Annotated in this window: 784 protein-coding genes, 7 tRNA genes and 2 riboswitches (2 of these 793 cut by a window edge); of the genes, 388 read left to right on the top strand and 403 right to left on the bottom strand. The window is 41.0% G+C overall.

Annotation, left to right across the window (positions count from 1 at the left end; all coding sequences use genetic code 11):
* On the top strand, nt 1-169 hold the 3' end of the coding sequence (locus IZT61_RS14035; protein WP_196097528.1) for an SUMF1/EgtB/PvdO family nonheme iron enzyme. The gene continues 1,517 nt to the left of window position 1, outside the view; the window shows 169 of its 1,686 coding nt (coding positions 1,518-1,686); its start codon lies off the left edge, out of view; the stop codon is at nt 167-169.
* A gap of 61 nt (nt 170-230) precedes the next feature.
* Here the strand turns inward: IZT61_RS14035 and IZT61_RS14030 are convergent, their stop codons facing one another.
* The 13 genes from IZT61_RS14030 to IZT61_RS13970 all read right to left on the bottom strand — a co-directional run bounded on the left by IZT61_RS14030 (nt 231) and on the right by IZT61_RS13970 (nt 12,431).
* Nucleotides 231-731, bottom strand: coding sequence for an acetyl-CoA carboxylase biotin carboxyl carrier protein subunit (locus tag IZT61_RS14030; protein ID WP_196097520.1), 501 nt, complete (start codon nt 729-731; stop codon nt 231-233).
* A 1-nt stretch (nt 732) separates the two neighbouring features.
* Nucleotides 733-1,371 carry a DUF4159 domain-containing protein gene (locus IZT61_RS14025; RefSeq protein ID WP_230383706.1) on the bottom strand — a complete coding sequence of 213 codons (639 nt, stop codon included), beginning with the start codon at nt 1,369-1,371 and terminating at the stop codon, nt 733-735.
* Between the two features lie 114 nt (nt 1,372-1,485).
* Complete coding sequence (locus IZT61_RS14020; RefSeq protein WP_196097518.1) at nt 1,486-2,190, bottom strand: 16S rRNA (uracil(1498)-N(3))-methyltransferase; 705 nt, start codon at nt 2,188-2,190, stop codon at nt 1,486-1,488.
* A gap of 172 nt (nt 2,191-2,362) precedes the next feature.
* Entirely contained in the window at nt 2,363-3,787 is a 1,425-nt protein-coding gene (locus IZT61_RS14015) for a hemolysin family protein (RefSeq protein WP_230383704.1), read from the bottom strand.
* Nucleotides 3,787-4,338, bottom strand: coding sequence for an inorganic diphosphatase (locus IZT61_RS14010; RefSeq protein ID WP_196097517.1), 552 nt, complete (start codon nt 4,336-4,338; stop codon nt 3,787-3,789). Before IZT61_RS14010 ends, IZT61_RS14015 begins: the two co-directional genes overlap by 1 nt.
* A 2-nt stretch (nt 4,339-4,340) precedes the next feature.
* Complete coding sequence (locus IZT61_RS14005) at nt 4,341-4,997, bottom strand: DedA family protein (protein WP_196097515.1); 657 nt, start codon at nt 4,995-4,997, stop codon at nt 4,341-4,343.
* 85 nt (nt 4,998-5,082) lie between these two features.
* Nucleotides 5,083-7,230: a peptidase domain-containing ABC transporter gene (locus IZT61_RS14000; RefSeq protein ID WP_196097513.1), complete on the bottom strand. Its 2,148-nt coding sequence runs from the start codon at nt 7,228-7,230 to the stop codon at nt 5,083-5,085.
* Nucleotides 7,231-7,286: 56 nt separating this feature from the next.
* On the bottom strand, nt 7,287-8,426 hold the full coding sequence (locus tag IZT61_RS13995; protein ID WP_196097512.1) for an HlyD family secretion protein: 1,140 nt from the start codon (nt 8,424-8,426) through the stop codon (nt 7,287-7,289).
* 58 nt (nt 8,427-8,484) lie between these two features.
* On the bottom strand, nt 8,485-8,994 hold the full coding sequence (locus IZT61_RS13990) for a CPBP family intramembrane glutamic endopeptidase (protein ID WP_196097511.1): 510 nt from the start codon (nt 8,992-8,994) through the stop codon (nt 8,485-8,487).
* Between the two features lie 333 nt (nt 8,995-9,327).
* Nucleotides 9,328-9,507 (bottom strand): hypothetical protein, encoded by a 180-nt coding sequence (locus IZT61_RS13985; protein ID WP_196097510.1) that lies wholly within the window; start codon nt 9,505-9,507, stop codon nt 9,328-9,330.
* A 28-nt stretch (nt 9,508-9,535) separates the two neighbouring features.
* On the bottom strand, nt 9,536-9,709 hold the full coding sequence (locus tag IZT61_RS13980; RefSeq protein ID WP_196097509.1) for a bacteriocin: 174 nt from the start codon (nt 9,707-9,709) through the stop codon (nt 9,536-9,538).
* Between the two features lie 249 nt (nt 9,710-9,958).
* Nucleotides 9,959-10,144 (bottom strand): hypothetical protein, encoded by a 186-nt coding sequence (locus IZT61_RS13975; protein WP_196097508.1) that lies wholly within the window; start codon nt 10,142-10,144, stop codon nt 9,959-9,961.
* 22 nt (nt 10,145-10,166) lie between these two features.
* Nucleotides 10,167-12,431: an outer membrane beta-barrel family protein gene (locus IZT61_RS13970; RefSeq protein ID WP_196097507.1), complete on the bottom strand. Its 2,265-nt coding sequence runs from the start codon at nt 12,429-12,431 to the stop codon at nt 10,167-10,169.
* 587 nt (nt 12,432-13,018) lie between these two features.
* Between IZT61_RS13970 and IZT61_RS13965 the strand changes: the two genes are divergently transcribed.
* Complete coding sequence (locus IZT61_RS13965) at nt 13,019-13,708, top strand: LytR/AlgR family response regulator transcription factor (protein ID WP_196097506.1); 690 nt, start codon at nt 13,019-13,021, stop codon at nt 13,706-13,708.
* 34 nt (nt 13,709-13,742) lie between these two features.
* Here the strand turns inward: IZT61_RS13965 and IZT61_RS13960 are convergent, their stop codons facing one another.
* The 23 genes from IZT61_RS13960 to IZT61_RS13850 form a co-directional block, all read right to left on the bottom strand.
* Nucleotides 13,743-15,116, bottom strand: coding sequence for an NADH-quinone oxidoreductase subunit N (locus tag IZT61_RS13960; protein WP_196097505.1), 1,374 nt, complete (start codon nt 15,114-15,116; stop codon nt 13,743-13,745).
* A 3-nt stretch (nt 15,117-15,119) separates the two neighbouring features.
* Nucleotides 15,120-16,601: a complex I subunit 4 family protein gene (locus IZT61_RS13955; protein ID WP_196097504.1), complete on the bottom strand. Its 1,482-nt coding sequence runs from the start codon at nt 16,599-16,601 to the stop codon at nt 15,120-15,122.
* Between the two features lie 20 nt (nt 16,602-16,621).
* Nucleotides 16,622-18,523, bottom strand: coding sequence for an NADH-quinone oxidoreductase subunit L (nuoL, locus tag IZT61_RS13950; RefSeq protein WP_394370728.1), 1,902 nt, complete (start codon nt 18,521-18,523; stop codon nt 16,622-16,624).
* Nucleotides 18,524-18,697: 174 nt separating this feature from the next.
* Nucleotides 18,698-19,027 carry an NADH-quinone oxidoreductase subunit NuoK gene (gene nuoK, locus IZT61_RS13945; protein ID WP_010601897.1) on the bottom strand — a complete coding sequence of 110 codons (330 nt, stop codon included), beginning with the start codon at nt 19,025-19,027 and terminating at the stop codon, nt 18,698-18,700.
* Nucleotides 19,027-19,530, bottom strand: a complete 504-nt coding sequence (locus IZT61_RS13940) for an NADH-quinone oxidoreductase subunit J family protein (RefSeq protein ID WP_196097503.1) — start codon at nt 19,528-19,530, stop codon at nt 19,027-19,029. The genes nuoK and IZT61_RS13940 overlap by 1 nt, the downstream gene beginning before the upstream one ends.
* Nucleotides 19,531-19,645: 115 nt before the next feature.
* On the bottom strand, nt 19,646-20,149 hold the full coding sequence (locus IZT61_RS13935; protein WP_090504254.1) for a NuoI/complex I 23 kDa subunit family protein: 504 nt from the start codon (nt 20,147-20,149) through the stop codon (nt 19,646-19,648).
* Between the two features lie 2 nt (nt 20,150-20,151).
* Nucleotides 20,152-21,189: an NADH-quinone oxidoreductase subunit NuoH gene (nuoH, locus tag IZT61_RS13930; RefSeq protein WP_196097502.1), complete on the bottom strand. Its 1,038-nt coding sequence runs from the start codon at nt 21,187-21,189 to the stop codon at nt 20,152-20,154.
* Nucleotides 21,189-22,199: a 2Fe-2S iron-sulfur cluster-binding protein gene (locus IZT61_RS13925; RefSeq protein WP_196097501.1), complete on the bottom strand. Its 1,011-nt coding sequence runs from the start codon at nt 22,197-22,199 to the stop codon at nt 21,189-21,191. Before IZT61_RS13925 ends, nuoH begins: the two co-directional genes overlap by 1 nt.
* 145 nt (nt 22,200-22,344) lie before the next feature.
* Nucleotides 22,345-23,712, bottom strand: coding sequence for an NADH-quinone oxidoreductase subunit NuoF (nuoF, locus tag IZT61_RS13920; RefSeq protein ID WP_196097500.1), 1,368 nt, complete (start codon nt 23,710-23,712; stop codon nt 22,345-22,347).
* 74 nt (nt 23,713-23,786) lie between these two features.
* Nucleotides 23,787-24,302: an NADH-quinone oxidoreductase subunit NuoE family protein gene (locus tag IZT61_RS13915; RefSeq protein ID WP_196097499.1), complete on the bottom strand. Its 516-nt coding sequence runs from the start codon at nt 24,300-24,302 to the stop codon at nt 23,787-23,789.
* Nucleotides 24,295-25,509 (bottom strand): NADH-quinone oxidoreductase subunit D, encoded by a 1,215-nt coding sequence (locus IZT61_RS13910; RefSeq protein WP_196097498.1) that lies wholly within the window; start codon nt 25,507-25,509, stop codon nt 24,295-24,297. The genes IZT61_RS13915 and IZT61_RS13910 overlap by 8 nt, the downstream gene beginning before the upstream one ends.
* A gap of 3 nt (nt 25,510-25,512) precedes the next feature.
* Nucleotides 25,513-26,013 carry an NADH-quinone oxidoreductase subunit C gene (locus IZT61_RS13905; protein ID WP_196097497.1) on the bottom strand — a complete coding sequence of 167 codons (501 nt, stop codon included), beginning with the start codon at nt 26,011-26,013 and terminating at the stop codon, nt 25,513-25,515.
* Nucleotides 26,014-26,556: an NADH-quinone oxidoreductase subunit B gene (locus IZT61_RS13900; protein ID WP_039472971.1), complete on the bottom strand. Its 543-nt coding sequence runs from the start codon at nt 26,554-26,556 to the stop codon at nt 26,014-26,016.
* Between the two features lie 271 nt (nt 26,557-26,827).
* The gene (locus IZT61_RS13895; protein ID WP_196097496.1) at nt 26,828-27,199 is read right to left on the bottom strand and encodes an NADH-quinone oxidoreductase subunit A; all 372 of its coding nucleotides are present in this window, start codon (nt 27,197-27,199) and stop codon (nt 26,828-26,830) included.
* A gap of 92 nt (nt 27,200-27,291) precedes the next feature.
* Nucleotides 27,292-29,001 (bottom strand): tetratricopeptide repeat protein, encoded by a 1,710-nt coding sequence (locus IZT61_RS13890; RefSeq protein WP_196097495.1) that lies wholly within the window; start codon nt 28,999-29,001, stop codon nt 27,292-27,294.
* 81 nt (nt 29,002-29,082) lie between these two features.
* Nucleotides 29,083-29,979, bottom strand: coding sequence for a PstS family phosphate ABC transporter substrate-binding protein (locus tag IZT61_RS13885; protein ID WP_196097494.1), 897 nt, complete (start codon nt 29,977-29,979; stop codon nt 29,083-29,085).
* Nucleotides 29,980-30,221: 242 nt separating this feature from the next.
* On the bottom strand, nt 30,222-31,046 hold the full coding sequence (locus IZT61_RS13880) for an energy transducer TonB (RefSeq protein WP_196097493.1): 825 nt from the start codon (nt 31,044-31,046) through the stop codon (nt 30,222-30,224).
* Between the two features lie 17 nt (nt 31,047-31,063).
* The gene (locus IZT61_RS13875) at nt 31,064-31,570 is read right to left on the bottom strand and encodes an ExbD/TolR family protein (protein ID WP_196097492.1); all 507 of its coding nucleotides are present in this window, start codon (nt 31,568-31,570) and stop codon (nt 31,064-31,066) included.
* Nucleotides 31,571-31,573: 3 nt separating this feature from the next.
* Entirely contained in the window at nt 31,574-32,188 is a 615-nt protein-coding gene (locus IZT61_RS13870) for a biopolymer transporter ExbD (RefSeq protein WP_196097491.1), read from the bottom strand.
* Nucleotides 32,189-32,263: 75 nt separating this feature from the next.
* Nucleotides 32,264-33,094, bottom strand: coding sequence for a MotA/TolQ/ExbB proton channel family protein (locus tag IZT61_RS13865; RefSeq protein WP_196097490.1), 831 nt, complete (start codon nt 33,092-33,094; stop codon nt 32,264-32,266).
* 299 nt (nt 33,095-33,393) lie between these two features.
* Nucleotides 33,394-34,989 carry a phosphoenolpyruvate carboxykinase (ATP) gene (gene pckA, locus IZT61_RS13860; RefSeq protein ID WP_196097489.1) on the bottom strand — a complete coding sequence of 532 codons (1,596 nt, stop codon included), beginning with the start codon at nt 34,987-34,989 and terminating at the stop codon, nt 33,394-33,396.
* 473 nt (nt 34,990-35,462) lie between these two features.
* Nucleotides 35,463-35,813: a translation initiation factor gene (locus tag IZT61_RS13855; RefSeq protein WP_196097488.1), complete on the bottom strand. Its 351-nt coding sequence runs from the start codon at nt 35,811-35,813 to the stop codon at nt 35,463-35,465.
* A gap of 29 nt (nt 35,814-35,842) precedes the next feature.
* Nucleotides 35,843-36,724 carry a diacylglycerol/lipid kinase family protein gene (locus IZT61_RS13850; RefSeq protein ID WP_317193161.1) on the bottom strand — a complete coding sequence of 294 codons (882 nt, stop codon included), beginning with the start codon at nt 36,722-36,724 and terminating at the stop codon, nt 35,843-35,845.
* Nucleotides 36,725-36,949: 225 nt separating this feature from the next.
* On the opposite strand from IZT61_RS13850, the gene metK reads away from it, so the two are divergent.
* Entirely contained in the window at nt 36,950-38,200 is a 1,251-nt protein-coding gene (gene metK, locus IZT61_RS13845; RefSeq protein WP_196097486.1) for a methionine adenosyltransferase, read from the top strand.
* A gap of 83 nt (nt 38,201-38,283) precedes the next feature.
* Here the strand turns inward: metK and IZT61_RS13840 are convergent, their stop codons facing one another.
* On the bottom strand, nt 38,284-38,814 hold the full coding sequence (locus IZT61_RS13840; RefSeq protein ID WP_196097485.1) for a biopolymer transporter ExbD: 531 nt from the start codon (nt 38,812-38,814) through the stop codon (nt 38,284-38,286).
* A gap of 94 nt (nt 38,815-38,908) precedes the next feature.
* Entirely contained in the window at nt 38,909-39,439 is a 531-nt protein-coding gene (locus IZT61_RS13835) for a superoxide dismutase family protein (protein WP_196097484.1), read from the bottom strand.
* Nucleotides 39,440-39,558: 119 nt separating this feature from the next.
* On the opposite strand from IZT61_RS13835, the gene IZT61_RS13830 reads away from it, so the two are divergent.
* The 3 genes from IZT61_RS13830 (at nt 39,559) to IZT61_RS13820 (ending at nt 43,598) form a co-directional block, all read left to right on the top strand.
* A complete protein-coding gene (locus IZT61_RS13830) occupies nt 39,559-39,906 on the top strand; it encodes a hypothetical protein (RefSeq protein ID WP_196097483.1) in 348 nt (115 codons plus the stop codon).
* Between the two features lie 104 nt (nt 39,907-40,010).
* The gene (locus IZT61_RS13825; protein WP_196097482.1) at nt 40,011-40,862 is read left to right on the top strand and encodes an EamA family transporter; all 852 of its coding nucleotides are present in this window, start codon (nt 40,011-40,013) and stop codon (nt 40,860-40,862) included.
* Nucleotides 40,863-41,126: 264 nt separating this feature from the next.
* On the top strand, nt 41,127-43,598 hold the full coding sequence (locus IZT61_RS13820) for a PAS domain S-box protein (RefSeq protein WP_196097481.1): 2,472 nt from the start codon (nt 41,127-41,129) through the stop codon (nt 43,596-43,598).
* Nucleotides 43,599-43,960: 362 nt separating this feature from the next.
* Here IZT61_RS13820 and IZT61_RS13815 read toward each other — a convergent pair whose 3' ends face one another.
* The 4 genes from IZT61_RS13815 to IZT61_RS13800 all read right to left on the bottom strand — a co-directional run bounded on the left by IZT61_RS13815 (nt 43,961) and on the right by IZT61_RS13800 (nt 50,398).
* The gene (locus IZT61_RS13815) at nt 43,961-47,086 is read right to left on the bottom strand and encodes a glycoside hydrolase family 2 TIM barrel-domain containing protein (protein ID WP_230383702.1); all 3,126 of its coding nucleotides are present in this window, start codon (nt 47,084-47,086) and stop codon (nt 43,961-43,963) included.
* A gap of 194 nt (nt 47,087-47,280) precedes the next feature.
* On the bottom strand, nt 47,281-48,027 hold the full coding sequence (locus tag IZT61_RS13810; protein ID WP_196097479.1) for a glycosyltransferase family 2 protein: 747 nt from the start codon (nt 48,025-48,027) through the stop codon (nt 47,281-47,283).
* 1 nt (nt 48,028) lies between these two features.
* Nucleotides 48,029-49,120, bottom strand: a complete 1,092-nt coding sequence (locus IZT61_RS13805; RefSeq protein ID WP_196097478.1) for a PDDEXK nuclease domain-containing protein — start codon at nt 49,118-49,120, stop codon at nt 48,029-48,031.
* Nucleotides 49,121-49,126: 6 nt separating this feature from the next.
* The gene (locus tag IZT61_RS13800) at nt 49,127-50,398 is read right to left on the bottom strand and encodes a glycosyltransferase (protein WP_230383700.1); all 1,272 of its coding nucleotides are present in this window, start codon (nt 50,396-50,398) and stop codon (nt 49,127-49,129) included.
* A 294-nt stretch (nt 50,399-50,692) separates the two neighbouring features.
* On the opposite strand from IZT61_RS13800, the gene IZT61_RS13795 reads away from it, so the two are divergent.
* Entirely contained in the window at nt 50,693-51,442 is a 750-nt protein-coding gene (locus IZT61_RS13795; protein ID WP_196097476.1) for a class I SAM-dependent methyltransferase, read from the top strand.
* Between the two features lie 6 nt (nt 51,443-51,448).
* Nucleotides 51,449-52,978 (top strand): rhomboid family intramembrane serine protease, encoded by a 1,530-nt coding sequence (locus IZT61_RS13790; protein ID WP_196097475.1) that lies wholly within the window; start codon nt 51,449-51,451, stop codon nt 52,976-52,978.
* A 2-nt stretch (nt 52,979-52,980) separates the two neighbouring features.
* Here the strand turns inward: IZT61_RS13790 and IZT61_RS13785 are convergent, their stop codons facing one another.
* From IZT61_RS13785 to IZT61_RS13740, 10 genes are all read right to left on the bottom strand, one after another.
* The gene (locus IZT61_RS13785) at nt 52,981-54,432 is read right to left on the bottom strand and encodes an alpha-L-fucosidase (protein WP_196097474.1); all 1,452 of its coding nucleotides are present in this window, start codon (nt 54,430-54,432) and stop codon (nt 52,981-52,983) included.
* Nucleotides 54,433-54,726: 294 nt separating this feature from the next.
* On the bottom strand, nt 54,727-55,629 hold the full coding sequence (locus IZT61_RS13780) for a glycosyltransferase family protein (RefSeq protein ID WP_196097473.1): 903 nt from the start codon (nt 55,627-55,629) through the stop codon (nt 54,727-54,729).
* Between the two features lie 4 nt (nt 55,630-55,633).
* The gene (locus IZT61_RS13775) at nt 55,634-56,395 is read right to left on the bottom strand and encodes a class I SAM-dependent methyltransferase (RefSeq protein WP_196097472.1); all 762 of its coding nucleotides are present in this window, start codon (nt 56,393-56,395) and stop codon (nt 55,634-55,636) included.
* A gap of 13 nt (nt 56,396-56,408) precedes the next feature.
* Nucleotides 56,409-57,056 carry an O-methyltransferase gene (locus tag IZT61_RS13770; RefSeq protein ID WP_196097471.1) on the bottom strand — a complete coding sequence of 216 codons (648 nt, stop codon included), beginning with the start codon at nt 57,054-57,056 and terminating at the stop codon, nt 56,409-56,411.
* Complete coding sequence (locus IZT61_RS13765; protein ID WP_196097470.1) at nt 57,053-58,372, bottom strand: flippase; 1,320 nt, start codon at nt 58,370-58,372, stop codon at nt 57,053-57,055. The genes IZT61_RS13770 and IZT61_RS13765 overlap by 4 nt, the downstream gene beginning before the upstream one ends.
* A 61-nt stretch (nt 58,373-58,433) precedes the next feature.
* Nucleotides 58,434-58,952, bottom strand: coding sequence for a DinB family protein (locus IZT61_RS13760; RefSeq protein ID WP_196097469.1), 519 nt, complete (start codon nt 58,950-58,952; stop codon nt 58,434-58,436).
* Between the two features lie 21 nt (nt 58,953-58,973).
* Nucleotides 58,974-59,663, bottom strand: coding sequence for a YjjG family noncanonical pyrimidine nucleotidase (locus IZT61_RS13755; protein ID WP_196097468.1), 690 nt, complete (start codon nt 59,661-59,663; stop codon nt 58,974-58,976).
* Between the two features lie 206 nt (nt 59,664-59,869).
* Nucleotides 59,870-60,514: a uracil phosphoribosyltransferase gene (upp, locus tag IZT61_RS13750; RefSeq protein WP_196097467.1), complete on the bottom strand. Its 645-nt coding sequence runs from the start codon at nt 60,512-60,514 to the stop codon at nt 59,870-59,872.
* Between the two features lie 79 nt (nt 60,515-60,593).
* On the bottom strand, nt 60,594-61,859 hold the full coding sequence (locus IZT61_RS13745; RefSeq protein ID WP_196097466.1) for a DUF7033 domain-containing protein: 1,266 nt from the start codon (nt 61,857-61,859) through the stop codon (nt 60,594-60,596).
* Between the two features lie 373 nt (nt 61,860-62,232).
* Nucleotides 62,233-62,739, bottom strand: coding sequence for a DUF6702 family protein (locus IZT61_RS13740; protein ID WP_196097465.1), 507 nt, complete (start codon nt 62,737-62,739; stop codon nt 62,233-62,235).
* 98 nt (nt 62,740-62,837) lie between these two features.
* Between IZT61_RS13740 and IZT61_RS13735 the strand changes: the two genes are divergently transcribed.
* On the top strand, nt 62,838-63,422 hold the full coding sequence (locus tag IZT61_RS13735; protein ID WP_230383699.1) for a HupE/UreJ family protein: 585 nt from the start codon (nt 62,838-62,840) through the stop codon (nt 63,420-63,422).
* Between the two features lie 16 nt (nt 63,423-63,438).
* Nucleotides 63,439-65,811 carry a M1 family metallopeptidase gene (locus IZT61_RS13730; protein WP_196097464.1) on the top strand — a complete coding sequence of 791 codons (2,373 nt, stop codon included), beginning with the start codon at nt 63,439-63,441 and terminating at the stop codon, nt 65,809-65,811.
* 214 nt (nt 65,812-66,025) lie between these two features.
* Here the strand turns inward: IZT61_RS13730 and IZT61_RS13725 are convergent, their stop codons facing one another.
* Entirely contained in the window at nt 66,026-67,183 is a 1,158-nt protein-coding gene (locus IZT61_RS13725; protein ID WP_196097463.1) for an ATP-binding protein, read from the bottom strand.
* Nucleotides 67,184-67,577: 394 nt separating this feature from the next.
* Between IZT61_RS13725 and uvrB the strand changes: the two genes are divergently transcribed.
* The 4 genes from uvrB (at nt 67,578) to IZT61_RS13705 (ending at nt 72,007) form a co-directional block, all read left to right on the top strand.
* The gene (uvrB, locus tag IZT61_RS13720; protein ID WP_317193160.1) at nt 67,578-69,620 is read left to right on the top strand and encodes an excinuclease ABC subunit UvrB; all 2,043 of its coding nucleotides are present in this window, start codon (nt 67,578-67,580) and stop codon (nt 69,618-69,620) included.
* Between the two features lie 369 nt (nt 69,621-69,989).
* Nucleotides 69,990-71,291: a DUF3472 domain-containing protein gene (locus IZT61_RS13715; RefSeq protein WP_196097462.1), complete on the top strand. Its 1,302-nt coding sequence runs from the start codon at nt 69,990-69,992 to the stop codon at nt 71,289-71,291.
* Between the two features lie 146 nt (nt 71,292-71,437).
* Nucleotides 71,438-71,635, top strand: coding sequence for a YwbE family protein (locus IZT61_RS13710; RefSeq protein WP_196097461.1), 198 nt, complete (start codon nt 71,438-71,440; stop codon nt 71,633-71,635).
* A gap of 117 nt (nt 71,636-71,752) precedes the next feature.
* Complete coding sequence (locus IZT61_RS13705; protein WP_196097460.1) at nt 71,753-72,007, top strand: DUF4834 family protein; 255 nt, start codon at nt 71,753-71,755, stop codon at nt 72,005-72,007.
* Nucleotides 72,008-72,236: 229 nt separating this feature from the next.
* On the opposite strand, the gene IZT61_RS13700 is transcribed toward IZT61_RS13705, so the two are convergent.
* The 11 genes from IZT61_RS13700 to IZT61_RS13650 form a co-directional block, all read right to left on the bottom strand.
* Nucleotides 72,237-72,428, bottom strand: coding sequence for a hypothetical protein (locus IZT61_RS13700; protein WP_196097459.1), 192 nt, complete (start codon nt 72,426-72,428; stop codon nt 72,237-72,239).
* A 214-nt stretch (nt 72,429-72,642) separates the two neighbouring features.
* On the bottom strand, nt 72,643-74,118 hold the full coding sequence (locus tag IZT61_RS13695; protein WP_196097458.1) for a SusD/RagB family nutrient-binding outer membrane lipoprotein: 1,476 nt from the start codon (nt 74,116-74,118) through the stop codon (nt 72,643-72,645).
* 11 nt (nt 74,119-74,129) lie between these two features.
* Nucleotides 74,130-77,342, bottom strand: a complete 3,213-nt coding sequence (locus IZT61_RS13690; protein ID WP_196097457.1) for a SusC/RagA family TonB-linked outer membrane protein — start codon at nt 77,340-77,342, stop codon at nt 74,130-74,132.
* Nucleotides 77,343-77,595: 253 nt separating this feature from the next.
* Nucleotides 77,596-78,294, bottom strand: coding sequence for a toxin-antitoxin system YwqK family antitoxin (locus tag IZT61_RS13685; RefSeq protein ID WP_196097456.1), 699 nt, complete (start codon nt 78,292-78,294; stop codon nt 77,596-77,598).
* A 97-nt stretch (nt 78,295-78,391) separates the two neighbouring features.
* Nucleotides 78,392-79,324, bottom strand: a complete 933-nt coding sequence (locus IZT61_RS13680) for a BT_3987 domain-containing protein (RefSeq protein WP_196097455.1) — start codon at nt 79,322-79,324, stop codon at nt 78,392-78,394.
* A 7-nt stretch (nt 79,325-79,331) separates the two neighbouring features.
* Nucleotides 79,332-80,963, bottom strand: a complete 1,632-nt coding sequence (locus IZT61_RS13675) for a SusD/RagB family nutrient-binding outer membrane lipoprotein (RefSeq protein ID WP_196097454.1) — start codon at nt 80,961-80,963, stop codon at nt 79,332-79,334.
* Between the two features lie 11 nt (nt 80,964-80,974).
* Nucleotides 80,975-84,121, bottom strand: coding sequence for a SusC/RagA family TonB-linked outer membrane protein (locus tag IZT61_RS13670; RefSeq protein WP_230383697.1), 3,147 nt, complete (start codon nt 84,119-84,121; stop codon nt 80,975-80,977).
* A gap of 642 nt (nt 84,122-84,763) precedes the next feature.
* Nucleotides 84,764-85,624 (bottom strand): DUF1735 domain-containing protein, encoded by an 861-nt coding sequence (locus IZT61_RS13665; protein WP_196097453.1) that lies wholly within the window; start codon nt 85,622-85,624, stop codon nt 84,764-84,766.
* Nucleotides 85,625-85,636: 12 nt separating this feature from the next.
* Complete coding sequence (locus IZT61_RS13660) at nt 85,637-87,268, bottom strand: SusD/RagB family nutrient-binding outer membrane lipoprotein (RefSeq protein WP_196097452.1); 1,632 nt, start codon at nt 87,266-87,268, stop codon at nt 85,637-85,639.
* A 2,047-nt stretch (nt 87,269-89,315) separates the two neighbouring features.
* On the bottom strand, nt 89,316-90,425 hold the full coding sequence (locus tag IZT61_RS22305; RefSeq protein ID WP_230383690.1) for a carboxypeptidase-like regulatory domain-containing protein: 1,110 nt from the start codon (nt 90,423-90,425) through the stop codon (nt 89,316-89,318).
* Between the two features lie 171 nt (nt 90,426-90,596).
* Nucleotides 90,597-93,092, bottom strand: a complete 2,496-nt coding sequence (locus tag IZT61_RS13650; RefSeq protein WP_196097451.1) for a M14 family metallopeptidase — start codon at nt 93,090-93,092, stop codon at nt 90,597-90,599.
* A gap of 88 nt (nt 93,093-93,180) precedes the next feature.
* Between IZT61_RS13650 and IZT61_RS13645 the strand changes: the two genes are divergently transcribed.
* Nucleotides 93,181-94,482, top strand: coding sequence for a UDP-N-acetylmuramoyl-tripeptide--D-alanyl-D-alanine ligase (locus tag IZT61_RS13645; protein WP_196097450.1), 1,302 nt, complete (start codon nt 93,181-93,183; stop codon nt 94,480-94,482).
* A 5-nt stretch (nt 94,483-94,487) separates the two neighbouring features.
* Here IZT61_RS13645 and IZT61_RS13640 read toward each other — a convergent pair whose 3' ends face one another.
* The 5 genes from IZT61_RS13640 to IZT61_RS13620 all read right to left on the bottom strand — a co-directional run bounded on the left by IZT61_RS13640 (nt 94,488) and on the right by IZT61_RS13620 (nt 102,572).
* Nucleotides 94,488-96,563, bottom strand: a complete 2,076-nt coding sequence (locus tag IZT61_RS13640; RefSeq protein WP_196097449.1) for a response regulator — start codon at nt 96,561-96,563, stop codon at nt 94,488-94,490.
* A 215-nt stretch (nt 96,564-96,778) separates the two neighbouring features.
* Nucleotides 96,779-98,890: a response regulator gene (locus IZT61_RS13635; RefSeq protein ID WP_196097448.1), complete on the bottom strand. Its 2,112-nt coding sequence runs from the start codon at nt 98,888-98,890 to the stop codon at nt 96,779-96,781.
* A gap of 577 nt (nt 98,891-99,467) precedes the next feature.
* Nucleotides 99,468-99,959 carry a gliding motility lipoprotein GldH gene (locus tag IZT61_RS13630; protein WP_196097447.1) on the bottom strand — a complete coding sequence of 164 codons (492 nt, stop codon included), beginning with the start codon at nt 99,957-99,959 and terminating at the stop codon, nt 99,468-99,470.
* On the bottom strand, nt 99,928-101,421 hold the full coding sequence (gene ricT / locus IZT61_RS13625; protein WP_196097446.1) for a regulatory iron-sulfur-containing complex subunit RicT: 1,494 nt from the start codon (nt 101,419-101,421) through the stop codon (nt 99,928-99,930). The genes IZT61_RS13630 and ricT overlap by 32 nt, the downstream gene beginning before the upstream one ends.
* A 2-nt stretch (nt 101,422-101,423) precedes the next feature.
* A complete protein-coding gene (locus tag IZT61_RS13620) occupies nt 101,424-102,572 on the bottom strand; it encodes a DNA polymerase III subunit (RefSeq protein ID WP_196097445.1) in 1,149 nt (382 codons plus the stop codon).
* Nucleotides 102,573-102,752: 180 nt separating this feature from the next.
* Between IZT61_RS13620 and IZT61_RS13615 the strand changes: the two genes are divergently transcribed.
* From IZT61_RS13615 to IZT61_RS13580, 8 genes are all read left to right on the top strand, one after another.
* Entirely contained in the window at nt 102,753-105,155 is a 2,403-nt protein-coding gene (locus tag IZT61_RS13615; protein WP_196097444.1) for an outer membrane beta-barrel family protein, read from the top strand.
* A 54-nt stretch (nt 105,156-105,209) separates the two neighbouring features.
* Nucleotides 105,210-105,626: a Holliday junction resolvase RuvX gene (ruvX, locus tag IZT61_RS13610; RefSeq protein WP_196097443.1), complete on the top strand. Its 417-nt coding sequence runs from the start codon at nt 105,210-105,212 to the stop codon at nt 105,624-105,626.
* An 8-nt stretch (nt 105,627-105,634) separates the two neighbouring features.
* On the top strand, nt 105,635-106,270 hold the full coding sequence (locus tag IZT61_RS13605) for an O-methyltransferase (protein WP_196097442.1): 636 nt from the start codon (nt 105,635-105,637) through the stop codon (nt 106,268-106,270).
* Nucleotides 106,271-106,319: 49 nt separating this feature from the next.
* Complete coding sequence (locus IZT61_RS13600) at nt 106,320-106,979, top strand: glucosaminidase domain and LysM peptidoglycan-binding domain-containing protein (protein ID WP_196097441.1); 660 nt, start codon at nt 106,320-106,322, stop codon at nt 106,977-106,979.
* 91 nt (nt 106,980-107,070) lie between these two features.
* The gene (locus IZT61_RS13595; RefSeq protein WP_196097440.1) at nt 107,071-107,916 is read left to right on the top strand and encodes a glucosaminidase domain-containing protein; all 846 of its coding nucleotides are present in this window, start codon (nt 107,071-107,073) and stop codon (nt 107,914-107,916) included.
* A gap of 174 nt (nt 107,917-108,090) precedes the next feature.
* Complete coding sequence (locus IZT61_RS13590) at nt 108,091-108,843, top strand: hypothetical protein (RefSeq protein ID WP_196097439.1); 753 nt, start codon at nt 108,091-108,093, stop codon at nt 108,841-108,843.
* Nucleotides 108,840-109,160 (top strand): hypothetical protein, encoded by a 321-nt coding sequence (locus IZT61_RS13585; protein WP_230383688.1) that lies wholly within the window; start codon nt 108,840-108,842, stop codon nt 109,158-109,160. The genes IZT61_RS13590 and IZT61_RS13585 overlap by 4 nt, the downstream gene beginning before the upstream one ends.
* 94 nt (nt 109,161-109,254) lie before the next feature.
* The gene (locus IZT61_RS13580; protein WP_196097438.1) at nt 109,255-110,256 is read left to right on the top strand and encodes a DUF3078 domain-containing protein; all 1,002 of its coding nucleotides are present in this window, start codon (nt 109,255-109,257) and stop codon (nt 110,254-110,256) included.
* Between the two features lie 533 nt (nt 110,257-110,789).
* On the opposite strand, the gene IZT61_RS13575 is transcribed toward IZT61_RS13580, so the two are convergent.
* The gene (locus tag IZT61_RS13575) at nt 110,790-113,213 is read right to left on the bottom strand and encodes a DUF5916 domain-containing protein (RefSeq protein WP_196097437.1); all 2,424 of its coding nucleotides are present in this window, start codon (nt 113,211-113,213) and stop codon (nt 110,790-110,792) included.
* Between the two features lie 201 nt (nt 113,214-113,414).
* Between IZT61_RS13575 and ffh the strand changes: the two genes are divergently transcribed.
* The 4 genes from ffh to IZT61_RS13555 all read left to right on the top strand — a co-directional run bounded on the left by ffh (nt 113,415) and on the right by IZT61_RS13555 (nt 118,324).
* Entirely contained in the window at nt 113,415-114,755 is a 1,341-nt protein-coding gene (gene ffh / locus IZT61_RS13570) for a signal recognition particle protein (RefSeq protein ID WP_196097436.1), read from the top strand.
* Nucleotides 114,756-115,140: 385 nt separating this feature from the next.
* On the top strand, nt 115,141-116,679 hold the full coding sequence (locus IZT61_RS13565; RefSeq protein WP_196097435.1) for a YifB family Mg chelatase-like AAA ATPase: 1,539 nt from the start codon (nt 115,141-115,143) through the stop codon (nt 116,677-116,679).
* 585 nt (nt 116,680-117,264) lie between these two features.
* The gene (locus IZT61_RS13560) at nt 117,265-117,675 is read left to right on the top strand and encodes a GxxExxY protein (RefSeq protein ID WP_196097434.1); all 411 of its coding nucleotides are present in this window, start codon (nt 117,265-117,267) and stop codon (nt 117,673-117,675) included.
* A gap of 274 nt (nt 117,676-117,949) precedes the next feature.
* On the top strand, nt 117,950-118,324 hold the full coding sequence (locus IZT61_RS13555) for a hypothetical protein (protein ID WP_196097433.1): 375 nt from the start codon (nt 117,950-117,952) through the stop codon (nt 118,322-118,324).
* 58 nt (nt 118,325-118,382) lie between these two features.
* Here IZT61_RS13555 and IZT61_RS13550 read toward each other — a convergent pair whose 3' ends face one another.
* Entirely contained in the window at nt 118,383-118,637 is a 255-nt protein-coding gene (locus IZT61_RS13550; protein ID WP_196097432.1) for a hypothetical protein, read from the bottom strand.
* An 89-nt stretch (nt 118,638-118,726) separates the two neighbouring features.
* Between IZT61_RS13550 and IZT61_RS13545 the strand changes: the two genes are divergently transcribed.
* Both IZT61_RS13545 and IZT61_RS13540 read left to right on the top strand, forming a co-directional pair.
* A complete protein-coding gene (locus IZT61_RS13545; protein WP_196097431.1) occupies nt 118,727-119,074 on the top strand; it encodes a hypothetical protein in 348 nt (115 codons plus the stop codon).
* 83 nt (nt 119,075-119,157) lie between these two features.
* Nucleotides 119,158-120,540 carry an MBL fold metallo-hydrolase RNA specificity domain-containing protein gene (locus IZT61_RS13540; protein ID WP_196097430.1) on the top strand — a complete coding sequence of 461 codons (1,383 nt, stop codon included), beginning with the start codon at nt 119,158-119,160 and terminating at the stop codon, nt 120,538-120,540.
* A gap of 87 nt (nt 120,541-120,627) precedes the next feature.
* Here the strand turns inward: IZT61_RS13540 and IZT61_RS13535 are convergent, their stop codons facing one another.
* Nucleotides 120,628-121,911, bottom strand: coding sequence for a glutamate-5-semialdehyde dehydrogenase (locus IZT61_RS13535; RefSeq protein ID WP_196097429.1), 1,284 nt, complete (start codon nt 121,909-121,911; stop codon nt 120,628-120,630).
* Nucleotides 121,912-122,086: 175 nt separating this feature from the next.
* Nucleotides 122,087-123,166: a glutamate 5-kinase gene (proB, locus tag IZT61_RS13530; RefSeq protein ID WP_196097428.1), complete on the bottom strand. Its 1,080-nt coding sequence runs from the start codon at nt 123,164-123,166 to the stop codon at nt 122,087-122,089.
* A gap of 277 nt (nt 123,167-123,443) precedes the next feature.
* Here proB and IZT61_RS13525 point away from each other — a divergent pair, with 277 nt between their 5' ends.
* The 6 genes from IZT61_RS13525 to def all read left to right on the top strand — a co-directional run bounded on the left by IZT61_RS13525 (nt 123,444) and on the right by def (nt 128,886).
* On the top strand, nt 123,444-125,597 hold the full coding sequence (locus IZT61_RS13525; protein ID WP_196097427.1) for a S9 family peptidase: 2,154 nt from the start codon (nt 123,444-123,446) through the stop codon (nt 125,595-125,597).
* Nucleotides 125,598-125,879: 282 nt separating this feature from the next.
* Complete coding sequence (locus IZT61_RS13520; RefSeq protein WP_230383687.1) at nt 125,880-126,179, top strand: type II toxin-antitoxin system RelE/ParE family toxin; 300 nt, start codon at nt 125,880-125,882, stop codon at nt 126,177-126,179.
* Nucleotides 126,160-126,465, top strand: a complete 306-nt coding sequence (locus IZT61_RS13515) for a helix-turn-helix domain-containing protein (RefSeq protein WP_196097425.1) — start codon at nt 126,160-126,162, stop codon at nt 126,463-126,465. The genes IZT61_RS13520 and IZT61_RS13515 overlap by 20 nt, the downstream gene beginning before the upstream one ends.
* Nucleotides 126,466-126,918 carry a hypothetical protein gene (locus IZT61_RS13510; RefSeq protein ID WP_196097424.1) on the top strand — a complete coding sequence of 151 codons (453 nt, stop codon included), beginning with the start codon at nt 126,466-126,468 and terminating at the stop codon, nt 126,916-126,918.
* Nucleotides 126,919-126,944: 26 nt separating this feature from the next.
* A complete protein-coding gene (locus IZT61_RS13505; protein WP_196097423.1) occupies nt 126,945-128,177 on the top strand; it encodes a M16 family metallopeptidase in 1,233 nt (410 codons plus the stop codon).
* Nucleotides 128,178-128,325: 148 nt separating this feature from the next.
* Nucleotides 128,326-128,886 carry a peptide deformylase gene (gene def, locus IZT61_RS13500; protein WP_196097422.1) on the top strand — a complete coding sequence of 187 codons (561 nt, stop codon included), beginning with the start codon at nt 128,326-128,328 and terminating at the stop codon, nt 128,884-128,886.
* Nucleotides 128,887-129,257: 371 nt separating this feature from the next.
* On the opposite strand, the gene IZT61_RS13495 is transcribed toward def, so the two are convergent.
* The 3 genes from IZT61_RS13495 to IZT61_RS13485 are packed head-to-tail and all read right to left on the bottom strand — an operon-like array spanning nt 129,258 to nt 131,305.
* Entirely contained in the window at nt 129,258-129,896 is a 639-nt protein-coding gene (locus tag IZT61_RS13495) for a peptidase associated/transthyretin-like domain-containing protein (RefSeq protein WP_196097421.1), read from the bottom strand.
* A 52-nt stretch (nt 129,897-129,948) separates the two neighbouring features.
* Nucleotides 129,949-130,194, bottom strand: coding sequence for a NifU family protein (locus IZT61_RS13490; protein WP_196097420.1), 246 nt, complete (start codon nt 130,192-130,194; stop codon nt 129,949-129,951).
* Between the two features lie 34 nt (nt 130,195-130,228).
* Nucleotides 130,229-131,305, bottom strand: a complete 1,077-nt coding sequence (locus IZT61_RS13485) for an Mrp/NBP35 family ATP-binding protein (protein ID WP_196101310.1) — start codon at nt 131,303-131,305, stop codon at nt 130,229-130,231.
* 262 nt (nt 131,306-131,567) lie between these two features.
* Here IZT61_RS13485 and IZT61_RS13480 point away from each other — a divergent pair, with 262 nt between their 5' ends.
* Nucleotides 131,568-133,709: a transglycosylase domain-containing protein gene (locus IZT61_RS13480; protein ID WP_196097419.1), complete on the top strand. Its 2,142-nt coding sequence runs from the start codon at nt 131,568-131,570 to the stop codon at nt 133,707-133,709.
* 161 nt (nt 133,710-133,870) lie between these two features.
* Nucleotides 133,871-134,410 carry a hypoxanthine phosphoribosyltransferase gene (gene hpt, locus IZT61_RS13475; protein WP_196097418.1) on the top strand — a complete coding sequence of 180 codons (540 nt, stop codon included), beginning with the start codon at nt 133,871-133,873 and terminating at the stop codon, nt 134,408-134,410.
* Here hpt and IZT61_RS13470 read toward each other — a convergent pair.
* From IZT61_RS13470 to IZT61_RS13460, 3 genes are all read right to left on the bottom strand, one after another.
* Entirely contained in the window at nt 134,407-137,031 is a 2,625-nt protein-coding gene (locus tag IZT61_RS13470; RefSeq protein ID WP_196097417.1) for a carboxypeptidase-like regulatory domain-containing protein, read from the bottom strand. The genes hpt and IZT61_RS13470 overlap by 4 nt on opposite strands.
* Nucleotides 137,031-137,837, bottom strand: coding sequence for a GLPGLI family protein (locus IZT61_RS13465; protein WP_196097416.1), 807 nt, complete (start codon nt 137,835-137,837; stop codon nt 137,031-137,033). The genes IZT61_RS13470 and IZT61_RS13465 overlap by 1 nt, the downstream gene beginning before the upstream one ends.
* A 235-nt stretch (nt 137,838-138,072) precedes the next feature.
* Nucleotides 138,073-138,369: a hypothetical protein gene (locus IZT61_RS13460; protein ID WP_196097415.1), complete on the bottom strand. Its 297-nt coding sequence runs from the start codon at nt 138,367-138,369 to the stop codon at nt 138,073-138,075.
* 179 nt (nt 138,370-138,548) lie between these two features.
* On the opposite strand from IZT61_RS13460, the gene IZT61_RS13455 reads away from it, so the two are divergent.
* Nucleotides 138,549-139,208 carry a phosphatidylserine decarboxylase family protein gene (locus IZT61_RS13455; RefSeq protein WP_196097414.1) on the top strand — a complete coding sequence of 220 codons (660 nt, stop codon included), beginning with the start codon at nt 138,549-138,551 and terminating at the stop codon, nt 139,206-139,208.
* 574 nt (nt 139,209-139,782) lie between these two features.
* On the opposite strand, the gene IZT61_RS13450 is transcribed toward IZT61_RS13455, so the two are convergent.
* From IZT61_RS13450 to IZT61_RS13420, 7 genes are all read right to left on the bottom strand, one after another.
* Nucleotides 139,783-140,958 carry a mechanosensitive ion channel family protein gene (locus IZT61_RS13450; protein WP_196097413.1) on the bottom strand — a complete coding sequence of 392 codons (1,176 nt, stop codon included), beginning with the start codon at nt 140,956-140,958 and terminating at the stop codon, nt 139,783-139,785.
* Between the two features lie 70 nt (nt 140,959-141,028).
* Nucleotides 141,029-141,376: a 50S ribosomal protein L19 gene (gene rplS, locus IZT61_RS13445; RefSeq protein ID WP_196097412.1), complete on the bottom strand. Its 348-nt coding sequence runs from the start codon at nt 141,374-141,376 to the stop codon at nt 141,029-141,031.
* Between the two features lie 137 nt (nt 141,377-141,513).
* Nucleotides 141,514-142,188, bottom strand: coding sequence for a tRNA (guanosine(37)-N1)-methyltransferase TrmD (gene trmD, locus IZT61_RS13440; protein WP_196097411.1), 675 nt, complete (start codon nt 142,186-142,188; stop codon nt 141,514-141,516).
* A 66-nt stretch (nt 142,189-142,254) separates the two neighbouring features.
* A complete protein-coding gene (locus IZT61_RS13435) occupies nt 142,255-142,863 on the bottom strand; it encodes a putative periplasmic lipoprotein (protein ID WP_196097410.1) in 609 nt (202 codons plus the stop codon).
* Between the two features lie 54 nt (nt 142,864-142,917).
* Nucleotides 142,918-143,352: a hypothetical protein gene (locus IZT61_RS13430; protein WP_196097409.1), complete on the bottom strand. Its 435-nt coding sequence runs from the start codon at nt 143,350-143,352 to the stop codon at nt 142,918-142,920.
* 105 nt (nt 143,353-143,457) lie between these two features.
* Nucleotides 143,458-143,985, bottom strand: a complete 528-nt coding sequence (rimM, locus tag IZT61_RS13425; RefSeq protein ID WP_196097408.1) for a ribosome maturation factor RimM — start codon at nt 143,983-143,985, stop codon at nt 143,458-143,460.
* 169 nt (nt 143,986-144,154) lie between these two features.
* On the bottom strand, nt 144,155-144,715 hold the full coding sequence (locus IZT61_RS13420; RefSeq protein WP_196097407.1) for a 30S ribosomal protein S16: 561 nt from the start codon (nt 144,713-144,715) through the stop codon (nt 144,155-144,157).
* Between the two features lie 143 nt (nt 144,716-144,858).
* Between IZT61_RS13420 and IZT61_RS13415 the strand changes: the two genes are divergently transcribed.
* Together IZT61_RS13415 and IZT61_RS13410 are read left to right on the top strand one after the other, a co-directional pair.
* Nucleotides 144,859-145,380, top strand: a complete 522-nt coding sequence (locus tag IZT61_RS13415) for a 5' nucleotidase, NT5C type (protein ID WP_230383685.1) — start codon at nt 144,859-144,861, stop codon at nt 145,378-145,380.
* 95 nt (nt 145,381-145,475) lie between these two features.
* A complete protein-coding gene (locus IZT61_RS13410; RefSeq protein ID WP_196097406.1) occupies nt 145,476-145,799 on the top strand; it encodes a heavy metal-binding domain-containing protein in 324 nt (107 codons plus the stop codon).
* A gap of 259 nt (nt 145,800-146,058) precedes the next feature.
* Here IZT61_RS13410 and pfkA read toward each other — a convergent pair whose 3' ends face one another.
* From pfkA to IZT61_RS13390, 4 genes are all read right to left on the bottom strand, one after another.
* Nucleotides 146,059-147,042 carry a 6-phosphofructokinase gene (gene pfkA, locus IZT61_RS13405; protein WP_196097405.1) on the bottom strand — a complete coding sequence of 328 codons (984 nt, stop codon included), beginning with the start codon at nt 147,040-147,042 and terminating at the stop codon, nt 146,059-146,061.
* Nucleotides 147,043-148,740 (bottom strand): protein-disulfide reductase DsbD family protein, encoded by a 1,698-nt coding sequence (locus IZT61_RS13400; protein WP_196097404.1) that lies wholly within the window; start codon nt 148,738-148,740, stop codon nt 147,043-147,045.
* Nucleotides 148,741-148,885: 145 nt separating this feature from the next.
* Nucleotides 148,886-149,335 carry a protein-disulfide reductase DsbD N-terminal domain-containing protein gene (locus IZT61_RS13395; protein WP_196097403.1) on the bottom strand — a complete coding sequence of 150 codons (450 nt, stop codon included), beginning with the start codon at nt 149,333-149,335 and terminating at the stop codon, nt 148,886-148,888.
* A gap of 7 nt (nt 149,336-149,342) precedes the next feature.
* Complete coding sequence (locus IZT61_RS13390; protein ID WP_230383684.1) at nt 149,343-150,029, bottom strand: biotin--[acetyl-CoA-carboxylase] ligase; 687 nt, start codon at nt 150,027-150,029, stop codon at nt 149,343-149,345.
* Between the two features lie 134 nt (nt 150,030-150,163).
* On the opposite strand from IZT61_RS13390, the gene rsfS reads away from it, so the two are divergent.
* The 4 genes from rsfS (at nt 150,164) to IZT61_RS13370 (ending at nt 154,964) form a co-directional block, all read left to right on the top strand.
* Nucleotides 150,164-150,538, top strand: a complete 375-nt coding sequence (gene rsfS / locus IZT61_RS13385) for a ribosome silencing factor (RefSeq protein ID WP_196097401.1) — start codon at nt 150,164-150,166, stop codon at nt 150,536-150,538.
* Between the two features lie 31 nt (nt 150,539-150,569).
* The gene (gene ftsH / locus IZT61_RS13380; RefSeq protein ID WP_196097400.1) at nt 150,570-152,588 is read left to right on the top strand and encodes an ATP-dependent zinc metalloprotease FtsH; all 2,019 of its coding nucleotides are present in this window, start codon (nt 150,570-150,572) and stop codon (nt 152,586-152,588) included.
* A 66-nt stretch (nt 152,589-152,654) separates the two neighbouring features.
* Nucleotides 152,655-153,299 carry a LutC/YkgG family protein gene (locus IZT61_RS13375; protein ID WP_196097399.1) on the top strand — a complete coding sequence of 215 codons (645 nt, stop codon included), beginning with the start codon at nt 152,655-152,657 and terminating at the stop codon, nt 153,297-153,299.
* A gap of 585 nt (nt 153,300-153,884) precedes the next feature.
* Entirely contained in the window at nt 153,885-154,964 is a 1,080-nt protein-coding gene (locus tag IZT61_RS13370; protein ID WP_196097398.1) for a 3-oxoacyl-ACP synthase III family protein, read from the top strand.
* 341 nt (nt 154,965-155,305) lie between these two features.
* Here IZT61_RS13370 and IZT61_RS13365 read toward each other — a convergent pair whose 3' ends face one another.
* From IZT61_RS13365 to IZT61_RS13345, 5 genes are all read right to left on the bottom strand, one after another.
* Nucleotides 155,306-156,790, bottom strand: coding sequence for a YfgM family protein (locus IZT61_RS13365; protein ID WP_196097397.1), 1,485 nt, complete (start codon nt 156,788-156,790; stop codon nt 155,306-155,308).
* Nucleotides 156,791-156,947: 157 nt separating this feature from the next.
* Complete coding sequence (locus IZT61_RS13360) at nt 156,948-157,691, bottom strand: zinc ribbon domain-containing protein (protein WP_196097396.1); 744 nt, start codon at nt 157,689-157,691, stop codon at nt 156,948-156,950.
* A complete protein-coding gene (locus IZT61_RS13355) occupies nt 157,691-158,788 on the bottom strand; it encodes a Nif3-like dinuclear metal center hexameric protein (protein ID WP_196097395.1) in 1,098 nt (365 codons plus the stop codon). Before IZT61_RS13355 ends, IZT61_RS13360 begins: the two co-directional genes overlap by 1 nt.
* 719 nt (nt 158,789-159,507) lie before the next feature.
* Nucleotides 159,508-159,882, bottom strand: coding sequence for a TM2 domain-containing protein (locus IZT61_RS13350; RefSeq protein WP_196097394.1), 375 nt, complete (start codon nt 159,880-159,882; stop codon nt 159,508-159,510).
* Nucleotides 159,883-159,887: 5 nt separating this feature from the next.
* Nucleotides 159,888-160,190 carry a DUF2752 domain-containing protein gene (locus IZT61_RS13345; RefSeq protein WP_196097393.1) on the bottom strand — a complete coding sequence of 101 codons (303 nt, stop codon included), beginning with the start codon at nt 160,188-160,190 and terminating at the stop codon, nt 159,888-159,890.
* Between the two features lie 908 nt (nt 160,191-161,098).
* On the opposite strand from IZT61_RS13345, the gene mfd reads away from it, so the two are divergent.
* The 3 genes from mfd (at nt 161,099) to IZT61_RS13330 (ending at nt 165,884) form a co-directional block, all read left to right on the top strand.
* Entirely contained in the window at nt 161,099-164,437 is a 3,339-nt protein-coding gene (mfd, locus tag IZT61_RS13340; RefSeq protein WP_196097392.1) for a transcription-repair coupling factor, read from the top strand.
* A 90-nt stretch (nt 164,438-164,527) separates the two neighbouring features.
* Nucleotides 164,528-165,664 (top strand): ATP-binding protein, encoded by a 1,137-nt coding sequence (locus IZT61_RS13335; protein WP_196097391.1) that lies wholly within the window; start codon nt 164,528-164,530, stop codon nt 165,662-165,664.
* A gap of 1 nt (nt 165,665) precedes the next feature.
* Nucleotides 165,666-165,884, top strand: coding sequence for a DUF3820 family protein (locus IZT61_RS13330; protein ID WP_196097390.1), 219 nt, complete (start codon nt 165,666-165,668; stop codon nt 165,882-165,884).
* A gap of 155 nt (nt 165,885-166,039) precedes the next feature.
* Here IZT61_RS13330 and IZT61_RS13325 read toward each other — a convergent pair whose 3' ends face one another.
* The 3 genes from IZT61_RS13325 to IZT61_RS22295 all read right to left on the bottom strand — a co-directional run bounded on the left by IZT61_RS13325 (nt 166,040) and on the right by IZT61_RS22295 (nt 166,710).
* Nucleotides 166,040-166,195 (bottom strand): hypothetical protein, encoded by a 156-nt coding sequence (locus IZT61_RS13325; RefSeq protein ID WP_196097389.1) that lies wholly within the window; start codon nt 166,193-166,195, stop codon nt 166,040-166,042.
* A gap of 4 nt (nt 166,196-166,199) precedes the next feature.
* On the bottom strand, nt 166,200-166,454 hold the full coding sequence (locus IZT61_RS22300; RefSeq protein ID WP_230383679.1) for a hypothetical protein: 255 nt from the start codon (nt 166,452-166,454) through the stop codon (nt 166,200-166,202).
* A 67-nt stretch (nt 166,455-166,521) separates the two neighbouring features.
* Nucleotides 166,522-166,710, bottom strand: coding sequence for a hypothetical protein (locus IZT61_RS22295; protein WP_230383678.1), 189 nt, complete (start codon nt 166,708-166,710; stop codon nt 166,522-166,524).
* A 350-nt stretch (nt 166,711-167,060) separates the two neighbouring features.
* Here IZT61_RS22295 and IZT61_RS13315 point away from each other — a divergent pair, with 350 nt between their 5' ends.
* Together IZT61_RS13315 and IZT61_RS13310 are read left to right on the top strand one after the other, a co-directional pair.
* Nucleotides 167,061-167,348 (top strand): hypothetical protein, encoded by a 288-nt coding sequence (locus IZT61_RS13315; RefSeq protein ID WP_196097388.1) that lies wholly within the window; start codon nt 167,061-167,063, stop codon nt 167,346-167,348.
* Nucleotide 167,349: 1 nt separating this feature from the next.
* Nucleotides 167,350-169,824, top strand: a complete 2,475-nt coding sequence (locus tag IZT61_RS13310) for an Hsp70 family protein (protein ID WP_196097387.1) — start codon at nt 167,350-167,352, stop codon at nt 169,822-169,824.
* A gap of 542 nt (nt 169,825-170,366) precedes the next feature.
* Here IZT61_RS13310 and IZT61_RS13305 read toward each other — a convergent pair.
* The 3 genes from IZT61_RS13305 to dusB are packed head-to-tail and all read right to left on the bottom strand — an operon-like array spanning nt 170,367 to nt 172,752.
* Nucleotides 170,367-171,290 carry a hypothetical protein gene (locus IZT61_RS13305; protein ID WP_196097386.1) on the bottom strand — a complete coding sequence of 308 codons (924 nt, stop codon included), beginning with the start codon at nt 171,288-171,290 and terminating at the stop codon, nt 170,367-170,369.
* A 32-nt stretch (nt 171,291-171,322) separates the two neighbouring features.
* The gene (apaG, locus tag IZT61_RS13300; protein WP_196097385.1) at nt 171,323-171,709 is read right to left on the bottom strand and encodes a Co2+/Mg2+ efflux protein ApaG; all 387 of its coding nucleotides are present in this window, start codon (nt 171,707-171,709) and stop codon (nt 171,323-171,325) included.
* A 35-nt stretch (nt 171,710-171,744) separates the two neighbouring features.
* The gene (gene dusB, locus IZT61_RS13295; RefSeq protein WP_196097384.1) at nt 171,745-172,752 is read right to left on the bottom strand and encodes a tRNA dihydrouridine synthase DusB; all 1,008 of its coding nucleotides are present in this window, start codon (nt 172,750-172,752) and stop codon (nt 171,745-171,747) included.
* A gap of 44 nt (nt 172,753-172,796) precedes the next feature.
* On the opposite strand from dusB, the gene IZT61_RS13290 reads away from it, so the two are divergent.
* From IZT61_RS13290 to IZT61_RS13280, 3 genes are read left to right on the top strand one after another with little or no spacing between them, the layout of a single operon-like run.
* Entirely contained in the window at nt 172,797-173,723 is a 927-nt protein-coding gene (locus IZT61_RS13290; protein ID WP_196097383.1) for a CPBP family intramembrane glutamic endopeptidase, read from the top strand.
* Entirely contained in the window at nt 173,704-173,910 is a 207-nt protein-coding gene (locus IZT61_RS13285) for a putative signal transducing protein (RefSeq protein ID WP_196097382.1), read from the top strand. Before IZT61_RS13290 ends, IZT61_RS13285 begins: the two co-directional genes overlap by 20 nt.
* A gap of 35 nt (nt 173,911-173,945) precedes the next feature.
* Complete coding sequence (locus tag IZT61_RS13280; protein WP_196097381.1) at nt 173,946-174,752, top strand: phosphatidate cytidylyltransferase; 807 nt, start codon at nt 173,946-173,948, stop codon at nt 174,750-174,752.
* A 148-nt stretch (nt 174,753-174,900) separates the two neighbouring features.
* Here IZT61_RS13280 and IZT61_RS13275 read toward each other — a convergent pair whose 3' ends face one another.
* The 3 genes from IZT61_RS13275 to metE all read right to left on the bottom strand — a co-directional run bounded on the left by IZT61_RS13275 (nt 174,901) and on the right by metE (nt 178,444).
* Nucleotides 174,901-175,566: a class I SAM-dependent methyltransferase gene (locus tag IZT61_RS13275; protein WP_196097380.1), complete on the bottom strand. Its 666-nt coding sequence runs from the start codon at nt 175,564-175,566 to the stop codon at nt 174,901-174,903.
* Between the two features lie 47 nt (nt 175,567-175,613).
* The gene (locus IZT61_RS13270; protein ID WP_196097379.1) at nt 175,614-176,000 is read right to left on the bottom strand and encodes an acyl-CoA thioesterase; all 387 of its coding nucleotides are present in this window, start codon (nt 175,998-176,000) and stop codon (nt 175,614-175,616) included.
* Nucleotides 176,001-176,110: 110 nt separating this feature from the next.
* Nucleotides 176,111-178,444: a 5-methyltetrahydropteroyltriglutamate--homocysteine S-methyltransferase gene (gene metE / locus IZT61_RS13265; protein ID WP_196097378.1), complete on the bottom strand. Its 2,334-nt coding sequence runs from the start codon at nt 178,442-178,444 to the stop codon at nt 176,111-176,113.
* 197 nt (nt 178,445-178,641) lie between these two features.
* Nucleotides 178,642-178,837, bottom strand: a riboswitch (cobalamin riboswitch).
* A gap of 182 nt (nt 178,838-179,019) precedes the next feature.
* Here metE and IZT61_RS13260 point away from each other — a divergent pair.
* Nucleotides 179,020-181,692 carry a M14 family metallopeptidase gene (locus IZT61_RS13260; RefSeq protein ID WP_196097377.1) on the top strand — a complete coding sequence of 891 codons (2,673 nt, stop codon included), beginning with the start codon at nt 179,020-179,022 and terminating at the stop codon, nt 181,690-181,692.
* A 67-nt stretch (nt 181,693-181,759) separates the two neighbouring features.
* On the opposite strand, the gene IZT61_RS13255 is transcribed toward IZT61_RS13260, so the two are convergent.
* Nucleotides 181,760-182,386, bottom strand: coding sequence for a hypothetical protein (locus tag IZT61_RS13255; protein ID WP_196097376.1), 627 nt, complete (start codon nt 182,384-182,386; stop codon nt 181,760-181,762).
* Nucleotides 182,387-182,587: 201 nt separating this feature from the next.
* Between IZT61_RS13255 and IZT61_RS13250 the strand changes: the two genes are divergently transcribed.
* Nucleotides 182,588-183,304: a DsbA family oxidoreductase gene (locus tag IZT61_RS13250; RefSeq protein ID WP_196097375.1), complete on the top strand. Its 717-nt coding sequence runs from the start codon at nt 182,588-182,590 to the stop codon at nt 183,302-183,304.
* 73 nt (nt 183,305-183,377) lie between these two features.
* Here the strand turns inward: IZT61_RS13250 and IZT61_RS13245 are convergent, their stop codons facing one another.
* Both IZT61_RS13245 and purU read right to left on the bottom strand, forming a co-directional pair.
* On the bottom strand, nt 183,378-184,073 hold the full coding sequence (locus IZT61_RS13245; protein WP_196097374.1) for a zinc metallopeptidase: 696 nt from the start codon (nt 184,071-184,073) through the stop codon (nt 183,378-183,380).
* Between the two features lie 547 nt (nt 184,074-184,620).
* Complete coding sequence (gene purU, locus IZT61_RS13240) at nt 184,621-185,460, bottom strand: formyltetrahydrofolate deformylase (RefSeq protein ID WP_196097373.1); 840 nt, start codon at nt 185,458-185,460, stop codon at nt 184,621-184,623.
* Between the two features lie 282 nt (nt 185,461-185,742).
* On the opposite strand from purU, the gene IZT61_RS13235 reads away from it, so the two are divergent.
* The 3 genes from IZT61_RS13235 to IZT61_RS13225 all read left to right on the top strand — a co-directional run bounded on the left by IZT61_RS13235 (nt 185,743) and on the right by IZT61_RS13225 (nt 188,460).
* Nucleotides 185,743-187,113, top strand: coding sequence for a DNA recombination protein RmuC (locus IZT61_RS13235; RefSeq protein WP_196097372.1), 1,371 nt, complete (start codon nt 185,743-185,745; stop codon nt 187,111-187,113).
* Nucleotides 187,114-187,757: 644 nt separating this feature from the next.
* Entirely contained in the window at nt 187,758-188,057 is a 300-nt protein-coding gene (locus IZT61_RS13230; RefSeq protein ID WP_196097371.1) for a GIY-YIG nuclease family protein, read from the top strand.
* Between the two features lie 43 nt (nt 188,058-188,100).
* Nucleotides 188,101-188,460 (top strand): hypothetical protein, encoded by a 360-nt coding sequence (locus tag IZT61_RS13225; protein ID WP_196097370.1) that lies wholly within the window; start codon nt 188,101-188,103, stop codon nt 188,458-188,460.
* Between the two features lie 556 nt (nt 188,461-189,016).
* Here the strand turns inward: IZT61_RS13225 and thiL are convergent.
* The 3 genes from thiL to nadA all read right to left on the bottom strand — a co-directional run bounded on the left by thiL (nt 189,017) and on the right by nadA (nt 192,602).
* Nucleotides 189,017-190,057 (bottom strand): thiamine-phosphate kinase, encoded by a 1,041-nt coding sequence (gene thiL / locus IZT61_RS13220; RefSeq protein WP_196097369.1) that lies wholly within the window; start codon nt 190,055-190,057, stop codon nt 189,017-189,019.
* Nucleotides 190,058-190,279: 222 nt separating this feature from the next.
* Complete coding sequence (locus tag IZT61_RS13215) at nt 190,280-191,509, bottom strand: dicarboxylate/amino acid:cation symporter (RefSeq protein ID WP_196097368.1); 1,230 nt, start codon at nt 191,507-191,509, stop codon at nt 190,280-190,282.
* Between the two features lie 94 nt (nt 191,510-191,603).
* Nucleotides 191,604-192,602, bottom strand: coding sequence for a quinolinate synthase NadA (gene nadA / locus IZT61_RS13210; protein ID WP_196097367.1), 999 nt, complete (start codon nt 192,600-192,602; stop codon nt 191,604-191,606).
* Between the two features lie 447 nt (nt 192,603-193,049).
* On the opposite strand from nadA, the gene nadB reads away from it, so the two are divergent.
* Both nadB and IZT61_RS13200 read left to right on the top strand, forming a co-directional pair.
* Complete coding sequence (gene nadB, locus IZT61_RS13205) at nt 193,050-194,636, top strand: L-aspartate oxidase (RefSeq protein WP_196097366.1); 1,587 nt, start codon at nt 193,050-193,052, stop codon at nt 194,634-194,636.
* A 173-nt stretch (nt 194,637-194,809) separates the two neighbouring features.
* The gene (locus IZT61_RS13200; protein WP_196097365.1) at nt 194,810-195,331 is read left to right on the top strand and encodes a gamma carbonic anhydrase family protein; all 522 of its coding nucleotides are present in this window, start codon (nt 194,810-194,812) and stop codon (nt 195,329-195,331) included.
* Between the two features lie 465 nt (nt 195,332-195,796).
* Here IZT61_RS13200 and IZT61_RS13195 read toward each other — a convergent pair whose 3' ends face one another.
* The 5 genes from IZT61_RS13195 to IZT61_RS13175 form a co-directional block, all read right to left on the bottom strand.
* Complete coding sequence (locus IZT61_RS13195; protein WP_196097364.1) at nt 195,797-197,440, bottom strand: Ig-like domain-containing domain; 1,644 nt, start codon at nt 197,438-197,440, stop codon at nt 195,797-195,799.
* A 121-nt stretch (nt 197,441-197,561) separates the two neighbouring features.
* Nucleotides 197,562-199,424 (bottom strand): tRNA uridine-5-carboxymethylaminomethyl(34) synthesis enzyme MnmG, encoded by a 1,863-nt coding sequence (mnmG, locus tag IZT61_RS13190; RefSeq protein ID WP_196097363.1) that lies wholly within the window; start codon nt 199,422-199,424, stop codon nt 197,562-197,564.
* Nucleotides 199,425-199,598: 174 nt separating this feature from the next.
* The gene (locus tag IZT61_RS13185) at nt 199,599-201,464 is read right to left on the bottom strand and encodes an ABC-F family ATP-binding cassette domain-containing protein (protein WP_196097362.1); all 1,866 of its coding nucleotides are present in this window, start codon (nt 201,462-201,464) and stop codon (nt 199,599-199,601) included.
* Between the two features lie 995 nt (nt 201,465-202,459).
* Nucleotides 202,460-202,912 (bottom strand): rRNA maturation RNase YbeY, encoded by a 453-nt coding sequence (ybeY, locus tag IZT61_RS13180; protein ID WP_230383676.1) that lies wholly within the window; start codon nt 202,910-202,912, stop codon nt 202,460-202,462.
* Nucleotides 202,913-203,427: 515 nt separating this feature from the next.
* Nucleotides 203,428-206,745: a DUF4175 family protein gene (locus tag IZT61_RS13175; RefSeq protein WP_196097361.1), complete on the bottom strand. Its 3,318-nt coding sequence runs from the start codon at nt 206,743-206,745 to the stop codon at nt 203,428-203,430.
* A 321-nt stretch (nt 206,746-207,066) separates the two neighbouring features.
* Between IZT61_RS13175 and IZT61_RS13170 the strand changes: the two genes are divergently transcribed.
* Nucleotides 207,067-208,569: a glycerophosphodiester phosphodiesterase family protein gene (locus IZT61_RS13170; RefSeq protein ID WP_196097360.1), complete on the top strand. Its 1,503-nt coding sequence runs from the start codon at nt 207,067-207,069 to the stop codon at nt 208,567-208,569.
* 302 nt (nt 208,570-208,871) lie between these two features.
* A complete protein-coding gene (locus tag IZT61_RS13165; RefSeq protein ID WP_196097359.1) occupies nt 208,872-211,244 on the top strand; it encodes a phosphocholine-specific phospholipase C in 2,373 nt (790 codons plus the stop codon).
* Between the two features lie 184 nt (nt 211,245-211,428).
* Here the strand turns inward: IZT61_RS13165 and IZT61_RS13160 are convergent, their stop codons facing one another.
* Complete coding sequence (locus IZT61_RS13160; protein ID WP_196097358.1) at nt 211,429-211,998, bottom strand: DUF2911 domain-containing protein; 570 nt, start codon at nt 211,996-211,998, stop codon at nt 211,429-211,431.
* A 52-nt stretch (nt 211,999-212,050) separates the two neighbouring features.
* Entirely contained in the window at nt 212,051-212,236 is a 186-nt protein-coding gene (locus IZT61_RS13155) for a hypothetical protein (RefSeq protein ID WP_196097357.1), read from the bottom strand.
* Between the two features lie 499 nt (nt 212,237-212,735).
* On the opposite strand from IZT61_RS13155, the gene IZT61_RS13150 reads away from it, so the two are divergent.
* The 5 genes from IZT61_RS13150 to IZT61_RS13130 all read left to right on the top strand — a co-directional run bounded on the left by IZT61_RS13150 (nt 212,736) and on the right by IZT61_RS13130 (nt 220,330).
* Nucleotides 212,736-213,362, top strand: coding sequence for a TetR/AcrR family transcriptional regulator (locus tag IZT61_RS13150; protein WP_196097356.1), 627 nt, complete (start codon nt 212,736-212,738; stop codon nt 213,360-213,362).
* Entirely contained in the window at nt 213,359-214,678 is a 1,320-nt protein-coding gene (locus IZT61_RS13145; RefSeq protein ID WP_196097355.1) for a TolC family protein, read from the top strand. The genes IZT61_RS13150 and IZT61_RS13145 overlap by 4 nt, the downstream gene beginning before the upstream one ends.
* A gap of 8 nt (nt 214,679-214,686) precedes the next feature.
* A complete protein-coding gene (locus tag IZT61_RS13140) occupies nt 214,687-215,724 on the top strand; it encodes an HlyD family secretion protein (protein ID WP_196097354.1) in 1,038 nt (345 codons plus the stop codon).
* Between the two features lie 11 nt (nt 215,725-215,735).
* The gene (locus IZT61_RS13135) at nt 215,736-217,283 is read left to right on the top strand and encodes a DHA2 family efflux MFS transporter permease subunit (RefSeq protein ID WP_196097353.1); all 1,548 of its coding nucleotides are present in this window, start codon (nt 215,736-215,738) and stop codon (nt 217,281-217,283) included.
* Nucleotides 217,284-217,744: 461 nt separating this feature from the next.
* Nucleotides 217,745-220,330 carry a phosphoenolpyruvate carboxylase gene (locus IZT61_RS13130; RefSeq protein ID WP_196097352.1) on the top strand — a complete coding sequence of 862 codons (2,586 nt, stop codon included), beginning with the start codon at nt 217,745-217,747 and terminating at the stop codon, nt 220,328-220,330.
* A 613-nt stretch (nt 220,331-220,943) separates the two neighbouring features.
* Here IZT61_RS13130 and IZT61_RS13125 read toward each other — a convergent pair.
* The 4 genes from IZT61_RS13125 to IZT61_RS13110 form a co-directional block, all read right to left on the bottom strand.
* Nucleotides 220,944-221,192 (bottom strand): DUF6952 family protein, encoded by a 249-nt coding sequence (locus IZT61_RS13125; protein ID WP_196097351.1) that lies wholly within the window; start codon nt 221,190-221,192, stop codon nt 220,944-220,946.
* Nucleotides 221,192-221,500, bottom strand: coding sequence for a thioredoxin family protein (locus IZT61_RS13120; protein ID WP_196097350.1), 309 nt, complete (start codon nt 221,498-221,500; stop codon nt 221,192-221,194). The genes IZT61_RS13125 and IZT61_RS13120 overlap by 1 nt, the downstream gene beginning before the upstream one ends.
* Before the next feature lie 15 nt (nt 221,501-221,515).
* Nucleotides 221,516-222,148: a peroxiredoxin gene (locus IZT61_RS13115; RefSeq protein WP_039479644.1), complete on the bottom strand. Its 633-nt coding sequence runs from the start codon at nt 222,146-222,148 to the stop codon at nt 221,516-221,518.
* 323 nt (nt 222,149-222,471) lie between these two features.
* Nucleotides 222,472-223,659 (bottom strand): hypothetical protein, encoded by a 1,188-nt coding sequence (locus tag IZT61_RS13110; protein WP_196097349.1) that lies wholly within the window; start codon nt 223,657-223,659, stop codon nt 222,472-222,474.
* Between the two features lie 158 nt (nt 223,660-223,817).
* Here IZT61_RS13110 and IZT61_RS13105 point away from each other — a divergent pair, with 158 nt between their 5' ends.
* Nucleotides 223,818-224,339, top strand: coding sequence for a YfiT family bacillithiol transferase (locus IZT61_RS13105; RefSeq protein WP_196097348.1), 522 nt, complete (start codon nt 223,818-223,820; stop codon nt 224,337-224,339).
* A 107-nt stretch (nt 224,340-224,446) separates the two neighbouring features.
* Complete coding sequence (locus IZT61_RS13100; RefSeq protein WP_196097347.1) at nt 224,447-224,683, top strand: DUF6364 family protein; 237 nt, start codon at nt 224,447-224,449, stop codon at nt 224,681-224,683.
* Between the two features lie 352 nt (nt 224,684-225,035).
* On the opposite strand, the gene IZT61_RS13095 is transcribed toward IZT61_RS13100, so the two are convergent.
* The 8 genes from IZT61_RS13095 to IZT61_RS13060 form a co-directional block, all read right to left on the bottom strand.
* Nucleotides 225,036-225,755 (bottom strand): heavy-metal-associated domain-containing protein, encoded by a 720-nt coding sequence (locus IZT61_RS13095; RefSeq protein ID WP_196097346.1) that lies wholly within the window; start codon nt 225,753-225,755, stop codon nt 225,036-225,038.
* Nucleotides 225,756-225,879: 124 nt separating this feature from the next.
* Nucleotides 225,880-226,704 carry a 4,5-DOPA-extradiol-dioxygenase gene (gene ygiD / locus IZT61_RS13090; RefSeq protein ID WP_196097345.1) on the bottom strand — a complete coding sequence of 275 codons (825 nt, stop codon included), beginning with the start codon at nt 226,702-226,704 and terminating at the stop codon, nt 225,880-225,882.
* Between the two features lie 75 nt (nt 226,705-226,779).
* Nucleotides 226,780-227,352: a YceI family protein gene (locus IZT61_RS13085; RefSeq protein ID WP_196097344.1), complete on the bottom strand. Its 573-nt coding sequence runs from the start codon at nt 227,350-227,352 to the stop codon at nt 226,780-226,782.
* A 167-nt stretch (nt 227,353-227,519) separates the two neighbouring features.
* A complete protein-coding gene (locus tag IZT61_RS13080; protein ID WP_196097343.1) occupies nt 227,520-228,080 on the bottom strand; it encodes a helix-turn-helix domain-containing protein in 561 nt (186 codons plus the stop codon).
* Nucleotides 228,080-228,583 (bottom strand): DUF3347 domain-containing protein, encoded by a 504-nt coding sequence (locus IZT61_RS13075; protein ID WP_196097342.1) that lies wholly within the window; start codon nt 228,581-228,583, stop codon nt 228,080-228,082. The genes IZT61_RS13080 and IZT61_RS13075 overlap by 1 nt, the downstream gene beginning before the upstream one ends.
* Before the next feature lie 80 nt (nt 228,584-228,663).
* On the bottom strand, nt 228,664-229,476 hold the full coding sequence (locus IZT61_RS13070) for a hypothetical protein (protein ID WP_196097341.1): 813 nt from the start codon (nt 229,474-229,476) through the stop codon (nt 228,664-228,666).
* 3 nt (nt 229,477-229,479) lie between these two features.
* A complete protein-coding gene (locus IZT61_RS13065) occupies nt 229,480-230,016 on the bottom strand; it encodes a heavy-metal-associated domain-containing protein (protein ID WP_196097340.1) in 537 nt (178 codons plus the stop codon).
* Nucleotides 230,017-230,142: 126 nt separating this feature from the next.
* Nucleotides 230,143-230,547, bottom strand: a complete 405-nt coding sequence (locus IZT61_RS13060) for an HYC_CC_PP family protein (protein WP_196097339.1) — start codon at nt 230,545-230,547, stop codon at nt 230,143-230,145.
* 92 nt (nt 230,548-230,639) lie between these two features.
* Here IZT61_RS13060 and IZT61_RS13055 point away from each other — a divergent pair, with 92 nt between their 5' ends.
* Entirely contained in the window at nt 230,640-231,341 is a 702-nt protein-coding gene (locus tag IZT61_RS13055) for a peptidylprolyl isomerase (protein ID WP_196101307.1), read from the top strand.
* A gap of 836 nt (nt 231,342-232,177) precedes the next feature.
* Here IZT61_RS13055 and secG read toward each other — a convergent pair.
* The 5 genes from secG to IZT61_RS13030 all read right to left on the bottom strand — a co-directional run bounded on the left by secG (nt 232,178) and on the right by IZT61_RS13030 (nt 237,225).
* Nucleotides 232,178-232,537: a preprotein translocase subunit SecG gene (secG, locus tag IZT61_RS13050; protein WP_196097338.1), complete on the bottom strand. Its 360-nt coding sequence runs from the start codon at nt 232,535-232,537 to the stop codon at nt 232,178-232,180.
* A gap of 15 nt (nt 232,538-232,552) precedes the next feature.
* Nucleotides 232,553-233,608: a hypothetical protein gene (locus tag IZT61_RS13045; RefSeq protein WP_196097337.1), complete on the bottom strand. Its 1,056-nt coding sequence runs from the start codon at nt 233,606-233,608 to the stop codon at nt 232,553-232,555.
* Between the two features lie 60 nt (nt 233,609-233,668).
* The gene (locus IZT61_RS13040; RefSeq protein ID WP_196097336.1) at nt 233,669-234,220 is read right to left on the bottom strand and encodes an LptE family protein; all 552 of its coding nucleotides are present in this window, start codon (nt 234,218-234,220) and stop codon (nt 233,669-233,671) included.
* Nucleotides 234,221-234,227: 7 nt separating this feature from the next.
* A complete protein-coding gene (locus IZT61_RS13035; protein ID WP_196097335.1) occupies nt 234,228-235,472 on the bottom strand; it encodes a sigma-54 interaction domain-containing protein in 1,245 nt (414 codons plus the stop codon).
* A gap of 244 nt (nt 235,473-235,716) precedes the next feature.
* Nucleotides 235,717-237,225, bottom strand: a complete 1,509-nt coding sequence (locus IZT61_RS13030) for a MiaB/RimO family radical SAM methylthiotransferase (RefSeq protein WP_196097334.1) — start codon at nt 237,223-237,225, stop codon at nt 235,717-235,719.
* Between the two features lie 238 nt (nt 237,226-237,463).
* Here IZT61_RS13030 and IZT61_RS13025 point away from each other — a divergent pair, with 238 nt between their 5' ends.
* Both IZT61_RS13025 and IZT61_RS13020 read left to right on the top strand, forming a co-directional pair.
* On the top strand, nt 237,464-239,251 hold the full coding sequence (locus IZT61_RS13025; RefSeq protein ID WP_196097333.1) for an AsmA family protein: 1,788 nt from the start codon (nt 237,464-237,466) through the stop codon (nt 239,249-239,251).
* 916 nt (nt 239,252-240,167) lie between these two features.
* The gene (locus IZT61_RS13020) at nt 240,168-241,976 is read left to right on the top strand and encodes a hypothetical protein (protein ID WP_196097332.1); all 1,809 of its coding nucleotides are present in this window, start codon (nt 240,168-240,170) and stop codon (nt 241,974-241,976) included.
* A gap of 198 nt (nt 241,977-242,174) precedes the next feature.
* On the opposite strand, the gene IZT61_RS13015 is transcribed toward IZT61_RS13020, so the two are convergent.
* From IZT61_RS13015 to gltX, 8 genes are all read right to left on the bottom strand, one after another.
* Nucleotides 242,175-242,537, bottom strand: coding sequence for a response regulator (locus tag IZT61_RS13015; protein WP_196097331.1), 363 nt, complete (start codon nt 242,535-242,537; stop codon nt 242,175-242,177).
* 19 nt (nt 242,538-242,556) lie between these two features.
* Entirely contained in the window at nt 242,557-243,141 is a 585-nt protein-coding gene (locus IZT61_RS13010; RefSeq protein ID WP_196097330.1) for a chemotaxis protein CheB, read from the bottom strand.
* Nucleotides 243,126-243,944, bottom strand: a complete 819-nt coding sequence (locus tag IZT61_RS13005) for a CheR family methyltransferase (RefSeq protein ID WP_196097329.1) — start codon at nt 243,942-243,944, stop codon at nt 243,126-243,128. The genes IZT61_RS13010 and IZT61_RS13005 overlap by 16 nt, the downstream gene beginning before the upstream one ends.
* Nucleotides 243,945-244,316: a response regulator gene (locus tag IZT61_RS13000; RefSeq protein ID WP_196097328.1), complete on the bottom strand. Its 372-nt coding sequence runs from the start codon at nt 244,314-244,316 to the stop codon at nt 243,945-243,947. It abuts the gene before it with no gap.
* Nucleotides 244,317-244,376: 60 nt separating this feature from the next.
* Nucleotides 244,377-247,964 (bottom strand): response regulator, encoded by a 3,588-nt coding sequence (locus IZT61_RS12995; RefSeq protein ID WP_196097327.1) that lies wholly within the window; start codon nt 247,962-247,964, stop codon nt 244,377-244,379.
* A gap of 17 nt (nt 247,965-247,981) precedes the next feature.
* Nucleotides 247,982-249,115 carry a sensor histidine kinase gene (locus tag IZT61_RS12990; RefSeq protein ID WP_196097326.1) on the bottom strand — a complete coding sequence of 378 codons (1,134 nt, stop codon included), beginning with the start codon at nt 249,113-249,115 and terminating at the stop codon, nt 247,982-247,984.
* A 104-nt stretch (nt 249,116-249,219) separates the two neighbouring features.
* A complete protein-coding gene (ypfJ, locus tag IZT61_RS12985) occupies nt 249,220-250,065 on the bottom strand; it encodes a KPN_02809 family neutral zinc metallopeptidase (RefSeq protein WP_196097325.1) in 846 nt (281 codons plus the stop codon).
* A gap of 1,105 nt (nt 250,066-251,170) precedes the next feature.
* Nucleotides 251,171-252,679 carry a glutamate--tRNA ligase gene (gene gltX / locus IZT61_RS12980; RefSeq protein WP_196097324.1) on the bottom strand — a complete coding sequence of 503 codons (1,509 nt, stop codon included), beginning with the start codon at nt 252,677-252,679 and terminating at the stop codon, nt 251,171-251,173.
* A 216-nt stretch (nt 252,680-252,895) separates the two neighbouring features.
* Between gltX and IZT61_RS12975 the strand changes: the two genes are divergently transcribed.
* Genes IZT61_RS12975 through IZT61_RS12960 form a run of 4 tightly spaced genes read left to right on the top strand, consistent with a single transcriptional unit; the run spans nt 252,896 to nt 255,504 of the window.
* Nucleotides 252,896-254,110: a sensor histidine kinase gene (locus tag IZT61_RS12975; protein ID WP_196097323.1), complete on the top strand. Its 1,215-nt coding sequence runs from the start codon at nt 252,896-252,898 to the stop codon at nt 254,108-254,110.
* Complete coding sequence (locus IZT61_RS12970; RefSeq protein WP_196097322.1) at nt 254,091-254,600, top strand: DinB family protein; 510 nt, start codon at nt 254,091-254,093, stop codon at nt 254,598-254,600. The genes IZT61_RS12975 and IZT61_RS12970 overlap by 20 nt, the downstream gene beginning before the upstream one ends.
* Nucleotides 254,590-255,012 (top strand): hotdog fold thioesterase, encoded by a 423-nt coding sequence (locus tag IZT61_RS12965; protein WP_196097321.1) that lies wholly within the window; start codon nt 254,590-254,592, stop codon nt 255,010-255,012. Before IZT61_RS12970 ends, IZT61_RS12965 begins: the two co-directional genes overlap by 11 nt.
* Nucleotides 255,013-255,069: 57 nt before the next feature.
* The gene (locus IZT61_RS12960) at nt 255,070-255,504 is read left to right on the top strand and encodes a hypothetical protein (protein WP_196097320.1); all 435 of its coding nucleotides are present in this window, start codon (nt 255,070-255,072) and stop codon (nt 255,502-255,504) included.
* Nucleotides 255,505-255,974: 470 nt separating this feature from the next.
* Here the strand turns inward: IZT61_RS12960 and IZT61_RS12955 are convergent, their stop codons facing one another.
* Nucleotides 255,975-256,343: a DUF6249 domain-containing protein gene (locus IZT61_RS12955; protein WP_196097319.1), complete on the bottom strand. Its 369-nt coding sequence runs from the start codon at nt 256,341-256,343 to the stop codon at nt 255,975-255,977.
* Nucleotides 256,344-256,626: 283 nt separating this feature from the next.
* Here IZT61_RS12955 and IZT61_RS12950 point away from each other — a divergent pair, with 283 nt between their 5' ends.
* The 4 genes from IZT61_RS12950 (at nt 256,627) to IZT61_RS12935 (ending at nt 260,428) form a co-directional block, all read left to right on the top strand.
* On the top strand, nt 256,627-256,947 hold the full coding sequence (locus IZT61_RS12950; RefSeq protein WP_196097318.1) for a DMT family transporter: 321 nt from the start codon (nt 256,627-256,629) through the stop codon (nt 256,945-256,947).
* Nucleotides 256,948-257,021: 74 nt separating this feature from the next.
* Nucleotides 257,022-257,438 (top strand): tRNA (adenosine(37)-N6)-threonylcarbamoyltransferase complex ATPase subunit type 1 TsaE, encoded by a 417-nt coding sequence (gene tsaE, locus IZT61_RS12945; protein ID WP_196097317.1) that lies wholly within the window; start codon nt 257,022-257,024, stop codon nt 257,436-257,438.
* A 187-nt stretch (nt 257,439-257,625) separates the two neighbouring features.
* The gene (locus tag IZT61_RS12940) at nt 257,626-258,852 is read left to right on the top strand and encodes an alanine dehydrogenase (RefSeq protein ID WP_196097316.1); all 1,227 of its coding nucleotides are present in this window, start codon (nt 257,626-257,628) and stop codon (nt 258,850-258,852) included.
* Nucleotides 258,853-259,750: 898 nt separating this feature from the next.
* Nucleotides 259,751-260,428, top strand: coding sequence for a M15 family metallopeptidase (locus IZT61_RS12935; RefSeq protein ID WP_196097315.1), 678 nt, complete (start codon nt 259,751-259,753; stop codon nt 260,426-260,428).
* A gap of 149 nt (nt 260,429-260,577) precedes the next feature.
* Here IZT61_RS12935 and IZT61_RS12930 read toward each other — a convergent pair whose 3' ends face one another.
* From IZT61_RS12930 to IZT61_RS12920, 3 genes are read right to left on the bottom strand one after another with little or no spacing between them, the layout of a single operon-like run.
* Nucleotides 260,578-261,078, bottom strand: coding sequence for a SixA phosphatase family protein (locus IZT61_RS12930; RefSeq protein WP_196097314.1), 501 nt, complete (start codon nt 261,076-261,078; stop codon nt 260,578-260,580).
* Between the two features lie 52 nt (nt 261,079-261,130).
* Nucleotides 261,131-262,177 carry an aminotransferase class I/II-fold pyridoxal phosphate-dependent enzyme gene (locus IZT61_RS12925; protein ID WP_196097313.1) on the bottom strand — a complete coding sequence of 349 codons (1,047 nt, stop codon included), beginning with the start codon at nt 262,175-262,177 and terminating at the stop codon, nt 261,131-261,133.
* 6 nt (nt 262,178-262,183) lie between these two features.
* Nucleotides 262,184-263,512 (bottom strand): D-alanyl-D-alanine carboxypeptidase, encoded by a 1,329-nt coding sequence (locus IZT61_RS12920; RefSeq protein WP_196097312.1) that lies wholly within the window; start codon nt 263,510-263,512, stop codon nt 262,184-262,186.
* A 133-nt stretch (nt 263,513-263,645) separates the two neighbouring features.
* Between IZT61_RS12920 and IZT61_RS12915 the strand changes: the two genes are divergently transcribed.
* From IZT61_RS12915 to IZT61_RS12895, 5 genes are all read left to right on the top strand, one after another.
* Entirely contained in the window at nt 263,646-264,809 is a 1,164-nt protein-coding gene (locus IZT61_RS12915) for an aspartyl protease family protein (RefSeq protein ID WP_230383671.1), read from the top strand.
* Nucleotides 264,810-264,900: 91 nt separating this feature from the next.
* The gene (locus IZT61_RS12910) at nt 264,901-267,408 is read left to right on the top strand and encodes a zinc-dependent metalloprotease (RefSeq protein ID WP_196097310.1); all 2,508 of its coding nucleotides are present in this window, start codon (nt 264,901-264,903) and stop codon (nt 267,406-267,408) included.
* A 763-nt stretch (nt 267,409-268,171) separates the two neighbouring features.
* Entirely contained in the window at nt 268,172-269,038 is an 867-nt protein-coding gene (locus tag IZT61_RS12905) for a phosphodiester glycosidase family protein (RefSeq protein ID WP_196097309.1), read from the top strand.
* 58 nt (nt 269,039-269,096) lie between these two features.
* Nucleotides 269,097-270,020 (top strand): hypothetical protein, encoded by a 924-nt coding sequence (locus IZT61_RS12900; protein WP_196097308.1) that lies wholly within the window; start codon nt 269,097-269,099, stop codon nt 270,018-270,020.
* Nucleotides 270,021-270,124: 104 nt separating this feature from the next.
* The gene (locus IZT61_RS12895) at nt 270,125-270,316 is read left to right on the top strand and encodes a cold-shock protein (protein WP_010599196.1); all 192 of its coding nucleotides are present in this window, start codon (nt 270,125-270,127) and stop codon (nt 270,314-270,316) included.
* 198 nt (nt 270,317-270,514) lie between these two features.
* Here IZT61_RS12895 and IZT61_RS12890 read toward each other — a convergent pair whose 3' ends face one another.
* The 3 genes from IZT61_RS12890 to porX form a co-directional block, all read right to left on the bottom strand.
* A complete protein-coding gene (locus IZT61_RS12890; protein WP_196097307.1) occupies nt 270,515-270,997 on the bottom strand; it encodes an anti-sigma factor family protein in 483 nt (160 codons plus the stop codon).
* A complete protein-coding gene (locus IZT61_RS12885) occupies nt 270,994-271,575 on the bottom strand; it encodes an RNA polymerase sigma factor (protein ID WP_196097306.1) in 582 nt (193 codons plus the stop codon). Before IZT61_RS12885 ends, IZT61_RS12890 begins: the two co-directional genes overlap by 4 nt.
* Before the next feature lie 346 nt (nt 271,576-271,921).
* Nucleotides 271,922-273,475, bottom strand: coding sequence for a T9SS response regulator signal transducer PorX (gene porX / locus IZT61_RS12880; RefSeq protein ID WP_196097305.1), 1,554 nt, complete (start codon nt 273,473-273,475; stop codon nt 271,922-271,924).
* A 111-nt stretch (nt 273,476-273,586) separates the two neighbouring features.
* Between porX and IZT61_RS12875 the strand changes: the two genes are divergently transcribed.
* The 10 genes from IZT61_RS12875 (at nt 273,587) to IZT61_RS12830 (ending at nt 282,424) form a co-directional block, all read left to right on the top strand.
* A complete protein-coding gene (locus tag IZT61_RS12875; RefSeq protein WP_196097304.1) occupies nt 273,587-274,810 on the top strand; it encodes an HD domain-containing protein in 1,224 nt (407 codons plus the stop codon).
* Between the two features lie 120 nt (nt 274,811-274,930).
* Nucleotides 274,931-276,007 (top strand): UDP-3-O-(3-hydroxymyristoyl)glucosamine N-acyltransferase, encoded by a 1,077-nt coding sequence (gene lpxD / locus IZT61_RS12870; RefSeq protein WP_196097303.1) that lies wholly within the window; start codon nt 274,931-274,933, stop codon nt 276,005-276,007.
* A complete protein-coding gene (locus IZT61_RS12865) occupies nt 275,997-277,409 on the top strand; it encodes a bifunctional UDP-3-O-[3-hydroxymyristoyl] N-acetylglucosamine deacetylase/3-hydroxyacyl-ACP dehydratase (RefSeq protein ID WP_196097302.1) in 1,413 nt (470 codons plus the stop codon). Before lpxD ends, IZT61_RS12865 begins: the two co-directional genes overlap by 11 nt.
* Entirely contained in the window at nt 277,409-278,194 is a 786-nt protein-coding gene (gene lpxA, locus IZT61_RS12860; RefSeq protein ID WP_196097301.1) for an acyl-ACP--UDP-N-acetylglucosamine O-acyltransferase, read from the top strand. Before IZT61_RS12865 ends, lpxA begins: the two co-directional genes overlap by 1 nt.
* A gap of 239 nt (nt 278,195-278,433) precedes the next feature.
* A complete protein-coding gene (locus IZT61_RS12855) occupies nt 278,434-278,898 on the top strand; it encodes a GNAT family N-acetyltransferase (protein WP_196097300.1) in 465 nt (154 codons plus the stop codon).
* 30 nt (nt 278,899-278,928) lie between these two features.
* Nucleotides 278,929-279,543, top strand: coding sequence for an ABC transporter ATP-binding protein (locus IZT61_RS12850; RefSeq protein WP_196097299.1), 615 nt, complete (start codon nt 278,929-278,931; stop codon nt 279,541-279,543).
* A 463-nt stretch (nt 279,544-280,006) separates the two neighbouring features.
* Nucleotides 280,007-280,567: an elongation factor P gene (gene efp / locus IZT61_RS12845; RefSeq protein WP_196097298.1), complete on the top strand. Its 561-nt coding sequence runs from the start codon at nt 280,007-280,009 to the stop codon at nt 280,565-280,567.
* A 118-nt stretch (nt 280,568-280,685) separates the two neighbouring features.
* Nucleotides 280,686-281,246: an elongation factor P gene (gene efp / locus IZT61_RS12840; protein ID WP_196097297.1), complete on the top strand. Its 561-nt coding sequence runs from the start codon at nt 280,686-280,688 to the stop codon at nt 281,244-281,246.
* Between the two features lie 446 nt (nt 281,247-281,692).
* Nucleotides 281,693-282,253, top strand: a complete 561-nt coding sequence (locus IZT61_RS12835) for a 5-formyltetrahydrofolate cyclo-ligase (RefSeq protein WP_196097296.1) — start codon at nt 281,693-281,695, stop codon at nt 282,251-282,253.
* A gap of 12 nt (nt 282,254-282,265) precedes the next feature.
* Entirely contained in the window at nt 282,266-282,424 is a 159-nt protein-coding gene (locus tag IZT61_RS12830) for a hypothetical protein (protein ID WP_196097295.1), read from the top strand.
* Between the two features lie 53 nt (nt 282,425-282,477).
* Here IZT61_RS12830 and IZT61_RS12825 read toward each other — a convergent pair whose 3' ends face one another.
* The 3 genes from IZT61_RS12825 to IZT61_RS12815 all read right to left on the bottom strand — a co-directional run bounded on the left by IZT61_RS12825 (nt 282,478) and on the right by IZT61_RS12815 (nt 286,670).
* Nucleotides 282,478-283,245 (bottom strand): exodeoxyribonuclease III, encoded by a 768-nt coding sequence (locus IZT61_RS12825; protein ID WP_196097294.1) that lies wholly within the window; start codon nt 283,243-283,245, stop codon nt 282,478-282,480.
* Nucleotides 283,246-283,368: 123 nt separating this feature from the next.
* Nucleotides 283,369-284,532, bottom strand: coding sequence for an acyltransferase family protein (locus tag IZT61_RS12820; RefSeq protein WP_230383669.1), 1,164 nt, complete (start codon nt 284,530-284,532; stop codon nt 283,369-283,371).
* Nucleotides 284,533-285,125: 593 nt separating this feature from the next.
* Nucleotides 285,126-286,670, bottom strand: a complete 1,545-nt coding sequence (locus IZT61_RS12815) for a glycoside hydrolase family 10 protein (protein WP_196097293.1) — start codon at nt 286,668-286,670, stop codon at nt 285,126-285,128.
* Nucleotides 286,671-286,873: 203 nt separating this feature from the next.
* Between IZT61_RS12815 and IZT61_RS12810 the strand changes: the two genes are divergently transcribed.
* Nucleotides 286,874-287,776, top strand: a complete 903-nt coding sequence (locus tag IZT61_RS12810; RefSeq protein WP_196097292.1) for a hypothetical protein — start codon at nt 286,874-286,876, stop codon at nt 287,774-287,776.
* 359 nt (nt 287,777-288,135) lie between these two features.
* Here IZT61_RS12810 and IZT61_RS12805 read toward each other — a convergent pair whose 3' ends face one another.
* The 4 genes from IZT61_RS12805 to IZT61_RS12790 form a co-directional block, all read right to left on the bottom strand.
* Complete coding sequence (locus IZT61_RS12805; RefSeq protein ID WP_196097291.1) at nt 288,136-291,867, bottom strand: sensor histidine kinase; 3,732 nt, start codon at nt 291,865-291,867, stop codon at nt 288,136-288,138.
* An 89-nt stretch (nt 291,868-291,956) separates the two neighbouring features.
* Entirely contained in the window at nt 291,957-292,838 is an 882-nt protein-coding gene (gene fabD, locus IZT61_RS12800; protein ID WP_196097290.1) for an ACP S-malonyltransferase, read from the bottom strand.
* A gap of 83 nt (nt 292,839-292,921) precedes the next feature.
* Nucleotides 292,922-293,557: a GTP cyclohydrolase I FolE gene (folE, locus tag IZT61_RS12795; RefSeq protein WP_196097289.1), complete on the bottom strand. Its 636-nt coding sequence runs from the start codon at nt 293,555-293,557 to the stop codon at nt 292,922-292,924.
* Nucleotides 293,558-293,582: 25 nt separating this feature from the next.
* Nucleotides 293,583-293,993 (bottom strand): 6-pyruvoyl trahydropterin synthase family protein, encoded by a 411-nt coding sequence (locus tag IZT61_RS12790; protein ID WP_196097288.1) that lies wholly within the window; start codon nt 293,991-293,993, stop codon nt 293,583-293,585.
* 218 nt (nt 293,994-294,211) lie between these two features.
* Here IZT61_RS12790 and mqnB point away from each other — a divergent pair, with 218 nt between their 5' ends.
* Both mqnB and IZT61_RS12780 read left to right on the top strand, forming a co-directional pair.
* Nucleotides 294,212-294,835: a futalosine hydrolase gene (gene mqnB / locus IZT61_RS12785; protein ID WP_196097287.1), complete on the top strand. Its 624-nt coding sequence runs from the start codon at nt 294,212-294,214 to the stop codon at nt 294,833-294,835.
* 40 nt (nt 294,836-294,875) lie between these two features.
* Nucleotides 294,876-295,724, top strand: a complete 849-nt coding sequence (locus IZT61_RS12780; protein WP_196097286.1) for a menaquinone biosynthesis family protein — start codon at nt 294,876-294,878, stop codon at nt 295,722-295,724.
* A 619-nt stretch (nt 295,725-296,343) separates the two neighbouring features.
* On the opposite strand, the gene IZT61_RS12775 is transcribed toward IZT61_RS12780, so the two are convergent.
* From IZT61_RS12775 to IZT61_RS12760, 4 genes are all read right to left on the bottom strand, one after another.
* Complete coding sequence (locus tag IZT61_RS12775) at nt 296,344-297,039, bottom strand: response regulator transcription factor (RefSeq protein WP_196097285.1); 696 nt, start codon at nt 297,037-297,039, stop codon at nt 296,344-296,346.
* Nucleotides 297,040-297,278: 239 nt separating this feature from the next.
* Nucleotides 297,279-299,108: a sensor histidine kinase gene (locus tag IZT61_RS12770; RefSeq protein ID WP_196097284.1), complete on the bottom strand. Its 1,830-nt coding sequence runs from the start codon at nt 299,106-299,108 to the stop codon at nt 297,279-297,281.
* A gap of 156 nt (nt 299,109-299,264) precedes the next feature.
* Nucleotides 299,265-299,774, bottom strand: a complete 510-nt coding sequence (locus IZT61_RS12765) for a DUF417 family protein (RefSeq protein ID WP_196097283.1) — start codon at nt 299,772-299,774, stop codon at nt 299,265-299,267.
* Nucleotides 299,775-299,919: 145 nt separating this feature from the next.
* Nucleotides 299,920-300,285 (bottom strand): DUF3127 domain-containing protein, encoded by a 366-nt coding sequence (locus IZT61_RS12760; protein ID WP_196097282.1) that lies wholly within the window; start codon nt 300,283-300,285, stop codon nt 299,920-299,922.
* A gap of 70 nt (nt 300,286-300,355) precedes the next feature.
* On the opposite strand from IZT61_RS12760, the gene IZT61_RS12755 reads away from it, so the two are divergent.
* On the top strand, nt 300,356-301,534 hold the full coding sequence (locus IZT61_RS12755) for a THUMP domain-containing class I SAM-dependent RNA methyltransferase (protein WP_196101305.1): 1,179 nt from the start codon (nt 300,356-300,358) through the stop codon (nt 301,532-301,534).
* A gap of 67 nt (nt 301,535-301,601) precedes the next feature.
* Nucleotides 301,602-302,096, top strand: a complete 495-nt coding sequence (locus IZT61_RS12750) for a hypothetical protein (protein ID WP_196097281.1) — start codon at nt 301,602-301,604, stop codon at nt 302,094-302,096.
* On the opposite strand, the gene IZT61_RS22290 is transcribed toward IZT61_RS12750, so the two are convergent.
* Complete coding sequence (locus IZT61_RS22290; protein WP_230383667.1) at nt 302,093-302,251, bottom strand: hypothetical protein; 159 nt, start codon at nt 302,249-302,251, stop codon at nt 302,093-302,095. The genes IZT61_RS12750 and IZT61_RS22290 overlap by 4 nt on opposite strands.
* Nucleotides 302,248-302,625, bottom strand: coding sequence for an ATP-binding cassette domain-containing protein (locus tag IZT61_RS12745; RefSeq protein ID WP_230383662.1), 378 nt, complete (start codon nt 302,623-302,625; stop codon nt 302,248-302,250). The genes IZT61_RS22290 and IZT61_RS12745 overlap by 4 nt, the downstream gene beginning before the upstream one ends.
* Nucleotides 302,626-303,101: 476 nt before the next feature.
* On the opposite strand from IZT61_RS12745, the gene IZT61_RS12740 reads away from it, so the two are divergent.
* From IZT61_RS12740 to IZT61_RS12705, 8 genes are all read left to right on the top strand, one after another.
* Nucleotides 303,102-303,383 carry a helix-turn-helix domain-containing protein gene (locus IZT61_RS12740; protein WP_196097280.1) on the top strand — a complete coding sequence of 94 codons (282 nt, stop codon included), beginning with the start codon at nt 303,102-303,104 and terminating at the stop codon, nt 303,381-303,383.
* A 66-nt stretch (nt 303,384-303,449) separates the two neighbouring features.
* Nucleotides 303,450-304,094 (top strand): HD domain-containing protein, encoded by a 645-nt coding sequence (locus IZT61_RS12735; protein WP_196097279.1) that lies wholly within the window; start codon nt 303,450-303,452, stop codon nt 304,092-304,094.
* A 74-nt stretch (nt 304,095-304,168) separates the two neighbouring features.
* A complete protein-coding gene (locus tag IZT61_RS12730) occupies nt 304,169-304,708 on the top strand; it encodes a hypothetical protein (RefSeq protein WP_196097278.1) in 540 nt (179 codons plus the stop codon).
* Between the two features lie 86 nt (nt 304,709-304,794).
* Nucleotides 304,795-306,054 (top strand): putative DNA modification/repair radical SAM protein, encoded by a 1,260-nt coding sequence (locus IZT61_RS12725; protein ID WP_196097277.1) that lies wholly within the window; start codon nt 304,795-304,797, stop codon nt 306,052-306,054.
* A gap of 273 nt (nt 306,055-306,327) precedes the next feature.
* Nucleotides 306,328-307,089, top strand: coding sequence for a TIGR03915 family putative DNA repair protein (locus IZT61_RS12720; protein WP_196097276.1), 762 nt, complete (start codon nt 306,328-306,330; stop codon nt 307,087-307,089).
* A gap of 82 nt (nt 307,090-307,171) precedes the next feature.
* Nucleotides 307,172-308,197 (top strand): sensor histidine kinase, encoded by a 1,026-nt coding sequence (locus IZT61_RS12715; RefSeq protein WP_196097275.1) that lies wholly within the window; start codon nt 307,172-307,174, stop codon nt 308,195-308,197.
* Between the two features lie 263 nt (nt 308,198-308,460).
* Entirely contained in the window at nt 308,461-309,102 is a 642-nt protein-coding gene (locus IZT61_RS12710; protein WP_196097274.1) for a DUF47 domain-containing protein, read from the top strand.
* Between the two features lie 12 nt (nt 309,103-309,114).
* Nucleotides 309,115-310,125, top strand: coding sequence for an inorganic phosphate transporter (locus IZT61_RS12705; protein WP_196097273.1), 1,011 nt, complete (start codon nt 309,115-309,117; stop codon nt 310,123-310,125).
* A 447-nt stretch (nt 310,126-310,572) separates the two neighbouring features.
* Here the strand turns inward: IZT61_RS12705 and IZT61_RS12700 are convergent, their stop codons facing one another.
* A complete protein-coding gene (locus IZT61_RS12700) occupies nt 310,573-311,859 on the bottom strand; it encodes a carboxypeptidase-like regulatory domain-containing protein (protein ID WP_196097272.1) in 1,287 nt (428 codons plus the stop codon).
* Nucleotides 311,852-312,430 carry an RNA polymerase sigma factor gene (locus tag IZT61_RS12695; RefSeq protein WP_196097271.1) on the bottom strand — a complete coding sequence of 193 codons (579 nt, stop codon included), beginning with the start codon at nt 312,428-312,430 and terminating at the stop codon, nt 311,852-311,854. Before IZT61_RS12695 ends, IZT61_RS12700 begins: the two co-directional genes overlap by 8 nt.
* A gap of 98 nt (nt 312,431-312,528) precedes the next feature.
* On the opposite strand from IZT61_RS12695, the gene IZT61_RS12690 reads away from it, so the two are divergent.
* From IZT61_RS12690 to IZT61_RS12645, 10 genes are all read left to right on the top strand, one after another.
* A complete protein-coding gene (locus IZT61_RS12690) occupies nt 312,529-314,442 on the top strand; it encodes a vWA domain-containing protein (RefSeq protein ID WP_317193159.1) in 1,914 nt (637 codons plus the stop codon).
* Entirely contained in the window at nt 314,429-315,187 is a 759-nt protein-coding gene (locus tag IZT61_RS12685) for a DUF4197 domain-containing protein (RefSeq protein ID WP_196097270.1), read from the top strand. The genes IZT61_RS12690 and IZT61_RS12685 overlap by 14 nt, the downstream gene beginning before the upstream one ends.
* A gap of 227 nt (nt 315,188-315,414) precedes the next feature.
* On the top strand, nt 315,415-315,966 hold the full coding sequence (locus tag IZT61_RS12680) for an RNA polymerase sigma factor (RefSeq protein WP_196097269.1): 552 nt from the start codon (nt 315,415-315,417) through the stop codon (nt 315,964-315,966).
* 11 nt (nt 315,967-315,977) lie between these two features.
* Nucleotides 315,978-316,319: a hypothetical protein gene (locus IZT61_RS12675; protein ID WP_230383661.1), complete on the top strand. Its 342-nt coding sequence runs from the start codon at nt 315,978-315,980 to the stop codon at nt 316,317-316,319.
* 892 nt (nt 316,320-317,211) lie between these two features.
* Entirely contained in the window at nt 317,212-317,481 is a 270-nt protein-coding gene (locus IZT61_RS12670) for a hypothetical protein (protein WP_196097268.1), read from the top strand.
* Between the two features lie 4 nt (nt 317,482-317,485).
* Nucleotides 317,486-317,719 carry a hypothetical protein gene (locus IZT61_RS12665; RefSeq protein WP_196097267.1) on the top strand — a complete coding sequence of 78 codons (234 nt, stop codon included), beginning with the start codon at nt 317,486-317,488 and terminating at the stop codon, nt 317,717-317,719.
* Nucleotides 317,720-317,723: 4 nt separating this feature from the next.
* Complete coding sequence (locus IZT61_RS12660) at nt 317,724-318,095, top strand: glycosyltransferase (protein ID WP_196097266.1); 372 nt, start codon at nt 317,724-317,726, stop codon at nt 318,093-318,095.
* Between the two features lie 85 nt (nt 318,096-318,180).
* Complete coding sequence (locus IZT61_RS12655) at nt 318,181-318,621, top strand: Hsp20/alpha crystallin family protein (RefSeq protein ID WP_196097265.1); 441 nt, start codon at nt 318,181-318,183, stop codon at nt 318,619-318,621.
* Nucleotides 318,622-319,266: 645 nt separating this feature from the next.
* Nucleotides 319,267-320,499: a DEAD/DEAH box helicase gene (locus IZT61_RS12650; protein WP_196097264.1), complete on the top strand. Its 1,233-nt coding sequence runs from the start codon at nt 319,267-319,269 to the stop codon at nt 320,497-320,499.
* A gap of 66 nt (nt 320,500-320,565) precedes the next feature.
* Nucleotides 320,566-321,477: an AEC family transporter gene (locus IZT61_RS12645; RefSeq protein WP_196097263.1), complete on the top strand. Its 912-nt coding sequence runs from the start codon at nt 320,566-320,568 to the stop codon at nt 321,475-321,477.
* A 197-nt stretch (nt 321,478-321,674) separates the two neighbouring features.
* Here the strand turns inward: IZT61_RS12645 and IZT61_RS12640 are convergent, their stop codons facing one another.
* The 11 genes from IZT61_RS12640 to IZT61_RS12595 all read right to left on the bottom strand — a co-directional run bounded on the left by IZT61_RS12640 (nt 321,675) and on the right by IZT61_RS12595 (nt 338,565).
* A complete protein-coding gene (locus tag IZT61_RS12640; protein WP_196097262.1) occupies nt 321,675-323,102 on the bottom strand; it encodes an L-serine ammonia-lyase in 1,428 nt (475 codons plus the stop codon).
* A 659-nt stretch (nt 323,103-323,761) separates the two neighbouring features.
* Nucleotides 323,762-324,421, bottom strand: coding sequence for an MgtC/SapB family protein (locus IZT61_RS12635; RefSeq protein ID WP_196097261.1), 660 nt, complete (start codon nt 324,419-324,421; stop codon nt 323,762-323,764).
* 25 nt (nt 324,422-324,446) lie between these two features.
* The gene (locus tag IZT61_RS12630) at nt 324,447-325,466 is read right to left on the bottom strand and encodes a PorP/SprF family type IX secretion system membrane protein (RefSeq protein ID WP_196097260.1); all 1,020 of its coding nucleotides are present in this window, start codon (nt 325,464-325,466) and stop codon (nt 324,447-324,449) included.
* Complete coding sequence (locus tag IZT61_RS12625; RefSeq protein WP_230383659.1) at nt 325,463-331,390, bottom strand: PKD domain-containing protein; 5,928 nt, start codon at nt 331,388-331,390, stop codon at nt 325,463-325,465. The genes IZT61_RS12630 and IZT61_RS12625 overlap by 4 nt, the downstream gene beginning before the upstream one ends.
* Nucleotides 331,391-331,694: 304 nt before the next feature.
* Nucleotides 331,695-333,332 (bottom strand): chaperonin GroEL, encoded by a 1,638-nt coding sequence (gene groL, locus IZT61_RS12620; protein WP_196097259.1) that lies wholly within the window; start codon nt 333,330-333,332, stop codon nt 331,695-331,697.
* Nucleotides 333,333-333,417: 85 nt separating this feature from the next.
* Nucleotides 333,418-333,708 carry a co-chaperone GroES gene (locus IZT61_RS12615; RefSeq protein ID WP_196097258.1) on the bottom strand — a complete coding sequence of 97 codons (291 nt, stop codon included), beginning with the start codon at nt 333,706-333,708 and terminating at the stop codon, nt 333,418-333,420.
* A 714-nt stretch (nt 333,709-334,422) separates the two neighbouring features.
* Nucleotides 334,423-335,127, bottom strand: coding sequence for a DUF2071 domain-containing protein (locus IZT61_RS12610; RefSeq protein ID WP_196097257.1), 705 nt, complete (start codon nt 335,125-335,127; stop codon nt 334,423-334,425).
* A gap of 76 nt (nt 335,128-335,203) precedes the next feature.
* Complete coding sequence (locus IZT61_RS22285) at nt 335,204-335,653, bottom strand: hypothetical protein (protein WP_230383655.1); 450 nt, start codon at nt 335,651-335,653, stop codon at nt 335,204-335,206.
* A gap of 52 nt (nt 335,654-335,705) precedes the next feature.
* Complete coding sequence (locus IZT61_RS22280) at nt 335,706-335,948, bottom strand: phospholipase D-like domain-containing protein (protein WP_230383654.1); 243 nt, start codon at nt 335,946-335,948, stop codon at nt 335,706-335,708.
* Nucleotides 335,949-336,180: 232 nt separating this feature from the next.
* A complete protein-coding gene (nagB, locus tag IZT61_RS12600; protein WP_196097256.1) occupies nt 336,181-338,106 on the bottom strand; it encodes a glucosamine-6-phosphate deaminase in 1,926 nt (641 codons plus the stop codon).
* A gap of 258 nt (nt 338,107-338,364) precedes the next feature.
* Nucleotides 338,365-338,565, bottom strand: a complete 201-nt coding sequence (locus IZT61_RS12595) for a hypothetical protein (RefSeq protein WP_196097255.1) — start codon at nt 338,563-338,565, stop codon at nt 338,365-338,367.
* 51 nt (nt 338,566-338,616) lie between these two features.
* Here IZT61_RS12595 and IZT61_RS12590 point away from each other — a divergent pair, with 51 nt between their 5' ends.
* The 3 genes from IZT61_RS12590 (at nt 338,617) to IZT61_RS12580 (ending at nt 344,356) form a co-directional block, all read left to right on the top strand.
* On the top strand, nt 338,617-339,813 hold the full coding sequence (locus tag IZT61_RS12590; RefSeq protein ID WP_196097254.1) for an anhydro-N-acetylmuramic acid kinase: 1,197 nt from the start codon (nt 338,617-338,619) through the stop codon (nt 339,811-339,813).
* A gap of 93 nt (nt 339,814-339,906) precedes the next feature.
* Nucleotides 339,907-343,044: a SusC/RagA family TonB-linked outer membrane protein gene (locus tag IZT61_RS12585; protein WP_196097253.1), complete on the top strand. Its 3,138-nt coding sequence runs from the start codon at nt 339,907-339,909 to the stop codon at nt 343,042-343,044.
* Between the two features lie 16 nt (nt 343,045-343,060).
* The gene (locus IZT61_RS12580) at nt 343,061-344,356 is read left to right on the top strand and encodes a RagB/SusD family nutrient uptake outer membrane protein (RefSeq protein ID WP_196097252.1); all 1,296 of its coding nucleotides are present in this window, start codon (nt 343,061-343,063) and stop codon (nt 344,354-344,356) included.
* A gap of 39 nt (nt 344,357-344,395) precedes the next feature.
* On the opposite strand, the gene IZT61_RS12575 is transcribed toward IZT61_RS12580, so the two are convergent.
* Complete coding sequence (locus tag IZT61_RS12575; RefSeq protein ID WP_196097251.1) at nt 344,396-345,142, bottom strand: DeoR/GlpR family DNA-binding transcription regulator; 747 nt, start codon at nt 345,140-345,142, stop codon at nt 344,396-344,398.
* A gap of 253 nt (nt 345,143-345,395) precedes the next feature.
* Here IZT61_RS12575 and IZT61_RS12570 point away from each other — a divergent pair, with 253 nt between their 5' ends.
* The 6 genes from IZT61_RS12570 (at nt 345,396) to IZT61_RS12545 (ending at nt 359,378) form a co-directional block, all read left to right on the top strand.
* A complete protein-coding gene (locus tag IZT61_RS12570; protein ID WP_196097250.1) occupies nt 345,396-348,473 on the top strand; it encodes a SusC/RagA family TonB-linked outer membrane protein in 3,078 nt (1,025 codons plus the stop codon).
* An 11-nt stretch (nt 348,474-348,484) separates the two neighbouring features.
* Nucleotides 348,485-350,038 carry a SusD/RagB family nutrient-binding outer membrane lipoprotein gene (locus IZT61_RS12565; RefSeq protein WP_196097249.1) on the top strand — a complete coding sequence of 518 codons (1,554 nt, stop codon included), beginning with the start codon at nt 348,485-348,487 and terminating at the stop codon, nt 350,036-350,038.
* A 19-nt stretch (nt 350,039-350,057) separates the two neighbouring features.
* The gene (locus IZT61_RS12560; RefSeq protein ID WP_196097248.1) at nt 350,058-350,870 is read left to right on the top strand and encodes a DUF4397 domain-containing protein; all 813 of its coding nucleotides are present in this window, start codon (nt 350,058-350,060) and stop codon (nt 350,868-350,870) included.
* A 75-nt stretch (nt 350,871-350,945) separates the two neighbouring features.
* A complete protein-coding gene (locus IZT61_RS12555; protein ID WP_196097247.1) occupies nt 350,946-353,570 on the top strand; it encodes a gliding motility-associated C-terminal domain-containing protein in 2,625 nt (874 codons plus the stop codon).
* A 928-nt stretch (nt 353,571-354,498) separates the two neighbouring features.
* Nucleotides 354,499-357,717 (top strand): SusC/RagA family TonB-linked outer membrane protein, encoded by a 3,219-nt coding sequence (locus tag IZT61_RS12550; RefSeq protein ID WP_196097246.1) that lies wholly within the window; start codon nt 354,499-354,501, stop codon nt 357,715-357,717.
* An 8-nt stretch (nt 357,718-357,725) separates the two neighbouring features.
* A complete protein-coding gene (locus IZT61_RS12545; protein ID WP_196097245.1) occupies nt 357,726-359,378 on the top strand; it encodes a RagB/SusD family nutrient uptake outer membrane protein in 1,653 nt (550 codons plus the stop codon).
* Between the two features lie 307 nt (nt 359,379-359,685).
* On the opposite strand, the gene IZT61_RS12540 is transcribed toward IZT61_RS12545, so the two are convergent.
* Nucleotides 359,686-361,524 carry an outer membrane protein assembly factor BamB family protein gene (locus IZT61_RS12540; RefSeq protein WP_196097244.1) on the bottom strand — a complete coding sequence of 613 codons (1,839 nt, stop codon included), beginning with the start codon at nt 361,522-361,524 and terminating at the stop codon, nt 359,686-359,688.
* 436 nt (nt 361,525-361,960) lie between these two features.
* On the bottom strand, nt 361,961-362,563 hold the full coding sequence (locus IZT61_RS12535) for a porin family protein (protein WP_196097243.1): 603 nt from the start codon (nt 362,561-362,563) through the stop codon (nt 361,961-361,963).
* 168 nt (nt 362,564-362,731) lie between these two features.
* Between IZT61_RS12535 and IZT61_RS12530 the strand changes: the two genes are divergently transcribed.
* The 5 genes from IZT61_RS12530 (at nt 362,732) to IZT61_RS12510 (ending at nt 372,003) form a co-directional block, all read left to right on the top strand.
* The gene (locus tag IZT61_RS12530; protein ID WP_196097242.1) at nt 362,732-362,947 is read left to right on the top strand and encodes a hypothetical protein; all 216 of its coding nucleotides are present in this window, start codon (nt 362,732-362,734) and stop codon (nt 362,945-362,947) included.
* A gap of 451 nt (nt 362,948-363,398) precedes the next feature.
* Nucleotides 363,399-365,090 (top strand): S41 family peptidase, encoded by a 1,692-nt coding sequence (locus IZT61_RS12525; protein ID WP_196097241.1) that lies wholly within the window; start codon nt 363,399-363,401, stop codon nt 365,088-365,090.
* A gap of 23 nt (nt 365,091-365,113) precedes the next feature.
* Complete coding sequence (locus IZT61_RS12520; RefSeq protein WP_196097240.1) at nt 365,114-366,439, top strand: alpha-L-fucosidase; 1,326 nt, start codon at nt 365,114-365,116, stop codon at nt 366,437-366,439.
* Between the two features lie 97 nt (nt 366,440-366,536).
* Complete coding sequence (locus IZT61_RS12515; RefSeq protein WP_196097239.1) at nt 366,537-368,795, top strand: GH92 family glycosyl hydrolase; 2,259 nt, start codon at nt 366,537-366,539, stop codon at nt 368,793-368,795.
* 601 nt (nt 368,796-369,396) lie between these two features.
* Nucleotides 369,397-372,003, top strand: coding sequence for a glycoside hydrolase family 2 protein (locus IZT61_RS12510; protein WP_230383652.1), 2,607 nt, complete (start codon nt 369,397-369,399; stop codon nt 372,001-372,003).
* Between the two features lie 491 nt (nt 372,004-372,494).
* Here the strand turns inward: IZT61_RS12510 and IZT61_RS12505 are convergent, their stop codons facing one another.
* The 3 genes from IZT61_RS12505 to IZT61_RS12495 all read right to left on the bottom strand — a co-directional run bounded on the left by IZT61_RS12505 (nt 372,495) and on the right by IZT61_RS12495 (nt 376,818).
* Nucleotides 372,495-372,821 carry a 2Fe-2S iron-sulfur cluster-binding protein gene (locus tag IZT61_RS12505; RefSeq protein ID WP_056850742.1) on the bottom strand — a complete coding sequence of 109 codons (327 nt, stop codon included), beginning with the start codon at nt 372,819-372,821 and terminating at the stop codon, nt 372,495-372,497.
* 64 nt (nt 372,822-372,885) lie between these two features.
* The gene (locus tag IZT61_RS12500; RefSeq protein WP_196097237.1) at nt 372,886-373,896 is read right to left on the bottom strand and encodes an NAD(P)/FAD-dependent oxidoreductase; all 1,011 of its coding nucleotides are present in this window, start codon (nt 373,894-373,896) and stop codon (nt 372,886-372,888) included.
* Nucleotides 373,897-374,691: 795 nt separating this feature from the next.
* Nucleotides 374,692-376,818, bottom strand: a complete 2,127-nt coding sequence (locus IZT61_RS12495) for a prolyl oligopeptidase family serine peptidase (protein WP_196097236.1) — start codon at nt 376,816-376,818, stop codon at nt 374,692-374,694.
* A 186-nt stretch (nt 376,819-377,004) separates the two neighbouring features.
* On the opposite strand from IZT61_RS12495, the gene IZT61_RS12490 reads away from it, so the two are divergent.
* From IZT61_RS12490 to IZT61_RS12470, 5 genes are all read left to right on the top strand, one after another.
* Nucleotides 377,005-380,226, top strand: coding sequence for a SusC/RagA family TonB-linked outer membrane protein (locus IZT61_RS12490; protein ID WP_196097235.1), 3,222 nt, complete (start codon nt 377,005-377,007; stop codon nt 380,224-380,226).
* 18 nt (nt 380,227-380,244) lie between these two features.
* Nucleotides 380,245-381,780, top strand: a complete 1,536-nt coding sequence (locus IZT61_RS12485; protein ID WP_196097234.1) for a RagB/SusD family nutrient uptake outer membrane protein — start codon at nt 380,245-380,247, stop codon at nt 381,778-381,780.
* Between the two features lie 232 nt (nt 381,781-382,012).
* Nucleotides 382,013-382,759 (top strand): UDP-2,3-diacylglucosamine diphosphatase, encoded by a 747-nt coding sequence (locus IZT61_RS12480; protein WP_196097233.1) that lies wholly within the window; start codon nt 382,013-382,015, stop codon nt 382,757-382,759.
* A gap of 491 nt (nt 382,760-383,250) precedes the next feature.
* Nucleotides 383,251-384,324 carry a peptide chain release factor 1 gene (prfA, locus tag IZT61_RS12475; protein WP_196097232.1) on the top strand — a complete coding sequence of 358 codons (1,074 nt, stop codon included), beginning with the start codon at nt 383,251-383,253 and terminating at the stop codon, nt 384,322-384,324.
* A 106-nt stretch (nt 384,325-384,430) separates the two neighbouring features.
* Nucleotides 384,431-384,504 (top strand) — tRNA-Asp (locus IZT61_RS12470).
* Nucleotides 384,505-384,725: 221 nt separating this feature from the next.
* Here the strand turns inward: IZT61_RS12470 and IZT61_RS12465 are convergent.
* A complete protein-coding gene (locus IZT61_RS12465) occupies nt 384,726-385,250 on the bottom strand; it encodes a DUF421 domain-containing protein (protein ID WP_196097231.1) in 525 nt (174 codons plus the stop codon).
* A 251-nt stretch (nt 385,251-385,501) separates the two neighbouring features.
* Between IZT61_RS12465 and IZT61_RS12460 the strand changes: the two genes are divergently transcribed.
* From IZT61_RS12460 to IZT61_RS12450, 3 genes are all read left to right on the top strand, one after another.
* Complete coding sequence (locus tag IZT61_RS12460) at nt 385,502-385,924, top strand: hypothetical protein (protein WP_230383650.1); 423 nt, start codon at nt 385,502-385,504, stop codon at nt 385,922-385,924.
* A gap of 39 nt (nt 385,925-385,963) precedes the next feature.
* Nucleotides 385,964-387,547 carry a L,D-transpeptidase family protein gene (locus IZT61_RS12455; protein ID WP_196097230.1) on the top strand — a complete coding sequence of 528 codons (1,584 nt, stop codon included), beginning with the start codon at nt 385,964-385,966 and terminating at the stop codon, nt 387,545-387,547.
* A gap of 144 nt (nt 387,548-387,691) precedes the next feature.
* A complete protein-coding gene (locus IZT61_RS12450; protein WP_196097229.1) occupies nt 387,692-388,252 on the top strand; it encodes a type 1 glutamine amidotransferase domain-containing protein in 561 nt (186 codons plus the stop codon).
* A gap of 188 nt (nt 388,253-388,440) precedes the next feature.
* Here IZT61_RS12450 and IZT61_RS12445 read toward each other — a convergent pair whose 3' ends face one another.
* Nucleotides 388,441-389,631, bottom strand: coding sequence for a serine hydrolase domain-containing protein (locus tag IZT61_RS12445; protein WP_196097228.1), 1,191 nt, complete (start codon nt 389,629-389,631; stop codon nt 388,441-388,443).
* 31 nt (nt 389,632-389,662) lie between these two features.
* A complete protein-coding gene (locus tag IZT61_RS12440) occupies nt 389,663-390,580 on the bottom strand; it encodes a lysophospholipid acyltransferase family protein (protein ID WP_196097227.1) in 918 nt (305 codons plus the stop codon).
* A 408-nt stretch (nt 390,581-390,988) separates the two neighbouring features.
* Here IZT61_RS12440 and IZT61_RS12435 point away from each other — a divergent pair, with 408 nt between their 5' ends.
* Nucleotides 390,989-394,162: a SusC/RagA family TonB-linked outer membrane protein gene (locus IZT61_RS12435; RefSeq protein ID WP_196097226.1), complete on the top strand. Its 3,174-nt coding sequence runs from the start codon at nt 390,989-390,991 to the stop codon at nt 394,160-394,162.
* Between the two features lie 24 nt (nt 394,163-394,186).
* Nucleotides 394,187-395,689 carry a RagB/SusD family nutrient uptake outer membrane protein gene (locus tag IZT61_RS12430; protein WP_196097225.1) on the top strand — a complete coding sequence of 501 codons (1,503 nt, stop codon included), beginning with the start codon at nt 394,187-394,189 and terminating at the stop codon, nt 395,687-395,689.
* A 96-nt stretch (nt 395,690-395,785) separates the two neighbouring features.
* Here IZT61_RS12430 and IZT61_RS12425 read toward each other — a convergent pair whose 3' ends face one another.
* Both IZT61_RS12425 and IZT61_RS12420 read right to left on the bottom strand, forming a co-directional pair.
* On the bottom strand, nt 395,786-396,193 hold the full coding sequence (locus tag IZT61_RS12425) for a DoxX family protein (protein WP_196097224.1): 408 nt from the start codon (nt 396,191-396,193) through the stop codon (nt 395,786-395,788).
* Nucleotides 396,194-397,093 (bottom strand): S66 peptidase family protein, encoded by a 900-nt coding sequence (locus IZT61_RS12420; protein ID WP_196097223.1) that lies wholly within the window; start codon nt 397,091-397,093, stop codon nt 396,194-396,196.
* A 40-nt stretch (nt 397,094-397,133) separates the two neighbouring features.
* Here IZT61_RS12420 and metG point away from each other — a divergent pair, with 40 nt between their 5' ends.
* The 3 genes from metG to IZT61_RS12405 all read left to right on the top strand — a co-directional run bounded on the left by metG (nt 397,134) and on the right by IZT61_RS12405 (nt 400,540).
* Nucleotides 397,134-399,242: a methionine--tRNA ligase gene (gene metG / locus IZT61_RS12415; protein WP_230383649.1), complete on the top strand. Its 2,109-nt coding sequence runs from the start codon at nt 397,134-397,136 to the stop codon at nt 399,240-399,242.
* A gap of 58 nt (nt 399,243-399,300) precedes the next feature.
* A tRNA-Arg gene (locus IZT61_RS12410) sits at nt 399,301-399,372 on the top strand.
* 52 nt (nt 399,373-399,424) lie between these two features.
* Entirely contained in the window at nt 399,425-400,540 is a 1,116-nt protein-coding gene (locus IZT61_RS12405; RefSeq protein WP_196097222.1) for a site-specific integrase, read from the top strand.
* A 191-nt stretch (nt 400,541-400,731) separates the two neighbouring features.
* Here IZT61_RS12405 and IZT61_RS12400 read toward each other — a convergent pair whose 3' ends face one another.
* The 4 genes from IZT61_RS12400 to IZT61_RS12385 form a co-directional block, all read right to left on the bottom strand.
* Entirely contained in the window at nt 400,732-401,187 is a 456-nt protein-coding gene (locus IZT61_RS12400; RefSeq protein ID WP_196097221.1) for a JAB domain-containing protein, read from the bottom strand.
* Between the two features lie 262 nt (nt 401,188-401,449).
* The gene (locus IZT61_RS12395; protein ID WP_196097220.1) at nt 401,450-402,949 is read right to left on the bottom strand and encodes an AAA family ATPase; all 1,500 of its coding nucleotides are present in this window, start codon (nt 402,947-402,949) and stop codon (nt 401,450-401,452) included.
* A 42-nt stretch (nt 402,950-402,991) separates the two neighbouring features.
* Nucleotides 402,992-403,933 (bottom strand): STM4504/CBY_0614 family protein, encoded by a 942-nt coding sequence (locus tag IZT61_RS12390; protein ID WP_196097219.1) that lies wholly within the window; start codon nt 403,931-403,933, stop codon nt 402,992-402,994.
* 17 nt (nt 403,934-403,950) lie between these two features.
* Nucleotides 403,951-404,412, bottom strand: coding sequence for a hypothetical protein (locus IZT61_RS12385; protein WP_196097218.1), 462 nt, complete (start codon nt 404,410-404,412; stop codon nt 403,951-403,953).
* Nucleotides 404,413-405,390: 978 nt separating this feature from the next.
* On the opposite strand from IZT61_RS12385, the gene IZT61_RS12380 reads away from it, so the two are divergent.
* Nucleotides 405,391-406,002 (top strand): hypothetical protein, encoded by a 612-nt coding sequence (locus tag IZT61_RS12380; protein WP_196097217.1) that lies wholly within the window; start codon nt 405,391-405,393, stop codon nt 406,000-406,002.
* Nucleotides 406,003-406,298: 296 nt separating this feature from the next.
* Here the strand turns inward: IZT61_RS12380 and IZT61_RS12375 are convergent, their stop codons facing one another.
* The 12 genes from IZT61_RS12375 to IZT61_RS12320 all read right to left on the bottom strand — a co-directional run bounded on the left by IZT61_RS12375 (nt 406,299) and on the right by IZT61_RS12320 (nt 417,615).
* Nucleotides 406,299-407,120: a phospholipase D-like domain-containing protein gene (locus IZT61_RS12375; RefSeq protein WP_196097216.1), complete on the bottom strand. Its 822-nt coding sequence runs from the start codon at nt 407,118-407,120 to the stop codon at nt 406,299-406,301.
* 292 nt (nt 407,121-407,412) lie between these two features.
* The gene (locus tag IZT61_RS12370; RefSeq protein ID WP_196097215.1) at nt 407,413-407,889 is read right to left on the bottom strand and encodes a hypothetical protein; all 477 of its coding nucleotides are present in this window, start codon (nt 407,887-407,889) and stop codon (nt 407,413-407,415) included.
* Between the two features lie 450 nt (nt 407,890-408,339).
* Nucleotides 408,340-408,822 carry a hypothetical protein gene (locus IZT61_RS12365; protein WP_196097214.1) on the bottom strand — a complete coding sequence of 161 codons (483 nt, stop codon included), beginning with the start codon at nt 408,820-408,822 and terminating at the stop codon, nt 408,340-408,342.
* A 35-nt stretch (nt 408,823-408,857) separates the two neighbouring features.
* Nucleotides 408,858-409,601, bottom strand: a complete 744-nt coding sequence (locus IZT61_RS12360) for an adenylate/guanylate cyclase domain-containing protein (RefSeq protein WP_196097213.1) — start codon at nt 409,599-409,601, stop codon at nt 408,858-408,860.
* 6 nt (nt 409,602-409,607) lie between these two features.
* Nucleotides 409,608-410,144, bottom strand: coding sequence for a Pycsar system effector family protein (locus IZT61_RS12355; RefSeq protein WP_196097212.1), 537 nt, complete (start codon nt 410,142-410,144; stop codon nt 409,608-409,610).
* Between the two features lie 1,111 nt (nt 410,145-411,255).
* Complete coding sequence (locus IZT61_RS12350) at nt 411,256-411,750, bottom strand: hypothetical protein (RefSeq protein ID WP_196097211.1); 495 nt, start codon at nt 411,748-411,750, stop codon at nt 411,256-411,258.
* 3 nt (nt 411,751-411,753) lie between these two features.
* The gene (locus tag IZT61_RS12345; RefSeq protein WP_196097210.1) at nt 411,754-412,131 is read right to left on the bottom strand and encodes a hypothetical protein; all 378 of its coding nucleotides are present in this window, start codon (nt 412,129-412,131) and stop codon (nt 411,754-411,756) included.
* A gap of 303 nt (nt 412,132-412,434) precedes the next feature.
* Entirely contained in the window at nt 412,435-412,947 is a 513-nt protein-coding gene (locus IZT61_RS12340) for a hypothetical protein (RefSeq protein ID WP_196097209.1), read from the bottom strand.
* 191 nt (nt 412,948-413,138) lie between these two features.
* Nucleotides 413,139-413,633 carry a hypothetical protein gene (locus tag IZT61_RS12335; RefSeq protein ID WP_196097208.1) on the bottom strand — a complete coding sequence of 165 codons (495 nt, stop codon included), beginning with the start codon at nt 413,631-413,633 and terminating at the stop codon, nt 413,139-413,141.
* Nucleotides 413,634-414,328: 695 nt separating this feature from the next.
* Nucleotides 414,329-416,164: a DEAD/DEAH box helicase family protein gene (locus tag IZT61_RS12330; RefSeq protein WP_196097207.1), complete on the bottom strand. Its 1,836-nt coding sequence runs from the start codon at nt 416,162-416,164 to the stop codon at nt 414,329-414,331.
* A gap of 97 nt (nt 416,165-416,261) precedes the next feature.
* A complete protein-coding gene (locus IZT61_RS12325; protein ID WP_196097206.1) occupies nt 416,262-416,651 on the bottom strand; it encodes a hypothetical protein in 390 nt (129 codons plus the stop codon).
* Between the two features lie 88 nt (nt 416,652-416,739).
* A complete protein-coding gene (locus IZT61_RS12320) occupies nt 416,740-417,615 on the bottom strand; it encodes a hypothetical protein (RefSeq protein ID WP_196097205.1) in 876 nt (291 codons plus the stop codon).
* A gap of 331 nt (nt 417,616-417,946) precedes the next feature.
* On the opposite strand from IZT61_RS12320, the gene IZT61_RS12315 reads away from it, so the two are divergent.
* From IZT61_RS12315 to IZT61_RS12290, 6 genes are all read left to right on the top strand, one after another.
* Nucleotides 417,947-418,018: transfer RNA gene (locus IZT61_RS12315), tRNA-Arg, on the top strand.
* A gap of 312 nt (nt 418,019-418,330) precedes the next feature.
* Nucleotides 418,331-419,602: a site-specific integrase gene (locus IZT61_RS12310; protein WP_196097204.1), complete on the top strand. Its 1,272-nt coding sequence runs from the start codon at nt 418,331-418,333 to the stop codon at nt 419,600-419,602.
* Nucleotides 419,603-420,247: 645 nt separating this feature from the next.
* Nucleotides 420,248-420,841: a DUF6088 family protein gene (locus IZT61_RS12305; RefSeq protein WP_196097203.1), complete on the top strand. Its 594-nt coding sequence runs from the start codon at nt 420,248-420,250 to the stop codon at nt 420,839-420,841.
* Complete coding sequence (locus tag IZT61_RS12300; RefSeq protein WP_230383644.1) at nt 420,808-421,863, top strand: nucleotidyl transferase AbiEii/AbiGii toxin family protein; 1,056 nt, start codon at nt 420,808-420,810, stop codon at nt 421,861-421,863. Before IZT61_RS12305 ends, IZT61_RS12300 begins: the two co-directional genes overlap by 34 nt.
* Nucleotides 421,864-423,725: 1,862 nt before the next feature.
* On the top strand, nt 423,726-424,211 hold the full coding sequence (locus IZT61_RS12295; protein ID WP_230383641.1) for a site-specific integrase: 486 nt from the start codon (nt 423,726-423,728) through the stop codon (nt 424,209-424,211).
* Between the two features lie 483 nt (nt 424,212-424,694).
* Nucleotides 424,695-424,970 (top strand): hypothetical protein, encoded by a 276-nt coding sequence (locus tag IZT61_RS12290; RefSeq protein WP_196097202.1) that lies wholly within the window; start codon nt 424,695-424,697, stop codon nt 424,968-424,970.
* A gap of 306 nt (nt 424,971-425,276) precedes the next feature.
* On the opposite strand, the gene IZT61_RS12285 is transcribed toward IZT61_RS12290, so the two are convergent.
* The 6 genes from IZT61_RS12285 to IZT61_RS12260 all read right to left on the bottom strand — a co-directional run bounded on the left by IZT61_RS12285 (nt 425,277) and on the right by IZT61_RS12260 (nt 433,464).
* Nucleotides 425,277-425,909 (bottom strand): ribonuclease H1 domain-containing protein, encoded by a 633-nt coding sequence (locus tag IZT61_RS12285; RefSeq protein ID WP_196097201.1) that lies wholly within the window; start codon nt 425,907-425,909, stop codon nt 425,277-425,279.
* The gene (locus IZT61_RS12280; protein ID WP_196097200.1) at nt 425,910-426,638 is read right to left on the bottom strand and encodes a TIR domain-containing protein; all 729 of its coding nucleotides are present in this window, start codon (nt 426,636-426,638) and stop codon (nt 425,910-425,912) included. It abuts the gene before it with no gap.
* Between the two features lie 460 nt (nt 426,639-427,098).
* Entirely contained in the window at nt 427,099-427,872 is a 774-nt protein-coding gene (locus tag IZT61_RS12275; protein ID WP_196097199.1) for a hypothetical protein, read from the bottom strand.
* Between the two features lie 1,073 nt (nt 427,873-428,945).
* Entirely contained in the window at nt 428,946-430,727 is a 1,782-nt protein-coding gene (locus IZT61_RS12270) for a hypothetical protein (RefSeq protein ID WP_196097198.1), read from the bottom strand.
* The gene (locus tag IZT61_RS12265; protein ID WP_196097197.1) at nt 430,727-432,814 is read right to left on the bottom strand and encodes a coiled-coil domain-containing protein; all 2,088 of its coding nucleotides are present in this window, start codon (nt 432,812-432,814) and stop codon (nt 430,727-430,729) included. Before IZT61_RS12265 ends, IZT61_RS12270 begins: the two co-directional genes overlap by 1 nt.
* Complete coding sequence (locus IZT61_RS12260) at nt 432,811-433,464, bottom strand: hypothetical protein (RefSeq protein WP_196097196.1); 654 nt, start codon at nt 433,462-433,464, stop codon at nt 432,811-432,813. Before IZT61_RS12260 ends, IZT61_RS12265 begins: the two co-directional genes overlap by 4 nt.
* Nucleotides 433,465-434,120: 656 nt before the next feature.
* On the opposite strand from IZT61_RS12260, the gene IZT61_RS12255 reads away from it, so the two are divergent.
* The 4 genes from IZT61_RS12255 to IZT61_RS12240 all read left to right on the top strand — a co-directional run bounded on the left by IZT61_RS12255 (nt 434,121) and on the right by IZT61_RS12240 (nt 437,541).
* Complete coding sequence (locus IZT61_RS12255) at nt 434,121-434,870, top strand: hypothetical protein (RefSeq protein WP_196097195.1); 750 nt, start codon at nt 434,121-434,123, stop codon at nt 434,868-434,870.
* A gap of 151 nt (nt 434,871-435,021) precedes the next feature.
* Nucleotides 435,022-435,339, top strand: coding sequence for a helix-turn-helix domain-containing protein (locus IZT61_RS12250; protein WP_196097194.1), 318 nt, complete (start codon nt 435,022-435,024; stop codon nt 435,337-435,339).
* 669 nt (nt 435,340-436,008) lie between these two features.
* On the top strand, nt 436,009-436,581 hold the full coding sequence (locus IZT61_RS12245) for a BfmA/BtgA family mobilization protein (protein WP_196097193.1): 573 nt from the start codon (nt 436,009-436,011) through the stop codon (nt 436,579-436,581).
* A gap of 18 nt (nt 436,582-436,599) precedes the next feature.
* Nucleotides 436,600-437,541 (top strand): DUF5712 family protein, encoded by a 942-nt coding sequence (locus tag IZT61_RS12240; RefSeq protein ID WP_196097192.1) that lies wholly within the window; start codon nt 436,600-436,602, stop codon nt 437,539-437,541.
* Between the two features lie 31 nt (nt 437,542-437,572).
* Here IZT61_RS12240 and IZT61_RS12235 read toward each other — a convergent pair whose 3' ends face one another.
* On the bottom strand, nt 437,573-437,716 hold the full coding sequence (locus tag IZT61_RS12235; RefSeq protein WP_196097191.1) for a hypothetical protein: 144 nt from the start codon (nt 437,714-437,716) through the stop codon (nt 437,573-437,575).
* A gap of 968 nt (nt 437,717-438,684) precedes the next feature.
* Here IZT61_RS12235 and IZT61_RS12230 point away from each other — a divergent pair.
* The 3 genes from IZT61_RS12230 (at nt 438,685) to IZT61_RS12220 (ending at nt 440,347) form a co-directional block, all read left to right on the top strand.
* Nucleotides 438,685-439,224 carry a Crp/Fnr family transcriptional regulator gene (locus IZT61_RS12230; protein WP_196097190.1) on the top strand — a complete coding sequence of 180 codons (540 nt, stop codon included), beginning with the start codon at nt 438,685-438,687 and terminating at the stop codon, nt 439,222-439,224.
* Between the two features lie 339 nt (nt 439,225-439,563).
* A complete protein-coding gene (locus tag IZT61_RS12225) occupies nt 439,564-439,914 on the top strand; it encodes a hypothetical protein (RefSeq protein WP_196097189.1) in 351 nt (116 codons plus the stop codon).
* A gap of 97 nt (nt 439,915-440,011) precedes the next feature.
* On the top strand, nt 440,012-440,347 hold the full coding sequence (locus IZT61_RS12220; protein WP_196097188.1) for a hypothetical protein: 336 nt from the start codon (nt 440,012-440,014) through the stop codon (nt 440,345-440,347).
* A gap of 109 nt (nt 440,348-440,456) precedes the next feature.
* Here IZT61_RS12220 and IZT61_RS12215 read toward each other — a convergent pair whose 3' ends face one another.
* The 3 genes from IZT61_RS12215 to IZT61_RS12205 are packed head-to-tail and all read right to left on the bottom strand — an operon-like array spanning nt 440,457 to nt 445,841.
* Complete coding sequence (locus IZT61_RS12215) at nt 440,457-441,851, bottom strand: RagB/SusD family nutrient uptake outer membrane protein (protein WP_196097187.1); 1,395 nt, start codon at nt 441,849-441,851, stop codon at nt 440,457-440,459.
* A gap of 7 nt (nt 441,852-441,858) precedes the next feature.
* On the bottom strand, nt 441,859-445,110 hold the full coding sequence (locus IZT61_RS12210) for a SusC/RagA family TonB-linked outer membrane protein (RefSeq protein ID WP_196097186.1): 3,252 nt from the start codon (nt 445,108-445,110) through the stop codon (nt 441,859-441,861).
* Nucleotides 445,107-445,841, bottom strand: coding sequence for a TlpA family protein disulfide reductase (locus tag IZT61_RS12205; protein WP_196097185.1), 735 nt, complete (start codon nt 445,839-445,841; stop codon nt 445,107-445,109). Before IZT61_RS12205 ends, IZT61_RS12210 begins: the two co-directional genes overlap by 4 nt.
* Before the next feature lie 934 nt (nt 445,842-446,775).
* Here IZT61_RS12205 and IZT61_RS12200 point away from each other — a divergent pair.
* Nucleotides 446,776-447,186 (top strand): hypothetical protein, encoded by a 411-nt coding sequence (locus IZT61_RS12200; RefSeq protein WP_196097184.1) that lies wholly within the window; start codon nt 446,776-446,778, stop codon nt 447,184-447,186.
* A complete protein-coding gene (locus IZT61_RS12195; RefSeq protein WP_317193158.1) occupies nt 447,143-447,364 on the top strand; it encodes a helix-turn-helix transcriptional regulator in 222 nt (73 codons plus the stop codon). The genes IZT61_RS12200 and IZT61_RS12195 overlap by 44 nt, the downstream gene beginning before the upstream one ends.
* 192 nt (nt 447,365-447,556) lie before the next feature.
* On the opposite strand, the gene IZT61_RS12190 is transcribed toward IZT61_RS12195, so the two are convergent.
* Complete coding sequence (locus IZT61_RS12190) at nt 447,557-448,042, bottom strand: very short patch repair endonuclease (protein ID WP_196097183.1); 486 nt, start codon at nt 448,040-448,042, stop codon at nt 447,557-447,559.
* A 587-nt stretch (nt 448,043-448,629) separates the two neighbouring features.
* Between IZT61_RS12190 and IZT61_RS12185 the strand changes: the two genes are divergently transcribed.
* The 7 genes from IZT61_RS12185 (at nt 448,630) to IZT61_RS12155 (ending at nt 460,788) form a co-directional block, all read left to right on the top strand.
* Nucleotides 448,630-450,156, top strand: coding sequence for an ATP-binding protein (locus tag IZT61_RS12185; RefSeq protein ID WP_196097182.1), 1,527 nt, complete (start codon nt 448,630-448,632; stop codon nt 450,154-450,156).
* The gene (locus tag IZT61_RS12180) at nt 450,157-453,333 is read left to right on the top strand and encodes a Z1 domain-containing protein (protein WP_196097181.1); all 3,177 of its coding nucleotides are present in this window, start codon (nt 450,157-450,159) and stop codon (nt 453,331-453,333) included. It begins immediately after the preceding gene.
* Nucleotides 453,334-453,336: 3 nt separating this feature from the next.
* The gene (locus IZT61_RS12175) at nt 453,337-454,314 is read left to right on the top strand and encodes a PD-(D/E)XK motif protein (RefSeq protein ID WP_196097180.1); all 978 of its coding nucleotides are present in this window, start codon (nt 453,337-453,339) and stop codon (nt 454,312-454,314) included.
* 167 nt (nt 454,315-454,481) lie between these two features.
* Entirely contained in the window at nt 454,482-456,710 is a 2,229-nt protein-coding gene (locus IZT61_RS12170; protein ID WP_230383638.1) for an AIPR family protein, read from the top strand.
* Between the two features lie 480 nt (nt 456,711-457,190).
* Nucleotides 457,191-458,879 (top strand): DUF262 domain-containing protein, encoded by a 1,689-nt coding sequence (locus IZT61_RS12165; RefSeq protein ID WP_196097178.1) that lies wholly within the window; start codon nt 457,191-457,193, stop codon nt 458,877-458,879.
* Nucleotides 458,872-459,879 (top strand): AAA family ATPase, encoded by a 1,008-nt coding sequence (locus tag IZT61_RS12160; protein ID WP_196097177.1) that lies wholly within the window; start codon nt 458,872-458,874, stop codon nt 459,877-459,879. The genes IZT61_RS12165 and IZT61_RS12160 overlap by 8 nt, the downstream gene beginning before the upstream one ends.
* The gene (locus tag IZT61_RS12155; RefSeq protein WP_196097176.1) at nt 459,880-460,788 is read left to right on the top strand and encodes a hypothetical protein; all 909 of its coding nucleotides are present in this window, start codon (nt 459,880-459,882) and stop codon (nt 460,786-460,788) included.
* A 20-nt stretch (nt 460,789-460,808) separates the two neighbouring features.
* On the opposite strand, the gene IZT61_RS12150 is transcribed toward IZT61_RS12155, so the two are convergent.
* From IZT61_RS12150 to IZT61_RS12115, 8 genes are all read right to left on the bottom strand, one after another.
* Nucleotides 460,809-461,933: an HNH endonuclease gene (locus IZT61_RS12150; protein WP_196097175.1), complete on the bottom strand. Its 1,125-nt coding sequence runs from the start codon at nt 461,931-461,933 to the stop codon at nt 460,809-460,811.
* Nucleotides 461,934-461,938: 5 nt separating this feature from the next.
* Nucleotides 461,939-463,177 carry a DNA cytosine methyltransferase gene (locus IZT61_RS12145; protein ID WP_196097174.1) on the bottom strand — a complete coding sequence of 413 codons (1,239 nt, stop codon included), beginning with the start codon at nt 463,175-463,177 and terminating at the stop codon, nt 461,939-461,941.
* A 750-nt stretch (nt 463,178-463,927) separates the two neighbouring features.
* Nucleotides 463,928-464,278 carry a hypothetical protein gene (locus IZT61_RS12140; protein ID WP_196097173.1) on the bottom strand — a complete coding sequence of 117 codons (351 nt, stop codon included), beginning with the start codon at nt 464,276-464,278 and terminating at the stop codon, nt 463,928-463,930.
* A gap of 195 nt (nt 464,279-464,473) precedes the next feature.
* The gene (locus IZT61_RS12135) at nt 464,474-465,733 is read right to left on the bottom strand and encodes a phospholipase D family protein (RefSeq protein WP_196097172.1); all 1,260 of its coding nucleotides are present in this window, start codon (nt 465,731-465,733) and stop codon (nt 464,474-464,476) included.
* A gap of 291 nt (nt 465,734-466,024) precedes the next feature.
* Entirely contained in the window at nt 466,025-467,413 is a 1,389-nt protein-coding gene (locus IZT61_RS12130) for an HNH endonuclease (protein WP_196097171.1), read from the bottom strand.
* A 194-nt stretch (nt 467,414-467,607) separates the two neighbouring features.
* Nucleotides 467,608-468,612, bottom strand: a complete 1,005-nt coding sequence (locus IZT61_RS12125; protein WP_196097170.1) for a hypothetical protein — start codon at nt 468,610-468,612, stop codon at nt 467,608-467,610.
* Nucleotides 468,590-470,971 carry a hypothetical protein gene (locus IZT61_RS12120; protein ID WP_196097169.1) on the bottom strand — a complete coding sequence of 794 codons (2,382 nt, stop codon included), beginning with the start codon at nt 470,969-470,971 and terminating at the stop codon, nt 468,590-468,592. The genes IZT61_RS12125 and IZT61_RS12120 overlap by 23 nt, the downstream gene beginning before the upstream one ends.
* A 243-nt stretch (nt 470,972-471,214) precedes the next feature.
* Nucleotides 471,215-471,601: a hypothetical protein gene (locus IZT61_RS12115; protein WP_196097168.1), complete on the bottom strand. Its 387-nt coding sequence runs from the start codon at nt 471,599-471,601 to the stop codon at nt 471,215-471,217.
* Nucleotides 471,602-471,992: 391 nt separating this feature from the next.
* Between IZT61_RS12115 and IZT61_RS12110 the strand changes: the two genes are divergently transcribed.
* Nucleotides 471,993-473,738, top strand: a complete 1,746-nt coding sequence (locus IZT61_RS12110) for a hypothetical protein (protein WP_196097167.1) — start codon at nt 471,993-471,995, stop codon at nt 473,736-473,738.
* A gap of 942 nt (nt 473,739-474,680) precedes the next feature.
* Here IZT61_RS12110 and IZT61_RS12105 read toward each other — a convergent pair.
* Nucleotides 474,681-478,583, bottom strand: a complete 3,903-nt coding sequence (locus IZT61_RS12105) for a response regulator (protein ID WP_196097166.1) — start codon at nt 478,581-478,583, stop codon at nt 474,681-474,683.
* A 624-nt stretch (nt 478,584-479,207) separates the two neighbouring features.
* Between IZT61_RS12105 and IZT61_RS12100 the strand changes: the two genes are divergently transcribed.
* Genes IZT61_RS12100 through IZT61_RS12090 form a run of 3 tightly spaced genes read left to right on the top strand, consistent with a single transcriptional unit; the run spans nt 479,208 to nt 484,963 of the window.
* Nucleotides 479,208-482,309, top strand: a complete 3,102-nt coding sequence (locus IZT61_RS12100; RefSeq protein ID WP_196097165.1) for a SusC/RagA family TonB-linked outer membrane protein — start codon at nt 479,208-479,210, stop codon at nt 482,307-482,309.
* Between the two features lie 6 nt (nt 482,310-482,315).
* Complete coding sequence (locus IZT61_RS12095; RefSeq protein WP_196097164.1) at nt 482,316-483,923, top strand: RagB/SusD family nutrient uptake outer membrane protein; 1,608 nt, start codon at nt 482,316-482,318, stop codon at nt 483,921-483,923.
* 14 nt (nt 483,924-483,937) lie between these two features.
* Nucleotides 483,938-484,963, top strand: a complete 1,026-nt coding sequence (locus tag IZT61_RS12090; RefSeq protein WP_196097163.1) for a fibronectin type III domain-containing protein — start codon at nt 483,938-483,940, stop codon at nt 484,961-484,963.
* 520 nt (nt 484,964-485,483) lie between these two features.
* Here IZT61_RS12090 and IZT61_RS12085 read toward each other — a convergent pair.
* From IZT61_RS12085 to IZT61_RS12030, 12 genes are all read right to left on the bottom strand, one after another.
* A complete protein-coding gene (locus tag IZT61_RS12085) occupies nt 485,484-485,732 on the bottom strand; it encodes a helix-turn-helix domain-containing protein (RefSeq protein ID WP_196097162.1) in 249 nt (82 codons plus the stop codon).
* Nucleotides 485,733-485,897: 165 nt separating this feature from the next.
* Entirely contained in the window at nt 485,898-486,146 is a 249-nt protein-coding gene (locus tag IZT61_RS12080; RefSeq protein ID WP_196097161.1) for a hypothetical protein, read from the bottom strand.
* A 274-nt stretch (nt 486,147-486,420) separates the two neighbouring features.
* On the bottom strand, nt 486,421-486,960 hold the full coding sequence (locus IZT61_RS12075; protein ID WP_196097160.1) for a thermonuclease family protein: 540 nt from the start codon (nt 486,958-486,960) through the stop codon (nt 486,421-486,423).
* The gene (locus IZT61_RS12070) at nt 486,942-487,157 is read right to left on the bottom strand and encodes a hypothetical protein (protein WP_196097159.1); all 216 of its coding nucleotides are present in this window, start codon (nt 487,155-487,157) and stop codon (nt 486,942-486,944) included. Before IZT61_RS12070 ends, IZT61_RS12075 begins: the two co-directional genes overlap by 19 nt.
* Nucleotides 487,158-487,186: 29 nt before the next feature.
* Entirely contained in the window at nt 487,187-488,068 is an 882-nt protein-coding gene (locus IZT61_RS12065; protein WP_196097158.1) for a hypothetical protein, read from the bottom strand.
* Between the two features lie 16 nt (nt 488,069-488,084).
* A complete protein-coding gene (locus tag IZT61_RS12060) occupies nt 488,085-489,413 on the bottom strand; it encodes a beta-carotene 15,15'-monooxygenase (protein WP_196097157.1) in 1,329 nt (442 codons plus the stop codon).
* Between the two features lie 182 nt (nt 489,414-489,595).
* On the bottom strand, nt 489,596-489,979 hold the full coding sequence (locus IZT61_RS12055) for a DUF6804 family protein (protein WP_196097156.1): 384 nt from the start codon (nt 489,977-489,979) through the stop codon (nt 489,596-489,598).
* A gap of 27 nt (nt 489,980-490,006) precedes the next feature.
* Nucleotides 490,007-490,387, bottom strand: a complete 381-nt coding sequence (locus IZT61_RS12050) for a DUF6232 family protein (protein WP_196097155.1) — start codon at nt 490,385-490,387, stop codon at nt 490,007-490,009.
* Nucleotides 490,388-490,534: 147 nt separating this feature from the next.
* A complete protein-coding gene (locus tag IZT61_RS12045) occupies nt 490,535-491,599 on the bottom strand; it encodes a type I restriction endonuclease (RefSeq protein ID WP_196097154.1) in 1,065 nt (354 codons plus the stop codon).
* Between the two features lie 187 nt (nt 491,600-491,786).
* Nucleotides 491,787-492,452, bottom strand: coding sequence for a response regulator (locus tag IZT61_RS12040; RefSeq protein ID WP_196097153.1), 666 nt, complete (start codon nt 492,450-492,452; stop codon nt 491,787-491,789).
* Between the two features lie 7 nt (nt 492,453-492,459).
* Entirely contained in the window at nt 492,460-494,121 is a 1,662-nt protein-coding gene (locus tag IZT61_RS12035) for a tetratricopeptide repeat-containing sensor histidine kinase (protein WP_230383637.1), read from the bottom strand.
* Nucleotides 494,122-494,250: 129 nt separating this feature from the next.
* Nucleotides 494,251-494,457: a hypothetical protein gene (locus tag IZT61_RS12030; protein WP_196097152.1), complete on the bottom strand. Its 207-nt coding sequence runs from the start codon at nt 494,455-494,457 to the stop codon at nt 494,251-494,253.
* Nucleotides 494,458-494,831: 374 nt separating this feature from the next.
* Here IZT61_RS12030 and IZT61_RS12025 point away from each other — a divergent pair, with 374 nt between their 5' ends.
* From IZT61_RS12025 to IZT61_RS11965, 13 genes are all read left to right on the top strand, one after another.
* A complete protein-coding gene (locus IZT61_RS12025) occupies nt 494,832-495,827 on the top strand; it encodes a hypothetical protein (protein ID WP_196097151.1) in 996 nt (331 codons plus the stop codon).
* A 119-nt stretch (nt 495,828-495,946) separates the two neighbouring features.
* Entirely contained in the window at nt 495,947-496,630 is a 684-nt protein-coding gene (locus IZT61_RS12020; protein ID WP_196097150.1) for an aspartyl/asparaginyl beta-hydroxylase domain-containing protein, read from the top strand.
* On the top strand, nt 496,627-497,580 hold the full coding sequence (locus tag IZT61_RS12015; RefSeq protein WP_196097149.1) for a hypothetical protein: 954 nt from the start codon (nt 496,627-496,629) through the stop codon (nt 497,578-497,580). The genes IZT61_RS12020 and IZT61_RS12015 overlap by 4 nt, the downstream gene beginning before the upstream one ends.
* Nucleotides 497,573-498,097, top strand: a complete 525-nt coding sequence (gene cysC, locus IZT61_RS12010; RefSeq protein ID WP_196097148.1) for an adenylyl-sulfate kinase — start codon at nt 497,573-497,575, stop codon at nt 498,095-498,097. Before IZT61_RS12015 ends, cysC begins: the two co-directional genes overlap by 8 nt.
* A 233-nt stretch (nt 498,098-498,330) precedes the next feature.
* Complete coding sequence (locus IZT61_RS12005) at nt 498,331-499,287, top strand: bifunctional UDP-sugar hydrolase/5'-nucleotidase (protein WP_196097147.1); 957 nt, start codon at nt 498,331-498,333, stop codon at nt 499,285-499,287.
* A gap of 19 nt (nt 499,288-499,306) precedes the next feature.
* A complete protein-coding gene (locus tag IZT61_RS12000) occupies nt 499,307-499,879 on the top strand; it encodes a phage tail protein (RefSeq protein WP_196097146.1) in 573 nt (190 codons plus the stop codon).
* Between the two features lies 1 nt (nt 499,880).
* Nucleotides 499,881-501,032 (top strand): ABC transporter substrate-binding protein, encoded by a 1,152-nt coding sequence (locus IZT61_RS11995; protein ID WP_196097145.1) that lies wholly within the window; start codon nt 499,881-499,883, stop codon nt 501,030-501,032.
* A 10-nt stretch (nt 501,033-501,042) separates the two neighbouring features.
* Nucleotides 501,043-507,390, top strand: a complete 6,348-nt coding sequence (locus tag IZT61_RS11990) for an Ig-like domain-containing protein (RefSeq protein WP_196097144.1) — start codon at nt 501,043-501,045, stop codon at nt 507,388-507,390.
* A gap of 64 nt (nt 507,391-507,454) precedes the next feature.
* The gene (locus tag IZT61_RS11985) at nt 507,455-508,333 is read left to right on the top strand and encodes a PorP/SprF family type IX secretion system membrane protein (RefSeq protein WP_196097143.1); all 879 of its coding nucleotides are present in this window, start codon (nt 507,455-507,457) and stop codon (nt 508,331-508,333) included.
* 258 nt (nt 508,334-508,591) lie between these two features.
* Entirely contained in the window at nt 508,592-509,152 is a 561-nt protein-coding gene (locus IZT61_RS11980; RefSeq protein ID WP_196097142.1) for an RNA polymerase sigma factor, read from the top strand.
* Nucleotides 509,145-509,918 carry a hypothetical protein gene (locus IZT61_RS11975; RefSeq protein WP_196097141.1) on the top strand — a complete coding sequence of 258 codons (774 nt, stop codon included), beginning with the start codon at nt 509,145-509,147 and terminating at the stop codon, nt 509,916-509,918. Before IZT61_RS11980 ends, IZT61_RS11975 begins: the two co-directional genes overlap by 8 nt.
* Nucleotides 509,919-509,943: 25 nt before the next feature.
* Nucleotides 509,944-510,852: a DUF4097 family beta strand repeat-containing protein gene (locus IZT61_RS11970; protein ID WP_196097140.1), complete on the top strand. Its 909-nt coding sequence runs from the start codon at nt 509,944-509,946 to the stop codon at nt 510,850-510,852.
* A gap of 312 nt (nt 510,853-511,164) precedes the next feature.
* Nucleotides 511,165-511,695: an OmpA family protein gene (locus tag IZT61_RS11965; protein WP_196097139.1), complete on the top strand. Its 531-nt coding sequence runs from the start codon at nt 511,165-511,167 to the stop codon at nt 511,693-511,695.
* 876 nt (nt 511,696-512,571) lie between these two features.
* Here the strand turns inward: IZT61_RS11965 and IZT61_RS11960 are convergent.
* Nucleotides 512,572-513,438: an aldose 1-epimerase family protein gene (locus IZT61_RS11960; RefSeq protein ID WP_196097138.1), complete on the bottom strand. Its 867-nt coding sequence runs from the start codon at nt 513,436-513,438 to the stop codon at nt 512,572-512,574.
* Between the two features lie 126 nt (nt 513,439-513,564).
* Entirely contained in the window at nt 513,565-514,818 is a 1,254-nt protein-coding gene (pepT, locus tag IZT61_RS11955) for a peptidase T (protein WP_196097137.1), read from the bottom strand.
* A gap of 181 nt (nt 514,819-514,999) precedes the next feature.
* On the opposite strand from pepT, the gene IZT61_RS11950 reads away from it, so the two are divergent.
* Nucleotides 515,000-516,739 (top strand): M14 family metallopeptidase, encoded by a 1,740-nt coding sequence (locus IZT61_RS11950; protein WP_196097136.1) that lies wholly within the window; start codon nt 515,000-515,002, stop codon nt 516,737-516,739.
* A 4-nt stretch (nt 516,740-516,743) separates the two neighbouring features.
* Nucleotides 516,744-517,352, top strand: a complete 609-nt coding sequence (locus tag IZT61_RS11945) for a rhomboid family intramembrane serine protease (RefSeq protein WP_196097135.1) — start codon at nt 516,744-516,746, stop codon at nt 517,350-517,352.
* 55 nt (nt 517,353-517,407) lie between these two features.
* Here IZT61_RS11945 and IZT61_RS11940 read toward each other — a convergent pair whose 3' ends face one another.
* Nucleotides 517,408-518,373 carry a hypothetical protein gene (locus IZT61_RS11940; protein ID WP_196097134.1) on the bottom strand — a complete coding sequence of 322 codons (966 nt, stop codon included), beginning with the start codon at nt 518,371-518,373 and terminating at the stop codon, nt 517,408-517,410.
* A gap of 520 nt (nt 518,374-518,893) precedes the next feature.
* Between IZT61_RS11940 and glmS the strand changes: the two genes are divergently transcribed.
* Nucleotides 518,894-520,732, top strand: coding sequence for a glutamine--fructose-6-phosphate transaminase (isomerizing) (gene glmS, locus IZT61_RS11935; protein WP_196097133.1), 1,839 nt, complete (start codon nt 518,894-518,896; stop codon nt 520,730-520,732).
* A 73-nt stretch (nt 520,733-520,805) separates the two neighbouring features.
* Here the strand turns inward: glmS and IZT61_RS11930 are convergent, their stop codons facing one another.
* On the bottom strand, nt 520,806-521,249 hold the full coding sequence (locus tag IZT61_RS11930) for a single-stranded DNA-binding protein (protein WP_196097132.1): 444 nt from the start codon (nt 521,247-521,249) through the stop codon (nt 520,806-520,808).
* A gap of 56 nt (nt 521,250-521,305) precedes the next feature.
* The gene (mutY, locus tag IZT61_RS11925) at nt 521,306-522,367 is read right to left on the bottom strand and encodes an A/G-specific adenine glycosylase (RefSeq protein ID WP_196097131.1); all 1,062 of its coding nucleotides are present in this window, start codon (nt 522,365-522,367) and stop codon (nt 521,306-521,308) included.
* Nucleotides 522,368-522,531: 164 nt separating this feature from the next.
* On the opposite strand from mutY, the gene IZT61_RS11920 reads away from it, so the two are divergent.
* From IZT61_RS11920 to IZT61_RS11910, 3 genes are all read left to right on the top strand, one after another.
* A complete protein-coding gene (locus tag IZT61_RS11920) occupies nt 522,532-522,834 on the top strand; it encodes an HU family DNA-binding protein (protein ID WP_131556207.1) in 303 nt (100 codons plus the stop codon).
* 10 nt (nt 522,835-522,844) lie between these two features.
* Entirely contained in the window at nt 522,845-523,720 is an 876-nt protein-coding gene (locus IZT61_RS11915; protein WP_196097130.1) for a tetratricopeptide repeat protein, read from the top strand.
* A gap of 290 nt (nt 523,721-524,010) precedes the next feature.
* Nucleotides 524,011-525,561: an Rne/Rng family ribonuclease gene (locus IZT61_RS11910; protein WP_196097129.1), complete on the top strand. Its 1,551-nt coding sequence runs from the start codon at nt 524,011-524,013 to the stop codon at nt 525,559-525,561.
* A gap of 96 nt (nt 525,562-525,657) precedes the next feature.
* On the opposite strand, the gene IZT61_RS11905 is transcribed toward IZT61_RS11910, so the two are convergent.
* Together IZT61_RS11905 and IZT61_RS11900 are read right to left on the bottom strand one after the other, a co-directional pair.
* Nucleotides 525,658-526,644 carry an alpha/beta fold hydrolase gene (locus IZT61_RS11905; RefSeq protein WP_196097128.1) on the bottom strand — a complete coding sequence of 329 codons (987 nt, stop codon included), beginning with the start codon at nt 526,642-526,644 and terminating at the stop codon, nt 525,658-525,660.
* 159 nt (nt 526,645-526,803) lie between these two features.
* Nucleotides 526,804-527,400, bottom strand: coding sequence for a GIN domain-containing protein (locus tag IZT61_RS11900; protein WP_196097127.1), 597 nt, complete (start codon nt 527,398-527,400; stop codon nt 526,804-526,806).
* A gap of 329 nt (nt 527,401-527,729) precedes the next feature.
* On the opposite strand from IZT61_RS11900, the gene IZT61_RS11895 reads away from it, so the two are divergent.
* Entirely contained in the window at nt 527,730-528,719 is a 990-nt protein-coding gene (locus IZT61_RS11895; protein WP_196097126.1) for an aldo/keto reductase, read from the top strand.
* A 75-nt stretch (nt 528,720-528,794) separates the two neighbouring features.
* Entirely contained in the window at nt 528,795-529,874 is a 1,080-nt protein-coding gene (namA, locus tag IZT61_RS11890; RefSeq protein WP_196097125.1) for an NADPH dehydrogenase NamA, read from the top strand.
* 798 nt (nt 529,875-530,672) lie between these two features.
* Here the strand turns inward: namA and IZT61_RS11885 are convergent.
* Nucleotides 530,673-532,991 carry a TonB-dependent receptor gene (locus IZT61_RS11885; RefSeq protein WP_196097124.1) on the bottom strand — a complete coding sequence of 773 codons (2,319 nt, stop codon included), beginning with the start codon at nt 532,989-532,991 and terminating at the stop codon, nt 530,673-530,675.
* 228 nt (nt 532,992-533,219) lie between these two features.
* Nucleotides 533,220-533,552 carry a hypothetical protein gene (locus IZT61_RS11880; RefSeq protein ID WP_196097123.1) on the bottom strand — a complete coding sequence of 111 codons (333 nt, stop codon included), beginning with the start codon at nt 533,550-533,552 and terminating at the stop codon, nt 533,220-533,222.
* Between the two features lie 588 nt (nt 533,553-534,140).
* Between IZT61_RS11880 and IZT61_RS11875 the strand changes: the two genes are divergently transcribed.
* The 13 genes from IZT61_RS11875 to rfbA all read left to right on the top strand — a co-directional run bounded on the left by IZT61_RS11875 (nt 534,141) and on the right by rfbA (nt 547,064).
* Nucleotides 534,141-534,710 (top strand): TlpA family protein disulfide reductase, encoded by a 570-nt coding sequence (locus IZT61_RS11875; protein ID WP_196097122.1) that lies wholly within the window; start codon nt 534,141-534,143, stop codon nt 534,708-534,710.
* A 143-nt stretch (nt 534,711-534,853) separates the two neighbouring features.
* Nucleotides 534,854-535,762 (top strand): DUF6427 family protein, encoded by a 909-nt coding sequence (locus IZT61_RS11870; RefSeq protein WP_230383630.1) that lies wholly within the window; start codon nt 534,854-534,856, stop codon nt 535,760-535,762.
* Between the two features lie 127 nt (nt 535,763-535,889).
* Nucleotides 535,890-536,624, top strand: a complete 735-nt coding sequence (locus tag IZT61_RS11865) for a type III pantothenate kinase (RefSeq protein ID WP_196097120.1) — start codon at nt 535,890-535,892, stop codon at nt 536,622-536,624.
* 1 nt (nt 536,625) lies between these two features.
* The gene (locus IZT61_RS11860) at nt 536,626-537,921 is read left to right on the top strand and encodes an outer membrane protein transport protein (protein ID WP_230383626.1); all 1,296 of its coding nucleotides are present in this window, start codon (nt 536,626-536,628) and stop codon (nt 537,919-537,921) included.
* Entirely contained in the window at nt 537,921-538,493 is a 573-nt protein-coding gene (locus tag IZT61_RS11855; RefSeq protein WP_196097118.1) for a hypothetical protein, read from the top strand. Before IZT61_RS11860 ends, IZT61_RS11855 begins: the two co-directional genes overlap by 1 nt.
* 310 nt (nt 538,494-538,803) lie before the next feature.
* A complete protein-coding gene (locus tag IZT61_RS11850) occupies nt 538,804-540,891 on the top strand; it encodes a peptidylprolyl isomerase (protein WP_196097117.1) in 2,088 nt (695 codons plus the stop codon).
* A 64-nt stretch (nt 540,892-540,955) separates the two neighbouring features.
* Nucleotides 540,956-541,471, top strand: coding sequence for a DUF2480 family protein (locus IZT61_RS11845; RefSeq protein ID WP_196097116.1), 516 nt, complete (start codon nt 540,956-540,958; stop codon nt 541,469-541,471).
* A gap of 298 nt (nt 541,472-541,769) precedes the next feature.
* Nucleotides 541,770-542,543: a DUF3108 domain-containing protein gene (locus IZT61_RS11840; protein ID WP_196101295.1), complete on the top strand. Its 774-nt coding sequence runs from the start codon at nt 541,770-541,772 to the stop codon at nt 542,541-542,543.
* A gap of 2 nt (nt 542,544-542,545) precedes the next feature.
* On the top strand, nt 542,546-543,109 hold the full coding sequence (locus tag IZT61_RS11835; protein ID WP_196101294.1) for a DUF3109 family protein: 564 nt from the start codon (nt 542,546-542,548) through the stop codon (nt 543,107-543,109).
* Between the two features lie 579 nt (nt 543,110-543,688).
* Nucleotides 543,689-544,741, top strand: coding sequence for a dTDP-glucose 4,6-dehydratase (gene rfbB, locus IZT61_RS11830; protein WP_196097115.1), 1,053 nt, complete (start codon nt 543,689-543,691; stop codon nt 544,739-544,741).
* On the top strand, nt 544,741-545,289 hold the full coding sequence (rfbC, locus tag IZT61_RS11825; protein WP_196097114.1) for a dTDP-4-dehydrorhamnose 3,5-epimerase: 549 nt from the start codon (nt 544,741-544,743) through the stop codon (nt 545,287-545,289). The genes rfbB and rfbC overlap by 1 nt, the downstream gene beginning before the upstream one ends.
* Nucleotides 545,282-546,151 carry a dTDP-4-dehydrorhamnose reductase gene (rfbD, locus tag IZT61_RS11820; RefSeq protein ID WP_196097113.1) on the top strand — a complete coding sequence of 290 codons (870 nt, stop codon included), beginning with the start codon at nt 545,282-545,284 and terminating at the stop codon, nt 546,149-546,151. The genes rfbC and rfbD overlap by 8 nt, the downstream gene beginning before the upstream one ends.
* A 52-nt stretch (nt 546,152-546,203) precedes the next feature.
* Nucleotides 546,204-547,064, top strand: a complete 861-nt coding sequence (rfbA, locus tag IZT61_RS11815) for a glucose-1-phosphate thymidylyltransferase RfbA (protein ID WP_196097112.1) — start codon at nt 546,204-546,206, stop codon at nt 547,062-547,064.
* A 490-nt stretch (nt 547,065-547,554) separates the two neighbouring features.
* Here the strand turns inward: rfbA and IZT61_RS11810 are convergent, their stop codons facing one another.
* Nucleotides 547,555-548,196 (bottom strand): hypothetical protein, encoded by a 642-nt coding sequence (locus IZT61_RS11810; protein ID WP_196097111.1) that lies wholly within the window; start codon nt 548,194-548,196, stop codon nt 547,555-547,557.
* A gap of 329 nt (nt 548,197-548,525) precedes the next feature.
* Here IZT61_RS11810 and IZT61_RS11805 point away from each other — a divergent pair, with 329 nt between their 5' ends.
* The 3 genes from IZT61_RS11805 to IZT61_RS11795 are packed head-to-tail and all read left to right on the top strand — an operon-like array spanning nt 548,526 to nt 554,010.
* Nucleotides 548,526-551,582 carry a SusC/RagA family TonB-linked outer membrane protein gene (locus IZT61_RS11805; RefSeq protein WP_196097110.1) on the top strand — a complete coding sequence of 1,019 codons (3,057 nt, stop codon included), beginning with the start codon at nt 548,526-548,528 and terminating at the stop codon, nt 551,580-551,582.
* 18 nt (nt 551,583-551,600) lie between these two features.
* Nucleotides 551,601-553,100 carry a SusD/RagB family nutrient-binding outer membrane lipoprotein gene (locus tag IZT61_RS11800; protein ID WP_196097109.1) on the top strand — a complete coding sequence of 500 codons (1,500 nt, stop codon included), beginning with the start codon at nt 551,601-551,603 and terminating at the stop codon, nt 553,098-553,100.
* Nucleotides 553,101-553,113: 13 nt separating this feature from the next.
* A complete protein-coding gene (locus IZT61_RS11795) occupies nt 553,114-554,010 on the top strand; it encodes a DUF1735 domain-containing protein (protein WP_196097108.1) in 897 nt (298 codons plus the stop codon).
* 192 nt (nt 554,011-554,202) lie between these two features.
* Here IZT61_RS11795 and IZT61_RS11790 read toward each other — a convergent pair whose 3' ends face one another.
* Nucleotides 554,203-555,099: a mechanosensitive ion channel family protein gene (locus tag IZT61_RS11790; protein WP_196097107.1), complete on the bottom strand. Its 897-nt coding sequence runs from the start codon at nt 555,097-555,099 to the stop codon at nt 554,203-554,205.
* Between the two features lie 507 nt (nt 555,100-555,606).
* Nucleotides 555,607-558,117, bottom strand: a complete 2,511-nt coding sequence (locus IZT61_RS11785) for a M1 family aminopeptidase (RefSeq protein ID WP_196097106.1) — start codon at nt 558,115-558,117, stop codon at nt 555,607-555,609.
* Nucleotides 558,118-558,240: 123 nt separating this feature from the next.
* Here IZT61_RS11785 and amaB point away from each other — a divergent pair, with 123 nt between their 5' ends.
* From amaB to IZT61_RS11765, 4 genes are all read left to right on the top strand, one after another.
* The gene (gene amaB, locus IZT61_RS11780; RefSeq protein WP_196097105.1) at nt 558,241-559,782 is read left to right on the top strand and encodes an L-piperidine-6-carboxylate dehydrogenase; all 1,542 of its coding nucleotides are present in this window, start codon (nt 558,241-558,243) and stop codon (nt 559,780-559,782) included.
* A gap of 1,041 nt (nt 559,783-560,823) precedes the next feature.
* The gene (locus tag IZT61_RS11775) at nt 560,824-563,628 is read left to right on the top strand and encodes an outer membrane beta-barrel family protein (protein ID WP_196097104.1); all 2,805 of its coding nucleotides are present in this window, start codon (nt 560,824-560,826) and stop codon (nt 563,626-563,628) included.
* A 10-nt stretch (nt 563,629-563,638) separates the two neighbouring features.
* Nucleotides 563,639-564,418, top strand: coding sequence for a GLPGLI family protein (locus IZT61_RS11770; protein ID WP_196097103.1), 780 nt, complete (start codon nt 563,639-563,641; stop codon nt 564,416-564,418).
* Nucleotides 564,419-564,466: 48 nt separating this feature from the next.
* Nucleotides 564,467-565,042 (top strand): Crp/Fnr family transcriptional regulator, encoded by a 576-nt coding sequence (locus tag IZT61_RS11765; protein ID WP_196097102.1) that lies wholly within the window; start codon nt 564,467-564,469, stop codon nt 565,040-565,042.
* A 608-nt stretch (nt 565,043-565,650) separates the two neighbouring features.
* Here IZT61_RS11765 and IZT61_RS11760 read toward each other — a convergent pair.
* From IZT61_RS11760 to IZT61_RS11745, 4 genes are all read right to left on the bottom strand, one after another.
* The gene (locus IZT61_RS11760; protein WP_230383625.1) at nt 565,651-567,816 is read right to left on the bottom strand and encodes a carboxy terminal-processing peptidase; all 2,166 of its coding nucleotides are present in this window, start codon (nt 567,814-567,816) and stop codon (nt 565,651-565,653) included.
* A gap of 290 nt (nt 567,817-568,106) precedes the next feature.
* Nucleotides 568,107-568,793, bottom strand: a complete 687-nt coding sequence (locus tag IZT61_RS11755; RefSeq protein WP_196097100.1) for a tetratricopeptide repeat protein — start codon at nt 568,791-568,793, stop codon at nt 568,107-568,109.
* Nucleotides 568,794-568,822: 29 nt separating this feature from the next.
* The gene (locus IZT61_RS11750; RefSeq protein ID WP_196097099.1) at nt 568,823-569,674 is read right to left on the bottom strand and encodes an isoaspartyl peptidase/L-asparaginase; all 852 of its coding nucleotides are present in this window, start codon (nt 569,672-569,674) and stop codon (nt 568,823-568,825) included.
* 227 nt (nt 569,675-569,901) lie between these two features.
* Nucleotides 569,902-570,780 (bottom strand): cyanophycinase, encoded by an 879-nt coding sequence (locus tag IZT61_RS11745; RefSeq protein ID WP_196097098.1) that lies wholly within the window; start codon nt 570,778-570,780, stop codon nt 569,902-569,904.
* A gap of 287 nt (nt 570,781-571,067) precedes the next feature.
* On the opposite strand from IZT61_RS11745, the gene cphA reads away from it, so the two are divergent.
* On the top strand, nt 571,068-573,683 hold the full coding sequence (gene cphA / locus IZT61_RS11740; RefSeq protein WP_196097097.1) for a cyanophycin synthetase: 2,616 nt from the start codon (nt 571,068-571,070) through the stop codon (nt 573,681-573,683).
* Between the two features lie 107 nt (nt 573,684-573,790).
* On the opposite strand, the gene IZT61_RS11735 is transcribed toward cphA, so the two are convergent.
* The 3 genes from IZT61_RS11735 to IZT61_RS11725 are packed head-to-tail and all read right to left on the bottom strand — an operon-like array spanning nt 573,791 to nt 578,099.
* Nucleotides 573,791-574,480: a response regulator transcription factor gene (locus tag IZT61_RS11735; RefSeq protein WP_196097096.1), complete on the bottom strand. Its 690-nt coding sequence runs from the start codon at nt 574,478-574,480 to the stop codon at nt 573,791-573,793.
* Nucleotides 574,481-574,523: 43 nt separating this feature from the next.
* Entirely contained in the window at nt 574,524-576,209 is a 1,686-nt protein-coding gene (locus tag IZT61_RS11730; protein WP_196097095.1) for a sensor histidine kinase, read from the bottom strand.
* 3 nt (nt 576,210-576,212) lie between these two features.
* Nucleotides 576,213-578,099, bottom strand: coding sequence for a S9 family peptidase (locus IZT61_RS11725; protein WP_196097094.1), 1,887 nt, complete (start codon nt 578,097-578,099; stop codon nt 576,213-576,215).
* A gap of 227 nt (nt 578,100-578,326) precedes the next feature.
* On the opposite strand from IZT61_RS11725, the gene IZT61_RS11720 reads away from it, so the two are divergent.
* On the top strand, nt 578,327-580,150 hold the full coding sequence (locus tag IZT61_RS11720) for a tetratricopeptide repeat protein (RefSeq protein ID WP_196097093.1): 1,824 nt from the start codon (nt 578,327-578,329) through the stop codon (nt 580,148-580,150).
* Here the strand turns inward: IZT61_RS11720 and IZT61_RS11715 are convergent.
* Nucleotides 580,147-580,692, bottom strand: coding sequence for a hypothetical protein (locus IZT61_RS11715; protein WP_196097092.1), 546 nt, complete (start codon nt 580,690-580,692; stop codon nt 580,147-580,149). The two genes, IZT61_RS11720 and IZT61_RS11715, sit on opposite strands and share 4 nt — an antisense overlap.
* A 237-nt stretch (nt 580,693-580,929) precedes the next feature.
* Between IZT61_RS11715 and IZT61_RS11710 the strand changes: the two genes are divergently transcribed.
* Nucleotides 580,930-581,232 (top strand): DUF4286 family protein, encoded by a 303-nt coding sequence (locus tag IZT61_RS11710; RefSeq protein WP_196097091.1) that lies wholly within the window; start codon nt 580,930-580,932, stop codon nt 581,230-581,232.
* Nucleotides 581,233-581,315: 83 nt separating this feature from the next.
* On the opposite strand, the gene IZT61_RS11705 is transcribed toward IZT61_RS11710, so the two are convergent.
* From IZT61_RS11705 to IZT61_RS11695, 3 genes are all read right to left on the bottom strand, one after another.
* Nucleotides 581,316-581,645 (bottom strand): nucleotide pyrophosphohydrolase, encoded by a 330-nt coding sequence (locus IZT61_RS11705; protein WP_196097090.1) that lies wholly within the window; start codon nt 581,643-581,645, stop codon nt 581,316-581,318.
* Between the two features lie 294 nt (nt 581,646-581,939).
* Nucleotides 581,940-582,392: a D-aminoacyl-tRNA deacylase gene (gene dtd, locus IZT61_RS11700; protein ID WP_196097089.1), complete on the bottom strand. Its 453-nt coding sequence runs from the start codon at nt 582,390-582,392 to the stop codon at nt 581,940-581,942.
* 159 nt (nt 582,393-582,551) lie between these two features.
* The gene (locus tag IZT61_RS11695; RefSeq protein ID WP_196097088.1) at nt 582,552-583,598 is read right to left on the bottom strand and encodes a 3-oxoacyl-ACP synthase III family protein; all 1,047 of its coding nucleotides are present in this window, start codon (nt 583,596-583,598) and stop codon (nt 582,552-582,554) included.
* A 175-nt stretch (nt 583,599-583,773) separates the two neighbouring features.
* Between IZT61_RS11695 and IZT61_RS11690 the strand changes: the two genes are divergently transcribed.
* From IZT61_RS11690 to IZT61_RS11680, 3 genes are read left to right on the top strand one after another with little or no spacing between them, the layout of a single operon-like run.
* Entirely contained in the window at nt 583,774-584,055 is a 282-nt protein-coding gene (locus IZT61_RS11690) for an ATP-dependent Clp protease adaptor ClpS (protein WP_196101293.1), read from the top strand.
* 38 nt (nt 584,056-584,093) lie between these two features.
* On the top strand, nt 584,094-584,300 hold the full coding sequence (locus IZT61_RS11685) for a hypothetical protein (RefSeq protein WP_196097087.1): 207 nt from the start codon (nt 584,094-584,096) through the stop codon (nt 584,298-584,300).
* A complete protein-coding gene (locus IZT61_RS11680; RefSeq protein ID WP_196097086.1) occupies nt 584,290-584,619 on the top strand; it encodes a type II toxin-antitoxin system RelE/ParE family toxin in 330 nt (109 codons plus the stop codon). The genes IZT61_RS11685 and IZT61_RS11680 overlap by 11 nt, the downstream gene beginning before the upstream one ends.
* Here the strand turns inward: IZT61_RS11680 and IZT61_RS11675 are convergent, their stop codons facing one another.
* Nucleotides 584,620-585,225: a thioredoxin family protein gene (locus IZT61_RS11675; RefSeq protein WP_196097085.1), complete on the bottom strand. Its 606-nt coding sequence runs from the start codon at nt 585,223-585,225 to the stop codon at nt 584,620-584,622.
* Nucleotides 585,226-585,506: 281 nt separating this feature from the next.
* Here IZT61_RS11675 and IZT61_RS11670 point away from each other — a divergent pair, with 281 nt between their 5' ends.
* The 4 genes from IZT61_RS11670 (at nt 585,507) to IZT61_RS11655 (ending at nt 590,093) form a co-directional block, all read left to right on the top strand.
* Nucleotides 585,507-585,698: a cold-shock protein gene (locus tag IZT61_RS11670; RefSeq protein WP_113949032.1), complete on the top strand. Its 192-nt coding sequence runs from the start codon at nt 585,507-585,509 to the stop codon at nt 585,696-585,698.
* 880 nt (nt 585,699-586,578) lie between these two features.
* On the top strand, nt 586,579-587,259 hold the full coding sequence (locus tag IZT61_RS11665) for a succinate dehydrogenase cytochrome b subunit (protein WP_196097084.1): 681 nt from the start codon (nt 586,579-586,581) through the stop codon (nt 587,257-587,259).
* A gap of 18 nt (nt 587,260-587,277) precedes the next feature.
* Nucleotides 587,278-589,257, top strand: a complete 1,980-nt coding sequence (locus tag IZT61_RS11660) for a fumarate reductase/succinate dehydrogenase flavoprotein subunit (protein ID WP_196097083.1) — start codon at nt 587,278-587,280, stop codon at nt 589,255-589,257.
* 65 nt (nt 589,258-589,322) lie between these two features.
* Nucleotides 589,323-590,093: a succinate dehydrogenase/fumarate reductase iron-sulfur subunit gene (locus tag IZT61_RS11655; protein ID WP_196097082.1), complete on the top strand. Its 771-nt coding sequence runs from the start codon at nt 589,323-589,325 to the stop codon at nt 590,091-590,093.
* A gap of 570 nt (nt 590,094-590,663) precedes the next feature.
* Here the strand turns inward: IZT61_RS11655 and IZT61_RS11650 are convergent.
* The 3 genes from IZT61_RS11650 to pnuC form a co-directional block, all read right to left on the bottom strand.
* Nucleotides 590,664-593,045 (bottom strand): TonB-dependent receptor, encoded by a 2,382-nt coding sequence (locus IZT61_RS11650; protein ID WP_196097081.1) that lies wholly within the window; start codon nt 593,043-593,045, stop codon nt 590,664-590,666.
* Between the two features lie 514 nt (nt 593,046-593,559).
* The gene (locus tag IZT61_RS11645) at nt 593,560-594,090 is read right to left on the bottom strand and encodes an AAA family ATPase (protein WP_196097080.1); all 531 of its coding nucleotides are present in this window, start codon (nt 594,088-594,090) and stop codon (nt 593,560-593,562) included.
* Nucleotides 594,074-594,691 carry a nicotinamide riboside transporter PnuC gene (gene pnuC, locus IZT61_RS11640; RefSeq protein WP_196097079.1) on the bottom strand — a complete coding sequence of 206 codons (618 nt, stop codon included), beginning with the start codon at nt 594,689-594,691 and terminating at the stop codon, nt 594,074-594,076. Before pnuC ends, IZT61_RS11645 begins: the two co-directional genes overlap by 17 nt.
* A gap of 456 nt (nt 594,692-595,147) precedes the next feature.
* Between pnuC and IZT61_RS11635 the strand changes: the two genes are divergently transcribed.
* Both IZT61_RS11635 and carB read left to right on the top strand, forming a co-directional pair.
* Nucleotides 595,148-595,465, top strand: coding sequence for a carboxypeptidase regulatory-like domain-containing protein (locus IZT61_RS11635; protein ID WP_196097078.1), 318 nt, complete (start codon nt 595,148-595,150; stop codon nt 595,463-595,465).
* Between the two features lie 212 nt (nt 595,466-595,677).
* Nucleotides 595,678-598,515, top strand: a complete 2,838-nt coding sequence (gene carB, locus IZT61_RS11630; protein WP_196097077.1) for a carbamoyl-phosphate synthase large subunit — start codon at nt 595,678-595,680, stop codon at nt 598,513-598,515.
* 764 nt (nt 598,516-599,279) lie between these two features.
* On the opposite strand, the gene IZT61_RS11625 is transcribed toward carB, so the two are convergent.
* The 3 genes from IZT61_RS11625 to IZT61_RS11615 form a co-directional block, all read right to left on the bottom strand.
* Entirely contained in the window at nt 599,280-600,587 is a 1,308-nt protein-coding gene (locus IZT61_RS11625) for a M20/M25/M40 family metallo-hydrolase (RefSeq protein WP_196097076.1), read from the bottom strand.
* 19 nt (nt 600,588-600,606) lie between these two features.
* The gene (locus tag IZT61_RS11620; RefSeq protein ID WP_196097075.1) at nt 600,607-602,439 is read right to left on the bottom strand and encodes a M61 family metallopeptidase; all 1,833 of its coding nucleotides are present in this window, start codon (nt 602,437-602,439) and stop codon (nt 600,607-600,609) included.
* A gap of 79 nt (nt 602,440-602,518) precedes the next feature.
* Entirely contained in the window at nt 602,519-603,649 is a 1,131-nt protein-coding gene (locus IZT61_RS11615) for a DUF4407 domain-containing protein (protein ID WP_196097074.1), read from the bottom strand.
* Between the two features lie 129 nt (nt 603,650-603,778).
* Between IZT61_RS11615 and IZT61_RS11610 the strand changes: the two genes are divergently transcribed.
* Together IZT61_RS11610 and IZT61_RS11605 are read left to right on the top strand one after the other, a co-directional pair.
* Nucleotides 603,779-604,096 carry a rhodanese-like domain-containing protein gene (locus IZT61_RS11610; RefSeq protein ID WP_196097073.1) on the top strand — a complete coding sequence of 106 codons (318 nt, stop codon included), beginning with the start codon at nt 603,779-603,781 and terminating at the stop codon, nt 604,094-604,096.
* 125 nt (nt 604,097-604,221) lie between these two features.
* Nucleotides 604,222-604,419 (top strand): DUF6358 family protein, encoded by a 198-nt coding sequence (locus tag IZT61_RS11605; protein WP_196097072.1) that lies wholly within the window; start codon nt 604,222-604,224, stop codon nt 604,417-604,419.
* Here IZT61_RS11605 and IZT61_RS11600 read toward each other — a convergent pair.
* Nucleotides 604,397-605,428: a dipeptide epimerase gene (locus IZT61_RS11600; protein ID WP_196097071.1), complete on the bottom strand. Its 1,032-nt coding sequence runs from the start codon at nt 605,426-605,428 to the stop codon at nt 604,397-604,399. The two genes, IZT61_RS11605 and IZT61_RS11600, sit on opposite strands and share 23 nt — an antisense overlap.
* A 116-nt stretch (nt 605,429-605,544) precedes the next feature.
* On the opposite strand from IZT61_RS11600, the gene IZT61_RS11595 reads away from it, so the two are divergent.
* On the top strand, nt 605,545-606,681 hold the full coding sequence (locus tag IZT61_RS11595; RefSeq protein WP_196097070.1) for a hypothetical protein: 1,137 nt from the start codon (nt 605,545-605,547) through the stop codon (nt 606,679-606,681).
* A gap of 628 nt (nt 606,682-607,309) precedes the next feature.
* Here IZT61_RS11595 and IZT61_RS11590 read toward each other — a convergent pair.
* Both IZT61_RS11590 and IZT61_RS11585 read right to left on the bottom strand, forming a co-directional pair.
* A complete protein-coding gene (locus tag IZT61_RS11590; protein WP_196097069.1) occupies nt 607,310-608,725 on the bottom strand; it encodes a DUF4270 domain-containing protein in 1,416 nt (471 codons plus the stop codon).
* Between the two features lie 21 nt (nt 608,726-608,746).
* Nucleotides 608,747-609,571 carry a glycogen/starch synthase gene (locus tag IZT61_RS11585; RefSeq protein ID WP_196101292.1) on the bottom strand — a complete coding sequence of 275 codons (825 nt, stop codon included), beginning with the start codon at nt 609,569-609,571 and terminating at the stop codon, nt 608,747-608,749.
* Nucleotides 609,572-609,720: 149 nt separating this feature from the next.
* On the opposite strand from IZT61_RS11585, the gene panC reads away from it, so the two are divergent.
* The 4 genes from panC (at nt 609,721) to IZT61_RS11565 (ending at nt 613,734) form a co-directional block, all read left to right on the top strand.
* Nucleotides 609,721-610,566 (top strand): pantoate--beta-alanine ligase, encoded by an 846-nt coding sequence (gene panC / locus IZT61_RS11580; RefSeq protein WP_196097068.1) that lies wholly within the window; start codon nt 609,721-609,723, stop codon nt 610,564-610,566.
* A 179-nt stretch (nt 610,567-610,745) separates the two neighbouring features.
* Complete coding sequence (gene panD, locus IZT61_RS11575) at nt 610,746-611,096, top strand: aspartate 1-decarboxylase (RefSeq protein ID WP_090503313.1); 351 nt, start codon at nt 610,746-610,748, stop codon at nt 611,094-611,096.
* Nucleotides 611,097-611,102: 6 nt separating this feature from the next.
* Nucleotides 611,103-612,083, top strand: coding sequence for a lysylphosphatidylglycerol synthase transmembrane domain-containing protein (locus tag IZT61_RS11570; protein WP_196097067.1), 981 nt, complete (start codon nt 611,103-611,105; stop codon nt 612,081-612,083).
* A gap of 511 nt (nt 612,084-612,594) precedes the next feature.
* Nucleotides 612,595-613,734 carry an acyl-CoA dehydrogenase gene (locus IZT61_RS11565; protein WP_196097066.1) on the top strand — a complete coding sequence of 380 codons (1,140 nt, stop codon included), beginning with the start codon at nt 612,595-612,597 and terminating at the stop codon, nt 613,732-613,734.
* Between the two features lie 71 nt (nt 613,735-613,805).
* On the opposite strand, the gene IZT61_RS11560 is transcribed toward IZT61_RS11565, so the two are convergent.
* The gene (locus IZT61_RS11560) at nt 613,806-614,150 is read right to left on the bottom strand and encodes a phage holin family protein (RefSeq protein ID WP_196097065.1); all 345 of its coding nucleotides are present in this window, start codon (nt 614,148-614,150) and stop codon (nt 613,806-613,808) included.
* Between the two features lie 18 nt (nt 614,151-614,168).
* Between IZT61_RS11560 and IZT61_RS11555 the strand changes: the two genes are divergently transcribed.
* The 4 genes from IZT61_RS11555 (at nt 614,169) to infB (ending at nt 619,628) form a co-directional block, all read left to right on the top strand.
* Nucleotides 614,169-614,600 carry a hypothetical protein gene (locus tag IZT61_RS11555; RefSeq protein ID WP_196097064.1) on the top strand — a complete coding sequence of 144 codons (432 nt, stop codon included), beginning with the start codon at nt 614,169-614,171 and terminating at the stop codon, nt 614,598-614,600.
* A gap of 121 nt (nt 614,601-614,721) precedes the next feature.
* Entirely contained in the window at nt 614,722-615,186 is a 465-nt protein-coding gene (rimP, locus tag IZT61_RS11550) for a ribosome assembly cofactor RimP (protein WP_196097063.1), read from the top strand.
* A 149-nt stretch (nt 615,187-615,335) separates the two neighbouring features.
* Nucleotides 615,336-616,580: a transcription termination factor NusA gene (nusA, locus tag IZT61_RS11545; protein ID WP_196097062.1), complete on the top strand. Its 1,245-nt coding sequence runs from the start codon at nt 615,336-615,338 to the stop codon at nt 616,578-616,580.
* A gap of 57 nt (nt 616,581-616,637) precedes the next feature.
* The gene (infB, locus tag IZT61_RS11540; protein ID WP_196097061.1) at nt 616,638-619,628 is read left to right on the top strand and encodes a translation initiation factor IF-2; all 2,991 of its coding nucleotides are present in this window, start codon (nt 616,638-616,640) and stop codon (nt 619,626-619,628) included.
* A 75-nt stretch (nt 619,629-619,703) separates the two neighbouring features.
* Here infB and glf read toward each other — a convergent pair whose 3' ends face one another.
* Nucleotides 619,704-620,834, bottom strand: a complete 1,131-nt coding sequence (gene glf, locus IZT61_RS11535; protein ID WP_196097060.1) for a UDP-galactopyranose mutase — start codon at nt 620,832-620,834, stop codon at nt 619,704-619,706.
* A 905-nt stretch (nt 620,835-621,739) separates the two neighbouring features.
* Nucleotides 621,740-623,572, bottom strand: coding sequence for an ABC transporter ATP-binding protein (locus IZT61_RS11530; RefSeq protein WP_196097059.1), 1,833 nt, complete (start codon nt 623,570-623,572; stop codon nt 621,740-621,742).
* 248 nt (nt 623,573-623,820) lie between these two features.
* On the opposite strand from IZT61_RS11530, the gene meaB reads away from it, so the two are divergent.
* The gene (gene meaB / locus IZT61_RS11525; protein ID WP_196097058.1) at nt 623,821-624,714 is read left to right on the top strand and encodes a methylmalonyl Co-A mutase-associated GTPase MeaB; all 894 of its coding nucleotides are present in this window, start codon (nt 623,821-623,823) and stop codon (nt 624,712-624,714) included.
* A 313-nt stretch (nt 624,715-625,027) separates the two neighbouring features.
* Here the strand turns inward: meaB and IZT61_RS11520 are convergent, their stop codons facing one another.
* Nucleotides 625,028-626,317 carry an aminopeptidase P family protein gene (locus IZT61_RS11520; RefSeq protein WP_196097057.1) on the bottom strand — a complete coding sequence of 430 codons (1,290 nt, stop codon included), beginning with the start codon at nt 626,315-626,317 and terminating at the stop codon, nt 625,028-625,030.
* Nucleotides 626,318-626,489: 172 nt separating this feature from the next.
* Here IZT61_RS11520 and IZT61_RS11515 point away from each other — a divergent pair, with 172 nt between their 5' ends.
* From IZT61_RS11515 to IZT61_RS11495, 6 genes are all read left to right on the top strand, one after another.
* Nucleotides 626,490-627,833: an OmpA family protein gene (locus tag IZT61_RS11515; protein ID WP_196097056.1), complete on the top strand. Its 1,344-nt coding sequence runs from the start codon at nt 626,490-626,492 to the stop codon at nt 627,831-627,833.
* Nucleotides 627,834-627,928: 95 nt separating this feature from the next.
* The gene (locus IZT61_RS22520; protein WP_317193157.1) at nt 627,929-628,066 is read left to right on the top strand and encodes a DUF6728 family protein; all 138 of its coding nucleotides are present in this window, start codon (nt 627,929-627,931) and stop codon (nt 628,064-628,066) included.
* A gap of 13 nt (nt 628,067-628,079) precedes the next feature.
* Nucleotides 628,080-628,460 carry a RidA family protein gene (locus IZT61_RS11510; protein WP_196097055.1) on the top strand — a complete coding sequence of 127 codons (381 nt, stop codon included), beginning with the start codon at nt 628,080-628,082 and terminating at the stop codon, nt 628,458-628,460.
* Nucleotides 628,461-628,462: 2 nt separating this feature from the next.
* Nucleotides 628,463-629,365 (top strand): EamA family transporter, encoded by a 903-nt coding sequence (locus tag IZT61_RS11505; RefSeq protein WP_196097054.1) that lies wholly within the window; start codon nt 628,463-628,465, stop codon nt 629,363-629,365.
* A gap of 5 nt (nt 629,366-629,370) precedes the next feature.
* Nucleotides 629,371-631,476: an ATP-dependent DNA helicase RecG gene (recG, locus tag IZT61_RS11500; protein WP_196097053.1), complete on the top strand. Its 2,106-nt coding sequence runs from the start codon at nt 629,371-629,373 to the stop codon at nt 631,474-631,476.
* 184 nt (nt 631,477-631,660) lie between these two features.
* Nucleotides 631,661-632,947, top strand: coding sequence for an MFS transporter (locus IZT61_RS11495; protein ID WP_230383623.1), 1,287 nt, complete (start codon nt 631,661-631,663; stop codon nt 632,945-632,947).
* A 249-nt stretch (nt 632,948-633,196) separates the two neighbouring features.
* On the opposite strand, the gene IZT61_RS11490 is transcribed toward IZT61_RS11495, so the two are convergent.
* Both IZT61_RS11490 and IZT61_RS11485 read right to left on the bottom strand, forming a co-directional pair.
* On the bottom strand, nt 633,197-633,418 hold the full coding sequence (locus tag IZT61_RS11490) for a PLDc N-terminal domain-containing protein (RefSeq protein WP_230383622.1): 222 nt from the start codon (nt 633,416-633,418) through the stop codon (nt 633,197-633,199).
* A 9-nt stretch (nt 633,419-633,427) separates the two neighbouring features.
* Nucleotides 633,428-635,179 (bottom strand): ABC transporter ATP-binding protein, encoded by a 1,752-nt coding sequence (locus tag IZT61_RS11485; protein ID WP_196097052.1) that lies wholly within the window; start codon nt 635,177-635,179, stop codon nt 633,428-633,430.
* A gap of 235 nt (nt 635,180-635,414) precedes the next feature.
* Between IZT61_RS11485 and IZT61_RS11480 the strand changes: the two genes are divergently transcribed.
* Complete coding sequence (locus IZT61_RS11480) at nt 635,415-635,858, top strand: cytochrome B (RefSeq protein WP_196097051.1); 444 nt, start codon at nt 635,415-635,417, stop codon at nt 635,856-635,858.
* Here IZT61_RS11480 and IZT61_RS11475 read toward each other — a convergent pair.
* Nucleotides 635,855-636,067: a helix-turn-helix domain-containing protein gene (locus IZT61_RS11475; protein ID WP_196097050.1), complete on the bottom strand. Its 213-nt coding sequence runs from the start codon at nt 636,065-636,067 to the stop codon at nt 635,855-635,857. The two genes, IZT61_RS11480 and IZT61_RS11475, sit on opposite strands and share 4 nt — an antisense overlap.
* A gap of 559 nt (nt 636,068-636,626) precedes the next feature.
* On the opposite strand from IZT61_RS11475, the gene IZT61_RS11470 reads away from it, so the two are divergent.
* The 9 genes from IZT61_RS11470 (at nt 636,627) to IZT61_RS11430 (ending at nt 644,514) form a co-directional block, all read left to right on the top strand.
* The gene (locus IZT61_RS11470) at nt 636,627-638,024 is read left to right on the top strand and encodes an anthranilate synthase component I family protein (protein WP_196097049.1); all 1,398 of its coding nucleotides are present in this window, start codon (nt 636,627-636,629) and stop codon (nt 638,022-638,024) included.
* A 27-nt stretch (nt 638,025-638,051) separates the two neighbouring features.
* A complete protein-coding gene (locus tag IZT61_RS11465) occupies nt 638,052-638,660 on the top strand; it encodes an anthranilate synthase component II (protein ID WP_196097048.1) in 609 nt (202 codons plus the stop codon).
* Between the two features lie 24 nt (nt 638,661-638,684).
* Nucleotides 638,685-639,467 (top strand): indole-3-glycerol phosphate synthase TrpC, encoded by a 783-nt coding sequence (gene trpC / locus IZT61_RS11460; protein ID WP_196097047.1) that lies wholly within the window; start codon nt 638,685-638,687, stop codon nt 639,465-639,467.
* 592 nt (nt 639,468-640,059) lie between these two features.
* The gene (hflX, locus tag IZT61_RS11455) at nt 640,060-641,250 is read left to right on the top strand and encodes a GTPase HflX (RefSeq protein WP_196097046.1); all 1,191 of its coding nucleotides are present in this window, start codon (nt 640,060-640,062) and stop codon (nt 641,248-641,250) included.
* Nucleotides 641,251-641,351: 101 nt separating this feature from the next.
* On the top strand, nt 641,352-641,729 hold the full coding sequence (gene rbfA, locus IZT61_RS11450) for a 30S ribosome-binding factor RbfA (RefSeq protein WP_196097045.1): 378 nt from the start codon (nt 641,352-641,354) through the stop codon (nt 641,727-641,729).
* Between the two features lie 3 nt (nt 641,730-641,732).
* Nucleotides 641,733-642,362 carry a PAQR family membrane homeostasis protein TrhA gene (trhA, locus tag IZT61_RS11445; protein ID WP_196097044.1) on the top strand — a complete coding sequence of 210 codons (630 nt, stop codon included), beginning with the start codon at nt 641,733-641,735 and terminating at the stop codon, nt 642,360-642,362.
* Nucleotides 642,363-642,370: 8 nt separating this feature from the next.
* A complete protein-coding gene (locus IZT61_RS11440) occupies nt 642,371-643,048 on the top strand; it encodes a peptidoglycan DD-metalloendopeptidase family protein (protein ID WP_196097043.1) in 678 nt (225 codons plus the stop codon).
* Between the two features lie 426 nt (nt 643,049-643,474).
* The gene (locus tag IZT61_RS11435) at nt 643,475-644,128 is read left to right on the top strand and encodes an energy transducer TonB (protein WP_196097042.1); all 654 of its coding nucleotides are present in this window, start codon (nt 643,475-643,477) and stop codon (nt 644,126-644,128) included.
* The gene (locus tag IZT61_RS11430; protein ID WP_196097041.1) at nt 644,128-644,514 is read left to right on the top strand and encodes a hypothetical protein; all 387 of its coding nucleotides are present in this window, start codon (nt 644,128-644,130) and stop codon (nt 644,512-644,514) included. Before IZT61_RS11435 ends, IZT61_RS11430 begins: the two co-directional genes overlap by 1 nt.
* On the opposite strand, the gene IZT61_RS11425 is transcribed toward IZT61_RS11430, so the two are convergent.
* Entirely contained in the window at nt 644,511-645,368 is an 858-nt protein-coding gene (locus IZT61_RS11425; RefSeq protein WP_196097040.1) for a diacylglycerol/lipid kinase family protein, read from the bottom strand. The genes IZT61_RS11430 and IZT61_RS11425 overlap by 4 nt on opposite strands.
* A 59-nt stretch (nt 645,369-645,427) precedes the next feature.
* Between IZT61_RS11425 and IZT61_RS11420 the strand changes: the two genes are divergently transcribed.
* Nucleotides 645,428-646,402 carry an App1 family protein gene (locus tag IZT61_RS11420; protein WP_196097039.1) on the top strand — a complete coding sequence of 325 codons (975 nt, stop codon included), beginning with the start codon at nt 645,428-645,430 and terminating at the stop codon, nt 646,400-646,402.
* A 60-nt stretch (nt 646,403-646,462) separates the two neighbouring features.
* Here IZT61_RS11420 and IZT61_RS11415 read toward each other — a convergent pair whose 3' ends face one another.
* Nucleotides 646,463-646,831, bottom strand: a complete 369-nt coding sequence (locus IZT61_RS11415; RefSeq protein WP_196097038.1) for a YccF domain-containing protein — start codon at nt 646,829-646,831, stop codon at nt 646,463-646,465.
* Nucleotides 646,832-647,391: 560 nt separating this feature from the next.
* On the opposite strand from IZT61_RS11415, the gene IZT61_RS11410 reads away from it, so the two are divergent.
* The 4 genes from IZT61_RS11410 to IZT61_RS11395 all read left to right on the top strand — a co-directional run bounded on the left by IZT61_RS11410 (nt 647,392) and on the right by IZT61_RS11395 (nt 650,880).
* Nucleotides 647,392-647,943 (top strand): cupin domain-containing protein, encoded by a 552-nt coding sequence (locus tag IZT61_RS11410; protein ID WP_196097037.1) that lies wholly within the window; start codon nt 647,392-647,394, stop codon nt 647,941-647,943.
* A gap of 68 nt (nt 647,944-648,011) precedes the next feature.
* Nucleotides 648,012-649,241 carry a serine hydrolase domain-containing protein gene (locus tag IZT61_RS11405; protein ID WP_196097036.1) on the top strand — a complete coding sequence of 410 codons (1,230 nt, stop codon included), beginning with the start codon at nt 648,012-648,014 and terminating at the stop codon, nt 649,239-649,241.
* A 511-nt stretch (nt 649,242-649,752) separates the two neighbouring features.
* Nucleotides 649,753-650,058: a YbaB/EbfC family nucleoid-associated protein gene (locus tag IZT61_RS11400; RefSeq protein ID WP_196097035.1), complete on the top strand. Its 306-nt coding sequence runs from the start codon at nt 649,753-649,755 to the stop codon at nt 650,056-650,058.
* Nucleotides 650,059-650,202: 144 nt separating this feature from the next.
* On the top strand, nt 650,203-650,880 hold the full coding sequence (locus tag IZT61_RS11395) for a metal-dependent hydrolase (protein WP_196097034.1): 678 nt from the start codon (nt 650,203-650,205) through the stop codon (nt 650,878-650,880).
* A gap of 712 nt (nt 650,881-651,592) precedes the next feature.
* Here IZT61_RS11395 and IZT61_RS11390 read toward each other — a convergent pair.
* From IZT61_RS11390 to polA, 3 genes are all read right to left on the bottom strand, one after another.
* Nucleotides 651,593-651,937 (bottom strand): hypothetical protein, encoded by a 345-nt coding sequence (locus IZT61_RS11390; RefSeq protein WP_196097033.1) that lies wholly within the window; start codon nt 651,935-651,937, stop codon nt 651,593-651,595.
* Between the two features lie 337 nt (nt 651,938-652,274).
* Complete coding sequence (locus IZT61_RS11385; RefSeq protein WP_196097032.1) at nt 652,275-653,171, bottom strand: TonB family protein; 897 nt, start codon at nt 653,169-653,171, stop codon at nt 652,275-652,277.
* A 386-nt stretch (nt 653,172-653,557) separates the two neighbouring features.
* Nucleotides 653,558-656,368: a DNA polymerase I gene (polA, locus tag IZT61_RS11380; RefSeq protein ID WP_196097031.1), complete on the bottom strand. Its 2,811-nt coding sequence runs from the start codon at nt 656,366-656,368 to the stop codon at nt 653,558-653,560.
* Between the two features lie 154 nt (nt 656,369-656,522).
* On the opposite strand from polA, the gene IZT61_RS11375 reads away from it, so the two are divergent.
* Both IZT61_RS11375 and IZT61_RS11370 read left to right on the top strand, forming a co-directional pair.
* Nucleotides 656,523-657,293, top strand: a complete 771-nt coding sequence (locus IZT61_RS11375) for a hypothetical protein (protein WP_196097030.1) — start codon at nt 656,523-656,525, stop codon at nt 657,291-657,293.
* A gap of 46 nt (nt 657,294-657,339) precedes the next feature.
* Nucleotides 657,340-658,020 (top strand): hypothetical protein, encoded by a 681-nt coding sequence (locus IZT61_RS11370; RefSeq protein ID WP_196097029.1) that lies wholly within the window; start codon nt 657,340-657,342, stop codon nt 658,018-658,020.
* A 129-nt stretch (nt 658,021-658,149) separates the two neighbouring features.
* Here the strand turns inward: IZT61_RS11370 and IZT61_RS11365 are convergent, their stop codons facing one another.
* From IZT61_RS11365 to IZT61_RS11350, 4 genes are all read right to left on the bottom strand, one after another.
* Nucleotides 658,150-658,671 (bottom strand): GNAT family N-acetyltransferase, encoded by a 522-nt coding sequence (locus IZT61_RS11365; RefSeq protein ID WP_230383620.1) that lies wholly within the window; start codon nt 658,669-658,671, stop codon nt 658,150-658,152.
* 35 nt (nt 658,672-658,706) lie between these two features.
* The gene (locus IZT61_RS11360; protein WP_196097027.1) at nt 658,707-659,339 is read right to left on the bottom strand and encodes a DNA-3-methyladenine glycosylase I; all 633 of its coding nucleotides are present in this window, start codon (nt 659,337-659,339) and stop codon (nt 658,707-658,709) included.
* A gap of 9 nt (nt 659,340-659,348) precedes the next feature.
* On the bottom strand, nt 659,349-659,723 hold the full coding sequence (locus tag IZT61_RS11355) for a four helix bundle protein (RefSeq protein ID WP_196097026.1): 375 nt from the start codon (nt 659,721-659,723) through the stop codon (nt 659,349-659,351).
* A gap of 123 nt (nt 659,724-659,846) precedes the next feature.
* Nucleotides 659,847-660,200 (bottom strand): carboxymuconolactone decarboxylase family protein, encoded by a 354-nt coding sequence (locus IZT61_RS11350; RefSeq protein ID WP_196097025.1) that lies wholly within the window; start codon nt 660,198-660,200, stop codon nt 659,847-659,849.
* A 56-nt stretch (nt 660,201-660,256) separates the two neighbouring features.
* On the opposite strand from IZT61_RS11350, the gene IZT61_RS11345 reads away from it, so the two are divergent.
* Nucleotides 660,257-660,613, top strand: coding sequence for a hypothetical protein (locus IZT61_RS11345; protein ID WP_196097024.1), 357 nt, complete (start codon nt 660,257-660,259; stop codon nt 660,611-660,613).
* Here IZT61_RS11345 and IZT61_RS11340 read toward each other — a convergent pair.
* Both IZT61_RS11340 and trmB read right to left on the bottom strand, forming a co-directional pair.
* Complete coding sequence (locus tag IZT61_RS11340) at nt 660,610-660,939, bottom strand: MGMT family protein (RefSeq protein WP_196097023.1); 330 nt, start codon at nt 660,937-660,939, stop codon at nt 660,610-660,612. The genes IZT61_RS11345 and IZT61_RS11340 overlap by 4 nt on opposite strands.
* Before the next feature lie 3 nt (nt 660,940-660,942).
* A complete protein-coding gene (gene trmB, locus IZT61_RS11335) occupies nt 660,943-661,593 on the bottom strand; it encodes a tRNA (guanosine(46)-N7)-methyltransferase TrmB (RefSeq protein ID WP_196097022.1) in 651 nt (216 codons plus the stop codon).
* 116 nt (nt 661,594-661,709) lie between these two features.
* On the opposite strand from trmB, the gene fcl reads away from it, so the two are divergent.
* The 4 genes from fcl to IZT61_RS11315 all read left to right on the top strand — a co-directional run bounded on the left by fcl (nt 661,710) and on the right by IZT61_RS11315 (nt 666,351).
* Entirely contained in the window at nt 661,710-662,636 is a 927-nt protein-coding gene (fcl, locus tag IZT61_RS11330) for a GDP-L-fucose synthase (protein ID WP_196097021.1), read from the top strand.
* A 1,523-nt stretch (nt 662,637-664,159) separates the two neighbouring features.
* Nucleotides 664,160-665,092 (top strand): hydrogen peroxide-inducible genes activator, encoded by a 933-nt coding sequence (locus IZT61_RS11325; RefSeq protein ID WP_196097020.1) that lies wholly within the window; start codon nt 664,160-664,162, stop codon nt 665,090-665,092.
* Nucleotides 665,089-665,523: a low molecular weight protein-tyrosine-phosphatase gene (locus IZT61_RS11320; RefSeq protein ID WP_196097019.1), complete on the top strand. Its 435-nt coding sequence runs from the start codon at nt 665,089-665,091 to the stop codon at nt 665,521-665,523. Before IZT61_RS11325 ends, IZT61_RS11320 begins: the two co-directional genes overlap by 4 nt.
* Before the next feature lie 60 nt (nt 665,524-665,583).
* Nucleotides 665,584-666,351 (top strand): ThuA domain-containing protein, encoded by a 768-nt coding sequence (locus IZT61_RS11315; protein ID WP_196097018.1) that lies wholly within the window; start codon nt 665,584-665,586, stop codon nt 666,349-666,351.
* Between the two features lie 144 nt (nt 666,352-666,495).
* On the opposite strand, the gene IZT61_RS11310 is transcribed toward IZT61_RS11315, so the two are convergent.
* A complete protein-coding gene (locus IZT61_RS11310; RefSeq protein WP_230383618.1) occupies nt 666,496-667,224 on the bottom strand; it encodes a hypothetical protein in 729 nt (242 codons plus the stop codon).
* A gap of 164 nt (nt 667,225-667,388) precedes the next feature.
* On the opposite strand from IZT61_RS11310, the gene IZT61_RS11305 reads away from it, so the two are divergent.
* On the top strand, nt 667,389-667,844 hold the full coding sequence (locus tag IZT61_RS11305; RefSeq protein WP_196097017.1) for a ferritin-like domain-containing protein: 456 nt from the start codon (nt 667,389-667,391) through the stop codon (nt 667,842-667,844).
* A gap of 207 nt (nt 667,845-668,051) precedes the next feature.
* Here IZT61_RS11305 and IZT61_RS11300 read toward each other — a convergent pair whose 3' ends face one another.
* From IZT61_RS11300 to IZT61_RS11280, 5 genes are all read right to left on the bottom strand, one after another.
* Nucleotides 668,052-668,225 carry a hypothetical protein gene (locus IZT61_RS11300; RefSeq protein ID WP_196097016.1) on the bottom strand — a complete coding sequence of 58 codons (174 nt, stop codon included), beginning with the start codon at nt 668,223-668,225 and terminating at the stop codon, nt 668,052-668,054.
* A gap of 40 nt (nt 668,226-668,265) precedes the next feature.
* The gene (locus tag IZT61_RS11295; protein ID WP_196097015.1) at nt 668,266-669,507 is read right to left on the bottom strand and encodes a metallophosphoesterase; all 1,242 of its coding nucleotides are present in this window, start codon (nt 669,505-669,507) and stop codon (nt 668,266-668,268) included.
* 87 nt (nt 669,508-669,594) lie between these two features.
* On the bottom strand, nt 669,595-671,079 hold the full coding sequence (locus IZT61_RS11290; RefSeq protein ID WP_196097014.1) for a P-loop NTPase family protein: 1,485 nt from the start codon (nt 671,077-671,079) through the stop codon (nt 669,595-669,597).
* Between the two features lie 147 nt (nt 671,080-671,226).
* Entirely contained in the window at nt 671,227-671,520 is a 294-nt protein-coding gene (locus IZT61_RS11285; RefSeq protein ID WP_196097013.1) for a DUF3861 domain-containing protein, read from the bottom strand.
* A 91-nt stretch (nt 671,521-671,611) separates the two neighbouring features.
* Nucleotides 671,612-672,709 (bottom strand): vWA domain-containing protein, encoded by a 1,098-nt coding sequence (locus tag IZT61_RS11280; protein WP_196097012.1) that lies wholly within the window; start codon nt 672,707-672,709, stop codon nt 671,612-671,614.
* Between the two features lie 223 nt (nt 672,710-672,932).
* Here IZT61_RS11280 and IZT61_RS11275 point away from each other — a divergent pair, with 223 nt between their 5' ends.
* Nucleotides 672,933-673,574, top strand: coding sequence for a SprT-like domain-containing protein (locus IZT61_RS11275; protein ID WP_230383617.1), 642 nt, complete (start codon nt 672,933-672,935; stop codon nt 673,572-673,574).
* Nucleotides 673,575-673,910: 336 nt separating this feature from the next.
* Here the strand turns inward: IZT61_RS11275 and ade are convergent, their stop codons facing one another.
* The 23 genes from ade to pdxA form a co-directional block, all read right to left on the bottom strand.
* Nucleotides 673,911-675,536: an adenine deaminase gene (gene ade / locus IZT61_RS11270; protein WP_196097011.1), complete on the bottom strand. Its 1,626-nt coding sequence runs from the start codon at nt 675,534-675,536 to the stop codon at nt 673,911-673,913.
* Between the two features lie 103 nt (nt 675,537-675,639).
* Nucleotides 675,640-677,616 carry an alpha-ketoacid dehydrogenase subunit alpha/beta gene (locus tag IZT61_RS11265; RefSeq protein WP_196097010.1) on the bottom strand — a complete coding sequence of 659 codons (1,977 nt, stop codon included), beginning with the start codon at nt 677,614-677,616 and terminating at the stop codon, nt 675,640-675,642.
* A gap of 20 nt (nt 677,617-677,636) precedes the next feature.
* Nucleotides 677,637-677,876: a DUF2442 domain-containing protein gene (locus tag IZT61_RS11260; protein ID WP_196097009.1), complete on the bottom strand. Its 240-nt coding sequence runs from the start codon at nt 677,874-677,876 to the stop codon at nt 677,637-677,639.
* Nucleotides 677,866-678,099, bottom strand: coding sequence for a DUF4160 domain-containing protein (locus IZT61_RS11255; protein WP_196097008.1), 234 nt, complete (start codon nt 678,097-678,099; stop codon nt 677,866-677,868). The genes IZT61_RS11260 and IZT61_RS11255 overlap by 11 nt, the downstream gene beginning before the upstream one ends.
* Before the next feature lie 62 nt (nt 678,100-678,161).
* The gene (locus tag IZT61_RS11250) at nt 678,162-678,431 is read right to left on the bottom strand and encodes a hypothetical protein (RefSeq protein ID WP_196097007.1); all 270 of its coding nucleotides are present in this window, start codon (nt 678,429-678,431) and stop codon (nt 678,162-678,164) included.
* A gap of 102 nt (nt 678,432-678,533) precedes the next feature.
* The gene (locus IZT61_RS11245) at nt 678,534-679,919 is read right to left on the bottom strand and encodes a LutB/LldF family L-lactate oxidation iron-sulfur protein (protein WP_196097006.1); all 1,386 of its coding nucleotides are present in this window, start codon (nt 679,917-679,919) and stop codon (nt 678,534-678,536) included.
* 861 nt (nt 679,920-680,780) lie between these two features.
* A complete protein-coding gene (locus tag IZT61_RS11240) occupies nt 680,781-682,409 on the bottom strand; it encodes a M28 family peptidase (protein ID WP_196097005.1) in 1,629 nt (542 codons plus the stop codon).
* A 29-nt stretch (nt 682,410-682,438) separates the two neighbouring features.
* Entirely contained in the window at nt 682,439-682,876 is a 438-nt protein-coding gene (rpiB, locus tag IZT61_RS11235; protein ID WP_196097004.1) for a ribose 5-phosphate isomerase B, read from the bottom strand.
* 120 nt (nt 682,877-682,996) lie between these two features.
* A complete protein-coding gene (tatC, locus tag IZT61_RS11230) occupies nt 682,997-683,878 on the bottom strand; it encodes a twin-arginine translocase subunit TatC (protein WP_196097003.1) in 882 nt (293 codons plus the stop codon).
* Nucleotides 683,879-683,993: 115 nt separating this feature from the next.
* The gene (locus tag IZT61_RS22445) at nt 683,994-684,059 is read right to left on the bottom strand and encodes a hypothetical protein (RefSeq protein WP_262895720.1); all 66 of its coding nucleotides are present in this window, start codon (nt 684,057-684,059) and stop codon (nt 683,994-683,996) included.
* A 34-nt stretch (nt 684,060-684,093) separates the two neighbouring features.
* A complete protein-coding gene (locus IZT61_RS22440) occupies nt 684,094-684,264 on the bottom strand; it encodes a type II toxin-antitoxin system YoeB family toxin (RefSeq protein ID WP_262895694.1) in 171 nt (56 codons plus the stop codon).
* The gene (locus tag IZT61_RS11220) at nt 684,255-684,458 is read right to left on the bottom strand and encodes a DUF2683 family protein (RefSeq protein ID WP_196097002.1); all 204 of its coding nucleotides are present in this window, start codon (nt 684,456-684,458) and stop codon (nt 684,255-684,257) included. Before IZT61_RS11220 ends, IZT61_RS22440 begins: the two co-directional genes overlap by 10 nt.
* Before the next feature lie 50 nt (nt 684,459-684,508).
* Nucleotides 684,509-685,741 (bottom strand): LVIVD repeat-containing protein, encoded by a 1,233-nt coding sequence (locus tag IZT61_RS11215; RefSeq protein ID WP_196097001.1) that lies wholly within the window; start codon nt 685,739-685,741, stop codon nt 684,509-684,511.
* A 128-nt stretch (nt 685,742-685,869) separates the two neighbouring features.
* Nucleotides 685,870-687,213, bottom strand: coding sequence for an acetyl-CoA carboxylase biotin carboxylase subunit (gene accC / locus IZT61_RS11210; protein WP_196097000.1), 1,344 nt, complete (start codon nt 687,211-687,213; stop codon nt 685,870-685,872).
* A 97-nt stretch (nt 687,214-687,310) separates the two neighbouring features.
* A complete protein-coding gene (accB, locus tag IZT61_RS11205; protein ID WP_196096999.1) occupies nt 687,311-687,787 on the bottom strand; it encodes an acetyl-CoA carboxylase biotin carboxyl carrier protein in 477 nt (158 codons plus the stop codon).
* Between the two features lie 131 nt (nt 687,788-687,918).
* Entirely contained in the window at nt 687,919-688,917 is a 999-nt protein-coding gene (locus IZT61_RS11200) for a beta-ketoacyl-ACP synthase III (protein WP_196096998.1), read from the bottom strand.
* Between the two features lie 18 nt (nt 688,918-688,935).
* Nucleotides 688,936-689,874, bottom strand: a complete 939-nt coding sequence (gene plsX / locus IZT61_RS11195) for a phosphate acyltransferase PlsX (RefSeq protein ID WP_196096997.1) — start codon at nt 689,872-689,874, stop codon at nt 688,936-688,938.
* Between the two features lie 101 nt (nt 689,875-689,975).
* Nucleotides 689,976-690,167: a 50S ribosomal protein L32 gene (gene rpmF / locus IZT61_RS11190; protein WP_196096996.1), complete on the bottom strand. Its 192-nt coding sequence runs from the start codon at nt 690,165-690,167 to the stop codon at nt 689,976-689,978.
* A gap of 15 nt (nt 690,168-690,182) precedes the next feature.
* Entirely contained in the window at nt 690,183-690,713 is a 531-nt protein-coding gene (locus IZT61_RS11185) for a YceD family protein (protein ID WP_196096995.1), read from the bottom strand.
* A 357-nt stretch (nt 690,714-691,070) separates the two neighbouring features.
* Nucleotides 691,071-692,429, bottom strand: coding sequence for a serine hydrolase domain-containing protein (locus IZT61_RS11180; protein WP_196096994.1), 1,359 nt, complete (start codon nt 692,427-692,429; stop codon nt 691,071-691,073).
* A 6-nt stretch (nt 692,430-692,435) separates the two neighbouring features.
* On the bottom strand, nt 692,436-693,278 hold the full coding sequence (locus IZT61_RS11175; protein ID WP_196096993.1) for a sulfurtransferase: 843 nt from the start codon (nt 693,276-693,278) through the stop codon (nt 692,436-692,438).
* Nucleotides 693,271-694,458 (bottom strand): MFS transporter, encoded by a 1,188-nt coding sequence (locus IZT61_RS11170; RefSeq protein ID WP_196096992.1) that lies wholly within the window; start codon nt 694,456-694,458, stop codon nt 693,271-693,273. Before IZT61_RS11170 ends, IZT61_RS11175 begins: the two co-directional genes overlap by 8 nt.
* Nucleotides 694,459-694,573: 115 nt before the next feature.
* On the bottom strand, nt 694,574-695,653 hold the full coding sequence (gene pdxA / locus IZT61_RS11165; protein ID WP_196096991.1) for a 4-hydroxythreonine-4-phosphate dehydrogenase PdxA: 1,080 nt from the start codon (nt 695,651-695,653) through the stop codon (nt 694,574-694,576).
* Between the two features lie 182 nt (nt 695,654-695,835).
* Between pdxA and rsmA the strand changes: the two genes are divergently transcribed.
* From rsmA to IZT61_RS11150, 3 genes are all read left to right on the top strand, one after another.
* On the top strand, nt 695,836-696,621 hold the full coding sequence (rsmA, locus tag IZT61_RS11160; RefSeq protein WP_196096990.1) for a 16S rRNA (adenine(1518)-N(6)/adenine(1519)-N(6))-dimethyltransferase RsmA: 786 nt from the start codon (nt 695,836-695,838) through the stop codon (nt 696,619-696,621).
* Between the two features lie 24 nt (nt 696,622-696,645).
* Nucleotides 696,646-697,794 (top strand): S41 family peptidase, encoded by a 1,149-nt coding sequence (locus IZT61_RS11155; RefSeq protein WP_196096989.1) that lies wholly within the window; start codon nt 696,646-696,648, stop codon nt 697,792-697,794.
* 142 nt (nt 697,795-697,936) lie between these two features.
* Nucleotides 697,937-698,281, top strand: a complete 345-nt coding sequence (locus IZT61_RS11150) for a four-helix bundle copper-binding protein (RefSeq protein ID WP_196096988.1) — start codon at nt 697,937-697,939, stop codon at nt 698,279-698,281.
* A 64-nt stretch (nt 698,282-698,345) separates the two neighbouring features.
* On the opposite strand, the gene IZT61_RS11145 is transcribed toward IZT61_RS11150, so the two are convergent.
* Entirely contained in the window at nt 698,346-699,896 is a 1,551-nt protein-coding gene (locus IZT61_RS11145; RefSeq protein WP_196096987.1) for a trypsin-like peptidase domain-containing protein, read from the bottom strand.
* A gap of 624 nt (nt 699,897-700,520) precedes the next feature.
* Here IZT61_RS11145 and dapF point away from each other — a divergent pair.
* From dapF to IZT61_RS11105, 8 genes are all read left to right on the top strand, one after another.
* The gene (dapF, locus tag IZT61_RS11140) at nt 700,521-701,309 is read left to right on the top strand and encodes a diaminopimelate epimerase (RefSeq protein WP_196096986.1); all 789 of its coding nucleotides are present in this window, start codon (nt 700,521-700,523) and stop codon (nt 701,307-701,309) included.
* A gap of 732 nt (nt 701,310-702,041) precedes the next feature.
* Nucleotides 702,042-703,211: an efflux RND transporter periplasmic adaptor subunit gene (locus tag IZT61_RS11135; RefSeq protein WP_196096985.1), complete on the top strand. Its 1,170-nt coding sequence runs from the start codon at nt 702,042-702,044 to the stop codon at nt 703,209-703,211.
* Nucleotides 703,212-703,261: 50 nt separating this feature from the next.
* Nucleotides 703,262-706,441, top strand: a complete 3,180-nt coding sequence (locus IZT61_RS11130; protein ID WP_196096984.1) for an efflux RND transporter permease subunit — start codon at nt 703,262-703,264, stop codon at nt 706,439-706,441.
* 11 nt (nt 706,442-706,452) lie between these two features.
* Nucleotides 706,453-707,853 carry an efflux transporter outer membrane subunit gene (locus IZT61_RS11125; protein ID WP_196096983.1) on the top strand — a complete coding sequence of 467 codons (1,401 nt, stop codon included), beginning with the start codon at nt 706,453-706,455 and terminating at the stop codon, nt 707,851-707,853.
* Nucleotides 707,854-708,736: 883 nt separating this feature from the next.
* On the top strand, nt 708,737-711,628 hold the full coding sequence (locus tag IZT61_RS11120) for a DEAD/DEAH box helicase (protein ID WP_196096982.1): 2,892 nt from the start codon (nt 708,737-708,739) through the stop codon (nt 711,626-711,628).
* A gap of 733 nt (nt 711,629-712,361) precedes the next feature.
* Nucleotides 712,362-712,679, top strand: coding sequence for a YgaP family membrane protein (locus IZT61_RS11115; RefSeq protein WP_196096981.1), 318 nt, complete (start codon nt 712,362-712,364; stop codon nt 712,677-712,679).
* Between the two features lie 65 nt (nt 712,680-712,744).
* Nucleotides 712,745-713,527, top strand: coding sequence for a 3-keto-disaccharide hydrolase (locus tag IZT61_RS11110; protein ID WP_196096980.1), 783 nt, complete (start codon nt 712,745-712,747; stop codon nt 713,525-713,527).
* A gap of 140 nt (nt 713,528-713,667) precedes the next feature.
* Nucleotides 713,668-714,261, top strand: coding sequence for a TMEM175 family protein (locus IZT61_RS11105; RefSeq protein ID WP_196096979.1), 594 nt, complete (start codon nt 713,668-713,670; stop codon nt 714,259-714,261).
* A 57-nt stretch (nt 714,262-714,318) separates the two neighbouring features.
* Here the strand turns inward: IZT61_RS11105 and aat are convergent, their stop codons facing one another.
* Complete coding sequence (aat, locus tag IZT61_RS11100) at nt 714,319-714,948, bottom strand: leucyl/phenylalanyl-tRNA--protein transferase (RefSeq protein WP_196096978.1); 630 nt, start codon at nt 714,946-714,948, stop codon at nt 714,319-714,321.
* 73 nt (nt 714,949-715,021) lie between these two features.
* Here aat and IZT61_RS11095 point away from each other — a divergent pair, with 73 nt between their 5' ends.
* Both IZT61_RS11095 and IZT61_RS11090 read left to right on the top strand, forming a co-directional pair.
* A complete protein-coding gene (locus tag IZT61_RS11095; RefSeq protein WP_196096977.1) occupies nt 715,022-716,464 on the top strand; it encodes a DUF1800 domain-containing protein in 1,443 nt (480 codons plus the stop codon).
* Between the two features lie 88 nt (nt 716,465-716,552).
* A complete protein-coding gene (locus tag IZT61_RS11090; RefSeq protein WP_196096976.1) occupies nt 716,553-717,752 on the top strand; it encodes a DUF1501 domain-containing protein in 1,200 nt (399 codons plus the stop codon).
* Nucleotides 717,753-719,169: 1,417 nt separating this feature from the next.
* On the opposite strand, the gene IZT61_RS11085 is transcribed toward IZT61_RS11090, so the two are convergent.
* Nucleotides 719,170-720,840, bottom strand: coding sequence for a pyruvate dehydrogenase complex dihydrolipoamide acetyltransferase (locus tag IZT61_RS11085; protein WP_196096975.1), 1,671 nt, complete (start codon nt 720,838-720,840; stop codon nt 719,170-719,172).
* A 30-nt stretch (nt 720,841-720,870) separates the two neighbouring features.
* Nucleotides 720,871-721,866, bottom strand: a complete 996-nt coding sequence (gene pdhA, locus IZT61_RS11080; RefSeq protein WP_196096974.1) for a pyruvate dehydrogenase (acetyl-transferring) E1 component subunit alpha — start codon at nt 721,864-721,866, stop codon at nt 720,871-720,873.
* Between the two features lie 702 nt (nt 721,867-722,568).
* On the opposite strand from pdhA, the gene IZT61_RS11075 reads away from it, so the two are divergent.
* From IZT61_RS11075 to IZT61_RS11065, 3 genes are all read left to right on the top strand, one after another.
* Entirely contained in the window at nt 722,569-723,126 is a 558-nt protein-coding gene (locus IZT61_RS11075) for a C40 family peptidase (RefSeq protein WP_196096973.1), read from the top strand.
* Between the two features lie 116 nt (nt 723,127-723,242).
* Complete coding sequence (locus tag IZT61_RS11070) at nt 723,243-724,340, top strand: CapA family protein (protein ID WP_196096972.1); 1,098 nt, start codon at nt 723,243-723,245, stop codon at nt 724,338-724,340.
* Nucleotides 724,341-724,381: 41 nt separating this feature from the next.
* On the top strand, nt 724,382-724,567 hold the full coding sequence (locus IZT61_RS11065; RefSeq protein WP_196096971.1) for a hypothetical protein: 186 nt from the start codon (nt 724,382-724,384) through the stop codon (nt 724,565-724,567).
* 356 nt (nt 724,568-724,923) lie between these two features.
* Here IZT61_RS11065 and IZT61_RS11060 read toward each other — a convergent pair whose 3' ends face one another.
* Together IZT61_RS11060 and IZT61_RS11055 are read right to left on the bottom strand one after the other, a co-directional pair.
* The gene (locus tag IZT61_RS11060) at nt 724,924-725,316 is read right to left on the bottom strand and encodes an energy transducer TonB (protein ID WP_196096970.1); all 393 of its coding nucleotides are present in this window, start codon (nt 725,314-725,316) and stop codon (nt 724,924-724,926) included.
* A gap of 170 nt (nt 725,317-725,486) precedes the next feature.
* Nucleotides 725,487-726,323, bottom strand: coding sequence for an N-acetylmuramoyl-L-alanine amidase (locus IZT61_RS11055; protein ID WP_196096969.1), 837 nt, complete (start codon nt 726,321-726,323; stop codon nt 725,487-725,489).
* A 112-nt stretch (nt 726,324-726,435) separates the two neighbouring features.
* Between IZT61_RS11055 and IZT61_RS11050 the strand changes: the two genes are divergently transcribed.
* Nucleotides 726,436-728,115 (top strand): dipeptidyl-peptidase 3 family protein, encoded by a 1,680-nt coding sequence (locus tag IZT61_RS11050; protein WP_196096968.1) that lies wholly within the window; start codon nt 726,436-726,438, stop codon nt 728,113-728,115.
* Nucleotides 728,116-728,555: 440 nt separating this feature from the next.
* Here the strand turns inward: IZT61_RS11050 and IZT61_RS11045 are convergent, their stop codons facing one another.
* The 6 genes from IZT61_RS11045 to IZT61_RS11020 are packed head-to-tail and all read right to left on the bottom strand — an operon-like array spanning nt 728,556 to nt 733,086.
* The gene (locus tag IZT61_RS11045; protein ID WP_196096967.1) at nt 728,556-729,050 is read right to left on the bottom strand and encodes a GNAT family N-acetyltransferase; all 495 of its coding nucleotides are present in this window, start codon (nt 729,048-729,050) and stop codon (nt 728,556-728,558) included.
* Complete coding sequence (locus tag IZT61_RS11040; RefSeq protein ID WP_196096966.1) at nt 729,047-729,607, bottom strand: thiamine pyrophosphokinase; 561 nt, start codon at nt 729,605-729,607, stop codon at nt 729,047-729,049. Before IZT61_RS11040 ends, IZT61_RS11045 begins: the two co-directional genes overlap by 4 nt.
* Before the next feature lie 60 nt (nt 729,608-729,667).
* Nucleotides 729,668-730,294 (bottom strand): thiamine phosphate synthase, encoded by a 627-nt coding sequence (locus IZT61_RS11035; protein WP_196096965.1) that lies wholly within the window; start codon nt 730,292-730,294, stop codon nt 729,668-729,670.
* A gap of 53 nt (nt 730,295-730,347) precedes the next feature.
* The gene (locus IZT61_RS11030) at nt 730,348-730,977 is read right to left on the bottom strand and encodes a TonB-dependent receptor plug domain-containing protein (RefSeq protein ID WP_196096964.1); all 630 of its coding nucleotides are present in this window, start codon (nt 730,975-730,977) and stop codon (nt 730,348-730,350) included.
* Nucleotides 730,978-730,987: 10 nt separating this feature from the next.
* The gene (locus IZT61_RS11025; RefSeq protein WP_196096963.1) at nt 730,988-732,712 is read right to left on the bottom strand and encodes a M56 family metallopeptidase; all 1,725 of its coding nucleotides are present in this window, start codon (nt 732,710-732,712) and stop codon (nt 730,988-730,990) included.
* The gene (locus IZT61_RS11020) at nt 732,709-733,086 is read right to left on the bottom strand and encodes a BlaI/MecI/CopY family transcriptional regulator (RefSeq protein ID WP_196096962.1); all 378 of its coding nucleotides are present in this window, start codon (nt 733,084-733,086) and stop codon (nt 732,709-732,711) included. The genes IZT61_RS11025 and IZT61_RS11020 overlap by 4 nt, the downstream gene beginning before the upstream one ends.
* A gap of 142 nt (nt 733,087-733,228) precedes the next feature.
* Here IZT61_RS11020 and IZT61_RS11015 point away from each other — a divergent pair, with 142 nt between their 5' ends.
* The 3 genes from IZT61_RS11015 to IZT61_RS11005 all read left to right on the top strand — a co-directional run bounded on the left by IZT61_RS11015 (nt 733,229) and on the right by IZT61_RS11005 (nt 735,294).
* Complete coding sequence (locus IZT61_RS11015) at nt 733,229-733,912, top strand: class I SAM-dependent methyltransferase (RefSeq protein ID WP_196096961.1); 684 nt, start codon at nt 733,229-733,231, stop codon at nt 733,910-733,912.
* 483 nt (nt 733,913-734,395) lie between these two features.
* Nucleotides 734,396-734,824 (top strand): type II RES/Xre toxin-antitoxin system antitoxin, encoded by a 429-nt coding sequence (gene parS / locus IZT61_RS11010; RefSeq protein WP_196096960.1) that lies wholly within the window; start codon nt 734,396-734,398, stop codon nt 734,822-734,824.
* Nucleotides 734,821-735,294, top strand: a complete 474-nt coding sequence (locus IZT61_RS11005) for an RES family NAD+ phosphorylase (RefSeq protein ID WP_196096959.1) — start codon at nt 734,821-734,823, stop codon at nt 735,292-735,294. Before parS ends, IZT61_RS11005 begins: the two co-directional genes overlap by 4 nt.
* A 140-nt stretch (nt 735,295-735,434) precedes the next feature.
* On the opposite strand, the gene IZT61_RS11000 is transcribed toward IZT61_RS11005, so the two are convergent.
* From IZT61_RS11000 to IZT61_RS10970, 8 genes are all read right to left on the bottom strand, one after another.
* The gene (locus IZT61_RS11000; protein WP_196096958.1) at nt 735,435-736,574 is read right to left on the bottom strand and encodes a M28 family metallopeptidase; all 1,140 of its coding nucleotides are present in this window, start codon (nt 736,572-736,574) and stop codon (nt 735,435-735,437) included.
* Nucleotides 736,575-736,728: 154 nt separating this feature from the next.
* A complete protein-coding gene (locus IZT61_RS10995) occupies nt 736,729-737,655 on the bottom strand; it encodes a DUF6607 family protein (protein ID WP_196096957.1) in 927 nt (308 codons plus the stop codon).
* Between the two features lie 20 nt (nt 737,656-737,675).
* Nucleotides 737,676-738,878, bottom strand: a complete 1,203-nt coding sequence (locus tag IZT61_RS10990) for a PepSY-associated TM helix domain-containing protein (RefSeq protein ID WP_196096956.1) — start codon at nt 738,876-738,878, stop codon at nt 737,676-737,678.
* Between the two features lie 323 nt (nt 738,879-739,201).
* Nucleotides 739,202-739,912 (bottom strand): DUF4198 domain-containing protein, encoded by a 711-nt coding sequence (locus IZT61_RS10985; RefSeq protein WP_196096955.1) that lies wholly within the window; start codon nt 739,910-739,912, stop codon nt 739,202-739,204.
* A gap of 28 nt (nt 739,913-739,940) precedes the next feature.
* Complete coding sequence (locus tag IZT61_RS22515) at nt 739,941-742,367, bottom strand: TonB-dependent receptor (RefSeq protein ID WP_317193156.1); 2,427 nt, start codon at nt 742,365-742,367, stop codon at nt 739,941-739,943.
* Nucleotides 742,368-742,397: 30 nt separating this feature from the next.
* Nucleotides 742,398-742,907 carry a TonB-dependent receptor domain-containing protein gene (locus IZT61_RS22435; RefSeq protein ID WP_262895693.1) on the bottom strand — a complete coding sequence of 170 codons (510 nt, stop codon included), beginning with the start codon at nt 742,905-742,907 and terminating at the stop codon, nt 742,398-742,400.
* Nucleotides 742,904-744,811 carry a TonB-dependent receptor gene (locus IZT61_RS10975; RefSeq protein ID WP_262895692.1) on the bottom strand — a complete coding sequence of 636 codons (1,908 nt, stop codon included), beginning with the start codon at nt 744,809-744,811 and terminating at the stop codon, nt 742,904-742,906. The genes IZT61_RS22435 and IZT61_RS10975 overlap by 4 nt, the downstream gene beginning before the upstream one ends.
* 153 nt (nt 744,812-744,964) lie before the next feature.
* The gene (locus tag IZT61_RS10970) at nt 744,965-745,663 is read right to left on the bottom strand and encodes a DUF4397 domain-containing protein (protein ID WP_196096954.1); all 699 of its coding nucleotides are present in this window, start codon (nt 745,661-745,663) and stop codon (nt 744,965-744,967) included.
* 717 nt (nt 745,664-746,380) lie between these two features.
* Here IZT61_RS10970 and IZT61_RS10965 point away from each other — a divergent pair.
* The 19 genes from IZT61_RS10965 (at nt 746,381) to IZT61_RS10880 (ending at nt 761,546) form a co-directional block, all read left to right on the top strand.
* Entirely contained in the window at nt 746,381-747,082 is a 702-nt protein-coding gene (locus IZT61_RS10965) for a GNAT family N-acetyltransferase (RefSeq protein ID WP_196096953.1), read from the top strand.
* Complete coding sequence (gene argG, locus IZT61_RS10960; RefSeq protein ID WP_230383952.1) at nt 747,082-748,272, top strand: argininosuccinate synthase; 1,191 nt, start codon at nt 747,082-747,084, stop codon at nt 748,270-748,272. The genes IZT61_RS10965 and argG overlap by 1 nt, the downstream gene beginning before the upstream one ends.
* A 263-nt stretch (nt 748,273-748,535) precedes the next feature.
* Complete coding sequence (argC, locus tag IZT61_RS10955; protein WP_196101169.1) at nt 748,536-749,555, top strand: N-acetyl-gamma-glutamyl-phosphate reductase; 1,020 nt, start codon at nt 748,536-748,538, stop codon at nt 749,553-749,555.
* A 154-nt stretch (nt 749,556-749,709) separates the two neighbouring features.
* Entirely contained in the window at nt 749,710-750,858 is a 1,149-nt protein-coding gene (locus IZT61_RS10950; RefSeq protein ID WP_196101168.1) for an aspartate aminotransferase family protein, read from the top strand.
* Nucleotides 750,859-750,862: 4 nt separating this feature from the next.
* Nucleotides 750,863-751,237 carry a four helix bundle protein gene (locus IZT61_RS10945; protein WP_196101167.1) on the top strand — a complete coding sequence of 125 codons (375 nt, stop codon included), beginning with the start codon at nt 750,863-750,865 and terminating at the stop codon, nt 751,235-751,237.
* Nucleotides 751,238-751,266: 29 nt separating this feature from the next.
* Nucleotides 751,267-752,253, top strand: a complete 987-nt coding sequence (locus tag IZT61_RS10940; RefSeq protein ID WP_196101166.1) for a Rossmann-fold NAD(P)-binding domain-containing protein — start codon at nt 751,267-751,269, stop codon at nt 752,251-752,253.
* 13 nt (nt 752,254-752,266) lie between these two features.
* Complete coding sequence (locus IZT61_RS10935; protein WP_196101165.1) at nt 752,267-753,364, top strand: PDDEXK nuclease domain-containing protein; 1,098 nt, start codon at nt 752,267-752,269, stop codon at nt 753,362-753,364.
* 138 nt (nt 753,365-753,502) lie between these two features.
* Complete coding sequence (gene argB, locus IZT61_RS10930) at nt 753,503-754,327, top strand: acetylglutamate kinase (protein ID WP_196101164.1); 825 nt, start codon at nt 753,503-753,505, stop codon at nt 754,325-754,327.
* Nucleotides 754,328-754,451: 124 nt separating this feature from the next.
* Nucleotides 754,452-755,264, top strand: a complete 813-nt coding sequence (gene proC, locus IZT61_RS10925) for a pyrroline-5-carboxylate reductase (RefSeq protein WP_196101163.1) — start codon at nt 754,452-754,454, stop codon at nt 755,262-755,264.
* 89 nt (nt 755,265-755,353) lie between these two features.
* Entirely contained in the window at nt 755,354-756,418 is a 1,065-nt protein-coding gene (locus IZT61_RS10920) for a M20 family metallo-hydrolase (protein ID WP_196101162.1), read from the top strand.
* Between the two features lie 126 nt (nt 756,419-756,544).
* Nucleotides 756,545-756,694, top strand: coding sequence for a hypothetical protein (locus tag IZT61_RS10915; RefSeq protein WP_196101161.1), 150 nt, complete (start codon nt 756,545-756,547; stop codon nt 756,692-756,694).
* The gene (locus IZT61_RS10910; RefSeq protein WP_196101160.1) at nt 756,678-756,899 is read left to right on the top strand and encodes a hypothetical protein; all 222 of its coding nucleotides are present in this window, start codon (nt 756,678-756,680) and stop codon (nt 756,897-756,899) included. The genes IZT61_RS10915 and IZT61_RS10910 overlap by 17 nt, the downstream gene beginning before the upstream one ends.
* Before the next feature lie 111 nt (nt 756,900-757,010).
* Entirely contained in the window at nt 757,011-758,342 is a 1,332-nt protein-coding gene (gene argH / locus IZT61_RS10905) for an argininosuccinate lyase (protein ID WP_196101159.1), read from the top strand.
* 21 nt (nt 758,343-758,363) lie between these two features.
* Entirely contained in the window at nt 758,364-758,552 is a 189-nt protein-coding gene (locus tag IZT61_RS10900; RefSeq protein WP_196101158.1) for a hypothetical protein, read from the top strand.
* Complete coding sequence (locus IZT61_RS10895) at nt 758,552-758,884, top strand: type II toxin-antitoxin system RelE/ParE family toxin (RefSeq protein ID WP_196101157.1); 333 nt, start codon at nt 758,552-758,554, stop codon at nt 758,882-758,884. Before IZT61_RS10900 ends, IZT61_RS10895 begins: the two co-directional genes overlap by 1 nt.
* A gap of 18 nt (nt 758,885-758,902) precedes the next feature.
* Entirely contained in the window at nt 758,903-759,121 is a 219-nt protein-coding gene (locus IZT61_RS22260; RefSeq protein WP_230383942.1) for a hypothetical protein, read from the top strand.
* Nucleotides 759,103-759,372, top strand: a complete 270-nt coding sequence (locus IZT61_RS22600) for a Fic family protein (protein ID WP_394370742.1) — start codon at nt 759,103-759,105, stop codon at nt 759,370-759,372. Before IZT61_RS22260 ends, IZT61_RS22600 begins: the two co-directional genes overlap by 19 nt.
* A 10-nt stretch (nt 759,373-759,382) precedes the next feature.
* Nucleotides 759,383-760,636, top strand: coding sequence for a pyridoxal phosphate-dependent aminotransferase (locus tag IZT61_RS10885; RefSeq protein ID WP_196101156.1), 1,254 nt, complete (start codon nt 759,383-759,385; stop codon nt 760,634-760,636).
* 613 nt (nt 760,637-761,249) lie between these two features.
* Complete coding sequence (locus IZT61_RS10880) at nt 761,250-761,546, top strand: hypothetical protein (protein WP_196101155.1); 297 nt, start codon at nt 761,250-761,252, stop codon at nt 761,544-761,546.
* 38 nt (nt 761,547-761,584) lie between these two features.
* Here the strand turns inward: IZT61_RS10880 and IZT61_RS10875 are convergent, their stop codons facing one another.
* From IZT61_RS10875 to IZT61_RS10860, 4 genes are all read right to left on the bottom strand, one after another.
* Nucleotides 761,585-763,009, bottom strand: a complete 1,425-nt coding sequence (locus tag IZT61_RS10875) for an RtcB family protein (RefSeq protein ID WP_196101154.1) — start codon at nt 763,007-763,009, stop codon at nt 761,585-761,587.
* A 673-nt stretch (nt 763,010-763,682) separates the two neighbouring features.
* Nucleotides 763,683-765,275, bottom strand: coding sequence for a peptide chain release factor 3 (locus IZT61_RS10870; protein WP_196101153.1), 1,593 nt, complete (start codon nt 765,273-765,275; stop codon nt 763,683-763,685).
* A 177-nt stretch (nt 765,276-765,452) separates the two neighbouring features.
* A complete protein-coding gene (locus tag IZT61_RS22595; RefSeq protein ID WP_394370741.1) occupies nt 765,453-765,827 on the bottom strand; it encodes a CPBP family glutamic-type intramembrane protease in 375 nt (124 codons plus the stop codon).
* A gap of 127 nt (nt 765,828-765,954) precedes the next feature.
* Nucleotides 765,955-766,182 carry a hypothetical protein gene (locus IZT61_RS10860; RefSeq protein WP_196101151.1) on the bottom strand — a complete coding sequence of 76 codons (228 nt, stop codon included), beginning with the start codon at nt 766,180-766,182 and terminating at the stop codon, nt 765,955-765,957.
* A gap of 292 nt (nt 766,183-766,474) precedes the next feature.
* Between IZT61_RS10860 and IZT61_RS22510 the strand changes: the two genes are divergently transcribed.
* Entirely contained in the window at nt 766,475-768,745 is a 2,271-nt protein-coding gene (locus tag IZT61_RS22510) for a helix-turn-helix domain-containing protein (protein ID WP_196101150.1), read from the top strand.
* A 325-nt stretch (nt 768,746-769,070) separates the two neighbouring features.
* Here the strand turns inward: IZT61_RS22510 and IZT61_RS10850 are convergent, their stop codons facing one another.
* Nucleotides 769,071-769,961: a carbohydrate kinase family protein gene (locus IZT61_RS10850; protein ID WP_196101149.1), complete on the bottom strand. Its 891-nt coding sequence runs from the start codon at nt 769,959-769,961 to the stop codon at nt 769,071-769,073.
* Between the two features lie 85 nt (nt 769,962-770,046).
* On the opposite strand from IZT61_RS10850, the gene IZT61_RS10845 reads away from it, so the two are divergent.
* Entirely contained in the window at nt 770,047-770,472 is a 426-nt protein-coding gene (locus IZT61_RS10845) for a YybH family protein (RefSeq protein WP_196101148.1), read from the top strand.
* A 474-nt stretch (nt 770,473-770,946) separates the two neighbouring features.
* Here the strand turns inward: IZT61_RS10845 and IZT61_RS10840 are convergent, their stop codons facing one another.
* From IZT61_RS10840 to IZT61_RS10795, 10 genes are all read right to left on the bottom strand, one after another.
* On the bottom strand, nt 770,947-771,564 hold the full coding sequence (locus tag IZT61_RS10840; protein WP_196101147.1) for a sugar O-acetyltransferase: 618 nt from the start codon (nt 771,562-771,564) through the stop codon (nt 770,947-770,949).
* 545 nt (nt 771,565-772,109) lie between these two features.
* Complete coding sequence (locus tag IZT61_RS10835; protein ID WP_196101146.1) at nt 772,110-772,988, bottom strand: cupin-like domain-containing protein; 879 nt, start codon at nt 772,986-772,988, stop codon at nt 772,110-772,112.
* 193 nt (nt 772,989-773,181) lie between these two features.
* Nucleotides 773,182-773,967: a DUF3050 domain-containing protein gene (locus IZT61_RS10830; protein ID WP_196101145.1), complete on the bottom strand. Its 786-nt coding sequence runs from the start codon at nt 773,965-773,967 to the stop codon at nt 773,182-773,184.
* Between the two features lie 208 nt (nt 773,968-774,175).
* Nucleotides 774,176-775,057, bottom strand: coding sequence for a cupin-like domain-containing protein (locus IZT61_RS10825; RefSeq protein WP_196101144.1), 882 nt, complete (start codon nt 775,055-775,057; stop codon nt 774,176-774,178).
* A gap of 309 nt (nt 775,058-775,366) precedes the next feature.
* Nucleotides 775,367-775,918, bottom strand: a complete 552-nt coding sequence (locus tag IZT61_RS10820; protein ID WP_196101143.1) for a fasciclin domain-containing protein — start codon at nt 775,916-775,918, stop codon at nt 775,367-775,369.
* 169 nt (nt 775,919-776,087) lie between these two features.
* On the bottom strand, nt 776,088-776,870 hold the full coding sequence (locus tag IZT61_RS10815; RefSeq protein WP_196101142.1) for an SDR family oxidoreductase: 783 nt from the start codon (nt 776,868-776,870) through the stop codon (nt 776,088-776,090).
* A 178-nt stretch (nt 776,871-777,048) separates the two neighbouring features.
* Nucleotides 777,049-778,179, bottom strand: coding sequence for a radical SAM family heme chaperone HemW (gene hemW / locus IZT61_RS10810; RefSeq protein WP_196101141.1), 1,131 nt, complete (start codon nt 778,177-778,179; stop codon nt 777,049-777,051).
* Between the two features lie 117 nt (nt 778,180-778,296).
* A complete protein-coding gene (locus IZT61_RS10805) occupies nt 778,297-778,704 on the bottom strand; it encodes a putative toxin-antitoxin system toxin component, PIN family (protein WP_196101140.1) in 408 nt (135 codons plus the stop codon).
* Nucleotides 778,704-778,922, bottom strand: coding sequence for a hypothetical protein (locus IZT61_RS10800; RefSeq protein WP_196101139.1), 219 nt, complete (start codon nt 778,920-778,922; stop codon nt 778,704-778,706). The genes IZT61_RS10805 and IZT61_RS10800 overlap by 1 nt, the downstream gene beginning before the upstream one ends.
* A gap of 39 nt (nt 778,923-778,961) precedes the next feature.
* Nucleotides 778,962-779,189, bottom strand: a complete 228-nt coding sequence (locus tag IZT61_RS10795; protein WP_196101138.1) for a hypothetical protein — start codon at nt 779,187-779,189, stop codon at nt 778,962-778,964.
* A gap of 173 nt (nt 779,190-779,362) precedes the next feature.
* Between IZT61_RS10795 and IZT61_RS10790 the strand changes: the two genes are divergently transcribed.
* The 6 genes from IZT61_RS10790 to porN all read left to right on the top strand — a co-directional run bounded on the left by IZT61_RS10790 (nt 779,363) and on the right by porN (nt 786,011).
* Nucleotides 779,363-780,340 (top strand): DUF4271 domain-containing protein, encoded by a 978-nt coding sequence (locus IZT61_RS10790; RefSeq protein WP_196101137.1) that lies wholly within the window; start codon nt 779,363-779,365, stop codon nt 780,338-780,340.
* Nucleotides 780,341-780,355: 15 nt separating this feature from the next.
* Nucleotides 780,356-781,126, top strand: a complete 771-nt coding sequence (locus IZT61_RS10785) for a uroporphyrinogen-III synthase (protein WP_196101136.1) — start codon at nt 780,356-780,358, stop codon at nt 781,124-781,126.
* Nucleotides 781,127-781,348: 222 nt separating this feature from the next.
* Nucleotides 781,349-782,674, top strand: a complete 1,326-nt coding sequence (porK, locus tag IZT61_RS10780) for a T9SS ring complex lipoprotein PorK/GldK (RefSeq protein WP_196101135.1) — start codon at nt 781,349-781,351, stop codon at nt 782,672-782,674.
* Between the two features lie 45 nt (nt 782,675-782,719).
* Entirely contained in the window at nt 782,720-783,529 is an 810-nt protein-coding gene (gene porL / locus IZT61_RS10775; RefSeq protein ID WP_196101134.1) for a type IX secretion system motor protein PorL/GldL, read from the top strand.
* A gap of 43 nt (nt 783,530-783,572) precedes the next feature.
* Nucleotides 783,573-785,108 carry a type IX secretion system motor protein PorM/GldM gene (porM, locus tag IZT61_RS10770; protein ID WP_196101133.1) on the top strand — a complete coding sequence of 512 codons (1,536 nt, stop codon included), beginning with the start codon at nt 783,573-783,575 and terminating at the stop codon, nt 785,106-785,108.
* Between the two features lie 3 nt (nt 785,109-785,111).
* On the top strand, nt 785,112-786,011 hold the full coding sequence (gene porN / locus IZT61_RS10765) for a type IX secretion system ring subunit PorN/GldN (RefSeq protein WP_196101132.1): 900 nt from the start codon (nt 785,112-785,114) through the stop codon (nt 786,009-786,011).
* A gap of 342 nt (nt 786,012-786,353) precedes the next feature.
* Here porN and uvrC read toward each other — a convergent pair whose 3' ends face one another.
* The 3 genes from uvrC to porW all read right to left on the bottom strand — a co-directional run bounded on the left by uvrC (nt 786,354) and on the right by porW (nt 794,198).
* Entirely contained in the window at nt 786,354-788,159 is a 1,806-nt protein-coding gene (uvrC, locus tag IZT61_RS10760; protein ID WP_196101131.1) for an excinuclease ABC subunit UvrC, read from the bottom strand.
* Between the two features lie 436 nt (nt 788,160-788,595).
* The gene (locus IZT61_RS10755; protein ID WP_196101130.1) at nt 788,596-790,818 is read right to left on the bottom strand and encodes a transglycosylase domain-containing protein; all 2,223 of its coding nucleotides are present in this window, start codon (nt 790,816-790,818) and stop codon (nt 788,596-788,598) included.
* A 605-nt stretch (nt 790,819-791,423) separates the two neighbouring features.
* On the bottom strand, nt 791,424-794,198 hold the full coding sequence (gene porW, locus IZT61_RS10750) for a type IX secretion system periplasmic lipoprotein PorW/SprE (protein ID WP_196101129.1): 2,775 nt from the start codon (nt 794,196-794,198) through the stop codon (nt 791,424-791,426).
* A 109-nt stretch (nt 794,199-794,307) separates the two neighbouring features.
* Between porW and IZT61_RS10745 the strand changes: the two genes are divergently transcribed.
* The 8 genes from IZT61_RS10745 to atpG all read left to right on the top strand — a co-directional run bounded on the left by IZT61_RS10745 (nt 794,308) and on the right by atpG (nt 800,508).
* Nucleotides 794,308-794,529, top strand: a complete 222-nt coding sequence (locus IZT61_RS10745; RefSeq protein ID WP_196101128.1) for an AtpZ/AtpI family protein — start codon at nt 794,308-794,310, stop codon at nt 794,527-794,529.
* A gap of 226 nt (nt 794,530-794,755) precedes the next feature.
* Entirely contained in the window at nt 794,756-795,145 is a 390-nt protein-coding gene (locus tag IZT61_RS10740; protein ID WP_196101127.1) for a hypothetical protein, read from the top strand.
* A 14-nt stretch (nt 795,146-795,159) separates the two neighbouring features.
* Nucleotides 795,160-796,293, top strand: a complete 1,134-nt coding sequence (gene atpB, locus IZT61_RS10735; RefSeq protein WP_196101126.1) for a F0F1 ATP synthase subunit A — start codon at nt 795,160-795,162, stop codon at nt 796,291-796,293.
* Between the two features lie 39 nt (nt 796,294-796,332).
* Entirely contained in the window at nt 796,333-796,542 is a 210-nt protein-coding gene (gene atpE, locus IZT61_RS10730; RefSeq protein WP_196101125.1) for an ATP synthase F0 subunit C, read from the top strand.
* A gap of 87 nt (nt 796,543-796,629) precedes the next feature.
* On the top strand, nt 796,630-797,139 hold the full coding sequence (atpF, locus tag IZT61_RS10725) for a F0F1 ATP synthase subunit B (RefSeq protein ID WP_196101124.1): 510 nt from the start codon (nt 796,630-796,632) through the stop codon (nt 797,137-797,139).
* A 74-nt stretch (nt 797,140-797,213) separates the two neighbouring features.
* Entirely contained in the window at nt 797,214-797,753 is a 540-nt protein-coding gene (gene atpH, locus IZT61_RS10720; protein ID WP_196101123.1) for an ATP synthase F1 subunit delta, read from the top strand.
* 208 nt (nt 797,754-797,961) lie between these two features.
* Nucleotides 797,962-799,536 carry a F0F1 ATP synthase subunit alpha gene (gene atpA / locus IZT61_RS10715; RefSeq protein WP_196101122.1) on the top strand — a complete coding sequence of 525 codons (1,575 nt, stop codon included), beginning with the start codon at nt 797,962-797,964 and terminating at the stop codon, nt 799,534-799,536.
* A 78-nt stretch (nt 799,537-799,614) separates the two neighbouring features.
* Nucleotides 799,615-800,508, top strand: coding sequence for an ATP synthase F1 subunit gamma (gene atpG / locus IZT61_RS10710; RefSeq protein ID WP_196101121.1), 894 nt, complete (start codon nt 799,615-799,617; stop codon nt 800,506-800,508).
* A 535-nt stretch (nt 800,509-801,043) separates the two neighbouring features.
* Here the strand turns inward: atpG and IZT61_RS10705 are convergent.
* Nucleotides 801,044-801,742: a hypothetical protein gene (locus tag IZT61_RS10705; RefSeq protein WP_196101120.1), complete on the bottom strand. Its 699-nt coding sequence runs from the start codon at nt 801,740-801,742 to the stop codon at nt 801,044-801,046.
* A gap of 169 nt (nt 801,743-801,911) precedes the next feature.
* Between IZT61_RS10705 and IZT61_RS10700 the strand changes: the two genes are divergently transcribed.
* The 3 genes from IZT61_RS10700 to IZT61_RS10690 all read left to right on the top strand — a co-directional run bounded on the left by IZT61_RS10700 (nt 801,912) and on the right by IZT61_RS10690 (nt 804,050).
* Nucleotides 801,912-802,676 carry a 5'-nucleotidase, lipoprotein e(P4) family gene (locus IZT61_RS10700; protein WP_196101119.1) on the top strand — a complete coding sequence of 255 codons (765 nt, stop codon included), beginning with the start codon at nt 801,912-801,914 and terminating at the stop codon, nt 802,674-802,676.
* A 57-nt stretch (nt 802,677-802,733) separates the two neighbouring features.
* Nucleotides 802,734-802,952, top strand: coding sequence for a hypothetical protein (locus IZT61_RS10695; protein WP_196101118.1), 219 nt, complete (start codon nt 802,734-802,736; stop codon nt 802,950-802,952).
* 201 nt (nt 802,953-803,153) lie between these two features.
* Nucleotides 803,154-804,050 (top strand): DUF4349 domain-containing protein, encoded by an 897-nt coding sequence (locus tag IZT61_RS10690; protein WP_196101117.1) that lies wholly within the window; start codon nt 803,154-803,156, stop codon nt 804,048-804,050.
* Nucleotides 804,051-804,162: 112 nt separating this feature from the next.
* On the opposite strand, the gene IZT61_RS10685 is transcribed toward IZT61_RS10690, so the two are convergent.
* The 5 genes from IZT61_RS10685 to IZT61_RS10665 form a co-directional block, all read right to left on the bottom strand.
* On the bottom strand, nt 804,163-804,966 hold the full coding sequence (locus IZT61_RS10685) for a hypothetical protein (protein ID WP_196101116.1): 804 nt from the start codon (nt 804,964-804,966) through the stop codon (nt 804,163-804,165).
* A 277-nt stretch (nt 804,967-805,243) separates the two neighbouring features.
* Nucleotides 805,244-806,158, bottom strand: coding sequence for an alpha/beta hydrolase (locus IZT61_RS10680; RefSeq protein ID WP_196101115.1), 915 nt, complete (start codon nt 806,156-806,158; stop codon nt 805,244-805,246).
* Nucleotides 806,159-806,434: 276 nt separating this feature from the next.
* Nucleotides 806,435-807,509 (bottom strand): peptide chain release factor 2 gene (gene prfB, locus IZT61_RS10675; protein ID WP_196101114.1). Its coding sequence is split into 2 segments (ribosomal slippage): nt 806,435-807,448 and nt 807,450-807,509, totalling 1,074 coding nucleotides; the frame shifts between segments, so codons are not numbered across the junction.
* 378 nt (nt 807,510-807,887) lie between these two features.
* Nucleotides 807,888-809,192 carry an amidohydrolase gene (locus IZT61_RS10670; RefSeq protein WP_196101113.1) on the bottom strand — a complete coding sequence of 435 codons (1,305 nt, stop codon included), beginning with the start codon at nt 809,190-809,192 and terminating at the stop codon, nt 807,888-807,890.
* Between the two features lie 95 nt (nt 809,193-809,287).
* Nucleotides 809,288-809,737: a DUF5034 domain-containing protein gene (locus tag IZT61_RS10665; RefSeq protein ID WP_230383941.1), complete on the bottom strand. Its 450-nt coding sequence runs from the start codon at nt 809,735-809,737 to the stop codon at nt 809,288-809,290.
* Nucleotides 809,738-810,097: 360 nt separating this feature from the next.
* Between IZT61_RS10665 and pgi the strand changes: the two genes are divergently transcribed.
* The 3 genes from pgi to IZT61_RS10650 all read left to right on the top strand — a co-directional run bounded on the left by pgi (nt 810,098) and on the right by IZT61_RS10650 (nt 815,341).
* Nucleotides 810,098-811,744 (top strand): glucose-6-phosphate isomerase, encoded by a 1,647-nt coding sequence (gene pgi, locus IZT61_RS10660; RefSeq protein WP_196101111.1) that lies wholly within the window; start codon nt 810,098-810,100, stop codon nt 811,742-811,744.
* A 171-nt stretch (nt 811,745-811,915) separates the two neighbouring features.
* On the top strand, nt 811,916-813,229 hold the full coding sequence (locus IZT61_RS10655) for a M16 family metallopeptidase (RefSeq protein WP_196101110.1): 1,314 nt from the start codon (nt 811,916-811,918) through the stop codon (nt 813,227-813,229).
* A 33-nt stretch (nt 813,230-813,262) separates the two neighbouring features.
* Complete coding sequence (locus IZT61_RS10650) at nt 813,263-815,341, top strand: M16 family metallopeptidase (RefSeq protein ID WP_196101109.1); 2,079 nt, start codon at nt 813,263-813,265, stop codon at nt 815,339-815,341.
* A 328-nt stretch (nt 815,342-815,669) separates the two neighbouring features.
* Here the strand turns inward: IZT61_RS10650 and IZT61_RS10645 are convergent, their stop codons facing one another.
* The 3 genes from IZT61_RS10645 to IZT61_RS10635 are packed head-to-tail and all read right to left on the bottom strand — an operon-like array spanning nt 815,670 to nt 818,903.
* Nucleotides 815,670-816,812 (bottom strand): ABC transporter permease, encoded by a 1,143-nt coding sequence (locus IZT61_RS10645; protein ID WP_196101108.1) that lies wholly within the window; start codon nt 816,810-816,812, stop codon nt 815,670-815,672.
* On the bottom strand, nt 816,812-817,948 hold the full coding sequence (locus IZT61_RS10640) for a glycosyltransferase family 2 protein (protein WP_196101107.1): 1,137 nt from the start codon (nt 817,946-817,948) through the stop codon (nt 816,812-816,814). The genes IZT61_RS10645 and IZT61_RS10640 overlap by 1 nt, the downstream gene beginning before the upstream one ends.
* Nucleotides 817,926-818,903 carry a lysylphosphatidylglycerol synthase domain-containing protein gene (locus IZT61_RS10635; RefSeq protein WP_196101106.1) on the bottom strand — a complete coding sequence of 326 codons (978 nt, stop codon included), beginning with the start codon at nt 818,901-818,903 and terminating at the stop codon, nt 817,926-817,928. The genes IZT61_RS10640 and IZT61_RS10635 overlap by 23 nt, the downstream gene beginning before the upstream one ends.
* Nucleotides 818,904-818,944: 41 nt before the next feature.
* Between IZT61_RS10635 and ruvC the strand changes: the two genes are divergently transcribed.
* Nucleotides 818,945-819,532 (top strand): crossover junction endodeoxyribonuclease RuvC, encoded by a 588-nt coding sequence (ruvC, locus tag IZT61_RS10630; RefSeq protein WP_196101105.1) that lies wholly within the window; start codon nt 818,945-818,947, stop codon nt 819,530-819,532.
* 281 nt (nt 819,533-819,813) lie between these two features.
* Complete coding sequence (locus tag IZT61_RS10625) at nt 819,814-821,082, top strand: DUF4595 domain-containing protein (protein ID WP_196101104.1); 1,269 nt, start codon at nt 819,814-819,816, stop codon at nt 821,080-821,082.
* Between the two features lie 676 nt (nt 821,083-821,758).
* On the opposite strand, the gene IZT61_RS10620 is transcribed toward IZT61_RS10625, so the two are convergent.
* Both IZT61_RS10620 and IZT61_RS10615 read right to left on the bottom strand, forming a co-directional pair.
* Nucleotides 821,759-822,886 (bottom strand): glycoside hydrolase family 18 protein, encoded by a 1,128-nt coding sequence (locus tag IZT61_RS10620; RefSeq protein ID WP_196101103.1) that lies wholly within the window; start codon nt 822,884-822,886, stop codon nt 821,759-821,761.
* A gap of 498 nt (nt 822,887-823,384) precedes the next feature.
* Nucleotides 823,385-824,257, bottom strand: a complete 873-nt coding sequence (locus IZT61_RS10615; RefSeq protein WP_196101102.1) for a transglutaminase-like domain-containing protein — start codon at nt 824,255-824,257, stop codon at nt 823,385-823,387.
* A gap of 44 nt (nt 824,258-824,301) precedes the next feature.
* Here IZT61_RS10615 and IZT61_RS10610 point away from each other — a divergent pair, with 44 nt between their 5' ends.
* Together IZT61_RS10610 and IZT61_RS10605 are read left to right on the top strand one after the other, a co-directional pair.
* On the top strand, nt 824,302-825,090 hold the full coding sequence (locus IZT61_RS10610) for an O-methyltransferase (protein WP_196101101.1): 789 nt from the start codon (nt 824,302-824,304) through the stop codon (nt 825,088-825,090).
* Entirely contained in the window at nt 825,087-825,746 is a 660-nt protein-coding gene (locus IZT61_RS10605) for a DUF1345 domain-containing protein (RefSeq protein ID WP_196101100.1), read from the top strand. Before IZT61_RS10610 ends, IZT61_RS10605 begins: the two co-directional genes overlap by 4 nt.
* A 196-nt stretch (nt 825,747-825,942) precedes the next feature.
* On the opposite strand, the gene IZT61_RS10600 is transcribed toward IZT61_RS10605, so the two are convergent.
* The 6 genes from IZT61_RS10600 to IZT61_RS10575 all read right to left on the bottom strand — a co-directional run bounded on the left by IZT61_RS10600 (nt 825,943) and on the right by IZT61_RS10575 (nt 829,789).
* A complete protein-coding gene (locus IZT61_RS10600; protein ID WP_196101099.1) occupies nt 825,943-826,473 on the bottom strand; it encodes a hypothetical protein in 531 nt (176 codons plus the stop codon).
* Between the two features lie 90 nt (nt 826,474-826,563).
* Nucleotides 826,564-827,124, bottom strand: coding sequence for an isochorismatase family protein (locus IZT61_RS10595; protein ID WP_196101098.1), 561 nt, complete (start codon nt 827,122-827,124; stop codon nt 826,564-826,566).
* Nucleotides 827,125-827,128: 4 nt separating this feature from the next.
* Nucleotides 827,129-828,388 (bottom strand): MFS transporter, encoded by a 1,260-nt coding sequence (locus IZT61_RS10590; protein WP_196101097.1) that lies wholly within the window; start codon nt 828,386-828,388, stop codon nt 827,129-827,131.
* Nucleotides 828,389-828,405: 17 nt separating this feature from the next.
* Nucleotides 828,406-828,840, bottom strand: coding sequence for a MarR family winged helix-turn-helix transcriptional regulator (locus tag IZT61_RS10585; protein ID WP_196101096.1), 435 nt, complete (start codon nt 828,838-828,840; stop codon nt 828,406-828,408).
* A gap of 102 nt (nt 828,841-828,942) precedes the next feature.
* Nucleotides 828,943-829,158 carry a hypothetical protein gene (locus tag IZT61_RS10580; protein WP_196101095.1) on the bottom strand — a complete coding sequence of 72 codons (216 nt, stop codon included), beginning with the start codon at nt 829,156-829,158 and terminating at the stop codon, nt 828,943-828,945.
* Between the two features lie 406 nt (nt 829,159-829,564).
* Nucleotides 829,565-829,789, bottom strand: coding sequence for a CDGSH iron-sulfur domain-containing protein (locus tag IZT61_RS10575; protein ID WP_196101094.1), 225 nt, complete (start codon nt 829,787-829,789; stop codon nt 829,565-829,567).
* A gap of 198 nt (nt 829,790-829,987) precedes the next feature.
* Between IZT61_RS10575 and IZT61_RS10570 the strand changes: the two genes are divergently transcribed.
* Complete coding sequence (locus IZT61_RS10570) at nt 829,988-830,569, top strand: hypothetical protein (protein WP_196101093.1); 582 nt, start codon at nt 829,988-829,990, stop codon at nt 830,567-830,569.
* 413 nt (nt 830,570-830,982) lie between these two features.
* Nucleotides 830,983-832,860 carry a SulP family inorganic anion transporter gene (locus tag IZT61_RS10565; protein ID WP_196101092.1) on the top strand — a complete coding sequence of 626 codons (1,878 nt, stop codon included), beginning with the start codon at nt 830,983-830,985 and terminating at the stop codon, nt 832,858-832,860.
* Between the two features lie 97 nt (nt 832,861-832,957).
* Here the strand turns inward: IZT61_RS10565 and IZT61_RS10560 are convergent.
* From IZT61_RS10560 to IZT61_RS10545, 4 genes are all read right to left on the bottom strand, one after another.
* Nucleotides 832,958-833,029 (bottom strand) — tRNA-Glu (locus tag IZT61_RS10560).
* An 80-nt stretch (nt 833,030-833,109) separates the two neighbouring features.
* A tRNA-Met gene (locus IZT61_RS10555) sits at nt 833,110-833,185 on the bottom strand.
* A 485-nt stretch (nt 833,186-833,670) separates the two neighbouring features.
* A complete protein-coding gene (locus tag IZT61_RS10550) occupies nt 833,671-834,201 on the bottom strand; it encodes an outer membrane beta-barrel protein (protein WP_196101091.1) in 531 nt (176 codons plus the stop codon).
* A gap of 46 nt (nt 834,202-834,247) precedes the next feature.
* A complete protein-coding gene (locus IZT61_RS10545) occupies nt 834,248-835,096 on the bottom strand; it encodes a hypothetical protein (protein WP_196101090.1) in 849 nt (282 codons plus the stop codon).
* A gap of 264 nt (nt 835,097-835,360) precedes the next feature.
* On the opposite strand from IZT61_RS10545, the gene IZT61_RS10540 reads away from it, so the two are divergent.
* Complete coding sequence (locus IZT61_RS10540; protein ID WP_230383940.1) at nt 835,361-837,814, top strand: mechanosensitive ion channel family protein; 2,454 nt, start codon at nt 835,361-835,363, stop codon at nt 837,812-837,814.
* A gap of 123 nt (nt 837,815-837,937) precedes the next feature.
* Here IZT61_RS10540 and IZT61_RS10535 read toward each other — a convergent pair.
* Both IZT61_RS10535 and IZT61_RS10530 read right to left on the bottom strand, forming a co-directional pair.
* Nucleotides 837,938-838,009 (bottom strand) — tRNA-Glu (locus IZT61_RS10535).
* 88 nt (nt 838,010-838,097) lie between these two features.
* Nucleotides 838,098-838,170, bottom strand: a tRNA-Met gene (locus IZT61_RS10530).
* 113 nt (nt 838,171-838,283) lie between these two features.
* Between IZT61_RS10530 and era the strand changes: the two genes are divergently transcribed.
* The 4 genes from era (at nt 838,284) to IZT61_RS10510 (ending at nt 842,112) form a co-directional block, all read left to right on the top strand.
* On the top strand, nt 838,284-839,180 hold the full coding sequence (era, locus tag IZT61_RS10525; protein WP_196101089.1) for a GTPase Era: 897 nt from the start codon (nt 838,284-838,286) through the stop codon (nt 839,178-839,180).
* An 11-nt stretch (nt 839,181-839,191) separates the two neighbouring features.
* On the top strand, nt 839,192-839,698 hold the full coding sequence (locus IZT61_RS10520) for a TlpA family protein disulfide reductase (RefSeq protein WP_196101088.1): 507 nt from the start codon (nt 839,192-839,194) through the stop codon (nt 839,696-839,698).
* A 154-nt stretch (nt 839,699-839,852) separates the two neighbouring features.
* Nucleotides 839,853-841,154 carry a ribosome biogenesis GTPase Der gene (der, locus tag IZT61_RS10515; protein ID WP_196101087.1) on the top strand — a complete coding sequence of 434 codons (1,302 nt, stop codon included), beginning with the start codon at nt 839,853-839,855 and terminating at the stop codon, nt 841,152-841,154.
* 448 nt (nt 841,155-841,602) lie between these two features.
* On the top strand, nt 841,603-842,112 hold the full coding sequence (locus IZT61_RS10510; RefSeq protein ID WP_196101086.1) for a GNAT family N-acetyltransferase: 510 nt from the start codon (nt 841,603-841,605) through the stop codon (nt 842,110-842,112).
* 41 nt (nt 842,113-842,153) lie between these two features.
* Here IZT61_RS10510 and blaB1PEDO read toward each other — a convergent pair whose 3' ends face one another.
* The 4 genes from blaB1PEDO to IZT61_RS10490 form a co-directional block, all read right to left on the bottom strand.
* Entirely contained in the window at nt 842,154-842,867 is a 714-nt protein-coding gene (gene blaB1PEDO, locus IZT61_RS10505) for a PEDO-3 family subclass B1 metallo-beta-lactamase (RefSeq protein ID WP_196101085.1), read from the bottom strand.
* Between the two features lie 77 nt (nt 842,868-842,944).
* A complete protein-coding gene (locus IZT61_RS10500) occupies nt 842,945-843,451 on the bottom strand; it encodes a GNAT family N-acetyltransferase (protein WP_196101084.1) in 507 nt (168 codons plus the stop codon).
* Between the two features lie 33 nt (nt 843,452-843,484).
* Complete coding sequence (locus IZT61_RS10495) at nt 843,485-844,081, bottom strand: short chain dehydrogenase (RefSeq protein ID WP_196101083.1); 597 nt, start codon at nt 844,079-844,081, stop codon at nt 843,485-843,487.
* A gap of 160 nt (nt 844,082-844,241) precedes the next feature.
* Complete coding sequence (locus tag IZT61_RS10490; RefSeq protein WP_196101082.1) at nt 844,242-845,849, bottom strand: S41 family peptidase; 1,608 nt, start codon at nt 845,847-845,849, stop codon at nt 844,242-844,244.
* Nucleotides 845,850-846,037: 188 nt separating this feature from the next.
* Here IZT61_RS10490 and murQ point away from each other — a divergent pair, with 188 nt between their 5' ends.
* The 7 genes from murQ to IZT61_RS10455 all read left to right on the top strand — a co-directional run bounded on the left by murQ (nt 846,038) and on the right by IZT61_RS10455 (nt 854,887).
* A complete protein-coding gene (gene murQ, locus IZT61_RS10485; RefSeq protein ID WP_196101081.1) occupies nt 846,038-846,844 on the top strand; it encodes an N-acetylmuramic acid 6-phosphate etherase in 807 nt (268 codons plus the stop codon).
* 65 nt (nt 846,845-846,909) lie between these two features.
* Entirely contained in the window at nt 846,910-847,476 is a 567-nt protein-coding gene (locus tag IZT61_RS10480; protein WP_196101080.1) for a hypothetical protein, read from the top strand.
* A 38-nt stretch (nt 847,477-847,514) separates the two neighbouring features.
* The gene (locus IZT61_RS10475) at nt 847,515-848,270 is read left to right on the top strand and encodes a Bax inhibitor-1/YccA family protein (RefSeq protein WP_196101079.1); all 756 of its coding nucleotides are present in this window, start codon (nt 847,515-847,517) and stop codon (nt 848,268-848,270) included.
* A gap of 566 nt (nt 848,271-848,836) precedes the next feature.
* A riboswitch (SAM riboswitch) is annotated at nt 848,837-848,940 on the top strand.
* A gap of 198 nt (nt 848,941-849,138) precedes the next feature.
* Complete coding sequence (gene metH / locus IZT61_RS10470; RefSeq protein ID WP_196101078.1) at nt 849,139-852,837, top strand: methionine synthase; 3,699 nt, start codon at nt 849,139-849,141, stop codon at nt 852,835-852,837.
* Between the two features lie 137 nt (nt 852,838-852,974).
* Nucleotides 852,975-853,928 carry a methylenetetrahydrofolate reductase gene (locus IZT61_RS10465; RefSeq protein ID WP_196101077.1) on the top strand — a complete coding sequence of 318 codons (954 nt, stop codon included), beginning with the start codon at nt 852,975-852,977 and terminating at the stop codon, nt 853,926-853,928.
* Between the two features lie 159 nt (nt 853,929-854,087).
* Nucleotides 854,088-854,390 carry a hypothetical protein gene (locus tag IZT61_RS10460; RefSeq protein WP_196101076.1) on the top strand — a complete coding sequence of 101 codons (303 nt, stop codon included), beginning with the start codon at nt 854,088-854,090 and terminating at the stop codon, nt 854,388-854,390.
* A 77-nt stretch (nt 854,391-854,467) separates the two neighbouring features.
* Entirely contained in the window at nt 854,468-854,887 is a 420-nt protein-coding gene (locus IZT61_RS10455; RefSeq protein ID WP_196101075.1) for a tail fiber domain-containing protein, read from the top strand.
* A 105-nt stretch (nt 854,888-854,992) separates the two neighbouring features.
* Here IZT61_RS10455 and thrC read toward each other — a convergent pair whose 3' ends face one another.
* From thrC to IZT61_RS10435, 5 genes are all read right to left on the bottom strand, one after another.
* A complete protein-coding gene (thrC, locus tag IZT61_RS10450) occupies nt 854,993-856,303 on the bottom strand; it encodes a threonine synthase (protein WP_196101074.1) in 1,311 nt (436 codons plus the stop codon).
* A gap of 166 nt (nt 856,304-856,469) precedes the next feature.
* Nucleotides 856,470-857,402 (bottom strand): homoserine kinase, encoded by a 933-nt coding sequence (locus IZT61_RS10445; protein ID WP_196101285.1) that lies wholly within the window; start codon nt 857,400-857,402, stop codon nt 856,470-856,472.
* 277 nt (nt 857,403-857,679) lie between these two features.
* The gene (thrA, locus tag IZT61_RS10440; RefSeq protein WP_196101073.1) at nt 857,680-860,130 is read right to left on the bottom strand and encodes a bifunctional aspartate kinase/homoserine dehydrogenase I; all 2,451 of its coding nucleotides are present in this window, start codon (nt 860,128-860,130) and stop codon (nt 857,680-857,682) included.
* A gap of 144 nt (nt 860,131-860,274) precedes the next feature.
* Nucleotides 860,275-860,397 (bottom strand): hypothetical protein, encoded by a 123-nt coding sequence (locus IZT61_RS22430; RefSeq protein ID WP_262895717.1) that lies wholly within the window; start codon nt 860,395-860,397, stop codon nt 860,275-860,277.
* Between the two features lie 811 nt (nt 860,398-861,208).
* The gene (locus IZT61_RS10435) at nt 861,209-861,397 is read right to left on the bottom strand and encodes a hypothetical protein (protein ID WP_230383950.1); all 189 of its coding nucleotides are present in this window, start codon (nt 861,395-861,397) and stop codon (nt 861,209-861,211) included.
* 242 nt (nt 861,398-861,639) lie between these two features.
* On the opposite strand from IZT61_RS10435, the gene IZT61_RS10430 reads away from it, so the two are divergent.
* Nucleotides 861,640-861,918, top strand: a complete 279-nt coding sequence (locus IZT61_RS10430; RefSeq protein WP_230383939.1) for a TonB-dependent receptor plug domain-containing protein — start codon at nt 861,640-861,642, stop codon at nt 861,916-861,918.
* On the opposite strand, the gene IZT61_RS10425 is transcribed toward IZT61_RS10430, so the two are convergent.
* Nucleotides 861,897-862,346 carry a GyrI-like domain-containing protein gene (locus IZT61_RS10425; protein ID WP_196101070.1) on the bottom strand — a complete coding sequence of 150 codons (450 nt, stop codon included), beginning with the start codon at nt 862,344-862,346 and terminating at the stop codon, nt 861,897-861,899. The genes IZT61_RS10430 and IZT61_RS10425 overlap by 22 nt on opposite strands.
* A gap of 160 nt (nt 862,347-862,506) precedes the next feature.
* Here IZT61_RS10425 and rsgA point away from each other — a divergent pair, with 160 nt between their 5' ends.
* Entirely contained in the window at nt 862,507-863,427 is a 921-nt protein-coding gene (gene rsgA / locus IZT61_RS10420) for a ribosome small subunit-dependent GTPase A (RefSeq protein ID WP_196101069.1), read from the top strand.
* Between the two features lie 96 nt (nt 863,428-863,523).
* Entirely contained in the window at nt 863,524-864,477 is a 954-nt protein-coding gene (locus IZT61_RS10415; RefSeq protein WP_196101068.1) for a Smr/MutS family protein, read from the top strand.
* A 563-nt stretch (nt 864,478-865,040) separates the two neighbouring features.
* Here IZT61_RS10415 and IZT61_RS10410 read toward each other — a convergent pair.
* The gene (locus IZT61_RS10410) at nt 865,041-865,727 is read right to left on the bottom strand and encodes a pirin family protein (RefSeq protein ID WP_196101067.1); all 687 of its coding nucleotides are present in this window, start codon (nt 865,725-865,727) and stop codon (nt 865,041-865,043) included.
* A gap of 268 nt (nt 865,728-865,995) precedes the next feature.
* On the opposite strand from IZT61_RS10410, the gene IZT61_RS10405 reads away from it, so the two are divergent.
* The 16 genes from IZT61_RS10405 (at nt 865,996) to IZT61_RS10335 (ending at nt 881,356) form a co-directional block, all read left to right on the top strand.
* Nucleotides 865,996-866,295 carry a hypothetical protein gene (locus IZT61_RS10405; RefSeq protein WP_196101066.1) on the top strand — a complete coding sequence of 100 codons (300 nt, stop codon included), beginning with the start codon at nt 865,996-865,998 and terminating at the stop codon, nt 866,293-866,295.
* A gap of 132 nt (nt 866,296-866,427) precedes the next feature.
* Nucleotides 866,428-869,904, top strand: a complete 3,477-nt coding sequence (locus tag IZT61_RS10400; protein WP_196101065.1) for a preprotein translocase subunit SecA — start codon at nt 866,428-866,430, stop codon at nt 869,902-869,904.
* A gap of 283 nt (nt 869,905-870,187) precedes the next feature.
* A complete protein-coding gene (locus tag IZT61_RS22240; RefSeq protein WP_230383938.1) occupies nt 870,188-870,325 on the top strand; it encodes a hypothetical protein in 138 nt (45 codons plus the stop codon).
* A 2-nt stretch (nt 870,326-870,327) separates the two neighbouring features.
* On the top strand, nt 870,328-870,558 hold the full coding sequence (locus tag IZT61_RS10395; RefSeq protein WP_230383937.1) for a hypothetical protein: 231 nt from the start codon (nt 870,328-870,330) through the stop codon (nt 870,556-870,558).
* 210 nt (nt 870,559-870,768) lie between these two features.
* Nucleotides 870,769-870,972: a hypothetical protein gene (locus tag IZT61_RS10390; RefSeq protein WP_196101064.1), complete on the top strand. Its 204-nt coding sequence runs from the start codon at nt 870,769-870,771 to the stop codon at nt 870,970-870,972.
* Between the two features lie 347 nt (nt 870,973-871,319).
* Nucleotides 871,320-871,763, top strand: a complete 444-nt coding sequence (locus IZT61_RS10385) for an SPOR domain-containing protein (protein WP_196101063.1) — start codon at nt 871,320-871,322, stop codon at nt 871,761-871,763.
* Entirely contained in the window at nt 871,750-872,934 is a 1,185-nt protein-coding gene (locus IZT61_RS10380; RefSeq protein WP_196101062.1) for a M20 metallopeptidase family protein, read from the top strand. Before IZT61_RS10385 ends, IZT61_RS10380 begins: the two co-directional genes overlap by 14 nt.
* Nucleotides 872,935-873,241: 307 nt before the next feature.
* A complete protein-coding gene (locus tag IZT61_RS10375) occupies nt 873,242-874,183 on the top strand; it encodes a hypothetical protein (protein WP_196101061.1) in 942 nt (313 codons plus the stop codon).
* 61 nt (nt 874,184-874,244) lie between these two features.
* Nucleotides 874,245-874,463, top strand: a complete 219-nt coding sequence (locus IZT61_RS10370; protein ID WP_196101060.1) for a hypothetical protein — start codon at nt 874,245-874,247, stop codon at nt 874,461-874,463.
* Nucleotides 874,450-874,866, top strand: coding sequence for a putative toxin-antitoxin system toxin component, PIN family (locus tag IZT61_RS10365; protein ID WP_196101059.1), 417 nt, complete (start codon nt 874,450-874,452; stop codon nt 874,864-874,866). Before IZT61_RS10370 ends, IZT61_RS10365 begins: the two co-directional genes overlap by 14 nt.
* A 2-nt stretch (nt 874,867-874,868) precedes the next feature.
* On the top strand, nt 874,869-876,422 hold the full coding sequence (locus IZT61_RS10360) for a serine hydrolase (protein ID WP_196101058.1): 1,554 nt from the start codon (nt 874,869-874,871) through the stop codon (nt 876,420-876,422).
* Between the two features lie 15 nt (nt 876,423-876,437).
* The gene (locus tag IZT61_RS10355; RefSeq protein ID WP_196101057.1) at nt 876,438-877,097 is read left to right on the top strand and encodes an SGNH/GDSL hydrolase family protein; all 660 of its coding nucleotides are present in this window, start codon (nt 876,438-876,440) and stop codon (nt 877,095-877,097) included.
* An 81-nt stretch (nt 877,098-877,178) separates the two neighbouring features.
* Entirely contained in the window at nt 877,179-877,478 is a 300-nt protein-coding gene (locus tag IZT61_RS10350; protein WP_196101056.1) for a GIY-YIG nuclease family protein, read from the top strand.
* A gap of 203 nt (nt 877,479-877,681) precedes the next feature.
* The gene (gene dnaG, locus IZT61_RS10345) at nt 877,682-879,667 is read left to right on the top strand and encodes a DNA primase (protein WP_196101055.1); all 1,986 of its coding nucleotides are present in this window, start codon (nt 877,682-877,684) and stop codon (nt 879,665-879,667) included.
* 263 nt (nt 879,668-879,930) lie between these two features.
* Nucleotides 879,931-880,296, top strand: coding sequence for a YraN family protein (locus IZT61_RS10340; RefSeq protein WP_196101054.1), 366 nt, complete (start codon nt 879,931-879,933; stop codon nt 880,294-880,296).
* Nucleotides 880,274-881,356 (top strand): glutaminyl-peptide cyclotransferase, encoded by a 1,083-nt coding sequence (locus tag IZT61_RS10335; protein ID WP_196101053.1) that lies wholly within the window; start codon nt 880,274-880,276, stop codon nt 881,354-881,356. The genes IZT61_RS10340 and IZT61_RS10335 overlap by 23 nt, the downstream gene beginning before the upstream one ends.
* A 162-nt stretch (nt 881,357-881,518) precedes the next feature.
* Here IZT61_RS10335 and IZT61_RS10330 read toward each other — a convergent pair whose 3' ends face one another.
* Both IZT61_RS10330 and IZT61_RS10325 read right to left on the bottom strand, forming a co-directional pair.
* Nucleotides 881,519-882,052: a DUF4251 domain-containing protein gene (locus IZT61_RS10330; RefSeq protein ID WP_230383936.1), complete on the bottom strand. Its 534-nt coding sequence runs from the start codon at nt 882,050-882,052 to the stop codon at nt 881,519-881,521.
* Nucleotides 882,053-882,125: 73 nt separating this feature from the next.
* Nucleotides 882,126-882,473, bottom strand: coding sequence for a TfoX/Sxy family protein (locus tag IZT61_RS10325; protein ID WP_196101052.1), 348 nt, complete (start codon nt 882,471-882,473; stop codon nt 882,126-882,128).
* 78 nt (nt 882,474-882,551) lie between these two features.
* Between IZT61_RS10325 and IZT61_RS10320 the strand changes: the two genes are divergently transcribed.
* The 4 genes from IZT61_RS10320 (at nt 882,552) to IZT61_RS10305 (ending at nt 886,648) form a co-directional block, all read left to right on the top strand.
* On the top strand, nt 882,552-883,160 hold the full coding sequence (locus IZT61_RS10320; RefSeq protein ID WP_196101051.1) for a ribonuclease HII: 609 nt from the start codon (nt 882,552-882,554) through the stop codon (nt 883,158-883,160).
* A 21-nt stretch (nt 883,161-883,181) separates the two neighbouring features.
* A complete protein-coding gene (locus IZT61_RS10315; protein ID WP_196101050.1) occupies nt 883,182-884,384 on the top strand; it encodes a glycosyltransferase in 1,203 nt (400 codons plus the stop codon).
* Between the two features lie 389 nt (nt 884,385-884,773).
* The gene (gcvT, locus tag IZT61_RS10310) at nt 884,774-885,853 is read left to right on the top strand and encodes a glycine cleavage system aminomethyltransferase GcvT (protein WP_196101049.1); all 1,080 of its coding nucleotides are present in this window, start codon (nt 884,774-884,776) and stop codon (nt 885,851-885,853) included.
* 84 nt (nt 885,854-885,937) lie between these two features.
* Complete coding sequence (locus IZT61_RS10305; RefSeq protein WP_196101048.1) at nt 885,938-886,648, top strand: 2-phosphosulfolactate phosphatase; 711 nt, start codon at nt 885,938-885,940, stop codon at nt 886,646-886,648.
* A 355-nt stretch (nt 886,649-887,003) separates the two neighbouring features.
* On the opposite strand, the gene IZT61_RS10300 is transcribed toward IZT61_RS10305, so the two are convergent.
* Nucleotides 887,004-887,714: a DUF2490 domain-containing protein gene (locus IZT61_RS10300; RefSeq protein ID WP_230383935.1), complete on the bottom strand. Its 711-nt coding sequence runs from the start codon at nt 887,712-887,714 to the stop codon at nt 887,004-887,006.
* 392 nt (nt 887,715-888,106) lie between these two features.
* Between IZT61_RS10300 and fabV the strand changes: the two genes are divergently transcribed.
* The 6 genes from fabV to IZT61_RS10270 all read left to right on the top strand — a co-directional run bounded on the left by fabV (nt 888,107) and on the right by IZT61_RS10270 (nt 892,744).
* Nucleotides 888,107-889,297 carry an enoyl-ACP reductase FabV gene (gene fabV, locus IZT61_RS10295; protein ID WP_196101047.1) on the top strand — a complete coding sequence of 397 codons (1,191 nt, stop codon included), beginning with the start codon at nt 888,107-888,109 and terminating at the stop codon, nt 889,295-889,297.
* A 107-nt stretch (nt 889,298-889,404) separates the two neighbouring features.
* Nucleotides 889,405-889,941 carry a GNAT family N-acetyltransferase gene (locus IZT61_RS10290; protein ID WP_196101046.1) on the top strand — a complete coding sequence of 179 codons (537 nt, stop codon included), beginning with the start codon at nt 889,405-889,407 and terminating at the stop codon, nt 889,939-889,941.
* A gap of 138 nt (nt 889,942-890,079) precedes the next feature.
* Nucleotides 890,080-890,532 carry a cold-shock protein gene (locus tag IZT61_RS10285; RefSeq protein WP_196101045.1) on the top strand — a complete coding sequence of 151 codons (453 nt, stop codon included), beginning with the start codon at nt 890,080-890,082 and terminating at the stop codon, nt 890,530-890,532.
* Nucleotides 890,533-891,141: 609 nt separating this feature from the next.
* Entirely contained in the window at nt 891,142-891,381 is a 240-nt protein-coding gene (locus IZT61_RS10280; protein ID WP_196101044.1) for a hypothetical protein, read from the top strand.
* 263 nt (nt 891,382-891,644) lie between these two features.
* Nucleotides 891,645-892,331: an SIMPL domain-containing protein gene (locus IZT61_RS10275; protein WP_196101043.1), complete on the top strand. Its 687-nt coding sequence runs from the start codon at nt 891,645-891,647 to the stop codon at nt 892,329-892,331.
* Between the two features lie 98 nt (nt 892,332-892,429).
* Entirely contained in the window at nt 892,430-892,744 is a 315-nt protein-coding gene (locus IZT61_RS10270) for a hypothetical protein (protein WP_196101042.1), read from the top strand.
* A gap of 134 nt (nt 892,745-892,878) precedes the next feature.
* Here the strand turns inward: IZT61_RS10270 and IZT61_RS10265 are convergent, their stop codons facing one another.
* The 3 genes from IZT61_RS10265 to serS form a co-directional block, all read right to left on the bottom strand.
* Complete coding sequence (locus IZT61_RS10265) at nt 892,879-893,334, bottom strand: hypothetical protein (RefSeq protein ID WP_196101041.1); 456 nt, start codon at nt 893,332-893,334, stop codon at nt 892,879-892,881.
* On the bottom strand, nt 893,334-893,960 hold the full coding sequence (locus tag IZT61_RS10260; protein ID WP_230383934.1) for a Panacea domain-containing protein: 627 nt from the start codon (nt 893,958-893,960) through the stop codon (nt 893,334-893,336). Before IZT61_RS10260 ends, IZT61_RS10265 begins: the two co-directional genes overlap by 1 nt.
* A 139-nt stretch (nt 893,961-894,099) precedes the next feature.
* A complete protein-coding gene (gene serS, locus IZT61_RS10255) occupies nt 894,100-895,371 on the bottom strand; it encodes a serine--tRNA ligase (RefSeq protein WP_196101040.1) in 1,272 nt (423 codons plus the stop codon).
* 106 nt (nt 895,372-895,477) lie between these two features.
* Here serS and rsmI point away from each other — a divergent pair, with 106 nt between their 5' ends.
* From rsmI to IZT61_RS10220, 7 genes are all read left to right on the top strand, one after another.
* The gene (gene rsmI / locus IZT61_RS10250) at nt 895,478-896,191 is read left to right on the top strand and encodes a 16S rRNA (cytidine(1402)-2'-O)-methyltransferase (RefSeq protein ID WP_196101039.1); all 714 of its coding nucleotides are present in this window, start codon (nt 895,478-895,480) and stop codon (nt 896,189-896,191) included.
* A gap of 24 nt (nt 896,192-896,215) precedes the next feature.
* A complete protein-coding gene (locus IZT61_RS10245; protein ID WP_196101038.1) occupies nt 896,216-896,518 on the top strand; it encodes a nucleotidyltransferase family protein in 303 nt (100 codons plus the stop codon).
* A gap of 173 nt (nt 896,519-896,691) precedes the next feature.
* Nucleotides 896,692-897,333 carry a PH domain-containing protein gene (locus IZT61_RS10240; RefSeq protein WP_196101037.1) on the top strand — a complete coding sequence of 214 codons (642 nt, stop codon included), beginning with the start codon at nt 896,692-896,694 and terminating at the stop codon, nt 897,331-897,333.
* Nucleotides 897,334-897,676: 343 nt separating this feature from the next.
* Nucleotides 897,677-899,293, top strand: a complete 1,617-nt coding sequence (gene lnt, locus IZT61_RS10235; RefSeq protein WP_196101036.1) for an apolipoprotein N-acyltransferase — start codon at nt 897,677-897,679, stop codon at nt 899,291-899,293.
* Nucleotides 899,278-899,790 carry a hypothetical protein gene (locus tag IZT61_RS10230; RefSeq protein ID WP_196101035.1) on the top strand — a complete coding sequence of 171 codons (513 nt, stop codon included), beginning with the start codon at nt 899,278-899,280 and terminating at the stop codon, nt 899,788-899,790. The genes lnt and IZT61_RS10230 overlap by 16 nt, the downstream gene beginning before the upstream one ends.
* A gap of 4 nt (nt 899,791-899,794) precedes the next feature.
* Complete coding sequence (gene lspA / locus IZT61_RS10225; RefSeq protein ID WP_196101034.1) at nt 899,795-900,316, top strand: signal peptidase II; 522 nt, start codon at nt 899,795-899,797, stop codon at nt 900,314-900,316.
* Nucleotides 900,317-900,448: 132 nt separating this feature from the next.
* Nucleotides 900,449-900,865, top strand: a complete 417-nt coding sequence (locus IZT61_RS10220; protein WP_196101033.1) for an OsmC family protein — start codon at nt 900,449-900,451, stop codon at nt 900,863-900,865.
* Between the two features lie 614 nt (nt 900,866-901,479).
* Here the strand turns inward: IZT61_RS10220 and IZT61_RS10215 are convergent.
* A complete protein-coding gene (locus tag IZT61_RS10215) occupies nt 901,480-903,120 on the bottom strand; it encodes an NAD+ synthase (protein WP_196101032.1) in 1,641 nt (546 codons plus the stop codon).
* A gap of 29 nt (nt 903,121-903,149) precedes the next feature.
* Complete coding sequence (locus tag IZT61_RS10210) at nt 903,150-903,830, bottom strand: porin family protein (protein ID WP_196101031.1); 681 nt, start codon at nt 903,828-903,830, stop codon at nt 903,150-903,152.
* A 27-nt stretch (nt 903,831-903,857) separates the two neighbouring features.
* Here IZT61_RS10210 and gldB point away from each other — a divergent pair, with 27 nt between their 5' ends.
* On the top strand, nt 903,858-904,892 hold the full coding sequence (gldB, locus tag IZT61_RS10205) for a gliding motility lipoprotein GldB (protein ID WP_196101030.1): 1,035 nt from the start codon (nt 903,858-903,860) through the stop codon (nt 904,890-904,892).
* Nucleotides 904,893-905,074: 182 nt separating this feature from the next.
* Complete coding sequence (locus IZT61_RS10200) at nt 905,075-905,878, top strand: patatin-like phospholipase family protein (protein WP_196101029.1); 804 nt, start codon at nt 905,075-905,077, stop codon at nt 905,876-905,878.
* A gap of 216 nt (nt 905,879-906,094) precedes the next feature.
* On the opposite strand, the gene IZT61_RS10195 is transcribed toward IZT61_RS10200, so the two are convergent.
* From IZT61_RS10195 to IZT61_RS10175, 5 genes are all read right to left on the bottom strand, one after another.
* Nucleotides 906,095-906,823 carry a head GIN domain-containing protein gene (locus tag IZT61_RS10195; RefSeq protein ID WP_196101028.1) on the bottom strand — a complete coding sequence of 243 codons (729 nt, stop codon included), beginning with the start codon at nt 906,821-906,823 and terminating at the stop codon, nt 906,095-906,097.
* A gap of 146 nt (nt 906,824-906,969) precedes the next feature.
* On the bottom strand, nt 906,970-907,275 hold the full coding sequence (locus tag IZT61_RS10190; RefSeq protein ID WP_196101027.1) for a type II toxin-antitoxin system RelE/ParE family toxin: 306 nt from the start codon (nt 907,273-907,275) through the stop codon (nt 906,970-906,972).
* Entirely contained in the window at nt 907,272-907,496 is a 225-nt protein-coding gene (locus tag IZT61_RS10185) for a hypothetical protein (RefSeq protein ID WP_196101026.1), read from the bottom strand. Before IZT61_RS10185 ends, IZT61_RS10190 begins: the two co-directional genes overlap by 4 nt.
* A 141-nt stretch (nt 907,497-907,637) precedes the next feature.
* Nucleotides 907,638-909,290 carry a M1 family metallopeptidase gene (locus IZT61_RS10180; protein WP_196101025.1) on the bottom strand — a complete coding sequence of 551 codons (1,653 nt, stop codon included), beginning with the start codon at nt 909,288-909,290 and terminating at the stop codon, nt 907,638-907,640.
* A 158-nt stretch (nt 909,291-909,448) separates the two neighbouring features.
* The gene (locus IZT61_RS10175; RefSeq protein WP_196101024.1) at nt 909,449-911,317 is read right to left on the bottom strand and encodes a CocE/NonD family hydrolase; all 1,869 of its coding nucleotides are present in this window, start codon (nt 911,315-911,317) and stop codon (nt 909,449-909,451) included.
* 439 nt (nt 911,318-911,756) lie between these two features.
* Here IZT61_RS10175 and IZT61_RS10170 point away from each other — a divergent pair, with 439 nt between their 5' ends.
* The 5 genes from IZT61_RS10170 to IZT61_RS10150 all read left to right on the top strand — a co-directional run bounded on the left by IZT61_RS10170 (nt 911,757) and on the right by IZT61_RS10150 (nt 918,395).
* Complete coding sequence (locus IZT61_RS10170; protein WP_196101023.1) at nt 911,757-912,623, top strand: DUF6515 family protein; 867 nt, start codon at nt 911,757-911,759, stop codon at nt 912,621-912,623.
* 573 nt (nt 912,624-913,196) lie between these two features.
* On the top strand, nt 913,197-914,234 hold the full coding sequence (locus IZT61_RS10165) for an esterase-like activity of phytase family protein (protein ID WP_196101022.1): 1,038 nt from the start codon (nt 913,197-913,199) through the stop codon (nt 914,232-914,234).
* 91 nt (nt 914,235-914,325) lie between these two features.
* Nucleotides 914,326-914,994 carry an HAD family hydrolase gene (locus tag IZT61_RS10160; RefSeq protein WP_196101021.1) on the top strand — a complete coding sequence of 223 codons (669 nt, stop codon included), beginning with the start codon at nt 914,326-914,328 and terminating at the stop codon, nt 914,992-914,994.
* Between the two features lie 298 nt (nt 914,995-915,292).
* Nucleotides 915,293-916,699: a dihydrolipoyl dehydrogenase gene (lpdA, locus tag IZT61_RS10155; RefSeq protein ID WP_196101020.1), complete on the top strand. Its 1,407-nt coding sequence runs from the start codon at nt 915,293-915,295 to the stop codon at nt 916,697-916,699.
* A 496-nt stretch (nt 916,700-917,195) separates the two neighbouring features.
* Nucleotides 917,196-918,395, top strand: coding sequence for an MFS transporter (locus IZT61_RS10150; protein ID WP_196101019.1), 1,200 nt, complete (start codon nt 917,196-917,198; stop codon nt 918,393-918,395).
* 247 nt (nt 918,396-918,642) lie between these two features.
* On the opposite strand, the gene IZT61_RS10145 is transcribed toward IZT61_RS10150, so the two are convergent.
* The 4 genes from IZT61_RS10145 to IZT61_RS10130 all read right to left on the bottom strand — a co-directional run.
* Complete coding sequence (locus tag IZT61_RS10145) at nt 918,643-918,936, bottom strand: type II toxin-antitoxin system RelE/ParE family toxin (RefSeq protein ID WP_196101018.1); 294 nt, start codon at nt 918,934-918,936, stop codon at nt 918,643-918,645.
* Complete coding sequence (locus tag IZT61_RS10140) at nt 918,936-919,175, bottom strand: hypothetical protein (RefSeq protein ID WP_196101017.1); 240 nt, start codon at nt 919,173-919,175, stop codon at nt 918,936-918,938. Before IZT61_RS10140 ends, IZT61_RS10145 begins: the two co-directional genes overlap by 1 nt.
* A gap of 21 nt (nt 919,176-919,196) precedes the next feature.
* Nucleotides 919,197-920,000: a hypothetical protein gene (locus IZT61_RS10135; protein WP_196101016.1), complete on the bottom strand. Its 804-nt coding sequence runs from the start codon at nt 919,998-920,000 to the stop codon at nt 919,197-919,199.
* A gap of 158 nt (nt 920,001-920,158) precedes the next feature.
* Nucleotides 920,159-922,746 carry the 3' portion of an efflux RND transporter permease subunit gene (locus IZT61_RS10130; protein ID WP_196101015.1) on the bottom strand. 607 nt of this gene lie beyond the right edge of the window, so the window shows 2,588 of its 3,195 coding nt (coding positions 608-3,195); the start codon falls outside the window, past its right edge — the gene reads right to left on this strand; the stop codon is at nt 920,159-920,161.

Raw genomic sequence — 922,746 nt, 5'->3', positions numbered from 1 at the left:
CTGGTTGAATCCTGCAACAAGACGCTTTATGCAACAAGACGAATCATCGGCCGAGGTGGGTTTCCGTTGTGCGATGACAATGCTTGGCGCTCCGGAGATTAGCACTGCAGGCAAAAGGAGTTTCAACACCCCCCCTGCAAAGCCGTACAGAGTTGGAAAAGGAAAATAAGGACAAATAGAAAACATTTAATATGAAAAGTCAAGCTTTAAAAGCTTGACTTTTTTTTTGACTATTTGAACTGGATCAATATCTGGTTCTTTTCTACTTTGTCTCCTTGGGCAATGAATACTTTTTTTACAATTCCATCTGCGGGCGATTTCAGGATGTTTTCCATTTTCATAGCTTCCAATACCAACAGGTTTTCTCCCTTTTTCACTTCCTCATTTTCTGCAACGGCCACACTCAATACGAGGCCAGGCATTGGTGCCTTGATCTCCGAAACCTTACTGCTGGCCAGATTATCTAAGCCCAACTGCTTTAATAGCTGATCGAATTGATCTTCGACAGTTAAATGATACAGGTTTCCATTCACTTTCAGCTTAACGGTTTTTTCATTGGTATTCAGCTCTGCAATTTCTACGTTGAACGATTTGTTGTTATACAAAACATGGGTTTCAACGTCGTTTATTTTTGCAAAATCGAGGGTAAGCGCAGAACCATTCACCAACAACTCTTTGCCTTTGGTCTCAATTTCGTATTGATAAGCATCGTTAACTTTTACTTTATACATATCATTGTGTTAATGCATACTGAACCAGATTTGCCCCCATTTTAAGGGCTTTCGTCCTTGTTTCCTGACTATCGCCAGGATAGGTGCCCAAATCCTCCCATCCGTTGCCTAAATCGCACTCATAAGTGTAATAACAAACAATTCTTCCTTTGTAAATTAAGGCAAAGCCTTGCGGCCGTTTGTTATCGTGCTCGTGAATTTTCGGTAAGCCATTTGGAAACTTAAATTTTTGATTATAAATAGCGTGATTTGCTGGTAATTCAACAAAGTTCAACTCAGGGAATACTTTCTTCATTTGCGGCCTGATAAATTTATCGAGGCCATAATTATCGTCTATATGGATAAAGCCGCCAGCGGTGAGGTACAAACGCAGGTTTTTTGCCTCCTGATCGCTAAACACCACATTGCCGTGCCCTGTCATGTAAACAAATGGGTAATTAAAAATCTCTTTTGAGCCAACCTCAACAATACTTTCTTCAGGGTAGAAATTGGTTTTCAGATTGGCGTTACAGTAAGCGATCAGGTTGGGCAATGCGGTTCTATCGGAATACCAATCGCCACCGCCGTTATATTTCAGCTTGGCAATGCGGTAGGTGGGCGGAAAAGAGCTAAAAGCAGAAAGCACAAAGCTGAAAGCCAAAAGACCAAAGCTTGAAGCAAGGAGCAGCAGAAAGCGAAAAGACCAAAGCTTAAAGTTTAAAGCTGGGGTGCGTAAACTTGACTGAGAATTAAAAACTGAAAACTTCAAGCTGACTTAACGGTTAAGGTAATTTATTTCAAAACAAACAGCGAGTGCCGCAGTTTCGGTGCGCAACCTGTTTTCACCTAAAGTTAAGGGTTTAAAGCCTTTATTCAAAGCCAAATCTACTTCATCGGAAGTAAAATCGCCTTCAGGACCTATTAGTATCAAATATTTTTGATGGGGCTGCACTAACTCAGAGATGTACCTTTTTTCACCCTGATTTATGCAGTGTGCTATTAGTTTTTCTCCTTCGAAGGGAAGTTTTAGGAATGCATCGTAGGAAACAGCTTCGTTAAGTTTGGGATGATAGGCCTTGATTGATTGCTTTACGGCCGATGTAATCACCTTATTTAGCCTATCTTCTTTAACAACTTTTCGCTCTGATCGGTCAGAAATGATCGGTGTAATTTCGTCGATGCCCAATTCTGTAGCTTTCTCCACGAACCATTCAATTCTATCGATATTTTTGGTTGGCGCAACGGCAATATGCAAATAATGGTTCCGCTTATTAAACTCTCGTTCAACATTTAAAACCGAAAGTCCAACTTTTTTGGGATTATCCGAAACGATCTCTGCGGTATAAAAGCCGCCACGGCCATCAACAAGGTTCACCACTGTACCAACAGGCAATCTTAAAACCCGTATACAATGTTTACTTTCTTCCTCATTCAGGGTGTAAGTATCTCCGGCAATATCTGGGGTGTAAAAAATGTGCATAATTGAACGGGATTTACAGAATTAGCCGGCAATGAGCAATGAATAAATCACCAAGTAACAATAATCAATTATCAAAAATAACTACTTGCCTAAAAAAGCATAACCATTTTAAAAAATCGCTTTTTTGCCGATATGCTGTTCTCTTGTTCGAATTTGATCTTGGTACTTTACTTTAGTGATTATCTACCTGCGCTTCTTTCGGAATTACGAGTTCTAATTTGATCGTCTCTATGTTTTGCTCTGTTTTCTTTAAAATGGTGAACAAATAACCATAAGACTCGTTGCTTTCACCTACCTCGGGAATGCGCCCGAAGACATGCGAAACCAAACCGCCCACAGTATCAAAATCCTCATCCTCCGGTAAATCGTGCGGTAAATGCTCATTAACATCATACACCGTAGCAAACGCATTTACGATAAATTCGTTGTCTGAAACCTTTTCTACCAACGGCTTTTCTTCATCGTATTCGTCCTGTATTTCACCAACCAGTTCTTCAACAATATCTTCTAAGGTTACCATCCCTGCGGTTCCACCAAACTCATCTAAAACGATGGCAATTTGAATGCGATTGCTTTGCAATTCACTCATCAAATCGTTAATTTTCTTGGTTTCCGTTACGAAGTATGGTTTTCGGATAATGTCGTTCAACGTCCAGTGATCGTTACCCGAAGCTACCAGCGGCAAAATATCTTTGGCGTGGATGATGCCGACAATTTTATCCATCACTTCATGGTAAACGGGCAAACGGGAATAGCCTTCTGCAATGATTTTATCAATAACTCCTTCTTTTGAAGATGTTAACTCAACACCCGAGATCTTGGTTCGTGGAACCATGATGTTCTTTACTACACGCTCGTTAAAATCGAAAACGTTTTTAATCAGTTCGTGCTCGTTATTATCGATGGCGCCGCTTTCCTTACCCTGATCGAGCAGGTATTGCAGTTCCTCGGTACTGTGAATGGAATCGTGCCCGCCAGAAGTGTTAATTCCAAATGGCTTTAATATTATCGCGGCCAAACTATTCAATAGCCAAATAGCAGGGCGCAGAACAACATAAAACACCTGTAATGGAATAGCTACAAACATGGTTGTTGCTACGGGTCGCTGAATAGCGAAAGACTTTGGAGCAAGCTCACCAAACACAATGTGCATAATAGTGATTAGCGAAAATGCAACAATAGTTGAAGCCGTGTGAATGGATGCATCGCTTAAGCCCCAATGCAGACTATCGAAAAGATTTTTGAAGATGGTATGCATAACGCCTTCACCCACCCAACCTAAGCCCAGTGATGCGAGCGTTATGCCTAATTGTGTTGCGGCTAAATAACCATCCAAATCATGAATGATAGTTTTGGCCATCTTGCCAACACGACTTCCTGTTTTAGCTTTAATTTCGATTTGCGATGCCCGAACCTTAACAATTGCAAATTCTGCCGCAACAAAAAATCCGTTTAACAATACTAAAAACAACGCGAAGAACAATCGCCAGCCTACATTACCGGTATCTGGATCTTCTAGAGCGACCAAAACCAGATTTTTCGGCAGAATTGAAGTTAGTTCAAAATTTAAAAATAAACAGTCCGTGGGTAAGTCCATTAAACCAATTCTCTAAATGTCGTATTGTAAAGTTCTATGCTTTCCTTAATTACCTTGTGCGCATAGCGAACACCCAATAAATGTTCGATTGTTACATTTTTATCTTCTAATGCCTTATAATCCTGAAAGAAACGAACAATTTCTTTCATTTGATGCGGTGGCAATTCTTCTAAATCGTTGATATAATTTACCGACATATCGTGCGCAGCTACAGCGATAATTTTATCGTCCTGTTCGCCGTTATCAACCATGTGCATTACGCCAACTACCTTCGCCTCGATCAATGTCATTGGATAAACATCTACCGAACAAAGCACTAAAATATCTAATGGATCTTTATCATCGCAATAGGTTTGCGGAATGAACCCGTAATTTGCCGGATACATCACAGATGAAAACAGGACCCTATCTAACTTGATTAATCCTGATTCTTTGTCTATTTCATATTTGGCTTTTGAGCCTTTTGGGATTTCAATAATTGCGTTTACAATTTCTGGAACGTTTTTACCAGGAGATACGCTATGCCATGCGTGAGTTTCGTCTTTTGCCATTTTTAATTTAAATCTGTCTTTTCCTCTTCGGGACTTTTCACTTTACTTTTTACAAAGGTAATCAATAATGGGATAGTTGTGATAAGTATAAAGCCAATAATAATATATAATAGATAATCGTTAATCTGCTGCTCGAATCTTTTGCCCAAAAAATACCCCAATAATGTTAAGGAACAGATCCACAGCACCCCTCCAACAACATTATAAAACGCAAATCGTTTGAAATCCAGTTTAACTACCCCAGCGAAGATTGGTGCAAAAGTTCTCACGATTGGAACAAATCTGCCCATAATTAACGCAAATGCACCTTGTTTGTTATAATATTCTTCGGCGGCTTTAAGGTACTTCTTTTTAAAGAAAAAACTGTCTTTACGGGTGTACAATAAGGGCCCTGTTCTGCGCCCAAACCAATAACCCGTAAAATTGCCCGATATAGCTGCAACGCACAGGCCAGCCAAAAGCACAGCTATGTTTACATCAAGCTTGCCTGTGGCAACAAACATGCCGGCCAAAAACAGTAAATAATCGCCTGGAAGAAAGAAGCCAAAGAAAAGGCCTGTTTCTGCATAGATAACGAATACAACGAGATAAAATCCGCCCTCCCTCAATAGTTTCTCGGGATCAATCAGCTGGTGCAGGTTACTCCAAAAATCGTGCATATTCAATTATTCGTAAAACTACAAATAATTATCAAACAACAAAGGTGTGTATAATTATAAATCATTATGGGTCAAGATACGTTTTTTAGACCGAATTAAATTGTTGTTTCCATAAATTATTGTAATGTCCATTAGTTGAAATCATCTCTTGATGGTGCCCTTCTTCTATTACTTTTCCTTTATCTAATACGATGATTTTATCTGCGTTTTTTATAGTGGTTAAGCGATGGGCTATAATGATGATAGTTTTCTGTTGTTTTTTCAGTAGCTCAATAGTACGCTGAACATATTGTTCAGATGCTGAGTCGAGCGACGAGGTTGCTTCATCCAAAACCAGAATCTCCGGGTTTCGGTACAATGCCCGGGCAATGGCAATACGTTGCTTTTGTCCACCTGATAATGTTGCGCCATTCTCTCCCAGGTACGTCTGAAAACCCTCGGGCAGTGCTTCTATAAAGTTTGTAATTCCCAGTTGGGTGCAGATGTCGATAATCCTTTGCATATCTGGCTCATAATCGCCCACGGCAATATTATCTATTACATTACCTGCAAACAGATCAATTTGCTGCGGCACAATACTTAGCAAATTTCTTAGTGACGAATTGTTCAAATATTTAATGGCGTATTTACCGATAAATATATTTCCCTTTTGAATTGGATAAATATTCTGTAACAGCGCCATTAAGGTAGATTTTCCGGATCCGCTTTCACCAACAATTGCCGTGAATGTGCCCGCCTTAATGTTCAGATTCAAATTTTCGAAAACGGTTACCCTTGTACCATATCTAAACGCCACATTTTCAAAACGTATATCTCCAATCAACTCTTTAGTGAGAGCAACGTTGGAAGCATCATTTTCTATTTCCAGATCCATTATTTCGAATAACCTGTCGGCGGCAATAACTGCATCTTGTATTACTTTGTTTGCGCCAATTAACGAGGCCGCTGGCCCTGTGAAATAGCCAATAAGCGTATAAAATGAGAATAATTCACCAGGCGTAATCTCATTATCTAAAACGTAACCCGCTCCCACCCACAGTAAGAGAATGGTTAACAGATGTGACACTACTTCGGAAGATGTACCCGAAAAAACACTATTGATGCCCGATTTGTACACTGTTCTGAGCAGCTGAATAAACCTTGCTTCGGTTTTGGTATTGGTAAATTCTTCCAGCCCGAAGCGCTTAATTGTACCTACAGCATTTAAACTTTCTACCAACTGACTTTCTAACTCGGCAGAATCCTCCATCAACATGCGCTGGATTTTTTTATTCAGTCTATTGGTAATGAAATAAATTAAGAGATATACCGGAATTACTGTGAGCATTAGCAAGGCCAGTTTCCAATAATAAGTAAACATGAGGCCGAAAGATAAAAACACGATAAATACGTTTACAACCAAACCGATGGAAACATCGTTTATAAAAGCTCTAATTTTTACAGCATCGTTTACTCTTGAGATGATCTCCCCAACCCGCATGGTATCAAAAAACTGCTGTGGCAATTTTAGCAAATGCTTGTAGTAACCTAAAATTAAGCGGGCGTCAATCTGTTGCCCTGTGCGCATGGTAAATATCGTTTTCGCAGTACCAATAAACAGCTGGAGCAGCACAATGCCAATCATCATTACGCTCATTAAATTGAGTAAATTTCTGTTACCATCTACCAATACATAATCGGTAATTTTCTGAACAAAAATAGAAGTAGAAAGCCCTAAAATGGTATAAATTAAGGCACCAAAAAGCGCTTGGATTACAATGCTTTTATGCGGTTGTATAAGCTGCCAAAAGCGAAAGCTATTGGCCACTTTTTCGTTTCCCTGGGTAAAGCTTTCACTGGGCAAAAGCAATACCAAAACACCAGTCCATTCTTCTGTAAACTCGGCTACGGTTTTTTGGTGCGTTTTACCATCGCCAGGATCCATCACCTCAATATATTTGTCGGTAACCTTATAAATTACAACATAGTGTTGCAATTGTTTTTTTACTACAATATGTGCAATGGCGGGCAACGGTATTTTATTTAAACTATCTAAGCCGCCACGAACTCCTTTGGCTTCGAAACCAAGTTTTGTGGCTGCTTCTATCAATCCCAATACATTTGTTCCTTTTTTATCGGTACCCGCAAATTGCCTGATGCGTGCAACAGGAAGCTTCAATTTATAATGGGCCGAGACCGATGCCAGGCATGCGGCACCACAATCGGTAATATCGCGTTGTTTTATAAGAGACATGGAGTGTTAAACATGAGATTTTAGATGTGAGATATCAGGTATGGACTACCAGCGGCTTAGACTCCGTTTGGGTTTAACCAATCATCAACATTATCGTATAGCAGTTGGTAAAAACTGCGTTTTGTAACCGTGAAACGAGCGGTAAAAGTCATCCCTTTTTTTACGTGCCCTTTGTAGCCATTTTTTAATTGTAGGTAATCCTGATCAAGCTTACATTTTACTTTAAAATAAGGCGTTTGGTTTTCGATGATGATATCATTGGCTATATCTAAAACAATGCCGCTCAATAAACCCCATTGATTGTAGTTGAAGGCGTCGATTTGAAATCGAACTTGTTGCCCTTTTTTAATTAAGCCAATATCGGCTGGTTTAACGTAGCAAAAAGCCAGCAGCAAACTATCAGGTGAAATTTCGCCCAATTTTTGATTGGCATACACAAAGGAGCCATTTTGTATGCCAGTTAAATTCTGTAACGAGCCATTTATAGGAGCTTTCAAAATATATTGTTTTACTTGATCGTTAATTTGAATATTTTGATTTTTTAAATCACGCAGCTCATTGCGGTATTGGTTGGCCTCTGTTTGCCATTGTGTTTTATATTTTTTTGTTACCATTTCATAATCTGAAAGGGCTTGTTTATAGTTAAAATGGTATTGCTCGAACTCTGCTTGTGTAACCACCTTTTTGTCGATTAAGGTTTTATAGCGTTGGTAAACTTTAAAAGCCTGTTCTTTTGCATTGGCTGCATTTTGTAAAGCCTCGGTATATTGTTGCCAGGCGGCCAGATACAAAGGGGTTTGCAAATTAGGGTTGTTCTTAAACTTCAAAAGCGTTAAGGCATCGTTTAGTTGTTGTTGTAATTGGCTTTGGTGGTTACCAATTAAGTTTTTTTGCTGATTCGCCAAGCTAGCGTCAATGGTTAGTAGTTGAGTTCCTTTCGTTACCTGTCGGTTATCAATCAGGTTAACCTCAGTGATCCTGCCGCTTGCCGGAGCCAAAAGTTCGGCTTTTTCGATGTTGCTTTGTATAGCGCCCGAACCTGTAACGCTAATTGCAGTGTATAAAAAAGGTAGCGCTGCTAAAGCAGCGAATATTGCAACAACCACAGTGACATAAATGATCTGGCTGCGAACGCGGGTTTGATGGAGGAAAATGAGGGATGTATTGTTGAATTCTGTTTCTGATATGATTGACATAGATTACATTACGATAAAAACATCGTGGAATGTTCTTTTCTGATACCAGTCTTGATGCCTACCATTTTGTGAAATCGTAAAAATTGTTATTTACGAATGCAAACAGGTTAGATAGCGCATGTAACAGCGTAACCAGAATAAGTTTGTTTAAATAATGTTGATGACGCAAAGCCATATAATAATAAGCAAATATGAGCCCTACTATCGTTGTGACCAAAACGTAGGCTATATTGTAGTAATGAGAAACACCAAATAACAGCGCAGAGGCAATAATGCAGAGCAATGGTGCCAATTTCACATTTAAAAGCGTTTCGATTACGAAATATTGAAAAATTAGCGTTTCTATAATCGGGGCAGCAATAACCGCAATAAGAAATTCCTCTTGTAAACTGCCAAATTTTAGACTAATAGAAGTTAAATCTGCATCAAAGTAGGTTGCGATAACAGCAGTAGAAAATTGAAAGATGAAATAAATCGAAAAAACAATCCAAAAGTAGGTGAGATTTTTGGCAGCTTGAATTTGTATTATACTAAATGACTTTACTTTTTGAGAAAAAAATCTTTTCAAAATATTTTGATTTGAAATATGTTTATTTGTAAACGCCAATCAGGTATCAATCATTTAAGTAGCGCTATTATTGTTTATTTGGCTACATACGCTACTCCTTATTAAACAGCCTATCAAAAACCATTACAAAAATTGAAAAAAATAAAATAACTAATATTTTCCAACCGGTGACAATATCTCTTACAAAACTAATATTTAACCTCGTATAGTTAAATAAGAGATACAACGCGAAGAAGCATGTGAAATTGGTTATGATTTCAGAAAAGATTTTTTTAGACATATTTAACAATATTGAAGAGTGGATAAATCCACTCTTCAGATTCATACCTAATTTTACTTATAAACATTCGCATTACCGTATGCAGGATTGCTCCTCAATGACTTGCCAATTTCGTAGGCATGCCGTGCAGCGTAACCAATCCCATAAGCTAGGTCTCCCCAGAAACCGCCACCGTCAATAATTTCTAACTCATGAGCCGATAGCTCTTCCAAATTGAATTCCTGTAAGTTCATATTTTTTTTTATTATGTTATTTAATTTATTAAGCATTCCAACCGTTTGAAAATCCTTTCTTGATCTCATCCCAATGATCAATTACTTCAGTAGCAAGATAACCCCATCCGAGCTTTCTAAGCCATCCGCCCCCATCAATTGTCTTCATTTCTCTCGCATCCAACTCTTGAACGCCAAAGTTTTCTAATTCTAAATTTTTCATTTTAGTTTGTTTTAAGTTAAACATTTGTTAATTCAAAAACTCCGGCCGGTTGTTTCTGCAATACAAGTGTGGTAAAAAATTTTATTAATTTTTCATTTTCGTGCTGAAAGCGTGTTTTTCGTGCTGAAAGTTTAAAAAACACCAAAGTCAGGGCATCGAATCGCTAATAGCGAGAGTTTTAACACTGGGCTCAAAACATTTTCCATAGTGCTTCACGTTGCCCAAACCTGTAACGCTAATTGTAGTGTATTAAAAAGGTAGCGCTGCCAAATCAGCGAGTATTGCAACAGCCACAGGCTTTTCATTCTTTTCCGCACTGTTACATGATAAAAGCATTGATATCAAGATAAGAATGAGTTTATTGATTATATGTGAAAGTTTGTGAGGTAGCATTCCCTTTTTCTTTTGTAGTATACTTGATAAATGGATTTTCATATTAATTAGTTTATGCTGATTACTATTGTTGATCCCTTATCTCTCCGTCGTTCTTCTTTTTATAGTTTCGATTTTCGAACCGATGGCCGAAAGGAAAGTTATATACAATTTGTACGGAAACACTCCGCTGATTGGTAAGTGCCCAACCAGAAGAAAACTGATTGCTAAAAAAACTTTTCGAGCGATTTTTCTCTAGTCCTAACGGATCGTTTAAGGACGAGCTGAGGCTCCACTTATCTTTCAATAACAACTGCCTTAAGGTCAGAGAGTGGGAGAAAAAAGGGCTGTATACGGTATATTCCAGATTCATTTTAGCTTGATAATAAAAATCTGCCTGTATCTGTGTTTTCTTGCTAAGGGTAATCTCGCTCGACGCACTCATTTCGAAAAGGTTTAATCCGTTTTTATAGTACCTAACATCATTGTCTTCATGGCGGGAATATGAATAGTTTGCGTTAACAGTGCAAGAGAAGAAAGATGAGATCTTAAAACCCTTATTGCCCGAAAATGCAAACTTATGTAGTTTATTCAAGTTGACAACCTGATTAACAAACGGGTCATCGGTTGGCAAATATGTAGAATTACCCGACGATTGCTCATAATATACTGTAAGCCCAATATCATTGTGACGTAATTGCGCTTCAAATTTATTTGAAAAAATAGGCTTGTAATTGATATTACCGGCTGTACTCGTCACAAAGCTACTTATATGGCTGGATGGATTTAGCTGATTTAGAAACGGTCTTCTAATTTTTTTGCTAAAACCAATGCTTGTTGTAAAATTATTAGAGAGATTCTTCTGAATCAAGAAATTAGGATAAACCTTAAAGTAGTCCTGATTTAATGTTTGCATAGAACCATTTTTGTCAAATGTGGAATGTGAGTTAAGTAATTCCCCCCTTATACCCGCTATTATGAGATACTTGCCTAATTTTGTTTTCCAACTGGAAAATATGCTACTTAGTTGCTCTTGGTAAACAAAATTTGATTTATCGGCACCAAAAAACTGTTCTGTACTATTGCTCAATGTATTAAACTTGAAGCCAAAGTCGGTAGACGTGGTTCTAGATTTGACAAGATCACTGATGATTAGCGAAGCATTTACGATGTCACTGGCACTATTATATTTATTTGATGATACAACTTGGTCTATACCATTTAATGGTTTGTTTAATTCATTGTTAACTTTATATGGGCTTACAGAATAGATGAAGTTTAAGTAGAGGGTGCTTTTCTTTTCTGTATTGAATATATAACGATAGTTGCCATTTAACTGAATAGTACTGCGCTTATTGTTGAACCTGTTCTCTATTACAACTACTGAGTCCAACATATTAGATGTGATATCAAAAAATCGGTAACTTTCAAAAGTATTTCTTGTCAAAGATGGCACAAACGATAAGTCTGTGCTTATACCAATGCTTGACCTAGAATTGATATCATAATCTAAGATAATGTTGGGGGCAAGGCTAAAACGAGAAGAGCGAAGATTAGTTATGGAAGTGTAACTCAACAGATCATATATTATTCTCTTGAATTCTGAATCCTCAAACGACTTTGCATTGTGCACCCGGAAGAGTATTGAAGTCCTAATTCCCCCCACATTAAAATTAAAATTTGCTGATGCCCCAGTAGAAAGAAAATCCACTCCTAAGGTTTGATTGTCCATAAAAAATGGCTGGGCTAGATTGACTCTTACAGTAGACGATCCTTTTTCCTTTTTTGTGATAATATCGATAACAGACGTTATATTAGAATCATATCGTGCCGAAGGTGTTTGTATTATTTCTATTTTCTCGATCTTGTCAGCGCTTAATGTTCGGAGCATTTCAATCTGTTGAGATTGACTCACCAATTCTCCCTTGCCGTCTATTAATAGAAGGACACCATCATTACCATTTAACTTTAGTTTTCCAGATACGAGAGCCACTCCTGGAAGTCGGGGAAGAAGTTGAACGATAGTCTTAGTCGAAGAAAACTGATCGAGTTTTGGTCTATAAATTAGCTTTTCGCCATCTTGAATTGTTTGCTGTTTATAAATTTTCACTTCCTGAAGTACAATTGCTTCCTTGCTAAGGAAGATTGTATCTTGATTTAATCCAGATTTGTAGGCAAGCACTTTTGAATAGTATTCTTTAAAGCCGAAGGGCGCAGTATATAACCTTAATTTCTGATTCATTGGTGAAGATACGACAAAGCTGCATTTTCCATTTTCATCAGAAAGCCTTAATTGCACAGCTTTTCCGGCTGAATCAATGAGTGAGATATTTGCAAATTTAATTGGCATATTGTCCTCTTTATTTATTAACCTAATGCTTAAATGAATGTTTTCCTGCCCGTACGCTGCTACTCTTAACAGACAGATTAAAATGAAAATAAATGATAAAACCTTTATTCGGCGATGAGGCATATTGCTTATATTAAACAGTCTTGACACCTAGGACTCGTCTGAATTTCTCAGAAATTTTGTTCGAAGATTTTTATATTTAAACGGCAGAAAGGTTTAAGCAGCCAAAAATTAATCACAAAGCTGGTGTTAAGAGTAATTCTGCGTCATTAAACTTGCCTACATTTTTTTGATAACGTTCATTACATTTCTGTACGCCAAAGGCTTTCTAATTCTAAACTTTTCATTTTGGTATTTTAAGTTTAATAACTGTTAATTCAAACACTCCGGCCGACTGTTTCTGCTGTACAATAGTTGTAAAAAATTTTATTAATTTTTCATTTTCGTGCTCAAAGCGTGTTTTTCGTGCTGAAAGTTTAAAAAACAGTAGTTTATTGGTTGAAAGTGTGTTATCTTTATTATACCTCTCACAGAGCTTTCCTAACATCCCTGGTGAAAAAATGTGAGTTAACAATAAACTAGGGAATATGATTTACACTTGTATCGTTATTGATGATGAGCCTCATTCGGTTCAACAGCTTACAGAGTATATTGATAAAATATCGATTTTAAAGTTGGAAAAAGTTTATACCGATTCGACAATCGCATTGAAAGAAATATTAGAAAGGGAAGACAAGGTCGATATCTTATTTACAGATATCGAAATGCCCAATGTTTCAGGGTTGGAACTGGCTAAAGCAGCTAGAGAAAAGTTCAATTTTTTGGTATTCGTAAGTGGCCACGATAACTACGCAGTAGCTGGTTATGGCTTGGATGTTAAAGAATTTCTATTAAAACCCTTCGACTTTAAAAAGTTCGAAAGCAAAACTTTATCAATGATTGATCGATCAGCCATTGAACCTGCTTTTATCTGCGTTAAAGCGAAAGAAAATAAAGCAATAACGAAAATCTATCTTGATGATATATTTTTTATCGAAGCTAAGAGAAATCACGTTCAGATTTCTATGAAAGAAACATCTATACTTGTGATTTCGAACATTTCTGAGATGGAGAAACAATTGCGAGACACGCATTCTTTTTTGAAAATCCATAAATCTATTATCGCTTCGAGAAAGTATATAGAAAGCTTTAAAGACGATTTTATCTACCTAAAAAATGGAAGAAAGCTGTCTGTTGGAAAAACCTATAAAAACGAAATTGCCACTTACTTTAGTTAAAGAAGTGGCAAATCATAATCTTAGCTTTCGTCTTTTAAATAAGGTTTAATAAGATAGCTGGGTAAACGCCCAAAATTAACGTAATTGCTACCGAAACCAATAAAACCACTTTGTATTGACCCGGCGTTGAAAGTTCTGTTTCTGCGCCGTCTTTAAACCAAACGGCTATAATTACCCTGAAATAGTAGTAAAAGCCAACCAAAGCGTTTAATATAGCAAACCCAACCAATAACGTGTGGTATTCGGCCATTACATTTAAAAACATTACATATTTACCTATAAAACCTGCGGTTAACGGAATACCTGCCAATGATAACATGGCTACAGTTAGCGCCAAAGCCACCAATGGGTTTTTCTTGCCTAAGCCATTGAAACTCTCAAAGCTGTCGCTCCCTGTTTTTTGTTTTACCAAAATAAGTACCGCAAAGGCGATGATAGAAGCGAAAGTATAAGCGGCGGCATAAACCAACACATTGTTTTGAGAATTTGCGCCGATTACCACCAACGAAAACAGCAAATAACCTGCATGCGAGATACTCGAATAAGCCAACATTCGCTTAAAGTTTTTTTGAAATAACGCGGTTACGTTACCGATAAACAAGGTTATGCAGACAATCGCGATCAGCGGTACAACCCAGAAATCGTGAAGCGGCTTTAAAGCATCGGCAAACAGTCTCAAAAAAGCAGCAAAACCAGCCGTTTTAACTACGGTACTCATAAAAGTGGTAATTAAAGTTGGCGAACCCTCATACACATCTGGAGTCCAGAAATGGAAAGGTGCGGCACCTACCTTAAAGCATAAGCCGATCATCATCAAGATTACGCCAGGGTAAAAAATCGGGGAAATTGCTGTGCTGTTATCTACCAGGTAAGCCTGAATCTTATCTAAATCGAACGAGCCTGTTGCGCCATAGATCAAGGTGATACCAAACAAAAGGAAGCCTGTTGAAAAAGCGCCCATTAAAAAGTATTTTAGCGATGCCTCATTAGATGCAAAATCTTTCTTTCGAATCCCTGCGAGGATATATAAACTCACAGACATAATCTCGAGCCCAACAAATAACATCGCCATGTTTTTGTATGATACCATCATAATCATACCGGCAAGGGCGAAGAGAATGAGGGTATGGTACTCGGCGACATTATCACTTTTTGAACTGAAATAATTTTGAGTAAGCAAGAAAATGAGAAGCGTTCCAACAATACAAACACCGGAGAAAGCAAGGGCAAAATTATCGGTCTGCATCATTCCAAAATGAACAGCATTACCGTTCCAGGCAGCAATAGTAAAGCCCAACGCGGTAAGTAAACCAACAACGGTAAGCGGCAATAAGGCTTTTTTGGCTTTAAACAAACCTGCGTAAAGTACAATAAAAGCTGTTATACTAATGGTTATTATAATATTCATTGCTTATTTTACTGATGTTAATTTTTGACTTACCTGTTCTAATAAATGTTGCACAGATGCCTCTGTTAAATTCAATATTGGTTTGGGGTATACACCCAAAATAATAATCAAGGCGCAGATGATATAAAGAACCAGTTTCTCCGTTCCCTGAATATCTGTGAAAGTAATGGTTAATGAATTGGCTTGGCCGAGCATTACATTTTGGTACATGCGCAACATGTAAACGGCTCCGAAAATAATGGTTAAGCCCGCGATTGCAGCCGCCCATGCGCTGTAGTTATAAACCCCCATTAACAATAGAAATTCGCCGATGAAACCGTTGGTTGCCGGTAGCGCTACGGTACCTAAAACGATAATTAGAAAAGTAATCGCTAATTGAGGTGCAACTTTGGCAATTCCGCCCAGTTCGGAAATCTTATTGGTTTTTACGCGTGAAAAGATAATATCTAAAACGAAGAACAAGCCTACTACATTAATACCGTGGCTTAGCATTTGTACCATCGCTCCTTGCATGCCCGGAGTGCCGGCAGTACCCAGGTTATATGATGCAAAGATACCAGCGGCAATCAGTCCAACGTGGGCAATTGATGAATAAGCGACTAAACGCTTTGCATCTTTCTGGGTAAAGGCGATTATTGATGCATATACAATGCCAATGATAGAAAGTACCAAAGCCAAACACGACCAATCTTGAACGCCTGTTGGTACCACTGGTAATAACCATCTGATTACGCCATAAATACCCATTTTCAACATAATACCTGATAACAACATCGTTCCCTGCGTAGGAGCGGCTGTATAAGTATCAGGTTGCCAGGTGTGGAAAGGAAAAATCGGCATCTTGATGGCAAAAGCAATAAAGAATGCCCAAAAAACCCATCCTTGCTGTGCGCTATCTAAGTTTAAAGCATAAAACGCCTGAATATCGAAGTTGTTGGCGGGGTTTTGTAGGTACAGATAAATAATCCCCATCAACATAAATAATGAACCTGCAATCGTATAAACGAAAAACTTCATATTGATGCGAATCCTGTCTTTTCCGCCCCAAAATGCGCAGATAAAATAAATTGGAATCAGCGCAGCTTCCCATCCAATATAGAATAAGAAAGCATCTAAAGCAGTAAAAACCAACAATAGCCCGCTTTGCATAAACAGAATTAATGCATAGAAAGCCGCAGGGTTTTTATATTGGTGTTTATAGCTCGAGAGGATAACAATTGGCACCAACAAATTGGTTAGCAACACTACGAGCATGCTAATACCGTCGATACCTGCATGAAAACGGATGCCTAAATCTGCAATCCAGGGCAAGTTTGCCTCAAACTGTGTACTTGCATCGGGGATGAAGTTACAGGCCATAAACAAGGCCAAGCCTAAAGAAGCAACCGAAATTACAGTTGAGATTACCTTGGCCGATTTACCCGCGAACGCCGTAATGATGGCACCTGCAAGCGGAAGAAATATAAGTAGTAAAAGTTGTTCCATTATTTATTTTTGAACCCTTTTTATATGTAATAAAATGTATAAGCAAGCAATGCGATGATACCAGCTACCATCATAAATATGTAGAAACCAACATTTCCACTTTGTAATAAACGAACACCCTTACTTGCCTCGTTTGTACTCCATCCTAATCCATTCACAATTCCGTCGATAAACTTCGTGTCGATAATTTTGTAGAAAAATCTTGAAAAAGCATCTAATGGTTTGGTGATAATGAAGTCGTAAATCTCGTCTAAATAGAATTTGTTATACGATAATTTTGCAAGTGCCGAACGTGGTGCTTCATCGGCCACGGGAACACGAGCGCCTTTTACATATCGGGCGTAAGCGTAAAGCAAAGCTACAATGGCCGCCAATATTGAAACGCCCATTAAGGTAAATTCAGTTGAGTGATCTAAATTTAACTCGTGTTGTGCAACACCTGCACCAGTTAGCCAGTGCGCCAACCATTCGTTGCCACCGAAAACGTGCGGCCAGTTAATTGCTCCGCCAATGGCAGCTAAAATTGCCAATATAACTAATGGAATAGTCATCGCTTTAGGCGATTCATGCACATGGCTTTCTTCGTGATGAGTTCCCCTGTATTTCCCTGAGAAAGTAAGGAACATCATTCTGAACATATAAAAAGAGGTAAGGAAAGCGGTTAAAACACCTATTCCCCAAAGTATTGGGCTGTATTGGTACGAATTTGCCAGAATCTCATCTTTAGAGAAAAACCCTGAAAATGGTGGTAAGCCTGCAATGGCAATCGTACCGATCATCATGGTTAAGAAAGTTATAGGGAGTTTCTTTCTCAATCCACCCATGTGGCGCATATCTTGCTCGTGATGCATGGCATGGATAACGGAACCAGCGCCCAAGAATAATAATGCCTTAAAGAATGCATGCGTTAATACGTGAAAGAATGAACCGGTATAAGCGCCAACGCCCAAGCCTAAAAACATATATCCCAATTGAGATACGGTGGAGTAGGCCAATACTTTTTTAATATCGGTTTGGGTTAAGGCAATAATTGCAGCCACAAGTGCGGTAGCAATTCCGATAATTGCAATAATATGTTGGGTAAGTGGTGCCAAATCGAACAACACGCTCGAACGGGCAATCATGTAAATACCCGCCGTAACCATCGTTGCTGCGTGAATTAAAGCAGAAACTGGCGTTGGTCCGGCCATTGCATCGGGCAACCAGGTGAATAAGGGCAATTGCGCCGATTTACCGCAGGCACCAACAAATAATAAAATGGTAATCCAAAACAAGGTGTTGTTTCCTGGCAACATATTGGCCGCCTGAGGGAAGATTTTCGAAAATTCTAAACTTCCAAAGAAATTGAACATTAAGAAAACACCCAGCAAGAAGCCTAAATCGCCAATTCGATTCATTACGAAAGCTTTTTTGGCTGCCGATGCATAAGCGCTGTTGGTGTACCAGAAACCGATTAACAGGTACGAGCATAACCCTACGCCCTCCCAGCCGATAAACATTACGATGTAGTTTGAGCCCAGCACCAACAAGAGCATGAAGAACACAAACAGGTTAAGGTAAGAGAAAAATTTACCAAAACCTTCATCATCGTGCATGTAGCTGGTAGAATATAAATGAATGAGGAAACCGATTCCAGTGATGATCAATAACATGATCGAACTTAAGGGATCAACCAAAAACGAAAGTGGAATGTGCAAGGTGCCTGCGCTGATCCAATCGAATAAAAATACTTCGTGAGATTTTTGTGTATCGCCTTGTAGACTAAAGAAGATAACTACGCTGATGATGAACGAGGCTAGGATCACACCGCTTCCAATGATACCAATAAGTCCTTTAGATAAAGATTTTCTGCCCAGTCCGTTGATTACAAATCCCAGGAAGGGAAGTAATGGAACCAGCCAAATCAATTGTTCTATTTTCATTTATTAAATGTATTTACCAGTTAAGGTATTTTTAAACTGTTTACTTTTTAAAAGAAGTCAAGTTTAAAAACTTGCCTTCTTTGCTGTTAGGACGTCAATCAAGTCCTTTTTCCTCCTTGTCAGGCTGAGGGTGACAGTCGACGCTGCGGCTTTCGAAGCTAACTTAAACTCCCTTTACCACTTAAGGCGATTTAAAACATTAATATCTATCGATTTCGTATTTCGGTAAACCATTACAATGATGGCCAAACCCACTGCAACCTCTGCAGCGGCCAATGCCATAATAAAGAATACGAAAACCTGCCCGGATGGATCGTTGCTGTGAACCGAAAAAGCGGTTAATAACAGATTCACCGCGTTTAACATCAACTCAACGGACATAAAAATTACGATTGCATTTCTGCGGGTCAATACCCCAATTACACCAATTGTGAAAATAATTGCACATAAATAGATGTAATGATTTAGCGGAACGCCTGCCATTTGTGTAGTTAAATTTTCCATTATGCTTCTACCTCATCTCTTTTAGATAACAAAACTGCTCCAACCATTGCCGCCAACAGTAATAGAGATGATAATTCGAATGGCAATAAAAATGGCCCAAAAAGCTCTTTGCCCAGATTTTCTACTAAACCCAGCCCCGGATCTTTCAAAATCAAAGGACTTGTGATTGTTGCTGCCTTAAATGAGCCGACCAAGGTAACCACTAAACAACATCCTGCAATAACACCGACAATTTTAATCAATGGCGACTTAACAGGCTCGGTTTCCTTGTTTAGGTTGAGGAGCATCAGTACGAATAAAAATAACACCATAATGGCACCCATGTAAACGATGAAATTTACAACGGCCAAAAATTGGGCATTCAACAACACATAATGTACGGTGAATGTGAAAAACGTGAGGATTAAGTACAATACGCTATGAATAGGATTTTTTGCAAAAATCACCATCAGCGAAAAGATGATACTTAATGTGGCTACGAAATAGAATACTTGTGTACTCATTAATTTGTTGTTTGTTTATACTCCTCGTCATTGCGAGGCACGAAGCAATCTTCTTTATTATACCGTCTGTTGCATTAGGATTGCTTCGTTCCTCGCAATGACGCACTGTGTAAAATTATTTTTTCATCTCCAACGGAGCCTCTACCAATTTATCTTTTCCGTAAATAAAATCCTTACGCAAATAATCAGCTGGTACAATTGGTCCATCTAAATAAATGGCCTCTTTTGGGCAAGCCTCCTCACATAAACCGCAAAAAATGCAACGAAGCATGTTTATTTCGTAAGTTGCGGCGTATTTCTCTTCGCGGTATAAGTGTTTTTCTTCAGGTTTACGTTCTGCTGCAATCATGGTAATTGCCTCAGCAGGGCACGATAGCGCACACAAACCGCAGGCTGTGCAACGCTCTTTCCCGTTCTCATCACGTTTCAAAGAGTGCATTCCCCTGAAGTTGGTAGAAAACTCTCGCTCTACCTCTGGATATCTTACTGTAGCCTCTTTTTTGAATAAGTGGCTGATGGTAATGCCCATGCCCTTTGCAATTGCAGGCAGGTACATACGCTCCATAAAGCTCAACGGCTTTTGCTCCAGTACTTTTTTCTTGTTACTTAATGATTCCATAATTAAAACTTCTCTATAATCGCGATCACAACTCCAGTTATTATAATGTTGGCAATGGCCAAAGGTATCAAACCTTTCCAACCTAAATTCATCAATTGATCGTAACGGAAACGAGGGATTGTCCAACGTACCCACATGAAAAAGAAGATGAAGAAAAAGATCTTTGCAAATAAAATAGCGGTTCCGAACAATGGTGCCCAGGTTGGACCTAACAAAGTAGCCATATAATCCATCCCCGGATAATTGTAACCACCGAAATATAAGGTTGCCATTACTGCCGATGAAACAAACATGTTGATGTATTCAGCAAACAGGTAAAACCCTAATTTCATGGATGAATATTCTGTGTGATAACCACCGATAAGCTCCGTTTCGCATTCAGGCAAATCGAATGGTGCACGGTTGGTTTCTGCAAAAGAACAAACCAAAAAGATCAAAAATCCTAATGGTTGATACAATACATTCCAGTGCCAGCCATGTTGTTGCTCTACAATTGTTTTTAAGCTTAAGGTGTTCGTCATTAAAAGCAAAGCGATGATGGATAATCCCATTGCAATTTCATAACTGATATTTTGCGATGCAGCACGAATAGCACTCAATAACGAATACTTATTGTTTGATGCCCAACCGCCGATCATTACACCATAAACGCCCAAAGAAACGACACCGAAGATGTACAAAACGCCCACATTGATATCGGCTACCTGAAGTGGAACAATTTTACCGCCGATTTCCATTGGGCTTCCCCATGGAATAACCGCCGTACCAATACAGGCACAAAGCAAGGCTAAGCCTGGACCCACGATGAATAACCATCTGTTTGATGTAGTGGGAATGATTTCCTCCTTCATAAACATTTTTACACCATCGGCCAATGGCTGCAAAATACCAAATGGCCCGGCTCTATCAGGGCCTAAACGATCTTGAAGATAGGCTGCAACCTTGCGCTCGGCATAAGTAGAGTACATGGCAATTACCAGGCTGATACCGAAGATTACCGCTACCAGAATAAATTTTTCTATGATAAAACCTGTTTCCATTAGTACTTAACTGTTTTATGTAGTTCAATTTCGTTCGCAGCTTGTAAAGCCTCATTAGGCTGAATAACATGCAAAGGTTTTAATGTTTCGTAGTGGTTTGATGCAATTACCGAAGTATCATCAATATGGGTTGGGTGCTCGATTACCCAATCAGACGTTGCCTTCTTATCGAAGCGGCAGGTGTTGCATATAAAGCTTTCTACTTCACCAAACTGATCTTTACGGGCCGTAACACGCAAAACATCTTCACCTTTATACCAAAGTGTTACCTTTCCGGTACATTTTTCGTGGTCGCAGTCGCGGTGTGCATCAACTGGTTTGGTAAACCACACACGGTTCTTAAACCTGAACGTTCTATCGGTTAAAGCGCCAACCGGGCAAACATCGATCACGTTTCCTGAGAAATCGTTATCAACGGCTTGTTGAATATAAGTAGAAATTTCGGAGTGATCGCCACGGTTTAAAATACCATGAACCCGCTTGTTCGTAATTTGATCGGCAGTAAAAACGCAACGATAGCACAGAATACAACGGTTCATGTGCAACTGAATTTTATCGCCAATATCAATACGATCGAAAGTACGACGCTCAAATTCATAGCGTGTTTTTTGCAAACCGTGCTCGTAACCCAAATTTTGTAAATCACATTCTCCAGCCTGATCGCAAACAGGACAATCTAACGGGTGATTGATCAATAAAATCTCTACCACACCCGCACGTGCCTCTAGAACCTCTGGCGAGGTAATATTGAGCACTTCCATACCATCCATTACGGTTGTACGGCAAGATGCAACCAATTTTGGCATTGGGCGAGGGTCTTTCTCTGAACCTTTGGTTACCTTAACAATGCAGGTACGGCATTTACCACCACTGCCCTCTAACTTAGAATAATAGCACATGGCAGGCGGAACGATATCACCCCCGATTTGCCGTGCGGCATTAAGGATGGTTGTTCCGTTGTCAACCTCTACTGTTATTCCATCTATCGTAACCTTAACTTTTTCACTCATGGTTATTGATAATCTTTATTTTTTGGCTTCATTCCGTCATTGCGAGGTACGAAGCAATCTTTCTTGTTTATACACGTTGCTTAGGATTGGTTCATTCCTTGCAATGATGATTAGCAGCTTAAGGGCGCAGAATGCGACCTTAGAATTATTTCTCTTCTACTACCGGTGCTTTCTCTATTGGCACTGCATAATTGGCGATACCGTAATTTTGTGTCTGACTCTTAACTGGTTCTTTAATGTGCCATTCAAATTCATCTCTAAAATGACGAATTGCACTCGCTACCGGCCAGGCCGCTGCATCGCCCAATGGGCAAATGGTATTACCTTCAATCTTGCGCTGAACGTCCCATAACAAATCCACATCTTCCATCGAACCATGTCCGTGTTCAATTTTATGCAGGATTTTTTCCATCCATCCGGTACCTTCACGGCATGGAGAACATTGTCCGCAACTTTCGTGATGATAAAAACGGGAGAAATTCCAGGTGTTGCGTACAATACACTGATCCTCGTCAAAAGCGATAAAGCCTCCTGAACCTAACATCGTTCCGGTTGCGAAGCCGCCTTCTGATAGCGATTCGTAACTCATTAAGCGAGGTTCGCCGTTTGCTAATTTCAATGTTAAGTTGGCAGGTAAAACCGGAACTGACGAACCGCCCGCAACCGTTGCTTTTAAGCGTTTGCCATTGGCAATACCGCCGCAATATTCGTCCGAGTAGATAAATTCCTCAACTGGTAATCCTAATTCGATTTCGTAAACACCTGGTTTAACCAAGTTTCCAGATGCAGATATTAATTTTGTACCTGTACTTCTACCGATACCTATTTTGGCGTATTCCTCGCCACCGTCGTTAATAATCGGCACCACTGCGGCAATCGATTCAACGTTGTTTACTACAGTTGGGCAGCCATATAAACCTGCAATTGCCGGAAATGGCGGCTTGATCCGCGGATTACCTCTTTTGCCTTCAAGTGATTCTAACAAAGCAGTTTCTTCACCACAAATGTAAGCACCACCACCAGGCTGAACATATAATTCTAAATCGTAACCCGTTCCCAAAATGTTTTTACCCAACCAACCCGCTGCTTTTGCCTCAGCAATTGCTCTTTCGAGGATTCGGATTTGCGGCATCATTTCTCCACGAACGTAGATGTATGAAACCTTTGCACCAAGGGCAAAACTAGAAACGATCATTCCCTCAATTAAAGCATGAGGAATGTAAGTCATTAAATAACGGTCTTTAAAAGTGCCCGGTTCAGACTCATCGGCGTTGCAAACCAAATAACGTGCAACACCTTCTGGCTTGGCCAAAAAGCTCCACTTCATTCCCGTTGGGAAACCCGCACCTCCGCGACCGCGTAAGCCCGATTTCTTAACTTCTTCAACAATCTCTTCAGGTGTTAAAGTTTTAAGGGCTTTTTCTACGGCACGATACCCACCTTTTTGGCGATAGACCTCAAGTGTATTGATGCCTGGTACGTTTATATGCTCAAGTAACAGTTTTCGAGACATTTTTATTAGTCTATAGTCTGTAGTTCTTAGTCCGAAGTCCATAGCCAATCGACTAAAGACTTAAGACTTTCGACTTAGGACTTATTTTTCAAATCTTCAATCAGTTTATCTACACTTTCGGTAGTTAGGTTTTCGTAAAAGGTATATTCGGGGCTAATTTGCAACACCGGACCATACCCACAGGCGGCCAAACATTCAACTCCTCTAAAGCTAAACAAGCCATCGGCAGTAACTTCACCTTCTTTAACACCTAACTTATTTTCTAAGTGGTCTAATATTTTCTCTGCACCAACCAGGCAGCACGGGCCAGTACGGCAAACCTCTAAGGCATATTTACCTTGTGGTTTTAAGAAGTACATGGTATAAAATGTGGCTACCTCATAAACTTCTATTGGCTGAATATTTAGATACGCGGCAACCTGATCCATCGCAGATGTTGGAACCCAAAGATATTCTGCTTGCACCAGGTGCAACAATGGCAATAATGCCGATTTCTGTTTACCTTCAGGATAACGGCTTTTAACTTCGTCAAACTTGGCCAGCAATTCCGCCGATAACGTTACAGGTGTTTGTTCTTCTACTTTAAGCATCTAATTCTCCTGCAATAATATTCATACTACTCATGTTTATAATGGCGTCAGACAGTAACATGCCTTCGCTCATTGGTGCAAACATCTGGTAATTTATAAAACTTGGTCTGCGGAAATGCAGGCGGTAAGGTGTACGACCTCCATCATTAATGAGATAGAAACCCAGTTCACCGTTTCCACCCTCTACAGCGTGATAAACTTCTGCTTTTGGTGCATCAATTTCGCCCATCACAATTTTGAAGTGATAGATCAATGCTTCCATATTGTTATAAACCTCTTGTTTTGGAGGAAGATAAAATTCGGGTACATCGGCATGGAAAATACCTTTTGGTTCGGTTTTTAGCTTTACAAGTGCCTGTTCAATAATGCGGACACTTTGCCACATTTCTTCATTGCGCACCAGATATCTATCGTAAATATCGCCGCTGGTACCAACTGGAACATCAAAATCGAAATCCTGGTATGAGGAGTACGGATCGCTTACACGAACATCGTAATCTACGCCAGTTGCGCGTAAAAGCGGACCAGTCCAGCTGTATTCTAAAGCAGTTTCCTTTGTTACCTCTGCCACCCCTGCCGTTCTATCGATAAAGATACGGTTACGGGTTAACAGATTTTCGAACTCTTTTAAAGCCACAGGAAACTCTTTTAAAAACTTATTAATTTTTGTAAAGGCCACTTCATTGAAATCTCTTTCAAAGCCGCCAATTCTCCCAATGTTAGTAGTTAACCTTGCTCCGCAAACCTCTTCAAAAATCTCGTAAATATGCTCACGAAACTGGAAAAGGTAAAGGAAGGTTGTTGTGGCGCCAGTATCCTGACCGATAATCGTATTACAAATGATGTGATCGGCGATACGGGAAAGCTCCATGATAATAACGCGAAGATAATCTACACGTTTAGGCATTTGGATATTCAACAGCTTTTCAACCGTCATGTGCCAGCCCATGTTATTAATAGGCGAGGAGCAATAGTTTAAACGATCGGTAAGCGGAGTAATTTGATAGAACGGGCGGTGCTCGGCAATCTTTTCGAAAGCCCGGTGAATATACCCAATAGTAGAGACACCGCTTACAATGCGCTCGCCATCTAACTGAAGCACGTTTTGAAAAACGCCGTGGGTTGCAGGGTGGGTTGGGCCTAAGTTTAGGGTTACAAGCTCACTTTGCGGGTCGTTATCTGTAAATACCGGATGGTTATGATTCATAATTTACCTTCCAAAAAATTCGTCTTTTTTATCTACTCGGTTCGGATCTTCCAATGGATATTGTTTCAACATGGGGTGAACACCTAAATCATCCATATTCAAGATCCGGCGAAGATCTGGGTGACCTTCAAATTGAACACCGAACAGGTCGTAAGTTTCACGCTCCATCCAGTTTGCACCTTTCCAAACGCTAGTCGCCGTTGGGATGGTTGGATTTTGCTCGGAAATAAAAACCTTTATTCTAACCCTCACTTTTTCTACCATGTTGTGCAGGTGGTACACAACGGCAATACCGTGGTCTTTACCTGGGTAATGAACAGCAGTAATATCGGTAAGGAAATTGAACTTTAACTCTTCTTTAAGATGCGACAGTACGTTTATGATCACATCTTTGTAGGTTACGAAACTTAAGAGGCCGTAAGGCTCAGAAACAGCGGTGATCTTTTCGCCGAATTTCTCGGTTAATTGAAGGTGAATGTTGTTATTTAACGTCGTTTCTTCCATTTATTTAATGCCGTATTGACCTAAAAGTTCTTTGTAATAATCGGAGTTCCTTCTTCTGCCAGATTCGTTCTTCACTAAATCCTGAATGCGCTGGAAGCCGTCGAGTATTGCCTCTGGCCTTGGCGGGCAGCCCGGAACGTAAACATCAACCGGAATTACCTCATCAATACCTTGCAATACAGAATAGGTATCAAAAATACCTCCGCTGCTTGCACAAGCGCCAACAGCCATCACCCAACGCGGCTCGGCCATTTGGATATAAACTTGTTTTAATACCGGAGCCATCTTTTTCGCGATGGTGCCCATCACCATTAAAACATCGGCCTGACGAGGAGAAAAACTCAAACGCTCTGCACCAAACCGACCTAAATCGTAGTGAGAACCCATGGTTGCCATAAACTCGATACCGCAACAAGAGGTTGCAAAAGGCAACGGCCATAACGAATTTGAACGTGCCAAACCAATCACTTTATCTAAAGAAGTGGCAAAATAGCCAGGTCCTTCGGTTCCTGGAGGCGCATCTACTATATTTATTTCACTCATGTTTATAAACAAAAAATGCTCATCCTTTTGCAGAATGAGCAACAAATTTACAATATTTTAAAGGCAATTAAACTAGCGGAACCTGATTTAGAACCTTTCTAAATAAAATGAAGATTACGTTCTTAATTAGCAATTATCAGTTCTCAACTACCATTTTTTAGTTTGAATAGTCATCGGATGAATATTGGCAAATTTCAGGTATTCATCCGATGACTTTATATTGCCAACTGCCAGAAAACTGTGCCAAAAGCATCCCTTTGGGACAAACTGATCAGTTCCAGTCTAATACTTTCTTTTTGATTACATAAACGAAACCGAGTAGCAACGTTCCCATGAAGATGAACATTTCGATCATTCCATCCATTTTTAAGGCCCTGAAATTAACTGCCCAGGGGTACATAAAAATTACTTCAATATCGAATAGTACAAACAAAATAGCAACTACGAAATATTTGATCGAAAACGGTTGACGTGCGTTACCGATCGACTTAACCCCTGCTTCAAAAGTTTCAAGCTTGTCGCTCGTTTTACGTTTTGGACCTAAAAAGTGTGTTGCAACCAATGTAGTGACAACGAAACCCAAGGCTACGATTACTTGAAAAATAATTGGTAAAAAATCTACTGAGGTACTTTGCGCTTGCATAATGTTTATTTTCTGATGCAAAAGTAAAAGAAAAAGGCAGAGTAACCAAACTCTGCCTTTTCAAATTATGTTCGATATTAAGAATTGACTGATTATTTGCCTTTAGCAGATTGCAATTCTTTAAGTTTTGCTGGCGCATACGAATCGTTAGGATCCAAGGCTACAGCTTTAGTTAAAAAGTCAATTGCTTTCGCTTTGTCTTTGTCTGCATACCAAGCGCCCAACAATCTGTACGATTCAACTAAGTTATCTTTAGATGATGCTTCATCTTCTGGCTTAATCAAAGTAATGTACTTTTCGTAAAATGGAATCATTAAACCTTTTGTAGCGGTTCCATTTTGAGCCTGATCGATATAGTCATTAATCCTCGCTCTTAAAAAATACCCCATTGCGTAATCAGGCACAACTTTGTTCAGTTTCTCCAGGTTTTGATCTGCCTCGGTTAATAACGGCAAGTCAAAAGGCTTTTTGTCGCGTTTATCGTAGTATGTTTTACGGAAGGCTGCCTGACCCAAATAATAGTAACTAGTATAAACGTTTTTACCGTTCGGGTTATACTGAATAGCTAATTTGTACGTGTTGATCGCATCGGTGTATTTTTTACTTTTATACATTTCCAACGCCAGTGCACTTAAAAATTCCGCATTGTTCGTGTCAATCTTAGCTGCTTTAACAAGATTAGCAATTGCCGCTGTAGTATCTTTACCTGCTTTAATTTGCGATTGTCCTAAATAGAGATAATCGTTAGCCAAGATTTTGGTTGTATCCTTCTCTTTGGCGAAGAAATTAGTCAAACTTGTTAATGCCTGTGGATAGTTTCCATTCTCGTAAGCAGACCAACCTTTTAACCTCGAAACGATTGTCGATTTTGGATGGTCGGCAGGAACCTGAATAGATGATGCCACTTGCTCTAACTCCTTGAAATCTTTAACATAATACAAGAACTGCATGTAACGCAACTGAGATTCTAAAGATTTATCAGTTAAGCTCATGTATTTTTTATAGCTCTCGGTTGCTTTGGCTGCCTTTTCTTTATCGGCACCGAAACCACTCCATATTAAATAAAGCTCTCCCAATTCGCGGTAAGCGGGGCCGTAATTTGGATCGGCAGTAGTTACGTCTAAAAGTTCTTTTTCAGCTTCAGGAAAAGCTTTTGACTCTTTATACATTCTACCGATTTGAGTTTTAGCCCTGCGGTTGTTAGGATCGATGTCGTTTACACGAAAATACGGACCTAAGGCTTCAGAGTTATTCTTCTGCAAGGCGTAAGCATCACCCAACGCCAAGAAAATTTGTGCGTCTTTATCTTTCGAATCCATTTCATCAGCCTTCTGAATGTTTGCCAGGGCCAAAGTAAAATCGGGTTTAGAAACTTCATCGCTCGGCTTATTTTGAGCTAAATAGGCCCGGCCAATATTAAGGTAAGTTTCATATTCTTTAGGATCTAACGATACCGCTTTATCAAAGTTTGTTTTGGCAGATGTTGGGTTGTTCGTTAACATATCTGCTTCCCCCAAACCGATATAGTTAAGGTTGTTTTTCGGATCGGCAGCCAGGCCTTTTGTAAATACAGCCCTTGCCGAATCGATATAGCCAGTTTTAAGATAAACTAAACCGAGGTTATAATAGTTTTCTCCTTCACTAGGCTTGCTGGTCACCAATGATTTAAGCATTGATGAAGCTTTCTGATATTGTTCAGCGTCGATGGCTTTTTTCGCGTCATTTAAATCTTGAGCAAAAACTGCAGAACCCATCAACACCAAACCTACATTTAAGGTTATTGCTTTCTTTAAAATTTTCATCGGATTATTGTGTTTTTAAATAAAAATGAAGTTCTTTTCAGGTTACTTCGTGGTTCAATTTATAGTTAATTTAATTTAATTCTACTTGGTTAAGTTAATCGCTCTCGGCATCAATTTGTGGGGCCCCAGTCCAGATTTGAGTACAATTAATTGTCCTCTCTGACTTCTTAGCCATGTTGCAAATCCTGTGCCTAAACCGTCTCTTCCTTCGCAATCTACAATGTTTATGTTTCTTAGGAAAGGATAAACACCATTGATTAAATTGATTTGTGACGGCTTATAAAATTGATCATCGCCTACCTCACCTTTGATATTTTTAACACCAAGCACTTTAACCCTCGCCAATTCCTGGGCCATCTCGCTGTTCCTTCCCGAAACCCAATTCACTCCTAAAATACCAATAAAATTTTTATCATTAGCAATTAGTTTTATTACTTCGTTACTTGAGTTTTTTGAGTAAACACCGCTAGCCGGAAACTGGCTGATTTTGGCCAATGTTTTGAAATACTGAAAGGTACTTGAATAAGCGTTATCAAAGACCAATTTTTTATCTGACTTTCTCCCTTGTAAAATATCAATCACCTCTTTAACGGTAATTGTGCTATCAATATTATCTTTATTTGTAATTAAAGCTATTCCATCAATGGCAAACCGCGAAGCATTGATTTTGATTTGTCGCTTGTTGTAATACTGCTCTTCATCTTTAGTTAACAGCCTTGGCAACACAATTACCCTTACGCTATCATTTAAAAACGTTGGCAAGAGTTTTTCAAGGGGTTTTACAGTGGTTTTAAAATTAGCCAGGGGATAATCAAGACTAAATATATCGATCTGTTGTTGTACAATAGGGCCAACGCTTTCGTCTACCAGCATTTTTAAAGTTCCACTGGTTCGGGTTTCCTTTACAACGTTGGTTTGTTCTTTTCTTCTACAAGAAATGCATGCCAACACACAGCAAATAAAAAGGAATTTCTTCATTAAAAATTAATCTCGCCTGCTTAGGCTCAGGAGCCTAACAAAAGCATAAATAATTAAAAAAATACCTATGGTAATCCTGCCCCATTGAGGGATTGCGCTAAGCCTTTGCGCCAGTGGAGCCCAAAACATGAATGCCACACCTAAAACAAGATAAAACACAAACATGACAAGCCCTAAAATAAGCAGAAACCGCTGTTTAGGCGATTTCTGCTTAAAAATATCAAAATTTAACATCTACAAATTTAGTTCAATGTAAAGTTAACGTTGATGTTATATTTAACCCTTACCGGCTTACCGTTTTGAATTCCTGGATTCCAACGTGGACTCGCTTTCAAAACGCGAATAGCTTCTTGATCGGTACCGCTACCCAAACCGCGGGTAACTGTAATATCGGTTAGCTTACCATCTTTTTCAACAACGAAAGATAAAAATACTTTACCCTGAACATTGTTTTCTTGCGCCATTGGCGGATATTTGATTGCTTTACTTAAGTAGGCATAAAACTTAGGCAAACCTCCAGGAAACTCCGGTTGCTTTTCGATACTAACAAAGTCGTAAACCTGGTTATCATCAACAGCGACAGCTTCAGTTCTTTTCGGGCCTTCGCCTACGGGACCAACAATTACTTCGTCGGCTGCATCAGGGTCACCTTTCAGCTCTCTCTGCCCCGGATCTGCCACTTTGAGTTTTTCAACTGTAGGTGGTTCATCACGTACCTCAATATCGGGTTTAACAATTGGAGGTGGCATTTTTACCTGATCCACTTTTGGTGGCGGTGGCTCTACCGGTGGAGGTGGTGGTGTTTTGGGATCAACTGGTGGTGGAGGTGCAATAATAACTTCCTCTGCCTTTACCCTCTCCTCATCCTGATTATCCATATTACCTTTAATAAGGCTATAGATTTTCGGAGAGAAAAATAATAGTAAAAAGACAATTGAACCAATTATCAGTGCTCTTGTTGTGTTCGATCCGTTGGTTTTACGCAACTGATAAGCACCATAGCTTTTGTTTTTACCTTCAAAAACCACCTCAATCCATTCTCTTCTTAATATATCTAACTTCGACATAACTTATGGTTTAATGGTTATAAAATTCCTTGTTCTTTCATGGCTTGCTTCTCGTTATCCTGAATGTTATCATCGTCAATCTGACGAACTTTAACTTTAAGAATCTCTAATTCGTCCATCATATCTACGAAATTCTGGAAAGTAGATCCTGACGTTGGTTTTACCAGCACCACAAAATCTCCAGCAACTCCCGATGCGTCGGCGATTTTTCTATTCTTTACGATATCATCTCCAACGGTAGCTAAAGGACCAATATTGGGTGCGGTTTCGCCAGCTACGCCCATGTACCATGCTACTTTGTTATTCTTACCCAACAAAATGGTCATTGTTTTCGATGCCTTAAGCTCTAATCTATTCTCAGGTTGCTTATCATTTTTATCTGGCTTTACAATATCCATCGCCTGTGGCGTAGAGATTACTGTTGTTAAGATAAAGAAAGTTACCAAAAGAAACATCAAATCCACCATGGGAGTCATATCAACCCTCGGTGTGGCTTTCTTCCCGCCTGTGTTTAATTCTGCCATTTCTTATTTCTTTTTAGCTTCAGCGTTGGTTACCAATAAAAATTTGTTAACCTTTTGATCTTGAAGTATATCAATTACCTTTTTAACTACAGGATACTCTTCTTTCGAATCGCCTTTGATACTGATACGCATATCCTGTTGATTTATTTCCTTAGTTGCTTTACGGGCATTTAACACCCATGCGCTTAACTGATTATCAGTAGAATCGGCTGGAATACCTGGCTGTACACCTGGTTTCATACGATCGCCGGCCTTCATTGCAATCAGCTGCTTTAAGCTTTGAAGCGGAACACCAAAACTTCCAATTCCCATAAATGCTTTTAGCTCTTCAGGGGTAAAGGTCATATTGTACTGTTCGGCCATTAGCTCTAAGGTTCTTTTCCTCACATTAACTCCTGCTACTTCAAAGAAAACCTTTCCCTGCCCAATGGTTAATGTCGCATTATTTTCTGCCGGCACCTTAAACTCGTAGGTTGATGATGGCGTAGAAACCGCTAGTGGTTCTGGTTGTCTTGCCGTTGCAGTTAATATAAAGAACGTAAGTAGTAGTGCAGCTACGTCGCACATGGCGGTCATATCTGTTACAGTACTGGTTCTTTTAACTTTAATTCTTGGCATAATATTTTAACTTTTTAATAATGATGAATTTTTTTCCGGTTTTCCATAAAGCCGGTAAAAATATTTTCAAAATTTTTATTTATGCGAACTAGCGTACGTTTGAACGATGCTGAAACCAGCCTCATCAATAGCGTAAGTTAACTTGTCGATTTTAGAAGTTAAGATATTGTACATGATGATAGCCAATGTTGATACAGAGATACCAGTCATTGTGTTGATTAGTGCCTCAGAGATACCTACCGCTAATGCTGATTGATCTGGAGCACCAGAGTTTGCCAAACCGGCGAATGCACGGATCATACCTGTTACTGTACCTAATAAACCGATCAATGTACCGATAGAAACCAAAGTTGCAATGATGGTTAGGTTTTGCTCTAACATTGGCATTTCTAATGCTGTAGCTTCTTCAACCTCTTTTTGGATAGCAACGATTGATTGCTCAACATCCATGTTGGTATCAGCTTCTACTTCGCTGTATTTTTTCAAGCCAGATTTGATTACGTTAGCAACCGAACCTTGTTGTTTATCGCATTCAGCTTTAGCAGCTTCGATGTTACCAGCGTTTAACAAACCTTTTACTTTAACGATGAAAGTATCTAAGCTCGATTTTCCACTTGCTTTTCCGATAACGATTAAACGCTCAATTGAGAAAACGATAGTTGTTAATAATAAACCGATTAAAACAGCTACAATCGGACCACCTTTGTAAGCAGTACCTGGATAGTTATTTGGTAATGGTAAATTTTCGGGGTTGTTATCGATAAAGTTTGAAGGATCTCCTAATACGAATTTCCAAATAACGAATCCAATTACGATACAGATCGGAATAACCAATGTTGCGAAAACATTTGAAGCTGTAGCAGTGCTCTCTTTTTTAACAGTTGTTGGTTTTGGTGCGTTTGCCATTTTTTTTTAAATTTTAGTTTTAGTTCTTGTTTTTAAATTTAGCTGTTCTATCTTTTTTGTAATACACACAACGTTTCTTATCTGATATTGTTGCGAAAAACAAATTTATAAATTGATTTCAAATTACAAATTAATAAATCAATAAACAATTAAATCGTTACTTAAGATTTAGTTTACGGTAATTAAGTAGTGTATATAACAAAAAAATTGCCTCAGCCGGAGGCAATTCTTCCACAATGAAAACTAAAAAAAATTCCATTTGCAAATTTTTGTTACAAAAAATGCATTTTAAAGTGCTTTTAACACAATTTTAACGCTTCACCTACTGTTTTTGCCGCGCTGGTGGCCTCAAATTGCTCGAAGTTTTTCTCAAAGGCATAAGCAAGCTCGTAGGCTTTCATGTAATATTCTTCGCTATTTGTCCAGGTGGTGGCCGGGTCTAAAATATCCGATGGCACACCGGGGCAATGCATAGGCATCATTAGTTTAAACACATGGTGTCTTTTATATTGATGATGATTTAAATCGCCGTTTAAAGCCGCAGCTATCATTGCCCGGGTGTAGCTTAACTTAATCCTTTTGCCTGTACCATACGCACCGCCGATCCAGCCTGTATTTACCAGCCATACGTTTACCTGGTGTTTCCGCATTTTTTCGCCTAGCAATTCGGCGTATTTCGATGGATGCAACGGAAGGAAAGCCTTGCCAAAACACGCAGAAAATGTTAATTGCGGTTCTGTAACACCGGTTTCGGTACCGGCGACCTTTGCAGTGTAACCACTCATAAAATGGAACATGGCCTGTTCTACATCCAATTTGGAAATTGGCGGCAATACGCCGAAAGCATCGGCCGTTAAAAAGAATATATTTTTGGGCACCGTTCCAATAGAAGGTAAAATGGCATTGTCGATGTGTTCTAAAGGATAGGCAACCCTTGTATTCTCCGTTTTCGCCGTATTGGAGTAATCAACTTCTTTGGTGCCCGGAAAAAATTCTACGTTTTCTAACAGTGCCCCCGCTTTAATTGCTTTGTAAATTTGCGGCTCCTTTTCTTCTGATAAATCGACACATTTTGCATAGCAGCCACCTTCAAAGTTAAACACAGAATCATTTCCCCAGCCGTGCTCATCATCGCCAATTAAGCGCCTGTTTGGATCTGCCGACAAGGTTGTTTTTCCCGTTCCGGATAAGCCGAAGAATACGGCCGTATCACCATCGCTACCAACATTGGCCGAACAATGCATTGAAAGTGTATTTTTATATGTTGGCAAAACGAAATTTAACACAGAGAAAATCCCCTTTTTAATTTCACCGGTGTAGCCTGTGCCGCCAATTAAGATCATTTTTCTGGTAAAATTGATAATTGAAAAATTTGCCTGGCGGGTCCCGTCGATTTCGGGGATGGCCAAAAAGCCTGGCGCAGCAATAATCGTCCATTCAGGCTTATCGCCTAAATCATCTTCATTTGGGCGGATAAACAGGTTATTGGCAAAAAGATTTTGATAAGCGGTTTCTGTAATTACCCTGATCGACAGCGAATATTCGGGATTTGCACAGGCCAGACAATCGCGAACGTAGATTTTCTTATCGGCCAGATAATTCGTCATCTTGTTAAAAAGGCCATCGAAACGCTCCGGACTAATCTTGAAATTGATGTCGCCCCACCAAACCGTTTCTTCGGTAACGGAATCACATACGATGAACTTGTCTCTCGGAGAACGGCCGGTAAATTTTCCGGTATCAACCGCAAGTGCGCCCGAGGTTGCCAGCACGCCCTCTTTATTTAATAAGGCTTCATCTATTAATTTCTCGGGAGATAGCTGGTACATTACAGCCATGTTTCCGCTCAGATTCAAGTAGCTTAAATCTGGCGCCTGCGGTTTCTTTTTGCTCATAACAATAAGTTAGTTAGTGAGGCAAAGGTAAGAGGTTAGCGAGTTAAAAAACAACTATTTTGAAGCAATTATTTACATATTGTAGTTATTACACTATTAGTTAAACGCTTAAATAACAGTCAATTAAACAGCTGTTTAGTAGTATAAAAAATCAGATATAAATACACTAAGTATCGAGTTTATTGGGTCGGTTGTGTGAGTGTATAACGGGGAGGTCACGTTAAACATCAATTGCCATTTAGAGCGCAAAGCCTGCTTTTCATCGGCGACAAGCCTAACTTAATAGCATTGGGGCGAGCAGGGCGTACAAAAACCCCTTTTTGCAGCACATACGCTCGATAAGCACGATTAAGCCCAAAAAGATTGTAGTGAGAACGGGGCAGAATGGCCGCCAAAAGCTTCATAAAACGTTCGTTTTCGAAACAGCCCAGTAACTTAAAATTAGGCCTGCTTATGTTAGGACCATGCCAGACCTAACCTCCGGCCTTTTTAACTTTGAAGCCGTCTTTTTGAAGAATAGCCATTACTTTATCGCGAACATCGCCTTGAATCATAATTTCACCATCTTTAACTGAGCCGCCAACACCGCACTTGGTTTTAAGCATCTTGCCAAGCACGTCTAAATCTTCAGATCGTCCTTTAAAGCCTGTAATCAATGTTACGGCCTTACCGCCCCTGTTTTTCTTATCAAGCATAATTCTCAAATCCTGCTGGTTTTGGGGTGGAGTAACGGTATCATCAATTTCTTTTTCGAACTCAAAATCGGGATTGGTGGAATACATAATTGCGCCCAAATCGCTTAAACTGTTTTTCTTGGCTTTCATAATTGATAAAATTTATAGCTGCTGCAAAGCTACGGCACAAGGACTTTAAGTGAAAGCGGCTTTACCGTAACCTCAATTACCTTGCCCATTTGCAAGGGCTCGCCATCTACATGTACAGCACCATCGTTTTGTCTTGTAATTTTGATGTGACTGCCTTTGATAATCTCGACCATATCGGAGGTTTCTGCAGTGCCTTTCAACATTACATAACTTAATACAGGCAATTTTAGTATAGAAAAGGGCTTGATGATACAAACATCGAGCAAGCCATCTTTTACTGATGCATTGGGCGCAATGTACACATCGTTTCCGTATTGTGATGAATTGGCGAAACTAATTGCAAACGCCTTACGTTTATATTGCTTGCCATCAATCTCGAGCAAATAAGTTTCTGCCTTGTAGTTAAATACCTCTTGCAGCCCGAGCTTAACGTAGCCTGATAGACCTCTTTTTTTATCTTTGGAAAAAATAGCGCTCAAATGTGCATCGAAGCCCAAACCAGCGAGGTTGAAAAAGCACTTTTCGTTAAATTCGCCGGTATCGATCTCCTCAATCTTTAACCGGTTTATAATCGAAAGTGCGTATCGAATATTTTTAGGAATTTTTAGGAACCTGGCTAAGCCGTTTCCCGAGCCTAGGGGCAAAATGCCCAGCACCTTGTTGTATTTTAGCACCTTGCCTGCTACCTCGTTGATGGTACCATCGCCACCGCAGGCAATAATAACATCGAAGTTTTTGTTCGACGCTTCTTCTGCAAGCTCTGCAGCGTGCCCCACATATTCAGTAAATACAAAGTTTGCGTTGAATTTATCCTTATCAAGGTATCTATCGATAAAATCGGGGATAGCAAGTTTCACCCTGCCACCAGATATGGGATTAATAATAAAGAGGATATTTGTCTTTGTGTGCAAAATGTAAGATTGAGTGCACAAAATAATCTATAATTTTTGAAATAAAGAAAATATGCTAATTTTGCAGCCATTAAAAGTGGATTGATTTGCTATCCCGAATCTTCGGGACCGGATTGCAACCACTTAAAAAAATTGCTAATACCTCCTTTTAATCAATTACCACCTGTTTCCGAGGGGTTTGGCAAGCTAATTTTTTGTTTATTCATCACTTATAATATTTAATAAATGTCGTATTTATTTACATCAGAATCTGTTTCTGAAGGTCACCCGGATAAAATTGCTGATCAAATTTCGGATGCTTTAATTGATAACTTTTTGGCCTTTGACCCAGAATCGAAGGTTGCTTGCGAAACTTTGGTTACCACTGGGCAGGTTATTTTAGCGGGTGAAGTAAAATCTAAAACCTATTTAGATGTACAGCAAATTGCTCGGGATGTAATCAAGAAAATTGGATACACCAAGAGTGAGTACATGTTTGAGGCCAACTCATGCGGCATTTTATCTGCCATACATGAGCAATCGCAGGATATTAATCAAGGTGTAGATAAAACGAATAAGGAAGAGCAAGGCGCTGGCGACCAGGGGATGATGTTTGGCTATGCAACCAACGAAACGGAAGATTATATGCCTTTGGCGCTAAATCTTTCGCACAAGTTGTTACAAGAGCTGGCCGTGTTGAGACGCGAAAATGACGAGATTAAGTATTTACGCCCGGATGCAAAGAGTCAGGTTACCCTGGAATACGACGACAATAACAGACCTGTACGTATTGATGCAATTGTAATTTCGACACAGCACGATGATTTTGATGAGGAAACTGCTATGTTGGCCAAAATTAAAGCTGATTTGATAAACATCCTGATTCCACGCATTATAAAGAACAATCCGCAGTATGCGCATTTGTTTAATGATAAAATCGAATATCACATTAACCCGACTGGTAAGTTTGTTATTGGTGGGCCGCACGGCGATACTGGTTTAACTGGCAGAAAAATCATTGTTGATACTTATGGCGGTAAAGGTGCGCACGGTGGCGGCGCCTTTTCGGGCAAAGACCCGAGTAAGGTAGATAGAAGCGCGGCTTATGCCACCCGTCATATCGCTAAAAACCTGGTTGCGGCTGGTGTTGCCGACGAAATCTTAGTGCAGGTATCATACGCCATTGGTGTTGCAAAACCGATGGGTATTTACATTAACACTTATGGAACGGGCAAAGTGGGCAAAACTGATGGTGAGATTGCTAAGATTGTTGAATCGATATTTGATATGCGCCCGTACTTTATTGAGCAACGCTTAAAATTGAGAAACCCAATCTATAGCGAAACCGCAGCCTACGGCCACATGGGTAGAACTCCTGAAACGGTAACCAAAACTTTTAGAACGCCAAACGGTGAGGAAAAAACGGTTACCGTTGATTTGTTTACCTGGGAAAAGCTGGATTACGTTGAGCAGGTGAAAACCGCTTTTGGCATTTGATAGCCTCTCCGAATGAAAAGTAAAGAAGTCAAGTTTTTTTTAAAAATTTGGCTTCTTTTGTATTTAGAGCCTGATAAATTTGCTCAAATTCCGTTTGCTTTCATAAAATCTTCTTCCTTTGCCGAAATGTGATCATCGTCGATCGCAAACGATTTTACATCGCCGATTTTCATTTCATCTACTGCATCAACAAAATTCTTGAACTTCGAGCTTTTACCTGGCTTAATAATCACGATCAGATATTTCGCGGGGTTATCCTGATGAGTTTTAGCTACACGCAGTTTATTCAAACTTATTTCTGATTGAACAGCATTCATGTCGATCACTTTCATTTGCGCTCTTTCTATTGTGCCCATATAAGAAACGGCCTTGTTATCATTACCCAATAAAAGTGTCATCGTTCTCGATTCGGGGTAGGGCTCGGTAGCATCACCAGCTTTATCGGGCTTTGCAACATCGGCTGCATTTAATTGCCCCAAAGTGGTGGTGAGCATAAAAAATGTAGTGAGTAAAAACATCAAATCTACCATTGCGGTTAAATCTACGCGTGGTGCTGTTTTTTTTGTTCTTCCTTTTACGGCCTTGCCGCTTTGAGATTCGTTTAAAGTTGCCATCGTTTCAGGTTTTTTATTATGATGCCAACCTGCGGTTAATTGCATAAAAAAGGCGATTAAAAAAAATCGCCCTTGGTTTTAATGTGCAAAAGGTTTATTTGACAGCTTCAATAACCCCGCAGCCAACACGAGGACCAGAGTTGCCGGTTGGCTGGGTTTTATAATCGTCAGTGCCGCCGTGCACAATAATTCCACGACCAATAATATTCTTGATATCTCCCTCTGCGGTGCTCCAGCGGTCGGTAGTAACCGAAATTTTGCCTTTGCCATTATGATCGAGCATGATGTTGCCGATATCGCCACTATGGTAAGCGGTTGATTCCCATTGGCCATGGGCTTCATTTGTTGGGTTCCAGTGTCCATGTGCATTCTCGCCCATATTTCCGCAATCGCCATGTTCATGAAAATGAACGGCTACATTGCTATCTGCTCTAGCGGCAAAATCCACCTCCAAATCCATCTTGATCTTTCCGTTACTCAATTCATAAAACTTTGCGGTACCAATTGTTTTGGCATTATCTGCAGTGGCAGTAAGGGTTGCCTGAGCAACTTCCTTATCTGATTTTGTGCAGGCACTCATTAATGTAACCCCTGCAATGGTTAAGCCTAGAAAAAGTTTTTTCATCGTTTTTAAATTTAGTGTAACTATCAAACACATTGAGCTTCATTTGGTTTGCGATTAAATGCGCCAAGCCAAAACCATTTAATAAACCTGTTGTTTATATCAATACAAATAAATAGACTATGGAACGGCCAATAGCAATGAATACTTTAAGTCAGATTTTAGAGAAATTGAGGCTTAAAGGAATGGATAACGAGTTAAAAATGACAGATCATGGAAAGATGCAAAGTAAATCGCTGGGCACTATCTATAAGCCGGAAGATTTAACAATTGTTAAAACCTACCGCTTCGAGGGCGACTCCGATCCGGCAGACAATTCGGTTCTTTATCTGGTAGAAGATCAACAGAAGAACATAGGCTATGTGTTGGATGCTTACGGCATTTACTCTGACAATGAAGGCTCTGGTTTTGACGATTTTCTTAAAAAAATTCCGGTTGCGGATCGCGACGAACAGGAGTTGTTTTCTTAATCACTTTTAAACCGCATTTTTAGGCGCATTGTATATACATTGCGCCTTTTTTGGGTTTGTGAACACACAATTCATTAAATTTGCCGCTCATTAATCAATCCTGAATGAGAAGCAGATTTAATATCCCGCCTATACCGGCAATTTTGTTGGCCATTATTAGTGTGCAGTGTGGAGCGGCCATTGCCAAGGGCTTGTTTCCGGCAATTGGCCCCGCGGCAACGGCATCGTTAAGGATTGGTTTATCGGCACTGATACTTTTAATTGCGTTTAGGCCAAATGTTACGAAACTGAGTAAAAAACAGTGGAAATATGTGATTTTGTACGGATTGAGCCTCGGCGCAATGAACATGGTGTTTTACCTGGCCATAGCCCGAATTCCGATAGGCCTGGGCGTAACACTCGAGTTTATCGGGCCCCTGGTAGTGGCCATTTTCGGTTCGAAAAAAATAATCGATTTCTTTTGGGTAATGCTGGCAGTGGCTGGCATTGCATTGATTACGCCGTGGACAAATAATGGCCTTGACCCGATCGGGATCCTGTTTGCCTTAATGGCCGCTGCATGTTGGGGTACTTACATTGTTTTGGGTGGAAGAATCTCCAAAATTATGGACGGGGATCAGGCGGTATCGATAGGAATGGTTGTAGCCACTTTACTTATTGTTCCCTTTGGCATTGCAAATGGTGGTTTAAGCCATTTAAATTCGCATTTATTGGCTTTGGGGTTTGCATTGGCGTTGCTATCGAGCGCCATTCCGTTCACCTTAGAAATGGGTGCGTTGAAACAGCTTCCGGCACGAACTTTTAGTATTTTAATGAGTTTAGAACCAGCTGTGGCCTCCATTGCAGCTTTCTTTTTTTTGCAAGAGCGATTATCGCTTAAAGAATGCCTGGCGGTTGTTTTCGTAATTGTAGCCTCTGCAGGGTCTTCAATCACGTCCCGACGGGCAAAATTGTAAGAATTAGGCCAAAATGCGGTACACACTCAGTCGGGTGTATATCACGGAACTGCCACGCCAAAACGGACCGGTTGGTTTGCCAGCATTGCTGTAATTCGTTTTAGTTGTGAGAAAAACAGTTAATATTACCCAGAAATACCAGTTGTAAAAACATTTTTAATAGCGTAATGGTTAGTATATCATTCGCTGCAAAAACAGTGAATAACATGCGCTTTTATCCACCTTTTTAACCCATTTTATAACTTTAAGCAATTCCCAAATCTTATGATGAGCGATAAAGATTTCCTTTTAAGCCCACAACAGTTATTAGCTGTTTATGATCAAACGATTACGGCAACTGCTATCCATGTTACTGAAGATGCGATAATTCAAACCGCCAACGATGCTATGCTTAAAATATGGGGAAAGGAGCGGAGCAGCGTTATTGGCAAATCGTTAGAGAATGCACTGCCTGAATTGAAGGGCCAGCCTTTTATAGAGATGTTTAAAAGGGTTTGGAACGAAGGGCTAACGCTTTCGGGAAAAGATACCCCAGCCGATTTGTTGATCGATGGCCAAATTAAAACTTTTTATTTCGATTTTGAATACCGTGCAATTAAGAGCTCCGAGGGCAAAACCATGTGCATATTGCATACAGCAATTGATGTAACGGAGCGATATTTAAAACAAGAGGCTGAGGAGCGGGCGAGAGAGAAAGAGGAAGCTTTAGAGCGTGAGCAGGCATTAAACGAAGAACTTGCAGCTACAAATGAGGAGTTAACCGCCACAAATGAAGAACTTCAGGAAACGCAGGAGCAACTCCATTTGCTTAATAGTGAACTGGAGGCCCGGGTAGCAGACAGGTTAAATGAGCTGGCTGAAAGTGAAAAGAGGTTTAGGACGATGGCGGAAGGAACAGATTTCTTTATCGCAGTTGGGGATGAGACGGGAAAAGCAGTTTATTTTAATCAAGCGTGGACTACGCTAACAGGACGATTGACGAAAGACCTGGTAAACTTCGGGTGGATTGATCTTATTCATGCTGACGATAGAGCAAAATATGTAAACATGTACCTGACGGCTCTCCAAAATCAGCAAGCTTTTACCGCCGAGTTCAGGATTTTAAGCAAGGAAGGCGATTACCACTGGTTGTTGGCGCAGGGTCCTCCTCGCTTTAATGCCGATGGTTCGTTTGCGGGTTATATCACATCGTATGTAGACATTACGGAGCGTAAACTTGCAGAAATTGAAAAGCAAAACTTAAATACATTAATTGAGGCCAGTTCTGAATTTATTGGTCTGGTTAACTTAAACTTCGAAATAAAGTACCTAAATCCCGCGGCATTAACGAAGCTGGGTTGGAAATCGATTAGGGGCCGAAGCATTGTAGACTGCATTTACCCGGAAGACCGGCCGTTTATCAAAAGGCTTCTGCCAAAAATGCTTCAAAACAAATTTAAGCACGAAATCAGGTTTTGGAATGAAGAAACGAAAAAGCCGTTTTGGATTGAGTGGAACAGTTTTTCGATAAAAGATGAACAGAACAATGATGTAATTGCTACGGTAAGCCCCGATATTACTGAACGGAAACTTTACCAGGAGGAATTACAGGATATCAACATGGAAATGGCGGCCGCCAACGAGGAGCTTATTACTACCAACGAAGAGCTGGCGCAAACGCATGATGACCTGGTGGCTTATTCGGCCAAGCTTGCCGATAGCGAAGAAAAGCTTAGGCTGGCAATTGAAACGGGTAAAATGGGCACGTGGAGTATAAATCCTAATACGTTAAAGGTTTACATCTCAGGCTTTGTAAAAGAACAGTTGGGCCTGCCAGTAAATGATGAGGTAATGTTGGATGATATTATGCAGGCAATTGACCCCGATTATCGGAAACTGCTTCGTTCTACGTTGGGCAATTCGCTAAAGAGGCACTTACCAAGCGACACTGAATATCCGATCAGAAACCTGGTTACGGGCGAGGAAAAGTGGATCAAAGTTACGGGCAGCATGTTTTTGGATCAAAATGGCCTTCCTGTAGAATATGCAGGCTTGTTTATGGATATTACAGAGCGTAAGTTGGACGAACTGAGAAAAAATGATTTTATCGGGATGGTAAGCCATGAGCTTAAAACACCCTTAACGGCAATTAACGGTTTTGTGCAGGTGCTTCAACGCAAGGCTAAAAAAGATAATGATAGTTACGCAACTGTTGCGCTCGAAAAAACCCATTCGCAAATCAGAAAAATGACCGCCATGATCAATGGCTTTTTGAACGTTTCGCGGTTGGAATCTGGTAAGCTATCGATCGAAAAGAAACCGTTTAAGCTCGACGGTTTAATTAATGAAACCATTGAGGAAACTTATATCTCGCAATCATCGCACGATATTGTTGTAAATGAGACATGCGACGTTGAGGTTACCGCCGATCGGGATAAAATAGGCAACGTGTTATCTAATTTGCTTAGCAACGGGATAAAATACTCTGATAACGGAACTACGATTACTATTAATTGTATTGTGACAGATAACCAGGTTGAGGTGCAAATCAAAGATCAGGGAATTGGTATCAAGGAGAAAGACATCGATAAGCTTTTTGAGCGTTACTATCGCGTTCAGGGCGATCATACCATTTCTGGCTTTGGCATTGGGCTCTATTTATGTGCTGAAATTATAGAACGACACGATGGCAAGATCTGGGTGGATAGCGTGGTTGGCCAAGGCTCTACATTTCACTTCACATTGCCGCTATTGTAAAGTTAACTTTAACTGCGCTCCTGGTTTGTTTCTACAGGCTATTTGACTTGACGCTGAAAAAAAGAAGATGCTGATCGCGAAGCTTCAGAATGACTGCTTTTAGCGTTGTCATCCTGAATGCAACGAAGAATCCCCAAGCGATGAAACGCAGAACGCCAAAAACCCACTGCCAAAAAGGACGAGTGAGTGGGCAAGAACGGTAAGATATAGGTTGCAAATGCTTCGGTTCCTCAGCATGACAAAGCCAGTGATGTCGTTGGTAGCTTAACTGGGGATTCTAATGCAAAATAACGCAACGTCATCGCTTAGTTTGAGATTGATTAACCTTTTCACTAAAACAACATTAAAAGTGAAACCAATAGTTATTTTTTACCTGTAAGTTCGATAAAATAGCTGAACGAAGTGGGTTTGGCGTAAACCAAATATGGTTCCAAAGGTTTCGGTCCGCAACCCCACGAGCCTACGCCGAGGGTTTTGTGACTAATACATAATACCGTTCCTTTACTCTTTGGCAAATCGATTTTATACTCTACATTTTCCATTTCTTCATCGCTGTAAGGTAACGCGGCTACTTGTAATAAGTCAGCTCCTTTTTTTACCGTTAAACCAGCACCATTGCCTGCCGAGATGTTTGCCCAACGTACATCTTCGTGGTTGCCGCTTTCCATCGGTTTCTCATACGGTGTCATTTGTTGAGTTACACTGCTCGAATAGTGGCCCACATCGAACCCGCTTTTCCTGTCGGCATAGTTTTCCATTGGGCCTCGTCCAAAATATTCCATTCTGTCGAGGTCTTGATCCAAAAATAAGCGAACCCCTATTCTGGCCAGTACCAACTTCGGATCACTAAAGTTTACGTCGTTATCCGCCTTAATCAAACCGTTTCCATTTATAGTGTAAACTACATTGTGGTGAACCACGAAATTATCTTTTCCGGTGCCGGTTAAACTTACGTTTATTTGAACACGGTTGGCCGACAGTTGGGTAACGTTCACCTGGTCGGTTACCCAACTGATGGTTTTAAGTCCTTTTTTCTCCCAATCTTCATAAGCCCACATGTCGTCTTTACGGTGCGGCGCACGCCACAAATGCAGCATCGGGCCACCGCTATCGCGAAGAATGTTCTTGTTGTCTTTTTCCATCTTCGAAAAGGTGCCCTTTGCTTTATCAAACTCAAGGCTGAAATCGCTTCCTTTTATGCTAATGATTTCTTTTGAATCGGTGAGGCTTAAATCTCCGCCAGCACTTGTCTCTGTTGCAGGAATGGCGATTGGCAACTCCAACTGTTGAGCAGCTACCTCGTAACCTTTTTTTGCCCAGTTTTTATCTGTTGATAAATCGAACGAAACCCTTAAAAAGTACGTTGACCCTGGTTTCGGCTTAACCACAAACGGAATTGTGATATCTTTTTCCGCCCCGGGGATAATTGAACCAATTACTAAAGCACCTGACCATAACGTTTTGCCATCTTCGGTAATTATCCATTTGCCAGTCAGCGTATTTAAATTGGTAAACTGATATCGGTTTTTGATCGTTATTACGCCTTTACTTAAATTTTTCGGTAAAATGCTAACCCACTGATAGGCATGTTTTAGCTCGGGGTAATGGGGTTTTAACGAACGATCGGAGAATACCACACCCTTATGAATAAAATACTGGTCGTTCGGGTATTCGCCAAAGCCACCCCCAAATGCCGTTATTGGGTGTTTCGGATCGCGGTTGTTGTAAATTCCCTGATCTTGCCATTCCCAAATTGCGCCACCTAATAAAGCCGGATATTTATCGAATAATTCGTTGTAAACATCTACCGAACCCATCGAATTGAACATCGCGTGTGCATATTCGCATAAATAAAACGGTTTGCTAAGTCTGGTATCTGTAACCCGGCTTTCGAGGCTCTTCACATCGGTGTACATCTGGCTATCCACATCGGCAGGATTGTTTTTGCCAATGCCAAAGCCTTCGTAATGCGTTGGCCGTGTTGGATCTATGGCTTTTATCGCAGTGAGTGCAGCCCTAAAATTTATTCCTCCACTTCCATTTTCATTGCCTAAAGACCATATGACTACGGATGCGTGATTTTTGAAACTTTCGGTATTGGCAACGTTTCTATCTACAATAGCTGCCTTGATCCTCGGCTCATCGTTAAATTCGTTCATGGCTCCGTGGCACTCCACATTGGCCTCTGCCACCAGATAAAGCCCATATTCATCACACAACTCATACCACCGCGGATCGTTGGAATAATGGCTGGTACGCACATGATTGCAATTGGCCTGCTTAATTAACACAATATCCCTAATCATTTGGGCCTCGGTAACCGCATGACCAACATCTGGCCAGTTCTCGTGCCTGTTAACTCCTTTTAATTTGATGGCCACACCATTTACGGTAAACAAGCGACCCTTAATTTCGATGCTCCTGAAACCTGTTTTGGCCGATAAGGTTTCGGTAGTGCTCTTTCCATTGCCGAGGGTAATTACAGTTGTGTATAACTTGGGGGTTTCTGCAGTCCATTTTTCGGGATTGGTAACGCTGAATTTTACATTGACTGCAATTTCCTCGCCTGGCTTTAACGCCCTAACGAGCGCTTGGCCTTTGGCGCCAACTATAGCGTTTGCTCCGTTGTACAACATTGCGGTTAGGCTGTTTGGTTTAGTGGCGGTAGTACCATAGTTTTTAACCTTGGCTGTGACAACCACTTCGGCATTTTTGTATTGTTTATCGAGATTGGTTTTAACGAAGAAATCGCGAATATGTTGGGTGGGTGCGCTCCAAAGGGTTACATTTCTAAAAATGCCGCTCAACCGCCACATGTCCTGATCTTCGAGGTAGCTTCCTGTAGTAAACCGGTAAACCTCTACTGCCAGCGTGTTTTTGCCGGGCTGCAGATATTTTGTTAAGTCGAATTCCGCAGCATTTCGGCTGTTTACGCTGTAGCCCACTTTTTTGCCATTTACCCAAATAAAAAAGCCTGCATCAACGCCGTCGAAAGTGATAAAAACCCTGCGTCCCTTCCATTCTGTCGGCACCGTAAAATCTCTGCGGTAACTTCCAACGGGATTCCGTTCGTGATAGGCAGTAAAATTTTCAGGCGGTGTGCTCATTACCTTCGGAAAATCCTTTTGGAAAATATAATTATAATTACTGTAATAAGGCGTACCGTAACCCTCAACCTGAAAGTTGGAAGGCACCTTGATTTCTTTCCAGCCAGAAACATCGTAATTGGGCTGATAGAAATTTACAGGTCGTTTTTGAGGCCAGTCTACCCAGTTAAACTTCCACATTCCATTTAAACTCCTGCTGAACGACGAAGCATGTCTGTTTGCGGCCAATGCTTGCTTTAAATTTGCGTATGGCATCAACGTGGCGTGTGCTGCTTCTTTGTTTATTCCTATGTTTTCGGGATCTTCAATTTCCTTCGGAACCGATGCCGTATCTTGCTTGGATAAAAAGTTCGAATTTGGTTGTTGATAGCTGAAGCTCATTTTTGTTATGAAAACGAAAATCGATAACACTAAAACTTTAGGGAGGTTCATAAAACGTTTTACTGATTTAGGTTGAGGTTAGATTTGCTGCATTACAAAGGAATGAATAAATGCTTAAGTTTTATGTTTGCAAAGATTAAATTACAAATTAGTAAATCGAAAGCGCTATAATTTGAAGGCAAACCAGCGCCTTGTTAGTCATTCGTCCTGCGGTGCTGCAAAAAATACCAAAACAAATTACTTGCAATAATAAGGTGATGAAGGATATTTGGGATGAGGCCGTAATATTTTGTAAAGATCTTGAATCTTTCTATCAGGCTTTCGCGGTGTTTTTTCTTGCTCATCCCCCCCACCAGGTACTTGGCCACGTAACGGTTAACGTTTACTATATTCGAAGCTTTTTTAGCGGCCTTAATAATCCAGTCGATATCTGCACTGTACTTGTAATTTAAATCGTAGGGCGAGGCAATACTTCGGCGAACGTAAATTGCCTGGTGGCTAATGTTCATCCCGTATTTAAAGCTTGTCCAATCGAACTGTTCTGGCGCTTCGTGTCGTCTTCTGCCCAGGCTTTCCCAATTGTCGTTGTACATTTCTGTTTCGCCATAGTAAATGTCGGCTCCGGCGGCAGTTTCGAAAACGTTTTCAACGGTATGTTCATCGTAAATTTCATCTCCCGAATTCATAAACAATACATAATCGCCGGTGGCCAGTGCCAGTCCCTTGTTCATGGCGTCGTAAATGCCCTTATCAGGCTCAGATACTAATTTCGAGATGCGATCCTTATATTTTTCAATGATTTCTAAAGTTCCATCTGTCGATTTTCCGTCAACAATAATATACTCTATTTTTTTATAGGTTTGACGGAGTACGGAGTTGATGGTTCGTTCAATATCACGAACATTATTGTAAACAATAGTGATGACTGTTAGCTTAGGCATACTAATCCATTAATTTTTTTAGCGTTTCTACGTCGGGTAAAACACCTTTGTATTCGGCAGGCAAAACATCACTCGTTTTGTATGTCGAAACGCCCATTGCTTTATTAAAATCGCGAAAAGAGAATTCAACAACTTTGTTTTTCTTTTCCTTACATAGAATAATTCCTATCGATGGTTGCTCATGTGGCTGCTTAACGTATTCATCCAAAGCAGACAAATAGAAGTTCATCTTTCCTAAATATTCTGGCTTAAATTTACCAGTTTTCAATTCAAAAACGACCAATGATTGTAAGCGGCGATTAAAAAACAACAAGTCTAAAAAGTATTCCTCATCTTCTACAATTAAGCGATATTGGTTGCCAATAAAAGCGAAGTCTGAACCTAAAGACATTAAAAATTTCTTAATGTTTTGCACGATCTCACTTTCCAGCACACGCTCATCCTTTTCATCGCCATCTTCAATATTGATAAAATCTAACAGGTATTCGTCCTTAAACGATTGCAGCGCTTTTTGCCTGGCTTCGTCGTTAGTTATCGTTTTCGTAAAATTATTGGGCAGGTTACCTATTTTTTGAAACGCCTGGTTGTTGAGGTGGTTTTTCAAAGTGGCTAAGCTCCAAAACTCGGAGGCTGTTTTTTGGATGTAGAATATTCTTTCTTCTAATTGATTGGTATTTTGAATAATCTCTAAATGATGAGAAAAGCTTAGCCCAAAAAACGTCTTTCCTATTTGGTCCGACACTGTCGGCCTAAATACAACCTCCTGTAAATCAATTGTTTCTAATTTGGCCGACACTGTCGGACTAATTACGAATTGTTGTTCCCACGATTCAAATAACAGCCGCATTCGTTTCATATTTGTTGCAGAAAATCCTCTTAACCCTGGAAGCTCAAGCTGTAAATCGGCAGAAAGATTTTCGATCACCTTCGCCCCCCATTTCTCCTCCTCAATTTTGCGGGAAATAAATTTCCCGACAGCAAAATACAGCGTTAAAAGCTCTTTGTTAACAAGCGAGGCGGCACGGTACCGACTTTGTAATATTGCCGATTTTAATGCTTTGATGTTGTCAAGATGCGCTTTAGATAGTTCCATAAATTTTTATTTGGGTTGCAGACCGATGAGCGTTTCATACAAATGCATGTGCTCTGCTGCTATCACTTCCTCCGAAAAATCGGTTAAAATACTCAACCTGGCGGCCTTTTGTATCTCGTCCTTATCGGGGCGGTGATAGAGCCACTCTATTCCGTTGGCTAAATCGGCGGCGTTCTTATACTCAGCCAAATAACCGTTTTGCATGTGCTTAACCATATCGGGGATTCCGCCGGTTGTAAAAGCAATCACTGGGGTGGCGCAAGCCAAACTTTCCATTACGGTATTGGGCAAATTGTCTTCTAACGATGGAGTAATAAAGGCGTCGGCGGCCGAGTAGCACTTCGCCAAATGGTCATCCTTATTAATTGTACCCAAAAACGTTGTTTTAAAAGGAAATTCGGGCATTTCGGCGTTTTCCTTGTTCCCAAAAATAACCAGTTCAATGTTTTCCCGTACAATTCCTTTTCTACGTGCTAAGATTTCCAAAGCCTCGATCAAATAAGGAGTACCTTTATGTTTATCATTTTTCGAAGGCATGAAACCGCTCATCAACACAAACTGATCAGGATTGATTTTTAAAATTTTCTTCGCCTCGCTTTTAACATAGGGCTTGAAAATTTTGGTCTCAATCGTATTTGGAATCACTGAAGCCGTACGGGTACCGAGCAAACTACTAAACTTGATCGATTTTGCCATCCAATTACTCGGCGCAACAATATGAAAATTTAATTCGCTGTAGGCTTTCTGTTTTCTGAGCCACGTTTTGTGCGAAACATCGTTTTTGCCGCTAAACTTCAAAATTGGGCAATTACCACATTGCTGATGAAAATTTTCGCAGCCATAACGAACATGGCAACCACCGGTAAAGGCATTGCTATCGTGAAAAGTCCATACAATCGGCTTCTCCAGTTCATCCAACTCTGCTAAAAATTTAGGTGTTAAAAAGCCGTGGTTAATCCAGTGTAAATGAATGATATCAGCGCTTTTAATTTCGGGATGGTTCTTAATAGAGCGTCCAAACCATTGCAAGCTAAAAGGCGTTTTAACCGATTTGCTCAACCATTTGGCGTAATACCTTTCTGATAAAATATTATGCACAGCCAGGGCTCTTTGCAGGGGCGATTTGCTAAAGCTGTCGATTTTTGGGTTTTGGCCGAATTTAAAATATACCAGAACTTTCGAGTCGATACCGCTTTCGTTCAGGGCATCGCTTAGTCGCAAACAGGCTCGTCCTGCTCCGCCGTTTCCATCATAGGTATTTAGGTGTACAACTTTCAAATCAATCAAAAATACATTTTATTGTTTACGAATATAAAATCTGGCGCATAATTTCATCCTCCTATTTTTATTGCTTTTCATTCGAAGATCGGCTGGCCGATAAAGATCCGCAGTTGGAAAGAGCGGTTGCAGAGATTTTAAAAGAGTTGAAATAGAAACAAACCGCTTAACGGATAACTGAATAATAAAATTCATGCAATTACACTGTTTATCGAAAAACCTAACCGTTTAACGGATAAAATATTTCTGGGAGCTGCGCTTTTTCCGTTACTTTGGCATGGAATCATCCTGACCATGGTAAATTTATTGACTGACAGAGCTTTTTGGGCAAATTATTGGGAGAACAAAAAAAACATTGCTATTAAGCTTCCCCAAAACTATTTATTTCACCAACAGTTGGCCGAAATTATAGAACAAAATAAGGTAAACACCGCGATAGAATTAGGCGGTTTTCCTGGTTATTATGCCGTGTTTTTAAAAAAATATTTCGGACTTGACATTACGCTTTTAGATTATTTTATTCATCCGCCGGTGGTAAACGAACTTTTGAAAAAAAACGGGTTGACGGAAAAGGATATTCATATTATTGAGACGGACCTGTTCAATTACCAGCCCGAGCAACAATACGATTTGGTGCTTAGCTGCGGCTTAATTGAGCATTTTAACGATACCGCCGACATCATTAACCGACATATTGCATTTGTGAAGCCAGGTGGAACCTTGTTTATTACCTTGCCCAATTTCAAGGCAGTAAACGGCTGGTTTCAAAAAACTTTTGATAAGGAAAACTACGATAAGCACAATATCGATAGCATGAACCCCGAATTGCTGAAATCGATTTGCGAAAAAGCAGGCTTGAAAGAAGTTAAAGCGGGTTACTTTGGGCGTTTTAGTATCTGGCTCGAGAATGAAAATCAAAAGTCGATGCCAACCAGATTATTCAAAAAGGCCGTTTGGCTAACAGGCAAAGTTTTTACTAAAATTATTCCTTTTGAGAGTAAAAGTTTGTCGCCATATATTATCTTAGTGGCGAAGAAACAATAACGCTCTATGTCTGTAAGTTGGGGTTACTCTCCTAAAGTTGAAAAATTTATCCCGCTTGGCGATTTTCCGGCTGATAAATATCTAATTGTCGCCCAGCAAGCGATTGAAAACCTCGGCTGGAAACTGAGCCACCTCTCCGAAACGGGATTGATTGCCTACACCACCATTTCTTTTCAAAGCTATAGCGAAGAAATCTCCATCCGCATTCACGGCAATTTTGCTGTGGTAAAAAGCGAATGTGTTGGCATACAAATGTTCTTTAACGATTACGGAAAAAATGATTTAAACCTCGAAAAGTTTTTCCATGAATTTGAGTATGTAGAGTTTCATCTGAAAGATGTTTGGGACGATCGGCTGGCTAAATTCAATGCATTAATTGCTGAACAGGATGACTTGTATTTTGAAAAAGCGCCATTGGCCACCAAAAACAAGATCAAAAACGTGTTGTATTTGTTTTTCCCACAAAAAGGATACACGGTTACGCCAGCTTTAGTTATTGTTAATGTACTGTACTTTATTATAGTCAGCCTTTTATCAGCCGTATTTTTCAGGTACCTTCTTATTTCGCAAAGGCAGCATTTTGATGTATACAAGTTCGTCGAAAAAGTAAAAGATTTTAGGTTAGCGCTTGGCGTAAATCACCGCAATACGGTTCTTAACGGGCAATTTTGGCGGTTGGTTACTCATCAGTTTATCCATGGTTCTGTTTCTCACCTATTTTTTAATATGTATGCGCTGATCTATCTCGGATTAATGATCGAGAATAAACTGGGCTGGAAGAAGTATCTTTTTATTTACCTGTTGAGCGGTGTTTGCGGGGGTCTAATAAGCTTAACTGTGCACCAGGAATCTATAATGATGGGGGCTTCTGGCGCAATTATGGGCCTGTATGGCGCATTCATTGCCTTATTAGTGAACAAAACTTTCGAAAAGAAAGCAACACAGGCTCTACTTATTAGCACATTAATTGTTTCTTTTTTGGTTTTACTTAATGGCTCCTTCGGAAAAAGGGTAGACAACGCAGCACACATCGGCGGTTTTGTTTCGGGCTTTATTTTTTGTTATTTACTTACTTTCAAATTGACGGTTGCATCGCCGCTTAAAAACTGGATCAGGTATGCTGCCTGTCCAACTTTGTTCGCGATCTTTTTTGCGGGGATAATAATTTTTAGCCCAAAATATCAAACCGAGGAGTTTAAAGTGTTGACCTTCAAATTCAATCGTAACCTCGAGAATCTTAATGCCATAACCCGCTTAAAGATCGATTTACCAAAAGATGCCAAGCTTAAATCGATTAAGGAAGATGGCATCGAACCGATGGAAAAAAATCTGGCGATTATAAAGCGGATGGATTCTTTAGTATTAAAAAAAGAAGATGCAAAAGAACGAGATAGAAAAGTGAGGCTCGGTAAAGCTTCTTACCGAGCCGTAATGTTGATGTACAGCGATATAAAGGGCGATAGCACGTATCGCTACAGTAAGCAAACATCAGATGCATTAAGCGAAATGTTTACAATTCTTTATAGAGCCGAATAATATTAGTTGCTCATCTTATAAAGTCCAATCTCACTCAAGGTAATGCAAACAGGCGATTTTGTGATGTTGATTCTCAGTTTAGTTGTTGTTGCAGGTTGATCTAGTTTAACCAATCGTTTAGCGCCAATGCTTGTGCCTGCGTAAACTTGTTTCCAACTATTGTTTTCAAAGACTTCGATATTGAAACCTTCAATTCGCTGCCCCAATGGGATATATTCTTGCAGGCTGATAATATCGAAAGTTATCGGTTTTTTTAGGTCGATCTCCAAAGTAGCTTGAGTAACGCCGTCTGCCGTTGCCCAATACGTTTGTTTGTCTCCATCAGCAATAAAGTTTGTTGCAAATGCTTTGCCGCGGGTATTGTTGGCAGTTATAACCGCGTTTTTAATTAGGTTTGTTGCAAAAGTACGCTTTACCAACGTTCCAAATCCCTTCAATGCAGCAACGTCGTCATCATGAAGCTGGCCGCGGGTATCGGGCGCTAAACCGAGATCCAATCCTGCGCCTCTGCCAACACTTTTGAGGTACAAATCAAATAATTGCGCTGGCGTTTTCGGCTTTTCAGTGGGGTGATAAAACCATCCCTTACGCAGCGGAACATCGCATTCGGCAGGCATCCAGAATTTGCCGTTTCTAATCCCTTCCGGGCTTTGCGGATAATTTGCCTGCCCCGGAACGGCAACATTTTTTCCTTCGGGCGGCATAGGCGTAAAGGTTGCCCAACTGGTTTCTGCAGCATTTCCTTTTTCATTCCCAACCCAACGCACATCCAGGCCGATATCGCTAAAAATGTTGGCCATTGGTTGCATTTTTCGCGTAATTGCCCAGGTATTGTCCCAATCGTAATACGTGGTGTTGTCAATTGAGCGTTTTTCTCTTGCTCCGCCATAATAACCGTCGCCACCGTTAGCGCCATCGTGCCAGCTCATAAAAAGCTCACCATAGTTGCCGTACAATTCCTTAAGCTGTGCCTGATAAATTGCGAGGTATTTATCAGTACCGTACAACGCGTTGTTGCGGTCCCAGGGCGAACAATAAACGCCGAATTTTAAACCGTTTTTGCGTACGGCCTGCTCAACTTCTTTTACCAAATCGCCTTTCCCGTTTCTGAAAGGGCTCTTTGAAATATTGTATTCTGTGGTTTTGGTTGGCCAAAGCGCAAAGCCATCATGATGTTTCGCTACCAAAATTATTCCCTTTAACCCTCCGGCTTTGGCCGCTTTTATAATCTGTTGTGCATTGAAATTTGTGGGCGCAAAGGCTTTCGGATCGGCATCACCAAATCCCCATTCCTTGTTTTCGAAGGTGGTAGGCGTAAAGTGTATTAACCCATAAACTTCTATATCATGCCAGGCAAGCTGCCTTTCACTGGGTAAAGCTCCATACGGTTTTGGCGCATCTTGAGCGTTTGCAAAAGTAGTGAGGATGATTAAGAAGGTTATTAGAAGTTTCATGTTTAAGTTTTTGAAACCCAAAATACGAAAACTCGAAGCTAAGCGTGCACGAATTACCAAATATTTAAATTAAATTTAGTTATGGAAACAATTTTGGCACATCCAGAAAATGAAAAGCAACTAGTGTTAAGTTAACGATACTTTGTCAGGCTGAGCGGAGTCGAAGCCCGCCCACCCAGCGGCTTCGATTCAGGGTCTTTATCGTGGAAAGGATGCTAAAATAAACGGCGCAGCCCTCTTGAATGTCGTTAAAAAATAAACTTGTTATGAAAAATTCAGCACGAGATGCCGCAATTAACTCTTGAACTTCTGATTGACATAACGCTTAATCCTATCCCAAAAACTTCCTTTGCGGTTAGTTAAAAAAGTTTTTATCGCTTGATAAGCTATCGGGTTTTCTTCTATCGCAGATGGGAACTCTGTAATCGGTTTTGGATTAATAATTACATTATAAATATCGTTGATTCCAGAATGGACACCTGTTCCATCGTGACCAATATTGTTCACCAACGATTGCGAGGGGTTTAACGTTAATCCTCCTTTTAAGAAAACGGAAGCGTACCAGCGGATGGCCCAGCTATTGTTTTTGCCTTGTTTAAACTCCTTCATTTGCTTCCAAAAATTCATTTTGTGCTCAATAGAAAAGGCAGCGATCTTCTTTTTGTCAAATTGCTGCATCAAAGTATCAATATTGGGCTCGAAATTTTTCCAAGCTCGCTCCCAGGTGGCCCAGCCCCAACTTGTAGCCGCCCGATAAAAGAAAGTTTGTGGTAAGTCTCCAGATTTTAAGGGATACATATAGGCGCCAATGTGCATCACCTTTTCTTGGTTTCGATAACGGTTTAAGGCGTCGTTAAAATAGGTGAGTGTATGTGGCGATGTTACCAGGTCATCTTCAAACACGATCACCTGGCCATAATCGTTTATTAATTGCGTTACTCCGGCAATAACAGAATTGGCCAGCCCTGCATTCTGTTTACGCTCGATCACCTTAACAGCTTTAAAGCCGTCGACCTTTGCAACAAGCGACCTTACTTCCTGTACATTTTCTTCATCGCTTGCCGTTCTTGGGCCGTCGCAAAAGATAAACAACCGGCTTTCGGCTGCCAAATCGTTTTGTTGCAAAAATTTGATTGTACGCTCGGTGTGTCGTGGGCGGTTATAAACGAAAAGGGCAATGGGGGCAAGGTTTTGCATTACACTAAAATATCTTTAAATTATGGTCCGATTTTCGGGTCAACACGGTGTAAGCATTGGCAAATTGTTCTTGCTTCTTTTTTCCCATCAATTTTCCCATTGTTTTTTTGATCCTGTACTCAAGTTCGATTTTTAGGCTCGCGGTAAACGTTTTTGGTGTTTTCTTGTTCACAAACTCATTAAATCTTGTCGTTTCGGGCGCAGTTAACGATACTTTATCTTTCAAAATTTCTAATCCTTCGCTTTGAAGTAAAAACCGCAACGACGTTGGGGTGTACATATTAATGTGTCCGTAATTTAGAAAATGCTTGATGCGGGTATCAACCCCGTAACGATAGTCTTTAGGCACCTCTACAACTATGTACCTGGCCACACGTTTCAACTCTCTAAGCAGTATTCTTTCATGCTCCACATGCTCCAGTACGTGGGCTAAAATAATCAGGTCGATACTGTCATCCTCGTAAGGAATTGTATAGCCATCAAAAGTTTGGGCATCTTTTAAGCTGGTAAGCTTTCGCTCGTTGATGATATCTACACCGCTTTGGGCAATTTCAAGCGCATAAAGTTCGGGTGCAAAATTCCATTCGTTTAAAAAGTGTAAGATGCTTCCATCGCCTGCGCCGACTTCCAAAACCTTTTTGGGCTTAATTTCTGTGCAAACGTCGACAATGTTTTGCGCCTTATATTTGGCACCCAGCATGCGCCAAGCCACATCATTATCGGCGTAAAAATTATCGTAGGCGGTTTTAACTTCTTCGCTTAGCATACGTTTGATTGAATTAAATCCCTAAACAATTATCGGGCTTGTAAAAAACCGAAGTAGCTTTTTCGTAAAATAATCCTGGGGAGATTCCGCTAAAGCTGATTTCCTTAAAGCCCTTTTGCTTCAATAAAATTCTGGCCGGATTATATACTTCGCGTTCGCTATCATCAAGAACAATAACGCCGTTAGAGGTTAAAGCATCGAGACTGTAGTTACAACAACGAACCCTATCGCGGCCATCGACAATGATGATGTCGAACTTTTTATTTAAAAGCGTGGCTTTTCTGGCATATTCGCCATCTCGGTGCAGTTCGCAAAAAATGATTTCGGCATTGCCAGGGCTAGTGCCTTTAACTTTATCAAACCAACCTTTATCATGTTCAACAGAGGTAACTGTTCCTGCCTTTTCGGCGTAGAAAATAGTGGAGTTGCCTGAGCCATATTCAAAAATATGCTGTGTTTTATTGATTCTTTCTTTAACGAAATCGATGAACGAGTAAGTTACCCATGGCAGGGCTTTGCCATTGGCGTCAACAGCTTGTTTTTGATCGAAAGCTGTAAACCAGCCAATGCTGTTTAAATAACCTTTATGTCCGTATGATAGTAAAGCTTTAAGCCTGTTTGGCTTCGTAATCAATGTTGTTAGTGCTTTTAAAGTGCTCAACGTTTAAGTATTTTTTGAAATGTCGTAACCAAAAATAGTGATTTTAACATCATTTTCCCCTGTTCCCTGGTTTTTGGAATAAATAAAATAAAAAATGTTGACACAATGCAGGCGATTAATGTTGATATGGAAGCCCCAACGCCCGCGTATTTTGGTATAAGCCAAATGTTCAGCATGATATTTACAACGGCCCCCGCGGCGGTACGATAAAATGCAACTTTTGTATAACCTTCGGCAATTAGATATTGTGAGCTTGCACTGCCTAAAAACACAAATATTCCCGACCAAATGTGAATAGAAAGCATAGCGCCTGCACCCTCAAATTTGTTGGAATATAAAAGATGGATAATAAAATCAGCCGTAAAACTGATAAACAAACCTACCGGAAGACAGATATACACCAACAAGTCGTACAAATTACCGAGCCGCTTGTGATAACGATCAATGTCTGTTTTCCTGGCATTAAGTAGCGCCGGGAAAACGGAAGTAACAATAGCCACGGGAATAAAATACCAGGCCTCGCTAATGTTAGCCGCAGCGCTGTAGATACCTACGGCCTTGCTCCCAACTGATTTAAGCATCACCACATCTATCTTCATGTAAATAGATATCATTACTGCGGAAAGAATAAGTGGCGACGACTGCTTCAAAAGCGACCTTGCACGGTCTGCATTGAAAGTCCATTCAAAAATGCTAAATCCTCTTTTATGATAAATGATAATTAAGCCTATAGCTAAAATCAATCCATCGAACACTAAAGCCAAAACGATATAAATTAGAGGAAGGCCCCAGTAAATAATCAGCAGTTTTAAAATCGCAGAAAGGATCAGGCAAATATTTTGTACCTGAACTACATACTTAGACTGAACTTGAGATTGAAAATAAGCGTCGATCACGTTGAAAGACTTAAAAAATGACGCCAGTGCAAGTAGGCCAACCATTATGGTTAAGGGCTCTCCTGGACTTCGTGAAATTTTATGGCTGACATTATAAATAGCCATTGCAATCGGGATAGCAGCGGCGTTTGTAACGAGCCGAAGCCATAAAGAAGTGCCCAAAATTTCTGCTTTCCTGGCTGGTTCTTTAATAATTTCGCGGATGATAAAGGTGTCGAGACCAAGTGAACCAACTGCTGCTAAGATAGCTACGAGAGACAAACCAAAGTTGAGGTCGCCGAACAAATCCGGGCCAAGATATCGGGCGATAAATAGTCCGACAATAAGGCTAAGGACTTTCCCAAACATTAACCACCCCGTATTTTTTAAATACTTGTTAAATGCTTCTTCGTCAAAACCTTTAATACTGGGTAATTTCATCAGCGCAAAGATGTAAAAAATTGTGCGTTAATTAGCCTTTAGGTGCTCGCAGCAATATCGATCAAACTTTAAAACTCTTTTCTATCCTTGCCAATTGCTTTAAATGATGTTTGAGGTGAATTTCGATGAATCTTAGCCACTGGATTGCATTTAAATAGCCCAATCGCGGATGTTTAGTTTTACAGTTTTTATCGGCCTTGCCGATTGTTGCATAGGCGCTTTCTAACGCTTCTTCAAACGATACGATTAATTTATGGGCTTCCGCTCGGGAGATTTTCTCCACCCGGTCGGCCAATCGTTTCGGAACTTTATACTTTGCAGCGGGAGGAAATGCGCCAAAAAAAAGGATTACTTTAACCACGAAATGTGTAGGAATATTCTGGCCGTTTCCCTTTATGCAATTCTCCATGGCAATGGTAGAAAGTACGCTCGAATCAAAGATATGCGAATAAACCTCACTGTAACTCCATCCGTTTATAGGCGGCGTAAGCTGGAAGGAATCGTCAGGATACAAAGCGAGTTTCGTTTTGTAAGCGTTAACAATTTTGCCTATTGATGCCTTGATTTTTGCAGCGCTCATTTATAAATATAAGCTAAAGAATTAAAATAACCGCAAAAGTTCTTTTAAATGAGTGATTTGCCGGTCAACATCCGCAGGCTTATCTTTACCTCCGGGATTAAAAAAGATCGCTTCCATACCGAAGTTTAAAGCGCCATAAATATCGGCTTCCAAACTGTCGCCAATCATGATGCTTTCTTCTTTTAATGCCTTTGCCTTGTCGAGTGCATATTCAAAAATGATCGGGCTTGGCTTGTTTACGCCTACATCCTCAGAAATGATTACGTTTTCGAAGTAGGGATTTAATCCCGACAAATTCATTTTTGTGAGTGTAGTTTCTTTAAATCCATTCGATATGATATGCAGTTTGTACTTGGGTTGAAGATAGCTTAACACCTCGTCTGCAGCCTCGAACAAATTCGTTTTAGTTGGCGAAATGCGTACATAATCCTCTTCGAATTGATGCGGAACGGCGTCGGGATGGATACCGAGCTCGATAAAGGTTTTACTAAAGCGCTCGGCCCTTAAAAACTCCTTGGTAATTTTCCCCAGGTGATAGTCGGCCCAAAGCTGGTGATTATTTGTGGTGTACGTTGTAATGAAATCGGCGCAGGAGTTAAGGCCCAGCCCATTTAAATTGTAAGTGTAAAAGAGCTCGTTCAAGGTCTCCTCGGCATTCCGGTCAAAATCCCAAATGGTATGGTCGAGATCGAAGAAAATATGTTTTTTCATGGATAATAAATTCTAAATCAAAAGCCCCACCCGTTAAAGATAGTGCTGTAGCCTTGTTCCTTCTTATCCCTACCCAGAAGGGAGGGTAACAAAGTTTGTGCTTTTAATAAAACCGTTGGGTTACAAGCGCTGCCCCTAAAAACCCTCTCCTCGGGAAAGGGCGGCTACGATTTCGCCCTAATTCTTCCTTTCAAAGGGTGAGGCTTTTATACTTTTTCGCCATAAGCCAAATCGCCAGCATCGCCCAAGCCGGGAACGATGTACGATTTGCTCGTCATTTCTTCATCAATGGCGCCAACCCAAAGTTTTGCTTTCGGTAGGTTTGCCCTAACGTGTGTAATGCCTTCTGTACTGGCAATAATCGAAACAATGTGCAGTTCGGCAATTTTATAACGATTGATCAGTTCCTTGCAGCACAAAACCATACTTTGGCCCGTGGCCAGCATCGGGTCGGCCATAATTACGATACTTCCATCCAAATCCGGACTCGACACATAATCCATCTGAATTACAAAATTGCCGGTTTTTTTTGTTTTTCTATAGGCGGCTATAAAGCAACAACTCGCCTTGTCAAAAACATTCAGCAAGCCCTGCTGCAAGGGTAATCCAGCCCGTAATATTGTAGCCAATACCGGCTGTTGAACTAAAACATCGCATTGCGAAACCCCGAGCGGAGTGGCAATTTCTTGCGGCATGTATTTTAGCGATTTACTAATCTCATAGGCAAAAAATTCGCCAATACGTTCTATGTTCTTTCGAAAACGCATGGCGTCTTTTTGCACATTTTCATCGCGGAGCTCCGCAATGAAAGTATTCGCAATCGATTTGGTTTTACTCAAGTCAAAAATCATACAAGTAGTTTTAGGATTTGGTAGCTATCGCTTTTGCCTAAGTTAATAATTAATGATTTAATACGATTTACTAAATCAATTAAATCCCGGCTTGAGCGAGCATTTCGTTAAAAAGGGTGCTTAACTTTTTATATTTAGGGCTTGGCGATAAGCTCTTGAGGTTCCAGCAGGTATAAAACGACCCGCTTACGGTAATAACTACGTTCAAATATTTAGAAATCAGGGCTCTGGCCTCGGGCAATGGCAGATTTTGTAATTGCAAATCGGTGAGGCAGTAAGAATTTATGACCAGTGGGGTAACTTTTTCGAGCTGTAAATCGTACCAATTAAAGGGCGTACAGGTTCCGGCCCTAAAGCCCGGTACGTTGGGGTAACCCATAGAAAAATCTGTAGTAATGCCGGCGCTGTGCAGGTTCAGATAACAGATCGGAAACCTTAAAGGCTCCATTTGCAAGCTCATTAACGAAACCTGGCCGGGGAGGATTTTTTTTAGCTTAGTTAACCCATCAAGTATTTGACCAAGTTTCTCCTTATCGCTTGCACAAGGCCGCAGCAGACCCACCGGTTTATCCCTTAGCCTTTGCGAAACGCCGTTAATGCGCACATAATTAATCGGTACCGATGGGAATTCGACGAAATATATCGGCTTGATCTTCCCTTTCAAGGTGGGGTTTACCTTATCAATTATCGTTTCTGCCTTGGCGCCCACACCTGTTAATTCATCGAATTTGGCACTTAGAAAGTTGTTCTCTTTTTTAAACAAAGTGCTAAACACAAATTTTGCCTTATTTACAAAGCCATCGGGCAATTCGGGCACAACGGCAAAATTAAGAAGCGGTTGATGACTAAACGTTTTCTCGGTAAATTTAAGCGTCGCATATTTCTTTTTTATAATACTCTTTATAATCAACGCCCACTCATCAATAACCGGCCTGTTCAGCATTTTCCATTTGCTTTGCAAACTTTGCGAGGGCTTAAAATCCTCTTCGGAAGTTTTTTGATGCAAATATTCCTCATACCGCGTCAGGATCAGGAACGATGCGGCAAAAACATCAAAGGGCAGCGCTGATTCTTCCACAGGGAAAGGCACCGAGTAATCGTCGAAGGTGGTCGTTTTCAGGTTAATCTTATCGAATTTGTTTGCAAAGAGCAAGCTGGTGCTCTTAAAAAACACCTCGTCGGCAAGAGGCGAAGCGCCATAACTGATCCGGGCATTGCTGCTTTCGAGAAAGTATTGCCTATTGCCGGTAAATTCGACCTCGGCTTTCAGAATCTCCTTAAAAATGAAAGTAAAGATGTACTTAATCCGAGGGGTTAACAGATCAGAGAAAATGATTAGGTGCATAACTTATTGTAGCTATAGGGCGATTAAAAAAAGATACAAGCCTGGTTCAATTAAATAACATGCTTCTTTCTGCTTGCATTGGCCATTTTTTATGAACGGTCGTCATCCTGTTCCGAAGCTTCGGGATCAAAATCTTTCTAGCATGAACGCCAAGCATGAAAGATACTGAATCAAGTTCAGCATGACGGAAATGGCTAAGCTACGCAGTAGCCCCTTTGTGGCAACGCGGTTGAACAGCTTTCTATTGAAATATTAATCGAACTCAGGTTACAAGCAATATTTTCCAGTTTAAGGTTACCTCAGGGCAACAAAAGGAACATTAAAATTAAAAGTATTTTAATGCGCTTTTTAATATCTACTACAAAAATTACAATTAAAAGTTTGCGCCAAACTGTTTATCGGGATAGAGAATTTTGGCGCTTTTTCTGACGTTGCCCTTCACCAAATGCACAATACTCATCTGATCATCAAACATATCGTAAAGAATGGTATTGGTAACTTTTAACGATTTTAACGAAGGTATTTTCTCCACCTCAAGATAAATATTGGTGGCTTCATGATCAATCTCAAAGCCAAGATAATTCATTTTTGTGGGCTGGCCGTTTGCCATAACCTGAAGATGCGTAATCAGGTATCGTTTTACCAGTTCATCCATTGCAGCTTTCATCGCTAAGTTGGATAAATCTGTTTTTTGCTTATAGGTTTTTGATAAAACAGCTTCAAAATCGTCAGAGAAAATCCTGCAACTCACTTCGAGGGTTTTATCTCTGGCATTAAAATTCACCTCAGTTGTGCTTACATGAAGCGGATGTTTCCCGGCACTTATTCCGCCGAAAAACACGAAAGCAATAATTATGGTAACAAATTTGGTATTAAACATGACGATTTGATTCAATTTTTGCCTTTTTTATAATTAAAACTTTAATTTTAAGCTTTCAAAAGTACTAAAAGCTAAATATAATAAGCTAATTTGTTATAATGCCGTTGCAAGATTTTATCTTTTACTTTAAACTGGGTTGGGAGCACATCATAAGTGTCGATGCTTTAGATCATCAGCTTTTTATCTTGGCCCTAATTGCAATTTACAGCTATACCAATTTAAAACAGGTGCTCATCCTGGTTACGGCTTTTACAATTGGCCACTCAGCAACCTTGCTTATGAGTGTGATGGATATCATCCGTTTCGATAGTAAATGGGTGGAATTTCTTATTCCATGCACCATTGTAATTACGGCGATAAGTAATTTATTCAGAACCGATTTCTCGTTGCGATCGGTTAAAATAAACTATTTTTTGGCCCTGGGCTTCGGCCTGATACACGGAATGGGTTTCGCAAATTCGATAAGAATGATGCTGGCAAGCGATCAAAACATGGGCTGGGGCTTGTTTGGCTTCAACGTTGGGCTCGAGGCCGGGCAAATTTTTATGGTTTTGATTATATTGATTTTAACGTTTATTGTTTTTAACTATACCAGAATTAAGCGCTTAAGCTGGGTTCTGTTTATTTCAGCAGCCGTATTTAGCCTGGCTTTAAAAATGGCTTTGGAGCGAATTCCTTTTTAATAACTAACTTAAAATTATGAATAAATTTTTTACACTAACCGGACTGCTGCTTTTTTCTGGCGGTTTGGCTATGGCGCAAAACATTCAGAACAATCCGGGCAGCAACCACGGCAACAAGTTCGAACAACTGGGCACCATTCTGCCAACGCCTAATGAACAGCGCACTGCAAGTGGGGCACCGGGTGTTAAATACTGGCAACAACGTGCCGATTACAATATTAAATGCGAACTGGACGAGAAGAATCTCCGTTTAACGGGCTCTGAAACCGTAACTTATACCAACAACTCGCCTGATCCGTTAACCTATATCTGGCTGCAGTTAGATGAGAACGAGCACAGCACCAGCAAAAGCTCGAACTATCAAGATGCGACCAGAATGCCCGCGGGGGGTACCACACAAACGCTGGATCAATTGAGTTCGAAGGCCGATAATGGTTACGGAATTAACATCACCAAAATTACCGATGCAGCTGGTAAGAACCTGAAATACACGGTAAACAAAACCATGATGAGGGTTGATTTACCTGTAGCACTTAGAAACGGGCAGAAATTTATTTTCAATATCGATTGGAATTACACCATTACCGATAGAATGAGCGTTGGCGGCCGTGGCGGTTATGAGTTTTTTCCAGCTGATGGAAATTATTTATTTACCATGACGCAATGGTATCCACGCCTTTGTGTTTATAGCGACTTTCAGGGCTGGCAAAACCACCAATTTACAGGCCGGGGAGAATTTGCCTTAACTTTTGGCGATTTCAAGGTTCAAATGACTGTACCGGCGGATCACCTGGTAGGCTCAACCGGAGAATGTATCAACTACAGCGCCGTTTTAACGCCTACACAACTGAGCAGATACAATGCTGCAAAAACGGCATCGGCACCTGTCGAAATTCAGACCCTTGCCGAAGCCAAAGCCGCAGAATCTAAAAAATCTACCGCCAAAAAAACATGGGTATTCAACGCAAACAATGTTCGCGATTTTGCCTGGACATCTTCGCGTAAGTTTATCTGGGATGCTATGCCGCAAAAAATACAGGCAAATAACAATACAGTAATGTGCATGAGTTTCTACGGAAAAGAGGCTTATAACCTGTACAGCAAGTTCTCAACACGTGCCGTGGCGCATACCATTAAAACCTATTCAGATTTTACCATTCCTTACCCGTACCCTGTTGCGCAAAGTATTGAGGCTGCGAATGGAATGGAATATCCGATGATTTGTTTCAACTATGGCCGTACGGATGCTGATGGTACCTACAGCGAAAGCACTAAAAACGGCATGCTGGGCGTAATTATTCACGAGGTTGGGCACAACTTTTTCCCGATGATTGTAAATAGCGACGAGCGCCAGTGGACCTGGATGGATGAAGGCTTGAACTCTTTTGTTGAGTATTTAACCGAGGAGCTTTGGGACAACAAATTCCCGAGCAAGAAGGGGCCTGCTTATACGATTGTTGATTACATGAAATTGCCAAAAGATGAGCTGGAACCGATTATGACCAACTCTGAAAATATTGCCCGTTTTGGTCCGAATGCGTATTCGAAACCGGCCACAGGATTGAACATTCTTCGCGAAACGATTATGGGTCGTGAGCTGTTTGATTATGCTTTTAAAGAATATGCCCGCAGATGGGCCTTTAAACACCCGGAGCCGGCAGATTTGTTCCGCACCATGGAAGACGCCAGCGGCGAGGATTTAGATTGGTTTTGGAGAGGCTGGTTTTATGGAACCGATCCTTGCGACATTTCATTGGATAGTGTGAAGTTTGCCAAGGTAGATTTTCCCAAAGATATTCCAGCAGCAAGATCGAGAATGGTTCAAATTGATAAGCCCATGATTCCTGTTTTTGATGATATTTCTAAAATCAGAAACCGCGAAGATAAAAATATTACCTTCTACGCTGATAAAAACGTAGCTGCACAAGATTTTTATTACAAATACGATAGGGGCATGGTTAGTATTGATACCACCGTTACTACTAAGACTGAAATGAGTGCTCCGTTTGATCTTGTGCCCGAATCAGAGCAGGCCAAATACAAAGACAAGTTTTTATACGAACTCAGCTTTAGCAACAAAGGTGGTTTAGTGATGCCTGTTATTGTAGAATTCACCTATAAGGATGGTACAAAAGAAATTGATCGCATTCCGGCACAAATCTGGAGACATAATGAGCAAAAAACGTCAAAATTTTATGTGAAGGACAAAGAGGTTGAATCGATTTTATTAGATCCACTGCGTGAAACTGCCGATATCGATACAAGCAACAATGCTTGGGGAGGCAAGGCCAAAGAAAGCAAATTTAGGGCATTTAAGGCAAAAGCCAGTACTTCGGTTAGAGGGCAGTCGGTTGGCTCAAACCCGATGAAAGTAGCTGCCGGAAAGTAAGATTTCGGGTGTCAATTTTCGTTTGAGTCATAGGATGATTATCTGCAAGTGGGTTATAGTCATTCGATGACTTTACTAAAAACCTCATTGATTCACTTCGATGAGGTTTTTTCTTTGGGCATGTATGAAATTAATAAATTTTCACTGATTCTCCAGAAAGGCCACTTTCGATGATTTTACTATCAAAAATCCTCATTTTGAGGCGTCGAGTCTTTTATTTAGAGATGTCGCGCCAACTTGAGACAGTATAGTTACTTCTGTTTTGATTTTGCAGTCCACCATAAATTAAGGTCTTTTCAACTTTCTCTGGTGATGCCAATTCTTCAAACTTATCCATTTGCTTAAATAATTTCGACGACACCGTTTCGGTGGCTTTAACTTCAAAAAGCTCGAATTTATCGTGTTTTTTTATCAGAATATCTATTTCGTTCGCGTTACTATCTTGCCAAAAAAAACAATCTTCGTATTGGCCTTTATGGTAGTTCTGTTTAAGAAACTCTGCCAAAATCATATTTTCAAACAAATTACCTTTATACCTACTCTCTATAATATCGCTTTCTAATCTCACTCCTAAAAGATGGGAAAGTAATCCGCTGTCATAAAAATATAACTTAGGACTCTTTACTAACCTCTTGTTAAAGTTCTCATGATAAGGTTGTAAAAGAAAAATAATATAGCTACTCTCTAGTATCGATAGCCATGCTTTTGCGGTTGGTTGCGAAATATCACAATCATTAGCCAGCGCACTTATATTTAAAAGATGGCCTGCCCGGCCTGCACACAAACCTAAAAAGGTTCTAAAAGCTTTTAAGTCCCTTATATTCAATAATTCAGTAACGTCCTTTTCAATATAAGTTTTGATGTAGTTTGCATAAAAAACTACTGGGTTTATTTCCCTGTCGAAAATCGCCGGATAAAAGCCCTCAAAAAGTGCTTTTGGGTAACTGTCACTTAGCAAATTTGCATTCTTCAACTCTTCTAAATCTAAGGGCAACAACGTAAACAAGGCCACTCTTCCTGCTAAACTTTGTGTAATATTGTTCAATAAATGAAAATTTTGAGACCCAGAGATAATGTATTGACCCATTTTGCGGCTGTTATCGACTTTTGTTTGTAAATACGAAAACAATGGAGGAACTTTTTGTACCTCATCAAGAATAACATTTTCATCATACTCTTTCAAAAATCCATTGGGGTCTTCGGAAGCAAATGTTCGCATATCGATATTTTCAAGAGAAACATATCTATAATTTTTAAAAATCTTTCTCAATAAAGTTGTTTTACCCGATTGCCTTGGCCCCGTTACGGCAACGATTGGAAATTTATTCAACTGTAGATTGATTGAATTTTGTAAACGCCTATTTACGAACATTTTATATAGTTTTAAGCGAGTGCAATATACAAATATTTTCAATTTACATAACTTTTATTTTGAATTTACATAACTTTTATTTTGAATTTACATAACTATATAGGTTTAATGAATGGTATAAGAGCGGTTATGTAACCTAGTAAATCAAAAGTTAAACTTTCGATTTACTAGTTTGGTGACTCCGGAGTGCGTTTAAATGAACATTAGTTATTCGTCTACTTACCAGGTTTTAATTAACCATGTTATGTAATGTTTAACTAACTTTCCTTAGTTTTTACTGTTTAGTATAAGCAACCCACGATGTATTTCCCTATAAATAGTTTACATTTTGGTGAGCAAACGAGAGCACTTAAAATTGATTTAAACATCAAATTTGACTAAGTTTGATTTGCCCATGAAATTTAAAATCACCTCAGAATATCAACCGACGGGAGACCAGCCTACAGCGATAAAACAACTGGTTGACGGCGTAAATGCCAACGAACATTATCAAACTTTGCTGGGCGTAACCGGGTCGGGGAAAACCTTTACCGTAGCCAACGTTATTGAGCAAACGCAAAAGCCAACGCTCATTTTAAGCCATAATAAAACCCTCGCGGCACAGCTTTACGGGGAGTTTAAAAATTTCTTCCCCGAAAACTCCGTAAACTATTTCGTTTCTTATTACGATTATTACCAGCCTGAGGCCTTCATCGCCTCGAGCAATACTTACATAGAAAAGGATTTAAGCATCAACGAAGAAATCGAAAAGCTCCGTTTACGCACCACCTCCTCATTAATGAGTGGGCGACGCGACATCATTGTTGTTTCTTCTATTTCGTGTATTTATGGTATGGGAAACCCTGAAGACTTTTCGCGAATGGTGTTTCGTTTCGGCGTAGGCTTACGCATTTCCAGAAATGCCTTTCTACACAGCTTGGTTGAGATCTTGTATTCTCGCACAACAACCGAATTTAAGCGTGGGACATTTAGGGTGAAGGGTGATACGGTCGATATCTATCCTGCGTATTTAGATCATGCCTATCGGATCTCGTTTTTTGGGGATGATATCGAAGAACTTTCGGCCATTGATCCCGTGTCGGGAAAAACATTGGAAAAACTGGAAGACATGGCCATTTACCCTGCGAACCTTTTCGTAACCCCAAAAGATCGTTTTAACCAGTCCATTTGGGGCATTCAGGAGGAGTTGGAAATCAGGAAAAACCAGTTAATCGCCGATAGGCACTTACTTGAAGCCAAGCGTTTAGAGGAGAGGACGAATTTCGATATCGAGATGATGAAAGAACTCGGTTATTGTTCAGGTATTGAGAACTATTCGCGGTTTTTTGATGGACGACAGCCGGGAATGCGGCCTTTCTGTCTGCTTGATTATTTCCCTGACGACTATTTAATGGTAATCGATGAAAGTCATGTTACTGTGCCACAAATCAGGGCGATGTATGGCGGCGATAGATCGCGTAAATTATCGTTGGTTGAGTATGGTTTTCGCTTACCGGCTGCTTTAGATAACCGACCATTAAATTTTAACGAGTTTGAAGCGCTGGCACCGCAAACCATCTACGTTAGTGCAACGCCGGCCGAATATGAACTCGAAAAATCGGAAGGAGTTGTAGTTGAACAGGTGATCAGGCCCACGGGTTTGCTCGACCCGGTTATCGAGATCAGGCCAGCAATAAATCAGGTTGATGATCTGTTGGATGAAATAGACCTGACCATAAAAGATGGCGGACGCGTTTTAGTAACCACTTTAACGAAACGGATGGCCGAAGAGCTGACGAAGTATTTGGATCGATTAAACATTAAAACAAGGTACATCCATTCGGAAATAAAAACACTGGAGCGAGTCGAAATACTCAGGGGATTGCGCCTGGGAGAATTTGATGTTCTGGTAGGTATTAACTTGCTCCGTGAGGGGCTTGATCTGCCAGAAGTAACGTTAGTGGCCATTTTAGATGCCGATAAAGAAGGGTTCTTAAGGTCTGAAAAATCACTGATTCAAACCATTGGCCGTGCAGCACGAAACGACCGCGGGCGGGTAATTATGTATGCCGATTCGATTACAGAAAGCATGGAAAAAACCATCGATGAAACGAATCGACGTAGAGAAAAGCAAATTGCCTATAACCTTGAACATGGCATTACACCGAAGACGGTTGGAAAGTCTCGTGAGGCAATTCTGGAACAAACGTCAGTGCTCGATTTCTCGCAAAAGGCAAGTGATAACAAAGCCCGTGCTTATATTGAAAATGCAGAGATCAGCATTGCCGCCGATCCGATTGTACAGTACATGGGCAAAGCCGAATTGCAGCGGGCGATTGATAATACCAGAAAAGACATGCAAAAAGCAGCAAAAGAAATGGATTTTCTGCAAGCGGCAAAGCTACGCGACGAAATGTTCGCCCTCGAAAAAATGTATAATGAAAAGTTTGCCAAGTAGCTTATTCAGCCACTTCATTTTTTTCTGCTTTCACAATATATGTGTTAGATAAAGCATCATGCTAACCCCGATGCCCAAAAAAGGATAGTACATCAAAGGGGATTAATCTGTATAATGCTCTTTTAAGAAGATGACAAATTTTTTAATTGAGTACGAAACAAGGTTGTACAAGAATATGCTACCCAACAGCAAAGCGATAATTTGAACTTTCTTCAGATCTTAATTAGATTTATTGAATTGAGCGTTTCAGAAGCTGAAGGTAGTATCTTTTAAACATTTATTTGGGAAGTAAAGATTTGGTTTAAATGCCTTAGTTTTTAGATTAATTGATTAGAATTGTATTTAATAAGTTATCTAAAAATTAATCAAATGAAATCGTTTAAACTTTTGTCGCTGATCGTACTCGGCTCCTTAAGCCTGCACGTCCAGGCTCAAAATCAAACAGGCATTATCTTTCCGCTCGGGGGAAATGCCTATAGTTCGAATCAAATAAACGATAGAGACAATTCCAGAACAATTACCAATAAAGGCATTACAAACTGGACTGATAGCACAGAGTTTATTACAGCTTTTGTAAGAGTTGCCAAACCGGGCACACTGAGTATTTCAATGGATGATAAAGTTAGTATTGAAGGACAAGCAACACTTGGTTTTACAATCAATAACAAAACTACATCTGTAAACTTCGACGAGAAAAAGCCAATAACCGGAAAAATTGGAGAGTGGAATATTAAAGATACCGGCTATGTTGTCATAAAAATTTCAGGAATTAGCAAAACTAAAAATCAGTTTCCTTCAATTACCAATTTACTTTTATCAGGAACGGCAGTTGATGCTAAAACGGCATATGTACCAAACAATGAGGGCGGTTTTTTCCACTGGGGAAGAAGAGGTCCATCGGTACATTTAAATTATTTGCAGCCAGATAATGTGAATGCTGAATGGTATTATAATGAAATTACTGTTCCCGTTGGACAAGATAAAATAGGTTCGTATTTCATGGCATGTGGCTTTGGTGAAGGGTATTTTGGCATGCAGGTAAATAGCGATACTTATCGCCACATTCTATTCTCAGTTTGGAGTCCTTTTAAGACGGATGATCCTAAAAGTATTCCAGAATCGCACAAAATAAAAATGCTTAAAAAAGGTACAGATGTTACTGCTAAAGATTTTGGTGGAGAAGGTTCTGGTGGACAAAGCTTTTTAAACTTCCCTTGGAAAGCAGGCAATACTTATAAGTTTTTATTGCATGGAAAACCGGGTAATGATAGTACAACAACTTACACAGCCTACTTTTTTACACCTGAAACAAATTCATGGCGTTTAATTGCAAGCTTTAAAAGACCGATAACACAAACCTATTTAAAACGTTTTCATTCCTTTTTAGAGAATTTTTCACCAGAACAGGGCGATAAATCCAGAATGGGAACATACAACAATCAATGGATTTGTGATGATAAAGGGAATTGGATGGAGTTAACCAAAGCCCGTTTTACTACAGATAATACTGGAATGAAAGGTTACCGGATGGATTTTGCGGGCGGCGTTATTAATGGTTCTTTCTATTTAAAAGATGGTGGATTTTTTAATAATTATACCGTTCCAAAAACTATTTTCAGCAGACCAGCAACAGGTAAAAAACCAGAGATAGATTTTAGTAAATTGCCTTAAAGAAAAATGGCTAAAGCTAAAAGCGGATAATTTATGGAATTGCTAATCTAAATGTATCCATATTATAGCTTATCTACTTTTAGTCTTGATACTTGCCAAAGTTATTCCTTTGGGAGATACTAACTACTCGATACTACTATTTAAAAATGAACGGACAAAATAGAAAAGACATTTACCCAGGTTTAGAGGTGGGAATAATTTTGAAAAAGGATCAGCGAAGCGGAAATATAACGTATGGAATAGTGAAAGATTTGCTTACCTCCTCGGCATTTCATTCACGAGGAATAAAAGTGAGGTTAGAAGATGGTCAGATTGGCCGGGTTGCGGAAATTGTTGAAGAATAATTTTTTTTTAACAAATTTTTTGTATCTTAAATGTAAACAAAAAGCAACTAACAACATAAAAGGTAACAAATTACCTATTAGTACGTCTTATATTTGTAACCACAGTTAAATTAAAGGATGGGATTAATTAAATTCATTTTCATAGCAATTTTAGTACTTTGGATCATCAGAATGTTGATTCGACTGATACTGCCTATGCTATTTAATAACCTCGCCAGCAAAATGCAACAGCAAGCCGGCGGGCAAGGGCAACAACAACAGCGAAGACAATCGAAGCCTGAGGGATCTATTTCGATAGACTATATGCCGCCCAAACAAACGGGCAAAACCGATAAACTTGGCGACTTTGTTGATTACGAAGAGGTAAAATAGAAAATACTAAAAAGCTAAAGCCCCGATGAAAGTCGGGGCTTTTTTTATGCCTGGGATATTTTTTAAAAGAACAATATGAATGACCCTTTTAAGGCGATCGTCACTGCTCAAAGTGGGCTACTTTGTAGCGAGGCACAGGCTGTCTCCATTCCTATAGCTATTCGTACAACCTACTAATGTCAGCACCTATTTTGTCATGCTGAGAAACGAAGCATCTGCAGCCTACATCTTACTGTCCTTGCCTCACCCCGCCCCCTTTTGGGCAGTGGTATGTTGGCGTTCTGCGTTTCATCGCTTGCGGATCCTTCGTTACATTCAGGATCACAGCGTTAAAAGCAGTCATCAAAAGGAAAGATGTGTGCACACCATAGGAAGTATTGGGACATCCGTTCTCGGCCGCTCCGGTCAGGCGGGGACTCATTGTCATTTAGTTAAGGAAAAAACAAAAAACATTGTCACCCTGAGCGGAGTCGAAAGGCTCAGATCCGATAGCTATCGGATGACAGCAGTTGAGCTTACTAAACGACATTGGGCGGGCGCTCAAAATGAAAACTTATTCCACGCATTTAACTAAAGAAGCCGCATCAATTGAATTGATGCGGCTTCTTGTTTCACGCTTGCAAAGCAAACTTTAGTTAGTTTTTATCCCACCAAACTGGCTGATCGATAGTTACAATACCAGGGAAGTTTTTGTTTGATGTAGCTTCGGTATTTGGGTAAGCCATACGAAGCGGGAAGCTTCCTCTAGGTATACCTAATATTGGTGCTACAGATGGAGTAAAGAAATCAGGATATCCTGTTCTGCGCCATTCTGTCCAAGCCTCAAAGCCCTGGAAACCACACATTGCATAATATTTTTGTGTAATAATGGCCTTAAGTGGGTTTGCCGCTAAAGCCGCAGCCCCATCAGGTGCGCTGGCAATGTAAGCTGTAGCATCGCCTGCACCAAGAGCGGTAAAGCTGGCTTGTATACCTTGAGTATAAAGTGTAGCAACAACTCCTACGCCGTTAGTCCAGCCTCTTTGTACTGCTTCGGCTTGTAAAAAGTAACTTTCGGCAACAGAGATAAATTTAACAGGCGCTGTAGCAGAAGCAGAATTGCTTGCCCGTGCACCAACCAATGCTGATGGCGGAGAAACCGTTTTACCAGTATTGGTGTTGTAGCTTCCTTGCGGAATTGAACGCTCTGTTTTGGCAGCGGCATCCGTTGGAATTAAATCGTAAAGCTTAGCTACCCGAGGGTCAGAGTTCGCATCAAAATGGCTAATAGCTGTGGTGCTGGCAACAATGTTTTGAGTTCTGCTTAAACCTACCATCTCATTATACAATGGATTTTCGTTACCACCAGTGCTTAAATATTTAATTGAAGCATCAACGGTTAAAAATGTTGGGTTTGTAGCGTACAATGCTCTAACACCTGCAGCAGCTTTGGTTGGATCTACATAAGCTAATCTTAAATAAGCCTTTAATTTTAACGTATTAGCAAAAGCTTTCCAGTTGGCCATATTGCCCTGAAACACCATGTCCTGAGCACCTGGCGAAGATGAATTGCTAACGCTTATCAAAGCCATTCCTTTATCGATATAATTAAAAACGCTATCGTAAACTACGGCCTGCGCATCGTAGCTTGGTGCCGGATAAACCTCTGGCTGTAAAGCCTGACTAACCGGAATATCGCCGAATGCATCTGTAGCTACCTGGAAAGTATAAGCTTTCATTAAGTAAGCTATGCCTTTGGTATACTCCAGACTTGAGCCCTGCGCTTTAGTAATTAAGTCGGCATTTACCAACGCATTACGGAATAAGATCAACCACGGTCTATCGAATGCTGTGGCAGCCGGGTTGTATTGATCTACGGTTCTGTACTGCGACGACGTTGGGTTTTGAGTCCAGTATTGCGCCCAAAAGTTACCGTAAATCTGGAAGAAGTTACCCATAATTTGACCAGTTGCAGCCTGCGATGCTGGTAAAAGCAAGTTAGGAGATGCTGTATCCGGGTTATTCGGATTTTCATTTACATCTAAAAACTTTTTACAGCCCGATAATCCTGCAACGGCAATAAGGACCGTAAACAGCACTTGCTTAGTTTTGAATTTATATTTTTGATTCATGACTTCTATAATTAAAATGTAACTCTCAAATTAAATCCATAATTACGAACAGATGGCTGAGCGGTGTAATCGAAACCTTGCTCATTTGTTGCACCACCCGAGTTAACCTCTGGATCTACGTATTTATTTTCTTTAGCAGTCCAGATAAATAAGTTGTTACCAAACACACCTAACGATACGGCACTGAAAGGCAACGACTTAAGCTGCTCTTTGTTGAATGAATAAGAGATACCTGCACTACGCAATTTCACAAATGATCCATCGATAATGTTAACACCTGGATTTAAATCTGGAAAATAATCTTGTTTGTTGTAGAAAACGCTGTTATTAACAACGCTGTTGCCATCTGCATCTAAATACACTGAGTTAGGGAATGGCAAACCGAATCTTTGACCGCCTGTTTCTTCTGAAACACCAACAAAGGCAAGAATATCTTTTGTTCTTGAATAAAGCTTGTTACCTTGTTTAGTATCAAATAATACGTTTAAGTTCCAGTGCTTTTTGAATGTAATGTTTGCACCCCATGATGCCTGAAATTTAGGATTGTAACTTCCTAAGTATTGCGCAGTTGCGGTTGGCAATGGCAAACCAGTTTCAGCATCAACAATTGTACGTCCTTGTGCATCTGTTTGGTTGGTTACTGCATAAAATTCGCCATAAGGTCTTCCTTCGGCAGCAACAATCGCCATACCGCTTACACCACCAAGAACAACCTGATCGATATCACCAAGATCTACAACTAAGTTGCGGTTTCTGGTGTAAGTACCGAATAAATCGATATTCCAGTCGGCTGATCTAACAGCAGTACCTTTTAGGGTTAACTCGATACCTTTGTTTTGAACTTCACCAACGTTAACCACGCTAAAACCATAACCTGTTGAGTTAGGAATAGGAATAGCTAAAATTTGGTTTTTAGATTTGTTTTGGTAATAAGTAAAATCTAAACCAATTCTGTTGTTAAGGAATGATAATTCTGTACCTAACTCATAGGCAGTTGTAATTTCTGGCTTAAGGTTCGGGTTACCAAGGGTTGATCCGGCTTGTAATGCAGCAACGTTTCCGAAAGGAAATACAGTACTACCAAAACCACTTAAAATTGTACCTTTTGAAAAAGTAGTTAACAACTGGTAAGGATCTGTATCGTTACCCACTTTTGCAACACTTGCACGTACTTTACCATAACTCAATATGTTGTTAGGCTTAATCAGTTCGCTAAATACAAATGAACCGCTTACACTTGGGTAAAAGAACGAGTTATTTTGTACAGGTAGCGTAGAAGACCAGTCGTTACGTGCTGTGGCTTCTAAGAACAAATAGTTTTTATAAGCTAAGTTCAAATCGGCATACACACCAACAAGTCTTCTTTGGCTGATGTTATCGGTAATAACGTTTAACGGACCATTACTATTTTGAAGGTTGTACCAATCTGGCACTACCAAACCGGCACTTGCATTAGTTGCAGTTCTGTTTGTAGAAGTAGTTCTTTGACGGATGTTATGACCAACCATTAATGAACCTTTAAAGTCTTCGCTAAAAGTATGTGAGGCTGTAGCCATCAAATCGTTCACAATTTCAGTTACGTTGAACTGGTCAATCTGATATCCACCATTACTAACGTGCGTACCTTGATTTGTGGTTAAATCAATTGGCGAGAATGAGAACTTTGGAGTTAACTGTCTTCTGCGCTCCGAATAAGTATCGGTACCAATACGATCTTGAATAGTTAACCATGATAAAGGCTTATATTCCAGGTTCACGTTACCTGTTATCCGGTTGATTGCATCATCATTGGTGAAATTTTGAAGGATATAATACGGGTTTAACGTATAAGATCCATAATAACCATATTGATCTGCATGAAGAACGCCATTAGCATCAGTATAACCAAATCCGTTATACTTGTTGTTTAAATCGCCAAGTTTATCCAAAGGAATATCTCTTGGGGTTTGAAGAACGTTGTCGAAAACAGAGTTGTCATTCTGACCACCAGCAACCTGTCTGGCGTTTATTTTATTGTAGTTGAATGATATACCAGCGCTGAATTTATCGCTAAAATCGGTTCTTCCGTTAAATCTAACTCCATATTTGTCGTAAACATCTTGCGCTCCAGGGAAAATACCATCTGAGTTCAATGTGTTTAATGCAAGATAAAATGTCGATTTATCAGTACCACCAGAGAAACTTAAGTTATTATCTGTTGCGAAACCTGTTTTAAAGAAATTTCTAACATTGTCTGTTTGGGCCGAGTAAGGTTTAGACTGTCTGACACCGTCTATACTTTGTCCCCACTCTTGCATTGCGCCATTGAAAGGTGCGCCCCAGCTCCAGTTTTCCTGACTATCATTAAAATACTCATTTACAACACTTCCATCATAATCAGTGGCATAACCTTGTCCGTATTCGTTTTGGAAATCAGGTAATTTAAGAATTGATGAGAAAGTGTTTGAGGTATTGAAAGTAATTTGTGTTTTACCTTTTTTACCTGATTTTGTAGTGATTTGAACCGCACCGTTTGATGCTCTTGAACCGTAAAGCGCTGCCGCTGCCGGGCCCAAAAGTGGAGTAATGCTCTCAATATCATCAGGGTCGATATCATTGGCCCTGTTACCAAAGTCGACACTAGAGCGACTATCGGCACCACCAATAACACTTGAGTTATCTACAGGAACACCATCAATAACGATCAACGCCTGGTTGTTACCTGCAATTGAGGTACCACCACGGAAAACAATCCTGGTTGAACTACCCGGTGTATTTGAACTAGAAGAAATGTTCATACCTGGTACACGACCCACCATTGCAGTAAGTGCGCTGGCGCTACCACTTTGCTCTAAAGCTTCAGAAGTAATCGTCGGTGCAGAATAACCAAGGGTTCTTTTCTCTCTCTTGATCGCATTTGCAGTTACAACAACGTCTGTTAAAACCTGCGCATCTGATACCAATTCCACATTAATTGTTGTTGCTGAGCCAATTGCTTTGCTCTGCACCACATATCCAATGTACGAGAAATCTAAAGTTGTACCGCCCGAAGGGACATTTACAGAATACCTTCCATTTGCATCTGTTACAGCACCAACCTGGGTGCCCTTAACTCTTACACTTACTCCTGGAATCGGCAATTTGTCATCCGAAGAAGTAACTGTACCAGTTATTGTTCTTTCTTGTGCTATCGCCGAAATTGCGACGAACATAAGTATGAACAAACTTTGTAAAAGTTTTTTCATGATTTGATAAATAGGGTGATTTATGATTAATAATTAAAACGTGGCATCTAATTTATGGCACATTATGTGTAATCCAAACTTTACAACTAATAATTTGTATAATTGGTTTGATTTGGCCGAATTATGACTTTTCTATTACGGAACTGCCAAACAATTCAGACACAATTGCGTTAAGGGTTGGTTTTTAGGCGCATAAAAAAAGGCCCGAATGGGCCTGAATAAAAACAAGGAAAAAGAGGGGATATCAGGGCACTTAATAAACCCAAATAAAACGCTGTTTGATGCCCGGTTTTTGTGTAAAATCGATTCTTGCCTTTACAGTAAATGTTGATGCATAATTCTGGCCGTTATAGCTGGATGGAATCCAATCTATATCAAATCCTTTTTCGGCAATAACCAGGCGTTTCACCACTTTTAGTCCATCGGCAAAATAAGTAGCTTCATAATTAGCCTTGCCCTTTTTATCTATATTGGTTGTTAAATCTACATCGAGGGTGCCATCAGCGTTTCTGTTTTCTTTTAAAATCATTCGCTTTAGCTCGGTTCCCAATAAAGAAATGTATTGATCAATAGATGCAATGGGAACCGGAATGCTTGCCTTTTCTTTAGCTGTTGGGTCGGTCGTATCTACGTTTACACTTAAACGATTAATACTCAGCGTATCCAGGTAAACCAATTTGTTCAGGTCGTAATTGTATCTCAAAAACACCTTCCCGTTATCATTAAAAGCATACCAATTGCCCGTTCGGGTATTGTCTTTATATACACCCCTTAACAACACCTTATCATCATCTTTCATTACGGAGTAAACGCCGTCAAGCTTTTTGGCATCGTTCATGGCATACACCACTTTGGTTGCATCAGATAAAGAAGTAGTTTTTTGTTCCTGTGCCGAGCACAGGTGGAGGCCAGCGAATAGGGCCAGGGCCGAGAGGTAAAATTTTGTTTTCATACTGAGCTGAATTGTCTTGTATAAATATAAAGAAATAAACTTAAAAAAAATGTCCCTTGAAACTTGTTCAAGGGACATTAAAAACTCGCATCTAAAACTATCTGGATGCTTTATACTTTATGTTTAAAGAGTAAACCCTTTTTGCTCCTGTTTGGTTCCAGTCGAAATTTAAGGTAAATGTTTTCGTTGCCGGATCATATTTGTTAACAGAACCTGGGATGTTTGCTAATGTAGCATTACCCAGCGCTTTCATGGTAACCAGATTGGTTGCAGGGTCTACAGTTGCTTGTAGGTTATCGATACCAGCAACGTTTGAAGTACCACCGGCCCATTTCAAGTTGCCAATTTGTACGGTATTGGCTCCAACTGTGGTTAAAGTTACATCCGGATTCGTTGCCGTACTTCCATTTAAATTATCGCCTGTTGTTGGCGTAGTTGGGTTGCTGTAACGCTGTACAAAACTTCCGGCCTGCATGGCATACACACCATCGTACGCATTTTTTGCACTTACATTTAACAAAATGGTGTTAAAGTTTCCGCTGATGATGCCCGAAGAAGCTGAAGTAATTGTTAATGGCAATACTTCGGCAGCCGCAAAGTTAAAAGTGGCTGGTTTAAAGCTAACATTAAAAGTGGCTTTGCTCGTTCCGGCTTTAATTACAACTTCGGTTGCCGAAATTGTATAGCTCGCAGGCTGAAGCTTCACAAAATGATCGCCAGTTGCCGTGTTGTATTCGGTAATTTTCGAATCGGCACCAACCGCAATCTGAACGGTTATATCCTGCGGAGCAGTCGCCTCTGGGCCAGAGTAGCTTACAGTAACAGGTAAAACCGGACTAGAAGTTGACTCATATGAGAATGCATACATCGGCGATGGAGTGCCGGTTCTAACAATTTGAGCGGGGTTAGCAAACTCAATTACATTATGGCCCTTTGCCGGATCAAGAACCAGGCGGTCATCTTTCAAGCAAGAGGTAAGCGAAGTTACCGCAAGCAGAAGTGTTATAGATTTTAGAATATTTTTTTTCATGTCTTTATTAATTTAAGTCCCAGAAAATTCGCGAACCGAATATTGTAACCGAAGGAACATTTGTAGGATTCAGGTTATACTCACTTTGTGGATAAAGAACCCTTCCGATCATTCTGTCTGGGCGTGTTGAAACTGACTGCTTTGAAGCAAACGTTAATACTGGATCTTGCGAGCCATTTACAACGCGTGGATAGGTAGTACGCTTAAATTCGTTGAAAGCTTCATCGGCGTGAATTACGTTAAATGCAATGTACTTTTGAGTAATGATCGCCTCAATTCTTCTTTCTAAGGTGCTTTGATTATAATCGCTGGCTAAGGGCTTATCTGTAAAGTTCCAGTTGGCTAAATAAACCAATGGATTTGCACTTTGATCGGCATTTGCAGCGATATAGGCTGCAACATCGGCACTAACATTTTTTCCTGCGTCTACGGTACCATTTTGGTTTTGGTATAGATAATTGAATGAAGCGGTAATGCCAGATTCAAACGCTGCTTTGGCGTCGCCTGTTAAATAACCTCTCACGTAAGCTTCGGCTTGTAAGAAATGACTTTCTGCGGCCAACATTAAAGGCTGACCTTGCGATGGGCCTTTGGCCACACCTAGCCCTGGTGTGTTTGCATCAACTCCGGTAAACCAAGCAGAAAATCCGGTTGGTGGAACTTGAGTTGATACGGTATTCTCTTCACCCAACTGATTGGTAGGGGTGCTGGGGAAACCACGATAGATTACGCGTCCGCGTCCGGGATCAGACAATTTGGTTCCATTATAAAAAGATAGAATCCATTTAGTAGGGATTGCCTGACCTTGCGACCTGGTACCATCACTAGCGAAACCAAGCGATCCGTAAATCGGGCTTTGTCTGTTTGCTTCTTTAACATAGCCAGGGTTTACCAATGCGTTTGTTGTTAAGAAACCAAGTGTGGTGTTCAAAGCAGCAAATTCTGTTGTAGCATAAGATGCCTGCTCGGGCACGCCACGCATTTTGATCAGTAATCTCAGTTTAATCGTGTTTGCAAACTTTTTCCACAAATCCATATCTCCTTTAAATAATGGATCGGTACTTGCAACTACCTTATTTGCCACTGTACCTCCTTGCGCCGCAGCAATTGCATCGATTGATGCGGTAAGCTGAGCAATGAGATCTTTATAGATGTCTTCGGCCTTATCGTATTTCGGGGTAAGCACGGCATTACCTTTAACAGCATCTGTGTAAGGCACGTCGTTATACTGATCTACTATTCTGGCGAAAACAAATGCCTTCATAATTCTGGCAATTGCAGTTGAATAAGCTAATGCTGGATCGGCAGATGTGTTATCAATAACATACTGGTAATCGGTTGCATTATCGTACGAGGAAGAAAAACCTGTTACGAAGCTACCGGCGGTATAGGCATAAGTTACGCTGGCTCCGTAACCACCCACACCAAAAATGTTGGCAGAAAAACCACCCGGAAAATAATAAGCGCTGTTAAGCGACTGAGTAATTGCTGCAGTACCCACAATGGCCTGAGGCAATACGAGCGCAGGCGTTGAACTTGTTGCGCTGTTTTGATTTGTATTAATATCAAGATACTTTTTGCAGGAAGCGAAGCCCACTGCAACGGCACCTATCAATATGACGTTTAAAATCTTTTTCATATCAGTGTGTATTAAAATGTTAATGATAAGGTTGCTCCATAAAATCTGGCTGGAGGCGTTTGGCCAAGGTTAACGATACCTATACCATTGTTGTCAGCTCCGGCAGAACTGTATTCCGGGTCTGTGTAAATATTTGTTTTTGGAGTCCAGATAAATAAGTTTCTACCCTGAATACTAATACGAGCGGCCTTAACATATTTTAAATTCCCCAAAACCGATTTAGGAATATCATATCCCAATGATAACTCTCTTAATTTCCAGAAAGCTGCTGAATACACATAGTTGGTACCTACACCAGTGTTTGTTGGTCCGTTGGTCCAAAAGTCAACTCCACCTGTACGCGTGGTAATGTTTGTATTCTCTACATAAGTGTTGGTTGCCGGATCTAAGTAAGAAGAGTTTGGCACAACGAAACGCTCGCGGTTAAAATAGGTGGTTCTGATTCCCGCTCCTGAGAAGTCGTAGCTTCCAGAACTTTGGGCCATCACAAAACCGCCTCTATATTCGAACAAGGCCGCTAAACGGAACCCTTTAAATGATGCCGTTGCATCTAATCCTAAACGGTGTTTTGGCTCTGTATTTCCTAAAATAAACGTTCCAGTGGTCAAACTTGGAAATCCTGTAATACGATCTACAATTATTCTGCCTTCGGTATCTCTTACATAGTCAGTACCTTTAAGCGATGGGAAAGACTGTCCTTCGATCGCCCAAACGCCCAAGCCCGTAGTTGCAGATCCTGATAGCGAAATCTGACTTAAACCGTTGCTGATCGAAGCCACCTTGTTTTCGTTGTAAGTATAGTTTGCACCTACCGAAACTTCTAATCCGTTGGTTGTATTTCTTACTGGCACAACGCGAAGTGATGTTTCAACACCTTTGTTGGTTACTTCACCAGTGTTGGTTAAGAATTTGTTGAAACCTGTTGAGGTTGCCACGTCGATTGGCACCGTTTGATCTGTAGTGCTGGTATTATAATAAGTGAAACTACCGGTAACTCTCGATTTAAGTAAAGAGAAATCGATACCGCCTTCATAGGCTAAAGTCATCTCCGGCTTAATGTCTGCAGCAACGATTCTATCGCCCAAAGTGTAGCCCGGAATACCGCCGTAAGGATATCCATAAGCCGAGCCAAATGTTGGCAATAGGGCGTAAGCACCGAAGTTAGAGTTGTTGCCTAAGTTTACGTTACCTACTTTTGATACACCACCACGGATTTTTAATGATTCAATTACGTTTGAATTCTTTAAGAAAGGAATCGCATCCGACGCAATGAACGAGATATCAGCAGATGGATAGAAGAACGATCTGTTCTCGGGAGATAAAATCGATCTCCAATCGTTTCTTCCGGTTACGTGCAAATACAGATAGTCTCTGAAACCTAAACGGGCATCGCCATAGAGGCCAATTTGTCTGGCTTTATAATTTGCTTCGCTCGCACCTGGATTTTGAAGGCCATTACCAATGTTGAAGAAACCACCTTGAGCCAAACCGCCATTGGTATTCACATTTACGGTTTTGTATGTGTTTTGTCTTACTGTACCACCAGCGATTACATTCAAGGTAAAATCTCTTGATAGTTTCTTGATGTACTGCGCAATAAACTCAGGGTTTATTTGCGTGTTAAAACCCGAGTAATCGCTTACCGAACCAAGAATATTTGAGAAGTTTGATGTTAGTCTTAAACGGTAATCAGAATAAGTATATTTATCAGTGGTCGATTTGTTTGCAAAGCTACGGTTTGATAAACTCGCTCTCACCAATAAAGATAATTCCTTAATCGGGAACCACTTCAACTGGACATTTCCTGTTAAATAATCGTTGCGGGTAATGCTACGGTTATTGCCCAAAGCGAAATATGGGTTTTGATAGTATTCATTGTAATATCCGTCTGGAGTAGAGAATGGATCATTTTTGTAATCCTTATACCTGGTTAAAGGAATTTGCCCAGGCGACTGCAATACGTTATCGAAAACTGCAGAGATTGCAGATGAGGTATTGTAGCGATTTTGCACGTAGTTGGCATTGAAACTGAAAGTAAGGTTTTGCGTTAGGTTACGCTCACCGTTAATACGCATGGTGAACCTGTTGTACTTATCGCCCGGAACGGTACTTTTTTGATCGAAATACTGGCCAGAGAAATAATAAGTTCCCTTTTCATCGCCTGATGAAACATTAAAATCTGTTTGATTTGAATAGCCTGTTTCCCAAAATGCGTTTTTGTTTTCATCGCTGTTGAATGAGTAAGGTACAGACTGGATTGATCCATCTGCCAGCGGCTTGCCAATAGGGCGAACAGTACCATCGAATGCTGGTCCATATTGTTGGTTCTCAAAAGCCGTATAAGTTGGAACATCATCGTTACCTGTACCTGAGCCAAAACGCTCTTGTAATTGAGGCAAGAAACTTACTTGCTCTACGTTGGTTGTGTGGCTTACATTGATCGATGATGTACCTCTTTTGCCTTTTTTGGTCTGAATAATCAAGGCACCGTTAGATGCATCTGATCCGTAGAGCGCAGCTGCTCCGGCACCATTCAGTACCTCAATGTTCTCAATATCTTCGGGATTCAAATTACCCAAAATGTCACTCGGTACAATAACATTATCGACAACAACCAACGCCTGGTTATTTCCAAGCAATGAGCGGTTTCCTCTTAATACTAAACGAACGCTTGGGTTAACACCACTACTCACGGCATTTACTTGCAAACCCGCCACTTTACCTGTTAAAGCGCTGGCAACGTTAAAGGCCTTGCCTTGAGTTAGCTCTTCGGCTTTTACGGTTGTCGATTGGTTACCCTGCTGTCTACGTTGAATGGTAATACCGCCAGCGGTTACTACAACTTCATTTAGCGAGGTTACGTCGGATACTAACACCGCATTAAGCACATTACTGCTAGGAATAGCGAACTCTCTGGTGCCATAGCCCAAAAAAGTAACGATAAGTGTTTTGCCGTTTGCTGGTACTTTTAGAGTGAATTTGCCATTTGCGCCGGTTTGTGCGCCGAGATTGGGGATTTCTTTGACTCTAACTGTTGCACCTGGAACTGGTAGGCCATCTTCTTGGGATGTTACTGTTCCACTGACTGTTCTTTCTTGAGCCGCTGCGCTGAACGCAACGAACATAAGAATGAACAAACTTTGTAGAAGTTTTTTCATAATAAAATAATAGGTTAGTTAATGATTTGTTAGGCGCTAAAATATAGTTAGTTAACAATACCACCAAATTTATTTTAACATTTTTTAACAAAAACGGGTAATTATTTCTACAAGTTGTGGCTTTTTGGGAAAATAAGTCATCAAATAACGAAATCACCGTGGAATTATGGCCCCACAATGGGGTAGTGGCCGTTAATCGGCAAGGACGCACAGTTTTTTGGCTGGAAAAACGTTTTAGTATAGGGCGAAAAGGCATAAATTAGGCGAAAAAGACGACGATTTTTGACAATAAACGCTACATAACTAAAAAGTCCGTTAATTATGTTTGATTCTTAAGTTTGATTTTAAAGAAAAATAGAATTTTTGCATCGCTGAACCAAGAATTCGGCCGAAAACATGGGCTGAATTATGAGGTTTTGAAGATTTTTTGGACAGAAAGTGCGGTTAACAGCTGATCGTGATCATCAAATTGAGCAAAGATGCGTTTGATATGAAGGAGCAATAGCAAGGGCTGCATCGCGCAGGGTACAGCGCATGTAGCAAAAGTACGGCGCTTTCTATAACCAAAAAGTCCCAGCTAGTTGCCTAACTGGGACCAATATTAAGTTGCTGGCCTGTTTCAAATAGAAAACGGTCTGATATTTATCTCCCTCTTTTATAAACAAGTGTTTCTTCAAAAGTTCTATTGCCATTTCCTTGCTTCCAAAAAACCGTAAATGTTTTTGTTGTAGGGTCGTATTTGCTTCTAACATCTTGGGGTGTTTGCACGCCCAAAGACGGACAAGTAACAGTCACTGCAAGCGTAGTAGGGTCTACCGTGTAGGTAACAACGTTACTGTAAGTGGCTAATAGTCCTGGAGAAAGACCTACTGTTGTAGACGACTGCGTAATCAGTTCGACTTCAACATTCTTATTTGGCTGTAAAGAGGTACTTGCAGATGTGGTATACTGATAAATACCGTCATAAGCGTTTTTTGCGCCTACATTTAAGAGTATAACGTTGAAGTTTCCACTAACAATACCAGAAGAGGCGGAAACGATCTTCAATGGCAACACGAGTGCCTTGGATAGATCGAATGTATTGGGTTTAAACTTAATATCAAAACTAGCTTTGGTTGTTCCTTTTTTAATAACGACTGAACTTGTGTTAAAGGTATAATTTGAAGTTGGCATCAGTTCGTAATGTTTATCTTGTTTCGTGTTATACTCCTCAATTACAGAACTGGGAGCTAAAGCTAAATTAACAGTAATATCTTCCGGTGCCTCCGTTTCAGGACCAGAATAACTGACAGTAACGGTTGTAGAAACTTCTGGGACTACCTCATAAGACAGCACATACAAGGGGTAAATACTGCCATTAATTGCAATTTGTCCTGGGTTAGCAAACTCGATTACATTATGCCCCTTTTTAGGATCTAAAACCAGGCTATCATCTTTAAGACAAGATGTTAGTGATGTAATAACTAAGAATAGCGCTAGTGATTTATATGTATATTTTTTCATAATTTCTATAAATTAATCTTTTGTGTCCCAAAATATTTTTGAGCCAAACAAGGTAACCGAAGGAACGTTGGCTGGGTTTAAATTGTATTCTGATTGTGGATAAAGAACACGGCCAGGCAGTTTATCAGGACGTGTGGAAACCGATTGCTTAGAGGCAAAGGTTAAAAGGGCATCTTGCGAGCCATTCACAATCCGTGGATAAGTTGTTCGTTTAAACTCGTTAAATGCCTCATCACAATGAATCATGTTCATCGCAATGTATTTTTGAGTTATAATCGCTTCTATTCTTCGCTGTAAAACATCTGTATTGTAATCGCCAATAGCCGGCATAGCGGTTAATTGATAGTTAACTAAATAACTACCAGGATTTGCAGTCTGGTAAGCCAAAACAGCAGAAGACACATTTTTACCCGGATCAACTGTATTATTTTGGTTTTGATACAAATAATCAAAAGACGCAGTAATACCAGCTTTAAAGGCTGCTTCAGCATCGCCGGTTAGATAACCTCTCACGTAGGCTTCAGCCTGTAAAAAATAACTCTCAGCGGCCAACATTAGCGATTGTCCCTGAGAAGGCCCTTTTGCTACACCTAAGCCAGGGCTAGTTGCATCGATCCCGGTAAACCAAGCAGAAAACCCTGCCGGCGGAACCTGAGAAGAAGATGTATTCTCCTCTCCCAATTGATTGACAGCTGTACTTGGGAAACCTCTATAGATTACATCTCCCCGACCGGGGTCTGACAACTTTGATCCTGTATAGAAAGTCATAATCCACCTAGTGGGAATCGACTGACTTTGCGATCTAACATTACTTGTATTAAAAGCAAGGCTATTATAGCTAGGGTTTTGTTGACTAACTCCATCCGAATTGTTTGCCTTAACATAGCCGGGATTAACCAAAGCGTTTGTACTCAAAAAGCCAATTGAAGTATTTAATCCGTTAAACCCTGTCGCAGCGTAGCTAGCCTGCTCAGGAACTCCCGCCATCTTAATTAACAAACGTAGTTTAATCGTATTTGCAAATTTCTTCCATAAATTCATGTCTCCTTTAAATAAAGGGTCTGTACTTGGAACAATATTACTTGTTGCCACGCTTGCTTGAGCCGCAGTTATCAATTCAATTGACGTTGTTAATTGAGAAATTAAATCTTTGTAAATATCCTCAGCCTTATCGTACTTTGGGGTCAACATGGTGCTGCCCTTTAAAGCTTCGAAATAGGGCACGTCATTATATTGATCGACAACTTTTGCAAAAACATAGGCTTTCATTATACGAGCAATCGCAGTTGAATAGGCTAGAGACGGATCGGCTGCGGTATTATCAATTACATACTGGTAGTCATTTGCGTTATCGTAGGACGCAGTGAAGCCAGTTACAAAACTTCCGGCAGTGTATGCATAAGTCAAAGTAGAGCCATAGCCGCCCACCCCATAAATGTTTGCTGAAAAACCACCAAGCGTATAATAAGATGCATTAAGAGCTTGCGAAACTGCTGCCGTGCCAACAATTGCCTGAGGCAAAACAAGTGCTGGGGTTGCAGTTGTCGCATCGTTTGTATTTTTATTTATATCCAGGTACTTTTTGCAGGAAGAAAAGCCAACTGCTATGGCACCCATCAATAAAAAGTTTAAAATCTTTTTCATATTAATATGTGTTAAAATGTTAATGATAGAGTCGCACCGTAAAATCTAGCTGGTGGCGTTTGGCCAAGGTTAACAACACCAATACCATTGCTATCAGCGCCGGCAGAGCTATATTCGGGATCGGTATAAATGTTTGTTTTCGGTGTCCAAATAAATAAATTTCTTCCCTGCAAGCTGATACGAGCAGCTTTTACATATTTCAAACTTCCCAAAACTGATTTAGGGATGTCGTACCCCAGTGATAGCTCTCTTAACTTCCAAAATGCCGCTGAATAAACATAGTTTGTGCCTACGGCAGTATTAGTTGGTCCATTCGTCCAAAAATCTACACCCCCAGTTCTAGTTGTAATGTTTGTATTCTCTACATAAGTATTCGTAACTGGATCTAGGTAAGAAGAGTTCGGAATAACAAAGCGCTCACGGTTAAAATAAGTTGTTCTGATACCTGCACCAGAAAAATCATAGCTACCAGAAGTTTGCCCCATTACAAAACCTCCCCTATATTCGAATAAAACAGCTAATCTGAATCCTTTAAACGATGCCGCCGCGTCAAGTCCGATGCGATGTTTAGGAGAGGTGTTTCCTAGAACAATAGTATTTGTAGAATTACTTGGAAAGCCTGTGGTTGGATCAACAATGATTCTTCCTTGGTCATCTCTTACATAATCTGTTCCCTTTATTGATGGAAAAGACTGCCCTTCGATTGCCCATATTCCCAAACCTGTACCAGTGGAGCCTGCCAGTGAAACCTGAGTTAATCCACTCCCTATTGATGCAACCTTATTTTCATTATACGTATAGTTAGCGCCGACAGAAACCTCTAATCCGGTCGTGGTATTGCTAACAGGGACAACGCGAAGCGTAGTTTCTATACCTTTATTTGTAACCTCACCCGTATTTGTTAAAAATGTATCGAACCCACTAGAACTAGCAATGTCAATTGGCACTGCCTGGTCAGTAGTACTGCTATTATAATAAGTAAAGCTACCGGTAATTCTAGCTTTATATAATGAAAAATCTATACCCCCTTCGTAAGCTAATGTAATTTCAGGTTTGATATTTGGAGCTACAATTCGGTCATTCAAGCCATAGCCCGCAATACCATTAAATGGGTAGCCAAAACTAGAACTAAAAGTCGGAAGCAGTGAATAGGCTCCAAAGTTAAGTGAATTTCCCAAGTTCACATTACCAACTTTAGACACACCACCTCTGATTTTCAACGACTCAATTACGTTAGACTGTTTTAAGAATGAAAAGGCATCAGAAGCGATAAACGAGATGTCTGCCGCTGGATAAAAGAATGATCTACTCTCAGGCGCTAAGATAGACCTCCAGTCATTTCTGCCTGTTATATGCAAATATAAATAATTTCTAAAGCCTAAACGAGCATCGCCATATAAGCCAATCTGTCTTGCCTTATAATCTGCTTCACTAGCACTAGCGTTTCCTAAGCCATTATTGATATTGAAAAACCCGCTTTGAGCTAAGCCACCTGTTGTACCCACGCTTACAACCTTAAAGGCGTTCTGTCTCAATACACCGCCAGCAATAACGTTTAAAGTAAAATCTTTTGACAGCTTTTTAATGTATTGGGCGATAAATTCAGGATTAATTTGGGTATTGAAGCCTGATGACTCGCCTACTGCTCCGACAACATTTGAAAAGTTCGGGGTTTCTTTCAATCGGTAATCAGAGTAAGTGAATTTATCAGTAGTATTTTTGGTTGCAAAGCTTCGATTTGATAGACCAACTCTTACTAACAAAGATAGCTCCTTAATCGGAAACCATTTCAATTGTACATTTCCAGTCAAATAGTCATTACGCGATAAACTACGGTTATTTCCCAGCGCGAAATAAGGATTCTGGTAGTATTCATTATAATATCCATCCGGCGTTGAAAATGGATCGTTTTTGTAGTCTTTATATCTTGTTAGCGGAATTTGACCTGGTGATTGTAACACGTTATCGAACACAGTACCAATTGCAGAAGATCTATCGTAGCGATTTTGAATATAGTTAGCGTTAAAGCTAAAAGTAATGTTGCTTGTCAGGTTACGTTCACCGTTAATACGCATCGTAAATCTGTTGTACTTGTCTCCAGGAACCGTGCTTTTTTGATCGAAGTACTGACCAGAGAAGTAATACGTCCCTTTATCATCACCTGAAGACATATTAAAATCTGTTTGGTTAGAAACGCCTGTTTCCCAAAAGGCATTTTTATTTTCATCTGAATTAAATGAATAAGGAACTGATTGAATTGAACCATCAGCCAACGGCTTGCCAATTGGACGGACAACGCCATCGAAGCTGGGCCATACTGTTGATTTTCGTAAGGAGTATATGTAGGAATGTCATCGTTACCTGTTCCGGAACCAAAACGTTCTTGTAGCTGAGGCAAAAAACTAACCTGCTCTATGTTGGTGGTATGGCTTACATTGATAGTTGAAGCGCCCCTTTTACCTTTTTTGGTTTGAATAATCAAAGCACCGTTGGAAGCGTCAGATCCATAAAGCGCAGCAGCACCGGCTCCATTTAAAACCTCAATGCTTTCAATATCCTCGGGATTTAAATTTCCCAAGATATCACTTGGCACAATGACATTATCAACCACAACCAGCGCCTGGTTATTACCCAGCAAAGAGCGGTTACCCCTAAGCACCAGACGAACGCTCGGGTTAACACCACTACTCACGGCATTTACCTGTAAGCCTGCGACTTTACCTGTTAAGGCGCTTGCCACATTAAATGCTTTTCCTTGTGTAAGTTCTTCTGCCTTAACAGTTGTCGATTGATTACCCTGTTGACGGCGCTGAATACTGATACCGCCCGCAGTTACAACAACCTCGTTTAAAGAAGTCACATCAGATACCAAAGCGACGTTTAAGACGCTGCTCCCTGAAAGAACCATTTCTTTTGCCCTGTAACCTAGATAACTAAACACGAATGTTTTAGCCGTGGAAGGAACAGTGAAAGAATATTGTCCGTCTGCATTGGTTTGTGCGCCTAGATTAGGGATCTCCTTGACCCTAACAGTAGCGCCCGGTATCGGCAGCCCATCTTCCTGAGATGTTACCGTACCAGTAATTGTTCTCTCTTGTGCCAGTGCAGAACTTGCAACAAACATAAGTATGAACAAACTTTGTAGAAGTTTTTTCATAATTGAAAATAAGTTAGTTAATGAATTAATAATTACTGTTGTAACCAATATGGATTCACTAACTCCTAATCTCAATTAGAAATTAACTACTATAACAATTCGGGAGAATCTGGTCAAAGATACAAATTTTGTTTTGAAGGCAATAAGTATAAATACGTATTTTACAAGTATTTAGTAATTACAAAACAGAATATTGCCAAAAAGCGTCTTTCCGCTTTCCCAAAAATTTCTAAACAAAGGATCGTTGGCGAGGTAAACTACCTGGCCTTTGCCAAGGTCCTGCACACCGATTAATAAGCCCGTTTTTAGTTCTTCTCTTACCTTTTTGCCCACAACGCCAGCCATCAAGCTCTTATCGTTTACCTGACCCACGTTCCAGCCCTCAACAAAAGGCACATAAATTTTCCGGTCGGTTTTTAAGCTATAATACCACTTTCCCAAACCGTAAGAGAAGGGGTGAGAAGCATCGAGATTGATCCTGTAAATGGCTCCGGGGATGGCGTAATCATAATCGTCCTTATCTTTATCCTTAAAAAGCAACTTGCTCGGTGTAGGCTTTGCATTCTTGTTTACAACAACTTCCTTTTTCTTAATATCAAAGCCTTTTTTATCAAGAACGCTTTCAATGGCGTCTTCCATCAATATTAATCGCCCTCCTTTTTTCAGCCAGGCCACCAACCCGTCGCCAATAAAGCTACCGTAACTGCCGTCAGGTAATATCAATGTGTTTATTTTTCCAATATCGAGACTATTGATATCCTTAGCATTGATTATGCCTGGCGATAGATTCAAATCGTGCTCCAGATAGAACCAAACTTCGCCAAAAGCCAAAGATGACACTTCACTGCCGGAAACAACTGCGATTTTCGGTTCATTAAGAATCGGGTAAACGTTTGATCCAAAATCTTTCCCTTTATCAACAAGCCCACTTGCAATAGCCTGAACGGGTTTTTTGAACCTAGTGGCAATGGCAACAACCTTATCTTTAATAGCTTGGTTCGATTTTTCATTTTCAACCCGTAAAACAATCAGGGTTCCGGCCGGGTAATCCTTACCAGAAACAGTAAACGGCTGATCGGCTTGTCGAACCCGCACATTTTCCTTTTGCAAGGCAATTAATACCTGAACATCTTCGGCAGCGCCCCACGAAAAGAGCCAGGCCAATGGCTTATCCATATCCATGGCCGAAGACTGATCTTCGGCTAGCGACGAAAACCTTCCTTTGAAACTTTCCTTGCTGGCATAAGCTTTTAATCCATAAACATAAGGCAGGGCCCAGGCCGTAATATCGTAGGTGTTTGAATCGGTTACGAGCGTTTTTGGTTCTAATAAAACGTTTGCCAAAACGGCCCTGGTTTGTTGTACATTAACGATCAAATCGTTACGATTAACGGTAAAACTTTCTTCTTTTTGTGTATCGTAGTCGTAGCCTTTACCCGATTTGTCGGCGCCATAACTGAACTCGATTTTATTTTTTGTTAACAATTCTGCCAACTTTTTCTGCCGCGACAAGTTAGTGGGTTTGATTACAAATGTTTTATAAATACCCGGAGCGGTAGCCAATTCCTGCCGAAAATACTTGACATACTCCGCCAAAAGCTTATCGTGATTTAATGACGACACCTCAACGGTCGACATCCCTGTGGTGAAATGGTGGGCAATCCTATCCTTTAAAGTCAAAGTATCACCTTCATTATTAATTACGATCAAGCCAGCCCTTATTCCACCTTGCTCGTAAGTCATTCCAATTGATCCATTATACAGCGGGTAAGTATCTCCGTAAGAAGGGTAGAGCAGATCGAATCGTTCTTTGGTAAAGTAGCCCCAGCCCTGGGCATCAAAATACTTCGCATTGTTTTTACCCACCACAACCTGAAAATTGCGCTGCCAAGGCGTAATATCCTGATGTACAGGCTCTGCGGCGGGCGCAAAATAGTATGGTTCATTGTAGCCTTGTTCGTGAAAATCGACGTGTATTTGCGGCATCCATTCGTTATATAAAGCCAATCGTTGCTGGCTCTCTATTTGTGTTTGCCAGGCCCAATCGCGGTTCAGATCGAAATAATAATGGTTAGCCCTGCCGCCCGGCCAGGGTTCGATATGTTCTCTCGACATTGGATCGGGGTTAGGCGTTTTGCCAACAACACTATTAAAATAGTTCACATACCGATCTCTACCATCGGGATTGAGGCATGGGTCGATCACCACAACCGTATTTTGCAGCCATTGGTTGGCTTCAGCATTTTTACCCGAGGCCAATGTATAAAGCATTTTCATGGATGTTTCAGTAGAATTTGCCTCATTGCCATGAACATTGTAGCTTAACCAAACAATTGCGGGTTGAAGGGCCAAATCGACCGAATTTGTTGTTCCTGAAGCTAATTTTGTATTATTTGCCTTGATTTGATCTAGCCTTGCAATATTTTCTGCCGTTGAGATAAAAGCAGCAAGAAGCGGCCTGCCCTCGTTCGTTTTGCCATATTCTACCAGTTTTATATTGCTCGAAGATGCAGCCGCAGCCTGCCGAAAATAATCGACCACACGGTGGTGCGGTGTAAAGTGATTGCCAAGTTCGTAACCCAAAAACTCATCGGGCGATTTGATTTGTGCTTGAACGGCTAGAAACGAAATGAGTAAAAACAGACTGAGCGTAAGGCTTTTCTTCATAAAATGGATAAATTTTAACTAATGTAGTAATTTTGCTTTTTGTTATTGCTAAACGTTAATTTTACAGCATATTTTTTACTATTAAAGCATGACCTCGACCGAAACCCTATACAGCCATTACCTTGAGCACCCGCAAGTATCTACCGACACCAGGAACATCACTAAGGATTGCATTTTCTTTGCGTTGAAGGGCGATAATTTTAATGCGAATGAGTTTGCTGAGCAGGCTTTGGATAATGGTGCGGCCTTTGCTGTTGTTGATGAGGAACAATATGCCAAGAATGAGCGCTGCTTACTGGTTGATGACGTGCTGACGGCCTTACAGAATCTTGCCCGCCACCACCGTAAACAGTTAAACATCCCGGTTATCGGGTTAACGGGCAGTAACGGCAAAACAACAAGCAAGGAATTGATCAATGCGGTTTTGGCCGAGCGTTATAAAACGTTTGCTACTTCTGGCAATCTGAACAATCACATTGGCGTGCCGCTTTCCATTTTATCCATTGGCAGCGATGTGCAAATTGCGGTAATTGAAATGGGTGCCAATCATCAAAAAGAAATTGAGCTGCTTTGTACCATCGCCCAGCCTACGCATGGCATTATTACCAATGTGGGTATGGCGCATTTAGATGGCTTTGGCGGGTTTGAAGGCGTAAAAAAGGGCAAGGCCGAGCTGTACGCTTATTTGAAAGAAAACCATGGTTACACCTTTATCAACAGAAACAACCCTTACCTGTTGGAAATGAGCAACACTGCAGGGCTTAATAAACTGATTTATTACGGTACGGAGCATGGAAATACAATAAAGGGAAACTTAAAAAGCAGCGATCCTTTTATTGAGGTAGAGTGGACCAATCATGAAGTTGCAACAACAGTAAAAACCAACTTAACCGGAAGTTACAATTTCGAAAATATACTGGCGGCAATCTGCATTGGCGATTTCTTCGACATGGAGCCCGACCAAATTAACGCTGGCCTGGCAGGCTATCAGCCCAAAAACAATCGCTCGCAGTTAACCAAAACCGAGCGCAACACGGTAATCTGCGATTTTTACAATGCCAACCCGAGTAGCATGGAAGCCGCCCTAAATAACCTTTCGGCACTTTCTTCGCCCCAAAAAGTTGCCATTTTGGGCGATATGTTCGAGCTTGGCCCCGAATCGGCAAAGCAGCACGAGTTAATTGCACAGCAAGCTACACAAAGCGGATTAAATGAGGTTATCTTAATTGGAAAACATTTTTACGGGTTTAAAGACGTACTTGATGCGACTTTCTTCGAAACACCGGGCGAAGCGGCCAACTACCTTCAACAAAACGTAATGAATAACAACCTCATTTTATTGAAGGGTTCGCGAGGCATGAAACTGGAAAACTTGCTGCAATATTTGTAACGAAATCAACTTCGGTGGCTATTCTTGGCAAGTATTGCTGTAATCGTTTTAAAAAAACAATCGTGCACCAAGGGCTTACTTAACACCGCTGTAAAGTCTGCTTGCTCAAATTCGGTCGTATTTTGATCAATATCGATGGCGGTTAAAGCTATAATCGGGTCTGTTATGTTTTCTTCCCTGATCTTTTTAATAGTTTCAAACCCATTAAGGCCCGGCATCATGATGTCCATCAATATGAGGTCGTAGTTTTTTTTCCTTAATAGTTCAAGGGCGTCAAATCCACTTTCGATTGTATCACAAACGAAACCATTTGATTCTAAAAGCTTTTTGGTAAGAATCAGGTTAATTCTGTTGTCATCCACCAGAAGTATTTCTCCTTTTGATTTTTGAGTCACCGTTTTATCCGATTTTCCCATTTCAAAAGCTTTATCAAACCAGATAGAAAAAGAAAACACCGTATTCCCTTTTTGGCTTTCTACCGTGATCTCGCTATCTTGTAACAAGAGGAAATGTTTTACAATGTAAAGCCCAATGCCGCTGCCTCCAAATTTTTCCTTTATTTCATCTGATCCATGACTGAATTTATCAAAAATCCGTTCCAAAATCGCTGCATCAATACCAATCCCTGTATCGGTAACCTTAAACGATATTTTCGCCTTAGTAGCGGTTTCAACCTCGAGGTTTACCTGCAATGAAACAAGGCCGTTAGCGGTAAACTTATTGGCATTATTTAATAAATTGAGCAGTATTTGCGATAGCTTCACCGAATCGACAAGCAGCGGATCGGGGATGTTAGCATCAATAAAATACTTGAATTTGTTTGTGGAGGTTTTGAGAAAGAAATTTGCCGTTTGGGCTACGGAGCCCATAAAAGATTGAAAATTTACAGCCTCTGGTTTAAGAATAAGAACTTGCTTTTCTATGAACTTAGCGTCTACAATATTTTTCAACAAGCGATATAAATGGTTGCTCGAAAACTCCAACAGCTCAATATTTTCATCGAAGCTTTTCTTATCGGTTTCTGTCTTTAAATTTTGCGAGATAATTGAAATGCCATTAATGGGCGTAAAAAGTTCGTGCGTCATTAAGTTCAGAAACTCTGTTTTGGCCTTTAAAGCGTCGCCGAGCTCCGTTGTCATGGCCGCCAGATCCTTATTTTTTAATTCAAGCTCTTGGTTAATGGCGTTTACCTCTCTCGAGTTTCTCTTCAGGAAGATTGATATGATAATAAATAGAATGAGTAAAAGAGAAATGAAAATGATGAAAATCTGCTCATTCCTGTTTTCAAGTTGTTGCTTAATTTTGAGGTGTTCTAGTTCTTTATTTTTAATTTTCAGCTCGCTTTCAACACTTAATGCATCATTCAGTTTCATCAGATCCATTTTTCGCACACTATCAATAGATGCAAACACCTGATCATTTATTTCTGCCAGCTTTTTATATTGCTTTGTTTTGTAATAAAACTTTGATGTATTTTTTTGTAACAAATACGTAAATGTGAAATGATTTGCTTGTTTTAATTTACCAGCAATTGAGTCAATCAAATTCAGCATTTCTTTAGCCTTTGTAAACTCATTAAGTTCAGTGTAGGCTTCAAATAAAAATAAGTAGAGATATTTTTTCATCTCTGATTTTGTATGCGTTTCGTCGATAGCTTCAAGCGCCAATAACGAATGCATAATGGCATTTTTGGAATCATTCTCCCGATTATAGCATATCGCCAGGTTGTAGTTTATGTCGATTTGGTCTTCAGCCTGTCCATATTTTTTATAAAGCTCAAATGCTTTCAGTAAATTTGCTTTATTTTCGTCCGGTGGGTATGCATCTACCACAAAGAGCGTTTGGTAGGTATCGGCCTTCTCCAATGGATCTTCACAATAGGGCAGCAACTTTTCGATTTTGGCTATATAAGGTTTTCCGTTATAATAATCTTTATTATAGTAATAGAAGAGTACTTTCAGCTTGTAAACCCGCAAAAGATCGACTGCATTTTTGGTTTTAAGTGCCAAACGTTCTGCTTTGTAAATGGTTTTAAGATCTATTTTTCCATTGTAGATCTGATGATTTACTTTATCGACCATTTTTTTGATACTATCGGATATAGCATTAGCCTGACCTGAGGCGGTAGAGTTGGAGGAGGCGACCCAGAGAATGAGAAAGGAACATAAAATTATTAGGTTTAAATATTTCACAACTTATAGCTCTAAAGCTAAAGGTAACAAATATTCGCTCATTTGAAAGCGATTTTTCGAATAAAGTCTATTCAACGCTATTAATTAACGGGCTTAAATTCGAATTAACTGCGGTTGCGTTGGCCGGTAAGCGTGGCTCTAATGGTTTTAAAAAAGCGATCAGGTATCAGCGGTTTGGTTAATACCGCTGCAAATTTTGCTTGCTCAAAATCAGCCTTATTTTGGTCAATATCTATCGCCGTTAAGGCTATTACCGGCTCCTTTATATTTTCTTCCCGCATTTTTTTAGTGGTTTCAAAGCCATTCAGCCCCGGCATCATGATGTCCATTAAAATCAGGTCGTAATTTTTTTTCCGTAATATTTCAAGTGCATCCAGCCCGCTTTCGGTGGTATCGCAGCTAAAACCATTTGATTCTAGAAGCCTTTTTGTGAGCACAAGATTCATCTGATTATCGTCGACTAAAAGGATGTTGCCTGTTGCCTTTTCGCGGAGTTCCACACGCGGCGCATCGCTCGCACCAACTTTGTCGAACCAAATTGAGAACGAAAATGTAGTTTTTTGCCCTTTGCGGCTATGAACAGCTATTTTGCTGTTGTGCAGCCTAAGAAAATGCTTTACAATGTACAGTCCAATGCCGCTGCCTCCATATTTTCGCCTGATGGATTCTGATTCGTGGCTAAACTTATCGAAAATATAACTTATCGATTTTGCCTTGATACCAATTCCCGTATCAATCACCTTAAATAAAACCTCGGCACGCGTTTCGGTGTCCGTTTTCAAATCTACACTCAGGAAGATTTGGCCTTTTGAAGTAAATTTGTTGGCATTGTTAAGCAAATTAATCAGGATTTGCGAAAGCTTAACCGAATCGACGAGCAGTGGAACAGGTATATTTTCATCAACCTGGTGCTCAAATTTGTTGGTCGAAGTTTTGAGGAAAATCTGAGCCGTTTTTGAAACAAGCCGGATAAAGGATTTCAGATTTGTTTTTTCTACATTCAGCTTTGAGTCTTTTTTCTCTATCGATTTGGCATCAACAATGTTCTTTAGCAGCCGATATAGATAGTTGCTCGAAAATTCGAGCAGTTTGAGATTTTGATTAAAACCACTTTTGCCCATTTCGGCCCTTAAATTATGCGAAATTAAGGCGATACCATTGATGGGGGTAAAAAGCTCGTGTGTCATTACATTTAAAAACTGGGTTTTTGCTTTCAGGGCTTCCTCCAGCTTTGCAGCCATGCTTTCCAAATCGGCATTCTTTTTTTCAAGCGCTTCATTGAAGGCCGTTATCTTTTTCGAATTTCGCTTAAGGTAGATCGAAATTGCAATGGATAAGATGAGTAAAAAACAAATAAAGGCGATTAAAATCTGGCCCGCCCTTATTTTCGATTCATTTAGTTCGGCCTCAAGCGTAACCCGCTTTAGCTCCGCCTTTTTCATTTCCAGCTCATTTTCAATCCTTAGTACGTCATTTAGTTTGCTGAGATCCAATTTCCGAACGCTATCGATGGAGGCGAAAACTGCGGCATTCATTTTTGCCATCTCGTTCAATTGCTTCGTTTTGGCGTAAAAGTTTGATGCGTTTTTAAAGAACAGGTATCTGTAGAGCACGTTTCTGTTTTCTGCGCTAAGTTTCCGAAAAGTAGCTTTGGCTTTGTTCAGCATTTCCCTGGCGTTTTCAAAATCGCCCAATTCCGTATAAGATTCCAGTAAGAACAAATCCAGAAATTTTTTGGTGCCCGGTTTTTTATGCGTTAGGCTGATCACTTTGGCCGCTAACAAGGCATGTTTAATGGCTGCGCTCCAATTTTTATCACGCTTGTACTGCACTGCCAAATTATAGTTTACATCTATTTGGTCTTTCAGTGTGCCATGTTCTTCGTAAAGCTTAAGGGCCATCAACAGGTTTTTCATACTTTCATCTCGTGGAAATGGCTCCAACACAAAAAGCAGTTCGTAAGTATGTGCTTGCTCAATCAAATCATTACAATAAGGCAGCAAGCGCTTAATTTTAATGATATAAGGTTTGCTGGCTTTGAAGTTTTTATTGTAATGATAGAAGAGTGCTTTGGCTTTGTAAATACGCAAAAAATCGATGGCGTTTTTACTTTTAAGCGCCATGGTTTCTGCTTCCTTAATTTTTTTTAAGAATGTTTTCGGTTCGTTAATCTGGTCGTTCGCCTGGTGAACAATGCTTTTGATTTTTGCAGACAAAGTGTCTTGTGCCAGCGTTGCACAGCTTAGGAAAACAAGTGATAGTAAGAGTAGAGCGTTTTTAAATTGGAGTCGAAAGTTCCTCATAAGGGAATACAGTTATTCCTAAAGGTAGTAAATGTTAGGCGATTTCGAGTACAAACCATGTAGTTCTGCGCCGATGGGGCGGGTGACTGATCAAATAAGATGCTACATGAATAACGGCGGTGGTTTTTGCGCTGTATGTACATGAGGCTGTCCTAAAGAGACAGATTCAATTCAAATTTGCAGTGTTTAGCCTGCCGAGAAACCAATATAGGGAGTTGAAACGTACTTTCAAGCATTTGGGCTAGTCCATCATTTTCGAGGCAGCCTGAAAGCAAAGACATCGCTTTAAACCAAATGTTGATGGGGAGAGGCTATGAAAGCAATGCGTAATTTAATTTGGCAGGGAAATTTTGTGCCAAAGGCATCGCTTTGAGAAAAGCCGAGTTTTAAAACAGATTCCTGTTTGTAATTATAAAAAGCAATATTTTGCTATTTAATACCCAGGAGATTATCGGCAAACGCAAGTTTATAGCCCTTAATCAATGGTATATTATTCTGCATTTTCGATCAGAATACCGGCATCGCTAACTTCCAAAAGTGGATTATCACGCATGTTCTGTTCAATTTCGATGGTGAACTTTCCGTTGTGGGCGAAGCGATAGTTGGTAAGCATGGGCAACGTGTAGCTAAATACGTTGCCCGAGCCACTGCCCAGCCATTCGCCGTCGTTTTTGGCTAATTTGTATTGATAGCGCCTGGTAACGACCTTATTTCCATCTTTAAAATGGGCAAGGATAAAAATGTTCGAATATTTGTAATTGGCCGTAACGCGTAACTTAAAATAAATATTGTAGGGCGTTGAACTTTCCTTAATCTCGAACGAGTTAGCGATGTGATTACGATAAGACCATCTACGGTTATCCAACTCCACATTGCTGTCGATAATACTGTTAGTACATCCCGCCAAAAATGTAATCATCATCAGGGCGCAACACACCAGTGCAGATGTTTTATTCGGAAGCAGGTTTGTTCTCTGAGCCATTATTGTTATTTCGGCGGTTATTGTTTTTTCTGCGGTTATTTCTGTTTCTACTTTTGTTTTGTTCGGGTTTAGCGCCCTCGGTAACTGTTGCCCCTTCTGCTTTAACTACAGGTTTTTGCCCTTGCTGTGCTTTCTGGTTATTGCCCTGCGGCTTAGGTCCGTTTACATGTTGTGGCTTTGGTACCGCCTGTTGCGGTTTATTGCCCGGCTGCGGCTTATTACTTTGCTGGTTTTTTGGAGCCCCTTGCTGAGACTGTTTTTTGTTAGATGGAGCGTTCCGATCTGCCGATTGTGCTCTGTCTCGCCTATTTTGATTGTTATTTCCCTTGCCTTTTTGGTTTCTGCTGTTCCTGTTTCTTCCGCGTTCATCTAAACGTGTTAAGCTATCCTGGCCAACAACATTCTCATAATCGAAGGTTTTTTCTACCACAACAGGGGCGGCAACCTGAACGGCTTCTTCTTTCAGGTTTGGCGCTTTTTTGCCAGCCTTATTCATCACCATGATTTCTTTAACCCGAGCGGCTTTAACCGGAATCCAGTTTTCGTCGCCCTGATAGCTAAACCACATAATTTTTTTGAAAATATCTGTCTTTTGATGACGGGCATAACCGCCCTCGGTATCGAGATTTTCGATGCGATCGGGAATATCTTTTAAGGCATCTAAATAGGTATCAAGCTCGTAATTTAGGCAGCATTTAAGCTTTCCGCATTGACCGGCGAGCTTCAATGTGTTTAACGACAGGTTTTGGTAGCGTGCCGCAGCGGTAGAAACGGTTTTGAAATTGGTTAACCAAGTTGAGCAGCACAATTCTCTGCCGCACGAACCGATACCGCCTAAACGTCCGGCCTCCTGGCGCATCCCAATCTGACGCATTTCGATCCGTATACGGAAATTTTCGGCCATTTTCTTAATCAGCTCGCGAAAATCTACCCGTCCATCGGCTGTGTAAAAAAACGTGGCTTTTGTTTTATCGGCCTGATAATCTACGTCGCTGATCTTCATCGATAAACGCAGATCTAAAGCCAGTTTACGAGCCTTGTGCATGGTTTCCCATTCCATTCCCTTGGCAGCATTCCATTTCTCTACATCGGCCTCAGTGGCCTTTCGATAAATCTTTTTGGTAACCTGATCCAAAGCGGTTTTGCGGCGTTTCATTTGCACCCGAACCAGTTCGCCTGTGAGGGATACATGGCCTACATCGAAACCACCTGTTGGCCCTTCTACAGCAACAAGCTCGCCAATTTCGAGATAAATATTATCGCTGTTTAAGAAAAACTCTTTGCGAGATCCTTTAAACTTTATTTCGGTAACCTGAAAAGGTTTATAATTTGAAGGCATATCCAAGTTGGATAGCCAATCGTGTACTTCCATTGTCTGACACCCGGTGGTGCCACATGAGCCATTACTTTTGCATCCATTAGGGGTGCAACCACCACCTGTTGAACAACTTCCACATCCCATAATTAATTGTATATATATTGAGTCCCCTGAGGGAGCGTTTTAAACTTTATAATTTTTACCAACTGTAAAGATACATCTAAAAACAGAATTTTAGGGTTCGCGTTTCTTTCAATATGGTAGTGTGCCTTTTCCAGCTCGCCAATTATGGCCTCGGCCATTGGCAGGGTAAGCACATGTGTTGTTAACTTTTTTGCAGTATCGAGCGTTAGGGGCGGCAATTTTACCAAATCATCGGCGCCACTTAAAATTAAGCAGCACTCACGTAAATAATTTACGCCATACCTTAAAAAATTTTTCTGGTTCTCTCTTCCCCACTTTGCCACCTCGTCGGTAAAATCGATCAAATCAGGTACCCTGTTGCCAAATCCCATCCGCAGCCACGCCGTAAACGTGCCTGAGCTATCGCTTTGCGTATCTGCAGCCAATGCTTTTGCCTCAATTAAATTGCCATCGGCCAAAAAAGAGTAATCAACCGCCTGATTGGTGGTTAAACCGCTTGTGTTTAACAGATATTCAGTAACTTCCTGATTGGTGAGCTTTGGAATTTTAACAATTTGCGTTCGCGATAAAATGGTGGTTAAAATCTGCTCCTGACTTTGCGCAATTAAGATAAACAGCGTATTTGCCGGTGGCTCTTCAATCAATTTCAACAATGCATTGCCGGCTTTATCCAAATATTCGGGCAGCCACATAATCAAAACCTTGGTTTCGGCTTCGAAAGCTTTGTAGCTTAATTTCTTGATGATATCGTGGCATTCGGCGATTGGAATATTGGCCTGTTTGTTTGCGGCATCGAGCTTCGAACGCCAAATGTCTATATCTACATAAGGATCGTGCAACAGCATGTTGCGCCATTCGTCGAGCACATCAACCGCGATTTTAGTACTCGCCGATGCAAAAAACGGGTACGAAAAGTGTAAATCGGGATGAATGAGTTTTTCGTATTTGCGGCAGCATGAACATTCGCCACAGCTATCGTTGCCATTTCTGTTTAAGCAGTTAATATACTGTGCATAGGCTATGGCCAGTGGCAGCGCTCCGGAACCTATCGGCGATAAAAAAAGTTGCGCATGGCTAATCCGGTTTTCCGTAACCGTTTGCACCAATTGTTGCTTAATCTTGTCCTGTCCGATGATTTCTTTAAACTGCATTTGGTGCAAAATAAGAAATAGATACGAGAATTGATAAAATACATGTGAGATATGACCTAAGTCGGATTTTTGATAGCGCTTAACGATAGGATTTAGTGCAATTTAAGCATATTTTAAGGCTTAAAAACCGAATTTACAATGAATATAGTTACATTAGCTAAATTAACTTAAACAGACGTCTTGAAATTTGTTCTTCTTTTGCTCCTTTGTTTTGGATTCTTTTTTTCCTTTGGCCAGGAAAAAGCGATCGATGTGATTGTTATGGATGAGCAGAAGAGACCGATAGAACAGGCCACAGTGCAGCTGCTTTTAGCCAGCAACAACGCCGTGGTAAAGGTTGGCGTTACTAATAAGCAGGGCTTTGCAAGTTTTAAACGCCCAAAAACCAATAACTACATTTTTAAAATAACTGCCGTTGGCTTTATTACCCAGCAAACAACGGTTTCGAAAACGGCCGTTACTACAGTTAACATTGTGTTAACCGGCGCAAATAAAGACCTTGGGAATGTAGATGTAGTTGGCAAAAGGCAGTACGTTCAACGCAGCCAGGGTAAAACCATTATTAATGTTGATGCAGCGATAACAAATGCCGGTGCTACGGTTTTGGAGGTTTTGGAGAAATCGCCGGGAGTGATGGTTGATAAGAATGGTGGCATTAGCCTGCAAGGGAAAGCAGGGGTTTTGGTAATGATTGATGATAAACAAACTTATTTATCGGGCACCGAACTAAACAATTTGCTGAGCAGCATGAGTGCTTCGCAGGTAAATCAGATTGAGTTGATTACTAACCCGTCTGCCAGGTACGATGCCAGTGGAAATGCCGGAATTATTAACATCAAAACTAAAAAGAACAGACAGGAAGGGTTTAATGGATCGGTAAATACTGGTTTCGGCTATGGGCGCCATTATAAGAACAACAACAGTTTGCTGCTCAATTTTAGAAAGGGTAAATTTAATACGTTTGCGAATTTTGCAGTGAACTCGGCAAAAAACTTTACCGATATTTACGCTTACCGTCAATATTTTAATGGTGATGGAAGCGTGACTTCGACATTAGATCAAACGTCTAACTTTAATAACAAAAATCAGGGTTACATTTTTAAAACTGGTGTTGATTTTTATGCTTCCGAAAAAACGACGGTTGGACTTACGCTAAGCGGGCTTATTGCTAAGCAAGATGCAACCGGCAAAGCGATAGCAAATTGGAAAAGTGGCCCTTCGGTTATCGATTCGGCCGTTGGCACATACAGCACTACCGATTTCAATCTCAAAAATGCAGGCATTAACGTTTACTTAAAACATGCGATAAGTAAAAAGCAGGGCATTTCTTTCGATCTTGATGCGTTAAAGTATAGCATTAAAAACGACCAATCGTTCAGGAACAGGCTGCTTGGATCGAACGTTGACCTTGGCGGCACAGAAGCGGAAATTCCATCTGATTTGAAGATTTTTTCGGCAAAGATTGATCATCAGGTAAGTTTTGGCAAAAACGCGAAAATCGAATCGGGTTTTAAATCTTCATCAATAAGCACCGATAACACGGCGGCCTATGAACTGTTTAACGGCACCACGTTTTCGCCCGACCTAAACAAAAGCAATCATTTTTTATACAAGGAAAACATTAACGCCTTGTATACCAGCTTCGAAACCAAATTTGGCAAGTTTAGTGCGCAAGCCGGTTTACGCTACGAAAACACGTATTATAATGCGCACCAGCTGGGTAACGAGATTCGGCCCGACTCTGCTTTTTCGCGAAATTACAGCAACCTGTTTCCTTCGGGCTATGTAACTTATCAGGCCGATTCGCTGAATTCGTTTACACTAACAGCGAGCCGCCGGATAGATCGCCCGGCTTACCAAAAGCTTAATCCTTTTGTGTTTATCATCAACAAATACACCTATCACACCGGAAACCCATATTTTTTGCCGCAATACACCTGGAATCTGGAGTTGTCGCATCAATTTAAGCAGCTACTCACTACATCGGTTTCTTACAGCGTAGTTAAAGATTACTTCTCCCAATTGTTTCTGTCGCAGGGCACTGATATTTTAGTTTATACGGAAGGCAATGTTGGTAAGGTGCATAACCTGGGCCTATCGGTAGCTTTGCAGGTTTCGCCTTTTAAGTGGTGGAACATCAATGCGCAAAGTACCTTTAATTATAAAAAGTTAAATGGTTATCGAAACTCCAACTATTCATCTTCCATCAATCAGCTGCTATCAAGCATAAACAATCAGTTTACCATTAACAAAACTTTGAATGCCGAAATTTCAGGCAATTACATCACGCGGGCGAGAAACGATTTACAGGAACTATTGTATCCCACCGGACAGGTTTCTGTTGGTTTATCGAAATCTATATTAAAGGGCAAGGGAAGTTTGAAACTTAATGCCCGCGATATGTTTTATACGCAGGTAATGGAAGGCTTAACTGATTTTCCGAGCGCAACGGAGTATTTTAGGCTTAAGAGCGACACGCGGGTAGTGAGTTTAAGCTTTTCTTATCGCTTCGGCAAGCCTTTAAAGGCCACAAAACGATCGAGCGGTGGTGCGGCTGAGGAGATCAATCGGGCGGGGAAATAGGGCACGAAACCATAAAATCAAAAAACCTTACCTTTGCGGCTTCAATAATTTTATATGGCCCGCATCCTAGCTTTTGATTATGGAACTAAACGTATCGGCATCGCCGTAACCGACCCCTTGCAAATTATCGCAACCGGGTTAGATACCGTACACCCAAAAGATGCTATTGAATTTATCAAAAAGTATTTACTAACGGAACAAGTGGAAGCTTTTGTTTTGGGCGATCCGAAGCAAATGAACGGATCGGATTCAGATTCGAAACAGCATGTAAAAGGCTTTGCCACTTTGCTTAAAAAAGCATTCCCAACCATTCCACAGTTTTGGGTCGACGAGCGTTTCACCTCAAAAATGGCACATCAGGCTATTGCCCAAAGTGGCTTAAAAAAAATGGACCGGCAGAACAAAGAACGTGTGGATACCGTTGCCGCCACCATCCTTTTACAATATTTTATGGAAACCAACCGTTTATAACCCAATACATGAGCTTAATAAACGACGATTTACAACAACTTTTACTCCATTATTGCGAGCCCGAAAATGAGCTGCTTCAACAGATAGACCGCGAAACAAACCTTAAGGTTTTAATGCCGCGAATGCTTTCGGGGCATTACCAGGGCCGTGTTTTAAGCTTCTTGAGTAAAATGGTCGCCCCAAAAAGAATCCTCGAAATTGGCACTTTTACCGGCTATGCCACCCTTTGCCTGGCCGAAGGACTAACACCCGATGGCATCCTTTATACTTTGGATATTAACTTGGAACTTGAGGACATGGTGCGTTCTAATTTCGAAAAATCTGCATTTAACGATAAGATTAAATACATTTTGGGCGATGCGAACGAAACAATGCAGGAACTGGATGAAGTTTTTGATATCGTTTTTATTGATGCAGATAAAAAGAATAACGGCGCTTATTACGACCTTATCTTCGAGCGTGTTCGCCCGGGGGGAATCATCATTGTTGATAACGTGTTGTGGAGTGGAAAAGTACTTCAGGATAAGCAGGATAAAGACACCCGAAATATTACTGGTTTTAATGATAAAATAGCTGCAGATGAGCGGGTTGAAAAACTAATCCTCCCCGTTAGGGATGGGCTGTTTGTGATAAGAAAGAAATGAATCACCCGTCATTGCTTCGTGCCTCGCAATGACGACAATAAAATGAAAAATGAAAAAAACACTTACTTTTTGCCTGCTACTTTTAACGGCAAGTTTTGTAAAAGCCCAGAGCATAAAGAATTATATTGCCGAACATGCCGAATATGCACAAGGTTTAATGCGTGAGCACAAAATTCCGGCAAGTATCATTTTAGCTGTAGCCATACACGAATCAGCGGCTGGAAACAGCAGAATTGCCCAGTACTTAAACAACCATTTTGGTGTAAAGGGGCCTAACAACAATACGGAAATCCACTCCGCCTATCGCGATTATGAAAATGCAGACGAATCGTACGATCATTTTGTAGAGATTATGGAGACCCGCGAGCCTTTTAATAATCTTTTTGCAAAACACGATCAGTACGATTATAAAGGCTGGGCGCTGGGAATTCAACGTTCGGGATATGCTCAAAGCAGAACCTGGGCAAGCCAGGTAATTGCCATCGCTAAGAAATATGAGCTCTATAAATATGATGAGCGCCCGGAAGGCTATAAAAAACCCGTTTACGCCAGCCGGACTTACCGGAAAAGAGGCCGCGTTTATACCGTAAAAGCGGGTGATAACTTAAGCGTAATTGCCAGGAAAAAAGGAACAACGGTAAAGGCGATCATGAAAAAAAGCGGACTGAAAAGCATCAGGTTAAAGCCGGGCCAGCGGTTGAGGTATTGAGCTTGGAGTTGGGAGTCTTTAGTCCCGAGTCCTAAGTCTTTAGTACATTGCCTTTTAAACAATTAATCAATTCAAACAACACCTATTAAAAATGCGTTCATCCCATCATTTACTTCTTATTGTTATTGTAGCGCTTCTGATCAGCTCGTGCGGTGCTTCGCGGAAGTTTTCTAAAAACAACAAACAGATTGAAAAAGCGGCAAACAAGGCCAACAACAACAGTTACAAAAGCTACAATACATTAAGTTATATTGATGAGTTTAAAGCCGTGGCCATAGAAGAAATGAACGCTTACGGAATTCCGGCCAGCATTACTTTGGCGCAGGGAATTTTAGAATCGGGCAGTGGAAACAGCGATTTAGCCAAATACGCCAACAACCACTTTGGTATTAAATGTACATCGGATTGGAAAGGGAAAAATTATTTTCGCGATGATGACCAAAAAAACGACTGCTTTAGGGTGTACAAAGATGCCCGCGAATCATTTAAAGATCATTCGGAATTTTTGAAGCGTAAACGCTACAGTTTTTTGTTTCAACTGGATAAAAACGATTACAAGAGCTGGGCACAGGGTTTACGAACTGCAGGTTATGCCACCAATCCAAAATATCCGGATTTGTTGATCAATATGATCGAGAAATATCAGCTTTACCAATACGATCAGCCAGAAAGCGAAAAACAAAAAATTGCCCGCGAAGACAGGGTATTTACAGAGATCAACGAAAATATTCCGCAGGAAAAGAAAAAATTTACACCAGTTGAAACACCTCCACCAGGGGCTAAGCCCATTGTGGCAAACGGCACTTACACCGTTGCTAAAGGCGATACCTTATACAACATTGCCAAACGCTTTAACCTTACGGTAGATGAGTTGAAAATGCTTAATGAGATGACCACAGACGCGATAAAGATTGGTCAGGTTTTAACGGTTAAATAAAATACGCTTAACTTTAGGTTTTCAAGTTTTCAGGCACAAAGTAAATTTATTCGTATCTATTTCTATGGGGTTGAGCGCTTACCTGGGCTTCGGCATTAATAAAAGCAAAAAACCTGCGTTAAATAATGTTAATACTCAGCATTGCCTATCAGTTATTTGTAGTTTTGTAGCCTCATGAAATTTTTTGCTGCGCTTGTTTTATTTTTGGCCTTGTCGCCGATGCTGTTTGGCCAAACCAAACCAGTGCAGGGGATAGTTATTGATAAGGAAACCAAGCAACGTTTGGCAAAAGTTTACATTTACAACATCCGTACCGGCGATGGCCTTTATAACAATACAAAAGGCGAATTTAACACCTATGCTATTCCGGGCGACACGTTGGTTGCGGCGCTCTCGGGATATGGGGTCGATACTTTGGTTTTTAAAGGACAGGCGGCGGCATACTTTCAGCTTAAATCAATCGGTATCCGGTTGCGCGATGTGATTATACAACAAAAACGTTTAACGCCGCAGCAACAGTATGAAAAGTCAGTTCAGGAATACCGTTATCAAACCAAAAAAGGCAGCAGCAAAGATCTTTTGAGCCTGGGCAATGGCGGCGCTGGCCTGGGGATAGACGCCATTTACAACTTGTTGAGCAAACAAGGAAGAAATGCCCGGCACCTGCAAAAAATACTGGAAAAAGATTACCGCGAAGATTTAATCGATTACCGCTTTAATGCTACTTTGGTTCAAAGGGTTTTGGGAATAAAAGAAGACGAAATGCTCGATTTTATGCAGCAATACCGTCCAACTTATCAGTTTGTACTCGATGCCGATGATTACAGCTTCAATATGTTTATTCGCAACGCCTATAAAAGCTATCGCTTAAACCCAAGGGCCTTGCAGTTGCCTCCATTGCCCAAGTTAACCATCGATAAGTTGTGAGGCCACCCATTTTAATCGTTAAGCGCCTGCCCGCAGCAGGAATGGCGATATTTCCTTTCATCTTGCTTAAATCGGAAAAGCTGAGGGTAAACAAAGTCATCATTAACCACGAAAAAATACACCTGAGGCAACAGCTCGAACTGCTTATTCTGCCTTTTTATATCTTGTATCTTCTTCATTATTTAATAAATTTAATCCGTTTTAAACAACACGATACCGCCTACCGCAACATTGTTTTCGAAAAAGAGGCTTACAATAACGACGGCAATTTGAATTATTTAAAACGGAGCTGGTACGGCTGGCTTAAAGCACTTTAAAGCCACTAATGCGCAGCGATTTATAATTGTCTGTTGGACAATCATTTTATCAAAAGCTTTTTATCTCACAATTTTTTGTTTTTCTTTGTAGGTAATGAAGACCTGTTTAGCTACCATCATCCTTATTCTAAGTTTCTGCTCGGTTAACTTGTATGCACAGGAAATTGATACAGTGCCGTTTAATACCAAAGGCATGGATATTAAGCTGAAACGTAGTCCGTTGCCAAGCAGGCAGGGGCCATTAAATTTCGAACCGGTAAATATTAAGCCCCTCGTGGTTAATGCGAAGGTTAATTACTGGAAAACCAAAACCAACATCGGCATCAACGTTAACCAGGCACAGTTTAGCGATAACTGGAAAGGTGGAGGAACCAACTCGGTTGCCGTTGGCGGAACCGTAAACTACAAAGCCGAATACAACAAGAATAATTACAGCTACGTAAGCGAGGTTATTTTGCAATATGGCAAAGTAAAAAACAAAGATCAGCTGCAAAAGAAAACCAACGACCGTATTTATTGGGATAACAAAGCTTCATTTCAATTATCTAAAAGCTGGTTCTTTTTTGGCTCTTTAAATTTCGAATCGCAGTTTGATAATGGCTACTCGTACAGCAGAAATGGCGATGGGCAAGAAGTAGCTACGCTAATTTCGAAATTTATGGGACCTGGTTACATCACAGAATCTATCGGTTTCGAATATAAGCCTGTAAACTATTTCTCTACCCGAATTGGTACCGGTACTGCTCGTCAAACCTTGGTGCTCGATACCACTTTGTATCGTACCAACAGTAAAAATTTCGGTGTTGAGCCCGGAAAGAAATTTAGAAATGAACTCGCCTTTCAAATTGTAAGTTCTTTTGACAAGGACATTTTTAAGAATACCAATTTAAAGGCACGGTACAATATGTTTATTCCATACGAAGATATTTCTGGTTCGCGAATTGACCACAGACTGGACATTGCGCTTACGGCCAAGATCAACAGGTACATGAATACCAGTATTACGGGCGTTATTTTGTACGATAAAGATACTGATGCCAAGGTACAGGCGAGCCAGGCCCTGTCGCTGGGTTTTGCTTTTACATTCCCCAGATAGATTTTCGCCTGCAGTAATTGGGTGAACTCATCGTCATTCAGAAAAATGCTCCTAAGAAGCGTCGTCATCGAGCGCCTGACCAATGTCATTTAGTTAAGGATCAAATTATAGAACATTGTCACCTTGAGGGGTAATTTATGGGATGAAAATCAATATGAATGACGTTGTTTTTTAGAAAAATACGCTAAGAGGCGCCGTCATTTCGAGCGTAGCCGAGAACCACGAAGTGCTCAGCGAAGCTAAATCTTTATTCAAGGTTCAAAGATTTCTCCTCCAACGGAGCTCCTATGGAGCTCTTCGGTCGAATCCGATAGCTATCGGATGACGATTTTTTTAATGTTTTCAGAAAACGTCAATGTAGTATTTCGGCTACGCTCAATATGAACTCAAGCAGAAAAGCTCAGACTGACGGTTTGCTGAGCTTAACTTAATAGCATTGCTGCCCGTCCGTTCAGGCGGGAATGACGAACGGGCGAAAGGAGATGTGATAATCGCCGGATGCCTTGCAACTATTCATCCGATAACTCAAAAAACTATATTTTCTTCCGCTTCTTTTTCAAATCGAGATAATCTACATAATACAGTACTTTTATTGACAGACTATTATTCTGCGGTGCTGACAAAATCCCATTAAGGTTTTTATTATAACGCTCCGTGTAAAAAGTGTCGTATGTTTCTGCAGCATCTTTGTACGAGACAGAGAGCGTGCTGCCGGGCGCAAATTGCCACGTATAAATTAAATCGATATTAAAAACGTTATAGTTTCTATCAGTTCCTGTTAAGGCCGGCCCCTCATAAGCTGTCAAGTTCCCATCAGGTTTCAGTAAATAAAATTCCTTGTTTCTCCGGTCGCTCCAGTAATGCCTCAATACAACGGTAATGCCCATCAGGTTTGTAAAAGTATATTTGGCATCGAAAGAGTTTTCGACGGTACGCCGATCGTACTTTGAAAAAATAGATTGCTCGCCTTGGTTGGTCACCCAATTTACATAATTGAAATTTGGGTTATAATCCAAATCTAAACCAAAAGCGAGCTTATCGTTCACTCTCAGGTTTTGGAACAAATAGAAATTATATTCTTCACCGCCCATCGCTGCCTGTTTAAAATAACGGATGTTGCCGCCAAAATTGTAAGGCTTGGCCCGATTAGGGTTTACGTATAAAGCTGCCCCGAAAACACCCGGTGCATGGTAAATCTGTCTGTTCCGGGCCTCGTAAAAATCGTTTCCCTTTCTATCCAAGCTCAAATCAAACTCTGCCGACCACAAGTTTTTAAATTGCACCCAATAGCCTGAGTTAAAACCAACTTTTTGATAAGCACTCGGAATTGCCCTGCGTGAGTAGTTGAGGTTTAGCCAGCTTTCGAACTGGTTATACCATTTGCTCGGCTTGTAAGCATTATACCCTAAGCCAATGCGTTGATCTAAAAAGTTGTTGTTGGTAAAAAAGCCCATATCCGATGGGTCGAATTTATCATCAGCATAAGCCTGATTGTAACTCCACGTAAAGTTTCCGCTCTGTTTTCCTAACCTTAACGTATAACTGTAGCCTGTACTGCTTTCAGCTCCACGCAGATAACTCATTTTACCGCCACCGTTTATGAAATACTTGTTATTCTTGTTGTTTAGGGTAAAAAGCAGGGCACTTACGTTGGCGTCGTACGCAGTTCCCTGACGCAACACATTGGTATTGATAAAGGTTGCCGAGCTGTTGTTCTTTAAAGATTGATCGAAGACCAGGATATTATAATTGGTAAGTGGTTGAGTTTCCACCTCGCGGGTATTTCCGTTGGCGTCTTCTACCTCGGTTTGCATGCTGTTGGTAATTGCATTAAAAATGCCTATACCCAAACCTTTGGCCGTTCTGCCCGAAATTTTGGTAGCATTTAACACCTTTGCTTCTGTTTGGTCTTTGATAATCTTATCGCCCTCGTTTACGCCCGAATAATTAGCATAGGCGGGTATAGACCCTATTCGCTTCGAGTAAAACAAGTCGCCCTTGTTAAAAAGCTCGGTGCCTTCTGTAAAAAACTGGCGATTCTCATTAAATTTTACCTCAAAAGGAGTGAGGTTTAAGATGCGGTTATCAGATTGCACCTGACCGAAATCGGGCACTAACGTCATATCCAACGTAAAACTGTTGTTGATGCCGTATTTTACATCCATTCCACCATTAAAGCGAGCAGTAGTGTTTTTTACGCCGGCCAAATTAAGCGGATAATGATTGATGTAGCCTGAAACATAGGGCGAAAACGAAAGCCTTAGCGGAGGTTTAATATTTGTTACCCCAGTCCACAGGCCCTCCTGATTGATAAAGCCGTTAACTTTTGGATCAACAAAGTTCCAAAACGTTTGTACGTTCGTCCGTTGAATGCGCCTGCTGAAATTTAGGCCCCAGCTTTGTACATCTTTGCCAGAAAAACGCAATGCCGAATACGGAATTTTCATCTCACACGTCCATCCTTTATCATCGAGCTTAACTGCACTTTCCCAAACAGCATTCCAGTTGGGATCTTCATCGCCGACTTGCGAGTATTTGGCATCGAACTGAACGCCGGCAGCGGTAACAAAAAACCCGTTGCCATTCATTTTATCATAAAACGGATCGACAATGATGGATATAAAATCGGCATTTCCGATGTTGTCGCGGGAAACCAACTCGTGCGAAACGCTATCAGGTGCATCGTACATTCTGGCGTAAACATAAATGGCAACATCATCGTACAAAACCTTCATTTCGGTTCTCCGATCTTGTTTTTCTACTTTTCCCGGCACTGGCCTGATCTCGAAAAAATCTGTCGCAATGGGAACGTTTATCCAGCAGGCATCATCTAAAATACCATCTATTTTAGGGGTTTCTACGGTACGCGTGGCAACGAGTTTCTTTTGCCCGGCCGGGTCTTGTGCATAAATAAAGTTTGCAATAAATGCCAGTAAAAGGAACGGTAAAATTTTCATTTGTTTGTTTTAGTAACCATAAGACTATGAATGGTGCTAATTGTTGCATCAAATGGAAGATTATTAGGGTTTGTTGGCGTTATAAAAAGATTTTTGGCTTTGAGTTGCAAAGATTTACAAGCAAAATTTGATACATTTGCCTTTTATTAAAAAACAAGTGGCTTTTGCTTTTATAGCAACAAGCTATTAGCTTATATAACGATGTTTGATAATTTACAGGACAAGCTAGACAGAGCATTTAAGGTATTAAAGGGACAAGGCAGCATTACGGAAATCAACGTTGCAGAAACGATGAAAGAGATCCGCAAAGCGCTGCTGGATGCCGACGTGAACTATAAAACGGCTAAGTCGTTTACCGACGAAGTAAGGCAAAAAGCTTTGGGGCAGAATGTGTTAACCGCAGTTTCGCCGGGACAATTGCTTACCAAAATCATGAACGACGAGCTTGCGGCCTTAATGGGTGGCGAGGTTACAGAGCTTGAAACGAAGGCAAATCCAACCATTATTTTAATTGCCGGTTTAAATGGTGCGGGTAAAACTACTTTCGCTGGTAAATTGGCTTTACATTTAAAGGGTAAGGGCAAAAAACCGCTGTTGGTTGCTGGCGATATGTATCGCCCGGCGGCAGTAGATCAGTTAGAGGTTTTAGGTACTTCGGTTGGCGTTTCGGTTTATGCAAATCGTCAATCTAACGATCCTGTAGGCATTGCGCAAGAAGGTATCGAGCACGGTAAGCAGAACGGAAATAATGTAATCATTATCGATACCGCAGGTCGTTTGGCCATCGACGAATCGTTGATGAACGAGATATCGGAAGTTAAGGCCAAAACCCAACCGCACGAGATTTTATTCGTTGTGGATTCGATGACTGGACAAGATGCTGTAAATACCGCCAAGGTGTTTAACGATCGTCTTGATTTTACCGGCGTTGTTTTGACCAAACTAGATGGCGATACCCGCGGTGGTGCAGCGCTTTCGATCAAATCGGTAGTAAACAAACCGATTAAGTTTATTGGTACGGGCGAGAAAATGGAAGCACTTGATGTTTTCTATCCTGACCGTATGGCTTCGCGTATTTTGGGAATGGGCGATGTGGTTTCGTTGGTTGAACGTGCTCAAATGCAGTTCGACGAGAAAGAAGCAGCAGAGTTACAGAAGAAGATTCGCAAAAATAAATTCGACTTCAACGACTTCTACAACCAAATTCAGCAGATCAAGAAAATGGGTAACATGAAAGATTTGATGGGGATGATTCCAGGAGTGGGAAAGATGATGAAAAACGTTGATATTCAGGATGATGCTTTTAAATCAATCGAAGCTATAATTAATTCGATGACACCATTTGAGAAAGAAAACCCTGACGCGATTCAACAAAGTCGTCGCTTACGCATTGCAAAGGGTTCGGGCAGTAAAGTGGAGGAAGTAACCAAGTTGATTAAGCAGTTTGAAGATATGCGCAAAATGATGAAGCAGTTTTCGAACCCCGCAGCCGCAGCAGCAATGATGAAAGGAATGCCTAAAATGCCGTTCGGTAAAAGATAAAAGCTGAAAGACTAAGGCTTAAAGCGAAAAAAAGCCCTAAACTTGCAATTGCGGTTTAGCGCATCGCTAACTCGTCCCCTCTGGGGAGATTGGGTAGGGCTTAAGTATTTAAATCCTGATCAGAAATGGTTGGGATTTTTTTTGCCTTTTGAATCTATCGCATCGATTGTCACCCTGAGCGGAGTCGAAGGGTAAGCACTAAAGATCTTTCGACTCCGCTCGGGTTGACACCATGGAGGAAAATATCGCTGGCAGGCCCCCAACATTTCTTTGTTTTTGATCTCGACCTGCGATCACAAGTCGATAATTCTTGCTATCTTAGGAAAGACAAATCACCACTCATCCCCGAATAATCTGTCATCCCATTTCTTATAATAAAAAAGGAATGCTTGTAAAAACATACGGGAGTGCCGTTTATGGCGTAAATGCGCTAACTATTACTATCGAGGTAAGTATTAGGAAGGGCAATAAATATTATATGGTCGGGCTGCCTGATAACGCTGTGAAAGAAAGTTTACAACGGGTCGAAAGTGCGATCCACGTTGCAGGATTTCGGATGCCGCGACAAAAAATAGTGGTCAACCTGGCCCCGGCCGACATTCGAAAAGAGGGGTCGGCTTACGATTTGCCAATTGCCATCGGAATTTTAGCGGCCTCGGGGCAAATTCCTGATGATGAACTGGCCGATTATTTCATCATGGGTGAGCTTTCGCTCGACGGTGCAATTCAACCCATTAAGGGCGCACTGCCCATTGCTATACAAGCCCAACAAGATGGTTTTACAGGTTTTATACTACCGAAACAAAATGTTCGCGAGGCGGCCATTGTTGATGGCTTAATTGCCTACGGCGTAGAAACGCTGGCGCAGGTAATTGCTTTTTTCAATAAAAAAGAACCTTTGGAACAGGTTAAAATTAACACCAAAGAAGAGTTTTTAAAGAACATTGGTAATTACGAGCACGATTTTGCTGATGTTAAAGGGCAGGAAAATATTAAACGTGCGCTAGAAATTGCCGCCGCTGGCGGCCATAATGTAATCTTGATTGGCCCGCCCGGTGCCGGAAAAACGATGCTTGCCAAGCGCTTGCCCACCATTTTGCCTCCTTTAAATTTATTCGAAGCCTTAGAAACCACTAAAATACACTCGGTTGCAGGAAAGCTCTCTGCCGCCGATGCCTTAATGACCGTCCGTCCGTACAGGTCGCCTCACCATACCATTTCTGATGTAGCCTTGGTTGGCGGTGGAGTGAATCCACAACCGGGAGAAATATCGTTGGCGCACAATGGTGTGCTCTTTTTAGATGAACTGCCCGAGTTTAAGCGAACGGTTTTAGAGGTAATGCGTCAACCTTTAGAAGACAGAAAGGTAGCAATAGCCCGGGCAAGGTTCTCTGTTGAATATCCTGCAAGCTTTATGTTGGTTGCCTCAATGAACCCTTGTCCTTGTGGCTTTTACAACCACCCCGAAAAGGAATGCGTTTGTGCGCCCGGTGTGGTTCAAAAATATCTGAGCAAGATTTCGGGGCCGCTTTTGGATAGAATAGATTTACACGTTGAGGTAACGCCTGTCGACTTTTCTGAGCTCGCCTCCTCTCGTGAGACAGAAAAAAGTGAAATGATTAGGGCCCGGGTAATCAAAGCGAGGGAAATTCAGGACGATAGATTTGCCGACAAAGAAGATCTGCATTGCAATGCGCAGATGAGTCCAAAAATGGTGCGCAAAGTTTGCCAGATCAGTGAAGCGGGGACACAACTCTTGAAAACCGCTATGGAGCGATTGGGCTTATCGGCACGAGCTTACGATAGGATCTTGAAAGTTGCACGCACCATTGCCGATTTAGATGGAAGCGAAAACGTAGAATTAGAGCACTTGGCCGAGTCTATTAACTATAGAAGCCTGGATAGGGATGGTTGGGCAGGGTAGAGGTTAGGCATAGAGGAATTATAGACTGCGCTTGGCTCATAAGAACTATATGACCTATATGCTTATATGGTCGATAATTGAGGCAAACCTTTTATAAGCATACACCTAGGACAAATAAAATTGAACGATATAGCCATAGAGAAAATATAGACTGCGCTTGGCTCCTAAAAACTATATGACCTATATGCCTATATGGTCGATAATTGAGACAAAACCTTTATAAGCGTATACCAAATAAAATTGAAACCATATATCCGTAGAGAAAATTTAGACCTGGCTTGGCCGATAAAAACTATATGACCTATATGCCTATATGATCGGTAATTGAGGCAAACCTTTTATAAGCGTACGCGGCTAGACAAATAAAATTGAAACCATAAGCCATAGAGAAAATATATACCTGGGTTGGCTCCTAAAAACTATATGACCTATGTGCCTATATGGTTGATAATTGAGGCAAGCCTTTTATAAGCGTACACCCAAGACAAATAAATTTGAACCATATAGCCATAGAGAAAATTTAGACCTGGCTTGGCTCATAAAAACCATATTACCTACAACCAAGAGCAAAACAAACGTTAATATATGATAACCAAAACTTACCTTAAAGAACTAACCTACGAAGTGATTGGTTCAGCTATCGAAATACATAAATCACTGGGGCCAGGACTACTGGAGAGCGTCTATCATGAGTGTATGAAACATGAGCTCTCACTCCGCGGCATCGACTTTGTGAGTGAAATATCAATGCCTATAACCTACAAAGAGATTGTTGTTGCAACAACATTGCGCTGCGACCTACTTGTAGAAAATTGCCTTGCTGTTGAAATTAAATCGGCAAAAATGATAGAACCAATCTATGAGGCGCAACTGCTTACGTACATGAAATTGCTGGAAGCTCCTCAAGGCTTACTAATTAATTTCAATTGTATGAACATTTTTCGAGATGGTCAAAAAACTTTTGTCAACGACTTTTATCGGTATTTGCACGATTAACGCTAAGTGAGATTCCAAAAAACCAAACAGTTTTTCAATTAACTGGCCAGCTGATCAACCTCTCTTAGTTTAGCTAATAAAATTCAAAAGACACAATTAAAAATCGTTGTTTTTCAACCAATTAAGACTTATAATGGGAGCAAATTAATTTCAAAATTCATGTTTTCGGGGCAAAAATTATCGTCATTGGCATAGTGATTGTAATCAAGCTATCACATTTTATTCACCGAATTTGCTTTCTACCGAAGCAGGTTCTTAATTGAAAAACAAAAAGATGAAAAAGACAGTTCAAATTTTCAGCATGCTTTTGATAGCATTAACAGTAATGGTATCATGTAAAAAAGATACCGATCCGGCCGATAGAGATTTCTTTGTGGGCACTTATAAAGGAACCGTTTCTTACCGCAATGGCCAAACTACTATTAACAGCTCCGACGGTAAGGTAACCGTAAGTAAAGTTGGCGAAACGTACAATTTCTACTTCGGAAACAACATTCCCGACATTACAGGCGTAAAATTCGAGAAATCGGGAGATAACACCTATGTGAGTGTAGGTTCGGGCTTAACCGGAATTACCATCGATGAAGACGATCTGAACATGTTGGTAACCAAAGATGGCCAAACCTGGACAGCAGACTGCGACCGATAGGTAAAAAACAAATGAATTAATAAGAAATCCCCCGCTTTAAAAGTTGGGGATTTTTTTATTATAATTCTTCGTCTTCCTCATCTTCCTCCTCAGGCACATAACTTTCAATTGCCTTTCCAATAGCATTCACTTCCTCATCCTCCTCAAAAATTGGCAATTCCGTTTTATAGTCCATCTTTAACCAAATGGCCGATGTATCTTTCTGAATCTGGGTGTACTCTTTTCCGTCTTTAAAAATCGTATATGAATCATTTCCCTCGGGGAAGACCGAATAATTTATCGTGCCGATTTCTATATCAAATGGTTCTTGCATGGCGACTGTTTTTGTGCAAAGATAAGGCATTGAAACGAATGGTTCAGGTTTAATAGCAGTTATGCTTTTAAAAATTTATACCTTTAACTATGGACTTCACTAAATCGGAAAACAAAATATGCAGGGCTATTTTTGAAGTGGCCTTGCAACGCGAATTTGCCAGAGGCATGGGCGATTTTGCAGCAATTTTAAGCAAATGGCAAGCAGAAAAACCTATTGATAACAGAGAAAGTTATTATTCGATATTTACGGCAGTAAAAGATTTCGATAAACACATTGCAAGACGTTATGACGGCATGAGTAACTCAGATTTCTATTTTATCCTTATCGGGATGTTAGTTGATAAAGTAATTACCGAAGATGACTTAAATGGTTTTTCTGACCAGCGTAAAGCTGCATTACTTACTGTAGCAAAACGGAGAGTGGAAGACAATTAATCAAAAAAATACACTGTAATTATTAAAAATCGCATCAATTATATTACTTTACGTCCAAACAAATTATCCTACAATAAATAAAAATGAAGTTAACGTTTTGGGGCGCTGCACAGCAGGTAACAGGAAGTATGCACCTGCTCGAAGTTGGACATTACAAAATATTGATAGATTGCGGTTTAGATTATGAAAAGGAGACCTATCAAGAAGAAAATCAGCAATTCCCTTTCGATCCCGCCAGCATTAACCTGGTTATCTTAACCCATGCACATATCGACCACTCAGGCAATTTGCCTACACTTGTACGCTCGGGTTTTGAAGGGCAGGTACTTTGTACGCCGCCAACAGCCGATTTAACCTCCATTTTACTGTTCGATTCTGTTGAACTCTTTTTAAGGAAACAAAGTAGAAAACCACGCACAAAACGCGGCAATTTCAGTGGGCCAAAACCTTTGTACCTGCATAAGCATGTAATGGATACTATCGATCGCTTCGTAACCATTGCATTTAACAAAGCTTTCAAAATAAATGGCGACATCAGCCTCACCTTTATCCCCGTCGGGCACTTACTTGGGGCCGCAGCGGCAGTTTTAACGATTAACGACGGGGGCGAAGAAAAGAAAATCGCTTTCTCGGGCGACATTGGCAGAGAAAATTACCCTGTTTTGGTAAAGCCTGAGCCAATCCCCCAGGTAGATTACTTTGTGTGCGAGTCTACCTATGGCGGTCGCTACCACACCAAAGATCAAACGTTGGAGGAAAGATTGGTAAAAGAGATTGAAGAAGCCTGCATAAAAACACCCGGCCGATTGATTATACCTGCATTTAGCATCGGAAGGACGCAGTCGTTGGTTTTTGCCCTCAACCAAATCTTTACAAAGAAATTGTTGCCCCCCGTGCAGATATTCGTAGATAGTCCCATGGCCATACAGGCAACCGATGTTTACCGCAAGCACCACAACCTGGTTAATCAGGAAGCAAAGGATTTCTATCAAACCATGGGCGATGAGTTCGAGTTTGAGCATTTGGCTTATGTGCAAACCATGAAAGAAAGCAAGGATGTTTCCAACTATTTCGATCCCTGTATCATCATTTCCTCAGCGGGCATGCTCGAAGGGGGCCGCATTCAAGATCACCTCTATTACAATATTCAGAACTACTATTGCACCATTCTATTTATCGGCTATTGCGCAAAAGGTACGCTGGGCTACAAGCTATTGAGCGGTGCGCCAATTGTTAGAATAAAAGATAGAGAAATGATGGTTTACGCTACCATCCGTCAAACCGATTTACTTAGCGGCCATGGCGACCACAACGATTTAGTAAAAACGGTTAAGCAGACTGGCCATCCTAAAAAAGTGTTTCTGGTTCATGGCGAAGATAAGAGCTTACAAAGTCTGGCCGCAGCTTTGCAGGAAGATGGTTTCAATGTAGTAGCGCCCGAAAGGGGAGAGGTGTTTGAAATATAAAAGCCCCTCCTAAATCCTCCCCAGAGGGGAGGACTTTGAAAACCCAACGTATTTAAACTGCAAAAAATATTTCGAGCTGATTTTACATCATGCTTTAGCCCTCTCCTCTGGGGAGGGTTGGGAGGGGCTCCTTATCTGTCCATCGCCCCTCACTACCCATTTATAGCTCGTTAGTTCTTCCAGTCCCATTGGGCCGCGGGCATGAAGCTTTTGTGTGCTGATGCCGATTTCGGCTCCTAAACCAAATTGCGCCCCATCAGTAAATCCTGTCGAGGCATTGGCATATACCGCAGCAGCGTCTACCTCGTTTAAAAACCTTTCGATGTTCGACGCATTTTCAGAAACAATAGCCTCGCTATGCTTAGAACTATACCTGGCGATGTGATCCAACGCCGTATCTAAGTCATCAACAACCTTAACAGCCATTTTTAAAGAAAGAAATTCCGTTCCAAAATGTTGTTTGTTTGCAGGGTTCAGAAGTTCGTTAGGATAAGACGACCTCAAGCGCACAAAGCTTCTCTCGTCGGCAAATAGCTCAACTTTTCCATCTGCTAACGGCGATAAAAGTTCAGCCAGATCATCCAGCCGATTTTGATGGATCAACAAGCAATCGAGCGAATTACAAACACTCACTCTTCTGGTTTTTGCATTAAAAACTATTGCTGCCCCTTTTTGCAAATCGCCGTCTGCATCAAAATAAGTGTGAACAATTCCGGCTCCGGTTTCAATTACCGGAATTTTGCTGTTATCGCGAACGTAGTTAATCAACGATTGGCTGCCGCGTGGAATAAGCACATCAACAAAGCCCCTCGCATTTAACAACGCCTCAGTTGCTGCTCTTTCAGCAGGCAACAAGGTCAAAACGTTTGCATTTATACCAAATTTTTCAAGTACCGCATGTACCACCTTTGCAATAGCCAGGTTCGAAAACTCTGCATCGCTGCCACCTTTTAAAACAGCCACATTTCCCGTTTTAAAACAGAGCGAAAACACATCGGCAGTTACATTTGGGCGTGCCTCGTAAATTACGCCAACCACGCCAAGCGGAACCCGAACTTTTTGAATCTGCAACTTATTTTCCAACGTCTTGTCCGAAAGGATTTCACCCAACGGACTTGCCAAACCAACCACGTTTTTTATGTCATTTGCTATATCCGCAATGCGCTGTTCCGTTAATTTAAGTCTGTCGTATTTTGGATCTTCGATCGGCATCTTCGCTAAATCCCTTGCATTTTCAGCAAGAATTTCGGGCGTATTCAAAATCATCTCATCTGCTAAGTCACTCAACACAGCGTTAATTGTGTCTTTACTTAAGCTCATCATAGAGCGACTTGCCCGCTGCGCCCTTTCGAAGTAGTCTTTATAGTTCATTTTAGTATTGTTTATCAAGTGCCGCTCCCCCGTCCTCTCCTTGAAGAGAGGGCGCCAGGATTGCTGTGTTCCATCTCATCGTGGTAAAGACTGGCCGGCAAAGAGCCGTCGCGTTCGTCTTTCAGCTTTGATCTTTTGTCCTTCCGCTTTTGTCTTTCAGCTTTAACCTTTCCGCTTATATCGCAGAGTAAAAATAATCATAATGTACCAGTGCTTTCTGGTTTTTCAGTCCCATGCGCTCCCTTGCCTTATCCGATCCGTACTGCGCAATTCCCAAACCAATTGTCTGGTGATCTTCGCCAATGATTTTGATGATATCGCCTTTTAAAAAATCGGTTTTAACTTCGATGATACCAACAGGCAACAAGCTCGTTGCCTTGCCCGATGTTAAAACACTTCTGGCTCCATCGTTTAGTCTAACAATGCCCGTGGCCGCAGTTTCAGAGTGCGCAATCCATTTCTTTTTGCCCGACTTTATCTTTTCGGGGATAAACAACGTGTGCTTCACCTCTTTATTTAATAGCGATGTGAGCACATTATCTATTTTTCCATTTGCAATATGGACCGCAATACCCAACCTTGCCACTTTTTGCGCCATTGTCGATTTTGTAATCATCCCACCCCGGCCAAACTGTGATTTACCCGTTTGAATAAATGAAGCAAGATTAGCTGCCGAACTCGAAATCTGCTCAATCACCTTCGAACCTTCAGCTTTCGGGTCGCCATTGTAAATTCCATTTACGTTCGAAAGGATAATCAACGCATCGGCATTCAACATGGAGGCAATCAGCCCCGCCAATTCATCGTTATCAGTAAACATCAGTTCCGTCACCGAAACCACGTCGTTTTCATTTACAACGGGAATAATGTCGTTGTGCAATAACGTTTGCATACAGTTCTTCATGTTCAAGTAATGTATCCGATCGCGAAAATCTTCTTTCGTAACTAAAACCTGCGCACACATCATGCTATGGTCTTCGAGGTATTCCGAGTACGTGTTAATCAGTTTTACCTGCCCTACCGCAGCCAACATCTGGCGTGCCTTTACCGTTTCTACCTTGTCCGACATCCGCATTAGCCCTTTGCCCGAGGCCACTGCGCCCGACGAAACCAACGTAACTTCTATGTCCTGCCTTTTAATTTCGGCAAGCTGCGTTACAAGGTGCTGAATACGAAATTCATCCAGCGTACCATCTGCCTGCGTAATAACGTTCGACCCAACTTTAACGACTATTTTTTTGTAACCTAATTTCATTGGCATCTTCTAACCTTCTATAAAAGAATGGTGCTTTGAGTGAAAAATTTAATGAGGCAATTTAACATCTATTTTTTTCAATTGGAATGAATATCAGCACCATTGCTAATTTTTGCCAAAATGATAATGTAGAAGTGGTGATCGAAGCCTTCAACATCAAACTGTTATTGAGAAGCACAGATTAGATTAAAATGTTCATCTTCCAAACCTTTTTACTGCTCTGGTTGAAACGCTTGTAAAAAATTCCTTAAATTGCATTAACCTCAACCAAACCATCATGAACAAACGTATCTTGCCCGGCCTGCTTTTGCTTTTAGCAATTTCAGCGTGTAACAACCCCAAAAAAAACGAAATGAAACCCATTAAATGGCCTGATATTAAGCCGCCAATAGCCCCAATTAATCCCTACAAGCGAATTATTCATAACGATACCGTGGCAGATAATTACTACTGGATGATCGACTATTTCAAAAAAGGCCCGGATAGTACTAAGGTTGTCGATTATTTGAAAGCCGAAAATGCTTATCTGGATACCATGATGAAAAGTACTGATGCATTTCAGGCAGATTTATTCAAGGAAATGAAAGGCCGCATTAAGGAAAAAGATGAATCGGTGCCCGTTTCTAAAAACGGCTACTTTTATTATTCACGCACTGATGATGGCCAGGAATATTTTAAGTATTGTCGTAAAAAAGGCAGCTTAACGGCACCCGAAGAAGTGCTGCTCGATGTTGATGCTATGGCAAAGGGGCATTCGTATTTCAGTGTAACCGGTTTTAGCGTAAGCCCCGACAACAAGTTGCTGGCCTTTGGTGTAGATATGGTTTCACGTAGGCAGTACACCACTCAGGTTAAAAACCTCGAAACGGGGGAGATTTATCGCGATGCCATCCCAAATATGCAGGGTGCAGTGGCCTGGGCAAACGACAACAAAACCTTCTTTTACACCTCTAAAAATCCGATTACCTTATTGAGCGAAAAAATTAAGAGGCATGTACTCGGCACCGATGTAAAAGCCGATGTTGTGGTTTATGATGAAAAGGATAACACCAATTATATTGGAGTTTCAAAATCGAAAAATGGCAAATATATTTTCATTGGCTCTCAGGGAACGTTGACTTCGGAATATAGAATGATAAACGCCGACGAACCTGATGCGCCGTTTCAGGTATTTTCGCCACGATTTAAAGATGTTTTGTACGATGTTCTTCCCGTCGACGATAAATTTTATATCGTAACCAACTGGAACGCCAAAAATTTCCGCCTGATGGAATGCCCATTAACTAAAACTTCAAAAGAAAACTGGAAAGAAGTGATCCCAAATCGTAAAGATGTATTGCTCGAATATGGCGAAGAATTTAAGGATTTTCTGGTACTCTCTGAACGTAAAAACGGCCTTACCGAATTACGTGTGCTTAAGAAAGATGGAAGCGATTATTACATCAAATTTGACGAACCTGTTTACTCAGCGGCGATTGGATCAAACCCCGAGTATAACGGCAAAACGCTTCGTTACTCATACACCTCGTTAACAACACCCAGCTCGGTTTACGACTACAACCTGGAGAAAAAGACCAAAAAACTGATGAAGCAGCAAGAAGTTCTTGGTGGTTATAATCCTCAAGATTATGTTACAGAACGGATCTTCGCTCCAGCAAAAGATGGAACGAAAATTCCGGTAGCGCTGGTTTATAAAAAAGGCTTCGAAAAAAATGGGAAAGCGCCGTTATTGCTGTATGCTTACGGCTCGTACGGCGCCAGTACCGATGCTACTTTTTCTTCGCCAAGATTGAGTTTACTCGATCGCGGGTTCGTTTTTGCCATTGCAAACATTCGCGGCGGGCAAGAAATGGGGCGGCTATGGTATGAGGACGGTAAACTCATGAAAAAGAAAAACACTTTTACCGATTTTATTGCTGCCGGCGAGTATTTAGTTAAGCAAAAGTACACCTCAAAAAATCACCTATATGCAAATGGTGGTAGCGCCGGTGGCTTATTAATGGGCGCCGTAGTAAATATGGCCCCCGATTTATGGAACGGCGTAATTGCCGATGTTCCTTTTGTTGATGTGGTAAACACCATGCTCGATGAAAGCATTCCCTTAACAACAAATGAGTTTGATGAATGGGGAAATCCAAAACAAAAAGATGCTTACGATTACATGAAAAGCTATTCGCCTTATGAAAATGTAGAGAGAAAAGCTTATCCGAACATGTTGGTCACTACCGGTCTTCACGATAGCCAGGTGCAATATTTTGAGCCGGCGAAATGGGTAGCAAAACTTCGTGCAATGAAAACCGATAACAACGTTTTGTTGCTAAAAACCAACATGGATTTTGGTCATGGCGGCGCTTCTGGCCGATTTGATTATTTGAAAGATGTGTCGTTGAGATGGGCGTTTTTATTTGCGCTCGAAGGGATTACCAAATAGATAAAGTGCCACAGATTTGCATACGAGTCTGTAAATCTGTGGCATAGGTCTCTAATGCTTGCGCGATAATATTCCGCATGGAGTAAGCATCGATTGACATATTAAGCCGAGCCACAAAATTCGTTCGGTAAATTGATAAAATGATTCAATAATCTTAAGCCTCACATCAACGGTAATTTTAAGCCTGCCAACCGCAGAATAAAAGTTGCATGTTGTTGCCTGAATAGTTAACTTTACAAAGTGGACGCAGTTCGAAAAGTTATTGCATATAAAAAATATTTTTTGAACTTCTACCAGGCCCAAACAGAAGAAGTACAACGAAAGATTGAGTGGACACTAAATCTTCTACAAACAATTGACCGAGTTCCAAAAAAGTACTTTGACCACATGACTGGAACCAACGGGCTTTTCGAAGTTCGGGTGGAATTTGGGGGGAATATTTTTAGAATTTTCGCTTTTTTCGACAAAGGGAATTTAGTGATTTTGGGAAACGGTTTTCAAAAGAAATCCCAAAAAACACCAAAAACTGAAATTGATAAAGCATTAAAAATAAAAGCAGAATATGAAAACGAAAGAAAGTAACATCACGACTCTTGACGAAATCCTTGATAATAAATATGGTAAACGAGGTGCGAAAAAAAGAGAACAATGGGAACAGGAATTCGAAAGCTTTCAACTCGGTGTTTTACTTGAAGAAGCAAGACATAAGCTTGGTTTGACTCAAAAAGAGCTTGCTGAAAAATGTGGCACGAACAAATCATATATTTCACGTATTGAAAACAATGCAAGCGATATCAGGCTTTCTACTTTGATAAAAATCGTTCAAACCGGTTTGGGCGGCCATTTAAAACTGACTTTACAAGTATAAATGAATCCTAAATTAAGAACACTCCAAATTATTCACGCGGCTTTGTGTGGCGGCGTATTTCTCTTCGCCTTGGTAACCATTTTCCTCAATCGCGACAATTTGTATTTCGATGCTAATCCCGAAACATCAGCACCCTTTAATCCAATATTTCCGATTGTGGGGTTAATCACTATTTCGGCCAGTCTGCTCTTTTTCAGAAACGTTATCGCTAAAATCGATCAATCAGCCGAGGCAGGCGCTAAAATTAATCAATACCAAAGCGCATTTATCATTAGCTCGGCATTTTTAGAGGGCGGAGCGCTCTTTAATCTGGTGGGTTTCTTTTTGACCCACAATTCGTTCTTTTTAATTTTTGCCGTCGCCAACTTCATTTTCTTATTGCTGAAGCGCCCCACAAGAGATAAATTGATATCCGCTTTACAATTGCAATATCCTGATACGGAGGCATTGTAAGCAATTAGCCGTATCTTTGCCTCTCAATGGAATACAATGTTCATCCCTTACCGAACGGCATCCGGTTATTGCATGTGCCATCGGCTTCAACCATATCACACGCCTGCATTATTATCAATACAGGCTCTCGCGATGAGCCTGAGCATAAAGCAGGTTTGGCCCATTTTATTGAGCACCTGATTTTTAAGCGTACCGAAAAACGCAGCACCATACAGATACTAAATCGATTAGAAAGCGTAGGCGCAGATTTGAACGCTTATACCACAAAAGAATACACCTGCATTCATGCGTCTTTCTTAAACCCGTATTTAGATCGAACCTTAGATCTTTTTAGCGATATCGTTTTTCATTCCACCTTTCCGGAGGATGAAATGGATAAAGAAAAAAGCGTTATTCTCGATGAAATTGCCTCTTATGTGGATCAGCCCGAAGAAGCCATAAACGATGATTTTGAGGATATGCTTTTTGCAGGAAATCCACTCGGGAACAACATTTTGGGCACCGAAGAAAGCGTCAGTAATTTCACCCGTGAGGATGTAATCAACTTCCGGAAGGCAAATTATCGCACCAACGAAATTGTGGTGGCCGTTTTGGGCAATTACACTTTTAACAATGTAAAAACCAAGGGAACAAAACATTTTGGTAGCATAGAAGAAAACACGCCGTCGTTAACTAGAATCAAGCCCGAAATCTTAACCCCGAAAACGATTAACATTTATAAGCCCATTATGCAATCGCATTGCATTTTAGGCACTCAGACTTATTCTACGCACAATAAAAAAAAGGCGGGCCTAATGTTGCTGAACAATTATTTTGGCGGCAATGGAATGAGCTCTGTGTTGAACCTTCAAATTAGAGAACGCTACGGAATCGCCTATACCATTGAGTCAAATTTTTCTCCGTTGAGCGATACCGGCATATTCACCATTTACTTTGGTACCGATAAAGAAAAGCATCAAAAAGCCCTTTCATCAATTTTTAAGGAGATTAAGAAGCTTAAAGATAAGCCGTTGAATGAGTTGCAATTACAAAAAGCGAAAAACAAATTTATCGGTCAAATTGCATTAAGCGAAGAAAACCGGATTGGCTTAATAATCTCGATGGCAAAAAGCCTCATCGACCATAACAAAATCGATTCGTTGGAAGAGGTTTTCGAAAAGATAAACAAAGTTACAACAAAAGAAGTTGCTCAAATTGTTGATGAAGTACTGGCGCCAGAACAATTGAATATTTTTACTTTCAGCCCTGTATTGGAATAATTGTTATTTTTGTACTGATAAAAGCTGTCTCGCTGAGCACAAAGCTTGTCTAACATTCGCGGCTTTCAAAGCTGCAGATTAAGATTGCTTCGTTCCTCGTTACAAATTAGCCCTTTTGGGCAATGGACGGCCAATTAAATATTACACAATGAAATTACCTATAGTAGCCTACGGCGATCCGGTATTAAAGAAAGTCGGAACCGATATTGATAAAGATTACCCCGAGTTGAAAGAACTGATTGCAAACATGTTCGATACCATGTACTATGCCAATGGCGTTGGGCTTGCTGCTCCACAAATCGGTTTGCCAATCCGCTTATTTATTGTTGATACCGGAGAGGATGAAGACGGAAAGCTGGGTTATAAAAGAGTTTTTATTAATGCGCAGATTTTAGAGGAAACCGGCGAACCATGGAGTTTCAACGAAGGTTGCCTGAGCATTCCCGATATTCGTGAAAACATTATGCGCAAACCGAACATTAAGGTGAAGTATTTTGATGAAAATTGGGTAGAACATACCGATGATGTAGACGGGCTGCCAGCAAGGGTTATTCAGCATGAATATGATCATATTGAAGGCAAATTATTTACCGATAAAGTAAGTGTTTTGCGTAAAACGATGCTTAAAAGTAAGCTCGATGCAATTTCGAAGGGAAACATCAAAACCGATTACAAAATGAAGTTTCCGAACAAGAGCAAGAAACGGTAATTTACTGAATAGTCATCCGGCGAATATGCAATCGCTTTATTTCCGTCGGATGAATGATTCAAGCATTTAAGACTAAAGGCCTTTAATTAATCTGTGTCGTAGCGAGACGCTACGACGAGGTAGAAGTGCAATCGTCACCATAATCCTAAAACGCATCGTCATTTCGAGCGTAGCCGAGAAATCTCAAGTTGGGCTTCGGCCCGTTCATTAATTTAGTATGGGGATGAATGATTCAAGCATCCAAGACTAAAGACTTTTAACTAATCTGCGGCTTAGCGATACGCTACGACTAGGCAGGGCCTATGGACCCAGGACTAATGACTCCCGACTTAGAACTCCCGACTCAAAACTCAAAACTCCGAACTCAAAAGCTAATTCTCGTTCCTTTTCTTATCCCCGTCAAAGATTTGCTGCATCAGCTTGCCCCAGGCAAATGGATTGAGCAAAGGGTTGGTTTGCACCATATTTTTATTGATCATCCGATCAAAATTATATCGGTAATTCTGGCTTGAAATTTCCTGACCATCCCTGGGCAGCGTTTGAATCATGCCGGTGATAGAGGCCCTCGAAAGGTTCTTCTTGGCAATCGCCATATCATCGTCTGCCAGTTTCATAGATAGAAACTCTCTGGTAAATTCTTCTGTTGTTGCCCACGGAAAAACCCGAACAGAGGGCAAATCGATTACATTGGCCTTCAGCTTTACCATGATGGTATATTTGCTATCAGGTGTGCCCTCCGGAATCACCGTTGAGAATTTTTTATAGCCAATGGCCGTAAAAAGAATGGTATCGCCGGGGTTAACAATAAACGTAAAATAGCCTCTATAATCGGCGCCAACCCGTTTACTTTTTGCCGAAAGGTTGGTAATGGTAACATAAGGAATTACATTTGTGCTATCGATATCGGTAATTATCCCCGAAAATTGAATAAGCCTTTCCCGACCCTGCTTTTGTTGAGAAAAAGCGGTTATAGAAAAAAAAAGGCAAATCAGGGCAACACAATATCTCATTAAGACAAAAGTAATTTTAAAAATAAAACTTCCTTGTTAAATAGTGTTAAAGCTAATCTTGCTCAGCCATGTTTACAGCCACTACGGATGTAATCTCTGGAACAGCCTTCATAATGGCTTGCTCAATACCCGATTTCATTGTCATGAAACTCATTGGGCACGAACCGCAGTTACCTAAAAGCTTAAGTTTAACCACTCCGTCTGATGTAATTTCTTCAACAGAAACATCACCCCCGTCGGCCTTTAAATAGGGCCTAATAGTTTCCAATGCCTGTTCTACTTGCTCTGTTAAATTCATTATTGGTTTTTTAAAATATAAAAATAGTAATTTTTTAGCAATTTGCTACCTGTGCATTGCTGATAGAAACTTGTTGAGCGATTTTACTTGCAATATCTCCAAAGATAACATCGAGCAGCGGATTTTGGTTTAGCGCCACCGGCCTACCATTATCGCCAGCCTCGGCAATGCTTTGAATAATTGGAATCTCACCCAAAAACGGAACATCAAATCGTGCGGCAAGCTCCGTGCCGCCACCTTTACCGAAGATATAATATTTATTATCAGGCAGTTCGGCAGGAGTAAAATACGACATGTTTTCAATCACGCCTAAAACGGGAATATCAATCCCCTGCATCCTGAACATCGCCAGCCCTTTGTGTGTATCGGCCAGCGCAACCTGTTGAGGAGTGGTAACCACAACAGCTCCCGAAATAGGGAAACTCTGCGTAATGGTGATGTGAATATCGCCCGTGCCGGGAGGAAGATCCACGATCAGATAATCCAGTTCGCCCCAATTTGTATCGTTAAACAATTGTTTTACTGCATTAGAAGCCATTGGTCCCCGCCATGGCACAGGCTGCCCCGGATCGGCGAAAAAGCCAAGGGACAACAGTTTGATGCCGTATTTTTCTATGGGAAGAATCTTTGTCTTTCCATCGGCGGTTTCCTCGGCGCCCGGCTTGGCATCTACCAAGTCGAACATAGTCGGTACCGATGGCCCGTAAATGTCAGCATCGATCAGCCCCACTTTGGCGCCATCTTTCGCCAGTGTAACGGCCAGGTTGCTGGCAACGGTCGACTTGCCAACGCCACCTTTTCCTGATGAAACTAAAATAATATTTTTGATGTTATCCAGCGATGATGAATTTGTTGGCTGGGTAACCCTCGATGTTACATTTATGATTACCTCGGCCGCTGCAGAAACAAAATGTTTAATGGCATTGGTGCAGGCATTTTTGAGCATGTCTTTCATGGGGCATGCAGGCGTAGTGAGTTCTAAAGTAAATTTTACCTCATTTTCCACTATCTGTAAATCCTTAATCATGTTTAAGGTTACCAAATCTTTTTTAAGATCGGGGTCTTCAACATTTTTTAAAGCATCCAAAACTTGTTGCGGGCTTATCTGCATCATATTAATTTAAGTTCAAAATTAACAAAACATCGCCACAAATACTTTTATTTAGCCTTTTAAACTGTAATTTTAACACGAAATAAACATTTAATTGTTACGTTTAAGCAATTTAATCAATTAACAGTTTGCGGCTTTCAAATTATCGGGGGTTGCACACGTTTAATTAGATGGCGCTTCGAATACTTACAGCTTAAATTTTTAGTCTGCGGCAGCGAATTTCAATAGTAATCGGTTTAAAAAGTTAACATTTTATCAGCATATGCGAATACCCAAAATTAATATCCCTAAAAAATATTTAAAAATCGGCGCATGGGTCTTAGGTGTTTTTTTGATCATCTGCGTAGTTTTAGGGGCTGTAGCATATAGCAAAAGGGAAGCGCTTTTAAAAAAGATGGTCGCCAAGGCCATTGCCAAAGCCGACCGGGATTACGGGCTTGAAGTAAAGATAGGTACGGCTGGTTTTACCGGCTTAAGCACCGTAAAAATGACTGCCATTTCAGTTGTGCCTAAAGAAAGAGATACGCTCTCGCACATTGGTGAGCTAAGTGTGGGCGTAAAATTATTCCCTTTGCTTTTCGGTAATGTTAAGCTTTCGGAAGTTAAAATGAAAGATGGCTTTGTGAGCATTGTGTTGAAGGATTCTACCACGAACATCGATTTCATCTTAAAAAGAAAGAAAAAAGACAGCACCGAAAATTCAGGCAAATCAAACCTTTCGGAAATTGCAAGCAACCTTTTAAATCAGGTTTTATACAAAATTCCTGACGATTTGGATGTAAAAAATCTGGTTTTTAAGCTTAACGATAATGATACGGCCAAACTGAATTTTGCAACGGTTGCCACAATTGATGGAGGCGACTTAAAATCGACGATAAACGTAAATGAGGGCGAAGCCACCTGGCATGTTGATGGTTATGTTGATCCGGGAAGTAAGCAATTAAAGTTTACCGCTTACGCCGACGGCAAAAAGCTCGAACTGCCCTATTTAAACAATAAGCTCCATGCAAAAATAAGCTTCGATACACTGGAAACTGAACTTAAGAATGCCGGATACAGTGGCGACGATTACAAAATTTCGGGTTCGTGGTCGGTAAAAAATATGCTTTTGAACCAGCCCCGAATCGCTTCGAACGATATCATCGTTAAAAACGCCAAGTTGGATGCGGTTGTTCTGGTTGGGCCAAACTATGTGGCGCTCGATAGCTCATCAACCGCCTACTTAAAAAATGCCGAAATCCACCCGTATGTAAAATACACACTCGGTAAGAACAAGATATACGAATTAAAGGTCAACGCCGATGAACAGGACGCACAAGCGGTTTTGGATGCATTTCCGCAGGGCCTGTTCGAATCGTTAGACGGCTTGAAAGTAGCCGGAAAAGTAAAATATAATCTTAATTTTTATCTCGATACGGCAATTCCTGACAGCGTTCGTTTCAGCTCTACGTTAACGCCGGTAAACTTTAAGATTTTAAGGTGGGGGAAAACAAACCTTCAAAAAATTAATGCGCCCTTTGTATACACGCCTTACGAATACGGCAAGCCGATGCGTGATATCACTATTGGCCCATCAAACCCTAACTTTACGCCTTTAAGCTCCATATCGAAAAACTTTATCAACGCCGTTTTAACTGCCGAAGATCCATCATTTTATACACACAACGGCTTTGTTGAAGAATCGATCCGAAAATCGATTGCCGTTAATTTTAAGGAGAAAAAATTTAAGCGTGGCGGAAGCACCATCAGCATGCAGCTGGTTAAAAATGTGTATTTGAGCAGGCAAAAAACCCTGGCCCGTAAAGCCGAAGAAATACTTATTGTTTGGCTTATTGAGCACAACCATTTGGTAAGCAAACAGCGCATGCTCGAGGTTTATTTTAACATTATGGAGCTTGGTCAAAACATTTACGGAATCGGAGAGGCTTCGAGATATTACTTTGGCAAGCGCCCTGCCGACCTGACCATTGGCGATGGTTTGTTTTTAGCCAGTATTGTACCTAAGCCGAAGGCATCGATGTACAAATTTATGGCCGATGGAAGCTTGAAACCTTACATGTTCAATTATTTTAGGTTTATGGGAAATATTATGGCCAGAAGGGGCTTAACACCTGCCGACACTTCGGGCTATGGTTTCTATAATGTGCGCTTGCGAGAAGGGCTGCGTCAATATTTGGCACCTGATACGGCGGTGATCGACACTACGGCTTTTGATGACGAAGAAGACGGGATGCCGGTGGTGATTATGCAAGACAAGAATAAAAATCTTTTCGACCGCATTTTCGGTAACGGTTCCAAAAAAGATACAGCAACTTCTAAAACTGCTGACACTGTTAAATCGAAAAAGCAATTGCGGCAGGAGCGTAGGGAACAGAAACGGAGAGAACGAGAGAACGGAGGGTGACGGAGTCGTGAGTTTTGAGTTGGGAGTTTTGAGTTGGGAGTTTTGAGTCATTAGTCGTGAGTCACCATTCGGCAGTCAAGAGCTTAACTGACAAAGCACAGCTAACCTGCCTTAGTGTTTTTTCTCAACCATCAGCAATAAAACAATGCAACAATAGTACAATGCACAAAATAAAAGTAGAGGATAAAGAATTTGAGGTCTTTTTAGAAAGCGATACGCTAAACAAAAGGATTCGTTTGCTCGGCATTCAAATCAATGTAGATTACGAAGAAAAATGTCCGCTCTTTATTGGCGTATTAAATGGCAGTTTCCTTTTTATGGCCGATTTAATCAAGGAAATAAACGTTCCTTGCGAGGTTGCCTTTATGCGTGTTGCATCATACCAAGGCACATCGAGCAGCGGCGCTGTAAAGGAACTGATTGGCTTGCCCGAAAATTTGGAAAACCGCGATATTATCGTGGTTGAAGACATTGTTGATACCGGATTAACGCTAACTCATATTTTAAAAACCATAAAAGAAAAAAATCCCGCGTCGGTAAAAGTAGCTTCACTTTTATTAAAACCAAGCGCTTTGAAATATGAAATCGATGATTTGGAGTACATTGGCTTCGAAATCCCGAATGAGTTTGTGGTAGGTTATGGACTGGATTACAACGGCCTGGGCAGAAATTTAAACGATATTTACAGGGCAACTTCTTAAAAGTTAAAGCTGTAATTTGCCTGAAAAAAGCGTCCCAAAAGCTGGTAATTAGTGGTTGAGCTCGTATAGGCGGCTAAAAATGTGTTTCGATAAGACTTAACGTTGGTTAAATTTATTGCCGAAAGTGTAAGCTCTTGCTTCACCTTTGCAAATTTGAGACTTAAACCCGCATCTAGAAACAAATAATTTGAAGGCTGGCTAATTGTACTGTTATAATATTGATGTTCGCCATTGATTTTAAAAACGATAGATTTTCGGGGCAACAGAACAAGTTCAATTTTCTGGTTTAAAAATTCGCTTCGCCGTTCCGAAAAATCAAATGCCGTGGCTTTAGATCTTATTGGTACAAATGACGCACTAAATTTTAAATAAGCGGCATCGCTAAATTTCGTATCGGTGCCAATGCCGCACGTGTAGGTTTTCGTTTTATAGGGCATCAATTCGGAGTTAAGCAACTGGTTGGTATAAAGCTGCTGCAAGGCTACGTTTGCCTTAAGCGTGGTTTTTAGCGCAAAAATATATTGGTTTGTATTGGCCATTAACAACAGGTTGCGGTTATAATTAACCAAGGGCAGTTGCATGGTGGTCTCATTAAAACCGCTAAAGCTGATCTGGTTAATCGCATTTCGTTCTTTCACACTGTAAAAGCCGAGCACATTGAAAGAGAAAAGGCTAATGCTTTTGCTAAAATTATAGCCTGCCGAAAAATGATGCGTATTTGATTGCGATAAAAAATTGGTATCATAAGCATTAAGCGTTCTGTAATTGGCCAATATATAGCCGCGGTATTGCGTGGAGGCATCGCCGAAGTCGTTTTTATACTGATATTGCGCAGTTATTCTATTTTCTTTACCATGATTTATTTTAAGCGCAAACTTGGGTTCTATCAAAAACCTTACGTGGTGCTCGTTACTCGAAAACAGCCTGTCGCCGTAGCTAAAACTGTTATAACTGACAGGCAACCCAAGTGATATTCTCACCTTATTATTGAGATAACTGTAAAATGGGTTAAATTGTAACCTGTTGTATTTCCACTTTAAACCGTTACCCAAACCATTCGTATAAATTTCGTTTATTGCCGAGTTAATCTCTTTTTCGTCGTAAATGTGAGCTATTTTATATTCTTGCGAGAGTTTTCCTGTCGAAACCTTAAATGCCAAACTGTTGGTTACAAATAATTGTGGTGTTTCAATTTGTTGATTGCTATAACCATTGATCACTGCTGGCGTCAAAGTTAACTTTTGTCGATTATCAGATTTGCTCAGGAAAGAGAAAAACTCCGTTGCCTTATTGCCGCCGAAGGTTTTAATAAAGTTCGCTTCGTTGTAAAGTTCGTAGGGCTTCGTCCTCACATCCTGCTTTACCGGTTCAGCATTTACGGTAATCAGAGCCGCAACATTTGTGTTTTCACTTTTTAACCTTAGCGTGTTGTTAAAGTAATAGTTCTTCTTATTAATGGTTAAATCGCCTCGCAGCGCAACGTTTTGTGGTTTATAGTTTTGGCTCAGCTCCTCAAAAAAACGGATGGTATCGGCAGAGATTATTTTCTCGGTCAACCTGGCAAGATTGCTTCGCTGCCGATCGTTAAAATAGTGCCCCGAAAGCTTCAGCTGCACATCGTTTTTTAACTTAAACAACTGGTTAGTGGAGGTTAGCAATGCACGATTGAACAAATACTTGTTCGGGTTAATGTTGGGCGCTGCAATGATATTCAGATCGATTAAAGGATAATTAATGTTCCGACTCAAATCATTGTTCTTTTCAAGAAAATTTTGAGCCGTAATGTCCTTCGATAAATCGTAGCCATCGCTATTGTACTTCATGATATTAAGGGTTTTATAATCCTTTTTAAAGCTCATTAAATTTGCTTCCTCCTTAAAATGGGCCCTTGTTGCCAAACCCAAATTGGCAAAACCCGTAAATTTGATCCGGGCTTTGGGGTTAAGAACAATATTTAACGATACGTTATCACTTGGCGATATATTATTAAGGGCTTTTATCGGTTGGTGATTTTCGAATACCTGAAGTGTATCTACCATACCTGGCGGAATTGTTCTGGTGCCAAGGGCATATTTATCATCCAGCAAATTATCACCATCAATAAAGAAACTTGTAATGGCCTTACCGTTATAGCTTATTTTTCCGGCATCAGTAATCTCGATGCCTGGTATTTTCTTCAAAACATCTTCAATAACCCGGTCTTGCGGCGCTTTGTAAAAAGCCAGGTCGAAGTTCGTCGTATCGCCTTGTTTTTTAATTGGAGCGGGTTTGGCCTTAACTAATATTTCGCTTAAAACCTCCAGAGATTGATCTAAAACCACATTGTAAAGCCTATCAGGTTTAGTTAATGCTACTGTTTTCTTTTTATAACCAACAGCAGTAAATTGAAGGTGCGTACATAACGTATTGTCTTTTATATGTTTATCAAACAAATATTTGCCCACTTTATCGCTTGTTGTGTAGCTTAAAATTATGCCGTTGTTTAGCAAGGCCACGTTAACGTAAGCAATTGGATTACTTGACGAATCAGTTACGGTTCCGTACCAACCGCTTTGTGCGTAAGCAATTGAAATAGACCAAGTGGCGAAAAAAATAAAGAGGAAAATTGGCTTTAAACGCATTAAGGCTTTAGCTCAATAGGGTTTTTATCAGGCTGTTTTGCATTTTTAAACATATCGGGATTTTGAGGCGACAGCCTTACGCCGTTTACCTCGTTTTGCGCAAAAAAAGCAGTTGGATCGTTCCTTAACAAGCCAATCAATCTTTTATAATCTTCCCGGGTAGCGGCAATTGCCGCAGCAGGTACAAAAATACTTTCGTTTGCAGGGGCAGGGCGTAACCCATCGAATATGAATTCTACTTCGTGCTTATCATCATAAGCCTGAAGTATTAAACCCGGCAGCCCGCACAATTTCCAGGGTCCTGTGTTATACGGCAAATCAGAAGCAAACCATGCCGTGTAATTTCGTCCCTTAAACGTTGCTTTAGCCTTCTGGCATTTTATCCCGCCCAAAGAAAGTGTATCGGATTTAATTTCCCATTCAATCGTAGGGTAGGGTTCGCTAACGGCATAGGTTTTTATCAGTTTTTCCAAAATGATCATCTTCTTATCCAAAGCGTATTTAAATATTTGGGTGCCGATTGTTTTTTTACGGTTGGTAGTATTTACAATATAGCCTCCTTTGCCATCGTCTTGCACAATGGTTTTTTTTACAGAATCGTTAACCATTTTATCGTAGCTTTTATAAACTGAGGCGTTTTTACCAATTGATAAAACCATCCGCTCACTATATAAGCTCAGTTTATTGGCGGTATCTTTAACGTGGTTGTGTTTATAATAAACGGCTACTGAGGCTTGTTCGGCTCGTTGAGCACGTGCCTGGCACAACATTAAAAGTAAGAAAGCAACTAGAAGGTATGTTTTCATTTCTAAAAAACGCTTTGAAGTAGGTTTAGATGGGGTGCGGAGCTTTGAAAAGCAACTCAATAAAACGATTTTATTTGCTGAGCATTCACCGTTCCCGCTTTGTTACATGCGGGTAAAATATTTCAGTATTAATTGTTGAGACGCTTATAAATTTAGCGGCGAAAGATGAATCGTTCTTCATCATGAAAAAACGAATTATAATAAAACCTTATAAGTGGATTTTGGTAATTAAAGCTTATTCACAAATGGCATTATCGTACATTTCTGTCAACACCTCGAACGCTTCTTGTCGCTGTCGAGGTGTTCCTCCCTCACTGCACATCGTTTCGTTAAACGTGCCACAACTGGTGTTCATTTGTACGGCGTAGCAGTCCATTCGTTTCTCTGGTTTTATCTTATTAACTGCCTTAATCTTTTTTACAATTTTTTCTTTGTTGTTTTTTGTAGATTTTTTGATGGTGCCAGCTTCTTCATTACTAAAGCCTGCAAAAGATATGGCAACGAATGCCATTAAAAAAATTAGTTTTTTCATAGTTGGGATATTAATAGTGAGCCACTTATAAGGTTTGAATAAAGATAAACACAAAGATTGATTATTCCTAATGGTTGTAAATACTATTTTTTTTAATGAATATCACAGAAGCTTTGTATGTGCATTACTTTCAGTGTAATTTATTTTTCGCACCTTTGCCCTATAAATAAAAACGCAAAATGACCATACATAAAGAGGGCTATACCACAATAGCCGTAACGGTTTTACTTATTTTTGTTATCAATGCAGTTGTCGATTATAAATATTACGACATCACCTGGTTACGCTGGTTTATCTACATCTTCTCGGCAGCTTTATTAATTATCGTATTGCAGTTTTTCCGCAATCCGGGCCGTACTTTTTCATCTGGCCACGACCTTGTGCTTTGCCCTGCCGATGGCAAAGTAGTTGTAATTGAAGAAACTGAAGAAGGTGAATATTTTAAGGATAAACGTTTGCAGGTTTCCATTTTCATGTCGCCCGTAAACGTACACATCAACCGCAACCCAATATCGGGCGTGGTTAAATTTTTCAAATATCATCCTGGTAAATATCTTGCTGCCTGGAATCCGAAATCATCAACAGAAAACGAACGTACAACAACGGTTGTTCAGCATGCCAATGGTACGCCGGTATTGTTCCGTCAAATAGCTGGAGCTTTGGCCCGCAGAATTGTTTGGTACGTTAAAGAAGGCGATCAGGTGGTACAAGCGGAGCAGTTCGGTTTCATCAAATTCGGCTCAAGGGTTGATGTATTTCTTCCGGTTGGAACAAAAGTTAACGTAGAACTTAATCAGGTGGTAAAAGGTGGCATAACTACGCTGGCTACTTTAAGTTAAGCAAAGAATACGAGTAATAAGAAAGCCGATTTAGCAAAACTAAATCGGCTTTTTTTTAATTTCCACGTTATTATTGTTTCGGCAAAAAGGCTGTTTTAACTACTTTTGTAAGCCATTCAGGAACGAAGCATTCACAACCTACATCTTACCGCCCTTGCCTATTCACTCGCCCCCCTTTTGGCACTGCGGTTTTGATGTTCTGCGTTCCATAGCTTGGGGATTTACTTCGTAGCTGCTTCGCGGTCTTAGCTATACTATTATTGACGTTTTTACATAACTTGTCATGTGGGGCTTTATGCTAACCACCCCTCCCAAGGGATGCCTTTGGCACAACCCCTCCTAAATTAGGAGGGAAGTAGCAACTGTTACAACCATTTGACCTGCAAACCATGAAAGCCAGCACTGTCCGACTCGCCTCCTTTTTTTCAAGGAGGGGCAAGGGGTGGTTGTTTTTTGCGTTCATGACGTATTGATTTTTTCTTTGAAAATTAAAACTCAGAACAACACCGTTAAAACAGTGATTAACCAGAAAGATGTGTCCACACGATAGGTACGTAAAGCTTTAGGCCAGCTGCTAATCAATAGCATCGTTGCCAACGGCCTTTTCCTCATTGGCTGCAAGCGGCCTATCGCTAATGAGCCTTTGCGTAGGATAAGCAAAATCAGAGTTATTCCGAAGCACAATATCCATAATCTCTAAGTTAATCTCCTGTCTGATGTTAAGGAAATTGAGAAAGTTGAGCTCCGTAACAAAGTAATTTACCTCTACGTTTAAGCCCGAGTCGCCAAAGCTCTTAAATGATACATTTCCATCCTGATTTGTAGCAGCATGCTGATTGATTAATTCCTGAATTTCACTGATGATTTTTTTTAACGATGCCGGCTTAGTTTCGTAAGTTAAACCAATGATAAAGCCTACTTTTCGTGAGTTGCGCAGAGAAAGATTTTCCAAAACACCATCAATCATCCCCCGATTTGGAATGGTGGCCATTGTTTTTTCAGCTGTACGAATCCGCGTACTCCTAAAGCCTACCTTTTCAATTGTTCCTTCTACGCCGTCAACCTTCACCAAATCGCCTACCGTAAAAGGCTTATCTAAAAATATGGTAAAAGAGCCGATCAGGTTCTCTAAACTCTCTTTCGCCGCCAATGCAATCGCAATACCGCCAATACCCAGTCCGGTGATCAGCGTTAATACATTTACCTCGAAAACGAAGCCCAGCAGCGTAAAAAAACCAATGAAGATTACGAGGGTTTTGAAAAGCTCTTTCAAAAAAGGCACCAATTGATCGTCGGATTTGTTTTCTGTTAACGATGCCTTGTACAATAAAACATGACTTATGAAATCGATTATTCTTAAAATGATCCAAAAAACCGAAAGGATGATCAAAAAAAGAAAAATCCTGTCGATAAAATCACCAATTGAAACCGGAATCTGCTCTTTAACCTTGCCTACCAATTTACTGTAATGGAATATAGCAACCTCTAAGGGGTGCTTTAACTGGTTAATGGAAAGGTAAAGGGTGCTTAAAAGGATGAAGCTTTCGATTGGCTTAATCAGCAGGGCTACAAAAGCCTGATCGTGCGAGGGCTGCGAAAAACGTTCGAAAAGCTTAAACAGCAGCTTACTTAATAGCTTTGATACAATTCTTTTAAAAATGAGGCCAAAAAAAAGGATACCTCCAAATAAGCAATAAGCCTTTACGGTGTTGCCCCAAAATATCTGGTCGAAAAATGCAGAATCTAACATACGGTAAAGTTATAAACAAAAAAACCTCCACGAAATTAATCGTGAAGGCTATATCTTATAATAAAGAATATTATTTTCTTAATGATTTGATACGAGCAGCTTTACCAGTTAAAGCACGTAAATAAAACAACTTAGCTCTACGAACCTTACCATAGCTATTTACTTCTACTTTTTCGATGTTTGGAGAACTGAACGGGAAAATACGCTCAACACCCACACCATTGCTAATTTTACGAACTGTGAAAGTTTCGTTAGCACCAGCACTGTTGCGTTGGATTACAACACCTTGGTAAATTTGAACACGTTCTTTATTACCTTCGCGAATTTTATAGTGTACGCTCACTGTATCGCCAGACTTGAACGCAGGAAAATCTTTTTTCGCGATGGCCTGCTCTTCAACAAATTTTACTAAATCCATGATTTTAAGCTATTAAATCGATATTTCAACCCGTGAAATTCGGATTGCAATATTAGGGATTTTTTTTCAATTAAAAAAACTAATTTTATTTTTTCCACAATGTTTTAGAAATCCACAATCAACTCCTGTAAATGCTTCTATTCCAAAAGATCAGGGCGGCGCAGTTTTGTTCGCTCCAGGGCCTGCTCATGCCTCCATTCGTTCACTTTCGCCTCATGCCCGCTCAATAAAACATCGGGCACCTTGTGGCCCCGCCAATCGGCCGGACGGGTATAAACCGGGGCATCTAAAAGCTCGCCTTGGAAGCTATCAGAAAGGGCAGAGGTTTCATCGTTCAATACGCCGGGTATTAAGCGAACAACCGCGTCAACAACTATCGCTGCCGGCAATTCTCCGCCGCTTAAAACATAATCGCCAACCGAAATCTCACGGGTGACAAAGATATCCCGTATGCGCTGATCTATGCCCTTGTAATGCCCGCAAAGAATAATGATATTCTTCTTTATAGATAACTCGTTGGCCGTGCTCTGGTTGAGCGTAACACCATCGGGGCTCATAAAAATAATTTCATCGTATTGCCGCTCCGCCTGAAGCTTCTCAATGCAGGCCGCAAAAGGCTCAATACTCATCACCATGCCGCTACCGCCACCGTATTGGTAATCGTCTACACTCTTTTGTTTGTTTGTTGCGTAATCACGCAGGTTATGAACCACAATTTCTGCAATCCCCTTCTTTTGCGCCCGCTGCAAAATAGAATGTGCAAATGGGCTTTCTAACAAAGCAGGCAAAACAGTTATAATATCAAAACGCATGGCGCAAAGTTAAGTCTTTAGTTCGAAGTCTTTAGTCTGAAGTCAAGTTTTGATGATTTAAATAAACTAAACCGTCCACTGATCGTGTATTACCCCCACCAGGTAATAAGACCCCTCGTGCTTTTTAAATACCAAACGCAGGCTTGTCCAATCGAGCCCCTTGTATTTTTCATCTACACCTTTAAAATAGTATTCAGTAAAATGAAGCCCGGGATAGCTTTCCTTTAAATTGTTTATAGTGTTACCTTGTCCAATGAATAAATCGTAGCTTTTTTTCTCGGCATTTAAGTAATCCGCATTGTAAATAAATCGTGCAACGTAAGGCTTAACTTTCATTTTTATCGCTTCGCCACTGCTGTCGAAATGACCCCAGGTTAAAGTCCAGTTTTTATCAATCGCCTCCAAAAAATCTTTGCCTAAAACCTTTTTATGCGTCGGATCGATAAAACCATAAGGTGAGAAACGAACGCCATCAACAGGGTGAAACAAAGCGGCGAATGCAGCATAATTCTCATCCTTTAATGTAGTTAAAACCTTGGAGGCTGCTTCTTCAATCGAATCTTGTTGCGTTTTTACACGAACCGCTTTGTTAGCGATGGCGTGGTCTGATTGATTAGTTTGGTTGCAACCAGCGAGAAAAAAGACAGCGATTAGCGCAATAAGAAAGCCTTTCATATAAAAGCTAGAACGGAAAACCTGCAGAAAAGTTTTATAGCAAACGCATGCCAATCAATTCAATGTATTTACTCTCACCAGGTCACTTGCCCATTTCAAACCTTCCCTGCCATTTCTACCATCAACATAACCACTCACTTTCATCGTTTTATGGTCATTGCTTAACGTGTAATAGTTGGCGTATTGCCTGCCCTTTAAATCGTAGGTTGCATTGGCCCTCGCATCGGAGATCGTTAGCACATACATATTGCTCGATAAAACCTTAAACGTACCGCTATGAGTAACAATCTGCACTCCAGCCTCTTTCGCCACATTGTAAAAACTACCGTCGGCTTTAAAAACGACTTTGGTTCCCGGGTTTGTGGTATCGTTCCAGATCCCTACAAACGGTTTAATTTCTTTTAAACTGACTTGTTGTACGGTTTTGCAAGACACGATCGTGAATACTGCAGCAAAAATCAGGGCGGTTTTTAAGGTTTTGATAAGCATGTTAATTTGGTTAGGATGAACTCTAAATTAACAAATTAGCTTCAAAAACAAAAAAATATTAATTACCCTTAAAGCAGGGATTCGCTGGATAACGGCAGCTCTAAATTACTTTTGGAGATAAATATCCAGCAAGCCTTCAGGTAAATCGAGTGTAAGTACCTTTTCTTCATCATCAATTTCCACGATAAAATCTTCGTTCAGCGGAAAAAGAATTTCGGTTTCTTTGTATAAAACCGTAGCTACAAATTGTTGCGGGTATTCGTTTACCTCAGCAATCTGGCCAAGCTCGCCAAGTGTTTCGTCAACCGCCATAAACCCTTTCAGGTCGGTGTAGAAAAATTCATCTTCATTGCGCTCGGGCATTTGGTTAAGCGGCAAGTAAAGTTTCTTCTTTAACAGGGGCTGTGCCTTATCAATATGGTCAACATCATCGAAGTTGAAATAGCCCGTTTTATTGGCCTGCAACTTTGCCGACGCCACAAAATAGGGCACAAGCTTACCATTCATATCTGCAAAAACAACGTCGAAATCAAGTTTCTCGTAGTCGTCAAATTCAAAAAATAGCTGAACCTCGCCTTTTAAGCCCCTCGTTTTTGTAACGTAACCTATGTAAAATGCTTCTTCGTGTTTCATACTTTCCGTTGTATTCCGTCATTGCGAATCTGATTTTTCCATCAGATGAAGCAATCTCTTTTTGAGAAATCGTACGAAGTAGATTGCTTCGTGCCTCGCAATGACGATTTCAAATAAAAATAGCGTTCCGAAATTCGGAACGCTATTTCGTGAACAAAAATAATTATGATTATTCTGCTCCTTCTTCTTTAGTAGCTTCTGCTGCAGGAGCTTCTTCAGTTGCCTCAGCTTCAGCAGCTGGAGCTTCTTCTTCAACAACCTCTTCTGCAACTGGTGCATTTTTAGCTGCGATTGCTGCTGCTCTTTCTTCTTTTTTCTTAGCTTCTGCTGCTAATGCCTCTTTACGTGCATCTGCTTTAGAAGTAGCTAAACCTTCTGTTTTACCAGAGATTTTGCCCGCTTTAGCGTCTAACCAAGCAGTGAATTTCTCGTCAGCTTGTTCTTGCGTTAAAGCACCTTTTTTAACACCACCTTCTAAGTGTTTTTTGTATAAAACGCCTTTGTAAGATAGTATAGCACGAGCTGTATCAGTTGGTTGTGCACCACTGTTTACCCAAGCCAAAGTTTTCTCGAAGTTGATTTCGATAGTAGCAGGATTGGTGTTTGGGTTATAAGAACCTAAACGCTCAATAAATTTACCATCACGTGGAGAGCGAGAATCTGCTACCACAACGTGGAAAAAAGGCTTTCCTTTTTTACCGAATCTTTGCAATCTGATTTTAGTTGCCATTTCTTTTCGTATTTATGTATTCAACATAGTTCCCGGAGCTACATGCTGCGGGGCTGCAAAGATAACTAAAATACTGTAAATTAAAAACATAGTTTAATTTCTTTATTTTCAGCAGATTTGGCGAAAATATTCGCAAAAAAACCATGAAAAGAATCGCCATAGATATGGATGAGGTAATTGCCGATCCGATTAAGAAATTTATTCAGCTTTACAACCGTGATTACACCGTTCCTTTAGATCTGAAAATCGATGCCGGGAACGAAATCTATCACCATGTTCCCAAAGATGTTGAACAAAAATGGTTCGAGTATATTAACGAGCCCGGCTTTTTTCGTGATCTGGAAATTATTCCCGATAGCCAACGTGTAATTAAAGCGCTGCAACAAAAATACGAGGTTTACATTGTTTCGGCCGCCATGGAGTTTCCGAATTGCTTAAAGGATAAGCACGATTGGCTTGCCGATCATTTTCCGTTTATCGACTGGCAGCACATCATCTTCTGCGGCAATAAGATCGTAAACACCGATATTATGATCGACGACCGCATTAAGAATTTCGTTAACTATCCTGGTAGGCCCTTGCTGTTTACATCGCCGCACAACTTGCTCGTTACCGATTACGAACGCGTAAACACCTGGGAAGAAGTTGCCGGGCTGCTGCTGTAAATCTTTACCGCCATTTTTTTGGCACATACAACGCCGTTCAGCTCAAAAATGTAACATTCAGCCAAAAAAGCACTCTAAACAACAAACTAAAAACTATGCTATTAACTACTACGCCCACGGTTGAGGGCAGAAAAATTGTAAAATATGTTGGTCTCGTTACCGGAGAAACCATTATTGGCGCAAACATTTTTAAAGATTTATTTGCGGGCATAACCGATATCGTTGGCGGCCGATCGAGCTCTTACGAACGTGTATTACGAGAGGGAAAAGATACCGCCTTGAACGAAATGCAACAATACGCCGCAGCTTTGGGTGCAAACGCCATTGTTGGCATCGATTTAGACTACGAAACTGTTGGAAACGGCGGCAGCATGCTTATGGTGAGTGCCAATGGAACCGCAGTCATTTTAGAGGATTAAAGCAGCCCCACCCTGCCAAAGTTAGCATTTTGGCTTGTTCCTCCTGATCCCTCCCCCGAGGGGAGGGACTTAGCGGACAGCGGTAAAAATCCGTCCAATCTCATAAGGCTTTAAGCTACCTTAGGCGTAAAGGATCAGTATTTTCTTTATTGAAATTTGTTTAAGTTTTGGGTTTAAACCACTGTCCTTTGTTTCCCTCTCCTCCGGAGAGGGAGGTATTGTCTTTTCAATAGCTTCAATCTTTCAAAGGGTGAGGCTTTTAAAACGACAATATATCAATCAGTTTTACCCACGTTGAGCTTACCTGTTCGGCATTAATATGCTTAATGGCATGGTTAAACGGCGTAAAAATAATCTCTTTGTTTACTAACCCGGCCATGGCGCCTCTTTCGCCTTTAATTAACCCTTCTACAGCGGCAACGCCGAGTCTGCTCGCTAAAACGCGATCCATGCAGGTTGGCTTTCCGCCCCGTTGAATGTGCCCCAAAATGGATACTTTCGTATCGTAATGTGGGTATTTCTCTTGCAAAATCTCTCCAACCTTAAATGCGCCACCTGTATCATCGCCTTCGGCAACAATAATTATTTTTGAGGCTTTATCTTTTCGGCTGTGCTCCAGCTTATGCAATATATCGTTGGTGTTCATGTTGGCTTCTGGAATCATGATCGCTTCTGCACCAACGCCAATACCGCTTCTTAACGCAATAAGGCCCGAATCGCGTCCCATTACCTCAACTATAAAGAGCCTGTCGTGAGATTCAGCTGTATCTCTGATCCTGTCTACCGCATCAACAACCGTATTTAGGGCCGAATCGTAGCCGATAGTAAAATCGGTTCCCGCCAAATCATTATCAATGGTACCCGGAAGCCCTACAATTGGAAAATCAAACTCTGAGGAGAAAACATTAGCGCCGGTAAAAGTTCCGTCGCCACCTATAACAACTAAGGCATCAATGCCTTCTTCTTTCATATTATCGTAGGCTTTCTTTCTCCCTTCAACGGTTCTGAAAGCTTCACTACGGGCCGTTTTGAGGATTGTGCCTCCACGTTGGATAATGTTGGCTACAGATTTACGATCCATAGCGATAAAATCTTTGTTAATTAGTCCCTCATAACCGCGAACAACTCCGGTTACTTCTATATCATAATAAATAGAGGCCCTAACAACCGCCCTAATTGCAGCGTTCATGCCTGGCGAATCTCCACCAGAGGTTAAAACGCCAATGTTCTTAATCTTATTCATTTATTTACTTCTTGCTTTGTAGATGTCTAAAGCGCTCTGCAAATATAGCGCATATTGTTTAGCATCAAATATTGCTCCCTGCGGTGTTACCAAAGGGTTCAGGTCGTGCCCTGCCAATACATAAAAGGGCTGCGAATTGGTATTGTATTTCGTTGCCTGAAAATCAGCGTTCCAAGCGCCCAGATCCTCGGTGTTTTTACGCAGAATTTCTGAGTAATGCACCTTATTTGCTGGCATTTTAACTGCTCGCTCATCAACGTAAAGCTGAATCAAAACATACTCGTCCTTAATTAAACGCTTTACTTCAGCGTCGATCCAAATTTCATCCTCCATTCTCCTGCAATTTACACAGGCATGTCCGGTAAAATCGATCATTACCGGTTTATTTACTTTTTTTGCATAGGCCAAACCTTCATCAAGATCAAAAAAGGCATTGAACCCGCGTGGCGGATGCAGTTTTTCGCTATATTTTATTGTCGATGGAAAATCGGTCGGGGCCGAGGCCGTTTCGCTACCGCCACCAAGCACAAAATCCTGCGTATTAAAAGGCGGCGCCAGGCCACTCAGTACGCTCACCGGAGCGCCCCAAAGACCTGGCAGAATGTATACGGCAAAAGAGAACGACAGCATGGCAAAGAAAAGCCTCGGAACAGAAACAAATGCGAGATCACTATCATGCGAAAACTTGATTTTACCCAGGATGTAAATTCCCATTAGCGTAAAAATTACAATCCACAACGAAAGGAAGATCTCGCGATCGAACCACTCCCAATGCCAGACCAAATCGGCAGCCGATAAAAATTTTAACGCCAGTGCCAGTTCCAAAAATCCCAAACAAACTTTAACGCTATTTAGCCAACCGCCAGATTTCGGCATGCTGTTTAAAAACCCGGGGAAAATTGCCGATAAGGTAAACGGTAATGCCAGTGCCAATGCAAAGCCAAACATGCCTACGGCCGGGCCCAATACTGCACCTTTAGAACTTGCATCAACAAGTAAAGTTCCGATAATTGGTCCCGTACACGAAAACGAAACGAGCGCAAGCGATGCAGCCATGAAGAAAATTCCGCCCAAGCCCTTGCTGTTATCAGCCTTCTGATCTATTTTATTAACAAAGCTGCTTGGCAGCGTGATCTCAAAAGCGCCAAAAAACGAAATTGCAAAAACAACAAGTAAAATAAAGAAGGCAAAGTTAAATGTGCCGCTGCTGCTTAACTCATTTAACTTGCTCGAGCCGAACAGGAAAGTGATTAACAGCCCAAAAACAACATAGATTACGATAATTGATAAGCCATATATTATGGCCTGCCCAATTCCCTTTTGTTTGCTGCCGGCCCTTTTTGTAAAGTAACTTATGGTTAATGGAACCATCGGAAAAATGCAGGGCATTAAAAACGCCAGGAAACCACCTAGTAAACCGGTAATAAATGTTTGCCAAAGGGTTAGTTCTTCAGCGCTCGATGTTTGAGGGGCCTTGACGGGTTTGGTTAGCGTATCTGCCTGTACTTTGCTTTCTTTAACAGTATCTTTAACAATGCCATTCGCTGCACTATCCTGCGATGATCCCACCTCTGTAAAAACTACATCGTCGGGCAGCGTAGCTGATGAAGTATCTTGCACCAAAGCCGCGTAAGTTTTGGTAGCGGGCAATGCAAAAAAGATCGTAGCTGTTAACAGCAATAATAAAAGCTTCTTCATTTGTTTGGGTGTTTTTTCGTAAGGGCGTGAAATTAGTAATAATTTTATAAACGCCGCCCGGCAACGCACAATTGGTGGCAGATTTTACTTAAAAAAGAAACAGTCCCGAGTTTGTCGGGACTGTTTGTAATTATTTTGCTTTCAATTACTTAACGGGAATACTAAATTCAACTTCATCCGGCGGCAAACATTGTTTATCGTTACATACCATAAACTCTACTTTGCCTTTAACGGTTGTAGCCGCTTTGTTTAGCTTTACCTTCTGTTGAAACACTACCGCATTTTCGAAGTAGCTTACGTTCATTTTAAAAGTGCTTTCGTATTTTTTAATGGCCTTTGGTTCAATGGTTTTTCCTATAAGAGAAAAGTCTTTAGAAGGCGAAAACGTGAAACTGGTTTTAATAGGGCCTCCATCTTGCATGTTTTGCGAATAAATGTGCCATTTATCATCAATTGTAGCCTTAATATACAAAACTGCTTCAGTGCTGCTCACTTTTTTAGCGGCGTACGACCAGGTTACTGGTTTTTCAATTTGTGCGAACGCTCCCAAAACGGTAAATAATACCAGCGAAAGCGCCATGGTGATTTTTTTCATTGTGTGTTTATTTTGTGTGTGTGAATTCTATTTCCTTAAAGTTGAAAGAAACCAACTCCTGTTCGGTTTGAACGAGCAACCTACCATTGTCGGTAACTCCTTTAATAGTTCCTTCAAAAACTGTTCCGCTTTGCTTATAAGTAGCTGCGATATTGTAATTGTAAAGGCGTTGCAAGTATTCATCGTGCAGGGAATCGTATCTTCCTGCTTTCAAAACTAAGTAGTATTTCTCTGTAAATATAACTATTTGCTCTAAAATCTCAGTAATCGGAGTGTTTTTTTGTAAAATTTGAATGACAGATGTGGCACTTTCTTTAATGTCTTCTGCAAATTCTTCCTGATTTATATTTAAACCAATGCCAACAATTGACGATTTAATCGATGAGCCTGTCAGTGTATTTTCGATTAAAATGCCACCCAATTTTTTGCTGCCGAAGTAAATGTCGTTAGGCCACTTTACGCTGATTCCATCTGGCAAAAACTGCGCTAAGGCCTCGCTAACCGCTAAACTAACTGCCATATTGAGAAAAAACTGCTTCTCTAAGGGAAGAAAAAATGGCTTTAAATAAATGCTGGCGCTGATGTTTTTGCCGGGCTGTGCTTGCCAAACGCTGTTTTGTTGCCCCCTACCTGCAAACTGGTTGTCTGCCATAATTACAGTTCCTTCGGCTAATGGCTCGGAATTTGACACCATTTTTTTTAAAAAGTTATTTGTAGAATCAACTTCTTTTAATTTGATTAAATTTTGACCAACAAATAGTGTCGAAAAAGTGTTATTTTGCAAGGGTTGAATTTATATATTTAAAATTCCAAAATTAAAGCATTTTAATGGTAAAAAAGAAAATAGTAGCCCTTTCTACATACCTTTCGGAATTAGCTGTTCACGGCATTCAGGAAAAAAAAGGAGAAGATATAGTGCGGTTAGATCTAACAAACATCCATACATCGGTAGCAGATTATTTTATTATTGCGAGCGCAAATTCGGGCATGCAGGTGAAAGCCATTGCCGATAGCGTAGAAAAAGAAATTTATAAGGCCACGCAAACCGACCCACGACATAAGGAAGGCTTTGAAACGGCAGATTGGGTTATACTCGATTATTTCGATGTGGTTGTGCACATTTTCAAAACCGAAAAGCGCCATTTTTATGGCATAGAAGAACTTTGGGGCGACGCCGAAAGCACAAATTATCAAAGTGCATAGCCCAATTGAAATACAATTTTGACAAAGACAAATGAACGAGAATCAAAATAATAACGATAAGCAGGGGAAAAAGCTTCCAAACATTCCTAAAAAGCCACAAAAAGGATCGAAATTTAATATCTTTTGGGTCTATGCAGCCATCATATTAGCTATTGTTGCTGCTCAATTCTTCTTCACCAGCGATAGCGGCAAGAAGGTAACCTATGAAACCTTCGAAAGCCAAATGCTTTTGCCTGGCGATGTGGATAGAATTGTAGCCTACCAAACTGAAGATTTGGTTCGGGCCGAGGTTTACATCAAAAAAGACAGTTTAACCAAGCCTGCATACAAAAATTTTAAGGGCTCGAGCTCTATAAATTTATCGAACACTACTACACCAACTGTATATTTTGAACTTGGTGGAAAGTTCGCTGACTTAAGAGCGGCATTGGCCGAATCGCAAAAAGCATTGCCGGCAGGCCGCAAACCAGTATCATTCCAATCAGAAAACCGCAGCAATCCATTGGCAAGTTGGTTTTTAAGCATCATTTTACCGGTATTGCTTTTAATCGGCTTCTGGATTTTCATGATGCGCAGAATGGGTGGCGGAGCTGGTGGCGGAGGCCAGATTTTCAGCATCGGCAAATCGAAAGCAACCTTGTTCGATAAGGAAAGCCAGGTGAATATCACCTTTAACGATGTTGCAGGTTTAGAAGAAGCCAAAACGGAGGTAATGGAAATTGTAGATTTCCTTAAGAACCCAAAAAAATATACCGATCTCGGTGGTAAAATTCCGAAAGGTGCCTTATTAGTGGGTTCGCCGGGTACTGGTAAAACCTTATTGGCCAAAGCCGTTGCCGGCGAAGCACAAGTGCCATTTTTTTCACTTTCAGGATCTGATTTTGTGGAGATGTTTGTGGGCGTGGGCGCATCCCGGGTGAGAGATTTGTTCAAGCAAGCGAAAGATAAGTCGCCATGTATCATCTTTATTGATGAGATAGATGCTATTGGCCGTGCACGTGGCAAAAACGGTGTAATGGGCGGTAACGATGAGCGTGAAAATACCTTAAACCAACTGTTGGTAGAAATGGATGGTTTCGGCACCAACACACACGTAATTATTTTAGCTGCTACCAACCGTGCCGATGTGTTAGATAAAGCGTTGTTAAGAGCCGGCCGTTTTGACAGACAGATTTATGTTGACCTACCAGATGTTGTTGAACGTAAACAAATTTTCGAGGTTCACATTACTCCGTTAAAGAAATCGGAAGAATTAGATACTGAATTCTTAGCAAAACAAACCCCAGGTTTTTCGGGGGCAGACATTGCCAACGTATGTAACGAAGCTGCACTGATAGCGGCCAGAAAAAACAAATCTGCTGTTGATAAGCAAGATTTCCTGGATGCTGTTGACAGAATTGTTGGCGGTTTAGAAAAGAAAAATAAAATTATAACGCCTAGCGAAAAACGTGCTATTGCCATTCACGAGGCCGGCCACGCTACGGTTAGCTGGCTGTTGGAACATGCGGCGCCATTAGTAAAGGTTACCATCGTTCCACGCGGACAAAGCTTAGGTGCAGCCTGGTATTTGCCAGAGGAAAGGCTGATCGTTCGCCCGCACCAGATGTTGGATGAAATGTGTGCTACAATGGGTGGAAGAGCAGCTGAAAAAGTGATGTTCGATACCATATCAACTGGCGCATTGAGCGATTTAGAAAAAGTAAACAAGCAAGCCCGGGCAATGGTTACCATTTACGGACTGAATGAAAAGCTTGGAAACATTACCTATTACGATTCATCAGGTCAGAACGAATATAACTTCTCAAAGCCCTATTCTGAAGATACTGCATTAACGATCGATAAAGAAATTTCGATTTTAATTGAAAGTCAGTATCAAAGGGCAATTAATTTATTGCAGGAAAACAAAGATAAGCTGATCCAATTGGCCGACATCTTAATCGAGAAAGAAGTATTGTTTAAAGATGATCTCGAAGAAATATTTGGAAAACGTTTGTTCGAGAATTCTACCGAAGCTGGCTCAACAGGTCAAATTACTCCAGTAGAAGCATAGAAAACAATTCTAATTAATTACATTTGCTACCCTAGTTTAATTATTAGGGTAGCTTTTTTTTAAATGATGAAAGACAATACGACGGCCAAGGAAAAAATGCTGAAGAAGATAAGGAAAGCGCTTTTAGAGAAGCGTGAAAATCCGTATCCGAACTTAGAGGAAAGCCCACTTTACAGAAAAAACACAGATGAGCTGGAAGTGTTATTTGCTGAGCAACTTACCGCAGTGGCCGGAAACTTCATCTTCTGCGAAGACGGCATCGATTTTTTTGAAAACATGCTTCACCTTGCAGACAAATTTAAATGGCGCAAAATTTATTGCTGGGAGCCCGAATTACAAGATTTCTTCAATAAATACGAGTTTCCATTTTACCAAACCGATAAGGATTTTGAACAGGCAGAGGTAGGGATTACGCTTTGCGAAGCATTAGTGGCCCGAAACGGCAGTGTAATGGTTACCAACCAAAGCGCTGCAGGAAGGCGACTGAGCATTTTTCCTCATCACCATATTGTAATTGCCAAAACGAGTCAGTTGGTCCTCGATCTTAAAGACGCTTTTCAGCTGATTAAAAATAAATATGGAAATCAAATCCCGTCGATGATTAGCAACATTACCGGGCCGAGCCGTACTGCTGATATAGAAAAAACTCTGGTGCTCGGCGCACATGGCCCGAAAGAGCTGTTTGTATTTTTAATTGATGATTTTAGGTAGGTTTGGCCAGTTAATTAAACAGCCCATGTTTAGTGTGCGTCATCCTCGCGAATGCGGGGATCTTAATGCTCAAAAATGACGATAACGCTTAAATTACTTAGCTATCTAGGCGATCTTTGTTTTTCTCTTCACCAACCGCTTTTAACATTTGAAGCTAAGGTGTCAACATCAGCTTGTGTAGCCTCAGACTTTGAGACCGACTCTTTATAAATGAGATAGCCAATTAAGCCTGAAGATCGTCTGTATTGATGTAAGAGGGAAGCCTAATTATAATTTCATCACTTGTTCTTTCTATAACCATAACCCTATATTTTTTTATTAATCCAAGGTACAGATTATTTACCTTTGTTTCAACTCAATCGTTGATGGTGAAGCTGCCTCTCTTTTAAGATAGGTTACTGATTTGACAAAAAAAGCATCTTTACCCTTTTTACAATTATTGAAATTAACTTCTGGCGCAAAGTGCCAATACCCTTAAAGGCCCATTGCCAATTATTTGACTATTTCAAACAAAAAAATTTCCATTTCTAATTTATTAACCATAAATTTATACTACATACCGTTTTAGTATGCGGTATTATAATTATGAGCAAAGTAATAAATACGGTAATTACCGGCACCGGAAGCTATATTCCAGAAAATGTTATTTCGGGCGATAAGTTCCTCGACTCGATATTCTTCGAAAACGGAAGTCGATTAGAAAAAGAAAATGAAGAAATTATTCATAAGTTCTCAGAGATTACCGAAATAGTTGAGCGCAGATATGCCTGCCCGGAACAGTTGAGTAACCACATAGGCGCAAAAGCGGCTGAAAAGGCCATTGAAGATGCCGGTATAGATAAAGAAACTTTAGATTACATTATTTTTTGCCATAATTTTGGCGACATTCCTTTAGGGAGCAATCGAATAGACATTTTGCCTTCCCTTGCCGCAAAAGTAAAACAGCAGCTCGGCATACTTAACCCCGATTGCGTAGCTTATGATATCATCTTCGGTTGTCCGGGTTGGGTGCAAGGCGCAATTCAGGCCGATTACTTTATTAAGAGCGGCGATGCGAAAAGGGTATTGGTGATCGGTGCTGAAACATTGAGCAGAATTATCGACCCACACGACCGTGATAGCATGATCTTTTCGGATGGTGCAGGTGCTGTAATTTTTGAAGCCAAAGAAGAACAAGAGCAAAAGAAAGGCATCCTAGCTCATAAAACCGAAACGCACGCGGTAAACTATGGCAATTTGTTAATCATGGGCAAGGGTTCGCACCCAGAGGAAACTACCGGAAATTTCTATTTGAAAATGAATGGTCGTAAACTGTATGAGTTTGCAGTTATCCAGGTGCCGCAAGTAATTAAGAAAGCAATTGATAAAGCAGGGCTAAGCGTTGAGGACGTAAATATCGTTTTTGTTCACCAGGCGAACGGCAAAATGGATACAGCTATTATGAAACGGCTATTTAAGCTTTACGGCAAGGAAACCGTTCCAGAAAACTTGGTTCCAATGACGATTTCGTGGCTGGGCAATAGTTCTGTTGCCACCGTTCCGACCTTGTTAGACTTGGTTTTAAACGAGCAGGTTAAGGGTTATAAAGTTAAGCCCGGCGATGTGGCTGTTTTTGCTTCGGTGGGAGCGGGTATGCACATTAATGCATTTGTTTATCGGTTTTAACAAGAAGGGTGGTTATTGATGGACGTGATTTTGGCAAAGAGTGAGAAACGTTTTTTAACGCTATCATACTGAGTCTTAATTTGTTTCACAAAAATCAATATGATCCGATAGCTATCGGATGACGTAAATTATTCTTGCCGTCATTCCCGCGCAGGCGGGAATCCTAAAACCTTTCTTTTGCTTTAGGATTCCCAATTAAATTGGGAACGACGACCGTTCGTAGTTAGCGATCCATTTCACCAACTTATGATTAATTAATTGTAAATCAACAAGTTACCGAATAACGTCAATGGTAGCTTTGATATTTCCGCAAAAATCACATGTCACTCAACAAAAACCTATCAATCAATCCGTTTTAAACCGGCCTTGGCTTGACTCTCGATGCTGTTTTCGTATTCGTGGTTTTTCATCGAAATTGCGAGATTAAAAGCCTCTTTGGCTTTGGCGATATTCTTCTTCTTCTCGTAAATCTTTCCTGTTTGTACGGCTGCGTTCGCTGCGAAATAGTATTTCTGGTTGCGACCTAGGGCTATTGTCGCCTGATAGGCCGATAACGCCTGGTCATCTTTACCTAAATCGTCTAAAATACGGCCTAAACGGTAGCTATATTCGATTTTATCTTTTGTTGAACTGAAATTGCTGGCACTCTTATCTGACAAAATCTGTAATGCCCGCGATAAATAGCCTCCATCAAACAACAAACGTGCTTGCAAAAGGTCTAAGTTGGGAGCCTCACCCGAAGCGTCGTTCTTTGCCTGTTTATCTTTCTCCATATAAGTATAGCCGCTGCTAATTGCCTTATTGGCGAAGATGTTGTAGCTTCCCTTATCGCCACGAAGTAACGAAATCCATCCTAAATGGATGTTGGCATCTTTAATAAAGTTCACCCCCTTATTCGTCTGAATAAATCTTTTAAAGTGGCTTTCGGCGCTTAAATCGAGTTTATTTAACCGAGCTACGCCCTCTAAATAATCGAGGTAAGGGAAAGGCTGGTAAACGCCACCCTCGGGCCGTTTGGATAAAATAGAAATGGCTTGGTCGCTGTGTGAATTTTTGATGCAGACATAACTTTGCAAATAACTTTTTAACAGGCTGGTATCGGCAATGCGTTCGGTATACTTCATGGTTTTCGAGTAAGCGGCAGGGCTGTGGGCAACATCGGTAAGCACGTAGGCGTAGTAAAAAACAACCTCCGCATAAAAGGGCTCGTATGATGATTTTGGCAAATTATTGGCCAGCGTTTCAAACATGTTCAATCCGTTTTGCAAGTCGCCTTTTATACCAAACGTAGAAAGCGCGGTTTTTAAGGCGCCATCTGGCAGGTTCCCAAGTACTGCATTAATTAATCCCAATCCTTTAAGATTCAGGTGAAAATCCGGGAACTTTTTAGCATTTGCCTGCAATAAACTATTGGCCCTTTTTACCTCCATTGCGGCATTAAAGTATTCGCCAAAGCGGCCACGAATCAAAGCCCATTGCAAATTTATTTCGGCCTGGGCATATAGATAATAGGGCGAGTTTTTATCATCGTCGCTTATTCGATCTAACCGATCTGCCTTATTCCCTTTTAAACGATCAAAATCACGCTTACTTTCGGAGGTTAAAATCGTAAAATAGTCTACATAATTTTCGAGGAGCGGAACAATTGAATTATTGGGATGTTGTTTCTTTTCAGTGGAAATGTACGCCCTTGCATTGCCGAGCTTCAATTCAAAGATGCTCCGATAGGCGTTAAGGCAGTTGTTATTAAAGTCGAAATTGGCAAATAAGGAAAGCGGAGCGGTAAGGAGAACGGTTAAAACAAAGAAACGAATGTTTTTAATCATTGTATATAAGAATTCTATACTGTTGAAGCTACAGCAATATTAATTACACTTTACGGATATGTACACTTAACGCAAAAAGAGATTACTTGTTTTGGGCACAAACAAAAAACGTCCCGACAATGATCGGGACGTTTCTATGTATGATTATACCAAGCGATTATGCTTCTGCTACTTCATGAGTTAAAGCCTCATCTACCAAAATACGGCCACAGTGCTCGCAAACGATAATTTTTTTACGTTGACGAATATCCAGCTGGCGTTGTGGTGGAATCTGGTTAAAGCATCCTGAGCAAGAATCGCGATCGATCGTTACTACAGCTAAACCGTTAACCGAGTTTTTGCGTAAACGCTTGTAAGCAACCAATAAACGTTCCTCAATTTGAGGCTCTGCTTTATCGGCTTTCTTTTGTAAATCCTGCTCGTCTTTTTCAGTTTCGGCAGTAATTACATCAAGTTCAGCTTTTTTAACCTCTAAATCTTTTTTTCTTCCTTCTAAATCAGCCAATGCTGCTTCATAGATCTCAGTTTTAGAAGTAATTTCGAAGCCATGCTCTTTTATCTTTTTCTCAGAAACCTGAATGTCTAAGCCTTGAATTTCAATTTCTTTCGTTAAAGCATCGTATTCACGGTTATTTTTAACTTCTTTTAACTGAGTATCGTATCTTTTTATTGCTGCCTGAGCATCCTTGATGGTGTTTTTACGGGTAACGATTGCATCCTCAAGATCATCAAGCTCTCCTTTGATTTTCGAAATTCGAGTCTCTAGTCCTAAAACATCGTCCTCTAAATCTGCAACTTCCATTGGCAACTCGCCACGTACCTGACGAATTTTATCAATCTTTGTGTGGATATTTTGTAATTCGTATAAAGCTTTTAGCTTTTGTTCTACGGTTTGTTCCATTAAAACAAGTAATTTATGGGGTTTGTATTTTGCTCCGTTAAACGGATTGCAAAGTTAGTAAATTTTTTCTGAATAATTTCAAGCAATAAATTTGATGTAAATTGTTCAGTTTCAAAGTGTCCGATGTCGGCAATGATGATTTTTTCGTCGGCATCAAAAAACTCGTGATATTTAAAATCGGCGGTAACAAAGGCATCTGCCCCGGCCGCAATCGCGTCCTTTAAAAGAAAGCTTCCTGATCCGCCACAAACCGCCACTTTTTTAATTCGTTTACCGATCATATCCGTATGCCGAACTACCCTGGCCTGCATGCGGTCTTTAACCAAATGCAGGAAATCGTAGCCATCCATATCGTATCCCAACCAGCCCACCATGCCCGAACCAATTAACTGATGTTTATTTTCCAGTTTGTAAATATCGTAGGCTACTTCTTCGTATGGATGATTTTCAAACAGGGCGATTAACACTTTGCGTTCACTTTGTGCGTGAAAAACCACCTCAATCCTTACCTCGGGCTCTCTATGCCGAATGCCTTTCTCGCCTACAAATGGGTCGGTATCCTCATTCCCCTTAAATGTGCCGAAACCATCTGCATTGAAACTGCACTCGCTGTAGTTACCGATGTTGCCAGCACCAGCGTAAAATAATGCCGAGCGCAACTGTTCGGCTTGTGCCTGCGGACAATAGGTTACCAGCTTTTTTAACAAGCCAGTTTTTGGCGCCAGAACTTTTGTGCCGCTTAAACCCAAACGTTCGCAAATGCGAGCGTTAACGCCGGTATGGATATTATCTAAATTAGTGTGAATGGCGTACAGGGCGATGTTGTTTTTTATGGCTTTGAGCACCACGCGTTCAACATAGGTTTTACCATTAAGCTTTTTTAGGCCCTTAAACACAATTGGATGATGGGTAATAATCAAATTGCAACCTGTCGAAATGGCCTCATCAACAATGGACTCGATACAATCTAACGCCACCAATGCGGCACGAATTTCCATGTTCGGATCGCCAACAATCAATCCCGAATTATCGTAATCTTCCTGATAATTCAATGGCGCAATGGTTTCCAGATAACTGGTTATTTCGGCTAGTTTCATTTGATAAAGATATACAAATCGGAGATTTTGTTTAAAAATTTTTGATGTTGCGTCTCTATCATTCTGAGTTTTAATTTTTCAGGAAAAAAATAAATATGAGTGAGGTCATGTTTCAAAGAATGCAGCTAAGAAGCGTCGTCATTTCGAGCGCAGCCGAGAAATCCTATCGTGTCGACACATTTCCTTTCAACTCATCGTCATTCCCGCGCAGGCGGGAATCTTAATGCAAGGCACCCAATTATTGCGCATTAAGATCCCCAGTCAAGCTGAGGATGACGACCGCTCTTGGATAACCCCATAAAATTTTGTAGTTATTTTGAGTATTCATAGTTTGAAAACGACGTTTCAAAGATGTGTCCACACCATAGGAGGAAATCGGGAGGAGTTGGGCAGTGCGATCTTGATGGTTTTCGAGGCGAAATGGTTGTGCAGTTGCGACTCCCCTCCTAATTTAGGAGGGGTTGGGGTGGCTAGCTTGTAGTTCTGTTTATCAAGTTGCTACAAAATAAAGTCAATGGTAGGAGCGAAGCATCTGCAAGCGATAAACATATTACTTAAACACAGCACTGCTCAAAATTGACAGGCCGCTAAATGGGGTTGTGCTATCAGCAAGTTAGTGCAGGTAGGTTAGAGATCCTTCGCTGCGCTCAGGATGACAGCAAAAAAATCCCGTCTCGGTTTTCATCGGGACGGGATTGTAAATTTATATTCTAAGTAAATTACTGAAATTGGCCGCCGCTCATTCTTACCATTTGCAAGCTTTCAAAAACCATTTTCTGGTTGTACTCAAATGCTAAGCTTTTGTGGTTGATCACGTCAACAATGGTACCAATAGCACATAAACCACCGGTAAAGAAGTACAAAATTCCCATCCCGATTTGGCCGATTACAAAGCGGTGTATCCCGGCGAAACCCAAAAATCCAATCAGGGCCAGCAACAAGATTTCTGATGGTTGCTTTCTGCGGCTTCCGTAAATCATTAAAAAATTACGCAATTGTTGTTCGTTTAATCCTGTGGTTGCTTGTTGTAAGTAGGCGTATTCTTCTGGCGTTATACCTGGTAACGACATTAGGGGCGATTGAAATATATCCATGGTTTCTATGTATTTGTTGTTAAAATTTTCGATGTTGTGTTATTTCTTATCAAACTGTAAATTCTATAAATTATAATTAAAAGCGCTGGCAAACCGAACCAATGTTCTGCAAAACTCGATGCGAACTCACCATGTAAAATAAGGCTTATCGACCTGCCCAATCCGCATCCGGGACACCATCCCTCGTAGCCCAAATTGGCCAGCGGACAAAGCGTAAAGTGATGCTCATGTGCGTTTGCTGCTGCCAGCAACACTAAAGCCGTCGTCCAGAACATCAGTTCAAGTGGAAAGTTTTTAATGTGCTTCATGCTTTCAATTTATATATTTTAGAGGATTTCGGCATTGCTTTGTTACAAGAATATCGCTTTAATCGACGAAAGGTAAATAAAAACCGACAAATTTAGATTTGTACCCGAGAAACCGGGCGCCCAATGTCATTTAGTTAAGCTCGCCGGGTGTCATCCGATACCTATCGGATCTGAGCGGAGTCGAAGACCTTTTCTGTAGGAAAAAACAAATAAACATCGCCCTTCGACTAAGCCTGTATTGAGCATTTCGACTACGCTCAATACAAGCTCAAGTCGAAATGCTCAGGGTGACAATGTTTTTGTTTTTTCCTTAAATAAATGACATGGGGCGGCGGCCTGCGCTTAAAGCCTGGGAATCACTTTTAACTTTTCTTACCTAACTTTCGCTCTTTTCTTTGTATGCCAACGCCAAAAAAACGATGCACCAGGTTACCACGGAAGCACAAAAAACAGGGAAAAAATTGTAGTTATTTTCCGTGATTTCCATGTCTCCGTGGCTAATTTATTTTTGTATGAGGTTTTTCCTCTTCTTGAAAGTGAACGTTCGGTGTACATGGCGGCCGCAGGCATCTGCCCTTCGACTCCGCTCAGGGTGACAATGTTTCTTAGTTTTATCCTGGCGGTGTTAATGGGTTATCCACTAAAAAAGTCTTCTACTGAGTTTATCTTCAGCGAAGTGGAAAGGCTCAGATCCGATAGCTATCGGATGACACTGATTAGGCTTAACTGAACGACATTGACCGGATTTTACCGAAGCCGCACAGACTTAGCGCTACAAAAAAATTGAGTAAGCACTAAATGCATCTCAATCACATCTGGCCGGAAACAAATGAAAAGGTAAAGCACAAACTTAAAAAACCTTTGATAAAGTTGCGGGTTAATACTAAAGATAAGCTTATTTTTGTGCCTTGAACATTCGCGATTTAATAAACAGATACAAAACCGACGATAGGGTAACCGAGTTTACCAAAGCGTTAAACGCCTCTAAAAGTCCAAAAATACAATTAAAGGGGTTAGTTGGTTCTGCCGATGCCATTGTGGCGCTTTCGTCTTACTTCTTACTCCACAAGCCTTTGTTTTTTGTTCTTCCAGATCGGGAAGAGGCGGCTTACTTTCAGTCGGATTTAGAGGGAGTTTTAGATAAACAGGTGTTATTATTTCCATCCTCGTACCGTAAATCGTTCGATTTTACGCAGGTTGACACAGCAAATGTTTTGGCTCGTGCGGAGGTTTTAAACGAATTAAATCATGATTCTGAATTTGGCAAAATCGTGGTTTCCTATCCCGAGGCCATTGCCGAAAAGGTAATTGATCGTTCTGCGCTGGAGAAAAACACGCTGGAAATTAGCCTTGGCGCTAAGCTGGGCATCGATTTCATTAATGAGTTTTTAATTGATTACGATTTCGACAGGCGTGATTTTGTTTACGAACCCGGGCAGTTTTCTATTCGTGGCGGTATTGTCGATATCTTTTCCTTTTCTTCTGATTTGCCTTACCGCATCGAGTTTTTTGGCGATGAGGTAGAAAGTATCCGCAGTTTTGATATTGAAAGTCAGCTTTCGGTAACCGATGTCAAATCACTCACCATTGTACCAAATGTACAGGCCAAGTTTTTAACGGAAAGCAACATCAGCATTCTCGATTATATTGACCAAGATACGCAGCTTTGGCTTAAAGATGTAGAATTTACGCTCGATATTATAAAGGCGGGATATAAAAAGGCGGTTGAGCTTTGGAAGGCTTTGCCCGCGGCAGATAAAGCGCAAAATCCGGAATGGATCGACCCGAAATTTGCCTTTAGCGACGAAAAGTTGCTTGGCGATCACTTCCACGATTTCCCCTTGGTAGAATTTGGAAAGCAATTTTTCTATAAAACCGATCATCGCTTTGAGTTTGAAACGAAGCCCCAGCCATCGTTTAATAAAGATTTTAACCTTTTAATTCATAACTTAAAAGAGAACGAAAAGGCCGGAATTGTAAACTTCATTTTTACCGATTCGCCGAAGCAAATTGAGCGTTTGTACGCCATTTTAGATGATATTGATAAAACAGCCAAGTTTACGCCCATTAACAGCATGTTGAGGGAGGGCTTTGTTGATCCGGAAATCCAAACCGCGTTTTATACCGATCACCAGATTTTTGACCGCTACTATAAATACAAGCTTAAAAAAGGCTACCAAAAGAGCCAGGCGATTACACTTAAAGATCTTCGCGAATTAAAATCGGGCGATTACGTTACGCATATCGATCATGGTATTGGAAAATATGCGGGATTGGAAAAGGTAGAAGTGAATGGCAAAACGCAGGAAATGATTCGCCTGGTGTATGCAGATAATGACCTGCTTTATGTAAACATCAACTCGCTAAACCGCATTGCAAAATACAGCGGAAAGGAAAGCGGTGTGCCGAAGATGAATAAATTGGGTACCGATGCCTGGGATAAGCTGAAGAAAACAACAAAAAAAAAAGTTAAAGACATTGCCCGCGATTTGATTAAGCTTTATGCCCTGCGCAAAACCCAGGCGGGTACGGCTTTTTCTCCCGATGGTTATTTGCAAACCGAATTAGAGGCTTCGTTTATTTACGAGGATACGCCCGATCAGTTGAAAGCCACGCAGGATGTAAAAAAGGATATGGAATCGCCGCATCCGATGGATCGTTTGGTTTGTGGCGATGTGGGTTTCGGCAAAACCGAAATTGCCGTTCGTGCGGCCTTTAAAGCAGTTGCCGAGGGTAAACAGGCCGCAGTGCTCGTACCAACTACTATTTTGGCACTTCAACATTTTAAGACCTTTTCATCTCGCCTAAAAGATTTTCCTGTTACTGTTGATTACATCAATCGTTTTAAAACGAGCAAGCAAATTAAAGATACATTGGCAAGAGCTGCCGAAGGAAAGGTTGACGTTTTAATCGGTACGCACCGTTTGCTGAGCAAAGATGTGAAGTTTAAAGATTTGGGCATCATGATTATCGATGAGGAGCAAAAGTTTGGGGTTGCCGCTAAAGAGCGTTTAAAGGCCATTCGTGTAAATGTTGATACGTTGACACTTACTGCTACGCCGATTCCGCGAACGTTGCACTTCTCGCTAATGGGGGCAAGAGATTTGTCGATTATCAGCACGCCACCGCCCAACCGTCAACCCGTTAGCACCGAACTCCATGTTTTTAATGATAAACTGATTCAGGAGGCGGTTCAGTTTGAGCTTGATCGCGGCGGACAGGTTTTCTTTATTCACAATAGGGTGAACGACCTGACGCAATTGGGCGGAATGATACAGAAACTGGTGCCTAGGGCGAGGATTGGCATCGCACATGGCCAGCTAGACGGCGATGCGCTTGAAGATGTGATGCTTGATTTTATTAACGGCGAAAAAGACGTTTTGGTGGCCACCACCATTATTGAGGCCGGCCTCGATATTCCGAACGCCAACACCATCATCATCAACCATGCCCACATGTTCGGTTTGAGCGATTTGCACCAAATGCGTGGTCGTGTGGGGCGTAGCAATAAGAAAGCTTTCTGTTATTTACTGTCGCCACCGTTATCTACGCTTACTTCTGAAGCCAGAAAACGCTTAAGTGCCATTGAAGAGTTTTCTGACCTTGGAAGCGGTTTCAACGTAGCCATGCGAGATTTGGACATCCGCGGTAGTGGAAATTTACTGGGCGCCGAGCAAAGTGGTTTCATTGCCGAAATCGGGTTCGAAATGTATCATAAAATTTTGGATGAGGCCATTCAGGAATTGAAAGAAGCTGAGTTTAAAGGCTTATTTGAGAACGAGCCGCAGCGTCCGTTTGTGGGATTTACACAGGTTGATACCGATTTAGAGCTTTACATTCCCGATGCCTACATTACCAATATTACTGAGCGTTACAACCTGTATACGGAGCTATCGAAGCTTGAAAATGAGACTGAGCTCGCCGTTTTCGAAAAGCATTTGGCCGATCGTTTCGGGCCGGTTCCACAGCAGGTAAAAACTATGTTGAGCGTGGTGCGCTTGCAATGGCTTGGAAAAAAGCTGGGCTTTGAAAAAATTAGTTTTAAGAAGAATAGTTTACGTGGCTATTTTCTAAGCGATAAGCAATCGGCTTACTTCGATTCAAATACTTTTACCAAGATCTTATCTTTTGCTCAAAATCATCCTCGAATGTGTAACTTAAAAGAGGTTAAAAACACTTTGCGCATCGCTTTTGATAATGTAAGCACGGTTGATGAGGCGATTCAAACTTTAGAATTAATTGATTAAAAACGTTAATTCAGTCAGTCGACTGACTGAATTAACGTTAATTGCGTCAATGCATTGACTGAATTAACGTTTTTTGTTTATATTTGACTTATGCAAGGTCAAATTTCGAGATATTTAAAATCAACAATTCTTGGAAAGATAGGTAAGAATAAAGTTGTTTTGCTTTTTGGAACGCGGCGGGTTGGCAAAACCTGGCTCATTGAACAAATTGCTGCAGAAGCTGGCATTGAAAGTCTTTTTTTAAATGGAGAAGATCAAGATGTTCAGAAGCTGCTTTCAACAAGAACCGCAGCCAATTACAAGCGAATTTTAGGCAATGTAAAGCTGCTGATCATTGACGAGGCCCAAACGATACCTGAGATTGGAAAAATCTTGAAGCTGGTAATCGACACTTTTAAAGATTTAACCATTATTGCAAGTGGCTCTTCGGCTTTCGATCTTTCCAACCAAACAGGGGAACCATTAACGGGGAGAAGTTTAACCTATTACTTGTATCCCATTGCCCAGTTGGAGTTGGCACAATATGAAAACGGATTGCAAACGGCTCAAAACCTCGAAGAAAGGTTGATTTTTGGCGCTTACCCTGAAATATTTCAGTTGGATACCGTTGGCGAAAAAAGTCAATATTTAACAGAACTGGTTAAATCGTACTTACTAAAAGATATTTTGATGTACGAAACCGTTCAGAATAGCAGTAAGTTACTAGAATTGTTAAAATTAATTGCCTTTCAGGTCGGTTCGGAAGTGTCGATAGATGAACTTGCTCGATCTTTGGCGATTAGCAAAAATACCGTCGATCGTTACCTTGACTTGCTATCAAAAGTGTTCATTATTTTTAAAGTTGGTGGTTACAGCAACAACTTACGAAAAGAGGTTACAAAATTATCGAAATGGTACTTTTACGATAACGGCATTCGAAATGCGATACTTAACGATTTTAGATTAATGCCGATTCGTAATGATCAGGGCCTTTTGTGGGAAAATTACTTGTTTAGCGAACGAATAAAAAAGATGTCTTACCAGCAACAAAACGTACAACACTATTTTTGGCGCACCTACGATCAGCAGGAGATTGATTTTATTGAAACAAAGGAAGGCGCTATTACGGCGGTAGATTTTAAATGGGGCAATCGAAAAAAGAAGATTCCCGGTTTCTTTGCCAAAAACTATCCCAACGCAACGTTTTCAATCGGTAACAAAGAAAACTATTTAGATTTTATACTGTAACATGAACCCGAAAATATTACTCGATTTAGTAAAAATGCAAATGCCCTACGGAAAGTATAAAGGCGCACTGATTTGCAATATCCCAGAAAGTTATTTGCTTTGGTACAAGGATAAGGGCTTTCCGAAAGGAAGATTGGGCGAGTTAATGGCTACCATGTTCGAAATCAGGGTTAATGGCTTGGAGTATCTATTAACGCCGTTGAAAAATCAGCATCGATAACTTCGAACGCTAGTCATCCGATGAATAAGTAAACAGCCGTAAATATTCATCGGATGTGTTCAAACTGCGGAAATACTATGCGTAATCTGCGGTATTTTCTGAAAGAGAAGACCGAAATTTATTTTCCAATTCTGATGAAAACACGCAGGCTGAACTCAATGAACTGCTTTCTTTAAATCGAGCCCTTTTCGTTTAGCATTTTTCTCCTTAATCTTCTTCATCACTTTTCTGAAGTTTGCGAGTTCCTCCTCTGTCCACGGCTCAGATTTAGTTGATAGGTCTATATTTTTTGCTTCTTTGATAAGTCCCATAATTTTAGCTTTTGAAATATTGTGATATAAGTCTTAACGCGGCACTTGTTTGAATAAACATTCTAAGCCCCCGAAAATGTGTTGCAAAAAGTGTTTGCTCATAATGTTGGATCAATGCAGACTTTGCGTCAAATGCGACAAAGCCCTCATAGCCCCGGTCAACGGAAACCTTACAGGCATAAGCAACTAAATTTCCAGGAACGCCTAAATACACCTTTCCTTTGCCTCTATTAAATTTTGAGCTTTCAATCAAGTGCATAAAATGTGGTCTTGTTTGTCCTCTATACTTAGTAATCCCTGAATAATGTTCGGGTTGTTAACCGATGTCAGTTATAAACTTCTTTACTTTTGTCTTTTAACTCATCTAGCCAGTCGAATTGCCAGTTCGTCTTTTTAATCTGTTTAACATCTGGTTCTGTTAATTTAACTATTTGAGTATCAAAAACCTCTCCAGTAATAATATTCTCTATGGAATTAGTTAACTTATCAACCTTAAAACTGAGTCCTTTATCCACTCAATAAATCTACTAAAATTCTGCCAGTTCGACAAGTAATTTCTAAGTTATCGACTGGTGTGGTAAACTGCTAAAGTGGGGTCAATAACTACTCGCGTATATAGCTGTATTGAATACTTTTTCCCTGCAATGATCTGTACCTTAATCTGTTGTATAAGTTTTCGACCACATAAAAACATAGGTCACATAGCTCAGCGTAAAAAACTATGTTTTCTATGTGCCTATGTGGTCAATTTCCTGGTTACATATAGAACATCGTCGTATTTTAACCCCAAACATCGATATCTGCATTAAAAACTTTCAAAATAGAATTTAAAGCACAATCTTAGTGTCATTATTAATGCAATCACATGAAAGATATTATTACACAAATCTTCGAGATAGAGAACAAGATCAAACCAGAGGATATTGCTCAATTTAAAAGGAATTTTCAGCGCATTTACCACGAGCTGGAGCAAGAGGGCTATACCATCATTAATCCGTTAGGGCAAATTTACGACGAACGAGACGTTTCTATTGAAGCCAATATTGCCGATAATGGCGTAAAAATAACCAAGGTTTTAAAGCCTGCCGTTTATAAAATGGAGAGTGATGGCAGTAATACGCTGATACAAAAAGCGGTAGTAATTGTTGGGTAACATGGAGAATATAAATTTTGGTATCGATTTAGGCACAACCAACTCGGGCATAGGCAAATTTTATCAGGGAAAGGTTAATATATTTAAAAACCCGGTTGGTTTTCGCGACACGCTTCCATCGGTGGTAGCTTACCGAAACTCGCGAATTTTGGTAGGCGACAAAGCCCGCGAACTCATTTCGGTGCAGCCAGAAAACGTTTTTTCGAGCTTCAAGCGCAAAATGGGCAGCGAGCATATCTACGCAGTGCCTGCGATAAATGAAAACAAAACGGCGATTAATTTTTCGGAACTGGTATTAAGGGAGTTGATTAATTTTGTGGGCGATGATAAACCAACCGCCGCTGTAATTACCATCCCGGCATCGTTTGATACCATTCAATCAAACGCCACTAAAACCGCAGGCTACAATGCCGGCCTGCAAGAAATAGTGCTTTTGCAAGAGCCAATTGCCGCGTGTTTGGCTTATGCCAATCTGCAAAACATTCCCATTAACGAAGATAAAACCTGGTTGGTGTACGATTTCGGCGGCGGAACTTTTGATGTTGCGCTGGTAAACATAAATAATCGCGAACTGAAGGTGATGGACCATGAAGGCAACAACTTTTTAGGTGGGCTAGATATCGATAATTTGATGGTTGAGCATATTTTGTGCCCCGTTTTAGAAAGCGAGTTAGGAATAAGCGATTTATGGAAGCAAATAGTCGGCACGGAAGACAGCCCCTATAAAAAGCTCTTTTTCGAGTTACTTTATCGGGCAGAGGAAGCTAAAAAGGAATTATCCATCAAGGAAAGTGCATTTGTTGAACTGGATATAGACTCGAAATTTATCGAACTGGAAATTACAAGGCAACGTTTTAACGAACTGATTCACCCCAAGGTAATCGAAACGATTACGCTCACCAATCGGTTATTGCAAAAGAACAGCATTTCAAAACACCAGATTGAACGGATTATTCTGGTTGGGGGCACCACCTACATTCCTTATGTTAAAACCACATTGCAAAAGGAATTTGCTACCATTGTAGATTCGAGCATCGACCCAACCACGGCAATTATTGTGGGTGCCAGCTATTATGCAGGCACCAAAACCAGGCAGCTTAGCACGTCTATAACTGACGAAAAGGAAGTGCAAACGATGCTGAACGATGTAAAATTGGCGTACGAAGTAAATTCGCAAGATGATGATGAGTTGCTGGTTGCTTTGGTTCCGAACGAGTTTTCGGGCTATTACAGAATTACCAGAAGCGATGGCGGCTTTGATACCGGGTTGATTACTTTCCACTCTCGATTTACCGAGTTTTTGAAACTGATTCCGAAAAACAGTAACTTTTTTAACGTGAAGATTTTTGACAAGTATCAAAATCTGGTGTACGAAAAAGAAAATCTCGTAATCAATCACGGCATTTATAACATTACCGGCCAGCCTTTACCTAATGATATTTGCCTGGAGATAGATGACAGTTTGGGCACTACTTACCTCGAAAAGATTTTTAGAAAGAACGACATTCTGCCGCTCTCGAAAAAGCTTTACAAAACCATATCCAAACCAATTTTGAAGGATTCTGGCGAGAAGTTAATTATCAACATTGTTGAGGGCAGGGCAGAAACTTCACCCGCGAGCAACCTTTGTATCGGGTATTTAGAAATTAAATCGGAAATGTTATCGGCCAACTTGTTAAAAGGTACCGACATTGAGATCGATTTCGAGATTAGCGAATCAAGAGATTTAACGGTTAACGTTTTTATTGGCGCAATCGATTTGGAAATTACCGAGGTTTTTAATGCTTCTGCGAAACAGGTTTCACCATCAAAAATTCAGCACGAACTCGAAAATTCGTTAATCAATGTTGATGAGGAGTTACTTTCTTCCCATCATCAAGAATACAGCCCCACTATTGATCAACTTAACGATGTGCGCTTAGAAATAATTGATCTGTTGAGGGAATTGATTGAGATTGAAGGCGATTTGGTTACGGACCGGATTTACAACATAGATGAGCGCAAACGAAAAGTATTTCAAATTTACGACGATCTGGTGCGCAGAAAACACCTGTTGGCCGAGATCGATAACTATCAGACTTCCAAAATGGAGGTTAAAGAATCGTTACTCCTTAAACCAAATCCCCGAATCGAGGGTCTTTTTAATAAGGTGATTAAAAACGAAGCGCAGTTTTTGAATTCGAACCAGCTATCGTTGATCAAATCGAAAACTAAAGAGCTGGATAAAATCAGCAATGAGATTTATTATCAGGAAGATGAATCGTATATTAACCTATTTTATTTTTACGCCTACCGTGAGCTGAACGAATATGCTGATGAAAAGCTGGCAAGAAACTTTATTAATGGAGGCGAAAAGGCAATTGCAGAAGCTAATTACAAAGAGTTAAGAGGGATTATTAATGGTTTATACAGCCTCTTGAAAGAGAAGCCAAAAAATTATTTCGATGATAAAGACGGGACGTTGGGCCTGAAGTAATAGACATGTTCAATTGATATATGTACTCTTTTTGGGTTATATCTAGCGTTAGCATGAACAGTCGTCATCCTACCATTGACGTTTTCGTCATTGCGAAATCGGTCTTTCATCGATTGAAGCAATCTCATTAGCGATTTATTGCAGAAGAGATTGCTGCCCATACGTTCAGGCGGACGCGTGAAAGGACGGATGGTCGAAAGAGGGCGAGTGAGTGGGCAAGGACGGTGAGATTTAGGTTACAGATGCTTTCCCGAGAAATCCTATCGTGTGGACACATCTCGTTTTTTGCGCCGTCATTCCCGCGCCGGCGGTCCCGTACGTACGGGATTAATGCTCGGTACCGAATATATTGCGCATTAAGATCCCCGGTCAAGCTGGGGATGACGACCGTTCATAGAAACCGCCCTAAAATATGTTGTCATTTCAGCTCGCAAAACGATGCTTCAAAGATGTGTCCTGACGAAAGAAGAAATCGGCACAGGTCGGCTGACACAAACCCGCCCTCGCAATGACGAACGAACACCTCCCACTATAAAGCACGCTCACTTTTTGTTCAAAGCAATAATCGCTCTAACCACAAACATGGCGATAAAAACAAATGGCGTAATGGAGCTGATGCCCGCCTCTGCAGCAATTACCAACACGATAATTGCCAACACAATTAATACAACCGCGATAATTGTTTTTGAGAGAAAACTGCCATCAGATTTCTCTTGCAAATTTGGGTAAACCCAACTCAATGCAATTTGCTGGTTACCTTGAAGCGTGCTTTTAAGACTTTCGTCAAAAGCATCAAAAAACGTAGCGGCATACAACACTTTGCCTAAATAATGCTTGGTACCAGGATCTGTTTTTTGCCTTTCGGATATGGCGTTGTTTATCCGCAACACATCTTCATCAAAATAGCCCGGTGCTAAGGTGCTCAACAAATAAAAATAACCTTCTTCTACAGAAAAGGCGTTGGCCTTTGCAAAAGCAATACATTGATTCGTTTCTATGGCCGAAATGAGGGCATGGTTTTTTGTAACAAAACTTTCGCAGATTTCTTCCCGCAGTTCTTCTTCCACCAAAAAATCGTAGTTTAAAAAAACACTTCTCAAAGTAGTCCAATCGCCATCGCGAACGCTTTTCTTTACAAAATCGCGGGTGTTTGGGGCAAAAGCCTGTTGAAACTCAGCCAGGGTTTCATCGGAAATATGTTCGCGGTTAAGCCTTGCAAAATTTATTCTGCCCGGGTTTTGGCCGACAATAATTGCGATGTTCTTATTCTGAAGAATTGGAAGAAATTTAGTTTTGTATAGCTTTAAAAACGACAACAGATTTTCGATGTCGTTAATTTTAACCGCCGGATTTAGTTTTGCCTCGGCTTTTAAGACTTTTTCGATTTTGATAATGTCTTTCGCATCATCGTAATTCAGGTGCGGAATTTGTTTTTTTACCAACTCCAAGAGCGTGAGCTGGATCATTACATTTGGCTTCTGGTCATTTCAAACCGTAGTTAATTTAATTTATAGGGTGCCACCAGATGAAATTCGGGAATATCTACCTCAAATTCAGCTTCATCCATCAGGCGCTTCATTAAGTAGGCACCCCTCATGGTGCCCATGTCGGTTTTAAGGTTACAGCCGGAAACATATACATGCGCATCTCCCGGTTCGATAATCGGCTGAACACCTACTACACCTTCGCCCTCAACTTCTCTTCGACTGCTATTGGAATCGAAAATAAACCATTGCCGACGCATAAGCTGTACCGCATAATCAGTAAGATTGGCAATTTCAACCCGATAGGCAAACATGAAGTGTTCATTCGCCGGATTCGAATATTCTGGCTGGTATACCGTTTCTACCGAAACTTTAACCCCGTCTGTAATAGCTGTTACCATGATGATTTACTAAGATAAAAAAAACGAGTCAAAAATCAAGCCATTACTGCGGTTGCATCATAGTTGGCAAATTTTTCTGCCACTTCGGCTAAAATGCTGTAAATGTTGTTGATATCTGGCTCGGCGACTAAACGCATGCGGTACGGTTTAAAATCTGGCAATCCCTTAAAGTAATTTGCATAATGTCTGCGCATCTCGAAGATTCCCGTCTTTGGCCCTTTCCATTCGAGCGATTTGTCGAGGTGGGTTCTGCAAACATTTATCCTTTCTTCAATGGTGGGCCCGGGTAAATGCTCTCCGGTTTTAAAAAAGTGCTTTACTTCGCGAAAAATCCAGGGGTAACCAATCGCAGCCCTTCCAATCATAATGCCATCCACTTCATATTCCATGCGCCAGTTTGCAGCTTTTTCTGGACTATCAACATCTCCATTGCCAAAAATCGGGATTTTAATGCGTGGATTGCGCTTAATCTCGCGAATTAAAGTCCAGTCGGCCTCACCTTTATACAATTGTGCCCTTGTTCTACCGTGGATGGTTAAGGCCTGTATGCCCACATCCTGAAGGCGCTCGGCCACTTCGTAAACGTTTTTCGTGTTATCATCCCAACCCAAACGAGTTTTAACGGTAACCGGCAAATGTGATGCCTTAACAACGGCCTCCGTCATTTTAACCATCTTATCAATATCTCTGAGTAAGCTCGATCCGGCGCCTTTGCAAACTACATTTTTAACCGGACAGCCATAGTTAATATCAACCAGGTCGGGCCCCGCAGCCGCAGCAATTTCCGCAGCCTCACGCATATGATCGATATCACCACCAAAAATCTGAATCCCAATTGGCCTTTCATACTCAAAAATGTCGAGCTTTTGCCTGCTTTTTGCCGCATCGCGAATTAAGCCTTCGGACGAAATAAACTCGGTATACATTAAATCGGCTCCGTTTTGTTTACAGACAAACCGAAACGGCGGATCGCTAACATCTTCCATCGGCGCAAGCAATAACGGGAACTCGCCTAAATCTATATTTCCTATCTTTACAGACATTATCTATCTTCAACAATTAATAAAAACATACAAAGGTACAAATAATGAATCTTGTAAAACCTAATAAGGAGGAAATCAATCCGTTCTTACAATTACTTTTACTTTTATTTTACGCACTGATTGGGGGCCTGGTTTTCGGTCTGATCGCCGTTGTTATCGATACCATGATATACGGAATGAGCTTTTTCAGCAATTTTTCGCTAATGATGGCGGGCGACCCAAAGTATATTGACGGGCTAAAAATCATCCAGATTTTTAGTTCAATAGGCACATTTATTGCCCCGCCGCTTGCACTTGCCTTAACCGAAGGGCAGCCAATTACACGCTTTTACGGCTTTAAAAACCCTAAACCTTTGTTGGCGGGCCTGGTGTTTCTAATCATGGTGGCCAGTATGCCATTTATGGAATGGACGGTGGTTATTAACCAAAAACTGGTGCTTCCCGATTTTTTGAAGGGCCTGGAGCAGTGGATGAAGGAAAAGGAAGATGAGGCCATGAAACTCACCATTCAACTGCTTACGGTAAGAAACAATTTCGACTTCGTTGTAAACCTGATCATGATTGCGGTATTGCCGGCCATTGGCGAAGAATTAATGTTTCGGGGAGGGGTTCAACGATCGATAAACAAAGCGTTTAACAGCCCGCATTTGGCCATTTGGCTTACGGCTATTATTTTTAGCGCCATCCATGTTCAGTTTTACGGCTTTATTCCCCGCATGCTTTTAGGCGCAGGTTTCGGCTATCTTTACTACTTTAGTGGAAGCATTTGGTACGCCATATTGGCCCACTTTTTAAATAATGCCTATGCTGTATGTGCGGCTTTTTACATGCAAAAGCATAACATGCCGCTGGATAAAGCCGACGAGCCACTTGGTTTTGCATGGTACGGCTATTTAATTAGTGCAATAATTACCATAGCTTTGTTTAAATTTTTTAAAGACAGCACAACAAGTGAACGAAAATTGGATTAAAGTATACACCTCGAGCGACGTATTTGCGGCAGAGGTTTTAAAACAGGGGCTGGAAGAGGCAGGGATTCCGGCCGTAACCATTAACAAGCAAATTTCTGCCTACAACATTGGTGAGGTAGTTGTGATGGTAAATAAATCTGATTTTGATAAAGCCATCGAATATATCGTTCAAAACGAAATTGAATAGGAGTTGATCTTAACCTGCCAGAACCAAACCCTAAAATGAAAACCAGAGCCATAACCGCTTTCTTTTTTACCATTATAATGTTGGGCTCGATTTTAGAGAGTTACCTATTTTCGGCTTTTTACCTTGTTTTGAGCGTGCTTTCGCTGTTCGAATTTTACAAACTGATCAAAAATTCTGGAATCCGTCCGCACAGGAATATCGGATTAACAGCTGGTGCTTTGATTTTTTTGATGGCAGCCGGGTTGCATTACCTCGAGTACGATGTTAAATATCTGCTGCTTTGTATTCCGTTGATTTTTTCGGTGTTTATTGCTGAACTTTATAAAAAGAACAAAATTCCCTTCGCCAATATTTCTTACACCTTTGTAGGCTTTGCGTACGTAACCATTCCGTTTTGTTTTTTTCATGCACTCGGTTTTTTGAGCGACTGGAACGAGTACAACTTTCATTACCCGCTCGCTTTTTTGCTCATGTTATGGGGCAATGACACGGGGGCGTACCTGTTCGGCGTAAAATATGGCAAGCGCAAATTGTTTGAGCGCCATTCGCCCAAAAAAAGCTGGGAAGGCTTTTTCGGCGGAATGTTTACAAGCTTACTTGTAGGGGTTATTCTATCTTTCATATTTACCGAGAGTTCGCTTTGGGTATGGGCCGGAATGGCGGTGCTAATTGCTAGTTTTGGTACCTTGGGCGATTTGATAGAATCGATGCTGAAACGCAGTTTGGATACCAAAGACAGCGGCGGCTTATTGCCTGGCCACGGCGGTTTGCTCGATCGCTTTGACGGCCTGTTATTAGCTGCACCAGTAGTTTACGCTTATTTGTACTTAATTTTGTATTAAGCGGTTGCTCAATGTCATTTAGGTAAGGAAAAAACAAAAAACATTGTCACCCTGAGCGGAGTCGAAGGGCGATGTTTATTTGTTTTTTCCTACAGAAAAGGTCTTCGACTCCGCTCAGACTGACATCCGTCGTGTTAACTAAACGACATTAAGCGGTTGCTTCAACTAAATAATAACTTCTTTCTACCTCAATACCTTTATCATCTGCAATCCGTTCGCGTTTAGCGATGGCTTTTACATTTTTAAACCCTGCAACAGCTATCAGATGGATCACTTCCTCCAAATTGTATAATGTAAAACCATACTTGGTAAAAGGCAGCTTCTCCATAAAACCTCTATCGGCAAATGCGATTACCAATAACCCATTTGAGCGCATAACTCTTTTTATTTCGGTCAAGTAGCCCATCGGGTCGTTCCAAAAGTAGATCGTGTTTACGGTAAAAACCTTATCAAATTTTTCATCCGTAAAGGGGAGGGTAGTTCCGTCGGTTAACTCAAAGTGAATCCTGCCATGTGCTAAAGCGCCTTCGTTTACCTTCTTAGCCTCGTTGATGATCGTTGAAGAAATATCGGCGCCGAAGTACGCTATGTTTTCATTTTTTTCGAGTAAATAATTGATGTGCCCGCCGTTTCCGTGTCCGATTTCTAATACCGCCTCATTTTTTTGGATGTTTAGTGCATCAATTGCAGCGTGCGTCATGCCGGCGTTACTGGCATGCATCATTTTGCCAATCTTAAGGCCATGTTCGCCACTAGGGCAGGCGAGCTGCTCGGCAATACGATTAAAGTCTTTTTCTGTAAGCTTGCTTTCCATAATTAAACCTGTTTGATGCGCTGGCTGGTCAATCAAGTTAAACAAAATTATTTAATTACCTGAACGGGCTTTTTGTGTTCGTCTATAGCTACAAATGTGAATTCGCCATGCACAGCAAGTTCTCTCCCTTCGGCATACATTTGTTCGATGTAAATCTCTACACTAACCTTAAGGCTTGTGTTGCCAATGTGGATTACCTTTCCAATCAATTCTACAATTGTTCCAGCTGGTATTGGCTTTTTAAAATCGATTCTGTCGCTACTAACAGTTACCATAATTTGGCGGCTAAAACGTGTTGCCGTTATAAAAGCTGCCTCATCCATTAAATGCATGGCAGTACCGCCAAATAGTGTATCGTAGTGGTTGGTGGTATTTGGAAACACCGCTTTAAAAATACTCGTTTTTGAGTTTTCGATTCTTTCTTCTAAGGTCATGATTTATTTTTTGCAAATGTAGCCACGGAAACACAGATTTAACAGAAACCTTCGGATTTCTTCAATTCCAAAGCAAATTCCGTTGCCTGTGTCTCCGTGGCGGGTCGATATTACCCAATCTGGGATTCAGTCATCAATACTTCATCGCTTTTGCGCATCTCTTTGGCGGCCTCTACCATTTCAATTAATGCTTTTTTAGTTTCATCCCAACCCCTCGTTTTCAACCCGCAATCAGGATTAACCCATAATTGTTCTGACGGAACCACGGCTTTGGCCTTATTGAGCAGCGAAACCATTTCCTCGCGTTTTGGCACCCGCGGCGAATGAATATCGTAAACGCCTGGCCCAATCTCGTTCGGATATTTAAAATCGGCGAAGGCATCGAGCAATTCCATTTGCGATCGCGATGTTTCTATCGTAATTACATCGGCGTCCATATCGGCAATATTTTCAATAATGTCGTTAAATTCCGAATAGCACATGTGCGTGTGTATCTGCGTTTCGTCTTTAACGCCGCTGGCCGAAATGCGAAAGGCCTCAACCGCCCAGTACAGGTAGGTTTGCCATTCCGCTTTCCGCAGCGGCAGACCCTCCCGTATGGCAGGTTCATCAATCTGAATAATCTTAATTCCGGCATTTTCCAAATCGCAAACCTCATCGCGAATGGCCAGAGCAATTTGGGTACAGGTTTCAGATCGGGGCTGATCATTCCGTACAAAAGACCACTGCAAAATGGTCACCGGGCCCGTAAGCATCCCTTTCATGTGTTTGTTGGTGAGCGACTGTGCGTAACTCGTCCATTTAACGGTCATTGGCTTCTGACGGGAAACATCGCCATAAATAATCGGCGGCTTTACGCAGCGGGAGCCGTAACTCTGCACCCACCCGTTTTTAGAAAACGCAAAACCATCCAGCTGTTCGCCAAAGTACTCTACCATGTCGTTACGTTCAAATTCGCCATGAACCAACACGTCGAGCCCGATTTCTTCCTGCCATTTCACCGCTTTGGCCGTTTCATCAGCAATAAGCCTGGTGTATTCGTTTCCGTTAATGCTACCTTTCTTATACCTGGCCCTCCAGCTTCTTACTTCTGGAGTTTGTGGAAACGAGCCAATGGTAGTTGTCGGGAACCTTGGGAGTTTTAACGCTTCTTGTGCCACCTTTCGCGACGGAAAAGGGTTCAATCGCTGTGCATCGTTAGCGCTTAAATTCCTCACCCGGTTCTTCACTTCAGGATTATGAATCAATGTTGATGTATGCCGCTCGTTAATTGAAATTTTGTTTTCCGTAAGCCTTTTCTGGGTAGATGTAGGGTCTTCTTTTGTAATCAATTTTTTTAGTGTGGCAACTTCACCAATTTTTTGCTTCGCGTAAGCCATCCATTGTTTAACCGCTGTAGTTAAATGCTCCTCATCAGTTTCATTATCCAAATCAACAGGGCAATGGATCAGCGAACAAGAAGGTGCAATCCAAACGCGGTCGGAACCAATTTTATTTACTGCAAGGACAATTTTTTCTAAAGATTTCTCAAAATCATTTTTCCAGATGTTCCTTCCGTCAACCAGGCCCAACGATAAAATCGTCTTGTCATCAATACCCGACAAAAGCGCATCTAACTGCTTCTCATCCCGAACCAAATCAACATGGAGCACGTTTACCGGAAGTGAGTTTACGAGACTTAAATTTTGGGTAACGCCCTCAAAATAAGTGGCCATCATGATCTTCAAATGAGGAAATGTTTTTCTGATCTCGCGGTAGGCGTATTCGTAGGCCGCTTTTTCTTTTGGGTTTAAATCGAGCGTCAAAAATGGCTCATCGAACTGAACATATTCAACATCCAGCGCCACCAGTCTGCTTAAAATATCAGTATAAACCGGGAGCAATTCTTTAATCAAATCAATTCTATCGAACCCGCTTTCTTTCTCCTTACCCAAAAGCAAATAGCTCACCGGGCCAATTATTACCGGTTTGGTTAAAATGCCCTGCTCCCTGGCTTCGTAAAATTCGTCGATAATTTTCGTTGAGAACAGTTTAAACGTTTGGTCTTTATAAAACTCGGGCACAATGTAATGGTAGTTGGTATCAAACCACTTTGTCATTTCCATTGCAACAACATCCAGGCCGTCTTTTTGGTAGCCTCTTGCCATAGCGAAGTACAGATCGAGCTCCGAATTTCCCTTTTTCAGCATCACTTCATTGTAGCGTTTTGGGATAGCACCAAATGCCAGTGAATGATCTAAAACATGATCGTAAAATGAGAAGTCATTTGAGGGAATCAGGTCAATACCCGCCTCTTTTTGCGTTTTCCAATTCTCCTGGCGGATGTTTTTTCCAACCTGAAGTACATTTCGGTACCCCGTTTTTTCTGCCCAATAGGTTTCGCAGATTTTTTTCAATTCGCGTTGGCTACCTATTCGCGGATAGCCCAAATTTTGCGTTTTCATCTCTTTTAAAGATTAAATAAATAAATCGTTTAAAAGCCCTCAGCAATATTTACATGATTTTCTGAATAAAAAATTAAAGGGTAGGTAAAGGCACAAAATCGCTCTGCCCAAAGCAAAAGCTTTAAGCAAAATTTAATAAAATGTTTAATTCTATTGTACCTATCAGACCTGACCAATTACTTCTTTACGCGAAAAGCACCGTCAATTCGATATGTGGCAGGTCTCCTGACTTACGCCCCGTTTTATCGCCTTCCCATACTTATGTACAGTGGCCCATTGATAAAACAGTTGTTCGAAAGAACAGCGTTTACAGTTGCGCGACAGCTCGTGATTTGCACACGATTCCCTTTTAATTTTGGCACTACACCAAAAACCGATATCGGTTGATGAAAAATAAAGTTAAGAACTTACATCGAAGCAAATGTATGCAATACCTTTTAAAATGTTGGATATTTTAAACCAGATGCAGCAAAACGCAACAATATTTTGATTTTTAAGGTTGTAACAAATTAACAGCATGCCTTTTTTCGAAAGTATTGTATGTTATATTTGGTTATTCCAACAAACTTTCTTTTATGATTAAAAATTACTGTAAAAAACTTTGCTTTATTTTGCTTTTGGCCGGGCATAGTGTCGTTTTCGCCCAAAATGTACCCTCACCGAAGTCGAATTTTGGCTTCGATATTGGCGATAACTATCAGCTGGCGAATTATACGCAAACCGAAGCTTACTTTAAAAAACTGGCCGAAACTTCTGATCGGGTTAAGCTGGTTGACATTGGCAAAACTGAATTCGGGAAAAGCCAGTACATGCTGGTTGTATCTTCTCCTGCCAACCTTCAAAAACTAGATCGCTACAAGGAAATTTCGCAACAGCTGGCGCACGCAGAGATTACGCCGGTACAAGCTAAGGCTTTGGCGCAAGAGGGCAAAGCTGTAGTTTGGATTGATGGGGGCTTACACGCTACAGAGGTTGTAGGTGCACATCAGCTCATTCAAACTGCTTACGAGTTCGCCTCTAAAACTGATCCGGAGACATTAAAGATCTTAGATAACGTGATTATCCTTTTTACGCATGCCAACCCCGACGGACAGGAACTGGTGAGCAACTGGTATATGCGTGAAAAGGATGAAAAGAAACGAACAACATCGGGCCTCCCTGTTTTATACGAAAAGTACGCGGGCCATGATAACAACCGCGACTTTTTTATGCTAAACCTTAAAGAAACGCAGAACATTGGCCGCCAGTTGTTTGTAGAGTGGCTGCCGCAAATTATGTACAACCACCATCAATCGGGCCCGGCGGGTACGGTGGTTGCCGGTCCGCCTTACCGCGATCCGTTCAATTATGTGTTCGACCCTACGCTGCTAACGAGTTTAGACGCGGTAGGAGCAGCGATGCATACGAGAATGAATGTTGAAGGTAAACCGGGTTACACCCAGCGTGGAGGTTCAGTATTTTCTACGTGGTACAATGGCGGATTGCGAACGACAACCTATTTTCATAACATGATCGGCCTTTTAACCGAGATAATTGGTAACCCTACGCCATCGGAAGTGCCCTTGGTGCCCTCACGTTTACTACCCAACAGCGATTCGCCAAACCCGGTAACGCCACGAAAATGGTATTTCAAAAATTCGATAGATTACTCCGTTTCGTTAAATTATGCCGTGCTCAATTATGCCCAACGCCATCGTGATGAACTGCTGTTTAACATCTATCAAATGGGCAAAAACTCCATCGAAAGGGGCAGCAAAGACACCTGGTCATTTTCGCCAAAAAAGATCGAAGCGATAAGCAATGTCCTCAAAAGCGAAAAAGGAGAAAGCAACAAAGTGTCGTCGAATTTATCGAAACAAGCTTTTGATACCGTGATGAAAGCGCCTTCAAACCGAGATGCGAGAGGGTACATTTTATCCGCTAATCAACCCGATTTTAATACGGCCATTAAGTTTTTAAATGCCTTGATTAGAACGGGCGTTCTTGTTCAAAAAGCTACGGCTCCATTTTCTATTGCGGGCAAAAGTTACCCTGCGGGGAGTTATGTTGTTAAAACCGATCAGGCATTTCGTCCGCATGTACTCGATATGTTTGAGCCGCAAGACCATCCCAACGATTTTAAATATGAGGGTGGCGCACCTATTCCGCCTTACGATGCCGCAGGTTGGACATTAGCGTATTTAATGGATGTAAAGTTCGATCGGGTTCTTAACGATTTTTCGGGCCCGTTTGAGAAAAACCCCTATGGGAAGGTGTTGGTAGCAGACAATAAAATGGTTTCTGGCTCAGCTTACGTTTTAAGTGCAGCCCAAAACGATTCGTACACGGCGGTAAATGATTTGCTTAAGAACAAAATAGTGGTTTACCGTGCTCCCGAAAATGGCGATTTCTATGTAACATCTGCTGCAAAATCAGTGTTGCAGAAAGCCAATATTGCGTTAAAGCAAGCAACACTGCCAGCCAATAAGGTAAAAGTTGCCGCTGGCAAAATTGCCCTTTGGGATACTTATGGCGGCTCGATGGCTTCTGGCTGGGTACGCTGGATTATGGAGCAGTACCACTACAATGCTACGGTAATTTACCCACAAGATATTGATGCCGGCAACCTGAAGTCGAAATACGATGTGATTATTTTGGTTGGCGGAGCAGTTCCGTCGGCTCAAGGCACGTCGAGCGGCCGATCGTTTGGTCCAAAAGCAGACGACATTCCGGCGGAATACAGAAATCGTTTGGGCAGAATTAGTATCGACAAATCTGTTCCGCAGCTCAATAAGTTTTTGCAGGAAGGTGGCAAGGTGGTAACCATTGGCAGCAGCACAAATTTAGCTTATCACTTAAATCTTCCGGTACGCAATGCGATGGTTGAAATCATCAATGGTGAAGAAAAGCGTTTGCCTGCCGAAAAATATTATGTGCCAGGCAGTGTTTTAAATGTTGCTGTAGATACCAAATTACCTGCTGCCTGGGGAATGGAGAAACAAGCCGATATTTATTTCGACAATAGCCCGGTGTTTAAGCTTACTGGCGACGCTATTGCCTCGGGAAAGATTAAACCTTTAATGTGGTTCGAATCGGCAACGCCGTTAAGAAGTGGCTGGGCATGGGGGCAAGCTTACTTACAAGATGGAGTAACGGCATTTGAAGCCAATGTTGGTAAAGGCAAATTACTCGCCTTTGGTCCCGAAATTGCCTTTCGGGCACAAACTCATGGCACTTTTAAATTGATATTTAATCAGTTGTATAAATAAATTGTTAAGCAAAAAATGCCTCCATGATATTGACATATCATGGAGGCACTTTAAATTGTTTGTTCTATTATTTCGAATAAGGAAAATTACGTGAAACTTTCCTCATCATCTGCTCAACTAGTTCGTCAGTTGATGTGCTGATGCCGTCGTCCATCGTTTTTGTAAATCTCCACAGCATTTCACCATCCGATCCGTTGTTAATTAGCATAGTCAACTTTCCAGTGCCTGTTTTCCCGCCCAGGCCAATAATCGACGTTGCAATCGCACCAGCTTCTGATTTTGTTGATTCAGTATTATATGTGCCGCTGATCAGGGCATCAACTCCCAGTATTTTTGCAATTTCATCCTTAGTTGTTTCATCCAACTTGCCATCAATCCCAGCTTTCTTTAACAAGATGTTCGTTTTGTCTATATCTTGAAGCTTAACAGAATAGTTGTCAGATTTTCTCAAAAGATAAGTGTACATACTCGACTGAATTGATTTGGACATGGCGTCTTCCTGCTCCTTGTTTGCAGCGGCATCGTAGCCTTTTGGAAGCTTCTTATAAGTGATTTTTGCAGAGAACGGCAATATGGCCACAATTTTGTGTTTTGGAATCTCATTCTTTAGTGATGGACCCTCAAAGATTTGTTTTTGTCCTTTAACGTGAATTGCTAAAGCAGTGACAACGAGCATTAAAAATAGTTTCTTCATTTGTTATACCGAAATGTTTTAGTTAGCTAACAGTTTAAAAAATCATGCCACAAACACAATAAGCTAATCAACAGTTATTTACGGTTTTGATCCGCAGCTGATCCCAAAAATATTTCCCCTATTTGAGTAATTAATTACCCGTTCTGGGAATATTTACTTTCCACTTACCATCGTAAAAACGCAACCGCTTAACTTTATAAAATGAAAGTAGAAATCTGGTCGGACGTGATGTGTCCGTTTTGTTATATCGGCAAACGCCATTTTGAAGAGGCAATTGCTACGCTACCATTTAAGGATGAAGTTGAGGTGAATTGGAAAAGTTACCAGCTTAACCCCGACTACCATAACACGAATAACGAAACGGTTTACGATTACCTTTCGAGAAGCAAGGGAATGCCCATTAAGCAAGCGAAACAAATGACAAAGCAGGTTGTAGATATGGCTGCCACGGCGGGTTTAAAAATAGATTTCGACACCAACATTCCCGCAAACACCTTTAATGCTCACCGGTTAATTCATCTGGCGGCTAAGCACAATTTGCAAGATTTGGCAGAAGAGAAACTCTTTGAAGCGCATTTTGTTAAAAGTAAAAACATTGGCGAACATTCGGTTCTTGTGGAGTTGGCCGAAGAAATAGGCATTGATAAAACCGAAGCGGAAGAAACTTTAAATAGCGATCAATTTGCCGAAGCGGTACGGTACGACATTTACGAAAGCCAGAACCTGGGTATTCGCGGTGTTCCGTATTTTGTAATGGACAGAAAATATGGTGTATCGGGCGCCCAGCCTGTGCAGGCCTTTAAAGATGCACTAACACAAAGTTTTAACGAATGGAAAAGTACGCAGCCCAAAACTCAGCTTAAATCGTTGAACGAGAACGGTGATGCCGTATGCGATGAAAATGGTTGCGAAATTTGATTTAATTATTGTTAAAAAACAAAAGGCGGAAAGAAAAATCTTTGCCGCCTTTGTTTTTCATAGGTAAATTCTTCTAATCTCTTCCTCTTCCAAAAAGCATCGATGCATAGTAAAGTAAGTTCGCAATGGCACCAACGGCTGCAACTACATAAGTCATTGCTGCCCACCAAAGTGCATCTTTAGCCTGGCTGTTTTCTTCCTGCGTTTGCATAACACCCTGGTTGTTCTTTAACCAAACCAGTGCCCTGTTACTCGCATCAAATTCAACCGGTAAGGTAATGATGCTAAAAACGGTTACCAAAGCCAAACCAACCACGCCAATTGCCAATACAATTGGGTTGCCTGTAAACCCGATTAACAAAATGCCAATTAATAAAACCCATTGCAATAAGTTTGATGAAATACTCACCACCGGAACCATCGTGCTCCTTAAGTTAAGCCACGAGTACGATTTTGCATGTTGTACGGCGTGGCCACACTCGTGGGCGGCAACCGCAGCAGCAGCCACACTTCGGCTGTAATACACATCGGTACTTAAATTAACTGTTTTATCTGTCGGATTGTAATGATCTGTTAATTGCCCTTCGGTACTCATCACTTTCACATCGTAAATTCCATTATCACGTAGCATTCTTTCTGCCACCTCCTTGCCCGATAAACCAGAGCTCAGTTGCATTTCGGCATATTTAGAAAACTTATTTCTAAAGCGCCATTGTACAAACATGCTCAACAATAATACCGGGATGATTAATATTAAATAAACTCCCATTTCTCTTATGTATGTTTTTCATTTACAGATATGCAAAAAGCGTTCCTATATATTTCTTTGTTAAAATTTTTACATTTCTGCTGTGCAAAGTCAGTTTTCATATTTGAAAATTAGATCGTTTTCGAGTTACGCTGTAGCTGTAATGGGCTGAGTAATTGTAGATTTCAAATGCTACGAATTGCCGGAGGAAGTGTGGAAATTGTGTAATGCTGACGCGTACAGAAAAGGACTTCCGAAAAGCGGTGCAATAATGAAAATGCTCATTTGGATGCTTTGAGCGCATTTCTGAACATATTTATTAGAAGATACTAACGGGTACAGCTGTGCTATTCGCTTTGGCGAGAAAACATCATGCAGCATCCGGTTTCCAGCGCTAGAATCCAGTACATAAAAGGTAGATTATTAGTTATGTATGGTTTCGAGTTTTTTGTAAACAGCGCCTAGGCGCTGTCCCAAAACGGTGTAGCCAAAATTGAACATTATAGCGCCATCACGGAAGATATCGCTTTCGAAATCATTTGCCTCATTGGATCGCAGTGAAGATTCCCTACTTAAAAACAACCGTTTTATTTCCACTTACAAAAACACGATCTTCAAAAACCAGTTCAAGTGCCTCGAGCAATACCTTTTTTTCTACTTCTTTGCCGGAACGAACCATTTCTTTTACGCCGAAATTATGGTCAACATGCGAAGTATGTTGAGTAATAATCGGACCTTCATCCAAATTATCAGTTACGAAATGGGCCGTTGCGCCGATAATTTTAACCCCTCGCTCAAATGCCTGGCGATAGGGGTTGGCCCCAATAAATGCAGGCAGAAAGGAGTGATGAATATTGATGATTTTTCCGGCATAATCCTGTACAAAATCCGCCGAAAGAATTCGCATAAATTTAGCCAGTACCAGGTAATCGACATCAAAATTAGTTATGATTGCCTTTAATTCTTGCTCAAACTCGGCCTTATCTCTTCCGTTATGATCTACATAAAAATAAGGAACACCTAACTTCTCGGTAAAATCTCTTAACACCTCGTAATTACCAATTACACACTGTACACTGGCACCAAGCGTTTTAAAGTGATTTTTTATTAATATTTCGGCCAAACAATGATATTCTTTGGTTACCAAAACAGCAATTTGCTTTTCTTTTTGCGCAATTAAATTTACCTCAGCACCATTAGGCAAGTTTTCAAGCAGTTTTTCTTTCAGTTTTGCTGTTTCGTTAAAATCACCTGTGCATGCAATTCTCGTAAAAAAAGCTTTGTTTGCTTCATCAACAAACTCACGCATCGCAATAATATTGAGCTGATGTGTGGCTAAAACACGCGTAATATTGGTAACCAAACCGACCTGATCAGGGCAAGAAATGAGAATAGTTAATTCGTTCATTGAAATTATTTAGAAGCCAATGATAAGAAATTTAAATATAAGACTGAAAGTCGGGAGTCCGAAAGTCGGAAGATATAACGCCTTAAAACTACAAGCAAAACCAAACTTTATGAAAGTCCGAGGTTCGAAAGTAAGATGCCATGGCGTGATAAAATGGGCCTAAATTTGGTTCTTGCTATTCAATAATTCAGCAATAGCAAAATCCAATCAACCAAACGTTCGTAGCAAATTATTTTGGCAAATTTATTTTATATTTACATTTTTACTAAAATTATTATCATTATGGAAATTGCAGCGGTAGGGCTTCTTGTTATTATTTTACTGGTTTTGGTGTTACTTTTTTTTAAAAAGCCGCAATCTGCTGTTACTTTGATCTCGCTGGAAGATTTTGAAAAAATAAAGTTCGAAAATGAGCAGCTTAAGATCAACCTGGCTAAAAGCGACGAAAGGGTGGCCGGGCTTATCACCGAAAAAGAGCACATTACCACTTTACTGAAACAGGAACAGCAACGCTTAATTGATGAGTTACAAGCCGAACGAGATCGGCTTGCTGACGCCAATCGCGAACTGGAAAGCACACGTTCGTTTTATATTGCCGAAAAGGAGAAGTTAGCCGAACAGAAGTTGAGTTTCGAGCAATCGCAAGAAAAATTAAGCAAAGATTTTGAGCTTATTGCAAATAAGATTTTAGATGAAAAATCGACGAAGTTTGTTGAACAGAACAGAACCAATCTGGATATTATTTTAACCCCATTGAAAGAAAATATCAAGGCTTTTGAAGAGAAAGTTGAAAAGGTTTACAAAGCTGAATCGGATGAACGCAATATTTTGAAAGGGGTAATTTCTGAACTGCAGATTCAAAGCAAACTCATCCAGGAAGATGCTAATAACCTGACGAAAGCGCTTAAAGGCGATAGCAAAAAACAAGGAAACTGGGGTGAAGTGATTTTAGAAAAGGTTTTGGAGCGTTCGGGTTTGGTTCGCGATCAGGAATATCGCATTCAAGCCTCGTTGGTATCCGCCGAAGGCGGTCGCTACCAGCCCGATGTAGTTATTGATCTGCCGGATGATAAACATCTTGTAGTCGACGCTAAGGTGAGCTTGGTGGCTTACGAACGTTCTGTGTCGTGCGAAACCGATGAAGAGCGTGAAGGCTTTATAAAGGCCCATTTAGCTTCGATTAAGAATCATATTCAAGAATTATCATCAAAAAACTATCACGATTTATACAAAATCAATTCTCCCGACTTTGTTTTGCTATTTGTTCCGATAGAATCGTCTTTTAGCGTTGCCGTGCAAAAGGATGCCGAGTTGTTCAATTTCGCGTGGGATAGGCGAGTGGTTATTGTAAGCCCATCTACTTTACTGGCTACTTTGCGTACCATCGCCAGCATGTGGAAACAGGAAAGGCAAAACCGAAATGTAATGGAAATTGCCCGTTTAAGTGGCGCCATGTACGATAAGTTTGTTGGCTTTGTTGCCGACATGGAAAATATCGGAAAACACATCAAAAACGGACAGGATGCTTACGATAGAGCACTTAATAAACTCTCCGTCGGATCAGGAAATTTAACCAATACCTCGGAAAAGATTAAAAAGCTAGGCGCCAAAGCCACCAAACAGATTGATGCAAAGTATTTGGATGGTGAGTAGGTCTCGCTTATCTGTCATCCTGAGCACAGCGATGGATCCCCAAGCGATGAAAGTCGAAGCGCCAACGAGGCACAAGCCTAACAAAATGACCGCTTGTGGGGTGGTTAGGTTCTGTGCAAATAGGTAAGAGATTCTTCACTAGGTTCAGAATGACAAATTGCCTAACAACCCTGTCATCCTGAGTGTAACGAAGGATCTGCAGGCGATGGAAACCGAACCGCAAACCATGCACAAGCCAAAATAGGAACATGGGTTGGCAAAGCAAGGTTCTGTCCCAATAGGTAAGAGATTCTTCACTACGTTCAGAATGACAAATTGCCTAATAACCCTGTCATCCTGAGTGTAACGAAGGATCCGCAGGCGATGGAAACCGAACCGCAAACCATGCACAAGCCAAAAAAATGAATGTAAGTGGGGCGGGCAAGGTTCTGCGATAATAGGCAAGAGATTCTTCACTACGTTCAGAATGACAAATTGCCTAATAACCCTGTCATCCTGAGCATGGCGAAGGATCTGCAGGCGATGGAAACCGAACCGCAAACCAGGCACAAGCCAAAATAGGAACATGGGTTGGCAAAGCAAGGTTCTGTGCCAATAGGCTAGAGATCCTTCGTTTCTCTCAGGATGACACTAAATTTTAAACCATGAACCATAATTATTTTGTCTACATCTTAACCAACAAAAACCGAACTGTGATTTACACCGGTGTAACCAACGATTTGCAGACAAGATTAAAACAGCATGTTGAAGGGAGCAATAAATTTGCCTTCACAACAAAGTACAATTGTTATTACCTGATTTTCTTTGAAAGGTATCAATACATCGAACATGCTATCGACCGGGAAAAGGAAATTAAGGGCTGGACGAGAGCTAGGAAAAACGCCTTAATTGAAACTGAAAATCCAGACTGGAAGTTTATGAATGATGAAATCCTCAGCGAATAACAATAACCCTGTCATCCTGAGTGCAACGAAGGATCCACAAGCGATGGAAACCGAACCACCAACCATTCACAAGCAAAGATATGAATGTAAGTGGGGCGGGGCAAGGTTCTGTGCCAATAGGCAAGGGATTCTTCACTACGTTCAGAATGACAAATTGCCTAATAACCCTGGCATCCTGAATATAACGAAGGATCTGCAGGCGATGAAACCGAACCGCCAACCATGCACAAGCCAAAAAAATGAATGTAAGCGGAGCGGGGCAAGGTTCTCTGCCAATAGGTTAGAGATTCTTCACTATGTTCAGAATGACAAATTGCCTAATAACCCTGTCATCCTGAGTGTAACGAAGGATCCGCAGGCGATGGAAACCGAACCGCAAACCATGCACAAGCCAAAAAAATGAATGTAAGCGGAGCGGGGCAAGGTTCTCTGCAAATAGGTTAGAGATTCTTCACTATGTTCAGAATGACAAATTGCCTAATAACCCTGTCATCCTGAGTGTAACGAAGGATCTGCAAGCGATGGAAACCGAACCGCAAACCATGCACAAGCTAAGATATGAATGTAAGTGGGGCGGGCAAGGTTCTGTGCCAATAGGCAAGAGATTCTTCACTATGTTCAGAATGACAAATTGCCTAATAACCCTGTCATCCTGAGCATAGCTAAGGATCTGCAAGCGATGAAAACCGAACCGCAAACCATGCACAAGCCAAAAAAATGAATGTAAGTGGGGCGGGCAAGGTTCTGCGATAATAGGGAAGAGATTCTTCACTACGTTCAGAATGACAAATTGCCTAATAACCCTGTCATCCTGAGTGTAACGAAGGATCTGCAGGCGATGGAAACCGAACCGCAAACCATGCACAAGCTAAGATATGAATGTAAGTGGGGCGGGCAAGGTTCTGTGGTAATAGCTAACAGATTCTTCACTCCGTTCAGAATGACAAAAACTCGTCTATCTACTTATTAAAAGCATTCCACCCTTGTGCCTTCAGCTCGTGTACATTATTCGATTTTGAAACCATTTTACAGCCCGAGTTTTTATCGGTAACATGGCCAATCACGGTAATATCTACATCGTGTTTCAGCTTTTTATAGTCGTCCTGACTAATGGTGAACAGCAATTCGTAATCTTCGCCACCGCTCAAGGCACAAACTGTTGGGTCGAGCCCAAACTCGCGAGCCGTTTCGTAGGTCATCGGATCCAATGGAATTTTTCCTTCGTAAATCGTTATTCCCTTATCACTTTCAGTAGCCAGATGCAGTATTTCTGAGGCCAAACCATCCGAAACATCAATCATTGAGGTGGGTTTAATGTCCATTTCTTCCAAAAGCGCAACAATATCCATACGTGCTTCTGGTTTCAATTGTCGTTCGATGATATAATCCTTACCCTCTAAGTCCGGCTGGATTTGAGGATTTTCCAAATAAATCAGTTTTTCTCGTTCTAAAATTTGTAAACCAACGTAAGCACCGCCCAGGTCACCCGAAACACAAAGCAAATCGTGTTCATTAGCGCCATTTCTGTAAGTCACTTTGTCGGCATCAGCGTAACCAATGCTGGTAATACTAATTACCAAGCCTTGTTTACTTGCAGAAGTGTCGCCACCAATTAAATCAATATTGTATTTATTACAAGCTAGTTCTATTCCTTTATAAATTTCTTCAACGGCTTCTAACGGAAATTTACTCGACAAACCGAGTGAAACCGTAATTTGGCTGGCTTTCCCGTTCATGGCATAAATATCACTTAAATTTACCTGTACGGCTTTGTAGCCTAAGTGCATCAGCGGAACATAAGCCAAGTCGAAATGAATGCCTTCGAGCAATAAATCCGTCGAAATTAGCGTTTGCTTGCCTTTGCTATCCAAAACAGCAGCGTCGTCGCCAACACCTTTAACCGAAAATTCATTTCTGATCTTGAAATTTGTAGTCAGGTGCTTGATCAAACCAAATTCGCCTAACTCATTAATATCTGTACGTTCTTTATTTTCAAACATAATCACCTAAACCCGTAAGCGGGATTTTTTATTTAATTTTTGACTAAAAAGGGGCGAAGCCCCCGAATTTTTTTTGTCATTCTGAGCGTAATCAAAGGAGCTGCAAGCAATGGTATGCTAGCTTCAGCCAAGCACATAGCTAAACTATATGGAGATCAGGTACTAAGGCCTGTGCCAATAGCTTACAGATTCTTCACTGCGTTCAGAATGACAAAAGTCTGTTTAGACCTTTCTTTCCATCCAATTTTTTCCTTCGGTAAACCTGGCAATCAACATGGCCGCTACGTTATCGCCAGTGGCATTTAACAACGTCGCCATCGGATCTACCAACGTTCCAATAATCATTGCTGGCGGCAGGGCCTCGGGCGGTAACTGATAAGCAGATATCATCAATAACTCTCCAATATATCCTCCGTTCGGTATTCCTCCTTCAACAATACTGACCAAAACTGTTATTCCCAACGCTAAAATAATCGTGTCAACATGCACCAAATCCTTGCCAAAAATAGCAAAAACAACGGCTATCTTAATAATTGAGCTAATACTCGACCCATCTTTGTGTAAAGTTGAGCCGAGGGGAATAGTAACATTGGCCACATATGCCGGAACGCCCATTTTGCTCGTGCCATCGAGGTTGGCGGGTATGGTGGCAATGCTGCTGCATGTTCCTATTGAGGTTAATGAGGGAACAATGTTGTTTTTCCAGAAGATTTTAATTGCCTTGAATCCACCGGCTACGAAGGCGTATAAGGTAAAAAATACAACAAAATAAAATGCGCCAACGCCGTAATACAAACCTAAAGCTTTGGCATAAGTGCCAAAAAGTTGAGGTCCGAAAACGCCAACCTGATAAGCGAAATAGGCGCCTAAACCAATGGGTCCTAATTTCATGATCAAAATGATGAGCTTCTTCATCACCTCATTTCCAGATACCAGGAAAGTTTTAAAACCTTCGCCTTCTTTGCCTGAATATAATGTTGAAAAGCCTACTAAGACCGAAAAAATAATCAGCGCCAGCATGTTTTTCCGGCTACCAATTTCGAAAAACTCGCTAACGGTTAAAAGCTGGGTCATTTGTTCGCCTACCGATTGAATTTTTTCAGTTTCTGCAGGTAATGAACTGGTTCCTAAAGCTTGATGAATTGGAAAAACCCACGTAGCAGCTAAAGTTAAAATAGCCGAAATTAATACCGTTGATAAGAAGACCAAAACCATAATGGTGAGTAATTTCCCTAGTTTTTTTGTTCGGTCTATATTTGCGATGGCAGACGAAACAGCAAAAAATACCAACGGAATTACTGCGGTAAACAAAAGGTTCAAAAATATATCGCCCAGCGGTTTTATACTTTCAACCCTTTTTCCAAAAATTAATCCGACTATACTTCCAACAGTAATTCCTGCCAAAAGCCATAGTAAGCCCGAATAATTTTTAAGGAGATTGTTTACTTTCATTTTATTGTGTTTCCGTCATTGCGAGGCCGGGTTCGTGCGAGCCGAAGCAATCTGTTTAATGAGATTGCTTCGTGCCTCGCAATGACGATTTTTTCTATAATCCCAATTCTGCCGAAATATCCAGCATACGTTGAATCGGTTTACGTGCCTGTTCTATAATATGCTCGGGCACAGTTACTTCCGGCGATCCGTTTTTAATACATAAATATAGTTTTTCTAACGTATTTCTTTTCATATAAGGGCAATCGTTACATGCGCAACTGTTGTTCGGCGGCGCAGGTATAAAGGTTTTATCCGGACAGGCTTTCTCCATTTGGTGGATAATGCCACTTTCAGTTGCAACAATAAACTCTGTTGCCGGGTTAGAGATGCAATACTTTAAAAGCCCGGTTGTCGATCCAATATAATCGGCCATTTGCAATACCGAATCTTCACATTCGGGATGGGCAATAAATTTTGCGTTCGGATGGCGTTCCTTTAGTCTGGTAATTTTCTCTTTCGAAAAAATTTCGTGAACCATACAAGCGCCGTTCCACAATACCAAATCTCTGCCTGTTTTTTTGGCTACATAAGCGCCGAGATTTCGATCGGGCCCGAAAATGATTTTTTGCTCTTTCGGTAAACTTTCTACAATTTGAACTGCATTTGTCGATGTACAAACAATGTCGCTTAATGCTTTAAGTTCCGCAGTACAATTTACGTAAGTAATCACCAGGTGATCGGGATATTTTTCTTTAAATTTCCTGAACAAATGCGGCGGACAGCTGTCGGCCAAAGAACAGCCTGCCTTTACATCGGGCAGTAACACCTTTTTATTGGGCGATAAAATCTTGGCGGTTTCGGCCATAAAATGCACACCAGCAAACACAATTACCTCTGCATCAGTTTTGGCAGCTTCCTGAGATAACCCTAAACTATCGCCAATATAATCTGCAATATCTTGAATATCAGGTTCTTGATAATAATGTGCTAGTATAATTGCATTCTTTTCTTTTTTTATTTTCTCAATTTCAACAAAAAGATCAAGCGTAGGATCAATTTCTTCCTCTACAAATCCCTTTTTATTAATTTCTTCTAAGACATCGATGTTCATTATCAAACTTCTTTTTTTGATTTTAGACGTTGGTCAAAGATAAGGCTTTCCACGTCTCAATAATTAATAAGTATTTTATTTAAATAAATCTTTGTTTGTTTATTAGTGTGTTAGTATTGTTGGCAAGTTTCAGAAAAAAATTCTTTCAAATAAGTTGTTAATCGTTTACCAACATTTGGATCGTATTTTTATGATATGATAAGATTGATTTACAGCACTATCGAAAATCGATCTAAATGTTATCAATATTGGAATGTTAATTGTTTATAACTGGGCAAAAAGTTAATTACTTACACAAATGTGCTTAAAAATTGCTCAAAAGATTGTGGCAAATTGTGTTTTTAGAGTAGCTTTAAACATTCAAATTTATTTGTTAGTCTTATTTCTACACAAAGCTAACAGTTGTTCTATAGTTATTAACACCGTTGGTAATTAAATGATTTTTTAATGAGAAAAGTTGATTTTCTGGTAATTGGTTCAGGTATAGCAGGTTTAAGTTTTGCGCTTAAGGCAGCTAAGTTTGGTAAGGTTTTAATTATTACCAAATCTAATGAGGATGAATCCAATACAAAATATGCGCAAGGTGGCGTTGCGGTTGTTGTTGATAAAGATGATTCTTTTGAAAAGCATATCGACGATACGCTGATTGCAGGCGATGGTTTGTGTGATGAAAAAATTGTGGAAATCGTTGTAAAAGAGGGACCTCAGCGCATTCAGGAGATCATTGATTACGGAATAAATTTCGATAAAGACAACTCAGGTTTTTACGATCTGGCCAAAGAAGGTGGTCATTCTGAGCATCGGGTTTTGCATTATAAAGACATCACGGGCTACGAAATTGAGCGTGTGCTTTTGAAAGAAATTCACGAGAATCCGAACATAGAGATATTAACACATTACTTTGCACTGGAGTTGATTACTCAGCACCACCTGGGTGAGTTTGTGGATAAACGTACTGAAGATATTAACTGTTTTGGTGTATATGCCTTTAATACAGAGCTTAACGATGTGGAAAAGATTGTGGCAAACGTAACGGTAATGGCTTCTGGCGGTGCCGGGCATGTGTATTCTGCTACCACAAATCCTGTAATTGCCACGGGCGATGGTATGGCTATGGTTTATCGGGCCAAGGGAAAAGTGAGAAATATGGAGTTTATTCAATTCCACCCAACCGCTTTGTACCATCCGGGGGAGTATCCGTCTTTTCTAATTTCAGAAGCTGTTCGGGGTTTCGGCGGGGTGCTGCGCCGCAAAAACGGCGAAGAGTTTATGCATGAGTACGATGAACGTAAATCGCTGGCACCTCGGGATATTGTTGCTCGTGCGGTAGACAATGAAATGAAAAAATCGGGCGATGAGTTTGTGTATCTGGATATTACCATGCGCAAGAAAGCCGACATTTTAAAGCATTTTCCGAATATATATGCCAAGTGTTTGTCGATCGGCCTTGATATGACTAAAGATTATATTCCAGTTACACCTGCATCGCATTATATGTGTGGCGGTATTCTGGTTGATGAATACGGACGATCGTCTATTAAAAACCTGTATGCTTGTGGCGAATGTTCTTCAACAGGGTTGCATGGTGCTAACCGTTTGGCATCCAATTCGTTACTAGAGGCTACGGTTTTTGCACATCGCATTTATCAAGATGCCATTGAAAACTTCAAGCAAACTGTTATTCCTGATAATATTCCCGAATGGGATTCTCAGGGCGTTACTCAGATTGATGAGGATGTGTTGGTAACTCATAACTTAAGGGAATTGCAGAAAATAATGGGCGATTATGTGGGTATCGTACGTTCCGATTTTCGCTTAGAAAGAGCCCATCGCCGATTGTTTCTCATTTATCAGGAAACGGAAGAGTTTTACAAGCACAATAAGGTTTCGGTTAAGCTGTGCGAGTTGAGGAATGTGATTCAAACGGCGTATTTGGTCGTAAAATCGGCCATGCAGCGTAAAGAGAGTAGGGGATTGCATTTTACTACAGATTACCCTCAGCATGCTGAAACGTTAGTTGATACAGTTTTATAATCCGGTGTCAGTATGAGCCTGTCGAAGACCTGCGAAGCAAGCATGAGTACCATTAAAACAATAGAATAATCCCCAAACGATGAAATGCTGAACAAACGTTTCCGAGAGACTTTCTGTACTACAAGTAAATAACAGATTCTTCACTGCGTTCAGAATGACAAAATAATTTAATTATGCCTTTAATACTTCCAGTAAAAGATAAATATCCAGCTATAGGAAAAGATGGTTTCATAGCAGAAAACGCTACAATTGTGGGCGATGTAACGATGGGCGATAATTGTTCGGTTTGGTTTAATGCGGTGATTAGGGGCGATGTAAACGCCATTACCATCGGCAACGAATCGAACATACAGGATGGAGCAGTAATTCACGCTACTTATTTAAAGGCGTCTACCCACATCGGAAATCGTGTGTCGGTTGGGCATAATGCTATTGTTCATGGCTGTACTGTACACGATAACGTTCTTATCGGTATGGGAGCAATTGTAATGGATCATGCTATAATTGAGGAATATTGTATTATTGCCGCAGGATCGGTTGTTTTAGAGAACACAGTCTGCGAAACCGGTTATCTCTACGCCGGAACACCAGCAAAAAAGATTAAACCTATTACCGAGGAGCAAAGGGCTTTGTTGAATAAGTTGCCTGATAACTATGTGATGTATAGTGGCTGGTTTAAGGCGCCAAACCCATAAAAGGGGCTTTCATAGCCTCTGTCATTCTGACGAAGGAAGAATCCCAAGCGATGCGCCGCGGAGCGTTAATCAAGCACAAGCCCATGCGAACGGGAGTGGCAACGGTGGTTTGTGCTGGCAGGTAAAAGATTTCTCGGCTGCGCTCGAAATGACGATTTTTGTAGTGGGGCAACGGTTGTTTGTGCTAATAGGTGGGAGGTTCTTCACCGAAGTATCCTATCGTGCGGACACTCCCTTTTTTTGCGCCGTCATTCCCGCGCAGGCGGTCCCGTACGTACGGGATTAATGCAAGGCACCCAATTTTTGCGTATTAGGATCCAGAGTCAAGCTGAGGATGACGACCGTTCATAGTTGAAGTCTCAAAAATTGACTCTCATTTGGATGCTTCTGTGCCATATAATAAACTTTAAAGATGTGTCCACACGACTGGAAGTATCGGGACAGGCACTTTGCTAAGAATGAAACTTAATCCTTTGGAGGTGGCGGTATCGTGATACTCATTTCCCTGTCCCAATTGGCCTTTAACGACATATCATCTGTAGAATACCATATTTTTTCGGGTTGTGTGCCCGCTTTTACATTTCCGGTATCCCAAATGCCATTGCCATTTTCATCGTAAATGATTCTCGCAAAGTATTTACCAGCCGGATATTTAGAGAAAACAATATTTCCGTTTTTATTAAAACTGAATGATTGAATTGGATTTTTCTTCTCGTCGATAAATTCCAGTATGTAGTTTTTAGAAGTATCAGGAACGTTCACTTTTAACAGGAGCGTTCCATAATTGTCCGTTCCATCTAAAGTAAAGCGCTTCGTAACATCCTTGTTTTTGGTATTAAAAATTGCGGTAAATGCGCCTGCAGCGAACTTAATATCATAAGTTCTTTTTGTTCGCCAGGGATAGGTAACATAGTATTTTAGAAAATCTACGCTGTCTTTTAGCAATTGGAAATTGGTTCGCTTAACCGAATCTTCCAGCAAAACAATTTTTGAGGCATCTGCGGCCGTAACCGGAAATGGAAAAGTTAGCGTATAGCGCTGATAAGGATTCAGTTTACCGCCATTTACATTATCGCTAATAGTTAAATCGCGTTGATAAGTATCTCGCTTCGCCCGGGTAAATGCAACGGTTTCTAAAACCTTTCCTTCATCTTGAATGGCCACCTTAGCCGAATCGAAAGTTAAGTCATTTAGCCAAATTCTCGCTGTGTCGTTCCTTTTGTTAAAGTGAACGTACTTGCCAACATCAACGGCAGTAGGTTCCATTACGGTTAGCTTAGGCTGCTTTAACTGTTGGTTAAAGGTAAGGAGAATGCTTCCATCTGAGTTTAATTTCCTATCCATCACCCTAAAGGTTGGAGCGAGCTCTTTAAAGGTTTGTAAATTAATATTATCTAAATTGCCTTTCAGAACAATGGTGTCTTTCAAAAAGCCAATTTCATCTGATATTTGCTGATAAATCTTATCACCGCCTCCGGTATTCTCTTTCAGCGCATAAATTTTATATTTTCCTTCCCGCAAATTGTTTAGTTTGTAGTTTCCGGCGCTATCCGTAGTTGTATAAATGGATGGTCTTTTTTTACCAAAAAGCGTATCTCTCTCTACTGGCAGAATAAATACCGTCACCTCTTTCTCCAGTTCGCCTGTAAGAGAACTGCTGACTTTTCCGGCAATTGATAATGAATCGATTTCCGGTCCTGTAGAAAACACGTATGAAAGATTTTTCACCACATTGCTTTCATTCACATCGGCAATTGCCTTTCCGAAGTTGAGCGTATAAGTTGTATTTTTTTCAAGCGAATCTTGAATGGTAATTTCTAAACGCTTTTGCCGCTTCTTTAAAATCGGCGGAGTTTCCTGATCGGGCGAAATGGAAAACTCCTTAAACTCATCTTTAATATTAAAGTACTCATCAAACTCGATCACGATTTTTTTTGCGTTAAAATTTCTCGTCAAATTTTCTGGCGTCATTTTTAAAATCTTTGGCGGCTCAGTATCTTTCGGGCCACCTTGCGGACTTTGAATACTTGCACAACCAAAAAATAGGAGCGAGGCGGTTAGCATCGCTAGATTTTTAAGGTTAAAATACTGAGCTTTTAAATTTGGCATGTTTTAAACGGTCTGACGAATTTTTGATGTTTTTGAAGACTTAATATTAAAAAATATTTTTTTTACGTTATATCGTTTAATTTAAGGTCTTTACTTTGTAGTCTAACTTATTGATAATCAGTTATTTATTAATATATACCATTAAAACCGAGATATCGGATGGTGAAACGCCCGAAATTCGAGATGCTTGGCCTAATGTACGTGGTTTGATCTTAAATAATTTTTCACGGGCTTCTTTTGAAATGGAAACAATTTTGTTATAGTCAAAATCGGGTTTGATTTCCTTGTCTTCCATCTTCAACATTTTTGCAACAATCTCATTTTCTTTTTCAAAATAACTTTCATACTTAATCTTGATTTCGGCTTGCTCGATGGTTTCGTTATCCAGTTCTTTAGTTGCTTCGGCAAGCGGCTTGCTTACTCTAATAAGATCGGGTAAGCCAACATGTGGTCGACCAACCAAACTATGGATTTTTACATTTTGGTTTAATGGACTCGAACCTAAGCTTTCCAACATCGGGTTTGCATCGGCCATTTCAATCCCTTGGCTTTTGGTAAATTTAACTAAGGCATCTGCACTTGCAATCTTTTGATTTACTTTTTCTAAACGCTCATCTGAAATTAAGCCCAATTCATGGCCAATAGGAGAGAGGCGAATATCAGCATTATCTTGTCTCAAGAGCAAGCGATGTTCGGCACGTGAAGTGAACATGCGATATGGTTCTTCAGTTCCTTTGGTTACTAAATCATCAATCAACACGCCAATATAACTGTCTGATCTTTTCATGATCAACTCATGTTTTTCATTTATTTTTTGATGCGCATTTATTCCAGCCATAAATCCCTGACAGGCCGCTTCTTCATAACCGGTAGTTCCATTGATCTGACCCGCTAAAAATAGATTGCTGATCAACTTCGTTTCGAGTGTTAATGACAATTGGGTTGGTGGAAAAAAATCGTATTCAATGGCATAACCAGGGCGGAACATTTTTGCATTTTCAAATCCCGGTATCAGGCGTAACGCTTTAAACTGAACATCTTCCGGAAGCGAGGTAGAAAATCCGTTTACATAAATTTCGCAGGTGTTCCATCCCTCGGGTTCAACAAATATCTGGTGCCTATCTCGTTCTGCAAACCGATTAATTTTATCTTCAATTGAAGGGCAGTATCGGGGGCCTAAACCTTTTATTCGTCCCGTAAACATAGGTGATTTTTCGAAACCTTCTTTCAAAGTCTCATGTACATCTCCATTGGTATACGTAATCCAGCAGCACCGTTGATCAGTAGAGACCTCCGTATCGGTGAATGAAAATTTGCCAGGATTTTCGTCTCCCCACTGCTCCTCCATCTTACTATAATCCAAACTTCTTCCGTCGACGCGGGGAGGAGTACCCGTTTTCATTCGGCCAGCTTCCATACCCAATTCTACTAATTGTTCGGTAATGCCAGTCGAAGCACGTTCGGCGGTTCTACCTCCTCCAAACTTCTTCTCGCCAATGTGCATTACGCCGTTCAAGAAAGTTCCATTAGTAAGCACCACCGCTTTACTTTCTATTTCAATGCCGAGCGAAGTCTTTACACCGTAAACGGTATTATCTTTTACCAACAGGCCGACTACGCTGTCTTGCCAGATGTCGAGGTTTTGGGTACGTTCTAATGCCAGGCGCCACTCTTCAGCAAATCGCATTCGATCGATCTGTGCACGCGGGCTCCACATTGCAGGGCCTTTGGACTTATTCAACATGCGGAACTGGATAGTCGATTTATCAGAAATAATACCTGAATAACCACCCATAGCGTCCACCTCTCGAACAATTTGTCCCTTCGCTACACCACCCATTGCAGGGTTACAACTCATTTGGGCAATTGTGCCCATGTTCATTGTTATTAGTAAAACAGATGATCCTAAGTTGGCAGCCGCTGCTGCTGCTTCGCACCCTGCATGGCCTGCACCAACTACAATCAAATCGTATTTTGAAAACATTTTATCTATTCTTGTGTAATGTTCCACGTGGAACATTATGTAATTTTAATCCTATCAGTAATTTAATTGCTGATTATTAAACATTGGTGAATACTCGCCAACTGGGTTGATTTCGTGATGGAATAAATGTTCCACGTGAAACATAACGGGTAATCCTCGTCTAAATTGTTGTGTTTACTGTTCCGACAGTTCCAACCATCTTAATGTGAAATCATCTAACTTAAGTTTAAGCTGATCGATCTCTTCTGAAACTTCTTGAATTTTCTTATAGTCGGCCGCATCTATCTTTAACAGTTGTTGCGTTAATAAATCAATTTTGTTCTCCGTTTCGGTAATCCCTTTTTCGCTTTCTGCTAATTCTTGCTGTTCTTTAAAAGTAAGTTTTTTAGCGCTCTTAGGGACTTCAGTCGGGGGAGTAGTTGAGTTTGTCTTTTTGCTTTCAACTTTCACTTTAGGCTGATCTAAGCTCAAGCGATATTCTGAATAATTACCGTTGTAAATTTTAACAACACCGTCGCCTTCCATAATAAATAGTTGATCACTCATTTTGTCCAACAAATATCTATCGTGTGAAACGAGCATTAATATGCCGGGGAAGTTCTCTAAAAACTCTTCCAATACATTAAGGGTATCAATATCTAAATCGTTAGTGGGCTCATCCAAAATTAAGAAGTTGGGGTTCTGCATTAGCACTTTCATTAAGTTCAAACGCTTCTTCTCACCGCCGCTTAGTTTTTCTACCATGCCATGTTGTTTCTTCGGTGGAAACAAAAACAAGGTAAGCAGGGCAGAGGCAGTGATCACAGATCCATCGGCCATTTTAATATATTCTGCGTCAGACTTGACAATATCGATCACACGTTCTTTCGGATCAAAAGCCAAACCGCCTTGTTTATAATAACCAAAAACGGTAGTTTCTCCGGTATCAACTTTACCCGCATCAGGTGAGAGCTGGCTGGTGATGATGTTCAATAGTGTCGATTTACCGGTTCCATTTTTTCCTGCAAGACCAATTCTATCACCTTTTTTAAAGGTATAACTGAAATCGTTAATAATATTACGGCCATCAAATGCTTTAGCGACGTGTTCCAACTCAATTATCTTCCCGCCCTGCCTCGACATCTTCATTTTAAGCGTAACACTCTGATTGTCAGATTTCTTCTTTGTTTTTTCCTCTAAGTCGTAAAATGCATCTATTCTGGCCTGCGATTTTGTTGCACGAGCCTGTGGCATGCGCCTCATCCACTCTAATTCTTTCTTTAGTAGCTGTTGGTTCTTGTGTAAGACAGTTGAATCCAGCGCTTCGCGTTCGGCTTTCTTCTCCAGAAAGTAAGCATAATTGCCGTTATAATTAAAAATCTTTCCCCGATCTAGCTCAACTATTGTATTGCAAACGTTATCTAAGAAATACCGATCATGCGTTACCAACAAAATCGTTTTCTGTCCAGTAGTCAAAAGCTTTTCCAGCCATTCAATAGTATCAATGTCTAAATGGTTGGTTGGCTCATCCAATACTAAAATCTCAGGATCTTCGATTAATAGCTTTGCCAATGCAAGGCGCTTGCGTTGGCCACCCGAAAGCGTTGATATTTTTTGTTGAAGATGAGTAATGCCCATTCTGTTCAGAATAGTCTTTATCTCATGCTCATATTCCCACGCATTGTGTTCGCTCAATTCTTCGTACAACCGGTTGAGCGCTTTTTCATCTGGGTTGGGGTTTTCGATTAATTCCTCATATTCCTTTATCAGCTGCTGCTGTTTGTTCTCCAATGAGAAAATAAAATCGCTAATTGAATAGCCTTCATTGAATTGAGGTTCCTGATCGAGAAAACCGATTTTAACCGCTTTATTTTTAACAATTTTTCCTTCCAGGGGAGGGAATCGCTCGGCAAGTAACTTCAAAAGCGTACTCTTCCCGGCTCCGTTGATTCCTACCAACGCTACTCGCTGCCCGGAGTTAATTCCCAGGGTCAAATTTTTAAATAGCCATTCGTCATGATATCCATGGCCCAAGCCCTCTGCCGCAATTAATGTGCTCAATTTTTGTAAGTTTCAGATTTATAAAGGAAAATTAGTGCAAAAGTAAGTATAAAAATCTTGGCAGTGCGAATTGTTATCGTAAAGCACTCACTGATAGTTTAAAAATGGCAAAATATTGATCGAAATTAGCCCTTAATTCATTGGGCGCTCGCCTTTAGCGAAAAAAGTGACAAAAGCGAAAACAGCGGTTGGACTCGCTCCACCGCTGCTTTCTATCATTAACTAAAACTAAACTTTCTTTTTATGTATTGCTACATGAAAAGTACAGTCTAGTGTTGTGCCTTAGAAAATCGGTCTCATGAACCTCAATTGTTCCTTCGGCATAACACCAGATTTTATGATCTTTTCATATTCAACTTTCTGTCGTTCTGTATATAAGACTGTGAGGAGTGGGAAATGTTGCAGCTAATGTTAAAGATTTATACCACCTTATGTTAATTATCGACGAACGCCAAGAAGTACCAGACGAACTGGATACTGAAAAGAGGTTGCCTGGAATTTTAAGTTACTTTACCTAAGGGAAAAAGCGAGTAATGCTTCATAAGTAGACGTCTCTCTTCCGATAGAGATGCCGTATAAACAATTCCTTAAGGTATTTTTGAAGATACTAGAATACCCCGATTGTAAAGATAATAGATCTTTCATCGATTGGGGGTGTCTCTATATTTGCACCACTAACTTAAAGCAAATGTGTTTGGCTAATAGATTTCTCCCGAGGCTATGCTATCGTGTGGACACATTTTTGAAATATCGTTATACGAGCTGAAATCATCAAAATGACAACACATTTTATGGCGTTTTCTAAGAACGGTCGTCATCCTTCCCGAGGCTTCGGGAGGGATCCTAATGCGCAATAAATTGGGCGCCCAGCATTAAGATTCCCGCCTACGCGGGAATGACGGCGCAAAAAACGAGATGTGTCCACACGATAGGAGGCTATGCCAAAGGCATCCCTTGGGGAAAAAGCGTCAATTAGAAATGACGATGTAGTCGGGTTAAATCAGTCCCGCTTCGCTTCTATACGCCAGGTATTCGTCCTCTTTCTGTGTCATTAACGTTTTTGCCGCTTTGCCTTTGTCTTTGTAGCCGAGCAGGTGCAAGGTTCCGTGCACCATAATTCGGCAAACCTCATCGAATTCGTTTGTCCCGAAGGTTTTCGCGTTTTCGTTAACCCGTTCGATACTGATAAAAATGTCACTTACGATTTCTTTTTCTTCATCTGAGTTATCGAAAGTAATGATATCGGTATAGGTATCATGGTTTAGGTATTGCTGGTTAATGCCCAACAAATATTCATCGCTACAAAAGATAAAATTAAGTTCTTTTAGCTCAAAGCCTTCTTTCTCGATTGTTGCTTTAATCCACTTTTTTACTTTGAGCTTTTGAGGAAGATTATATTTAACTGATTCTGTAAAAAAAGAAATTGCAGGCATGTGGGGTTTTTGCATGCAAATTTAAGGAAAATACTTTGTCATTCTGATCGCAGTGAAGAATCTTTGGATGATAGCATACTAACTTAAATAAAGCACCAACGTAAATGGTGAATAAGTGGGGCAACTCAGCGTTTTGGGGCTAGTGTTGTCAGTTGTTATCCTCAGCGAGTTCGATGTTGAGGCACAGCCTGTCCCAAATCACGGGGAAGCATCCGTTACTGATTACCCACTCGTTTTTAGTCGACTCACGTCCCTTTTTGGGCAGTGGTTGGTTGGCGTTTTGCATCCATCGCTTTCGGATTTGTCGTTCCCATCATTGACGTTAAAAATCGTCATCCGATAGCTATCGGATTCGACCGAAGTGCTCCAAAGGAGCTCCTATGGAGGAGAAATCTTTGAACCTTGAATAAGATTTCTCGGCTACGCTCGAAATGACGCCGCCTCTTAGCGTATTTTGCTAAAACAATGTCACTCATATTGATTTTATTCCAATAATTACCCATCAGAATGACAGGAGAACCTACAACAATTTAACTTCCACCGTTCAATGCCTTTAAATATTCGGCAACTTTGTTTTTGTAGTAATAATTTAGGCCAGCAGGGACTTTTTGGAGCATATCGCTTCCATTTTGCTGCTGTTTCTTAAAATCGTCGAGCATTTTTTGATACGATGGTGGAAACTGTTTCGCCGATTTACTTTCGCGTTTTGAGTCTTCCTCTTGGTCACGCTCTGCTTTTTCTGCTTCTAAAAGCTTCGTCAAAAGTTCTTTCTGTCTGTTTAAGGTTTCTTGCTGCAAACGTTTATTTACCAAATCGCTTTCCGTCTGCTTCATCTCTTTGATGGCCTCGTTTAAATTGCCCATCTTCCCAGATCCATCTTTATTTTCTTCACGATTGATTTTCTCCAATGCCTGACGAATCATTTGCTGTTGCTGCGCCATTTTACCAAATTCTTCGCTCATTTGTCCTTTGCCCACTTTACCCTGATTGCCGCCTGACTTTTGCATTTGTTCGCGGGCTTTTTGCATATTTTTGTTCAGTTGCTCCTGCATTTGAGAAAGCTGTTTCATGCCTGTTTTTTGCTTCTTTCCGCTTCCCGATTTGGCATTTTTTTGCATGTTCTGCAATTGGTTCAGCGCTTCGCTCAACATCAAACTCAGGTTGTTTATCGATGTCATTGTAAACTGCTGATACCGATTTGCTTCAGGCGTCCTGCGGTCGCCGAGGCTTTCCAAACTCTTATCAAGGTTGAAGTTGATCTTATTCATTTCTTCATTAACCGTCGATTCGATTTGTGGCACACGTTTACTTAAGGCATACAGACTATCAGCAATCGTTTTCAGGTTGTCTTTTATGCTTCGTTGTTTCTGAACGTTTGTAGTGTACGATGGATCTGTAACGCTTACCCTTTTAAGGGCCAACATCACTTTTTCCTGATCGAAGGAGGTAGTTAACAAGTTTTCGAGCAATTTGCGCAGCTCTTTCGCATTCAGGTTATTCTCCATTTCTTCACCCTGCTGCTGCATTTCGCTCATTTTTTTCGAGAGTTGTTCCATCTTTTCCCCCGCTTTTTGTTGCTTCTCGCTCGCACCTTTAGCATCTTTTTTATCCAGCGCATCCTTACTGCTTTGCTGTTCTTTTTGAATATCGCTCACCTCTTTCTCGGGGTTTTCAAAAGGGTTTGGCTTTTCGAGCGTTTGGTTTTTTTCCTCAAGCTTTTTTAAATCTTCTTTCAAATCGTTCATTTCCTTGTTCAAGGCGTCTTGCTTTTGTTTCAGCGACTCGTTGTCCCTTTTCTTCTCTAACGATTCTTTGCCAAGCTGCTTTTGTTCCTTCGCCAATTCATCTAAACGGTCGATATTATTCTGAAGATTCTGTTCAAACTCCAGTTGTTTATACAGTTCTAAAATGCGGTCAAGTTCATTTTTGAGCGTTTTATTATCCAATTGCATTTTCGAAAGTTCATTCTGCGTTTGGTCTTTGTTGCGCTCGTTCATCAGGTTCTGCAACTTCTGCAAAAGTTCCTTGGTTTTCTCGTCAAGCACGTTGTCAAACAGGTCTTTAATCTGCTTTTGTTTCTCTAAAAGTTCGTCCGTTTGCTTTTGGTCTTCCTGCTGCTGAATATTTTTGTCGTTCTGCTCCTTAATTTCTTTAACCGCGTCCTCTAACTGCTTTTGTTTGTCTAATAGCGCTTCAATTTGCTTTTTATCTTCAAACGAAATTTGTTTCTTATCGATCAGGCTTTCGGCTACTTTTTTACTTTCCTTTTCGATGGTGTTTGCCAGGCGAATGGCCGATTGCATCTTCTGTTTAAGTGCGTTGTTACTGGCATTAACCTGCTCGGCGGTTTCAGCCTTTGTGGGCTGTTTAAATGTCTTTATCTCCGAACGGGTAACCTTTGCGCCATTTACACCGTCGTTATCGGCAACCTCAAAATAATATTCAATTTCTTGTCCCGGCTTCGCGGGTGCTGTTTTCAAATCCCAGAAATAGAAAAAGGTGTTTTCGGTAGCATTTGCCTTAATGGCGATGTTTTTGCTTACCCTAGCTAAAATTTTATTGTTCTCTTTGATATTGTATTTAAAACTGAGCCTGCTAAAGCCATAATCGTCAGTTACCTGACCAGTAAAATACACTGCTTTTGTGCTTATTGAATCTTGTTTTTCTTCGACCTGAATTGCGGGCGATTGATCTTTAATCACCGTGATCTGGTGCGAAAGCGAATCTTTCAAGGCTACAAAATCATTTTTCGGACTGATGCTGTATTTCGAATTGTTTTTAATTGTTGCATTGAACTTAGATTGGTTTCCATCGACTTTTAGAACGTTTTCGGTTCCGTTTAGCACAAATAAAAGTGCGCTGCTTTGTTGCGTCTTAAAACTCCAGGCCACGCGGGTACCTTCGGGCAAGAGCATATCGCCCACGTTCGAAATTGTTTCGTGTGGCTTGCCCAGGTAGGCGGGGTAAGTAAGCGTTGCAGTTGCATCTAACAATTCGGGGCGGGGTTTAACGGTGATTGCGAAAGCAGAAGAGTTGAAGCCGCCACCCTTAAAAATCAGCTTTTTATTTCCCTGTATATTCTTAATGCGATAATTGAACCTGCTAATGGCTTCCTTCTCGAGTTTATACGTGTTTTTTCCATCCTCAACATACATTTCGGCAGGAAACTGATTGCCTTCCAATTTCAGGTTGATGGTTAAATCATCGCCTTGAATTGCCGTTAAGTGCTTATTTAAAATGATAAAACTAAACGGCGCTTTTGGGGCAATGTATTCGTCATATTTCAGAAAGCTATATGTTCCTTCGCGTAAAATTGCAGGGGCGATTAGTCCAATTAACAAAATGATAGACAATGGGCCAATCAGGTATTTCAAATACTTTCTGTTGTCGTTTATGCTAACCGCCGTGTTGAATGGAATTGGTTTCAGCGCCAAAATTTTCTGATCGATGCTGGCCAAAATCAGTTGGTTATGCTCAGGGCCATCTTGTGCAAGCTGATGAAGTTGCAAAGTGTTTAGCAGTTTATCCTTAATATCGGTAAAGTGATTTCCGATGATAACCGATGCTTCATCGAACGACAAATGTTCGCCCAGTTTTAACATCGACAATAAGGGTTTGATCACCAAAAAGCCAATCAAAAGTGCTCCCACCACCAAATAACCAAAGAAAACGAATGTTTTAAAGCCGGCCGAGGGATTAAGGTAGTAGAAGCCGAGAAAGACAATTAAATACAGGGCTACTAATATTGCTGCAGCATAAATGCTTCCCCGCAAAATTTTGTTTAAATAAAATTTACGGATAAACTCATCAATCTTGCTTAATAAATCGCTGTAGTTATTGCTCACCATATCACCGTAAATGTAAAAATTGTTCCAATCAATTAAAAGAAACCTTTGATAAGGTAACGCCTTTATTTCAAATTAATTAGCGCAACCCTTCAAACCCGCTGATTTTTATATCATTCCCGTTGCGCTCGGCAGACAAAAAGGAAGCAGACGAGCGTATTTAACCTAAAAGTTTGTAAAAATAGCTATAAGGTGCATTTTGCGATTTTTTAAGCCAGATAATGATAGATTTCCTATCTTGTTGTTAATACAAAGGTTACATAGATTTCAAGCTACTGTACCGATAAAAATCTAATTTTGATTTTTTGTGTAATCATCCCAAATATGAAACGAATACTTATATCTGCTTTAATGTTGTTCATTTTTACAGCCACATTCGCTCAAAAGTTTAACTGGAATAATAACCAGGTAATTGCCCATCGCGGGGCCTGGAAGAAAAATAATTTTCCGCAAAATTCAATCGCCTCTTTAAATGAAGCTGCGAAGCTAGGCTGTTATGGGTCGGAATTTGATGTGTGGATGACCTCAGACCAGGTTTTGGTAGTTAACCACGACCCAGAATTTGAGGGCTTAACTATTGAGAAAGTGACTTACCAGGAGTTGTTAACCAAAACGATGAGTAACGGAGAAAAAATTCCGACGCTTGAGGCTTATTTACGAGCAGGTAAGAAACAAAAGGGAACGAAGCTCATTTTAGAGATAAAGCCATCGCTGATAAGCAAAGAACGCGGGATTGATGTTACCAATAAATGCATCGAAATGGTGAAAAAAATCGGCGTGTCCGATTGGATGGAATACATCAGCTTCGATTACGATTATTGCAAGCGCATACTCGAACTTCTGCCCAAAGCCAAAGTTGCTTATTTAAAAGGCGATATTAGTGCCGAGCAGATGAAAGCCGACAAACTAACGGGGGTTGATTACCATTACAGTGTGTACCAAAAAGATGGCTGGATTGAAAATGCGCACCGATTGGGCTTAACGGTTAATGCATGGACGGTAAATACGGTTCCGGAGGTGCAGTGGTTGCTCGCACATCGGGTTGATTACATTACGACCAATGAACCGGAGATGGTTTTTGAGGAGCTAAAAAAAACACCAGTAAAAACGGGATGGAAACTGAAGTGGGCAGATGAATTTGACGATGCCGGCCTGCCATTAAGTAAGAACTGGAGTTACGATGTAGGCGGAAAAGGCTGGGGAAATAATGAGTTGCAGTACTACACCGATGCCGATACCGCAAATGCAGTGGTTAAAAAAGGGAATTTGAACATCAATGTACTCAAAGAAAATAAGGAAAACAACCATTACACTTCGGCCAGGCTGGTGACCAAAAACAAGTTCGATTTTAAGTACGGAAGAGTGGAGGTAAGGGCGATGTTGCCGAAGGGCCGCGGACTGTGGCCAGCAATTTGGGCACTCCCAACCGAGTGGAAATATGGCAGTTGGCCCAAAAGCGGCGAAATTGATATTATGGAACATGTTGGTTACGAGCCTGATAGCGTGTATGGTACAGTACATACTGAAAGGTTTAACCATGTAATACATACCCAGGTTGGCAAGGCGGTTAAAATAAATCCTTACAATTCGTATCATGTGTACGCCATTGAATGGTACGAAGACAGAATGGATTTCTTTGTTGACGATGAAAAGTATTTCAGCTTTAAAAACACAGGAAAGGGTGCGCCCGAATGGCCTTTCGATCAAAATTTCCACCTTATTTTAAATGTTGCCGTTGGTGGTGGTTGGGGAGGTAAAAAAGGCGTTGACGAATCGATATTTCCGGCAACAATGAAAGTCGATTATGTAAGGGTTTATCAGAAGTAAACACCGCGTCATACCGACAACTGATTTTCCATCGGTTGAGATAGCTATTGCCCATTGGCACAAACTAAAGCAAGTGGTGCGTGGCGGAGAGATTTCTCCCGGAGCTGTGCCCAAGGCATCCCTTTGGGCAAAAGGCTGCGCTTCGAAATGATGACGTACTCGAACGTTTCATCCTAAAAATCCTTTAATCTTGAAAAACCTGTTTTAAATCGCAATTATTTTACGTCTAAAGGCCCTGATTCAAGACTGAACACTCACGACTTTTTTCCTACATTGCAGTATCTAAGCTATATTGTATATTTATGGACTCACGTAGAGAATTTTTAAAAAAGGCGGCCATGCTCGCCGGTGCTACGGGAATGGCCAACACCCTGCCCAGCTCGGTGTTAAAGGCCATGGCAATCAATGCCGATCCCGGCAGTACGTTTTACGATGCGGAACACATCGTATTTTTAATGCAAGAAAATCGGTCGTTCGACCACATGTTCGGCAGTTTAAAAGGGGTTAGAGGCTTTAACGAGCCACATCCGCACATTCAGCCAGACGGCAACAAGGTTTGGTTGCAAAAGGATGGGCAGGGCTACACCTATGCGCCATTTCATGTTGATATCAACAAAACAAAAATTACCTGGCAGGGTGGTTTGCCTCACTCGTGGAACGATCAGGTGGCGGCTCGTAACGGGGGCAAGTATGATAAATGGCTTCCCGTAAAAGGGCCAATGACATTATCGTATTATAAAAGGGCCGATGTGCCGTTTTATTACGCACTAGCCGATGCATTTACGGTGTGCGATCAGCATTTTTGTTCTTCGTTAACAGGTACAACGCCAAATCGTTTATTCTTTTTTACGGGAACTGTCCGTGGCGAAAAAAGTGCCAATAAAGTTGCGGTTGTTAACAACGATCAGGCCGAATCGCAAAACAATGTATTTGTAGACTGGCCTACATTTCAAGAAACGCTTGAGGATAATGGCATTGACTGGAGAATTTACCAAAATGAACTTTGGACATCGCGATTGCCGGAGGGCGAGGTAGACGATTGGCTGGGAAACTATGGCGATAATCCGGTAGAATACATCAGCAGGCACAATGTAAAGCTTTCTGCTTATTTCAGAAAAAATGGCGATAATACTGTTAAACCAGCGCTTACGCCCGAAGAAGTGCAGGCAAAATACGATAAGCTTTCTCAGAAGGAGAAAAACCTGATTGATAAGGCTTTCACCACCAATATTTCGCAAAAAGACTATTTAGAACTGGCGCCATTTACCTTTACCAACGATAAGGGAGAAAAAGAAACAATTAACCTGCCAAAAGGCGACATTTTTCACCAGTTTAGAAAAGATGTTGACGAAGGGAAATTGCCTACGGTTTCGTGGTTGGTGGCGCCCCAACGCTTTTCAGACCATACCAGCTCGCCGCTTTACGGAACCTGGTACGTTAGCGAAGCATTGGATATTTTGACCAAAAACCCCGAGGTTTGGAAGAAAACCATTTTTGTATTAACCTACGATGAAAATGATGGCTATTTCGACCATCAACCACCTTTTGTGGTGCCAAATCCGGGCGATGCCTCGAGCGGCAAAGTGTCGGCCGGAATTGATTTTGCTACAGACTTTGAGCCCAGAAAGGGCAGTCCGATCGGTTTGGGTTATCGTGTGCCCATGGTTATTGCTTCGCCGTGGAGCAAGGGAGGATTTGTAAACTCGCAGGTGTTCGACCATACTTCATCGCTGATGTTTATGGAGAAATGGCTAAACAAAAGGACCGGGAAAAATGTGAAAAGTAATAATATCAGCGATTGGCGCAGGGCCATGTGTGGCGATTTAAGCTCGGTATTTCGCCCCTACAATGGCGAAGCACTTCACTCGCCCGAAGCGTTAAAAAGAGCCGCTGTAGTTACCAGCATCGGCAACGCCAGAAACAAACCGCCGCAAGTGGGGCCAACGGCGTTAAATAAGGGTGAGGTTGCCAAAATTAACCAACATGAGTCCTTTTCTACACAAACCTCCGTTCATGCACCAAGCCAGGAAAAAGGAACGAAACCTGCCTGTGCGCTTCCTTACCATTTATTAGCGGATGCCAACCTTGCAGGCAATGAAATTGAGGTTAGTTTTCAATCCGTAAAAATGCCCTTTGGCAGCGAATGGGAAACTGTTGGCGCACCATTTAATATGAACTCAGCAGCCAGTTTTAAAGGCGTGCAGGGAAAATTTTGGGCATACGCAGTAAAGGCTGGCGACACGCTGACAGACAAGATCAATATCGAAGATTTTGACAACGAAATTTACGATTTGAGCGTTACCGGACCGAACGGCTTTTATCGGCACTTTGTGGGCAATAAGGAAAATCCGCTCATTACGATTAAGGCCACCGCAGAACAAAGCGGGTTGGTAGCCAAAAAGCTTTCGGGCAATTTGGTTTTTTCTATCGAGAACAAAGCAGCGGTGCCTGTTAGCCTTCAAATTATTGATAACAAGTATAAAAAGCCAACCCAAAATATCAATTTGAAAGCGAAATCGACCACAAAAGTGGCTTTAGATTTATCGAAAAATGCGCATTGGTACGATTTCAGTATTGTTCAAGCGGGAAACACGACTTTTAAACACCGCTATGCAGGTAAAATAGAAACTGGAGAAATTACTACAACAGATCCGTTTATGGGGGGAAGCCTCTAGCCTCACCCTTTGAAAGTTTGGGATACGGCAAGTGTGGTTGCCGCCCTCTCCAGAAGAGAGGGTTTTGTCGGGCAGTGGGTAAAACCCGGTGGTTCAAATCGCTATACTTTGTTTCCCTCCCTTCTGGGGAGGGATGCATTGCCCTTTCAATCGCTTTTTCCTTTGATGGGAGGGGCTTGGGGCTTTAAAGGCCAATAGGCAATTCAACCTGAGTTTTATCCCAGGCGGCAATTAAGGTTGCGCCGTTTGGGCTTGGGCTAAAAGTTATCGAGAAATATTCGATCGGCTTTGCGAGTGATTTCACAGGAACGTTAACCCGCACAACATCTTTTGATGAATCATAAGTAAAGGCACCCCATTTATCAGTTTGTTTGTTTAAAATGATAGTCCAGGTGTCTTTATTCGGTATTGCGAATAAGCTGTAAGTGCCGGCCTTTATTTTTTTACCACCAACGTTTACCTTTTCGAAAAAGCGAATTTCGGTATTCTCATTGGCACCAAAACGCCAAACGTTTCCAAACTGCTCGAGGACACCAAAAATTTCACGTCCCTTTTTTTGCGGACGGGAGTAAATGACTTTGATGATAGGTTTTGTTTCATCGCCTGCTTTTGCCTTGGCTGCATTTAACGGAAAGTACACAATGTCGGCAGGGCTTGGGTCGGCTGCCGCAAACTTAATCGTAGAAGTAGAAACACTTTGAGCCTTTACGCCAAAGCACACAAGAGCGAAAACAACAAATATGATGTTTTTCATTGGGGATTGATGATTTAAATCCTGATCAGGATTTCGTAAAATCGAAAGTTGACTAGTATTTTCTTCCTTTTACGATAGCATTTAAGAATAAGCCTGCTGTTAACATGCCTAAAATACCACCCAAGATAGCGAAAATATAGTTTTGTGTAATTATTGCTCCGGTTACAACACCAAAGAATAATCCTAAAGCATAATATAACCAGTTAAAATTATTGCTGCTGTTTTCTTGTACGCTCATTTTTTTAATATTTGGAGCAAAGTTAATATTTATTTTAAATTTTAGAACTTCTTTAAATTCATTCGTTAGTCTAAAGATTTTGAGGGCTTTTTAGCCTGTCATGCTGAGAAGTAATTTATTGAATAAAAATCGATAGGAATGACGTGAAAAATAACCATCCCTTGTAAACGATCTTTTCTATTCTTTTTTCAACAATTTCAAAATGTGATGGAATTTGATCAGTTTTGATCTCGTAAACCGCAACCTTTGTCGCCTCAGGCAGATATCACAACGTGTTTATTCTAATCCAGCTTTGCTCATTTTCGTTCTTATTGATTACAAAGGCGGCCGTTAAAAACATCAAAACAAGCAGAAATAGGGAAAGAAAGGATGTGTATTTGATGATAAACACAAATTATTTCGCTTAAAGTTAAGGTTTTATCAATTGAATGTAAAAGTAGGTCCATAACATTTGGAAGTTAATCAATCGTTTGATTAATTTTGTCCCGTCAAAAAAGAAATGAAAACAGAAAAGATAGATAAAAGACAAGCCATACTGGATGCTGCTGAGAAGCTGTTTTGCGAAACAGGATATGAAGGTACATCGACGCGACAGATCGCCAAAGAATCTGGTGCCAACATGGCAATGATTAATTATTATTTCGGTTCGAAAGAGGGTGTTTTTGTAGAGATAATGAACAACCGCATCGAAGGCTTTGCTTCTCAATTACGCATTATAAACGAAGATAAAATTTCTTCGTTAGAAAAACTTCACAAGGTTATCGAAGGTTATGCAAACAGAATATTGGCAAACGTAGCCTTTCATAAAATGATGCACAGGGAGTTGTCGCTAACGCAAAGGCCCGAGATGTACGATAAGATAAAGGATGCCATGGGGCTGAACATGCAGCTCATCGATCGAATAATAAACGAGGGGATAGAAAACGGAAGCTTTAACAAAGTTGATGGGCGGATGGTCATTGCAACGATTATGGGCACGATAACAAACATTGTAATCTCTCCCAACAAGGTAATGCCATGTTCGAATTTCGACCTGAACAATCCGAAAGACAAGAAAATGATTAAAGAGCGAGCCATTGCTCACTTAAAAGATTTAACCACAGTTTATTTAACAACCAAAAAATGATACCCAAATCAATTAGATTAATGCTTGTGGCATCGTTAATTCCGGCGGCTTTGTTTGCACAAAGCACAAAGGAGCTAAATATCAATCAAGCGATCGAACTTGGCATAGCCAATAGTAAAAATTTAAAACGTGCTCAAAACAAGATAGATCAGGCGGCGGCGCAGCTTGAAGTTGTTAAAGACAACGCGCTTCCTACCGCCAATGCGAGTTTTATGTACAATCATGCAGAAATTCCCACCCACACTTTTAGCCTGGGCGATGGCGCTTCTGTTTTAAATTTACCCAACAGGGCCGATGCTTTTGTGGGTACAGCAGCGGTACAAGAGTTGGTTTATGGCGGCGGCAAGCTCAAATATGCCAAAGAATCGACTAAGTTATTGGCGCAGGTAGCGCAATTAGATGCCGATATAAGTAAAGAAGATATTACATACGCGGTAATCAGCACCTATTATTCGCTTTATAAAATTGAGCAGAGCAAAAAGGTGGTAAACCAAAATCTCGAATCGATTGCTGCCCAAATTAAACAGGCACAACGCTTTTTTGAGCAGGGAATAGTAACCAAGAACGATGTTTTGCGTTTCCAATTGCAACAGGCAAACGTTACGCTGACCCAAATGGATATAGAAAGCAACCGCAAAGTGGTTAACTATAACCTTGATATTTTGTTGGGCTGGCCGGAAGATACTGAAATCAAAATTGTCGATCCATCGGCTGGTTTAAAGGCGGCAAGCTCGTTAAACGATTACATTGGGTTGGCAATGGCAAATCGCCAGGAGTTGAAACAACTTGATGTGCAAAACAAGGTTGCCGATTACAACATTAAAACCATTAAGGCCAATACGAGACCTACTGTTGGTGTAGGTGCCAATTTATATTACATTAACCCGAGCGGTAGTTTTATTCCGCCGGTAAACCAATACCTTTTGCCTGTTACTGTAGGCGCCACGGTTTCGTGGAATATCGGGTCGCTTTGGACAAATAAAAATAAAGTAAGCGAGGCGAGGATCCAACAAAGTGAAATTGCCATTCAAAAAGATATTTTATCGGATCAGGTTAAAACCGATATCAACAGAAACTACCAAAACTATCAGGTAGCGGTTAACAAGATTGAGGTTTTGGAAACATCTATCGCCCAGGCGGCCGAAAACGACCGGTTACTGGCATCGAAATACAAGAATAATGTAGCTTCGGTTACCGACAGAATTGATGCAGAAACTTTGCTATATCAGGCAAAAATAAACTTAGAAATAGCGAAGGCCGATGCAGGTTTGGCATACTACACATTACTTAAATCAACAGGAAAAATAACGCAATAAATACAGCAATGACAACTGAAAAGAAAAAAAAGAACATAGTAGTACCCATCATTTTAGGTGTTTTACTAGTAATAGGTGCCGTTTTTGGTATCACAGAGTGGAATTATTACAGCAAACACGTTGATACGGATGATGCGCAGATTGATGGAGACATCAGTCCTGTTGTTGCTCGTGTTGGCGGTTATGTAAAGGACATCAATTTTGAAGAAAACACGCATGTAAACGAAGGCCAGGTTTTGGTTAAGCTTGATGATAACGATTACAAAGTGAAGTTAGAGCAAGCGCAAGCGGGACAAAAAGGTGCAAATGCGGGCGTTGGTGTAGCGCAATCGCAAATTGCTGCCACCCAGGCTAATACCAGTACTGCAAAGGCAAATGTGGAGGCCGCAAGGGTAAAGTTGACACTAGCCAATAAAGATTATGCCCGTTATGAAAACCTGATCAAAGATGGTTCGATTACGCAGCAAGCTTTCGATCAGGCTAAAGCATCTCGCGATGCAGCCAAAGCTACCTATCAGGCGGCTGTAGATCAGTATAATGCTGCGGTTAAGCAAGTTGGTACCACGCAATCGCAATTGGCCGTAAGCAGCAACGCCATTAGCCAACGCCAGAGCGATATCGATTTTGCCAAACTTCAATTATCGTACACCGAAATTAAAGCACCAGCTTCGGGTATTGTTTCTAAAAAGAATGTTCAAAAAGGACAACTGGTACAGCCAGGTCAGTCGCTATTTTCGATTGTGAACGATGGAAGCATTTACGTTACTGCAAACTTTAAAGAAACTCAATTAGAGAAGATTAAAGAAGGATCGAAAGTGGAGATTGAAGTTGATGCTTATCCAGATGAAAAGATTCAGGGTGAAGTATATAACTTCTCGCCAATTACCGGCGCAAAAGGTTCTTTATTGCCTCCCGACAACGCAACAGGTAACTTCGTTAAAGTTGTTCAACGCGTTCCGGTAAAAATCAAAATTCACCCATCAAAAGAAATGCTTGCCAAGTTACGCCCCGGAATGAGCGTTCAGGCATCAGTTTCTACTAACTAAAAAAAATAACAATGGCCGAAGTAGGGTTAAAAAAGTGGGTGATTACATTTACGGTAATTACGGCTTCATTATTGGAGCTGATAGATACAACAATCGTAAACGTAGCAATTCCACAAATACAGGGAAATTTGGGCGCCACTCTGGAGGATGTCGCCTGGCTTTCTACGGGTTACGCGGTAGCAAACGTTATCGTATTGCCAATGTCTGGCTGGTTGGGTAACCGATTTGGCAGGAAAAATTACTTTCTTACCTCCATTATTGTTTTTACACTCGTTTCATTTTTGTGCGGAAACGCAACTTCGCTTGGAGAGCTTGTACTTTTCAGAATTATACAAGGTTTGGCGGGCGGCGGATTGATATCAACAGCACAAGCTATCCTAATTGAAACCTGGCCACGTGAAGATGTGGGTATTGCAACAGCTTTATTTGGTTTGGGGGCAGTAGTTGGGCCAACTGTTGGGCCAACTATTGGCGGCTACATTTTGGATATCAGCTCCTGGCCGTGGATCTTTTATGTAAATATTCCCGTCGGAATCCTCGCCGCGTACTGTACGTACACCTTTGTTCGGGCCACCCCGAAAGAGGGGAAGGGGCAACCTGTAGATTGGTGGGGCATTGCCTTATTGGCGATTGCTGTTGGTAGTTTACAAACGGTTTTAGAAAAAGGTGAGAGCGAAGATTGGTTTGCAACACCATACATTACAGCTTTAGCTGCGGCTTCGGTATTTGGCTTATTGCTATTTATTTGGAGAGAAATGAGCACCGACCACCCCATTGTGAACTTTAAAATTATGCGCCACAGAAGTTTTGCGGTGGGTATGTTCACCTCCTTTGTATTGGGCTTTGGTTTATACGGATCGGTATTCGTTTTCCCAATATTTTGCCAAAACCTGCTTGGATTCTCGGCACTGCAAACCGGAGAATTGTTATTCCCCGGTGGGCTGTGTACCATCATTATGATGCCTTTTATTGGTATTATGCTTAAAAAGGGAGTGCCAGCGCAATTTATGGCCACTGTTGGTATGTTCTTATTCTTCGTATTCTGCTGGATGCTGAGCAACTCGACATTGCAATCGGGAACGGGCGACTTTTTCCTTCCCTTGGTAATTCGCGGGATTGGTATGGCCTTATTGTTTGTGCCTTTAACCACGTTGGCGATACAGGATTTGAAAGGACCAGAAATTGGTCAGGGTTCAGGTTTAAACAACATGATGCGCCAGTTGGGTGGATCATTCGGAATCGCGGCTTTAACAACGCTTATTCACATCCGTTCGGGTTTCCATAGAAGTAACTTATTGACCAACCTAAACGATTACAACCCGGCGTTTGTAGAACGTTTTAACGGTTTGATCAGAAACTTTATGGCAAAGGGCCAAAACTTTATCGATGCCAAAATGATGGCGGCTAAAGCGATGGAAGGAATGGTAACGCGGCAAACGATGCTGTTAACTTACGATGATGCATATTGGGTTGCCGGACTGATTATGTTGTTCTCTATACCGTTGTTGTATCTGCAAAAATTTAAGAAAAACGTAGAGATTCCGGCTGATGTGCATTAGCCACAAAGCCTCACCCTTTGAAAGGTAGAATGTAGGCTTGTTCCTGCTCAGCCCTCTCCGGTAGAGAGGGTTTTAAAGGGTTCGGCAGGTAGAACCCGATGGTTTATGCAAAGTTTGTTCAAATCACTTGCTATGTTTCCCTCTCTTGTGGAGAGGGATAGCACAATAGAAGAAGAAATACTGACTCTGATAGGGAGAGGAATTCCTCCCCCTTGGGGAGGTTAGGTGGGGATAAACAAAAACAGCCGATGTGTTTTATGACATCGGCTGTTTTAACCCAAAAAATTAACAATCAATGCAACGCCCTTAAACATTGCAAATGTTCTTACCCGACTATTACCTAGCCAAATAAGATTCTAAAATTAGGATTTAATATATAATTATCCAAATTATAAGCGTCAGAATTTTAATACTTAGCGCATTTTTTGTAGTATTACCGTACACAAAACAATTGCTAAGCCATGCCGAAACTTCGTTTAACTACACAGCGTGAATCCATTTTTAATAATGAGGTAATCTCTAAGTTCGAACTATTCAATAGCCTTTTCTTAACCCTGCCTTTTTACAAAATTAAAGATACAGGCACTTTGCTGCCACTATTTTTCAAAAGTTGCGAGGATGGAATAGCCAACGGACAAAAGCCTGCCCAAATTATTGAGGAGTTTTTCGCCAAGTTTACCAGCTATACGGAACGTAAGGACATTATCGATCTGCTATTCCGTTTTATACAATATATAGAGCGCCAAGTTGTGCTTTTTGATGCCGTTGAGGATGCTTCTTTTGCAAAACTGAATACTACAGATGAACAAAGCACGCTGGCGTTTATCCTGAAAAAGAACGCGGACAATAAGCCTATGCTGGCAAAGATCGAGAAACTGATCGACGAATTGTCGCTTCGCCTCGTGTTAACGGCGCACCCCACGCAATTTTATCCGGGCAGTGTTCTGGCCATCATCACTGATTTGACAAAGGCCATTAGAGATAACGACCTTACCTCGATGAATTCGCTTTTGCAGCAATTGGGAAAAACCCCTTTCTTTAATAAAAAATCGCCAACGCCGGTTGATGAAGCGTTAAACCTCGCCTGGTTTTTAGAGCATACTTTTTACTTTGCCGCGGCCAATATTCAGGAGGAAATAGACCAGAACCTTGACGAGTATAACCTCGAAACGAAAAAGATTTTGGAACTGGGCTTTTGGCCGGGTGGCGATAGAGATGGAAACCCAAACATCCATGCCGATACTACCTTGGCCGTTTCAAAAATGCTGCGCCAAATCCTGTTCCGCTGTTATTACCGCGATTTCAGGATTATGAAGCGCCGCATCACCTTTAGAGGCGTAGAAGATAACATGATGCATCTGCAAAATGTACTGTACAAAAATGCTTTCGATCAAACTTGTGAACTGCATGATATTTCGGATGAATTAAGGGAACATTTAAATAAGATCAAGGAAACACTTCTTAACGAGCATAACGGCTTATTTGTCGATTTGGTAAATGATCTGATCCGTAAGATTGATTTATATGGAAATTATTTTGCTTCGTTAGATATTCGTCAGGATAGCCGCGTACTGCGAAATGTGCACGCTTATTGCCGTCAGAATAAACCAATTTCCTCCTTATATCCGGCTGATTATGATCAATTAACGGAGGCAGAAAAATTAAAGCTGATTTCGTTTAAAGAGGCGAAGCCCGTTTATACAACTGAGGCCGACGCTTTGATTGAAGATACCATTCAAACGATTAAGGAAATTAAGGGTATTCAAAAGCGAAATGGTGAAAAGGCTTGCCACCGCTTCATTATCAGTAATTGCCAGCAGGCGACCGATATTTTACAGCTGATTGAGCTTTTCCTTTGGAATGGCTGGAGCAAGAACGACTTAACGATAGATTTTGTGCCGCTTTTTGAAACCGTAAACGATTTAAAGGAAGCTGCGGCAATTATGGAAACGCTTTATAGTAATCCGTTTTATAAGGCCCATTTGGCCAGTAGGGGTAACAAGCAAGATATTATGCTTGGTTATTCTGATAGCACCAAAGATGGAGGCTACTTAATGGCCAACTGGTCGATTTTTAACGGTAAAACCTCATTAACCAAGGTTTCTGAAAAGCACAATATTCAACTGGCATTTTTTGATGGCCGTGGTGGTCCTCCGGCTCGTGGCGGAGGTAAAACGCATCGTTTTTATGCATCAATGGGTAAGGAAATTGCAAACAAGAATATCCAGCTAACCGTTCAGGGGCAAACCATCAGCTCGCAGTACGGTTCGGTGGAAAGTGCCGAATTTAACATAGAACAGCTTATTAATGCAGGCATTTCATCAGGGTTAAAGGAAAAACATAACATTTTGTTGGACACCGAAAACAAAACCTTGCTTGATGAAATGGCTGAAGACGGATACAAAGCATTTGTAGATCTGCGTGAACATCCGTTATTTGTGAGTTACCTCGAAAAACTTTCGCCCTTAAAATTGCTATCTAAAGCCAACATCAGCAGTCGCCCCGTAAAAAGAAATGGTGGCGGCGAAATGAAACTTGAAGATTTACGAGCCATTAGTTTTGTTACCGCCTGGAGCATGCTAAAACAAAACGTGCCGGGCTTTTACGGAATGGGAACTGCGCTTAAAAATCAGGAAAATGCAGGTAACTGGGACAAGGTGGTAAAAGTTTATGAGCAATCTGATTACTTAAAAACCATTGTTGATAACTGCATGATGAGCATGAGTAAATCGGACTTTGTGATTACGGCCCATTTAGCTCACGATAACGAGTACGGCGCCTTTTGGACGCAATTGCACGACGAGTTCGAATTAACGAAGGAGATGCTCTTAAAACTTTCCGGACAAGATGTTTTAATGGCAAATTATCCGGTTGACAAAAAATCAATCGCCACCCGCGAGAAAATCATTCTGCCGTTGGTTTTAATTCAGCATTTTGCATTGGAGAAATTGCAGCACGATCAGGAAGAGAAATCGCAACAGGCTTTAGAAAAGTTAGCGGTTAGAACGGTGTTCGGTATTGTAAATGCGGGCAGGAATTTGGCTTAGCCCAAGCACACTTTCAACCTAGGTTCGTTGTTGCCAGGGGCTTTTTTTCACGCAATTTTGTCATTCTGAGCGTAGCGAAGAATCTCTAACATAGCAGCACCAAGCCGAAGCTTCTACTGGCCGTAATTTTAGTGGCCGGTAGGAAACAGATTCTTCGCGATGCTACCATTTACGTTTTTATGCACTTCGCTCTTTATGAGGCTATACATGAACGGTCGTCATCCTTCCCGAAACTTCGGGAGGGATCTTAATGCTCAGGCTTTAATCCCGAAGCTTCGGGACCGCCTGCGCGGGAATGACGACCGCCTTAAAAACGTCACTTGATATTGATTTTTTGTCAAAAATTACCACTATCATTCACGTTTTCGTCATTGCGAAATCGATTTTTCATCGATTGAAGCAATCTCATTAGCGATTTTATTGCAGAATAGATTGCTTCCCCGAAAAGTCGGGACAGGCCGTGCCTCGCAAAGACGACCGCTTCAAATATGTCACTCATATTGATTCTTTCGCTAGAAAATTACAACTCAGAATGGCAGTAGAAGGAACAAAAAACCCCTTGCAGATTAAAATCTGCAAGGGGTTTATATTTTAAAGTGCCTGATTAAAGAAATTATCTGTCAATCGAGCCCATTACTTTTTGGCCGAAAGCATTAAGCGCATCTTTTTCTGCAGCGCCTTCGCTCACCATTTGATGTACCTCAAGGGCACCGCAAATATTGGTGATCATTTCCCCGGCAACATCAACTTCATGCTCACTAACGCCCCTAAATTCGCAAAAAGCCTCTAAAACCTCTAAGGTTGTCTCCAACTGGGCAGGAGAGGTGTTTTGAAATAATTGTCTTATAACCGGAATCTTCATTACTTTATTTTATTAAAAAGTTCAATTAAACCTTCCGCTTTGTTGGTCTGCACCTGGTCTACCAAACTACCACCTTCAAAAGCTGCAAAAGTTGGTAAATTATCAACGTTTGCGAATTTGCGTGAATTTGGAAGTTTCTCAGCATCAACAATTAAGAAAGCTACATCTTCATTCTCAGCAGCCAATTTTTTAAACTTTGGCTTCATGATTCTGCAGTTACCGCACCACGATGCAGCATACTGAACCATAACTTTCGAGTTATCGGCTAAATACTGTTGAAGATTATCTTCTGTTAATTCTAAAAACATAACGTTTTATTTTAATTAGTTAGCGGCTAAATATTCAGCAACACCGGTTCTGTTGGCATTCATTGCTTCTTTTCCTTCTTCCCAGTTTGCAGGGCAAACCTCACCATGTTTTTGAACGTGAGCGTAAGCATCAATTAAGCGTAAATATTCTTTAACGTTTCTGCCTAGTGGCATATCGTTAACGCTTTCGTGGAAAACTTTACCAGTTTCGTCGATTAAGTATGTAGCTCTGAATGTAACGTTTGAGCCTGAGAAAGATTCGTTTCCTTCTTCGTCATAGTTAACTTCCTGATCTAAAATGTCTAAAATTCCAGATAATTGTCTGTGTGTATCAGCTAAAATCGGGTAAGTAACGCCTTCAATTCCACCGTTATCTTTAGGAGTATTTAACCATGCGAAGTGAACTTCGTTGGTGTCGCAAGAAGCACCGATTACAATTGTATTTCTTTTTTCAAACTCAGGTAAAGCAGCCTGGAAAGCGTGTAATTCTGTAGGACAAACAAAAGTAAAATCTTTTGGATACCAGAACAATAACACTTTGCTATTTTTGTTTACAGCTTCTTCAAATACATTGATTTTCAAGTCATCACCCATGTCTGACATTGCATCAATACTAACACTCGGAAATTTTTTACCTACTATTGCCATAATTTTTTTGTCTTTTATTTTGTGGTACAAAGGTAAGGCTAAAACAATTCTTAATCAACCCAGATGGGCTATTTGTTCATTGTATTTATTGATAGCGATATAGTCAAAATCTATAATAATTGCGATTAATATAAATTTTTGCTATTTAATATTTTGTTAGCTGGTTAAATGCCTTTATTCCCTTATTTCCGTTGGTTAAAACCAACGGCAAAGAATCGCTAATAGCAAACGCAATGCGCTTTAACTGCTATATGGAAAGAACTCAGTCAGCCCGGCGATTGGCACTTCATTGCCGTCGTGCTTCAGCCGACGGAAAGCAAAACCTATCGAATTACCCGCCCTGTTTTATCTACATTGATTTTATCAAAGGGAGTCAAAAACTCATTGATGATAACAGCAAACTCTCTTCGGGTCAATACCTTTTTTAAATCATATTTAGAATGGAATTTGTATTCATTGTTCCATTTTTTTTGCAGCTTGTCCTTCGTTGCGTCAACAGCTTTGTTGCCTACATAACAAATCATCGAAATGGTATTTTCCAAAGTAACAGGAACATCTTGATGATCATCAAACCAGATTTGGGCTTTATAATAATAATCCCTTATCGGCTGATCTATTTCTTTGTAAACGACTTTCGTTTCAGGATTAAAGAAAGCTTTTCCGTCTTTTAGCTCTGCTTTCAAGATTCCGGTAATGCCTACTTTTTGTATAGCCAACCAATTTGAATCGGCGATATTGATATCTTCAAATGGGATTAAAGGAAGTTTATAAGCCAATAGCTCACCTTGAATGCTTTTTAAGTTTGATAAACTGGTTTTGGTTCTATAGAATGCTGCATAAGCCGCAGTAGCTCCGGTGGCTTGCCCGATTTCCAAATCATCGGATTTGATGTATAAAACATTATCCTGGTCGGGGATAAGCAAGTTGTAAAGTGATAGATAATTTGAAGAACCATTTATAGCGCCGATGGTGGTGCGATAAGCGTTACCGCTATAACTTAAGGGGCTTATTTCAGCGGGTTTAAGATCTGAAATTTTTAACGCTGGAAGGATCTTCTGAATGTCGTCCGTAACAACCAATACCTTTGCTTTAATGCTTTTGTCTTTCGTCAGCTTTATTTCCCAACCGCTTCCTGAGCGACTAGCCTCCATAAAAGGCGTGTTGTTTATTACGTCGAAAAGTTTTGAGCTATCCGACCAGTTTTTAACTACCGCATTTAATATCTGATTGGTAATTTGTGGTAAAGCAACGCTGTCGGCAAGTTTTAAAGCTTTTCTGGCCCTTTGTTTAAATGCCTTTATCGGGCCGGTTTCGGGTTCTTTTTCAAAGTCTATTGCTTTGAAACCGTCTGCTTGCGTCAAAACAATCGTATTTACGCCCGATTCGGAAGCCTGAATGCCTGCAGCAAAAGCTGCTGCAGAATTCCCCAAAACCAGCACATCTGTTTTGATGGTTTGGGCAAGGCTGATTAACGGAATTACGAATACAAAAACTAAAAAAAACCTTTTCATTTATGACAGTTGAAATTAATTGCAATATGCTTTAAATCAATGAATTTTTAATAAGTTGAACCTGCTTTAACAAAAATAATTTATAGTCGGCAGACTTTCGACTCCCTCTAGAACAACTTCTGCCGTAATTTCAAACCAAAATTTGCTACTTTAACGTTATGGATTTAGAACAGCTCAAATACCCAATTGGTCAGTTTATTATGCCTGAAATTTTTGATGAAAGGCAAGCAACGGTTTGGATTTCGGAGATCGAGGCGCTTCCAGCCCAAATCAAAAAAGCTACTGAAAGCCTGAGCAGCAACGAACTGAATCAGGCCTATCGCCCTGGTGGATGGACACTGAGACAGGTGGTTCATCACCTTCCCGACAGCCATATGAATGCTTATATTCGCTTTAAACAGGCGCTTACAGAAGACGTTCCGGTAATTAGGCCCTACGATGAAGCGGGCTGGGCAGAGACCGAAGAAGCAAGAAATGGCGACATTGAAATGTCTGTTGCGCTGTTAACCAGCCTGCATCGCCGATGGGTAACGTTTCTTAAAACGTTAAAAATGGAAGATTACCAACGAAAATACATTCATCCGGCACAAGATAAGGAACTTAACTTAGCGATGATGTTGGGTATGTATGCCTGGCATGGCAAACATCATTTGGCACATATTAATAACACCGTCAACTGAACAAGATACTCACTGTTTCCTTTGGTCGGTGTGACCCAGTTATTAAGATAAAATTGCTCTTGATAATTTCTGCTAAAGCACGTATATATAAAAAATAGACACGTATTATGACAACAAAATTAACTTTGACCGTCGAAAAAGCTACAATTGAGAGCGCAAAGTCATATGCTAAACAGACAGGCAGAAGTCTATCCGAAGTAGTCGAAAAGTATTTAAAAACAATAACAGCCAATGATAATCCGCCTGTTCCTTCTAAATTACAGTCGACTGTTGGGGCTGTAAAGTTGCCTGACAATTTTGATGAATACGCTGTGCTAAGAGAATATTTTGATAACAAGCACTAATTTCCCTTGTTCGGTGTGGACACCAGCTATTAAGATAAAATTGATTTTTATGTAATAAATTAAAACTCAGAATCACGAGCGGTTACGCAACTTCATTTAGTTAGGATAGAACTAATAGACATTGTCACCCTGAGCTGAGTCGAAGGGCAGATGTTAATAGATTTATCCTATAAAAAGTCTTCGACTGAGTTTATCTTGAGCCTTTCGTCTACGCTCAAGATAAACTCTAGTCGAAAGGCTCAGACTGACACCCGTCATGCTTAACTAAACGACATTGAGCGGCCGGGCAATCTGACAAAAATGACGGCGTTTCTTCCCCTGCTCGGTGTGGAACACTAATCGCTAGATTAAATTACATCAACACCAACATTGCGGCGCTCATTGCAATCATAATGGCATCCTCCACAATGGTAACCGTGCTCATTGGCAAATTAAAAACCGCTCCAAGGCACGCACATTGAATCTTTTTCTTGTTCAGAACGCTTTCGAGAACACCTAAAATGCTCACGGTCATTACAACCACCGTAACCCAGTTTACGATAACTGGCGAGAGATTTAGGGCAAAGCTCAATCCCAGGCCAAGCTCAATAAAAGCGTAAATGTAACCCCATGCTCCAAATTTTTTGGCTACTACATCATACATCGCATAACTTTCGGCAAAAGCTTTCAGATTAAGCATTTTAAAGAAAGAAAATGTTAGAAAAAAGCCGGCCATAAAAACTCGCATGAAAGCCATGAAGTTTATGGTGTTGCCTTGCCAGGACGCAATTAGCGAAACTGCGGTAACGTACCCGAAGATTAATAGAATTGGTTTGTAAGTTGCCGCCCACGATTTTGTTTCCTCAAGCATTTCGCTGTGGGCGTTCGCTGTGATCTGGTATTTGCTGTCCTTTCCACCCAGTGCTTGCTGCAGCGTATCGAGGCTAATGTGCTTATCCATGCCAATTGTTGCTGAGTTGGTATCTTTTGAAACCTCAACAGAGGTAACATCGGGCAAAACCAAGAGGCTGCTTTTCACTTTATTTTCGCAACCACCGCAGGTCATGCCAGTAAGTTGATAGGTATGTGTCATGATTTTTTTTCTACAAATTTACCCTCCAATTGGGTAAAAACCGTTACAAAATAACCATAAAAAGTTACAGAATTTTGGCTTCTTACAGGAGGGAAGTGAGAAAATAGAAAGGCGACTTTTAAGATTAACCAACCAATACCGACGTCATTGTAAGCGAACCGCCAATTGCCTTGTCGTTAAAGATAGTAACCTCTTCCTTGTCGTTCCGAAGCGCCAGTGTGTAAAGCAGTGGCAAATAATGCTCTGGTGTTGGGATGGCGAGCATTGCATCCGGGCCTAAATTTTGGTAATTGATCAACGGCTGGTAATCGCCATTTGCGATAAGGTTTTTAAACTTGTAATTCATTTCATTTGCCCAATCGTAGCCGCCACCATGCATCATTTCCCAGCTGATCAGGCGGAGATTATGTACCATATTTCCACTTCCGATAATCAAAACACCTTTTTTTCGGAGCGCATAAATCTCCCGGGCCATTTCATAATGTTGTGCCGGCGATTTCGTGTAATCTATGCTAAGCTGGAGAACGGGAATGTTTGCCTCCGGATACATATGCCTTACAATTGTCCAGGTGCCATGATCTAAGCCCCAATCGTGATCTAAAGCAACGTCGGCCGAGTGCACTAGACCAGAGATTTCTGTAGCCAGTTGTGGTTTGCCTGGTGCCGGATATTGAACGTTAAAAAGGGCTCGAGGGAAACCACCAAAATCGTGAATAGTGGTGGGAAAATCCATTGCCGTAACAAAAGTTCCATGCGTGTACCAATGCGCAGAAACCACCAATACCGCATTCGGCACCGGGATGTTTTTAGCCAGATCAACCCAGCTTTGGCTGAACTCATTGTGCTCGATACCGTTCATTGGGGAGCCATGACCAATAAAAATTGTTGGCATCAGATCCGTTTGCGGCAACCGTTGAGTAAAATTTCTGAACTGTGCTAATGTCGACATGCTATTCCTATTAAATCGTCATCCGATGGTTATCGGAAGTTCCCATCCTGTAACTACCGAATGACGCTTGAAGTGCTATTTTGCCTGCACAAACTCTAAATTCAGTTTGATCGCAACATCTTTAGCCACGCCGGCACCGGTTGGATCATATTTAATGTTATAATCTAAACGATTGATAGTTGTTGTTGCACCAAAACCGGCTTTGGTGTTGCCTTGTTGGTCTTTAGCAGTTCCGCCGTAAACAACCGCAAATTTTACATCTTTGGTTACATCGCGAATGGTTAGTTTTCCGGCCAGTTCGTAGTTATTCCCGTTTAATTTTTTAAACGACGTGCTTTCAAATTTCATTGTCGGAAATTTTTCCGCATTGAAAAAGTCATCCGTTTTTAAATGGCCATCTCTCATATCAACACCCGTTGTAATGCTGTTAACATCAACCGTGAAGTTAATTTTAGCGTCGGTTAAATCTGGTTTTGAAGCCGTCACCGTGCCATCGAATTTCTTAAACGATCCATCTACAAACGAAATTCCCATGTGTTTAACAGAGAAGTTAACAAACGAGTGCATGGGATCGATTTTCCACGTTGTTTGTGCAAATGACGCTACGCTAAGTGAGGTGGCGATCAGCAATAAGAATAATTTTTTCATAACCTTATATTGTTCTTTTATTTAACAAAGGTACAGGGAGATGCAGAACTACATCTTGATGTATGGTAAGAAAGGGTTTCACCCAAAATGGCGGGTTTTGATCGGCTCGGTTGTGAAATTTGAAGGCCATGCGCAAACCCAGAATTTAAGCCGACGGATTGCATCCCTCAGATCTCATCCAGCGTTTTCCGCTTACCGATATTTGCCGTTTTATAAGCCGAGGGTGTTACACCGGTAACTTTTTTAAACTGTGCAGAAAGATGGGCTACGCTACTGTAATTAAGTTGGTAAGCGATTTCGCTGAGTGTAAGTTGGCCGTAGGTTAGCATTTCTTTTGCTTTTTCTATTTTCTGGCTGATAAAATATTTCTCTACCGTTTGGTGCTCAACCTCAGAAAACACAGCGCTGATTTGAGGATATTCCAGTTGAAGGTTTTCGCTTAAATACGACGACAAGTTGACTTTTAACTGCTCGTTAGCATAATGCACAAGGTTGATGATCGACGTTTTTACCTGTTCCGTAATCTGGGCTTTTTTGTCCTCTAAAAGTTCGAAGCCAAGCGGAGTTAGCTTCTTGGCAATTTCTGCCCGTTGTTGGCCAGAGATATTTTCTGCCAGAACAACCTCGCCAAGCTGAACCGAAACAGGGTTAAGGCCAAGCTTTTCCAGCTCGGCCTTAACCACCATTTTGCAACGGTTGCACACCATGTTTTTAATATGGAGAATCATTATTTCGCCTTTATCGTTTCCGTAACGTCGCCACATGCAAACATCATGCTTCCATAATACGGATTTTCTACTGCTTCCTTTTCGTTTAGCCAGCTTGCTTTGGCCATTGGGCAATGCTGAAGGTAAACTGTGGCGTTGTTAAATTTGATGTTCCGTATGGTTTTAATCATTGCCGAGGAAATCGTTTCGAAAGATTTACGCTGTGCCTTAATGTCCTTTGCGATGGCTAATTCAGCCGCTTTAGCTTTTATAACTTTAGCTTGTTCCATCCACAGGGTGTGCTGTGCACCTGGCAGTTCTTTATGCGGTACGGCGTCAACTTTAGCCGAAAGCACTTTCACATTCTCTGCAGCCTGAGCCAGCTTGTCGGCAGCCAGCGCATTTTTTACATCGTAATAAGCCGTTAACAACTGGTTAAAAGCGGCGTCAGTTTTGCTTTGCGCAAAAGTCAATTTCGTTGTAGCGATGGCTAGTATAGCCACCATAATCATTATCTTTTTCATTTCTTTTTATTTTGATTGTGAAGCTTGACTCAACGAGGAACGGTTTGGCCGCTTAGCCAGTGCCGCGCTTCTGTTTTCATCTATTTTATAACATTAAAAAAGTTAAATTCTGCCCTTAAAAGGTACATGTTCTTTGTATATCTGTTCGTCATGTTGCCGACCGCCTGGAAACGATAACCCAGGTCTATCCGGGTGGTGCTATTCAAAATTACCTGAAGGGCCGGGGCCAAATCGAGGTACGATTGCCCTGACGCCGGATCGGTTTTGCCCAATAGTTCAAAATACGCATTAAAATTGGGTTGCTTGTAGTTTTTATAAACGACAGGTAAAATTAAATAGCCAGATGACAGGCTGTAAGAAAACATATTACTTGGCTGCGGCGTTCCAAAAATCTTCTTATCACTATCTTTAAAGGCATGCGCATAACCCAACGTTGCCGATAACGCCAACTTGTGCAGAAGCTGTGTAAGCACAACGCCTCCCTGTATGCCGCTGTTATCTCCTTCTAAATTTACATCGCGAGTATAGGTTGGGCGTTTGCTGGTGCTAACACGACCAAATGCAGCAGCCCTGAAGTGAGTTTGCGCCTCATCGAGCGACAGAAACCGATACTTAGCGTAAATACTTGCGCCCTCTAAACGGTATTTTCCATCAAAGTCAGACAAAAAAGCCTGCGCATGCATCATCAGGTTTTTGTTGAAACCAACCATTAATTCCGGAATGGTTCGGCTTACAAAATCGGGGTTATTGAACATGCCCTCATTTGTTAAACGAACACCAATCGATTTACTGGGCATATTGCTTGCAGGCTCAGTAAAAACATAGAGTTCCTGCGCAGATACGCTGCTGTAGGCGCCGATGAAAATCAGCGCCAGCTTAAACATCTTTACCATACCTTAAGAAAGAATTAGGTGATAAACGCGTGTTTTCTTTCCGTTTACAACGCCCATTCCGCTCGCATAGGCATCAGAAGCAATATTAGCAGCTTGTTTTTTAAACGCCGAATTAGAAATGAAGTTTTTATCTACTACCGACGCCTTAACTAAGCCATTTAAGGTTTTGTTCTTGGCGTTTACGAAACGATAAACATTCCCGTTAACGATGGCTTGCCCTTTTTCGTCAATCTTAACCTGATTAAAGTTGAAGTTGGCAGTTAAGCCGCCAACCGAAAAGCCGGCATCCTGAACCTTTTTCCGGATCAGGTCAATATTGATGTCGGTACCTTTTTTGAAGGTCAATACAAAGATGTTTTTATTTAAGTCGGGCTTTACAGTGTTAACAAAACTTAATGTCTCTAACGATTTCTGTGTGGCGTTTGAGCACATTGAACATGTTAAACCAGTTACCTGTAAATCTGCTGTTGATATTTGTTGGGCCGATACGTTAACGGCGAAAAAGAGCATAATAATGCTGAATATTTTTATTGTTTTCATGATCTTAAGAATTAGAATATTGAAATACCCGTCGTTTCGATCGGGTTTTTTGCTGATGAAGAATTCATTTAAGATGAATTTCTCATTCCACGGTGTACTTCTGTGAGTACGGAATACAGCTTAATCCTAATTCCTGAAAATACAGTTGAAAACATGCAGCGCAACCCCCAAAGTGAGCGGTGGTGCCTTGTTAATAATTTTGCTTAAATGACCGGTGCTGAAATTAGAGAAAAATTCGTCCGTTGGGGAATGTACAAAAAGCTGAACAGCGTACAGCTTCGGCATTTCTGTTTTTGCCGCAGTTTGGTGGCTATCCTTTACCTTAACCGTAACATTTGTGTTTTTGCAACAACCATCGTCCTTTATCTTCTCGGCTGGAATATCCTTACAGAACTTGCAAGAAACCTCGTTGCTAAAAAGTTTTACGTTCTCTAGTTTTCCACCGCAAAAATGCAGACTCAAAGCCAAACCCATAACACTAACCGCGTAGAAAACGGCCAAAGAAAGTGCTATTTTTTGTTTAAGCTTCATAAAACAAAGATAAAACAAAAAAAATCTAATCGCACAGGTAAATATTTACTCAATTTCATTTTTTGATTACTTTAGCCCCAAACATTACAATGATGAAGAAATTAATACTATTTATTGGCGTTTTTTCGGTTCTGTCTGCTTTTGCAGCGAAGCCAAGAAATAAATACGTGCGCATCCAAACTGTTTTTGGCGAATGCATTGTTAAACTGTATAATGAAACGCCGCTGCATCGCGATAATTTTTTAAAGCTAACCAAGCAGGGGTATTTTGACGGCACTCTATTTCACCGGGTGATAAAGGATTTTATGATTCAGGGCGGCGATCCAGATTCAAGAAATGCGAAGCCAGATGTTTTGCTGGGAAACGGAGGCCCGAAATACACCATTCCGGCAGAGTTTCGCGACAGCTTATTCCATAAGAAAGGCGTTTTGGCCGCAGCGAGAGATGGAGATATGGTCAATCCTGAAAAGGCATCAAGTGGAAGCCAGTTTTATTTGGTGCAAGGAAAGGTGTTTACTGATGAACAGTTAAACATTTTGGAAGAAAGGCGGTTGAAATTTAAGCTTCCTGAATGGCAAAGACAGGTTTACAAAACCATTGGCGGAGCGCCACATTTAGATCAGAGCTATACGGTTTATGGCGAAATTGTTGTAGGCCTGGATATGGTTGATAAAATTGCGGCGTTATTGACCGATGATAATAACCGACCAAAGGAGGATGTGAAAATGAATATTACCCTGCTAAAGAAAAGAGAAGCCAGAAAACTGGAAAGGACGCTCGAAAAAGACAATTAAAACGACCATTAGCGTTATTCACCGCTGTCATCCTGAGTGCAACGCCCAATGTCGTTTAGTTAAGGAAAAAACAAAAAAAAATTGTCACCCTGAGCGGAGTCGAAGGGCGATTATTATTTGTTTTTTCCTATATAAAAAGTCTTCGACTCCGCTCAAATCCGATAGCTATCGGATGACAGCCGTGGAGCTTAACTAAATGAAGTTCAGTGCCCGGCTGACCGGACTGGCAGGCAGCATAGAAATCTCTAAATCAGACTTTGCGCAAGATTTCCCCTCCACAGGAGTTCCTTCGGAGCACTTCGTTCGGAATGACGATTTCTTTCAGAGAGACGCCCGTGATTGAAATGGCAGGTTTTTCGGAGAATCGTCATTGCCCCAAAGGGGCTACTTTGTAGCGAGGCCGGGTTCGTGCCTTTCGGCTACGCTCAAGATAAACTCAGCTGAAGAGCCTTTTTATTGGATAAAACAAAAAATATCTGTCCTTCGACTGCGCTACCATTGACGTTTTTTGTAACACGCGTTTTTATAAGCTCTTACACGAACGGTCGTCCTGCTGATCCGATAGCTATCGGATTTATTTCAGCATCTTTCATGCTATAAAGGCCCTGATCCCGTACGTACGGGACAGGGTGACGAGGCGGGTTCGTGCGAGGTGATCTACGAAAAGAGATTGCTTCGTGCCTCGCAATGACGACCGCGTTGAAGGCGTCACTTATATTGATCTTATGCTGAAAAATTAAATCGCGTTGCAGCACCCCAAAATCCGCCTACGGATTAAACAAAAAAAGCTTTCCTCGTTTAAAGGAAAGCTTTTTAAAAACTCATAAAGTATTTATTTATTTCTTTGTAGTATCTGTTTTAGCAGGTGTTGTTGCTGCGGGCTTTGCAGTGTTTAAGCTGTTGCCAAGTGGCGATGGTGACGGCGTTTTGTTTAAACGCTCTTGAATTGCCGAATTGCCAACTGCAGTACCGCCGCTATTTTTAGAAACTGTAGTAATTGCCAGTGATAATATTACGATAGCAACCAACAAAACCCACGATCCTTTTTCTAAAACATCGCCAGTACGTTGTACACCAAACATGTTGGTAGAGCCGCCGCCTGTTACTAAGCCACCGCCTTTAGGGTTTTGTATCAATACAAATAGGCCTAGGGCTACACACGCAATTATTAATAAAATGATTAAAAAGGTTACCATGATAATATTTATATTTTAAAATTTCTTTTCTATAGATTGGATAAGGTCGGCAAAGTAACGGCTTTTTTCTGGATATTTCAAACTTAATTTTTTATAAGTATCTATGGCTTTGTGATAAAGCATTTGTTCGATGTAAATCTTTGCCAATGTTTCTGAAACCAGGTCGTATCTATCTTCGGCGCTCTTCTTGGCCTTGTTTTCGTTATCTATTTGCTCGGGCTTTGGCGGTTTTATTGTTGGGTCTTCTTTCAAAAACCGTTCGATAATTTCGGCTCCTTTAGCATCTTTAACTTCGGTTGTAGGATATTCTGCCAAATGATCGGCAACCTCAAACGGGGTTTGAATGTGAAAAATGTGCTCTACATACTGCTGCTGAAATGCGGCATTAGTATCGTTTTGCTGCTTTACAACTGTCGGTTTCGGTTTTTGCTGCGCATAGGGCTGAAAAATCTGCTCGTGTTCTTTTCTGGTTTTGGCCAGCCACCATAAAAAGGTGTAGGGAAGCTGGTCATCGTCGTATTTAGAAACACGATGGTGTTCAGGTTCATCAGGAACAACGGTTTCGATTTGAGGCACTTCTGGTTCTGGCGCAATATCAGTACTTAAAGCTTGTTCAAATGCGAAAAAATCGGTTGCCGCAACACTTTCAATGAAAAGGTCGTCAGATGGCAAATCTGTTAAATGATGATCTGCTTGTGCCGAATCGGGCGAGGCTGTTGTCGGTATCTCCTCAATTTCATCAACATTAAGTTCACCAATTTCTTCGTAAACGTCTTGCTCATCAAGCTCAACCATAACATCCGACTCGGTAGTAAGTTCAGATTTCCTATCGTCGGCTATCGCTATGTCCTCATTCTTTACGGGAACCATATTTAGGATATGAAATAGCACGTTTCCCTGACTGTACAAAGCTGCTTTGGGAACAAATGAGGCTTCGGCCTTGGCCAAAAGCAGGTGGATGGGCTGGGCGTAAGGGTACGCACTGGCCATTTCTTTTAAAAAAGATACATGCGATGCATCGACCTTTGCAGGTTGTTCGAGTAAATCGGCAAGTAGCTTCTTGTTGTTCATTCTATAAAGAGGTTTGCTGCTAAGTTAAAAAATGTACTTGGTTTTTTTTTAACGATTATGTTACCACTGAGCAAAAGCCCTATTGAAGATATCTTCGGTAAGCTGTTTGTTTATATTATCAATTGCGCCTGGCAAAAGCGATTGAACTGGTGCCCCGGTTAACGGAAAATCGAAGTATCGTGTAAAACTTTCTTCGAAACTGGTTTTATTTTCGGGTTTATCAAGCGTGTTGGTGTATTTAACAGCAACCGTAATGGTTAATCTGTTTGCCCCGGCGGTTGGGGTCGAACTGCCTTGCAGCGCAACCGGTTTGATGTCGTATCCCGTAATTCGGCCCTCAAAAATTGCCTGCCCTTCGTTGGGTACCACGGCGAGCCTCGTTTGGTTGCGAATCCTTGTTTTAACGGCTTCTGTAAACGAATTGCTCAGTGTTGGCACTACCAATGGTGCATTGTTCTCGAACACGCGAACGGTTACCGTTTTCATTTCTGCGGGAATAGATGCGCCGCTAAATTTATAAGAGCATGCGCTGAATAATGCAGCGACAACGAAAAATGAAAGTAATTTTGCCGCTTGAAACAAGTAAGCGACTTTTGGTTTGTTAATCACCATTTTTAACTTATAAATTTAATTCCTTAATTTTTCTGTAGAGCGTGCGTTCGGATATGCCCAACTCCTGAGCGGCGAATTTGCGCTTGCCTTTGTGTTTTTTCAACGCCTTTTTAATCAAATCAGATTCTTTGTCGACTAACGACAGCGATTCTTCAACTTCTTCTGCATCGTGCGCAAAATAATCAGAATTGTTGTTGTTGTTTACGTTGTTGCCTGGCGTATGGTGCTGAATGGTAAAGGCATGTTCCTGTCCGGCAGGTAATTCTACATCCCGGTAAAGCTGATTGATGTATTGAGGATTGTCGGCCAGAACCGTTGCGGTATTGCCGCCATGCTGAATAATTTCTGCTACCAGTTTTTTAAGCTCAACCATATCCTTTTTCATATCGAAAAGCACTTTGTACAAAATATCTCTTTCTGTAAAATCTTCTTTCGATTGAGAATTGATCGTCATTGGCAAATTGCTTCCCGCTTCGTTGGGAATATAGTTTAGCAGCGCTTGTCCGGTCACATTTCTATCTTTCTCTAAAACGCAAATCTGCTCGGCAATATTTTTTAGCTGGCGCACATTTCCTGGCCAACTGTAATTTGTTAATATATTTACAGCGTCTTGTTCGAGGTGCAATCCGGGGCTGCGGTATTTGTCGCTAAAATCGGCAGCAAACTTTCTAAAAAGCAGGTAAATGTCCTCTTTACGTTCGTGCAGCGCTGGAATTCGTAAGGGAACGGTATTTAACCTGTAATATAAATCCTCGCGGAACTTGCCATTTTTTACGCGGTTATAAACATCTACATTGGTGGCGGCAATAATACGCACATCGGTTTTTTGAACTTTAGATGAACCTACCCTTAAATATTCTCCACTTTCTAAAATTCTTAACAAACGGGCCTGTGTCCCCAATGGCAATTCGGCAACCTCATCTAAAAAGATGGTACCACCATTTGCAACTTCGAAGTATCCTTTACGGGCTTCGTGTGCGCCTGTAAATGAGCCTTTTTCGTGTCCAAAAAGTTCAGAATCTATCGTTCCCTCTGGTATGGCCCCGCAGTTTACGGCAATAAATGCGCCGTGCTTGCGGGCACTCATTTGATGGATAATGTGCGAGAAAACCTCTTTACCGCTTCCGCTTTCGCCAGTAATTAATACCGACATATCCGTTGGGGCAACCTGGCTTGCAATATCTATGGCACGGTTGAGGAGCGGCGAATTGCCGATAATCCCGAATCGTTGTTTAATATTTTGTGTATCCATTTATTAGATTTGAGTATTGAGATGTGAGCTATGAGAGTTTCCTTTCGGTCGCCACAATCTTTTAGAATCAAGTATTTAGTATCAAGCCCGCCTAACCTTTCTACCTTGCGCTTTTTTGTATTTGTAAATCAATCTTGAAGCTTTCAGCTTTAGTCTTTAAACCTTCTACCTTTCGCCTTTTTAAAGTTTTAGTCTTTCAGCTCTAGCACTTCGGACTTTCAGACTCCGGACTCCGAACTTTCTCCTAAACTATTCTTCCAATCAGCGTGGCCGATGTACATCTTTCTATATAAACATTTGCGTACTCGCCTGGTTTTACATTGTCAACCGCCGGAAAGATGGCCATTGCACCGCTATCTCCTCTGCCACAGTAATCCTTGTCAGATTTTTTTGAGGTGCCTTCGATTAAAACGCGAACGGTTTTGCCCACCCATTCCTGCAAACGCATTAACGAGTGTGCCTGTTGTTTTGCCAATATCTCGGCTAAACGGCGTTTTTTCACCTCTTCAGGAATATCATCTTCCAGCTTACGTGCTGCCAGCGTTCCCGGTCTTTCTGAGTACGTAAAGTTATAGGCGAAATCATATTGCACATAATCCATCATGCTCAGTGTTTCCTGATGCTCTTCTTCAGTTTCGGTGCAGAAACCCGCAATAATATCTGTTGAGATGGCACAACCCGGAATGATATTCCGAATGGCATCGATGCGGTTAATGTACCATTCGCGTGTGTAGGTTCTGTTCATCAGTTCCAGTACCCGGGTATTGCCCGATTGTACCGGTAAATGAATATAGTTGCAAATGTTATCGTATTTGGCAATGGTATGTAAAACCTCGTCTGTAATATCCTTTGGGTGCGAGGTGGAAAACCGAACCCTTAATTCGGGGCTTACCAAAGCGACCATTTCTAAAAGGTTGGCAAAGTTAACAACTCCGGCTAAAGCCCCCTCTAAATCTCCCCCTGTAGGGGAGACTTGCCCATTAGGTTGGTTAGGCAACTCTGCGTTCCCTCTCTCCCCGGAAGGGTTAGTGAGGGCCCCTGGTGTCCAGGTGTACGAATCTACGTTTTGGCCGAGTAGGGTAACCTCACGGTAACCTGCCTCGAACAAAGCCCTTGCTTCTGCTACAATTGAGTGTGCATCACGGCTACGCTCGCGGCCACGGGTAAAAGGCACCACACAAAATGAGCACATGTTATTACAGCCGCGAGTGATGGAAATAAACGCGGTGATGCCGTTGCTGTTTAAGCGAACGGGACTAATATCGGCGTAGGTTTCTTCGCGAGACAGGAGTACGTTAACTGCTTTATGTCCGCTTTCTACCTGCTCAATTAGGTTGGGCAAATCGCGGTAGGCATCGGGCCCAACAACTACATCCACCAAACGCTCTTCTTCTAAAAATTTCGATTTCAAACGTTCTGCCATGCAGCCTAAAACACCAACAATTAACTTTGGATTACGGCGTTTCTCAGCTCCAAACTGCGATAATCGGTTTCTAACTCTTGTTTCCGCATTTTCGCGAATGGAACAGGTGTTTATAAAGATCACATCTGCCTGATGGTAATCTCCTGTAGTTTCAAAGCCTGTTTCTGAAAGTATAGAAGCAACGATTTCACTGTCGGCGAAGTTCATTGCACAGCCATAACTTTCGATATATAATTTACGGGCATCGGCTTTAACGGGTGCATCTAAAATTAAAGCCTCACCTTGTCTTGCCTCATCGTGCGTCTTATCCTGTATTTGTAAATCAATCATTGCTTAAAAACTTTTGCGGATTGCAAAAATACATAAATTTAATTAAAAGTGACAAAGTGACATATTTACTTCAAATGTTTACAAATTGATTATTTTCCCGGCTGGACCTCATCTTGTGAACATATTTCCTTTCTTGCGTCGTCATTCTGCGCAGGCGGGAATCTTTCTCCTAAAGCGCCCTTAAATTGCCTAAAAACTTTCTACGCTTCAATGTGTTACCTATCGATAAGCGTTAAACATGACAGCACAGAACAGAAACAAACTTTGGGTATGGATTGGCAGCATTGTGGGTGGATTGATTTTGATCCTGGCGTTTGCCGCAATGTATATTAGTGCCCACCTAAAGCCAATTGTAAGCGAAAAAATTAAGGATGGGGTTTACAATGGCTCGCATCACCTCTATAAAATAGATTTTAAAAGTATCAATCTGAATGTAATTACGGGGAGTTTAGCCCTCCGCGATGTTACCCTGAAGTACGATACAGCGGTATTTGATAGTTTAAAGCTGATGAAGCTTGCGCCAGCACACACTTTTGAAGTAAAGCTAAAAAAGCTTCAGATAACGCGTGTTGGCCTGTTAACTGCTTATTTTAAAAAGCGCATTAATGTGAACGAAATCCGCCTGGATAAGCCTTCGATCAACATGATTTTTAACAAGGTACCGAAAGAGAAGGACACGATTAAGCCAGAAAAGTCGCTTTACGAGCAAATCTCCAAAACATTTAAATCCGTTCGCATACATTCGGTTAGAATTGTCGATGCTGATTTTGATTACATTAACAGAAGCGGAGCAAAGAAAACGAAAAATTCGGTGAAGCATCTCGATATTTCGGTTAAGGATTTTTTGCTCGATTCTCTATCCGGAAATGACACTTCGCGATTTTACTACACCAAAGATGTTTCTTTTCAATTAGCTGGTTATAAATCGGTTACGAAAGACAAAATGTACTCGATGAAAGTAGATACGATTTCGGGATCGGCGGCATCGAAAAAAATTACCGTAAAAGGATTTAAGCTAACGCCGCTTTATGATGAGCTAACCTTTGCCCGAAAATACACTATTCAGAAAGACCGGTACGATCTTGCTTTTAGTAAAATTGAATTTAATGGCGTAGATTTTATTGGGCTGAACACGGATCAGAAATTGCACGCAAGGGCATTAAAAATTGGGCCCGCAAATGTAGAGGTATTTATGAGCCGTGAGTCGCCTGCGCCTGCAAACCTCGATAAAGGGCGGAATTACCCACACATGGCCCTAAAGCGGCTTAAGCTTCCAATTAAGATCGACACAGTGAAGCTGACCAATGTTGATGTGAGGTATGCGGAGTACAACCCTGCAAGCAAAAAAACGGGTGCGGTTGAGTTTAAATCAGTAACCGGCGATATTGTAAATGTGACCAACGACAGTGTTAAGCTTGCGAAGAACAACCATGCGGTAGCAGATTTGAATACGCTGCTAATGGGATCAGGCAAAATGAACGTAAAGATCGATTTTAACTTAACGGATAAAAACGCTGCATTTACTTATAGCGGTAGCCTGGGCAAATTCGATTTTAAAAAGCTGAACTCATTGGCAAAAAATCTGGGTCTTGTTGAAATTGAAAGTGGCAATGTGCAACGTGTAAATTTTAAGGCGACAGGTAATTTGCGCTCCGCCTCTGGCTCAATAAGTATGTTGTATACCAATTTAAAGGTGAAATTGTTATCGGATAACATTGATGGTGAAGGAACTAAAGAAAAAGGATTTCTGTCGTTCCTGGCAAACGCGGTGTTGGTAAAGGATCAAAATCCATTGAAAGGAGAGGCGCCCCGAACTGCAACAATGACGAATACGCGAATCAATTCGGCATCGTTCTTCAACCTAATGTGGAAAACGGTTTTTGTGGGCATAAAAGACATTGTTGGCGTTGGAATAGTTCCGGAGAAGAACCCGGTTAAGCAGCAAAAAGTAATCGCCAAAAAGATCAGAGAACAAAAGCGCGAAGATCGGCGGGAGGCCAGAAGGGCGAAAAGAGCGAAGAATTGAGCGCTGATGATGGTGACTAATGCTGCTAACGCTGGTGACTGGCGCTGGTGACTGGCGCTGGTGACTGGCGCTGGTGACTGGCGCTGGTGACTGGCGCTGGTGACTGGCGCTGGTGACTGGCGCTGGTGACTGGCGCTGGTGACTGGCGCTGGTCGAGATTTGTAATCTCGATCTACATAACGGTGGATTTTAAATCCACAGCTAGAGGAATCGGGATTGGAAATCCCAATTAGCGATTGGTTAGCGGTCGCGAAAAACTAGGGAACGAATTTGGCCTAACGCCCGCTAATGCTGGTCGAGATTTGTAATCTCGACCTATATAACGGTGGATTTTAAATCCACAGCTAGAGGAATCGGGATTGGAAATCCCAATTAGCGATTGGTTAGCGGTCGCGAAAAACTAGGGAACGAATTTGGCCTAACGCCCGCTAATGCTGGTTGAGATTTGTAATCTCGACCTATATAACGGTGGATTTCAAATCCACAGCTAAAGGAATCGGGATTGGAAATCCCAATTAGCGAGTGGTTAGCGGTCGCGAAAAACTAGGGAACGAATTTGGCCTAACGCCCGCTGATGCTGGTTGAGATTTGTAATCTCGACCTATATAACGGTGGATTTCAAATCCACAGCTAAAGGAATCGGGATTAGAAATCCCAATTAGCGAGGGTACACGTGCTATGGCGCCATCCGAGAACGGTCGTCATCCTTCCCGAAACTTCGGGAGGGATCCGAATGCGTAAAGAAGCTCCTTGCATTAAGATTCCCACCTGCGTGGGAATGACGGAGAGTGGAACGAGATGTTAAGTGGTCGAGATTGAAATCCCGATTAGCGGGTAGCGGGAGGGAAAATTAACACGCACATTTTAAACCAATCTGTTTTAAATGTATATTGCTAATAAATACAGCTCTTTTTAAATGCAGGCCACCAAAAGCAAACGTTACAAAATACTTAAATGGATCACCGCACTTCTGTTGGTTCTATTTTTAATCCTTTCTGCCGCCGCGTGGTATTTAAATGTTAAATCGCGGCCGCTTCTTACCGATCGGATCAAGACGCTTGTTTATCAATCTACGGACAGCTTATATACCATTAGTTTTTCGCGGGTATCAACCAATATTCTAACCGGAAATGCAAGTTTAACAAACGTTAAAATTACACCTGACACCAATCGTTATAAGGAGCTTATTGCATTAAAACGTGCGCCAAACAACTTATATACCGTTAGTTTGAAAAAGCTTTCGGTACGGCACTTCCACCCGTTGAAATTATATCGTGAGCGAAAGCTGCAGTTAAATGATATCATTTTTGATAAGCCCGAAGTTTTAATGCAAAACAAACAGTACGCGTTTAACGAGGGGAGAGCGCCCCGGCCCATCAAATCGCCGTATGCGTTTATCTCTAAAAGCCTCGCGGAGTTTTCAATAAAATCGATTCGATTTAAGGATGCCAGTTTTAAGTACGTGAACAAAAACGTAAGTAATGCCAGACCTTTTTTAATTAATGATTTAAATATCACTTTAACAGATTTGTTGATAGATTCTACTTCGGCTGATGATCCAACGCGGTTTTATCTGCTGAAAGACATCGTGATAACCCTAAAAAATTATGTTTATCATACGCCTGATAAAATGTACGATATTAAGGTAGATAAGCTTGATTTTAGAGCAACAACGGGAAAATTGAGGATAGACAGCTTTGCTTTAGCACCTCGTTACAGCGAAATGGCGTTTGGTAAGCGAGCTGGGTATGCCCGAGAGCGCTTCGCGATTAAGATGAACAATATTTTGCTCAACGGCATCGATTTGCCGCTCTACATTAGCAAGCAGGAACTCTGGGCAAAGGAAATGAATATTGCGCAGGGCTATGTTTCGGTTTTTAACAACGATAGTTTGCGTAATAAGCCTCGGCAGAGCAAGATCGGTAAGTTTCCGCACCAGCTGTTGCAAATGGTAGAGGCGCCATTGCTTGTTCAGAAAATCAAACTGAACAATATCGACGTAAGCTATGCGGTTTATAACGATGAGAGCGATCGAACGGGAAAGATTACCTTCGAGCATACCTCGGGTACCATTAAAAATGCCACTAACCTCGAAAAAATCAAAGCCATAAACCCGATTATGGAAGTGAACCTTACCTCGTACTTATTTGCTCAGGGCAAACTTGATGTTAACTTTAAGTTCGACCTTACCGCCAAAGATGGGGCATTTGCCTACGATGGGGTGCTGCACAGCTTTAATGCCCGCGTTTTGAATAAAATTACTACGCCCCTGGGGTTGGTAAGAGTAAACAGGGGCAGTGTAGACCAGCTGAAATTTAATTTTAAAGCGAACGATTTGGGCGCCAAGGGAAAAGTTGTGTTTTCGTATTACGATCTTTCTGTGGCGTTGATGAAGAACGACCCCACAAAGGATCACCTGGTGAAACGGGGATTACTATCATTTTTGGCGAACGCATTGATTATAAATTCTGAAAACCCCGGCCCGGATGGAAAGTTGATAACGGCTGATGTGGCTTACGATCGCCCGCCTGGCTCGTCATTTTTCAATTTGATCTGGCGTAGTCTTTTCGCCGGAATAAAACATAGCGTTGGCATTACGGAAGAAAAGGAAAACGAGATTAAAACGCATATTGCAAACTTTAAAGCAATGCAGAAAAGCCACCAGCAACGCAAACAACGCAGGTTGCAGCGCAGAGAACGAAAAGAGCGGAACGAAGGGCGATAGGAAAACTAATCCGTCAATTGAAGGTGATGTGTCGTTCAGTCTAACACCGCATTGCCGTTGACGTCAGTCACGGTACCCAATTTAATTGGGAATCTTAATGCCAATGCGCTCGCATTAAGATTCCCGCCAGCGCGGGAATGACGACGCAGCCTAACAGACCCATTGCCGTTGACTTCAGTCAACGATTACAGGGCACCTTTAGCTCAAATGTTGCTTTACAATTTCTTCAAGTGCGGCAATATCGAAAGGTTTCGACAAATAACTGTCGGCACCGGCTTCGTCGGCCAGGGCAGAGATATCGTTATTTGCAGAAAAATAAATTACCGGAATGTGCTTCAGCCGGGGGTGGCTTTTTAATGCTTTTGTGGCCTGTATGCCGCCTAACTCCGGCAGCCAGTTATCCATAAAAATAATATCGGGCATGTATTCCAAAACCTGTTTCTCAATTTCATGGGCGCTTTCCGAAGTTCGGATTTCGTATCCGGCATCTTCTAAAATGAAGGTACATAAATCAAGGATATCCCTATTATCGTCGAATACAAAAATTTTTTTAGCGGTCATAAATGTTTGATAAATAGGTCTAATTGTTTAATTTATTGATGTACTCTGCCATTTCGAAACTATGCATTACCAACAAAGGCTTTACATTCAAATCCGCCTGCTGCGGCATATAAGGCATCATTGCCGTGGTTGGGTCTTGTATTACAGCCGTTCCACCGAATTTGTTCACTGCTTTTAAGCCCTCAACACCATCGGCGTTGGAGCCCGAAAGTAGCACACAAACAAGCCCTTCTTTAAAAACCTCTGCGGCCGATTGAAAAGTAACATCGATTGAGGGTCTCGAGTAATTTATCTTCTCCGAATAATCTAACGACAAGCTTCGGTCTTCTTCTACCAACAGATGATAATCGGCCGGAGCGATATAAACCTGTCCGTTTTTTAAGAGGACTTTTTCGTCGGCCTCCGATACCTTAAGCGGAGTTCGGTGCTTAAGCAGATCGGTTAAAAGCGACTCGTTACTTGCCTTTCTGTGCACAACGATGATAATCGGGAATTTTAAGTTTTCATTCAGGTTTGGGAAGATCTCCAAAAGTACATCTAAACTTCCGGCAGAGCCACCGATAACAAGTGCCGAGCACTTTGTAGAAATTACAGTTTGCGCCATATTTTCTCCAGTTTAATTCTTTTGTATTGTTTAGCCTTTGGCCAAAATTCTAAGCTTTCTTTACTTCCTAACGCGATATAGCCGAGTTTTTCTATGCTGCTATCGAATAAATTGAATACTTTGTGCTGTAGGTCCTTATCAAAATAGATTAACACATTTCGGCAAAGGATGAGCTGAAACTCGTTAAACGAATGATCGGAAACCAGGTTATGGGTCGAAAAAATCATTTTGCTATTTAAGCTCTCATCAAACTTGGCCAATGAGTAGTTTGCCGTATAATAGCTGGAAAATTCTTTTGTGCCACCTGCAAGGAAATAATTTTCTGAATATTGCTTTAAGTAAGTTAACGGAAACATTCCTTTTTTTGCTTTGTCTAGCACCGATGGGTTGATGTCCGTTGCATAAATAAGCGATTTGCTTAACAGGTTGAGTTCTTTTAAAACAATGGCCAGCGAATACGCTTCCTCACCTGTTGAACAGCCGGCTACCCAAATCCGGATGAACGGATAGGTGCCGAGAACGGGCAAAACCTCGTTTCGCAAGGCCCGGTAAAACGAAGGATCGCGAAACATTTCTGTAACGTTGACCGTAATTTCTTCTAAAAACCTTTTAAAATACTGTTTATCTGTTCTTACAGTGTACCTAAACTCTGCAAAGCTTACAAAGCTATCGAGTGCGTACAAGCGAGTAATCCTTCTTTTTATCGACGCATGGGAATATTCAAGAAAATCGTACCCATGCACTTCTAAAACATCGTTAAGCAGAATTTCTATCTGCTCGTTATCTATTACATCGCTTACCACTTATCTCGTAAAATTTTCTATCTGTATTAACAATTCATCAACATTAATTGGTTTCGAAACATAACCTGCGGCGCCCGCACTGAGGCAGCGCTCTTTATCGCCAACCATGGCCTGAGCGGTAACGGCCAACACCGGAATGTTCTGCAACTTGTCTGATTTTTTCATGGCTGCCATGGCTTGGTAGCCATCCATGTCGGGCATCATCATATCCATTAAAACGATTGCTACGTTCTCGTTCTTTTCCATGATTGAAAAGCCCTCCTGAGCACTTGTTGCAGATAAACAATCGAAACCTTTGGCCTTTAGAACAGCTTTGAGGGCAAAAATGTTTCGATTATCATCATCAATAATGAGAATAGTTTTTTGAGGCATATTTGTAGAGTAGTTAACGTAATTTCCTGGTATTTGTCGATTTAAAACATCCGAAACGAGTTAGCGCTTATGGTGATTTTCGTAGAGCCAAACGCGCAACAAGGATACCAATTGATCCATGTCGACAGGTTTGCTGATATAATCGGAAGCGCCTGCAGCAATACATTTTTCCCGATCGCCCATCATAGCCTTGGCCGTTACTGCTAAAACGGGCAGGTTTCTGTATTTTAAATCGTGCCGAATGGCCGTAGTGGTTTCATAACCATCCATTTCGGGCATCATCATGTCCATTAAAACCACATCTACACCCGGATTTTCGTTCAGAATCTTAAGCGCCTCCTTACCGTCGGTTGCAGCCAAAACCTTCATTTGGTGTTGTTCAAGCATTTTGGTCAGCGAGAAGATGTTTCGTACATCATCATCAGCAACCAAAACCGTTTTGCCTACAAGCACATCCTGCAATTCGGAAAACTTTTTTGATGGTTTGTTCTTTTCCTTGCTTTTTTCTTCAACCAAATGCAGAAACAAGCCTGCCTCATCTAAAATGCGTTGATAAGAATGTGCGGTTTTTACCACGATAGAATCGGCGTATTGCTTAATTCTGTTTTCTTCTCCTTTTGATAGGTTTTTACCAGTAAAAATAATAATCGGCAGGTTCTCCAATCCCGGCGTTTGCTTTACCAGTTCGAGCGTTTCGTAAGCATGCTTGTCAGGTATGCCCATATCCAAAATCACGCAGTTAACCTCGGGCTTGTGCAAGGCAGAAACACTTTCGTTTACCTGACTTACAATTTCGGTTTGAATGCTAAAGTTGCTTAAAAAATAACTTAGCGCCTTGGCATGTTGTTGGTTTTCTTCAACAATCAACACTTTTTTAGGGTGGCGGCTCAGCGCATGTTCCAGCTTGGTAAAAATTTCCTGCATGTGCTCAAAAGCAAACGGCTTGTTTATAAAATCTACCGCTCCTTTAAGCAAACTTTCTTTTTTTACCTGTAACGACGACATAATGTGAACGGGAATTGGGCGGGTATCTGGGTTCGATTTCAGCTCTTCCATTACCTGCCAGCCATCCTTAACCGGCAATTGAATATCTAATAAAATTGCGAGCGGTTTATAGGCTTTCGCCATTTCAATGCCCACATCGCCACGAACGGCAACCAAACCCTTATAATTTTTCTTTCGTGTAAAATCGAGAAGGGTTTTTGCAAACGGGGTATCATCCTCAACAATCAAAATAATTTTATCGCCCGCTTGTATGTTGTCCCTGTCATCTTCAATTTCTTGCGGAATATTGGGTACCGTTAACCGATCTATTTTTTTTGTGGGGTGACTCTGAACCTGCATTTCGCTTCTTTCGTCAGCTTTGAGCGGTTTTTCAAAACCTTTGCTCTTATCCAAAGGCAAGGTTAGGGTAAAGATACTTCCTTCTCCCTCTTTGCTTTTTAGATCGATGTAACCTCCAAGCAGCTTCGCCAATTCTCTGCTAATGGAAAGGCCCAGGCCGGTACCGCCAAATTTACGACGTGTAGAACCATCGGCCTGTTGAAAGGCTTCAAATACCATTCCCTGTTTATCAGGAGCAATGCCTACGCCGGTATCGGTTACCTTAAAAACCAATGCGCCCAGCGTTTTGTTGTGATCGATATTTAAGGTTACCGACCCCTCGGTAGTAAACTTAATGGCGTTTGACAACAGGTTTTTGATAATCTGCTCCAAACGCATTTTATCGGTATTGAACAAGTCGGGCACCTCGGTGGTTTTCTCTACCACAAAATTGAGGTTCTTTTCTTTGGCAAGGGGATTAAACAACGAGCGCATGTTGTTTGCAATTTCATCCACCTTGATGTTTGTCCGATCGAGCTCCATTTTACCAGCTTCGATCTTTGAAAGATCCAATATTTCATCAATCAGGCTAAGCAATCCCTGACCGGAGCTTTGTATTACTTCGGCATATTCCTGATGCTCACGATCCATTGCCTCGTTCTCGGCCATTAACCGCGATAACAGCAAAATGGAGTTGAGCGGTGTGCGGAGTTCGTGCGACATGTTGGCCAAAAACTCAGATTTGTAACGCGTACTTAATTCTAAGGCCTCCGCTTTTTGCTGAATTTCGATATTACGCTCTTCTATCAGTTCGTTCTTTTCTTCCAGCAAGCTGCTTCTTTCCTCAAGTTCCTGATTACTTTGCAACAATTCTTCTTGTTGTACGCGTAATTCCTCTTCCGATGCCTGTAGTTTTTGCGCCTGTGCTTCCAACTCTGCATTTAGCCCTTCGAGCTCGTTGTGCTGTACCTGCAATTCTTCCGATTGTGCTTGCGTTTCTTCTAAAAGCTGTTGTAATTTCTGACGGTTTTGCGCCCCCAATAATGCTGTGCCCACATCAGACATCACAGTATTGAGGAAGTGCAGTTGCAAATCGGAAAATTGACCAATGGTGCCCAATTCGAGCCCGCCAATAGATATTTCGTTCCTGATAATGGGCAGAACCAATAATTGCGCCGGGCGAATATTACCGGTTGCATGCGTAATGGTGAGTTCATTTTGAGGAACATCTTCTAAAAGGATGCGCTTACCCGATTTCACCGCCTGGCCGATTAGCCCTTGCCCAAGCTCGAGCGTAGCGGCCAACTTTTGCCCCTGAAGTGCATGCTGGGCCTTGAGGTGCAGATATTCATCGTCTTTAAACAAGTAAATAGCGCCGATTTGGCTTTGCGTATAAGCTGCTAAAAACTCCAGAATGTCTTCTGCCAAATGGAAAACGTCTTTTTCGCCGACCATTTTTACATTCAAGCCGGCTACACCTGTTTGTAGCCATTCGTTATCGGCAAGGGTATCAAAAGATTTTTTGAGTGAGAACGACATCGTGTTTAGCGACTCAGAAAGTTCTCCGATATCATCCTGGGTTTGGCTATCGAGTTTAACGCCATAATTGCCATTCGAAATTTGATAGGCAATTTCCTTTATGGCAGCTATCCGTTTTTCCATCTCGAGCTTTTTATCCTCAATTTCCGTTTGAAGTTTCAAGCGTTCATCGAAGTCGACCGATACTTTTCTATAGAAAAACAGGGTAATGATGATGGCCAGAAAGGCCGCGATTAAAATAAGGATCGGCGTAAATGTGCTGAGTTTGTTGAGCTCTGCGGTACGGCTTTCGAGCAGGCGTTTTTCTTGTGCTACCATGTTGGTTACCACGCCGCGGGCCTGATCCATATAAACCTTGCCCTGAAACAGAACCGTTGGATCTACCTGACCACCCAAGGTCTTAATTTCGACAGTTGATTTGATAATCCCCATTCTTTTGAAGATTATATTTCTCAGCTCCTTTACATTTTTTTGTTGAATGGCATTATCTTGTGTTGCCGCCTCAATTTTTTTGAGCACAGCCGCAGCCGAATCGTTTGCACCATAATATGGGGTCAAAAATGCCTTGTTGCCGGTAAGCAAAAAGCCACGTTGACCAGTTTCTGCATCCTTAAGATACGAAATTACGTTTTCGGCATTTAATATCACCTCATCGCTATGCTTAACCAGTTCGGTACTTTTGATTAAGTTGCTGATGCTTACATATGAGGCCAACGAACTGATAAACAGTATAATTAGCGACAGACCCAGGCCCAGGCGCAGATTGTTTTTAAGCGTTGTTTTCATTATCTATTTAGGAATGATTATTCTTGATTGTTAAGGATTTCGCTTTCGGTAGTAGGAATGATAAAGTGAAATTCAGAGCCCTCGTTGAGTACGCTCTTTACACCTATAGTTCCGCCATGGCGCTTAATGATTTCTGAACAAATGTACAGGCCGATGCCCAGGCCATTGAAACGGTTGCTGCTGTCTTCTACACGATAAAACTTATCGAATATTTTTTCTTGCTGCCCTTCCGAAATTCCGATACCGAAGTCTTTAACGGCGAGATAAAATTTGCCGTCGTTAATATTGATCGTTACATTAACCTGATTGGTGCCCGGAGCGTATTTTATGGCGTTTGTGATAAAGTTGATGACTACCTGTTCCAGCCGCATTTCGTCGCCAAAAACCGTTTCTGTGGTTTTGCCCAGCTTGTTGATCTTAAAATCAGGATTGGATTGCTGCAACATTTCAATGGCATTGTTTACCATATTATCGGCACAGAAATTCTGCATGTTGAACTTCATTTTGCCACTTTCTATTTTCGAAATATCCAGCAGGTCGACGATGAGTTCATTTAGTTTTTCGAGCTGGATGCTGGCCTTTTCCAAATGGCTTTTGGCCATTTCCTTATTATCGCGGTCTAAGCTGCGCTGCAAAAGTTGGATGTAACCTTTAACACTGGTAAGGGGTGTTTTAAGTTCGTGGCTCGCAATGCTGATAAATTCGTCTTTTTTATGTTCTGCCTGTTTTCTGAATTCAATTTCTTCGAGCAGCTTTTCCTGCACCTCATTCAACTTTCTGCTCTGCTCATAAATGCGGTAAAAAGTCTTAATTTTAAGTAGAAGTACATTAATATCAACGGGCTTGGTGATGTAGTCGAGCCCGCCACTAAGATAGCCCTTGGTAATAAATTTTAGTTCGGTATTAACGGCAGAAAGGAAGATAATTGCGGTGTCTTTAGCCTTGCTGAAACCCGATATGGCTTCGGCAACCTCAAAGCCATCCATATCTGGCATTTGAACATCGAGTATGATGAGGACATAATTGTTTTTTAACACTTTTTTCAGTGCTTCTTCGCCGGATGATGCGGTATCAACCTCAAAATTGTGTGCTTGCAGTACTTTTTGTAAGGAGATCAGGTTTTCGGGCCTGTCATCAACTATAAGAATCATTTTTATTAAACAAATAAGAAGCCGGGATAATTATGTTTGGTTGAAAGTTAAAATTTCTATTAACTGTAAACGAACAACACATTTGGACAAAGGTTTTAATTTTTTTACAAATTGTTTGTATTAAATGTGTCACCTTGTTTAATATCCCCTGTTTCGAAGCCTTTTTTAAACCAATAAACCCTTTGTTGCGAGGTTCCATGTGTAAAGGAGTCGGGCTGAACTTCGCCTGTAGCTTGTTTTTGTAGTTTATCATCGCCGATGGCATTTGCGGCTGTTAGCGCTTCTTCAATATCGCCTTCTTCGAGCTTAAAATCTTTAAGGTTTTGTGCATGATGTGCCCAAAGCCCGGCAAAAAAATCGGCTTGCAGCTCGAGTTTTACCGATAAACGGTTATATTCTTTTTCGCTTACCTGGCCGCGGGCACGATCGAGCTTTTCAGAAATACCGAGCAAATTCTGAACGTGGTGGCCCACTTCATGTGCAATAACATAGGCTTGCGCAAAATCGCCCGCTGCACCGAAACGGTTTTTCAGTTCATCATAAAAGGATAAATCGATGTACACTTTGTGATCGCCCGGGCAATAAAAAGGGCCAATATTCGATTGTGCGTAACCGCAGGAGGTTTGGGTAGCTTCTCTAAATAATACGAGTTTAGGGTTCTCATAGGTTTGCCCCATGTTTTGAAATTCCTGATCCCAAACTTCGCGGGTTGATTGCAGTATGTTCGAAACAAAACGTCCTTCGGTATCTTCGGGTACACCCATTTTGCCTTCTGTTTGTTGTCCGTTGCCTTCAAGCGGCAACTGGCCAACTAGTCCGGTGAGGTCTTTACCGAATATCAGCCCCAGCACAACAACTACAATACCAATACCACCGCCTAAAATTGTACGGCCGCCACCACTCGATCGGCGATCTTCAACATCTTCACTTCCTTTACCAAACCATTGCATAACTTTGTCTTTTTAATTTCAAGAGATAACCCTTACTGCGATCTAATTGTTATACGAAAGTAGAAATTATTTTTTAGGGTTGGGCTTTTTACTCACCGGGAACGCTCGCCGTTATGAGAGGTTAGTCTTAGTAAAACAAAGGACAGAAAATGCTTGATGAATGTTTATGTTTTGGAAGTGAACGTTCAGAGCATTGTGGCCGGGTTCAGCCCTGCTTTTCGTTATAGCTCCGATGAAAAATCGGAGGCTGCCACTACAATCAGGCTTAAGAACCTCGGTTAATCAATTACTAAAAGCCGAACGCTTAGCCGAGTTTGAGACAGCTACACGCGACACGCTTGCGCCAAATCAGAGTTTGGATGAAAAAGTTAACCTAATCAAATGTAGCCATTCGTCATTGCCCCAAAGGGGCTACTTTGTAGCGAAGCTGTCATTGGTTGTCAACCTTTCTACTTAAACCCGGGCGTACGAAAATACTTTTTGGTGCAGTTGCTCACGTTTTCTTGCTCACGTTGACAAAAAGATTGTAGGGAGCACGGGGCCAAACGGCCGCTACAGGGCAACACCCGCTCATTTCCTAATAATCTGAATTCAACAAAAAAATCCTCTTTTTGCACTTCATCGGCTGTTCAACATGAACGGCCGTCATCCTGAATTTATTTCAGCATCTTTATAGTATGGCCGCCCGGCATGACGGCATGGCAAGTAATACGGTTAAAGGCTTTTAATGTAATAATTATCGAACCGAGGTTAATAAGATGAAAAACCTCCGCTAAAAACCGCCACTTAAATGAGCTTAGCCATTAGGATTCCCGCCTGCGCGAGAATGACGACCATTGGAAAGGACGCGTCCACTTCGCTTTGAGATACGGGTAAGCAAGACCTTGCACCAACTTGGCGCCCTTCGAATCAGACGGGGTGACAGTGTTTTTTGTTTTTTCCTTAACTAAATGACATTAGGCGGGCGGTCAGGGTGACAATGTTTTTGTTTTTTCTTTAATTAAACGACATTGGATTCTCGCCTGCGCGGGAATGAAGACTTAATAAACAAAAGCTCCAGAGAACTTCATCTCTGGAGCTTCTCGTACTTTGTATTTTGATTTATTTAGTCGTTAAACACAGCTACAGCTTTAGTTATTCGTGCTTTTGTTTCTTCCTCGCCCAACAAAACAGCAATATCAAAAACGCCCGGGCCAAATTTGCCGCCAACCAGCATAATACGGAAAGGCAACATCAGTTCGCCGGGTTTAAAGCCTTTTTCGTCGGCCAAAGCCTTAAAGGCCGTTTCTGCACTTACTGCATCGGTTAAACTCAACCCATCGGCAAAGCTATTGAAGAATGCGGCTTTCTCGCCAGTCCATTTTGGTTTAACCGAGTTCACATCGTAATCGTTTGGCGAAGCAAAAAAATAACTGCTTTGCGCTACAAAATCGGGCAATAAGGTGCAGCGATCTTTAATTAAATCGATAACCGTAGCCAAATATTTATCATCGCTCACTTCAATTCCGGCTTTTTGCAACTCATTTTTAACTGGCGATGCCAAACTGCTAACTGGCGACTGTTTAATCCACTCGTGGTTGTACCATTTTGCCTTTTCAAAATCGAATTTTGCTCCGGCCTTGCTTATTCTTTCTATAGAAAACGCCTGTTCCAGTTCATCCAACGAGAATAATTCTTTGTCGGTACCATCGTTCCAACCTAAAAGCGCCAGCATGTTAATAAACGCCTCGGGCATAAAACCCATTTCCTTAAAGCCGTTTGTCAGGTCGCCCGTTTTAGGATCCGTCCAATTCATGGCATAAACCGGAAAGCCTAAACGATCGCCATCGCGTTTGCTCAATTTTCCGTGTCCATCTGGTTTCAAAATCAAAGGCAGGTGCGCCCATTGAGGCATTTCCGTTTCCCAGCCCAGGTATTTCCACAATAAGATATGAACGGGTGCAGAGGGCAACCATTCTTCGCCGCGAAAGGCATGAGAAATTTCCATCGCTTTATCGTCAACTACTACCGCAAGGTGATAAGTTGGCATCCCATCGGCCTTTAACAGCACTTTATCATCAACGAGCGACGTTTCGAAACTGACGTCGCCGCGAATGGCATCGTTAAAATGAACAATTTCATCTTCGGGCACTTTAATCCGGATGACATGAGGCGTTTTTGAGGCCAATAAATCTTCAACCTCGCTAATGGTTAGGGTTAACGAATTGCGCATCTGCATGCGTGTGGCCTGACCGTACTGAAAGTTGGGAACTTCCTTTCTTTTTGCTTCCAGTTCTGCAGGCGTATCAAAAGCATAATACGCATAACCATCGCTTATCAGCTGTTCGGCAAACTTTCTATAGCTTGGTTTGCGCTCGCTTTGGCGATACGGGCCATAGGCGCCAGGGTTGTTTGGGCTTTCATCGGGCGTTATGCCGCACCAGTTCAGGCAATCAACAATATACTCTTCTGCGCCAGCTACAAAACGGGTTTGATCGGTATCTTCTACCCGAAGTACAAACGTTCCGTTATTTTTTTTGGCAAACAGATAATTAAACAAAGCCGTACGAACACCACCTAAATGGAGGCCTCCGGTTGGGCTTGGGGCAAATCTAACTCTAACTTTTTTATCCATGATTAAGCAAAGAGCAGGGAGTTAAAGGCAAAGGGTATGGTGCAATCCATGCTCTAAGCGCTGTGCACTATGCTCGGTACAAAGATATATTTTTCATCTGTTTTTATATTGTTTCATCGGTACCCTTTCGAAACCACTGGCCGGCCTCGTTTTTTTAAAAAGCATAATCGTTTTATCTTTTTTTCGTTTTGTTATTGTAATTTGGCTACCCAAAGCATGAACCCTTATCAAAAGAAACGCCGCTGGAAGTTCTTCCTTCTCATTTTTGCCATTTTAATTGGCATAGCTTCAGTGTTTTATACCGATTCTTTTGTAAAAAAAATGGAACGTGAGGAAGCCGTTCAGTTCCAGCTTTGGGTTCGGATACAAGAAAGATCGATGTTTTTGATGGACAATGATAATTTTGCCACCATTGTTGAAACCGTACGCAAAAACACCAAGGTGCCCGTTATCATGGTCGATTCTACAGGGATAATAAGTTCTTTTTTCGGGCTCGATAGCACCAAGACGAATTACCCAACGGTTGATACCGATTCTAAACTGGTTTACGATAGCCTCTACTTTGTCCGCCAATTGCGGATTATGAAAAAGCAGCATCCACCATTGGAAATGAATGTTTTGGGAAGCAAGTTTAAAGCGTATTATAAAGACTCTTTTATTTTAACACAGCTTCGTTATTTCCCATACATACAAATGGGGGTAATTTTTCTGTTTTTGTTAACGGCATATGCGGCTTTTAGTTCGGCCCGCCGAGATGAGCAAGATCATGTTTGGGTGGGTTTGGCAAAAGAAACCGCTCACCAGCTCGGTACGCCCATATCATCGCTTATGGCCTGGGTAGAGCTGATGAAATCGAAATTTGATGCCGAAGATGACCCGCTAATCGCCGAAATGGAAAACGACATCAAGCGGCTTGAGATCATTACCGATCGTTTCTCTAAAATCGGGTCGAAACCTATTTTGGAAGATCACACGGTTTATATCGTAATCAGCGATTTTATCAGATACTTTAAGGTACGTACTTCCGATAAAGTTCGATTTTTTATCAATGGCGATGAGCAGGTGAGGGCCATGTTAAATATCCCGTTGTTTGATTGGGTAATAGAGAATTTACTGAAAAATGCAGCAAACGCCATCGAAAATGAGGGCACTATTACAATAAATATTATCGAAAACCTGGCCAAAGAACAGGTGTTTATTGATATAACCGATACCGGAAGGGGAATTCCGCGATCGAAGTTCGATGCTGTTTTTCAGCCCGGATATACCACCAGAAAACGTGGATGGGGCCTCGGCCTGTCGCTTACCAAACGAATTGTAGAAAACTATCACAGCGGTGAGATTTTTGTAAAAGATTCGGAAGTAGGAAAGGGGACAACTTTCCGCATTATTTTAAAAAGCAGTTTAAGATATGAACCGACCACAGCCTAACGAATACCCCATTTGGGGCGAACCTTACATCAGCAAAGTTGACAGGGAGATTTTCGAAATCCTGAACGAGCAGATCGATACCATCTCCACATTGTTTAGGGCGAACAGCGATAAAGCAGATTATGCTTATGCGGAAGGCAAATGGACCTTGAAAGAAATGTTAGGCCACATTATCGATACCGAGCGGATACTGGTTTATCGAATGACCTGCTTTGCAAGAAATGAAACACAGGCGCTACCCGGATTTGATGAAGATGACTATGTAGTCAATGCCCGGTTTGCCGAACGTGATTTAGAAGATTTAATTGAAGAATTTATCGCACTCCGTAAGGCTAACCTGTTTCTGTTTCGCTCGTTTAACGAAGCAGAACTGAACAGAAAAGGAATCGCATCCGGCAGGGAAATCAATGTAAAATCTATCCTGTATATTATAGCCGGCCACATTATCCACCATGTATTTATATTAAAGGAGCGTTACCATGTGGTTTAAAGAATTTAGCGTTGAGGACTTAAATAATCGGCCTAAAAACCATATCGGGAGCTTGCTGGGCATTGAGTTTACCGAAATTGGCGACGATTTTATCAGCGGAACAATGCCGGTTGACGAGCGAACGCATCAACCAGCGGGTATTTTGCATGGCGGCGCCTCAGTTGTTTTAGCAGAAACGTTGGGTAGCATAGCCTCGTATATGTGTATCGACCCCGACAAATATATGGCTGTTGGCTTAGAAGTAAATGCAAACCATTTGCGCCCGGTAAAAAGCGGCCTCGTAAAAGGCGTGTGCACCATTGTACATCGGGGAGCGAAAACCCATATCTGGGACATTAAAATTTATGATGAACGCGGCAAGATGAATTGCATCAGTCGATTGACGGTTGCTATTATAAACAAACCAAAATAAATCTATATTTTTGCCCATCCCTATTAATAGTCAATCCGTTAACTTTATAATTTAAAGATGAAAAAGCTATTAATTTTATGTGCAATGTTCGCCATTGCATGTAACGCACCAAAAACCGACGAGAACAAGGGCCTCGGCGAAAAAGACACTACATCAAATGCCGTGAAAACCGGGGCCGACCAGGATGAGCACGGTTGCATTGGTTCAGCAGGCTACACCTGGTCGGTGCTAAAGAACGACTGCATTCGGGCTTTCGATGAAATCAAATTGATGCCTGTGGATAACCATGGAACTTATCGTTCTGCCGCATTTTTATTGTTTAACGCAGATCAGAGCCAGGCTGAATTGTTTATGCCCGATAAAAAGGAGAGTTTAATACTCGACCGCACATCGCCCGATAAGAACATCTGGAAAAACGACGACTTCGAAGTTACTGACAACGGTGGCTATGTAATTAAGCAAGGTGGCAATATCATTTACAACGACAAATAAAAGGCTGTTTCATAAATAGAGAGTGGTCTTCCTGGGTTTTAATTTTTTGGCGGAAAAAGCAATACGAGTGACGTCCTTTTTTAGAAGAATGCCCCTAAGAAGGGTCGTCATTTCGAGCGCAGCCGAGAAATCTCTACACAAGGTTCAAAGATTTCTCCTCCAACGGAGCTCCTATGGAGCACTTCGGTTGAAAGGACGATTTTTATGGTATTTACGTAAAACGTCAATGGTAGTTTTAATTTTTTGGCGGAGAAAGCAATATGGCATAACATTAATAATTTGAGAACTGTTTTAGGCATTTGGCTAACTACGCCCGTCACCCTGTCCCGTACGTACGGGATCTGGGTCTTTATAGCATGAAAGATGCTGAAATAAATCCGATAGCTATCCGATCAGCTGGACGACCGTTCGTGTAGAGGCTCACAAAACAGTTAGTTGCAAATGCTCGACGTGACAAGTCGAAATCGGATTTAACGTTTTAGGCCTTCCTGATCTAACCATTTTTTCTCAATCACATAAGAAACGATTAGGCCGAGGCCGCCAAAAATTCCGAGGCAACCGAAGTAAATAGCTACCGATTGTGTTTCTTCGGTATGCGACATGTCGCTGCCGAAAATGCCACGAACGGTAAACAACGCCACCAATAAGCCTAAGCCCAGGCCAACCAAAAGCAGGCCGAATTTTAAGCTTAAAAACGGTTTCGGCGTGGCCTTAAATACCCCGGGATCGATGCCCCGTTCTATCATGGCCATTTTTTCTTTGTTTGATAAATAGCGGATTCCGAAGATCATCGCAAATGCACCTAAAAAAAGTGAGATTGGAACTAATACACCTGGCATAATTTTATGTTTTAATTTTTCTTTTTGAATTACTTATTGTGTGTTATGACAACATGATTTTAAATGAGGTTACAGCCAGTTGAAGAAAATAACGAAAAACCAATAATCAAGCACCAAGTGGAGAAAGCAATAACCAATTTCAATTGTCAAATAGAAGAATGACCAATTGTCGATAACAAAAATAAAACCAGCAGAGTAAAAGAATTAGCGTTTGCATAATTGATCATTGCCTATTGCCCAGTGCATTTTGGTTATTTCTCTAAAAACATTCTACTTTTGCAATATGAATTGGATCATTTTAATTATTGCAGGTCTTTTTGAGGTTGGTTTTACCACGTGTTTAAAACTATCGAACAACTTCACCAATATCAAGTGGAGCGTTGCGTTTTTTATTTGCATAACCCTGAGTTTCGTACTATTGAACAAAGCGGCACAAACATTGCCCATGGGTACCGCCTACGCCGTTTGGACGGGAATTGGCGCAGTGGGAACGGTAATTATAGGGATTGTATATTTTAACGAGCCGGCCACTTTTTGGCGCATCTTTTTTATTTGCACCTTAATCGGATCAATTGCCGGGTTGAAGTTTTTTGCATCCCATTAATTAATCCAAAATTAACTCATTCTCCAATTCACTTACTCATTCTCTAACTCACTCATTCAAAAATCAACAATACGATGGAGATCACAGTTAACGGTTTAACAGATTTGCCCCAAACTGCAGAACAGCTTTTAGCATTTTCGGAAGGCGAAAAAATATTTGTTTTTAACGGTGAAATGGGCGCAGGTAAAACCACTTTTATAAAGGCGTTTTGCAGGGTTTTAGGCATAGAAGATGTCGTATCGAGCCCAACGTATTCTATCGTTAACGAATATCAAGGTTCGGGTGGGTTGGTTTACCATTTCGATTTTTATCGCATAAAGCAAATTCAGGAAGCGTTTGATCTGGGCTACGAAGAGTATTTTTACGGTGGTGCGGTTTGTTTAATTGAATGGCCAGAAAGAGTGGCCGAATTATTGCCAGAACATTTTATAAGGGTCGATATTAAGGTTATCGACGAAAGCACCAGGCGGTTTACTTTCGAGAAGATATAAGAGAGCGGCTAATGAACAGTTGTAAAGCGTAAATCCGACTAGTGTAGCGCAAAGTTAAGCAGTTGGATCTTGTTGCGGTTTAATGGAGCGAATCGTGATAAGAAACGTAAATTGTTATAAATCTGGCAATTAATTAATAGAATTTCCGTACATTGAACAACCTAAAACAAATACATTTTTAAGCAGCATGGCTACAGGAATACGCGAAGGAATGGCCGATATCGCTCGCCAGGGTTTATTGCAAACGCAAACGGCGAGACTAGAAACCAAAAGCAGAAAAAACAGCCTTAACATCGGGATACCGAAAGAGATTTCATTTCAGGAGAACAGAATTGCGCTTACGCCTTTGTCTGTTGCCTTATTGGTTAATAACGGGCACAATGTAATTTTGGAAACCGGCGCAGGAACCGGCGCCAATTTTTCTGACTCAGAATATGCCGAGCAAGGGGCAAAAATTGCTTACGACAAGAAAGAGGTTTTCGATGCTGACATATTGGTAAAGATTGCGCCACCAATGTTGGAAGAGATTGAGTTGATGCATAAAGGGCAAACGCTAATCTCGTCGTTACAAACCGGAACATTAAAGCCCGATTATTTAAAGGCTTTAATGCAAAGAAAAATCAATGCCTTATGTTTCGAAAATCTTCGCGATGAGGGAAATATATTAAGCGTGGTTAGGGCAATGAGCGAAATTGTTGGCTCAACCTCAATTTTAATAGCTGCCGAATACTTAAGTAACGTAACTGGTGGCAAAGGATTAATGCTCGGTGGTTTTACAGGAGTGCCACCAACGGAGATCGTTATTTTGGGCGCCGGAACCGTAGGCGAGTACGCCGCAAGAACAGCTTTGGCGCTTGGTGCCGAAGTAAAGGTTTTTGATAGCTCAATCTACCGCTTGCGAAGACTGCAAAATAACCTGGGCAGCAGGGTTTTTACATCAGTAATGCAGCCGATTGTTTTAAACAAGGCCATTTTAACCTGCGATGTTGTTATCGGGGCCATCCGTGCCAGTCATGGTCGAAGCCCTTGCATAGTGATGGAAGAAACGGTTGCCAAAATGAAGCCACACTCCGTGCTCATTGATGTAAGTATTGATCAGGGTGGATGTTTCGAAACCTCCGAGGTAACAAACCATACCAACCCGATTTTTAGGAAGTACGATGTAATTCATTACTGTGTGCCGAATATCGCTTCGCGGGTTCCAAGAACCGCCTCCTATGCGTTAACAAATATCTTTGCCCCGATTTTATTAGATATTGGCGAGTACGGAGGTTTGGTAAACATGATTTGGAATACACCAGGTATTAGAGAAGCCTTGTATATTTACCAGGGCAATTGCACCAATAAAGACCTGGCCGATATGTTTAACCTGCCTTTTAAAGATTTGGAGCTGTTGGTGGTGGCTAATCAGTAAGAAAATAAGGTTAGGTCGAAAGGTTTTTGCAAACCATTGTTGGAAAAGTTACGTTGACGTTTCAAAAGTACATCTGTCAGGCTGAGCGGAGTCGAAGCCAATTTAACAGCCCTTCGACTCCGCTCAGGGTGACAATCGATAAAACAGTTTATGCGTGACACAACAGTAGAAATATTAAAGCATTAAAAATGGCACAAATTATTTCAATAGAATATCCTGATTATCAGGCAGATTCGATAAGTTCATCTGTTCTGTCAGGCTGAGCGGAGTCGAAGCCTAATTTAACAGCCCTTCGACTACGCTCAGGGTGACAACTAAATGATGGTTTATGTTTGACACAACACTAGGATGTTGAAGCTTTAAAAATGGCACAAAATATTCAATAGGATGTCCTGATTATCTGGCAGATTCGATAGGTTCATCTGTTCTGTCAGGCTGAGCGTAGTCGAAGTCCAATTTAACAACCTCTTCGACTACGCTCAGGGTGACAACTAAATGAAAAATTATGTTTGACAACACTAGGATATTAAAAATGGCATAAAATATTTCAATAGAATATCCTGATATCAGGCAGATTCGATAAGTTCATCTGTTATGTCAGGCTGAGCGTAGTCGAAGTCCAATTTAACAACCCCTTCGACTACGCTCAGGGTGACAACTAAATGAAAAATTATGTTTGACACAACACTAGGATATTAAAAATGGCATAAAATATTTCAATAGAATATCCTGATTATCTGGCAGATTCGATAAGTTCATCTGTTCTGTCAGGCTGAGCGGAGTCGAAGCCTAATTTAACAGCCCTTCGACTCCGCTCAGGGTGACAACCGGTACGATAATTTATAGGTGCACGAAACTAAAAATTATCTTCTTAGCAACAGCTCCTTAACCCTTCACTATGAAAATTAACTTCATCCTGTTTTTTTTATTTCTTTCATCCGTTGCTACAGCCCAAACCAGCCCGGCAAAAAAGCTCCTTGTAATTAGTTCGTACAGCCAATACCAGGGCGCCGTGAAAGCAAATCCGAATAATGAATTGGTCGAAATAAAGAAAGCCATCCCCAACATTAAGCTGGATATTCGTTACGCCACAAAAAACAATTTTATGAAACAGGTAATGTACGGGCAGGCCAGAGCCTTCGCTCGCAAACCTGTGGTAGAAGCGCTAAAGAAAGTGCAAAAGGAGCTAAATAAGAAAGGGTATGGATTGAAGATTTTCGATGGTTATCGTCCTTATGCCATTACAGTTGCTTTTTATCAGAAAGCAAGCGATAAAAATTTTGTAGCTAACCCCGCAAAAGGCTCAAAGCACAATCGCGGTTGTGCGGTAGATTTAACGCTTGTGAATTTAAAAACAGGCAAAGAGGTTGCGATGGCAACAGCATACGACAGTTTCTCGGCTGCTGCTGCGGCAAATTACGAGCCCGTTACTGCCGACGTAAGAAAGAACCGCGAATTTTTAATTGCCACGATGAAAAAGTACAAAATGAACGTGCTGGATAACGAATGGTGGCATTACGATTTTGCAGGCTGGCAGAATTACAACTTAATGGATATTCCTTTTGAAAAACTTTAATATAGTTCAATGGTTCATTAGGTTGGTAGCTTAAAGAAACTAGAACTCCAAAGCGACTTTCCTTTATTTTTTGTTCGATAATTCGTTATTGTTTCTTTTAAACATTTTGTTATGCCCTTTCCTCCAAGCTCCCCACTCTTAACTCAAAACTATAAATGATGCGGCCTTCCATATTGATCCATCTTTACCCGGGCTTTGTCATCTTTAACCGATAGATGGAAAATGTAATCATAATCATCATCCGTTAACATTTCCTTGGGTCTTTTTCCACCAAAAGCCTCTATCAGCTCCAAAACAGTATTTGAATGACCTGCAACAATAACCGTTTTCCCTTCGTAGTTTTTCTTTATAGAATCAATTAACGATTTGGCATCCTTATAATCGATAACCTTTTGAATAACTAACGAATCTAAGGTTTGGTGCGTTCTTTTGTACGACGTACTAAATGCAACATCAAACTTAACCTTCTTTAAATATCGGGCCAGGTCGCCCGCTCTGATTCTTCCTTCTTCAGAAAGATTTGGATCATTATCCTGCGGGTTCGATTTATCCTTTTCAGCATGTCGCACTATCCAAACCTGCGTGGCCTGGGCAAAAACCGCTGTCGAAAATAGAAAGCTTAAAGAAAGAAATAGGGCTAATTTTTTCATGTTTTTTTAGGTTTAAGATGCTTGTATAACGGTTAAAACGATGGGTGAAGTATTAGCTCAGCGCAGCAATTAGCCGATCGATATTGTCACGCGTGTGCCAACTGCTCAAAATGATCCGGTTAATTGGGTCGCTCTCCTTGTTGGGGTAGGGGAAAGACGAGATTAGTATTTGCTGCTTCAAAAGTGCCTGGTCAATCTTTGCATCATCAATTAAAAAAGCGGGGAAGCCATTTGCAAATTTCCACTGTTCTCCCAAAGCGCTGCACAGTTGCAAAATATTTTCCTGCAATTTTTCGAGCGCCTGTTCATAAATTTGCGCTGCACTGATAAAGGCGTACAAGCCGGCCGCTGCCGGGGGAGAGGCACCCACAAAAACGTTCGTTTCCTTAAGCCGATCGATAATCAATTTAGGGCCCAAAACAATCCCTGCATCTACACCGAGTGCCTTGGCCATCGATGCGACCACTACTACATTCACGTTTTTTTTCCTGGGTACTTTGGCCATTGCGCCTAAGCCATTATTGTTTATTCCAATTCCGTGCGAATCATCAATAATCAGCGTAATATTTTTGTCTGCGTTGATCAGCTCAACGAAACCGAAATCGAAAATCTCGGGGAAAAGGTTGTTCATCGAATTGCTGATGAGCACCCAGTTTTCTTCGTTTGATGAATTAATCAACGCGACGGTTTCATTCGTCCACTCGGTAAACGAGCGGGCCGTAACAGTTGGTGGTTCATCGAGCCACAACGCGGGATGCGTGCCCGGCGCATAAACCACATTTCCCGATGCAGATAATACTTTAACAGTTATTTGTGCAGCCAGGTAACCGCTGGATGTAATCAAGGCATCTTCCGCACCAAACCTTGTTGCGGCCTCAGCTTCTGCCTCATTATAAATGCCCAGCTGAACGTTGTTGTTTCGGCTGGTGCCGTTATTGAGGCCAAACTTCTTGATGCCGTTTACGTACAGCTCAACAAAAGCGGCATTTTGCGGAATGCCCAAATAAGCCGTTCCGCCAAAATATAAAAAGGTTTTGCCATCGAGATCGATCTTGTTCGAAAACGGCTGGCCAATCGATTTAAGGTCGGTGTTATTCACTATAACCTAAAAATTATTGTGAATATAAGTCATAATCCGAACCATTTCTGCCCTTACCTCTGATGTTGGATTGATGAAACCGTTATTCATAAAAGAAAAGATGTAAGTTTTACCTTTTTTGGTTAAAACAAAACCGCTTTGGTTATGCACACCACCTAACGACCCTGTTTTGCCATACACAAATGGTGTTTCGGTTTTGGGATAAGCGTTTCTAAGCGTGCCGGTTTTTCCGCCAGCCGGCATCATATCAAACAGCTTTTCGCGATTGTTTACCAAATGGTAAATGGAATCCAGAAGATAAATGTTATCCCTCGGCGTAAATAAATTCTGGCGAGACAAACCAGAACCATCGACCCATTTCACCTTATCGGGCAGAAAAGAAAGATAGGTTTTCGTAATGTGCTGGATGGCCTTAGCTGTACTCAACGTGTCGCCCAGTTGATTTGAACACACTAAAAGTAAATGCTCGGCAATAAAATTGTCGCTTGGTAACATCATATGCTTCAACACCGAATCGCGTTTTGCACCCGGAAGCGTTTTGGCATCGCTCGGAATCTTCATTTTTACAACGCCAACAGTTTTATGCAAGGTGTCAGAAAGTACTTCAACAGTAGTTTGCGTGCTGGTTTTATAAGGATTTTGTTGGTTATATCCCGGCTTTACATCAACATTCGGATATTTGAAATCGTTGGTTAAAAATGCTCTTGTTACCTGAAAATTACCCTTGGTTTTTGTAGAATCTACTTCAAAGCAAGGTGCAAAAACCTTGGGTTGAATATTGATCCGCCGGGGCGACAAATATGTGGACGTAACCATATTATCCATAATCGGCATTTCGGTAATCTCCGGTTGATAGTAATAATCGTAGTCATCCCAGGCCCAACCATCGCCGAAAAATGTTCCCTGATATCTGCCCGGTGCAAAAAAGAGCTTCTTGGTCGAACCCTGCAAAAAATTATAGGCTGATTTATCTTTAACGGCAAACTGCAAAAAAGCCGGATCGCCGGTTCCCCAAAAAATTAACGAATCTCCACGTTCAACATATCGCAACGCCGGCATCTGTTCGGGCAGCATTTGTAAACTGGCGAAAAAGGTGTAAAGCTTGGTGTTCGATGCAGGGGTAAAATACTTCTCGGCATCTTTTTGAAAAATCATCTTTTTTTCGTCCATGTTGTACAAGGCAAAACCCACCTGGTACTGCTTAATCACTTCCGAATTTTTAAACTCTTTTGCCACCTTTTTGGCAATCATTTTGTCGGTTGAGCAGCCCGAAATGAGAACGGTAAGGCAGGTAAAACATAGAAATAACAGGGCGTAACTTTTAAATCGGAACATGGTCTATAATTAGGTAATAATTATCAACTAAATTATTAAATTTAATTCAATGTTAACCAAGTATAAGCCTCTTGTAATAATCTGTTTACGCAACGCGATAATTTGCTGGGGGCTTTCATTTTGTTTTTTTAATGTGGTTGCGCAAGAGTTTACCTTTTCGGGCAACCGGCAAAAGCAGAGTTTAAAGTTCAGAAGTATTAAAAACCTGATCGTAATCCCGGTTTTTATCAACGGAAAGGGGCCTTTTGATTTCGTTTTAGACACAGGCGTGGGCCCCATGATCATTACAGAGCCCACCGTTATCGATTCGTTAGATTTTAGTATGCTGCGAAAAATAAAAATTTCGGGCCTTGGCGTAGAAACCATCGATGCCTATGTATCGCAAAACATAAGTGCACAAATTGGCCAGGCAAAAATTAACAATATTCCAACGGCCATATTAAAGGAAGACCTTTTTAACCTCTCGGGCCATTTGGGCATTAAAATTTATGGGATAATCGGCTACAGCTTTTTTAATAGTTTTATAGTTGATGTGAGGTACGCCGAAAACAGGATAATTTTTGCCGATCCGCTTAAAAAGATCAAGTATCGCGGCACCAGAATTCCAATCGAGATTGAGCACCTTAAACCCTATGTTTACGCTGATGTCGAAGCACCGGGCGGAAAGAAAGTTCGATCGCGATTTTTAATGGATACCGGGGCAAGCCACGCCTTATCGATGGAAATGTTAAACGGCGGGGCATTTCCGCAACCCGTTAAAAAAATTCCTGCAAACTTGGGCATGAGCTTAAGCGGGCAGATTAAGGGCTTTTTGGGGCGGATAAATAAAATAAGTTTCGATGGTTATACCTTTAAAGATGTTGTAGCCGGTTTCCCCGATTTTGAAACCATCGCCCATAAAATTGATTTGAGCGATCGCAATGGAAACCTTGGCGCAGAGCTGCTTAGAAAGTTCGATGTGCAGTTCAATTATCAGGAGAGTTTTATCTACGTTAAGCCGAATATAAATTATAAGGCCCCGTTTGAGCACGATATGACGGGCATGACCATTTATCTCGATCAATCGGAGTACAAGCATGTAATTATAGGCGAAATAGACGAGAATTCTCCTGCTGAAAAGGCGGGTTTATGCCCTTACGATGAAATTATCGGCGTTAATTTTAAGCCGGTAAATTTTTACTCTTTCAACGATCTGTCTGAACTTTTCAGGGCCAAAGCCGGGCGCGCAATCATTTTTGAAATTTATCGCGATAAAAAAACCTTTTTCAAGATTGTGAAATTAGAAAAACGCATTTAACTTGCAGTAACTTTGCAGATACAAGAAAGCAATAGCGGTAACAAATTTCTAATTTAACGCACTAATAACAAGCAAACAAACTTTTTTATTCATGAAGAAAAACTTTAAGGTACTTGCATTAGCAGGTATTGTAGCATGTGGCATGGCAGGCTCTGGCTCGGCGCTTGCCCAAAAGAAATCAAAAACAAAGAAAGGGGAAACCACTCCGGCAGCTGCACCTGCGGCACCAAAAAAAGAAGGAATTAAGCCTTACAGCGAAGTAATTACCTCAAAAGCCAGAACAACCAACGGCTTGTTTAAAACCCACAAGGTAGATGATAAGTGGTATTTCGAAATCCCCGATTCATTAATCAACCGCGAAATGTTAGCGGTAACCCGTTTATCTAAAGTACCTGTAGGCGTAAAGGTGGGCAACCAGCAATATGGAGGCGAACAAATAAACGAACAGGTATGGAAATGGGAGCGCAGAGGCAAGCAGGTTTACGTTCGCGTACCGAGCTATGCCACAAAGGCCGACCCGAATAGCGATATGTTCGAATCGGTTCAAAATTCCAACCTTTCGCAAATACTGGCAAGTTTCGAAATTAAGGCTTACAACAAAGATACAAGCGGCGTAGTGATCGATGTTACCGATTTTTATAATGGCGATGTCATTGCAATCGGCGCTACAGATCAGTTGCGCAAGGCTTATAAAGTTACAGCTTACGATATGGCACGCTCTTACATCGATACCGTTAAAACGTTCCCCGTTAATATTGAGGTAAGAACTACAAAAACCTACCGAGCGGCAGAATCTCCTACCGATAATAGCAACGGCGCAGTAACCTTCGAGTTTAATACGTCAATGCTCCTGCTTCCAAAAATCCCTGTAAAAGCCCGGATTATGGATAAAAGAGTGGGTTTCTTCGGTCAATCGCAAATTGATTATGGCTCGGGCGCACAAAAAGCAGAGCGCACGGCTTACATACACCGCTGGAATTTGGTGCCAAAAGATACCAACGCTTATAAACGCGGAGAACTGGTTGAACCTATAAAACCGATCGTTATTTACATCGATCCGGCAACACCGAACAAGTGGGTGCCTTATTTAATTCAGGGCATTAACGATTGGCAGGTTGCTTTCGAAGCCGCAGGGTTTAAAAATGCAATCATCGGAAAAAAAGCGCCGACACCGCAAGAAGACCCCGAGTTTAGTGTAGAAGATTCGAGATATTCAGTTGTACGGTACTTTGCATCGGATATTGCCAATGCTTACGGGCCACACATTAGCGACCCACGCACGGGGCAAATTTTGGAAACACATATTGGCTGGTACCACAACGTAATGAACCTTTTGCGTAACTGGTACTTTGTGCAAACTGCAGCAATTAATCCATCAATACGCAAGGCTAAATTTAGCGATGCGCAAATGGGCGAACTGATTCGTTTTGTTTCCTCTCATGAAATTGGCCATACCCTGGGCTTGCCACACAACTTTGGTTCGAGCTATGCCTATCCTGTAGATTCGCTGCGTTCGAAAACCTTTACCGATGCGCATGGAACTGCTCCATCTATTATGGATTATGCCCGGTTCAACTACATTGCTCAACCGGGAGACGGCGTAACGAAATTGCATCCTCAAATTGGAGAATATGATAAATGGGCCGTTAAATGGGGATACTCATGGCTTCCCGGAGGAAAAACAGCCGAGCAGGAAAAGGAAATCTTAGACCAATGGACGCTTAAAAATGCCGGAAATCCACTTTATTTCTATGGTAGGCAAGGAACCATGCTCGATCCGCGTTTGCAGAACGAAGATTTGGGCGATAATGCCATGAAGGCGAGCGGATATGGTATTGCCAACCTCAAACGCATACTTCCCAACATCGAAAAATGGACCTACGAAAAAGGTGAAGATTATAGCAACTTAAAAGAAATTTACGGCGAAATTGTTGGCCAATTTAACCGCTACATGGGCCATGTTACTACGAACGTTGGCGGATTAAGCGAAAATTTTAAAACATACGAGCAATCTGGTCCCGTTTATGCCTACTTGCCACAAGCGAAGCAAAAGGAAGCCATTGGTTTTTTAAACCAGCAATTGTTTACTACGCCACTTTGGCTAATTAACAACGAGCAGTTGAGCAAATTCGATAATGGCGTTTTGTTAAGTCGAATTAAAGGCGTACAAACCAATACCCTGGGTAACCTTTTATCGGCGCCGCGTTTGGCTCGTTTGTTAGATAACGAAACCAAAAACGGAACTGCGAAAGCCTACACCTTGCCCGAAATGTTTACCGATTTAAGATCGTCGGTTTTTGTAGCAGCGAGACCAGACGCTTTCAAGCGGAACCTACAACGTGCCTACGTCGATCGCCTGTCGGATTTAATGACCAAAGAAAGTGAACTTCCAGCTGGCTTTCCGGTAGAAAGCGCCGCAAGTTATGGCTTAACCCCAATTAATGTTGGCTTATCTGATATCAGGCCGTTGGTTAGGGTAGAGTTAAAGAAATTGTTGGCCATAACAAAAGCCAGAGCAGCAACCGGCGATGAAGTTTCAAAAGCGCATTACGATGATTTAAACATCAGAATTAAGGACATTTTAGATCCTAAGAAATAGCCTGAATGCTTTAAAGAAAAATGGTTCGTGGAAACACGAACCATTTTTTTTTTGCAATGTATGGAGACTCTTTCCACCTACCACTAATAACCCCGTCATATCGACAACCGATTTTTCATCGGTTGAGATATCCCCAGCCCATTAGCACAGACGTAAGGACAGCAGTGCTGAGCAGGAAGATTTCAATGCTGTCATCCTGGGGGTAATTATTAGAATAAAGTCGATATGAGTGACATTTTTTAAGCGGTCGTCCTTGCCCCAAAGGGGCTACTTTGTAGCGAGGCAGGAAGCAATCTATTCTGCAATAAAATCTCTAATGAGATTGCTTCAATCGATGAAAGATCGATTTCGCAATGACGAAAACGTCAATGGTAGTATAACGCAGGTCCCGATAGTTCCTATCGTGTGGACACATTTTTGAAACATCGTTTTACGAGCTGAAAACATCAAAATGACAACACATTTTATGGCGTTTTCTAAGAACGGTCGTCATCCTCAGCTTGACTGGGGATCCTAATGCGCAAAAAATTGGGCGTCGAGTATTAAGATTCCCGCCTGCGCGGGAAAGACGGCAAGAATATATAAACATTATTCGTATTGATTTTATGCCATAAATTAAAACTCAGGATCAAAATTCGTGCTGTCATTGGTAGATTAAACTTCAAAGAAATGACGGACAATCGTGTGGTGAACTTTGTATAAATGTTGATGGATTCAGGCAAACATTATCGCGTTTGCTAATTTTAAACAAAAAACTCATCCCATGTTCAAGAAATCCTTTTTTGCGGTAGTTTTTGCTGTTGCGTTTTTCAATGCTCATGCACAAAACACCGATTCGTTAACGGTTGCAAAAACAAAATGGCAAAAAACAAAAGTTGCCAGGCAAGTCACATTATATCGTCATCATTTCGATCAAAATAACCTGTTTGCTGCAAACGAAAACATCTCATTTGTTGAAGTAAAAAACCGTGGAAGGAAAGCTGTTTTCGCCATCGGCGCCGAAGAAAAGGAATTGATAAGCACCAGCGATTTTGGTCTGCGTGCTAACGCCATTGCTGCAATAAACGGCAATTTTTTCGATGTAAAAAACGGTGGATCGGTAGATTTTGTAAAGGTAAACGGAGCGGTGATTAACACCAACCGTTTGGAGAAAAACGGAGGTCGGGCAAGGCATCAGGAAGCGGCTGTAGTGATCGAAAATGGGAAGATTGCTATAAAAAAATGGGATGGCGCTGCCGACTGGGAAACCGCCTTGCCTGAGAAAGAGGTGTTATTAAACGGGCCCTTATTAACATTTAATGGCGCAGACGAAAAACTCGATACCGGCGCCTTTAACCGCTTACGCCACCCACGCACCTGTTTAGGCATTAAACCAAACGGCCGAGTTATTTTGTTAACAGTTGATGGAAGAAATGCAAATTCGGCCGGAATGAGTCTCTTCGAGCTTACTAAATTAATGCGTTGGTTGGGTTGTACAAGTGCCATCAATTTTGATGGCGGAGGATCTACAACGTTATGGGTAAACGGCATGCCCGATAATGGTGTAGTGAACTACCCAACAGATAACAAAAAATGGGATCACGCAGGTCAGCGCAAGGTGGCGAATGTGGTTTTAGTAAAGAAAAGGTAAAGCAGATCTAGCTCATTGTGCTTGTAATTTGCTTATTTTAGCACCATATTTTGTTGAAATGATAAAAAATGCAATCTATTTCCTCATTCTTGTGCTCTTGCTTTCTGCCTGTAAATCGAAAAACAAAAATAGAGACCCGGAGTTACGCGAATTCACTTTCGAACCAGTAAAAGGGATACGTTTTACCGAGGTTAAAAGGCGTTTTAGTAATGGCTACTCATTTAACAAGCAAGGTTTTATGCAAAAACCATCGTGGATAATTGAAGTTGCTGCCGAAGATACCATGTTGGCCTGGAGTCCTCAGAAGCATAAAATGCAAAAGTTTTACCTGCAATACGACCATGGAAATGTGTACAACTTTGCGGCTGAGTTCTTTAAGGTAAAGCACATTAGTAAAGACAGTATGGTTTTTCAACGGGTTCAGGTAGATGGTAAAGTGATTGCCAGTGATATCCGGTCGGATGTAAACATGACTTTTTATGCCAACGATTACATTAAACGGATTAACGCAAAAGCCGAAGATTTACAGAGGCCAACCAGGGCCGATACCGCCTTTATTGAGCGGCGGTGCGCTGAGGTTAACAAGAATGTCGACAGCGCTTTTGCGGCTACAGACCCTGTTGAGTTTATACCTAAAAGCAAAAATGATAAGGCCGAAAAAGTGAGCACGGTTGATAGGACAAACAACAGAACCGAAGCTTACGATTATATGTTTCCGCAATACATTATCAGAATTGGCAATGCCTATAAAGACTTTGCCTATCAGGTAGCGGCGGTGGTCGATTTTCAAGGCCGAATACACGTAAAAGCGGTTTATAACGTGCTGCCCGAAGATGCTGAAGGAAAGAAGAAAGTGGCGCAGGGAATAGCCGATATTTACATGAATAGCCGGTTTGATGTTGCCCCCGGAACAACGCTGGGAATTCCTCATAATAGCGAAATTACGCTGACTATGATTGGGAAGGCAAATAAAAACCCTTAATAATCTGGTGTTTACAAAATTTTAACGTTAAAATAATGTTAAAATTTATTTTGATTTTAAATATTAAAACTTATCTTGCACACTTAATTTTAATATTTAATACAATGCAAGAAGGCACAGTAAAATTCTTCAATGTAACTAAAGGTTTTGGCTTCATCATCCCTGCAAATGGCGATAGCGAAATTTTTGTTCATTCAACAGGTCTTATCGACGAAATCCGTGAAAACGACAAAGTACAGTACGAAGTTGCTAACGGTAAAAAAGGCTTAAACGCTGTTAATGTGAAAGTAATTTAATTAACTATCATATTTACAAGGAAGCCCCGAAAATATCGGGGCTTTTTTGGTTTTATATCTTTTTGTAAGGGATTTGGTCGTTCGTTACGCAAAATTTGCAACATATGCTGGGCTAGATTTGCAATCTCGACCGATCTAATACTGGATTTCAAATCCAGCGCTAATAAAGTTGGATTACAAATCCCAACTAGCTGCGAATTATTTGTGCATTGCTTTTTTCCTTAATAAATAATCCAAAAATACCAACCCGATAATCAAATCAACAAACAGAAACGTATATACAACCGTTGAAGTTAAATACTTACTGATGTCGACGCCAAATTTCAGGTTCCAGTTGAGGGCAGATATATCAATGCCCGAACTGTAAACCGCATAACCGAAAACCGCAAGTAGTGCGCCTATAAAAAAGGCTGCTATGCCATAAACAATTCGTGTATTTACCGTGGTTTTCAATGCTACCGGAGCCACTTCTGCCGCTACCCGCTCCATTACGTTTCTCGCAAACGACATCGACGGTTCATCGAGCTCCATCTCGCCAAAAGTAAGGTTTAGCGCCAGTAATTCTTCATATTGAAGCCTGATCGCGTTATCTGAATCAATTTTTTCTTCGATCGATCTGGCTTGTGCAGCGCTTAAATTGCCATCTATATAATCCCAAAGTTGTTCTTCTATCGTATTCATAGTAACTCCTTTACTTCATCTTTTAACAAAAATTGTAATTTCTCTTTAAGCCTTTGTCGGGCCCGGTGCAATTTTACCTTCACCGTGTTTGCCTCCATGTTCAGTGCGGCACCAATTTCCTCCAAACTTTGTTCGCCCTGGTAAAAGAGGGTTATAATTGTAGCGTCGTCTGGCATAAGCAAGTTAATGGCCTGCGCTAAAAACTTATTACGGTTGTGCTTTTCGTAACCATTCGCATTAAAGGCTGAGGTATGGTTTTCGAGCTGAACAAAAGTATCTTCATCATTCAAAGAAGCGGTATTTAAACGTTTTTTACGCAAAAAAGTCATTGCGGTGGTGTAGGTAATGGTGTAGAGCCATGTGCTAAATTTCGATGTTTGCTTAAACGTACCCAATGCTTTATACGCTTTAACAAAACAGTCTTGCGCAATCTCTTCGGCATCTTCTCTGTTTTTCGAAAACCTGAGCGCAAGGGTAAACACAAACCGCTGATGGCGCTTAACCAGCAAAGCATATTGAGCAGGGTTTCCGTTCAATACATCTTGGATCAGCGCTAAATCTTCAATTCCTTGCTCCATGTTTAGCTGTAAGACTACATTAAAGCGGGCGAGGTTACAGGGTAGATTTAATTATTTTGAGGGTCAACAATGATGTTCAAAAGAATGTATTCATCCGATGAATAATCGGCGCTTTGCAAATATTCATCGGATGAATAATGTGGTTATAAAAAATCCTGAATCAAGTTCAGGAACACGATCGTAATATTCATCCCATGAATAATTGGCGCTTTGCAAATTTTCATCGGATGAATAACGTGGTTATAAAAAATCCTGAATCAAGTTCAGGAAGACGATCGTTTATAATTCATCCGATGAATAATCGGCGCTTTGCAAATCTTCATCGGATGAATAGTGGTTAAAATCGTTACCTTGGCGAATAAGTAACCACCGGAATAATCATCTCTTCCAGCGAAATACCGCCATGTTGAAAGGTTTCGTTATAATAATTTACAAACTGATTGTAGTTATTCGGGTAAACAAAGTAACTATCTTCGCGGGCAAAAATGTAGCTGCTACTAATGTTTATTTTGGGCAGCATGGCATCATGTGGGTTCTTGATCAGGAAAACGTCTTTTGCATTAAAATTAAGGTTTCTTCCCTGTTTGTACCTCAAATTGGTATTGGTAGCTCTATCGCCGATTACCTTTACCGGCTTTTTAACTCTGATCGTTCCGTGGTCGGTGGTGATGATTACTTTAACCTGTTTCTGCGAAATCTTCTTCAACAAATCCCAAAGTGGTGAGTGCTCAAACCACGATAACGTTAACGAACGATAAGCGGCATCATCATTAGCGAGTTCACGAATCATCTGCATATCCGTTCGGGCATGGCTTAACATATCAACAAAGTTGAATACAATGGCATTAAAATCGTTTTGCAACAAAGTGTGGGTCTGATCGACCAAGTCCTTGCCCTGCTCAAAAGTCAAAATCTTATTGTAACTAAACTTACAATCTTTTCTTAAGCTGCGTTTAATATTATCGGCCAGAAAAGCCTCCTCGTGCATGTTTTTTCCGCCCTCATCATCGTCGTTCTGCCAAAGCTGCGGAAACCTTTTTTCCATATCCAAAGGCATTAACCCCGAAAATATGGAGTTACGGGCATATTGGGTGGCTGTTGGAAGAATACTGGTGTACATATCTTCCTCGTCGATTCTGAAAAACTCCGAAATCAAAGGATTGATGATTTTCCATTGATCGTAGCGAAGGTTATCAATCAAGATAAAGAACACCGGCGTGGTATCGTTAATATAAGGAAACGCTTTTTTCTTCAGCAGTTCATTTGATAACAAGGGCGCTGTTTCCTTATTTTTGATCCAATCCAGGTAATTTTCTTCTATAAATTTTGAGAATTGCGTATTCGCTTCTTGCTTTTGCATGGTTAAAATCTCATGCATTTGAGGGTCGTCTAATTTTTCGAGCTCCAACTCCCAAAAAACGATCTTTTTGTAAACATCGATCCATTCCTCATAATTTAGCCGATCACTTAAAGTCATGCCCAACCGGCGGAAATCCTGTTGGTAAGCCATCGAAGTTTTCTCGCTCACCAAACGCTTATTGTCTATCAGTTTTTTAATCGTTAGCAGCACCTGTTTGGGGTTTACCGGCTTAATCAGGTAATCATCAATCTTGCTACCAATGGCATCTTCCATCAGGTTTTCTTCCTCACTTTTCGTAATCAGCACCACCGGAACATCGGGGTTAAGGTTTTTAATCGCAGAGAGCGTTTCAATGCCACTCATTCCCGGCATATTTTCATCCAGAAAAACCAGGTCGAAATGGGCTTTTCCAAACGCTTCCAACGCATCGTTACCGTTGGTAAACGTGGTTACCGCGTAACCTTTATCATTTAGTAAAAGTATATGAGGTTTTAACAGGTCGATTTCATCATCGGCCCATAATATTTTAGTTTCTTGCATGTTTTTGTAAAAAATAGGTATGTAGTGCCTTTTATTTTGGCGGGTAAATCAAAGTATAAATAAAAATAGCAATTTTTGTACCGTATCTATCTATTTAACTATTTTTAACTATTGAACAAGAAGAAAATAATCAATGATCCCGTTTACGGTTTCATCAGCATACCTTCGGCGTTAATCTACGATGTAATTTCTCATCCGTATTTTCAGCGATTGCGGTACATTAAGCAGCTTGGGATGACGCATTTGGTCTATCCCGGCGCTTTGCACACCCGTTTTCACCATGCCCTGGGCGCCATGCATTTAATGGGCCTGGCCATAGAGATACTGAGAAGCAAGGGCACCAGTATTACAAAAGGTGAAGAGGAAGCGGCAATACTGGCTATTTTACTGCACGATATTGGGCACGGGCCATTTTCGCATGCCTTAGAACATTCGCTCGTAACGGGCATCATGCACGAGGATATTTCGATGAAGTTGATGCAGGAACTTAATGCGCATTTCGACGGACAGCTTACTCATGCCATAGAGATTTTCAACGGAACCTATCCGAAACGGTTTTTGCATCAACTCATTTCCGGTCAGTTGGATTTAGATAGGATGGATTACTTGAATCGCGACAGCTTTTTTACGGGGGTAAGCGAGGGCGTAATCAGTTTCGACCGGATTATCAAGATGTTTAACGTTTTTGATGACGACCTTGTTATTGAGGAGAAGGGGATTTACTCGATAGAAAAGTTTTTAATTGCCCGCAGGCTGATGTATTGGCAGGTTTATTTGCATAAAACCGTAATTGCGGGCGAAATGATATTGGTGAAACTGCTCGAAAGGGCCAAGGAGTTATCGGCAGCGGGCGAAAATTTATTTGCGCCGCCATCGCTGAATTATTTCCTCAAAAACGATATCAATGAAGAGGATTTCTTTCTTCAACAAGCGCACCTTACCCATTTTACCAACCTCGATGATCAGGATATTTACACCGCGGTAAAAGTTTGGGCAAGCCATTCTGATAAGATCTTATCTACGTTATGCCAAATGCTGACATCGAGAAACCTCTACAAAGTGGAGATGAGTAACGAAATGGCACCAGCCGATCGGGTCGAATTTTTGCAGGACGCAGCAGTGAACTTATTGGGCATAAAACCAGCAAATGTGCATTATTTTGTGTTTACAAGTGCCATTCAAAACCGGGCCTACAATGCAGGTGTGGGGAACATTAAGATTTTGATGAAAAATAACGATATTGTCGATATTGCAAAAGCATCAGATTTATCCAACTTAGAGTCTTTACAAAAAACTGTTGAGAAGTATATCCTCTGTTATCCGAGGGGTATTTAAGTGGTTTTAACAAAATATTTGACTTTTACTGCCGTTTTAAGTCTTACTATTGTGTAATATACATCATTTAACCTGAACAGGTTTTTTTGTTCATATCAATTTAACATATACCTTTGTACAATGCAATTTACTGCAAAGCAGATAAGCGAGTTTTTAGACGGTTCCATTGATGGCAACCCAGATGTAGCCGTATCAGAACTTTCTAAAATAGAAGATGGTAAGGAGGGCTCGCTTTCTTTTCTTTCTAACCCTAAATACGAAAACTTTTTATATTCAACCCGGGCATCGGTTGTTATTGTTTCGAGGAGCTTTGCGCCAACACAGCCATATACAAGCACATTAATTCGGGTAGATAATCCGTACAGTTCATTTACCATACTTTTAGATAAATATAACGAGGCAATAAATGCGCAGGCCGCCCAATCGGGGGTAGATAAGCTTGCTTTTGTACATCCAACTGCGAAGATTGGCAAAAATGTTTTTATCGATGCTTTCTCGTACATCGCCGAAAACGTGGTTATTGGCGATGGTTGCAAAATTAATTCGCAAACTTTTATTGGTGCTAATTCCAAAATCGGCGATAACTGCACTTTTTTTCCGGGCGTTAAAATCTATCACAATTCAGTTATCGGCAACAAGGTAACCATACATGCAAATACCGTAATTGGAAGTGATGGATTTGGTTTTGCGCCGCAAAAAGATGGTACTTATAATAAAATTCCGCAGATCGGAAATGTGATTATCGAGGATGACGTTGAAATTGGAGCCAATACCACTGTAGATAGGGCAACAATGGGCTCAACGATTGTTAGAAAAGGAGCGAAAATCGATAACCTCATTCAAATTGCCCACAATGTGGAAATTGGCGAGAACACAGTTCTTGCCGCTCAGTCGGGCATTTCAGGAAGTACTAAAGTGGGCGCAAATAGTGTGGTTGGCGGTCAGGTTGGTATAGCCGGTCATTTAACCCTCGCAAAAGGAACCCAAATTGGCGCTCAGGCCGGAATAAACTTCAACATTACCGAAGAAAACAAGCAATGGCACGGTAGCCCCGCACAACCGTTGCGCAACTGGATGCGTGCCTCAGTCATTTTTAAACATCTGCCTGATGTAGAAAAGAGAATTAACCTTTTAGAACAAGAATTGAAAAAGCTTACAGCTGAACTGGAAAAGAACACAATACACAATGAACGTTAGACAAAGAACGATTAAAAAAGAGATATCTGCATCGGGTGTTGGTTTACACACAGGTGCTAATGTTACCTTAACTTTTTGCCCTGCACCAGAAAATCACGGGTTTAAATTCCAACGCATCGACTTGGAAGGCAACCCGATTATCGACGCTGATGCAGATAACGTAACCGACACCTCCCGCGGTACAACCATTACCCAAAATGGTGCCAGTGTGAGCACTGTTGAGCATGTAATGGCATCGTTGGTAGGTATGGATCTTGATAACGTGCTTATAAAGCTTGACGGGCCTGAAACGCCTATTATGGATGGAAGCTCCATTCAATTTATTGATTTATTGGAAGAAGCAGGAACTATTGAGCAAAATGCCGATCGTGAATACTTTACCATTCCCCATAATATTACTTATACAGAGGCCGACAGAAAGGTGGAGATTGTGGCGATGCCATTGGATGACTATCGCTTCACTTGTATGATCGATTATAACTCTCCGGTTTTGGGGAGCCAGCATGCTGGCATAAACACCATTGCTGAGTTTAAAAAGGAAATTGCTTCTTGCCGTACATTCTGCTTTTTGCACGAGCTCGAGTATCAGCTATCGCACAACCTAATTAAAGGTGGCGATTTAAATAATGCCATTGTAATTGTAGATAAAGAGGTTACCAAAGATGAATTAGGTCATTTGGCCAAACTTTTCAACCGTAAAGATATAGATGTAGCGCCGCAAGGCATATTGAACAATATGGAGCTACGTTACCAAAATGAGCCTGCACGACACAAATTGCTTGATATGATTGGCGATTTGGCGTTGGTAGGTATGCATTTAAAAGGCCACATTATGGCAGCAAGACCGGGCCACGCAGCTAATGTAGCCTTTGCCAAAAAAATTAAGGCCGCCATTAAAAAAGAGAAAAACAAGAAAATACAAAAAGTGTACGATCCGAGCGCTAAGCCATTATACGATGTTGTTCAAATTATGGACATTTTGCCGCACCGTCAGCCATTTTTATTTGTTGATAAAATTTTGGAGCTTTCTAAAAACCATGTTGTGGGCGTTAAAAACGTAACCATGAACGAGGAGTTTTTTAAGGGCCATTTTCCGGGCACGCCAGTTTTTCCGGGTGTAATCCAAATTGAGGCCATGGCCCAGGTGGGTGGCATTTTGGTGTTAAGCACCGTTCCAGATCCAAGCAACTACCTTACTTATTTCTTAAAAATAGATAATGTTCGCTTTAGGGCGCAGGTACTTCCCGGCGATACAATCGTTTTCCGTTGCGACTTGCTCGAGCCTATTAGAAGAGGTATTGCTCAAATGAAAGGCGTAGGTATGGTTGGCGAAAAAATCGTTGTAGAAGCCGAAATGATGGCCCAGATCTCTAAAGTTAAACAAACCGAACCCGCTCAATAATGATACAACCGTTAGCATATATACATCCCCAGGCAAAAATTGCCGAAAACGTGGTAATTGAGCCCTTTGTAGTGATACATAAAGACGTTGTTATTGGCGAGGGAACCTGGATTGGCTCGAACGTTACCATTATGGATGGTGCCCGTATCGGTAAAAACTGCCGTATTTTTCCAGGTGCAGTCATTTCTGGCGAACCACAAGATTTAAAATACGCTGGTGAGGTTACAACTGCTGAAATTGGCGATAACACCACCATTCGCGAATGTGTAACCGTTAATCGCGGTACAAAAGATAAATGGAAAACCGTTATTGGCAGCAATTGCTTAATTCAGGCCTACTCGCACATTGCGCACGATTGCGAAGTGGGCGATAATTGCATTTTTTCTAACAGCACCACTTTGGCGGGCCACATTACCATTGGTAACAACGTAGTTTTGGCCGGTTTGGTGGCCATTCACCAATTTGTAAAAGTTGGCTCGTACGCGTTTGTAACAGGCGGCTCATTGGTACGTAAAGATGTTCCGCCCTATGTAAAGGCGGCCCGCGAACCACTTTCGTATGCTGGAATCAACTCTGTTGGCTTGCGTAGGAGAGGCTTTACCAATGAGCAAATCGATGAAATTCAAGAAATTTATCGTGTGCTTTTTGTAAAACATAACAATGTAACCAAGGCGCTCGACATCATAGAAGCTGAATTTAAGCCAACGGAAATCCGCGACGAAATTGTAGATTTTATCCGCAACTCAAATCGTGGCGTGATGAAAGGCTTCGGCATGGGGAGTTAGGCTGAAGAAAGTCCGAAGTCGGGAGTCGGGAGTCCTGAGAAAAAAAACCGACAGGAGCGTACACGTTTGGAGCAAGTAGCACTTCTATTAAGCTAAGCTTGTCAGCTGTCAGTCTGAGCGGAAGTCGAAGACTTTACTCGTCGTAGCGTCTCTCTAGGACAATATAAGGAGCATTTTAGTAATTTGATAGGCACAAGCGAGACGCTTGCGCCAGATAAGGCTGGTAAAAATAGGAACTCATGAACGACATCGTGTTGATAAAAACCAATTCAGACAATACTGATTTTAGGCAGCTGGTTATTCTGTTGGATAAGTACCTGGCGGTTACTGACGGCGACGAACATGCATTTTACGATCAATTTAATAAAGTTGACGCCATAAAAGAGGTGATAGTTGCGTATAAAAATGAAACTCCGGTTGGCTGCGGCGCAATAAAACCCTTCTCAGACACCACGGCCGAGGTTAAACGCATGTTTGTTCACCCTGATTTCCGAAAACAAGGTATTGCCGCGAAGCTGCTGACTGAGTTGGAGCAGTGGGCCGCCGCTTTAGGTTTTTCTGAGTGCATTTTGGAAACAGGAAAAAGACAGACAGAGGCAATCGCCTTTTATCGAAAAATGAGTTACAAAGTAATCCCAAATTATGGTCAATACATTGGTATTGATAACAGTGTTTGTATGGCCAAGTCTTTGGCTTCGTCTTGATACTTTATACTCATCCCTCGATACTACAAAATGAAGATAGCTTTAAATAATGTCGGTCGGCGATTTAACAAAGAATGGATTTTCAGGGGTATAAGCGCTGAGTTTGTATCTGGAGACAGCTATGCTATTTTGGGGCCAAACGGCTCGGGGAAATCAACATTATTGAGCGTTTTAACCGGGAGCCTGAGCCCATCCGAGGGCGATATTACTTTCTCAAATACCAAAGAAATCGCTATAGAGGATGTTTACAAGCACATTAGTTTAGCCGCCCCCTATTTAGAACTGGTAGAAACCTTTACTTTAAAAGAAATTATTAATTTCCATTTTAAGTTCAAAGATTTTGCGGCAGGAGTTGATGAAAAGTCATTGATTGGCATTTTGGGATTAGAGAAGTCGGCCAATAAAGAAATTAAATATTTTTCTTCGGGAATGAAACAAAGAACCAAACTAGCTTTGGCCTGCTGTTCCAACTCACCAATTTTATTTTTAGATGAACCAACAAGTAATTTAGACGTTCAGGGTGTAAATTGGTATCGCGAACTGATTGAAAATTTCACCAAAGATCGATTGACAATTATTGGATCGAACCAGATCCAGGAATATGAATTTTGCGGAAATTTTATGCAAATAACTGATTTCAAATAATTTAACTGCATATTCGTCGCCCGAACGATCGTCTTATTTGTCATACATTTGTATTATTGAAATTTTTTTGAAAAAAAGTTTTGTAATTGGTTAATTGTTCTTACCTTTGCACCACCAAAAAGAGAAGAAAATATTTGATTCGGCTCTTGAAGTAAAGTGATTATTCTCCGCACAGCGGAACAAAATATAAAGCCCTAAAAAGGCGAAAAATTTTTTCATAGTTTAGTTTGAGGTTTAGGTTGATTATGCCTTTGGAGTGGTTCCCAAAGGCATTTCTTTTATACGAGGGTTTTTACGTCGAAAGGTCGTCATTGCGAGGCACGAAGCAATCTCTCTAGCAAATTAGATTGCTTCGTGCCTCGCAATGACGAAGCGGTCAAAATGAATTCATTCACAAACTTTCCAAATCAAAACTGATTTTTTTAACTTTGGTGTTCCAAAAATAAATAGACTTTAATTAAAAATGGCAAAGGCATCAGAAGTAAAGACCGGTAATGTGCTTCGTTTTAACGGAGAGTTAGTTAGCGTAGAAGAGTATATCCACCGTACGCCAGGCAATTTAAGGGCTTTTTATCAGGCTCGCATGCGCAACGTAAAAACGGGCAAAATTGTTGAATATCGTTTCCGTACAGATGAAGAAGTTACAATCTGTCGCGTTGAAACTAACGATTACCAATACTTATACGAAGATGGCGATTACCTGGTGGTGATGGACAACAATACATTTGAGCAATACAATATCCCAAAACTGCTTTTCGGTAGCGCGATTAAGTTTTTGAAAGAAGGTATGAACGTAACCATTGCCTTTGAAAGCGATGAACCGATTGTTGCACAATTGCCCAACAGCGTTGAACTGGAAATAACGTATACCGAACCTGCCGTTAAGGGCGATACATCGACCAGTGCCCAAAAATACGCAACTGTAGAAACAGGTGCCGAAATCAGGGTTCCACTGTTTATTAATCAAGGCGATAAGGTTAAGGTAGACACTAAAACCGGCGACTATATGGAGCGTGTAAAATAGCTCAAAGCACCTTACAACCTACAACTTATGCCTTAAACTGATATAGGTTTTTATTAAAATAATTTTACCTTTGATCCACCAAAAACTGAAATAAAAAATCCCAATAGGATAAAACAATATGGCAAAAGCATCAGAAATTAAAACCGGTAACATTCTACGTGTGAACAACGAGTTGGTTACTGTTGACGAGTGGAACCACCGTACACCGGGTAAGGGCGGCGCATTTTACACGGGTAAGTTTCGCAACATTAAGACAGGCAGAATTGTTGAGGCTCGTATGAATACCGACGAAGCTGTTGAGATATGCCGTGTAGAAACCAACGATTATCAGTATCTGTACGAAGATGGTGATTATCTGGTAGTGATGGATAACAATACTTACGAGCAATATAATGTAGAAAAATCGTTATTTGGCTCTGCGATCAAATTTTTAAAAGAAGGTATGAGCGTTATCGTGTCGATGGAAAGTGATGAGGCGATTATGGGCCAGTTGCCAAACTTTGCCGAGTTCGAAATTACCTATTCTGAACCAGCGGTTAAAGGCGATACCTCTACAAATGCACTAAAAGCGGCAACGTTAGAAAACGGCGTTGAAGTAAAAGTGCCAATGTTTGTAAACCAGGGCGATAAAATTAAGGTTGATACACGTACCGGCGAATATGTTGAGCGTGTGAAATAAATTTATTTTTTAAAACAAGCCCTTGAATTGATTTTCAGGGGTTTTTTTGTGCACTAATTTCCCGCCGAAAGGCGGATTTATACGGAAAAGAAAGCAATTACGAGCGGTCGTTGTCCTCAAAGGTTAAGTTTAGAAAACAAAAATTGATGACTGGTTCTTTCGACTAATCGTCATTTCGACCGAAGCGGAGAAATCTCAGGACTTTTCATCGAAACTGGTTCAAAGATTTCTCCGTTCCGCTATGCTACGGTCGAAAGGACGGGCGAGATGTGAAGCGGTCGTCATTGCCCCAAAGGGGCTACTTTGTAGCGAGGCACGGCCTTTCCCCATTTTTCGGAAAAGCAATCTCTTTTTGTAAGCCAGATTGCCTCAGTTCGCACAAGCCCGCTCTGCTAATCTCAAAAACAAGCTGTAACCCTAATTGTTATTTTACTTAACTTGTCCTTATGTTAAAATCAGAGATCAGAAAACACGCTTCAACAGACAGATTGGCAATCGGGGAAGATGAATATAGCCAACTGAACAAAGGATTGCTGGATCAATTTACGATGCTGGATTTTGAGGGCATAAACACAATCCACCTGTTTTTGCCGATAGCAGAAAAAAGAGAGCCGAATACTTTCCTGATTATCGAATGGCTAGCAGAAAATCATCCTGATATTAAGATCATTGTTCCGAAGGCCGATTTTAATACTGCTTTAATGACACATCACGAATACTTGGGCATAAATGATCTCCAAAAAAACCTTTACAACATCCTCGAGCCCCAAAAAGGAAACCTGCATAGCGGGGAAGTAGATATGGTTTTAATTCCGTTGCTGTCTTTTGATAAGCAAGGCTACCGCGTGGGTTATGGCAAAGGCTTCTACGATCGCTTTCTACAAAATTTAAATGCTCAGAAAATTGGCCTATCTTTGTCGCCTGCAATTGAGAAGATCGACGATGTGAATACTCACGATATCCGTTTAGACCTTTGCATTACCCCAGCAGCAACCATTACATTTTAAGCGCAGCAAATCATGGCACAAGAAATCGTTATTAAAACCGAAAAGCAATATGAAGACAACATGATTGCCGTGTTTGAACTGCAGGAAAAGGAAGAGCCCACTGCCGATGATTTAAAACAGATTGAACTAATGCTTAAGGCCGGAGAAAAGTACGAAGCAGAGCATTTGTAGCGCATTTTCTTGTTAATCAATTCATGAAATTAACCGCTTAACACTTAACCGAACTACTCAATCTCCAACAAAACAGGGCAGTGATCTGAGTGAATGGCATCGGGCAATATTCTCAAGTTTTTTAATCGGCTTTCCATGGGCCGCGTGGCCAGATGGTAATCAATGCGCCAACCCAGGTTTTTACCTCTTGCACCCGCACGGTAGCTCCACCAGGTATAGTGATGTGAGTCTTTGTTAAAATGACGAAAGGCATCTATAAAGCCATTATCCAAAAAGAGCTGCATCCATTCGCGTTCCTCCGGTAAAAAGCCCGACGATTTGGCGTTCGATTTCGGGTTGTGAATGTCGATCGATGTATGGCAGATGTTGTAATCGCCACTAACAATTAAATTAGGGATTTCTTTGCGTAATTCACCGATGTAGCCATCAAAAAACCGCATGAACTCATACTTTTTAAGCTGTCGTTCATCGCCGCTCGAGCCCGATGGCATGTACAGGCTCATTAGCGAAAAGTCGTCGAAATCGGCCCGCAATATTCTTCCCTCCTTATCAATCCATTCTTCGCCACAACCATATTCAACATGGTTTGGTTTAACTTTCGTTAAAATGGCAACGCCGCTATAGCCTTTTTTCTCGGCAGGAAACCAATAATGGTGATAACCCAGTTGCTCAATTAACGCAATTATTTCAGCAATTTGCGAGGGCATTGCTTTTACTTCCTGCAGGCAAACCATCTCTGCGTTTGTTGCCTGTAACCAGCCGAAAAAGTTTTTGGTACTTGCCGCACGAATGCCGTTAACGTTATACGAGATGATTTTCATAGTGTTCTCCAGCCTCAGTAATTTGCATTATGGGCATGCTTGTTAATGCTGCAAATTTAGAAAATAATCAATGTGGTTTATCGTTTTCTTCAAACCGACTGCGGTGCTAAGCGGAGGCGTCGCCTAAACCTTAATAATGATGTTTTTCTTGTACATCAAGTAAAGCAGCACGTAAAAGCCAAGCACATACGATATTGCCCAAACCAGCGATGCGTTTATGGGCGAAAAAAATGGTGTGTAGCCTATTGCATAGAACTTTTCGAGCAAACCTGTTTTTGACCCGTCGGCGTTGGTTATTTTAATGAGGTTTAACAACCTCGGCATCAAACCCGCCAGAAAGAACACGGTAATCGCGTTTACGCCATAAACCACGAAGGGTTTGGTGATGCTTTTATGGCCTTGAACATCGATAAGCCAATAGCAGAGCGCCAGTCCAACCGACGCCAAGCCTCCTGTATAAAGCACAAAGGAACTCGTCCATAGAGATTTATTGATGGGAAATTGGAGGTCCCACAGCAAGCCCAAAATAACCGCGATAATGCCTGTGGTAAACAGCCACGCTACCTTTGTAGGGTTGTCTACATCTTTTCTGCGCATCCAAACGCCAACCAATATGCCGAACAAACACGTTCCAACCGCTGGTAAGGTACTTAAAACACCTTCCGGATCCCACGTTTTTGATGATGCCCAGGTATGCGATTCTGTTAGTATGCCGCGATCGATCCACGCTGCCAAATTGGTTTCCTTTTCCATATTGGCATAACCAACCCCCGGCACCGGAACAAACGTCATTAAAGCCCAGTAAACCACGAGTATTGATATCAGCGTTTTAAAGATTGTTTTCGTTGAACATTTTAAAAAGATAATGCTGCTGATGATAAAAACAATACCGATTCGTTGCAAAACGCCAAGCAAGCGAACGGTTTCAAAGGCTTCGATCAGGCTCTTACCATTGAGAATAACGCCCATGATTTTTCCAAAAATTGCGAGGAAAAACCCTAACAAATACAATATAATTCCACGTTTTATTGCTTTTGAAATCGTTTTGCCGTGCATAGCCGCATCGGCCTTGCTGCTGCTCATGGCAAAGGCAATTGAAACACCAACAATCCAGAGGAAAAAAGGGAAAATCAGATCAGTTGGCGTGCACCCGTTCCATTCGGCATGTTCAAGCGGGGCATAAATGTGTCCCCAACTACCCGGATTATTTACCAGGATCATTGCAGCAACAGTTAAACCTCTAAAAAAATCCAGAGAAAGCAGGCGTTGTTTACGTTCGGTCATCATTTAAAGCTTGTTTAGCAACCGAATTTAAAGTTTAGTTTTAATAATCAGAAAATAAAACCTAATTGAACATGAAATTGTGACGGTTCAATCCACAGCTTTAAGAAAAGCTTTAAAAGTTTGTCGTCCTTTATGCGCTCATGCTTGGTTTTCATTATTGCTTACAAATTACTTTGAGCAACGTTGTTAAGGCGGTCTCCATTGCGCCAAAGAAACTATCTTTTACCGAGGCACAGCCTGGCCCGATTTTTACTTTAATGTGAACACATGTTTGAAACATCGTTTTATGACTGGGATAATCGGAATGACATCCGAACCTTATGGCGTTATCCAAGAGCGGTCGTCATCCTGCGGGCTCAGTTTTAGAAAAACAAAGGAGTGCGGATGACAGGTTTTTCCGGCAAATCGTCATTTCGACCGAAGCGGAGAAATCTTTGAACTCCGCATCGAAAAATAGTTCAAAGATTTCTCCGTTCCGCTACCGATGAAAATCGGTACAAGTGCGCTACAGTCGAAAAGACGATCGTTCATGTCTCTGTCATTCGTAGCTTGACCAGGCATCCTAATGCGCACAATGTGGCGTAAAAAAGTAACAACTACTCTTTTGCCAAAGGCACTTCGACACCAACGGGCCCGCTCGGTTCGCTCTCGTTTTTCAGTCGGTCGAGCGCTGTAACCAGGTAGCTGTACCGTTTGCCGCCCTCTGTACTTGTATCAATGAAAGAAGGGTAGGCTTCAAAACTAATTTTAAGTATGTTTTTCGGATCAAGGACCGAAATTTTATCTCCTTCTGCAAAACGGTAAATTACGTATCCTGATGCCGTTTCACCATCTGTCGCTTTAGCTGGCGCCGACCATTTCAGGTGTACGCCATCTTTAAGTGCATCGGCGGTGAGCGCCTGCGGCTCATTTGGCGCCACATCATCTAACCATGGCATTTGGGGTGGTAGCGCCGAATACCGGTAGAAGTCGTTTCTAAGAGAGTCGCCAAACGATTGAGCCACTGTAGTTAACGACTTGGAGCTGAAGAAAACGCTTCCCTGAATGCGGTTGTTTTCTCTGATATAGCGAATTTGACGTGGCAATTCCGACAGGTTTTTCCAGGCGGCTTCGGCCCTTGAGTTAACAAGATAGGCCGCCTGCCCAATATAAACATGTCGGCCGTAGCTGTTATTTCCCCACCAATCGGCCAAGGTTGCAAACGGAGCAACGCGTCGCGTAAAAGTAAAATACACTTGAGGGTTGATGTAGTCTACCCAGCCTTCCTTAACCCATTTTCGGCTGTCGGCAAACAACTCTGCGTAATTCGACAGGCCGCTCGTGGCCGAACCTTCGGGATCTTCGTACTTGTTTTTCCAGATGCCGAAGGGGCTAACACCAAATTTCACCCATTTCTTGTAATGATGAATACTGTCGTCTAATTGTTTAATAAGCAGGTCGACATTGTTTCTGCGCCAGTCTCTGATATCGGCAATATCGTTCGGGTATTTGTTAAAAGTTGCACTGTCGTTGATGGTTTGCCCTTCTATTTTGTAAGGATAAAAATAATCATCGAAATGGATTCCATCTACATCGTATTCTTTTACCACATCTAAAATTACCTGAATAATATATTCCCGCACATCAGGAATGCCCGGATCGAACTGTTTTTTTCCGCCATAAGTAAAAAACCAATCCGGGTGTTTGCGGTAGGCATGGCTTTCGCTAAATACGGTGTTGCTGCTCATGCTGGCACGGTAGGGATTAAACCAGGCGTGCAACTCCATTCCTCTAAAGTGTGCTTCCTTAATGGCAAAAGCCAAAGGGTCGTAACCAGGGGAAGGTGCTAAGCCTTGCTTGCCCATTAGCCACTGGCTCCAGGGCTCGCGAGATTTTGCATAAAAGGCATCGCCTGCCGGGCGTACCTGTAGCATAATTGCGTTCATGCCCTGACTCTTGTGTCGCTCCAATATTCCTATAAGCTCTTGCTTTTGCTGATCGACGCTTAGCCCTGGTCGCGAGGGCCAGTCGATATTGGTAACGGTAGCCACCCAAACACCTCTAAACTCTCTTTTTGGTGCAATTTTTGATAATGCTTGTGCATTTAATATATAAGGTATTACAGTTAAAGTTAAAAGTGCGTATAGAAAGTTTTTAAGCATTATTTCTGTATTGTTTTTTAATCAGGATGAGTATTTGTGTAGAGTAATTCCACATTATTCACTAGCAAGTAAACGAAATTTTTTAAGAACTCTTATAAGTTTTCGTAAAATTATAACCTTCGCCCTGCTGAAATTAATTGTATACCCCATTTACCTATGGATTAACAAAAGTATATTAATTTAAGAAGATACAGCAGCATAAAATGGAACCACAAAAAATAAATAAGGGTGATAGAAACAAGATTTACTTTCTGATTATAGTTATAACAGCACTTATCGGTACAAACGCCTATCTATTTTTTAAGGATCGACAGCAAAGTCAAAGGTTTGTTACGGTAAGTACGGAGAAAGACAAGTTGCGCCTGGAGGTAGAAAAGATCGAAGTTGAGCTGGATAAGGTTAATGCTTTGAACCTCGATTTAAACGAAAAACTTATTGGGGAACAAAAGCTGGCCCGCGAAAAAATTGAAGAGCTAAAGGTTGCCCTCGAGAAAAACCAGATTACCCAGGGTGAGTTAGATAAAGCCAATGCCCAGATCAACGACCTGAAAACTTTTGTTAAGAACTACAACGACCAGATTATACAACTTCAAAAGGATAACATTTTTTTAAAGAACAGCCGCGATAGTCTTCAAAGCACACTGAGAGATATCAGCAACAAGGCATCGAATTTAGAAAATGAGAATGCAAACCTGAGCGCAAAAGTAAAAACCGCTTCGGTACTAAAGCTTCAAGACGCTGAAATTATCGCTTTCAGAACCAAATCTAGCGGTAAAAGGGTAGAGGTAACCAAATCATCTACCGCCGAAAAGTTAAGCGTTCGTTTTACCATTGTTCCTAACCAACTTGCAGAAAAAGGCCACCATAACATTTACTTACGCGTATTCGATCCGGCAGGTAATCTTTTGGCCGATGAAAGCAATCGCTTTGAAGCCGACGGCCAGGAAATGCAATACAGCCATTCTATTTTCATTGATTACAATAACGATAACAGCACCTTTGTTATCGACTGGACAAACCCAAAGCCATTTATAAAAGGAATTTATACGGTAATTCTTTATTCAGGTGGAAATACAATGGGTAAGGCCCAGGTTCAGCTCCGTTAAATAGCATCAGAATTTTTAAAGTGCAATAAGTTAGGTCAAATCAGGCTTAACAGTACTCCTGTGTCTTATGCTGCCTATGTCATTATAATAGTTCTTATCCATGCCAGTCTGAGCCTTTCGGCTTCGCTACAAATAAACTCAGTTGAAAACTTTTTTATAGGATACAGCTATTAAACATCTGCCCTTCGACTCCGCTCAGGGTGACAATGTTTTATTTTTAACTAGATGACAATGGGGGGCGCTCAGGGACATTTTTTTTTGTGCCCAAATAACATCAGTAGTTCGGATTGCTTAATGGCAGCAGTTTAAACAATAGCGCATTTAAGACCAAAAAACGATAAGAAAATGCTCGACGCGGCCTATGCCAATTTTAGGCTTAAGTAAAATGTTGTGCCCAATCCATTAACCGATGTAAACCTAACTGTTCCGCCGGCGTTTTCAATAGCTTGCTTTACAAAGGCCAAACCCAAGCCGGTACCCGACGTTTTGGTGGTAAAGTTCGGAACAAAAATTTTGTCCTGCAAAATCTCCGGAATGCCTTTGCCATTGTCTTTAATTTCAATATAGGCCCGCAAATCATCATTATATAAGGAAACTGTAATGGCGCATGGCGAATCGCCGTCGATGGCCTCAATGGCATTTTTGAAAAGGTTATTAAACGTTCTCAACAGCTGATCGTGGTCGGCCAGAATCCGAATATCGTGATCTGTTTTATTAAAAACATTAATCTCTACGTTGGCTGCACTTTTGTACACTTCTCTTGCCTGTTCAATCACCGGGAAAATATCGAGCTTCTCGAGGTTGGTATCGGGCATTTTGGCGAAGTTTGAAAACTCCGATGCAATTTTCGAAAGGCTATCAATCTGTTCGATAAACGATTTGCTAAATTTGTTGAATTTGTTCTCAAAGTTGGGGTCTTTTTCCCTCCACGATTTTTCTAACAGCTGAACGCCCAATTTAAGTGGTGTAAGCGGATTCTTTATTTCGTGGGCTACCTGTTTTGCCATTTCCCTCCAGGCGCTCTCTCTTTCAGACTGAGCCAGCTTCAGTGCGCTCTGTTCCAGTGCCGAAATCATATTGTTGTATTCTTTTATTAAAGAGCCGATTTCATCGTGCCTGCGCCATACAATTGGCTCGTTGCGCTGCCCGATTTTCGTTTTACTAATGCTCTCTTGAATAAAGGTTAAGGGATTGGTAATTTGATTGGCCAGAAACACCGCCAAAACGCCAATGGCTACAAAAACCAGGGCATAGATATTGATCAGGTTACTTACAAACAAGGCAATTTTATCGCTATATTCTTCCTCATTAGAATAGTTCGGCAAGCCAATATAGGCAATGGTCTTATTCTGTGCGTTTCTAATCGGCGCATAGGCTGCAGCATAAGTAAGCGCACCTATTTGTTCTTTTAAATTAATAAACTCAGATCGGTGCAAATTGTGAAGATAGGCATAAGCCAGCGGCCCCATTTTACGGCTGATTACCTTATAGTTATACAGCTTGGGGTAAGTGGTCATAATCAAATCACCATCTGTGTTGTACAGGTTTAAATCTGCATTGTTGATGTCGGCAAAATTGTTGAAATCGGCAATCGCATTGTCATCATCTTCAATAGTGCCATTATTGAAAACCTGCTTTTCAAAATTCTGCTGCACCTTTCTAATTTTATCTCTGATTAGCGCATCCTGCTGCCCGCGGTACTCATAGTTCATGTAATAGTAGGTTACCCAGCCCACTATAATCAAGGTGGCCATAACCGATAACACAATTACCACCTGAATACGCGTTTTATAAAGAATTTTATTTGCGTTTATCATCAGCGATCGGTTGATACTGAACCAGCCGACCTTATCATCATCGAGGTTCTTAATTAGCCAGATCAGCCCGTAAAGCACAATCGAAAAAATAATAAATACCAGAAAAAAGAACGATAATGCAGCCAGGCGTTCAACGTAATCTACCTTTTCTTTGCTGATGATTACCATTTTGCTTGCCGAGGGCTTGTAGATCAGATGGCTGTAACGCATTTCATCGTCATTATAAACCGTAAAATCGTCGTTCTTGCCTTTAAAAATACTTCCGTCGAGCGGATACGTGTAGTTGCCAGATTGGTTGAGGAGTTTATTATTGCTATACAGGGCTATGGAATATCCTTTAAAATCTTCATCGCGAATCTGTTTTTGATCGCCGAGAAGATCGGGCAGGCGATTGTTATAATTATATGGCTTTGAACGGAGTTCGAGCACAAGCGTGCCTAACAGACTGCCATTTTTTACGACCGATACAATGCCGAAATAATCTTGATAACCGAAGGTATTGTTTACCTGATAAAAATAATTGGAGCCCTCAATTTTGACTGAACCGGCCTCAACGAGATTTTTATACTTGCTAATCGGCGGAATGGAGGGGTTTGATATTGCAAGCCCATCGTTGTCGTACGGATAAATCTGATAGTCGTAGCGATTTAAATATCCGTCGAGGTAATCTTTGATGTGGTTTTTTAAAACGGCAGGGTTTGAGGGCGTATTTGCATTAAAGTACTTTTCGAGGAATTCATCGTTGGCAAGCTCATCGCCCAAAACACCCAACGCAACAATGGCATTGGGATCGTACGATGATTGAACCTTGGTGGCCAGTGGCTCGCGTAGGCTGCGCTCTTTGTAATCCTTATATCTGGTGTATTTTATCGATGTGTTAAAGGCCAGACAAAAGAATACCAGGGCAAAAAGGCCGATGGAAAAAGTTTTCTCCTTTAAGTAAGCTGCCCGGGCCACAATGAACAAAACAAGCGCGAAAACAAGGAAGAAAATGTTAAAATCGACCATCAGCTTATAAGCAAAAACTATGGCGAGCCCAACTAGAAAAATAACCAGCCGATCGCGGTTATTGATGTTGAGCTGTGTACTTACGCTTACCGAAATAATGGTAATGAGGTAAATTTGAAACCAGGCCAGGCACAAAATCACAATGCCCACCCAACTCGTTCCGCCAAGCTTTAAGATGTTAATAATGTCGAAGTTGATTTTGGAGTTAAAAATCAGGCCGAAAAAGATATCGTCGGCCTGCCAGGCCACCCAGCCTATAAAGCCCATCAGCAAGCATTGAATAATTAGTCCGAGGGTTCGGCTTTCCTTAATCCAGCGTGGAAACTTGTATTGCTGTTTGTGGTTAAACATAAACAACAGCAACCAGGTGCACACAATAACATTCAACAAAAAATCGCCCAGTGAGGGCATTAAGAAGCTATCGGCGTAAATTTTAGGATCGAATAAATCTAAGGGAAAGCGGTGGTTGAACCATCCAAAATAAAGATCGGATAACCTAAACGCCAGGAAAAAAAATAGCAGCAGGCATGTGGCCCAGGCAATATGGCCTCTTTTAGCAATAAACGAACAGAGCGAATTGAAAAACATGCAAATGGAAGCCAGCCCGGCAATAAATAACCAAAGCTGCAGCGGAGAATAGTAACTATCTACAAAGCCGGGCTTAACCTTTAGGCCGAACAAAAATTTGTTATCGAGCCCTTTAATGCTGTAAATATCTTTATCGGTAAACGAAGCGAGGGTAAGCAGGTTGGAACTGGAAAGTAGCGGATCGATGTTGTTTTTAAAGTACTCGGTTTCTTTAAACTGATATTGCGATTGGATGCCAATTAGAAAGATAAAGGTAAAATCGCCCTGTGTGCTTTTAATCACATCGTACCAGCCATTGGAAAAATAAAGTACTGAGCTTCCTTCCCTTATCGTTTGCGGATCAATTCCAGATACTTTGTAGGTGCTCCAAAACTTAAGTTCGTTGTGCTGATAGGTAAACAGGTAAATGCCGGTTTCTTTTCTGTAGGTATTGAGAAACGCAATGGCAGGGTCAGGGTCGAGGTGAAACCTTTTGGCCTGGGCCACCTTGCTGCTATCTGCCAGAAAATCCTTTACTGCCTTTTCTTTGGTTAATAAACGTTCTTGAATCTCTTGAGCATCGCGGTTTAAAAGATTGCTTTTTGTAGTAAACCTGCTGAGCGAAATTGAAGTAGCAATGAGGCAACAGCCCAACACAAGCAACAAGAACCTTATTTTAAAACCAAAGCTCAATTTCATGGATTTTGATAAAGATATTAAATATTGATAAAAAACAACGCCATAAACGTGTCGGTTTATGGCGTTGCAGTTGCTTATTTAACTGTAAATTAAGCTACGGTTGCACTACTGGTTTGCACTTCGCGACTCACTTTTTTTACTAGTCCCTGCAATACGCTGCCCGGCCCAACTTCTACAAAAGCTGTGGCCCCATCTGCAAGCATGTGCTCAACAGTCTGTGTCCAACGTACGGCGCCAGTTAATTGTTTTATTAAGTTGCCTTTTATTTCGTCGGGATTGGTGTAAGGTTTTGCGTCAACATTTTGATATACCGGGCAAATTGGCGCTGAAATATTTGTACGCTCAATGGCGGCTTGCAGCTCAATTTTTGCCGGCTCCATTAACGGAGAGTGAAAGGCACCGCCGACATTTAATTTCAATGCTCTTTTTGCTCCGGCCTCGGTTAAACGGGCGCAAGCCTGATCTATTCCGTCTATACTGCCTGATATAACCAATTGACCGGGACAGTTATAGTTTGCGGGCACCACAACGCCATCAACCTCTGCACAAATTTTCTCCACAACATCATCAGCAAGGCCCAAAATAGCAGCCATTGTTGATGGTTGTGCCTCGCAGGCTTTCTGCATGGCGTTTGCGCGGGCAATCACCAGTTTTAATCCATCTTCAAAGCTCAAAGCATTCGCAGCTACCAGCGCAGAAAACTCTCCCAGCGAATGGCCTGCAACCATGTCGGGCTTAAAATCATCGCCCAATACCTTCGCCAAAATAACCGAGTGCAAAAAAATTGCCGGCTGGGTTACATTCGTTTGCTTTAATTCTTCGTCTGTTCCGCCGAACATGATGTCGCTAATTCGGAAACCGATAATTTCGTTGGCCTTTTCAAATAACTCTGCTGCTTTTGGGTTTTCGTAAAGGTCTTTACCCATTCCTACAAATTGTGCTCCCTGTCCGGGAAAAATATATGCTTTCATACCCCTTAATCCCCTAAAGGGGAAATTTATATTAGTTAAATTATTTTTCTTAATAACCCTTACGCCCCTTCAGGGGTTGGGGGTTAATCCAGGCTTGCGGTAATTAACCTTAAAAACTCGGCCCTTGTTTTATCGTTGCTTAAAAAACTTCCGGTAAATGCCGAAGTAGTGGTAACCGAATTTTGTTTCTGCACACCACGCATGGCCATACATAAGTGCTTGCACTCTATTACCACGGCTACACCCATCGGGTTCAGCGTGTTTTGAATACAGTCTCTAATTTCGTTCGTCAACCTTTCCTGAACTTGTAAACGGCGGGCAAATGCATCAACCACCCTTGGTATTTTGCTGAGCCCTACAATGTGTCCGTTGGGGATGTAGGCAATATGTGCCTTACCGAAAAAGGGTAACATGTGGTGCTCGCACATTGAGTACACTTCAATATCCTTTACTACAACCATTTGGCTGTAATCTTCTTCAAACATGGCCGATTTTAAAATCTCGTCGGGTTTCAAATCGTAACCATGTGTTAAATATTGCAAGGCTTTTGCCACACGTTCAGGCGTTTTTAATAAACCCTCTCGCTCCGGGTTTTCGCCTATTTTACTCAAAATATCTTTATAATGAACAGCAACTGAATCTATCTGACCTTGATTATAACGGTCGATTTTAACATAGCCGTCGATAGATTCGTTTCTTAATACATCTTTATTTTCCATTAAATATTAATTGTTTTGGTTTGGGTTAACCAAAGTATTCGACATAGTTGTTTTCAGTTTCGTAAATTTTAACGGCGTGTAAAATTGCGCCACTTTCTGCAATTGGGGCTTCAAGCTGCTTCCATATTTCGATGGCCAGATTTTCTGTAGAGGCCAGTTTGCCTTTCATAAAATCAACGTCGAGGTTTAAATTTTTATGGTCAACTTTATCTACAACGTAGGTGTTCATTACCTCTTTAAGCCACTTTAAATCTACTAAGAAACCGGTTTCGGGGTTTACCTCACCTTTTACGGTAACGTACAACCAATAGTTATGCCCGTGCCAGTTCGGGTTAGCGCATTTACCATACACCTCGCTGTTTTTATCGTCGTTCCAATCGGTACGAGCCAATTTGTGCGCTGCGTTAAATGACGCTTTTCTTGTTATATAAATCATTATCTACCAAATAAAGTGCAAATATACGGAGAAAGTCCGGAAGTCCCGAGTCGGAAGTCCGAAGTCTGGGAACCGGAGATAAAGCTGAAAGATTAAAGCAGAAAGGTTAAAGCGAGACGTATTGATGCTTGATGCTTGCCTCCTGATACATTTATGCACTTAGTAACCGCTTCTAAATACTGCACAATAAATCCATTAAATCTGTTTAAATTTACCTGATGAAAACCTTAATTGTGGCTGCTACAAAAGCTGAACTTTCCTTTTTTTACCAGCATTTTAACTTGGCGGAGGGAGATTTTGTTGAAAGCAGAGATTTCGATGTACTAATTACCGGCGTTGGTATGGTGGCAACGGCTTTTGCGCTGGGCAAACACCTTTCTACGAAATACAACCTGGTGGTAAATTTAGGGATAGCGGGCTGCTTCGACAGAAACATCGATTTAGGTGCGGTTTTAAATGTAACGGAGGATGTTTTTGCGGAGCTGGGTGCAGAAAATGGCGACGAATTTTTAACGATCGTTGATTTGGGCTTCGGCGAACATCATTTTAAATCGCGAACGGATAGAAAAGTAGGACTGCCTACAGCAAAAGGGATTACCGTAAACTGCGTTACGGGAAGCGAAGGGAGCATTAAGAACCTGAAAAAAAGATTGAACCCTACAACCGAAAGCATGGAAGGGGCAGCGGTTTTTTTTGCCTGCAAGCAACAAAATATCGATTGCATACAAGTGCGGAGCATTTCCAATTATGTGGAACCCCGAAACAAGGACAATTGGAAAATGGGCCTTGCCATTAAAAATCTTAACGACTGGGCCATCGCTTTTATTGGAGAAATGAATTGATTATGACGGTTTACTACAGCGCAGTAGGTAATTTTGAGTTATGAAGCTTACACTTGGTTTTTCTCCCTGCCCGAACGATACTTTTATTTTCGATGCGCTTATTCACCAAAAGATAGATACCGAAGGGTTAACGTTTGAGGTTTGTTATGATGATGTTGAAACGTTGAACCAAAAGGCAATGAAGGGGGAACTGGATATTACCAAACTCAGTTTCCATGCTTTTGCGTATGTGGCCAACCAATATGCCTTGCTCGATGCGGGAAGTGCGCTGGGTTTTGGTGTGGGGCCGCTTTTAATTAGTAAAAAACATTTCGACGGGGATAAAGACCCTCAATTTCAAACTTCCAACTCCCCACTTCGGGTGGGCATCCCGGGGAAGTACACGACAGCAAATTTTTTATTGGGCATTGCTTATCCGCATTTGCAGAACAAACAGGAGATGGTTTTTTCTGAAATTGAATCGGCCTTGCTTAATGAGGACATTGATTTGGGTTTGATTATTCACGAGAACAGATTTACTTATCAGGATAAGGGTTTAACGAAAATTATCGATCTGGGCGATTACTGGGAAAAGTTAACGGGTTGTGCCATTCCATTGGGTGGAATTGTGGTTAACCGGAATCTGGACCGCGAAGTACAGCTTAAAGTTAATCGCCTGGTGCGTAAATCGGTTGAATATGCTTTTGCACACCCGAGGTCGGCCATCGATTTCATTCGTGAGCACGCACAAGCTATGGATGAAGCGGTAATGTATAAACACATCGAACTTTATGTAAACAAGTTTAGTGTTAATTTAGGTGAGGAGGGAAGAAAAGCGATAGATACACTTTTTAATATGGCCCGCGAGCGAAATATTATCCCCGCAATTGAGAATGACCTCTACGTTTAGCGCTGGTAACCGGAGCTGTGCATAGTACTGTAAATGGATTTGCGATGATGAGTTTCAATTTATTGCATAAAAATCAACGTGGCATAACGTTAATAATTTGAGAAGTGTTTTAGGTATTTAGTTAATCATGCCGTCGCCCTGTTCCGTACGCACCTATCGTTTGGACACATTTCCCTTCGCCCGTTCGTCATTCCCGCGCAGGCGGTCCCGTACGTACGGGATTAATGCAAGGCACCCAGTTTTTGCGGATTAGGATCCCCAGTCAAGCTGAGGATGACGACCGTTCTTAGAAAAGGCCTTAAAATGTGTTACTCACTTCTAAGGAATGATGACCGTTGTTAGATAACTGTGCAAATAATGAGGTAAATGTGGTTGCTCTTTGGTTTTCAACTGATGGTACTGATACCTGCGCGATAAAAAGCAGATAATTTGCCGTTTAGCTCCGATTGAAACGGTACCCTGCAGCGAGGAGGAACAACGATGCGAAGCGTACAAGTGCAAGCAAATTTGCTTTATTGCACCGCCATTGCGCTCCAAATAACTACCCGCATGTTCCATAATATAGGCATGGGTATTATTTTTGAATTAAATTATTTATCGTGATGTTGCTATTATGCAATTAGCTTACTAAAAGCTTGTAACCCTTGCCATGAACATTAATGATTTCTACGTTCGAATCACCGCGTAAATATTTTCGCAGTTTACTTAAAAACACATCCATGCTGCGGCCGTTGAAGTAATTATCATCATGCCAGATGCTTAACAGCGCTTCTTCGCGAGTAAGTACGGTGTTCTTTTTTAAACAGAGCAGGCGCAGCAGTTCGGCTTCTTTTGTCGAAAGTTTTTGGTGTTCGTCGCCGCTGCTTATAATTTGAGTAGTATAATCAAATGTGTATTTGCCGACCGAGAATTGCGTTTCGGCTGCTTCTTCAGCTTGATCGCCCTTATTGGCTACGCGTTTAAACATGGCGTTAATGCGGAGCAAAAGCTCTTCGATACGGAATGGCTTTGTGATATAATCATCGCCACCCAAATCGTAAGCTGCAGATTTATCTTCGAGCATGGTTTTGGCGGTTGCGAAGATGATCGGCACGTTGGTATTTACCTTTCTGATGTCTTTGCCAAGCGTAAAGCCATCCTTTTTTGGCATCATTACGTCAAGGATACACAAATCGAAACTTTGCTTATTAAATGCTTTCAGGCCTTCATCACCTTCGGTGCAAAGCACAACATCAAACTTGCCTTTTAATTGCAGGTAATCTTGCAACAACAAACCTAAATTCGGATCGTCTTCAACCAAAAGTATTTTTTTCATCTGTTTATATTTGTTTCGAGTGGTGATGAAGCTGTTATCATTTTATGGTTCCGTTGTACCATCGGAAAATAATAACGGTTTCGTTTCTTTAATTTAATCGCATTTAAAGCACAGCAATACTAAGTTTGATGGTGAATATACTTAACGGTTTAATTTGTACTACAATTAATACGTTGCGATATTATGATAAAACTTTAAAAGCATCGATGTATCGATAAATTGCATCTTTGCCCCGATAGCTAACCGACTGCTAAAGGTAAAGATATTTCGAACGTAGTACCTTTATCTTTTTCGCTGTTTACCTTAATGCTGCCATTTGCCTGTTTAATAATGTCTTGAACATAATTTAAGCCCAGGCCAAAGCCCTTAACATCGTGCAGGTTGCCAGTTGGTACCCGATAAAACTGATCGAAAATCCGTTTCGATTGTTCCTTTGTCATGCCGATGCCCTTATCGGTAATTTCAATAATCAGGTTTTTATTTGTATTGCGTGTGTTTATGATAATTTCTGGCGTTTCGCTACTGTATTTGTTGGCATTATCAATTAGGTTGTAAATTACGTTCGATAGGTGCAATTCATCGCCAAAAACCACGGCATGTTCGGCGTTGGTATTTACCTGAACAATGGCATTTTTTTTCTGCAGCTGCAAGCTCATGCTGTCGAGCACAATTACAATAAGATCGTTCATATCAACCTCGGTGTTTTCCATTTTAAGTTCGCCTTTTTCTAAGCGGGCAATGCTTAAAACGCGTTCGATATGACTTCCCAGGCGCACATTTTCGTCGTAAATAATATTAGCCAAACGTTTTAACCGGTTTTTGTCTTCGGTAACCTCCGGGTCTTTCAGTGCTTCGCTTGCAATCATTATGGTTGCTACGGGCGTTTTGAACTCGTGCGTCATGTTGTTGATGAAGTCCGTTTTCATCTCTGATATTTTCTTTTGTTTTAAAATGGCGTAAAGGGTGTAAGAAAATATAAAAACGAGTACAAGGAGCAGCCCGATTGAAGAAGCGAGTGTTACACTTAAATTAGCAATAATGGCTGAGTTTTTATTGGGAAAGCTAACAAACAACATCCCCGGATCGCGAAAAATATCGTTTCCAAACAGCGGTGTTTTATAGGTGTTTTCGGGTAAAAATTCGCCTTCAACATTGGCCGTAGTGATGTAAATGGTTGAATCTTTTTTTGCCAGTGATACACGGTAAGACGGCTCGAGGGTAATGTTATGGGCAAGTAGCTCTGCTTTGAGCAGCTGGCCTAACGAATCGAAATTAATGCGTTTATAGATTGGGATGTGGGTTTCTTGCAACTCTTTTGAAACATCTTCAACCATGCTCAATCGGGTATAAGAGAAAGTATCTTTACCTAATGCAGCAATTTTAAGCGCTAACTTCTTTCTGGCGATATCATCCTCCCGCTTATATTTTTTTTCCAGATCGTCGGAAATTTTTGCCACACTAACCGTAAGTGGTTTACCATCCATAGGGTCGAATACCAGATAGCGCAACGAATCGGGCAGGTTTTGAAGGGTTCGAAATTCAAATGCCTTTGGGGGTGGGGCAAACGGCTTCGTGCGCATGCTGTAACCTTTTAAAACAAGACTTCTGCTATCAATGAATGCATCCATTTGCATATCAAGTCTGTCGCCGTTTTTTGTGGTCAGCGAGGTAAATTCACGTTCCGAAATCACGTTTGGGGCACGATAAGAGACACGAATGATGCTATCTTGCTGATTGAGGTAGTTTTCTATTTCATTTTCGCGTTCAGCCCGCCTAAGCTCGGCTTCCCGTGCAAATTGTTGTCGCAAATCCTTGATGTCCAACGCCCGCTGCCTCGAATCCTGCAGCTGCCTCAGCTTGTTTTCGGCATCTTTTCTATTTAAATGATCGGCAACGTTTCTTCTTTGAACCTTGTTTACAACCGAAGTTAAAGTTTGGTTTACCTGCTCATCGAAAAGTTGCGATTTTAGCTTATACGATTCCCTGATGTAATACAGCTGCATTACAAAAACACCAAGTAGGGCCACCGTCATTAAAACGGTAATTAACCAAAAGCTTCTTTTTTTCATTAATTGGTGATCAATCGTTATCTGAGGCCAGGGAATTCCTCTTTTTAATCAATTGTTCAAAATTAACCAATAACATGCTGATGTGCTTGTTTTTAACATATTTTAACAACGAAGCAAGATGCCTTATTTTAGGGCTTTTATCTCAATTGCAATAGTTTAAATGTCTTTTCGTTTTTGGCGATCAGAAAAAATAGAATCTACTATGTACTTTATTTCGCCGTTTGGAACATTTAGTACCATTAAGCTTGCACCTAAAAGAAGCAGATCTTTGAGGATAAAGAAATCGGTAACGGGAATGCCTTCAACTGCTTTAAAAATGCCAGGCGTAGTAAATAAAAAACTTGTTGTGGTTACAAACGTGATGATCAGCGCTGCATTGGCGAGTATTTTGAAAAAGCGATAAAGAAGGCCCAACAACAGAAATAACACGGTTAAAATTTCGAATGTACCTACAATGTTCGAAACCGTTTGAACACTGAAGGCGTTGTACATCCACGCACTAAAAGGATGATTGGCCAGTAAGGGCTTCACTGCTGCAGCCTCGGCAGCCGTAAATTTAAAGATGCCTAGCCATAGTAAAATCACTGTCAAACCAAATATCGAAAGGTAATATCCTGTTGAAAATAATTTTGTGCTTGTAGTTGTGCTGTGTTTTGATAGATCCATTCTGTATGATTTTTAAGGCGAGCCACGCTGCTCTATTGGTATGAGTCGGCAATGGTTTAAAATCCTTACGAATGATTTAAAAAAAATGCCGGGGCTTTAGGCCCCGGCATGGTTCAAAATTGTTTGCTTAAAAAAGAATCTTTATTTAGAAAGGCAAATCATCATCTTCGCCAGTGGTATTGCTTACATCAACAGGCGCAACAGTAGCAGGCGCCGCGGTTACTGGTGTAGTTTCAACAGCATTGATTCTCCATACAACCAAACTGTTAAAGTATGAGGTTACACCTTCTTTATTTGTCCACGGGCGACCGCGTAAATTGAAGAAAACCTCTACCTCATCACCCGCTTTAAGCGAATCTAATAATGCAGTTTTATCTTGTAAAGCCTCAAAACGAATATATTCAGGGTATGTTGGGTTTTCTGCGTATTCAACTATCAAATCACGTTTTTTAAACGTTTCGCTCACTTGCTGCGTTGCACCTACTTCGTGTACTTTTCCTTTAATTTCCATAACTAATGCTAATATTGTACTCTAAACATCAAATCTCAATAATTTTATTGATAACTTCGCATATATTATGATGCAAGTTTTCCACAATAAAAGCAAGGTTATCATCACCTGCAATAAGCGCCTTTCTCCCTATTTACAAGATGAAGTTACGGCGCTCGGTTATACAATCGAAAGAGCATTTCCTACCGGCGTTGAGCTTAATGTAACCCTTACCGAGTGCATAAAGCTAAATTTGAACTTGCGTTGCGCCAGTCAGATCTTATACGCTATAAAGAATTTTAAGGCGATTACACCCGATGATTTATATACTGAAATTAAGGCGATTGAGTGGGAAGAATTAATCGATTTTGCTGGCTATTTCTCTGTTACCTCCAATGTGGATAATCCAAATATTACCACACCCCTTTTTGCTAACTTGAAGGTAAAAGATGCCATTGTAGATCGGATGAAAGAAAAGAAAGGCATTCGTCCTAATTCTGGTTCTGATGCCAATAAAGCTGTGGTACATTTATACTGGAAAGATGCCGATGCCGATGTGTTTATCGATACCTCAGGAGAAACGCTTGCTAAGCACGGCTACCGTAAAATTCCGGGCAAGGCCCCCATGTTAGAAGCCCTGGCAGCAGGCGCAGTTTACGCTACAAAATGGGATCGGAAATCGCCTTTCGTAAATCCCATGTGCGGATCGGGAACTTTGGCCATTGAGGCCGCACTGATTGCAACCAACCGGGCGCCGGGATTATACCGCATGAACTACGGCTTTATGCATATTTTAGGTTACGATGAACAGGCATTTTTTGCCGAGCGCAGGGTTTTAAAAGATCAGGTAATTAAAAATGTAGATCTGAAGATTGTAGCCTCAGATATTTCAGAAGATGCCGTTGAAGTAACCCGTAGAAATGCAAAAACGGCAGGCGTTGACACCTTGATTGATTTTGAGGTTTGCGATTTTGAGCTAACCCCCGTGCCCGAAGATGGAAAAGGGGTAGTGGTGTTTAACCCCGAATATGGCGAACGCCTTGGCGTGCACAGCAAGCTGGAACTGACCTACAAACGCATGGGCGATTTTATGAAAACCAAATGCAAAGGCTACTCGGGGTATATTTTTACCGGAAACCCCGACCTGGCAAAAAAGATCGGGCTTAAGGCATCTAGAAAAATTGAGTTTTATAACGGAAAACTCGATTGCCGCATGCTCGAATACGAATTATACGACGGGTCTCGGAGGATTCCACAGGCAGAAATTTAATTTTCTGCCTGAAATTTAATATCTTACGCTTTATATAGGCACCATAAACGTAAAAAAAATTAAAAATATGGAATTTGATGACATGGACCACATGCCTGAATGGGAACATTTCAACCGCTTCGGTCGAGATGATGAAGATGAAGAAAATCTATCATCGCACGAAACTGAAAAAGTCAGAATTAAAGCATCCAGGGCAAAGAACCTTTATAATCAAGCCCGATCTGTTTACAAATACTCGGCTTTATTTTGCGAAACGTTAGCTGGCGAAATGGCCGAAATGACAGCCAACCTCATCATGCAAAACGCATTGATGCTCTGTCCTAAAATAATCGGAGCTGAAGGAGCTGATATGTACATTTTGAGAATGGAGAATGCGTCAATTATTCGGACTAACTCTCGTGAGCTCGAAACGCAGGTAAGGGCTGCAGATATGTTTGAGATTTGCACACCAGAATATAAGGATATTGTTCTCGATGAAATGGAAAAGTTCCGCTTACTATTTATCGAGTGGGTAAAATGCTTCGAAAAAGATGAATTTGAAGACGATTGGGGCTTGTATTAACGTTTAACCTCTGTTTTTTCATTCTTCTTTCTCTTCGTTCTGTTAATGCTTTCGGTTATAGAAGGAGACTGCTTGCGCCACATATTGGTGTACAGGCCCTCCAGTTCAACCAACTCGGTGTGCGTTCCTTCCTCTATTAATTTGCCCTCTTTCAAAACAACAATTTTATCGCATTAAAAACCGTACTTAAGCGGTGCGCAATTAAAACAATCGTTTTTCCCTGCTCGCGAAGTAACGAAATGGCATGATGGATGCGCTCTTCCGATGAAGAATCCAAAGATGAGGTTGTTTCATCAAGGATCAGGATTTCGGGATTGCGATAAAGCGCTCTGGCAATTGCCAAACGTTGCCGTTGCCCACCAGAAAGGTTGGCGGCATTTTCGCTAAGATAGGTATCGAAACCGTTGGGTAGGCGCTCAATAAAATCCATGATGTGCAATTGCGAACAGATTCGGATTACTTTTTTCATATCAGGCTCCATATCGCCAATGGCAAAGTTTTCAATTACATTTCCGGCAAAAAGATGCACATCCTGCGGTACTACCGCTACAATTTTTTAAAGGATGTTTATAATAACCCAAAATGAGCCTTGCGTCAATTTGCTGACCTGTTTTTATAGTTAGCAATGTTTTTGCATAATTAATAAAGATCTGGAGCAGAATGATGACAATCATCACCGTTCCCATTAAACTTGAAGTTTCATAACGTTTCTAATTTCAATAATGCCTGCTCTGTCTGAGGTTATAAGCTAATTCCTTCTAAACCAGCACATTACCGCAGGTTATTTAAGAAACGAAATTTTAAGAAGTGAGGTTTTCGGAGCGTAGCATAATTTCGACACAAAAAGCGAGTACATTAAACTTTTAGGTTGTAGCTTTGTTATAATATTTTTAATTAAAATCCGTTTCGCGAGATCGCTTGTAAAATGTTTAAATCATGTTACAAAAATCTAAATAGAAAAAAAAACCGTATCTAGTAGAAACATTTAAAATTTATCCCTATTTTATGGAAGATGTAGTGGCTTTAAAGACAAAAAATGTTGCCGGGAACATTAGAAAAATTAGAGAATACAGAGACTATACTCAAGATTATTTGGCAGCAAAACTTAAAATATCTCAAAATGCCTATAGCAAAATTGAGCTGGGTTACAGTAAGTTAACCATTGAACGGCTTTTTCAAGTTGCTGATATTTTGGAGGTAGAAGTAACCCATTTGTTAACCCTTAATCACAATGATTTAATTAAGATCATTGCTGATGATGAAAACAGAGCAGTGGCAGCTGGTTAAGCTGCTACTGTTAAAAAGGTTTTTTTAGGCTGCATTTTTGCAATATCTTTGAATAAAAGATTTCTTATGCAGCATTTCATTTTAAAAACAATCCAATTTGTAAAGCAGACCCTGGCAAATGCAGAGGCAGGACACGACTGGTTTCATATTGAACGGGTTTTTAAAACTGCTCAAAACATTAACGCCAAAGAAAATGGCGACGCACTTGTTGTAACCCTTGCCGCTTTGCTTCATGATATTGCCGACCCTAAATTTAATAGCGGCGATGAAGATTTAGGCCCAAACATTGCCGAAGCTTTCCTGTTATCGCTTAAAGTAGACGCCGAAACAGTTAAACATGTAAAACTGATTATTCAGCACATGTCTTTCAAAAACAGTTTCGATGATGCAGGATTCACCTCCAAAGAAATGCAAATTGTTCAGGATGCGGATAGGCTCGATGCAATCGGGGCCATTGGCATTGCCAGGGCCTTCACTTACGGTGGCTTTAAAAACAGGGTGCTTTACGATCCTGCAATAAAGCCCGAGCAACACTTAACCAAAGACAGTTATAAAAATACAACCGCACCAACGATAAACCATTTCTACGAGAAACTGCTTTTATTAAAAGACATGATGAATACATCAGCAGGAAAGGAAATTGCCATCGAAAGACACAATTTTATGCTGATTTACTTAGATCAATTTTACAATGAGTGGGAGGGCAACTAACACCTTGCCAATACACAGATATAAGTATTTGATTTTGAATGTTTAAGATTTACTTTTACTTAAAATAGTCTCTCATGCATTCCTATAAATTAAAATATCATAAAAATAGCGTTTTAATGATAATGATGGTCGGGATACCGCTTGCATTCCTACCATGTTTATTTTATTTCCTTTTTAGCCTTTCGTCATTATTTTCGACGCCTTTGTTGTTAACGATTGTATCGATATCGATTATTTTGTTAACGCTGTTTTTACTGTGGATAAAAAATACGCAGATTTATGTTTCTACGACCGTTTCTTTAAGCAATAAGGGCATCACTTTTAAACTGAATAGGTCTTTCTTATATAGCCTGTCTGAGTTTTCTAGCCAGTGGGATAACGTTGACAACATAAAAGAGGTTTTCGATAATAACGAAGGCACCCATCTTTATCAAATCAAGTTTAAAAGCCCCAACTTCGTGGCCAACTTCAGCGCACTCAATAACCATGAGTTAGAGGCCGAAAAGTTTTTTTCAGAGCTCCAATATTATCAGGAAACTTTTATTCTCGATCATCTGCGGTATCAGGTCAAGAATCATCACCATAAAAAGGTCGCCCGAATAAGGTACGATTAGTATATTCTGTAAAAGAGTGCCTTTAAAATGTATTTATGCTAATATATTTAGTTTAATAGCTATTTTTGTTAGTAAAAATAAGGCGTATGTCATCAGATCGAATTCGTGAAAAGTTAAATATTCTTGCCGATGCGGCGAAGTATGATGTTTCGTGCTCATCAAGCGGCAGCACCAGAAAAAATCATAACAAAGGATTAGGAGATGGGCATACTTCGGGTATTTGCCACACCTACACAGAAGATGGGCGTTGTGTTTCTTTGCTAAAAATTCTTTTAACCAATCATTGCATTTACGACTGCCTGTTCTGTGTTTCTCGAAAAAGTAACGATATTAAAAGGGCTGCATTTACAGTTGATGAAGTGGTCGATTTGACGATGAACTTTTATCGGAGAAACTATATAGAAGGTCTTTTTCTGAGTTCGGGCATTTTTAAGAATGCCGATTTCACTATGGAAAGGCTTTTGCTCGTGTGTAAAAAGCTTCGATTAGAACAGAATTACAACGGTTATATTCACCTTAAAACCATTCCTGGTGCAAGCGATGAGCTCGTAAAAGAGGCGGGTTTGTATGCCGATAGAATGAGCATTAATCTTGAAATGCCAACTGAAGCAGGATTGAAGCTCCTCGCTCCCGAAAAAAGCCACGCCGATGTAATTAAGCCTTTAAGCTTTGTTCAGCAAAACATAAAGCAGTTTACAGAAGAAAAAAAGCTGATTAAACACGTGCCTCAGTTTGTTCCGGCCGGCCAAAGTACACAAATGGTAATAGGTGCAACGCCCGAAAGTGACAAAGATATCATGTACACCGCAAATTCGTTTTATAAGAATTTTTCATTGAAGCGGGTTTATTATTCTGGTTATGTGCCAATAAGCAACGATTCGCGAATGCCCGTTTTAGGTACCAAGCCGCCGTTGCTAAGAGAAAACCGACTGTATCAAACCGATTGGCTGATGCGATTTTATGGGTTTAAGGTGCAGGAAATTCTGAACGATGCCAATCCGAACCTCGATGTTGACATAGATCCAAAATTAAGCTGGGCGATTAGAAACATGCAACACTTTCCGGTTGATATTAATACTGCCGATTATAAAATGATTCTACGAATACCCGGAATAGGGGTGATGTCGGCACAAAAAATTGTACAGGCACGAAAATTCGGTAAGCTCAGGATCGATCAGCTTAAAAAAATTGGCGTCGCTTATAATCGGGCCAAACACTTCATCCTTTGTGCTGATACGCCTTATCAATTAAAAGATTATCAGGGTACGCAAATTAAGGCTTTCATTTTGGCCGACAGTCAGAGCAAATATTTAAAAACAGATAGTAACCAATTAATCTTGTTTTAAAAGTTTGGCTTTGTGCAAAATGCGTCATCCGAGAGGTAATTTTGCAAATCAAATGAGTTTGGATAACAGTTTTTTACGCTGTCATCCTGAGTTTTAATTTTTCAGGAAAAAATCAATAGGATTGGCATTTTGGAGGCGGTCGTCATCCGATAGCTATCGGATCCCGCGCAGGCCGGAATCTTAATGAAAGGTATCGGATTTTTGCGCACTACCGTTTTAAGAAATATTTACCTTTTAAAACGCCTCTCGCTCAACAGATAAACAACAATTTTTATGAACTACATTTTTGACGGCACTTTCACGGGGTTTTTAACAGCTGTTTTCGAGTGGTTCGATCGTAAGCCGGGTCAGGTAGTGCTAAAATCGATTGAAACGTTCCAGCCTGATGCATTCAGTGAGAGCTTTACCGTGGCAGCCGATCAGCCGAAGGCGGACCGCGTGTGGAACGGTTTGCAAAAAAAGCTGAAGAAAGACTGGCAAAGAGTTGTGTATTGCACTTTTCTTTCGGAACTTTCTGAGGCTCATGATCACCTCTTTCAGTTCATCATTTATATATTTCAGAACAGTGTTGGCGCCGAGAAAAACTTTGGCAACGACCACGTTATTGCTCTTGCCAAGTACGCCAAAAGTGTGGAACGGGAAAAGCACAGAATGGAAGCTTTTATCCGCTTCCAAAAAACAGGCGATGGCATGTTCTACGCCTCCATTGAACCCGACTTTAATGTGCTGCCGCTCATTTCTAAGCACTTTAAAAACCGTTATGCCGACCAGCAATGGATTATTTACGACTTAAAACGTAAATATGGATTGTATTACGATCTCCACACTGTTGCCGAAATAACGCTAGATTTTGCGGAAGAGATCGATCGCAAAACCCCGCAAGCCATTGTGATGGACGAAAAAGAAGAGCTCTATCGCGTTTTATGGAAAGATTACTTCAAAAGTGCAAACATTGTATCCCGAAAAAACACCAAACTCCATGTTAAGCACGTGCCAAAAAGATATTGGCGATATTTAACCGAGAAGCAGTTGTAAAAACACCCTATCTCTGATGGCTTACATTAAGCACCTCGCAATTGCTTAACAATCAATTAACATAAAACAGCTAAATTGCACCATGAAATTAAGTGTGTTGGTCTTATTTACTGCCCTTGCCGTTGCGCTGTCTATCGGCATGGTAAATTTCTACTTTCAGCATAGCTGGTATTATCTTGCCATTTCATTCGGCGTATCTTTTTTGAGTAGTTTTTTGGTGTTCTATTACCTGCTTGAAAAATACATTTACACTAAAATCAAGTTGATTTATAAACTGATTCACAACCTTAAATTAGGTAAAGATTTAAAAGATGCGCTCGGCGAATATGTTAGCGACGACCCGATTAACGATGTTGAGCAAGAGGTTAAGGAGTGGGCCGGAGCCAAGAAAAAGGAGATAGACCTGTTAAAAAAACAAGAGCAGTTTAGGAGGGAATTTCTTTCCAATGTTTCGCACGAATTTAAAACCCCTTTGTTTGCCATTCAAGGCTACATAGAAACCCTGCAAGAGTGTATAGATGATGATCCGGAGATGGCCATTAAGTTTCTGAAAAAGGCCGAGAACAATGTCGAACGGTTAAGTTATCTCATTAACGATCTGGATGTTATTGCTAAGCTGGAAACCGGAGAATCGCCAATAAACTTCCAAAAGTTCGATTTTGTTCAGCTGGCTAAAGAGGTTATGGAAAATCTCGAGGACAGGGCCAAAGCAAAACAAATGAAGCTGTTTTTTAAGGATAAGTACACCGCGCTAACGACAGTAAATGCAGATCGCGAAAAAATCCGTCAGGTGCTGATCAACCTTTTAGAGAACAGCATAAAATACGGTATCGAAAATGGCGAAACGGCGATAAAAATTTTCGAGCTTCACGATCAGTTCTTGATCGAGGTAACCGACAATGGAATTGGGATTGAAGAGAAACACCTTGCCCGGTTATTTGAGCGCTTTTACCGCATCGATAGCCACAGGGCCAGAGAAGTTGGCGGAACAGGGCTCGGGCTGGCCATTGTTAAACACATCCTCGAAGCGCACCAGCAAACTATTTCTGTACGTAGTACACCCGGAATCGGAACCACTTTTGCCTTCACCCTCCAAAAAGTTGGATAATGCGCTGCGGTTTAAAATAAAACCAACCCTGTATGTCTATCGAAAGGTAATATTGCCATTTCCTCAATTTGGGGGCTCTATGCCTGAGGCCAATGCCAACAAGCCTAAGCCGACCCAGCTATTTTTTGTCGTTATTTATTCATTATCAACCAGGTGAGGCTGATGTAACAACAGCGTAAAACCGAGGCAATTTCTTAATATAATTAAGAAATTAACATTAACTTAACATTGGGCTCGTAGCTTTGCTTCATATTAAAATTAACATGAACAATATTTTTAAGTTCTTTACCCCTCAAGACAAAAAATTTCATCCTCTGTTTGAGCAAGCTGGAATAAACGCTTTAAAGATAGCTGAAGCGCTTTTAGAGATGGTAAGCACGGCCGATGCAGAAAGCAGAAAAGCCATTTTTAAGGAAATTGAGCGCTTGGAACACGTTGGCGACGACATTACCCATTCAATTTTCCTTGAGCTAAGTCGGAACTTTATTACGCCTTTCGATAGAGAAGACATCCACCAGTTGGCAACCGCCGTTGATGATGTTGCCGATTACATTTACGGTACGGCCAATCGGATGCAAATGTACAACATGAACGAAATTAGCGAGCCTATTGTAAAAATAGCCGAGCTATTAGTCGAAATGTGTACCGATATTGATAAAGCAATTAAAGAACTACGCAGTTTCAAAAACATACGTGTTATAGCCGATGCTTGTATTCGCATTAACAGTGGCGAAAACCAGGCCGATTACGTGTTTACACTGGCTGTTGCCCGTTTGTTTGAATATGAAACTGACGCTATTGAATTGATTAAACAAAAAGAGGTTTTACAAACGATAGAAAAGGCAACAGACAAGTGCGAAGATGTAGCGAATGTGCTGGAAACTATCTTGGTTAAAAACGCTTAATAAAACACAAACATGGTAACTACCTTACTGGTTGTTGTTGTAATTCTGGCTATTGCTTTCGATTACATTAACGGCTTTCACGATGCCGCTAACTCGATTGCAACAGTTGTTTCTACAAAAGTCCTTACGCCTTTTCAGGCAGTTTTATGGGCGGCGCTTTTTAATTTCGCTGCTTATTTTTACTTCACCGATCATAAAGTGGCCAACACGGTTGCTAAAACGGTAATCGAAGAATACATTACATTAGAAGTTATCCTTGCAGGCCTGGTTGCAGCAATTATCTGGAATCTGTTAACCTGGTGGTACGGTATTCCCTCAAGTTCTTCTCACACATTAATTGGCGGTTTCGCAGGTGCGGGAATGACGCATGCCTTACTTATCGGCGCCAGTCCGCTGGCCGCAGTTGAAATGGGTTACGTGGTAAAAATCGTATCATTTATTGTTTTAGCGCCGATAATTGGTATGGTAATATCGGTTATTTTAACTTTGATCATCATCAATATTTGCCGCTATGCAAAACCGGCCACGGCAGAGAAATGGTTTAAACGCCTGCAGTTGTTATCATCTGCCGCGTTGAGTTTCTTTCATGGCGGTAACGATGCACAGAAAGTAATGGGAATCATTGCTACAGCATTAATTGCATCAAAAGTAATTCCCAATTTTGAAGCCATGCCAGCCTGGGTTCCAATCGCGTGTTACTCTGCAATATCGTTAGGTACCATGAGCGGCGGCTGGAAGATTGTTAAAACAATGGGCTCAAAAATTACCAAGGTCACCGCTTTAGAAGGCGTTGCAGCCGAAGGTGCAGGTGCAGTAACGCTCGGTATTACCGAACATTTTGGTATTCCGGTATCTACAACGCACACCATTACAGGATCAATTGTGGGTGTGGGTGTTGTGAAAAGTGTATCGGCGGTACGTTGGGGCGTAACCATAAACCTTATTTGGGCATGGATATTAACCATTCCCGTGTCAGCTACACTCGCGGCAATTATTTACGCCATAATTTATTATGTAAAGTAATTAACATCCCTAGAAGTAAATCCAAAGACTAAGGCAATGATTGCTTTAGTCTTTTTTGTTTTATGGGGTTGGGCTGGATTAAAGCATGCATTGCCCATCACTAGCTAGGCCGCGGTGTCATCCTGAATGCAACGAAGGATCTCCAAGCGATGAAACGCAGAACGCCAACAAACCACTGGCCAAAAGGGGGTAAGTGAAGGGGCAAGGACGGTGCAATGTAGGTTGCGGATGCTTTCCCTAGAATCCCATAGCTATCGGATCGGGGCAGGCTGTTACTCAGCATGACAAAACCGGTGCTGTAATTGGTAGTTTATACATCAGTATAGAGTTTTTCCGTCATTGCGAGGCACGAAGCAATCTGTTTTGAAAGGGGGATTGCTTCGTACCTCGCAATGACGATCGTTCATAAAAACAACCATTAATATCTAAGGTGAAAATCTAAATTTGCTAAAACTTTACACTCAGCTCAACAACATTATTCCCGTTTTTGGGCAGCACCCAATCGGGACCTTCCACAATAAGTCGTTTCGCCTCAGCATCTGCATTTTTATTCAACGATTTTATCACCGAAACATCTGTAGGACGGCCATTCTTTTTAACCTTAAAGCTTAAAATTACATATTTTTCAGGGCCTTTCGGATTATACAGCTTGTTGTTTCGCTCCAAATATTCGTTGTAGTTTATGGTCGAGACCGGGATGGGTTTCATAATCTCTTCGTTCGGTTTCCCGTTCAGGTTCTGCTCCGCTCTGAGCGTAATTTTCGGGGCAGCAATATTTTCCTTTTTACGGCCATTGGAGCCCGTAATCAACGCAATCTCCTGTATCGATTTGTCTCCTGTCATGGCATTTCTAATGGCGTTCGGGTCTTGCATTCCCGCTACCGGAATTTCTTTAAAGCCGATGGCACTCACCAACAGATTTTGATCTTTCGAGCTGCTGTCGGCAGGCAAGGCAAAAGAACCATCTGCATTAGTAGCAGTTACATTTCGCGATCCGGCTAGCCGAACAACAGCTCCGCCAATGGGCTTACCATTAGCCTGGTCGATTACATTTCCGGAGAATACAATTTTGCCGGAAGCCATATTGGGAGATGCCGATACCACTGTTTCGTTTAACACGGAGACATCACTTCTTCTCGCAAGCACCTCTTTCTTTTTCGTACTCAAAATAGCTACTTCCTGATCTGCTTGTGGCACCGTTATAGGTGGGTTAGAAAGTTCTGCCGGAGCACCTTTCGTATTTTTTGCCAAATCTCCTGTTTTCGCCTTAACAATTGCCTCATCTATAAAAGCCGATGTAGAAGCCGGCCCTTTTAAGGTGTCTTTCGGCGCTGCTTTAGTAGTGGCAAGTGCTTTATTCGTATCTAAATTTACAACAATGCCATCAGCCTTTCTTGCCGCATTTTCGGCATTTTTGCGACTGGTTTCACGCATAAAGAACAAGATGCTCACAGCAATGAAAGCAACCGTAGCTGTTGCTGCAATACTTAAACGCTGTGTAGTAACACCCCACATTTTGCGCCTGATCGGTTTTTGTGATACCCTATCGTAAAGCTGCTTTTGCAATATCGAAAGCGTTTGTTTGCGTTTTGGCGATTGGCGCAAACCCTCCAGGGCCTCAGCCACAAAAGGATCATCTAACGCCTGGCGTTCAACAAAGTGCATGGCCTTGGCATCAAGCTTACCATCGAGGTAATCTTCAAGCACATCTATATCTAACCAGTCGTTATTCACCACTATTCCTTTCTATACAAATCTTTAAATTCCGCTTACCGTTTTGAATGTAGCTTTTCACTTTAAGCATATCGTAGCCCGTAATTTCGGCCACTTCTTTATAGCATTTTTCTTGCAAATAAAATAAATCTACGCTTTTTCGCTGTTCTTCGGGCAAAGTTTCCATACACTTTTCCATCACGGTAAGCTGTGTTTCTTTTGTGTCGTCGATATCAAGATGCACAAAATCAGTATTTTCCACAAAGGTATCGTCTATTGAAACGTTGTTTTGTTTAGCAGATTTTCTCAGAGCCATTAAACAGTGGTTCCTGGTAAGTACATGTAACCAGCTTTTAAAGTTCTGCACTTCGTGTATTTTAAGCTTGGTTACCAATTCCTCAAAAATCTGCATTACGGCATCCTTGCTTAGTTCTTCATCCTTAAAATAGTTTAGGCATACCCCAAAAACCAGGTGCATATATTTGTTATAAAGCGTACCCAATGCATCTAAATTGCCGCTGTTTTTATACTCGGCAATTAATTCTGCATCTTCTTTCTGGTTATTTCCAGCTGTATTTTTTATAAACCTCAAAAACTGTGTAGCTCTAACAAATTATCCTCAAGTATAAAAAATATTTTCGAGTATCGATATGGAAAAGCAGTGGTAACTCCATCATTCCTAAAATTAACATGATGAAAAAGCTACTTTTATCCTTAACCGCATTGCTTATACTAATGAGCTTTAAGCCAGGCACAACACGCCTAATTACCGGGACCGTTACCGATGGAAATGTTGCGCTGCCCGGAGCCGTTGTGGCTACAGTGCAAAGCAAGCAAATGGTAACGACAAACACCAACGGCGAATTTAGCATCAAGGTAACAGATCAGGACACCGAATTAAGGATTTCGCATATTGGTTTTGTATCGCAGGTAGTCAAGATTGGAAAAGCAAAAAACTACCATGTTAAACTCATTGCCGATTCGCGTTCGCTTGAAGAGCTCGTTGTTGTTGGTTACGCGGCGCAAAACAGAAAGGTTGTTACAGGGGCGGTTTCTACCGTGCGGGGCTATGCTCCCATGCAAGGCAGAGTTGCCGGTATTTCGATAATTGGGGGCTATAAACCGAGGATTTACGCGGTTCCGAGCCAGGAAAGTTATGCAAAAATTGCTGAAAACGCATTTCATAAAGCCCAAAGCGATCCGCTTTCTACATTTTCGATTGATGTTGATGCCGCATCGTATGCAAATGTTAGAAGGTTTGTAAATGGTGGCGCCCTTCCGCCAACCGATGCGGTGAGAATAGAAGAGATGATCAATTACTTTGATTACGACTATGAACAGCCAAAGGGCGATGCACCTGTAAACATTATCACCGAAATTGCTGCGGCGCCATGGAACAAGGAGCACAGATTAGTGCAAATTGGATTGCAAGCTAAAACAATTCCAACGGATAACTTGCCTGCATCTAATCTTGTGTTTCTGATTGATGTTTCGGGCTCTATGCAAGATCAAAATAAATTGCCTTTGCTTATTTCGTCTTTTAAGCTGTTAACAAACCAGTTGAGGGCAAAGGATAAGGTGGCGATTGTAGTGTATGCCGGCAGCTCGGGCGTGGTTTTGCCAGCCACAAGCGGCGATGAAAAAACCAGGATTAAAGATGCGCTTGATAAACTGCGTGCAGGTGGCTCGACAGCGGGCGGCGAAGGAATTCAGTTGGCTTATAAAATTGCCGGCGAAAATTTTGTTAAAAACGGAAACAACCGCGTAATTCTGGCTACTGACGGCGATTTTAACGTGGGTGCCAATAGTGATGCTGAAATGCAAAGCCTCATTGAAGAAAAAAGAAAAAGCGGCATATTTTTAACTGTGCTGGGCTATGGAATGGGGAACTACAAAGATAGTAAAATGGAGATACTGGCCGACAAGGGCAATGGGAATTACGCTTACATCGACAATTTGAGCGAAGCCAGAAAAGTTCTGGTAAACGAATTTGGAGGAACCTTATTTACAGTGGCAAAGGATGTGAAGTTGCAAATAGAGTTTAACCCGGCCAAAGTTCAGTCTTACCGTTTAATTGGATACGAAAACCGCCTGCTTGATAAAGAAGATTTTAACGACGATAAAAAAGATGCCGGCGAAATTGGCTCCGGACATACGGTTACCGCTTTATATGAAATTATTCCTGTTGGCGCAAAAGATGTACTGTCGGGAAATGTTGATGAATTGAAATATCAGAAAAATAGTCCATCCAATGGTAGCTTCGCCGGCGAAATGTTGACGGTTAAACTTCGCTACAAGGACCCTAAAGGCAGTATAAGCAAATTGTTAACTAAAGGTGTTACCGACAATGCACTGGGCTTTGGCACTACTACCGATAATTTTAGGTTCGCTGCTGCGGTTGCAGAATTTGGTATGATTTTAAGAAACTCTTCGTTCAAACAAAATGCTACCTTTGAGCAGGTAATAACGCTGGCCGAAAATGCAAAAGGCAAGGACAAAGAAGGCTATCGTTCCGAATTTTTGAGCGTAGTAAAATCGGCCAGACTTATGGCAAAAGATTTGCTTAGCATAAAAGATAAACCCCTCATTAATGAAAAAAATTAGTTTTCTATCTGCCGCATTTGTACTTTTATTATTTACCAACCTGAATACGCAGGCCCAAATCAAACTCAGTGATATCTTTAAAAAGGTAACGGAAAAAACCACTAAAACCAGTGCATCCGGAACACCGTCGACACTGGAAATTGGGCAAGGGATTAAGGAAGCGCTGCAAATTGGGGTTTCTGCAGGTGCGGACAGGCTTTCGGTAAAGGATGGATTTCTTGGAAATTTGGCTGTCAAAATTTTAATGCCGCCCGAAGCCCAAAAGGTAGAGAAAACACTGCGCAGCATCGGTTTTAATAAGCTTTGCGATAATGTGATTGTGAGTTTGAATCGCGCTGCCGAAGACGCGGCCACAGAGGCGAAGCCGATCTTTATATCGGCCATTAAACAAATGACCTTAACTGATGCGACCAATATCCTTTTAGGAAACAAGGATGCCGCGACAGCATATTTTAAACGCGTTACTACAGCGCAACTTAGCCAAAAATTTAGTCCGATAGTGGCTGCAAGCCTAAATAAAGTGAATGCCACAAAATATTACAGCGACTTAACTAACCAATACAATCGGTTGCCTTTGGTTAAACCTGTAAACACCGACTTAACAGCTTATGTTACGCAAAAAGCAATCGACGGTTTATTTGTCGAGGTAGCAAAAGAAGAACTAAAAATACGTGATAACCTGAGTTCGCGGAGTTCAACGCTGCTGCAAAAAGTGTTTGGTTACGCTGATAAAAAAAAGGGATAAAGACCATTCTCAATTGAGATAAGTATACAGCTTCGAAATTTTTTTTACCATGGTAGAAGAAATTGTCGGAGCTGTTTTTTTATGCGTTAACATTTCTCGCTCGCCAATCAATCTTCCTTGATCAAAATGAACGATAAATGTTCGTTCGATCGCTTTTCAAAAAAAATAAAGAAAATTTAAAGTAATATTGATCTTCATCCGTTTACTGGTTTAATAAATAAGACTTAGTGCCAACAGACGAACCTCAAAATATTATTTCAACAGTTGCCGATTATGGTAAACGCTTATTCAGTTTCATTCGGGGACGGGTGAATACAGATGAGGATGCGGAAGATATTTTGCAGGATGTATGGTACCAGTTAAGTAACCAGCCCGAGGCCGGGGCTATTGAGCAAATTGGCGGGTGGCTATACCGTGTAGCCCGCAATAAAATTACCGATCGGTACAGGAAACAAAAAGATGTGCTGATTGAAGATTTGAGCTACGAAGATGAAGATGGCGAGATTAATTTTCGTGAGATCTTGCTGGCAGAATCGTACTCGCCCGAAGAGGAGAGTTTGAAAAAACTTTTCTGGGATCAGTTGTTTTTAGCTTTGCAGGAATTGCCCGAAAACCAGCGCTATGTTTTCGTTCAAAATGAACTCGAAGACAGAACTTTTCAGGAACTGGCCGATGAAACGGGCGAAAATATCAAAACCTTAATATCAAGAAAAGGTTACGCAGTGAAGCATCTGCGTAATCGTTTGCAGAACTTATATCAGGAATTTATAAATTATTAATTAAACAGAAGATGAGGAACAGAAAGTTTAATAAAGGCAAAAAATTCATTTTCTTTTTACCCGTGGTGGCGCTAATTGCTGCAGCCTTGGGTTATATTGTAATGTACTTGTGGAACTGGATTTTGCCCGAGGTGGCACACGCAGGTCGGTTAAATTTTTGGCAGGCACTGGGCTTATTGGTTTTGTGCCGCTTGCTTTTCGGTAATTTTAACAAAGGCGGAGGAGGCAATCGCTTCCGTGAGAAGGCAATGAGCATGCGCTCCAAATGGCACAGCATGAACGATGAGGAAAGGGCGAAATTTAAGGAAGAATACAAACGCCGATGTGGCGGGTGGGGAGCCAAAAACCATTGATATTTAAAGCCAGCTTTTCAGCTGGCTTTTTTTGTTGAATAAATCTTCTTAATGGAGTTTTTCTTTCGCCCAGGTCATATCGAAAGTCGATCCGATTATTACCCCATGGCGTGGGGGCATCTACTTCGACCGTTCGTTATCCAAAAGCTATCGGTACAAGCTACCAATGATAGAAATAAGAAAAATCGTCATCGCCCCAAAGGGGCTACGTTGTAGCGAGGCACGAAGCAATCTCATTTCGTAAATCAGATTGCTTCAGCTCCCACAAACCCGGCCTCGCAATGACGATTTGATGAAAAACCTGTCCCGATCCGATAGCTATCGGATTCTCGTGAAAGCATCTGCAACCTACGCCTTACCGTCCTTGCCCACTCACACGCCCTCTTTTGGTACTTATTTGAGCGATAGCCATCTAACTTTAAGCCACAAGACACTTAACGCTAGCCATGAACGGTCGTCATTCCCAATTTAATTGGGAATCCTAAAGCGAAAGCAAAGGCCTTGGCTTAGCATTAATCCCGTACGTACGGGACCGCCTGCGCGGGAAAGACGGCAAGAATAATAAACGCCATTCGACATCAATTTTTTTGAAAAATAGTAATACTTAGGGCGACAGCATTGAAAACTGTCATTCCAACTCCTTTGTGTTTTCAAACAACTGACCTCTGAGGATGACGCATCTTACAAGCGTCTGTTTAAGATCTGTCGCACGTTTCGGTCATTTATCGCATTTTGATTGGTTAAGAGACCCCTGCCTCCCTACAAGAACTGCAAACTCAGTAATAATTGCCGTTTGGCTTCAGCCAACAATTTTTTAAGATCTTTTTTCAGATTTTTTAAAGTAAAAATAAATCTGCTCCGTCTACCCTATTAAATAACAACAACTTACAAAATGAAACAGCTATTAAAAGCAATAGGATTTGGGATTGTACTTGGTACAGCCGCTTTCTTTATACCATTTATCTTCAAGTTTATTTTTGCGCTAATGGTTGTAGCGCTCGTGTTCAAAATGATGTTGGGAGCCAGAAGACGCCGCCGCTTTGAACGGTGGAGCGGAAAGTTTAACGACAGCTTTGCACCAATAGTTCCGATAGATAACCAATGGTATAAAGCAACAATAGACAGGAAAAGTTCGGCTCAGAAGATTGACATAAATTATTAATACAATGAAAGCATTTAGAATATTATTGGCATTGGCGGTTGCAGGTGCAACATTTTACAGCCTAAATGCATTAGCTGTTCAAAACGGATATCGCGATCGGTTAGATTTTAAAAACAAACATTACCATGAACACCATTGCGATAACCGTAATCGGAGCGAAGGATTTAGTAGCCGCAACAGAAGAACAGTTGATACTTCGGTAGTAGCAATTGATAGCACAAACAATTTAAAGCGATAAGCAAATGTCACAAGTTTTATTTTTAAGCAGCCCGGTCGACAATGATGTAAATCCGATCTTAAGTTTGGCAAGCGAAATGATTACGCGAGGCGAAAAGGTCACGTTTTTCGGTTCAGATGAGCTTAAACAACCTATAGAAAACATCGGAGCAGATTTCAAATCGTACAGCAAAGATTCGGATGTGTTCAATAAGAAAGAAAGCGAGAAATCGGGTCTGATTACAGCATTGCTGGAACCGATGAAATTTATCGACGACATTGCGGTACAGCTTAGGGGCTTAAATTTCGACTACGCAGTTTTTTCAGACGCTTATCCGTACGCAAACGTCATTACCCGGTTATTGGGTATTCCGAAAACGCAATATAGTGGGCTGTAAACGGCAATTTGTGTTTTGATGAACGATCAAAAGTTGATCAGCGCAGCCAGAAAATAGAGTTAAATAAAAATTAAAATTAAAAAAAATGTACAACGAAAATAGGTGCCATGCAGGCATGATGAATAGGGGCAGAGGCGGCAAGTTCGGCCATCGCAACGGCAGCAGGTTTGGCCAATATGCACAACATAGGTTTTGGGATGGGCTAAGACACGTGCCGGCAAACATTGAGGAAACAGATGAAAACTTCATCATTGACGTTTTCGCACCGGCCTTAATTAAAGCGCACCTCAAAGTGGTAACGAAAGACGACGTGCTGACTATTTCCTACACGCCAACGGAGGATGATACTGCTTCAAAGTTTAGCCGAAGGGAATACAGCAACGGAGCGTTTGAAAGGGCATTTGCCTTAAACGGGAAAGTACTTCACGAAAGCATTTCGGCCAGGTACGCAGATGGAATATTAAAGGTAATACTGCCTAAAAACCCCGAAACAAATATCGCTGCAAAGGATGTGGCGGTAGATTAGTTTTGTCTATCATAATTTCCCATGCCTCGGTTGTTCGCTCAATCGGGGCTTTTTTGGGTACACATCGAGGCTTTTGTCATCCTGAGTTTTGATTTTCTATCGAAAAAATCAATATTAGTGACGTTGATTATTCTTGCCGTCATTCCCGCGCAGGCGGGAATCTTAAAACCTTAGTATTAAGATCCCTACCGATAGCTATCGGATCAGCAGGAGGACCGTTCGTATAAGAGCGTATAAAACAGTACGTTGTAAAATAACGGCAATTGTAGTACACTGCCCGCCCAATGTCATTTAGTTAAGCTCGACGGGTGTCATCCGATAGCTATCGGATCTGAGCCTTTCGACTTCGCTCAAGATAAACTCAGTCGAAGACCTTTTCTATATTAAAAAACAAATAAACATCGCCCTTCGACTCCGCTCAGGGTGACAATGTTTTTTGTTTTACTAGATGAGATTGACCGCCCGCCTGCCCGTCCGGTCAGGCGGGAATTAAAACTCCGCATGACAGCGTTGAAGAACGGGACGTTTGCAGCAATTCGAACGAACAATACGCCCTAAATCATTTCGCCTAATCGATATTCACAAGCCATTTGCTATTGGCGGTATTTTAAGGTACTTTTGTAAAAAAATATTAAACATAACAGATTGAATTTTAACGACTTTAATTTTAACCCCGATTTACACGAAGGTTTGATGGCGATGGGTTACAAAAGCGCTACTCCCATACAAGAACAAGCTATTCCCGTAATTTTAGATAATCACGATCTTATTGCCTGTGCCCAAACCGGAACAGGAAAAACAGCCAGCTATCTTTTGCCGGTGATGGATAAGATTAGCCGGGCTGCAGACAGACATAACAACACGTTGATTCTGGCGCCAACCAGGGAGCTAGCTCAACAAATTGATTTACAGGTAGAAGCGCTTGCTTATTTCACCAATATCAGTTCGCTTGCAGTTTATGGAGGTGGCGATGGAATGGCCTATGAGCAACAAAAACGCTCGATGCGCGATGGTGTTGATATCATTATTGCAACTCCCGGCCGTTTAATGGCCCACTTGTCGTCGGGTCTTTTAAAGCTCGAGCATTTGCAGCATTTAATTTTAGATGAGGCAGACAGAATGTTGGATATGGGTTTTTATGATGACATTATGCGCATTGTAAGTTATTTGCCCAAAAAGAGACAAACCTTGCTGTTTTCGGCCACAATGGCTCCGAAAATCAGAAAAATGGCAGGCACCATTTTGAACCATCCGCAGCAAATTACGATTTCTATTGCCAAGCCGGCAGAAGGGATTGATCAACAAGCCTACAACATTCACGATCAGCAGAAGCAAGCTTTGCTAACCGATATTTTTAAGGATGAAACTTATAAAAGTGCAATTATTTTCGCTTCGACCAAAGAAAAGGTTAAGGCTTTGTACAAAACTTTTAGAAGCTTAAAAATTAAGGCAGAGGCTTTCCATTCAGATTTAGGACAGAAAGAACGGGAGGACGTTTTACTCGCTTTTAAAAACAAGCGATTGCCGATCATTATCGGAACCGATGTGCTTTCTCGCGGTATCGACGTTGAGGGCGTAGATCTGGTTATCAATTATGATGTTCCCGGCGACCCGGCAGATTACGTGCACCGAATAGGGAGAACGGCGAGGGCAGAAACCAAAGGAACGGCAATTACCCTGGTTAACGGTCGCGATAAGCGCAAGTTTGACAACATTGAAAAGCTCATTGAAAAACCCGTTCAGCGCATGCCGTTGCCAGAGCATATTGCAAATATGGAGATTACCCACGTTGAAGAGAAAAAACCTCAGCACGCAAGAAATAACGGAAAGAAAAAGGTTTGGCACAAGAAGAAGCCTAAGCCAAGCAACCCAAGTTAATCGCATTTAAACGCCACTAAAATAATCTTATTGGCGTTTTTCTTTCATCCCAATTTTTGCACAATAATGGCAAACTTCATCTTAATCGGCTTATGTATTCTGGCGGGCGTAGTTTTCCGGAAGAGTAAAACCCTGCCCAAAGATGCCCATAAAGGAATTAATGCCTGGATAATTTATCTCGCTCTGCCGGCGGTTTCATTTAAGTACCTTCCACATATTACGTGGACAAACGACTTGCTTTTTCCGGCCCTTGCGCCAGTCTGCATTTGGTTGCTCGGTTGGTTATTTGTTACCATTTATTCGAAGTTTAGCAAAGTAAGCCGCGCTACAGCTGGCGGTTTGATGCTCGTTAGTTCGTTAAGTAATACTTCGTTTGTGGGTTTTCCCTTAATCGTTGCTTACTTTAGCGAAAAGGAACTGGCCATTGCCATTATTTGCGATCAAATTACGTTTACCTTATTATCAACCATTGGGGTAATTATTGCCATCCGCTCGTCGCAGCAGCAGAAATTAAGCGCAAAACTGGTGCTCAAAAAAGTACTGACATTTCCACCGCTTATTGGTTGTGTTTTGGCTTTGATTTTGCCTCAATATTTAGATTTATCTTCTTTAGATCCACTTTTTGATAAGCTGGCAGGAACAGTAGGTCCGTTGGCACTGTTTTCTATCGGTTTGCAGTTGCGATTTGGCGGCTGGTTCGGCGAAATTAAGCACATCAGCTTTGCCTTGTTGTATAAACTGGTTTTGGCACCACTTTCCGTTTTTGTAATCGCCGTTTTATTAGGCCTCAATGGAATAATTACCAAAATAACCATTTTTGAAATGGCGATGCCAACTTTGTTAACTGCAGGCATAGTTGCCGATCAATACAACCTCAACCCAAAACTTTCAAATTTGGTAGTCGGCGTGGGCATTTTGCTATCATTTGTTACAACCGCTATTTGGTTTTACGTGTTGAACCATTCTGGTTTGGTTTAATTTTTTGCTGCGGAAAGTTTTCAGCACCAATACACGCTGTTTTTAATTAGGGCTTGCCGTAAAGTGTTTTCAGAAATAAGATCCCCGCATTCGCGAGGATGGCGTGTTGGTACACCGCCCACCGTGGTTCCCCTCTCTTCGGGAGAGGGACTTGTACTTCAGAAACCAACCCACTTCCTTCCGGAGGGAGAGGCTTTTTAGCACTCGGGCAAGCTGATCGGAATGTTCGTCGCCAGTCCGCCATCTGATGTTTCTTTGTATTTCGCATTCATATCCAGCGCAGTCTCCCACATCGTATTCACAACAGCATCCAGACTCACTTTTGCCTTATCAGGATTGCTCTGTAATGCCAACTGACTTGCGGTGATGGCCTTTATTGCGCCCATGGTGTTGCGCTCTATGCATGGGATCTGAACTAAGCCACCGATCGGATCGCAGGTTAAGCCCAAATGATGTTCCATTGCAATTTCTGCGGCCATTAAAACCTGCCTTTGCGAACCGCCCAAACACTCGGTTAGTGCTGCAGCGGCCATAGCCGAAGAAACACCAATTTCTGCCTGACAGCCGCCCATTGCTGCTGAAATGGTTGCACCTTTTTTGAAAATACTTCCAACCTCCGAGGCACAGGCAATAAACTGAATAATTTTTTCGTCCGCATAACCATCGCAAAAGGTGATAAAATATTGCAAAACGGCAGGAATAACGCCCGCTGCTCCGTTAGTTGGCGCAGTGACCACACGTCCAAACGATGCATTTTCTTCGTTTACCGCCAAGGCAAAACAACTCACCCAATCTAAAATGTAATTGAAGCCGTTTCCGCCTTTTCTAATGGCCTCCAGCCACGAAGTATAGTCGTGGTATTCGCTTTTGCCAATCAATCGCTTATTTAAAGGAAATGCCCTTCTGGCAACATCCAATCCACCCGGCAGAAAACCCGTGGTGTGGCAGCCGCGATAAATGCAATCTCTCATTACGGCGAAATGCCGAAGGATACCTTTTTTGGTTTCGGCCTCCGACCTCCAGGCGAGTTCGTTTTCCATCACAATTTCGCTCACTTTTAAACCAGTTGATAAACACCAGTGCAAAAGCTCCTTTGCATTTTCGACAGGGAAAGGTAAATCGACCTGCGCTTTCTGGCTACTGTCTTCCCCTTCTTTTACCACAAAGCCGCCGCCAATAGAGTAATAAGTTTCGGAAAAAGCCCTTCCGTTTGATAAAAATGCCTGAAATGTTACCGCATTGGGATGAAAGGGCAGACTTTCGGCAAAGAGAAAAAGCAGATCGTTGCTATAATCGAAATCGATAAGCAGCTCGCCCGCAACATTAAGCTTTTTATGTTCCTGGATGGACTCAAAAGTTGGTGTAACTGCATCTACATCGAAAGTTACGGGATCGGCACCCGTTAAGCCCAATAAAATGGCTACATCAGTGCCGTGGCCCTTTCCGGTTTTGGCGAGCGAGCCATACAACAAAATTTTTATTGCCTCAACGCCCGTTAAAAGGCCCTGCGCTTTAAGCGAAGCAGTAAACTGCTGGGCAGCACGCCAGGGGCCTAGCGTATGGGAACTCGACGGTCCAATGCCTATTTTAAAAATGTCGAAAACGGAGATCTGTTCCTTTATCATGAAGCAAGTTAGTTGTACAAAGCTATGATTTGTTTTCAGGATTTAGGACAAATTAATCTTTAAACTATGAAGCTATTCCATTCATCAGCCTTTCTATTGCTTCTTTCTGAGGTTTGTCATCCAAAAATCGTCATTTCGAGCGTAGCCGAGAAATCTTTATAGCAAGCGAGATTTCTCCACTTAGTTGAATCAAATACTGTCCGGTTCGAAGTGGATTTTTAATGTCTGGTAAACCAACCACCACGTCAACCTGATCCAATAGCCATCAGATTTATTTTAGGGCGTTGATTAGCAAGAAAGATGCTGAAATAAATTCAGCAAGACGACCGTTCCTATAAACCTCGGTTCGATTATTGTTTGCATAAAAAGCTGGTGTAACAGGCCATCACGTCATTCCCACGCACGTGGGAATCGTAATGCATTGCGCTATTTTTGCATTAAGATCCCCAGTCAAGCTGAGGATGACGACCGGTCATGGTAAATACCCAATACAATCCAAAACAGGCCCTTATCAATCGAACTCAGGTTATAAGGTTTGTTAAAATGGGCGTGCTAAAAAACGCCAATTGTTATTTTTATTTTTTGCATAAAACCAATATCAATAATGATCAATGAAGAAAAATGTGCCCAGCCGATAGTGTCTGTTCAAATCGCAAACATCAAAAATCAAACTCAATAATCGTACTATCCTTTAACATTTGCTCCACAAAACGCTGGTGATTTTTTGGTGTTCCGGTGGCTGCCCAACTACCGGTAATGATATTGTTGGCGAGCGAGTGCTTTCCACGTTGCGGCTTAAGCTTATTCTGTTTAAAAACTTCCTCGTAACTGTCTAAATCGCTATAGTGGTCTTGCTTTTTTACGATGCGGTAAACACGTTTCGTGAAGCGGCGATCGCCGATTTCTTCGATAAACGGAAACGCAAGAAGCGCTATCAACACCACACTTGTTACGCCAATGGCCTGCTCGTAATAACCAGCGCCAACCGCCATACCAATAGCAGCAACAATCCAGATGATGCACGCGGTGGTTAAACCGTTCACACGGTTTTCTTCTTTAAAAATAACACCAGCGCCCAGAAACCCGATTCCGGTAACAATATTCGACGCGACACGATCAGGACTTTCGCCACCAATTTTAACGGATAGGATAGTGAAGAGTGTTGCACCGAGGCCAATCATAATCATGGTTTTAAAACCTGCAGATTTACTTCTGTATTCTCGTTCCGCTCCAATGATGCCGCAAAGCAGCGTAGCCAAAAGAAATTTATTTACCTCGCTTTGGGTAATAAAGTAACTGTTCTCTAAAATATTTGTCATTCTTGCCTTAATTTAATTAGGCAATTTAATAAAAATCATAACATCTTAAGCCATTGGCCCTGCCACCATTTGAGCTATTTTGAAAATATTTTTCGTAACCCACGCCAATTTCAGAGGTTCCGCCGGTGTTCGAATAGTTTATTTTAGAAGTTGTCGCATCGTGGCTAATTCCCAATCTGAACTTCTCGCCGTTCGTTTTGCGATTAAAGATATCAAAGATTACAGAGAACACAATTGCATCGTTGCCATTAGAATTTCCATCATTTCGATACCAGATTCCTGCATTTATCCCTGCATATTTATATTGCATGCCCAGGCTGAAAGAACTCACATTTTGCTGTTTGTAGGCTACAACGGATGGAATCAGATAACTTCCATCGCGATCGTACTGATCGGGAATCAGTGTGATCTGGTAGCTTAAATTACCCGATAAGCGTACTGGTAATTTAGCCTGAAAGCCCGATAACGACTCGTCGGGCCGATTTAAATGGTGAGCGGCGAGGCCGATCATAAACTTACCGTAAACCAGATTTGTTCCCGCATTTGCATCAAGATAAAAGCGGCTGTCAACATCAGGTCGTTCGGCGCCCGATATCACTCCCGGTAAGTAACCGCCGTTATCGATCTGATCGCCAAAAACCAATTTGTCCCAATTTAGCTTCTGGTTGGTTATGCCCGCCTGTAACCCGAACGACAGAGCGAAATCGTCGCCATCTATAATGTAGGAATAGCTTGCGGCGATATTGTTTTTTACCAGATATGCGGTTCCTTCGCTGCTGCGGTTAAATATTAACCCGAGGCCGCTGTTAATTTGATGGAGATTTAAATCGGCCGAAGCGCTCATGTACGAGAAATCGCTGGCCAGCCCCGTCCACTGATTCCGGTACAGTGCATTTAACCTAAAATCGCCTTCGAACTGCCCGGTTAATGCGGGATTTAAATAAATTGGTGCATTGTAAAACTGCGAATAGATATGATCTTGCGCAGCTGAAAACAGCGGCAAAAGCAATAGAAGCAAAAATAACCTCGTTCCCCTCATCATCATCTGATTAAATAAATTACCCCCGTTTTCTTTGGCGGCGATGAATCGTAAGTCATCCCTTTCCATTCACTTCCATTAATAAATTTCACGTCTATTTTCCAGTAATAAACGCCTTGTGGCTGATCTTGTCCTTTGTACGTTCCATCCCATCCTTCAAGTGGCGCCCCATCATCAAGTTGCGAGGTTTCCCATAATAATTGCCCCCATTTGTTAAATACCGACATTGTCCACTCTTTAATTCCCTTTCCTTTCGCCTTAAATGTTCTCAGTTCGTTCTTTGCACTTGCCGGCATAAATGAGTTTGGAACGCTTAAACTTCCGGGTACGCCGATTATTCGAACGATTTGGGTTGACGTTGAGGAACAACCTTCTTTATTCAGCACTTTTAATGTTACGGTGTAAGTTCCGTTTTCTGCATAAGTATGGTTTGGGGTTTTTAATGTAGAAACCGTGCCGTCGCCAAAGGTCCATTCCCAGCTTACTGCACCAACACTTGTATCTCTAAAGCCAAAGGTATAATCGGGTATCGAAATTTCATTTCCCGGAGAAACGGTGAAAGTGGCAACAGGCGGGCTCACTACTGAAATATAGTTCGATTGCGATGCCACGTTGGTACAACCCAGCGCATTAGTTGCGGTTAAGGTAACGGTATAATTATTGCCAACACCTGTGAAGGCGTGCGTAGGTTCGAAATCATTTGAGGTGGTGCCGTCGCCAAAATCCCAAACGTAGGCAATGGCGTTTGTGCTTGTGTTTTTAAATTTAACGAGTACACCATCGCAGCCGCTTGTTTTATCGGACGTGAAACTTACAATGGGTTGCGCCAATACTTCTATCTCTTCAGTGGTTAATGCATTTGAGCAATCGTTCGATGCATAAAGTGTAACGGTGTACTTTCCGGCTTTGGTAAAGGTGTGCGACACGGTTTCTGGCGCTGAATTGGTGCGTGCCGTGTTGCCGTCGCCAAAATCGTAAATAAAGGCCTTCGCCCCTTTGGTATTGTTGTAAAAATCGACCTTAAAGGGCGTGCATCCCCTTAACTGACTGCTGTTTACCACAAGTTCGGGCGTAATATCGTTGGGCGACACAGTAATCACGTACGATGAAGTGCTGCTTCCGCAAGCATTTTGTGCCGTCATAGTCACCGTAAAATCCTGCACCGCAATAACCGAATACGTGTGACTAACCGATCGCCGGTCTGTAACGCTCAACGGCATCGAGCCATCGCCAAAATCGTAGGTATAAGTGGTGGCGTCTGTTTCGGGAGAGGTATTGCTAAAATCAACCGCAAATGGCGAGCATCCCGCGGTTCTGCTTGGTGAGAAAACAGAAACTGGACTTGCCTTTACCACAACTGTAGAGGTTTGCACCGTTGTGCCGCAAGGCGTAGTTGCTTCGAGGGTAACGTTATAAGTAACATCTTTTCCCGTTAAGTCTCCCTGAAAAGTAACCGTTGGTGGCTGTGCTAAGTTAGATGTTGTTCCATTACCGAAATCCCATTTAAAGGTGCCAGCCGTTAACGAACTCGAAGTATTGGTAAACGTAACCGCCAGCGGCCCACAGCCTTGTTGCGTATTTTGGGTAAACGAGGCCACAACATCGGCACGGGTGGCAAAGGTGTGTGTGGTTTCGTCGCCGCTACAGCCTAAGCTACTGGTTACAACCAGCTTAATTTCGACATTTTGGTTTTCGCTTGCAATGGTATAACCGGGGAAAGTCGGGCCTGTTCCAATCTGAACATCATTGGCGAACCAGGTATAACTGGCATTTCGATCGGCGTATACTGTGGCTTTCACGTTGCTTGATGTAATGACGAACGGAACGCAGCCTGTATCCTGAGTGAATGTTATTTCGGCCTTTGCAGGTGGGTTTACCGTTAATTTTACTGTATTGCTCGGGCTCGAAGAACATGGGCCGCTAACTACCAAGCGCCTGTAGAATATGGTTGCCGCTGGATTGGCTGGGCTAAAATCTTTCGCCGTTGCATCTGGTACATCATTCCAGCTGGTTCCATCAGCGCTCGACTGCCATTGATAGAGAAATGTACCATTTCCGCCATTTGGACTGCTACCAACCAGCGTTGCGGCTGTTCCGCCACTACAAATCTGTTGATCGGCCGAAATGGTATTATTTGTGATGGCAGGCAAAACATTTATTTGCACGGAGTTACTTATCGATGTACAAATGGTGCTGTTAACCAACCGCCTGTAATAAGCCGACAGGGTGGCATTAAATGTTAAATCTTTGCCTGTGCCCGAAGAAACGTTTACCCATGTATTTCCATCGGCACTACTTTGCCATTGGTAAACGAAGCTGCCTGTTCCGCCCGTTGGTGTATCGCCGGTTATGGTAATCGGCTGTCCGGCGCAAACCGGAGCAGATGATGCCGAAATGTTGTTGCTGATTGGATTGTAATAGGTAATGGTGGTTTCTGATGACGATGGAGGACAGCCGGCAAAGCCGCTTATTGTCCACCTGAACTTGTAAACCTGCCCGGGTGTGAGGCCCGTAACTGTGGTGTTGAACAAGGTGGGGTCGGTAATCACTACATCAGCCTGGCCCGAAGTTAAAGTCCATAAGCCAGTGTTGGGCGAAGGGTTATTTCCTGTTAGTGTAATGCCGTTTCCGCTGCAGAGCGATTGATCGGCTCCGGCGTTGGCAACCACCGTTTCGGGGTTTACGGTTACCGTAGTAACCGAAGATATAGCCTCGGCGCAGGCCCCGCTTTGAACAATTGCCCTGAATTGGGTAGTTGTGGTCAAATTTGTAAATACAAATGGGTTCGCTGTCGAGGTAATGGTGGCCCAGGTGATTCCGTTATCGATCGATTGTTCCCACCGAACAATGCTCCCGGTTTGGCCGCTCAGGCTTATATTTCCGCCGTTTGCGTCCGAACATACCGTTACATCACCGGCCGTTGTACCTCCAACACTCAAAGGGTTTACCGTTATTTCAACATCGTCGCTTGTTGTGGTGCAATTCGCATCGCTAATTGTCCATCGCAGAACATAAGTATTGCCAGTTTCTAAGCCAGAAATTATGGTATTGGCCTGCGTGTCATCAGCGAAGGTTACTGTTGATGGCGCCGAAACAATTGTCCATTTTCCAGTACCCACTACCGGCGTATTTCCTTTCAATGTGTAGCTGGTAGTATTGCAAATCGATTCGTTGGGGCCGGCATTTGCAAGCGTGGGGCTTGGTAAAACAGAAATAGTAATGGTTGTGGGCACACCCATACAACTTGCAACTGAGCTTGGCGTAATGGTATAGGTCACCGTGCCTACGGTAGTGCCCGCGTTGGTGAGTATGTCGTTAATTGATGCCGTATTGTTGGCGGTTGCGCGATTAGTGTTGCCTGTAATTGCGCCGGTTACCTCGCTGGTGTAAGAAAAATTAACACCCGAAATTGGGGAGGTAAGGGTTATAGCGGTTGAAGTACTGTTGCAAATAGTTAGGTTTGGAGCCGATGCAACAACGGTTGGGTTGGGGTTAACTACAATTTGTAAGATGAAAGGCGTGCCTGTGCAGCCATCTTTTTCGGGGGTGATGGTGTAGGTAACTGTGGCATTGGCATTGGCATCCGAATTGGTAATTACATCGTTAATTGCGCCCGTTCCGCTGGCACTGTAGCCACTGGCATTTGCGGTGCCGGTTGCTGTCCAGTTAAAAGTAACATCAGCTGCTGCCGAGGTTGGCGTGTAGTTAACACTTGTACCTGTACAAATGGTTTTACCTGGCGCACTGGTAATGCTTATATTTTCTTTAATCGTGAGAATCACATCGTCGTTTATCTCATTACAAGGAGCGCTTAGCGATGTGGTTGCCCTTAATTGAAGCGTAACTATACCGTTTGCTTTTTCGGCAGCTGTAGGTGTGTAAACGGCGTTAAGGTCGTTTCTGCTTGGGGTGAAGGTTCCCAAACCGCCTACCCACGTTTGGCTGTTCACCGTTCCGGTTATTGCTCCGGCCAACTGAAACCCGCTATCGTTATAACAGATGCTTTGATCGGGACCCGCATTAATAACAGGTGCCGTAGAAAAGGTCATTTTTTGCGTGTCGGTAGCCGTACCACAATTGTTAATATGGGTAACAGTGATGGTGTATGCTGCATAATCATCAAACTTGATTGATGGATATTGAGAATTGGCATTTGTTCCGCCGACAAAACTATAACTTCCGCCTGTAACCGTCCATGTGTAGGTTGTGGCGGTAAGCACAGTGGTTCCCGTGAGCGTTGTTCTGCTCGGTCCGGTTGTGGTCGGGTTAAAATCGTAGGTGGTTAAATTGCACAGCAGAATGTCGGGCGAAAGCATTGCCGTTGGCACATCGTTTACTACCACGGTTTGTTGCGGTGTAGTCACCACTCCGCACGATGGCGTGGTAATGCTCAAACTGATTGCATAAGTGCCCGGCGCTGCAAATTTTAGCTGCGGCTGCTTGCTCGATGCGTTTGTGCCATTTACAAAGGTTACACCAGCGGGTACATTCCATAAATACGTATTGCCACCGTCGCAGATGTTATCTATCACCGAAAGGTCTGTTGGCGCTAATATCGATCCCACACAAATCGTGGTGGTGCTCAGGCTGAACGCCGGCTTTGGAGGATCCTGAATGCAAATCTTCATCTCTACCGGATCGGCATCGCATGCGCCAGAGCTTCGCGATTCTAAGCGGATAGTATGCTCGCCACGCGTGGCGAACTTGTAAACGAGGTTAAATGAGCGGGGTTTATTTACTTCGACAGCTACGCCATCTACAAACCAGTTATAGGTTACATTATTGGGCGTGCATGATGAGGTATTGCTGTTCGGGTTTTCGCCCAGAAGCGAGTTGTTGGTAAAAGTGATATCAGTGGCGGTACAGCCCGGTGTGTTGAAAGAGAAACGGTTTACAGGTTTTACAACCACTTTGGCATACGATGATACTGGTGTGCCGATTGTGCCGCAGAAATTATTGCCAACATTGATAGAAACGGCAAAGGAATTGAAAACCGAACCTGAGCTGGTGGTTGAGGTGCGCCCGCATGATGATGTTTGGTAAGCGTGTGTAACCTTACCGCCATTTCGGATAATATCGCACAGCGTGTAAACCGATGTTTCTCCATCGCCCCAGGTAATGGTGTACAAATCGCCGGGGAAGTTGTTTTGAATACCCGTTGATGAGGTAAAATCGACGTTAAATTCGAGCTGGCCCAAAGGCAAACAAACCAGATTATTCCCCGATGTGCCGAAAGCAGTAATGGCCTTATTGTTAATGAGCAGATAAGCCTTGGTTGCAACTGTTCCATTTGGCATTACCGCTTTTGAAAATATGGTATAATGGGTTTGCCTGGCGATTAAGGTGTATACCGATGAATTGAAAGTAGCATTGGTAGCTGCTCCTCCAGCACCCTCATCGGTTATGGTGGCCGTTACCGAGCTTGTAGGCGTAGATTCGTTCTGTAAATAAAAGGTATTATCTGGCTTACTGATACAGGTACCAAACGTTTCGGTGTTAGAGGGGGTTAAGTATTCTGAAGTAATTTTTGCTTCTACTGCTGTTCCGGCTCTGATTTCGAAGGCGGCAGATTCGGCGCTAACTAAGGTAGGACTGGTAGATTTTACGCGCAGTTTATAGCCGGTGCCTGCAACCGTAGCAGCTGGAATAATGCCATTAATGTAAGTAGTATAAAAACCTGTATAAGTGCCTATTAATTTCTCAGCGCCAAAATTTCCATTGGCATCAGATAAATAAACTTCAAAACGGTTGTTGGTAGCCATGCAGCTCGAATTGCCAACGGTAAAGGTGGTGGCGATGGTACTGCCGGGCGTATATGGACCGGGATCGACGGTTTGGATGACGATTTGTGAAAAAACATTGGATGTGATGAAAAAAGCCCCAAAAATCAGGGCAAAGAAAGTCCATCTCCTTTGACAGCAAATCATCATAAATCTTTAACACTAAGGGAACGATTATTACGCCTCCGCAAACCAGCTTGGTGTTAAATCAAACGAGTAGTCACTTCTTCAACTGTGAATGGCGACACGGAAACGTATTGTAATATTATACAAAAAACGTAAAGAATTGTTTACACTTCAAGATTTTTACACAAACGGTGGCCAAATAGCTGGCGTAATAGAACAAAAATGGTCACAGGGGTTATTAAAACGTAAAAAACCCGAAGCATCACTGCTCCGGGTTTTTTATTTTTTACACGAAATGTGTTCGATATTGATCTATCGGGGGCTTGAATTACATCATGCCGCCCATACCGCCGCCACCCATTGGAGGCATAGCAGGCGATCCACCTTCTTCTGGTTCATCGGCCAATACCACTTCGGTAGTTAATAACATTGCTGCAATTGATGCTGCATTCTCTAAAGCTACACGGCTTACCTTTGTTGGGTCGATAACACCGGCACCAATTAAGTTTTCGTAAACATCGGTACGTGCATTGTAACCGAAATCGGCAGTTCCTTCTTTTACTTTTTGTACTACGATTGAACCTTCAATACCTGCGTTTTCGCAAATCTGACGTAATGGCTCTTCAATTGCACGACGAATGATCTGGATACCTGTGTTTTCATCTTCGTTGCTTCCTTTTAGGTCGGCTAAAGCCGCAACCGAACGGATGAATGCAACACCACCACCGGCTACGATACCTTCTTCTACAGCTGCACGAGTAGCATGTAAAGCATCATCAACACGGTCTTTTTTCTCTTTCATCTCAACTTCACTAGCTGCACCTACGTAAAGGACTGCAACACCGCCAGCTAATTTAGCCAAACGCTCTTGTAATTTTTCTTTATCGTAGTCAGATGTAGTAGTTTCAATTTGCGCTTTAATTTGGCTCACGCGAGATTTGATATCGTCAGAATTACCAGCTCCGTTTATTACAGTTGTATTGTCTTTATCAACTACAACCTTCTCTGCAGAACCTAAGTAAGTTAAATCAGCATTTTCTAATTTGTAACCTCTTTCTTCTGATACCACGATACCACCAGTTAAGATAGCGATGTCTTCTAACATTGCTTTTCTTCTGTCGCCAAAACCAGGGGCTTTAACAGCAACAACTTTCAGCGATCCACGGATTTTGTTTACTACCAAAGTAGCTAAAGCTTCGCCATCTAAATCTTCGGCAATGATTACCAATGGTTTACCAGTTTGAACGGTTTTTTCTAAAACAGGCAACAATTCTTTCATGTTGCTGATTTTTTTATCGTAGATCAAAATGTAAGGGTTATCTAATTCCGCTTCCATTTTATCGGCATTGGTTACAAAATATGGAGATAGGTAACCTCTGTCAAACTGCATACCTTCAACTGTTTTAACTTCAGTTTCGGTACCTTTTGCTTCTTCAACAGTAATTACGCCATCTTTACCAACTTTGCCCATTGCTTCAGCAATTAGCGCACCGATCACCTCGTCGTTATTCGCTGAGATAGACGCTACTTGTTTAATTTTGTTGTTATCCTCGCCAACAGTTTGCGATTGTGTTCTTAAGTTTTCTACAACTGCAGCTACAGCTTTATCGATACCGCGTTTCAAATCCATCGGGTTTGCACCTGCAGCAACGTTCTTAATTCCTGTAGTAATAATGGCTTGCGCTAAAACGGTAGCAGTGGTTGTTCCGTCACCTGCAATATCAGCAGTTTTCGAAGCCACTTCTTTAACCATTTGTGCACCCATGTTCTCAACCGCGTCTTTCAACTCAATTTCTTTAGCCACGGTAACACCATCTTTGGTGATTGCCGGAGAACCGAATTTTTTATCAATGATTACATTACGACCTTTCGGGCCTAAAGTTACTTTTACTGCATTTGCTAAGATATCAACACCACGTTTCAGGGCGTCGCGTGCTTCCACGTTGTATTTTACTTGTTTTGACATTTTAATTTAAGATTTGAGAATTACGAATTACGATTTTTAATCGCAATCATCTAATAACTTTTAACTTTTTATTTCAATTGATTAATTAGCTTACTACTGCATAAATGTCAGTTTCACGCATAATTAAGTAGTCTTTACCTTCGTAAGGGAATTCGGTGCCGCCGTATTTACCATAAATTACAACATCGCCAACTTTTACGCTCGCTTTTTTACCGTCAGCATCCTCTTCAGAAACAGAAACTACAGTTCCTTTAGATGGTTTCTCTTTCGCAGTATCAGGGATATACAAACCCGATGCAGTTTTTTCTTCTGCGGCAGCTGGTTCAACTATTACTCTATTCGAACTGCCAGCAATTGGTTTAAGGTTTAACGCCATAACTTTTTATTATTTTATTTTTAATTTAAGTTTTTTACTAACCATACAGTCAACACTTTTTATGCCAATAAGCTTTGAGGGACAAATTTACACCCACACTGTCATTTTGCAAACAAAAAAAGAGTGCAGGGTGTCAGCTTGGCAGAGAACATTGATGAAGAGCGCCTCTATCTCCGCTTCATTATAGTGATGGATAGTTGTCGCCAATTTGCATGGCGAAAAGTTCGGCGTTTAAGTAGTTCCTTTCATAGATCATTATCGCAGCGCCCGCCTGAACGGGCGGGCAGGCAGGCGGTCCCGTACGTACGGGGTTAGTACAAGGCGAACAATTTTTGAGCATTAGATCCCCAGTTGAGCTACCAATGAAAGCGCTGGTTTTGTCATGCTGAGAAACGAAGCATCTGCAACCTACCTCTCACCGTTCTTGCCCCCCCACTTGCCCACTTGGCAGTGGGCTGTTGGCGTTCTGCGTTTCATCGCTTGGGGATCCTTCGTTGCACTTAGGATGACAGCGTAAAAAACCTATCATCCAAACTTGTTTTTTCAAGAACTGACCTCTGAGGATGACGACACTTCTTAGTTGAAGCCTCAAACTTGGCTCTCATTGGTAATTCGTAAGGCGATCTAAATGCTCTAGCCTAATATTACTGTTTGGTTCGGATTAGAGATTGCCATAATTTTATAACTTCAGCAAGTTACCGTAACAATACTAAATTAACCAGTTACACTTTCCCATTCATGTTCGATATTCGTCATTAATAACGCATGATCAAAAACTACGGAGCCTTTTGGGAAAAGTTTCACATCTTCAAAAAAACTCGATTTTACATTTAATACATCAAGGGCGGTAACTTGCCATTTGTAGGTTTTTAATTTAAGGCCCTCGTACCCGTTTTTGCTCGGTGAGTAACCAAGGCTTCCTTTCTCAAAAAAATCGGATGCCTCGTTTAATGTTTCAAAAATCGATTTGTTGTTGAAAAACTTTGTTTCAGTAGCGTCGATTAGTATTTCAGTATTATCCGAACTCTTAAAATCAATGTGATAATTTCCATTACTTTCTTGCACATTGAATTTGGCGTAATGATGTTTTCCTGGGAAAATCCTACCGCCAACGAGTGTGTTCAGCTTTAGTGAAGTATCTCTGCGAGGAATATAAACCCCCGATTTTGTGTCCCCATTTTCATCCCATTCTACAGCAATTCGGTGAGCACCATTTTCAGAGTTCACGCCGATAAAATCCGGCAATCCTTTGGGTTTGATATGTTTTAATCTGATGAGGCAAATACCAACAATAGCTTTGTCTTTATAAATTTTTGGCCTAAATGGAAGCGGAATAATTCGTTCAACCGCTTGTGGATCGGCCGTAAAGTTGATCAAAATTCTTCTGTCGATATAGCCGTGGATGGTTGGGGTTTTCATTTTTTGTTCTTCGGAGAATTAAAGATCGGTTGTCCCTTAATTGATTTAAATAACAGCCTCTCAAACAAACGTCTTTTCAAAACTTAAATATCTCTTTGGCTTTTTTCCAATTCTTTTTTAAGATTGGTCGGCTCGCACTTGTTTCACCATGTGAGGTCTCACCTGAAAAGTGACAGTATTTTTCAGCATATTCAGGGTCGCCAAACTTGTTCCAAGATTTGAAAGCGTCGTAGCTCATTGGTTTTTCAACGTTAAAAGGAATTTGAATACCCGTGCGGATGCAAAAGCCTGATTGCTTACTGTTTAACGCTTTGTCGATTGCTAAATTTGTTTCCGTTATGTTTTTCTCAGTTTTTGGGTGTGTGTCATTAGTAACCTTTTTAACGGTAACCCTGATTTCTTCACTTATTGTTAAAAGTCGTTGAACCTCTCCTTGTGTAGCTTCATATAGCTCTGGATCTTGTACTTTGGATATATAAATGCCCATTTCGTTATTATTCTGCTGCGAAAATTCGTACAAATTCATTGATGTAATAATTGCTTCGTTTTCGTTAATATAGCATTTTGCATGCAGATTTTTACATAAGCTCGTCCGGATTCCAATTTGGCTTTCTAACCAATTGTTTTCTTCGGGGATGAAGTTTGTTTTCCCTGTAAACGATTCTTATGTCTAGCTTTTGAATATTTAAATTAGTCAAGTGCTCTTTAATCCTGTCTGTAAACTGCAGATAAGGACTGATAAGAATTAATTTGTCCTTCGTTCCTTTTATGAGTTCTTCTAAGTGATAAGAAACCCCTGTTGTGTTTAAAAATTTTGCCATTTGTTAATCGCGTTAGTAATTAGTTCGTGGTAATTCTACAATATACATAACTTTTCCAATACTTTTTGGCTAATGCCGAACTGTACTAAACCTCTTTATCGCCCGTGGTTGAGGACTCCGCTGGCTACAAAACAAAAATCCCTGTACCTTCCAGCACAGGGATTTCTTGGTTAAAAGTCATCCGATGATATTGGCCACCGACTATTTATTCACCGGATGACTGATCAAATCTTTAATCCTCAAACTTCCAGCGAACGAAAGCTTCCATTGCTTCGTATTCTGCAAGGCCCAAATCATCATAAGCCTTTGCTGTTTCGCGGTTACGATCTTCGGCTCGCTGCCAGAACTCCCTCGAGTCGTCGCCCGGGAAAACGGCCCTGTCTTTTTGACTTTGGTGCTTAAAGATAGCATACTTCTTACGCTCAAGCTCTTTCGGGCTAATTGGAACCGCCATTTCAATTTCATGCGTTTCAAATTCGTGCCATGCGCCGCGATACATCCACAACCAGCAGTCTTTTGCCCAGTCTTCCGTTTTGCGGAGGCGGGTTAAGGCGGCCAAAATAATATTGAAACATACGATATGCGTTCCGTGAGGGTCTTCAAAATCTCCGGCGGCATAAACCTGCTGCGGCTTCACTTTTTGTAACAGCGCCATCGTTAGCTCAATATCGGCATCAGTAACGGGGTTTTTCTGGCTTTTACCGCTTTCGTAAAACGGAAGTGCCTGAAAATGGATATGGTCATCCTCCAGCCCGCAATACCGAGCGCCGGCAATGGCTTCGCCCTTTCTAATTAAGCCCTTTACCGTTTGTATTTCTGGTGTATCGATTTGGTTTGGTTTTTTATCCTCAATAAAGGTTCTCATGTTGTTGTAAAGTTCCTTTAAATGGCTATTATCCATGCCCATTTTTTCAGTAAAATCGACATTGAACTCTACAAAACGAAGCGCATCATCATCCCAAACGGCGGTGTTGCCCGAGGTTTGGTAAGCCACATGCACATCATGTTTCTGGTCGACCAGACGAATAAACGTGCCACCCATCGAAATTACATCATCGTCAGGATGCGGGGAAAAGATAATCACTCGTTTTTTAGCAGGTTCGGCCCTTTCCGGACGTTGAGAATCGTCGGCATTAGGTTTTCCACCTGGCCAACCCGTAATGGTATGTTGTAACTTATTGAAAATATGAATATTGATATTGTAAACCGGGCCCTTTTCGGTAGCCAGTTGCGCCATACCATTATTGTTGTAGTCGTCTTCAGTTAATTTCAGAATTGGCTTTTTCAATGTATTGGCCAACCAGATTACTGCTTTGCGGATCAGTGCGTCTGTCCAAATACAATCTTTAACTAACCAGGGTGTGTCAAAACGGGTAAGTTCTGCGGCGGCTGGCTGATCGAGAATAAACTCTACATGATCAGAAAGCTGAAGGTACGTTGCCGGAACTTCGCCGGAAATTTCGCCTTCAACCGCTTTTTTAATAATAGAAGCTTTTTTGCGGCTCCAGGCCATCAAAATAATCTCTCTGGCTTTAAATATGGTGCCAATACCCATGGTAATGGCCTTGGTAGGCACAAAAGTTTTACCCCCGAAATCGCGGGCAGCATCCCTACGGGTTAAATCATCTAAGGTAACCAAACGCGTTCCCGAGTTTGGTGCTGAGCCCGGTTCGTTAAAACCAATGTGTCCGGTACGACCGATACCCAGAATCTGAATGTCAAGACTACCCAAATCGCCTATCTTCTTTTCGTAATCAAGACAGAAAGCAGGAATATCCTCTAAGGCTAGTGTGCCATCGGGGATGTGGACATTGTTCTTGTCGATGTCGATGTGATCGAAAAGGTTTTCGTTCATAAAAGTAACGTAACTCTGTGCCGCTGTTGGCGCCATCGGATAATATTCATCCAGATTGAAAGTAATTACGTTTTTAAAACTTAAGCCCTCTTCTTTGTGCAGCCTTACCAGCTCGGCATAAACTGCAATTGGGGTAACACCTGTTGCTAAGCCCAGTACTGCAGGTGCGTTTTTTGCTTGTTTCGATTTAATGAGGTCGGCAATGCGATGTGCAACATTAATTGAAGCAATTTTTGGATTTTCGAATACGCTTACGGGTAGTTTTTCGAAGCGTGTCTCCTCCAGTAGATTTAATCTAGCCATTTTTTATGGTTTTTAATGTACGGAGCAGTAAATATAGCGAGTTATGGGCAATTTCTAACAAAGGATATTTACTTTTGTTGCAATATATTGTGCATTTCACAGTTGAGGCTACAATCAAACGTTTGTTCGTTTTTTATAAGCGCTAAATAAAATGGGGCTGAAACATTGTTATTCATTTTAAGGCGCAAAAACCGTAATCATGAAGCAAAGTTCGTTCCCGTGCCAAACGTACTCCCTTGGATCCAATGTTGCAATCTTTTAACAACCTCGGTATTGCAATAACTGGGTTTGCTGCACGGTAAAAGTATTTTCGCGTCTGTCGAGGCTATTTTTCGAACGTTTTAGGCGTTTGGCAAAACCATTGTTTTTAAACCTGATAGCAGCGGCTGCCCCGGGTTTTTTACAAGGGCTATAGCAAATGGCGAGACTTTCGGGCGCCAAAAGACACTGCATGTTCATTTTCAAATTAATTACATATCATTGCTGAAACTAACAATAACCACTGAAGATATGAATATCCAAATGCAAAACCTCTACGAAAAGGCCAGTAAGCCCGAACGCTTGATTATTGGCTTAATGAGCGGAACCTCGATGGATGGTTTGGATATTGCCTTGTGTAAAATTAGCGGCAGCGGAGCTGAAACCGTAGTTGAGGTGCTGAAGTTTAAAACAGGCGGCTACACCAACGATTTCAGGGCACAAATTAAGGCGGTTTTTTCGAAGAAAATGGTCGATTTGCAACTGGTTTGTTTGATGAACGAATTGATTGCCAATACGCATGCTGCGCTGATTAACGATGCGTTGGCAGAATGGGGATACCAAAATAGCGAAATCGATTTTATCGCCAGCCATGGCCAAACGATATTTCATGCCCCCAAATCGTTGCATCAAATGGATAATTACCCGAATGGAACTTTGCAAATTGGCGATGGAGACCATATTGCGGTGAAAACAGGAATGATTACCCTTTCAGATTTCAGACAAAAACACATCGCCGCAGGGGGAGAGGGGGCGCCGTTAGCGGTTTATGGCGATTATTTAATCTTTTCCAAAGCAGGCGAGAACCGCGTAATGCTTAATATTGGCGGCATTGCCAACTTTACCTATTTGCCTGGAAATGTAAATGCTGCCGAGGTTTTTTCGACTGATGTTGGTCCCGGAAACACCTTGATGGACCAATACATGCAACTGCACTTTAATCAATTTTACGATAAAAATGCGGCGGTAGCGTTGGCTGGCACAGTAAATACGGAGCTATTAACTGCACTTTTGAACTGCGATTTTTTTGAAGCCGGGTTTCCTAAAACTACGGGGCCCGAGCTGTTTAACCTTTCCTATCTGGATAACGCTCAAAAGCAATCGGCAACAACAGATTTGAAGCATGAGGATGTAATGGCCACGCTCTGCCATTTTTCGGCTGCGGCCATTGCCAATGCGATTGAAAAGTGTTTTGGAGATGATGCATTACTAAAGGTTTTTATGAGCGGCGGTGGCATGCACAACCCGCTCTTGGTAAAGCTTTTGAACGAGCGACTGAGCAAGGCAGCGTTTTTTACCACGGCCGATTTAAACATCAATCCCGATGCGAAAGAGGCTGTACTATTTGCGGTATTAGCCAATGAAACCCTATGCGGAACGCCCATAAACTTTGGTAAAAGGCAGGGCGTGCCTTCCGTTTGTATGGGTAAAATCAGCTTGCCTATGTGACAAATAATGTAAACAATTTTGCTGCCATAAAAAAATTACATTGTCTGGTATTTTGTTACATTTGTGTAACACTAATCAAACTAAAAATTTTTTATGGAGAAATACTACCTAAAATGGTCAGCAAAATGTTTAGCAGTTTTGATGATCCCATTCGTGCTGCTACTGTGGGCAGAAACGGCTCAGGCGCAAAGCAAAAGCTACACAATTACTGGTAAAGTAACTGATGCAGCAAATAACGATGCCATTCCGGGCGTTGTTGTTAAAATTGTAAATACTAACCTCGCAACCAGCACCAATCCAAACGGTGGCTATTCGTTTTCGGTAGATCTGGCCCCCGGAGATTATCAGGTTCAATTTTCTTTCGTGGGTTATAAAAGCGTGACCAAAACGATAACCTTGGGCACTGGTAATCAGGTACAGGCAAACGCAACATTAAGTACCGATGCTGTAGGACTAGATGAAGTAATTGTAACCGGAACATCGGCCGGAACAACCCGAAAACAACTGGGTAGTTATGTAAGCACCGTTAAGGGCGATGATTTGAATAAAGCACCAAGTGGAAACGCCTTAGCTTCATTGCAGGGAAAGACTCCAGGGGCTCAAATCAGTCAAAACTCTGGCGATCCGGCTGGCGGAATCTCAGTGCGTTTACGGGGGGTAAGTTCGGTTAACGCGTCATCAGAACCTCTGTATATTATTGATGGGGTAATTGTGAACAATTCTACTACTAGAGTAACCAATACCTCAGGAAACTATGACAATATAAATAACGGTGTTCAGGTAGGAGACTTGGGGCAAAATAGAATGGTGGATATCAGCCCTTCAGATATTGATCACATCGAAGTGTTAAATGGTGCCGCCGCCGCCGCAATTTACGGGTCGAGGGCCAATGCAGGGGTTATTCAGATTTTTACCAAAAGAGGCAAATCGGGTGCGCCCCAAGTTAGCTTCAATACCAGCTTAACCCTAAGCGAATTACGTAAGCAGATTGAGGTGAACCAATCGCCAACCAAATTTGGCGGGCCAACGGATGGGCCTTTAGCACAAACTCAAGATGTATTATCTCCCACCTTAACTAATACCACGCCAGTAACAAGGTATAATTATCAAGATTATATTTTTAGAACGGGGGTTGGAACGGATAACTCTGTTTCAGTTTCGGGAGGAAACGATAACACGAAGTTTTACACCTCGGCGGGTTATTTCTCTAATCAGGGAATTATCAAAAACACTGATTTTAAAAGAATGAACTTCAGAGCCAATTTGGATCAAACCATTAACAAATGGGCAAAACTGACCGTTGGTTTCAATTATGTGCATAGCGATGCAAATGAGAAACCCGATGGTAACTCTTTCTTTTCGCCTATGAATTCAGTAACCATTTTGGGTAATTTCCACGATATTTTTGCCAGAGATGTGTTAGGCAACCTAACGGCGGTTGGCGAGCGTGGCCGTGTGAACCCGGTTTCGGTGATTGAAGACATTCAGCAACGTCAATTCGGCAATCGCATCATCGCCAACACGGGATTAAAACTGACACCTACTAAAAATCTGATTATCGATTATACAATGGGAGTTGATAACTCGATCCAAAATGGAACAACATATATCCCGCCCTTTGCCTACAATGTAAGTACGGGTTTTTATGGTGGCGGTCCCGCTTTAGATCCATCCTTAAATGGTTATGCCAGTGCGGGCAATGCAACAACCACCTTGTTTAATAATGAATTAAACTTCACTTACAACGGACAAATTTCTGAATTGTTAAGTTCAACCACGCAATTGGGCGGTTCTTATCAATATCAAAAAGACCTTTACAGTTTGTTAAATGGCCGTGGCTTAGCGCCGTTTGTAAAGGTGGTAAACGGGGCGAGTACAGTTCTGCCTAATAGTGATAATCGTTCAGAATTTTCTATTAGTGGAGCCTATTTGCAACAAAACTTCAAGTATAAAGATCATTTATTTGTAACTGGTGCTATTAGAATAGATCAATCTACTGTGTTTGGTGAGAATAATAGAACGCAATTTTATCCAAAGGCTAACATAAGTTACGTTTTATCATCTGCTGACTATTGGAAAGATTTTGGTGTTTCCTCATGGTGGAACGCCTTTAAATTGAGAGCGGCTTATGGTCAATCAGGAAATCTAACGGGCATTCGGGCTTATGATCGTTTTAATGTTTATTTGCCAAGTGCGTTGAACAGTAAAACTTCACTAACTTCATCAAGTATACTTGCAAACACAAATGTAAAACCTGAGCGCCAACGCGAGTTGGAAATAGGTACAGATATGGCGTTCTTTAACAATCGCTTGGGCTTAACATTTAGTTATTACAACAAAAACATAACAGACTTTTTATTGTCTGTTGTAACAGCACCAACCACAGGCTATTCGAGCCTATTGGATAATATTGGCGGAACATTAAAAAACAGGGGCCTTGAATTAATGCTTACAGGTGTTCCGGTTAAAACGGAAAATTTTTCATGGAATTCTACATTGATTTATAGTAAAAATAGAAATAAAGTTGTAGGCTCTGGTGCACAAAGATTAATTTCGACAAATGCCGGAGCCCCGGTGTCTATTACCGATGGTTATCCGGTAGGTGTGTTTTACGGTACTTTCTTTGCCCGCAATGCAGATGGGAGTTTACTGTTGAACGCCCAGGGCATCCCTCAAACCGAAAGGGGAAACCAAACGTCGGCTACGAGTTATGAAACACTTCGGGCAGGCGGCCAACCAACCGGAACGGTTTTGCGTAAGGTTATTGGCGATCCAAACCCTGATTACACGGCATCATTTGTAAATGATTTTACGTTCAAAAAGTTGAGTTTGCATATTCAGTTGGATGCTGTTCAAGGTGGTGATGTTTGGAACGCCGATTGGAGAACCCGCCAAGGTGTAGGTAACGGGAAGGTTGCCGAAGCGGAGCAATTGGGACAATTGCCCAGAGGTTACGTTGCGGGCGTTTACAATGTAGAGGAATGGCGTATTGATAATGGATCTTTTGTAAAATTGAGGGAAATTTCCTTAAGCTACAATATAGGGCAGGTTAAGTTTATTAAAAGCTTAACGGTTAATTTAAGTGGGAGAAACCTGGTTTCGTGGGATAATTACAAAGGTTACGATCCCGAGTTGAACGCTGGCGGTCAATCGACAATATTAAGAAATATCGATTTCGGTTCGGTACCAATTCCACGAACTTTCTCATTGGGTTTACAAGCAAGATTCTAATTTAAAAAAGATGATCATGAAAAATTTAAAATCAAAATATATAGGCTATGCATTCCTGCTTACAACGATTGCTTTTTCGAGTGCTTGTAACAAGGAGTACTTAAATCCTAATGCCGCTACGGCTGACGACGTATTAACTTCGGCAAAAGGTTTAACGGGGGTAACTGTTGGTTTGCAGAAAAGCTATTCAACTACAAGGGCAGGCGTATTGTATGCCGCAATTACCTTAAACGGTTTAACTACTAACGAACTTATTTCTATAAATACAGGGAACACCAATGAGGAAAGATTGGCAGCTGGCGGTGTACAGGTTGATGGAACCAATTCTATCTTATTAAATGTTTGGGCGGGCGCAAATAAAATTATTTTTGATGCCGATAATGTGATTAACAACGCGGCCAATTTGCCAGATAAAAATTATGCAGCGGGATTAATTGCCCATGCAAGTATCTTTAAAGCGCTTGCCTTGGGCAATTTATCAGAATATTGGGAGAAAATCCCAGCCGGAATCGGGCAAAATGTTTCATTTATTACCAGAGTGGAAGGTTACAACAAGGCGATAGCAACAATCGATAACGCTTTGGCCGTAATTGCTGCTAATCCAATAAGTACGTCTTTTTTGGGCAATATCCCCGGAGGAATTGATATTTCTAATACGTTAAATGCGTTGAAAGCTCGCTACGCGTTATTTGCTGGTAACTATGCCCTGGCTTTAACGGCTGCGAATAGTGTCGACTTGACAAAAAAATCTGCATTTACTTATGATGCGTTAAATTTAAACCCAATTTTTGAAATCGCCACATCAACAAATAACGTTATTCAGCCCAAAAACCTAAATTTAGGGCAAACTGGTGCAAACGTTCCTGATGCTGGCGATGCAAGGATTCCGTTTTATACCGTAGTTAATACGACAGTTCGTATTAATGGTTTTGGAGCAGGAACCTTCACCCAAATTCCAATTTACTTGCCAGGCGAAATCACTTTGATTAAAGCCGAGGCCTATGCCCGCCAGGCTACGCCCGACTTAAATAATGCGTTAGCTGAACTAAACAAAGTGGTTACCAAAACTGCAGCAAATGATCTGTTTGGGGTTGGGGCAGCATTGCCCGCTTTAACCGGAACGTATACCCAGCAACAACTGTTGGATTTAATTTATAAGCATCGATCGATTGAACTTTTTATGTCGGGGCTTAAGCTTGAAGATATGAGGAGATTTAACCAACCAATTGCAGACCGTAAGCGGAACTTTTTTCCTTATCCTTTCCAAGAAAGAGATAATAACACAAATACGCCAGCCGATCCGGCATTTTAAATGCGACAACAAAGGCCCAGTTCTTCTGGGCCTTTGTTGTTATAAAATATGTACGTCTTTTTCGTGATAACCCCTTAACGCCTCGTCGGCATGATCGAGTTCCGTAATTAAAAAGCTAATGCTTTCAATTGAACACACCTTTAACCTCAAACTAATATCGAGCTTTTCCGAAATGCACAAAACAGCAGTGTTTTTTGCGCATGCAATCATAGCCTTCTTTAGCTGGTTAATTTCCCAGTCTGTATCTGTTAACCCTTCTTCCGGATGGATGGCGCTGGTGCCCATAAGGCACAAATCGGCTTTAATTTCTGATAACTGATTAATAACGTGACCTCCGTAGGTAATTTGCGAGTTTTTAGAAAACAAGCCGCCAATTAAAATCACTTCTACATTATTATATTTAGCAAGCTCGACCGCTACCAGGGGGCTGATTGTAAAAAAAGTGGCTTCAATTCCTTGCGGAAGCTGTTTTACAAACTCTAAAATTGTTGTGCCGCCGCCAATAAGCACCACCATGCCATCTTTAACCAGCGAAGTTGCCTTTTTTGCAATGGCAATTTTGCTCTCCCGGGCATACACCGTGCTATCGTCGAACGAGCTGTGGTACGATTTTGACAATGCGCCACCATGCACTTTAAAAAGTAAACCTTCTTCAACAAGCTCTTGCAGGTCTCTTCTGATCGTATCTTCAGAAACAGTTAAAAGTTGAACCAAATCTGACGTCAACACACGGTTGTGCAAATTTATTTGGCGCATAATAAAATCATGGCGTTCTTTTTTGAGCATAGTTTGATGTTTGGCTTTTACGAATATAATAATCTTTTTAAATATTTGCGTGTTTGTGCGGTTTTCTGCAATTAAATTTTGTTACTTACTCTTAAATAGTTTGTTAAATTGTTTTTTTATTTAAAAACAATTATGATATTAGCTCAAGATTAATAAAAATGCGTGATTATGCGTGTTTTTTAGAAAAAGGAAAACAAACAAACAAATTATAATCAACTAAACTAAAATCATTTCATCCCTAATCAAGCAGTTTATGAAAAAAAAACTACTACTAACTATTATTGGTACGTTTTTATTGCTTGCGCATGCCATAGCGCAGCAAATAACCGTAACCGGTAAGGTCACATCAGCTGATGGGCCCATCCCAGGCGTTTCAGTTCGCGTAAAAGGAACAGCCATAGTTGCCCAAACCAGCGGCACCGGCAGTTATACCATTAAAGCGCAACCAACATCTATTTTACAGTTTTCTTATATCGGTTATAAAACCATTGAAAGACCAGTAAGCGGAAACACCACGTTAAACGTTTCGTTAGTTGCCGATGCGGGCGACCTCGATGAAGTAGTAATAACAGGTTACGGTATCGAGCGTTCGAACCGTGGATTGGGTTATGATGCCCAAACGGTAAAAGGATCAGATTTGGCCGCTACACAACGCGATAACTTTATTAATGCGCTTCAAGGCCGTGTTGCTGGTGCAACAATTACTTCTACAAGTGGTACGCCAGGCGCATCAACATCGATCATTATTCGTGGTGCCGTTTCTCTTGATGGAGATAACCAGCCATTATTCGTAATTGATGGTTTGCCCATTTCAAACAATACTTTTAGCGAATACAATCTCGTAGGTCAGGGTACTTTTAACCGTACAAACGATTATGGTAACCGTGGTATGGATATCAACCCGGAAGAGATTGAAACGTTAACTATTTTAAAAGGCCCCGAGGCCACAGCGCTTTATGGTACCCAAGGTGCATCGGGCGCAGTGGTTATTACTACAAAACGTGCCAAGGCAGGTACTGCAAGCGTAAGTTACAACAACTCGTTCAGAGCCGAAATTCCATATCGTTTTCCAGAAGTTCAAACCGTTTATGGTGGTGGCGCAGGTGGAATTTTCGACGAAGAGGTAAGAACCAGAACTTATTTTGGCGCAAAATATCCTGAGCGGTTTACAAGATATGATAATCTTGATGCGTTTTACAGAACAGGATGGACACAAAAGCACAATGCCTCGGTAGAAGGTGGAACCGAAAAGCTTTCGATGAGGCTTGGCGTAAGCTACACCGATCAGGATGGCTCGATAAAGGGAACGGACTATACTTCGTTAAATACCAAACTTTCTGCTACATCTAAAATCAGCGATAAGGTGAGCATGAATGCGTCGATGAACTTTATTTCTTCTAAAACGAACAAAACCTATAAAGGATCCGGTAGCCCGATGTTAAGCGTTTTAACATGGCCGATTATTGATGACATTAGAAATTATTATACCGCAACAGGCGACAGACGTACCATTACCGGAAGTTACAGCGCAGAGCTCGATAACCCACTTTGGGCCATGGAAAACAACCCGAATTGGGATAAGGTAAACCGTGTAATCTCAAATATTGGCATTAGCTATAAGCCTACCAGCTGGTTAAATTTTCAGGCCACTGGAGGCGCCGATGTGTATTCGATGCAAGGTTTGGGCGCTTACCACCCACAATCATACAACGCCAACGTTTCTGGTACTTCTTATGGTGGCGGTGGCATTAACACTTTTACCGAAAACTTCAGGTTGTTAAACGGATCATTGGTGGCAACCGTGAGAAAGGATTTTGGAAAGTTCAAGCCTTCGTTGGTAGTTGGTTACGATATTTCGGACAATCTTGACGAAACCACTGCTCAATTCGGAACCAAATTTTATCAGCAAACATTTTATAGCCTCAATAATACCGATCCAACCACCCAACGTGTAGCTTATGCTAACGTGTTAAAACGCAAAATGGGTGCTTTCGGACAGGCGCAGGTAGGTTACGATGATTTACTGTACTTAACATTAACTGGCCGTCAGGATTTTTCTTCGACATTGCCAATTAACGATTATACGTTTTTCTATCCGGCAGCATCATTAAGTTTTGTGTTTTCTGATCTTCCTGTAATGAAAAACCTAAGCTGGTTATCATCAGGTAAATTGAGAGCTTCGTGGGGTCAGTCGGGTAAAGATCCGAGAAAAGCTTACATCACCAAAACATCTTTGGTCCCACAAACCACTACGGGCGGGGGCTTCGCAGTCGATGTAAATTTGGGTAACCCGAATCTTGAGGCAGAGTTTACCACTTCATCAGAAGCGGGTATCGATTTAAGCTTTTTCAAAAACAGAATTTCAGCAAACTTCTCTTACTACAAAACGGTAAGTAACGGTCAAATTACGGCGCCACGTTTAAGTTATGCAACCGGAGCCATTTTAGAATACATCAACAGCGGCAAGGTGGTTAACCACGGTTTTGAGTTGGTGTTGAAAGGCACGCCAATCAGAAACCAGAATTTTAGCTGGGATATTACAGCCAACGTAACCCGGGCAAGAGGAAAAATTACTGCTTTACCAGCCGATCAAACTACGTTTTATGTATCAGATACCTGGTTGTTTGATAACGTAAGAAGGCAGTATGTAGTAGGTTCGTCCGTTTCGGCCCTTGCCAGTATGGAATATTTGAGAAACGCCAATGGCGATATCCTGATTAGCCCGAGTAATGGTTTGCCAATCAGAAACACCGATTGGACACAAATTGGCGATACAGCACCAGACCTTGGCGTAGGTTTAATCAACAGCTTTACTTACAAAAACTTCAACTTGTCGTTCCTTTTTGATATCCGCAAAGGCGGAGATATTTACAACGCAACCGAGCTTTATTTATATGCACGAGGCATGTCTAAAAGAAGTTTAGACCGCGAAACACCACGTATTATTAAAGGGGTGTTAAGAGATGGTTTGGAGAACAGTGCAAATCCAACACAAAACAATATTGTTGTGGTACCTTATATCACTACCACCTATTATTCGCAGTTCAACACGCTGGATTTTATCGAGAAAGACATCAACTGGATCAGGTTGAAGGACATTACTTTAGCTTACACACTGCCGAAATCTGTGTTCGAAAGAAGCAAGACCTTTAAAAGCGCCAGTGTATTTTTTACAGGAACCGATTTATTGCTGCTTACCAACTATAAAGGGGTAGATCCATCAGTAAATGGTTTAAGTGCGGCATCAGGCGGTACAGGCGGTACGGGCATCGATTTTGGTAGTTTCGGCCAACCGATGGGCTTCAATTTTGGTTTAAGAGTAGGGTTTTAATTTAGAAAACAATGAAAAAGATATATATAGTATTATTTGCCCTGGCAATATCATTTTCTGGATGTAAGAAATATTTCGATATCAATACAGATCCGGCAACGCCGCAAAATCCAGAAAGCAGAACATTGGTTCCACCTTTGTTTGCGCAAATGGAGCGTGGCGTTCAGTTTGATGCCAGGTATTTAGGCGGTACAATTCAGTATTTTGGAGGTGCCGTAAACGTTGGCGAAACGCATGGCTGGATACAGGTAAGCGACGCTATGGGCGAAATTTGGCGAACTTGTTACTATGGTTTAGGGGCAAACCTCAATCTGATAATTGACGATAGCCAGAAAAAAACCGAATGGAATTATGTTGGCCTTGCACAATCTTTAAAAGCATGGAGCTTCCAGATTACCACCGATTACACTGGCGAAATTATTGTTAAACAAGCGTTTGAGCCAAATCGTTTTGTGTTCGATTACGATTCGCAGGAAGATGTTTATGCAGAGGTTGTTCGCATCGCAAACGAATCTATCAACAATTTTAGCAGAACAGATGGAGCGGGTACCCAGGCAAAACTGGCTGTTGCAGATTTGGTTTATCAGGGCGATGCCTCAAAATGGATCAAATTCAACTATGGTTTATTGGCCAGAAATGCGAGCAGTACAATCAACAAAGCAAGCTACGATCCCCAAAAAGTGATCGATTATGTTGATAAAGCACTTGCCAGCAATGCCGATAACTTCCTGGTTCCAAATAATGGCAACATTTCCGCAGATGCCAACTTTTTTGGTCCCTTAAGATCAAATTTAGCATCTTACCGCCAAACAAGAATCATCGTTGGTTTACTGGACGGAACTTATTTAACCGGAACTGCCGGAAGCGTCATCGATCCGCGTAGAAACAACATGATCTCCCCTTCCCAAGACGGTGTTTACAGAGGAACCAACCCCGGCGTTGGCGATCCTGGTACGGTAACAAACAAAAACCAAATTCCAAATCCATGGGGCTCACTAGGTAGTGCAAATCCGGGCGGAGGTGCAAACACAGGTAAGTACTTGTTTAAAGATAAAGCCAGTTTCCCGATAATGACTTATTCTGAAATGCAGTTTTTAAAAGCTGAGGCCGCTTTTAGAAAAGGCGACCTACAAACCGCACATACCGCATATTTAAACGGAATTTCGGCAAGTATCGATTTTGTGAGCGCTTTAGGCACGGCAATTACCACAGCAGAAAAAACAGCTTACATGGGTAGCGCATCAGTAAAACAAACGCCTGCAACCTTAACATTGAAAGATATTATGTTGCAAAAATACCTGGCGCTTTATGGCTATGGTTTTGTAGAAACATGGACCGATTTGCGCAAGTATAACTACATTACCGGCGATGCGAAAGGAAACAATCCTTATGTAAATACTTACTTTTTCCCAACCTCTTTCTATTCAGATAACGGAGGCAAACCCGCACAAAGGACCCGCCCAAGGTATAATTCAGAATATATCTGGAATTTAGAGGCGCTTAAGAAAATTGGTGCCGATAAAATCGACTACCATACTGTTCCAATGTGGTTCTCTCAACCTTAACGTTTAAAATAAAATTGATATGAAAAAATTAATATATATTCTAACGGCTTGTGTGGCGCTGCTTACATCATGTGCCAAAGAAAGTGATTACCAATCATTAGAGAATACCGAATATGAAAAGCTTGCGCCGGCCGATACCAAATATACGTACCTCAAAGTGCTAAACTTAACTCCCGGCAGTCCCGTTGTTAACTACTATATAGATGGCGTAAAATTTTCTTCCGCGTTATCCTCATCAGGCGTTGAAAATGCAGGTTATGGTTACAACGGTTTATATCCCGATTTTGGCTACGCGGCCGTGGCACCTGGTTCGCACAAGCTTACCGCCAAAATAATTCCAACAGCCACTGTTGATAAAAACCTCGAAGTACTCAATACGACCGTATCGCCAGAAGCTGGTAAATACTATACCATTTATACAACCGGGCAATATTCGGCAACAAATAAAGTATTGGGCACACCTTTTGTTTTAGAGGATGTGAGGCCAGCTTTAGATACTTCAAAAATATTTGTTCGCTTTGTAAACCTTTGTAATGGGCTTCCAAGCATCGATATTGTAAAGGGAGCGGCCGTAACAGACCCTAAAATTATTACCAATATCGGGTATGGACAAGCCTCACCGTGGGTAGCCATTCCGAACGTTGGAAACGGAACTGCGCCTACAATTCCACTTTGGTATTTGCTCTCTGCAACGGGGGCTCCGATATTTACAACTGTTTCTAACAGTACATTAACCAAGGGAAGGGCCTACACTATTTATGCACGCGGCGTTATTGGAGCCACAGGCACAACGGCACCAACTTTTACCTATTACACCACTTTTTATTACTAATGTAAACCTTGTCTCGGTTTAGAACCAAGTCAGTTTTCTGACTTGGTTTTTTTGTATATTCAAGGCTTGAAATTGATGAGAAAATTATCCCTGTTTTTCATTCTTTTTACACTTGCGGCCAGCCTTAAAGCTGCAGTTTTTACGGTAACCTCAAATGCTGATGCTGGGGCCGGAACCTTGCGCAATGCCATTACCCTGGCCAATAACAATGGAACTACAGAAACCGATTATATTTACTTCAATCTGCCAGGCACTAGTTTAACCGACATTACCATTGCGCTCGAAAGTGAGCTGCCGGCAATTACTTCTAACATTATGATTGATGGGCAAAGCCAACCGTCGGAGCTATTGGGCAATCCCAATATCCGGATATCACTTGTCCGGGCCGTTGCAGCTTATTTTAACGGGTTAAAAATCGATCATGCAAGCAATGTAGCCGTATATGGTATTAGCTTTAGTAACTTTAAGGCCGACCCCGCAGGCAGTCTCGATGAGAAAAAGGGTGGGATTTATCTTAAAGGCTCCTCAAACATTATTATCGGTGCACCCGGCAAGCCCAATTGTTTCGGTAACTGTTACGCGGGAATTTTGTCGCCTTTTACAACCTCACGGGAAGATATACAGAATATTGAGATAGCCGCCAACATTTTCGGGTTAAGTGAAAATGGTTTAAACAGTGTGCCCAATGAAACAGGCATAGATTTAAGTTTCCTAAAAAACAGCACTATTGGAGGCGATGCGCCCGAGTATGGCAATTTAATTGCTGCAAACACCCGCAATGGCATCGCTTTAGGTTCGGCAGATGGCCCCATAACAATTGCCAACAACGTAATCGGGCTCGATAAATCGCTTAACCTGAAACCATCACCAGCCGCAAACGGAATTTACGTAAATGGCGCAACAAGCATCCCAAATATCACTGATAATGTTATTGGTGGTCAATTACAAGGCATTTTGGTCGATTATGTTAACGGTGGGTTCATCATCGCCAGAAATAGAGTTGGCACAGGCTTCTTAGGTACCGAAAACTTTGCCAACGGAACAGGGATTCACATCAATTTTTCGAATACCAAAAGTATAATTGGCGGTACTACAACGGCCGAAACCAATTATATCGCTTACAATAAAACGGCAATCCTCATTGAGAATTCCTATCCAATCTCGATCCTTAAAAATAGCTTGTACTGCAATTCCGAAGGTGCAATTACCTTTAAGGGTCAAACCCTTGATGTGGCTAAAATAGACGTTATTAATGCAGGCCAGGTAAGTGGAAAGTATGCCGCGAATGCAATGGTCGAGCTTTTTTATACTGATGAGTGTAACGATTGCCAGGGTAAAACGTGGTTTGCTACCTTAAACACCGATGGCGCCGGAAACTGGCAATATACGGGTGCAGTAACCGGAAAAGTGACCAGTTTGGGTACCGATGCCAATGGTGCAACCTCCAATTTCTCAAAGCCAGAACTCAACGATGCCAATGTACTAAAGCAAAACGTTTTTTGTGGGGAGGCCAATGGAAGTATAAAGGGTATTAAGGTCTATAATGCCAGTGTTTTTCAGTGGTACAATACGGTCGGCGATCTGGTTGGAACAAGTAACGATTTAGAAAACGTTGGTGCCGGAACTTATTATTTAAAGGCCGGGCAGCTGGGAGCCTGCGATGTGAAATCGGCCAACTTTACCATTAGTGCCGGTGGAAATGGGATAGACGATTCGAAAAAGAAAATTACCGATGCTATTTGCGGCGCATCAAATGGCAGCATTACCAATATAGGTGTAGCCAACGATCTTCAAAAAAGCTGGTACAACGCTGCTGGCAACATCATAGCTACAGGCAACGATTTGGTTAATGTACCCGCAGGCACTTACTTTTTTAAGGCGGGTAGCGGTGCCTGCGAAGTTACTTCACCCGTTTATACCGTTAACAATCAAACCAAAAGCTACATGACAAAAGACGTTGTGATCACACCATCGAGCTGCGGAAATAAAAATGGACGCGTCGAAATAAACGGCTATCAAACCGATGTTCCCACCCGCTTTAGCTGGCTCGATGGAGATGGAAATGAAGTGGCTACAACCGAAGATCTTTCGAACGTTTTCCCCGGCGTTTATACCCTGATGGCTTCTGATGCCAATGGCTGCGCAAATGAAGCAGGAAGTTTTACCATCAGTGAGGCCGACCTCCCCGTGATCGATTTAACCAAAATGCAAACGTTTACCAGTTGCGATGGACAAACAATAAGCATTACAGGCGTGGAAGTAAAAGGTACTACTCAGCCGTTCCGTTATAAGTGGATCGATCAGGAGAGAAATATGGTTTCTGAGCAGCTCGCATTTAGTGCGCTGAAAGCCGGTAATTACCAACTTTTGGTGTCGGATAAATACAATTGCGACGTACATAGTGATTTCATCGATTTTCGGTCGTTAAAAAGGGAAACGTTGGTCGTACCCAATTCGTTTAGCCCAAATGGCGATGGAGTTAATGATGCGTGGGTAATCACCGCGGCCGAAAACTATCCAAGCGCCGAGTTTTCTGTTGTTAATCGGCATGGTGAGCGGGTGTTTTATTCAAAAGGTTATGCAGCGCCTTTCGATGGGACTTACCGCGGGAAGCCGCTGCCTACAGGGGTTTATTATTACTTAATTGACTTAAAAGGCGAGTGTGGCAAGCTAAGTGGAAGTTTAACGCTAATGAAGTAGTCTGCCCGTCACCCCGACTGTAGCGCAACGGAAAGATACTCGCCCTCCAGCTATTCTCTTAATCTGATTTCTATAATTAAAGTGCATTTTTGGGGCTCATATTGAACATTTGATATGAACGGTCGTCATCCTCAGCTTGGCTGGGGGTCTTAATGCAAAAAACAGCGCACCGCATTAAGGTTCTCACCTGCGTGGGAATGACGTGGTGTTTTGGCTGTGTGATTGAGGCAGTTTTCGGCTGGAATAATATCGAACTCAGGTTTCTAAGAGATTTCTCCCCATAGGAGCTCCTGTGGAGCGCTACGGTCGAAAGGACGATCCGTGTAGGTATTCATCCCGTCATCCCGACTGTAGCGCAACGGAAAGATACTCGCCCTCCAGCTATTCTCTTAATCTGATTTCTATAATTAAAGTGCATTTTTGGGGCTCATATTGAACATTTGATATGAACGGTCGTCATCCTCAGCTTGGCTGGGGATCTTAATGCAAAAAACAGCGCACCGCATTAAGGTTCTCACCTGCGTGGGAATGACGTGGTGTTTTGGCTGTGTGATTGAGGCAGTTTTCGGCTGGAATAATATCGAACTTAGGTTTCTAAAAGATTCTCCTCCATAGGAGCTCCTGTGGAGCGCTACGGTCGAAAGGACGATTAGTGTAGCCTGCTGCGGTTGAAATGACGGATTATGTAGCCCGCTACGGCCGAACACACCTTCATCCGATGATCCAAACTCTACCAAATCCTCTGCGTGTTTATGCGGTTTTGTGCGATAAAATTTTTGTTACACACTCTGAAATAGTATGTTGAATAATTTTTATGTGGAAACTATTTGTGACCTTAGCTTATTGTTTTGATAATGTGCGTGATTGTGCGTGTTTAGAAAACAAACTAACAAACCCTAAAATCATTTCATCCTTAAACGAGTAAGTTATGAAAAAAAAACTACTGTTAACTATTCTGGGTGCCTTCTTGTTGCTCACGCAGGTTATAGCGCAACAAGTAACCGTAACAGGTAAGGTTACATCGCCCGATGGCCCTGTTCCCGGAGTTTCTATTAAAATAAAATCCGGAACCACTGTAGCACAAACCGATGGTAACGGAGCCTATTCAATACGGGCAAACAAAGGCGACGTACTTGTTTTTACCTTTATTGGTTACGCAACTCAAGAGCAAACCGTTGGCAATAGCAATACCATTAATGTTACTTTAGAATCAACATCGCAAGGACTGCAAGAAGTGGTTGTAGTAGGATTTGGTACCCAAAAGAAAGCAAACTTAACCGGTGCCGTAACTACTGTTGATGTAGAGAAAACTTTTGGAAGCAAGCCCCTAAACGACCCGACAAAAGCGTTGCAAGGCGTTGTACCCGGATTAACCATTACTTACGGAAACGGAGGATTAACTGCCGGACCAAACATCAACATCAGGGGTGTAGGATCGATAAACGGCAATAGCAGGCCGTTAATAATCGTGGATAATGTGGAAACCCCCGATCTTTCGATCATTAACCCTGCCGATATCGAAAGTGTTTCTGTGTTAAAAGACGCCGCATCAACATCAATTTACGGTGCAAGGGCCGCCTTTGGTGTTGTGCTCATTAAAACAAAATCAGGAAAGAAAAATATTCCAACAAGAATTTCTTACTCCAACAACTTTTCGTGGAATAAGCCAACAGTGCTGGCCGATTTCTCAGACCCTGTTCCGGAGTTGCAAGCGCTTTACGATGCATCAGTTAGGGCCGGTACTACATCGCCCGAAACCTTTGGTATGCAGTTAACCAAGCTTCGCGATGGTATTGCCAACTGGCAAAACAAATATGCCGCCACAAATACCGGTAACGATATGATTCTGGGTCAGGATTTTGATTACGTTGACGGACGCGTTTACTTTTATAAGGTTTGGGACCCGAAAAAGGAGATGCTTAAAGATTATACCGCACAATCTAACCACAATTTGAGCCTGCAGGGCGGAAGTGAAAAAATTGGTTATTATTTATCCGGCGGTTATGCAAACGAAGGCGGTATTTTCAAATTAAACCCCGATGAGCTTAACAAGTATAATGTGAGTGGTTCCATTAACGTTGCGGCCACAAAATGGTTAGATGTTGACGCAAAGTTTCTGTACCGCAACTTTAAATACGATTATCCGTATCAGTATCAGAACTATTGGTATTATTTCTGGAGATGGGGCTCTTATTTCCCGTACGGCCAATACAATGGAAATTATTTCAGACACACGCCTGCTTATTTAGCAAATGCACAAAGATCCAGCTTAACCGAAAATTACAGTCGTGTTGATCTTGGTGCAACAATTAAGCTTACCAAAGATTTAAGTATCCGTGCTGATTACACCATTGGCCGTTCAAATGCCTTAAGAAATGAGGTGGGCGGGCCGATTAACGCAATCGATTTTTGGACTGCGGGTACACCGCCGCTTATCGCAAACATTGCTTCGGCATCCCAAGATGTGGTAAGCTACGGCGAAACCCGCAATATGGTAAATACGCTTAATGCTTATGCTACCTATCAGAAAACAATTGCTAACGACCATAATATTAAGGTTACGGCCGGGGTAAACTCTGAAACGTACGATAATGTTCAGTTTACGGCAGCGAGAAATACTGTTTTAGATCCCGACAGGGGAGAGCTCAATTTAGCGGTTGGCACCCAGCTTGCTAATGGCTCGCACGGTTCAGGCTTATTTCCGGTAGGCGCTTACGCAGGATACTTCGGTCGCTTTAATTACGACTACAAAGGCAAGTACTTGTTTGAAGCAAACGGACGGTACGATGGATCCTCGGCTTTTTCGAGACTAGACAGATGGGCGTTTTTCCCTTCAGCTTCTGCAGGTTACCGCATTACCGAAGAGAAATTTATGAGCTTCATTAAGCCCTATGTTGACGATATTAAACTTCGGGCGTCATACGGTTCAGTAGGGAACCAAAATGTTGGCGGCCAATTTTATATCCCATTAATGGCTGCCTCAAACGTGAATTGGATTACCCCAACCGGAACAACATTAACTACAGGCATTGCGGCACCAATTCCGGTAGCAGAATCTTTACTTTGGGAAAAAATTCAAACGTTAGACGTTGGTGCTGATATCCGTTTCTTGAAAAATTATGTTGGCTTATCGGTAGATTACTATCAACGCGATACCAAAGGTATGTTGCAGCAAACTTCTGTTCCTGCCACTTTTGGCTCTGCGGGACCAAGAATTAACGCTGGTAACTTTCGAAACCGCGGGTACGAGATTAGTTTGGATTTAAACTATCCGGTAAGTCAAGATCTTAACCTTTATGCTACGCTTACTTTGGCCGATAACAAAACGGTATTTACAAAATGGAACAATCCATCTAATCTGATTTATCAGAACAACCCCAATTATCAGAACCCTGGATATTATGTAGGGCAGCAGTATGGCGAAATATGGGGCTTTGAAACGGATGGGTTTTTCCAGTCTGACGACGAGGTAAAAAGCTCTCCAAGCCAGGTTGCACTTCAAAACGGAAACTTCGTTTATGGAGCAGGCGATGTTAAATACAAGGATTTAAATGGCGATGGTGTAATTAACCAGGGAAAAGGTACGGCAGACGATCACGGCGATTTGAAAGTAATTGGCAATAGCCAGCCACGCTACCAATACAGCGCTCGTTTGGGCGGAACCTATAAAGGCTTCGATTTAGATGTGTACATTCAAGGCGTTGGCAAACGCGATTACTGGGGCTTGGGAACCATGATTATTCCTGCTTATGGCAACGCCGATATTATGTATGCCAACCAGCTCGATTTCTGGTCGCCGACAAATCCAAACGCGTTTTATCCTCGTCCGTATATTGGCAACAGTGCAACCAAAATTGCAAATTTCCCTGCCAGTGGAAACAACTTTTATCCACAATCTAAATACCTGTTAAACCTTGCTTACGCCCGATTGAAAAATGTAACCGTTGGATACACAATACCGAGCACATGGTTGAAAAAATACGGGGTTCAGAAATTCAGGGTTTATTTAAGTGGACAGAACCTTGCAACAATTTCAAACGTTGGTGCGCCAATAGATCCGGAAATGACTGATGGCGAAGCTGGTTATACAGGCCGAACCTTTCCGTTTAACAGACAATATTCTTTCGGTGTTAACTTAACATTATAATAAGAGCCATGAAATTTATCAAATCAACAATATACATCGCATTTATTGCAATTTTAGGCATTAGCTGTTCTAAAGATCTAAATGTAGATACACCAGATCAGTTTTCTGATGACAACTTCTGGACAAGTGAAAATAACGTTCGGACTTACAACTGGGGTTTTTATGCCCTGTTTACGGGTTTTGGAACAGGAACAACAGGCGATTTTTATTTCTCTACCTTAAGCGATGATCAGAATGCCGCAACGTTCCAAAATTTTGCATTAACAGCGCCAACAACATCGGGCGATTGGGACTGGACTTATATCCGTAAAGCCAATATCATGTTAGAGCGAATTAACCAGGTGCCAATGAGCGATGAGGCTAAAAAGCACTGGAGCGGAATTGCCAGATTTTTCAGGGCGATGGATTACTTCAGTAAAGTAAAAGCATTTGGCGGAGTTCCATACATTAGCAAATCGCTAGATGTTGCGCAAACCGACGTTATTTACAAGCCCCGCGATACCCGTCAACTGGTAATGGACAGCGTATTGAGCGATATTAACTATGCCGTTGATAATATTCGTGTTAGCGATGGCGACAATACGGTAAATCGCGACGTAGCCCTGGCCCTAAAAGCAAGAATCTGTCTTTTTGAGGGTTCTTACAGGGTGTACCATACCGAATTGTCGCTGCCAGATGCTGATAAGTTTTTAACTCAGGGTAAAGACGCCTGCGAAAAGCTGATGACCGGAAAATATATCTTGAATGCCGATTACAGAAGCATTTACAGCTCGATGGATTTAGCTGGTAACAAGGAGGTGCTGCTTTATAAAAAATACCTGGCTGGCGTACTCACTCACTCTGTAATTGGCTATACCAACAGCACAACCCAAATGAGTGGCTTAACGAAATCGGCGGTAGAAGCGTATCCTGCAACCGATGGTTTACCAATTGGACAATCGCCGCTTTATCAGGGAGATAACACCATTGCAGCTGTGAGAACAAACAGAGATAATCGCCTGTTGGCCACCGTTGATAACTTTTTAGCCTATAACGGAACTTTGGTAAATGGCTACAGCTCAAGCACAGGTTATCGTCCATCTAAGTTTTTAAACCCTGCGTCGAACCAGTTGGCACCGTACAATGAAACCGATGCGCCGATTTTTTACTACTCCGAAGTTTTACTTAATTATGCTGAGATCACCGCAATTTTAGATCAGTTGGGCAAGCTAGCCTTTACTCAGGCCGACATGGATAAATCAATTAACTTGTTAAGAACAAGGGCGGGAATTGCAAAACTCACTGTGCTAGGTGGCGGAAACGTAGCTGCGGGTGGAGTTACCATTGTAGACCCTAAAAGAGATGCCGATGTTTCGCCGCTAATGTGGGAAATAAGACGCGAGCGTAGAGTAGAACTGATGATGAACGGGTTTAGATATCAGGATATTTTGCGCTGGAAAAAAGGACAATATTTGGATAGAGCCAAAAATGTTGATGCTTTCTTAGGTGCCAAAGTGCCCGATAATGGCAAGGTGCTCAGAAATGCGCAAGGTTACATCATTCCGTACGCAGCCAACTTAACCAGAACGTTTGTCGACCCGAAGAACTATTTGTCGCCAATTCCAACTGGCCAAATTAGTTTGTACCCCGCAGGAACGCTACAGCAAAACCCCGGATGGTAACGTAAACAACTAATTATGTTAAAACCTCCGTCGAACATAAAGTTTGGCGGAGGTTTTTTAGTTTTCAAGCCTCACCCTTTGAAAGGACGTAGTAAGGCAATTTCAGTAATGGCCCTCTCCGGGAGAGCGGGTTTTTGAAGGGCAGCGGGTTGAACCCACGTACTTCCATTTCCCTCTCTTCTGGAGAGGGATTTGCACCTCAGAAACTAAATTACAAACGTTGATAGGGAGAGGATCTTTGTTTCCCTCTCTTCTGGAGAGGGACCTGCACTTCAGAAAGTAACCCACAAACGTTGATAGGGAGAGGCTAGGAAGAGGCTACTTCCAACCATACCACCTTACCATCCATTGTGCTCGCCAATACATTTTTGCCATCGATCACATTTACCGTATTTACCATTGAGTTATCAATTTTATGTGCCCAAACGGTGGTTTTTTGTTTAGGGTCGATCGCATAAATAACGCCGTTCTTGGTGCCAAAAAACACATTTCCGGCTTTTTCTATCAACATAGAAGGAACATGTTCATAGCCGAAACCTACATTCAATCGCCAAAGTACGCCCGGATCTTGGGCCTGCGCCTTATAAGCAACAATTTCATCTTGCATGGTTTTGCCATAAATAATGGTGCTATCTGCAGATTGGCCGATTGATTCCCTAACCGTAGCCTCCTTGTTGCGCCACAGCGTGCTGCCGTTCGAGGCGTCAATCGCCGTCAAATACCGGTCGGGAGCTGCAATGTAAACAATGCCTTTATAAGCAACCGGTGTTACCATCGCAGGCGAAAACATCCTGTTGGCGTGACCGTTATCCCATTTCCATACCAAAGCGCCTGTATTTATATCGAGCGCATATAAATGCCTGCCCCACGAGCCGAAAATAATCTTACCTTGGTAAATCAGCGGTTTGCCAACAATAGAACCTTCAACGCCATTAAAAGCCCAAATTTCTTTGCCCGTTTTAACATCCAGCGCTCTGAAATTATTGTCGCTACCGCCTATAAATACATGCCCATCGGCAGCCACAGGAGAGCCCAACACCGAATTGGCCGTAGCCTTTTGCCAAATGGCTTTACCAGTTTTCGCATTCAGGGCGTAAATAGTTCCATCACCCGAACCGAAAATCACCAGATTACCCACAGCCACCGGCGAAGAATAAATAGCTCCCTTTGTTTTAAATGTCCATACTTTTTTGCCGGTTTTTTTGTTTAAAGCCTCAACCCATCCTAAACTATTACCAAAAATGACATTGTTGCCTGTAAAAGTTGGCGTATTGACTACATTGGCGTTTGAGTGATACGTCCATAACGCTTTGGTATTCGGATATTTGGTATTAATTGAAAAATCAGGACGCTCGTATTTTTTAGCATCCGGCCGAAAGGTTTTCAACGCAATCTTCCGCCAGGCGGGAAGAACTTCCTCCGTCGGTTTTTTGGTTTGAAAAAACACCGAATCCTTTGTCATCGTTACAATATTATAACCCCCAATACTGTCTTTCGCCCTTAAGTTAGATCGACCCATTGTTGCCTCAATGCCTTCGAAATTGTAGGGGTGGTTATTGTGGCCATGGCCGCAAATGGCATATTGAATGTTGTATTTCTTCAACCGATCCGTTGCCTCGTACCAATTATCCAAACTATTATCTAACGGGTAGTGATTGGCAAAAACAATCGGCATGTTTTTAGGTGTTGCCTTGAGCAAGCTGTCGAGCCAAACAGTTGCGTCTCTGGGGATATGCCCATCACTCATCCTTACGTAAGGGCCAGAAGCACAGGCAATAAAACGATAACCTTTATAATCAAACGTAAACTTATCGCCACCAAATTCCTTTATAAAATTTACCCCTCCCGACTCGGACCATCCCGTATCGTGGTTTCCGGGGATGATATGATATGGCTTATTGAGTTTCGATAAAATGCCCTTTGCCAACTTAAGCTCGTTGTTGGTGCCCATTTCAGTTACGTCGCCCGTTACAATCACAAAATCGATGTCGTTCAGCCCATTAATATCCGCAACGGTTCGATTTAAATCTTCCTCACCAGTTGGCGAACCAACATGCGTGTCGGTTACAAAGGCATATTTAAAATTTTGAGCATTTACAGTGAACGAAAACAGCAATGCAAAAAGAAAAAGACAAAGATATTTCATGGATGATTTTTAATGATTTCTATAAAAATCAGCATTTTTTAAGGTTAACGGCCTGCTGTAATGGCATTTTTACAAGTTTGAGGGAGGCACTAAATTAACAAAGTTTTCGCTTTATTATTTCTTTGAAGCGCAAGGTCTGTGGCGTTTAGATGAGCCCTTCGACTCCGCTCAGGGTGACGTTTTATTTCCGTCATTGCGAGGCCGGGCTTATGTTTCGATAGCCGACTGAATAACAGCCATTTAAAATAATGTTTAGCCAAATAAATCGGACGACAACTATGAACGGTCGTCATCCTCAGCTTGACTGGGGATCTTAATGGAAAAGCCTTAAGATTCCCGCCTGCGCGGGAATGACGACTTATGGAGTAAGATGTGTCCACACGAAACAAAAAAGGCCACCAAATTGGCAGCCTTTCTTTTATTCATTCTGGTTTTTCTACAAAACCTTAAGTCCTAAGCTCAACTGAAACACATTTTGTTTTTGGCTATACCTATCGCTGTTGCTAATGTTTGTTAAGCCAGCTTCGTAACGCAAATCGACAGAAATAGCGCCAACATCAACGCCCGCACCCGCCTGAATGGCAAAAGCCTGGTTTTTGTAATCATTAAAATCAGTTGCTTGCTGGTAAGCAGAACTGAAGCTCGAATTTTCATCCAGTACAAACGAAATCGCCGGACCAGCCATTAAGCGAAAGTTAAGGTTGTTGGCTCCGAACTTTGTACCGAACAGAACAGGTACCGTTAACGTTGTGAATTTCACCTTACCCTCTGCCGAAACTTCATTGCCATCCGTTTGGGTGATGCTAATGAACTTGTTTCCTTTGCTTCCAATATAGGCTTCGGGCTGTACATAAAAACTGGCACCACCAACGCGTGCCCATGCACCAACCTGGTAGCCAAGCCTGTTTTCTTCCTTGGCAAAATCGGCATTGATTTTTGCAAGGTTTACGCCTGCCTTAATACCCAGGTTAAAAGTTTGTGCTTGTGATGTTGCCCAACAAACAGTTAGGAAAACAACAGATAGGATGATCTTTTTCATAATTTTCTTTTAGTTTAAAATAGGGATGTATAAATTTTTCGATTTATAACGGCGATTTAACACAATTATCGTGCAAGAAATAATAAACCTGCAAAGCTTTTCTTACTTTCCTATAAAATGGCTCCAACCTATATAAATATTTTTTACTTTTGCAGCAAATAAATCTGTATGGCTAATTTTCAACTTACTCCCGAAACCGCATTTAAGGTAAAAACCAAATTCTTGCGCAAGTACCGCGATCTGGCCAACGAACCCTTAGATTTTACACCAGGCAACGAAGATCAGTTGGTAGCAGATTTAATGCGACTGGTAAAACGCGACCGCACTTACATCGAATTTACCATCCAAAAAGCATTGGCCGATACCAAAGGAAACAGGCTTTAAGAATTCGATTCACCGAAATAGCATTCATTGCTGTCGACTTCAGTCGATGACTAAAAATCATTTGCTACTCAAAATGCGTATCATAGCTTCATCTCATTGCCGTTGACTTCAGTCAACGGTTAAAAATATTCACTATCCAAAAGGCATTGGCCGATACCACAGGAAACAGGCTTTAAGATAATAATTTCTTTTCCTTCGGACAAATTGAAACCAGATTGCTTCACCCTCCTACTTAGGCGTCGCTTCAGTTCGCAATGACGATTCGCTTAAAAGCTCTTCTTTCCAAAATATCAATCATTGCCGTTGACTTCAGTCAACGGATGTAGTTATTTTACGCCCTCAAAGCAATAAGCTTTTTTAATGTTTGCTGGTTTTTGTACATTTACCCTTGTGCCAATCAAATCGGTAGCGATACAATTTTGAAGAAGCCCGCCTGAAAAACATTTAAGGAATGAAAAAACTAAAATACGGTCTTTTAGCAGCCACGTTCGGCTTCGCTATCCTATCCTTTTCTTTTAAAGAAGATTTGTTCCTGGTATCTAAAAACCTCGATATTTTCGCCTCATTATACAAAGAGATCAATATCAATTACGTTGATGACACCAATGCTCCGCTGCTCATGAAAACGGGTATCGATGCCATGTTGGAAAGCTTAGACCCCTACACCGAATACGTTCCAGAATCTGAAATTGAAGATTATAAGCTTAAATACGTGAGCACACAATATGGCGGCATTGGGGCAAGCACTGTATTTATAGAGGGCAGGTTGTTTGTAAATGAGGTTAGCGAGGGCTATCCTGCAAATAAAAGTGATGTAAAAGCCGGCGATCAGATCGTAAGCATTAATGGTATCGCAGTGAAGGGAAAAGAGCGGATTGAGGTCAGTCAACTTTTACGCGGCCCTAAAGGAACGCCTGTCGACCTTATTTTATTGAGAGATGGCAAGGAGATGCCTAAAAAGTTGGTGCGTGATGAGATTAAGCAGCCAAACGTATCCTACTCAGGTATGGTGGGCGATGGCATAGGCTACATTAAGTTAGATAAATTTTTAGAAAATGCCGGGCAGGAAGTTAAAGATGCACTTATGGCCATTCAAAAAGAAAACCCTAAGGGCATTGTACTCGATTTAAGGAACAATGGTGGTGGGATTCTGCAAGAAGCCGTTAAAATCGTTAACCTTTTTGTAGCTAAAGACCAATTAGTGGTTACACAAAAAGGGAAAAACGTTGAAAAAACCATTACCTACAAAACCTTTGCAGCGCCCGTTGCGGCGAGTTTGCCCCTCGTTGTTTTGGTAAATGGCAATTCTGCCTCAGCCTCAGAAATTGTTGCCGGCGCCTTGCAAGATTTAGACCGCGGCATTATTATTGGCCAGCGAAGCTATGGAAAAGGCCTCGTGCAGCAAACGTTTAACTTGCCGTATAACAGCTTAGTTAAAGTAACAGTTGCAAAATACTACACGCCATCAGGCAGGTGTATTCAAAAGTTAGATTACGCCCATAAAGATGCCAATGGCATGGCAGAACGCTTTGCAGATTCTACAATGACGATGTATCCCACAAAAACTGGCAGAAACGTTTACAGTGGAAATGGCGTCTATCCCGACATTGTGGTCGACGCTGATAAGTTAAGCCCCATTACCCTTTCGCTCATTAACAAAAACCTGTTCTTCGCCTTTGCAAACCAATATAAAAAGCAAAAGCCGAGTTTAGCAGCTGCAAAAGATTTCCAAATCTCCGACGCCGATTATACCGCTTTTGCGAATACGCTGGTTGAGAAAGATTTGAGCTACCAAAGCCGCACCGAACGATTGCTTGCAGAATTGCAGGCATCAGCCGAAAAGGAAAATAAATCAGTTGAAGTAAAAACCGACCTCAATAATCTCAAAGCCAGGTTAACTTCTTCGAAAAAAACCGATTTGACCAGCCACAAGGCTGAAATTAAGCGGGTTTTGGAGACACAGATAATTAGCCGTTATTTTTACGAAAAAGGCAGGATAGAACAAAGCTTTCAGTACGATAAGGAACTGGCCGCTGCCAGGAAACTGTTTGCCAATCAAGCGCAGATACTGGCCATATTAAAGGGCGATGGTAATTACAAGGTGATCGGGAAGCCCACAAAGGCAACCGCTTCAATAGACTAAAAAAACTAACCAAATTACTTTTTATGAGAAAATTATTTCTGGTGGGCCTTGGCCTGCTTTTAACCCTTCAGTTACATGCACAAGATTACGTGCCTTCTGCCTCAAACCTAAAACAAAGGGAATGGTTTAATGATGCCCGCTTCGGATTATTTATCCATTGGGGGCCATTTAGCATTCCCGGAAGCGGAGAGTGGGTAATGAACGAGAGAAAGCTCACCGTGCATAATTACACCAACCTCAAAGATTTTTTCAACCCGATAGATTTTAATGCCCAGCAATGGGTAAGCATGGCTAAAAATGCCGGAATGAAATACATCACGCTGATTACCCGGCATCACGATGGGTTTAGCATGTGGGATACAAAGTACTCGGATTTTAACATCATGAATACCCCTTACAAAAAGGATGTGGTAAAAATGATGGCCGACGAGTGCCATAAACAAGGAATAAAGCTCTATCTGTATTATTCGCTCTTAGACTGGCGACGGGAAGATTATCCTCACCAAACCGGAAGAACAGGCCAACATTCGGGTAGGAAAGGAAAGGGCGATTACGCCAGTTACCTGCAGTTTATGAAGAACCAGCTAACAGAATTACTAACCAATTATGGTGAAATAGGTGGGATTTGGTTTGATGGCCATTGGGATCAAACAGCACCCGAAGGTGCCAAAGACCGCAAATCCAGGATAGATTGGAAGTATAATGAGATTTACGATTTAATACACAAGCTGCAACCGCAGTGTATGATTGGCAATAACCACCATTTAACACCCTTTGCCGGAGAAGATTTTCAAATGTTTGAACGCGATTTGCCAGGAGAAAATAAGTCGGGGCTGAGTTTTCAGAAACCGTCTGATCAGCTTCCGCTCGAGACCTGCGAAACCATATCCAATTCATGGGGATACAACCTGAGCGATACTACTTATAAATCCGAAAAAAAGCTGATAAACATGCTGGTTCGGGCGGCAAGTTTGGGTTCTAACCTGCTGCTGAATGTTGGCCCAATGCCAAACGGAAAAATCCAGCCGGAGTTTCAAGATCGCTTGGCTGCAATGGGTAATTGGCTCAAAACCTACGGCGAAAGCATTTACAATACCAACGCAGGTTATGTAAAGCCGAGTGATAATTGGAGCATGACACAGGCCGGAAATAAGATTTACCTACACATTCTCGATAGCAAACTCACCACCGTAGCCTTTACTCCGGTGGGCTTCAAAAAGATCAAGAAAGCCTATTTGCTTAAAGGAAAAGCACCCGTAAATTATTCGCTTAAAAAAGGCCTTTACCAAATATCCACCGCCTTTAACAATGATGAAGACAATGTGGTTGTTTTAGAAGTGTCTGAGTGATAGGCTGCTGTTGCAAACACTGATCTCTATTTATATTGTGACACAAAACTTGACATAAAACGTTTTACCTTAGCGTTTATTTACCTAAAGATTAAACATGCATTACAAAAGAATTTTATCCGTTTTGTTGTTAACAACCTCAATCGGATCATCAGCAGTATTTGCACAGCAAAAAAACAAGCTTACCCAATTTGTCGATCCCATGATCGGTTCAGCAAAACACGGGCACGTTTTCGTTGGTGCCAATGTTCCGTTCGGGGCTGTGCAGCTCGGGCCCAACAACATCATGGAGGGTTGGGATTGGTGCAGCGGTTATAATTACGCCAGCAATACCATCACCGGCTTTGCCCATACCCATTTAAGTGGCACCGGAATCGGCGATCTGGGCGATATTTCCATCATGCCCGCCACTGGCAACACCCTGTTGCAAAAAGGGAAAACGGCCGACGACGAATCGGGATATCTCTCCAAGTTCTCTCACCAAAATGAAGTTGCAAAGGCAGGTTATTATAGCGTGGTGCTCGATAAATATCACATTAAGGCCGAGCTAACCGCTACCGAGCGTGTAGGCTTCCACCAATACACCTTCCCGAAAAATGCATCAACACCACATATCATCATCGATTTAGTTGAAGGCATAGGATGGGATGAACCACAAAATGCCTCGCTCAGGCAGCTCGATGCAACAACAATTGTTGGGCATCGCAACTCGAAAGGGTGGGCAAGCGATCAGCGGTTATACTTTGTAATTAAGCTGTCGCAGCCGATTACAAAGTGCTCAATTTACGATGACGAACAAGTTAGAAACAGCAAGGATGTAAAAGGCAAAAAGTTAAAGGCGGTTATCGATTTCGCATCGATTAATAACAACAAGCTTCAAATTAAGGTAGCGCTGTCTCCTGTAAGTATCGAAAATGCAATACTCAACCTAAAAGCCGAATTGCCAGCATGGGATTTTTTGGCAACCACCAAAAGTGCCGATGCAAAATGGGAAAAGGAGCTCGCGAAGGTGAAAATTGATGCCTCTGCAACCACCAAAAAAGTGTTTTACACCGCTTTATACCATACCATGATTGCGCCATCGCTTTTTAACGATGTAAACAACGATTACCTCGGCACAGATAAAAAGATTTACCGCAAGGCAGACTTTACCAACTATACCACTTTTTCACTCTGGGATACTTACCGTGCTGCAAACCCATTGTATACCATTTTGCATCCAGACCGTGTAAGCGACGTAGTAAATACAATGCTAGCCATTTACAAGCAGCAAGGCAAGCTTCCTGTTTGGCATTTAATGGGCAGCGAAACCAATACCATGGTGGGCTACCACGCTGTCCCGGTGGTTGTTGATGCTTATTTGAAAGGCTATCGCGGCTTTGATGCAAATCTGGCGTTCGAGGCGGTAAAGCAATCGGCCATGCAAAAAACAAACGGCATCGATTACATTCAGCAGCTTAAATACATTCCTGCCGATAAGGTAAACGAATCTGTTGCCAAGGCACTCGAATATGCTATCGATGATTACTGCATTGCTATGTTTGCGAAAGCGCTGGGGAAAACTGACGATTATGCGTACTTTAGCAAAAGAGCACAACTGTATAATCAGTATTTTGATAAAGATGTGCAGTTTATGAGGCCCAAGCTTGCCGATGGCAGTTGGCGATCGCCGTTTAGCCCTTTTGCTTCCAAGCACCGCGAAGATGACTACACAGAAGGAAATGGTTGGCAATACACCTGGCTCGTACCACAAGATGTAGAAGGATTAATTGTCTTGTTCGGCGGTGATAAACCTTTTGTAAACAAATTGGATTCGCTATTTTCGGTAAAGGCAGAACTCGGCGAAAACAGTTCGCCTGATATCTCGGGTTTGATCGGAAACTATGCACAAGGAAACGAGCCGGGGCACCACATCCCGTATTTGTATGCCTATGCCGGCCAACCTTGGAAAACCGCAGATCTGATCAGGAAGATTGATCGCGAATTTTACACTTCAAAGCCTGATGGTTTGTGCGGAAATGAAGACGTTGGCCAAATGAGCGCCTGGTATGTATTTTCGGCAATGGGATTTTACCCTGTAAACCCCGCAAATGGCGCTTATGTATTCGGCAGTCCGTTAATTAACAGCGCATCCATTCAGCTCTCAGCAAATAAAAAGTTCGATATTAAAGTGGTTAATAACAGTGCCGAAAACAAATATATTCAACGCATTGTGGTTAATGGCAAGCCTTATTCAAAATCATATATCTTACATAAAACCATCGCAAATGGCGGTTCAATGCAAATTTTTATGGGTGGCGAACCATCAAAAACCTGGGGCGTAACAGCCAGCGACAGGCCGGTTTCGGGTAAATAGGTTCCCGAAGAATTAAATAGACTGGCGAGTGTTTGTCCGATAGCTAGTCAGGATGTACATAACTCCCTTAGCTCTGGATTTTAAATCCAGCATTAGCTAGGCCGAAATTGCAAATGTCGACTAACACTTGATTGGTGGCGCCAGCGGCCTGCAAATAACCGTCGCTCAGTGGCGGTTTCTTGGCGTGCTGCGTTCCATCGCATGGGGATCCTTCCCCGAAGTATCGCGTCATGCGTTACACCACCATCAATGCTATTTGTTAGTTTATTGATTTTAAGCTACTTAATTTGTTTGTCAGCCGAGCGAATGCAACGACAACCATGAACGGCCGTCATCCTCAGCTTGTACCGATAGCTATCGGTAGAGGGTCTTAATGCTATGCTTCTGCTCTCGCTTTAAGATTCCGCCTGCGCGGGAAAGACGACTGGAATAATTTACGTCATCCGATAGCTATCGGATCATATTGGTTTTTTTATGCAATAAATTAAAATTCAGGATGACAACAGTTCGTTAGACAACTATATAACCGGACGCCTGGTTAACTTTGTATACCCGCAGCGATCTTAAATTCGTATTTTCACCGTATAAATTAATGAAATTCATGAGAAAATTTTTAGCTATTCTATTATCCCTATACATTTTTAATGCTCAAGCCCAACAACGCTACGAATTAAATACCGGCTGGCTCTGCAACAATATCAAAGAAGTTAAGGTAGATGGCGCACAGATTTCGAAAGCGGGTTTCGTACTTGATAACTGGATGCAAGCGACGGTGCCCGGAACCGTTTTAACCACCTTGCTGAATAATAAAAAGGTGCCGGATCCATTTTACGGGATGAATACCGAGAAAATCCCCGATATTTATAAAACGGGCAACGACTATTATACCTACTGGTTTGTAAAAGATTTTGACGAAAAGGCAGTCGGAAACGAACAAGTTTGGTTGCAATTTAGAGGTATAAACTACAAGGCCGAGATTTTTTTGAATGGTAAAAAGGTGAACGCAGCAACGCATGAGGGTATGCATTTGCGTGCGAGGTTTAATATCACTAAGTACCTTTCATCAACAGGAAAAAACCGTTTAGCGGTAATTGTTTACCCACCAGATGTGGTTGGTAACCCGAATGGCGGTCAGGGTGGCGACGGTACCATTGCCCGAAATTTGACCACGCAATACACCGCAGGTTGGGATTGGATTCAGCCCATCCGCGATCGTAATACCGGAATTTGGGATAAAGTTACGATTGAGAAAACGCAAGGTGTTAACATCCTCAACCCGCATGTGGTAACATTGGTTCCCGGCAAAAGAATTCCCAACGCAAAGCAGCAGCCCGCTACAATAAAAGTTTCTGTCGAGGTCGAAAATCCAACAATGAAAGCCATTTCCGGCATTCTCCAATATCAAATGGCTGGCAAAACCGTAAGTAAATCGGTTACCGTTCCGGCAAATAAGCAATTCGAGATTACGTTTGCCGATCTGGCAATAGAAAACCCTAGGTTGTGGTGGCCAAACGGATATGGAAAACAAGATTTATATCCGCTCAACATTAAGTTTTTGAGCGCCAATCGGGTGTTGGATCAGGAAAATTTAACCGTTGGCATTCGGCAGATCGATAATATCTGGAATGAACATACGCAGAGCATGGGCGCTTATGTAAACGGTCAGAAGATTTTTATCAAAGGTGGAAACTGGATTATCTCTGACGCCATGCTGCGCTTTAGCGATGCCCGCTACGATGCAGAAGTGCGTTACCATAAAGATATGAACCTCAATTTAATTAGGATTTGGGGCGGCGCAATTTTAGAGCGACCGGAATTTTATAACGCTTGCGACAAATATGGATTGTTGGTTTTTCAGGATTTCTGGTTCAGCGGCGATTGTAACGGCCGTTGGGTAGACCCGTTAAAAAAGGACGACCAATGGACAAGAAGAAAGTACCCTGATAACCACCTACTGGTTTTAACAGCAATCGAAGATCAGGTAAAAATGATCCGTAACCATGCATCACTGGCGTTTTGGTGTGGCGGAAATGAGATTACGCCTCCTGATGACATATTAAACCCGATAAAAAACGACATTTTGCCTCGCCTGGATGGCACACGAAAGTTTTTCGATTTCTCGAACAGTGATGAAATGTCGTACAACACCATTGGCGGCAATGGCGATGGCCCTTACAACATTCAGGACCCTAAAAGCTTCTGGGCTGTAAAAACATATCCCTATAATTCAGAAGTCGGCTCCGTGGGCGTGGGCGATTATGAATCGCTGGCAAGGTTTATCCCCAACGAAAATATGATTGCGCCTGAGTCGGACGGAAAAGTTGATTCGGTGTGGAATTACCATAAATACATTCCTTATGGGAAACACATTGAGCCGTATGGAAAGGTAGAAGATGCAAAGGATTTTGCCATGAAAGCACAGCTGGTTAACTACGACCAGTACAGGGCGCTGATGGAAGGCTTTTCGAACAAAATGTGGGATTGGTATACAGGTTCTATTATTTGGAAAACTCAAAACCCGTGGACTGCCTTGCGTGGCCAGATGTACGATTATTACCTCGATCCTAATGCTTGTTTGTACGGTTTACGCAAAGGAAGTGAACCTTTGCACATTATGATGAACCCCCTCGACAGTATGGTTACCGTTGTAAATAACGGATTGGTAGATCGCCATAACTTAATGGTTCAGGCCAAGGTTTACGACATGGATGGTAAAGATTACTTTTATTCGCAGGTTTTTAACTCTATCGGAGCATCCTCTGTTCGGCGATTTTTTCCAATGAACGAATTCTTAAAGAAGCTCGATAAAAAGGATGGTGTGTTCGTTTCGCTTAAGCTGCTGAACGAAAAACAAGAAGTGCTGAGCGATAATGTTTACTGGCTGGCCGATAAAGATGGAGGCTATAAAGGTTTGCAGCACATTAAGCAAGCTAAACTTGAAGCTACTGCAACGCAGAAGGGCAAAGGAAAAGTCGAAGTTCTGCTCAGTAACCCAAGTGGCAATCCGGTCGCGTTCTTTAATCGCATTGCCTTAGTTGATACCGAGTCGGGTAAGCGGATACTTCCATCATTTTACGATGATAATTATGTAACGGTATTGCCCGGAGAGCGTAAAACAATTACCGTCGAATATACCCATGCAACCGATAATTTAGCCGTTGAAGTATATGGCTGGAATGTGGAAAAGCAAACGATCGGTATTCGGTAGTTTTGGTGTGGATTATAAATCCACAGCTATTAAGGTCGAGATTAGAAATCTCGACCAGCAGGATTTCAACCAACGCGTTTAGCAAAATAATTGGAGCGCCAACTATGAACGGTCGTCATCCTCAGCTTGACTGAGGATCTTAACGCACAATGGGGTGGCTTGCAATCATTCCGTACGTACGGGCTAGTAATTGAGCTGTCAAACTGTATGCCCGGAATGTCGAAAAGCAAACGATCAATATTCGGTAGTTTTAGTTTGGTTGTAATCCAACGGGGTTTTACTGTCATCCTGAGTATAACGAAGGATCTGCACGCGACAAGGCGCAGAACGCAATAACCCGCTCTTAAAGAGTTGGCTAAGCGGCTTAGAAATCTCGACCAGCGGGCACTATAAGTCTCGACCAAAGATTCTTAATAACAGAAACGAAAAAACCCTAAAACAATAAAGGCGACACTTTTCAGTATCGCCTTCAATATTTTGTTTGCTACGGATTAACTTACACCATGAAGTTTCACTTTCAGGCCGTCCATATTATTATTTAACTGCAACTGGCAAGCCAGTCGAGAGTTGGGCAGCAAATCGGGCAAAGTATCTAACATGGCATATTCATCGTCGCTCATTTCGTTAAGCTTTTCTTCGCCTTCCAAAACGTCTACACAACAGGTGGCACATAAAGCCATGCCGCCGCAGGTCGCTAAGATGTCATATTCAGAAGCCTTTAAAAACTCCATCAAACTTAAGCCCATATCGGTAGGCGCCTCGTGTGGCGTAACCGAACCATCGGGCTCTTGCATATATATTGTAATGTTATTTTCCATTTTTCTCGCTTAACAGCGCAAACTTAGCTAAAATAGTTTTCTATTAAAACAATTAATGCGAAGCTTAAAATTCTGAAACTCCGTTTACAGTGGTATATTTCATGGTGTATTTAACGCCCGGATTCATATACGAGTAAGCGCTATGACTCATTAAGGCGGCCTCATGGAAACCGCAAAGAATCAGCTTTAGTTTATTTGTGTATGTGTTAATATCGCCAATGGCATAAATGCCAGGTATGTTTGTAGAATAATCGTCGGTATTAACCTCGATTGCACTTTTGCTAATATTCAGATTCCAGTCTTCAATTGGGCCCAATTTCGGGCTCAAACCAAATAGTGGAATTAAATGATCGGCATCCACAATGGTTTTCTCCATAGTGCGGTTCTGAACAATTTCAACTTGTTCCAGTTTATCGGTTCCGTGTACGGCGTGCAGGTTGCTGTTTAAAACCAGGTTGATTTTTCCGCTTTCGGCAAGGGCCATTACCTTTGCAACCGAATCAGGCGCCCCACGGAAGCTTTCACTTCTGTGTACCAACGTTAATTCTGAGCAAACCTCGGCCAAATAGATTGTCCAATCGAGGGCCGAGTCGCCACCGCCGGCAATAACCATTTTCTGATCGCGGTATTTTTCCGGATCAAGAATCATATAGTTAACGCCTTTACCGTTCTCAAAATTCTCCAGGTTTTCAACCGCAGGTTTGCGAGGCTCAAAGCAACCCAGGCCGCCGGCAATTACCACAACCTTGGCTTCGATAACGGTACCCATGTTGGTAGTTAAAACGAAATCGGCTTCGCCACGCTTTTCTAAGCCTTCAATACGCTCACCCAGCGTAAAAGTTGGATGAAAAGGTTTAGCCTGTTCCATCAAATTATCAATCAGCTCTTGAGCCAATACCGACGGGTAACCCGGAATATCGTAAATCGGTTTTTTCGGGTAAATTTCAGAAAGCTGACCACCAACCTGCGGAAGATAATCAATTAAATGACAACGCATTTTTAATAAACCGGCTTCAAAAATGGCAAACAGACCAACCGGACCAGCGCCTATTACGGCTATATCAGTAGAGATCATTCAAAAAAATTTGACGCAAAGTTACAAAATAAACTTTTATCAATATCTCTATTTAGAAATATTCTAGATAATTCTGTAATCTTATTGTATTCAGTATTTTATATGTTTTAAGACAATTAAAAGCGAAAGATAAGGGTTTTGTGCAGTATAAAGCAAATTATAATTGGTCTATAGATTTAGTGGGAATTGGTTTTTATGATCATCGCTGGCTTGTTGTCATTCTGAGCATAGCGAATAATCTGCAAGCGATGAAAATCGGACTTCAATAACCCACAAGCCTAATTTGTGGAGCTGTGAGGGCGCAGGTTTTGTAATAATTGGTTAGAGACTCACCTCGCAGCTGCTCCGTGGTCTTCGTTCCTACCAATGACGTTTTATTTCCGTCTTTGCCCCAAAGGGGCTACTTCGTAGCGAAATCGATTTTTCATCGATTGAAGCAATCTCATTCGAGATATTATTTAATGAGAGTAGATTGCTTCGTGCCTCGCAATGACGGTTTACTTATTTCGTTTTCATTGATGGTTTTAATTTTTCAAAAAATCAATATGACTGACGTTTAAACTTTTTGTCATTCTGAGGCACGAAGAATCTTCAAGCGATGGAACACAGAGCGCCAACAACCCACTGCGCTCAAAAATGGGGGCAGAGTAGGCCAATGGCAGTGCGAAATGGGTAAGGGATGCTTCGACTACGCTCAGCATGAAGCCCTTTTTAGCGAAACTGCAAAAATGGCTACAGATAACACTTATTTCATAATCTGTGGTTATCTGTGCCCATCTGTAATTATTTATAAACTTACCAACTCATCCCCAAATTCTGAAAAACAAAGCTCCATACATCGCTTGCTTCCTCAATCAGTTTTGCTGTTGGCTTACCTGCACCATGGCCTGCTTTGGTTTCGATCCGAATTAAAATCGGATTATCGCCCTTATATTTTTCTTGCAAAGTGGCTGCAAACTTAAACGAGTGGGCGGGAACGACACGGTCATCGTGATCGGCGGTGGTGATTAACGTTGCGGGGTAATTTACGCCGCTTTTAATGTTGTGCAACGGTGAGTATTTGATCAAATAATCGAAGTCTTCTTTTTTATCGCTGCTGCCATATTCTACCGCCCAACCCCATCCGACGGTAAATTTGTGGTATCGCAACATATCTAAAACGCCGACAGCAGGCAAGGCAACCTTAAATAAATCGGGTCTTTGCGTCATGCAGGCGCCTACCAATAAGCCACCGTTCGATCCTCCGGAAATTGCTATTTTAGATGGATTGGTGTATTTTTCTTTTACCAAATATTCTGCTGCGGCAATAAAATCGTCGAACACGTTTTGTTTTTGGCTCAACATTCCAGCTTTGTGCCAGGCTTCGCCGTATTCACTTCCTCCACGTAAACTCGGTTGAACATAAATGCCGCCTTTCTCCAAAAATAACATCCTCGATAAACTAAATCCGGGCGTTAAGCTAATTTGAAAGCCACCATAGGCATACAGGTAAACCGGATTGTTGCCATCGAGCTTAATCCCTTTTTTATGCACAATAAACATGGGCACTTTGGTTCCGTCTTTCGACGGATAAAAAACCTGTTTCGTTTCGTAATTATCGGTATTAAATTTAAGCTCCGATTTTTTATAAAGCGTAGATTCTGCCCTGGCAATATCATAGCGATAAATGGTTCCCGGGGTGGTAAAGTTAGAGAACGAGTAAAAGAATTCCTTGTCATCTTTATATCCGCCAAAGGCATCAACGGTACCAATTGCCGGGAGCTCCACCTCACCAATTTTTTTTCCGTTTAAATCAAACTGAACAATGTTGGTGCTCGCGTCTTTCAGGTACGAGGCCCATAAAAAACCGCCACCAGTGCCGATGCCCTCTAAGGCAAGTTTTGACTCGGGGATAACTTTCTGCCAGTTTTTCGGATCAATATTTTTTGGGTCAACCAATACAATTTGTTTATTCGGGGCATCCAAATCGGTATTTAGCAGCAGCTTGTCTCCAATATTATCAACAATACTGTGGTTGTTTTCGAAACCAGTAACCAGTGGTGCGAGTTTGCCGTTTTCTTCATTCAAATCCTGATAAAAAAGGGCATTTCCCGAAGTTCCGGCGCTTGCATATACAACCAGAAAGCGTTCATCTTCGGTAACATCGGCACCGAAGTAAAGGTTAGGATTCGATTTATCCTCAAAAATCAATTGGTCGTTGCTTTGCGGTTCGCCAAGCTTGTGGTAGTAAACTTTTTGAAATTTATTGGCAGCCGATAAGTCTGTACCTTTAACCGGCTCATCGAATTTGCTGTAATAAAATCCGTTACCTCTCCAGGCCGCACCCGAAAATTTTGTCCATTTTAATTCATCGGCAAGCTTTGTTTTGCCCGCAATGTCCATCACGTAAATGTTGCTCCAATCAGATCCGGCCTGGGCAACCGAGTAGGCCATATATTTTTTATCGTGCGAAAAGCCAAGTAACGAAACAGCGGCTGTACCGTCGGCAGTGAGCTTGTTAGGATCGAGAAAAACCTCTTCTTTTCCATCCAGGCCTTTTTTAATAAACCAAATGCTCTGGTTTTGCAAGCCATCATTTTTGTTGAAGAAATAATATTCGCCAACTTTAAACGGTGCACTCTCTTTCGGGTAGTTCCACAGCTCAGTCAAGCGTTTTTTAATATCATCACGATAGGGAATTTGCGATAAATAGTTTTGGGTAACCTTGTTTTGCGCCTTTACCCATGCGGCAGTTTCGGCCGAGGTGTCGTTTTCCAGCCAGCGATAAGGATCGGCTATCGTTGTCCCAAAATAATTGTCTTTTGTGCTGTCTTTTTTAGTATCTGGATATTTCATCAATGTAATTTTTTCTGCTGCGTGCTTTTCTCGATTGCAAGCAAAGAAACTTAACGCAAATAAACCTATTAGAAGTTGCTTTTTCATATAAAGTGTTTTGAGTTTAAATAGTTTTTCAACATTTTTTTGTTGCCGATAAAAAAAATCTATTTTTGCAGCCAACAATAAACCGAAATCATCCTTATTTACAATCCCTTATCAAATCAGAGCCTAATAAATTGGGGTCTTCGCATTATTGTTTAGCAAATATTTCATTTTAAACCTAAACAAAGTATGAAAAAAAATTTACTAATTTTTATTTTCTTCTTGTGTGCATTTTTGAGTTTTGACGGGTACGGACAAACGCAGAAGATTACAGGAAAAGTATTGGATAACGAAGGGCTCGCCATTCCTAATGTGAGCATCGTAATTCAAGGAAGTAGCACCTCAAGCCAAACCGATTTGTACGGAAACTTCAGCTTGTCGGCAGACAAAGGGGCAACCTTAATATTCAAGTCACTAGGCTTTCAAGACCAAACAGTTGTAGTTGGCGACCAAGCAAGATACACTGTTAAGTTGCAAGATGCAGTTCGTAACCTCGATGAAGTTGTAGTAGTTGGTTACGGCTCGCTTAAAAAGGAGGCCATTACGGGTTCAGTATCATCTATTACAGCAGCTGACATAGAGAAGAGACCTGTAACTAACGCACTTGTGGCTTTAGAGGGTTCTGCACCGGGTTTGCAAATCAACAACTCTTATGGCGAACCAGGTTCGGCACCAAGCATCCGAATCCGTGGCTATGGTTCAATTAACGGAACCTCAACTCCCTTAATCGTTTTAGATAATGTGGTGTATACCGGAAGTGTAAATGATATTAATCCAAATGATATCGAATCGATTTCTGTATTGAAAGATGCAACATCATCGAGTTTATATGGAAGTAAGGGTTCGAACGGGGTAATTTTAATTACAACGAAAAAAGGCAAAAACGGAAAATCGACCTTAAATTTAAACGTAAATCAGGGTTTATACACCAGAGGTATTCCTGAGTACGACAAGGTAACGCCACAAGAATATATGGGCGTTGAGTTTTTGGGCTACCGCAACCAGTTGTTAACGGCTAATCCAACCTTAACTGTAGCGCAAGCCAATGCAACCGTTAATGCCAATCTTGTGCCTACAATTTTGAGAACCAATATCTTCAACCTGCCCGATAATCAGCTTTTTGACGCTAACGGAAATCTTTTGCCAAATGCGCAAATTAAAGGCAGTTACGCTGAGGATTTAGACTGGTTCGATGCGATCAGCAGAAATGGATACCGTCAGGATTACAACTTAAGCGGCCAGGCTGGTAATGAGAAGTCGAATTTATTCTACTCTGCAGGCTATCTGGATGAGCAAGGTTACATCAAAACATCCGATTTTGAGCGTTTTACAGGTCGTGTAAGCGGAAGCATTAGCCCACGATCGTGGATTAAGGCAGGTTTCAGCCTAAATGGAAATTATCAGGTTTCTAACAATACCACAGGTAGTGGTAGCGGCTTTACTACACCCTGGAACTATGCAAGGAACATTGCGCCTATTTATCCCATTCACGAACACAATTTAACCACGGGAGATTATATTTTAGATGCTACTGGGAATAGAATTTATGATGGCGGAGCAAACTCACGTACACAGTATGTAAATCGTCATATCATTTGGGAAAACGAGTTGAACATGGATAGAACGTATCAAAATTCGTTAATTTCTCAAGGCTATGTTGATATCAACTTCTTAAAGGATTTTAAATTTTCGACCATTGCAAGTAATTCATTGAGAAATTCTGAACAAAGAACCTACAACAATGCCATTATCGGCGATGGTGCGGGGAATAAGGGACGAGGTTCGAGAACGATTTACAGAAGAAATGAATTGACGCTTCAACAGCAATTGACTTATAAGAAAAGCATCAACGATCACAACTTCGATTTCCTGGTTGGCCACGAAAGTTATTTCTACAGATATAATTATCTGTATGGCTACAAAACAACTGAAACATTTGCCGGACAGGTTGATTTGGTAAACTTTACGCAAATTACAAACTTAACCGACTATGAGCACAACGACAGAACAGAAAGTTTGTTAAGCAGATTGCGCTATAACTACAAGGAGAAATATTTTGTTGAAGGATCGTTTAGAAGAGATGGTACATCAAGGTTGCATCCAGAACACAGATGGGGTAATTTCTGGTCAGTAGGTGGAACATGGCTGGTATCTAAAGAAGATTTCTTCAGCTCAATTTCTGATTATGTTAACGACTTGAAAATCAGGGGTTCATACGGTAAAGTAGGTAACATAGCAAGTGTTGATCTTTACGGTTACCTTCCTTTATATACCATTGGGCAAAACAACAATATCGCTGCCTTGTACAAATCTCAAAACGAGGCCAGAGATTTACAGTGGGAAGGACAACGTGCAACTTCAATTGCTTTGGAAGGCCGTTTCTTCAAGAGATTGAATTTAACTGTTGAGTATTTTGATAAAGGATCTGATGGGTTAATATTTGATGTTAACCTGCCACTTTCAGCCGGTGCAACCAGTACCACAAGTGCAGTATCTACAATAACCAAGAACATTGGAAAAGTTAAAAATAGCGGTATTGAACTTTCTGCTGATGTAGATATCATTAAAAACAGCGAGTTTAAATGGAATTTTGGTGCAAACGCAACATTTCTTAAAAACAAAATTGTAGCACTACCCGAAGAGAACAGGGCAAATGGTATTCTTTCCAATCCGTTCAAATATATGGAAGGCCATTCTGTTTACGACTACTTCTTATACCAATATGCGGGTGTAGATATGATGACAGGACAGGCGCTTTATTATGCTGATGATGCTACTTATAGCCCAACCAATACAACTGGGGCACATTATCAATTTTTGGTTAATGTAAATGGAACAAACTACACACGTAATGCTGCCTACGCAAAACGCGATTGGAGCGGTTCTGGCGTTCCTGATGTGATGGGAAGTTTCAATACCAGCTTCGATTATAAAGGCTTCTCACTATCTGCCTTGTTTAATTACTCAATTGGCGGTAAAGGGTTCGATTATTCGTACATCGGCTTAATGAGCGTAACCGCTACGCCATCTGCAGTGCATAAAGATGTGTTAAACTCGTGGAATGGTATTCCGGAGGGGATGACACTTACTTCGCCTAACCGAATTAATCCAGATGCTACGCCACAAATCAATTTTACCAATAGTCAATACAACAACAGCAGCGTTAGCACCAGGTTTTTGCAAAACAATTCGTATTTCGTAATCAAAAACATCGCGTTAGGTTACACGGTGCCGCAAAGCGTAACCAGAAAGCTAGACCTGAGCAGGCTATCATTCAGTTTCCTTGTAGATAACCTTGCAACGTTTACAGGAATGAAAGGTTACAGCCCTCAGCAAACTTTTGGCGGCTATAGCGAAAATGAATTTGTTCCTGCCAGAACATTTTCTCTAGGAATTAACATTGGTTTATAGCATTTAAAATAAAATCAAATGAAAGCTTTAAATAAATATATTATTGCAATTGTCGCTATTTCGATATTTGCATCGTGCAAAAAGGAGTACTTAAATACTGCTCCTACAAACTCTACCGCACCCAACGTTGTTTTTGGTACTACGGCCAATGCAGCGCTTGCCGTAAATGGTCTGGCCAAATTAATGACCCAGCAAAAAATATCGAGCCAGGGCTTTAATGGCGAAGGAACCATTAAAATGTGGTACGGTAACTATGCGGGAAACAACTTCGGCGTAAACTTACCAGGTTGGTCAAGCGTAATCAACTTGGAATATTATGGAAACCCAATAAGTACTTACACCTACTATCCGTGGTTTTATTACTATTCTATCATCGGAAATGCAAATACCATTATCAATAGGGTAGATGCAGCCGAAGGACCAGAAGCTGATAAACAGTACATCAAGGCACAAGCTTTAACTTTTAGAGCTTACGCTTACACCATGCTTGCCCAATTGTACGGCGACAGATGGGCAAACTCAAACAACGGTGCAACAGCGGCAGTGGTATTGAGAACCGATGAATCAACAGGCGATTTACCACTTTCTACTTTGGGCCAAACCTACGAGTTGATTTATAATGATTTGAACACGGCCATAAGCTTGTTCACTTCATCGGGCAAAACGCGTTCGGCAACTCAGTTTTATTTAACCGATATTAACGTGGCTTACGCAACTTACGCAAGGGCAGCGTTAAATAAGCAAGATTATGCTTTAGCTGAAAGCTATGCAAACAAGGCCAGACAAAACTTCCCGTTAATGAGCGTAGCTCAGTACAAATCTGGCTTCAACACCTCAAATAGCGAATGGATTTGGGGTTCTTATGGTGCTACTGACGAGACTTTGTATTTTTATTCGTTCCACGCCTATATCGCTTACAATGGTTCGGGTTCAAATGTTACTTCGTATCCTAAGTATATGAGTAAAGTGTTGTATAATAAAATTCCATCGACCGACATTAGGAAAGCACTGTTTTTAGATCCTAAAACCTATGCCTACAACGCAACAACTGGCGAGGGTAGCACAGCGCTAACCAATTATGCAAAATCAATGTATCCAACAATGGCTTCGGCAGCCAGATCTTATCCTTATATGCAGTTTAAATTTTCTGCAACTGATTTGCCTGGGGTTGGTAACTTAAACCACTTCAGAAGTTCAGAAATGATATTAATTGAGGCTGAAGCGAAGTACTATCAGAATAAGCCGGCAACAGAAATTCAGTCGCTTTTAAACAGTTTGACGAAAACCAGTTTGAGAGACCCGAACTATAACTGTACCGCAACTGGCACAGCGCTTTTAGACGAGATTAAAACCTACAGAGCAATTGAGCTTTGGGGCGAGGGCTTCGACTTTTTCGACTTAAAGAGATGGGGCGATAAAATTGAAAGGAAAAGCTATGCCGATGGCGGTAACTTTGTAAGCCCATTAAACGCTACCATCCAACCAACTGATCGTAACAACTGGAAAATCGTTACCCCGGCAAGGGAAAATGATTACAATGATGCGATACAATAGGTACGGGGTTTAACCTGAATAACTAATGTAATTAGCGGCAATTTCTACGGGAATTGCCGCTTTTTTATTTTGGAGAATATTACAGGGGTCAGTCTGAGCGGAGTCGAAGACAAATCCATGAGGCAGCGACTTGAGACTCACGACTTCGGACTCCAAACTCCCAACTCCATACTCCCACCTCCAAACTCCCACCTCCAAACTCGCAACTTTTTCCCTACCTTTGAACTCGCACATGGCTAAGAACATTTATTTCGCTTCCGACTTCCATTTAGGCACGCCAAGTAATGCCGAAAGCCGAACCCGCGAAGAACGGATTGTAAGCTGGTTGAGTTTCATTGAGCCCAACTGCAGCGAGCTATTCTTAATGGGCGATATCTTCGATTTTTGGTTCGAGTATGCCAGAGTAATTCCCAAGGGTTTTATCCGCCTGCAGGGCAAGTTGGCCACAATGGCCGATTCGGGCATCAAAATCTATTTCTTTAAGGGCAACCACGACATGTGGGTTCGCGACTATTTCACGAAAGAAATCGGCATGGAAATCATCAGTGATGAAAAAATCATTGAACGTAGTGGAAAGAAATTCTATCTGCATCATGGCGATGGCTTGGGGCCGGGCGACCGTAAATATAAATTCTTGAGAAAAATCTTCAGAAGCGAGCTTTGCCAGTGGTTGTTTGCTCGTTTGCATCCCAATTTCGGCATTTGGATCGCTACCAGTTGGAGCCAGGGCAGCAGAGCCGCACAAACCAAAAAAGAAGTCTTTTTAGGAGAGGATAAAGAGTGGCTGGCTATTTATGCAAAGGAGCAGTTGCAAAAACAGCATTTCGATTATTTTGTTTTCGGGCACAGGCACCTGCCTTTGGATATTGATTTAGGTAACGGAAGCCGTTATGTAAATATTGGCGAATGGCTAAACTATAATTCTTACGGCGTTTTCAATGGGGAAGATTTGAAATTGGAGTATTATATCAGCCCTTAAAATACGCATCACCTTCATTTATGTTGTCATCCTGCGTTTTAATTTTTAGGAGAAAAATTAATATGATCCGATAGCTATCGGATGACGGGAATTATTCTTGCCGTCATTCCCGCGCAGGCGGGAATCCTAACGCGTTGCGCTTTTTTTGCATTAAGATTCCCTACCCATAGCTATCGGTACAAGCTGGCAATGACGACCGTTCATACTGAGGCTTATAAACAGCATGTTACAAAATAACCTTATTGATAGGCACGAATTGCTGTTGCTGCTATTTGCGGTGGCTTACAAGGCGTAAAATTTCGTTGCCTCGAGAGGAAGCATTTACTCATTAGTCCATCCGATGAATATCTGCAAAGCGAACGATATTCATCGGATGACTGATTAAGTCGCGTTGTCCCTTTCCAAACTAATTCAGCTTTTTTCCTTATTTTTGCATTTCCTTAAATTTTTACCATTGGTAGGATTAGGGGTTTCAATTCGAATAAAATATTATGTTAGATAAATTAGAGGCTATAAAGCTACGTTGGGAAGACGTAGAGGAATCGTTGAGTAATCCGGATGTAATTCAGGATATGAAGCGGTTTGCGGCTTTAAACAAAGAATATAAAGACTTGGGCAAAATTGTAGATGAATATAAAATCTACAAAAATGTGATGAGCAACATTGATGCAAATAAGGAGATTTTGGCAACAGAAAAAGACCCCGAAATGCGTGAGATGGCCAAAGAAGAACTCGATTTAATGTTGGCGCAGCAAGAGGAAATGGAAAGCCGCATTAGGTTGATGTTGATTCCAAAAGATCCCGAAGATGCCAAGAATGCCGTATTTGAGATTAGAGGCGGTACCGGAGGCGATGAAGCTGCCCTTTTTGCCGGCGATTTGTACCGAATGTACACGCGTTATTTTGAAACCAAAGGTTGGAACGTAGAAACTGTTGATGTAACCGAAGGCACCGCGGGTGGATACAAAGAGGTTATTTTGAAAGTAAATGGCGAGGATGTTTACGGCCAGTTAAAATATGAAAGCGGTGTGCACCGTGTACAACGTGTGCCCGACACCGAAACGCAGGGCCGTGTACATACATCAGCTGCTTCGGTGGCCGTTTTGCCAGAAGCAGAAGAAATTGATTTGTACATTAATCCCGCCGATATTGAGCTGCAAACATCGCGTTCGGGTGGTGCCGGCGGGCAGAACGTAAATAAAGTTGAAACCAAGGTTCAGCTAACCCACAAGCCATCGGGTATTGTGGTGGTTTGCCAACGCGAACGTTCGCAATTGGGCAACCGCGTTATTGCGATGGAAATGTTGAGAAGCAAGCTTTATGATATCGAGCTGCAAAAGAAAAACGGCGATATTGCTGCTAAACGTAAAACAATGGTATCAACAGGAGATCGCTCGGCCAAGATCAGAACATACAACTATCCTCAAGGTCGTGTTACCGAACACCGTATCGGCTTAACCATGTATAACCTCCCAGCCATTATGGATGGCGACATACAAGAGATAATTGATGCACTTCAGTTTGCCGAAAATGCAGAGAAGATGCAGGAAGGTGCTGTGGGATAATCACTTATAATTATTTTAAAAAAAAGTTTGCAGATAACGATATTGTCTCTATATTTGCAACCTCGAAAGGGGAAAGAGGTTTAAACTTTTAAAAAGAAAACAAAACGGAGTGGTAGTTCAGCTGGTTAGAATGCCTGCCTGTCACGCAGGAGGTCGCGGGTTCGAGTCCCGTCCATTCCGCAACAAAGGCCTTAACTTGAAAAAGTTGAGGCTTTTTTGCTTTAAGTTTATCCGAATCTTTCCAAGCGGCGCACCAACCGAAAAAAGGATCGGCCAAAAAGAGGGAAGTTTATTTAATTTTGCTTTACATTATTATTTTGGACACGTCAATACGATCTTTAGGCCAAGCAAAAAAATCACATTCCGGTAAGCACCCTGTTAGTTGAACGAGGCCCGGCAGATCAATCAATTCTTTTTACGCCGCTTAATGGTGAGTCATCGCTGCTTAAATTTCCTTCTTTAACAACAGTAAACTGTCCGTTTGATTCCATCACTACCGCTTCTACATCTTCGATTGAAACAATGCCATTATTTCTCAGTATTGAGCGCACTTCCGCTTCGGTAACCCTTTCCTTTCTCAATGCGCTCCATAAAAAATTACCTTTATAAAACAGGAGCGTTGGCTCTGAGCTGATCAATTTCGAAAACTTTTTTGATCGCACAGAAACATAAGCCAAAATGTATTGCAGGCCTATTAAAATACCCATTGCTACAGCGCCATCCATTAGCGAAATCTCCTTTGTTAGCAACACAGAAGCAAGGGTAGAGCCCAGCGCCACCGTAACAATAAAATCAAACTCTCTCATTTGCGATAGCGTCCTCTTTCCCGAGATCCTCAACATTAGCATCAAAGAAACGTAGGCAAGAATCCCAATAGAAAAGGTTCGGCCTATACTTTCCCAATTGCTAAAAAAAACGTTTTCCATAGTGTTATCCCAAATTTTATCAACAATGCTAATTCCATAACAACGATGGAATAATTGAGTTTGATTATTTATCCAATCGGAATACTAAAGTTTCATCAAAACCTGTAATCATCGGTTGCGTATCCTCTGCGGCTATGCTTTATCATTAAATTGAAAACTAAAATGGGAAACGGGATGTTAACCTATTGGTATTTGTACTTTCAAAGCTCGGTTTTTACCGACATCAACCTGTAATCATCCTTATCATTTCAATGAAAAATTTAAAATCAGTTATTCTGCTTCTCAGTATTTGTTTTGTTTGCACCCTTTTTTCGTGTTCTACAACCACAAAGTTTCTGAATTCGAGCGTGGTACCCGCGGCAAAGGGCAGTGTGAAAGTAAGCAAGGATGATAATAATAATTATGCGGTCAAAATTCAGGTAACCAACCTGGCAGAGCCCTCGAGGCTTCAGCCGAAGAAAAAGCTGTATGTAGTGTGGCTCGTATTAAAAAATCAGATTACCAAAAATATCGGGCAACTCAGAAGCAGTAGCGGCTTCTTTTCCAGTTCTTTAGAGGGCGAGTTAAATACGGTTACCCCTTTTGAGCCGGATTACTTTTTCATAACTGCCGAAGATAGCTCGGATATTCAATATCCAGTCGGTACCGTGGTGCTTACAACAAAGCCCAATTGATAAAATACGCAAACCCTATTTCGCATTTTGACACCACACATGCCGAATATCAGTAAATTTTACACTTTAATATTGTTTCTTGCCTTTGCCTTTAGCGATGCTATTGGACAAACCGCTGGTGATGCGACAATGTTGCCAACGGCAAGGAACAATTTTCGCCTCGATGCGCATCAGTTAGCTGGCTTTATACTCGATGAACAAATTGATAGCTGTAAATCCGCTTTAATAACAAAATTTTACACAGAAAGAGATTACCAATATGCCTGGGTTAATGAACAGAGGCTTACCAGGCAGGCGCTGACATTTTGGAGCAACTATCAGGATTTTCTCAGCTATTCTGCCGATAGCGCCCTCCGCAACCCAAACTTATTTAAGAGAATGGTAAGCTTAGCCAAGCCCGATTACACCTTTGCATCTGCCGATACTAGCTTGCAGAAGGTAGAACTGGCCATGACCACTCTTTTTTTGAACTTTATCGATCATGCATATGCAGGAAAAGTTAACCCAAAAGATTTGCAATGGAATATATTGCGAAAAAGACTTCCCCTATTTGAAATTCTTAACCAGTTTGTTGCAGGTGCCGAACTAAAGGATATTGTTCCCATTTACCCGATGTATTATTCGATGAAAGAAAAGTTAGATCGGCTTAAAAAATTAGAAGAGGCACGCTGGTCAGACATTATCGATAATGGAAAACTATATAAGTTGGGAGATACCGGCGCAATAGTACAGGCCGTTAAATGCCGGCTAAATACCCTTGGCGACTTGCCTGAGGATGATGGGACCAATTTCTATAGTAGCGAATTTGAGGCCGCTGTAATCAACTTTCAGAAAAGGCATGGTCTGGCCAACGATGGCATTATCGGGCCTAAATTTATAAAAGCAATTAATATCCCGATAACAACAAAGATTGAGAAAGTGCGCATTAATATGGAGCGTATGCGGTGGATGCCCGTGGATGATGCCGAGCGGAAAGTAGTGGTAAACATTCCCGAATTTAGACTGCGGGCTTACGAAAGGGGCAAAGAGGCAATAGCCATGGATATTGTTGTAGGGAAAACAGCTAACCGGACTGCAATTTTTTCCGATCAGATTAGAAATGTCGTTTTTAGCCCCTATTGGAATATACCTGAAAGCATTGTAAAAGACGAAATCCTGCCAGGCATTAAAGAAAACCCGAGTTATTTGGCCCAACATAATATGGAGATAACCGGACGGCGAAATGGACTGCCCGTTATCCGGCAAAAACCGGGCTCAAAGAATGCATTGGGGCGGGTGAAGTTTATTTTTCCTAACCAATACAGCATTTACCTACACGATACACCAGCCAAAGATCTTTTTGAGCTTAGAAAACGTGCGTTTAGTCATGGTTGCATCCGCGTTGCCGAGCCCGTTAAACTGGCAAGCTATCTCCTAAAAGCGCAGCCGCAATGGACGGCTAAAAAAATCGTGAGCGCAATGAATGCCAACACTGAACGCTGGATTAAGATTGAGCATCCCGTGCAGATTTTCATCAGCTATTTTACAGCGTGGGTTGATCAGGCCGGAGCGTTAAATTTTCGCGATGATCTATATCATCGTGATGAAGAACTGGCGGCCTGCCTTTTCGATAATTCAAAATGATTCAACCCAGCGCATTTTTTCGCGTGCTTTTTGGAGGCTGTTGAATTAGTATTAGAGCAAGGGCAAGGCCGATAATCTCATTTTTTCGAAAACAAATTTTTCCTCACGCTGTCTTTAAAATATCACCTATTAAAATTAAAGATTATGGGACAATTAAGTAACCGCACTATAGCTGTGCTTTCTGAAAGTGGATTTGAAGAAGTTGAATTAACAGAACCAGTGAAAAGGTTAAAAGAAGAGGGTGCAACCGTTCACATTATCTCCTCAAAAACCGGAAAAATAAAAGCCTGGGATCAAGATCATTGGTCGATAGAAGTTGATGTAGACAAAGCTATTACCGAAGCTAACGCTGATGATTATAATGGATTGCTTTTACCGGGAGGAGTAATTAACCCCGATCAGCTGCGTGTAAACGAAGATGCCATTGCATTTGTTAAATCGTTTTTTACCGATGGGAAACCTGTCGCTGCTATTTGCCACGGACCACAAACCCTGATTAATGCCGACGTTGTTCAAGGCAGAAAAATGACTTCGGTGAAAAACATTTCGCAGGATTTGATCAACGCCGGAGCAGTTTGGAGCGATGAAGAGGTTGTGGTAGATCAGGGATTGGTAACCAGTAGAACACCAAAAGATTTGCCAGCATTTAACGATAAGATTGTAGAGGAATTTGCAGAGGGAGTACACGAGGGACAACATGCTTAGGCGGTTTTTACATACCTTTTAAATTAACTCAGTAAACGGTTAGCAATTTTGCCAACCGTTTCTTTTTAATTCGTACCCATAAAGGCGCCTCACAGGTTTGCTAACTTGGCTTTAACTGATTTCCTGCGTCATTGCAAGCTTGTACCAAACCTGCTATTTCCCTGATCTGCCAGTTTCAAATACTACAATTAAGGTTTTGGATAAGAGAATGGTAATCCGGCCAGGTACCTGCTGATTTTACGGTAGGGATAATCGCCCGCGCCACGATCTGCAAACTGAACGATAATGGTATTTGTTTGGGGATCTACATAAAGTCGTTGCCCTAACATGCCTTCTGCAGCAAAATCGCCATTCTCTCCCGTCTGCGGAATCCACCAGAGAAAATGATGCGCCGACTGCTGCCACCCTTTTGCAGATGCAGGTTTTTCATTACCGATAGTTATCGATTGTTCTACCCATTGCGCAGGTACAATTTGATTGCCATTATAAATGCCATTGTTAAGATATAATCTCCCAACCTTAGCAAGATCGATTGCTGTAACCTGAAACCTGCTTGCGGTATTGGCCAGTCCTTCGGGATGATCGAGCCCAAATGAAGCATTGTATTCGGTGCCAATTTTTCGCCAGATGTTTTGCTCGAAAAGTTCAGCAACCGTTTTGCCTGTAGCGTTTTCCAATGCCCAGCCCAAAAGAATCGGATCTATACTTTTGTACTTCCAAACCGTTCCGGGTTTGTTAACAAGCTTTGTTTTTAAAAGCTCCGATTTCATGTCGTGCGTGTAATAATACTTTGCCTCATCAGAAAAGAAAGCCTTAATTACACCACCCAGTGCATCTTTAAACTCCAGGCCCGATTTCATCTCTAAAAGATGTCTGAGCGTAATATTTCTAAAACCCTCTTTGTTTTTTAGTTCCGGAATATATGCCGTTACTTTATCATCCAAACTCTTGATGTAGCCATCGTTCAAAGCCTGACCCAACAAGATGGAAACCATGCTTTTTGCGCCCGAAAATATCGTAGTCAGTGTGCTATCGCTGTAGCCCGATTTATATCGTTCGTACAAAATACTGTCATTTCTAATTACCAGAAAAGCGTTTAGTTTACCTTTTTCGAAGTAGGCTTTAAAAGGGATTAACTGTCCATCTGCATCTTTAACGAGCAGCGTATCCAAATCATTTCGTTTGCTTTTTACGTTGATGAAATGGTATGCGGTATCGCTCTTATGAACTACCGCCTGTGGAAAGGCTTTATAGGTATTGGCATTCGGCGTTCGAAACCACAACACCCTTGCTAAATAGGGCTGCCAAACAAATAAACCAGCAAACACTAAAACGACGGAGAGCAAAAGGAAAGCAGCTGCTTTTTTAAAAGTTTTCATTGGCATTAGTTACACCAGCAAATATAAACGATTACGTTTGGCCAGGCTGCTTTACCTTAGATAAAAATGGCGATTTTTCTCGGGGTCTATACTTCCACCTTCTATGGCTCCATAACCAATATTCCGGTCGCGAACGAATAATCCCTTCCAGAAAGCGTGTGTGTAATTCGGTAATCTCAAACTCGGCGGTTTCTTTTGGTTTTAAGCAAAGCGGAACACAATCAACCTCATAAAAACCCCGTTTAAGCACAGTTACTTTAAGATAAAAAATGGGTTGGTTGGTTTTTTTGGCGATTTTTTCGATGCCAAGTTGTATCGATGCTTGTTGATGTAAAAAAGTTGTCCAGTAGTGAGATTCGTTCCTCGCAGGTGCCTGATCGTTGCCGAAGCTGAAAATACCCGGCTTGTCTTTGTTGGCTGTTAGCACACGTATGGTTTGCCGCATGGCTATTAAATTATTGCCAAATTTACTTCGTGTTTTTTTGAACCAATTGTCAAAAACGGGGTTGCTCAGAGGTTTGTAAATAGGGTAGTGGTCGGCATTAAAGTTAAGGCCAATTCCCATGGTTCCCCATTCCCAATTACCATAATGCGCTGAGCAAAACAGAACGCTTTGGCCCCGATCGAGATAATGCTGAACAAGTTCCTTGTTTTTGAAAACAAATCGTTTTTTTATTTCGGCTTTCGAGATGCTGTTCATCTTAACCACCTCAAAAATCAGGGAAGCTAAATATTTATAAAATCGCTTTTCAATCTCAATGATCTCGGCGAACTGTTTTTCGGGAAGGGCCTTGAGCAAATTTTGCCGAACAACTTTTTTTCGATAACCAAAAACACGGTATAATCCAAAATAAGCTACATCGGCCAATAGATATAAAATGGACAAGGGAAGCAGAGACAATATGCCTAAAAAAAATATTCCCAGAAGAGAAAAGCCCTTTTTAATCATGTTGGATAATTTAAATATTTCAAAATTAAAAAGGTCATTGACAAAGTGTGCCATGAAATTGTTAGTTTTTTTCTTGGGATTGATTGCCAGTTGATAGAAAACCTAAAACGTCAGCGGCCGAACTGTCTGCTCACCAGATTTGCGTTTTTATCTAATTGCAGTGGCTTTAAAAGAGCTTGATGTCTGAACTGAGCGAATGATGCTTGCACGCGTTGTAACTGTCAATTTTCAGACAGGCGAATGACTTTAAATAATGTGGAAATAAACAGGAACAGCTGTAACAAAATTGTGTATATTTGACGCCATTCTCCCCAATTGTTGTAGTAGTTAGTTTCTGAATGAAATAGAAATTAATGATCCTGTTATTGTATCAACAATAATTATTAATCATTAAAACTATTTCAAATTATGAAAAAACTTTTACGAAGTTTGTTCGTACTGTTGTTTATTGCATCCAGTGCAATGGCCCAGGACCGAACAATTACAGGGACGGTAACCTCTAGCGAAGACGGATTGCCGATACCTGGGGTTAGTGTAAAGGCTGTTGGCTCAACGGCAAGTTCAACAACTGGGAACGATGGTCGGTATTCAATCGGAATAACCGCCTCCACAACCGAAATTCAATTCTCTTATATTGGCTTCACAACTGAAACCGTTGCTATCACCTCTTCAAACACGGTAAACATTAGGTTAAGTAGCAGTTCTGAATCATTAGGCGATGTTGTTGTTGTTGCCTACGGTACACAGAAAAAAGAATCCATCACCGGATCTGTTTCAAGTATTACGTCAAAGGACCTCGAAAAACGTACCGTAACCAACATAACCTCAGCGCTTCAGGGCTCTGCTCCGGGAATCAATGTGGCCGCGTCAAACGGTCAACCAGGGGTGAATTCTGAAATCAGAATACGTGGGTTTGGCTCAATCTCATCTTCTAGCTCGCCTTTAATCGTACTGGATGGTGCAGTTTACGATGGCAGCATCGGCGATATCAATCAAAACGATGTAGAAAGTATTTCAGTACTTAAAGATGCATCATCATCTGCATTATATGGATCGCGTGGCGGAAATGGTGTTGTTATCATCACCACTAAAAGAGGAAAAGCGACCAGCCCGGTAATTAACGTGAGCTTTAGTCAAGGCTGGTCAACAAGGGGTATTCCAGAGTATGAGCTTTTAAACGCTTATGAGTACTTTCCGGCAGTTTGGCAAGGCATAAAAAACAACCTCATGTATTCTGCCTCAACTCCATTAAGTGAGGCAGCAGCAGCTGCAAAGGCGAGTAATGATGTTGCAACCAGCTTGGTTTATAATCCATTTAATGTGCCAGCTAAAGAGTTAGTAGATGCTAATGGACAATTAAACCCGAACGCGTCATTATTGTACAACGACTTCGATTGGTACGCACCATTAAAAAGAACCGGCCAGAGAACAGATGCAAATGTGAGCGCCTCAGGTAAAACCGAGAAATCGGATTACTTAATTTCATTGGGATACTTAAACGATAAAGGCTTTATCCTAAAATCAGATTTTCGCCGTTTCAATGCTCGTGTTAATGTGAACACACAGCTTAAACCTTGGTTAAGAACAGGGTTAAACCTTTCTGGATCAATGTCTGACGCTAATATCGCTAGTGATGCTTCAACAGGTAGCAACAATAGCTTTATCAATGCATTCAGCTTTGCCCGTAATATGGGGCCGATTTATCCCGTGCATGCTTTTGATGCAACTGGGAATCCGATCTATAACAACGTAACTGAGGCTCAATGGTACGATTACGGCATTCATCCTGATGCAGTCAATCGTCCTTCAGGCGCATCGCCGGGCCGTAACGTCGTATATGAAACCATTTTAAACGATAATTTGTATAGAAGAAGCTTAGTTAGTGCGAGATCGTTTGTTGAGGTTAGATTTTTAAAGGATTTTACCTTTACCCCTGCAATTAGCATGGATTTGAGGAACAATAACGCAGATCGATACAGAAATCCTTTAGTAGGTGATGGTGCCGGTTCAAATGGTTATAAATTTCAGAGCAACAATACCATTAAATCTTACACCTTTAACCAAATTTTAAATTATAAGAAAACAATTGGTCTTCATAACATTACCGCATTATTGGGTCATGAAAATTATAGTTATAGCTATCGCACATTTGAGGCCGATCGAACTAATATCGTGGCGCAAGGCAATACCGCGCTGGCTAACTTCGTGTCTTCGACAGGTTCAACCGGAAGAAAAGATGACGATGCTATTGAGTCATATTTTTCTAAAGCAAGTTACAACTATGATGAAAAGTACTTTTTCGACGCTTCATTCAGACGCGATGGCTCATCTAGGTTTTCTTCTATTAAAAGATGGGGCCCTTTCTTCTCAGTAGGCGGTTCGTGGTCAATGAATAAAGAAGATTTCTTGAAAGATGCCTCATGGATTGATGATTTACGTTTGAAGGTTTCATACGGCCAGGTTGGTAATAATGCTTTGCTTGATGACGATGACAATGCCAGGTATTATGGCGATAGGGCTTTTTTCGATCTGGGCTCAAATAACAACAATGAAGGCGGTGTACTCCTATCATCAGTAGCAACTCCCGAGCTGACCTGGGAAAAACAAAATACGCTGAATACGGGAGTAAGTTTCTCGTTTTTTGGCAGAAGGTTAACAGGCGAGGTGGAGTTTTACAGAAAGAATGTTAACGACCTAATTTTGAGTGTTCCCCAACCGTTATCATCAGCAGTAACGAGTGTTTACCGTAACGTTGGTGCAATGTATAATCAAGGAGTAGAACTTCAGTTGGGCGGAGACCTTATCCGTAATACAAACTTCAACTGGAACCTCATTACGAACTGGACAATTTTTAAAAATAAAATTACCGAGCTTCCTGCTGAAACACCGACAATTGTAAAGGGTACAAAAAGAAGAGAAGCAGGGCATAGTTTCTATGATTATTATTTAAGGCAGTTTGCAGGCGTTGATCCTAACGATGGATCTTCGTTGTACATTCCGGCCGATGGAACAGCAGCTGCAAATATTCGTACCGTAAATGGGGTTCAGTATGTAACCAACCAGTCATTTGCTAAATATGATTATTCAGGTTCAGCTGTTCCGGATCTGTTAGGTTCTGTTAACAATACATTCAGTTACAAAAACGTTTCGCTATCGTTCTTAATCAATTATCAAATTGGCGGTAAGGCTTACGACGCTGTTTATGCAGGTTTGTTCAGCACGTCATCGTATGGAAGCTCTTTGCACAAAGATGTGTTAAACGCTTGGACACAAACAAATAAGGGCTCTAACATTCCAAGATTGGATTATGGCAACTCGACCAATATCAATGCCGCATCGAGCAGATGGCTGATTGATGCTTCATATGTGGCACTACGTAATGTTAACCTTTCTTACAACCTGCCAAAGGCTTGGTTAAGTAAAATCGATGTATCAAGCGCTCGTTTGTTTGTAACTGGTGAAAACTTATACTTAAAATCGAGAAGAAAAGGATTAAACCCTACCGAATCATTTGATGGTGTTAACCAAAATACCTATCCGCAAAGCCGTGCCATTAGTGTAGGTATCAATCTATCATTGTAATTAAAATATTAAAGAAAAAGATATATGAAAAAGCTTTTAGTATTTACTGGCTTATTAACGGTGCTACTAGCGCCGGGTTGTAAAAAGGAGTACCTCGAAACTGCACCAACAAATCAGGTGGCTTTCGAGGACGTCTTCAGTTCAACTACTAATGCAAATGCTGTAATTAATGGCATTTATGCATACATGTTTACCCGAACAACAGCCACTACGTCGAATGCCCAAGGCAAGCCAGGGGTTGCGGGCATCCTTTTAGGAATAGATTTTATGGGAGAAGATTTGCACCAAGCCAATCTTACTTGGTTTACCAATACCGGCGAGGGAACTTACGTTGCTGCTCGTACCGATTCGCATGCAAGTAATCTTTATTACTACCGTACTTTTTATCGCATCATCAATAATGCAAACTATGTTTTGGAAAATATTGATGCGGCACAAGGCTTGGATGCAGATAAAAATAGAATTAAAGCGGAGGCCTATACATTAAGGGCTTATGCGTATTCATACCTCGTACAGTTTTACGGCACAAGATATGATGCAACTGCCAAGCCAAATAAGCAGTTAGCCGTGCCATTAGTGTTAACAGTTGCCGATGTTGCGAAGCCTCGCGTTAGTGTTGAAGAAATTTATACGCAAATCGTTTCTGATTTAGATAAGGCTATAGCCCTAAACCTAACAACTAAGGTGAACAAAACCCACGCTGATGTTTGGGTTTCAAAAGGCCTAAGAGCAAGAGTAGCACTTACCATGCAAGATTATCCGAATGCTATTAAATATGCTAAGGAGGTAATTGACGGTGGAAAATATCCTTTGATGAGTCAAAGCGATTATCAAACCGGTTTCAATAACAACAGCCTTTCGGAGTTTATGTGGTGTGCAATGCCAACCACGGAACAGGGAGATACGTTCGGGTCGTTTTATGCGCAAATTGCCTATAATGCGAACACTTCGTATATGAGGGGTACACCGAAAATGATTAATTCGGCGCTATACAAACAAATTTCAGCTACAGATGTGAGAAAGAAAATGTGGGAACCCATTCCAACCCCCACCAACTTTCCACTACCAACCACATCCTTTAAAAGAGTGGGGTATATGAGTAGAAAGTTTTCTGTGAAAACTGTTGGAGACCCGTCATTGGGCGATGTGCCTTGGATGAGAAGTGCTGAAATGCACTTGATTCTGGCGGAGGCTTACGCTAGAAGTAATCAAGATGCTTTGGCACAAACGGCATTATTTGCTTTGGTTTCTAAAAGGGATTTGAGCGCTGTGAAATCAACTAAAACAGGGAGCAATTTAATCGATGAGATTATGATGCACAGAAGGGTTGAGCTTTGGGGCGAAGGTTTTAGATACTTAGATTTGAAAAGGCTTAATCAAGGATTGGATAGAACAACTGTTCCAAATTTTGTACCTAATTCAGTAAATAACGTAATGCAAATTCCAGCGGGAGATCCAAGATTCTTATTCTTGATCCCTCGCGATGAGATAAATGCTAATCCTAACATCGGACCTCAAAATCCGTAGTAAAGATATAAATTAACCAAAAAAGGAGGCTGTAATTTACAGCCTCCTTTTTTATTTTGATCCGTTAACCTTTCCAGTATACGGTTAGTGTTTCCACTACTTCTTATCCACACTATATTTCCCGGGCCCGATAAAGATCAGGCCGAAAAATACAATTCCGAGTTCAATTGCATGACTTGCCCCTTGCAGTCCATCGCCTTTGGCAAAATGCGTCATTGCGGCAATAATCATAGTGCAAACCAGCAATATACAGGCTGGGCGGTAAAATAAACCTACAATTAAAAGAAAACCGCCGAAAGTTTCAGATACGGCAGCCATAAATCCCCAAAAGATTGGGAAAAAGTCGATCCCAATTACTTTCATACTGCCGCCTAATCCTGTCCAGCCATCAGGTCCACCAGCCAGTTTCGGAAAACCATGAATGATGAACATTACGCCTAAACCAATACGAAGAAGCAGCAAGCCCGTATTACGGTACTTGCTTAAATTGTCAAAAATTGCCATTTATAAATATTTAAAGTGAACGTTATTAGTTTCTACCGTCAAGGCCACTTGTGCGCCCAGGGCCATGCTTAGGTTGTTATCAATGTGTCCCGTTGGAAAATTGAAGCAAACAGGATAGTTATAATCTTTTACTACCTGCCAAATTACCTCATCGACGGTTTGTCCGAATGAGATTTTTTCTTCTTCTATTTCATTAAAGGCACCAATAATTAATCCGCTTAGGTTTTCAAGCTTGCCGGCCCGTTTTAGCATCCGCATCATTCTGTCAATACTGTATTCCTGTTCGCCAACATCTTCGAGAAACAGAATTTTATTGTCAAAATTCATTTCTGAAACCGAACCCTGCATCATGGCGAGTAAGGTTAAATTACCCCCAATTAATAGGCCCTCGCAACTTCCGGTTCTATTTTTAAACTCGCTCTTATACTGATATTGCTGAGCTTCGCCAAATAACGATTTTTTTAGCGATTGAATCGCTTCTTCCGTCGAGTCATCAAAAGTATAGGGCATCTGTGCGTGTAAACACTGCGTTTGCGTTTGTGCAAAAATGTGCGATAAAATAATGGTCACATCGCTAAAGCCTACAAACCACTTGGGTTGTTTTTCAAAGGCCGTAAAATCCAAATCGTCGATAATTCTTATCGAGCCATAACCTCCGCGACCGCAGATGATGGCTTTTATGGTGGGGTCGTTTAAAAACCGTTGAATGTCGTCGGTCCGTAATTTATCCGTTCCAGCAAACTGATGGTGGCTCGCATATACGCTTTCGCCGATAATAACCTCTAATCCCCAGCGCTCTAAAGTCGCAATTGCGTTATCAATAGGCTTGGGTAATTTCTTTGCCGGGCAAACCAGGGCAATCTTATCTCCTTTTTTTAAGTACGGGGGCTGCTTTATCATCTTCAAAACACTTATCTTTGCCAAATTAATAAAAATTGTTTTGGATAATAATAAAATAAAAAGATATACCGTAACGGCGGCGCTTCCTTATACGAATGGGCCGGTGCATATTGGCCATTTGGCTGGGGTTTATATCCCTGCAGATATTTATGCCCGTTACCTCCGCTCAAATAAACGGGATGTAAAATTCATTTGTGGATCGGATGAAAACGGTGTGCCTATAACGCTAAAAGCCAAACGAGAAGGCATCACCCCACAAGAGGTAGTCGATAAATATCACAAAATTATCGGCGATTCTTTTAAGGAGTTTGGTGTATCGTTCGATATTTATCACCGTACCTCTTCCCAAACCCATCACCAAACTGCGGCAGATTTTTTTAAAACGCTGTATGATAAAGGCGTTTTTACGGAGGAAGTTACAGAGCAGTATTACGATCCAACCGCGAAACAATTTCTTGCCGATCGGTATATAACCGGTACCTGCCCCAAATGCGGCAACGAAAATGCCTACGGCGATCAGTGCGAAAACTGCGGATCCACGCTCAACGCTACCGATCTGATCAATCCAAAATCGACCCTGTCGGGAGATAAGCCAATTTTGAAGGAGACTAAAAACTGGTTTCTCCCATTAGATAAATATGAAGACCACTTAAGGGCTTATATCGAAAGCCATAAAGAGTGGCGCCCGAATGTTTACGGCCAATGTCAAAGCTGGTTAAATGCGGGACTGCAGCCTCGAGCCATGACCCGCGATTTGGACTGGGGGGTTCGTGTGCCGCTTCGCGATGCGGAAGGTAAAGTGCTTTATGTTTGGTTCGATGCCCCAATTGGCTACATTTCGGCAACCAAAGAGCTTTGTAATTATGCTAAGCTTGATGTATGGAATCCCAAAGCAGAAGAATATTACATCAACAATTATGAAAACGATAAATGTGGTTGGGAGGAATACTGGAAAAGCGATGAAACCAAACTGGTTCATTTTATAGGCAAAGACAACATTGTTTTTCATTGCATCATCTTTCCGGCAATGTTGATGGCGCATGGCGATTACACGCTGGCAGATAATGTGCCTGCGAATGAATTCCTGAACCTCGAAGGGCAAAAGATTTCAACTTCTAAAAATTGGGCCGTATGGCTGAATGAATATTTGAGAGAGTTTGAGGGTAAGCAAGATGTATTGCGCTATGTTTTAACGGCTACTGCACCCGAAACAAAGGACAACGATTTTACATGGAAGGATTTTCAGGCTAGAAATAATAACGAATTGGTTGCTATTTTGGGCAATTTTGTAAATCGCGTGGTGGTTTTAACACACAAGTATTTCGGCGGGGCGGTGCCTACCCGAATGGAAACTACCGAGGTAGATCAGGCTGTGATAGACGAGCTGGCAACCTATCCTGCAAAAATTTCTGCGTCGATTGAAAATTATCGCTTCCGCGAAGCACTATCAGAGGTGATGAATGTTGCTCGGTTAGGAAACAAATACCTGGCGGAAACTGAACCCTGGAAACTGATTAAAACAGATGAAGACCGTGTACGCACAATTTTGAATCTGGCTATTCAAATTGCAGCGAACATCCAGATTTTGATCGAGCCTTTTTTACCTTTTACGGCCGAGAAATTGATGAAGATGTTGCAAAATGGTGGTCATACCTGGGAAGATGCTGGCTCAATTAATCTGCTTAAACGTGGGCACGACATTGGCGAGGCTACCTTGCTTTTCGAAAAAATCGAGGATGCTGAAATTGAGTTCCAGATTGAAAAGTTGAATCAAAGCAAAGCAAGCAATGCCGCGAACAATGCATCAGCGATTCCCGCGAAAGAGAACATTAACTTTGATGAATTTTCAGCAATCGACATTCGAGTAGCGACCATCGTTGCTGCCGAAAAGGTAGAAAAAACAAAGAAGTTACTTAAGCTAACTGTAAATACGGGCATTGATGAAAGGACTGTAGTATCGGGAATAGCGGAATATTATAACCCTGTAGACATCATCGGAAAGCAGGTAAGTATGATCGTAAACCTGGCTCCCCGAGAAATTAAAGGAATTTTATCACAAGGTATGATTTTAATGGCCGAAAATTCGGAAGGAAAACTTACTTTTGTTGCGCCTACCACAAAATTTCAGGAAGGCAGCATAATTAGATAATTACGATTGTAGATTTTGGGAAGAGTAAAAAGCCAAATCTAAAACCTAAAATAAAAATGGTCCCGTAGTTCAACGGATAGAATAGAAGTTTCCTAAACTTTAGATATGAGGCAGGCCCTCGTCGGGACCACAGTGAGTTACGATGTTTTCATAATGGGTTGCGTCAAGAGATGCGCCAAATCATGTTCACACAACCCAAAATTGTCACTCCTAAAAAGCAAGGAGAAAGAGCTTATGTAACCTTTTATTATAATGGTAAGAGGTTGCGCGAGTACAACGGAAATCGACTGAACCTCGTTATTAATCCCAATCAATGTTCAACTATTCGGGACCAAAAAAGAGTACTTACTCAACTTCAATTCGAATTTACGAAAGCTTTAAATGCAGGTTGGAATCCGTTTGCAAAATTGTCCGAACTACCCTCTTTACAAAATGCATTAGCAGAGGTTTTAGCTGAAAAACTTTCCTCTAATCTATGCGACTTATATAAGCGAAATTTAAAAGCTGTATGTAGGATGTTTGTTGAGTTTGTGCCAAAGATATACCTCAATGATAAATGTGATAGTCTGCCACTTTCTGTTGTTGATGCTTTCTTGGCAAAATTTCAGTCCAGTGAACGAAATTACATTAACCGAAGAAGGTGTTTAAGTACCCTGATAAATGAATTCGTGAGAAAAGGTTATGCCAGTTTTAATGTCGTGAAATCAACGAAACCTGCAAGGGCGAAGGCCTGTTTACATATCCCGTATTCAAAGGATCAACTGAATACGGTTTTAGAATTTTTGGAGACAACTTATCCTAATTTACATCTGTGTTGCATCCTAACGTACGGGTGTTTACTTCGTCCCCATCACGAAATAAGACTATTGAAGATAAAGCATTTCGTCAAGGACTTTTCTCAAATTCAATTATCAGGCAGTGAAAATAAAAGCAAGCGAATAAGGACAGTATATATACCATTATATATTAAGGTTTTGCTAGAGAAACGACTAGATGGGATAAGCGATAAAGAGTTGAATATTTTCACTCTGACCAAAGAACCTTATAGCGTTGGTTATTTCAACTTAATGTGGGGTAAAGCTAAAACAAAGATGATCAAAGCGAAATTATTGGAGCCTAATCAAACAATTTATTCATTTCGTCATACTGCTGCAATCGGAGTTTATCAGAAAACGAAAGATTTACATGTCCTGCAACAACTTTTACAACATTCAAATATGATTGTCACTCTAAACTATTTAAGGGGATTGGGAGAAATCAACGATGAAAGGCTAAAAGATGTTTTGCCCGAATTATAGGGTAACCTATTGGGGAACAAATAAACGTTAGGTTCACCCGATTACAATTTTTACTGTTTTATTAAACGGGGTATATACCCTAATAAAAGAAAAGTGAAAGCTAAGAGAAGCGATTTGATGACTCATTTATAAGGTAACTGCTCACAATGAATTAAGTAAATAACCGCTTGAATTTTTCAAGCGGTTTCAAGTTATATCATTCCATCATCAGCAAAGCTGTAATAGCAGTTTTCGCTCAAAATGATGTGATCCCAGACATTAATATCAAGTAGTTTTCCACATTCTATCAATCGTTTCGTTAACTTGATATCTGCCTCACTCGGTCTGATTGATCCACTAGGATGGTTATGGGTGACTATTATTCCAGACGCATTACCTTTTAAAGCAACAGCAAACACTAGCTTTGAATCAACATAAGTACCACTGACACCACCCATTGATATATCTACTATCCCCAACACATGGTTACTTCGGTTAAGGAGTATGACTTTAAACTCTTCTAGAAACGAGATTCTACCCATATCCCATTGTTGTTTTAAAAGGCAATACGTTTGTTGAGACGAGCTTATCTTAGGACGTTCACTAATGTTGTAATCTGGTTTGTAGCTTACTTGCACTTCAGCTACCTTAAATTGTTCTTGTACCATAGTTGTATCTATTTAAATATGGCACAAGTACCAAGCTTTCGAACCAATTAAGTAAAGGAGGAACGGAATAAATGGACAGTGAGGTTGCCACATGAGTGTTTATGCCGTAGTTCCTTTAAACGTATTGGTGGGACAAGCTTAAATTGGTGCAGTAGTTAGACAGATACTCGCTATCACTTACTTCCTAACACGTAAAGCTAACGCATGCCATCGTTTATGGGAAGTACTAACTACATTATAGGTGTTTATGGTACAATACTTATTACTCTACAACAACCTCTCTTTTTTCGTCAAGCCATTGCCTAATATTCTGACTTATCGAAGCCCATTGTGGAGTAATGCTTAGCAGATCTACGAGTTTATTCAATCCTACTTCCCTTGTAAAATCCATTCTCACAATGACATCATTGAAATACCTATGCTCATCGCCAGGATTACCAATTTGCCTTGCTGCATCTACAATTTCTCTTTGCTCAACAGTCAGATCTCCATTGTTTAGCTCACAGATGACATTATAAAAATAAAACTCAGGATGGAACCCAACAGGTAGTATCAACTGAGTAATTTTCTCCAGCGCAGAGGCTCGCTGAAGTATATTCTCTTCAGATGTGCCTGTCAATACCTTACCAATCATTCGTATTTTTAATTCTTCTGAACTATATTCATCCCCATCAAGAACAAAAAGCATATTTTGAAAGTTGTCAAGCTGGTTTAGTATGGCTCCAGCAACTGTAGTAAAGCAATTTATGGCAGCCCCAAACTTCTTAACTGACATATACTTCGACAATCCTTCTTCAGAACCAATCTTCTTTACGATAGCATAAGCAAGATCGTCCTCGACAAACATCTCAAGTGGTCTAAGTTGATGTCCTGTTAATCTTTGTAGGGCATCAGGTTTCGTATCACTAAAACAAAGAGTTTTAGATGGAGTTTGATAGAGATGCCTAAATGCTATGTAATCCAATGTCAAAATAGACAGCGCATGAGTAGTGAAAACAATCTGAAGATGCTTGTTACTAGCGACTTCATTAAGCTTTTCCAAAAGCCTAAATAGTGCATCCTCATGTAATAATAAGTCAAGTTCATCAATTATAATCAATCCATAATTCGGTGCTCTAAAAACCTCAGACAGAATAAAAAAGACTCTTTGCTCACCAGCTCCCATACTTAATGAAGAGTAAGAAATCCCATTGACGGAAACTCCAATGTAGCTTTTATTCCAACCAGTCTTATGCTCGTTATACTCATTGTACACTTTGTTCATCACATAGCCTGCAGCATTCCTTACCCTTGTAGAATGAGCATCCGTAAGTGGCGTGGTATTAAATTGTATACGCGCTTGTTGCGTTTCTAATTCAATCATTGGGACACATGTTCTAATACCGATGTACGATACATATCTTTCAATGCGAGTTACATATCTTGGTGCCCATCGTCCAACTACTTTTCTGAAGTGAGTCCTTACATCTCTACTAGTAATTGCAGCATTTTGGTAGTCCTGAGTTACCATAAAGCTACTACCTGTCCAAATTGAATGTGTTGTAGGAGTAAAAAACTCACTTAAACGATGGTTTACAGTTGAGGTTGGGACAGTTACTGGATTATTGATACAAGCAATAGCATGGAGTATTGTAGACTTACCCATACCGTTTGGCGCGAGAATAGCTGTTAGTGGGTGTTGAGTAAAGTCGATAGTTAAGTCTTTCAGTCCTTTGAGCTGATGAATCTCTATTTGCTTTAAGACTTGGTTAGATATTGCCATTGCTTATAAATGATTAAGTAATTATGGATAAGCTAGATTGATTTACAATTCGCTCTGCTCAATTAAGAAAATGATGTTGGTGCCAGTTAAATTTAATCCATATCTAGTCAACCCGTCATTTACCTTCAGAGGTACTTGGCCTTGTCCATGTCCCCCTACTTTATTTCTTATCGTAGGGATTCCAGTTGTTAGTAGGTTTTGAAGTGACGAGAATTGATTCTGTGTAAACGAAGGAATTAGGTTATTTGCGAAACAGACATTTATAAGTTTACTGGCAGTATCAGTTTGGCTGTAAGCCCAACCCTTCTCTTCACAGATAATCTTCATTGTGCTTTCAAAAGCTTTTAAACAGTCAGTTAAGCACTCCTTATTTCTACCATGCCTGTAATGCTCATGTGCTTTTAAGTATTCTTCATTTGCTCCTTTAAATCGTTCATTCCAAAGTAATGTTAACACAGGTTTAGTTATTTCTGAATGAACGTACGTTGAATCAACACGTATTATTTCACCTGACTCAAACTGATATCCAACTCCATGCTCTTTGAATCGAATGTTTAACTCATCAACAGCATCATCAGGTGTTAATTTAATGTCCGTTGTCTCTTTGTAGCGATATAGACCTTTACCTATTATGTTAGTGATGTATTTGAAACAAAACTCTATAACATCTAAAACCTTATCTGTTTCTGGAGAGTAAAGTAATTGATTCTTAAGCTGCGCTCGGCCACTACGAGCGTATCCAGTGTCATTAATACCTAATTCAAATACACCATATTCTCTACATATGATTTCGTGAATCATGGCAAACCCTTTTTCTGGCTTGTTATCATTGCCATAACGACCTATATCGACCCCAAAAGCATCGTCAATGATAAGTGATACCTGAACTCTTAATGCACTTGGTAAATTATCATAAGTGAATACCTCAGATACCTCGCCCCTCAGTTCTTTCTGTCGTTTTGAATATAGTTTAAATACGGCCATAATGGTATAAATGAAATCTAATGTCTCCTAGGAGCTGATCTTGTATGTGGTCTTACATAAGTACCATCTTTACGAGTGTAACCTTTTACATGTACAGTTCCACCTGATGATCCAGTGGATTTAGTTGTGGATCTAGGCTCGGCTGATGGAGTATAACTGGGGTAGGTTTTTAATAACCTACCATATCTGTAATCAGAAGTTGGTACACCGCTATAGGTATAACCATAATTAGTGGTAAAGACTAACTCAGCAAGTTGCTTCTTCGTTAGCTTTTTAAGTGGTTTCCAAGTTAATATATACGGACTGTAGCCATTTGATAGCCCATAACTTGTTGCCGTTCTCGATGATTTACCTTTACTGATGAATCCTTTACCTGCCTCAATCAATGCCACCTTTTCGTAACCATCGTCTGTTGAATAGATTGGCGTTTCAGTATCAGAAACAGTAAGGTAGTAATTAGTGGTGCAGCTAGATAGCATTATTATTGCTGCCAATAAATAAAAGATGTATTGTTTCATTGAGCGTTTAATTTAATAGAGAGATTTAGTTATGCAAATATAAAAGAATGAGTGATGATTGCAAGTCGATTAATCCATCTTACCAATATCCAAAATTTTTAACTTTACGTCTATTTAAGGGAGGATGTTCTGTTTTTGGATATGCTCGAGGAATGTGTTGTCGATGTTGTGTTTATAAGGTAAACAGCAATTAATAAAACTTTTGCTTTTTATAAGAATAAGCAACTGCGCACAATTCCTTATAAAGGGGTTAATAAAACAGGTATGATAAGAAAAATGTGCATCGTACATAATAGATGTTACTCAAGGGTTTCAAGTCAACATTATCCCAATTCGAAAACTTGACGTATCATTTTAGAAAATAACTATCTAGCCAACAAACGTATTATATAAACTTAACTATAGTATTGACGGAGGATTGAAATTATACTTAAAAGTGCCTCTTAAAAGAAAATATGTGTTACTCTTAGTTCAAAAACCAACATGCTCTATAAGGAATGAAATTGGTGAATTTAGTCCAAAAACATATTTATGGCCTCTTAATTTTGTGATCTACACAAACCCTAATTTCATAAAAAATACTCTACATTTATAAAATGAAAAAATTGCTCTTATTATCCCTATTTATAGTTTTTACGCTCCCTTGTTTAGCTAATGATTCTAAAATATCTAACACAGCTATCGGTAATGGTATTGGAATTGGTAGCGCACTAGCAGTCTCTATATGTTGGAGTAGCACAAAGTCCGTATTGTATTCTGCAATCGCTGGGATGTTAAGTTGGTTATACGTGATTTACTATTTATTTATTAGGAATAATGAATAAACTATATGCATAGTCAAAATAAAAAACTTTATGCATCCCGAATCTAACTTAATTTCATAAAGACATTTTAAGCTTTCAAAAATCTTCTTCTCACAAACGAACGTAAATTAGCTATATGTTTTCTCTCCCATCAATTCCTACCGATAGTCTTTATAAATTTTTATTTATCGGAGGTTTAGTGCTAATGATTTACAGTGTTTACACTGTGCAAAATCAAAATACTCGCCTTGCTAGACAGAAATTCACTGTTGATTCAATACGAATTTTACAGAGAACTTATTTTAAGTTAGATTCAATAGTTGATAGAGCCCACTTAATAAATTATCAAGACAAACAAAAGGAAATACTGGATGCAGACAAACTTTACCTTGAATTAATTAGGAAAAAAAAAGATCCTAGGGAAATTGAGATAATTGATGAACAAAAACGGCGATACCGGGCTCAGATCAATGAAAATAGCAAACGATTAGACAGCCTAATTAAAAAGCATACCAAAGATGTTGTTCAGTCTGAACTCAGATCGACGGAATTAAATTCGATTTTGGATTCCACTGAGTCGAATCTCAGGCAGGCAAATGCTGGAATTTTGCTCGGCTTCTTACTGCTTATCATTGGGGGTGCTTTATGGTATTGTAAAATTCAGAAACCCCAAGACCGATTGCAATCGATTCAACTTGAAATAGCTGAAATCGAATTGACAAGAACAAAATCGACAAAACCAAACTAAATCAATCTTCCGAAATTAAAGTTTAAGCAAAAAATGGAATTATAGAGTGGTTGTTCCTGAAGCGACTTGATTTTCGCTGTATTCTACAGGCCAAACTAGAATAGTCTAATATCAATAAACGAGCCAATTTTTTACCAGATTATGGATGCGTATTTCACTACAAGTGTACTGTCCGTTTCGCTCCAAACTATACTCGAATCTTGCTGCCGGACTTTTGCTAAATCATTCCCTTCCCTGAGAATCCATAGCAGTCTGACTACAAATTTATTACTATTAAAATAAATTTTCCTGAAAGGTTAGAAGTTAAATTTCGCTTTCGCTTCTTTCCAATTCTTTTTTAAGACTGGCGATTTCAAAGAAGTTTCACCATCACTGGCCTCCCCTGAATAATGGCAATATTTTTCTTTGTAGCTTTCATTTCCGTATCGTTTCCATGATTTATATGCAATATCGGAAAACGGAGCTTTAATATTGAAAGGTATGTTTACACCTGTTCTTATACAAAAACCAAAGTTTACAGAATCGTTAGCAGGCAATGTCCTTTTAAAAAAGGTTTCAGAATTATCTTCATCATATTCCTCGACTAATTTGGCAGAAAACCCTAACCATGAAGTTTCGTATACTTTTCCTTTATGGTAAACTGGTATCGAGCTTTCAATTACTTTATCAACAAAATCTAAAGCTTCTTCCCATGCGGTTTCTGCTTTATTTGAAACTAATGACCCGAGTATAGTGCCAGAGTGTTCAATAACAAAAGCAGCTTCAAAGTTATTTGTTTGAGAATACTCATGCAAATTTAGGGACGTTAGCATCAGCCGAGCTTCCGAGCAAAAGATTTTAGCATGAAGTTCTTTAACGTAACTAATTCGTATATTTCCCAAAGTTTTAAAAAACTCGAAATCATCATTACTTAGGCTTTTATTGGGGTTTTTATCATTCTTTCCAAACACAATCTTAATTTCGACAGTTGGCTTAGTTCTCACTAAATAGGTCAGTTCTGATTTAACTTTATCGTTTAACTTTATATAAGGAGAAACAAATGTCAAATATTGATTTGCTTCTCTTATGGTTTGAATTATTTTGGCGCTAATTGCATCGCCGTCTAAAAATTTAATCATTTGATTCTTTAATTAATTTAATATCTTAATTATCTTATCGATTATTGCTTTGCTGTCTTTTATAGTTTAACATTTCCTATTTCTACCACTTACATTACGAAGATATCGAAGCATTTAATGATTTCAATATGTTAAACCGTAAATACTCAAATATAAGTATGCAAACTGCATTGTTGACTAAGAAAATGTGAGTATCAGCAGCTCTGAACCAGCGAAGTTCCATGTATTTTATGTTCCTTTGACTGACATGTTAAGTTTAAGATCGTACAATGAGTATGAAGGAAAGGCTGATTTAAGGAAATTCTTCCAAAAGGTAGTGTAAATTGTTAAGATTGACTTTGATAGAACTAAGGTAGTTCCTGTACGCAGTTAACTGTACGTTATCCTTTATAATAGAAAGTTCGTATGAAAAGGGCTTCAGATCCTTAAGTGAAAGTTTCTTTGTTTTAACTAATGCCCCAATAAAATCTAAATACTTAAGTAGCTTATCTGTCTCCATCTCTAAAGCAGCAACATGGTATTTTTCAGAAACTTGTTTCGATGCCAATTCTTCTAACCCAGATCCCTTATCAATGGCATAAAGAGCCTTTGCTATATCAGGATCACTATAAAGCCGATCGTATATATTAAGTAGCTGAGTAAGCTTTTTATCTTGATTACCTCTATATAACAGCAACAATGCAAACAGTCCGCCAATTACTGTTGCAATCAATTCCAATAGTGCAATGTTCACTGAATTTAATGTCCGCATTGTTGTAATAAAACTCATATAATATAGTTACCAACTTGTTTGTTAAACATAGTGAATATTTGCCATTAAATGAACATGCATGATTAAGAATTAGTGCTATTTAATATTACAGTCGAGATAGGAGATTTGGTTGCGTACCGTAATGCGTATTGAGCGAAGGTCGTTGCATCAAAGTTCGTCGAAGCGGCGCAGTGATTTAGAAGGTATTACAATTCTATCGTCAAGCAGTCTGTATCCAAGATTTTATACTTTACATACTTTTAAGAGGAAAGAGATAAGTTTTTGGATATGCTCGAGTGCTGTGTTATTGGATATTGTATTTATAAGGTAGAACGCATTCCAGTACAACTGTTTACCTTTTATAACAACAAGCAGGTGCGCACATATTAAATTCCGGGGGGGGTTAATAAAACAGATATGATAAGAAAAAGTGCAGTTTCAGTTAGTTTGCAGAGAGAGATTATCCTTTTAAGCGACTCCTAATTTCACAACTAGATACGCTAAGCAACAAACCGACAGGAACATGCTGAACAAGGATAGCCTTGTTTGCGAATCAATCTTGCCTCCATAACTATCACGTTCTGCATTTGTCCATTGTTGTTCATTTGCTGCAAACCTATGGATCCCCATCTGCCTAACGTCAACATAAATCATAAGTGCCATTACCAACACAGGAAATATGGTTGTCCATAACGGTAGAATTGGTCGCTCACTTGGATAAGAACCAAGTAAGAGGTATGCAGCGATCAGTCCGTTGTTGAAGTTGAATACTTTGTCATGTATGCGATCAAACGTATTTTGTATTTGATTTGTCGCGTTCTCAACTCTGGCATCTGATCGATCAAATAATTTGTTTGACTCAGCGAATAGCTCCTGAGTTTCCTGTCTAGCGTTTATCGCTTTCAAAGAGTTACTAATTTCTGTAAGTAGCTTTAATTCTTCTGCTTTCATAACAAATTTATGTTAAAAGGATTGTGCAATATGTGTTAAGATACCTCCCAATACCAATTTGTCTTATAAAACGTTTCCCTCTTGCCATTATATGTTACATAATAAGCAGTCCACATATCAACTTTTACTTCTCTACCCCAAGGATCTTTTTGAGTGCCGAATTTGACTTCATCATTTAAATTACTGTATACATAACTTGATATGCCAATGTGATATGGAGACTTGCACTCGTCACTGATAACGACTGCTTTATTAACTGCGTTCCCTATCCAGATCAAATCCTTGGTATTCGCGTCGCCTCCGACGCCAACCTTGGCGCATAGAACTCGACCATCATCTAATCCTATACCAAAATCAACTGCCGAATACTTGGCGAGCATGGAGTTTATTCCACTACCTGTATTTGAGATCATATATTTAATCTTCATTGCAGCTTTTACTGCATTACTAAGTGTAGTTTTGGTTGTGCCTTGAAAGAATGCTAGAACACTATCACCATTGAAACTTCTTACTTCACCACCAAGTGACGTGGCAACTTTTACGGTTGTGAACAGGTATGCTTTATGAATCTTTGCAATAGTAGACTTATTATGAGCGTTAAGAATACCAGTCGAGTTTCTCAAGTCAATAAATAATGTTGTAGCTTCAAAACGTAAGCCTGTGTTATTGAAGGTTAGCTTTGGATTACTTATCTCTGGCACATAGGTAACATCCTCGATGTTAAAATTACCATCTAATATGTCTTTAACTTTAGTTGTTATGTCTGAATTTAATCCCATTTCAATTTATCTATCGTGGTCTAAAAATATTAAGTATACTAAGTAGCTTAACGGCGTCAATAAGCCACTAAACATAAAAGCGATTGCTGTATTAAATAGGTTGAACTTTCTCGCTGCGATCTGTGCTATTACAACTATCTGCTTTGCTTTATCTTCCTCAAAAGGAACATTAACATTCTCCAAGCCGTACCTCTCCTTTAATTTATCGATTAGCTGGCCGTGAGATAGTTTTGCAATGGTTCCAAAGAAGAGGATGTTGTCGCTTTGACGAATACTGGTTTTATAAGGCTTGTGTAATACCTTAGCTACAAGTGAGGCAAAACATACAAACATTGAAATGGCACACATGAAAATGCTGAACATCGCATAATATACAAGAAAGCCATGTGGTATGTCTTTAAATACTGCTATAATCCCAACTATTATAGCACCGTTAAATGCTATTAAAGTCGTGTTCTTTGCTTCACCTAGCTTAAGCATTTCTTCAGAATGCTCATACATCTTGTTCAGTATTTGAATTACTGATAGTTCTTCGGTATCCAACTTGTTTATCTTGATTGTTTGATTCTTCGCAGTTATGCTAACGATTGTTATTACCTGTCAGTTAGGTGGTGCAGTAGATAACAATGTGTATAGAGATAAAAGCAATTAATTAAACACTAAACTAATGCTTCCCCTTGACACTTGCAAATGATGTTGCTCACCAAATGCGAACAGAGAAAATGTGTGAGAATTAGTAGCTGTGAAACAGCGAGATTCGATCTATGTTTTAACACAAGCGTTAGCGCAGCATTTTCGATTACGCAGGTGAGCTGAAAAGTGGAGCCTGAATAGATTTATCCAGGATGAAGCGAAGCAAATCCTAGATAAAGATAGAGAGAAGGCTCATGAAGCCATCCGCTTTGCCAAAATTAAAACCATGCCGTGCAAAGCAATGGCATGTGTTTTAAGTGGCATTAGACATGGCGGAATTCCGATCTACCTACCTACTAGCACTGCCCTTTGCTAAGAACCACCGGCTGAAAAGTGAACGCAGTACCTTATAAAGCAAGCACAACAAATGCCATCTTGCACCACTACAAAGACTAAACCCTCCCTTTCTCGCTGTAAGCCACCAAATGAGAGAGGGAGGGAATTAGGATGACGTCTAGGCTTATCAAAATCAATGGTAGCCCATCATCTCCTCCTCTAGGCCTGATGGAAGATAATACACTTTGTTATCATTAGGTGATGGTGCAGCTAACCTTGCCATAAAGAAATAATCAACCTCAAGTACTAACTCATTGTATAGCTCTTCTCTAATACTAATATGAGCTATGTTCTTGCCATTATCTAAGTGCAAATATAGGTACATCAAATCTTTATAATTTGTTGCTAGGACTTGGTCTATCTCCTTAAATAGCCATAGGATTTTTGAATACCGTACGAAATAGTGGAATCAAAGTTAATTGTGGTTACATTTAAGACCTGTAATCTAATATCAGGCTACTACACGGGATAAGAAGTGTTTTTTCCTTCACTGTTCCTTTCTTTCTCTTTGCTACTTGCACATTTATGATAAAAAAGCTAACTATGATTGTTAAGCTTATAATTATTAGATTCATAAAACTTGTTTTCTATTAATTGTTTGTGTACAAACATCACAAAGTCGATTCTACTTAAGTTGTATAGCCAAACCTAACTCTTCGAACCATATATTGTAGTTCACTGGCTTATCCTTATAGGGCGGAATCGTAACAGTGGCTGGAACATAGTGTTTCTCAAAATCGGTGTTGTATCCATCCAAAGGCCATCGATTTATGATATCCTTGAAACGGTCAGACATATTAGCTGTGTAATACTCAACCATAGCTGGATATTCATACCACTTACCAGACTTGATTGCTTCCTTCCTTTTCTTTTTATCAGTTTCAACAACTTGACCTAACATAATAACCTTTAAAATGTATTTCGATGGATGGTCGTAGGCTCCATAAATAATGAACTCGTTATATATATCCGTAGTTCCAATCAACTTATAGACAAACATATTATAGGATGGAGTTTCCCAATTACCCCACAACCCATTTATACGTTTGCTATAGCTAAACTTCTGCCCGAAGGCAGATATTGATACTGCAATCAACACCAGTAGTAGTAATTTCTTCATCTATTAAAAGTATATATTGGCTAACAAGGGCGTCAGGTAAACTTTGTATTCGAACTGTTCTGCAAGCGGGTCATACATCGAGATACGAGTTGCAGTTATAGGTAGAGCAAGATTAGACCAGTACTCGGAACTTAATGGCTTGTAACTTATGATCTTAGTTACCTTATTATAAGTTACTACCTTGATTCGATACTTCAATACAGATTGGGTTGTTGGATTTATCGAGTAGGCTGTCAAAACCTGCGCTTCCTGATCTGATTGTTGTTGTTGATTCAGATAGCCATTGTTTGAGGGAAGTGGGTTTGGTACATAAAGCACTTGTGAATGAACCCCGTAGCTGCATGCAAGCAGCACACAAATTGAGAGAAACTCCTTTAACATATTAATTTAAGATAAGCTCAAACTGTCCCATAGTTTGATATAATAAATGCAATAAGCGTAGGGACAACAACCATACATCTGAACTGGAGCCCTAGGAGGCAAGTAAACAGACAGGCTGAGCCCTACGCCTTTCGCGTGGGCACCAGTCTAATCTATCTTGTTTTACTTCTTGAATTTCCTAGGTTCCAGTTACAAGTAGAGAAGCTAACGCTTATATTTTAATATGTAATTATTCTTTTGTTTATTTCATCTTTCAAATCTAATAAAGAGAAATGAACTAATCGCATTCCTGTGCATAATTTTTTAAGCTGCGTCTTTCTCAACGGTTAGAATAGAAACATAGCCTGTTTCACCCTCGACAATTCTGCGATAGTAGAAATTATGTAGGCTTTCACCGGCCAAATAGTTTACCCTTAACGAATATTCAATTCCAGTGGTGTTGTCATTCGATTGCGTAAGTCTGTAGCACTCTCTAAGTAGGTTGTTGGTCAAAGTGCTGCCGAACTTCTGCAAAGCTTCTTCGCCGAGATCTATAAAGATGTAGAATCTGCCATCTTTTGGTGACATTGACAAAGTGATGTTGTGAAAGTAGCTTAGGTACTCTTTTACCAGATTTGTGTTCTGCTCGTTCTTGGTGTGATCCATTAGTGCATAGGTTCGGAACTTGGCAACATCAAATCGTTTTAGTAGTTCTGTTGCAGCTTCAACCATCAAGGTGTAGGCTTTTTCAACTTGTTGGTTTACTTGTTGCACATCAGTTGTAATGGCAACGTACTGTGTTTTGGACTGTGCTTTCGCTTTGGTTTGTGTTTTCATTGTTTTAAGAATTAAAAAGTATGTAAAAAGAAAAGGCACCCTGTGAAGAGTGCCTGTGAATTGCTTTGTGGTTAATGTGAAGTGTCTGTTTTAAAAGGTACTACGCTTGATTAAATGCAATTTGACTGAAACGCAAAAAGCCAAGTTGTAAAACCTGGCATTAGTGTAAGTCGAATGCTATTCAATCGAAGTCAAATCTTGCAATAATCAAGTGTGTAAATTCGTTCCTTTGGTTGATAAGCCAGTACTCTTTGATAAAATGTTGGATAGTCTGGCTTCTTGCTCACCTCATTGGTGTACATAGGGTGCAGTACCCTTTTAAACCAAGCACGGATTTCATTCTCGAATGGGCAGTTGTGGAATTGGTAATCAACTTCGTACCTCTCAACGTAGTTGCATCGGACATGATAGTATAAGTGTGGAGTGAAAAAACACCAAAGACCATCGGGGTCAAACGGGTCATTCTTGCAGTCAATCTCCACAACCAACCTGTCCGCTTCATTTGGCAAGGTACTGTACATCTTTTTGATCCGTTTCAACAGATCATGGTACATATATTCCATTCCTTCATTTATTGCTTTTTCCAATGGCAATGCTCGCCTTGCCAGTTTGTAGTTCTTCAAGACTGGTCGTTGTGGCTCATTTCTTAGCTCAGTTTCTTGGTTAGCTGATTCAAAGTTCTTCATTTTGTTGCTTGTGGGTTTTAAATTCTGGGTGTTTCTTTTTTTTAAAATCGAGGTTTGTATGTAGCGATAGCTTGGCTAAAACTCTTTGCTTCTCATCAAAACCTAGTCGGGGGCTTCAGTCGGCACTCTGATGCCTCGCACAACACAAACTATCTTGGATAATCTGAAGCACTCGTCTTATAGATATTAGATCGACTCCTTACCTTTTAAAACAAAAGGGGTTTACGCAGTTTGAAAGCAAGCTCCAAACGAAAATGACTTCCAAAATTTCAATGGGAGGGGTGGGTATTAGCTTACGCTCTCAAAAATTTAATTTTTGATGATCTTTGTTACCCAGCTTGCCGATGGGATTAGTCCAAGACAACTTAGTGTGCTGTGCAACCGTTTTCGTAGAAGCAAAACGACGTAATCTTTCACCTGTTCAAAAACCCCTGATATTCCTGGGGTATGCGTTCAATAATGACTAATCCAAAAGCTGTTTTTGTGGTTTTGAGCGGCTTTTTGATTTCGCTTTTAAAGGGCGAAATGAGTTATTGAAACTGCTAGAATCTGCTCATATTTGAAGCTCCATTTTATATTTTTAATGTAGTCAAACGACCATCTGTAGATTCTATAACATCGCCATTCCATTCTTTTCAATTTCTTATCGCTTGATTAAAGGGGGTATATACCCCCATATTTGAATCAATAAAAATTTAGATTTTTACACCTAAGATAGTATAACCATAAATCGGTTTTCCATTTTCAGATCCGATATATTCTCTTGCAGATACCTCAAAATATTTTTCCAATAGCTCGATCCCAGGTGTAAGCCTAGTGAGGTTATTTTCTTTCATAAGAGATTTTAGCTTGGTTTTAATCTGCTTCAATGTGTATTTTTGGAATACTGTAAATCGTGTCTTGATATCTGAAAGAAATTTAAAGTTATTTCCCTCATTCAAAGTCTTAACGCGTCCAATTTCTCGCTGAATTAGACTGTAGGAGAAATGAAGTTCCTTTGCTCTTTCAAAACCTATTGTTTTGAAAGCACCATAGGTTGTTGGATGCTCTTGTTTTATTTGATTCAATTGATCCTGTACTTCCAACTTATCTATGCCCTCTGCTTCAAGCTGGCTCAAAATCGGCAGGAGAAGTTCCATCGATGTTTTCAACGCATTTTTGGATTCCTTTATTTGCAAACGAATTTCATCCGTCAGTTTGTATTCTTCCGTGAGCAGATTCGTATTAAACATTTTGGTATTTTGATAAGCTTGCAGTAGTAGCTCTTTTTTTTGATAATAGTGCTTCACTTTGTTCCTAAATTTGGCGTTATCAATCATAAAGGGTTTTGTTTTCCCATTTGCATTTACAAATTTTGCAAATGTAGTTGTCAAAAGCATTTCATTGACAATTGTCCTAGCAAATGATGTAGTACTTGCTTGAAGAAAACTTGTCAAGGTGTCATGCACACTTTTTAATCTCTCTATATCTTCAATCAATTCCTTTTCAGAAAGTGCTCCTAGATTTTCATCGATGTTCGTTATGTGTGTGATATATCTTTTAATTGCCCCATCTTTTGGCTTGCGAAAACGTCCAACAATCTGGATGACTTCGCTGAATGGATCAACCATACTGTGTTGAGCAAGGAAAAGATCGCTGATAATAACTATCTCCGGATCTGTTACGTTAAGAATATCAACTGCGGAATTAAATCTGCTAGTAAAAAAATTAAACTGTCGAAAGTGCTCACTTTTAACCAAAGTGGATTCGGCATTAGTTATCTTATTTAGCTTAAGTTTATTCCTGCTCTCTTCAGAACAAAATATATAGCTATCATCGAGAGATACACCTAGGAAATTAATAGCGGTTATTATGGCTTTGGTTGAATTTAAAAAGATAAAATACTGCTTACGCTTGTTTCTTTTTAAGTATTCGTTAAGTGATAAAAGACAATTGTTTGTCACGATTAAATTCAAATCCTGAACATGATTGTAATCAGGAATAATATTAACGAATTTAAATTTCTGCATTTCAAACCTTGAATCTGATGGAACTATAGGGGTAGCTGAAACAAACGCTTTGTTTTTAAACTTGAAAAAATCGTCAATGGGATAAGTGATATATTCTCTGAAATCGACATCTTGTATAGTATGTTCACATTCATCAAACAAGAAGAAGTATTTGCTATAGAACTCTTTTTCCATCTCAAGTACCACAATAGCTTCAACAACTTTAAAATAACTTTCAGGCGTTGTGATTATCTTTTTGTACTCAACATCTGATTGCAAATAATCTATAATATCCTGGACAGTGACGCCTTCATAGACACCCCTGATCTTGAGTTTTCGCCGGTTTCCCTTATTAAATTCTGAACACTTTCCTTGAATTACTGGCTTGTTTGTCTCGACAATTACGCTGTCTCGGTCTGTACAGATTTCGAGATGAGTGATACCTCGACCAGTTGGTTTTTGATAGATGCAATTTCTAGCTAATTGCTTCATAATATCAGATAGATATTGATGTTCCTTTATTTTTTTCTCTATATATTTCATTTTTTTAGCATAAGATATCCATGAGCTATTTTAGCCCGAAAATTTTAGTAATGAATTAATTGTGAAAATGGGTGGCAGAATGCCACCCATTTAGGGTTTAGGCTAACGCTTCGTTATACAGTTCTTCGAGCGTGTTTGTTATTCTTAATATGCCAGCTGCATAGTCATCAATCAATGCTTTCATATTTGAGAAATGAAAGATTCTTAAAGTTACGGGAACTCTGCCATCTGAATAATTTAGCCATGTACTTGACTTTCCCATTTCAATTATATGTGCAGGTCTGCTTTTTAGGCTGCCATTTCTTTTCATGTGATTGAACAAGCTTGCAAGATGCCTATTTTGCCATGGTAGGGCATTAGTCATAAATTCCACTAGTTCTGCTTTAGAAAAGTAGCCTTCTGCGCTGTTGTCTGTAAAGATTGGGTTGCCTGCTTCTTCTTTTTTTGTTTCTTGTGCCTTTATAAGGTCTTCGTATGATCTTTTCATATCTCTTTTTTTGTATTAGTTATTTTTTTAATACTCCAAAAGTAGATCAAGATCGAAGGGGCGTGGGCTAAAATACAGGGAAACCGATTTAAGTTTTTTTAGCCAGAAAAGATTCTCTTGCATGTTTATATAACTGTAGATCATTACGAAGCTGTTTTACTTCCGGCTTGAGATCACCTACGTAATCTAAAGAGTCTCCCAATAGTTGTGGTTTAATCTTGATAAAATCCTCATTTGATTTATTACTTCCGAAAGACTTATAAACTTTTTCATAGTCTAAAAGGCGAAGGAATTTAAGAATGAATTCACCTTGTGCATTTGAAATACCTTTGGCTTGAGTTATCGACTTTGAAAATTGTGGAAATTCTTTAATAGTTGCTAGTATTATTAAGTGTAAATCAAAATAAAAACGGTTTATAAGTTTTTGCTCTACGGGTTGATTGCGTCTTGTGTCAGCATCAATTTGTTTCTGTAAATACTCCAAGCTAATTTTTTCGTCTAACCCCTTGTAATATTTGAAAGGTGGATTGTCTTCGTAATAGCCCTTTATAAATTCTTTGAATGACTCGAGAAGATGCTTGTTGCCCCTTGGTGAGGCTGGTAGTTTAAAGTTCTTTACAATTGGTTGCAGACTAGTACCAAGATTAATTTTTATCTCAATAGGATCATCGTTATTAATGGGCAATTCCAAAGATGCTAATAGCTTAACCATTTTTTTAATGAAGTCAGCAAATCCCTCGCGATGTTCTGGACGGTATTTGCGTTCTGATTGCGTTGGCTTAAAGTCTTTTAAACTTTGGAATAGCCTGTCTATTTGTTTTTCAAGTTCTGTGGCAGTCAATTTAAGCCTTGGGTTGACATTGAGTAACTTCTTGGTTTTAGCAATGAGATTTTCGAACTCTTGAGAAGAGCAATCAAGGATAGCCTTGCCAGAAAACAATTTTATTTTTTGCGATTCAGTCACGATTAAATTTGGTTAAGCTAGCAAGTTCTGCTTCCGACAAAGGTATTTACTTTTTTGTACTCCAAGAAGTAGATGAGGTTTGATAGCTTAACTGGATATGCATAGATTACTAGGTTCAAAACAGATTACTTTTCGTATCCTTTTTTTAAAAGGTTCTGCGCCAACAGATGCGCCAAATAGGCGGTAAAAACCGTTTTCTTGCGCCAAATATTTTATTATCTTTGCTCAAATTATTTAATGTTAAACAGATGCATCCTAGTCTTGGAAATGTCTTTAACTCATTGATATTAAGTGGTAAAACTAGCTTTTTAGCTTTTAAGAGCCGCAATTTGGTCCCGTAGTTCAACGGATAGAATAGAAGTTTCCTAAACTTTAGATATGAGTTCGATTCTCGTCGGGACCACTTCCTTAGATATAAACCAGAACATTGCTGCACAAATCGTTGATTTTCAAGGCTTTGTTTTGGTTTTTATAGCACATTAAGACTCGTTTTCGACCATTCTGAATGGTTAATTTTAGTGAGTCGAAAATTGACTATTTTTTGTAAAACACTGTAGGTCAGTAAATTGATTGAAATATCAAAACCAGAATTATTCCGAAATGTTCGGGTGCTGGATTATTTTGTAAGATATTGATTTACAGCTCGTTCGACTGACGAACATCTTGATGACTCACTGGCTCAAATGTACATTTGTTTAATTTTAAATGTATCATTATGAGTTACAATTTTCATCTTTTATTCTATCTAAAAAGACCAAAAAATTTTATCAAGGGCGAGATGATGCCCATCTATTTACGGATTACCGTGAAAGGAAAACATTCGGAATATTCTGTCGGCAGGGAAATTGTTCCCAGCTTCTGGTCTGCGCTTAAAGGAAAAGGCACTGGCCTGCGCGAGGAGATCCGGGAACTTAATGATTATCTGGATACGCTGGCCTCAAAAGTTCGACGGTTTCATACCACTCTTGTTGAAAAGGAAGATGAGGTGACAGCGGTAGTCTTGAGGGATCATCTTACCGGAAAGAATACGTCTAACCACAGCCTGCTAAGAGTTTATCAGAAGCACAATGACAATATGGAAAAACTGATTGGTAAAGGATACAGTTATAGCACGTTTCAAACCTATCAAAGTTCCATCAGACATGTTAAACAATTTCTTCAGCTCAAATATGAGGTTCAGGACATCAATATCAAAAAGGTGGATTTTAAATTTATTACCGATTATGAGCTATTTCTTAGAATAGATAGAGGAAATAATGCAATGTCTGCCCGGAAATATATTGTTCACCTGAAAAAAATCATGCTGTATTGCCTTGGAGCCGGGTGGATAGTTGGGAATCCATTTTTAAACTATCGAAATACTGCGAAAGCTAAGGCAAGGACTTTTCTAAACATGGAAGAGTTGGATAGGATCAAAAACAGGGAATTTCCACTTGAGCGCTTAAACATTGTTCGTGACATTTTTATTTTCAGTTGCTATACAGGCTTGTCTTATATAGACGTGAAACAGCTTCGCCCCGATCAGATTACAAAGGGTGATGACGGTAATTTATGGATATTCATTAAACGGCAGAAAACGGAAACACCCTGTCATATCCCCTTGTTGGATGAGGCGAAAGTAATTCTTGAAAGGTATAAGAATCACAGGATATGCAGATGGAGAAAAGTCGCGTTGCCAGTGCTCACTAATCAACGCACGAATGGTTACCTGAAAGAAATCGCCGATCTTTGTAACATCACTAAAGTGCTTACTTATCATCTCGCCAGGCATACTTTTGCAACCACTATTACCCTTTCAAATGGTGTTCCGATTGAGACCGTATCCCAAATGCTTGGTCATAATAGCTTGAAAACAACACAGCATTATGCGAAGGTTATCGATACTAAAGTTAGTACTGAGATGTCTGCATTACAGGAGAAACTTCTGGACCGTAATAAGGATGAAGAGGATGCTGGTGATACGATAGTTATGAAGCTATTTAGATAGACTGATATTAGTTAATACACACAGTTGCTGTTTATGAAGAGCTTTTCCGCTGATTAAACGCATAATATTAAGAGCTGGATCGTTGTATATTTAAGGTCAAAAAGCGAGCTAACCTTAAAATGGATGGTAATTCAAGGTTAGCTTGCTTTTCTTGTATTGTTTTAAGGCTAGCTTAGTTTGTATATTGTGAGCAAAGTAGCAGGGACATCGAGCATTAGTTTGCCTGGTCAGTCAGATCAAATTGTTTGTTATTTTAATCATTTAATTTATATCTGATCGAAATAACAAGCTTATGGAAAAAAGAGGTGTGATTTATTTCCTAGATCTGATCGATTATAAAGTTTCAACAAAGGTATTGCAAAAGATCTATAGACAAGAGGATATTAAAACTAACACGATCTATCAATTTAATTTCTCGCACGAGATGCGGCACTTGATGCCGTGATTGGTTTTAGGCCATATAACTAAAGATAATCAACAACTTAATCATATAGTTGCTAAGTATGATTCTATTTCAGATGTTATTCTTAATGTTGCTTATGATTTTTTTTCTGTCACAAATATTGTCAATATTTGTGACAGAAAATATGATGATGTTGTCACAAATGTTAATTAAATTTGTGACAATATAAAAGGTGTGGTCTAATGGAAAGTATAGAGAAACAAATAGAACGTTTAATAAAGAGAAGGCCAAAGGGAACTTTATTCTTTCCTGATGATTTTAGTAAATGTGGTTCATCAGAAGCTGTAAGGAAAGCTTTGGAACGGCTGACTGATAAAGAGGAGATTGTTCGCGTGGCTCAAGGCATTTATGTAAGACCCAAAGAAAGTAAATATATTGGTGCTGTTATACCATCTGTTGAAGAGATTGCCCAAGCAATTGCTAAACGTGATAAGATACGTACAGTTCCTACAGGAATATATGCTTTAAATGCCTTAGGGCTAAGTACACAACTTCCGATGAAAATCGTTTTGCTTACGGATGGCTCCCCACGTGAAATAAAAATTGGGAAAAGAACAATTACTTTTAAAAAATCAACTCCAAGTAACTTATTAGCAAAAGGGAAAATCAGTCGTCTGGTTATCCAAGCTTTAAAGGAAATTGGAAATGGTAAATTAAGTGAAGAAGAAGAAAAAAAAATTCTTGCCCTTTTAAGAAAAGAGCATAGGAAAGATTTGGAACATGATATTTCTTTGGCTCCAGTATGGGTACAAAAAATAATGAAGAAAGCAATATGATTAATTTCTATGATATAAATCCAGCTGAAAAAGAAGCTATCTTTAATGCTATTAGTAATCAAACAGGAATGCCTGCTTTTGCTGTCGAAAAGGATTGGTGGGTAGTGCAAACGCTTGGTATTATCTTTGAAATGGAAGTAGGAAGAGCTTTAGTATTCAAAGGGGGTACATCTTTAAGTAAGGCTTGGAAATTGATAGAACGATTTTCTGAAGATGTGGACTTAGCAATTGATAGAAAATTTCTAGGATTCACAGGAAATCTCTCGAAAAAAGAACGTACAAACCTAAGAAAGACTGCGGGAGAATATACGACAAGCGCTTTTTTTGAAGAGTTACAAGCTTTCTTTAAAAATAAAGGTTTTGATGCCGTAAAATTAAAGGTTGTTGATGCCGTTGCGAGTGATCAGGACCCTAGGATAATTGAAATTCACTATCCAAATATTATTGAAACGCCAGGATATATGCTTCCAAGAGTTCAGATTGAAATTAGTTGCCGATCCTTAATCGAACCATATTCGATAAAAGAATTTGGTTCTCTTGTAGATGAAATTTATCCAGAAGGAGAATTTGCGTCCCCTTTTATTAGTGTGCCAACCGTTGATGCGGAACGAACTTTTTTGGAGAAATTGTTTTTACTACATGAAGAGTTTAATCGGCCTGTTGAAAAAATCCGTGTCGATCGATTGAGTCGCCACATGTATGATGTTTATCACCTATCACAAAATGATAAAATTCTATCTGCTATTGAAGACCAGAATTTATATGAGACGATTGTCGCCCATCGATATGAATATGCCAAAATTGGTGGCGTAGATTATAACAAGCATAATCCACTAACATTAGATCCTATTCCGCACGCTGATTTCATCAAAGCCTGGGAAGCCGACTATAACAAGATGAAAAGCGAAATGATTTACGAACAAAATCCACCTAGTTTTCAAGATCTGGTTGAAAATATTGAGCAGTTGAAAAAAAAGCTATCTTCGGTTTCATGGAAGTTTAGTCTTGAATTTGATAGCTAAATATTTTTATATCCTAAATTCAGAGATAATTTTTATCTATAGGTTTAAAAAATCAATAATTGGGATACTAATAGTATAACTTTTCTTGTTTTTTTAAACCAAAATTTTGGACATGCGTGGCATTTTAAATGATGTTCCCAGGTTGTTAAAAAAATGGAATAATAAGACTTATATGGGTAAACCGACTGTGATTGACCCCGTCACGCCAAAAATATTTTCCTCATAACACTCTATTTATTAGTGAGCTTAAAAATAATTTAAAATTGTTGCAAAGGGTTCAAATTAATCGGTTTGTCCAACTATAATAAATCATGGAAAGTGGTCCATTGACCTCCGTTTTAGAAGTCCTGAATAAATACTTTTGGACCAATGACCTCTGTTTTATACCAAGGTAATAACGGAAGCTGGCCCAATGACCTGCTTTATAGACAGCTGGCAATGTAACAGGAAATCGGTTGTAATTTGTCTTGTCAACTCTAAATCATTTCTGATGTATTTGATTCAAGTAAAAATCTGATTAAGAAAATTTTAAAATATGGCATCACAACTGACCGACATTGATGTCGGTCAGTTCCATCAAGATTGGGATTTCGCTTGTTGAAAGGCAAATTATTAGATTCTGATCCGATCCTTTTAAAAAGACAGCATTTGATTACGCGAAAATATACTGCTAATATTGACAAAAGCAGTGTATTTGTACCGACAAGTATTTGCAGTCATGAAATCGAAAAGTATTGTATCTTTTTTTAAGGATAACAACGGTGAAAGTTCCTCTAAAACTTTATGAATGCGCAATGGTTGGATGTCCGGTACCAGGTTCGTACAAGATGGTTTTCATTGTTGGTGTTGTGCACCTAATGAGAGCTTAGCTGTTATCATTACGGGTTACGTAAATGGCCCTTCCATTATAAACCTTACCATTATTATTCATCTGGAAAGCCTGAGTTTATAGAGGGGAATGTATTTAGAGTTCTTATTCCGTTAGGAGACCAAAAAGGTGAAGGTACAAATGCAACAGTAAATGCAACAGTAAATGCAACAGTAAATGCAACAGTAAATGCAACAGTAAATGATCTGATTGTTCATGCTTTTGGGAAAGAAATAAATACAAAAGTGAGAGAAAGGCTAGGCAGGATAGTAAGTTTTATTCAGAATGAGCCTGGAAGTAGAGCGAATGCTATTACAGAAGGAGTTGAGTTGAGTAAAAGTATTGTAAGAAGAGAGCTAACCAATTTAATTAATAATGATGTTATAGAGTTTATAGGAGCACCGAAAACGGGAGGTTACCGGCTAAAAAATAACTCTAGCAGGAAATAAAAAATCATCTGAATGATATAAAGCGAAAGAGGTATGGCTGTATATTTCAACTAAACGGGTTCTTCCCCAATTTTGCCGAAATACCCATTATCGTATCAAGAACGAGAAAATTGCTTTTTTGAGTCACCGGCCCGACATTAACTTAAGCCGGATGATGGTGTTATGAAAGTTATGAAGCTTTTTAGATAGATTGTTAGCTATGTAGCTGTTAAAGGGGTTGAAGATTGAAGTAATGTTAATTTAGATTCCTTATTAACCTTAGTTGGGTAAAATCGTTAAAATATAGTTTATGGTGTAAACTTGCTAGGGAACATTTTATCCGTCAATGATGGGCCGGTGACTTATCGGTTACATCATTTCATTTTCTTTATTGAGCCAAAAAAGATAGTATAAAGTGCCACAAATACTTGATGAATTTGTGGCAAAATAATTAATTTTAATATGAAATATTCATCATACAATCAGATAGTTAACAAGACAATAAAGAATAAATCGTTCGTGACATTTTTATTTTCAGTTGCTATACATGCCTCTCCTATATTCATGTGAAGCAGCTTCGGTTGGATCAGATTACAAAAGGCGATTACAGTAATTTATGGATATTCATTAAACGGCAGAAAACGGAAACACCCTGTCACATCCCTTTGTTGGATGAGGCGAAAGTAATTCTTGACAGGTATAAGAATCACAGGATATGCAGATGGAGAAAAGTCGCGTTGCCAGTGCTCACTAATCAACGCACGAATGGTTACCTGAAAGAAATCGCCGATCTTTGTAACATCACTAAAGTACTTACTTATCATCTCGCCAGGCATATCTTTGCAACCACTATTACGCTTTCAAATGGTTTGCCGATTGAGACCGTCTCCCAAATGCTTGGCCACAATAGCTTAAAAACCACCCAGCATTATGCGAAGGTGATCGATACGAAAGTTAGTACTGAGATGTTTGCATTACAGGAGAAATTGTTAGACCGAGATAAGAAAGAAGAAGATACTGGTGATATGAAAGTTATGAAGCTCTTTAGATAGATTACTGGCAATGTAAACGGAAATCGATTGTAATTTGTCTTGTCAATCAGATTAAGAAAATTTTAAAATATTGGTATCACAACTGACCGACATCAATGTCGGTCAGTTCGATCAAGATTGAGATTTCGCTTGTTGAAGGGCAAGTGATTAGATTCTGATCCGATATGGACTGATCCGAGCCGAAGATGATCCAATAGCAACACAAAAGTTTTTTGGTTTTTGTATCGTATAGTTTTCAATATATGTGGATCCAATACTGATGAAACTCTTTTATATCAGTTTTATTGATTTTGTATTTGTTTTACTAAATTATATTGGTGTTTTATTTAATTTACTGAAATAATATACGTTTTACTGAAAAAGGGTAAAGAACAAAGTAGGTAACAAAACCTAATTGACAACAGAAATCACCAAAAAATATACAGTACCCATGAGCTTGCTGGTTTCACAACTGCCTCTTTGCAGAATAATGGAACCCTAGTAATGGCATCACAGTGGCCAACCCTAGACCTTGTGCCCTTTCTTTATGCCAAACTATTCTATAGCAACCTGAAAGAGGACAAAAATATAAGAAGCGCCTATTCAAAAACAATATGGCAGATAAAAAATGAAACCCGAGAATTTTTCGAACAACTGATTATTGAAATCGCCGATGAAAAGATCCGACATAGAAGGCTTAACGGTATTTCTATGGCTCCTGAAAAGCCTTTTGACAATATCTTCCTGTACTCAGGAATGCTCCTTTATGGATTAATATGAATAAACTGACTGCCACTCATTCTAAAACCATGAAATACATAAACTTCATCCAAATTAAGGACATTAAGGAAAACTACTAAAGCTATCGGGAAGTTTTCGTAAGGAAACCTTTTTAATAAAAATAAATCGTACACCTGATTATGACATGAGCAATTATGCAGGAGATTATGGAAAGAGTATCTTTTTAAAAACCAATGAAAACTGACCAATCAAATCGAAACTGTTGTTGATTGAGAGCGGTGTTTTAGAAAAACGGGGAAAGATCATTCTCCGTTTTTTTATATGCAAAAACACCTAAGTCTTAGATCATTTCCTTCCAAAATCTGCAGGGTTTTCCCCCCATTCACTCGTTTCCCATTTGTTTATTTTTGTGGTGTAGATATTTTTCAAAAGCCAATCCTCAGCACGTTTGACGATGGAAATAATTGTTGTATTAGAATTCGTAACAGCAATTTTAGTCTTGGCCTTTTTGTTTTTCACCCAAGTGATTGCAGTATTGCTGTCGGAGTAGATGATCGAAATTTCTGGATGTGTCTTGCAATAGGTAAGAGCATGTACTATAGCAAGAAATTCGGCAATATTGTTAGTACCTGTTGGAAACGGTCCTGCATGAAAAATACGTTTCATTTGAGGAAACATTACGCCCTGATATTCCATAGCATTGGTTCGGGTATTCCAGGCACCATCTACACAAATAGTATTTTCTTCTGGAGGATTTGATACTTGTGAAAAATCCTTTGAAATTGACGATTTCTCATTACCAATAAAATCTTCACTTACCTTTTGGAACGCGCTCTCTGCCTCAGCAAGGGTTCTAAAGCTTTTGTAAACAGCTCCTTCAAATTGAAAAACCTGTTCTTTACACTCTTCCCAAGTGTGATACACTCCAGGAACTCTGCCAACCCAAACCGTATAGAATTTTTGCTTTTGCTTAGTCATCTATCTAGAAGCTTCGAGAGCTTTTTTGTGATCTATTTTAAAACCAAGACTTTCAAGTCTTTCAACTAAAGGTGCAACTATTTCTTTTACGTGATTAGTAAAAGAATGATAGATTATGCCATCGGTATCAGATGGTCTTTCAAGCTTTCCTTTTACTAAGATCAGTGTACTCTGTCTCCCTAACTTAGCTAATAGCATACCCATTTCCAAAATCACATTTTGTCTAGCTCTTCCTTTAAGTGCTTCTGCTCCTTCCCTCGCTGAATAAGCCATATCGTCTGGGGTTAATAAAACAATTCCGGCTTTCGCTGTTCCAGCACGCCCAACATGTTGTTCGAGAGCTTCAATGATAGTTAGCCCACTCCCACTTGATTTTGCCAAAATGAATGACTCGATTCCAAGTTTACTTAGAATAAGTTCAAGTTGATCCCGGCTAGTTTCATCGTGGCCATAGACAATAAATAACTGAGGGGCTGCCACTGCCTTTACCACCTCAACCACAGCATCTGGTTCGGTTACGCCATTCAAACGCTTGACTAGACGATCGATTTTGTCTTTCGAATTACCCCGGCCTTGTGCCTGAAGCGTTCCAGTGTTGTAAAAGTTAAGTATAGCACCGTCAACAGTTTTGAATTTGTGTCCATTGTCGAAATTCGACCAAGTACCCTCTATTCCATCTTTATGTAGATTCGCCTTTAGCTCGTCGAGATCTCCTTTAAATTTTGACATGTTAAGAAATTATTTTAGATGTACCAAGATAGGAAATTATAACGTATTCTTTACAAGCTCCATCATTTCTCATTAATATGTAGTAGGGTAGTTTGATTTATTTATTTATAAAATTGAAAACTAAATTGCTAGCTTAATTATAATAAATTAGGAATTAACCATAACGATTTTAAAAGGAAATTAATTAACCTTTTAAAAGGTGGATAATGCCCTTTCATATAACGAGATTTATAATCGTTACGCTGACTCTCTTGCTGGTCAGGTGCACAATGATTCCATTTTGGATATATCTCAGAGCAGTGAACTCCTCCAGTATAAAAGCCCGGCCAGTTTGCTGCCACAGATAGGCGAAACAATTTACTTTTTTGACTAAAAAACTCGCGCACATATCAAGGCTGAAGATTTCTACGCGCAATGGGATAAACTTTATTTTCTGTTCGTCGGACGACACAATTATGCCTTAAGCTTCTGATTGGGAAAACGATGCTCTTAGGTTCGCTTTGTTTGTGATGATTTCCCTAAATACCTTGTTATCGACTATTAGGCTGACAAATTCCTGTTGAGCTTTCACAAAAGATTCAATTAGCTGTAACGGATCGGGAAAAAGCACAATCACGTTTTCCTTTTTGGCGAGAGCAGTCATCAGTTTACCATTATGTTCACTTCCTGCATAGTACTCGCTGACAAAGCTGTCATCAATAAGATGTTTGTTTTCCCTTGCTTCATGTATTCTTTCTTTCTGCCGCTGTGGATCGGTATCAATGCCATCGATGAAATATTGCGGATGATGGACAAGTACAAATGCTTTTGGATGTTTGATAAAGTTCGCCCAATGGATTACTTTCTGAAAAATCTTAAAATGCCTGCTCTTAGCCGCAATTGGTATATCCATCATTTCGATATACTGATTATAGCGCTCTGCCAACAGGTAAAGCAGCATATGGAAATGAATGGATACGGCATGTTCACTTGCGAATGATGCATATCCAGAGAGAAAGCGGATGATCAGCGAAGACTGCTCCTGAAGATTACATCCAACGCAGTTATGGCTGTTATCGTCAGAACAAACTTCGTGAATGCTACACATCAAGGTTTCACCCTCGAAACCCATGGGATAGTTACCGACAATATAGGCGTCCAGCACCGCCTTATAATGTTGCTGCAAAACCTGGGTATCATTAAATTCGTCAAAACGTTTTAATTCTTCCAGCACCTTTTTTGTTAGTTCTTCCATTATTTTCTGTTAGTATACTTTACATGTAATGAAAATACAATAATTAAATCTCTAAAATAGAAATATAAATGCTGTGTTTTTACACCTTAGATATAATCGAGCCGACAAAGACGCCAAAAAACCAGTAGAATCGACTGGATAAAGAGAGGAATTTTTCTGATTGATAAAATTATAACTTTTTGCCTGGTCTAGAGTGCTTGGATTCTCGGTAGACTCTTAAAGAAAACGTTGGCCCATTGGTGGGCATTTTAATTCATTTCAACATATAAAAGAGGTTTTTAGGTGTAAACTATTAAATATCAAGAGCCCAAATAGATAGTGGTATAATCTCTGACGATAAACTAATCAGTGTCCGATCAAGGCGGCTTTCAATGTATCGGAACCCAATGGGATAAATCTCGGGGTTTAGTATTTTGCAAGATTATATATTAGATATGTCAGTTAATCCCATTGCGATCCTTGAACCCATCATGCACGACATCAACAGACTATCCTCCAATGAGAAGGACACATTTCCCAATGAGCGAAAAGCAGCATCTCTTATATACCAGAGGATCTATACCTTTTTACGAAACCTAACTTGGCCGAAATAAACCCAGGGCGCTGGAAATGAGGTTAGCTCATCATGATGAGTCTCCTAACATTATCTGCGATGAGATTCTTTCGTTGACAAAAATGAACTGGAACAATACACAATTTTACCGTCAAATGCCAATTACGATTGAATGTACACGCAATGTGGCGAGATCTTAACTATATTGATCCCAGCGATACCATGCAGCTGAAATATAGTTTTACATGTAAATTTTAGCAAAATTTCGATTGCGGCGAAAAGCAGCAGCCTTTCTCAATCTATTACTGTTGGCTATATTTCATATAAAACTGCACAGCTCTGTCATCACCTGGTTTTTTAATTTTGAAAACGATTTGGTTCCATGTTTCCATTAAGCGATAGTCGACGAGGGGTTTCTGACGGCCCGGCTTTTGCAGACCGTTTTCTTAGCGACAAAAGTGATCAGGGAATTCTGCAAGTGAAATTTCGGAAGACAAATTGTCCGAACTAGGCTATTATATTATCTATAGGTGGACATGCTACTTGGCGAAACTTTATTTGCCGGGACGATTATACATACAACCCCGTCTGGATAGTTACCTCCCAAAGCGTAATGGGTTTTTAAATACTGGAATTTGAACAATTCCCTGATATCGTTTATTGGTGCATTATGACTAGTTTTGTCAGATAGTTCAAATACCATAAATATCCCCAGTTGCTCATATGAATTGGTATAGGTCTGCGCCTGAGCTAAGTAATCTGCCTGAATATCTTGCCAGGATGGCTGTGTTTTGGTCTTTTTGACCTCAACTGGAAACACCAATCCATTATCATTGTAGGTAACGTCCACTCTCCCTCCACCTGATTGATTGACCTCATACAGATATCGGAATCCTGCTCCAGATTGTCGGAGATTTCTAAAAAGACTCTCTTGAAAAATGTGTTCGGTTTTACCTGTGGCGAGTTTTGCATTATATAATTCCGGAAAAAATTCCTTTTTTTCCTGCATGCTCCGAACCACATAAGTAATGACATTGCTTAGCACAATTGAGAAGGAATTCAGTTTTTCCGCCGAATATTCCGGGATATGGCGCTCAATCGCCCGGCGCAACAAGGCAAAAACCTCATCACCCTGGAGATATCCGGTCATAGAATATGTTGCATCTTTAGCAGCGTAGGCGCTAATCAACCCGGCCAAGGACAGTGGATCATCGTCCGAAATCAACGGAATATCGGCCTCTATTTGCTGTAATGGAATATTTTTATATTTTCTTGCAAGAAAGGCGATAATCTGAACGTTGTCTTTTTTTTTATTTATGTTTTGGTTTAAAGAGTCCTGTATCTCTTTCAGGAAACCTTGGTATTCTGGATCTATTTCTTTCTCAATTAACACGCCAAGCCTGGCTGAGGATGCGATTAGATTGCTGGAATAGAGCGGGGAGATTACGGACGTTGTCAATTGTTTGAACTGCTTGAGAATTGTTTGGTCGATAAAGGTTCCATTTGCCTGAACATTGATCAATTCTTGGTGGAGACTAAAAACCTCCACCAACTCTGCATCGTAGTCAATCCATTTACTTTCCTCACTCACTTTTTTCACGATGTCTACACTAAGGCTTAAAACCTGTCCCAGATGTTGAGATAAACTCAGATTTTCATCATTACTGAATATCTCAAATCTCCAGAGTAAGTTAAGGCACCTGGCTAGCAATGTTTGGTACTCCTCTTGTTGACCAGCAATCAAACTAAGAATGAAATCACAGACTGCTGCGAAATAAGCTGCATCTATCCTATTTTCAACAATACTAGATGATGCAAAAAAGTGTGAATGGCAGAATTTAAGACCGGCTATGAAATCCGAAGTTCCATTTTGAGGGATGGCAAGAAAAGCCAGAAGCCCTTTTCGGTATAAAGCTTCACTGGATACATCCGCGTTCAAATGACGGCTCAACTTCTCAAATACCTGATCAGCGTCTGCACTCGCATCATAATGCAGAAACAGTAAGCGGATACGCGAGATCTGTACAAAAGGATCTGAATTATCTTCTATATCCTCGAGCAAAATACCTAGTAAGGTCTGCCGGCTCAGTTTCCCAATGAGAACAAGACTGCTGTAGATCTCAAGCGCACATTGCCGGAGGTAGGACTTGGTTTCCTGAACGATAATCGACTGGAGGAGATTTTTTAATGCGGGAAGTGAATAGCTCTGGAAATAGCCTTCATCAAAAAAGCTATCCAAAAAATCCGCCTTTTCATCCTCGGATAAATTGCCAAAATCATGATATTGTTTAGGAATGTTCATTAAAAGACAAATTGACCACTTTCACTAACATCAAGTTTTTCAGCAGACTTTATAATGCTTGCCAGCTCTCTATTTGCTGTTCCAACCATCACCTGTACCTGCTCACCAAACTTTTCTTCGATATGCAACAATGTTTTCTTAAGCCCCTCCACGAAGTGAATATCGGCCTCTTCCTTTGTTGGAGAATCTAGAATTATCAGCCTCGGGTGCCGGCCCACACCCTTCTCCAGATCCAGTTCGATAAGGCTCAGATACAAAGCCAGTTTTGCCCGTAACTGTTCACCTTCAGATATGTCGTTGAAATTATTTACAACATTTCCTTGATGATAGTGAATGATAAAGTTATCTGGATTTATCACGACCCTCGTGTAACTGGAAAGTCCCAGCGAGTGAAGTTGGTTAAGCATAATTTCCTCGAGTTGAAACAGGGTGGCCTGACCCAGTTTTTTTCTGCTCTTAAGCATCAGTTCATGCCCAGTTCTAAGCAGTTCAGCCTTTCTTTTCAACTTATTATCGAGACGCAAAGTTGCCTGTTTTTCGGCGACTGCTATCTGATTTTCCGTCTTGATTTTTTGCTCAAGAAGATTTTCGAATTTACTGAAATAGTCTCCTTCAATCGTCGCTCTCAGTTGATTTCTATGCCCCTCTGCTTCCTTAATTGATTTGTCTAAGTTCTCAAGAACATTTTCCAATTTTAATACCTCATTTTCCAGACTGGCAAACTTTTTATCATTAATCTTAACCTTTTGTTCGATGTTAATGAGTACCTGGTTCTCTGTTTCGGAAAGTAAACGGTTTCGCTCAATTTCTTGTTTAGCTTCCTGTATTCTCAATTGCCATATTTCTATATCATTTACCTGAGCAGTCATTTCATGGTCGCAGAGCATACATATTTTAGACTCCTTCTCGAGCAAACGCTTATCCTTATCCACTTCATGATCACAGTGGGGACATTCTGTGACTTCGAGGTTATTGAAGAATATACCTGAGTCAATATAATCTTGGTATTCAACAATCAGTTTTCGTAACTTATTTATCTCCCTGGTGGAATGCTGGATTAAATCCTGTTTTTCCTTTATCTCCACTTGAGAAGAGTTGAAAGCAGTTTTCATTTGGTAAAGCCTGTCCTCGCCGTCCATTTTTTCTTTTCTCGTCGTCTCCCTGGATTGCTGAAATGAATGTAGCCTTTCTTCTATCGCCTCAATAGCTTTCTTTTCTGTATTAGTCCTCAATTTTAAAATCTGCTCATTTGTGGCGATCAAATCATTTTGCATTTTTTGCAAATCCTCAACGGTAATCGATTGATTTTTTTCCTGTTCTGTCTTTAGGCTCCATTCACGTTCTGCCTTTTTTGCTTTGGCCTCAAGAGCATGGATCGAAAACGTGTATTCCAGTCCTAAAAGCATCTGAAATACCATTGCATGTTGATTGCCAATATCTAAATTCCCATAATCTTTTGACTGATGATATATGGAGGAGTAATAGCTGACCCAGGTCAAATCTGCATCACTCAGGTTAATACTGGGTTGTGACGCCTGAACTCTTTTAATAGGATAATAGTCAAACTCTTCGAAAAAGAGTTCCTGCATGAAATCAGCTAATCCGTCTTTGCTTTTAAACGACCTTAACGGTTCTTCACCCGCAAGGCTGTCAATGGCAGAGGAATAAACAGCTGCTTTTAGTTGTGCACCGGTGAGATTCAATACGACTGAATAAACCGCATCTTTAATCGAAAATTCTAGCGCAATGTATTTCAACCAGGTTTTTACTAGAGGAGTGAACTTATCTCTACCCGTCAGTGCAAATCCGATTGCCTTAAAAATAGTAGATTTGCCTTTGAGGTTATCTGCTACCCACATGCTGACCCCACTATACAATGGGCGGTCGTATTTGAAAGTGGTATCTTCGTTCTTCTTACCTTCAAGTATTATTCTCCTCAACAGTAATCTTTTCTGGGGAGAATCCGGAACACTCTTATTATAGCCGTCCTCTTCAAGAAATAGTATTTCTTTGACCTCTTCCAGCGAGAAATCCGCTGCGTAAATTTCGTGTACATATTTTACAAATTCATCGAACTTGAAATTCATATTGCTTCGTTAAATTCTTTGTTAAACATATTTCTGGCCTCTTCGGCTATATCATGGATATACTGATTTATCATGGCATCTTTATATTTAGTATGTCCATATTGGAGAGCTTTAAGCTCACTACCCTTAAGATCTCCAAAATATTTTTTGATTATCCAACACCTATCACTGTACCACTTTAGACCTGGGATCGCGTTAAGCCCATTTTCAACCTTCTGTTTACCCAGGGAGGTAAGAAGGTATTCTTTGCTGTATTGTTTGAGGGAACTGTCAATTTTGCTGTCAAAATCTATCAGCCCATGTGATTTTAGGAAATTTATGGTCCTATCCAAGTTTTCCCAAGCACCGTACAAGAATTTTTTCATATCTATGGTCCTTATTTCAGGCTCATGGGAATCTATTATTTCACTGATCAACTTTTTGATTTCCGATCTATCGATCGATGAATCTTCGTGCATTTTGAGCATTAATTCATAGCATAGGTAACTTGGATAGCGGAGCAGAAAGTCCAGCTTTTGAATCTTTACCTCACTTTTAAGGCGAGCTATTATTTGGGGTTTATCGGGATCCTGGAATGGTTCTGAAAAGAAATAAATTATCAGTAGGATGCGTAGCCTATCCCTATATTTTTTATTGAGGTTTTCCTCCATTGTGGTTTGAGTGCATTAATAAATATATCTACCAATATAGGAAGATGGAATCTAAATTAAATAAAAAAACAAGCTTTATCTAATCTCCAATATAATTATCATACCCCAATCATTAAGATTCGTATGTCGTCTTAGAAGATAATATTCGCTCTGGGCCTTCGAGTATAATGATCCTTACTTTTGATGTGCTGTCAAAGAGGAAGAATGTTTGTAATGGCGATATATTAAAGTGTTAAAACTTTTTCTTACGATACTGTCCCTCAATCTTGTTCTTCAACACTTTTTCGAAATTTACTATTGCCTCGAAATGCGCATGCAGGGTCGAACTTCCGCGGATTGACTCTACAACCATTTACCGAGTCTCATGCCAATTTTGAAAATATAAAAATCTCACTTCCATGGATAGCCAGGAAAATTTAATGGTAATCCATATCTCGGTAAGATTACTTTTCTGGGTATAGAAGAAAAAAGTAGATTTCATTGGACATCTCTCAAAATAATGTGTGTATTTCTATCCAAAGTGTGTACTGTTAAAAAACAACTTCACAAGTGGCGAAAGCCGGAAGTTGCCTGAGGATCTGAATAGTTGTATATTGCTATCAATTGTTAACAGTTCCCTGTCTGGTTACTGAAAGGGACGCCACTCCTAATTTATCATGACTGAACGTTTTTTTAAATTTCGAAGGAGATTCGACTTTTCTCCACATCCATATGAAATCGGTAATCCGATATTCTCTAATAGAAAATTAGAGGATAATTTCTTTGCGCTGAAACTTTACAGTTTACCTGATGGTGAATACAGAGCGTTTTACGATTTTCACCTTAACCATTATCTGCTACGGTATCCAGATGATCGTGAGGCCTTCTTCCGTAAAGTAAATCGGAGCATTCAAAGAAGAATTACTTTTTATTCAGCTAAGGATCCATTCAGATCCGTATATGAGATTCACTTGGCCAATCTTGATAAATTAGAAGCCTTCCAAGGATTCTTAAATACGATTGATGAGTGGAACGTAAATACCTCAACAGAAAAAATGCTGAATCAAAGGGATGCGGAAATTGCGCTGCTCAAAAGTAACTTGGCTGACTTGCAGGACCGTTTCGATAAAGTCCTGCAGTATGAGGCAAGTGAAAAAATCGTAATCAATAGCGGAAGTATAGCAGCATTCATGGATTTGATGCGCCAGCTTCGAAAACAGGTTTTGCCCAATGGCAAAAGGCTCGTAGTTACACAAGGCCACAGTCCATGGTATAAAATGATCGCCAAGAACTTTGTTCATGGAGATAAACCAATATCATTGGCGACAGCTCAAAATTATTTTTCTCCCGAAGACTCCTCCAAGCATATTTTTATATCTGATGAGGATAAAGCATTTGATATTGTTCCCCATGTGCCTGACAAATAACATTGGTATAGTTGAGCGCATTTATGCCCAAACACCTCCATTAGGCATCTGATTACATGTTTCTGTTCTCACTTTTGATGTGAAATCTCCAAATACATAGCTTCTTGTTGTGACTAGCTGGAGAGCATTGATCATTAAATTTTTAAGAGACATGAATTTAGACCTGGTTACCAAAAGTGATCTGCTTGAACTAAAAAGCGAGCTGATCGAAGAGATCAAAAAAATTGTACCGCTCCAAACGGCAGCGCCTGATGAGTACCTCAAAAGTGCTGAGGTCAGAAAGCTCATGAAAATTTCTGCCGGTACCTTGCTGCACTTGCGGGTAAGCGGCAAACTGCCCTTTACCAAGATTGGTCGCATTGTATATTTTAGCCGTGAGGATATCAGGCGGATCCTGGGTTATGGTACGCCTGAAAATGCGGTTGTCAAACGATTATATCGAGAGGAGGCGCATGGGGAGCGTAAATAAAAATCTTGAATATCTTAAAGACAGGATTCAGGCGGATCAGAGGCTTTCAGCGTTTCACGTGAGCCTTTTGGCTGCGCTGATTTTTGCCTCAGAAAACCTCGGCTTGACTCACCCTTTCCAGGTGAGCAGAAGCAAACTGATGCGTTCATCCAAGATCTTATCGACCTCTACCTATCACAAATGTATCAGTGAGCTTCAGGTTTTTGGGTACATCTTTTACAGCCCGTCCTATAATCCTTTTCTTGGAAGCGAGGTGTCCTGGAACCTGGAAAACGAAGTTGTATTAGGTTGAATTTATCTTAAGATCGGACTATGGCTTTGCGGGTTTTGACATAGTAGCGAAACGTTTTAAAATAGATTTTTTTAATGGGAGATCTGTTGGGATCGGTCTCCTACTAAAAAAATTCGAGGGGTTATGGCAGTATGCAAAAAGTCCTTTTTCATTTTCCAGAAAAAGGAGCAAGCGGAAGTTGGGCAGTGGCCCTACTTTCTGGCCTTACGATACCGTAAGGCCCGCTTGAAGAACCCTCCAGGGGTTCTTAGGGCCCGTGGGAGGGCCAGGGTAAAAGAAAAAGGAACCCCAGGCAGGGTTCAATATATCTGCATATCTATAGCATGGGTAGGCTATATATGCAGATATATAAATAATTAATTTAACGATTAAATGTTATGTCAACTGATCCGATCAATACAAAGGAAGAAACACTAAGCACGATAAAGTTCAACAGGCAGACTGCGCTGAAATTGGACAGGATCGTTTTAAAACTGGGACGTTCAAAGCGGTTGGTTTTCGCGCAGATGGTGGATTATTTCTATAGGAGTAAAAAAGATCCGCTTGATTTCAATGATGAACTGTTAAAAAATATGCTGGTTAAAAACCATCAGAAGTACATCGGCTTCATCAAGGCACAGGAAGAGATGCTTCTCATTCCTGCCAAAATGGAGATGAGCAGAATATCCGAATCACAGCGGCAGATTATAGACCGTTTCAATAATGAAGTGCTGAAGCACAATGCGAATGTGCTGAATAATCAAAATGCCCTTGCAAATGCATTCGGTGAATCAGTAATGATTTTAAATAAGATACTTGAAGGTCTTAACAGCAAGCAAGCTATGAAAGCGCAGTTTGTCTTTATTCTGGATAGTTATATCCGGTCAAGGGATGCGTTCGGCATGATGACTTCTGCCAGGGAAAAAGAAGATCTTATTGCCCTTACCAAAGAGCAGATCAGATTACTATAAACAATTAAACTCAAGTTTATGTTTATCAACATTACAGATAATAAACAGGCGGATAATAAAGCCGGCAGTGGTGGTCTGGTCAATTATCTGGAAAAAGAGAACCGTATCCATAACAAAGAGCCTGAGTACTGGTTCAACGGAAATCAAACCAATATTGAGCCTTATGAGGTCAGGCGAAAGATTGACGGCAATATTGCTAAACTGGGAAGAGATGATGCAAAGTTCTTTTTGATCAACATCAGCCCCAGCCAGAAGGAAATAGTGTTTTTAAAACAGTGCTATGGAGAAAATGGGGCAAAAGATCAGATGAAAGTATTTGCTGCCCGGGTAATGGATGCCTATGCGCAGAACTTTAAAAGGCCGGGTATTGAAAGCCATCTCAACCTGATCTGGTTTGGCAAATTGGAAAACTATCGGTATTACAGCCATAATGATTCCGAGGTCAAACAGGGCATTAGAAAAAGAGGAGACCGTAAACCTGGAGATCAAATGCACGTTCAGGTTATTGTCAGCCGGAAAGATGCCACTAATAAAATCAAGCTCAGTCCGCAGAATACCTCACGAGGAAAGAATGCCGAGCATTCAAAGAAAATGGGACAGTTTGACCGCGTAGCCTTTAAACAGAGTGGGGAAAGTTTATTCGATGATCTGTTTGGCTTCGACAGGCATCTGAACGAAACAATGGCCTATTCCAATACACTGAAGAATGGTACGCTTAAAGAACGCATAGAGATGAAAGTCCAGGAAGAACAGTTGGAATCAGTAGCTACTGAAATCAAGGAAGTAACGACAGGCATGAAAACATTGCCAGAACCTTATCAATCCCATACTGATTTTGTGCAGAATGAAGATAGCTATGTGTTTTCTGTGGATATAGATATCAAGGATGATATTGATGACGAAGCCATTAATGGGCGCAACCGCCACAGAAAGAAACAGGCGAGAACCAATATACGCTAGCAGATATTAGTAATGCCAGACAGTCAGTCTGTTATCCCCAGCGTTCAATCCCGGCCCAATAAGCCTTGGCTGTTTTGGCATCTGAATCTAAATAAAAAAAGTAGGGGGATACAATACCAAGGAAGAAAAGCAAGGCAGCAAGAGCAGGGTATGGAGCGTTTATATTAGTCTGCATTTACTTAATCTTGTTTTAAGAATATTCAATTAAATATTATCCCCCTCGCACATTTGCGGCCTGCGAACTGCTCCGCTCTTTCCCCATTTGTTTCGCTCTTTGCTTCTATGGTAAAATCTGGACTGGAGCAAAGAATAACGAGCTCCTTAAAGTCGTAATTGCAATTTCCTTCGTCACGGCTATTACGGGGTTTCGTGTAACCACAACTCAAATTCATCCCCTTTTTTTGCAATTCCGGTTATACCGATGTATGTTCAGACAGAATTTCTCTGATTTTCGGGGATCTATGTTTAGTGATTTAGGGACATTTGTCACCTCATTTGGCAACATTTGTAGACTTTTTTCAAGAAAAGCATGCCGAAATTTGCTTAAGGCTTCATGAAGAGTGATTTATGTGAGGAGGCTCATTTCTGATCAAATGGTCAATCATTCCCTTTGTAGGCTATTAAGGAGCCGAATGGTAAATTTTTTGATCTTTTGTGATGATATATTTTGAAATAATTAATGGGTGGAAATTGACTGACTTCGCATTTGTGAACGCTAAAACTCAGTTTATCCCGGTTGAAAAATAAATAAAATATTTTTCTTGATAGTTTGATATCAAAATAAGGTGTTCTTATTTGATATCCTTAAGATATTAATTGAATTAATAAAAATTTGAAAAAAGGCGCTTGGGGGTTGCTTGGGGTTGCTAATTCAGCAACTTGACAGGTATTGCCAATAACTTGTTCTTTGTAAATGTAATCGGGAAATAGAAAATGTTGCAAGCCGGATGTCATTCACAGCGTCATGCATGCAATTCATATCATAAATGGTTCGTTCACATCATATTTTTGGATTAGCCGTTCCGGATTTATATGTTTTGGGAATTGCAAGAAATACGGAAATCGGTATCCAATGGAATACTGATATAGACTTAACGAATTCAAAAGGGTAAAATGGAAAGCCTTATAAATAAACTTAGAGCAATGGAGAATGCAGACCAGGGATTGATCGCCCTGCTCTCAGGACTCTTTGTGTCCAGGTTTTTTAGAAAAGGTGCTATACTCTGCATGCCTGGGCAGGTCTTCCAAGCGCTTCATTTTGTTGATCATGGACTCGTGCGCGGGTATTTTTCCCGCGGACGGGAAGAGCATACTTCATGGATTTTAGAAACTGGGTTCATCGCCCCGTCAAGTGGAGTCTTTTCCAGAGCTGTCTCAACAGAATATGTAGCATTTTTAAAAGATACCTGGGTTTATTCTCTCGACATGACCTTAGTGAAAACATTAGCTGAAAAGGAAGTCCGTTTGAATCATTTGATCATGGAAATATGCGAAGAAAAGATGCAGGAGCGAATACAAACTGAAGAACTTTTGCGCATTGGTCACGCGGAAGATCGTTACCTCGCCTTTAAGCAATTCTATGAAAGGCTCCTCGATCTGCCCATACACGACATAACTGCCTCCCTTATGAATATAGAGCCTAAATACCTCTACAAGATCAAAAAGAAATACCTCCGCACCTAAAAATCCATTCGTGTTTTTTGACACCATTTGCATTATAATTCCCGGTCAAAAGCCGTGGAAATTTAAACTGAAAACTACCAAAAAGCTGTAGAGTTCAAAACATTCATGTCCCGTAAATTTAGGTTGTTCGTTTCAGGAAGTTAAATCTTTCTGTAAGTGAAGATATTTATGGGGAGTACCGGCGTGTTTACCCTCCATTCCTGAGGGAGAATACCAGAAATAGAATTTGCGAGGTCCCCGAGCCTAAGCCTGCAGATTATTCGTAAAGCCCGCGGTACTGGTAAGAAAAGCCGGGCATCTGGTATAGGGAACGTGGGTACAACGATAAAGTGCAAAACAATGGCAGGCCAGCGCCAAGGTTGCGCCGCTTTTCAAAGGGAAAACAAAAACCAGGGTAAAGAAATGAGAGTTTTAGATACAGCAAAGATAACACAGGTGGTCAGGATCATTTCCTTAATGGCCACACTTGCCTATATGGTAGTGCTGTTTATCGGATTTATCATTTACTTTATCATTGCGCTGATCCGGATTTATATCCATCAGTGCAAACCGGTCTTAGTGTATCCCCATGCTAAAAAGAGGGTTATCCACAGATTCACGCACAATCGTAAACATGGCCTATTCGCGGTTATCCCGGATGATGCCGGCAACATCATCCGGGAAATGGAAACCATGATCATTATGTTATGAAATAGTTTCCGGCGAGGTCCGCCAAAGGACAACCTTAACTAAATAAAATATTAAAGTTTTTGGAACACTTTTTTGATTCTATAAAAAGTCAAAACATATGAACAGATTGTTCAATTTTAGAAATATTGCTGTAGCAGCAATATTTTCAGTTGCAGGTGTTATTGGCTTAAGTGCCTTTACTCAACCTGAAAACCCAGGAACCGTAAAAGAAAAGAGAGCCAAACAATGGTTTGTGTATACAGGAAGTACCATAGCTGGCGAAAGCAATCAGCTGAATTACACCGAATATACTGCTGGTGGAGAGCCTGAGGATTGCGGTGGTGGCGATATGCGTTGCGCCATCTATGCCGAGCCGGTAACAGTTTCGGGTACCGTAAGACCTGATCTGTCTCAAATTGATGCTTCCCAAACCAAGCACCAACTAGAGCCTTAATTTTTAGGCCATCAGGCCGTTGGCGTAAGTTATGCCAGCGGCCTGATTTTTTGCAAATGGTTTTCGTATGAAAAACTCTAGTAAACTAATCGCACCTGTTTATTATTGGTCAGTTCTGGGGAATCCCACTCAGCTCGATCACACTACTTGGTATCGCCAGTGCATACTTTTGATCATCAGGTAGCAATTCAAAAACATTCCCGTTAAGATTTCGCTTTAGGGTTATCTTAAAGCGGCTTTCTTTATTAAGCCTTTTCAGATCTGCCCATCTCAAACCTCTAAAAAGCAATTCCTTTCTTCTTTCAGTGAGTATCAGACCAAGAACATCCGCCGTATTGGTAAGGGTGTACGGAACAAATTTACCGGTGGCGTACCTTTTCACAAGCAGGGTATTCAAGTCTTCTAATGCCTCTGAACCGAATCCTTTCCTGGCCCTGCTTTCCGCACGTATCAACAGCATCTCGTCTGTTGCAATCCCATTGAAGAGGTTATTGGCAGCATAATAACTCCCCTTGAAACCAAATCCTCCACCCGTAACTGCCGTGAAAGCCTTGAAGTATAATTTTTTCCGAAGATCATTTTCTGAATAGGACTGGTAAAGAATACTGTCAATCCGGCCATTTGCCGAATTGTTCTGCGGGATAATGGTTGTGCTGAATATAACTTCTGCATTAAAGCGGGGAAATGGAAAAGCGGCCGTACTATTTAAAACGTTATAATCAATAAGTGTATTTTTCAATTGAAGGCATGAATCTGCATAGAGGCCTGCATTCCCATAATCCTGCATCATCAGGTAAGTCCTGGCCAATAAACCATAAGCGGCAGGACGCGAGGGACGCATAACATGTTGCGGAGTAACAGGAAGCAGAATCGCAGCCTTTTTCAGATCCGCTATTACCTGGTCATAACATTGCCGGATGCTGGATCGTACCGAGACTTCATTAAAATCAGATCCTAATCTCAGGGGTACTCCCAAGGTATTATGTGCCGAATTATGATCATAGGGCAATGCCCATATCTGCAGCGCTTCAAGAAAAGACCTTGAGCGATATAGAAGCGCCGCCCCTTTGATCTGATCATATTCAGTAGCATTTGAGGAAACCCTTTCCAGTTTTCCTAAACCCTCCAGCACAACATTGGACTTATATACTGGTATGTAAGTTGCTGCCCAGTCCCCGGGATTTAAGTTATCATTGAATACATCCCGTTCCCAGATATAGAGATTTTTTCTGGTTACTGAAGTTAGGGCATTCCAGATATTATCCGGAAGATAATAGTCGTCAGAGCAGACTTCAAGAGCGGCCGCGCCAATGTTGTTCATATCATCGGCATAGTCCAGAAGTGCCTGCAGATCTGTTATAGTTTTGGGAATCTGAATGGATTTTTCCGGTTTTGCATCCAGGTATTTTTTGCAGCTACCAAATAGGAGTAATATTGCCACAAAGGAAAAAAGCGGCAAAATTCTGCTATAGTTTTCGATTGTTTTTAATCTTTTTTTCATCATCTTTATTTTAAAATTGAGCCCTTACTCCAAATGACAGCATTTTTGGTGGGCTGATATCATAAGGGTAGTCGGGATCAATGCCGTCTTTATTGGCTGCCCACAGTATTCCAAGATTTGAGGCATTTGCTGTTATGCTAAGATCTCTGATAGGTAGTTTTTTTGACTTTATACCAGGGACACTGTAAGCTATAGATATATATTGAAGCCTCAAATGATCGGCACGCCTTACCAGCGTTTCTGATCCGGCATAAAAAGCATCCCTGTTTGGATCGGCCGGGTATATAAGAGATGGGATGGTGGTAAAGTGTTCATCACCTGTTTTCTGCCATCGGCTCATATAGTCAGCATGTTGTACCCAGCCCGAAAACAGTGCACTGTATGATACTGAACTCTTACGAAAATAATATCCGAGTTTATAAGTGATGTTAACCGCGAGTTCAAAATTTTTATAGTTCAGCGTATTTCTGATTGCGCCGGAGACAACCGGTGTTGAGGGACCATTGTAGACCAGGTCCGCAACCTGGGTACCATTACCTGTTATCGCTGTATAATCAGTGCTGATTTTATCCCCAAGGTATCCCCGTGGATTTCCATTTACCGGATCAAGACCGGCCGATCGGTAACTAAAGATAGAATATACCGGGTATCCGGCTACCGGGGTGACCAAGTTTCCCTGGGGAGTGATGTAGGTAGATCCCTGATATGTGCTCAGGTAATAATCCTGAACCCGGTTCTGGGTGTATGCCAGTAATAATGTACTCCTCCATTTAACCTTACGGTCTATATTGGTTGAATTCAGGGTCAGATCGATCCCTTTACCGCTCATCTCTGCAACATTCTTACGCACAGAAGTAACCTTCAGGCCGGTTGTTATATCAACCAAAGCATCGCCCAACAGGTCTGTTCCTCTTTTTTGATAGTAATCCAGGCTTCCGGAAATCCTGCCGCCGGAAGTTGCAAAATCGACTCCGATATTGAACATGCCGGTCTTCTCCCATCTTAAATCAGGATTTGCAAATTTGTTGATTACCGCCTGGGTAAACCCGGTAAGCGAATTTGGACTTCCTGTGTAACTCATCACCGTAAGGGCTGAGAGCGAATTGTCAACGTTCCCACTGGTTCCATAAGTAGCTCTGACCTTGAGGTAGGAAAAGGCATCAAGCGGAAAGAACTTTTCCCTTGTAAGTTCCCAGGCTGCTCCTGCTGACCAAAATGGTCTTCCCTTTTGGTTTGTATTTACCCCAAAGATATTGGACTGATCCTTCCTGATACTTCCAGAGATACTGTACCTGTTCAAATATGTATATGCTCCACTGCCATAATAGGATATAGAGCGGTTATCTGTTCCAGAAAAGCTATTGGTGTTTCCGATAGTTGCAGTACCGCCATAAAATAACGGGTAACTGTTGACTGGATCGATAAGGCCTGTTGCCACGCCAAGGTCATCATTATAGCCATAAGTACGATACGCGTTACCATTGGTACGGTTCCGGCCTACCTCAGCACCTATCACTCCGCTGATGCTGTTATTATTCCATGATTTATCAACATCGATCTGTGTCCTGAGGTTCTGGGAGGATAGTTCAATCTTATTGAGGTCGATAATGGAGCCTCTCGGAACAATATACTTTGTTATACCGGTAACTTGATTGAGCTGCGTAAATTGATTGATCATGTTTCTGGTGAAAAAACTTCCTTCCGTATTAAGTGATGTCCCATCTGTGATTTGTTTTTCAGACTGATATCTCGCGCCAGCCCGCAGCCATGCCAAAATCCTGTACTCCAAATTAACGTTTGCCAAAAAATCCTGGGACTTTCTTAAGCTCTCCGAGTTTTTATAGTCCTCTAGTGGATAATACCTCCAGTCCAACAGTTTTCCACCGCCAGCCGTTGCAATATAACTTTCACGATAGATCTTTGGAATGGGAAGGGAATTGCCCTCCCTGTCAGCAAGCATTGCATAAGGGTATAGTCCTTGAGCTACTCCCGATCTGATGGATGTTGGATCCGGTTTCCCGGACCGGGTATTGGCTGCGGTATACAATAGACCTGTTCTCAGTGAGAGCCTGTCGCTCAGATTAAAGGCGTTTTGGGCTTTGATTGATAACCTGTCGTTAGTAGCAGATAGTTGATCCTTTCCTTTGTCGTACCCTGCTGAATAAAAATAGGTGTTTTTTTCACTGCCTCCATTAATGCTGAGGGCGTACTGCTGATTGTAACCTCCGGAATATAGGCGACGGTCGATGTCCTCTCTTACATCATTTCCCTTCAGATTCTCAATTTGTTTGTCTATCTGCACCTGTTCTGTCGCTGTTGCGGCTGCACGCTTCCAAAGCAGTTCTACTACCGGTGATACAACCGGATAGGTATTGGTATTCTCCAGAAGGGACTGATAGTAGCCTTTTGAGTATAGAAATTTTTCAAGATCAATATAATCTGAAGAGGATATAAAATTTTTGCTTTTGTAAATATCCGGCTTCGTTGTTATACTCAGGTTGCTGTTCAGCGCGATGGACATTTCCTGATTCTTGCGCCCTGTTTTGGAAGTGATCACGATAACGCCGTTTCCAGCTCTTGCTCCCCAAATAGAGGATGCTGCTGCATCTTTTAAGACAGTAATGCTCTCGATATCGTTCGGATTAATATTAATGATTTCGCCAGCATATGGGAAGTTATCCAACACGATTAGGGGAGATTTGGAGGCATTGATACTGCTTAGTCCCCTTATCGTTAATCCTGGGCGCTGACCATCCCTGTCAAAGGACACTGACGGAGTCATTCCTTCCAATCTGTTCAAGATGTTTAGGCCAAACTGTTCATTCAGCTTTTTGTTGTCAACCAGGTCCAAGGAGCCTGTTACCCGTTCCTTCGCTTTTCGCTCATATCCAGTGGAAATTTCTACAGAGCCGAGATCAAGTGAATCCACTTCGAGGACTATTAATATTACTGTGCTTTTGTTTAAGTCAAAAGGAATCAATTTTGTCTTGAACCCCATGAAGGAGACTTTCAACTCTCCTCTCTCCAAAGTCGTTGCCATGGAAAATTTACCTTCGCTATCAGTATTAGTCAATTTTTTACCGACAGTGATTACGGCTCCGGATATAGGATTACGGTCAGCGGCAGACATGACAGTTCCCGAAAGAAAACTTTCTCTTTGCTGCTGCGCTAGCGTTTTACCAGGGCAGCAAGCGCAGGCTAAAATGAATAAAAAAGCCAAAAAATCAGCTCGTTTGCAATAGTTAAATATAAATTCTCTCATTCCTTATCGCGATTAGAAGGTGGAGCAAAGTCATCCTTGAGCGGGAAATTAATTGGATTTCCATTAACGATTGCCTGAATATTTTTGATTGTGGCTCCACTAATTCCCGTTATAGCCTTAACAATCCCTTTACTGTCAATAAAGATTTGGTGTGATATACTTCGGTGAGGAAAATGCTTGTTGAGAATTGAGTCGTTGATTATAAAGGGTAATTTTACTCCTTTGGCATAATCGTTACTTTTTAGGAAGCTACTCAATATCTGGTTAGTGTTTTTGGTGACCAGTATCACTTGTACTTTATCCCCGAACATTTTGACTATCGAATCAAGTTCAGGTAGGGAGCGGATGCATGGACCACACCATGTACTCCAGAAGTCCAGTATTAAAAGTTTTCCCCTGTATTTTTCGAGACTTTGATTATAGATGTTACCATCCTTATAAATTGTATGATTTGAGCTCCACAGGCTTTCTGGAACCGCATCGCCAATGGAAAGTATCTGCTTTTGTGCAATTTGTGCACTTGAGTCTAATGCCAGGAAGAAAGATATGTTGATAAAAAGAAAAGTTTTGGCAAGATTTTTTAAAAAAAGCGGCCTTAGTTTACCTAGCACTTGGCACAGCATCTTCATAAATGTACCTAAAGTGTTAGGTTTTTTGATATTTGAGTATAAACAATTCGTTAGTAAAAGGCATAGCACAGCTGTCACTGCTACAATTATTGGTTTTTCCATGAGTTTGATTGGTTGATTGAAGGAAATTTGAAGTTTATTCATAGAAAACCAAGGCAGGTTATCATTAAAGAACCTATTTCTATTTAACCATTCAGGTTACCTGCCTTTGGTTTTTTTCAAATTATACGGGATTCTTAGGCTTTAAAGCGTAAAGCCTATCGAAATGATAGTGGTTGCTTAAGCTCATGTTTTTAAATTGACTTTATATGTTTCGTTAAAAATCTAGGCAAAAACCAGCCCTTCCACATATAAATATGCAGATACGGTTAACCGTATTTGTTATTAGGAAAAAGATACTTACCTTAGGATTGCGAAAAACCAACGTACTGCACTTTGCCTAAACAGCAATAAGGGGCTGTTACCAAGCTAAATTGACCCGCCGGGACTTTGTGCGCTCTCTTGACACTAGCCTCTTCTTTTTCGGGTTAAAATTTACTTGGAATTGTGGCATGCATTAAGATGGAGAACAAATAACGTTCTTTAATAATAGTTGTAGGGAATAATTACAAACCACTTGCTTAGGGCTGATCATTTTGATGGCGGTTAATTTTTTCGTTTTCATAAATGGTTAATTTTTATGTAAAACGATGCAAACTCAAAAAAGCAGCAGGAAACCAGATTGGCAAAAAACCAATAGGGCGAAACTCAACGCTTTTGAAAGAGGTACCGTCAAGAACCACTTAAGCCAAGGCCTAAGTTCCACAAAAGACTGACATGAGTTGCGCCCTATTGAATAAGGTATCACGAAGATAACAAAATCCAATAGATACGGCGAACTCACGATCGGCTCATGTGGAAAGTTTGACGGTTTTCTTTCATGAGAGACATCGTTAAAATTAGGTTGCCCCAACTTTATTTGTCGCTATAATAACTGATAACAAATATAACAAAGTTTGAGTTAAACACAAACTTTTTATTCTTTTTATTTAATATTTTGGAGAAAGAAAATAGTAAAAGTGTAAATAGGATTAAGCAGGTTGCTAAGGAGAAGGGTGCGTCTTCTCGGTTAATATCACTGTGGGTTGACGTAGACTATACTACAGTAAGCAATTGGAGTTCAAACAAATACCAGCCTAGTGATGAAAAATTAAATCAAATAGGTGAATTACTACAAAAAGATAATCGTGATCTACTGGAACCACAGGGGCGAGTTGATATAGGGTTGGCCAAGGCTTTAGAACAAGAGTTGAAGAGATTGCATAAAGAAGAAGGAATATCCTATGAGGTTGAAAAATTTGACAAGAAAAAGGGTTTGAGTGTTAAGGTAAATAATCCGGAGCTGGTAAAGAGGTTGAGGGAGTTTGCGGAGAGTTATAAAGCAAAGAATAAAAGCTATATCGCTTGAATACCTTTACAATAATGGCGATAAATCATTGGCAGAACGCCTTATTAAAAGAGAGGAAACTATTTCGCGATGGTGCAAAAACAAGCCTCAACCATCATTAGAAGACCTCAATAAAATTGCGGAATTCCTTCTTATGGATATTAGAGATTTATTAAATCCAAGCGATCGGAGTAAATAATTAAGCTAAAAATTTAGGAGAATAAATGATACTCATGGTAAAAAACAGTGGGCTTGGATTGAGGGTCAACTTATCAGCATACTTAATAAGATGTTACAACTTAATTATTACAATGCTTCGCGCTTCACATATTTTGAAATAATTAAACTATATTAATTAATTTAAAATAAATAATGAAAATCATGCTTTCGGTCATTCCTTATCAGGAATAAGACTTAGTTTACTAGATTCGATGTAGAGGACTACCTGATTTACGCACTTATCAAGTTCGGACTTCACCTGATGCTCCCAAAAACGCATAACTGTGAATCCTATTTGTGAAAGAGCAAGATTGACGTTTACATCACGCTTCATGTTTCGTTCAATCTTTGCAATCCAAAAATCTGCATTACTTTTGATACGATCCTTATTCTCATTCCACTTGTAACCATGCCAAAAATCGCCATCAACAAAAATGACTAAATGATATTTAGCGATAAAAATATCAGGTTTTCCGATTACCCCGGTGGGATGAATTCTGAAGCGTATATTTTTCGCCCAAAGAGCTTTTCTTAAACGTAGTTCAGCCTTGGTGTTTTTTGCCTTGATACGAGACATATTGTAACTCCGCGAGGCAGGGATCACAATACCGATATCCCCCAAAGAGGGTTTCAAAAAGTTTTTTTTTTGACCATCCATAACTGAAAAACACCCATCATGATTTTAAGTTTTGTAAAACCATCCAAAATACAATACATCGTAAATATCAATGCGAGAAATTTGGTTTGTTTCTAGTGGAAATCCGGACGCTGTTCTTATATTTGGAAAGAACCGGAAAGTTGAATACAGTGTACTATTATCCGCGGAACAGAAACAAGGTCTCCCTTAGCTGACATTTAAAAATATTTTGATAAATTAGTGCTCACATGGTAACCTCTATGATAGATAATTGTGCAGTCCAAGGAGAATTAGTTAAAGATTTTTCAGCATTGACAAACAATGAGGGCGAAAACATTTCCAGCCATATTAGGAAAGATGGTTCCTACTGTAGGCAAACAAATCCCGCCCAATGCAGAAGTCTGAGCATAAGGGAAGCTGCTAGGATACAGATCTTCCAGGTCACCTATTTCTTTTGGGTCCCCAAAACCGCACAGCTCCATCAGGTCCGCAATGCCGTCACCCACTTTTGGCCTATCAGCTTGCAGGACATTGAAGTAATATTCCGGCAAGCTGGGATATGTCAGTAAACGGAAGCTTAAGCACCGAACATTAACGCACTCGAAATAATGCAAAACAACCACAAACTTCAACAATACGAAGAAGTTAGCCCCCATCCAGAACATTTGATAAAATCAATTGCCGAACAGGGTTATAGCTTGGAAACCGCTTTGGCAGACCTTATGGATAATTCCATCTCTGCTTCGGCAGATAAGATAGAGGTGCTCATAAGAATGGACAAGGAACCATTCACGCTGTATTTGGCAGATAACGGACTGGGTATGAGCGAAGAGTGTCTGCGAACCAACATGCGTTTCCCCAGTAATTCTCCGGATTCAACCAGAACGGATATTGACCTTGGACGCTTTGGGCTGGGTATGAAAACTGCATCGTTTTCCCAAAGCCGATGCTTCTCAGTTATCAGTAGAGAAAAAGGAGCCACCACTTACACCGCAAGAACATGGGATGTCAAACACCTTCGTGATACGGGCAAATGGCAACTTAAAATAAACACTGAAGCAGAAATCATGAATATGCTTGCAGATTATCAGCGGCTGAGTGAAGGACACTTGAATCCACATGATAATTTTGAAGCAAATACCATAGTTGTATGGAAGGGACTGTATAAGTTTGAGAATTACTTGGAAAGCGGCAACAGACAGACGGCGTTAAAAAAGGAAATTACCGAAGTCACCTCTGATTATCTATCACTTGTATTTCACAGGTTTATGGAACGTAGACAAAACCGTCTACAAATTCGTATAAACAACAGTCGGATTTACCCGTTTAATCCCTTTCCGATACAGGAACCCGATTTTAGACCGATTGAATTCAAGCAGCGGCAGTTCCGGACGGATATTATTCGGATGGAAGGTTTTATTCTTCCTTCACGCAGCATCTCGGAAAGCCGGCAACAGCAATCCTTATGGACCACTAAAAACCGCAGTCTTATGGATATGGAGGGCATATATATTTATCGAGCTGATAGAATTATCCTTTTCGGAGGCTGGAACGGGCTTATTAAGAAAGGACCGAGGCTACAGCTTGCCCGGCTCCGGGTTGACGTGGGCAATAGCGTTGATGACCTTCTCCACCTCAACGTAGCCAAGTCGCATATAGTAATTCCGCATGATCTGAAAAGCGCTTTTGAAAATTACATTAACGAATTACGAATAGAGGCAGAACGAGAATATTACAACCGAGGACTAAAAAAATTTACTGGAAATAAAAAACATAATACAGTTCAGCTCTTTGATAGGATATCCACGAACAAAGGCGCCGTTCTTAAACTGAATCCATCCTTTGCCCTGATTAGCAAGCTGAACGAAACGATGAACAAAGAGCAGATAGCACTGTTTCGTCTTATATCAAGAATGATTGAAACAACTCTAAACAGCATGAAGCATGCTCATCAGGATAAAGAATATTCCGGAATCACAGAAACGGACGGTTTGGAGTATGCTGATCTAGAAGCATGTATTATGGCCTTCAAAGATAATGGCCTGTCAAATGAAACTATCAGGGAAGATATATTTCCATCCCTTGGATTTACAGTTAGCACTTTACCCCAATCAATAATTAAGCTCTTAAAATAAATGAACCACAATAATTACATCGAGGTTATAAAGAACCTCATCTCCAGCAAAGCTAAGGAGCATGCATCGGGGGCAAAACTCGATGCTCCATTTTTTGAAGCACTTCTTGAAAAAATAAGAGAAAGCGTTACCACTGTTTTCCGCCTGATGGGCTATCCTGAATTGGACGAAGTTACCCTGAATGATTATTTTGCAGTAGCACTCAAAGAATATTTGTCAGTGAATCCCATTGTGATTGAACCAAGCCATGCTTTGACAAAAAAAGGTTTCCAAACTTGGCTGACTTCTGAGTATCTAGGTCCCAAATTTGTCTGGAACTACACAAACCGTTACCTGACGATGTTGTCCAAGACGGGAAGAAACGAAAAAGTCATAAAAGAAGTTGAAGCCTCAAGTTTATCCATAGTTGAAAAAATGGGTAACCCGCGCTCAACATCGACTTTTTATACCAGGGGCCTTGTGGTAGGAAGTGTGCAGTCTGGAAAAACAGGTAACTTTAATGCCGTTATTAACCGCTCTATAGATTTAGGTTATGGACTTATCATCATCCTTTCTGGCATAATGGAAGATCTCCGGACTCAAACGCAGCTTAGAATAGAAAGCGATGTTATAGGAGAGGGTCTCAATACTGAAACTAAGAAAAATCAAGTTAAAGGTGTTGGTAATATCAGTAGGTTTGGGAAGCTTGGTGGAAGCGATGTTGAGCAGGTTATTTCAATAACGTCCTCCAAATCCGATTTTAATAATAATCTAGTGAAGGCCGATTTTTCACTGAACCATACAAATATCCTGGTATGCAAAAAGAATGTCAGCGTTCTTAAAAATCTGCTAATCTGGCTTCATGATTATATGGGAGAAGACAGAAACAGACACGATATACCATTTCTCATAATAGATGACGAGGCAGACAATGCGTCGTTAAATAATGAAGGAAAAAAAGGACGTGAATATGCTTCGAAAATAAACGGACACATCCGGGCTCTGCTGAGCCTTTTTAATAAAAAAACCTATTTGGGATATACCGCAACACCATTTGCCAATGTACTTCAGGATCGTAATCCTGTAGGAGAAGCAAAATGGATTATTGATTCTAAAATTACAAATGAAGACGGTGTGCTCGAAAAGCGGATCCTGGAACTTGAAGATTACCTATTCCCAGATGATTTTATCGTATTGCTTAATCCTCCATCTAATTACATTGGAGCCAAACAGATTTTTCAAACGGCTATCGAGGACTACCAGCGTGACAAAATCCCACTTGTAGAAGTAGTTTCTGATCACAGCCCTTCTTTTCCTTCAAGAGTAATGGCGCTGGAAGATGGATCGTTAGAAGTTGTCGCTAGCTATGAAAACAAAAAAGCCTTTGATGATGGAAATGGCTATGAAAGTTTTGACGATTACAACAGCTATCGGAGAAATACTAGGGCTCCCAGCTCATCAGATAACTTCCCACAAGCACTTCCCCCTAGTCTTAAAGAAAGCATTGTCTGCTTCATTCTTGCCACCGCCATTCGTGAAAGCCGCAAAAAAAACATGATTCAGTCTGCGCTTTACAATCCGCACAATACCATGTTGGTTCACATCTCTAGATATACTGCATGGCAGAACAGGACACTTGAACTGGTAAAAAAATATCTAGTCGAATTAAAATCTGATTTGTCTTCAGATTTTCCACGTGGTCCCGAGTCGATATATGCTGAACTAGAAAGATTATGGTATAAATATTATGCTGCAATTACCGAATCCATACAAAACTATCTTCCAATAAACTATGATGACCGCTTCATGGCACCTGTAAGTTTTGAGGCAATAAAAAAATATATCCCCGATGTTATCAGAGAGATAGAGGTAAGAGCTATCAATAGCGAAACAAAAGATAAGCTGGAATACAATAGCTCTTCACCTAAAAAAATCATAGCCATTGGCGGAAACCGTCTATCGAGGGGGTTCACTCTTGAGGGACTTACTATAAATTATTTTATCCGCGCCACTAACTATTCAGATACTCTTCTTCAGATGGGCCGTTGGTTCGGTTATCGTCCAGGATATTTAGACTGCTGTAAATTATTCATTACCCAAGATTCTGTCGATAAATTTAACTCTACAACCAGAGCAATCGAGGAATTGGAGATTGAATTCAAAAAGATGGAACTCAAGGGTAAAACACCTGCCAACTTTGTACTCAGGGTAAAAAAGCATCCAGGGACTTTAAAAATAACACGACCATCGATTCTGAGTGGTACAAAAGAAGTTAAGTGGTCCTATCAGGATAAACTTGAGCAGACCACTGATTTTATGGTGAGTCCAGGAAATACAGCCCAAATGTGGGCATTTTTCAGGGATAACATCGTTGCCAAATTCAAATGGCTAGATTCTGGAAAAGGATTTTTAATCACCGAAACCAGCCCAAAGGAAATCATAAGAATTCTAGAGGACGAAGGAACTCATTTTTCAAGGGAAGATGCGATGAGCATGGTAAAATTTATACAACTTTGCGATGATAAAAAACTTCTTCAGAAATGGACCATAGCTATTAAAAGTAAGGGACAGGCTAATGCAATAGTTGGTAAGGGATCTTTGAAGCCTGAGGAAACCGGACTTGATTCCGAAATTCAACTTAGCATAAGAAGAGGTCCAAAACAGCCTAATGACCTTACCTCAAATATTTACCGCGATCAGTTTTTAAATGCTCTAAAATTTGCAGCAACAGGTCGATCTGCCAATATAATAGCGGCGGCTGACATGAGCATTCTGCTGAGTAAGGAGGAAAAATCTCAGGCAGTTGAAAAATTCAGACAGGAACGTATGGAAGCTCTTTTGAAGGAACACAAAGAAATGACTCCTCAACAGGCAAGGGCTGAAGCGGAAGAAAAGACCATCCCTGAGCGCGTTTACCGAGAAAAAATGAGCTCCAATGAGGGGCTGATGATAATCTATCTCTTCGATTCATGGTATACTTTTCTCCAAGAAAAGGGTAACGAGGATAAAGCTTTCACAGAATTAGTAGCAAAACACAAGGTCGATCTTGACATGCCGATAATCGGCACCGCAATTGGCTTCCCGCCGATTGAGCCTGATCCAGGTGGTTACTATCTGCACGGTGATTATGGATTCGAGGAAGAAGATGATGGTCTCGATTATATTGAAGAAACGGATTCAGCCATTCCTAATGACTAAGGCATGAGAACAGAACAACTTGAGCAGCAATGGTTAAAGATTTCGGCCGATGTGCCTGAAAACGGCCTGAATTCCATTAGAATATCCTCCTCCTGCATACCGGAACTATATTTAGGTATTGACAGGGACGGCGACAGAAATTTAATCCTCTCTGTACCTAAAGATTTCAAATTGAGTTTCAGGACTATCGTAAAAGAAAACCTCTCTATAGATTTCTTTGCGGACAGCCATCACATTGTACTTAAATTGATACATCAACCATTCAGCGATCTCTTCAACGACTTGATTTTATCATTGTATTCCAAAATTGAAAAGATGAGCACTCCAGGAGAATATATTCAGGAATTTATTAAGGCATTTCATCGTTGGAATGGATTTTTCAGTGGACGAAGCTCCCAAACCCTCAGCGATGAGGTTGTGAAAGGACTTTTCGGTGAAATGATTGTACTACGACATGAGCTTGAAGGATCCGAAACTATCTTAACAAATAAGATATTGGAAAGCTGGAAGGGGCCGTATGATGCAACACATGATTTTGAAAACGATTTAAACTGCACAGAAGTAAAAACTATGGAGTATACTAAGACAAAAGTCAGAATATCGAGTGAATTTCAGCTCGAAAACGTTCCCGACAAAACGCTTAGGCTTTGTGTTGTGAGCCTGAGGAACGATGACCAAAATGGAAAAACCATATCTGATCTCATCATCTCAGTTCGGGAGCGTATATATCAGCATGGTGGCGACCTTTCAATATTTATTACTGCACTCTCCCGTAAAGGTTTTTTCGGCTCTGTGCAGAACAAATACGATCACCTTAAGTTTACTCCCTTGCGCATGACTTTATATGATTGTGTAGGAGAATTATTCCCTAAATTAACACCAAAAAATTTAGATGAAGGCATATCAGAAGTAATGTACAGTATTCTTCTGAGCAAGCTCGAACCGTACAAAATATCCGAACACGCACTCGCATGGAAGTAACAGAATTATTAAAATACAGGGAAAACCTTATCGATAGCAGTCTTGACAGCAATCGTTTTACCGATCAGAATACTTTTTTAGGTCAGGTATTGCCGCTGATGTATGACGCCAAGCTCATCGACAGCGAGGATTATAACGAATGCTATTACATCTATACGCAAGACAACTTGAAAATTAATGGCTATTCTGTGAACGAATCCGGGGAAAGACTTCAGTTATTCATTGTGAATGAGGATAAACTAAGCCTTGCTGCAAAACCAGAGGAACTCATGATATCCACAAAAGCTACTTACGAACATCAATTCAAACGGGTGACAAAATTCGTCAATAAAGCGATAAAAGGTTATCTTAATGAAGGATTGCAGTTGTCAAGCCCAGTTGGCGCTCTAACCTCCAAACTTGCTTCATCTGAAGGTGCCGATCAATTTGACGTTATCGAAATTTTTCTTCTATCGGCATCGGCAACAGTTGAAACCCGCGGAAGTAAACCGCAACCAAAAAAGTTTGATTTCGAGGATGAAGAAATAAGTATCAGCTATAATCGAAATCGAGACAGGCACAGCAAAAGCATTCTAGTCATTAAAAGACTCATTGACTTAAATTTCCTGTATTCCGTAGAGATATCCCGAGGAGCAAGGGAAGTACTAATTATAGACTTTCAAAAGGACTTTTCTTATCAAATAGAAGCCATTAAAGCTGCTGATGAAGAAAACTTTGAGTCTTACCTTTGCGTCCTCCCCGCGACTATCCTTGCAGAACTGTACAAACGGTATAGTACAAGGCTACTGGAAAAGAACGTAAGGTCCTTTTTGCAGTTTAAGGGCGTTAATGCCGGGATCAGGGAAACGATAAGGCTGAATCCTGAAAAGTTTATTGCCTTCAACAACGGAATCACCATTACATCGACTGGAAAACAAACTAAGGAAGAAAACGGAAAAACCTTTATAACCTCGCTAACCGACTTTCAGATAGTAAACGGCGGACAGACCACAGCTAGTATCTTCTTTACTAGAAAAGACGGATTTTCGGTTGATAATGTTAAGGTGATGGCTAAAATCAATATTGCCAAGAACATGTCCGAGCACGGCCTGGATGACCTAATTTCGAAAATCAGCAGATTTTCAAACTCACAGACCAAGGTATCAACAGTAGATTTAGGTTCGAGAAATCCGCAGCTGACTAAAATAAAGTCTTTATCAGATAGCGTGATGATGCCGAGTGGAAAAAAATGGTTTTTCGAAAAATCGAAAGGCGAATTCAACACGCTTGTAAGAATGGGCGGGAAGGCAGAAAAAGACTTTCCAAAAGAGGTCAGATTTTCAAAAGAGCAGCTCGGAAAATATTACACGGCTTGGGGCGACCAGCCCTACATGGTGAAGAAAGGAGGCGACAAGGTCTTCAAACACTTTATAGATGCCATCTCGGGGGATGAAAATGGTAAGGGTATAGTGGCGATAGATAGAAATTTCTATGAGATGTTAATTTCAAGGGTTATACTTTTCCGTAAAATGGAAGACATATACGGCGCAGGAAAAATTGCCATAGGTCAAATTAGATCTGCTGTTGTACCCTATTGCATCTCTATACTATATGACTGGATAGATGGAAGCAAAAATGGGAAGGTATTTGATTTTGGAAAACTTTGGCTTAAAGAAAGTTTGGGAGATGATCTTGCCACTTTTATGAAGGAGATGATGAAACTTATGAATGACCTTATAAAAAAATATGCTGCTAGTGATGATTATGCTGAATACTCGAAACGCAAGGAACTTTGGGATAATATTTCATCAAGCATGGAAATTGAAACCTTGATGTCCGAAAGCAACGCTAAAAAAATTCTTGAAAAATACAGTATCGGTAAGGATGAAATGAAAGTAAAACTTGCAAAAAAATCAAAACAGAAATTCGCAGATCTTGGAGATTTGCAACATAATGTAATGATTTTTACCAAAACTGCAGATTACTATAAAAAACTGGGCCTTGTTATTTCCGAAGATATCAGCAGTTCTCAAAGGAGTAAAATGGATCACATAATCAACTGTATCGTAAATCACAACGACATCAACCCTGAGCATTTAGATTTCGAGAGAGAAATCGTTCACCATCTTCAATCGTCGAATCCGGAGCTATTTGATACCATTCAGGTACCAACAGACCTCCGCTGGCAGGATGCGTTCGACCTTGTTAGCCGGATATACAACCGAACCTTAGAGGAGTCAGGAAATATATTATCAGCATTTCAACGACAGAGAGAGATTGCAAAAATTAAAGGAGCTAAATTTTATTCAGTTTACGATGAGATTGGAAAATTACTCTGCGAAGGGAAATGTCCGACTATAAGGCAAATCTACAGCGTTAAAACAACCTTATCGACAAATTTGCAGATGGGCTTATAATTTTTTGTTTTTTAATTTAATATATTCTGAAGTCTAATTTAGGGGCATGCATGAAGGTGAAGAGCTTAAATATTTTGTGTTTTTAGCTCATTCTTCTTATATTTAAGCAATTGGTTCACCTTTTCTAATTTTTTTATTAGACTTAATCATAATGAAAATAAATAGACGTGCAGTTCAGAAATTTTATCGACTATTACTCATAACTTTAACTGATATTTAGCCTTAAGCCCCCTTTTGTAAGGGGCAATACCTGTATTTTATTTTAAGTTTTTTAAAAAGATAGCATGAAGATTTTTTTAAAGAATTCTTCGATTTATTTGCGTAATAATATGATCTGCCTATTTTATATTAGTCAATAATAGCTCAGATCATCGTAAATTGCAGGAACAACTTATACTGCGCAATTGAATATATTTGCAGAACTTTGAGTCTCCAAGTGGATAGTTTGGCTGGCAAGAAATACATAAAGAGAATAAATTAATGAGTTCAACAATTATTATTGAAGAGTCCCAATTTCAAATCATATCTGAATTAATAGGCTTAGGTATTCCTGATTCATTCGTTTTACGAATTAATAAAATGAAAGGCAGTGGCAACGGCGAGGCAAAACTGTTTCTCGGTTACGAGGGTGAAAAATTGACTGATTTTTTTGGAACGAGGGGTTTTACTGCGAATTGCTTCTTGTTAAAAGAAGATTTAATTGAGTTTCATAACATAAGCAGGAAGGAATATTTCAATCCAACTCAGGATTATCAAGAGAAAGAAAGACTTGAATTGATTTGGGAAAATAAAAAGGATAAACTACAAGCACTACCAAATATTATCGATTTTCAAATTGTTGACCAAACGCAAATTAGCGGGACAAGAATATATGTTAATTCTAACGATTTAGGATACAGTCTATTACGTGAAATTCCTCTTCCCATAGTTTCGCACATAAATATCCTTAAATTACTAAATGACGCAGAAAATGAGATTAAATATCAATTCATTTTAAGATCGGATTATGAAAATGATATAGAAATTGAAGAACAGGTTATTGAAAAGGATAGTGAAAATGACCCTTTTGATCCTGAACTCATTTCTATAGATACCAGAAAATTAACGATGGAGACCTTACTGCGTAGATTAAGACAAGGAACCATAAATCTAAACCCTGATTTTCAAAGAAATGAAGTTTGGACATTAGAAAAAAAATGTCAACTTATAGAATCATTGATGCTAAAAATTCCATTACCAATGTTTTATGTTTCTGCTGACGACAGAAATAATTATACTGTAGTTGATGGCCTACAAAGGTTAAGTACTATGAGAGATTATTTAATCGATAACAAATTTACCTTACAAAAACTTGAATTTTGGGGAGATCAATTCAATGGAAAATCACTGCAAGACTTACCAACCCATATAGAAAACAGGATCTTAGAAACAGAGTTTACCTTTACCGTAATAAACCCTGGAACTCCTGATGTAGTTAAAAGAAATATTTTCAAACGTGTTAATAGAGGTGGTGCGCCATTAACTGATCAAGAAATTCGCCATGCATTATATAGTGGAATCTCTACAGAGTTTTTAAAACAACTATCAAAAAATGATACATTTAAGAAAGCAACTGATGGCTCTATAAGAGATAATAGAATGCTAGATAGAGAATTTATTCTAAGATTATTGGCGTTTATAGTAAGAGATTATACTAGTTATCCCAAAAATGGAAATATGGATGTCTTTTTAAGTAATACGTTGCAAATATTAAATTATCTTCCGAATGTCGACTCACAAGCAGCCACTAAGCATCTTAAAGATATCAATCTTACGTCAATAAAGCCACTAGATTTGTCACAGCTTACTTCAGTTTTTGAAAAGGCTATGACAAGGGGAGCGAAAATTTTTGGTGAGCATGCATTTAGAAAAAGTTATCTTGGAAAAAGGAGAACGCCAGTTAACAAAGCTTTATTTGAAGTATGGGGAACTATATTGTCTGAAATTTCAGATGATGAATTCAGAGTGTTAGTTTCAAACAGACAAAGATTTTTGAATGAGTACAGTAACACATACCTTAAAAATTACAACTTTGATGAGATAATTTCGAGAAATGCTTTAAAGCAAAGTTCCGTTATAGAAAGACACTCCAAACTTAGAGAGTTGGTAAACCGTTATACAAATGATTAATTCAATTACACTCCAAGGTTTCAAATCGTTTTTATATCGAGAGATGAACCTTAATCGCCTTACATTATTAACCGGCTTGAATAGTAGTGGAAAAAGCTCTGTAATTCAAGCCCTTTTAATGATGGAAAAGGCGTTCAATAGCGAAAAAAACATTTTCCTTGACGGGCATGGTGGTGTTAAAGATTTGAAAAACAAATATTCAGATGCCGATATTTATTTGGAAATAGAGATTAATGAATCAAAATATTCAGTGTCAATATCGGAGCAAATAAAGGCTGAACCACTTTCCGGTGAATTTCCAGAAATTTGGTACATATCAGCGAGCAGATTTGGGCCGAAAAATTCCATTCCAATATATATTGACTCCAACCAAAATAATAAAATTGGCCCTAATGGTGAAAATGTATTGCAATGCATTCGTTACTATGATACAATTGTACCTTATTCAGTCCCGGAATCGCTAAAACATCCTAAAGCTCAGTCTTTTGGGTTGCTTGAAAATGTCAGGAGTTGGTTAGGTGTTATTTCCCCCAATATACAATTCGATTTTGAGGTCATTGACAAAAATGACACATCTTTCTCAACTTTTGACGGTCACAGGGCAACCAATGTGGGTTTTGGATTAAGCTATATTCTGCCAGTTATCACAACACTTCTAGTGTCTACGATCAGTAAAAAAAATCTAGTCATCATTGAAAATCCGGAGGCACATCTACACCCAAAAGGCCAAACTGAACTTGCGAAACTCATATTTTTGTGTGCAAGAAATGGTGTTCAAGTAATTATTGAAACACATGGCGAACACATTTTAGATGGCATTCGGCTCGCAACTAAAGAAGATGGAGGTTTTAGTGAAAATGTTCAAATTCATTGGTTTGAACTTGATGAGAATCGTAATACTGAAGTAACATCACCTGTCATTGATGACAATGGCAAAATCAATGAGTGGCCAAACGGCTTCTTCGATCAGTTTGAAATTAACAACTCCAAGTTATTTTAGATGACTATATTTTATTTAAATAACTGTTATTCCAAATGTGATGAGAGAGAAACACTCTCCAGTGCGTTGAAAGATACGCTTTTGGAATACAAAACACTCAAAACCAAGTATCCGGAAGAAGTTGATGGCATTGTATCTCATGAGATCGCCAACTTATCATTTGGGAAAATTTATCTATCTGAAATTTTCGAAATGCTGGCTGAAAAGGAACAGAGGAATTATGCTTATAGCATATTTAATAAATATCCTATAGAGACATTTTTCAACATTGAGAAAGCTTTGGAGGATACAGCAGAATATAAAATTAAGTTAGATGAGGAATCACATGATGCTTTTTATCTAAAAATAGCTTATGATAATAAATCATTACTCTTTAGTTTAGGTATTAGTCCCGACTTTCGAAAAAACCAGCTACTAATATCTGACTCAAGTGGTACATCATTATCCCTAAATAACCTATTTGGTGAAGAACCTAATACCGATTACATAGAAGGCATTATTTTAAATGAGATAAACTCGAAAAAAGACAATTTAGACCTACTCAAGGCACTTGCCCAAAATCCGATTGTAAGCTCAAAATTTGACAAAGCGTTCAACAAAGCTTCTTCTGCGGTTCAAGTAGAACTAATTAATGGATTTAAAAAAGTTCTTGAACTTCAAGAAAAAGATGAAAACATTCCAGAACAAATTCTGAAGCACAATACTGAAGATGAAAACCTTACCTTATCCTATCTGAAAATAAGAGACCCAGAGGCAATGAGGCTTTATTTTTCAATTGTTGACGGTCAATATTATTTAGCCTCATTAGAAAAGAAGCCAACTAAAAAAGGAAAATCAAATGAGCAAAGCACCCATATAAAAAATGCTCGATCAATGGTAAAGCAGATGAAAAAACTTCAAAATAAATAAATGCAGGTGTTAAGAGGGTTTCAGATTATGTCTCTAAGATCATCCAAAAACACATGTTTTCTATGGTATTGAAGATATTCTGATCGATCTTCAGGGAAAATTCTCATTTTATTTTTTGCATTTGGGTTAATGCCCAATCTTTCCCATGTTATGGCGCTGAGCTGTGTACCGCAAACGAGTTCTCCATCATTTGTAAACGTGATATATCCTTGGTCAAAAAGTCTATCATATGTTGGTGATAATGCTAAGCCATTTAAATAATCCAACGCTTGATCTTCACGATTTTCCTTAATACAGACTGAATATGGTTTAATATGACTTGCTGTAAGTAGTCTTTCATCAGTTATTTTCGAAAACGGACATTGAGGCATATATTCAATCACATCTTTGCGATATCTTTCTTGGCCAATTCGATACGCTTTCTTTAGTGTTTCAGGAATTATTTCTTCTATCTTATTCACCAAAACCCCCAATGTACTCGGATGTACAAAAGAACGATATTGATAATCTAGAAGAACCCTGAAAAAAAACAACGGTTTATTTGTAGCTATGTCGGACTCAACAGGGGTCAGCTTCAATATCGAAAGATAGCTTATCTTAGGTAATATAAGCTCCCTCCATAATCGCCAAATAGCATCATCGGAACGAATATAGCCCCTATTTTGGGATTGAGATTTATTATCGGAAGCATCATAAATACTAAAGAATTCATACTCATTTGGAAGTTCTTGAACCTCCTGGTAACGATTATTATAAAACTGGCTAATGTCGTTATGATAAAGCTGTTCCTGCTGAAAATATTCAGTTTTCGCATCTTCGAGATATTTTAATAAGTTGGACTTACTAAAGAAGCAAGTTCCGTCTTGAACCACTGCATTACTATCCTGAGCTGAAAAAAAAGTCTTACGTTTTTTAGCTACATCATAATGTTCATTGCCCCAATCAAAATACTCAAAAAATAACGACATTGCCTCGCCTTTAGTTCCTACATACGTCCCAACATGTTTTTTTGACTCTCCGTTGCCATTGAATTGAGCCAGTTTGTTTGATCGATGTATGAAACTATCTTCAGCGCGAAAATCCTGGATTGAATCAACAATATTGTATTCTACACTATCAATTCTAATTTTCTGAAAATCTTCCATTTAGATTATTCCGCAAACTTTGTTATATCCATTTGTTTAAGAACAGCTATAAGCATGTCAACGATAATACTGTTACCTGCCTGTCGATAAGCTTGAGTATCACTAACCTCTATGTTAAAGTCATCTCTAAATCCCATAAGACGAAGACACTCTCTAGGAGTTAGTTTTCTTATCCTTCCCATATGGGTAACATAATTATCAACACCTGCACGATGCATTTTATGCATCGATTGTAACAACGGTCTCGCAACTGCAAGGTCTGTCTTTGTACTTGTCTTCCAGTTTTTTGTACCTCCGGCTAATACATAGTCTCTTACCTTATCAGATAGATAGTATTTTTCTTCAACATCATTTACATCAAAAACAAACTCATCAAATGAGGTTGTGTCAAATTCTGGTTCAAATATGAAATCTCCGTGCCAATTGAATTGTTGGTTCGCTTTTTGACAAAGCGCGACATCTCCATTAATTTGGGTATATCGTTTTATTCTATTTTTTGTGCTTGTTACAAACTTAATCCCCTTTTCCTTTAGGTAATATTTTGTGTCCGTGAAATCTTCAAGGAAGTCTTGCATTGTATGTTCTAAAGGAATTTTAGCTGGGAATTCAAATTCTACCGAATGATCCAAAAAACCAACGACTACGATCCGTTCCCGATGTTGGGGAATCCCATAATCTTTACCATTGAGCAATTTAGAATGAATTTTATATCCAAGATCCTTAAAAACATCTTGCACCACTCTCCAGGTATTGCCCCCGTCATGATTAGTAAGACCTTTGACATTTTCATAAATAAATACTTTAGGTTTTGTTTCATTTACAATCCTTGCGAAATCATAAAACAGTGTACCTCTAATATCTTCCAAACCAAGTCTCTTGCCGACCATTGAGAAGGCCTGACACGGACTTCCACCTACTAAGAGATCCACTTTCCCTTTATATTTATTGGCGTTAAATTCGGTAACATCATTATGCCAGTCATTAGCATCAAGTTCATAATTAGCTAAATAACTTTTTTTGACATGCGTATCAATATCGTTTGCGAATGTTATAGAAGTCTTCAAATCTAATCTTTTTAGCGCTTGCTCGATTGCTCCAATACCACTAAATAGTGTTCCTAACCTAATGGTGGAATGAGGGTGAGAAAACACTTTTTGTTGCCAATTCTCATTAACAAAGTCAGTTTCCACTATGTTATCAGAAATCAATATTGGATTTTCTAAACCTATTTCAGATGCAATCATAAGAATATTTTATAAATTCAAATATATAAACAAATGTTCAAAAACCAGAATATTTAGCAATTATATTGCTAAATATTCTGGTTTTTGCTGTCAAAACTATTAAATTTTCATTATTTGATCAAAATCTTTTGTGAAAATCGTAGGCGCTTTTACGTTTGATGCTTGTTTACCATCAGGTCTTCAAATTAATTTTGGATCGTAGTTTGAAGGGTGGCATTAACGGTACTTCAAATTCAGACTTCTTGGTCATTTAAAGTGATTCTAATGACGTAGATGCATTTTAAATACTGTGCAATTCTGTCCTATAGATATGAAGAATAATATATCTCTTTATCGTTGAAATACAAAATACTATGAAATACTACCACATTATATAACAAAATAAGTGCTTTTGGCAGTGGCTCATAATATGCCTGGTAAGTCAAGATCTCTTCCCTCACACTGCCTAACAGGATATTAAACAAAGTCGAAAATTCATCATGTTATCTGATTTTTACGTTCTGAAAAGATTCTTTATTGGGTGCCATCACCATTTGCACCAATTATTTTAATTCCCTTTTGGTTAGCTTAACTTTGATCAATGGTACAAGATTCCCGAGCTTATTTATTGTGGCTACTGAAGCTATTTGCTTTGCTATAAACTAATTGACGATCTAAAGAGAATAGCAAAATTGATGAAAATGCTATAAAATTTCCATTAAAACATCCTGACTTTAAGTTATCAATTTTTGTTTACGTTTATGCAAAGCACTATTCTTGGTAAACGTTAATTTTTGCATTAGAATACCAAACTATGTCATTACGTTCAATAGTTAATAAAATGACCAATTCCTCCATTGTAGGAATCAAAAATGATTCAATAAATTGTTTTATCTCTGGTGAAAGTGTTTCATGCATTAAATGGAACTCTGTTTCTCTATTATGAACCATAGAGTTCCTAAACATATACACGACTGTTGTGTAAAATCCGACTATTGAATTAACATTAATGGCAGCTAAAACATAAGAACGTACATCTTTTTTATTAATTCTCAACAAAGAAAACATGTCATCTAGAACAGCATCAGTCATAGCACCTCTGACAGCAGTCAGTTTAGCCAATAGAAATTGTTTAAACGTGGTTGCAGTCAGCAGGCTTGATCTGTTATTTTTTTGAAAGTCGATGTCCCATCATAAAAACCAGGCAAATCATGTGGCGCATGTGCAAGTCAGCCTCCAATTATAGGAGAAAGGTATGTTTGATGTGAACATCCAGACTATCCGAAATCGGCAATCATTGTTAGTCACTACTATGGACTAACCAAATGTGGAGTCTTTGATAAGGTCATAAAGTGGTTTATATTTCGTAAAGTCAGCGATACAGGATAGAACAATATTTTCTGAGCGTAGCGCCGTTGCACCAAGTTGGTAATCCCTCCCGATAATAAAATAATAATTCCTGAAGTCATCTCTTTTGATAAAACTGGCAAGTTCATCATGATCGGTAAAGCTTTCGCAAGGTCGCTTTTCTCCTGCAACTTCAATCCAGTACTCTTTTCCTAAGCTTTTGAGATGTCTAAAGAAATACCTTTGAGTTTCTTCATTCTCCATTTTTTCAAGAAAACTTGATCGATCAATTTGACCTGCACCAAGTTTTCCTGGCATTAGCCAAAAGCCAACCGAATCATAATGTACAATCACCTGCATCCTCATGAAATTAAGCGGCGTACTGTCATTACCATGATATTGTTTTAACGCTGCCTTGTTTCGCCCATACCCAACCCATAGTGATCTAACGTTTAGATCATCATGCCCGGAAGCGTATATGTGCGAAACGATGTGATCGATATCATAATGATGATAAATCTTCCAACCTGGTGGTATCTTGGAGGAGATTAGCGCGTCAAGAAGATACAATCGCTTGCGAACTTCCTTTCGCTCCTCGAGCACATCCGGGCTATCCATATGAGTTATTCCGGGCCGAAAGGCCATATGGTGCTTTTTCGAAAAAAATTGTTCGGTAAAGTCAACATTATCGATATTGAATTTTTCCTGTAATTTATCGGTCAAATCATCAGTGAATTTGACAGTATCCTTTTGCAGTTCCGCATAAGTATTAAAATTTCTTTCGTAAATATCAATGAATCTTTGATCTATCTGTTGACTGGCGAGTTTCCATCTTAAAAACTTTTCATATAGCTCCGTGCAAGTTTGCTGGCAGGTAATTCTTGTGAAAAGTTCCTCATTTTTACTCCAACCACCATTTGTAAAATTTCCGGAACCTACGTAGGCTATCCATTCTTTCCTGATTTTAAACAGATATAATTTGGGATGGAAGAAATTCCTAACATATACAGCTGCATCCAATTTTTTTTCATCAGAAAGTGACTTTATTTTTTTGAATACGTTTGGGTGGGTTGGCATATGCACACCAAGAACTATGTGGATTAGAGCAGCATTTTCAAGCTTTCTGATTGCGAAGTCAAACATATTCTCGCTGATCATGCCAATGGCCATATACGCTTCATCTATACTATCTGATATGCTATTAAACTCCAACGAAAATTTGGAATCCATGAAAGATACGTGGCCAGGTGTTATCATTTAGAAGGATAAGCTATTTGAGAAAAACAGTGATTATAATTTATTTATAATTTGCAGTGTATATTGAGTCTTTGTTAGTTTATTTGAAGTATCAAGTGACAAAAAATTGCCTTTTAGGCTTGAGGTTATTTCAAAAAAGGCTACTTTTTAAGTTTTGTACTATTTCATTCCAATAGCGTATCGCGAATTATTTAACTCAGTTCTCAGTTTTTTAATTATCAAATCACAGTCCGGTTAAATAAATTTTCATACGAAATTTAAATTTTATTTATTTGATCTTTTAATAGATATTTGTTCAAGTGCCTTATTAATTGATGAAATGAAATCTGCAACTTTCACATAACTTTTATCTTTAGTTTGGTTATTCTCCAGTACGACAAAGATAGTGATCAGCTGCTTATTCTTTTTGACAATTATCGGCTGAAGAAAAAAATCCCTGACTGTAAAAGTTGCATGTTTAGTCTTGATGAGTTTTCCAAGCAAAAAATGGTGTTCATTGGTAAATTGGTCAACAATGGCTTCCCTAAAGTTTGAGTGCACATAGTTGTACTCATCATTTTCTTCGTCTTCTTGATCTTCTAAAATGTATGGAAAATCGAAAACTGTCAATTCTGCAATGAGCTTGGTCGTTTGTTGAATCCATTTCTCATCGTGTTCTTCGACTGTAAGTTCCTGCTCGCCTAGCAGACGTTTTATCTTGTTAAACTCGTCTTTTACCACTTCATTAAACTCCCTGTCCCTTAAATTAAACATCATTGAATTAAGTAAATAGCCAAATCCACTGCTTTCAAAAGGATAAGCTAATATTTCGGCAAGTGACATTTTTAAATTTACATGATTTGAAAAACGTTCTGAAGTCATAGCATCCTGATGATAGGTAAAACTGATATCATCGCCATGATAATTATTCGTCAGTATAACAACGCAACATAACACGTTAAAAATTTCGATGTATGCAAAAATCTGTTTGGTTTCCTTATCGTTTTGAAGGTGTATCAAGTGCGACACCTCGCTAGAAGCATGATCTCTAATTTCATTTTTCTGATTACAGAAGATAACATTTCCTAAACCGTTGTCAGCATGGCGAACCCGGCTGCAGAGTGCTTCTACAGGCTGATAATCCAGTTGAGAATGCACATAGAATTCACAAGCGATCTTATTCATCAAAAGAATCAATTCAGGACTTAGGTCAATTGTGAACGGTGTACGAAGAAACGGAGTTGTATTTTGAGGCATGGAAATGCTATACTCAGCGAGTGCCTGTCCTTCAGATTTTAGTCTTCCCACCTCTTTTTGGAACATCTTTATCGTATTCTCTACATCACCACTTATCCTAATTACCTTTTTGGTATCGACAAATTCTTCAGTTTTGATGGGCTTAACAGGTTTCGATTGCCCGTCCTTGGTCAGATATTGCCTTCCATTGATATCTTCTGAAACCATCTGTCTTGAATTGTTCCAGCAAAGTAAATTGATGATTGGTTCCAGTGTTTTTTTAATGACTGGATCTATTTTTCTGCCAAAGAAATTTGAATTGCAATCATGACAAATCAGATCCTTGGAGTGTAACTTCCCATTGACAGATTGTGGTATAATATGCTCATCGCTACCGTCTAATGGTGATTTGCAGAAAATACAGAAATCTCTTTTCATAGTTTGTTATTGGTTTAATGTTTCAAAATTTTCAGTAAAGAAGTGGTTCGGCGCATGCTCCAAAAAATATAAAACATTTGTTTGACCTTTTCGATCACTATGTTAATTTGATATTTTGGGTTTTGAAAAAAACATTTTTGAATGTATAAAGTTATGAACCCGGCACAATCATTTAGAGCCTGAGAAAACACATTCTATTTTTCCAATATATTTAAAATATCATTCTTAAACTTGCTGAATGGACGCTTATGATAATCATCGATTTCGTGCTCCACTCCAAAGATTAACCGCTTGGCTTCACTTCTAGATAATGGAAGGCCTGGAAATGTCGAATCGAGCAATTTTTTGATGTAGTTTTCAGAATATTTATATCGTAATTCAAGCAGATCACGAAGTTCAAGTGGTGAATGCACATCATAAACCTCCTGAATATTAAGATCTCTGAAATTCTGTGCCATTTTACTGGTTGCCCCATCAATTGTTACATTGACAATCTTCAAATCCTTATGACGATAGTTGAAGTTAAAGGATTCATTGTGCAGGGTCTCATAAGGATGAAAGTGAGTTTTCAGTTGAAAGTTCTTGTTACTTTTGATTTGATTACAGATACTACAGCTGGGGATGAGGTTGAAATATGAAAGCGCCAGTAACGGATAACGGTTTTTGGAGAACCAGTGATCAAATTGCGCCCTCGCAATTGGTACGATGATAGGCTCAGCTATACTCTTGTAACGTCTATCTGCTTTTAGAGCCGTAACCGTATTGGTATATAATCGATTGCAATACGTGCAGGTGTTTCGTGAGAGTTTAGATGCAAGGAAAAAGGATATTTTTTTGTTTTCAGAGACAATCTTCTTATAATTGAGAACTTCGGAAATATCCTTTATAGTGTCATAGTGTTTATTTTTAAGCAAAAAGTCTTTGTCAACGCTACTTTTTTTCTTTTGAGCTTTTATGTAGAATTGCTTTTCAAATGTTCTATCGTCATAACCTGGGATCAATTTTCCCATCATTTTGGTGTTTATTGCCATCATATCTGCCGGTTTGGCACGAAGAATTTCATCAATGTTGGCCTGCGTGAAAAGATTACGCAAAGGATTTGTTGAATGAAACTTTTTCAACAAACCGTTTATTTCATTGACAATTAGCTTGACATAGTCATCAATAACCTCAGCTTTAGGTTGTGGCAATTCGAGCATTCTTTTTTAGTTTAGATTTTTCTTTTTGCAAAGATGCAATCTTTGCATTGAGTTCGTTTAGGCGGTACTCTTTATCAACTTCTCCCAACATCTCTTGGAGCTTTGATTTTAATAAAGGCTCATCTATAGCATCAATAAGAGCCCTGTGATAGTCAATACTTTGATTAAATGGTTGTTTTAATTCACTCAATTGTTCTTGCTTTGCTGCCTTTAGTGCTTTTTCGTGCTTATTTAATTTTTTCCCAAAAAGTATTATTTCTTTCTGAAGACGATGATAATTAATAAAATCGATTGTCTGATTAATTTTTTGTTGCGCGTATTCTCCCATGGAACCCTTATTCAAAAAGAAACTCAGCTGCAGTAGATCATGGATATTCGCACCGAAGGTTTTAAATTTATGGGTACCAGATGCCGGACTTGCATTGCTTTCTAAAAATAGGATGTTGCTAGAGGGAATATCAGATATTATAAATGGAGAGTGGGTTAAAAAGAGGAAATTGATTGCTCTGATTTGGCTTTTTTGACCCAAATGTAAACTCTTAAATGAATTCAGTAGGTTAGAGATAAATCTGCGCTGGTATTCAGGATGGAAGTAGAGTTCAATCTCATCATAAATGATATTGATATACCTATATTTAACCCGATCGAACTGACTCTCAGACACGGAATTTATGTTATTGATGTGATAGATCATTGATTGCGATGCATGAATAAGCTGTTGCTCTCCTGAGCTAAGTCTGCTAAATCTGCTTTCTTTTCCACCATCACTGTCCGTCAAAAAAATTTCAATATCAAAAAATGCCGGAGGCAGAAATTCAATCATCTTTACCGGCTCATCATTGCCGGTCCACTTGACGAGCTCTTCTAAGGTAAAATCATAATGTTCCAAATCGTTTCTGACCCTGAATTTGTTTTCTTCGGTATCGGCAAGACTTCGATCAAAAAAATTAACTACCTGTTTTAACTTAAAAGCTACATGGCTCCCTTCATTCAATAGGTCTTCAGTAACGTCCTTGAAACCGAGCTCATTTCCAAAATTATCCAGTTTTCCTACCCGTTTATACTCATCATATTGCTGCTCAATTCTTTTAACTTTTTTGACTACATAACGATCCATTTCTGTTTGAAATGGATGACTATTTTCATTCAAAATAATTAAGTTATGTAAACTCATTTTGGCGAAAACATTGTTGGTAATAATATCCAAATCAGGCGTAGCAGTTGTCTTTTTAGCGCTCCGGGTTACCGCCTCACGTCCCAGTTTGTCTTTATTCAAAGTGAAACGGATTTTGGATACATACTGTTTATCGGTTAAAAAAACGTTGTCCTCTTTAGAAACAAACTGCTGAACCATCAGATTGCAAAGCAAGCGATACTTTGCCCTGCTAATTTCGTCATTGATTTTGAAATCGCCATCTGTTCTCATGGGATTGATGACTAAGGGTGTTTTATAGCCATCATTTTTATGGAACAGCGCATTTATCCAGTCACCCATAATTTGGGAGTTGAGTGAGTAGTGTGAGTAGTTAATTGAAATAGTGTAAAAGAATGCTTCAGCCAGCTTCTGCCTGTAGTCTAAATTAGATAAAATTGCCGGGTTCAGATCCTGGTCTGTTTTTTTGAGATTAGATTGAATTAATGAGAGGTGCACCTGGGCTTTATTAATGACCAGCATAAAGATTTGATTGTTGATTTGATATATAATCTCTACGCAAAGGCCACTTTGCATTGCCAGCAATTCTTTTTTTTCGTCCTCAAGCTCAATCAGCTTTCGTCCAAAATAAAGTGCATCATTTTCGCCTTTTTCCAAGATTTCAGATTGATGCCTATTTGCTTTTTTAAGTGCTAGGATCTTCTTTCCGTACCCTTTTATTCGCATAGCTTTTTTAAGCTGCAAATCATAGCCCTCAGCTTGGCTCAACTTTTGGTTCTCTCTAATCCTTGATGTCAGCTTGATTTTCATGTCGTCAGTCTCCTGCTCGATCTTCGGCAGAGTTGTCAGGATTTCGAGATTAGAAGAGAATATATATACCGCAGCAAAAAGCAGTTCAATAAGTGTACTTTTACCAGACCCATTCTTACCCACCACTGCGGAAACATTGATACGCAACGGTTTCCCATCCGCGGTATAGGTATGGTATAGGTTATCAAGCGCATCATCCTTCACATCTACCCTGATTATTGATTTTGATTTATCTTCACCTGGTGTTTTTTGATAAGTGAATCGATACTGATTATAAAATTGGTAAATTGTGTCTGTTTTTAGGTTCTTTCGATATCTCTCATCGCATTCGCCGAGGGGTATAATTGCTAAAAATTTAAAATTGTTATCTATTTCTGGTTGTAAAGTATCTGACATCTAATAGTTATTTAAAAGTGATATATCCTCAATTACCGCTGTTATTATTACCTGATGGTGAGCAGCAATCAAATGACGTCAATTATATAAAATCTAAATGGGACTGGATAAATTCATCCGGTATTAAAAATATCTATTTAACGAATTATTGAAATTATAATTTATTTTATTACTTAACAAAGCTGCTTGTATGACCTCAGATTTTATGTGATAAGCTTTATCTATTTAGAAAATATTCTCTTGTTATACTGTGGGAAGATTTTTCTTTCCTTTGAAACTAACAAGTTTTCTAGAGTTATATAAGACTGCCTTTTTATTTATGTATTTTTCTTCCCGCTTGATGAGCAGAGCGAGATCACTTAAACTTGTTTTACTAAATTGGATAAACTGCCCATCATGATTATCCGTTTTGAGGTAACGGTCGATATTCTTATAAACAGCATTGCCTGTATTCAATTTATCAACTGTGGAGTATTTGGTAATTGACTGGTCGAAAGCGGTATGAATGTGCTCCACCACCTTGTTTATTCCTTCATTTAACGGAATAAGATTTGAGGATGATTTGTAATCAACCTCAGTGGAATGAGCTTCTTTCAATATTCCATTAATGATGTTGCGGTTTACCTGCATAATTGAGAGTGAGTTAGATTAAGGCAATTTATAAATTATTTCAATTTTAAAAGCGAGATTTTTGATTTTTAAAATTTGTGGATTAACGCTTATACAAGAATATCAGGTTGATGCATATATATAATGAAAGCCGAAATTTCTCCTCAAATTGTGGTTTAATATTAGTTATTTTGACCAAGGCGTCGCTGCATCTCAACGATATTAACTCGCGCTACGAAAGAAGTAGATCTGCAATGGCAAGATTTTTTTCAAAACAAATTCTAACTGCATCGAAAAAAAAATGTAATAAGCAAGGCAAAATGTGTACGAATCTATTCAAAGTATGAAGTAATGATTGCCAGTTTGAGTTATCATTTTTATTTTAGACGTTCAATATACTTTCGATATAATTATGTCAACGCACTCAAATCTAAGCATGTCGCTGCTGGTAAAATATTCCAGGGTATTTAATGACGGGGATGAACGCTCTCCGAGGGAAATCCTTGCCCCCTACGGAAAAACGCTTACATTAAAAATGATCGGGGTACTCAATTCCATGTTGCAACGCCGCATCAACGAGTTGTCAGAGCAAGTGGTCTCCTGGTTTGGCCCGGAAGGAATGCTAGGTACTGAAATGATGCATAAAATTATCGCTGGTTACAGGGCAGAAATTAATATGGGCATGAAATTACGGTTGATCAGCTCATATACCAATCTTCGTATGAACATAACTGCGATGGAACTTGATGAAGTTGCTGACGATAGTGCAATTGACATTGATGAATCCCATTTGAATTTCTTCATAGCTTATCTGAAATTGAACGAAGAATTTCTGTACAAGCAGGAAGGAATTGCCAGTACAATTCCGGCGGAGTTCACAGGACTTCAGCGAGCATCCTGGATGTCGACAGCGACACTTCTGAGTTATCATGATTTCAGTCAGATCGATCAGGTTGTTGGAGCAGTTCAGATGATCAAGGCTATGTACTGCATGGAATTTATTGAAAAATACAATCAGCAACTCCATCAATTGTATCTTGAATCTAAGGGCGTACAAGATTTTAAGGAATATGCAAAAAAAATGTTTCCCCTTAGCATATTATGCTTCACGCCAGCGGTTAGCATTAATGGGCAGGACGAGGAAAACCAAAAATTCCTGGAACTGTTCAATCTACAGGCAACGATACCGGAAAGCGAGGAAAATGCTGTAAAGTTCGATTTTCTTGCTGTGCGTAACAGGCCTCTTTACTCAGTTGGAAACAACGAGTATGTGATGCTCAACAGGGCAATGATTATCGGAAAGATGTATAGCTCGGTTTATTGGGATTGCAAGTCTATTTTGGCTACCCATCCTGAAATTGGCATTTCGGCTGATAAATTCAGAACGGACTTTACAACCGATTTCTCTGAAGGGTACCTGGTATACAAAATGTTCGACAAGGCCTATTCAAAAAGAAGTTGTATAAATCTTTCTGGTGAACAGATGAAGGCGCAAATGGGAAATACGGAACCTGATTATTATGTCCGTAATGGCAACAAGGTATTTCTGATAGAGGTGAAAGATAGCTTTATCACAGGTAAGGCGAAGCAATCCTTTAGTGTAAAAGACATTCAGGAAGATCTGAAGAAAAAATATTATAAATCCGGCAACTCAGAAAAAGCAGTTAAGCAGCTGGTCACAAGAATCAGGTTTAGTCTGACCAAGGCCTATCCATTTGATCAGCATTACAAGCCACAATCATTGCGATTTTATCCTATACTAATTGTTTATGACATCAACCTTACTGTACCTGGAATCGAAAGCGTTTTAAATGACTGGTTCAATACGGAGCGGGAAAGCCTTATTCAGGAAATGGCCGATGCCGGTATAAAGGGTTTCACCATCAATGATGTGGTGATATTGCATATTGATGGATTGATTTTGGCAACTGAATACATTGAAGCAGGAAAACTAAAGTTGGAATCACTTATCGACGAGCATTTGCAGAGAAAGCGTAGGTTATTAAAGATAACCGATGGCAGCACTATAGAAGATATTAAGGCAGACGTTCTGAACAGCTATTTTTCTTTCAACGAAATTGTGATGAACACTGTTAATTCGATTCCACCAAAAAACAGGATTATGCCCTCAGAATTTAGCGTTTTTAAAGGTGAGTAAAAATTTGAAAAAGTGGAGATTGGCGGAGCAATTAATGATCTTGATCAGTGTAACCGGAAGTCAGCAATTGCGGGAGTTAAATAACCTGAGCGCAGGGCAGGCACAGCTTCCAGGATTTTTACGGAAAAAGCGATAATGCAGTTAGAGATTTAAGCTTGGAGCTGGGAAATCTAACCCATTTTTATAGCCCTGACGGCGTACTCTGACATATGGAGTGAATAAGGTAAGTTCAAAGATTAAAACACGAAATAATATTATACTTGTTTAGAATAGCATCTGTAGATGTTGAATTGCCGGGTAACCGAGGCCTATCAGTCAATGATAACTGATTAATAAATTTTGGATTATCGGAAAATGAGGGTTGGCAGGTATCCCTGTCAATTTAGGAAAGTGATTCCAATGAAGGCATTTTGCTTTTCCCTGCTGCAGATTAGGGCACCTCCCCGCTTAGTGGCTGATGGGGCTCGAAATTTTGTATATTTTTTGCCGTTTCGCTCGCTGTGAGGCTGATTTTTCAGGTTTAAATTATTAAGCGGAATAAATTAATAATGAGTATTTTTTTGCATTATTAAACTCATTTCTTACATTTGAGTGTAACATTTGAGCCCAAAAAACGGTCATTTTGACAGTTGGTGAGTCGAAATTGTATTTTACAAGTATTTGATAGTCAGAAAGTTATTTAAATAAAACTTATTCTGGTTTCGTCGGGACCACTCCTTTTGCCAGTAGCTACGTGTAGCTACTGGCTTTTTTGTTCAATGGGGCCAACAAAGGGGCAATAAACTTTACATTTCATAACAACGTCGCAGAAGCGTCGCTCAGCTCACTCACATACTCACATAGAACGCGTTCCGGAAAAAGTGGAATAATATCTAATATGGTTTTTTGATCAGTTTGTTGCCGCTGTTTAATGTACGGTGTACAGCCTCTTTTTTGTTTGTTTTAAGAATTTATATAATTTTTGGGAGCCACTCGCATAACTTGTTTGAAAGCTTCCCGGAAATTCTTCGGATCCTTAAATCCACATTTTGTACTTACTGTTGATATATTTTTCTCGCCTTCATTAAACATCTGAACGGACTTATATATTCTATAGGCGTTCATAAATTCAATAATTGATTTGCCCGTCATTGCCTTTAGTTTTTTATAAAATGAAGAATGGCTCATCCCCAGTTCTTTTGAAAAAGCTAATACATTGAACGCTGTGTTGGTTAAATTCTGTTCAATGATCTTATTGCATTTCATCATAAAATCTTTCTCCATCTTAGAATAATTGGTTTTTTTACCTACCAGTATCTGGGAAATATCAACAGAATTTGATTTACTAAGAATCTGACTTACCCGTTGTTTCAGGTATTTGACAGATACTGGTTTAGTTAAATAGGCATCTGCGCCAAAGCCATAAGCGGCGATCATATCTTCCTCACCTGATTTTGCTGTAAGTATAATCACCGGAATTGCAGCATAAAGTTTGTTGGTTTTTAGGGCGGAAATGAAGTCCATTCCGTTCATTTTAGGCATCATCATGTCGCAGATTATAATATCAGGTGTAAATTCTTCAACTTTTTCCAAGCCTTCAGCACCATTATTGGCTTTTATAATTTTATACTCGTCTTTTAATAACTGCTCTATCAGCGACAATATATCTGGCTCGTCGTCGATCAGCAATACGGTGTGAAGGGCACTCGGATTGGTAGGGTATTCCAGTGTGCTGTTTTGCGCTCCATTGTTCAGAACGTGTAATTGCTCACTTTGGCTCGGCGCAGGGTTGTTGCTGAGCTCCAGGTGTTTTGGAATTGAAAATGTAAATTTTGCACCTTCATTTAACCTACTGGTAACGGATATTTTCCCCTGGTGCAATTCAACCAGGTGTTTCACAAAAGCAAGTCCTATACCGTCACCAGAGATGACGTTGCGATCGACCTGAAAAAACCGGTCAAAAATTTTCTCGTGGTATTCTTCTTTTACGCCTATTCCATTGTCTTCCACTGAAAACACAACAGTGTCGTTTTCCTCGTTAATAGAGAACGTAATCCGTCCCTGTTCGTGTGAATATTTAAAAGCATTACTGATTAGGTTGGCCAGTATTGTTTCTAATTTCTCGGCATCAAAACTTAATTGGATATTTAACGAGGAAGGCATAAATAGCAATACAATCTTTTTCTGATGGCAAAGTGTCTCATATCCAGGTATGAGTTCCTTGCAAAATGCCACTACATTGCTGGTTTGTGCTTCTAAATCAAGTTTACCTACTTCTAACTTTCTGAAGTCAATTATTCTGGTGATAAGTTTATTTAAACGCAGGGCATTTTTGAACATTGCAATGAGATGTGCCCTTGGTACCTGTATTAATTTACCTTTATTTTTTAATAAGTCTTCCAGTGGCGCGGTCAGCATAAAAATGGGCGTTCTCAGTTCATGAGAAATGTTAGTAAAGAAGGTAAGCTTCGCCTCATTTATACTTTTTTCCGTACTTTTTTCAAGCTCTTTAAGCTGAACCAGGTGCTTTATATTTAACTGATACCGATAAAAATATAACAAGGTGGTGATGACGCCAATTGAAAGTATCACAAAAATTGTTGTGGCCCAGTTTGTCCTCCACCATGGAGGTAAAATCGTAATCTTTAATTCTGAGTAATTTTTATTCCACTCGCCAACCAGGTTCGTGGATTTTACTTTGAAATAATAGGTTCCCGGAGGAACGTTCGTATAGGTTACCTGCCGCTCTGATCCTCCAGCTGTCCAGGTGTTTTCGAAATTTTCCAGGTAAAACGAGTATTTTATCTTATCCGGAGAAATAAGCTCAGGAACGGTAAAGCTTATAGAAAAAAAATTATGATCATAGGGGAGCTGAATCACTTGTGCAGGAGAGTTCAGCGATTTCAAACGATCGTTATTTTGATTTAAAAGTTTAAAACCGGTAAAAATTACTGACTTGAATTTGGGATCAAAGTTTATGTTAGTAGGCTTAAAGCTAACTAATCCCTTAGCCGTACCAAAGTACATTACACCATTGTTTTGATAACATGCATTATAGTTAAACTGTGATGATGCAATCTGATCTTTTTCACCGAAACGCAGAAACGTATGCTTTGATGTATTAAACAGGAAAAGACCATTGTACGAACTGATCCACAAGTTGTTGTTGTGGTCTTCGGTAATCCCCAAAACGTTTGGATTTTCAAAGCCTTGTTCGGGGCCATACAACACAAATTTTCCGCTGGAAGGTGTAAATTGATATAGCCCCACATGTTCAGCACCAAACCAAATATTTTGCTTGCTGTCTACAAAAACGTAATGCAGGTTGTTATTTGCGAACGCCTTGTTCTCTTCGCTTAGGTATCGCTTAACAATATTTCCTCCATAGTCTAACTGGTACAGGCCGTTACCATTTGTGCTAAGCCAAACGGCCTCTTTTGCGAAAGATATTTCAGTTATCTTTAAAATTTCTGGTTTAATCAGTACAAACTTTCTGTTTCGTTTATTAAATGTGAATAGTCCGTCTTCAGATCCAATCCATAAATTACCTTTGCGATCATCTTTTACTACCCAGATGGAATTTTTTTCCCGTACATCAGGTATTTGGGGTAGTTCATAATTGGTAAATGAATGTGTTGAATTCGAAAAATAACTTAAGCCCTTGCCATAAACGCCGAGCCAGACGTCGTTACCATCTCCAGAGATAGACACGACGTTGTTTCCAGAAATATTGCTGTTGGCTGAAGTATAATTACTGGATTTCTGGGTTTTTCTATTGAAAATATTAATGCCTCCTCCATCGGTTCCGGTATATAACAGCAATGCTGGAGATTCATAGATCGAAGTGACGAAATTATGTTTAAGATAGCTGTTCTGAGTAGAAAATGAAGTAAACCAGTTATTTCGTTCACTAAATACATTTATTCCCCCACGAAATGTCCCTATCCACAAATTATTGCCCTTATCTACAAAAAGGGAATAAATAGCGTCGCTTGAAATATTACTGTTTTTCGGAATGAAGTGTTCAGTTTTATCAGGCCCCGAAAAAATAAGGCCTTGCCCGTCTGTACCAAATATCATGCTTCGGTTAAAATCAATAGCGCATTTAATTCCACTTGGAATTTTGTCGTTGAGCATAACAATTCCGTTGGGTTTTTCCTGAAATACCATTGAGCTCTTGCCTATTCCCGATCCGACAAATATTTTGCCTTGCTTTTTACTATAGTAAATATGATGAACCGGATGGGGTAACGAATAGATCAGCTTATTCCGCAGCACCTCCTTAAAAGGATTTAGTATAAAAAGACCCTGGGTGGAGTGTGCTAAAAAATTTCCTTCTTTATAAGGTGCGATCATATGCCACTGGGCATCCCTGAGACCGAAAGAAAGCGGTTTAAACGACCGATCTTTCTCCAGTACTAACAAGCCTTCCTTATCAGCAAGTACAATGATTTTCTTACCCACCTGGATAATGTTTCTTACCGTTCCGTCTATACTTTTTTTCTGTTTATTGCTCCTGCTGGACAGGCCTTTATAGAATTTTTTCTCATTGAAAGAAAAGAAATTTAAGCCAGACGTAGTGCCCACCCACAATCCTTCATCGGTGGGCAATATTGCAGTAATTGAGTTACTGTTAATTGAATTAATGTTTTTTTGATACCTGTATATTGTGAAGTTAATACCATCGTACCTGCACAGGCCATCATAAGTACCGAACCACATAAAGCCGAACTTATCCTGCGCAATACATTTTACTGTATTATTAGAAAGGCCATTGGATATATCAATAACCTTAAAATTATGTCCTTGGGATGTTTTGGGGTAAAAGATTAATAGGATGACTGATAGAGAAATAAGTAAGTTCATATCATTCGGTCATTAAGAGGTCAGCAATCAGTTATTCATTTGCAAATATTTTTTTAACATAAATGGTTAACCCTTAAGATATTCAATTTTATTGATTCTATGGAATATTTCTGAAATTAAGTGTCTAAATAAGAGAAAAATTGTTCTTTTTACCAATTTGCTTTCATCTAGAACGTAGTTTGTGGAGATGTTTATTGTTTGTCTAATCACTTTTCCCTGATGAAATATAAACTAGATAACGAGGCTGTTTCAAAAGAATAAACCGTCACCCTCACTCGTTTCAGGGTCTTATATCGTTACAGTGGCAGAAAAGTTTTTTGCTGATAAACTGCTTGTTTATGGTGCGAACTTAAGCAGCTATTTCGCCAAGAAATAAGTAAGTCTCATGTATCTTCCATGCCGACTATAAGTCATTCGGTGAGCTTCTTGCAGAAGAATTTTCTTTTGTTCAGAAGCGTTAAAAATATGGCCAGGAGTATCGCCACTTGCCAAAAATAAAGATCACACTTTACAAAAAAAGCGGGAAAATATTAAAAACACCCTTTTTTTTATGAATAATGCCCTCTGTGGAACGTGTATTAATGGTGATTTTTGATCAACAATTTCTAAACCAAATATAACCAAATGAAAAGAAAACTACTGATTCTATTCCTCCTGTTGTTTAGCGTTTTTTGCGAAGCACAGGAAAGGCGTATTACCGGAGTTGTTAAATCAACAGACGGAGTCACATTAATAGGCGCAAGCGTGCTTGTAGAAGGAACTAAAGTGGGGGCGATAACAGACCTAAACGGCAATTTCAGTATCCTTGTTCCCGAAAAGGCCGAAAAATTAGTAATATCCTATATTGGATTTTTGCCAAAAGTTCAGCCTTTACTTAAAACCACATACTTTGAAATTACCCTGGTTCCCGACTCAAAAACTCTTGATCAGGTGGTTGTAGTAGGATATGGTACTCAGAAGCGGACTAATTTAACCGGCGCTGTCGGGGTTATTGATGCCTCCGCTTTAGAGAATAAGCCCATAACCAGTTCTTCCCAGGCTTTGGCAGGTAAAATTGCCGGGGTACATATTGCTCAGGGATCTGGTATTGCGGGTGACGACGGTGCACAAATTACCATCCGGGGGTTGGGGACACTGAACAATACATCGCCGCTCATTCTAATCGATGGAGTTATCTCTAACAGTATGGATGTACTGAATCCTTCTGATATCGCTTCCATTTCTGTACTAAAAGATGCTGCGTCAGCCTCTATTTACGGCTCTCAGGCCGGAAATGGGGTTATACTGATTACGACGAAAAAGGGCACGAAAGAGGGTAAATCAGTATTCAATTATGAGGGAAGCTGGTCTACTTCGCAGATCACTAAAAATAGTAAACCCAAAATGATTACCGACCCTATTGTTTTTATGACTTTGATGAACGAAGCGAGGGTAAATTCGGGCGGTCTTCCTGCTTTTTCTGAGGAGGTCATCGAGCAATACCGGACCCCATCTTACCGAGCGGCGGCCTCAACCGATTGGTTTGATGAAATCGTAAAAAAAGGCGTCATTCAGCAACACGACATCAGTGCACGGGGAGGTACTCAGAAAACCCAGTATTTTATGTCTTTGGGCTATATGGATCAAAAAGCGATCATTCTGGATGGGCAATACAAAAGGCTAACAACCAGGATTAATATAGAGTCGCAAATTGCAAGCAAGCTAAAAGTAGGGGTGAATTTCGGATACACTTATGGAAATCAGCGCACACCAAATGGTTCGATAACTGATTTTTCTTTGCTCAGCATCATGCGGGGAACACCACTAAATCCTCCTCATACTGACGACGGTTATCTTGCACTCCCCGATAATACCACTTTGCCATTTACTGGCCAGATACAAAGCGGCAACCCGCTTGCTGAATACGAGTCAAATGATATTCGCGAGTACCGAAATAATATTAACGGAAATATGTTTTTTGAATTTGAACCAATAAAGAATTTAAAGTTGTTCGGTAATTTTACAGCCAATACAAATTTAGATTCTTATAACGGTTGGTTTGGAAGGCCTGTAGCAAGAAACTGGAGATATAAGGAGATTATAGCAGCCCCAAAGTCTAATGAATCATTGGGTTCATTAACCGGATTTTATGGTTATGGAAGGCTGCAGCAGCAATCTACCAGATCTTACCGTATAAATCCATATTTTCGGGCGGCTTATAAGTTCAGCCTCTCAAAACACAACTTCAGCATCTTAGGCGGGATAAGTAAAGAGAGTAATAACTTCGATTGGATAAGCACCGAGCGTGGAAGATTTGAATCCAATTATGTCCGCGTATTTTCTGCGGGAGATCCCAGTACTATACAAAATTCAAGTCGGCTAACCAAAAATGCGATTGTTTCTCAATTTGGTCGTTTAAACTATGATTTCGATAACAAGTATTTGTTCGAAGCCAATATTCGCAGAGACGGTTCATCACGGTTTGGTCCTAATTACAGGTATGGTGTGTTTCCGTCATTCTCAGCAGGATGGGTAATTACTAGTGAGCCCTTCATGAAGAAAATTCCTGCAATAAATTTTTTGAAGATCAGAGCCTCGTGGGGGCAGTTGGGTAACCAGGCATTATCCGATGATTTTCCTTACGTAGCCAAAATATCTTATAAGGATGCTAACTATGTTTGGGGAAATACAGTGTTTACCGGTGCCCGTGCAGATAGTTACGGAAACCCTGATTTACACTGGGAAACGACTACAATGAGCGACATTGGTTTGAACCTGCATTTATTCAACTCTTCAGTTCAGTTTGAGTTTGATTATTTTGATAAAAAATCTACGGGCATACTATACAACACGCCTTTACCGCTGGAAACGGGATTTTCATCAGTATTTACTAATCTGGCAAGTGTAAGAAATAAAGGTATTGAAGGTGCTGTAAGTTTCTCCAAGAAATTCAATAAGCTTACAGTCGATGTTGGAATTAATGCCTCTAGAATTACCAATAAAATTCTTTCCATCAATCCTGATGTTACTGGTGAGACAGACAGGTACATAAAAGGAGAAAAAATATTAACAAGAAATTCGCCCATTGACGCTTATTACCTGGTGAAATGGACAGGACGTATATTTCAAAGCAAAGAAGAAGTTGACCAGTTGCCTCATCAATTTGGTGCTGCCCCGGGCGATTTAATATTTGAAGATTTCAGTGGTCCAGACGGAAAACCCGATGGGGTTATAGATGCCTATGACCGCCAGATTTTAGGAACCCAATATCCGAGTTGGACATACGGTGGGAATATAAACTTAAGATACGGAAGTTTTGGCCTATCGGCAGATTTTCAAGGAATCGCAGATGCTTACTCTTATGGTAGCCACGAGTATTTTTATCCTACTTTTCAAGGGTCAAATATTGCTGAGCATTGGCTAAATCGCTGGACTCCTGATCGTCCAAGCTTAACTACCCCTCGTGTATGGGTCGACAATGGTCCCAACACGGACAACTTCAACACCTATTTCCTGATGAACAGGTCGTATCTGCGTCTTAGAAATCTCTTAGTTAGCTATGAATTACCTAAAAAGCTCATTGAGAAGGTTTCATTGCAAAACCTTAAGGTTTATATGAGCGCTTCTAATTTATTCACATGGACTAACTACCAAGGTTTCGATCCGGAGCGTAAAAGGGAGGCAAATTCAAGGGGTGGACTTCCTCAAACGATGATTATGAAATTTGGTCTTACACTTACATTCTAACAGACAATGAAAACTATAAATAAAAAGATCTTATTACTTCTTATTGCCGTATTGGGCTTTAGTTGTAAAAAAGCACTGGACTTAACACCTGAAGATTCAGTATCGAAAAATGTGTTCTTCAGTGATCAGAACGATTTTGATTTGGCCTTGACCGGGCTTTATTCAGGGCTAAGGAGTACTGACACCAAAGAAATAACTGGTACTTATGGTGGTAACTTATATTGGGAAGTAGCTTCGGACGCCATGTTTTTTAGCTTTTCCTGGCACACACCATGGTATGATATTTCCAGAGGGAACATGAGTCCCAATACATCGGGTATCGGCTTTGTTTGGTCCAAGGGATACAGTTCTATAAATCTGGCAAATACAATCATTGAACAACTCGAACTGAAAAAGGATTTGCTGGATCCGAAATTTGCAAAAGACGTATTGGGAGAAGCACATTTTATTAGGGCAATATGCTACCTAAGACTAACGAGTTTGTACGGAGCTGTGCCGATGGTGGACCGCATTTTAACACCTTCCGAATCTAAGCTGAGCAGAAGTTCGGTGGAAGAGGTGACCAGAAAGTTGATTATTCCGGATCTGGATATTGCCATCCAGAACCTAACAGAATATCCGTTCGATATGAAATGGGGGAAGGCGACTAAACAGGCCGCAATGGGTATGAAAGTAAGAGCCCTGCTCTATATTAAAGATTATCCGGGCACGATAAAAGCTGCGGAAGATTTAATGGCCTTTGCCAATCAATCTTTTGTTCGGTTCGAACCGGATTACGAACGCATTTTTGCGAATGATAATGAAAACAACGGAGAGATTTTATTCAGTATAAAATACGTTGGCGGTGGAACTAAACAAGGTGGTACTTACTCTACTCCCTTTGGTCCGAACCATCTTCCCGGATTGTCGCTTGACGGAATCAATGGAAGCTGGCAGTCATCAGCAATATCTGCAGACTTTATTGACTCATATTATATGAAAGATGGTCTTCCACCAGATCAGTCGCCGCTTTATGATGCAGATAAAAAATGGGATAACAGAGGAGTCCGGTTCGAAAAAACTTTTTATATAGGAGGAAAGAGCATCGTGAATGGTTCTTTGTTTGAACCATGGATGGTTGGGTCACTCGAACAAGGAGCCTACAAAACTGCATATCCGTTTAACATTAATAAAGGGTATATGAATGAGAAGATAAAGCTAGACTGGACAAATGAAGACGAATCAGACTTTATTGTACTTCGTTATACTGACGTACTATTAATGTATGCAGAGGCAAAAACAGAAATTAATCAAATAGATAATTCTGTGTACGAGATTCTAAATAAGGTACGAACAAGAGCAGGTATCGCTTCCGTTCCTACAGGTCGTTCGCAAAACCAGATGCGGGAAATTATCAGGCAGGAGCGTAAATTCGAATTTGCGTTCGAAGGAATAAGGTATTTTGATATTCGTCGATGGGGAATTGCAGAAAGCGTCATCAATTCAATCAAATCGGATGAGTTATATAATCTTGGCAGCAAGAAGCTATTTTTACCTTCCAATTATCTATGGCCTGTTCCGCAGGCGGCACTTGACGCCAACCCAAATCTTAAGCCAAATAATCCCGGATATTAATTAATTATACGAAGATGAAATCAAAATATATAATTGTCGCAATCTTAACAGCTCTTATTTATACCAGCTGTAAAAAGGATAATAAAGAATATGATTTGGACCTGCCGCCAGACATCACAAGTCTATCAGTTTCTAAAGGAGATACTTCTGTGTTTTTAAAATGGAATGCGGTGCCTACTGCCCACAGTTACTTAATTGTAAGGGGCAGAAAGGTAATCGCTGAAAATCTAAAGGAACCGCAATATGAAGATGCACTCGGTCCCGATACTCTGGTAGAGTATCGTGTTTATGCTGTAAACAAAGATAATTGGCGCTCTTATAACTACGCAAGTGATTCAGGATTTGTGGCGATTCCCAAAGGGGTTTTACCGCGGCCACCATTGGCAGAAGCATCTACCGAAGACTATAAGTACTGTACATTAACATGGAGCAATGGTCGGTTTGCAACCGCTTACAACATTTTTAAAAATGGTGTCTTAATTGGCGATAACGTACAAGGGAATACCTTTATTGACAAGAAAGCTAGTACAAGCCTGACTGAATACCGCATTTATGCTGTTAACCATTCCGGGGTCTCATTAACCTATACTAAGGTAATGGGTGTTAAGCCTTACTATTATCAAGCAACCTTTGATAGCGATGAGGTGGGGTTTGAATATATTCCATGGACTTTCAGGGCTAAAAATATTGCCTATTATACCGAAGGAGGTCCTACAGTTACCAATACAGAAAGTTATGCAGGTGGTAAATCATTAAAAGTCACGAATGGAAAAATTCAATTACTTTGTGATTGGGGTGGAGTAACGGAAAAGGGCAGATACAAGATAAGCGTCATGGTAAAAAAGGCACAGGGTGGTTTTTGGATGGTCCCTAGTTTTAGTGGCGCTCAGCACATTTCTGCCGGTAGTGAATGGACTAAGTTCGAAGTGGAGACACCATTGTTGAATAAGGGAGGTACATTTAGCCTTAAAATAGAACCATATGGCAACGGTTCTGCATTTATTGATAATTGGTCTATCGAATATGTGGGATCAGAATAAGCTGCGCTGTAAGTCGTCGCTGTGATAAATAGTAAAAAAGCGCTGATTTAAAAGGGTGCTTTGTAGCGACGATGAGAATGCGTAAAGAAAATAAGAGACTGTCTCAAAAAGAACAAACCGTCGCCCTGAACTTGTTTCAGGGCCTTAATACAAAGGATTAAAAGTTCCTTTAGATAAGATGAGGCTGTACATAAAGTTAAATCCGATCCGAATTTGACACGTTGAGCTTCCCGAAAACCCGATAGTTATCGGATCGGGGCAAGTAGTCGAAATGCCTTTTTAAGCATTTAAACAAGTTCTTCGACAGGTCAGGATGACAGATTTCTATTTATGAGACAGCTTCAAGACGAAACCTTTTTGAGACAGCCTCATTAAAAGGGTATATTACTTTAAAACTTAATGATAACGCGGTGAGTGGGTACAGAGGATAAAGTAGCCTGCTGATTGAGGTGGGAAAGAGTAGTGAGGCTGCATTCGGTTATCTGCTTAGCTGTACCGGCCAAACGTTTACACGATTGTTTTAAAGTGTTGTCAGTATTTGCGTTAATGTTTTTTCGCTAAAATTGTGCTTACCATCCAACCATTTGTTCACCTCTGCAACGTGCATGTCTACTATGACGGCCAAATCTACAACATCCAAGCCCTTCTCGATTAAAAGTGCGGCAGTTTTTTTGGCAGTTTCCAGGTTTACTTTTGTTAATTGCTCGATTGCCGGATTGCCATTTTCTTTTATCCAGCTTGTAACCAAATCTTCGTTTTCGATATCCATTCGTAAAAAGCCTTATAATTCGGGATTAATTTTCGGCAAAGATAGGATTTGTTGATTTAACACAAAATGGCGCCTTCACGTCAGAAAAATCTCAGGTCAATTGAAAGCCATAGGCAATTGGCACCAAAATTTTGATGCGCTTTTATGGTTACTCAATACGGAAATTTACGCGTGGCCCGTCCCCGTGAAAGGAGTGGTATTTTCTGTTGGTGTACTAACCAGGGTTGGCGTAGTTTCGTTGTACGATGCTTCTACAACCGCAAGGTATTCTCTTAAATTAGCAATTTTTTGATGAACCAGGTTCGTTTCTTCAGTATTATGCTCTGGCGCACCATCCATAGATTGGATTGTTTCGAGCGCATAATCCATAAAATCTTTTACATTTTCTGAAAGAAGTGGTTTGGCTGTGATCATTATTCTGGCTGTTAAATTCTTAATATGATAATTGAACAACCAAAAACGTTGAATGTTTGCCGGCCATCCATTTAACCTCCAGGCTTCCAAATCAATTTTTTGCTTAGGTAACAGGCTTCTTATCACGACATGAATAGCCGATCATTTGCGGTAAGAGCGCATAAACTACCTTTATATACCGTTGACTGAAGTCAATGGCAATGACAGTCAACAGCGGGATTAAAGATTTTAACCCTTTAGCCTTCACTCCAGACTTTGGACTTGCGGACTCGCTTTAATCTTTCTGTTTGTTGTGTGTTGCTTTCGCCTGTCGAATGTGTTTTCGCCAATCCCATGGCGCAACAGCTTGCGCATCTTTCCAGAGTCCTATTTTATTGCGGCGTGCCCGAACTTCCAATTGTGCATAAACAGTATCTTTTGAGTACTTTTTGAAGTGCCAGGCCATACCTTGCTTAATCATTTCTTGATTAACGTTTTGTTTTCTGATGTTCACTACCACGGCAATCAATCTTTTGTAGCGGTCGTAATTTTGGGCATGTACTTGTACTTGTTGACCAAAACAGAGTTTTGAAAGTGCGGCTTTTGCATCGTTGCCATAAGGTTGCGATCCGCGTTTCTCGGGGCAGTCGATATGTGCCAATCGTATTTTGATGGGTTGGTTACGATACAAAATCTCTATAGTGTCGCCATCCGTAATGCCTATCACTTTGGCCTCGAAGGTTTTGTGCTTAAGTTCAGGGTAATCTGGCCCGGCCGTTGAAACTGACCTAAAAAAAATTAATAAAATAAAAACGGTTATTTTTCCCACCCACATAATGTTTTACCCTGTCCTTTTGCCTTTTCTAAAGTTGTTGCTATAATTTTATGCTGACAATTATTAAGACCACGACAATTAGATTTATAGTGATACTTTTTGCCACCCTCGCTTTTGCAAAGGTAAACTTTTGTAGCTGTATTTTCTTTACAGGTAATACTGGTTAAGAAAAGGATAAAGAAGGCGAGGGTTTTCATTTATGGCTCAGTTCTGGAAAAACATTTCGCTACGGCTTATCCGCTAGAATTATCTTTTGCAATACTGGATCAAGGTCTGAAGGCAGTTCGGCAGTTTTAAGGTAATAATTTTTGATACCCATACTTTTGAACCAATCACCCCAATATTGCTTTATAACATCGCCTTCGAATGGGTTGTTGGGAGATGGGTTGATGCCCAAAACGACAACTTCGAGGTTTCCAACGTTATTAATTGGTGCAATAAAACCGAGATTTTTCCTTTTGATAACCGATTGGAAGTCTGGTGTGTTAAGTTTTTGTTCTCGAATTAACGCAGGCGTGATGTATGTACTTTTGCCATTTTTTTTGAACTGGTTATTCCTATGATACATGTAGCCATCAGTTATTATGATCAGAATATTTCTGTGTTGATCTTTTATACAATAATCAGTAACGCTATTTTTAAAGAAACCCCAAATATCTGAGCCAACATAATGACGATCCCTAATTGCAGATTGATAGATTTTTATGGGTACCGTCGCAAATATTTGTTCCGTCGTTATAATGCTTTTCTTACTTGAGTTTTTATCGAAGCTTACCTTTAACTGTTGGCTCAATTGGTTAATTTGAGGGCTTTTGGGTGCGGGGTCAAAAAATACCTGCAGTTGATCGTTTAGCTTAAATATCTTTTTCTGCTTTACGTGATTCAAAAATGCCTGCACAATTGATTTCATGTAAAGAACATCCCGCTGGTAATACTGCATTGTTGGGTTTGGATTTTTCTTAGGGTCAATCCTATCCGATAAATCCAACAGAAAGCTGATATTTAAGTTCTGTGGTGGTTTTTCGATAGGAGTAGAAATTCGTTCTTTTCTAGTAAAGCTCGCTGTAAGCAAAAGAAATAGAGTCGACAGTAAAAATGTTGTTTTCATGGCGTTCTAAAATTTTTTATAATGAAGATAAATAGACAGAATTTTGAGCGTCTTCGCTGGCACCAACATGCTTCAGGTTTTCCTGATAGCAAGAGATACATTGGTTCTCGAGCGAAGTTTTTTCAGCTTGCGAAAGATGTAGCTTTTGGTTAATAAACGTAATCCATCCCTGCATATATTCAGAAGCATATAGGACATATTCTTTCGTAGGAATAATAACGGCATCAATTACCCGCTGGAGCTCTACTATTCTACCCTGTTCCGTTGCAATGCGTTGGTTGAGCTCATTAAGCTCAGTTAAAAATTTTTCTTTCTGAATATTGATGTCTGATATCCTTTCTTGGTGAATTTGAACGTTCTTTCTCCTTCGGAGCTGCTCGTGTTTTATCTTATCCCGCTCCCTGTGTTCTTTCATAATAAAATCGAATACTACTCCCCATATTAAGTAAACTACAAAGCCGGCAAAGATGATTCCCCAAAACTGAATCGTTTGAAATGCGATAGCTAAATTAAATGGCTGTGCCTCAAAGGTTTTTTCAAGCCCATAAATTTTTTCCTCAATCTGGTAGGCCAAAATAGCATCAAAAATAAACGTTGTAATAAATAATAGGGCGATTTTTAAGTAATTTATTGATGATTTGTTTTCGCCGAACATGTGAATTAGATAGCCTAAGCCTAAAAACACAAAAGGGATTAAGGTTACAAATGCGCCTTCAAGTGTCCCATCTCGCCAAGCATTTTCAAAGGCTTTCGAGTCTAGTACGTTCGTCATTATATCCGTGTTCAAATCAAACTTTTTGAAGAATGCCGAATATGAGGTGGAGATATAAAATGTAAAAAGATATAGGCTTATAGGCAGGATAATAATAAGGCCAATCCAGAATTTCGAAGATGTGCCTTTGCCCGCCTCGATATGGTATTTTTGAGGATCTCTTGCCAAGTCGTTGATTTCAAACTTGAGCTCTTCAATAGTATCTTTTACAGATCTTACATTAAGATCGGTCCTGTTTATTTGCTCTTCCTTACTGGCTTTACCTATTAGAAGCGTTTTTACTTCCGACTCTTTACTTTTCTGTTCATTCAGATATGGCTCCTTAGTCTGCCTCTGCTTCTCTGTCAGTTCTTTTTCTTCATTCTGAAACTTAGCATAGATGGCGTTCAAACAAATTGATAATGCTAGCGGACTTCCACTATTCCTTGAGCCATCTCTAAAGCCTGTCTCATGGTAGGTTCTTTTTCGTGCCTCCTCATTTTCTGCCAAAGACGTTTCTTTTATTTCAGTCTCTTCATCTTGAGGTTCAGAAACCACATTTGTTTGGAATAAATTTTCGATAAGATTATTCATAAAGTAGGTGGAGTTAGATAATATTTTAATTAAATTTTGTCGATTCGCAATCACTTGAATATTAATTTAAGAAGCTTTTCTAGGTTTGGCGTTTATGTTGCTTGCGGCCATCTGTATCAAGCGTGTGTTAATAATAGCAATTGAAGCAATTGCGTCGTAGCCATTGTAAGCAATGAGATGGGTTACCTGGACACAATTTTGGAAGAAACAATTCTATCGCGGGTAAAACGTTTTTGGGTGATTTCAACCTCACCGGTTTTTTGCGGCTGAGTTTTTGATTTTTTTCTGATGAATGTAATCAGGAGAAACAAGGCAGCCGTTATTAAATCTAAAGGAATCCAAAAACTTTTTTTATATAAATAGATTGGAAAAATTGGGTTAAAGACAACAAGTACACAAGCAAACAGCATCATAAGGAGATACCGTCTTTCTTTCATCAACATGAACCCAAATAATACTGCCGTTACTGAAACAATTATTCTAAGAAAAGTATAAAATTCAATTGGCAAATTGAATATCCCGATAAGACATGCTACTGCGGAAATAATAGGTAAAACTTTCATCATTCTAAATCAAGATTTTCTGGGTTTTAATTAGCCTCTATACACAATTGCATCATTTAAGGCATTCACAATTGCTTTGATGTAGGTTTTGTCTTCCGAAACTATGCTGTTTACCTCGCCCGAATTGGTACTGATACGTACTGCGAAATCGTTTTTGATGTATAGGATGAGAACGATACCAATTACGGCAAGAATAGAGCCTACGATTTTAGTTTCGGAGGGCAAAAGCAATAAAATACCAACAACAATCATAATTACAGGTAATGTTTTGCTTTTTACAACTTCAGAAATATGAACAGAAGATATATTTCTCATCGCATAGGTTTTGGACCTGGCAACAAACCTTGATTGTGTCACTGTGACATTTGTATCTTGATAAAACATCACTTCATTTTGTAATTGTGGTTCCATTTATCGTTATTTAAGTAATTAAGAATATAGTTTAGTGATTAGATTAAATCACAGGTCGTAGTAATCACTTCCTAAAACGCGGAACTCCCCTTTTCAAAATCCGTCTGAGTTTAGGGGAGTTCCAACGTCTTTTCGGAGAACTGAGCGTTATTGATAATTGTTAATAGTTTCGTGTAATTGATTGCGGTATTCGTAAAGATCGTCGAGGTTGGCAATTTGGTTTCTCTCGCCAGCGCCTTTACCGTTCGAAAATGTTTCCAGATACTTGTTGGCCGTGTTGAAATGAAAACGGCAAATTGGCTTTCTGTTATTGTCGTCGAGTAAAACACCAAAGTAAGATTGCGTATCCCGTGCAGCAATGCGAGTTGCGGGTATTTTTTCGCGAAGTATGGCCTTTACAATTTGAAAAGCTTCTAGCTCCTCATCAGTCGTGTGCACCTTCGATTCATTATTATCGTCGATAGGTTGCGCTTTAACCTCAGTTTGCCCCACCGGCTTTTCGCTAATGTTCAGGGCAGATTTCAATCTGTCGCTAATTGATTCGTTGATAGAAAGCGTTAACGCCTTTTTTGTGTACTCTTTAAAAGCCGACATTCTGCTCGCCGTAAGTGGTTTATCGAAAAAGCGACCTACCAAAAGTTTTACCATTTCATCTGAAGGACTCTCAATCTCTTTTTCAAATTCCTTTCTTATGGCCTTAATGTATTTCAGTCCTTCCGCCGAATCCAGGATGGTTTCTAAATTGTACCCTGTTTTGGTAAAGCTTTCCAAAATTTTAATCGCATTGTCTTTCAGGTCTTCTATATCGAGCGTTAAAAAGGGCTTCTCGTCCATGATGTTTGGCTTTTCCAAATCAGCATAGAAATTGTAAACTGTGCCATTGGTAAGCACACCGAAGCGAGCTTTTGACACATGGTAATAGCGGTGGAGTTGCGAGTTGTGCGCATCGGCACTTTCTTTCCAGTGTTTACATTCGAAAATAAGAATAGGCTCGTTGTTCTTTCGGATTACATAGTCTACTTTTTCCCCTTTTTTAGTGCCAATATCGCAGATATGCTCAGGAATGACCTCCGTTGGGTTAAAAATATCATAACCTAAAATTTGGATAAAGGGCATCACGAAAGCATTTTTCGTAGCCTCTTCAGTGTCGATTTGGTCTTTTAGCCCAACTACCCTTTGGTGAAGTTGTTCTAGCTTTATCTTAAGATCCATCTGGCGGTTTGATTTTTGATTTGATCAAATTTAGATGGTCTTAACATGATTTTTTTACGGGAAACCGTAAGGCCATTGTAACCCCAGAATGATTTTCGCCTCAGCCTAGTCGAAGGGGAAATGCACGAGGCTTCGACTACGCTCAGCCTGACAAATCATTTTAGCATAGCACTAAGTATAGGCAATTCTAAATGATACCTAAATCCTTACAGTACGCAATAAGCTGCCCGTTTTTAGAAAAGCCCAGTGCCTCTCTCATTTCTTTCAGCCGTTTTTCAACACTGCTTAAACTCCACTGCTTAATGCCGTTTTGTTTCAAATAATCTGGTATTTCTTTTTGTGAGATATCGGTTGCAAGCAAAGAAATGATTGTAATATCCAACTCAGTAAATTCATGGGTGTGTTTTTGCCGTAAAGATTGCCTAACGCCAGTTGAAACATAGCTTTTTCCCGCTGCAATGGCTTCGAGCGCCTGTTTAAGCTCTTGCACATCGTTACGTGCCTTGAGCACGTAGGCGTTGATGCCCGTTCGCTTGAACAGAGAATCGATAATGGCCGATTTGTCTTCAGCAGAAAAAACCAGCACTTTTATATTGGGCTGCGCCTCTTTTATAGCCACAGTTAGCGCTATGCCATCGGAGATTTTTTGAGGCCGATGATCCTCTTGAAAATAAAGATCGGTAACTAATAAATCGAATTGCTGGTCATCGTTAAGACTTTTTTTGATCAACATGAGCGCATCATCACAATAATAGGTGTATTCAACATTGGTAACGCCCATATCTGATAAAGTTAGCTTAACAGACATACTGATGGATGGGTGGTCCTCTACAATTAATACTCTTTTGAACATGGTTAATTTAATTAGTAACAGGAAACGATATTTGAATTCTTAATCCATTTTCCCGCATGGTGTCAAAATTAATTATCCCATCAATGCTGCTTATACGGTTTCCCGCATTTCTCAGGCCATTTGTGAATTTTGTGTCGCTCGGCATTCCTATTCCATTATCTGTATAATATATATGTATCTGGTTTTGGCTACGGTCAAATCTAAAACCCACCTTATCAGCCTTGCTGTGCTTTTTCATATTCACCATCAACTCCTGAATCACATGTTCCACCTCGTAGAATACCGTAGGTGATACCGATTGCCATAATTTTGCTGAATTTCCGGCGATGGCGATGTGAATATCTTCTGTAGCAAATGACTTTAATAGACTGGCTATTCTGATATGAAATGCCTGCGTATCGCTAATAGGCTCCTCATGAGATATATCACGCGATTTTTTATACAAATCTTCGATCCGGTCAACTACAACATTTTTATCCATTTCTTGATTCTCCATTTCGTTCATTATCCGGTACAAGCCGTTTGCTACTACATCATGTATCTTTCTTGAGGTTTTAAGCTGGCTTTTTCGAATGGCGTTTTGTGCTTCGAGTGCCATTTTTTGTTTTCTCTTTTTATACCAAAACATACCAAAAAATAGGATAAATAATGAAATGGAAATCAATATAATAAGCTGATATTTTTTTGCTTCGTTATCTTTTTGAAGGACAAGGTTATTGGCTTTATGTTGCTCTGTTTCGAAGCGAATTAAAGCAAACTGATTTCTAGCAGAACTATGGGCGAGTTGTACACTATCATCGAGCTTTTTATACCGCTCAAAATATTCTTTCGTTCTTTCCTTGGGATTTAATTTGATCAATATTTCCAGTGCCTCGAGTTGATCGGTCGCACTGTTCAATTGTTTTGCAATCACAAACCTTTTTTCAGCGTAGATTAGGGCCGAATCTTTTTGGGTTTTAGAATAGTAATCTGCAAGGTGTGCATAGCTAGAGTTAAGTCCTAACAAGTCATTTTCGCTTATACGGATGTTGAGCGACTTCAGCAGGGTAGGAGCTGCATTATAGTTTGAGTCCTGCAGCCATTTGGTTTTTGCAATGTTCGAAAGCGCCCTCGCATATTCCTTTCGATTTTTGCTTTCGCCAGCTAAAATATGATTGTATATTTTTAACGCCTCCGTATATTTTTTGATTTGCTGATACGTTCGAGCTTTGTTGTTGAGGTATAGCCGAATATCTAAAGAATCTTTTGCAAACCGGATGGCAGAATCGAAGAAGCTTAATGCCCGAATATAATCGCCAAGTTGATGCGTAGCGATGCCTAAATTATTATAGTTGGGATGTAGGTAAGGATATTGCTTTTGATCTCGTTCATTCAAATATTTCAATGCACTTACCGCTAATTCCTGACCACCGAAATAATCGCCTTTGTCGGTTGAGATAATTGACATATTTACGAGACACTTCCCCGCACCATAAGTATCCTTATTCTGAATGAAGTAATCTTTAGCCTTGTTAAAATAGCGAAAGGCACTATCGGCTTCTCCTTTTTCCCTGTATTCAAATGCCCGGTCGTAGAAAGGATTTTCTACAGGCTTTACGGTGGGAGATTGTTGATTACTACAGGCAGATAAAATTAATATACCTATAAATAAGTGGGCGAAGCGTTTCACGGGAGTATAGTTTTTCTCCAAGATAGCAAATAAGTTGAGAATTCGTTTTCTCGGGTTCGGCGTTAGCTTCGAAACGTTTTAAAAATAACATGCGAAAACAAAAAAAGGGCAGCCTGAGCTGCCCTGATATTAATCGATTTTAGGTGGTGGATTTTGTCCTTGATCGCCCCCTGTATCGTCACCATTGTCACCATCGTCACCGCCATTGTCGCCAGGATCTTCTCCACCCGTATCATTTGTTGATACCGTGGTGCTGGTGTTACAATTGGTTGTAGTATTGGTGTCTGTTGGACTCACTAAGCCCAATAAAATAGCAAGAAATAATGGAATAAACATGATTCAAAAATTTTAGAAATTCAAATACTTGGTAGGTTCCCCACAACCATTCGTGGGGATTACTACATTGGTATTCAGAAGGCCTTCTGAAAATTTTTGGGAAGTGTTGAGTTTCCATCGCGGGAGCTTTTAACTGCTTCCCAAACCGGCTATTGGCAACCGCGATTTCAACTCTTTTAAAAATCAGTTTATTAATAAGTGCGCTTAGCTAGAATGCACTTGCGCTGATTTCTGATACAAATATGAGGACGTCAAAATGCTTGTTTTCAGATAATTCCGTATCTTCTCGAAATTCTTTCCGAATTCCGTTTCAATTCCGGAAAACCGTAAGAATTCCGAAAATTCCGTTATATTTTTACGCTTAAAATCCGAAAATGATGCTTGAAGATTACCAAGACGCTGTATTGGCTGCCTATAAAAAGAAGAAAGATAGTGGGCAGCTTTCTATAACCTTATCAAATCCAACAACGGCCAACTTAAAACAGGAATGTCTAAATACTCACAATAGGAGCCCAGAACCGAAAGATGTTGATGCCTTGGCCACTTTTTTTGATCTTGATAAAATAGGTACAGAATTTTCTCGATCGATTTCGAATGCAGATCCTGGAGCCTTTCGTCCGCTATTAAACCATTTAAATGGAGAGACAGGGAAAACCAATATCAGAAACAGTGAACTTTTGGCTTGGCTTATAGATTTTGAACTTAGGCCGAGTACAAGATATTACAATGCCCTTCGCGAATTTGCTGGGGCAGAAAAGCGTAAAGAAAGTGATAGAAGTGATACATCACTACCGCGAACCGCAGAAGGAGGCGACAAACCAGCAGCGCCCACTACCATTCCCTCCCCTAAAACTACGGTAGGCATCTCCAAAAAAATAGTGATCATTTTATGTATAGCCATTTTAATTGTAGCACGTGTCGTCATTTATTTTTGGGATTCGAAAGTAAACCAGATCAGAATGCCTTTGCCAGATGAAAAGTGTATGTATTGGACTGGCAGTCATTATGAGCCTGTTAAATGCAATACCTATATTGCCGGAGCGACAATTGTTCCATTGGATATAGAGCGATTGAAAAATCAACGAAAAATACCCGCGGTTGAACCCGTTAGTAAAACGCAGTTGAAAAGAGCCTGGTACGCAAAAGTAGATGGGGAACCAGAGCTATATAGCGATAGTGGCGTACACCCGATTGATACCACAAAAAAGCTGCGGCCGCTATCTCAGTACATGATCAATAAGTACGATTTAGATGAACGCTTTTTTCAAAAGCACTTAAATCGGGCATACTATATAACCCTGGCCTTTCTTGTCTGTTGGTTGTTCGTTATTGTCTTAAAAGAGAAACGTCAAAATACGCAACGAGTATAAAATTATCTCTTTGGGTAATTGGCCGGCCTTTATTGAAAACGTAAGCCTTAATGATTCGAAAATTATTTTTTCGATAAATGATGTGTTTATTTGTAAAATAAAAACCGACAAAATCTCCCGTGCTAAAGTATATTAAGTTCGATTTCGCATACGATACCAGTCAGCTTAAGCAAGAGCTTTCATCTTGTTTAGCTAGCAAATGGAGCGATCATTTCAACCAAAAAGATTATCAGGGCTGTTGGCAGAGTATCGCCTTGCGTTCAGCATCTGGTAGAGAAAATGATATTTATGCTAGCTATGGTGTTGAAAACTATCAAGATACTCCTTTATTAAAGCAATTGCCTTACATCAGCAATCTGCTCAATAGTTGGAAATGTGATAAAGAAGCGGTGCGTTTGTTGGCATTGCATCCCGGCAGTGAAATTAAACCTCACCGCGATCCCGGCTGCGGCTATCAAGACATTAACTTTAGGTTGCATATTCCCATTCAAACCAATAAACAAGTAACTTTTAGTGTGGGTGGCGAGCCGCTTGCAATGGATGAAGGCACGTGTTGGTACGTTGATTTTAATCAGACGCATGCGATAAAAAACGATGGCGATGAAGTACGAATTCATTTGGTGATAGATGCGCTACGCAACAGCTGGACAGATAAATTATTCGAGGGTTATGGCTATAAGCTAAACGAAAGTCAAAATAATCCAATCACTGATAAAACGAACGATCTTATTATTGCGGAATTGGAGCGCATGAATACTGATACAGCTCGCAAACTCATTAAGCAATTAAAAGGCGAACAATGAATCAGGATATGAACGGTTGGATTCCATATCGGATGCGGTTTTTGGAGGGCGAATGGTTGGTTAATTGGCTCGATCTCGACAATCATCATATTAATGAGCCATTTTTTGATGAAACCATCGATCGTTGCAGAATTAAAATGAGCGGGCGATCGCGGTTTAAGACCGCGAGCAATCTACAGTTTCTGCTTGCTGCTGCGCCTTTAAATAGCATTCCACCCACTGCGTTCATCTTTCATGTATCTAGATGCGGATCTACCTTACTCTCGCAGGCGCTGGCCAGTGAAAAGCAAAACATTGTTATTGCCGAGGCACCAATTTTAGATGAAATTTTAAGAGCGCAGGAGCACGACAAGTTCATTGGCGAGGCCGAAGTAAAAGAAATTTTTATGTCGGCAGTAGCTTTTATGGGACAAATAAGAAACCCGTTTTACAAGCATTATTTTATTAAGCTAGATAGCTGGCACCTCCACTTTTATCATCAGCTTCGCAGTTGGTATCCTGATACGCCTTTTTATTTCCTTTCTCGCGAACCCGAGGCCATTATCTCATCGCATCAAAAAAGGAGAGGCTTGCAGAGTATTCCCGGAATGATCGATCCCCGTGTTTTTAAAATCAATCTTTCAGATGCGCATTTTGCAGATTTTAACAGCTATACCGCCGAAGTTCTGGCCGGATATTACAATTTGCTTTCTACTTATATTGACTTGCAGGAGCGAAAAAACCATTTTTACGATTATGCCTGGGGTGTCGAAGGTTTGCTTCAACATTTTCATCATACCGTGGGCATTGCATTTGAAAAAAGCGACCCAATGAATAACCGGTTGGCTTTCCACAGCAAATATCCCGATCAACCCTTTACTGGTGATCAAGCCACCAACCAAAAAACTTTTTATCCTGTTGCGCAGGAAGCTTATCAACAATTTTATAACAAGCTAAAGCAACATGGCTAAAGTAATTCAATTCACCGGTTTATCTGGGGCGGGGAAAACAACGCTGGCAAACGGCGTTCAACAGGAACTTTCCCGTAGTAATTACAAGGTTGCGGTGCTCGACGGTGATGTTTATCGTAAAACATTGTGTAGCGATTTAGGGTTCAGCAAGTCAGATCGAATCGAAAACATCAAGAGATTAGGTCGTTTGGCTATGGAAATGTCTGATGATTACGATTTTATCATCATTGCGGCAATTAATCCCTTTCAAATTGCTCGCCAATGGTTAAGGGATCATTTAAATGCTAAGCTGGTTTACATTACGTGCGCTATAGAAACGCTGACGATTAGAGATACCAAGGATCTTTACCGCCGGGCGATGCTGCCAAAAGGCCACGAAAACAAAATCTATAACTTAACCGGAGTTAACGATTATTTCGAACCTCCTTTGGCTCCCGATTTTATAATTTCGACTGAAACTGACACCGTAACCAAGTCGATTGAAAAACTGAAATCGTTTATGATGCTCGTCCGCTGAAGCCAAAATATTTGTATTATTTGTTAGTTCCGGTTAATCGCTTGGTGGATACCATCAACCCGTCTACTTTCTTTCCACAGGTAAATTTGGTCTTTTTAGGTCCGGCCAAACCTGTTTGAACGCATTTTTTCCGCAAATATTTTATTTTTTTTAAAAAAAAATTGAATAGCAATGAATATGTAAAATTTTAATTTAATATTTGTATAATTAATACTCCCTAACAAACTAATTTTATGACTACAAACAGAAGATCTTTCCTACGGAAAAATCTTTTCGTTACCAGCAGTTTGCTGCTAACCGGCACTCTCGATTCCGTTGCCCGTACGGTGAGAAAAATTAATACCGTTGCCGCAAATCAATCGCAGGTAAACATTACCTATACGAACGATCTGAAAGGAAAGCTTGCCACGGTTTTTCAAGATTGTGGAGGCTTGAAACAACTACATTCAGATTTGAGCAGCCACGATATTTCATCGCTCGTTTTTGATGCCGGAGGGTTTTTAAATCCTGTGCAAGATGCGGGTGGACAGTTGAAAGCCATCGATTTGATGAACAAAATCAACTATCATGCGGTAAACTTAAGCGCAGCTGATTTGGTGCAAGGCGTTGATCATTTTGTATCGGTTTTGCCCTACATGCAGTTTCAGCTGGTAAGTTGCAATTATGTTTTTGAATCTTCAGCGCTTAAAAAAGCGGTAAAACCCTATCAAATTATTACTTACGGCAAGTTTAAGGTTGGCGTTACTGGCGTAGGCGAACCCGCTAACATTTCGGGTGTGCAGGTCAAGAATCCATTTACGGCCTTAACCCAAACCGTACGCATTTTGAGAGAAAAGCACCAATGCGATATCATTGTGTGCCTTGCCCATTTAGGTTTCGATAAAAAATCGGAGGTTAATAACCAGGCAATTGCTGAACAGTCGCAAGGTGTCGATCTTTTTATCGGCGGAAATGCCCAGCAAAGCAAAAGTCGCTTATGGGTTTTGCGAAACAAGAGCAAAAGTGAAGTTCTGTTAACCAATAATTTCGACGGTGGCCTATCATCAGGTAGAGTGAGTCTCGATTTCAGTCAGCAAAAGGAAAGAATGGGCATAGATCTAAAAACAAATGTTCCAGGCGCCATTAATAGGGATCATCAGCATCAGGTGCTCGCACTATTATCCTCATCAAAAAACCAATTCAACACTTAACTATCAATAACAAACTATTATGGAAGAATATTTAGCAATAATAAAAATGTTTGCGGGGAATTTTGCGCCGCGTACTTTTATGCTCTGTCAAGGTCAGATCCTGCCCATCGCTCAAAACACCGCTCTTTTCTCACTATTGGGGACCACTTATGGTGGAAACGGACAAAACACGTTTGCGCTGCCCGATTTAAGAGGAAGAGCGCCGATTGGGACAGGACAGGGACCGGGTTTAAACTCCTATGTTTTGGGTGAACTTGGTGGTTCGGAATCGATTACGATCTTACAAACTCAAATGCCAGCACATAGCCACGTTATCACTCTTTCTAATTTGGTTATAGCCGATAATAGTACACCGAACGCCGCAACAGCATCGGGCAACAGATTGGCCAACAGCCCTAAAACAGGCTCGGGCCCTAATGCATCTACATTAAATACTTACACCACTGGCACCGGTAATCCGGTTACATTAAACAGTACGGGTGGCGCAACGGCGGGTATTACGGGCGGTTCGCAACCAATATCGATTCTATCGCCATATTTAGCCATTAATTTTGTTATCACTACAGTAGGACTATTCCCATCGAGAAATTAAATTGAACAAGCCGTTAAAAGTTGGTTTTTTGATGCCTTACTCGGGCGTTTATCCTTATTATGCGCAGCATGTAATGGCCGGGATTTTCTGTGCCGCCGCTAAAATGAGGCTGCGCCAGCAAGATTCCCAGTTTCTGCCTGTGTACACTGCGCAGGGTGGAAATAGAACTACACTGGAGGCGGTACAAAAACTGCTTTTTTTTGAGGGGGTTGATGTGCTTACGGGTATGATCAACATCAAAGTGCTGACAGATATTCGCCCACTTCTCGAAAATCATCAAAAGATCGGATTGTTTTTCGATATGGGCGAGATGGTGCCTCCGCCGCTTGGCTTTGGCCCGAATGTGATGTCTATTTCAATGAACCTTTGGCAAGGTCAATACGCATTGGGGAAATGGGCGGCTCAAGAATTCGGTAAAGATGGTTTGGTGATTAGTCCGGTTTTCGAAGCCGGATTTAACCTGAATACTGCATTTTTTCATGGTGCAGCTGCCGGAGGAGCCGACAAAATACAGAGTATTACCCTCAATGATGAAAATGCAGGCAAAAACGGTCTCGTTCTCGATTCGCTTTTTGAAGCCCTGCAAAGCCACACACCAGATTTTGTGCATGCCATTTTTACGGGCAAAATGGGCATTGATTTCCTTCAGCAATGGAGCACCAGTAAGTTTGCCAACCATGTGCCATTATTGGTGGTAGAAAACATGGCCTACGAAGACGTATTGGATGATGTGAAGCACCTCGGGCTTAACGTTTACTCAGCCGCTACATGGAGCAGAAAATCAGAAAGCCCAAACAACAAGCAGTTTGTGCAGGATTTTGAAGACTTTGGAAAACAACAGGCCAACATCTTCGGAATGATAGGTTATGAGATTGGCCTTAGCCTATCCGTTATGATGCCGTACCTGAGCAAAGGCGATGCGAAAGGAGCGCTCCAATACTTGCAGCAACAAAGCGTAGCTGGCCCTCGCGGCACATTATCCGTACAGTCAAATGGTCTCGAGCGACCACTAATAGACATTGCCAAAACCACCACGAACGCAAAAAATATTAACCAAACTATAATAACACAATCAACCGCCGTCGGATTAAATACCTCCACCATTTTTGAGGAAACCGCCAGTGGTTGGCAAAACCCCTATTTATCCGTTTAAACGCTCACGTATGAAGAAATTCTTTACTAAAGAAAGCATTACTTTTTCGGTAATATTACTTTTCCTGTCCCTGGCATTTCCTGCTTTGGCACAGTACACCCAAACCAATTTGGAAACGGGAGGACTTTACACCGCAATGGCCAAAGATCGAGACAACAATCTCTACATCACCCGGGTTAAATCTGGTAGCGGTGGCGCAATTTACGAGGTCGTAAAGTACACTTATCCCAACCTCAGTGCCGGTGCTTCTACGCAAGTGGTTTATACAGGGCTTACGCATGGTTATCAAGAGTTTCCCTGGGGTTTAGCCATCGCATCCAATGGCGATGTTTATATCTCAACCGATTTTACCGACGGCACAAAAAATGGTCAGATTATTAAGGTAACCAAAGCCTCAAATTACACCGCATCATCAGAATTCTTAAGTGGCAGGTTTTTTACCGCTCTGGCTGTTGATGCTTCAGATAATTTGTATGCCACCGAATATAATCTCAATTCCGGTAAATATGATGTGCGCAAATATACAACCACTGGCGCTCCGGGTACAGGAACATTAATTTATAGTAGCTTGAGCGGATCAGACGGTGCATACCCTACAGGATTATGTGTAGCCGCAGATAATGCGGTGTACGTAGCTGCACCCGCTTCTTCCACTACCCAGGGAGAAATTGTTAAAATTACCTCATCGGGGACCACTAGTCAGGTTTCGGCAAACCAAGCGCCCACAGCTTTAGCCGTTGATGCACAAAACAATTTGTATGCGAGTGAAAAGGTTGGAACAGGTTATCAGGTAACAAAATATTCAACAAGCGGAGCGACGAGCGTTATTGTGACGGGTTTGCACGAAAACGGGTTTTATTATCCCTGGGGAATTGCCGAAATCAACGGTAATTATTATGTAATCGATGGCGATGATTTGATAATTGGGGGTGCGGTACTAATTCTTAGACCGATGATCGCAGCGCCATCAACACCAATACTGGCTGCGGCGAGTGATAGCGGAAATTCTAATACAGATAAAATTACCAATGTAACATTGCCTACTTTTTCTGGTACAGCCGAAGCCGCCTCAACCGTTAAACTATACGAGGGAGCAACTTTGTTGGGAACTGCAACAGCAACAGGTGGCAGTTGGTCAATCACCCTTACTACGGCTCTAACAGCTGGCGTACACAAAATAACAGCAACCGCTACCAATGCATCTGATGTAACCAGTCCACTTTCTGGTGAGTTAAGCATAACAGTTGATAATGTTGCTCCGGTGGCACCTTCAACGCCTTCGTTAGCTGCAGCAAGCGATAGTGGCATTTCAAGTTCAGACGGAATTACCAGCGCAACCACCGTGGTATTCACTGGTGCGGCAGAGAGCGGAAGCACAGTAGTTTTATACGATACCGATGGAACCACTGTACTCGGAAGCAACGTCGCGACAGGGGGCAATTGGTCTATCACAACAACAGCCCTTTCGTCAGGTGTCCACAGTATCACAGCGAAAGCCAGAGATGTTGCCGGTAATACCAGCACCGCTTCGTCTAATAAATCGATAACGATTGATACAACAGCGCCACTTGCACCTTCAACGCCAGATCTTCTTGCCGCAAGTGATAGCGGTATTTCAAGTTCAGACAATATAACAAACAACACTACGCCAACTTTTAGCGGTACAGCCGAATCGGGTTCAGTTATTACGCTATACGATAGCAACGGTACAACAGTTTTGGGCACCGCAGTCGCCACCGGAGGCAATTGGTCAATTACATCGTCGGCACTTGGTTCCGGTGCACATAATATTTCGGCGAAGTCAACAGACGTCGCAGGCAATGTAAGCCCCGCTTCAACAACACTGGCCATCGTAATCGATACGACTTCGCCAGTTGCTCCATCGACACCTGTTTGTAGTGCCGGAAATCCAACAAAAAACCAAACGCCTACCTTTACTGGTACATCAGAAAGTGGCGCAACAGTTAATCTCTATGATGGAACAACCCAAATTGGCTCTTCTTTGGCTTCGGGAATAAATTGGAGCATAGTAAGCAGTACTTTGGCCGAGGGCGTGCATTCGATAACGGCAAAAGCAGTAGATGCCGCAGGTAATGTGAGCGCTTCTTCATCAGCGTTGGCGCTAACGATCGATCTTACTGCACCTGTTGTAACGGGCATAACTGCCGGAGCAACTTACACGGCACCCGTTACAAAAACCATTACCTTCAACGAAGGAACGGCGACACTTAATGGCACCCCTTTTGCAAGTGGCTCAAACGTTAGCACGGTAAATAGTTATGCACTTGTTGTTGCTGATGCCGCTGGAAACGTAACGAATGTTAACTTTAGCATTATTAATGCCACGCCAGTAATTACCTGGGCAAACCCATCGGGCATAATTTACGGAACGGCACTTTCAGCTACGCAGCTGAATGCCACTGCGAACGTTCCGGGAAGCTTTGTTTACACGCCGGCATCGGGAACGGTATTGGCCGCAGGTACACAAACCTTAACAGTAGATTTTACACCAACAGATGCGGCAACTTACAACCCTACCAGTAAAACGGTTAACATTAACGTAAGCAAGGCCACGCCAGTAATTACCTGGGCAAATCCATCGGGCATAATTTACGGAACGGCGCTTTCGGCTACGCAACTGAATGCAACCTCAAATGTTCCGGGAAGCTTTGTTTACACGCCAGCATCGGGAACGGTATTGGCTGTGGGACTGCAAACTTTAACTGTAGATTTTACACCAACAGATGCGGCTAATTATAACGCGACAAGCAAAACGGTAAGCATCAACGTGAGCAAAGCCACGCCAGTAATTACGTGGGCCAACCCATCAGCTATTACTTACGGAACGGCACTTTCGGCCACGCAGCTGAATGCCACCTCAAATGTTCCGGGAAACTTTGTTTACACACCGGCATCGGGAACAGTATTGGCTGTGGGACTGCAAACTTTAACTGTAGATTTCACGCCGACGGACGCTGCCAATTATAGCGTTACCAGTAAAACCGTAAGCATAAATGTAGGCAAAGCGACGCCGGTAATTACCTGGGCAAACCCATCAGCTATTACCTATGGAACGGCACTTTCGGCTACGCAGCTAAATGCAACCTCAAATGTTCCGGGAAGCTTTACCTACACCCCGGCATCGGGAACAATATTGGGTGCAGGAATGCAAACTTTAACGGTAAACTTTACCCCAACGGATGCGGTAAACTACAACGCCACCAGTAAAACGGTAAGCATCAACGTGGGTAAAGCTACGCCAGTAATTACGTGGGCAAACCCAGCAGATATTACTTACGGAACGGCACTTTCGGCAACGCAGCTAAATGCAACCTCAAATGTTGCCGGAAGCTTCACCTATACGCCAGCATCGGGAACGGTATTGGGTGCAGGAATGCAAACTTTAACGGTAGATTTCACACCAACGGACGCTGCTAATTATAGCGCAACAAGCAAAACAGTAAGCATCAATGTGGGCAAGGCCACGCCGGTAATCACCTGGGCAAATCCATTAGATATTACTTATGGAACGGCACTTTCGGCCACGCAGTTAAATGCAACCTCAAATGTTGCAGGAAGTTTCACGTACACACCAGCATCGGGAACGGTATTGGGGGCTGGAACGCAAACATTAACGGTAAACTTCACGCCGACGAATGCAACAAACTATTCGGCCACCAGCAAAACCGTAAGCATCAACGTAGGCAAAGCTACACCAATAATCACCTGGGCAGACCCAGCAGATATTACTTACGGAACGGCACTTTTGTCTACACAACTGAATGCCACTTCAAACGTCGCAGGAAGTTTTGTTTATACACCAGCATCGGGAACGGTATTGGCTGCGGGAATGCAAGCCTTAACGGTAGATTTCACACCAACGGACGCTGCTAATTATAGCGCAACAAGCAAAACCGTAAGCATCAACGTAGGCAAGGCCACGCCAGTAATCACTTGGGCTAATCCATCAGACATTACTTACGGAACGGCACTGTCGGCCACACAGCTAAATGCCACTTCAAACGTTGCAGGAAGCTTCACCTACACGCCTGCATCAGGCATCGTATTGGGTGCGGGAGTGCAAACTTTAACGGTAAACTTCACACCGACGGACGCTGCTAATTATGCCGCAACAAGCAAAACCGTAAGCATTAATGTGGGCAAAGCGACGCCGGTAGTTACCTGGGCGAACCCGTCAGCTATTACTTATGGAACGGCACTGTCGGCCACACAGCTGAACGCAACCGCTAACATTCCGGGAAGCTTTACCTATACGCCAGCAGTGGGAACGGTATTGGCTGCAGGAATGCAAGCCTTAACGGTAGATTTCACGCCAACGGACGCTGCTAATTACAGCGCCATCAGCAAAACAGTAAGCATCAATGTGGGCAAGGCTACGCCAGTAATAACGTGGGCCAATCCATTAGATATTACTTACGGAACGGCACTTTCGGCAACGGAGTTAAATGCCACCTCAAATGTTGCAGGAAGCTTCACCTACACGCCAGCATCGGGAACGGTATTGGCTGCGGGAACGCAAGCTTTAAAGGTAGATTTTACACCAACCGACGCTACCAATTATACCGCTACAAGCAAAACGGTAAGCATCAATGTAGGCAAAGCGATCCCAGTAATCACCTGGGCAAACCCTTCAGCTATTACTTACGGAACGGCACTTTCGGCCACGCAATTAAATGCAACCTCAAATGTTGCAGGTAATTTTGTTTACACGCCAGCATCGGGAACGGTATTGGCTGCTGGAACGCAAACCTTAACGGTAGATTTCACACCAACGGATGGCGCAAACTATAGCTCGACCAGTAAGTTGGCCACAATTAATGTAGTGCAGAAACAAATTTCAGGAACTTTCACCGTTTCGGATAAGGTTTACGACGGTTCGACCGCCGCGACCATTTTGACACGCAACTTAACTGGCGTTTTAACCGCCGATCAAGCCGATGTAAATTTAGCAGCAGGAACCGCCGCTTTCGCAAATGCAAATGCCGGAACAGCTAAAAGTGTGGTGGCCTCGGGAATGATATTAACGGGAGCTAAAGCGGGCAACTATGTTTTAAGCGGTGTTGCTAATGCCAGCGCAAACATTTCTGCCAAGCCGATTGTAATAACAGCCGATGCAAAAACAAAAGTGTATGGCGATGCAGATCCAGCCTTTACCTACAGCCTTGCGCCTAATTCGCTCGTTGGAAGCGATGCAATTACAGGAGCATTAAACCGAACAGCGGGCGAAAATGTGGGCAATTACACCATCAATCTAAATACGCTTTCGGCTAGTGCCAATTACGCTATTACTTTCAACGCTGCAAGCTTCCAGATTACTCAAAGGCCATTGTTGATTACAATTAACGATAAAACAAAACCTTATCTGGCTGCCAACCCAACATTTACCGCTACCTATTCGGGCTTTGTTGGTACAGAAAACAATTCAGTGTTTACCACGCCGTTAACAATTGCAAGTGTGGCAACAACCACATCATCTGTTGGAACTTATCCGATAACAGGAAGTGGCGCTGCTGCGGCCAATTATAACATCAGCTACAAACAAGGTACATTAACCATCGCGAAAACAACGCAATCAATTACCTTTAATCCACTGGCGACTAAATTGGTTACCGATGCACCTTTTGTACTTCAGGCTACGGCCAGCTCGGGGCTAAGCGTTACCTACATTAGCAGCAATACCAATGTTGCCCGTATTACAAATGGCAATCAGGTTCAGATTGTGGGGATTGGAACCACAGTAATTACGGCAAGCCAGGCAGGCGATTCAAATTTCGAAGCGGCCAACCCGGTAACGCAGAACTTTACGGTAATCGACAATCCTCCGCCAGTGCTAAGCATTAGCAGCGACAAAGGAAATAGCATCAGCAAAGGCGAAACCGCCCGGTTAACCGCCATTGGTGCATTAACTTATCAATGGAGCAATGCAGAAGGAATCATTAACGGACAAAATTCGGCAGTGCTTACCATTCGTCCATCAGCAACCACCACTTACACCGTAACCGGGTTTAATCAATACGGCCGGAGCAGTAGCCAAACATTTACCATCGAGGTGCGGGCCGACTTCCAGGTGCTGGATATTCATAACGTGGTAACACCGAATGGCGATGGTAAAAACGATACCTGGAAAGTCGAAAACATCGATATGTATCCAAACAACCTCGTAAAAATATTCGATCGTGCAGGGAAACTCGTTTTCGAAATGAAAGGATATGATAACAGTTGGGGCGGTACCTATAAAGGTGGCGTATTACCCGAGGGAACATACTATTACATCATCGACTTTGGCAAAGGTATAGGTGTAAGAAAAGGGTTTATCACTATCGTTGGCAATCAGTAGAAAAAATGCTCACAGCTAACGGGCAATCGTTAGCTGTGGATTAAAATAATCACACATGAATCACATGAAAAAGTTTTTAACCCCTTTAATTTTCTTTTTGAGCTTTACCGCCTATGGTCAGCTCAATCCGATGGGTACAATGTATTATCAAAACCAGTATTTGAGTAATCCGGCAATGGCCGGCCTTGAGCAAGGATGGGAGGCCAATGCGGCATATAAAGCCCAGTGGACTGCTGTTGAGGGCGCCCCGTCTATACAGGCAGTTACCGCAACTTTTGGCGCTGCAAACAGGAAAGTAGGTGCAGGCATGGCGCTGTACAACGAGCAAGCGGGCGTAATCCAACGAACAAACGTTAAAGGAACATACGCCTATCATTTACCATTAAATAACGGTAGTGCCTATTTAGACTTTGGTCTCTCGGCAGGGATAATGAACGAGTGGATTGATTTTGGCAAGGTAAGGGGAGATGATGGGGACATGAGTTTAACCAATTTCAATCAACGCAAAATGTATTTCGATGGAGATTTTGGCCTTGCATTTAGAAACGAACACCTCAATATTCAGGCGGCGCTGCCAAATATGAAGCGTTTTTTTAACCGCGATTTATCCAGAACGATTGTCGATCGCTCTACCTATTTCGCTTCCGCCTCTTATAAATTTATCAGTCCAAACAGAGTAATGAACGTAATTGAACCCAAAGTTACCTACCGCGGAATTGATAACTATCGCGATATTTTTGATTTAGGCTTAAATACACAATTTTGGGGCGATAAACTGCTGCTTAGTGGAATTTACCACAGCACCGCAAGTGTAACCTTTGGCGCTGGTACCACTTATCAAAACAAGTTCTCTATCTTACTGCTTTATACAACAAATGCGTCTGACCTGCAAAATTATGCAAACGGCGAATTCGAAATCGGCTTGAGATACAACTTTAGGTAAGGCAACACGACAGAAAACCATTTTTAAATTATAAATTTTTGATAGCGCTTAATTAAATGTTAAGCGCTTTTTTTGTGCCCGCTCCTATTAAATCATCCTATATTATACAGATCTGAATCAGTAAATTACACCTATATATGCAGCATCATCGGGTATTATTTATTTTTTTGTTAAATAATTGCGTTCAACCATGCAACATTATCACAATCCTGCGACTACTCTATAGAAACCATTGATAATGATTAACGAACTCCAACTTTGCCGTTAAGAGAAAACATAAGCGATCGGGATTTAATTTCCATGTGTATTCAAGGGAAAGACCTGGGCTATACCATGCTGTATCAAAAGTATGCCCGCAGGATTTATAATTCGATTAGCAGGTTAATTGCCCATACGGCAGAGGCGGAGGATATTTTGCAGGAAACTTTTTTTAACGCTTTTAATGACCCCGAGCGATTACAAAGCGTTATCAATTTTGAGGCATGGGTAAGGCGGATGGCCATCAACAGATCAATTTCTCACTTAAGAAAAAAGAAAATCTTATTTACTGATTTGGGCGATATGGAGCCGCAAGCCGAAGCAGATTACAATGCAAGAGCAGATGAACTTTTCGATTGCAGAGTGGAGGATGTGCGCAAGAGCATTGAAGAGCTTTCAACAGGGTACAAAACGATCTTAAATTTGTACCTGTTTGAAAAAGTTAGCCAGGAAGAAATTGCCGTAATGCTTGGCATATCGCCTGCCACAGTCAGAACTCAATATCATCGGGCAAAGAAAAGGATTTTACTATCATTAAAAGATAAGGCATATTATGAATGATTCCTTAAAAGATTTTGTAGAAAGGCACAGGGAAGATTTCGATCATCTTGATGCCCCACAATTTAACCTCGAGCTGATGAAAGCAGCCCGGAACCCCGTTAAATCGGAACAAAAAGCCATAACGTTCGATGTAAAGAAATGGTTGGTTGCCGCATCAGCAGTTTTAATTATTGCTACAACCGTTTTGATTTTTAAAATTTCGGCACCAAAAAAAGATCAAAGTTTGGCCAAAACTGATGTTGCGCCACCAATGAAAGCTGTGCCCGATAATACAATTGAGGTAGAGCAAGCGCTTGCCGACTTAAAAGCGGATAAAAAACCAAAAACGGCCCGCAAACGTTTGGCGCTGCCTAAGTCCGCGGCCAAGTCCAACTTAGATGATTTTTACGAGAAGCTGAGCGATAGCAGCTCGGCCAGCAACCGCCTGGCAGCCGTTTTAGCGATTGATAAAAGCGGCCTTATTAGTGAGCGTACAATAAATATTTTGGACAAAACACTTGAGTATGATGGCAATAGCAACGTTCGCCTTGCGGCACTCGGCGTAATGGCGCAATATAAAAACGATACCCATGTTTCGATACTGTTGGTAAACGCCCTGAAAAACCAAACCGACCCGATGGTGCAGCTTGCGCTGGTAAACTTACTGGGTACCATGGATAACGTAAAAATAGATGAAAGCCTGCATGCTTTAGTGAGCAACCCAGAAACATTCAGCGCAGTTAAAGACGAGGCTTACAGCATCTTAATGAGAGAAGACAAACTATAAAATGATCAATTAAAAATTAAATACAATGAAAAAACAACTACTTTTTTTGGCCCTATTAACCGTTTGCTTATCTGCTGCGGCGCAAAAAGAATATAAGTTAGCGAAAAGCTCAGGCAAATTAAACCTCAACATCAGTGGAGCAATTTTAGAAGGGTATAACGGAAACGAGATTATATTTAGCGCTAAAAAAACGGAGCCCGACGAAGTAGACGAACGTGCAAAAGGGTTAAAGGCCATTAATAGCTCAGGTTTTACAGATAACACAGGGCTCGGGCTCGATGTATCGGTAAAGGGCGACGAAATTAACGTGAACCCGGTGAGCTTGAACAACCAAACGATGGTAAATATTAAAGTGCCGCAAAATATTAAGGTGCTGTTTACGAATAGCAACAGCATTTATCGAGACAGTATCATTTTAAGGAACTTAAAAAATGAGATTGAGGTTTCGGTGAGCTTCAATGAAGTGAGATTGGAAAACAACACAGGGCCAATGAATATCAAAGCACTTCACAGTTCTGTCGACGCCGTTTTTCCTGCCGAAATTAAAGGCCCAGTTTCTATTGTTTCGGTTTACGGACATGTAGATGTTGCGCTTCCGCAAACGGTAAAAGTAAACTTGGAAGCTGGTACAAACTACGGCAAAATATATGCAGCCGACGGATTAAAAATTGTCGTTGACAAAGAAAAGGAAGCTGAAGCTAACGGTAATAATGGCTATTCTTCTGTTGTTGGCACCGTAAACGGGATTAATATAGTCAATTCAGCAAAAGCCCCGTTAGCGGCAACAAGGGTTGCTGTGGGTGTGAAATCCCCCAGGGTCATCAACTTTACTACGCGAAGCGATGCCGAGAATATAAAAGGAAAGATTAATGGTGGGGGAGCTGATCTGATCTTGAAATCAAACCACGATAACATTTATATCAGACAAAAATAAAAGCAGCTCAACAAACTGTAAAGCCAGTCCGTTCATTCCGGGCTGGCTTTTTTTTAGACTTGCCAAAGCGGAAAATCTAGCTAAGTTAAGCGCATAACACCGCTTTTAAGCATAGTTTTAAACTATGCTGCTGGCGAAATTTAACGTAATTTAAGCGGCTCATGTAACGTGCCCGAAAGCAGTCGGCCCGATCAAAAACAGTCCTGTTGTAAATTAAACATAAGTTCTTTGGAAAATGAGCGTTATAAAATCATCATAAATTGTATGTTTGAAATCAACACCTCATTAAAAACCTAAAACCAGTTAGAAAAAATGAACAGTACAAAAAAAATCTTCCTTACGGCGCTTGTTGCTTTATTTACCTTAACGATGTACTCTTGCAAAACTAAAAAGATGATTGCAAAACCGGCACCTGCTCCAGTTGCCAAACCTGCGCCGCCTGTTGAAGAAGCAAAGCCAGCTCCAGCACCAAAAGAAGCTGAGGAATCGACTCCGGTAGAGAAGCCGAATTTTAATTTAGATAACATTCAATTCGAATTCAATTCTTTTGTATTAAAAACCTCATCGTTTGCAATTCTGGATAAGGCTGTTGCTGAAATGAAGAAAGCGCCAAATACAAAATTCGTTTTAAACGGACATTCATCTGCTGAAGGTACACCTGAGCACAACATGTCGCTTTCAATCGATCGGGCCAACGCCGTTAAATCCTATTTCGTTAATGCAGGTTTAAATGCAGCTAATTTCACTATCGTAGGCCATGGCGAAAAAGAGCCAATTACGAGCAACGATACCGAAGAAGGCAGAATAATGAACAGACGAACTGAAATCAAAGTTCAGCACTAATTATCGAATTGTTAAATAGGGTCCGATTCAGAATCTGGCCGAGAAGTCAAGCTTTAAAAGCTTGACTTCTCTATTAACAGGCCTTTGTATCTAAACCCGATCGAAGCGGGATGCCGATTATTTCTATCGGCAGAAGTGGGAGCGGGGCTACAGGCCGCCAATGATTACTGAGCGTCCGTTTCCAAAAAATGCGAAAAATATTTGACTAATAATTTGTTTTTTTTGTAGAGAATACCCGTGCTTGTCGGCTGCATCAGTCCCGCCGCCATTCCAAGTCCGCGGTCTCGTTCCTCACCCTTGCGTGCTTTCCATTTTGTCGGGTCTAGGTTACTTGGGTCTCTTTTGGTCTATTCTGTTGCACTACCCATTGCTTTTAAACCCGATCGAAGCGGGATGCCGATTTTTCATCGGCAGAAGCGGGAGCGGGGCTACAGACCGCCAAGAAAACTAAACCGTTCATTTCCAAAACGAACATTTCCAACCTAAAAAATCTATAGTATTAAAGGATTGTCATTTGAGTTTTGGATTTTAAGATTCCCGGCTGCGCGGCAAAGACGACAAGAATAAAAATGTCATCAAACCATTAACGAAAACAAGGATAGTCGAAAGAAAACGACACGCAAGGACTTTTAAACAACCAACTTACAATAGCTCGGAAAATGAGAAAGCCCCATATTACTATGAGGCTATAAAGAATGTCTTATAAGTATCCACCGATAAAACTAAACCAAACAAACTATACTATAAACTAACTTGCAGTAGCGTTTGTTTTTGAAAATGTTAAACATTTTAGGAATAGTTTTCTTGTGCTGGCTTTAAGTTTCAAGAGACATTTACGCTCGCTGGGTAAACTATATGTTCATTTTAGGCGATAAGTTAAAAGCACTCCACTTCCCAAAAGCGTTCCCATTTTTCTCTGGGCATAAGTTTAACAATGCCTTCTTTATGTTCAAGCTGTTGGTTGTGGTTTACGCCATCTGCAACGCCGCACCAGGGTTCGAGGCAAACAAATGGAGCGTCGGTTGCCGCCCAAATGCCAAAAAAGGGGAAATCTTCAAAATGAAAATGTAGTCCCGAATCGTTTTTTGAGTTCAGCAGGCTAATACAGTTACTTTGCAAGGTTTTAAAAACCAGCGCATCATTATAAAAAAGGTGATGGCTAAGGTTGAATTTATGTCCGCCCAGCGCTATTGTTTCTGTTTCATCGGCCACTAAACCGTTATCCAGTTTCCAGTAAGTTAACTTTTCATCGTCGTTAAAGGCCAAATAATAATCATCGTAAGTGGTATTCGGTGTGTTTGGTACCGCAAATGCCGGATGCGCACCCAACGAGAAAAACATAGGTTCTTTGCCTTTGTTAACCACTTCGTAAGTGAGGTTCAGCTTCCGGTCTATCAATTTGTATTTTAGCTTAAGCTCGAAATAAAAAGGATAAACCAATAAAGTATCGGGAGTTTGGGTCAGCGTAAAAACGGCCTCGGTTTCAGTTTTCTTCCCCAGATTAAAAACGTGATCTCTGGCAAAACCATGTCGCGGCAAAGTGTAATTTTTGCCCTTAAAAGTGAACGAATCATTTTTTAACGAGCCAACAATCGGAAACAAAACCGGGCTGTGCTTGGCCCAATACTTTGGGTTGGCATCCCATAAATATTCAATTTGGGTTTCTTTGCTGTACAAACCTTGAAGCTCGGCGCCCTTTGCAGCGAGGCTCACTTTTAAATAATCGTTTTCGAGAGTTATCATCAGAGTCGAAGGTAACAAATAAGATACGGTTTAAAAATTCCTGACTAAAGAATTTGCCTGTTTTTTTCGTCTGACAGCATTTTGCGCGACAAAAAAGGTATAAATCTGTGAAATTTTTAAACTGGATTATCCTTTTTCTTCCCAAATGCCAGCGATATTGACGATGGTTTGGGCGGCCTTTTCCATATCCTGAACGCTTACCCATTCTTGTTTGCTGTGGAATGCGTGCTCGCCAGCAAAAATGTTGGGGCAAGGCAAACCCATAAAAGACAATCTCGAGCCGTCTGTTCCGCCGCGGATGCGCTGTGGCTTGGCAACCACGCCGGCCCTTTTAATCGCCTCGATACCATATTCTACAATTTTTGGATGTTGGTCCAATATCTGTTTCATGTTTCTATACTGTGGCGTAATTTCAAGTTTATAGGTCGATTTTGGATAATTTTCCATCACATTTTTAATCGTTTGCTCCAAAAGCGATCCATGTTCAGCGAGTTTTTCATCAGTAAAATCTCTGATAATAAACTGCGCCTCCGCTTGTTCTACTTGGCCGCCAAAACTAACGGGATGGATAAAACCTTCTTTTTCACTGGTGGTTTCGGGCGTAAACTGATCTTTTGGCAACGCATTTATGATGTCTGAGACAATTTTAATGGCATTTTCCATTTTGCCTTTTGCAAATCCCGGGTGGGTACTTACGCCATTAACAATTAAGGTAGCGCCATCGGCCGAAAAGGTTTCATCTTCTATCGAGCCCAATGTTTCTCCATCAATGGTGTAACCAAAGTCGGCACCCAATTTATCAAGGTCTACATTATCTACACCTCGGCCAATTTCTTCATCGGGGGTAAACAGAATTTTTATGGTTCCATGTTTTATTGCCGGGTTTTTCGTTAAAAAAGCAGCGGCCTCCATAATCGCTGCCACTCCGGCCTTGTTATCGGCGCCCAACAGTGTAGTTCCGCTTGCGGTAATAATATCGTTCCCAATCTGGTGTTTTAAGTCTTTGTGTTCCGCCAGCCTTAACACAATGGTTGGGTCGTCGGGCAGTACAATATCATCGCCCTGATAATTTTGGTGTATCAATGGTTTAACATTTTCGCCACTGCAATCGGGCGAGGTGTCCATGTGCGAACAGAAAAATATCACTGGTAATTTTTTATCGCTTGTGGCCGGAATGGTGCCATAAACATACCCGTTGTTATCCATTTCAGCGTCGGTGATGCCCATTTCAATCATTTCTTCAACCAATAAGCGAGCCAGGTTCTTTTGTTTTTCTGTTGAAGGACAAGTATTCGAACCAGGATCAGACTGCGTATCTATCTTTGCGTATCTAATAAACCGCTGCCGTAGCGATTGGTTAACGTTGGTATAATTACTCATGTTTCAAAGGTAAAAGTTATCGGCAATGAATAACATAAATTTCTGCAAAAAGAAGCGTTGTTGTCATCGTTTTCGGGGAGTTCTCTCAACTCACATTTGGCAAGTAAAACTGTGGCTAAAATCTCCGTTACATCTGCAGCAAATAGGCCGATATGCCTGCCCCATTTGCTATCTTTACCACATGAAGAAATTTTTCATACTAACGCTTCTTACATTCGCGGTAAACGCCTGGGCGCAAAAAACGCCTTTCGAAAATAGCGGCAAAACAGAAACTGCTACATACGGCGCAGCAATAGCTTATTACGAAGCTTTAGCGGCAAAATATCCTAAAGCTCGGCTGCTTACCTATGGAACTACCGATTTCGGTAAGCCCTTGCACCTACTTGTACTCTCTGACAGCAAAATTTTTGATCCGCTTGCAATCAGTAAAGAAAATAAGCGTGTACTATTGATTAATAACGGCATTCACCCGGGCGAACCTGAGGGTATAGATGCCTCAATGATGCTGGCCCGTGATTTGTTGAAAGCTGATAAATTGCCAAAAGATGTGGTAATTTGCATTATTCCTATTTACAACATCGATGGGAGCTTTAATCGCAGTAGTACATCGAGGGCTAACCAAAATGGGCCTGTTGCTTACGGTTTTCGGGGGAATAGCAAAAATTACGATCTAAACAGAGATTTTATCAAAACCGATTCAAAAAATTCGGCGGCCTTCCAATTAATTTACAATACCTGGCAACCGGAAATTTTCGTTGATACGCATACAAGCAATGGGGCAGATTATCAATATGTAATGACCTTGATTCCCACGCAAAAAGACAAGCTCAACCCCGTGCTGTCGAAATACCTTACTCAAACGCTTGTGCCCGATTTGTACTCGGCAATGGAGCAGAAAGGGTACCCAATGATACCTTACGTTAATTCGATTGGCGAAACACCCGAAACAGGAATCACGGGTTTTATCGAATCGCCGCGTTACTCTACAGGTTATACTACGTTGCACAATACCATCGGGTTTATGCCCGAAACGCACATGCTGAAATCTTATCATTTGCGTGTAGATGCTACTTACAAACTTCTGGAGGCCTACGTTAAAATTGTAGAGCGAGATGCGAAATTGATCGGGGAAAACAAGCTGAAGGCTGACCAAGCTGTAGCCCAACAAAAAACATTTGCGGTCGATTGGAAACTGAATGAATCGGAAGTGCACGATTTGCCCTTTAAGGGTTTTGAAGCCGGACAAAAGCCAAGCGCAGTTAGTGGGGCCGATAGATTATATTACGACAGAACAAAACCATACACAAGAACGATTAAGGAGTGGAATAAATTTGAACCGTTAACCACTGTTGAAAAGCCAGTTGCATACATCATTCCGAAAGCATGGGACAGGGTGATTGCTCTATTGAAATTGAACAATGTGAAACTTGCAGCGTTAAAAACTGACGCCAAAATTGCTGTTGAGAGTTACTATATTAACGATTTAAAAACCAGCAGCAGGCCGTACGAAGGGCATTATTTGCATTCGGCAGTTAAAGTAAGGCCGGTTAAGCAAACTTTGCAGTATTATACCGGCGATGTTGTGGTGTATGTAAACCAACCTGGCAACCGCTACATTGTAGAAACCCTGGAGCCCCAAGCCACAGATTCATTTTTTAACTGGAACTTCTTCGATTCCGTCCTCGATCAGAAAGAACATTATTCGGCTTATGTTTTCGAAGATACGGCAGCCCAGTTGCTTAAAAACGATTCCAATCTAAAAGCTAAATTAGAGGCCAAAAGAGCTGCAGACCCCGAATTTGCAAAGAATGCGGCCGCACAGCTTGATTTTGTCTATAAAAATTCTGATTATTACGAAAAAACACATAACCGATATCCAGTTGCACGTTTGGTAACAGATGTTAAACTCGATCTAAAATAACTAAATGGAATATTTCAATATAGCGCCCGTCGCCTCACTAATTTTTGTTTTTACCGTAATTACGAGCTTATATGCCTTTTACGATAATACACTTTACGGCAAGTTTATGTTGCATCCGTACAGTGTTTCGCGTGGCCATAAGGTTTGGACGGTGATTACAAATGGTTTTATTCATGCCGATTGGATGCACCTCATTTTCAATATGTTTACTTTCGTAGCCTTTGCCTTTACATTGGAAAGGCTAATGGGAAGCTGGCAGTTCGGCCTGTTATACTTTTTAACGTTGATATTGAGCGATTTACCAACCGTTTTTAGATACAAACATAATTTTAACTATAACAGTTTGGGTGCATCTGGCGCAGTTAGTGCCGTGCTGTTTAGTTATATCCTTTTTAACCCTTTGGCTAAGCTGCTCATTTTTCCTATCCCGTTCGGAATTCCTGCGCTCGTTTTTGGTCCGCTTTATCTTATTTACTGTGCTTATGCTTCGCGAAATGCCAGAGACGGAATTAACCACGATGCCCATTTTTATGGCGCTTTAACCGGGCTAATTTTTACCATTCTTTTTGTGCCAGGCATTTTGCAAAACTTTATAACGATTTTATTCAGGTAATATCCGATTATCGAAAAAAATACTCATAAAAAAGGGGCGTTATTCGAAGATCAGACTATCCTGCAATCGGCAAACAAGGTTTTTCGAAGAAACTCATTGGATTGTTCGGGTCTTTTATGATCTCAAACTTTACATAGCCCCAGGGTTTCCAAAAGTTTTCCAAAACCTGCGCATATATTTTATGCTGCCAAACATCAAATAAAGGCTTACTTATATTGCCCCTCAGTGGCATTGCTTCAATGTAAGTTGTACCTTCAACCGGCATAAACGTATATTCGGGCAAACGATTAAAAAGATAAGCAGAATAATAAAAACGAGCCGTTAACTCTTCAAATTGCTCAGCAGTTAATTTCTTGCCCTTAATCTCATTTAAAATCTCGCCGTGATAGCGTTTATTTGTTCCATTATCTTGCAAACAGGCAATGATGCCAAAGTTTTTCATTTTTAGCGAAAACGTCAATGTGTTTATCTCATCGCGGAAGCTGAAAGGCGTTTTCTCATCCGCTAATTCAACTACAACGATAGACCATGGCGTAAAATCCTCAAACTCAATGCTGGTATACAAATTCTGCATCATGAAATTAAGATTGGCGAACTTCATCATCAGCGATTGCGACATGTTCAGGCCGTCGGCAGTCATTTCTTTGCGCAAAGCGGCGTGCATCTCGATATAAATAAAGCCGTACAAAAATTTGCCAATCCAGTTGAACAAATCCAGTTCCGGCATCGCCGAAACCGCATCGAAGCCTTTGTCAAATGCACGTTCAATCTTTTCTTCCAGTGGATTTAAAAACTGCTCGTTAACCTCGTTGTTTAGCGGAATAACAAGCGTATTGTACGAACGGATGCTTTCATCTAAAAATTGAATTTGCTCCTCGCCCGTTAAGCCAGCCTGTTGCAGTAACCAAGTAGGCAAAAGCGGAACCTGCGTAATAGGAGAGTTAAATGTGTTGCCACTTAAAAAGCATTTTTTGTATAAAAAATCGAAGTGTTTAAAGGGGTTGTATAAGCCGGTATTCATCGGCACAATATTAGTTATTATATATTTACGCTTTTTTACGATGTTTTATTTTAACGTTGCGATTACACGGCAGAAGCGAGAGCGCAGTGTCGTTCAGTTAACACAACGGATGTCAGTCTGAGCGGAGTCGAAGACTTTTTTTATAGGATAAATCTATTAACATCTGCCCTTCGACTCCGCTCAGGGAGACAATGTTATTAGTTTTATTCTTAATCAAAAGATATTGAGCGGGAGCGGGACTGCAGGCCGCCAATGATTACTGAGCGTTGTTTTCAAAAAAGAAGGTGTTTTGATAATTCTGCCCTTCGACTCCGCTCAGGGAGACAATGATCTTAGTTTTATTCTTGATTAAAAGATATTGAGCGGGAGCGGGATTGCATGCCGCCAATCATTACTGAGCGTTCGTTCCCGATCAGCTTGATTTACAACATCTTTTAAACGGCGATTTAAATTTTTATTCTAAAATCATCTAAGTCAAACGTTTGTTTAGTATGTTTACAAAATCAAATAATTAAACCTTATGTGTGGAATCGTAGGCTATATTGGCTACAGAGAAGCTTGGCCGATCGTATTAAAAGGCCTTAAAAGATTAGAATACCGCGGTTATGATAGCGCAGGTATTGCATTAATGACTGATAGCGGGCAACATATTTATAAAAAGGCAGGTAAGGTGGCGGTGCTTGAAGATTTTGCCGAAACAGCCGATAAATCTGGAACCGTTGGCATGGGACATACTCGTTGGGCAACCCACGGTGTTCCATCTGATAGGAATTCGCACCCCCATACCTCTAACGATGGTCGCTTATCCATTATTCACAACGGAATTATCGAAAACTACGCCACTTTAAAGGAAGAGTTAACGCAACGTGGACATACCTTTAATAGCGATACCGATACCGAGGTTTTGATTCACCTGGTTGAAGAAATACAAAAGAACGAAGAAATAGATTTGTTAGAGGCTGTACGATTAGCGCTTCACGAGGTAATTGGTGCTTATGCCATTGTGGTTATGGACATTAATAATCCCGACCGCTTAATTGCAGCCAGAAAAGGTAGCCCAATGGTAATTGGCGTGGGCAAAGGCGAATATTTTATTGCCTCAGATGCTACACCGATTATTGAATACACAAAAAACGTGATCTATTTAAATGACAATGAAATCGCTTTAATTACCAGAGACGATTTATTGGTTAAAAGATTGGATAATGTAGTACAGACCCCTTTTGTTCAAGAACTGCAATTGCATTTGGAAATGCTTGAGAAAGGTGGTTTCGATCATTTTATGCTAAAGGAAATTTACGAGCAGCCGAGATCTATTAAAGATTGTATGCGTGGCCGTATATATCCCGAGGAAGGCAAAGTTCAGCTTGGTGGAATTAAGGAGTTTGCAGAAAAGCTGAAAAATATCGACCGGATTATTATTGTTGCCTGCGGAACCTCGTGGCATGCAGGTTTGGTTGGAGAATATTTAATTGAGGAATACGCCCGCATACCTGTTGAGGTTGAGTATGCATCAGAATTCAGGTATCGCAACCCGATTATAACCGAAAAAGATGTAGTTATCGCCATTTCACAATCGGGAGAAACTGCCGACACCATGGCCGCAATTGAGATGGCCAAAGAACGTGGTGCAACCATTTTTGGTATCTGCAACGTTGCTGGTGCATCCATTCCACGGTTGAGCCATGCCGGTGTTTACACACACGCCGGTCCTGAAATTGGCGTGGCCTCCACAAAGGCATTTACCGCACAGGTAACGGTTTTAACCTTGATGGCCTTTTACATGGCACAGCAAAAAGGTACAATAACCACGTCAAAAATGACTGAACTACTAACTGAGCTTGACAACATTCCTGATAAAATTCAAATTGCTCTCGAATCTAACGACCTGATACAAGAGGTTGCCGATAAAATAAAACATTCTACCAATTGCTTGTTTTTAGGCAGAGGAAGCGGTTTCCCGGTTGCGCTGGAAGGTGCGTTGAAACTTAAAGAGATTTCTTATATCCATGCAGAGGGTTATCCTGCGGCCGAAATGAAGCACGGGCCAATTGCCTTGATCGACGAGGAAATGCCGGTAGTATTTATTGCAACCAAAAACTCATCGTACGAAAAGGTAATCAGCAATATTCAGGAAGTAAAAGCCAGAAAGGGAAAAGTTATCGCCATTGTAACCCAGGGCGATACCGAAGTGAAAAAAATGGCCGATTATTGTATCGAAATCCCAGATGCGAATGAAGCATTTTTACCACTATTGGCAACTATTCCGCTTCAATTATTATCGTATCACATTGCAGTAATGAGAGGGTGTAACGTAGATCAACCCCGAAACCTTGCCAAATCGGTAACAGTTGAGTAAATAAAATAGTCCTGCTTTTAATCGAGCAGGACTATTTAAGTTTTGAAGTACGGTTATTCATTAAAGTAATCGATTAGAAAGGCAAATCGCCATTTTCGTCTGATGGATTAATCGTAAATTCATCATGAATCTTTTGCTCCGAATTTTGCTGTACCTGAGCGACTGGGGTGGCTCCTGTTTCGAAATCGCTTTTTCTGCCCAACATGGTAAAGTTTTCGGCAACAATTTCGGTAACATACTTTTTTACTTTTTCTTTATCTTCAAAAGAGCGGGTTCGCAGCTTGCCTTCTATGTATACCAGTTTACCTTTTTGCAGGTACTTAGATGCCACTTCGGCAAGGCCACGCCATAGCACAATGTTATGCCATTCTGTTTGTTCTACTCTTTTACCATCCTTGTTGTACGTTTCTGATGTGGCTAATGGAAAACTCGCAACGGTAACGCCACCCTCTAAATGACGCACTTCGGGGTCTTTACCTAAATGGCCCACTAAAATAACTTTGTTAATGCCCGACATAAATATTTTTGGTTAGTTGTTTCGTCTATTTAAATGAACTTCGCTAAAATGGTCAGTTACTCCACCTTATCTGTTAAAAAGTAGTTCTGAAGAAAATCATGAATAACTTTTGGTTGCGGTAACTCATCTAAGTTACTTAAAGAAACCCATTTAAGTGTCTTTTGTTTATTAAAGTTAAATATATAATTCTTTAATCCAAAAAAATGAACGTGGATAATTTGATGTGTTAGTAAGTGCTTTTTTACGCTCAAAAGGTCAAATTCGGCATCCGGTCCGAAAACTTGTTTAACATGTGTTATAAATCTGGCATCGAGCAAATTAGGTAATTCGGTTGTTTCAATGCTGGGGAAGTCGTACAGATGCTGCCAAATATCCCCAGCCTGTCGCTCTCTCATTAGGATATTATCGTCGTGCTTGCAAACAAAATAACTTAGAAACCGATGCCTGGGTTGCGCTTTCTTGATCTTAACGGGCAAGTGCCCAACCAGATTGTTGTTAAAGGCGTGGCAGCCCATCTGCAGCGGGCAAATGCCGCAATTTGGCGATTTAGGCTTACATTGCATTGCGCCGAACTCCATTATCGCCTGATTGTATAACGCAGGATCGTTTTTATCAAGCAGATCGTTCGCCAATGAAAAGAACTCCTTTTTTCCGGCGGTAGAATTTATGGGCGTTTCCACACCAAAATACCGGGCCAGTACCCTAAATACATTTCCATCAACTACCGCCCGGGGCTCGCCTGCCGAAAATGACGAAATTGCCGCCGCTGTATATTCGCCGATTCCCTTCAACTTTATGAGCTCATCGTGCACATTTGGGAAGATTCCACGATGGTGTTCTACCACAAATTTAGCAGTTGCATGCATGTTTCTTCCTCTCGAATAATAGCCAAGCCCCTGCCATAGCTTTAATACCACGGTTTCAGTTGCACTGGCAAAGTCGCTCACCGTTGGGAAGTGTGCTAAAAATTTATTGAAGTAAGGCAGCCCTTGCTCAACCCTCGTTTGCTGCAGTATAACCTCTGATAACCAGATGGTATACGCATCTTGTGTATGCCTCCACGGTAAATCTCTTTTGTTGATCTGGTACCACTTTATCAATTCATTTTGGAATGTCATCACTGCAAATTACGGCGTAATAATTGGTTTTTAAAAAAACTTGCAATCCGGTGATACCATCGGCAATAAAAAAATCATCTTTTATTTTCCTATCTCATTAAAAAGCAATACTTTTGCAACCCCAAAACAGTTATAATATTAAAAAACAAAATATATAAATAAATATGACTAAGGCAGATATTATTTCAGAAATATCAACAAAAACCGGAATTGAGAAGGTTGATGTACAGGAAACAGTTGAGGCATTTTTCAAGGTTATCAAAACCAGCATGATTGGCGGTGAAAATGTATACGTTAGAGGCTTCGGAAGCTTTGTTGTTAAAAAGAGAGCGCAAAAAACTGCGAGAAATATCTCCAAAAACACTGCAATAATTATCCCCGAACATTTCGTTCCTAGCTTTAAACCAGCAAAAGTATTTGTTGACAAAGTTAAAAGCAACACAAAAAAAATTAGCGTAGAAGCTTAATTCTTATCTTATGAACAGCAGCATCAGGTCAAAACAAATCATCATCGTTGGAGCGATTTTATTGCTTGCTGCTTTCCTGTTTACAAGAGACATTAAAGGTTTGGTAAAACCAACAGAAGAAAACGGCAAAATGCCATCTACCGGTCAAATGGCCGGTGGCGAATCTGCTTCTTCTGCTGTTTTGAGCATCGAAACTACCTCTACTGCCGCAAAAAATGTACTGAATAAAAATTTAGCTACTGATATTATTGCTTTAGAAAATAGTTACAAAGGTGCTACAGGTACTGAAAAAACCGAACTTGCAAAACAATTAGCCCAAAAATGGGATGATGTAGAGCAAATTACTCCATCGGCACTTTATTTAGAAGTGGTTGCACAAAACGAGCCATCATCAAAAACATGGTTGGCAGCGGGTAACCAGTTTATAAAGGCTTTTGAAAGTACACAAGATAGCCTGGCCCAACCTGCTTTATTGCAGAAAGCCAATGCATCTTACAAAAATGCGTTAGAAAAAGATTCTACAAACATTGAGGCCAAAACAGGCTTAGGTGTAACCATAGTAAACGGTTTAGGTGCACCAATGCAAGGTATTGCAATGTTGCTCGAAGTGGTTGCTAAAGAACCTGAAAATGTTAAGGCAAACATGAATTTGGGATTGTTTTCTATCAAATCGGGGCAGTTTGACAAAGCGATTCCACGTTTTAAAACGGTAATCGCCGAAGCACCAACGCCCGAAGCTTATTTCTATTTAGGCACAGCTTATGAGAATTTAGGCAGAAACAAAGAAGCAGTTGATGCTTATTTAACCAGCAAAAAATTAGCGGCCAACCCAACCTTATCTTCTTTTATTGATAAGAAAGTGGCTGAACTAAAGAATAAAAATTAATTAACAGATTAATAAAAACATTTAAAACTTAAAACTATGCCAAGCGGTAAAAAAAGAAAAAGACATAAAATGGCTACCCACAAACGTAAAAAACGTTTAAGAAAAAACAGACATAAGAAAAAATAATTTCTTGTTTTGATAGAAGCCCTTTAAACCTCATGGTAAACACTATGAGGTTTAAAGTATTTATATGGATTTTTTTATTCGCATATCTACAGGGGCAATATCAAGTTTTTTTTCTCGTATACTATCCATTTGTTAATAGGCGTAAAGCCTTAAATCTGTAGCTGTTGGTAAAAGAATTAATTATCAATTCGACTCCTGCCGGAGTTACCATAGCGTTGATTGAAGATAAGCAGCTTGTTGAGCTTCACAAAGAACAAATTAACAATAACTACGCCGTAGGCGACATTTATTTAGGACGCATAAAGAAAAATATGCTCGGCCTGAATGCTGCGTTTGTGGATGTAGGTTATGAAAAAGATGCATTTTTGCACTATTTCGATTTGGGGCCTCAAGTACAATCTTTAATTAAGCTAACAAAGATTAAGCGTAATGGTTCGGGTACAGGCACATTATTAGAAAATTTAAAGCTCGAAGCCGATATCAACAAGGCAGGCAAAATTTCTGATGTGCTTACTAAAAACATGCTCATACCTGTACAAATTGCCAAAGAGCCAATTTCTACAAAAGGGCCACGTTTAAGTTCCGACCTATCAATCGCCGGCAGGTATGTGGTACTGGTGCCATTCTCCAATACCATATCCGTATCAAAAAAAATAAAAAGTAATACCGAACGTAATCGCTTAAAGAAGATTATTGAAAGTATTAAACCTCAAAATTTTGGGGTAATTATCAGAACTGTTTCTGAAGGCCGTGGAGTTGCCGAAATGCAAAAAGATCTGTTGGATTTGATTGCCAAATGGGAAAACTTCACCAGAAAACTGCCTACCGCCGAACCTTCCAGAAAGGTGTGGGGAGAAATGGACAGATCATCAACGTTAATTCGTGATATTCTGAACCCTGATTTTACAAACGTTTACGTGAACACCCCCGAGTTGTTCGATGATATTCGTTCTTATGTGCACGATATTTCGCCAGAAATGGAGAAAATTGTAAAGCTGTACAAACAGAAAGAACCGATTTTCGATCACTTCGGCGTAGAAAAGCAGATTAAAAATGCTTTTGGTAAAACGGTAAACTTGCCAGGTGGTGCTTACCTGGTTATAGAGCACACCGAAGCACTGCACGTTATTGATGTAAACAGCGGAAACCGCACGGCCAGTAAAGAAAACCAAGAGGAAAATGCTTTACAGGTAAATAAAGAAGCGGCCAAAGAAATTGCCCGTCAATTGCGATTGAGAGACATGGGCGGCATTGTGGTAATCGATTTTATCGATATGCACAAGGCAACAAACCGTAAAATGCTATTCGACTATTTGCGTGAGCTGATGTTGTTGGATAGAGCTAAACATACCATCTTGCCGCCGAGCAAGTTCGGTTTGGTGCAAATAACCCGGCAACGTGTTCGTCCGGAAATGAATATTGTTACGGTAGAGAAATGCCCCGCCTGCGATGGGACCGGGGAAATTAAAGCGAGTATCGTTTTGATGGATGATATTGAGAATAACCTTAATTATATTTTACGTGAGCAAAATGAAAAAGGTGTAACGCTTTGCGTCCATCCTTACATTGAAGCTTACATTACCAAAGGTTTTTTAAGCCTCCAACGCCGTTGGTTTTTTAAATATGGCCAATGGATAAAGGTTAAGGCGCAGTCATCGTACCATTTAACAGAGTTTCACTTCATCTCTTCAAAGGATGAAGAGATTAAATTATAACTCAAAACATTGCCACAAAGCCCGAATCTAAAAATTCGGGCTTTGTGCTTTAATGACTTTTTGACGAGCGTGCAAGCCGCATTGAAAGAGCAATTATTAGAGGCTACCCGTAAGTGCGAGTAAAAACTCCGTCGGAACTTCTATATGCGGGATGTGGCCGCAGGCGTCGAATTCGATAATTTTGGCTCCGGGAATTTTCGCGGCCGTCTGTTTGCCCAAAAACCTGTATTGCCCATGTATTGCCTGCTGGTCGGCCGATAGCAGCCCCTTGCCAACGATGGTTTTGTCTTCCTTTCCAATAAATAATACCGTAGGTACTTTAATATTTTGAAATTCGTACACCACAGGCTGTTCGTAAATCATGGTAAAAGTCATAGCCGCTACCTTGGCCCACCGCGGGTAATCTGCGCTCAGTGTTACTCCGCCCGCTACACTCACCAGATACTCATATTCGGGTTTCCAATAGGTAAAATACGATGATTGATAGTATTTTCTTACGCTTTCGGCAGTAGTTTTAAGTTCAGTTTTGTATTGTTGTTCAGTGGTAACATACGGTACAAACGTTTTATAATCCTCTAAACCGATGGGATTTTCGAGCAAAAGTTTTTCCGTTTTATCAGGATACATCAGCGCAAAGCGAGTAGCCAGCATTCCGCCCATGCTATGTCCCAGCACTACCGCCTTTTGAACGCCCAGTGTATCCAGTAACTGTTTATTCCAGGCGGCCATTTGATGGAAACTATAATGAATAAACGGTTTTGACGATTTGCCAAACCCAATTTGATCGGGAACGATAACACGATAGCCAATAGCAGTTAACGCCTTAATTACATTGCCCCAATAATAGCCACCAAAGTTTTTTCCGTGAAACAAGATTGCAGTTTTGCCGTTAGCCGCTTTAACGGGGGCGACATCCATGTACGCCATTTTAATATCCTGCCCTTCTGTGTTGATAGGCATATATTTGATAGGGTAGGGATATTTAACGTTTTCTAATGTAATAGAAAGTGTATCAAGTTTTTGCGCCTGCAATTGCGTTGAAATAAAAATGCAGCATGTAAATAGTAAGAAAATCTTTTTCATGAAATAAAGTTAGTAGGTGCTTAAAATAACCAAAAAATATTGTTTTTGTTTATAAACGTACAGTTACACATACTGGTATTAAACAGAAGCGGCTTTCTGATCTCTTCAGAAAGCCGCTTCGTTGATAAATGTGCGTTATGATTGGTGCAAATTAGCCGGTTATTTAGCTACAACTACAGTTTCAATTGCTTTTTCGAGGCTGTTGGTATGTGTTTTTAAAGCGGCAAACTTGTCCATGGTTAGTTTTTGTGTGTCACCCATAACTAAAGTATGATCATTTGTAGAACCGCTTAACTTTAAATCGGCATGGTCTTCGATAACGGTGTACAAACCTTCTGTTTTAGTATCAATATCTGCATGGGCGTTGTCGTTTAAAAAGATTTGAAGAAACTGTGTGTTTAATTTACCGTCGGTTTTTACAAGCGCGTTTTCAGAAGCCTGAATGCGGAAGATGTCAGTTACATAAACAACCACCTTTGTTAGTTCGTTGCTTGTTGATGAGATTTTAAGGTTGTCGCCATCTTGCATCACTTTTGCACTGCCATAATTATCGTCGGCATAAGCAACGCTTGATCTGCTGCCCTGAACGATGGTAAGTTCTACATTTCCTTTTACAGAGATTTTTCTGAAGCTGCTTACTTTTGATTTTTTTATCGGAGCGATTTCAGTTGCAGATACGGTTGGTACAATTACAGCTGTAGATAAAACGATAGCTGTTAATGAAGTTGCGATTAAGGTTTTGATTGAGGTTTTCATAATTTCTTTTATTTAATAGTGAATTAATTTGCTGTAATATTTTGTTGTTGTTTTTGTAGATAAGACGCCAACAAGCGATAAACGTTGCAAGCGTTTTGCCACCTTTATACCACCGAGTTGTAATACTCGACGAACAGGCGTTAATTCAAGACGAAACCACTAACATTATAACCTCTTTGTAAAATCTAAAATATTATTCGCTGCTGCCAAACTTCGTTTATACTTGGATTGTATGTTTGTATATCGGCATGCATTCATATCGCTGTGCATGGATTAGTCTATTCGCTTCACGCAAGACATGCGATATATAAAAGCTTAAACATATAATTATGGAATATAGAAAAATTGGAAACTCAGACCTTGAAATGTCTGCAATTACGTTTGGCGCCTGGGCTGCCGGGGGCTGGATGTGGGGAAGCACCGACAGAAATGAAGCCATTGAAGCCATACAAGCAGGTTATGATCTTGGCGTAACATCAATTGACACTGCACCGATTTACGGGCAGGGGGAAAGCGAGGAAATTGTTGGCGATGCAATAAAGGACATTTCCAGAGACAAGCTTCAGCTGGTAACCAAATTCGGCATGCGCTGGGACCTCGAAAAAGGCGATCTTGCCTTTAAAAGTAAGGATAATAACGGCAAGGATATCGATATTTATAAGTATGCAGGTAAAGAAAGCGTGATTTACGAATGCGAACAATCGTTGAAACGATTAGGAACAGATTATATCGACCTTTACCAAATTCACTGGCCAGATAGTACAACGCCAATAGACGAAACTTTTGAAGCGGTTGCCCGCCTGGTAGAGCAGGGAAAAGTGCGCTACGCCGGTGTTTGCAATTATAACGTTGACCAGTTGCAAAAAGCCAATGAAACAATCGAAATCGTATCAAACCAGATTCCTTTTAGCATGGTAAACCGCGGTGTAGAAAAGGAAACCGTTCCATATTGCATCGAAAACAATAAGGCCGTTTTAGCCTACAGCCCAATGGAACGCGGTTTGTTAACAGGCAAAATTACCGTTGATTACCATTTTGAGGAAGGCGACCACCGTAAAGGAAATCCGTTTTTTAAACCAGAAAGCATAGAAAGAACAAATGCCTTTTTAGCCAGGATTAAACCTTTGGCCGATGAAAAGAACGCCAGTTTATCGCAACTGGTTTTACGTTGGACAATTGAGCGCCCGGGGATTACCATTGCCTTGGTAGGTGCCAGAAATAAGCAGCAATCGGTTCAAAATGCCAAGGCTATCGACGTAAAGCTTACTTCGGATGAAATTCAGTTTATTAATGATGAATTAAAAACAGCAGGATTTTAATACCTTGGTCACTTCGGTCGAAAAACCAATCTTTTTGTTAAGCGTGGTTACGGTTTAAAAACAGATTTAAATTATATGTCAAAATTATTCTCTCCTTTTACTATTAGGGATGTTACCTTAAAAAATAGAATTGTAATCTCTCCGATGTGCCAATATTCGGCAGTGGACGGCTTTGCCAACGATTGGCACCTCGTTCACCTCGGAAGCAGGGCGGTTGGTGGTGCAGCTTTAATTATTCAGGAAGCCACGGCAGTGACGCCAGATGGCCGGATAACCTATGCCGACCTGGGCATCTGGAAAGATGAACACGTTGATAAATTGAAACAGATTGTTTCTTTTATTCACAATAATGGCGCTGTTGCTGGCATTCAGCTGGCACATGCCGGCAGAAAGGCAAGCTGCGACCTGCCCTGGAATGGCGGCGAACAACTGGCCGATGGCGAAAATAGCTGGAAGCCTGTAGGGCCATCGCCCATTCCCTTTAAGCAGGGGCAGGTGGAGCCGCACGAATTGAATATTAAAGAAATTCAAGACATTGTGTTCGCTTTTAGGGCCGCTGCAAAAAGAGCTTTGGAAGCAGGCTATAAGGTAGTAGAGATCCATGCCGCACACGGATATTTGCTTCACGAATTTTTTAGCCCATTGAGTAACAAACGAACTGATATTTATGGTGGAAGTTTCGAAAACCGAATCCGGTTGGTAATCGATGTGGTTGAAGCCGTTCAATCGGTTTGGCCGGAAAACCTGCCGCTTTTCGTTCGCATTTCGGCAACGGACTGGACGGAAAACGGATGGAATGAAAACGACTCGTTACAACTGGCTGCTGTGTTAAAAGATAAAGGCGTAGATTTGATTGATACTTCTTCGGGTGGAAATGTTCCGGATGCTTTTATTCCGGCCGGACCAAATTATCAGGTTCCCTTTGCAGATAAAATTAGAAACGAAATTGGAATTTATACCGGCGCCGTTGGCATTATAGTAAAGGCCGAGCAGGCAGAGGAAATACTGGAGCAGGAGCGGGCCGATTTGATCTTCATTGCCCGAGAATCGCTTCGCGACGCTTACTTCCCTCAGCATGCCGCACAGGTTTTAGGCGATGATACGGAGTGGCCCAATCAATACGTGCGAGCAAAAAGAGAAGTTGTTAAAAAGTAGAGCAAATAGTCATCCAATCTGGCGCAAGCGTCTCGCTTGTGCCTATTTAATAATTCACCTGGATGATCTTCGTTGGAAATGGTATAGTCATCCGATGAATATAGACGTCTTGCCGATATTCATCGGATGACTTTAAAAAGCCGATCTGGCGCAAGCATCTCGCTTGTGCCTACCCGATTATTCACCTAAAACGATCTTCGTTGAATATAATAATATTTCCATTGTCGTAGCGAGACGCTATCAATGCTATTAAGTTAAGCTTGTCAATTGTCAGTCTGAGCGGAGTCGAAGACCCTTTCTATAGGATAAAATGAAAAATATCTGTCCTTCGACTCCGCTCAGGATGACAATATTTTTTCGTTTTATCCTTAACTTAATAGCATTGGAGACGCTACGACGAGGTAATGGTATAGTCATCCGATGAATATAGACCTTTTGCCGATATTCATCGGATGACTTTAAAAAGCCGATCTGGCGCAAGCATCTCGCTTGTGTCTATCCGATTATTCACCCAAAATAATCCTCATTGAATACAGTAAAGCTTTTATTTCGTAGCGAGACGCTATCAATGCTATTAAGTTAAGCTTGTCAATTGTCAGTCTGAGCGGAGTCGAAGACCCTTTCTATAGGATAAAATGAAAAACATCTGTCCTTCGACTCCGCTCAGGATGACAATATTTTTTCGTTTTATCCTTAACTTAATAGCATTGGAACGCTATGACGAGGCAATGGAAATATAGTCATCCGATGAATATAGACCTCTTGCCAATATTCATCGGATGACTAAACACCACTATCTTACTTTGCCAAAGTAAAAGGCACGTAAAGCCCAAAAGTGATATTTCTGCCAGCATTGTAAACGCCGAGATTTGGATTTTCTGAATCAAAACGACCCGGTTTAAATCTGCTTAAGGCGTCATAATATTTCTGATCCAATAAATTATTTGCTGAAACCGAAAGCTTTATCGGCTGGTTACCTAAATTAAAGGTGGTGCCAATGCCCGCATTTAATAGGGTGTAGCCGCTTGTAGGTGTTTCAAAAACCGCATCAACACGGGTTTGCTTAAACGCTGAATTAATGCCTACAAATAGATAAGCATCGTTAGTTCCCTTTATTTTTGGTTCGAAACGAAGCTCGTTTCTTAACGTTGCTGCAGGGATAAACGCCAACGGCCTGTTTAAAGTTTTATTTTGCGCATGTACATAACCAAAGGTGTTCTCGAAATGGATGAAAGGCAGCGGGTGAATAGTTAGGCTGGCCTCTGCACCATACAGGTTGGCATTTACCTGCCCGTAGCGATACACCGGATATTCATCGCCTTCAGCCATAATGGTTTCGCCATTGTTTGAGGCATAAATAAAATTATGAACGTAATTATTGTAAATACTGGCGCTGGCGCTCACAATTTTCCCTTCATATTCAATTGCGGCATCTACCTGGTAGCTGCGCTCCGGACTTAAAGCAGCGTTACCAATCTCGTAACGATACGTACCCTCGTGCACCCCGTTGGAGGCCAGTTCGGCAGGGTTTGGCGCACGGAATGCAGAACCTGCATTGGCCTTAAAATTCCATTCATCGTTAAATTGATGCGTAAAACCCAAAGCACCGCTTACATTTGAAAACTTGTTTTCGAAAGGTGCAAACAGCTCGTCGTCATCAACAAACAATTGTTTTCCGTTATTTTTACGGTAATCGTAACGGGCACCAATGCTAAACGTGTTGTTTTCCCAGTTCTTTTTGGCAAAGGCAAAAACACCGATTCCATAAGTGCTGTAATTTGGAATTAAAAACTCATCATCCGCCTTGTTCAAGCTTTTGCCAGCATCCGCACTTAAGCCGAAAACGGGTTGCCATCCGTTGGTTTCGTGCAGGTAATATTTCAAATCGGCAGTATAAGTTTTAAGGTCAAAAAATAACGCCGGATCAGGTCCATCCTCTAACTCGCGACGTTGGTTCTGCTGATAGCCAAAATCGGCCTTCAAATTTCCATTGCCCAACACAAAATTATTGTTCAGGGCAATTTTAAAATGGCGAATATCCTGACGCGGGTAGTCCAAATCGCGGCTTTTAAAATCTGAAGTAATGAATGCTTCCCCATCTTCTTTCACAAAATTTCCATTATCATCTAATGTCGGTTCGTAAAAACCAATATTATTTCGAAAGCTCGAAACGTTCAAATGCGTATAGCCCCAGCTTTTGTTCAAACCGATCATTCCGCTCAAATCGGTTTCATTAAAACCAGAGTTCGGAAAATAACCTGTGGGTGTTTTAAAAGAGTAAGCATTTTTGTAAGTGCCGCGGGCCCGCCAAACAAAACCGTTTTCTGTTCCATTAAGCATTAACGAATTAGCCGTAAGGCCGTTGTTGGTAGCGTAATTGGTTATAAACTCACCTTTTATCTGTCCCTCAGGAGCGGTGCTTGGTTCCAAAATATTTATCACGCCTCCAAGCGCATCCGAGCCATACATCAACGATGCAGCGCCACGCAACACCTCAATCCGATCTGATTTAAATTGGTCGATTTCGATACCGTGCTCATCGCCCCATTGTTGCCCTTGCTGCTTAATTCCGTCATCTAAAGTTACTATCCTGTTATAACCCAGTCCCCTGATTACCGGCTTCGATATCGATGGTCCCGTTGTAATCTGCGAAACTCCCGGAATTTTGGTCAAGGCATCAACCAGATTGGTAGACGGCGCCAAAAGTTGGTTTTTGCCCAAAACGGCAGATGAGGCACTATTTCTTTTACTCGTGCTGCTAATCAGGCTTCCCGTAATTACAATTTCGCGGGTTTCAATTGCAGTCGGTTGCAACGCGAACTCCAGCGCATTTGCACTCGCCAAATTTACTATCTGGGTAGCTGTTTTATAGCCAACGTAATGAACTTCCATTAAATAGCTGCCTTTTGATGGCAAGTTGTTCAGAAAAAATTCTCCGTCGTTATTTGTTACACCCGTAACCTTTAAATCGGGAATTGAAATTGTAGCGCCAGGCAACGTTTGTTTAGTGCTGGCATCAATTACCTTCCCCTTAATATCTTTTAAAATGGCACCAAATGCCGTGCTGTTAAATAATGTATATAGAATTACCAAGCCAATAAGCTGTAATTTTTTCATAATATGAGATTGATTTTTAAAAAAGCGAGAAATAATCCATGGATGTTGTTAAGTAAACACCCGCCACCAATAGCCGTCATCCTGAATTTAGTTCAGATCTTTCCAGTGAGAAAGATTCTGAATCAGTTCAGCAAGAGCGAGGCCAGGCAACTTTTGTTACATAGCATTTCTCATTAACAATAATAATTTTCGATAACACTAAAAAAGTGTTTAAAATAGCCTTAGAAATTAGGCTACTGGCGGTCCCCGTAAACTTGTTCTTAAAAGTTCGGTGTAAATGCTTTTAACTGCAAGCTCTTTCTTTAGCAAAACCTTCGCACAAAGAAATACGCGATAAATTTGATGCACCTGAACGTAGTTTTTTTCAAAACTAGCCTTGCAGATCAAACAGGTATCGCCGTGTGTTTGCACATGGCTTACGTGTTTGCAATTTGCCTCCTTTTCAACAACAGGGGCTTGATGGTGGTGATGCAGAACGCTCCACGGCGTTAAGGCAACGGCAAAAACAATCAGCATAAATGCCGACAGATATTTTTTTATGTTTTGTCCGTGCTTTTTCAATGCCGCAAAAGTAATAATAACAAATCAAAAAACGGAGACCTGATAAGTAACATTGCTTTGATGGTCCTTTTTGCGTTTATTACTTCGCTAGATGAAGATTATAATGGAATATTCATTTGAGCACGAGGGCCTGTCATAGTTTTCATTTAAGTCTTAGCACAAAAATAAATATGACGTAGCCTGAAAAAAAACTACCTTTTGCCCTCCTTGAAAAGAAGGAGAGGAGTTGAATTGTCGCCCTGAGCATTTCGACTGGAGTTCATCTTGAGCGGAGCCGAAAGGATCAATACAGGCTTAGTCGAAGAGCAGATGTTTAGTCGTTTTGTTTGATAGAAAGGTTTTCAACTGAGTTTATCTTGAGCATTTCGACTACGCTCAATACAAGCTCAAGCCGAAAGGCTCAGATCCGATAACTATCGGATGACAGCTGACGAACTTAACTTTATAGCATTGATGCCCGTCCCGTTAGGCAGGAACAAAGGCTCGGGAGCAAGAACCAACATGAAGTTTCATACTTGACTTAGCACATGCTTTAAGCCTTAAAAGCCGCATATTTCTTTATCGCCCCGAGGTTGTTACCTTTGTAAAGTGAAGATCTTAAAAAAATATGGAGCCAACGCCCTCTTTTTTACACTTATCCTGGTTATACTTTTCGTTCCCGATGCAAAGGCTTTCCTGATACGCGGATTGATGGAAATTGGCCTCTACAATCCGAAAATTGAGCAACCTGCTGCGAGTGTGAGCGATCTGAATGGCATTCAGTTTAAAGATATTAGAGGAAACGTTATCGACCTCGGCAATTTAAAGGGCAAAGTGATATTTGTTAACTTTTGGGCCACCTGGTGCCCGCCATGCAGGGCAGAAATGCCATCGTTGGCCAAGCTCTACGAGCAGTTTAAAAACGATAATACCATCGTTTTCATTTTTGCCGATGCCGATGGTAATTTAGAAAAATCGACAAAATACATGGCCAAAAGAAACTACGAAATGCCTGTATTTAAAGTAAATAGTGATGTGCCGGCCCAGATATTTAGCGGATCGTTGCCAACAACCGTAATTTTCGATAAGCTTGGCAGGTTATCATTTAGGCACGAAGGCGTTGCCGATTACAACGATAAAAAGTTTGTTGCATTTTTGAACAAACTTAAGGCGCAATAATATCATCGCCTACTTGTGCAGGGCCGTTACAACTAAAATATTTTTCTTTACTTTGTCTACTTTTAAAAAGCATGATCAACCAGTTTAGAAAACTAAGCCCCATAAACCTCTTATTGCTGCTGGCTTACACATTTTTCATGCGTATGGCTATTTTTTATGAAATGCCGCCACAGCTTAATTTCGATTTTTTGGAGCCATTTGCACGGCTGCTGATCAATATCGATCTCGACAACGCTTTTTCACCAGGTGCAAATATTTTTTTTGCCACAATTCTCGTCTTCGTTCAGGCACTTATCTTCAATAAAGTAGTCAACAACCATAACCTCCTGTCAAAACCCAGCTTTTTGCCCGGCCTCATGTTCATTACCGGAACCAGTTTGTTTATGCCATTTATGACGCTTAGCCCGGCATTAATTGCCAATTTTTTCTTAATCTGGATAATAGATAAATTTCTAAAGCTTGGAAAAAGTGCCAATTCCATTACAACCGTTTTCGATATCGGGATGATTATCGCTTTAGGCACGCTGATTTATTTCCCATTTATGGCAATGATATTGATGATATTTCTGGCCCTTTTGTTATTCCGGCCCTTCAGTTGGCGGGAGTGGCTGGCCGGATTGATCGGATTTATGACCGTGTTCTTTTTCCTTGCCGTATTTTATTATTGGAACGATAACCTTACCTCGTTTTATCAAATTTGGAAACCGTTAGGCAATAAATTTCCATCCGTGTTCAAAATCAATTACAACGATTATCTTGTACTTATTCCCGTTGTAATCATCATTATTTTAGCCTCTTTACAGTTGAGAGAAAACTTTTTCAGGAGCTTCATCAGCACCCGTAAAGGCTTTCAGCTCCTGTTCTTTATGTTTGTGGTTGCCGGTGCAAGTTTATACCTTAAGCCCAGCTTTCGGATTTGGCATTTCTTGCTCTGTGTACCCCCGGGGGCAGTACTTTTGGCCTATTATTTTTCGAACGCCAAAAAGCGCTGGTTCTACGAAACGCTGTTCTTTTTATTTGTGTTATCCGTACAATACTTTCTTTTTGTTTAACCTTTTTTAACAAATAACTAGAGCGAAACTTAACAAAGATTAATAGCTTTGTGGCATGAAGTTTTGGCAAACCCATGTTTTTCTAAATTTCTAATGATTTAATAACTAGCAGATAGGGATTTTTTAAGTGCATAGATTAAGCATTGACATTGGGAACTCTTCGGCGAAAATCGCGATTTTTAAAAATCGCGAAATAGTCCACCACCAGCGTTTAAGCAAGTTGGGTATTCTCGACCTGGCTCAACTGGTAGAAAAATTTGCTCCAAAAAAGGCTGTTATAAGTAGTGTAAACCAAGAAATTAACGCCCTCGAAGAATATTTGACAAAGCACACAGATTACACGCGTTTTTCAACACTTTTAACAAACGGCGTAAGTAATAAATATACAACACCAAACACGTTGGGGTTAGATAGGTGGGCAGCGGTTTTGGGCGCAAACGGACTTTACCCCACCGTGGCAAGCTTAATTGTTGATGCCGGCACCTGTATAACCTACGATTTGCTAACCAGCACCAAAGAATATTTTGGCGGCAGCATAAGCCCGGGCATTGCGATGCGTTTTAAAGCGGTGCACGAGTTTACCGGCCGACTGCCGTTGGTAACCTGGAGTGAAAACGATAAAATTGTTGATGGAACAGACACCTCATCGGCAATTAAAAACGGCGTGTTGCAAGGAATAATTAACGAAATAGAAGGCTTTATTGCCTTAAATAATAAAAAGGAAACCGCCTTAAAGGTGATTTTAACAGGGGGCGACGCTAATTTTTTGTATAAGCAATTACAAAACAGCATCTTTGCGCCTCAAATTGTAAAAGATCCATACTTGGTATTAAAAGGATTAAATGAAGCTATTGCAGATTAAAATGTACAAAAAGATAAATTATATTACAGCCATACTCGTTTTAGTTTGTGGTTTAGGTGCTCAGGCGCAGGTTACCACTTCATCACCATATTCAAGATATGGCCTTGGAAATATAAAAGGCTCTTTATTGCCTCAGTTACGGGCGATGGGCGGAATTTCGACTGCAGTAAACAAGGTAAGCGGGTTTAACTACATCAATATGCAAAATCCGGCCTCCTATGCAGGCATCACTTTAACCACTATTGATATTGGTATGAGTGCTGGATTGACCAACCTACAACGCAACAGCCTTAGCGAAAACAGCTTCAATGCTACATTTAGTCACCTCGCATTTGCCGCTCCCGTAACCAGGCGTTCGGCATTAAGTTTCGGAATTTTGCCTTATTCAGATTTAGGATATTCGTACCGGAATACAGTTAAGATTGATACCTCAACCGTTGATCAGCTGTACCAGGGCGAAGGCGGTTTATCAAAAGCGTACCTCGGTTATGGCTATCGCTTTGGCGATCACCTCAGAATTGGAGCCAACCTGGAATACATTTTCGGAAACCTGCAAACAACAAGAGCAACAGAATATCCCGAAGATGCAACTGCCGTTTTTGCAAAACTGCAAAACAAGAATAGTGTAGGTGGGTTAAATTACTCGTACGGCTTACAATACGATTTCAACATCGGTAAGAAAACACTAATGACGATTGGCTACTCGGGCAGCAGCTCGGGCAAAGTTCATTCATCGCAAACATTTTATGCTACACGCTACCTGAGAGATGCCAGCGGAAACGAATTAACTGCAATTGATACCTTAAGCGCCGTTGATAACGGCCGATCGAACCTTACCTTGCCGTTAAGCCATAACTTTGGGATTTCAATTCAACAGAATGATAAATGGATGATTGGTGCAGATTTTAGAATGGGCAAGTGGTCGGCAACCAGCATCAACAACGTAAACCAGGGCTTGCAAGATAGCTGGGGCGCATCAATTGGCGGCCAATGGACTCCCGATGCCTTTTCTTACAACAGCTACATGAAACGTGTTGATTATCGTTTAGGCTTTAATTACGATAAAACGTATATCCAGATCAATAATCAAGACATTAAGCAAATGGGTGCCTCACTGGGCTTCGGTTTCCCGTTGCCTACTGCTAACGGTGGTACCGCTTTTTACAAAATCAACTTCACTACCGAGGTGGGCCAACGCGGTACACTAAATAACAACTTGGTAAAAGAACAATACATCAATTTTCACCTCGGCTTCACGTTAAACGATACCTGGTTCCGCAGGTATAGAGTAGACTAATGAGATTAAATGCTTTTTTTTATGGTTATTTGCTTGCCTTGCCGTTATTTTTGGCATCGTGTAGCGATGACGACCTGAAAAAAGCCGATGCCATTGCATTAAAAAAGGTGAGCCTTAGCCGCGATAGAACGCTGGGCGTAGAAATTATTTACAGCGACTCGGCCCTTGTAAAAGCAAAAGGTTATGCACCCATTCTGGATAAAGTAACCCCATCCAACGGAAGCATTTATCAAGAAATGCCCAAAGGCGTTAAAATCGATTTCTTCGACGAAAAAGGCAACATTAATGGCGATCTGGTGTGCGATTATGCCATTCGGAAAGATGCAGAACTTAAAACCGAGTTCAGGAAAAACGTAGTGGTGAAAAGTGCAAAAGGCGATACTTTTAGTTCGGAAGAGCTGATTTGGGATGAACAAAAAAAGATCTTTTATTCTAACCAACGCGTTTATGTAAAGGGTGTTGATGGAAATTTAGGAGACGGTATCAACTTCAGAGCACCACAAGATTTCAGCACCTACGAAATGGAAACAGGCAGCGGCGAATTGAATATGAAAGAAGGCATTGCGCCTTAGACAGAAGGATTCAATTAGGGAATGAGTGAATGATTGAGTGGAATAAAATGTTTAACTAATTGATTCGGATTCTTCAACGGTGTTCGTCAGGCTGAGCGAAGTCGAAGCCTTATTATTGGAGGCCGTTTGACTTAGCTTATAGAGAGCACAGTCGAAATTTGTATAGAATCGTTGAAATTCAATAAGTCTTTCATTCAAAATTCGCTTATTAATTCGCTCATTTCATTCATTAATTTTTGTGTTTTCTTTTTTGTGGCAAATTTGTATCTTGCGCCCTCTTAAAAAAAACTAAATAAATTTAAAATATAACATGGGAATAATGACATTTTTGCGTAACCGTGCGGGCTATATTTTAGTCTTTGCTATCGGTTTTGCAATTGTTGCATTTTTAGTAGGCGATGCAATTAATGTGGGAAAGCCTTTTTGGTCGGCAAATCAAAAGGTTGTGGGGTCTATCGATGGCAATGAAATCAGCATCGATGAGTTCGGTCCGAAAGTAGATCAGGGACTTAACCAAATGAAACAACAGTATGGAGGCAGTGTAAACGCACAAATGACTGCCATGGCTGTAGATCAGGCTTGGAATGCCGAGCTAGGTAGGGTTTTATTAACCAAAGAGTACGAGCGTTTGGGATTAACAGTTTCAGAAGATGAGCTGGTAGACTTGTTGCAAGGTCAAAATCCAAGTCCGCTAATCAGACAGTATTTTTCTAATCCTCAAACGGGTCAGTTAGATCGTGTAACCTTGATGAACTTTTTAAAATCTAAAGAGCCTCAAGCCTTACAACAGTCTAATATGTTGCAACAAGAGATTACAAATCAGGCATTACAAACCAAATACAGTAATCTGATCAAAAACTCCGTTTATGTAACTTCGCTCGAAGCTACAGACGAGTACAACAACCGCAATAAGCTGGCAAACTTTAAATACGTTAGCTTAGATTATGCTTCAATTCCTGATGCTTCAGTTAAACTAACTGATGCCGATTATTCTAATTACTACGATCAAAATAAGGCTCGTTTCAACAATCCACAAGAAACGCGAGCTTTTGAATATGTTACCTTTAGCATTAGCCCAACCGCTGCCGATTCATTAGCGATCAAAAATCAGGTTGATAAATTGGCTGCTGATTTTAAGGTAGCGAAGAACGATTCGTTATTTGCGGCCATTAACTCTGATGTTAAAGTTCCTTATACGTATTTGCCAAAAGGAAAACTAGGCGATCCTGCTTTAGATTCTGCTGTTTTCAGCATGCCTGCAGGTAGCTTTTACGGACCAAAATTAAGCGGAAGCGCTTATAAAGTAGTAAAAGTTGTAGCTACTCGTTTTTCGCCTGATTCAGTTAAGGCTAGCCATATTTTATTAGATCCGGCAAAATTAGGCGGTGAAGACAGAGCGATTAAATTAGCGGATTCATTAAAAGGCTTAATTGCAAAAGGCGGCAACTTTGCCGAATTGGCTAAACAATACAGCATCGACGGCTCAAAAGATCAGGGCGGCGAACTGGGTACGTTTGCCCGTGGCGCTATGGTACCTGAGTTTGAAAACGCTGCATTTGATGGAAGCACCGGCGACGTTAAAGTGGTTAAATCTCAATTTGGTTATCACATCATTAAAATTGAAAAACAAATCGGATCATCAAAAGTGGCCAAGTTGGCTTATGTAGAAAAAGCATTAACAGCAAGCAGCAAAACCAAAGATGCAGCCTATAAAGCGGCAAGTAATTTCTTGAGCGATGTTAAAGGAAACGACTTTGCAAAGCTAGCCGCTCAAAAAGGATTTAAAGTAGCCGTTGCCGATAAGGTTGCAGCAACCCAGGGATTTGCCGCAGGCTTAGATAACCCGCGTAAGTTAATTCAAGATGCCTACGCTGCAGATAAAGGTGATGTTTTACCAGAAATTTACAGCATGAGCGATGCTTATGTAGTAGCACATTTAACAGGAATAAGCCCGAAAGGAACTTTGCCATTAGCTGATGTTAAAAACGAAATTAAGCCGATGGTAATTAACGAGGTTAAAGCGAAAATGTTAAAAGATAAATTGGCTGCTGCCGGAAAGGGTAGTTTAGATCAAATTGCTGCCAAAGTATCTCGTCCCGTTAACCCAGTACAAAACATTGTGTTTGCCAATCCGGTAATTCCAGGAGTAGCACAAGAAAACGCATTGGTGGGAAGCGTATTCGGTTCGCAACCAGGTAAGGTTTCAGAACCTGTTCAAGGCGAACGCGGTGTATATGTATATTCAGTTGATGGATTTACAAGCCCTGCGCCAATTGCGAATATGTTTAAACAAAAAGAAACTATGATCTTAACACTAGGTCAGCGCTCTTTGGGTGCAGCTTTCCAGGCCTTACAAGATAATGCCAAGATAAAAGACAATCGCGTGAAATTCTATTAGATAGAAAATATGTAATTTTGTAACCGTTCCGATATCATCGGAACGGTTTTTTTATTTATGTGCCATGGAGATTCAAGAAAACATTATAAATAAGGTAGCAAGCAGTGGTTTAATTACTCTAAATCTCGAAGATTTTTACCACAAGGGCGAAAGAGTGCTTTATGATATTAAAGACAATCTTTTTCATGGATTGATGTTGCGTGAAAAAGACTTTCGTGAGTTTATAAAAAATCACGATTGGGCGCAATATCAAGATAAAAATGTAGCAATTATCTGCTCTGCAGATGCAATTGTTCCTACATGGGCCTATATGCTGCTTGCAAACCGATTAAAGCCATATGCCAACGAAGTTGTGTTTGGCAATCTTGATACACTTGAGGCCGTATTGGCAACAAAGGCTTTGGCAAAGATCGACCCACAGGCTTATGCAAACGAACGGGTTGTGGTAAAAGGTTGCGGCGATATTGATATTCCTGTTTCGGCTTATGTAGAAATTACCAACTTGCTTACTCCGGTAGTAAAGAGTATCATGTTTGGCGAACCCTGCTCTACAGTTCCGGTTTATAAAAGAAAGGATTAAGATGAGTTGGGAGTCTGGAGTCAGAAGTCTATAGTTCTGAGATAGGTTGTTAACTGTCCATTGCCGTTGACTTCAGTTAACGGTATTCAGTCAATGGGCGACGATTTAAAATTTGCTTTTAATTGGTTGGCTTTTTACATATATTTCGTAATGATTACGACATTTTAAACTTTCTTACCTTGTTGTTAGTCAAACAAAAGCAAAACACACACACAAGCAAATGAAACCATCATGTGCTACATTTCTAATTAAAAATGCACATGATAGCTTCATTACCATTGAAAACACACAAAAGCAAATGAAAACATTAACCTTATTATTTACAATAGTTATCGGGGCATTCGGGCTTCGGGCGCAAACGCTTCCCGTTAAGAAGGAGCCGGTTTTTAGAGATGGCGAGGTTTTAAATTACAAACTCCGCTACGGCTTCATTACAGCTGCAGAGGGTACTTTAAAAGTTCAAAATTCAGACCTTAAATTCGACGGAAAGCCCACTTACAGGTTATCCGTTGATGCGCAAACATCAGGAACGTTTGATATTTTTTATAAAATAAGAGACCATTACGATTCTTACATCGACAAAACCGACTTGCTTCCCTATTTCTATCAGGAAAACATTCGCGAGGCGAATTACAGGCGTCAGGATAAGGCCAGGTTTAATCAAGACAGTAAAAAGGTGGTTTCCAACAGAGGCACCTTTACTGCGCCAACCAATCAAACATTCGATTTAGTGTCGGCGTATTACTTCGCCCGGAGTTTAGATATCTCAAAGCTTAGAACTGGAGATAAATTTAAGCTGAACTATTTTCTACAAGACGAGATCTCGGCATTAGAAATAGAATACATTGGCAAAGAAACCATAAAAACCAAGTTGGGTAACATTAGGTGTTTAAAGTTTAGCCCATCCATAAAGCCTGGCAGAATATTTAAAAAAGATAGTCGTTTATACCTTTGGGTAACCGACGATGGGAATCGTGTTCCTGTAAAGGCTCAGGTAGAAATATTAGTTGGCGCAGTTACAATGGAGTTAAAATCGGCCAGCGGCCTTAAATATGCTTTAGCAAAAGAATAATGATGATAGAAGTGGAACAGGTGCTGGTGCACGAAGATGTTTTAAAAGAAAACTTTGTTTGTAACCTGAGCAAATGTAAAGGAATTTGTTGTGTAGAGGGAGATTCGGGTGCACCGTTGGATAACGAAGAAAAGGCAATATTAGAAGATATCTATCCAAAAATTAAACACCTTTTAAACGAAAAAGGCATTAAGGCCATTGAAGAACAGGGTGTTTATGTTGTTGATGAGGACGGTGATTTAACCACTCCCTGTGTAGATAAAAATAAAGAATGTGCCTATGTTCTATTTGAAGGCGGAATAACCAAATGTGCAATTGAAAAGGCTTATGAGCAGGGCATAGTTGATTGGCAGAAACCCATTTCGTGCCACTTGTACCCAATTCGCATTACCAAATACCCCGAATTTGATGTGCTAAACTACGACAGGTGGCATATTTGCCATGATGCCTGTACGTTTGGACGTGAGCTAAAAGTGCCCGTTTACACTTTCTTAAAAGGACCACTGATTCGAAAATACGGAGAAGAATGGTACCGGGAATTAGAAAATTCGGTAGCGGCCGTGTAGGTTTCGTCATATCGAATCACGTAGGACATGTGTTGACACATACCTAATATGGCGCAAGCGTCTCGCTTGTGCCTATCCAAGTTTCATTCATAAGTCTCCTCCTTAAATACAAATGAAATACCTGTATTTGAGTCCATGCATACCTCTGGCCAACCGAAATGTGTATATGTCGTAGCGAGACGCTACCAATGCTATTAAGTTAAGGATAAAACAAAAAATATTGTCATCCTGAGCATTTCGACTACGCTCAATACAGGCTCAGTCGAAGGACGGATATTTTTCGTTTTATCCTATTAAAAAAGGTCTTCGACTGAGTTTATCTTGAGCCTTTGGTCTACGCTCAAGATAAACTCTAGACGAAAGGCTCAGACTAACAATTGACAAGCTCAATTTAATAGCATTGGAGACGCTAGACGAGGTAGACGCTACGACGAGGTAGGAGCATCAATTCGCACCTATAATGATCAAATGAAGAGGCCTCATGTGTAAATTCGCCTCATTTTCGCCATTATTATCCCAAAAGGTTGTCATTTCACAATATGTGTGCTATTTTAGCCAATTGAAAATCATTTAATAACTGTGAAAAAAATCCTCATCACTGGTGGAGCTGGCTTTATAGGCTCACATGTAGTCCGCCGTTTCGTAAATAACTATCCTCAGTATAATATTGTAAATCTCGACAAGCTTACCTATGCTGGTAATTTGGCCAACTTAACTGATATTGAGGACAAAGCGAATTACAAGTTTGTAAAAGAAGACATTACAGACGCACAGGCGATGTTTGAGCTTTTCAAGACAGAAAACTTTGACGCAGTTATCCATTTAGCGGCCGAGAGCCATGTGGATAGATCGATTACCGATCCAACGGCATTTGTAATGACTAATGTAATTGGAACGGTTAACCTTTTAAATGCTGCCCGAGAAACCTGGAAAGGCGATTATGATAAAAAACGTTTCTACCATGTAAGTACCGATGAGGTTTATGGCGCATTGGGAGAGGAAGGTATGTTTACCGAAACAACAGCCTACGACCCGCACAGCCCTTATTCTGCCTCGAAAGCCAGTTCTGATCACTTTGTGAGGGCTTACCATGATACTTACGGGATGGATTGCGTGATTTCAAATTGCTCAAATAATTATGGTTCGCACCATTTTCCAGAGAAATTGATTCCATTAGCGATAAATAATATCAAAAATAATAAACCTGTACCGGTGTACGGCAAAGGCGAGAACGTTCGCGATTGGCTTTGGGTTGAAGACCATGCCCGTGCTATCGATGTAATTTTCCACAACTCGAAAACGGGTGATACCTATAACATTGGCGGCCATAACGAATGGAAAAACATTGATCTGATCAATCTCCTTTGTACTATTATGGATGAGAAATTGGGTCGTGAGGCCGGAGAATCAGCCAAATTGATTACTTATGTTACCGATCGTGCCGGACACGATTTGCGTTACGCCATCGATTCTTCTAAGCTGCAACAACAGCTGGATTGGGTGCCGAGCTTACAGTTTGAAGAGGGTTTGGCTAAAACAGTAGACTGGTATTTGGAAAACGAAGATTGGTTAAATAACGTTACATCGGGCAATTATCAATCTTATTATGACCAACAATACAGCAACAAATAATGGAAATTGAACAAACCGGTTTAAAAGATTGTCTGATTATTAAGCCGCGGGTATTTGAAGACCCAAGAGGTTATTTTTTTGAAAGCTTTAACAAAGACAGCTTCGAAGAAAAAACGGGAATGTCTGGCGATTTCGTTCAAGATAACCAATCATTCTCCTCTTATGGTGTAATTAGAGGCCTGCACGCCCAAACTGGCGCTTTTGCTCAAGCCAAGTTGGTTCGCGTAACCAAAGGCGAGGTTTTGGATGTTGCAGTTGATGCTCGGCCAGGATCGCCAACATACGGTAAACACATCTCGGTTCGGTTAAGCGCCGAAAACAAGCTCCAGCTATATATTCCACGAGGATTTGTACACGGCTTTTCGGTATTAAGTGAAACTGCCGAATTTTTATACAAATGCGATAATTTCTTCAACAAAGCCTCAGAAACCGGCGTAATTTATAACGACGTAGATTTAAATATCGACTGGTTGATTCCGGAAGATAAACGGTCGGTATCTGACAAAGATTTATTGCTAAAACCTTTTGCTGAATTACAACATGATTAAAATTTTAATTATCGGCGCAGGAGGACAGCTTGGCCAATGCCTTAAAACAGTAGCTGAGCGCAGAAACATCAATGAAATTGTATCTCCACCCGAGGCAGAGGCAAACATTTTAGATCAATCGGGGTTAAATGCCTTATTGGCGAAAGAAAAACCCAAGTTTGTTATTAATTGTGCCGCTTACACTGCGGTTGATAAGGCTGAAGACGAGGCTGACATAGCTAAAGCAGTAAACGAAACCGGAGCAGCAAACCTGGCTTCGGCTTGTGCCGCCCATTCGGCTACATTAATTCATGTTTCAACAGATTTTGTATTTGAAGGAAATGAAGTAAAGCTTTTAATTGAAGATGATGTAGCTAAACCCATCAATGTTTACGGGCAAACCAAGCTTGATGGTGAAATAGCAGTTAAAAATTGCTTAGATGCTCACTTCATTATCCGAACTAGTTGGTTATATTCAGAATATGCCAACAACTTCGTTAAAACCATGTTAAAGCTCGGTGCAGAACGAGACGAACTGGGCATCATTGCCGATCAGGTAGGTACACCAACGTATGCCATCGATTTGGCCAACATAATCTTCGATATTATTCAATCGCAGTCTACCGCTTATGGCTTATACCATTACAGCAATGAGGGCGTAACCTCATGGTACGATTTTGCGAAGGCCATCTTCGAAATTAGCGAAACCAATGTTAAGGCCAATCCAATTCCAGGCTCGGCCTATCCTACAAAAGCAAAGAGGCCGGCTTTTTCTGTAATGGATAAATCAAAAATTAAACAGACTTTTAATATAGAAATTCCGTATTGGAGAAACAGTTTAGAAGCGTGTATACAACAAATAAATAATTCTAATAAGTTATAATGTTGGTTTTGAGGCACTCAAGTCTCAAATCTAACATCTCAAATCTTAAAATATGAAAGGTATAATCTTAGCTGGCGGTAGTGGGACTCGCTTGCATCCTTTAACGCTTGCTTGCAGCAAACAAATGATGCCGGTGTACGATAAGCCCATGATTTATTATCCGCTGTCTACCTTAATGCTGGCGGGAATTAGGGAAATCCTGATTATTTCTACACCTCACGATCTGCCAAACTTTGAAAAGCTGTTAGGCGACGGGAAATCGCTGGGCTGCAAATTTAGTTATGCGGTACAAGCAGAACCTAACGGGTTGGCGCAGGCCTTTGTTATTGGCGCAGACTTTATAGGTAAAGATAAGGTTGCACTTGTGTTGGGCGATAACATTTTTCACGGTGATGGGATGGCCAAGCTGTTACAAGCAAGTTCAGACCCCGATGGGGGCGTAGTTTTTGCCTATCAGGTTTCCGATCCCGAGCGCTATGGCGTAGTTGAATTTGACGAGCACAAGCAAGCAATCTCAATCGAAGAGAAACCAGCAGCACCAAAGTCTGATTACGCCGTTCCGGGATTGTATTTTTACGATAACGAGGTGGTCGAAATTGCGAAGAACATTAAACCATCGCCCCGTGGCGAATACGAAATTACCGACATTAACCGCATTTACCTCGAACGCGGCAAATTAAAGGTAGGCGTACTGAGCAGGGGAACAGCCTGGTTAGATACCGGAACCTTTACCTCACTAATGCAAGCGGGGCAGTTTGTGCAAATTATCGAAGAACGACAAGGCTTAAAAATCGGTTGTATTGAAGAAATCGCCTACCGCATGGGTTTCATTACAAGCGAAGAATTAAAAGCAATTGCTGCGCCGTTGGTAAAAAGCGGCTATGGCAGCTATTTGTTAAAACAGATTAAGTAAAACTTTTACCAGTCATCCGATGAATAATGGGCCCTTTGCAAATATTCATCGGATGACGTATTCGTGGCATTCCGTCATCCGATAACTTTTGGGTTTTACCAAAGTGAGATCATCTAAGCGAGACGGGCTTCAAAGATTTCTCGGCTGCGCTCGAAATGACAATTTTTTAGACTGTGTCGAAAAACGTCGATGGCAGGTACAGCCTGTTCCGGTTTATTTTGTCGTATGGATTGACCACATAGAAAACATAGCTCAACCCTATAAAAACGATGTTTTCTATGTGCTTATGTGGTCGAAAAGTTCAAAAATACTCCCTCTGTAAGCAGCGGTTTTGACGTTCTGCGTTTTATCGCTTGGGGGTTCTTCGCTATGCTCAGAATGACAGCATTGAAACGTGTCATTTCAACTCCTTTGTTTACTAAAACTAATCTCCGAAGATGGCAGCGTGAAAGCCTGTCGTTTCTCACGGACTTATGACTTATCCAGTGTCTCAATTCAACCCATTATAATATTTAAACACGGCAATCAGCCCTGCGTCCGTGCCCAAATCTGGGCCTTCGTTTTTAATATAGGTTAAAATCTTGTCTTTTTTATCCCCAACAGCTTTCGCTATACCCTTACTGCTCGGCTGAAACTCCTCAGTTTCATTTACCTTAAGCAAGTAATAATGATTTTGCGCAATCCATTTACTTGTTTTCTTCTTCGTATAAAAATCCTCGTTCGTTTGTTTTTTTACGCCATATTTTTTTAGCAGCCCCGTTTTGCCGTCTAGTAGAACTTCTACAAAGCCCAATGATGGGTGTTTCGTGAATGAATGCAGTATTTTATTGGCGTCTGAGATAGCAAAACTACTGGTCGAATCCTGAATTGCGAAAACGTTGCCTTGCTCGTCGGTGTATTCCAGCTGCTGCTCGTAAAGGTTATATTTTACTAACTTAAGCAAAAGCTCTTTATTGCCTACGGTTTTGATATTACTCTCGCTGTAGGCATCATTAAAATATGGCGAACCTTCTGTCGCCTCTTTCATGGCAGAAACTCTTAACGGTTTACCGCCCGGGCCTACGGTAACACTTTGTGCAGTTGCCAATTTTAAGCAACTGATAAAAAATAAACAGGTAAAAATGCTTTTCATAGGATGGTTTTTTAGCTAAGGTACTTAAAAAAGAAGCCCTTTGAATTATTTAGAATGATTAAATATAATAGCGTAACGGCTTTTGTAAAAACAACAGTTTTAAGCGTCCTTTTCGCGGGAGAAATTACAAAAAAAACAGATAACTAAAACAATTTAGTAACTATTTAAACGCATTTCGTCTTATTTTGAAAATAAATTCGTTTTCTCTTGATTTATAGATAAAAAAAGTAGTTATTCGCACCCGTTATTAACTAAAATCCCCTATTCTAAGAACAATGAGAAAAGTTATACTTTGTCTATTCGTGTTTTTATTTTGTGGCCTTTCAAAAATGAGTGCGCAAAGTAAAATTATTACAGGAAAAGTACTGGGCTCCACTGATGGACTCCCGCTTCCTGGAGTAAGTGTCCTTGTAAAAGGCACAAAAAAAGCAACATCAACAGCTGCTGACGGAAAATTCAGCATCAGCGCCGCAGCTACAGATGTACTTCAAATTTCCTACGTTGGATTTGTTACCAAAGAAATTCCCGTAGGCACCCAATCAACCCTAAATGTAAGTTTGGAGCCAGATGCAACAATGCTGTCTGAGGTTACCGTATCTACCGCTTTGGGTATTAAGCGTAAGCCAAAAGAGATTGGTTACGCCACACAACAGGTTACCGGCAAGGCATTAACTGCAAGCAAGCCAACCAACTTAGCTACAGGTTTATCGGGTAAGGTTGCCGGTTTACAAATTAACCAGGCAAATAACCAAATCGATGCCGGCGACCAGGTGAGAGTGGTTTTAAGGGGTAACAGATCATTTACTGGAAACAATCAGGCCCTTTTGGTGCTCGATGGGGTAATTGTTCCATTAAGCCAGTTGAACTCGATTAACCCGAACGATATTGATAATGTAAACATTTTGAAAGGCGCAAACGCTGCTGCACTTTATGGTTCAGATGCATCAAACGGTGTGATCATTGTAAGTACCAAGAGGGGATCTGCTGACGGAGGAACTGTAACCTATACTAATTCGACGTTACTAAATCGTTTAAGCTACTTTCCTAAGATGCAAACGGAGTTCGGTGGTGGTACCGATCAGGATGCTTATGGCTTCGGGATGTACACGCCTTTCGAGAACCAAACCTTTGGCGATCGCTTTGATGGTAGCATCAGACCTGTTGGACGTGTTTTGGAAGACGGAACATTTCAAATGGTGCCATACACTTATAAAGAAAACGAGAAAGAGAACTTCTTTGAAACAGGTATCGACGAGCAAAACGACTTAACCTACTCTGGCGGAAATGAGAATGGTACTACTTACATTAACATGCAACGCGTAAATAGCAAAGGTTATGTACCTGGCGATAAATCGAACAGAACTGCATTTCGTATTAACGGAACGCGTAAAATAAACAAGTTCTTAGCGGATTACTCGTTCAATTATACCCAACGTAATTATGATAAAAGTACCAATCAGGTATACAATAACGTAATTAACACGCCTGGTAATATTCCTTTATCTGAGTACAGCGATTTGAACTCTTTATATGGCAATCCAAATAATTATTACAACGACTATTACAGCAGTCCTTATTTTGGTTTGCAGCAATACCGTAATAACGAAAGACGTGATGACTTATTGGGTAATCTTTCCATCACCTACAAGCCTGTTGAGTGGATTAGCTTAATGGCCAGAGGTGGTTTAAGCACCAAGAATACACAAGGCAAGAACAAAAATTATGCTTACACGTATTCTGACTTTGCCCACGATTCGGGAAAGGCCGCAGCGGCCACGCAGTACATCAGATCGTCGGTAGGCGACTATAACGAGTTTGAAAGCAGGTACACCGGCGATTTTTTAGCGACTGCTACTAAAACGTTTAACAAGTTCAAATTTACGTTAATTGGCGGTGCGCAGGTTATTCAGAAAAACTATAAATACATGACGCAATCGGGTTCAAACCTTGTTGTTGATAATTTATTTAACATTAACAACCGTACAGGTGAAATTGTAGGTTCGGAAACTGAACGTAACTCACGCCAGATTGGTGCATTCGGCGATTTAACCGCCACTTACAACGATTACTTAACAATCCACATTTCGGGAAGAAATGACTGGGACTCGAGGTTGGCGAAAAGCAACCGATCGTTCTTTTACCCAGCGATAGACGCTGCGATTACGCTTACTGACGCTATTCCGGCATTGAAAGAGAGCAAAATCATCAGCAATTTGAAAATCCGCGGAGGTATATCAAAGGTTTATGCCGTTCAAATAGACCCTTACCGTTTAGTTTCTACAATTAGCCCGGCAGGCAACTTCCCTTATGGTAGTACAGCGGGTTACACTATCGATAACTCGGTTTACGATCCGAACCTGAAACCTGAGAATACTGTTTCGAAAGAGATCGGGTTCGACATTGGTTTCTTAAACAATCGCATCACTTTGGAAACGTCAGCGTACCTTCAAAATACCAAAAATCAGGAGATTATCAACGGTATCGATTTATCGGCAACAACTGGTTACACCAGTGCGGTAATTAATACTGGTGAGGGTGAAAACAAGGGTATTGAATTTAGCTTAAACGCTGCACCGGTTATCGGCCTTGCCAATGGCTTCAGGTGGAATGTGGGAGTAAACTACTCTTATAACACCAATAAGGTGATTTCTTTATATCAGGGCCAGTCGCAGTTAGGTATCGGCGATAATAACTACATCGTGGTTGGACAGAGCTTCCCATCATTACAGGTGAGCACTTATCAAACCGATCCACAGGGAAGGGTTATTGTTGATGCCAATACGGGCTTACCATTAAGCAACCCGTTAAACAAGGATTTCGGACAAACCAATCCAAGTAACGTATTGGGTATTAACACCAGCTTTACGTTCAAAAACTTTACGTTATCGGGCGTTGCCGAATACAGAAGCGGAAACGTTTTTTACAACAGTTTTGCCAGCACGCTGGATTTTGCGGGAATAAGTTATACATCGGCAGAGGCGGGACGCGAGCGTTTTGTGTATCCAAACTCCGTTATCCAAACATCGCCGGGTGTATTTGTTCCAAACACCAACACCACAACCATTTCGGGCAACGGATCATTCTGGTCTGATGGTATTCGTGCAAACACCGCTTCAAACTATGTAATGAGCGCCGCCTTCTGGAAAATCAGAGAGCTTTCGCTTGCTTACCAGGTGCCTACGCAATGGTTACAAAGCAAGGCCAAGTTTATCAAAAATGCAAGTATCGCCTTAATCGGCAGAAACCTGTTTATGTTTAGACCAAGTGATAACATTTATACCGATCCGGAGATTAACGTTGGAACAGGAAACGCACAAGGCGTAAACAACCTTAACCAAACTCCGCCAACACGTATTTATGGGTTCACTGCAACAATTGGCTTCTAATAAATTAAAAAGAAAGACATGAAAAAGAAATTGATATATTTATTTACAGGCTCGGTTTTGTTATTGGGCGCATGTAAAAAGGACTTTTTAGATATTAACGACAATCCCAATAATGCAACTACGGTTAAGCCTGCACTTGTTTTAACAGGCGCACTTAACAATACCGCAGCTTACACCACCGGAGGATCGATATTTTACAGTTTCGCTGCCCTTTGGATGAACTATTGGATGACACCAGGCGGGGTATCTGGTTGGTATGAGGAACGTTCGTACAACTTTACCACAAACTGGAGCGGATCTACAACGCTTTGGGGTAACCTTTACGATAACTTAAACGATTATACGTATTTAGAAACACAAAGCAAAGCTGGCGGGCAGGATTTCTTTTTGGGCGTAGCCAAAACCATGAAAGCCTGGGATTACCAGTACCTTGTAGATTTTTACGGCAACGTACCTTATACGCAAGCTTCTAAATCCGTACTTTTCTTAAATCCGAAATACGATAAAGGTCAGGATATTTACGAAGATTTGGCAAAACAATTAGATACTGCTGCCAATTTATTTAAAACCGCAACCGTTAGTCCCGCAGATGCTACTGCAGACATTTATGCAAAAGGAAATCTTCAGAAATGGGGCAAGTTTGCCAACACGTTGAAGTTAAGGATTCTTTTGCGCCAATCGGAAATGCCAGGCCGCGAAGCTTACATTAAAGCAGAAATTGCTAAAATTGACGCCAATGGCTTCGGCTATTTAGGTACCGGAGAAACCATTGCAAACAACCCGGGCTATATCAATACCGCTGGTAAACAAAACCCTTTTTGGGCAGTTTATGGCTACGGCGTAGATGGTACAAGAACAGCATCTCACGGTTATATGTTGGCCAGTAGATATGGTATGGATTTCTTGCAGGATAACGACGACCCAAGATTAGGTAAATTTTATAACACCATTGATGATGGCAAGGGAAGTACCTACGTGAGCTTAGTTTGGGGACAGGATGTAAACTTCGATCAAACCATTTCTACCGTTTCAAGTATTGGTAAAGGAGTTTTAAAATCGTTCAGTCAGGATCAACCGATCATGACTGATTTCGAAAGTTTGTTCTTACAAGCGGAGGCAGCGCAAAGAGGCTATATTTCGGGCTCGGCGCAAGCGGCATACGAAGCTGCAGTTACAGCTAATTTCGTTTACCTTGGCCTAACAACGGCAGAGGCAACAACTTATCTAACCGATCAACCGGTGGCAAACTGGGCGAGCAATGCCGATAAAATAGCCTTAATTATTAAACAAAAATGGGCAGCGATGAACGGATCAAACGACATTGAACCCTGGAGCGACTACAGACGTTTGGAACTTCCGGCCGATATGCCAATTTCTATTGCATCAACAGTAACTACTAAAAAGATTCCTGTTAGAATGTTGTACCCGCAAAGAGAATACAACACCAACTCGGCAAACGTAGCCGCAGAAGGTAGTATTAACCAATTTACTTCTAGAATTTTCTGGGACGTTAAATAAAATTAAGATAGAGATGAAAAATAAAAACATATTAACAGGCTTAGCTGCACTTTTTTGCATCATAAACCTTTCTTCTTGTTTAAAAAACAAAAACGAACAACCCGATTTCTCAGGCACAACGCCAGTTGTAGAAATTCCGGTAGGCTCGCCAGTAGGTGATGGTACAGTAAATTCATTATCTACTTCGCTTATTCAACAAGATGCGCCGAGCGACTATATTTATTATATCAACTACGCGGCATCGAGCACGAAGTCTACCGATATTAAGGTAACATTATCAGTTGATCCGGCCACATTGGCGGCTTACAATTCGGCGCATGCTTCCGATCCGGCTTTAACAATGGTTCCATCGAATGCGTTCACCATGCCTACAACCATTACCATACCTGCAAATCAGCGCAGGGTACAGGTGCCGGTTAAGTTTATGAGCACGCTGCTTAATCCTGCTTTAACCTATGGTTTGCCGGTAACTATTACCGATGCATCGGGCGAGGTGATCAGCAAAAACTTTGGTTCAGTAGTAATCAAAGTTGCCGTGCGGAACAAATATGATGGGAAATATAGCTTTAAAGGTTATATTTTTAGAGAAGGTGATACCGACGGACTTACCGGATTTTTTAAGGGTTTAACCCGCGATTTGCCAAGTAATGGCGCCAATGCAGTCGATTTCGGACAAGTTTGGGCAAGTGGTGGCGGTGTTGGAGGTATTGATGGTTTAACAATTAATGTTGACCCGGCAACCAACAAGGTAACCATGAAAAGTACCGCCAACGCAAGTTTAGCCAACGATCCGGCTTACGATAACCGTTACGATCCGGCAACGAAAACCTTTTACCTTTCGTTTAAATGGGGTACAAGCCCTACAAGCCGAGCGGCAACCGATACTTTGACGTATATTTCGGCTCGATAAGAATAGCATAAAGTAAAATATAACAAAGCCCGTTCGAACTTCGAACGGGCTTTGTTGTTATGGCAGTGATGGCTAGCGATTCTTTGTCATTCTGAACGCAGTGAAGAATCCCCAAGCTATGGAATGCTAACGTTAATCAAGCACAAGCCCATCCGTTCAGGGCTATAAGATGCAGCATAACCCGATCATTTATTACTCCCCACTCTTTTTAAACGCTTGCGGATTTACCAATTGGAGTGTTGCAGAAGCAAACTTTACCTCGCCATTTGTTGTTTCAATTACGTTTAATATTCTGCTGAATAATTCGGTTTTGGTGGCTCTTCTTTTTTTATAATTTACCAGATAACGCAAAGTAAATTCAACCCAGTTGTCATTGGCGACTAATGAAACCATGGGTTCGGTTTGCGCATCCTCCAAACGAAATTTGTTTTGCAGTTTTTTCCATTTCAGTTGCGATTGTACTGTTAAATCGCCAGCTATTTCTTTACCCGCGGTTTCGAGTATTTCCTTGGTTTTTTCGTAATTACTACCATATTGAATTGGGATTTTTATTTCATCCCATAAAAAAGGGAAATCTCCCGAATAATTAAAAACAGGTTCTTTAAAAACGAAGCTGTTTGCAATTAAAACAATTCGTCCGTTATACAAATCGCCATCTACCCACTGTCCGGTTTCCATAACGGTGGTGCGTAGAACCCCAATATCCATTACATCGCCCTTTATTCCGCCCAACTGAACACGATCTCCCGGCTTGTAAAAACCCCCAAATACAATGGCCAGCCAACCTGCAAAAGAGCCGATTACTTCTTGTAGCGCAAAAGCAATGCCTGCACCCGCTACACCCAGGGCTACCGTAAAGCCACCTAGTTTGTCGCTAAAAACAATGATGATTAAAATAACAGTTAAAATGCCTCCAATAAAGCTGCTTGTCTTCTTCGCTCTATAATGACTGTCATTATCCTTTATTCTTGATAACAGGCTCTTTTGGAATACTTTTATAAGTCCCCATGTGATTACCAGTCCAATAAGTAAGATGCCAACCTTTTGGGTGGTGGGATGATCAAAGAAGTACTTCAATTTTTCGTCCATAGCGATTTTCGTTTAATACTCCAATTTAGAATAAAAACTTTATGTTTATAGCATTCACCTCGACAAAGACACATTTTTATATCTTAAACACCCCTTTGTTTTAAGTGCTACATAGAGTTAGGAATGGCCTTACTGCTCTAAACTGGATTATAAATCCAAAGCTATTAGGGTCGAGATTACAAATCTCGACCAGCGGGAGATTGAGTGTGGATTAAAACTCCAAAGCTATTTAGGTCGAGGTTACAAATCTCGACCAGCCGGAAAGTTAGGAATGGCCTTAATGCTCTAAACTGGATTAAAAATCCAAAGCTATTAGGGTCGAGATTACAAATCTCGACCAACGACATCATTCACTTCCGTTAATCGAGATTAGTAATCTCGATTGGAAAACTGTGGGTTTAAATCCACAAAGATGAAACTCGAAAACTTGAATGATGATTGACCAATCAAAACAAAAGGCCCGATTTGATACTTCAAATCGGGCCTTTTTAATTCCGTCATCAGCGATTATTCTTTTCCTAAGTCTACCGCTGCTTTTTTAAACAGGTCGGCTTGTTTTGTTAAGTTAGCCTTTGCCTCGCCGCCAGCCGATGCCGCTTGTTGCGATTTGCCTTGTGCAGTTGCCGTATAAGCAAGGGCAAGTTGTTTGTTTAAGTACTTTTGCAAGCTTAACCTTTCAATTGCATTGCTAATATCCTTAAGTCCTTTTTCCGTTACCGCAGGGTTGGTATTTGCTTTTAAGTATTGAAAATACTGGCCAATAACAGCAAATATCTTATTGCGGTCGCCGGTTGCCATAATATCCGAATAAAAAGCCTGGTTCTCATCTTTCGGATCGCTTATATACAAAGTTGCGATTGACGAAGCCATGTGGTCTTTAGTGTCCTGATCAAGCGACGCTAAAGCCGCCGAAGCTTCTTGTGGAGCAAGCTTGGCCAGGCCACCAATTCCCGCAGCAATTACCTTGTAAGATCGGTCTTTGATGCTTTCATTCATCAGCGCTTTATAAGCTACATCGCCCGTAGCTGCCAGTTTTGATATCGCCGTAGCCCGTACCTCAGTGTCTTTATCTGTTTTCGCCAGCTGCAATAAAATCGGCAGGGCCGCAGCTTTGATCTCGGCATCTTCCAGATTCAATCCTTCAATACTTAATGCCCGCAAATCTCCCGATTTATCTTTCAATCCCAAAAGCAAAATCTGCTGGCCACTTTTCGCTTTACTTTGCATAATAAACTGTAAAGCCTCGATTCTGTTGGCGTAAGTTGGCGCATTTTTGTATTGGAAATAATAGTTCTCTGCTACCTTATTGTCATTAATTTCGCCAACAATAATTTTGTCTACATCAAAGTCGATCAGGTCCGGCTTGGCAGACACATCAAAGCTAAAGCTTTGCTCGCGACTGTCGATTACAATCTCTTTTCTAATCTTTTTTCCACCTACGTAAATATCAACCTTAACCGGTAAAGTAAAAGTTTGCACACTTGCATCTTGCGTTTGTTTCACCTTTATTGTCGCTTTGCCGTTTCCGTAGCCGAAATCTACAGCTAAAATCGGGTGTCCGCCGTTGTAATACCATTGGTTAAAATACGGGCTCCAGTCTTTACCCGTAACATCCTCCATAGCCAGGCGCAACTGATGAGTTTCGCCATTTTTTAGCGCATTCGTAGTCAGGTATTTGTTTAAGCCCTTGTAAAATGCTGCATCGCCCATTTGATTTTTCATGGCATAGAGGATAATCGACCCCTTCGCATAGCTCACGTTATCGAACATATCTTCTTTATCAGCGTAATGGAAACGGGCCAGAACCGGGCTTTCACCGTTTTTTGTTGAGCCAATGTACGATTGTAGCTTTTCGTAGCGCGATTTATCTTCCGCATCCTGTCCTGCATCGTGCCCATGCCAAATTACTTCGCCGAAGGTTGCAAATGATTCGTTCATGGTTAAGTTAGACCACGATTCGGCCGTTACATAATCGCCAAACCACTGATGAAAAAGCTCGTGCGCAATCGTTCCCTCTTCATTGCCATCCAGCAACTCGCGATCGGTTTTTTGAACATGCTCGCCGTGCAGCGTTGCCGTTGTGTTTTCCATTGCGCCAGAGACATAATCTCGGGCCACCACTTGCGAATATTTGTTCCAGGGATAATCTACGCCCAAAATAGTGCTGTAAAATTTCATCATATCAGGTGTTTTGCCAAAAATCTGCTTCGCATAAGGTGAGTATTTTGGTTCCAGATAGTAGTTCACCTCTTTGCCTTTGTAAGTATCCTTTGTGATCTTGAAAGCGCCGACAGCCATCATAAACAAATACGGCGAATGCGGTAAGTCCATTTTCCAGGTGTCCGTTCGCGTGCCGTTTGCATTTGTCTTTTGGCTCACCAGTTTTCCGTTTGATAACGTGGTGTATTTCGATTGAACCGTCATCGAAATTTCTTGTGTAGTTTTTTGATCAGGCTTATCTATCGTCGGGAACCAGGCCGATGACGATTCAGTTTCGCCCTGCGTCCATATTTGCGTTGGCTTCTTTTTATCGGTCCCGTCCGGGTTGATAAAATATAAACCCTTTGCATCCGTAATTGCTGCACTCCCTTTTACCTTTAACTCATCTGGTTTTGCCGTGTAAGCAATATAAACAGTGAATTTTTCGGCATTGGTGTACGTTTTGTTTAGCGTAATACGCAACTTGTTCTCGTTATACGAATATTTTAGCGGTGTATTTCCCTTGGCACCCACCAGGGCCACCGTTTTAATATCCATTCCCTGCGCATCAAGCGTTAATGAATCCGTTGGGTAAAAATGAGGCTTCAATGTTACCCATTCTTTTCCATACAAATATCGCTTTGCGTAATCGAATGATACATCTAACTTGGTATGGATCAGGTCGTTAATTTTAGGTGCCGTAACCCGATAAACAGAAAGATTTGCTGGCTTTTCTTCAGGCTTTTGTTGAGCTAAAACGCTGCCAGTTGTAAGAACCGAAACCAGCAAAACGCCTAGCGTTAAAATTTTTTTATTCATTTTTTAATGATTTATAAGTCAGTTTAACTTTAAAACAATATATTAAGAATTGTGAGAAAGTAAAACTCAAATGTAACCTGCTTTCTGTTAATTTTTTGTTTTTTTGTGTAAATCGTTAGCTATATGAATACAAATATTCAATCCATTTTGGATCAATTAGGCGTAAAAACCAACAATGCTGCCTTTAGTACGGGCAGTATTTGGGGAGGCGACTCAAATGCAAGGTCGCTAGAAAGTTCTTCTCCTGTTGATGGCCATTTAATTGCCTCAACGAAGGTTTCGACGGACGAAGATTATAATAACGTTGTGTTAAAGGCGCACGAAGCCTTTTTAGAATGGCGAACCGTACCCGCACCAAAAAGAGGCGAAATTGTTCGTCAGTTTGGCGATGCCCTGCGTGAAAACAAAGAGGCGCTGGGTACCTTGGTATCGTACGAAATGGGCAAGAGTTTGCAGGAAGGATTTGGCGAAGTACAGGAAATGATCGATATCTGCGATTTTGCGGTGGGTTTATCGCGGCAGCTTTACGGCCTTACCATGCACAGCGAGCGCCCAAGCCACCGCATGTACGAGCAATGGCACCCATTGGGAATTGTTGGCATAATATCTGCCTTTAACTTTCCGGTAGCCGTTTGGAGCTGGAATGCAGCCCTGGCCTTGGTTTGCGGCAATGTTTGCATCTGGAAACCATCAGAAAAAACACCATTAACCGCAGTGGCCTGTCAGCACATTATAGCAAAGGTTTTTAAAGCCAACGATGTTAGCGAAGGCGTTTGCAATTTAATATTAGGAGATAGGGAAGTGGGCGAATTAATGACGAAAGACGGCCGTGTTCCGCTTATTTCTGCCACCGGATCTACCCGCATGGGCAAAGAGGTTGGGGCGGCCGTTGGTGCACGTTTAGGCAAAAGCTTATTGGAACTGGGCGGAAACAACGCCATTATCATTTCAGAACATGCCGATTTAGATATGAGTCTAATCGGTGCCGTTTTCGGTGCTGTGGGTACTGCAGGACAACGTTGTACGTCGACAAGGCGATTGATTATTCACGAAAGTGTGTACAATGCCTTTAAGGATAAGTTGGTGAAAGCTTATGATCAGTTGAGAATTGGCAACCCCTTAGACCAAAATAATCACGTAGGTCCGCTGATTGATAAAGATGCGGTTGCTGCATATCTCGATTCCATCGAAAAGTGTAAAAACGAGGGCGGCAACTTCGTGGTTGAGGGCGGCGTTTTAAGTGGAGCGCATTATGCTAGCGGCTGTTATGTTAAACCTTGTATTGCAGAGGTGAGCAATGATTTTAAGATTGTTCAACACGAAACCTTTGCACCCATTTTGTATTTGATTAAATATAAAACGCTCGATGAAGCCATTACCTTGCAAAACGGCGTTCCGCAGGGCTTATCGTCGGCAATAATGACATTGAATTTAAGAGAGGCTGAACAATTTTTGTCGGCAAACGGTTCAGATTGTGGCATTGCCAACGTAAATATCGGTACCTCCGGAGCCGAAATTGGCGGTGCGTTTGGCGGTGAGAAAGAAACGGGCGGCGGCAGAGAAAGTGGCTCAGATGCCTGGAAAGCCTACATGCGCCGGCAAACCAACACCATTAATTATTCGAATACCCTGCCGTTAGCCCAAGGCATTAAGTTCGATTTGTAGTTGTTTTGCAAAAAAGAAGAGGCTGTCTCAAAATGAAGAATTGTCATCCTGAGGGGTAATTTATGGGATAAAAATCAATATGAATGGCGTTGTTTTTTAGAAAAAAACGCTAAGAGGCGTCGTCATTTCGAGCGTAGCTGAGAAATCTTTATTTAAGGTTCAAAGATTTCTCCTCCGACGGAGCTCCTATGGAGCACTTTGGTCGAATCCGATAGCTATCGGATGACGATTTTTTTAATGTTTTCAGAAAACGTCAATGGTAGCTTGTCGAAGGACTAGCCCAAATGCTTGAAAGGGCGTTTCGACAGGCTCAACGTGACAAATTTAAATTGAATTTGTCACGTTGAGACAGCCTCTTCTTTCAAAAGCGCTAATCCAACCCGTCACAATCGCTTGTCAATACCGATGGTTTTGTTCTGAACTCGTGTTCGTTTTTTGAAATACGATCACAATTAATAAATTTTTGAAATTCCAGACTTGTGTCGCGTTCTAGAAAAAACAACCTAGTCGGATGACTACTTTTAACGCTGTCATCCTGAGTGTTACGACCGATCCTAGGTGATGAAACGCAGAACGCAAAGAAACCGCTTGATTAAGAGCAATTCGCAATCGGTAGGGCTGCTCGACGCATCCGGGGATGCTTCGCGTGCCTACCATTGACGTTTTCGAAACCATCCAAACCGTTAATTCGACCGGTTGCGCCATAGGAGCCTCTTGGGATAAAAAATCTTTGACTCTTGGATAGCGATTTAGCTGCGCTGAGCACTTCGTGGTTCTCAGCTGCGCTCAAAATGAAGACCTTTTTCCGGAAGTCTTCCCCCAAAAATCATCCTCACTCATTTTTCTTAGTAAAAAATTATAACTCAGCAAGACAAGATATTGCACAATGAGTTGCACAAATAGGGCCTGTTATTCAAATTAAGTACATTTCGTAACAGCCTGATAACCATTTAGTCACAACCGTGTTAAAAAAGGTTAAATCATTACCTGCAACTAATATATTAGTTTTATATTCGGAGCAACGTAACCAAAAACCTATTTATGAAAAAACTCCTACTATCGGTGTGCTTTCTGATTCTCATCTCAACGGTCGTAAAAGCGCAATCCACGCACACCATTAAAGGCAGAACAATCGACACCGCTTCCACAACCTTACTTGCCGGAACATCAGTTGCCATTCTTAATGCCAAAGACTCTACCCTGGTAAAATTTACCCGAACAACCGACAATGGCCTCTTCGAAATCAATGGTGTAAAGCCCGGCAAATTTATTTTGCTTGTGTCTTACCCAAAATACGCCGATTTTGTCGATCAGTTTACCCTCGACTCTACAAACTCGGTTAAAGATTTTGGCAAAATCAACCTCACCGGCAAAGCCCAATTGCTGGCCGATGTAATTATTAAGGGAAATCGGGCGGGCATTAAAATTAAGGGCGATACCACCGAATTCGATCCACGGGCCTACAATATTGAGCCGAACTCAAAAGTAGAGGATTTGATCAAGCAATTTCCGGGAATACAGGTAGATAAGGATGGAAAAATTACCGCACAGGGCGAAACGATTACCAAGGTTTTGGTAGATGGGGAAGAGTTTTTTGGCGATGATCCCACTTTAGTTACTAAAAACCTTCGGGCAGATATGGTGGATAAAATTCAGCTTTACGATAAAAAAAGTGATCAGGCTACATTTACGGGTATCGATGATGGACAAAAGACAAAAACGCTTAATGTTCAGCTTAAAGAGGATAAGAAAAATGGCTATTTTGGTAAAGTAGAGGGGGGTATAGCCACCGATAAGTACTACAGCGGGCAGGCGATGTTTAACCGCTTTTGGGGCAAGAAAAAGTTTTCGGCCTACGGCATTACCGGAAATACCGGGCAGGTTGGTTTGGGCTGGGGCGATGCCGATAAATATGGCGGCAACAGCTTTCAGGTAAGCGATGACGGCGGCATTTATTTCACTGGCGGCGGCGATGATGATTTTGAAGGTTGGGGAGGCCAATACAACGGAGAGGGAATACCGGTGGCTAGAACAGGAGGGCTCCATTTCGATAACAAATGGAATAAAGACAAAGAATCGCTGAATGTTAACTATAAAATCGGCTCGATCAGATTAACCGGAGACCGCGACGATATTAACCAGCAGAACTTAACAACCAGTATAATCAATACCGAGGCCTCTAAAACTTTCGATAAAAGTATGCTTAAAAACAAGGTCGATTTAACTTACGAAATTAAGTTGGATACCACATTAACCTTAAAAGTGGGTGTTGATGGAACCATAAAAAACAGTACCAATGATCAAACCGAAATAAGAAACAGTACCAATGGACAGGGAGAAAAGTTAAATTACCTAAATCAGACCTTAACCAACGATGTTGATGATAAGGTTTTTAATATTAACGCCCTATTATCGAAAAGATTAAAGAAAAAAGGCCGTACGCTGTCTTTGAGCTTAAGCGGATCGAATAGTGTGAGCAAAGGTGATGGTTATTTAAACTCGACCGCCGAATTTTACAGAACCTCTGAAACAACGCAGGATAGTACAAGTATAGTCAATCAAAATAAGGTAAATGATATTACGAACAATGTGTTCAAATCGAATTTAACCTATACAGAACCGCTGAGTAAAACCTTAACACTGGCAATAAATTATGGCTTAAACCTGATCAGTGGTAAGTCAGATCGCAAATCTTTTAATCAATCGGCATCCGGAAGTTATGATATCCTCGACCCGATTTTTAGCAATAATTACGAATTAGACCAAACGATTAATCAGGGTGGCGCAATATTCAATTATAAAAAAGACAAAACCATTATCTCATTCGGCTCTAAATTTAGTGGCGTAGACTATAAGCAATACGATGTTTATAAAGATGAATATTACAAAAGAAATTTTATCAATTACATGCCTCAGGCCAGCTATCAGTATAACTTTAAACAGCGCAGCTCTTTGCGGTTAAGGTATAATGGAAGCACCAATCAGCCTTCGATTGATCAAATACAGCCGTTTAGAAACAATACCGATCAATTGAATACGGTAATCGGAAACCCAGATCTGGATCCTTCATTCAGAAATAATTTCAACGCCAGTTATAATTCATATAAGGTACTCAGCGATCAGTATTTCTGGCTGAGCAGTTCGTACAGTTTCACATTAAATCCCATTATCAGCGATGTAACCACCAGTAAGGGAGGGAAAAGTACTTCTCGATTTGTAAACCTCGATGATAAAATGACAACCAACTTCTCCCTGTACAGCAACTTCGGACGAAAAATAAAAGCGATTGATATGAATGTTGGCTTTAATGCAAACTTTAGCGCTAACTCAAGCTACAATTACATTACCACCGACATGATCACCCAGTTAAACAAAACCAAAAACTCCAATTATGGGGTGAGTTTAGAGGTTTCTAAATACCAAGAGAAAAAATACAACTTTAATGTTGGCTTTGGCCCAACCTACAACGTAGCAAGTGCCAGCGTTAACGAAAGAGGCAATAGCGACGGTTGGGGTTGGAACGGCTCTTTCTGGAGCAGTGTTCAGCTTCCGGGCAAGCTGGAAATTGGAACTGATGGAAACTATCAGTTTAACGGTAAAACACAGGTGCTGCAGGAAACGTTTGAGCGCTTTATCTGGAATGCGTCCGTTACCAAAAAGTTCTTTAAAACCGAAAATTTAAAGGTATCTATCTCAGGAAAGGATCTTTTGAACCAAAATGTTGGCTTTAGCCGTTCGGCTTACAATGGTAATATTAACCAAAGTACCTACACTACAATAAAAAGATATTTTATGCTTTCTGTAAGCTGGGATTTCACTAAAATGGGCGGAGTTGTAAAAAAATAAATTAGAAACAATGAAAACTGCAATAAAATATACCCTACTGTTGGCTATTATGCTTGTTAATAGTCAGGCGTTTGCCCAAAATGTACATTTTGTACAAAATGGAATAATCGAATTCGAAAAGAAATCCAACACTTACGCCATCATCAAAAGAAACACGAAAGATGAAGATGCCGGTTACATTCAGGCTTTGGTAGAGCAATACAAGAAAAACAACCCACAATTTAAAACAGACAAGAGCACGCTTTATTTTACCAAGAGCAAAAGCCTGTACAAATGGGCCGAGAATGATCAATCGACCAATAACTGGATTGCCAGAGAACCTTTAGCAGATTTGAAGAACATTGTTGCTACAAATTTTGATACACAAAGCAATACCATCCAGAAGAATGTTTACGATGATTTGTTTCTTATAAAAGATAGCGTACGAAAAATAAATTGGAAGATTACCGACGAAACACGCGAAATTGCCGGCTATGAATGCAGGCGAGCGAATGCTGTTATTATGGATTCGATTTATGTTGTAGCCTTTTACAGCACGCAAATTGCCGTTTCAGGTGGGCCCGAATCCTTTACTGGTTTGCCCGGCATGATATTGGGCGTAGCATTGCCGCACGAAAATATTACCTGGTTTGCCACCAAGGTTACCGAAGTTGCAGTAACCGAAAAGGATTTAACCGCTCCGGTAAAAGGGAAGCCTGTCGACAATAAAAAGCTGACGGAAATTTTATTAGAAGCACTAAAAGACTGGGGCAAATACGGCAAATCTCAGCTAAAGGGCTATTTGTTTTAACGACAATCTCTTACAATTATGCTTACTTTAGCTTAATTGTAAGCAAAGATGTTTAGCCCACTTTATAACCACATTAGCAAATTTGTAGATTTGAGCGATGACGAACGGGAAACCCTTGGTTCATTGCTCAAATCTTTTTCATTTAAAAAGAAAGCGTTTTTGCTGGAGCATGGGGAGATTTGCCGGGCGAATTATTTTGTGGTTAAAGGGTGTTTACGGTTATATTTTATCGACATTAAAGGTGCTGAGCAGACTACGCAGTTCGCCATCGAAAACTGGTGGATTTCTGACCTTACGAGCTTCATGTTCCAAAAACCATCAGCGTTTTTTATACAGGCCGCTGAAGCAACTGAGGTTATTGCAATAGACCATCGTCATCACGATGAAATTTTTAACAAGATTCCCAAACTGGAAAGGTATTTCCGACTGATTTTGCAAAAGACACATCAGGCATCGCAAATGAGGATCAAGTTTCTTTATAGCCAAACTGCAGAAGAACGGTATTTTCATTTCAATAAACTTTTCCCGGGGTTTGTACAGCGGGTGCCGCAGTATATGCTGGCCTCTTACCTGGGCTTTACGCCTGAGTTTCTGAGCAAAATCAGGGCGAAAAAGGTTTTGTAATTGTATGGATGTTCGATTGATAGACGGCTACGGGGTTCGATGGTAGGCTTTAATGCTGTCATCCTGAGTTTTAGTTTATTGTATAAAATCAGCATGGCATGATGTAGAGTAGTACATGGCTAAGTCTTTGTGTCATTCTGAACATAGTGAAGAATCTGCAAGCGATGGAATGCTAAACGTTAACAAATCACTGGCCAAAAAGGGAAGTGGGTTAGCTAAGATCAGTGCGGAATGGTTAAGGGATGCTTCCCCGAGAAATCCTATCGTGTGGACACATCTCGTTTTATGCGCCGTCATTCCCGCGTAGGCGGGAATCTTAATGCTGGGCGCCCAATTTATTGCGCATTAGAATCCCCAGTCAAGCTGAGGATGACGACCGTTCTTAGAAAACGCCATAAAATGTGTTGTCATTTTGATGATTTCAGCTCGGTAAAACGAATTTCAAAAATGTGTCCACACGATAGCGTACGTACGGGACAGGGTGACGCCGTGATTAGCCAAACGCCTCAAACAGTTTTGAATTATCAATATGATTTGATGTGCCAATTTACAGCGCACAAAAAAGCCGATCAAAAATACTTTTGATCGGCTTTTTCGAAGTAGTTATTTTAGAACTGTTGACCAGTATTTCCTAAATTCATTACATAATTACCGGTTTGCTGCATAAAATCGCCCATTACTTTCAACGATTCATCCTCAATAAAGTCGAAAGTATCTTGTTTGGTCACCTTTTCGCCTTTTTTAATTGCAGGCAAGCCTCGTAAAGCTCTAAGCTCGTTTTGTCTGGCAAGCGATTTTGCCTCCTGGGCATCGCGTTCAGCCTTAAGTTTAGCTTCATTTAAAGGAACTGAAATTTCTGCATCACGTTTTTTAAGATCAGCAATATCTTGTTTCAAGTATTTAAAATCGAGTGAGTTTGCAATTCGTTGTTCGCTATTTTTTATCAGGCCTGCCTTTACTGCTGCCAAATTAGCCACTGCTTTGAAGTTCGAGCTCGGAATAACGTCCCAGGGCAATGCAGAAGCCTCGGTATCTTCACCAATTTTATCCATCGGGTAAACAGATGGGAAAGTAACATCAGGAATTACGCCCTTGTGTTGTGTACTGCTTCCGGCAACGCGGTAAAACTTGGCCATAGTCAGGTTAATTTGACCCAGGTTAACGTTTGCAGCGCCCGCGGCACCCGGCGAGGTACCGATTGTTTTGTCTCTGGCAATCAATCCTGCTATTTTTTGCAACATACCGGGGTTAATCAGTTTGTTTAAGTCGATAGACGATTGAACGGTTCCTTTGCCATAAGTTTGGCTGCCCATAATAATACCGCGGCCGTAATCTTGTATTGCACCAGCGAAAATTTCTGAGGCCGATGCACTCAGGCGATCAACCATAACACCAAAAGGTCCGTCCCAGGCTACGCCCGCATTTTCATCTTCGTCAACTTCTATTTTGCCACGCAAATCTTTCACCTGCACAACCGGGCCTCTATCAATAAATAATCCTGTTAACGAAATGGCCTCTACCAGCGATCCGCCTCCGTTGCCACGTAAATCCATCACAATGGCGTTTACCTTATCGATGTTTTTTAGCGAATCGATTAATTTTCTTACATCGCGTGTGGTACTCTTGTAATTTTTATCTCCTGCATTTGCAGCTTTAAAATCAGCGTAAAAAGCAGGTAACGATATGATGCCGATTTTATAGCTCTTGCCATTGGTTGAAATGGTTTTCACCTTTTTCTTTGCCGATTGATCTTCGAGGATAACTTTCTCGCGAACAATATCGATAATTACAGGTTTCGACGACATTTCTTTTCCCACTGGGATTACCTTTAAGCGAACTTTTGTTCCTTTTGGCCCCTTAATTTTAGCAACAATGGCATCAATTCTCCAGCCTACTACATCAACAAATTCGCCATCGCCTTGTGCAACCGCAGTAATTTTATCGCCTGCACTTAACTGCTTGCCCTTAAAGGCAGGTCCACCGGCAATTATTTCAGATACTTTCACCACCTCATTTTCCATTTGCAAACGGGCGCCAATGCCTTCAAATGAGCGAGACATTTCTTCGTTAAACTCGGTGGCTCTGGTTGGTACAAAATAATTGGTATGAGGGTCTACAGATTCGGTAAATGCATCCATTAAGATCTGGAAAACGTCCTGATTATTTGTTTTCGACGTTTGCGACTGCAGATTTTTGTAACGTTTTGTTAGTGTTTCCACGTTTTTTGCTTCTGCAGTACCTGTCAGATTTAAATTAACCAATTCGTATTTAACCCGCTTGCGCCAGTTTTCGTTTAATGCGGTGGCCGAGGCTGCCCAGGGCATTTTTTCCCTGTCGTAAACGAAAGTATCGTTGTCATTAAAATTGAATTTGGTTTTAATCTGGGCTAAAGAGTAGTTAAAGTATTCGTTTAAACGCTTTGCATAAACGTTGTAAATATAGAATGGGGCACTTAAATCGCCGTTTTTGAAATCGTCATCCAGTGTGTATCTGTATTTTTCGAACTCCTTAATATCTGAGGCCAAAAAGTAATTCTTCCCCTGATCTAAAGATTTAATGTACTTATCCAATACTAGCGAGGAGATAGAATCGTTGATCTGAATTTTTTTGTAGTTATAACTTTCAATCAGGTTAACCACCTCTTTAATCACAATTTGCTGCTGCTCGTCGGGCTTCACGTTGGTAACTCCCTCAACTATCGGCTGAGTTTTAGGTGCAGCTTGACAAGCCAGTACAGCCGCAGTAAAAATTACAAAAAATATTCTCTTTAACATCTCTTTAAATGATTTAAAATCCATTTCCAATTCTATATAGCCAATATGATACCATTTTAGCGAAAAAACAAAAAAGAGACAGCATTATTACTGTCTCTTGTTAAAACTTTATCAAATCTAGCTAAAAGCTTTTTATTTAACAATCTAAATGCTAACGTAAGCCGTTAAAAATTGTTTTGTATGCGCTGCCCGATAACCATTCTAATGCAGAATATTACAATCAACAAACCAGTCATCCGATGAATAATGTGCAATTGCGCATATTCATCGGATGACTAGAGATCATTGGATCAACTTTTCGCTTTCGCACTGGTTTTTGAGGCGATTAATTCTCTTGCATCTTTAATCTGCGCTTTGTACTGGTTGGTTTTAATGGAATTGGCCATCCACTCGGCCGATTTTAAATCTCTCAATGCAAGTGTAAAATCACGTTTTTTTATCTTCACCTGAACAATGCCCAAAACAGATTCGATGTAAGCGTTACTTCTTTTCAATTGCTTGGCCAGAATGCCTTGTTGGGTATAAAACCACATCGACTGTGTGTATTTATTGTTGGCCAGGTACACTTTTCCGAGGAGGTTATAGGCGTTCATTAGGCCCGGTTTGCTCCCCATTTTGGAGTAGTTTTTTAAAGCAACGTTTAAGAGAATTTGCTCCGCATCGCTAAAACGGCCCAATTGATAATGCATGTTGCTCATTTTCAGAATGGCCTGTCCGTATTTATTAAAGTTTTTTACGGCATTGTATTCAAAAGCGGCCTTACCGAAAAGTGTCAAAGCATCGTTGTAATCGCCCTTGCGTTCCGAGTCCTCGGCTTCGTCAAAAAACGTATTTCCGTCTTCAAGGTCAAATTTCGATACCGCAATGTTAATTGCCGTGCCGCCGCCAGGTTCCTGAAAATCGGCTTTATCTATGTTTTGAGCGTAGAGTTGAAATGATGCAAAAAGGCTAATGAAAGCCAAAACAATTTTGGTCATGCAACAAAAATAATACTTTAATTGGGATTTTAGCTAAATACCTGTAAATTAACATCAAAAGAAGCCCAAACCATGTAGGGGTGAGAGTCGCAGTGATAAATTTCGCCATCCACAGTAATTCCGATTGTTCCGGCAAAACCATCAATAGCCTTTAGTTCGTCAAACGATTTATCAGTTGCATCTTTAAGCGAAAAGCCGTCGGTAACACGGGTCACAATTTTTGCTGCCAGGGCTGCACTCACAATGTCTTCGCCAACTCCGGTGCAGGAAATGGCTGCAAATTCATTGGCAAAATTACCTGCAACAGTGGCCGAGTCGCTTACACGGCACGGTATTTCAAAACCCTTTCCGCCGGTTGAGGTTGCTGCAGCCAGGTTTCCTTCGGTATCAAGCGCAACGCAGCCAACGGTTCCCTTATTGTTTTGCTGATTTAATTTAGCCTCGTATTCTGCCTGGCGCTGCGGTGTAACAGGGCTGAAGTGTGCAAAGCCATTTTTGCGGGCGAAATCTTGTGCGCCAATGTCACTTAAAACGCGATCATCGTACGGAAGTAGGTGTTCGGCAACCGAAATGGGGTTTTTCACATCTTCAACGTTGATAACGCCACTAAATTTTCCGGTTTTGCCATCCATTAGCGAGGCGCTTAACCGTATTTTACCGTCGCTTTGAATTTGTGAACCTATGCCGGCGTTAAACAAATCGTTATCCTCCAGTAAGGCAACAGTATAAACAGCAGTTTCTAAGGCCGTGTGGGTTTTCAGGTAATCGTGGCCTAGGGTAACAATATGGGCCAAGGCATCTTGTTTGGCCTTTTTTGTTTCCTGGTTGGTTGATGACTCGCTAAAGAAGCCGCCATGTATAATTAATTTTCCGTTTGGCATGATGGTTATAGATAGGTATCAGGTGTTGAGTAGTGAGTGTTGAGTAGCGAGTAGCGAGTATTGAGTATTGAGTATTGAGTAGTGAGTATTGAGTAGTGAGCATCAAAATTGGGCGCCTTAGCCTTTCGGCCCTATCTCCCAACTCCGAACTTATGACTTAGGACTTTTGACTCACGACTCCCAACTCCCAACTCCAAACTCCGAACTCCAAACTCCGCACTCCGAACTCAAGATCCAATAGGAACAACTTTCGGGTGATGGATCACTAAACTATGATCGGCTAAATCATAAACGTCTCCATCGCACATTACGTGTACCACTGCGTTTTTTATCGATACTGGCTGCCCCATTTCGACGTCGGTTAGGTTGGTATCGGTCATGTGGCGGCCATCCACTAAAATCACCATGCCTGAGCCAATGGCTTCCATAATGTGGCCCTCAGAAATAAAGAGGCCGGTATCTTCACCCAAACCGATGCCTAAGATGCCCGGATTGCTCGCCGTTGCATATAGCAAACGCCCAATTCTACCGCGTTGTACAAAGTGTGTATCTACAATAACATCGTCGATAAATCCTAATCCACCTGTAATCTTCACTTCACCTTTAAGAAGGGCATCCTTGCTGCTGCCCTGGTAAATCATATTTTTAGAGCTTGCCGCTGCGCCTGCCGAAGTTCCGGCTATTACTACCGACTCGTTCTTATATTTCTCTAATAACAGTTGATGGATTTTTGTTCCCCCAAAAATAGATGAAAGGCGCAATTGATCGCCGCCTGTAAAAATAATTACTTCTGCCGCTTTTATCCGTTCGTAGTTCTCGTCGGCATTGGCTTCTTCGCGATTGGTAATGTTTAGTACCCCTAAATTATGGACATCGAGCTGCGCATAGGCCTTGGTATATTCTTCGCCGACTTTTTCGGGCATCAGCGAAGCGGTGGTAATAATCTCGAAGCGAGATTCGACATCCTTAACCGATTCGGTAGTAATCCGCTTTAAAATTCCACGCTCAAAAAAGTTCATATTTTCAGGCAAGCCGAACTGCGTTTCTGCAAAGCTTCCTGTATTTATTGCCCCACCTATGATGATGAGTTTACCTTTCGGAATCATTCTTTGTGTATTATAGTGCTATCGAAAAACCCAAATATATCAGCTTAAGATAAAAAACACGACTTTTTTTGTCAATATTATTTAGTTTATTAACAAACGTTGACATCTTTAGCATCAAAAGGCTGCAATTTTAGCCTGTTGGGAAAACAAATGCCTTTAATTTTTGATTTAGCTATTTGTAACGGCGAGTTTCAAAATAAATGTATAATTTACAGTCATCAATTTTAATTCTTTTTACATTGATTTAGGCCACTCAGTTCCTGTTAACAAAACGAACAAAATATTACATGAAGATATTAAATATACAAGTATTACGCGGGCCAAATATATGGTCGATCAGTAGAAAGAAGCTCATTCAAATGCGATTGGATTTGGAAGATATGGAGCAAAGGCCAACGAATACCATCGAGGGTTTCAGCGGCAGGATTGAGAAGTTGTTGCCAAGCATGTTTACTCACCGGTGTTCGAAAGGGGTTGAGGGTGGTTTTTTTACCCGGGTAAAGGAAGGCACATGGATGGGTCATGTTATTGAGCACATTGCACTCGAAATACAAACGCTCGCCGGCATGGAAACGGGCTTTGGACGTACGCGACAAACGAAAACCGAAGGCATTTATAATGTTGTTTTCAGTTATCTGGAGGAGAAGGTTGGTATTTACTCGGCCGAGGCGGCGGTGCGCATAGCGGAGGCTTTAATTGATAACCGCGAATACGACCTGGAGCACGATATCCGCAGGATGAAAGAAATCCGCGAGCTGGAGGCGTTGGGCCCAAGTACGGGTTCTATTGTGGAAGAAGCGGTGAGCCGGAGCATTCCATGGATTCGCCTGAACAAAAGCTCGCTGGTACAGTTGGGTTACGGAAAGAATCAGGTTCGTTTTAGGGCGACCATGACCGAGAAAACCAGCAGTATAGCGGTAGATATTGCAAGCAATAAAGAGGAAACCAAGCGCTTGTTAACTGAAGCAGCAATTCCGGTGGCTTCTGGCGTTACCATTTCCAATCCCGATGATTTAGAGGCTTCGGTTAAAAAAGTAGGCTTTCCGCTGGTTTTTAAGCCTTTAGACGGTAACCACGGTAAAGGGGCAACCATTAATGTTAAAACATTGGAAGATGCAAAGGCTGCTTTTGAATATGCCAAAACCTATTCTCGCCGCGTCATAATCGAAAAGTTTATCACTGGTTACGATTTCCGTGTGCTGGTAATCGACCATAAAGTGGTGGCCGCGGCACAACGCGATCCGGCCCACGTAATTGGAAATGGCATTCATACCATTCAAGAACTGATTGATAAGGAAAACGAAGATCCACGCCGCGGTTACGGGCACGAAAACGTGCTAACCGAAATTGCTGTAGATCGCGATACGTTGGATTTACTGGCGAAAAAAGAATACACGCTCGAAACGATTCCTGAAAAGGGCGAAATTGTGTATTTAAAATCGACTGCCAACTTAAGCACCGGCGGTACTTCTATTGATGTAACGGATATTGTTCACCCGCAAAATATTTTTATTTGCGAAAGGATTTCGCGGGTTATTGGTTTAGACATTTGCGGTATCGACATCATGGCTCAAAACTTAACGCAGCCCTTAACCGAAAATGGCGGCGTGGTTTTAGAGGTAAACGCGGCACCGGGCTTTAGGATGCACCTTGCACCAAGCGAAGGCTTGCCAAGAAATGTCGCGGCATCGGTAATTGATATGCTTTATCCTCAGGGTAAACTATCGCAAATTCCAATCATCGCCGTTACGGGAACGAATGGAAAAACCACAACTACGCGATTAATTGCTCATATTATAAGGAGCAACGGAAAACGTGTGGGTTACACCACAAGCGATGGTGTTTATGTGCACAATACGATGTTAATGAAGGGCGATACCACTGGCCCTGTTAGTGCTGAGTTCATTTTGAAAGACCCTACGGTTGAATTTGCTGTGTTAGAAACTGCCCGCGGCGGGATTTTGAGAGCGGGTTTGGGCTTTAATGCCTGCGATATTGGCGTGATCACTAACATCCAGGAAGACCATTTGGGTTTGGCCGACATTCACACATTGGATGATTTGACACGGGTTAAAGCGGTGGTAATTGGTGCGGTTAGGCGCAAAGGCTGGGCGGTTTTAAATGCTGATAACGGCTATTGCGTAAAAATTGCAAGAGATGCCAGGTGTAATGTGGCCTATTTTAGCATGGATGAAAACAATCCGGTTATTAAGGAGCATTGCCGCAAAGGTGGAATTGCTGCCATTTACGAAAATGGTTTCATCACCATTAAAACCGGCGATTGGAAGTTGAGAGTGGATAAGGCAACACACATTCCGCTAACTTTTGGAGGCTCGGTAGAATTTATGATCCAGAATGTGCTTGCGGCAACACTGGCGGCTTATTTATGGGGCTACAAACCAGAAGACATTCGTTTATCGCTCGAAACCTTTATTCCTTCGGCTGCGCATACACCGGGTAGGATGAATGTTTTTACGTTTAAAGACTTTAAGGTTTTGGTAGATTTTGCGCACAATCCTGATGGCTTTAACGGCGTGAAATCTTATTTGCAAAGCGTAGAGGCAACGGAGCATGTTGGCATAATTTCGGGAACGGGCGACAGAAGAGATGAAGACATTATTGAAACGGCCAGAATTGCCGCCCAAATGTTCGATAAGATTTATATCTGCCAGGAAAAATATTTGCGAGGGAGAGATCAGCAGGAATTAATTAATTTGCTGGTAACCGGAATCAAGGAAGTAGATCCGGGCAAGGAAATTATCATTAATAACAAGAGCACCGAGTGTTTACAGGATGCAATTACCCATGCCAAAAAGGGATCTTACCTTACCATTTTAAGCAACACGATTGATAATACCATCCAACGGGTAACCGAACATTTAGATAGGGAGCTGGAAGCTTAATTGAATGAGGGAATGAGGGAATGATACAATGAGAGAATGAATGAATGAGAGAATAAAGCATAACGCCAAATTCACTCATTCACTCATTCAAAACTCACTCATTCATATTATCCTGCATTAAAGCGATAACCTACGCCTCTAACTGTTTGCAGCAATTGCGGATTATCGGGGTTTAATTCTATTTTTTTACGTAAGCGAACAATGTGCATGTCTAATGTTCGTGTGTTTACGTCAGAGTTATAGCCCCAAACCACCAACATCAGTTCATCGCGATTGATTACCTTTCCGGGGTTGCGCAAGAAATAAAGCAGAATGCGGTTTTCAAGAATAGTTAGCTCAATTTTCTTGCCGTCTCTAAACAAGGTATGGATATTTGGATGATGCTCCATATTTCCGAAACGGTGAATTTCGGCCATATCTTTATTTACAATAAATTTGACTTTACTTTCGAGCATGGCCACCAAAACGTCCATGTTAAATGGCTTGGTAATATAATCTGATGCGCCAAAGTTGTAGGCATCAATTTTATCAACATCCTGCGCCTTGGCTGTCATCATAATCACCAGATTTTCGAAACCTTGCTTGCGTACACTTTCGCATACCTCTGCACCTTGCTTCCCCGGCATCATCCAATCCAGCAGAACAATATCCGGTTGGTCGGCAATAATCATTCTTTCACCTGCCTCGCCATCGTTAGCTTCTAAAACAGTGTAGCCCTCGGCCTTAAGTCGGTGCGCCACAAGAAAGCGAAGGTTTTCGTCGTCTTCTACAATTAATATTTTTACTTCTTTTGACATTTGTGTGTATTTAATCTTTGTGAGGCTAGCTTCACTTCTAGTCCTAACGTTCCAATTTATTATTATAAGGCAGCACAATCTTAAATTCGGTGCCCATATCTACTTTACTTTTTACCGAAATTTCGCCCTCCATAAAGTTAATCAGTTCTTTGCAGAATGCCAAACCGAGGCCAACGCTTCCCATTTGGTTATATTCGTTCTGAATTCTGAAAAACTTTTTAAATATATTGTTTAATTCCGACGATGGTATTCCAATTCCCTTATCTGTAAAACGAAAAACCAAAAAGCCTTTAATTAGCTTTGCGGTAATGTGTAGTCGCTTGTTTTCTGGCTTAGAGTATTTGTAGGCATTTTCGGCCAGGTTATCGAACAAGCTTCCCAACAACACCGGGTCGGTTATAAAAGTTTTAAAGCCGACCACTTCGTAGGTGATTTTAAAATCGGGGTGCTTCAGCGTGTGCGACTCAATGGTGCTTTCAATAAAATCTACAATGTTTACTTCTTCCTCGTTCAGCTTTATCGCCTTATTTTCAATCTGCGTAAAAGCCAGCAGCTTATTCATCAACCGGTTTAATTTGTCGGCTTCTTCATCTAAAATTTTTCCGTACAATTGCTGTTCCCGCTTGCTCAGGGCGCTGGCACTTTTAATATTATTGCCGGCTATTTTAATTACGCTAACAGGCGTTTTAAATTCGTGTGTTAAATTGTTTACAAAATCGTACTGAAGCTTAAACATTTTGCTGTTGATGTTTAAGTTACGATAAATTAGAAAGGCCACCAACAGTAAAACGCCATACACCAAAAGCAACACCAGCGCTATGGGCATGAAGTAAATAAAAATCTCTTTTTTAATGTACGATTTTGAGGAAACGAGGTAAAGTTTAAAATCGGAGAAAGCGCCGGGCAAGGCAATTTCTGTGCTAATATGTTCTACCGAGGTATCAATCGGATCGTAAGTTAAGGGCTCAATTTTGATGCTTTGGTAAAGTAGCGGCCGGGTATTGATAATCTTGATCTTCGTTGCTTCTAAATTAAACACCAAAAGATCTTGCTGGTAAACCGGAGTGGGATTAAGCTTGTGCCTCATCATTTCCTTGTAGGTTCTTAAATCTTCGCCCCGCGGAATGTTAAGGTAAGTGATTTTTCTATCGTTCGAATTGACAATGGAGAAATTGGTAAAAAGCTCTTCCTGTGAAGGAACGGAGGCCGTATCGAGCGTTTCAACAAAAGTAGCCAGTTTAATGGCCATTGCATTAAAATCGCTCCCAACATTAAACGAATGGGTATCTTCTTCCGAATAGAGTTTTATCGAATCGGGATTCACGTTTCTGCCAAACTGATAAATGGCTTTCGGGCCAATGCCGAGGTGGTTTGCATTTATGCCATCTTTAACCGGCTTGTTTTTTATTTCGGTATCGTAAAAGGTAACCTTCGATACAAATGGATATTTTAAGAGGATGGTATCGACAAACTTGGCCGCTATTGACGAATCGAGATAGCCACTGTAATAAGAAACCTCGGGCATTTTGTTTTGAAAGAAATCGTTGTAGGGCTTTATGCTTTGCTCTAATACGTTTACTTTTTCGGAAACGAAATCATTTTCAATTGATTTTTTACTGTAATTAAACGCCAAAAACAGCGATAAAATAAACAATATCGAAATGAGGGTAATAAAGGTAACGCCAAGCGAGAAATTTTTACGGTAACCGTTTTTCTTATCCAGGGTCATAACCTATCGCTTACTTAGATTTTGATGTAAAAACTCTTCTAACGCTTTGTATAATACTTTTCTACCTTGCTGCCGCATCACCGGATTGGGTCCTTCTTCTTTTTCAATGTAAGTTACAGGAACATTTCGTTTTGTTAATTCTTTAATAAACTGCACACCCTCGGCTACGTTTACCCGTGGGTCTTTTATATTTTGGGCAATAAACACCGGCGATTCAAATCGATCGGCATGGAAAACCGGCGACGCAAAGCGCATGTACTCGGTATCGGTAATCGGATTTCCTACAATTTCGTAATACATTTGCAAATTCGATTTTAAAAACGGTGGAATTGTCTTAAGATAGCTAAACAAATTAATTACGCCAGAGTTTGACCCTCCGCATTTATAAAGATCGGGGTTTTTGTACAAACAATTCAGCGCAAGGTAGCCACCAAAGCCATTGCCATAAATGGCGATCTTTTTAGGGTTGGCTATTTTTTGACTGATTAGCCAGCGTACACCATCGTTAACATCGCTTTGTATCTTATCATCCCATTGTTTAAACCCGGCTGCATAAAACGCCTTTCCATAACCGGTAGATCCGCGGTAGTTTACCTGCAGAACGGCATAACCGCGACTGGCCAAAAATTGCACTTCGGCATTATAGCCCCAACCGTTTCTGCCCCCCGGCCCGTTATGTGGCAAAACAACAACAGGCAAATTTTTTGGCTTTTTAGAAAGCGGCAAAGTCAGGTAACCGTTTATGGTTAAGCTATCGGCGCTTTTAAAACTGATGGGCTTCATGGCGCACATTAGTTCCTGCTTAATAGACGGGTTAATATCGGTTAGTTTCTTAAACTTGTTATCCTTTGTGGTGTACAAGTAATACGAGCCCGGGTTTTTATCGGTAAAAGACCGCACCACAAAAACGTCGTCCATTTTATCTTTGTCGATAATGCGCCACTCGGTGCCCGGCAAAAACTTATCTATTTTAGAGTAGGTTAGCCTGGTGCTGTCATCAAGATAAAACTTTTCTTTTTTCCACGTTTCGCAGGTTACAAAGAGCATCTTTTTTTGCGTGCGAGAATACTTTGCATCCACCACATTCAGCGTGTCGTTTGCAAAAAGCACCTGTTTTTCTTTTCCTGTTTTCAAATCCAGCGCAACCAAGGCGTTTTTGTCGCGGTTAACATTTGATATCGCGTAAAGTACGTTTTTTTGTTCCTCAGAAAATGCAATTGGTTGAAGCGTGGTCTGGAAATTGTTGGTAATTACCGGCGAAAATTTTTGGCTCTCATTTTCGCGGTACATCAGGGTTTCATTTACTCCGTCGCTGGCTACGGCAATCTTTAAAACGCCTTTATTATCTGTAATCCACTCTGTAATATTGCCGGGGTTTTTTGCAGCAATGTCCATTTTGCCATCGCGAACATTTAACCGGTAAACATCAAACACTGTAGAGTCGCGTTTGTTCGAGGCTACGATGATATATTTATCGTCAATTAGCTGATCTTCGATCACCTGCAGCCTGCTTTTTTCGTTCGAGCTCAACTGCACCTGTTTCGTTCCATTTTTGTTGATTACAAAGATATCAGACCTTCTTTCCTTCGATTCATCCTCAGTGTAATAAATCAACTCGTTATTGCTTGTCCAGAAATAAAAGCTGATGCTCTTTTCTTTCAGGTGGGTAATTTGAACACTACTTCCAGAGGCGATATCCTCAACAAAAAGATCGAGTTTTTTATCCTGCAGCTTTAGGTACGAGAGGCTTTTTCCATCCGGAGATATGCGATAATAGGCTTTGTCTTGGGTTTTAAAAAAGTCGTCAATAGGAATATCTTCTGTATTACTGGTGCCTTTGCAAGCCCAGGTTAAAGCCACTATAACAAATAGAAAAATCCTTTTTAACATAAATAAATCCTTTACGGGAGAACAAAAATAAGTATAACAACAATTTAATCGTGATTTACACCAACAATGTTACTGGTGCAAATAATAGGGGTGGCTGCGTTCAATTTAGTATTTATAAAATACAGGCAAAACAAATACAGGTAACATTTAAAATACGTTTTATATAGCGTGGCGTTTTAAATAAAGATGTATTAAAATGTTACATTTAAAACTTATAATTTAGGCTCATGAATCGCTTAATCCTCAGTTTCTTGTTAATGGTATCCTTAGGGGCGAAGGCACAGATATTCCTTCAGGGTCAACAAATGGGGCCCGACGATACTGCGCTGGCTGTTCAATATTATCAAGATGGGGAATTTGAAAAGGCGGCTGTAATTTTAGAGCGGCTATTTGCCAGGCCTAATAATGAGAACTATTTCGATTTATATTTTAGCACCCTTACGAAGCTGAAAAGGTACGATGTTGCAGAAAAAATTGCAAAAAAGGCGATAAAACAACATCCCGAGAACGACGCCTATGCTATTGCCCTGGGCAAACTTTACCAGGAAAAAGGCGATGTGCAGCAAGCAAACAGGATTTTTAATGACATGATTGCTAAACTTCCAAAAGATGAGTTTAAGATCAGGAATTTGGCGAATAATTTTTACCGATATGAAAATTATGAGCTGGCTGTTCAAACCTTTAAACACGGGCGAAGGCTTTTAGGTAACGACCAACTGTTTACTTTTGAGCTGCTGAATATTTATCGCTTTAAGAAAGATAAGCCGATGCTGATGCAGGAATACCTCGATGCCATTGAAACCATGCCGCAGTTGTTGCCACAGGCAGAAGCTGTGCTGGCAGCGATTTTTGACGATAAATCTGATTATCAGACTTTTCAAACCGCCATTTTGCGCAAGATTCAAAAAGCCCCCGATACGGAAGCTTACATTCAGCTGCTAACGTGGAACTACATTCAACAGCAGGAATTTGACATGGCCCTGCGCCAGCTTATTGCTTTTGATAAAAGGACAAAGGCCGATGGCGGCACTTTATTTGATGCCATTTACACCTTTAGCGAAAATGGTGCATACGAAGCCGCAATTAAAGGGTACGAATATTTGCTAACCAAGGGGAAAGACAATCAATACTATCTTCCATCAAAAATCGAGATGCTGAACACGAAATACAGCATCCAAACGGCGGGAAAGTATAACAGCGCCGACCTGCAGCTTTTGGCCAAAGATTACGAAGGCTTACTTGATGAAAACGGGAAAAACAAAAACACGCTTTTTGCCATTAAGAAACTGGCAAATTTATATGCTTATTACCTGAAACAAGCGCCTAGGGCGGAAAAGGGTTTGGAGGATGCTTTACAAATTCCGGGCATAAATCAGCAAGATGTAGGACAGTTGAAGCTCGATTTGGGCGATATCTTTATTTTAACCAATCAGCCGTGGGAAGCCTTTTTGGTTTACGAACAGGTAACCAAGCAGTTTGAGGGCCAGCCAATAGGTAACGAAGCCCGCTTTAGAAGCGCCAGGCTCTCTTTTTACCAGGGTAATTTCGAATATAGCAATGCGCAATGTTTGGTTTTGAAGGCCGCAACCTCGCAATTAATTGCAAATGATGCATTGAATTTGAGTTTATTAATTTCTGATAATATCCAAACTCCTGCCGATAGCAATGCGTTAAAAATGTATGCCGATGCCGAAATGTTGGTGTTCAGGAACTTGCCTACAGAGGCCATTGCGAAGCTGGACAGCATTTCGATCGCTTTTCCGGATAATGGATTAACGGATGCGGTATTGATGAGCAAGGCCAGGATTTTGATCAAATCAAGCGATTATCAAAAGGCCGCCGATATCTTAAAAAAGGTTTCCGAAGTTTTTAAGGATGGGATTTGGACGGATGACGCCCTTTTTACCCTCGGCGATTTGTACGAGAAGAAATTAAATGATAGTAACCAGGCGAAGCTTTATTTTCAGAAATTAATTACCGATTATCCCGGCAGTATGTTTAGTGCCGAAGCGAGAAAAAGATTTAGGAACTTACGGGGCGATGGAGTTTAAATGAATGAACAAAATTTAAGCACTATAGTTATCAGAAGAGATATTGCTCCTAAAATCATGATCCTTTCGCCATGAACTCTGTCTTTTTGTGCAAAAGAGTAGATGCGGTCTCCATTGGGTAAGGTTTTCTCCTGATTGCGGATAAACCAACCTATCAAAAGTCCTAAAAGGCCGCCGACAAATATGAGAACATATCCAAAAATTATTAAAAATCGAGGTGATTTTTCTGGACTTGCCAATTTGCTAATTCGCTGTTCTTTCAGCGTTTCTATCTCCTCTTTATTTATCGTTATTCCGCGTTCCTTTAATAATTTTTGAGCAAGTAAAAAATCTAATGCACTCCACTCGTCTTGTTTTTCTACTACCTCCTTTAATTCGTCATCGGTAAAATCGAAGATGTAGTGATTCGAATCAATTAAATCTAAGTCTTGTTTTGCACTTTCTTGAAGCAATTGATTGGCAAGATCAAAACTCCGTGACTTTATTTTAACCCTAAAATCTTTCTCCGTTTCGTTATTGGCAAAAGAGACGTCAAAGTTCACTGAAACATCTTCGATGAGACATTCAATATTATTTTCCTTTAAAAATCAGCCAATGTTAAAGCAGCAGTTTTATCATAAAACCTTCGAAACGTTACAAATTGATCAGTCATTATAATGGTCTTGAATGTCTGAATATATGAAATGTTGCTTCTAATCCCAACACTATTGTTTTTATTTGTATTGATTTAATAGGGTTGCGCTATATTCAATATTAATTTTACTTAATATCTTTGTAGCATGCTTTTATATAATGTTACATTAATTTTGGAAGATGCTGCTGCGGCAGAATGGTTAAAATGGATGCAGGAAGTCCATATTCCGGAGGTTATGGCTACTGGTTTATTTGTATCGAACAGGCTGTTAAAAGTTCTCGATTCACCAAATGAAGGTGTAACCTATTGCGCCCAATACGTGCTCGAAAATCAGGATCAGTACAACACTTATCAAAGCACTTATGCGCCGGCGTTGCAGGAGAAGTTGAACGAAAAGTTTAAAAATAGATTTGTTGCTTACCGAACGTTGATGGAGTTTATTGCCTAATCCCCAAAGGGGCTATTAAAACGCCAGAATAAATCGCAATGCTTTACTTATACTCTGGGAAGGCAAAGTCACCTTTAGAGCATTTAGGGGTTTATCTTTTTATTATTCTTATGCCGATCGGCGTCGCGAATGGTTTTCTTCTCCAGGTTTTTTTGCAGGGCTTCAGTTAAGTTAATTCCTGTTTGGTTGGCCAGGCAGATCAGAACAAACATCACGTCGGCCATTTCATCGGCCAGATTTACGCTTTCGTCGCTCTTTTTAAAAGATTGCTCGCCGTACTTTCGGGCCATAATCCGTGCAACTTCACCAACCTCTTCCATTAAAATTGCAGTATTGGTCAGTTCATTAAAATACCTGATGCCGGTAGTTTTAATCCATTCGTCTACAGTTTCTTGTGCTTCGTTAATCGTCATTAGCTTACTGGTTCATTAGTTCATTAGTCATCGGATGAATACCTGGCCAGTTTGCTATATTCATCCGATGACTATTGAATACATTGGTTCACTAGTTCATTGGCTCATTAGTCATCGGATGAATACCTAACCAGTTTGCTATATTCATCCGATGACTATTGAATACATTGGTTCACTAGTTCATTGGCTCATTAGTCATCGGATGAATACCTGGCCAGTTTGCTATATTCATCCGATGACTATTGAATATTGCTCATTGCCTATTTAATCTTAAAAATCCTGTAAATCCTGCTCCTATTCCTTATTCTTCGTATCAATCAAAATCGTAACGGGGCCATCGTTTAACAGTGCAATTTTCATATCGGCGCCGAATATGCCCGTCTGGATGTTTTTTCCTGTTAGGCTGGCTAACTGCTCGATCATTTTCTCGTAAAGCGGAATGGCCACATCGGGTTTTGCGGCTCGCGTAAAGCCCGGTCTATTGCCTTTTTTGGTAGCAGCAAATAACGTAAATTGACTAATCAGCAAAATATTGCCGCCAACATCGGCCAACGCCTTGTTCATGAGGCCATTTTCATCCTCAAAAACACGCATATTCGCAATCTTTTGCGCCAACCATTCCAAATCATCCACGGTATCCGCATCTTCTATTCCCAGCAAAACTAAAAAACCGGTTCCGATTTCGCCGGTAATATTTCCGTCAACGGTGCAACTTGCCTGGGTAACTCTTTGTAATACTGCTCGCATTTTTTAAAGACTAAAAGCCAAAGGTAAAAGACTAAAGCGGAAAGACCAAAACGAGTGTTGAGTCTTGAGTCAGAAGTCGGGAGTCTGAAAGTCCAGAGCGAAATCTAAAGCGCAGATAGCATGGGGCTTTCTGCTTTGGTCTTCCGCTTTTAGCTCACCCTACCATCTAATCAGTGCGCTGGCCCAGGTAAAGCCCGAGCCGAAAGCAGCAAGGCAAACCAAGTCGCCATCGTTAATCTTTCCCGCTTCCCAAGCTTCGCAAAGCGCAATTGGCACTGAGGCTGCGGTAGTATTGCCATATTTTTGAATGTTGTTAAAAACCTGATCGTCGCTTAAGCCCAACAAATTTTGAACATATTGGCTAATGCGCAAGTTCGCCTGATGCGGCACCAGCATATCAATATCTTTTTCGGTGAGGTTATTGGCCGCCAGCGCCTCTTTAATCACCTCGGGAAACTTTACAACAGCCTTTTTAAAAACAGAAGGGCCATCCATATAAGGTAGCGCCGCCCCGCTTGCTAAAATTTCCGGTGTCATAAACAATCCGCCGAGTTCCTGATCAGGATAAGCCGGTTTATCTTTCATCCATTTGTTGGCATGTGAGCCGGGGTAATACATGGCCAAAATTTCGGCATCGGCACCGTCGCTGTGTAAATGTGTGCTTAAAATCCCTTTTCCTTTTTCATCGGTAGGCTGCAGCACAACCGCCCCGGCACCATCGCCGAAAATTACCGATACATTTCTGCTGCGGGTTTCAAAGTCCATCGCAAACGAGTGCTTTTCGCTACCAACCACAAGCACATTTTTGTACATACCGGTTTTTACAAACTGATCGGCCACTGATAATGCATACACAAAACCCGAACATTGGTTGCGGATATCTAAGGCACCAATTTCGCCCATTCCCATTTCGCGTTGAAGCAACACGCCACAGCCTGGAAAATAATAATCGGGACTTAGCGTAGCGAAGATGATAAAATCTACGTCCTTTGCGGTAATCGCTGCCCGTTCGATTGCAATTTTGGCGGCTTCAATGCCCATGGTGGTAGTGGTTTCCTCGTTGCGATCTGCAAAGCGGCGTTCCTGAATTCCCGTACGTTCCCTGATCCATTCGTCGTTGGTATCCATAAAGCGACTTAAATCGTTATTGGTATATACATTCTTTGGAACGTAATATCCTATTCCCGCAATTTTAGATTGATGCATCGTTTTATTATTTGATTAAGTAAATGTAATTATTTTAGAAGATATGAGATGTTAGATTTGAGACAGGAGATTTGAGATGTTAAACATGAGGGAAAAGTTTTAGACCAAGATCTTCGTTAACAAAATATTATTGGTTGATACTAAATACTTGATACTAATGATTATTTTTGCAACCATGTCTACAGAAACCAAAGAAGAGACCTTTACGCTCGAGGAGATTTTAACGTCAATAAAAACCGTACATCGCCTTATTTTGTGGAACGACGATGTAAATACTTTCGATCATGTTATCTATTGTATGATGAAGTATCTGGACTATAGCGAGTCGCAAGCTGAAAAAATTGCCTGGAAAGTGCATAACGAGGGGAAATGCCCGGTTTTGGAAGGGTCGTTTACCGAAATGGAGGTGTATCGTAAAATTCTGCAGCAGGAAGGGTTGACGGTTAGTGTTGATTAGGAAAAAACTCGTATCTTTAAGTTAAGACAATTTCATCTATGGAAATTATATTAGAAATAAAAGACGATGAGGCGTTTTCGATACTAGAAAAACTCAAAAACATTAAGGGAATCAGGATTAGTAATACTGAGGAGCTGAAAGCAAAATACCTTAACGATTTAGCTGCTGCCTATCGTGAAACCGAGTTGGCAGAACAGGGAAAATTGAAATTAAAACGCTTTGAAGATTTAGTTGATGAGATATGATGTTCTTACATCATCCCTTTTCGATAAAGAATATAAAAAGCTCTGTAAAAAATATAAATCTGCAAAAAATGATATCGTTGTTTTTGTAGAGAATCTTCGACAAAACCCGTTACAAGGGATTCCGCTAGGAAAAGATTGTTATAAAATCCGGCTCGCAATTACAAGTAAAGGCAAGGGGAAATCATCCGGGGCAAGGCTGATTACAAGCGTAAGAATCACACACAATACAATCTATCTTTTATCAATATACGATAAATCCGAACAAGTTTCCATTTCAGATAATGAATTAGATGCTATATTAAGATCTTTGGGAGATTAACTATCCCTCCAATCCTTTCAATAAGCTCGTTAACTCCGCCTGCGTGGTTTGGGTTTTATCTTTTGCGTACCACCCGTGAAGTTTCTCAGAAAGGATGCTCATGTCAGAAGTTTCTTTTTTCCACTCGCTCAATAAGCCCTGCAAAACCTGTGGACGTGGCGCCCAAGTTGCCAAAACCTGATCTGCACTTTCGTTAAGTATAATTAAAACAGGAATTGCCCGGCCACCATTGGTCAGATGTGCATCAATTAAAGGTAGATTTTTATCGCGGAGAACAAATCGTAACGCTATTTTACCAAGCGATTCGGTTGCGATTTTATTGAAGACAGGAATAATTTGTGCAGCATCGCCACACCAACCCTCCGTAATGACAAGAAATTTATAGTTTTTGGTTAATCCTGAAATGGTCGACATTAACGACTCGTTGAGGGCAGCGGTTTTATCGATCCGGCTCATCCGCTGAACATTCATTTTGCTGTATTGGAGCATCGCCTCGCTATTGTCCGGACCGGTTGTTTTGCCCTCAAGCAACAAATCATCAACCAGTAATCGGTAAGTGAGGTAATCAATCCCTTGCTCGTCAAAATATTCTTTATAATTAACCATAAATCAAATTTACAGCGCAAAGGAAAGCATAAAAATGATTTAAAGAATCACAATTTTGCAAGAAATAACGTGTGAATTAGATCGAAGTTGAAGCTGTTTTGCACTGCTGATGCTGTTAATACATGATCAATCGACCAGTTCCGGCAAATTAAACGAACCAGTAAAATGCCCTTTAACGCTCAATCAATCAAGGTATTCAGATTTAATTTAAATAAATAAAAATAAAAAATTGATTTATAGGTATTTAACCTTATCTTTGATGCAAATTAAAATACAATATAATGCAACAAGGAACAGTAAAATTTTTTAATGAAACTAAAGGTTTCGGATTCATTGTACCATCAAATGGTGATGCCGAAATTTTTGTTCATGCTTCAGGCTTAATTGACAACATTCGTGAGAATGATACCGTAAACTACGATGTAGAAGAAGGTAGAAAAGGCCTAAACGCGGTAAATGTAAAGGTAGCTTAAGAAAACTCATCACATAAATCGTAAAAAGTCCCGATATTAATCGGGACTTTTTTTGTTTACAAGCAATTTTTATTAGCTACGCCCATTCGCATTTTGCTGTGCTTCGTTGAAGTTTCGGCTTCACGGTTAGAGATCCTTCGCTGCGCTCAGGATGACAAATAGGGGACAGATTTCATTCTAAATTTTCATATTGGTCAAAAAATTCATATGAATGACTTTTATTATTCTTGCCGTCTTTCCCGCGCAGGCGGGAATCTTAAATGCTCAGTAAGGCTTTTCTTCTTCCTTTAGGATTCCCAATTAAATTGGGAATGACGACCGTTCATATAGATCCTTCTTAAAACCGCGAAATGCACACCAGCGTCAACGGCGCCGCCTTAAAAACCGCGAAGCCCCTACGATGTAATCTAGTTCCACTTGCCGCAGAACTTACTTGGCTCACTTATATTCATATTTTAGCTCATGCCTGTCGGAAATTTTCGGTTTCATCGGTTAGAGATCCTTCGCTACACTTCCATTGGCGTTTTTTCAAAAACAACACAAAAAATCGTCATTTCGAGCGGAGCCGAGAAATCTTTGAACCTAACTTTGCGAATTCGATTTTTCATCGATTGAAGCAATCTCATGCTAGACGTTATTAGTCAAGCAGATTGCTTCGTGCCTCGCAATGACGAAACGGTGAATAAATCCTACAATAAAATTCCTTTAAGTTTTAGTACATCTTGAACTCATTACAGTAACAAATCATGCTTGCAAAAATCGGCAATGGCTTTAGAATGTTTCTAAATAAATGTTTTATCGTTGTTTTGTCATAATCGTTTATAAATTAAACTCATAATTAAATACTTTTGCAAGAAATTTAGATTTAAATCCTAATCAAATGAGTGGTTTCGGAAATGCGCTTTCTTCATCAATAGGAAAGAAATATGTCATGGGTATCACAGGTATTTTCCTGATACTCTTTTTAATTGTACACGCTGGTATCAATGCGTTAATTTTTATCAACGATAATGGGCTCACGTTTAATATTGGAGCACATTTTATGGCTACCAATTGGATCATCAGAGCCGGAGAATACATCTTATTCTTAGGTTTGATCCTTCACATTTATCAGGCTTTGATTTTAACAAATCAAAACAGAAAGGCAAGACCTGAAAGATATGCAGTATATAATGGTAACGCCAATAGCAAGTGGTACAGTCGCTCAATGGGGTTGCTCGGTACCTTGCTGCTTATTTTCCTGGTTATACACCTGAAAGATTTTTGGGTAGTTTCTCGTTTTACCGGGATCCCAACAGTGGATGCTAACGGACACGAAGATTTATATGCGGTAATGAGAGAGAAATTTCAGGACCCTGTACGAGTTGCCGCTTACGTGCTGCTAATGATTTCGTTATGCTATCATTTAATGCACGGATTTGCCTCGGCATTCCAAACCATGGGGTGGAACCATTCCAAATACAATGGAATTATCAAAACCACAGGCGTTGTTTATTCAATTGTGATTTCCGTTTTGTTCGCCGTGATGCCAATTGCAGTGTACACAGGTTTAGTTATTTAGTTTTAGCACAAAAGAGATATGTCAGATATTAATTCAAATATTCCAGAAGGTGAATTAACCAGTAAATGGACGAAATATAAGTCTTCTGTGCCTTTGGTTAATCCATCGAACAAAAGAACGATAGAAGTAATTATCGTAGGTTCGGGTTTAGCGGGCGCTTCGGCAGCTGCAACCTTAGCCGAAATGGGTTATAAAGTAAAATGTTTTTGCTTTCAGGATTCACCTCGTCGTGCGCACTCTATTGCAGCGCAAGGAGGTATCAATGCAGCAAAAAATTATCAGAACGATGGTGACAGTGTTTATCGTCTTTTCTACGATACCATAAAAGGGGGCGATTATCGTTCTCGTGAGGCCAATGTACATCGTTTGGCAGAGGTAAGTGCTAACATTATCGATCAATGTGTGGCTCAAGGTGTTCCGCTGGCTCGCGAATATGGCGGCTTGTTAGATAATCGTTCATTCGGTGGTACACAAGTTCAACGTACGTTTTACGCTGCAGGGCAAACCGGACAGCAGTTACTATTAGGTGCCTACTCGGCTTTAGAACGCCAGATTGGTATGGGTAAAGTAGAAATGTACACGCGCCACGAAATGCTTGAAGTGGTTAAAATCGACGGTAAGGCTCGTGGTATAATCGCCCGCAATCTAATTACCGGCGATATCGAACGTCACTTCGGTCATGCCGTTGTTTTGGGAACCGGTGGCTACGGAAACGTATTCTACCTTTCTACAAACGCAATGGGCAGTAACGTAACGGCGGCTTGGAAAGCGCACAAACAAGGTGCTTACTTTGCAAATCCTTGTTATACGCAAATTCACCCGACCTGTATCCCGGTTTCCGGCGATCATCAGTCAAAATTAACCCTGATGTCTGAATCGTTGCGTAACGATGGACGTATTTGGGTGCCTAAAAAGAAAGGCGATAATCGTAAAGCATCAGAAATTCCTGAAGACGAAAGAGATTATTATTTAGAGCGTCGTTACCCTGCTTTCGGTAACCTGGTTCCACGTGATGTGGCCTCTCGTGCCGCTAAAGAGCGTTGCGATGCAGGTTATGGCGTTGGTGCTTCGAAACTTGCCGTTTATTTGGATTTTAAAGCCAATACCGAGCGTTACGGTCGTATAGAAGCCTCAAAAGCAGGTAATCATAATCCTGATAAGGAAACCTGCATGCGTTTGGGTACCGCAGTAATTAAAGAGAAATATGGAAACCTTTTCGATATGTATGCGCAAATTACCGGCGAAAATCCATACGAAACGCCAATGCGTATCTATCCGGCCGTTCACTATACAATGGGTGGCTTATGGGTTGATTATAACTTGATGACGTCTGTACCCGGCTTGTATTGCACAGGCGAGGCTAACTTCTCCGATCATGGTGCTAACCGTTTAGGTGCATCGGCGCTAATGCAGGGCCTGGCCGATGGTTATTTCGTTCTGCCTTATACAATTGGTGCTTATTTATCGAAAGAAATTTCTACAAAAGCCATTCCTACAGATCACCCTGCCTTTGTTGAGGCCGAAGAAAAGGCGAAAGGGATTTTAAATAAATTAGTTAGTATCAAAGGGACAAAATCGGTTGATCATTTCCATAAACGTTTAGGCCACATCATGTGGGAAAAATGTGGAATGGCCCGCAATGCAACCGGATTAAACGAGGCAATTCAGGAAATCAGGGCTTTACGTGCTGAGTTTTGGAGCGATGTTCGTGTACCGGGAACGGTAGACGGATTAAACCCGGAACTCGAAAAAGCTGGTCGCGTGGCGGATTTTATCGAGTTAGGGGAGTTAATGTGTATAGATGCATTAAACCGCAACGAAAGCTGCGGCGGTCACTTCCGCGAAGAATACCAAACCGAAGAGGGCGAAGCACTGCGTGATGATGAAAACTATGCCTACGTTGCCGCCTGGGAATTTAAAGAAGGAGTAAACTTTGAGCTTCATAAAGAAGAATTGAAGTTTGAAAATATTAAAGTAGCACAAAGAAGTTATAAATAGCAGAGGGCACTGTGCATGGAGCTTTTAGCCCTATGCCCTATGCTCCCCGCCTAAATCTCAAAGTTATGAGTACAGGAAATATGAACTTAACGCTAAAAGTTTGGCGTCAAAAAAATAACCAAACCAAAGGTGCTTTGGTAGACTATAAATTGTCTGGTATTTCTCCAGATATGTCTTTCTTGGAGATGTTCGATGTGTTAAACGAAGATCTGATTAGCAAAGGCGAAGAACCGGTGGTGTTCGATCACGATTGTCGCGAAGGTATTTGCGGAATGTGCTCCATGTTTATCAATGGCCGTCCGCACGGACCTAAGGATTTGGTAACTACTTGCCAGTTGCACATGCGTTCTTTCAAAGATGGCGACACTATTGTTGTTGAGCCCTGGAGAGCTGCCGCTTTTCCGGTGATCAAAGATTTAACCGTAGATCGTTCTTCTTTTGACAGAGTGATTGCTGCGGGTGGTTTTATCTCGGTAAATACTGGTAACGCCCAAGATGCAAACAATTTGCCTATCCCGAAAATGAAAGCTGATGCTGCTTTTGAGGCTGCTGCTTGTATTGGCTGTGGTGCATGCGTAGCAACATGTAAAAATGCATCGGCAATGCTGTTTGTTTCGGCAAAAATCTCTCAGTTGGCGCTGTTGCCACAAGGTCAGCCAGAGCGTTACCGTCGTGTACAAAGCATGGTGGCGCAAATGGATGCCGAAGGCTTTGGTAATTGTACCAATACAGGTGCTTGCGAAGCAGAATGCCCTAAAGGAATTACTTTGGAGAACATTGCCCGCATGAACCGCGATTTCGCCTCAGCAAAATTCGTTTCAGAAGAAACGGTTTAAAAAATATACTGTGCTTCCGACTAAATTCGATAACTATCGGATCGGAACGTTAAGCCTCCACCTTGTGGGGGCTTTTTTTATGACCCGATTTTAATAAGCGGGGACCATTTTTTTAAAAAATTGTTCCGGAATTATTATTCATAAATGATGACTGAACTTGACCTAAATCTTTCGTTTCAAAACAAGTGAAACAATAAATCATCGATATAGAAACCATCCATAACAAGTACTTGCCAGAATAAAAGTTTGTGAAACGGCAAACATGCTATGTAAGCATATTAAAAACAAACATCAATAGAAATTTTATTTTGTAATATTTGTATATACGTTAAAAAATTTATAAATTTAGTCTTCCGAGACAGGAGAGAAACCACAAAACCCCGACATATTTTTGCCGGGGTTTTGTGGTTAAAGGCCAATTTCATCACAGATCAGCTCAGCAAAAAGCCCTACATTTCTGCAGGGCCGAGGGTTAATTAGTTATATGATCGGCTAAAAGACAACAATTCTGGGTGAGCAAAAGCGTTTGTTCTTTAAGCTTTAGTCTTTCCGCTTTAAGCTTTAAGCTTTTCAAAACCTCACATTTAAACTCAACAAAAAGTTGCGTGTTGCTTGTGGGTAATAATAGTTAAAACGATCTAAGGTACCACCGTACAAATAGGGATAAGTGCCGCCATTGCTTTCGTACAAAGTGCTGAAAATGTTATTAATTAGCAGGCTTAAGCCCACATTTTTAATCCCCGCAACAGGCGTATTGTAACTCAAACGCACATCGTTAACAAAAAAGCTCGAAAGGGTACGTGTTTCGGCCGATGTGTTATCCAAATATTGCTTCCCAACATACTTGCTCAAAAAGGCAATGTTTGCGTTTGGCAGAACCGAATAGCTAATTTCGCTTGATGCGATAATCGATGGAGAAAATGCAATCGTAGTATTCTTATAACTGTTCACCACATTGGCTGTTAATGCTGCAGGGTCTTCATCGTAAATGTATTCAGTAAAGTTCTTGATCTTGTTTCTACTAAAAGTTGCTGTTGCAGCCCATGAGAGTTTTTCAAGAATCTGCCACTTTCCGTCTATTTCTATACCCGCCCGATAGCTGTCGGGAACGTTTTGACGCGTTTGGCCGCCCACATCATTTAGTTTCCCCGTATTAATTAACTGATCTTTATAAAACATGGCGAAACCATTTACCCCTAAAGTTACATTGGCAAACTGTGTACGATACCCGGCTTCAACATCGGTTAAATGTTCCGCTTTTGGGCGACTGTTAATGTTTGAGTCCGTAAAGTCCCTTCTATTGGGCTCCTTGTTGCCAACGGCAACGGAAGCATAAACATTACTTTTATCGCTAAAGTTATAGGTTACGCCCGCTTTGGGGTTAAAGAAATTCAAAGTCGCGTTTTGCTGCGCCGGGGTTCCGTTCGGATCGATGCCAAAATAAGAATAATACACCCTTCTGTATTGCAAATCTGCAAACAGCGCAAACTGATCAATTTGATAATTGGCCCTGCCAAAAATATTAAAGTCTGTTTTAAAGGCATCATTATCATCATATCGATGACGAATCGATCCGCTTCCATCGTAATTGGCAAACTGCGCCCATACTACTTCGTCAAAATGTCGTCCTTTGTATTCATTATAGGCCCCACCCAAAACGAAATTTAAGTTGTTTTTCGGTGTATAATTCAATGAGTAGGTTACGCCGTAAAAATCGTTATCGAGCCAAAGTCTGCGCACCAAGTCCGATGTTTCTTGCGTTACACCACCCAATACCACTGGAGCTATTCCGTAGTCTGTCAAGCCCTGATCCTCTTTATATTCTTCATAATAGCCTCGGCCATACGTATAATGCAAGGCGGCGTTGGCCACGAGCTGATTGGTGATGTTTCGGGTATAAAATAATTGATAATGATCTTGCTGATAATTGTCGGTTTGGTTATCATAAGTGAAATCGTTGTGCGTACGATCGGTTTTTAACGTCTCTTCGCTTACGCCATTCCAGGCCTGGTATGTTTTTTCGCTTCCGCTAAACACATTCGCACGTAAAATATCTTTTTTGCCGTAATAGGCGCCCGATACGAAAAATGATTTTAAGTTTGAAGATGCCCGGTCGACATAGCCGTCGGATTTAATTCGCGATAAACGGCCATCGAAGGTAAATTTATTGTCAATTAAGCCAGAACCCACGCTTACCGTGTTTTTCCACGTGTTGTAAGAACCATAAGTATTGTTCAGTTCAGCATAGGCAGAATCGCGACGTGTCGTGGTTTGAATATTTAAACTTCCGCCAAAGGCGCCAGCGCCGTTTGTTGATGTACCAACCCCACGTTGAATCTGAATGTTGTCAACGGATGATGCGAGATCGGGCAAATTAATAAAAAAACTGCCTTGACTTTCGGCATCGTTCAAGGGAATACCGTTCAATGTTACATTGATGCGGGTTGCATCGCTTCCACGAATCCGCATGCCTGTGTAACCCACGCCAGCACCAGCATCGGAAGTGACTACAACGGATGGCGTTTGGTTTAACAAATAAGGTAAATCCTGACCGAGATTATTCTTGGCGAGTTCCTCCTTACTCAGGTTCTTAAAGGTTGTTGCCGAGTTTTTTGAGGCCCGGGTGGCGTTTACCACGACTTCATCGGCCAGAAAATTCTGCTGAACCAGCGTAAAGTTTAATGTCGCATTTCCTGTAAGCACCACCGATTTTTCTTGTGCCCTGTAACCTACATAGCTTACAATAATGGTGTATGTGCCATTGGCCAGGTTGCTCAAGGTGTAATTTCCGTCGACATCGCTAAGTACTGCTGTACGTTGGTGTTTAATTTTAATGGTAGCGCCGGGTAAGGCATTTTGACTGTTGTCGGTAACTTTTCCGGTAACCGAGTTTTGCGCCAGTGCAATGAAAGGCAACAGGACAGCAAACGCTGCAAAAAGTAAATTTTTCAATGTTTTTGTTTTTAGTTAAACCCATCGGAAATAGGGGTACTCCCGACTTCAGTTAAACTTCCATAACTCCAATCCCTACGCCGGCATTACCCGGATCAGGTGCATTTAAGGTTTAGGGTTTAGAGGTTTAGGGTTTAAGGTTTTTGCATCTCGCATTACCTTACACCTTTCGCCTTACACCTTTCACCTTAAAATGGGTATGATCTCAGCCCGTTTTTGTGTTATTTAAAACAAGGCACCCCTAATGATGAGACAAATGTAGAAAAATATGTTAAGGATTGTTAAAATGAATGATTAAATTTTCTGCTGTCCTGTACGGGGCCCTGTTAGTTTGGCGTTTTGTCATCTGACGAAGGAAGAATCTGCAAGCGAAGAAGCCACTGCTTAAAAAATGCACCAGCCCAATTTGTGTGCGTTCACGGGTGAAAACAGTGGAGTACTTATGGGTTAGGGATGCTTCGCGCTTCAGCATGACAGCTTATAAAGCGCTAACAAATATTTTAAAATGGCAAAATTAATCCGCCAAAAACTGATCAATCGCTTCAATCGCATTTTGAACCCGAACGTCGCCCAGGCCGCTAATTACTTTATAGTTTGCATGCAATGCGCTTAGTTCCTTGTGCCAAACCTCCATAAAGTATTCTCGTTGATTGGGGAAATCACGAAGCGGGTCGTCCTGCCAGGGCAGGTCAATATCCATTAAAAGGTAGAGGTCGTACGGCCGCCTGGGCAGTGCATCTAAAACCAATTGCGGGGTTTCACCAAGCATTTCATCGCTCCAGATCTTTACCGTAACAAACGTAGTATCGCAGATAATGAAATCATTTTCGTTGGTTGCCAGAACTGCATCTTCTAAGGCTACCTGACCATAATACATGTTCACCTCATCTTGCAGGGTATAGGGTGCAGTTAAGTTTTCGCAATAATACCGGGCATATTCAGGCACCCATGCTACTTTGTAATGCTTGGCCAGCAGTTGAGACATAGTCGACTTGCCTGTACTTTCGGGGCCAACAACGGCAATTTTTTTAACTGATTTGTTCACGGTAGGTTTTTTTCCAATCTAAATAGCCTTTAAACGCAATTGCAATTAATACAATGTACAAAAGCGCACTCAGATTTAAGTTTTTGTAAATGAATAAGGGCACATAACAAATGTTTACAAACACCCAAAGCAACCAGTTCTCCAATATTTTTCGGGTGAGTAAAAATTGGGCAACAAAGCTTACGGACGTGCAAAAACCGTCGGCGTACGGAACGGTGCTATTGGTATAATTATCCATAAACCAGCCCAATAAAATGCTAAGTGCTAAAATGAAAATAATTACCAACAGCCAGTGTTTGGGACTTAGTCTGCTGATGGGCTTGCTGTGTTCAACTTTTTTCCTGATCCAGAAGTACCAGCCGTAAAATGCGGTAAATAAGAAATAAATCTGCAGCGTCATGTCGCCGTACATCGCTTCCCTGAAAAATAAAAATCCGTATGCCACTACGCTGATGATGGAGATTGGCCAGTTCCAGATGCTTTCTTTGGCGGCAAGATAAATGCAAAGGAAGCCTGCAACAACGGCAACCCATTCTAAAAGCGATGTTTGATGTGCCTGCTCTAAAAGAAATTCGAAAAATGATGCCTTTAACACAACCATATTAGTTTCAAATGTAATGGAAAAAGCTATAAAAGAAAAAATCCGGCCGAGGAGGGCTCCTCTGACCGGATAATAAACCAAACAAACTATTTATGAAGAAATCCTCATTGCGGGTAACTAATCCGCGGAGGAAGCTTTAGATCATTGTCTAAAGTACATACAAAACGCATATACACTCCACTTATTACAACATTATTGCCAATATTTTTTGATTGTACTATTCATGACGAAAGCATGACTTCGTGTGTATTTTACACTATATTAATGTTACATAATGCGACTATTTTAACCGATTATTAACAGCTAAGCATGTGCCACTTAATGCACGAAACAAAACGCCGTGTATAAAAATGCAGACAAAACAATTTTGCAAAATGCTACAGTGTTCTTTTTCCACGACAAACAAATTAGTACAGCTATTGTTATTGGGTTAAATAAATACAAATAGCTACCAATATGAAAAGGTTTACATTTTCTTTAATCGCATTAACAGCGCTCGCATTCTTTATTGTTGCTTTTACAAATGTTAAAACGGGTGGAATGTTTGGCAAGATAACGCCCGCAGATGGTGCCAGCGCTGTATCGATTGTTGGCGGGGCAGATACTTTGAAAGCGCAGCTTGTACAGGGTACTTTTACTTTCTCCAATTTAAAAGAGGGTGTTTATACCGTTTTGATTAAGGCCAATGCGCCTTACAAGGATGCGATAATAGACAAGGTTGCCGTTAAAGATAGCGCTACAACTGATTTAGGCGAAATTAAATTGCAACAATAATATTTCTACCCTAAGAATCTTTCAGAAAAGAGGACGCTAACAGTCCTCTTTTTTATTTTAAAATTTTGGGCTGAAAGCCGTACTAAAAACCTATCTTTGCATCCCGACAGAACAGTTGGGATTTTCTTCTTTAGAGCAAAAAACCTCCTTGCTTCTTCACCTCAACAGAGGTAAAAACACTTTAGAATTTTAATTATTGTATTAAGCTTATCATGCCTAAAGACACTTCCATTCGCTCAGTATTAATTATCGGATCAGGCCCAATTGTTATTGGCCAAGCCTGCGAATTTGATTATTCGGGTTCACAAGCGGCACTTTCTTTAAAAGAAGAAGGTATTACCGTTTCCATCATCAACTCTAATCCGGCTACGATTATGACGGATAAGGTTATTGGCGATCATGTTTATCTTCGCCCGTTATCTGTTGATTCGATCGAAGGTATTTTACAAGAGCATATCGACTCTGCCGAATTGCCAAAAATTGATGCAGTATTGCCTACAATGGGTGGTCAAACCGCGTTAAACCTTTGTAAAGAGGCCGAAGAACGCGGCGTTTGGGAAAAATACGGTGTAAAGGTAATTGGTGTAGATGTTGACGCGATTGAAAAAACCGAAAACCGCGAAGCATTCCGTCAGTTGATGGTTGATATCGGTGTCGGCGTAGCGCAATCGAAAATTGCAAACTCATTTTTAGAAGGCAAGGAGGCGGCGCAAGAGATTGGTTTTCCGCTGGTAATTCGTCCATCGTACACGTTGGGAGGTTCTGGCGGCGGTTTCGTGCATAAAAAAGAAGAATTCGACGCAGCACTTAAACGTGGCTTGGAAGCATCGCCAACCCATGAGGTTTTGGTAGAAAAAGCTGTTTTAGGATGGAAAGAATATGAGTTGGAGCTTTTACGTGACAGCAATGATAACGTAATTATCATCTGTTCAATAGAGAATTTCGACCCAATGGGGATCCATACCGGCGATTCGATTACCGTTGCTCCGGCCATGACTTTATCTGATCGTTGCTACCAGGATATGCGTAACCAGGCGATTAAAATGATGCGTGCCATCGGTAACTTTGCCGGCGGCTGTAACGTTCAGTTTTCGGTTAACCCTGCAAATGATGAAATCATCGCGATTGAAATTAACCCGCGTGTTTCGCGTTCATCGGCGCTTGCAAGTAAAGCCACTGGTTACCCAATTGCAAAAATTGCGGCCAAACTGGCTATCGGCTACAACCTGGACGAAATCGAAAACCAGATTACAAAAACAACATCTGCATATTTCGAACCTACGTTAGATTATGTTATCGTAAAAATTCCTCGCTGGAATTTCGATAAATTTAAAGGTGCCAACAAAGAGCTTGGCCTGCAAATGAAATCAGTTGGTGAGGTAATGGCTATCGGTCGTACCTTTATCGAAGCATTGCAAAAAGCTTGTCAGAGTTTAGAGATCGGTCGTGCCGGTTTGGGCGCCGACGGCAAGCAGGTTCGTAATATCGAAGATATAATGGAAGGTTTGGAGCATGCCTCATGGAACCGTTTGTTTTTAATTAAAGATGCCATGAGAATGGGTGTACCTTTAGAATCAGTTCGTAAGGTAACCAAAATCGATAAATGGTTCTTAAACCAAATTCAAGAGCTTGTTGCCCTTGAAGTGGAGCTGCAGAGATATTCACTAAACAACATTCCTCAAGATTTCTTCGTAACCCTTAAACAAAAAGGATTCTCAGATATCCAAATTGCCTGGTTATTGGGCAATGTGACCGAAGATGAGGTTTACGATCGCCGCAAGGCTTTAGGCATAAACAGGGTATATAAAATGGTTGACACCTGTGCAGCTGAGTTCCCTGCCCAAACGCCTTATTATTACTCATCTTTTGATGAGGAAAATGAATCGAAACCATCAGACAGAAAAAAGGTAATTGTACTGGGCTCGGGTCCTAACCGCATTGGTCAGGGTATTGAGTTCGATTATTCTTGTGTACACGGCTTACTGGCGGCCAAAGAATCTGGTTTTGAAGCCATCATGGTAAACTGTAACCCCGAAACGGTTTCTACAGACTTTAACATGGCCGATAAGCTTTACTTTGAGCCCGTATTTTGGGAGCATGTTCGCGAAATTATCGAACTGGAGAAACCCTTTGGAGTAATTGTACAGCTTGGCGGACAAACGGCATTAAAAATGGCCGAGAAGCTTAAGGAGCACGGTATCAAAATCATCGGAACTTCGTTCGAAAACATGGACATTGCTGAAGATCGTGGCCGTTTTTCTGACCTGTTGAAAGAACTTGATATTCCTTATCCAAAATATGGTGTGGCCGAAAATGCTGAAGAAGCAATTGTAGTTGCAAATGAAGTAGGTTACCCGGTTTTGGTTCGTCCGAGTTATGTATTGGGCGGACAGGGAATGAGCATCGTAATCAACGATGAAGACCTTGAGAAAGCGGTTGTGAAGTTATTGGGCGATTTACCGGGCAATCGCGTATTGATCGATCACTTTTTAGATCGGGCCGAAGAAGCTGAATCTGATTCAATTTCTGATGGTGACGATGTACACATTGTAGGTATGATGGAGCACATTGAGCCTGCCGGAATCCACTCAGGAGATTCGTTCGCGGTATTGCCTACTTTCAGCTTATCAGATACCGTAACCAAATCGATGGAAGAATATTCGGTTAAGATTGCGAAAGCATTAGATGTTCGCGGATTGTTAAACATCCAGTTTGCCATAAAAGATGAAAAGGTGTATGTAATTGAGGCCAATCCACGAGCTTCGAGAACTGTTCCGTTCATTGCTAAGGCTTACGATGTTCCTTACATCAATATCGCTGCAAAAGTGATGCTCGGCGTAGCTAAACTGAAAGATTTTACCATAGAGCGCAAACTGAAAGGTTATGCCATTAAGGAGCCTGTGTTCTCTTACGAAAAGTTCCCGGAGGTGACCAAGGAGTTAGGGCCAGAAATGAAATCGACAGGTGAGGCCATTCGTTTCATCAAAGATCTTGAAGATCCTTACTTTAGAAAGCTTTACAAAGATAAATCAATGTATTTGAGCAAATAAAATAACAGCAAAAAGGCGATGGAAACATCGCCTTTTTTGTTTTTGTCTTTGGGCCGTCGGCTGAAGCCAGACGGCAATGAAACGATGCTGTCATTTTGAACGCCCGCCTAATGTCATTTAGTTAAACCCGGCGGATGTCAGTCTGAGCGGAGTCGAAGACCTTTTCTGTAGGAAAAAACAAATAAACATAGCCCTTCGACTCCGCTCAGGGTGACAATGTTTTTGTTTTTTCCTTAACTAAATGACATTCTGAACGCCCGCCTAATGTCATTTAGTTTAACCCGGCGGGTGTCATCCGATAGCTATCGGATCTGAGCCTTTCGACTTCGCTCAAGATAAACTCAGTCGAAGACCTTTTCTGTAGGAAAAAACAAATAAACATCGCCCTTCGACTCCGCTCAGGGTGACAATATTTTTTGTTTTATCCTTAACTTAATAGCATTGGGACGGGCAGGCAGTGAAGACCGCGAAGCAGCTACGAAGTAAATCTGCAACCGATAAGTGGGTGGGTTGTGCAGCGTTCAGCGACAATAGGAAACACCTGCCCTTCCGGTCAGGGATTCTTCGCTTCGCTACCATTGACGTTTTCGTCATTGCGAAATCGATTTTTCATCGATTGAAGCAATCTCATTAGCGACTTTATTGCAGAATAGATCGCTTCGTGCCTCGCTACAAAGTAGCCCCTTTGGGGAAATGACGACCGCTTTAAAAAACCTCATTCATATTGATTTTATGCAATAATTAAAACTCAGAATGACAACAACCTACTTTTCCAGCTTCGGTATTCTGGTTGGCGTATCCGTACCGTTAACAATGGTTGTTGCGCTTTTTGCTATTGCTTTAATGGTTGAGAGAATATTCTCAACATCCAACGAGCTGTATTCGTCCTTCACCGTATGATACAACTTATCAATATCAATCTTGTCGGTGCTGATGGTATGCGCCGGAACACCTAAAGCCGCTAAAGTGGCGTTATCGCTTCTATAAAATAGATTTTGCTGTGGATAAGGATCAGGATGGAAAGCAAATTCCGTTCCGGTTAAGTTCTTTTGCAGAATTTTGCCGAAATCTGATCGTTCGTAACCTGTAATGAAGGCCGTATTCTTTCCGAATTTAGAATCCTTGCCAATCATTTCAATATTGAACATCGCCACCACATCGTCGGGATTTAACTTTTCTGAAAAGTATTTTGCCCCGAAGCCACCAATTTCCTCAGCAGTAAAGGCCACAAAAATCAGCGTCCGCTCATTGTTCTTCTGGGCTTTATAATATTTGGCCAGCGCAATCATTGCCGTTGTTCCCGATGCATCATCGTCAGCACCATTGGCGATGCTGTCGCCATTAACAGTCTTCAAAATCCCCAGGTGATCATAATGGCCTGAGAAAACAACCAGTTCCTTTGCTTTAGATTTTCCGGGAATCATTCCCGCAACATTAAATAAAGGCATTTTATCAATTTTATTCTTAAACGTTGCCGTAAAATCTGCGGCATCCGCTTTACCTAAAACAAAAACCTGCACCGCACCTGTTTTTGCCTTTATATCTTTTTCATCAACCGTATTCGGCTCACTAAAATGACCTCTGTAGCGGTTAAACATGTCGGCAAATTTGGCGTCAACCAAAACAATCTGGCTTTTGCCAGCATTCATTGCTGCTCTAAACTGCGCAACGAAAGGTTTATCCGCGTCGAGCTTTATTATTGTGGCGTTATTTTTATCTAAAGAAATGTTCTCTGTTGCTAAGCCCGTAGCAAACACATTCTCAGGTGCAATTTCTTGTCCGTCAATTTTAACAGAAGAACTTTCATTGCTTACCCGGTATTTGAAAAAAGTCTGACGAAATCCGTTTTCCCCTGCTAATGGCTTCAGACCGATTTTTTTTAACTCTGTTTCGATAAATGTTGCGGCTTTATCAATACCCGGTGTAAAGGTTGCCCGGCCTTGCATATCATCCGCACTTAAGGTTTTAATTAAGTGATCTGTATATTCTCTGGTGATAATTTTATCGATGTTTTGGGCATTAAGCTGTAAGCTTGCCAAACCCACAAGGGTAAAAAGAAGTGTTTTCTTCATGATTTAATTTAATTTGTTGTTATCTGGATTTTACCTGCGAGTTTAACCAATTCGCTCTGAAACTTTGCATTGCCGGTGTTAACGTGCCGCCCGTTTTTTCTATTGAAACGATTTCGAGCATTGGATTTTCCGAAAATGTAAGTTCTGTTGTCTTTTGTTCGCCACGATAAAGATAAGTGATTGCTACCACATCGCCCGGCCGATGTGCATCAGTAACAGCGTTTAGATCGGCCAAACCGTTAACTTTCTTGTCATCTATCGTTAAAATCACATCATCTACATCCAAACCTGCCTCGTAAGCCGGCGTACCGATTAACGTTTGCGGTAATGTTACCTTCCCATCCACAGCGGTTGCACGACCAAAACCTGCATACGCTTTCCCCGGATTTGCCTTTCGTAAAACAAAGCCAGCGTTTAGCAAAAGCTTTGCATAATCGTTTTTCTTAGTTCCATAAATATAGCTGCTAAAAAACTCGTTCGCAAACGAAGGGCTTTTAGTCAGCTCAGAGAGCACCTTTTGCAAATCCTGAACCGTATACGGAATTTCAGGTTTGCCATGCGCTTTCCATAATGCACGCATATAATCATCAAGCGTAAGCTTAAATTCGGAGCGTAAACGAAGATCTAAAGCGAGCGCAGTTGCAGCGCCATAAGTATAGTAAGAAAGAAAGATATTGCTTTTGTTCGTTTGATCAATCGCCACACCGGCATCAGCAAAAACAGCATAGCGGCTGGCGTCGATAGGCGAGTAATTTTTCGCTCCCGGAGAATTTAAAACGGCATTTACCATTCCTTCGAAAGTCTGTGCCGCATTATCAACCGTTTTTAAACCCGCTCTGGTTAACAGTAACGAGCCGTAATATTGCGTAAAGCCTTCGGCCAGCCAAAGCTCATCGCTGATATTTGAATGCTCAAAATTGAAGGGCTCGAGTGTTTTTGGGCGCAAACGCTCAACGTTCCAGCTATGGAAATACTCGTGAGAGAATGTGCCAAGCAGGTTAGTTTCGTAACCTTCAATTTTGGGTGTGCGCTGTACAATCGATGTAGAGTTTCTGTGCTCCATGCCATCACCAGCATTATCGGGATACACATCATCCAGAAAGTAGTAATTGCCATAATCGTAAGTCGGGAACTCGCCCCAAACGGCAACGTGCTCATCTACCATCTTTTTCAGCATTTCTGCATAGTTATCTATCGTTTTCTGTGTATCGTTCGAGTGCGTGATTAAATGAATAGTCTGTAATTTGCCATCCTTGTTTTTTACTTCCCATTTGGCAGTTTTGTAATCGGCAATTTCTATCGGGCTATCCATAAAATATTGGAGATTGGCGGCATAGAAAGTGTTGTTTGCCAGCGGCTTTAATTGAGTGGCCACTTTCCAGTTTTGCTTTTCATTATATTTAAACTGAACCAAACGAGGCCGGGCATCCATACCCACAGGAAAGGCAAATGTAGCGGGAATGTTCATGTGGGCATGTGATTCGTCGAAACCTGCATAGGTACCATCAATCCAATTCCCAAATAAGGTGTAGGTAACTTTCACGGTGCTGCCATGCGACGGAATTTCGTACACATCGCCAGCCGATCGCTTAATGGCCAGCGCCTTGCCGTTCGAATCAAAAGCTTTGAAGTTGTAAACGTTTTTGCCAAACTCATGTGTAGCGTAACGACCCGGCGATGACCGGCTCATTCGTACCTTTAAAGTACCTGAAGGTACATCTGTGATCGACATGCTGATTTCGGCTTCGTGATGGATGGCGTTTGGAAAAGAAACGTTATAACTGATTTCATTTTGTGCAAATGCACCAAACGAGAGCGCACAAAGTAGGGTAGCGCCTAAAAATTTCTTCATACAAGGAGTTTTGATCGCTAATTTAGCAAGAATGTACGACGATTGCGCATTTAAGATTGTAAGATTGATGTAGCGATCATCAAGCCTTTTCCTGATCCCAATCGTATCGCTCCAAATCGCGGTAAGCTTTTCCCTTTATAATCTCTTTTTGCTTCGACGATTCTGAATCCACCCTGGTTTCGTGAATATTATCGGCCACTTCAATGTGAAAATCTTTGTCTTTTTTAGATTGATAAACAGAAACTTCATCGGTATCAGCAGTTGCAAAATCGTAAGGCCCCCGGGCACTCATCAGTTTAACAAAAACCGGCAAGCATTCGAAGAATATAAAAAGCAGTCCGATAAAAGTGACTGCAATGGCGGTATTATCGTCGCGGCTGCCATCTACGTTGAATTTTAGCTGCCCTAAAGCCCAGTTTCGATCAGCAAAACCGGCCACATTCGATAAGCTATCCAGTTGGGGTTTGGTGTACAATTTCTCGGCAAATAATCCGTCGAACTCCTTACGCTTATCTACAAAATTTTCTGATTTGCTGATGTTGGCTTTTAACGAATCGAGCTCTGCCTCACGCTGTTTAATCTCTGCTTCTTTACGTTTGGCATAGGGCCCATAACCCATTACGCCCGAAGTTTCGGCCGTTTTGTTGCCAAAAATTTCGAAGTTAAGCTTCTGCCTGTCGGCCTTAATCCCTTTCTCCAACGAATCGCGGGTTGCCCTTTGCTGGTTCAAACGACCAAATTCTACCTGATATTTATTTTCGAACGCCTTGTTTAACGTATCGATCTTGGCACGCTGGCCGTTCAGGTAACTAACCTTTAAGCGTTCCTTAATTTCTTTGTCGAAAATCTTAAGCTCTATTGGTCGGGAAATTACCATACCAATCATGATCGCCAGCAAAATACGTGGCGTGGCTTGCAGGAGTTGCTTGTTGGTGCTTGCGCTTTTATTAATACTGGCAACAATGTAGCGGTCCATATTAAAAATTGCAGCGCCCCATAAAAAGCCGAAAATTATTGCAAAAACTACCGCAAGGTTGTCGCCTTTAAACACGAAGTACATGGCATAACCGCCCGATAAGGCAGCAAACAGCCCGGTAAAAAAAATGGTGGCACCAATGCCGGTATATTTATTCTGCTCAGTCGGGTATTTTTCCAGTGTGGCGATGTGTGCACCCGAACAAAACCAGAAGAAGCGGTTAAGTTTGTTCATTTATAACAATTTATAGTTAAACGCCTAAGGCCTAAAGTTGTTACAGTTTTTGAATAAAATAAATGGCATTTTTTTGATGGTGGCCGTAAAATTGAATTCCCTATATTTGCATGAAATACAACAATCAAAATGAAAGAGATATCGGTACAAGAACTAAAAGAGAAAATCGACAATAATGAGGATTTTCAACTAATCGATGTTCGCGAAACATTCGAATATGAAGTTTCTAACCTGAATGGAGAAAATATTCCACTGGGCGGCATTTTAATTGAGGCCGATAAGGTTGCCAAAGATAAGCCTGTAATTATTCAATGCCGCAGCGGGAAGCGCAGTGCCGCAGCCGTGATGCAGTTAGAAGCACAATATGGCCACGATAACCTGTATAACCTAAAAGGCGGAATTTTGGCCTGGCAAGAGGCATTTGACCCTGATATGCAGGTTTACTAGGATATTTCGTCATTGCGAGGCACGAAGCAATCTTTCTCGCAAACAGATTGCTTCAGCTCACGCACGTCCGGCTTCGCAATGACGGGCTTTAACAAATATTACTTTATAAATAATTTTTTCAGTTTGTGGGCAAAAAGTTTGCATTAAATATATTTTACAACCTCGCCATTATCCTTTCTATTTTCGGGTTGATATGGTGTTATAACAACAGCAAATATCTTCCCGCCGGGTTTTTGGTAGGCGTTACCTGCTGCTTGTTTTATTTTAAATATCAATTAACCAAAGATATTCGAAATTCGTTTAAAGATAAAGATCCGAAGTAACTCCCTCGAGCCCCAACCCCGGTAGGTTTTTAAGCACATACTTCCCATTTTCGAATTGCGGGTCGGTAAAAGGATTGTTTTTGGTTAACCAGGGGCCATCTAAATCGGCCCAGTTACAAAGTGGTGCCAGTGCAATTGCCGCTAGCGTAGCGCAGCTCGTTTCGCTCATGCAGCCAATTAAAACCTTCATTCCAAATGAGCGGGCTTTTTCAATCATTTGGTTTCCCTCGTACATGCCACAGCTTTTCATCAATTTTACATTTATGCCGTGATAAGCCCCTTTAAGCTGATCCATATCGGCCAATCGCTGCACGGCTTCATCGGCTAATAACGGAATCGGACTGCGTTCAGTTAGCCAGGCGTTGCCGTCAAGGTCGTTTTTATCCATAGGTTGCTCAATTAATACCACGCCCTGGCTGTGCAACCAATAAATTAAGTCGATCGCTTTAATCCGATCACTCCAACCCTGATTGGCATCAACATACAGCGGAGCATCCGTCATCCCGCGAATTGTTTCGATAATTTCCTGATCATTGTCTCTGCCCAGCTTCACTTTTATCACCTTAAACTTTTCGGCGTTTCTCAATTTTTCGCGGATCACTTCAGGCGTGTCAATCCCGATAGTGTAAGAAGTAACAGGCATTTTCGATGGATCTGCGCCGTAGACCTCGTAACAAGGCTTGTTCAGTATTTTGCCGTTAATGTCGTTCAATGCAATATCAATTGCCGCTTTAATTGCGGGCTGGCCCGGTGCAATGCTGTCGAGATAATGGATAATTTCGCCAAAATTGAACGGGTGTTTGAACGGACTTAAGTCTACCTGCTTTAAAAACGCATTCGCCGATTCGTAACTTTCGCCCATATAAGGCACCATCGATGCCTCGCCATAACCCGTAAAACCTTCATACTCCAGTTTCAATAGCATCACCGGCGTACTTGTTCTGGTAAACTTTGCAATAGAAAAAGGGTGTTTCAATAGTAATTCGAATGGCTTGCAACTAATTTTCATTATCGATCGTCTAATAATTAAAAGGATGAATTATCGCTTGCAAATGTAATTTATTGGCGGAATAAAAAGTATTACATTTGATTCTATCCATCCAAATAAACTAAAAATGCGCTTTTATGAATAACGTTTCAAGATTACGGTATTTTATTTATTTATCCTTAATAATTTTAGGAGGATGTACCACAGGAAAAAATGCCCTGCAAAAGGGCGATTACGATGTATCAGTTTCAAAGGCGGTAAGCAGGCTGCAGAATTCGCCTAAAAATGGCGAAGCGTTAGCAGTTTTAAAAACGGCTTACGAGCTGGCATTGAAGGATCATTTACGGAAAATAGACGAGGCTAAGTTATCCAGCAATTTGTTCAAATGGGAATCGATTATGTACGATTACCAGAAGTTAAATCAACTGGCCGATGAAATTAATAGCTGCCCTGCATGTTTATCGGTAGTGCCTGCACCATCGAAATATGTAAACGAAGTTGCCGAAAGCCGTTATAACGCAGCAGTTTTTAGATACAACTCGGGCGTTGCTTACTTGAATGAAGGTAACCGGGCTTCGGCCAAAAAAGCTTACTATGAATTTGAGAAAGTGATGAACCTGCAGCCAAACTACTTGGATGTTAAAACAAAAATGGACGATGCCTACTGGGCGGCGGTAATTAAAGTGGTTGTTCAGCCCATTATATTAAACCGCGGACCTTATAAGTTCAGCGCCGATTACTTTCAGCAGCAAATTGACCAGTTTATTGGTAGCTACTCAAGAAATAAATTTGTTGTATTTTATGGCGAAGAGCAAGCTACCAATCAGAAAATAGTTCCCGACCAGATCCTGAGCCTAAATTTCGACGACTTTGTTGTCGGGCAGACCTATGTAAAAGAACGGGTTGAGAAATTGAAACGCGACAGTGTGATAATTGGCGAAACACGTGAACGTAAACCGGTTTATGGAACCGTTAAGGCAACGCTTAGTATATTTGAAAAGCACATTTCATCTTCCGGTCTGTTGGATATGACGATAATGGATTGGCGAAACAAGAAGGTTATCCGTCAGCAAAAATTTCCCGGAACTTACGTTTGGCGAGATAGCTGGGCCAGTTACAAAGGCGATGACCGTGCGCTGAATAAAAACCAGTTGGCCATGACGAGGAGAAAGGAAATTGCACCCCCATCGCCGGGAGATTTATTTTTAGAATTTACCAAGCCCATTTACAGCCAATTGGTTGATGATATCGGTTACTTTTACAACAGTTACTGAAGTTTTCAGCCCCAATCGGGTGTAGGAGTTTAGCCTGTTGGTGTGATGATATTTTCCAGTCTTAGCGTCTTTCCCGCGTAGGCGGGAATCTTAATCGAGGAGTTTTATTTGGAAATGAACGCTCAGTAATCATTGGCGGCGTGCAGTCCCGCTCCCGCTTCTGCCGATGAAGAATCGGCATCCCGCTCCGATCGGGTTTAAAAACAAGGGATATTGCTCTCCAAAAAATAGATTGTTATCAGAATACCTTTCGTTTTTTATTTGGAAATGAACGCTCAGCAATCATTGGCGGCGTGCAGTCCCGCTCCCGCTTCTGCCGATGAAGAATCGGCATCCCGCTCCGATCGGGTTTAAAAACAAGGGATATTGCTCTCCAAAAAATAGATTGTTATCAGAATACCTTTCGTTTTTTATTTGGAAATGAACGCTCAGTAGCTATTGGGACCTGTAGTCCCGCTCCCGCTTCTGCCGATGGAAGATATCGGCATCCGGCTTCGATCGGGTTTAGAGACAAGGGATAGTGCTTTCGGATAAGCCGGCATAAATTGAAACCATCGTTTAACCAAAAAGCCGCTTAACAAATGTTAAACGGCTTTTTTTTATTCTTAAGCACTAAACAACTTTAGTCTTAATTTATCTTGGTGTAATAAATGTTCAGTTTTATCTTGTTTGTTGTCGATGTGCCTGCACCAATAATTGCCCTTTCAGCAGATGTAGCCGTTGGCGCAACTTGAAATTCGGTTAACGATGTTGGCGCAAGAAATGTTCCATAATCAGTTTCCCTTTTGTTGATTAACGTTTGCACATAATTGGTAACGTTAAAGATGTAGCGGTTTTTTATCGAGTCGAAATAGCCGCCGAACAAAGCCGGAGTGCTGCTGTTGGCATAACTGGTATAATCGGAAATGTTTATCGGTTGCTCAGCAATATCCCATCTGTACAATGATAACCTTTGCGATGCAAGGAACGGATAAGATGATGTGCCAGCACCTAGCTCAACAACCAACTCCGCTTTGTTTACAATAGCTTTGCCGTAAGTATTGGTAAAGTTTACCAAATCAGGAAAACTGATCTTCGTTTTAAGACCAACCAAACCTTGAAGGTAAGTTACCTGATAACTTGCTGTTGGGGCATCAATTTGCGCCTGTACCGGAGTACCAGTACGATTATGTTTAATGTTTGCGGCAATGCCCGATATTACGCTGGTAGAATTAACACTGGCCAACGCACCTAACGGGAAATTAACCGAAACCGTATCGATACCGCTTGTAGTATTCGTTTTTCGGTACACCAATTGAACGTAAGAATCAGTCCCGGAAAATTTTAAGAAAGCGATTCCTCCAGGCCCTGTTGATGACGTTTTGTTTACCTGCGCATAAAGGCCTTTAAAATAATCGGCAAATTTAGCATTCGACGTGAGCGAGCTCGCGGCCAAACTCACAATGTTATCCTGAATAAAGGTTCTGTTTAAAGGTACTCTTATCTGGGCCGGCGCTGTAATAAGCGTATCAGGTTTGCCCGCAATAATGTTATACACTTTGCCCTTTGTATTTGGGAAAATTTTTCCGTTATAATTACCTAACAGCGTGCTGTTGTGTGCCTGCACTGTAGAACTTTTGTAATCGGTAACCGTATTTGTTAATTGATAAACATCAATACTGTATTTAGAGTTGATGGTATCGCCATAAAACTTGGTTAGGGTAGATGTGGTATCTATTTTTAAAACCAGAATAGCCGAATCCAATACTGGCGAAGTTCCGAAATCGTGTGTTAATGTTTGCGGCGGATACAATGTCATTGCTAAACCAGCCTCCGTTTCACCAAAGATCGGATCTTTCATGTAGCCAAGTGGATAGCGAACCAACCCCAATGTGCTTACTGCCGGCTCTTCAACAATCTGCGTTTTAACATCCGATGTTACTAAAGTGCCCTGTATCGCTGTACCCGGATCAACATCCAAGCCTACACCATCGGGGTTTTTACATGATGCAAAAAGAAAAAGACCTATCAACAGGGTTAATAAGTCTTGCTTTGTAAATTTCATATTTAAAATGATAATACCTAATTAAGCAACTGAAACCAATTCATCATTTGAAATTTCTTCGTAAAAAGTATAGAAGTTTTCAAAATTATCGGTTAAGTTAAAAGCTAATGTTGGCTTATTAGAATCTTTAACAAATTTTAACATAGCGGCATCCAGGTTTTCATCAGCTAATACTACTGCGTCAGAGTGCGTTATAGCGCCAACATGCATACTCGTACTATCTGCTGGCACGAACGCTTTAGTGTCCTCTTCAGTCATGTTTGCCATTACTGCTTTTTTTGCAAAGTTGCTGTTCAGTTTTTCCGCAAACGCCTCTTCGTAAATAGAGTAAACTACTTTAGAGTTTTTAAATGTAGGGTCGTTTTTGTAGGTGGTTTTGATATATGCAGGAACCAAAGCACTCATCCAACCGTGGCAGTGAACAATATCAGGAGCCCAACCTAGTTTTTTAACGGTTTCTAATGCACCTTTGCAGAAAAATATCGTACGTTCGTCGTTATCATCGAAGAACTTTCCGCTCGCATCTCTAAACACCTGCTTGCGTTGGAAATACTCTTCGTTGTCTAAGAAATAAACCTGCATGCGTGCAGCTGGGATGGATGCTACTTTAATAATTAAGGGATTATCATTGTCATCAATAATGATGTTCATTCCCGACAAGCGAATTACTTCGTGTAAACGATTTCTTCTTTCGTTGATGTTACCAAACTTCGGCATCAGGATGCGGATTTCGAATCCTTTCTCTTGCATTGCTTGTGGTAATTGACGTGTGATTTCAGAAATTTTAGTAAGCTCGAGGAAAGGCGACATCTCGTGTGTAACAATCAGCAGCTTCGTTTTTGCCATCTCCATATTCTAAGAAAATATTAAGTTAAATAAAAGATAATGAGCCGCAAAGATAAGCATAATAATACTATTTATCAAGATTGACAAGTATTGTTTGGTTTCGTTTGGATAAATTTACACCTTTACGCCTTTAATTTAGATTGTCCACTTTGGAAGTTTTTAAAACCAAATCAGCGCTTAAGGCTTTTTTAGCGCCATTAAAAGCATCGGGTAAGCGAATTGCGCTTGTACCAACCATGGGCGCATTGCACAATGGCCACATCTCACTGATAAAAATGGCCCAGCAAAACGCCGAGGTCATTATTTGCAGCATTTTTGTAAACCCAACGCAGTTTACCGACCCGAAGGATTTGGAGAAATACCCGAGGCCAATTGAACACGATTTGGCCATGCTGGCCGATGCAGGCTGTAACGGCGTTTTTATGCCCGATGTTGCCGAAATGTACCCGCAAGGCGCTGATGAAGATTGGCACATCGATTTGGGCAATGCCGAGTTTTTGCTCGAAGGCGAATTTCGCAAGGGCCATTATCAAGGTGTTACCCAAATTGTAAAAAAACTGTTCGATGCGGTAGAGCCCGATGTGGCCATGTTTGGTCAAAAAGATTTTCAACAGGTGTTGATGATCAAGAACATGCTGGCACACTTTAGCTTACCTATCAATATCATTATTTGCCCGATTATTAGAGAAGAAGATGGTTTGGCAATGAGCAGCCGAAACATTCACTTGTCAGACGTTGATCGTAAAAATTCTCTGGTGCTCAATCAATCTTTAAAATACGTAGCCGACCATTTCGACGAGTTCGATCTGAAAGAACTCGAAACCAAGGCGAAAGCATTTTATGAAAACATCGATGGTGTTGAGCTCGATTACTTTACCATTGCCAATGGCGCTACGCTAGAACCCGCAACATCAAAAGAAGAAAATAGCGTTGTTGCGCTTGTGGCCGCAAAAGTTGGATCGACCAGACTGATTGATAATATGATTATAAAGTAGTATCAAGAGGCAAGTATCTCCCATAGGGATGCCTTTGACAAAGTATTAAGACCTGCGGACTTAGGTTATCAGCTTGCTATTTATGCTTTCTTCAAATTCCCGACTTCCGATCTATGACCTCTGACTTCGGACTCCCGACTAAAGACTCTAAACTCAAAACTAATTCCTAACTTTGCAGCATGGTTATTACAATATTAAAATCGAAAATACACCGTGTTAGGGTAACACAGGCCGAGCTGAATTATGTTGGCAGTATTACGATTGATGAGGATTTGATGGACGCAGCGAACATCATCGCTAACGAGAAGGTGCAGATTGTAAATAATAATAATGGTGCCCGCTTTGAAACCTATGTAATTAAAGGCGAACGCGGCACGGGAACCATCTGTTTAAATGGTGCAACCGCTCGTTTGGCACAGCTGGGCGATGTGTTGATCATTATGTCTTACGGCTCCCTGCCGATAGAAGACGCCAAAAAATACAACCCGATTCTTGTTTTTCCTGACGATAACAACCATTTGCTAAAATAACCCTGTGTGAAATTCTATCCAAAAACAGCGCTTAAGTACATCATCCTGTTTTTGATAGGAGTTGCAGTGTTGTATTTGGCATTTCGGGGACAGGATTTAGGCGGCATCTGGCTCGAAATCGAGGCGGCAAACTATTTTTGGGTATTCGCGTCTGTCGTCACTGTTTGGCTGGCCCATGTTTTACGGGCGCTGAGGTGGCAAATGCTCTATCGCTCCATAAAATATAACGTCGGCTTTTGGAATGTTTATCATGCCGTAATGGTTGGTTATTTAGCCAATCTGGCCTTACCGCGGTTTGGAGAAATTGGGCGATGCTCCGTGATCAGGCAAACAGAAAAGGTACCCATGTTCGCTTCAATCGGAACCGTAATTACCGAACGCCTTTTCGATGTTTTAATCCTGTTTTTAAGCGCATTTGCGATGTTGATCTTCCAGTACGACAGGGTATCCAACTTTCTTTATGGCACCATTTATCTCGCCATAACCAAAAAACTCGCTTCGTTAAATTACTATTGGCTCGCCATAGCCGGCATTGTTTTATTCCTTTTACTTGCCTCTGCAGTTTACATCTTACGAAAGAGATTCAATCGTAAATTTTTAAAAATTTTTGTTGGCTTGCGGCAGGGTTTTGGCTCCTATAAGAAGCTAAAAAATAAAGGATTATTCTTAGCCTACACCGTTGCAATCTGGTTGTTTTACATGCTATCAATGTATTTATGCTTTTATTCAATGCAGGCGACCACTACGTTAGGCGTAAGTGCCGCCTTTACCGCACTGGTGTTTTCTGGGTTTGCAATGGCTGCCCCCGTTCAGGGCGGAATTGGTGTTTTCCACTGGATGGTGGCGCAATCATTAGTGCGCTATGCGGTCTCTTTCAACGATGGATTAGCCTATGCCACTATCATTCATTCCTCGCAAATTTTATTGATACTTCTTCTTGGTTGCTTCAGCCTCTTTTTGGTTGTAGGAAAGAAAGCTTCGCGATAGGCAGTGTATGACAAAACCCGTGCTGTCATTGGTAGCTTGTACCGATAGCTATCGGTAGGGGATCCTAATACGCAAAAAATTAGATGCCGAGCATTAAGATTCTCGCCTGCGCGGGAATGACGGCGCAAAAAAGGAGGTATGTCCACCCCATAGGATTTCTTGGGAAAGCATCTGCAGCCTACGTATCACCGTCCTTGCCCACAAATCCCCTCTTTGCCGATGGGCTGTTTGCGTTTTGCATCTCATTGCTTGGGGATGCTTCCCCGAGAAATCGGGACAGGCTGTGCCTCAGCATGACAGCGTGCTTAATTAGGGAGAGACGCATAAATATGTAAATAATACGCAGATGGGGGGGGCTAATCAATGGCAGAATGACATACAATTAGCTGCAATTTCTATGCTCAATCCAACCATCTTACAAAGTCGAATCTGGAAAAATTACTATGCAGCCATAGTAATTTAGCTTAAAAATGCTATATTTGATTTACTAACCTTTTATACAAAAAATGTTATGCATTTCGAATTAAGTGAAGAACAATTAATGATTCAACAGGCCGCCCGCGACTTTGCGCAACAGGAACTAAAGCCTGGAGTAATAGAACGGGATGAGCACCAGAAGTTTCCGGCCGAGCAGGTAAAAATGCTTGGTGAACTGGGCTTTTTAGGGATGATGGTCGATCCAAAATACAACGGCAGCGGCCTCGATGCCATTTCCTATGTACTCGTTATGGAAGAGCTTTCCAAAATCGATGCTTCAGCCTCTGTTGTGGTTTCGGTAAACAATTCGCTGGTGTGTTATGGGTTGGAAAAGTATGGCAGTGAAGAGCAAAAAGAAAAATATTTAAAGCCCCTGGCATCAGGCGAAAAAATCGGGGCCTTTTGCCTTTCAGAGCCAGAAGCCGGATCAGATGCGACTTCGCAACACACCACTGCAGAAGATAAAGGCGACCACTATCTTTTAAACGGCACCAAAAACTGGATTACAAATGGCAGTACCGCCTCAACATATTTAGTTATTGCGCAAACCCATCCAGAGTTGAGGCATAAAGGCATAAACGCTTTCATAGTTGAAAAGGGAATGGAAGGATTTACCGTTGGCCCAAAAGAGAACAAATTAGGTATTCGCGGTTCTGACACCCATTCTTTAATGTTTAATGATGTTAAGGTGCCAAAGGAAAATAGGATTGGCGAGGAGGGTTTCGGCTTTAAGTTTGCCATGAAAACACTGGAGGGAGGCCGCATCGGAATTGCTGCGCAAGCACTGGGCATTGCGCAGGGCGCTTTCGAGCTCGCAACACAATATGCAAAACAGCGTAAAACGTTTGGCAAACCCATTTCCGAGCATCAGGCCATTGCCTTTAAACTGGCAGATATGGCTACTCAAATCGAGGCTGCACGATTATTGGTTTACAAAGCGGCGTGGCTAAAAGATCAGGGTTTGCCCTACACTCAAGCCGGTTCAATGGCTAAATTATATGCTTCCAAAGTAGCCATGGACGTTACCATTGAGGCGGTGCAGGTGCATGGCGGCTATGGTTTCGTTAAAGAATACCACGTAGAGCGCTTAATGCGTGATGCCAAAATTACTCAGATCTATGAAGGTACTTCGGAAATACAAAAAATGGTAATTTCGAGAGAAGTGATTAGGTAGTCCGAAGTCGGAAAGTCCGGAGTCTGAGCTACATAGACTCAAGACTACAGACTCAAGACTCCGGACTAAAATTACTCTTTCTCGCCCGCTACAGCACTAAATATTGCCTTAATTAATGCCACAATTATGGCTAAAAATGCAGCTGCCCAAAAGCCAGAAGTGTTAAAAGAAGTCATCATGTTATCAACCAACAAAATCATTAACACAGTGATAATGAATGATACCAGGCCCAGGGTTAAAAAGTTGATCGGAAAAGTAAGCAATCTTAAAACGAAGCCGATAGTGGCATTTGCAAGCGCTATTAAAACCGCGGCCAAAATAGCACTGCCATAACCGTCGACACTAACTCCCGGAACAAGTTTTGCCCCGATAAAAAAGGCTAATCCCATCAAAAGGATTTCAATAATTAATCTCATAATTGTTTAGTTTTGTGGATGTTTAAAATCTCATTTAAATTTTTTACACTTATTGTACTGGCAATGTTTATTGCTGCTTGCACAGGAACTAACAATAAACCTGTAATTAAGTTTTCAGAGGATAGCTCATCAATTATACTTAAAAATTTCGACGCAACAAGTTTATTACAGGCTAAAAATGCCTATTCGGCCGGTGGCGATTCGTTAAACCTGGTGTCCGTTGTTCTTTTGCCGGCAGAAACAGACAGCCTGCAAGATCAGGTTGCTATAAACGGAACCTATACTTTTGCAGGCGATTCGCTTATTTTTACTCCGTACAAAGCCTTTGAAAAAAACAAGCGCTATCTGATCGAAAGCTATATAGACGCTAAATTCGCCAATGCAGGTAAGCTGTTCTCGGGAACAATAAAACAGAACTTACAGCCACAAAAACAAATTCTTAAGCGGTAATTATCAGCATAATAATTAGGCGAAGTGTTGGATTTTTCATAAAAAATTTCTACATTTGCATCGTAATCGAAGAAAAGAGAAGGGGACAGTGTCCCCTTTTTCTATGAAATCAGGTTGAAATATGCAGGTAGAAAAGAGAGTTGCGGATCTCGTAGAGGAGAAAATCGCCGATCGGCCAGAATTATTCCTGGTTGAAGTGAAAATGTTGCCGAACAATAAATTAATTATTCATGTTGATGGCGACGAAGGTATTAGCATACAAGATTGTGCAGCAATAAGCAGGCATGTTGGTTTTCATTTAGAAGAAGAAAATGTGATCGAGCAAGCCTATAATTTAGAGGTTTCCTCGCCCGGAGTAGGAGAGCCGTTGAAGCTCGTTCGCCAATACACAAAAAACATTGGGCGTACGATAAGCATCAGATTGAACGAGGGTAAGAAAAAAGAGGGAAAGCTGCTCGAAGTTACATACAATGGCCTGATCATCGAAGAATCGGTTAAAGAAAAAGGAAAAAAAGCGGTAACAATTCAAACAGAAGTTCCGTTTAATGATATATTAGAAATAACAGTTTTAGTGAGCTTTAAATAATAGAAACAATAAGTTGCATTCGTGTAATCTTGCTGATCTATTCAAACATAGTTAAAAATAAGTGTATTAATAATTTTTAAGTAATACGGTTAATGAGCAAAAACGAGATTATCTTGTAATCTTACTAATCTATTTAATCATGGCAAAAAATGAGTACTACAACAATTAATTTGATCGACTCTTTTCAGGAGTTCAAGGATTTTAAAAATATAGATCGCCCAACGGTGATCAGTGTGCTGGAAGAAGTTTTTCGTAGTATGTTGCGTAAAAAATACGGAACCGACGAAAACTGTGATGTGATTGTGAATCCTGATAACGGGGATTTGGAAATCTGGAGAACAAGAAAGGTGATGGAAGACGGGTTTTCTGAGGATGATGATCTGGAAATTGAACTTGCTGAAGTACATCAATACGACCCTTCGTTAGAAGTTGGTGATGATTACATTGAGCAAATCACTTTAGAAAGCTTTGGCCGTAGAGCTATTTTAGCTGCACGCCAAACCTTGGTTTCGAAGGTTTTGGAACTGGAGAAAGACGAGATCTTTAAAAAATATAAAGACAGGGTTGGAGAAATTATAACAGGCGAGGTGTATCAGGTTTGGAAAAAAGAAACCTTGGTGTTAGATGACGAAGGTAATGAGCTTTTGATGCCTAAAACTGAGCAGATTCCTGCCGATTATTTCAAAAAAGGCGATTCGGTAAGAGCCGTAATCTCGAAGGTAGAAATGATCAACGCCAACCCGAAAATTATCATTTCGAGAACGGCACCAGAGTTTTTACAACGCTTGTTCGAACTTGAGGTTCCGGAAATATTCGACGGTTTAATTACCATTAAGAAAATTGTTCGCGAACCGGGAGAGCGTGCTAAGGTAGCCGTAGAATCGTACGATGACCGTATCGATCCGGTAGGTGCCTGCGTAGGGATGAAAGGGTCGCGTATTCACGGTATCGTTCGCGAATTGAAAAACGAAAATATTGATGTGATTAACTTCACAAACAACATTTCATTATACATTACCCGTGCTTTAAGCCCGGCAAAAATCACTTCTATAAAATTGGATGATGAAACAAAACATGCATCGGTTTACTTAAAACCAGATCAGGTTTCATTGGCCATTGGACGTGGCGGACACAATATTAAACTGGCCGGTAAATTAACCGGTTACGAAATTGACGTGTATCGCGAAGCAGGAGCAGAAAACGACGAGGATGTGGATCTGGAAGAATTCTCAGATGAGATTGACAGCTGGATCATTGATGAACTAAAGGCTATCGGTTGCGATACTGCTAAAAGTGTACTAGCACTTTCGGTAGAAGATTTGGTGAAACGCACCGACTTAGAAGAAGAAACCATTAAAGAAGTGGTTCAGATCTTGCAGTCAGAATTTGAATAGTGGTGTAATTGCCAAATAAACACTACTTTTGTATTAAATAAAAATAACAGGAGCTAAATGTCAGACGACAAACCAATCATTTTAATTAAAGCTATTAAGGAACTTAATATAGGCATGGGTACGGCCGTTGAGTTTTTAAACAAAAAGGGATTCTCGGCCGAGAAAAGCCCTATGTTTAAACTTACGCCAGATATGTACAGTGCCTTATTAAAAGAGTATCAGGGAGATAAGATCGTAAGAGAAGAAGCCAAGCAAATAGTGATTGGTAAAATACGTCGTGATGAGCCCGAGACTGAAAAGCCTGTAGAAGCGCCAAAGAAAAATACCGACTTTGAGAAAGGTGATGAGATCCTGATTAAGAATGCTCAATCCTTTACTCCATCGGTAGAGAAGCCTAAGGCACCCGAAACGCCAGAGCCTAAGGCCGAAACTGCGCCTCAGGCACCAGCAGAACAAACTACAGCAAATAAAGCAGAAGATAAGGCAGACGAAAGCGGTTTACCAGGTGTTAAAATTGTAGGTAAGATTGATTTAAGTGATCTTAATTCGAAAACACGCCCGGGCAAAAAAGATGAACCTGCAGCCGCTCCTGCGCCTAAAACAGAAGAGCCTGCTAAACCTGTTGAACAACCAAAAGCTGAGGTAAAACCGGCTGAGGTAAAAAAAGAGGAAGCGCCTGCCGCTCCGGCTGCAAAAGCACCAGAGCCTGTTAAGCCAGTAGAAAAGCCAAAAGCAGAAGAAAAACCCTCAACCACTGAGCCCGAAGTTATTAAGGCCAGAACAGTAAAATTGAGTGGTCCGAATATCGTTGGTAAAATTACCTTGCCTACCACGCCAGACAGAAGAAATAGCCCTGTAGCTTCATCTAGCGATAGCGAGGCCGCTAAACGTAAACGCAAACGTAAAAAAACGCCGGGAGCACCCGGACAACATGGTCAGCCAGGACAAAATCCTGCAGGCCAGCAAGGTGGTGCGCCAGGGCAACCTCGCCAACCTTACCAGGGTAACAGACCCGGTGGTACACCTTATCAGGGAAATCGCCCTGCCGGACAAGGCGGCACTCCTTACCAGGGAAATAGAAACAGGCCAGGTTTCCAAAACAGAAATGCTTCAACAGGCCCTAAAGAGGAACCTACTGAAAAAGAAATTCAAGATCAAATTAAAGCAACACTGGCTCGCTTAAGTGGAGCTGGTAAATCGGGTAAATTTGCTCAACGTGCCAAATTGCGCCGTCAGAAACGTGATGATGTGGCAATATCGGCCGAGGAAGCAGCAAACGAGCTCGATGCACAATCAAAAATATTAAAAGTAACAGAATTTGTTACAGCTAATGAGTTAGCGAACATGATGGATGTACCGGTTACCAAAATTATTGGAACCTGTATGAGCTTAGGTATGTTCGTTTCCATTAACCAACGTTTAGATGCTGAAACTTTAACTATTGTTGCCGACGAGTTTGGTTACGAAATTCAATTCGTGAAACCGGATGAAGAGGAAGACAACATTATTGAGGAAGAAGATAACGAAGAAGACTTGATCGAAAGAGCCCCGGTGGTTACCATCATGGGTCACGTCGATCACGGTAAAACCTCGTTGCTCGATTATATTCGTAAAGCGAATGTGGTAGCTGGCGAGGCTGGTGGTATTACCCAGCACATTGGTGCCTACATGGTAACTACACCATCGGGCAAAAAAGTAACTTTCTTAGATACTCCAGGTCACGAAGCCTTTACGGCCATGCGTGCCCGTGGTGCCAAGGCTGCCGATATTGCCATTATCGTAATTGCTGCTGATGATGCGGTGATGCCTCAAACAAAAGAGGCCATTAACCATGCTCAGGCAGCAGGCGTTCCGTTGGTATTCGCTTTCACCAAGGTAGATAAGCCAGGTGCAAATGCAGATAAAGTACGCGAACAGTTATCGGTAATGAATATTTTGGTTGAGGATTGGGGCGGTAAATATCAATCGCAGGAAATCTCGAGCAAAAGCGGCTTGAACGTCGATTTATTATTAGACAAAGTATTGCTAGAAGCGGAGTTACTAGAGCTTAAAGCAAATCCGAATAAGAGAGCTTTAGGTACCGTAATTGAATCGGCCCTTGATAAAGGACGCGGTATTGTTACCACGGTATTGGTTCAAGCCGGTACATTGAGGGTAGGAGATCCGATTTTAGCAGGTAGTTACAGCGGACGTGTAAAAGCACTAACCAACGAACGTGGCGCTAAGGTAGATTCAGCAGGCCCATCGCAACCCGTACAGGTTCTAGGTATGCAAGGTGCGCCTACCGCCGGCGATCGTTTCAATGCGCTTGAAAGCGAAAGTGAAGCCAGAGATATTGCAAACAAACGTATGCAGTTGCAACGTGAGCAAGGTTTGCGTACACAAAAACACATTACTTTGGATGAAATCGGTCGTCGTTTGGCAATCGGTAACTTTAAAGAGCTTAATATCATTGTTAAAGGTGATGTGGATGGTTCGATCGAAGCCTTGTCAGATTCATTATTGAAGCTTACAACCGAGCAGATCCAGATCAACGTAATCAGTAAAGGTGTAGGTCAGATTTCAGAATCTGATGTATTGTTAGCTTCCGCTTCAGATGCGATTATTATTGGTTTCCAGGTTCGTCCATCAACAGGTGCACGTAAACTGGCCGAGCAAGAGCAAATCGATATCCGTTTATACTCTATCATTTACGATGCCATTAACGAGATCAAATCGGCAATGGAAGGGATGTTGGATCCAGAGTTTGAAGAGAAAATTGTGGCCAACGTTGAAATTCGCGAGACTTTCAAAATCACCAAAGTTGGTACCATTGCAGGATGTATGGTACTCGATGGTAAAATTACCCGTAACAGCAAGATCCGTATCGTTAGAGATGGTGTTGTAGTTTACACAGGTGAACTTGCCTCGTTAAAACGTTATAAAGACGACGTTAAAGAAGTGAGCAAAGGTTACGAATGTGGTTTAAATATCCAGAACTTTAACAACATTGAAGTTGGCGATATTGTAGAAGCTTACGAACAAGTTGAAGTTGCCAGAAAACTCTAATACTTAGTATATAATTTCAAAAGCCTCTGGAATGATAAATTTCAGAGGCTTTTTTTATATCCGGTCAATTACCGATTAGGTTTTACTTAATTTCAATTCATTTCTCGATTTGGCTAATGCCGATGCAATTACCTGGTGCATATCATAATACCTGTATTCAGCTAGCCGCCCGCCAAAAATTACGTTGGGTTCCTGCTCAGCCAAATCCTGGTATTTTTTTAGCATGGCCATATTTTTTTCGTCGTTAACAGGATAATAAGGCTCAGCGTTGCGCGTTTCCTGCACCGGGTATTCTTTAGTGATTACCGTTTTCGGTTGCGTGCCAAACTCAAAATGCTTATGCTCGTAAACCCGTGTGTAAGGCGTTTCCCCATCGGTAAAGTTCATCACTGCATTACCCTGATAATTTTCTGTGTCGTGCACCTCAAGTTCGTATGTTAGGCTACGGTATTCGAGTTCGCCGTATTGAAAATTGAAATAAGCATCAATTTTGCCTGTAAAAACGATTTTGTCAGCCATGCTTTTCCAATGATCGATATCATCAAAAAAATCGACATTCAATTTAACCTCGCAATTTTGCAGTAAGCCCTCTATTATCTTATTGTAGCCCCCAATCGGGATTCCCTGATATTTGTCGTTAAAGTAATTGTTGTCGTACGTAAACCGCACTGGCAACCTTTTAATAATAAAAGCCGGGAGCTCCGTCGCTTTTTTGCCCCATTGCTTTTCGGTGTAGTGCTTGATCAGTTTTTCATAAATATCTGTTCCGACCAGTTTTTGTGCCTGTTCCTCCAGATTTTTAGGTTCCGAAATTTCTAAATGTTCAATTTGTCGTGCAATTTCCGCCCTGGCTTCCTCTGGAGTTTTTGTGCCCCAGAGCTTATAAAAGGTGTTCATGTTGAAAGGAAGGTTGTATAATTCTCCCTTAAAATTAGCGATAGGCGAGTTGGTGTATCGGTTAAATTCCGCAAACTGGTTTACATAATCCCAAAGCATTTTATCGTTTGTGTGGAAGATGTGAGCGCCATACCAATGCACATTAATACCTTCTATGTTCTTGCAATGGATGTTTCCGCCCTGATGATCGCGTTTATCAATAACCAGGCAGCGCTTTCCAGCCTTCATCATTTCGTGGGTAAAAGTGGCGCCGAAAAGTCCCGACCCAACAACTAAATAATCATATTTTTTATTTCCGGTATCTGTCATGTTATTTTCTTGTATTTACTGTTAGTTGTCACTGATGAAGTGCTTTTAAAGGTTAAAGTTAATTCGATTTATAGCGGTTAATTTTACTTGTTTCGACTACTTTATATGCCGATAAAATCTGGAATAAGTTAGGCTTTTATTGCCGAAAAAATCTTGGTAGTCAATTCACTGTAAACATGATAACATCTCATATTTAATATTTTAAACGTTTGTTTGTTAGATAGTTAGCAATTAAAAAAGCAAGTGGTTAAAGCTGAATTTTGGTTACTTAATTGGTGGCTGGTTGTAAAATGTGTTTACGCATGTGCACCAGTTAGTTTCAGGTTTCGAAGTGTAAACAGTGCCTCATTGGCATAACTTTGGCAGCTCGGTTCGTGTTTGAAAACAAGATTGATTTGGGATATTTCGAGGTGCTTATTATTTTGAGTAGAATAATTATTTCAGCAGGCAGGCGCTTCAAGCGATGGAAAACATAACGACAATTAGTAAACAACCCAAAAAAGGTAGCGGGTAGGCAAGGACAGTAATAATAGGTAAGGGATTCTTCCTTCGTCAGAATGACAGCATTGGAGTTAAGTCTCGCGAAGGATGACGACCGTTCATAGTTGGCGCCTTAGACATCTTAACTTAATAGCGTTGGAACGGGCAGGAAGCAATCTGCTTGATTAAACAATATCTCTAATGAGATTGCTTCAATGGATGAAAGATGGATTTCGCTACAAAGTAGCCCCTTTGGGGCTAGGACGGGAATAAAACGTCAATGGTAGGAACAGTCTGGCCCGATTTCTCCTATCATGGACAGATATTGGGAAGTTGTTTTATGGATTTTAACGGTCAGATCTATTGACTATCGGTACACAAATGCCTCAGCCTTTAACGAGCCAAGGCTGACAAGCCCTCGTTCACTAATCATTAAAAGCTTGCATATCAATTAAACGTTTGTAAAGCCCATTTCTCGACATCAATTCACTATGATTTCCAATTTCGGCAATCTGTCCCTTATCTATAACTACAATTTTATCCGCATGCTGTATGGTACTTAGGCGATGCGCAATAACAATTGATGTTCTATTTTTCATCAAATTGTTCAGTGCTTCCTGTACCAGTTTCTCAGATTCTGTATCCAACGCAGACGTAGCTTCATCCAAAAGCATAATCGGCGGGTTAGCCAGCACCGCTCTGGCAATGCAGATCCGTTGCCGCTGACCGCCCGAAAGTCTGTTACCGCGATCGCCGACAAAAGATTGGTAACCATCTTCGGTATTCTCAATAAATTCGTGCGCATTGGCAATTTTGGCAGCGGCTACAACCTCTTGCAACGTAGCATCGGGCCGTGCAAAAGCAATGTTGTTAAAAATGGTGTCATTAAATAAGAAGGAATCTTGATTAACCGTACCCATTTGCAGCCTGATACTTTCTACCGTTAAATCTTTATAATCGTTGCCATCAATTTTAATTGTTCCGGATTTTGGATCGTGAAACCGTGGAATTAAATCCATTAAAGTACTTTTTCCTCCGCCCGATGGGCCAACAAGCGCAATAGTTTTCCCTTTCTCTACATTTAGGTTGATGTTTTTAAGAATTTCTTTCTCACCATAACTAAACGATACATTTTCTAAGCTTAACGCATTCTTAAAATCGCCAAAAACTGCGGCATCAGGTTTGTTTACCATCGCCGGTTTGGTATCAATCAACTCCAGCACACGCTCGCCGGCAGCTATCCCCGAATGTATACCACTAAATGAATCGGTAAGCGACTTTGCAGGGCGCATTACTTGCGAAAAAATGGCGATATAGGCAATAAAATCGGCCGGGGAAAGCGCATTGCTTTCATTATTTATAATTAACGTACCACCATACCAAACAATTGTAGCAACCATCAATACCCCCAAAAACTCAGAAACAGGCGATCCCAGCTGCTGGCGTCGGGTCATTTTTCGCGTTAAATTGGAGTAGAAAATATTTTCCTGATCAAATTTATTTTTGATTCTTTCAGTTGAATTGAAAGCTTTAATAATTTTTACGCCGCTAAGTGCCTCATCTAAAAAGCCGATCATCTTCGCAAAGGATTCATGCGCTTCTTTGGCCTGTTGCTTTAATCTCTTCACAATCTTGCTTATAATAAAGGCTGACACGGGAATAACCAGCAAAGAAAAGAACGTAAGCTTAGCCGAAATGTTAAACAGCAGAACAATGTAAACGATCAGGGTTACGGGCTCCTTAAAAACCACCTGAAGGGTGTTTGTAACCGTAAACTGTACAACTTGTACATCAGACGCAACTTTTGAAATGATATCGCCCTTGCGCTCATTGTTAAAGAAGCCGACATGCATGTTCATTACATTGTTAAAAACAGTTTTGCGCAGGTTTAACAATGTATGAACCCTTAAATCTTCCATAAACCTTTGCGAAAAATACCTGAACAGGTTTGATAAAAGCACAGATATAACGATAACAACGCAAACATAACCCAGTGTTTTGGCTTCGCCATTGAGCATTATCGATTCGTTTACAAATTTCCTGAACTGACCAAGGATGTTAAAAGATGATATCGCTTTGTCTGTAAGGCTTTCTGTTTTTTGCCCATCTTTATCGCTCATTAATGTTTCAAATAATGGCGATAATAAAGCTAGATTTAGTGTTCCAAACAGGATAGAAAGTAAGGTAGCAATAACATAAGGTATAGCAAACTTTTCAATGGGCTTGGCGAAAGATAATAAACGAAAGTAAATTTTCATTTTTATTGGAAAAGGATATATATAACGGATTATAGCATTGAAAGATAATCCAAAAAAGTTTAAATTAAACCCAGTAAAGGTACGCTTTTCAAATAAAAACAATATCGGTTTTGCAGAATACGATACTTAAATTACAATTGTTTACAACGTTAAACCTCTCGATGAATGTGCAAAACGGGTTTATACACAGCTGCAAAAAAGAAGGATTAAGAATTTATCTGTTTCTTTGCATAAACGCAGCTTTATAGATGAATACCCATTTGTCCACCTTAAAAGAATTGAAAGCCGGTAATTATAAGGCATTAGCAAGAACCTTGACACTTGTTGAGAACGATATTGCTCCTGCCGATTCGATATTGAAAGGATTGGATGGCAAGGCAAGCACGCCAGTAATCGGGATAACAGGGCCTCCGGGGGCTGGCAAAAGCACGCTGGTTAATGCCATCATCAATCATTTTATGGCCGATGGAAAGAAAATCTCCGTGTTAGCTATCGACCCGACCTCGCCATTCAATTTTGGTTCTTTGCTGGGCGACCGGATCAGGATGGCCAGTCAGTTTAACAACCCAAACGTTTTTATTCGCTCGCTGGCAACCCGTGGCGCATTGGGTGGCATATCGGCTAAAACCATTGAAATGGTTGACGTTTTAAAATCGGCCAATTTTGATCTGATCTTGGTTGAAACCGTTGGCGTCGGGCAATCGGAGGTTGAAATTGCTGGGCTTGCAGATAAAACAATTGTGGTTCTGGTTCCAGAGTCGGGCGACGAAATTCAGAATATAAAATCCGGCTTGATGGAAATAGCAGATTGCTTTGTGGTTAACAAAGCAGACAGGGCTGGCGCAGATACTTTAGCTAACAACCTGACTAAGCTGGTTCATCAGGGTAGAAAGGACATCGCGATCATCAAAACAATTGCAGATAAACACATCGGCGTTGAGCAACTCTGTGATTGGATGATGAAGCCAGCGAAAAATATGAATGAGCGAAAGGAATTTCTATTTGCAGAGAAAGCATGGAAAATTATTCAGCACCAAAAAATGCAGTCGATCGATAAAAAAAGGCTGCGAGAAGAAATTCAAGCAGCCTTAAAGGAAGATAATTTTAATATATATCGCTTTGCCGAGGGGTTTGGTGGCTAGTTCACTGGTTCATCAGTCATCGGATGAATACCTAGCACGCTCGTTATATTCATCCGATGACTTTGTTGTACTAATCGAAAATGCCTTAATAAATGTCGCCCTGAGCATTTCAACTACGATCAATGGGAGTTAGTCGAAGGGCAGGTGCACGAGGCTTCGACTCCGCTCAGCCTGACAAAGCATAGTTAATATCAACACTCGTTAATTATCGATCATTACTCGAAATTCTAACCGTCGACTCAGGACTAAGGACTTACGACTCCGGACTAGAGACTCAAAACTCCCAACTCAAAACTCCCAACTCAAACCTCAACTACCCATTCATAATATCCTCAATTTCTTCAGCAGCTAATGGAATATCGCCCATTAAATCGATGTTTCCATGCTCTGTAATTAAGACATTATTTTCGAGACGGATTCCAAGTCCCTCTTCAGGAATATAGATTCCCGGTTCTACAGTAAGAATGTTTCCGGCAGCGAATGGCGTATATCGGCCCGCAAAATCGTGCACATCAATACCTAAGTGGTGCGAGTTGCCATGCATAAAATATTTTTTGTAAGCTGGCCAGGCTGGGTTTTGATTTTTAACGTCGTCATTAGAGATTAATCCCAATTTAATTAACTGTTCCGTCATCAATTCGCCAACTTGCTCGTGGTAAGTATTCCATACCGTTCCAACCCCGATCAATTTTATCGATTCTTTCATCACATGGTGAACAGCGTTGTAAACATCCTTTTGCCTTGCGGTAAACCTTCCGTTAACGGGAATAGAACGGCTCATATCTGCGTTGTAATTGGCATATTCCGCCCCGAAGTCAAAAAGAATCACGTCGCCATCCTTACATTCCTGGTTGTTATCGTTGTAATGCAAAATATTTGCGTTGTGCCCTGATGCGATAATTGGCGTGTAAGCATGCCCTGTTCCTCCCTGACGGATAAACTCATGAATGATTTCGGCCTCAATTTCGTATTCTTTAACGCCCGGTTTGGTAAACTTTAATACTCTTACAAACGCATCGCGGGTGATGGCGCATGCCTTTTTAGTCAGTTCAATCTCCACGTCCGATTTGATTGCTCTTAAGCCCCTCATAAGTGGCGCAGCCCGTTCATAGTGATGCAATGGATACTTCGATCGCATTTTTTCGATAAATCTGATATCGTTGTAGGGAACAGTATGTGCGTATCGATCATTTTCGTTAGTATTGAGGTATATCTGATCTGCATAGTGAACAATGCTGTGCAAAATATTATCAAAATCGTCTAACCAATAGATGCTTTCGATGCCAGAGGCGGCCTTAGCCTGTTCTTTGGTATACTTATAACCTTCCCAAACTTTGATGTAATCATTCGTCTGTCTTAAAAAGAGGACTTCTCTGTACAATGGATTAGGACAATCTGGGTACAGGAGGAGTATGGTTTGTTCCTGATCGATTCCTGATAAATAAAATAAATCAGGATTTTGCTTAAACACAAAGTTCTGATCACCGCTTCTTGGAAACTCATCATTAGCATTAAATATAGCTAAAGAATTGTTTTTTAGTTGTTTAGCGAAGTTTTTTCTGTTTAAAACAAATAACGACTGATCAATGGTTGGATATTTCATAATTAACGTACTTTTAAAGTGATAGGTTCAAATGTAAGAAAATGCTTATTTAAGGCGAAGTTTGGAACGGAGTTTGTATAAAAGTTTGAAAATTTAAATATTTGTTTAATTTTGCGATTACTAAAAAATTAATCAATTAAATTGTTTAACCCTTAAAAAAGAAAAAAAGATTATGAATTATTCTACTTTAAAGAAAAGTGTTGCGCTTTCTTTAGTGGCATTAACAGGAGTTGCTACTCTTGCTGTCGCTCAAGATGCTCCTGCAACTACTTCTTCTGCCAAGGTATTTGGTGGAAGAGGACAGTACAGAACTTGGTCTATCGGTGTACACGGTGGTGTTTTAATGCCAGTTGTTGCTATCGGTGGTTCTAACGACTTCAACAAATGGGATGCTAACTTAGGTTACGGCTTAAACATCCGTAAACAACTAGGTCACTCATTCGGTTTAGAATTAAACGGAACTCGTGGTAAACTTTCAGGTACTAACGAAGGTATTACTTCAGGTGTTAGAGAATTTGAAACTGAATTACAATATGCTGTAGATTTACGTGGTGTTGTAAACGTAGGTTCTATCGATTTCTTACGTCGCGAGAATTCAGTAGGTTTCTTCGTAACTGCCGGTGGTGGTTATATGGCTTATGCTCCAAAAGTAACTATGTCTAACGGTACTGTTATAGACTGGAAAGGTAGTGCTACAGGTCCATTTGATGACAAACACGAAGCTAAAGATTACGTAAAAGGTTTCTACATTCCAGTAGGTGCTGGTGTTAAATTCAAAGTTTCTGAGCGTGTTAACTTTAACTTAGGTTACACTATGAACTTTGTTGATGCTGATAACTTAGACGGAGTTTATGCTAAAGGTACTACTAAAGATAAATTCTCTTACGGTTATGCTGGCTTAGAATTCTCTTTAGGTTCTTCTGCTAAACCAAGCTTAGAGTGGACTAACCCATTAGCTACTATGTACGATGAGTTAAAAGATCCATCTTTACGTCAAGAAGTTGAAGCATTGAAAAACCGTGTATCTGCTGTTGAAAAATCTGTTGAAGATTTGAAAAAAGATGCTGACGGTGACGGTGTTTCTGATCAATTCGATAAATGCCCAGGTACTCCAGCTGGTACTGCTGTTGATGGTTCAGGTTGTCCACTTCCTGTAGCTACAACTACAACTACTTCAACTGAAGGTGTTACTGGTTTCGAAAAAATTGGTTTCGATTTCAACTCATCAGTATTAAAAACTGAATCTTACCCTACTTTAGATAAATTATCTTCAGTGTTACGTGAAAACGGTGGTAAAGTAACTGTAAACGGTTACGCTTCAAGCGAAGGTACTGCTGCATATAACATGAAATTATCTAAAGATAGAGCTAACTCTGTTAAAACTTACTTAGTAAACTCTGGCGTTAATTCTAGCCAAGTTGCTACTAAAGGTAATGGCGAAGCTAATCCAATTGCTTCAAACGATACTGAAGAAGGTCGTATCCAAAACCGTCGTGTTGAAACTGCTAGAAACTAGTATTTCAATATAAGAGTTTAAAAAGTCCCGATGCAAATCGGGACTTTTTTTATGCCTTTAATTTTCTGTATTCAGCTTTTTAACTAAGTTTGTATATGTATTTCTTCAGAAAAAAGGATCCTAATCGACCAAGTAATATCAATATAAAGATTATGCACTTTATAAATGCTTTAGCGATTACCATTTTTCTCGCTGGCATCATTTACAAGCTTATTCAATGGCTCGCCAAATAATTTTAAACTATTTATGAAAAAAATAATCACAACAACCAATGCACCAGCGCCAATTGGTCCATACAGTCAGGCTGTACAAGCGGGAAATTTTTTATTCGTGTCGGGCCAGGTAGCCATTAATCCTGAAAGCGGAGAGCTGAGCATTGGCAACATTGAAGAAGAAACCCACCAGGTGATGCGTAACCTTAAGGCTGTTTTGTTAGAAGCTGGCTTAACATTCGATAATGTAGTAAAATCGACCATCTTCCTAAGCGATATGGGCACCTTCGCCCAGGTAAACGAAATTTACGGCCAATATTTTACGGCCGATTTTCCTGCCCGGGAAACCGTTCAGGTTTCGGTGCTGCCTAAAAATGTCAATGTCGAAATTTCTGTAATTGCGGTTATTGGATAATTTTGGCAAGTAGTAAGCGCAAATATTTTGTAGCTGGGGTTATCCCCTACATCATTTGGGGAACAATGTCTGTTCCCCTTCGCAATATAAAAGGGTTTCCTCCACAAGAAATTCTTTACTATAGAATATTCGTCTCAATTATCATTGTTTGGGCAATTGTACTGCTTTTCAGGAGGAGCGCACTTTTGGCCGATCTAAAATTTTTTAAAGCCTTATCGCTTTCAAAGAAATTGAGGTTGTTCGTACTCACCATCCTTTCGGCTTTCCTTATAACCGGAAACTGGTTCACGTACATCTACGCGGTTAATGGCGTAAGTTTAAAAGCGGCCGCTTTTGCTTATATGGTTTGCCCGCTGCTTACTGCATTATGTGGCTTTATCATCTTGAGAGAACAATTAACCAAGGCAAAAATCGCAGCACTTTTAATTGCATTCATCAGCATTGCATTACTCGCCACGGGCTCTTTACATGAAGTGCTTTGGGCCATATTAATTGCCTCGTTCTATGCCTTTTACGTAATCGTTTTAAAGGTGGTTAAGGATATCGATAAGTTTAACTTCCTTGGCGTTCAGCTTATTTTGTCGGGTTTAATGATGCTGCCAATGTATCTCACCAGCTCAAACCCGTTTCCGGCCGACACATTTTTTTGGTCGCATATTTTTCTGATCGCAATTGTTTTTACCATCATTCCGTTGTTTTTAAATGCTTATGCCTTGTTAGGGATGCCCTCATCCGCATTAGGAATTTTAATTTATCTAAATCCAATTGTAGCCTTTGCAGTTGCGTTCTTCTATTTTAAAGAGCACATAGACGTCCATCAACTTTTTGCCTATTTGCTTTTGGCCTTGTCTATTGTTATTTTTAATGCACAATTGTTAAAAACTGTACTTTATAAGAAACGATAATCGCTTTGCTTAATTCGATATTAGATACACCTATTGAGTTTTTAAAAGGCGTGGGCCCCTCTCGAGCCGACGTTTTGAAGAAGGAATTAAGGCTCTTTACTTATCATGATCTGCTTGCACATTATCCATTCCGCTATATCGATCGAACAAAATATTTTAAAATCAACCAAATCAATATCGATTCCCAATACATTCAGATCGTTGGTCGTGTAATTAGCAAAAAGGTAATTGGCGATAAACGGGCAAAGCGTATCGTAGCAGTTTTTAAGGATGACACAGGACTTATGGAATTGGTTTGGTTTCAAAGTTTAAAATGGGTTGATGATCATATTACGGTTGGCGCAGCATACGTGGCATTTGGCAAGCCAAGCTTGTTTAACGGCACTTTCAGTATTTCTCATCCAGAAATGGAGCTGTATCAAAACAAACCTGTTGGAAGAGGCAACCTAACCCTTCAACCGGTTTATAATTCTACAGAAAAGCTCAAAAAATTTACGCTCGATTCTAAAGGCATTCAACGTTTAATAGCAGGCTTGCTCGATCAGGTTATACCACAGGTACCCGAAACTTTGCCGCAATATATTATAGATAAATATCAATTGCCGGATAAAAGAATGGCGCTGTTAAACATCCATTTTCCGAAAACACAAAGCGATTTGAACGCTGCCGAAAGGCGCTTAAAGTTTGAGGAACTTTTTTATATTCAGTTGCAACTATTACACAACAAGCAGCTGCGGCAATTAAAATTTAAGGGGGCAACGTTCGAAAAAGTTGGCGATAAGGTAAACCGGTTTTATAAAGAGTTTTTGCCTTTTGAACTAACCAATGCACAGAAACGGGTGGTTAAAGAGATCAGGATAGATACCCAGCGTGGTGTGCAGATGAACAGGCTTGTGCAAGGCGACGTAGGCAGTGGCAAAACTGCCGTGGCGCTAATGAGCATGTTGTTGGCCAATGATAACGGTTACCAGGCTTGTATGATGGCCCCTACCGAAATTCTCGCCCGCCAGCACTTTGCTTCTATTACCGAACTGGTAACAGATGATTTGGTGAAGGTGGCCATATTAACCGGAAATACGAAAAAGAAAGAAAGAACACTTTTACACGAGCAGCTGGAAAGCGGCGAAATTGATATTTTGATCGGAACGCATGCTTTAATCGAAGATAAGGTAAAATTTAAGAATTTAGGCCTGGTAGTTATCGATGAGCAGCATCGTTTTGGAGTTGAGCAGCGGGCAAAGTTGTGGCGTAAAAATATTATTCCGCCGCACATTTTGGTGATGACGGCAACCCCGATTCCTCGTACGCTGGCGATGACGCTGTACGGAGATTTGGATGTTTCTATTATTGATGAATTGCCCGCCGGGAGAAAGCCAATTGAAACACGCCATTTATTTGAGGGGCAACGCCTGCGCATGTTCGGTTTTATGAAGCAGGAAATTGCCAAGGGACGACAGGTTTACATTGTTTACCCGTTAATTAAGGAAAGCGAAAAACTTGATCTTTTGCATCTGGAGGCAGGCGTAGAGCAGTTGAGCTATCAATTTCCGCGGCCTCAATATCAAATCAGCATTGTACACGGGCAAATGCCGAATGCCGACAAACAATTCGAGATGCAGCAATTTATTGATGGAAAAAGCCAGATTATGGTGGCCACCACGGTTATTGAAGTGGGCGTAAATGTTCCTAATGCATCCGTAATGGTAATCGAGAATTCAGAACGTTTCGGGCTTTCACAGTTGCATCAACTTCGTGGAAGGGTAGGACGGGGAGCAGAACAGTCCTTTTGCATTCTGATGAGTGGAAACAAGCTAAGCAAAGAAGGAAAGGTTCGTTTAGAAACGATGGTAAGAACCAATAATGGCTTTGAGATTTCGGAAATCGATTTGCAGTTGCGTGGCCCCGGCGATATCACCGGAACACAACAAAGCGGCGTTTTAGATTTGAAATTGGCAGATTTAGCTAAGGATCAAATCATTTTATCAGAAGCAAGAAATACTGTTATTGCACTTTTTGAAGATGATCCTCAATTGCTTAAGCCAGAAAACGCCATGCTTAAAGCACACTTGAAAAAACTGGAACGCGGAATTTCTTTCGATAAAATTTCTTAAAAGTCATCCGATGAATATAGGCGTTACGTTCAGATTCATCGGATAACCTACTTGGATAGCGCTTATTGTCCCAGCGAAAACCTACGCGTTGATAATATCATCCCTTGGTAACGTTTATCATGCGATTCTAATTCCGTTGTAGTTTTAGTTTCGCAAACCTTAATTTTGCAAAAATATTTTTCCAGTGGCAGAATCTGATCCCAACTCCGTTATAGTAAAGCCTGATCCATTTGCAGCCTTGCGGTTTAAGGAATTCCGCTCCTTTTTAGGAATGCGCTTCTTTTTTACACTTGCTTACCAAATGCAGGCAGTAGTAATCGGCTATCATATTTACGATTTAACGCACGACCCATTAAAGCTCGGCCTGGTGGGGCTCTGTGAAGCAATTCCCGCCATTGGGATAGCACTTTATGGCGGCTACATTGCCGATAAAAGCGAGAAACGAGGTTTGCTGATCAAGATTTTTTCGGGGGTATGGCTGGCTTCGGTTTTGATGCTCATCATCACCAGCAAATACCTGCACTTAAAAGAAGACCTCATTGTTTTGATCATGTACGGGCTGGTGTTCTGCATCGGCCTGGCCAGAGGGTTCTTTGGGCCTGCAACCTTTTCGTTAATGGCGAAGATCGTTCCGAAAGAACTATATCCCAACTCGAGCACCTGGAATAGCAGCAGCTGGCAATTGGCTACCATTATCGGGCCATTAACCGGCGGCCTGGTAAACTGGCTCTGGGGAATAACTGCGGCTTATAGCGTGATCGTTTTACTGGTTTCCATTTCGTTAATCTGTATTTTTACCTTCAAGAAACACCCCTCAACGTATGTTCCCAAAGAGAACATTTTGCACAGTTTAAAAGAAGGGATTCAATTTGTATTTAAAACCAAAATGATGGTTTGGGCAATGAGTCTCGATCTTTTCTCGGTATTTTTTGGTGGTGCTGTGGCCTTATTGCCCATGTTTGCCAAAGATGTGTTCCATTTAGGATCATTTGGCCTGGGAATGATGCGTGGCGCTGCATCTTTGGGTGCAGTTACAACCATGTTAGCGATGACACGCTTTTCGCCAATGGCCAAACCATGGCGAAACCTGCTCATTGCCGTAACAGGCTTTGGCGTAAGTATCATTTGCTACGGCTTATCTAAAAACTTTTATCTTACCTTGTTTTTCTTGTTTTGCGAGGGATCATTCGATAGTGTGAGCGTTATCATTCGCCAAACAATTATGCAACTGCTTACACCCGACGATATGCGTGGTCGCGTTTCGGCAGTGAACAGCATGTTTATCGGATCGTCGAACGAGATCGGTGAGTTCGAGTCGGGCTTATCGGCGAAAATACTCACGCTCGTGCCTGCCGTAGTGTTTGGTGGAAGTATGACTATAGGAATTGCTTTTATTACATGGCTAAAAACAAAATCACTAACCAAATTGAGCTTGCAGGATATTAACGAACAAACCACGAAAGCCGCTTGAGAACTGCCGTATCATTAAGTTAATTTAATATGAGTTATTGGTGGTATCTTTTGATTGTAAGTTCATTATTAAAATAATCGTCATTGCGAGGCTAGACTTGAGCGAGCCGAAGCAATCTTTTTAGTAATAATTATCGAATGGATTGCTTCACTCCACCACAAAACCCCTTTCTTCAGTTCGCAAAGACGAAATGAAATCAAAACTCGATGCCAATACCCAATACAATGCGCTTGAGAAGGTCTGGTTTATCTAAAACTTTTTATTCTTACCCCAAATTAGATAAATAATCGACCCTAAAAACGGCGCAAAAAGAATAATAATAAACCAAAGCACCTTTACCGAAAAACCCATTGATGTGTTTCTCGATATATGATATAATGCGGTCAGAATGAGCCCCAACCACAGTATAGCTGCTATTATTACGATAACTGCAATTTGATTGCTTTCAATTTGTGCTACTAACATGTTCATAACGATTTCTTAAACCTCAACAATTCTTTCGCCAATTTGTTGACGCCACATGGCCTGGTACAGTCCGTTTTGTTCTATTAAAGCCTCGTGTTTGCCCTGCTCAATAATGCGACCTTTCTCCAGAACGTAAATTACATCAGCATGTTTAATGGTCGATAAACGGTGGGCAATTAAAATGGTAATGTGATCGGTTAAGTGCGAAACGTTTCTGATCGTATTGGTAATTTCTTCTTCCGTAATCGAATCCAATGACGATGTTGCTTCGTCGAACACCAAAATGTCGGGTTGGCGGAGTAGCGCCCGGGCAATCGACAGACGTTGTTTTTCGCCACCCGAAACTTTAACGCCACCTTCTCCAATTAACGAATCCAAACCCTTGTCAGCTCTCGAAAGAAGTGTTTGGCAAGCAGCTTGCTTCAATACCTTGTAGCACTCTTCATCAGTCGCCGTTGGATTGACGAACAATAAATTCTCTCTAATCGTTCCAGAGAAAAGCTGTGTATCCTGTGTTACGAAGCCGATTTTTTCTCTCAACGCATCCAAATCAATGTCGTTGCTTGCAATTCCGTTATATAAAATCTCGCCTTCTTTCGGTTGGTATAATCCCACTAAAAGCTTCACCAAAGTAGTTTTGCCTGATCCCGACGGCCCAACAAAGGCAATGGTTTGTCCGTTACGCGTTTTGAAAGAGATATTTTCGAGGGCATTTCTATTGGCGGTTTGGTGCTTAAAGCCGACCTGGTTAAACGTTAAGTCGTTTATTTTTTGGATGGAAGTAGGATTTGCGGGTTTTTTATCAATAGGCGTACTCAATATCTTTTTGAAGTTGCTCAACGAAACCTCTGCCTCACGCCAGGCAAGAATAACGTTTCCGAGTTCCTGCAATGGATTAAACAAGAAAAATGAATAGAATAGAAACGTTAAGTACTGACCTGCCGTAATCGTATCGTCGAAAATGAGCAGCAGCAAAACCAGCACCATTGTACTGCGAACCAGGTTTACCGTAGTGCCCTGCATAAAGCTCATGCTGCGCACATATTTTACTTTTTTAAGCTCAAGGCCCAAAATTTTGTAGGTAGTTTTATTTAGCCGCTCAATTTCTTGTTCGGCCAGCCCAAGGCTTTTAACAAGCTCAATATTTCTTAACGATTCTGTTGTTGAGCCGGCCAGGGCCGTTGTTTCACCAACAATAGAGCGCTGAATAATCTTGATTTTACGGCTTAAAAACCAGCTGACAAAACCAATAATCGGAATGGCCGAAAAATAAACCAAAGTAACTTTATAACTTACCGAAACCGAATAAACAATTACGAAAATCATTCCGATTAAGCTGACAAATAAAATGCTGATGAATGCGGTGATAAACTTTTCAGAATCCAAGCGAACTTTTTGTAAAATGCCCAATGTTTCGCCACTGCGCTGATCTTCAAAAACCTGATAAGGCAATTTTAAAGAATGTTGCAAACCATCGGCATACATTTTTGCGCCAACCTTTTGAACAATTACGCTCGTAAAATAATCCTGAAAATTTTTGGCAATACGCGAAACCATTGCCGCACCAATCGCCAAACCGATCAGCCCAATCGATCCCCAAAGGTATTGGCTGTAGGTTAAGGTGTCTTTTTTATTGATAAAACAATCCAGAATCCGACCGGTAATATAAGGGTCTAAAAGTGAAAAGCCGATATTGAAACCTGCAAGCAATAGCGCCAGGGCCACAATCCATTTGTGGTTTTTCAGGTAATCTAATAATAATCCCATTAAGTTTTGTTGTTTGTTGATACAAACATAAAAAAAGAGAACGGATAAAAATTCAATCGCATTTTTTATGACTTTGCAGAAAGATACGGTTTGTATCTGTTGACGATAGAGAGCCGAACGGCTCAAACAGCCATGGCAATACAAAGCCTGAAATGTAATTTAAAACCAATATAAATAAGCGCTCTTTGCAGCGAATAATCTGTTTATAGCTATTTTTGAAAAAATCGAACTAAAAATGTATAATATTCTAAAATCTGCTCACTCAGGATGGCGCTACATCGTATTAATTCTATTAGTTGTGGCCGTAGTTAATGCCCTTTCAGGATGGTTGGGAAAAAAAAGCTATACCGAGGGCAACCGCAAATTAAATGTGTTTACGCTTATTAGCGCACACATTCAATTTTTGATCGGTTTGATACTGTATTTTTTCAGTCCCTTAACCAAACTGCCAATGAGCGAACCCGCTGGCAGATACTTTAAGGCAGAACATGCAGTAATTATGCTTATTGCCGTTGTTTTAATTACCATTGGTAACGCACGCTCGAAAAAGGTTGCCGATGCAGTGGCAAAACACCGTAATATTGCTGTGTTTTTTGGATTGGCAGTGATCTTAATCGTTGTTGCAATATTTTTAATGGTTAAAGAAGTTCCCGGAAGAAGCTTTTTCGGAATATCTTAGCCACCAAGTAACATTACAACTTGAGTATTTAAAATAGCTGCAATTCGGTACAGCCTCTCTAAAGGCATTTTCCTTATACTGCGTTCATTTCGAGAATAGGTATTTTGCGAAATCCCTAATTCTGTTGCCATAAAAGATTGGCTGTATCCTCGTTTAAACCTTTTTTCTTTAATGCGGTAAGCGATCTGCTTGTAGAAACTTTCATCCATACGATTTTATTTTTAAATCATGGGGATGAAAAGAAGGACAATAGGGTATTGCTAAGATATGGAATTTTTTTGCTTTTATTCTAAAAACCGACAGTTTGTTTAAACCCCTGATGGATAACTTAAACTTTTAGTGGTTTGCGGGTGTTTAAATCATCTTTTTACGTGCATTAAAATAGTGATAAAGGTGAACTTTACACATTTATGCACAAAAGCCAGCACAGCTGATCATAGTAGCGTTGTGTTTGTCCAATTCTTCACTTTTTAAAAATAAAAAAGCACGATAATTTCCATTTTTCAAATTTCTTTATATTTTTGCTCTCGATGATTAACAATATACATGCATGGCTTTGGCAAGGTAATTCAAAACAGAATTGCGCCGGCTGCGTATGAGGAAAATATTTTTATCAACCTAAATCTTAAAGAAACCTTTAAAGCCCGGCGTAGAACCACACGCCGGGCTTTTATTTTTTAACTAAATCGTCATTGCGAGGCTTGAAGTAATCTTATTACTTTAGTAAGATTATCAGCCAACCGCATTAACGAAAACATAAAACAGAAAATGTTTAAAATTAACACCACTTACAAAAAGATGCTTGCCGATACCACAACACCGGTGAGTATTTATTTGCGCCTACGCGACGTTTATCCGAATAGCATTTTATTGGAAAGCTCCGATTACCATAGTCGCGAGAATTCGATGAGCTTTGTTTGTGCAGAGCCTGTGGCCGGAATTATTTTGAAAGGAGGCCGCTTAGAAACGTATTTCCCCGATGGAACAATTTCGATAACCGAGAGCAAAAACTTAATCGACGAGATAGCGGATTTTAAGGATAAATTTAAGGAGACAGAATTGCCCGAAATAAAGTTTATCTCTAGCGGGCTGTTTGGCTATTTTACCTGGAACGCCGTACAGCACTTTGAAGATATTAAATTTGCCTCCGAAACGCCTGAAGGTGAAGAAACACCCGAAATGCAATATCATTTATACCGATACATTATCGCAATTGATCATTTCAAAAACGAGATTACCCTTTTCAAGAACACATTTGAAGGAGAGGAAGAGGGTGGATTGGAGAAAATGGAATACCTGATTCAAAATAAGAACTACCCCGAATATAAGTTTCAGCTTCGTGGCGAGGAAACTTCCAACCTTACCGATCAGGGGTTTATGAATCTTGTAGAAAAACTGCAAAAGCACATTTACCGTGGCGATGTGTTCCAGATTGTTCCATCGCGGGCTTTCAAACAGGCTTTTTCGGGCGATGAGTTTAATGTTTACCGAAGCCTCCGTTCTATTAACCCTTCGCCTTATCTGTTTTACTTTGATTATGGAAATTTTAAGCTTTTCGGATCGTCGCCGGAGGCGCAAATTACCATTAAGAACAATACGGCAAATCTTTTTCCTATTGCGGGTACGTTTAAACGGAGCGGCAACGATATTGAGGATGCAGAACAGGCCCGCAAATTAGAGCAAGATCCCAAAGAAAGCGCCGAGCATGTAATGCTGGTTGATTTGGCCAGAAACGATTTAAGCAGGCATTGCAGTAACGTTGAGGTGAAATCATTTAAAGAGGTTCAATATTATTCTCATCTGATTCACCTGGTAAGCAAGGTGAGTGGCCATTTACAACAAAACGTAAGTGCGTTTAAGGTGGTTGCAGACACTTACCCGGCCGGTACATTAAGCGGTGCGCCGAAATACAAGGCCATGCAACTGATTGATGAGAATGAAAATCTAGGACGAAATTTCTATGCGGGCGCCATTGGCTTTATGGGTTTTAACGAAGATTTTAACCATGCGATAATGATCAGGACTTTTATGAGCAAAAACAACGAACTGCATTACCGTGCAGGTGCTGGTATTGTAGCCGATTCGGTTCCGGAAACAGAAATGCAGGAGGTAAACAACAAAATTGCCGCCTTGCGCAAAGCGCTGCAAATGGCAGAAACGGTTTAAAAGGTTCGGAATTAAAAAGAAATTGAAATGGAAAAAAATATAGACAATACAACCCCATCAACTGCCAAAAAGGTTGTGTTAGTAATTGATAATTATGATAGCTTCACCTACAACCTGGTTCATTTAATTAACGAAGTGGGTTACGAGGCGGTGGTTTGGAGAAACGATAAATTTGAACTGGCTGATGTGGCGAAGTTCGATAAAATCTTGCTTTCGCCCGGGCCTGGCATTCCTGAAGAGGCCGGATTACTATTGGATGTGATTAAAACTTATGCGCCTACAAAAAGTATTTTTGGGGTTTGTTTGGGGCAGCAGGCTATTGCCGAGGTGTTTGGCGGAACTTTGCTGAACCTGGGAAGGCCCATGCACGGAATTGCGACGCCGGTAACGGTAGTAGACGGCGACGAATCGTTGTTTTGGGAATGTCCGCAAACTATTAACGTTGGCCGGTACCACAGTTGGGTGGTAAGCAAAGAAAACTTTCCATCGTGTTTAAAGATTACGGCGCAAGACCATAAAAGTGAAATTATGGCGCTCCGACATGAAACGTTAGATGTTCGTGGTGTACAGTTCCATCCCGAAAGTGTGCTCACTGAATATGGAAGGCAAATGATGGAAAACTGGTTAACTTCTTAAAGCTTTTTTCATTAATTACAAAACATGAATATTTTAGATAAGATTGTATTACGTAAAAAAGAAGAAGTTGCCCATGCTAAGCAGCTTATTTCTATACACGATTTACAAACGACCAGGCATTTCGATAGAACGCCTTTGTCTTTTAAAGAGTTTTTGCTCGCAAACGACAGAACAGGAATTATTGCTGAATTCAAACGTCGGTCGCCATCAAAGGGTTTAATTAATGGAGTTGCCGATGTTGCTGAAGTAACCCAGGCTTACAACGCTGCGGGTGCATCGGCACTTTCAGTTTTGACTGATGTTGATTTTTTCGGGGGTAAAACAGATGATCTTCTGGCTGCCCGGGCTGCAAATAACATCCCGATTTTGCGCAAGGACTTTATGATCGATGAATACCAGATTTTAGAAGCCAAAGCCTGGGGTGCGGATATTATTTTGCTGATCGCCGCCATATTATCGCCCAAACAAATCAGCGATTTTGGAAAATTTGCTCAGGATTTAGGCTTGAGTGTTTTGTTGGAAGTGCATAATGAGGAAGAACTCGAAAGAAGTATTAGCCCTCATTTAGATGCGATTGGTGTGAACAACAGAAACCTGGCAGACTTTACTGTTGATATCCAAACCTCATTCGATTTAGTGAATAAAATTCCTGATGAGTTTTTAAAGATATCTGAAAGTGCAATTAGCGATCCCCAAACCATTAGAGCGTTGAAAGGCGCAGGATTCAACGGATTTTTAATCGGTGAGAACTTCATGAAAACCGATAACCCCGGGTTGGCGATTAACGAGTTTGTAGGACAGATTTAGTTTTTCACTGCCTGCAGCAGAAACGTTGAAGCACGGAATTCGACCGAATGCCCGTTGTATCGACCGCAGCGCTCCGCAGGAGCTCCTTGGAGGAGGCAATCTTTGTACTTCGCTAGCAAACTTTTAATTCTGCTAGTAACCCCAACTCAGCTTAAAAAAACAGAGCAGTAGAGATGACGATTTAGAGCGAAGTGAGTCACTTCCCTTTCTTTGGTAGTGGTTTATTCGCGTTTTGCATCCATCGCTTGGGGATCCTTCGTTACACTCAGGATGACAGTGTGAAAAACCAGTCGTCAATAAATTTAGGAACTTCTCATACTACCAATTTTTTATTAAACTTTGTTTGATAAGCCCGATTGACGTGGAAATACTTTTGTTGTAGTTATCAGGTTCCTCGCATCCGCAGTCGCAAAAGATTGCAACAGAAAGCTCCAAAGGCGTGCCTTCGGCACGGGACTAAACTTGCTGTGCATCGACACCTTTCACTTCAAATGATCAAAAACATTTCTCGAACCAGCAGGGTTTACATTTACTGATTACATGGGATAATATTCACCAGATGATGTGAGTTTCGTATATTTGCTTTAATTACATGGGAAAACAAAAATTTTATGATACTGCGATTAAGCAGGAGCGGGCCATTTTAGTGGGCGTGGTAACACCTGGCGAAAAGGATGAGCAAACGAAAGAGTATTTAGATGAACTGGCTTTTTTAGTCGATACGGCGGGCGGAAAGGTGGAAAAGGTTTTTACCCAAAAGATGCTTAAGCCCGAGCGTGCAACCTTTGTTGGTACGGGAAAATTAGAGGAGATTAAGGCTTACGTAAAATCCGAAGAAATTGATACCGTGGTTTTTGATGATGAACTTTCGCCATCGCAATTGCGGAATATAGATCGCGAGTTAGGCGTGAAGGTGCTCGATCGAAGTAACCTGATTTTAGATATTTTTGCAAGCAGGGCACAAACCGCACAGGCAAAAACACAGGTTGAGCTGGCTCAGTTGCAATATGTTTTACCACGTTTAACTGGTATGTGGACTCACCTTGAGCGCCAAAAAGGTGGTATCGGGATGCGCGGACCAGGTGAAACGCAGATTGAAAGCGATAGACGGATTATTTTAAACAAAATTTCGTTGTTGAAAGAGCGTTTAAGGAGCATTGATAAGCAGAACGAAACGCAACGCAAAAATCGTGGACAACTCATTCGCGTTGCATTGGTAGGATATACTAACGTTGGTAAATCGACAATTATGAATATGCTGTCGAAATCGGAGGTTTTTGCCGAAAATAAACTATTCGCAACTTTGGATACTACGGTACGCAAGGTGGTAATTGATAATTTGCCTTTCTTGCTTTCGGATACGGTTGGTTTTATCCGTAAACTGCCTCACCATTTGGTGGAATGTTTTAAATCGACGTTAGATGAGGTTCGGGAAGCTGATTTACTGATTCACGTAGTCGATGTTTCGCATCCTAATTTCGAAGATCAGATTAACACGGTTAACGAAACATTGAAAGATATTGGCGCAATAGATAAGGACATGGTTTTAGTCTTCAACAAAATTGATGCTTATGTTTCGCCGGAAGCTGAGGATGAAGGCGACGATGGCAAGTTAACTTTAGATGAGTTTAAGAGAAGTTGGATGAGCCACGATAAAGTGCCTGTTTTATTTATCTCAGCAACAGAAAAAGAAAACATAGAAGAATTTAAAACACTATTGTACGATATGGTGAAAGCTGCACATGTGGCCAGGTACCCGTATGATAGTAATCTGCTTTATTAAATTTAACCGTCATTGCGAGGCACGAAGCAATCTTTGGAGCTAATTTCTAGCGAAAAACCGATAGATTGCTTCGTGCCTCGCAATGACGAAGAACACAAGTTATGGAAAGTAAACGTCAGCAAAAATTTGCAGGAGTACTACAGGAAGAGTTAGCACAGATTTTTCAGCGGGAAGGTGCTGCATTTTTACCAAATACCTTGGTAACCATTACCCGGGTGCGCGTATCGCCGGATTTGGCCGTAGCCAAAGTATATTTAAGCTTTTTTAACACCACTAACACCACACTTTCTATAAATACCGTTAATGCCCATGCTGGCGAAATCAGGTATAAGCTGGGTGCAAGAATTCGCCATCAGGCAAGGGTGGTGCCCGAGCTTACATTCTTTGTTGATGATACCAACGAGTATGTTGAGCGAATGGATAATCTGTTTGACCAAATTGCTAAAGAACCCAGGCAGAGCGACGAAGACAGCGAGTAGTTTGTGAGACGACTTAGGGAGCCCGTTAATTTTATTACGCATTTTATTCCGGCACTGCTGGCTATACCGGCAGGCTATCTTTTATTATGCAAAGCTGGTACCGATATTGCCATTACGGCAGCCTGGATCTATAGCATCGGCATGTTTGTGCTTTTTGCGGTGAGTGCCACTTACCACGGCTACCCGACAAGCGATTACGGCATTCGGTTTTGGCAAAAATTCGATCATTGCAGCATTTACTTAATGATTGCCGGCTCCTATACGCCAACAGCACTCTTAGTTTTCGATGGTTGGTTGCGTTGGGGGCTTTTCGCAATTGTGTGGCTCATTGCAATTACCGGTTGCCTGTTAAAGATTTTTAATCGCCTGAAAAGTACAGCAATCTCATTGTCGATTTACATTTTAATGGGTTGTTTAATTGTGCCCCTGTTACAAAAAATGTTGGGTACCTTGCCAATAGGAGCAATCTTTTGGCTGCTTTTTGGTGGGGTCTTTTATATAGCAGGCACTTATTTCTACGCGAAAGACAGGCAAATGTTCAGGTGGGCGCATAGCCACGAAATTTGGCACCTGTTTGTAGTTGGCGGCGCACTTTCGCACTACATTTATAATTACACTTATATTTTTCAATAGCATCGGCAATGAAAAGCTTCGGGCAGATTATAAAAGCAAATTCAGTTGGTAAAGTTGTTGATTTTGATGCTGGCGTAGACAGGCTTCTGCCGTTTGATTTTACGGCCACAAATACAGAACTTACAGCAGCAATGTTGGACGATACCGAGCTGTTTTCGGACTGGATAAACAAACAATTAGCCAATAATAATGCCCGCTACGGCGTTGGGGGTTACAACGAGCATCGAACAATTTATTCGCGGAGTGCCCATTTCGACACTTCGGAAGAGCCACGCAGGTTGCATCTGGGGATAGACATTTGGGGTCCGGCAGGCACGCCAGTATACAACTTTTATGACGCAACGGTACATAGCTTTGCCAACAATGATAATTTTGGCGATTATGGCGCTACGATTATTTTGAAATACGAAATAGCCGGCTATGTGTTTCATGCTTTATATGGTCATTTGAGTTTGGCCTCGTTGAGCGGCTTAGCAGAAAACAAATTTATTCCTGCTGCAAGCCAAATAGGAGCACTTGGCCCAAAAGAAGAAAACGGAGGATGGCCGCCACACCTACATTTTCAAATTATTGAGGATATGCACGGGCTAAAGGGCGATTATCCGGGAGTATGCCGGTTTTCTGAAGGAGATCGGTATCTGGCCAATTGCCCCGATCCGAATGTGATTTTGCAATTTGATTTTTAGGCCCTGTGCGGCTCAAGCCTATTAGGTTAATGACTTATGGCGTTAGTCATCCGATTAATATTGGCAACAAGCAGATATTCATCGGATGACTGCCCATGGATATTAAAAAACTGTACCAAACAGTCGAATTTTCGATTTTCTTGTCAAAACTTTGGATTGCTTCTCATAACCTCTCCATATCAACGTTTGGGTTAAAAGCAAAGGCCTTTGCTTTCCCTTCCGACTTCTTCGGAAGGGATGAACAGACATTGCAAAACCCACCACCATTAATAGGGAGAGGTTTAGGGCGCCAACTTTAATCTCAGCTATAGGATCTGCGCCCAGGCTTTCATTCTGTTTTCTGATGCAGCGGCTTTTTTGATGCTTCTACTTCACGAAATCTTAGCACTCATTGCCGTTAAGTTTTATTAAGTGTAAATTAGCATAATGAAAAAGTTATTAACCCTTTGCTTACTTTGCTGCACCTCGGTTGTCATGGCGCAATTGCAGTTTAAGACCGGAAAATCAGGTTTTACCACTTTCTTAAGAGATAAAATGATTTATCCGCAGTTTTCGAAGGATAACTGTATTCAAGGCACCGTAAACATCAGCTTCAAGTTGGATGCACACGGAAATGTATATTCATCTAAAATAAACAAAGGAATATTGAGCGAGCTGGATGAAGAGGCACTTCGCTTAATCCGTTTAAGCAGCGGAAAATGGCAGGTTCCCGCGGGGTACGATACCACCGCATCAGTAATTGTTCCGGTAAATTTCAGGCTTTCGGGCTACAATTGTGAAGGTAAATCGAGCTCAGCCATTCAAGAGGCCATTCGCAGTTACCAGGCCGAAGAGGGTTTAACCAATTCGGTAATCAACTTTTACAAAAACATCGATCAGGCAAAGCCGGGGCAGGAAGCGCAAATCATTGCCATAAAAAATCAATTGGGTATTGATGATGAATACCTGCAATCGAGAATAGACAGTGGATTAAAAAAGCTGAAACAGGGCGATAAACAAGGCGCCTGCGAAGATTTTTCATTCGTAAAAAATATGGGTAGTAAAATGGCCGATAACTATTTAGCCAAATATTGTAAATAATGCGCACAAGTAGGTTTTTTGGCATTCTGGATGTAATCAGCATCGTTTTATTGGCCAAACAGGTTTGGAAAATTGTAACGCACTTTAACGAAATTCCCGATCAGGTGCTTTCCCAGGTAAAGGTAATTTTGATTCTGGCCTTATTTGTATCGCTATTTGCTTCGGCGGCGGGACTTATAGCAAATAAAAAATTCGGTTTTATCACTTACTATGTCCAATTTCCCTTTCGTTTGTTGGTTTGGGTGTTTTCAATCGGCTTTATTACTTACCTGCCCGAACTTTTTAATCTGACAGATGGCTGGTTTTCCGTGCTTTTGAGGATCTGTTTTATTGCCGAGTTTTTTAGGCTGTATTTTACTATTCAAATTCACCGCAAACAGTTTTAGGGAACAATTACCGAAATTGCCTTTGGTAAAATCTTGGCCGTTATCTCATTCACCTTGCCGATATATTCGCCATCAACCTGAAAATGTGCTTTGTGCTTCGAAGAAATCTTCACCTCCGAAGTTTGAAATACTTCTATTTTTTTTGGGTTGAAGGGAAGTTTCGTAACCCATATTTTTAAGATTTCGAGGTACGAATAATCTTTTACCAATATAATCTCAAACAAATCATCATCTAATTTACCATCGGGATTTATTTTCAGGCCCGTGCCGTACATCGTTGCATTTGCAATGGCCACCATCGCCGCGGCCGATTTAATCTTTTCGCCCTTTAAACTGAGCTCAATATTCATGCGCTTATGGTTTACCAGCGCATGCCAGGTTGCTTTTGCATAGCCCCACATCCCACGCTGGGGCAGTGTGTCGAACTTTTGAACCAAATAAGCGTTAAATCCCAAATCAGATAAATGGATGCAAATTTCGTCGTTTAATTTTACCACATGAATTTGTTTTGGCGTGCCCGCCTCAATAAGTTCGAGCGCATCGGCTATTTCCGTAGGGATGCCCAGCTCCTTCGCCATTCCATTTGCCGAGCCCGCCGGGATAATCCCAATCGGAGTGGTTGTATGTAGTAAGCACTCGGCAACCAGCTTTAATGTTCCATCGCCACCTACCGCCACCACCCGGTCGGCTTTAGTTTCGGCAATTTTTCGCTTGATCTTATCCAGCGAGCAATCATCCGGCAGCTCATATAAAACCACATCAGTATCTTTATCCTTAAAATGCGAGGAGATTACTTGCTTTAAATCGACGTCGTGACTGCCTGAACCCGGATTGATAATGAACAATAACCTCATGTTTTTAATTTGAATGACTACAACACAAACAAGTTTTCGTAAATTCTGTTTCAAATACAATGAATAAATCTGTTAGTGTAAAAGTTTATCATGGCTATGGCCATAAACATAATTTAGTGGTTTACGGTCATGTTTTTAAGCACAAGGCAAAGACGCAACAGATTTACAGCAACAACATCTTCGTTAACATTTTGCATTTGCTTAAGTTGTTTGTGCTTAAACCCTACGCATTCGTAAACGTGAGGCTGCAGTTTTTCGATCAAACCATTTATAACAAAGCGGAGAACGACGGCTTTTTCAGGTTTGAGTGGCAGGCCGATCGGGATATTGCGGCCGGCTGGCATTTTGTAAAAGTAGATGCGTTAGATGATGATGGCAACGTTTTAAATAGCGGCGAAGGCAAGGTTTACGTGCCCCACATCACACAGTTTGCATTTATATCTGATGTAGATGATACGGTAATGATTTCGCATTCGGCAACTATTGGCCGGCGCCTGCGCGAACTCTTTATAAAGAATCCTCATACGCGAAAAACGTTTCCCGATGCCGCAAGTCATTACCAGCAACTCGCCTTATCGCACACCAATACCGATCAGCCAAATCCGTTTTTTTATGTCAGTAGCAGCGAATGGAACCTTTACGATTACCTGATTGAAACCTTTAAGTATAACAAACTGCCCGATGGCGCCTTTTTACTCAACAGCATAAAGCGCTTAAAAGACCTGATTAAGACGGGCAAGACCGGGCACGAAGGAAAGTTGCTACGGGTAATGCGGATTTTAGATGCTTTCCCAAACCAAAAGTTTGTGTTTTTTGGCGATAATTCGCAACAAGACCCTTCGATTTATGCTACCATTGTGGCAAAGTATCCGCAGAATATCGAGGCGGTTTATATTCGGAACATCCGACCTGAAAAGGCAGCCGAAACCGAACGTTTGATGGAGCAAATTGCACAGCAAAAGGTTTACGCCTGTTTGTTTAATACCAGCGCAGAAGCCATTCAGCATTCTAAAGCAATCGGCTTAATCAAATAACCGAGAGTTCCAGAACTTACGCTCGGGATTTCGTTTCTTTTTTGAATGCTGGTTAGCGTTTTAAGAGATCGATTTGCCAAATGGCGTAAATGCCAGGTTCATTAATTTAAAATGCTGGCGGCCAAAAGGGATTCCAACAATGGTGACGCAAAGCAAAATGCCGAAGAACAAATGCGTAAGGGCAATCCAAAAGCCGCCGCAAAAGATCCAGATCAAATTCATAATGGTAGACAGGCAACCGGTGTTTGATGAAGTATCGGTAATTTTTACCCCGAACGGAGCTAGCCCAACAATTGCGAATTTAAAGCATTGAATGCCAAACGGAATGCCAACAATGGTTAAGCACAATATTAAGCCGCCAATAATGTATTCGAAAAAGATGAACAGGCCGCCAAAAATAATCCAGATAATATTACCTAAAAAGCTCATTTACGTTTTTGCATAAGATACCCGTAAATTGCATTTGTTACAAAACGCCGATTCAATAAATGTATTTCAAATTGTAATTGAACAAAAATGGCGGTCGAAATTGTTTAGTATGATGTGAATGACGCTTTGTAAGACCGAGGTTCAGCTTGAGTCTGTATTGAGCCTTTTGTCTACGCTCAAGATAAACTCCAGTCGAAATGCGCAATACAAATTGACGAAGAAAACTAAGATCATTGTCGCCCTGAGCATTTCGACTACGCTCAATACAGGCTTAGTCGAAGGGCAGATGTTGATAGATTTATCCTATAAAAAAAATCTTCGACTCCGCTCAGATCCGCTAGCTATCGGATGACACTTTTCATGCTTAACTAAACGACATTGGGAGGCGCTCAGGATGACATTTATTGCGGCATTTTGCGATTAACAAGCCACTTGTATTTTCTGCTGATCAGTTAATTTTACAATAACATTGTTGTGGCGATAAAAACTTGAACCGCGTTTTACGAAAAAACCAAAAAACCCTTTCTGCATTACTTTGTTAATTATTGAAACACCAACTCATGGATAAAGAAAAACTGATACAAGAGGCCTACCTTGTTGCACATAAGATAGAAGAAAACGGAGAATTTCCTAATAATCCGAACTTGCCGTTAATGATTTATAAGGGCGCATTTTTAATTCATCCCGATGAAACCGAGGAAGCAATAAAAAAGGTTTTTGCACAAAACGGCTATACCAACGCCTGGGTTGATGGTATTTTCGATTATCAACATTACCACAGCAATACGCACGAGGTAATGGGCGTTTTTTGTGGCAGGGCCGATGTGCAGTTTGGCGGCGAACACGGCGTTTGTATCGAGTTGGATAAAGGCGATGTGGTGGTAATTCCAGCCGGCGTAGCCCACCGGAAAATAAAATCGAGCGACGATTTCACTGTAGTTGGAGCTTATCCAAATGGATCAGATTATAACATCAGATATGGTAAGCCCGAAGAGCGTCCGGAGGCCGATGAAGACATCGCGAAGGTTAAAAATCCCGATAGCGATCCCGTTTATGGCAGTAAAGGCCATTTATTCGAATGCTGGTACAAACAAAATTGCGCAAATGTTTAAAACTCTTTGCCTTTGCCAAGCTAAATTTCTTTAATTTTCGGGTTTTTAACAGACTACCCTATATTTTAATGATTTTTAGAAATTCGTGTACAGCATTAGCCCTCTCAATATTTTTATTAACCGCTTGTAGCAGCAAAAAAACGGAAGAAGCCAAGGCGGCCGACGCCAAAGTGCGTGTAAAAGAAGACGATAAGGCAGATAGTCTTTTACTTGCTTACAACCCGGCAAAGGGTGATAAATGGATTGCCAATTTTGTAGATAATTTGCACCGAAAATATGGCTTTAACGGCAATATGCTGGTCGCCAAAGATGGGAAAATACTTTACGAGAAAGCAATCGGGTGGGCCGATTATTTGCACCGCGACAGTTTAAAAATCAGCTCCGAGTTTGAGCTGGCGTCAATTACCAAAACGTTTACCGGCACCGCAATTATGCAGTTGGTAGAGGCGGGGAAGCTATCTTTAGATGATAACGTTAAAAAGTTTTTTCCGAACTTTCCGTACGAGGGCATTACAATAAAACTTTTGCTTAGTCACCGCAGTGGAATGATGAATTACGTTTATTTCATTGACGACATTTGGCGGAAGGAGAAGCGCAATATGAAAAAGGGCGTTACCAACCAAGAGGTAATGAACATCATCGCCGAGAAAAAGCCTAACCCGTACACAAAGCCCGATAATCGATTTCATTATAACAATTCCAATTTCATGGTTTTGGGCGCCATTATAGAGAAAGTAACCGGCCAGCGTTATTCTCAGTACATGATGGAGCATATTTTTAAACCCGCCGGCATGAAAAACACCCATGTGTACAGCACCACAGAATACGAGAAGGTGCCGGTAGATGTGGTGGGCCACGATCGTACCTGGCGATATTCAGTAGTTCAAAACTTTTTGGATGGACCTGTCGGCGACAAGGGAATTTACAGTACCGTACACGATTTGGTACTTTATGACAAGTATCTGAAAAACGGGAGGCTGATCAGTAAAAAGAGTAACGATTCTTCGTATGTGGGGCGAAATAAGCCCGTAAATGGTCATTTTAATTACGGCTACGGTTGGCGGATATTTGAAGGCGAAAAGATGGATCAGGTGGTTTACCATACCGGTTGGTGGCATGGTTTCCGCCACATTTACGTTCGCGATTTAGATAAAAATATAGTCGTAATTTTCTTGGGCAACTTAACCAACGGAAGTTTGATGCATTTAGATGATTTATACAAACATTTAAATATGCCGATTATTCGCAAGGGAGCCTACCACGGAAACGGTAGCTTGCCGGGGAGCGACGAAGATTAAATTTGCTATTCGCTATATCCGTTATTGTGAGTCTGGCGTTTTTTGCAAATAAAGAAGTTTGAATCCGGTAGCTGATGATGACAGGTTTTAACTGCCCGTCCCTTCTGCGTGGGAAATGACGACCTTTGAAGCAAATGTCTCCGCATAATTTTTTTTTTTGAAAATTAACGTTCAGTTTTTCATGGCAAAAGCAGCCCCGCCATCTGCAATATCTTTTTTGGCTGCAAGCTGCGGTATTTGAAGCATGAGCAACAAAAAAGGATATTTGCGCCTGTCGGGTTTATAAACATCGAGTGTTCGTTTAGATTAGGCAGTAATTGAGTTTCTAGCCCTGGGCGAAGCGGCATCCTGCCTGCATTGGGCAGGCCTGTAGGTAGCGAAAGCATACAGCAAAGCAAGGGAGCAAACATTAATAGGGCTACTGCTCTTGCGCCGTAAAACAATTTCGTTTATCGGAAGCCGATTTCAAAACAATTTGTCTTAAATTCGTTTTATAATAAAAACAACTAATATGTTCGATAAATTAATGGCCGCACAGCAAAAGGCCGAAGAAATAAAAAAACGTTTAGATACCATTTCGGTATTTGGAGAAGTGGAAAACGGCGCAATTAAAATTACCGCTACCGCCAACAAAAGCATAACCGGCGTTACCATTGATGAGGAGTTTTTGAAAAATGCCGACAAAGAAGAATTAGAAGAGCTGCTTTTAACCGCAATTAATAAAGCCCTGGCAAGTGCCGAACAAGTAAGCCAAACAGAAATGCAGGCGTCAGCAAAAGATATGCTCGGCGGCCTTGGTGGCATGTTCGGACAGTAAAAAGGAGCTTTGGGTTGGGAGTTGAGAGTCAAAATTGCTTAACCTTTTCTATTGGTCAAAGCAAAAAAAGGCTTTATCTCACTTTGCAACTTCCCTCCAAACCCCAAACTCTCTCCTCCAAACTCAAATTTTGATACTATTACCATGAAATATACATACTATGGCCAATCGTGCTTTTTAATTGAGGCAGATGGCAAAAAATTTCTTTTCGATCCGTTTATAAAATCAAATCCATTGGCTAAAGATGTAGATACTTCTGCAATTGAGGCCGATTACATTTTGGTTAGTCATGGGCACGGCGACCATGTGGCCGATTTGGTCGAGCTGGCAAAGCAAACCAACGCCGAGGTAATAGCCATGGTTGAAGTAGCAAAATGGATTAAAGAGCAAGGGGTTGATAAGGTAACCGACATCAATTTCGGCACACAAAAGTTTCCTTTCGGAAAATTGCGTACCGTTTGGGCGGTGCACAGCAGCTCTAACCCCGATGGCAGTTACGGCGGAAATCCGGCGGGCTTCGTGTTAGAGCTCGAACGTAAGCAAATTTATTTTGCAGGCGATACGGCACTAACTACCGAAATGAAGTTGCTTGCCGAACTGCATAACTTAGATTACGCCATTTTACCAATCGGCGGACACTACACCATGGATGTAGTAGATGCAATTGTTGCCTCGAAATACATCGATTGCGATCAGGTTATTGGCGTTCACTACAACACTTTCCCGCCGATCAGTATTGATACAGAAGATGCCGTAGCGAAGTTTAAACGAGAAGGCAAAACACTGCTGCTTCCAAAAATTGGCGAAACGATAAATTTATAAATCTGAGTTCGATTAATGTAGCCGTTGCATAGCCTCAAACGTCGCTCATATCGATTTTATTCCAATAATTACCCCTATCATTGATGTTATTTGGTAACTTATTGGTTTACAATTAATTAATCATAAGTTAGCGAGAATGGATGCGACGCTAACTACGAACGGTCGTCATTCCCAATTTAATTGGGAATCCGAAAGCGAAAGAAAGGCTTTAGGATTCCCGCCTGCGCGGGAAAGACGGCAAGAATATATACAAACGCCACTCATATTGACATTTTTCCGAAAAATTAAAACTATCATTGATATTTTGTCACAACTTGCTTTAATTCAGTGTCTTGTCATGCTGAGGCACGAAGCATCCCTTACCGATTTCGCACAGCTCAAAGTTGACTCACTTCCCTTTTTGGGCAGTGGGTTGTTGGCGCTTTGCATTCCATCGTTTGCGGATTCTTCACTGCATTCAGAATGACACGAAATTTAGAGACTCAGTGTTTTTACGTATCTCATATTGATTTTATTCCAATAATTATCCCTCAGGATGACAGCGTTAAAAGCCGTCATTAACTGGAAAGATGTGCCAACACGATAGGATTTCCCGGTAAAACAGCCTCACTGCAAAGGCATAGAAAAGGTAGTTAGGCCATAATTTAGTATTAAACCAAAAAAAAGGGTTCAACCACAAAGTGGCGAACCCTTTCAAATTATAAACCTAAACCTAGTTCTTTTTAGCTGCAGCTTTATTTGCTTTATAGCGCATGTCGGCAGTTCCATCTTTTTTGGTCGGACCTGCAACTTTGGTTACCGCTTTTGTTTTGTTTTCTTTATAACGCATATCTGGCGTTCCATCTGCCTTTGTTTTTGTTGTCGTTTTCGCTGTTTTGGTTTCAACTTTGGTAGCTTTTTGTGCGGGAGCTGCTGTAGCTGGGGCACTTGCTTTCACTTCTTTTTTAACAGCTGTTTTAGTGGTTTTAGCCTTAGCTGGCGATGTTGCAGGTGTTTGAGCAAATGCTGATGTTAATCCAAATGCTGCAATGGCGATTAAACTTAATAACTTTTTCATACTCGTTTTTTTTTATTTTAAACCTGTTTAATTTGTTGATATAAAAGTGATTAATCGAAATGAAGTTTTTATGAAGATAATTAATTAATAACCAAGTTACAATAATCAATTGATAATGAAGTGGCCTGGCGACTATGTTGTCAGGCTGAGTGGAGTCGAAGCCTCGTGCATTTGCCCTTCGACTCCCTGCCCGTTCGGTCAGCGGGCACTCAATGTCATTTAGTTAAGGATAAAACCATAAAACATTGTCAGATCCGATAGCTATCGGATGACACCCTCTTCGCTTAACTAAATGACATTGGGCGGGCGCTCAGGGCGACAACTATTGAGGTATTTTTCAATAATTCAGGTAGTTCAAAATGAAGTTAACATTCATTTTACAGCGTATGGTAGCGGGCTTTTGAAGGATAGTGCCGGGTATCCACTTTGGAGATCGCTTAAGTACCCTAACTGCTTCTTCTCCCAAACTTTTACCCGGCATCGAAATAATTTCTATATCTTCTAATTCACCAATTTCGTTGACATCGAACGCTACATGCACTTTGCCTTCTGTGGTGGTTTTAAAGGCTTCTTCAGGGTAGCGAAGTGAACTTCCTATATAATCGTAGAACCGTTTCTCACCACCGGGAAACTGAGGAAAAGTTAAGATGGAGTCTCTGATGGTAGGCTTTCCATCTATTGTGAAATAAGCGCTATCTATAAGCCTGCTTTCTAAATCATAAACCTCTTTTAATGCCAGGTTTCCGTTATCGTAAAACATCTTCCTGTCACCATTTCTTTCTCCATTAAGATAAAGCCCCTGTTCCTTAACTGAGCCATTCTCCCAATAGAGATAATAAGGTCCGTTTTTTCTGTTAGTAAGGAAAATTTCGGAGCGGGTTGCCCGCCTTAAAGAATCATATGATATCCAGGCGCCGATTTTTTGGTTATTTAAATAATGGCCCGTTAAGTGTATTTTGCCATTCTTATATTCTAGATACTTTCCATTCAAAGTTTGCAAATCTCGGTCAGAAAATGTTTCGCTTTTTTGAAGAACTAAGTCCTTATCCGAGGTTGTTCTAACCCAGGCACCACCTTTTACAAAGACTTTATGAACGGATGTAGCTTTATCTGCCTTTTTGGTGGGCGAGCCATCGATACTATAGGTTACTAATGTATCACTTTGGCCTAATGCAGAAAGTGAAAATAAAAGAGCTGGAAAGAGCACGCGTAAAATCCCTGTTAATTTTTTCAAAGTTAAAATTTAGATAAACAAAAACCATGGGATGTGTCTTCTTTGGGAGGGATTGAACCAAAGTTAATAAAAATTATTTAGTATCATGTCATACATAAATTGTCGGATTAGATTTCACCTTGAGTTTTTAAAAAAGCAATATGATCGACTTTTCTATGTAAGGTGCGAAGCAATCTATTCTGGTTAAATAATATTGCTAATGAGATTGCTTCGATCGATGGGAAACCGATTTCGCCACAAGGTAGCCCCTTTGGGGCAAAGGCGGAAATAAATACGGCCTGAGCATTTCGCCTCGCTCAATACAGGCTTAGTCGAAGCGCAACTAACGGCGCTTCGACTCCGCTCAGGGTGACAACTGGTATGAGGTTCTAAATTTGACTTAACACTTAATGTGCTGCCAACCAGTTATCGCCTTCGCCAATTTCGACAACAATGGGGACGGTAAGCTTAATGGCATTGGCCATTTTATCTTCTATAATTGCTTTCATAACGTCCTTTTCTGTTTTGAGCACGTCGAAAACCAACTCATCATGTACTTGCATGGTCATGGTCGATTGCAGCTTTTGTGCTTTCATTTCTTTATGAATGTTAATCATTGCAATCTTGATCATGTCGGCAGCAGAACCCTGAATTGGTGCATTTATGGCGTTTCGTTCGGCGAAACCACGTACAGTTTGGTTGGCCGAATTAATGTCTCTTAGGTAGCGTCTTCTGCCCATTATTGTTTCTACAAAGCCGTTTTCGCGGGCAAAGTTCATGGTATCGCTCATGTACCGTTTTATGCCGGGATATTGGGCAAAATATTGTTCGATGATTTCTGCCGCTTCCTTGCGTGGGATGCCCAGATTCTGCGACAGGCCGAACGCCGACTGCCCGTAAATAATCCCAAAATTTACCGCTTTGGCATTTCTGCGTTGGGTGCTATCAACCTCTTCAATACTCACTCCGTACACTTTTGCTGCGGTTGCCGTGTGGATATCGATACCCTTGCTAAATGCATCGAGCATGTTTTCTTCTTTGCTGATCTCGGCGATAATGCGCAATTCAATTTGCGAATAATCGGCAGATAACAAAATGTGGTTTTCATCTCTGGCAATAAAGGCTTTACGCACTTCTCTTCCCCGTTCGGTACGAATTGGAATATTCTGCAAATTGGGATTGTTAGAGCTCAATCTGCCGGTTGCAGCCACCGCCTGATTGTACGAAGTATGTACACGTCCGGTTTTGGGGTTTACCATCAGCGGCAATGCATCAACATAAGTCGATTTCAGTTTCTGCATCTGGCGGAAATCGAGAATATCCTGCACAATATCGCTCTTGCTGGCTAATGCGGTTAATATGTCTTCGCCGGTTTGGTATTGCCCCGTTTTTGTTTTTTTGGCTTTTGGGTCGAGCTGGAGCTTATCAAACAAAACCTCACCCAACTGTTTCGGCGAAGCTAAATTAAACGTAACCCCGGCTTTATCGTAAACGCTTTGCTCTGATTTTTTAATCTCAACTTCCAGTTCGGCAGAATAAGCCCTCAGCGTATCCATATCTATGCGCACGCCTTCTTTTTCAATATCGGCCAACACGTACACCAAAGGGTTTTCTATTTCTTCGGCCAGTTTGGTGGCGTTGAGTTCTTTCAACTTAGGCTCAAAAATATTGGCCAGCTGCAAGGTCACATCTGCATCTTCGGCGGCATAATCTACCACTTGTTCTACCGGAACATCACGCATGGTTCCCTGGTTTTTGCCTTTTGCGCCAATAAGTTTGGTGATGGAAATGGGCGTATAGCCTAAATAATTTTCAGATAATACATCCATGCCGTGGCGGGTATCAGGATCGATGAGGTAATGGGCCAGCATCGTATCAAATAGTTTGCCTTTTACTTCAACACCGTACCATTTCAGCACCAGAATATCGTATTTGGTGTTTTGGCCAATCTTTATAATCTGTTCGTTTTCAAGTATCACTCTAAACTCATCAACAACGGCCTGTGCCTCGGCCCTAACTGCCGAAACGGGGATATAATAACCCGTTCCCGGTTTTATCGAAAATGACAGTCCTACCAATTCAGCCGTGTTGGCATCGGTTCCCGTTGTTTCGGTGTCGAAAGATACCGTTGGTTCGGCCAACAGCAATTTAATTAAATCGGCACGTTTTTCTGCAGTATCTACAAGTTGGTAATCGTGTTCGGTATTTTCTATGTTTTTTGCTGGAAGTGGTTCAGCAACCTCTTCTTCGAGGGTATCGGTATATTGAATGGCCTCGCCAGATTGGTTTCCGAACAGGTCGGTTTGTGTTCCTTCCTGAAAGCGGGCCGTGGTAACCGAAAACTCATCGCCAAACACCCTGCGACCCAGTGTTCTGAACTCGAGCTCAGTAAATAGAGGCTCTAACAAATCGCGACTCGGATCGCAAAGTTCTAAAGTCGCTTCGTCTAATTCAACCGGCACATCGAGCAGTATGGTGGCCAGCTTTTTGGAGACTAAGCCCTGCTCGGCGAAATTTTCTACGTTTTCGCGTTGTTTTCCCTTAAGCTCGTGCGAGTTTGCGATAATATTTTCCATCGAACCGTACTGCTTAATCAGGGCTTTGGCTGTTTTTTCGCCAATTCCCGGAATTCCAGGAATGTTATCAACAGCATCGCCCCAAAGGCCCAAAATGTCAATCACCTGGTGTACATGTTCAATTTCCCACTTCGCCAACACTTCTTTTACACCTAAAATTTCCATGCCATTACCCATACGGGCAGGTTTGTAAATAAAAATATTTTCAGAAACCAGTTGGGCAAAATCCTTATCGGGTGTCATACAAAACACCTGAAAGCCCCTTGCTTCAGCTTTTTTTGCAAGTGTACCAATAATATCGTCGGCTTCGTAACCATCGGAGGTGATGACGGGGATATTGAAACCTGTTATCAGTTTAATTACATAGGGCATTGCCGCGGCCAAATCTTCGGGCATGGCCTGGCGGTGCGCTTTATAGGCCTCAAAAGTGGTATGCCTTTCTGTTGGTGCCTCGGTATCGAAAACTACGGCAATATGTGTTGGGTTTTCTTTCTTAATTACATCCAACAAAGTATTGGTAAATCCCATTACTGCCGATGTATTGATTCCTGTCGAAGTTAAACGAGGGTTTTTGCTCAATGCAAAGTGCGCCCTGTACATCAGCGCCATTCCATCTAAAAGAAAGAGTTTTTTATTATTCATGTGATTACACAGATTTAATGATTACACCGATAATTAGATTACCAGATGATAAAAGTAACCAAAGTTAGCCATATCGTTAAAATGCTTTTTCAACAAAAAAACATTTTATTTATTGAATTCTTGTATTTTCAACATCATCTAATCAAAACGTTATATGAAAACAATTTCTACAATTATTTTATGCTTGGTGCTGGGTTTTGCAAAGGCTCAGCTTCCTTCGGACACCTTAGTGCACCTGATTAGCTTCGAAAATCTGCAGGGCTATAAAGATGGTTATGGAGAATCGACAAATCAACCGTTAAGTAGTGGTGCGTTTATAAATATAGCCGATCGAAATGCGAGGCAAAATAGAATGGCGAAGCTGAGGAACTCTTTTCGATGGCCCGACGGTACGGTGATCGATTTTTCGAAACGGGGGAGTAAAATGGGCAAAACAGGAATGGTAGATCTTTATACGCTCGAAAACCCGGCAACAAAAGAAGTGATTACTTTGGTTGTAGATCCATACAAGTCAGATTCTGTTTACTATGTACCAAAGGGCTTAATTGCGGTAAACAAGGAAATAGTGGCAAAGGAAATTGCCCCATTTCTTAAAAAAATTGAAGTGATTAATTCGTCGGGCGATGCTTATACCGAACAGAAAGATAATATCGCTGCTGTTACGGGCTATCTTGCTGCGAACGTTGGCGTCGCGGGGTTTTTAGATCGCGAAAATTTGACGAAATTGATGACTGACACGCAGGCCGATGCAAAGCTTAAAAATTATTTATTCGGCGTTTATATCATCAATAAGTTTTATGCTTTGGGAAAAGGCATCGCCCAACCGAAGGCTTATGCCCTTAAAAAGATGAAGGAAAGTTTTGTTGCTTTCGAAAAAGCTCACCCCGATGTAGAGGCTGGAAACATCAAAATTAACCTGAACTGATAAGATTTAAGATTTAGTTCCGTTATTTGTGCAAATGCGATTTACTATGAGGTTTCTATTCTTTCTTTTTTTATTCTTTGGCACGGTAGGCGATTTGTTTGCACAAGATTTCGTTATTAAAAACAATGATGATGTAATTCGTGGAACGATTAAGGGCACTGATTATTTCTCGGTTTTTATTAGTGAAAATGACGAAAAGGATGTGATTTTACCTGCAAAGGATGTAAAGAATTTCTTTTGGAATGGCAATAGCTTCGTAAGTAAGGGTTTTGCGAATGGTAAAAATTTCGAGTACCGCTTTGTTAAGGTGATTGAAATGGGTGCCGTTAATCTTTATTCGTTCGGTGGCGGGACGCTGGTTCCTCCGGTTAAAGAAAAAAAGGTAAGGTTTCGCCCTTCTGTTGGTATTGGCACCGGAACGGGCGGCTTCGGCGGCATGGGAATGGGCGGTGGAATAAGCATTGGCAGCGGAAGAAGTGCTGAACCTGAACGGCCCGTTGGCGCACCTGCAATTCGCTATTTTATTGAAAAGCCGGGCGCTGGTCCGCTACAAGAGGTTCCGATGAAAGCAATAACCGACGAAGATAAAAAGGCCGTTGTTAAGTCGATTTTAACCCAAAAATTGGGCGATAAGCCTATCGTAAAAGCAAAAATTGAAGGCAGTAGCGAGTTTAATAGCAAAGATGTAGTTGAGTGGGTTAAGGAATACAATGGAGCAGGGTTTTAAGATTAATAAGTCCGAAAGTCAGAGGTCCGAAAGTCGGGAGATAAGGCGCCTTAAAATACATTCCTTAAATCTACACTGCCTTAGCTGTGGGAAAAGTATAGATTAGAATTAAAAATGCCTTACAAGAAATTATGTTGTTTTACGGGAAACAGAAGTACGGTGGTTTAGTTTGGCATAAATAGCTAAACTGATGAATTTTCCGTTTTTTATTTCGCAGCTCTTCATCGTTCCTTCGTATTCAAATAATAGCTTTGCTAGCGCTTTTTTGGAGTTATTGTTCTCAGACTCCACAAAGGCCTCTATCCTGTTAATCCCTAAATCATCGAACGCATAATTACAAATCACTTCAGCTGCCTCGTGAATTAGCCCCTTGCCCCAAAACTTTGGCAGCAACCAAAATCCAATTTCGATTTTTTTATGTTGATTACTTAAGTTGTTAAATCCAATTGCTCCAATAAAATGGCCATCATTTTTATCACAAATTGCCCACCAAATTCCGGTTTTATTTTCTTCAAGCGCTTTAAACCATTGTAATTGTTTTAAGGTTTCAGGTAAGCTATCGTAATGTATTCCATAATATTTAATCACTTCGGGATTTGAAAGACCCCGATAAATATCTTCCAGATCATTTTCTTCTATTTTCCTTAGCATCAATCTATTTGTTGCAAAAATGGGAAAACTGCCCATTACCTGGCACAGCAGGTTAGCAAATGATCGTTTACCATTCCGGTGGCCTGCATATGTGCATAGCAAATGGTGGTGCCAAAAAACTTGAATCCTCGTTTTTTCATATCCTTGCTTATTTTATCTGATAATTCCGTTCGGGGAGGCACATCGCTCATTTTTTCTATCTTGTTTTCGATAGGTTTGCCGTCTGGAATGAATCCCCAGATGTATTTGGAGAAACTCCCGAACTCCTTTTGAATTTCGATAAACAATTTGGCGTTTGTAATGGCACCATTAACTTTTAGCTTGTTCCGAATGATACCTGCGTCGTTCATCAGGCGTTCGACATCTTTTTCATCAAAAGCGGCTACTTTTTTTACATCAAAATCGGCAAAGGCTTTTCTGTAGCTATCTCGCCGCCGAAGGATGGTAATCCAACTCAAACCGGCTTGTGCGCCTTCGAGAATCAGAAATTCAAATAAGGTTTTATCATCGTAAACAGGCTTACCCCATTCTTCATCGTGATATTTGATATACAGCGGATCGGAAGTAGCCCAGGTGCAACGGGTTTTGGAGTCTTGAGTAATGAGTTCAGAGTTTGGAGTACTGAGTTGAGAGTTTAGAGTTTTAGGTTCGGAGTTTTGAGTTGTCATGCAAGCGTATTAAGAAAGTTTGGTTATAAATTTTTCAGGGTTTTTCATCATATAAACAAGCAACTTCGCCACTTCTTCTGCCTGGTTGTTAAGAATATTAAATTCATCTGTGGTGATATATTTACATGCCAGTGCAAATTCAAGCCATGTTTGAGTTTCGCCATTTTCAGTGTCTGAATCGGAAAGTTTACTTACAAAATGATTTGGGTATTTTCGCTTTCGATAAGCTTCGGCTAAGTTGGCGCATACACTTCGAGAACATCTTCTGATTTGGTCAACTAAACTATATTGTTCATTTTTAGGAAAGCCGCTTGTTATGGTAAAGATCTCCATCAATAATGAAAAACCTTTTTTATATACAATCAGGTCTCTAAATTTTCCCATGCTCCTGTTTCAACCTAATATAACATTTTTCAGGGAAAATTCAAAGCCAAGGTGTAGTTTAAGCTATTCCTTTGGCCGTATGTTCAGTTTTAGCACATAGGCTAGTGACTGCAGACTTATGACTTAAGACTTCGGACTCGCCAAAAGCTCATCCCAATACTCAACGGCTCTTCGGTAATGTGGAATAACGATGCTGCCCCCAACTAGATTGGCAATCATAAAAATTTCATTCATTTCGTCGGTGTTTACGCCGGCTTCGTGGCATTTACCCAGGTGGTATTTAATGCAGTCATCGCAACGCAAAACCATCGATGCAACCAGCCCGAGCATTTCCTTTGTTTTAACATCAAGAGCACCTTCCGCGTAAGAAGTAGTGTCTAATGCGAAAAAACGTTTTATATTTGTGTTAGCGGTCTCCATAATTCTATCGTTCATTTTCTCACGATAGTTATTGAATTCTTCTACCAGATTTCCCATTCTTATTTAATTAAATCAATTTTTTTACTTAGTTGTTTAAAACTTAAAGACACAATATGAAAATTATTACCCCAAAAATTCACGCCATTATCGACTTTCTTCTGGTCATGCTAATCCTGATATCGCCCCGCATATTTACATTGAGCGAAACCGCATCAACGTTATGCTATGTTTTGGGCATAGCGCATTTTTTGCTTACCATTTTTACCGATTTCAGTGGCGGTATTTTTAAGGTGCTCCATTTAAAATTTCACGGCCTGGTTGAGTTCCTGATCAGCATCATTCTCATTGTTCTTGCCTTTACCTACTTTAAGGGAGAGCTAATCGACGAAATGTATTTTGCCTGTTTAGGATTATTGATCCTGATCGTTTTTACACTGACAGATTACAAAAAAGCGCTTCCGATTATTTAAACAATCTCTTCGAGCGGATTCCAGAATACCTTTTTGAAATCGACTATTTTGTCGTTCTTAACCTGTACGCCTTCTTTTAAAAGCAGTTCTTCCATTAACTCTGGAGGGTTAAAATGGAACTTTCCGGTAAGCAATCCGCTGCTGTTTACAACCCGATGCGCAGGCACTTGAGGATGAGCAGTGCCGGCATAGCTCATGGCATGCCCAACCATTCTCGACGATTTTGCGGCGCCCAGGCTTTTGGCGATGGCGCCATAAGAAGTTACCCGGCCGGCAGGAATGAGCCGGGCAATTTCGTAAACCTGTTCGTAAAAAGTCGCATCCATTATTTATTCAAATGAAAATTGGATGTAATTGATGTTTTTATCGTGCAGCAAGTATTTTTTCTCGTAATAGGTTTTGATAGAAAGCACTTCATCAACCAAATCCGACGTGTATAAATGATCGGTATTTTTGTGTACCACTAAACCCAGCTCGGCAATTTTTTCGCAGGTATAAGCATACAGCTGGTCGTTATCAGTTTTAAGATTTACCTTTCCGTCCGGTTTTAACACCGTTTTATAACGGTTTAAAAATGCTGGGAAGGTAAGTCGTTTTTTCTCGCGACTTATTTGCGGTTGCGGATCAGGAAATGTAATCCAAATTTCATCAATTTCGCCGCTACCAAAGTAATCGAGCAAATTCTCAATCTGGATTCTTAAGAAAGCAACATTTGCAATGCCTTCCTCAATGGCCGTTTTTGCGCCCCTCCAAATCCTGTTGCCTTTATAGTCTACGCCTATAAAGTTTTTATCAGGAAATAAGGTGGCCAGATTTACCGTGTATTCGCCTTTTCCGCAGGCTAGTTCCAGCACCACCGGATTATCGTTTTTAAAATGTGTTTTGCCCCAGTTTCCTTTTAGCGCTTGTCCTTCTTCTAATTGATATACATTTGCAAAGGTTTCTATCTCTGCAAATCGCCTAAGTTTATCTTTACCCAAAAGTTTTTTCTTGCAAATTTACAATTAAATAAAATATTGTTGTTTCTTTTTACAGTATAAGTCAAACAGTTTTACTTAATCAATCGTATTTTTGCTGCACATCAAAAATAATCACATTGGAAAAAAACGCTAAAGTTTATGTTGCTGGTCATCGTGGCATGGTTGGTTCAGCAATCTATCGTAAATTGCAAAAAGAGGGGTTTGAGCATATCCTTGTTAAAACATCGTCGGAATTAGATTTAAGAAACCAGGAAGCTGTGGCTCAGTTTTTTGAAGAAGAAAAGCCCGATTATGTGTTCCTGGCTGCCGCCAAGGTAGGCGGAATTGTTGCCAATAATACTTATCGTGCCGATTTCCTTTACGAGAATCTGGCAATTCAGAATAACGTTATCCACAGCGCTTACGTTAACGGAGTAAAGAAACTCATGTTCCTCGGCTCCAGCTGTATTTATCCTAAAATGGCGCCACAGCCTTTAAAAGAAGATTATTTGTTAACCGGAACGTTAGAGCATACCAATGAGCCTTATGCCATTGCCAAAATTGCTGGCATAAAAATGTGCGATGCTTATCGCGATCAGTATGGTTGCAACTTCATTTCCGTTATGCCAACAAATCTTTACGGTTACAATGATAATTACCATCCGCAAAATTCACATGTGTTGCCGGCTTTAATTCGCAAGGTACACGAGGCAAAGGTTAACAATGAGAAACAGGTTACCGTTTGGGGATCCGGCTCTCCACTGCGTGAGTTTTTGTTTGCCGATGATTTGGCTGATGCCTGCTACTTTTTGATGGAGAATTATAACGAGCCTAATTTGATAAACATAGGCACAGGCCACGATTTAACAATAAAAGATCTGGCGCTGTTGATTAAGGACGTGCTGGGCTTCGATGGCGAATTGGTTTTCGACGCCTCAAAACCCGACGGAACTCCTCGCAAGCTGATGGATGTAAGCAAACTGCATGCACTTGGCTGGAAACACCAAATCGAATTACCCGAAGGCATCGCTTTGGCGTATCAGGATTTTGAAAGCAGGTATTAGCAGACCAACTTGCGTGTATTTGTTAACATGTCAGGCAGAGTGGAGTCGAAGTGATTTGAAAATTGATTGAATTACAGATTTGCCCTTCGACTCCGCTCAGGGTGACATTGGACCGCTCAGGGTGACAGTTGATATGATGGTTCATTTATATCCACGATTTTTTCTTCTAGTTGTCAGGCTGAGCGGAGTCGAAGCCCTTTTCAATGCTCTTTCTGCGAGTTATGATTGACGTGATTTGGTAATCGATTGAATTACAGATTTGCCCTTCGACTCCGCTCAGGGTGACAGTGGACCGCTCAGGGTGACAATTGATATGATGGTTCATTATATCCACAATATTTTTTCTTCTTGTTATCAGGCAGAGCGGAGTCGAAGCCCGTTTCAACGTTCCTTCAGCAAGTTATGATTAACGTGTTTTGGTAATCGATTGAATTGTAGATTTGCCCTTCGACTCCGCTCAGGGTGGCAGTTGATATGATGGTTCATTACATCCACGATATTTTTTCTTCTTGTTAACAGGCTGAGCGGAGTCGAAGCCCGTTTCAACGTTCCTTCAGCAAGTTATGATTAACGTGATTTGGTAATTGATTGAACTGTAGACTTGCCCTTCGACTCCGCTCAGGGTGACAGTGGACCGCTCAGGGTGACAATTGATATGATGGTTCATTTATATCCTTGATATTTTTTTCCCTAGTTGTCAGGCTGAGCGGAGTCGAAGCCCGTTTCAACGTTCCTTCAGCGAGTTTTGATTGACGTGTTTTGGCAATCGATTGAATTATGGATTTGCCCTTCTTCTCCGCTCAGGGTGACAGTGGACCGCTCAGGGTGACAATTGATATGATGGTTCATTTATATCCTTGATATTTTTTTTCCTAGTTGTCAGGCTGAGCGGAGTCGAAGCCCGTTCAACGCTCTTTCTGCGAGTTATGATTGACGTGTTTTGGTAATCGATTGAATTATGGATTTTCCCTTCGACTCCGCTCAGGGTGACATTGGACCGCTCAGGGTGACAATTGATGTGATGCGTCATTACACCCACGATATTTTTTTTCTGGTTGTCAGGCAGAGCGGAGTCGAAGCCCGTTTCAACGCTCCTTCAGCGAGTTATGATTGACGTGTTTTGATAATTGATTGAATTACAGATTTGCCCTTCGACTCCGCTCAGGGTGACATTGGACCGCTCAGGGTGACAATTGATGTGATGCGTCATTACACCCACGATATTTTTTTCCTGGTTGTCAGGCAGAGCGGAGTCGAAGTCCGTTTCAACGTTCCTTCAGCGAGTTATGATTGACGTGATTTTGTAATCTATTGAATTATGGATTTGCCCTTCGACTCCGCTCAGGGTGACAGTGGACCGCTCAGGGTGACAGTTGATATGATAGTTCATTTATATCCACGTATTTTTTTCCTAGTTGTCAGGCTGAGCGGAGTCGAAGCCCCTCCGAGCAAAAATCTTCGCTCTATATTTCTTAATATAGTTATAATCGATATATTTGAAAATATAAATAAATTATACCTATATGACGTTGGTTCAGCTGGAATATATTGTTGCCGTAGATACTTATAGAAGTTTTGTTACCGCCGCCGACAAGTGCTTTGTTACCCAACCAACATTGAGCATGCAAGTGCAAAAACTGGAGGAATTGCTGAGCGTAAAAATCTTCGACAGAAGCAAGCAGCCCGTTACACCTACAGAAATTGGCAGTCAGATTATTGCTCAGGCCCGGATTATATTGCAAGAAAGCGCAAAGGTAAAAGAGCTGATAAACAGCCAGCAACAAGATATTTTGGGCGAATTGCGCATTGGTGTAATCCCAACCGTAGCGCCGTATTTGTTGCCCCAGGTAATTTCTGCAATGCTCGAAAAATATCCGGACTTAAAGCTGTTAATTTGGGAATATACCACTGAAGATATTGTTCAGCATTTAAAAACCGGCGTGCTCGATTGCGGAATACTGGCCACGCCGCTAACAGATTCGAACATTGCTGAAACACCGCTTTACTACGAAAATTTTGTGAGCTACATTAGCAAAAACAGTAAGCTCTACAAAAAGAAATCGGTTGATGCCGAAGACCTCAACGGCGAAAATATTTGGTTGCTTAATGAGGGGCACTGCATGCGAAACCAGGTGTTGAACATTTGCCGATCGACGAAGAACAATCGTTTACAGGGGCTGGAATACAATACGGGAAGTGTAGAAACCCTGGTTCGGATGGTCGATTTAAATGGTGGAGCAACACTTTTGCCCGAGCTGGCCATTGCCGAATTAAGCGCAAAGCAGGCAGGGAAAATCCGCTATTTCAAATCGCCCGAACCTGTTCGCGAAATTAGTTTGGTTACGCATAAAAATTTCATCAAAATGAGAATGTTGAACGCCTTAAGAGATGAAATTCTTTCGATTATACCAAAAACAATGAAACAAAAGAAGAAAAAGGATATTGTAGGCATATGAACATTTTAATGGTTTGTTTGGGTAATATTTGTCGCTCTCCACTCGCCGAAGGCATCATGCGACACCTGGTGAATGAAAGAAACCTTAACTGGAAGATTGCTTCCGCAGGAACCGGAAACTGGCATATTGGCAAAGCGCCCGATGCCCGAAGTGTTATTGCTGCCAGTGCTTTGGGTTACGACATTAGCCGCCAAAGGGCGCAACAGTTCGTATCGGCAATGTTTGCCGATTACGATCTGATTCTGGTAATGGATAAGAACAATTTGAAAGATGTTCAAGCCCTCGCAACAACAGATAACGACCGCAAAAAAGTGCGACTTTTTTTAGATAACGATGAAGTTACAGATCCGTATTGGGATAGTGGGCTGTTTGCGCCAGTATGTAAACAGGTTGAACAAAGATGTTTCGAAATTATCGAGCAACTTTCTTAGTTTTATGTATCCATTTAAACAATCGCAATTGACTACATTTGCCTACTAACCAAAACCGATATGAAAAAGCGCCATTTTCTTTGCTTATTGTCTTTCTTGATCTTCTCGCTACAGAGCCATGCCTGGATAAAGAACAACCCAAAAATTCTTGTTTTCTCGAAAACCAAAGGGTTTAGGCATGCATCTATCGGCGCAGGCAAAGCCGCAATTATGAAGCTCGGATTGTCAAATCATTTTGATGTAGATACGACAGAAAACGCAACAGCATTTACCGAAGAAAACCTGAAAAAATATACGGTGGTGGTTTTTTTGAGCACAACAGGCGATGTGTTAGACAACGCCCAACAAGTTGCTTTTGAAAGATATATTCAGGCCGGCGGCGCCTATGTTGGCATACATGCAGCGACTGATACGGAATACGATTGGCCCTGGTATGGAAAATTGGCCGGTGCTTATTTTACGAGTCACCCGGCTGTGCAAGAGGCCAGGTTTATTGTTAAAGATAAAAAGCATCCATCAACCAAATTCTTAACTGATTCTATCTGGATGCACAAAGACGAATTATACAATTTCAAGAATATCAATCCCGATATCCACGTTTTAATCTCCATCGATGAAACCTCGTACAAAGGCGGCACCAACGGAAACTTTCATCCGTTCAGCTGGTACCATAGCTTCGATGGCGGAAGGGCTTTTTATACCTCAATGGGGCATACCGACCAAACCTGGAGCGATGAAAAGTTTTTGAAACACCTGCTGGGAGGGATAGAATATGCCATTGGCAAGCAAAAGAAACTGGATTACTCCAAAGCGCACTCCACATTGTAACTTAACATGAGGCCGTTTGTTAACGCATCTGATTATGAAGTGTTTTCTTACAGGCTTTGCCAAAAACAATTTTCTCTCGCTCAATATTAATTGGTTTGTCTGTCAACCGCCGAATGGTAGCCCCGCTATTGTTCAGCCGCTGCTTTACTGCTTGGGTGTAGGTGGCGAGATGGCCTTTGCATTGATTAAATAAATATAGTTTAACATACAGAAACAAGCAATTGCGCCAAAGGTATGCCATAAAAAATGAGTTCCAACGCTAAGCAGCTCGAACTTGTCGGCAATGCGAAAAGTTAAGGCAAAAACGAATGCCAACAGTGCTAGTCCAACCCATTTACCGTTTTGCCATTGCGTTTTAATTAAATAACCCAATACAGGGAAAAGCACAATAGCAGCCATTAACGCGTAGTTGATGTTAATGAAGATCTGAATGTCGCCGCCTGAGAAAAATTTTCTGATAAACAATTGAAAAACCGCGTAGACCGCGATAACCATGGCCGCGAAATACCACCGTGTAATTTTTGCCAAAAAGTAAACTCCAGCCGAAATACATAGCACCATGATGGGCATCCAATCCATCATAATAAAAATGGGCCAGCGCCTGAAACCATGATAGGTTGTGCCGCCAATTCCTCCGATGTAAAGCACAACCAAGGATGCGCTCAAAAAGTGGTGGCATTTAAAATTTCCCCAAAGTTTAACCGTCCAGTAAACGGCAATAAGCAAAAAGAAGCAACTGGTTATGGTGTTTAACGGCTCCGGAAATAAATAATTGAGGTTGGTTTCGGCGTAAACAGTGCCGCCATCAGGGGGAGTTTGCAACAAAGCGTTCATCAAGCTAAAACATCCAATGCGCTTTAATGTTTGTAGCATTCACCGCAAGTAAAGGTTTTTTTGGTCGCATCAATAGCGTTTCCAATTTTGATATGCCCGCCAGTTTGTTTTGATGAAAACGATAGCGAATAAGGTTTTAAATAAAATGACAAACCTTTTGTATCATAGTCTGTTTAAATAATACATCAAAATCTATAAAAAATATGAAATCTACAACAGCAACTACAGAGGTTTTAAATGACCTAGTTCAAATTAATAACGACCGTATTGAAGGTTATGAAAAAGCACGTAAAGAATTAACAGATAGCGACGCTGATTTAAAATCGTTGTTTTTAAATATGATCGAAGAGAGTCAGAAATATAAAATGGCCTTAGCTACTGAAATAGCAGCTTTGGGCGAGGATATTGATACAGGAACTACAAACTCTGGTAAAATTTACCGTGCATGGATGGATGTTAAGGCATTGTTTACAGGCCACGATCGCCAAACGGTATTAAATAATTGCGAATTCGGTGAAGACGCAGCACAGAATGCTTATAAAATGGCTTTAGAAGATGAAGATTTACCTTCGCACTTGAGAACATTGATTTCTGAGCAAAAAGCATTATTGAGAACGTCGCACGACGAAATTAAGAGATTACGCGATTCTCAAGCGTAAGTTTAGCTTTAGTCATAAATGAGAAACCCTTTTGATGTGAAGATCAAGAGGGTTTTTTGTTGCTATGTGACTTCAACTATTATGCAGTCAATGTTTTTCACTTCGATTTCGGTAATGTAGGAGAACGCCCAGGTGCTATCTATAAACGGCACCAGTATAGGGTTTTCGTCTAAGAGGTAAATAAAGCAATTCGTATCTACAACATACTTAATTCCACTCACCTCTTATTTCTTCTTGGTATTCGACACCATCGCCGAAAGTGTTTTTCAGCTTGCCGTAAAAATCTGCCAACTTAGTTTTTTTAGCTTGGCAGTCTTCGAGTTTTTTCAGGGCCTCTTTTACTTTTCTCTGGTCGATTTTCTTATCAATCACGATTACCATAACTATAGATTTACATTACAACATAAATATACAAGAATTTTTAAGATTTTTTCAACGTAAAAATCGTGATCTCAGGCAAAATGCCGACTCTGCCCGGATAGCCCAAAAAGCCATAGCCTACATTAACATAAAGCTGTTGGTGCTGTTCGTGATACAACCCCGCCCATTCTTTATAAATGTATTGGATCGGGCTCCACTGGTATTCTTTCAAACGAACGCCAAATTGCATTCCGTGTGTATGTCCGCTAAACATGGCATCGATTTGGGGGTACTTTTGTAGAACCTCTCCTCGCCAGTGCGAAGGGTCGTGGCTCAATAAAAGCTTTACTGGCAAATCGTCGGTATTTTGAACCGCCAGTTCCATTTTTCCATACTTCGGAAAGCGGCCCATTCCCCAATTTTCGATTCCTAATATTCCTATTTCCTCACCATCAACCTTTAAACGGCGATTTTCGTTCATCAACAAGTCGTAGCCCATCACCTTATGAACGTCGATCATATCTTTAAGATTTTTCACTTTTGCCGGCGATGATTCCTTCCCGAAATAATAATCGCCGTAATCGTGATTGCCGAGTGAAGAATAAACGCCAAGGGGAGCCTTAACTTTCGAAAATATATCCTGATAATCTCGTACTTCATTAGTGAGGTTATTCACCAAATCGCCTGTGAAAAAAACGAAATCTGGCTTCTCTTTCATTAACATTTCTACACCCCCCTTAACGGCTGTTTTGTTATAGAAACTGCCTGAATGGATATCTGAAACTTGACCCAAAGTAATCCCGTCAAACGCTTTTGGAAGATTTGGAAGTATTAAGTTTACACGCCTCACCTGATAATCGTAGGCACCGGAAATAATGCCCCAGCTAAGCGATGTTAGCGGAACGGCTGCGGCAACCAGGCCCGCCTTTACCAAAAACTCAGAACGCGAAATCGGTTCGGCCTCGGTAATGGGTTGATCTTTAGTAACTCGCTTTCTCCTGAAAATTTTGATCGATAATCGGCGTAAATCGTCTAAAATCAAGAACGGCAACATCGCTATTTTGCAGGCAACGGTTAAAAAGAATGCCACTAAAATAATGGCTCTTAAAGTGAGGAAGAGGTTCAGGTAAATGCCGGCAAATACACCCACAATCAGGAGTATGCTGTAGCTCCAATAAAGGATGGCGAAGACTTTTTTGGTTCGCGGCTTCCACTTAAATACGGCAATAATGGCCCGGTAAAAATAAATATCGAAAGCCGTAATGAGGATACAGGCGGCAATAATAAACGGTAATCTTCCCATGAAAAAGTTTTATAAAATAAAAAAGCTTTGATCTTCTTTCCTGTTAAAAAGAATTAATCAAAGCTATAAAAAATGCACAATTAAAATTTATCTAAAGTCGTCTTCGTCTTCCTCATCAAACTCGGCGTTGAACAAACTACCGAACATGTCAGAAAAGCCAAACCCACCGTTAAGGTAGTTTTTGCTGAGCTGAGAATATTCTGCTAACCCGTGTAATACGAACTCCATCAGCAGCAGCGTTTGGTTTTCGCTCAACTTCGCGTGAAATTTTTTCACCGTATCGTACAAGCTTGGCACAAGCATTAATGCCCTTTTGTATTGCGCATTGGTTAACGTATCGGTTACATCTACGTTGTGTCCTTCGGTAAACCATTCTGTAATTTCCGAATAAGGGTTTGCGTTTTTGGATTTCTTGGCCTTTTCCGGGTCAGGAAAATAACGGGCAAACAGCGTTTTTACAGCCTTGCCAATTAACGTGGTGGCTACATGTGCAGGTCCTTCCAATTCGCCCTCGTAAACGAGTTCAATTTTTCCTGTTATTGCAGGAATGATTCCCGCAAGGTCTGATAAGCGGACGAATGTATTTTTTTCGCCGGATATGAGCATTCTGCGCTCAGCTGTGCTGATTAAATTTTCGTAGGCAGATATGGTCAACCTTGCCGAAACGCCTGATTTTTGATCGATGTATTCACTTTTTCGAGCTTCGAATGCAATTTGCTCTACTAAATCCTTAACCAAACCGTCGGCCTCAATGTTGGCACGCTGTTCGGCGGTAAGCTTGGCCTCCTGAAAAGTGATTTTGCGAGAAATCTCGATGCTCTTCGGATAGTGTGTTAAAATTTGGCTTTCAATCCTGTCTTTCAATGGCGTTACAATGCTTCCCCGATTGGTATAATCTTCAGGGTTTGCAGTAAACACAAATTGAATATCGAGTGGCAAACGCAACTTAAATCCGCGGATTTGAATATCTTTCTCTTGTAGCATGTTAAATAGCGCTACTTGTATGCGGGCCTGCAAATCGGGCAACTCATTGATAACGAAAATACTGCGGTGTGCCCTCGGAATCAGTCCAAAGTGGATCACGCGTTCATCATTATAAGTAAGTTTTAAGGTAGCCGCCTTAATCGGATCTACGTCGCCAATTAAATCAGCAACCGTAACATCGGGTGTCGCCAGTTTTTCGGTGTAGCGTTCGCTGCGGTGAAGCCATGCAATTTCGGTATCGTCGCCCTTTGTAGCAATTTCGTTCTTTGCATACCATGAAATTGGGTTCAGCGGATCATCGAAGATTTCGCTTCCGGCAACGTAAGGAACGTACTCATCCAACAAGTTCACCATTAAACGGGCAATTCGTGTTTTTGCCTGACCGCGTAAACCCAAAAGTAAAATGTTGTGGCGAGACAGAATGGCGGTTTGCAGCTCAGGAATTACAGTTTCATCATAACCGATAATTCCCTCAAATTCTGTCTTTTTACTGCTGAGCACATTAATCAGGTTTTCCCGAAGCTCTTCTTTAACACTTCTTGATTTATAATTTGTTGCCTTTAACTGGCCTAACGTTGTGTTTTGCATTCTTCAAGTGGGGGTTAAGGTGTGTAGCTTATTCGATTATGTCGGACGAAGATTCAATTGCCCGTTTACCGAAAAGCCTCCTTGTTTTAGTTTTTTATTTGGCTGTGGTTGCGACTGTAGGCTTTTACTTTCACCCGCACGTTCAACCTATGTATTTTTCAATTTTTTCATAAACTCGCCAATAGCTGGCTGCACTTCCTTAAAAAGATCATTACTTCTGTTTTTGAGCATCACTTCGGTAAACATTTTTAAGCCAATTGCAAATTCCGCTGCCTCGTTTTCGTTATCGAAGATGGCCTTACTTTTTACAGCTTTTATAATGTTAAACAGGTTATCGTGATTATCGAATTCAAGCATTATCGGATCGTTTTTTGCGTCGCTATCTTTCGCTAACGAAATCTCCTCTAAGGTTAGTTTATATTTATTCGTGCGTTTCTCCATATTATTTCAGTCTACTCCGTGAGTTGCTCACGGTGTACTTTCTCTCGTGTAAGCGTTGTCATGGTTCAATTCACCCATTTTAAACCTGCGATTATTTAACCGTTTTCCTTCTGTTTTTAATGTAATCTTCAAAGATGTATTCGCCTAAACCATTCAGCGAACTGTAAAACGCCCGTCCGCCATTAATTTCGGTAAACTGACGTACAAATTGCTGCAAATAGGGGTCTTTGGCGATCATGAAAGTAGTGATTGGAATTTTTAGTCGCTTGCATTGCGCCGCCATATTCAGCGTTTTGTTAATCACTTTTCGATCGAGGCCCATGCTGTTTTTATAGTACTTGCCGTTTTCTTTTAAACAGGTAGGTTTTCCATCGGTGATCATAAAAATCTGCTTATTGTGCGTTTTTCTTCGGCGAAGCAGATCGGTCGCTAATTCAAGGCCGGCAAAAGTATTGGTGTGGTAGGGGCCAACCTGCAAATAAGGCAAATCCTTAACGGTAATTGGCCAGGCATCGTTTCCAAAAACAACAATATCAAGCGTGTCTTTTGGGTATTTTGTCTTGATTAATTCGGCCAGCGCCATCGCCACTTTCTTTGCTGGCGTAATGCGGTCTTCACCATATAAAATCATCGAATGCGAAATATCGATCATCAGCACTGTAGACGTTAACGTTTTAAAGTCCTTTTCTTCAACTTCCAAATCCCTGTCCGTCAGCGTGAAATCGCCAATACCGTGGTTTATCTGTGCATTTTGGATAGAGGCCGTCATGTCGATCTGGTCTAAACTATCGCCGAAATTATATTCACGCCTGTCGGCATTCTTTTCTTCGCCGATGCCGGATTGATTACTGTTGTGGTTGCCCCGACCAGACTTTTTAAGTTTACCAAAAATCTCATCCAAAGCCGATTTACGAATGGTTTGCTCTGCTTTAGCGGTAATTTTAATTTCGCCCGACTGGTTATCTTCAGTTAAATAACCGCGTTCTTTCAAGTCGTCGATGAAATTGCCAATGCCATAATCGTTATTGGTAAGCTGATATTGTTTATCGAGCTCGTTGAGCCAGCTCAAAGCTTCTGATGCATCGCCTGCAGTGTAATTTAGCAGCTCGCTAAATAACTTAAGCAACTCATCAAACCCTCCCTGTGGCGTATCGCCGGGCTTATAATCAGAAAAACGAAAACCTCTCATGTAATAATAGTAACGGATTATTAAAGATAAATGTTTCGATTGGCATTAATTTAAGCGTGGTGTCATAATTCGAATGGCTGCGGGATAATTTGAGCATGAGAAAAACTGTCGGTTTGTAAACCAATGGAAACAATCGGGAAGTCATCCGATGAGTTATATTGCAATGGCTAGTTATTCATCGGATGACTAGCCATTGGAATGTTTTTTTAACGCAACGGCCATTATGCTAAATGCCGAAAATATTTATCTTAGCGATGTGGAAAAGGTGAAAGTTTTAGCGCAGTATATGCCCGAACAGGCGGCGCCGCTAATTGCGAAATGGATAGATTATTTTCAGTGCGAATTTAAGATTGCGAAGACGCGTGCTACTAAACTTGGCGATTACCGCCATCCATATCGCGATAAAGGCCATCGGATTTCCGTGAATTTTAACCTTAATCATTATGCTTTTTTGGTGACGACCGTACACGAATTTGCGCATTTGTTAACCTGGAATGATTTTAAAAACAAGGTTAAGCCGCATGGTACGGAATGGAAAAAGAACTTTCAACGGATGATGGTTCCGTTTTTCGACATGAACGTTTTTCCTGATGATGTGCATAAGGCAATAGATAATTATATGTCGAATCCTGCAGCCTCCAGCTGCTCTGATTTGCACTTGTCTCGAGCGTTGAAAAAATACGATTCTGATAAAACGGAGACTTTACATTTGGAGCAGTTGCCAAATAACACCACGTTTAAGATCAAAGATGGGCGTCGGTTTACTAAAGGCGAGCGAATTAGAAAACGCTATCGTTGTGTTTGCCTGGATGATAAGCGGATCTATCTTTTTAATCCGCTCGCAGAGGTTTTTGTTTTGGAGTAGGTGAAAATTGCGATTCCAAATAACAAACTAATTGGTTAATTTTCGCACTACTCTTGGCTTACTCATTGCCCACGTTTCAGCAGTGGTTTGTTATCGTCAAGTATTCCATAGGCTACAGATTCTTCGCTGCGCTCAGCATGACACCGAGATTGTAGCTAGGGGGCTGGATAAAAGCGCTGTCATGCTGAGGTACGAAGCATCCCTTACCTATCTCGCACTACGCTTGGCTTACCCATTGCCCCCCGTTTCAGCAGTGGTTTGTTATCGTCAAGTATTCCATAGGCTCCAGATTCTTCGCTGCGCTCAGAATGACAATGGCGGGCGAATGACAAGTTATTAAACAAACTCGAACTTTTCTCCATCGAACAGACCCTTATCGCTCAATTTTAAATGTGGGATAACCAATAATGCCATAAAAGAAAGTGTCATGAAGGGAGCGAGCAAAGTTGAGCCCAGTTCCTTTGCAAACCGATCGATTGAAGTATAGCGTTTGGCAACATCGTAGCCGTTTTCATTGCTCATTAATCCGGCAACGGGCAAGGGCAAAACGTCTTCCTTTTCGTTTCCAACAGCGGCGATGCCGCCGGCTTCGGCAATAACAAGGTTTACGGCGTCGCAAATGCTTTGGTCGTTTACACCAACAGCGATGATATTGTGGCTATCGTGGGCCACGCTCGAGGCAATGGCGCCAGTTTGCAAACCAAAGTTCCTAACGAAAGACACTGCAATGGGAGCGTCTTTGTAGCGGTTAACGACAACCATTTTTAAAATATCATGGTCAACATCGCTTACTATATTTTTGCCTTCAATTTTTGGCGCTCCCGAGCTCCGGTTCGTAATCAATTGACCGTCCAAAGCTTCTATTACTTGAATTGTTTCCTGCCCGAGAAATGGGTAAGCAAAGTCTTCAGCCTTTTTGACGCGGCAATTAAAGTGATTAACCAATTGCTCATTGGTGGTATGTTTTAGCCAATCGCCAACAACTTTCCCGTTTTCTGCAAGTAACTTTCCATCGATGTAAGTTTGTATTACTTTAAATTCCTTCAGATCTTCTACCACAATAAAATCGGCAAAGTCGCCGGGTTTAAGGGTCCCAACATCTAATTTGTAATGATTGACAGGATTTATGCAAGCGGCTTGCAATACGTTGAAAACATCGATTCCCTTGGCTACAGCGCGTGCGCAAAGTGCGTTAATGTGGCTTTCGACCAAGCTGTCGGGGTGTTTATCGTCGCTGCAAAACATAATCATTTCTGGCCAGTCGTTTAACAGATCAATTAGGGCCTCGAAGTTTTTCGCGGCGCTTCCCTCGCGAATAAGAATCTTCATTCCGCGTTGCAACTTATCCAATGCTTCCTCGGCGGTAAAACATTCATGATCGGTCGAAATTCCGGCATCGATATATTGCTGAACCGCGTCACCGCGTAATCCGGGGGCGTGGCCATCAACAGGTTTACCCAATTCATGCGCCGCGGCAATTTTTTTCAGCACTTCCTCATCCTTATTAAGCACCCCTGGGAAATTCATCATTTCGCTCAAGTACTTAATTTGCGGGCGCTCCAACAATGCTTTTACATCGTTATGGTTCAATTCTGCACCAGAGGTTTCAAAAATTGTTGCCGGTACACAGCTCGGTGCACCAAAATTAAACTTAAAGGGAACGGTTTCGCCATTCCCGATCATGTAGGTTACGCCGTCCATGCCGCAAACATTGGCTATTTCGTGCGGATCGCTCACCGTAGCAACGGTACCATGCACAATGGCCAGCCTTGCAAATTCACTCGGAATAAGCATGCTACTTTCAATGTGAACATGGCTATCGATGAAACCGGGTAAAATGAAAGGCGCATCTTTTGGTTCGGAAATCCGATTTAATGCCTTAATTATGCCATTTTCGACCTCAACTTCGCCAAAGAAGATGTTTCGGTTGGCGATGTCTACTATATTTCCCGCGATTTTCATTTCTGTGCTTAACTGGTTAATTGTTCGAAACGGTTAATGAGTTCATTTGATTGGACGCTAAACTACAGTTAACCAGTTTTATAATTTCGACGTTAACTATTGTTTAATATTTCAATAATTTTTCAACAGTTTCTGCCAGCCTCGATTTCGCCAGAAAATTGTCTTCCAATACTTTATTCATCGGAATGGCCGTGTCTAAGCTTGCGCAGCGCAGCACCGGGGCATCGAGATATTCAAAGCAATGTTCGGCAATCCAGGCCGAAATTTCGGCGCCAAAACCGTTGGTCAGCGTATCTTCGTGCAAGATTAGTACTTTTCCGGCAGATTTTACGGCCTCAGCAACCGTTTCCTTGTCCCAGGGTTGTAAAGTTCTTAAATCGATTAGTGTGGCACCACATTCGGGATGCTTTTTAATGTAATCCAATGCCCAATGAACGCCCAGGCCATAGGTTATAATTGCAAACTGATTTCCTTCGGCCAGTGTAACCGCTTTGCCAATCGCTGTGGTATAATAACCATCCGGCACTGCCGATGTCAAGCTTCTGTACAGGTATTTATGTTCGAAGTAGAGCACCGGATTGGGATCTTCAATTGCCGATAAAAGCAAGCCTTTAGCATCTTCGGGAAAAGCAGGATAAACTATTTTGAGCCCTGGCGTTTTGGTAAACCAGGCTTCGTTGCTCTGCGAATGAAAAGGGCCTGCGCCCGTACCTGCGCCAGTTGGCATTCTGATTACAACATCCGCCTTTTCGCCCCAACGGTAATGTGTTTTGGCCAAATTGTTCACAATTTGATTGAAGCCAACGGTCACAAAATCTGCAAACTGCATTTCTATAACCGCTTTATAACCATTTATGGATAGGCCCAGGCCCGCACCCACAATTGCCGATTCGCAAATTGGTGTGTTCCGAACCCTGTTATTGCCAAATTTCGCCGCAAAGCCATCGGTTATTTTAAACGCACCGCCATATTCTGCAATGTCTTGCCCCATTAGCACCAAATTTGCGTGCTGCTGCATGGCCAAATCTAATGCATCCGTAATGGCATCTAAATATCGCTTTTCGGTTGATGATGCTTGCGGTTCGGTTAACTTTTGGGTGTAAGGGAAGTACATATCGGCCTCTTCTTGTGCCGAATCGGCATCGGGTTCTTCATCTATAAAGGCATCTTCTACCTCAATTTCTATATCTTTTTTGTATTTATTTTTAATATCGACAATTATATGGGGACGTAAAATCCCTTCGTCGAGTAAGAATTGCTGGTAATTGTTCACCGGATCTTTTTTCTCCCACTCATCAAACAATTCCTGCGGAACATATTTGGTGCCCGACGCTTCTTCGTGTCCACGCATTCTGAACGTTAAGCATTCTACTAGAACGGGTCGGGGATTTTGGTGAATATCTTTTGCAATGCGATCGATGGTTTGATAAACTTCGAGAACGTTATTGCCATCTATTTGAATACCTTGAATACCATAGCCAATGGCCTTATCGACGAGATTTTTGCACTTAAATTGTTCGCTAATTGGCGTTGATAAGCCGTAACCGTTATTTTCGATGAGAAAAATGACTGGAAGATTCCAAACGGCGGCAACGTTAACTGCCTCGTGAAAGTCGCCTTCGCTTGTAGCGCCTTCGCCTGTAAAAACCAGTGTGGCTTTTTGTCTCTTTGCCAAAACATCGGCGAGTGCAATGCCATCGGCCAAGGCCAGTTGGGGACCGAGATGAGAAATCATACCGATAATCTTGAACTCCTGGGTGCCGAAGTGAAAGGAACGATCGCGGCCTTTGGTAAATCCTGAAAGCTTACCTTGCCATTGTGCCATTAATTTTTTTAAAGGAATATCGCGTGAGGTGAATACCCCGAGATTGCGGTGCATCGGCAAAATGTATTCATCGCTTTGCATCGCTAGCGTGGCTCCCACAGCAATGGCTTCTTGTCCAATACCCGAAAACCATTTACTGATTCTGCCCTGGCGTAAGAGCTTGAGCATCTTTTCTTCAACCAATCGCGGATAAAGCAGTCTTTTATATAAATTTAGTAGGAATGTTTCGTCTTTGTCGCCGTGGTTGAAGTGCATATTTTATATAATGTTTTGATTCATCTTTTCTCGAAGATCGAAGGGCCAGTGTAATGGAAAAAGCCTTCGAAACTTAAGTCTTCATCAATATCTTCCCAATGTATGCCAAAAGGTGATAAGGTGAACTTTTCTAGCGCAGATTTTGGTGCATTATTGAGATTTGGAAACCAGTTTAGTGGGTGGCTCTTGATTTCTCCGGAAGTTGTTTGGATAAAAATACGTTCATTTTCAAGCCAAACTTTAGTTACTTCAATTTCCATGATACTCATTCCATTTATTGATGATAATTTCTCTGTTTTCCTCAATTAAAGCAATTGCTAGGCTTATATCTTTGTTTTTAAGCCCTTTATTAGAAATTAATTTAACCTCTTCAACCTCAAATTTGGCTTCACCATCTGCATTTCGAACGTGTATATGAATTGGCAAGTGTTCGTTGGAGTAAAAAAAAAATCTTAATCCAAATACAATGAAAAGTGTTGGCATAACTTTTATAATACTTTAATCGCGGAATTGGTTAGTCTGAGAATGAAAGCATTTTGTATCGATCAAATATCCCTTTCCCATTCGTTTCTGCCATCAGCTACGTACTTTTGAAATTCTTGATACTCATCGTCGGTTAAGTTCAGTTTTCCTCTGAAATCCGAAGCTTTTTTTTGTGGTTCTTCTTTACGGGCTGAAGAGCCCGCAAGTTTCTTGGAAAGGCTTTCCTTTGGTTCTGTAGTCTTGTGCAAGATTTTAACAATATCCAACTCCTCTAAACCTTGTATAATCTTATAGGCTTTCTCATTAGTGATTTGCAGTAGTATGGTATTCATTTTATTTCTCCTTTTGATAGCTACTTATCAAATATACAAAATAAACCGCCTAATTAAAACCGCATTTGGTTATGAAGATAAAAAAGAATAAGGACTCCGGACTTAAGACTCCCGACTTTTTTTCAGCTCTTCCCACTGTTTAGCGAATGATTTATCGGCAACTTTCGGCATTTCCCGATATTTGCCCCAGCTCTTTTTGAAGAATGTTTTAAGCATCATGTTTTTGAATTTTCCGCCAAAAAAATCCATCCATTTGCGCTTTTGCATCATCCGGCTAAACATACCCCAGCCCAGTTCTTCAACTTTGCCGTTTTCGTGGGTTGCAGCGGCATCTCTGCGGTTAAGCAGCAACATTTTGTGTATGTCGATTTTTACGGGGCAAACTTCAGAGCATTTACCGCACAGGCTTGAAGCATAACTTAAGTGTTTAAATTCTTCCATGCCTTTAAGGTGCGGCGTGATTACCGAGCCTATAGGCCCGCTGTAGGTAGTATCGTAAGTATGGCCGCCGATATTTTTATAAACCGGACAGGCGTTTAGGCAGGCACCACAGCGAATACAATATAAACCCTGTCTTTGATCTTTTTGTGCCAGCAGATTGGTACGTCCATTATCCAAAAGGATCACATACATTTCTTCTGGTCCATCTGTTTCATTCGGCTGGCGTGGACCGCTCAAAATGGTGTTGTATACCGTTAGATTTTGTCCGGTGCCGTGCGAGGCCAGGATTGGCCAAAACAGGTCAAGATCAGCCATCGAAGGAATTATTTTTTCGATGCCAACAATGGCAATATGTATTTTCGGAAACGTTGTGCTTAAGCGGGCATTTCCTTCATTTTCGGTCACCGCTATGCTTCCGGTATCAGCAATAAGAAAGTTGCCTCCACTAATGCCGATGTCGGCATTCAGATATTTTTCTCTGAGCAACTCACGTGCCTTTTGTACCAGTTGCGGGGGGGTAGCATCTATTGGTGTTCCAAATTTTTCGTGAAACAGCTCTGCAATGTCGGTTGCGCTTAGGTGCATTGCCGGCGTAACAATGTGATACGGTGCCTGGCCGAGCAACTGAACGATATATTCGCCCAAATCGCTTTCTAAAGATTCGATTTGATTGCTTTCCAGAAATTCGTTGAGGTGAATTTCCTCCGTGGTCATCGATTTCGATTTGATAACCGTTTTTCCACCGTTTCTTTTAATGATATTAAGAATTTCCTGCTGTGCTTCTGCGGTATCGTTTGCCCAGATCACCTTTCCGCCGCGGCGTTGGAAGTTAGACTCGAACTCAGGCAAAAACTTATCGAGATTTTCCATTACACGCCATTTAATTACGTGCGCCTTCTTTTTTGATGCCTCTAAATTTTCAAATTTAGATAATCCCCTTTCTACAGCCGTGTTGTATTTCCCAATATTAAAATTTATGGTTTTACGATGCGGCAAATCAAAAGCTTTCTCATCAGATTTCTCTAAAAATTTCTCGGCAGTTTTCATTAATAGTATCTTTTTAAAGGATAACGGTTATTAGCTTATTAAATTTCAGCTAATTTGTAGAAAACCAAAGATAGGAAACCGTATTGAGTTTATCTGTAGAAAAGCAAAATGTGAGAAATAGATTGTTTATGGATTTACTGCCAAATTACTTTTGGCTTTTCAATTTGATTCTAACTTTAACCTATTGCGTGAAAATCGATATGGAATGATGTAGCATATGGAGGGGTTAAATTCGCTGTCATCCTGAGGAGTAATTTATTGCATAAAATCAATATCAATGACGTAAATTATTCTTGCCGTCATTCCCGCGCAGGCGGGAATCTTAAAGCGTTGCGCTATTTCTTTGCATTAAGATTCCCTACCGATAACTATCGGTACAAGCTGGGAATGACGACCGTTCATGTAGTATCTTATAAAACAGCATGTTGCAAAACACGTCAATGGTAGGCACGAAGGATCAGCAAGTAGAGTAATGCAAATGCCAACAAACCACTGCCCAAAAGGCAACTTGGCCAGGAGCAGTAAGAAATGCTTCGTTTCTGTGATGACAGACGTTGAATCACATTGAGTCTAATCCTATCTTTAGTAGCATAACTGAAGCCTGTTATGCTGCCCTTCGACTCCGCTCAGGGTGACATTTATGGAATTTGAGTTCGAGCAAGTATTTTTTCACTACATCTAGTGTTTGGAGTCGTTTATTGGAGCGGTGAAATCAATAAGCCATTCATTTTTCCAAACGCATTCAAAGCTTGGGGATGTGCTTTATTTAAGCTAGTATTTCATAGCTTGGGGATCTTTCGTGCCTCAGGATGACAGGGTGCAAAAAAAAGCCCCGAAAATTTTCGGGGCTTTATCTTCTGTTTATTTCTTCGGATTTCCTTTTCCATCCATATCTACTGCCGGACGCTTGGCCTGGTTGGCCAGTTCCCATGCTGTGTAATAGGTGAGTTGCGCACGTTTGCTCATCAGTTTGAAGTTGATTTTGCTTACTTCATCGCCTGGTCGGTGGTAATCTTGTTGTAACATACCATCGTAAAAGAAAATGATGGGAATACCCAATTTTGCGAAGTTATAATGATCTGAACGATAATAGATTTGCTCAGGATCTTTTGGATCATCGTACTTATAGTCCAGCTTCATTTTAGTATATGTAGCATTTACACTTTCGCTTAGGTTGGACAACTCGCTGCTCAACATTCTCGATCCTACCGAGTAGATGTAGTTTGCAGAATCTGGCTTGCCCAAATATTCTTCGCCAATGCGGCCAATCATATCTGTGTTTAGGTCAGCAATTGTGTTTTCAATCGGGAACACCGGATGCTCCGAATACCACTCAGAACCCCATAATCCTTTTTCTTCGCCAACGACAGTCATAAAGAGGATACTGCGTTTAGGTCCTTTTCCGGCTTTTTTAGCATCCATAAATGCTTTGGCCATGAGTAAAACCCCGGTTGTGCCCGAGCCATCGTCGTCTGCGCCGTTATTTACTTTGTCAGTCGCATTCGGGTCATTAACCAAACCAATGTGATCATAATGCCCCGTAAGCACCAAAACTTCCTTTTTAAGTACAGGATCTGAACCTTCTAAATAGCCCAGAACGTTTTCGCACCTTACCGAAGTTTCGTTTTTGGTTGCGCTTGCCGAGAAGGAAACGTTCAATATTTGAGAGGCGGGAGCCTGGCTTTCTGTGATCTTTTTCTGCAAATCGGCAACAGTTGTGTTGGCGCCCTTTAACAATTCGTTGGCAACTTCGGTTGATACCGAGATGCGAGGGGCTCCGTTTTGGGCTTCCAATGCCGAAGCAGTTTTAACTAACACCCTACCTTTATTTTGAGCTTGTTTGGTGTTCTCTGTTATTCTATCAACCATCGGGTCGATTAAAATAACGGCTTTAACATTGTTATCAGCAAAATATTTCGCCCTTTCGGCCAGCATTGCCCGGTAACTCGCTCTATCGATTCTTGCACCTGGCTTTAGCGTAGGGTCGCCAGCACTAAACATCATTACAACCTTGCCCTTAATATCTGTATTGGCAAAATCGTTGTAATTATCCTTTTTAATGGCATAGCCAACAAAAGCAATTTCATCGGTTGAGAACATGAAGCCCTTATCATTGATGAGGCTTGGGGTTACGATATAATCTTTTTGATATTGTTTAGGCTGACCATTTACAGTTACGTGGCTTTCTTTTAAAGTTACGTTTACCAGGTCGATCTTTTGAAAGTAACTTCCATCAACGGGACCTTTCAATCCGATAGACTTAAAATAATCGCGAATGTAATCGGCAGCCATCCATGCGCCTTTTGTGCCGGTTTCACGTCCTTCGTAAGCATCAGATGCCAGTATAGAAAGATGTTTAAAACCGTCGGCAGGGTTAATGGCCTTACTAAACCTAATTGCATCTTTGTTTGGGGCAATTGGCTTTACTTGAGCGTAACAACTTGCTGTAAGCAACGACGCTAAGCTAAGGGTTAAGAATCTTTTATTCATTATGTAGTAAAAAGTTAGTTTAGTTTGGTTTAACAAGAGATTTTTTCCACTCGGTTCTGGTGGCGGCCGCCCTCAAATTCGGTGTTCAAAAATGTTGTTGTAATTTCTTTTGCAAGCTCTTCGGAAACAAATCTGGCTGGAATACATAACACGTTTGCATTATTATGCTTGCGTACCAATGCGGCCACTTCGTTTTCCCAGCATAAGCCTGCTCTAATGCCCTGGTGCTTGTTGGCGGTTATGGCCACGCCATTTGCAGAGCCGCACAATAAAATGCCGAAGGTGAATGCACCGTTTTCTACGGCCGATGCCACAGGATGAGCAAAATCCGGATAATCTACAGAATCTAAAGCATGCGTTCCAAAATCCTTTACCTCGTAATCTTGAAGAAAATTTTTCAAGATCTCTTTATACTCAAAGCCGGCGTGGTCGCTACCAATTGCAATTTTTATCTTATGATCAGGCATTCTTAAAATTTATGGTTCATAGTCATCCGATGAATACATGCGACATGCTTAACTCATCGGATGACTTACATTGGTGTTCAAATTTATACAGAATTATAAAATCTGTTGGTAATGTTTTTGTTAGCTAGCGTAAAACTCTTTTTCGGCTTTTTTCTTTTTTCGCTCAATGTAGGCCGAAACAAAAATACTCAGTTCATAAAGCAAGAATAATGGAGTTGCAACAATCAACATGGTCATAATATCAGGAGTTGGTGTTACAATTGCGGCAATTATCAGGATAATCACAGCGGCATATCTTCTGCTCGAACGCATGAGTTTCGGTGTCATTAAGCCCAGTTTCGAGAGGATGAAAATGATTACCGGAAGTTCGAAGATAATCCCGGTTCCGAGTGTTAATGTAGCCACCGAAGACAGGTATGAATCTACCGTAAACGTATTTTTGATTTCCTCACTTACCGTATAGCCAGTTAAAAAATTGACAGATAAGGGGCAAACTACAAAATAGCCAAATAAGATACCAATCACAAAAAGTACCGATGCGAAGAACACAAAGCCACTGGCCGATTTGCGTTCGTTTTCGTGCAGTGCCGGCTTAATAAACCGCCAAACTTCCCATAGCAGATAAGGGAAGCCGACAACAATTCCGCACATTACACAAACATTTAACTGCAGGTTAAACTGTCCTGCCATTTCAGTATTGATAATTTCGCCGTTGATTTTCGTGATACACATGTCGGCGCCCAACGAAGGAAATTTATCCACCAATTTACACATCATCCGGTAAGTCCAAAAATCGGGCTTTTTAGGTCCAAAGATGATCTTATCTAAAATAAACTCGTTGTAGTAAAAAGCGATACCAGTAAAAACGGCGATGGCAATTACGGCTCTGATTAAGTGTTTGCGGAGAACATCAAGGTGGTCAAAAAAAGACATCTCTGCCTCCAATGTAGTGCTCTTTTGTCCGATAGCTTTTGTAAGGGGATTTTTTTTCGTGTCGCTCATGTTGAAAACAAAAATACCATTCTAAATGAATAGAATGGTATTTACGTGTTAAATATAGAAATAGTTTAGAATATTATGAGAAAAGGTTGTGTATTCTGATCGAATAAACAACGATTTAATAGTAATGGCCTCTTAAAGAATGAATTTTGATAATTTGTTCTGATTCCAAAACCTCATAAATAATCCTGTGTTCAGAATTTATTCTTCTTGACCATTTACTTACCTGTAAGGTTATATTTTAATGCCTTTGGTTTTCCAATACCTTCGAAGGGAGAACTTGAAATGGCGGCGATAAGTGATTGGATTTTTTTCTGAACAGCTAAGTTGCCGGATTTTTTCCAAAAAATGAGGTCATTCTCTGCAATTTCGTCGAAAGCTATTTCCACAGATCCTCAACTTTTATGATTTTGAAGTTGCCGTCTTTATAATTTTGCTCTGATTCTCTAATCTTTGACACAAATTTAGGATTGTAGGAGCTTTCTTCTGCAGTTTTTTTAAATGACACATCTAAAGCTTTTAGTACTGCTTTTACAGCTTGCAATTGCTTTTGAGTTTTGGGCTGAACAATTAATGTTTCCATATTCAAATTTAATGAAATAATCCGAATGTTCTCTACATTAATCGATTTGATCAATTAAAGAAATTATTATTAGTTGTTCTAATCATGCTCAGCCTTCTTAACATTGCAGGGTTGCTGTAACTGAACTGGTAAACCCCGTCATCGCCAGTTACAATTAACGATTTCGGCCCAGCAATAACATCAAAGCTTTTAATGTTTTTTAAATATTGAAGCATGTTGTTCCCTATTTTGGTTTTATCGGTAATGTTAAAGGTCTTTATCCCAAAGTTGCCTTCGCATAGGAACAAGTTGTTTCCATTTACGCTCAGTCCATGCGGATTTTGCATGGCATAAACCGCAACCTGTTTAGGGCTGGTTGGGTCTTCAATATCTACTACTTCTAACTGATTCATTCCTTGTGCACAAGTATTACCGGTGCGCAATGTTACATAAGCATACCTGCCCTGAACCACAACCGGATCACAAGCAACAATGTGGCTGTAAGTAGACAGTTTTACAGGATTGGCTGGATCGGTAGCGCTAAAAATATGCATCCCTCTATTAGTGCCAATAAACAACTTGTTATCGTACGGGAAGATGGTTTCAGCACCCCAACCCAGGTTGATCGCCTTTACAAAAGTAGGGTTTGAAGCGGCCTTCACATCAAACAAGCTGAGGTCTGACGTACCAACGGTGTACAAGTAGTCGTTTAGCAAAGTAAATCTTGCCATCGAGCCGCCCTGCCCCGAAGTACCTGAACTGCCTGTGCTCGAATTGGAATAAAACGTGTCATAGAACTGCGTTCTATACGTAGTTTTGTTTACCAGGGTGTCTTTATAAATCACTACCGATTTTATGTTCCCTTGTGTAAAAAAATAAAACTGCGGGAAAACATCTTGTACTCTTTTTACTTGTTTGATCGCGTTGATATTCGAGATATCGAATGCAAGTAAATCGACATAGCTATCGGCATAAAGAATGTTGTTTCGAACGGACAAATCTACGTTGCCAGGTATCTGCAAGAACGCTAAATTAATTGGAGCGCTTGGATTGGTATTATTGTAAATGTGAATTCCTTTATTGGGTTCGTTAATAAATAGAAAATCATTGTAGAGGTATATTTTGCCTGTCGTTTTTGCTATGGTCGGTTTCGTAATACCTACTGAAAGCGCCCTCATTTGATCAGCTGAAACCATTTTGGCAATTTGTATGGTTTCGAACTCATCCGTGTTATTTTTTTTGCATTGAGTAAATATTGCCATAGCAAAAATTAATAGCAATGCGTTGGTTAGATTTTTTTTCATGATTTTGTAGGTTTTTGACTTAAACGTAGGTGACCTGCAAAACGCTACTAACTAAGGTATTATAATTGGACGAAAAAAAAGCCAGGCTTTTGCAGGCCTGGCTTCTGTCGAAAAAAAATTGACTTTTGTTATTCTTCCGAAAACTCAAAGGTTTCCATGAATTTGGTAGTGAAATTACCCGCTCTGAAGTTCGGGTCTCTCATTAACTGCAAATGGAAAGGAATAGTTGTTTTAACACCTTCGATAACGAATTCGCCTAAAGCACGTTCCATGGTGCAAATTGCTTCTTCGCGGGTTTGTGCCACGCAGATCAGCTTTGCAATCATCGAATCGTAGTTAGATGGGATTGAATATCCGGCATAAACATGTGTATCTACTCTAACGCCATGTCCGCCTGGAGAATGGAAGTTAGTGATTTTACCTGGAGACGGGCGGAAATTGTTCGCCGGATCTTCAGCGTTTATACGACATTCGATGGCGTGCATATCGGGGAAATAGTTTTTGCCCGAAATTGGAATTCCAGCTGCAACTTTGATTTGTTCTTTAATTAAATCGAAATTAATTACTTCTTCGGTAACAGGGTGTTCTACCTGAATCCTGGTATTCATTTCCATAAAATAAAAGTTGCGGTGTTTATCAACCAAAAATTCGATTGTTCCGGCACCTTCATAGTTTACGGCTTGTGCACCTTTAATTGCGGCTTCTCCCATACGCACGCGAAGTTCTTCCGTCATAAATGGTGATGGAGATTCTTCTACCAGCTTCTGGTGGCGGCGTTGGATAGAACAATCACGCTCTGACAGGTGACAGGCCTTGCCAAATTGATCGCCAATAATCTGTATTTCGATGTGGCGAGGATCTTCGATATATTTCTCGAGATACAGGCCATCGTTACCAAAGGCAGCGCCAGATTCCTGACGGGCACTATCCCAGGCGTTTTCAAATTCTTCGTCTTTCCAAACTACACGCATCCCGCGGCCACCACCACCGGCAGTTGCTTTCAAAATAACAGGGTAGCCCATCTCGTTTGCAATTGCGATACCTTCTTTTACGCTGGTAAGCAATCCTTCAGAACCTGGAATGGTTGGTACACCGGCAATTTTCATGGTTTCTTTAGCAGAGGCTTTATCGCCCATACCATTGATTTGTTCAGGAGTTGCGCCGATAAACTTAATGCCATATTCGCGGCAAATGTTCGAAAATTTGGCGTTTTCTGATAAGAAACCATAACCCGGATGTATGGCGTCAGCATTAGTTAATTCTGCTGCTGAAATAATATTTGGGATATTTAAATAAGAATCTTTACTTGGGGGAGGACCAATACAAACAGCCTCATCAGCAAAACGTACGTGTAAACTTTCGCGATCGGCGGTAGAGTAAACAGCAACCGTTTTGATGCCCATTTCCTTACAGGTGCGGATTATGCGCAACGCAATCTCACCCCTGTTGGCAATTAGTATTTTTTTAAACATTTTTTTTGATTTAGGATTACACTGATTTTTAGGGATTACCGATTTTGAAACGGCATTATCACATCAGTAAAATCAAATTAATCTGTGAAATCAGTTTCTAGATAGGTTCTACTAAAAATAACGGTTGATCGTATTCTACAGGCGAAGCGTTATCTACCAAGATTTTAACGATGCGGCCCGAAACTTCACTTTCAATTTCGTTGAAAAGTTTCATCGCTTCGATAATGCAAACCACTTTACCAGTGCTCACCTCATCGCCAACGTTAACAAACATAGGTTTGTCTGGACTAGATGAACGGTAAAAAGTTCCGATCATTGGAGATTTTATCGTAATGTATTTCGATGTATCTTCAACAGCTGGAACAGCAGGTGTAGGCGTAACCGGGGCAGTAGGAGCTGTAGCAACCGGAGCAGCAGCCTGAACAAGCGGCGCTTGTGGCACTGTAGCGTGTACAACGGTTGGCGTTTGATTTGTTTTAATCGTGATCTTGAAGTTCTCTTGCTCAATGGCAACTTCGTTTACTCCAGAACGAGAAACAAATTTAATCAGTTCCTGTATTTGTTTGATATCCATTTTTTAATCCTTGTTATGTAAAAAATAGTGTTTATTGAATTAACTAAGTTAGACTTTTTTTGTTTTATTTATGTAGAATGCTAAAAGGGTTTAAAACCTTAGACTAAAGACTCACGACTAAAGACTCTGAACTAAACAGTGTCGTAAGCCCATTTAAGGTAAACCGAGCCCCAGGTAAAACCGCCCCCAAAAGCAGCCAATACAATGTTATCGCCTTTTTTAAGTTTGCTTTCCCATTCCCATAAGCATAAAGGGATAGTTCCGTTAGTGGTATTACCATAACGTTCTATGTTTATCATTACTTTATCGGTGGTTACACCCATTCGGTTGGCTGTAGCATCTATTATGCGTTTATTAGCTTGGTGTGGTACTAACCAGGCAACATCATCAGCTGTAAGGCTGTTACGTTCCATTATTTCGGCAGCAACATCGGCCATATTGGTAACGGCAAACTTAAATACTGTTGGGCCTTCCTGGTGTGCAAAGTGTTCTCTTGCATCAATCGTTTCGTGGGTTGCTGGCTTAACAGATCCACCGGCTTTCATACCAAGGAAATCTCTGCCCGAACCGTCGGTTCGTAAAATAGAATCTTGTATGCCAAGGCCTTCTTCATTCGGCTCTAAAAGAGCACAACCGCAGCCATCGCCAAAAATAATGCATGTGGTACGGTCTTCGTAATTGATAATTGACGACATTTTATCGCCGCCCACAACTAAAACCTTTTTATGTCTGCCCGACTCGATAAAGGAAGCGCCGGTTGATAAACCAAATATAAATCCCGAACAGGCTGCCTGTAAATCGTAACCCCAGGCATTTGTTGCTCCAACCTTATCGGCCAAAACGTTTGCCGTTGCAGGGAAGGTAAAATCGGGCGTAGTGGTGCAGAAAATAATCAGTTCGATTTCCTTTGCATCAATTCCTCTCTTTTTAAGCAAGCCATTTACAGCATGAACTGCCATATCTGAAGTGCCCAGACCTTCGCCCTTTAAAATTCTGCGTTCTTTAATTCCCGTTCTGCTGGTAATCCATTCATCCGAAGTGTCAACAATGGTTTCTAACTCTGCGTTGGTTAACACATAGTCGGGAACATAACCATTTACTGCCGTAATAGCAGCTTGAATTTTACTCATTTTAAAAATCTTAGTAAATTATTTAAATGCCATTCTAATTTTTTCTACCAAGCCAGTTGTAATCATTTCTCTGGATTGGAGAACCATATTTTTAACGGCCAGCGGACTAGAAATCCCATGTCCGATAACAACAGGTGCATTTACGCCTAAAACCGGGCTACCACCGTACTGTTCATAATTAAAACGATCGAAAAACTCATCTTTCATTCCTTTCCTGATCGTTAATACATAAAATGATTCGGCTAATTTAAGCATTATATTTCCCGTAAAGCCATCACAAACAATTACGTCGGCCTTATCGTTGAACAAATCTCTTCCCTCAACATTGCCAACGAAATTAAATAGGTCTGTTTCTTTCATTAACGGGAAAGTGGCCATGCTTAGCATGTTTCCCTTTTCGTCTTCTTCACCAATATTTATTAAAGCGACTTTTGGATCGGCTATCTGCAACAAATTTTCTGCGTAAAGGCTCCCTAAAACGCCAAATTGCAGCAAAATATCGGGTTTGCAATCGGCATTTGCGCCAACATCAAGCAGTAAACCTGTGCCGCCTTTGGTTTTCGGAAGAATTGTGCATAAGCATGGGCGAAGAATGCCCGGAATGGTTTTAACGCTAAAGACAGCGCCAACCAACATGGCCCCAGAATTTCCGGCGCTCGCAAACGCATCGATTTTACCCTCTTTTAAAAGGTTAAAGCCAACAGCGATGCTCGAGTTTGGTTTCTGAACTATTGCTTTGGTGGGGTGTTCGCCCATACCAATAACTTCATCAGTATGAACGTATTCAAAATGATCTGGATTAAAGCCTTCTTCTGCGAGAATGGGTTTAATCTGTTCGGTATCGCCAATGAGTACTAAATGTTCACCAGCGTTTAGCGATTGATGAGCCGCTATTGCTCCCAAAACGATTGCTTTGGGAGCATAGTCTCCGCCCATTATGTCGAGGCCTATTTTCATAGAAAAAATCTGTCTGTGTTAAGTTAGGTTAAATCCTAAATTTTTCAGTTGACTAAGGTATGACTAAAGCCGCTGAAAACACAAACAATTTTTGAAGAAAATTACCCGATTTGAGTATTTTCGATAACCAATTTACCGTTATAGTATAGGTTACCATCAACGTTGTATGCACGGTGAGGTACGTGGATAGCACCTGTTGCTGCGCAAGTTGCTAAAGAAGGAAGCTCAGCTTTATAGTGGGTTCTTCTTTTATTTTTTCTCTGTTTCGAGATTTTCCGTTTTGGATGTGCCATTGGTGTATAATCTAATTATTTTTTTAACTTATTAAGGGCTTCCCAACGTGGGTCGCTTGTTTGTTCGTTTTCTTCTGCCTGCTTATCGATAGAGAGTTGCTCTAAACGATCGATCATTTCCTGATCACACGCTTTATCTGCCTGCTCGCAGTTTTTGATATACGGTACGGCCACGTTTATCATTTCGTATAAAGGCGCCGATATATCAATCTCGGTATCTTTACGGTTTAGCGTAATGATTTCTTCATCATCGCTTTCCAGCTCATCTTCTGCAAATTTTACAATCTGCCGCTCATACAAATTTACCGGATAGGCAAATTCAGCTAAGCATTTATCACAATCTAAATTTACTGTTCCTAAAACTTTAAACTTTAAGATCAACATGGTTTCTTGTTTGTCAAGTTCCAGGTCTACCTTTAAATTTCCACTTTTGATCAACGAATACTCAAACGCGTTAAAAAAGCGGTCATCAAGCTCATAATCAAACTGATGAACTCCCAATTTTAACCCGGTAAACGGTATCGAAAATTGTTTTAATGGCTTCAAAGTACTGTAAAATTTTAGCCTGCAAATGTATGGATAAAATAGTTAGATAAAAAATGTTTTTTAAAAATTGTTGCCACTGGTGTAGCAACAACTTCAAATGATTAATGATTGTAATTTTTTGGAAATCAGTTTGCTTGCTGTTAGGTAAGTTGTAAAACCACTGTTTGCGGAGTTTGGGCGTTCTGGTTTAACCACCACGTCAGCAGGGCCGTTATAACAAGAAGATGCTGAAATAAATCCAGCATGACGGCAGTCATGGAAAAATCTCTGCGCCAAGTGAGGTGAATTGTAATTCCACGGTTGCCATCCGAGACGTTAAGCTCGGCGGCCGGGACGGGTTACAATAAAGTACTGGAGTTACTTTTTGGTTTCCTTATGGTACAAATACGATTTTCCGTGCTGTTTAAGTAGCATTTCGCCCTTTTCGGGATTAAATTCCAGTTCCAGATTTGCGCTTCGAAAATGGAACTTGTTCTTTTCGCTACTTTTTAGCGGGAAAGACGATTGTCCGGCAGCCTGTGCGCTCAATTTGTTATCTTTTTGAGTTACTGTTATTTCTAACGGGATTTGCTCGCTTGCATACCGACCCGAATAGGCGCCTAACTGAGCTGCTGTATAATTAAGTTCACAAAAATCAGGCATGGTGAAGGGCTGGTTAAAATAGATGCTTAGCATAGCAATTGCAATGTCGTTATGGGGATAATTCTCACCATTATCACTAAAAGCAAGCGTTAAACTGTCTTTTTCGAACGATGCCACGAGCGAATGCGTTCCGTAAGTATCGCCACCGTGCCCATACCCCAGCTTTTCACCGAAGGGAACCTTCATTAGCCCCATGCCATGAGCGGGTCCCGCAGATTTTTTCATCATATTAACGCTCTTGCTGGATATGAGCTTATCATTAAATAGGGCATCGATAAAAACAATCATTTCTGTTGGTGTTGATACGATGTCGCCAACGCCTGTAATATTTGGAGGGTATAAATCGGCAATTTCATTCCACGTACCATTAAAGTAATATGATTTTGTGGTACCTAAATTTCGAGCTGTTGGCGAAAATGTTTTGGTTAGGTTCAGCCTTTTGCAAATTCGTTCTTGCAACTGCTGGCTGTACTTCTGCTTTGTAATTTTTTCTATTATTGATGCCAACAACAAATAGCCCGAATTAGAATATAACTGATCAGTGTTGGGGGCGAAATGGCGTTGCCCATACTGTATATAGCTCAAAATTTTAGAGCGAGATTGTGGTTTTGTTAAAAACGATCGATCTGATATGTCGTTTACAAAGTCAAATAAGCCACTTTTGTGAGAAAGTAATGTGCCGATCGTAATTTCCGAAGCGGCTGGTATTTTCGGAAAATACTTCGAAAGCTTTGTATCCAACGAAAGTTTATGTTCATCGATGAGTTGAAATATCATTGTTGCCGTAAACATTTTGGAAACCGATCCGATCATAAATTGCGTATTGGCGTCGTTCTTAATCTTTTTATCGCCCGAAATAAGGCTATACCCAATGGACCGTGAATATAAAACGTTTCCATTTTTTGCGATCGCGAAGGTTCCCATTGCCTGGTTGTCGGCCGAAAGACGATCAAAAAGACTGTCGAGCTTTTGCTTGTTTAACGTTTGGCCTTGTAGCTGGCTGAAACTAGCTGATAACCAAATGCAAATAGTTATACTTTTGATGGCATTGCGCATGCTTTTGAAGCTATTCATTAGATGTTAGTTATTAAGCAATACCATTTCCTTATTGTTTCTGCTCCACTCGCTCCACGAGCCTACATATAGTTTTGGGATCGACAGACCAGCGTAATCCATTGCCAAAAGCGTATGACAAGCGGTTATTCCCGATCCGCAATGTACAATCACATTTTCAGGTTTAATTTCGCCAAGGGCTGCAGTATATTTTTCTTTTAATAGGTCTGGCGATAAAAAGCGACCATCGGCAGTTAAGTTTTCGGTAAATGGAATGTTGGTTGCACCAGGGATATGGCCAGCAACGGTATCTATGGGTTCTGTTAATCCGGCGAAACGATTGGCATCACGCACATCGATTACAATATGATCTGCGGTTTGAGCTACTGTTTCTACTTCATCGATAGTCGATAAGGGCAACGCCCAGGCGCTTACTTCATATTTACCCACCGACTTTGGAACTTCGACCTTGTTGGTTATGGGGAAGCCCGCTTTAACGGCGGCTTGAAAGCCGCCATCAATTACTTGTACTTTTTCATGTCCTATCGCCCGCAACATCCACCAAAGGCGTGCCGCGGCATTGCCACCGTTTTTGTCATCGTAAACAATAACATGGCTATCTTTGGTAATTCCGAGTTTTTGCAAAACGGTGCTAAATTGTTCGGAGGTTGGTAAAGGATGGCGACCGCCGACTGCAAAATCGCCAATATTGGCCAAATCTTCATTAACATCGGCAAATAATGCACCGGTTAAATGCTGCTCATCGTAGCGTGCTTTCGAACCTGCGCTGGCATCGATAAGTACAATTTCTTCATCCTGGTTAATCCAGGTTAAATCTTCGGGCTTTATAATTGGGGAAAGTTTAAACATGATCAGTTTTTTTGTTTAATAAGGCTAAAATACCGAAAACAGGTCCGATAGCCAAAATCATATAAATATAACGCGAATTAATCTCTTTGGCCAAAAGATTGATTACCTGGATGCTCACAATGGTAATGGCAAAACCAATACAGTTAACCAGCGTTAATGATGTTCCCCGTAACGCCTCGGGTGCGTGCCTGGCCACCAGTGATGAAAATAACGGTGAATCTGCTGTGCCTGATAATCCCCATAAAAATAAGAAGGCAAGGAAAAAAAAGGCCGAGCTGGTAAAGAGGAAGATCGGCGAAAGCAGGCAACACAAGCCTGATAACGAAAGCGCGATGGCAGCAATATTTTTGGTGCCATATTTTTGCGAAAGCAATCCGCCGAGCATACAGGAAAGACCGCCCGACGCAATCACCAAAAATGAAAACAATGGGATATTTAGTGCTGCAAATGGATGTGTGCTGTTGTAAAATAGCAGCATAGACGGTAGAAACGCCCAAAAAGTATATAACTCCCACATGTGGCCAAAGTACCCGAATGCTGCGGATCGAAATTGAACGTTCTTAAATCCATCCAAGCAGGAATTAAACTTGAATTTTTGCCCGGCTACCCGATGTGGGCCATTTGGAACAAGGAGCCTGATGCAAATTGCGCCGGCAAATGATAACGCTGATGTGGCATAAATAACGTATTGCCATGGAAAATATCCGGTGAAGGTTTTGAGCAAATGCGGAAATGCTGTTCCAAAAACGAGTGCGCCGACTAAAAAGCCTAACGATTTTCCCAATCCATCTTTAAAGTAATCAGAAGCAATTTTCATGCCCACGGGATAGATTCCGGCAAGCATAAAGCCCGTAAGAAAGCGGAACAACAACAGCATATGCACATCATTGAATGGGATGCATACAGCCAAATTGAACGCTGCTGCGATTAACCCACAGGTGAAAAACACTTTCGAGGGTGAAAAGAGATCGGAAATGGCCAAAACGGCAAAAACTAACGTTCCGCTGATAAACCCGAACTGAACCATGCTGGTTAGGTTGGCCAATAAGTTCGGCTCGGCAGGGAAAAGCTTAATAATATCGGGTAACACCGCGTTACCAGCAAACCACAGTGAAGTGCAAAGGAATTGCGAAACTACAATAATTGGTAATATGCGGCGGGTAGATTTATTGCTGTTCATTTAGAAAGGATTGACCGCTGAGGTGTGTTTCTAACTTAAGCTAGCTTTTAGCTTGAAGCTTTCGGCTCCCGACTTCGGACTCCCAACTCCCAACTCCCAACTCAAAACTCCCCACTTAAGACGCATCGTCTTTAATGTCGAACTGTGTTTCAACCACTTTTCCGCCTGTGCGCAACTGGTTACTCAACATTTCCTCTTGTTCCCGGCGGTTTTTAACAATGTGGATGGCAGAAAATAACGCTTCGGTAAAAGAAGTCGCATCGGCAAGATTTTTACCTGCAATGTCGTAGCCCGTTCCATGATCGGGAGAGGTGCGTACGAAGTTTAGGCCAGCCGTGTAGTTTACACCATTTTCAAAAGCCAATGTTTTGAAAGGAATTAAGCCCTGATCGTGATACATGGCCAAAACGGCATCGAACTGTTTGTAACTGCCATTACCGAAAAACCCATCGGCGGGGTAGGGACCAAAAACCATTATTCCTTTGTTGTACGCTTCCTGAATAGCCGGCGTTATAATTTCAGCCTCTTCTTTGCCGAGCAAACCATTGTCGCTGGCGTGCGGATTTAACCCTAAAACGGCGATTTTTGGCTTTTCGATCCAGAAGTCTTTTTTCAAACTCTCATTAATCAGCTTTAACTTGCCCAAAATTTTCTCTTTTGTTATCGACGTTGCAACGTCTTTAACGGGTATGTGGCCTGTAACTACCCCCACACGTAAACCTTCGCTTATTAAAAACATCAACACATCCCTGCTACCGCTTTTTTGTTGCAAATATTCGGTATGCCCGGGAAAAGCAAAAGTTTCCGATTGAATGTTGTGCTTGTTTATTGGGGCGGTAACTAGCGCATCAATATCGCCATTTACCAGGTCGGCAGTTGCTCTTTCCAAAGATAACAGTGCGTATTTACCGCCGGTTTCTGTTACCTGACCAAGCTCGATTTTTACATCTTCTTCCCAGCAATTAATCATATTTGCCTTTTTAAACTGGGCTTGATTGGCATGATTAATTACATTAAAACTGAAATCGCCAAGCCCATTAGCTTTCCTGTGGAAAGATGAAACCTTGGTATGACCATAAACAATCGGAACACAGTAATTTAAAATAGCAGGGTGAGAAAGCGTTTTAATAATCACCTCTAAACCTATACCGTTTACGTCGCCTATACTAATGCCAATTTTAAGTTTATTGCTCATAATTACTGGGAATTTTAGCGCAAATTACTGATTTTCGTTTAAAGCGACGCTTACCGGATAAAATTTACTTATTTTGTAAGAAAATTCAGTCACCGAAACATCGTTGATACGGAAATGAAAAAAGAGTATTTTTCTAAATATTCGCTCCGTGATTTCGGCGCTTCGTGGCAAAAAATGGAACGATGAGTTTAGTAAAGGCGAAAAAACATTTAGGGCAGCATTTTTTAACTGATAAAGGCATTGCCAACCGCATTGTAGAAAGCTTGATCAGTACCGACAAGTACAATCAGGTTTTAGAAGTAGGGCCTGGAATGGGAATCCTTTCAGATTTTTTGCTTCAACGCAGCGATCTTCAAACTTATCTAATCGATATTGATACCGAATCTTTCCATTTTTTGAATGAAAAATATCCGGAGTTGGGCAACCGCTTAATTAATGGCGATTTTTTGAAGTTAGATTTCGATGCTATTTTTCCCGATCGGTTTGCCATTATTGGTAATTTTCCTTACAACATTTCCTCGCAGATTTTATTCAAGATTTTAGATAATCGCAATAAGGTGGTCGAAATGGTGGGGATGTTTCAAAAAGAAGTGGCCCAGCGTTGTGCAGCACCAGCCGGAAATAAAGAATACGGCATTTTAAGCGTTTTTTTGCAGGCTTACTATAAAATTGAGTATTTGTTTACTGTTAAACCGGGCACTTTCAACCCGCCGCCAAAGGTTCATTCGGCGGTAATTCGCTTAACCAGAAACGAAGTGGAGACGTTAGATTGCGACGAGAAACTGTTTTGGCGTGTAGTGAAGGCCGGTTTTAACCAACGTAGAAAAACGCTGCGCAATGCCGTTTCGGCCGTTATGCCAAAAGATAAAATGGACGATCATATTTATTTTGAAAAGCGTGCCGAGCAATTGACGGTCGACGATTTTGTGGCATTAACGCAGCATGTAAGCGAGCTGATGCAACGATAAACCTTTAATTTCCGTCCTTACCCTATGGCTAAATACATTTTTATCATTTTACTTGTCATTGGTGCTAAATCGTATGGACAGGAACAATTAAATATTGCGGATCTTGATTTTTTATATCAAGCCATACAAAAAACTCCTTCCTATAAAGATCAGCTTAAAAACGACGATTCATATCGCCGGCTGTATCAGGATTTGCGACAAAATTTAAAAACCGACAATGATTTTGAGGCTTACCAGAAATTAGCGCAACTCATTTACCCTGTTAACGATAATCACCTGGGCTTTTATCGAAATGCAGATTCAACCTACAAATTTCAATATCTCAAACCGAAAATTGATTCGGCTGCTATCGAAAGTAAATTCAAGAACTACCCCGTGGATAGCGTTGAAGGGATTTATACCGATTACAAAGGTGTTAACAGGTACGTAGTTTATAAAAACGAGCTAAATAGTTATTACTTACAGAACCTCAAATTTGGTGCTGTTGAAGCCATTTTGCATAAAAGTTTGAAAAATAATTTTGATGTGATCCGGTTTGTAAGATCGCCGGGGTCTTATGTGCTTTTAAGAAACGTAAAGTTTACCAATAGTCGATTAATTGGATTGGGTTACCAGAAAACGGCTGAAAAAAATTATTCCGTTTTAGTCGAAAGCAATGGGAATTTCGAATACAAAGAAGTAGCCGAAAACATAGGTTATTTGAGATTAGGTAGTTTTTCTTCGTCGCCTGCAAATATCAAAACGGCTACTGATTTTTTCAACGATGTGAAGCCAAAAATACTGACCAAAAATTTGATTGTCGATGTGCGCAATAATGGCGGAGGAGGCTACAAAACATCAAAGCAATTTATCAACTTTTTGAAAGGCTTTAACGGTAACGTTTATATTTTGCAAAACGAATATACAGTTAGTAATGCCGAGCAATTTATTATTCAGTTAAGGGGGCGCAAAAATGTTAAAACACTTGGGGCAACTACGAAAGGGACAATTACCTACGGTAGTAACTATGGCAACGCCGTCTTGCTTCCGAGTAAGCGCTTTAGTTTTTACCCAACTGATATGAATGGAAATAAGCAAGAACTGCACTTCGAAAGCCTTGGAATTGAGCCTGATATTTTGCTGGATCCTGTTTCGGCCGATTGGATTACCCAAACAATAAAACTGATTAAATGAGTTCTGCTTGCCGATCTGTCGACCTCCCTATCATTGCCGTTGACTTCAGTCAACGGGCAACTAAATAGAACTTTTTAAAACTGTTCCGGAGTCGTTAGGTTGTTAAATTAACAAAACAATTTATCACCAAAATCATTACGATATGGAAAACAGAAATAACAACGCCTTAATTCAAACACTTTTAGATTGCGCACTTGCTTGCGAGTATTGTGCTTCATCGTGCTTACAAGAAGACGATGTGAAAATGATGGCCGATTGTATTAAGCTGGATAGAGATTGTTCAGATATTTGTATGCTGGCTGCGCGATTACTTCAACGCGACTCGAACATCGCACGGCAGTATTTGTTGCTTTGTGAGGAAATTTGCAGGGCCTGCGCTGCAGAATGCGCCAAACACGAGCACGAACATTGTAAACAATGCGCCGAAGCTTGCCAGAAATGCGCCGAAGCTTGCCACGCAAATCATGGAGACATTCAACAAGACTAAATGAAAAAAGGCTTCCTGATCGCAGGATCAGGAAGCCTTTTGTATTTTATTGCTCGCCGGCTAATTATTGAGCTGGGAAACTGAAGTTAAACATTCCTTGTTCGCTCACACCAGACATATAAATCATGTTGTTTCTGGTTTTAGGCAATGCTTTTTGTACATCAGCAACCGAGTTTACCGCCTGGCCGTTCACCTTGGTAATAATGAGGCCTTTTTCAACACCAATGTTATCAAAGGCTTTTCCGGTAACAACCGAGGTAACCACTACACCGCTGCTAATACCAAATTTCGATTTTTGTGCTGCCGTTGCGGGCGCAAATGTTGCGCCTAATTTCGAAACCTCAATGCTTTTTGTAGAGTTGTTGCTTGCTGTTTGTCCAATACTTGCTTCGCCTTTCAAGGTTACGGTAATATCTTTCATCGCACCGTCTCTTAAAACGCTCAATTTCACCTTATCGCCCGGACTCAAGCGGCCAACTCGTTCCTGTAAATCAGGCGAATCGTTAATTACCGTTCCATCAACTTTCTTAATAATATCACCTTGTTTTATTCCTGCTGCTGCGCCGCCGCTACCCGGAACTACATCGCTCACGTACAATCCGCTAACTTCATTAGTTTTAATGCTTTCTGGTTTTTCCTCAGCACTTAGAGGGAAGAAGTTCACGCCAATATAGCCACGTTTAACCGCTCCATATTTCATAAAATCATCAACAATTTTACGAGCTAAGTTAACAGGGATTGCGAAACCATAGCCTTGGTTATAACCACTTTGCGATGCAATGGCCGAGTTAATACCCACCAACTCACCGTTGGCATTTATTAATGCGCCACCGCTGTTTCCCGGGTTAATTGCAGCATCGGTTTGAATGAAAGATTCGATACTGGTATTTGCCGGACGATCGGGCAGTTTTCCTGTACGTTGGTACTCTCTGTATTCCTCCTCCGTCATTTGGTTGCCTTGCTGCTCCTGGCCAATAATGCCAATGCTGCGGTTTTTAGCACTTACAATTCCTGCGGTAACCGTAGTATTTAAATCAAGCGGGAAACCGATTGCCAAAACCCATTCGCCAACCTGTACATTATCCGAATTTCCCATTTTTACCACTGGCAAACCGGTAGCATTTACCTTAATTAAGGCTAAATCTGTATTTGGGTCGCGGCCGATTACTTTAGCTTCCACTTTACGTCTGTCCGTTAAAACCACTTCAACTTTAGAGGCGTTTTCAACAACGTGGTTATTGGTAACAATGTAACCATCTTCGCTAATAATTACACCCGAGCCCGACGCCGCTCTTGGCATGCGCTGCATCTGGCGACCACCGCCGCCAAAAAAATCTTCGAACATATCCATCGGCGAAGAACCTCTCGATCCGCCACCTTTAGCTTCGTATGTTGTTTTAATGTGAACAACCCCCGGCGCCACTGCCGCTGCTGCCTGTGTAAAATCGGCCGTGCCTGCAGATGAAACCTTTATCGGGTTGTTGGCGAAATATAAATTTTGCTTGTCGGATATGGTATTACCCGCCTGGTTATTTTCGAATAATTTATACCCACCAATTGCCGCTGCTCCGCCTATCAGGGCAGCTACCATCGTAATTCCTAGTATTTTTTTCATGTGTTATATATTGTTTTTTTATTGGTCATGAAGCTATTAAAAGCGCTGGTTAAGTTGTCTGTTGCTTTTAATGGTTTCATGTGTTATATATTTGTTTTTTATTGGTCATGAAGCTCTTAAAAGCGCTATTTCTAAAAATCAGGCGCTTATAACGATTCATGCGTTTGATATTAATTTTCTTAATTGTTAAGCTGCTATCGAAGGCTTTTTAAGATTTATTTGGTTAGCCTTAATAGCTTTATATGTTTGGTAATTGTTATAAATATGTATAATTATAAGCGGTTTCGCCAGCTAATTGTTTGTTTATAATAATTAATCTGTAACTACGAGCGGTTTGTATTCACTTTGATTTTAGCAGGACGCTCGCAGTTTTGATCTGCTTAAATTTCTTTTTATAAGTTTAATCAAATTTAGTACCATATAAACGATATTTGTATGTGCAAAGCACTTAAGATCGTGTTAAAAAATGTTAAATAAAAGAAAACGGGCTAAATAAGTAACTTTTCAGTCCAAACATTGCACAAAACAATGAATATTACGTGAAAATCTGAATCGATCTTTTAGACACACTGACAAATTTACAAGACCCAATATCACAGCATTACCACACAAATACCGTTAACAATGAACATCAAATTCTTTAAATACCAGGGTGCCGGAAACGATTTTATTCTGATCGATCATACCTCAGGTCCGCTGCAGGATATTGACAATAAAGTCGTTGAACGCCTTTGTGATCGGCGTTTTGGCATCGGTGCAGACGGATTGATGTTCCTTACCCGACACGAAAGCTACGACTTCGAGATGCATTATTACAATGCCGATGGCAACCTGGGCAGCATGTGCGGAAACGGCGGTCGTTGCATAGTCGCTTTTGCTAAACAACTCGGCATTATCAAAGAAAAAGCGAACTTTTTGGCAGTGGACGGACCGCATTATGCCAGAATTTCAGAAAATGGCGAATGGGTTGATCTGCAAATGATAAATGTTGAGGAAATTTCGATGGATGGAACAGCCTACGTGCTGAACACGGGCTCTCCACATTACGTTGCTCAGCAAGACGATTTGAAAAACTTCGACGTTTTCAGTGCCGGCAAAAGCATCCGCTATAACAACACCTACCAAGCAGCAGGCATAAACGTAAACTTTGTACAGGATATGGGCAGCCATTTGTTTGTTCGCACGTATGAGCGTGGCGTTGAAGATGAAACCTATGCATGCGGAACAGGGGTAACCGCCGTGGCAATGGCAATGGCGAAGCATAAACAACAAACAGGACACATCAAAACGGAAATCAAAGTGTTGGGCGGCGATATTAAAATTGAGTTCGATTACGATGGTAAGCGCTTTACCAATGTGTTTTTATGCGGCCCCGCCAAGTTGGTCTTCGAGGGGCAGGTTGAAAGCCTTTAGCCGGACTAAATCGCGACTTTCTACGCAGATCAATATTGAGCATCTAAATCGGATAACAGAGTCTTTCAACTAATCGGATGCAAAACGCCAACAAACCTCGGCCCAAAAAGGGAAGTGAGTTAACTAAGAGCAGTGGGAATCGCTAAGGGATGCTTCCCCGAAAAGTCGGGCACGCTGTGCCTCAGCATGACAAAATAGGTGCTGTCATCCTGAGTGCAACGAAGGATCCGCAAGCGATGAAACGCAGCACGCTGAAAACCCACTGCCAAAAGAGTGCAAGTGAAGGGCCAAGGATGGTAAGATGTAGGTTGCAGATGCTCAATGTCATTTAGTTAAGCTCGACGGGTGTCATCCGATAGCTGTCGGATCTGAGCCCTTCGACTAAGCCTGTATGAGCGTAGCCGAAATACTCAGGGTGACAATGTTCTTGTTCTTCCCTTAACTAACAAATGATCCTATTTTCTGAACAGTATTCAATAACTGTCGCAAGATATTTACACACTATTTTTTGCTATTTATTAAACACTCAACCCGCTCTAAAACAGTGTTTTTCGGGTGATAAAGGCCGGTTTTACAAGTAAAATAAATCAATCGATTGATTAAATGACAGAAATTGGACAGACATAATTTTTTTTAGGCTTTATTTTTGGGCGGAAATCGCGAACTCAGAGCCTAAATTTTGACGAGCGCTTTCAACCCGGAAAAAATTTAAACACACACACAAGAATATCCATGAGAAAAGTAACAACTCTCTTTTTCACCGTGAGCATAGGTATGCTTCTGGCATCCTGCGGAAATAACGATGATTCAAAAAAGGCAGCAGCTGCGGCGGCGGCTGGCCCACAACCTTATCCTGTTTTTTCGGTTGAGGCACAAACAACTGCGCTAAACTCCGATTATCCTGCAACCATTGAAGGGATTCAAAACATTGATATACGCCCAAAGGTTGATGGATTTATTCAGCAGATATTGGTTGATGAAGGTCAGCGGGTAAAAAAAGGACAGTTGCTGTTTACCATCATGGCACCGCAATACGAACAAGAAGTAAGAACGGCAAAAGCAGCCATTAGCAGTGCAGAGGCCGATGTTAACGCCGCTCAGTTACAGGTTAACAAAACCAAGCCCCTTGTAGAAAAAGATATCATTAGTAAATACGATTTAGACGCCGCTCAACTTACACTACAGAGCAGAAAGGCCGCTTTGGCACAAGCCAGAGCAACTTTGGTAAACGCACAGGTAAACCTCGGTTATACCCGCATTACCAGCCCGGTTGATGGAATTGTGGGCAGCATCCCGTTCAGAACAGGAAGTTTGGTAAGCAGCCAGAGCACTGAGCCGTTAACAACCGTCGCAAATACATCAAAAGTTTATGCTTACTTCTCGTTAAACGAAAAGCAACTTTTAGATTTCTCGAACGTTTACAAAGGAAATAACCTGGCTCAGCAAATGGCGAACATCCCGGCGGTAAGTTTGGTGCTTCCTGATGGAACCGTATATGCAGAAAACGGAAAAATCGAATCGATAAACAGCCAGATCAATACCACAACGGGTTCAGCGAGATTAAGGGCTACCTTTCCAAACCCCATTGCCTTGTTAAAATCGGGCGGAAGCGCCTCTGTTAGAATTCCACAGAAGGTTGAAAATGCAATTTTGATTCCGCAGAAATCGACCATCGATTTACAGGGAAAAAAATTCGTTTATGTTCTCGGCGATTCAGCAAAAGTGGTGAGCACCGAAATTCAGATTATGGATTTAGCGAAAGATAAGTTCTATGTAGTAACCAAGGGACTAAAAGCGGGAAATAAAATTGTTTTAGAGGGCTTTCAATCGTTAAAAGATGGCATGAAGATTAAGCCACAGGAAACGCCTGCTGATTCGGTGTACGCTGAAATAAGAAAATAACGATAAACCCAGTGCAATCACACTAAAAATTAGTGTAATCAATATCAATTATGTTTAAGAAATTTATAGAAAGGCCGGTTTTATCAACGGTTATATCCATTATCATCGTAATTCTCGGTGTTTTAGGTTTAGCTACGTTGCCGGTTTCGCAATATCCGGAAATTGCTCCGCCAACGGTGCAGGTTTCTACCTCGTACCAGGGCGCAAATGCCGATGTGGTGATGAATAGCGTTATTGTTCCGCTCGAAGAACAAATAAACGGTGTGGAAGACATGACTTACATGACCTCTACAGCGAGTAACGACGGTAGTGCCACCATTACCGTAAACTTTAAACTGGGTACAAACCCCGATTTGGCTGCGGTAAACGTACAAAACAGGGTAGCTCGGGCAACTAGTCTATTACCCGCCGAGGTAACAAAATCGGGTGTGATTACCGCTAAGAGACAGGCCAGTAACGTATTGATTTTCGCTTTGTACAGCGACGATCCATCATACGATCAGAAGTTTTTGCAAAACTATGCCAACATCAACATCATTCCGCAAATTAAGCGTATTAACGGTGTGGGTGATGCCAGTGCTTTCGGAACATTGGATTATACCATGCGGATTTGGTTAAAGCCGGATGTAATGGCTACTTATGGTTTGGTGCCAAACGATGTAAGTACCGCATTGGCCGATCAAAATATTGAGGCTGCCCCGGGCCAGCTGGGCGAACAGGGCGATCAAGCCTTTCAATATACGCTGAAATATACCGGGCGATTGAAAGATGAGGCCCAGTTTGGCAATATGATCATCAAAGCGGATGCAAATGGACAAATTCTCCGTTTAAAAGATATTGCAAGGATAGAGTTAGGTGCGCAAAGCTACGCCAGTTCGGTGAAGTTTAACGGCAAACAAGCTTTAGGTATTGCCATTAACCAAACTGCCGGATCGAACGCCAAGGAGGTAATCGAAAACTCAATCAAGACTTTGGATGAAGCACAAAAATCGTTTCCGAAAGGCGTGCATTATTCTACTTTGGTTAACGTAAACGATTTCCTCGATGCATCAATCGAAAAAGTAATTCACACCTTGATCGAAGCGTTTATCCTCGTGTTTTTGGTGGTGTTTATCTTCTTGCAAGATTTCCGCTCAACATTAATCCCCGCGATAAGTGTTCCGGTGGCCATTATCGGAACGTTCTTTTTCTTGAGCCTGTTCGGTTTTACCATCAACTTATTAACACTGTTTGCCCTCGTGCTCGCCATTGGTATCGTGGTAGATGATGCCATTGTTGTCGTCGAGGCCGTCCACGCCAAGCTAGATGAAGGCTACACAGATGCCAGAAAAGCAACGGTTGATGCCATGGAAGACATTAGCGGTGCTATTATTTCAATTACTTTGGTAATGGCAGCCGTATTTATTCCGGTAAGTTTCATTCAAGGTTCATCAGGTGTATTTTATAAGCAGTTTGGTTTAACGCTGGCCATTTCCATTATCTTATCGGCAATTAATGCGTTAACACTGAGCCCTGCTTTATGTGCAATATTCTTAAAACCACACGGCGATGACCACGACAAAAAGAAGAACTTTTTACAACGTTTTTATACTGCATTTAACACGTCTTTCGATGCTGTAACACAAAAATATAAGAAATCGGTCAGCTTTTTATCTCACAAAAAATGGATAGTTGGTGTAGGCATTGCCTTTTTCACTGTTGTTTTGATCTGGACAATGAACACCACGCCAAAAGGTTTCGTGCCAAATGAAGATTTGGGTACCATCATGTCTGATATTTCCTTACCTGCCGGAACATCGCAAGAAGAAACAAATGTGATTATTGCACAGATCGAAAAGCTTGCACACGATATTCCTGAAATTGAATTTACCTTACGCGTTGTTGGCCGAAGTATGATTAGTGGTTCCGGAAGCTCGTACGGGATGGTAATTTCGCGTTTAAAACCATGGAACGAACGCGATCGCGACGTAAAGGCTATTATCGGCGAGTTGTTTGCCAAAACGGCCAGCATTAAGGGCGCAAAAATTATCTTCTTTGCACCACCAACCATTCAGGGTTTCGGAACAAGTGGCGGTTTTGAGTTTCAGTTACAGGACAAAACCGGTGGCGATATCAAAAAATTCAACGAAATTGGTAACGGCTTTTTGGCTGCTTTGAGTAAACGCCCCGAAATACAATATGCATCCACTTCATTTAACCCTAACTTCCCACAATATCAAATTGATGTTAACGTGGCCAAGGTAAAGCAGGCCGGTTTAACCGTTGCTGATGTTTTAGGTGTAATGCAGGGTTATTATGGCGGTGTGTATGCTTCGAACTTTAACAAATTTGGTAAGCAGTTCAGGGTAATGTATCAGGCCGATGCCCAATACCGAGCAAACGAGCAGACATTAACACGCATTTTTGTTCGCAACAACCAGGGGCAAATGGCGCCGGTTTCTGAGTTCATTACTTTAACCAAGGTGTACGGTCCACAAGCCATTTCGCGTTTCAACCTGTTTACATCCATAGCTGTAACCGGAAACCCAAATCCTGGCTATAGCTCAGGCGATGCCTTAAAGGCGGTGCAGGAAGTTGCTGCACAAAGTTTACCTGCGGGCTATGGTTACGAATTTTCGGGCCTCTCTCGTGAGGAGATCAGCGGCGGCAGCCAAACCATTTTTATCTTTTTGCTTTGCGTTGTTTTCGTGTATTTCTTACTCGCAGCACAATACGAAAGCTACATTTTACCTTTAGCCGTATTAATTTCTTTGCCTATCGGTTTAGCAGGCGTATTTGTTTTTGATAAGATATTTGGAGTTGATAACAACATTTATACCCAAATAACGCTGATTATGTTGGTGGGCTTGCTGGCCAAAAATGCCATTTTGATTGTGGAGTACGCGGTAGACAGGCGACGAAAGGGAATGAGCATTATTAACGCGGCAATTGATGGAGCAACGGCCCGTTTACGCCCAATTTTAATGACATCTTTCGCATTTATTTTAGGATTATTACCGCTGATGTTATCAACAGGTGTCGGGGCATCGGGTAATAAATCAATTGGTACCGGTGCTGTTGGCGGTATGTTAATCGGAACAATTTTCGGTGTATTCGTTATTCCTGCACTCTTTATTATTTTTCAGGGGCTGCAAGAGCGAATAAGTAATAAATCGCCATTTGAAGCTGGCATTGAGCGAGAACAAACACCCGAAGAGTACGAATTAGCAGCGGCTAAAAGTAAACACTAATTTAAATGAACATGAAATTCAGATATAAGCATTCTATTTTAATCGGTTTTGCCATGCTTAGCCTAAGCGCCTGCGTAACTCAAAAATATACGCGGCCACAGGTAAACAGCGATGGTTTATACCGCGATAATAATACCACAGATACCACCACGATAGCCGATTTGCCGTGGAAGCAACTGTTTGCAGATACCACATTGCAATCGCTCATTCAGCAAGGGATAAATCAAAACTTAGATCTTAAGCAAGCTATTGAGCGCATCAAGATTGCCGAGGCAACATTGCGCCAGAGCCGTGCGGCGTTTTTGCCCAGCTTACAGGCCGATGTTTCGGTTACAGATGCAAAGCAATCTGCATCGGCATTAAACTTTCCGGCCGGGATTAACATCAATCTCGAAACCCAAACCTATAGAGCGGCTGTGAGCACTGCTTGGGAAGCTGATATTTGGGGCAAGTTAAGCAGTGCCAAACGGGCTGCCTTTGCAAGCTTGTTACAAAGCGATGCGGCAAGGCGTGCTGTTCAAACACAGTTAATTGCAACAATTGCCAACAGCTATTATACGTTATTGGCCTTAGATAAGCAGCTGGCCATCACCGAGCAAACGGTAAGAATCAGAACACAGGATGTTGAAACCATGCGGGCGCTGAAAGAAGGCGCAATTGTTAATGGCGCTGCGGTTGTACAAAGTGAGGCCAATTTGTATGCGGCCCAGGTAACCCTGCCCGATTTAAAAAGAAGCATTAAGGAAGCCGAAAATGCATTAAGCGTTGTTTTGGCTGTAGCTCCGGGTGCTATTAATCGCACTTCGTTAGATCAGCAAGTGGCCTATTCAAACTTACAAACGGGTGTTTCGGCGCAGCTTTTACAAAACCGTCCCGATGTTATTGCCGCAGAACTTGGCTTCCGGTCGGCTTTTGAGAATACGAATGTTGCGAAAACTTACTTTTATCCGGCTTTAACATTAACAGCAACAGGCGGTTTAACCAGTTTGCAACTGAGTAATTTTTTCGATAACTCGATCTTTTATAATCTCGTTGGAGGCTTAACGCAGCCTATATTTGCAAAAGGCGCAAATAAGGCCCGCTTACGGACAGCCGAGGCAAACCAACAAATTGCGTTTTATAACTTTCAGCAAACCTTGCTAACAGGTGGCCAGGAGGTTTCTAACGCATTGTATGCGTACCAAACCGCGGCAGAAAAAGAAGCAACAAGGGCAAAGCAAATCGAATCGTTAACCAAAGCGGTAGATTTTACTAAAGAATTGTTGCGTTATAGTTCGTCTACCAATTATACCGATGTTTTAACCTCAGAGCAGAGTTTGCTCACCGCCCAGTTAAATGGCATAAACGATAAGCTCCAAAAACTGCAATCAGTTGTTGAGCTCTATCGCGCATTAGGCGGTGGCTGGAAATAAGAAATAATTCATTACTAATAAAAGGCATTCTGATAATCAGGATGCCTTTTTGGTTTAGATCGAATGGGAGTTTCAATGCTGTTATGCTGAGCGCTTGGCTAATGTCATTTAGTTAAGGATAAAATTATAGAACATTGTCACCCTGAGCGGAGTCGAAGGGCGGATGTTAATGGTTTTATCCAATAAAAGAGGTCTTCGACTGAGTTTATCTTGAGCGAAGTCGAAAGGCTCAGACTGACGCCCGTCGAGCTTAACTAAACGACATTGAGCGCCCGGTTAACTGAACGACTTTCTATTTCCGTCTTTGCCCCAAAGGGGCTACTTCGCGTACGTACGGGATCAGGGCCTTTGTAGCATGAAAGATGCTGAAATAAATCCGATAGCTATCGGATCAGCATGACGACCGTTCTTGTAAAAAGCCATAAAACATGTTGCAATTTGGTTATTCGAACTCGTAAATGATGTTTCAAAGAGGTGTCCACACCAAGAAGTCGGGACAGGCTGTTTCTTCCATTGACGTTTTCGTAATTATTTAAATTGCAGCTGCCTGACTTTAAGTAACAACACGATTAACGCCAACCACGAACGGTCGTCATTCCCAATTTAATTTGGAATCTTAATGCTAATGCGCTCGCCTTACGGTTCCCGCCTTCGCGGGAATGACGGCCGCCTTAAAAACGTCATCAGTACAAAAATTTCTCCTCCAAAGGGGGCTCCTACGGAGCGCTTCGGTCGAAATGACAATTTAAAGAGCAGCAACGATCTTTTCTGCTATAAATTTAATTATTTACAAAACTCGTTGCATTTTTTGATGTAATCGCAAAATGTTGTATGTTTAAAGTTTCTTAAAGCCGGTAGCCTTAAGAAACTTTTTCCCTAACTGATGTTACGCGTAGATAGCTCTAAACCCTGCAAAATCGTTTACTCCTTGTGCAAGCATGAGTATTTGGGCTATTTGGTTGAGCCACATGTTGTTCAACTTAATCCAAATGGCGATTTTTCTTTTACTTACCAACGAATTTTTACCCACACAGCCGACGAATTTAAGGCTTGTTTAACCGAATTAGACTCTAAACTGATTAAAATCTTAGACGGTATTGAACAAGACGCACTGATAAAAAGATACTATAAAAAGCTAATCAGGCCAACAGAATTCTTTACCAAGGTTTTTGACGATAAGTTTTATGAAAGCGTTCGTCCGAAGATTGAGAAGAAACTTGCAGAAGCGCTCGAGCTGCTTAAGGTGAAAAATGAACTGTATGTGATGGACAAAGACGGTTGGCCTGTTGAACGCAAAATTGAGCTAGCTACCGAACCGGCGTCCATCTTGTTCCATTTTCGCCGAAACGAGACCGAAACGCGGTATTTTCCCACAATAAAATATCAAAACCTGCGCATCGAGTTCATGTTTAAAGAAGCGCAGATTATCAGCAATAAACCCGCGTGGCTTTTACTGAATGATGTGCTGTATTTCTTCGATCAGGATATTGAAGGCAAAAAGCTTCAGCCTTTTTTAAACAAGCGCTATATTGCCATTCCAAAGGCAACCGAGGCCACTTATTTTGAAAGGTTTGTGGCACCGCTGATTGAAAAGCACCACGTTTATGCCGAAGGCTTCGAAATCCGCACCGAGCAATTTGAAGCGATTCCCGTTTTAAAGGTATTGTTTGTAGATGGTGGACTGTCGCAAATTCAGCTGTATTTCAAATATGGCGAGTATTCTTTTCCGTTGGAGAATGCAAACAAGGTAACCGTTCGTTTAGAAAAAACAGGCGATGATTATGTTTTCCATCGAATCAGGCGATCTGCAGATTGGGAGAAGAAGCAGTTGAGCTTTCTACTTTCATTGGGATTGAGGAAAACGAGTTCGCTGTTCAGCAATCTTGAAGTAGCCGAAGAAAACGAAAATCCAAGTTATGCAGCCATCAACTGGGTTAACGAACATATCGAGATTTTAACCGCCTCGGGCTTTGAAGTTGAGCAGGCCACGGGACAAAAGCGTTTCGTTTTTGGAGCTAGTAAAATAGATTTAGAAGTAAAAGAAGGAAACGATTGGTTCGATATCAATGCCGTAGTGTGGTTTGGCAAATATCAGATTCCTTTTCTTTCGCTTAAACAACATATTCTCCATAAAAGAAGAGAATTTTTGCTTCCCGATGGGGAAGTAGCCATCATTCCCGAAAAATGGTTTACCCAATATGGAAGTCTATTCAGCCTTGCCGAGCCGGGCAAAACGCTTCAACTCAAAAAGCATCACATTGGCCTGATTAACGATTTGGCGGAAGACAGTTTGGCAAACATTACGCTTGAACGAAAGCTGCAACGACTTTCTGATTTTGAAGATATTGCAGATACCCAAATGCCTGTAAACTTTAACGGAAGCTTACGCGATTATCAAAAAGCAGGCTATAACTGGTTCAGTTTCCTTCGCGAATATAATTTTGGGGGTTGCCTGGCCGACGATATGGGATTAGGTAAAACCATTCAAACTTTGGCCATGCTGCAAAAGGTGAAGGAAGATGATGCGCTGATCGTTGCGCAAAGTACCTCGTTGATTATTATGCCTACATCGCTCATTTACAACTGGCTAACCGAGGCGAAGAAGTTTACCCCAAAACTCAAAATACTGGCCCATACAGGCACGAACAGGAATAAAGATGTGGCCAATTTCGCAAACTACGACATTGTAATAACCACTTACGGGGTTACGCGGGTTGATGTTGACGAACTGAAAAACTTTTATTTCAATTACATCATTTTGGATGAAAGCCAGAACATTAAAAACCCATCTTCAAAATCGTTTAAAGCTGTAAGAAGTTTAAAATCGCGTCATAAGCTGATATTGAGCGGTACGCCTGTAGAAAATTCTGTGGGCGATTTATGGTCGCAGCTTACCTTTCTAAACCCGGGATTGTTGGGTACACAGGCTTTTTTTAATGATGAATATGTGCAAGCCATCGAAAAAAAGAAAGACGAAGAAAAAGCTCGTAAGCTGCAATCGATAATTAAACCCTTTGTTTTACGGAGAACCAAAGAACAGGTTGCAGCCGAACTGCCGCCAAAAACCGAGCAGGTAATTTACTGTGATATGAGCGAGGATCAGGCGGCTTATTACGAAAAAACAAAGTCCGCATACCGAAACGACTTGCTGCAGAGCATGGAAGATGGTACGTTTGCCCAAAAGCAAGTTCAGCTTTTACAAGGTTTAACCGCCCTGAGGCAGCTTGCAAACCATCCGTTTATGATCGACGGCGAGTATCTTTCAGATTCTGGAAAGTTCGAAAACGTAATCCATACGTTAGATAACGTATTGAAGGGCGGGCACAAGGTTTTGGTTTTCTCTCAGTTTGTAAAACACCTCGATATTTTTAAGAAATACTTCGAGGCCGAGCATATTCCTTTTGCGTACCTAGATGGTGCAACACGTAATAGAGGTGAGATTGTTGCAGATTTTCAACAAAATGAAGACCTGAAAGTCTTTTTAATATCGATAAAAGCCGGCGGCGTAGGCTTGAACTTAACGCAGGCCGATTATGTTTTCGTTTTAGACCCATGGTGGAACCCCGCAGTTGAGCAGCAAGCGATTGATAGAACGCATCGAATCGGGCAGGATAAAAAGGTGTTTATCTATAAATTTATCGCGAAAGATACCGTTGAAGAAAAAATATTGGCGTTGCAAAACAGGAAAAAATCACTGGCGAGTTCGTTAATTACCACAGAAGAGAGCTTTTTTAAATCGTTAAGTAAGGATGATATTCGTGATATATTGAATTAGGAATCAAAGTCCTTTTCGTCCATTGTCATTCTGACGAAGGAAGAATCCCCAACCGATAAGCGCTGAAGCAACGATTACCAACACCCATTCGCTTTTTGAGCCTGTGGATTTTTAAAGCAAGGATTATAAGCCCCTATGAACGGTGGCCATCCTCAGGGTTCGATTTTTTGCAAAAATAAAAGAATTAGGATGACAGGTTTTTCACCAAGTCGTCTTTGCGAGGCCGGGCCTATGCGAGCCGAAGCAATCTTATTTGCGGAATGAGATTGCTTCGGCTCGCTGCAAAGCAGCCCCTTTGGGGCAATGACGGCCGCTTTAAAAACGTCATCCATATTTATTTTATCCAAAACGTGCCGTCCCGTCACGCGGGAATTACCTCTACCATTGACGTTATTGTGTATGCGATGATAAACAAAGCAATAAGCTAACCACCCCCAACCTCCCGAATCGGTCGGGATAGACTCTCCTAAATTAGGAGGGGAATAGCAACTGCACAACCATTTAGCCTCAAAAACCATCAAAGATTGCACTGTCCAACTCCTCCCGATTTCTTCGGGAGGCAAGTTCCAAAGGCATCCCTTTGGGAGGGTGGTTGTTTTTTACGTCATTCATCTTAATTCTTATGCAATAAATTAAAATTCAGGATAACAAAAATTTATTTCGTCTCTGTGTTTAAAACCAAAAACCCAATCCCCTTTTGCTTGTTATACTATCAAACATAATCTTTATAGCTATGATAAACGAAGAAATAAACAGCACGCTCAGCACGGTAAAAGAAGCCTGGAAATACCCTGAACTGTTTCAAAACATATCAAAATCCGAGCGCTGGTTATCTGGCGCAGCAGGTTCTTATCTGCTTTTTAAAGGAATAACCGGAATTTTCTCTCACCCAATAATCGGTTTGACAGGCGCAGCAATTGGAGCCGGCCTATTGTACAGGGGAATTACAGGCTACTGTCCAATGACAGATTTGGCAGAACAAAGACAAGAGGCACTCGGTGCAGATGAATTGATAGTTACAGAAACGTTAATTACCGACGATTTGGGGTAATATTTTAAATACGAAATTTCCATTTCTTATAAAACTGGTTAACTTTAAAAAGTTAATACACAATTATGAGCAAATACGCACTATTACTGATTCCAACATTTTTTGCCGTACAAGCAATGGCACAAGATAAAAAAACCGATCCTGCAAACGACCCCAAAACAACCGAGGTTTGGGAACCTGTTCCGAAAGTGGTAACACCGGGCAAGCTGCCGCAAGAGGCACCATCAGACGCGATCGTTCTATTTGATGGACGCAATCTGGACGCTTGGCATTCAGTTAAAGATCCATCTAAACCTGCAGGCTGGACGATAGACGATGGTTTTTTTACCGTAAAAAAAGGAACGGGTAACATTGAAACGAATAAAAAATTTACCGATTACCAACTGCACATGGAATGGAAAATTCCTGCAAACATTTCGGGCGAAGGGCAGGCCAGGGGAAACAGCGGCGTATTTTTAGCATCAACAGGCGGTGGCGATGACGGGTATGAAATCCAGATTATGGATACCTACAACAACAAAACCTACGTAAATGGCCAAACAGGAAGCGTGTACAAACAAGCCATCCCATTGGCAAACGCCAACAAGAAACCGGGCGAATGGCAATATTACGATATCATTTGGAATGCGCCACGTTTTAACGAAGATGGCTCAGTTAAGAAACCAGCCAGCGTAACGTTGTTCTTAAACGGCGTATTGTTGCAAAACAATTACGTTTTAAAAGGTGCAACAAGATACATCGGCACGCCAGAATATAAAAAGCACGGTGCTGCATCAATTAAATTGCAAGACCATGGCGACCCAAGTCCGGCAATCAGTTTCAGAAACATTTGGGTAAGAGAGCTGTAAGAATTTTCTTACTCGTCATCCCGACAGCAGCAGAGGGATCTTTAACCGCAATATTTTCCAAAACCTGTAAGATAAACTTCTTGCAGGTTTTTGCTTTTTAAACTACTTTCGTTAATCATTGTGATTATGAAAAAGCGGTTATGAACAAAGGCAGGCTAGAAGCATTTAGTGATGGCGTAATTGCAATCATTATTACCATTATGGTGTTAGAAATCAAGGTTCCTGAAGGTGAAAGTCTGCAAACGCTAAAACCACTCATTCCGAAATTTATCAGCTATGTATTAAGCTTCGTTTACGTAGGAATTTATTGGAATAATCACCACCATTTAATGCATGCCGTAAAAAAAGTAAGCGGACCAATGTTATGGGCCAACCTGAACCTGCTTTTTTGGCTATCGCTCTTTCCCGTAACCGCTGGTTGGATGGGCGAAAACCATTTCGCTTTCTGGCCAGTTGCGGCCTACGGTTTGGTGTTATTTTTAGCTGCAATAGCGTATCTCATATTGGTAATCGTAATAAAGAGGAGCGAGGGCGCTCATTCTCTTGTTGTAGAGGCAATTGGCAACGATGCCAAAGGGAAACTTTCGTTGATTTTTTATGCTTTAGGAATTGGCCTCAGCTTTGTAAACCCATGGCTCGGCTGCTCAATGTACATTATTGTTGCTGCTATCTGGTTTATCCCCGATAAAAGAATTGAGCGAGCCATTCGCCAGTCGTTAGACGCCAAGGATTAATCGCTGAGCGACGAATCCACCATGCAATAACAACATTTAGCCTTGGCTCAGCAAGCGCTAGCCTCTTAAAATTTGCAGGTATACTTCTCTGTCTATCATTTCTGCGCCCATGCTCATCAAATGTTCGTTAGGTAGCTGGCAATCTATTAATTCAACATTTAACTGGCTTAAATAAATCAGGGCTGCTTTTGATGCATTGCTCACCTTACTAAACATGCTTTCGCCACAGAATACCCCATTTATTTTTACGCCATAAAGTCCACCAACTAATTTTTCGTTTAGATAAACCTCCACGCTGTGCGCATAACCGTTTTGGTGTAAGTTGATGTAAGCACTTTGCATTTCGTTCGTTATCCAGGTGCCGTTCTGATCTTTTCTGGGCGTTGTAGCGCAACTAACAATCACTTGTTCAAAAGCCGTATTTACACTAATTTTAAAGCTTCCGTTAGCCAAAAGCTTCTTCATGCTTTTACTGATTTTGATTTTTTCAGGATAAATTACACACCGTTCATGCGGCGAATACCAAAGAATAGGATCTCCTTCGCTAAACCATGGAAAAATGCCGTTTGAGTATGCTGTGAGCAGCCTTTCCATACTCAAATCGCCACCAATCGCCAACAGCCCATCGTTTTCCGCAAGTGCGGGATCCGGGAATCCATAATCATCATCAAGCAACTGAAAAAACATGGCACGAAAATAAGAAAGAAAATAACGATTAAACCCTAACGTTCAAATAATGTCATACAGTTAAATCGTCGTTATGAGCACAAAAGCTAATTTCGTTAAGGTAAAGCACCTGTACAGCAGGGCAGGCTTTGGCATATCCTATTCTGATCTGGAAAAGTTGAGCAAAAAAAACATCGATAAAGTTGTTGATGTGCTCATCAAGGAATCAGAAAATGATGACCCGATCAATCTCGTAAACGACCTCGAGTCGAAACGCCAACTGTTGGCTCAAGCAGGCTTGTACGGAAAAAAAGATCTTAGCGAGGACGAGAAAAAAATGCGGCAACAGATTATTCGCGAACAAAATGACGTAGGTCGCGATTTGAACATTGCATTTGTCACCAAAATGATCAACACCAATGCCCCACTAAGGGAAAAGATGACCCTTTTTTGGCATGGCCATTTCGCGTGCAGAAGCAGGATTCCATTTTTTGCTCAACAACTAAACAATATTCAACGGGCGCATGGCCTCGGTAGTTTTAAAACTTTGTTGGTAGAAGTGTCGCAATCGCCGGCCATGTTGCAATATTTAAATAATCAGCAGAATAGGAAGGGACGACCAAATGAGAACTTCGCCCGCGAGTTAATGGAGCTTTTTACGCTTGGCAGGGGAAATTATACGGAACATGATATTAAAGAATCGGCCCGCTCTTTTACGGGATGGATGTACGATAAAGACGGCTCGTTTATTTTTAGAAAAAACCTGCACGATGGTGGAACAAAGGAGTTTTTCGGCAAGATTGGAAACTTTCAGGGAGAGAACATCATCGACATCATTCTTGAGAAACCGGAGACAGCTGAATTTATCGCCACAAAAATTTATCGGTTCTTTGTAAATGACACGCCAAATGAGGCACATGTAAAGGAACTGGCATCGAGTTTTTACAATTCGAAATATGATATCGCCACCATGATGAAACATCTTTTTACATCAGATTGGTTTTATGACAATGAAAATGTAGGTACAAAAATAAAATCGCCAACCGAGTTTTTGGTGGGGTTAAGCCGCGAATTTTTTGTTACTTACAACAGGCCACAGGTTTTAATACAGCTGCAAAGCAGTTTAGGCCAGTATTTATTTAACCCGCCCAATGTTGCCGGCTGGCCTGGTGGCCAAAGCTGGATAGACAGTTCATCGCTAATGTTGAGGATGCGAATCCCATCACTGGTTTTGAACGATGGAGAGATAGATTTCAGCGGTAAAGCCGACCCCGAAGATGAAGCCGTAATTGCCCTGAGCAGAACAGCCACCACAAATGCCAACTCAAACCAGAAACGCAAATCGTATGTAGATGCCAATGCAGACTGGCCGAAATTTTTAGAAACGTTTCCCAAACATTTAACGCCGCTTGAACTTACGTCGTTCTTGCTCCAGCCAAAATTAAATCAGAAAATTACCGACATGGTTAGTGATAACAAGGGTTTAAGAAGCACAGCCATAGAAATTACAAGCATGCCCGAATATCAACTTTGTTAAACAAATTGGTTCATTAGTCATTGCTTCACTGGTTTGCATTGTGCTAACCAGTAAACAATTGAACTCGTGAACCAATGAACATTTAGTTATGAACAGAAGAAATTTTTTAAGAAATACGGGCTTTGTAGCGGCAGGATCGCTATTTGTTCCGGCTTTTATGAAACCGCTGGAGGCCATGGCGCTCGACGAGCTTAGCTTGTACAAAAATCTGGTTGTAGTTCAGCTTTCCGGAGGCAACGATGGCTTAAACACCGTTATCCCTTACGGTAATGATATTTACTATCAAAAGCGCAAAAACATTGCCATTAAGCCCGAAGAGGTGATCAGACTGAACGATATGCAAGGGCTCAACCCAAATATGAAGGCGCTGCAGGAAATTTACGATCAGGGTTGGATGACGATAATAAACGATGTGGGTTACCCAAATCCCGATCGGTCTCACTTCCGTTCAATGGATATCTGGCAAACGGGTAGCGATAGCAACCAGTTTTTATCTACAGGTTGGATTGGCCGCTACCTCGATAGCAAGTGCCAAACCTGTAAGTATCCGTATACCGCCATCGAAGTTGATGATTCATTGTCGCTAGCCTTAAAAGGTCAGAGCAAAAAGGGAATTGCCTTAAAAGACCCCGCTGCATTGTATCGGAATACGAACGATCCATTTTTTAAGGCGATGTTAAAAAGCGATAAAGAACATTTGGATGAAGACAACCTGGGCTATCTGTACAAAACGATGATCGAGACACAATCGTCGGCCAGCTACATTCAAAATACGTCAAAAATCTATCAATCTAGCTCCGCATATCCCGTTTCGGGCTTTGCCAATCAACTAAAAACAGTGTCGAAGTTCATCTCATCAGGATTGAAAACGCGTGTTTATTACGTTTCTTTAAGCGGCTTTGATACGCACGTTAACCAGGTTAACCAGCATGGCAACCTGCTTAAGCAATACAGCGAAGGCATGGCGGCTTTTTTGAAGGATTTAAAAAGGAATAATAAGCTCGATGATACATTGGTAGTTACCTTTAGCGAATTTGGCCGCAGGGTTGAGCAAAATGCAAGCAACGGCACCGACCATGGAACGGCCAACAATATGTTAATTTTTGGGGGCAAGCTGAAAAAGCAAGGTATATTTAATAGCGCACCCAATTTAAGCGACTTAGATACAGGCGATTTAAAATATCAGTTGGATTTTAGGCAGGTTTACGGAACCATTTTGGATAAGTGGCTTGATGTAAACAATGCGGATATTTTAAATAAGCGATTTAATACGCTCGATTTTATTTAACCGCCGACTTCTACCGCCATTAAGTGGCGAATTAAACATTGTCATCCTGAGGGGTAATTATTGGAATAAAATCAATAGGAGTGACGTTTTTAAGGCGGTCGTCATCCGATAGCTATCGGATCCCGCGCAGGCGGGAATCTTAAAGCCTTAGCATTAAGATCCCCTACCGATAGCTATCGGTACAAGCTGAGGATGACGACCATTCATGTAAAAGATTATAAAACAGCAGGTTGCCAAAAACGTCAATGGTAGTTTAAATTTTTTAGGCGGCCGTCATTCCCGCGCAGGCGGGAATCTTAAAGCCTTAGCATTAAGATCCCCAGTCAAGCTGAGGATGACGACCTTTCATGTAAAAGCTTATAAATCAGCAGGTTGCCAAAAACGTCAATGGTAGTTTAAATTTTTTAGGCGGCCGTCATTCCCGCGCAGGCGGGAATCTTAAAGCCTTAGCATTAAGATCCCCAGTCAAGCTGAGGATGACGACCGTTCGTATAGAAGCTTATAAAACAACGGGCTGCAAAACTACGTTAATGGTAGTTTAAATTTTTTAGGCGGTCGTCATTCCCGCGCAGGCGTTAATCTTAAAGTCTTAGCATTAAGATCCCCAGTCAAGCTGAGGATGACGACCGTTCATGTAAAAGCTTATAAACAGCAGGTTGTCAAAAACGTCAATGGTAGTTTAAATTTTTTAGGCGGCCGTCATTCCCGCGCAGGCGGGAATCTTAAAGTCTTAGCATTAAGATCCCCAGTCAAGCTGAGGATGACGACCTTTCATGTAAAAGCTTATAAAACAACGGGCTGCAAAACTACGTCAATGGTAGTTTAAATTTTTCAGGAAAAAAATCAATATAAGTAACGTCGTTTTTCAGAACAATGTTCCTAAGAGAGGTCGTCTTTTGAGCCCGCCTGACCAGACGGGCAGGCAGCCGAGAACCACGAAGTGCTCAGCGAAGCTAAATCTTTCATGCAAAGTTCAAAGATTTCTCCTCCAAAGGAACTCCTACGGAGCACTTCGGTCGAAATAACGATTTTTTTAACGTCAATGGTAGGGGTATTTATTGGAATAAAATCAATAGGAGTGACGTTTGCAATTTGTTCGTTGCTATCTGCGCCATGCGTCCCCCTTTGAAGGGGGCAGTGCCAAAGGCATCCCTTTGGGAGGGGATGATTTCCAAAAATCCTCTCCCTTTGTATGGATTCCTGTGTTTTTCGTATGTGCAACCCTTCCGAATAAGGTCGGAACAGGTCTCCAAAGAGGGACAATGAGACAGTACGTTAAACCCAAAGTAATAAAACGTCAATGGTAACGGAGCCGAAGGCAGAAGTTTATTTTTTGAACCCAACTTACAAACAAAAAGCCATTCCTTTTACAGAATGGCTTTTATTATGTTTATCAGTTTGTAACTGCCAGTATTAATTAGGCTAACAACCTGATCGGCTCTTCTAGCAAACCTTTTAATGTTTGTAAAAATTGTGCGCCGGTAGCGCCATCAACCACACGGTGATCGCAACCAAGTGTTAGTTTCATTACATTACCGGGAACTACAGCTCCGTTTTTAACAACTGGCACTTGTTGAATAGCACCAACCGATAAAATTGCACCATCAGGTGAGTTGATAATCGATGTAAACTCGTCAATACCAAACATACCCAGGTTAGAAACCGTGAAGGTAGAACCTTCCCAATCTGCCGGTTGTAATTTTTTAGCTTTTGCTTTTCCACCAAAGTCTTTCACCTCTGCAGAAATGTGCGATAACGATTTGCCATCGGCAAAACGAACAACAGGCACCAACAAACCATCTTCAACAGCCATAGCCACACCGATGTTGGTGTGCTCGTTGAAACGGATTTTATCGCCACCCCATGATGAATTAACAGCCGGGTGTTTCTTCAATGCAACGGCAACCGCTTTAATCACGATATCGTTAAATGATACCTTAACCGGAGCAACAGCGTTAATTGCCGTACGGGCAGCCATTGCATTATCCATATCAATGCTCACGGTTAAATAGAAATGTGGAGCCGTAAATAAGCTTTCAGCCAAACGTTTTGCGATAACCTTACGCATTTGCGAAACAGGCTGCTCAGTGTATTTAACCTCACCCACAAAAGTAGGGATAACCGGAGCTGCAGCAGTTGTTGCGCTTTCAGCTTTGGTCTTTCCGCTTTCAGCTTGTGCAGCTGGCTTAAAGTTCTCAATATCTTTTTTAATGATACGACCACCTTCGGCACTACCTGCAACTTGTGATAAATCGATTCCTTTTTCCTTCGCAATTTTCTTGGCCAAAGGCGATGCTTTCACGCGGCCGTCAGCAGAATTCTCTGCAACAGGAGCATTTGCGTTCGATTCAGCAACAGCTTTCGGCGCTTCTTCTTTGCTTTCAGTTTTTTCTTCGCTTTCCGCTTTCGGCGTTGAGCTCTGAGCTCCTCCGGCTAAAATTCCGCTAACATCGGTTCCTTCAGGTCCAACAATAGCGATAATTCCATTAACCTTCGCAGCTTCTCCTTTTTCTACACCAATGTGTAACAAAGTACCCGTTGCGTAGCCCATCACCTCCATAGTCGCCTTATCGGTTTCTACGTCAGCTAAAACATCATCATCCTTAACCTTGTCGCCAACTTTTTTATGCCATTCAGCAATAACGCCTTCAGTCATGGTATCGCTTAATAGAGGCATACGAATTACCGTAACGCCTTTTTCTGCCAGTTCTTCTTCGCTTAAGCCGCCGCCCTGAGCAGGTGCAGCCTCTTCTTTTTTATCTTCAGCCTTAGGCGCATCAGTGCTTTCAGCTTTCGGCTTTTCGCTTTCAGCTCCACTTTCAGCCTCTAGCGCAGCTTTGTAGTCTTCGCCTTCTTTACCAATAACGGCCATAACAGCATCAACCGGAACAGCCTGACCTTCTTCTACGCCAACGTATAAAAGTGTACCATCCCAATAAGATTCCATATCCATTGTTGCCTTGTCAGTTTCTACTTCTGCCAAAACATCGCCGCTTTTCACTTTATCGCCCACTTTTTTATGCCACTTCGCCAATACCCCTTCGGTCATGGTGTCGCTCATTTTGGGCATTTTAATTACATCAGCCATTATATCTAATTAATTGAAATCTTAAAAATATTAGTCCATTATATAAGGGTAGTTCTCCGTCATATAAACATCTTTATACAACTCAGATGCTTCTGGCCATGGAGATTCTTCTGCAAATTTCACAGCGTGATCTACAGTAGCTTTAACTTTCGCTTCTACTTCCTCAATCCAAGCCTCGTCAGCATACTTTTCTTTCAAAATAGTTTCTCTGGCATGCTCAACCGGATCTTTTGCTTTATAATCTTCCAACTCTTCTTTGGTACGATATTTTGCAGGGTCAGACATTGAGTGGCCGCGGTAACGATACGTTCTCATTTCTAAGAAAGTAGGTCCTTCACCCTTACGGGCACGCTGAATAGCTTCATCCATTGCATTATGCACCGCAACCGGGTCCATACCATCAACCGGAGCACATGGCATGTCGAAACCTAATCCGATTTTATAAATATCAGTCATGTTTGTTGTACGTTGTACCGAAGTACCCATTGCGTAGCCATTGTTTTCGCAAACAAAAACAACAGGCAACTTCCAAAGCATGGCCATGTTAAAAGTTTCGTTTAATGCACCCTGGCGTACAGCGCCATCGCCCATGTAACAAATATTAACATTATCCGTTCCTTTATATTTTTCTGCAAAAGCAACACCAGCACCTAGCGGAATCTGACCTCCAACAATGGCGTGGCCACCATAAAAATTATGTTCTTTGCTAAACATGTGCATCGAACCACCTTTACCTTTCGAGCATCCTGTGGCCTTACCATACATTTCTGCCATAATGCTGTCGGCACTAACACCTAAAGCCAAAGCATGAGCATGATCACGGTAAGTAGTAATCATCGAATCGCCTTTTTGCATCGCAGATATTGCACCTGCAACTACAGCCTCTTGTCCAATGTATAAATGACAAAAGCCACGAATTTTTTGTTGTCCGTATAACTGGCCGGTTTTCTCTTCGAATTTGCGCATCAGCAACATCGATTCGAACCACTTCAACCAAGTGTCTTTATTTATTTCTACTGCACTCATTTTATGGTATTTGTTTTTTTGCGACAGCAAATCTAATTTTTTTATTGCAATTTTTGGCACTATCTAATGTAAAAACATCATGCAAATTGATTTAAATGTACGATTTAGTCATTGTTTTACATTCCAAACTGCATCATTATTTCCACTTAGCCTAAAGTACCGATTTTACAGACCTTAAGCTTCGCGATTTATCAAATTCCTTATTCAATTTAATGTGGAATTTAATTTTGCCAAACCTTATTTAGTCGTAATTTATCGATTTTTTATCAGAAAGGCAATTGCAGTGCTATTTGGTTAAAGTTAGCCCCGCCATTTGCATGATCTTTTTTGTAAATTTCTTCAACATCTTTGGTCGCTGCGCCAAAAAAGTATAATTGCGGCTGTCGGGCTTTGCATCATCAGGTTAGCCTAAGTAAGATAAACCAGACTGCAGCAAGCGCGACGGCAATTTTTCAATTGAAGGAAGTAAAGCGGGTGGCGGGCTTTCGATCCCGATGAGGTGCATAAACTTACTTTTCTACGCAATTTTATGGTTCAATTGCCGTTTACTAACAAGCCGAAATCGTTAAAATGTTAATAACTTTGGCTTTTTAACAATTTACATTTGGATAACATTTGTATTATTGATACTTTTGGCAGCCGACAATAAGCCCAGGTGCTTTACGTTACTGTGTAAGTGAATACCCAAACATAATGTATAACATGATTAAAAAATTTTTGTTTTCAACTCTAATCGCTATCTGCACGTTCTCAGTCGCATTTGCGCAAACAAAAACGAAAGAATCTAGTAAAGAATTAAACGATCCCGACAACTTAGCGTCTCAATATTTTTCGCAGGTGATGGGTGTTGCAGTAGATGCAACTTCGAACTTAAAACTTTATAAGTTTATTTACGAGTGGATCGGAACTCCTTACAGCTACGGAGGAAACACCAAAAGAGGTATTGACTGTTCTGCTTTTACGAAAGCAATTTACGACAAAGTTTTCAACACTACCATCAGAAGAAATTCTCGCGATATTTTCAGCATGGTAGATCCTTTATCTAAAGAAGATTTGAAAGAAGGCGATTTAGTTTTCTTTAAGATTAAAAGCAGAAGCATTTCTCATGTTGGTATTTATCTGGGTGATAACAGATTTGCCCATGCGTCAAGTTCTCGCGGTGTAGTGATCAGCAACCTGAATGAACCGTATTACAGCCGTTACTTTTACAAAGGCGGCCGCGTGTTAGAATCGTTTAAAAAGGAATTTACAGTAGAGTAAGACAATTTACAATCGAAGATTTACGATTTTAGATTGAATAGACATAATCCTCCCGAAGAAATTTTGGAGGATTTTTTTATACAAAATACTTTTACGCATACCGATAATTGTAAAACATGAAATTTATCAGTTCCCTAATTTTATCACTTTTTACTATAGTTATTTTTGTGAGGTGTACAAGCAATACCGCCCAGGTAATTGTGCCCGTTGCGAAGTCAGATACCACATTAAAAAAGATAAAAGACACAATCGCGATTACTGCCGTAGGCGATATTATGCTCGGCTCGGCCTATCCAACAAAAGCAAACCTGCCTCCGGATGATGCGGTAAACAGTTTTAAAGCGGTAGATAGCCTGCTAAAAGGCGACATTGTTTTCGGAAATTTAGAGGGTTGCTTTTTAAACACCGGCAATTCTGATAAATGCAAGGGAATTAACCCAAACAACTGTTATGCCTTTAGAATGCCCGAGCGCTATGCAGATATTTATAAAAAAGCCGGATTTAACGTTTTAAGCATCGCTAATAATCACGTGGGTGATTTCAACGCAAAAGGCCGCAAAAATACTGCACGGTTGTTAGATTCTTTACAAATTCATTACGCCGGCCAACTGAACAAGCCTTTTGAGCTATTCGAAAAAGACAGTGTAAAATATGCGTTTTGCGCTTTCGCACCAAATGAGAACACGGTATCCATTAACAAGATAGACAGCGCCAAAGCGCTGGTATCGCGATTGAAAGCGCAAGCAGATATTGTAATTGTATCATTTCATGGCGGCGGCGAAGGCGCCAGATTTGAACACGTACCGAGAACAAATGAAATTTTTTACAAAGAGAACAGAGGCAATGTTTATGCGTTTGCCCATGCTGTTATCGATGCCGGTGCGGATGTAGTTCTGGGCCATGGCCCACATGTAACCCGGGCTGTTGAGGTGTATAAGAATAAGTTTATTGCTTACAGTTTGGGCAATTTTTGCACTTACGGCATGTTCAGCTTAAAAGGAAATAATGGCATTGCTCCATTGTTGCAGTTAAAACTCAACTCGAACGGCGATTTTATCGTCGCCGATGTTGTTTCTGTTAAGCAAGATAAAATTAACGGCTTAACGATCGATGATGCCAACCGGGCTTTTATACGCATGAAACAGCTTACCGATGTAGATTTTATCGGCCATCAACTCCAGTTTGAGAATAACAGAATAACGTTAAAAGATTGATCTCACTTTGCCAATGCTAATTTATTTCTAAATCTTTGCACATGAAAAAGGGACTAATCATTCATTATATTATCGGCATTGCAGCGGCAATTTTGGTGTTAGCCGCCGCTTATTACATCAATCAAAACCCGAAGAATCTGCTGTCGGCAGGCATTATCATTTTGGCAGGGTGCCTTGTTGCCTTTAGTCAATATCAAATTATAAAGCACAAGCGGAAGCAACGCTAACTAAGCTATGGGTAATAAAGAATGAAGAGGCTGTATCAAGCTTGAATTTTCCTCCCAAAGGGATGCCTATGGTACAAAGGGATGCCTTTGGCATAAATTTCCCTGCCAAATTAAATGCGATAGCTATGGATTCACAAGACTTTTCATAACCTCTCCCTATTAACGTTTGGGTTAAAAGCAATGCCTTTGCTTTCCCTTCCGACTTCTTCGGAAGGGATGTACAGACAGGGCAAAAACCGCCGCCATTAAAAGGGAGAGGTTTAAGGCGCCAAATTAAATGCGATAGCTATCGGATCTGCGTTAAACCTCCTTTTGCCCGGTGATACAGCCTCTTTAAAAAAGCCGAATTGGGCATTTTAGCTTAGTTTGAAATTAATGGGAAGATGGTACTTTACCCTTACCGGTTTTCCTTTTACTAACCCAGGATTCCATTTAGGTGAACTTTTTAGTACTCTAATGGCTTCGGCATTGGTTTCTGTCGTAAGGCCTTTAATAACCTTAATGTCTTTCAGTTCTCCACTTTTTTCAACAATGAAGCTTAAATGCACCTTTCCTTGCACATGGTTTTTTTTGGCTACATTGGGATATTTAATTTCCTTACCCAAATAGTTCATAAAATTTGAAATTCCGCCGGGAAAAGCGGGCTGTACATCAACTGAAGTAAAATCGACTACCTTGTTACTTTGGCCTTTTGCCGAATTAATGAACATGGCTGCGCCCAAAAGGGCTAAAATCATTAGTTTTCTCATGTTTTTAAATATTAAGTTTTCACTGATTATTCTTATGATGCGGTTAAACCGACACCATAATTAAAGTTACAACTAAATACTTAGTTATGCTAATATTTTAACTGTTTTTGAAAACATATTGGTTGTAAATGGGACGCTTTTTATCCAAATCGTGCTTTGGCATAGCCTTACTAATACTTCTGATACACATTGTACAGCACCAAAATATCAACCGGAGTTAATTTCGGTGTTATATCTGTTTGTATAAAGTGGATTTTGAATGCCGTAATTGCTGCTGGCAAATTGCTGGTATCGTAACCAATATATTTTAAGGCCATTTCTGTGTTGAAATCAGTTGGCGGGTTTTTTAAAATGTTATCATACCAATATCCGAAACCAGCCTCGGCCAGCTTTTTCCAGGGGAAATTTTTCGGGTCGTTTTTGCGGCGTGGTGCAATATCGGCATGGCCAATAAAATTTCCTGTCGGAATGTTATAGGTTTTTTTAAGGGTTGCCAACAACTTAATCAAGCTATTAATCTGGGCATCAGGCCACGGATCGGTTAAGCCATTGTTGTCTAATTCTATCCCGATTGATGATGAATTCAGGTCGGTATCTTTGCCCCATTTAGCCAGCCCTGCGTGGTTGGCCCTCAGGTAATCGTTAACCATGTGCACTACCTTGCCATCGCGACCAATTACATAATGCGCACTAACGCCGGCACGTGTAGAAAAAAATGTTTTTATGGTTTGCGCCAGGCTATCCTGCGCCGTATGGTGTATCACCACGAAGTTGGGCTTCCGTATTCCAAAATTTACAGAACCAATCCATTCTTGATTTGTTGCACCTAATGAATCGTAAAGCTGCCCCGGAGGCGGTGTGCTGCTAATAATTTTTGAGAAATCTTTGGCCTTTTCCTTATAAATTTTCTCTGTGGCGGCATACTTGCTCGAGCTGCAGGCAGATAAAAATATGATTGAAGTAATTACAAAAACTGGTGAGTACCGGGAAAAATTAAAAGTTAGCATGTTCGATTTGTTGATTGTTGAAGTTACAAAGTTATGTTAAACTTTATCCAATGCATCAAACTTTATACAAAGCTTTTAAATTTTGCTAATTTAGCGGCAACATCCATTAATTATGAATAATTTATACAAATCAGCAGCATTATTGCACGCGATAGCTTTGTGGATAGGCGTATTCTCTGCCTGTACAAACAGCGGCAAAAACGAGGCAAACAATGTTGTAGTGATCCAAAGAGATAGTTTAAACGATTATGTTGCGCAACGTTTACCCATTTACGAAAGGGTAAAATTAACAACCAACTTAAATCAGTTAAGCGTTAACGATCGAAAAATTCTTCCCCTTTTAATTCAGGCAGCAGAAATTATGGATGAGCTGTACTGGAAGCAAGCTTACCCGCAACGAGACAGCCTGATGGCTACAATAAAGGATGAAAAAACCCGCGATTTTCTGAATATTAATTATGGACCCTGGGATAGATTAAATAACGATAAACCCTTTGTTGCCGGCGTTGGCGCCAAACCGGAAGGAGCCTCTTTCTATCCTTACGGAATTACAAAGGAAGAAATCGAAAAGTCTGACCTGGCTGATAAATTCGGTGCCTATTCGGTAATTCAAAGAGATACTACCGGCAAACTTACTACCGTGCCTTACCATGTTTTATTTGCTGCAGAACTTCAAAGAGCCAGCTCTTTGCTAAAACAGGCCGCGCTAATTGCAGAAGATGCCGGCTTGAAAAAATATTTGAACTTGAGGGCCGATGCCCTGGTTACGGATAACTTTACCGCAAGTGATTACGCCTGGCTGGATATGAAAACCAATGGACTTGATATTATTATTGGCCCGATTGAGAACTATGAGGATAAGCTTTTTAACGCACGAACCAGCTACGAAGCGTATGTGCTTATTAAGGATAAGGAATGGAGCAAACGTTTGGCGAAGTATGTGAAAATGCTTCCCGAATTGCAGAAGAACCTGCCTGTTGCTGCTAAATACAAAACGGAAACACCTGGAACAGATTCTGAGTTAAATGCTTACGATGTGGTTTACTATGCGGGAGATTGCAATGCGGGGTCGAAAACGATAGCGGTAAACCTGCCTAACGACGAGAAGATTCAACAGGAAAAGGGGACACGCAGATCGCAGTTAAAGAACGCCATGCAGGCTAAATTCGATAAAATTCTTGTGCCAATAGCGAAGGAACTGATTGATGCCGATCAGCAAAAATACATCAAGTTCGATGCCTTTTTTGCCAATGTGATGTTTCATGAGGTGGCGCACGGCTTAGGCATTAAAAAAACCATTAACGGCAAAGGCTACGTGCGTGCAGCGCTGAAAGAGCAATACAGTTGGTTAGAAGAGGGTAAGGCCGATGTGCTTGGACTTTATATGGTTACGGGCTTGTTGGCCAAAGGAGAGTTGAAGGGAGACATCAAAGATTATTATACCACTTTTATGGCAGGTATTTTACGTTCGGTTCGTTTTGGCGTTTCCGAAGCTCATGGCAAGGCAAATATGCAATGCTTTAATTATTTTGAAGAAAAAGGGGCTTTTGAACGCACTTCGAAAGGCACCTATAAAGTAAACTTCGAGAAGTTTGCAACGGCTATGAATGAGTTAAGTGCATTCATCATTACTTTGCAAGGAAATGGCGATAAAGCTGCCGTTGAAAAGGCGCAAAAAGAAAATGCCGTAGTATCTGCGGAGCTCCAACAGGATTTGGATCGGTTAACCAAAAAGAATATTCCGGTTGATGTGGTGTTTGAGCAAGGGGTTGACGTTTTGGGCGTGAAGTAAAGGAAGTAAAACGGCGGTACAAGCCACTCATGACAGAGGCCTACCCTTACCCACTCGCTTTCTCTTTTTTGGGCAATTGGTTTTGGCGTCTTGCATTTCTTCGCTGGGGCATTCCTGCCCGTCTGGTCAGGCGGACGTTATACTACCATTGACGTTTTTGGCAACCTGCTGTTTTATAAGCTTCTACATGAACGGTCGTCCTGCTGATCCGATAGCTATCGGATTTATTTCAGCATCTTTCTTGCTATAAAGGCCCTGAAATAAATTCAGGGTGACGAGGCGGTTAACCAGAATGCATAAGATTCTTTCAGCCTTTAACGTCATGCCATATTTATTTTTATGCAATAAATTAAAACTCAGGATGACAGCGACACCCCAACTCCTCTGTTTTTCTAAAATTAATCTCCGAAGATGACAGCAAAAATTATTTTCGTCGTTAATTAAAACTTGTATTCCATAATATAATCGTCCATGAAGAAGCCATTTCCGATGTCGATTTTTACCGATTCTTTAATGGTGAAACCAGCTTTGGCATAAAAATCCTTGGCGCTATTGCGTTTATTTACGTTGAGTTCTAATGCACTGCCGCCGGCATCTTTTACAAGATTAAAAACTTCATTCATCAAAATTTTTCCGACGCCTTTTCCATGCGCCGTTGGCAATACATATAGCTTGTGCAGCTTGTAAATGCGTTGTTCGTGATCGATGATTGAATAGCCCGCAAAACCAAATTGATTTTCACCTTCTTCTGCAATCAAAAAAATGTGTCCCTGTAAAAACTGTTTCAGCATTTCGGCCTTGCTGTACATTTTATCGAGCATATAATCAATCTGCTGTTGCCCGATGATATCAAGATAAGTGGCTGGCCACGTATGCTCGGCAATTTCTCTGATAATTGTTATATCTTCTTCTTTGGCTTTTCTAAGCGTAATCATATCGGTTCGCTGATAAAAATGGGTTGTCCTGAAAACGTAAACTCTACGAAGCCATCTTTAACTACTTCAAAAATTTCTTCTTCCGTCTGCATTAAGTTGGTTACTTCCAGATACCTGTTTCCATGAATCAGGAACTCGCTTTTGGCTGGTTTCCAAACAGAAAAACCCGATTTTATGGGGTAATGTTTGGCCCTTTCGGTGAAAACAACCAAATTGATCTTATCTTCAAATCCAGCAAACTTTTCTAAATCGAATTTTCGTGTGATGATGTTTACGGCCGGATATTTTTCTTCGAACAGGTAATTAATCGCCACCATTAAAGCGTCAACTGGCCCCTGTATAACTTTGGTGTCTTCCTGAACGTCCTGGTTGTTTCCATTTACCAAAACGTCAACTTTTAAACCAAGTGAAATAATTTTGTCGTAGCTTTCGCTATTTACCAACAGCGTGGGACTCCATTCTAAAAGCTGGCCTAAAAATTCCTCATCAAAATTTCCAAAATCGTCAATATAGAGCGCTGGTTCTTGCTTTTCCTTTACAATGTGATGTGATGACATATTGCGAAGATAAAAAATAGAATCAAAAGGCAGGTGTATAGAATTATACAAGCGATATTTTTAACCCTTTACCGCATCGTAAAAATCCTGGTAGGCCTCAATAAAATCATCGGAAAGGTTGATTGCTTCCGAAACTGCAACGCCATAAATTCCAGTTTCCATCAAAGGGGCCACATCGGCAAGCGTAATTGCGCCCACAGCCAAAACGGGCAACTGTACATTCAACTCACGCAGTTTGGTCACTGCGTTTTGGTACGCGTCGAGCGCTAATGGCTTAACATCATTTGCTATCGTAGCAGAGAAGGGACCGAAGGTAACATAATCAGCTCCATCGCTTGCAGCCCTGATTATATCGCTAAAACTGTTTGCAAAACCGCCAAGCGTAATGTCGTTTCCCACCAATTTGCGTAGCGCAGTAAAATCGGCATTGTCCTGTTCAATATGGAACCCCTGAATGTCGGCTTTACCCACAAACTGAACATGTTCAGCTACGATTAGCGTAGTTCCCCAGTCATCGCAAATTTCGGCAATAGCGTTAATGTCTGTTAACAGCGCCTCGTCCGATTTGCTCATGCAACGGTATTGAACCCACTTCGCCCCAGCTTCGCAGGCCAGCTGTACTTGTTCAACGTGGCTTAAACTGGGATGGTCGTTGGTAATGTACTGAAGTTTCTCAATATATTTCATAACAGATTTGCCAGCAACATCATTGCGAAAAAATAGGTTTGTTTTCGGTTTTTTTACTCATTCTCTGCCTGCGTTTTGGCTTTTTTGGTGGTAATAATAATCACGCCGTTCCGTGCTTTTTCGCTGTATTGTGACGTTGCGTTAGCTCCTTTTAAAACATCAACCGATTGAATGGAGTCGGGATTTAAGCCCTCAATTTCAGTTACTTCCTTTCCATCAATAACATAAAGTGGTTTTGCTTTCGGATCAGTGTCTTTAAACAATAAATTGCGCAGCTTAGCTGGTTCGGTATTTAACGGCAGTTTCGGCCGTTTGTTTGGCTCGGGCGTGTTGAACATTAAGGTGGTTGAGCTGCCCAAAAAGTCTTTTTTCTTTAGAGATTTAGTAAAACCGTCTTTCGTTGTAATTTCAATAACGCCGTTAGCGCCATCTAAGCCATATTTTTTGACAGCGGCACTATCTTTCCAAACGTTTACGGCTGAAATGCTGTTGTTGTCGATTTGATCCAAAGAGCGCTGTCCCCGGGCCAATTGTTTATTGCCATCTATAACAACCAAAGGTTCCTGAGTGACTGGTGGAAAGCCACGAAAGGCAATGCCATTGCTTTTTGCGCCATCAGTGATCTGGCCAAAGGCGCTCGATGCCGATATTAAAACGATTGCTAATGATATTATTTTTTTCATAATTGTGTTTTTAATACGCTTGTTGAAGGCCGAAATACGATGGCTTGGTTAGTGCCTGTTCTGTGGTATTCGGTCTTCTAAATATATTTCCACTTTTGGTGGTAATCAGAATAGCCCCCGCTTTTGCTTTAAATCCGTATAAACTAACAGCATTTTGACTTTTCAAAACCTCGATAGATTTGATGCTGTTTGGGTCGATGGTGGCTAATAAACTGTTTTCGGTCATTCTTACACCGTCAACAACAACCACACCGGCGAAGTTTCCGTCGGTAAGTTTTAACGATGTAGGGCGCTGAACAGCCTTGGGTGCCTCATCGCTGTCGTCGGTTAAGGTGAAGTTTACATTAATATTGTACTTTACCCGAACGGTTTTCCCATCGCTCATTCCAGGAATCCATTTGGGACTGTTCGTCAGTACGCGTACTGCCTCTTCGTCCATGCCGTTTCCGAGGCCTCGCGTAATTTTTATGTCGGAGAGATCGCCGCTTTTTTCAACAATAAAACTTAAAAACACCTTGCCCTGCAAATTATTTTCTTGCGCAGCTTGCGGATATCTTATCGATCGGCTCAGGTATTCGTAAAATTTTCTGATCCCGCCGGGAAACTCGGGTTGCTTATCTAAAGAAACGAAATCATAAACTTTCGATTCTTCGATCCTAACTGTTTCTGGTTGAGGCTTTTTTTCCTGGGCAAGCGGTTGTGCAATTAACTTACCGAGCTTATTTACTTCGCCCGGTTTTGGCGAGGTATTCTGACTCGATTTGGGTGTTAAATTTACTTCAACCACTTTTTCGAAGGTGGGTGGTTCTTTGGGCGAAATTTCTTCGTTGGCTTCCTCGGTTACCATCTGTTGCACCATTTCAAAAGATTGATCTAAAGGTATTTGATCAGTTAAGGAGATTAGTTTTTCACTTTTCCTTACGGTAGCTGACGAAAATACGATCAAAACGGCAAACAAGGGGATCGAAATGCCATACTTGATTACAGCAATTCTTTTCGAGCGCTCTTTTTGAAGCATAAAGATCCGTTTTTTGATCAACGACTTATCGAAAAAGCCATTGGTTAAAGCATTTGGCGAGATTCCGAAAGATTGACTTAAGATCAATAGTGCATATTCTGCCTTATCGCCCTGATATTCTGCTGCAAATTCATCAGCCAAAAATTCGTGAATGTTTTTGATGGATCTTTTATAGAGGTAAATGATCGGGTTAAGCCAGGTAATGATGCCCAAAAGCTCAAAAAAAAGAATATCTAAGCTGTGCAATTGCTTAATGTGCGCCTCTTCATGAATATTAATTACATTCATTTGTGGTAAGTTCTTATCAACAACTTTGTTAAAGAAAAACGAAAATGCCGATCCACTTCTGGCGTTTCTGATGAGCTTTTTAACCAAAAACAAGTTCACCACTAACCTAACCAGAAAAAACAAAATACCTGCACAATATAAATACACAAACACATTTGCCCAGTTAAGGCCGGTGTTTGTTTCAGTTACAATGGTAGCCTGTTGCAATACGGCCTCCCAGTTGATGGAGGTATAAACCTGTTGGGCGGCTTTTTGCTGTGTTAACCATTCTAAGCGAATGAAGGGTATGCACAACGATAAAACACCTGCGCCAATCAAATAGAAGCGGTTCAGGGTAAAATAAGTCTCCCGATCCAACAACAATTTATAAAAGCCATAAAAAACTACAAGGTATAAGTTTACTTGTAACAGGTAGTGGGCAAAACTCATTTGGGCTTATGTTTAATTTTATTAATCATTTTTAATATCTCATCAACATCACTTAAGTCGAGTTTTTCTTCCTTAACAAAGAAAGAAAACATGCTTTCTACCGAATTTTCGAAATAGTTGCCCAGAAGTTTTTCCGTTGCGTGCCGCTTATATTCTTCTTTACTAATTAGGGGGTAATACTGATGGGCCTTTCCGAAAGGCTCGTGGCCGATAAAGCCTTTGGTTTCTAAAATCCGAATAATAGTTGAAACAGTGTTGTACGCCGGTTTTGGTAAAGGAAGTTCGTCAATTACTTCTTTCACAAATGCTTTTTCCAATTGCCACATCACCTGCATAATCTGTTCTTCGGCTTTGGTCAAATCTTTAATTTCCATAATAATTTTACAATAAGGGTGAGGCAAAACGTGTCGCCTTCCTTAAAGTTAAAACTAATGGGTTAGTTCTCCAAATAATTTCGACGATTTAACACATTTATTATCGTTTGGGCATTTAATTTTACTGATTATCTTTGCTTTCATGGATGTTTTTGGCAAAGCGCTTAGCGATATATACAACAAAGGTGAGGCCGACACGCTTTGGTTACATAATTCTTACGGCGAACCTGAGGAAATGCCGCTTGAATTTTTCTTTCGCGATGATGAAGATATGCCTGTACTGGAGTTGCAGGCGCTAAAAATGTGCAGCGGTAAAGTGCTGGATGTGGGTGCCGGGGTAGGAAGCCATGCCTTGCTTCTTCAGGCTTTTAATATTGATGTTACGGCGATCGATATTTCTGAGGCCGCTGTTGAAATTATGAAGGATAGAGGGGTTAAAAAAGCGTTTTTAAAAAATGTTTTTTCTTATCAGGATAAATTTGACACCGTTTTAATGCTGATGAATGGCATTGGGCTTACCGGAACGTTGGCAGGCTTTAAACATTTTTTAATCGCAGTTAAAAACCTACTTAATCCGGGCGGGCAGCTGATTTTCGATTCATCTGATATTGCTTATTTATATGAAGATATGCCGAAGCCTCAAAATCAATATTACGGCGAGGTGTCTTATCAGTATGAGTACCAAGGCGAAAAAGGCAAGTGGTTTAACTGGGTTTATGTTGATGAAGAAACCATTAAAGTCGTTGCCCAAGAAACTGGCTGGAACTGCGAAGTTATATTTGATGATGGCGAAGATCAGTATTTGGTGAGGTTGACACTAAATTAGCACTGCCGACGATGCCCAGATTCAAGTTAAATCGCTTATAAAGTTAAGCTTTCTAACAATCAATTAGCCACAGAAGCCCAGAAATCACGCCCGCCCAATGTCATTTAGTTAAGGATAAAATTATAGAACATTGTCACCCTGAGCGGAGTCGAAGGGCGGATGTTAATGGTTTTATCTAATAAAAAAGGTCTTCGACTGAGTTTATCTTGAGCGAAGTCGAAAAGCTCAGACTGACGCCGAGCAGGCTTAACTAAATGACTTTGTACGCCCGCCTTACCGAACGGGCAGGGGTAAGAATTAAAAATTATTCTGTGTTTTTTGTGCTTCCTTGGCAACATAACGCTTATGTTTTGGCCCTTAGGGTATGCAGAAAACAGAAAAGGCTGGCACGGAAAAGTTAAAAGCGATTTGCCTGATTTTTTGCGGTTAATTTTGAAAACCCGGGAAAAAAGTCGTATCTTGGTACGACAAAGTTCTTGAAATATGAAAAAGATAAAATATCATCAACAAGAAGCCCACATTTTAATTGCATCTGAGCCTGAAGTGTTGTATCGAAAAACCACATCGGGGTTATTGTTTTCCATCAAAAAATTTGAGGTTTTAAGTTCAAGGTTACCTTTTAGCCAGGCAGAATGGGCCGATATTTTGCATATAAGCGATAGAACTTTACAACGTTATATTAAAGAGGATAAGCCTTTTGAGGGCTTGTTTGCCGAACACTTGCTACAACTGGAAAATATGGCTGCACTGGCGCTCGAGATTTTTGATAAGCCGGAAACGGTTAAACAGTGGCTGCTGTCTCCCAAGCGTGTTTTAGATCAAACCCTCGATTTTTCGGCCTTGAAATCATTTTGGGGTGTTAAGCTGATTAGCAACGAACTAGGCCGAATGGCTTATGGCGTTTATATATGATTGTTTATCGATTAGCGGATAAAAGATATGTGGATGATAGGGAAGGGGTTGGGGCGAAATTATTTGGCGGCCGCTGGAATGAGGTTAATACGCCATGCATTTACACAAGTGAGCACATTTCGTTGGCTTTGCTAGAGAAGGTTGTTCACGCCAGGGGAAGCGACAGTATGAAGAACATTGCGCTTTTAAAAATCACTATTCCCAACGATGAGGAGATTATTTTTAATGTTGATGTGAACAGGCTCGAAGATGAGTGGACAAAAAACATATCTTATACGCAATGGATCGGTGGGCAGTTGCTAAACGACCCTGCAACGCTGGCATTCAGCGTCCCATCTGCTATTATTCCCGATGAGAAAAATATTATCCTAAACCCGCAATCGAAATATTTTAATCGAATTGCCTTTGGCGAGATTATCGACTTCAGTACCGATTTTCGATTGCTGAACATGCTTTTATATAGTAGCTAGTGTTATGCCAACGATACTTTGTGAGGCTGAGCCTTTTGGCTTCGCTAAAGATAAACTTAGTCGAAGCCCAGCTACCTCCTTTCGACTACGCTCAAGGTGACAAATCGATACGACATTTTATGCTAGACTTAACACTAAGCTTATTTCATGATTTCGTGGTTGAAATCGACAATCAATTTAAAAAGATCTTTATATTCTGTCAACGGTAAGGTTTCGGGTTTATCAAAAATATCATGGTAGGCCGATGGCCCGCCTTGCGTATAGAGAAAGAAAGCTGGCACACCTTTTTCGGTAAAAAAGTAATGATCGCTGTTGGCCGCTTTTCCCCTCGGGTTAATCTTTGTGATCAATTTATGTTCATCGTTAATCTTATTCAGCAATAAAAATGCCCTCGGATAAACGCTCGCATTTACTACTGTCATACCGCTTTCGCCGGTTCCAACTAAGTCTAAATTGATCAGAAATTTAATTTGTTCAAGTGGAAACAAAGGGTTTTCGGTATAGTATCTCGATCCGAGCAACCCAGCCTCTTCGGCTGCGAAACAAATGAAAGCAACGGAGTAAGGTTGTGGATTGGCGGCGTAGTATTTAGCCAGGCTCAATAAGGTAGCTACGCCGGCTGCATTGTCATTGGCGCCCGGAAAATAGGTTTCTGCGCCCATGCCTCCCAAATGGTCGTAATGTGCGGTAATTGTTAATACCGAATCTGGATATTTGGTGCCTTTAACGATGCCGCAAACGTTTGAAGCGGTAAAGTTTTGAATCAACTTGTTTTCTACATCAATGTTGATCTGTTTGGGGACCTCGGTAAAGTTGTTACGGTTAATTTGAATGGCCGTAATATTGCCAACTTCGGTAGCAACCGACCAAGTCAACTTATCTTTTAGCTGTACCCGAATGTTCGATTCCGTTTGAAAAGTTGCGCTGTCGATTTTTTTTAAATTCGCATGTTGTTTAGTGCCGGGGCTTTCATTGCTCACAATAAAATCTTTGCCGGGAGTAAGTTTTCTGCCATTGACTACAACTTTCATCTTACCCGGAAAGGTGTTGACCGGGAAACTAAAATCTTGCTTGAAGCTACCTAAAATGCGGCTGAGCCCTATTTTTTGATATTCGGCTGCCAAAAAATCGGCTGTTTTTGTCATGCCATCTTTAGTATAACCGCGGCCCCATAATGCTTTTGAGGTAAGGGTGTTGATCACTTGTCTGACATAAACCGAATCTTGAGCCGAGCAATTGCAAACAAAGAATAAAAGAAATATTGTGATTGGTTTTTTCATTGAAATCGATTAGCTCTTAAAGTTAAGATTAATCGCTTTGGTAGAATCTACTTCGATCATTTTGTTTCAAAAAAATTGCTTCAAAGCCAAAGAGAGAAGTCAAGCTTTTAAAGCTTGACTTCTCTTTTCTAACAACCAACTTGTCCCTGAATGTTTAGCTTTTACTTGCCAAATAAGGCTGTATTGCAGCTCTGATTCTTTCTTTATTTTGCTGTGGCGTCCATTTCTCTTTAATCGATTGATCGCCAAGGCTAAAAAGCGTGCTATAAAGTAATTTTCCATCAATCACGGTTTGAACCTTAAAATTACCTGGTGATGCTTTGGCCATATCAGCCCAAACATCGCGTACATCGGCCCAATAAGATTTTTGATCGCTCCACCATTTTTGCGCATACTCGAAAACTTTGGGGTCGATTTTGGTAAATTCCTCATAGCCTTTCTCAATTGCTAAAACCTTGTCTCCCTCGGCTGTACGAACAACTTTTTTATTGTCTTGCTCAAACATCCAACCATTTTTGGTGATGGTAATCCTACTGCCACGATTTAAAACATTATAATCTTTACGTACGGTAGCTTCTCTCCGCGGAAGTGGCGAATCGGCTACGCTCTGCCATGCGCTGTGGCCGCCAATATGTGTCCAAAAGCCATAGCCTTGGTAGCGAGGGCTATCATCAACCTGATAAACCTTTTGTGTCCATTTGCCTTTTACATCCGCAGGGTTTAAAGTTGTTTTTTTCCATGCATTATCTTGAGTATAATGCATGATGTCGGTGTCTTCGTAAGTCCAGTCCTGGCGCCAGTGTTTAATCACGGTTGTATCGTTTATGGCCAACAAGTGTTGTATCACGATTCTTTTCGGTTCATCAACAATTATTTCTGCCCATTCGTTGGCATGAGCATCATGTGGTTTGCTAAATTTATAGTTTGGGTCTGCTGAACTCACATCGGCGTAATTGAAATTTACTTCGTAAAATCCTGCCAATGATTTAATTGCATTTCTGTCCTGCTCCAGTTTGTCTTGCGCATGAGCACCAAAGGCCATTAGCCCTGCCAGCACTAAAATTGAACTTAAAATTTTCATCTATATAGTTTTAGGTTATATTAATTATCCGCAACAGCGGGATTTTTCTTTTTTTTCTTTTTGCCCCACCAAATGATGAAGCCGGTAATGGGTAAGCTGGCGGCAATGAAGCTGGCAAAAAATGCCAGTATTTTTCCTGGCAAACCTAATATGGCACCGACATGAATGTCGTAATTCATACCAATTAAGGCTTCGCCAGCATTTTTTTCCGACTGATTTTTCCAGTGTAGGAGCTTTCCCGAATACTGATCGAATTGAAGTTCATCATAATTCCAGTAAGTTTCTTCGCCGCGGTAGCCGGAGGCATAAATTGTGGCTGTACCGCCTTCGGCCGGCGACATGCCAATTCGTTCGAACTCCCTGAATTTTATCTTTGCCGTTTCAAAAGCAATGTCAAGGGGAATTGCATCAATTGTTTTGGTCGAGTCTGATATAACATCGACCTGAACTGGTGGCGCAGTGCTTCGTGCTGCTACTACATAAACGGTAGATTGAAACCATTGAAAGGCCCAAACCATCCCGGTTAAGGCCAACATTAGGCAAATCGTCATCACGTAGAAGCCTAAAACATTGTGTAAATCGTAATTGACCCGTTTAAATTTTGCTTTCCATTTTATTTTGAAGCTTTTGTTGAAGTTGGATTTCTTGAGGTTTTTGGGCCACCACATGATCATTCCTGAGATAAGCAGAAAAACGAAGATAAAAGTTGCCCAGCCTATAATTTGTTGCCCAATGGGATGGTTGATCAAAAAGCTCCAGTGCAGCATTTTTACAACTCCGAAAAACTCATACTTATAATCGGCCACCAGCGTAATTTTGCCGTTATACGGGTTTACATACACAACATCGTAATAATCTACCGAATCGAAATACCAGAAAGCCTGCGGATTGCCCGCTTTATAAACACCAAATTCCCATGCACGCCCGGGCGCTTTGTAAGCGGTAATGAACGATATCTTTTTCGCTCCACCTAAGGCTTTCTCGGCGTTTGTTTTTAATGTGCTTAATGGTAGCGTTTGTTGTTTTGCCGGAACTTCTACAAAAAATTCCTTCCGATGAATAATTTCGGTAATTTCTTTTTGAAAGACATAAATGCAGCCTGTAACGCCCAAATGGAAAACAATCAGGCCCGAAGCAATGCCAAGCCACAAATGCAGCCAATCGCTAATTCTTCTTAAGCGTGATTTGGTATGTTTTTTTTGGACTGGTTTGGTTGGCTCCATTAAGCGTTTTTAAAATAAATGAGCTTGTATTAAAATTGTTATCCCGAGTTTTGATTCTAGCCTGACCGGACTGGACAGATAAAACCATGGAATGACGATGCTTTCCGTATCGATCGGTTGGGTTCTCTCTAGGAGCCGTCATTTCGACCGAAGTGCTCCAAAGGAGGTCCTTTAGAGGAGAAATCTCTATGTAAAGCCAGGTTCAAAGATTTCTCGGCTGCGCTCGAAATGACGATTTTTATAATATTTATGGAAAACTCGATATCAAATTAAAATTGAGTTTAACTTCATGTTACAGCCTTATTAATAACTGTAAATTTTGCTTAGTTGATTTGCGTGGTATAGGTTACCAAATGCCAAACTTTTTCGTAGTCTTTGCCATTTAATTTTCCAGTCGTTTTTTCTTCCGTAAAGCCTTCGATGAAATAGTTCCCTTTTTGCGCCGGCTTGAATGTGAATTTTCCGTCAGCATCGGTTTCAGCAGGAGTTCCTTTTCTTTCAGGATTTACAACTGTTAATTTTTGCTTTGCAAATGGTGCTTTGTTGTAAATTACCTGGTGTGCAGCAGATTCGCCCACTTTTGTAACTTGTTTTTCGGGCCTTATGGTTAAGGCTGCATCAGCAGGGAATGTTGTGTTCAGCTTTGCACTTCCAACAGCAACATCGGCAAAAGCGTAATATTCTATTTTGGCTTTTTCATAAATGTCTGCCACTTCATGTACCACAGATAATTTATAGGTTCCGTTTTGATCGGGAGTGAAACTGGCTTTGTAGAAAAAAACATCGGGCGACGCGGTTAAAACCTTTGTTGTACCATTTGGAGCTGTTAAAACCAATTTAAAATCTTTTAGGTTGCTGAACCACTTGGCGGCCGAATCTACTTCGTTGTGCTCATATTCGCCAAAAAAAATTTTTACCTCTTGGGCTTGGCCTTTTTTGCCTGTTGATGAGCTTTCGATCCACATGGCGTGAGAAAATGCACTCGAAATGCCAAATCCAACAAATAAAATAAGCAATAATAATTTAGTTTTCATAATTTTTCGGTTTAAGGGGTTAAGTAAATTAAAATTTGTAGGTAACGCTACCGGTGAAAGTTCTTAAGTCTTGAGGATTCATCGTACTATAGCCAGTCCAGTATTTTTGATTGGTAAAATTGTCAACTTTAGCACCTAATCTAAATCTTGCGTGATCGTAAAATACAGAAGCATTGAACACTTTATAAGCAGGTAAAATAAAAACACCCTGGCTTACACTGTTTACAATTTTGTTATCGCTGGCATAGTTTCCACCAGCGCCTAAACCGAACCCGCTCAATGAGCCTGTGTTGAATTTATAACTTACCCATAAATTGGCTGAATAGGGAGCGGCAGAATAGGCATCTCTTCTCCCTTCGACATCTGGTGATGCATTTACTAATTTATTATCATTATATGCAAAACCTGCGATAATATTTAAGCCATTAACAGGATTTGCTATAATTTCTGCCTCTATACCTTTACTTATTTTATTCCCATCTTGAATTTGTGCATTTGGATTTGAAGGATCTCCGTTATAGCCCCTAACAATATCCTTAACTTTGATGTAGTAATAAGATACTGAACCTGTTATTTTATTGTTAAAAGCATCCAATTTTATACCACCTTCAACTTGATTTGCTTGTTCTGGCTTAAATGCATTACCTTGATAATCTATGCCATTAATATTATTGAATCCATTTTGATAGTTTGCAAATAGCGATAATTGATCTTTAATTGGCTGAAAAACTAAACCAAATTTTGGAGAGAAAACGGTTTGTTTGTAAGCGCCAGTTGGTGCTGACCCTGCTCGATCTGAATTGCCCTTGTTGTCAAAACGATCGACCCTTAAGGCAGCTAAAGCAATTAGCCTATCCGTTAAATTAATAACATCAGAAACATATGCACTATAGGTATTTGATTTAAAATTAATCGGATATTTGGAATAAGAATTTGCTGCATAAAATGCGGCTAAATTTTTTTCGTTAAAATTTGCATAATTAGCGTCATTTCCGTTCTTGTTTGTTATATCAAAAGTATCTATAGAGTAATACAATTGATCAGAATTTTGGCGTAAATAATCTAAACCTATAACAATTCTATTTTTAACTGAGCCTATGTTAAAGGCACCATTAAAGTTTTGTTGAACTTCATAGGTATATACTTCGCTGTTATCTGTAGATTGATCAGCTCTTGATAAATAATCGGCACCTGGTGCTGCTGCTGGGTTAAAATAACTATTCGGCACAAGGAAAAGGTACGTTCCTCGTCCATTAGAAAAACTATAGTTTGTTGAAACACTTGTGTGCGATGACCAGTTTTCGTTGAACTTGTAATTGGCTTGTCCGAAGAAATTTGTGCTGTTGTATTTTTGTTTCATCGGGCCACCTGCGAAAGATTTATTATAATCGACTCCTGATTGATCCGCTCTGTCAAAACCTAGTTGTGCTACAGGGAAATAAAAGAAAATAAAAGGTTTTAACGTGTTTTTACCATTTGCAATTTCTGCATCAAAAGTAAAATCTAATTTATCGTTTACTTTGTAAGATAAACTTGGCGCAATAAAGAAACCTCTATCGAACACATTTTCCTGGAAAGAGCCTTTGTAATTATAAGAAGTATTTAAACGGGCATAAATGAGATTTGCTTTATCAACAGGGAAATTAAAATCAGCACTTACCCTATTTAAATCATAGCTGCCAGCAGAATAAGTAACTTCTCCGCCAATGCCTTCGAAGGGCTTTTTGGTAATACGATTAATTAAACCCCCATACGACGTTAACGTACTGCCAAATAAAGTTGCTGACGGGCCTTTAATTACTTCAACACTTTCTATGTTTGCTGCATCGTTACGACTTGTTACATTACCTGCAATCCCATTTCTTAGTTTTGACTGTACAATAAAACCCCTTGATGCATAATATGCACCACCATCTCCACCACGTGAAGTTGATTCCCATAATTTCTGAATACCAACTGCGTTACGCGTTGCATCATCAACCGAAAATATCAATTGATCTGTAAAGGTTTCCTTCGTAATTGTGGTGTATACCTGAGGGTTTTCTAAATTGCTAAGCGGCATTTTCGCAACATCATTACTCTTTTTTGCCGCGTATTTTGCCCGATGCTTATTGATATTAACCTCGCTTAATTCCGTAGAATTCTGAACAATTACGAAATCTACAATTTTAGTTTCTTCAGATGTTACCGTAACTGTTTTCTCGATCGGGTTCACTCCAACTGCAGATACTTTTATCATATATGTGCCGGGCTTAACACGGTTGATGGTGTAACTACCCGTTTCATCAGAAGTTGTACCTTGACCCTTACCTTTTAGCCCTACAGAGATAAATGATGCTGGTTTGCCATCTGCGGTCTTTATTTTTCCTTTAATGGTTGCAAATTGCTGCCCAAAGGCAACCAGATTTATGAGCAGCATCACTGCTGTTAAAGTACATAGTTTAAGTTTATTCATTTTTTAATTGTTGGTTTATTAATCTGTAACTTAAAATTTGAACGTTACGTTTGCCGTTAAACTTCGCGGCATTTGTGCTTCAACAGTTGTCCACCCTTTATAATAATCCTTATTGCTTAGGTTATCAACCTTTAAGCCTAGGCGGTACCGATTTTTGTTATAAAAGGCAGTTGCATTTAAAACCGTATAAGCCGGTAACGTGAAAGTGCCAGTAGCTACAGTGTTTGTGATGACGTTTTCACTATTATAATTCCCGCCGAAGCCAAAACCTAATCCCTCCAACTTACCCGTTGTTAGGGTGTAGCTCAACCAGGCGTTTACCATGTCCTCAGGCCCTGCGGCAACAGGTCTACGCCCCTCTACACTTGGTGCAGATTTTGTCATTTTACTGTTGTTGTGGCTATAGCCAGCAACAAAGTTCAATCCTTGAATTGGGTTTGCATTTAGGCTAAGTTCAAATCCTTTACTCAATTGCGTTCCATCCTGCACGGTAATGTTGTAGTTAGTGCCATCCCTCGTAATCGATTCACTTCGAGTCATGTTTGTACCTCAATATTGTAGTAACTTGCAGTTAAGTTGAGCCTGTTATGGAATAAGTCGGTTTTAACGCCCGCTTCAATTTGGTTCGCTTGTTGGGGCTTAAATGTTCCCGAAATATCAGCCAAAGGCTGAACAACAGGAGCCACATTTTTGAAACCGTTCATGTAGTTTCCAAAAATTGAAACTTGATCTTTAATGATGTTATAAACCAAGCCAAATTTTGGAGATACTGCCGTTTGAAGATATTTTCCTGTAGTAAGGCCTGTTGCTTGGTTAAAGCTTCCCTTATTGTCAAAGCGATCTACCCGTAAGCTAAGCATTGCCGATAATGCATCAGTAATGTTTAGTACATCAGAAACATAGGCACTATAAACCTTTGTCGCCGTTGTGCCTTTTGAGTTCGCGGCGGTACTTGCGGCAATTTTAGCATCCACTTGATCTTTGGAGATATTGATGTAATTTGAAGGATTGCCAACCGTGTTCACCAGATCATATAAAATATAGGGTGAGTTGCTGTTATTTGTACTTTGATTCAAGTAATCCAAACCAATTATCATTCGGTTTCTCAAGCCAGCAATTCTAAAATCGCCAATAAAATTTTGCTGGATATTGGCTGCGGTGCTGGTTGAGTTTTGAAGAGTAACAAACCTTGATAAAGCATCGTCAGTTGCCCCCAACAGCATCACATACTGATAATTTCCCTTTGATTGACGGCTGTTTTGGGCAAAATTGGTTTGTGATACCCATTGATCAGAGATTTGGTAAGTCAACTGTCCGTGTACATTTACCGTAGGTGTAACAAAAGTTAAATCGTTGCTGGTATATGATTTTTTAAAATCAAAATTTAACTCGTCGGGCGTTCGGGCAATTAATTGTCTGCTTCTGTTTAAGAAAACCATTAAAGGGTTGGTGCCCTCGTAGTGATAAAACTCTGCTCCGAGGTTTAGCTTCAGCTTTTCGTTAATTCTGTACTCCAAAGCCGGGGCAAAAAACGTAGTCTTCCCAAAGCCGGCATCTTGCCAACTATTTTGTTTCGTATAAGCTCCATTAACCCTAAATAATAGGTTTTTAGCTTTATTAATTGGCCCGTAAACATCAGCAGTAATCCTGTTTAGGCCAAAGCTTCCTGTTTGGTAGGTAACAGCACCACCAGCAGTATCGATAGGTTTTTTGGTAACCACATTTATTAAGCCGCCAAAATTAGTGATAGCGCCGCCATAAAGTGTGCCCGAAGGGCCTTTAATCACTTCAATCGTTTCAATATTAGCTGGATCTAAATCACCATTGGTTAAGCCGGCAATTCCATCGATTAGCGATACCTGCGTGGTAAAACCACGTAAATTGTAATACGTTGCACCGTCGCCCGGGCGGCCTGTCGAAGTCCACGATTTGTCTAATCCCGGTGTGTTCTTCAACGCATCGTTAAAATTGGTAACCATTTGCTCTTCCATTAATTCTTTAGAAATGGTTGTATAAACCTGCGGGTTTTCTAAGTTTTTTAAAGGAAGCTTAGCAACGTAATTGCTTGATTTGGTAGCGTATTTATTTTGTTTATTGGTACTAACGTTGATCTCTTTTAGTTGATCGGCGTTTTGATCGAGCGAAAAGTCAATCGTTAAAATTTGGCCATTTTGTACAGTAACCGCCTTTTCAACAACCTTTAGGCCAACTGCAGATACACGCAAAACATATGAGCCCGCTTTAACGCGTTGTATTTCGTAATTGCCATTTTCATCCGAAGTCGTGCCAATACCCTTACCCTTCAACCCAACAGAGATAAATGAGGCAGGTAAGCCATCAGAGGTAGTAACCTTACCCTTTATGGCGCCAAACTGTTGCGCAAAAGATAGGTTAGTAATGAAAGAGAGTAGGAGCGTTAGACCGAATAGGGTGATTTTTGGCATGTTAAATTTATTTGGATTTATTCTAAACTGTCGGCAAAATAACGGTAGAAATTTCGATAATCCAAATTATTTGTAACAATTCTAAATAAGAAAAGTGTTAAAACATCTATTTTAATGTTCTAACACTTCCTGTTAAGATTGTTTTTGATGCACCTATTTGATCATAATCGCTTGCAGGTTAATAGGCTTCTCGGTGTCGGTAGCCGGGTTGATTAGCCCGCCACAAATAATATCGTAGTGATAACCGCCTGCCAACGTAGTGCCTGCCAACACTGCTTTTATTGTTCCGTTCGAAGTTTCCTTAGCATCAAGATTGTAAGTGCCTGCATCGACAGCAATAAATCCTGATGCCGTTTTATAGGCCTTATTGTTAAACAATGGTGTGGTTTCATCCTTTTTTGCCAGATCAAGCGCAGGTGCATCGGGCGAAAGATTGATAAAGCGAATGTAAGCCTTATCTGCCGAACCTACCGAAAGCTCGTCGGAAATGGTTAATCCCTCTAAAGAACCTGCTTTATTAATTAAATAATAAGAGCGATAGGTGTTTGCATTAAGATCTACAGTTTGTGTAAATAAACTTTCTGCCGAGTTGGCCGATGTGAATTTTATATTGTACGATCCGGCAGGATAGGAGCGATAGGCAACACTTCCGGCATACGGCAAGGCTGCAGTACTTAACAGGGTGCCGCTAAAGTAGACATTGTAGGTTGGTGATGATGGTGAAGCATTTACCACACGGAAATAAGCGGTAGTAACATCAGTTTCTTCTTTTTTACAAGCGCTGATGAATAGCGAAAAAACGAGCAGGGTAAGGGCACAAATACGAAGTGCTTTTGAAGTAAAATTTGTCATGATATTGAGTTAGGGCTAATGTTTATGGTAATACGAGAACAGATCTGCTTTCGCTACACCGCACAAATATTGCGATAAGCATTAATGACGTTTGTTAAATGTTGTTAATGGAATGTTAAAGTTATTTGGCCGTTTTAACACCTGATAGGTACGCTACTTAAAGCCCGCGTTGATAAACTAAATTGAATAATACCTTTTTATGGGCAGCAACTTGAAACGGATATTGCCGGCCTAAAAAAGATAAAGTGTAAAGCCCGAATAACAACTGGAGTTACATCAGTGTTACTTTTCAATTAGCGAAAACGGATGATGCACTCTTCAGAGAACATTGCCCTGTTCAAAATTAGCCGGATTGGAAAAGAGCAAGGATGGTTTTCCGTCAAATCAATTTAAATAAATGTTATTAAAAGATAAAAAAATCAGTTTATTATTGTGGAACTCGATAATTATTTAAACCTTTGCATCTAAATAGAGTTAAAGCCGTTTTAATACGCAAGAAATGATTAAACAAATTTTACATAAACTTTCTGTTTTCACGGCGCAAATGGCGTTTGGGAAGGGTTTGTTTATTAATCGTTTCCAACCGGTATTTTACTACCCCACAAGCCGGCAAAATTTTACTCCACGTATTTAGTACCCAACTAAACGTAACGAGGAATTGATCCTCTCTAAAAACCCAATTAACAAGAATACTTATAATTTTTCGTTAGAAAACGAATGGATATTAACGAATTTATAGTGCAGGTTGCACTTCCTGAACATCGTGTATTTGCAGAACAAATTGTAACCGAAATGGCCGAGTCTGCTAAAGCACGCGGTACGGGCATTGCGAAACGTTCGCCTGACTATGTTGCAAATAAAATGCAAGAGGGCAAGGCTGTTATCGCTTTTCATAAAGATGGGCGCTGGGCGGGTTTTTGCTATATCGAAACCTGGAGCCACGGGCAGTTTGTAGCCAACTCTGGTTTAATTGTTTCGCCCGAGTTTAGAAAAGCTGGTTTGGCTCATGCCATTAAAGAAAAAGTATTCGACCTTTCGAGAAAGTTGTATCCTAAAGCGAAGATATTTGGCTTAACCACTGGCTTGGCCGTGATGAAAATCAATTCAGATTTAGGTTACGAGCCGGTTACCTATTCGGAGCTGACACAGGATGAGGAGTTTTGGAAAGGCTGCCAAAGTTGCGTTAACTTCGAAATTTTGAAAATGAAGGAACGTAAAAATTGTATGTGCACAGCCATGCTTTACGATCCGGCCACTCAAAAGCACGATGCAGCCAAGAAATTCGCCGAAGAACTAGAAAAAAAACCTAAGTTATACGAGCGCTTTATGCGCATAAAACAGCGTTTAGTTGTAAAACCGAAGCCAAAATCGGGCTTTAAAGTATTGATGTTTTTATTTACCCTCTTATTTAATAAGTAATTATGAAAAAAGTAGTTTTAGCTTTTAGCGGAGGTCTCGACACCTCGTTTTGTTGTATTTATCTTGCTCAGGATCGCGGCTTAGAGGTTCACTCAGTAATTGTGAACACAGGCGGTTTTTCTGATGAAGAATTACAAGAAATAGAGAAACGGGCTTATGCTTTGGGAGTGAAATCTCATGCGGTGGTAGATGAAACTGAAAGCTATTACAATGATTGCATCAAGTACCTGATTTTCGGTAACGTATTAAAAAACGCTACCTATCCACTTTCGGTAAGTGCCGAGCGTGTAAGCCAGGCGACGGCAATTGCCAACTACGTGAAGAAGATTGGTGCCGATTACGTGGCTCACGGCAGTACTGGTGCGGGCAACGATCAGGTGCGTTTCGACATGATCTTCAATATTTTGATTCCAGAAGTGGAGATTATCACGCCAATTCGGGATTTAAAATTGTCTCGTGAAGCAGAAATAGAATATTTGGCCGAGCACGGCGTAGAGTATAGTGCGGCGAAAGCAACGTATTCAATTAACAAAGGTTTATGGGGAACATCGGTTGGCGGAAAGGAAACGCTAACTTCGCACGATACCTTGCCAGAAAGTGCCTGGCCAACGCAGGTTACGGAAACGGAATCGCGTAAGGTAGAATTGACTTTCGAAAAAGGTGAATTGGTGGGTATTGACGGTGAAACTTTGGAACCCGTTCGTGCTATTCAAAAATTACAAGCTATTGCGCAGCCTTTTGGAATCGGTCGCGACATTCACGTTGGCGATACCATCATCGGCATTAAAGGTCGCGTTGGTTTTGAGGCCGCCGGCCCGATTATCATTATTAAAGCGCACCACACTTTAGAAAAACATACTTTAACGAAATGGCAGTTGAGCTGGAAAGAGCAGTTGTCATCTTTCTACGGAAACTGGCTGCACGAAGGCCAGTTTCATGACCCGATTATGCGGAATATCGAAGCATTTTTAGCTGATTCGCAAAAAGTAGTGAGCGGTAAAGTGTTTGTTGAACTGTTGCCTTACCGTTTTAATATTATCGGTATCGAATCGAACCACGATTTAATGAGCAATAAGTTCGGTAGCTACGGCGAAATGAACAACGCCTGGAGCGGTGAGGATGTTAAAGGCTTTTCGAAAATTTTTGGCAATCAGGTAATGATTTGGCATAAAGTGAATAGCGAGGCATAGCCTCGGAGGTTTAAGGCATAAGGTAAAAGGCGTAAGGTTATGGCGCCCAAACCATAAGCCGAAAACCATTTAAAAAATAGGGCATAGCCTCGGAAGCTTAAGGCATAAGGTAAAAGGCGTTAAGTTATTGACGCCCCAAACCCTAAACCGAAAACCATTTAAAAATGGGCGTAGCCTCGGAGGCTTAGGGCATAAGGTAAGAGCGTAAAGTTATGGCGCCCAAACCCTAAACCTTAAGCCTTAAACCTTAAACCTTTTAAAATATGAAAATTAAAGCAGGAATTATTGGTGGTGCAGGATACACAGGGGGCGAAATGCTCCGTATCCTGATCAACCATCCAAATGTCGAAATTGCTTTCGTAAATAGCACCAGTAACGCAGGAAACTTAGTTTCTGATGTGCATACTGATTTAATCGGCGATACAGATTTGCGTTTTATAGATAACGTAGATTTTGATATGCTCTTTGGAGCCTCCCCTTCTGGGGGAGGTTTGGAGGGGGCTGTGTTGTTTCTTTGCGTTGGTCACGGCGATGCTAAAAAATTTTTAGCTGCTAACCCAATTAACGACAACATTAAAATTATTGATTTATCTCAGGATTTCAGATTGACTCAGAACTCCCAACTCTCCACTCGTAACTTCATTTACGGACTTCCGGAGCTAAATCGCGAATCGATAAAATCAGCCAATAACATTGCTAACCCGGGTTGTTTTGCTACCTGCATTCAACTGGGCTTATTGCCGCTTGCTGCAAAAGGGTTGATTAAAAGGGAAATTCACATTAATGCTACAACGGGTTCAACTGGTGCCGGGCAAAGTTTATCTGCAACTTCTCATTTTAGCTGGAGAAATAATAATCTTTCCATTTATAAAGCTTTCGAGCATCAGCATTTAAATGAGATTGGCGAAAGTTTGTTGCAGTTGCAACCGTCGCTTGCGGATACTTTGAGCTTCATTCCTCAGCGTGGTGCATTTACCAGAGGCATTTTAGCTGCTATGTATTTAGAAAGTGATTTGACCTTAGAAGAAGCACAAACCATTTACGAAGATTATTATAGCGGTCATCCTTTTACCCATGTAAGTCGGAAAAACATCGATTTGAAGCAGGTTGTCAATACAAACAAAGCGCTGGTTCATGTTGAAAAGCATGGTAATAAATTATTTATCATCAGCATTATTGATAATCTTTTAAAAGGTGCCAGCGGACAGGCGGTTCAGAATATGAACTTGATGTTTGGCCTCGATGAACAAGCAGGACTGAAGTTGAAAGCAGCCTATTTTTAAGCCGAAAGCTGAAAGACCAAAGCCGAAAGCGAAAATAGCATATTGCTGAATGAAAATAACTAATATTAATTACACTAAAGCTCGTGTTTGCTTCCTGATTGAAATTTGCAAGGAAACTTTAAGCCTTTAGCTTTAGTCTTTAAGCTCAAAAAAAATGAACTTATTCGACGTTTATCCTCTTAACGATATAGAAATTACAAAAGCATCAGGCAGCAATGTTTGGGATGCTAACGAACAAAAATATTTAGATTTATATGGCGGTCATGCCGTAATCTCCATTGGTCATACCCATCCGCACTATGTAAGTCGTTTGACTGATCAATTAAATAAGGTCGGGTTTTACTCAAACTCGGTTAAAATTCCTTTGCAAACTCAGCTGGCCGAGAAATTAGGTCAGGTGTCTGGGAAAAAGGGTTACCAACTGTTTTTGGTGAATTCAGGAGCTGAAGCCAATGAAAACGCCTTAAAACTGGCGTCTTTTTACAATGGCAGAAAGAAAGTGATCGCTTTTACCGGCGCCTTCCACGGCCGTACGTCTTTGGCTGTTGCAGTAACCGATAATCCGAAAATCGTTGCTCCTGTTAATGAAACCGAAAATGTAATCTTCTTGCCGTTCAACAATGAAGTTGCTTTAGAAGAAACATTCAAGGCACAAGGAAATGAGATTTCGGCGGTAATTATTGAGGGTATTCAAGGTGTGGGCGGTATCAAAGAAGCCTCGAAAAGTTTCTTGCAAAAAATCCGTTCACTTTGCGATGAGTACAATTCCGTTTATATTGCCGATTCAGTTCAATGCGGTTACGGTAGAACCGGTTTGTTTTATTCGCACGATTATTCGGGTGTTGAAGCCGATGTTTACACCATGGCAAAGGGAATGGGTAACGGCTTTCCGATAGGAGGAATTTCCATTGCGCCGAAGTTCAAACCTTGGCATGGCGAATTGGGCACTACTTTCGGTGGCAATCACTTGGCTTGTGCCGCGGCATTAGCGGTTTTGGAAGTGATGGAACAAGATAACTTAATGAAAAACGCCGAAGAGGTGGGTAACCATTTAATCACTGAATTAAAGAAATTTGAGCAGGTGGTTGAAGTCCGCGGTCGTGGGTTAATGATCGGAATTGAACTACCAGCCGAGCTTGCCCATGTTAAGAAGGAATTGCTATTTACACACCATATTTTTACCGGAGAGGCAAAACCAAACGTTATTCGTTTATTACCAGCCTTAAATTTAACCAAAGCACAAGCTGATGAGTTTTTGAGGGCGTTTGAAAAAGCGGTAAAAGGCGTAGGGTATAAGGCTTAAGGCAATGCGAGACTATAAAAAACTGGATGTTTGGAAAAAAGCGCATGAAATGAATATGTTTATTAAGAAAGAGATTGCCATTAAATTTCCAAAAGAAGAAAGGTTTGAATTAACGTCTCAACTTACAAGAGCTTCGTTATCTATACCGTTAAATATAGTAGAAGGATGCGGTAGATTTACTGATAAAGATTTTGCTCATTTTCTCGATACGGCCTTGGGTTCGACAAATGAAATAGACTATTGCTGTTTATGTGCTTCAGAATTGAAATACATAAGCGATGAAGATTACAAAAAAGTAAACAAATCAATTAATGAAGTTAGGGCAATGCTAATTTCTTTTTTGAAATTTTTAAGAGCAGGCGGAGGGGAAAAACCTTAAACCCTTCACCTCAAACCTTACACCTTATTATGAAACTTTTCACTTCCGTACACGATGTTCCAAGCATCAAACAATTTGTAAAAGATGCGCTTGAATTAAAGGCGAATCCTTATGCACATCAAAGTTTGGGTAAAAACAAAACCTTAGGGTTGGTTTTCATGAACCCGAGTTTGCGTACCCGTTTAAGCACCCAAAAAGCTGCCTTAAACTTGGGTATGAATGTTATGGTGATGAATATGGATAAAGAAGGTTGGGCCTTAGAAACTCAGGATGGCGTGGTAATGAATGGCTCTACAGTAGAGCATATTCGCGAGGCTGCCGCTGTTATGGGTCAATATTGCGATATTTTGGGATTGCGTTCCTTTCCGAAATTAGCCGATCGTGAGGAAGATTACAGTGAAGATTTCTTTAACAAGTTCGTAAAATACTGCGCCGTTCCTGTAGTGAGTTTGGAAAGCGCAACACGCCACCCGCTGCAAAGTTTTGCCGATATAATTACCATTCACGAAACGTGGAATACTCCTCCCCCTCTGGGGGAGGCCGGGAGGGGGCTTCCAAAAGTGGTTCTAGCTTGGGCCCCCCACGTTAAGGCATTGCCACAAGCGGTTCCGAATTCGTTTGCAGAATGGATGTGTAAGGCACAGGCAGAGGGAATGATCAATTTTACGATCGCCCAACCTAAAGGGTATGAACTGGCGGAACAGTTCACCCCGGGAGCAGATATTCAATATAACATTGAGGAAGCTTTATCGGGCGCCGATTACGTTTACGTTAAAAACTGGAGCAGTTATAAAGAATATGGAAAGGTTTTATCCACTCCAGACGGCTGGATGATGAACAATGAGTTGCTAAAATTTACAAACGATGCCAAAGTAATGCATTGTTTGCCCGTTCGTCGCGACTTGGAACTGTCTTCCGAAATTTTAGATGGGCCAAATTCATTGGTTATTCACGAAGCAGGAAATCGTTTGTGGGCAGCACAGGCTGTAATTAAAGCAATATTGGAAGAATTGTAATTATTTTTGACGAATGGCCCAACCAAAAAAAAGTACAACAACCGATTTTGAGCATGTGATTTTGCTTATTACCGAAGCCCGAAACAGGGTTTACAATAAGGCGAATGCTGAATTGGTGATGTTGTATTTCAATATTGGGAAGATTGTTTCAGAGAAAGTTGCGAACGGCAATTGGGGCGACGGAACAGTGAATGATTTGGCCAAATACATCGCTGAAAAGCAGCCATTATTAAAAGGTTTTAATCGCCGCGGCCTTTATAGAATGAAACAATTTTATGAAGTTTATAGCGATGAGGAAATTGTGTCACCACTGGCGACACAGTTAGAAAATGAAGAAAAGCCAATTGTGTCAGCAGTGCTGACACAATTGCAAGGGATTGATAAAGAGGTAGTTAAATTTGTGTCATCAGTGCTGACACAAATTAGTTGGACCAACCATTTATTGATTTTAGCCAAAACAAAAACAAGCGAAGAGAAGCTGTTTTACCTTTATCAAAGCATGAAGGACAAATTAAGTACCAGGGAACTCGAACGCCAATTAAATTCCGCTACGTTTGAGCGAACAATGCTTGGTAATAACTTTGGCAGTTCAATTGCCTCGAAGTTACCTGCCGGGATTTTTAAAGACCCTTATGTTTTTGAGTTCTTGGCCTTGCCAGAAATTCATTCTGAGGACGATCTTCAACAGGCATTGATAAAAAATCTTCAAAATTTTATTTTAGAAATGGGTAAAGGCTTTACCTACATGGGCAGCGAATATCGGCTGCAAGTTGGAAATAAAGATTATTATACCGATCTGCTTTTTTACCATCGCGATTTGCAATGCATGGTGCTATTTGAGTTGAAGATTGAAGAGTTTCAGCCAGAATTTTTAGGAAAGCTAAATTTTTACCTCGAAGCGTTAGACAGAGATGTGAAACGACCGCATGAAAATCCGAGTATTGGCGTTTTGCTATGCAAAGGCAAAGATGTTGAGGTGGTAGAATATGCCCTCGCCCGAAACCTATCGCCAGCTCTAATTGCAGATTACGAAACGAAATTAATCGACAAAAAGCTGCTTGCCGAAAAATTAAATCAGCTATCAGAGATTTTTTATAGAAATGAGGAATAAACAAATTGACCTTAATTTTTGCATAGATTAAAACAGTAAAAAAAACTCGTCATTGCGAGGCACAGCCTGTCCCGACTTCTCCGGGAAGCAATCTCATTAGAGAACTTTTCGTGCCTTGTATTAACGATAACAGAAATCATGAAACAACTCACAATCATAAAAATTGGCGGAAACGTAATCGACAATTCTGAAAATCTCCACCATTTTTTGTTGGATTTTACAGCTTTGCCCGGCGATAAGATCTTGGTTCACGGCGGTGGAAAAATAGCTACCGAACTAGGTGAAAGCCTCGGCATTGAGGCCAAAATGGTCGAAGGTCGGCGCATAACCGATATTGAAACCTTACGCATCGTTACCATGGTTTATGCGGGCTTGATCAATAAGAACATGGTTGCTCAGTTACAGGCGAAAGGCAGTAATGCAATAGGTTTAACTGGCGCAGATGCAAATATCATCAAAGCAAAAAAGCGCCCAGTTGTTAAAGTCTCCCCATCTGGGCGAGATTTAGAGGGGGCTGTTATTGATTACGGCTTTGTTGGCGATTTAGACGAAAATTCTGTTTCTGCCGAGGCTTTAAATAACCTATTAAAAGCAGGCTTAGTGCCGGTTCTATGTGCGATAACACACGACGGCGACACACAGTTGCTTAATACCAATGCAGATACCATTGCATCATCTGTTGCGGTGGCAATGTCTGGCTTATACGAAACACGTTTGGTATATTGCTTCGAGAAAAAAGGTGTTTTGAGAGATGTGAACGACGATGACTCGGTTGTTAGAGAAATCAGGGCAGATGAATTTGACGGCTTAAAAGCAGATGGCACGGTGCAAGGTGGAATGATTCCGAAATTGCACAACGCTTTCGAGGCTATTAAAAAAGGCGTATCGGCAGTTTACATTGGCAAAGCCGATGAATTGGACGAACTTACTAATGGTACTTTCGGAACAAAAATGCTGAAATAAGGTCGGGGGTAAAAAGGCAGAAGGCGTAAGGTCTTGGCGCCTGATACTTGCTACTAATAAACAATCATCCTTGAAAGAAAATCTGTGTAATAACTTAATCGGTGCAATCAAACCAAAGGAAATCATGAAAAAGAAAATAGCTATAATTGGCAGCGGAAATATCGGTTTATCTTTAGCAAAAGGCTTGGTGAAAGCCGATTTCGCTAGCGCGGGCGACATTACGCTTTCCAGAAGAAATATCGATCACTTGAAATCATTTGCCGATGCTGGATTTGTGGTAAGCAACAATAATAAACAAGCAGTTGAAGCTGCGGATGTGGTCATTCTTGCCGTTTTGCCGCAACAGTTAAATGCGGTTCTAGATGAAATAACGACCTCGATTGATCCAGCTAAACATCTCGTTATCTCGGTAATTTCTGGAGTAAGTTGCGCTGCGGTCCGCGAGAAATTGGGCGAAGCGGTAGAAGTTGTTCGAGTGATGCCAAACACCGCCATTGCTATCGGGCAATCGATGACTTGTATAGCCAGCGATAATGCATCCGCGGAAAACATTGCCGACGTAACTAGAATGTTCGAAACCGTTGGCTCAGTAGTCAAAATAAACGAAGAATTGATGACTTCGGCAACGGCACTTTGTGCATGTGGAATCGCGTTCTTTTTAAGGGCTATCAGAGCCGCATCGCAAGGTGGTGTAGAAATTGGTTTCCACGCAGATGAAGCGCTAAAAATGGCAGTGCAGACAGCAAAGGGTGCAGCCGATTTACTTTTATTACACGGTACGCACCCCGAATCAGAAATAGATAAAGTAACTTCGCCGAAAGGTTGTACCATAGCGGGCTTAAACGAAATGGAACACAACGGTTTTAGTTCATCGCTGATAAAAGGCATTAAACTTTCGGCCTTAAAAGCCGGAAATTTGTACACGAAAGAAAGCTAAAAGCAAAAAGACCAAAGCTTAAAGCGAAAAATATAACAAAATTAAAACTTGGCAAAGCCCTCCCATTCGGGGAGGGTTGGGAGGGGCTTATGTTAGAAAATATACAAAAGGAAAGTCTGAACTTGTTGCGGGCATTGATTCGCATACAGTCTTTTAGTAAGGAAGAAGACCGAACGGCGAATTTAATCGCTCAGTTTTTAGAGGAGAAAGGAATTGAGACGCAGCGTAAAATGAACAACGTTTGGGCTTACAACAAGCATTTCGACGCTAGTAAACCTACGCTGTTGCTAAATTCGCACCACGATACGGTTAAGCCAAACTCGGGTTACACTCGCGATCCGTATGATGCCGCAATTGAGGGCGACAAGTTATTTGGCCTCGGCAGTAACGATGCCGGCGGTTGTTTGGTGTCGTTAATCGGAGCTTTTTTGTATTACTACGAGCAAGAGAATTTAAAATATAACATTTGTTTGGCTGCAACTGCCGAAGAGGAAATTTCGGGAAACAACGGTTTAGAATTGGTTCTGCCAGATTTGGGTGAACTCGAATTCGGTATCGTCGGTGAGCCAACGGAAATGAACTTGGCCATCGCTGAGCGTGGATTATTGGTTTTAGACTGCGTATCTCACGGCAAAGCCGGTCACGCAGCCAGAGAGGAAGGAGAAAACGCAATTTACAAGGCTCTAAAAGACATCGAGTGGTTTAGAAATTACCAGTTTCCAAAAGTATCAGAGGTTTTTGGTCCGCTTAAAATGACGGTAACCATTATCAATGCAGGTTCACAACACAATGTTGTTCCCGCTAATTGTACCTTTACGGTTGATGTTCGCGTTACTGATGCTTACACCAACGAAGAAGTTTTAGAGATCATTCGTGCAAATGTAGACTGTGATGTTACGCCTCGCTCAATTCGTTTGAAACCTTCATCAATTGATAAAAACCATCCTGTGGTTCAAGCTGGTGTTGCGCTGGGCAAAACCACTTATGGTTCACCAACCACATCCGATCAGGCTTTGCTAGATATTCCATCAGTAAAATGTGGCCCCGGGTTTTCTGGTCGCTCGCACATGGCCGATGAATTTTTATATGTGAGAGAAGTAGCCGAGGGTGTTGAAGGGTACGTGAATATGTTGAAACCGGTTTTGCAAGGTTAAAGGGTAGAAAATAAAGCGAAACAGCCCGAAAGTCGCAGCTCAGAAAGTCCGAAGATGGAAAGCATACAATCGAGGTAATCAAAGCGAATGGAAAAATCTCAACTTTAAATTGGTATATTTGTGTTAATGAAAGTAAAATCAGCAAATAAGGAAAAAATATCTGCCGCCATTCATAAAATGATTTCGGATAAGAATGCTGTGCGCTCTTACCTGCAAGGGGAAACCTCTTTAAATCGATTAAAAGAAAAAGGAATAAAACTTGCTAAGCCATTATAATTACGCTTTCAACGGAAATGCAAACACCTACGATTTCCCAACTCAAAACAACATTCTTTACAGGGTTGCATTTATAGAGGACCACACCCTGAGTGAGATTTCAGGTGAAAATATTCCCGACATTTTTCAACTTGTAATTGAGAAAGTTGGCGGCGAAACTGAAAGCTATGATCCACGTTTCAAGAACAATCAGTTTTATAATTAACGAGTTTTTCGAAAAATCTCATCGTTCAATTATTTATGTTTGCTCTAAACGGAGCTCAGATATGAAACTTGCGTAGCAAGCTTCTTTACTGTTCAAAAAACAAAAACTAAAATGAAAATTTGGCAAAAAAATATAGATGTAAATAAGTTTGTAGAAAGCTTTACGGTTGGTAAAGATCGCGAACTGGACTTACAAATGGCGAAATTTGATGTGTTGGGCTCTTTGGCGCACACGCAAATGTTAGAAACCATTAATTTGCTAACAGCTGATGAGCTAAAAACCGTTCAGCAAGAGCTCAAAAATATTTACGCTGAAATTGAGGCTGGAGACTTCGTAATTGAAGATACCGTTGAAGATGTACACTCGCAGGTGGAGTGGTTGTTAACCCAACGCATTGGCGAAGCAGGTAAAAAGATTCACAGTGGGCGTTCGCGTAACGATCAGGTTTTGGTTGATTTAAAACTCTATTTCAGGGCTTGTATCGAAGATATGGTTAGCCAAACATCGACGTTGTTTAATCAACTAATCGAGCTTAGCAACACCCATAAAGATAAGTTAATGCCGGGTTATACGCACTTGCAAATTGCTATGCCATCATCGTTCGGATTGTGGTTTGGCGCTTATGCTGAGAGCCTTGCCGACGATATGGAATTGATGCTTGCGGCATGGAAAATCACCAATAAAAATCCTTTGGGTTCTGCCGCGGGTTACGGATCTTCATTTCCTTTAAACCGAACGCTAACTACTCAGTTATTGGGTTTCGAAAGCCTAAATTACAACATAGTTTACGCACAGATGGGTCGTGGTAAAACAGAACGAATTTTAGCGCAGGCCATGAGCGCCGTTGCCGCAACGCTAGCCAAAATGGCGATGGATGTGTGTTTGTTCATCAACCAAAACTTTGGGTTTATTAGTTTTCCACCCGAGTTAACAACCGGTTCGAGCATTATGCCACACAAAAAGAACCCTGATGTTTTTGAGTTGATCCGTTCGCGTTGCAATAAGATTCAGGCACTGCCAAACGAGATTGCCATGATGATCACCAATCTTCCATCGGGCTACCATCGCGATTTACAATTGCTGAAAGAAAATCTTTTCCCTGCAATTACTTCGTTAAATGAATGTCTTGAGATCGCGACGTTCATGTTCCAAAACATCACCATTAAAGATGATATCTTAAAAGATAAGAAATACGATTACCTATTTAGTGTAGAGGTGGTTAACGATTTGGCTTTGCAAGGTGTCCCGTTCCGTGAGGCTTATAAAATTGTGGGCGAACAAATAGAAAGTGGTACTTTTGCACCATCGAGCCAAATACATCACACACATGAGGGAAGCATTGGCAACCTTTGTAACGAGCAAATTTCTGCGTCAATGCAGGCTGTTTTGTCTCAATTTGGTTTCGGAAAAGTGAATAAGGCAATAGAGGATTTGGTTAAATAATTTATTGCTAAGTTTGTAACTATGACAACTTTAACAATTGAAATTGAGGATAAAGATGCTGGATTTGTAAAAGAATTTCTTAGCAAGATTGGCGCTAAAGTTAAAGCTGAACCAACAAGTCAGATTACTTTGGAAATTGCACAAGCCTTAAAGGAAATTAAGGAAATGCAACAAGGAAAGCGCAAGCCGTTAAGTCTAGATGATATTTAATGGCGAACAGAGTTAATTATTCTGAATTATTTATTAAAAAAGCAAAATTCTATAAAAAGAAATATCTTTCTTTAATTGAAGAACTTCGCGAACTCGAAAAGCAGCTTTTAGGAAATCCCAGGCAAGGAGATGATTTGGGCGCTGGCCTGTATAAAATTAGATTGGCTGTTAAAAGTAAGGGTAAGGGAAAAAGCGGAGGATTTAGAGTAATTACCTATTTAGTTTTAGATACGAATGATGGCGTTGTCATCAATATGTTAACCCTTTACGATAAATCAGAAGAAAGTAGTATTGATAAACAGTTCCTCTTAGAAATCATTCAATCGCTTTAAAACGTATAAAAGTTGTGGATGAAAATCGCAGATAAAAAATATTTCGAACAGTATCAAGCTTTATTTAGTAAGGATTTAAAAAGTCTTGTCGAGCAATTGGGTTTTACTGAACAGAATAGCGATTTGGGCTACCAAACGCAGGCATCTGCTGTAAAGATGAAAGGTTTCTTTGGAGAAATAACCCAACTGCTTGCTTCCAGTTTATCAACTGAAGGAACATTTTACTTTGCCTGTTAATTCATCTGCGTTTTGCACATATTCATCCCTTTAGAGATGGGAACGGAAGAGCAGCAAGGTTGCTAGAAAAATGGTTTTTAGCTCAAAAATTGGGGATTGAACTTTGGAAAATCCCGTCAGAAAAATATTATAAAGAACATCAGCCTGAATATTATAAAAACATTAACTTGGGCGTTAATTTTTATGAACTAAACTACGATAACTGTCTGCCAATTATAACAATGTTACCCAACAGTTTAACTAGCTATTAAAGATAAATAAATGAAAGTTTCAGTATTGGCCAGCTCATTAATTGGCTCAGAGATTATAAAAATTGGTAACGAAGTTAACGAAATGAAGCGCAAAGGCGCATCTATTGCTAACTTAACAATCGGCGATTTCGACGCAAACATTTACCCAATTCCAACAGAATTAAAAGCTGGAATTGTCGATGCCTACAATGCCAATCAAACTAATTACCCGCCTGCAGATGGCGTTCTTCCGCTGAGGGAAACGGTTTCTGAATTGTTGAAAGACAGATTCGGATTGGAGTACAATACCAATAGTATTTTGGTTTCAGGCGGTTCACGTCCGTTGATTTACGCAACTTATTTAGCGTTAATCGACCCAGGTGATACCGTTGTTTTTCCTGCACCATCTTGGAACAATAACCACTATTGCCACTTAACTTCTGCTAAAGCCATTGCGGTAGAAACAGATGCAGCACACAATTTTATGCCCACCGCGGCGCAGTTGAAACCGCATTTAAAAGGAGCCACAATGTTGGCTTTGTGTTCGCCGTTAAACCCAACAGGAACCATGTTTGATGCTGATTCGCTGGCGGAAATTTGCGATGTAATTTTAGAAGAAAATGAATCTCGTGGTGCTGATGAAAAACCTTTGTATTTGATGTACGATCAGATTTATTCGCTTTTAACCTTTGGTAAAGCCCATGTAAATCCAGTTTCTTTACGTCCGGCGATGCGTGAATTTACCGTTTTTGTAGATGGCAGTTCGAAGTGTTTAGCTGCAACTGGTGTGCGTGTAGGTTGGGGCTTTGGTCCTGAGGATATTATTAACAGAATGAAAGCTTTGGTTGGCCACATGGGTGCTTGGGCACCAAAGGCCGAGCAAATGGCCATGGCAAACTACTTTAGCGATAAAGTACAGGTTGATGCTTTTTTGACCAGTTTCAAAGGGCAGATTCAAGATAGTTTAAATGCGCTTTATAACGGTTTTAATGAACTGAAAAACGAAGGCTTCAATGTTGATGCTGTTGAGCCAATGGGCGCAATTTATTTAACCATTAAAATTGATTACATCGGAAAGACAACGGAAGACGGGAATGTGTTAAAGGATAGCGCAGATGTGAATTTTTACTTAATAAAGGAAGCCGGAGCTGCATTGGTGCCATTTTCGGCTTTTGGAAACGAGCACAGCATGCCTTGGTTCAGGGCTTCGGTTGGGGCTTGTACACTCCAAGATATTAAAGATATGATGCCGAGAATTAAATCGGCTTTGAGCAAGTTGAAATAATCAGTTGCTTTGGCACTCCAAGTTGGCTCCTTCAAGCTGCTGTGAATATTTGTTATGCTTGTCATGATGGGTTTTAACGATGTCATCCTGAGTATAACGAAGGATCTCCAAGCGATGAAACGCAAACGTCAACTATCCACTGTTCAAAAGCGGACGGTCAATGTTGTTTAGTTAAGCCTGCTCGGTGTCATTCTGAGCGGAGTCGAAGACTTCTCTTATTGGATAAAACCATTAACATCTGCCCTTCGACTCCGCTCAGGGTGACAATGTTCTAGAATTTTATCCTTAACTGAATGACGTTGAGTGGGCGAGTTCTGTAGAAGTAGGTTACAAAGGCTTCGAGCCTACCATTAACGTTTGCCTTAAATACCATAAAATCGTCATCCGATAGCATCGGATTCGACCGAAGTGCTCTAAGGGAGCTCCCAGGGAGGAGAAATCTTTGGACCTTGGAATAAAGATTTCTCGGCTGCGCTCGAAATGACGAAGCTTACTAGAAGCATTCTTTGAGAACGACGTCACTTGCATTGATTTTTATGCAATAAATTACAACTACCATTGGGGATATTTAGTAATATATTGGATTACAGTCATTCATCTGTAAGTTAGTCAAATGGATGGAACGTCAACTATCAACGGTCGTCATCCTCAGAGTTTAGTTTTGCAAAAACAAAGGAGTTTTGATGACAAGTTTTTTCGGCGAATCGTCATTTCGACCGAAGCGGAGAAATCTTTGAACTCCGCATCGAAAAAATGCTTCAAAGATTTCTCCGTTCCGCTGCGCTACAGTCGAAAAGACGAGCAAATTTTAAATCTGTCATTGGTAGCTTTACTGGGGGATCTTAATGCTATGGCTTTAATCCCGAAGCTTCGGGACCGCCTGCGCGGGAAAGACGACTGGGAAAATTAACGTCACTCACTCCTGACTAACGACTCAAGACTCCGAACTCAATCCTCCCTACTTCCATCATCAGCCATGCGCACCATTTTCGGTTCAAACTTGGCAACAACATTAACCAATTCGGTTTGTGCAGCCATTACTTTATTAATGTCTTTATAAGCCATTGGCGCTTCATCTAAGCCAGCTCCAATTAGCGTAACATTGTGGTCTTTCAAAATGGCTTTCATTTCAGAGCGGGTAATGCTTTGAATGGCTTTGGTACGACTCATTTGCCTACCTGCGCCATGCGATGCCGAGTTAATGGCATTGGTTTCGCCCTTTCCCCTAACCAGAAAACCGGGTGCTGTCATACTCCCCGGAATTATGCCCATTACGCCCTTTCCAGCAGGTGTAGCACCTTTTCGATGAACAATTACCTCTTCTCCATCAAGCATTTCTTTCCAAGCAAAATTATGATGGTTCTCTACTTTGGCCAAAACCTTTGCGCCAATGGCTTTAGTTAAGCGTTTATGGATCACCTCGTGGCAAGCGGAAGCATAATCGCCGGCCAGGTTCATGGCAATCCAATATTCCTGTCCCTCAGCAGAATTTAAATCCAGATACGCCAAATTCAAAGCCTCTTTCGGGAGTTTACAGATTTTTTTCGCCAGTTTGGTGTAATGCCCGGCAATGGTGGCGCCAAAGCCACGAGAACCCGAATGCGTCAATAGCGCCACATAACGTCCTTTATCGATCTTTAGCGTCTCATCTCGCTCAGCGAATTCAATAATTCCCCATTCTACAAAATGATTTCCGCCGCCCGAAGTACCCAGTTGCGCCCAAGCCTTTCCGTGTAAATTCCGAAGAAGTGGTGTCGAATTGAAGGCGTCATTTTCCAAAACTTCGTGGTCGGCTTTTTCATTTCCCTTAAAATTTTGCCCTGCACCAAACTTGGTAAAAGCAATTAATTCGCGTTTGTACATGGCATCTTTCCCGAAATAATGCTTTTCGGGAATATCGAAGATACTCAAGGCCATTCTACAACCAATATCTACCCCAACGCCGTAGGGGATAATGGCATTTCGAGTGGCTAACACACCACCGATTGGCAAACCATAGCCTTGGTGTGCATCGGGCATTAGTGCGCCCGCTACGGAAACCGGCAGCTTCATGGCGATGTCCATTTGCTTCCTTGCACCTTCTTCAATATAATCGACGCCGAAAATGGAGTAATCCTCAGCATTTTCGACCAGTTTAATCGTACCATCCGATTTCGGCTTGGCATCTTCAATAAGCGCCGTTGCCAATTGGCTCAACACTTCGTCATCTAAAAAACTCTCTGGATAATCTTTTACTTTTTTGAACAAGGCCAACAGCTCGTCTTCTTCAACATCTTCGAAATTATCTTTTAAGATATCTAGTGCTAAGCCTAATATTTTCCCTTCGGTGAAGCCTATTTCCAAAAGGTCTTTTCCTGATATGTCTGTTTTCATTTTTAAACGTTCTACTTGAAACAACGCTGTTTAGCTGAAGATGGTTTAAATGAATGACACTACAATTATTGAAGGCAAGATGACGGAAATAAAAAGAGGCTGTATCATAAATAGAGACTTGTCATCCTGAGGGGTAATTTTTCAGGAAAAAATCAACATGAGTGACGTTAATTATTCAAGGTCGTCTTTCCCGCGCAGGCGGGAATCTTAAAGCGAGAGCAGGAGCCTTAGCATTAAGATCCCCAGTCAAGCTGAGGATGACGATAGTTCATAGTTGGCGTTCCACTCATTTAGCTAGCCCGTAAATTAAACCGCTGTATTTCAGTTAGCTGCCAAAAAACGTCAATGGTAGTCTCAATTTATTGCATAAAAATCAGTATGAGTGACGTTAAAAACAACTACCGTCCAAAGGGATGCCTTTGGGACTTGCCCCACCTTGAAAAGAAGGAGGGGAGTCGGACAGTGCTGACTTTGATGATTTTCGAGGTCAAATGGTTGTGCAATTGCTACTCCCCTCCTAATTTAGGAGGGGTTGGGGGGGGTGGTTAGCTTGTTGGTTCGTTTATTAGTGTTTTACAAGATAACTTCAACGGTAGCCTCCCGAAAAGTCGGGGCAAGTAGTCGAAAGACTTGTCTAAATGCTTAAAAGCGCTATTACTATTCAAAGCCACTTTTAGGGGTTTGAAGTCTTAAACTCGCTGGTTTTATGGAAATCGATATCCGGGTAATCTTGTTTGGTTAAATTAATCATGTAATCGCTATCTGATAGATAAACCGGATTCGCCTCCTTATCAAAGCCAATATGTTGCTGCTTACGTTTCACAAACTCGTCCAGTTTCTTTTTATCGCTAGATGTTACCCAACTCGAACGGGTGTAGCTTAGCGTACGGAAACGACATTTTGCGCCATATTCATGCTCTAAGCGGAAGTTAATCACTTCAAACTGTAGCTCACCAACTGCTCCAATTACCTTTCTGTTTCCGGGTTGCATCACAAATAATTGCGCAACACCTTCATCGGTTAATTGTTCAATACCTTTTTCTAATTGCTTGGTACGCATCGGGTCCATGTTTTCTACTTCCTTAAAAATAGATGGCGAGAAACTCGGAATTCCCTTAAACTGCAACTTTTCGCCCTCAGTTAAAGTGTCGCCAATTTTAAAGTTACCACTATCGTAGAGGCCAACTACATCGCCCGGCCAAGCTTCTTCTACGATGCTCTTCTCATTGGCCATGAAATCCATGGGATTGGAGAACTTTAGTTTCTTATCCTGACGGGTGTGATAATAAAATTTATTCCGCTCAAATTTACCCGAGCAAATGCGCAAAAAGGCAATCCGATCGCGGTGTTTTGGATCTAAATTGGCGTGTATCTTAAATACGAAACCAGTGAAGTTCTTTTCCTCTACCAAAACGTCGCGTTCTTCGGCTTCCCTGTGGCGAGGGCTCGGAGCGATATAGATAAACGTATCTAACAATTCCTTTATACCAAAATTGTTGATGGCACTTCCGAAAAAAACCGGCGCAACCAAACCATCGGTATACAAATCCTTATCAATTTTACCATAAATCCCATCAACAAGCTCAACATCATCTTTCAAATTGTTGATTTCGTTTTCCTTTAGGTAGTTCAATAATGTCGGGTCGTTTAAATCGCTCGCAGCTACAACCGAATCGGTTACCTTGGTTTTATCAGAATTAAATAGATTTAAATGCTTGTTATAAATGCTGTAGACGCCTTTAAACGTATGGCCTTGCCCAATTGGCCAAGAAAGCGGGCATAGACTAATATTGAGTTTCTCTTCAATTTCATCCAGCAGATCGTAAGCTTCTTTACCTTCGCGATCCATTTTGTTGATGAAAATAATTACCGGCGTGTTACGCATGCGGCAAACTGACATCAGTTTTTCCGTCTGTTCCTCTACGCCTTTAACACAATCAACCACTAAAATTACGCTATCTACGGCCGATAAGGTACGATACGTATCTTCGGCGAAATCTTTGTGACCTGGCGTGTCCAAAATGTTAATGCGTTTCCCACTGTATTCAAAACCCATTACAGAAGTGGCCACCGAGATACCACGCTGTTTTTCGATTTCCATAAAATCGGAAGTATTGCTCTGGTTGGCCTTGTTACGTTTTACCGCACCCGCCGTGTTGATGGCACCACCAAACAGCAGAAATTTTTCTGTTAAAGTGGTTTTGCCCGCATCGGGGTGACTAATAATGGCAAAGGTTTTACGTTTTTCTATTTCGGGGTTAAGCATAATAAAATTTGGATAAAAGAGGACGATGAAACCCGGTTAAAGGAATTTAACTGCAATAAGATTGGCGTAGTTTTGTTTCATCAGGCTGCAAAGATAAGAAAATTGATCAAGGATTTGGTTTAACTGTTTGAATCGGTTAAGCGAGCGAGTTCTGAATGCGCCTTTGTTGTAACCACTTTAATTAAACAACAAGATGATGCAGGAAGAAAAGAGATTCCAGAGGGAATGGACTGCGCAAGTATTCCAAAACGCAGTTTTATTATTTTTATTGAGTGAGATAACATAGCAATTTCCTAAAATCAAACCGAAAATAAATGCTATAAACATGTGATGGACACTACTATAATGCATAAGGCCAAATAACATTGAACTTAAGAAAATCGATGCTTGGCTTTTTTTGGTAATGAACAAAAACAGTTCGTATGACAATTTTTGAGAAAGTAGCGTTTCGAGAATTGGTGCAAGAAGAATTTTAAATAGCAGGTATAAAACATCCTTGTTATATTTGCTATAACCTGCATAGTCTGGTAAGTCGACGTTGAAAAAGTACATCAATGTTGCATTGATTATCAAACTGGTTAACAGCATCAAAGCAAAAGCTACACATATAAGCAAGAGATTGCTTTTGGGAATATTCATTTCAAATTAAAAATTAGCCCAAAAAAATTGGGCTAATCAATTAATGATACGGGTTACTGGCATAGGTTGAGGTCATGTTTCTGGGTGCGCCTGTCCTGCTATTCCAGTCAGCCACCGCAGCTTTACCAAGCGCTTTAGCACCTTCATATAATATGTCAATTGCGACAGTTTTTAATGCTTCTGCCCAAAAGCCACCTCCATCAACCCTTTTCATTTCTCTGGTACTCAACTGTTGAACACCGTAAGTTTCTAATTTCAAATTGTCCATTTTAGTTTGTCTTAAATTAAAGATTAAATAATTCAAAAACTCCTGGCCAGTTATTTTTGCTATACAATACTTGCAAAAAAAAATCATTAATTTTTCTTTTCGTGCTGAAATGATGTTTTTTCGTGCTGAAATCAGAAAATGAACTATAAGCGAATGAGTTTTGAGAGATTCTTAGGATTATTTATAGTATGCGAGACACGCGAAATGAATTGTTCTAAAATACCTATTTTTGTGCTAAAATGGTTAGCTTTAATTTTTCCCTCCAAACCAAGCGAACCAAAATTTATTGCCAATGCAACAATTAGAAGAAACTTCTATACCCGCAGAAATTGCTGCGAGATTTGTTAATTATACCTCGAAACACGTTTTTTTAACCGGAAAGGCGGGTACTGGTAAAACTACTTTCCTGCGCAAATTGATTCAGCTGACGCATAAAAGGGCGCTGATATGTGCGCCGACGGGTATTGCGGCCATAAATGCGGCGGGTACCACCATACATTCGTTGTTTCAACTGCCCTTTGGTGCTTTTTTTCCTGATGCTGGTGCTGCGTTAATGGGCGAAACCATTGCGTTTAACTTCAATACGCCTCGTACCATTGTGAAACACTTAAACATGCAGGCCAATAAAAGGCGCATGATTCAAGAGCTTGAGCTCTTGGTGATTGATGAGGTGAGTATGCTTCGTGCGGATATGCTCGATGCGATTGATTTTTCGTTGCGCTATATCAGGCGCAATCGAGGCGTACCTTTTGGTGGCGTGCAACTTTTGTTTATAGGCGATTTGCACCAGTTGCCGCCGGTTGTAAAAACCAATGAATGGCAGGTGATGGCCAAGTTTTACAAGAGCATTTACTTTTTTGATGCGCTGGCCCTGCAAAATAATCCGCCGGTGTACATTGAACTGGATAAGATCTACCGACAGGATGACCAGGTTTTTATTGATTTGCTTAACAATTTGAGAAACAACCAGATTACCGCTGAGGATACGGCCTTATTGAAGCAACATTACAAGCAAGATTTTAAACCGAAGCCCGATGAAAATTATATTACTTTAACTACGCATAACAATAAGGCTGATACCATTAACCGCGAAAGGTTGGCGCAACTAACAACCAAATCGTACTTTTTTGATGCCAAGGTAACGGGCGAATTTAATGAATACGCCTATCCGAACGATAAGCGCCTCGAACTTAAGGTTGGTGCGCAAATTATGTTCATCAAAAACGATATGAGTGCCGAAAAACGGTATTATAACGGCAAGATTGGTGTGGTTCATCATATTGAAAAAGAGCTTATTGAAATTGAGCTGCCAGATGATCGGGTAACTATCCAGATTTCGCCTTATACGTGGGAAAACGTTAAGTACAAGCTAAATGAGGTAACTAACGAGATTGATGAAAACGTGGCAGGCTCGTTTGTACAATATCCCATTAAATTGGCCTGGGCCATTACCGTTCATAAAAGCCAGGGCTTAACGTTTGATAAGGCCATTATTGATATTGGCGATGCTTTTGCGCCCGGACAGGCCTATGTGGCGCTTTCTCGCTTGCGCTCGCTAAACGGTTTGGTATTAACCTCGCACCTGCGCGAAAGCGGCTTACAGCAAGATCAAAACATTCATTACTTTGCGCAAAGTAAGCAGCCCGCCGAAATTTTGAATGAACAGATTAGCGCTGAAAGCTTCGACTTCGCCAGAACGTATTTAACTTCAGCCTTTGATTTGAACATCGTTAGGTATTACCTGAAAGAGCATCTGGAAACTTTTGATAAAAGTGAGGCAAAATCGACTAAACAGCGTTACGATGGCTGGACAATGGAGCTTTATAAAGAATTTCAGCAATTGACCGCTACAGCAGATACTTTTGTTAACCAGCTGAAAAACCTTTTTGCACAACAAACCGAACACACCTTGTTCAATGTTTCTAAAAGGGTAGAGGCCGCAGTCAAATATTTTAATCCTTTAATTAAGGGCGTATCGGATAAGTTTTTAGCGCAAATTGAGGCTATAAAAGAGGAAAAAGGCATTAAAACCTATTTAACGGAATTGTTGGAGTTAGAGCTTTTGGTTTTTGAGCAACTGAAGAAGATGCACAAGAGCAAAGCCTTGCTCTTGGCGATGATTAATGGCCGAGAGTTTAGCAAAGCAGATACTGATGCCCTGCTCAATACAGCTGAGCGGAATGAGCAACTGAAAAAAGCCAATCAGTTGAAAGGTGCTACGCTTAAGCCCAGATCTGCAGCGGATAAAAAGAAAAAAGAACCGAAAGTAGATACCAAATTGGTCAGTTTTGAGCTTTACGAACAAGGTAAGACCATTGACGAGATAGCAGCGGAACGTGGGTTTTCTGTCGGCACAATTGAAGGGCATTTGGCTTACTATGTTTCTACGCAGCAATTGGATGTTGCCAAGTTGGTAAAACCGAACAAGATTAAGAATATTGCCGATGCGGCCGAAAGCCAAAAAACAAAATCGATGGCTACCATTCGCGAATTTTTGGGCAAGGATTATTCTTTTGGCGAGATTAAACTCGTCCTGGCTTCGCTTTTCCCATCCGAAGAGTAATGTGATGTGGACATAAAAGCCAATTCAAGGCTCTTACAAATGAGGGCTTAGCCACTTTATCATATAGGATTGCATTTAAGTGTTTTGGTTGGTACGCTTTGTGAACAGATTACTTATACCTAAACCTGATGTTGCCAGAGAGCTCGCAAGGGCATTTTCATTGTTGTTGTGACTACGGGCTGGCAGCCCCGAGGGAGCGCCTTTGGTACAGGACTATCAGCCACCATTGATACAGAACCGCTCATTTCCAAAAAAAAAGCCCCTAAAGGCCATTATTGAACTAATCTTTATATCATTTTACGATAGAGGGTTATTGTCAATCTTATTAAACGGATTGGTTTAGCGCCATGTGATAAATCTTTCTATTGTAATCGGGGTTGGCACCGGCCTGCGAGGTTACAAAGGCACCCACTTTACAGGCGTTATCTAAGCTTGTTTCAATCGGATAGCCTTGCAAATGGCATGCAATAAAAGTGGCTAAAAAGGCATCGCCAGCACCAACAGTATCAATAACCTGTACCTTATAACCTGCATGTTGATAGAGTTTTCCGTCTTTTAAAACGCAAGCTCCTTTATCGCCCAATGTTAGGCAGATAGTTTCGATATCGAATGCTGCCGATAACTGTTTCAAAATTTGCTCGTCACCATTGCCCGTTAAGCCGAATGTTTCTTTTACCCAGGCAATTTCATCCTCGTTAATTTTTAATATATCGGCTTTTTTCAAAAGATGAGCTATCAATTCCTTTTCAAAAAAAGGAGCACGCAGGTTAATATCAAATATTTTAGTTTTTGCGTTTTCAAGTAAGGCGAATATCGTCTGTCGTGATCTTTCATCGCGGCAGGTTAAGCTACAATACACCAATGCATCCGCGTCTTTTACCGCATCTGTGCTTTGCTTGGTGAGCTTAATATCATCCCAGGCAACCGGTTGGGTAATGGTATAAGTAGCATGATTGTTTTCATCCAGCCGAACAACAACTGTGCTGGTCGGTAACTCGGCGGCTGTTTGAATTAAATTGGTAGAGAAGTCATTATCGGACAAAAAGGCTAATAACGCCGTTCCATTGTCATCATTGCCAACAGCGCTGATAAAACCGCAATCTATGCCTTGCTTGTGTAAATTGAGGGCAACATTCATACTGGAGCCGCCTGCTTTTGCTCCTTCTGGGAAAACGTCCCAAAGAATTTCACCGATTGTGACAACCTTTTTTTGCATGGATTTAAATTTTAAGCGTAAATAAGCAATTTTTAATCGTGGAACGACATAATTTGTTTTATATCTTTACCATAACACGAAAGCTATGAAAAAATATTTAATAATTGCATTTATACTTGTTTCGATAAGCACTTTTGCTCAGGCTGCAAAGGACCGACAAGCGATCTTAAATGTTCTTGAAAAACAACGTGAAGATTGGAACAAAGGTGATATTGAGGCGTTTATGCAGAGCTATGTCAAATCTGATAGCCTACTTTTTGTAGGTAAAACAGGCCCAACGTACGGCTGGCAAAACACGTTAAATAATTATAAAAGGAGCTATAACGGAAAGGCGGGCATGGGCGTGTTGACTTTCGGAATAAAAAAGATTGATTTTTTGAATAAAGATGTCGCATTCGTTTTAGGAAGCTGGCATTTAAAACGCGAGAAAGACGAGCCTCAAGGCTATTTCACCTTAATATTCAAGAAGCTGAATGGAGAATGGAAGATCGTGGTAGATCATTCGAGTTAGCGATGTAAAGGGTTAATTTATTTTAGTTTGTCTTTTTAGATGTTTGCACCAACTCTAGATTTTGTCATGTGATTGAAGCGAAGGATCTGTTACCTATTGACTCAGGACCCTCCCAACACGGTTTTTGGGCTTGTGCTTCATCGACGGTTCGGCTTTCGTCGCTTGAGGATCTTTTCTTTGCGCTACCCTTGTTTTTTGAGAGCTTATTGGTGTAAAGCTACTTAAGCTGAGGGTTAGAACGCAAACTATGAGCGGTCGTCATCCTCAGCTTGACTGGGGATCTTAATGCTCGTGCGTTAAGATTCCCGCCTGCGCGGGAAAGACGCGAAAACAATAGCGTTATGCCATATCGATTGTTTTGATAAAACCTGGCCGTCCGGTCAGACGGGAATTATCCGTCAGGATGACTAACGGGATTACGTTTTTTGCATCCGGGTTGATCGAAACGCCTATTTTTTTCTTAAATTTCTAAGCCTAAAACTCTTCCAACTTACGGTCCTTGTAATAAAATTCTTTATCCGCATCGGTAATTGGCCTAATCACCCGGCACGGGTTTCCAGCGGCGAAAACATTATCAGGAACATCTCTGGTAACCACGCTCCCCGAACCGATTACAACGTTTGAGCCAATTTTAACACCTGGATTTATAACTACATTGCCACCAATCCAAACGCTATTGCCGATCGAGATTGGTTGCCCCCATTCATATTCCTGATCGCGTAGGTGCGCATGTATGGGGTGACCAGCCGTATAAATGGCTACGTTTGGGGCAATGAAAACGTTGTTGCCAATGCTTACCCTGGCTACATCTAAAATGACCAGATTAAAATTTGCATAAAAATTATCGCCAATTTCAATATTGTAGCCGTAATCGCAACGAAACGGAGGTTCGATATAAAACATTCTCTCCGTTTTATTGAAAAGTCTTTTTATCAGTTCTTTGCGCTGCTTAATGAATTTTGGCGCCAAATTGTTGAACTCAAAAACGATTTCACGAGCTTTTAAGCGTTCTTTCGCCAATTCAGAATCGTTGGCGAAATAAGCCTTTCCGGCCAGCATTTTTTGTTTTTCGGTAAGTATGTTGTCTTCCATTTATTTTGTGGTTCTGGGTGAGTCCGTCATATCGATAATCGATCCTTCATCGATTAAGATATCCCCGCCTGCGTCGGGCAGGTCTTTCTGACGAGCACTAATTTAAAGCGAGCACTGCTTGGTGGACAGATTTCTCGGTTGCCTGCCTTTCCGGATCAGGCGGGCGTTCAGAATGACAGCAAATTTTTAACCACTGTACATCAATTTCACCCCTATTGATTTTTATGCAAAACCTGACCTTCCCAATGCTACTAAGTTAAGGATAAAACAAAAAACATTGTCATCCTGAGCATTTAGACTAAGCTCAATACAGGCTTAGTCGAAGGACAGATGCTTTTGTTTTATCCTATTGAAAAGGTCTTCGACTCCGCTCAGACTGACAGCTGGAAAGCTTAACTTAACAGCATTACTGCCTTTCTGGATCAGGCGGGAATTACCGCTGAGGAGGATAGCAACTTAATAAAAACGGGGCTACCGAAAACCCCGATCGCCCCGCTGAAATTGCTTTCCCCAAATAATTCTAACGGATTTTGGTAAATTTTATTTTAAGGCCGGCCTTTTGCCAATGCTTTTTCGGCAATTTCAACAGCTTTTTTCTCTCGCCAGTTTGCGTACTTTCCTTTGAACGTCATCTTAATCAAGCTATCAATCGCTCCATGCGTGAATAAGCTCCAAACGCTGGCAATTTTACGAGAGATTGATTGATCCCAGGCACGCAGGCTCAGCGAAAATGATCCGTCAACATATTTCATCCAGTGCCACATTCCGGTTGGCATAAACAACGTATCGCCATGTTCGAGGAAAACCTCGTAACCTTCTACACCGTTTAAGGCAGGGAATTTTTCAAAATCAGGATTGTCTACCTTGTAATCTTCGAGTGCGTAAGTTGCATTTGGAAGGCAGTACAACCTATCTTTCCATTTGTAATCGAAAAGAATGATGTGTTTTCTACCGCCAAAGTGCGTATGAAAAATGTGCGGTAAATCGATATCGTAATGTAAAAAGGTAACTGAGTTAGAACCGCCGAAAAACATGGCGGGCATGCTTTCGATAAAGCCGCCCATTAAATCTTTCGGGATTTTAATGTCGTTAATTAAGCTCGGAACTTTTTTAAACAGGTTGAAGAAGAATATCCTTAATTCGGTAGGCTCACGCTTAATTAAATCAAGGTAATCGCCGAATTTCATGTGCGCTGTAGCCGCATTGATCGGCTTTGATGGATCTGCCTTCGAATTATCGTAAAGTGGAACCTCCAAATCGCCCCCAATTTCCTTCAAATATTCGGTAGTCCATTTTTCTCTTGCTGGCCAATCCTTAGTTAAGCCTCTAATAACTAAAGGTTTTTTGGTTTTCAAATAATTTTTCTTGAAATCTTCGGGAGTAATGTTCTCGACGATGTCTACAGGCTTTAATATGAAACTCATGCGTTTTAAATCGGTTATTTGTTGCCGAACAGCAAATGTGTAAATTTTATTTTACAAAAAGTATAGCTGCAAAGAAAAGTGACGCAAATTACTTAATTCGAAGTTTGAGTACTCCAACCAAAGAAATAAACTTGGATTATCAACCTGCATTACCATAAAAAATAACGCAAATCTGCCTTTAACATTGCTTGTTTTATATCAAAGCTTTCTTGCCTACAATCTCTGCGTAAGCAGCATCCCACAAATCTATCCGCTTTTGAAGCGATTTTTTTGCAGTTTCTTCCGCTTTGACCCAAAAATTTTCGTCTTTTTCGCAGAGCTTTTCCGTCATCGACAAAGCCAAATGACTATGATGATCTCCATCAACCTCGATATGACGCTCTAAATAGTATTTAAAAACCGATACCTTATCTGGCTGGGTACTATTTAAATCATTTACCATGCTGAAAAACATATTTGGAATAAGGTCTTCGCGGCCAAAGGTGAAGCTGGCGGCCTGTAAATGCGTTTCGCCGCCGTTTATGGTCTCAAATGTAGAGTTTACAAAATCTCTGGCCGCCTGTGGAACCTGCGCCAGCTCAAAGGCCATCTCAAAACTTCGGCCTTTTTGCAATGAGCGTAAAAATTGGTTTATCGGCGTTACCTTAGCGCCGCACTGCTCCATGGCATCTAAGTACAACTCAAAATGGCTTTTTACAGTTCCATTAGCATCAACATCGCTTTCCTCGCCAGCTACAATCTCGTTAATTAATTGCCTTGTAATCGCATCGCCAACCGGAAACCACGGCAACGTAGTGCAGGTGAGGTTAATTTGTAACGCCTTAAGTAACGACATAAAATCCCAAACGGCATAAATATGGTGTTCCATAAAGATTTGCAGGTCTTCAAGCTCACTAATTGCCGAATAAACTTTATGGCTAATAATCTGCTGCCTTAAAGGTTCAATATTCTGCTGAATTTTTAAAATGTTTGGGTGCATGGTTTAATTTATTGAATGAGCAAATATTTGAATGCTTGAGTGTTTAAATTAGTGAATGTTTGAATGAGTGAAATGTTTTACAAGCATCGGCAGGCATCGCTTTCGTCCAATAATCCTTCGTTTTTCATTAAAAGATATTGACAGAAAATGAATCCGAAATAAATAATGCATTTCATTATTCATTCATTGTGTCATTCATTCATTCATTCTATTTCGGTAAGTTCTTTTCTAAGGCTTTTTTTGCTCTTTTAATGGCAAGGTTTTCTTTCCAGCTCATGTATTTCTCGCGGTAGTTGGACTTCATGAAGTCGTCAAATTTACGCTGTAAAGTTAAGTTGTACAAACTTTTCGCTTTAACGGCCCAGCTTTTATCCCAGGCCCTTAAGCTGATAGAGAAAGAACCATCCAAATATTTCATCCAATGCCAATAACCCGTGGGCATAAACAAGGTATCGCCATGCTCCAAAAAGGCCTCAACCCCTTTAACCCCTCTTAACGCCGGATATCTTTCAAAATCCGGATTTTCTACGTCATAATCTTCCAGGGCATAAGTGGCATAGGGGATTTGGTATAAGCGCTTTTTCCATTTATTGTCAAACAAAATTACATGTTTCCGCCCGTTAAAATGCGTATGGAAAATATGAGCCAGGTCTATGTCGTAATGTAAAAAGGTAACCGAACCCTTTCCGCCGAAGAACATGTTTGGGTAGCTGTCTAAAAATCCGCCCATTAAATCCTTCGGGGCGATATAATCGTCGAGCAATTTCGGGGCAAACTTAATCGGGTCGAACAAGAAAATGCGCAAATCAGTTGGCACCTCTTTGATCAAATCAATGTAGTCGCTAAACTTCATTTCCGCTGCCGAAGCGTTTATCGGCTTACTTGGGTCGGCTTTTGCACTGTCGTAAAGTGGAACAGTTTTTTCACCTACAACCTCTTTCAGATAATCTAAAGTCCATTTTTTGTAGGCTGGCCAATGGTGTGCCCTGTTTTTAATCACAAGGGGCCTGCGTGGAATCAAGTAATTCTTCTCGAAATCAGATTTAGATATTTCTTCAACAACATCTATGGGAGATAAGTCGAATTTCATATTAAGCAAATATTAAAGCCACAAAATTAAATAGTTAAAAAGTTCAAACCGGAACTAATTGAAAAATTTAAACAATGCTGACAAAAAATTATGATGACGATTGAATCCAAAAAAAAAACGTTTCTGCAATCTGCAAAAACGCTATATTAAATAATCACACGGGACGTGATATATTTGCTAATATTTGTGACCTGATTAATATACGATGGTAATCAGGCCACGGTTTTCGAAATAGTGAAAAATTTTTTTAACTCAAAAAACGCTTCTGCAAAACAGAAACGTTTTCATTTAAGGATGTCGTTAAGCCAATTATTTTGGCATTAAAACAGTATCTACAACGTGTATAACTCCATTTTTTTGATTTACATCAGCAATGGTAACTGTGCTCATACCGCCTTTTTCATCTTTCAAAACTAATTTTTTACCTTCCATCCAGGCCCAAAGCTTACCACCTTCAACAGTTGTTAATTCAGCTTTACCACCGCCTGCTTTAATTGCTTTTGCTATTGCTTTGCTATCCATTTTACCCGCAACAACATGGTAAGTTAAAATTTTTGTCAATGTTGCTTTGTTCTCTGGTTTTACCAACATATCAACAGTGCCTGCAGGTAATTTATCAAATGCAGCATTTGTTGGCGCGAAAACGGTAAACGGGCCAGCGCCTTTTAAGGTTTCAACCAGGCCTGCTGCTTTTACTGCGGCAACCAAAGTGGTGTGGTCTTTAGAATTTACTGCATTGTCTACAATATCTTTGCTCGCATACATGGCAGCACCGCCAACCATCGGATTTTTTTGAGCGTAAACTTGTGATGAAAATGCCATAGTAACTACGGCAACAGCTGATAGGATTAAATTTTTCATTATTTCTTTTTTTAAGTTTCTGTTATTTGTCTCCATTTACGACGGTTAACAGATGCTTGGTTTTTACAAAAAGAAATATTAGTTGTAATTTATTGGTAACTAATGGTTTATTTTTTATTGATCGCCTTGGTTAAGAACTTCTGACTGCGGACTTATTGACTTTTATAGACTAGGTAACCTTCGCTTCTCTGATTTTTTTCGAGAAATAACCTGGAAAGAATCGCTTCAACCAAATTGCTTTTGTTTCTTTCCCCCCGATGTAAACCTCTTCTTTTTTGGCTGCAACGGCTTTCACTATTTCCTTTGCGCAAACATCAACAGGCATACCGTTTGCTTGAGCATGATCCATAGTGCCCTGTTGTTGGCCGGTTGCTGTTAGCGCATTTACAGAAACATTCGTTTTGATAAAGCCGGGGCAAACGATGGTGATATCGATATTTTGCTGGTATGTTTCAGTGCGCAGCGAGTCGAAGTAGCCATGCAACGCATGTTTTGATGCGGAATAGGCGGAACGCAGTTTGGTGCCGAACTTCCCGACTAAGCTGCTAACGACAACAATTTGTCCTCCACCATTTTTGATCATCGATGGCAAAACGGCCTTACTTAGCATTACAGTTCCCCAAAAATTAGTGTCCATAATTTTTCGTTCCGTATCAATGGCTGTTTCTAAAGCAAGCCCACGCTGACTAACGCCGCCGCTATTGATTAAAAGATCAATTTTGCCGAAAATTTTTAATGCAGTTTCAGCTTTACCGGCCAGGGTTTCCAACTCGCTCAAATCGAACGGCAAAACGTGTACGTTAAAAGAATTTTGGCAATTTGCCTTAACCCTAAAAAGCTCGTCGCGATTCCGTGCAGAAATAATCAGCTTGTTTCCAGCTTTAAAATATTCGTAAACCAAGGCTTCACCAATTCCAGATGAAGCACCGGTAATCCATACAATTTTAGACATACTTATTTAATTACTGAATGAGTGAATGATAGAATTTTCAGTGATTGAATTTAAAGTCATCGGATGAATATAGCGAAATGTACAGATTCATCCGATGACTTTACTGTTTTCCGTTTATTCCTTCCGCCACTCAATCACTCACTCATTCATCCATTCTCTCACTCAATTATTCATTCTCTCACTCACTTACTATAAACAATTCCGATGCAATGTGGTCAGCAAAAAGCTTTCCATCTTTGGTCAGTATTATCCTATTGGCGTCAGCTGAAAACCATTCTTTGTCGTTCAAGCTGCGTAAATTGTATTTAGTTTGATCCAAAAATTCGCTACCAAAATCGAGCTTTATTTTTTGAAGGTCGATGCCCCACATCGTTCGTAACGACGTCATCACATATTCGTTAAAGCGATCATTTACGCTCAGTTCCTCAACCACTTCTGGCAATTTGTTTTGGGCCAGCTCCTGTATGTAAAGTGCGTTGTTTGGTGGGTTCATGTACCTGTTTATGCCATCAAAACCGTGCGCCGAGGGGCCGATTCCGATATAATCCACACCTCGCCAATAATTGGTATTATGCACGGCATAGCATCCGGGCCGGGCGAAGTTCGATATTTCGTAATGCTCAAAGCCTGCAGCCGTTAGTTCGTCCATCAAGGTTACAAACTGTGCTGCACTTTGTTGGTCGCTAACCGGAATCTGCTTTCTGTTTTTTATGGCGTGTGCCAAGGCAGTTCGTGGTTCTACGGTTAAAGCGTATGCGGAGATATGTGGTACGTTGAGCGCAATCGCCTTATGGATGTTGGTTTGCCATTTACCGTCGGTAAGCAGCGGATAACCGTAAATTAAATCCAAAGTAAGGTTCTCAAAACCGGCATCCTGACTTCGCTTAATACAATCTTCCGCTTCTGTAGCGTTGTGTGCACGGTTCATCCACGCCAAATCTTCATCAAAAAATGATTGAATGCCTACGCTGAAGCGGTTAACGGGCAGTTGCTTTAGCTCCTTAAGTTTTGATGAAGTCAAATCGTCAGGATTCGTTTCAATTGTGATCTCAGCACCTGAAGCAACAGAAAAACTACCATTTATCGTATCAAAAATCTGCCGAAGTGGTTTTTCCGAAAGAATGGAAGGCGTACCGCCACCTAAATAAATAGAACCTATTTGTCCGCTTATCCGATTTTTTTTTAGCTTTATTTCCTTGCAAATCGCCTCTACCATTTCATCAGCATACCTCAACGAAGTGCTGAAATGAAAATCGCAATAGTGACAAGCTTTTTTGCAAAAAGGAATATGGATATAAATGCCGGACATCGCCGCAAAGATACGTCAATAATCGAGGCGATTTATTTGCTGGAGGTAAACAATGATTTTTCGATTAGTTGTAGTAACCGATTCCGATAAAACTGGATGTTCAATGAATTTTAAAAATCATCTCATTAATAGCTGTTTAAACTCATCGATAGACAAAATATTAATCTTGGGAAAGTCAATTGATTTTAACGGGTTAAAGTGTTTGTCGTTGGTAACCAGGTAATCCGCATTTCCAGCGATAGTTAAATCTGCAAATTTATTATCATCAGGGTCAAGTTCGATCAATTGCCATTTAAAGAAGGGCTCTATAAATTCTACATTAGGCGCAACACTAAGTATAGAGTAAACCACTATGGCCGTATTTTCAGAGTAGATATCGGTAAGTTTTTCGATGTATTCTGTTAGGATTTCATTGCTGATAAGCCAATCAAAACGTTCATCTTTAAATGCTTGATATAGCCAATAATGCTTGCTTTTTGGAGGGATAGAGGCTAATAAACAATTCGTGTCGATAACAACACGCATTAGCTATCAGCATTTAAAATATTATCAAAATCGTCCTGGGTGTACCCCTTATCCTCGGCGACCTTAGTTACTTCCTTTTCTAAAAAACCCGAATAATGATTAACCATAACCCTTTTAAGTTCAAGAATTTCGCTTTCAGTCATCGGCCTGTTAAACAACCTCAATAGGCTTACTTGTAAAGGGTTTAGTTCAGTATGTTTATTTAAGGTAATTGCCATAGCTTATTGAATATTAACAAAAATACAAAAAAATAATTTTTACTTTCTCATATCCTTTCTAGTTGCACCTTTCCAGTATTGTTTTCCGTCTTTTGCGCCATCCCATCTATTAGTTACTCCGTGATGTTTAATAGGTGCATCTTTATCTAATTTGATTAATTTTCTACAGACTTTTCTAAATCTTCGATTCCATCTTCTTTTGTCCTGTTTTTCGGTTTCCGCATAAGAATATCCAAAAATTTTAGTTTTTCTTAATGATCTAGACACGTGCTTTGATTCTTATTTGTTGCTCCCTATTCGTAATTAACTGTAAACTAGGCTAATATTCTGTTACGGACATCGCCGCAAAGATACGTCAATAATCGAGGCGATTTATTTTGTTTAGGTAAACAATTATTATTCGTTTACTTTTGCTTTCTTAAAGTTCTTGATTGTTAAGCATGCCGAAATACGTTTTCCTTTTATTAGCACTGTTGTTGTCTGCAAATCTTCTTTCCGGACAAGAAACGCCTGCTGATATCGATTCTGCTGCGGTAGTCAAGTATCAGTATACACGCTACCGCGTTGATTCGGCAACATGGGCCAGACAAATTTTCGTTACCGATTCAGTTATGAGACACACTTGGGTGCTGTCCGATAGCCTAATCAACAAGGCCGCTTTACTCGATTCGTTGCAAAAAGAGTACATTTTTCCGAAGCTCGACCTGATCGAATGGCAAAAAAAATATCAGCATTTAAAGAAGAAGGCCAATCCGTATCAGTTGGGCACGCGTATCCGGAAAGGCAATGTTGGTTTATTGGGCTTTATTTTCCTGATGCTCATTATTTTCGCCATTTTAAAAAATGCTTTTTCTAAGCAACTCTCGGCTATTGTGCAATCGTTTTTTAGTAACCGCGTGTTAAACAACATTAATAAGGAAGATAACCTTTTTAGCTCCTGGCCATTTTTGCTGTTGTTTGTGCAGTTTGGCTTTGTTTTCGGAATGTTTTTTTTCCTTGTAGCCCAATGGAAAGATATGTATCAGGCAAAGGACGGATTTAAATTCTTCTTCTCCATTTCGCTCATTATCATTGTGTTTTATGCGCTAAAGTTAATCGTCCTTCGCTTCCTGGGCTACCTGTTCAACGTCCAGAAACCGGTTGGAGAGTACATATCAATATTGTACCTGAGCTATTTCAATGCGTCGTTGTTATTTATCCCGTTGGTGGTATCGTTTGCGCTTTCGCCGCTTAAATACGGAGAGGTGTATATTGTGTTGGCGTTCTTATTGTTAGCGGTGATTTTTACGTTTCAATTGCTTAGAGCTGGAGTTACTATACTTTCTAATAATAAGTTTTCGCGAATGCATTTAATTTTGTACTTTTGCGCCCTCGAAATATGTCCTATTTTAATACTAATTAAAACGATAGGATTGTAGCAGGAAAAGGAAAAAATGCAAGAAAAGAACGACTCCAGAATTCGCAAAGTGAAAAGTATTTTGGTAACATTACCAAAACCTGAAACAGAAAAATCTCCTTACTACGACTTGGCTAAAAAGCACAATCTAAAGGTCGATTTTAGGTCTTTTATTCACGTAGAAGGAGTGCCAGCAAGGGACTTTAGAAAGGATAAGATCAACTTGGCTGATTTTACAGCAGTTATTTTTACCAGTAGAAATGCTGCCGATCATTTCTTCAGAATATGTGAAGAAATGCGTTACGATGTGCCCGCAGAGTTGAAATATTTCTGCCTATCTGAAACAATTGCTTTGTATCTCCAGAAATACATTCAATACCGTAAACGTAAGATTTTCTTTGGTAAGCAAACGGCTGCAGATTTGGCCGAAGTGCTTAAAAAGCATGCAAACGAAAAGTTTTTGTACCCATGTTCGGATGTAGCTACCGAGGATACGATGAAATTTCTCGAAAAAAGCGGGTACGACTTCACTCCGGCTGTTCTTTTCAGAACGGTTGTTAGCGATTTATCTGATTTAGCCGAAGTGTTTTACGATGTCATTGCGTTCTTTAGTCCTTCCAGTATTCAATCGTTGTTCAAGAATTTTCCTGATTTTAAACAAAACAATACCCGTATTGCCGCCTTCGGTGTAAACACAAGCAAAGCCTGCGCCGAAATGGACCTTATTGTAGATATAGCTGCACCAACCCCAGGTGTGCCTTCGATGACTATGGCCATTGAAAACTACATCAAAATATCTAACAAATAATACATTCGATAATTTATTTTCAGTCGACACAATAAATGCATAACTTTGCTGTTATAAGAGAGTTACGCATTTATTGTAACAAGAATATTAGCTGTAAAACTACTTTACTTAAACTTTGTTGAGGTTTGAAAGGCGTTTTCGTGTAAATAATTTGCTTTTGTTAATAATTTCAGTGATTTTTGATAAATTGCTCCCTAATCGTGCTTTGCACACTATAAAAATATGAAGAAAATATACCTTCTAGCTATTGTAGGTATAACTGTTTTGCTATCAAGCTGTGGCCGTGGAGGTCAGGGCGAGTTAGTAGGCGCTTATAACCGAAAATTTAAAAACAATAGGATTCCCCTAGGCATGGTTTATATCCCGCCAGGACATACTCCGCTTGGAGGTTCTGATGAAGATATTACCTTCTCCCAAAATGGGCCAAGCAGAATGACCACGATCAGTGCATTCTTTATGGATCAAACCGAAATTTCTAACGCAGAATATCGCCAGTTTACAAACTGGGTTCGCGATTCTATAGCCGTTACCATGATGGGCTTGCCGGCACAGTATACAGTTACACCCAGAAACGGAACTGCAACTACAGTAGGCGGCGATAGAAATATTGACTGGAAAAAAGTAGGTCCTAATGGCTCCAACCTTTGGCGTTCGCGAGGAAGAGGGACAAACCAGGCACAACAAAGCCAGTTAGATGGCATGTATTATTCGGGCCTCGATGCGCTTCCGGGAAAAAAGGAGTTCGACGTTCGTAAATTCGAATATACCTATGCGGAGTTAAATATGGATAAGGCGGCAGCTGGGCACAAAGATCCAAATAGTAAGCGTCAGGATTATATCGATCGCTTTACCATTGCCATTTATCCCGATACGATGGTGTGGAAAACCGATTACTCTTATTCGCAAAACGACCCGATGGTTCGTGGCTACTATAATCACCCATCTTACGATGATTACCCTGTAGTTGGTGTAAGCTGGGAGCAGGCCAAAGCATTCTCACACTGGCGTACCCGACTTTACGATGGTGTGGCCGTGGCCAGGAAGTTGCCTGCGGGTTCGAGATCGGATTATAGGTTACCTGCAGAAACCGAGTTTGAATATGCAGCACGTGGCGGTAATACAAAGACCAAATACCCATGGGGTGGCCCTTATATCAGAAATACCAAAGGCTGTTTACAAGCGAACTTTAAACCGGGTCGCGGCGATTACTCCAGCGACGGAGGTATTTACACTGTTGGTGTACGTTCTTATTTCCCGAACGATTACGGCTTATATAACATGGCCGGAAACGTTTCTGAATGGACAATTACCTCGTATAACAAAAGTGCATCTCCGTTACTTCACGATTTGAACCCCAACTTTACCTACGATGCTGGCGCAAACGACAGCAAATACAAAAAACGTAAAGTAGTGAAGGGTGGATCGTGGAAAGATACGGGATACTTCCTTCAAAACGCAGTAGCTACTTACGAGTATCAGGATACGCAAAGATCTTATATCGGATTTAGGTGTGTATCTTCTTATCCGGGTACAGACTTAAGAAACTAAAATCAAACCAAACAACAACTAAAAAAAGAAAAACATCATCATCTTATGGCAGCAAAAAAAACACCAAGCTGGTTAAACCCGGCAATTTCATTTGGAGCAAGTATTGTAATTATTGGGGCATTGTGCAAAATTCTACACATTGGTGGAATCTTCGGAAGTTATGCAATTGGAATTGGTTTGGGCGTTGAGGCATTTTTATTCGCCTTAACTGGATTTTATCCACCTGAGCCTGAACCAGCATGGGAAAGAGTTTACCCTGAGTTAAGACCAGATTATAAGGGCGAGCTGCCAACGACGTCTGCAAGACCTGTTGCGGCAGTATCTTCAGCCTCAAATACAGCGGCATTAGATAAAATGTTATCTGACGCAAAAATAGGACCTGAATTAATTGAAAGCTTAGGCGCTGGTTTACGCACTTTTGGCGATAAAGTAGCTACAATTTCTAACGTTGCAGATGCATCGACAGCTACAAACGAATTTACAAGCAAGGTTAAAACCGCTTCAGCAGGTTTCGATAACCTGAGCGCTTCTTTCGAAAAAGCCACAGCAAATTTAAAAGCAATGGGTGAGAGCAATGTCGATTCTCAGGCTTACCACGATCAGGTAAATAATTTGGCAAAAAACTTATCGGCGTTAAATGCAGTGTACGAATTGGAATTGCAAGATTCTAGCGCACATTTAAAATCGATGAACAAGTTTTATTCTAACTTATCGCTTACTATGCAAAACTTTAACGAATCGATGGAAGACTCGAAACAGTTTAAAGAAGAGGTAAACAAGTTAGCTAAAAACCTATCATCACTAAATGCAATTTATGGCAATATGTTATCAGCCATGAACGGCCCACGTGTATAATTTATTTAGTTTTAATTTTTAAAAAAAGAAAGCTACATAACACATGGCAGGCGGAAAAGAAACAACAAGGCAGCGGATGATCAATATCATGTATTTGGTATTGTTGGCCATGCTCGCCTTAAACGTATCAGATACTGTTTTAGATGCATTCAAAAATATCAACGATAGTTTGGATACTTCTAAAAACAACGTAAACACAAGCATTAATCAGTTGTTTTCTGCTTTCGAAAATTCGAAGTTGAAAGAGGAGCCGGCCCGTGCGCAGCCGATCTACGACAAGGCGTTGAAAGCCAGAGCAGCAGCTGATGAATTGGATAGTTACATCGAAAAGATAAAAAAACAGTTTACCACCGAAGGCGATGGAATTAACCCAGAAACTGGTGATTTGGTCAACCGTGATAATCAAGATATTGCACAGCATATCATGATTAACCAAAAGGAAGGTGAAAAGCTAAAGGCAAAAATTAACGCTACACGCGAGAAATTAATTGCGCTTTTAGATCCTGCTGACAGAGCAAACGTGTCGTTTTCTTTGGAGGCTAAAGATCCTGTTAAAAAAAGAAAGGGCAACTGGCAGGAAACTTACTTTGGTGAGGGCACGCCTTTAACTGCTGCAATGACCGTTTTAACCAAACTTCAGGCCGATACAAAAAATGCGGAGGCCGAAGTGATTAAAAAGTTGTTCGGAAATATGGATAAGGCACAGGTAAACCTAGATCAGTTTGCTGCTGTAGCAGTTGCACCCACATCGTACGTTATTCAGGGCCAGCCGTATACTGCTGAGGTGTTTTTAACTGCCAGCGATTCAAGATCTACTCCCGATATTACTGTTAACGGTAATAAATTGTCGGTTAGAGATGGAAAAGGAACTTACACCGGCGCCACAGGTAGCGTGGGTGAGTTTACCTGGGTAGGTACAATTCGTGTTCGCCAAACCGACGGACAGATTAAGGAGTACAAAACGCAGCCTCAAAAATATCAGGTGGCCAAGCCGTCGGCAAACGTATCATCAGTTAAAATGAATGTTATTTATGCCGGTATTCCGAATCCGTTTGCAGTATCTGCAGCTGGTTTTCCTTTAGAGTCCGTTAAGGCATCCATATCATCAGGAAGCATGTCGGGCCGCAATGGTAACTACATGGTTAGCGTTTCAGGTGGTCAGGTTGGTTCAGAAGTGACAATCAATGTAAGTGCCAACAATGGTGGTAAAACCATTAATTTAGGGTCACAGAAGTTTAGGGTTAAAGCTATTCCTGCACCAATTGCAAAAGTTGGCGGTAGAATTGGCGGCGATATTTCATCCGTTCAGTTAAAGAGTGAAACTGAAATTGAGGCTGATTTAGATGATTTCCCTTTTGATGTAAGCTTTAAAATATTGAGGTACAAAATAACTGTGATAAAACCGCGTTCTGAAGCTGTTACTATACAAGGTAGCGGGGGTAATTTTACCGGAGCGGTTAGAAGCGCAATGAATGCAATTACACCGGGATCGAAGGTATTTTTTGATGATATCGTTTCGCAGGGTCCCGATGGTAGACAGAAAATATTGCCTTCAGTATCATTCAACGTAAATAAATAGAAGATGAAAAGGATTTTGAGTATTGCAGTTTTCGTGGTGTTAACAACGTTGGCCTTTGCACAAACTACGCCAACAAAATTGGTTCCTAAAACCGCACCGGTAGCTACCAGTGGGGATTCGCCACTTGCTGCAACAACGACAAAGAAAAAGCTGAAAATTCCGCCAAGAGATGGGTTTTATGCACGTAGGGATATCGATAGTACAGAAATGGTGCCCTTTGCCGATGTGAGAGAAGAGGATGTATTTTACGCAAAGCGGATTTGGCGTGAGATTGATTTACGCGACACGGTAAACTCAGTGCTAAGATCGCCAAAAGGACGTCTTATTGATGTGTTGATTTCGTCGATCAAAGATGAAGAATTAACTGCCTATGCGCCTTTCGATAGCCTTTTAAATGAAGATGATGCGTTCCATAACCCCATGAGTGCCGATTCTGCAACCAAGGCGGCGTTAGGAACCTCAGAAGTATCGAATAACAAAACCGGAACAGTAACCACGGTAGTTAACGATTTTAATCCGGAAGCTTTTGTAAAGTACAGAATTAAGGAAGATTGGATTTTTGATACCAAGCGTTCCATTTTCGAGCCCCGCATTGTAGGCATTGCACCGTTAACTTATAATGAAACATCGAAAACATGGCAGCCCGTATTTTGGGTAGCTTATGAGGAACTAAGACCTATCATTGCACACAAGCGACTGATCAACTCAAACAACGACGCTTCGAACTTAAGCTTTGATGATTTCTTCATCCGTCGTCTGTTCAGCAGCTATATCGTTAAAGAGTCCAACCCGGGCGATAACAAGATTAAGGATATGATTACCGATCCGCGTGAGCGATTATACGAATCGGAAAGAATTAAAAAGTCGGTTCTCGATTACGAACAAGGACTTTGGGAATATTAAATTAGTATTCAGTCTTTAGTCGTGAGTCTAAAGTCTTTATACAGCGTTTCAAAACAAAAAAGCTTCGATGAAAATCGGAGCTTTTTTTATAAGAAATTCGTCATTGTGAGGCACGAGGCAATCTAAATTTCAGTAGTGAGATTGCTTCGTGCCTTGCTACAGGGTAGCCCCTTTGGGGCAATGACCTTATGGCGCACATGCAAAGTGCTAAACTTCGTAAGACATCGATGGTAAGACCATTTTGAGAAGAGAAGCAATGATAACATTTCGACCGAAGTGGAGAAATCTTTGAGTTTGCATAACGGTTAGTCACTTAATTATGTTTGGCTTTAAGTAACGACATTACTTTTCCTGATTAAAATAGGCCATCAACGTAGCCGCCTGTTTTTTATTTAAAACTTCAGCCAGTTCTGCTTCTGTAGCTTCCTTGATTTTTTTAACTGATTTAAAGCGTTTCAGCAATTTATCAGCAGTGGTTTTGCCAATACCACCAATTTGCTCAAGCTCGGTCTTCAGTGTTCCCTGATCGCGTTTTTTACGGTGGAAAGTAATCCCGAAGCGGTGTGCCTCATCCCGCAACTGCTGAATAATCTTCAACGTTTCCGATTTCTTGTCCAGATAAAGCGGGTAGGAGTCGCCCGGATAAAACAATTCTTCGAGGCGTTTGGCGATACCGATAATGGTAACCTGGTTTTCTATACCCAACAGCTTCAGGCTTTTTACAGCCGACGACAGCTGGCCTTTGCCACCATCGATGATGATCAGTTGTGGCAACGGCTCTCCCTCATCAAGCATCCTCCGGTACCGGCGAAACACCGCTTCTTCCATTGTAGCAAAATCGTTTGGCCCCTCAACCGTTTTCACGTTAAAATGCCGATAATCTTTTTTTGAGGGTTTGGCATCCTTAAAAACCACAATGGCCGAAACCGGGTATTTACCTTGAAAGTTCGAGTTATCAAAACACTCAATATGTTTGGGGAGCTGCGTTAACCGTAAATCCCTTTGCATGGTGGTTAAAATGCGATCGGTGCGTAAATCCGGGTTCAGCTTCTCGTATTGATTTAATTTTTCTTTTTTAAAGAAAAGCACATTTTTTTGCGATAGCTCCAGGAGTTTTTTCTTTTCGCCAAGCTTTGGAACAGTAAATTTCAGTCGTTCGTCCGCTAACGAAAGTTCGAAAGGAACAATGATCTCTCGCGATGTACTGTTAAACTTTGTTCTGAACTCCAGCATCGCCGTGATCAACAACTCATCGTCACTTTCATCCAATTGCTTTTTAATTTCAATCGTTTGCGTCTGAATGATGGTCCCATTCATCACTTTTAGGTAATTAACAAACGCGTAACGCTCATCAGATGCGATACTTACCACATCTACATTGGTTATGGCGCTGTTTACAACAGTCGATTTACTTTGATATTTTTCCAGCACTTCCAATCGTCTGGCATATTGGTGGGCCATTTCGAAGTTCAGTTCTTCTGATGCCTTTTTGATTACACCTTTCACCTCACGTATTACGTTGCCTATTTTCCCATTTAAGATCTCCTTAATTTCGGCAATGTTTTTATCGTAATCACTTTCGCTTTGGTAAGCCTGACAAGGCCCCTTGCAATTGCCGATCTGATATTCCAGACAAACCTTAAATTTTCCCTCGGCAATATTTTTATCCGTTAACGGCAGGGCGCAAGTTCTTAGGGGATAAGTTTCCTTAATCAAGTCGAGAATGGTGTGCATCATCCCAATCGAGCCATAAGGACCAAAGTAGGTTGAGCCGTCCTTGATTACTTTTCTTGTCCAGTAGATTCGCGGAAAATTCTCGTTCTTGACAATAATCCATGGGTAGGTTTTGTCATCCTTTAAATTGATGTTAAACTTAGGTTGATGCTTCTTGATAAGACTGTTTTCGAGCAGCCAGGCATCAATCTCCGTATCTACAATGGTAAAGGTTATTTTTCTGATCTTCGAAACCAGCACCCGCGTTTTGCCGTTGAATTGTTGCTTGTCGCTATTGAAATAAGATCCAACACGATTTCGCAGGTCTTTTGCCTTTCCAATGTACATCAATTTTCCATCGGCATCCCAATATTGGTAAACGCCGGGCTTATGCGGAATTGCTGTTAACGCTGTTTTATGGTCGAAAGTGCTCATTAATTACAAAAATAGGATATGAAAGGGAAACACTATCAGAACGCGTTAAAAAATGATTTTGTTTAACTTTTGGCCGTCTTATTCAGCGTTCGAAACTTTACACAGATTCAGTGATGTCTGTTAAGTTTGTCATGCTGAGACGAAGCATCTCTTACGGCTTCGCACTACATTGCCGCCCCCTCACCTCTCATTTTTAGGCAGTAGCATGCCAGCGTTTCGAATGCTTCTTTTATAAGGCTATATATGAACGGTCGTCATCCTCAGCTTGACTGGGGATCTTAATGCTCAGGCTTTAATCCCGAAGCTTCGGGACCGCCTGCGCGGGATCCGATAGCTATTGGATGACGACCGCCTCAAAACGTCACTTGATATTGATTTTTATATAATAAATTGTGCCTCAGAATGACAGTATGTTCAGGCTTGCTACAATTCTGCCCTAAAACCCTAACTTTTCATCAAGCTCTGTAGTCGTTTCCTCTTGTTGTTGTTGGTACTGGTTACAATCGTAAACGATAGATACGCCAGATTTTGGCGGTTCAAAATCGGCATGGCTGATTTTTAATTTCGGGTTGGCGTACACCTTTTTAATAAAGCCTGCAAAAATGGGTAAAGCTGTATTGGCGCCTTCACCCTGACTGGTGCTGATAAAGTGGAAAGCCCGGTCTTCGCAGCCGGTCCAAATGCCCGTAACCAACTGAGGGGTTATCGCCATAAACCAACCGTCGGAGTTGTTTTGTGTAGTACCCGTTTTGCCACCAATTGGTGCATTCACCTTGTATTTATAATTCAATCGCGATCCGGTACCTCCGGTTACCACGCCTTTTAACATTCTTGTCATTACGTAGGCTACCTCTTCGCTCATCACCGGTTTTGGTATTTCTTTTTGCGAGAAAAGCACCACACCATTTTTATCCTCAATTCTTAATAAATAAATCGGCTTGGTGTAGATGCCCTTGTTTGCGAAAGCACCGTAAGCGCCCACCATGTTGTAAACTGAGGCATCGAAAGTGCCCAGGCAAATAGATGGATAGGCAGGAACTTCGGGAATGCCCATTTTAGTAGCCAGATTGGCCACTGCAACAGGCCCCACCTGTTTCATTAAATAGGCCGTAACATAGTTTTGAGAATAGGCCAGCGCTTTTTGCAACGTAATGGCGCCCGGAAGCGGTTTGCCCGATGAACCCGGCGTATAAGGTTTGCCATAACCCTCGATGGTTACCGGCGTGTTTGATACCGAATAACATGGCGAATAACCGTTTTCGATAGCAACCGTATAGGTAAAGGGTTTAGCCGTAGAGCCCACCTGCCTGGTACCCATTTTAACCTGATCGTACTTGAAGTGTTCGAAGTTTATTCCGCCAACCCAGGCCTTAACGTGTCCGTTTGTCGGATCCATCGACATCATGGCGTTTCTGAGCAACATTTTATAATAACGAACAGAATCTATTGGCTTCATCAAGGTATCTACATCGCCCTTCCACGTAAAAATAGTCATCTCCGTTTTGGTGTTGAAATCCTCAGTAATTTCATCCTCCGTTTTGCCTTCTGCCTTTAACGATTTGTAACGATCTGAACGTTTAATGCCCTGCTCAATTTGCAAGGCTTTATCTTTATAAGGGTTTCTCCCTTTCCAACTATTAATAAACTGTGCCTGCAAGGTTTTCATGTATTCCTTTTGTGCCTCTTCGGCATACATTTGCATATCGTAGTTTAAGGTAGTATAAATTTTCAAGCCATCGCGATCAATGTCGTAAGGCGTTCCATCTGGCTTAAATCTGCCCGGATCTGCTAAAATGGCTTTGATGTCGCTTTTAAGTACCGAACGGAAATAGGGAGCAATGCCATCGTTTACCGTCGCTGCATTAAAGCGAAGGCCCAAAGGTTTTTCTTTCTGTTCATCAAACTCTTCCGAAGTAAGAAATTCCGATTTAACCATCATAGCCAATACCGTATTCCTTCGGCTTTTTGAGCGTTCCGGATGCCGTGTAGGCGAATACATCGTAATGCCTTTTTGCATTCCTACTAAGGTTGCAGCCTCCGTTAAGGTTAATTTATCAGGTGCAGTATTAAAGTACACCCTCGCAGCTGATTTGATTCCATAAGCCTGGTTTCCAAAATCGACCGTGTTTAGGTACATGGTTATAATTTCTTCCTTGGTGTAGTTTCGCTCAAGCTTAACCGCCACAATCCACTCCTTAAACTTAGTAAGTACCAGCGAAAAAAAGTTAAGGTTCGATTCTCTGGGGAAAAGGTTTTTCGCCAATTGCTGCGTAATGGTACTGGCACCTTGCTTTTTGCCAATTAAATTGTAGCCGATAATGGTAAAAGTTCGTTTGAAGTCGATACCCGAATGTTCTTTAAAACGCGTATCCTCTGTTGCAATCAATCCATTTATTACATTTGGCGATATTTCTTTATAGGTTACGTTAGACCTGTTTTGAACGAAATATGTGCCCAGCGTACGGCCATCTTCGGCAATAATTTCCGATGCCTGATTGCTTTTCGGATGCTCGATATCCCTGAATGAAGGTAAGGCCCCGAAGAGGCCAAATCCGATCATTGAAATAAAAATGGCGAACAAAGCGATTCCGCCAATCAATATTTTCCAGATCATCAAACTGTATTTTCTTATTTCTTGCGAAGAAAGGGATTTATTCATTTTGTATTGTTGTTATTCAGGTTACTTCTGCAAAAGCAGATCCAAATGCAAAGCTACTAATTTTTAGGAAATGGCATTCGTTAGTATGAGGTCGTGTATAAAGTGTTTTTTTTAAAGAATGTCTTCGAATCCGCTAAGATTAGCATCAATTCAGCTTAACTACAGCTTACCGCCCTTGCCCACACACTCGGCCCTTTTTAGGCAGTGGGTTTTTAGCGTTCTGCGTTTCATCGCTTGGGGATCCTTCGTTACACTCAGGATGACAGCTTTGAAAACTTGTCATCTCAAACTCCTATGTTTTTCTAAAACTAATCCCTGAGGATGACGACCGTTCATAGTCCGTACTTATATGCATAAAGAATATCAAAAACGTCATCTTCATTTTTTCAGGCATACGGACCTGATTGATTCTCGCAATGAGGATCTTTTTTGTTTTTGTCATTGGTAGTTTGACCGATGATCTTAACGCCTTAAGATTCCCGCCTGCGCGGGAATGACGGCAAGAAAAATAAACTTCACCCGTATTGGTTTACTTAAACACCTGTTCCAGCAGGTGCGTAGTAAACCCTTCATTGAAGTTTTATGCAAACATTACCACAGCAACACTACTTATAGTTATCATTCAAAAACTCCAAATATTCGTTTATGCGTTGCCTCGAAGTTAATTTTTCAAAATTTTCTTTACTGATGATAAACCCTTTATACAAGTTTTCTGGCACTTTCATAATGTTCTTTAACTGGCCGGTAATACTCGATTCGTAAAGCTTTGCATCCTCCAAATCAATAAAACTGGTAACGTAAATCAGCTGATCGTTATCTAATTCAACCAACTTATGTGCCAAATCGTTGTCAGGGTAATTTCCTCTGTTAAACTGGCCAATTCCAAAACGCGAAGAGCTTAAGGTTAATGTAACGTCGGCCACATCGATAACGTAGTAATATTCGTTTGATTTGGCAGCACTGAAAACGCTCGATGGATTTACTGGCACAACTGGCTTCACCTCTTCCGGTTTTTCTGTCGTTACAGGCGTTGCTGGCTGCTCAACGGCCGCTGCTTTGTTCTCGGGTTTTAGTGGTTTGGCCGCAGTAGGGGCTGTATTTTCCTGAGCCAGAAAGCGAATTGCATTCGGATCGAAATCAATAAGCGCTACGGGGCGCTGCTGAAATTCAGCTAAATTGGCTTCAATATATTTTAGATGATCGCGAACAAGCGGCGTAATCACCATATCGTCAGGATAAAACGCTGTAATTTTCGCGAATTCCGTAATCAGCGCATCCACTTTAGAGGTACGTCCAACCGCAATGGCTCGTAAATAAGCATATTGCGGGGCAAGATTATTATTGGGGAAGGCATCGATATTATCGTTAACCTGCCTGATCACCGACTGATAATCCTTTTTAACGTAGGCATCGAAAACAGTATTGTAATTGTTGATAACGGTGTTTTCCAACTGCTCTTGTTTTACTGAATATGACGGATCTAAAATAGTTTTTGCGAACTTCGATTCAGGGAACCTGGTTAAAACCAGCTGCCTGTACTCATTCGATCGGTTTTCGTCAACACCCTTAAAATTTAAGTGCAAACTATAATAAATCGCCGCCAGGTGATTATTATCAGGATACCTGCGCAACAATTCGAGGTATATTTTGTTCGCCTCGGCTTTATCGTTCAGCTCTTGCTGATAGAAACTGGCAATCTCAAAATAAGCATCTATAATTTTCTGATCTGATTTGGCCAGCAATGCGGGGGTAAGGGGTAGCGAATCGAGAAACTTTTTTTCGAGCGAGGTTTGATCGTCAGAAGCTTGCGTATCGGTACCATTTGCAGGTGTAATGGCTGTTGCTACATTGCCTCCGGCAAGCACCTGGTTGGTCTCTTGTGCCGATGAGCGCTGACTTTGGCGCCAGTTATCTTCTAATGGCCTGTTTCCCCAGCGTTTTTTAAAATCGGCGAAGCCATTGCTTATTGCCGCATTGTTGTTAAAATAAAAGGTATTGCCAGCCCCGGTTTGTGGCGCATTTAACGATTGACCAGGAAACGCAGGATTGTTGAGCGACTGGTCTTTGGTTGGTGCAACATTGACAAGCTCTCCAGCTTTTGGACTTAAATAAGCCTTTACCTTTTCCTCACGCTCGGCTTCGGGTAATTTGGCAATCATTTGTGCTGTATCTTCTTTAGCGATAATGATGAAACGGTCAGTTAAATATTGAAGATTTTCTGCCTTCTTCACAATGTTGTCGTAATCTGGGAAATTCTTTGGCAAAATAACCACCGCACTATCGTAATATATTTTTGCGTTAACGTAGTTTTTGAACTCTCTAAAATTCAAATCGGCCACCTTTAAATAAGAAAGCGCTTTCTGGCTTTCGTTGCCAGTGCTTTTTTGAATAGCCTTTTTATAATTTTCTTCTGCCTTAACGTAATTGCCTTCTTTCGAAAACAATTCTCCAACCTGATAATAAATCTGATCTGTATAGTCGAAATTCTTATCATCTTTCAGCAAGGCAAGCAACGCCTTCTCCTCATCTACCTTGTAACCACTAATTAAGGCCCGAAGCTTAATGCGCTGCAAATTAGCATGGAAGTACATTTCGAATGGCGCATTGCTGTTTTCTACTTTCGTATAGTTAATGAAGGCGTTTTGCAAATCGTTTTCGCTCTCCTGCAATTGCGCTAAAATATATTGCCAGCGGATGCGAAGCTGTTTATCATCGGCCAGGCGGATGGCGTTTTCAAGCAGCATAATGGCTTCTTTATTGCGCTTTTGGTAAATGCGCATTTGAGCGGTTGTGGCCAGGGGCGCTGCAATGTCCCTCTTTAAATCATCTGCGGCACGAAGCATCGTGTCGATAATTTTGTCGGCGACCGACATGTTGTTCAACTGCATCTGGCTCCGGGCTTTCCAGTTCATTGCCATTACAAACGTCTTTAAATCGCTCTTGTAGGTTTTGGCCGTATAATCAAAGTATTCTGAAGCAATAAAGTAGTTTCCCTTTAAGTAATTCGCCTTGCCCAAAAGCATGTACGAATCATCGATATAATTACTGAAACTTTTTTCGTTGATGATGGTTTGGCCTTTGGTAATTACCTCATCGAGGTTCTTATTTGGGGCGCCTGGCGTTAACACAAGCTTTACCTTAGGTTCAGGATCGAGATAAACCGGTAAAATGCGTTCGTAATTATCTACATAAGTTTGCAATAAGCCTTCATTGTACTCGGTAAGAAGCACGTTGGAGTTATATATATAATTGTATCTGGCCGTTAGATTTTGGAATCTACGATCGAGTGCAGTATCTTTATTTGCTACGCAACCGTAAACAAAAAATAAGGCGATACAAAGAAATAAGGGGTTAAAGGCTTTGTTGGTGTATTTTTTCAAGTATAAAAATCGCGTTAGTGGATATACATTTAACTAAATTCTGGCAAAAATATTTTATTTGCCAACAAATTATGATCATTCAAAGTTAACTTAATTATTGCATTTTTAAATGGAAAATCCAAAAGTAGAAGATACAAAGAAAAAGGTTAATGCCGCAGTAAAGTATTCAGCTATAGGCTTTCAAATGATTGCGACCATTGGCTTGCTCACTTTTATCGGTTATAAGATTGATCAACATCGAAATAGTAAAACCAATATCATCACCGCTATATTCGCTTTGATTGGTGTTGCAGCAGCGCTTTATCAGGCCATACGGCAGGCAACGAGGTAGTTGTGCCTTTAGTCCGTAGTCTTTAGTCGGAAGTCTGTAGTCTTCAGTCTGTAACGATAAGCAATTAACAGTTAGCAGTTAACAATTAGCAATTCGCAATTAACAGTTAGCAGTTAAACAATCGAACAATTAACCAATCCAAACAATTAAACAAGTCAGCAATTAAACAATCCCATAATGTTTTTCTACCTTTGCCAAAGTTTTCATCAGTAAAGGATATATTCAATTGACTCTGGCCAAATTTACAAGCATTTACTTCATCTTCGTTGGGCTGCTTATTGCTTTAATTGCAGCTTTACCTGCATTATTTCCTGCTGAAACCTTATTCGTAAAAAATTTTTGGTTGATCTTTGGCTTTCTGGCGGGGATAACCTACATCGCATATATGCTGGTTGATATAGGTATAAAACGCGATCCGAAAGTGGGTATAATGGCCATAATGGGATCGATAACAGTAAAAATGATTTTTTGTATGGCTTTTGTGCTGATTTACAGTATTAAAGCAAAGGGAATTGGGTTCTTATTTGTGCTTAATTTTTTTTCTTTATATTTATTGTTTACAGCCTTTGAAATTTACTGTTTGTTACGTAACTTGCGCCACCAAAATTTAAAGTAAAAATCTGCCAATAAATGGATTGTAACCAAGTTTTAGTATCAAAATTTAAGAAGGTAACTGTAGTTTTTACGCTTTTAATCGCGTTTTTATCTATCAAAAATGATACTTTCGCCCAAGTGGATAGTGCTGTTGTTCCTGTAGATAGTGCTGTGGCAAAAACTGCTGAAGCCGTTTCTGGCGAACATGCAACCGTAGCCAATCATGGCGAAGAAAAATTTGAGCCAACCAAGGTGATTATGGAGCACATTGCCGATTCACACATGTGGCACCTTTGGGGGCATACTTCATTACCGCTTCCAGTTATTTTATATACTAACGGTGGTTTGGAAGTTTTCTCTTCAGCCCATTTTCATCATGGCGAAGAAGATTACACAGGTAAGTACAATACTTACCGCCTGGTAGATGATAAAGTTATGGCTGTTGGCTCAGATGGAGCGGTTGATGTAGCTGCATCAAAAACAGTTTACGATTTATCTATTACCAAAAATGTAGCGGCATTATGGATCGCAGTATTGGTAATTCTCTTAATTTTTACGAGTGTAGCCTCGGCTTACAAAAAACGCGAAGGTAAATCGCCCAAAGGTTTGCAATCTTTTGTTGAGCCCATTATTGTTTTCGTTAGAGATGATATTGCAAAACCAAACATCGGCCATAAACACTCGAAATTTATGCCCTTGTTGTTAACCATCTTTTTCTTTATTTGGATCAACAACTTAATGGGATTGATTCCGATCTTCCCAGGTGGTGCCAACGTTACCGGAAGCATTTTCTTTACCTTTGTATTGGCATTCATCGTGTTATTGGTAACCAATTTTAATGGTAACAAATACTACTGGAAACACATTTTATTGCCTGATGTGCCTTGGTGGTTATATCCAATTATGATCCCTGTGGAGATTATTGGTGTTATTTCTAAGCCATTCGCTTTAATGATTCGTTTGTATGCAAACATTTCGGCAGGACACATCATCGTATTAAGTTTACTTGCTCTAATTTTCATTTTTAAATCGATTGCAATTGCACCAGTTTCTGTAGCCTTTGTAATTTTTATGGATGTTTTAGAGTTGTTAGTTGCCTTTTTGCAGGCGTTTATTTTCACGATGCTTGCTGCATTGTTCATCGGAACAGCAGTTGAGGAGCATCATTAATTAGAAACTATTTTTTACAAATCATAAAATAAATTAGTTATGACAGGTTCAATCGCGGCAATAGGTGCCGGTTTAGCAGTAATTGGTGCCGGTATCGGTATCGGTCAAGTAGGTGGTAAAGCAATGGAAGGTATTGCTCGTCAACCAGAAGCTGCAGCAAAAATTCAAACAGCTATGATCATCGCTGCAGCCCTTGTAGAAGGTGTTGCTTTGTTCGGTGTGGTAGTAGCGTTGTTAGGTAACGGTTAATCCGAACCTTAAAGTTAAAATCAGAAAACAACGATTGGTTGTTTTCTGATTTTTTAGATTGAAAAATATTTTAGATAAGATATACTAATGGACCAATTATTTGAAGGATTATTAAACTATCACCTTGGATTTGTGATCTGGGCTTCGGTAGCTTTTGTGTTGTTGTTTGTTTTACTTAAAAAGTTTGCATGGAAACCTATTTTGGGTGCCATCCACGAGCGTGAGCAAAGCATTGACGAGGCATTAAACAAAGCGGAGTTGGCTAAAATTCGTATGGCTGAGTTAACTACTCAAAACCAGGAATTAATGCAGCAGGCCCGTGCCGAGCGTGATGAAATCTTAAGGGAAGCTAAAACCTTAAAAGATGGCATTTTAAACGAGGCCAAAAAACAGGCTCAGGTAGAAGGTTCGAAGTTGATAGAGAAAGCTAAAATCGAAATTGAAAACCAAAAGAAAGCTGCTCTTGCTGAAGTAAAAGATCAGGTTTCTACTTTATCGTTAGAAATTGCAGAACGTGTTTTACGTGCGCAGTTGGATGATAAAACCAAACAAGAGGCGTTAGTAGCCAACTTGTTAAAAGACGTTGAGTTGAACTAGTTAAGAGTATTGAGTTTAGAGTTTTGAGTGGGATTCCCAACTCCCAACTTCCAACTCCCAACTAAATTATATATATGTCAGAAATTAAAGTTGCCGGCAGATACGCCAAATCATTAATCGACTTAGCTGTTGAAAACAACGCCTTGGCTGAATCGTATAACGATATGGTTTTATTTGAGCAGGTGGTTGACAAAACGCCTGAGTTAGAAGCGATATTGAAGAATCCTATTGTTCCTTTAGATAAGAAAACCGGGATCTTAAACGGTATTTTCGCGAATAAAGTAGGTAACTTAACCCTTACTTTTTTTAAAATCGTTGTAAACAAAGGTCGGTCGGCGGTATTATTTGCCACTGCTCAGCAGTTTATTCAACAATACAATCAACTTAAAGGCATTGTAACCGCCGATGTTACTTCGGCTGTGGCGTTGAGCCCTGCTGCCAAGGCAGAAGTTGTTTCGATTGTAAAAAGAGAATTGGGTGCCAACGAGGTTATCGTTAAAGAAAAAGTGAACGAAAAACTAATTGGTGGTTTTATATTAAAAGTAGGCGACAAGCAATTTGATGCAAGTATCGCCAGTGGTTTAAATAAACTGAAAAAGGAATTTACGCATTAAGCGCATAGCGATAAGCGTAGCGTGTTTTAAGCGTATCAAAGCGCCAATCGCCCTACGCTGAAGATAAACAATTTGCGTGAGAAGTGGAGGCGGATAAACACGCCAGACACCCAACCGCTAAACAAGAAGATAGCGTAAAGCGCATGGCAGAGGACGCCAGGCGCCATGCGCAAAGCAAGAACATTTACAAAAAGATATAACTAAAATTATGGTAGAGGTAAGACCAGACGAAGTATCGGCAATTATCAGACAGCAATTGGCGGGCTTCAAATCAGAAACCGAACTGGAAGAAGTTGGTACCGTGTTGCAAGTGGGCGACGGTATTGCCCGTGTTTACGGTTTAACTAAAGTCCAATCGGGTGAGTTGGTTGAATTTGCAAACGGCCTGCAAGGCATTGTATTAAACCTTGAAGAAGATAATGTTGGTGTGGTACTTTTAGGTGCTTCAGAAGATATTAAAGAAGGCGATACCATTAAACGTACCAAAAAAATTGCCTCTATCAAAGTGGGCGAAGGCATGCTTGGTCGTGTGGTAAACACTTTAGGTGAGCCATTAGATGGTAAAGGTCCGATATTGGGTGAGACTTACGAAATGCCTTTAGAGCGTAAAGCTCCGGGCGTGGTTTATCGTCAGCCAGTAAATGAGCCTTTACAAACAGGTATTAAAGCGATCGATGCAATGATTCCGATTGGTCGTGGTCAGCGTGAGTTGGTTATTGGCGATCGTCAGATCGGTAAAACTGCCGTTTGTATCGATACCATTATCAATCAAAAAGAATTTTACGAGGCAGGCCAACCAGTATATTGTATTTATGTAGCTATCGGTCAGAAAAACTCTACCGTTGCCAACATTGTACGTACACTAGAAGAAAACGGCGCTTTGCCATATACTGTTGTTGTTGCCGCTTCGGCCGCAGATCCTGCTCCAATGCAGTTTTATGCTCCGTTTGCAGGTGCCGCAATTGGCGAATTTTTCCGAGATACAGGTAGACCAGCATTAATTGTTTACGATGATTTATCGAAACAAGCCGTGGCTTACCGTGAGGTATCTTTGTTACTTCGTCGTCCACCGGGCCGTGAAGCCTATCCGGGTGACGTTTTCTACTTACACAGTCGTTTGTTAGAAAGAGCTGCAAAAATCAACTCTAACGATGAAATTGCTCAGGCGATGAACGATTTGCCAGAGTCGATCAAACATATCGTAAAAGGTGGAGGTTCATTAACAGCTTTGCCAATTATCGAAACACAGGCTGGAGACGTTTCTGCGTATATTCCAACTAACGTAATTTCGATTACCGACGGACAGATTTTCTTAGAGTCGAACTTGTTCAACTCAGGTATCCGTCCCGCTATTAACGTAGGTATCTCGGTGTCGCGTGTGGGTGGTAACGCTCAAATTAAGTCGATGAAAAAGGTAGCTGGTACTTTGAAGTTAGATCAGGCTCAATACCGCGAGTTAGAGGCTTTCTCTAAGTTTGGTTCTGACTTAGATGCTGCAACAAAATCGGTGTTAGATAAAGGTGCACGTAACGTTGAAATGTTAAAACAAGCGCAATTCTCGCCATTTACCGTTGAGAAACAAGTTGCCATTGTTTATGCAGGTACGAAAAACTTAATGCGTAATGTACCGGTTGACAAAGTTAAAGCGTTCGAAACAGAATTCTTGACTCAATTGGAAATGCGTCATCCAGAAACATTAGCCGCTTTAAAGGCTGGTAAATTTGATGATACCATTACAGGTGTGTTAGATACCGTAGCAAAAGAGATTTCAAGTAAATACTAATTTTAGTCCAAAGTCTTAAGTCTGGAGTCGCGAGTCGACTTTGGACTTAGGACTTATGACTGAAGACTATAATAAAAAATGGCTAATTTAAAAGAAGTAAGAAACCGGATTGCATCGGTACAATCAACACAACAGATTACCAAAGCTATGAAAATGGTTTCGGCTGCAAAGTTGAAACGTGCCACCAATGCAATTATCGCTTTGCGCCCTTATGCAACTAAGTTAAAGGAGATTTTAGCGAATCTTTCGGCAAGTTTAGAGGGTTCTTCATCGCCTTTTATTCAAGAGCGTGAGCCCAATAAGGTTTTAATTGTTACAGTATCTTCAAACCGTGGGTTAGCTGGTGCTTTTAACATGAACGTAATTAAAGCGGCCAACAATTTAATTGCCGAAAAATATAGCGAACAATTAAAAAATGGTAATGTAAGTATCATTTCGATTGGTAAAAAAACGCAGGATTTTTACGAAAAGCGTAAATACAATGTTATTGGTAACAATAATGAAATCTTTTCTGCTTTGACTTTCGAAAACGTAACCAAAATTACCGACGCCATAATGGCTGGCTTTGCTAAAGGTGAGTTTGATCGGGTAGAGGTAGTTTACAACCGTTTTAGAAACGCAGCAGTACAATTTATTACCACAGAGCAATTGCTTCCGTTGCCTAAAGCAGAAGAGAACGCAGATGTGAAGACTGATAAAAAGTCGGCCAATGTAGATTATATTCTTGAGCCATCGCAAGAGGAGATTGTTGAACAGTTAATTCCGAAATCGATCAAAATTCAATTATATAAAGCAGTATTAGATTCTCACGCATCTGAGCACGGCGCCCGAATGACATCGATGGATAAAGCAACTGAAAACGCTGGTGAGTTATTAAAAGCCTTAAAACTTTCGTACAACCAGGCCCGTCAGGCAGCCATTACAACCGAATTAACGGAAATTGTAAGTGGTGCAGCAGCATTGAACGGATAAAGTTAGTTTGCAGTACTCAGCTTGAGTTTGCATTTTAAATACATACAAAGCCCATTTCTTTACAGAAATGGGTTTTTTGTTTTCTTTTTTTCGCTATCCAAAAGCTATCGGGTGCAAGGCCAGATAAAAGCGAGCGGGCAGTGTATCAACTGAGCCCGATATTAAGGTGCTTCTTTTTGTTTTTCTATTTGATATTCTGTATCAACCGTCGTCATCCTGTCCCGTACGTACGGGATCAGGATCCTCCTGGCATAAACGTCAAGCGTGAAAGATGCTGAATCAAGCTAGGGTGACGTTTTTATTTCCGTCTTTGCGAAATATTGTTTGATCAGAGCAGATTGCCTCGGCCGTCGCTATAACGTAGCCCTTTTGGCGCAATGACGGCCCCTTTAAAACGTCAATCATACTGATTTTATGCAATAAATCAAAGCTCAGCGTGACGGAATGGTTAGGCTACACAATGGCCCTTCTGAGCATTCCGCTATGCTTAGTAACAAAAGAAATCTTGACCGCTTTCTCTATTCACTTACAACCGCTACTGATTTGGCAGTACACCCATTCTCATGTAACCGTTGTCTATTTTCAACGGTTTTTTATTTTCGTCGAAGACAGTTAAATTAAACCTTGCCTCTAATAGATAATCGGCTTTACGTTTTCTAAGGCTGATTATTTCAAACTTCGACTCCCTTTGGTCTTCCTGAGTAACCGAGGCCGGCTTCCCTAAATCCGATTGCCCATAAGATTTAAACACACCCTGCTGATTGATAAGTGTAAATGCAATCCCAGATGTGGAATTTTTCCTGAAGAAATCTGTCGAATATTTATAAAGGCCCGGCGCAAATATTTCTGTCTTATTTTTTGGGTAATATAAATATCCCCCATTATTTTCTTCTCCGTATACCGTTTCATCATTATGGTAAATCTTAATAAATGAAACAGCTATTTTAGTATAGCTCGCTCTAATATCATACTCCCTAACAAAGAGAATTGAGTCCTTGTCGCCCACTAACTCATAATTATAGTTTATTCCAGATGTGATTTTAAGATTTGATTGAGTGGTTAATGTGCCTCTTTTTTCAATAGCAAGAGCATTATATGTTCGTCCATTAATAAGGAAAGATGCCGAATCGCTGAGTAATTCTAAAGGATTTACAGGTTCAGGTTTTGTACCCCCTTTCTTGCATGCCGCTAAGCACACGACCATGAGTAGGCCGATTAAGTTTCTAGGTTTCATAATTAGTTTATTTTTTGTGTGTTTTTAAATATAAATAAAATAATTAACTAAATAAATAGTAGCAGGCGGATTTGAATCGCCTACCAATTAAGTATTGCCGCCCACTTTAATCATATAATTAATACTATCCTCGGCCCGAGTTTCTATCTTTACCATTTAATTCAACTTCATGAGAAAATACCTGTTTTTCGCCCTAATCTTCACCCCGTTTTTAATAAAGGCACAATCTCCTGCCCGCGACTATACCAATGCGGTGCTTTGGCAGCAGACTTCGGGCGAGTACCGGGCATTGTGCTTTCAGGCATACAACTTTGCCCGTTTATCACTAAAAGAAGCGTTATGGGCCGATACCAGCCGTAAGCCCAACTGTATAATCGTTGATATTGACGAAACTGTTTTAGACAACTCTCCGTTTCAAGGCCATGAAATTAAAAAGGGATTAAGCTTTGATGCGAAGGACTGGACGGAATGGACAAGCCTCGCCAAGGCAGATACCGTACCGGGTGCTTTGTCTTTTTTAAAGTTTGCAGCTACAAAAAATATTGAAACCTTTTATCTCAGTAATCGTGATGAGAAGGATTATTCGGCAACCTTAAAAAATCTGAAGGCGTTTGGTTTCCCTTTCGCCGATGAGGCCCACTTATTGGTTTCTAAAGGAACTTCAGACAAAGAGTCACGCCGTCAGAAAATAGCACAAACTCATGATATTTTGATGCTCTGCGGAGACAATCTGAGCGATTTCGCTAACGTTTTTTATCGCGAGGGAAAAGATACCAATAAGCAGGTTGCGAACAGTCAGGCGCTTTTTGGTACCAAATTTATTGTACTGCCCAACCCGATGTATGGCGATTGGGAAAAGCCTTTGTATCAAGGAGAAAAGTTAAACGATAAACAAAAGGCAACACAGCGTTCAGAACGATTAAAAAGTTATTAACTATTATAAATATTCGCTAATAAGTATTACTTTTGCTGCATCATAAAGACAAAAATTATGGAGAACAAAGAATTAAAGCACAATACAGAAAGTATGCAAACGGCTAACCAGCCAGGAATTTACAGATTGATTATTTTTGGTGTACTGGTTTGCATGGTTGGTACTTACTTGCGCTTTGCCCACGATTCTTGGCAAATGTCGTTAATCTCGTGGATTATTCTCTTCGTAGGTGCAATCATCTCTATTAAAGGAGTGTTTAAGATTTTAGACGCATAAGCATATTTCTCTCTAAATATAAAAGCCAATTATGTAGCAAAACATAATTGGCTTTTTTGTTTTACGGCGAGCAAGGGTTACCTAAATACATTTTTCGTATAAAGGGAAACAGAGCGGAAATAAGCTAACCAACACCGCTCAATTTCTGATGGCCATTAGAATAATATTTTAAAATGATAATACATTTAGAACCACTGAATCATGAAAAGGAATATTATTGCTATAGTCATAATTGCGACTATTTTAGGCTGCGACAATGCTGAAAAAAGATACGGATCGATAGCCGACACTGATCAGTTAAGTAGCGACACAGTCGCCGCCGCAGATGCCGCAAGCGCTGGAAAAATTATTAAGACTGCAGACATGCAGTTCCGCGTTAAAAACGTTCAAAATACCAAAGAGCAGCTGAGCAAAACCATCAACAATCAGGGCGGTACTGTAGCCGAATTTTCTATCCAAAGCACCATTTTAGCAACCGATAAGGTAAAGCAATCGGTCGATTCGTTAAAGGAAATCACTTCTTACCGTACGAACGGATATCTTGTGGCTAAAATTCCATCCGAAAAGCTAGACGAGTTTACAAATACCATCGCCAAAATGGCCGTTTTTGTTGATCACCAGGCGATGAAAATGGATGATCAGAGCATTGCTTTCTTGTCTAACAAAATGAAGGCCGAAAATAGGGTAGAAGCAGTGGCACGCATCAACAAATTGGCCACCAAGAAAAGCCCGAATGTAGAAACTGCACTGCTGATTAAGGATGACTACGTTGATAAAAAGATCGAGAATTTATTGATCGACAGTCGCGTGAAATTTAGCACCATTACGCTTAGTTTTTATCAGGATAATACCATAAAAACTATGGTTGTGGCCAACGATCATATTTACGATTATAGGCCAGCTTTTGGTAAACGCTTATGGCTGGGCATTGTAAACGGATGGACAATTTTTAAGGAAATTATATTGGCGCTTGCTAATTTATGGATGCTGATTTTGGTAGCTTTTGGTCTTTATTTTGCAATTAGGTATGGCATCAAAAAGAATAATAAAGCAAAAGATTTGGCTACAAGGAGGTTATATGAAAGCGAAAAACCTTAGTTATATATGTTAAAACACGAATAAGCAGGCAAATTGTACCTTAGCTCTTATCCGTCGCCATGTATTACGCATTTCTCTTTTTTTGTTAAACTTCAGCAGAGAGCGGTTTTAATTAATCACAGGCGTAGGTTATGTCTTTTCTTTCTGTCCATGAGTCTGAAAGCTTTCGACCAGCTATCGAGTATATTTCTTTAAACTTGCCATGTACTGCTGAGTAATGGCCCGTTGCGCCCTTTTCGTAAGTGAAAGTGGCAATGATTTCAGATTCAGAAGTGTTGATCGGATCATTTTCGATATAGGTCTCTCTGCTCTTTACCTTCAGATTTTTAGATTGCTTCCCAAAAGGGATTCCCGGTAAAAAATGGCCAATCAAATCGGCATAAAGAGGCTCTGCGATAAAAAGCGTAGACGATGCCAATTCAGTAGAGTATTCATAAGTAATGACTGTTCTACTCTGATCGAAAGCAACCTTTACCGCTGTTGAAAGATTGTCCCCATTATAGGTAATGTCAGTAACATCATACACGGTAGCATTGTAAAAGTGCTTAATTTGGGTTAAGTATCCTTCCGCATTGTATCGATAAGTTTCATACTGCCCCCCCGAATCATCAGCCCTGGTTACTTTGTCATTATCCAAGGTAAGTTCGGTTTTGGCTCCATCACTGTGAGTCAAAATTATTTTATCGCTTGTATAAGCTATGTTAAAATCTGCCGACTCTTTCGATGCTTTAATAAGCCTTTTGTTCCCATCATAAGTAAAAACTTCAGTAAAGTCCAGGTTATTATCATCATAGTGTTGAATGCTACTGATTTTGCAATCGCCGTTAATAACAGGTGGAGCTGGCTTGTCTTTCTTGCAGGTAAAACTTATTGCCGCTATAAAGAAGGCCAGTAAAATATTTAAAAATTTGCTCATATTCGGTTGTATTCAAAAAGATAAACGTGCCAACCAAAACAGAAATTCGATAGAGAGAAAAAGCAAATAAGGAGGAGAATAAATTATTTTATTCCAAAGTTAGTGAGTTAATATCCTGTTTTTGATCTCGTTAGCAAATAATGATTATTCGCAAAATAGCCATTCTTTATCAAACATCAAAGTTTAAGTTTGAAAGCGAAAATTACACAATTATTAAAGAAAGGTAATTTATCGGGCATCAAATCGAAACTTCAGGGCTGCCGATAGTTAACCAAGGCTAAAACCGTTGTGTCTTTAACCACGCTGATAAGAGATTGAACCAGTCTACATCAGATGTTTTATTGTGCAAGCCAAAGCCATGGCCACCTTTTTCGTATAAGTAGATGTCGGTGTCTATATGGTTTTGTTTTAAGGCGTCGTGCATTACGATACTGTTTGCAACCGGTACCGTTGCATCATCTTTTGCATGCACGAAAAAAGTTGGAGGTGATTTTTTGTTTACGTTTTTATTTGCCGAAAAATAGTGTTTTAAGCTGTCGGGCGGGGTTGGGCCTAGTAAATTTTTCATTGTTCCGGTATGCACCGATTCTTCGAAGCTAATTACCGGATAAATCAGCGCTGCAAAATCAGGGCGCAGCTTAATTTTTTCGGGGTTGGCAATCCGAACGTCATCGTAGTGCGCAATCAATGTTGAGGCTAAATGCCCACCTGCAGAAAAGCCCATAATGCCTACCTTATTTGACTTTACCTTGTATTTTTTTGCATTTTTTCGAACAAGATAAATGGCTTGCTGTACATCTTGCAAAAGCGCATAAGTCTTGTCGTTCATGATTTCGTTGCTTGGCAAGCGATATTTTAACACAAAAGCGCTGATGCCAATGGCGTTAAATCTTTTGGCAACATCGATACCTTCGTGGCTGAAAGCCAATGCACCATAGCCACCACCTGGACAAATGATTATCGCCGATCCGTTAGCGATATCTTTTGGTGCTTCAAAAACAGTTAGTGTAGGTATTGAAACCTTAGTGATGCTTAATGTTCCGTTTGCCCGCGTTTCTATGTTTTCGACGTAGTTTGACGGAGTTGGCTTTGCTCCCGGAATTTCGCCCTGGTAAAGTGGGATAACTTCTTGTGCTTTAGAAATGTTTAAACCCATAAGAAATAGGATAAGGAATGCTGCTGGTTTTATCATTTGAAATCTATAATAGAGATGCATGGTATTTCAATTTGCTTGTCTTTTGATGAGACATAGCTGTTAGAGAGACAATTTTGATATCAAGTTGCTGTAACTAAACCTGATGTTGCCAAGTAGCTCCCGATAACAATCCGATAGCGATCGGATTGTTATGTTATTGGGACTACAGGCTAGCAGCAGGGCTGAAAGCCTCCATTGACAAAGGACCTTTCATTTTCAAAAAAACTAAATTCAATGCTATACAATCAAATATAAGGATAATACAATGAATACTTAAAACTCCATCAAATAGGCCTTTAAAAATTCATCAATATCGCCATTCAAAACCGCATCGGGGTTGGATGTTTGATAGTTTGTACGATGATCTTTTACACGTCGGTCATCGAGCACGTAACTCCTGATTTGCGATCCCCATTCTATCTTTTTCTTCGAACCTTCAACGGCAGCAATGGCTTCGTTGCGTTTGCGCTCCTCAATTTCGTACAACTGCGACTTCAACAACCGAATGGCATTTTCCTTGTTTTGAAGCTGCGATCTCGATTCCTGGTTTTTTATGATAATTCCCGATGGTTTGTGGTAAAGGCGAACTGCTGTTTCTACCTTGTTTACGTTTTGCCCACCAGCGCCGCCAGCCCTAAAAGTTTCGAACTCAATATCGGCAGGGTTAATATCGATTTCGATGGTATCATCAACCAGCGGATAAACATATACGGAAGCAAACGAAGTATGCCTGCGGGCATTAGAATCGAATGGCGAAATGCGTACCAATCGGTGCACACCATTTTCGCCTTTAAGGTAACCGTAAGCAAAATCGCCGTCAAATTGAAGTGTAACCGATTTTATACCGGCAATATCGCCCTCCTGGCTATCTTGTTCAGTAATTCGGTACCCATTTTTTTCGCCCCACATCAAATACATACGCATGAGCATATACGCCCAGTCGCAGCTTTCCGTTCCACCTGCGCCGGCGGTAATCTGTACCACAGCAGAAAGTTGATCTTCCTTTGTACGCAGCATGTTTCTGAGCTCCAATGCTTCAACGGCCTCTTTGCCGAGATCGAACTGTTCTCGCAGCTCACTTTCTGACGCATCGCCCGATTGAAAAAACTCGAACATTACCGCCGCATCTTCAACGGCACTATTGGTTTCGGCAAAGCCATCAGTCCATTTTTTTTTAGCACTGATTTCGGCAAGTATCTTTTCTGCTTTTTTTGGATCGTCCCAGAAATCGGGCGCCATGGTTAATTTTTCCTCTTCGCGGATGGCGTAAAGTAGCTCATCGACGTCAAAGATGCCTCCTCAGAGACGTTACTCTGTCTCTTAAATCCTGAATCTGTTCTTTAGTCATGTGGCAAATGTAATAAAGATTGTTGAATTGTTTTATTGTTGACGCTCATCTGGCGCAAGCATCTCGCTTGGGCCTATACAGAATTCTCTTTGAACACAAATAAATGCCCCCTTGAGCCGATAAGTAAGTTGAAATCTATCCTATACATGTCGTAGCGAAACGCTACCAATGCTATTAAGTTAAGGATTAAATAAAAAATATTGTCATCCTGAGCGGAGTCGAAGGACAGATATTTTTTGTTTAATCCTATAGAAAAGGTCTTCGACTCCGCTCAGACTGACAGCTGATGGGCTTAACTTAATAGCATTGGAGACGCTACGACGAGTTGAGTTGAATTAAATAGCTGCTTTGTAAAATAGAAGGCCGTACAATGAGTCACTACTTTTTTATGGCCATGTAATCAAGCGTCAGATTAGCTAACAATTTAACACCAAGTACAAAGCCGCTTTCGTCCAGATAGAAATCTGGTGTATGGTGCGATGGCGCTTTCACAGGGTCTTTACCTTTAGGCATTCCACCTAAAAACACAAATAAACCCGGAACTTTTTCTTGGTAAAAGGAGAAATCTTCGGCTCCGGTTACAGGTGGTTTTAACAGCACATGGTCAGTGCCTGCCGTGGCTTGCATGCTGGGCAACATTTTCTCTGTTAACGCAAGATTGTTAAAAGTTACCGGATAGCGGTGCGTATAAGGGATTTTGATTTCGGCTGTTGCGCCCCCAGCCTCAGCAGTTTTCGTTACAATAGTTTTAATCCTGTCGATAAACATCAATTCATCTTCCTTACTGAGATTGCGCACTGTGCCCAACATTTCTACTTTCTCGGGAATGATGTTCGATCGTACGCCACCATTTATAGCGCCAATGGTTACCACCCCCGGATTTTCGGTAACGTTGAGGTTTCTGCTAACAATTGTTTGGAGGCTGTTTACAATTTGTGCTGAAACAACAATCGGGTCGACACTGCTCCAGGGGTAAGCCCCGTGCGCTTGTCGGCCAGTAACTGTAATTTTCATATCGTTAACCGCTGCCATTGTACCACCGGGGCGATAGGTTACATTGCCCACTTCAGTTTGAGAGTTGATGTGTAGCCCGAAAATGGCTTCTACCTTGGGGTTTTCGAGAACACCCTCTTTAACCATCAGTTCTGCTCCGCCTTCTTCGCCTGGAGGTACACTTTCTTCCGCCGGCTGGAATATAAATTTTACAGTGCCCGGAATGTCCTTTTTCATTGAAGCCAGCACCTCAGCAACGCCCATTAAAATGGCCATATGGCTATCATGTCCGCAGGCATGCATTACGCCGACCTCTTGTCCGTTATATTGCGTTTTTACCTTCGATGCAAATGGAACATCAACCCTTTCGGTAACGGGCAGGCCATCCATATCGGCTCTTAACGCCACAACCGGGCCGGGTTTTCCGCCCTTTAATATGCCTACTACGCCGGTTTTGGCTACGCCCGTAGTTACCTCGATGCCGAGTGATTTTAAATGTTGCGCAATAATACCCGAAGTTCTGACTTCCTGATTGCCCAATTCGGGATGCTGGTGAAAATCGCGCCTCCACGTAATTACCTTTTGTTCTATTGCATCGGCTTTTTTAGCAACCTGCGATCGCAATGGAGACTGCTGGGCAATAGAGTTGATAGATAACAGGGAGAAAGCAATTAAACAGATTTTTTTCATTGAATGGTTTGGTTTGTAGAGCAAGCTAAGTTAAGATTAATCAAAAGGCTTTTCATTATTAAAATTACCACCATGGGCGATAACAAAAGAGCACTTTAAATAAGTTCGACCTCTGTCGTTTCAGCTTCCAGGATTCTGCCATCTGATAAGGTCATTTTAAACTTGAATTTGTGTTTCTTGTTAATATTTGGTGGAACTTGTAGAAAAACACCTTCATCAAAAGCATATCTGGCGAGGTAATTGAATTCTTTTATAGACTCGAGATATTTAGCTATTGAAACGGTGCCTGAATTTTGTTTCACATTAAAATATAAGCTCAGGTCCGTATTTTTTGGATGAGTGACGTCATAATCATTATTCGAAAATATTTCTAACGATAAAATCTTTTCTTTCGGTTTGTAATCGTCCTCTGCACAACTGCATGCGTAGGCAGATTGCATCAAACCCCAGCTGGTCCTCTTTTTTCTCCAGGAAATTACTTCGGTTATCAGCTCAATATGCACACCGTAGTTAGCGCTCGATATTGTGCTGGCGGTAGTAACCATAGGTTGCGGTAAAGAGGCATTCAAATTATTAAGAGATATTCCCTTATTGGTAAAGTTAAATTGTCTATACGGGGGACAATTACAGTCTACACATGCTACAATAAGCTGAGCCACCAATGCAAAAGCGAGAACGAAAAAGATCTTTTTTATCATTGTACCTAAGTTAGTAATTTTACTTGAAAGTACAAAAGTGCCAGTCCGTTGCCTTAGCGCTGCTACAACTTAGCCTGGTTTTGGCTATCTATTGCATTGGACCACCTCGTAACGCTACATCTGAAATTAAAAACTGTTAACGTTTTTTGAACATAAAAAAGACCATTTTAAATTTTTGCTTTATTACTTTTACAAAAAACCAAGATTATGTTACCAAAAATAAATTTTACCGAAACCGAGGCTTATAAATACCTGGCCGATCATTTTATAGATATTAATAAAAAAGGCATTAAAGATTTTTTTGCCGAAGATGCAGATCGTTTCAGCAAGTTTTCTGTTTTTTTTGAAGATATTTTGCTCGATTACAGTAAAAACAGGATCAGCGATGAAACAGTGGCTTTGTTAATGCAGCTGGCTCGCGAGTGTAAGTTGGATGAGGCGATCGAGGCGATGTATGCCGGCGATAAAATCAATGAAACAGAAGATCGTTCCGTGCTTCACATTGCATTGCGCAATTTAAGCAAAACGCCAATTTTGGTTGATGGCAAAGATGTAATGCCCGAAGTAAACGCGGTGTTAGCCAAGATGGAGAAGTTTAGCAATGCCATCATTAGCGGCGAGTGGAAAGGTTATACCGGAAAACCAATAACCGATGTGGTAAATATTGGTATTGGCGGTTCAGATTTAGGTCCGGTAATGGTTACCGAAGCCTTAAAGCATTACAAAAACCACTTAAACATCCATTTTGTATCAAACATTGATGGAACTCATATTGCAGAGACGTTATCTGAATTAAATGCCGAAACTACTTTGTTTTTAGTGGCCTCGAAAACGTTTACTACGCAAGAAACTATGACGAATGCGCATTCGGCACGTTCGTGGTTTTTAGAGAACGGGGGTAAGGAAGATGATATTGCTAAACATTTCGCAGCATTATCTACCAATGCAAAAGACGTTTCTGCTTTTGGTATCGATACCGAAAATATGTTCGAGTTCTGGGATTGGGTTGGCGGTCGCTATTCGTTGTGGAGTGCAATTGGTTTGTCGATCTCGTTGAGTATTGGTTTCGATAATTTTAAACAGCTATTGGCCGGTGCACACGCCACCGATAATCATTTTAAAACAGCCGAATTTGAAAGCAATATTCCGGTTATTTTAGGACTTTTGGGCGTTTGGTACATCAATTTTTATAATGCCGAAACCCAAGTGATTTTGCCTTACGATCAGTACATGCATCGTTTTGCGGCATACTTTCAGCAAGGCGACATGGAAAGCAATGGAAAGCATGTGGATCGAAATGGAAATGAGGTTGACTACGAAACGGGGCCGATTATCTGGGGTGAGCCAGGTACAAACGGACAGCACGCCTTCTATCAGTTAATACACCAGGGAACACGGATTATTCCGGCTGATTTTATTGCCCCGGCGCAAAGCTTAAATCCGCTTGGCGATCATCATCCCATTTTGTTGTCGAATTTCTTTGCCCAAACCGAGGCGTTAATGAATGGTAAAACCGAAGAAGAAGTTATCGAAGAACTGAAAAAGGATGGTAAGTCGGAGGAAGAAATTAAAACGATTGCTCCGTTTAAGGTATTTGAAGGCAACCGCCCAACCAATTCTATTTTACTTAAAAAAATAACTCCCTATACTTTGGGCAGCCTGGTGGCCATGTATGAGCACAAGATTTTTGTTCAAGGTGTAATCTGGAATATTTTCAGCTTCGACCAATGGGGAGTTGAATTGGGCAAGCAATTGGCTAAAAAAATTCTTCCGGAGCTCAAGGGCAATGAAAAAGTATCGAGCCACGACAGTTCAACAAACGGCCTCATCAATCAGTACAAGGCATGGAGATAGAGTCAACAAAAAAAACGAGTCATAACTCGTTTTTTTTGTTTAAATGCTATATTTTAGTAAATCCTTATTGTTTCACAGCCTGTGGACAACCAAATTAACTTATTTACATGAAATTATCTTTCGCCCCTGGCCTCTGATTATTTCTAACCATTTTTTAGAAAAAAAATACCAATGAAAAAAAGATTTCTTTTTGCCCTGGCCATTTCCAGCCTGTGCTTAAGTGCCTTTGCCCAAAAGGTAAAGTTTACGGAGTTCGATCTGGATAACGGCTTGCATGTCATTTTACATGAAGACAAGACTGCGCCTGTTGTTGCAGTTTCTGTAATGTACCACGTTGGCTCTAAAGACGAGGAAACTGAGCGCACAGGTTTTGCCCACTTTTTTGAGCACTTGTTGTTCGAAGGTTCAAAGAACATCAAAAAGGGTGATTTTATGAAGCTGGTAAGCAGCAATGGCGGACAAAACAATGCCAATACGTCTCAAGATCGCACCTTTTATTACGAGCTTTTCCCATCTAACCAGCTCGAATTAGGATTGTGGTTAGAGAGCGAAAGAATGTTGCATCCGGTAATTAATGAAGTAGGCGTAGAGCGGCAAAACGAAGTAGTAAAAGAGGAAAAACGGCAACGCATTGATAACGCACCTTACGGAAAATTTACAGAAAAAATCTTCCAGCATCTTTTTGCCGGTCACCCTTATCGCTGGCAGCCCATCGGCTCAATGGAGCATTTAGATGCCGCAAAACTGGAAGAGTTTATCGCTTTCTTTAAAAAATACTATGTGCCCAATAATGCGGTTTTAACCATCGCCGGAGACTTAGACGTAGAAAAGACGAAGAAATTGGTTAAAGCCTACTTCGCCGAAGTGCCAAAAGGGGCGCCAGTAGTGCGTAAAGAGTACAAATTGCCCGAAATTAATAAAGAGATTATTGATACTGCTTATGATGCAAACATCCAAATTCCGGCGATTTTTGCGGCATACCGTGTTCCTGGTATGAAAACCCGAGAAAGCAAGGTACTGGAAATGATCAGTTCAATTTTATCCGGCGGTGGAAGCTCGCGATTGAGCACCAAAATGGTTGATGAAAAGAAAACAGCTTTGCAGGTAGCCGCTTTTAATTATTCGCTAGAAGATTATGGCGCGTACATTACGTTGGCGTTGCCGAACAAAAATACACCACTAAATGATCTATTAAAAGATATAGACGAAGAGGTGTTACGCCTTCAAACTGATTTGATCAGTGAAAGCGACTATAAAAAACTTCAAAATAAATTCGAGAATGATTATGTAAGTACAAATAGCAGGATGTTGGGTGTAGCCGAAAATCTGGCTGCTGGTTATACTTTTCACGATAAGGATACGAACGACATCAACGAGGAATTAGAGGTGATCAGGTCGATTACACGAGAAGAGATTAGGGATGTAGCTAAGAAATACCTTAACCAAAACCAGCGAGTTGTATTGTATTACTTACCAAAGAAATAAGCGCAGCGCTTATTCTAATTAATTATTAAAATCATGAAGAAATTATTCATTATAGCTGCAATATCCTTGTTGGCTCAAGGCATTTCAGCCCAAAATATAGATCGAAGCCATAAGCCAAAACCAGGCCCGGCACCAGTAATCACCATCGGCGATCCGGTGATGTACAAATTAGCCAATGGCATTACGGTTTTGGTTGTCGAAAACCACAAACTGCCAAAGGTTTCTGCAAGCTACAGCATTGATGCCGGTCCAATTACCGAAGGCACTAAAGCAGGTGTTGTGGGTTTAATGGGTGGTATGCTAAACGAAGGCACGACCACGAAAACAAAAGCCGAGTTTGATGAGGCGGTAGACCAATTGGGTGCTAATGTAGGTGCGGGCGCCTCGGGCGGTTCTGCATCTGCATTGACGCGTTATTTCCCCCAGGCTTTTGCTTTAATGGCAGAAAGCATTCGCAAACCGGCGTTTTCAGCAGAATCATTCGAAAAACTCAAGTCGCAAACCATTACAGGTTTAAAATCTAATGAGAAAAGTGCAAAGGCGATTTCCGCTCGTGTGGTTAATGCCTTAGCTTATGGTAAGGCCCATCCGTTCGGCGAGTTCCAAACCGAAGAATCGATAAATGGCTTAACGTTAAATGATGTAAAGGCAGCTTATGAGAAGTACATTACCCCATCTCGCGGCTATTTAACTTTTGTAGGCGACATTAAACCAGAAGCAGCGAAGGCTTTGGCCGAAAAAGCATTTGGCGATTGGAAAGGCGCTAGTTTAACATTGCCAGTTTTAACGAAAGTGAATAATCCGACTAAAACAGAGGTTGATGTGATCAACGTTAGCAACGCAGTTCAATCGGAAATTACCGTAGTAAACCTAATTGATTTGCCAATGAGCAGTCCCGATTACTTTCCTGTTTTGTTGGCCAACCAAATTCTGGGCGGTGGTGCCGATGCCAGATTATTTATGAATCTTCGCGAAAAACATGGGTTTACCTATGGTGCCTATTCAAGTACCGGAGCCGGCCGTTTTCAATCTAAATTTTCGGCATCTGCCGCCGTTAGAAACGAAAAGGTCGACAGTGCAGTGGTAGAGTTTTTGAAAGAGATTAACAACATTCGCACTACAAAAGTTTCTGCTGAGGAGTTACAAAACGCAAAGAATCTTTACAATGGAAGTTTCGCCCTAGGGTTAGAAAATCCTGCCCGCATTGCTGGTTTTGCAAGTAGCATTTTGATTAACAATTTGCCAAAAGATTTCTATCGCACCTATCTTCAAAAAATTAATGCCGTAACAATTGACGATGTTTTGCGGGTAGCTAAAAAGTACTACAATCATGATAATACACGTGTTGTAATTGTTGGTAAAACCGAAGCTTTTGAAGAAGGATTAAAGAAAGCGGGCTTTGTGGTGAATCAATTTAACACCTTTGCTGAGCCAATTAAAGCTTCGGCCATGCCAACGACAGCGGCAAAGTCTGCTGAGCAAATAATTGGCGATTATATTAAAGCCTTAGGTGGTGAAGCCGCAATTAAAAAGATTACGGCTCTGCAACAAACTGGCGAAATGGAAATGCAAGGACAAAAATTAGCTGTAACCATAAAAAAGATGCTACCAAATTTAAGCAGTATGGAGCTTGCCATGGGCGGCCAAACGGCCATGAAACAGGTTTTTGATGGAACCAAAGGCTACGCTATGTCGATGGGGCAAAAACAGGAATTAACTGGCGATGATCTTGAAGAGCAAAAAGAGGAAAAAGGCATTGTGAGCCAACTTTATTATGCTACAGATGGAACCAAGTTAGAAACCGCAGGAACTGCGAAAGTAGGTAGTGCCAATGCCTATAAGGTGAACGTTACTTCGGCCTCGGGCAAAAAGAGAACTGAATATTATGATACACAAACTGGTTTGCTTTTAAAAGATGAAAAGACGATGACCAAGGGAACAATGGAGATGAGTCAATCCACAGAATATGCCGATTATAAAAAAGTAGGCGATGTTTTGTTCCCGTACGCACTAACACAAAGCGTACAAACGCCTCAGGGATCGCAGGAATTTACAATTGCAATCAAGGAGATTAAAGTCAATCCGCCGTTAAAAGCAGAAGATTTTAACTAATAAAATTTAGTTTTTGTTCGAAGAGGCTGTCCAAAAAACAAAATGACGTCCCTAAGCTCAGATCCGATAGCTATCGGATTTTATTTGGAAAGGAAATTAAAAGTCGACTTTTGAGACAGCCTCTTTTTTTTTTAATCAAGTTCCGTCAGTTGAAACTTTCGTCTCTACGTTATTTCGAATCCCGATTTTTTCTTTTCGGAAGAGAAATCTGTTAGTTAAGGACTGCCGACTTTAATTACGTAATGATGGTCAGGCCTGCCCAACGCAGGCGGGTATATCTCAACCGATAAAGGAACGGTTATCGACATGACGGTGAATGAGCAATTTCTTATACCGATACATTCTGCCCTTTAACATCAAAGGCATCACGTAAACCAATGGCTAACACGTTGAAAGCGTAAACGGTAAGCATAATGGCAAGGCCGGGCAGAACCGCTAAATAGGCCGCATCCATGATGATGTAGCCATAGTGTTCCTTAATCATGCTCCCCCAGCTCGGCATCGGCGGTTGGGCACCAAAGCCCAGAAAGCTCAAACCAGTCTCCAGCAGAATTGCTGATGCAAAATTAGATGATGCTACAACAAGAATCGGCCCGGCAATATTTGGCAGAATGTGTTTAATAATTGTTCTGCTTGTGCTGAATCCCAGCGCCCTTGCCGCCTCAATAAACTCTACTTCTTTCAGCGCCATTACCTGCCCGCGAACCAATCGGGCCACATCAACCCAGGTTGATAGACCTACGGCGATAAAAATTTGCCAAAAACCTTTGCCCAATGCAAAGGAAATGGCGATAACAAGTAGTAAGGATGGCAGCGACCAAACCACATTCATTAGCCAGCTTATGGCAGCATCGGTTTTGCCACCAAAGTAACCTGCAATGGCGCCCAGGCTGATGCCAATAAAAAGTGAAATCAGCACGGCCATTAAGCCTACGGAAAGTGAAACGCGAATACCCAAAATTAATCGGCTAAGTAAATCGCGACCGTAAATGTCGGTGCCGAGCCAAAATGTTTTTGTGTAAATATTGTTTTTCTCGAACAGGGTTTTGGGCGTTTCGTCATTGGAGGGCAGCATGCAGGCGGCGCAAAGCGTGGCCAGTTTATATCTTGTTTCGGCGGCCTTTTCTTCCTCGCCAATGTATTCTGTTACAAATACGTCGTTATTAACTATGCTGTACGATGTTATCGGAATGCTCTTGATATTTGGCGTTTGTCCGTAAAGCATTCTTTCGAAAAAACCGACTTTTTTAATGTGACTGTACCGCTCTACAATAAGAAAAGTGAATTTTGCACCCGGCTTTTGCTTTGCAATCTGCACTTTCTGAACGTTGGCATCGGGAGAATCGTCGGGCATAATCAGATAGCCCAATACGCCCATAATCATCAGTAGCAAAATAAAAATGAGGCCGGCAAACGCAATTTTGTTCCGCTTAAATTTTAACCAAACTTTTTTTGATGGGCTGTTATCCATTATCTAACCATTCTGCCTTTCCAATTGTATTTTCCGCTGTTGCCAGCGATGCCAATGTACACGATATAAAGAATATGTAAAACATTTAAAACCGGGATTAAAACGAGTAGGGCTCTCCGTTTTGCGAAGCCTGTTACACGCCATAAAAATAGCGTTTCTAATAGCATTTTAACTATTAATTGATAAAATGTAACGGCTAAAAAATGTGGAATGAACAGTCCGGCAATAAAATTACCCAAAATACTCAGATTAAATACCCAAATTAAAACGCCTAAAGCAATGATGCCCTTGTTTTTGTAGCGCGTACTTTTGGATGCCCAGCGTTTGCGTTGCTGTATAAAGGCGCTTAGGTTTTCTTTTGCATGGGTATAAACAATTGCATCGCTGTTTTTTAAAAAACCGATTTTATCGGGGTAGCGTGCGGCAATTTTATGCAAAAGCAGTTCGTCATCGCCCGAGGCCAAATCGTCTATCCCCTGAAAGCCACCAACCTCGTAAAACGTACTTTTTTGGTAGGCCAAATTTGCCCCATTACAAGTTGACGGCTTTTTGTTGCCAATGGTTGATGCACCCAAACCAATTAAATACAAGAACTCAAGCGATTGCAGGCGCTCGAAAAAGCTCTTTTCCTGAAAATAGGCAACCGGCGATGAAATCATTTTTAGGTTTTTCTCCTCATAAAATGATACGATAGTCGAAAGCCATTTGGGCCCCATTCTGCAATCTGCATCGGTGGTAATAATCAATTCTCCCTGGCAACTTCCGATTGCGGTTTGTATGGCTTTCTTTTTATAAGAATTTAGCGCCCGATCTTCGTTTAACTTAATCAAGCGAACGTTCTTCTCTGCATAACTCAGTACAATCTCTGCGGTGCTGTCCGTCGAATGATCATCGATAATAATAATCTCCGTTAGGTTTTTCGGATAATCCTGCGCCAGCAGATCATTTATAGTCTTGCCTATATTTTGCTCTTCATCTCTTGCGGCAACGATGATAGAAACATTAGTGGCAAACGATTTTTTATTCGGGATGAAATACTGCAAATTGCGCCAACCCCTTACAAAACCGATAACGAGTATAACATATATTAAGGTTAACGCCGCAGAAAAAAGACTAATTAGATTTAAGATTTCCAAAAAAGTTAAGTTTAAAAACGAAATAAGTGCCTAAGATAGCAGGAATAATAATATTTATAAGCCAGATGCTTGCGGTGCATGCAATTACGGCCACGTGCTGATCAGTTATATGCTTGAAAAGCTCAACGGCGGTAACGCTTCTTATGCCTACATCGAACAGATCTAGAGAAGGTAGTGCCGATTGTACCAGGAAAAGCAGGCAAGTCATCATGATGATATCGGCATAATGCAAGCCCGGAATAAGCCAAACAAAAAGGATAAAATATTGAGCGCTGAAAACGATGTACCTCGCAAGGCAAAATAATATGATCTTGAATAGTGCCCCTTTACGGTAGCGGCCCAAGATGCTGTAAAACTTTTTGTATTTTCTGGTAAACTTAAAGGAAAGTAAAATACCGTTTAGCCACCTGATGTTGAAGTAAAATACAATAAAGAACAGCGCAAATATAGCGGCAAAAAAAACGATGGCAATGAAAAATACCTTATCCATTGGGATAAACCTGTAGACGAAAAAACACGCTGCAATTGCGCCGAATACATTAGTTAAAACCAACTGACCAATGCTGCCAACGCTCATTGCCACAATACCCACAACTCTTCGTTTAGGCGAGAGAAAAAAAACGCGACCGCCATATTCGCCTAATCTGTTTGGTGTAAAAATGGCCAGCGTTAAACCGCAAAAAACCGATTCAATTGCCCGATAAAAGGTAATTCTTTCTATTTGAAGCATTAAGTGCTTCCATTTGGCAGCTTCGATAAACCAGTTTACGAACATTAACAAGATTACAAAGCCTATTACCCCGATAATTTCCACTTGGGGAATATCGACTAAAAGTGAACTGAAGTTTTTGAGGCCTTTGTTTGCAACCAGCTTATGATAAATAAACCAAAAGGCAAACACAACAATTGCGATTTTTATAAGGAGGGATAATATTTTTTTGTTCTTGCCCGTCAAGATTATCTTTTTAGTTTGCAAATATGCTTAATATTGCTGTAATGTTGAACGAAAAAAAGGAACGGGTAATTATGGGCATCGATCCCGGCACTGCTGTGATGGGATATGGCGTAATTTTGGAGAAAGGGAATAAAACGGAGCTGATTAGTTTGGGTGTGGTGAAAATGACCCACCTCGACGATCCTTTTTTGAAGCTACAGCGCATATTCGAAAAAACAGTAGTTCTACTTGATCAATATAAACCGGATGTTTTGGCTATTGAAGCGCCCTTTTATGGTAAGAACATTCAGGTGCTGTTAAAATTAGGCAGGGCTCAGGGAACCGCTATTGCAGCTGCACTTTCGCGAAACATTTCGGTAACCGAATACTCACCGAGGAAGATTAAACAATCCATCACGGGCAGCGGAAATGCAACCAAAGAACAAGTTGCCGCCATGTTACAACGCCTCTTAAATTTTAAGGAAACGCCCGAGTTTTTAGACGCTACGGATGGTTTGGCCGTTGCAGTTTGTCATTCCTTTCAGAAAATAACAACTGGCGGAAAATCGAAAACCTACTCGGGCTGGGAATCGTTTGTCAGCGACAATAAAACCAAGGTTAAGGGATTGGCGGTAAAAGGAAAGAAGTAAGGATCGTAAATCTTAGATTTGGTTCGCATAACGCCAAATTCATCAGTTTTAACCTCAAGTACCTTCTATAAATAATCGATTTTCTCGGTGTCCGGATTCGGCGCTGTTACTATTTTTTACTATATTGGAACTGTTCCTGGTTCTCATCATCTGCAAATCGTGTTAATTATTTAAAAGGGAATATTTCTGCAGCGAAAGTCAATAACTAGGTTTTTGTTGATTCATCACTGCTTTTTATGTTTTTTAATAAGATGTTTTTCAATCTCAATTTAACGCCCAAAATGATCAAACATTTAAAAATTTTACTGGTAAATGTCGTTGCAATATTCGCTATTACAGGCTGCCAAAAAGAAGTTAACTGGAATAACCGCCCCATTCCTAATGCAAATGGCTGCAAGTTGATTACAACTAACACTGATTTAGGCTTACTCGGTAAGTACACTCTTAATTATACTTACGATGCATCGGGTAGGTTAAGTACTGTTACAAGTGATGGCGAGAAAAAAACATATTCCTATACGGCTACGGAAATTACCGGCTCGGTTAACGATGAAAAGACTGTGCTTAAACTGGTTAATGGCCGGGTGGTGAGCAGCACATATATGAATTCTTTTGTGGTAAACGAAAAACCTGTTCTGGCAACGAAGGAATATACCTATAGTGCTGAAGGATATATCAGCATTGTTAAAAGTTATTTAGATAAAGAGCTAAACTCGATTGTTGAACTTACTTATACCAATGGTAATTTAGCACAAACCAAAACTACTTATCCTGATGATGCAACGGTTGAGATAGAAACTTACGAATACTCCGACCAGGTACTTGGCAACCCCATCGAACTGGCCGATCCACTTGCCCTTGTGGTCGATTACATGCCGGGCGGCTACTACGGTAGGCGATCGAAAAATGCAGTGAAAAAATCTACAGAACGCTCAAATGGCTCGAGTGATATCGTTGTTTCCGATTACACTTATCAGTTTGATGCCAACGGAAACGCAACCTCTATTGTGATTGAAACTGCAACAATTTTGAGCGATGGTACGAAAGCATACGAATCTTCAATATCGGCTGATCTTGTGTATAGTTGTAGCACTGCCGCAGCTGTTAAGCCGAATACTGAAACAACTGATCCCTCGGCTGAATATTATTTATCATATAAAGTAGATGGCGTGCAGGTTGTGGCTAAAGAATTTTCTGCGATTCGAGATGTCAACTCGCCACGGTCGATAACAGTAACGGGCAGTGCAAAAGATGGGAAAAGTCCTAAATTTAAGTATTTTCTTGAGGAACCAAGTATCGCTTTTACTAAGGGGCTAAATTTTCAAAGTTCTTCTTACTCGAAAAACAGCCACTTTATGGAGTATACAAATAGTTCAGGTTTATCTTTCTCAACCAAAACCGGTTCTGCTGAAATATGGCTTTTCGTTGCCGATTTATCTTTCAAAAAGGATGGATTTATTAAAAGTACTTTCAATGGAACTGTTGAAACTGAAAAGGGCGTAGTGGTGCAAATTACTGAAGGCAAGTTTAGTATTAAATTCAATGATTAATGTGTCGTCTCGTTATCTTTTCCGGGACTTCTCGGGAAAGCATCCCCGCCTGAACGGACGGGCAGGTGTAACTTAAATCTCACCGTCCATGCCCACATACTCCGCCCTTTTTAGGTAGTGCATTATTGGCGTTTTGTGTTTCATCGCTTGCGGATAATTTGTTGCCTGCCCGTCCCAATGTCTATTAAGTTAAGCTTGTCAATTGTCATCCGATAGCTATCGGATCTGAGCATTTCGACTACGCTCAATACAGGCTCAGTCGAAGACCCTTTCTATAGGATAAAACGAAAAATATCTGTCCTTCGACTCCGCTCAGGATGACAATATTTTTTCATTTTATCCTTAACTTAATAGCATAGCTGCCCGTCCGGTCAGGCAGGCACTACCATTGACGTTTCGTCATTGCGAAATCGATTTTTCATCGATTGAAGCAATCTCATCAGCGCTTTTCTTGCAGAATAGATTGCTTCGTGCCTCGCTACAAAGTAGCCCCTTTGGGGCAATGACGACCGCTTTAAAAAACGTCGGTCATATTGATTTTTATCCAATAAAATTGCCCCTCAGGATGACAATATTTTTCATTTCACCGTTGACTTAATAGCATCATAGCCCGGCCTCGCTACGGGGTTGCCCCTGTAGGGCAATAACGAATAAACAAAACGAAGGTTTCGCAAAGTTAATTTGCTTTTATCGTTTCATCAATAACACTCAACAAACCGTTTTGGTAACTATCTTCGGTCAGTTCCCAAAACATAATGCCATTTAGTTTTCGGTCGATAACATATTTCGTTTTTAATGCGATTGATTTCGGATCATCGAACGTTACAAATTGCTTACTAGCGGCGTTATAATAGTAAGGCGCCTTTGCCACATCATCCCAATAATATTTGAAGCCTTTTTCTTCAGTAAACTGGTCTTTAAAGCTTTTGTAAGGTACGCCTTTCAAAAACTTGGTGGGTTGGTTTAAACCCTGGTTGGCGTCGGTAGTGTTTTGGAATATTCTGGCATAAAACGCTGCGCCCAAAGCAATTTTTTGTGGCGGAACGCCTGCAGCAATCAATGCTTTTACGCCAAAATCGGCCGATAATTCTTGCTGTGCATTAGCGTAGAGCGGGGTGTGATGACCGCTTACGGTTGCGTAGCCACTAACCAGGTCATAACTCATCAGGTTTACGCGATTAACAAGTGGCATTACTTTGTTCCATTCGAAACAAGAATCGATGCAGTTTTTTGTGCCACCGGCGGCAAAACTGATTTCGGCTTTTTTGCCGAGTGTTTTGCGCAGTTCCTCAACAAGTAAAGTAAAGTTGTGCTTGTCTTCCAATAAATATTGATGTCCGGGATAACCCATCACCGCCGGATATTCCCAATCGAGATCAATGCCATCAGCCTTGAAGAAATCGAGTAAATCTTTGGTTGACTTTGCAAAGGCCTTTCGCCCTTCTTGGCGATTAAAAACTTCTGAGCAATTTTTGCAACCGCCCCATCCGCCCAAAGCAATCATCACTTTTAGGTTCTTATTTCGGCTTTTTAACCCAACCATTTGGGTAATCAATGCCGAATCTCTGGCATTGCTAATGTAAAGACTATCGCCCTTTAAATGCCCAAAGCTGTAAATCAGGTGAGTGAGTTTCTCAATCGGAAAGCTGTCAATCGCCAAAGGTCTTCCGGTTGAATAATATGCGATTACGTTCGGGCCAATAACTTTTTGAGCTTTAAGGTCTTTCGCGAAAAGACTGATAATGATAATGTTGAATAAAATTAACGCGATAGATGCGAAGAGATGTTTAGCAGTTGTTTGCATAAAGAAATAAATTGGTGTTATCGGATGCTTTTAAGAACTTCTTTGAACTTTTCTGGGTGTTTATCAGTGTTCCAAATAGCTAAAATGTTGTTTAGGATGAATTATGATCTCTAATGTCACCCTGAGCGTAGTCGAAGGGCGGTGCAAGTGGCTTCGAGTAAGCTCAGCCTGAAAAAAACGATTGAGAAGTGAAAAAGTATAGCTTCCGCCAAACTAGCTTAACCATTCATCAATATCCTTCTCAGCGGCTTCATGATCCAAAAAATCGCCATTTTTAAACTGTTCTCTGGCTCGCACTATTACGTCTTTTTCCGTAGCAGTAAAATTCAGCATCTTTGAATCGTTCGCATGGATAATTGAATGGATTTGCTTCAAAAGCTCACCTCTTCTAAATCAGTTATAGTTTTATCAAATTAACCTTTAATTCTGCGGTGCTCATCAGTTCAATTTTTAATAAAGATACAATTTATTCAGGCCAAAGTGTTCACGGTTTCCCGTTTATTCTTTTGCTTTTTCGGCAAGGATGTCTTGTAGTTCGTTAAGTTCGATCACTTTATCCGTAGCCCCGGCGTTTTCATAGGCCGAAATCAGGTTTCTGATTATCCGACGGATAATATCGCTGTTGCTGCAAGGTCGATAGTACTCTGGCAGGGCCTCGAGATTTAACTGTCGCAGAAATTGATCAACATCATGCTTGCCGAAAATGTTGCCCCGATTAAACGCATTGATATAAAAAAGCACTCCATATTCCGTTCCTTCCTGTCGGCTTTCATCAATATAACCCAAAATAAAATGCTGCGGAAGGTTGATGCCATAAATAGGCAGATCGAGCTTTTGAGCCAAAACAGAATAGATAATCGCCAGTGAAATTTGATTGCCTCTTTTACGCTCCAGTACCTGATTGATATAAGAATTCTGTGGGTCGTGGTGGTTTTTGGTATTCCCACCGAAGCCAAACTGCTGATACAGCACATGGTTGATTAGTTTTACTTTCTCAACCGAGCTCATTTCATATTGCAGCCCCAGCCAAATTTCACGTTTAATGTCCTCAATTTGGATAATGATTTTCTGCTCGTCCAAATCCGGATATTGATAACGATTGATGATCAGTGCGCCCTGCAATAAATCGAAAGCGCCGCTCAAATACCACAGGTTTAAATCTTCTTTAACGGTATTGAACTGGATTTGATGAACGATATTCTCTATGCGTTGCTGCAATAAGCCATCGAAAGATTCTTCCCAGGCGTTTTCAAGATAATGGACTACCTGACCGCCATATTCGAGCAGTTTCGTTTCTACATGATGATAAACCTCTTCGTCAGGATCATCTAACAATTTAACTAAAGCACTTATCTCTGCTATATTTTCCATAAAACATACATAGGTTAGCGGTGTTTAATTACTTTTGCAATATTATGCTATTTCAATTCATTACCGATTATGTTAAACACCGTTTAACAGCAAAAACCCGTCATGGCACCCATTCGCCATTCGTTTATAAACTTGCTGATGAGGTAATTTACGATTTTAGTAACAAATCTGAATACAAAAATATTGAAGAGCAACGAAAAAAACTTTTTAATGACGATTCAATAATCACGGTTACTGACCTTGGAGCAGGTTCTCACTTAAATAAAAACAGAACAAAGAAAGTAAGCCAGATTGCCAAAAATGCTTTAAAAAGCCCACGGTTGGCCAAATTAATTTACCGACTGGCGAAAGATACCAACCCTAAAACCGCCATTGAGTTGGGTACCTGTTTAGGTATTACCACCTCGTATTTATCGAAAGCTTGCCCTGAAGCCGAGATTATCAGTATAGAAGGCTGCCCGGAAACCGCTGCGGTAGCGAACAAAAACTTTCAGGATTTAGACCTCAGCAATATTGAACTTCATGTTGGTAACTTCGATTTGATTTTGCCTGATATCATTGCCCGGCAACCCACTTTAGATTTTGTTTATATAGATGGTAACCACCGGAAAGATGCGACGCTAAATTATTTTAAATGGTGCTTGCCAAAGGTAACTGAGCAATCGTTGTTGATTTTTGACGATATTTACTGGAGCCAGGGAATGAAAGAGGCGTGGGAGGAAATTAAAAACCACCCCGATGTTACCGTAACCGTCGATTTGTTTTGGATTGGCCTGGTATTTTTTAAAAAGGGGCAAGCGAAAGAACATTTCAAACTGAAATTTAACCAATGAATGAAGAACCGAAACTAAAGGGCATACAAAAGCGGTCGGCGCTGTACATTTTAATGGTAAGCCTGGCCGCAGGGCTCTTTGTTTATCTCGGTTCACTTTTATTGGAAATGAGTGTGTTGACGCACATTATGCTCGGTTGGGATGCCTTTTGCCTGGTACTCATTGCGATTCATTGGTATATGTTTTTCCACACATCGGCCTCCCAAACACACCTTAAGGCCAGGATGCAGGATGAAACCCGGGGCGAGATTTTTGCCATTGTATTGGTTTCAACCTTTGCGGGGCTGCTTGCTGTAATTTTGCTTTTGATTAATAAGGATATTAAACCGATTGACCTGATTGTGGCCATTTCGGGCATGTTTTTGTCGTGGTTTCTTGTTCATACCACATTTAGCATGAGATACGCTCACATGTATTACGGCGACAGCAATACCAACAAGGGCACCGGCCTCGAATTTCCGGGCGACAGTGAACCAGACTTCGTCGATTTTGCTTATTTTTCGTTCGTTTTGGGGATGACTTTTCAAGTATCAGATGTCGAGATTTCTTCAAGGCACATTCGGCGGACATCGTTACTGCATAGCCTCATTGCTTTCATTTTTAATACGGTTATTGTTGCCCTAACTATAAATGCACTGGCCGGATTAAGCAAATAATTGAATACTGCTGCGGCAAACCAAAGTTAATGCACACACAAATTGTAATGTATTACCCCGAAATACGAGCGCTTGTAACGCTATAAAAAAAGAACGGGGATAAATCATACCGACCTATCCCCGTCATCTAAATTAACGCTCTCAGATATATAAACAACCAAAATGGAAATTTATTATCTCAAGCTTAAAAAATATTTTATTTTTTTACTGAAGCCTTTTTCGCTGCTGCTTTTGGTTTCTTTTCAGCGGCCAATTCTTCATCAGCAGCATCGGTTTTTTTCTTTGCCGCTGTTTTTGGTTTTTTTGTTTCAGCAACAACTTCCTCGGTCGCGGCCGCTTTCTTTTTGGCCGGAGCCTTAGCTTTTTTTGGTTCAGCGGTCACTTCTTTATCCGCGGTTTTTTTGCTGGCTGGCGCTTTTGCTTTTTTCACTTCTGCAACTGGGGCTGGCTCGGCCGCTTTTTCCTCAGTTTCTGCCACCTTTGTTGCATCAGCTTGTTGCAGGTAGTTGGCCAAAACCTGTTTTAAATAAACTTCTGGCTTAGGCATATTAATTACCGTTCCCGGCTCCTTATCTTGAGATTGCTTAATGTAGGCCGATTTTATTTTACCCCAATCCTTTGAGTAAACTTTGATAAACATTTCGACAAATTGCTCGTCAGTATATTTTTTTGGCAACCTTCCCAGTACCGCCTGAATCTTTTCTTCCTTTTTATGTAATACAGCCATTGTTTTTATTTTACGCAAAGATAGCCGAAAATAATGATTATCAGTTTTTTGTGTTCGGGGCTTATAATCAGGCTAATTTGCCTGTAGTTTTTATCCTATTTGTGCAAGCTTCTCTACAATCTCGTCAGTAGTTCCAATTTCACCAATTCGAGGAAAAATTCTTTTTAAACTATGTTCATGTGCGTCAACAAATAAATCGCTCATTGCATCTACCGCAAAGGCGATGTTGTAACCCAGTTCATTTGCGTTTCTGGCCGTTCCTTCAACGCCAATACTTGTAGAAATGCCTGCTAAAACGATGCCTGTTATCTCTCGTTCTCGCAGCGCTTTAACCAAATCCGGATTTGTGAAGGCATTCCAGGTGGTTTTTGTGATCAATATATCATCGCTTTGCGTTTCAATCTCAGGAACAATTTTTAGCCAATCGGCCGATGCTTCAAACGAGCCGGTTTTTGCGTCCTTTCGTAACGTATTGTTTTCGGGGTTAACATTTACAACTACAATCGGCAATTTCGCCGCTCTAAAAGCAGCAACCAATTTGGCCGCATTTCTTAAAACCGTTTCAACCGGATGTACCACCGGTAGTTGAACAATTCCATTTTGTAAGTCGATCAGTACAAGCGCTGTTTTTTTATCTAGTTCAGTAATCATTTTATTAAATTTTTTCGAATGCGAGTTTGTTCATCGATTTATCTACTCTGCTGTGTTTCGTCTCGTTGCGGTACAACCTTCTGTATGAAAAACAGCCGATTAAAATAGCAACCGTTCCTTGAAACAATACGGTATTTTGCGTGCCAATTAGCTGCGATAGGCTCCCAATGATCAAACCACCCAAAGGCTGCATGCCAAAAAAGGCCATTGCATAAAAACTGATTACCCGTCCCCGCATATTGGGGTCGACTGAAGTCTGAATTAACGTGTTGCTGATGGTAATTTGCGACATCATGCCGAAACCGGAAATGGTAGCAAAAAACAACGCAACAGGGTAATAAGTGGTGTGCGAAAACAAGGCGAGGCCGGCACCAAATATAAGCGTGTTGATAGCCAGGATTCGGCGAAGATTTCTCCCCGGTTTTAGCGAAGCCAGAAACATGGCACCAGAAAAAGCGCCCAGGCCAATTACGCTATCTATTACGCCAAACGTTGAGGCTGTTCCTTTAAAGATATCTTTGGCATACACCGGAATCAGCGTACTAAACGGCAACACAAATAAACTGATTAGGGCCAGTGTAACGATTACGTAGGCGATAGATGGCGTAGATTTCAAGTAGCTGAAACCTTCTTTTAATTCGCCAATAACGTTTTTGGTGTGTGGTTTCGAGACGTATTTTGGCAATCTCATCATTAACAACGATCCAATTACGGCGATAAAGCTCATTGCGTTTAATCCAAAACACACATCGTCACCCAAAGTCTCCAGGGCGATTCCAGCCAACCCCGGCCCGATGAGCCTCGAAAGGTTAACCATCGATGAGTTTAAGGCCAGCGCATTCGGTAAATCCTCCTTGTTATCGATCATTTCGAATACCAGCGATTGCCTTGCAGGAACATCAAATGCGTTAATTAAGCCCAATAAAGCACTTAGCGAAATAATTTGCCACATTTCATAATGCTTCGTAAAAATTAAAAGCGTCATTAAAACAGCCTGAACCATCGAAGCGATTTGCGTAAGCAATAACAGCTTGTATCGATCGTATCGATCGGAAGCAACGCCGCCTATAAACGAGAAAATAAAAGAGGGAAAAAGGCTCGCAAAAAGCGTTAAGCCCAACATAAAGTTAGAGTGGGTTCGTTCATAAACAACCCAGCTTACGGCGGTTTTTTGCATCCATGTTCCAATTAATGAAACAGATTGTCCGCCAAAATAAAGTCGGTAATTACGGCTTTTAAATGCATTAAATGTACTAATATTCATAATGTAAGGCCAAATGATTAATAATTAACCAGTTTTGTTAAAGGACCTATAGCTTCTTTTAAAATTAATTGTTCTTGTGGTGTACAAGCTTCGGCAAGGGCTTTGCTCAGCCACTCATCGCGTTCATGCCTCACTTGTTCCAGCATTTGTTTTCCACTTTCAGAAAGAGAAATATGAATCTTTCTTCGGTCGCTTTCCGATGCCGTTTTTGAAATGAGCTTAAGCTCGTCTAAGTGATTTAGTAATGCGCCCATCGATTGCGGGGTGATTTTTTCGATTCCTGCCAGTTCTGCAGATAGCATGTAATCGTGCTGCTCTAGCAAAACCAGAACAGAGCGCTCTGTTTGAGACAGAACCGTGTTTGATGGGGATAATTTCCGCAGTTTTCGGTTAAGTCGAGCTAAAACCGTGCGAAGCTGTGAAGCAATTAAGGTACTATTTTCTGATTCCATAATTGTAAGTAAAACTTATAAGTTTACCTTACAAATATAGTGCAAATAGCCGATCCTATTTCTAGAATTTATTTTATTGACATTAAAAAGATTTTAGGAAAATTACTTCTTCCAACCTTTTTGCATTTTTTTATACGCCTTTTTACTGATCTTCGATTTTTTCTTTGATCGCGATTTGCCTTTCTTTTTACGGGCGTTAATATTGTTAACCAACGAGTTCTTTACGCCAAGCTTGTTCTTTTTGAGCCCCTTTTTCTTCTTTTTGTCCTTTTTCTTTCCGCCCTTTTTCTTACTCGATTTCTTTTTTTCCTTTGCCATCTGCTTAATTCAAATTAATAGATCAATAACACCCGGTTGATGACAATAGTTCGGCGAAATTAAAATGAGTTGTGAATTAAGCTTTAAAAGCAGAAAATGAGAAATGATGTTGTGGTTGAGTAATATCGAATTCGGGCCGGTATTTGAACAAGGAATGAGTTCGATGTTGATGCTCAATTAAGCGGAAGAAGGTTGGCCACTTTTGGAAGCGATTTGCACACGCAGTGCATTTACTCGGTTGCGTGTTTAAAATTGATCTGCAAAAACATGTTTTGAGACTGTCTCAAAAAGCAAACGACACCCTAAGCTCAGATCCGATAGCTATCGGATTTAGTTTGGAAGGGAAATCTATGCCAAAGGCATCCCTTGGGAGGAAAAGTCGACTTTTGAAACAGCCTCAATTTTTTTAAACCTTTTTTGGAGGAAGATCGAAAGCAATGGCCTCGTGCTCAAAATGGCCTTTATGTGCACCATCGCAAAACGGTTTATTGTTTGATAGGCCACATCTGCAAATCGAAAGCACCGTTCTTCCTTGCAAGCCATATTCATTCCCGTTCTTATCTACGATTTCGAAATCGCCCTCTATTTTAACCGAGCCGTTATTGTTGATTGTAAGTTTTGTTTTAGACATCTGATTTTGTTAGTAAGCCGCAAAATTAACGGATAGATGTGGCAAACACACGATCGATTTTTAATTTAGAGACATTCTCAAATGAAGATACTACAAGTTCAAAAAACAAGTCTGTTGAAAGGCAAGTTTCACCAGGTTAGCCTTTGTAGTGTTTTTATTTCGTTGCTCGTTTAAGATAGAAACCTTACCTTTAATACCATGCGCTATCTTTACTTATTCATTGCTGCAACATTGTTCGTCAGTTGTAAAAAGGACCCTTTAAATGCCACATCGGGCCAGGTTGTTACGCTTTTCGTCGATCATTACGCCACTGCTGGCGACCAAAAGCTATATGTTCTGCCATCGAAAACACCGGCAACAACCTACCTGGAAGGTTTTGACGAACGCGAATTGGGCTATACCTATGAGGTTAAAGCTCAAATGTACATTCCGAAAGACCCACCGCAAGACGGCCCCGATCGTTGGTACAAATTTGTTCGGGTAGTTAGTAAAGAACGCTACTTTGGAACCGAACCTTTCGAAATCTCCTTAAAAAACAATTCGATTTTTGGCAGCACGCTAGCCGTTTGGATAGACAAAAACATCATTTATTATAGTAACTATGTTTTAATACCAGAAAATGAAGCCGTGAAAAAGCAATTAGATGAGCTGGTTGCGTTGCGGCAAAAGTTTCACACAGACCAAGACTGGGCTAACAACGTAGTTTTAAAAGCAACAGTAACACACGATCCGAACAATAGGGCCAAGGGTTATCTTGTTAGTAATGTGATCGTCCAGTAATCCAAATAAATAATAGTAGAAAGGCATTAATTCAGTTTAATGTCTTTTTTTTTGCCATCAATATTTCCTACAACCATCATCGGCGCACATTTTACGCATCTTTTGCACCTTCAAAAACCAGTTAGAGTTGTTTGAAGGTATTTCCTCACGATCGACCTGGTTTGCACTTATTTTGGCTGAAGTGCTTGTAAAATCCAAAATTTATTGATATTATTAGAAGACCAAACATAGAAGATCCATTTACAAGTAGCTGGATTGGATACTTTGTCCTTCTTTATGATGATTAGTTATAAGACCACCTGCTTTGTATTGAGTAACGTGGAAGGCAAACCTGGATTGGAATTTACAATCATCCCTCAAAACGTACAGCTGTATAAGCGGTACCAAATTAACTATTGATTACTTTATTGAAGATGAAAAACTTATTTGATTTTAAATACATCAAGGGAGATGTATTTGGTGGCATTACAGCGGGCATTGTTGCGCTTCCGCTGGCATTGGCTTTTGGTGTCAGCTCTGGATTGGGGCCAACAGCTGGCCTTTATGGTGCAATTTTTATCGCTTTTTTTGCGGCACTTTTCGGTGGCACCAGCACTCAAATATCCGGCCCTACAGCTCCGATGACTGCTGTAAGTATGATTGTAGTAGCTGGAATTGTTGGGCTAAATGAAGGAGATGTGAATAGAGCCTTACCCGCTATTTTAACCGTTTTTCTGCTCGCCGGATTAGCGCAAATTCTGTTGGGGATTACCGGCATGGGGAAATACATAAAGTATATTCCTTATCCTGTGGTTTCGGGTTTTATGACTGCTATTGGGTTAATCATCATCATCACACAGCTTTTACCTATGGTTGGCTACTATTCTAAAAATGATATGGAATTGGTAAATTCCTTTAAGCCGCAGGCCGAAGAAGTGATATTGAAAAACATACTGGCTGATGAGGCGAGTAAGAACTTTCTGGTTTTGGATGATTTTCAGAGTACCGTTCAAAAAGCCGCCCTTATTAGCCAGGAAGACGTTTTGAAAGAATCAAGAACGTTAGCTGCGAAAGAAACTTCGGGAGTTTTGGGTGCCTTAAAAGTACTGCCACGGGCCATTTCGAAAATTAACCTACTCGAATTTTTGCTGGCAATTGGCACCGTTGTAATTATTTATGGCTTCAAAAAAATCACTACCGTAATTCCGAGCACTTTGGTGGCATTAGTTGTAATGTCGGGTATAGCTGTGGGGCTAGGTTTAGATTACATACCAATTGATAAAATTCCGAGCGGCATTCCAATTCCCAACCTGGACATATTTACTAAGTTCGATTTTGGAAGCATATCTCCATATATTTTCTCTGCAATTACTTTGGCCTTACTGGGGTCAATTGATTCGTTGTTAACCAGCGTGGTGGCCGATAACTTAACGCGAACAAAGCATATCCCAAACCGCGAGCTGGTAGGGCAGGGGATTGGAAACAGCATCGCCGCAATTTTTGGTGGCATCCCCGGTGCTGGCGCTACCATCCGTACAGTGGTTAACATTAATGCAGGGGGTAAAACACGCCTCTCGGGCATGACGGCCGGCGTGCTGTTGCTGATCGTTTTGCTGGCGCTCGGCCCTGTTGCGTCTAAAATTCCGGCTGCGGTTTTAGCAGGCATCCTGTTAACCGTTGGTATTGGCGTTATGGATTATAAAGGGCTAAAAGCCATTCCAAACCTGCCCAAAGACATTCAGTTTGGTCCGGTTAAGCTGAGCTCAGAAATGATTATCATGTTTGTGGTAATGGTACTTTCTACCTTTTGGAACCTTGTTAATGCCGTGGGCATTGGTTTAATTATCGCTTCGTTAATGTTTATGAAAAAAATGGGCGATTTTACCGCGAAGCGTTCCGAACTGAAGAATTTTCATGAACTGCCGCCCGAGGAAATGTGGGCGGATGAAATTGAACTGGCCGACAACTTAAAACAGGAAGTTTACATTAAGCATTTAGATGGGCCGTTGTTTTTTGGAGTGACGAGCGAAATAAAGGAGCTGGCCAATCAAATCCCGAGATCGGCCCAGGTGCTTGTGCTCCGGTTGGATGCCGTTCCGTACCTCGATCAGAGTGGTGTTTATACGCTTGAAGACATATTTATGGATATGTCGGAACGAGGGATAAAGGTTTTGTTTGTTAATATTCAAAACCAGCCGCGTTACATGATGGAGAGAATTAAAATTATTCCAAATTTGATCCCCGCCGAGGCGCTATTCCCAGACTTTAGAAGCTGCTTGGTATGGATTGAGCAGAATCTGAAAAAGATATAAATAAGGCAAAGTAAAAACCGCAGCGCCCAAATGCTTAACAGTAAATAAAAGATACAAAAAAGGGAAAGGTTCAATTCAATGAACTTTTCCCTTTAAGTAGCCCGTAGGGGAATCGAACCCCTGTTTCTAGAATGAAAATCTAACGTCCTAACCCCTAGACGAACGGGCCATTTTTTAGTCTTAAGTCTTGAGTTCTCAATCTTTAGTCTTGACGACTGCTGACTTAGGACTATTGACTTTAGACTGAACTGGTAGCGGGGACACGACTCGAACGTGCGACCTTCGGGTTATGAGCCCGACGAGCTACCAACTGCTCCACCCCGCATTATATGTACACTTCAATACTCCGTTTGAAGGAGTGCAAAAGTATGATTTGTTTTGAAATTACCAAAACTTCTTTTAACAATATTTTCAAAAAAATCATCATGCCGATTTTTTCTTCCCAACGCCTAAGCTTAGCAGCCGATTAGCGTACAGATTGGATAGCTGATAATTAACCTGTTGCAGTTTTGCCGAGCACGTAAGTTTATTTTTTCTATAAAATATTTGGAATATCAGCGTATACTTAGTTTCTTTGTTTATAATTGGTCTAAATAAAAACAATAGGTTGGCTTATCGCTTACACCAATTCAATCACTCAGTATAATTTTTGGTTAGTTATGTTGATTACAAGTCCTGTTTACCCACACCAAAATTCAGGTGTGGGTAAATCAGGCGCTATTGCGCTATTTAGGTAAAGCGGGATCTTTGACTTCTAAATGGAAAGGGAGGTTTTAGGTTTGGAGTAGTGTAGAAATTAACCAAATTACACTATAACGAAATATTGTATCCTGCTCTTATTCCCAAAAACCGAATTACTGAAACATCACGGCTACCCTCTGAACTTTGATACCTTAGGCCAAGTTCGATTCCTTTGATTAAATAACTTGCGCCAAATGCCCAGCCAAAAGCTGTTTGGTTTGCGTGCGCATTTACGTTTGACGACGATGCGTCGATGTGATTAAAGGATACGCCCGCCTGTGCGTCAAAAACAAATTGATCGAGCCTGGCCCGGTATCCGGCATAGATGGGAAGTGCGCTGTAATGGCCTGATGCGCCCGACGGCAGATTTTTAACCTTAAAGCGGTTATATCCTGCTTCCAAAGTGAGGTATTGTGGAAGTTTGCTAAAGCCGAAAGCACCCTGTACTGCTATGCCATTGCCCACATGCACAACATCGGCCAAATTGCCGGTAGGAATTGCTGCCTGAGCAGAAACCTTAAGGTAATTTGTGTTTTTCTGTGCCAGGGCAATAATCGGAAAGGCAGCTAGAATGGCGAGTAAAAACTTCTTTTTGATCATGTTGGTAGGGATAAAGCTGTTTTATCGTGTTTTTATTATTGAAAGCTTATTTGCGATAAAGCGGGCATCTTTTTAACAAATATTCTAAGGGGCTGTTGTACGATGCATCCACACTGCTTAAAAACGCTTTGTGGTTTTGATTGTAAATACTCGCGTTATTATCCATATAAATGTGAAGGCTAACAGCAACATCGTAACGTTGCGCAGCATTGCTATAGCTCGACTCTGAAGTGGAGGCCCCTTTTATCGGCTTATCACCATCTCTTTTAACCTTGGTGTTTGAGCTTGCCGTTGTGGTGCTGGTTTGGTAGCCCTTGCTTTGGCTAACCGAGCCATCAATAACATATTCTACACCAAGGATGTCGCAAATCTCTTTCATCGTGTAATTCATCATCTTATCTTTCGTTACGCCTGCCTTTCCTAACAGGGCGTTGGTTGTTCTCGGATCAAGAATGGTGTAACCCGCAGTATGTTGTGCTAAAAAGCTATAAGTATCTTCCTGTGCCTTGTAGCCGAGTGCCTCCGCCCCAGGTTGGTTATCCATCAAAAAGGTAAAGGGCAACACCGCAATTTTATTGTGGTGATCTGCAGGAGAGGCTGCCATGGTAAGCGACTCTTTTTGGCGTTCTCGTGCCGGTAGCCCGGCTTGGCTTAGTATTTCCGATCTTCCACTGGAATAGGTAATTTTTTGAAGATCTGATTTTTTGAGTACATATTCTGCAGTTTCTCCGGAATAAACAAAGCTAACATCATTATCGGTAACCTTAATTACCTTTCCTTTAAGTTCTTCGCCGTTTGCTTTCGTAATAATGTCTACGTTTGGCCTTGCGCCTGTTTGGGCAAAAACGCCGGCCGACAGCAGCAGTGCTGCGAGCAGTAAGAATTGTTTTTTCATAGTATGATAGGGTAGGACTTATTTAACTCAAATATAGTTATTTATCGTTGTAAAGAATGTCGCACGGCGAAAATTAATGTTCGCTTAACACGGCGGCATAGTCTTTTTTTAACCGCATCATCGTTTATGTAAGCCGATCTAAATAAAAAGCTGGTTTACAGAAAATAAATCCTAACACCGTGCTCAGCACCAGATAAATGCTTTAACTTGTGCATACCAATTGATGCGTTTATGAAATCCTCCCTATTTCTATTTGCCAAATTAATGGCTTTTTGTTTAATTGTTTTTTCGGTAAATGCACAAGAGCCTAACAACACTGCTGGCGAAAGGAAAATAGATAGCAATAAAAAGAGTTTTGTTGAGCAAATGAAGGTGTTTGCAAAGCAATCTGCAAAGAAGAGCGCCGATGAATTTGAAGCTGACAAAGCGGTACTGGCTCAGGGCAAGCTGCTCGAAGAAATCAAGAAAAATGTTCAAGAGTCGAAGATCTTTCTTCAGGGATTTAGGGATTCAGTTACCGAAACTGCAACGCTTAACCGAATCGAAAGTCACTTTGTTTTGGCTGGTGATGGCGTGTTTACCAACAAAGGTTCCGTTCAAACCTATCGAAACCTGACGGCTACGGCCAAAATTTTGGATGGATTGCTCTCCATCGCTACAGATCATAAAAAGGCATTGGATCTTCGCCAACAACGCCTTAACGGCTATCGCACCCGAATTGATTCATTGCTCAGCGCCCCGGCGCTATTTAAATTCCCGGTCGATTCTGTGCTGCTGACGCGGTACCTGCAACAAATAAGTGTGGTGGCCGTTGAAGTACACCCGGTAGACAGTGCGCTCAGGCGCTCGGCACTTGAAACGCAAACTTTATTAAATGAGGCCAATCTGCTCGTATTTAGGTTGCAAACCAGTTTGGATGAGATTGCCAACTATCAACGGCAAGTGGCTACCAATACCTTTAAAAATGAAATTCATAACATTTGGGAGCCAATTGCCTCCTATAGGCCGTTTACTGAAATCGTAGCACAGGCCAAGGCAAAAGGTTGGCTAACCTTAACCTTTTACCTCGAAAATAATATCGGCAAGTTGCTTGTTATGCTTTTATTGATATCGGGAGCGTGCCTCTATCTGTATTCTTTAAAATCGATTTACAGGGGTAACGATCTCTTGGCCAATAATTTTGAAGGACAGCTCGTGTTGCGCTATCCGCCCTTGTCGGCAATCTTGATCGTGATCAATATCTTCCAGTTTATTTTCCTCTCGCCACCATTTTTATTGGGCGTAATTTTTTGGACAATCTCCTGTGTTTGCCTTAGCATCATGTTCCATCGGTTTATTACCAAATATTGGATGCGGGTATGGCTATCAATGGTGTTCCTCTTTTTGCTTACCGCGGTAGATAACGTGATCCTTCAGGCATCAAGGCCAGAAAGATGGGCCATGTTGATCTTGGCCTTGGTAGGCGTACTAGTCGGAACTTTGATTGTTTTTAAAGGCAAGCGGGAGGAACTTCGCGAAAAGCTGATTATCATATCAATCGCCTTCATGGTGATACTTGAGTTTGGCTCCGGATTGGCAAATGTGTTTGGCAGGTATAATTTGGCAAAAGCTTTGCTTATTAGTGGCTATTTGAATGTGGTGATCGCCATTTTATTTTTATGGACTATCCGGCTGATTAATGAGGGACTGTTTTTAGCATTCAATGTGTATACACAGCAAGATATAAAGTTGTTCTTTCTCAATTTTGACAAAGTCGGTAAAAGGGTGCCGCCACTATTTTATGCTTTGGTGGTGCTCGGGTGGTTGATCCTTTTCGGGCGAAATTTTTCGGGATTTGACTATATTGTAGGCCCTTTGCGTGATTTTCTGGCGAGGGAGCGCACATTGGGCGATTACGGCTTTAGCATCAACAGTTTATTGTTGTTCTTTATCATTATGGCGGTTGCTCTGGTGATCTCGAAGATTGTGTCCTTTTTTGCATCGGATAGGCACTTAATGCATGATAAGGATGAGTATAACAACCTCCACGGCGTGGGTAGCTGGCTGCTTTTAATTCGCATTATCATTCTCGGTATCGGGCTATTTCTTGCCGTTGCTGCTGCCGGAATCCCCATTGATAGGATTGCGATTGTTTTGGGGGCGCTGGGCATCGGTATCGGTTTTGGCCTCCAAACAATGGTAAACCACTTGGTTAGCGGATTGATTATTGCGTTCGAGAAACCCGTTAACGTAGGCGATATTGTGGATATTGATGGACAAGCCGGAACGATGAAATCGGTTGGTTTTAGAAGTAGCGTGATTACCACTTTTGACGGTGCGGATGTAGTGATGCCAAATGGCGACCTTTTAAATTCTCATTTAATTAATTGGACACTCGCCGGAAACCACCGAAGAATTTCTATCGCCTTAGGCGTTGATTGCAACGCTGATTTGGAGGCGACCAGAGAAATATTACTGCAAATGCTGAATGGCGAACCGAAGATTTTAAAGAAACCGGCACCGCTTTTACAGTATGAGCAATTTACCAGTAATTCAATCGAGGTGAAACTGTTTTTTTGGGTAAAAGATTACCGAGAAGCTGCAGCAACTAAGACGGATATGATTATCGCCATATCTGCAGCCTTGAAAAAAAACAACATTAACATGCCTGTGCAAAGACAAGAAATTTATGTGAACGAAGGCCATAACGTGCAACAAATACAGAAAAAAGATAATTGATTTATTTCCGTTTGTTAGAGTCGATACGTTTATGAAGTTTTCGAATTTGACGAACGGGTTCTAAAAAAGAAAAACCGACTCAAAGTCGGTTTAAATCTGTTTGGCTTTCTGTAAGCCGCTCTGTAGCCCGTAGGGGAATCGAACCCCTGTTTCCAGAATGAAAATCTGGCGTCCTCACCCCTAGACGAACGGGCCATTTTTTTTCAGTCCTTAGTCTCGAGTTCTCAGTCTTGAGTCGTAACGACTATTGACTTAGGACTAACTGACTTCAGACTCTTTTTAGTAGCGGGGACACGACTCGAACGTGCGACCTTCGGGTTATGAGCCCGACGAGCTACCAACTGCTCCACCCCGCATTATATACAACTCGTTTTTCATTTGAATTAAATCCTTAACTCTCTTTCCGAATTGGAATGCAAAGATATAATTCGTTTCTTTGTGCTGCAAATTTATTTTAAAAAATATTTCAATGGCGCATAAAGCAGGTTTTGTTAGTATTATTGGTAAACCCAACGTTGGAAAATCAACACTCATGAATGTACTTGTAGGTGAGCGGCTTAGCATTATTACGCCGAAGGCCCAAACCACAAGACACCGCATTTTGGGTATCGTAAATGAAGAAGATTATCAGATCGTTTTCTCAGACACTCCCGGAATTATTAAGCCAAAATACTCTTTACAAGAGAGTATGATGAGCTTTGTAAACGGTTCGTTAACGGATGCTGATGTACTTTTATTTGTAACTGACATAAATGAGGAATATGATGAGGATGACGTTTTGGAGAAAATTCTCGATCGCGACATTCCAACAATTGTTCTGATCAACAAAATAGATAAGGCATTGCAGGAAAAGGTGGACGAGAAAATTGCTTATTGGCAAGAAAAGTTAAATCCGGTTTCCATTTATGCAATTTCTGCACTTCACAACCACAATGTTGAGGGGATTTTGGATCAGGTGTTATCGATTTTGCCAGAGCATCCGGCGTATTACGATAAAGAAGAGCTGACCGATCGCTCCGAAAGGTTTTTCATTTCGGAAATAATCCGCGAAAAGATTTTTCTGAACTACCAGAAAGAAATCCCTTACAGCACCGAGGTAATTGTAAAAAGCTTTAAGGAAGAGCCGCTTAAAAACGGCAAGGGACAAATGATCCGAATCAGCGCCGAAATTGTGGTTGAACGCGACTCGCAAAAAAACATTTTGATTGGCACGGGTGGCAGCATGCTTAAAAAAGTTGGTACTGAGGCCCGTATCGAAGCCGAAAAGTTTTTGGATAGCAAAGTTTTTTTAGAGCTCTTTGTTAAGGTTATTCCCGATTGGAGAAGCAAAAAGAACTATTTAAAAAGTTTTGGCTACGATAACTAATCCCTAACAATATGAAAAAAGTCTTTACCGTTGTTCTACTGTTTATGGCTGCCATCAGTTCTGCGCAAGAATCTAATAATGGCAAAAAACTATGGGCGAAGTCAATTTTGAACGAGAAGGCACCGGAGTTGATTGTTGAGCAGTGGGTTTCGAAACAGCCCGATACCGAAGGCAAGTTTGTACTGATCGATTTTTGGGCAACCTGGTGTGGCCCCTGCAGGGCTTATATCCCTACGTTGAATAACCTGCAAGAGAAATATGCCGACAAAATCGCAATCATTGGCATATCTGATGAAACTGCAGCCAAGGTGCAAGCCTTTGATAACCCTAAAATAAAATATTTCGAAGCGATTGACACCAAAGGCGTTACCAAGAATATGCTGCAGGTTAAAGGCATTCCACATGCCATATTAATCGATCCCAATGGAATAGTTAGATGGGAGGGTTTCCCTTTGCTGGAAGGTAACGAACTGACCGATAAAGTGATAAAAGACCTTTTAGAAAAGTATAAAAAATAATATAAATTAAGGTTACAAAAAATAACCGTACCTTTGCAGCCCGAAATAATTCGGTTAGTAGTTGATAGTCAATGGCTCATTGCCAAATAGTTTATGCTTGTTGCTAAACATCCCGACCATTAACTATAAGCATTAATTATCAATACTACACAACATGAGTAATATTATAGCCATCGTAGGCAGACCAAACGTAGGTAAGAGCACCCTTTTTAACAGGTTAACAGAAAGCCGTAAAGCTATTGTTGATGATATGAGCGGTGTAACCCGAGATAGGCATTATGGGGTTGGCGAATGGACCGATAAGCAATTTACGGTGATTGATACGGGTGGATATGTGGCAAACTCGGAGGATGTTTACGAGGCAGCTATTCGTGAGCAAGTAATGATCGCCATTGAAGAAGCCAGTGTGCTTGTTTTTATGGTCGATGTAACTACCGGCATTACCGATTTAGATGATGATATTGCGCAGGTATTACGCCGCAGCAACAAGCCCGTTTTTGTTTGTGCAAATAAAGTAGATAATACCGCCCTTTACAACGAAATTCATACCTTTTATAGCTTCGGCCTTGGCGAAGTATTTCCACTTTCGTCGATGACGGGTTCTGGAACGGGCGAGTTGTTGGATGAAGTGGTCAAAAATTTTGAGGATGAGCCAGAAGAGGAAAATCAGTTGCCAAAAATTACCATTGCCGGAAGGCCCAATGTAGGTAAATCGTCGCTGGTAAACGCACTCATTGGTAAGGAACGGAACATTGTAACCGCAAATGCTGGCACAACCCGCGATTCGATCAAAATTCACTACAACCAGTTCGGGCATGAGTTTATGCTGATTGATACTGCGGGGCTTAGAAAAAAGACGAAAGTAAAGGAAAATTTAGAGTTTTACTCAGTAATGCGTACCATTAAGGCGCTTGAAGAAGCTGATGTGGTAGTGCTTATGATCGATGCCCAGGATGGGATCGAAAGTCAGGACATCAACATCTTCCATTTGGCCGAAAAGAACAAAAAAGGTATCGTAATATTGGTGAACAAATGGGATATGATCGAAAAGAATACCCACACCATGAAAGCAGTTGAAGAGCAGATTAAAGAGCGTATTAAGCCTTTTACCGATGTGCCGATCATCTTTACTTCTGTTTTAAATAAACAACGGATCTTTAAAGCAATAGAGGCCGCTTTAGAGGTTTACCACAATCGCAGTAAAAAAATCCCAACGTCTAAATTAAACGATGTAATGTTGCCGCTGATTGAGAAATTTCCACCGCCGGCATTGAAAGGTAAGCACATTAAGATCAAATACATTACCCAAATTAATGGCACCTCGCCAATGTTTGCATTCTTCTGTAATTTGCCGCAATACATTAAAGACCCATATAAGCGTTTTATCGAAAATAAACTGCGAGAAAGCTTTGACTTTGCTGGTGCACCAATCCAGATTTTCTTCAGACAAAAGTAAGCCGAAGTTAGCGGTAATTGATTGGTTAAGAGATGTCAAGCTTTAAAAGCTTGACATCTCTTTTTGGTTTTACAGCATTCTATTTTCATCGCTTTTTAGAGGAACAGACGAGTTGGGATGACAGGTTTTTCACCGAGTAATCATTGCCCCAAAAGGGCTATGCTGTAGCGAGGCCGGCCTGTGCCTTTCGGCTTGAGCTTGTATTGAGCGTAGTCGAAATGCTCAAGATAAACTCAGCCAAAGCAATCTGTTTACGATAGAGATTGCTTCAATCGATGAAAAATCGATTTCGCAAAGACGGAACTGGAACGTCAGTGGTAGCGCTGCCCGATCCAACGGGTAGGCAACGACGGTGCAACTTCTCCTCAGTCCGAAAGCTGGCACTAAACTTTATAAAATCTCTGTTCACCTTCCTCTCGCAGCACAAAAATACCCTTACCTTTGCTTCATGCAATTAAAAGTACAAAATAGCAGGGCAGCTGACATTGATACTATTTTCGAGTTTTACGACATGGCTATTGCGCATCAAAAAAAGGTGTTTAACAAACATTGGCAGGGCTTTAGTCGGGCGCTTGTAGAAACTGAGATTGCCGAGAACAGGCAATATAAAATTTTGGTCGATGGAGTGGCGGCTTGTGTATTTGCAGTTACATTTAACGATGAGTTGATTTGGGGAGCGCGTGATCATGATTTGATTTATATCCACCGAATTGTAACTCATCCCGAGTTTAGGGGATATTCTTTTGTAAAGGAAATTATCAAATGGGCCAGAGACTTCGCCCGAAAAAACGATATCAAATTTATCAGAATGGACACCTGGGCGGATAATGAAAAGCTCTTAGCATATTACACCAGCTGCGGCTTTGATTATGTTGGGGTAGTTACAATGGAAAAAACGGAAGGGCTGCCGAAACACTATGAAGGAATTAGCTTAAGTCTGTTTGAAATTGCGCTTTAACAGCCCGAATTATTTCGGCGTTTTGATAAAAGCGAGTTTGGTTACTTTTTCTCCCTCAACAGCTTTTGGGTATAAGCTAACGATTCCCTATTTCCCCAGGCATCGTGTCCTGTAACAACAAACTTCGTGTCGGGGTATTTTTGCTTTAACTTTTCAATGCTTTTTGGCCATGCAGCTAAGTCCGACTCTGCAATATAACCCAAATCCGTTGCCCTGGTGCTTTTTATCAGGCAACCCCCAAATAAGACCTTATCTTTTGGAAACCAAATGGTCAGATTATCTTTTGTATGCCCCTTACCCGCGTAGTAAGTGTTTATTTTATACTGGCCTACAGTAAAAGTAGTATCGTTGGCAAAAGTATGAGCTGCACGAGGCGCTTTGCTGGCTTTCAGAATTTCGTCGGTCAATTTGCTCGTGTATGTGCTTATGCCCTTACTTTTAAAAAATGCCAGGCCACCAGCCCGGTCGCCGTGCGAATGTGTGGCAATGGCCAATACTACTTTTTGATGGTGTCTGGCTTGAATGGAATCTAAAAACGGCTCGAACTGCGTGGCATCCCACGGCGCATCAATCACCACAACGCCTTTATTGGTAACCAGATACACCGCATTGGCATCGGTTACAGCGCCTTTATAGGTATTGTATGTGGTGTAGGTGTACAAATCGCCTGTTAAATGTTTGATTTTTATTTTAGGGTTTTGCGAGAAAGAAACAAGACTGGATAAACAAAGTAAAAAAGAAAAAAGGTAGTGCATGGCATTAAGTTTAACGGTTGGGGCTAAAAAAATAAAAAATGATTGCTTTTAATGCAAACGAACACAAGGGATTTAAATTACTTCAATTCGATTTTCCAGGTCATCATTCCATCAACATCGCCAAGATAGATAAAGTTGTTTTTTTGTAATATGGCGTACGACGCAGTGTTTTCTTTCTCAGTTGAGGCGAAAACAGACTTAACCTCCGGCTGCTCCCTTGCCCAGTCGAGCAATCGGCCTACGGCTTCCGTCATAAATCCCCTTCCACGAAATTCTTCATAAGTGGTGTAACCAATTTCTATTTCGCCGTTTGAATCGGGTTCGCCAACAAAACAAATGTCGCCAACTATTTTCCGATCCGGCTTAGCTATAATCGCCCACAAGGTATGGTAAAAGTAATCGTGATCATTGCTTAACACCCCGGGCAAAATGCTCTTCTTTAGCGCATTTTGTAACGATGGCGAAATATGCTTCATGCTACGCAAAAGACCGAATTCTTCTTCCAGCGAATTGTCGTCATTAATGTACTTTGCCAGCTGGTTATGCGTAAGCGGTCTTAAAATGAGCTTTTCTGTTTCTATCATATCTCGAAAGACTTCGCAATGGCCTTTTTCGTGCTAATAAACTCTGATTACTTGTCCCGTGGCTATACCTAGAACGCTTTTCTTAAATGCGCTAACCACCCTGTCCATTGCAACGGGCGTTTCGCCTGGAAAAGAATCGAAATAAGCTGGCGAATCTTCAACAACGTTGGGGCTTACCACATTCAGGCGCACATTGTTTGTTAGCTCGGCCGCCGCCGCCATAACAAATGCATTAAGGCCGCCATTTGCAGCGCTCAGGGCCGACCCGGCAGCAAATGGGTAATCGGCCAATATGCCCGATGTTAACGTGAATGAGCCACCCTTGTTAATGTAGTGCTGGCCGATAAGTACCAGGTTTACCTGACCTAACAACTTATCTAACAAACCGGTTTTAAACGCCTCGCCGGTCATTTCGTTTAAGGGCAAAAATGGGCCCTTCCCGCTGGTGCTAATCAGGGCATCGAATGCGCCAACTTGTTCAAACATTGCCTTTATCGATGTTTCGTTGGTAATGTCGATTTGTATGTCGCCCTGTGTATTGCCTACCCGAACAACTTCATGTTCTTTGGCAAAGGCTTCAGTCACCCTTTTTCCCAGTGTTCCGGTTGCGCCAACAATAATTATTTTCATATTTATTTCTATTGATTAGCTGTGATGAAAAACAATTTTGGATTGATATTTTGTGGCTTCGATGTTGATACAAGATGCTAGACGAAGGCATTCTGCGTTTTACCAGCGCAGCCAAAAGCTAAACCTCCATGCGCCCGCCAAAAAAAAGATAAACCCGGCGCTATTGCAGGTTAAGAAGCGCTTGCTTTACTGCGTTATCTGTTTGATTTACTGCTTTATAATAGCCAACATCGCCCATATAATATCTACAAAGTAGCGCTTTTAAATCGTTTAAAATTACACTCCTGGCACTGTACAATTGGTAGCGGTCTATCGGCATGTTTTTGCGTTGAATAAAACCGATAAAATCTTTAAAATCATTATCGCCTAAAACAAAAGTATTCACATTTTGCTCAACAAAGCTTGCGCTGTATTTGCTAGTTAGTACATTAAAAACATAATCGGAGAGTACTTTTTTGCTCACCAGGTTTGCATAGAATTTATTGTAGCCCATGGTATCGAGCTTTACAAAAATATCGGGCTGAATACCACCACTTGGTTTTATTTTGTTGTTACGTTGAATGTTAACGCCCTCTGTTTTCTCTACCGAATCTTGAAATGAGTTATGATCGCCGGTAAGCTCTCCGTTTATCATCCTTTCATCAAGCTCATGCTTGTAAACATCGTAGCCTTTTTTGTAAGATTTTTGGATGCTTTTGCCCGATGGCGTGTAATATCGTGCAATGGTTAAGTTAAGTGCCGAACCATCGCCAAAGGCAAATTGCTCTTGCACCAAGCCCTTTCCAAACGATCGGCGGCCAACAATAATGCCCCTGCCCAAATCCTGTATTGCGCCCGCAACAATTTCACTTGCCGAGGCGGTGTTTTCATTAATGAGTATGGCCAATTTGCCGGTTTGAAAAGTTCCGGTACCAGTAGAAAAGTAGTCGGTGCGTGGCTCGTGCTTGCCCTGGGTATAAACAATCAATTTGTTCTCGGGCAAAAACTGGTCGGCTAAACCTGTAGCTGCAGAAAAATACCCACCGCCATTATCGCGTAAATCGAGAATGAGCTTTTTCATTCCCCTTGCTTTTAAACTATTGGCGGCACTCGAAAAGTCGTTATCTGTATTCGCACCAAATTTACTGATGCGGATGTAGCCTGTTTCATTATTGATCATATAGGCCGCATCAATACTGCTGATGTTTACCTTGCCCCGTGTTACCATTAAGCGGCTGGGCGCCTGGGCGCCGTTATGAATGAGGCTTACACTTACGCCGCTACCGGCCTTGCCTCTAAAACGGCCCGTTAACTGCTCTTTTGGTAGGTTTCTGCCACTTACTACAAATGTATCTATGCTAATAATCTTATCGCCAAGTTTTATTCCTGCTTGCGATGCCGGCCCGTCTTTAACAACGCCGGTAACCATCATTGTATCATTAAGCATGTAATATTCTATACCAACGCCCTCAAAATTCCCTTCCAGGTTATCGGTCATGTCTTGTGCATCGGTAGGGGGCAGGTAAACACTATGCGGGTCAAGCTGATGCAAAACGCTGTCAATTGGCAGGTTTTGTAAAGAGTCGGTGTTAATGTCATCTACATAGTTTTTGTTGATGATATGGAGAATCTCCTCGAGTTTGCCATCGCTGTTGCTGGCCAGCTGTGGACTTCGTTTAACGCCAAAACCCTGGTCTTTGATGAATTTAATACCTAATACCATGCCCACTATTAAAATTACAGAATAGCTTAAGGCAATGAGTATATTATTACGGGTATTTTTTTTCATCGGCGTTGATGCAAATTTATGAAAATAAGTGGGTTGCTTATATTTTAACTGCACATTTATGTCTTTTGTTTATAATTTTTAACATAAATTAACCGCCGAAATCGCGGCTCAGAATTTTGTGGTGCACAATTTTGAGTTTTTAAGATTGTTTTTAAAAGAATTTACCGAATTTTATCAAAATTAAATTTATGAACAGAGTAACCGAGCAAGAATCAAATTATAACGACATTGAGCAAATGTCGGTTTTAGAGGTTTTGCAGGGCATTAATAACGAAGACAAGACTGTAGCTTATGCCGTTGAGAAATCATTGCCTCAAATAGAGCGATTAACTTCGGCGGTGGCCGATAGAATGAAAAAAGGCGGGCGTCTTTTTTACATTGGCGCAGGCACAAGTGGCCGTTTAGGAGTAGTTGATGCCTCCGAATGTCCGCCAACCTATGGCGTTCCGTTTGACTGGGTAGTTGGAATTATTGCAGGTGGCGATACCGCCATTAGAAAAGCAGTAGAATTTGCCGAAGATGATGCTGAGCAAGCCTGGAAAGATCTTCAGGAGTTTGATATCAATGAAAAAGATTGCCTTGTTGGATTAGCTGCATCGGGCACCACACCTTACGTAATTGGTGGCTTAAACACTGCCCGTAAACATGGCATTTTAACGGGTTGTATCGTTTGCAATACCGGAGGACCAATTGCGGCCGAGTCTGATTTCCCTGTTGAAGTGGTTGTAGGACCTGAATTTATTACAGGATCTACAAGAATGAAATCGGGAACGGCACAGAAATTGGTTTTAAACATGCTGAGTACCACTGTAATGGTGCAGTTGGGTCGCGTGGTTGGCAATAAAATGGTCGATATGCAGTTAACAAATAATAAACTGGTTGATCGCGGCACACAAATGGTAGCTGATGAACTGAATATTGGGTACGATGAGGCAGCTGATCTGTTAAACCAATACGGAAGTGTGCGTAAAGCGGTGGAAGCCGGGCAACATTAAATTAATTTACGATTGTACAATTACGATTTTAGATTTCCGCAATTCATCAATCCAACATCATCCTTATGCACGAAATAGAGCCATATTACCAATGGAGAGATGATTACACCTCTTCTGAAGATGAACGTTCGCCATTTTATAATATCGAATATTCTGAACTTTATTTCGATAAGCAGATCTATAACTTCCTGCTGCATCCACAATGGGACGAATTTGGATCGAACACCTTGTATTTGAAAGTGCTTTTTGCAGATTACGATCGGGGATATGCGATTATTGAATTTATAGGAGAATGGAACGATGCCATAAATAACGATATTATGTTGCTGAAACGCGATATACTGGAGCTAATGATAGACGAAGGGATTACCAAGTTTATATTGATTGGCGAAAATGTACTTAATTTTCACGCTTCAGATGATAGTTACTACGAAGAATGGTTTCAGGAGATCGAAGAAGGCTGGATTGTAGGTATTAATTTTCAGGAGCACGTAATTTCAGAATTCAGGGATAACAACATCGATTATTTCATCAATTTTGGAGGCGCCTTTGATCATCTGCCCTGGAGAACCTTGAAACCCGTGCAGATCTTTAAAAAAGTTGAAGAACTATTGACAAAAAGATTAAACTAATTTTTTTATCTTTATAAGATTTAATACACAATAAAAAAATGGATCAACAAAATTATCAATATCAAAACAACAGTGTTTTCGTACAAGAAAATTCTGTTTCGAGAAAATTCTTTGCCAACGTTTTCTTATGGATGTTTGTGGCATTAAGTTTATCAACCGCTGCCGCTTATGTTTTTGGAACTAATGAGCAATTAATGCAATACCTTTTAACCATTAATCCATCTACAGGGAAAGTTGGTATGTCAATTTTCGGCTACATAGCTATGTTTGCTCCACTAGGTTTAGTCCTTTTAATGGGATTTGGCCTCAGCCGATTGTCATTGCCTGCTTTAATAGGTGTTTTTGTACTTTATTCTGTATTAACAGGAGTTAGTTTAAGTTTTATATTGCTTACCTATACCTCGGGTTCTATCGTAAGTTGTTTTGCCGGTGCCGCAGGAATATTTGGAATTATGGCCTTTATGGGATATACCACCAATATTGATTTAAGTAAGTTTGGCCCGATTTTAATGGTTGGCGTAATTGGCTTGGTTATCGCAAGTGTAATAAATTTCTTTATTCAAAGCGAACAGTTCAGCTTGTTTATGGCCTATATTGGTATTGCCATTTTTACAGCTTTAACAGCTTACGATGTGCAAAAGATTAAGCGAATTGGTCAGGGAATTGAAGCTAGTGGCGAGCAAGTGCTTCAGGTAGAATCTAAAAAAATGGCTATTGTTGCTGCTTTATCGTTATATCTTGATTTCTTAAATATCTTTTTATTCCTTTTACGCATCTTCGGAAGCAGAAAGTAATCAAAGTAACAAAACAGTATTTCAAAGGCCACGCAATTTGCGTGGCCTTTGTGTTTTTGGGGGATCGGCTAGTGGATCCGCTAATCAGATTTGTAATCCTGACTCGTCTAGCTCTGGATTTTAAATCCAGCGTTATTTGGGTCGAGATTGGAAATCTCGACCAGCACAGGTAAGCTCGACGGGTGTCATCCGATAGCTATCGGATCTGAGCCTTTCGACTTGAGCTTGTATTGAGCGTAGTCGAAATGCTCAAGATAAACTCAGTCGAAGACCCTTTCTGTAGGAAAAAACAAATAAACATCGCCCTTCGACTAAGCCTGTATTGAGTCTTTCGTCTACGCTCAAGATAAACTCCAGCTGAAATGCTCAGGGTGACAATGTTTTTTGTTTTTTCCTTAACTAAACGACGTTGGGCGGGCGCTCGAAATGACGGGTCGATGGGCCTAAGCTCCCTGGTAAACAAAACAATATTTCAAACGTTGCACAGTTTTGCACGGCCTTTGTAATTTTATTTGGCTAGCGACCGATAATTTTTGGAATTGATGTTGCTTTGTTGCATTTTTGTGTGCTTATTAAGAAAGACGGAGGGATTAGACCCAACGAAGTCTTAGCAACCTGTGCCACACAAGGTGCTAAATTCTATTCTGCAAATAGCGGGAACAGATAAGTTTAGGATTACGATTCTCGTACCAACTTTTTAAATAAGCATTTTTGAGGGGAGATTTGAGACAATAGATTTGAGATTGAGACGGTTATGCGTCTACTCCAATCTTGTAATGACTGTTTCCAATCTCACATGATTTGAGACAATAGATATGGAACTTGCTTCTCTTATCTCACATCTCATATCTCACATCTAAAAAATCAAATGAGTATAAGAGAAGAATTAGAAAAGCGTATTTTAGTAATTGATGGTGCAATGGGCACTATGATTCAACGCTATACTTTAACAGAAGAAGATTTTAGGGGCGAAAGGTTTAAAAATCATCCATGCGATGTGAAGGGCAATAATGATTTGCTCAACATTACACGTCCTGATATTATCAAGGCGATACATCTTGAATATTTAGCGGCAGGTGCTGATATTATCGAAACCAATACCTTCAGTACGCAAAGAATTTCGATGGCTGATTACCAAATGGAAGATCTTTCTTACGAACTCAGCTACGAAGGCGCTCGTGTTGCCAAAGAGGCGGCTACGGAATTTATGGCGGCCAATCCGGATAGAAAATGCTTTGTAGCAGGTGCGATAGGCCCAACCAACCGCACGCTGTCCATGTCGCCAAATGTAAACGATCCCGGTTTTAGGGCGGTTTATTTCGACGAGCTTGAGGCCGCTTATTACGAGCAGGTTCGCGGCCTGGTAGATGGGGGTTCCGATGTGCTGTTAATCGAAACAATTTTCGATACGCTGAATGCCAAAGTGGCCATTGTTGCCATAAAAAAATATGAAGAGGTAATCGGAAGAAAACTTGAGATCATGATTTCAGGAACCATTACCGATGCGTCTGGTAGAACCTTGTCTGGCCAAACTGCAGAGGCTTTTTTAAACTCTGTAATGCACGCTAAACCCTTAAGTATTGGTTTTAACTGTGCCTTGGGTGCAAAAGAAATGCGCCCACATATTGAAGAACTGGCTGCAAAAGCGGGCTGTTATGTATCGGCCTATCCAAATGCAGGCTTACCAAACGAGTTCGGTGCCTACGATGAACAACCGCATGAAACCGCTCATCTGGTTGATGATTTTATCGCTTCCGGATTTGTGAATATTGTCGGCGGCTGCTGCGGTACCACCCCAGAGCATATTGGTTGTATCGCCAATAACGCCAAAAAAGCGGCGCCAAGAAAGTTGCCAACTATAGAGCCATACATGAGGTTGAGCGGCCTTGAGCCCGTAACCATTAAGCCCGACAGCATTTTTGTGAACGTTGGAGAGCGAACGAACATCACCGGATCGCCCAAGTTTTCTAAGCTTATTTTAAGCGGCGATTATGAAGCGGCACTTGCCGTGGCCTTACAACAAGTAGAGGGAGGCGCACAGATTATCGATGTGAACATGGATGAGGGGATGCTCGATTCGGAAGCCGCTATGACTAAGTTTTTAAACTTAATTGCTTCCGAGCCGGATATTGCCAAGCTACCCATCATGGTCGACTCCTCTAAGTGGTCGGTGATTGAAAACGGCTTAAAATGTTTGCAGGGAAAAGGGATCGTAAACTCTATTTCGTTAAAAGAAGGCGAAGAAAAGTTCCGTGAGAGTGCCCGCAAAATTATGCAATACGGCGCAGCAGTTGTGGTAATGGCGTTTGATGAGCAAGGGCAGGCAGACAACTATCAACGAAGGATAGAAATCTGTAAACGCAGCTACGATATTTTAGTAAATGAAATTGGTTTCCCGCCAGAAGACATTATATTCGATCCGAACATCTTAACCGTTGCCACCGGACTGGAGGAGCATAATAACTATGCTGTCGACTTTATTAACGCCACCCGTTGGATTAAAGAAAACCTGCCTCACGCGAAAGTGAGTGGTGGCGTTTCCAACATATCATTCTCTTTTAGGGGAAATAATGTGGTTCGCGAAGCGATGCACTCCGCATTTCTTTACCATGCTATCCGGGCAGGTTTAGATATGGGCATTGTAAATGCCGGAATGTTAGAGGTTTATCAGGAAATTCCGCCCGAGCTTTTGGAGCGGGTTGAAGATGTACTGCTGAATCGCAGAGATGATGCAACCGAACGTTTGGTTGAATATGCCGAAACGGTAAAATCCAAAGGAAAAGAAATTGTTAAAGATGAACAATGGCGAAAAGGCACCGTTGAAGAAAGATTATCCCATTCGCTGGTAAAGGGTTTGGTGGAGTATTTAGACGACGATGTGGAAGAAGCACGCCAGAAATATGCCCGGCCTATTCAGGTAATTGAAGGCCCATTGATGGATGGTATGAACATCGTTGGCGATTTATTTGGCGCTGGCAAAATGTTCCTGCCCCAAGTGGTAAAATCGGCCCGTGTAATGAAAAAGGCCGTGGCTTACCTGCTTCCTTTCATCGAACAAGAAAAGTTAGACAACCCCGATCAGGATCAAAATTCATCCGCAGGGAAAGTGCTGATGGCTACAGTAAAAGGTGATGTTCATGATATCGGAAAAAATATCGTAGGCGTAGTGCTTGCCTGTAACAACTTCGAGATTGTAGATATGGGCGTGATGGTTCCTGCGCAAGATATCATCAAAAAAGCCAAAGAAATTAATGCCGATATTATTGGTTTAAGCGGATTAATTACGCCATCGCTGGATGAAATGGTTCATTTTGCCAAGGAAATGGAACGCGAAGGCTTCACCATACCGTTAATTATTGGCGGCGCAACCACATCCCGCATTCATGCCGCCGTAAAAGTGGCGCCAAATTATTCAGGTCCCGCTATACACGTTTTGGATGCATCGAGAAGTGTAACCGTTTGCAGCACCTTGATGAACCCTGAAACGAAAGGCGATTATGTTGCCGGAATTAAGGCCGAGTACGAAAAAGCACGAGAGGCGCATTTAAACAAACGGTCTGATAAGCGTTTTAAAACGATTGACGAAGCCCGCGAAAACAAATTTAAGATCGATTTCGATCGAAACCTTCCTGTTCCGGAATTTACAGGAACACGGGTTTTTGATAACTATCCTTTAGAAGAATTGGTGCCTTATATCGATTGGACACCGTTTTTCCACACCTGGGAACTTCGCGGAAGCTACCCTAAAATATTCGATGATAAGAACGTTGGCGATGAGGCTAAAAAGCTTTTCGACGATGCACAAACCTTGCTGAAACGGATTTTGGATGAAAAATTATTGACCGCCAGGGGCGTTATTGGTTTTTGGCCAGCAAATTCGGTTGGAGACGACATTGAGTTGAGAGTTGGGAGTGTTGAGTTGGGAGATTCCAAACTCCAAGCTCCAAGCCCCAAGCTAACAACTATCCACACCCTCCGCCAGCAAGCAGAAAAAGTAGATGGGCAACCCTATTATGCGTTATCTGATTTCATTGCACCAAAAGAAAGCGGAATACAGGATTATTTCGGTGGTTTTGCCGTAACAACGGGCATCGGAATTGATGAGTTGGTGGCTGAATTTGAAGCAAACCACGACGATTATAATAGCATCATGGCAAAAGCCTTGGCCGATCGGTTGGCCGAAGCATTTGCTGAGCGGATGCACGAGCGGGTTCGTAAAGAATTTTGGGGTTATGCCAAAAATGAAAACCTCAATAATCAAGAATTAATCAAAGAAGAATACGCAGGGATTCGTCCGGCGCCAGGTTATCCAGCCTGTCCTGAGCATACCGAAAAGGGAACCTTGTTTGAATTGCTCGATGCGGAGAACCAAATTGGGCTTCGACTGACAGAAAGCTACGCCATGTATCCAACGGCTGCGGTAAGCGGATTTTATTTTGCGCATCCAGATTCAAGGTACTTTGGCCTGGGTAAAATTACAAAAGATCAGGTAGAGGATTATGCAGTGCGAAAGAACATGTCGATAGACGAAGTAGAAAGATGGCTTAGCCCCAATTTGGCCTATTAACGCTTGGCACCCGAAGAGGAAGATATGACTTTTGTCGGAGTTGTTGTCATCCGATAGCTATCGGAATGACAAAAGTTAAAGCTGGAAACGAAAAAAATATAAATTAAAAATGAAAGCCCTTTGAGGGGTTTGGGCACATGAAAATTACAGAACATATAAAGAACGCAAAAGGTAAAACCTTATTTTCATTCGAGTTATTGCCGCCGATAAAGGGCCAGAGTATTCAGTGGATTTATGATGCCATTGACCCATTATTGGAATTCAACCCGCCATTTATTGATGTAACATCTCTGCGTGAGGATTATATTTACAAAGAACAGGAAAATGGCTTGCTGCAAAAGGTTTCTTACCGCAAGCGCCCGGGAACCATTGCCATTTGTGCGGCTATTATTCATAAATACAAAATCGATGCAGTTCCACATTTAATTTGTGGGGGATTCACAAAAGAGGAGACTGAAAATGCATTAATCGATCTTCAGTTTTTGGGTATCGACAATGTTTTGGCCTTACGTGGCGACGCCAGGGCTGCGGATAACGCCTTTGTACCCACAAAAGGGGGACATTGCTACGCAACAGACCTTATTCAACATATAAAGAACCACAACAACGGGAAATTTTTGCACGAAGATGTAGAAACTTTCAAGAGCGATTTCTGTATTGGCGTTGCCGGATACCCCGAAAAACACTTCGAGGCACCTAATCTTAACGCAGATTTTAAATTTCTGAAAAAGAAAGTAGACATGGGCGCCGAGTTCATCGTTACGCAAATGTTTTTCGACAATCAGAAGTATTTCGATTTTGTTAAAAAATGCAGGGAAAATGATATCAACGTGCCGATAATTCCAGGTTTGAAGCCGATCAGCACGTTAACACAACTAAATGTGCTGCCTAAAATCTTCCACATCGATTTGCCGGACGAATTAACTGACGCGTTATCTTACGCCAAAAACAACGCCGAAGCAAGGGAAATAGGTACCCAAGCAATGATTAAACAATGTAAAGAGCTGATCGATTTTGGTGTGCCAGTATTGCATTTCTATACCATGGGTAAGCCAGAACAAACTAAACAGATTGCAAGGGCAATTTTTTAGGCGTTGCAAGAACAAATTGTTTTTTGGAGAAGTCAAGTTTTTAAAAACTTGACTTCTCTTGGTTTACGCCTTATTGGTTCAAAAATCCTTTTTTCTTTTTGACAGAACTTTAGCTATTCAGTTGATGTTTTTATAGCGATTTGGTTATATTTGTAATTAATGAAGTTCGAGAAGCTTAAATATATATTGATGATTTGCATTGCACTTGCCCTATTTTTTAAGGTGAGCAGTGCTTTATCGTATTTAGCTTTTTCGAAGGCAGATGTTGAGCATTCATTGCTTAATGACGATGCGACCGAAAAAGAAGAAAGAAAAGTGGAGACCGAATATTTTGCTCACAGTTTTTTAACCTTTGAAAGTGCATTTTATAGCCCTGAAACTTCGAAAAAAGTGGTGGTTCCAAGCCATCTTAGTCAATTGAATTATTTCCCCGAGGTATTAACACCTCCGCCATCCGTTTAAGCACATATTTTCTTCATTTATTCCTTTTATCCCACTGGGATTAACTCTTATTTTCAAAAATTTAAATTATATATACTATGAAACGAGCAATTTCATTTTCTTTTGCGGTATTTTTAATTGCCGCATCGCTAAAAATTAGTGCACAAGAAGTAACACAAACAAATGTAAAACCTGTAAACAATTCGCTTGAGATGGTTTCTAAGTTGGAGCCTGTTAGCTTCAATTATGATAAATCCTGGGCAAATAAATTGAAACTTCCGGTTACGGAGCAATATGGTTTTGTTGGGTCAGCTGCAAAAGCTTCGGTGCCGAGCCTGATCACCGTTCAAGCGAAAGATTACCCAACAGGGAAGAACGCATCGTCGTATGCAACAATTACCAAGGTTGATTATGAAAGTTTAATTCCCTTGCTGGTTGGCAGTATTAAAGAGCAGCAGCAGCAGATTGAAGACCTTAAGCGAGAAATAAGGTCGCTGAGGACAGAAAGGGCTAAGTAAACAAAAGGTCGAGCAATTTTTGCTCGACCTTTTGTTTTTTAATTACTGCATGGCTGCTGGTCGATTTGTAATTTCGACCTCCGAATCGTGGATTTCTAATCCACATTAACTCATCTCCAACAAATAACGCTTAAAACCGTCAAAATCAACATCCAATTGCTCAGCTTGCTTTGGCTTACCAGCTAAGGCGCTAACCTGTTCGGGGATTTCTATTTTAGCTGCGATATCTACAGGAAAAATGTCGGGAAATTTACAAGCATGGGCTGTTGATAAAAATACGGCGGCACTTTCATCTTCGGGGTTTTCGTTTCTAAATTGCTCAATCGCTAAATAGGCAATCGCTGTGTGGGGGCAAGCAACATAATCAAATTTCGAATCAATTTCTTTAATACCTGCAAGCGTTTCTTCGTCGTTGAAGCGGTAAGAAGTAACTATTTGTTTTAGTTCCTCAACGTTATTGTTAAAAAGATCCATAATACGAACCCAATTGCTTGGCGCACCTACATCCATCGCGTTGGAGTAAGTTTGGGTAGACGGTTTGGCTTCGTAAACGCCAGATGCTAAAAAGCGTGGAACGGTATCGTTGATGTTTGTTGCGGCAATAAACTGCTTCACTGGCAAACCCAATTTATAAGCCAATAAACCGGCGCCGATGTTTCCGAAATTGCCACTCGGCACAGAGAAGATCACATCGTTTAAACCCTGCCGCTTCAACTGCGCATAGGTATTAAAGTAGTAGAAAGTTTGTGGTATTAACCTCGAAATATTAATGGAATTGGCCGACGTTAAGCGGAATTTGGCATTTAGTTCGGCATCAGCAAAAGCCTGTTTCACTAAAGCCTGGCAATCATCAAAAGTACCTTTAACTTCAATTGCCCGAATGTTTTGTCCGTTGGTTGTTAACTGCAGTTCTTGTATCGGGCTTACCTTTCCTTCGGGGTAGAGAATGGTAACTCTTGTATTTGGTACCCCTAAAAATCCCAAAGCAACTGCCCCGCCGGTATCGCCAGAAGTGGCCACCAGAACATCGAGCAACTGTTCGCCATCTTTTAAGAAATAAGCCATCACGCGACTCATAAACCGTGCACCGAAATCCTTAAAGGCTAGCGACGGTCCGTGGAAAAGCTCAAGCGCAAAAGTCTTGTTATCGAGCTTCACCGCAGGGGCCTCAAAGTTAATTGCATCATCGATCAGCGCTTTCAAATCTTCCGCAGGAATTTCATCTTTTAAAAGGGCAGAAGCAACTTTATAAGCGATTTCAGGCAAGGAATAATTTTCGATATTTTCTATAAAATCCGCGTCGAGTTGAGGAATCTCAACAGGCATGTATAAGCCTTTATCTTGCGGCATGCTATTAAAAACTGCATCTTTAAAAGAAATGCGTAAATCTTTATTGTTGGTTGAATATAGTTTCATTTCAGGGTGTAAGGTTTGAGGTGTAAGGTTAGTTGCATAATATCATGCCTTAACCTTGTGATTTGCATCTTGTTTCCAAAATCTGGTGATATAATTTTATCGCAGGTGAAAGATTTAATGTTTGGGCGGTTTACCTTACGCCTTTTACCTTAAACCATCCGCCTTTCTACAAAACTCTCGGGCCTTCGGCATTAACCGACGAAACGTAAGCCTTGCTGTTGATATTTATTTTATGCAGATGCTGTTGTTGCGCCTTAGTGATCTTTTTGGCTGTGTCTTCATCTTTTGCAAGCGAAAAGACCGAGGGCCCAGAGCCTGAAATTCCGAAGCCGATTGCACCGTTTTCCATGGCAATGGTTCGCATCTCTTCGAAACCGGGAATAAGTATCGAGCGTGTGGGTTCTACAAGAACATCTTTCATGCTGCGGCCGATCAAATCAAAATCGTTCATAAAAAGTCCGCTTACCAAACCGGCAACGTTTCCAAGTTGTGTAACTGCATCTTTCAATAACACTTTGCTGCGAATCATTTGGCGGGCATCTTTTGTCGGCACATCCACCTCAGGATAAACAATTGCCGCGTACATTCCGGCAGGTGTTGGCAACGAGATTACATCAAGCGGTTCGTAACTTCTGATCAGTACAAAGCCTCCCAAAATTGCGGGGGCAACATTGTCTGCATGGCCATAGCCGCAGGCCAGTTCTTCGCCTTTCATAGCAAAAGGAACCAATTCTTTGGCGGTAAGTAAATCGCCCATTAATTTGTTAATGGCAAATAAACCCGCAACGGTACTGGCCGAACTCGATCCCAAGCCGCTGCCAATGGGCATTTTTTTATGCAATTCGATTTCAACACCAACATCAGTGCGGTTAATGTGTTGCAGGTAATGTTGCACACTTGCGCTTACTGTATTCTTTGCTGCATCCAACGGTAAGCGACCATCATCTCCGGTAATGCGCTTAATCATCACACCCGGCGTAGCGGTTAAACGCATTTCAACCTCGTCACCAGGCTCGTTCACAGCAAACCCCAATATATCGAAGCCACAAACCACATTGGCCACAGTGGCAGGGGCAAACACGCGGATACTATCCCCCAACCCCCCAGAGGCGGATTTTGAAAATCCAGCGGTTATATCTAAAGCATTAGCTCGGCTTAAATTAGTATTTGACATTTTATCTTATTTTTTACCTAGGGTCAAAACCTTTGGTTATGTTGTTGTTTGTAATATGGATTGTAAAGCCCCCTTCAGGGCGTTGCGAGGTTAGGCTATTGACTTTCGCTTTCAGCCTTAGTTTGTCAGCCTTCAGCTTTATTCTTTTAGCTTTCAGCTTTCAGCTTTCAGCTTTAGTCTTTTAGCTTTCAGCTTTAGTCTTTCAGCTTAGCGTACCCACGTTGATAATATCGGCAAAAACACCGGCAGCTGTAACTTCTGCCCCAGCTCCGGGACCTTTCACCACCAACGGACGAGATTTATACCGGTCGGTTGTAAACGAGATAATGTTGTCGCTTCCCGAAAGCATATAGAAAGGATGGCTGTCATCAACCATTTGCAGGCTAATTTCTACGTTCCCATCTTCCAGTTTGCCAATGTAGCGCAACACTTTTCCATCGCTTGTTGCTTTGTTTTTTAAGTCCTCAAAATAACTCGCATTTTTTTGTAACTCGGCATAAAAATCTTCTACCGATGTTGCCTTCAAACAAGCCTCGGGCAAAATATTGTCGATCTTCACATCTTTGGCTTCCAATGGATAACCCGCATCGCGGGCCAAAATCAGCATTTTACGCATAAAGTCCATGCCATTCAAATCGTCGCGTGGATCGGGTTCCGTGTAGCCAAGTTCTTGTGCTTCTTTAACCGTTTCGTAAAAGCCGGCTTCACCCTTAAAGTTATTAAAAATGTAAGAAATTGTTCCTGAAAGAATCGCCTCAATACGGGCCACCTTATCGCCGCTCATCATCAGTTCTTTTAGCGTACGGATAATCGGTAAGCCCGCACCAACGTTAGTTTCGTAGTAAAAATCGACACCAAACTTGCGGGCGGTATCTTTAAACGACTTGTACTGCGCAAAATCGGCCGAATTTCCTTTTTTATTACACGTAACTACCGAAATGCTGCTTTCAAAAATACCTTGGTAAAATTCGATGGGAGATTCAGAAGCCGTGTTGTCTACGAAAACACAGTTTGGCAAATTCATTGCTTTCATACGCTCTACAAAACCTGCTAAATCTGCCTGTTCGCCATTGGTGTTCAGGTCCGTTTCCCAATTGTCGAGCGATAAACCATCGGCCTCAAAAATCATTTTACGCGTATTGCTGATTCCGGCAACTTTCACCTGCAAATCGTTGTTTTCTGCAAGGAAAGGTCTTTGCTCTTTTAGTTGGTTAAACAATGTTTTGCCAATATTTCCCGTTCCCAAACAGAAAATGTTAAGTGTTCGTTTTAGATCGGTAAAAAACGCATCGTGAACTGCATTTACGGCTTTCGAAAGGTCGACTTTGCTGATGATAACCGAAATGTTGTATTCGGAAGATCCTTGTGCAATCGCCCTCACATTGATACCGTTTCTGCCCAGGGCGTTAAACAATCTGCCGCTCATGCCTGGCGTATGTTTCATGTTTTCGCCTACAATAGCCAACACCGCCAAATCCTTTTCTACTACCGGAAGTTCTAGCTTTTTGGCATCGAGTTCGAGTTCAAATTCCTTTTTTATCAATGCAATTGCGTCCTCCGCATCAGTTGGCTTAACGGCGAAAGTGATGCTATGCTCTGACGATGATTGAGTAATCAGTACAACGTTAATTTGCTCGCGGGAAAGGAGGGAGAATAAACGGCCGCTGAAGCCGGCCTTGCCCACCATTCCGCTACCAGTGAGGTTAATGATGCTAATGTGATCGATAGATGAGATACCCTTAATCGGCAAACTCGAAACTTTTACGTCACTTTTTATATAGGTTCCCGAAAAATCGGGTTTAAAGGTGTTTTTGATAACGATCGGGATTTTTTTCATGAAAGCCGGGATCATCGTTGGTGGATAAATCACCTTCGCCCCAAAATAGCTCAGTTCCATGGCCTCGGTGTAACTCAGCTCGGGTAATGAGAAAGCCTTTTTTACAATTCGCGGATCGGCGGTCATCATGCCATTTACATCCGTCCAGATTTCAATTTCCTCAGCGTTTAGCGCAGCGCCCCAAACCGCAGCAGTATAATCAGAACCGCCCCGGCCCAGCGTAGTTATGCGCCCTGACGCATTGCTGGCAATGAAACCTGTAACAAACAAAACCTTGCTTTTATTGGCCTCGTAAAAGTTGTTGATCAACATTTCAGTAAGTTTAGTGTCAACCTTTGCCTGGCCGAAGTTGCTGTCTGTCTTAATCAGTTCCGATCCATTTACATACATTGCTTCGCCAAATTGTTGAGAGGCAATGTGCGCAATCATAAATGATGAACAACGCTCGCCATAGCTTAAAATCTGATCTTTCGTTTGCAGGCTCAGTTCGCGGAGGTTGGTTACGGCCTGCAACAAATCTTCAAGTTCATTAAAAAAGATTTTCAAGCGGGTAAACACCGGGTTTTGTGCCGCAGCTGGTAAAAGCGAACGAATTACGGCAAAATGCTTGGCTTCAATTTCTTTTAAACTTGCGTCGTAATCTTCGCCCCGCTCTGCACTTTCGGCCATGTCGGTAAGCAAATTAGTTACGCCACTCATTGCCGATAATACAACTACCGGATTGCTCTGTAATTTTTCTTTGGCCACTATGTTTAGTAGCGTTTTAATGTTCTCGGCCGAACCTACGGATGTGCCGCCGAATTTTAATACTTTCATTAGTTTTTGGTTTTTAATGAAGCTTGCACCTTGCTTGTTAATTTGTGTATTTGCGCAGTTTCAATGGTTTTGGTTAAAAAAAAAGCGTCCCGATTTTCGTCGGGACGCTTTTTGTGTTTTTATGTTAATTCAATTTACAACAAATTAGCCCCGCTGGTTTATCCCGGTGGTAATAATAATGGTTGTAATAATTGAAGTATTAAAAGTCATTTTCTCTTGGTGTATTTTGTACACCGTAAAATAGCGGATAATTTTTCTTAATTGCAAACAATTTTAAAATTTAATTGAAAATTTTTAATAAAACGTTTAATCGTATGTAATAGCCGTATTTTCTGAACCGAGAACTAAGAATGATTATTCGTCTTTATGAGAAGTAACGACGCGAAAACCTATTTAATTGCGATCGACAAAAGATGTTCACGCCTGCTTAGGATTAACTTTTGCTCGGGAATTGTTGTCATTCTGAGCGCAGCGGAGAATCTCTAACCAAGCAGCCACAAAGAGAACATAAACCGCAAAACTCCAGTTTGGAATCCTATCGCCTATGGGTTATTTTATTGAACATTACAGCATGAGCAGCTAGTATCAACGTCCACTCATCCGCCTCATTGGTAGTTACGGCAGGTATTTCATCGCCTGGGGATTCTTCGTTACCTGTCCGTCCGGGTAGGCGGGCACTCAATGTCATTTAGTTAAGGATAAAATTATAGAACATTGTCACCCTGAGCGGAGTCGAAGGGCGGATGTTAATGGTTTTATCCAATAAAAAAGGTCTTCGACTCCGCTCAGACTGACACCCGTCGAGCTTGACTAAATGACATGAGCGGGCACTACCATTGACTTTATTTCCGTCTTTGCCCCAAAGGGGCTACTTCGTAGCGAAATCGATTTTTCATCGATTGAAGGAATCTCATTCGAGATATGTTTTATCAGAGTAGATTGCTTCGTGCCTCACAATGACGACCGACTTAGAACCGCCAGGCATATTGATTTTTCCTGAGAATTAAAACTCAGAATAACAGCGTTAATACCTATCGTTCGATAACTATCGGATTCACCTCCTTATACTTTCGAAGAGTTATTCTTTCTTAAAACCATATTTTTCTGCTCGTTCCTCATAGTATTGTTTTTTAAAATCAATGTCCTCATCAATTTTTGGAATATCTAGTTTATCCAATAGTTCGGTAAGTGTTTCAAACGCATTTTTACTTACGACAGTTTTTAAATAATCTTCGGCCATTTTTGATAGCGTAAGGTTATTTTTCAGTGCATATTGCTTGGATCTAAGTAAAATGGTCTTATCAATTGTTAAACTAACCCGTTTTTCATATAATCAATATACGCATTAAAGTTAAATATGCGTATCAGACACTTTCGACATCAAATTATGGAATTTGTGCTCATTTAGGATCATTAAATAAAGTCAACCATATGAAAGCGCCGATTATTATTTTGTTACTCTGTATTCTTGGTGTCAAGTGCTGGTCACAAACTGAACCTGTAATAAGGATGAGGTGTTATGTAACGGTACCAGAACACCAGCCGCTCTGGGTTGTTGTATTTAAGAAACAAGGTTACATCCTAAAGCAATCGTCGGCACAACTAATCAACCCGAATACAATTGAGAACCTTAACGTTTTGAAAAATGCTGCTTCAACTGCACTATATGGCAGCCGGGCGGCCTACGGAGTTGTTATAGTAACGATCAAGAAAGCGGCATCCCGAAAAGAATACAAACGCCTGAAGCCCTATCTGGAGCGAAAACGTTATTTCCTTAAACCAATATAAATTTCTACTTCCGAATTTTCTCCTAATTGCGATTTCTCACCATAAACTTCAAAATCAGCATCGTAAGTGCGGTAAAGCGCCACGTTGTTCGCCCAAATCTCTTCCCAGGTTTCTACAACCGATTCGGGTATCTTGCCTTTAGCGGTATATCTTAAAAGTCTGTCATTTTTAATTTCTCTACCCACAAAACCAGCCGGAACATTAGCTAACGAGCTTACACGATGCCCAATAATGGCCGTGTACTTGCCTGTGTAGTCGCTCTCATAATCTGTGTAGATCACATACACATCCTCGCTTTCTTTATTGGCGATTTGGCTTGAGATTTCATCGGTATAAAATTGCTGCCAAAGCTTGCCCAGATCGGTAGCTGCCTGCTGGTTTTGATTGGTCGTTTCGACAGAGATGCCGATAATCTTGAAGTTTTCCATTGCTCGGATTTTCGGCTAAGATAATGTTTCTGCGAGTGAAAATAGCGCTGAATTAAAGCGATGTATAGTCTTCGGCTATCATAATACAAATCGATTTCAAAAAAGCCATTAAACATGCGCTAAAATCAGTCAAATCATATGCTTACCTTTGTTGCAAATTATGCAGGGCTTAGTTATAAAATCTACGGGAAGTTGGTACAGCGTTCTGGCCAATAATGGCGAACGTTACGACTGCCGTATTGTGGGTAAATTTAGAATTAAAGGGATTAAGACAACCAACCCAATTGCAGTGGGTGACAACGTTAAATTCGACCTTGAAAGAGATAGTAACCAGGGGATTATTAATGAGTTATTGCCGCGGAAAAATTATATTATTCGCAAGTCAATTAACCTGAGCAAGCAGGCGCAGATTCTTGCTACAAACTTGGATATGGCTATTTTGCTGGTTACGCTGGCATCGCCGCGAACTTCGCTTGGCTTTATCGATCGTTTTTTAGTTACGGCTGAGGCCTATGATGTTCCTGCAGTTCTGGTATTTAATAAACTTGATTTGTTTAGTAAAGAGGGGCTTGAGATTTTAGAGGAGTTTAAGGATATCTACCAAAAAATTGGTTATCCGTGTTACCAGGTTTCGGCGTTAAAGGGCATCAACATTCCAGTTATTCAAGAGCTGATTACGGATAAGATTACCCTGATTTCGGGTCATTCGGGCGTAGGAAAATCGAGCCTGATTAATGCTTTGTTGCCCGACAGAGATTTGCGCACCGGAGAAGTTTCCGATTGGAGTGATAAAGGTCAGCATACAACCACTTTTGCCGAGATGTTCGAACTGCCCCAGGGCGGTTTCATTGTAGATACGCCCGGAATAAGGGAATTGGGCATCATCGACATCGAAAAAGAAGAGCTTGGGCACTTTTTCCCCGAGATTTTTAAAACTTCGCACAATTGCCGTTTTAATAATTGCCGTCACGTAAACGAACCCGGATGTGCCGTTTTGGAGGCAGTTAACGATGGCGACATCGCCGTGTCTCGATATGAAAGCTATTTGAGCATTTACCACGGTAACGATACCCGGCATTAAGCAGAAAGGTTATAGACTAAAGCATAAAGCAAATTTTTACGCTTAGCAAAATTGAAATCTTTGTGTACTTTGTGCCCTTGCGGTTAAAAAATAGATATGAAATTTAAACTAGGAGATTTTGTTCGTTTTGTTGATGAAAAACGTGAAGGTTATGTAACGAAAATTATCGATACACAAACTTTGGGTGTTACCGATGAAGACGGTTTTGAGATACCTGTAGCGATCAGCAATTTAACATCAGTTCATGGCCATGGTGCGGCTGCCGAAGAGGTTACGGCACCAAAGCCGATTGAAGTGAATATTCCGTTAGTAAGCAAGATTGAAAACGGAATTTATATAGCTGCGGCCACCGATAACAAAGTTGGGAATGTGGTTCATTTTCATTTGTATAATCAATCGCCAAACGTGCTGTTGGTAGGTTTAACAACCGAGCGGAAAGAGAAATACGCAGGAACATTTCATGGTGTGGTTGAAGCTTATCAATCAAGCTTGGTTTATTCTGCATCGTTAGCTGATCTTGATATTTGGCCCCAATTTACCTTTCAGATCATTATTTTTAGCAAGGCTGATGTAAAACCTGTTGATCCGTTGGTTATTAAGAAGAAGTTTAGAGCCAAGGATTTTTCTACCGAACAAAAAGAATTGCCGCAATTGAATAATAAGGGATGGCTAATTCGCCTCGACGATCTTGCGCCGATAACAATCGATGCGCAGAAACTGAAAGAAAGCTTTTTTAAATCTGCCGACGAAAAAAGAACGGTAGCTATTCCGGCAAAAGAAATTGATCTTCATATCGAAAAGCTTAGAGACGATCATCACTTTTTAGAACCAGATGAAATTCTGCAAATTCAGTTGAACTACTTTCAAAACGCCCTCGATGCAGCCATTGTTCATCATTTCGATAAAATGACGTTTATACATGGCACGGGAAATGGAACATTGAGAAACAAAATTCACAAACTGATTAGCAAAAACCCACATATTAAAACCTACATGGATGCCATGAAAGAAAAGTTTGGCTACGGAGCAACCGAAGTGGTTTTTAAGTAATCCGCTAGCTTCGAAAGAAAATAATTTGCAATCTCAAGCGGAATCGTCATTTTGAGCCCCTGACCGGACGGGCAGGCAGACTAGCAAGTTTCCTTCCTGCGTCGTCTGAAATGACAGAGGTCTTGAATGGATTCGTCATTTCGAGCGCAGCCGAGAAATCTGTTTCCAAAAAGCACTAACCGCTAATGCTGAACGAGATTTATAATCTCGTCTTAACTAATGCTGGATTTAAAATCCAGACTAGCGGATGAAACTAAATGGATTCGTCATTTCGAGCGCAGCCGAGAAATCTGTTTCCAAATAGCACTAACCGCTAGTGCTGGTCGATTTATAATCTCGTCTTAACTAATGCTGGATTTAAAATCCAGAGCTAATGGACTCAGGATTACAAATCCAGACTAGCGGATGAAACTAAATGGATTCGTCATTTCGAGCGCAGCCGAGAAATCTGTTTCCAATAGCACTAACCGCTAATGCTGGTCGAGATTTATAATCTCGTCTTAACTAATGCTGGATTTGAAATCCAGTGCTAAACGAGTCAGGATTGCAATCCGACCCCAAAGTTAAAATTCCAAAATCAACACGCTTGCATTATTGCTTAACGCTTCTAGTTTTACTTCTTCTAAATCCCAAAGCGCCAAAGCGTCTCTTTCGTGCATCAATCTGCCTTCAATTTCCAACGTGCCTGCAATAACAAAGCAGAAAAAATTGCGCTCTTTGCTTTGTAGCCTGTAAATTTCTTGGTTTCTTTCGGCAAAGATACCTGCACTCACTTTAAACGGTAATTTCGGGTGCGAAATAATCTCAATTAGTTTGTTCTGGTTTGCATCGAAATCAAAATTGAACAACATTTCGCTGGCACGAAGCAGGAACATATCCGTTCTAATACCAATTTGCAGGTAGTTTGTTGTCTCCGTCAAATTTCGGTTGCTGATTTCCAATACCTCGCCTTTGCCAAGATTGAGCACTTGCGCCTGGCCTGTATCAACAGCACATTCCTTATTACCCTGAACAATATTTAAACCGCCGGTAATTGGGAAAAACAGCTGGTAAGAATCTTCTGTCGAAAGGAAAAAGGCAAGCTTTCCGCCCACTATAAACTCATCGTTGCAAATAAACAAATTGCCAAAAGGAAATGTATGCTCGCTGTTGAACTTTTCGAAGTTAAATGTACTGAATCGCTTTAAAACAGACGTTTCGGTTAGGCCACGCTGATCGGCCGAAAATACTTTCCCGGATGTACTTATCATAATCACTCAATATTTTGGATCGGTAAATATCAATAAAATGCGACAGTTTCAAGCCTACTAAAAGCATTTCGTTGGCCTTACGCTTAGCCTGCTCAACTAACAATCGATTATCGATAGTGTGGTCTGCAATTTACCCATTTAAACAATTAAACAGATACGCCATTCTAACAATTAAACAATTTGAAGATCAAACAATTAACCGCCAGTAACTTTTAGCAAGTACGAAATTTCGTTTTATAAAAGAATAAAACTAGCTTTGCCGCTATTAATGAAACACCTCGTTACCATATCATTTGTACTTTTTAGCTTAACGCATTTGGCCAACGCCGAACGTGTTGAGGGGCTAAGGATATTGCACGAATATTGTAAAGAGCACAGGATCAGTATCAACGCAGCCGACGAAACGGCCGTTCAGTTTAAAGAGCACCCAGATTCTTATTTTTTATCGGCTACAAATTTTGCTTTAGCGGGCACTCAGCCACAGTTAAAAAGCATAAAGTACGGCCGGGCAAATCAGGTTATTGTTGATTTGGCTGTAACAAGGAAGCCTAAAAACAACAGTCCATAACACTTTCTCCCAATTTCTTTACAGTACAATTAGCGCCTATTTTTTTAACCACAACTGCCAAACTGACTTACAAAAAAGCAGTGGCTTAGTTGTTGTAACATACAGTTTTTTAAAATACAATACGAATATATAATGTTAGGATTTTTAGCGAAGATTTTCGGAAGTAAATCAGAAAGAGATATAAAAACCATCCAGCCGATGGTTATCAAAATAAATGAAGAGTACGCAAAGTTGGCATCGATAAGCAATGATGAACTGCGTGCTAAAACAATAGAATTTAAAGATAGGATTTCGAGTTTTTTAACAGATATCGATGGCAGGATTTCGGCTTTAAAAACCGAGGCCGAGAGCGATGAGTTAGATCTGCACCAAAAAACAGCAATTTACGATCAGGTTGATGCTTTAGGTAAAGATCGCGATGCGGAATTAGAGAAAGTGCTTTTGGAAATTCTTCCGGAGGCTTTTGCAGTAGTTAAGGAAACTTCACGTCGTTTAAGCGAAAACGATTATTTGGAAGTTACCGCTACACAATTTGATAAAGACTATGCTGCCCGCAAAAGCAATGTAAAAATTGTTGGCGATAAGGCACAATGGGCCAACAGATGGGATGCCGCCGGAACAGAAGTGGTGTGGAACATGGTGCATTACGATGTACAGTTAATTGGTGGTATTGTATTGCACAGCGGTAAAATTGCCGAAATGGCCACAGGTGAGGGTAAAACATTGGTGAGTACATTACCGGCTTATTTAAATGCACTTGCAGGCCAGGGCGTACACATTGTTACGGTGAACGATTACCTTGCCCGCAGGGATAGTGAGTGGAACGGACCCTTATTCGAGTTTCATTGTTTAAGTGTAGATTGTATTGATAAGCACGAGCCAAATTCGGAAGAGAGAAGAAGAGCCTACGCGGCAGATATCACCTACGGAACCAATAATGAATTCGGTTTCGATTACCTGCGTGACAATATGTCGCAGACCCCAGACCAACTGGTACAACGCAAGTTGCATTTTGCCATGGTCGATGAGGTCGATTCAGTATTAATTGATGATGCACGTACACCATTAATTATTTCTGGACCGATTCCGCATGGCGATCAGCACGAATTTTATGAGCTAAAGCCGCGTATTGAGTGCCTGGTAAATGCGCAAAAAGCATACGTTTCTTCGGCTTTAAACGAAGCGAAAAAATTGATTAATGCAGGCAACACCGGAACCGAAGAAGGCGAGGGTGGTTTGGCCTTATTGCGTGCTTATCGTGGCTTGCCAAAAAACAAAGCCTTAATCAAGTTCTTGAGCGAAACCGGCGTGCGTGGTCTGTTGTTAAAAACAGAGAATCATTACATGGCCGATCAGTCTAAGAACATGCCGAAGGTAGATTCTGAACTCTTCTTTTACATCGACGAAAAAAATAATCAGGTAGAATTAACCGAAAAAGGTATTGAGTTGATTACCCAATCCGGAGAAGATCCTCACTTTTTTGTACTGCCCGATGTTGGTACCGAGATTGCGGAATTAGAGAAATCGAGCTTGCCGCTGGATGAAAAAGTGGTTCAAAAAGATGCTTTAATGCGTGATTATTCAGTTAAGGCAGAGCGCATTCACTCAGTTAACCAATTATTAAAAGCCTATACTTTGTTCGAAAACGATGTAGAATATATTGTTGATGAAGGCAAAATCAAAATTGTTGATGAACAAACAGGCCGGATCATGGATGGCCGCCGTTACTCAGATGGCTTGCACCAGGCAATTGAGGCAAAAGAAAACGTTAAGGTTGAAGATGCTACCCAAACGTATGCAACAGTAACCTTGCAAAACTATTTCCGTATGTACCACAAGCTTTGCGGTATGACGGGTACTGCAACAACAGAAGCAGGTGAGTTTTGGTCGATTTATAAATTAGATGTTGTTGAGATTCCGACAAATAGGGTCATTTCGCGACAAGATCATCAAGATTACGTTTACCGTACCGTTCGCGAAAAGTATAACGCCGTGGCATCCGAAATTCAGTTCCTGGTTTTCCCATATTCACATTACGAAACCGAATACGAGCTTGATAAGGATGGTAATGTTAAACAAAAAGATGGAAAGCCAGTAGTTAGATATGATGCAACGGGCAGGGCAGTACCTAAATTAGATAGCAAGGGCGCATTAATCCCTGCCCTAAATCCCGAAACTGGTCAGGTACAGCCAAGGGCTGGTCGTCCGGTGTTGGTAGGTACCACCTCAGTAGAAATTTCAGAGTTGTTAAGCCGTATGCTTAAGCTCCGTGGAATTAAACACAACGTATTAAACGCGAAGATGCACCAGAAAGAGGCCGATATTGTGGCCGAAGCTGGTCAGGCAGGTACCGTAACTATCGCCACCAACATGGCCGGTCGTGGTACCGATATTAAGTTGGGTGCAGGCGTTAAAGAAGCCGGTGGTTTGGCTATTGTAGGTACCGAGCGTCACGAATCACGTCGTGTAGACAGGCAGTTGCGCGGTCGTGCCGGTCGTCAGGGCGATCCCGGTTCATCTCAATTCTTCGTTTCGCTTGAAGATAACTTAATGCGTTTATTTGGCTCAGAGCGTATCTCGAGCGTTATGGTGCGTATGGGTATTGAAGAAGGTGAAGTAATCCAGCACTCAATGATTACAAAATCTATCGAGCGTGCCCAAAAGAAAGTAGAAGAAAACAACTTTGGTATTCGTAAACGCTTGTTGGAGTACGATGATGTGATGAACTCCCAACGTACCGTAATCTACGCTAAGCGTAAAAATGCTTTATTCGGCGAGCGTTTGGATGTTGATATGAACAACATGGTTTTTGATGTTGCAGAAGACATTGTAACTGAATACAAAGAAGAAGCAAATTACGACGGCTTTAAGTTAGAAGTAATCAAAAACTTTTCTTTAGATACACAAATTACCGAAAAGGAATTCGCTTCGACGAATATTACCACGCTGACCGAAAAGTTGTTTGAGGAAGCAGAAGCATTTTATACGCGTAAATCAGAAGCCATTATTCAACAATCGTTGCCGGTTTTAACACAGGTTTACGAAGAACGCGGACAACATATTGAACAAATTGTGGTTCCGTTTACCGATGGCATTCGCGGAATACAAGTAGCTGTTGATTTGAAAAAGGCAATTGAGAACAAGGGCAAAGAAGTTGTTCGTGCATTCGAAAAAACAATTGTACTCGCTTTAATTGACGACAGCTGGAAAGAGCACTTACGCGAAATGGACGATTTAAAACAATCGGTTCAAAACGCGGTTTACGAACAAAAAGACCCATTGGTAATTTATAAAATGGAAGCTTTTAGCTTATTCAAAAACATGCTAAATGCCGTAAATAAAGAAGTGGTGAGTTTCTTGTACAAAGGAGGCATTCCCGTACAGCAAGAAGCTGATGATGTGAGAGCAGCACCGGCACCAGTTAAACAGCCTAAATTGCAGACCACAAAGCAAGAATTTGGGCATGAAGAACCAGGTATGGAGTTTAGCGACACGAGAGAGCCTGTTCCGCAACAACCAATTCGCAAAGAAGCAACCGTAGGGCGTAACGAGCCTTGCCCTTGCGGAAGTGGCAAAAAGTTTAAAAACTGCCACGGCGCTCATATCTAATAATTAAATAATGAACACATTATCAAGGTTTTGGCTTTTGCCAAAACCTTTTTTGTTTAACTAAATTTTTAATTGTAAGTTTTAATTTTATCTCCTGAAACGCCTAAATTCTCAGGCTGTTTAAAAATACTCCCTAAGTTTTATTGTAAGTCAAAAAGTCGATCAGGGAATTGCCATGCGGTTTTTTTCGATTGATTTTTTATGATAATGGAGCTGAAAAACCACAAACAGGGCGTAACCGAAAAGCCTTTAGAGTAGGGAGAAATAATAAACACACAAACAAATGAAGAGAATTTTTAACGTTGTAGCGCTGTCTGCAGCACTATTACTTTCGAGCTGCGCCACAATTTTACCGGAACGAGGCAGAATGTTCAAATCAACTCAAATCCACCAGCTGCCGATATCGAAGTTGATGGCGTAAAGGTGGGTAAAACACCGATGGCCGTTTCTTTGAAGAAGGGATTTACCGGACAAACTTTAACCCTGAAGTTAGATGGTTATGAAACAAAAACCATGCAACCCACCACCACATTCAATGCCGTTGCTGTTTTAAACTTTTTCGGCCTACTGGGCTGGGGCATCGACGCCGCAACCGGGGCGATGATGAAGTATGATCCAAAGGTTTATGAATTTACACTTGACGCGAAGAAATAGACTCCAATAATCTATGAACCTGAGTTCGGTTAATAAAGCCTGTTCTGGGTTGTATTGGCTATTTACCATGACCTGTCGTCATCCTCAGCTTGACTGAGGATCTTAATGCAAAAATAGCGCATAATCGAACTCAGGTTATCGAGTCAAAAAGCCGAATTTCGAATGAAGTTCGGCTTTGTTGTTGTTAAGTTAATTTAGTATTTTTGATATATGGAAACATTAACCATACAAATTCCGGATGAGAAAAGCTCAATGGTCAAACAAATTCTTCAGGAATTTGGAGTTACCATCTTAACAGACGAGGTGCCTTCCAAAAAGCCGTCGAGCTTTGCCGGCATTATTTCTAAGGAAACTGCCAAACAACTTCTGTTGGATGTAGAACGAAGTCGTCGAGAATGGGAAAGAGATATTTAATTGATTCCAACACATTAATAGAGTACATTGGTTTATTACTTCCGCCAGCAGTACACTACAAAGTCGCTGATTTAATTGATGAAGAGCTTATTTTGGCATCCCTTCATTAGTAACTAGCGGTGTGTAAATCATAAAATGCCCTAGCAAATGTCACCCTGAGCGGAGTCGAAGGGCAATTGCACGAAGCTTCGATTTTGTCTTAAACGTAGCCGATACGCTCAGCCTGATAAATCACCGATCTTACATAAATCTTACCATTTGCACAACCCATAAAGAATGCCGAATTTTGCAACAAGTTCGGCATTCTGTTTTGTAAACAAATTGCGACTCGCCGAGGTTTATTACACATGAAAATAACACTTACTTTTATATTCAGCTTATTTTTGTTTACCACATCTTTTGCACAAAGAGGAAAAGTAACCGTTATAAAAGATCCTTTAATTGATAGTTTAATAGCTAAACGTGCCGAGGTGTACAGAAATACAGGCGAAATTAGCGTGGGCAAACCGATTGTTTCTTCATATGGTTATCGTGTCCAGATTTTTTATGGGTCCGATCGGCGAGAGGTTTTCAACCAGCAAGCGCATTTTAAAAGCCTCTATCCCAAATTAAATACCTATATTATTTACAAAGAGCCGAACTATTACGTTCGCGTTGGCGATTTTAGAACCCGATTGGAAGCACAGCGCTTAATGAGCGAAATCAGGCCAACTTTTCCCACCCTTTTTATTTTTAGGGAAAAAATAAATGCACCAACTTTAGATACCACAACAACTGATGATCAAAAATAAAATTCAAGAATTAGCCGCCTCTATTTACGAAGAAGTTGTCGGCTTTCGCCATCATATACACGCCAACCCAGAGTTGTCATTTAAGGAATTTGAGACATCGTTGTTTATCAAGGACAAGCTTACCAAATGGGGAATTGAATTTACCAGTTGCGCCAACACAGGCGTTGTAGGCTTAATTAAAGGCAATAAACCGTCAGACAAAGTGATCGCTTTGCGTGCTGATATGGATGCTTTGCCGATACACGAAGCAAACGACAAACCGTACGCCTCGAAAAAACCTGGTGTAATGCATGCCTGTGGACACGATGTACATACTTCATCGCTGTTGGGAACGGCTTATATTTTAAACCAAATGAAAGATGACTTTGCTGGCACCGTAAAGTTGATTTTTCAACCGGCCGAGGAGCTCCTTCCGGGTGGCGCAAGCATTATGATCAAAGAAGGTGTGCTCGAAAATCCGAAACCCGATTACATTGTAGGCCAGCATGTAATGCCTTTAATCGAAACCGGTAAAGTTGGCTTTCGTTCAGGTATTTATATGGCATCAACAGATGAACTTTATGTTACCGTAACCGGAAAAGGCGGTCATGGTGCCCAGCCGCATCAAAACGTCGATCCCGTATTAATTGCATCACACATCATTGTCGCGTTGCAACAAATCGTTTCGCGTAATGCCGACCCCCGTTTACCGTCGGTACTATCTTTTGGAAAAGTAACCGCAAATGGTGCAACAAACATTATTCCGAACGAAGTTAAAATTGAGGGCACTTTCAGAACCTTGGACGAGGATTGGAGAGCGGAGGCACATAAAAGGATGAAAAAAATGGCTGAAGGCATGGCTGAAAGTATGGGCGGAAGCTGTGATTTCGACATCCATAAAGGCTACCCTTTTTTAATCAACGAAGAAAAGCTTACCGCCAATGCCAGATCATTTGCCGAAGACTTCTTGGGTAAAGAAAACGTCGTCGACCTTGACATTTGGATGGCCGCAGAAGATTTTTCTTTCTATTCGCAAGTAACTGATGCCTGTTTCTACCGTTTGGGGACGGGTAATGCAGCCAAAGACACCCAATATTCGGTACATACGCCGAGATTTGATGTGGACGAGGATGCATTGAAGATATCGACCGGATTGATGGCTTTTATTGCATTGAAGCAATTGGGGAACTAAAACAGTCGAGAAAAGCAAGGTTATCATCCCCCAACCCCCTTCGAAGGGGGACGGCAACTTTGAAAGTAAATGGGAAATTGAAAGAACATTGACCTCATAACGTTTGCGGTGTCAAAATTTTTAAGGCACAATTCCATTTCCCCCTTTGAAGGGGGCAGGGGGATGAGGTTGTAAAGTTGACCAGATGGATAACGCTTTGTCGCCTGAGGAAATCAAATACATAACTGATTACCATTAAAACGCAAGGAACTTTACTCCTTCTTACACTTTCTTTAATCAGGCACCGTTTTTGTCAATACCATAAAGCATGAAAAAAATACTAGCATTTTTAATATTCGCGTCGCTGTTTCACAACAGTTTCGGGCAGGAAATTCCACGTTTTAACCCCGATACAATAAAGACCATTACCCTCGATTCTGTAGTGAACATTAAGGCCGAGCGCTTAAATATCGAAACTTTCATTAACAGGGTGGTTAACGATACCTCGTTTTACGAGTCGTTTCGCGATATGAAGCGCTACAGTTTTATTGCCGAAAACCGCATTTACAGCTACGACAAAAAGAATAAAGTTGACGGAAAAATTTATCGAAAGATCAGACACAATAATGCCGGCCAATATAAAATGGAATATCTGGTAAAAGAAGAAAGTGGTAACCTTTACAAAAAGAACGGCAAATACCAGTTGTACACGATCGAAATGTTCGATTACATCTTTATGAACGCCTACAATACCGATTTTGTTCCCAACGCTTCAGCGGGCGATGGCAAGGGAGGTACAAACGAAAGTTATAAAAACAAGCTGAAAACCCTTATTTTTAATCCTGGCCGCCCCGTAAAAGTTCCGTTTATAGGCAGTAAAACCGAAATATTTTCAGCCAATATGCGCCAGTATTATGATTACTCGTTCACCAGCGGAACTTATTTGGATTCTATCCCCGTTTATCGTTTCAAAGTTGCCGTTAAACCCGATTTGAGCAGCTGGACAAAGGACGGCATTATGATTAAGGAACTAGTTACCATATTTGATAAAAGAAACTTTAACATCCTTGGCCGGTATGTTGACATGAAATACAGTAACATGCTGTTCGATTTCGATGTGCAGATGAACATTGAAATGGGCTACTTCGGCGAAGATAAGCTCCCTACAAAAATCACCTATCAAGGCAATTGGGATTACCCTTTCAAAAAAGAAGAACGGGCGAGTTTTTTGATTGTGCACAAAGATTACAAACTCGAGAAAGCGAAGTAGCTATTTTTCCTGAAATATTTTTTATTAATAATGTTTGTATATTTGTTTAAAGGAGGTTAAAATGGAAAGGATTGTTTTAGAAGTTGATAGTGTGGTAGCCAAAAAATGGCGCAGTCTTTCTGCATCTCAACGTTCATTATATGAGAAAGCCTTATCAGTTTTACTGCAACAAAACAAACAGACGGAGTTTTTAAAATTGTTAGATAGCGCAGGTAAAATTGCAATGGCTAATGGTTTAACCGACGAAAAATTAGCACAATTATTAGATGAAAAGGATTAAAGTTTTTGTTATTGATACGAATACTTTAATAAGTGCATTTCTTTTACCTCATTCTACAAGGCGTAAAGCAATTGATAAAGCAATCTCGCATGGAGTTGTTGCTGTTTCTAATGATACTATAAACGAATTTTCGGACACCTTTATAAGATCAAAATTTGATAAATATATTAGTCTTGAATTAAGGTTAGAGATTATAGAAGAATTCAAATTTATAGCAAAATTAGTTAAACCTAATATTCTGGTTTCAGCTTGTCGGGATCCTCGAGACAATAAATTCTTAGAATTGGCAATTTCGGCTAACGCAAAGTATATTATTGCCGGCGATGACGATTTATTAGTTTTAAATCCGTTTGAAAATATTTCAATTGTTACTGCGTCAGTATTTTTGAATATTGATTTATAAATATGAAAAGAATATCCCAATTATTTTGTGCGCTTATTGCCTTGTCTATAAATGCAAACGCCCAAATTTTAACATCAAAACAAATCGACAGCGTTGTCGAGAAAACCCTCACTACTTTCAACGTTCCCGGGATAGCTGTTTCCGTTATTAAAGATGGAAAAATTGTTCATTTGAAAGGATATGGCGTAAGATCGATCAAAACAAACCAGCAAGTTGATGAAAATACGCTTTTCGGCGTAGCATCAAACACCAAGGCCTTCACCGCTGCCGCATTAGGTATGCTAGTTGATGAGAAGAAGATTACCTGGGATACAAAGGTGACCGACGTGATCCCCGAATTTAAGATGTATGATGCCTGGGTAACCAGCGAGTTTACTATTCGTGATTTGCTAACCCACCGCAGTGGCCTCGGCCTCGGTGCAGGCGATTTAATGATCTGGCCAGATTCATCAACCGTAACCAAAAAACAACTCATCCACAACCTCCGCTATTTAAAACCCGTTTCTTCCTTCCGTACCAAATACGATTACGATAACCTCATGTATATTTTAGCTGGCGATGTCGTTGCGAGGGTTTCAGGCAGTACATACGAGGATTTTATAGAGACCAGAATTATAAAACCATTGGGCATGACAAAAACTGCGGCTTCGTGGTACCGCTTAAAAGACAGGTCGAACGTAATTGACGGGCACGCACCTTACCAGGGTAAATTGCTGCCAGTAGGCTTAAGTTTCGGTGAAGTGGCAAATGCAGCCGGCGGCATCTACTCCAGCGTTACCGATATGAGCAAATGGGTAATGGCGATGATAAACGGTGGAAAATATGGCCAGAATTTGGACAAGAAGCTGTTTAGTGATGCCGTTGCAAAAGAGCTGTGGACTCCTCAAACCATTATTGCCGGAGGAAATTCCGCCAGCTTCAGTAGCTACGGCCTTGGTTGGTTTTTAAGCAATGTAAACGGCAACTTTCAGGCTACGCACACTGGCGGTTTATCTGGTATTGTTACGCAGGTTACCATAATTCCGGCAATGAAACTCGGTATTATCGTTTTAACAAACCAGCAATCAGGCGCTGCATTTAATGCCGTTACAAATTCAATCAAAGATGGTTATCTAGGTATTAAAGGACAAAACAGAATAAAGACCTACAACGACAACAGACTTAGAAACGAAAAGGAAGCCGACGATATTGTGACCAAAGTTTGGGCCGATATTAAAGCGCAACAGCAAGCAAATACGACCAAAATTGATCCCAAAAATTATTACGGAACCTTTCACGATGCCTGGTTTGGCGATGTAACCATTAGCGAAGTAAACGGCAAAATGCATTTCGAAGCGAAGAATTCTCCAAAACTGCGAGGCGATATGACGTTTTACAAAGGAAATACGTTTATAGTGAAGTGGTATGACAGAAGTTTAGATGCCGATGCTTTTGTTAATTTTACGCTCGACAAAAATGCAACCGCCGATGGCTTAAAAATGGAAGCAATTTCTCCATTGACAGATTTTAGCTTCGATTTTCAGGACCTGGATTTCAAAAAGATGGGAAACAATTAAATCAACTTATACAATATGAAAACCCTATTAAAAACGAGCATTGTACTTGGCCTTTGCCTAATCGCATTTACTTCAATGACATTTAAACCAAAGCGAATCATCTTTTTTGGCGATTCAATTACCCAGCAGGGCGTATCCAAAAACGGTTACGTAACCTTGATCAAAAAAGCGTTAGATTCTACAAAATACAATGTAATCGGTGCTGGTATTGGCGGCAACAAGGTTTACGATTTATACCTGCGTTTAGAAGATGATGTATTAAACAAGAAACCCGATTTGGTTGTAATTTATGTGGGTATTAACGATGTTTGGCACAAGCAAACCTCGCACACCGGCACAGACTACGATAAATACTTTAAGTTTTACCAGGCGTTAATTAACAAAATTCAGGGCGTTGGCAGCAAGGTAGTTCTGGTTACGCCTTCAGTAGTTGGCGAAAAGAAAGATGGAACAAACCAGCTCGACGCCGATTTAAATAAGTATGCTGCCGGAATCAGAGAATTGGCTACGAAGAACAACCTTCCCGTTTGCGATTTGAGAAAAATATTTGCCGATTACGAGGCCGCCAACAATCCCAACGATTTAGAAAAAGGAATTTTAACAAAAGATGGCGTGCATTTAACCGATGTAGGTAATAAGCTGGTTGCCGATCAGTTGTTGCCTTTGGTGAAATAGCTGATAAACAAAATCGTCCTTGCGAGCCGAAGCATTGGCTTGTGGGGCAGCGTGAAGCAATCTTTAAGAAAAGAAACAATAATGGAAAGTGGAGGAGCAGTTTATATTTTAACGAATTTTACTCATACCACGTTTTATGTAGGAGTAACATCTGACTTATTATTTAGGATTAAGGAACATCGAGAGAAAGTTTATCCAAATTCTTTTTCTGCTAAATACAATACCACCAAACTTGTTTATTTTTGTTCTTATACATCAATTGAAGAGGCGATAGCTGAAGAAAAAAGAATAAAAGGGGGAAGTAGGGCGAAAAAGATAAAATTAATCAATTCCGTAAATCCCGATTGGAAGGACTTTTGGGAAGTTGTAAAAGAATGGTAAGCATCAAAGCTTAATAGCAAAGTAGATTGCTTTCCCGAGAAATCGGGGGCTAGCTGTCGTTCCCCCTAGAAATGACGTTAAGGTCATCTTCCTTGCGAGCCGAAGCGTTGGCTTGTGGAGTAGCGTGAAGCAATCTTTTTAAAACAAACATAAAGCAAAGTGGATTGCTTCGTCGTGCCTCCTCGCAATGACGAACAAAAAATATGATAAACCGCGAAACGATAGATAAGATAATGGATACCGCCCGCATTGAGGAGGTAGTTGGAGATTTTGTGCACTTAAAAAAGCGTGGAACCAGTTTAATAGGCAATTGTCCGTTTCATGGCGAAAAAACACCGTCTTTTCACGTATCTGTAACCAAGGGCATTTACAAGTGCTTTGGTTGTGGCAAGGGTGGCGATTCCGTTCGCTTTATCATGGATCATGAAAAATATTCCTATCCCGAGGCACTTAAATTTTTAGCCAACAAATACAACATTGAAGTTGAGGAAACAGAACTTAGTCCCGAAGCTGCCGAAGCTCAAAGTGCCAAGGAAAGTTTATATATCGTATCGCAATATGCAGCGGCATTTTTTGTAAAGCAACTTTGGGAAACTGACGAGGGAAAGGGAATTGGGTTAAGCTATTTTAAGGAGCGGGGTTTTCGCGAAGATATTCTCAAAAAATTCGAAGTCGGCTATTCGCCCGATGTTTGGGACGCCATGACCCAGAGCGCAACCAATGCAGGCCATAAGCTCGAATTTTTAGAAGCTACGGGCTTATCGATCAAGAACGACAACGGAAAAATATACGATCGTTTTCGTGGCCGTGTAATGTTCCCCATTCACAATTTTACCGGCAGGATTATTGGCTTTGGTGGCAGAACCCTGAAAACGGATAAAAACGTTCCAAAATACGTCAATTCGCCCGAGAGCGAAATTTATCATAAATCGAACGTTCTGTATGGCCTCTTTCATGCAAAAAAAGCCATTCGCGACCTTGATAACTGCTATTTGGCCGAAGGCTACGCCGATGTACTGTCTGTTCATCAGGCGGGCATCGAAAACGTGGTGGCCTCATCCGGAACGTCCTTAACTGTAGAGCAGATCAAACTTATTGGGCGTTTTACCCAAAACATTACCATCCTGTTTGATGGCGATGCCGCAGGTATAAAAGCGTCGTTACGGGGACTCGATATGATTTTGGAAGAAGGGTTGAATGTAAAAATTGTTTCCTTTCCCGATGGCCACGATCCCGATTCTTACATGCACCATGTAGGCGCCGGCGCATTTAAGACCTATCTCGAAGAAAACCGGAAAGATTTCATCATTTATAAAGCCAACGTTTTGTTAAAAGATGCTGGCGACGATCCGATCAAGCGGGCCGGAATAATTCGTGACATTGTAGAAAGTATCGCCAAAATCCCCGATCCAATAAAAGCTTCCGTATTCATTCGCGAATCCAGTAGTCTGCTGCAAATCGAAGAGCAAATACTAATGGGCGAACTCAACAAGATGCGCTCGGCCAAGGTGAAGAAAAGTTTTGAGAGCAATCAGCGAAGTAGTTATAACAACGCCAGCAAGAGTTCCTATTCTTCAGGGCCGCCTGAGCCGCTCGGCCCACCAGACGATTTATGGGATGATAATGCGGGCCCATCAGGTTACGGTGAAAAGGTAAGTGATACTGATGAGATTCAGGAAAAGGAAATTGTTCGGTTACTGCTTGCTTACGGGCACGAATTTGTTAACTGGGACAATATTGATGATATGTATATCGGGCCATTTATTATGCAGAATTTGGCCGATGTGGAGTTTGAAGACCCAATGTGCAAAAAGATAATCGAAATCTACAAAACAGAAATCGACAATGGGCGATTGCCAACGGCGAATCATTTTATTAAACACCAGGAACGTGAGGTTGCAGATTTAGCCATCACACTTTCGACTTCGGAGTATGCCTTGAGCGAAAACTGGCTTAATAAACACTTAATTTATGTTAAGGACGAAAGCATGAACTTAAAGGCTACCGTTTTGGGTGGCATATTTCACCTCAAAAAGCGAAAGGTAGATAAGATATTGACCAACTTGCTAAAGGAAATTAAAGATGAAAAAGATGCCGATAATCAAATGATTTTGATGCAGCGCTATGGCGTAATCAAAGGTGTTGAAAGAGAAATTTCGAAGTTTCTGGGCTCGGTGATTGTTAAGTGATAGAAGGAGTGAATGATAGAGGGAGTGAATGATAGAAAGAGTGAATGATAGAGGGAATGAATGAGAGATTGAGTGAATGAGAAAATGAATAATTGATAGAATAGCAGAATGATTGATATAATGCAAGGTAATTTGTGAAGACGGCTATTTAAGCGTTTAATAAAATTCTTAACTTTATTTTTAAAAATCTAACAAAAACGACTCCATTCACATTCAATAATTCAAAACTCACTCATTCAAAACTCACTCATGCAAAATTCAGTATGGCGCTTCATAACAATTTAGGTAAACAGGGTGAAAACATTGCCAAACGCTATTTAGAGGATGATGGTTACGAGATCTTGGATGAAAACTGGACCTACGGCAAGGCTGAGATCGACTTAATTGCTTACAAAAACAAAATTATGGTATTTGTAGAAGTGAAGGCCCGCAGTTCAATCGCTTTTGGATATCCCGAGGAGTTCGTTCACCAGGCGAAGCAAAAGCAAATGGAGTTAGCTTCAGCTGAATATATTGAAATAATGAATCATCAAAATGATATTCGTTTTGACATTATTGCCATTACCTTTACAAAAAATAACAACTATACATTAAAACATATTGAAGATGCTTTTTGGCCCGACTATTAACCGAATTAACAAGCTAGTGCTCTTTGGAATTATACTTGGATTAGTGATTTCATGTAAAGACGAAACTCCAAAAACTTACCGAAGCTTTGTTTCGCCAATGATTGGTTTGAATATTCCATCAGGCAATGAGTTCGAAGTAAAAGTGCTGTTTGGCAACGAAAGCAAAGTAGATTCAGTTGTTTATTTAATTGATAGTGCCGTTGCCCTTTCCAAAACAGACACCAGCGCCCTGAAATTAAAAACTGCGGGGTTAAAATTGGGAAGCCATCTCTTAACCGCAAGGATTTACGAGGGTGGCAAAACTGACGAGTTAACCTCGAATATCAATATTCTGGCCGCTCAGCCGCCTGTAGAATATACCTATAAAGTAATTAAAACGCTTCCTCATGATACATCTTCCTATGTTGAAGGTTTAGAATATCATGATGGTTTTTTCTACGAAAGTGCTGGCGATTACGGCCATTCCAGTTTGCGTAAGGTAGACCCGGCAACGGGCAAAGTGTTGCAAAAAGCCGATTTAGATAAACAGTATTTTGGTGAGGGCATGACGGTAATTGGCGATAAGATTATTCAGTTAACTTATCGCGAAAAAGTTGGATTCGTTTACGACAAAGCGACCTTCAAAAAAATCGCCGAATTTCCGTACAATACCGGTAGAGAAGGCTGGGGCCTCACTTTTGATGGCAAGCAGATTTTGAATACCGACGGCTCGAACACTATATTTTTTCTTGATAAAGACAATTATTCAAAAGTAGGTTCGATAGATGTGTACGACAACACCGGCGCCATTCAAAATTTAAATGAGTTAGAGGTTATCGACGGGAAAATTTATGCCAATGTTTACACCACTAACAATATTCTAATCATTAACCCCGAAACCGGAGCGGTTGAAGGGCGAATTAACCTGATCGGCTTGTTGCCCGAAAACTACTTTAAAAACGATGATGAAAGGGCCAACAATGTATTAAATGGAATCGCCTACGATAAGGCCGCTAAAAGACTGTTTGTAACAGGCAAAAAGTGGCCGCACATTTTTCAAATTCAGTTGGTTAAGAAGTAGATCAGTTGTTCTAGCGTTGATTATTCGGATTAATTACTGCGACTTGTGCTGTTTTTTTTAACCAAGTGCCGCGTCAATTGTCACCCTGAGCGTAGTCGAAGGGCAAATCGAGAGGACTTCGACTACGCTCAGTCTGACAAAGCATCATAACCTGTAGCCAAACTAATCTTTCTTTTTAGGCTCATCCAAATAGCCATTATAAACTATTGGCTGCTTATTTACGCTGCTTGCCGTTAATGTGGCGTATCCATTTTGCGAAATATTCAGCGTAAAGCGGTAATTTTCCCTGCCGCCATCCTTTGTGTTGATTTGAATGGTATAAGCACCTTTTTTATTTTTGCTTTTTTTGTAAGTAAAATCTTTCGAGGTAAATTTTATGCCTCCTTCGCTGGCATTATAAGGGGCGCTATAGGCCCTGCCATAATAGGGCAAGTAAGCAATTACGCTATCTTTAGTTACTTTAACATCGTATTGCGAGCCGGTTAAGTTAATCATCGAGCCGCTTTGGCCACCCGGCATTGTGCTCATTATTCTGCTGATGTCGTTGTTTGCCATGGGCAATGCCGAATTGGCCACAAAGTTATAAGTTTTGTTCTCTACAATTCTGACCGTTGTCTCCTTGTCCGTTTGCGCATAGGTTTGTGTTACAAATAACAGTAAACCTATGGTCAATATTTTTTTTAAGTGTTTCATCATGTGTGTTTTAATATTCAACAAATAAATGATGCGCTGGTTTGTCTAATTCCATAATGGCGCCAAACAATAAAGCTTACTTGTACCTCTTTTTCGAGCTTTTGGCAATTGGGTTGAAATCAAGCGCCAGCTTTATCCAAAAATCCAATTCATCATTTCTGTTCAGCACATCTTCCGAAACCAAAATATACCCGCTCATCCTTTTTCCGCCCATCGTCATCTGTTCCCAACCATCTTTATCATTTAGACGCTCAATATCATCAGGGTTTAAACGCAACATCAAATCATTTTTCGACACGCCAACACACATCTTGCCATCAACCATAAAAATTAGGCCAGTAAACATTTCCTTTTCTTCAACATCTGGCAAATGCATCAATTTTTCGGCAATGCGATTGGCCAGGGCTTCATTATATTTTCTCATCAACAAATTGTTTAAAACTAATTTACTCAATCGCTATCCTTTTAGCAAAATTCGCTCGTTAATAATTAAATTTGCAAAATGTTGTTAAGCTGTTACCAAGACGATTTTTTAGAAGCGGGTTGCGACGAAGCTGGGCGGGGCTGTTTGGCAGGGCCGGTTTTTGCTGCGGCAGTAATTCTTCCCAGAGGCTTTGTGCTCGATGGCTTGAATGACTCTAAACAGTTAACGCATGAGCAGCGGGATGCACTTCGCCCCGTTATAGAAAAGGAAGCCCTGGCCTGGGCTGTTGCCTCCTGCGATCATGAAGAAATAGACCGGATTAACATCCTGAATGCGTCTTTTTTGGCGATGCACCGGGCAATTGAAAAGTTGCATACCCAGCCCGGCTATCTAATTATCGACGGAAACCGATTTAAAGCCTATCCGCAAATTCCGCACAGTTGCATCATTAAGGGCGATGGAAAATTTTTAAATATTGCGGCTGCATCTATTTTGGCCAAAACCCATCGCGATGAATTTATGAGTAATTTGCATGATGAATATCCCCATTACAATTGGCAGCAAAATAAAGGCTATCCTACCATTGCGCACCGGAGGGCAGTAATTGAAATCGGGTTGTCTCCATTCCACCGAAAAACGTTTAACGTTAGCGATCCACAGTTAGAATTGTTTGCAAAAAACGCCTAGAATTTTGTATTTTCACACATTGTGAAAATACTGTTGATTACTAAGCGGATTCCCTTCCCGCCAAATAGTGGTTACCCAATAGTGGTTTATAACACCATAAAAGGTCTTCTACAGCTTGGCGCAGATATCACATTGTTTAGTCTTAACCCCAAAAAGTGGTACACAGAAGTAGAAGATATCTACGATCCCATTTTCAAACAGATTAAATACCATGCTGCCGATTTGGATGTTGATGTGAATGTTTGGTCTGCGTTTTTTAATATTTTCACCAACGAATCGTACACCGTTTCCCGGTATTTTAGCGATGATGTAGCCCGGCAACTCGAAAATCTTTTACGGGAAAACACATTCGACATCATTCAGTTTGAAGGTCTTTTTGTAACCCCCTATCTCGATGTTGTTAAGGCCAACAGCCATGCCAAGCTCATCTACAGAACCCACAACGTTGAATATATGCTGCTCGAGCGTTTATCAATGTCCGAAAAGTTTCTGGTTCGGCGGAAGTACCTTGCCTTTTTAGCGCAACGCTTAAAAGCTTACGAAACAGATCAAATTAACCGCTTTCATCAGATTTTTGTGATCAGTGAACCCGATCGACAGAGCATCTTACGTTTCGGCTGTAAAGTGCCGATGTCTGTTTTTCCTGTTGCCATCGACCTCGAAAAGTACAAGATCGACAAATCCAAAACCAGTTTCCCAACCTTGTTCCATTTGGGAGCTATGGATTGGCGGCCAAATCAAGAGGGGTTGGAGTGGTTTCTCGATGATATTTGGCCAGATATAGAAAAGCTGAACAAAGATCTCCGTTTCTACATTGCCGGAAAAAACATGCAAAAGCACTTTTTCGAATACGATTCGGAAAACCTGATTGTTGAAGGCGAAGTTTTTGATGCAGTAGAATTTATAAACTCCAAGGCCATTATGATTGTGCCACTGATTTCGGGAACAGGCATGCGTGTAAAAATTATTGAGGGCATGGCCATGAAGAAATGTATTATTGCTACCACCACGGCCGCCGAAGGTATTAATTGCAGGCATGGCCACGACATTCTGATTGCCGATACCGCCGACGAGTTTTACCGTTCTATTCTGCAATGTATCATTAATCCAAACCGTTGGATAGAAATCGGAGAAAATGCCCGTAAAACCGTCGAAAATGATCATGCTGTGCATTTAATCTCAACCAAAATGTTGAAGATTTATGAGGAATTGGTAAGGGCTTAGGCCGTTTGGATTGTTAGTGTCGTGTCAATCAAAAAACGTTTCAAAAGTTGTCACCCTGAGCATAGTCGAAGGGCGCTAGGTGGGCTTCGACTCCGCTCAGCCTGACACCCAACATTAAAAAGAAGCACCGTTGGCACTACACTAGTTTATCGTCGTTGTGAGGAACGATTTTTCATCGTTGCGTGGCAAACTCATTATGCCAAGCATTTTGCGCCAGGAAAATAACCACAGCTATTACCGATGAAAGACGTCAATAGTCATTCGATGAACAGCTACAAATCGTACATATTCATCGATGACTAAAATGAAATTTCCCCAAAAACCATCTAAAATTTAGCCCGAAAGATTGTCTTTTTCTTAGTACTTTTGCCGCCAACTAGATTTTTAGCATGAAAAATACCGCATTAACTGAAAAACACATCGCTTTAGGCGCTAAAATGGTTCCATTTGCAGGTTACAATATGCCTGTTACTTACGAAGGCATTAACGCCGAACATGCAACTGTACGCAATGGCGTTGGTGTTTTTGATGTTAGCCATATGGGTGAATTTATTTTGAAAGGCGAAAATGCCTTAGATTTAATTCAACGCGTAACCAGTAACGATGCCTCAAAATTATACGATGGAAAAGTTCAGTATTCGTGCCTGCCAAATAACGACGGCGGTATAGTTGATGACCTTTTGGTGTATCGCATTGACGAAAAAACGTACATGTTGGTCGTAAATGCCTCTAATATCGAAAAAGATTGGAACTGGATTCAGCAGTTTAATAATAAGGGAGTAGAAATGCACAACATTTCTGATCAAACTTCATTATTGGCTATTCAGGGCCCCAAAGCCGCAGATGCCTTGCAAACATTAACCGATGTAAATTTGGCCGCAATGGAATATTACACCTTTGTAAAAGGGACCTTCGCAGGTGTAGATAATGTGGTTATATCTGCAACAGGTTACACCGGTGCCGGTGGTTTTGAAATCTACTTCGAAAATCAATATGCAGATCAAATTTGGGAAGCCATATTTGCGGCAGGACAACCGTATAATATTAAGCCAATTGGCTTGGGTGCTCGCGATACTTTACGTTTAGAAATGGGTTTTTGCCTATACGGCAATGATATCGACGATACCACTTCGCCAATTGAAGCAGGTTTAGGTTGGATTACGAAGTTTTCAAAAACCTTTACCAATTCCGAAGCATTACAGGCACAAAAAGAAGCTGGTATTCAAAAAAAATTGGTCGGTTTCGAGATGATCGATCGCGGTATTCCACGTCACGATTATGAAATTGCAGATGCCGATGGAAATATTATTGGCAAGGTAACTTCCGGAACACAGGCACCATCACTTCAAAAAGCCATCGGTATGGGCTACGTTAAAAAAGAATTTTCGAAAGAGGGAGCGGAGATTTTCATCCTTATTCGCAATACGCCTATAAAAGCTAAAGTAGTTAAGTTTCCTTTTTATAAATAAGATTTGAGATAGTAGACGTGAGATTTGAGGCGGTTTGACTGGTAAAATCTCATATCCCATATCTCGTATCTCACATCTCAGAAAATGAAAATAGAAGTCTGTTTAACCCCGGCACTTATCGATTTATACGATATTGAGCAAAGCATTGTGGTGGTTATCGATATTTTAAGGGCAACTTCGTCCATTACTTATGGCATAGAAAACGGTGCAGAAGCCATTATTCCGGTTGCTAATGTTGAAGACTGTTTGAATTATAACGATAAAGGTTATTTGCTGGCCGCAGAACGCAATGGGGAAGTAGTAGTCGGCTACGATTTCGGAAATTCGCCTTTTTCGTACACCAAAGAAAAAGTAGGTGGAAAAACAGTGGTGCTCACTACAACCAATGGAACAAAGGCGTTGCATTTGGCAAATAAAAGAGCTTCGCAGGTGCTTATTGGTTCATTCTTAAACCTCGATGCACTTTGCGATTACCTGAAAGTACAGGATAAAAATGTGCTGTTGCTTTGTGCAGGCTGGAAAGACCAGTTTAATTTGGAAGATACCTTATTTGCGGGAGCTGTGGTGAGCAAACTTCGCCAGTATTTCGAACATTTCGACGATTCGAGTGTGGCTGCGGAAGACTTATACGGCATTGCTAAAAACGATCTTCGTAAATACCTTAATAAATCATCACACAGCCATCGCCTTGCACAGTTAAATATAGAGGAAGATGTTGTTTTCTGCCTACAATTGAATATTTGTCAAGCTATTCCTGTTTTAGAGGGCGACCGATTGGTGAAGCTTGCTGTGTAAAAATCCTTTTCCCGTTGCCCGTTGACTAAAGTCAACGGCAATGAGGTCAACGGCAATGAATCTTCTTGGCTGGCTGCAAATGCAGGCCAGTGTGTCTAAACCCGATGTTGCCAGATAGCTCCCGTTGCAGAGCGAACAATCGGCACTGAAACGGCGTCGGGACTATGGGCTATTAGCGGGACGGAACCCTGCCCAAGAATTACTGCACCTGCTTTTCAAAAAAATCACGCTTCAATTTCACTCAAAACCGACTTCCGCTCTCAAACCTCGAACTTCCCGACTGCCAACTTCGGACTATTCAGCTGGCTTTAGTACTTAAACTTCAAATTTTCCGACCTCCAACTTTCATACTCCTTTAAAACCTCGTATAAAGGGCAAGCTGAGCAATGCTATTGTTGGTGTGGTTGTTTGTGTTTTTAACTGCCTGGTTTAAATAGCCCGCTTCAATATCAAATTTCTTCGAGAAACGATAGCCCAAAGCAAGGTAAGCCCTGTTTTGGTCGAACACGCTGTTGTTGATTTTGTCTTTATTTTGAAAATTCAGGAACACTTCGTTCTGCAGCGCCACAAATGCACCCTTTGTAAAACCCGATTCTACCTTTTGTAGTGGCTGAACCAGCCTGAAAAAGTAGCGGAAACGCTGTGCAAAAACATCTTCATTTGCACGGCCTATAAACCGTTGCTCAACCCTAACCCTGTGGCTGGCTAAAATTGAACTCAGCTTGTGTGTAAAAATGTATTGTTCGAAAATGCGGTGCTCGTGCAAGAATGAATTGCCTGCCGTAGCCGATTGCGATTGCGTAGTTTGCCACAAGTACCCAAGTGCCACATTATTTTTGTCGTTAATAAAATATTGCAGCGCCGGCCGCACCAACGTGTTGCGCACATATTTCCAGTCGTCGGCTGAGCGCACCTGTACATCAAACTGCAAGCCCCACTTTTCGTTAAATTTCGTGTTGTTCAAAAACATAAACCAACCCGAATTTTGATATTGTGTTTGGGCAGAGAGCTTTCCAATGGCCATGAACGAAACCATGGTTAGTAATAGTAATCGTTTTTTCATCATAATTAAATGGTCTTATCTGTGTGCTGCTAAAATAAAAGAAATAGTTAACATTAGCTTAATTTGAAAAGGAATAGCTTCGTATTTTATTTGTTTTTTGGAAACGGAAAGTCCGGCTACAATAGCTGCCTGTAGCCCCGCTAATAGCCTATAGTCGCGATGAACTATCGCGAGCTATCTGGCAATATCGGGTTTAAGTACGGGGTTTCGGCCCCTGAAAACCAATGGCGTTTAACTACTTCTATTTAAAATGGCTCATTTCACTGCGCTATTTCAGCTTTATTTCAATTTCATTTAGCTGTAAGCAATTAAAAATTTATCTTCGTTACAGATTTGGCTTTATCATCCTTTGCAAAGGCCGACTTTTAGAACACAAAACTTAAAATAATATCAAAATGATTATTGAACCAAGAATGAGGGGCTTTATTTGTTTAACGGCACATCCAGATGGTTGCGCTCAAAACGTAAAGAACCAAATTGAATATGTAAAATCAAAAGGTGCTATTAACGGCCCCAAAAAAGTTTTAGTAATTGGTGCATCAACAGGTTTTGGCCTGGCCTCTCGTATTGCTGCGGCATATGGTTCTGACGCGGCAACAATAGGTGTATTTTTTGAGAAAGCACCGTCTGCCGGCAAAACCGCGTCGCCCGGCTGGTACAACAGCGCCGCGTTCGAAAAAGAAGCGCATGCAGCAGGTTTATATGCAAAAAGTGTTAACGGCGATGCCTTCTCTAAAGAGATTAAAGCAGAAACCCTTGCATTGATCAAGGCCGATTTGGGTCAGGTAGATTTAGTGATTTACAGTTTGGCTTCTCCGGTAAGAAAGCACCCCGATACCGAAGTGTTACACCGCTCTACTTTGAAGCCAATTGGCGGAACTTATACCAACAAAACAGTCGATTTTCACACTGGTAACGTGACAGAAATTTCTATCGAGCCTGCTACTGAAGAGGATATTGCGAATACGGTTGCCGTAATGGGTGGCGAAGATTGGGCGATGTGGATTGACGCTTTAAAAACTGAAAATTTATTAGCCAATGGCGCTACAACCGTTGCTTACTCTTACATAGGCCCCGCGTTAACCGAGCCGGTGTACCGTAAAGGAACGATAGGCCGTGCTAAAGACGACCTGGAGGCCACAGCGTTTACTATCGCCGATAAGTTGAAAGATATTGATGGCAAAGCTTACGTTTCTGTAAATAAGGCGTTGGTTACTCAGGCGAGTTCTGCAATTCCGGTAATTCCGTTGTACATTTCGTTGTTATATAAAATAATGAAAGAGGATGGGATTCATGAAGGTACCATCGAGCAAATTCAGCGTTTATATGCCGAAAGATTATATACTGGCGGTGAAGTTCCGGTAGATGAAAAAGGCAGGATCAGAATAGATGATTTGGAAATGCGTGAAGACGTACAAGCTAAAGTTGCAAAACTTTGGGAAGAGGCAACTACGGAAACATTACCTGCAATTGGCGATTTGCCGGGCTATCGCTCAGATTTTTTGAGCTTATTCGGTTTCGAAATTGATAAAGTCGACTATCAGAAAGATGCCAATGAAGTGGTAGAGATTGAAAGTCTCGCTTAAGGCTTACTCTTGGAAAGAACAAAATAATTTAAAAGACAGAATAATCCTTTTCGCGGAGAGGGCGGCTACAAATTTGCCTGCCAACTGGCTTTTAAGGGGAGCGGCTTATGAACTTCGACTTACAACCTACTTTAGAAAACGACCTGATCAAAATCGCTCCGCTTAAAAGCGACGATTTTGATCGGTTGTATGCTGTTGCATCCGATCCGCTGGTTTGGGAGCAACACCCGAATAAAGACCGTCACCAACGCGGGGTTTTCGAAAATTTCTTTAAAGGCGCTCTTGAATCCAAGGGCGCTTTGATTGTTTACGATAAAGCGACTGGGCAAGTAGTTGGTAGCTCGAGATACTATGAGTTCGACCCAGAAAATATGTCGATAGCCATTGGCTACACATTCATCGGTCGTAATTATTGGGGGCTGGGCTATAATTCGGCGATGAAAAAGCTGATGTTAGATTACGCCTTTCAGTTTGTTGAAAGGGTGATTTTGCACATTGGTGCCACAAATTTTCGATCGCAAAAAGCTATCGAAAAATTGGGCGGCCAAAAGGTTGCCGAAATCGAGGTTGCTTATTACGGTGAGCCCCTAAAGTGGAACTTTGTTTATGAGATTAACAAACAGGATTGGCTGAGTAGGGCTTAAGTTGATGACTAATTGCTGATTTTATTTCTTCAAAACAATTGCACAACGGAATAAAATCGTGTTTTCATTTTAGTATTGTTATCTTTGTATAAATCTCCATTTCCACTCATCTTTCAAAAACAAAACAATTAAATAAATATGGCTAAATCTCAGGCAACATACAGTAAAAAAGAGAACGAAAAAAAACGATTAAAAAAACAAAAAGACAAACAAGAAAAAAGAGAAGAACGACAAGCGAATGCTAAAAAGGGTTTAGCGCTTGAAGATATGATGGCTTACGTTGACGAAAACGGAAACATCTCTTCTACTCCACCAGATCCTAAAAAGAAGAAAGTAATTAACACCGAAGACATTCAGATTGGTATCTCGAGACAAGAAGATATCATTGATGAAAATCCTGTTAAAAAAGGAACGGTAACTTTCTTTAACGACAGTAAAGGTTACGGTTTTATTAAGAATACCGAAACTCAGGATAGCATTTTCGTGCATGCCAATGGTTGCATCACTCAAATTAAAGAGGGTGATAAAGTTAGTTTTGAGGTAGAAATGGGTCAAAAAGGACCAACTGCCGTAAAAGTGACTAAAGTTTAAACAAAAGCTCTTGATAGATTGCCCCAAGCAATCATACTGAACTCTTTCTGCGCAAGGTTTTATAAAAATTTGTAATTCCGTCTCTTTCAGCATAAAACCTGGCGCAATACTTTTCCATTCTAGTTTCCGATTGAAAAAAGCAAGATGCTATATTGCTTCGGCGATTTTGTCTCGGGGATTAAATCGTGTTCGTTTATTAGTCTATCGATGCAGGCGTTGGCTTGCAACCTAAATACCCAACCAATTTGAGTTAGGGCGTGGTAAACTTTTGCAAATCTTTTGGTACAAACGTGAGTTCGATTAATAAACCTCCTCTTTCTGGATATCACGGGCTGGTTAATATGAACGCTCGTGCTGTCCCGACTTCTCCTATCGTATTGACATATCTCGTTTTTTGCGCCGTCATTCCCGCGCAGGCGGGAATCTTAATGCTCAGCACCGAATTTATTGCGCATTAGGATCCCCAGTCGAGCTGAGGATGACGATCGTTCAAAGAAACCCCCTAAAATATGTTGTCGTTTTGATGATTCTAGCTCGCAAAGCGATGGTTCAAAGATGTGTTCACACGATAGGACTTCTCGGGTGAGCAATCTCATTTCGTAAATCAGATTGCTTACCGATGAAAAATCGGCACAGGTCGGTCGCACGAACCCGGCCTCGCTACAGAGTAGCCCCTTTGGGGCAATGACGACTCGTTTAAAGGCCTGTCATCCCAACTCCTTTGTTTTTTTAAAACTTATTTTTGAAGATAACGACCGTGCTTGTATAATCGATTACAAAAAGATTGCAGGATTGACAGAACAGGACCTTGCCCATGTTTTGCAGGCTTTGCGCTACAAAAAAGCTTAAGGCATTAAACTTTATTTAATTTTTTTTTGTGAAATGTGAGTGGGCTGATAGCGAGGTACTTTAACTCAAATACTGAGCGTGTTTACGGGCTAAATGAGCAGTTTCATTTGCTGAAAGGTAAAGATTTTTGAATTCTCGGTGTGGAATTTGCAATGGCTTTACATCATTACAGCACACACAGAGAAAATAGATTATGAAACCCGTAGAAGCACAAAGCAAATAAGATTTATGCTTGCTTCTCTAAAATTAAAACACTACGTATTATGAAAAAGTTAACAGCAATTTTGTTCATCGCATTTTTAGGATTATCTACAGCGATGGCACAACAAGCAGATTTACGTCGGAAAATAAATGTAAGTGGAACTTCGGAAACGGAAGTTACACCAGATATTATTTACATCAGTATTTCGCTGAAGGAATACCTGAATGGCAAGAACAAAGTAGAGATTACCGATTTGGAAAAGCAACTTTTTGCCGCTGTACAAAAGGCCGGAATTGCGAAGGAAAATTTAACCATTAGCAATCTCAGCAGTTGGAACTATGCTACTGAGAAAAAGAAAAATCCCGATTTTTTAGCGAGTAAGCAATATCGGTTAAAAGTAAGCGACTTAAACAAGTTCAATGCAATTATTGAGGCGATTGATGCAAAAGGCATTGCCAGTACCAATATTGAAAGCTACGATTATTCGAAAATCGAAAGCCTGAAAAAAGAGCTAAAAATTAAAGCCTTGTTGGCCGCCAAAGAGAAAGCTGCCTATATGGTTGAGGCGTTAGGCGACAAATTAGGGAGTGTAATTGAGATTCAAGATGGTGGAGACAATATTGTACAACCGGTTTACAGAAATTACATGATGAAATCGGCCATGGCGGAGGCAGACACTGCACCTGAAATTGATTTCAAAAAAATTAAACTGAATTTTACCGTAAATGCAGTTTTCGAGATCAAATAAAGCGTTAACAACCTTGCTAAGCCTTTTTTTAAGCCTACCAGAACAATTTGGTAGGTTTTTTGTTAGGTAGAAGTCGAAACACTAAAAAAATAAATGTTATGAAAAAATTCGTTTACACACTTGCCCTTATCTTTACTTTGGGTGTTAGTTTCAATTCGGTACAGGCTGCTGATAAACCAGCAAAAAACCCTACAGAATTAACCGCTGAACAATCGTTACAGTTAGAAAAAATCAAGACCCGTGTCGAAGAAATCAGAGATATGGATAAGTCGAATTTAACCAAAGCTGAGCGTAAAGCGTTACGCAGCGAGTTAAAAGATTTGAAAAAACAAGCTCGTGCAGTTTCTGGCGGTGTGTATCTTTCAGTTGGTGCAATCATCATCATCATCTTATTATTGATTTTGATTTTATAATCAGAAAAACTTACATCTATCTATAAAAACGAAAAGCCTGGCAGTATTGCCGGGCTTTTTTTGTCAAAATCGTGTTGAGGTGTGCAAGCTTTAAGGCCAGATCGGCCTCCGTCGCCACATAATAATTACATCAATTATAGAAACAGCCCGAAAGTCTTCTTTTCAGCAACTGTAATGGTACGGGCAGATTTAATTCTGGAGCTGATTTCTTTCAAATCCTCCGCTGAAAGCTCGCCAATAATTTTACTGGGGTCGCTTTTGATGAGATGTAACAGCCAATCGGCATTCCGCTTAAAGATCATTGAGCAATCAGCATAGGAGTCATGATCCAAGTATTCGCGGTCGGCTGCAATAAGTTCGACATTTAAGCTTCTAAGTTCTGCGCTATGAAATACATTAGGATTAATTTCAGAATTGATATAGATCGAAGCAAACATTAATTTATCATAAGATTGACCGATTAGTATAAACCGCTTTTCTTTTGGGGGATTGGTGTCTTGCACAAAGACCCGAATAACTGAACCAATTTTTAGCTTTTGTTTTGCAAAGTCAGCTCGGAAATCTTCCGGAAATGCTTCGGAAAGCGACATTAATAAACATTTAAATTGTCGTTCTCTGCGTTTAGCAAAATATAGGCTAACATTTCTTCCGATGCCGCTGCAGACGCGGCAATATCTAAATACGACATTTCGGTGTCGACCGCCTTTTCAGCCTTTGCCCAAGCCGTATCATGAGACTTATCGGTAATCTCTTTGAAGCTTAAATGATGATTTTCCTTAATAGACTTTAATATTGCTTCGACATTTGTTTCCGACAGCTGGTCGGTATCAGCGGCTACAAGTGCACTAACGTATGGAATCTTATCCTTTCGAACCACAGCGAACGATTTGGAAAGCTCAATGGCCTCGCTAAAAGGCGACTGGTGATTTTCCGCAGCCTTAAAAATATCATAAAGGAAAGAAGGAACCGGTCCAAAAGGCATTGCCTGATAAGCATCGCCGGTTAAAGGCTGACCAAAATTCTTCAGGTGTTGCTGTTCTGCAAAATATAGAATTTTAAAAACCTTATGATAGTCTGCTTCACCTAATTGATTGAGGATGAATAATGCCGCATTAAGGGTTTTATCTTTATCTACATTAAAGGCCTGCATATTAACAAATATAACAAATATTTTTATACTAAAATACTTAGCATAAAAATATTTGTCCGATGCCATAATTTATCCTTATAGCCACTAACTTTTGTAGATTATGTTTACCATCGTATGAAACAAGAAGCAATCTTACGCAGCTGATTAGCTTGCTTTCCCGAGAAATCGGGACAAGCTGTACCTCCGAATGACAGTTATTTAACGATTAATCAATCCTATCAAAACCCGTATATTTTACCAAGGCTTCGGGGATTTTAATTCCGTTTTCTGTTTGATAATTCTCCAATATTGAGGCTACGATGCGGGGTAGTGCCAGTGCACTTCCATTTAATGAATGGGCTAGTTGCGCTTTGCCTTCTTTGCCTTTAAAACGAAGCTTCAATCGGTTCGCCTGATAAGTTTCGAAGTTAGAAACCGAAGAAACCTCTAACCAGCGCTCTTGAGCCGCACTCCAAACCTCCATGTCATAAGTCATGGCAGAAGTAAAACCCATATCACCACCACAAAGGCGTAAAACGCGATAATGTAGGCCCAGTTCCTGCAACAGAGACTGAACATACTGGCTCATTTCCTCTAAAGTTTCGTAAGATTTATCCGGATGCGTAATTTGAACAACCTCAACTTTATCAAACTGATGTAAGCGGTTCAGGCCACGCACATGTGCACCATACGACCCTGCTTCTCTACGAAAACAAGGCGTGTAGGCCGTATTTTTAATTGGCAAATCCTCTTCCTTCAAAATTACATCGCGGTATAAATTCGTAACCGGAACTTCCGCTGTAGGGATCAGGTATAAATCGTCGATCGTAGCATGGTACATTTGCCCTTCTTTATCTGGCAGCTGCCCAGTTCCAAAGCCTGAAGCGGCGTTAACCAGGTGCGGCACCTGCATTTCTTTATAGCCTGCTGCGGTGGCACGATCTAAAAAGAAGTTGATCAAGGCACGCTGTAATCTTGCCCCTTTGCCTTTATATACCGGAAAACCTGCGCCTGTAATCTTAACGCCTAACTCAAAGTCGATGATATCGTATTTGGCGGCAAGCTCCCAATGTGGCAATGCTTTTGTAGGCAACTCTGCCGGCCGACCATGTAGATAAACCACTTCATTTTCTTCGGCGGTTGACCCGTTCGGTACCAGCTCGTATGGTAAATTAGGCAATTGCACCGTTAAATTGAATTGTGCAGTTTCCAGTTCGTTCAGCTTTTCAGTAAGGTTTTTAATGCTTTCTTTGTGAGCGGCAGTTTGAGCTTTAATTGCTTCAGCTTCGTCTTTTTGACCGGTGCGCATTAAATCGCCGATCTTTTTTGCCGCAGCGTTGGCTTCCGCAGATAAATTATCGAGCGAAGTTTGTGTAGCACGACGGTCTTCATCAATTTTGATGATTTCATCTACCAACTCAGGTTGTTTAAAGTTACGCACACTTAAACGTTCTAAAACTTTCTCTCTATTTTCGCGGATATAGTTAACTTGCAGCATTATTTAATTTTTTTACAAAGATAATAATTAAGTCGTCATTGCGAGGCACGAAGCAATCTCTCTCGAATAGATTGCTTCGTGCCTCGCAATGACGAACGATGAAAATATGAGCGGCAAATTATTTCTGGTACCTACACCAATAGGCAATTTGGAAGACATGACTTTCAGGGCCATCCGCATTTTAAAGGAATGCGACTTGATTTTGGCGGAAGATACCCGCACAAGCGCCCCCATGTTGAAGCACTTTGGCATAGATAAACGTGTTTTTTCGCACCACCAGCATAACGAGCATAAGGCCACCTCAGAAATTATCAAATTTTTAAAAGAGGGGCAAAAAATTGCCTTGATTTCTGATGCGGGTACGCCAGCGATTTCAGATCCCGGCTTTTTCTTGGTTCGGGAGGCGATAAAAAACGAGATAGCGGTGGAGTGCCTGCCCGGCGCAACAGCGTTTGTGCCGGCATTGGTCAATTCGGGCTTACCTGCTGATGCTTTCTGTTTTGAGGGTTTTTTACCAGTAAAAAAAGGGCGCCAAACCAAATTTAAAAAGCTTGCCGACGAAGAACGAACGATTATACTTTACGAAAGCCCGCATCGTTTATTGAAGACTTTGGAAGAGTTTGCGCAGTATTTAGGCGAAGATAGGCAAGCATCGGTAAGCAGAGAATTAACCAAGATGTTTGAGGAAACCGTACGCGGTACGTTAGTGGAAATAAAATCGCATTTTGAGCACAATACTTTAAAGGGAGAATTTGTAATTTGCATTGCCGGAAAGCCAGTAACAAAGAGTAAAAGCAAATATGGCGATGCTAATGATTAGCGGGAATTTTTTAAATTGCAATTTATGGAAAGTTTGATTTCGAGTCATTTATCAGAAATAAAAAACCTCTTTAAAAAATACGGCGTTAAAGAAGCTTATTTGTTCGGTAGCGCAGCAAAAAACAACCTGCAAAAAGATAGCGACGTAGATTTTTTAGTGAATTTTTCTAATAAAACAGATTTTGAAAGCTATGGAAACAACTATTTCGATTTGCTTTACGCCTTACAGGATTTATTAAAAAGAGATGTTGATTTAGTTGCTGAAGAAACACTGAGTAATCCATATTTAATAGAAAGCATTAACCAAAGTAAGATTCAACTGGTATGACCGTTTTTCGGTTGTCACCCTGAGCGTAGTCGAAGGGACGTTAAACGGGCCCCTACTATCCTGATCCTGAAAACTACCCCGCGATTACTTTGCTCAATATGGAAATAATAATTAAAGATATACCCGTTTTAAAAAACGAGATAACAAAATATCTCGATAAAAAATAAAAGATAATGAATAGCATAGATCGATTTCTTAGTGACGAACAAGACCCAAAAGCGGTTGAAAAGGTGATCGGAAAATTAAACGACCTCTTAACCACGGGCGAGGAAATCCTGTATTTGGCCGTGCAAAAAAAACCGGCAGTGAACTTGTTACCAGACAGCATCGCAATTTCGAACAAGCGTATTTTTTACTGCGAACCGGGAAATTTAGGCTTAACCATGAATTTCAAGGATATTTCGTGGAAGAGCATCAAAGAAGTTTCTTTTAAGGAAGAATTTTTTGGATCGAAGTTTATCTGTGTTCCACAACATGGCGAAAATATCGTAACCGAATTTATCCCCAAGGTGCAGGCCAGAAAGCTTCATCAGGCGGCAAACCAACAATTGGAAGAATATAAAGAGCTGCTGCGTCAGCAAAAATTGGAAGAAAACCGGGCCGGCTCCATCAATCTTACGCCACAACCTTTTCCTGACGTTAAGCCCTTTGAAGAAATTGCCGCTCCCGAACCGATTCAAATTGCCGAAGTGGTAGAGGAACAAGAAGATGAAACCACCTTGAAGTTGCGTAAGTTGAAAACATTATACGATAAGCACCTCATTACCCAGCAGGAATACGAAACTAAAAAAGCAGCTATTTTAGATAGTTTGTAAAGGCCCTGTTATGCGGAGTTATAATTTTTCAGGAACAAAATCAATATGATTGAGGTTGTTTTTTGAAAGAATGCTTCTAAGAAACGTCGTCATTTCGAGCGCAGCCGAGAAATCTCTATCCAAGGTTCAAAGATTCTCCTCCAAAGGAGCTCCTGTGGAGCGTTTCATTCGAAATGACGGTTTCTGGATTGTTCCGGAAAAACGTCAATGATGGGGACGAAGCATCTCTAACCTACTATCACGAACAATTTATTTGGCCGTAAACATTCACAATTTGTGCTTCTTTGAAGCTAGCATTTCTTCGCTTGGGATGCTTCGTTCCCCAGCGTGACAAGTTAATAATATGAAATCAAAACAAACCTACCTGCTCGCGTTATTAAGCGCTTTGCTACTTTGGCTAGCCTGGCCGCCAATGCATTTTACAACACCTTTGCTATTGATCGCTTTGGTTCCGCTGTTTATTGCACTTGAGGCCGTTGGTAATCGTGTGACACCGAAAACAGGCAGGCACATATTCTTAACCGCTGGATTAACGTTCCTGGTATGGAATACGGCATCAATTTATTGGGTTTATAACGCCATAAGTGCCTACAATGGTGCTTTAACCGCTATCCCCGTGTTGATAATTCCTTACGGTTTGGGTGCGCTGTTAATGACATTCGCCTTTTGGCTATATTACAGGTTAAGCAAGTATGCCAATAAGCGCATTGCCTATTTGGGCCTTATTTCTTTTTATATTGCGCTGGAATATCTACAGCAAACGTGGGATCTGGCTTTCCCCTGGATGACCCTGGGAAATGGTTTGGCAGGCATGCATCAACTGGCACAATGGTATGATTATACCGGTGTGTATGGCGGCTCACTCTGGATTTTGCTAAGTAATATTCTGGCCTTCGAAGCTTACCGGAAGTTTAAATCGCAAACGGGATACCTAAAATTTCGTCCATGGGCCATATGGGTTTTAGTGGTCATTATTCCAATCGGCATTTCATTAACAAAATATTTTACTTCGGTGCAAAAAGGTACGCCAAGCAACGTTGTTGTGGTGCAGCCTAACATCGATCCTTATTTGAAGCTGAGCGATATTCCGCCTGCAGAGCAAATTAAGATCCTAACGCATTTAACCGATTCGTTGGCCCAACCCAATACCGAGTACATCATCTGGCCAGAAACTGCAATTCCTATTTATGCAGATGAGGAGCGGATTAGGACTTATCAGGAAATAATCGACTTGCAGAACTATTTAAACAAATACAAGAATGGTTCGCTCATTACGGGCATCGAAACCATTAAAGTTTACCCCGATAAGCGTACTGTTTCGGCAAAGTTCGATGACCGTAGCGGGCAATATTACGATAATTTTAATTCGGCAATGCAGTTAGAAAATTCTGCGAACATTCAGTTTTATCACAAATCGAAGTTGGTACCCGGAGCCGAAAAAATGCCTTTTCCGAAAGTGTTTTCATTTATGGATGGCGTATTCTCCAAGCTCGGAGGGAGCGTAAGCGGTTGGGGATGGCAAGAGAAACCAAGCGTGCTTTATGCGCAAAGTGGGATTGGTGCTGCACCTGTAGTTTGTTATGAAAGTTTGTGGGGCGATTGGATCGGACAGCAGGTTAAGGATGGCGCACAGTTCATCGCCATTATTACCAACGATGGTTGGTGGGGAAACACTTCGGGAAAAGACCAGCACGAAATGTATGCAAAATTACGAGCTATAGAAACCCGTCGCGATGTTGCCCGTTCGGCCAATACTGGCATTTCTTGTTTCATTAACCAACGGGGCGACGTTACGCAAAGTACCAAATGGTGGACCCGAACGGCCTTGAAGGCCGATATCAACCTGAATGATGAAATTACTTTTTATGTGAAAAGCGGCGATGTTATTGCCAAATTTTTATCGGTGTTAGCTATCATTCTCGCCTTAATTATTCCTTACAAAAAATGGGTAAGAAAATAAGCATCTTAATTTTATTATTCATTGTTTCAACAAGCATAGCAGTAAAAGCACAACCGTATCTGGATAACCTTAACAAACAGGCCAACGATATGTTAGTTGCTTTCCAAAAAGGAGATTATAACACGCTTTTAAGGTATACACATCCAAAGATAATTGAAGATTTTGGAGGACAGAAGAAAGCCTTGAAAACTATAAAGATTGCTATCGAAACTTTGAGAAATCAAAAAGTACAAATTAAAAAGGTGATACTTGGGAAGCCAACTCAGATAATCACAGATGAGAAAACAATTCAATGTGTAATGCCACAAAACATGGAAATGCAAATCGACGAGACAATTGCAAAATCGACAGTCTATATCTTTGGCATTTCTTACAATGGGGGGAACACATGGTATTTTGTGAATGCAGACTCAGAAAAAGAAGAATCATTAAGAACAAAAATTCCAGAAATGAACAAACACATCGTAATACCTAAATCGGAGGTGATTTACAATTAACGCCATGAAAAATATCAAAATTAAAAACCTTCGTTGGAGTTTCTTAATATTATTGTTGACACTCAATTTCGGCTGCGATCAAATTTCGAAGAAAATTGTGCGTAACGAAATCAGCGAATACGAACACATTAGTATCATTAAAGATCGTTTTACGCTATTGAAGGTAGAAAATACCGGTGCTTTTTTAAGTCTGGGCGATAATATGCCCTACTTTTTCAGGCTGATTATCTTAACTGGCCTGCCACTTTTACTGCTTGGTTACGGACTGTATTTTTTGTTTGCCAAAAGAGACCTTTCCGTAAGTATGCAAATCGCACTATGTTTTTTGATCGGTGGCGGAACGGGAAACCTGTACGATCGGATTGTACATGGCTCGGTTACCGATTTTATGCACATGGACTTTTTCATTTTTCAAACCGGCGTATTCAATTTTGCAGATGTTTCGATCATGATTGGCGTGGGCATTCTTTTACTTCAATCATTTAAGGAGAAGAAAAAGACAACAATGGTGCAAGATGTAGAATAAAATAAGTCTTTGTTGCGGATGTGAGATTTTAACATCATCGGGTAAATTGTAAACACGTTTTTAATAATTGGGTGCGGTTTCTGCAAACATATATTTACCTTTAGGTGTATTAAACAATCTAAAAACATCATTATGAAAAGAAATGCAACAGCCGTTTGGCAAGGTTCTATTAAAGAGGGCAGTGGTAAATTAACCACGCAAAGCACTACGTTAAGCGATACACAATATTCATTTAACTCTCGTTTTGCGGAAGGGGTAGGCACAAATCCAGAGGAATTGATCGCGGCGGCACATGCCGGCTGCTTCACCATGAAATTATCGGCCAATTTAGCCGAGGCTGGGTTTACTGCTGATAAATTAGAGACCAAATGCGAGATCAATTTAGACCCATCAAAAGGAGAAATTGTAGAGTCGCACTTAACATTAACGGCAAGTGTTCCCGATTTATCGCAAGAAAAATTTGATGAACTTGTAGCTGACGCAGAAAAGAACTGCCCAATTTCTAAACTATTAAATACTTCTATTACAGTTGATGCTACTTTAGCATAATATCTTTTAGTCCAATCTTAGTCATCCGATGAATAACAGGCAATTTGCAGAGGATTCATCGGAGGACTTTTTACTTTATTGTCGTGGTAAGGCACAGCCTATTTAGACGGTCTAAGATATATCTCTAAGTAGCTGTCGAATTTCAATTTGTTCTGTATTGTCTGAACAAATTTACCTGACCTCAAACGCAAAGAGCCCTCCAGACCTTGTCATTCTTAGAATAGCGAAGAATCTGTTACCTATTGCCCTAAACCCTGCCGACCCCGCTTCCTTCCATGTTTTTTGGCTTGTGGTTCGTCGTCGGTTAGGCCTCCGTTGCTTGAAGATCCTTCCCCGAAGCATCGGGACACGCGTTGCACTACCATTGAGGTTTTTTGTAAATACCCTAAAAACCGTCCTTTCGACCGAAGTGGAGAAATCTTTGAACCTTTAATAGAGATTTCTCGGCTACGCTCGAAATGACGACGCCTCTTAGAAGCATTCTTCTTAAAAACGACGTCACTCATATCGATTTTTTGAAAAATTAAAACTCAGCATAACAGTCTTAGGCTGGCTTTGCATCTAAACTTCGGACTCCCGACTTTCAGACTTCCCGACTTCTAAACCCTCGGCCCTTAAGCCATGTACTTGCCTACAATTGGCATGCGCCTTCCCATACCGAATGCTTTTGGCGAAACCCTTAAAATTGGGGGCGTTTGGTAGCGTTTAAACTCTGCAATATTCACCATCTTCAAAATCCTTCGAACCAGTGCCTCATCAAAACCCTGTGCAATAATTGCTTTCGAGCCCTGTTTTTTTTCAATATGCTGGTATAAAATGGTGTCGAGCACGTCGTATTCAGGTAGCGAATCAGAATCTTTTTGATCGGGTCTCAATTCGGCTGAAGGCGGTTTTACTATGGTGTTAACGGGAATAATCTCTCGCTCTTTATTGATAAACCTCGCCAGTTCGAAAACCTGCGTCTTATACACATCGCCAATTACACCAATGGCCCCACACATATCGCCGTATAAGGTTCCGTAGCCCACTGCGCACTCGCTTTTGTTAGAAGTATTGAGCAAAATGTAGCCGAACTTGTTGCTCATGGCCATGTTGATAATTCCGCGAATGCGGGCTTGAATATTTTCTTCGGCCAGATCGAACGGTAAGCCCTTAAATGCAGGTGCCAAAATATGATCGAATTGTTCGGCAACGTCTTTTATTGCGATAATTTCGTGCTTACAACCGATATTGTTTGCCAGATCCAAAGCATCCTGTACCGAATGATCTGACGAATATTGCGATGGCATTAAAACCGCCATCACATTTTCTGCGCCCAATGCGCTACAGGCCAGTGCACACACCACTGCCGAATCGATGCCGCCAGATAAACCCAGAACAGCCTGTTTAAAGCCCGATTTACCGAAATAATCTTTAATGCCCAATACCAATGCATCGTGAATTTGCTCAATATCAGTTAGCCTTTCCATTTTGGGGTATTTATTCCGGACGTTCAATATCTCTTCCAAATCAAATACCTGCAAATCCTCTTCAAAATATTTCATTTCGGCCTTCATGGCGCCATCGGCATCAAAAACCAGCGAGCCCCCGTCAAAAATAATCTCCGTTTGGGCGCCAACCTGGTTGACATAAAAAACCGGAAGGTTGTATTTTTTTGCATTATCGCCCAATACCTGAATGCGTTCATCATCATGGGTGTACGAAAAAGGCGAAGCGGCAATGTTAATCATCATGTCGGGCTGCTCTTTAATCAGTTCATCCATCGGGTTCGAAACATATAGCGGGTTATCGTTTATGTTCCAAAGATCTTCGCAAATGGTTAAAGCTATTTTTTTGCCCCGAAAATTGATACATTTAAAATCGGTAGCCGGTTCAAAGTAACGGTATTCGTCAAAAACATCGTAAGTGGGCAGCAACGCTTTCTTAACCGTCGATTTGATCTTTCCATCCTCGATAAAATAAGCGGCATTAAATAAATCTTTCCCCTGCGGGATATCGTTTTTAATCGGCAAACCCACAATGCAGGCAATTCCGACGCAGTGCGCTGCAATTTCATGTGCAGCCTGGTCGCACAGCGAAATAAAATCATCAAACTCCAAAAAATCGCGTGGCGGGTAGCCGCAAATAGCAAGCTCGGCAAATACGACTAAATCTGCTCCCTTTTGTTTGGCAGCCTGTATGGTTTCGATTATTTTCTTCGTATTTGCCTCAAAATTGCCGATATGATAGTTGAGTTGCGCTAAAGCTATTTTCATTGTATTTGCTTTTAATGATAACTGATTATTTAGAAAAAGAGACCGAAATTTAATGTGATGAAATGGTTGCGGGTGTCGCGATTATCGTCGTTTGTGATATTGGTAAACCCATTGTTAAAAGTTAAGCCCGCAAGAATGCTTGTGTTGCCCGAAATATCGAACTCGCCCCCGGCCCCGATGAGTAGTCCACCGCGGTAAAACTTGGTATGATCTGAAATGTTTTGGTTATTGCCCACTTTGCCGCTGCTTTGGGTCGCATCTTGCTTTGCACTGATATTAAATGCGTTCGACAATCCGAATTGTCCGTACCAACGCTTGCCATCCTCTTTAAGCGTTTTAAGCTTTACGGTTAATGGTAATTCAACGTATTGAAGCTTGTATTTCAAATCGTAAGCCACGGGAACCGTATTGCCGGGCGTATTATTTGCATAATATGGCGGAACGTTAACTTCGGTGCTTTTGCCGTTAATTGTAGTGATGGTAAGCGCCGTAGAAAAGCTGTAGTTTGGTGCAAAGTTAAAATCGCCTATTAATCCATAGGAGAAGCCCAGACTCACGCTGTTGGTTTTGCCTTGCTCGGGTTTTACCCAGCCAATGGTTGGCGAGGCGGTTAAACCGAGCCTGAATCCGTAATTGGAAAGGAGGGGAGTTTGCGCCCAAACGTTAACGCTTAAAAATGATAAAATTAAAATTGTCGTTACTCTTTTCATGCTTTTTGTTAATTATATTTGCTTTACATGATGTATAACGTAAAACGCAAGCAAATTTATTTAATTTTTCTTTTTGCTATTCTATTTATTTCCTGCAATCGTAGTAACAGGCCTAATGTAAGTAACATAAATCTGGAGATAAAGATTGAAAGATTCGATAAAGAATTGTTTTCGCTCAAGGCTACTGATCCAAAAGAGGCGGATAGTTTGTTGCTCAGGAAATACGGCTTTTTTTACGACGATTACATTCATAAAATGGTTGGATCGCCAGAGTATAGCAATGCAGAAGTACTGTCGACGCTTTTTAATGATCAGGCTTATACCGATTTGACGAAGGAAGTGGACAGTGTTTTCCCCAATTTGAAAGCACAGGAGCAAGGACTCACCGAGACTTTTAAATACATCAAATATTATTATCCAAAAGCCAAACTGCCAAGGTTTATCGCTTTTGCATCGGGTTTTGCTTATCAAATGCCGGTGGGCGACAATTACCTGGGTATAGGTCTGGATATGTTTCTGGGGAAGGATAGCAAGTTTTACAAAGCTATTGTTCAAAGCGTTCCGTTATATTTATCGCGGAGGTTTACTCCCGAATACATTGTTCCGCGGGTGGCAGAAACCTATGCGCATGAGGAGCTTTTTGCCGAGCCTGACGAAAACAGAACTTTGCTATCGAAAATGATATTCCAGGGTAAGATATTGTATTTTCTCGATCAGGTACTGCCAGAAAATACTGCAGATTCTACAAAAATCGGTTACAGTTCGGCACAATTAGACTGGGTGCAAAATTTTGAGGGCGACATCTGGGCGTATTTTTTGGAGAACAATGATCTGTTCGAAACCGATTATCAAAAGATTCAGGTTTTTTTGTCGGAAGGCCCTTTTACCCCCGGTTTGGGCGAAAACAGAGATTCGGCGCCAAAGCTCGGCGTGTGGGTTGGCTGGCAGATTGTGAAAAAATACATGGAAGAAAATCCAAAGGTTAGCTTGCAACAGTTGATGGCAGATAACGATACGCAGAAGATACTGAATCTATCTAAATACAAACCAAAACAGAAATAGGAGCAGGAGCCAATAAACAATGAGCAATAACCAATGATCAATCAACAATGGCCAATCAACCAATTAACTAATGAATTAGTCATCGGATGAATCTAGCGATCCTGTTAGGAATTCATCCGATGACTGAAGAATTAGCGAACTAATGACCATTGAACTAATGAACTACCGAAATTAATGAGCCAATGACAAATGAACCAATAATCAATAAGCCAAAAATTAGGGTTGGCATCGTACTATCAGGCGGAGGCATTAGGGGCATAGCGCACCTTGGCGTGTTAAAGGCATTCAGTAACTTGGGTATTACGTTTAGTCACATCAGTGGTACCAGCGCAGGCGCCATTGCCGGGGCTTTTTTTGCTGCTGGCATCGATCCCGAAGAAGGGCTGAGCATTTTTCTCAGAACGAAATTGTGGCGTTTTGTTCGGCCAGCAGTGGGTTCTTTGGGCTTAATCAATATTGAGAACACATCATTGATTTTAAAGGAATACTTTCCCGAAAATGCGATCGAAAAGCTTAAGATTCCGCTAACTATTGCCGCGGTAAATTTTAGCGAGGGAAAGTTGGTTTATTTTACAAAAGGTCCTCTTATTCGGGCTGTGCATGCTTCGAGTTGCATTCCGGGTATCTTTAAACCAATTATGATCGACGGACAAATGTTTGTTGATGGGGGCATCTTAAACAATTTTCCGGTTGAGCCTTTGATGGAAAACTGTGACTTCATTATTGGATCTTCGTGTAACCATTTAAAGCCGGTGGATAAGATTACGGGCATCACCAACCTCATGGGCAGGGCTGGCGTAATGTCGATCAATCACGATATGGAAAGGAAAGCAAAGTTTTGCAATGTAATGATCGAGCCAAAGGGACTTGGGGCAATTAGTACTTTTGACATGAAACGAGCAGAAGACATTTATTGGCTCGCCCACGAAGAAGCCCTGATTACCATAAAGAATACGCCAACAATCAGGGAGCTGATTACGAAGTAGATTGGTTTCGAGTTTGTTTAACACAAATATCTGTCAAAATCCAAGCAAGTGCTACGCCGACAGATTTCTCCTCATGCTTCGTGGAAATAACGATGTGCGTTGTGTTTTTAAGAGGATGTGTTTTGCTTTTTACAGCTGGGAATGCTGTAGTGAACACGCCGATAACTGTGAAAGCCCCGAATCACTTCGAGGCTTCAGAAATCACTTATATCTAAATTATACCTTTCTTACGCGGCCAGAACCGAAAACGGTCTTTTCAACGGTCGCATTGCCAGAATAGTTTACACTGCCCGATCCGCTGATTACGGCCTTAATACTGTCATTCGCTTTGATGTTAACCTGTCCCGAGCCACTAATTGTTGCGGATAAGGTGTTTACAGAAAATGTTTTTCCGGCGAAACTGCCCGAGCTGCTCATCACAATTTTAGCGTGATCTGCAGATCCACTGATATTTATCGAGCCAGATCCGCTCATTACCGCATTAAGGTTATCGGCGTCGGCAGCTACTTTAATGCTTCCAGAACCACTTAAGGTTACCGCCAATGCTTGTGCATCTACTTTGCCATTTACCACCATGCTTCCTGAGCCGCTCATGGTTAAGCTGCTGATGTTTTTGGCGGTAACATAAGCCGTAATTTTTTTGCTTTCATATTTTTTCGACCAACTTGTAATGCTGGTTTGCGGACGAATAACCAATACATTTCCTTTTACTTCGGTAACGATTGTAGCCAAGGCTTCTGCATCACCCTCCAGTCTGCAACTTTCGGTATTTCCTAACGTTAAAACCACATTGATGGGCCCTGCAGCAGCCACGCCACTAAAGTTTCTTACATCTCTGTCGTCATCCTGATTACTGGAATAAGAAATGTTGATTTGCTCTTTGGCTTCCGTTTTAGCTGCAAGTCCAAGTGTTGCGACTAATAAAATAGAGAATATTTTTTTCATGATTGTACTGTTGTAAATGTTAATAGTTACAAGGCGATAAAATTACCGTTTTTTTATAAGACGATTATTTTATAAAAAAGTTGCTTTGGCGCTTAATTTACTTCGATTTTTATTTCCCTCTCGGATCACCTAACCAAATACAATTTTTAAGTTATATCTTTTTTTAATTTGTCTGGATGTTGCCTGGAATCAAAGATTGTGATTATTTCTATCTCATTGTGTTCGGTTAACACTCGATAGTAAAATGTCGTTTGTTTTGTCACAATACATTTATAAAGATTGTCGAACTCTGCCGATTTTGGACAGCTGTCTGGTTGAATAGAAATCCGCTCAATTTTTTTTGTCAGTTTTGCTATGAACTTGTCCCTCGTTTGTAAATCCCACTTCTCTATCAAATAGTCAGAAAGTTCTACGAGCTTTGATTCGGCAAGTTCGGATAGAAATACTTTCATCCGTTAAAAATCTTCGTTAAAAACGATTCATATGAAACTCTCTCGCCTCTTTCTAATTCTGCAATTCCTTTTTTAATTTCCGCTTGTTCAGATACAGTCAAATCTCGCCAGATGTCAGCATTTTCGTTTTTCACAAAATCAGCGACACGTTGGATGAACTCGGAATTTTCATTTTCCAATATGGTTTTCAATAATTCCAATTTTGTTGTCTGAATATTCATTTTGTGATCTTTTAAACAAATTTACAAAAAAACATCAATCATATCGCGTTAGCTACAACAGCAAACCAACAGACAAATAAATCTGTTAGTTGATCAATGATTAACTAAAAAACAGGCAAGCGTTAGGTCGCCATTATGACCTTAGCCTTTTTTCAGATTGATATAAAACAACGGATCGGCGTTGAAGTTTTCTGTGGTCACCGAATCATCAACCTTAATTGTTTTCCAATCGTTTGTCGGCTTTATCAAAGTATAATGGTTGGCTTTTAACGTTACTTTTACCGGCATGTCGAAGCCAACAACATCTGTTACCCAGCGGTAAGAAAGCGTGCCGTTATTGATTTTGTATTCTAACACAGGAATTTTGGTATGGCGCAGGTATTGATCGAAAACCTTATCAAGTTTTAACCCACTATTTTTGGAAATATAATTTTCAATGTCTGCTGTCGTCACCGTTTTATGATAGAAAGTTTTGTTTAAACCACGCAGGATTTGTCTGAATTTCTCGTCGTTATTAATTAACTGGCGAATGGTATGAATTAAATTTGCGCCTTTCGGATACATATCGCCCGATCCTTCTTTATTTACACCATATGGGCCAATAACCGGGATGTCGTTCTGAATGATTTTTCGAATGCCGAGCACATATTCGTCGGCAGCCGCTTTTCCTTCGGTCGATTCGATGAACAGTACTTCAGAATAATTGGTAAATCCTTCATGTAGCCACATGTCAGCAATGTCTTTCGAGGTAATGTTATTGCCAAACCACTCATGACCACTTTCGTGAATGGTGATGAAATCCCATTTTAAGCCATGCCCGGTGCCGCTTAAATCCCGACCTAAATAACCTTTTTTAAATTGGTTTCCGTAGGCAACAGCACTTTGATGCTCCATTCCGAGGTGTGGCGCCTGCACCAGCTTGTAGCCATCTTTATACCATGGATAAGGGCCAAACCAGTATTCAAACGATTTCAACATGGGCTTTACATCGGCATCCCAATGCGGACGGGCTTTCGCACTGTCGGTTTGTAAGGCCCAATAATCGATCGTCAACTTACCGTTCTCACCAGCATAACTATCTTCCCAATGCGAATATTTACCAATGTAAAAAGTTACGTCGTAGTTGTTGATCGGGTTCGCTACAAACCAGTTGTGCTGTCTGTAACCATCAGGTTTGTCAACGGTGTTTCTCAACCGTCCGTTAGATATTTCTTGCAAATCTTTGGGCACGCTTATACTGATAAGCATACTATCTACTTCATCGCTCTGATGATCTTTATTTGGCCACCAAACGCTGGCGCCCAGCCCTTGGCAGGCAACGGAAACGAAAGGGTTGCCTGCAGAATCTTTGTTAAAGATGAAGCCGCCATCCCAGGGAGCACGTTTCGCAACTATAGGGTTTCCCGAGTAAAAAACCGTAAACTTATCCTCGGTGCCTTTCTTGATGGCTTTTGGAAAAGTTACAAACACCGCATTGTACTCGCGGGTGTATTTAAGTTCGTTGCCATTATAAACTACTTTGTCTACCTTAAGGTTATCAAATAAATCAAATTGAAGTTTTGTAAAATCTTGGGTAGCGGTAAATTTGAATTCGTTGCTGCCCGATACCGATCTCTGATCGATATCAATTTTAACATCCAGGTGATAGTAATTAATATCGTAACAGGTACGCAAGGGCGTAAGGCTTCCCCGCAAGCTATCAGCTCGCGAATTGACCTGGTTTTTGCCAAGCATTTGAGCGTTTAAAGTTGTAATGCTTAATGCAAGTGCAAAGAAAGTGAGTAGTTTTTTCATATTTTCCAATTTTTCGTCATTGGGAGGCACGAAGCAATCTGCTAACCTGTTATCCCTCAATTTGTTAGATTGCTTCGTGCCTCGCAACGACGACCTTTAAGTATTCGTTGTATGGCTTGAATTTATATTTTTAATCAATCAAAATCAATTCATCTACCCTATTTCAACACCGAAACCGTAATAAACGAGCTGTTATGTACATCGTGGTAAATCCTCTGCGTGGCTTTTTGAAAATCGCCTCGATCCGCCTGGTAAATATCCATAAATTTCTGTGGATTACGGTCGGCTAGTGGAAACCACGAATTTTGAATTTGGATCATAATTTTATGTCCTTTTTTAAAGGTATGCGCCACGTCGGGCAAGGGATAATTCACTTTGGTGATTACTCCAGGAACAAAGGGTTCAGGTTTTTCGAAGCTATTGCGGTATTTTCCACGCATAATCTCCCCGCGAACCAACATTTGGTAGCCGCCCATGACTAAATTTTTTGGATTAGGCGTCGGATTAGGCGCATCCTCCGGATAAACGTCAATCAGTTTCACAACATAATCGGCATCCGTTCCAGTGGTCGAAACCACCAGATTTGCCAGTATCGGGCCTGTTAATGTAATGTCCTCCGTCAAGGCATCGGTTTCATAAGTCTGAACATCCGGTCGCCGCGACGCGAAACGCTGGTCGTCGATCATATATTCTCTTGTTCGCCTTGCTTGAATTCCATCTTGATAAGGAACCGGCTTATTCGGATCGCTCACATATTCATCCCAACTATCCGTACGGCCTACTTTTTCAAAGCTCAGCTTGCCATTAGCCTGTAAGTACAAATTTTTGGTTTCTACATCTTTTGGCGGCCAGCTTGCAAACTTTTTCCATTCGTTTGAACCAGTTACGAAAATATTGGCTTCAGCAGGATTAAAGGTTCCTTCTCCTTTTAAATAATGCTTAAAAAATGGCAGTTCATATTGTTGCTGATAATCGATGCTGGTGGTTTTTCCGAAAGTAATATCGCCGAAATAAGAACCATCACTGCGTACCCATCCGCCGTGGAACCATGGTCCCGCAACCAAAATGTTGTTGGCGTTGGGATTTTGTTTTTCAATGGCTTTGTAAGTGGCAAACGTTCCGTACGCATCTTCAGCATCGAAAAAGCCACCAACAACCATTACTGCGGGCTTTACCTTAGTTAAATGCGGGGTAATTAACCGTGCTTTCCAAAAGGTATCCAAATTTGGATGTTTAAACAGATCGTTCCAAAATTGAATACTATCCGCAAAATATTTATCCTTGAGGTTCTTTACCGATCCTGCTTCCAAATAAAAGCGATAATTATCCTGAATCGGAAATTGAAAGCCCTTGGGCCCCTTGTCGGGCGTAATTGCATTGGGACGCGGAACACCAAAGCTGCTCATAAAACTGAAAGCATCCATTACGAACAGCGAACCTCGGTGATGAAAATCGTCGCCCATAAACCAATCCGTTACCGGGGCCTGCGGCGAAACCGCCTTTAGCGCAGGATGTGCATTGGGCAGCGAGGCAGTAGAGTAAAAGCCGGGATAAGAAATTCCATAAATTCCCGCATTTCCATTGTTCCCTTTAATGTTTTTTAGCAGCCAGTCGATCGTGTCGTAAGTATCTGTACTTTCATCGATAGCCGTTTTTCCTTTTTGGGTAGTTTGTGGGCGAATGTCGGCAAAAGTGCCTTCGCTCATCCAACGGCCCCTCACATCCTGATACACAAAAATGAATCCCTCACGCATCATCGCCGGAAAATTTCCGAGGCTTGTTTTATACTTGTCCTCTCCATAAGGAGCAACCGTGTAAGGCGTTCTGTTAATGAGGAACGGATACTTTTTGGTTTGATTTTTGGGAATATAAATCGACGTAAACAGCTTCACCCCGTCACGCATTGGGATTTGACGTTCAATTTTGGTATAGTTTTCTCTAACATACGCCGAATCGGTTTGCTGAGCAAACAATTTACTGGAAACAAACAGACAAAATAAGAGGCTAAGAAATCGCGAAAAGTTCATTTAATAGTTTTTTTAGAATAAAGTTTTAAAGATAGGCGATTGCAAACGCATAACAAAAATGCCGCTGGTAAAAGGTTTGTTAGTTATGAGTAATGAGTAATGAGTATTGAGTAATGAGTATTGAGTATCCAGTAACGAGTAATAAGATTGGGTGCTTCAAACCGTGTTTTCGATTTGTTTGACTTTAATCTTTTCGCCAATAGATGCCCGCGGCATAACTTTGTCTTTTACCTTTGAGCTTAAAATGCTCGTGGCACAGCTTAGTCTTTCAGCTTTGGTCTTTCAGCTTTAAAATGCCCGTAGCACAGCTTTAGCCTTTCAGCTTTGGTCTTTTAGCTTAATTCGTCATTCCTTTATCAAAATTTAGTTAAAATGGCTTTGTGAGCAATCTTTCGCGGGTTTTCATCGTCATATAGTTAATCGAATTAAACACCACAAAATGAAAAGGTTATTAAATAAAGGATTGGTTGTTTTCGCTGCAGCAGCGATGATTGCAACCTTAAGCGTTGAAAGTGTTTCGGCACAACGGCCAAGCAGGGGTGGCGGTGGTAGATCTGGTGCCGTGTCGCCCTCAAGAGGCGGATCAATTTCCAGAGGTCCATCAATGCGAGCACCCTCGGGCAACAGAATTTCGCAGGCGCCAAACAGAGGTAGTTATGTACCTCGGACAAATAACAGCAGCATTAGGCCAGGTCGCCCGGGCTATAGTTATAACAGGCCGGGTTATCGCCCCAGTTACCGATCGGCTTATCGGTACAGACCGAGCTATGGCTATCGCCCGGGGTTCGGAAGGCCATATTATCGCCCATATTATAGTTATTACAACTTCTACCGCCCATTTTTGGGAATCAGGATTGGCGTTTTACCTTACGGATACTATCCGTTCTATTATGGCGCAAATCAGTTTTATTATTCTGGTGGATTGTTTTATCAGCAAAATAACAATCAATACGAAGTAGTAGTTCCGCCAGTTGGTGCCGAAGTTCCCAACTTACCCGAAGAGGCAAATTTGGTTACGATAAATGGCATCGATTATTATGAATACAAAGGTGTTTACTATACTCAGGGACAAAATGCCGAAGGCGCAACTGTGTACATTGTTGCGGGCAAAGATGGTGTGCTGAATACAGCCGATGGATCGGTTAATGCGCATCAAATTGGCGACATGATTACCGAGTTGCCCGAAGGTTGCAGAGAGGTTACCATCAAAAACGAAAAATATTTCGTTTCTCCTGATGATGTTTACTACGAAGAAGTGGTGGATGGAGACAAGGTATCTTACCGCGTAATCGGAAAGTTGTTTTAAGAGAAGCATCATACTTTTTTGTCATTCTGAGGCACGAAGAATCTGTTCGCTACGAGCACCAACTTTAGTTTATCCCCATACGTTCACCATTTTGGCAGGTGGTCTATTGTAGGGAGTGTTCCAGCGCTTGGAAATTTATATTCGTACCTGCTTTGCATTTTCGGGCCTTAGAATGACAGTAAAATGAACGTCGTCTGTTTTGGAGTTTATGCAACGATTATCGCTATCAGCGACTTGATCTGTCGGTTAGCCAGATCAATGGAACGTCAACTATGAACGAGCGTTTTCAGCTTGATTGCGATGTTATTGCTAGGGCGCTAAGATTCCCGCCTGCGCGGCAAAGAGGATCGGCTTAAAACGTCGTCTATATTTTATGATACGTACTCTTCTTTTTTAGCCCGTTGCTAGCAACATTTTCTCTACTTTTGTCGATAAAACCGTTCGATTTTGAAAAAAATGCCCTCAAAAGCACCTTTTGTATATTTTGTTGTCCTGCTGGTGCTTTCTTCTTGTGTTACGACGAAAAATGTAGCGCATAAGCAAACGGAAACATCAATTTCATCAATCAAATTTTTGAGCGAGTTCGTTCTGCCGTTGAATTCTACTTTTCAAAGTACTGCCGTTGGCGGTCTGTCGGGTATTGATTACGATGTGAAGAACGATCAATATTACCTCATCAGCGACGATCCTTCCAGTATCAGTCCCGCAAGAATTTACACCGCGAAAATTGATCTTGATAACAATAAGATAGATACGGTAAAAGTAACTGGAATTATATTTATTCCGCAGAAAGATGGCACGCAATATCCTAAATACCAACAAGGCAAAAACTCAAAAGCCGATGGCGAATCGATTCGCTATAATCCGCTCAAAAACACCTTGGTTTGGAGCAATGAGGGCGAACGGCTATTCCGCCAAACCGATACAACAATTGTTCAACCGGCGCTAACCTTCATTTCTACAGCGGGCAAATATTTAGACACAGTTCCTTTGCCACATGGATTCCACATTACCAGGCAGCAATATGGCGTTCGGAAAAATGCTTTCTTTGAAGGTTTAAGCTACGCCGATAATTACAAAACATTATATGCCAGTTTAGAGGAACCGCTTTATCAGGATGGGCAACAATCGCACTTTGAGTACGGTAAGGCATTAACGAGAATTTTGAAGTTCGATGTGGCTAAAAACAAAAACGTGGCACAATATGCGTATAATCTCGATGCGTTGCCCATAAATCCAACGGTGCCGAGTGATTGGAATTTAAATGGAATCTCGGAGATATTAACAGTAAATAATCACACCTTGTTAGTAATGGAGCGGGCCTGGGCAAAAGGCCGCGACGACCATTCTTTTGTGAAACTTTACCTTGTTGATTTGGATGGCGCCGAAAACGTTATCGATAATCCTTCGTTTATTAGCAATCCACCACAACCGCTCGTAAAGAAATTGCTTTTCGATTTTGATAGCTTAAATATGCATATCGACAATATTGAGGGCGTAACTTTTGGCCCACTGCTTGCTAACGGCCACCGTTCGCTCGTATTCTGCGTAGATAACAACTTTGGAAAGGCACAAGTTCAGCAGTTTTTCTTATTCGAAGTAATACCTTAGTCTGAAGTCTTGAGTCCGAAGTCCTTAGTCCGAGGTCTTAAGCGTATAAATCTATCTATTCTTCTAACTTTGTGCCATTAATTTTAAAAATATGAGTAAGATAAAAGCGTTGTTGTTGGATTTAGACGGTACATTGATAGATTCTGAGCGGTTTCACTTCGATTGCTGGAATGAATTTCTCAGCCAATACGGCGTTGTTATCGATTTTAAAGACTGGCTTTCTAACTATGCCGGAATTCCGCTTCCACAAAATGCAAAAGCCATTATAAACAAATATAAAATTGATGCCGATCTCACAGATTTTATCGATAGAAGAGAGCTGATTACTTTCAACGGCTTTAAAACGAAAGACATCGAATTGATGCCGTTTGCATTAGATTTTGTTCAGTATTTTTACGAAAAAGGACTTACGCTTGCTGTGGTAACGGCCAGCCCCCGGGTTGATGTTGAAGCAGTTTTTGAGCGAAACGGACTGGCTAAATACTTCAAGCTTTTTGTTACCCGTACAGATGTTACGGTGAGCAAACCCGACCCCGAAAGTTATAATATTTGTGTAAAAATGCTGGGATTGGCGAAAGACGAATGCATTGTTTTCGAAGATACGGTTAATGGCGTAAAATCGGCCTTGGCCGCTGGCATTACTTGCTATGCCATTCAAAATAATGTTCGGGCGCATCAGAAATTGAAAATCGCCGATCAATTGTTTCTTAATTTTGAACACGCAAAAACTTACATGCTCGAAAATGAGATTATAGGCTAAGGCTGCACTCCTGCACTGGCATTCATGTTCCTTGCACTGGCACTCATGTGCGTTGCAGCCCAACCGCAGCCTTGGCAGCAGGCGGGTACTTTTAGCTTTCAGCTTTAGTCTTTCGGCTTTTAGCTTTTTAATCTCCAGACTTTCTGACTTCCCGACTTCTTTCAGCTTTGGTCTTTCGGCTTTTAGCTTTTTAATCTCCGGCCTCCTGACTTCCCGACTTTCGGACTTCTTCAGTCTTTTAGCTTTAGTCTTTTAGCTTTTTTCCCTACCTTTGAACAATCAAAATTTTAAAGAAATTATGCAATACGATGTCGTTGTTATCGGTTCAGGCCCGGGTGGTTATGTAGGCGCAATCCGTTGTGCGCAGCTAGGGTTAAAAACTGCAGTTATAGAAAAGTACAAAACGTTTGGAGGCACTTGCTTAAACGTAGGCTGTATTCCATCGAAGGCGTTATTAGATTCTTCGGAGCATTTCCACAACGCTGCTCATACGTTTACAACCCACGGAATTAACCTGAGAGATTTGCAGGTTGATATGAAACAAATGATCGCCCGCAAAGACGATGTTGTTGCGCAAAACACCGCAGGTATTACGTATTTATTTAAGAAAAACAAAATCGATTCGTACGAAGGTGTGGGTTCTTTTGTTGATAAAAATACTATTTTGGTTACCAAGAGCGATGGTTCTACCGAAACATTATCTGCCAAAAACGTCATTATTGCAACCGGATCAAAACCAACCGTTTTACCATTTTTGCCTGTTGATAAAAAACGCATCATCACTTCTACCGAAGCCTTAAACATTAAAGAGGTACCTAAAACGATGGTTGTAATTGGCGGAGGGGTAATCGGCCTTGAGTTGGGCTCAGTTTATGCCCGGTTGGGTACAAAAGTTTCTGTTGTCGAGTTCTTACCATCCATCATCAGTACAATGGATGCCGGGTTGGGCAAAGAGCTTCAACGTGTGCTTAAGAAAACCTTAGGCATGGAATTTTACATGGGCCATAAAGTTACCGGAGCAACTACAAAAGGCAAAACGGTAACCGTAACTGCCGAAACTCCAAAAGGTGAAAGTATTTCTTTAGAGGCCGATTACTGCATTGTTGCTGTTGGTCGTACCGCTTACACCGAAGGCTTAGGCTTAGAAAAGATAGGAATCACTGTTGAAGAAAGAGGCAAAAAAGTTCCGGTAAACGAACATTTAGAAACTTCGGTTAAAGGCGTTTATGCCATTGGCGACGTAATTACCGGAGCCATGTTGGCCCACAAGGCAGAAGATGAAGGTACTTATGTAGCTGAAACTATTGCGGGACAGAAGCCACATATTAACTATAATTTAATTCCCGGCGTGGTTTACACCTGGCCAGAGGTTGCATCGGTAGGTTTAACCGAAGAGCAACTGAAAGAAAAAGGAACAAAATACAAAGCGGGTTCATTTCCGTTTAAAGCCAGCGGACGTGCAAAAGCGAGCATGGATACTGATGGTTTCGTTAAAGTTTTGGCCGACGCTACAACTGATGAAGTTTTAGGTGTACACATGATTGGCCCGCGTGCTGCGGATATGATTGCAGAAGCAGTTATTGCGATGGAGTTCCGTGCATCGGCAGAAGATATTGCCCGCACCTGTCACGCTCACCCCACTTATACCGAAGCCTTAAAAGAAGCTGCGTTAGCTGCAACTGAAAACAGAGCGATACATATTTAATTAAGAACATAAATTTGAAGCCATCCGATGAAACTTGCCAAGCGCATATATTCATCGGGTGGCTTTTTGGTATAAAGATCTCTCCGCTACGGTCGAGATGACGGCTTAATTTGGTCGGGATGACGATTTGATTAATAGTCATCCGATGAATAATAGCGAAAGGCACATATTCATCGGATGACTTTTTTCATTAAAAGATCTCTCCGCTTCGGTCGAGATGACGGGTAAATTGGTCGAGATGACGGGTAAATTGGTCGAGATGACGGCTTGATTAATAGTCATCCGATGAATAATAGCGAAAGGCACATATTCATCGGATGACTTTTTTTATTAAAAGATCTCTCCGCTTCGGTCGAGATGACGGGTAGGCCGAGATGACGGTTTAATTTGGTAGAGATGACGACTGAGAGAACTTATCGAAAATAAATGTTTCGATTTCCAATCCATTTCAGGAACTTTGTATCGGAAATCCCAAACCATTAAAATCCTGATTATTTTGGAAGAAATAAATGCAAATCGCGAAGCGACTAATGAAGTTAACATTCTCCCCGAAACTGCAGAGCGTGCTTTAAATCGTATCCGTATTGCTGTGGCACTGTTTTACTTCGGGCAGGGAATCGCATTTGCGTCCTGGGCAAGCCGAATTCCGGATATTAAAAACAGTTTAAGGCTTTCTGATGGCGAACTGGGCAGTATTTTGTTGGCACTTCCCGCAGGACAACTTTTTACCATGATTATTTCGGGCCGTTTGGTAACCCGCTTCGGGAGCAAGAAAGTGCTTACCATTACTGCGCCGCTTTACGTTTTAGCACTTACCAATTTGGGGCTGGCCGCTGCACCATGGCACTTGGCCGTATTTCTATTTATATTTGGCATAGTGGGTAACATGTGCAACATATCGGTAAATACGCAGGGGGCCGAAGCTGAAAAAATGTTCGGTCGTTCGATTATGACTTCCTTTCATGGCGCATGGAGCATAGCTGGGTTTACCGGAGCGCTCATTGGACTATTGATGGTTAATTTACACATCACACCCTATTCCCATTTCTGGATCGTAAGCTTTTTGATTTTTATAAACGTAGCGTTAAACCACAATCATCTCGTTCCCGGAAAAGGGGCGGTTACCGTGCGGACGAAAAAGTTTGTGATGCCCGAATGGAACCTCATTCAGTTAGGAATTATCGGCTTTTGCAGCATGGCAACCGAAGGGGCAATGTTCGATTGGAGTGGCGTTTATTTTAAAGATATTGTTCATGCACCCCGCTCGCTGGTTATTTTGGGCTACGCCTCTTTTATGATTATGATGGCCACAGGCAGATTTATTGGCGATAAGATAATCGGAAAACTAGGAAGAAGAACAACAATCAAAATTAGTGGATTAATCATTTCCGCAGGGATGTTTACTTCTGTGTTTTTTCCTTTTGTAATTACGGCAACAATAGGCTTTATGCTCGTGGGTATTGGTGTTTCGAGCATTGTACCCACAGTTTACAGTGTGGCAGGCAAAAACGGTAAAGTAGCCCCCGGAATAGCCATTGCAATCGTTTCGAGTGTGAGTTATTTTGGCTTTTTGTTAGGCCCGCCGTTAATTGGTGGTATTTCCGAATTATCCAGCCTGCAATATTCTTATGCTGTTATTGGCTGCTTTGGTTTGTTAGTTAGCTTTTTAGTGACAAAGATAAAGGCTATTGAATAATTGGTAAACTGGTTCATTTGCCATTAGTTTATTAGTAAGCCACCGCTTAATGTAATCACAAATTTCTAAACAGTTGGGTTGTAGTCATTGGTATGTACAAAAGGCTGTCTCAAAAAGATAAATTCAATTTCAATTTGTCACGTTGAGCCTGTCGAAACGCCCTTTCAAGCATTTGGGTCAGTCCTTCGACTACTTGTCCCGACTTCTCGGGAAGCTCAGGATGTAAATAATGACCATTGAATAATGATCAGCGGGTGTAAGGACGTCTGCTTGTGTGTCTGATTCTAAGAATCCTGATATCATCCCGTAAATGTCTGAAAGAAATTCTATAGCTGTCGATTTCGAATGCGAAAAAGCTGCCATCATTTTCCCGTTTTAGTCGGTCCTGTTGGAAAGTATTGATCAGTATTGGAATGGATTTAATTTTGCTGAGAATCCGACTTTCTAATCTTTCGGCATATTCTAACTCGTCATTTTCTTCAAGATATTGGATAATATCCAGCAGTTGTTTTACCGCAGATTTATTCCACTTGATTTTCATTAAACTGTTTTGCGTCTGTTTTGAAATAAAAGCTCAACGTCATCGTGTTCAATGAAATCGCCGTCGTTCACTTCAGCATCTGCCTGATCTATCTCTTTATTGTATTGATCTAGAAAAACAATTTCAGGTTCATTAACCGTCTCATCAATATCTGATCGATACTTATAGTCGAGACTATCCAGAAAAGCGATAAGTACTTTTTCTTCCCGTTCGTTCTTTGTATTTACCAGTATACTCATAATCAAATTTACCAAATTTCATTATTCATTCCTAATCAATTCATATTCCTTAAGCGTTGCAATTGCCAGTTCAATTAATCGCAAATTTTCGTCGAGGTGGCCATGCTGAACCTCTACGTTGATATACGGAATATTTTGCTGCATGGCATATACGGAAAGCGATCCGTCGTTTTCGGCAAACTTCGATTGAAGAATTACATTTACGTTCGCTTTTTTTAAACTGCTAAACAGCCGGGGCTCGGTTACATAAATCAGGTCGTCGCCATCCATTTCGAAGTTGATGTACACCGAATCTGCAGTGCTCGATAAATCGTAGCCCGGTAGATACGATGAAATGCCAAATCCACCATCAGCGTTATTGTGCAACGTCAAAATATAGCCCATCTCTTTTGGGTTATAAAAATCGACAATTTGCTTTCCGGCATCAGTAATCAGTTTCTCGACTTCGTTTGAGCTGTAGGGGATTTTTTTCAAGCGGGTATTAACTCCCTTTTCAGTATAGATTGCATTTGGATCGATGCGGTAAGGGTCGTCCATGTGGGTGAAAACGTAATCTCTAACGCCCCCATACTGGCTGTCGATTAATTCTCCACCGCTCCAACGTATATAATCAAAACCGGCTTTTACGCCAGTATCTTCGTTATCGTGCACAACAAGAAACCGGATTCCATTGGGTTTGTAACTGTACTTTACGAGGTTGATATTTAAATTTGCCAACTTAATAAACGATGAATCGGTTGTCATTGCAGGGAAAACGGGCGGATGTTGGGCTTTAACCAACAAGGAAATGCCAACAAGAAACAGGGATAGAAGATACCTAAACATATGGCTAATATACAATGTTGAGCCAAAATTTGTTTGGTTTTGTTATCCATTTAAGGATTTTCGATTCCTTGCCCGTCAGTTTCAACTGACGGATACCTTTATGCAAAAAAAAAGTCCCGATTTGCATCGGGACTGATTCACTATAATAGGGATGGACGTTATTTTCCGTGATCTAAATCATATTCAAGCACATCTTTGTGGTCATACGGTTCAACCATTAATTCATCAATCGTTTTGCCTTTTTTATTGAAGCCAAGTCTTTCCAACATTCTATCGAAGATTAAATACACTACTGGCACCACAATTAAGGTTAAGAACAACGAACTGGTTAAGCCACCAACAATTACCCATGCCAAACCATTTTTCCATTCGGCACCTGCTCCCGATGCCAATGCAATTGGAAGCATACCGAACACCATGGCGATGGTTGTCATTAAAATTGGGCGCAGACGTGCGTGGTTGGCCAGCACCAATGCTTCTTTGGTTTCTTTACCCTCGGCCTTTAAGTGGTTGGTAAAATCGACCAAAATAATCGCATTCTTCGCCACCAAACCCATCAGCATAATTAAACCTAAAATGGTAAAGATACCGATTGAATTGTTGGTTAAGGCCAGTGCAAGCAACGCCCCAATTACCGCTAACGGAAGTGAGAACATAACCACCAATGGGTAAACAAAACTATCGTAAAGGGCTACCATGATCAGGTAAACCAATATTACAGATGCAAGTAAGGCAATACCCAGCGTACCAAAACCTTCGGCCTGGTTTTCCTGGTCTCCTGCCCAGGTGTAACTTACACCAACCGGCGCTTTAAGTTTGCCATTTTTCTGCATGTCTTCCAGCTTTTCCTGAAACTCTGCAACGATAGTTCCTGTCGGCCTACCGATAGACTGGGCCTGAACGGATACTGATGTCGATTTGTTTAAACGCTCTAACTGACTTGGGCCTGAACCCTCGGTAATGGTTGCAAATTGCGACAACTTGATTTGTGCGCCTTTATCGTTTACAAAAATCAGGTTCCGTACGTCGTCAATGTTCTTTCTGTTAAAACTTTGGTACTGAATATTAATATCATACTCATACTCGCCTTTTCTGAACTTACCATCGGTATTGCCGGCGAAAGCGGTTTGCATGGTAGAACCTACCGTAGCGAGTGTTAAGCCAAGCGCCGACATTTTATCGCGATCTACCTGAACATTGATTTCGGGTGTACCTTTTTCTACGGATAATTTGATCTCAGTAGCACCCGGAATGGTTTTTAAAACGGCTTGTGCACCTTGCGCATATTTTAGTGCGCTATCTAAATTAGAACCCATTACCACGAGGCTAATTGGTGCATTTTCGGCAATACCCAAAATACTAATCGGAACGGTTTTTACTTTGGCGCCAACCAGTTCTTTTGCCAGGGCACGGCTCATCTTCGTTGCAAATACGTCGGATGAAACACCCTCACGTTCTTTACGATCGACCAAACGAACATTGATTTCAGATTTGTAAGCAGTTGCTTGTGTACCTCCAAAATCGCCACTCGCTTGTCCAACTGTTGTAATTAGCTGTGTAATTTCGGGTTGTTTATCTAAGAAAGCTTCTGCTCTTTGTGTGTAAAAGTTGGTTTGTTCCAGCGGTGCATCTTTTGGAAGCTCAATCTGAACCAAAAACTCTCCTTTATCAGATTTAGGGAAGAACTCGGAGCCAATAAAGCCTGCGCCCAATAAGCCACAGGATCCCAGGAACATCACAAATACCATGATCAGCGTTAACGCTTTATGGTTTAACGACCACGTGAGGATACTTGTAATCCACAGCGTAAATTTCTTTAACTGTTTTTCGAACCAGAGGATAAAGCGGCCAAACATGTTTTTGCCCTCAATGTGCTCCAACTTTCCGTAACGCGAGAAAATTAACGGTACAATAGTAAATGAGGCCAAAAGCGAAAGCAATGTTGCGATGATTACCACGATACAGAACTGGCGCAAAATGTTCGACACCAAACCTGTACTTACCGCAATTGGAAAGAACACCACCACAATTACGAAAGTAATCGATACAACGGTAAAGCCAATTTCGCGGGTTGCATCAGCTGCTGCCCTAACCTTGTTCTTGCCCATTTCCATGTGTCGCTGGATGTTCTCCAATACCACAATCGCATCATCCACCAGGATACCTACCACGAGGGAGAGACCCAATAGCGACATCAGGTTTAAGGTAAACCCGAATAGGCTGATACCGATAAAGGTTGCGACCAGGGAAACCGGAATTGATACCATTACAATTAACGCGTTACGCAAACTGTGCAGGAAGAAAAGCATTACGAAGGCCACAAGTATAACGGCGAGAATTAAATCGTGAATTACCGCATCTGCAGATTCCAATGTAAAGATCGAACTGTCGTTTACGATATTGATATCAAGCTTGTTCGCTGCATATTCGTTTTTCAGCTTCGCAATGATGGCATGTGTACCTTCACTCACTTCTACCGCATTTGCATCACTTTGTTTAATGATTTGGATGGCAATAGATGCCTGACGATTGATACGAGCCAGTTTTTCGGTTTCTTTTTTCGAATCTTGTACATCGGCAACATCACGCAGGCGGATTTGTGAGCCTGTTTGAGCGGTTGTTAAAACCAGGTTCCTAAGTTCTTCTATACTTCTGTACTTTCCCGATAAACGGATTAGAACATCCTGATTCTCTGTTTTTACACTTCCGGTAGGGAAATCTAAGTTCGAGCTTAAAATCATTTGTT

This window comes from Pedobacter endophyticus, from assembly GCF_015679185.1.
In the GTDB taxonomy this organism is placed as follows: domain Bacteria; phylum Bacteroidota; class Bacteroidia; order Sphingobacteriales; family Sphingobacteriaceae; genus Pedobacter; species Pedobacter endophyticus.
The sequence above is the reverse complement of the archived record's forward strand: the minus strand, read 5'-3'. Positions and strand labels throughout refer to the sequence as shown.

Coding starts and splice junctions, on each gene's coding strand:
- IZT61_RS13895 (WP_196097496.1), bottom strand. CDS start 27,199: ATGCAAGCGCAAAGTACCTCAGTAGATTTTTTACCAATTATTTTTCAA.
- IZT61_RS22435 (WP_262895693.1), bottom strand. CDS start 742,907: ATGACTCGAAGTGAATCGATTACGAGGGATGGCACTAACTACAACATT.
- IZT61_RS12610 (WP_196097257.1), bottom strand. CDS start 335,127: ATGAAAACCCCAACCATCCACGGCTATATCGACAGAAGAATTTTGATC.
- blaB1PEDO (WP_196101085.1), bottom strand. CDS start 842,867: ATGCACTACCTTTTTTCTTTTTTACTTTGTTTATCCAGTCTTGTTTCT.
- IZT61_RS12655 (WP_196097265.1), top strand. CDS start 318,181: ATGTACAACGAAAATAGGTGCCATGCAGGCATGATGAATAGGGGCAGA.
- IZT61_RS13785 (WP_196097474.1), bottom strand. CDS start 54,432: ATGAAACTTCTAATAACCTTCTTAATCATCCTCACTACTTTTGCAAAC.
- IZT61_RS13075 (WP_196097342.1), bottom strand. CDS start 228,583: ATGAAAAAGATAATGATTATGGTGGCTATACTAGCCATCGCTACAACG.
- IZT61_RS11215 (WP_196097001.1), bottom strand. CDS start 685,741: ATGAAAAAAAATCTAACCAACGCATTGCTATTAATTTTTGCTATGGCA.
- IZT61_RS11945 (WP_196097135.1), top strand. CDS start 516,744: ATGGAATATTTCAATATAGCGCCCGTCGCCTCACTAATTTTTGTTTTT.
- rimP (WP_196097063.1), top strand. CDS start 614,722: ATGCAGGTAGAAAAGAGAGTTGCGGATCTCGTAGAGGAGAAAATCGCC.
- IZT61_RS11395 (WP_196097034.1), top strand. CDS start 650,203: ATGAAATATACATACTATGGCCAATCGTGCTTTTTAATTGAGGCAGAT.
- IZT61_RS13795 (WP_196097476.1), top strand. CDS start 50,693: ATGGTAAATTTATTGACTGACAGAGCTTTTTGGGCAAATTATTGGGAG.
- IZT61_RS12765 (WP_196097283.1), bottom strand. CDS start 299,774: ATGGATCTATCAAAACACAGCACAACTACAAGCACAAAATTATTTTCA.
- IZT61_RS13525 (WP_196097427.1), top strand. CDS start 123,444: ATGAACAAACGTATCTTGCCCGGCCTGCTTTTGCTTTTAGCAATTTCA.
- IZT61_RS13555 (WP_196097433.1), top strand. CDS start 117,950: ATGAAAAAGACAGTTCAAATTTTCAGCATGCTTTTGATAGCATTAACA.
- nusA (WP_196097062.1), top strand. CDS start 615,336: ATGAGTACTACAACAATTAATTTGATCGACTCTTTTCAGGAGTTCAAG.
- IZT61_RS11305 (WP_196097017.1), top strand. CDS start 667,389: ATGAAATCTACAACAGCAACTACAGAGGTTTTAAATGACCTAGTTCAA.
- IZT61_RS12460 (WP_230383650.1), top strand. CDS start 385,502: ATGAAAAATTTAAAATCAGTTATTCTGCTTCTCAGTATTTGTTTTGTT.
- IZT61_RS11560 (WP_196097065.1), bottom strand. CDS start 614,150: ATGAGATTAATTATTGAAATCCTTTTGATGGGATTAGCCTTTTTTATC.
- IZT61_RS12125 (WP_196097170.1), bottom strand. CDS start 468,612: ATGCTCGAATTGCCACAACCTAAAGCTGAGGTTATTGATGACTATGTC.
- IZT61_RS12950 (WP_196097318.1), top strand. CDS start 256,627: ATGAATTGGATCATTTTAATTATTGCAGGTCTTTTTGAGGTTGGTTTT.
- IZT61_RS12240 (WP_196097192.1), top strand. CDS start 436,600: ATGTTTATCAACATTACAGATAATAAACAGGCGGATAATAAAGCCGGC.
- IZT61_RS11670 (WP_113949032.1), top strand. CDS start 585,507: ATGCAACAAGGAACAGTAAAATTTTTTAATGAAACTAAAGGTTTCGGA.
- IZT61_RS11695 (WP_196097088.1), bottom strand. CDS start 583,598: ATGCATCAATCTAAAATTGCGGGAATAGGATATTACGTTCCAAAGAAT.
- dnaG (WP_196101055.1), top strand. CDS start 877,682: ATGATAAACCGCGAAACGATAGATAAGATAATGGATACCGCCCGCATT.
- IZT61_RS12560 (WP_196097248.1), top strand. CDS start 350,058: ATGAAAAAATTAATATATATTCTAACGGCTTGTGTGGCGCTGCTTACA.
- IZT61_RS11870 (WP_230383630.1), top strand. CDS start 534,854: ATGGCTATTTTTTATGAAATGCCGCCACAGCTTAATTTCGATTTTTTG.
- IZT61_RS12660 (WP_196097266.1), top strand. CDS start 317,724: ATGTCACAAGTTTTATTTTTAAGCAGCCCGGTCGACAATGATGTAAAT.
- IZT61_RS13045 (WP_196097337.1), bottom strand. CDS start 233,608: ATGAACAACAAGAAGCTACTTGCCGATTTACTCGAACAACCTGCAAAG.
- IZT61_RS12455 (WP_196097230.1), top strand. CDS start 385,964: ATGCCGAATATCAGTAAATTTTACACTTTAATATTGTTTCTTGCCTTT.
- IZT61_RS12210 (WP_196097186.1), bottom strand. CDS start 445,110: ATGAGAGAATTTATATTTAACTATTGCAAACGAGCTGATTTTTTGGCT.
- IZT61_RS14030 (WP_196097520.1), bottom strand. CDS start 731: ATGTATAAAGTAAAAGTTAACGATGCTTATCAATACGAAATTGAGACC.
- dusB (WP_196097384.1), bottom strand. CDS start 172,752: ATGTCTGTAAAGATAGGAAATATAGATTTAGGCGAGTTCCCGTTATTG.
- IZT61_RS12820 (WP_230383669.1), bottom strand. CDS start 284,532: ATGATGACCGAACGTAAACAACGCCTGCTTTCTCTGGATTTTTTTAGA.
- IZT61_RS11920 (WP_131556207.1), top strand. CDS start 522,532: ATGACTAAGGCAGATATTATTTCAGAAATATCAACAAAAACCGGAATT.
- IZT61_RS10840 (WP_196101147.1), bottom strand. CDS start 771,564: ATGGAAGACAACATACTTACCGAAAAACAAAAAATGCTGGCCGGAAAG.
- IZT61_RS11025 (WP_196096963.1), bottom strand. CDS start 732,712: ATGAGTTTTGCCCACTACCTGTTACAAGTAAACTTATACCTTGTAGTT.
- IZT61_RS11075 (WP_196096973.1), top strand. CDS start 722,569: ATGATTAAAAAATTTTTGTTTTCAACTCTAATCGCTATCTGCACGTTC.
- porN (WP_196101132.1), top strand. CDS start 785,112: ATGAAAAGGATTTTGAGTATTGCAGTTTTCGTGGTGTTAACAACGTTG.
- IZT61_RS10215 (WP_196101032.1), bottom strand. CDS start 903,120: ATGAAAATAGCTTTAGCGCAACTCAACTATCATATCGGCAATTTTGAG.
- IZT61_RS13280 (WP_196097381.1), top strand. CDS start 173,946: ATGAAAACCAGAGCCATAACCGCTTTCTTTTTTACCATTATAATGTTG.
- IZT61_RS13660 (WP_196097452.1), bottom strand. CDS start 87,268: ATGAAAAAGATTTTAAACTTTTTATTGATGGGTGCCATAGCAGTTGGC.
- accC (WP_196097000.1), bottom strand. CDS start 687,213: ATGTTTAAAAAAATACTAATTGCCAACAGGGGTGAGATTGCGTTGCGC.
- argC (WP_196101169.1), top strand. CDS start 748,536: ATGAAAATTAAAGCAGGAATTATTGGTGGTGCAGGATACACAGGGGGC.
- IZT61_RS12755 (WP_196101305.1), top strand. CDS start 300,356: ATGCAAGTTTTCCACAATAAAAGCAAGGTTATCATCACCTGCAATAAG.
- IZT61_RS13825 (WP_196097482.1), top strand. CDS start 40,011: ATGAGAAGCAGATTTAATATCCCGCCTATACCGGCAATTTTGTTGGCC.
- aat (WP_196096978.1), bottom strand. CDS start 714,948: ATGTTTTTTCAGTTGCTTGATGATGATTATGGATTCCCGGATCCCGCA.
- IZT61_RS13390 (WP_230383684.1), bottom strand. CDS start 150,029: ATGGTGTCAAATTCCGAGCCATTAGCCGAAGGAACTGTAATTATGGCA.
- IZT61_RS12940 (WP_196097316.1), top strand. CDS start 257,626: ATGGCTACAGGAATACGCGAAGGAATGGCCGATATCGCTCGCCAGGGT.
- IZT61_RS12665 (WP_196097267.1), top strand. CDS start 317,486: ATGAAAGCATTTAGAATATTATTGGCATTGGCGGTTGCAGGTGCAACA.
- IZT61_RS10880 (WP_196101155.1), top strand. CDS start 761,250: ATGGATGGAACGTCAACTATCAACGGTCGTCATCCTCAGAGTTTAGTT.
- IZT61_RS11895 (WP_196097126.1), top strand. CDS start 527,730: ATGGAATATAGAAAAATTGGAAACTCAGACCTTGAAATGTCTGCAATT.
- IZT61_RS11565 (WP_196097066.1), top strand. CDS start 612,595: ATGCATTTCGAATTAAGTGAAGAACAATTAATGATTCAACAGGCCGCC.
- IZT61_RS14005 (WP_196097515.1), bottom strand. CDS start 4,997: ATGCACGATTTTTGGAGTAACCTGCACCAGCTGATTGATCCCGAGAAA.
- thrC (WP_196101074.1), bottom strand. CDS start 856,303: ATGAAACTATATTCAACCAACAATAAAGATTTACGCATTTCTTTTAAA.
- IZT61_RS13410 (WP_196097406.1), top strand. CDS start 145,476: ATGCTATTAACTACTACGCCCACGGTTGAGGGCAGAAAAATTGTAAAA.
- IZT61_RS11615 (WP_196097074.1), bottom strand. CDS start 603,649: ATGAACAAACTTAACCGCTTCTTCTGGTTTTGTTCGGGTGCACACATC.
- IZT61_RS10370 (WP_196101060.1), top strand. CDS start 874,245: ATGGAAAGGATTGTTTTAGAAGTTGATAGTGTGGTAGCCAAAAAATGG.
- IZT61_RS13040 (WP_196097336.1), bottom strand. CDS start 234,220: ATGGTGATTAACAAACCAAAAGTCGCTTACTTGTTTCAAGCGGCAAAA.
- IZT61_RS11420 (WP_196097039.1), top strand. CDS start 645,428: ATGAATAAATCTGTTAGTGTAAAAGTTTATCATGGCTATGGCCATAAA.
- cphA (WP_196097097.1), top strand. CDS start 571,068: ATGAAGATATTAAATATACAAGTATTACGCGGGCCAAATATATGGTCG.
- IZT61_RS13315 (WP_196097388.1), top strand. CDS start 167,061: ATGAAAGATATTATTACACAAATCTTCGAGATAGAGAACAAGATCAAA.
- IZT61_RS12185 (WP_196097182.1), top strand. CDS start 448,630: ATGCAAAACAACCACAAACTTCAACAATACGAAGAAGTTAGCCCCCAT.
- IZT61_RS10265 (WP_196101041.1), bottom strand. CDS start 893,334: ATGTCGCTTTCCGAAGCATTTCCGGAAGATTTCCGAGCTGACTTTGCA.
- IZT61_RS12565 (WP_196097249.1), top strand. CDS start 348,485: ATGAAAAAGATATATATAGTATTATTTGCCCTGGCAATATCATTTTCT.
- pepT (WP_196097137.1), bottom strand. CDS start 514,818: ATGAGTAATTATACCAACGTTAACCAATCGCTACGGCAGCGGTTTATT.
- IZT61_RS13485 (WP_196101310.1), bottom strand. CDS start 131,305: ATGCAGATAAGCCCGCAACAAGTTTTGGATGCTTTAAAAAATGTTGAA.
- IZT61_RS13965 (WP_196097506.1), top strand. CDS start 13,019: ATGATTTACACTTGTATCGTTATTGATGATGAGCCTCATTCGGTTCAA.
- IZT61_RS11070 (WP_196096972.1), top strand. CDS start 723,243: ATGAAATTTATCAGTTCCCTAATTTTATCACTTTTTACTATAGTTATT.
- IZT61_RS11480 (WP_196097051.1), top strand. CDS start 635,415: ATGTATAATATTCTAAAATCTGCTCACTCAGGATGGCGCTACATCGTA.
- IZT61_RS10495 (WP_196101083.1), bottom strand. CDS start 844,081: ATGAAAATAATTATTGTTGGCGCAACCGGAACACTGGGAAAAAGGGTG.
- IZT61_RS10430 (WP_230383939.1), top strand. CDS start 861,640: ATGAGGTGTTATGTAACGGTACCAGAACACCAGCCGCTCTGGGTTGTT.
- IZT61_RS12465 (WP_196097231.1), bottom strand. CDS start 385,250: ATGGAAAACGTTTTTTTTAGCAATTGGGAAAGTATAGGCCGAACCTTT.
- IZT61_RS11265 (WP_196097010.1), bottom strand. CDS start 677,616: ATGCACTTCAACCACGGCGACAAAGACGAAACATTCCTACTAAATTTA.
- IZT61_RS13290 (WP_196097383.1), top strand. CDS start 172,797: ATGAATCTTGTAAAACCTAATAAGGAGGAAATCAATCCGTTCTTACAA.
- trpC (WP_196097047.1), top strand. CDS start 638,685: ATGAATATTTTAGATAAGATTGTATTACGTAAAAAAGAAGAAGTTGCC.
- IZT61_RS13415 (WP_230383685.1), top strand. CDS start 144,859: ATGAAAAGAATCGCCATAGATATGGATGAGGTAATTGCCGATCCGATT.
- IZT61_RS13815 (WP_230383702.1), bottom strand. CDS start 47,086: ATGAGCTTCAGCTATCAACAACCAAATTCGAACTTTTTATCCAAGCAA.
- IZT61_RS13875 (WP_196097492.1), bottom strand. CDS start 31,570: ATGGCAGAATTAAACACAGGCGGGAAGAAAGCCACACCGAGGGTTGAT.
- IZT61_RS13960 (WP_196097505.1), bottom strand. CDS start 15,116: ATGAATATTATAATAACCATTAGTATAACAGCTTTTATTGTACTTTAC.
- IZT61_RS11490 (WP_230383622.1), bottom strand. CDS start 633,418: ATGAACATGTTAGTAGCACAAATTGAAAGCAATCAAATTGCAGTTATC.
- IZT61_RS13740 (WP_196097465.1), bottom strand. CDS start 62,739: ATGTTTAATACCAAATTTGTTACCATAATTATTGCTTTCGTGTTTTTC.
- IZT61_RS12645 (WP_196097263.1), top strand. CDS start 320,566: ATGGCAAACTTCATCTTAATCGGCTTATGTATTCTGGCGGGCGTAGTT.
- IZT61_RS11635 (WP_196097078.1), top strand. CDS start 595,148: ATGAAAAGGTTTACATTTTCTTTAATCGCATTAACAGCGCTCGCATTC.
- IZT61_RS13695 (WP_196097458.1), bottom strand. CDS start 74,118: ATGAATCAAAAATATAAATTCAAAACTAAGCAAGTGCTGTTTACGGTC.
- IZT61_RS10875 (WP_196101154.1), bottom strand. CDS start 763,009: ATGAAAACAGACATATCAGGAAAAGACCTTTTGGAAATAGGCTTCACC.
- IZT61_RS13780 (WP_196097473.1), bottom strand. CDS start 55,629: ATGCAAAACCTTGCCCCCATTGCCCTTTTCGTTTATAACCGCCCACGA.
- IZT61_RS12205 (WP_196097185.1), bottom strand. CDS start 445,841: ATGGAAAAACCAATAATTGTAGCAGTGACAGCTGTGCTATGCCTTTTA.
- IZT61_RS12325 (WP_196097206.1), bottom strand. CDS start 416,651: ATGAAAAGATCATACGAAGACCTTATAAAGGCACAAGAAACAAAAAAA.
- IZT61_RS10945 (WP_196101167.1), top strand. CDS start 750,863: ATGCGAGACTATAAAAAACTGGATGTTTGGAAAAAAGCGCATGAAATG.
- IZT61_RS13015 (WP_196097331.1), bottom strand. CDS start 242,537: ATGACCGCTAAAAAAATTTTTGTATTCGACGATAATAGGGATATCCTT.
- IZT61_RS12890 (WP_196097307.1), bottom strand. CDS start 270,997: ATGAATACGATAGAAGAACAACTTTGGGATTATATAGATGGCAATTTA.
- IZT61_RS13460 (WP_196097415.1), bottom strand. CDS start 138,369: ATGAAAAAACTAATTTTTTTAATGGCATTCGTTGCCATATCTTTTGCA.
- IZT61_RS22510 (WP_196101150.1), top strand. CDS start 766,475: ATGCAACAATTAGAAGAAACTTCTATACCCGCAGAAATTGCTGCGAGA.
- IZT61_RS12230 (WP_196097190.1), top strand. CDS start 438,685: ATGGAGAATGCAGACCAGGGATTGATCGCCCTGCTCTCAGGACTCTTT.
- tsaE (WP_196097317.1), top strand. CDS start 257,022: ATGGAGATCACAGTTAACGGTTTAACAGATTTGCCCCAAACTGCAGAA.
- rfbC (WP_196097114.1), top strand. CDS start 544,741: ATGGAAATTGAACAAACCGGTTTAAAAGATTGTCTGATTATTAAGCCG.
- pdhA (WP_196096974.1), bottom strand. CDS start 721,866: ATGAGTGCAGTAGAAATAAATAAAGACACTTGGTTGAAGTGGTTCGAA.
- IZT61_RS11465 (WP_196097048.1), top strand. CDS start 638,052: ATGGAAAAAAATATAGACAATACAACCCCATCAACTGCCAAAAAGGTT.
- lpxA (WP_196097301.1), top strand. CDS start 277,409: ATGATACAACCGTTAGCATATATACATCCCCAGGCAAAAATTGCCGAA.
- IZT61_RS12395 (WP_196097220.1), bottom strand. CDS start 402,949: ATGGCAATATCTAACCAAGTCTTAAAGCAAATAGAGATTCATCAGCTC.
- thiL (WP_196097369.1), bottom strand. CDS start 190,057: ATGTTTGAAAATAAAGAACGTACAGATATTAATGAGTTAGGCGAATTT.
- IZT61_RS10475 (WP_196101079.1), top strand. CDS start 847,515: ATGGATCAACAAAATTATCAATATCAAAACAACAGTGTTTTCGTACAA.
- IZT61_RS11430 (WP_196097041.1), top strand. CDS start 644,128: ATGCGCACAAGTAGGTTTTTTGGCATTCTGGATGTAATCAGCATCGTT.
- IZT61_RS11960 (WP_196097138.1), bottom strand. CDS start 513,438: ATGATAACTCTCGAAAACGATTATTTAAAAGTGAGCCTCGCTGCAAAG.
- IZT61_RS12220 (WP_196097188.1), top strand. CDS start 440,012: ATGAACAGATTGTTCAATTTTAGAAATATTGCTGTAGCAGCAATATTT.
- parS (WP_196096960.1), top strand. CDS start 734,396: ATGAAAAAGATAAAATATCATCAACAAGAAGCCCACATTTTAATTGCA.
- IZT61_RS12365 (WP_196097214.1), bottom strand. CDS start 408,822: ATGAAAGCAGAAGAATTAAAGCTACTTACAGAAATTAGTAACTCTTTG.
- IZT61_RS12305 (WP_196097203.1), top strand. CDS start 420,248: ATGGAAAGTATAGAGAAACAAATAGAACGTTTAATAAAGAGAAGGCCA.
- IZT61_RS12100 (WP_196097165.1), top strand. CDS start 479,208: ATGAAAAGAAAACTACTGATTCTATTCCTCCTGTTGTTTAGCGTTTTT.
- IZT61_RS13665 (WP_196097453.1), bottom strand. CDS start 85,624: ATGAAAAAATATACATATAAATCACTAGCGCTATTCTTAGTTATTACA.
- IZT61_RS13035 (WP_196097335.1), bottom strand. CDS start 235,472: ATGGATACACAAAATATTAAACAACGATTCGGGATTATCGGCAATTCG.
- IZT61_RS13435 (WP_196097410.1), bottom strand. CDS start 142,863: ATGAAAGGCTTTCTTATTGCGCTAATCGCTGTCTTTTTTCTCGCTGGT.
- IZT61_RS13225 (WP_196097370.1), top strand. CDS start 188,101: ATGGAAACCGAACCACCAACCATTCACAAGCAAAGATATGAATGTAAG.
- IZT61_RS10995 (WP_196096957.1), bottom strand. CDS start 737,655: ATGAAAATTTTAAGTTCAATTTTAGTGCTGGCAGGGCTAATGGCCTTT.
- IZT61_RS11015 (WP_196096961.1), top strand. CDS start 733,229: ATGGATGTTTTTGGCAAAGCGCTTAGCGATATATACAACAAAGGTGAG.
- IZT61_RS10185 (WP_196101026.1), bottom strand. CDS start 907,496: ATGAATATTCAGACAACAAAATTGGAATTATTGAAAACCATATTGGAA.
- IZT61_RS12640 (WP_196097262.1), bottom strand. CDS start 323,102: ATGATAAAGGAACAGATCTCCGTTTTCGACATTTTTAAAATAGGCATT.
- tatC (WP_196097003.1), bottom strand. CDS start 683,878: ATGAGCGACACGAAAAAAAATCCCCTTACAAAAGCTATCGGACAAAAG.
- IZT61_RS11145 (WP_196096987.1), bottom strand. CDS start 699,896: ATGAAAAAAATACTAGGAATTACGATGGTAGCTGCCCTGATAGGCGGA.
- IZT61_RS10210 (WP_196101031.1), bottom strand. CDS start 903,830: ATGAAAAGAGTAACGACAATTTTAATTTTATCATTTTTAAGCGTTAAC.
- glf (WP_196097060.1), bottom strand. CDS start 620,834: ATGACAGATACCGGAAATAAAAAATATGATTATTTAGTTGTTGGGTCG.
- rimM (WP_196097408.1), bottom strand. CDS start 143,985: ATGAAACACGAAGAAGCATTTTACATAGGTTACGTTACAAAAACGAGG.
- IZT61_RS12040 (WP_196097153.1), bottom strand. CDS start 492,452: ATGTTCAAAAGAGTATTAATTGTAGAGGACCACCCATCCATCAGTATG.
- IZT61_RS11485 (WP_196097052.1), bottom strand. CDS start 635,179: ATGGGATTATTATTAGATTACCTGAAAAACCACAAATGGATTGTGGCC.
- porL (WP_196101134.1), top strand. CDS start 782,720: ATGGCAGCAAAAAAAACACCAAGCTGGTTAAACCCGGCAATTTCATTT.
- rpiB (WP_196097004.1), bottom strand. CDS start 682,876: ATGCCTGATCATAAGATAAAAATTGCAATTGGTAGCGACCACGCCGGC.
- IZT61_RS13755 (WP_196097468.1), bottom strand. CDS start 59,663: ATGAAAAAACATATTTTCTTCGATCTCGACCATACCATTTGGGATTTT.
- IZT61_RS11295 (WP_196097015.1), bottom strand. CDS start 669,507: ATGGGAAGATTACCGTTTATTATTGCCGCCTGTATCCTCATTACGGCT.
- IZT61_RS10815 (WP_196101142.1), bottom strand. CDS start 776,870: ATGTCTAAAATTGTATGGATTACCGGTGCTTCATCTGGAATTGGTGAA.
- ruvX (WP_196097443.1), top strand. CDS start 105,210: ATGGCCCGCATCCTAGCTTTTGATTATGGAACTAAACGTATCGGCATC.
- rsfS (WP_196097401.1), top strand. CDS start 150,164: ATGGTAAAAAAGAAAATAGTAGCCCTTTCTACATACCTTTCGGAATTA.
- gcvT (WP_196101049.1), top strand. CDS start 884,774: ATGAAAAATACCGCATTAACTGAAAAACACATCGCTTTAGGCGCTAAA.
- nuoK (WP_010601897.1), bottom strand. CDS start 19,027: ATGGAAAATTTAACTACACAAATGGCAGGCGTTCCGCTAAATCATTAC.
- IZT61_RS13590 (WP_196097439.1), top strand. CDS start 108,091: ATGAAATTTTTTGCTGCGCTTGTTTTATTTTTGGCCTTGTCGCCGATG.
- IZT61_RS13560 (WP_196097434.1), top strand. CDS start 117,265: ATGATAACCAAAACTTACCTTAAAGAACTAACCTACGAAGTGATTGGT.
- IZT61_RS10375 (WP_196101061.1), top strand. CDS start 873,242: ATGAAAAAAATACTAGCATTTTTAATATTCGCGTCGCTGTTTCACAAC.
- IZT61_RS13715 (WP_196097462.1), top strand. CDS start 69,990: ATGAAATCGTTTAAACTTTTGTCGCTGATCGTACTCGGCTCCTTAAGC.
- rbfA (WP_196097045.1), top strand. CDS start 641,352: ATGGAAAGTAAACGTCAGCAAAAATTTGCAGGAGTACTACAGGAAGAG.
- IZT61_RS11520 (WP_196097057.1), bottom strand. CDS start 626,317: ATGAAATATCCAACCATTGATCAGTCGTTATTTGTTTTAAACAGAAAA.
- IZT61_RS10400 (WP_196101065.1), top strand. CDS start 866,428: ATGTTAGGATTTTTAGCGAAGATTTTCGGAAGTAAATCAGAAAGAGAT.
- IZT61_RS13115 (WP_039479644.1), bottom strand. CDS start 222,148: ATGGCAATAGTAGGTAAAAAATTTCCGAGTGTTAGTATTGATGCAATG.
- IZT61_RS12370 (WP_196097215.1), bottom strand. CDS start 407,889: ATGAGTTTTATTACAACAATGCGGACATTAAATTCAGTGAACATTGCA.
- porM (WP_196101133.1), top strand. CDS start 783,573: ATGGCAGGCGGAAAAGAAACAACAAGGCAGCGGATGATCAATATCATG.
- IZT61_RS10605 (WP_196101100.1), top strand. CDS start 825,087: ATGAATGAAGAACCGAAACTAAAGGGCATACAAAAGCGGTCGGCGCTG.
- IZT61_RS12175 (WP_196097180.1), top strand. CDS start 453,337: ATGAGAACAGAACAACTTGAGCAGCAATGGTTAAAGATTTCGGCCGAT.
- IZT61_RS13890 (WP_196097495.1), bottom strand. CDS start 29,001: ATGAAAATTTTAAAGAAAGCAATAACCTTAAATGTAGGTTTGGTGTTG.
- IZT61_RS12250 (WP_196097194.1), top strand. CDS start 435,022: ATGAATTTAGACCTGGTTACCAAAAGTGATCTGCTTGAACTAAAAAGC.
- IZT61_RS11930 (WP_196097132.1), bottom strand. CDS start 521,249: ATGTCGGGCATTAACAAAGTTATTTTAGTGGGCCATTTAGGTAAAGAC.
- IZT61_RS11410 (WP_196097037.1), top strand. CDS start 647,392: ATGGATAAAGAAAAACTGATACAAGAGGCCTACCTTGTTGCACATAAG.
- IZT61_RS10545 (WP_196101090.1), bottom strand. CDS start 835,096: ATGAAAAAACAATTCTTACTGCTCGCAGCACTGCTGCTGTCGGCCGGC.
- IZT61_RS11975 (WP_196097141.1), top strand. CDS start 509,145: ATGAATGATTCCTTAAAAGATTTTGTAGAAAGGCACAGGGAAGATTTC.
- IZT61_RS10540 (WP_230383940.1), top strand. CDS start 835,361: ATGGCTTTTTGTTTAATTGTTTTTTCGGTAAATGCACAAGAGCCTAAC.
- IZT61_RS12420 (WP_196097223.1), bottom strand. CDS start 397,093: ATGATAAAGCAGCCCCCGTACTTAAAAAAAGGAGATAAGATTGCCCTG.
- IZT61_RS12630 (WP_196097260.1), bottom strand. CDS start 325,466: ATGATGATGAGGGGAACGAGGTTATTTTTGCTTCTATTGCTTTTGCCG.
- IZT61_RS10835 (WP_196101146.1), bottom strand. CDS start 772,988: ATGAGTTTCATATTAAAGCCTGTAGACATCGTCGAGAACATTACTCCC.
- IZT61_RS10200 (WP_196101029.1), top strand. CDS start 905,075: ATGACAAATGAACCAATAATCAATAAGCCAAAAATTAGGGTTGGCATC.
- IZT61_RS11530 (WP_196097059.1), bottom strand. CDS start 623,572: ATGAAAATTTACTTTCGTTTATTATCTTTCGCCAAGCCCATTGAAAAG.
- IZT61_RS13985 (WP_196097510.1), bottom strand. CDS start 9,507: ATGAACTTACAGGAATTCAATTTGGAAGAGCTATCGGCTCATGAGTTA.
- IZT61_RS11390 (WP_196097033.1), bottom strand. CDS start 651,937: ATGAAAAAGTTATTAAGTTTAATCGCCATTGCAGCATTTGGATTAACA.
- IZT61_RS12105 (WP_196097166.1), bottom strand. CDS start 478,583: ATGAACTTACTTATTTCTCTATCAGTCATCCTATTAATCTTTTACCCC.
- IZT61_RS10745 (WP_196101128.1), top strand. CDS start 794,308: ATGGAAAATCCAAAAGTAGAAGATACAAAGAAAAAGGTTAATGCCGCA.
- IZT61_RS13160 (WP_196097358.1), bottom strand. CDS start 211,998: ATGAAAAACATCATATTTGTTGTTTTCGCTCTTGTGTGCTTTGGCGTA.
- IZT61_RS22280 (WP_230383654.1), bottom strand. CDS start 335,948: ATGGCAAAATTTTTAAACACAACAGGGGTTTCTTATCACTTAGAAGAA.
- IZT61_RS13100 (WP_196097347.1), top strand. CDS start 224,447: ATGACAACAAAATTAACTTTGACCGTCGAAAAAGCTACAATTGAGAGC.
- amaB (WP_196097105.1), top strand. CDS start 558,241: ATGAATACAAATATTCAATCCATTTTGGATCAATTAGGCGTAAAAACC.
- IZT61_RS13910 (WP_196097498.1), bottom strand. CDS start 25,509: ATGAATCATAACCATCCGGTATTTACAGATAACGACCCGCAAAGTGAG.
- IZT61_RS10325 (WP_196101052.1), bottom strand. CDS start 882,473: ATGAGAAAATATAATGAAGCCCTGGCCAATCGCATTGCCGAAAAATTG.
- trmD (WP_196097411.1), bottom strand. CDS start 142,188: ATGCGTTTTGATATTATAACTGTTTTGCCTGCTTTGTTAGAAAGCCCA.
- IZT61_RS13070 (WP_196097341.1), bottom strand. CDS start 229,476: ATGGTAAAGATGTTTAAGCTGGCGCTGATTTTCATCGGCGCCTACAGC.
- IZT61_RS12515 (WP_196097239.1), top strand. CDS start 366,537: ATGCATTACAAAAGAATTTTATCCGTTTTGTTGTTAACAACCTCAATC.
- IZT61_RS12275 (WP_196097199.1), bottom strand. CDS start 427,872: ATGGAAGAACTAACAAAAAAGGTGCTGGAAGAATTAAAACGTTTTGAC.
- IZT61_RS11310 (WP_230383618.1), bottom strand. CDS start 667,224: ATGCTACAAACATTAAAGCGCATTGGATGTTTTAGCTTGATGAACGCT.
- IZT61_RS10885 (WP_196101156.1), top strand. CDS start 759,383: ATGAAAGTTTCAGTATTGGCCAGCTCATTAATTGGCTCAGAGATTATA.
- IZT61_RS13195 (WP_196097364.1), bottom strand. CDS start 197,440: ATGCCAAATTTAAAAGCTCAGTATTTTAACCTTAAAAATCTAGCGATG.
- murQ (WP_196101081.1), top strand. CDS start 846,038: ATGAACAGAGTAACCGAGCAAGAATCAAATTATAACGACATTGAGCAA.
- IZT61_RS13995 (WP_196097512.1), bottom strand. CDS start 8,426: ATGTCAATCATATCAGAAACAGAATTCAACAATACATCCCTCATTTTC.
- IZT61_RS12705 (WP_196097273.1), top strand. CDS start 309,115: ATGGTAACTACCTTACTGGTTGTTGTTGTAATTCTGGCTATTGCTTTC.
- IZT61_RS10410 (WP_196101067.1), bottom strand. CDS start 865,727: ATGATAAGTACATCCGGGAAAGTATTTTCGGCCGATCAGCGTGGCCTA.
- folE (WP_196097289.1), bottom strand. CDS start 293,557: ATGGAAAATAAAGATGTATTAAGAAACGAATCTATCGACGGCTATGTT.
- proC (WP_196101163.1), top strand. CDS start 754,452: ATGAAAAAGAAAATAGCTATAATTGGCAGCGGAAATATCGGTTTATCT.
- IZT61_RS13955 (WP_196097504.1), bottom strand. CDS start 16,601: ATGGAACAACTTTTACTACTTATATTTCTTCCGCTTGCAGGTGCCATC.
- polA (WP_196097031.1), bottom strand. CDS start 656,368: ATGAATAATAAAAAACTCTTTCTTTTAGATGGAATGGCGCTGATGTAC.
- IZT61_RS10845 (WP_196101148.1), top strand. CDS start 770,047: ATGAAAAAATATTTAATAATTGCATTTATACTTGTTTCGATAAGCACT.
- IZT61_RS10335 (WP_196101053.1), top strand. CDS start 880,274: ATGCTTTTTGGCCCGACTATTAACCGAATTAACAAGCTAGTGCTCTTT.
- IZT61_RS13165 (WP_196097359.1), top strand. CDS start 208,872: ATGGACTCACGTAGAGAATTTTTAAAAAAGGCGGCCATGCTCGCCGGT.
- IZT61_RS12345 (WP_196097210.1), bottom strand. CDS start 412,131: ATGTTAAAGGAGTTTCTCTCAATTTGTGTGCTGCTTGCATGCAGCTAC.
- IZT61_RS13020 (WP_196097332.1), top strand. CDS start 240,168: ATGCAGGCCACCAAAAGCAAACGTTACAAAATACTTAAATGGATCACC.
- IZT61_RS11175 (WP_196096993.1), bottom strand. CDS start 693,278: ATGTTTAAACTTTCCCCAATTATAAAGCCCGAAGATTTAACCTGGATT.
- IZT61_RS12815 (WP_196097293.1), bottom strand. CDS start 286,670: ATGCTTAAAAACTTTCTATACGCACTTTTAACTTTAACTGTAATACCT.
- IZT61_RS10330 (WP_230383936.1), bottom strand. CDS start 882,052: ATGATGAAACACTTAAAAAAAATATTGACCATAGGTTTACTGTTATTT.
- IZT61_RS11425 (WP_196097040.1), bottom strand. CDS start 645,368: ATGAGGTTATTGTTCATTATCAATCCGGGTTCAGGCAGTCACGACGTC.
- metH (WP_196101078.1), top strand. CDS start 849,139: ATGAGTATAAGAGAAGAATTAGAAAAGCGTATTTTAGTAATTGATGGT.
- IZT61_RS12830 (WP_196097295.1), top strand. CDS start 282,266: ATGGCACAAGAAATCGTTATTAAAACCGAAAAGCAATATGAAGACAAC.
- IZT61_RS12505 (WP_056850742.1), bottom strand. CDS start 372,821: ATGGAAAATAACATTACAATATATATGCAAGAGCCCGATGGTTCGGTT.
- IZT61_RS12995 (WP_196097327.1), bottom strand. CDS start 247,964: ATGAAAACAACGCTTAAAAACAATCTGCGCCTGGGCCTGGGTCTGTCG.
- IZT61_RS13810 (WP_196097479.1), bottom strand. CDS start 48,027: ATGCCTAAGCTAACAGTCATCACTATTGTTTACAATAATGTTCGTGAT.
- IZT61_RS12215 (WP_196097187.1), bottom strand. CDS start 441,851: ATGATGAAAAAAAGATTAAAAACAATCGAAAACTATAGCAGAATTTTG.
- IZT61_RS13430 (WP_196097409.1), bottom strand. CDS start 143,352: ATGCTTATCAAAACCTTAAAAACCGCCCTGATTTTTGCTGCAGTATTC.
- IZT61_RS12400 (WP_196097221.1), bottom strand. CDS start 401,187: ATGGTACAAGAACAATTTAAGGTAGCTGAAGTGCAAGTAAGCTACAAA.
- IZT61_RS12775 (WP_196097285.1), bottom strand. CDS start 297,039: ATGAAAAAAATACTTTTGGTTGAAGACGATCCGAATTTAGGTTTGTTG.
- IZT61_RS12725 (WP_196097277.1), top strand. CDS start 304,795: ATGTCATCAGATCGAATTCGTGAAAAGTTAAATATTCTTGCCGATGCG.
- IZT61_RS11220 (WP_196097002.1), bottom strand. CDS start 684,458: ATGGAAACATTAATTGTTCAGCCCAAAACTCAAAAGCAATTGCAAGCT.
- IZT61_RS13760 (WP_196097469.1), bottom strand. CDS start 58,952: ATGAGCGCTGCAAAAATCAAGGCATCAATAGGCAAAATTGTTAACGCT.
- IZT61_RS11200 (WP_196096998.1), bottom strand. CDS start 688,917: ATGAGTAAAATTCAAGCTGCTATTACGGCAGTAAATGGTTATGTTCCC.
- IZT61_RS12965 (WP_196097321.1), top strand. CDS start 254,590: ATGTGGTTTAAAGAATTTAGCGTTGAGGACTTAAATAATCGGCCTAAA.
- IZT61_RS13595 (WP_196097440.1), top strand. CDS start 107,071: ATGCGTTCATCCCATCATTTACTTCTTATTGTTATTGTAGCGCTTCTG.
- IZT61_RS11800 (WP_196097109.1), top strand. CDS start 551,601: ATGAAAAAGAAATTGATATATTTATTTACAGGCTCGGTTTTGTTATTG.
- IZT61_RS12895 (WP_010599196.1), top strand. CDS start 270,125: ATGCAAGAAGGCACAGTAAAATTCTTCAATGTAACTAAAGGTTTTGGC.
- IZT61_RS12525 (WP_196097241.1), top strand. CDS start 363,399: ATGAAAAAACTAAAATACGGTCTTTTAGCAGCCACGTTCGGCTTCGCT.
- IZT61_RS12060 (WP_196097157.1), bottom strand. CDS start 489,413: ATGAATAATCTTATCGAAAATTTATTCCAAACAAATGTGGTTTCTGAA.
- IZT61_RS13690 (WP_196097457.1), bottom strand. CDS start 77,342: ATGAAAAAACTTTTACAAAGTTTGTTCATACTTATGTTCGTCGCAATT.
- IZT61_RS10585 (WP_196101096.1), bottom strand. CDS start 828,840: ATGGAATCAGAAAATAGTACCTTAATTGCTTCACAGCTTCGCACGGTT.
- IZT61_RS10220 (WP_196101033.1), top strand. CDS start 900,449: ATGAAAAGAAATGCAACAGCCGTTTGGCAAGGTTCTATTAAAGAGGGC.
- IZT61_RS22260 (WP_230383942.1), top strand. CDS start 758,903: ATGAAAATCGCAGATAAAAAATATTTCGAACAGTATCAAGCTTTATTT.
- IZT61_RS10320 (WP_196101051.1), top strand. CDS start 882,552: ATGTTGTTAAGCTGTTACCAAGACGATTTTTTAGAAGCGGGTTGCGAC.
- IZT61_RS10645 (WP_196101108.1), bottom strand. CDS start 816,812: ATGGATAACAGCCCATCAAAAAAAGTTTGGTTAAAATTTAAGCGGAAC.
- IZT61_RS12025 (WP_196097151.1), top strand. CDS start 494,832: ATGATGCTTGAAGATTACCAAGACGCTGTATTGGCTGCCTATAAAAAG.
- IZT61_RS10260 (WP_230383934.1), bottom strand. CDS start 893,960: ATGGCATCGGACAAATATTTTTATGCTAAGTATTTTAGTATAAAAATA.
- IZT61_RS11095 (WP_196096977.1), top strand. CDS start 715,022: ATGAGCACAAAAGCTAATTTCGTTAAGGTAAAGCACCTGTACAGCAGG.
- IZT61_RS11150 (WP_196096988.1), top strand. CDS start 697,937: ATGGAAAACAGAAATAACAACGCCTTAATTCAAACACTTTTAGATTGC.
- IZT61_RS13805 (WP_196097478.1), bottom strand. CDS start 49,120: ATGGAACTATCTAAAGCGCATCTTGACAACATCAAAGCATTAAAATCG.
- IZT61_RS10670 (WP_196101113.1), bottom strand. CDS start 809,192: ATGAAAAAAATCTGTTTAATTGCTTTCTCCCTGTTATCTATCAACTCT.
- nadA (WP_196097367.1), bottom strand. CDS start 192,602: ATGAACATCGATGTCTTAGAAGAAATTAATAAAAAGGGATTTGTAGAG.
- IZT61_RS12715 (WP_196097275.1), top strand. CDS start 307,172: ATGAAATTAAGTGTGTTGGTCTTATTTACTGCCCTTGCCGTTGCGCTG.
- IZT61_RS12570 (WP_196097250.1), top strand. CDS start 345,396: ATGAAAAAAAAACTACTACTAACTATTATTGGTACGTTTTTATTGCTT.
- IZT61_RS13765 (WP_196097470.1), bottom strand. CDS start 58,372: ATGAAATTACCCAGTATTAAAGGTTTTGACGAAGAAGCATTTAACAAG.
- IZT61_RS13065 (WP_196097340.1), bottom strand. CDS start 230,016: ATGAAAACAATAAAAATATTCAGCATTATTATGCTCTTTTTCGCCGTT.
- IZT61_RS11170 (WP_196096992.1), bottom strand. CDS start 694,458: ATGAACAGCAATAAATCTACCCGCCGCATATTACCAATTATTGTAGTT.
- IZT61_RS12115 (WP_196097168.1), bottom strand. CDS start 471,601: ATGCAGGTAAACCGCAACATCATTAATGGAATATTGAAAGAAGCTCAT.
- IZT61_RS11915 (WP_196097130.1), top strand. CDS start 522,845: ATGAACAGCAGCATCAGGTCAAAACAAATCATCATCGTTGGAGCGATT.
- IZT61_RS13620 (WP_196097445.1), bottom strand. CDS start 102,572: ATGCAGTTTAAAGAAATCATCGGACAGGACAAGATTAAGCAACAATTG.
- IZT61_RS10490 (WP_196101082.1), bottom strand. CDS start 845,849: ATGAAAAAAAATACCCGTAATAATATACTCATTGCCTTAAGCTATTCT.
- IZT61_RS10135 (WP_196101016.1), bottom strand. CDS start 920,000: ATGTTTAGGTATCTTCTATCCCTGTTTCTTGTTGGCATTTCCTTGTTG.
- rsmI (WP_196101039.1), top strand. CDS start 895,478: ATGAGCGGCAAATTATTTCTGGTACCTACACCAATAGGCAATTTGGAA.
- IZT61_RS11840 (WP_196101295.1), top strand. CDS start 541,770: ATGAAAACATTAACCTTATTATTTACAATAGTTATCGGGGCATTCGGG.
- IZT61_RS12385 (WP_196097218.1), bottom strand. CDS start 404,412: ATGCTATCTAGCTGCACCACTAATTACTACCTTACTGTTTCTGATACT.
- IZT61_RS13325 (WP_196097389.1), bottom strand. CDS start 166,195: ATGGGACTTATCAAAGAAGCAAAAAATATAGACCTATCAACTAAATCT.
- IZT61_RS10935 (WP_196101165.1), top strand. CDS start 752,267: ATGGCCCAACCAAAAAAAAGTACAACAACCGATTTTGAGCATGTGATT.
- IZT61_RS12375 (WP_196097216.1), bottom strand. CDS start 407,120: ATGATTAAATTTTTAGACGGCGATGCAATTAGCGCCAAAATAATTCAA.
- IZT61_RS11905 (WP_196097128.1), bottom strand. CDS start 526,644: ATGAAAAAGATTTTCTTACTATTTACATGCTGCATTTTTATTTCAACG.
- IZT61_RS13000 (WP_196097328.1), bottom strand. CDS start 244,316: ATGCCTCAAAAAACTATTCTCATTATTGATGATGATAATCGAAACATT.
- IZT61_RS11675 (WP_196097085.1), bottom strand. CDS start 585,225: ATGGTTAATTATAAAGAATATTTTGACGAGCAAGGGATTGATTACCTC.
- lpdA (WP_196101020.1), top strand. CDS start 915,293: ATGCAATACGATGTCGTTGTTATCGGTTCAGGCCCGGGTGGTTATGTA.
- dapF (WP_196096986.1), top strand. CDS start 700,521: ATGAACATCAAATTCTTTAAATACCAGGGTGCCGGAAACGATTTTATT.
- ricT (WP_196097446.1), bottom strand. CDS start 101,421: ATGGGATGTGGAAGTTGTTCAACAGGTGGTGGTTGCACCCCTAATGGA.
- IZT61_RS13970 (WP_196097507.1), bottom strand. CDS start 12,431: ATGCCAATTAAATTTGCAAATATCTCACTCATTGATTCAGCCGGAAAA.
- IZT61_RS11625 (WP_196097076.1), bottom strand. CDS start 600,587: ATGAAGAAAACACTTCTTTTTACCCTTGTGGGTTTGGCAAGCTTACAG.
- IZT61_RS12030 (WP_196097152.1), bottom strand. CDS start 494,457: ATGTTTATTCCATTATTTCTTGCTATTTTATTGGGCTTAGTGAGTCCA.
- IZT61_RS11620 (WP_196097075.1), bottom strand. CDS start 602,439: ATGAAGAAATTTTTAGGCGCTACCCTACTTTGTGCGCTCTCGTTTGGT.
- IZT61_RS12480 (WP_196097233.1), top strand. CDS start 382,013: ATGGCTAAGAACATTTATTTCGCTTCCGACTTCCATTTAGGCACGCCA.
- cysC (WP_196097148.1), top strand. CDS start 497,573: ATGGCTAAAGTAATTCAATTCACCGGTTTATCTGGGGCGGGGAAAACA.
- IZT61_RS13580 (WP_196097438.1), top strand. CDS start 109,255: ATGAAGACCTGTTTAGCTACCATCATCCTTATTCTAAGTTTCTGCTCG.
- IZT61_RS11720 (WP_196097093.1), top strand. CDS start 578,327: ATGAATCGCTTAATCCTCAGTTTCTTGTTAATGGTATCCTTAGGGGCG.
- IZT61_RS11600 (WP_196097071.1), bottom strand. CDS start 605,428: ATGAAAATTAGTTGCAAGCCATTCGAATTACTATTGAAACACCCTTTT.
- IZT61_RS13060 (WP_196097339.1), bottom strand. CDS start 230,547: ATGAAGCTTAAACAAAAAATAGCACTTTCTTTGGCCGTTTTCTACGCG.
- IZT61_RS11365 (WP_230383620.1), bottom strand. CDS start 658,671: ATGCTAAGGAAAATAGAAGAAAATGATCTGGAAGATATTTATCGGGGT.
- IZT61_RS12760 (WP_196097282.1), bottom strand. CDS start 300,285: ATGGAAATTAAAGGAAAAGTACACGAAGTAGGTGCAACGCAGCAAGTG.
- IZT61_RS12495 (WP_196097236.1), bottom strand. CDS start 376,818: ATGAAAAAGCAACTTCTAATAGGTTTATTTGCGTTAAGTTTCTTTGCT.
- IZT61_RS11030 (WP_196096964.1), bottom strand. CDS start 730,977: ATGAAAAAAATAATATCATTAGCAATCGTTTTAATATCGGCATCGAGC.
- nuoH (WP_196097502.1), bottom strand. CDS start 21,189: ATGGAAACAGGTTTTATCATAGAAAAATTTATTCTGGTAGCGGTAATC.
- IZT61_RS11850 (WP_196097117.1), top strand. CDS start 538,804: ATGGGAATAATGACATTTTTGCGTAACCGTGCGGGCTATATTTTAGTC.
- uvrB (WP_317193160.1), top strand. CDS start 67,578: ATGAAATTTAAAATCACCTCAGAATATCAACCGACGGGAGACCAGCCT.
- IZT61_RS11665 (WP_196097084.1), top strand. CDS start 586,579: ATGAGTGGTTTCGGAAATGCGCTTTCTTCATCAATAGGAAAGAAATAT.
- IZT61_RS13250 (WP_196097375.1), top strand. CDS start 182,588: ATGAAAGTAGAAATCTGGTCGGACGTGATGTGTCCGTTTTGTTATATC.
- IZT61_RS12160 (WP_196097177.1), top strand. CDS start 458,872: ATGATTAATTCAATTACACTCCAAGGTTTCAAATCGTTTTTATATCGA.
- ffh (WP_196097436.1), top strand. CDS start 113,415: ATGTTTGATAATTTACAGGACAAGCTAGACAGAGCATTTAAGGTATTA.
- IZT61_RS12075 (WP_196097160.1), bottom strand. CDS start 486,960: ATGTGGGTGGGAAAAATAACCGTTTTTATTTTATTAATTTTTTTTAGG.
- IZT61_RS11065 (WP_196096971.1), top strand. CDS start 724,382: ATGAAAAAGGGACTAATCATTCATTATATTATCGGCATTGCAGCGGCA.
- IZT61_RS12825 (WP_196097294.1), bottom strand. CDS start 283,245: ATGAAAATCATCTCGTATAACGTTAACGGCATTCGTGCGGCAAGTACC.
- IZT61_RS13305 (WP_196097386.1), bottom strand. CDS start 171,290: ATGATCCAGCTCACGCTCTTGGAGTTGGTAAAAAAACAAATTCCGCAC.
- IZT61_RS11585 (WP_196101292.1), bottom strand. CDS start 609,571: ATGGCAAAAACGAAGCTGCTGATTGTTACACACGAGATGTCGCCTTTC.
- IZT61_RS12285 (WP_196097201.1), bottom strand. CDS start 425,909: ATGACTAAGCAAAAGCAAAAATTCTATACGGTTTGGGTTGGCAGAGTT.
- IZT61_RS10140 (WP_196101017.1), bottom strand. CDS start 919,175: ATGAGTATACTGGTAAATACAAAGAACGAACGGGAAGAAAAAGTACTT.
- rsgA (WP_196101069.1), top strand. CDS start 862,507: ATGCAGGGCTTAGTTATAAAATCTACGGGAAGTTGGTACAGCGTTCTG.
- namA (WP_196097125.1), top strand. CDS start 528,795: ATGTCAAAATTATTCTCTCCTTTTACTATTAGGGATGTTACCTTAAAA.
- IZT61_RS11985 (WP_196097143.1), top strand. CDS start 507,455: ATGAAAAAGTTTTTAACCCCTTTAATTTTCTTTTTGAGCTTTACCGCC.
- IZT61_RS13855 (WP_196097488.1), bottom strand. CDS start 35,813: ATGAAAGCCAAGAAAAACAGTTTAAGCGATTTGGGCGCAATTATGTAT.
- nadB (WP_196097366.1), top strand. CDS start 193,050: ATGAGAAAAGTTGATTTTCTGGTAATTGGTTCAGGTATAGCAGGTTTA.
- IZT61_RS12540 (WP_196097244.1), bottom strand. CDS start 361,524: ATGAAATATCTTTGTCTTTTTCTTTTTGCATTGCTGTTTTCGTTCACT.
- IZT61_RS11045 (WP_196096967.1), bottom strand. CDS start 729,050: ATGATTACGCTTAGAAAAGCCAAAGAAGAAGATATAACAATTATCAGA.
- IZT61_RS10705 (WP_196101120.1), bottom strand. CDS start 801,742: ATGAAACCTAGAAACTTAATCGGCCTACTCATGGTCGTGTGCTTAGCG.
- porX (WP_196097305.1), bottom strand. CDS start 273,475: ATGCAAGAAACTAAAATATTATGGGCCGATGATGAAATCGACCTGTTA.
- IZT61_RS11110 (WP_196096980.1), top strand. CDS start 712,745: ATGAGCAAATACGCACTATTACTGATTCCAACATTTTTTGCCGTACAA.
- IZT61_RS12145 (WP_196097174.1), bottom strand. CDS start 463,177: ATGATTGCATCTGAAATAGGTTTAGAAAATCCAATATTGATTTCTGAT.
- IZT61_RS12390 (WP_196097219.1), bottom strand. CDS start 403,933: ATGGCCGTATTTAAACTATATTCAAAACGACAGAAAGAACTGAGGGGC.
- ypfJ (WP_196097325.1), bottom strand. CDS start 250,065: ATGCAATGGTTTGGTAAAGGAAGTGAAGATGTTGAAGATCGCCGATCG.
- IZT61_RS13600 (WP_196097441.1), top strand. CDS start 106,320: ATGAAAAAAACACTTACTTTTTGCCTGCTACTTTTAACGGCAAGTTTT.
- IZT61_RS12920 (WP_196097312.1), bottom strand. CDS start 263,512: ATGTTCCGATTTAAAAGTTACGCCCTGTTATTTCTATGTTTTACCTGC.
- IZT61_RS10580 (WP_196101095.1), bottom strand. CDS start 829,158: ATGGCAAAGGAAAAAAAGAAATCGAGTAAGAAAAAGGGCGGAAAGAAA.
- IZT61_RS10380 (WP_196101062.1), top strand. CDS start 871,750: ATGATCAAAAATAAAATTCAAGAATTAGCCGCCTCTATTTACGAAGAA.
- IZT61_RS12535 (WP_196097243.1), bottom strand. CDS start 362,563: ATGAAAAAGATCATCCTATCTGTTGTTTTCCTAACTGTTTGTTGGGCA.
- IZT61_RS13645 (WP_196097450.1), top strand. CDS start 93,181: ATGACCTCGACCGAAACCCTATACAGCCATTACCTTGAGCACCCGCAA.
- IZT61_RS13835 (WP_196097484.1), bottom strand. CDS start 39,439: ATGAAAAAACTTTTTCTAGGCTTAACCATTGCAGGGGTTACATTAATG.
- IZT61_RS10655 (WP_196101110.1), top strand. CDS start 811,916: ATGAAAAAAAGATTTCTTTTTGCCCTGGCCATTTCCAGCCTGTGCTTA.
- IZT61_RS22240 (WP_230383938.1), top strand. CDS start 870,188: ATGAAGAGAATTTTTAACGTTGTAGCGCTGTCTGCAGCACTATTACTT.
- IZT61_RS11020 (WP_196096962.1), bottom strand. CDS start 733,086: ATGGAAATTAAAGATTTGACCAAAGCCGAAGAACAGATTATGCAGGTG.
- IZT61_RS13680 (WP_196097455.1), bottom strand. CDS start 79,324: ATGAAAAAAAATATTCTAAAATCTATAACACTTCTGCTTGCGGTAACT.
- IZT61_RS10340 (WP_196101054.1), top strand. CDS start 879,931: ATGGCGCTTCATAACAATTTAGGTAAACAGGGTGAAAACATTGCCAAA.
- IZT61_RS12590 (WP_196097254.1), top strand. CDS start 338,617: ATGAATATCCAAATGCAAAACCTCTACGAAAAGGCCAGTAAGCCCGAA.
- IZT61_RS11990 (WP_196097144.1), top strand. CDS start 501,043: ATGAAGAAATTCTTTACTAAAGAAAGCATTACTTTTTCGGTAATATTA.
- IZT61_RS13055 (WP_196101307.1), top strand. CDS start 230,640: ATGAAGAAATTAATACTATTTATTGGCGTTTTTTCGGTTCTGTCTGCT.
- IZT61_RS13130 (WP_196097352.1), top strand. CDS start 217,745: ATGCCGAAACTTCGTTTAACTACACAGCGTGAATCCATTTTTAATAAT.
- IZT61_RS11940 (WP_196097134.1), bottom strand. CDS start 518,373: ATGAATACCGGCTTATACAACCCCTTTAAACACTTCGATTTTTTATAC.
- IZT61_RS10565 (WP_196101092.1), top strand. CDS start 830,983: ATGAAAAACTTATTTGATTTTAAATACATCAAGGGAGATGTATTTGGT.
- IZT61_RS11680 (WP_196097086.1), top strand. CDS start 584,290: ATGAGATATGATGTTCTTACATCATCCCTTTTCGATAAAGAATATAAA.
- rsmA (WP_196096990.1), top strand. CDS start 695,836: ATGAGTTTAGTAAAGGCGAAAAAACATTTAGGGCAGCATTTTTTAACT.
- IZT61_RS13350 (WP_196097394.1), bottom strand. CDS start 159,882: ATGGATATATTTCAATCGCCCCTAATGTCGTTACCAGGTATAACGCCA.
- IZT61_RS12780 (WP_196097286.1), top strand. CDS start 294,876: ATGAAGCTTACACTTGGTTTTTCTCCCTGCCCGAACGATACTTTTATT.
- IZT61_RS13230 (WP_196097371.1), top strand. CDS start 187,758: ATGAACCATAATTATTTTGTCTACATCTTAACCAACAAAAACCGAACT.
- IZT61_RS12685 (WP_196097270.1), top strand. CDS start 314,429: ATGAAAAAAATTAGTTTTCTATCTGCCGCATTTGTACTTTTATTATTT.
- IZT61_RS13025 (WP_196097333.1), top strand. CDS start 237,464: ATGACAGCACAGAACAGAAACAAACTTTGGGTATGGATTGGCAGCATT.
- IZT61_RS22515 (WP_317193156.1), bottom strand. CDS start 742,367: ATGAATAAACTTAAACTATGTACTTTAACAGCAGTGATGCTGCTCATA.
- IZT61_RS11260 (WP_196097009.1), bottom strand. CDS start 677,876: ATGGAAATTGAAGTAACTAAAGTTTGGCTTGAAAATGAACGTATTTTT.
- IZT61_RS10615 (WP_196101102.1), bottom strand. CDS start 824,257: ATGGAAAATATAGCAGAGATAAGTGCTTTAGTTAAATTGTTAGATGAT.
- atpB (WP_196101126.1), top strand. CDS start 795,160: ATGGATTGTAACCAAGTTTTAGTATCAAAATTTAAGAAGGTAACTGTA.
- atpA (WP_196101122.1), top strand. CDS start 797,962: ATGGTAGAGGTAAGACCAGACGAAGTATCGGCAATTATCAGACAGCAA.
- IZT61_RS12300 (WP_230383644.1), top strand. CDS start 420,808: ATGGGTACAAAAAATAATGAAGAAAGCAATATGATTAATTTCTATGAT.
- IZT61_RS13270 (WP_196097379.1), bottom strand. CDS start 176,000: ATGACCTTAGAAGAAAGAATCGAAAACTCAAAAACGAGTATTTTTAAA.
- IZT61_RS11255 (WP_196097008.1), bottom strand. CDS start 678,099: ATGCCAACACTTTTCATTGTATTTGGATTAAGATTTTTTTTTTACTCC.
- IZT61_RS13685 (WP_196097456.1), bottom strand. CDS start 78,294: ATGAAAACAAAATTTTACCTCTCGGCCCTGGCCCTATTCGCTGGCCTC.
- IZT61_RS12110 (WP_196097167.1), top strand. CDS start 471,993: ATGTCAACGCACTCAAATCTAAGCATGTCGCTGCTGGTAAAATATTCC.
- IZT61_RS11035 (WP_196096965.1), bottom strand. CDS start 730,294: ATGAAATATATTGAGAAACTTCAGTACATTACCAACGACCATCCCAGT.
- IZT61_RS10825 (WP_196101144.1), bottom strand. CDS start 775,057: ATGAAATTCGACTTATCTCCCATAGATGTTGTTGAAGAAATATCTAAA.
- IZT61_RS12970 (WP_196097322.1), top strand. CDS start 254,091: ATGAACCGACCACAGCCTAACGAATACCCCATTTGGGGCGAACCTTAC.
- fabV (WP_196101047.1), top strand. CDS start 888,107: ATGATTATTGAACCAAGAATGAGGGGCTTTATTTGTTTAACGGCACAT.
- IZT61_RS10970 (WP_196096954.1), bottom strand. CDS start 745,663: ATGACAAATTTTACTTCAAAAGCACTTCGTATTTGTGCCCTTACCCTG.
- porK (WP_196101135.1), top strand. CDS start 781,349: ATGAAGAAAATATACCTTCTAGCTATTGTAGGTATAACTGTTTTGCTA.
- IZT61_RS13540 (WP_196097430.1), top strand. CDS start 119,158: ATGAAGTTAACGTTTTGGGGCGCTGCACAGCAGGTAACAGGAAGTATG.
- IZT61_RS10240 (WP_196101037.1), top strand. CDS start 896,692: ATGAATAGCATAGATCGATTTCTTAGTGACGAACAAGACCCAAAAGCG.
- rplS (WP_196097412.1), bottom strand. CDS start 141,376: ATGGATTTAGTAAAATTTGTTGAAGAGCAGGCCATCGCGAAAAAAGAT.
- IZT61_RS12510 (WP_230383652.1), top strand. CDS start 369,397: ATGAGAAAATTTTTAGCTATTCTATTATCCCTATACATTTTTAATGCT.
- IZT61_RS10190 (WP_196101027.1), bottom strand. CDS start 907,275: ATGAAAGTATTTCTATCCGAACTTGCCGAATCAAAGCTCGTAGAACTT.
- IZT61_RS10425 (WP_196101070.1), bottom strand. CDS start 862,346: ATGGAAAACTTCAAGATTATCGGCATCTCTGTCGAAACGACCAATCAA.
- IZT61_RS13980 (WP_196097509.1), bottom strand. CDS start 9,709: ATGAAAAATTTAGAATTAGAAAACTTTGGCGTTCAAGAGTTGGATGCG.
- IZT61_RS10665 (WP_230383941.1), bottom strand. CDS start 809,737: ATGGTTACTACCGCCAGCACAATATCGAGCGCTAACTACGGTGTGCAT.
- IZT61_RS13900 (WP_039472971.1), bottom strand. CDS start 26,556: ATGAGTGAAATAAATATAGTAGATGCGCCTCCAGGAACCGAAGGACCT.
- IZT61_RS12580 (WP_196097252.1), top strand. CDS start 343,061: ATGAAAAATTTAAAATCAAAATATATAGGCTATGCATTCCTGCTTACA.
- IZT61_RS13400 (WP_196097404.1), bottom strand. CDS start 148,740: ATGAAGAAGCTTTTATTATTGCTGTTAACAGCTACGATCTTTTTTGCA.
- IZT61_RS10365 (WP_196101059.1), top strand. CDS start 874,450: ATGAAAAGGATTAAAGTTTTTGTTATTGATACGAATACTTTAATAAGT.
- IZT61_RS13080 (WP_196097343.1), bottom strand. CDS start 228,080: ATGATTCTCCATATTAAAAACATGGTGTGCAACCGTTGCAAAATGGTG.
- fabD (WP_196097290.1), bottom strand. CDS start 292,838: ATGAAAGCATATATTTTTCCCGGACAGGGAGCACAATTTGTAGGAATG.
- IZT61_RS10900 (WP_196101158.1), top strand. CDS start 758,364: ATGACAACTTTAACAATTGAAATTGAGGATAAAGATGCTGGATTTGTA.
- IZT61_RS11860 (WP_230383626.1), top strand. CDS start 536,626: ATGTACAAAAAGATAAATTATATTACAGCCATACTCGTTTTAGTTTGT.
- purU (WP_196097373.1), bottom strand. CDS start 185,460: ATGAACGAATTAACTATTCTCATTTCTTGCCCTGATCAGGTCGGTTTG.
- IZT61_RS13725 (WP_196097463.1), bottom strand. CDS start 67,183: ATGTTCGTAAATAGGCGTTTACAAAATTCAATCAATCTACAGTTGAAT.
- IZT61_RS13565 (WP_196097435.1), top strand. CDS start 115,141: ATGCTTGTAAAAACATACGGGAGTGCCGTTTATGGCGTAAATGCGCTA.
- argH (WP_196101159.1), top strand. CDS start 757,011: ATGAAAATTTGGCAAAAAAATATAGATGTAAATAAGTTTGTAGAAAGC.
- IZT61_RS11085 (WP_196096975.1), bottom strand. CDS start 720,840: ATGGCTGATGTAATTAAAATGCCCAAAATGAGCGACACCATGACCGAA.
- IZT61_RS11655 (WP_196097082.1), top strand. CDS start 589,323: ATGAGTACAGGAAATATGAACTTAACGCTAAAAGTTTGGCGTCAAAAA.
- IZT61_RS12070 (WP_196097159.1), bottom strand. CDS start 487,157: ATGAAAACCCTCGCCTTCTTTATCCTTTTCTTAACCAGTATTACCTGT.
- IZT61_RS13730 (WP_196097464.1), top strand. CDS start 63,439: ATGAATAAATTTTTTACACTAACCGGACTGCTGCTTTTTTCTGGCGGT.
- IZT61_RS10460 (WP_196101076.1), top strand. CDS start 854,088: ATGAAGTTCGAGAAGCTTAAATATATATTGATGATTTGCATTGCACTT.
- IZT61_RS10245 (WP_196101038.1), top strand. CDS start 896,216: ATGGAAAGTTTGATTTCGAGTCATTTATCAGAAATAAAAAACCTCTTT.
- pgi (WP_196101111.1), top strand. CDS start 810,098: ATGTTACCAAAAATAAATTTTACCGAAACCGAGGCTTATAAATACCTG.
- IZT61_RS12520 (WP_196097240.1), top strand. CDS start 365,114: ATGAGAAAATTATTTCTGGTGGGCCTTGGCCTGCTTTTAACCCTTCAG.
- IZT61_RS11785 (WP_196097106.1), bottom strand. CDS start 558,117: ATGAATAAAAAAATTTTAACGCTAGGCGTTTTGCTGGTTTCGGTTCTT.
- IZT61_RS11795 (WP_196097108.1), top strand. CDS start 553,114: ATGAAAAATAAAAACATATTAACAGGCTTAGCTGCACTTTTTTGCATC.
- IZT61_RS11810 (WP_196097111.1), bottom strand. CDS start 548,196: ATGAAAAGCATTTTTACCTGTTTATTTTTTATCAGTTGCTTAAAATTG.
- pckA (WP_196097489.1), bottom strand. CDS start 34,989: ATGAGCAAAAAGAAACCGCAGGCGCCAGATTTAAGCTACTTGAATCTG.
- IZT61_RS11805 (WP_196097110.1), top strand. CDS start 548,526: ATGAGTGCGCAAAGTAAAATTATTACAGGAAAAGTACTGGGCTCCACT.
- IZT61_RS12490 (WP_196097235.1), top strand. CDS start 377,005: ATGAAAAAAAATTTACTAATTTTTATTTTCTTCTTGTGTGCATTTTTG.
- IZT61_RS12310 (WP_196097204.1), top strand. CDS start 418,331: ATGAGTTACAATTTTCATCTTTTATTCTATCTAAAAAGACCAAAAAAT.
- IZT61_RS13465 (WP_196097416.1), bottom strand. CDS start 137,837: ATGAAAACATACCTTCTAGTTGCTTTCTTACTTTTAATGTTGTGCCAG.
- IZT61_RS13495 (WP_196097421.1), bottom strand. CDS start 129,896: ATGAGATATTGTGTTGCCCTGATTTGCCTTTTTTTTTCTATAACCGCT.
- IZT61_RS13145 (WP_196097355.1), top strand. CDS start 213,359: ATGATACCCAAATCAATTAGATTAATGCTTGTGGCATCGTTAATTCCG.
- nagB (WP_196097256.1), bottom strand. CDS start 338,106: ATGGCTAGATTAAATCTACTGGAGGAGACACGCTTCGAAAAACTACCC.
- IZT61_RS12720 (WP_196097276.1), top strand. CDS start 306,328: ATGAACTACATTTTTGACGGCACTTTCACGGGGTTTTTAACAGCTGTT.
- IZT61_RS13535 (WP_196097429.1), bottom strand. CDS start 121,911: ATGAACTATAAAGACTACTTCGAAAGGGCGCAGCGGGCAAGTCGCTCT.
- IZT61_RS11285 (WP_196097013.1), bottom strand. CDS start 671,520: ATGGAGAAACGCACGAATAAATATAAACTAACCTTAGAGGAGATTTCG.
- IZT61_RS11705 (WP_196097090.1), bottom strand. CDS start 581,645: ATGACGATTAACGAAGCACAAGAAACTGTAGACGAATGGATTAAAACT.
- IZT61_RS13310 (WP_196097387.1), top strand. CDS start 167,350: ATGGAGAATATAAATTTTGGTATCGATTTAGGCACAACCAACTCGGGC.
- IZT61_RS13670 (WP_230383697.1), bottom strand. CDS start 84,121: ATGAAAAAACTTCTACAAAGTTTGTTCATTCTTATGTTCGTTGCGTTC.
- IZT61_RS11750 (WP_196097099.1), bottom strand. CDS start 569,674: ATGCCAAACGGAAAATTAATTATACATGGCGGCTTCTTTAGCGAGTCA.
- IZT61_RS12955 (WP_196097319.1), bottom strand. CDS start 256,343: ATGCCAGGTGTATTAGTTCCAATCTCACTTTTTTTAGGTGCATTTGCG.
- IZT61_RS12045 (WP_196097154.1), bottom strand. CDS start 491,599: ATGGATCTTAAGATAAAGCTAGAACAACTTCACCAAAGGGTAGTTGGG.
- IZT61_RS12095 (WP_196097164.1), top strand. CDS start 482,316: ATGAAAACTATAAATAAAAAGATCTTATTACTTCTTATTGCCGTATTG.
- IZT61_RS13515 (WP_196097425.1), top strand. CDS start 126,160: ATGAAAACGAAAGAAAGTAACATCACGACTCTTGACGAAATCCTTGAT.
- IZT61_RS10690 (WP_196101117.1), top strand. CDS start 803,154: ATGAAAAGGAATATTATTGCTATAGTCATAATTGCGACTATTTTAGGC.
- IZT61_RS13735 (WP_230383699.1), top strand. CDS start 62,838: ATGCCGTTGCAAGATTTTATCTTTTACTTTAAACTGGGTTGGGAGCAC.
- IZT61_RS10590 (WP_196101097.1), bottom strand. CDS start 828,388: ATGAATATTAGTACATTTAATGCATTTAAAAGCCGTAATTACCGACTT.
- IZT61_RS12810 (WP_196097292.1), top strand. CDS start 286,874: ATGGAACCACAAAAAATAAATAAGGGTGATAGAAACAAGATTTACTTT.
- glmS (WP_196097133.1), top strand. CDS start 518,894: ATGTGTGGAATCGTAGGCTATATTGGCTACAGAGAAGCTTGGCCGATC.
- IZT61_RS10990 (WP_196096956.1), bottom strand. CDS start 738,878: ATGGAGCCAACCAAACCAGTCCAAAAAAAACATACCAAATCACGCTTA.
- IZT61_RS10785 (WP_196101136.1), top strand. CDS start 780,356: ATGCAAGAAAAGAACGACTCCAGAATTCGCAAAGTGAAAAGTATTTTG.
- IZT61_RS10575 (WP_196101094.1), bottom strand. CDS start 829,789: ATGTCTAAAACAAAACTTACAATCAACAATAACGGCTCGGTTAAAATA.
- IZT61_RS11055 (WP_196096969.1), bottom strand. CDS start 726,323: ATGCTAACTTTTAATTTTTCCCGGTACTCACCAGTTTTTGTAATTACT.
- IZT61_RS10820 (WP_196101143.1), bottom strand. CDS start 775,918: ATGAAAAATTTAATCCTATCAGCTGTTGCCGTAGTTACTATGGCATTT.
- IZT61_RS12740 (WP_196097280.1), top strand. CDS start 303,102: ATGGAAGATGTAGTGGCTTTAAAGACAAAAAATGTTGCCGGGAACATT.
- IZT61_RS12440 (WP_196097227.1), bottom strand. CDS start 390,580: ATGATTAAAAAGGGCTTTTCTCTTCTGGGAATATTTTTTTTAGGCATA.
- upp (WP_196097467.1), bottom strand. CDS start 60,514: ATGATTTTTGACTTGAGTAAAACCAAATCGATTGCGAATACTTTCATT.
- IZT61_RS12625 (WP_230383659.1), bottom strand. CDS start 331,390: ATGATGATTTGCTGTCAAAGGAGATGGACTTTCTTTGCCCTGATTTTT.
- IZT61_RS12055 (WP_196097156.1), bottom strand. CDS start 489,979: ATGATGAAAGTTTTACCTATTATTTCCGCAGTAGCATGTCTTATCGGG.
- IZT61_RS13365 (WP_196097397.1), bottom strand. CDS start 156,790: ATGATTAAAAACATTCGTTTCTTTGTTTTAACCGTTCTCCTTACCGCT.
- ftsH (WP_196097400.1), top strand. CDS start 150,570: ATGAACGAGAATCAAAATAATAACGATAAGCAGGGGAAAAAGCTTCCA.
- IZT61_RS12065 (WP_196097158.1), bottom strand. CDS start 488,068: ATGAAAACAACATTTTTACTGTCGACTCTATTTCTTTTGCTTACAGCG.
- IZT61_RS13630 (WP_196097447.1), bottom strand. CDS start 99,959: ATGGCTCAGAGAACAAACCTGCTTCCGAATAAAACATCTGCACTGGTG.
- IZT61_RS13260 (WP_196097377.1), top strand. CDS start 179,020: ATGATTAAAAATTACTGTAAAAAACTTTGCTTTATTTTGCTTTTGGCC.
- IZT61_RS13470 (WP_196097417.1), bottom strand. CDS start 137,031: ATGCGTTTAAAGCCAATTTTCCTCTTTATTTTTTTCGCCACTTGGTCT.
- prfA (WP_196097232.1), top strand. CDS start 383,251: ATGTTAGATAAATTAGAGGCTATAAAGCTACGTTGGGAAGACGTAGAG.
- IZT61_RS10830 (WP_196101145.1), bottom strand. CDS start 773,967: ATGCACCCAAACATTTTAAAAATTCAGCAGAATATTGAACCTTTAAGG.
- IZT61_RS10620 (WP_196101103.1), bottom strand. CDS start 822,886: ATGCAAACAACTGCTAAACATCTCTTCGCATCTATCGCGTTAATTTTA.
- IZT61_RS12710 (WP_196097274.1), top strand. CDS start 308,461: ATGAACAATATTTTTAAGTTCTTTACCCCTCAAGACAAAAAATTTCAT.
- IZT61_RS12380 (WP_196097217.1), top strand. CDS start 405,391: ATGTTTTCTCTCCCATCAATTCCTACCGATAGTCTTTATAAATTTTTA.
- IZT61_RS11555 (WP_196097064.1), top strand. CDS start 614,169: ATGTTTAAAATCTCATTTAAATTTTTTACACTTATTGTACTGGCAATG.
- IZT61_RS12270 (WP_196097198.1), bottom strand. CDS start 430,727: ATGAACATTCCTAAACAATATCATGATTTTGGCAATTTATCCGAGGAT.
- IZT61_RS22285 (WP_230383655.1), bottom strand. CDS start 335,653: ATGAATTTGTACGAATTTTCGCAGCAGAATAATAACGAAATGGGCATT.
- dtd (WP_196097089.1), bottom strand. CDS start 582,392: ATGCGAGCAGTATTACAAAGAGTTACCCAGGCAAGTTGCACCGTTGAC.
- IZT61_RS12885 (WP_196097306.1), bottom strand. CDS start 271,575: ATGGAGCAAGGAATTGAAGATTTAGCGCTGATCCAAGATGTATTGAAC.
- IZT61_RS13790 (WP_196097475.1), top strand. CDS start 51,449: ATGTCTGTAAGTTGGGGTTACTCTCCTAAAGTTGAAAAATTTATCCCG.
- IZT61_RS13135 (WP_196097353.1), top strand. CDS start 215,736: ATGGCCGAAGTAGGGTTAAAAAAGTGGGTGATTACATTTACGGTAATT.
- IZT61_RS11730 (WP_196097095.1), bottom strand. CDS start 576,209: ATGACCCTGGATAAGAAAAACGGTTACCGTAAAAATTTCTCGCTTGGC.
- IZT61_RS11090 (WP_196096976.1), top strand. CDS start 716,553: ATGAACAGAAGAAATTTTTTAAGAAATACGGGCTTTGTAGCGGCAGGA.
- IZT61_RS12550 (WP_196097246.1), top strand. CDS start 354,499: ATGAAAAAAAAACTACTGTTAACTATTCTGGGTGCCTTCTTGTTGCTC.
- IZT61_RS11470 (WP_196097049.1), top strand. CDS start 636,627: ATGTTTAAAATTAACACCACTTACAAAAAGATGCTTGCCGATACCACA.
- IZT61_RS12555 (WP_196097247.1), top strand. CDS start 350,946: ATGAGAAAATTATCCCTGTTTTTCATTCTTTTTACACTTGCGGCCAGC.
- era (WP_196101089.1), top strand. CDS start 838,284: ATGGCGCATAAAGCAGGTTTTGTTAGTATTATTGGTAAACCCAACGTT.
- IZT61_RS12855 (WP_196097300.1), top strand. CDS start 278,434: ATGAACGACATCGTGTTGATAAAAACCAATTCAGACAATACTGATTTT.
- IZT61_RS12635 (WP_196097261.1), bottom strand. CDS start 324,421: ATGACAAATATTTTAGAGAACAGTTACTTTATTACCCAAAGCGAGGTA.
- infB (WP_196097061.1), top strand. CDS start 616,638: ATGTCAGACGACAAACCAATCATTTTAATTAAAGCTATTAAGGAACTT.
- IZT61_RS10465 (WP_196101077.1), top strand. CDS start 852,975: ATGAAAATTACAGAACATATAAAGAACGCAAAAGGTAAAACCTTATTT.
- IZT61_RS11595 (WP_196097070.1), top strand. CDS start 605,545: ATGAATAACGTTTCAAGATTACGGTATTTTATTTATTTATCCTTAATA.
- IZT61_RS14010 (WP_196097517.1), bottom strand. CDS start 4,338: ATGGCAAAAGACGAAACTCACGCATGGCATAGCGTATCTCCTGGTAAA.
- IZT61_RS13905 (WP_196097497.1), bottom strand. CDS start 26,013: ATGGAAGAAACGACGTTAAATAACAACATTCACCTTCAATTAACCGAG.
- hflX (WP_196097046.1), top strand. CDS start 640,060: ATGGGAAAACAAAAATTTTATGATACTGCGATTAAGCAGGAGCGGGCC.
- IZT61_RS12450 (WP_196097229.1), top strand. CDS start 387,692: ATGGGACAATTAAGTAACCGCACTATAGCTGTGCTTTCTGAAAGTGGA.
- mutY (WP_196097131.1), bottom strand. CDS start 522,367: ATGACATTCCAAAATGAATTGATAAAGTGGTACCAGATCAACAAAAGA.
- rfbD (WP_196097113.1), top strand. CDS start 545,282: ATGATTAAAATTTTAATTATCGGCGCAGGAGGACAGCTTGGCCAATGC.
- IZT61_RS12595 (WP_196097255.1), bottom strand. CDS start 338,565: ATGAACATGCAGTGTCTTTTGGCGCCCGAAAGTCTCGCCATTTGCTAT.
- IZT61_RS11885 (WP_196097124.1), bottom strand. CDS start 532,991: ATGAAAAAATTACAGCTTATTGGCTTGGTAATTCTATATACATTATTT.
- IZT61_RS11180 (WP_196096994.1), bottom strand. CDS start 692,429: ATGAATAGCTTCAAAAGCATGCGCAATGCCATCAAAAGTATAACTATT.
- IZT61_RS13605 (WP_196097442.1), top strand. CDS start 105,635: ATGAGCTTAATAAACGACGATTTACAACAACTTTTACTCCATTATTGC.
- IZT61_RS12545 (WP_196097245.1), top strand. CDS start 357,726: ATGAAATTTATCAAATCAACAATATACATCGCATTTATTGCAATTTTA.
- IZT61_RS13125 (WP_196097351.1), bottom strand. CDS start 221,192: ATGAAGATTCCGGTTATAAGACAATTATTTCAAAACACCTCTCCTGCC.
- IZT61_RS11735 (WP_196097096.1), bottom strand. CDS start 574,480: ATGTCAAAAGAAGTAAAAATATTAATTGTAGAAGACGACGAAAACCTT.
- ybeY (WP_230383676.1), bottom strand. CDS start 202,912: ATGCAAAAACCCCACATGCCTGCAATTTCTTTTTTTACAGAATCAGTT.
- IZT61_RS12340 (WP_196097209.1), bottom strand. CDS start 412,947: ATGAAAACACAAACCAAAGCGAAAGCACAGTCCAAAACACAGTACGTT.
- carB (WP_196097077.1), top strand. CDS start 595,678: ATGCCTAAAGACACTTCCATTCGCTCAGTATTAATTATCGGATCAGGC.
- IZT61_RS12960 (WP_196097320.1), top strand. CDS start 255,070: ATGAAAAAGCTATTAATTTTATGTGCAATGTTCGCCATTGCATGTAAC.
- IZT61_RS12130 (WP_196097171.1), bottom strand. CDS start 467,413: ATGAAAAGAGATTTCTGTATTTTCTGCAAATCACCATTAGACGGTAGC.
- IZT61_RS10285 (WP_196101045.1), top strand. CDS start 890,080: ATGGCTAAATCTCAGGCAACATACAGTAAAAAAGAGAACGAAAAAAAA.
- IZT61_RS11590 (WP_196097069.1), bottom strand. CDS start 608,725: ATGAAATTTACAAAGCAAGACTTATTAACCCTGTTGATAGGTCTTTTT.
- metE (WP_196097378.1), bottom strand. CDS start 178,444: ATGAAAACGCAAAATTTGGGCTATCCGCGAATAGGTAGCCAACGCGAA.
- IZT61_RS12865 (WP_196097302.1), top strand. CDS start 275,997: ATGAACGTTAGACAAAGAACGATTAAAAAAGAGATATCTGCATCGGGT.
- IZT61_RS10385 (WP_196101063.1), top strand. CDS start 871,320: ATGAAAATAACACTTACTTTTATATTCAGCTTATTTTTGTTTACCACA.
- IZT61_RS10405 (WP_196101066.1), top strand. CDS start 865,996: ATGAAACACCTCGTTACCATATCATTTGTACTTTTTAGCTTAACGCAT.
- IZT61_RS10230 (WP_196101035.1), top strand. CDS start 899,278: ATGGGTAAGAAAATAAGCATCTTAATTTTATTATTCATTGTTTCAACA.
- IZT61_RS10895 (WP_196101157.1), top strand. CDS start 758,552: ATGGCGAACAGAGTTAATTATTCTGAATTATTTATTAAAAAAGCAAAA.
- IZT61_RS12425 (WP_196097224.1), bottom strand. CDS start 396,193: ATGGCAATTTTTGACAATTTAAGCAAGTACCGTAATACGGGCTTGCTG.
- IZT61_RS12265 (WP_196097197.1), bottom strand. CDS start 432,814: ATGAATTTCAAGTTCGATGAATTTGTAAAATATGTACACGAAATTTAC.
- IZT61_RS13505 (WP_196097423.1), top strand. CDS start 126,945: ATGGAATACAATGTTCATCCCTTACCGAACGGCATCCGGTTATTGCAT.
- IZT61_RS11275 (WP_230383617.1), top strand. CDS start 672,933: ATGCTAAATGCCGAAAATATTTATCTTAGCGATGTGGAAAAGGTGAAA.
- IZT61_RS11845 (WP_196097116.1), top strand. CDS start 540,956: ATGGAGATTCAAGAAAACATTATAAATAAGGTAGCAAGCAGTGGTTTA.
- IZT61_RS13030 (WP_196097334.1), bottom strand. CDS start 237,225: ATGATTGATTTACAAATACAGGATAAGACGCACGATGAGGCAAGACAA.
- IZT61_RS11970 (WP_196097140.1), top strand. CDS start 509,944: ATGAAAAAACAACTACTTTTTTTGGCCCTATTAACCGTTTGCTTATCT.
- pdxA (WP_196096991.1), bottom strand. CDS start 695,653: ATGAGCAATAAACTTAAAATTGGCATTAGTATAGGCGACGTAAACGGT.
- IZT61_RS13880 (WP_196097493.1), bottom strand. CDS start 31,046: ATGTCGAAGTTAGATATATTAAGAAGAGAATGGATTGAGGTGGTTTTT.
- IZT61_RS11510 (WP_196097055.1), top strand. CDS start 628,080: ATGAAAAAAATAATCACAACAACCAATGCACCAGCGCCAATTGGTCCA.
- IZT61_RS10805 (WP_196101140.1), bottom strand. CDS start 778,704: ATGCGTGTTGTTATCGACACGAATTGTTTATTAGCCTCTATCCCTCCA.
- IZT61_RS13450 (WP_196097413.1), bottom strand. CDS start 140,958: ATGTTAGATTCTGCATTTTTCGACCAGATATTTTGGGGCAACACCGTA.
- IZT61_RS12750 (WP_196097281.1), top strand. CDS start 301,602: ATGGAATTTGATGACATGGACCACATGCCTGAATGGGAACATTTCAAC.
- IZT61_RS13775 (WP_196097472.1), bottom strand. CDS start 56,395: ATGCTAAGCGAAGAAGTTAAAACCGCCTACGATAATTTTTACGCCGAT.
- IZT61_RS12905 (WP_196097309.1), top strand. CDS start 268,172: ATGTTCAAGAAATCCTTTTTTGCGGTAGTTTTTGCTGTTGCGTTTTTC.
- IZT61_RS13245 (WP_196097374.1), bottom strand. CDS start 184,073: ATGGGAGTTTATTTAATATTAATCATCCCGGTATTATTGTTGAGCATG.
- IZT61_RS13420 (WP_196097407.1), bottom strand. CDS start 144,715: ATGGCAACTAAAATCAGATTGCAAAGATTCGGTAAAAAAGGAAAGCCT.
- IZT61_RS11755 (WP_196097100.1), bottom strand. CDS start 568,793: ATGACCAAAATTGTTTTGGCTTTCATTAGCCTTTTTGCATCATTTCAA.
- IZT61_RS10985 (WP_196096955.1), bottom strand. CDS start 739,912: ATGAAAACTAAATTATTATTGCTTATTTTATTTGTTGGATTTGGCATT.
- IZT61_RS11125 (WP_196096983.1), top strand. CDS start 706,453: ATGAAATTCAGATATAAGCATTCTATTTTAATCGGTTTTGCCATGCTT.
- IZT61_RS11415 (WP_196097038.1), bottom strand. CDS start 646,831: ATGAGCTTTTTAGGTAATATTATCTGGATTATTTTTGGCGGCCTGTTC.
- IZT61_RS11370 (WP_196097029.1), top strand. CDS start 657,340: ATGAGGTTTCTATTCTTTCTTTTTTTATTCTTTGGCACGGTAGGCGAT.
- IZT61_RS22520 (WP_317193157.1), top strand. CDS start 627,929: ATGTATTTCTTCAGAAAAAAGGATCCTAATCGACCAAGTAATATCAAT.
- IZT61_RS12290 (WP_196097202.1), top strand. CDS start 424,695: ATGGCATCACAGTGGCCAACCCTAGACCTTGTGCCCTTTCTTTATGCC.
- IZT61_RS10350 (WP_196101056.1), top strand. CDS start 877,179: ATGGAAAGTGGAGGAGCAGTTTATATTTTAACGAATTTTACTCATACC.
- IZT61_RS11610 (WP_196097073.1), top strand. CDS start 603,779: ATGAAAGAGATATCGGTACAAGAACTAAAAGAGAAAATCGACAATAAT.
- IZT61_RS13830 (WP_196097483.1), top strand. CDS start 39,559: ATGGAACGGCCAATAGCAATGAATACTTTAAGTCAGATTTTAGAGAAA.
- IZT61_RS12770 (WP_196097284.1), bottom strand. CDS start 299,108: ATGAAAAAAAGAAGCTTTTGGTTAATTACCGTTTTAATGACGGTGGCC.
- IZT61_RS11725 (WP_196097094.1), bottom strand. CDS start 578,099: ATGTTAAAAAGGATTTTTCTATTTGTTATAGTGGCTTTAACCTGGGCT.
- IZT61_RS12255 (WP_196097195.1), top strand. CDS start 434,121: ATGACTGAACGTTTTTTTAAATTTCGAAGGAGATTCGACTTTTCTCCA.
- IZT61_RS11440 (WP_196097043.1), top strand. CDS start 642,371: ATGAAAAGCTTCGGGCAGATTATAAAAGCAAATTCAGTTGGTAAAGTT.
- ruvC (WP_196101105.1), top strand. CDS start 818,945: ATGTTGAACGAAAAAAAGGAACGGGTAATTATGGGCATCGATCCCGGC.
- IZT61_RS14000 (WP_196097513.1), bottom strand. CDS start 7,230: ATGTCTCTTATAAAACAACGCGATATTACCGATTGTGGTGCCGCATGC.
- IZT61_RS10685 (WP_196101116.1), bottom strand. CDS start 804,966: ATGAGCAAATTTTTAAATATTTTACTGGCCTTCTTTATAGCGGCAATA.
- lpxD (WP_196097303.1), top strand. CDS start 274,931: ATGCAATTTACTGCAAAGCAGATAAGCGAGTTTTTAGACGGTTCCATT.
- IZT61_RS10145 (WP_196101018.1), bottom strand. CDS start 918,936: ATGAAAATCAAGTGGAATAAATCTGCGGTAAAACAACTGCTGGATATT.
- IZT61_RS11405 (WP_196097036.1), top strand. CDS start 648,012: ATGATTTTTAGAAATTCGTGTACAGCATTAGCCCTCTCAATATTTTTA.
- IZT61_RS11435 (WP_196097042.1), top strand. CDS start 643,475: ATGAAAAAGTTATTAACCCTTTGCTTACTTTGCTGCACCTCGGTTGTC.
- mqnB (WP_196097287.1), top strand. CDS start 294,212: ATGAAAACCTTAATTGTGGCTGCTACAAAAGCTGAACTTTCCTTTTTT.
- IZT61_RS12330 (WP_196097207.1), bottom strand. CDS start 416,164: ATGAAATATATAGAGAAAAAAATAAAGGAACATCAATATCTATCTGAT.
- IZT61_RS10390 (WP_196101064.1), top strand. CDS start 870,769: ATGGAAACATTAACCATACAAATTCCGGATGAGAAAAGCTCAATGGTC.
- IZT61_RS10595 (WP_196101098.1), bottom strand. CDS start 827,124: ATGATTACTGAACTAGATAAAAAAACAGCGCTTGTACTGATCGACTTA.
- IZT61_RS12500 (WP_196097237.1), bottom strand. CDS start 373,896: ATGATCTCTACTGATATAGCCGTAATAGGCGCTGGTCCGGTTGGTCTG.
- IZT61_RS10520 (WP_196101088.1), top strand. CDS start 839,192: ATGAAAAAAGTCTTTACCGTTGTTCTACTGTTTATGGCTGCCATCAGT.
- IZT61_RS10700 (WP_196101119.1), top strand. CDS start 801,912: ATGAGAAAATACCTGTTTTTCGCCCTAATCTTCACCCCGTTTTTAATA.
- IZT61_RS10360 (WP_196101058.1), top strand. CDS start 874,869: ATGAAAAGAATATCCCAATTATTTTGTGCGCTTATTGCCTTGTCTATA.
- IZT61_RS10275 (WP_196101043.1), top strand. CDS start 891,645: ATGAAAAAGTTAACAGCAATTTTGTTCATCGCATTTTTAGGATTATCT.
- IZT61_RS11855 (WP_196097118.1), top strand. CDS start 537,921: ATGAGATTAAATGCTTTTTTTTATGGTTATTTGCTTGCCTTGCCGTTA.
- IZT61_RS11300 (WP_196097016.1), bottom strand. CDS start 668,225: ATGGTAATCGTGATTGATAAGAAAATCGACCAGAGAAAAGTAAAAGAG.
- IZT61_RS11950 (WP_196097136.1), top strand. CDS start 515,000: ATGAAGAAATTTTTCATACTAACGCTTCTTACATTCGCGGTAAACGCC.
- IZT61_RS13700 (WP_196097459.1), bottom strand. CDS start 72,428: ATGAGTCCCCGCCTGACCGGAGCGGCCGAGAACGGATGTCCCAATACT.
- IZT61_RS11315 (WP_196097018.1), top strand. CDS start 665,584: ATGAAAAAGCGCCATTTTCTTTGCTTATTGTCTTTCTTGATCTTCTCG.
- IZT61_RS13480 (WP_196097419.1), top strand. CDS start 131,568: ATGCGAATACCCAAAATTAATATCCCTAAAAAATATTTAAAAATCGGC.
- IZT61_RS13355 (WP_196097395.1), bottom strand. CDS start 158,788: ATGAAACTAGCCGAAATAACCAGTTATCTGGAAACCATTGCGCCATTG.
- IZT61_RS12910 (WP_196097310.1), top strand. CDS start 264,901: ATGAAGAAAAACTTTAAGGTACTTGCATTAGCAGGTATTGTAGCATGT.
- IZT61_RS10965 (WP_196096953.1), top strand. CDS start 746,381: ATGGATATTAACGAATTTATAGTGCAGGTTGCACTTCCTGAACATCGT.
- hemW (WP_196101141.1), bottom strand. CDS start 778,179: ATGTCCGGCATTTATATCCATATTCCTTTTTGCAAAAAAGCTTGTCAC.
- rpmF (WP_196096996.1), bottom strand. CDS start 690,167: ATGGCACATCCAAAACGGAAAATCTCGAAACAGAGAAAAAATAAAAGA.
- IZT61_RS11250 (WP_196097007.1), bottom strand. CDS start 678,431: ATGAATACCATACTACTGCAAATCACTAATGAGAAAGCCTATAAGATT.
- IZT61_RS12675 (WP_230383661.1), top strand. CDS start 315,978: ATGAGGAACAGAAAGTTTAATAAAGGCAAAAAATTCATTTTCTTTTTA.
- IZT61_RS13120 (WP_196097350.1), bottom strand. CDS start 221,500: ATGTTTTTAGAATTAACAGAAGATAATCTTCAACAGTATTTAGCCGAT.
- IZT61_RS11765 (WP_196097102.1), top strand. CDS start 564,467: ATGTTTAGCCCACTTTATAACCACATTAGCAAATTTGTAGATTTGAGC.
- gltX (WP_196097324.1), bottom strand. CDS start 252,679: ATGGATAAAAAAGTTAGAGTTAGATTTGCCCCAAGCCCAACCGGAGGC.
- IZT61_RS11790 (WP_196097107.1), bottom strand. CDS start 555,099: ATGGACGAAAAATTGAAGTACTTCTTTGATCATCCCACCACCCAAAAG.
- IZT61_RS13010 (WP_196097330.1), bottom strand. CDS start 243,141: ATGGCGCAAACTGTAATTTCTACAAAGTGCTCGGCACTTGTTATCGGT.
- IZT61_RS13110 (WP_196097349.1), bottom strand. CDS start 223,659: ATGAAAAGGTTTTTTTTAGTTTTTGTATTCGTAATTCCGTTAATCAGC.
- IZT61_RS13360 (WP_196097396.1), bottom strand. CDS start 157,691: ATGGAACAAACCGTAGAACAAAAGCTAAAAGCTTTATACGAATTACAA.
- IZT61_RS12735 (WP_196097279.1), top strand. CDS start 303,450: ATGCAGCATTTCATTTTAAAAACAATCCAATTTGTAAAGCAGACCCTG.
- IZT61_RS12530 (WP_196097242.1), top strand. CDS start 362,732: ATGGCTAATTTTCAACTTACTCCCGAAACCGCATTTAAGGTAAAAACC.
- IZT61_RS12615 (WP_196097258.1), bottom strand. CDS start 333,708: ATGGCGTTAAACCTTAAACCAATTGCTGGCAGTTCGAATAGAGTAATA.
- IZT61_RS10500 (WP_196101084.1), bottom strand. CDS start 843,451: ATGATAGAAACAGAAAAGCTCATTTTAAGACCGCTTACGCATAACCAG.
- IZT61_RS11660 (WP_196097083.1), top strand. CDS start 587,278: ATGTCAGATATTAATTCAAATATTCCAGAAGGTGAATTAACCAGTAAA.
- IZT61_RS13175 (WP_196097361.1), bottom strand. CDS start 206,745: ATGGTGAGCAATAACTACAGCGATTTATTAAGCAAGATTGATGAGTTT.
- IZT61_RS11105 (WP_196096979.1), top strand. CDS start 713,668: ATGAACAAAGGCAGGCTAGAAGCATTTAGTGATGGCGTAATTGCAATC.
- IZT61_RS13640 (WP_196097449.1), bottom strand. CDS start 96,563: ATGGTCGATAAAGTAAATCATCAGATCTACAATGGAAAAATAGATCTT.
- IZT61_RS10355 (WP_196101057.1), top strand. CDS start 876,438: ATGAAAACCCTATTAAAAACGAGCATTGTACTTGGCCTTTGCCTAATC.
- IZT61_RS12260 (WP_196097196.1), bottom strand. CDS start 433,464: ATGGAGGAAAACCTCAATAAAAAATATAGGGATAGGCTACGCATCCTA.
- IZT61_RS14020 (WP_196097518.1), bottom strand. CDS start 2,190: ATGCACATTTTTTACACCCCAGATATTGCCGGAGATACTTACACCCTG.
- panD (WP_090503313.1), top strand. CDS start 610,746: ATGGTTATTACAATATTAAAATCGAAAATACACCGTGTTAGGGTAACA.
- IZT61_RS11690 (WP_196101293.1), top strand. CDS start 583,774: ATGTCTACAGAAACCAAAGAAGAGACCTTTACGCTCGAGGAGATTTTA.
- IZT61_RS10570 (WP_196101093.1), top strand. CDS start 829,988: ATGCGCTATCTTTACTTATTCATTGCTGCAACATTGTTCGTCAGTTGT.
- IZT61_RS13345 (WP_196097393.1), bottom strand. CDS start 160,190: ATGAAGCACATTAAAAACTTTCCACTTGAACTGATGTTCTGGACGACG.
- IZT61_RS10650 (WP_196101109.1), top strand. CDS start 813,263: ATGAAGAAATTATTCATTATAGCTGCAATATCCTTGTTGGCTCAAGGC.
- IZT61_RS13200 (WP_196097365.1), top strand. CDS start 194,810: ATGCCTTTAATACTTCCAGTAAAAGATAAATATCCAGCTATAGGAAAA.
- IZT61_RS11515 (WP_196097056.1), top strand. CDS start 626,490: ATGAATTATTCTACTTTAAAGAAAAGTGTTGCGCTTTCTTTAGTGGCA.
- IZT61_RS10800 (WP_196101139.1), bottom strand. CDS start 778,922: ATGGCAATTACCTTAAATAAACATACTGAACTAAACCCTTTACAAGTA.
- IZT61_RS11290 (WP_196097014.1), bottom strand. CDS start 671,079: ATGCAAAACACAACGTTAGGCCAGTTAAAGGCAACAAATTATAAATCA.
- IZT61_RS13575 (WP_196097437.1), bottom strand. CDS start 113,213: ATGAAAATTTTACCGTTCCTTTTACTGGCATTTATTGCAAACTTTATT.
- IZT61_RS11120 (WP_196096982.1), top strand. CDS start 708,737: ATGTTACGCGTAGATAGCTCTAAACCCTGCAAAATCGTTTACTCCTTG.
- IZT61_RS10870 (WP_196101153.1), bottom strand. CDS start 765,275: ATGCTTAACCCCGAAATAGAAAAACGTAAAACCTTTGCCATTATTAGT.
- IZT61_RS11060 (WP_196096970.1), bottom strand. CDS start 725,316: ATGAGAAAACTAATGATTTTAGCCCTTTTGGGCGCAGCCATGTTCATT.
- IZT61_RS12585 (WP_196097253.1), top strand. CDS start 339,907: ATGGAGAAATACTACCTAAAATGGTCAGCAAAATGTTTAGCAGTTTTG.
- IZT61_RS12080 (WP_196097161.1), bottom strand. CDS start 486,146: ATGATCACAGCCAAACCACTTCTTTCAGAAAATGTAAAAGATTTTATG.
- IZT61_RS13255 (WP_196097376.1), bottom strand. CDS start 182,386: ATGAAGAAACTATTTTTAATGCTCGTTGTCACTGCTTTAGCAATTCAC.
- IZT61_RS10455 (WP_196101075.1), top strand. CDS start 854,468: ATGAAACGAGCAATTTCATTTTCTTTTGCGGTATTTTTAATTGCCGCA.
- IZT61_RS11710 (WP_196097091.1), top strand. CDS start 580,930: ATGCTTTTATATAATGTTACATTAATTTTGGAAGATGCTGCTGCGGCA.
- IZT61_RS13650 (WP_196097451.1), bottom strand. CDS start 93,092: ATGAAGAAAAGCCTTACGCTCAGTCTGTTTTTACTCATTTCGTTTCTA.
- accB (WP_196096999.1), bottom strand. CDS start 687,787: ATGGATATCAAACAAATACAGGAACTGATTAAATTTGTTTCTCGTTCT.
- IZT61_RS12835 (WP_196097296.1), top strand. CDS start 281,693: ATGTTAAAATCAGAGATCAGAAAACACGCTTCAACAGACAGATTGGCA.
- IZT61_RS10695 (WP_196101118.1), top strand. CDS start 802,734: ATGGAGAACAAAGAATTAAAGCACAATACAGAAAGTATGCAAACGGCT.
- IZT61_RS13395 (WP_196097403.1), bottom strand. CDS start 149,335: ATGAAAAAAATCACCATGGCGCTTTCGCTGGTATTATTTACCGTTTTG.
- IZT61_RS12900 (WP_196097308.1), top strand. CDS start 269,097: ATGATAAAAAATGCAATCTATTTCCTCATTCTTGTGCTCTTGCTTTCT.
- IZT61_RS12050 (WP_196097155.1), bottom strand. CDS start 490,387: ATGGAACCACAATTACAAAATGAAGTGATGTTTTATCAAGATACAAAT.
- IZT61_RS13370 (WP_196097398.1), top strand. CDS start 153,885: ATGAGCAAAGTAATAAATACGGTAATTACCGGCACCGGAAGCTATATT.
- mnmG (WP_196097363.1), bottom strand. CDS start 199,424: ATGTTTTCAAAATACGATTTGATTGTAGTTGGTGCAGGCCATGCAGGG.
- IZT61_RS10290 (WP_196101046.1), top strand. CDS start 889,405: ATGAACTTCGACTTACAACCTACTTTAGAAAACGACCTGATCAAAATC.
- IZT61_RS12360 (WP_196097213.1), bottom strand. CDS start 409,601: ATGGGATTAAATTCAGACATAACAACTAAAGTTAAAGACATATTAGAT.
- IZT61_RS12445 (WP_196097228.1), bottom strand. CDS start 389,631: ATGAAAACTTTTAAAAAAGCAGCTGCTTTCCTTTTGCTCTCCGTCGTT.
- nuoF (WP_196097500.1), bottom strand. CDS start 23,712: ATGTCTCGAAAACTGTTACTTGAGCATATAAACGTACCAGGCATCAAT.
- IZT61_RS12180 (WP_196097181.1), top strand. CDS start 450,157: ATGAACCACAATAATTACATCGAGGTTATAAAGAACCTCATCTCCAGC.
- IZT61_RS12850 (WP_196097299.1), top strand. CDS start 278,929: ATGAAGATAGCTTTAAATAATGTCGGTCGGCGATTTAACAAAGAATGG.
- IZT61_RS10160 (WP_196101021.1), top strand. CDS start 914,326: ATGAGTAAGATAAAAGCGTTGTTGTTGGATTTAGACGGTACATTGATA.
- atpG (WP_196101121.1), top strand. CDS start 799,615: ATGGCTAATTTAAAAGAAGTAAGAAACCGGATTGCATCGGTACAATCA.
- IZT61_RS12405 (WP_196097222.1), top strand. CDS start 399,425: ATGTTCACACAACCCAAAATTGTCACTCCTAAAAAGCAAGGAGAAAGA.
- IZT61_RS11900 (WP_196097127.1), bottom strand. CDS start 527,400: ATGAAAACCTCAATCAAAACCTTAATCGCAACTTCATTAACAGCTATC.
- IZT61_RS11355 (WP_196097026.1), bottom strand. CDS start 659,723: ATGGGAAAATTTAGAGACCTGATTGTATATAAAAAAGGTTTTTCATTA.
- IZT61_RS11770 (WP_196097103.1), top strand. CDS start 563,639: ATGAAAACTGCAATAAAATATACCCTACTGTTGGCTATTATGCTTGTT.
- IZT61_RS10195 (WP_196101028.1), bottom strand. CDS start 906,823: ATGAAAAAAATATTCTCTATTTTATTAGTCGCAACACTTGGACTTGCA.
- IZT61_RS11745 (WP_196097098.1), bottom strand. CDS start 570,780: ATGATTCCGAAAGGTAAACTCATCATCATAGGTGGGGCAATAAATACA.
- pfkA (WP_196097405.1), bottom strand. CDS start 147,042: ATGAATAAGATTAAGAACATTGGCGTTTTAACCTCTGGTGGAGATTCG.
- atpH (WP_196101123.1), top strand. CDS start 797,214: ATGTCAGAAATTAAAGTTGCCGGCAGATACGCCAAATCATTAATCGAC.
- hpt (WP_196097418.1), top strand. CDS start 133,871: ATGCACAAAATAAAAGTAGAGGATAAAGAATTTGAGGTCTTTTTAGAA.
- IZT61_RS12135 (WP_196097172.1), bottom strand. CDS start 465,733: ATGGATTCCAAATTTTCGTTGGAGTTTAATAGCATATCAGATAGTATA.
- IZT61_RS12000 (WP_196097146.1), top strand. CDS start 499,307: ATGGAAGAATATTTAGCAATAATAAAAATGTTTGCGGGGAATTTTGCG.
- IZT61_RS12930 (WP_196097314.1), bottom strand. CDS start 261,078: ATGAAAAAATTAGCCCTATTTCTTTCTTTAAGCTTTCTATTTTCGACA.
- IZT61_RS13170 (WP_196097360.1), top strand. CDS start 207,067: ATGAAACGAATACTTATATCTGCTTTAATGTTGTTCATTTTTACAGCC.
- IZT61_RS14015 (WP_230383704.1), bottom strand. CDS start 3,787: ATGGACTTACCCACGGACTGTTTATTTTTAAATTTTGAACTAACTTCA.
- IZT61_RS10860 (WP_196101151.1), bottom strand. CDS start 766,182: ATGGACAATTTGAAATTAGAAACTTACGGTGTTCAACAGTTGAGTACC.
- groL (WP_196097259.1), bottom strand. CDS start 333,332: ATGTCAAAACAAGTAAAATACAACGTGGAAGCACGCGACGCCCTGAAA.
- IZT61_RS10170 (WP_196101023.1), top strand. CDS start 911,757: ATGAAAAGGTTATTAAATAAAGGATTGGTTGTTTTCGCTGCAGCAGCG.
- IZT61_RS13330 (WP_196097390.1), top strand. CDS start 165,666: ATGAACCCGAAAATATTACTCGATTTAGTAAAAATGCAAATGCCCTAC.
- IZT61_RS11240 (WP_196097005.1), bottom strand. CDS start 682,409: ATGAATAAAAGATTCTTAACCCTTAGCTTAGCGTCGTTGCTTACAGCA.
- IZT61_RS13870 (WP_196097491.1), bottom strand. CDS start 32,188: ATGCCAAGAATTAAAGTTAAAAGAACCAGTACTGTAACAGATATGACC.
- IZT61_RS13215 (WP_196097368.1), bottom strand. CDS start 191,509: ATGAAAGTAAACAATCTCCTTAAAAATTATTCGGGCTTACTATGGCTT.
- IZT61_RS13510 (WP_196097424.1), top strand. CDS start 126,466: ATGAATCCTAAATTAAGAACACTCCAAATTATTCACGCGGCTTTGTGT.
- IZT61_RS13705 (WP_196097460.1), top strand. CDS start 71,753: ATGGGATTAATTAAATTCATTTTCATAGCAATTTTAGTACTTTGGATC.
- ygiD (WP_196097345.1), bottom strand. CDS start 226,704: ATGTCGACATTAGCACAGTTCAGAAATTTTACTCAACGGTTGCCGCAA.
- pnuC (WP_196097079.1), bottom strand. CDS start 594,691: ATGGTTGTGTTAAAGGCATCATTTTTCGAATTTCTTTTAGAGCAGGCA.
- IZT61_RS10550 (WP_196101091.1), bottom strand. CDS start 834,201: ATGATCAAAAAGAAGTTTTTACTCGCCATTCTAGCTGCCTTTCCGATT.
- IZT61_RS12280 (WP_196097200.1), bottom strand. CDS start 426,638: ATGTCAAAATTTAAAGGAGATCTCGACGAGCTAAAGGCGAATCTACAT.
- IZT61_RS10415 (WP_196101068.1), top strand. CDS start 863,524: ATGAAATTTAAACTAGGAGATTTTGTTCGTTTTGTTGATGAAAAACGT.
- IZT61_RS10300 (WP_230383935.1), bottom strand. CDS start 887,714: ATGATGAAAAAACGATTACTATTACTAACCATGGTTTCGTTCATGGCC.
- IZT61_RS12975 (WP_196097323.1), top strand. CDS start 252,896: ATGAACCCTTATCAAAAGAAACGCCGCTGGAAGTTCTTCCTTCTCATT.
- IZT61_RS10610 (WP_196101101.1), top strand. CDS start 824,302: ATGCTATTTCAATTCATTACCGATTATGTTAAACACCGTTTAACAGCA.
- plsX (WP_196096997.1), bottom strand. CDS start 689,874: ATGAAAATAGGCCTCGACATAATGGGCGGAGACTATGCTCCCAAAGCA.
- IZT61_RS12165 (WP_196097178.1), top strand. CDS start 457,191: ATGAGTTCAACAATTATTATTGAAGAGTCCCAATTTCAAATCATATCT.
- IZT61_RS13925 (WP_196097501.1), bottom strand. CDS start 22,199: ATGAGTGAAAAAGTTAAGGTTACGATAGATGGAATAACAGTAGAGGTT.
- IZT61_RS12730 (WP_196097278.1), top strand. CDS start 304,169: ATGCATTCCTATAAATTAAAATATCATAAAAATAGCGTTTTAATGATA.
- IZT61_RS11835 (WP_196101294.1), top strand. CDS start 542,546: ATGATAGAAGTGGAACAGGTGCTGGTGCACGAAGATGTTTTAAAAGAA.
- IZT61_RS11245 (WP_196097006.1), bottom strand. CDS start 679,919: ATGAAAACTGCCGAGAAATTTTTAGAGAAATCTGATGAGAAAGCTTTT.
- IZT61_RS13710 (WP_196097461.1), top strand. CDS start 71,438: ATGAACGGACAAAATAGAAAAGACATTTACCCAGGTTTAGAGGTGGGA.
- gldB (WP_196101030.1), top strand. CDS start 903,858: ATGATGTATAACGTAAAACGCAAGCAAATTTATTTAATTTTTCTTTTT.
- IZT61_RS22595 (WP_394370741.1), bottom strand. CDS start 765,827: ATGTACTTTTTCAACGTCGACTTACCAGACTATGCAGGTTATAGCAAA.
- IZT61_RS12085 (WP_196097162.1), bottom strand. CDS start 485,732: ATGGATATCGAAAACGAAGATTTGGTTACAAGCTGGATAAAAGAAAAT.
- IZT61_RS10510 (WP_196101086.1), top strand. CDS start 841,603: ATGCAATTAAAAGTACAAAATAGCAGGGCAGCTGACATTGATACTATT.
- IZT61_RS11475 (WP_196097050.1), bottom strand. CDS start 636,067: ATGGATGAAAGTTTCTACAAGCAGATCGCTTACCGCATTAAAGAAAAA.
- thrA (WP_196101073.1), bottom strand. CDS start 860,130: ATGAAAGTATTAAAATTCGGCGGCACATCCGTAGGTTCGGCCGAGAAC.
- serS (WP_196101040.1), bottom strand. CDS start 895,371: ATGCTGCAAGTTAACTATATCCGCGAAAATAGAGAGAAAGTTTTAGAA.
- IZT61_RS11775 (WP_196097104.1), top strand. CDS start 560,824: ATGAAAAAACTCCTACTATCGGTGTGCTTTCTGATTCTCATCTCAACG.
- apaG (WP_196097385.1), bottom strand. CDS start 171,709: ATGGTAACAGCTATTACAGACGGGGTTAAAGTTTCGGTAGAAACGGTA.
- IZT61_RS12155 (WP_196097176.1), top strand. CDS start 459,880: ATGACTATATTTTATTTAAATAACTGTTATTCCAAATGTGATGAGAGA.
- IZT61_RS10790 (WP_196101137.1), top strand. CDS start 779,363: ATGCCGAAATACGTTTTCCTTTTATTAGCACTGTTGTTGTCTGCAAAT.
- IZT61_RS22305 (WP_230383690.1), bottom strand. CDS start 90,425: ATGAAAAAACTTCTACAAAGTTTGTTCATACTTATGTTTGTTGCAAGT.
- IZT61_RS13915 (WP_196097499.1), bottom strand. CDS start 24,302: ATGCTTAAAGTAGAAGAACAAACACCTGTAACGTTATCGGCGGAATTG.
- IZT61_RS11325 (WP_196097020.1), top strand. CDS start 664,160: ATGACGTTGGTTCAGCTGGAATATATTGTTGCCGTAGATACTTATAGA.
- IZT61_RS10850 (WP_196101149.1), bottom strand. CDS start 769,961: ATGCAAAAAAAGGTTGTCACAATCGGTGAAATTCTTTGGGACGTTTTC.
- IZT61_RS12120 (WP_196097169.1), bottom strand. CDS start 470,971: ATGTCAGATACTTTACAACCAGAAATAGATAACAATTTTAAATTTTTA.
- IZT61_RS10915 (WP_196101161.1), top strand. CDS start 756,545: ATGAAAGTAAAATCAGCAAATAAGGAAAAAATATCTGCCGCCATTCAT.
- IZT61_RS10175 (WP_196101024.1), bottom strand. CDS start 911,317: ATGAACTTTTCGCGATTTCTTAGCCTCTTATTTTGTCTGTTTGTTTCC.
- IZT61_RS12430 (WP_196097225.1), top strand. CDS start 394,187: ATGAAAAAGCTTTTAGTATTTACTGGCTTATTAACGGTGCTACTAGCG.
- IZT61_RS11040 (WP_196096966.1), bottom strand. CDS start 729,607: ATGTCATCACATCACATTGTAAAGGAAAAGCAAGAACCAGCGCTCTAT.
- IZT61_RS12090 (WP_196097163.1), top strand. CDS start 483,938: ATGAAATCAAAATATATAATTGTCGCAATCTTAACAGCTCTTATTTAT.
- IZT61_RS10680 (WP_196101115.1), bottom strand. CDS start 806,158: ATGATAAAACCAGCAGCATTCCTTATCCTATTTCTTATGGGTTTAAAC.
- IZT61_RS12235 (WP_196097191.1), bottom strand. CDS start 437,716: ATGCAGACTAATATAAACGCTCCATACCCTGCTCTTGCTGCCTTGCTT.
- IZT61_RS13335 (WP_196097391.1), top strand. CDS start 164,528: ATGCAAGGTCAAATTTCGAGATATTTAAAATCAACAATTCTTGGAAAG.
- IZT61_RS11280 (WP_196097012.1), bottom strand. CDS start 672,709: ATGAGAGGTTTTCGTTTTTCTGATTATAAGCCCGGCGATACGCCACAG.
- IZT61_RS12790 (WP_196097288.1), bottom strand. CDS start 293,993: ATGATTTATATAACAAGAAAAGCGTCATTTAACGCAGCGCACAAATTG.
- IZT61_RS13820 (WP_196097481.1), top strand. CDS start 41,127: ATGATGAGCGATAAAGATTTCCTTTTAAGCCCACAACAGTTATTAGCT.
- ade (WP_196097011.1), bottom strand. CDS start 675,536: ATGAAAATCGCGGGAAATATAGTAGACATCGCCAACCGAAACATCTTC.
- meaB (WP_196097058.1), top strand. CDS start 623,821: ATGAATACCCATTTGTCCACCTTAAAAGAATTGAAAGCCGGTAATTAT.
- IZT61_RS13375 (WP_196097399.1), top strand. CDS start 152,655: ATGAAAGACAATACGACGGCCAAGGAAAAAATGCTGAAGAAGATAAGG.
- metK (WP_196097486.1), top strand. CDS start 36,950: ATGTCGTATTTATTTACATCAGAATCTGTTTCTGAAGGTCACCCGGAT.
- efp (WP_196097297.1), top strand. CDS start 280,686: ATGGCAAAAGCATCAGAAATTAAAACCGGTAACATTCTACGTGTGAAC.
- IZT61_RS10975 (WP_262895692.1), bottom strand. CDS start 744,811: ATGCCAAAAATCACCCTATTCGGTCTAACGCTCCTACTCTCTTTCATT.
- IZT61_RS13675 (WP_196097454.1), bottom strand. CDS start 80,963: ATGAAAAAGATTTTAAACGTCATATTGATAGGTGCCGTTGCAGTGGGC.
- IZT61_RS12670 (WP_196097268.1), top strand. CDS start 317,212: ATGAAACAGCTATTAAAAGCAATAGGATTTGGGATTGTACTTGGTACA.
- IZT61_RS13455 (WP_196097414.1), top strand. CDS start 138,549: ATGACCATACATAAAGAGGGCTATACCACAATAGCCGTAACGGTTTTA.
- IZT61_RS10755 (WP_196101130.1), bottom strand. CDS start 790,818: ATGAATAAATCCCTTTCTTCGCAAGAAATAAGAAAATACAGTTTGATG.
- IZT61_RS10180 (WP_196101025.1), bottom strand. CDS start 909,290: ATGAAAAAACTACTCACTTTCTTTGCACTTGCATTAAGCATTACAACT.
- IZT61_RS13885 (WP_196097494.1), bottom strand. CDS start 29,979: ATGAAGAAATTCCTTTTTATTTGCTGTGTGTTGGCATGCATTTCTTGT.
- IZT61_RS11000 (WP_196096958.1), bottom strand. CDS start 736,574: ATGAAAAAACCAATCACAATATTTCTTTTATTCTTTGTTTGCAATTGC.
- IZT61_RS11345 (WP_196097024.1), top strand. CDS start 660,257: ATGAAAATTATTACCCCAAAAATTCACGCCATTATCGACTTTCTTCTG.
- IZT61_RS12150 (WP_196097175.1), bottom strand. CDS start 461,933: ATGGAAGATTTTCAGAAAATTAGAATTGATAGTGTAGAATACAATATT.
- lspA (WP_196101034.1), top strand. CDS start 899,795: ATGAAAAATATCAAAATTAAAAACCTTCGTTGGAGTTTCTTAATATTA.
- IZT61_RS11350 (WP_196097025.1), bottom strand. CDS start 660,200: ATGGGAAATCTGGTAGAAGAATTCAATAACTATCGTGAGAAAATGAAC.
- IZT61_RS11050 (WP_196096968.1), top strand. CDS start 726,436: ATGAATAATTTATACAAATCAGCAGCATTATTGCACGCGATAGCTTTG.
- IZT61_RS12015 (WP_196097149.1), top strand. CDS start 496,627: ATGAATCAGGATATGAACGGTTGGATTCCATATCGGATGCGGTTTTTG.
- IZT61_RS12245 (WP_196097193.1), top strand. CDS start 436,009: ATGTCAACTGATCCGATCAATACAAAGGAAGAAACACTAAGCACGATA.
- IZT61_RS13155 (WP_196097357.1), bottom strand. CDS start 212,236: ATGAGCGTACAAGAAAACAGCAGCAATAATTTTAACTGGTTATATTAT.
- nuoL (WP_394370728.1), bottom strand. CDS start 18,523: ATGAAAATAGAACAATTGATTTGGCTGGTTCCATTACTTCCCTTCCTG.
- IZT61_RS22300 (WP_230383679.1), bottom strand. CDS start 166,454: ATGCACTTGATTGAAAGCTCAAAATTTAATAGAGGCAAAGGAAAGGTG.
- der (WP_196101087.1), top strand. CDS start 839,853: ATGAGTAATATTATAGCCATCGTAGGCAGACCAAACGTAGGTAAGAGC.
- IZT61_RS13550 (WP_196097432.1), bottom strand. CDS start 118,637: ATGCAAGAACCATTTGATATAGAAATCGGCACGATAAATTATTCGGTC.
- IZT61_RS10305 (WP_196101048.1), top strand. CDS start 885,938: ATGAAAATAGAAGTCTGTTTAACCCCGGCACTTATCGATTTATACGAT.
- IZT61_RS10940 (WP_196101166.1), top strand. CDS start 751,267: ATGAAACTTTTCACTTCCGTACACGATGTTCCAAGCATCAAACAATTT.
- rfbA (WP_196097112.1), top strand. CDS start 546,204: ATGAAAGGTATAATCTTAGCTGGCGGTAGTGGGACTCGCTTGCATCCT.
- IZT61_RS10625 (WP_196101104.1), top strand. CDS start 819,814: ATGATCAAACATTTAAAAATTTTACTGGTAAATGTCGTTGCAATATTC.
- IZT61_RS11115 (WP_196096981.1), top strand. CDS start 712,362: ATGATAAACGAAGAAATAAACAGCACGCTCAGCACGGTAAAAGAAGCC.
- IZT61_RS10600 (WP_196101099.1), bottom strand. CDS start 826,473: ATGGCTGTATTACATAAAAAGGAAGAAAAGATTCAGGCGGTACTGGGA.
- IZT61_RS11130 (WP_196096984.1), top strand. CDS start 703,262: ATGTTTAAGAAATTTATAGAAAGGCCGGTTTTATCAACGGTTATATCC.
- IZT61_RS13940 (WP_196097503.1), bottom strand. CDS start 19,530: ATGAGTACACAAGTATTCTATTTCGTAGCCACATTAAGTATCATCTTT.
- IZT61_RS12005 (WP_196097147.1), top strand. CDS start 498,331: ATGACTACAAACAGAAGATCTTTCCTACGGAAAAATCTTTTCGTTACC.
- IZT61_RS10920 (WP_196101162.1), top strand. CDS start 755,354: ATGTTAGAAAATATACAAAAGGAAAGTCTGAACTTGTTGCGGGCATTG.
- IZT61_RS13095 (WP_196097346.1), bottom strand. CDS start 225,755: ATGACACATACCTATCAACTTACTGGCATGACCTGCGGTGGTTGCGAA.
- IZT61_RS11760 (WP_230383625.1), bottom strand. CDS start 567,816: ATGTTAAAGAGAATATTTTTTGTAATTTTTACTGCGGCTGTACTGGCT.
- lnt (WP_196101036.1), top strand. CDS start 897,677: ATGAAATCAAAACAAACCTACCTGCTCGCGTTATTAAGCGCTTTGCTA.
- IZT61_RS13745 (WP_196097466.1), bottom strand. CDS start 61,859: ATGCACCTAATCATTTTCTCTGATCTGTTAACCCCTCGGATTAAGTAC.
- IZT61_RS10950 (WP_196101168.1), top strand. CDS start 749,710: ATGAACTTATTCGACGTTTATCCTCTTAACGATATAGAAATTACAAAA.
- IZT61_RS11135 (WP_196096985.1), top strand. CDS start 702,042: ATGAGAAAAGTAACAACTCTCTTTTTCACCGTGAGCATAGGTATGCTT.
- IZT61_RS13865 (WP_196097490.1), bottom strand. CDS start 33,094: ATGGCAAACGCACCAAAACCAACAACTGTTAAAAAAGAGAGCACTGCT.
- IZT61_RS13840 (WP_196097485.1), bottom strand. CDS start 38,814: ATGGCAACTTTAAACGAATCTCAAAGCGGCAAGGCCGTAAAAGGAAGA.
- IZT61_RS13545 (WP_196097431.1), top strand. CDS start 118,727: ATGGACTTCACTAAATCGGAAAACAAAATATGCAGGGCTATTTTTGAA.
- def (WP_196097422.1), top strand. CDS start 128,326: ATGAAATTACCTATAGTAGCCTACGGCGATCCGGTATTAAAGAAAGTC.
- IZT61_RS13085 (WP_196097344.1), bottom strand. CDS start 227,352: ATGAAAAAATTATTCTTATTGCTGATCGCCACCTCACTTAGCGTAGCG.
- IZT61_RS11400 (WP_196097035.1), top strand. CDS start 649,753: ATGTTCGATAAATTAATGGCCGCACAGCAAAAGGCCGAAGAAATAAAA.
- uvrC (WP_196101131.1), bottom strand. CDS start 788,159: ATGAGCACTTTCGACCATAAAACAGCGTTAACAGCAATTCCGCATAAG.
- argB (WP_196101164.1), top strand. CDS start 753,503: ATGAAACAACTCACAATCATAAAAATTGGCGGAAACGTAATCGACAAT.
- secG (WP_196097338.1), bottom strand. CDS start 232,537: ATGGTAACCTTTTTAATCATTTTATTAATAATTGCGTGTGTAGCCCTA.
- IZT61_RS12435 (WP_196097226.1), top strand. CDS start 390,989: ATGAAAAAACTTTTACGAAGTTTGTTCGTACTGTTGTTTATTGCATCC.
- proB (WP_196097428.1), bottom strand. CDS start 123,166: ATGAAATTAGGTTACAAAAAAATAGTCGTTAAAGTTGGGTCGAACGTT.
- IZT61_RS12190 (WP_196097183.1), bottom strand. CDS start 448,042: ATGGATGGTCAAAAAAAAAACTTTTTGAAACCCTCTTTGGGGGATATC.
- IZT61_RS13105 (WP_196097348.1), top strand. CDS start 223,818: ATGGATTTAGAACAGCTCAAATACCCAATTGGTCAGTTTATTATGCCT.
- IZT61_RS13490 (WP_196097420.1), bottom strand. CDS start 130,194: ATGAATTTAACAGAGCAAGTAGAACAGGCATTGGAAACTATTAGGCCC.
- IZT61_RS13150 (WP_196097356.1), top strand. CDS start 212,736: ATGAAAACAGAAAAGATAGATAAAAGACAAGCCATACTGGATGCTGCT.
- IZT61_RS11360 (WP_196097027.1), bottom strand. CDS start 659,339: ATGACAACTCAAAACTCCGAACCTAAAACTCTAAACTCTCAACTCAGT.
- IZT61_RS10270 (WP_196101042.1), top strand. CDS start 892,430: ATGAAAAAATTCGTTTACACACTTGCCCTTATCTTTACTTTGGGTGTT.
- IZT61_RS11965 (WP_196097139.1), top strand. CDS start 511,165: ATGAACAGTACAAAAAAAATCTTCCTTACGGCGCTTGTTGCTTTATTT.
- atpE (WP_196101125.1), top strand. CDS start 796,333: ATGACAGGTTCAATCGCGGCAATAGGTGCCGGTTTAGCAGTAATTGGT.
- IZT61_RS12485 (WP_196097234.1), top strand. CDS start 380,245: ATGAAAGCTTTAAATAAATATATTATTGCAATTGTCGCTATTTCGATA.
- IZT61_RS13975 (WP_196097508.1), bottom strand. CDS start 10,144: ATGAAAATCCATTTATCAAGTATACTACAAAAGAAAAAGGGAATGCTA.
- IZT61_RS11005 (WP_196096959.1), top strand. CDS start 734,821: ATGATTGTTTATCGATTAGCGGATAAAAGATATGTGGATGATAGGGAA.
- IZT61_RS11320 (WP_196097019.1), top strand. CDS start 665,089: ATGAACATTTTAATGGTTTGTTTGGGTAATATTTGTCGCTCTCCACTC.
- atpF (WP_196101124.1), top strand. CDS start 796,630: ATGGACCAATTATTTGAAGGATTATTAAACTATCACCTTGGATTTGTG.
- IZT61_RS13235 (WP_196097372.1), top strand. CDS start 185,743: ATGGAAATTGCAGCGGTAGGGCTTCTTGTTATTATTTTACTGGTTTTG.
- IZT61_RS12935 (WP_196097315.1), top strand. CDS start 259,751: ATGAAAATTAACTTCATCCTGTTTTTTTTATTTCTTTCATCCGTTGCT.
- IZT61_RS12805 (WP_196097291.1), bottom strand. CDS start 291,867: ATGAAATTGAGCTTTGGTTTTAAAATAAGGTTCTTGTTGCTTGTGTTG.
- IZT61_RS13935 (WP_090504254.1), bottom strand. CDS start 20,149: ATGGAATCATTAAGTAACAAGAAAAAAGTACTGGAGCAAAAGCCGTTG.
- IZT61_RS13140 (WP_196097354.1), top strand. CDS start 214,687: ATGACAACTGAAAAGAAAAAAAAGAACATAGTAGTACCCATCATTTTA.
- IZT61_RS12350 (WP_196097211.1), bottom strand. CDS start 411,750: ATGAAGAAATTACTACTACTGGTGTTGATTGCAGTATCAATATCTGCC.
- IZT61_RS11340 (WP_196097023.1), bottom strand. CDS start 660,939: ATGGATGCGACTTTTTACGAACAGGTTTACGAAATTGCCCGGCTCATT.
- IZT61_RS12690 (WP_317193159.1), top strand. CDS start 312,529: ATGATGAAAAAGCTACTTTTATCCTTAACCGCATTGCTTATACTAATG.
- IZT61_RS12335 (WP_196097208.1), bottom strand. CDS start 413,633: ATGAAGAACTTTGAATCAGCTAACCAAGAAACTGAGCTAAGAAATGAG.
- IZT61_RS13275 (WP_196097380.1), bottom strand. CDS start 175,566: ATGGAAAGCAAGCTTACAGAAAAAGACTTTAATCGTATTGCCGAGCAG.
- IZT61_RS12990 (WP_196097326.1), bottom strand. CDS start 249,115: ATGATTCTTATAGTTGATGACAGGCCCGAAAACCTGATCTCCTTACAA.
- IZT61_RS10480 (WP_196101080.1), top strand. CDS start 846,910: ATGCACGAAATAGAGCCATATTACCAATGGAGAGATGATTACACCTCT.
- efp (WP_196097298.1), top strand. CDS start 280,007: ATGGCAAAGGCATCAGAAGTAAAGACCGGTAATGTGCTTCGTTTTAAC.
- IZT61_RS11375 (WP_196097030.1), top strand. CDS start 656,523: ATGAAAACAATTTCTACAATTATTTTATGCTTGGTGCTGGGTTTTGCA.
- IZT61_RS11685 (WP_196097087.1), top strand. CDS start 584,094: ATGGAAATTATATTAGAAATAAAAGACGATGAGGCGTTTTCGATACTA.
- IZT61_RS12225 (WP_196097189.1), top strand. CDS start 439,564: ATGGCAGGCCAGCGCCAAGGTTGCGCCGCTTTTCAAAGGGAAAACAAA.
- IZT61_RS12575 (WP_196097251.1), bottom strand. CDS start 345,142: ATGCTCAAAAAAGAACGCCATGATTTTATTATGCGCCAAATAAATTTG.
- IZT61_RS11155 (WP_196096989.1), top strand. CDS start 696,646: ATGGCTAAATACATTTTTATCATTTTACTTGTCATTGGTGCTAAATCG.